This is a genomic window from Dictyobacter kobayashii, from assembly GCF_003967555.1.
GTDB lineage: Bacteria > Chloroflexota > Ktedonobacteria > Ktedonobacterales > Ktedonobacteraceae > Dictyobacter > Dictyobacter kobayashii.
The window spans coordinates 2,248,409-3,171,154 of sequence record NZ_BIFS01000001.1 but is presented as its reverse complement, the minus strand read 5'-3'; the positions used below and the strand labels follow the sequence as shown (position 1 = coordinate 3,171,154).

General features: G+C 49.7%; 799 protein-coding genes, 18 tRNA genes, 5 rRNA genes and 25 pseudogenes. 499 read left to right on the top strand and 348 right to left on the bottom strand.

Annotated elements, in window-relative coordinates:
* Window positions 1-305 precede the first annotated feature (305 nt).
* The 30 genes and pseudogenes from gcvH to EL645_RS13785 all read right to left on the bottom strand — a co-directional run bounded on the left by gcvH (window position 306) and on the right by EL645_RS13785 (window position 30,256).
* Window positions 306-701: a glycine cleavage system protein GcvH gene (gene gcvH / locus EL645_RS13920; protein WP_126550976.1), complete on the bottom strand. Its 396-nt coding sequence runs from the start codon at window positions 699-701 to the stop codon at window positions 306-308.
* 64 nt (window positions 702-765) lie between these two features.
* Window positions 766-1,885, bottom strand: a pseudogene (gcvT, locus tag EL645_RS45410) (glycine cleavage system aminomethyltransferase GcvT).
* A gap of 109 nt (window positions 1,886-1,994) precedes the next feature.
* Complete coding sequence (locus tag EL645_RS39290) at window positions 1,995-2,135, bottom strand: hypothetical protein (RefSeq protein WP_161977363.1); 141 nt, start codon at window positions 2,133-2,135, stop codon at window positions 1,995-1,997.
* Between the two features lie 2 nt (window positions 2,136-2,137).
* Window positions 2,138-3,289 (bottom strand): S53 family peptidase, encoded by a 1,152-nt coding sequence (locus tag EL645_RS13910; protein WP_126550974.1) that lies wholly within the window; start codon window positions 3,287-3,289, stop codon window positions 2,138-2,140.
* Between the two features lie 456 nt (window positions 3,290-3,745).
* Window positions 3,746-4,249, bottom strand: a complete 504-nt coding sequence (locus tag EL645_RS13905) for a carbohydrate kinase family protein (RefSeq protein ID WP_126550972.1) — start codon at window positions 4,247-4,249, stop codon at window positions 3,746-3,748.
* Between the two features lie 20 nt (window positions 4,250-4,269).
* A complete protein-coding gene (locus EL645_RS13900; RefSeq protein ID WP_126550970.1) occupies window positions 4,270-4,623 on the bottom strand; it encodes a carbohydrate kinase family protein in 354 nt (117 codons plus the stop codon).
* A gap of 165 nt (window positions 4,624-4,788) precedes the next feature.
* Window positions 4,789-4,890: a hypothetical protein gene (locus tag EL645_RS45405; RefSeq protein ID WP_371865670.1), complete on the bottom strand. Its 102-nt coding sequence runs from the start codon at window positions 4,888-4,890 to the stop codon at window positions 4,789-4,791.
* 26 nt (window positions 4,891-4,916) lie between these two features.
* A pseudogene (gene jag / locus EL645_RS13895) lies at window positions 4,917-5,729 on the bottom strand (RNA-binding cell elongation regulator Jag/EloR); the annotation flags it as partial.
* A 92-nt stretch (window positions 5,730-5,821) separates the two neighbouring features.
* On the bottom strand, window positions 5,822-6,898 hold the full coding sequence (locus tag EL645_RS13890; RefSeq protein ID WP_161977362.1) for a YidC/Oxa1 family membrane protein insertase: 1,077 nt from the start codon (window positions 6,896-6,898) through the stop codon (window positions 5,822-5,824).
* Window positions 6,899-6,922: 24 nt separating this feature from the next.
* Window positions 6,923-7,150, bottom strand: coding sequence for a membrane protein insertion efficiency factor YidD (yidD, locus tag EL645_RS13885; protein WP_126550965.1), 228 nt, complete (start codon window positions 7,148-7,150; stop codon window positions 6,923-6,925).
* 1 nt (window position 7,151) lies between these two features.
* Complete coding sequence (rnpA, locus tag EL645_RS13880; protein WP_161977361.1) at window positions 7,152-7,544, bottom strand: ribonuclease P protein component; 393 nt, start codon at window positions 7,542-7,544, stop codon at window positions 7,152-7,154.
* Between the two features lie 18 nt (window positions 7,545-7,562).
* Window positions 7,563-7,697, bottom strand: coding sequence for a 50S ribosomal protein L34 (rpmH, locus tag EL645_RS13875; protein ID WP_126550961.1), 135 nt, complete (start codon window positions 7,695-7,697; stop codon window positions 7,563-7,565).
* 250 nt (window positions 7,698-7,947) lie between these two features.
* A complete protein-coding gene (locus EL645_RS13870) occupies window positions 7,948-8,646 on the bottom strand; it encodes a double zinc ribbon and FHA domain-containing protein (RefSeq protein ID WP_126550959.1) in 699 nt (232 codons plus the stop codon).
* A gap of 162 nt (window positions 8,647-8,808) precedes the next feature.
* Window positions 8,809-10,047 (bottom strand): vWA domain-containing protein, encoded by a 1,239-nt coding sequence (locus EL645_RS13865; protein ID WP_126550957.1) that lies wholly within the window; start codon window positions 10,045-10,047, stop codon window positions 8,809-8,811.
* A 142-nt stretch (window positions 10,048-10,189) separates the two neighbouring features.
* Complete coding sequence (locus EL645_RS13860; protein WP_126550955.1) at window positions 10,190-12,217, bottom strand: protein phosphatase 2C domain-containing protein; 2,028 nt, start codon at window positions 12,215-12,217, stop codon at window positions 10,190-10,192.
* 12 nt (window positions 12,218-12,229) lie between these two features.
* On the bottom strand, window positions 12,230-14,299 hold the full coding sequence (locus EL645_RS13855) for a serine/threonine-protein kinase (RefSeq protein WP_126550953.1): 2,070 nt from the start codon (window positions 14,297-14,299) through the stop codon (window positions 12,230-12,232).
* A gap of 32 nt (window positions 14,300-14,331) precedes the next feature.
* Window positions 14,332-15,216 carry a PP2C family protein-serine/threonine phosphatase gene (locus EL645_RS13850; protein WP_126550951.1) on the bottom strand — a complete coding sequence of 295 codons (885 nt, stop codon included), beginning with the start codon at window positions 15,214-15,216 and terminating at the stop codon, window positions 14,332-14,334.
* 321 nt (window positions 15,217-15,537) lie between these two features.
* Window positions 15,538-16,965 carry a ribosome biogenesis GTPase Der gene (gene der, locus EL645_RS13845; protein WP_126550949.1) on the bottom strand — a complete coding sequence of 476 codons (1,428 nt, stop codon included), beginning with the start codon at window positions 16,963-16,965 and terminating at the stop codon, window positions 15,538-15,540.
* Between the two features lie 238 nt (window positions 16,966-17,203).
* On the bottom strand, window positions 17,204-18,142 hold the full coding sequence (locus EL645_RS13840) for a ribose-phosphate diphosphokinase (RefSeq protein WP_126550947.1): 939 nt from the start codon (window positions 18,140-18,142) through the stop codon (window positions 17,204-17,206).
* A 222-nt stretch (window positions 18,143-18,364) separates the two neighbouring features.
* Window positions 18,365-20,203: an N-acetylmuramoyl-L-alanine amidase gene (locus EL645_RS13835; protein ID WP_126550945.1), complete on the bottom strand. Its 1,839-nt coding sequence runs from the start codon at window positions 20,201-20,203 to the stop codon at window positions 18,365-18,367.
* Window positions 20,204-20,570: 367 nt separating this feature from the next.
* Window positions 20,571-21,065 (bottom strand): YggT family protein, encoded by a 495-nt coding sequence (locus tag EL645_RS13830; RefSeq protein WP_126550943.1) that lies wholly within the window; start codon window positions 21,063-21,065, stop codon window positions 20,571-20,573.
* Between the two features lie 106 nt (window positions 21,066-21,171).
* Entirely contained in the window at window positions 21,172-22,947 is a 1,776-nt protein-coding gene (locus EL645_RS13825) for a DUF2079 domain-containing protein (RefSeq protein WP_161977360.1), read from the bottom strand.
* 95 nt (window positions 22,948-23,042) lie between these two features.
* Window positions 23,043-23,579: a metal-dependent hydrolase gene (locus EL645_RS13820; protein WP_126550939.1), complete on the bottom strand. Its 537-nt coding sequence runs from the start codon at window positions 23,577-23,579 to the stop codon at window positions 23,043-23,045.
* Window positions 23,580-23,979: 400 nt separating this feature from the next.
* A complete protein-coding gene (locus EL645_RS13815; protein ID WP_126550938.1) occupies window positions 23,980-24,315 on the bottom strand; it encodes a Rieske (2Fe-2S) protein in 336 nt (111 codons plus the stop codon).
* Between the two features lie 12 nt (window positions 24,316-24,327).
* Window positions 24,328-24,738 (bottom strand): iron-sulfur cluster assembly scaffold protein, encoded by a 411-nt coding sequence (locus tag EL645_RS13810; RefSeq protein ID WP_126550936.1) that lies wholly within the window; start codon window positions 24,736-24,738, stop codon window positions 24,328-24,330.
* Window positions 24,739-24,792: 54 nt separating this feature from the next.
* On the bottom strand, window positions 24,793-26,076 hold the full coding sequence (locus tag EL645_RS13805) for a cysteine desulfurase (protein WP_126550934.1): 1,284 nt from the start codon (window positions 26,074-26,076) through the stop codon (window positions 24,793-24,795).
* Between the two features lie 177 nt (window positions 26,077-26,253).
* Entirely contained in the window at window positions 26,254-27,630 is a 1,377-nt protein-coding gene (gene sufD, locus EL645_RS13800; protein WP_126550933.1) for a Fe-S cluster assembly protein SufD, read from the bottom strand.
* Between the two features lie 69 nt (window positions 27,631-27,699).
* Window positions 27,700-28,523 (bottom strand): annotated as a pseudogene (gene sufC, locus EL645_RS45400) (Fe-S cluster assembly ATPase SufC).
* 21 nt (window positions 28,524-28,544) lie between these two features.
* Window positions 28,545-29,090, bottom strand: coding sequence for an RrF2 family transcriptional regulator (locus EL645_RS13790; protein ID WP_371865669.1), 546 nt, complete (start codon window positions 29,088-29,090; stop codon window positions 28,545-28,547).
* Between the two features lie 353 nt (window positions 29,091-29,443).
* Complete coding sequence (locus EL645_RS13785; RefSeq protein WP_126550931.1) at window positions 29,444-30,256, bottom strand: class I SAM-dependent methyltransferase; 813 nt, start codon at window positions 30,254-30,256, stop codon at window positions 29,444-29,446.
* A 420-nt stretch (window positions 30,257-30,676) separates the two neighbouring features.
* Here EL645_RS13785 and EL645_RS13780 point away from each other — a divergent pair, with 420 nt between their 5' ends.
* The 3 genes from EL645_RS13780 to EL645_RS13770 all read left to right on the top strand — a co-directional run bounded on the left by EL645_RS13780 (window position 30,677) and on the right by EL645_RS13770 (window position 33,505).
* Window positions 30,677-31,108 (top strand): hypothetical protein, encoded by a 432-nt coding sequence (locus tag EL645_RS13780; RefSeq protein WP_126550929.1) that lies wholly within the window; start codon window positions 30,677-30,679, stop codon window positions 31,106-31,108.
* A 135-nt stretch (window positions 31,109-31,243) separates the two neighbouring features.
* Window positions 31,244-32,128 carry a 4-hydroxy-3-methylbut-2-enyl diphosphate reductase gene (locus EL645_RS13775; RefSeq protein WP_126550928.1) on the top strand — a complete coding sequence of 295 codons (885 nt, stop codon included), beginning with the start codon at window positions 31,244-31,246 and terminating at the stop codon, window positions 32,126-32,128.
* Window positions 32,129-32,134: 6 nt separating this feature from the next.
* Window positions 32,135-33,505 (top strand): helicase-associated domain-containing protein, encoded by a 1,371-nt coding sequence (locus EL645_RS13770; protein WP_126550926.1) that lies wholly within the window; start codon window positions 32,135-32,137, stop codon window positions 33,503-33,505.
* A 187-nt stretch (window positions 33,506-33,692) separates the two neighbouring features.
* On the opposite strand, the gene EL645_RS13765 is transcribed toward EL645_RS13770, so the two are convergent.
* The 3 genes from EL645_RS13765 to EL645_RS13755 form a co-directional block, all read right to left on the bottom strand.
* Window positions 33,693-34,013, bottom strand: coding sequence for a hypothetical protein (locus EL645_RS13765; protein WP_126550924.1), 321 nt, complete (start codon window positions 34,011-34,013; stop codon window positions 33,693-33,695).
* Between the two features lie 143 nt (window positions 34,014-34,156).
* Window positions 34,157-35,386: an ISKra4 family transposase gene (locus EL645_RS13760; RefSeq protein ID WP_126549265.1), complete on the bottom strand. Its 1,230-nt coding sequence runs from the start codon at window positions 35,384-35,386 to the stop codon at window positions 34,157-34,159.
* Entirely contained in the window at window positions 35,334-35,681 is a 348-nt protein-coding gene (locus EL645_RS13755) for a hypothetical protein (protein WP_126549266.1), read from the bottom strand. The genes EL645_RS13760 and EL645_RS13755 overlap by 53 nt, the downstream gene beginning before the upstream one ends.
* 306 nt (window positions 35,682-35,987) lie before the next feature.
* Here EL645_RS13755 and EL645_RS13750 point away from each other — a divergent pair, with 306 nt between their 5' ends.
* A complete protein-coding gene (locus tag EL645_RS13750) occupies window positions 35,988-36,482 on the top strand; it encodes a YajQ family cyclic di-GMP-binding protein (RefSeq protein ID WP_126550922.1) in 495 nt (164 codons plus the stop codon).
* A 225-nt stretch (window positions 36,483-36,707) separates the two neighbouring features.
* Complete coding sequence (locus EL645_RS13745) at window positions 36,708-40,706, top strand: tetratricopeptide repeat protein (protein WP_126550920.1); 3,999 nt, start codon at window positions 36,708-36,710, stop codon at window positions 40,704-40,706.
* Window positions 40,707-40,771: 65 nt separating this feature from the next.
* On the opposite strand, the gene EL645_RS13740 is transcribed toward EL645_RS13745, so the two are convergent.
* The 3 genes from EL645_RS13740 to EL645_RS13730 form a co-directional block, all read right to left on the bottom strand.
* A complete protein-coding gene (locus tag EL645_RS13740) occupies window positions 40,772-41,908 on the bottom strand; it encodes a lipid II:glycine glycyltransferase FemX (RefSeq protein ID WP_126550918.1) in 1,137 nt (378 codons plus the stop codon).
* A gap of 68 nt (window positions 41,909-41,976) precedes the next feature.
* Complete coding sequence (locus EL645_RS13735; protein WP_126550916.1) at window positions 41,977-43,098, bottom strand: lipid II:glycine glycyltransferase FemX; 1,122 nt, start codon at window positions 43,096-43,098, stop codon at window positions 41,977-41,979.
* Between the two features lie 6 nt (window positions 43,099-43,104).
* Window positions 43,105-43,668, bottom strand: coding sequence for a GNAT family N-acetyltransferase (locus EL645_RS13730; protein ID WP_126550914.1), 564 nt, complete (start codon window positions 43,666-43,668; stop codon window positions 43,105-43,107).
* An 860-nt stretch (window positions 43,669-44,528) separates the two neighbouring features.
* Between EL645_RS13730 and EL645_RS13725 the strand changes: the two genes are divergently transcribed.
* Window positions 44,529-45,164 (top strand): DUF4291 domain-containing protein, encoded by a 636-nt coding sequence (locus EL645_RS13725; protein WP_126550912.1) that lies wholly within the window; start codon window positions 44,529-44,531, stop codon window positions 45,162-45,164.
* Between the two features lie 104 nt (window positions 45,165-45,268).
* On the opposite strand, the gene EL645_RS13720 is transcribed toward EL645_RS13725, so the two are convergent.
* Complete coding sequence (locus EL645_RS13720) at window positions 45,269-47,836, bottom strand: malectin domain-containing carbohydrate-binding protein (RefSeq protein WP_126550909.1); 2,568 nt, start codon at window positions 47,834-47,836, stop codon at window positions 45,269-45,271.
* Window positions 47,837-48,402: 566 nt separating this feature from the next.
* Here EL645_RS13720 and tnpC (EL645_RS13715) point away from each other — a divergent pair.
* Window positions 48,403-49,890, top strand: coding sequence for an IS66 family transposase (tnpC, locus tag EL645_RS13715; RefSeq protein ID WP_126548577.1), 1,488 nt, complete (start codon window positions 48,403-48,405; stop codon window positions 49,888-49,890).
* A gap of 28 nt (window positions 49,891-49,918) precedes the next feature.
* Here the strand turns inward: tnpC (EL645_RS13715) and EL645_RS13710 are convergent, their stop codons facing one another.
* The 4 genes from EL645_RS13710 to EL645_RS13695 are packed head-to-tail and all read right to left on the bottom strand — an operon-like array spanning window position 49,919 to window position 53,683.
* Window positions 49,919-51,301, bottom strand: a complete 1,383-nt coding sequence (locus tag EL645_RS13710) for a hypothetical protein (protein ID WP_126550906.1) — start codon at window positions 51,299-51,301, stop codon at window positions 49,919-49,921.
* On the bottom strand, window positions 51,256-51,438 hold the full coding sequence (locus tag EL645_RS13705) for a hypothetical protein (protein WP_126550904.1): 183 nt from the start codon (window positions 51,436-51,438) through the stop codon (window positions 51,256-51,258). The genes EL645_RS13710 and EL645_RS13705 overlap by 46 nt, the downstream gene beginning before the upstream one ends.
* Window positions 51,435-52,832 (bottom strand): ABC transporter ATP-binding protein, encoded by a 1,398-nt coding sequence (locus EL645_RS13700; protein WP_161977359.1) that lies wholly within the window; start codon window positions 52,830-52,832, stop codon window positions 51,435-51,437. Before EL645_RS13700 ends, EL645_RS13705 begins: the two co-directional genes overlap by 4 nt.
* A gap of 20 nt (window positions 52,833-52,852) precedes the next feature.
* A complete protein-coding gene (locus EL645_RS13695) occupies window positions 52,853-53,683 on the bottom strand; it encodes a MerR family transcriptional regulator (protein ID WP_161977358.1) in 831 nt (276 codons plus the stop codon).
* Window positions 53,684-54,225: 542 nt separating this feature from the next.
* Between EL645_RS13695 and EL645_RS45395 the strand changes: the two are divergent.
* From EL645_RS45395 to EL645_RS13675, 4 genes and pseudogenes are all read left to right on the top strand, one after another.
* Window positions 54,226-55,694: pseudogene (locus tag EL645_RS45395) on the top strand (APC family permease).
* A 30-nt stretch (window positions 55,695-55,724) separates the two neighbouring features.
* Window positions 55,725-56,561: an MOSC domain-containing protein gene (locus EL645_RS13685; protein ID WP_218031832.1), complete on the top strand. Its 837-nt coding sequence runs from the start codon at window positions 55,725-55,727 to the stop codon at window positions 56,559-56,561.
* Window positions 56,562-57,103: 542 nt separating this feature from the next.
* Window positions 57,104-57,319 carry a hypothetical protein gene (locus tag EL645_RS13680; protein ID WP_126550895.1) on the top strand — a complete coding sequence of 72 codons (216 nt, stop codon included), beginning with the start codon at window positions 57,104-57,106 and terminating at the stop codon, window positions 57,317-57,319.
* A gap of 93 nt (window positions 57,320-57,412) precedes the next feature.
* Window positions 57,413-57,646, top strand: a complete 234-nt coding sequence (locus EL645_RS13675) for a hypothetical protein (protein ID WP_126550893.1) — start codon at window positions 57,413-57,415, stop codon at window positions 57,644-57,646.
* Between the two features lie 73 nt (window positions 57,647-57,719).
* Here the strand turns inward: EL645_RS13675 and EL645_RS13670 are convergent, their stop codons facing one another.
* Entirely contained in the window at window positions 57,720-58,466 is a 747-nt protein-coding gene (locus EL645_RS13670) for a cytidylate kinase-like family protein (protein WP_126550891.1), read from the bottom strand.
* A 114-nt stretch (window positions 58,467-58,580) separates the two neighbouring features.
* Window positions 58,581-59,354 (bottom strand): polysaccharide deacetylase family protein, encoded by a 774-nt coding sequence (locus EL645_RS13665; protein ID WP_161977357.1) that lies wholly within the window; start codon window positions 59,352-59,354, stop codon window positions 58,581-58,583.
* 63 nt (window positions 59,355-59,417) lie between these two features.
* Here EL645_RS13665 and tnpC (EL645_RS13660) point away from each other — a divergent pair, with 63 nt between their 5' ends.
* The 3 genes from tnpC (EL645_RS13660) (at window position 59,418) to EL645_RS13655 (ending at window position 61,994) form a co-directional block, all read left to right on the top strand.
* A complete protein-coding gene (gene tnpC, locus EL645_RS13660; RefSeq protein ID WP_371865666.1) occupies window positions 59,418-60,647 on the top strand; it encodes an IS66 family transposase in 1,230 nt (409 codons plus the stop codon).
* Window positions 60,581-60,904 (top strand): IS66 family transposase, encoded by a 324-nt coding sequence (locus EL645_RS45390; protein ID WP_371865731.1) that lies wholly within the window; start codon window positions 60,581-60,583, stop codon window positions 60,902-60,904. Before tnpC (EL645_RS13660) ends, EL645_RS45390 begins: the two co-directional genes overlap by 67 nt.
* 595 nt (window positions 60,905-61,499) lie before the next feature.
* A complete protein-coding gene (locus EL645_RS13655; protein ID WP_126550887.1) occupies window positions 61,500-61,994 on the top strand; it encodes a hypothetical protein in 495 nt (164 codons plus the stop codon).
* Between the two features lie 104 nt (window positions 61,995-62,098).
* Here EL645_RS13655 and EL645_RS13650 read toward each other — a convergent pair whose 3' ends face one another.
* From EL645_RS13650 to EL645_RS13645, 3 genes are read right to left on the bottom strand one after another with little or no spacing between them, the layout of a single operon-like run.
* Window positions 62,099-62,899, bottom strand: a complete 801-nt coding sequence (locus tag EL645_RS13650; protein ID WP_161977356.1) for a CopD family protein — start codon at window positions 62,897-62,899, stop codon at window positions 62,099-62,101.
* Window positions 62,899-63,396 carry a CopD family protein gene (locus EL645_RS39285; RefSeq protein WP_161977355.1) on the bottom strand — a complete coding sequence of 166 codons (498 nt, stop codon included), beginning with the start codon at window positions 63,394-63,396 and terminating at the stop codon, window positions 62,899-62,901. Before EL645_RS39285 ends, EL645_RS13650 begins: the two co-directional genes overlap by 1 nt.
* 41 nt (window positions 63,397-63,437) lie before the next feature.
* Window positions 63,438-63,941 (bottom strand): copper resistance CopC family protein, encoded by a 504-nt coding sequence (locus EL645_RS13645; protein WP_126550881.1) that lies wholly within the window; start codon window positions 63,939-63,941, stop codon window positions 63,438-63,440.
* A gap of 254 nt (window positions 63,942-64,195) precedes the next feature.
* Here EL645_RS13645 and EL645_RS13640 point away from each other — a divergent pair, with 254 nt between their 5' ends.
* Window positions 64,196-65,659: a vanadium-dependent haloperoxidase gene (locus EL645_RS13640; protein WP_126550879.1), complete on the top strand. Its 1,464-nt coding sequence runs from the start codon at window positions 64,196-64,198 to the stop codon at window positions 65,657-65,659.
* A gap of 205 nt (window positions 65,660-65,864) precedes the next feature.
* On the opposite strand, the gene EL645_RS13635 is transcribed toward EL645_RS13640, so the two are convergent.
* The 3 genes from EL645_RS13635 to EL645_RS13625 all read right to left on the bottom strand — a co-directional run bounded on the left by EL645_RS13635 (window position 65,865) and on the right by EL645_RS13625 (window position 69,744).
* Window positions 65,865-66,857, bottom strand: coding sequence for a glycosyltransferase family 2 protein (locus EL645_RS13635; RefSeq protein ID WP_126550876.1), 993 nt, complete (start codon window positions 66,855-66,857; stop codon window positions 65,865-65,867).
* The gene (locus EL645_RS13630; RefSeq protein ID WP_126550873.1) at window positions 66,857-67,399 is read right to left on the bottom strand and encodes a GtrA family protein; all 543 of its coding nucleotides are present in this window, start codon (window positions 67,397-67,399) and stop codon (window positions 66,857-66,859) included. The genes EL645_RS13635 and EL645_RS13630 overlap by 1 nt, the downstream gene beginning before the upstream one ends.
* A 71-nt stretch (window positions 67,400-67,470) precedes the next feature.
* Complete coding sequence (locus EL645_RS13625; protein WP_126550871.1) at window positions 67,471-69,744, bottom strand: glycosyltransferase family 39 protein; 2,274 nt, start codon at window positions 69,742-69,744, stop codon at window positions 67,471-67,473.
* Between the two features lie 197 nt (window positions 69,745-69,941).
* Here EL645_RS13625 and EL645_RS13620 point away from each other — a divergent pair, with 197 nt between their 5' ends.
* The 8 genes from EL645_RS13620 to cydC all read left to right on the top strand — a co-directional run bounded on the left by EL645_RS13620 (window position 69,942) and on the right by cydC (window position 80,411).
* A complete protein-coding gene (locus EL645_RS13620; RefSeq protein ID WP_126550868.1) occupies window positions 69,942-72,434 on the top strand; it encodes a sensor histidine kinase in 2,493 nt (830 codons plus the stop codon).
* Entirely contained in the window at window positions 72,431-73,093 is a 663-nt protein-coding gene (locus tag EL645_RS13615) for a response regulator (protein ID WP_126550866.1), read from the top strand. Before EL645_RS13620 ends, EL645_RS13615 begins: the two co-directional genes overlap by 4 nt.
* A 185-nt stretch (window positions 73,094-73,278) precedes the next feature.
* Window positions 73,279-73,473 (top strand): YbaK/EbsC family protein, encoded by a 195-nt coding sequence (locus tag EL645_RS13610; RefSeq protein ID WP_126550863.1) that lies wholly within the window; start codon window positions 73,279-73,281, stop codon window positions 73,471-73,473.
* Window positions 73,473-73,760: a YbaK/EbsC family protein gene (locus EL645_RS13605; RefSeq protein WP_246035540.1), complete on the top strand. Its 288-nt coding sequence runs from the start codon at window positions 73,473-73,475 to the stop codon at window positions 73,758-73,760. Before EL645_RS13610 ends, EL645_RS13605 begins: the two co-directional genes overlap by 1 nt.
* A gap of 538 nt (window positions 73,761-74,298) precedes the next feature.
* Window positions 74,299-75,684 (top strand): cytochrome ubiquinol oxidase subunit I, encoded by a 1,386-nt coding sequence (locus EL645_RS13600; RefSeq protein ID WP_126550858.1) that lies wholly within the window; start codon window positions 74,299-74,301, stop codon window positions 75,682-75,684.
* Window positions 75,685-75,697: 13 nt separating this feature from the next.
* Complete coding sequence (gene cydB, locus EL645_RS13595) at window positions 75,698-76,717, top strand: cytochrome d ubiquinol oxidase subunit II (RefSeq protein WP_126550855.1); 1,020 nt, start codon at window positions 75,698-75,700, stop codon at window positions 76,715-76,717.
* Window positions 76,718-76,896: 179 nt separating this feature from the next.
* Complete coding sequence (cydD, locus tag EL645_RS13590) at window positions 76,897-78,648, top strand: thiol reductant ABC exporter subunit CydD (protein WP_126550852.1); 1,752 nt, start codon at window positions 76,897-76,899, stop codon at window positions 78,646-78,648.
* A complete protein-coding gene (cydC, locus tag EL645_RS13585; protein ID WP_126550849.1) occupies window positions 78,645-80,411 on the top strand; it encodes a thiol reductant ABC exporter subunit CydC in 1,767 nt (588 codons plus the stop codon). Before cydD ends, cydC begins: the two co-directional genes overlap by 4 nt.
* A gap of 108 nt (window positions 80,412-80,519) precedes the next feature.
* On the opposite strand, the gene EL645_RS13580 is transcribed toward cydC, so the two are convergent.
* A complete protein-coding gene (locus tag EL645_RS13580) occupies window positions 80,520-80,792 on the bottom strand; it encodes a hypothetical protein (protein ID WP_126550846.1) in 273 nt (90 codons plus the stop codon).
* 181 nt (window positions 80,793-80,973) lie between these two features.
* Entirely contained in the window at window positions 80,974-82,182 is a 1,209-nt protein-coding gene (locus EL645_RS13575; RefSeq protein ID WP_126550843.1) for a serine/threonine protein kinase, read from the bottom strand.
* Between the two features lie 370 nt (window positions 82,183-82,552).
* Between EL645_RS13575 and EL645_RS13570 the strand changes: the two genes are divergently transcribed.
* From EL645_RS13570 to EL645_RS13545, 5 genes and pseudogenes are all read left to right on the top strand, one after another.
* Window positions 82,553-83,314 carry a pentapeptide repeat-containing protein gene (locus EL645_RS13570; RefSeq protein ID WP_126550841.1) on the top strand — a complete coding sequence of 254 codons (762 nt, stop codon included), beginning with the start codon at window positions 82,553-82,555 and terminating at the stop codon, window positions 83,312-83,314.
* Between the two features lie 129 nt (window positions 83,315-83,443).
* Window positions 83,444-84,121 (top strand): response regulator transcription factor, encoded by a 678-nt coding sequence (locus EL645_RS13565; RefSeq protein ID WP_126550838.1) that lies wholly within the window; start codon window positions 83,444-83,446, stop codon window positions 84,119-84,121.
* A complete protein-coding gene (locus EL645_RS13560) occupies window positions 84,118-85,629 on the top strand; it encodes a sensor histidine kinase (RefSeq protein ID WP_126550834.1) in 1,512 nt (503 codons plus the stop codon). The genes EL645_RS13565 and EL645_RS13560 overlap by 4 nt, the downstream gene beginning before the upstream one ends.
* 138 nt (window positions 85,630-85,767) lie before the next feature.
* Window positions 85,768-87,203 (top strand): annotated as a pseudogene (locus tag EL645_RS45385) (amidase).
* A 235-nt stretch (window positions 87,204-87,438) separates the two neighbouring features.
* A complete protein-coding gene (locus tag EL645_RS13545; RefSeq protein ID WP_126550827.1) occupies window positions 87,439-88,305 on the top strand; it encodes a DUF2785 domain-containing protein in 867 nt (288 codons plus the stop codon).
* A 99-nt stretch (window positions 88,306-88,404) separates the two neighbouring features.
* Here the strand turns inward: EL645_RS13545 and EL645_RS13540 are convergent, their stop codons facing one another.
* Window positions 88,405-88,803, bottom strand: a complete 399-nt coding sequence (locus EL645_RS13540) for a response regulator (RefSeq protein WP_126550824.1) — start codon at window positions 88,801-88,803, stop codon at window positions 88,405-88,407.
* A gap of 415 nt (window positions 88,804-89,218) precedes the next feature.
* Entirely contained in the window at window positions 89,219-90,070 is an 852-nt protein-coding gene (locus tag EL645_RS13535; RefSeq protein WP_126550822.1) for a helix-turn-helix domain-containing protein, read from the bottom strand.
* A 1,287-nt stretch (window positions 90,071-91,357) separates the two neighbouring features.
* Here EL645_RS13535 and EL645_RS13530 point away from each other — a divergent pair.
* The 9 genes from EL645_RS13530 to EL645_RS13495 all read left to right on the top strand — a co-directional run bounded on the left by EL645_RS13530 (window position 91,358) and on the right by EL645_RS13495 (window position 96,444).
* A complete protein-coding gene (locus EL645_RS13530) occupies window positions 91,358-91,615 on the top strand; it encodes a hypothetical protein (protein ID WP_126550819.1) in 258 nt (85 codons plus the stop codon).
* A gap of 94 nt (window positions 91,616-91,709) precedes the next feature.
* Window positions 91,710-91,910 (top strand): hypothetical protein, encoded by a 201-nt coding sequence (locus tag EL645_RS13525; RefSeq protein WP_126550818.1) that lies wholly within the window; start codon window positions 91,710-91,712, stop codon window positions 91,908-91,910.
* Between the two features lie 343 nt (window positions 91,911-92,253).
* A complete protein-coding gene (locus EL645_RS13520; protein WP_126550817.1) occupies window positions 92,254-92,457 on the top strand; it encodes a hypothetical protein in 204 nt (67 codons plus the stop codon).
* A gap of 24 nt (window positions 92,458-92,481) precedes the next feature.
* Entirely contained in the window at window positions 92,482-92,796 is a 315-nt protein-coding gene (locus tag EL645_RS46330) for an AICE-type RepA C-terminal domain-containing protein (protein ID WP_503827015.1), read from the top strand.
* Between the two features lie 692 nt (window positions 92,797-93,488).
* The gene (locus EL645_RS13515) at window positions 93,489-93,962 is read left to right on the top strand and encodes a tyrosine-type recombinase/integrase (protein WP_126550814.1); all 474 of its coding nucleotides are present in this window, start codon (window positions 93,489-93,491) and stop codon (window positions 93,960-93,962) included.
* A 218-nt stretch (window positions 93,963-94,180) separates the two neighbouring features.
* Complete coding sequence (locus tag EL645_RS13510; protein ID WP_126550811.1) at window positions 94,181-94,906, top strand: tyrosine-type recombinase/integrase; 726 nt, start codon at window positions 94,181-94,183, stop codon at window positions 94,904-94,906.
* Window positions 94,861-95,184 carry a tyrosine-type recombinase/integrase gene (locus EL645_RS44125; RefSeq protein ID WP_161977353.1) on the top strand — a complete coding sequence of 108 codons (324 nt, stop codon included), beginning with the start codon at window positions 94,861-94,863 and terminating at the stop codon, window positions 95,182-95,184. The genes EL645_RS13510 and EL645_RS44125 overlap by 46 nt, the downstream gene beginning before the upstream one ends.
* 130 nt (window positions 95,185-95,314) lie before the next feature.
* Window positions 95,315-95,386 (top strand) — tRNA-Thr (locus EL645_RS13500).
* Between the two features lie 443 nt (window positions 95,387-95,829).
* The gene (locus EL645_RS13495) at window positions 95,830-96,444 is read left to right on the top strand and encodes an isochorismatase family protein (protein WP_126554172.1); all 615 of its coding nucleotides are present in this window, start codon (window positions 95,830-95,832) and stop codon (window positions 96,442-96,444) included.
* Window positions 96,445-96,515: 71 nt separating this feature from the next.
* Here the strand turns inward: EL645_RS13495 and EL645_RS13490 are convergent.
* From EL645_RS13490 to EL645_RS13480, 3 genes and pseudogenes are all read right to left on the bottom strand, one after another.
* A pseudogene (locus EL645_RS13490) lies at window positions 96,516-97,334 on the bottom strand (MGH1-like glycoside hydrolase domain-containing protein); the annotation flags it as partial.
* Between the two features lie 14 nt (window positions 97,335-97,348).
* The gene (locus EL645_RS13485; protein ID WP_136625209.1) at window positions 97,349-98,203 is read right to left on the bottom strand and encodes an MGH1-like glycoside hydrolase domain-containing protein; all 855 of its coding nucleotides are present in this window, start codon (window positions 98,201-98,203) and stop codon (window positions 97,349-97,351) included.
* A 180-nt stretch (window positions 98,204-98,383) separates the two neighbouring features.
* Window positions 98,384-99,064, bottom strand: coding sequence for a DUF2625 domain-containing protein (locus tag EL645_RS13480; protein WP_126550802.1), 681 nt, complete (start codon window positions 99,062-99,064; stop codon window positions 98,384-98,386).
* An 83-nt stretch (window positions 99,065-99,147) separates the two neighbouring features.
* On the opposite strand from EL645_RS13480, the gene EL645_RS13475 reads away from it, so the two are divergent.
* On the top strand, window positions 99,148-99,600 hold the full coding sequence (locus tag EL645_RS13475) for a GNAT family N-acetyltransferase (RefSeq protein WP_126550801.1): 453 nt from the start codon (window positions 99,148-99,150) through the stop codon (window positions 99,598-99,600).
* Window positions 99,601-99,631: 31 nt separating this feature from the next.
* On the opposite strand, the gene EL645_RS13470 is transcribed toward EL645_RS13475, so the two are convergent.
* A complete protein-coding gene (locus EL645_RS13470; RefSeq protein ID WP_126550798.1) occupies window positions 99,632-100,654 on the bottom strand; it encodes a LacI family DNA-binding transcriptional regulator in 1,023 nt (340 codons plus the stop codon).
* A gap of 211 nt (window positions 100,655-100,865) precedes the next feature.
* Between EL645_RS13470 and EL645_RS13465 the strand changes: the two genes are divergently transcribed.
* On the top strand, window positions 100,866-101,060 hold the full coding sequence (locus EL645_RS13465) for a CBM96 family carbohydrate-binding protein (RefSeq protein WP_126550795.1): 195 nt from the start codon (window positions 100,866-100,868) through the stop codon (window positions 101,058-101,060).
* A 115-nt stretch (window positions 101,061-101,175) separates the two neighbouring features.
* Here EL645_RS13465 and EL645_RS13460 read toward each other — a convergent pair whose 3' ends face one another.
* Window positions 101,176-102,363: a sialate O-acetylesterase gene (locus EL645_RS13460; RefSeq protein ID WP_246035359.1), complete on the bottom strand. Its 1,188-nt coding sequence runs from the start codon at window positions 102,361-102,363 to the stop codon at window positions 101,176-101,178.
* A 446-nt stretch (window positions 102,364-102,809) separates the two neighbouring features.
* Here EL645_RS13460 and EL645_RS13455 point away from each other — a divergent pair, with 446 nt between their 5' ends.
* A complete protein-coding gene (locus EL645_RS13455; RefSeq protein ID WP_126550793.1) occupies window positions 102,810-103,622 on the top strand; it encodes a hypothetical protein in 813 nt (270 codons plus the stop codon).
* A gap of 480 nt (window positions 103,623-104,102) precedes the next feature.
* Here EL645_RS13455 and EL645_RS13450 read toward each other — a convergent pair whose 3' ends face one another.
* On the bottom strand, window positions 104,103-104,750 hold the full coding sequence (locus EL645_RS13450; RefSeq protein ID WP_126550790.1) for a hypothetical protein: 648 nt from the start codon (window positions 104,748-104,750) through the stop codon (window positions 104,103-104,105).
* Window positions 104,751-105,261: 511 nt separating this feature from the next.
* Here EL645_RS13450 and EL645_RS13445 point away from each other — a divergent pair.
* The 9 genes from EL645_RS13445 to EL645_RS13410 all read left to right on the top strand — a co-directional run bounded on the left by EL645_RS13445 (window position 105,262) and on the right by EL645_RS13410 (window position 113,740).
* Window positions 105,262-105,999: a hypothetical protein gene (locus tag EL645_RS13445; RefSeq protein WP_126550788.1), complete on the top strand. Its 738-nt coding sequence runs from the start codon at window positions 105,262-105,264 to the stop codon at window positions 105,997-105,999.
* Between the two features lie 124 nt (window positions 106,000-106,123).
* Window positions 106,124-106,732, top strand: a complete 609-nt coding sequence (locus EL645_RS13440) for a DUF6114 domain-containing protein (protein ID WP_126550785.1) — start codon at window positions 106,124-106,126, stop codon at window positions 106,730-106,732.
* Window positions 106,733-106,750: 18 nt separating this feature from the next.
* The gene (locus tag EL645_RS13435; RefSeq protein ID WP_126550782.1) at window positions 106,751-107,359 is read left to right on the top strand and encodes a hypothetical protein; all 609 of its coding nucleotides are present in this window, start codon (window positions 106,751-106,753) and stop codon (window positions 107,357-107,359) included.
* Window positions 107,360-107,921: 562 nt separating this feature from the next.
* Window positions 107,922-109,637, top strand: coding sequence for a peptide ABC transporter substrate-binding protein (locus EL645_RS13430; protein ID WP_126550780.1), 1,716 nt, complete (start codon window positions 107,922-107,924; stop codon window positions 109,635-109,637).
* 121 nt (window positions 109,638-109,758) lie between these two features.
* Window positions 109,759-110,085, top strand: a complete 327-nt coding sequence (locus EL645_RS42605; RefSeq protein WP_246035358.1) for a hypothetical protein — start codon at window positions 109,759-109,761, stop codon at window positions 110,083-110,085.
* On the top strand, window positions 110,043-110,714 hold the full coding sequence (locus tag EL645_RS13425; protein WP_246035357.1) for an ABC transporter permease: 672 nt from the start codon (window positions 110,043-110,045) through the stop codon (window positions 110,712-110,714). Before EL645_RS42605 ends, EL645_RS13425 begins: the two co-directional genes overlap by 43 nt.
* Before the next feature lie 30 nt (window positions 110,715-110,744).
* Window positions 110,745-111,968, top strand: coding sequence for an ABC transporter permease (locus tag EL645_RS13420; protein ID WP_246035356.1), 1,224 nt, complete (start codon window positions 110,745-110,747; stop codon window positions 111,966-111,968).
* Between the two features lie 166 nt (window positions 111,969-112,134).
* Window positions 112,135-112,806 carry an SOS response-associated peptidase gene (locus EL645_RS13415; RefSeq protein ID WP_126550777.1) on the top strand — a complete coding sequence of 224 codons (672 nt, stop codon included), beginning with the start codon at window positions 112,135-112,137 and terminating at the stop codon, window positions 112,804-112,806.
* Window positions 112,807-113,125: 319 nt separating this feature from the next.
* Entirely contained in the window at window positions 113,126-113,740 is a 615-nt protein-coding gene (locus tag EL645_RS13410; RefSeq protein ID WP_126550775.1) for a biotin transporter BioY, read from the top strand.
* Between the two features lie 3 nt (window positions 113,741-113,743).
* Here EL645_RS13410 and EL645_RS13405 read toward each other — a convergent pair whose 3' ends face one another.
* Entirely contained in the window at window positions 113,744-114,049 is a 306-nt protein-coding gene (locus tag EL645_RS13405) for a hypothetical protein (protein WP_126550773.1), read from the bottom strand.
* Window positions 114,050-114,208: 159 nt separating this feature from the next.
* On the bottom strand, window positions 114,209-115,627 hold the full coding sequence (locus tag EL645_RS13400) for a DUF512 domain-containing protein (RefSeq protein ID WP_126550770.1): 1,419 nt from the start codon (window positions 115,625-115,627) through the stop codon (window positions 114,209-114,211).
* Window positions 115,628-116,220: 593 nt separating this feature from the next.
* On the opposite strand from EL645_RS13400, the gene EL645_RS13395 reads away from it, so the two are divergent.
* From EL645_RS13395 to EL645_RS13350, 10 genes are all read left to right on the top strand, one after another.
* Window positions 116,221-118,176, top strand: a complete 1,956-nt coding sequence (locus EL645_RS13395; RefSeq protein ID WP_161977352.1) for an ATP-binding protein — start codon at window positions 116,221-116,223, stop codon at window positions 118,174-118,176.
* Between the two features lie 265 nt (window positions 118,177-118,441).
* Window positions 118,442-120,859, top strand: a complete 2,418-nt coding sequence (locus EL645_RS13390) for an amylo-alpha-1,6-glucosidase (protein ID WP_126550765.1) — start codon at window positions 118,442-118,444, stop codon at window positions 120,857-120,859.
* A 101-nt stretch (window positions 120,860-120,960) separates the two neighbouring features.
* Window positions 120,961-122,343 (top strand): ABC transporter substrate-binding protein, encoded by a 1,383-nt coding sequence (locus EL645_RS13385; RefSeq protein ID WP_126550763.1) that lies wholly within the window; start codon window positions 120,961-120,963, stop codon window positions 122,341-122,343.
* A gap of 116 nt (window positions 122,344-122,459) precedes the next feature.
* Window positions 122,460-123,428, top strand: a complete 969-nt coding sequence (locus EL645_RS13380; protein WP_161977351.1) for a carbohydrate ABC transporter permease — start codon at window positions 122,460-122,462, stop codon at window positions 123,426-123,428.
* A 19-nt stretch (window positions 123,429-123,447) separates the two neighbouring features.
* Window positions 123,448-124,332: a carbohydrate ABC transporter permease gene (locus tag EL645_RS13375; protein WP_126550758.1), complete on the top strand. Its 885-nt coding sequence runs from the start codon at window positions 123,448-123,450 to the stop codon at window positions 124,330-124,332.
* A gap of 191 nt (window positions 124,333-124,523) precedes the next feature.
* On the top strand, window positions 124,524-125,882 hold the full coding sequence (locus EL645_RS13370) for an amylo-alpha-1,6-glucosidase (RefSeq protein ID WP_161977350.1): 1,359 nt from the start codon (window positions 124,524-124,526) through the stop codon (window positions 125,880-125,882).
* A 797-nt stretch (window positions 125,883-126,679) separates the two neighbouring features.
* Window positions 126,680-128,824, top strand: a complete 2,145-nt coding sequence (locus EL645_RS13365) for a serine/threonine-protein kinase (protein WP_126550753.1) — start codon at window positions 126,680-126,682, stop codon at window positions 128,822-128,824.
* 422 nt (window positions 128,825-129,246) lie between these two features.
* Window positions 129,247-131,040 carry an ABC transporter ATP-binding protein gene (locus EL645_RS13360; RefSeq protein ID WP_246035355.1) on the top strand — a complete coding sequence of 598 codons (1,794 nt, stop codon included), beginning with the start codon at window positions 129,247-129,249 and terminating at the stop codon, window positions 131,038-131,040.
* A gap of 20 nt (window positions 131,041-131,060) precedes the next feature.
* Entirely contained in the window at window positions 131,061-132,881 is a 1,821-nt protein-coding gene (locus tag EL645_RS13355; protein WP_126550748.1) for an ABC transporter ATP-binding protein, read from the top strand.
* Between the two features lie 245 nt (window positions 132,882-133,126).
* Window positions 133,127-134,812, top strand: a complete 1,686-nt coding sequence (locus tag EL645_RS13350; RefSeq protein WP_126550746.1) for a molybdopterin-dependent oxidoreductase — start codon at window positions 133,127-133,129, stop codon at window positions 134,810-134,812.
* A 119-nt stretch (window positions 134,813-134,931) separates the two neighbouring features.
* Here EL645_RS13350 and EL645_RS13345 read toward each other — a convergent pair whose 3' ends face one another.
* Complete coding sequence (locus tag EL645_RS13345; protein ID WP_126550743.1) at window positions 134,932-135,366, bottom strand: FixH family protein; 435 nt, start codon at window positions 135,364-135,366, stop codon at window positions 134,932-134,934.
* Between the two features lie 445 nt (window positions 135,367-135,811).
* Here EL645_RS13345 and sdhC point away from each other — a divergent pair, with 445 nt between their 5' ends.
* The 7 genes from sdhC to EL645_RS13310 all read left to right on the top strand — a co-directional run bounded on the left by sdhC (window position 135,812) and on the right by EL645_RS13310 (window position 146,308).
* Window positions 135,812-136,411, top strand: coding sequence for a succinate dehydrogenase, cytochrome b556 subunit (sdhC, locus tag EL645_RS42600; protein WP_246035354.1), 600 nt, complete (start codon window positions 135,812-135,814; stop codon window positions 136,409-136,411).
* Between the two features lie 71 nt (window positions 136,412-136,482).
* Complete coding sequence (locus tag EL645_RS13335) at window positions 136,483-136,899, top strand: succinate dehydrogenase/fumarate reductase transmembrane subunit (protein ID WP_174845300.1); 417 nt, start codon at window positions 136,483-136,485, stop codon at window positions 136,897-136,899.
* Between the two features lie 15 nt (window positions 136,900-136,914).
* Entirely contained in the window at window positions 136,915-138,651 is a 1,737-nt protein-coding gene (gene sdhA, locus EL645_RS13330; protein WP_126550740.1) for a succinate dehydrogenase flavoprotein subunit, read from the top strand.
* A gap of 11 nt (window positions 138,652-138,662) precedes the next feature.
* On the top strand, window positions 138,663-139,370 hold the full coding sequence (locus EL645_RS13325) for a succinate dehydrogenase iron-sulfur subunit (RefSeq protein WP_126550738.1): 708 nt from the start codon (window positions 138,663-138,665) through the stop codon (window positions 139,368-139,370).
* Between the two features lie 84 nt (window positions 139,371-139,454).
* On the top strand, window positions 139,455-140,327 hold the full coding sequence (locus tag EL645_RS13320; protein WP_126550735.1) for an alpha/beta fold hydrolase: 873 nt from the start codon (window positions 139,455-139,457) through the stop codon (window positions 140,325-140,327).
* Between the two features lie 619 nt (window positions 140,328-140,946).
* On the top strand, window positions 140,947-141,621 hold the full coding sequence (locus EL645_RS13315; RefSeq protein WP_126550733.1) for a hypothetical protein: 675 nt from the start codon (window positions 140,947-140,949) through the stop codon (window positions 141,619-141,621).
* Window positions 141,622-145,120: 3,499 nt separating this feature from the next.
* Complete coding sequence (locus tag EL645_RS13310; protein WP_126550731.1) at window positions 145,121-146,308, top strand: LolA family protein; 1,188 nt, start codon at window positions 145,121-145,123, stop codon at window positions 146,306-146,308.
* Between the two features lie 101 nt (window positions 146,309-146,409).
* Here the strand turns inward: EL645_RS13310 and hemH are convergent, their stop codons facing one another.
* The 6 genes and pseudogenes from hemH to EL645_RS13280 form a co-directional block, all read right to left on the bottom strand.
* The gene (hemH, locus tag EL645_RS44120; RefSeq protein ID WP_218031830.1) at window positions 146,410-146,988 is read right to left on the bottom strand and encodes a ferrochelatase; all 579 of its coding nucleotides are present in this window, start codon (window positions 146,986-146,988) and stop codon (window positions 146,410-146,412) included.
* Window positions 146,985-147,347 (bottom strand): ferrochelatase, encoded by a 363-nt coding sequence (locus EL645_RS44115; protein WP_218031829.1) that lies wholly within the window; start codon window positions 147,345-147,347, stop codon window positions 146,985-146,987. Before EL645_RS44115 ends, hemH begins: the two co-directional genes overlap by 4 nt.
* Before the next feature lie 19 nt (window positions 147,348-147,366).
* Window positions 147,367-148,449 carry a uroporphyrinogen decarboxylase gene (hemE, locus tag EL645_RS13300; protein ID WP_126550728.1) on the bottom strand — a complete coding sequence of 361 codons (1,083 nt, stop codon included), beginning with the start codon at window positions 148,447-148,449 and terminating at the stop codon, window positions 147,367-147,369.
* 685 nt (window positions 148,450-149,134) lie between these two features.
* Window positions 149,135-151,035 (bottom strand): annotated as a pseudogene (locus EL645_RS13295) (serine/threonine protein kinase).
* Between the two features lie 278 nt (window positions 151,036-151,313).
* Window positions 151,314-151,901 (bottom strand): hypothetical protein, encoded by a 588-nt coding sequence (locus EL645_RS13285; RefSeq protein WP_126550721.1) that lies wholly within the window; start codon window positions 151,899-151,901, stop codon window positions 151,314-151,316.
* A gap of 5 nt (window positions 151,902-151,906) precedes the next feature.
* Window positions 151,907-152,620: a serine/threonine-protein kinase gene (locus tag EL645_RS13280; RefSeq protein WP_161977348.1), complete on the bottom strand. Its 714-nt coding sequence runs from the start codon at window positions 152,618-152,620 to the stop codon at window positions 151,907-151,909.
* Between the two features lie 812 nt (window positions 152,621-153,432).
* Here EL645_RS13280 and EL645_RS13275 point away from each other — a divergent pair.
* The 12 genes from EL645_RS13275 to EL645_RS13230 all read left to right on the top strand — a co-directional run bounded on the left by EL645_RS13275 (window position 153,433) and on the right by EL645_RS13230 (window position 164,405).
* Entirely contained in the window at window positions 153,433-153,789 is a 357-nt protein-coding gene (locus tag EL645_RS13275) for a translation initiation factor Sui1 (protein ID WP_126550715.1), read from the top strand.
* A 193-nt stretch (window positions 153,790-153,982) separates the two neighbouring features.
* On the top strand, window positions 153,983-154,456 hold the full coding sequence (locus EL645_RS13270; RefSeq protein ID WP_126550712.1) for a hypothetical protein: 474 nt from the start codon (window positions 153,983-153,985) through the stop codon (window positions 154,454-154,456).
* A gap of 315 nt (window positions 154,457-154,771) precedes the next feature.
* A complete protein-coding gene (locus EL645_RS13265) occupies window positions 154,772-155,425 on the top strand; it encodes a translin family protein (RefSeq protein WP_126550710.1) in 654 nt (217 codons plus the stop codon).
* Between the two features lie 264 nt (window positions 155,426-155,689).
* Window positions 155,690-156,409 (top strand): hypothetical protein, encoded by a 720-nt coding sequence (locus EL645_RS42590; protein ID WP_246035353.1) that lies wholly within the window; start codon window positions 155,690-155,692, stop codon window positions 156,407-156,409.
* Window positions 156,307-157,071, top strand: a complete 765-nt coding sequence (locus EL645_RS13260; RefSeq protein ID WP_307720578.1) for a prenyltransferase — start codon at window positions 156,307-156,309, stop codon at window positions 157,069-157,071. Before EL645_RS42590 ends, EL645_RS13260 begins: the two co-directional genes overlap by 103 nt.
* Window positions 157,072-157,363: 292 nt before the next feature.
* Window positions 157,364-157,897, top strand: a complete 534-nt coding sequence (locus EL645_RS13255) for an MOSC domain-containing protein (protein ID WP_126550707.1) — start codon at window positions 157,364-157,366, stop codon at window positions 157,895-157,897.
* 219 nt (window positions 157,898-158,116) lie between these two features.
* Window positions 158,117-158,902 carry a TatD family hydrolase gene (locus EL645_RS13250; protein WP_126550705.1) on the top strand — a complete coding sequence of 262 codons (786 nt, stop codon included), beginning with the start codon at window positions 158,117-158,119 and terminating at the stop codon, window positions 158,900-158,902.
* Entirely contained in the window at window positions 158,889-160,073 is a 1,185-nt protein-coding gene (gene cysS, locus EL645_RS13245; RefSeq protein WP_126550703.1) for a cysteine--tRNA ligase, read from the top strand. Before EL645_RS13250 ends, cysS begins: the two co-directional genes overlap by 14 nt.
* 401 nt (window positions 160,074-160,474) lie before the next feature.
* Entirely contained in the window at window positions 160,475-161,041 is a 567-nt protein-coding gene (locus tag EL645_RS42585; RefSeq protein ID WP_246035352.1) for an MFS transporter, read from the top strand.
* On the top strand, window positions 160,927-161,883 hold the full coding sequence (locus EL645_RS13240) for an MFS transporter (protein ID WP_246035538.1): 957 nt from the start codon (window positions 160,927-160,929) through the stop codon (window positions 161,881-161,883). Before EL645_RS42585 ends, EL645_RS13240 begins: the two co-directional genes overlap by 115 nt.
* Window positions 161,880-162,947 (top strand): MFS transporter, encoded by a 1,068-nt coding sequence (locus EL645_RS13235; protein ID WP_126550698.1) that lies wholly within the window; start codon window positions 161,880-161,882, stop codon window positions 162,945-162,947. The genes EL645_RS13240 and EL645_RS13235 overlap by 4 nt, the downstream gene beginning before the upstream one ends.
* A gap of 294 nt (window positions 162,948-163,241) precedes the next feature.
* Entirely contained in the window at window positions 163,242-164,405 is a 1,164-nt protein-coding gene (locus tag EL645_RS13230) for a hypothetical protein (protein ID WP_126550696.1), read from the top strand.
* 62 nt (window positions 164,406-164,467) lie between these two features.
* Here EL645_RS13230 and EL645_RS13225 read toward each other — a convergent pair whose 3' ends face one another.
* The 4 genes from EL645_RS13225 to EL645_RS13210 form a co-directional block, all read right to left on the bottom strand.
* The gene (locus EL645_RS13225; protein ID WP_126550694.1) at window positions 164,468-165,370 is read right to left on the bottom strand and encodes a hypothetical protein; all 903 of its coding nucleotides are present in this window, start codon (window positions 165,368-165,370) and stop codon (window positions 164,468-164,470) included.
* 307 nt (window positions 165,371-165,677) lie between these two features.
* A complete protein-coding gene (locus tag EL645_RS13220) occupies window positions 165,678-167,111 on the bottom strand; it encodes an APC family permease (protein WP_126550692.1) in 1,434 nt (477 codons plus the stop codon).
* A gap of 573 nt (window positions 167,112-167,684) precedes the next feature.
* Complete coding sequence (locus tag EL645_RS13215; protein ID WP_126550690.1) at window positions 167,685-168,650, bottom strand: acetamidase/formamidase family protein; 966 nt, start codon at window positions 168,648-168,650, stop codon at window positions 167,685-167,687.
* Window positions 168,651-168,804: 154 nt separating this feature from the next.
* Complete coding sequence (locus tag EL645_RS13210) at window positions 168,805-169,719, bottom strand: hypothetical protein (protein ID WP_126550688.1); 915 nt, start codon at window positions 169,717-169,719, stop codon at window positions 168,805-168,807.
* 299 nt (window positions 169,720-170,018) lie between these two features.
* Between EL645_RS13210 and radC the strand changes: the two genes are divergently transcribed.
* Entirely contained in the window at window positions 170,019-170,726 is a 708-nt protein-coding gene (radC, locus tag EL645_RS13205; protein WP_126554162.1) for a RadC family protein, read from the top strand.
* A gap of 76 nt (window positions 170,727-170,802) precedes the next feature.
* Here the strand turns inward: radC and EL645_RS13200 are convergent, their stop codons facing one another.
* The 5 genes from EL645_RS13200 to EL645_RS13185 form a co-directional block, all read right to left on the bottom strand.
* Entirely contained in the window at window positions 170,803-172,602 is a 1,800-nt protein-coding gene (locus EL645_RS13200; RefSeq protein WP_126550686.1) for an outer membrane protein assembly factor BamB family protein, read from the bottom strand.
* A complete protein-coding gene (locus EL645_RS13195) occupies window positions 172,602-173,153 on the bottom strand; it encodes an RNA polymerase sigma factor (protein ID WP_126550684.1) in 552 nt (183 codons plus the stop codon). Before EL645_RS13195 ends, EL645_RS13200 begins: the two co-directional genes overlap by 1 nt.
* A gap of 201 nt (window positions 173,154-173,354) precedes the next feature.
* Window positions 173,355-175,844: an endopeptidase La gene (lon, locus tag EL645_RS13190; protein ID WP_218031828.1), complete on the bottom strand. Its 2,490-nt coding sequence runs from the start codon at window positions 175,842-175,844 to the stop codon at window positions 173,355-173,357.
* Window positions 175,777-176,250 carry a hypothetical protein gene (locus EL645_RS40890; RefSeq protein ID WP_218031827.1) on the bottom strand — a complete coding sequence of 158 codons (474 nt, stop codon included), beginning with the start codon at window positions 176,248-176,250 and terminating at the stop codon, window positions 175,777-175,779. The genes lon (EL645_RS13190) and EL645_RS40890 overlap by 68 nt, the downstream gene beginning before the upstream one ends.
* A 29-nt stretch (window positions 176,251-176,279) precedes the next feature.
* A complete protein-coding gene (locus tag EL645_RS13185) occupies window positions 176,280-176,756 on the bottom strand; it encodes an Hsp20/alpha crystallin family protein (protein WP_161977346.1) in 477 nt (158 codons plus the stop codon).
* Window positions 176,757-177,492: 736 nt separating this feature from the next.
* Here EL645_RS13185 and EL645_RS13180 point away from each other — a divergent pair.
* A complete protein-coding gene (locus tag EL645_RS13180; RefSeq protein ID WP_126550681.1) occupies window positions 177,493-177,984 on the top strand; it encodes a hypothetical protein in 492 nt (163 codons plus the stop codon).
* Window positions 177,985-178,167: 183 nt separating this feature from the next.
* Here EL645_RS13180 and EL645_RS13175 read toward each other — a convergent pair whose 3' ends face one another.
* Window positions 178,168-179,073, bottom strand: a complete 906-nt coding sequence (locus EL645_RS13175) for a hypothetical protein (protein ID WP_126550679.1) — start codon at window positions 179,071-179,073, stop codon at window positions 178,168-178,170.
* 421 nt (window positions 179,074-179,494) lie between these two features.
* On the bottom strand, window positions 179,495-179,941 hold the full coding sequence (locus EL645_RS13170; protein ID WP_126550677.1) for a hypothetical protein: 447 nt from the start codon (window positions 179,939-179,941) through the stop codon (window positions 179,495-179,497).
* A gap of 1,239 nt (window positions 179,942-181,180) precedes the next feature.
* Here EL645_RS13170 and EL645_RS13165 point away from each other — a divergent pair.
* A complete protein-coding gene (locus EL645_RS13165) occupies window positions 181,181-181,873 on the top strand; it encodes a TetR/AcrR family transcriptional regulator (RefSeq protein ID WP_126550676.1) in 693 nt (230 codons plus the stop codon).
* A gap of 64 nt (window positions 181,874-181,937) precedes the next feature.
* Here EL645_RS13165 and EL645_RS13160 read toward each other — a convergent pair whose 3' ends face one another.
* The 4 genes from EL645_RS13160 to EL645_RS13145 all read right to left on the bottom strand — a co-directional run bounded on the left by EL645_RS13160 (window position 181,938) and on the right by EL645_RS13145 (window position 187,230).
* Entirely contained in the window at window positions 181,938-182,285 is a 348-nt protein-coding gene (locus EL645_RS13160; protein WP_126550675.1) for a hypothetical protein, read from the bottom strand.
* A 225-nt stretch (window positions 182,286-182,510) separates the two neighbouring features.
* Window positions 182,511-182,852, bottom strand: a complete 342-nt coding sequence (locus EL645_RS13155) for a hypothetical protein (RefSeq protein ID WP_126550673.1) — start codon at window positions 182,850-182,852, stop codon at window positions 182,511-182,513.
* A 692-nt stretch (window positions 182,853-183,544) separates the two neighbouring features.
* Window positions 183,545-186,319 carry an MGH1-like glycoside hydrolase domain-containing protein gene (locus EL645_RS13150; RefSeq protein WP_174845299.1) on the bottom strand — a complete coding sequence of 925 codons (2,775 nt, stop codon included), beginning with the start codon at window positions 186,317-186,319 and terminating at the stop codon, window positions 183,545-183,547.
* Window positions 186,320-186,552: 233 nt separating this feature from the next.
* Window positions 186,553-187,230: a hypothetical protein gene (locus EL645_RS13145; RefSeq protein ID WP_126550671.1), complete on the bottom strand. Its 678-nt coding sequence runs from the start codon at window positions 187,228-187,230 to the stop codon at window positions 186,553-186,555.
* Between the two features lie 429 nt (window positions 187,231-187,659).
* Here EL645_RS13145 and EL645_RS39280 point away from each other — a divergent pair, with 429 nt between their 5' ends.
* The 3 genes from EL645_RS39280 (at window position 187,660) to EL645_RS13140 (ending at window position 189,014) form a co-directional block, all read left to right on the top strand.
* Entirely contained in the window at window positions 187,660-187,827 is a 168-nt protein-coding gene (locus tag EL645_RS39280) for a hypothetical protein (protein WP_161977345.1), read from the top strand.
* 23 nt (window positions 187,828-187,850) lie between these two features.
* Complete coding sequence (locus EL645_RS39275; protein WP_161977344.1) at window positions 187,851-188,006, top strand: hypothetical protein; 156 nt, start codon at window positions 187,851-187,853, stop codon at window positions 188,004-188,006.
* 69 nt (window positions 188,007-188,075) lie between these two features.
* Complete coding sequence (locus tag EL645_RS13140; protein WP_126550670.1) at window positions 188,076-189,014, top strand: tyrosine-type recombinase/integrase; 939 nt, start codon at window positions 188,076-188,078, stop codon at window positions 189,012-189,014.
* Window positions 189,015-189,118: 104 nt separating this feature from the next.
* Here EL645_RS13140 and EL645_RS13135 read toward each other — a convergent pair whose 3' ends face one another.
* Window positions 189,119-189,544, bottom strand: coding sequence for a hypothetical protein (locus tag EL645_RS13135; protein WP_126550668.1), 426 nt, complete (start codon window positions 189,542-189,544; stop codon window positions 189,119-189,121).
* A gap of 468 nt (window positions 189,545-190,012) precedes the next feature.
* Between EL645_RS13135 and EL645_RS13130 the strand changes: the two genes are divergently transcribed.
* The 12 genes from EL645_RS13130 to EL645_RS13075 all read left to right on the top strand — a co-directional run bounded on the left by EL645_RS13130 (window position 190,013) and on the right by EL645_RS13075 (window position 197,729).
* On the top strand, window positions 190,013-190,228 hold the full coding sequence (locus EL645_RS13130; RefSeq protein ID WP_126550666.1) for a helix-turn-helix domain-containing protein: 216 nt from the start codon (window positions 190,013-190,015) through the stop codon (window positions 190,226-190,228).
* A gap of 98 nt (window positions 190,229-190,326) precedes the next feature.
* Window positions 190,327-190,938: an endonuclease VII domain-containing protein gene (locus EL645_RS13125; protein WP_126550664.1), complete on the top strand. Its 612-nt coding sequence runs from the start codon at window positions 190,327-190,329 to the stop codon at window positions 190,936-190,938.
* A gap of 173 nt (window positions 190,939-191,111) precedes the next feature.
* Window positions 191,112-191,648: a hypothetical protein gene (locus tag EL645_RS13120; protein WP_126550662.1), complete on the top strand. Its 537-nt coding sequence runs from the start codon at window positions 191,112-191,114 to the stop codon at window positions 191,646-191,648.
* Between the two features lie 157 nt (window positions 191,649-191,805).
* Window positions 191,806-193,176 carry an ATP-binding protein gene (locus tag EL645_RS13115; protein WP_161977343.1) on the top strand — a complete coding sequence of 457 codons (1,371 nt, stop codon included), beginning with the start codon at window positions 191,806-191,808 and terminating at the stop codon, window positions 193,174-193,176.
* 14 nt (window positions 193,177-193,190) lie between these two features.
* Window positions 193,191-194,309, top strand: coding sequence for a hypothetical protein (locus EL645_RS13110; protein WP_126550658.1), 1,119 nt, complete (start codon window positions 193,191-193,193; stop codon window positions 194,307-194,309).
* A gap of 120 nt (window positions 194,310-194,429) precedes the next feature.
* The gene (locus EL645_RS13105) at window positions 194,430-194,798 is read left to right on the top strand and encodes a hypothetical protein (RefSeq protein ID WP_126550656.1); all 369 of its coding nucleotides are present in this window, start codon (window positions 194,430-194,432) and stop codon (window positions 194,796-194,798) included.
* Window positions 194,788-194,970 carry a hypothetical protein gene (locus EL645_RS13100; RefSeq protein WP_126550654.1) on the top strand — a complete coding sequence of 61 codons (183 nt, stop codon included), beginning with the start codon at window positions 194,788-194,790 and terminating at the stop codon, window positions 194,968-194,970. Before EL645_RS13105 ends, EL645_RS13100 begins: the two co-directional genes overlap by 11 nt.
* Window positions 194,971-194,972: 2 nt before the next feature.
* The gene (locus EL645_RS13095; protein WP_126550652.1) at window positions 194,973-195,401 is read left to right on the top strand and encodes a hypothetical protein; all 429 of its coding nucleotides are present in this window, start codon (window positions 194,973-194,975) and stop codon (window positions 195,399-195,401) included.
* 56 nt (window positions 195,402-195,457) lie between these two features.
* Window positions 195,458-196,183, top strand: coding sequence for a hypothetical protein (locus EL645_RS13090; RefSeq protein WP_126550650.1), 726 nt, complete (start codon window positions 195,458-195,460; stop codon window positions 196,181-196,183).
* The gene (locus tag EL645_RS13085; RefSeq protein ID WP_126550648.1) at window positions 196,152-196,430 is read left to right on the top strand and encodes a hypothetical protein; all 279 of its coding nucleotides are present in this window, start codon (window positions 196,152-196,154) and stop codon (window positions 196,428-196,430) included. The genes EL645_RS13090 and EL645_RS13085 overlap by 32 nt, the downstream gene beginning before the upstream one ends.
* Window positions 196,431-196,680: 250 nt before the next feature.
* Window positions 196,681-197,439 (top strand): HlyD family secretion protein, encoded by a 759-nt coding sequence (locus EL645_RS13080; protein ID WP_126550646.1) that lies wholly within the window; start codon window positions 196,681-196,683, stop codon window positions 197,437-197,439.
* Between the two features lie 5 nt (window positions 197,440-197,444).
* The gene (locus EL645_RS13075; protein ID WP_126550644.1) at window positions 197,445-197,729 is read left to right on the top strand and encodes a hypothetical protein; all 285 of its coding nucleotides are present in this window, start codon (window positions 197,445-197,447) and stop codon (window positions 197,727-197,729) included.
* A gap of 67 nt (window positions 197,730-197,796) precedes the next feature.
* Here EL645_RS13075 and EL645_RS13070 read toward each other — a convergent pair whose 3' ends face one another.
* Complete coding sequence (locus EL645_RS13070; protein ID WP_126550642.1) at window positions 197,797-198,705, bottom strand: S1 family peptidase; 909 nt, start codon at window positions 198,703-198,705, stop codon at window positions 197,797-197,799.
* A gap of 97 nt (window positions 198,706-198,802) precedes the next feature.
* A complete protein-coding gene (locus tag EL645_RS13065) occupies window positions 198,803-199,831 on the bottom strand; it encodes a tyrosine-type recombinase/integrase (RefSeq protein WP_126550640.1) in 1,029 nt (342 codons plus the stop codon).
* Between the two features lie 232 nt (window positions 199,832-200,063).
* Here EL645_RS13065 and EL645_RS13060 point away from each other — a divergent pair, with 232 nt between their 5' ends.
* From EL645_RS13060 to EL645_RS13050, 3 genes are all read left to right on the top strand, one after another.
* Window positions 200,064-200,315, top strand: coding sequence for a hypothetical protein (locus tag EL645_RS13060; RefSeq protein ID WP_126550638.1), 252 nt, complete (start codon window positions 200,064-200,066; stop codon window positions 200,313-200,315).
* A gap of 83 nt (window positions 200,316-200,398) precedes the next feature.
* A complete protein-coding gene (locus EL645_RS13055) occupies window positions 200,399-200,776 on the top strand; it encodes a hypothetical protein (protein ID WP_126550636.1) in 378 nt (125 codons plus the stop codon).
* Between the two features lie 5 nt (window positions 200,777-200,781).
* Entirely contained in the window at window positions 200,782-201,066 is a 285-nt protein-coding gene (locus EL645_RS13050; protein WP_126550634.1) for a hypothetical protein, read from the top strand.
* A 45-nt stretch (window positions 201,067-201,111) separates the two neighbouring features.
* Here the strand turns inward: EL645_RS13050 and EL645_RS13045 are convergent, their stop codons facing one another.
* The 8 genes from EL645_RS13045 to EL645_RS13010 all read right to left on the bottom strand — a co-directional run bounded on the left by EL645_RS13045 (window position 201,112) and on the right by EL645_RS13010 (window position 206,365).
* Entirely contained in the window at window positions 201,112-201,294 is a 183-nt protein-coding gene (locus tag EL645_RS13045; protein ID WP_126550632.1) for a hypothetical protein, read from the bottom strand.
* Between the two features lie 29 nt (window positions 201,295-201,323).
* The gene (locus EL645_RS13040; protein WP_126550630.1) at window positions 201,324-201,731 is read right to left on the bottom strand and encodes a hypothetical protein; all 408 of its coding nucleotides are present in this window, start codon (window positions 201,729-201,731) and stop codon (window positions 201,324-201,326) included.
* A gap of 106 nt (window positions 201,732-201,837) precedes the next feature.
* A complete protein-coding gene (locus EL645_RS13035; protein ID WP_126550628.1) occupies window positions 201,838-202,224 on the bottom strand; it encodes a hypothetical protein in 387 nt (128 codons plus the stop codon).
* An 89-nt stretch (window positions 202,225-202,313) separates the two neighbouring features.
* Entirely contained in the window at window positions 202,314-202,667 is a 354-nt protein-coding gene (locus EL645_RS13030; RefSeq protein WP_126550626.1) for a hypothetical protein, read from the bottom strand.
* A 398-nt stretch (window positions 202,668-203,065) separates the two neighbouring features.
* Complete coding sequence (locus tag EL645_RS13025; RefSeq protein WP_126550624.1) at window positions 203,066-203,839, bottom strand: YfjI family protein; 774 nt, start codon at window positions 203,837-203,839, stop codon at window positions 203,066-203,068.
* A complete protein-coding gene (locus EL645_RS13020; protein WP_126550622.1) occupies window positions 203,836-204,786 on the bottom strand; it encodes a hypothetical protein in 951 nt (316 codons plus the stop codon). Before EL645_RS13020 ends, EL645_RS13025 begins: the two co-directional genes overlap by 4 nt.
* A gap of 532 nt (window positions 204,787-205,318) precedes the next feature.
* Complete coding sequence (locus tag EL645_RS13015) at window positions 205,319-205,945, bottom strand: HNH endonuclease (RefSeq protein ID WP_126550620.1); 627 nt, start codon at window positions 205,943-205,945, stop codon at window positions 205,319-205,321.
* A 192-nt stretch (window positions 205,946-206,137) separates the two neighbouring features.
* A complete protein-coding gene (locus EL645_RS13010; protein WP_126550619.1) occupies window positions 206,138-206,365 on the bottom strand; it encodes a helix-turn-helix domain-containing protein in 228 nt (75 codons plus the stop codon).
* Window positions 206,366-206,583: 218 nt separating this feature from the next.
* On the opposite strand from EL645_RS13010, the gene EL645_RS13005 reads away from it, so the two are divergent.
* From EL645_RS13005 to EL645_RS38890, 7 genes are all read left to right on the top strand, one after another.
* The gene (locus EL645_RS13005; RefSeq protein ID WP_126550617.1) at window positions 206,584-207,078 is read left to right on the top strand and encodes a hypothetical protein; all 495 of its coding nucleotides are present in this window, start codon (window positions 206,584-206,586) and stop codon (window positions 207,076-207,078) included.
* Between the two features lie 70 nt (window positions 207,079-207,148).
* Entirely contained in the window at window positions 207,149-207,355 is a 207-nt protein-coding gene (locus tag EL645_RS13000) for a hypothetical protein (RefSeq protein WP_126550615.1), read from the top strand.
* 104 nt (window positions 207,356-207,459) lie between these two features.
* Window positions 207,460-207,759 (top strand): hypothetical protein, encoded by a 300-nt coding sequence (locus EL645_RS12995; RefSeq protein ID WP_126550613.1) that lies wholly within the window; start codon window positions 207,460-207,462, stop codon window positions 207,757-207,759.
* Complete coding sequence (locus EL645_RS12990) at window positions 207,756-207,974, top strand: hypothetical protein (RefSeq protein WP_126550611.1); 219 nt, start codon at window positions 207,756-207,758, stop codon at window positions 207,972-207,974. Before EL645_RS12995 ends, EL645_RS12990 begins: the two co-directional genes overlap by 4 nt.
* Window positions 207,974-208,138, top strand: a complete 165-nt coding sequence (locus EL645_RS39270; protein WP_161977342.1) for a hypothetical protein — start codon at window positions 207,974-207,976, stop codon at window positions 208,136-208,138. Before EL645_RS12990 ends, EL645_RS39270 begins: the two co-directional genes overlap by 1 nt.
* Window positions 208,138-208,431: a hypothetical protein gene (locus EL645_RS12985; protein WP_126550609.1), complete on the top strand. Its 294-nt coding sequence runs from the start codon at window positions 208,138-208,140 to the stop codon at window positions 208,429-208,431. Before EL645_RS39270 ends, EL645_RS12985 begins: the two co-directional genes overlap by 1 nt.
* Entirely contained in the window at window positions 208,428-208,709 is a 282-nt protein-coding gene (locus EL645_RS38890) for a hypothetical protein (protein WP_136625205.1), read from the top strand. Before EL645_RS12985 ends, EL645_RS38890 begins: the two co-directional genes overlap by 4 nt.
* Window positions 208,710-208,884: 175 nt before the next feature.
* Here the strand turns inward: EL645_RS38890 and EL645_RS12975 are convergent.
* Together EL645_RS12975 and EL645_RS38885 are read right to left on the bottom strand one after the other, a co-directional pair.
* A tRNA-Met gene (locus EL645_RS12975) sits at window positions 208,885-208,960 on the bottom strand.
* A 184-nt stretch (window positions 208,961-209,144) separates the two neighbouring features.
* On the bottom strand, window positions 209,145-209,369 hold the full coding sequence (locus EL645_RS38885) for a hypothetical protein (RefSeq protein WP_136625204.1): 225 nt from the start codon (window positions 209,367-209,369) through the stop codon (window positions 209,145-209,147).
* A 161-nt stretch (window positions 209,370-209,530) separates the two neighbouring features.
* On the opposite strand from EL645_RS38885, the gene EL645_RS12970 reads away from it, so the two are divergent.
* Window positions 209,531-210,655, top strand: coding sequence for a helix-turn-helix domain-containing protein (locus EL645_RS12970; RefSeq protein ID WP_126550605.1), 1,125 nt, complete (start codon window positions 209,531-209,533; stop codon window positions 210,653-210,655).
* Between the two features lie 118 nt (window positions 210,656-210,773).
* Here EL645_RS12970 and EL645_RS12965 read toward each other — a convergent pair.
* From EL645_RS12965 to EL645_RS12955, 3 genes are all read right to left on the bottom strand, one after another.
* A tRNA-Met gene (locus EL645_RS12965) sits at window positions 210,774-210,849 on the bottom strand.
* A gap of 30 nt (window positions 210,850-210,879) precedes the next feature.
* Window positions 210,880-210,952: transfer RNA gene (locus EL645_RS12960), tRNA-Met, on the bottom strand.
* A gap of 27 nt (window positions 210,953-210,979) precedes the next feature.
* A tRNA-Met gene (locus EL645_RS12955) sits at window positions 210,980-211,055 on the bottom strand.
* A gap of 449 nt (window positions 211,056-211,504) precedes the next feature.
* Between EL645_RS12955 and rsgA the strand changes: the two genes are divergently transcribed.
* The gene (gene rsgA / locus EL645_RS12950) at window positions 211,505-212,557 is read left to right on the top strand and encodes a ribosome small subunit-dependent GTPase A (protein WP_126550603.1); all 1,053 of its coding nucleotides are present in this window, start codon (window positions 211,505-211,507) and stop codon (window positions 212,555-212,557) included.
* Window positions 212,558-212,854: 297 nt separating this feature from the next.
* Here the strand turns inward: rsgA and selA are convergent, their stop codons facing one another.
* The 3 genes from selA to EL645_RS12935 form a co-directional block, all read right to left on the bottom strand.
* Entirely contained in the window at window positions 212,855-214,243 is a 1,389-nt protein-coding gene (selA, locus tag EL645_RS12945) for an L-seryl-tRNA(Sec) selenium transferase (RefSeq protein ID WP_126550601.1), read from the bottom strand.
* Window positions 214,244-214,273: 30 nt separating this feature from the next.
* On the bottom strand, window positions 214,274-214,642 hold the full coding sequence (locus EL645_RS12940) for a type II toxin-antitoxin system PemK/MazF family toxin (RefSeq protein ID WP_281276295.1): 369 nt from the start codon (window positions 214,640-214,642) through the stop codon (window positions 214,274-214,276).
* A gap of 95 nt (window positions 214,643-214,737) precedes the next feature.
* Window positions 214,738-214,962 carry a hypothetical protein gene (locus EL645_RS12935; protein WP_126550596.1) on the bottom strand — a complete coding sequence of 75 codons (225 nt, stop codon included), beginning with the start codon at window positions 214,960-214,962 and terminating at the stop codon, window positions 214,738-214,740.
* 367 nt (window positions 214,963-215,329) lie between these two features.
* Here EL645_RS12935 and EL645_RS12930 point away from each other — a divergent pair.
* The 13 genes from EL645_RS12930 (at window position 215,330) to EL645_RS12870 (ending at window position 225,496) form a co-directional block, all read left to right on the top strand.
* A tRNA-Tyr gene (locus EL645_RS12930) sits at window positions 215,330-215,410 on the top strand.
* A gap of 35 nt (window positions 215,411-215,445) precedes the next feature.
* Window positions 215,446-215,517 (top strand) — tRNA-Thr (locus tag EL645_RS12925).
* Between the two features lie 256 nt (window positions 215,518-215,773).
* Window positions 215,774-216,979: an elongation factor Tu gene (gene tuf / locus EL645_RS12920; RefSeq protein WP_126550594.1), complete on the top strand. Its 1,206-nt coding sequence runs from the start codon at window positions 215,774-215,776 to the stop codon at window positions 216,977-216,979.
* 122 nt (window positions 216,980-217,101) lie between these two features.
* The gene (rpmG, locus tag EL645_RS12915) at window positions 217,102-217,269 is read left to right on the top strand and encodes a 50S ribosomal protein L33 (protein ID WP_126550592.1); all 168 of its coding nucleotides are present in this window, start codon (window positions 217,102-217,104) and stop codon (window positions 217,267-217,269) included.
* Window positions 217,270-217,339: 70 nt separating this feature from the next.
* Entirely contained in the window at window positions 217,340-217,741 is a 402-nt protein-coding gene (secE, locus tag EL645_RS12910; protein ID WP_218031826.1) for a preprotein translocase subunit SecE, read from the top strand.
* Between the two features lie 33 nt (window positions 217,742-217,774).
* Window positions 217,775-218,344 (top strand): transcription termination/antitermination protein NusG, encoded by a 570-nt coding sequence (gene nusG / locus EL645_RS12905; RefSeq protein ID WP_126550591.1) that lies wholly within the window; start codon window positions 217,775-217,777, stop codon window positions 218,342-218,344.
* A gap of 49 nt (window positions 218,345-218,393) precedes the next feature.
* Complete coding sequence (rplK, locus tag EL645_RS12900; RefSeq protein ID WP_126550590.1) at window positions 218,394-218,816, top strand: 50S ribosomal protein L11; 423 nt, start codon at window positions 218,394-218,396, stop codon at window positions 218,814-218,816.
* A 52-nt stretch (window positions 218,817-218,868) separates the two neighbouring features.
* On the top strand, window positions 218,869-219,585 hold the full coding sequence (gene rplA / locus EL645_RS12895; RefSeq protein WP_126550588.1) for a 50S ribosomal protein L1: 717 nt from the start codon (window positions 218,869-218,871) through the stop codon (window positions 219,583-219,585).
* 744 nt (window positions 219,586-220,329) lie between these two features.
* The gene (rplJ, locus tag EL645_RS12890; protein ID WP_126550586.1) at window positions 220,330-220,869 is read left to right on the top strand and encodes a 50S ribosomal protein L10; all 540 of its coding nucleotides are present in this window, start codon (window positions 220,330-220,332) and stop codon (window positions 220,867-220,869) included.
* Between the two features lie 16 nt (window positions 220,870-220,885).
* Window positions 220,886-221,266: a 50S ribosomal protein L7/L12 gene (rplL, locus tag EL645_RS12885; RefSeq protein WP_126550585.1), complete on the top strand. Its 381-nt coding sequence runs from the start codon at window positions 220,886-220,888 to the stop codon at window positions 221,264-221,266.
* A gap of 262 nt (window positions 221,267-221,528) precedes the next feature.
* Window positions 221,529-221,816, top strand: a complete 288-nt coding sequence (gene rpsO / locus EL645_RS12880) for a 30S ribosomal protein S15 (protein ID WP_126550583.1) — start codon at window positions 221,529-221,531, stop codon at window positions 221,814-221,816.
* Between the two features lie 476 nt (window positions 221,817-222,292).
* Window positions 222,293-224,749 carry a polyribonucleotide nucleotidyltransferase gene (locus EL645_RS12875; RefSeq protein ID WP_126550581.1) on the top strand — a complete coding sequence of 819 codons (2,457 nt, stop codon included), beginning with the start codon at window positions 222,293-222,295 and terminating at the stop codon, window positions 224,747-224,749.
* 105 nt (window positions 224,750-224,854) lie between these two features.
* Entirely contained in the window at window positions 224,855-225,496 is a 642-nt protein-coding gene (locus tag EL645_RS12870) for a uracil-DNA glycosylase (RefSeq protein ID WP_126550579.1), read from the top strand.
* Between the two features lie 71 nt (window positions 225,497-225,567).
* Here the strand turns inward: EL645_RS12870 and EL645_RS12865 are convergent, their stop codons facing one another.
* The gene (locus EL645_RS12865) at window positions 225,568-226,176 is read right to left on the bottom strand and encodes a GtrA family protein (RefSeq protein WP_126550577.1); all 609 of its coding nucleotides are present in this window, start codon (window positions 226,174-226,176) and stop codon (window positions 225,568-225,570) included.
* A gap of 308 nt (window positions 226,177-226,484) precedes the next feature.
* Here EL645_RS12865 and EL645_RS12860 point away from each other — a divergent pair, with 308 nt between their 5' ends.
* A complete protein-coding gene (locus EL645_RS12860) occupies window positions 226,485-227,312 on the top strand; it encodes a L,D-transpeptidase (RefSeq protein WP_126550575.1) in 828 nt (275 codons plus the stop codon).
* A gap of 276 nt (window positions 227,313-227,588) precedes the next feature.
* On the opposite strand, the gene EL645_RS12855 is transcribed toward EL645_RS12860, so the two are convergent.
* The 4 genes from EL645_RS12855 to EL645_RS12840 form a co-directional block, all read right to left on the bottom strand.
* On the bottom strand, window positions 227,589-228,092 hold the full coding sequence (locus EL645_RS12855; protein ID WP_126550574.1) for a GvpU-like protein: 504 nt from the start codon (window positions 228,090-228,092) through the stop codon (window positions 227,589-227,591).
* 172 nt (window positions 228,093-228,264) lie between these two features.
* Entirely contained in the window at window positions 228,265-228,690 is a 426-nt protein-coding gene (locus tag EL645_RS12850; protein WP_136625203.1) for a hypothetical protein, read from the bottom strand.
* A gap of 11 nt (window positions 228,691-228,701) precedes the next feature.
* Window positions 228,702-230,927 carry a transglycosylase domain-containing protein gene (locus EL645_RS12845; RefSeq protein WP_126550570.1) on the bottom strand — a complete coding sequence of 742 codons (2,226 nt, stop codon included), beginning with the start codon at window positions 230,925-230,927 and terminating at the stop codon, window positions 228,702-228,704.
* A gap of 64 nt (window positions 230,928-230,991) precedes the next feature.
* Window positions 230,992-231,333, bottom strand: a complete 342-nt coding sequence (locus EL645_RS12840; protein ID WP_126550568.1) for a hypothetical protein — start codon at window positions 231,331-231,333, stop codon at window positions 230,992-230,994.
* Between the two features lie 439 nt (window positions 231,334-231,772).
* On the opposite strand from EL645_RS12840, the gene EL645_RS12835 reads away from it, so the two are divergent.
* The 4 genes from EL645_RS12835 (at window position 231,773) to EL645_RS12820 (ending at window position 235,728) form a co-directional block, all read left to right on the top strand.
* Window positions 231,773-232,357 carry a hypothetical protein gene (locus tag EL645_RS12835; RefSeq protein ID WP_126550566.1) on the top strand — a complete coding sequence of 195 codons (585 nt, stop codon included), beginning with the start codon at window positions 231,773-231,775 and terminating at the stop codon, window positions 232,355-232,357.
* 123 nt (window positions 232,358-232,480) lie between these two features.
* Window positions 232,481-233,404: a 16S rRNA (adenine(1518)-N(6)/adenine(1519)-N(6))-dimethyltransferase RsmA gene (rsmA, locus tag EL645_RS12830; RefSeq protein ID WP_126550564.1), complete on the top strand. Its 924-nt coding sequence runs from the start codon at window positions 232,481-232,483 to the stop codon at window positions 233,402-233,404.
* A 111-nt stretch (window positions 233,405-233,515) separates the two neighbouring features.
* Window positions 233,516-234,259, top strand: a complete 744-nt coding sequence (locus EL645_RS12825; RefSeq protein WP_126550562.1) for a serine/threonine-protein kinase — start codon at window positions 233,516-233,518, stop codon at window positions 234,257-234,259.
* A 95-nt stretch (window positions 234,260-234,354) separates the two neighbouring features.
* Complete coding sequence (locus EL645_RS12820) at window positions 234,355-235,728, top strand: tetratricopeptide repeat protein (protein ID WP_126550560.1); 1,374 nt, start codon at window positions 234,355-234,357, stop codon at window positions 235,726-235,728.
* Window positions 235,729-235,812: 84 nt separating this feature from the next.
* Here the strand turns inward: EL645_RS12820 and EL645_RS12815 are convergent, their stop codons facing one another.
* Complete coding sequence (locus EL645_RS12815) at window positions 235,813-236,301, bottom strand: PRC-barrel domain-containing protein (RefSeq protein WP_126550558.1); 489 nt, start codon at window positions 236,299-236,301, stop codon at window positions 235,813-235,815.
* A 499-nt stretch (window positions 236,302-236,800) separates the two neighbouring features.
* Between EL645_RS12815 and EL645_RS12810 the strand changes: the two genes are divergently transcribed.
* Window positions 236,801-238,168, top strand: coding sequence for a cytochrome P450 (locus tag EL645_RS12810; protein ID WP_126550556.1), 1,368 nt, complete (start codon window positions 236,801-236,803; stop codon window positions 238,166-238,168).
* A 66-nt stretch (window positions 238,169-238,234) separates the two neighbouring features.
* Here the strand turns inward: EL645_RS12810 and EL645_RS12805 are convergent, their stop codons facing one another.
* The 4 genes from EL645_RS12805 to EL645_RS12790 form a co-directional block, all read right to left on the bottom strand.
* The gene (locus EL645_RS12805; RefSeq protein ID WP_161977340.1) at window positions 238,235-238,888 is read right to left on the bottom strand and encodes a tryptophan-rich sensory protein; all 654 of its coding nucleotides are present in this window, start codon (window positions 238,886-238,888) and stop codon (window positions 238,235-238,237) included.
* Window positions 238,889-239,016: 128 nt separating this feature from the next.
* Window positions 239,017-241,059 (bottom strand): prolyl oligopeptidase family serine peptidase, encoded by a 2,043-nt coding sequence (locus EL645_RS12800; RefSeq protein WP_126550552.1) that lies wholly within the window; start codon window positions 241,057-241,059, stop codon window positions 239,017-239,019.
* Between the two features lie 46 nt (window positions 241,060-241,105).
* Entirely contained in the window at window positions 241,106-241,777 is a 672-nt protein-coding gene (locus EL645_RS12795; protein WP_246035350.1) for an alpha/beta hydrolase, read from the bottom strand.
* Window positions 241,778-242,065: 288 nt separating this feature from the next.
* Window positions 242,066-242,425, bottom strand: a complete 360-nt coding sequence (locus EL645_RS12790) for a hypothetical protein (RefSeq protein WP_126550550.1) — start codon at window positions 242,423-242,425, stop codon at window positions 242,066-242,068.
* 319 nt (window positions 242,426-242,744) lie between these two features.
* On the opposite strand from EL645_RS12790, the gene EL645_RS12785 reads away from it, so the two are divergent.
* The 8 genes from EL645_RS12785 to EL645_RS12750 all read left to right on the top strand — a co-directional run bounded on the left by EL645_RS12785 (window position 242,745) and on the right by EL645_RS12750 (window position 252,000).
* Window positions 242,745-243,500, top strand: coding sequence for a dTMP kinase (locus EL645_RS12785; RefSeq protein WP_126550549.1), 756 nt, complete (start codon window positions 242,745-242,747; stop codon window positions 243,498-243,500).
* Window positions 243,497-244,231, top strand: a complete 735-nt coding sequence (locus tag EL645_RS12780; protein WP_126550548.1) for a dTMP kinase — start codon at window positions 243,497-243,499, stop codon at window positions 244,229-244,231. Before EL645_RS12785 ends, EL645_RS12780 begins: the two co-directional genes overlap by 4 nt.
* A 646-nt stretch (window positions 244,232-244,877) precedes the next feature.
* Window positions 244,878-246,818 (top strand): magnesium transporter, encoded by a 1,941-nt coding sequence (gene mgtE / locus EL645_RS12775; RefSeq protein WP_126550547.1) that lies wholly within the window; start codon window positions 244,878-244,880, stop codon window positions 246,816-246,818.
* A gap of 77 nt (window positions 246,819-246,895) precedes the next feature.
* Window positions 246,896-246,967 (top strand) — tRNA-Asn (locus tag EL645_RS12770).
* 156 nt (window positions 246,968-247,123) lie between these two features.
* Window positions 247,124-248,245 carry a sensor histidine kinase gene (locus EL645_RS12765; protein ID WP_126550545.1) on the top strand — a complete coding sequence of 374 codons (1,122 nt, stop codon included), beginning with the start codon at window positions 247,124-247,126 and terminating at the stop codon, window positions 248,243-248,245.
* 295 nt (window positions 248,246-248,540) lie between these two features.
* On the top strand, window positions 248,541-248,930 hold the full coding sequence (locus EL645_RS12760) for a response regulator (RefSeq protein ID WP_126550543.1): 390 nt from the start codon (window positions 248,541-248,543) through the stop codon (window positions 248,928-248,930).
* An 18-nt stretch (window positions 248,931-248,948) separates the two neighbouring features.
* A complete protein-coding gene (locus EL645_RS12755; RefSeq protein WP_126550541.1) occupies window positions 248,949-249,530 on the top strand; it encodes a chemotaxis protein CheW in 582 nt (193 codons plus the stop codon).
* On the top strand, window positions 249,523-252,000 hold the full coding sequence (locus tag EL645_RS12750) for an ATP-binding response regulator (RefSeq protein ID WP_126550538.1): 2,478 nt from the start codon (window positions 249,523-249,525) through the stop codon (window positions 251,998-252,000). Before EL645_RS12755 ends, EL645_RS12750 begins: the two co-directional genes overlap by 8 nt.
* Window positions 252,001-252,076: 76 nt before the next feature.
* Here EL645_RS12750 and ftsH read toward each other — a convergent pair whose 3' ends face one another.
* Entirely contained in the window at window positions 252,077-254,059 is a 1,983-nt protein-coding gene (gene ftsH / locus EL645_RS12745) for an ATP-dependent zinc metalloprotease FtsH (RefSeq protein ID WP_126550536.1), read from the bottom strand.
* Window positions 254,060-254,745: 686 nt separating this feature from the next.
* A complete protein-coding gene (locus tag EL645_RS12740) occupies window positions 254,746-255,411 on the bottom strand; it encodes a zinc ribbon domain-containing protein (protein WP_126550534.1) in 666 nt (221 codons plus the stop codon).
* Between the two features lie 214 nt (window positions 255,412-255,625).
* On the opposite strand from EL645_RS12740, the gene EL645_RS12735 reads away from it, so the two are divergent.
* From EL645_RS12735 to purN, 12 genes and pseudogenes are all read left to right on the top strand, one after another.
* Window positions 255,626-255,994, top strand: a complete 369-nt coding sequence (locus EL645_RS12735) for a cupin domain-containing protein (protein WP_126550532.1) — start codon at window positions 255,626-255,628, stop codon at window positions 255,992-255,994.
* A 300-nt stretch (window positions 255,995-256,294) separates the two neighbouring features.
* Window positions 256,295-257,941, top strand: a complete 1,647-nt coding sequence (gene guaA / locus EL645_RS12730; protein WP_126550530.1) for a glutamine-hydrolyzing GMP synthase — start codon at window positions 256,295-256,297, stop codon at window positions 257,939-257,941.
* A 12-nt stretch (window positions 257,942-257,953) separates the two neighbouring features.
* A complete protein-coding gene (locus EL645_RS12725) occupies window positions 257,954-258,337 on the top strand; it encodes a hypothetical protein (protein WP_126550528.1) in 384 nt (127 codons plus the stop codon).
* A 92-nt stretch (window positions 258,338-258,429) separates the two neighbouring features.
* Complete coding sequence (locus EL645_RS12720) at window positions 258,430-258,783, top strand: hypothetical protein (protein WP_126550526.1); 354 nt, start codon at window positions 258,430-258,432, stop codon at window positions 258,781-258,783.
* A gap of 117 nt (window positions 258,784-258,900) precedes the next feature.
* On the top strand, window positions 258,901-259,980 hold the full coding sequence (locus EL645_RS12715) for a phosphoribosylformylglycinamidine synthase subunit PurS (RefSeq protein ID WP_161977339.1): 1,080 nt from the start codon (window positions 258,901-258,903) through the stop codon (window positions 259,978-259,980).
* Window positions 259,956-261,974 (top strand): AIR synthase-related protein, encoded by a 2,019-nt coding sequence (locus EL645_RS12710; protein ID WP_126550522.1) that lies wholly within the window; start codon window positions 259,956-259,958, stop codon window positions 261,972-261,974. Before EL645_RS12715 ends, EL645_RS12710 begins: the two co-directional genes overlap by 25 nt.
* Window positions 261,974-262,336 carry a phosphoribosylformylglycinamidine synthase subunit PurQ gene (locus tag EL645_RS44105; protein WP_170207704.1) on the top strand — a complete coding sequence of 121 codons (363 nt, stop codon included), beginning with the start codon at window positions 261,974-261,976 and terminating at the stop codon, window positions 262,334-262,336. Before EL645_RS12710 ends, EL645_RS44105 begins: the two co-directional genes overlap by 1 nt.
* Before the next feature lie 41 nt (window positions 262,337-262,377).
* On the top strand, window positions 262,378-263,826 hold the full coding sequence (gene purM, locus EL645_RS12705; protein ID WP_218031825.1) for a phosphoribosylformylglycinamidine cyclo-ligase: 1,449 nt from the start codon (window positions 262,378-262,380) through the stop codon (window positions 263,824-263,826).
* A gap of 143 nt (window positions 263,827-263,969) precedes the next feature.
* Window positions 263,970-264,734, top strand: coding sequence for a phosphoribosylaminoimidazolesuccinocarboxamide synthase (locus tag EL645_RS12700; protein ID WP_126550520.1), 765 nt, complete (start codon window positions 263,970-263,972; stop codon window positions 264,732-264,734).
* A 67-nt stretch (window positions 264,735-264,801) separates the two neighbouring features.
* Window positions 264,802-266,298 (top strand): amidophosphoribosyltransferase, encoded by a 1,497-nt coding sequence (gene purF / locus EL645_RS12695; protein WP_126550518.1) that lies wholly within the window; start codon window positions 264,802-264,804, stop codon window positions 266,296-266,298.
* Between the two features lie 94 nt (window positions 266,299-266,392).
* Window positions 266,393-267,747, top strand: a pseudogene (purD, locus tag EL645_RS12690) (phosphoribosylamine--glycine ligase).
* A 52-nt stretch (window positions 267,748-267,799) separates the two neighbouring features.
* Window positions 267,800-268,489: a phosphoribosylglycinamide formyltransferase gene (gene purN / locus EL645_RS12685; RefSeq protein ID WP_126550516.1), complete on the top strand. Its 690-nt coding sequence runs from the start codon at window positions 267,800-267,802 to the stop codon at window positions 268,487-268,489.
* Between the two features lie 262 nt (window positions 268,490-268,751).
* Here the strand turns inward: purN and panD are convergent, their stop codons facing one another.
* From panD to EL645_RS12670, 3 genes are all read right to left on the bottom strand, one after another.
* Window positions 268,752-269,180 carry an aspartate 1-decarboxylase gene (gene panD, locus EL645_RS12680; protein ID WP_126550515.1) on the bottom strand — a complete coding sequence of 143 codons (429 nt, stop codon included), beginning with the start codon at window positions 269,178-269,180 and terminating at the stop codon, window positions 268,752-268,754.
* Between the two features lie 198 nt (window positions 269,181-269,378).
* Window positions 269,379-269,651, bottom strand: a complete 273-nt coding sequence (locus EL645_RS12675) for a hypothetical protein (protein WP_126550513.1) — start codon at window positions 269,649-269,651, stop codon at window positions 269,379-269,381.
* 101 nt (window positions 269,652-269,752) lie between these two features.
* A complete protein-coding gene (locus EL645_RS12670; protein ID WP_136625202.1) occupies window positions 269,753-273,247 on the bottom strand; it encodes a beta-sandwich domain-containing protein in 3,495 nt (1,164 codons plus the stop codon).
* Between the two features lie 411 nt (window positions 273,248-273,658).
* Here EL645_RS12670 and EL645_RS12665 point away from each other — a divergent pair, with 411 nt between their 5' ends.
* A complete protein-coding gene (locus EL645_RS12665; RefSeq protein ID WP_126550509.1) occupies window positions 273,659-274,114 on the top strand; it encodes a hypothetical protein in 456 nt (151 codons plus the stop codon).
* A 99-nt stretch (window positions 274,115-274,213) separates the two neighbouring features.
* On the opposite strand, the gene EL645_RS12660 is transcribed toward EL645_RS12665, so the two are convergent.
* The gene (locus EL645_RS12660; protein ID WP_126550507.1) at window positions 274,214-274,768 is read right to left on the bottom strand and encodes a ribonuclease FAU-1 family protein; all 555 of its coding nucleotides are present in this window, start codon (window positions 274,766-274,768) and stop codon (window positions 274,214-274,216) included.
* 358 nt (window positions 274,769-275,126) lie between these two features.
* On the opposite strand from EL645_RS12660, the gene EL645_RS12655 reads away from it, so the two are divergent.
* From EL645_RS12655 to EL645_RS12645, 3 genes are all read left to right on the top strand, one after another.
* Complete coding sequence (locus tag EL645_RS12655) at window positions 275,127-276,128, top strand: TIGR03557 family F420-dependent LLM class oxidoreductase (protein WP_126550505.1); 1,002 nt, start codon at window positions 275,127-275,129, stop codon at window positions 276,126-276,128.
* Between the two features lie 176 nt (window positions 276,129-276,304).
* Window positions 276,305-277,726, top strand: coding sequence for a class II fumarate hydratase (locus tag EL645_RS12650; protein WP_126550503.1), 1,422 nt, complete (start codon window positions 276,305-276,307; stop codon window positions 277,724-277,726).
* A gap of 136 nt (window positions 277,727-277,862) precedes the next feature.
* Window positions 277,863-277,938: transfer RNA gene (locus EL645_RS12645), tRNA-Ala, on the top strand.
* A gap of 158 nt (window positions 277,939-278,096) precedes the next feature.
* On the opposite strand, the gene aspS is transcribed toward EL645_RS12645, so the two are convergent.
* Window positions 278,097-279,404 carry an aspartate--tRNA(Asn) ligase gene (gene aspS, locus EL645_RS12640; RefSeq protein WP_126550502.1) on the bottom strand — a complete coding sequence of 436 codons (1,308 nt, stop codon included), beginning with the start codon at window positions 279,402-279,404 and terminating at the stop codon, window positions 278,097-278,099.
* 921 nt (window positions 279,405-280,325) lie between these two features.
* On the opposite strand from aspS, the gene EL645_RS12635 reads away from it, so the two are divergent.
* Complete coding sequence (locus tag EL645_RS12635; protein WP_126550500.1) at window positions 280,326-282,791, top strand: beta-sandwich domain-containing protein; 2,466 nt, start codon at window positions 280,326-280,328, stop codon at window positions 282,789-282,791.
* Between the two features lie 234 nt (window positions 282,792-283,025).
* On the opposite strand, the gene EL645_RS12630 is transcribed toward EL645_RS12635, so the two are convergent.
* The 4 genes from EL645_RS12630 to EL645_RS12615 form a co-directional block, all read right to left on the bottom strand.
* Window positions 283,026-284,312 carry an MFS transporter gene (locus EL645_RS12630; protein WP_126550498.1) on the bottom strand — a complete coding sequence of 429 codons (1,287 nt, stop codon included), beginning with the start codon at window positions 284,310-284,312 and terminating at the stop codon, window positions 283,026-283,028.
* Between the two features lie 666 nt (window positions 284,313-284,978).
* A complete protein-coding gene (locus EL645_RS12625; protein ID WP_126550496.1) occupies window positions 284,979-286,181 on the bottom strand; it encodes a PrsW family glutamic-type intramembrane protease in 1,203 nt (400 codons plus the stop codon).
* 86 nt (window positions 286,182-286,267) lie between these two features.
* Window positions 286,268-286,777, bottom strand: a complete 510-nt coding sequence (locus EL645_RS12620; protein ID WP_126550494.1) for a hypothetical protein — start codon at window positions 286,775-286,777, stop codon at window positions 286,268-286,270.
* A 275-nt stretch (window positions 286,778-287,052) separates the two neighbouring features.
* The gene (locus EL645_RS12615; RefSeq protein ID WP_126550492.1) at window positions 287,053-290,550 is read right to left on the bottom strand and encodes a DNA polymerase III subunit alpha; all 3,498 of its coding nucleotides are present in this window, start codon (window positions 290,548-290,550) and stop codon (window positions 287,053-287,055) included.
* 547 nt (window positions 290,551-291,097) lie between these two features.
* Between EL645_RS12615 and EL645_RS12610 the strand changes: the two genes are divergently transcribed.
* The 10 genes and pseudogenes from EL645_RS12610 (at window position 291,098) to EL645_RS12570 (ending at window position 302,449) form a co-directional block, all read left to right on the top strand.
* On the top strand, window positions 291,098-293,530 hold the full coding sequence (locus tag EL645_RS12610) for an FAD-dependent oxidoreductase (RefSeq protein WP_126550490.1): 2,433 nt from the start codon (window positions 291,098-291,100) through the stop codon (window positions 293,528-293,530).
* Between the two features lie 118 nt (window positions 293,531-293,648).
* Entirely contained in the window at window positions 293,649-293,891 is a 243-nt protein-coding gene (locus EL645_RS38880) for a hypothetical protein (RefSeq protein ID WP_136625201.1), read from the top strand.
* Complete coding sequence (locus EL645_RS12605; protein WP_126550488.1) at window positions 293,849-295,798, top strand: cyclic nucleotide-binding domain-containing protein; 1,950 nt, start codon at window positions 293,849-293,851, stop codon at window positions 295,796-295,798. Before EL645_RS38880 ends, EL645_RS12605 begins: the two co-directional genes overlap by 43 nt.
* A gap of 73 nt (window positions 295,799-295,871) precedes the next feature.
* Window positions 295,872-296,765 (top strand): hypothetical protein, encoded by an 894-nt coding sequence (locus tag EL645_RS12600; protein WP_126550486.1) that lies wholly within the window; start codon window positions 295,872-295,874, stop codon window positions 296,763-296,765.
* Window positions 296,766-296,924: 159 nt separating this feature from the next.
* Window positions 296,925-297,290 (top strand): zinc ribbon domain-containing protein, encoded by a 366-nt coding sequence (locus tag EL645_RS12595; protein WP_126550484.1) that lies wholly within the window; start codon window positions 296,925-296,927, stop codon window positions 297,288-297,290.
* Window positions 297,275-298,327, top strand: a complete 1,053-nt coding sequence (locus EL645_RS12590; protein ID WP_126550482.1) for an anti-sigma factor — start codon at window positions 297,275-297,277, stop codon at window positions 298,325-298,327. Before EL645_RS12595 ends, EL645_RS12590 begins: the two co-directional genes overlap by 16 nt.
* Window positions 298,328-298,680: 353 nt before the next feature.
* A complete protein-coding gene (locus EL645_RS12585) occupies window positions 298,681-299,529 on the top strand; it encodes a TRM11 family SAM-dependent methyltransferase (RefSeq protein WP_126550480.1) in 849 nt (282 codons plus the stop codon).
* A gap of 58 nt (window positions 299,530-299,587) precedes the next feature.
* A pseudogene (locus EL645_RS12580) lies at window positions 299,588-301,608 on the top strand (DUF6909 family protein).
* Between the two features lie 236 nt (window positions 301,609-301,844).
* Window positions 301,845-301,973, top strand: coding sequence for a hypothetical protein (locus tag EL645_RS44100; protein ID WP_281276294.1), 129 nt, complete (start codon window positions 301,845-301,847; stop codon window positions 301,971-301,973).
* Window positions 301,974-302,047: 74 nt separating this feature from the next.
* Window positions 302,048-302,449, top strand: a complete 402-nt coding sequence (locus tag EL645_RS12570; protein ID WP_161977338.1) for an HAD-IA family hydrolase — start codon at window positions 302,048-302,050, stop codon at window positions 302,447-302,449.
* A 25-nt stretch (window positions 302,450-302,474) separates the two neighbouring features.
* Here the strand turns inward: EL645_RS12570 and EL645_RS12565 are convergent, their stop codons facing one another.
* Entirely contained in the window at window positions 302,475-303,740 is a 1,266-nt protein-coding gene (locus EL645_RS12565) for a hypothetical protein (protein ID WP_126550472.1), read from the bottom strand.
* Window positions 303,741-304,167: 427 nt separating this feature from the next.
* On the opposite strand from EL645_RS12565, the pseudogene EL645_RS12560 reads away from it, so the two are divergent.
* Together EL645_RS12560 and EL645_RS12555 are read left to right on the top strand one after the other, a co-directional pair.
* Window positions 304,168-305,125 (top strand): annotated as a pseudogene (locus EL645_RS12560) (ring-cleaving dioxygenase).
* A gap of 6 nt (window positions 305,126-305,131) precedes the next feature.
* Window positions 305,132-305,797, top strand: coding sequence for an alpha/beta hydrolase (locus EL645_RS12555; RefSeq protein WP_126550470.1), 666 nt, complete (start codon window positions 305,132-305,134; stop codon window positions 305,795-305,797).
* Window positions 305,798-305,856: 59 nt separating this feature from the next.
* Here the strand turns inward: EL645_RS12555 and EL645_RS12550 are convergent, their stop codons facing one another.
* Window positions 305,857-307,638, bottom strand: a complete 1,782-nt coding sequence (locus EL645_RS12550; protein ID WP_136625200.1) for a hypothetical protein — start codon at window positions 307,636-307,638, stop codon at window positions 305,857-305,859.
* Window positions 307,550-308,548, bottom strand: a complete 999-nt coding sequence (locus EL645_RS12545) for a serine/threonine-protein kinase (RefSeq protein ID WP_126550466.1) — start codon at window positions 308,546-308,548, stop codon at window positions 307,550-307,552. Before EL645_RS12545 ends, EL645_RS12550 begins: the two co-directional genes overlap by 89 nt.
* Window positions 308,549-308,844: 296 nt before the next feature.
* On the opposite strand from EL645_RS12545, the gene EL645_RS12540 reads away from it, so the two are divergent.
* Window positions 308,845-312,570 (top strand): BACON domain-containing protein, encoded by a 3,726-nt coding sequence (locus tag EL645_RS12540; protein WP_126550465.1) that lies wholly within the window; start codon window positions 308,845-308,847, stop codon window positions 312,568-312,570.
* Between the two features lie 57 nt (window positions 312,571-312,627).
* Here EL645_RS12540 and EL645_RS12535 read toward each other — a convergent pair whose 3' ends face one another.
* Window positions 312,628-313,527, bottom strand: a complete 900-nt coding sequence (locus EL645_RS12535; protein ID WP_126550463.1) for a deoxyribonuclease IV — start codon at window positions 313,525-313,527, stop codon at window positions 312,628-312,630.
* 29 nt (window positions 313,528-313,556) lie between these two features.
* Window positions 313,557-314,150 carry an SMC-Scp complex subunit ScpB gene (scpB, locus tag EL645_RS12530; RefSeq protein ID WP_218031824.1) on the bottom strand — a complete coding sequence of 198 codons (594 nt, stop codon included), beginning with the start codon at window positions 314,148-314,150 and terminating at the stop codon, window positions 313,557-313,559.
* Between the two features lie 179 nt (window positions 314,151-314,329).
* On the opposite strand from scpB, the gene ubiG reads away from it, so the two are divergent.
* On the top strand, window positions 314,330-315,049 hold the full coding sequence (gene ubiG / locus EL645_RS12525) for a bifunctional 2-polyprenyl-6-hydroxyphenol methylase/3-demethylubiquinol 3-O-methyltransferase UbiG (protein WP_126550459.1): 720 nt from the start codon (window positions 314,330-314,332) through the stop codon (window positions 315,047-315,049).
* 22 nt (window positions 315,050-315,071) lie between these two features.
* Here ubiG and EL645_RS12520 read toward each other — a convergent pair whose 3' ends face one another.
* A complete protein-coding gene (locus tag EL645_RS12520; RefSeq protein WP_126550457.1) occupies window positions 315,072-315,662 on the bottom strand; it encodes a helix-turn-helix domain-containing protein in 591 nt (196 codons plus the stop codon).
* Window positions 315,663-315,702: 40 nt separating this feature from the next.
* Complete coding sequence (locus tag EL645_RS12515) at window positions 315,703-316,446, bottom strand: RNA polymerase sigma factor (protein WP_126550455.1); 744 nt, start codon at window positions 316,444-316,446, stop codon at window positions 315,703-315,705.
* Between the two features lie 400 nt (window positions 316,447-316,846).
* Between EL645_RS12515 and EL645_RS12510 the strand changes: the two genes are divergently transcribed.
* Window positions 316,847-318,010, top strand: coding sequence for a radical SAM/SPASM domain-containing protein (locus tag EL645_RS12510; protein WP_126550453.1), 1,164 nt, complete (start codon window positions 316,847-316,849; stop codon window positions 318,008-318,010).
* A gap of 132 nt (window positions 318,011-318,142) precedes the next feature.
* Here EL645_RS12510 and EL645_RS12505 read toward each other — a convergent pair whose 3' ends face one another.
* The 5 genes from EL645_RS12505 to purK form a co-directional block, all read right to left on the bottom strand.
* Complete coding sequence (locus EL645_RS12505) at window positions 318,143-319,087, bottom strand: ribose-phosphate diphosphokinase (protein WP_126550451.1); 945 nt, start codon at window positions 319,085-319,087, stop codon at window positions 318,143-318,145.
* A 373-nt stretch (window positions 319,088-319,460) separates the two neighbouring features.
* On the bottom strand, window positions 319,461-320,555 hold the full coding sequence (queA, locus tag EL645_RS12500) for a tRNA preQ1(34) S-adenosylmethionine ribosyltransferase-isomerase QueA (protein ID WP_126554153.1): 1,095 nt from the start codon (window positions 320,553-320,555) through the stop codon (window positions 319,461-319,463).
* Window positions 320,552-321,583, bottom strand: a complete 1,032-nt coding sequence (ruvB, locus tag EL645_RS12495) for a Holliday junction branch migration DNA helicase RuvB (protein ID WP_126550449.1) — start codon at window positions 321,581-321,583, stop codon at window positions 320,552-320,554. Before ruvB ends, queA begins: the two co-directional genes overlap by 4 nt.
* Window positions 321,584-321,839: 256 nt before the next feature.
* On the bottom strand, window positions 321,840-322,442 hold the full coding sequence (locus EL645_RS12490) for a 5-(carboxyamino)imidazole ribonucleotide mutase (RefSeq protein WP_126550447.1): 603 nt from the start codon (window positions 322,440-322,442) through the stop codon (window positions 321,840-321,842).
* Window positions 322,443-322,448: 6 nt separating this feature from the next.
* Window positions 322,449-323,612 carry a 5-(carboxyamino)imidazole ribonucleotide synthase gene (gene purK, locus EL645_RS12485; RefSeq protein WP_218031823.1) on the bottom strand — a complete coding sequence of 388 codons (1,164 nt, stop codon included), beginning with the start codon at window positions 323,610-323,612 and terminating at the stop codon, window positions 322,449-322,451.
* 208 nt (window positions 323,613-323,820) lie between these two features.
* Here purK and EL645_RS12480 point away from each other — a divergent pair, with 208 nt between their 5' ends.
* The 4 genes from EL645_RS12480 to EL645_RS12465 all read left to right on the top strand — a co-directional run bounded on the left by EL645_RS12480 (window position 323,821) and on the right by EL645_RS12465 (window position 325,552).
* Window positions 323,821-324,450 (top strand): GtrA family protein, encoded by a 630-nt coding sequence (locus tag EL645_RS12480; RefSeq protein WP_161977337.1) that lies wholly within the window; start codon window positions 323,821-323,823, stop codon window positions 324,448-324,450.
* A gap of 292 nt (window positions 324,451-324,742) precedes the next feature.
* A complete protein-coding gene (locus EL645_RS12475) occupies window positions 324,743-324,964 on the top strand; it encodes a carboxymuconolactone decarboxylase family protein (protein ID WP_161977336.1) in 222 nt (73 codons plus the stop codon).
* A gap of 36 nt (window positions 324,965-325,000) precedes the next feature.
* Window positions 325,001-325,249, top strand: coding sequence for a carboxymuconolactone decarboxylase family protein (locus EL645_RS12470; RefSeq protein ID WP_136625199.1), 249 nt, complete (start codon window positions 325,001-325,003; stop codon window positions 325,247-325,249).
* A gap of 63 nt (window positions 325,250-325,312) precedes the next feature.
* Window positions 325,313-325,552, top strand: coding sequence for a hypothetical protein (locus tag EL645_RS12465; RefSeq protein ID WP_126550437.1), 240 nt, complete (start codon window positions 325,313-325,315; stop codon window positions 325,550-325,552).
* A 115-nt stretch (window positions 325,553-325,667) separates the two neighbouring features.
* Here EL645_RS12465 and EL645_RS12460 read toward each other — a convergent pair whose 3' ends face one another.
* A complete protein-coding gene (locus tag EL645_RS12460; protein WP_126550435.1) occupies window positions 325,668-326,369 on the bottom strand; it encodes a DUF7010 family protein in 702 nt (233 codons plus the stop codon).
* A gap of 283 nt (window positions 326,370-326,652) precedes the next feature.
* Entirely contained in the window at window positions 326,653-327,828 is a 1,176-nt protein-coding gene (ychF, locus tag EL645_RS12455) for a redox-regulated ATPase YchF (RefSeq protein ID WP_174845298.1), read from the bottom strand.
* 313 nt (window positions 327,829-328,141) lie between these two features.
* On the opposite strand from ychF, the gene EL645_RS45380 reads away from it, so the two are divergent.
* The 6 genes from EL645_RS45380 to EL645_RS12425 all read left to right on the top strand — a co-directional run bounded on the left by EL645_RS45380 (window position 328,142) and on the right by EL645_RS12425 (window position 332,524).
* On the top strand, window positions 328,142-328,372 hold the full coding sequence (locus EL645_RS45380) for an FmdB family zinc ribbon protein (RefSeq protein WP_126550433.1): 231 nt from the start codon (window positions 328,142-328,144) through the stop codon (window positions 328,370-328,372).
* Window positions 328,373-328,442: 70 nt separating this feature from the next.
* Window positions 328,443-328,952, top strand: coding sequence for a hypothetical protein (locus tag EL645_RS12445; RefSeq protein ID WP_126550431.1), 510 nt, complete (start codon window positions 328,443-328,445; stop codon window positions 328,950-328,952).
* Window positions 328,953-329,254: 302 nt separating this feature from the next.
* Window positions 329,255-330,025 (top strand): ParA family protein, encoded by a 771-nt coding sequence (locus EL645_RS12440; protein ID WP_126550429.1) that lies wholly within the window; start codon window positions 329,255-329,257, stop codon window positions 330,023-330,025.
* A complete protein-coding gene (locus EL645_RS12435) occupies window positions 330,018-331,028 on the top strand; it encodes a ParB/RepB/Spo0J family partition protein (RefSeq protein WP_126550427.1) in 1,011 nt (336 codons plus the stop codon). Before EL645_RS12440 ends, EL645_RS12435 begins: the two co-directional genes overlap by 8 nt.
* Window positions 331,029-331,195: 167 nt before the next feature.
* Entirely contained in the window at window positions 331,196-331,543 is a 348-nt protein-coding gene (locus tag EL645_RS12430; RefSeq protein WP_161977335.1) for a DinB family protein, read from the top strand.
* Between the two features lie 165 nt (window positions 331,544-331,708).
* Entirely contained in the window at window positions 331,709-332,524 is an 816-nt protein-coding gene (locus EL645_RS12425) for a response regulator (RefSeq protein WP_126550422.1), read from the top strand.
* Window positions 332,525-332,560: 36 nt separating this feature from the next.
* Here EL645_RS12425 and EL645_RS12420 read toward each other — a convergent pair whose 3' ends face one another.
* Both EL645_RS12420 and EL645_RS12415 read right to left on the bottom strand, forming a co-directional pair.
* Window positions 332,561-334,303: a glycosyltransferase family protein gene (locus EL645_RS12420; RefSeq protein WP_126550420.1), complete on the bottom strand. Its 1,743-nt coding sequence runs from the start codon at window positions 334,301-334,303 to the stop codon at window positions 332,561-332,563.
* 152 nt (window positions 334,304-334,455) lie between these two features.
* Complete coding sequence (locus tag EL645_RS12415; RefSeq protein WP_161977334.1) at window positions 334,456-335,871, bottom strand: helix-turn-helix transcriptional regulator; 1,416 nt, start codon at window positions 335,869-335,871, stop codon at window positions 334,456-334,458.
* Between the two features lie 359 nt (window positions 335,872-336,230).
* Between EL645_RS12415 and EL645_RS12410 the strand changes: the two genes are divergently transcribed.
* A complete protein-coding gene (locus EL645_RS12410) occupies window positions 336,231-337,109 on the top strand; it encodes a hypothetical protein (protein ID WP_126550418.1) in 879 nt (292 codons plus the stop codon).
* Window positions 337,110-337,456: 347 nt separating this feature from the next.
* On the opposite strand, the gene EL645_RS12405 is transcribed toward EL645_RS12410, so the two are convergent.
* The 9 genes from EL645_RS12405 to EL645_RS12370 form a co-directional block, all read right to left on the bottom strand.
* Complete coding sequence (locus EL645_RS12405) at window positions 337,457-337,840, bottom strand: hypothetical protein (protein WP_126550416.1); 384 nt, start codon at window positions 337,838-337,840, stop codon at window positions 337,457-337,459.
* A 184-nt stretch (window positions 337,841-338,024) separates the two neighbouring features.
* A complete protein-coding gene (locus tag EL645_RS12400) occupies window positions 338,025-338,984 on the bottom strand; it encodes a hypothetical protein (protein WP_126550414.1) in 960 nt (319 codons plus the stop codon).
* A 167-nt stretch (window positions 338,985-339,151) separates the two neighbouring features.
* The gene (locus EL645_RS12395) at window positions 339,152-339,460 is read right to left on the bottom strand and encodes a 4Fe-4S dicluster domain-containing protein (RefSeq protein ID WP_126550412.1); all 309 of its coding nucleotides are present in this window, start codon (window positions 339,458-339,460) and stop codon (window positions 339,152-339,154) included.
* 38 nt (window positions 339,461-339,498) lie between these two features.
* Window positions 339,499-341,337 (bottom strand): NAD(P)/FAD-dependent oxidoreductase, encoded by a 1,839-nt coding sequence (locus EL645_RS12390; RefSeq protein ID WP_161977333.1) that lies wholly within the window; start codon window positions 341,335-341,337, stop codon window positions 339,499-339,501.
* 57 nt (window positions 341,338-341,394) lie between these two features.
* On the bottom strand, window positions 341,395-341,607 hold the full coding sequence (locus tag EL645_RS12385; RefSeq protein ID WP_126550408.1) for a hypothetical protein: 213 nt from the start codon (window positions 341,605-341,607) through the stop codon (window positions 341,395-341,397).
* Between the two features lie 400 nt (window positions 341,608-342,007).
* The gene (locus tag EL645_RS12380; protein ID WP_126550406.1) at window positions 342,008-342,673 is read right to left on the bottom strand and encodes a response regulator; all 666 of its coding nucleotides are present in this window, start codon (window positions 342,671-342,673) and stop codon (window positions 342,008-342,010) included.
* Between the two features lie 53 nt (window positions 342,674-342,726).
* Complete coding sequence (locus EL645_RS12375) at window positions 342,727-343,599, bottom strand: GAF domain-containing sensor histidine kinase (protein WP_161977332.1); 873 nt, start codon at window positions 343,597-343,599, stop codon at window positions 342,727-342,729.
* Window positions 343,485-343,925 (bottom strand): hypothetical protein, encoded by a 441-nt coding sequence (locus EL645_RS39265; protein ID WP_161977331.1) that lies wholly within the window; start codon window positions 343,923-343,925, stop codon window positions 343,485-343,487. The genes EL645_RS12375 and EL645_RS39265 overlap by 115 nt, the downstream gene beginning before the upstream one ends.
* A gap of 27 nt (window positions 343,926-343,952) precedes the next feature.
* Window positions 343,953-346,391: an ATP-dependent helicase gene (locus EL645_RS12370; RefSeq protein WP_126550402.1), complete on the bottom strand. Its 2,439-nt coding sequence runs from the start codon at window positions 346,389-346,391 to the stop codon at window positions 343,953-343,955.
* A 442-nt stretch (window positions 346,392-346,833) separates the two neighbouring features.
* Here EL645_RS12370 and EL645_RS12365 point away from each other — a divergent pair, with 442 nt between their 5' ends.
* The 3 genes from EL645_RS12365 (at window position 346,834) to EL645_RS12355 (ending at window position 349,770) form a co-directional block, all read left to right on the top strand.
* A complete protein-coding gene (locus tag EL645_RS12365; protein ID WP_126550401.1) occupies window positions 346,834-347,994 on the top strand; it encodes a M48 family metallopeptidase in 1,161 nt (386 codons plus the stop codon).
* 36 nt (window positions 347,995-348,030) lie between these two features.
* The gene (locus tag EL645_RS12360; RefSeq protein ID WP_126550400.1) at window positions 348,031-348,786 is read left to right on the top strand and encodes a DUF554 domain-containing protein; all 756 of its coding nucleotides are present in this window, start codon (window positions 348,031-348,033) and stop codon (window positions 348,784-348,786) included.
* Window positions 348,787-348,891: 105 nt separating this feature from the next.
* A complete protein-coding gene (locus EL645_RS12355) occupies window positions 348,892-349,770 on the top strand; it encodes a PHP domain-containing protein (RefSeq protein WP_246035347.1) in 879 nt (292 codons plus the stop codon).
* 89 nt (window positions 349,771-349,859) lie between these two features.
* On the opposite strand, the gene EL645_RS12350 is transcribed toward EL645_RS12355, so the two are convergent.
* On the bottom strand, window positions 349,860-350,654 hold the full coding sequence (locus EL645_RS12350; protein WP_126550399.1) for a hypothetical protein: 795 nt from the start codon (window positions 350,652-350,654) through the stop codon (window positions 349,860-349,862).
* Window positions 350,655-351,258: 604 nt separating this feature from the next.
* Here EL645_RS12350 and EL645_RS12345 point away from each other — a divergent pair.
* Entirely contained in the window at window positions 351,259-351,921 is a 663-nt protein-coding gene (locus EL645_RS12345; RefSeq protein ID WP_126550398.1) for a regulatory protein RecX, read from the top strand.
* 118 nt (window positions 351,922-352,039) lie between these two features.
* On the opposite strand, the gene EL645_RS12340 is transcribed toward EL645_RS12345, so the two are convergent.
* Entirely contained in the window at window positions 352,040-354,451 is a 2,412-nt protein-coding gene (locus EL645_RS12340; RefSeq protein WP_126550396.1) for a serine/threonine protein kinase, read from the bottom strand.
* Window positions 354,452-354,852: 401 nt separating this feature from the next.
* Between EL645_RS12340 and groES the strand changes: the two genes are divergently transcribed.
* The 3 genes from groES (at window position 354,853) to EL645_RS12325 (ending at window position 357,903) form a co-directional block, all read left to right on the top strand.
* Window positions 354,853-355,146, top strand: coding sequence for a co-chaperone GroES (gene groES, locus EL645_RS12335; RefSeq protein WP_126550395.1), 294 nt, complete (start codon window positions 354,853-354,855; stop codon window positions 355,144-355,146).
* A 39-nt stretch (window positions 355,147-355,185) separates the two neighbouring features.
* A complete protein-coding gene (gene groL / locus EL645_RS12330) occupies window positions 355,186-356,829 on the top strand; it encodes a chaperonin GroEL (protein ID WP_126550393.1) in 1,644 nt (547 codons plus the stop codon).
* 237 nt (window positions 356,830-357,066) lie between these two features.
* Window positions 357,067-357,903 (top strand): class I SAM-dependent methyltransferase, encoded by an 837-nt coding sequence (locus tag EL645_RS12325; RefSeq protein WP_307720576.1) that lies wholly within the window; start codon window positions 357,067-357,069, stop codon window positions 357,901-357,903.
* A gap of 66 nt (window positions 357,904-357,969) precedes the next feature.
* On the opposite strand, the pseudogene EL645_RS42570 reads toward EL645_RS12325, so the two are convergent.
* The 19 genes and pseudogenes from EL645_RS42570 to ffh form a co-directional block, all read right to left on the bottom strand.
* A pseudogene (locus EL645_RS42570) lies at window positions 357,970-359,075 on the bottom strand (alpha/beta hydrolase family protein).
* Between the two features lie 1,482 nt (window positions 359,076-360,557).
* Window positions 360,558-362,255, bottom strand: coding sequence for an NADH-quinone oxidoreductase subunit N (locus EL645_RS12315; protein WP_126550389.1), 1,698 nt, complete (start codon window positions 362,253-362,255; stop codon window positions 360,558-360,560).
* Window positions 362,256-362,267: 12 nt separating this feature from the next.
* Complete coding sequence (locus EL645_RS12310) at window positions 362,268-363,806, bottom strand: complex I subunit 4 family protein (RefSeq protein ID WP_126550387.1); 1,539 nt, start codon at window positions 363,804-363,806, stop codon at window positions 362,268-362,270.
* On the bottom strand, window positions 363,736-365,778 hold the full coding sequence (gene nuoL, locus EL645_RS12305) for an NADH-quinone oxidoreductase subunit L (RefSeq protein WP_126550385.1): 2,043 nt from the start codon (window positions 365,776-365,778) through the stop codon (window positions 363,736-363,738). The genes EL645_RS12310 and nuoL overlap by 71 nt, the downstream gene beginning before the upstream one ends.
* A 2-nt stretch (window positions 365,779-365,780) precedes the next feature.
* Window positions 365,781-366,080 (bottom strand): NADH-quinone oxidoreductase subunit NuoK, encoded by a 300-nt coding sequence (gene nuoK, locus EL645_RS12300; RefSeq protein WP_126550383.1) that lies wholly within the window; start codon window positions 366,078-366,080, stop codon window positions 365,781-365,783.
* Window positions 366,081-366,414: 334 nt separating this feature from the next.
* Window positions 366,415-366,948, bottom strand: coding sequence for an NADH-quinone oxidoreductase subunit J family protein (locus EL645_RS12295; RefSeq protein WP_126550381.1), 534 nt, complete (start codon window positions 366,946-366,948; stop codon window positions 366,415-366,417).
* A 95-nt stretch (window positions 366,949-367,043) separates the two neighbouring features.
* Window positions 367,044-367,658, bottom strand: coding sequence for an NADH-quinone oxidoreductase subunit NuoI (gene nuoI, locus EL645_RS12290; RefSeq protein ID WP_126550379.1), 615 nt, complete (start codon window positions 367,656-367,658; stop codon window positions 367,044-367,046).
* 12 nt (window positions 367,659-367,670) lie between these two features.
* On the bottom strand, window positions 367,671-368,303 hold the full coding sequence (locus tag EL645_RS45375) for a complex I subunit 1/NuoH family protein (protein WP_371865660.1): 633 nt from the start codon (window positions 368,301-368,303) through the stop codon (window positions 367,671-367,673).
* A complete protein-coding gene (locus EL645_RS45370) occupies window positions 368,275-368,940 on the bottom strand; it encodes a complex I subunit 1/NuoH family protein (protein WP_371865659.1) in 666 nt (221 codons plus the stop codon). Before EL645_RS45370 ends, EL645_RS45375 begins: the two co-directional genes overlap by 29 nt.
* Window positions 368,933-371,098, bottom strand: coding sequence for an NADH-quinone oxidoreductase subunit NuoG (gene nuoG, locus EL645_RS12280; protein WP_126550377.1), 2,166 nt, complete (start codon window positions 371,096-371,098; stop codon window positions 368,933-368,935). The genes EL645_RS45370 and nuoG overlap by 8 nt, the downstream gene beginning before the upstream one ends.
* Before the next feature lie 18 nt (window positions 371,099-371,116).
* On the bottom strand, window positions 371,117-372,436 hold the full coding sequence (nuoF, locus tag EL645_RS12275) for an NADH-quinone oxidoreductase subunit NuoF (protein WP_126550375.1): 1,320 nt from the start codon (window positions 372,434-372,436) through the stop codon (window positions 371,117-371,119).
* Window positions 372,437-373,079: 643 nt separating this feature from the next.
* On the bottom strand, window positions 373,080-373,502 hold the full coding sequence (locus EL645_RS12270) for an NADH-quinone oxidoreductase subunit NuoE family protein (protein WP_126550373.1): 423 nt from the start codon (window positions 373,500-373,502) through the stop codon (window positions 373,080-373,082).
* The gene (gene nuoD, locus EL645_RS12265; RefSeq protein ID WP_126550371.1) at window positions 373,499-374,731 is read right to left on the bottom strand and encodes an NADH dehydrogenase (quinone) subunit D; all 1,233 of its coding nucleotides are present in this window, start codon (window positions 374,729-374,731) and stop codon (window positions 373,499-373,501) included. The genes EL645_RS12270 and nuoD overlap by 4 nt, the downstream gene beginning before the upstream one ends.
* Before the next feature lie 214 nt (window positions 374,732-374,945).
* Window positions 374,946-375,434, bottom strand: a pseudogene (locus EL645_RS12260) (NADH-quinone oxidoreductase subunit C); the annotation flags it as partial.
* Window positions 375,435-375,693: 259 nt separating this feature from the next.
* A complete protein-coding gene (locus tag EL645_RS12255) occupies window positions 375,694-376,239 on the bottom strand; it encodes an NADH-quinone oxidoreductase subunit B (protein WP_371865730.1) in 546 nt (181 codons plus the stop codon).
* A 50-nt stretch (window positions 376,240-376,289) separates the two neighbouring features.
* Window positions 376,290-376,643, bottom strand: coding sequence for an NADH-quinone oxidoreductase subunit A (locus EL645_RS12250; protein WP_126550366.1), 354 nt, complete (start codon window positions 376,641-376,643; stop codon window positions 376,290-376,292).
* Between the two features lie 659 nt (window positions 376,644-377,302).
* Window positions 377,303-378,391 (bottom strand): DUF6585 family protein, encoded by a 1,089-nt coding sequence (locus EL645_RS12245; RefSeq protein WP_126550364.1) that lies wholly within the window; start codon window positions 378,389-378,391, stop codon window positions 377,303-377,305.
* Between the two features lie 447 nt (window positions 378,392-378,838).
* Window positions 378,839-380,548 (bottom strand): L,D-transpeptidase, encoded by a 1,710-nt coding sequence (locus tag EL645_RS12240; RefSeq protein ID WP_126550362.1) that lies wholly within the window; start codon window positions 380,546-380,548, stop codon window positions 378,839-378,841.
* 5 nt (window positions 380,549-380,553) lie between these two features.
* Window positions 380,554-382,035: a signal recognition particle protein gene (gene ffh / locus EL645_RS12235; protein ID WP_170207728.1), complete on the bottom strand. Its 1,482-nt coding sequence runs from the start codon at window positions 382,033-382,035 to the stop codon at window positions 380,554-380,556.
* 274 nt (window positions 382,036-382,309) lie between these two features.
* Between ffh and clpB the strand changes: the two genes are divergently transcribed.
* Together clpB and rbp are read left to right on the top strand one after the other, a co-directional pair.
* Window positions 382,310-384,901: an ATP-dependent chaperone ClpB gene (gene clpB / locus EL645_RS12230; RefSeq protein WP_126550358.1), complete on the top strand. Its 2,592-nt coding sequence runs from the start codon at window positions 382,310-382,312 to the stop codon at window positions 384,899-384,901.
* Between the two features lie 170 nt (window positions 384,902-385,071).
* Complete coding sequence (rbp, locus tag EL645_RS12225; RefSeq protein ID WP_126550356.1) at window positions 385,072-385,401, top strand: RNA-binding regulator; 330 nt, start codon at window positions 385,072-385,074, stop codon at window positions 385,399-385,401.
* A gap of 216 nt (window positions 385,402-385,617) precedes the next feature.
* Here rbp and EL645_RS12220 read toward each other — a convergent pair whose 3' ends face one another.
* Window positions 385,618-387,348, bottom strand: a complete 1,731-nt coding sequence (locus EL645_RS12220; protein WP_126550355.1) for a hypothetical protein — start codon at window positions 387,346-387,348, stop codon at window positions 385,618-385,620.
* Window positions 387,349-387,627: 279 nt separating this feature from the next.
* Here EL645_RS12220 and EL645_RS12215 point away from each other — a divergent pair, with 279 nt between their 5' ends.
* From EL645_RS12215 to EL645_RS12200, 4 genes are all read left to right on the top strand, one after another.
* On the top strand, window positions 387,628-390,207 hold the full coding sequence (locus EL645_RS12215; protein WP_126550353.1) for a metallophosphoesterase family protein: 2,580 nt from the start codon (window positions 387,628-387,630) through the stop codon (window positions 390,205-390,207).
* Between the two features lie 326 nt (window positions 390,208-390,533).
* Window positions 390,534-394,070, top strand: coding sequence for a DUF4132 domain-containing protein (locus EL645_RS12210; RefSeq protein ID WP_126550351.1), 3,537 nt, complete (start codon window positions 390,534-390,536; stop codon window positions 394,068-394,070).
* Window positions 394,071-394,269: 199 nt separating this feature from the next.
* The gene (locus tag EL645_RS12205; RefSeq protein ID WP_126550349.1) at window positions 394,270-395,181 is read left to right on the top strand and encodes an AfsR/SARP family transcriptional regulator; all 912 of its coding nucleotides are present in this window, start codon (window positions 394,270-394,272) and stop codon (window positions 395,179-395,181) included.
* Window positions 395,182-395,230: 49 nt separating this feature from the next.
* Entirely contained in the window at window positions 395,231-397,438 is a 2,208-nt protein-coding gene (locus EL645_RS12200) for a hypothetical protein (RefSeq protein WP_126550347.1), read from the top strand.
* A gap of 135 nt (window positions 397,439-397,573) precedes the next feature.
* On the opposite strand, the gene EL645_RS12195 is transcribed toward EL645_RS12200, so the two are convergent.
* Together EL645_RS12195 and EL645_RS12190 are read right to left on the bottom strand one after the other, a co-directional pair.
* Entirely contained in the window at window positions 397,574-398,839 is a 1,266-nt protein-coding gene (locus EL645_RS12195) for a serine/threonine protein kinase (protein ID WP_126550345.1), read from the bottom strand.
* Between the two features lie 106 nt (window positions 398,840-398,945).
* Complete coding sequence (locus EL645_RS12190; protein WP_126550343.1) at window positions 398,946-399,248, bottom strand: hypothetical protein; 303 nt, start codon at window positions 399,246-399,248, stop codon at window positions 398,946-398,948.
* A gap of 842 nt (window positions 399,249-400,090) precedes the next feature.
* On the opposite strand from EL645_RS12190, the gene add reads away from it, so the two are divergent.
* Both add and EL645_RS12180 read left to right on the top strand, forming a co-directional pair.
* Window positions 400,091-401,353 (top strand): adenosine deaminase, encoded by a 1,263-nt coding sequence (add, locus tag EL645_RS12185; RefSeq protein ID WP_126550341.1) that lies wholly within the window; start codon window positions 400,091-400,093, stop codon window positions 401,351-401,353.
* Between the two features lie 204 nt (window positions 401,354-401,557).
* Window positions 401,558-405,088 (top strand): WD40 domain-containing protein, encoded by a 3,531-nt coding sequence (locus EL645_RS12180; RefSeq protein ID WP_126550339.1) that lies wholly within the window; start codon window positions 401,558-401,560, stop codon window positions 405,086-405,088.
* Between the two features lie 139 nt (window positions 405,089-405,227).
* On the opposite strand, the gene gyrB is transcribed toward EL645_RS12180, so the two are convergent.
* The gene (gene gyrB, locus EL645_RS12175) at window positions 405,228-407,225 is read right to left on the bottom strand and encodes a DNA topoisomerase (ATP-hydrolyzing) subunit B (protein ID WP_126550337.1); all 1,998 of its coding nucleotides are present in this window, start codon (window positions 407,223-407,225) and stop codon (window positions 405,228-405,230) included.
* Window positions 407,226-407,931: 706 nt separating this feature from the next.
* Window positions 407,932-408,522: a zinc ribbon domain-containing protein gene (locus EL645_RS12170; RefSeq protein WP_126550335.1), complete on the bottom strand. Its 591-nt coding sequence runs from the start codon at window positions 408,520-408,522 to the stop codon at window positions 407,932-407,934.
* 671 nt (window positions 408,523-409,193) lie between these two features.
* Between EL645_RS12170 and EL645_RS12165 the strand changes: the two genes are divergently transcribed.
* A complete protein-coding gene (locus tag EL645_RS12165; protein WP_161977330.1) occupies window positions 409,194-410,606 on the top strand; it encodes a glucosaminidase domain-containing protein in 1,413 nt (470 codons plus the stop codon).
* Window positions 410,607-410,836: 230 nt separating this feature from the next.
* On the opposite strand, the gene EL645_RS12160 is transcribed toward EL645_RS12165, so the two are convergent.
* Both EL645_RS12160 and EL645_RS12155 read right to left on the bottom strand, forming a co-directional pair.
* Window positions 410,837-411,403 carry a hypothetical protein gene (locus EL645_RS12160; RefSeq protein ID WP_218031821.1) on the bottom strand — a complete coding sequence of 189 codons (567 nt, stop codon included), beginning with the start codon at window positions 411,401-411,403 and terminating at the stop codon, window positions 410,837-410,839.
* Window positions 411,404-411,824: 421 nt separating this feature from the next.
* Window positions 411,825-413,258 carry a helix-turn-helix transcriptional regulator gene (locus tag EL645_RS12155; RefSeq protein WP_161977329.1) on the bottom strand — a complete coding sequence of 478 codons (1,434 nt, stop codon included), beginning with the start codon at window positions 413,256-413,258 and terminating at the stop codon, window positions 411,825-411,827.
* A 469-nt stretch (window positions 413,259-413,727) separates the two neighbouring features.
* Here EL645_RS12155 and EL645_RS12150 point away from each other — a divergent pair, with 469 nt between their 5' ends.
* The gene (locus EL645_RS12150; protein WP_126550330.1) at window positions 413,728-414,294 is read left to right on the top strand and encodes a PadR family transcriptional regulator; all 567 of its coding nucleotides are present in this window, start codon (window positions 413,728-413,730) and stop codon (window positions 414,292-414,294) included.
* 27 nt (window positions 414,295-414,321) lie between these two features.
* On the opposite strand, the gene EL645_RS12145 is transcribed toward EL645_RS12150, so the two are convergent.
* Window positions 414,322-415,032, bottom strand: a complete 711-nt coding sequence (locus EL645_RS12145) for a hypothetical protein (protein WP_126550328.1) — start codon at window positions 415,030-415,032, stop codon at window positions 414,322-414,324.
* Window positions 415,033-415,432: 400 nt separating this feature from the next.
* Between EL645_RS12145 and EL645_RS12140 the strand changes: the two genes are divergently transcribed.
* The 3 genes from EL645_RS12140 to murJ all read left to right on the top strand — a co-directional run bounded on the left by EL645_RS12140 (window position 415,433) and on the right by murJ (window position 418,360).
* Window positions 415,433-415,918: a hypothetical protein gene (locus EL645_RS12140; RefSeq protein ID WP_126550326.1), complete on the top strand. Its 486-nt coding sequence runs from the start codon at window positions 415,433-415,435 to the stop codon at window positions 415,916-415,918.
* 199 nt (window positions 415,919-416,117) lie between these two features.
* Window positions 416,118-416,840 (top strand): hypothetical protein, encoded by a 723-nt coding sequence (locus EL645_RS42565; RefSeq protein ID WP_246035346.1) that lies wholly within the window; start codon window positions 416,118-416,120, stop codon window positions 416,838-416,840.
* Entirely contained in the window at window positions 416,747-418,360 is a 1,614-nt protein-coding gene (gene murJ / locus EL645_RS12135) for a murein biosynthesis integral membrane protein MurJ (protein ID WP_307720575.1), read from the top strand. The genes EL645_RS42565 and murJ overlap by 94 nt, the downstream gene beginning before the upstream one ends.
* Window positions 418,361-418,625: 265 nt before the next feature.
* Here murJ and EL645_RS39260 read toward each other — a convergent pair whose 3' ends face one another.
* From EL645_RS39260 to EL645_RS12120, 3 genes are all read right to left on the bottom strand, one after another.
* On the bottom strand, window positions 418,626-418,799 hold the full coding sequence (locus tag EL645_RS39260) for a hypothetical protein (protein ID WP_161977328.1): 174 nt from the start codon (window positions 418,797-418,799) through the stop codon (window positions 418,626-418,628).
* A 79-nt stretch (window positions 418,800-418,878) separates the two neighbouring features.
* Complete coding sequence (locus EL645_RS12125; RefSeq protein WP_126550320.1) at window positions 418,879-422,523, bottom strand: AAA family ATPase; 3,645 nt, start codon at window positions 422,521-422,523, stop codon at window positions 418,879-418,881.
* A gap of 57 nt (window positions 422,524-422,580) precedes the next feature.
* Window positions 422,581-423,888 (bottom strand): metallophosphoesterase family protein, encoded by a 1,308-nt coding sequence (locus EL645_RS12120; RefSeq protein WP_126550318.1) that lies wholly within the window; start codon window positions 423,886-423,888, stop codon window positions 422,581-422,583.
* 540 nt (window positions 423,889-424,428) lie between these two features.
* On the opposite strand from EL645_RS12120, the gene EL645_RS12115 reads away from it, so the two are divergent.
* On the top strand, window positions 424,429-425,112 hold the full coding sequence (locus tag EL645_RS12115; RefSeq protein ID WP_161977327.1) for an HD-GYP domain-containing protein: 684 nt from the start codon (window positions 424,429-424,431) through the stop codon (window positions 425,110-425,112).
* A gap of 190 nt (window positions 425,113-425,302) precedes the next feature.
* Here the strand turns inward: EL645_RS12115 and EL645_RS12110 are convergent, their stop codons facing one another.
* A complete protein-coding gene (locus EL645_RS12110; RefSeq protein WP_161977326.1) occupies window positions 425,303-426,079 on the bottom strand; it encodes a transporter substrate-binding domain-containing protein in 777 nt (258 codons plus the stop codon).
* A 513-nt stretch (window positions 426,080-426,592) separates the two neighbouring features.
* Here EL645_RS12110 and EL645_RS12105 point away from each other — a divergent pair.
* From EL645_RS12105 to rpoD, 4 genes are all read left to right on the top strand, one after another.
* Entirely contained in the window at window positions 426,593-427,639 is a 1,047-nt protein-coding gene (locus EL645_RS12105; protein WP_126550313.1) for a glycogen debranching enzyme N-terminal domain-containing protein, read from the top strand.
* Window positions 427,640-427,699: 60 nt separating this feature from the next.
* On the top strand, window positions 427,700-429,022 hold the full coding sequence (locus tag EL645_RS12100) for an amylo-alpha-1,6-glucosidase (RefSeq protein ID WP_126550311.1): 1,323 nt from the start codon (window positions 427,700-427,702) through the stop codon (window positions 429,020-429,022).
* A 2,037-nt stretch (window positions 429,023-431,059) separates the two neighbouring features.
* Window positions 431,060-433,156 (top strand): DNA primase, encoded by a 2,097-nt coding sequence (gene dnaG / locus EL645_RS12095; RefSeq protein ID WP_126550309.1) that lies wholly within the window; start codon window positions 431,060-431,062, stop codon window positions 433,154-433,156.
* Between the two features lie 166 nt (window positions 433,157-433,322).
* A complete protein-coding gene (rpoD, locus tag EL645_RS12090; protein WP_218031820.1) occupies window positions 433,323-434,621 on the top strand; it encodes an RNA polymerase sigma factor RpoD in 1,299 nt (432 codons plus the stop codon).
* An 837-nt stretch (window positions 434,622-435,458) separates the two neighbouring features.
* Here the strand turns inward: rpoD and tpiA are convergent.
* From tpiA to EL645_RS39255, 6 genes and pseudogenes are all read right to left on the bottom strand, one after another.
* Window positions 435,459-436,252 (bottom strand): annotated as a pseudogene (gene tpiA, locus EL645_RS12085) (triose-phosphate isomerase).
* Between the two features lie 137 nt (window positions 436,253-436,389).
* Window positions 436,390-437,583 carry a phosphoglycerate kinase gene (locus EL645_RS12080; RefSeq protein ID WP_126550308.1) on the bottom strand — a complete coding sequence of 398 codons (1,194 nt, stop codon included), beginning with the start codon at window positions 437,581-437,583 and terminating at the stop codon, window positions 436,390-436,392.
* 105 nt (window positions 437,584-437,688) lie between these two features.
* Window positions 437,689-438,702: a type I glyceraldehyde-3-phosphate dehydrogenase gene (gene gap / locus EL645_RS12075; RefSeq protein ID WP_126550307.1), complete on the bottom strand. Its 1,014-nt coding sequence runs from the start codon at window positions 438,700-438,702 to the stop codon at window positions 437,689-437,691.
* A 728-nt stretch (window positions 438,703-439,430) separates the two neighbouring features.
* Window positions 439,431-439,862: a PLP-dependent aminotransferase family protein gene (locus EL645_RS12070; protein ID WP_246035533.1), complete on the bottom strand. Its 432-nt coding sequence runs from the start codon at window positions 439,860-439,862 to the stop codon at window positions 439,431-439,433.
* The gene (locus EL645_RS12065; protein WP_161977325.1) at window positions 439,859-440,491 is read right to left on the bottom strand and encodes an aminotransferase class I/II-fold pyridoxal phosphate-dependent enzyme; all 633 of its coding nucleotides are present in this window, start codon (window positions 440,489-440,491) and stop codon (window positions 439,859-439,861) included. Before EL645_RS12065 ends, EL645_RS12070 begins: the two co-directional genes overlap by 4 nt.
* Window positions 440,485-440,889, bottom strand: a complete 405-nt coding sequence (locus tag EL645_RS39255; protein WP_161977324.1) for a hypothetical protein — start codon at window positions 440,887-440,889, stop codon at window positions 440,485-440,487. Before EL645_RS39255 ends, EL645_RS12065 begins: the two co-directional genes overlap by 7 nt.
* 238 nt (window positions 440,890-441,127) lie before the next feature.
* Here EL645_RS39255 and EL645_RS12055 point away from each other — a divergent pair.
* Window positions 441,128-441,882, top strand: a pseudogene (locus tag EL645_RS12055) (SDR family NAD(P)-dependent oxidoreductase).
* Between the two features lie 135 nt (window positions 441,883-442,017).
* On the top strand, window positions 442,018-443,160 hold the full coding sequence (locus EL645_RS12050; protein ID WP_126550298.1) for an outer membrane protein assembly factor BamB family protein: 1,143 nt from the start codon (window positions 442,018-442,020) through the stop codon (window positions 443,158-443,160).
* Between the two features lie 19 nt (window positions 443,161-443,179).
* Here EL645_RS12050 and EL645_RS12045 read toward each other — a convergent pair whose 3' ends face one another.
* Together EL645_RS12045 and EL645_RS12040 are read right to left on the bottom strand one after the other, a co-directional pair.
* Window positions 443,180-444,295 carry an aminotransferase class I/II-fold pyridoxal phosphate-dependent enzyme gene (locus EL645_RS12045; RefSeq protein WP_126550296.1) on the bottom strand — a complete coding sequence of 372 codons (1,116 nt, stop codon included), beginning with the start codon at window positions 444,293-444,295 and terminating at the stop codon, window positions 443,180-443,182.
* 8 nt (window positions 444,296-444,303) lie between these two features.
* Window positions 444,304-445,035 (bottom strand): hypothetical protein, encoded by a 732-nt coding sequence (locus EL645_RS12040; RefSeq protein WP_126550295.1) that lies wholly within the window; start codon window positions 445,033-445,035, stop codon window positions 444,304-444,306.
* An 862-nt stretch (window positions 445,036-445,897) separates the two neighbouring features.
* On the opposite strand from EL645_RS12040, the gene EL645_RS12035 reads away from it, so the two are divergent.
* The 5 genes from EL645_RS12035 to curA all read left to right on the top strand — a co-directional run bounded on the left by EL645_RS12035 (window position 445,898) and on the right by curA (window position 449,523).
* Window positions 445,898-446,155: a hypothetical protein gene (locus EL645_RS12035; RefSeq protein WP_126550293.1), complete on the top strand. Its 258-nt coding sequence runs from the start codon at window positions 445,898-445,900 to the stop codon at window positions 446,153-446,155.
* The gene (locus EL645_RS12030; protein ID WP_126550291.1) at window positions 446,145-446,498 is read left to right on the top strand and encodes a rhodanese-like domain-containing protein; all 354 of its coding nucleotides are present in this window, start codon (window positions 446,145-446,147) and stop codon (window positions 446,496-446,498) included. Before EL645_RS12035 ends, EL645_RS12030 begins: the two co-directional genes overlap by 11 nt.
* Window positions 446,499-446,667: 169 nt before the next feature.
* Entirely contained in the window at window positions 446,668-447,438 is a 771-nt protein-coding gene (locus tag EL645_RS12025; RefSeq protein ID WP_126550290.1) for an enoyl-ACP reductase FabI, read from the top strand.
* 116 nt (window positions 447,439-447,554) lie between these two features.
* Complete coding sequence (locus EL645_RS12020; protein ID WP_126550288.1) at window positions 447,555-448,181, top strand: class I SAM-dependent methyltransferase; 627 nt, start codon at window positions 447,555-447,557, stop codon at window positions 448,179-448,181.
* A gap of 337 nt (window positions 448,182-448,518) precedes the next feature.
* Window positions 448,519-449,523, top strand: a complete 1,005-nt coding sequence (gene curA, locus EL645_RS12015) for an NADPH-dependent curcumin/dihydrocurcumin reductase (RefSeq protein WP_126550286.1) — start codon at window positions 448,519-448,521, stop codon at window positions 449,521-449,523.
* 97 nt (window positions 449,524-449,620) lie between these two features.
* Here curA and EL645_RS12010 read toward each other — a convergent pair whose 3' ends face one another.
* Entirely contained in the window at window positions 449,621-451,249 is a 1,629-nt protein-coding gene (locus EL645_RS12010) for a trypsin-like peptidase domain-containing protein (protein ID WP_161977321.1), read from the bottom strand.
* Between the two features lie 98 nt (window positions 451,250-451,347).
* Window positions 451,348-451,911: a GNAT family N-acetyltransferase gene (locus EL645_RS12005; protein WP_126550283.1), complete on the bottom strand. Its 564-nt coding sequence runs from the start codon at window positions 451,909-451,911 to the stop codon at window positions 451,348-451,350.
* 237 nt (window positions 451,912-452,148) lie between these two features.
* Between EL645_RS12005 and EL645_RS12000 the strand changes: the two genes are divergently transcribed.
* The 3 genes from EL645_RS12000 (at window position 452,149) to EL645_RS11990 (ending at window position 458,554) form a co-directional block, all read left to right on the top strand.
* Complete coding sequence (locus EL645_RS12000) at window positions 452,149-453,063, top strand: DUF6612 family protein (RefSeq protein ID WP_126550282.1); 915 nt, start codon at window positions 452,149-452,151, stop codon at window positions 453,061-453,063.
* Window positions 453,064-453,835: 772 nt separating this feature from the next.
* Window positions 453,836-455,315, top strand: a 16S ribosomal RNA gene (locus tag EL645_RS11995).
* A 279-nt stretch (window positions 455,316-455,594) separates the two neighbouring features.
* Window positions 455,595-458,554: ribosomal RNA gene (locus tag EL645_RS11990) — 23S ribosomal RNA — on the top strand.
* A gap of 312 nt (window positions 458,555-458,866) precedes the next feature.
* On the opposite strand, the gene rrf (EL645_RS11985) is transcribed toward EL645_RS11990, so the two are convergent.
* Both rrf (EL645_RS11985) and EL645_RS11980 read right to left on the bottom strand, forming a co-directional pair.
* Window positions 458,867-458,983, bottom strand: a 5S ribosomal RNA gene (rrf, locus tag EL645_RS11985).
* Between the two features lie 376 nt (window positions 458,984-459,359).
* A complete protein-coding gene (locus tag EL645_RS11980) occupies window positions 459,360-459,659 on the bottom strand; it encodes an antibiotic biosynthesis monooxygenase family protein (protein ID WP_126550280.1) in 300 nt (99 codons plus the stop codon).
* Window positions 459,660-459,801: 142 nt separating this feature from the next.
* On the opposite strand from EL645_RS11980, the gene EL645_RS39250 reads away from it, so the two are divergent.
* Genes EL645_RS39250 through EL645_RS11970 form a run of 3 tightly spaced genes read left to right on the top strand, consistent with a single transcriptional unit; the run spans window position 459,802 to window position 462,348 of the window.
* Window positions 459,802-460,305: a hypothetical protein gene (locus tag EL645_RS39250; RefSeq protein ID WP_161977320.1), complete on the top strand. Its 504-nt coding sequence runs from the start codon at window positions 459,802-459,804 to the stop codon at window positions 460,303-460,305.
* Complete coding sequence (locus EL645_RS11975) at window positions 460,250-461,263, top strand: FAD:protein FMN transferase (protein WP_161977319.1); 1,014 nt, start codon at window positions 460,250-460,252, stop codon at window positions 461,261-461,263. The genes EL645_RS39250 and EL645_RS11975 overlap by 56 nt, the downstream gene beginning before the upstream one ends.
* Window positions 461,257-462,348 (top strand): ferric reductase-like transmembrane domain-containing protein, encoded by a 1,092-nt coding sequence (locus EL645_RS11970; RefSeq protein ID WP_161977318.1) that lies wholly within the window; start codon window positions 461,257-461,259, stop codon window positions 462,346-462,348. The genes EL645_RS11975 and EL645_RS11970 overlap by 7 nt, the downstream gene beginning before the upstream one ends.
* Before the next feature lie 383 nt (window positions 462,349-462,731).
* Here EL645_RS11970 and EL645_RS11965 read toward each other — a convergent pair whose 3' ends face one another.
* The 3 genes from EL645_RS11965 to EL645_RS11955 form a co-directional block, all read right to left on the bottom strand.
* Window positions 462,732-463,295 carry an HNH endonuclease gene (locus EL645_RS11965; protein ID WP_126550276.1) on the bottom strand — a complete coding sequence of 188 codons (564 nt, stop codon included), beginning with the start codon at window positions 463,293-463,295 and terminating at the stop codon, window positions 462,732-462,734.
* A gap of 415 nt (window positions 463,296-463,710) precedes the next feature.
* A tRNA-Pro gene (locus EL645_RS11960) sits at window positions 463,711-463,787 on the bottom strand.
* 264 nt (window positions 463,788-464,051) lie between these two features.
* A complete protein-coding gene (locus tag EL645_RS11955) occupies window positions 464,052-465,311 on the bottom strand; it encodes an NAD(P)/FAD-dependent oxidoreductase (protein WP_126550274.1) in 1,260 nt (419 codons plus the stop codon).
* Window positions 465,312-465,640: 329 nt separating this feature from the next.
* Between EL645_RS11955 and EL645_RS11950 the strand changes: the two genes are divergently transcribed.
* Window positions 465,641-466,483, top strand: coding sequence for a putative RNA methyltransferase (locus EL645_RS11950; RefSeq protein ID WP_161977317.1), 843 nt, complete (start codon window positions 465,641-465,643; stop codon window positions 466,481-466,483).
* A gap of 20 nt (window positions 466,484-466,503) precedes the next feature.
* Window positions 466,504-467,691 carry a pentapeptide repeat-containing protein gene (locus tag EL645_RS11945; RefSeq protein WP_126550270.1) on the top strand — a complete coding sequence of 396 codons (1,188 nt, stop codon included), beginning with the start codon at window positions 466,504-466,506 and terminating at the stop codon, window positions 467,689-467,691.
* A 379-nt stretch (window positions 467,692-468,070) separates the two neighbouring features.
* On the opposite strand, the gene EL645_RS11940 is transcribed toward EL645_RS11945, so the two are convergent.
* Window positions 468,071-469,171: an aminopeptidase gene (locus tag EL645_RS11940; RefSeq protein WP_126550268.1), complete on the bottom strand. Its 1,101-nt coding sequence runs from the start codon at window positions 469,169-469,171 to the stop codon at window positions 468,071-468,073.
* A 511-nt stretch (window positions 469,172-469,682) separates the two neighbouring features.
* On the opposite strand from EL645_RS11940, the gene EL645_RS44095 reads away from it, so the two are divergent.
* The 4 genes from EL645_RS44095 (at window position 469,683) to EL645_RS11920 (ending at window position 472,029) form a co-directional block, all read left to right on the top strand.
* Window positions 469,683-470,222 (top strand): ROK family protein, encoded by a 540-nt coding sequence (locus EL645_RS44095; RefSeq protein WP_126550266.1) that lies wholly within the window; start codon window positions 469,683-469,685, stop codon window positions 470,220-470,222.
* Window positions 470,177-470,749 carry an ROK family protein gene (locus EL645_RS44090; RefSeq protein ID WP_126550264.1) on the top strand — a complete coding sequence of 191 codons (573 nt, stop codon included), beginning with the start codon at window positions 470,177-470,179 and terminating at the stop codon, window positions 470,747-470,749. Before EL645_RS44095 ends, EL645_RS44090 begins: the two co-directional genes overlap by 46 nt.
* Window positions 470,750-470,824: 75 nt before the next feature.
* Window positions 470,825-471,685, top strand: a complete 861-nt coding sequence (locus EL645_RS11925) for a protein kinase domain-containing protein (protein ID WP_126550262.1) — start codon at window positions 470,825-470,827, stop codon at window positions 471,683-471,685.
* An 8-nt stretch (window positions 471,686-471,693) separates the two neighbouring features.
* Window positions 471,694-472,029 carry a hypothetical protein gene (locus EL645_RS11920; RefSeq protein ID WP_126550260.1) on the top strand — a complete coding sequence of 112 codons (336 nt, stop codon included), beginning with the start codon at window positions 471,694-471,696 and terminating at the stop codon, window positions 472,027-472,029.
* A 475-nt stretch (window positions 472,030-472,504) separates the two neighbouring features.
* Here EL645_RS11920 and EL645_RS11915 read toward each other — a convergent pair whose 3' ends face one another.
* On the bottom strand, window positions 472,505-473,416 hold the full coding sequence (locus tag EL645_RS11915; RefSeq protein WP_126550258.1) for an isoaspartyl peptidase/L-asparaginase family protein: 912 nt from the start codon (window positions 473,414-473,416) through the stop codon (window positions 472,505-472,507).
* Between the two features lie 229 nt (window positions 473,417-473,645).
* Between EL645_RS11915 and EL645_RS11910 the strand changes: the two genes are divergently transcribed.
* From EL645_RS11910 to EL645_RS11900, 3 genes are all read left to right on the top strand, one after another.
* A complete protein-coding gene (locus EL645_RS11910) occupies window positions 473,646-474,812 on the top strand; it encodes a M20 family metallopeptidase (RefSeq protein ID WP_161977316.1) in 1,167 nt (388 codons plus the stop codon).
* A 24-nt stretch (window positions 474,813-474,836) separates the two neighbouring features.
* Complete coding sequence (locus tag EL645_RS11905) at window positions 474,837-476,039, top strand: pyridoxal phosphate-dependent aminotransferase (protein WP_126550254.1); 1,203 nt, start codon at window positions 474,837-474,839, stop codon at window positions 476,037-476,039.
* A gap of 305 nt (window positions 476,040-476,344) precedes the next feature.
* Complete coding sequence (locus EL645_RS11900; RefSeq protein ID WP_126550252.1) at window positions 476,345-477,001, top strand: hypothetical protein; 657 nt, start codon at window positions 476,345-476,347, stop codon at window positions 476,999-477,001.
* Between the two features lie 31 nt (window positions 477,002-477,032).
* On the opposite strand, the gene EL645_RS11895 is transcribed toward EL645_RS11900, so the two are convergent.
* The 6 genes from EL645_RS11895 to EL645_RS11870 form a co-directional block, all read right to left on the bottom strand.
* A complete protein-coding gene (locus tag EL645_RS11895; protein WP_126550250.1) occupies window positions 477,033-477,893 on the bottom strand; it encodes a class I SAM-dependent methyltransferase in 861 nt (286 codons plus the stop codon).
* A gap of 96 nt (window positions 477,894-477,989) precedes the next feature.
* Window positions 477,990-478,253: a DUF8691 family protein gene (locus EL645_RS11890; RefSeq protein ID WP_126550248.1), complete on the bottom strand. Its 264-nt coding sequence runs from the start codon at window positions 478,251-478,253 to the stop codon at window positions 477,990-477,992.
* Between the two features lie 100 nt (window positions 478,254-478,353).
* Window positions 478,354-479,163: an ABC transporter permease gene (locus tag EL645_RS11885; RefSeq protein ID WP_126550247.1), complete on the bottom strand. Its 810-nt coding sequence runs from the start codon at window positions 479,161-479,163 to the stop codon at window positions 478,354-478,356.
* Window positions 479,164-479,206: 43 nt separating this feature from the next.
* On the bottom strand, window positions 479,207-480,106 hold the full coding sequence (locus EL645_RS11880) for an ABC transporter ATP-binding protein (RefSeq protein ID WP_126550245.1): 900 nt from the start codon (window positions 480,104-480,106) through the stop codon (window positions 479,207-479,209).
* Between the two features lie 172 nt (window positions 480,107-480,278).
* Window positions 480,279-483,515, bottom strand: a complete 3,237-nt coding sequence (locus EL645_RS11875) for a winged helix-turn-helix domain-containing protein (protein WP_126550243.1) — start codon at window positions 483,513-483,515, stop codon at window positions 480,279-480,281.
* 450 nt (window positions 483,516-483,965) lie between these two features.
* Window positions 483,966-485,237, bottom strand: coding sequence for a M16 family metallopeptidase (locus tag EL645_RS11870; protein WP_126550241.1), 1,272 nt, complete (start codon window positions 485,235-485,237; stop codon window positions 483,966-483,968).
* Between the two features lie 725 nt (window positions 485,238-485,962).
* On the opposite strand from EL645_RS11870, the gene EL645_RS11865 reads away from it, so the two are divergent.
* From EL645_RS11865 to EL645_RS11840, 6 genes are all read left to right on the top strand, one after another.
* The gene (locus tag EL645_RS11865; RefSeq protein ID WP_126550239.1) at window positions 485,963-488,689 is read left to right on the top strand and encodes a sensor histidine kinase; all 2,727 of its coding nucleotides are present in this window, start codon (window positions 485,963-485,965) and stop codon (window positions 488,687-488,689) included.
* Between the two features lie 13 nt (window positions 488,690-488,702).
* Window positions 488,703-489,101, top strand: a complete 399-nt coding sequence (locus tag EL645_RS11860) for a response regulator transcription factor (protein WP_126550237.1) — start codon at window positions 488,703-488,705, stop codon at window positions 489,099-489,101.
* 318 nt (window positions 489,102-489,419) lie between these two features.
* Window positions 489,420-489,818: a hypothetical protein gene (locus EL645_RS11855; RefSeq protein ID WP_126550235.1), complete on the top strand. Its 399-nt coding sequence runs from the start codon at window positions 489,420-489,422 to the stop codon at window positions 489,816-489,818.
* A 79-nt stretch (window positions 489,819-489,897) separates the two neighbouring features.
* Window positions 489,898-491,226 (top strand): metallophosphoesterase family protein, encoded by a 1,329-nt coding sequence (locus tag EL645_RS11850; protein ID WP_126550233.1) that lies wholly within the window; start codon window positions 489,898-489,900, stop codon window positions 491,224-491,226.
* Between the two features lie 243 nt (window positions 491,227-491,469).
* Window positions 491,470-491,979 carry a thioredoxin family protein gene (locus EL645_RS11845; protein WP_126550231.1) on the top strand — a complete coding sequence of 170 codons (510 nt, stop codon included), beginning with the start codon at window positions 491,470-491,472 and terminating at the stop codon, window positions 491,977-491,979.
* Between the two features lie 410 nt (window positions 491,980-492,389).
* Window positions 492,390-493,097, top strand: a complete 708-nt coding sequence (locus EL645_RS11840; RefSeq protein ID WP_161977315.1) for a bifunctional DNA primase/polymerase — start codon at window positions 492,390-492,392, stop codon at window positions 493,095-493,097.
* A gap of 486 nt (window positions 493,098-493,583) precedes the next feature.
* Here EL645_RS11840 and EL645_RS11835 read toward each other — a convergent pair whose 3' ends face one another.
* Window positions 493,584-493,796 (bottom strand): DUF2795 domain-containing protein, encoded by a 213-nt coding sequence (locus EL645_RS11835; protein ID WP_126550227.1) that lies wholly within the window; start codon window positions 493,794-493,796, stop codon window positions 493,584-493,586.
* Window positions 493,797-494,324: 528 nt separating this feature from the next.
* Here EL645_RS11835 and EL645_RS11830 point away from each other — a divergent pair.
* Window positions 494,325-495,062, top strand: coding sequence for a WD40 repeat domain-containing protein (locus EL645_RS11830; RefSeq protein WP_126550225.1), 738 nt, complete (start codon window positions 494,325-494,327; stop codon window positions 495,060-495,062).
* A gap of 182 nt (window positions 495,063-495,244) precedes the next feature.
* On the opposite strand, the gene EL645_RS11825 is transcribed toward EL645_RS11830, so the two are convergent.
* A complete protein-coding gene (locus tag EL645_RS11825) occupies window positions 495,245-496,369 on the bottom strand; it encodes a sensor histidine kinase (protein ID WP_161977314.1) in 1,125 nt (374 codons plus the stop codon).
* Window positions 496,370-496,703: 334 nt separating this feature from the next.
* Here EL645_RS11825 and EL645_RS11820 point away from each other — a divergent pair, with 334 nt between their 5' ends.
* From EL645_RS11820 to EL645_RS11800, 5 genes are all read left to right on the top strand, one after another.
* Entirely contained in the window at window positions 496,704-497,507 is an 804-nt protein-coding gene (locus tag EL645_RS11820; RefSeq protein ID WP_126550222.1) for a 3'-5' exonuclease, read from the top strand.
* A gap of 499 nt (window positions 497,508-498,006) precedes the next feature.
* Window positions 498,007-498,927, top strand: coding sequence for a collagen-like domain-containing protein (locus tag EL645_RS11815; RefSeq protein ID WP_176599840.1), 921 nt, complete (start codon window positions 498,007-498,009; stop codon window positions 498,925-498,927).
* Window positions 498,927-499,259 carry a hypothetical protein gene (locus tag EL645_RS11810; RefSeq protein ID WP_126550220.1) on the top strand — a complete coding sequence of 111 codons (333 nt, stop codon included), beginning with the start codon at window positions 498,927-498,929 and terminating at the stop codon, window positions 499,257-499,259. Before EL645_RS11815 ends, EL645_RS11810 begins: the two co-directional genes overlap by 1 nt.
* Window positions 499,260-499,948: 689 nt before the next feature.
* On the top strand, window positions 499,949-500,560 hold the full coding sequence (locus EL645_RS11805) for a BclA C-terminal domain-containing protein (RefSeq protein WP_218031817.1): 612 nt from the start codon (window positions 499,949-499,951) through the stop codon (window positions 500,558-500,560).
* A gap of 337 nt (window positions 500,561-500,897) precedes the next feature.
* A complete protein-coding gene (locus EL645_RS11800) occupies window positions 500,898-502,175 on the top strand; it encodes a putative hexosyltransferase (RefSeq protein ID WP_126550218.1) in 1,278 nt (425 codons plus the stop codon).
* A 101-nt stretch (window positions 502,176-502,276) separates the two neighbouring features.
* Here EL645_RS11800 and EL645_RS11795 read toward each other — a convergent pair whose 3' ends face one another.
* Window positions 502,277-504,238 (bottom strand): glycosyltransferase family 39 protein, encoded by a 1,962-nt coding sequence (locus tag EL645_RS11795; RefSeq protein ID WP_126550216.1) that lies wholly within the window; start codon window positions 504,236-504,238, stop codon window positions 502,277-502,279.
* A 235-nt stretch (window positions 504,239-504,473) separates the two neighbouring features.
* A complete protein-coding gene (locus tag EL645_RS11790; protein WP_126550214.1) occupies window positions 504,474-505,712 on the bottom strand; it encodes a mannosyltransferase family protein in 1,239 nt (412 codons plus the stop codon).
* Between the two features lie 439 nt (window positions 505,713-506,151).
* Between EL645_RS11790 and EL645_RS11785 the strand changes: the two genes are divergently transcribed.
* The 3 genes from EL645_RS11785 (at window position 506,152) to EL645_RS11775 (ending at window position 508,333) form a co-directional block, all read left to right on the top strand.
* On the top strand, window positions 506,152-506,394 hold the full coding sequence (locus EL645_RS11785; protein WP_126550212.1) for a hypothetical protein: 243 nt from the start codon (window positions 506,152-506,154) through the stop codon (window positions 506,392-506,394).
* Window positions 506,394-507,632 (top strand): hypothetical protein, encoded by a 1,239-nt coding sequence (locus EL645_RS11780; RefSeq protein ID WP_126550210.1) that lies wholly within the window; start codon window positions 506,394-506,396, stop codon window positions 507,630-507,632. The genes EL645_RS11785 and EL645_RS11780 overlap by 1 nt, the downstream gene beginning before the upstream one ends.
* A 113-nt stretch (window positions 507,633-507,745) precedes the next feature.
* Entirely contained in the window at window positions 507,746-508,333 is a 588-nt protein-coding gene (locus tag EL645_RS11775; RefSeq protein ID WP_126550208.1) for a cysteine hydrolase family protein, read from the top strand.
* 188 nt (window positions 508,334-508,521) lie between these two features.
* Here EL645_RS11775 and EL645_RS11770 read toward each other — a convergent pair whose 3' ends face one another.
* Together EL645_RS11770 and EL645_RS11765 are read right to left on the bottom strand one after the other, a co-directional pair.
* Window positions 508,522-508,917, bottom strand: a complete 396-nt coding sequence (locus EL645_RS11770; protein ID WP_281276389.1) for a DUF2278 family protein — start codon at window positions 508,915-508,917, stop codon at window positions 508,522-508,524.
* A complete protein-coding gene (locus EL645_RS11765) occupies window positions 508,914-509,567 on the bottom strand; it encodes a class I SAM-dependent methyltransferase (protein ID WP_281276293.1) in 654 nt (217 codons plus the stop codon). The genes EL645_RS11770 and EL645_RS11765 overlap by 4 nt, the downstream gene beginning before the upstream one ends.
* Window positions 509,568-509,584: 17 nt before the next feature.
* Between EL645_RS11765 and istA the strand changes: the two genes are divergently transcribed.
* From istA to EL645_RS44085, 3 genes are read left to right on the top strand one after another with little or no spacing between them, the layout of a single operon-like run.
* The gene (istA, locus tag EL645_RS11760; RefSeq protein ID WP_126550204.1) at window positions 509,585-510,835 is read left to right on the top strand and encodes an IS21 family transposase; all 1,251 of its coding nucleotides are present in this window, start codon (window positions 509,585-509,587) and stop codon (window positions 510,833-510,835) included.
* On the top strand, window positions 510,832-511,476 hold the full coding sequence (locus tag EL645_RS11755; protein WP_126550203.1) for an ATP-binding protein: 645 nt from the start codon (window positions 510,832-510,834) through the stop codon (window positions 511,474-511,476). Before istA ends, EL645_RS11755 begins: the two co-directional genes overlap by 4 nt.
* A 16-nt stretch (window positions 511,477-511,492) precedes the next feature.
* Window positions 511,493-511,642 carry an ATP-binding protein gene (locus tag EL645_RS44085; RefSeq protein WP_161977313.1) on the top strand — a complete coding sequence of 50 codons (150 nt, stop codon included), beginning with the start codon at window positions 511,493-511,495 and terminating at the stop codon, window positions 511,640-511,642.
* Here the strand turns inward: EL645_RS44085 and EL645_RS11750 are convergent, their stop codons facing one another.
* From EL645_RS11750 to EL645_RS11715, 8 genes are all read right to left on the bottom strand, one after another.
* Window positions 511,643-511,876, bottom strand: a complete 234-nt coding sequence (locus EL645_RS11750) for a hypothetical protein (protein WP_126550202.1) — start codon at window positions 511,874-511,876, stop codon at window positions 511,643-511,645.
* Window positions 511,877-512,251: 375 nt separating this feature from the next.
* Window positions 512,252-512,530, bottom strand: coding sequence for a hypothetical protein (locus EL645_RS40000; protein WP_126550201.1), 279 nt, complete (start codon window positions 512,528-512,530; stop codon window positions 512,252-512,254).
* Window positions 512,531-513,067: 537 nt separating this feature from the next.
* Window positions 513,068-513,826 (bottom strand): hypothetical protein, encoded by a 759-nt coding sequence (locus EL645_RS11740; RefSeq protein WP_126550200.1) that lies wholly within the window; start codon window positions 513,824-513,826, stop codon window positions 513,068-513,070.
* A 270-nt stretch (window positions 513,827-514,096) separates the two neighbouring features.
* Window positions 514,097-515,254: a hypothetical protein gene (locus EL645_RS11735; protein ID WP_246035345.1), complete on the bottom strand. Its 1,158-nt coding sequence runs from the start codon at window positions 515,252-515,254 to the stop codon at window positions 514,097-514,099.
* Complete coding sequence (locus tag EL645_RS11730) at window positions 515,155-515,598, bottom strand: hypothetical protein (RefSeq protein ID WP_126550199.1); 444 nt, start codon at window positions 515,596-515,598, stop codon at window positions 515,155-515,157. The genes EL645_RS11735 and EL645_RS11730 overlap by 100 nt, the downstream gene beginning before the upstream one ends.
* 118 nt (window positions 515,599-515,716) lie before the next feature.
* Window positions 515,717-517,069: a phenylacetate--CoA ligase family protein gene (locus EL645_RS11725; protein ID WP_161977312.1), complete on the bottom strand. Its 1,353-nt coding sequence runs from the start codon at window positions 517,067-517,069 to the stop codon at window positions 515,717-515,719.
* A gap of 175 nt (window positions 517,070-517,244) precedes the next feature.
* Window positions 517,245-517,910, bottom strand: coding sequence for a TetR/AcrR family transcriptional regulator (locus EL645_RS11720; RefSeq protein WP_126550197.1), 666 nt, complete (start codon window positions 517,908-517,910; stop codon window positions 517,245-517,247).
* A gap of 243 nt (window positions 517,911-518,153) precedes the next feature.
* A complete protein-coding gene (locus tag EL645_RS11715; RefSeq protein WP_126550196.1) occupies window positions 518,154-518,465 on the bottom strand; it encodes a hypothetical protein in 312 nt (103 codons plus the stop codon).
* Window positions 518,466-518,850: 385 nt separating this feature from the next.
* Between EL645_RS11715 and EL645_RS46225 the strand changes: the two genes are divergently transcribed.
* Window positions 518,851-519,156: an Imm32 family immunity protein gene (locus EL645_RS46225; RefSeq protein ID WP_126550195.1), complete on the top strand. Its 306-nt coding sequence runs from the start codon at window positions 518,851-518,853 to the stop codon at window positions 519,154-519,156.
* Window positions 519,157-519,191: 35 nt separating this feature from the next.
* On the opposite strand, the gene EL645_RS11700 is transcribed toward EL645_RS46225, so the two are convergent.
* Window positions 519,192-519,632, bottom strand: coding sequence for a hypothetical protein (locus tag EL645_RS11700; RefSeq protein ID WP_126550194.1), 441 nt, complete (start codon window positions 519,630-519,632; stop codon window positions 519,192-519,194).
* Window positions 519,633-520,124: 492 nt separating this feature from the next.
* On the opposite strand from EL645_RS11700, the gene EL645_RS11695 reads away from it, so the two are divergent.
* Window positions 520,125-521,795 (top strand): DNA methyltransferase, encoded by a 1,671-nt coding sequence (locus tag EL645_RS11695; RefSeq protein ID WP_126550193.1) that lies wholly within the window; start codon window positions 520,125-520,127, stop codon window positions 521,793-521,795.
* Between the two features lie 73 nt (window positions 521,796-521,868).
* On the opposite strand, the gene EL645_RS11690 is transcribed toward EL645_RS11695, so the two are convergent.
* Genes EL645_RS11690 through EL645_RS11680 form a run of 3 tightly spaced genes read right to left on the bottom strand, consistent with a single transcriptional unit; the run spans window position 521,869 to window position 523,761 of the window.
* Window positions 521,869-522,426 carry an HD domain-containing protein gene (locus EL645_RS11690; protein ID WP_126550192.1) on the bottom strand — a complete coding sequence of 186 codons (558 nt, stop codon included), beginning with the start codon at window positions 522,424-522,426 and terminating at the stop codon, window positions 521,869-521,871.
* 1 nt (window position 522,427) lies between these two features.
* Window positions 522,428-522,979, bottom strand: coding sequence for a 2-C-methyl-D-erythritol 2,4-cyclodiphosphate synthase (locus EL645_RS11685; protein ID WP_126550191.1), 552 nt, complete (start codon window positions 522,977-522,979; stop codon window positions 522,428-522,430).
* Window positions 522,976-523,761, bottom strand: a complete 786-nt coding sequence (locus EL645_RS11680; protein WP_126550190.1) for a GntR family transcriptional regulator — start codon at window positions 523,759-523,761, stop codon at window positions 522,976-522,978. The genes EL645_RS11685 and EL645_RS11680 overlap by 4 nt, the downstream gene beginning before the upstream one ends.
* Before the next feature lie 642 nt (window positions 523,762-524,403).
* Here EL645_RS11680 and EL645_RS11675 point away from each other — a divergent pair.
* The 26 genes from EL645_RS11675 (at window position 524,404) to EL645_RS11550 (ending at window position 540,591) form a co-directional block, all read left to right on the top strand.
* On the top strand, window positions 524,404-524,676 hold the full coding sequence (locus EL645_RS11675; RefSeq protein WP_126550189.1) for a hypothetical protein: 273 nt from the start codon (window positions 524,404-524,406) through the stop codon (window positions 524,674-524,676).
* 169 nt (window positions 524,677-524,845) lie between these two features.
* Window positions 524,846-525,802 (top strand): ABC transporter permease, encoded by a 957-nt coding sequence (locus EL645_RS11670; protein WP_126550188.1) that lies wholly within the window; start codon window positions 524,846-524,848, stop codon window positions 525,800-525,802.
* Between the two features lie 17 nt (window positions 525,803-525,819).
* Window positions 525,820-526,395 (top strand): hypothetical protein, encoded by a 576-nt coding sequence (locus EL645_RS11665; protein WP_126550187.1) that lies wholly within the window; start codon window positions 525,820-525,822, stop codon window positions 526,393-526,395.
* Between the two features lie 6 nt (window positions 526,396-526,401).
* On the top strand, window positions 526,402-526,770 hold the full coding sequence (locus EL645_RS11660) for a hypothetical protein (protein WP_126550186.1): 369 nt from the start codon (window positions 526,402-526,404) through the stop codon (window positions 526,768-526,770).
* Window positions 526,771-526,840: 70 nt separating this feature from the next.
* Window positions 526,841-527,059, top strand: a complete 219-nt coding sequence (locus EL645_RS11655; protein ID WP_126550185.1) for a hypothetical protein — start codon at window positions 526,841-526,843, stop codon at window positions 527,057-527,059.
* A gap of 121 nt (window positions 527,060-527,180) precedes the next feature.
* The gene (locus EL645_RS11650) at window positions 527,181-527,762 is read left to right on the top strand and encodes a glucosaminidase domain-containing protein (RefSeq protein ID WP_161977311.1); all 582 of its coding nucleotides are present in this window, start codon (window positions 527,181-527,183) and stop codon (window positions 527,760-527,762) included.
* 169 nt (window positions 527,763-527,931) lie between these two features.
* Entirely contained in the window at window positions 527,932-528,177 is a 246-nt protein-coding gene (locus tag EL645_RS11645; RefSeq protein ID WP_126550183.1) for a hypothetical protein, read from the top strand.
* Window positions 528,178-528,189: 12 nt separating this feature from the next.
* On the top strand, window positions 528,190-528,540 hold the full coding sequence (locus EL645_RS11640) for a hypothetical protein (protein ID WP_126550182.1): 351 nt from the start codon (window positions 528,190-528,192) through the stop codon (window positions 528,538-528,540).
* 60 nt (window positions 528,541-528,600) lie between these two features.
* Complete coding sequence (locus EL645_RS11635) at window positions 528,601-528,963, top strand: hypothetical protein (RefSeq protein ID WP_126550181.1); 363 nt, start codon at window positions 528,601-528,603, stop codon at window positions 528,961-528,963.
* Window positions 528,964-529,106: 143 nt separating this feature from the next.
* The gene (locus EL645_RS11630; protein ID WP_126550180.1) at window positions 529,107-529,631 is read left to right on the top strand and encodes a hypothetical protein; all 525 of its coding nucleotides are present in this window, start codon (window positions 529,107-529,109) and stop codon (window positions 529,629-529,631) included.
* A gap of 11 nt (window positions 529,632-529,642) precedes the next feature.
* Window positions 529,643-529,834, top strand: coding sequence for a hypothetical protein (locus EL645_RS11625; protein ID WP_126550179.1), 192 nt, complete (start codon window positions 529,643-529,645; stop codon window positions 529,832-529,834).
* 29 nt (window positions 529,835-529,863) lie between these two features.
* Window positions 529,864-530,196, top strand: coding sequence for a hypothetical protein (locus EL645_RS11620; RefSeq protein ID WP_126550178.1), 333 nt, complete (start codon window positions 529,864-529,866; stop codon window positions 530,194-530,196).
* A gap of 67 nt (window positions 530,197-530,263) precedes the next feature.
* Window positions 530,264-530,689, top strand: a complete 426-nt coding sequence (locus EL645_RS11615) for a hypothetical protein (protein WP_126550177.1) — start codon at window positions 530,264-530,266, stop codon at window positions 530,687-530,689.
* A 57-nt stretch (window positions 530,690-530,746) separates the two neighbouring features.
* Window positions 530,747-531,550, top strand: a complete 804-nt coding sequence (locus tag EL645_RS11610; RefSeq protein ID WP_126550176.1) for a hypothetical protein — start codon at window positions 530,747-530,749, stop codon at window positions 531,548-531,550.
* A gap of 201 nt (window positions 531,551-531,751) precedes the next feature.
* Window positions 531,752-532,033, top strand: a complete 282-nt coding sequence (locus EL645_RS11605) for a hypothetical protein (protein WP_126550175.1) — start codon at window positions 531,752-531,754, stop codon at window positions 532,031-532,033.
* Window positions 532,030-533,421, top strand: coding sequence for a DNA cytosine methyltransferase (locus EL645_RS11600; RefSeq protein ID WP_126550174.1), 1,392 nt, complete (start codon window positions 532,030-532,032; stop codon window positions 533,419-533,421). The genes EL645_RS11605 and EL645_RS11600 overlap by 4 nt, the downstream gene beginning before the upstream one ends.
* 187 nt (window positions 533,422-533,608) lie before the next feature.
* Entirely contained in the window at window positions 533,609-534,298 is a 690-nt protein-coding gene (locus EL645_RS11595) for a hypothetical protein (RefSeq protein ID WP_126550173.1), read from the top strand.
* Window positions 534,299-534,348: 50 nt separating this feature from the next.
* A complete protein-coding gene (locus tag EL645_RS11590; RefSeq protein ID WP_126550172.1) occupies window positions 534,349-534,858 on the top strand; it encodes a hypothetical protein in 510 nt (169 codons plus the stop codon).
* 112 nt (window positions 534,859-534,970) lie between these two features.
* Window positions 534,971-535,474 (top strand): DNA adenine methylase, encoded by a 504-nt coding sequence (locus EL645_RS44080; protein WP_126550171.1) that lies wholly within the window; start codon window positions 534,971-534,973, stop codon window positions 535,472-535,474.
* On the top strand, window positions 535,461-535,832 hold the full coding sequence (locus tag EL645_RS44075) for a DNA adenine methylase (protein ID WP_161977310.1): 372 nt from the start codon (window positions 535,461-535,463) through the stop codon (window positions 535,830-535,832). Before EL645_RS44080 ends, EL645_RS44075 begins: the two co-directional genes overlap by 14 nt.
* A 68-nt stretch (window positions 535,833-535,900) precedes the next feature.
* Window positions 535,901-536,101: a hypothetical protein gene (locus tag EL645_RS11575; RefSeq protein WP_126550169.1), complete on the top strand. Its 201-nt coding sequence runs from the start codon at window positions 535,901-535,903 to the stop codon at window positions 536,099-536,101.
* 189 nt (window positions 536,102-536,290) lie between these two features.
* Window positions 536,291-536,551, top strand: coding sequence for a hypothetical protein (locus EL645_RS11570; RefSeq protein ID WP_126550168.1), 261 nt, complete (start codon window positions 536,291-536,293; stop codon window positions 536,549-536,551).
* A complete protein-coding gene (locus EL645_RS11565; RefSeq protein ID WP_174845297.1) occupies window positions 536,548-538,602 on the top strand; it encodes a hypothetical protein in 2,055 nt (684 codons plus the stop codon). Before EL645_RS11570 ends, EL645_RS11565 begins: the two co-directional genes overlap by 4 nt.
* Before the next feature lie 9 nt (window positions 538,603-538,611).
* On the top strand, window positions 538,612-538,965 hold the full coding sequence (locus tag EL645_RS11560; protein WP_126550167.1) for a hypothetical protein: 354 nt from the start codon (window positions 538,612-538,614) through the stop codon (window positions 538,963-538,965).
* A gap of 192 nt (window positions 538,966-539,157) precedes the next feature.
* Window positions 539,158-539,358, top strand: a complete 201-nt coding sequence (locus EL645_RS11555; protein WP_126550166.1) for a helix-turn-helix domain-containing protein — start codon at window positions 539,158-539,160, stop codon at window positions 539,356-539,358.
* A gap of 66 nt (window positions 539,359-539,424) precedes the next feature.
* On the top strand, window positions 539,425-540,591 hold the full coding sequence (locus EL645_RS11550; protein ID WP_126550165.1) for a site-specific integrase: 1,167 nt from the start codon (window positions 539,425-539,427) through the stop codon (window positions 540,589-540,591).
* Window positions 540,592-540,710: 119 nt separating this feature from the next.
* Here the strand turns inward: EL645_RS11550 and EL645_RS11545 are convergent.
* A tRNA-Phe gene (locus EL645_RS11545) sits at window positions 540,711-540,783 on the bottom strand.
* Between the two features lie 381 nt (window positions 540,784-541,164).
* On the opposite strand from EL645_RS11545, the gene EL645_RS11540 reads away from it, so the two are divergent.
* The 6 genes from EL645_RS11540 (at window position 541,165) to EL645_RS11515 (ending at window position 548,258) form a co-directional block, all read left to right on the top strand.
* On the top strand, window positions 541,165-541,932 hold the full coding sequence (locus EL645_RS11540) for a COG3942 and LysM peptidoglycan-binding domain-containing protein (protein WP_126550164.1): 768 nt from the start codon (window positions 541,165-541,167) through the stop codon (window positions 541,930-541,932).
* A 245-nt stretch (window positions 541,933-542,177) separates the two neighbouring features.
* Window positions 542,178-542,924, top strand: coding sequence for a COG3942 and LysM peptidoglycan-binding domain-containing protein (locus EL645_RS11535; RefSeq protein ID WP_126550163.1), 747 nt, complete (start codon window positions 542,178-542,180; stop codon window positions 542,922-542,924).
* A gap of 597 nt (window positions 542,925-543,521) precedes the next feature.
* Window positions 543,522-544,127: an RNA polymerase sigma factor gene (locus EL645_RS11530; RefSeq protein WP_126550162.1), complete on the top strand. Its 606-nt coding sequence runs from the start codon at window positions 543,522-543,524 to the stop codon at window positions 544,125-544,127.
* On the top strand, window positions 544,124-546,115 hold the full coding sequence (locus tag EL645_RS11525; RefSeq protein WP_126550161.1) for an RNA polymerDNA-directed RNA polymerase subunit B: 1,992 nt from the start codon (window positions 544,124-544,126) through the stop codon (window positions 546,113-546,115). The genes EL645_RS11530 and EL645_RS11525 overlap by 4 nt, the downstream gene beginning before the upstream one ends.
* A 66-nt stretch (window positions 546,116-546,181) precedes the next feature.
* Complete coding sequence (locus EL645_RS11520) at window positions 546,182-547,180, top strand: hypothetical protein (RefSeq protein WP_126550160.1); 999 nt, start codon at window positions 546,182-546,184, stop codon at window positions 547,178-547,180.
* A gap of 358 nt (window positions 547,181-547,538) precedes the next feature.
* A complete protein-coding gene (locus tag EL645_RS11515) occupies window positions 547,539-548,258 on the top strand; it encodes a hypothetical protein (protein ID WP_126550159.1) in 720 nt (239 codons plus the stop codon).
* Between the two features lie 22 nt (window positions 548,259-548,280).
* Here the strand turns inward: EL645_RS11515 and ada are convergent, their stop codons facing one another.
* A complete protein-coding gene (ada, locus tag EL645_RS11510) occupies window positions 548,281-549,345 on the bottom strand; it encodes a bifunctional DNA-binding transcriptional regulator/O6-methylguanine-DNA methyltransferase Ada (protein ID WP_126550158.1) in 1,065 nt (354 codons plus the stop codon).
* Between the two features lie 203 nt (window positions 549,346-549,548).
* Here ada and EL645_RS11505 point away from each other — a divergent pair, with 203 nt between their 5' ends.
* From EL645_RS11505 to EL645_RS11495, 3 genes are read left to right on the top strand one after another with little or no spacing between them, the layout of a single operon-like run.
* Window positions 549,549-550,742, top strand: coding sequence for a M20 metallopeptidase family protein (locus EL645_RS11505; RefSeq protein WP_126550157.1), 1,194 nt, complete (start codon window positions 549,549-549,551; stop codon window positions 550,740-550,742).
* 53 nt (window positions 550,743-550,795) lie between these two features.
* On the top strand, window positions 550,796-551,698 hold the full coding sequence (locus EL645_RS11500; protein WP_126550156.1) for an amylo-alpha-1,6-glucosidase: 903 nt from the start codon (window positions 550,796-550,798) through the stop codon (window positions 551,696-551,698).
* Window positions 551,635-552,288 carry a glycosyl hydrolase family 65 domain-containing protein gene (locus EL645_RS11495; protein ID WP_126550155.1) on the top strand — a complete coding sequence of 218 codons (654 nt, stop codon included), beginning with the start codon at window positions 551,635-551,637 and terminating at the stop codon, window positions 552,286-552,288. The genes EL645_RS11500 and EL645_RS11495 overlap by 64 nt, the downstream gene beginning before the upstream one ends.
* 101 nt (window positions 552,289-552,389) lie before the next feature.
* On the opposite strand, the gene galU is transcribed toward EL645_RS11495, so the two are convergent.
* The 4 genes from galU to EL645_RS11470 all read right to left on the bottom strand — a co-directional run bounded on the left by galU (window position 552,390) and on the right by EL645_RS11470 (window position 555,760).
* The gene (galU, locus tag EL645_RS11490) at window positions 552,390-553,259 is read right to left on the bottom strand and encodes a UTP--glucose-1-phosphate uridylyltransferase GalU (RefSeq protein ID WP_126550154.1); all 870 of its coding nucleotides are present in this window, start codon (window positions 553,257-553,259) and stop codon (window positions 552,390-552,392) included.
* A gap of 735 nt (window positions 553,260-553,994) precedes the next feature.
* A complete protein-coding gene (locus EL645_RS11480; protein ID WP_126550152.1) occupies window positions 553,995-554,498 on the bottom strand; it encodes a DUF1440 domain-containing protein in 504 nt (167 codons plus the stop codon).
* 184 nt (window positions 554,499-554,682) lie between these two features.
* Window positions 554,683-555,267, bottom strand: a complete 585-nt coding sequence (locus tag EL645_RS11475; RefSeq protein WP_126550151.1) for a VIT1/CCC1 transporter family protein — start codon at window positions 555,265-555,267, stop codon at window positions 554,683-554,685.
* A 94-nt stretch (window positions 555,268-555,361) separates the two neighbouring features.
* The gene (locus EL645_RS11470) at window positions 555,362-555,760 is read right to left on the bottom strand and encodes a Fur family transcriptional regulator (protein ID WP_126550150.1); all 399 of its coding nucleotides are present in this window, start codon (window positions 555,758-555,760) and stop codon (window positions 555,362-555,364) included.
* A 667-nt stretch (window positions 555,761-556,427) separates the two neighbouring features.
* On the opposite strand from EL645_RS11470, the gene EL645_RS11465 reads away from it, so the two are divergent.
* Both EL645_RS11465 and EL645_RS11460 read left to right on the top strand, forming a co-directional pair.
* Window positions 556,428-557,538, top strand: a protein-coding gene (locus EL645_RS11465; RefSeq protein ID WP_371865653.1) for an IS3 family transposase whose coding sequence is annotated in 2 segments (ribosomal slippage) — window positions 556,428-556,706 and window positions 556,708-557,538 — 1,110 coding nt in all. Because the reading frame shifts where the segments join, the coding sequence is not laid out codon by codon here.
* 108 nt (window positions 557,539-557,646) lie between these two features.
* Complete coding sequence (locus tag EL645_RS11460) at window positions 557,647-558,129, top strand: hypothetical protein (protein WP_136625197.1); 483 nt, start codon at window positions 557,647-557,649, stop codon at window positions 558,127-558,129.
* A 15-nt stretch (window positions 558,130-558,144) separates the two neighbouring features.
* Here the strand turns inward: EL645_RS11460 and EL645_RS11455 are convergent, their stop codons facing one another.
* Both EL645_RS11455 and EL645_RS11450 read right to left on the bottom strand, forming a co-directional pair.
* The gene (locus tag EL645_RS11455) at window positions 558,145-559,386 is read right to left on the bottom strand and encodes an NAD(P)/FAD-dependent oxidoreductase (protein ID WP_126550147.1); all 1,242 of its coding nucleotides are present in this window, start codon (window positions 559,384-559,386) and stop codon (window positions 558,145-558,147) included.
* A gap of 41 nt (window positions 559,387-559,427) precedes the next feature.
* Window positions 559,428-560,237, bottom strand: a complete 810-nt coding sequence (locus EL645_RS11450) for a hypothetical protein (RefSeq protein ID WP_126550146.1) — start codon at window positions 560,235-560,237, stop codon at window positions 559,428-559,430.
* 720 nt (window positions 560,238-560,957) lie between these two features.
* On the opposite strand from EL645_RS11450, the gene EL645_RS11445 reads away from it, so the two are divergent.
* The 19 genes from EL645_RS11445 to EL645_RS11365 all read left to right on the top strand — a co-directional run bounded on the left by EL645_RS11445 (window position 560,958) and on the right by EL645_RS11365 (window position 569,914).
* The gene (locus EL645_RS11445; RefSeq protein ID WP_126550145.1) at window positions 560,958-561,197 is read left to right on the top strand and encodes a hypothetical protein; all 240 of its coding nucleotides are present in this window, start codon (window positions 560,958-560,960) and stop codon (window positions 561,195-561,197) included.
* Between the two features lie 74 nt (window positions 561,198-561,271).
* Window positions 561,272-561,577 carry a hypothetical protein gene (locus EL645_RS11440; protein ID WP_126550144.1) on the top strand — a complete coding sequence of 102 codons (306 nt, stop codon included), beginning with the start codon at window positions 561,272-561,274 and terminating at the stop codon, window positions 561,575-561,577.
* 174 nt (window positions 561,578-561,751) lie between these two features.
* Entirely contained in the window at window positions 561,752-562,072 is a 321-nt protein-coding gene (locus tag EL645_RS11435; RefSeq protein WP_126550143.1) for a hypothetical protein, read from the top strand.
* A gap of 21 nt (window positions 562,073-562,093) precedes the next feature.
* Window positions 562,094-562,318, top strand: coding sequence for a hypothetical protein (locus EL645_RS39990; RefSeq protein WP_126550142.1), 225 nt, complete (start codon window positions 562,094-562,096; stop codon window positions 562,316-562,318).
* A gap of 10 nt (window positions 562,319-562,328) precedes the next feature.
* Window positions 562,329-562,550: a hypothetical protein gene (locus tag EL645_RS11425; protein ID WP_126550141.1), complete on the top strand. Its 222-nt coding sequence runs from the start codon at window positions 562,329-562,331 to the stop codon at window positions 562,548-562,550.
* 10 nt (window positions 562,551-562,560) lie between these two features.
* A complete protein-coding gene (locus EL645_RS39235; RefSeq protein ID WP_161977309.1) occupies window positions 562,561-562,716 on the top strand; it encodes a hypothetical protein in 156 nt (51 codons plus the stop codon).
* 177 nt (window positions 562,717-562,893) lie between these two features.
* The gene (locus tag EL645_RS11420) at window positions 562,894-563,220 is read left to right on the top strand and encodes a hypothetical protein (protein ID WP_126550140.1); all 327 of its coding nucleotides are present in this window, start codon (window positions 562,894-562,896) and stop codon (window positions 563,218-563,220) included.
* A gap of 121 nt (window positions 563,221-563,341) precedes the next feature.
* Window positions 563,342-563,665 carry a hypothetical protein gene (locus tag EL645_RS11415; protein ID WP_126550139.1) on the top strand — a complete coding sequence of 108 codons (324 nt, stop codon included), beginning with the start codon at window positions 563,342-563,344 and terminating at the stop codon, window positions 563,663-563,665.
* Window positions 563,666-563,684: 19 nt separating this feature from the next.
* Window positions 563,685-564,410, top strand: coding sequence for a hypothetical protein (locus tag EL645_RS11410; RefSeq protein WP_174845296.1), 726 nt, complete (start codon window positions 563,685-563,687; stop codon window positions 564,408-564,410).
* A 253-nt stretch (window positions 564,411-564,663) separates the two neighbouring features.
* Window positions 564,664-565,284, top strand: coding sequence for a SprT-like domain-containing protein (locus EL645_RS11405; RefSeq protein WP_126550138.1), 621 nt, complete (start codon window positions 564,664-564,666; stop codon window positions 565,282-565,284).
* On the top strand, window positions 565,281-565,697 hold the full coding sequence (locus EL645_RS11400) for a hypothetical protein (protein ID WP_126550137.1): 417 nt from the start codon (window positions 565,281-565,283) through the stop codon (window positions 565,695-565,697). The genes EL645_RS11405 and EL645_RS11400 overlap by 4 nt, the downstream gene beginning before the upstream one ends.
* 227 nt (window positions 565,698-565,924) lie before the next feature.
* Entirely contained in the window at window positions 565,925-566,302 is a 378-nt protein-coding gene (locus tag EL645_RS11395; protein ID WP_161977308.1) for a DUF488 domain-containing protein, read from the top strand.
* 12 nt (window positions 566,303-566,314) lie between these two features.
* Window positions 566,315-566,491, top strand: a complete 177-nt coding sequence (locus EL645_RS39230; protein WP_161977307.1) for a hypothetical protein — start codon at window positions 566,315-566,317, stop codon at window positions 566,489-566,491.
* Window positions 566,492-566,496: 5 nt separating this feature from the next.
* Entirely contained in the window at window positions 566,497-566,706 is a 210-nt protein-coding gene (locus EL645_RS11390) for a hypothetical protein (RefSeq protein WP_126550135.1), read from the top strand.
* Window positions 566,707-566,721: 15 nt separating this feature from the next.
* A complete protein-coding gene (locus tag EL645_RS11385) occupies window positions 566,722-567,441 on the top strand; it encodes a hypothetical protein (protein WP_126550134.1) in 720 nt (239 codons plus the stop codon).
* Window positions 567,429-567,833, top strand: a complete 405-nt coding sequence (locus EL645_RS11380) for a hypothetical protein (RefSeq protein WP_161977306.1) — start codon at window positions 567,429-567,431, stop codon at window positions 567,831-567,833. Before EL645_RS11385 ends, EL645_RS11380 begins: the two co-directional genes overlap by 13 nt.
* A 438-nt stretch (window positions 567,834-568,271) precedes the next feature.
* Window positions 568,272-568,532: a hypothetical protein gene (locus tag EL645_RS11375; RefSeq protein ID WP_126550132.1), complete on the top strand. Its 261-nt coding sequence runs from the start codon at window positions 568,272-568,274 to the stop codon at window positions 568,530-568,532.
* 74 nt (window positions 568,533-568,606) lie between these two features.
* Window positions 568,607-568,870 carry a hypothetical protein gene (locus EL645_RS11370; RefSeq protein ID WP_126550131.1) on the top strand — a complete coding sequence of 88 codons (264 nt, stop codon included), beginning with the start codon at window positions 568,607-568,609 and terminating at the stop codon, window positions 568,868-568,870.
* An 18-nt stretch (window positions 568,871-568,888) separates the two neighbouring features.
* Window positions 568,889-569,914 carry a tyrosine-type recombinase/integrase gene (locus EL645_RS11365; RefSeq protein WP_126550130.1) on the top strand — a complete coding sequence of 342 codons (1,026 nt, stop codon included), beginning with the start codon at window positions 568,889-568,891 and terminating at the stop codon, window positions 569,912-569,914.
* 31 nt (window positions 569,915-569,945) lie between these two features.
* On the opposite strand, the gene EL645_RS11360 is transcribed toward EL645_RS11365, so the two are convergent.
* The 3 genes from EL645_RS11360 to EL645_RS44070 all read right to left on the bottom strand — a co-directional run bounded on the left by EL645_RS11360 (window position 569,946) and on the right by EL645_RS44070 (window position 571,913).
* The gene (locus tag EL645_RS11360) at window positions 569,946-570,851 is read right to left on the bottom strand and encodes a DUF4231 domain-containing protein (RefSeq protein WP_126550129.1); all 906 of its coding nucleotides are present in this window, start codon (window positions 570,849-570,851) and stop codon (window positions 569,946-569,948) included.
* Between the two features lie 460 nt (window positions 570,852-571,311).
* Window positions 571,312-571,761: a hypothetical protein gene (locus EL645_RS11355; RefSeq protein ID WP_126550128.1), complete on the bottom strand. Its 450-nt coding sequence runs from the start codon at window positions 571,759-571,761 to the stop codon at window positions 571,312-571,314.
* 29 nt (window positions 571,762-571,790) lie between these two features.
* Window positions 571,791-571,913, bottom strand: coding sequence for a hypothetical protein (locus EL645_RS44070; RefSeq protein ID WP_281276292.1), 123 nt, complete (start codon window positions 571,911-571,913; stop codon window positions 571,791-571,793).
* A 484-nt stretch (window positions 571,914-572,397) separates the two neighbouring features.
* Between EL645_RS44070 and EL645_RS11350 the strand changes: the two genes are divergently transcribed.
* From EL645_RS11350 to EL645_RS11335, 4 genes are all read left to right on the top strand, one after another.
* Window positions 572,398-574,956 (top strand): DUF11 domain-containing protein, encoded by a 2,559-nt coding sequence (locus tag EL645_RS11350; RefSeq protein WP_161977305.1) that lies wholly within the window; start codon window positions 572,398-572,400, stop codon window positions 574,954-574,956.
* 220 nt (window positions 574,957-575,176) lie between these two features.
* Window positions 575,177-575,812 carry a class F sortase gene (locus EL645_RS11345; protein ID WP_161977304.1) on the top strand — a complete coding sequence of 212 codons (636 nt, stop codon included), beginning with the start codon at window positions 575,177-575,179 and terminating at the stop codon, window positions 575,810-575,812.
* A gap of 474 nt (window positions 575,813-576,286) precedes the next feature.
* Entirely contained in the window at window positions 576,287-577,111 is an 825-nt protein-coding gene (locus EL645_RS11340) for a class F sortase (protein WP_126550125.1), read from the top strand.
* A gap of 306 nt (window positions 577,112-577,417) precedes the next feature.
* Window positions 577,418-578,191 carry a response regulator transcription factor gene (locus EL645_RS11335; RefSeq protein ID WP_126550124.1) on the top strand — a complete coding sequence of 258 codons (774 nt, stop codon included), beginning with the start codon at window positions 577,418-577,420 and terminating at the stop codon, window positions 578,189-578,191.
* A 143-nt stretch (window positions 578,192-578,334) separates the two neighbouring features.
* Here EL645_RS11335 and EL645_RS11330 read toward each other — a convergent pair whose 3' ends face one another.
* From EL645_RS11330 to EL645_RS11320, 3 genes are all read right to left on the bottom strand, one after another.
* Window positions 578,335-579,231 (bottom strand): DUF4118 domain-containing protein, encoded by an 897-nt coding sequence (locus EL645_RS11330; RefSeq protein ID WP_126550123.1) that lies wholly within the window; start codon window positions 579,229-579,231, stop codon window positions 578,335-578,337.
* A 239-nt stretch (window positions 579,232-579,470) separates the two neighbouring features.
* The gene (locus tag EL645_RS11325; protein WP_126550122.1) at window positions 579,471-580,895 is read right to left on the bottom strand and encodes a sensor histidine kinase; all 1,425 of its coding nucleotides are present in this window, start codon (window positions 580,893-580,895) and stop codon (window positions 579,471-579,473) included.
* A gap of 933 nt (window positions 580,896-581,828) precedes the next feature.
* On the bottom strand, window positions 581,829-582,494 hold the full coding sequence (locus EL645_RS11320; RefSeq protein WP_126550121.1) for a transaldolase family protein: 666 nt from the start codon (window positions 582,492-582,494) through the stop codon (window positions 581,829-581,831).
* Between the two features lies 1 nt (window position 582,495).
* On the opposite strand from EL645_RS11320, the gene EL645_RS11315 reads away from it, so the two are divergent.
* The 4 genes from EL645_RS11315 (at window position 582,496) to EL645_RS11300 (ending at window position 587,237) form a co-directional block, all read left to right on the top strand.
* Entirely contained in the window at window positions 582,496-583,521 is a 1,026-nt protein-coding gene (locus EL645_RS11315) for a methyltransferase (protein ID WP_126550120.1), read from the top strand.
* A gap of 180 nt (window positions 583,522-583,701) precedes the next feature.
* On the top strand, window positions 583,702-584,625 hold the full coding sequence (locus EL645_RS11310; RefSeq protein ID WP_126550119.1) for a DMT family transporter: 924 nt from the start codon (window positions 583,702-583,704) through the stop codon (window positions 584,623-584,625).
* A 29-nt stretch (window positions 584,626-584,654) separates the two neighbouring features.
* Complete coding sequence (locus EL645_RS11305) at window positions 584,655-585,596, top strand: alpha/beta fold hydrolase (protein WP_126550118.1); 942 nt, start codon at window positions 584,655-584,657, stop codon at window positions 585,594-585,596.
* 27 nt (window positions 585,597-585,623) lie between these two features.
* A complete protein-coding gene (locus EL645_RS11300) occupies window positions 585,624-587,237 on the top strand; it encodes an amidohydrolase (RefSeq protein ID WP_126550117.1) in 1,614 nt (537 codons plus the stop codon).
* A 62-nt stretch (window positions 587,238-587,299) separates the two neighbouring features.
* Here the strand turns inward: EL645_RS11300 and EL645_RS11295 are convergent, their stop codons facing one another.
* Window positions 587,300-587,974, bottom strand: a complete 675-nt coding sequence (locus EL645_RS11295) for a hypothetical protein (RefSeq protein WP_126550116.1) — start codon at window positions 587,972-587,974, stop codon at window positions 587,300-587,302.
* A 369-nt stretch (window positions 587,975-588,343) separates the two neighbouring features.
* Here EL645_RS11295 and EL645_RS11290 point away from each other — a divergent pair, with 369 nt between their 5' ends.
* From EL645_RS11290 to EL645_RS11265, 6 genes are all read left to right on the top strand, one after another.
* Window positions 588,344-589,114, top strand: coding sequence for a sulfite exporter TauE/SafE family protein (locus EL645_RS11290; RefSeq protein ID WP_126550115.1), 771 nt, complete (start codon window positions 588,344-588,346; stop codon window positions 589,112-589,114).
* Window positions 589,115-589,217: 103 nt separating this feature from the next.
* On the top strand, window positions 589,218-590,525 hold the full coding sequence (locus EL645_RS11285; protein ID WP_218031816.1) for a DHA2 family efflux MFS transporter permease subunit: 1,308 nt from the start codon (window positions 589,218-589,220) through the stop codon (window positions 590,523-590,525).
* Window positions 590,526-590,903: 378 nt separating this feature from the next.
* The gene (locus EL645_RS11280) at window positions 590,904-591,275 is read left to right on the top strand and encodes an antibiotic biosynthesis monooxygenase family protein (RefSeq protein ID WP_126550114.1); all 372 of its coding nucleotides are present in this window, start codon (window positions 590,904-590,906) and stop codon (window positions 591,273-591,275) included.
* Between the two features lie 249 nt (window positions 591,276-591,524).
* Window positions 591,525-593,066 carry a tetratricopeptide repeat protein gene (locus tag EL645_RS11275; RefSeq protein WP_126550113.1) on the top strand — a complete coding sequence of 514 codons (1,542 nt, stop codon included), beginning with the start codon at window positions 591,525-591,527 and terminating at the stop codon, window positions 593,064-593,066.
* A gap of 644 nt (window positions 593,067-593,710) precedes the next feature.
* Entirely contained in the window at window positions 593,711-594,418 is a 708-nt protein-coding gene (locus EL645_RS11270; RefSeq protein WP_161977303.1) for a response regulator, read from the top strand.
* A 25-nt stretch (window positions 594,419-594,443) separates the two neighbouring features.
* A complete protein-coding gene (locus tag EL645_RS11265; protein ID WP_126550111.1) occupies window positions 594,444-594,680 on the top strand; it encodes a hypothetical protein in 237 nt (78 codons plus the stop codon).
* Between the two features lie 521 nt (window positions 594,681-595,201).
* Here the strand turns inward: EL645_RS11265 and EL645_RS11260 are convergent.
* The gene (locus EL645_RS11260) at window positions 595,202-596,089 is read right to left on the bottom strand and encodes an NAD-dependent epimerase/dehydratase family protein (protein ID WP_126550110.1); all 888 of its coding nucleotides are present in this window, start codon (window positions 596,087-596,089) and stop codon (window positions 595,202-595,204) included.
* Window positions 596,090-596,577: 488 nt separating this feature from the next.
* Window positions 596,578-596,748, bottom strand: a complete 171-nt coding sequence (locus EL645_RS39225; protein WP_161977300.1) for a hypothetical protein — start codon at window positions 596,746-596,748, stop codon at window positions 596,578-596,580.
* On the opposite strand from EL645_RS39225, the gene EL645_RS11250 reads away from it, so the two are divergent.
* The 16 genes from EL645_RS11250 (at window position 596,743) to EL645_RS11175 (ending at window position 615,777) form a co-directional block, all read left to right on the top strand.
* Window positions 596,743-596,928, top strand: coding sequence for a hypothetical protein (locus EL645_RS11250; RefSeq protein WP_126550108.1), 186 nt, complete (start codon window positions 596,743-596,745; stop codon window positions 596,926-596,928). The two genes, EL645_RS39225 and EL645_RS11250, sit on opposite strands and share 6 nt — an antisense overlap.
* A 156-nt stretch (window positions 596,929-597,084) precedes the next feature.
* Window positions 597,085-598,194, top strand: coding sequence for a Gfo/Idh/MocA family protein (locus EL645_RS11245; protein ID WP_126550107.1), 1,110 nt, complete (start codon window positions 597,085-597,087; stop codon window positions 598,192-598,194).
* A 295-nt stretch (window positions 598,195-598,489) separates the two neighbouring features.
* Window positions 598,490-599,335, top strand: a complete 846-nt coding sequence (locus EL645_RS11240; RefSeq protein WP_126550106.1) for a CHAP domain-containing protein — start codon at window positions 598,490-598,492, stop codon at window positions 599,333-599,335.
* Window positions 599,336-600,074: 739 nt separating this feature from the next.
* Window positions 600,075-600,962, top strand: coding sequence for a vWA domain-containing protein (locus tag EL645_RS11235; protein ID WP_126550105.1), 888 nt, complete (start codon window positions 600,075-600,077; stop codon window positions 600,960-600,962).
* Window positions 600,963-600,998: 36 nt separating this feature from the next.
* The gene (locus EL645_RS11230) at window positions 600,999-603,167 is read left to right on the top strand and encodes a protein phosphatase 2C domain-containing protein (protein WP_126550104.1); all 2,169 of its coding nucleotides are present in this window, start codon (window positions 600,999-601,001) and stop codon (window positions 603,165-603,167) included.
* Between the two features lie 4 nt (window positions 603,168-603,171).
* The gene (locus tag EL645_RS11225; RefSeq protein ID WP_126550103.1) at window positions 603,172-605,403 is read left to right on the top strand and encodes a protein kinase family protein; all 2,232 of its coding nucleotides are present in this window, start codon (window positions 603,172-603,174) and stop codon (window positions 605,401-605,403) included.
* A 75-nt stretch (window positions 605,404-605,478) separates the two neighbouring features.
* Entirely contained in the window at window positions 605,479-607,104 is a 1,626-nt protein-coding gene (locus EL645_RS11220; protein WP_126550102.1) for a hypothetical protein, read from the top strand.
* 153 nt (window positions 607,105-607,257) lie between these two features.
* Window positions 607,258-607,890 (top strand): TetR/AcrR family transcriptional regulator, encoded by a 633-nt coding sequence (locus EL645_RS11215; protein WP_161977299.1) that lies wholly within the window; start codon window positions 607,258-607,260, stop codon window positions 607,888-607,890.
* A gap of 147 nt (window positions 607,891-608,037) precedes the next feature.
* Window positions 608,038-609,666 carry a DHA2 family efflux MFS transporter permease subunit gene (locus EL645_RS11210; protein ID WP_126550100.1) on the top strand — a complete coding sequence of 543 codons (1,629 nt, stop codon included), beginning with the start codon at window positions 608,038-608,040 and terminating at the stop codon, window positions 609,664-609,666.
* A gap of 117 nt (window positions 609,667-609,783) precedes the next feature.
* On the top strand, window positions 609,784-610,443 hold the full coding sequence (locus EL645_RS11205) for a biotin/lipoyl-containing protein (RefSeq protein ID WP_126550099.1): 660 nt from the start codon (window positions 609,784-609,786) through the stop codon (window positions 610,441-610,443).
* Between the two features lie 75 nt (window positions 610,444-610,518).
* A complete protein-coding gene (locus tag EL645_RS11200) occupies window positions 610,519-611,049 on the top strand; it encodes a hypothetical protein (RefSeq protein WP_126550098.1) in 531 nt (176 codons plus the stop codon).
* Window positions 611,050-611,398: 349 nt separating this feature from the next.
* A complete protein-coding gene (locus EL645_RS11195) occupies window positions 611,399-613,024 on the top strand; it encodes a DHA2 family efflux MFS transporter permease subunit (RefSeq protein WP_126550097.1) in 1,626 nt (541 codons plus the stop codon).
* 116 nt (window positions 613,025-613,140) lie between these two features.
* Window positions 613,141-613,794 carry an HlyD family secretion protein gene (locus EL645_RS11190; protein WP_126550096.1) on the top strand — a complete coding sequence of 218 codons (654 nt, stop codon included), beginning with the start codon at window positions 613,141-613,143 and terminating at the stop codon, window positions 613,792-613,794.
* A 68-nt stretch (window positions 613,795-613,862) separates the two neighbouring features.
* Entirely contained in the window at window positions 613,863-614,381 is a 519-nt protein-coding gene (locus tag EL645_RS11185) for a hypothetical protein (protein ID WP_126550095.1), read from the top strand.
* 163 nt (window positions 614,382-614,544) lie between these two features.
* On the top strand, window positions 614,545-614,994 hold the full coding sequence (locus EL645_RS11180) for a hypothetical protein (protein WP_126550094.1): 450 nt from the start codon (window positions 614,545-614,547) through the stop codon (window positions 614,992-614,994).
* 710 nt (window positions 614,995-615,704) lie between these two features.
* Window positions 615,705-615,777 (top strand) — tRNA-Arg (locus EL645_RS11175).
* A gap of 97 nt (window positions 615,778-615,874) precedes the next feature.
* On the opposite strand, the gene EL645_RS11170 is transcribed toward EL645_RS11175, so the two are convergent.
* On the bottom strand, window positions 615,875-617,005 hold the full coding sequence (locus EL645_RS11170; protein ID WP_126550093.1) for a tyrosine-type recombinase/integrase: 1,131 nt from the start codon (window positions 617,003-617,005) through the stop codon (window positions 615,875-615,877).
* A 266-nt stretch (window positions 617,006-617,271) separates the two neighbouring features.
* Here EL645_RS11170 and EL645_RS11165 point away from each other — a divergent pair, with 266 nt between their 5' ends.
* The 5 genes from EL645_RS11165 (at window position 617,272) to EL645_RS11145 (ending at window position 621,398) form a co-directional block, all read left to right on the top strand.
* Window positions 617,272-618,090, top strand: coding sequence for a tetratricopeptide repeat protein (locus EL645_RS11165; protein ID WP_126550092.1), 819 nt, complete (start codon window positions 617,272-617,274; stop codon window positions 618,088-618,090).
* A 96-nt stretch (window positions 618,091-618,186) separates the two neighbouring features.
* On the top strand, window positions 618,187-619,131 hold the full coding sequence (locus tag EL645_RS11160) for a hypothetical protein (protein ID WP_136625193.1): 945 nt from the start codon (window positions 618,187-618,189) through the stop codon (window positions 619,129-619,131).
* Between the two features lie 735 nt (window positions 619,132-619,866).
* A complete protein-coding gene (locus EL645_RS11155; RefSeq protein WP_136625192.1) occupies window positions 619,867-620,481 on the top strand; it encodes an SEC-C metal-binding domain-containing protein in 615 nt (204 codons plus the stop codon).
* Between the two features lie 318 nt (window positions 620,482-620,799).
* On the top strand, window positions 620,800-621,117 hold the full coding sequence (locus EL645_RS11150; protein ID WP_161977298.1) for a hypothetical protein: 318 nt from the start codon (window positions 620,800-620,802) through the stop codon (window positions 621,115-621,117).
* Entirely contained in the window at window positions 621,069-621,398 is a 330-nt protein-coding gene (locus EL645_RS11145) for a hypothetical protein (protein ID WP_126550088.1), read from the top strand. The genes EL645_RS11150 and EL645_RS11145 overlap by 49 nt, the downstream gene beginning before the upstream one ends.
* A gap of 421 nt (window positions 621,399-621,819) precedes the next feature.
* Here the strand turns inward: EL645_RS11145 and EL645_RS11140 are convergent, their stop codons facing one another.
* From EL645_RS11140 to EL645_RS11130, 3 genes are all read right to left on the bottom strand, one after another.
* Window positions 621,820-622,698, bottom strand: a complete 879-nt coding sequence (locus EL645_RS11140) for a tyrosine-type recombinase/integrase (RefSeq protein WP_126550087.1) — start codon at window positions 622,696-622,698, stop codon at window positions 621,820-621,822.
* A 337-nt stretch (window positions 622,699-623,035) separates the two neighbouring features.
* On the bottom strand, window positions 623,036-624,169 hold the full coding sequence (locus EL645_RS11135; protein WP_161977297.1) for a site-specific integrase: 1,134 nt from the start codon (window positions 624,167-624,169) through the stop codon (window positions 623,036-623,038).
* An 87-nt stretch (window positions 624,170-624,256) separates the two neighbouring features.
* Complete coding sequence (locus EL645_RS11130; protein WP_126550085.1) at window positions 624,257-624,463, bottom strand: helix-turn-helix domain-containing protein; 207 nt, start codon at window positions 624,461-624,463, stop codon at window positions 624,257-624,259.
* A gap of 1,018 nt (window positions 624,464-625,481) precedes the next feature.
* Here EL645_RS11130 and EL645_RS11125 point away from each other — a divergent pair.
* Window positions 625,482-626,297, top strand: coding sequence for a site-specific integrase (locus EL645_RS11125; RefSeq protein WP_126550084.1), 816 nt, complete (start codon window positions 625,482-625,484; stop codon window positions 626,295-626,297).
* Between the two features lie 271 nt (window positions 626,298-626,568).
* Here the strand turns inward: EL645_RS11125 and EL645_RS11120 are convergent, their stop codons facing one another.
* The 4 genes from EL645_RS11120 to EL645_RS11105 form a co-directional block, all read right to left on the bottom strand.
* Window positions 626,569-626,796: a hypothetical protein gene (locus EL645_RS11120; protein ID WP_126550083.1), complete on the bottom strand. Its 228-nt coding sequence runs from the start codon at window positions 626,794-626,796 to the stop codon at window positions 626,569-626,571.
* Between the two features lie 132 nt (window positions 626,797-626,928).
* Window positions 626,929-627,699, bottom strand: a complete 771-nt coding sequence (locus EL645_RS11115) for a class I SAM-dependent methyltransferase (protein WP_161977296.1) — start codon at window positions 627,697-627,699, stop codon at window positions 626,929-626,931.
* Window positions 627,700-627,853: 154 nt separating this feature from the next.
* Window positions 627,854-629,431 (bottom strand): ISL3 family transposase, encoded by a 1,578-nt coding sequence (locus EL645_RS11110; protein WP_126550081.1) that lies wholly within the window; start codon window positions 629,429-629,431, stop codon window positions 627,854-627,856.
* A gap of 213 nt (window positions 629,432-629,644) precedes the next feature.
* Window positions 629,645-630,163: a DinB family protein gene (locus EL645_RS11105; RefSeq protein WP_126550080.1), complete on the bottom strand. Its 519-nt coding sequence runs from the start codon at window positions 630,161-630,163 to the stop codon at window positions 629,645-629,647.
* Between the two features lie 311 nt (window positions 630,164-630,474).
* On the opposite strand from EL645_RS11105, the gene EL645_RS11100 reads away from it, so the two are divergent.
* Window positions 630,475-630,942, top strand: coding sequence for a hypothetical protein (locus tag EL645_RS11100; protein WP_126550079.1), 468 nt, complete (start codon window positions 630,475-630,477; stop codon window positions 630,940-630,942).
* A 172-nt stretch (window positions 630,943-631,114) separates the two neighbouring features.
* Here the strand turns inward: EL645_RS11100 and EL645_RS11095 are convergent, their stop codons facing one another.
* Window positions 631,115-631,642 (bottom strand): YceI family protein, encoded by a 528-nt coding sequence (locus tag EL645_RS11095; RefSeq protein ID WP_126550078.1) that lies wholly within the window; start codon window positions 631,640-631,642, stop codon window positions 631,115-631,117.
* Window positions 631,643-632,167: 525 nt separating this feature from the next.
* On the bottom strand, window positions 632,168-633,574 hold the full coding sequence (locus tag EL645_RS11085) for an MFS transporter (RefSeq protein WP_218031815.1): 1,407 nt from the start codon (window positions 633,572-633,574) through the stop codon (window positions 632,168-632,170).
* A 199-nt stretch (window positions 633,575-633,773) separates the two neighbouring features.
* Between EL645_RS11085 and EL645_RS11080 the strand changes: the two genes are divergently transcribed.
* Window positions 633,774-633,968, top strand: a complete 195-nt coding sequence (locus EL645_RS11080; RefSeq protein ID WP_126550076.1) for a hypothetical protein — start codon at window positions 633,774-633,776, stop codon at window positions 633,966-633,968.
* 36 nt (window positions 633,969-634,004) lie between these two features.
* Here the strand turns inward: EL645_RS11080 and EL645_RS11075 are convergent, their stop codons facing one another.
* Complete coding sequence (locus EL645_RS11075) at window positions 634,005-635,345, bottom strand: MFS transporter (protein ID WP_246035343.1); 1,341 nt, start codon at window positions 635,343-635,345, stop codon at window positions 634,005-634,007.
* Between the two features lie 284 nt (window positions 635,346-635,629).
* Between EL645_RS11075 and EL645_RS11070 the strand changes: the two genes are divergently transcribed.
* From EL645_RS11070 to EL645_RS11055, 4 genes are all read left to right on the top strand, one after another.
* Complete coding sequence (locus EL645_RS11070; RefSeq protein WP_126550075.1) at window positions 635,630-637,888, top strand: sensor histidine kinase; 2,259 nt, start codon at window positions 635,630-635,632, stop codon at window positions 637,886-637,888.
* Window positions 637,889-637,913: 25 nt separating this feature from the next.
* A complete protein-coding gene (locus EL645_RS11065; RefSeq protein ID WP_126550074.1) occupies window positions 637,914-638,606 on the top strand; it encodes a response regulator transcription factor in 693 nt (230 codons plus the stop codon).
* A 143-nt stretch (window positions 638,607-638,749) separates the two neighbouring features.
* Entirely contained in the window at window positions 638,750-640,753 is a 2,004-nt protein-coding gene (locus tag EL645_RS11060; protein ID WP_126550073.1) for an acetoacetate--CoA ligase, read from the top strand.
* 248 nt (window positions 640,754-641,001) lie between these two features.
* Window positions 641,002-642,675 carry an extracellular catalytic domain type 1 short-chain-length polyhydroxyalkanoate depolymerase gene (locus EL645_RS11055; protein WP_126550072.1) on the top strand — a complete coding sequence of 558 codons (1,674 nt, stop codon included), beginning with the start codon at window positions 641,002-641,004 and terminating at the stop codon, window positions 642,673-642,675.
* Between the two features lie 94 nt (window positions 642,676-642,769).
* On the opposite strand, the gene EL645_RS11050 is transcribed toward EL645_RS11055, so the two are convergent.
* Together EL645_RS11050 and EL645_RS11045 are read right to left on the bottom strand one after the other, a co-directional pair.
* Complete coding sequence (locus EL645_RS11050; RefSeq protein ID WP_126550071.1) at window positions 642,770-643,633, bottom strand: alpha/beta fold hydrolase; 864 nt, start codon at window positions 643,631-643,633, stop codon at window positions 642,770-642,772.
* Window positions 643,634-643,709: 76 nt separating this feature from the next.
* Window positions 643,710-644,939: an ABC transporter substrate-binding protein gene (locus EL645_RS11045; protein ID WP_161977295.1), complete on the bottom strand. Its 1,230-nt coding sequence runs from the start codon at window positions 644,937-644,939 to the stop codon at window positions 643,710-643,712.
* A 589-nt stretch (window positions 644,940-645,528) separates the two neighbouring features.
* On the opposite strand from EL645_RS11045, the gene EL645_RS11040 reads away from it, so the two are divergent.
* Genes EL645_RS11040 through EL645_RS11020 form a run of 5 tightly spaced genes read left to right on the top strand, consistent with a single transcriptional unit; the run spans window position 645,529 to window position 649,910 of the window.
* Window positions 645,529-646,446: a branched-chain amino acid ABC transporter permease gene (locus EL645_RS11040; protein ID WP_126550069.1), complete on the top strand. Its 918-nt coding sequence runs from the start codon at window positions 645,529-645,531 to the stop codon at window positions 646,444-646,446.
* Window positions 646,447-646,462: 16 nt separating this feature from the next.
* Window positions 646,463-647,560 carry a branched-chain amino acid ABC transporter permease gene (locus EL645_RS11035; RefSeq protein WP_126550068.1) on the top strand — a complete coding sequence of 366 codons (1,098 nt, stop codon included), beginning with the start codon at window positions 646,463-646,465 and terminating at the stop codon, window positions 647,558-647,560.
* Entirely contained in the window at window positions 647,557-648,396 is an 840-nt protein-coding gene (locus EL645_RS11030) for an ABC transporter ATP-binding protein (RefSeq protein ID WP_126550067.1), read from the top strand. The genes EL645_RS11035 and EL645_RS11030 overlap by 4 nt, the downstream gene beginning before the upstream one ends.
* Complete coding sequence (locus tag EL645_RS11025; protein ID WP_126550066.1) at window positions 648,383-649,090, top strand: ABC transporter ATP-binding protein; 708 nt, start codon at window positions 648,383-648,385, stop codon at window positions 649,088-649,090. Before EL645_RS11030 ends, EL645_RS11025 begins: the two co-directional genes overlap by 14 nt.
* Before the next feature lie 49 nt (window positions 649,091-649,139).
* The gene (locus EL645_RS11020; protein WP_126550065.1) at window positions 649,140-649,910 is read left to right on the top strand and encodes a 3-hydroxybutyrate dehydrogenase; all 771 of its coding nucleotides are present in this window, start codon (window positions 649,140-649,142) and stop codon (window positions 649,908-649,910) included.
* 212 nt (window positions 649,911-650,122) lie between these two features.
* Here EL645_RS11020 and EL645_RS11015 read toward each other — a convergent pair whose 3' ends face one another.
* A complete protein-coding gene (locus EL645_RS11015) occupies window positions 650,123-651,637 on the bottom strand; it encodes an acyl-CoA synthetase (protein WP_126550064.1) in 1,515 nt (504 codons plus the stop codon).
* Window positions 651,638-652,022: 385 nt separating this feature from the next.
* On the opposite strand from EL645_RS11015, the gene EL645_RS11010 reads away from it, so the two are divergent.
* The 4 genes from EL645_RS11010 (at window position 652,023) to EL645_RS10995 (ending at window position 656,083) form a co-directional block, all read left to right on the top strand.
* The gene (locus EL645_RS11010; RefSeq protein WP_218031814.1) at window positions 652,023-652,733 is read left to right on the top strand and encodes a TetR/AcrR family transcriptional regulator; all 711 of its coding nucleotides are present in this window, start codon (window positions 652,023-652,025) and stop codon (window positions 652,731-652,733) included.
* Between the two features lie 182 nt (window positions 652,734-652,915).
* Window positions 652,916-653,401, top strand: a complete 486-nt coding sequence (locus EL645_RS11005; protein WP_126550063.1) for a hypothetical protein — start codon at window positions 652,916-652,918, stop codon at window positions 653,399-653,401.
* A complete protein-coding gene (locus tag EL645_RS11000; RefSeq protein WP_126550062.1) occupies window positions 653,374-654,735 on the top strand; it encodes a phospholipid carrier-dependent glycosyltransferase in 1,362 nt (453 codons plus the stop codon). Before EL645_RS11005 ends, EL645_RS11000 begins: the two co-directional genes overlap by 28 nt.
* A 103-nt stretch (window positions 654,736-654,838) precedes the next feature.
* A complete protein-coding gene (locus EL645_RS10995) occupies window positions 654,839-656,083 on the top strand; it encodes a M20/M25/M40 family metallo-hydrolase (protein WP_161977294.1) in 1,245 nt (414 codons plus the stop codon).
* Between the two features lie 21 nt (window positions 656,084-656,104).
* Here EL645_RS10995 and EL645_RS10990 read toward each other — a convergent pair whose 3' ends face one another.
* The 3 genes from EL645_RS10990 to EL645_RS10980 form a co-directional block, all read right to left on the bottom strand.
* Complete coding sequence (locus tag EL645_RS10990; RefSeq protein WP_126550060.1) at window positions 656,105-657,568, bottom strand: GAF domain-containing sensor histidine kinase; 1,464 nt, start codon at window positions 657,566-657,568, stop codon at window positions 656,105-656,107.
* Window positions 657,565-657,864 (bottom strand): PAS domain-containing protein, encoded by a 300-nt coding sequence (locus tag EL645_RS10985; RefSeq protein WP_126550059.1) that lies wholly within the window; start codon window positions 657,862-657,864, stop codon window positions 657,565-657,567. Before EL645_RS10985 ends, EL645_RS10990 begins: the two co-directional genes overlap by 4 nt.
* A 526-nt stretch (window positions 657,865-658,390) precedes the next feature.
* Entirely contained in the window at window positions 658,391-661,738 is a 3,348-nt protein-coding gene (locus EL645_RS10980; RefSeq protein WP_126550058.1) for a S53 family peptidase, read from the bottom strand.
* Between the two features lie 383 nt (window positions 661,739-662,121).
* Here EL645_RS10980 and EL645_RS10975 point away from each other — a divergent pair, with 383 nt between their 5' ends.
* A complete protein-coding gene (locus EL645_RS10975) occupies window positions 662,122-662,985 on the top strand; it encodes an MBL fold metallo-hydrolase (RefSeq protein WP_126550057.1) in 864 nt (287 codons plus the stop codon).
* Window positions 662,986-662,999: 14 nt separating this feature from the next.
* On the opposite strand, the gene EL645_RS10970 is transcribed toward EL645_RS10975, so the two are convergent.
* The 4 genes from EL645_RS10970 to EL645_RS10955 form a co-directional block, all read right to left on the bottom strand.
* Window positions 663,000-667,559 carry a GAP1-N2 domain-containing protein gene (locus tag EL645_RS10970; protein ID WP_126550056.1) on the bottom strand — a complete coding sequence of 1,520 codons (4,560 nt, stop codon included), beginning with the start codon at window positions 667,557-667,559 and terminating at the stop codon, window positions 663,000-663,002.
* Between the two features lie 533 nt (window positions 667,560-668,092).
* Window positions 668,093-668,167, bottom strand: a tRNA-Gly gene (locus EL645_RS10965).
* A 26-nt stretch (window positions 668,168-668,193) separates the two neighbouring features.
* A 5S ribosomal RNA gene (gene rrf / locus EL645_RS10960) occupies window positions 668,194-668,310 on the bottom strand.
* A 185-nt stretch (window positions 668,311-668,495) separates the two neighbouring features.
* Window positions 668,496-668,900, bottom strand: a complete 405-nt coding sequence (locus EL645_RS10955; protein WP_126550055.1) for a PPOX class F420-dependent oxidoreductase — start codon at window positions 668,898-668,900, stop codon at window positions 668,496-668,498.
* Window positions 668,901-669,148: 248 nt separating this feature from the next.
* Here EL645_RS10955 and EL645_RS10950 point away from each other — a divergent pair.
* The 5 genes from EL645_RS10950 to EL645_RS10930 all read left to right on the top strand — a co-directional run bounded on the left by EL645_RS10950 (window position 669,149) and on the right by EL645_RS10930 (window position 673,169).
* Window positions 669,149-669,223, top strand: a tRNA-Lys gene (locus EL645_RS10950).
* 350 nt (window positions 669,224-669,573) lie between these two features.
* A complete protein-coding gene (locus EL645_RS10945) occupies window positions 669,574-669,972 on the top strand; it encodes a response regulator (RefSeq protein WP_161977293.1) in 399 nt (132 codons plus the stop codon).
* 90 nt (window positions 669,973-670,062) lie between these two features.
* Window positions 670,063-670,317, top strand: a complete 255-nt coding sequence (locus EL645_RS10940) for a YtxH domain-containing protein (RefSeq protein ID WP_126550053.1) — start codon at window positions 670,063-670,065, stop codon at window positions 670,315-670,317.
* Window positions 670,318-671,089: 772 nt separating this feature from the next.
* Entirely contained in the window at window positions 671,090-672,046 is a 957-nt protein-coding gene (locus tag EL645_RS10935) for a metallophosphoesterase family protein (protein ID WP_126550052.1), read from the top strand.
* A 235-nt stretch (window positions 672,047-672,281) separates the two neighbouring features.
* Entirely contained in the window at window positions 672,282-673,169 is an 888-nt protein-coding gene (locus EL645_RS10930; protein WP_126550051.1) for a sugar phosphate isomerase/epimerase family protein, read from the top strand.
* Between the two features lie 258 nt (window positions 673,170-673,427).
* Here the strand turns inward: EL645_RS10930 and EL645_RS10925 are convergent, their stop codons facing one another.
* The gene (locus tag EL645_RS10925; RefSeq protein ID WP_126550050.1) at window positions 673,428-676,151 is read right to left on the bottom strand and encodes a family 78 glycoside hydrolase catalytic domain; all 2,724 of its coding nucleotides are present in this window, start codon (window positions 676,149-676,151) and stop codon (window positions 673,428-673,430) included.
* Between the two features lie 445 nt (window positions 676,152-676,596).
* Here EL645_RS10925 and larC point away from each other — a divergent pair, with 445 nt between their 5' ends.
* Both larC and rrf (EL645_RS10915) read left to right on the top strand, forming a co-directional pair.
* Window positions 676,597-677,382 (top strand): nickel pincer cofactor biosynthesis protein LarC, encoded by a 786-nt coding sequence (gene larC, locus EL645_RS10920; protein WP_126550049.1) that lies wholly within the window; start codon window positions 676,597-676,599, stop codon window positions 677,380-677,382.
* 143 nt (window positions 677,383-677,525) lie between these two features.
* Window positions 677,526-677,642 (top strand): 5S ribosomal RNA (rrf, locus tag EL645_RS10915).
* 259 nt (window positions 677,643-677,901) lie between these two features.
* On the opposite strand, the gene EL645_RS40880 is transcribed toward rrf (EL645_RS10915), so the two are convergent.
* The 9 genes from EL645_RS40880 to EL645_RS10870 all read right to left on the bottom strand — a co-directional run bounded on the left by EL645_RS40880 (window position 677,902) and on the right by EL645_RS10870 (window position 688,547).
* Window positions 677,902-678,435, bottom strand: coding sequence for a DUF4870 domain-containing protein (locus EL645_RS40880; protein WP_218031813.1), 534 nt, complete (start codon window positions 678,433-678,435; stop codon window positions 677,902-677,904).
* Between the two features lie 337 nt (window positions 678,436-678,772).
* A complete protein-coding gene (gene lon / locus EL645_RS10905; RefSeq protein WP_126550048.1) occupies window positions 678,773-681,370 on the bottom strand; it encodes an endopeptidase La in 2,598 nt (865 codons plus the stop codon).
* A gap of 75 nt (window positions 681,371-681,445) precedes the next feature.
* Entirely contained in the window at window positions 681,446-682,720 is a 1,275-nt protein-coding gene (gene clpX, locus EL645_RS10900; protein WP_126554128.1) for an ATP-dependent Clp protease ATP-binding subunit ClpX, read from the bottom strand.
* A 67-nt stretch (window positions 682,721-682,787) separates the two neighbouring features.
* Window positions 682,788-684,221 carry a trigger factor gene (gene tig / locus EL645_RS10895; RefSeq protein WP_126550047.1) on the bottom strand — a complete coding sequence of 478 codons (1,434 nt, stop codon included), beginning with the start codon at window positions 684,219-684,221 and terminating at the stop codon, window positions 682,788-682,790.
* Between the two features lie 340 nt (window positions 684,222-684,561).
* A tRNA-Gly gene (locus EL645_RS10890) sits at window positions 684,562-684,636 on the bottom strand.
* Window positions 684,637-684,671: 35 nt separating this feature from the next.
* A tRNA-Leu gene (locus EL645_RS10885) sits at window positions 684,672-684,754 on the bottom strand.
* Window positions 684,755-685,039: 285 nt separating this feature from the next.
* Window positions 685,040-686,632 (bottom strand): serine/threonine protein kinase, encoded by a 1,593-nt coding sequence (locus tag EL645_RS10880; RefSeq protein WP_161977292.1) that lies wholly within the window; start codon window positions 686,630-686,632, stop codon window positions 685,040-685,042.
* Between the two features lie 86 nt (window positions 686,633-686,718).
* Entirely contained in the window at window positions 686,719-687,333 is a 615-nt protein-coding gene (locus EL645_RS10875) for a class F sortase (RefSeq protein ID WP_161977291.1), read from the bottom strand.
* Window positions 687,334-687,704: 371 nt separating this feature from the next.
* On the bottom strand, window positions 687,705-688,547 hold the full coding sequence (locus tag EL645_RS10870; RefSeq protein WP_126550044.1) for a DUF4397 domain-containing protein: 843 nt from the start codon (window positions 688,545-688,547) through the stop codon (window positions 687,705-687,707).
* An 897-nt stretch (window positions 688,548-689,444) separates the two neighbouring features.
* Between EL645_RS10870 and EL645_RS10865 the strand changes: the two genes are divergently transcribed.
* The gene (locus tag EL645_RS10865; RefSeq protein WP_161977290.1) at window positions 689,445-690,626 is read left to right on the top strand and encodes a helix-turn-helix domain-containing protein; all 1,182 of its coding nucleotides are present in this window, start codon (window positions 689,445-689,447) and stop codon (window positions 690,624-690,626) included.
* 12 nt (window positions 690,627-690,638) lie between these two features.
* Here the strand turns inward: EL645_RS10865 and EL645_RS10860 are convergent, their stop codons facing one another.
* Window positions 690,639-692,678 carry a tyrosine-protein kinase domain-containing protein gene (locus tag EL645_RS10860; RefSeq protein ID WP_126550042.1) on the bottom strand — a complete coding sequence of 680 codons (2,040 nt, stop codon included), beginning with the start codon at window positions 692,676-692,678 and terminating at the stop codon, window positions 690,639-690,641.
* 505 nt (window positions 692,679-693,183) lie between these two features.
* On the opposite strand from EL645_RS10860, the gene EL645_RS10855 reads away from it, so the two are divergent.
* The 10 genes and pseudogenes from EL645_RS10855 (at window position 693,184) to ilvA (ending at window position 703,464) form a co-directional block, all read left to right on the top strand.
* A complete protein-coding gene (locus EL645_RS10855) occupies window positions 693,184-694,728 on the top strand; it encodes a hypothetical protein (protein WP_126550041.1) in 1,545 nt (514 codons plus the stop codon).
* 5 nt (window positions 694,729-694,733) lie between these two features.
* Window positions 694,734-694,940 (top strand): hypothetical protein, encoded by a 207-nt coding sequence (locus tag EL645_RS39220; protein ID WP_161977289.1) that lies wholly within the window; start codon window positions 694,734-694,736, stop codon window positions 694,938-694,940.
* 2 nt (window positions 694,941-694,942) lie between these two features.
* Window positions 694,943-695,761 carry an ABC transporter permease gene (locus EL645_RS10850; protein ID WP_126550040.1) on the top strand — a complete coding sequence of 273 codons (819 nt, stop codon included), beginning with the start codon at window positions 694,943-694,945 and terminating at the stop codon, window positions 695,759-695,761.
* Between the two features lie 181 nt (window positions 695,762-695,942).
* Entirely contained in the window at window positions 695,943-696,269 is a 327-nt protein-coding gene (locus EL645_RS10845; RefSeq protein ID WP_126550039.1) for a hypothetical protein, read from the top strand.
* Window positions 696,266-696,691: a type II toxin-antitoxin system PemK/MazF family toxin gene (locus EL645_RS10840; RefSeq protein WP_126550038.1), complete on the top strand. Its 426-nt coding sequence runs from the start codon at window positions 696,266-696,268 to the stop codon at window positions 696,689-696,691. Before EL645_RS10845 ends, EL645_RS10840 begins: the two co-directional genes overlap by 4 nt.
* A 597-nt stretch (window positions 696,692-697,288) precedes the next feature.
* Window positions 697,289-698,176, top strand: a complete 888-nt coding sequence (gene pdxS / locus EL645_RS10835; RefSeq protein ID WP_126550037.1) for a pyridoxal 5'-phosphate synthase lyase subunit PdxS — start codon at window positions 697,289-697,291, stop codon at window positions 698,174-698,176.
* Between the two features lie 160 nt (window positions 698,177-698,336).
* Window positions 698,337-698,816, top strand: a pseudogene (pdxT, locus tag EL645_RS10830) (pyridoxal 5'-phosphate synthase glutaminase subunit PdxT); the annotation flags it as partial.
* A 45-nt stretch (window positions 698,817-698,861) separates the two neighbouring features.
* A complete protein-coding gene (locus EL645_RS10825) occupies window positions 698,862-699,890 on the top strand; it encodes a GNAT family protein (protein WP_126550036.1) in 1,029 nt (342 codons plus the stop codon).
* Window positions 699,891-699,944: 54 nt separating this feature from the next.
* Window positions 699,945-701,855, top strand: coding sequence for an AAA ATPase domain-containing protein (locus tag EL645_RS10820; RefSeq protein WP_126550035.1), 1,911 nt, complete (start codon window positions 699,945-699,947; stop codon window positions 701,853-701,855).
* Window positions 701,856-702,189: 334 nt separating this feature from the next.
* Window positions 702,190-703,464 (top strand): threonine ammonia-lyase, encoded by a 1,275-nt coding sequence (gene ilvA, locus EL645_RS10815; RefSeq protein WP_126550034.1) that lies wholly within the window; start codon window positions 702,190-702,192, stop codon window positions 703,462-703,464.
* Window positions 703,465-703,541: 77 nt separating this feature from the next.
* Here the strand turns inward: ilvA and EL645_RS10810 are convergent, their stop codons facing one another.
* The 3 genes and pseudogenes from EL645_RS10810 to accC all read right to left on the bottom strand — a co-directional run bounded on the left by EL645_RS10810 (window position 703,542) and on the right by accC (window position 706,700).
* Window positions 703,542-704,003 (bottom strand): acetyl-CoA carboxylase biotin carboxyl carrier protein, encoded by a 462-nt coding sequence (locus EL645_RS10810; protein WP_126550033.1) that lies wholly within the window; start codon window positions 704,001-704,003, stop codon window positions 703,542-703,544.
* 6 nt (window positions 704,004-704,009) lie between these two features.
* Window positions 704,010-705,248 carry a beta-ketoacyl-ACP synthase II gene (gene fabF / locus EL645_RS10805; RefSeq protein ID WP_126550032.1) on the bottom strand — a complete coding sequence of 413 codons (1,239 nt, stop codon included), beginning with the start codon at window positions 705,246-705,248 and terminating at the stop codon, window positions 704,010-704,012.
* A gap of 97 nt (window positions 705,249-705,345) precedes the next feature.
* A pseudogene (accC, locus tag EL645_RS10800) lies at window positions 705,346-706,700 on the bottom strand (acetyl-CoA carboxylase biotin carboxylase subunit).
* A 454-nt stretch (window positions 706,701-707,154) separates the two neighbouring features.
* Between accC and EL645_RS10795 the strand changes: the two are divergent.
* From EL645_RS10795 to EL645_RS39210, 10 genes and pseudogenes are all read left to right on the top strand, one after another.
* Window positions 707,155-707,604, top strand: coding sequence for an FAS1-like dehydratase domain-containing protein (locus EL645_RS10795; RefSeq protein ID WP_126550031.1), 450 nt, complete (start codon window positions 707,155-707,157; stop codon window positions 707,602-707,604).
* Window positions 707,605-707,674: 70 nt separating this feature from the next.
* A complete protein-coding gene (locus tag EL645_RS10790) occupies window positions 707,675-708,127 on the top strand; it encodes a MaoC/PaaZ C-terminal domain-containing protein (RefSeq protein WP_126550030.1) in 453 nt (150 codons plus the stop codon).
* Window positions 708,128-708,529: 402 nt separating this feature from the next.
* On the top strand, window positions 708,530-709,618 hold the full coding sequence (locus tag EL645_RS10785) for a sensor histidine kinase (RefSeq protein ID WP_126550029.1): 1,089 nt from the start codon (window positions 708,530-708,532) through the stop codon (window positions 709,616-709,618).
* 199 nt (window positions 709,619-709,817) lie between these two features.
* A complete protein-coding gene (locus EL645_RS40870; protein ID WP_218031810.1) occupies window positions 709,818-710,096 on the top strand; it encodes an FAD-binding oxidoreductase in 279 nt (92 codons plus the stop codon).
* Window positions 710,093-711,123: pseudogene (locus EL645_RS40865) on the top strand (FAD-linked oxidase C-terminal domain-containing protein); the annotation flags it as partial. The gene EL645_RS40870 and the pseudogene EL645_RS40865, both read left to right, overlap by 4 nt.
* Window positions 711,100-712,440, top strand: a complete 1,341-nt coding sequence (locus EL645_RS40860; RefSeq protein ID WP_307720574.1) for an FAD-binding oxidoreductase — start codon at window positions 711,100-711,102, stop codon at window positions 712,438-712,440. The pseudogene EL645_RS40865 and the gene EL645_RS40860, both read left to right, overlap by 24 nt.
* A gap of 117 nt (window positions 712,441-712,557) precedes the next feature.
* Window positions 712,558-712,809 (top strand): hypothetical protein, encoded by a 252-nt coding sequence (locus EL645_RS10775; RefSeq protein WP_126550028.1) that lies wholly within the window; start codon window positions 712,558-712,560, stop codon window positions 712,807-712,809.
* 573 nt (window positions 712,810-713,382) lie between these two features.
* Window positions 713,383-714,024 carry an RNA polymerase sigma factor gene (locus EL645_RS10770; RefSeq protein WP_126550027.1) on the top strand — a complete coding sequence of 214 codons (642 nt, stop codon included), beginning with the start codon at window positions 713,383-713,385 and terminating at the stop codon, window positions 714,022-714,024.
* 480 nt (window positions 714,025-714,504) lie between these two features.
* Entirely contained in the window at window positions 714,505-714,654 is a 150-nt protein-coding gene (locus EL645_RS39215; protein ID WP_161977288.1) for a hypothetical protein, read from the top strand.
* Between the two features lie 187 nt (window positions 714,655-714,841).
* Entirely contained in the window at window positions 714,842-715,000 is a 159-nt protein-coding gene (locus EL645_RS39210) for a hypothetical protein (protein WP_161977287.1), read from the top strand.
* Here EL645_RS39210 and EL645_RS10765 read toward each other — a convergent pair whose 3' ends face one another.
* Window positions 715,001-715,198, bottom strand: a complete 198-nt coding sequence (locus EL645_RS10765) for a hypothetical protein (RefSeq protein WP_126550026.1) — start codon at window positions 715,196-715,198, stop codon at window positions 715,001-715,003.
* A gap of 130 nt (window positions 715,199-715,328) precedes the next feature.
* Between EL645_RS10765 and EL645_RS10760 the strand changes: the two genes are divergently transcribed.
* Both EL645_RS10760 and EL645_RS10755 read left to right on the top strand, forming a co-directional pair.
* Entirely contained in the window at window positions 715,329-715,883 is a 555-nt protein-coding gene (locus EL645_RS10760; protein ID WP_126550025.1) for a DUF3592 domain-containing protein, read from the top strand.
* Window positions 715,884-715,939: 56 nt separating this feature from the next.
* Entirely contained in the window at window positions 715,940-716,338 is a 399-nt protein-coding gene (locus EL645_RS10755) for a hypothetical protein (protein ID WP_126550024.1), read from the top strand.
* Between the two features lie 93 nt (window positions 716,339-716,431).
* On the opposite strand, the gene EL645_RS46325 is transcribed toward EL645_RS10755, so the two are convergent.
* The gene (locus tag EL645_RS46325; protein ID WP_126550023.1) at window positions 716,432-718,078 is read right to left on the bottom strand and encodes a glycosyltransferase family 39 protein; all 1,647 of its coding nucleotides are present in this window, start codon (window positions 718,076-718,078) and stop codon (window positions 716,432-716,434) included.
* A 423-nt stretch (window positions 718,079-718,501) separates the two neighbouring features.
* Here EL645_RS46325 and EL645_RS10745 point away from each other — a divergent pair, with 423 nt between their 5' ends.
* Window positions 718,502-719,113: a Uma2 family endonuclease gene (locus EL645_RS10745; protein ID WP_161977286.1), complete on the top strand. Its 612-nt coding sequence runs from the start codon at window positions 718,502-718,504 to the stop codon at window positions 719,111-719,113.
* 153 nt (window positions 719,114-719,266) lie between these two features.
* Here the strand turns inward: EL645_RS10745 and EL645_RS10740 are convergent.
* The 4 genes from EL645_RS10740 to EL645_RS10725 all read right to left on the bottom strand — a co-directional run bounded on the left by EL645_RS10740 (window position 719,267) and on the right by EL645_RS10725 (window position 720,921).
* Window positions 719,267-719,340: transfer RNA gene (locus tag EL645_RS10740), tRNA-Val, on the bottom strand.
* Window positions 719,341-719,409: 69 nt separating this feature from the next.
* Window positions 719,410-719,489 (bottom strand) — tRNA-Leu (locus EL645_RS10735).
* Window positions 719,490-719,551: 62 nt separating this feature from the next.
* Window positions 719,552-720,604: a hypothetical protein gene (locus EL645_RS10730; protein ID WP_246035340.1), complete on the bottom strand. Its 1,053-nt coding sequence runs from the start codon at window positions 720,602-720,604 to the stop codon at window positions 719,552-719,554.
* A gap of 2 nt (window positions 720,605-720,606) precedes the next feature.
* A complete protein-coding gene (locus tag EL645_RS10725) occupies window positions 720,607-720,921 on the bottom strand; it encodes a hypothetical protein (RefSeq protein WP_126550020.1) in 315 nt (104 codons plus the stop codon).
* 551 nt (window positions 720,922-721,472) lie between these two features.
* Here EL645_RS10725 and EL645_RS10720 point away from each other — a divergent pair.
* From EL645_RS10720 to EL645_RS10705, 4 genes are all read left to right on the top strand, one after another.
* Window positions 721,473-723,824 (top strand): serine/threonine protein kinase, encoded by a 2,352-nt coding sequence (locus tag EL645_RS10720; RefSeq protein ID WP_307720573.1) that lies wholly within the window; start codon window positions 721,473-721,475, stop codon window positions 723,822-723,824.
* Between the two features lie 10 nt (window positions 723,825-723,834).
* Window positions 723,835-724,785, top strand: coding sequence for a tRNA (adenosine(37)-N6)-dimethylallyltransferase MiaA (gene miaA, locus EL645_RS10715; RefSeq protein WP_161977284.1), 951 nt, complete (start codon window positions 723,835-723,837; stop codon window positions 724,783-724,785).
* 119 nt (window positions 724,786-724,904) lie between these two features.
* The gene (locus EL645_RS10710) at window positions 724,905-725,183 is read left to right on the top strand and encodes an Lrp/AsnC family transcriptional regulator (RefSeq protein WP_126550017.1); all 279 of its coding nucleotides are present in this window, start codon (window positions 724,905-724,907) and stop codon (window positions 725,181-725,183) included.
* 21 nt (window positions 725,184-725,204) lie between these two features.
* Entirely contained in the window at window positions 725,205-725,768 is a 564-nt protein-coding gene (locus tag EL645_RS10705) for a GNAT family N-acetyltransferase (protein WP_126550016.1), read from the top strand.
* A gap of 18 nt (window positions 725,769-725,786) precedes the next feature.
* On the opposite strand, the gene EL645_RS10700 is transcribed toward EL645_RS10705, so the two are convergent.
* From EL645_RS10700 to EL645_RS10685, 4 genes are all read right to left on the bottom strand, one after another.
* Window positions 725,787-726,803 (bottom strand): helix-turn-helix domain-containing protein, encoded by a 1,017-nt coding sequence (locus EL645_RS10700; protein ID WP_126550015.1) that lies wholly within the window; start codon window positions 726,801-726,803, stop codon window positions 725,787-725,789.
* A 378-nt stretch (window positions 726,804-727,181) separates the two neighbouring features.
* Complete coding sequence (locus EL645_RS10695) at window positions 727,182-728,057, bottom strand: ABC transporter ATP-binding protein (RefSeq protein ID WP_126550014.1); 876 nt, start codon at window positions 728,055-728,057, stop codon at window positions 727,182-727,184.
* Between the two features lie 165 nt (window positions 728,058-728,222).
* A complete protein-coding gene (locus EL645_RS10690; RefSeq protein WP_126550013.1) occupies window positions 728,223-729,005 on the bottom strand; it encodes an ABC transporter permease in 783 nt (260 codons plus the stop codon).
* 35 nt (window positions 729,006-729,040) lie between these two features.
* A complete protein-coding gene (locus tag EL645_RS10685; RefSeq protein ID WP_126550012.1) occupies window positions 729,041-729,754 on the bottom strand; it encodes a hypothetical protein in 714 nt (237 codons plus the stop codon).
* 218 nt (window positions 729,755-729,972) lie between these two features.
* Here EL645_RS10685 and EL645_RS10680 point away from each other — a divergent pair, with 218 nt between their 5' ends.
* Both EL645_RS10680 and EL645_RS10675 read left to right on the top strand, forming a co-directional pair.
* Window positions 729,973-731,403, top strand: coding sequence for a HAMP domain-containing sensor histidine kinase (locus EL645_RS10680; protein WP_161977283.1), 1,431 nt, complete (start codon window positions 729,973-729,975; stop codon window positions 731,401-731,403).
* Window positions 731,404-731,439: 36 nt separating this feature from the next.
* Window positions 731,440-732,123 carry a response regulator gene (locus EL645_RS10675; protein WP_126550010.1) on the top strand — a complete coding sequence of 228 codons (684 nt, stop codon included), beginning with the start codon at window positions 731,440-731,442 and terminating at the stop codon, window positions 732,121-732,123.
* Window positions 732,124-732,325: 202 nt separating this feature from the next.
* Here EL645_RS10675 and EL645_RS10670 read toward each other — a convergent pair whose 3' ends face one another.
* From EL645_RS10670 to EL645_RS10645, 6 genes are all read right to left on the bottom strand, one after another.
* Window positions 732,326-733,330: a Gfo/Idh/MocA family protein gene (locus EL645_RS10670; protein WP_126550009.1), complete on the bottom strand. Its 1,005-nt coding sequence runs from the start codon at window positions 733,328-733,330 to the stop codon at window positions 732,326-732,328.
* Window positions 733,331-733,434: 104 nt separating this feature from the next.
* A complete protein-coding gene (locus EL645_RS10665; protein WP_246035339.1) occupies window positions 733,435-734,475 on the bottom strand; it encodes an AraC family transcriptional regulator in 1,041 nt (346 codons plus the stop codon).
* 36 nt (window positions 734,476-734,511) lie between these two features.
* A complete protein-coding gene (locus tag EL645_RS10660; protein WP_126550007.1) occupies window positions 734,512-735,534 on the bottom strand; it encodes a Gfo/Idh/MocA family protein in 1,023 nt (340 codons plus the stop codon).
* A gap of 221 nt (window positions 735,535-735,755) precedes the next feature.
* Complete coding sequence (locus EL645_RS10655; RefSeq protein ID WP_126550006.1) at window positions 735,756-738,047, bottom strand: transglycosylase domain-containing protein; 2,292 nt, start codon at window positions 738,045-738,047, stop codon at window positions 735,756-735,758.
* Window positions 738,048-738,621: 574 nt separating this feature from the next.
* Entirely contained in the window at window positions 738,622-741,324 is a 2,703-nt protein-coding gene (locus EL645_RS10650) for a transglycosylase domain-containing protein (RefSeq protein ID WP_126550005.1), read from the bottom strand.
* Window positions 741,325-741,560: 236 nt separating this feature from the next.
* Entirely contained in the window at window positions 741,561-742,190 is a 630-nt protein-coding gene (locus tag EL645_RS10645; RefSeq protein ID WP_126550004.1) for a MerR family transcriptional regulator, read from the bottom strand.
* Window positions 742,191-743,074: 884 nt separating this feature from the next.
* On the opposite strand from EL645_RS10645, the gene EL645_RS10640 reads away from it, so the two are divergent.
* On the top strand, window positions 743,075-746,158 hold the full coding sequence (locus EL645_RS10640) for an ABC transporter permease (protein ID WP_126550003.1): 3,084 nt from the start codon (window positions 743,075-743,077) through the stop codon (window positions 746,156-746,158).
* 17 nt (window positions 746,159-746,175) lie between these two features.
* Complete coding sequence (locus EL645_RS10635) at window positions 746,176-749,157, top strand: ABC transporter permease (RefSeq protein ID WP_126550002.1); 2,982 nt, start codon at window positions 746,176-746,178, stop codon at window positions 749,155-749,157.
* Here EL645_RS10635 and EL645_RS10630 read toward each other — a convergent pair.
* Entirely contained in the window at window positions 749,144-749,671 is a 528-nt protein-coding gene (locus EL645_RS10630) for an NUDIX hydrolase (RefSeq protein WP_126550001.1), read from the bottom strand. The two genes, EL645_RS10635 and EL645_RS10630, sit on opposite strands and share 14 nt — an antisense overlap.
* Window positions 749,672-750,093: 422 nt before the next feature.
* On the opposite strand from EL645_RS10630, the gene EL645_RS10625 reads away from it, so the two are divergent.
* Window positions 750,094-750,495 carry a hypothetical protein gene (locus EL645_RS10625; RefSeq protein ID WP_126550000.1) on the top strand — a complete coding sequence of 134 codons (402 nt, stop codon included), beginning with the start codon at window positions 750,094-750,096 and terminating at the stop codon, window positions 750,493-750,495.
* 465 nt (window positions 750,496-750,960) lie between these two features.
* Here the strand turns inward: EL645_RS10625 and EL645_RS10620 are convergent, their stop codons facing one another.
* A complete protein-coding gene (locus tag EL645_RS10620) occupies window positions 750,961-752,124 on the bottom strand; it encodes a hypothetical protein (protein WP_126549999.1) in 1,164 nt (387 codons plus the stop codon).
* A gap of 449 nt (window positions 752,125-752,573) precedes the next feature.
* On the opposite strand from EL645_RS10620, the gene EL645_RS42545 reads away from it, so the two are divergent.
* The 3 genes from EL645_RS42545 (at window position 752,574) to EL645_RS10610 (ending at window position 755,785) form a co-directional block, all read left to right on the top strand.
* Window positions 752,574-753,728: a M3 family metallopeptidase gene (locus EL645_RS42545; RefSeq protein ID WP_246035338.1), complete on the top strand. Its 1,155-nt coding sequence runs from the start codon at window positions 752,574-752,576 to the stop codon at window positions 753,726-753,728.
* A complete protein-coding gene (locus EL645_RS42540; RefSeq protein ID WP_246035337.1) occupies window positions 753,662-754,381 on the top strand; it encodes a M3 family metallopeptidase in 720 nt (239 codons plus the stop codon). The genes EL645_RS42545 and EL645_RS42540 overlap by 67 nt, the downstream gene beginning before the upstream one ends.
* Before the next feature lie 210 nt (window positions 754,382-754,591).
* The gene (locus EL645_RS10610) at window positions 754,592-755,785 is read left to right on the top strand and encodes an FIST signal transduction protein (RefSeq protein ID WP_126549998.1); all 1,194 of its coding nucleotides are present in this window, start codon (window positions 754,592-754,594) and stop codon (window positions 755,783-755,785) included.
* 61 nt (window positions 755,786-755,846) lie between these two features.
* Here the strand turns inward: EL645_RS10610 and EL645_RS10605 are convergent, their stop codons facing one another.
* Window positions 755,847-756,239, bottom strand: coding sequence for a hypothetical protein (locus tag EL645_RS10605; RefSeq protein WP_126549997.1), 393 nt, complete (start codon window positions 756,237-756,239; stop codon window positions 755,847-755,849).
* Between the two features lie 320 nt (window positions 756,240-756,559).
* On the opposite strand from EL645_RS10605, the gene EL645_RS10600 reads away from it, so the two are divergent.
* The 5 genes from EL645_RS10600 to EL645_RS10580 all read left to right on the top strand — a co-directional run bounded on the left by EL645_RS10600 (window position 756,560) and on the right by EL645_RS10580 (window position 764,256).
* Window positions 756,560-757,816 (top strand): lactate racemase domain-containing protein, encoded by a 1,257-nt coding sequence (locus tag EL645_RS10600; protein WP_218031808.1) that lies wholly within the window; start codon window positions 756,560-756,562, stop codon window positions 757,814-757,816.
* A gap of 343 nt (window positions 757,817-758,159) precedes the next feature.
* A complete protein-coding gene (gene ppk1 / locus EL645_RS10595; RefSeq protein WP_218031807.1) occupies window positions 758,160-760,313 on the top strand; it encodes a polyphosphate kinase 1 in 2,154 nt (717 codons plus the stop codon).
* Window positions 760,314-760,499: 186 nt separating this feature from the next.
* Window positions 760,500-761,867 carry a CCA tRNA nucleotidyltransferase gene (locus EL645_RS10590; RefSeq protein WP_126549996.1) on the top strand — a complete coding sequence of 456 codons (1,368 nt, stop codon included), beginning with the start codon at window positions 760,500-760,502 and terminating at the stop codon, window positions 761,865-761,867.
* 21 nt (window positions 761,868-761,888) lie between these two features.
* Window positions 761,889-763,670 (top strand): phospholipase D-like domain-containing protein, encoded by a 1,782-nt coding sequence (locus EL645_RS10585; protein ID WP_126549995.1) that lies wholly within the window; start codon window positions 761,889-761,891, stop codon window positions 763,668-763,670.
* Between the two features lie 55 nt (window positions 763,671-763,725).
* Window positions 763,726-764,256, top strand: coding sequence for a hypothetical protein (locus tag EL645_RS10580; protein ID WP_126549994.1), 531 nt, complete (start codon window positions 763,726-763,728; stop codon window positions 764,254-764,256).
* 180 nt (window positions 764,257-764,436) lie between these two features.
* On the opposite strand, the gene EL645_RS40855 is transcribed toward EL645_RS10580, so the two are convergent.
* Both EL645_RS40855 and EL645_RS40850 read right to left on the bottom strand, forming a co-directional pair.
* A complete protein-coding gene (locus EL645_RS40855) occupies window positions 764,437-764,925 on the bottom strand; it encodes a transposase (protein ID WP_218031641.1) in 489 nt (162 codons plus the stop codon).
* Complete coding sequence (locus tag EL645_RS40850; RefSeq protein ID WP_218031640.1) at window positions 764,876-765,304, bottom strand: IS5 family transposase; 429 nt, start codon at window positions 765,302-765,304, stop codon at window positions 764,876-764,878. Before EL645_RS40850 ends, EL645_RS40855 begins: the two co-directional genes overlap by 50 nt.
* Before the next feature lie 1,075 nt (window positions 765,305-766,379).
* Between EL645_RS40850 and EL645_RS10570 the strand changes: the two are divergent.
* The 3 genes and pseudogenes from EL645_RS10570 to EL645_RS10560 all read left to right on the top strand — a co-directional run bounded on the left by EL645_RS10570 (window position 766,380) and on the right by EL645_RS10560 (window position 771,998).
* Window positions 766,380-768,049: pseudogene (locus EL645_RS10570) on the top strand (ribonuclease J).
* 686 nt (window positions 768,050-768,735) lie between these two features.
* Window positions 768,736-771,654: a DNA translocase FtsK gene (locus tag EL645_RS10565; RefSeq protein WP_126549993.1), complete on the top strand. Its 2,919-nt coding sequence runs from the start codon at window positions 768,736-768,738 to the stop codon at window positions 771,652-771,654.
* 8 nt (window positions 771,655-771,662) lie between these two features.
* Entirely contained in the window at window positions 771,663-771,998 is a 336-nt protein-coding gene (locus EL645_RS10560) for a DNA translocase FtsK (RefSeq protein ID WP_246035335.1), read from the top strand.
* A 157-nt stretch (window positions 771,999-772,155) separates the two neighbouring features.
* Here EL645_RS10560 and trmD read toward each other — a convergent pair whose 3' ends face one another.
* Window positions 772,156-772,884, bottom strand: a complete 729-nt coding sequence (gene trmD, locus EL645_RS10555) for a tRNA (guanosine(37)-N1)-methyltransferase TrmD (RefSeq protein ID WP_126549991.1) — start codon at window positions 772,882-772,884, stop codon at window positions 772,156-772,158.
* Window positions 772,885-773,029: 145 nt separating this feature from the next.
* Here trmD and EL645_RS10550 point away from each other — a divergent pair, with 145 nt between their 5' ends.
* The 6 genes and pseudogenes from EL645_RS10550 to EL645_RS10525 all read left to right on the top strand — a co-directional run bounded on the left by EL645_RS10550 (window position 773,030) and on the right by EL645_RS10525 (window position 778,366).
* Complete coding sequence (locus EL645_RS10550; protein ID WP_161977282.1) at window positions 773,030-774,619, top strand: sensor histidine kinase; 1,590 nt, start codon at window positions 773,030-773,032, stop codon at window positions 774,617-774,619.
* Window positions 774,620-774,621: 2 nt separating this feature from the next.
* Window positions 774,622-775,349, top strand: a pseudogene (locus tag EL645_RS10545) (response regulator transcription factor).
* Between the two features lie 76 nt (window positions 775,350-775,425).
* On the top strand, window positions 775,426-776,415 hold the full coding sequence (locus EL645_RS10540; protein ID WP_126549989.1) for a uroporphyrinogen decarboxylase family protein: 990 nt from the start codon (window positions 775,426-775,428) through the stop codon (window positions 776,413-776,415).
* Between the two features lie 422 nt (window positions 776,416-776,837).
* Window positions 776,838-777,356, top strand: coding sequence for an NUDIX hydrolase (locus EL645_RS10535; RefSeq protein WP_161977281.1), 519 nt, complete (start codon window positions 776,838-776,840; stop codon window positions 777,354-777,356).
* 4 nt (window positions 777,357-777,360) lie between these two features.
* Window positions 777,361-777,720, top strand: coding sequence for a hypothetical protein (locus EL645_RS10530; RefSeq protein WP_126549987.1), 360 nt, complete (start codon window positions 777,361-777,363; stop codon window positions 777,718-777,720).
* On the top strand, window positions 777,710-778,366 hold the full coding sequence (locus EL645_RS10525; RefSeq protein ID WP_126549986.1) for an MEDS domain-containing protein: 657 nt from the start codon (window positions 777,710-777,712) through the stop codon (window positions 778,364-778,366). The genes EL645_RS10530 and EL645_RS10525 overlap by 11 nt, the downstream gene beginning before the upstream one ends.
* A 146-nt stretch (window positions 778,367-778,512) precedes the next feature.
* On the opposite strand, the gene EL645_RS10520 is transcribed toward EL645_RS10525, so the two are convergent.
* From EL645_RS10520 to EL645_RS10495, 6 genes are all read right to left on the bottom strand, one after another.
* On the bottom strand, window positions 778,513-779,517 hold the full coding sequence (locus tag EL645_RS10520) for an AIM24 family protein (RefSeq protein WP_126549985.1): 1,005 nt from the start codon (window positions 779,515-779,517) through the stop codon (window positions 778,513-778,515).
* A 307-nt stretch (window positions 779,518-779,824) separates the two neighbouring features.
* Window positions 779,825-780,157 (bottom strand): hypothetical protein, encoded by a 333-nt coding sequence (locus tag EL645_RS10515; protein ID WP_126549984.1) that lies wholly within the window; start codon window positions 780,155-780,157, stop codon window positions 779,825-779,827.
* A gap of 91 nt (window positions 780,158-780,248) precedes the next feature.
* Window positions 780,249-781,526: a bifunctional phosphopantothenoylcysteine decarboxylase/phosphopantothenate--cysteine ligase CoaBC gene (gene coaBC, locus EL645_RS10510; RefSeq protein WP_126549983.1), complete on the bottom strand. Its 1,278-nt coding sequence runs from the start codon at window positions 781,524-781,526 to the stop codon at window positions 780,249-780,251.
* Between the two features lie 263 nt (window positions 781,527-781,789).
* Window positions 781,790-784,960, bottom strand: coding sequence for an FHA domain-containing protein (locus EL645_RS10505; protein WP_126549982.1), 3,171 nt, complete (start codon window positions 784,958-784,960; stop codon window positions 781,790-781,792).
* 227 nt (window positions 784,961-785,187) lie between these two features.
* The gene (locus tag EL645_RS10500; RefSeq protein WP_126549981.1) at window positions 785,188-786,438 is read right to left on the bottom strand and encodes a DUF4097 family beta strand repeat-containing protein; all 1,251 of its coding nucleotides are present in this window, start codon (window positions 786,436-786,438) and stop codon (window positions 785,188-785,190) included.
* 346 nt (window positions 786,439-786,784) lie between these two features.
* A complete protein-coding gene (locus EL645_RS10495; protein WP_161977280.1) occupies window positions 786,785-787,738 on the bottom strand; it encodes a YihY/virulence factor BrkB family protein in 954 nt (317 codons plus the stop codon).
* 269 nt (window positions 787,739-788,007) lie between these two features.
* Here EL645_RS10495 and EL645_RS10490 point away from each other — a divergent pair, with 269 nt between their 5' ends.
* The 7 genes from EL645_RS10490 to EL645_RS10460 all read left to right on the top strand — a co-directional run bounded on the left by EL645_RS10490 (window position 788,008) and on the right by EL645_RS10460 (window position 793,451).
* Complete coding sequence (locus tag EL645_RS10490; protein ID WP_126549979.1) at window positions 788,008-788,928, top strand: MBL fold metallo-hydrolase; 921 nt, start codon at window positions 788,008-788,010, stop codon at window positions 788,926-788,928.
* 16 nt (window positions 788,929-788,944) lie between these two features.
* The gene (locus tag EL645_RS10485) at window positions 788,945-789,670 is read left to right on the top strand and encodes a site-2 protease family protein (RefSeq protein ID WP_126549978.1); all 726 of its coding nucleotides are present in this window, start codon (window positions 788,945-788,947) and stop codon (window positions 789,668-789,670) included.
* A gap of 170 nt (window positions 789,671-789,840) precedes the next feature.
* Window positions 789,841-790,233: an HD domain-containing protein gene (locus tag EL645_RS10480; RefSeq protein WP_126549977.1), complete on the top strand. Its 393-nt coding sequence runs from the start codon at window positions 789,841-789,843 to the stop codon at window positions 790,231-790,233.
* Complete coding sequence (locus EL645_RS10475) at window positions 790,233-791,069, top strand: segregation and condensation protein A (protein WP_126549976.1); 837 nt, start codon at window positions 790,233-790,235, stop codon at window positions 791,067-791,069. Before EL645_RS10480 ends, EL645_RS10475 begins: the two co-directional genes overlap by 1 nt.
* A gap of 324 nt (window positions 791,070-791,393) precedes the next feature.
* Window positions 791,394-791,954, top strand: coding sequence for a nucleotide exchange factor GrpE (locus EL645_RS10470; protein ID WP_161977279.1), 561 nt, complete (start codon window positions 791,394-791,396; stop codon window positions 791,952-791,954).
* A 69-nt stretch (window positions 791,955-792,023) separates the two neighbouring features.
* Window positions 792,024-793,055 (top strand): DnaJ C-terminal domain-containing protein, encoded by a 1,032-nt coding sequence (locus tag EL645_RS10465; RefSeq protein WP_126549974.1) that lies wholly within the window; start codon window positions 792,024-792,026, stop codon window positions 793,053-793,055.
* 24 nt (window positions 793,056-793,079) lie between these two features.
* Window positions 793,080-793,451: a MerR family transcriptional regulator gene (locus tag EL645_RS10460; RefSeq protein WP_126549973.1), complete on the top strand. Its 372-nt coding sequence runs from the start codon at window positions 793,080-793,082 to the stop codon at window positions 793,449-793,451.
* A gap of 327 nt (window positions 793,452-793,778) precedes the next feature.
* Here EL645_RS10460 and EL645_RS10455 read toward each other — a convergent pair whose 3' ends face one another.
* The 5 genes from EL645_RS10455 to EL645_RS10435 all read right to left on the bottom strand — a co-directional run bounded on the left by EL645_RS10455 (window position 793,779) and on the right by EL645_RS10435 (window position 800,414).
* Complete coding sequence (locus tag EL645_RS10455; protein ID WP_126549972.1) at window positions 793,779-795,491, bottom strand: glycoside hydrolase family 3 protein; 1,713 nt, start codon at window positions 795,489-795,491, stop codon at window positions 793,779-793,781.
* A gap of 168 nt (window positions 795,492-795,659) precedes the next feature.
* Window positions 795,660-797,108: a hypothetical protein gene (locus EL645_RS10450; protein WP_126549971.1), complete on the bottom strand. Its 1,449-nt coding sequence runs from the start codon at window positions 797,106-797,108 to the stop codon at window positions 795,660-795,662.
* Window positions 797,060-798,187, bottom strand: coding sequence for a zinc-dependent alcohol dehydrogenase (locus EL645_RS10445; RefSeq protein ID WP_126549970.1), 1,128 nt, complete (start codon window positions 798,185-798,187; stop codon window positions 797,060-797,062). The genes EL645_RS10450 and EL645_RS10445 overlap by 49 nt, the downstream gene beginning before the upstream one ends.
* 156 nt (window positions 798,188-798,343) lie before the next feature.
* Window positions 798,344-799,606, bottom strand: a complete 1,263-nt coding sequence (locus EL645_RS10440; protein ID WP_161977278.1) for a sensor histidine kinase — start codon at window positions 799,604-799,606, stop codon at window positions 798,344-798,346.
* A 49-nt stretch (window positions 799,607-799,655) separates the two neighbouring features.
* The gene (locus EL645_RS10435; protein ID WP_126549968.1) at window positions 799,656-800,414 is read right to left on the bottom strand and encodes a response regulator transcription factor; all 759 of its coding nucleotides are present in this window, start codon (window positions 800,412-800,414) and stop codon (window positions 799,656-799,658) included.
* Between the two features lie 374 nt (window positions 800,415-800,788).
* Between EL645_RS10435 and EL645_RS10430 the strand changes: the two genes are divergently transcribed.
* The 45 genes and pseudogenes from EL645_RS10430 to rpsI all read left to right on the top strand — a co-directional run bounded on the left by EL645_RS10430 (window position 800,789) and on the right by rpsI (window position 837,524).
* Entirely contained in the window at window positions 800,789-801,229 is a 441-nt protein-coding gene (locus tag EL645_RS10430; RefSeq protein WP_126549967.1) for an RrF2 family transcriptional regulator, read from the top strand.
* Window positions 801,230-801,438: 209 nt separating this feature from the next.
* Window positions 801,439-801,825, top strand: coding sequence for a response regulator transcription factor (locus EL645_RS10425; protein ID WP_126549966.1), 387 nt, complete (start codon window positions 801,439-801,441; stop codon window positions 801,823-801,825).
* A gap of 29 nt (window positions 801,826-801,854) precedes the next feature.
* On the top strand, window positions 801,855-802,826 hold the full coding sequence (gene cysK / locus EL645_RS10420; protein WP_126549965.1) for a cysteine synthase A: 972 nt from the start codon (window positions 801,855-801,857) through the stop codon (window positions 802,824-802,826).
* A gap of 308 nt (window positions 802,827-803,134) precedes the next feature.
* On the top strand, window positions 803,135-803,968 hold the full coding sequence (locus tag EL645_RS10415; RefSeq protein ID WP_126549964.1) for a hypothetical protein: 834 nt from the start codon (window positions 803,135-803,137) through the stop codon (window positions 803,966-803,968).
* An 832-nt stretch (window positions 803,969-804,800) separates the two neighbouring features.
* Window positions 804,801-808,298: a DNA-directed RNA polymerase subunit beta gene (gene rpoB / locus EL645_RS10410; RefSeq protein WP_126549963.1), complete on the top strand. Its 3,498-nt coding sequence runs from the start codon at window positions 804,801-804,803 to the stop codon at window positions 808,296-808,298.
* A gap of 114 nt (window positions 808,299-808,412) precedes the next feature.
* Window positions 808,413-812,657 (top strand): annotated as a pseudogene (gene rpoC / locus EL645_RS10405) (DNA-directed RNA polymerase subunit beta'); the annotation flags it as partial.
* Window positions 812,658-812,841: 184 nt separating this feature from the next.
* The gene (gene rpsL, locus EL645_RS10400; RefSeq protein WP_126549961.1) at window positions 812,842-813,291 is read left to right on the top strand and encodes a 30S ribosomal protein S12; all 450 of its coding nucleotides are present in this window, start codon (window positions 812,842-812,844) and stop codon (window positions 813,289-813,291) included.
* 579 nt (window positions 813,292-813,870) lie between these two features.
* A complete protein-coding gene (rpsG, locus tag EL645_RS10395) occupies window positions 813,871-814,341 on the top strand; it encodes a 30S ribosomal protein S7 (RefSeq protein ID WP_126549960.1) in 471 nt (156 codons plus the stop codon).
* A 9-nt stretch (window positions 814,342-814,350) separates the two neighbouring features.
* Window positions 814,351-816,429 (top strand): elongation factor G, encoded by a 2,079-nt coding sequence (gene fusA / locus EL645_RS10390; RefSeq protein ID WP_126549959.1) that lies wholly within the window; start codon window positions 814,351-814,353, stop codon window positions 816,427-816,429.
* Between the two features lie 310 nt (window positions 816,430-816,739).
* Window positions 816,740-817,945: an elongation factor Tu gene (tuf, locus tag EL645_RS10385; RefSeq protein WP_126549958.1), complete on the top strand. Its 1,206-nt coding sequence runs from the start codon at window positions 816,740-816,742 to the stop codon at window positions 817,943-817,945.
* Window positions 817,946-818,032: 87 nt separating this feature from the next.
* A complete protein-coding gene (gene rpsJ, locus EL645_RS10380; RefSeq protein ID WP_126549957.1) occupies window positions 818,033-818,350 on the top strand; it encodes a 30S ribosomal protein S10 in 318 nt (105 codons plus the stop codon).
* 51 nt (window positions 818,351-818,401) lie between these two features.
* Entirely contained in the window at window positions 818,402-819,199 is a 798-nt protein-coding gene (gene rplC / locus EL645_RS10375) for a 50S ribosomal protein L3 (protein ID WP_126549956.1), read from the top strand.
* A gap of 5 nt (window positions 819,200-819,204) precedes the next feature.
* A complete protein-coding gene (gene rplD / locus EL645_RS10370) occupies window positions 819,205-819,906 on the top strand; it encodes a 50S ribosomal protein L4 (RefSeq protein ID WP_126549955.1) in 702 nt (233 codons plus the stop codon).
* 17 nt (window positions 819,907-819,923) lie between these two features.
* A complete protein-coding gene (rplW, locus tag EL645_RS10365) occupies window positions 819,924-820,220 on the top strand; it encodes a 50S ribosomal protein L23 (RefSeq protein ID WP_126549954.1) in 297 nt (98 codons plus the stop codon).
* Between the two features lie 11 nt (window positions 820,221-820,231).
* Window positions 820,232-821,071 carry a 50S ribosomal protein L2 gene (gene rplB / locus EL645_RS10360; RefSeq protein ID WP_126549953.1) on the top strand — a complete coding sequence of 280 codons (840 nt, stop codon included), beginning with the start codon at window positions 820,232-820,234 and terminating at the stop codon, window positions 821,069-821,071.
* Window positions 821,072-821,074: 3 nt separating this feature from the next.
* Complete coding sequence (gene rpsS, locus EL645_RS10355) at window positions 821,075-821,362, top strand: 30S ribosomal protein S19 (protein WP_126549952.1); 288 nt, start codon at window positions 821,075-821,077, stop codon at window positions 821,360-821,362.
* 116 nt (window positions 821,363-821,478) lie between these two features.
* On the top strand, window positions 821,479-821,829 hold the full coding sequence (rplV, locus tag EL645_RS10350; protein WP_126549951.1) for a 50S ribosomal protein L22: 351 nt from the start codon (window positions 821,479-821,481) through the stop codon (window positions 821,827-821,829).
* Window positions 821,830-821,852: 23 nt separating this feature from the next.
* Window positions 821,853-822,905 carry a 30S ribosomal protein S3 gene (gene rpsC, locus EL645_RS45355; RefSeq protein WP_218031804.1) on the top strand — a complete coding sequence of 351 codons (1,053 nt, stop codon included), beginning with the start codon at window positions 821,853-821,855 and terminating at the stop codon, window positions 822,903-822,905.
* Window positions 822,906-822,919: 14 nt separating this feature from the next.
* Window positions 822,920-823,351 (top strand): 50S ribosomal protein L16, encoded by a 432-nt coding sequence (gene rplP / locus EL645_RS10340; protein WP_126549950.1) that lies wholly within the window; start codon window positions 822,920-822,922, stop codon window positions 823,349-823,351.
* Window positions 823,338-823,547: a 50S ribosomal protein L29 gene (gene rpmC / locus EL645_RS10335; RefSeq protein ID WP_126549949.1), complete on the top strand. Its 210-nt coding sequence runs from the start codon at window positions 823,338-823,340 to the stop codon at window positions 823,545-823,547. Before rplP ends, rpmC begins: the two co-directional genes overlap by 14 nt.
* Window positions 823,547-823,927 (top strand): 30S ribosomal protein S17, encoded by a 381-nt coding sequence (gene rpsQ / locus EL645_RS10330; protein WP_126549948.1) that lies wholly within the window; start codon window positions 823,547-823,549, stop codon window positions 823,925-823,927. Before rpmC ends, rpsQ begins: the two co-directional genes overlap by 1 nt.
* Window positions 823,928-823,940: 13 nt before the next feature.
* A complete protein-coding gene (gene rplN, locus EL645_RS10325; RefSeq protein WP_126549947.1) occupies window positions 823,941-824,309 on the top strand; it encodes a 50S ribosomal protein L14 in 369 nt (122 codons plus the stop codon).
* A 56-nt stretch (window positions 824,310-824,365) separates the two neighbouring features.
* The gene (gene rplX, locus EL645_RS10320; RefSeq protein WP_126549946.1) at window positions 824,366-824,707 is read left to right on the top strand and encodes a 50S ribosomal protein L24; all 342 of its coding nucleotides are present in this window, start codon (window positions 824,366-824,368) and stop codon (window positions 824,705-824,707) included.
* Window positions 824,708-824,712: 5 nt separating this feature from the next.
* A complete protein-coding gene (gene rplE, locus EL645_RS10315) occupies window positions 824,713-825,255 on the top strand; it encodes a 50S ribosomal protein L5 (protein WP_126549945.1) in 543 nt (180 codons plus the stop codon).
* A gap of 14 nt (window positions 825,256-825,269) precedes the next feature.
* The gene (locus EL645_RS10310) at window positions 825,270-825,455 is read left to right on the top strand and encodes a type Z 30S ribosomal protein S14 (RefSeq protein ID WP_126549944.1); all 186 of its coding nucleotides are present in this window, start codon (window positions 825,270-825,272) and stop codon (window positions 825,453-825,455) included.
* Window positions 825,456-825,533: 78 nt separating this feature from the next.
* Complete coding sequence (gene rpsH, locus EL645_RS10305) at window positions 825,534-825,929, top strand: 30S ribosomal protein S8 (protein WP_126549943.1); 396 nt, start codon at window positions 825,534-825,536, stop codon at window positions 825,927-825,929.
* Between the two features lie 13 nt (window positions 825,930-825,942).
* The gene (gene rplF, locus EL645_RS10300) at window positions 825,943-826,518 is read left to right on the top strand and encodes a 50S ribosomal protein L6 (RefSeq protein WP_126549942.1); all 576 of its coding nucleotides are present in this window, start codon (window positions 825,943-825,945) and stop codon (window positions 826,516-826,518) included.
* A gap of 290 nt (window positions 826,519-826,808) precedes the next feature.
* Window positions 826,809-827,201: pseudogene (locus EL645_RS10295) on the top strand (50S ribosomal protein L18); the annotation flags it as partial.
* A gap of 90 nt (window positions 827,202-827,291) precedes the next feature.
* Window positions 827,292-827,504: pseudogene (locus tag EL645_RS39205) on the top strand (50S ribosomal protein L18); the annotation flags it as partial.
* A 70-nt stretch (window positions 827,505-827,574) separates the two neighbouring features.
* Window positions 827,575-828,072, top strand: a pseudogene (gene rpsE / locus EL645_RS10285) (30S ribosomal protein S5); the annotation flags it as partial.
* Between the two features lie 212 nt (window positions 828,073-828,284).
* The gene (gene rpmD, locus EL645_RS10280; protein ID WP_126549940.1) at window positions 828,285-828,479 is read left to right on the top strand and encodes a 50S ribosomal protein L30; all 195 of its coding nucleotides are present in this window, start codon (window positions 828,285-828,287) and stop codon (window positions 828,477-828,479) included.
* A pseudogene (rplO, locus tag EL645_RS10275) lies at window positions 828,466-828,921 on the top strand (50S ribosomal protein L15); the annotation flags it as partial. The gene rpmD and the pseudogene rplO, both read left to right, overlap by 14 nt.
* Window positions 828,922-829,096: 175 nt before the next feature.
* Entirely contained in the window at window positions 829,097-830,425 is a 1,329-nt protein-coding gene (secY, locus tag EL645_RS10270) for a preprotein translocase subunit SecY (protein ID WP_126549938.1), read from the top strand.
* A 134-nt stretch (window positions 830,426-830,559) separates the two neighbouring features.
* Entirely contained in the window at window positions 830,560-831,216 is a 657-nt protein-coding gene (locus EL645_RS10265) for an adenylate kinase (protein ID WP_126549937.1), read from the top strand.
* A 541-nt stretch (window positions 831,217-831,757) separates the two neighbouring features.
* Window positions 831,758-831,976 (top strand): translation initiation factor IF-1, encoded by a 219-nt coding sequence (infA, locus tag EL645_RS10260; protein ID WP_126549936.1) that lies wholly within the window; start codon window positions 831,758-831,760, stop codon window positions 831,974-831,976.
* 283 nt (window positions 831,977-832,259) lie between these two features.
* Window positions 832,260-832,376, top strand: coding sequence for a 50S ribosomal protein L36 (gene rpmJ / locus EL645_RS10255; RefSeq protein WP_126549935.1), 117 nt, complete (start codon window positions 832,260-832,262; stop codon window positions 832,374-832,376).
* Window positions 832,377-832,451: 75 nt separating this feature from the next.
* Entirely contained in the window at window positions 832,452-832,835 is a 384-nt protein-coding gene (rpsM, locus tag EL645_RS10250) for a 30S ribosomal protein S13 (RefSeq protein ID WP_126549934.1), read from the top strand.
* A gap of 21 nt (window positions 832,836-832,856) precedes the next feature.
* The gene (gene rpsK, locus EL645_RS10245) at window positions 832,857-833,255 is read left to right on the top strand and encodes a 30S ribosomal protein S11 (protein ID WP_126549933.1); all 399 of its coding nucleotides are present in this window, start codon (window positions 832,857-832,859) and stop codon (window positions 833,253-833,255) included.
* A 30-nt stretch (window positions 833,256-833,285) separates the two neighbouring features.
* Entirely contained in the window at window positions 833,286-833,912 is a 627-nt protein-coding gene (rpsD, locus tag EL645_RS10240; RefSeq protein WP_126549932.1) for a 30S ribosomal protein S4, read from the top strand.
* A 247-nt stretch (window positions 833,913-834,159) separates the two neighbouring features.
* On the top strand, window positions 834,160-835,140 hold the full coding sequence (locus tag EL645_RS10235; RefSeq protein WP_126549931.1) for a DNA-directed RNA polymerase subunit alpha: 981 nt from the start codon (window positions 834,160-834,162) through the stop codon (window positions 835,138-835,140).
* Window position 835,141: 1 nt separating this feature from the next.
* Entirely contained in the window at window positions 835,142-835,768 is a 627-nt protein-coding gene (locus EL645_RS10230; protein WP_170207713.1) for a bL17 family ribosomal protein, read from the top strand.
* A gap of 63 nt (window positions 835,769-835,831) precedes the next feature.
* The gene (locus EL645_RS10225; protein WP_126549930.1) at window positions 835,832-836,479 is read left to right on the top strand and encodes a tRNA pseudouridine synthase A; all 648 of its coding nucleotides are present in this window, start codon (window positions 835,832-835,834) and stop codon (window positions 836,477-836,479) included.
* The gene (locus tag EL645_RS10220) at window positions 836,458-836,616 is read left to right on the top strand and encodes a tRNA pseudouridine synthase A (RefSeq protein ID WP_126549929.1); all 159 of its coding nucleotides are present in this window, start codon (window positions 836,458-836,460) and stop codon (window positions 836,614-836,616) included. Before EL645_RS10225 ends, EL645_RS10220 begins: the two co-directional genes overlap by 22 nt.
* A gap of 10 nt (window positions 836,617-836,626) precedes the next feature.
* A pseudogene (rplM, locus tag EL645_RS10215) lies at window positions 836,627-837,092 on the top strand (50S ribosomal protein L13).
* Window positions 837,093-837,146: 54 nt separating this feature from the next.
* Window positions 837,147-837,524, top strand: coding sequence for a 30S ribosomal protein S9 (gene rpsI, locus EL645_RS10210; RefSeq protein WP_126554118.1), 378 nt, complete (start codon window positions 837,147-837,149; stop codon window positions 837,522-837,524).
* A 108-nt stretch (window positions 837,525-837,632) separates the two neighbouring features.
* Here the strand turns inward: rpsI and EL645_RS10205 are convergent, their stop codons facing one another.
* Complete coding sequence (locus EL645_RS10205; protein ID WP_126549928.1) at window positions 837,633-838,571, bottom strand: branched-chain amino acid transaminase; 939 nt, start codon at window positions 838,569-838,571, stop codon at window positions 837,633-837,635.
* A 194-nt stretch (window positions 838,572-838,765) separates the two neighbouring features.
* Window positions 838,766-839,659, bottom strand: a complete 894-nt coding sequence (rocF, locus tag EL645_RS10200; protein ID WP_126554116.1) for an arginase — start codon at window positions 839,657-839,659, stop codon at window positions 838,766-838,768.
* Window positions 839,660-840,444: 785 nt separating this feature from the next.
* On the opposite strand from rocF, the gene EL645_RS10195 reads away from it, so the two are divergent.
* Complete coding sequence (locus EL645_RS10195; protein WP_126549927.1) at window positions 840,445-841,698, top strand: Glu/Leu/Phe/Val family dehydrogenase; 1,254 nt, start codon at window positions 840,445-840,447, stop codon at window positions 841,696-841,698.
* 152 nt (window positions 841,699-841,850) lie between these two features.
* On the opposite strand, the gene recJ is transcribed toward EL645_RS10195, so the two are convergent.
* The 7 genes from recJ to EL645_RS10160 all read right to left on the bottom strand — a co-directional run bounded on the left by recJ (window position 841,851) and on the right by EL645_RS10160 (window position 848,685).
* Window positions 841,851-843,566, bottom strand: coding sequence for a single-stranded-DNA-specific exonuclease RecJ (recJ, locus tag EL645_RS10190; RefSeq protein WP_161977277.1), 1,716 nt, complete (start codon window positions 843,564-843,566; stop codon window positions 841,851-841,853).
* Between the two features lie 159 nt (window positions 843,567-843,725).
* A complete protein-coding gene (hemW, locus tag EL645_RS10185) occupies window positions 843,726-844,964 on the bottom strand; it encodes a radical SAM family heme chaperone HemW (protein ID WP_126549925.1) in 1,239 nt (412 codons plus the stop codon).
* 372 nt (window positions 844,965-845,336) lie between these two features.
* A complete protein-coding gene (locus EL645_RS10180; protein ID WP_126549924.1) occupies window positions 845,337-846,767 on the bottom strand; it encodes a peptidylprolyl isomerase in 1,431 nt (476 codons plus the stop codon).
* Window positions 846,768-847,081: 314 nt separating this feature from the next.
* The gene (gene rpsR, locus EL645_RS10175) at window positions 847,082-847,360 is read right to left on the bottom strand and encodes a 30S ribosomal protein S18 (RefSeq protein WP_126549923.1); all 279 of its coding nucleotides are present in this window, start codon (window positions 847,358-847,360) and stop codon (window positions 847,082-847,084) included.
* A gap of 17 nt (window positions 847,361-847,377) precedes the next feature.
* Window positions 847,378-847,776 (bottom strand): single-stranded DNA-binding protein, encoded by a 399-nt coding sequence (locus EL645_RS10170; RefSeq protein WP_126549922.1) that lies wholly within the window; start codon window positions 847,774-847,776, stop codon window positions 847,378-847,380.
* Between the two features lie 109 nt (window positions 847,777-847,885).
* On the bottom strand, window positions 847,886-848,425 hold the full coding sequence (gene rpsF / locus EL645_RS10165) for a 30S ribosomal protein S6 (protein WP_126549921.1): 540 nt from the start codon (window positions 848,423-848,425) through the stop codon (window positions 847,886-847,888).
* Window positions 848,422-848,685: a hypothetical protein gene (locus tag EL645_RS10160; protein WP_126549920.1), complete on the bottom strand. Its 264-nt coding sequence runs from the start codon at window positions 848,683-848,685 to the stop codon at window positions 848,422-848,424. Before EL645_RS10160 ends, rpsF begins: the two co-directional genes overlap by 4 nt.
* A gap of 305 nt (window positions 848,686-848,990) precedes the next feature.
* On the opposite strand from EL645_RS10160, the gene EL645_RS10155 reads away from it, so the two are divergent.
* The 4 genes from EL645_RS10155 to EL645_RS10140 all read left to right on the top strand — a co-directional run bounded on the left by EL645_RS10155 (window position 848,991) and on the right by EL645_RS10140 (window position 852,705).
* Entirely contained in the window at window positions 848,991-850,718 is a 1,728-nt protein-coding gene (locus tag EL645_RS10155) for an MptA/MptB family glycosyltransferase (RefSeq protein WP_126549919.1), read from the top strand.
* A 466-nt stretch (window positions 850,719-851,184) separates the two neighbouring features.
* A complete protein-coding gene (rpmI, locus tag EL645_RS10150) occupies window positions 851,185-851,391 on the top strand; it encodes a 50S ribosomal protein L35 (protein WP_126549918.1) in 207 nt (68 codons plus the stop codon).
* A gap of 39 nt (window positions 851,392-851,430) precedes the next feature.
* Window positions 851,431-851,790 (top strand): 50S ribosomal protein L20, encoded by a 360-nt coding sequence (rplT, locus tag EL645_RS10145; protein ID WP_126549917.1) that lies wholly within the window; start codon window positions 851,431-851,433, stop codon window positions 851,788-851,790.
* Between the two features lie 69 nt (window positions 851,791-851,859).
* Complete coding sequence (locus EL645_RS10140) at window positions 851,860-852,705, top strand: TrmH family RNA methyltransferase (protein ID WP_126549916.1); 846 nt, start codon at window positions 851,860-851,862, stop codon at window positions 852,703-852,705.
* 34 nt (window positions 852,706-852,739) lie between these two features.
* Here EL645_RS10140 and EL645_RS10135 read toward each other — a convergent pair whose 3' ends face one another.
* Complete coding sequence (locus EL645_RS10135) at window positions 852,740-854,983, bottom strand: methyl-accepting chemotaxis protein (RefSeq protein WP_126549915.1); 2,244 nt, start codon at window positions 854,981-854,983, stop codon at window positions 852,740-852,742.
* A 446-nt stretch (window positions 854,984-855,429) separates the two neighbouring features.
* Here EL645_RS10135 and EL645_RS10130 point away from each other — a divergent pair, with 446 nt between their 5' ends.
* The gene (locus tag EL645_RS10130) at window positions 855,430-857,037 is read left to right on the top strand and encodes an acetyl-CoA carboxylase biotin carboxylase subunit (protein WP_126549914.1); all 1,608 of its coding nucleotides are present in this window, start codon (window positions 855,430-855,432) and stop codon (window positions 857,035-857,037) included.
* 84 nt (window positions 857,038-857,121) lie between these two features.
* On the opposite strand, the gene lepB is transcribed toward EL645_RS10130, so the two are convergent.
* The 4 genes from lepB to EL645_RS10110 all read right to left on the bottom strand — a co-directional run bounded on the left by lepB (window position 857,122) and on the right by EL645_RS10110 (window position 861,948).
* Entirely contained in the window at window positions 857,122-857,700 is a 579-nt protein-coding gene (lepB, locus tag EL645_RS10125; protein WP_246035331.1) for a signal peptidase I, read from the bottom strand.
* 116 nt (window positions 857,701-857,816) lie between these two features.
* Entirely contained in the window at window positions 857,817-858,701 is an 885-nt protein-coding gene (locus EL645_RS10120; RefSeq protein ID WP_126549913.1) for a PHP domain-containing protein, read from the bottom strand.
* Between the two features lie 19 nt (window positions 858,702-858,720).
* A complete protein-coding gene (gene rny, locus EL645_RS10115; protein WP_161977728.1) occupies window positions 858,721-860,223 on the bottom strand; it encodes a ribonuclease Y in 1,503 nt (500 codons plus the stop codon).
* Between the two features lie 456 nt (window positions 860,224-860,679).
* Entirely contained in the window at window positions 860,680-861,948 is a 1,269-nt protein-coding gene (locus tag EL645_RS10110; protein ID WP_126549912.1) for a hypothetical protein, read from the bottom strand.
* Window positions 861,949-862,059: 111 nt separating this feature from the next.
* Between EL645_RS10110 and EL645_RS10105 the strand changes: the two genes are divergently transcribed.
* Window positions 862,060-862,533 carry an NUDIX domain-containing protein gene (locus EL645_RS10105; protein WP_161977276.1) on the top strand — a complete coding sequence of 158 codons (474 nt, stop codon included), beginning with the start codon at window positions 862,060-862,062 and terminating at the stop codon, window positions 862,531-862,533.
* Window positions 862,534-862,601: 68 nt separating this feature from the next.
* Here the strand turns inward: EL645_RS10105 and EL645_RS10100 are convergent, their stop codons facing one another.
* From EL645_RS10100 to EL645_RS10085, 4 genes are all read right to left on the bottom strand, one after another.
* Window positions 862,602-863,378, bottom strand: a complete 777-nt coding sequence (locus tag EL645_RS10100; RefSeq protein WP_126549910.1) for an enoyl-CoA hydratase-related protein — start codon at window positions 863,376-863,378, stop codon at window positions 862,602-862,604.
* A 190-nt stretch (window positions 863,379-863,568) separates the two neighbouring features.
* On the bottom strand, window positions 863,569-864,951 hold the full coding sequence (locus EL645_RS10095; RefSeq protein WP_126549909.1) for a M20/M25/M40 family metallo-hydrolase: 1,383 nt from the start codon (window positions 864,949-864,951) through the stop codon (window positions 863,569-863,571).
* A gap of 105 nt (window positions 864,952-865,056) precedes the next feature.
* On the bottom strand, window positions 865,057-866,421 hold the full coding sequence (locus EL645_RS10090) for a dipeptidase (RefSeq protein ID WP_126549908.1): 1,365 nt from the start codon (window positions 866,419-866,421) through the stop codon (window positions 865,057-865,059).
* Between the two features lie 118 nt (window positions 866,422-866,539).
* Window positions 866,540-867,529, bottom strand: coding sequence for a hypothetical protein (locus EL645_RS10085; protein ID WP_126549907.1), 990 nt, complete (start codon window positions 867,527-867,529; stop codon window positions 866,540-866,542).
* Between the two features lie 563 nt (window positions 867,530-868,092).
* On the opposite strand from EL645_RS10085, the gene mutL reads away from it, so the two are divergent.
* Genes mutL through priA form a run of 3 tightly spaced genes read left to right on the top strand, consistent with a single transcriptional unit; the run spans window position 868,093 to window position 872,917 of the window.
* Window positions 868,093-870,291 carry a DNA mismatch repair endonuclease MutL gene (gene mutL, locus EL645_RS10080; RefSeq protein ID WP_126549906.1) on the top strand — a complete coding sequence of 733 codons (2,199 nt, stop codon included), beginning with the start codon at window positions 868,093-868,095 and terminating at the stop codon, window positions 870,289-870,291.
* 5 nt (window positions 870,292-870,296) lie between these two features.
* Entirely contained in the window at window positions 870,297-871,913 is a 1,617-nt protein-coding gene (locus EL645_RS10075; RefSeq protein WP_126549905.1) for a primosomal protein N' family DNA-binding protein, read from the top strand.
* Window positions 871,862-872,917, top strand: a complete 1,056-nt coding sequence (gene priA / locus EL645_RS10070; protein WP_126549904.1) for a replication restart helicase PriA — start codon at window positions 871,862-871,864, stop codon at window positions 872,915-872,917. Before EL645_RS10075 ends, priA begins: the two co-directional genes overlap by 52 nt.
* 71 nt (window positions 872,918-872,988) lie before the next feature.
* Here priA and EL645_RS10065 read toward each other — a convergent pair whose 3' ends face one another.
* The 3 genes from EL645_RS10065 to EL645_RS10055 all read right to left on the bottom strand — a co-directional run bounded on the left by EL645_RS10065 (window position 872,989) and on the right by EL645_RS10055 (window position 874,618).
* Entirely contained in the window at window positions 872,989-873,921 is a 933-nt protein-coding gene (locus EL645_RS10065) for an alpha/beta fold hydrolase (protein ID WP_126549903.1), read from the bottom strand.
* Window positions 873,922-874,193: 272 nt separating this feature from the next.
* Entirely contained in the window at window positions 874,194-874,472 is a 279-nt protein-coding gene (locus EL645_RS45350; RefSeq protein WP_371865729.1) for a pyridoxamine 5'-phosphate oxidase family protein, read from the bottom strand.
* Window positions 874,394-874,618 (bottom strand): hypothetical protein, encoded by a 225-nt coding sequence (locus EL645_RS10055; RefSeq protein WP_126549902.1) that lies wholly within the window; start codon window positions 874,616-874,618, stop codon window positions 874,394-874,396. Before EL645_RS10055 ends, EL645_RS45350 begins: the two co-directional genes overlap by 79 nt.
* A gap of 197 nt (window positions 874,619-874,815) precedes the next feature.
* Here EL645_RS10055 and EL645_RS10050 point away from each other — a divergent pair, with 197 nt between their 5' ends.
* Window positions 874,816-875,703: a DMT family transporter gene (locus EL645_RS10050; RefSeq protein ID WP_126549901.1), complete on the top strand. Its 888-nt coding sequence runs from the start codon at window positions 874,816-874,818 to the stop codon at window positions 875,701-875,703.
* 143 nt (window positions 875,704-875,846) lie between these two features.
* Here EL645_RS10050 and EL645_RS10045 read toward each other — a convergent pair whose 3' ends face one another.
* Entirely contained in the window at window positions 875,847-876,581 is a 735-nt protein-coding gene (locus EL645_RS10045) for a sensor domain-containing protein (protein ID WP_126549900.1), read from the bottom strand.
* A 525-nt stretch (window positions 876,582-877,106) separates the two neighbouring features.
* Between EL645_RS10045 and EL645_RS10040 the strand changes: the two genes are divergently transcribed.
* Window positions 877,107-878,468, top strand: a complete 1,362-nt coding sequence (locus tag EL645_RS10040; protein ID WP_126549899.1) for a replication-associated recombination protein A — start codon at window positions 877,107-877,109, stop codon at window positions 878,466-878,468.
* 129 nt (window positions 878,469-878,597) lie between these two features.
* On the top strand, window positions 878,598-879,818 hold the full coding sequence (locus EL645_RS10035) for a mannosyltransferase family protein (protein ID WP_126549898.1): 1,221 nt from the start codon (window positions 878,598-878,600) through the stop codon (window positions 879,816-879,818).
* Window positions 879,819-879,879: 61 nt separating this feature from the next.
* Here the strand turns inward: EL645_RS10035 and EL645_RS10030 are convergent, their stop codons facing one another.
* Both EL645_RS10030 and EL645_RS10025 read right to left on the bottom strand, forming a co-directional pair.
* A complete protein-coding gene (locus EL645_RS10030; RefSeq protein ID WP_126549897.1) occupies window positions 879,880-880,392 on the bottom strand; it encodes a chromate transporter in 513 nt (170 codons plus the stop codon).
* A 1-nt stretch (window position 880,393) separates the two neighbouring features.
* Window positions 880,394-880,999 carry a chromate transporter gene (locus EL645_RS10025; protein ID WP_126549896.1) on the bottom strand — a complete coding sequence of 202 codons (606 nt, stop codon included), beginning with the start codon at window positions 880,997-880,999 and terminating at the stop codon, window positions 880,394-880,396.
* A 227-nt stretch (window positions 881,000-881,226) separates the two neighbouring features.
* Here EL645_RS10025 and EL645_RS10020 point away from each other — a divergent pair, with 227 nt between their 5' ends.
* The 3 genes from EL645_RS10020 (at window position 881,227) to EL645_RS10010 (ending at window position 884,256) form a co-directional block, all read left to right on the top strand.
* The gene (locus tag EL645_RS10020; protein ID WP_126549895.1) at window positions 881,227-881,694 is read left to right on the top strand and encodes a hypothetical protein; all 468 of its coding nucleotides are present in this window, start codon (window positions 881,227-881,229) and stop codon (window positions 881,692-881,694) included.
* Between the two features lie 9 nt (window positions 881,695-881,703).
* On the top strand, window positions 881,704-883,464 hold the full coding sequence (gene polX / locus EL645_RS10015) for a DNA polymerase/3'-5' exonuclease PolX (protein WP_126549894.1): 1,761 nt from the start codon (window positions 881,704-881,706) through the stop codon (window positions 883,462-883,464).
* 147 nt (window positions 883,465-883,611) lie between these two features.
* Window positions 883,612-884,256 (top strand): 50S ribosomal protein L25, encoded by a 645-nt coding sequence (locus EL645_RS10010; protein ID WP_126549893.1) that lies wholly within the window; start codon window positions 883,612-883,614, stop codon window positions 884,254-884,256.
* An 82-nt stretch (window positions 884,257-884,338) separates the two neighbouring features.
* Here EL645_RS10010 and EL645_RS10005 read toward each other — a convergent pair whose 3' ends face one another.
* Both EL645_RS10005 and EL645_RS09995 read right to left on the bottom strand, forming a co-directional pair.
* Window positions 884,339-885,124, bottom strand: coding sequence for a WD40 repeat domain-containing protein (locus EL645_RS10005; protein WP_126549892.1), 786 nt, complete (start codon window positions 885,122-885,124; stop codon window positions 884,339-884,341).
* A 160-nt stretch (window positions 885,125-885,284) separates the two neighbouring features.
* On the bottom strand, window positions 885,285-885,527 hold the full coding sequence (locus EL645_RS09995) for a hypothetical protein (protein WP_126549891.1): 243 nt from the start codon (window positions 885,525-885,527) through the stop codon (window positions 885,285-885,287).
* Window positions 885,528-886,203: 676 nt separating this feature from the next.
* On the opposite strand from EL645_RS09995, the gene EL645_RS09990 reads away from it, so the two are divergent.
* The 10 genes from EL645_RS09990 (at window position 886,204) to EL645_RS09945 (ending at window position 894,591) form a co-directional block, all read left to right on the top strand.
* Window positions 886,204-887,487 carry a glycosyltransferase gene (locus EL645_RS09990; protein ID WP_126549890.1) on the top strand — a complete coding sequence of 428 codons (1,284 nt, stop codon included), beginning with the start codon at window positions 886,204-886,206 and terminating at the stop codon, window positions 887,485-887,487.
* 700 nt (window positions 887,488-888,187) lie between these two features.
* Window positions 888,188-888,550 carry a hypothetical protein gene (locus EL645_RS09985; RefSeq protein ID WP_126549889.1) on the top strand — a complete coding sequence of 121 codons (363 nt, stop codon included), beginning with the start codon at window positions 888,188-888,190 and terminating at the stop codon, window positions 888,548-888,550.
* A gap of 267 nt (window positions 888,551-888,817) precedes the next feature.
* The gene (locus EL645_RS09980) at window positions 888,818-889,765 is read left to right on the top strand and encodes a phosphate ABC transporter substrate-binding protein (RefSeq protein WP_126549888.1); all 948 of its coding nucleotides are present in this window, start codon (window positions 888,818-888,820) and stop codon (window positions 889,763-889,765) included.
* 146 nt (window positions 889,766-889,911) lie between these two features.
* The gene (gene pstC / locus EL645_RS09975; RefSeq protein WP_161977274.1) at window positions 889,912-890,871 is read left to right on the top strand and encodes a phosphate ABC transporter permease subunit PstC; all 960 of its coding nucleotides are present in this window, start codon (window positions 889,912-889,914) and stop codon (window positions 890,869-890,871) included.
* Window positions 890,868-891,323 carry an ABC transporter permease family protein gene (locus EL645_RS09970; RefSeq protein ID WP_126549886.1) on the top strand — a complete coding sequence of 152 codons (456 nt, stop codon included), beginning with the start codon at window positions 890,868-890,870 and terminating at the stop codon, window positions 891,321-891,323. The genes pstC and EL645_RS09970 overlap by 4 nt, the downstream gene beginning before the upstream one ends.
* A 5-nt stretch (window positions 891,324-891,328) precedes the next feature.
* Entirely contained in the window at window positions 891,329-891,796 is a 468-nt protein-coding gene (locus tag EL645_RS09965; protein WP_246035330.1) for an ABC transporter permease subunit, read from the top strand.
* Window positions 891,797-891,834: 38 nt separating this feature from the next.
* Window positions 891,835-892,059 (top strand): hypothetical protein, encoded by a 225-nt coding sequence (locus EL645_RS09960; protein ID WP_126549884.1) that lies wholly within the window; start codon window positions 891,835-891,837, stop codon window positions 892,057-892,059.
* Between the two features lie 165 nt (window positions 892,060-892,224).
* Window positions 892,225-893,016 carry a phosphate ABC transporter ATP-binding protein PstB gene (gene pstB, locus EL645_RS09955; RefSeq protein ID WP_126554110.1) on the top strand — a complete coding sequence of 264 codons (792 nt, stop codon included), beginning with the start codon at window positions 892,225-892,227 and terminating at the stop codon, window positions 893,014-893,016.
* A gap of 26 nt (window positions 893,017-893,042) precedes the next feature.
* Window positions 893,043-893,786, top strand: a complete 744-nt coding sequence (locus EL645_RS09950; protein WP_126549883.1) for a response regulator — start codon at window positions 893,043-893,045, stop codon at window positions 893,784-893,786.
* Window positions 893,787-893,847: 61 nt separating this feature from the next.
* Window positions 893,848-894,591 (top strand): response regulator transcription factor, encoded by a 744-nt coding sequence (locus EL645_RS09945; protein WP_126549882.1) that lies wholly within the window; start codon window positions 893,848-893,850, stop codon window positions 894,589-894,591.
* 74 nt (window positions 894,592-894,665) lie between these two features.
* Here the strand turns inward: EL645_RS09945 and plsX are convergent, their stop codons facing one another.
* The gene (gene plsX / locus EL645_RS09940; protein ID WP_126549881.1) at window positions 894,666-895,736 is read right to left on the bottom strand and encodes a phosphate acyltransferase PlsX; all 1,071 of its coding nucleotides are present in this window, start codon (window positions 895,734-895,736) and stop codon (window positions 894,666-894,668) included.
* A complete protein-coding gene (locus EL645_RS09935; protein WP_126549880.1) occupies window positions 895,733-896,119 on the bottom strand; it encodes a response regulator in 387 nt (128 codons plus the stop codon). Before EL645_RS09935 ends, plsX begins: the two co-directional genes overlap by 4 nt.
* A gap of 588 nt (window positions 896,120-896,707) precedes the next feature.
* On the opposite strand from EL645_RS09935, the gene dnaN reads away from it, so the two are divergent.
* Entirely contained in the window at window positions 896,708-897,847 is a 1,140-nt protein-coding gene (gene dnaN / locus EL645_RS09930) for a DNA polymerase III subunit beta (RefSeq protein ID WP_161977273.1), read from the top strand.
* 104 nt (window positions 897,848-897,951) lie between these two features.
* Window positions 897,952-899,145 carry a DNA replication/repair protein RecF gene (recF, locus tag EL645_RS09925; RefSeq protein ID WP_126549878.1) on the top strand — a complete coding sequence of 398 codons (1,194 nt, stop codon included), beginning with the start codon at window positions 897,952-897,954 and terminating at the stop codon, window positions 899,143-899,145.
* Between the two features lie 30 nt (window positions 899,146-899,175).
* On the opposite strand, the gene EL645_RS09920 is transcribed toward recF, so the two are convergent.
* Window positions 899,176-899,667 carry a DUF4129 domain-containing protein gene (locus EL645_RS09920; RefSeq protein ID WP_161977272.1) on the bottom strand — a complete coding sequence of 164 codons (492 nt, stop codon included), beginning with the start codon at window positions 899,665-899,667 and terminating at the stop codon, window positions 899,176-899,178.
* Between the two features lie 20 nt (window positions 899,668-899,687).
* Window positions 899,688-900,737 carry a hypothetical protein gene (locus tag EL645_RS09915; protein WP_136625191.1) on the bottom strand — a complete coding sequence of 350 codons (1,050 nt, stop codon included), beginning with the start codon at window positions 900,735-900,737 and terminating at the stop codon, window positions 899,688-899,690.
* Between the two features lie 281 nt (window positions 900,738-901,018).
* Here EL645_RS09915 and EL645_RS09910 point away from each other — a divergent pair, with 281 nt between their 5' ends.
* Genes EL645_RS09910 through EL645_RS09900 form a run of 3 tightly spaced genes read left to right on the top strand, consistent with a single transcriptional unit; the run spans window position 901,019 to window position 904,298 of the window.
* On the top strand, window positions 901,019-902,374 hold the full coding sequence (locus tag EL645_RS09910) for an ABC transporter substrate-binding protein (protein WP_126549875.1): 1,356 nt from the start codon (window positions 901,019-901,021) through the stop codon (window positions 902,372-902,374).
* A gap of 38 nt (window positions 902,375-902,412) precedes the next feature.
* Window positions 902,413-903,348, top strand: coding sequence for a carbohydrate ABC transporter permease (locus tag EL645_RS09905; protein WP_126549874.1), 936 nt, complete (start codon window positions 902,413-902,415; stop codon window positions 903,346-903,348).
* Between the two features lie 59 nt (window positions 903,349-903,407).
* Window positions 903,408-904,298 (top strand): carbohydrate ABC transporter permease, encoded by an 891-nt coding sequence (locus tag EL645_RS09900; RefSeq protein ID WP_126549873.1) that lies wholly within the window; start codon window positions 903,408-903,410, stop codon window positions 904,296-904,298.
* Between the two features lie 122 nt (window positions 904,299-904,420).
* Here the strand turns inward: EL645_RS09900 and EL645_RS09895 are convergent, their stop codons facing one another.
* The 3 genes from EL645_RS09895 to EL645_RS09885 all read right to left on the bottom strand — a co-directional run bounded on the left by EL645_RS09895 (window position 904,421) and on the right by EL645_RS09885 (window position 907,126).
* A complete protein-coding gene (locus EL645_RS09895; RefSeq protein WP_126549872.1) occupies window positions 904,421-904,807 on the bottom strand; it encodes a zinc ribbon domain-containing protein in 387 nt (128 codons plus the stop codon).
* A gap of 102 nt (window positions 904,808-904,909) precedes the next feature.
* Window positions 904,910-906,139 (bottom strand): glycosyltransferase family 9 protein, encoded by a 1,230-nt coding sequence (locus tag EL645_RS09890; protein ID WP_126549871.1) that lies wholly within the window; start codon window positions 906,137-906,139, stop codon window positions 904,910-904,912.
* Window positions 906,140-906,223: 84 nt separating this feature from the next.
* Window positions 906,224-907,126, bottom strand: a complete 903-nt coding sequence (locus EL645_RS09885) for a LysR family transcriptional regulator (RefSeq protein ID WP_126549870.1) — start codon at window positions 907,124-907,126, stop codon at window positions 906,224-906,226.
* 124 nt (window positions 907,127-907,250) lie between these two features.
* Here EL645_RS09885 and EL645_RS09880 point away from each other — a divergent pair, with 124 nt between their 5' ends.
* The gene (locus EL645_RS09880) at window positions 907,251-908,480 is read left to right on the top strand and encodes an MFS transporter (protein ID WP_126549869.1); all 1,230 of its coding nucleotides are present in this window, start codon (window positions 907,251-907,253) and stop codon (window positions 908,478-908,480) included.
* 83 nt (window positions 908,481-908,563) lie between these two features.
* Here EL645_RS09880 and EL645_RS09875 read toward each other — a convergent pair whose 3' ends face one another.
* Window positions 908,564-909,178: a superoxide dismutase gene (locus EL645_RS09875; protein WP_126549868.1), complete on the bottom strand. Its 615-nt coding sequence runs from the start codon at window positions 909,176-909,178 to the stop codon at window positions 908,564-908,566.
* A gap of 441 nt (window positions 909,179-909,619) precedes the next feature.
* Here EL645_RS09875 and EL645_RS09870 point away from each other — a divergent pair, with 441 nt between their 5' ends.
* The gene (locus tag EL645_RS09870) at window positions 909,620-910,033 is read left to right on the top strand and encodes a response regulator (protein ID WP_246035329.1); all 414 of its coding nucleotides are present in this window, start codon (window positions 909,620-909,622) and stop codon (window positions 910,031-910,033) included.
* A gap of 37 nt (window positions 910,034-910,070) precedes the next feature.
* Here EL645_RS09870 and EL645_RS09865 read toward each other — a convergent pair whose 3' ends face one another.
* Window positions 910,071-910,436, bottom strand: coding sequence for an ArsR/SmtB family transcription factor (locus tag EL645_RS09865; RefSeq protein WP_126549867.1), 366 nt, complete (start codon window positions 910,434-910,436; stop codon window positions 910,071-910,073).
* A 346-nt stretch (window positions 910,437-910,782) separates the two neighbouring features.
* Between EL645_RS09865 and EL645_RS09860 the strand changes: the two genes are divergently transcribed.
* The 4 genes from EL645_RS09860 (at window position 910,783) to EL645_RS09845 (ending at window position 915,670) form a co-directional block, all read left to right on the top strand.
* Entirely contained in the window at window positions 910,783-911,376 is a 594-nt protein-coding gene (locus EL645_RS09860; protein WP_126549866.1) for a DUF8166 family protein, read from the top strand.
* A gap of 125 nt (window positions 911,377-911,501) precedes the next feature.
* A complete protein-coding gene (locus EL645_RS09855; RefSeq protein ID WP_126549865.1) occupies window positions 911,502-913,244 on the top strand; it encodes an ATP-binding protein in 1,743 nt (580 codons plus the stop codon).
* 9 nt (window positions 913,245-913,253) lie between these two features.
* Window positions 913,254-913,622, top strand: a complete 369-nt coding sequence (locus EL645_RS09850) for a hypothetical protein (RefSeq protein ID WP_126549864.1) — start codon at window positions 913,254-913,256, stop codon at window positions 913,620-913,622.
* 617 nt (window positions 913,623-914,239) lie between these two features.
* On the top strand, window positions 914,240-915,670 hold the full coding sequence (locus tag EL645_RS09845; protein ID WP_161977271.1) for a hypothetical protein: 1,431 nt from the start codon (window positions 914,240-914,242) through the stop codon (window positions 915,668-915,670).
* Between the two features lie 90 nt (window positions 915,671-915,760).
* Here EL645_RS09845 and EL645_RS09840 read toward each other — a convergent pair whose 3' ends face one another.
* The 6 genes from EL645_RS09840 to EL645_RS09815 all read right to left on the bottom strand — a co-directional run bounded on the left by EL645_RS09840 (window position 915,761) and on the right by EL645_RS09815 (window position 921,740).
* A complete protein-coding gene (locus EL645_RS09840) occupies window positions 915,761-916,678 on the bottom strand; it encodes an ABC transporter permease (RefSeq protein WP_126549862.1) in 918 nt (305 codons plus the stop codon).
* Entirely contained in the window at window positions 916,675-917,658 is a 984-nt protein-coding gene (locus tag EL645_RS09835) for an ABC transporter ATP-binding protein (protein WP_126549861.1), read from the bottom strand. The genes EL645_RS09840 and EL645_RS09835 overlap by 4 nt, the downstream gene beginning before the upstream one ends.
* A 272-nt stretch (window positions 917,659-917,930) precedes the next feature.
* Window positions 917,931-918,248 carry a 50S ribosomal protein L27 gene (gene rpmA, locus EL645_RS09830; protein WP_126549860.1) on the bottom strand — a complete coding sequence of 106 codons (318 nt, stop codon included), beginning with the start codon at window positions 918,246-918,248 and terminating at the stop codon, window positions 917,931-917,933.
* Window positions 918,249-918,284: 36 nt separating this feature from the next.
* The gene (gene rplU, locus EL645_RS09825; RefSeq protein WP_126549859.1) at window positions 918,285-918,626 is read right to left on the bottom strand and encodes a 50S ribosomal protein L21; all 342 of its coding nucleotides are present in this window, start codon (window positions 918,624-918,626) and stop codon (window positions 918,285-918,287) included.
* A gap of 442 nt (window positions 918,627-919,068) precedes the next feature.
* Window positions 919,069-920,679 carry a vanadium-dependent haloperoxidase gene (locus EL645_RS09820; protein WP_246035328.1) on the bottom strand — a complete coding sequence of 537 codons (1,611 nt, stop codon included), beginning with the start codon at window positions 920,677-920,679 and terminating at the stop codon, window positions 919,069-919,071.
* 131 nt (window positions 920,680-920,810) lie between these two features.
* On the bottom strand, window positions 920,811-921,740 hold the full coding sequence (locus EL645_RS09815) for a hypothetical protein (protein WP_126549857.1): 930 nt from the start codon (window positions 921,738-921,740) through the stop codon (window positions 920,811-920,813).
* Between the last annotated feature and the right edge of the window lie 1,006 nt (window positions 921,741-922,746).

The window sequence follows — 922,746 nt, the reverse complement described above, 5'->3', positions numbered from 1 at the left end:
TAGCATATAAATAGGCTGTATCACATTCTTTTACTACGATGGAATTTTTTTGAGTACCTCTTGCGGCAAACCTGTTGACTAACATCAGAGGAAGACTACACAAGCGAGTGGAAAGATTATCCACGCGTGGCATCGCGATACATCGATAGCGCAAAGAACGAGGCACACAAGTATGCTATATATGTTCTTTAATGGTTGCTACTATTATAGCGCATACACAAGCTAGATAGCCAAAAGAGGAGGAAAAAATAGGAATGTTCGAGCGCGGCTGCGCTCGAACATTCCTATTTTGATCAATGAATTGCTTAGCGACCCTGCAAATATTTAAGGTATTGATCCACATCCAATAAAGCATCAAGCTGGGAAGGATCAGAAAGCTTTATCCTCACCATCCAACCCTTTTCATAGGGGTAATCATTGATATATTCTGGATGCTCTTTCAGCTCTTCATTCGCGCTAACGACATCACCGCTTAAAGGCGAGACCAGCTCGGAGGTAGCTTTGACCGACTCAATGTCGCCAAATTTGCCCTCCAGTGCAAGATCCTGGCCGCTATCCCAGGGTAACTCGATATATACAATATCGCCAAGTTGATCCTGGGCGTAATCAGTAATACCGATTATTGCTTCGTCGCCCTCCACACGCACCCATTCATCAGTCTTACTATATTTTAAATTGCCAGGATGATTCAGGCTAGCCATCGTTCTTTTCTCCCTTCGTCAGGACAGTTAATGCTGAGTGTTTTCATCACTCCGATGTATACCTTTATTTTCGCTTATAAAAGGGTAACGCCACAATCTGAGCAGGAATACGTTTGCCGCGGATCTCCACAGAAATAGAGGTTCCAGGAGCTGCGTAGGCCGCTTCGACATATCCCATCCCAATGTTTTTTTGGACGGTAGGTCCCGGGCGCCACTGGTAAGGCTACCAATCTGCTGCTCACCGGCATAGAGAGCATAGCCACCGCGTGGGACGCCGCGCTCCAGCAATTGGACACCAACCAGCAAACGTGCTGGACCCTGCTCTTTAACCTGCTGCAAGGCTTCACTGCCAATGAAGGCGGCGCCTTTATTTAGCTTGACCGTCCAACCCAGACGAGCCTCTAATGGATTAGTCTGCTCGTCCAATTCGTGACCATACAGGCACAGTCCGGCTTCCAGCCGCAGGGTATCGCGCGCACCCAGGCCCGCGGGCAGTAATCCGTGTGGTTTCCCTGCCTCCAGGATGCTATCCCAGAGCCCGGCAACGTCGGCAGAAGCACAATAGAGCTCAAAACCATCTTCACCCGTATAGCCGGTACGCGAGATCAGACAATGAATGCCTGCGACCTCACCGGGGCAAAGCGATAGTAGCGTATATCTTTTACATCCACCTTGGTCAATGGTTGCAAAATCGCTATCGCCAACGGACCCTGCAAAGCGATCAAAGCAGTGGTGTCAGATTGATTTGAAAGCGAAACGTGCTGGAAATTCCGCTCCTGCTCCTGCACCCAGGCAAAATCCTTGTCAATGTTAGCGGCATTGACAACCAGCATATAGTGGTTTTCCGCCAGGTGATAGATGAGCAAGTCGTCAATGACATTGCCATTGGCTAGACACAATTGTGTATAGAGGGCTTGCTGGACTGCCAGGCGCGAGACATCGTTTGGAACAAGATATTGCAAGAATGCTAGCGCATCCTGTCCTTCGACTTTAAACTCACCCATGTGGCAAACATCAAAGAGTCCCGCCCTGGTTCGAACTGCCTGATGCTCATCCAGAATTCCACTATACTGTACCGGCATCTCCCAACCACCGAACTCCACCAGGCGCGCACCCAGGGCACGATGTTGCTCATAAAGAGGGGTTCGTTTGAGTTGTGAGACGGCGCTGTCATTCGTTGTCATTCCCAAATACTCCAAGACATAGCTGCTCCAGCTGGCGCTCCTAAGCAGCGCTTGATGCGGAAGCAGAAAATAAACTTGTACGTGTTCACTATATCAGATTTTTTTGGGATCACAATAAAGCAGAGAAATCTTCAAGCACGGCCAGATGCGTTCCCGCCAGATGCGCTAACAGGGGAACGAGGGCCGAGACAATCGGCGTGCCCCAACCTGTAACAGCATCCCAACCTGGCATGGCCTTATAACCAGGCAATGTTATATTGCTTTGGGGGTTGCTTGCAGCTCGATACCATTATTTCCGGATACAATATCATGAAAAGCGCTATGATACCAATCAGGTGTATTGCCAATCTTATACAGAATAGGGTTGATCAAACCCAGACGCTGATTGCTATATTGATCCGCGATAGCCACAATAGCCGACCATTGTGGCGCCCCAACGCTGGTGCCACCAAAGCTATAGATACCACCAGGACCATTGCTACCATCCGACCAGACAGTGATCACGCCCCCATCGGTCGAACTATTATAGGCCACATCCGGTACGCCACGCTTCTTATTGATAACGGAGATCTGATCCTGGTACGCGGGTTTTTGAAAGGTGGCGCTGAAACCACCGCCGCTGGCGGATTTAAGGGCAGGCTCATTCCAGGCCGTCTCACTAGAGTAATCACCGGTATCCTCATCGGCATTGAGGGTGGTCCCGCCGACGCCAGTTACCAGGGTATCGGATGCCGGGGTTGAAGCCATCACATGCCAGGAATTGCCGTCACATGTCTGTTGGGCAACCCCACTATCTCCCGCCGAGGAGAATAAAGTAATCTTCTTGCTGGTCGCCTTAACAAAGGCATCATGCCATTGCCGCAGTACATCCGCCCCCGGACAATCCTCACCCTCGCCAAAACTCATCGAAATAATATCACCAAGGTTCTTATCAATGGCATAGTTTAAGGCAGGGATCAGATCGGGATCATTCTCACTTTTGGCTTCGACGAGGGTGATAGCGGCATCGGGAGCTATAGCATGGGCCCATTCAACATCCACTGAAATCTCTGCTGACCAGGTCTGCTGCATGACACTATGACTATCCCAGGATGGAACTCCTTGAGGAGCAACAATATTTAATGCAATGGGAGCCAGACCAAAACGCGCATCAAAATCGCCCAGATCATCGCGCAAGTGCGGGGCCTGATAGGCATCCAGGATCACAATAGTTCGCCCTTTACCAGTAAACCCTTGTGAGAGTAAAGGTGCGACACTATAGGCGTTGCGCATCTGGTTCACACCGTAGCAGTGCTTGCCATTTGCCTGAGTCTGACATTTATATGCTAATGGATCATTAACGCGACCCAAATAGTTATAATGGATATCGGGGATCATGGCGTGGCGCGAGTTGCGCGCACTCATAGTATGAACGGCTGCCCCTGAGGGATTGAATAGGGCTATAACGATGCTTAGCCCGATCAAATAGAGGCATATTCTCCCCGGATATAGATAGGATATGTTGTGTTGCTGCATCAAAGAAGATCCTCCTGGCGTTTTTTTCTTCTTCACCATCCACCTTAGCAAAGGGTACTCATTCAAAATTGCTAAATGGGTAATTACTCTGAGTATAGTAGAGAAAAAAACACAATAGATTCTATCTATGCCTGATGCAGAACACAATTTTCCGCGAACTTTGTCAGGGCTTTTTCATTTTTCTCTTTGGCGCCTGCGGCGCCAGGTTGGGAGTGTGGAGAGAGTGTGGTGGGCGGCTGCGGCCGCCCACCACACTCTCTCCACACTCCCTTGAAAGAAGGTCCAGATTCTCGCTTGCTTGTGATCTCCGGACGAACATGAAAAAGCCCGGGAACTTTGTTTTTGTTATGAGATACGGCGCCGTTGCTCAACCTGAGAAAGTGTTGGTATCCCACTGATACCCGTTTGCTCGATTGAGAAGGCGGCCACACAGTTGGCAAAGTCGACCGCCTGAGCCGGATCATGATGGCGATAGAGATGGGTCAGGAAGGCAGCCGCAAACACATCGCCCGCGCCCGTAGGATCAACTTCACGCGCGCTATAAGCGGGGAAGCGGCGCGTCTGACCATGCTGGAATAGGGTCGCCCCATGGCGTCCATCAGTGGCGACCAGTAGCGGCACGAACATGCTCCAATGAGCCAGCAGGCGATCCGCCTCATTCCGATCGCCTGCCGCAAAAGGAAGCAAGTCATCATGGCTAAGGATCAGCACATCCAATGCCGGAAGGATCTTCTCTGCCTCTTGCCAGGGCGTCGGCCAGACCCGCCCATCCGCATCCCAGCGTCTCAACCAACCCTGTGGCGTGGCCGCCAGTATCATCCCAGGACGGCGCGGAAAGTGGGTAATCATAGCAGGCTGTAGTTCCTGGGTCAGAGGACCAAAGAGAACAATGCCAGCGCTGTTACGCCAATCCAGGGTATATCTGTCTCCACAATATCCACAGCGCGCTCATAGAGATATTGGGTTCGAAATCCTTCATGGTAACGGTTAGCAAAGGTGGTTGTCTGGGGAGAAGGGCATATCTGTAGCGCAATGCCAGGTAATGCTTCAAGCAAAAGTCGCGCCACCTCAGCATCCGCGCAGGTCACAACCGCCACCGCCAGTCCTAAATGATAGGCGGTCTGGGCGGCAAAAGTGACCGTGCCACCAAGTGTAAAAGAACCATCCGCCTGCACATCTCGTGTAACATGTCCAAGTGTTAAAAAATCAGGTTGTCGAGACACAGATAATCATCCTCGCCGCCCGTAGCAGCTCACAATACGACAAAAATCGTCTATAATAAAAATGGTGGTGCGTGGAAAAACAGCCCCACAGGCTATCTTTCCACGCACCACCATCCAAAAACGCAGCACTATGGTTGCGAAATAGTTCTCAGCTATACTAGCATCTTAGCGTGCCGGGCGCTTCAAAGAGATAACGACCCGGCGCTCTTCGCCTTCGCCGATACTTTCCGTACTGATGTCCTTACTATCAGACAAAGCAATATGCACGATACGGCGCTCATGCGGGGCATCGCTTCTAAAGCGATCGAGCGGCGATAATTGCGCACCTGCTGGGCCACACGCAAGGCCAGGGAGCGCAAGTTCTCTTCGCGACGCTCGCGATAGTTTTCAGCGTCTACGATAATGCGCATACGATGCTTAGTACGATGGCTCACAATCAAATTGACCAGCAATTGCAAAGCCGCCAGGGTCTCGCCCCGACGCCCGATCAACAGGCCCAGATTCTCATTAATGCCGCGAATATTTAAGGTCAACGGATTAGTGGAGCGCACCTGCACAGTTGCATGAATACTCATGTAACGTAAGATGTGCTGTAAAACATCGACCGTAATTTCTACATCTTCGCGGGAAGGATGCTCAACATCCTGCAATTCATCGTTAGCGCTGGCGGCAGCGGCCTGCTCAACCAGAGGCTGAAGGGAAGGCTCCGAGGAAGCAATAAAAGGCACAGGCTCATCGTCTTCGTCTTCTAGTTCTCCCTCGTCCTCATCCTCATATTCTTCTTCATCCTCATCTTCATCCAGGAACTCCTCTTCATCTTCATCATAGGGTTCCTCCTCATCGCCTAGAGGGATTTCAATATCGCCTGAGCCCAATATGGCATCAGCCATTTCAGGAGTAATAACCGCACTTGCACTGCCAGAACTAGCCACACCCGGACGAACAGTCACACGTATGCGGGCATCTTTGCTCCCCAGACCAAATGCTCCCCGACTGGGTTCCTGTAGAACAGCGATATCCACCTCTTCACGGCGTTTACCCAGGCGTGTCAATGCCTGCGCGATCGCCTCGTCAACACTTTTGCCACTAGCCTCTATGCTTTCCACTGTTTCCGTGCCTCCCTGTAAAATTTATCTATGTTTACGATCACCCTGTGGCAGGACAGGGTGATCGAAGGTAGCGTTGTTGCAGGTGATTTCTAGCGCGCTTTTTGCGGGCCACTACGCCTGCGTGCCGATGCGCTCCCACCACGCTGTCGCCGTGTGTACTGGGAAGGACCACTACTGCCATTGGCAGTTCTAGGAGTGGTGTTACGCAACTGCGAAATCGCTGTGCCATCACTTTTTTCAACAGGCTCTGTTGTGCTTTCAACCACGGTTGGTTTCTGTGTACGAGAAGCTGTTGTGCTTATTTTACCATTCGTAGCCGCACTGCTGCTTGCGCTAGCTGGCTCAAGGTCTTTTTTCAAATTGGGTGTGGTCAACAGGGCACCCCAACCGGTAACGAAGTATTGCTGTACCGCCTGGAACATCGACGAAATGGTCCAGTAAAGGGCCAGGCCAGAAGGAAAGCTCCAGCCAATGAAGACCGTGAAGAGTGGCATAATGTACTGCATCATCTTCATAGATTGCTGGGTTGCATCTACTGCGGCGGGTTTATTGCCATTGGTCGCAGTAGCAACTTGCTTCGGCTGCGACATACGCAATGAAACAAAGGTAGCCAGACCAGCCAGGATCGGCAGCACGTGCGATGGGTCAGGGGCATTCAATGGGAATGTCCAACTCCAGGTGACATGCAAAATGGGATTCAAGAATGAGAGCCAGGCAAACCAATCAAAGGTTAGCTTGGGAAGCGCCGTGAAATGCGGAACAAATGGATACAGATGCGCGTTAATATCAGCCAGCTTATTTGTACGCAGTCCAGTGCTCAATGCATAATATAAACCATATAGAACTGGCAGCTGTACTACCAGAGGTAAACAACCTGCCAGAGGATTGACACCATACTCTTTGTAAAGCGTCTGTAGTGCCGCCGCCTGGGCCTGCTGATCTTTCGCATATTTCTGGCGAATCTCTTGCATCTGTGGTTGCAACGCTTGAGTGGCTTTAGTGGATTTAAGCTGCTGCAACGTCAAGGGAAAAAGAATCAATTTAATGATCAGGGTAAGCACTACAATTGATAAGCCAAAATCACCAAACAGGTGATAGAGGAGTATAAGACCATTAAAAATGGGGAATGTAAAGATGATATTGAATAAATAACCTATCTCGCCCACAAGAACTCTCCTGCCTTCCTTGATCTAGTTACCCAAACGTTCTGGGACTGGATCATAGAGGTCACCGTGATAAAAGGGATGACAACGGCCAATGCGTTTCACCGTCATCCAGCCGCCACGGAAAAAGCCAAAACGTTGAATGGCCTCATATCCGTAATGTGAACATGAGGGGGTAAACCGACACGATGAGGGCAGGACCACCGACAGCGTGTGCTGATAGACACGTATTAAAAAAAGTGCGATATATTTCACGTTAAGAACCCTTGCGTGTATTCAACTCCGCTGACTCCACATGTGGGGAGTTCGCCAGAAGCCGCGCTCGACGTAACAATGTAGATACATCCTGCATCAACACAGGTAAGCGTACACCAACGATCTGATTTCTTGCACTAAAAACTATATCCCATCCTGGTGGAATATCCACTAAAAGAGAGCGAACCGCCTCTGCTAGTAGCCGTTTGATATAATTTCGCTGAACTGCGCGTTTTGAAATGCGTTTACTTACGACAAAGCCAACACGCAGTGTAGCTTGATCATTGGGCTTCCACGCGAGGATAAGCAGCCGGGACGCTATACTGCCTCCCTGCTGCCTTACTCGCTGGAAATCACTATTCTTACGTAAGCGTAACGCACGGTTGAGTGCCACAATAATGCCTGTCTAAAACTAGACAGTCAAGCTCCAGCGCCCTTTGGCGCGGCGAGACTTGAGCACACGACGTCCATTGCGGGTGGACATACGTTTCATAAAACCGTGTTCGCGTTTACGCGGAATGCGTTTTGGTTGCCAGGTGCGTTTCATAAGACCCTTTCTTAGCCTCCACTCAAGATATCCCGTAGATTATATCGAGTATCAGTCGTACTGTCAATTCTACAGGCTGATTTACTGCAGGACTTTTCACCAAATGTTACCTGGCTGTGAGGCTTTTCGCATCCCTTCCAACCAACAAAATCAGTGCGTGATACTTGTAGAGAGGCCAGGCGAACAGGGAATTCACTACCCGCCTCTCTACCTGATGCAATCAAAAAGTCCTGGTCTGATAAAAGTTTTCTTACGGGGTTTTGAACCGTAAGAGGACACGTCCGAGACGGACCTCGTCGTTGTCATTGAGCGCGGTTGGTGTCTTTCCGGCCAGACGCTGACGATTGAGGAACGTAAAGTTTGTGCTGTTTTCGTCCTCTAGCATATATTGGCCATTCTCAACAAAGATACGCGCATGTAGGCGAGAGACACCACCCTCTTCACCACCATGAGGTGTCAGGTCGACATCTGGATAGATGTTGCTGACAGGATCTTCGCGTCCAATGGTAATAATGTCTTTTCCGCTGAGATCGAATTCCTGGTTGTCCGCCTCAACGATCAATCTAGCCTGCAAAGCTGTTGGAGCGGCGGCCGGAGCGGCCGCTGCTGGCTGCTGCTGGTCAGGTTGCGCAACCGCAACAGGTGCGGCAGGCTCAGCTGCTGGTGGTGCTGACACTGCGGCTGGCGCGCCTAACAGGCTAACCCCGCAGTTAGAACAAAAAGCCTCACCGGCAGGATTTTCTGCTCCGCAGGATGGGCATGTCTGAGTTCCAGCGGATGCTGGCGCCGCATTCGCGGGTGCCGCTGCTGCGGAAACTGGTGCCGCTGCGGGTGCCGCTGCTGCCTGTGCCGAAGCATCAGGGGCTGCGCTGTTCAGAGGTTCGCCACATTCGTCACAGAATGCTGATCCATCTGGATTTTCATGGCCTAAAGAGCATCGTACCGACATAAGAATTTTCCTTCCTCTGCCTTATTTTTATTTACTCAATGTGATTTGTCTTCTAATCGAACATGAATCATCTATCCCCTTACCCCACCCCCACAGGAGGAAAACCTCCTGCACCACCCGAACACCAAGGGATGATTCATGATGGTACCCCATATAATTGTATTACGGAAGAAGATCATCTAATCGCTGTGTGAGTTTACGTGTCTTATTTCCGATTGATTTTACTTGTTCTTGAGAAATTTGCTGACCCTGATTGATTTGTTCGATCGCAGAGAGCGTTTCAGCATCCAGCACACGGGTAACATTGGGAGCGATCTTGGTAGTCGCTTTACCAGTGCGTTTATATTCATCCAGAATGCGGGTTACTAAGCGCTGCGCATTGGATTTTTCGGCGAAATTCATGACCAGGGCATTTACCTGCGAAGTTTGATTAGGATCATTGCTGAATGTAACCTTAATATCTTCGCGGATCTTTTCACTCGTCAATCCAACCAGAGGCACATCATAGGTAAGCTCAGCCTGTGCGATGCGGAAGAGTCCCGCGGGTCGTGGATCAATCATAAGTTCGATCAAAACTGATTGCGCGGTATCCTTCTCAAGGTCTCCAAGATTGATCACGACCTGACGATCTGACAACGATGAGGCATCTACATCACGAATGAGCGGCAAGACTTTGACCGCTTTGCGAGGTGTGACGCCTGTTGGCAGACGCAGGGTTACGGTGGCATTGCGCACAGCAACGGCAACGGCGCTCTGAAGCTGTTGCTCAAAGATGGCCATAGCATCGGCTGGGGTGCGAATAAACTCAGCTGGCAGGCCACCGCTCAGTTGGCCGACATCGTCCAGCAATCCTTCATCCCAGTCAGAGCCAATGCCCAGAGGATAGATCGAGATGCCAGAGGAGGCAGCTTCACGCGCCAGCTGGCGGCAACGATCAGTATCACCGTATGTTACGCCATCAGTCAAAAGGATCATGCGATTGACTGCGTTAGGAATATTCCAGCGGCGTAGCTCACCGAGCCCTTGAATCATGCCCAGGGACATGGTGGTACCACCGGCATCCTGAATACGATCAATGGCTGCTTTCATACCTGGTTTGTCATTGGCAGGCATAGATGGGATAATGACCTGCGCAGTATCATCAAAGATGACCACTGAGATGTAATCGCTGGGCTCAAGACGATCAATAACCATCTTCACGGCTTCGCGCACATTCCTCAGCTTGGCTCCCTTCATCGAGCCAGAATGGTCAATCACCAGGGCAAAGTTCAATGGCATCCGTACCTGTGCCATTAAAGCCGTCGGTTTGGCTTCTAATAAAAGATATGCAAGCTGGCTTCCACCAGTTACGGGCATATAGTCTTTTCCAAGTTGGTGGACCAGGGTTACCTCTCCGGGCATATTACATCTGCTCCTTTCGCATTCGGCTGGCTCCCTAGTATATCATAAATCCGTTCACCAACAGGGCGGGTAGCCTGTTGCCATTAATAGGCTTCAGTCCTGCCCGTGCCCCGGTTGATTACTGAGACGGATAACACAGCTATTAGCGTATAAAAACAACAACGGCGCTGACATTATCTTCTCCGCCATTGGCATTCGCGGTCTCTATCAATTGCGCGCAGGCGGCCTGTGGATCTGGTGCTTGATTGAGTATTTCAGCAATCTGCGGATCCCGAATCATTTCCCACAATCCATCCGAGCAACTTAAGAGAATGTCGCCGGGATGAACCTGCTGGGTAAAGAGATCTACCTGCACGTTCTGTTTATCCCCAATGCTGCGGAAAATCTGGTTACGCTGCGGATGGGTATAGACTTCATCTGGCTCGATCAAACCACCAGCGACCAGCTGGCCGACCAGTGAATGATCATTGGTCAATTGATAAAGTTTTTCATCTCGTAACATATACGTACGACTATCGCCTACGTTGAAGATATACGCATGATCCCCTACAATCATAAAACCAGTCAAAGTTGAACCCATGTCGGATTTATCTTTTTGATTGGTCTGGCAGAGGGTGGTATTGGCATCTTCAATGGCTCCCCGTAGGAGCTCTTTGTAGGTCTCGTCGTCAGTTTTGGCTACCTCTTCGCCTGCTTTTTCTGTTTGCAGGGGAGCCAACAATAACTCACGGGTAACACGCTCGGCAATCAAGCCAATCGTCATGCGGCTCGCGCCCTGTCCGTTCGCATGGCCACCCATACCGTCCGCGACCACAAACAGGCCCACAGGCGAGGCAATCGATTCATGGACACGCTCAAAGGCCAGGGTCATCGTGCTATCCTCATTGGCCTCGCTACGCCTTACAGTGCCAGCGTCAGAGTCACAGGCCGCTATCAGATGCACACCATTGGGGAAGGCGCTCTGTGATGCCTGTGGTTGCTCGACAACGTAGGTAGCTCCCTCATCGACAAAGGTATTCATGATAACCCCTTGCAAAACCTGGGCTTCTCCACCTTGCTGCGAGGACAAAGGATACTCATGCAGGATGTAAGTCGCATTCAGTAGTTCGGCACCGCAGTCGATACAGAACTCGTCGCCCTCAGAATTTTGCTCGGAACCGCAGTTCCAGCAGTGCTGATACCCCTGTCGATCAGTCACGATATATGTATTTTCGTTCTCGGCGGCGTTGAGGACCTGCGTCACCTCATAACGTCCACCAATCGTATTGCCTACTTCTAAGAGCGGTAGACTCTCTGAACTGCCAGCAACAGGGGCCTCAGCCTCGTTTTCGGTTGCGTTGGATTGCGGTTGCTGATCAGCGGTCGGTTCTAATTCGCCTTCATTCATGGTAGGCTCCAAGTTATCCTCCTTCGCAGGCACTGCAGAAGCCTCTTCCTGCGGAGTGGAAACCTCTACATTGTCCGCCTGTTCATTATTCTGATTATTCAGCGTGGCCTGCTGCCGCACCTCTGCCTTTTCTGGAATAGACGCAACTGGCTCGGTCCTATTGCTCTCAGAGGCCGCGGAGGGCACCTGCGTAACCTGCTCATGCACGGGAGCAGGGTCTTCGGACGCAGGGGTCGCATGCTGGTAGATAGTAGTGGGCATATCCGCTATATCGGGTGGCGTTCCGGCAGCCGTTGGATTAGCTTCCTGCTCATGTGTAGAGCCCGGAGTAATCAGTATTGTCGGGGCATCCGCGATATCATCGTAAGTTGTACCAGACTGGCGCTCACGCTCAACATCCTGCTGCCAGCGACGCGCATGAAAGGCCAGCATCTGCTGCTGGGTCAGAATCTGCGTCGGCGCCTGGCTGACATCCTCACGATCTGCCTCGGCTTCTCCTTGCCCATTGCTCGTTTCTCCATGCTCAGAGGGAGGCGTCTCAGACGAAGGTGCCGCGGTTGCGTTAGCTTCATCCTGCGCAGGTGATGACTCTACCCGGGCAGCCTCTTCAGCATGAGAGGAGGGTGGCGGCGTCTCCTGCATCTGAGCCTGATTCGCAGTCTCCTGCTGCTCCTCTGCTTCCGGCTGTGCCCCGGCCACCACTTCGACCGCCAATGGCTGACCACAACCTTTACAGAATTTGGCATTGTCACGATTTTGTGTATGACACAACGGACAGAGCATTGCTGCCCTCCTTTAGAGTTGTTTTTGTAAACGGATAGCCTCGGCATTTTTTGGATCGCGCTGTAGTGCCTCGCTCACCATCTGTCGTGCATCCGACTTCTTTTTTAAGTTGAAAAAACAGGTTGCCATCGCGCTATAGATGGATGCAGAATTTATATTGACCTTCTGTGCCCGACGCAGAGCACTTAAGGCATGATTCCATTCCTTTTCCTTCATATGAGCACGTCCCAGCTCATACCAGGCCTCCCATAAAGTGGGGTCAATCTGTGTGGCATGGAACAGAGAGGAAATAGCAGCAGGAAGTTGATTCTTCATATCAGTATAGATGCGACCCAATGCTATTAAGATTAACGCATGATCGGGGTTAATCTCCAACCCTTGCTTCAGGTAGGAGACCGCCTCGCTGGTCAACCCTTGCTCCGAGGCCACCAGGCCCAGTTGATAGTAGACAGCCGGATCATCAGGGGCAGTTGCCTGCGCCTTTTTAAAGGCCGCCATCGCCAGGGGATAAAGGGCCAGATCTCGATAACACATCCCAAGTTGAAAACGGGCATCCAGGGCATCAGGCTTGACGCGCAAAGCCTCTTCAAAATATTCAGCCGCATGCTTCATATTTTCCTTGAAGAGCCTGGGATTTGCCTCACGCACCGATTGCCCATACTGACGATAGACGCGCCCCAGATTATAGAGCGCATCATAGGCTGCTACCCCTTGATTTTTTGCGAGCATAAACTGGCGAATGGCCTCAGTATAATTTTTGTTGGCCAGGGCCTGTAGACCCGCACGATACGCAACCATCGGGTCCGTAGCCGCTGGTGTCGTTACCGGACGGGCTCGAATCGGTTGCGCAGGGCGAGCCTGCATGCTCCCATTTGATTGTACGGGTCGGGCCTTAATAGGTTGCGATGGTATGGATCGAGATTGAACAGGCTGTTGCACTGGTCGGGCCTGAATTGGTGCTCGCGCAGCCTGGGCACGTATCTGTGGTGGTGCGATCGTCATACCCTGGATCAATGGCTGTCCGTCGCGCTTACAAAACTTTGCGCCCGCTCGATTCTGGAAGCCGCATTTGGGGCAGATAATGCCGCCCGCGGTACTGGCTGCTGCATTTCCCACCGGCTGCACAATAATCGTAGAGCTGGGCGAAATGGCAGGAATTTGAATCGTTGTCGGTGCTGCATTGGGTAGACATTGTGTTAAAGCAACACGCATAGCTTCGGCACTCTGAAAACGCTGGGCAGGATCTTGCTGCATGGCTTTAATGATAACCTGTTCAACAGGACATAGCGTTTTGTTCCCTAATTGGATGGTCCTCAGACGGGGATTTTTCGCCAGCACACTTCCCTGTGGAGGAGTTTGAATTGGATCAGGCTCGTAGTTTGTCAACAGATGATACATGGTCGCTCCCAGCGAATAAATGTCGGAGCGTGCATCTGTCTGAACTAATTTGCCTGGATTCTGGGCGGAACGTCGCTGACCGGGCATCGTAATCGAACCAAGGTGCTCGGGTGAGGCATACGAGATTGTCCCGAGATTTTCGGTGTTGGTTCGTTTGTTTGGATCGAAACGGCGTGCGATGCCGAAATCAATCAGTTGTACCTCATCATCAAGTGAAACCATAATATTTCCGGGTTTTAAATCTCGCAAAATGATGGGGGGATTACGTGTATGAATATAGGTCAGAGCTTCACATACCTGCACCATCCACTTGATTACCTGTTCCTCGGGCAGTGGTCCTTTGGAGGTCTCTAAGATCTTCTCCAGACTACGCCCGGGCACAAATTCCATCACAAAGTAGTAATTGCCACGCTCCTGAAAAGGGAGCATCAAGGCGGCAATCCGTGGGTGCTTCAAACCCCGTAGCAGGGCTATCTCTTTATTAAAACGGTCAATGGCCGCTTTGCGATCTTCTTCGCTGGTATTGGGACTGATGAGCAGTTCTTTGACAGCATAATAATAGGGAGGAGTACCTGGCGGGGTTCCGATCTGTTCAACTTTATAGACGGTGCCCATACCACCTTCGCCAAGAATCTGCACAATCTTAAATTTTCCGTCAAGGACAGTACCTATTGGGAGAGCCATACAAACTTATTCTCCAAGTGCGCTCAGCATGCTCAGTGGGCATTTATGTGCACAACAATCGCTGAGATGTTGTCTTCTCCACCGTTGGCATTTGCCAGGTCGATCAAGGTGTCGCAAATAACTTGCGGACTGTTCTGCTCTCCGAGCGCGTTGAGCAGATCCTGGTGCCGTATCATTTCCCACAATCCATCAGAACATAATAGTAACTTGTCTCCAGGCTGTAACACTTCGTGGAAAATATCTACTTCTACGTGCTTGTGTCCTGCACCTAATGAACGATAGATCAGGTTCCTTTGCGGGTGTGTGTAGACATCTTCTGGCTCGATTTGCTTCGACTCAACCAGCCGAGCAACCAGCGAGTGGTCCCTGGTGACAGGAGTTAAATTGTTCCCTCGTAACAGATACGTACGACTGTCGCCAACGTTGGCAATATACGCCTGATTATTTTGAATAAGTGCGGCCGTGACGGTACTGCCCAGGCCGCGGGCCGATGATTTTTTCTCACCATAGCCCACAATTGCTTTATTGGCTTGTTGTATGGCTGCTTCCAGTTGATCCCCAATTAAAGAAACGGCCTGCGTTTCAGGCAATTTCTGGGTTTTTTGACTTGCGGTTGAATTTGCAGGGGTAGAATTTAATTTAACAGTTTTATTTGGGTCTAGAGCTGATTTTTCTAGTTTGATGGTAGGCTGGTCGTGGACAGGCTTGAAGAAAAAGTCTAACGCTTTACTTATTGTCTCCACGGCTAACTTGCTCGCCACCTCTCCTGCCTTATAGCCTCCCATGCCGTCAGCCACAATGAATAAACCGCGATCACCATCTTCCGAAGATTCTACACGTTTATAAGCATAATCTTCATTCTGATCCCGTTGCTTCCCAACATCAGTTTTATCAGCAGCAGTAAGTTTTAAATGCATAGTAAATTACCTCACCCAAGCAGGAGACTCCTCTGTCCGTTACATGTCCACTATAGCATATAGTAGTATTCGTGACAATTGCAGCATGCCGAATAACATAAATCTATAAGTATTGCAGAATATGATTGATGTATGCTCGATAGTATACATCACTTATACGCAGCAAAAAGCCCGTCGGTTGTAGGAGTGGCTGCAACTCTACCTGCAAGGCAGAGTTTTTTCATGTTAAAGGCTGTGCTTCTCCTCTGGATGTCGGCAGACGCCCGAAGGAGAAGCACAGCCTTTCCTAGCTTTCCATTTATGGCAGGAAGCGAAAAAGCGCTATTTTTCGCGTCTCTCGTCGCGATCTTTATTAGAACGCGGGCGGAACTGTATGCGAATAGCGGTCCCTCTAAAACTAAAGGCTTCGCGCAAGCGATTCTCCAGGTAGCGCTCATAAGAGAAGTGAACCGCCTCGGTGTCGTTGACAAAAAAGACAAAGGTCGGTGGGTTGACGCGCGCCTGGGTAGCATAATAGATCTTTAAGGGCTTATGCTTGAGGACGGTCGGATTATGGCGGCGCGTGGCTTCCTGGACAAGCTCGTTGAGGCGAGCAGTGGGTACGCGCAGGTAGCGCATCTCGGCGATTTTAACGGCTGCTTCGAGAATCGATTTGACATGATAGCCGGTCTTGGCCGAAGCAAACAGAATGGGCGCATAGGGAATAAATTTTAGTCCCTCAGCCAGGATATCGCGATACTCTTCCGCGCTCTGGATCTCATCATTGGGATGAGCGAACACGCCTTCCCGCTCAGCCTTGCGCTGCTCCTGGGCCAGATCCCATTTGTTGACGACCACAATTACACCTTTGGCATTCTCATGGATCGCGCCTGCGATATGGGTATCCTGGGCTGCCAGGCCTTCGGTTGCATCCAGCATCAGAATAGCGACATCACTGCGCTCAAGGGCACGCTCTGAGCGGAGCACGCTATATTTTTCTACGCCGACGCCGATACGGCCACGGCGGCGAATACCAGCGGTATCTACCAGGCGAATTTTATGGCCCTCAAACTCAAGGGCCGTGTCAATCGCATCACGGGTAGTGCCAGGCACATCACTAACAATCGAACGCTTCGAACCTGTAATGGCGTTCAGCAGGGAAGATTTGCCCACATTCGGGCGTCCGACGATCGAGATACGGATGACATCTTCCTCTTCCTCTTCTTCCATCTCTTCAAGTGGAGGTAGCTCTTCCACAATGCGGTCCAGCAAATCACCGGTACCAATGCCCTGGATAGAAGAGATGACGATAGGCTCGCCCAGACCCAGGCTGTAAAACTCTACCGCATCCATCCGACGATCTTTGTTATCCGCCTTATTAGCAGCCACGATCACAGGCTTTTTGGCCTGGCGCAGTTGTTGGGCCACGTCTTCGTCCGCGGCAGTGATGCCTGAGCGTGCATCAACCATAAACACGATCACATCGGCCTCTTCCATGGCCAACTGCGCCTGCGACATCACATGGTCCATCAGATCACCCGATTGACCATGCAAGCCAACCTGGCCCACAGGTATCCCGGTGCCTAACTCCAGACCACCGGTATCAATCAAAGTAAAATCGCGTCCGTTCCAGTCGGTGTCCCCATAGAGGCGATCACGGGTGGTGCCCGGCATATCTTCAACAATGGCGAGGCGCTCGCCAATCATACGATTAAAAAATGTGGATTTGCCGACGTTTGGTCGGCCGACAATAGCAACAAGCGGCTTCATAAATGCCCCTCCACCCTTTCCTGGTGCAGAACAATCCCTAACTGCGCATATTCGCCCTTCGCGGACGATTAGCGTGGGTATTATAACACAATGTACAGCGACCCCTGGTGGGTGCTTCTTATTCACTACATTAAGACGACCGGCTCAGCTTTCACGGGCAGCATGAACCGGCCACTAAGACAATCTGATCAGGAGGAAAAGGAGCGTCTCCCTATCGAAACACACATCTATCTCAACACTACCAGAACAATTCAGAGACCGAACGACCATCGTGAATACGGCTGATGGTCCCGGCGATCAGTTCAGCTACAGAGAGTACTGTCAGATTGGGCAAAAGACCCTGCTCAGGAGATGGAATGGAATCGGTGATCACGATCTCTTTAATAGGTGCTTTACTGAGTCGTTCAAGAGCCGATCCAGAGAAAATGCCATGGGTTGCACAACAATAGATATCCAGTGCGCCATTCTCGTGCACAACACGTACCGCCTGGGTGAGCGAGCCAGCGGTGTCAATTTCATCATCTACAATCAACACATTGCGACCTTCGACGTTTCCAATGATACCCATCGCCTCGGTGATGCCGTTATTTCCTAAGCGCCGCTTCTCCACGATGGCCAGAGGTGCATCCAGGCGATCAGCCAGTTTGCGGGCCTTTTTAGCAAACCCTTCGTCCGCCGATACTACCGTGAAATTTTGGAGATCTTTATCGGCAAAATAACGCGCCTGGGTAATCTGGGCCGTCAGTTCATCAACCGGGATATTAAAAAAACCCTGGATCTGTCCCGCATGCATATCCATGGTCAGTACTCTATCGGCGCCTGCAACGGTAATACAATCAGCAATCAAACGTGCTGTAATTGGCACCCTGGGCTGATCTTTTTTGTCTGTACGTCCATACGCATAGTAAGGAATCACTGCGGTAATTCGTGCCGCCGATGCCCGCTTTAATGCATCAAGCATGATCAATAATTCCATGATTGAGCGGTTGACGGGTGAACTAAAGGGCTGAATTACAAAAACATCCCGGCCACGGACGTTTTCGTTAATTTTGACAAAAATATTCTCGTTACTAAATTGAAACACATCTGCATCGCCCAGAGGAATACGCAGATGTCGACATATGGCTGCTGCCAGCGGACGGTTTGCGTTCCCGCTGAAGATACTCAAGTCGTCCAATATGCACCTCCTGGTAGGAAAAAGTATATCACATTGCCAGCAGGTGTGGTAGGTTGCTTCGACTTTTAATGGCTGAGTATAACCCTGTGGCCCTGGGAACAGGTCCTGTTGACGACAAATAGGAGGTCAGCAAGGCCGCTCAAATAATACTATAGCGATCCATTTCTGGCGTTTTACTGTTGGAACCTGAAAGCTACGTTGAGACCTGCCGACTAACTCATATCAGACTGACAGATGTTTCTGGTACCCACGCCTGGCGATGATTAAAATTAATTTCATACCAGTAATTATTATTATCGTCCTGCATACCAAAAGCGGAGACAAAGATGGAACCATCGGGGCATCGCCAATCTGGTAAGTGTCTTTTTGCTCCGGCTCGCCATACACTTTGGCATTGGCGCCCAGCGAGACCAGCATCCCCATGCCACGACTAGCTGAAGCTGAGGATACCGCTAACCAGACCTGGCGCGCACTGGATAAACGACTCGGCTTCTTGTCTTTGAGGTGCGTTTCCAGACCATACCAGATCTGGTACATGGTGGCTCCAGTACCTGCCTGGTCACGAGTAACGTTGGTATAGGCATAGCTGATTCCCGGCTCAATATTGCTGGTCTCATCGGTGATACTGCTATCCGCATGGGGCACTAATCCAGAACTGGTGCTAGGCCCATTATAGAGCGAGAGAAAATTATAGTTGTCAGTTGTCTCATGCCCTTGCTGACCAGCAGGAATACGATCAAACGGAAGGCTGACGGTAATGATATTAGGACTGAAGGCGGTATTGTGCGCAGAGGGAATGCCCTGGGCATTAATCAGGTTGAAATAATAGCCCCATAACCAGTATGGGCCGGGATCAACATGATTAGGCATGAGCGCAACCGAGGGCGAAGGCACATCACCGTGTCCAATAATATGGGCCCTATCAAATGGAATATTGTATTTCTTGAGCAGGTAGGCCACCAGCTTAGCGGAGGCGAGGTACTGGGTGGCGTTATACCATTGATAGCCGGTGGCGGCATAGCCAGCATGCTCCACACCAATGGCACGTTGATTATACCAGTAGTTCCCCAGGTGATAGGCAATATCGCTATCATGCACAATCTGATAGACTGTCCCATCGGTATCCACCACATAATTAGTGCTGACCGAACCATGCACATTGTGAAAATAGTTGATGGCATCCATGGCACTACCCTCAATATCATGAATGCCCACAAAATCTACTGGATACTCGGCCGGGCGATCAGCGCTCTCATAAGTGCAGGGAGCATTATCTGGCACACTATTGCAATCAAATTTATTGGAATCCAGGATACAATCGACCGCTCCTGGATAGTCGGTATTGCCATCGCGTGAGCAACCTTTGGGCAGAGCCGGACTGGCAGAATGTACTCTGGACACCAGGCTCAGCGCCCCGATAGTTTGTTTGTGTCCTTTGGCCAGGGAGGGCTGGACCGATATATGTGGAGAGACGCGCTGCGCGCTTAAGGTTACGAGCTCCCCTTTTTCTGACCTGGCGCTAAAACCCTGGTTGATAAGCTTATAAACCGCGTCAGCATACATATGACCTACTGAGACTGAAGAGGCTCCACTATAGGTACTCAACACCTCATACCAGGCATCCAGGGCAGTCGATGTGCTCTGGCCGGCGGCTAGCTGGCGCTTATAATCGCGCAGTACCGCTGCTCCACCTCTTATATTGGTGGCGATATCCATTTTAAGCGCGGCCGGACTGACCCCCAGGTCCCGGGCAGCTACTGCCAGGCTGGAGCTCTGGCCATTCGCCATCAAGTGCATGCATCCATATCCTCCATCAATACTTGGCGTCCCGCTATGATTGCTTAAGCGCCCCTCCATATAGCACAAGGCTTTTAGCAATGGTAGCGGCACATCAAATTCATGGGCGGCCTGCGCAAAGATCTGATTGAGGTCGTTGGCGGCATGGGCTTTGGGAGTATAGCTACTCCAGGTCCCTCTAAAAACGCTGGTGGCAATCAGCAGAGCAACAAGCACAAGCACAAGTAAAAGGCGATATCGTCTGAGAAGATCTGGTATGCGCATAAAGGAGGTTCTTTCTCTACAACTACAGGCCCACTATTGGAGAACGAACAACTACTAACACTACCATTATGATTGCTGTCAAAAACCTGTAGAGGCCAAAAAAAGCTTAAAAAGAGATGGCGCGAGGGAGGATATGAAGGGCTGCGAGCCGCCTGAAAGCTAAACGAGCGTCTACTAACAATCTGTTACCAATCGTGTGACGGGGAATAATACTTCTGTTTATAAATAGGAGAAAAGGGGGGTGCCACCAATACAGTTGAATCCATAAAAATAAATGCAATAAAAAATGCCCGGACCTCGCAGCATGAGAATGCTACGCTCCAGGCAGTATTCATCGCTCAAAAAAAAGACAGATAAGTGCCGTTATCTAGCTGGTTGGCTCCTCAGGACTGGAGATAAGGATACTCAGGAAACGCCGTACGGCCCAGAAAATCAACCAATAAATGAGCATCGCGATCAATGTTGACCATTCAAATTCCTGGCCACCGCGTACCTTCAAAGAATTGACGATATTGGAGAAAGGAAACAACACAATGTCTGTTAACGAGTATAAAAACCCCACGAATAAATTGATTTGTAAGGCACCGATCAACTTCAGGAAGAACCGTATAAACAGTGTTACCTCGAGTACAACAAGGAACCACTGAAGGAAGTCGTTTAATTTACCAATCGCATAGCGAACCGTACGCGCCTCTTCCTGGCGTGTCTCGGCGTTCTCGACCTCTGCAAGCTCGCGTGGGGGCGGCGCAGGCATAGGTGGTGGCGCGGACCTTGGCGGTAGATCCGCCATACGCTCGCGCTGAGGTAGCACATCCGTCGGTTGGGCTCGCGTGGGTTCGTCCGGATAAGGATTATTGGGCATCCTGCAATCCTCTCATATGTATAAGTCAAGCTCGCTCAAACACGTTAAGAAAACAGCACACGCGATTAATAGTATGCCGATCTTGTCAGAATTATAACATTCTTTTTTACCGCTGTGCTATATTTTTCTCTCTTACCAGCAGTATAACTCCGTCGGCCTGTGCAATGGGTCTGAATTCTCCCTTGCGCTGTATCTGATTTAATACATCCAGGAAATTATCCGAATAGCTTTTATTCTCGGGAGAAGCATTATCCAAATCTACAATGACGTAATCTACCATCTTATACTGCCCCGGCGTCATGGTGGCTACGGTCAATTCTGGAAAAACCGTCACATAACGTCTTTCTGTCAGGTGGGGATTGATATTACCCCCGGCCGAGACGACAGCGTCAGGTGGAATCATGTCTAGTAGTTGCTGAATATGCTGCTCACGTGGCCCTGGACGATGGTCGGCCAGAAAGCTATTTAAGAGCGGCCAGATCACTACAATATTTAATACGATCATACACACCAACCAGATGGACAATACTCCCTGTAGCCATGTAGCGGGCATCCAGGCGGCCAGATCTTTCATGCGCAGGCGCAGTAGTTTTTTGCGGCTTTGCCAGCCAGCCGTTAATGAAGAGAGATGGAGACGAGCCACCAGGAAACGCCAGCCCCTGATCAACCAGTGCCAGATGCTCAGGGCGCTACTGCGCAACCAGTTCAACAAGGCAACACTACCAGGCAGAGGTTTGCCATCAGCATAGATCGTCCTACCCAGGGCGGTATCTTCGCGGTAGAGCTGTTGCTCCTCCTTCTCATCGCGCAGGCCATACCAGTAGAGGTAGAGGCGCCGCGTCCCATGGATGGCCGCAATGATCACAAATGGAATGATGGCTGCATGATAGTGATAGACACCATTGTGCTGAAAGGATTCGGAGGTTAGCAGGTTAATGGCCAGCGAGGGGAGAGTCGGGATCAACCATTCAGGCGCGAGCAGTGCAATAAAACCGGTGCTACGAAGCAAACTAGCCAGGTAATAGAGCCGATCCAGGGTAACCAGTACGCCAAAGATAATCCAGGGGTGGCCCAGAATATTGAAGATGGCCGCCACCGGGGTTGGTCCCAATGCCTCATAGCGATACCAGTAGTTATCCTGCTGTGCCCCCACATTAAAATGTGGCTTGATCACCAGGAATGCCAGCAAGGTCCAGACGATTCCCCCCACAAAGACGATGCTTCCCAGGCGGGGTATCCGGTACTTCCAGATCGCCACCAGTGCCAGCAAGGCGACGACCGAACCCATCTCTTCTTTACAGGCGGCCACCAGAATACAGAGAATCACAAACCAGACATGCTTGCGATACGTCAGCGCCAGAACAGCATAGAGTAAAAGCGGGGTAACCAGGGTCAAGGGATGGAAATCAAAGAGATTTTCACCCAGGACGGCCGGGGCCAGTAGATAACCCAGCACCATCACAGGTGCCAGCAAGGGGAGGGTTGGCAATGACTTACGCGCCAACAAAAATACCGGAATTGCGCCGGCCGCCAGCATTAGCGTCTGAAAAATTAACAGAATACGAGGATCAGAGCCAAAGGCATATAAGCCTGCCAGCAAGAGGAAGATTGGCTCCACGTGCTGGGCCAGGCGGATCGGTGCCCCATACCAGTTATCAGAATGATTGGTAAATTCTACAAAATGGCCATGCAGCGTATTCCAGGTTGCCTGGTCCATATTTCCCAGGTCGAAAGCCGTAGCCTTAAAAACATTGTAGCGCAAGACAGATTGATCGCCCAATATAATTACGTAGGCGACAACGATCAGTCCCAGCAGCAACCAGGCAATACGTTTTTGTGCCAATAGTGAAAAGTATGAACCAAAACTTAACCGTTTTTTCATGTTACTCTCGAAATACATACGCTGCATGCAGCATTAGATCGTTATAACTGAATTATAAACACCTACAGCGACCAGAATCATAATCACCCAGACAATCACAAACTCGGGCCAGCTCCCTGTGCGGAAGCGCCAGTGAGGATTGGGTGGAAAACCAAAACGTTGTTTGAGGGGCCAGAGCAGCGGTACTCCCCCAACGTCAGCCCATCGGCTGCGATATGGAAGATGCAACCAAACAAGACGCCAAAGAAAAAAACGTGCGAGCTGGAAACAAATTGAGCGGGGAATTGAAACCCTCGTAGTTCCAGCAAGTAGCTTACCACTCGCTCCAGACCTATGGCAAGCAATGACCCAAAAGCCAGGCCCAATAAGCTATGAAAAAATGTTCGATGTCCCGCCAGCCGCTGGATACCTTTGCTAATCACACCCAGCTTTTGTCCTAAGGTACTACGCGCATTATCAATATCCGGCAATAGCGCCCCCAGTCCAACCGCAAAATAATAGACACCTTTATCTATTAAGAGATTCAGGGATACATAATGTGCCCCGACGAGCGGTGGACCGCTCAAATGAAACAAACTATCTATGACAACGCCAGCGGCGAGGCCAACTAAGAGATGAGAGCGACCTTGCATTTAGCATCCTTTCAATGGCGAGAAAATCGATACGTCACAGAAATTGTATGGTTCTCTTCTGTAACTGTCAATAGCGGCTGAGAATGGTAGGATGCACCTGTCACAAACACAGCAGTAAATACTATATAAATCTATAGAAAAGGGAGGCCAGCAGGCATGCCGATCATGCACTGCTGGCCTCCCTTTTCTAATATGTCTTACTCCCATTAGCGTGCCGCTCTTGCGCGGATGTGCGCTGGCGCGCCCGAGCTTTTTTCTTGTGTGGTGCAAAAAAGTGCGCTGGGCGCACTTTTTTGCACCACACAAGAAAACTTCTTGAGCGCCTTTGGCGCTCAAACGCAGGCGTGAAGAGCGCGGTGATCATGAGGATCAGACACATTCTTCTATAGGATGATTGCCTCTACTCGTCTTCGGGTGGCAGGCCTACAAAGATAGATTCGCCTTCTACTTTTACTGGATAGGTATAGATATCCTGGCGGGCAGGTCCACGCAACACTTTGCCGGTGCGGACATCGAAGCGAGCACCATGCCAGGGACAGGTAACGGCACAGCCATCAAAGTCCCCTTGATTGAGGGGGCCACTGATATGGGTGCAGTTATCGGTAAAGGCGTAAATAGTATCTTCCAGTTTGACCAGGCAGACTGGCTCACCATCTACTTCGATCGGATAGAGTTTTCCTTCACGTAAGTCGCTGACTTCTGCAACTTTATAAAAATCTGTCAAATCTTCGGCCATGGATGTTTTCTTCTAGAGTTTACTCGTCTTCGTCGTCTTCTTCGGGGGATGTTCCAGTCCGGCAATGGCCAGGGCACGATGGAGCACACGCAACGATAAAAATGCGCACTTGGTACGGGCAGGACTGATGGGAATCCCCAGGGCCTCCAGCACATCATCTTTACCCAATGCGATCACTTCTTCGATGCTCTTGTCTTCGATCATTTCGGACAACATTGAAGCCGTTGCCTGGCTGATAGCACAGCCGCGACCTTGAAAACGCACGGCAGCGACCCGATCTCCTTCGAACTGGAGATCTATACCTAATTGATCTCCGCACAGCGGATTGGAATCCTCACAATGTACGTCGGGATGCTCTAGCTTCCCATAGTTGCGTGGATCTCGATAGTGATCCAGGATATATTCACGATAATCCATTGACATAAGCATCCGCCCCCTTCTGATTTATAGTATTGTTAGAGGTTTACCACACATTGTTTAGAAATGGAAGATTTCTTGAGCTTTTTGTAAACCTTGCACCAGTATATCAACTTCTTCCTTGACTGTGTAGACGTAAAAACTGGCCCGCGCAGTCGCTGCCAGGTCGTAGCGCTCCATTAATGGCTGAGCACAATGATGGCCAGCCCGGATCGCCACTCCAACCTCTTGATCCAGAATCGATGCCAGGTCATGGGGATGGATATCGGCCAGCGTAAAGGAGATGACGCCGCCACGCTGGCTGGCATCGGGTCCATAGATGGTTAAACCTGCTACCTCTTGTAGCTTTTCCATCGCATAAGCGGTAATCTCGCGCTCGTGCTGCTGTACAGCCTCCATGCCCAGTGCATTCAGGTAATCGATAGCGGCCCCAAAGCCAATCGCTTCGGCGATGGCTGGCGTACCGGCCTCAAACTTCCAGGGCAGATCATTGGTGGTAAACTCGCGTAGCTTGACGGTGCGAATCATATCGCCACCACCCATGAAGGGAGGCATGGCCTCTAGCAAGGCTTTTTTGCCATAGAGCACACCAATACCAGTTGGTCCCAGCATCTTATGGGCACTGAAACAGAGGAAATCCACATCCAGAGCCTGGACATCAACGGGCAGATGGGGTACGCTCTGCGCCGCATCTACCAGCGTTACAGCGCCAGCGGCATGAGCCTGAGCAATCATATCCTGCACCGGATTAATCGTGCCCAGCACATTCGACATATGGGTAAAGGCCACCAGTTTAGGCTGCTGCTGGAGGAGTTCAGCATAAATATCCAGGCGCAACAGACCATCATCGGTCACAGGTACAAATTCCAGCCGGGCACCAGTGCGCTGCGCCAGCAAATGCCAGGGGACCAGATTGCTGTGGTGTTCCATTTCGGTCAGGATGATCAGGTCACCATTGGTGATATTGGCGCTACCCCAGGTGTGGGCCACCAGGTTGATGCTCTCGGTAGTATTGCGGGTAAAGATAATCTGCTTGCTTTGACGAGCATTGATGAAACGCGCAATCTTGACGCGCGCCTTTTCCATGGCCGCGGTCGCCTCTTCACTGACTGCATAAACGCCACGGTGCACATTGGCATTATAGTTCTGGTAATAGTGGCTCATAGCCTCAATCACCGAGCTCGGCTTCTGGGAACTGGCCGTACTATCCAGATAAATAAAAGGCTTATCATGTACGGTGCGAGCAAGGATAGGGAAATCCTGGCGCACCTCTTCTATGCTGCGACCAGAGAAAGATGTGTTATCAGTAGTGATAGGTGGTGTAATATTATCGGATGTAACCATAAAAACTGCAACCCTTACTGCTTCTCTCAAGGAGAGGGCGAGAGACAAGGAAGGGTGGGGTGATAAGCAACCACAAGGGGCCGGGCGATCGAATTGATCGCCCTGATTTACTTACCCGGCGTGATTACTTACAGCGCCAGCTTGTGGTCGCCCTCAGAAAACATACTCATATGACTCTTAGTATTCCGCGAGCTTAATCTCGTCGTCTTCGGGATTACCATCCAGACTAATAGCTCCCTCGTCAACGCCTTCGATCTCCCAGCGCTCTTGAGCATCAACCCAGGTATCGGCCTCTGTCTCGTAGGCACCGCTCATACGGCTGATAATACTACGACGCAGGCGAATACGCAGGTTCTCCACCGGGATACGCTGCAAGACCGGTTCAAAGAAGCCTTGTACAATAATACGCTCAGCCTCAGGCCGGGAAATACCACGAACCATCAGATAGAAGAGCTGCTCTTCATCGATCTGGCCGCTGGTCGCACCGTGGCTGGCGCTTACCTCATTGGCAGCGATCTCCAGGCCAGGAATAAACTCACCACGCGCCTTCTTGCTTAAGAGCAGTCCATGCGCCGACAGGAACGATGCGGTCTGCTGCGCTTTTGGACGCACACGAATCATACCATCAAACTCGACACGTGAGCTATCGGTCAACACGCCTTTGACCAGGGTCTCGGCATTGGTCGAGAGGGCCGCATGGTCTGACAGCGTATTAATAGAGAAGCGCTGCTCATGATCGGCAAAGAAGACGCCGACCAGTTCACCCGCGCTACCGTTACCATGCAAGCCAGCGCCAATCGTTTCCAGATTGACTTTGGCACCCAGGTCGGCCAGCACAAATGTAACGCTAGCATCGTTATCAAAGACAGCATTCTTATTAGTAATGTTCCAGATGTTCTGTCCCAGATCCTGTAAGTTGCTGAACTCGACACGAGCCTCACGCTTAGCAAAGACCTCTACCACATCGCTCAGCAAGGATGGTTCCTCACCAGCTACATTAGAGTTGTACTCCTCAACGAAGCGCACGCTACTCTGCTCATCCGCGATAATCAGCGAATGGGAGAAGGCGGCGGAGAGCGGCTGCTCAACCCACAATTGCGCCAGAATCGGAGCCTCGATCTCAATGCCCTTTGGAATATAGAGGAAGAAACCGCCGGTCCAGAAGGCGGCATGTAAGGCAGTGTACTTGCTGGTGCCAACTGGAATACAACGCGTCATAAAGTACTCGCGTACCAGGTCAGCGTGTTCGCGTACAGCGGTATCCAGATCGGTCAGAATAACACCCTGCTGCTTGAGCTCCTCGCTCAACTCGGTATGCACCACAGTTGAATCGAGCTGCACAATCAGGCCAGAGCGCTCATTAACCAGGGAAGCCTGGAGAGATTTCTGCACAACCTCTGGCAACACGGCACCTTTCTCAGTCGCGGTAAAAGGCTTCAGTTGCTGAAACTGAAAACCGGCAACCGTTCTGAGAGTACCCAGATCACCACGGCGACCGAGGGGAGCGGCTGTATTTTCGTAGGTTTCCCATGCCTGCAGACGCAACTGTAGCATCCACTCTGGCTCCCCTTGTAACGCGATAACTCTTCTACCGCAGCACGGGAAAACCCTGGAGCCAACGTGTTAAGCATCAACAGTCTCCTCACTTACATCCTCAGCGGGTCGGAGCCACTCATAGCCCTTTTCCTCTAATTCGAGAGCTAACTCTCTACCACCAGATTTGATGATACGACCATTGAACATGACATGCACATAGTCAGGTTTAATGTAGTTCAACATACGCTGGTAGTGGGTGATCAGCAGGATACCCAGATCAGGGCCGGTCAGAGCGTTGACGCTCTCAGAAACGATACGTAGAGCATCGATATCCAGACCAGAGTCGGTCTCGTCCATCAGTGCAATTTCTGGCTCCAACAGGGCCATCTGCAGAATCTCAGCGCGCTTTTTCTCACCACCGGAGAAACCATCATTGATTGAGCGGTTAATAAAGCTATTATCGACGCGCAACAGCTTCATTTTCGCTTGCAGCAGTTTGCGGAACTCACCGGGGGTACGGTGCGGCGCTTGCCAATTTTACCAGTAGGATTTTCACCCTCTTCAAGAGGCTTGTTACCCTCACGTACAGCTTCCAGAGAGCGGCGCAAGAAGTTGGCTACACTCACACCTGGAATCGACATTGGATACTGGAAAGCCAGGAAGAGGCGCATGCGCGCGCGGCGATCAGGAGAATATTCAAGGATGTTCTCACCCTTAAACCAGATCTCACCTTCAGTCACTTCATATTTAGGATTGCCCATAATGACGTTCGATAATGTACTTTTACCAGAGCCATTAGGGCCCATCAATGCGTGGATCTCACCCTGCCGAACTGTAAGGTTCACGCCACGCAAAATTGGTTTGCCTTCAATGTTGGCATGTAGATTTTTAATTACGAGTTCTGATGCCATATACCCAAAAACACCTTCCTTTTATGGTAAGGGACGAACTTCAGTTTCGCCATCCTTAGCAGGTAGACAGAGTTCCTGTGAACCCAGGCCTACATGAATGTCAGAGAGTGCAATAAATTGTGCGGCAGCACTATGCTCATTGAGGGACACCGCCGCCAGTTCAGCCAGAGTCATTGAATCCAGCGTCTGAGCAACCGCGTCACGCACTTTTGTCCACAGGTATTTCGTCTTACAGGCGTCAAGGAAATTGCAAACCTGTGTCATTTCTCCCTCTGTCGCACAAATCATTGGAGCTATCGGGCCTTCTAAAACACGTACCACTTCACCCATCGTAATCTCTGCAGGAGGACGACCCAATTTATAGCCGCCATGAGCACCGCGAGTACTCACTACTAGTGGGGGATCAGCTTCTCGCAACAATTTTACTAACTGCTCTAGATAAGCTAACGGTAATGTTTCGGCCTGCGAAATATCGGTAAGAGAGCGAGGACGACCACCATAGTGACGGGCAAGGTCAACCATGATTCGTACACCATATTCACCTTTAGTAGATACACGCAACATCATGGCCTCTCCCTTCTCAGCGTATCGTCTGTCATATAATCAATTAATCCGACCTGTTCACTAGGATATATTCTAGCACTTGCGAAGGGCGAGCGTCAACTATTGCCATCTACGCTCCGGGCTTTTTCATGTTCCTCTTTGGCGCCTGCGGCGCCGGGTTGGGAGTGTGAAGTGTGTGGTGGGCTACACCTACAAGGGCCGCGGCCGCCCACCACACACTCCACACATGAAAGAATGTCTATCGTATCGCTTGCTCGTGATCTACGCTGTCAATAGGCAAAGATAAATGGAGGAGCAAACCACCACGCAAGGAGCTAACAGCTCCTTGCGTGGTGGTTTGCTCCTCCATTACATTTTTAGCTGTTTTTGGGTTTGCGGCCAACCACAATCTGGCGTGGTCCCTTACCAAAGGGCTTCCAGAGATAATCTCCATAGATAGCTTCGACACTAAAGCCAGTTGAGATAAATAGCATCTGCAATTCACGAGGAAAAAAGAGGTGCATATCTAGTTTGGAGAGGTAGCGCTCATTCTCACCGGACTCAAAAAATTTCTCGTGTGTCCAGGTGATATGCTGCAGTTGTTCGTAGGCATCATATTTGCGCGTAGTATAAAGGAGCATAGTGAAATCACCATCCGGTGACTCGATCTCATCCTCCAGATACACAGTCGAAGGGCGATTCAGAGCATCACTCAGATAGTCGATATCGGGTAGAAAGGTGTCAACAATAAAATGTCCACCCGGGGCCAGGTGCTCATATGTGGTACGGAATGCCGCCAGTTGTTGTTCAATTTCATAGAGGTGGCAGATTGAATTAAAGGGGAGGATGATCAGGTCAAACTGGCCTTTGTGTTCCAGATCATAATCACACATATCGCCTTTATGAAGTAGAACACGTTGCTGGACCTCTGCGGGCTCGCGACCGATCTTACGCTGGTATGAATCCAGCATACCTTGCTCGATATCCAGGCCCTCAAGCACAAAGTTGCCGGGGCTATGTAAGAGCTCTAAGCCGATTCGACCACTCCCACAGGCCAGTTCCAGTATCCTGGTCGGCGTATAACGCATGACAAGCTCACGCCAGAATGGCAAATCCTGCTCGGACTGACTCTGATATTCCAGGTCATAATCATCGACCTGCTCGTAGTATTCACCCATCGCATAGGGCATAGTTATTTGTCCTTGTTGTAATCACCAGCGCAACAAAATCCCCCTATATATAATGAGGGGGTATACCTACTCCAGAAGAATATAAGCAGCCAGGCACAATATGCCTGCCTCTAAAACTGTGTATCTGTTACGCAACAATTGTATACGGTAAAAAAAGTAGACACCTGAGATAATCTCATGTAGAGATTAGCATATACACCCGGCCAGCGCAAGCTGAAAACGCTGCAAAGGTCAACCCAGCCTTTTCTGAGCGAATCTCAAGTGAAAAGCATAAAAATCTTAACCATTACATCCATTACACCGTACATGAAAATACAGCATGTACCTGATGGCCAACCAGGCTGAATTTGCTATAGTATGTGTAGTATGAAAAATATAACAGGTCATAGTTAAGCTATCGATGGCAGAGGAGAGATATCAATGCAAGACATAGCACCAGAGGTAGTGTCTATAGCCGACGCTTGCCTCGGTGGACTGCAAGGTCGTTCAGCATTGTTAATAGGTCCCGACGAGCAGCGCTACCCGTACCTAAATTTACTGCGGCAAGAGAGAATGAAATATATCTATCAGGAAGAGACAGCCGACCGCGTGCCCTACATTCTTCCTTACGTCCAACTACTGATCTACCTACCTGCCATCACCAGGTTTGAAGGACAGCGTATGGCCATCCCATTTTTGACCGCAGCCACAATCGCCAAAGGCTGTGAGGGGAGGCGTACCCCTCTACTGGTTTTTGACCTTGCCCCCACTACTTCGGTCGAAGAACTGGCCGGACTACTACCAGCCGTATGCTTATATACACCAGAAGACCTGCGCCGGATTCTGTGCAAAACCGCGATGAAAGCCTCCTGATCCCAATCTAGAATTATGCCCGGTGCTATCCATTTCATTGATTCACCACATCAGTGTATAATAGAGAATTGAAATGGTCCTTTTAAATAGTGTGAGGACCACTTATTCAGCCAGCAGCTATTTGGAAGAAAACGAATGGAAGTTATAAAAATCTCGCCCCGTGGTTATTGCTATGGTGTCGTTGATGCGCTCACAATTGCGCGCAAAGCGTCCAAAGATGAGACCTTGCCACGCCCTATTCATATTATTGGTCAGATTATCCACAATCGCCATGCCATTGATGAGCTCACCGGATTAGGGGTTGTGACCCTGGATGGTCCTAATCGCTCTGAAATTTTGGAACAGGTAACCGAAGGCACGGTAATCTTTACTGCCCATGGCGTCTCTCCCGAAGTCAAGCGACGCGCACAGGCACGGGGACTGACCTGTATCGACGCCACCTGTCCTGATGTGACGAAAACCCATGATCTGGTTAAAGATCTGGTTGCCAGAGGCTATTATATCCTTTATGTTGGCAAAAAAGGCCATCCCGAGCCAGAGGGAGTGATGGGTGAGATCCCTGGTCATGTCAGCTTGATTGAGGTTGAGGCAGACGTCGATGCCCTGCAATTGACCACAGAACAAGAACAAAAAATCGCTATCTCTACCCAGACCACCCTATCCCAGTGGGATACACGCCGCGTCATTGAATATATTAAGGCACGCTATCCACACGCTGAGGTACACATCGATATTTGTGCCGCAACGCAGACCCGGCAAGAAGCAGTAGCTGCCCAGGCACGAGGCGCGGATCTGACCGTAGTGGTTGGTGATCCACGCAGCAATAATACCAATCGTCTGGTGCAGGTATCAGAAGAGCTAGCTGGTGTGCCCGCGGTGCGCATTGAGGATCTCTCGCAGTTAGATCCAGCGTTGCTCAAAGGCAAAAAGCGCATCGCCGTTACCGCCGGTGCCTCAACGCCCAGTCAGCTAACCCGCGAGGTGATTCGTTACCTGGAGCAATATCCAGTAGAAGCATAGAAATATATGCAAGAAAAGCTCGCGACAGATCCTGAAGTAATCACATCAGGCGAGACCGCGTTGTTATATGATGTGGCAACACTCATCAACGCGGTCTATCAAATGACGATTGAGCCAACCAGAGAATCCAATATACCCAAACGCATCGTTAAGAAGATACGTCCCCTGCTCAAAGGGCAGCAGCGCATCACGTATAAAGGCGACGATGCTTACATTGATATGCTCATGCATGTCCTCAAGACCCTCAAACTTATCAAGTATACGCAGGCGCCATTTGACAACGCCAAACCATACCTATCGCCAGGTCCACGACTTGAAGGTTGGGCCAATAAAGATATGATCGAGCAGACCAGCCAGTTGCTGGATGAGTGGCAGCATAATCACAATTGGGCAGATAATCCAAGGGTCTCCACTGATGGCGGTAGCTGGAACTACTATGGTGCCTATGAATTAACCTTGCGGCAACTGCTGCTCACACATCTGCGTGAATATCCGGAGGGTTCCTGGCATTCAGTGGCAGCCCTCATTAGTGAAATCTGGGATGCCCATCCCGAACTGGCCACCCAGCAAAAAATGCGCCCCTACTCTTATGGATACTATCAAATGCCAAAGAAACAGGCCAAAAGGGACCTGTTCCAGGAGTGGGTGATCAATGCCGCCCCACATTTTATTAATATGCTCTATTCATCCCTTAATGAACTGGGAATTGTCGATATGGGTAATGCTCCGCTGCAAGAAGAAACCAAACTCGTCCTCAAATCGTGCGCCTTTCGCATCACTGAGTTGGGAGCGCAGGTGCTGGCATACAAAAAGACGAAAGCGAAGTCTGGTAAGAGCGAGGTTGCACCTGCCCAGAAATCGCTTATCATCCAGCCAAACTATGAAATCCTGCTCCTGCAACCAGACCTGCCTACCCTATATAGCATCCTGCCTTTTACCCAGGTCAAACAGATTCAAATGGTCAGCACATTGCTTCTGACCCAGGATGCACTCTTGCGCGCCATCCAACAGGGACTACGCATCGAGACTATTCTGGCCATATTACGAGAACGCAGCCAGAAAGAATTGCCACAAAATGTCATCTACACATTGCAGGATTGGGCGAAACAATATAAACACGCCACCGTCTCACAGGTCGCCTTGCTTGAGCTACCTGATGAAGAGACAACCACGCGCCTGAGCCAGCATCCTACCCTGAGCAAAATGAATGCACGCCAACTTATGCCCACTACCCTGGCTATCCCGACCGATACAAATGGCAATATCAACTATCAAAGCATTCGGCAGGTACTGGAAAAAGAACATATCTCCGTGGATTTTCAGATTCATTCCAGTGATCCGATGCACAAACTAAGAGAATATTATTACGACGATTGAGCCAGTGAAGCAGGAAAACGTATGCCCGCCTCCGGTTTGTAAACGAAGATCATCTATATTCATGAACTGGCATGTATCGATAAATTACCCATCGTCCTCGCGCTATACTATCTATACATTAATAGGATAGGGGGAGCCGCTACAGCCATGCTTCCAACCTGCCTTCCAGTAAGAGTCTGGATGTCAACTATTTACGACAGGTTTCAATCAGCTGCAAGGCTTGCTCGCGTGCTCCCAGCCGGGTCAGGCTCACTAGTTGCTGAAAAATGACATGCAACAGGAGGCTACGGCGAAAAGCAAACTCCTGATCTGTCATCAGCTCACCACCAGCGGCATAGCGTTGCTCGAATTTGCGTAATTTAAGGGCGAAAAATGCCAGCCTTAACAATTCAAAACTGCGCACCTGTTCACGCGAGTTCAGGTGATTACAGCGGGGCAGGGTAAAAATCGTTACTGCATCAGCGTCGACAATCGGTTGCGTGGCCTGATAACTTAAACTGTGAAGCATGGGGATACCTCCTCCTCATAACGAACCAGCATGTGCGTAGTACGACATGTTCTCCACCACATCACGTCAAAGTTACCATTACCAGGATGAGCTGGAGTTGAGATATGGTGGGTGTATGGTTGAGAAAGGAAATAGGGTGTCATTCATTTTTTTGCAGAGCCATCTTGAAGCATGCGATGCGAAAAGGTTTGCCTTCCCCAGCGTTTTTGTCCCTCGGTTCGTCCTTTGCGAGAAGAAGGTTGTGGAGCAAACGTAGAGGAAGGCAACCGCAAACAGATGTGCAGAATGAGCGCTCGCAGTTCTTGCGCGCAGCGAGCGCGTCGCTGGAGACTTCGCTGCTGTCGTTGGCCATGGTGATGATCGTTGCGCCAGCGTTGCTGATACTGCCAACTCTCTTCCCAGCGCTCGTTACACATCTCTCCCCGTAAGGCGAGCATGGGATTGACATTGCCCGGCTCCCAATGCATTCCTGCTCCCTTGAGACGGGCTTGCATCACCACTTTGTTGGCGCTTTCGACCATTCCTGAGCCAATGGGCCATCCCTGGGCTTGAAACTGCGGATAGTTCATCTGCGCCAAACGCTTGCCGAAGTAACGGAGCGCATCGGTGACCGCGGGCAACGGCCGAGCACGTTTCCACCACTGCAGATGCCTCATGATGCGTTCTGGCCCCGCATGTTTGAGCTCATGAAGAACCACATTGAGCCAGCGAGCAGGGACATGATAACCCTGCTGTTGTCCCTGTTCGGCGACCTGACCAAGGTAGTGGGCAGCATGGGCAAAATCTAAGATGCGCACCGCATCATGGCGATGTCCATCCACAAAGCCTTGCAGCCACTCGGCGCCATCCTGGATGGCACATACCTGCCTGGCCTGTGCGATCCCTCGCCGCGTCACTTCCGCCGAAGCCAGATCCGCAAAGATTGATGCATCCGCCAACCGCGCAAAGTAGCTATGCTGCTCGGTTTTCGCTGTTGAGGGGTTCACCTGAGCAAATACGGCCATTTTCACTTCACCCCAGATCCCACCGCGCAAGGGCACCATCCCGCCATCACTGCCCATCGCCATCTGCTCCACCACTGGAGCGGCAGGAAGAGGGAAACGAGGTCGGGCGGCTTCGGGATGGGCTTGTTCGCTCTGGATCGCCTCGGCGATCTGTCCTGCCTGCAAGGTACAGCGCCGGACGCTAGCCTCACTGATGCGAATGCCAAGCAACGCCTGCACTTCTTTGGCGGCTTGCCCAAAAGGCAGATGCGTTCCTAAGCGAACCAGACTTTGATGGGCGTGAGGTAACAACGCGGTGGGAGGCAGTTGCAGTTGCTCATCGAGGGGGAAAAAAGCTGTATCCGCAGGCGGGACAGCTCTGGTAGTCACGGCTCACGTTCACTTCTTGCTGTCCTCGTGTTTGAAAGGTTCGGGTACGTGCCCCTCGTTGATGCATGCGTGTGCCGCATTGCGGACACGATCGTGGCCCCTGCTGGGTGGTTTCCCTCTCTGCTTGGGCCATCTCTTCAATGATGCGAGCCCGTACCTGATCGAGTTGGGCATCAATGGCGGCTTCAATTTCGGCCAGGGTGGCTTTGGGATGCTCCTTCTGCCATTGAGCAAGCGTATGAAAGGCTTCTTGACTTTGTTGCTGCCAGCGTTGCTCCAGGTCTTCTGACTTCATGATCGTGCCCACCTTTCTCTTCCTTGCGTTTGAGTTGTTTCTATCTTACCATTTTGGCTCTGCAAAAAAATGAATGACACCCAAGGAAATAGGTGTGTTGTGGTTCTGTTGCTTTTCAGTGTACTATACTTACGTATATCCCTTTAATCGTTCGTTGGCTGTGCCACTTGGGGGATAAAGTGGAAACCAGAGGCGAAATGCGCTACAATGCCAGAGAAGGCATAGACTTGCTAAGATAGCTAAAGATGTAGCGTATTCCTCTGCTAGCCATATTGTACCAATCTACAAGTTAAAGAGAGGATTTTCATGGCAGGTGACTGTTCATTCGATATAGTATCGCAATTTGATGAGCAAGAACTGGTCAATGCAATCGACCAGACTCGACGTGATGTACAAACACGATATGATCTGAAGGATACAAACACGGATATTGCGCTGGCTAAAGAATCTATTACTATCGTCACAGATAGTGAGCTCTCGCTTAAAAGTGTGCGGGATATTCTGGAGTCAAAAGCTGTGCGCCGTAAGTTGTCTCTGAAGATCTTTAAACCTGGCAAAGAAGAGAGTGCGGCCGGAAGTCGCGTACGACAGGTAATCCAATTACAGCAGGGCATCACCCAGGAACAGGCAAAAGAGATCAGTAAGATCATTCGCGATGCCTATCCAAAGGTGCGTACCCAGATTCAGGGCGATGCAGTACGGGTAATGGCAAAGAACCGCGATGACTTACAGGCTGTCATTGCTTTGCTTAAACAGAAGGATTACCCCATTCCGCTGGACTTTATTAACTATCGCGGTTAGCACTCAAGGCATGGACGCTGGAGGAATGATAAGGAGACATTACTGTACAACACGATACAGAAATGCACAGTACTTTAGTACCAAAACAAGTGTCCATGCCCTCGAATTGTTGTACCCTAGTTCTGACTAGACCAAACCAATTAGCACGATCCGTAGTGGCGCGAAATTAGCATAAACGCAGGAGCGTCGCTATCTTGTGCGCTCATTCGAGAAAGTGGACCTTTCATGCCTGGGAACAGACAAGCCTTTAGTGCGTCGATTAACGCAGCCGACCGTCATCGTTGGGATAGTCACTGGGCGGAGGCAATGCAAGAATACCAAAAAGCACTCGCCGAGTTCCCAGAAGATGCTACGGCACGTAGTGGTCTAGGGTTTTGCCATATGCAAATGAAGCAATGGCAACTTGCGCTCCACGAATATGAATATATTTTACAGCGCGACCCCAGCAACGTGATTGCCTTGAGCAAGACCGCTGAACTGTACGTTATCTTGAATAGGCGTGTTGATGCCTATCAGGCCTATTTGCACCTGGCTGATCTCTATTCACAGGCCGGCCAGGGAGCACGCGCAGAAGCAGCCTGGCAGAAGGCGGTTCAGTTGTCCCCTGGCAATCCAGAACCACACGAGCGGCTCGCGAGCTATTATTTTGAGAAGAAGGATATCTCCCAGATGTTACAGGAGCGCCTGGCGGCGGCTCAGGGATATCTTCTCCGAAATGAACTTGGCCCGGCACGTATACACTGTGAAGAGGTCTTGCGTGCAGATGGGACAAACGCCCAGGCGCAACAGTTGCTCTCACAAATACTGGCAGGAGGGCCTGGCTCTCTGGCTTCTCCCGGGAGTGCGGAGGCAACATTTTCATCAATTCGTCCAGAAACCGGTACTGGTCAAAATGTGGATCCTGGTCCAGCGGTACAGCAGCCATCATCGTTCACAGATCAACCATTAACCGGATCAGTAACATCGGAAAATACAAGCGGAGGGAATACTGGCATCATGGGTAACATGGGTAGCGCGGGTAACTTTGGTGGGGTAAATAATCCTGGCTCACCAGCGGCAATGGCCAATGGCAACGGGATGAACTCAGCCCCTCGCATGAGGATCACTGCCAACCAGGTCACAGGGGCATTACAGCAGGCGCAAACATTTCAAAACCAGGGCCGTTTCAATGATGCTATAGACCTCTGTGAGCAGATCCTGGAGAGTGGCTTTGACCGTCCGGATGCTCGATACTTTTTAGGTTGGCTTTACCAGGAGCAGCAGCGTTGGGATGAAGCGATCCAGCAGTTTCAGCTCCTTCTCAATGACCCTGATTATGCACTTTCCTGCTATTATGCATTAGGTCAGTGTTATAGGGCACGTGGCGATATGCGTACGGCCACTGTCCATTTTGATGAGGCGGTCGACCGGGTAAACTTAGATGCATTGACGGCTGAAGAGTCAGATCAGTTGGTCCAACTCTGTCAGGAAGCTGCAGAGGCACATCGACTCCTGGGTGAACAGGAGCAGGCGCTCACGGTATATAATGCGCTGCTCGGCTTCTTGAGGAGTCGTGGTTGGAACGATAAGGTGGCCCAGGTGGAGTATATGCTTCAGCAGGCCCAGAACGCTTCTGCCCCGGCACGCCCAACGACACCTCCACCAATGGCAGCTACACAAGCACCTCCAGTACAGGATTCGTTTCCGATATCTCAGGTTCCGGAAGCACCGACTATGGAGATCAATGCCAATAGTATTGCGGGCGCAGCTAATAATACATCCGCAGGTAATCCAAATAGTTCGGTGGGTGAGTTGCCGGATTGGTTGACGGGCATTCTCAATGATTCAGAAAAGACACAGAATGCGCCCAAGCCGGCACCACAGCAGCCTGCTCCTAATATCAATCAACAACAGCCAGCGGCGCAGAGTGCGCCTCAGGCTCCAGCAGAGTCAGCTTCAGCCCCATCATGGCTCACGGATGACGCGAAGCCCAATGCGACACGGGTGCTACCAGAGGATCAAATACCCCCGGCGGCGCAGGCACCACAGGTAGCGCCTCAGCAGTCTCAACCGCTGGCGGCACCAACTCCAGCACCGCAGCAGCCTCAGGTGGCGCCACAACCATCGCAGCCGCTGCCTCCGCCTATGGCACAACTCGAGCCTCAACTGCCACCGGTAGCATCGCAGCCACTGCCTCCGGTTATGCCTCCACAGGTACCGCCAACACCGGCACCACAGGCAATGCCACCGGTACAGCCTGCACAATCGCCATTCGCGGCCTCGGTCTTTGAAGATCCGCAGCTAATGGTTCCCAGTTCTCCAGCTCGACCCGCTCAGGAAGCCCGGCCCGGCTTTGAAGACTTACTAAATCAAATGGCAGGGGCGCGCGGCAATGGTGGACTGGGCCCGGTAGCGGATGCAGTACTTAACAGTACAGCTATGCTACCCGAAAATATTCGCACGCAAGTTATGCGTTCGATGCAGGATATTCAAAAATATATCAATCATGGCTTGTTGACTCCTGCCACCGAAGAATGCCTGCGCGTGATCGATATTGCACCGCAATACCTGGATGTACACCAGGTACTATGTGAAATCTATGTGCGCCAGGGCAAAATTGAGCAGGCCATCACCAAATACGCCATCCTGGTCGATACATATATCGTCAATGGGCGGATCGATGATGCGATTGCGACCTACCGCCGTATCCTGCAACTGGAGCCAAACAACATTACCTATCGCATGCGCCTGATCAATATGCTGTCCACACAGGGCAACAAAGAAGATCTGTTGCGCGAGCGCACCCTGGCCGCTGAGTCTTATCTGCGCCTGGGATATATGGATCGGGCTATGACCGAGCTGGAACAAGCTCTACAGGAGAGTCCGACTAGTGTGCCAACACGCTTGAACTATTCACTGGCCCTGCAGAAGCTGGGACGCACCCAGCAAGCGGTGGCTGAATATCAGCGGGTGCTACAGATTGATCCACGTAATATTACCGCTCTAGTGCGCTGGCATATCGCGATGATCACTACGCTGGGAACGCCACGAGGCACTGCCCTTGAGTTGCTGTCCCGCATTCGCTGGCAGCTGCGCGGTGAGGGTCAGAAACAAGCCCAGGCCGTTGTCAGAGAATATACCCAGAGCGCTGAGGTCTATCCCAATAATGCCGATGTGCATTTTGCCCTGGGCCAGATCTATCAGCAGTGTGGCTACTATGATCGTGCGGTAGAAGAATACAATCAGGCCACCCGCGACAGCCATGTTGAGGTTTTTGCGCGCGCCAGTGCAGCACAGGCTTTACTATCACAGGGCAAACCCGATGCGGCCATCCAGCAATTGGATATGGCCTTACAGCATGTACGCCAGTCACCACAGTCACTGGATCCAGCTACCTGGGCTGCTCGCCCTCGTGAGGAGGGTGAGGAGCATCGCGCACCTGAGGTGGAGATCTCCACCCAGCTGGCAAAAGCCTATGGGCGCACAGGCCAGCAGGAACAGATGCAGGCTATTCTGCGTCAGTTGCAGCGGGTCAAACCGGCACAGGACGAGGTCGCCTCAAGCATGGCCGAAATTTCTGCTCGCCAGGGCGACGTCAGTAGCGCGTTACAGGAATATATAGATCTGGTTCGCCATTATCGCAATAATCGCCAGACCGACAATGCGATCAATGTCTTAAACGAGATGGTACGCCTGGCACCCCAGGACCCCCGAGCCCATGATGAGCTCGCTGATATCTATGTCAGCCGCGGCTTACTGGAGGAAGGCATGGCAGAGTTGCGCTTATTAGCGGATATCTATCTACGCCAGGGTAAACTTGATCAAGCTGGCATGGCGGTCCAGCGCATTGGTAACATTTACGCAGAAATGGGTGACACCGAAGAGGCTCTGACCAGCCTGTTCCGGGCCGCTGAGCTCAATCCAGAGTCGATGGATCTGCTGCGCGAAGTCGTTGGCTTCTGTCTCCAGTTGGGTCGTAATCAGGATGCCGCCAAGTATCAAGGGCAGATTGCTCGCCACTACTTCGAAACCCAGCAAGTAAAAGAGGCGGTGGCCGCTTTACAGCAGTTGATTACCATTGATCGTTCAAACTTCGAGGCCTATGATATGCTCGGTCAGACCTATCAATCGGTAGGTGAATACGAGCAGGCCAGCCGCGTTTATCGCAACCTGGCCAAGGTCAATCCTGGTAGCTCGGTAGCCCGCGAACGCCTGGCTACACTACAAGAGTTACGGACCAGGTAAGCAATCCAGATAGAACAAGAGAGGCGCCCCATCGCGATAGGGGCGCCTCTCTTTATGCATACAGCCTATTTTTTGCTGGGCTCAAGCTTCTCACCGGCAGGGGCCGGCTCCGATTTTTGCTGCTGCTTCGTCTGGGTTGGATGGGTCGCATGGCTGGCCTGGCGCAGCTCGCGGCGCGCATCTAACTTATGTTTAACACCTAACATAACACGATAAAGCTGATAGGTGAGGGGACGATAAACCAGATCATGGGTTGGCAGGAAGAGCATTGGCTGGCCACCAAAGCCACGCTTGAATAGATAGACACCCCACATCTCCTGCCCCTCTTCCAAAATTTCTGGAATGCCACGGAAATTGTAATATGAGCAACCATGCTCCTTCGCCCACTGAATACCTGTCCATTGCAATAAATGATTGGGCATCTTCTCGCGGTGCTCATTGGAGGAGGCACCATACATATAATAAGCCCAGGGGCCGGCAAGCAACAGGATGATGCCTGAAACTGGTTGTCCTTCATATTCGGCCAGGAACAGGGCTGCTCGATCGTGCTCACCCAATACGCTCAAGATGTCCGCATAGAGCGATTTATCGTTGATAAAAAATTTGTCACGCTCGCTGGTGGTCTCATAAAGACGGTAAAAGGCGTCTATATCGGCCTGACCATTGCCACGACGGATAGTGATGCCTTTGCGACCAGCCAGGCGAATATTATAACGCCACTTCTCCTTCATCCCGGCCAGCAACGTCTTTTCATCGGGACGAATATCCAGCACCCATTCGTTGCGAATATGCACATGGTGAGGATTGATGATAAAACCACGTCTCTTCAGGGCGGTCAGCCAGTTAAAGTTATTCGCCTCTACGCTTGGCTCAATCTTTAACATAAAGGCATGTCGCTTGCGCGCTTCTACTTTGACATAATTGAGGAGGACCGTCATAGCAGGGGATGCGGGATCGTCAATTATGGGGCCACGGGGCGCATAAAAATAGGTCTGCTTTAACGCCGGGGCCCGCGACACGATGAGCAATATAGCCGCGCATAATTGACCAGCATCGTCCAGTACTCCGATACGCAACGTCTCTTCAGCTCCCAGGTAGGAACCAAATTCTGCCCATTCGTAGGTTTGCGTCACGTTGCAACAAACGGATGACATGACAAAATCATTCCATTGTTGACGATCTTTAATAATCCGAGCTTCCATACATCCTCTTCCAATAACCCATAGTAAGAACTTTATTCACAGGTAATTTTTTGTTGTCTCTACGCTGCTTAATCGGCATCTGATAATACTTGTGGTATACCAGATGAAAATCGCTGCTCCAGCTCCGTATTTTGCCGCTCTTTATGGCGCTGCTCGCGGCCTAGCTCAACCAGTCTACGCCATGGTTTATAGATCAGTGGCTGGAAAACATAATCCTGGGTCGGCATGGTTAGACGAGAATAGCCACCAAAGCCACGCTTATATTCATAGGCCTCCCATAGATCCTCGCCCGGCATCAACACGTCTGGGATCGAGCGAAAATCAAAGAAGTGGCAGCCGCGCTCTTGTGCCCATTGCAGGGCATGATATTGGAGCAGATAGGCAGCTAATTGAGCGGTCTCGCCCTCCTGTTCGCCAGTAAACATATCCCAGCTCCAATGCCCAAAGCGCAGGACCATTTTTGCCGCCAGCGGATATCCATCCTGTTCGGCCAGCAAAATAGTAGCATCCTTGGTGGCTGCAAAGGTTTGCATGGTGTACCAGTGATAATCCCTATCGTGTACAAAAACATCATTGCGCTCACTGGAGCTCTTGATCAGTTCATAGTAGGTATCAAAGTCCCGCGACAAACAGGCTCTTCGCACCACCACGTTGCGCTGTTCAGCCACCCGGATATGCTGTTGCCAGTTCGGCATAAACCTGGAGTAGAGGTGCTCTGCCGCAGGGCGAATATCGAGTACCCATGAGCGTCGCCCATGCACCGAATTGGGATTACTCACAAAGCCAGCTTTGTGATAGGTCGCCAGCCAGGTGTCGAGATTGGCATCATCATCAGCGATATTGGGTTCAACACGTAGGACAACTGCACGCTCTCGCTGCGCAATCAGCGCCACATGCTTCACAAGTAAGGCCAGAATAGAAACATCCAGACGTTCCAACACTGGCCCGCGTGCGCAGTATAGCCAGGTCGGGCGCAATTTAGGTAATGGCAACGGAACTGGTGATACGGTCAGTGACATGGCACCAATCAGGCGTCCATTTTCCAGGACGCCCAGCCGGTAGATCTGTTCTCCAAGCTCACGGCTAAGCTCCCCCCATTCATAGGACTGCAAAAAATGCTCGTGGGGTTGGCTCTGCAGAAAAGTATTCCATTGCTCTCGATCGTGAATTTCCTGGATTGTGATACTCATGTGAGACTACAACGTTTCTAAGTACTCACTTCTCAGCAAACTATAGACGCGAACATCGTGGTACTTACCGAAGCGTAGGATCAGCTCGCGCAAGGTTCCTTCATGCTTGAAGCCAGCCTTCTCGTCAGCACGCCAGCCACCAATATTCTCTTCCATATCCTGAGTTTGAATACGATTGAGATTCAGCTCTAAAAATCCATAGCGCAGCATCAGCCTGGTTGCTTCCGTCCCGAAACCTTTGCCGTGCAAATTGCGATCACCGATAATAACATAGAATTCAGCACTTTGATTCAAGACATTGATATCTTTGAGACCAACCAGCCCGACCAGGCGATTGTCCTCTTTCAGTGCCACACCAAATAAAATATGTCGTGTATCTTTATAAAGATTATCCAGTCTTTCTTTACCACGTGCATCACTGGTAGGATAGACTGAAAAATAGCGACGAATCTCTTCATCATTCATCCACGTCGAGTAGAGATGATTGTCCTGAGTTGGCTCTAGAGGCCGTAAATACAGGCGATCCCCAACAATAAAGGGATTCTGTAAATTTGAAGTATCCTGGGTCATATTCTACGTTTCCCTTCTTCCAAGTTCTTAGTAGTAGTCCCCGCATGATTCCATGGGAAGTATAGCATAGGGGGTAGAGCGAGGCAATTTTACAACCCGATTCGTAGGTCATTTGTTTATACGATCAACATCAAAATGCAACCGTAGGTGCGAGGCTCAGCCCTCGCTTGCCGCCCTCCACAGAGCCGGCGGCCCGGTATCCTCGCCGCTCCATCGCTTTATCGCCGACACCTCGGCCCACGCAGTGCCCAAAAGCGAAACATGCTTTTGGGCACTGCGTGGGGGAAGGGGTTATGCAACAAGGTACATCAGCGCTGGGATACCGGGCCTCACTACCGGTGAGGCAAGCGAGGGCTGAGCCTCGCACCTATGGTTGCAAATGCGTTTTTTTCTTTTCTTGTTGCTTTTATCATTCGTTTTTTGGGACATAAGCGTATGGCCACGTGATCTTTAATTGTCACGTGGCCATACGCTTATGTTCACCAATATTGATCGCGAGCTAGCTCAGTGCGAATACAAGGACCTTAGATTACCGCCATGGTATGGACATGAACCTCTGACACCACCGGAATGCGAGAAGGTCATGTCCTGGCATTCCTCTACATAGCCGGCCGTTTTGGTCCAGAAATCTCCTACACAGGTAAAGTAGACCCCGCTACATTGTTATACATACTCACACCAACTTTCACAATCATCATTATTATATAAACACATGCATTGATTCAGACGTGCAATCGTTGAAATAGTAACAATACATGTGTAGATTTTTATAAGAAACGTTATATATAATAGCAATCATTCTTTGATTGATCGATACGCTTTGATATTAGGTGATCTTATGTGGTATGGGATTATTTTATATGAATAAGATTTTAACAGCACCTTACGTTGAACAGAAGACACACTGGCCTCAAACAGGACACCATATTCTGGCTCAATATGATGAGGAATCGATTATTGTCTACCAGGCTTATAATCGTTCCATCGGACATTTTGCCGCCCGGCATGGCTATTTTGGGGGTAGCCATTTTTCATTTGAGCGCATGAGTTGGATAAAAACCAATTTTCTATGGATGATGTATCGCAACGGATGGAGCCAGAAAGAGAACCAGGAGGTGACGCTGGCGATCCGTTTGCGGCGCTCGGCCTTCGATAGCCTGCTGGCGGCCGCTGTCCCTTCGAGCTATCGGGCCGACGTTTTCCCTTCACAGGAAGATTGGAAGAAAGCGGTGGCTAGCTCAGAGGTGCGCTTGCAATGGGACCCCGATCATTCTCCCACCGGACACAAACAGGAGCGGCGCGCCCTGCAACTGGGTTTGCGTGGCTCTACGTTACAGAGCTATGCGCGAGATTGGATTCTGGAGATCGAAGATATCTCAGACTTTGTAGCTGAGCAGCGTCCATATGCCCGGACAAACAACGATGCGCGACTGCTCACGCCACGTGAGGAGGTCTACCTTAACAACAATCTTCGGCAGACGTACCCCTCCCGGTGAAGGATCAGCACGTCAAGAATCATACTCTTATTGCCATAAAAATATGATTTTTTGATTAAAGCGTCTTCCCGCCCATGTTATTGGACAGGAAGACGCTTTAATCCCTATTGTGGAATGACCTCAATGCCACAGATCTTGGCATTGTTGATGACCGAAGTAAACTGGATCGTGACTGTGCCACTGCCATCGGCTTTGGTCGTGAACTGCTTGACGATGGCTTTGTTCTCTCCTCCGGCAGCAGCAAAGATGTCAAAATTGCTCATGACTTGGGTACCGTTGATACTGACGTTGAAGGAGCGCTGTCCAGCCGAGGTGAAGTAGACCTCCGCGAAGTGCAGACGCACGGTGTAGGCGGCATTGGCCGTCAGATGGGGAATGGTATAGGTAAAGTTGCCATAGCGCTCCGTCTGATAGATCGCCTGGGGGGCAGGATTGGTCACAGCGCTGGTATCGATGATATTGGTGCTTGAGACGGTGGTGCCACCGCTAGCACCGACATCGGTGCCAAAGCTACCAACAGTATTACCACCGGTATTGATAGCCACCGCTCCCGATGTATTGGCAGTGACCTCAATACCATCAATCTTGGCGTTATTGACGACCGAGGTGAACTGGATTGTGACAGTACCACTGCCATCAGCTTTGGTATTGAACTGTTCGATAATGGCTTTGTTCTCTCCTCCGGCAGCAGCAAAGATGTCAAAATTGCTCATGACCTGGGTACCGTTGATACTGACGTTGAAGGAGCGCTGTCCGGCCGAGGTGAAGTAGACCTCCGCGAAGTGCAGACGCACGGTGTAGGCGGCATTGGCCGTCAGATGGGGAATGGTATAGGTAAAGTTGCCATAGCGCTCCGTCTGATAGACCGCCTGGGGAGCAGGATTAGTCACCGCACTGGTATCGATGGTATTAGTGCTCGAGACGGTGGTGCCACCGCTGCCATCTGTATCAGCGACAAAGCCGCCAACGGCACCGCCACCAGCATTGATTGCGATCGATTGACCTGGCGTTGGTGTTGGAGTCGGAGTCGGCGTAGTTGAGGGGGTTGGCGTTGGCGTTGGCGTAGTTGAAGGTGTTGGGGTCGGCGTGGGAGAACCGGCTGGAGTGACCTCAATACCATCAATCTTGGCATTGTTAATGATCGACGAGAACTGCAGTTGAATCGTGCCACTGGCATCCGCACTGGCACTAAACTGCTTAACGATGGCTTTATTGGCCCCCCCTGCCGAGGCAAAGATATCGAAATTGCTGATAACCTGAGAACCATTGATGCTGACGTTAAAGGTACGCTGCCCGGCCGAGGTGAAGTAGAACTCTGAGAAGTGTAGACGCACGTTATAGGCGGCATTGGCCTTCAGGTTAGCAACATTGTAGGTGAAATTGCCATAGCGTTCCGTCTGATAGACCGCCTGAGGAGCAGGATTGGTCACCGCACTGGTATCGATGGCATTGGTTGTTGAGCCCGTCTGACCGCCACTATAGTCTCCATCAGCGTAGAAGCCACTGGTCGCGCTGCCACCGGCGTTGATATTAATCGCGCCATTGGCATCAGGAGTAAGAGGGGGTGGCGGCGGTGCCAGGGAGAGGAGATGGTCTTTAATGCCCTGTCCAAAAGCGGTGGGAGTACCATCGTAGTTGGTAATCAAGGAAGGGAAACCGCCACAATCATAAGGATTCCAGGCCCAGCCCAGATAGCCCACACCATGCTGATCATCCCAGTTCATGGCTGAAGTGACAAAACCGGAGGCACAGTCATTCTCCCCCAGTTCACCGGTAATCACCGGCACCTGCGCGGCAACTGGCGCAACCTGCGAATCCCAACAGCCAGTATTGTTACAACCGTTGAAGTTATAGAGGTGCCAGGAAGCGGCTAGATTGTTTTGCGGATCATTGGGTTTGTTCTGCAACCACTGGGAGAGATCGTTTGACCAGGTCAGACCACCAGCCATCAAGATGTTCGTGGCTCCCGTAGAACGCACAGCATTGACCATAGATTGCATGCCAGCGACAGCGAACCCGACATCACCACAGGGAGACTGATTGGCCCCGTAACTACCATTCAGCCAGCAACTCCAACTCGCAGGGTGAGGCTCGTTATAAAGATCAAAGATAACGGACGAGTTGTTTTTGAAGGTATTGGCAACCGAGGTCCAGAAGGCACCAGCATGATCAGCATCGGGCATGAGATCCTGCCCTGTGGATTGCTGTCCACCAGCTGCAGCCCAGTGGAGATCAAGGATGACTGCTATATTATTGGCGTTGAGCAGATTGACATAATTGATAATCTGCTGCTGGTAGTTAGAAGCTGAGGAACCTGAGGGAAGGCCATTGATGCCCAACCAGCAATCTTCATTTAAAGGAACGCGCACGGTATTGACGCCCCAACTGGCAATCGCGGCAACCGAGGCGGCATCACTTGGGCCATCAAAAACACTGCTACTATTGACACATATATACTCAGTACCAGCGCGGTCAACCCCATGTGGAACAAAGACCTGGCCGCTGCTATTAAGAATATGATTCCCTGCGATATGCAGGCCGTTAATGGGACTTGCAGCGTGGGCTACATGGCTGGGGGAACCGCTGATGAAACCGATGAATACGGTGGCGACCAATGTCAGCAGAACCATCACGCTGACCCATCTACGCCGCAACGATACGACGACATTCATGTCTGTTACTCCTTCTGTGGAAGAAAGGATGGCTGTCTATATGACATCCTTTTGTATTGACATCCTTGCAACACTTTATATTGCGGCACACCTGGCTATCTCAACACTGAAAAAGGGTGCAGTTGACCGCAGGTGCGTTGGTGTAAATCTGACCTCCTCTCCTGGTACTTGTGATACGTGCAGGCATCACGCCTTTTTGGCTCTGTGAAGCCATAAATATGCGTCGGGCGTTTCTATAATGCTTCATCACGTATCGAAGCACACCTGTTTTGATCACTGCCTACAGGCTTGCTTGAATTGCTATTCGTAACCGATTACGCAATTCAATTATAAAATGTATCAGGTTGTCTCAAAAACGCTCCGTAATCGTTTACGGAAAAAGCATACCAGGAGAAAAACGCTCTTGTCAATGGATTGAGGATGCCTTGAATAAAAAGTGAATAACCATTTTAAGCCCGAAAGAAGAACACATTGATGAAAATGCGTTCTTCATACATTCGAGCAATCATTTTTAGTAACTACTCAGTACCTTGAGAAAAGCTGGACAAAGCTGATAAACTAAGAGCATGACAGAAGAAGAAGTGAGAAATCTTCAGAAAGCCTACCGAGAGCTCAAAGAGCAAGCAGAGGCATTCAAAGAGCAAGCAGAGCAGAAAGATCGCAGGATCGAAGAGCTCGAAGGATTGCTCATAGGTGCCTTGTTGCGCATTGAAGAGCTTGAACGGCGATTGGGAAAAGATAGTCATAATAGTAGTAAACCTCCTTCCAGTGATGGATTGGGTCGCAAACCTGGCAAACAGCGGCGCAAAAGCGGCAAGACTTCCGGTGGACAAGCCGGTCACCACGGTCATACCCTGATGCAAGCATTGACTCCTGATAGCGTCGTGCTTCATCGTCCAACGCACTGTGAAGCATGTCAGTACCCTCTTGAGCAGGAGGCAGCTATCACCAACGAACGCCGTCAAGTCCACGATCTGCCCACGTGGCGTTTGCTGGTCGAGGAGCATTGCCGACAAGCAATCTGCTGCCCCTATTGCCAGCATGTGACGCAGGCGTCTTTTCCGGCAGGCGTCGATGCTGCTGTCCAGTATGGCCCGCAGGTCCAAGCCTTGGCGGTCTATCTTTCCCACTTTCAACTGGTGCCACTGCAACGCACCTGTGAAGCTCTTGCTGATCTGTGCGGGTGTCAGTTGTCCGAAGGCACGCTGGTCCGTTGGATTGCTCAGGCAGCCAAGACCCTTGAGTCGAGCATCGAGCGGATCAAAACCTTACTGCTGGCCAGCCCCTTGCAACATGCTGACGAAACGGGGATGCGTGTCAAAGGCATCTTGCATTGGATGCATCTCAATGCGACTCCCTGGCTCACCCTGTACTCCTGGCATCGCAAACGAGGGCATCAGGCTCTGGAGCAGATTGGGATCTGGCCACACTATCAGGGCCGCTCCATGCATGATCGCTGGTCCAGCTATGATCGCTACCTCTGTACCCATAGCCTCTGCGGAGCCCACCTGCTACGCGACTGCCTGTATGTCGCCGAACAGGAGAAGCAGCCTTGGGGACAAGCCATGTTCGATCTGTTGCTGGCGATGAAGCAAGCCGCTGATCGCTGGCGCCTCCAAGGAGCGAGCGCCGTCCCCACCCCCGAACGGGAGCAGTGGCTTGCCCAGTATTTTGCCATTCTGGCCGCTGGCTTTGCCACGCATGCCGCTCAAGCCCCTCCCCCAGGAAGTCTGCAGCCCAAACGACAAGGACGCAAAAAACAGGAAGCCTCCAAGAATCTGCTCGATGCGCTCTTAAAGCGAGCTGATCAAGTGTTGGGTTTTCTGGAGGACCTGTCTGTGCCTTTTACCAACAATCTCGCCGAACGAGATTTACGCATGGTGAAAGTGCAGCAAAAGATTTCCGGAACCTTCCGCAGTGACGATGGAGCTACGGCTTTTTGCATCATTCGCAGCTATCTTTCAACCATGCGCAAGCAGGGGCGCTCAATGCTTGCTGCCATTGCTGCGGTTTTTGCTGGTTCTCCTTTCCCCATTGCATGGGCTACTGAGTAGTTACCATTTTTAGTAATTTGCTGGGAGATTAACTACTACGCAGTAGAAATTGCAGTTGTGTAGTGCTCCAAACGTACATACCATAGCCAACCGCTACGGCCAGCACGAGCAAGAGTGGTAGCACGATAAATGGTGGCAACCACCAGAGCAAAAACAGCAGGGCCGCGAGAAAGAGCAGGCTCACATTCAATAAGACCAGACGTCGAGGCGTAAAGGGACCTTCTTCTAGCATCATAGCCTCCGTCTTTCCTTCCACAGATTTGTTCAGCTCCAGGTCCCAACATCCTCCCCAGACCATTAGACAGGTACAGGGGATAATTATGCCGCTAATAGTAGGTAAAATCCAGATCAGTTGCATAGGCGCCAACCGGTTCCAGAAAGCCAGTAGACATCCCATCAGCAGGCCTTCAGTGAGTATGGGCCAGAGGCAGAGCTGGAGCCTGGACCACAATAGTTGCCGGAACGAAAAAGGGGCCACCAGGTAAAGGGCAAAGCGATTGGCCTCGCCACCGATAACGGCAGGCCCCGTTTCTAGAATATGTCCACAGGCGAGGGTGGCGGCATAAGCTGCAATCAAAACCTGGTCACTCATGCCAAAGCGCTGACCAAGCATATGTACCACCGGGAAGAGAGCCAATAATCCCCAGATCAGCAGCAAGCGCAGCCAGAAGAGCCAGTTGCGGCTCTGATTGAGCAGGCTGCGTACCATTAAACCTCCCGTTAGCGTGCGCCGGCGCGCAAACACACGAACCAGTAAGAGGCTCCCTGGCAAGGTAAATGTGCTCCGCCCACGGTCTTTGCTCTGCACGAGCGAGAAGCTGGCCGCATATAAGCGCCCCAGCCACTCAGCACCAGGGCCCAGAGCGATACCTATAATGATAAAGAAGAGGAGCAGCACCAGTTCGGGCCGCACCAGCATTACCCACTCCTGCCCCTGCTGGCCCAACCAGGAATAACACAGCATTCCAACCAGGGTTGCGACCAACAGAATGATCACGACCAACGTGCGCCCCAGGTATTGCCGGGGCGCCAATACGTAGCGCAGCAGCAATAAGGTACCAATCAATGAAACAAGCACAGCTAGCCCAACTCCTCCCTCTAGCAACGCTAACCAGCTACAGCCCTGCCAACCAAGTTGGGAGATCAATACATAACCCAGGACCACTAGCTGCAACAGGGACCATAACCAGAGATGTTTGAGGAAGAAACTGCCATAAAGGGTACGGAAGCGCGTAGCAAATGAGATCGGTAGGGTAAATTGCAATTCGAGCTCATCGCTGCGCAAGCTGCCGGGTACGCTCAGAATAGTAAAAAATGCCATGCCGACCCAGGTGGAGAGGCAAAACAACCAGAGTCCTTGCGCGGTCATGACCGTGCCTGACTGTTGCCAGTGAGCAAGCTGGGTACGCAATTGTATGGCCCCCATAGTCCCAGAACAATACTGGCACTGAGCGAAATGCCAACCGCAACCTGGATACGCACATCCTGACGAGCCGCATTGCGCGCTGATAGCAGTTGGGCACGCCAGATACTCAATGGTATACTCATGCCGTCACCTCGGCTTTCTGTTCCTGTATCAGTTGCAAAAAGACGGTTTCGAGGTCCGCAGCCCCAGCCCCAGCCAGCTGGCGTAGCTCGGAGGTGCTTCCTTCTGCCAGGAGCCGCCCTCGGTGAAAGATGCCAACCCGGTCGCATACTGCTTCAGCGGTGGCCAGGTCGTGGGTTGAGAGCAGGATAGTGGTTCCACCTGCCGCCAGTTGCAGTAATAGATCTTTGATATAGCGAGCGCTGCGTGGATCTAAGCCATTGAGTGGCTCATCCAATATCAAGATACGCGGCTCATGCAACAGGGCAGCGGCCAGCGCTAGCTTGCGCTTCATACCAAAGGAATATGAACCACAGAGCTGACCTGCCTGATCACTTAATGCCAGCATTTCCAGCAAATGCGTAATCCTGCGCTCCGCCAGTTCTTCAGACAGTCCACGTATCTGGGCCAGGAACTGTAGAAACTCACGCCCTGTCAGACGCTCATAGAGTAAAGCCCGATCAGCCACATAGCCAATCAATGCCCTGGCAGCCACGGGATCTTGCCAGACATTATATTCTCCCATCCAGACCTGGCCAGAGCTAGGTTCTAACAGGCCCACCAGCATCTTAATGGTGGTTGTTTTGCCCGCGCCATTGGAACCCAGAAAACCATAGATTTCACCCTCTTGTATCGTCATCTGTACATGGTCGACTGCGACAAAATCAGCAAAGGTACGTGTCAAACCCTGCAAACGAATAGCGGACTTCTGGAGAGGCAAGGCGCTCTTTTGCGTCTTGCCAGCTAGCCCTGGAGCGGTAGGTGCTGGCGAGCTTTTCTGAACAGGAGCAAATTCTAGCTCTGCCGGCTCCTCGGCCGTGCCAGTTGCTCGCAGCAGCGCTATCTGCGCCAGAAAGGTATCGCGCTGGTCAACATTAAACAGCAGGTTACTGACCTGGTATTCTTTTCTTCCCAGCTTCAGTGGTAAGGGATGGATACAGCGTAACAATAACTGCCCCTGGTCCGAAAAGCAGGCAGTGATGCGCTGCTTTCCGGCGTCGTAACGGGCACTGACAGGCTGTGCCGTAGCTTGCATGTCGCGTACCGGCTGGATATCCAGGATCGCGCTATATGGTATCTGGACGTTCAGGCTACTGCCATAGCGTAGCTGAAGTGCCGTCTTTGTCAGCTGATGTCTGGTGAATAAGACCGCCAACATCATCTTCATGATGAACAGGCAGAGGGCCAGGTGCGATAGGTTGATTGCCAGGCTGAGCCACAGATTGTGGCTTAAGAGGGTCACCAGTAATGCGACCCCACCACTCTCCGCTAAAAACAAAAAGCCTAGCGAACAGACAATGGTCAGGTAGGTTGTGCGGCGGGCAGTATATGAAAAAGATTGAGATACGTCATCCATGCGTATGTCCTTCCAGGCGGTTAAGCCTCTATAATCGTCGATTGGTAAGTCGACTGTGGTTGTGTTAGCTCTACAAAGAAGCGGCGTAGCGCTGGAGATAAGGTTGCATTCATCAACTCGCCAAACACATCGGCAAAAGGCATCTCCAGCGCCGGCACTTGTTGCGCGAGCTCGTGAAGTTGCTGCATAAGTGCCGTGAAATCCATATCCTGTCGGCATTCCTCTACCAGCTGGCTAATTTCGACTGCGTCCTCAGGTAAGCTTTCCAGGGCGAGCACCCGATTATAAAAAGGCAGCAGGTATTCAAGCATCTTATCCTGTCCAGCCAGCTGATTAACTATATTCTGTACCTGTACATTAAACTCCGCTGGCCAATGAAAATCTTTAATGGCGGCCCAGATGTTGGCCTCAAATTGCAAAGCCTCGGGACTGATCTGTGCTACACGCTCCCCCAGGATCTCTTTGACCCAGGCTACAGTGGCTGCGCTAGCAGGCTGCTCTATATCCAGTGCGGTATCTTCAACCAATAGAGCCTGGATGCGTTGCCGGCGTTGCTCCAACACTCCGATCTGGACCGCCAACTCTTGATCTAAAGCCTGCAATATCTCGCGTAACGGATGCTCTCGTGTTGGCTCGCCCAGAACAGACTTGATCGTCTTAAGGGGCAAGCCAAAGGACTGTAACTGGCGAATCTGCTGCAGGCGCATGAGATCCTGAGAACTATACAGCCGATAGCCTGACTCAGTTCGTTCAGGTTCCTGCAATAAGGCGATTTTATGATAGTGACGGATCGTTTTTGTGCTTACACCCAGTAACTGCGCAACTTCCCCTATACGCAATAGCTTCCTCATAAATACCTCCATGCTTGTACAGGTATACTATACAACCTTCCCCTTAGGACAAGGTCAAGCTCTGCTTTTATGCTTTTAAATCGTTTTATTTTATCGGCTGCTTGGCAATATATACAAAAATATCGTTATATAAATGATTAAAGACAAGAAATATAACAATAGATTTTTTTACGTGCTAGCAAACCTTGTAATATATATACAAATATGTTATACAAATACATGTATCTATTTTTATATCATCCAATACCCATATATGGATAATTTTTTATTTCAATTCTCTATAAAATTCTTTACACATAATTACGCAATAAAGGGGCAAAGCCAGCCCAGCAGCAGCCACGCAGGCACCGGGCGAACCACTTTTCTGACGCAGCGCAGCGAAGTAGCAGCTGATCATCTGCAGATCAGTAAACCAGGACATTCCTCATCTATAGAAAAGGCAGCGCCTGACTTCAACATGCCTTTATATAATGAGCTGTCATAGTGTTGTTCTGTCTACTGCAAGTCAATGTTCACAATAATCGCACCAGGAGGAGTCCATTATGCAACTTCCGCTGACCGCTAAAGTCAAAGCAACTGGTCTGCGCACCAACTGCCTTGCTTACCCTGAAGTGCTGGCCCAATCCATCGCACTGATCTCGCCCACCATGACCGCCGTCCTTATTATCCCCTTAACCTTTGCTTCAGCTGGTCCAGGTGCCTGGCTGGCCTATCTATTTGCAACTGTTATGCTGTTATTTGTAGTCTTCAATCTAAACCAGTTTGCACGCCGCTCCACCTCCCCGGGATCTATGTACGCTTATATAGGTCGAGGTCTGGGGGCACGCGGTGGTGTGCTATCAGGCTGGGCACTACTCTGGGCCTATCTTTTTATTGGGATTGCCGGAATGAATGGCTTCGCGATTTTCTGTGACCAACTATTATCGGCACTAGGATTTGGCGGCCATATCCCACCGATCTGCTTTTTCTTACTCAGCGGTCTGATCTGTTGGAGTCTGGCCTACAAAGATATTCGCGTCTCAGCCATCCTGACCTTAATTCTAGAAGGGCTCTCGGTCCTATTTATCCTGGCCCTGGCGGGAGTGGTTCTCTTTGGGCATGGCTTCACTGTTGATACAGCTCAGACGACCCTCAAAGGGGTAACAGCTCCAGGAATGAGCCTGGCCGTGGTCGCCTGCATCTTTAGCCTGGTGGGCTTTGAAAGTGCTACCGCGCTTGGAGGAGAGGCCAAAAACCCACTGCGTAACATCCCCGTGCTGTGATCTGGAGCCTGATCCTGACTGGCCTCTTCTTTGTGCTCATGAGCTATGTTGAGGTATCAGGGGTACGCGGCTATAAGACGACCCTGGATCAGATTGCGGCGCCGCTTAATGTACTGTCCGATGTCTATAACGTAAGTTTCTTTAAGATCCCGCTCTCTATCGGCGCTATTATCAGCTTCTTCTCGCTCTCGCTTTCCTGCTTGAATGCCGGTGCTCGCATCCTCTTTCCCATGGCACGCCACTCAGTTTTTCCAGCCGCCATTGGCAGGGCGCATAGCAAAAATCAGACACCGCATGTGGCCATTAGCGTTTACATTATCGTCATGGTCCTGGTCCCAATCGGATTTTCACTCTTCACCGATACTTTGACGGCCTTCAATGATGCCGGTACACTGGCTGCTTTTGCCTTCCTCTTCGCCTATTTCTTGATCTCGATCGCTGCACCTGTCTATCTACGCCGCATCGATCAACTCAAACCAGGTCATATCGTGCTAGCTGTACTGGCCGTCCTCTGTTTGTTCGTCCCGACCGTGGGCAGCGTCTATCCGGTACCGCCATATCCAGTCAATCTCTTCCCGTATATCTTTATCGCGTACATGGTCATCGGCGGCCTCTGGCTCTTTGTTGTCAGTCGCCGTATCCCCAATGTATTGCCAGAAATCGAAGCCGACCTGGAGGCGGTGCTCCAACATGCGCCACTGCATGAAGAGACAGAGATGGCAATAAGTGAAGGCGTGGTTATTGATTAGACGATACTACAAGGGAAGGAGCATAAAATCTTGCCAGCACAGCAGAAAGACATCCACATGATTGGCTCAGTAGTTAATCTGTGGCGTTATCCGATTAAATCAATGATGGGTGAGGAATTGAATGCGGTTGAACTGGTTGAGGGTAGTTTACTTGGTGACCGCCGCTATGCCCTGCGCGACACTGAAACAGGAAAAATTGCCAGTGCCAAGAATCCACGTAAGTGGCCGGGACTGTTTGATTTTCGAGCTACTTTTCTGGAGCCACCACATATCAATGGCGACTTACCAGCAATACGTGTAACCTTGCCCAATGGGCAGAGTATCACGACAGAGCAAGCTCAGTTTAATGATGTCGTTTCACAAACCCTGGGAAGACGCATTGAACTGGCCAGTACTGGCATTCAGGCACCTGCCCTTGAAGAATACTGGCCCACTGTGGATGGCCTGACGTATAACGATACAGTGACAGATGAAGCAATGCCCGAACAGACATTCTTCGACCTGGCTCCCATTTATCTTCTGACCACAGCTACCCTGGATCGTTTCCATGAATTCTATCCACAGGGTCGCTTCGAGGCCAGGCGCTTCCGGCCCAATATCGTTATCCAGCCAACTTCGGACACCAGCGACTTTGTTGAAAACGCCTGGGTAGGTCAGACGCTCGCGATTGGGCCAGAAGTACGATTACGCATCACGGACCCATGTCCGCGCTGCGTCATGACCACCTTGCCGCAAGGAGACTTGCCACAGGATCTCGGCATTCTACGCACTATAGTCAAACACAACAATGCGCATGTCGGTGTCTATGCGACCCTCATCCAACCGGGCACCGTCCATCGTGGCGACTCCATTAGCATCCTACCATAAACCATTTGTAGGTAGCAGATTAGTGCTTGAACCTTTGACACGACCATCTGCTACCTGCTACTCCCAACGAGACAAGTTCTTCAACGGCTCCTACATGTATGGGCTTCCCACAATCATTTATCTAATTCTATTAATATGGCATCCATGACTTACTGCCCTTAATATTAGATTTAGCTTAGAGATATAAATACTATCTTGTTTACGATTGATTTTTCACTTCATTCATTTTTATAATTACTAATGTAATATATCTCTTTACGGATGCTAAATTACTAATACTCTTTTTATCATCCGGAGACAACGGTAATGAGAAGTTCATTCGTTTTATTGACCTGCAGCATATCCGTACTCGTTGTATCCATACGCTCCTGGCAAAAATGGGAAAAAAACAGACAACAAGCATGGTTAATAACTGCCATTGGGCAACTCCTGATTGCTGCTGATCTGCTTATTATGTTTGCAGCAATGTATACTCACGGTGATAAAAGAAGGTTACTATCTTTGTAAGCTGGATAATTTTTAGTTAACTAAGAGTGATAAAGATGCATAAAAAGACCAGAAACATTTTATACAGCCTGGCAGGATTATTGGTTCTGATTGCCATAGTGCTGACGATACTTATACTTTCCCAGGCGACGCCTCAATTCAATAGCTCATTAGGCTGGATTGCCGCGATCCTGGCCCTTGTGGGAGTGGTCATTTCTTTTTATACACAGTTACGTTTCGGGTTAGCCCAAAAGAAGCAAAGGGAGATATAATAACAAATCCTCTTTTATTTGCTCATACGTGTAACATATATATTCATTTATGCACAATTACTAATTTTATGATAAGAAGAGGATTGTGAGCATATGCCAAAGTTTACATTGAAATATGTGCTTATGACGATAGCCGCAATTATTGTTGGGCTACTGGTGAGCATATATATTATAGGTTTGCCATTACAGCAGGCTATTAATGAGGCAGGCATTGCTGCCATTGCTTTCCTTGGTGGACCATTTGCCAGTAATTATGTCCTTGCCCGTGACAAAAAAAATCAAGAGAGCGAGCAAGGAAAAGGTGAAAGCAATTTTTTCAGGCGATAAGAGAGCGGAAGGACAACACAACGGCTCCGGGCGCGCCTGGAGCCGTTGTGTTGTCTCATATATCTTTTCAGTTTTAGAGGGGATTGTTGGGGGAACGGAAGTCTTGAGGCCGGCTGGGATAGCGGGGAGAGCCAATGCCGGGTCCCAGTTCGTGTTCAGCGACGGTGAGTCGATTAGCTTTGCGCTCCAGAGCCAGGCTGATAATATCGGCACAACTGTCCATATCGATGATACCGGTGTTAAGGACCAGGTCATAGAGATGGGGCTCACTGCTATTGACGTGATAATAATTCTGCAGATAACGTTCGCGATGGCGATCCTTTTGTAAGATACGATTGCGCGCTGCATCTCGGTCCAGGTTTTCGCGCTGCACTACATATGTGATGCGCTTCTCAAGGGGAGCAACAATGCGGACATGCAAAACATCGCGCTGGCGTTCCAGGATTTTCTGAGCTCCCCGACCGACAATAACGACATGACCTTCACGGGCTACCGCCTCTACCACACTCACAAGTGCCTGGTGATATCCTTCCTCAGTGGTGGCCTGACCGCTTGTCGCATCCACCAGCAAAGCTGGATCAACCGCGCGCATACTGGAGAGAATGCGTGCCATCACGCTCTGCGAATACTCATCCTGTAGTTCAACTTCATGCTCGCTAACACCTAACGTCTGTGCAATACGAACCACAAAGTCATGATCAATCAATTGCCATTGTAATTTTGCCGCCAGGCGACGAGCAATCTCGCCACCGCCACTCCCATACTCACGAGAGATAGTGACGGCACGCATCTGTGCTCTCAAGGTCTGTTGACTATCCATGTAAACATTCCTCCCATCATTTACGCATCATCGCGCATACTATTGTAAATGCTTCTGTTTCTATCACGGATGAGCCACCACACGGAAAGACATTTAGGATTGAGGCGGAATGTTTTACTGCATGTCGTTGATTAACTGAGGAACCGTTACCAGGGTAAAACCCTGCTGCTGCAGCCCTGCAATAATCTGTGGCAAAGCGGCAACGGTCTGGCTGCGATCGCCACCTCCATCGTGCATCAATATAATGTCGCCATTGCTGGCATGATCCAGAACGGCATGCACAATCGCACTGGTACCAGGTCGGGTCCAATCCTGGGTATCGATATTCCACAATACTGGCGTTAGATGGAGTTGTTGCGCCTGCTGCTTGACTGTTGTATTAATCGCCCCATAGGGAGGTCGAAAGAGCGTCGGCGTTACGCCGGTATCACTCTGGATAATATTATTTGTATCGATCAATTCTTTTTGGATCTCTGCATCCGAAGCCTTGGTCAGGTCTGGATGTGTCCAGGTATGGTTACCCACGATATTACCCTGAGCATGCTCTTGAGCTACCATGTCGGGATAATCACGCGCATTCTCGCCAACGCAGAAGAAGGTCGCATGGACATGGTATTGCTGTAGAGTACTCAATACCGGGCCCGTAAAAACAGGATTAGGACCATCATCAAAAGTTAAAGCGATCTCAGGCCTGGTGGTGCTACCCTGGAAGACCACACTCTGTACCACATTAGGTGCCGGAGTAGCAAGCTGGTCATTGATCACTTTAGAAGCCACAGTTGGTATGGCAGTTGGAGTTACTGATAGTACTACTGGATGCGCTTCACTGGCATAGGCAACAACGACTGAACCCCAGGTAGCCAGGCAAGCAATTAAAATGCCAAGCAATAAAAAAATCTGTAACTACTCAGTACCTTGAGAAAAGCTGGACAAAGCTGATAAACTAAGAGCATGACAGAAGAAGAAGTGAGAAATCTTCAGAAAGCCTACCGAGAGCTCAAAGAGCAAGCAGAGGCATTCAAAGAGCAAGCAGAGCAGAAAGATCGCAGGATCGAAGAGCTCGAAGGATTGCTCATAGGTGCCTTGTTGCGCATTGAAGAGCTTGAACGGCGATTGGGAAAAGATAGTCATAATAGTAGTAAACCTCCTTCCAGTGATGGATTGGGTCGCAAACCTGGCAAACAGCGGCGCAAAAGCGGCAAGACTTCCGGTGGACAAGCCGGTCACCACGGTCATACCCTGATGCAAGCATTGACTCCTGATAGCGTCGTGCTTCATCGTCCAACGCACTGTGAAGCATGTCAGTACCCTCTTGAGCAGGAGGCAGCTATCACCAACGAACGCCGTCAAGTCCACGATCTGCCCACGTGGCGTTTGCTGGTCGAGGAGCATTGCCGACAAGCAATCTGCTGCCCCTATTGCCAGCATGTGACGCAGGCGTCTTTTCCGGCAGGCGTCGATGCTGCTGTCCAGTATGGCCCGCAGGTCCAAGCCTTGGCGGTCTATCTTTCCCACTTTCAACTGGTGCCACTGCAACGCACCTGTGAAGCTCTTGCTGATCTGTGCGGGTGTCAGTTGTCCGAAGGCACGCTGGTCCGTTGGATTGCTCAGGCAGCCAAGACCCTTGAGTCGAGCATCGAGCGGATCAAAACCTTACTGCTGGCCAGCCCCTTGCAACATGCTGACGAAACGGGGATGCGTGTCAAAGGCATCTTGCATTGGATGCATCTCAATGCGACTCCCTGGCTCACCCTGTACTCCTGGCATCGCAAACGAGGGCATCAGGCTCTGGAGCAGATTGGGATCTGGCCACACTATCAGGGCCGCTCCATGCATGATCGCTGGTCCAGCTATGATCGCTACCTCTGTACCCATAGCCTCTGCGGAGCCCACCTGCTACGCGACTGCCTGTATGTCGCCGAACAGGAGAAGCAGCCTTGGGGACAAGCCATGTTCGATCTGTTGCTGGCGATGAAGCAAGCCGCTGATCGCTGGCGCCTCCAAGGAGCGAGCGCCGTCCCCACCCCCGAACGGGAGCAGTGGCTTGCCCAGTATTTTGCCATTCTGGCCGCTGGCTTTGCCACGCATGCCGCTCAAGCCCCTCCCCAGGAAGTCTGCAGCCCAAACGACAAGGACGCAAAAAACAGGAAGCCTCCAAGAATCTGCTCGATGCGCTCTTAAAGCGAGCTGATCAAGTGTTGGGTTTTCTGGAGGACCTGTCTGTGCCTTTTACCAACAATCTCGCCGAACGAGATTTACGCATGGTGAAAGTGCAGCAAAAGATTTCCGGAACCTTCCGCAGTGACGATGGAGCTACGGCTTTTTGCATCATTCGCAGCTATCTTTCAACCATGCGCAAGCAGGGGCGCTCAATGCTTGCTGCCATTGCTGCGGTTTTTGCTGGTTCTCCTTTCCCCATTGCATGGGCTACTGAGTAGTTACAAAAATCTTTTTCATAGTCGCCCCTAAATCCTTTTAAGTTATCTTATAAACTTTTATATAATTGCTGACCGTATTCATATACATATATATGCCTGTGCTTGTATCGTTATAGAAAGTTTACAGCGAAAAAGGCTGAGCTCAAATGATATTGATCACTATCAAAGGATGAACTTTTTCACTAATCTTTGCCCGATACCTATTGAAGTGAATTTTTTTCCAGCTTGACAAAAGCATTGACGTATCCTATTCTTTATTGTACGAGAAACCCATTCACATCTGAATAGATTCTTCTCTGTTGTATAGAGCTATGGAACTATGTACAACTTCTCACCCTGGCTAAATAATTACCCACATTGATGTCTCGAAGAAGAACTTCATGAGAGGGGGTCTGCGTATGACAGACCAATTTGGAACAGTCACAGATCGCCTGGCCGATGTGATCCGGGTGATTACGTTCTCTCGTCAAACGGGGACGTTAATAGCAGAACGTAGTGGGCAACAGGGCCAAGAGAAAGTTTCAGTGCGCTTCCTAAGAGGGAAAATCATTGAGACGCAGGCGACACCTACATATCAGGGTGCAGATATATTGACGTGGTTACACAACTGGGGTCTTGTCGCTTTAAATTCGAACATGCCTCGGAGCAGAATGCCGCCACCTCTCATTCAAACACATCTACACCTGTAGCAGAACCAGCAGCAGCACCACCACCCCAACCTCCAATTGCCCACCCACCAGCAATCACACATCAACATACCGATCCACTGCGCCGCCTGCCACAACCACACCCGATCACCAATCCCGGTTTTCCACTCTCGTCCGGTACTTCAAAGCAGCAAACAGATCCTTACCAGGCTCCCATTCCCGCGATATCGATGCAGCGCGTCCCCCAGAGGCGTTTTAGCAATAATGAAAATAGTTTAAGGCTGCTTGAACAACAACGCCTCACTCGCCAACATAGACAGGTATTTCTCTTGATTGATAATCGGCGCTCCCCTCTGGAGCTTGCCCGCCTGACATCCCGAAGGCTGGATGAGTTATATGTGATCCTCACCGATCTAGAGCGAGCAGGGCTGATTTTTCTGTAGGAAAAATATAAATAATCTTGTGTGGTGCAAAAATTGCGTTGTACGCAATTTTTGCACCACACAAGATAAAAAGTTCGTGCTAAACGGGCGCCACTCCAAACCGATTAATATCCCAGGGCAATGGTGAAGGTCTTTTTGATATCCTTCGTACCCGCGTGCTGTATCAATAAGGTCAGTTCCCAGTTTCCGGCCATGCTCAATGCTGTGCTAGTAGTACGATAATGACCTGGCGAATTCTTAACGGGCTTTAGAACCATCTTCTGCAACCCCATATCCATTTCCAGCATATTCGCACTCAAAGTAACGGTATCAGTCTCACGTAGAGGCTGACCATAGTGATCTTTCAACACAATATCGATGCTATTCTGCCCTGGCCTGGCCGGATCAATCGTTACAGTATACTTCAAGCCACTTACCGTGCCTTGATACACAGCCGCCCGGGATATGGGCGAAGCAACAATTGGAGTGGGACTCAGGCTGGTCAGGATACCAACGCTCACCAATAAGAGGATCGCCAGGACAGCCTCTACCCTCAGTAGTGTCTGGGAACTACGCTGGAGCTTGTCCGCGTCAGGTGATCCCGCCCCTGTTTGCTCATCAATGCCAACGGCATAGCTACTCATACGTGGACCTACCCGAAGCTGATAATAAATTCCCAGTCCCAACAAGATAATAAAGAGTCCAAGTTTGAGCAATAATGCCTGCCCATAACTACTGGTCCACAACTGTTCAAATGCTTTCAGCTGCACGATGGCCTCAATGATGCCTGTAATACCCAAAATGACCACACTGGCAAGGGCGATCAAAGCAAAGCGAGGAATGATGGCAGCCAGGACACGCGTACGGTCACCTGTACCAGGCTTGAAGCGATAGAGAGTGCCTGGAAAAACAAAGCCAAACATCATCAGCCCCCAACCAGAAAACCTGCTCCCAGCATATGTAATACATCTGCCGGAATCATAAACCAGAGATCTTGTCGGCTGGCTGCGTGAGAGTCTAAGGAGGTTGTAAACATAATGGCAATGCCAATCAGCAGGAGGAAACCCCATAATTCATTCAGTGGATCCTGCCGATCCGCGATAATGCGGCGACTAACAAACCAGATGAGGGAGGCAATCAGTAACAAAAAGATGCGAAAAAGCCAGATTACACCAAAGCGGCTTTTAAAGAGTACATTGGTCAGGGCTTGATTGGTAAAGATAGCCCAGGGAGCAGCTTCGCTGGCGATGCTAGACTGGTACAAGAGCAGGGCAAGCGAGCCAATGCCAATAGCTAACAAAGACCAGAAAAAGAATGTGGATGAGCGCAGCAACATCTCTTGTCTGACCTGCCTGGATTCGACTCCGGTATGCTCAACCAACCTGTACAGAGCTGGCCGCCAGACTAATAGCAGGAACAGCAAACCACCTACCAGTCCTGATAGGCCCAGGTAGTTCAGCCAGTTTATGCCAACGCTCCAAACGTTAAAATCACTGTCAGTATTAGAAACCTGAGCAGGGTCAATCGCTGTCTGCCCGGACGATACCCTCCACCAACCACAAAATTAAAGTTCCCGAACACCATATGTCCATCTTCCTGGGAAATATTATGATAAACGACTGTATAAGTTCCATCGATTAAACCCGCAAGCAGCGAAACACGTAGCGAAGCTCCATCAGAACCGACCTTACTATCATGACGATCGATCCGCTCTCCATCCTGGTCATAAACCTCTACATGACTGAACTTTGGCTCAATACGCTCTGTAAACCAGACCTGTACCGCAACCGGTGAATCACCACTGGGCAGGTGCGCATTAATGGCTGGATCACTATGTGCGTAGTGAGCGTACAAACCCATCGCGTGTGCATCACGAGGTATGCTCAAAAAGAGCACACAACAGATAACACAACAGATAAGGCTGGCTTTTTTTATCAGCATGGAGGAGGGTTGCCTTTGTGTACTCATGGGCCCTTCTTCTCATTATTTTTTCGCATGTACCAGTAATATAACACGCCCAATTGGAAAGATCCTCAAGAAACATTCAATCTGCTGCCACGCAATCGTATGAGCATAGCTACCTGACAGGTACATCCATTTTATCGTCATTGATTCCGCATGGTTGAGCCAATAGCAGCGAAGCAAGCCGCGTCGACGATGGCTTTTAAATAGTCTGGTATAGTGAAAAGAGAATTGCATATGTCAAGGAAAATTAACAGGCTATGGAAAAGACTAAGGTGAGCCACAAAAACATCTTACGTACCGGAGCAGCTTTGCTGAGTGGCATCAACCTGTTGTCAACAGCGCATATCCAGCATTCTCCCAGGGTGGCACTGCTCTGGAATAATGCCCTTTTACAGGCAATACGCACTACAAAACCTGCAGTAACCATTGCTGCCCGCGCCCTGGCCATTGTGAGTACCTGTATGTACGATGCCTGGTCCGTTTATGATCCTCAGGCCAGCAGTACCTGCTGCGACCAACCGCTACGCCGTCCTGCCAATGAGCATACACAGGCGAACAAAGAGGAAGCGATCAGCTATGCGGCTTATCGTAGTCTGAGCGATCTCTTTCCAGCACAAGAACTGCAATTTCGCACCCTCATGGCTCAATTGGGATATTCAACCCTGAATCAAGCTAGCAATATGACCACCGCTGCCGGTATCGGGAATCTCATGGCTCAACTGGTGCTGGAATTTCGTCACCAGGATGGTTCAAATCAAACAGGCAATTTTCATCCAGGTGCCTATTCAGATTACACTAATTACCAACCACTGAATACACCTGACCAGATTAAAGATCCTGATGCATGGCAGCCACTATGGGTCCAACAGGGCCCTAAGGATGTAGTGCTCCAAAAGTGTGTGACTCCCCATTGGGGTCATGTCAAACCATTCGCACTTGCGCACGGTTCCCAGTTCCGCCCCTCTGTGCCGCCCGCAACCATCTATGATCGGCGCTATAGTGTACAGGCTAACCAGGTACTCGATATTAGCGCTAATCTCACCGATAAACAAAAGACGAGTGCCGAATATTGGCAAGTGGGTCCCGCAGCCGAACAGGCACCGGGTCATTGGTTTTTGATCGCCCAATATGTAGTTCGCCGAGATATGTACAATTTAGACAATACGATCAAGCTATTTTTTATTCTGGGCAATGCTCTGCTGGATACAAGTATTGTTTGCTGGGACATCAAGCGGGCCTATAATTCGGAACGGCCGCTCACCGCCATCCATTATTTATATGCTGGACGCCCTGTGCTCGCCTGGGGTGGCCCCCATCAAGGAACAAAATTGATCAACGGGGCCGACTGGCAGCCCTACCAATCTCCTGATACCATCACAGAAGCCTCACCTGAATACTGTTCCAGCCATAGCGCTTTTAGCGCGGCCGGCGCCAACATTCTCAATTTCTGCACGCGCAGCGATTACTTCGGCGGCTCGTATACCAGACCAGCAGGAAGCTCATATATCGAACCTGGTACAACACCCACAACGGATATCACCCTTTACTGGAGAACTTTTAGCGAGGCCGCCATCGAAGCGGGCGCCTCGCGCTGCTATGGTGGCATCCATTTTGAGCAAGGCGACATCACAGGTCGCATCCTGGGCCGTGAGATAGCCATACTCGTATGGCAGCGCGCCCACAAATATATCCATCCCCACCACACCCACCAATCTCTATAGCATGTGTTAATAAATCATGCTTTCGCGCGCCTCTAACACCTACTCATCTTTGTAGGGTGTTAATAAACCACGCTTTCGAGCGCCTCTAACACCCACTCATCTTTTAGGGGATAGGTCGAAATTGTGCCAGGCACAATTTCGACCTATCCCCTAAAAGCAGTTCGGGTGCGCAGCACACGTACGCAATAAAACACACCAAAACTAATTATTGCTCTTCAGTTGCATCTTTTTTAGAGAAGCCAAGCGCATGATGCACAATATAGAGGGGGCGAGCCCGCACCTCATCATAGATACGTCCCAGGTACTCACCAATAATACCCAGAAAAATGAGCTGCACACCACCCAGAAATAACACCAGAATCAGTGTTGAAGCCTGACCCACGATAGCACCAGTAATCAAGCGCAAGAAGACTGCCACCAGAATACCCAGCAAGCTAATACCGGCCAGAATAAAACCAAAGGTGGTGGCCAGTTGCAGAGGAAGATGACTGAAACTGGTAATGGCATCCAGCGAGAAGCTAATCATTTTCTTGAGAGGATACTTGGTCGAGCCCGCATAACGCTCCTGGCGATTATATAATACAGCCTCCTGGCGAAAGCCAACCCAGGCCGACAGACCGCGCATAAAGCGATGATGTTCGCGCATCTGGATCAAAGAATCTACCACAGCCCGATCCATCAGTCGGAAATCGCCGACATTACGTGGAATATTCACCGACGTAATGCGGTCAATCAGACGATAGAAAAGCGAGGCCGTAAGCAGCTTAAATTTCGTCTCACCTACACGGGATGCACGCTGGGCATAGACTACTTCCGCACCCTCTTTCCAGCGAGCAATCAGCTCTAGAATCACTTCCGGCGGATCCTGTAAATCTGAATCGATGACGACCACAGCTTTCCCCTGTGCATAATCGAGTCCAGCTGAGATCGCGATCTGATGGCCAAAGTTACGCGAGAAATCAATGATGCGCACACGTGGATCATTCTGATGCAATTCTTGCATCACACGATAAGATTTATCTTTACTACCATCATTGATTAAAACCAGTTCAAATGGTTCATTTAGAGTCTCCATGACCTGGATTATGCGTATATAAAACTGCGGAAGGGTCTCTTCCTCATTGAAGACTGGAGCCACAATAGAATAAATGGGCTGCGCGAGAGCCCCAGGTATTCTATCTTCTTGTGGTGCAATCATCACACATTCTCCTCTTCAGGCTGTCTGTCATTCATTATCATCATGTCTTGCTCCTCTTCAGCCGGATATACAGACTGAACCGCTGCCAATTTCGGACGAAAAACCAGAGTATTCATTGTAAAGAAGTTTACCAGAGATGCTACACCTATGCCTAGTGCTGAGGCTAACAAAGCTGGAATAAATGAACGAGCCACAATAAATACAATCTGATTGAGTAAGGCAGTAAACACAATTGAGCTGTGAAATTTGAGCCAGCGCGCGAGTAAGACATATTTCGCCTGGGTGTCGGTGGCTGGCTGGCGATCGCGCCAGGTAAAAAAGAAGCTCATTATAAAGTTTACCTGGGCTGAGATTAAAAAGGCAACAATATTGGCCAGCGTCGACTCCCAGCCCTTGCTCACTAATATATCCAATAAACCCAATTGAATTATGCCTGCCAGGCCGCCCGTACACACAAAGCGAAAAGGGCGAGCAGCTCGCGAGAAGATGATCTTATCAAAACGTTGTATACGCTGTTTTAGACTTCCAGGTAACTGTACCATCCAACAGACCAACCATTTCCATTAGCTAAACCTCCGCGAGCGCCTGGTTTCAGACAGGCGCTCGCGGAGATTTAATGCGTAACCGAACAATCATAGAGCTGATTATTCATCCCTACTTCCATATTACCAGCAGGACCAGCATTCGGCCCACCAGCAGCGGTTCCTCCTGGCAAACCAGGCATACCAGCACCTGTATTTTGTTGGTTATTAGACTTCCATTGCGCGGCAGGAACTACTTTACAGCTGCTTTGGACCCAGGACATGATTTTGCCATTGTTGCCCATCATGCTACTGGGGTTAAAGTTGCTGCTGCCAGTCATTTTCTCGATCATTTCTTTTATCGAGGCCGGCAAATCCTTTAAGGAGCCCGCATTGGCCGAGGGAAACAAGAAGTAGCGTACCTCGCCAGCCTTGACCTTCTGTTGCAATTGCTCAAGTGTCAGGATGGGATCGCTACCGATAAAACCACCCAGGGCCATCACCGGCTCACCAGTATCGATAATCAATTGCTCTCCCGACATAGCGCTCTGTACCGCAACCAGGTAGCGGGCACTACCTTTATTTGCCTGCAGGAATTGGATCGTTTTGGGATCAGATTTTTCGCCACCAAATGGATTGCCTATTCCCATACCTCCACCTATGCCACCACGTCTGCCACCCATACCGGGCATACCAGGCGCATTTTGACCGTTCGGACCAGCATTGGCTTTTTGCAGTTCCGCGATCATACTCCCCATCCCCCCACTTACCAGCATCGGGCCGGCCGTCGGTAAGACAGAATTGGCGGGCATGATGAGAGAGATGACCGACCAGATCAACGGTGTGAATAGCAGACCAACCATGCTAACAATAACCGCTGGCCGCTGGATCTTTGAGGTTCCACCAGAGAGCTTGATTTGCAGTTTAGCGATGATCAAGGCCGCTATTCCCAGCACGCCCAACACGGCAACCAGTGGAACCAGGATGGTTGACCAGGGTGCGCCATAGGATGAAATGAGGTAGAGTTGCTCGGCCAGGGTCAGCAACAGGGCCAGCGGTAGCATCCAGGCCCGCCAATCTGAGCGCTCACGCTGGCGATAATCCAGCCATAAAGTAACCAGGCCAATCGCTGCCAGCACGCAGATAGCAGGGGCGATCATTACCAGGTAGTAGGAGTGGAAGAAGCCAGCCACACTAAAGAAGGCAGCGCATGCGAGCAGCCAGACACCCCAGAGAACCGCCGTTTGATGCCAGCGATTAAGGGGTAAGCGTAGGCGTGCCTGCCAGGCGATAGCGATCAAACCCAGGATAGCCAGCGGCAAGAGCCAGCTCACCTGTCCGCCCAGCTCCGGCTTCAACAGACGTAAGGCACTGGGATCACCGCCCTCGTTCATCATGCCACCAGCGAAAGAAGGCATGGCCGCTGAAGATGAAGGCGAAGGCGCGGATGTGGCATTGTTGGTAGGATTCCGACCGCCAATATTCATGCCGGTGATGCGCTCCAGGCCATTGTAGCCAAAGGTCAATTCCAGCTCAGAGTTGGTCTGGCTGGAGCCAACATAGGGACGCTGCGAGGCCGGCGTAAGATCAACCGCAACCACCCAGGAGAATGAGACAATCAGCAGCACGAACAAAGCCAGGGCAAGATGAATGATCCGTTTGCCCCAGGTATGATTTGAGCTTAAAAGATAAAACAGACCAAAGGCAGGCACAACCAGGTAGGCCTCAAGCGTCTTAACGTTAAATCCTAGACCCACGAGTAGCCCACATAATAGGAGCCAGCGCAACTTCCCCGTATCAACGGCCAGCATCACACACCAGGTCGCCAGCAACAGGATTAATACTAACAAGGGATCCAGATTATTATCCCGGTTCAACGTCACTGAAATAGGCGTGATCGCCAGCGCCAGCGCGGCAATCAGCCCGGGTACAGGGCCAAAGTAACGCCGCACCAGGCAATAGATGACATAGACCGCAATCGTGCCGGCAATCGCCTGGGGAACCAATACACTGACACCACTAAAGCCAAAGCCCAGGACCTCAAAAATTTTTGCACTCAATGCCTGAATCCATAAACCTAGGGGAGGCTTATCAACGGTCACAAAACCACCAGGATCAAATGAAACAAAGAAAAAGTTATGCCAGTTCATCAGCATACTTTTTACTGCAGCGGTATAATAAGCATTGCCGTAACCGTTTTGTTGAATCAGAAACAGATTAAGGAAAGCCGAAACGGCAACAATAACGCCAAGGGTAATACGTTGCCAGCGCCGGGTTGGCTGGCTCGCGGAGAGCGTAAGTTTCTCTCCGCCCTGCCCCGGCCCACTAGCATTTAACGCAGTCGCAGAGAGATTGGCAGTCTTCATCAGGTATGACCTCAATATCAGATATACGTTGGTATATTTTTTGACAATAGCAGTAAACTACCCCAAGCTTACCTTTCCAGTTATCACTTGTCTTCGGGGAAATCCCTGATGTTATACTCTAGAAAATTACGCTACAATACAATGACTATAGTTTAAGCAAAGTTCTGTTCGTAGGAAGAGAAGAAAGAAGGCCTGGCGTGAAAGAGAGACTCTTTCTACCACAACGACCACATACCACAACCATGATCAAACGCTGGCTTGTTGTCATCTTGAGTATAGGTATCCAACTGGGCCTGCTAGTATTCTTGAGTACCCAACAGCCAGAACATCCAGAGGTTACGCTGGCTCCGGTAAATGGACAACCAGACGCCTGCCAGGTGCTCAATGTAACTCCTTTTACTGATGCCTGGACCAATAATGTGCGCGCTGGCTCTGTGATCTATCCAAAAGAGCCACCATTCTCCCCTGGTCCGGGACATCAACAGATGTGCCAGCTAGAGGGCAATATTATAGCGACGACCGGGCCCGGTGGACATCCCTTCACTATTCACGCCGCCCCACAAACATTAAATCCGCTAGATATCTTCATTGCTGGTATGCTGGCCTTGATCTTTGATATCGCGGGCATGGCGATCTTCTTCCGTTCGCAGGATCGACCGACCGCACGCGTAGCCTTTATCCTGTTTTATGTCGTTTCATTGATGTGTAGCCTGTTTGGTACCTTTAGTCTTAATGTCCATTGGGCCAGTGCGCTTTTTATCAACCTGCTCATTTTGACCACAGGACTTTCTACTACCTTTGTCTGTCTCTTTCCACATCCAATGGTTAACCACACCACCAGGAAGGGACGTCGCTGGCTCCCTTATTTACCTCTGAGTGTGGGAGTTGTGCTGCTGGTTCTCAACCTCATCCCTCTATGGGAACACGCACATATGCTTTTCTTGTTCTCGACCTTCCTCTACAACATCATATGTGTGCTGATAGTGATTGGCATACTTATCTGGGGCCTGCGCAATATGGCGCGCACCGAACAGCAGTTGGCCCGCATGGTCATGATTGGCGTCATTTTCCTATTGATTATTTCAAGTCTGAGCATTGGCATCATTCCACCCATGCCCTTCTTCCATCAGAGTTTGCTCCACCTGGTACCGGTGCCACTGGTTATTCTGCCCATCATCTGTGACTATGCAATTTTCCGTCATCAACTTTTAGGCACAACCAGCCTGCTGAGCCGAAAAGTGATGCGCGTCTTTTTGTGGGCCTTGCTATCCTGCGCCTTTATTTTTCCGGCCATTATCGCGCTACGCACCTTTGCCAGTGGCGATAGTAGCGCCCAACTGGAATGGCGCGATTATCTGTACGCGGGCTTAATGGTGGTCAGTCTCTGGCTCTTCCCCTTCGTCTGGAACAAGGTACGCGACGCCGGTGACCATGTGTTTTATCATGATTTCTATCAGTACAATGATGAGCTACGCCAGCTCAGTACGGCTTTAACCGGGCTACGCGGACTGGACCAGATCAGTGCCTTTATTCTTCCCAGGCTGGAGCAGCTACTGAATGCCAATGAGGTAGCACTCTTTATTCGGGCCACCTCGCAGGACGAGATGCGCTATGTGGCAGAGCAGAGTAACGATACCAGTAACTGGCATATCTATCGCTATGCGCAGAAGTCGCCGGCTTACACGGATATACAGATGAAAAAGGCGGCCAATGCGGCTCTGATGCATTTTCGCCAGCGCTCTTTTGAACCCCTGCTACTGGATAATATTATCTTGTTCTCACTGTATGATGGCGACCTGATCACAGGCTTTCTATGCCTGGGTCCCAAGCAGAACTACGAACCTTATAGCAGGCAGGATAAAAGCTTTCTGGCCTCACTGGTGGCCCAGCTGTCAGTCTTAGAGGTCAACAATCGCTATCTCACACAAGCCCAGGCGGATGCGCAAAAGTTGATGGCACTCAACCATCGCGTGATTCAGGCTCAGGAAGAGGAGCGACACCACCTGGCGCTCGATCTACATGATGACGTACTGCAAGAAGCGATGTTGCTGGTACGCCAGCTATCCGATGCCAAGAATATACATGCACTGGACACGGCACTACCAATGGCCCGCTCAATAGTCACCAATCTGCGCCGCACCTGCCTGGCGCTCAGACCCTCACTGCTGGAAGAACTGGGCCTGGCGGAAGCGCTACGCTGGCTTGGGCGCCAGAACGAACTTGTCGGCGGTAAGCAACTACACGTGATCGTCTATAGCCTGGGGCAGGAACCAGCCAGGATGGACGGCGCGTCAAGTATGGTGGAGCTGGCATTTTATCGCGTGGCCCAGGAGGCGCTGGCCAATGTGGTGAAACATGCCCATGCCACCAAAGTCGTGGTACGCCTGCGCTATAGCGTCCACGGAGAGATCTCGCTGGTAATTGCGGACAATGGCCATGGCTTCCGCCTGGGCGATCCACGCCTCGAAAGCCTGGGTATTGTAGGTATGCATGAGCGTATGGCCGCCATCGGCGGCTCAATTACAGTACGTACAGAACCTGGACGCGGCACAGCTATCCGCGCCACCTATACCCCTGAACGGGCTCTAGCGGAGACCACCCTGCTCACAAATTTGCCTGGCCCACAGGTAGAAGTCATCCCTGCACCTTATAATGAAAGCAAGCCCATCAAGGAGGAGCTGGTCAAATGAAAAACACTCATACTGTGACCATCCTGTTAGCAGATGATCACGCCATGATGCGTGAGGGCACACGTAAACTGCTCGAAGAGGATTCCTCACTGGAGGTGATCGGAGAGGCCCAGGATGGGGCCGAGGTACTGACTTTCTGCCAGCGGATGCAGCCTGATGTGGTGGTTCTGGATATCTCGATGAAAGGCATGAATGGCTTTGGGGCCGCCCAGGCTCTCCTGACGCACCCACAGCCAGGACACACACCGCCCGCCATCCTGGTCTTGACCGCCTATGATCAGATTGCCTATGTGCAGACCATGCTGAAATTTGGCGTAAAAGGCTACTGGCTAAAGAGCGCCAGCGGCAGCAATATCCGCCAGGCTATCCATGATATAGCGCAAGGCAAACACAGCCTCTCCCCGGAGATTCGCCAGTTGCTGGATGAAGAGCGCGCAACCCTGACCGGGCCCCGCGAACCATTGACCGGTCGCGAGCTAGAAGTGTTGCGCTTAGTAGTACAGGGACTGCGCAATACCGAGATCAGCAAACGCCTCAGTGTCTCCGTCAAAACAATTGAAACCCATCTGACCAGCCTGTATGGCAAGCTAGGCGTACAATCACGCGCCGAAGCCATTGCCCTGGCCCAGAGACAAGGCCTCCTACTGGAAGAACGCTAAGTTTTTTATATCAATATACAGTTTATAAAAGCTCTACAGAAAGTGCGCTTCGCGCACTTTCTGTAGAGCTTTTATAAACTGCTCGGGCGCGCATGCGCACGTCCACAAGCAAGCAATGCCATGATGTATACTATAGCGACCAGTCGCTAGATATCTCTACCAGACACAGATAAAGGATAGCTTGTATGGCAAAAAAAGTACGTACGCAGGCAATGCGCGTATTGGATGCACAAAAAATCCCATATACAGTCCACCTCTTTCCCGATACCATCCATAACGCCGAAGAGGTAGCAACCCGGATCGGTCTGCCGGCCTCCCAGGTTTTTAAAACCCTGGTGGTATTGCGTGAAGACGCCCCAATGCCCATCCACTGTTGGTAATGGTACCGGCCAACCAGGAGCTCAATCTACGCCACTTCGCCCATGAGATCGGGTCCAAAGCGGTACACATGGCTGGTCACGATCAAGCGGAGAAATTGACCGGCCTCAAAGTTGGCGGCATTTCGGCCCTCGCCCTGCTCAACCGTCCCTTCGACGTATATATCGACGGGAGCGCCTCCCAATTTGACGAAATCGCCATTAGCGCCGGCCAGCGCGGTGTCAACCTTCAGCTAAAGGTCGATGATATCATAAAGCTCACCTCCGCCACATCCGTGCGCCCCTCGTAGGTGCGACCCCTCGATAATTCGTTTTTTTGTTTGATTTTGATCTTTAAATGAAACGCGACATACGATGCCCATAGGGCGGGCCTCGCGCTCGAACAACCTCTGCCTGTAGGTCGATTACCTTACCGCACACCTGAGTGTATAGTATACACTTATAGGGTCTCAGGTTATCGTACCAAATACACTAAGGTGCTATGGATGCGCTCCTTATGCGCCTTGAGTCAGCTAAAAATATGCTTTATTTCTGCCATTTGCTCCTTGTTGTCATTTAAATTGCTTGCTACCATTGCAAAAGAGCGTCCAGGGATGCGATGAAATCTGATAGATAAAACTCCTCAAACATGTTATGCACCAAAATCTTTTCGAAACGGGCGACAATAATCAGGTCAGTAATCGGGTAAAGTTCTGATGTCTAGAGGCCCCCGCCAATGTCATACTATGCATGAACAAACAAAAAGAAAAAAGCAACGAAGCGAATTGGACTCTTGCAGATAGATCCACGAACATAACAACGTTACGATAGACAATAAGGAGAGCATCTGTGGATGCATTAACACTCTCACGCTTACAATTTGGCAGTACGATTATCTATCATTTCCTCTTTGTGCCACTGACAATGGGCTTGTCCTTGATTATCGCCCTGATGGAAACGCAATATGTACGCACAGGAAATGAAACATACAAACGCATGGCCCAGTTCTGGGGCAAACTGTTTCTTATCAACTTTGCGCTTGGAGTAGTGACCGGTATTGTACAGGAATTTCAATTTGGAATGAACTGGTCGACTTACTCGCGCTTCATTGGCGATGTCTTTGGGGCTCCGCTGGCGATTGAGGCGCTGCTGGCCTTCTTCCTGGAATCGACCTTTCTGGGCGTCTGGATCTTCGGCTGGGAGAAACTTTCGAAAAAGGTACACCTGCTGGCGATCTGGCTGGTAGTGCTGGCCTCTAACCTCTCTGCCTTCTGGATTATTATCGCCAATGCATTTATGCAGCAGCCGGTTGGCTATGCCATCCACAATGGCCGCGCAGAGATGACTAACTTCTTTGCCCTGTTAACCAATCCAACCCTGTGGGAGCAGTTCCCCCACGTCTTCTTCGGAGCAATCACGACTGGTGCTTTCTTTGTAGTTGGTATCAGTGCCTATCACTTCATCAAAAAATCGGCGGACCATGATTTCTTCCAGCGCTCAATGCGCATTGGTCTGATCGTCGCCCTCGTAGGTAGTATCGCGGTCTCAGTAGCGGGCCACCTGGGTGGTCAGCATGTGGTACAGCAGCAGCCAATGAAGATGGCCGCCGCTGAAGCACTCTGGGATAGCGAGAGCCCGGCCTCTTTCTCCCTGTTCACCATTGGTGATCCTAAGAATATGAAAGATGTTTTCGCGATCAAAGTCCCTTATGCCTTGAGCTTCCTATCCTATAACAACCTGACCGGCGAGGTAAAAGGTATTAAAGAGCTGCAAGCCCAGTATGTCAAAGAGTACGGTCCTGGCAACTATGTTCCTCCGGTAGTGGTAACGTACTGGAGCTTCCGCCTGATGCTGGGCGCGGGCGCTGTGATGGCCCTGCTGTCAATGGCTGGCCTCTTCTTGATGTGGAAGAAGCGCCTGGAGCAGATGAGCTGGTTCCTGTGGATACTGGTCGCGGGCATTGCGCTCCCATATATCGCCAATACCTTTGGCTGGGTGCTCGCTGAGATTGGTCGCCAACCCTGGCTGGTCAATGGTCTGTTAAAGACCGCTGACGGTGTTTCACCTTCAGTCAGCACAGGTGTGATCCTCTTCTCGTTGATCGCATTCATCGCAGTCTATGGTGTGCTGGCCGTCATCGATGGTCTATTAATGCTCAAAGTAGCACGTCAGGGTGTCGAAGCCGTAGAGACACATGTAGAGAGTAAAGAAGAAGAGCTGGTTACAGCTTACTAAGAAGAGGGAAACTATGGACCTACAAATACTCTGGATTGTTCTGATTATGATCCTCTTCACAGGCTTCTTTGTACTGGAAGGATTTGACTATGGTGTCGGTATCCTCTTGCCATTCCTGGGCAAGAACGATACCCAGCGACGTATGATTATCAACTCGATCGGCCCGTTCTGGGACGGCAATGAGGTCTGGTTAATCGCGGCTGGCGGAGCCATCTTCGCTGCCTTTCCCAACTGGTATGCCACCATGTTCAGCGGCTTCTACCTGGAGATGTTCCTGGTCTTGCTGGCCCTGATCTTCCGCGGCGCGGCCATTGAGTTCCGCAGCATGCAGGAGAGCCCACGCTGGCGCAAACTGTGGGATAGTATGTTCTTTATCGGTAGCCTGCTCCCTGGCTTCTTATGGGGTGTGATTGTAGCGAACCTGATCCATGGCGTGCCAATCGACGCTAAAATGAATTATGTGGGCACGCTGCTCACGCCATTCAATCCCTTCGCCTTGCTCTGTGGCCTCGTCGTGGTCGTGCTCTTCGCACTCCATGGGGCGATCTTCCTGAGCCTGCGCGTTGAGGGTCCTTTGATGGCACGGGCCGAACAGGCCGCCCAGCGCCTCTGGTTGCCAACAGTGGTACTGTTCCTGCTCTTTGTCGCTTACGGCTTTAGCAACTCAGCGGTCTTCCACCGCCTGCTGCTGGATGCAAAGATGATGCCACTGGGATACGCCATGCTGGCCGCTCTAGTCTCTATCCCATTGCTCATGAAGCGACACCATAGTGGCTGGGCCTTTATCATGACCACAGTAACTATTGTGCTGGCCGCCCTGACCATTGGCTTTGGGAGCTTCCCCAATATCATGATCTCTAGCCTCAATCCAGCCTGGACACTGACGATCCGCAATGCTTCGTCCAGTCCATATACCCTTACAGTGATGAGCTGGCTGGGACTTACCATTGTGCCGATTGTATTGCTCTATCAGGGCTGGAACTACTGGGTCTTCAAACAGCGTATCCAACCACACAAAATCGGCCACTACTAATATCAAAGCATCCTGTACCCTGATATAATGGATTGACGTTCATCAGTCAGGGATACAGAGTATGCGCCACGCTTGCCCTACCGCATAGCCAATGCGTGGAATACCATCAGAAAAAGTTCAGAAGGATCTGAAACAAAGCTAGCCGCAACAGCTTGTCAACGCGATCAGGAGCGGTGCTCATGAAGATTAATAAACGCCTGCTACAATATGTCAAAACGATGCGCATTTATGTGGTAATTGTGGGTGCGCTCAGTTTACTTACCGCCATTTTTATTATCCTACAATCACACTATATTGCCTCTATCATCAATGCAGTCTTCTTAAATAAACAAAGCCTGACTCAGGTGACCAGCGCCCTGCTCATCTTGCTCGTAGTTCTGTTGGGTAGAGCGGCGGTCATCTGGGGAAACGATATCGCGACCAACACAGTCTCGGGAAAAGTCAAAAGCGATCTGCGCCTGCGCCTCTTTAACCATCTGCTCAAATTAGGACCAATGTATGTGCGAGGCGAACGTAGCGGGGAGATTGCCAATACCACGACGGAAGCAGTTGAGTCGCTGGATGCCTACTTCAACCTGTTCTTTCCGCAGGTATGCGCGACCATTATTATTCCGGTGGCCATCCTGATTATGGTCTTCTCGACCGATGTACTCTCCGGCGTCGTACTGCTGGTGACCTGGCCGATCCTGCCCGTATTTATGATCCTGATCGGCCTGCAAGCAAACGCCATGACTGAGAGTCGCTGGCGCCAGATGAGCCATCTGAGTGCGCACTTTCTGGATGTCTTGCAAGGTATGACGACGCTTAAACTCTTCGGGCGCAATAAGATCCAACAAGAGACGATTCGCCGCATGAGCGATCGCTATGGAGATACCACCATGGCAGTGTTGCGAGTGGCCTTTTTATCCTCTTTTGTGATGGAGCTGGGATCAACCATCAGTAATGCGATTATCGCTGTTGAGATTGGGCTGCGCCTGCTCTACGGCAATATTCCTTTTGAGCAAGCCTTCTTTGTGCTCCTGCTCACACCCGAGTTTTACCAGCCCTTGCGCAATCTAGGTACTCAGTTTCACGCCAGCATGAATAGCTCGGCAGGTGCTCAGCGTATCTTTGATATTCTAGAGGTGCCCGTGAAAAATGAGAAGCCGGCCGCCTTATCTACCACGCCAGCGAAAATTGAGCAAAGACTATCTATCGACGGGATACACTTTGCGTATCCAACAGCGGACGGACAACGCCAGGAGGCCCTGCGCGGCGTCTCCTTTGCTATCGAGCGCGGCCAGAAAGTCGCCCTGGTGGGTAAGAGTGGCGCGGGCAAGAGTACACTGGTCAATCTGCTACTACGCTTCATTGAACCCGATCAGGGCAGTATCCAGGCTGACGGCAAGGATATCCGCAGCTTCACAGCTGCCGAATGGCGAAAGCTGGTAGCCTGGCAGCCACAGCGCCCCTACCTGTTTAATACGACGATCGCCGATAATATCCGCCTGGGCCGGCCCGAGGCCAGTATGGAAGAGGTCATTGAAGCGGCCCTCATGGCGAATCTGCATGATTTTATACAGACGCTTCCGCAAGGTTATGAGACGCGGATCGGTGAGCGCGGCACCCGTTTGAGTGGTGGACAACTACAGCGTCTGAGCCTGGCACGCGCCCTGCTCAAGCAAAGTCCTATTCTGCTGCTCGATGAGGCCACCTCGACCCTGGATGCAGAGAGCGAGGCCAGAGTACTGGAAAGCATTGACCGCGTCGCCCCCGAGCATTTTGTCTTGATCATTGCTCATCGGCTGCATACCATCAGTAGCGCGGACCGCATTGTTGTCCTGCAGGATGGTCAGGTCATTGGTAGTGGAACACATCAGGAGTTACTCGCCCAATCGCCTGCTTACCAGGAACTGATCAAGGCGTATGAAGAAGAGGAGGCGATGGTATGAACACCACCCTAAGGCGTCTGTTACAATTGGCCTGGCCGATTAGAAATTGGATGTTACTGGCCGCCCTGCTTGGTTCATGTACAGTGCTCAGCGGCATCGGCCTGCTCACAACCTCGGCTTATCTTATTTCAGCAGCCGCCCTGCATCCTTCGGTGGCAGCCTTGAATGTAGCCATTGTCGGGGTACGCTTCTTCGGCATTGCCCGTGGTACATTCCGTTATCTGGAACGCCTGGTGTCGCACCGCGCGACCTTTCGGTTGCTCGCCAGGCTACGCGTCTGGTTTTACAGCGCCCTGGAACCATTGATGCCAGCGCGCCTGCTGGAACAAAAAGATGGTCAGCAGCAAGAGTTGCGCAGTGGAGATCTCTTGCGTCGTGCGGTCTCTGACATTGATACACTTCAAAATTTCTATATCCGCGTCCTGGCCCCCCCGCTGGTTGCACTGATCATCGGTATCCTCATGTGGATCTTCTTTGGCTTCTTCGGGGTGGTCTTTGGCCTGATCTTTATCGCCTTCTACATCATCTCTGGCATTGGTGTTCCCTGGTTGGCCCATCTATTAGGCCGGCGTGTCAGCCGTGAAATGATCAGTACCCAGGCCGAACTGGAGTCACACCTGGTCGATAGTGTACAGGGCATCGCCGACCTGGTCGCCTTTGGTCAGGAAGAGCGCCAGGCACGATATATCCAGACCCTGAACAAGAAGATGCAGAAGTTGCAGATGACCTCAGCCTATGTCAGTGGCATGCAGGGCACCTTTACCAACCTGCTGATGAACCTGACGGCCTGGACCATGCTGCTGGTAGCCATCCCCTATGTCTACCGGGGTGAGCTAAATGGCGTGTTCCTGGCGGTCCTGGTACTGGGTGCCCTGGCCAGCTTTGAAGGGGTTATGCCTCTGGCGGCATCCTTCCAGCAGTTAGGTGGCAGTCTAGAAGCGGCCCGCCGCCTGTTCGAAGTCGTGGACGCCAAACCAGCGATCAAGAATCCCAGTCAGCCCTCGCCTACGCCGGCTGATCAAGCGCTTCAGGTTGAGCACTTGAATTTCCGCTATGCCGCCAGCGAGCCATATGTATTGCAGGATGTTAACTTTACGCTACCTCAGGGAAAATGCTTGATGATGGTTGGCCCCAGCGGCTCTGGCAAATCGACACTGGCCCATCTACTCTTACGCTTCTGGGACTACCAGGAAGGCAAGATTACACTTGGCGGCTCTCCGTTACAGGATTATCAACAGGATGATCTCTATAAAATGGTGAGTGTGGTGGAACAGGATACGCACCTGTTTAATACAACTATCCGTGAAAATCTACTGCTTGCGCGCAAGGGAGCCAGCGAGGAAGAACTTATCGAGGCCTCTAAACAGGCCCAGCTGCATGATTTTGTGCAGAGTCTGCCAGATGGTTATGACACCCAGGTTGGAGAGCAAGGGCTACGCCTGAGCGGCGGTGAACGGCAACGCGTCGCCATCGCGCGGGCCTTCCTCAAAGACTCCCCTATCTTACTGCTGGATGAACCAACGGTAAACCTGGATGCAATTACCGAGCGAGCGGTGCTGGATGCGCTTAAAATATTGCGTCAACAGCGCACAACCATTATGGTAACCCATCGCCTGGCCGAGATGGAGATGGCCGATGAGATCCTGGTACTACAGCATGGTCAGATCGTCGAGCGCGGCACCCATACCTCGCTATTGCAAAACGAAGGGCTCTACTGGCGCATGTGGCAACAGCAGCGCTCAAAAACCATCGCTTCGGCCTGAGTTTACGCACCTTCGGCGCTCAAGGAGTGTTTCTTCTCTGATGCAAAAAGTGCGATGTACGAATCTTTGCATCAGAGAAGAAAGAATATAAATAAAATAGATAGATAATTACTTAGCATTCGGAGCATCAAGAATCAAACGTTGGGCGCGCGCGACCAATTTATCGCGTTCATCTATCTCTTCTTGCGTAATCACCTGGCCAACCTCCAGACTTGTCACAAAAGCGATGCCATCGTAGGCAACCTCTATTAATTGGTTATACAGATCTTCAGTGTACGCTTGCAACTCTGCCTGAGTAATGATTGATGCCGCCAGTTCCGACAACGGCTTAAGTTGTTGGTGGATCTCAGCAAGAATCTGCTTGACAGGTCGGTCCTCCATCAAATGCCTCCAGCATAGGTAACTATTCGTTCAGTAGTAGACAGACGTGATGTACGGTAGAAACATCACAACGACTACAATTTAGTTCCTGGCATGAATATATTTGCATAATACCATATAAACAGCTAAAATTCGATAATGCTTTTCGCGAGATAGCCCTTTTTGTATGCTTCGCGGTTGCTTATCCCCCTATCAACCACGGCCAGATCCACAGGATACCTAGCAGCACCGCCGCCAGTAAAATTAAAAATATAATGACGGGAAAAATTCGCGAAGATGTATGGGCTCCCCTCTGCTGGCTGGCAGCATAGCGAGCAATGGTCGCCGGTAAAACAGCGGTGCTTAACTGAGAATGCTTTAGTTGAGGTGAGGGGGCCGGGGCTCGCAGCATGGCATTATATGCCGGTGCATTGGACTTATCCTTCTCAGCTTCATTTCCCGCTGAAGGAACAAGGGACCAGACATTATCATCGGCAAACTGAATTGATAAAGGATTTCGATTGGTAGGCAAGGGCAACGCGTTATTGACATCGTCACCAATTACCACCCGCATTAAGGCATAGAGAAAGTCGATCGGCCGTTGATAGCGCTGCTCTGCATCTTTTGCCAGGGCTCGCAACACGACCGCTTCTAAGGCCTCAGGGAGTTGAGGATTAAGCTCACATAGCGAGCGGGGCTGCTCATAGAGATGCATCGTCAAAACACGGATAGCCGTATCGGCGATAAATGGCACATGCCCGGTCAAGAGCTCATATAGTACGACACCTATGCTATAGATATCGCTCGCGGGAACCGCTTTACCTTGAATTTGTTCAGGGGACATATATTGGGGGGTACCCATAATGCTATTGGTGTGGGTGGCAAAACCGGATAACGCATCCCTCTCCCCTTCTCCTTCATCCGTCAGTACCTTTACTAACCCAAAATCCGAGAGGACCAGCGATTGATCCGCCTTAAATAGCAGATTGTCTGGTTTGATATCGCGATGGATCAACCCACGATCATGGGCATACTGTAAGGCACGTAGGATAGGCGTAAGTAGATTGAGGGCATCGCGCGGTGAGAGCTGCTGCTGCTGTTGCAGATAGTTGCGCAAAGAACCTAAAGACAAATATGGCATAGCAAAGTACACCATACCATTGTAGCGACCATACTCATAAACCGTTAAAATATTAGGGTGCTCCAGTTGAGCTACAATCTGCGCTTCACGTTCAAAGCGGCGTAAAAAGGTATCCTGCCCATCCTCACGCGGCTTAAAAACCTTCAGCGCGACCTCACGGTTTAAATAGGTATCTCTGGCCAGGAAAACGGTTGCCATACCTCCTCGGCCAATCAACCTGATAATCCGATAATGTCCTAAACTTTGACCGACCATTTCACCTGGCCCCATTCCATCCACTCCCTCTATGATCGAGTATAACTCACCTTCACTTTATCCCAAAAAACATGCAGAGTAGTTCACTTTAAATAGTAACATGACATTCAAGCACAAGCAACTTCTCATTCTACAGCAGCCTATAAGATAGGCGATACCACAGACCAATTTTGGACCGCTATTAGTACTTTTGGAGCAATACTATATGCGTGAATAAAGGGCATCTACTACTATATGAGGGGAACGCTATAAATAGATAACAGTAATAACAATAGTCGCTTTACCTTTCTTGCTTCACAGAGTGGCAATGCGTGACGTATGATATATAAATAACTATCAGCATCCAGCATTTTTTACTCTTTGCCAGGATTAAAGGATCACCATTATGGAAGATATGACCACCAAGGATATCCAGCAGCCTTCAGAACCACCTCAGACACCTGAGAGAGGGCATCTGAAAGGCTCTTCACCCTGGAATAGATTATTGATTCCACTGGTCATAATCTTGCTTCTAGCAGGGTTCGTGCTAACTAATCTATTCCAGGCTCTAAACGCTCGTACACTTAGTTTACAAGCTCAAAATACACAAATTCAACTGGCCCGCACCCAACAAAATCAAACAATCTTACAAAACTACCTTAACAAGATATCTGATATGCTAGTACATGATCAATTGCTGACTAAACGTAAACAATCTGATCCCGCCAAGATAGCCGCCGATGCCCTGACCCGGGATGCCTTCAGCCGCCTGGACCCGGAGTGCAAGGCCGAATTAATGCGTTTTATTTATCAAACAAAACTCGTTAGTAATGATAGTGTAGTACTCAATCTACAAGATGTTGATATCAGCAATGCGCATATGAGCATGATCGATCTCCGTGATACCTACCTGGTGGGAGCTAATATGAGTGGGGCAGACCTGCATGGTGCGACCCTCAACGACACGATTCTAATATTTACCAACCTCTCGGGCGCTAATATGAGTGGAGCCGATTTGCATGCCAGCGATATGCACAATACCAATTTAACTGGAGCCAACCTGGCCGGAGCCAACTTACGCGACGCCCGTGGACTTACCACAGATCAGTTAGCAAAAGTTCGCTCCCTGAAAGGGGCCACCATGCCCGATGGCACGGTTCATCGTTAAGCCAATTTTTAAAACGGACAAAAACTTCATCTTTAATTCATTTTTCTCTGCTAAATTAATAGGTACTGTGTCAAAGATCACATTTGAAAGCAAAGGGATCAAAACCGTAACTCTATGAAGGAGTGTTGCGTGCATATCTTAGTTGTCGAAGATCATCCTACCTTGGGACCGGATCTCAAAAGAGGCTTAGAAAATAATCATTATGATGTTGACCTGGTAGCCACAGGGCCAGAAGCACTGGCACGGGCTTTTAAGTTCTCCTATAACCTGATTGTCCTGGATGTATTATTACCTGGCCTCAACGGCTGGGAGGTCTGCCAACAACTACGTGAACATCAGCAAACAGCTCCGATCCTCTTCCTCACCGCGTTAAATAAGGTGGATCAGCGCATCAAAGGATTGGATATGGGCGCGGATGATTATCTGACGAAACCATTTGCCTTTCAAGAGCTTGAGGCTCGTGTACGCGCCCTCTTGCGCCGCGACCAGGCCCCCCAATCGCCCATCCTGCGCTTCATGGATATCGCCCTGGATACACGCACCCACGAGGTCCGACGTGGCGAGCGCACACTAACCCTATCCAGTAAAGAATATGCGCTCCTGGATTTCCTTATGCGCCATCCCCATCATGTGCTCAGCCGCGATATGATCGCTGAACATGTCTGGGATTATGATGCCGAACATCTCTCTAATGTGATCGATGTGTATATTCGTTATCTACGCACCAAATTGTGTGCTGATGGTGAACCAGATGTCATCCATACTGTTCGTGGCTCTGGCTATCAATTAAAGGAGCCAACACAATGAAACTATTTCAAAAACCTTTATGGCCATTAGGTATTCGTCTGCAATTAACACTCTGGTTCACATGTGTCTTTGCGATTCTTCTATTTGTCGCCAGCGCGTTCCTCTATAAGCATTTACAGACCTCGCTAGCGGGCAGCCTGGACGGTGCCCTGCAGAGCCGCGCTGAACAGATTGCCGGCGAGATCTATATGGAAAATGGCACCATCCAGATGCATGAGTCGGTTGGCGAGCTGCCCGGATTTGACCAGGAAGCCACTAACCGCGCCGTCACATCGTCCGATGTGAATGACGATATTCTGGTCCGCCTCCTGGATGCAAATGGCAAGCCGTTCCGCACGACCCCCGCCTTTCGCTTACTACGCGTGCCCTCCAGCAGCATCACTCAGACGCTTGAGGGACAACCCTGGCAGGCGACCGTGACCACTATAGATGGTCAACAGAATGCTCGTATCTATAGCCGCACCATTAATAAAGATGGTAAATTAATTGCTATCGTACAGGTAGGGCAATTTACCGGTGAACTACAGGATATGCTCCACCATGTGGCCGAAGAATTGTTAATTATGGGCATAGTGGTGCTACTTTTCAGTGCCCTCGGCAGTTACTGGCTAGCCTCGCGCGCCTTTGCGCCTATCCACAATTTGATTCGCACCGCGCGCTCGATTAAAGAGGGTGATCTTCAGCAACGTGTGCCGGTACCGGCCGCCCGCGACGAAGTGCATTTTCTGGCCGTTACCTTGAATGAAATGATTGAAAGTCTGGATACGGTCTTCTCACGCCAGCGTCGTTTTGTGGCCGATGCCTCACACGAATTACGGACCCCGGTGGCAGTTATTCGCAGTACTACCGATGTAGCCCTGCTCCATGCGACTACCCAGGAAGAATATATATCCGTGTTGCGTAATGTGAACGCAGAGGCCGAACGGCTTGGCCGCCTGATCAATGATCTGCTGGCCCTGGCTCGTGGCGATGAGGGGAAAACCAGATTGGAACGCGAACCGGTACGGCTCGATCTACTGGCAGATGTGGTGGCCGCCAACGCCGATACCATCGCGGAAGATCATCATGTGACCATTTACCGCGCCCAACTGCAGCCTACCACAGTGATGGGAGATGAGACGCGGCTGATTCAGATGGTGATGAACCTGCTTGATAACGCCATCATCTATAGCAACGCCGGAGGCTCAGTTACTTTGAGTGTGACGAGTACGGCAAAAGAGGCAATTATATCCATCCAGGATACAGGTATCGGCATCGACCAGGAACATCTGCCCCACATATTTGAGCGTTTTTACCGCGTTGATCCGGCTCGTGTCCGCGATGCCGGTGGCAGTAGTGGACTCGGGCTGGCGATTGTAGATTGGACCGTCCAGGCCCACCAGGGAAACATTCGAGTCGAGAGCCAGCCGGGTCAGGGTAGTACGTTCATAGTTACCCTCCCACTCGCCGTTGAAGCCCCGGTCAAAGAAAGTGTACTGGTCGGGGGGCGCGAGAAAGTCAGAAAATAAGCAGCATTTCAATCTATTCGTTGTGTGTGATATAAAGAAGTTTACAGCCTGATACAATAGAGCTTATAAGATTTCCGCCTTTGCCAGATGATCTATAGCTATCTCAATCACATAACACAACGATTCAAAAGAGAGTAGATGCTAATGCCTTATACATCCATACGTGAAGCTGCAGACGAGATTCATGCGGGGATTATTACACCCACAGAACTGGTCTTAGAGACATTAGAGCAGATTGACGAAGCTGATGGAGAGATCCAGGCTTTCGTGAACGTTATACGTGAGCAGGCACTGCAGGACGCTGAGCAGGCCGAGCGTGAGCAACGCACTGGCCTCTATCGCAGTCCTCTACATGGTATTCCCATTGCGATCAAAGATTTAATCGCCGTCAAGGGTTTCCCTACGACCGCCAGCTCGAAAGTACTGGCTAACAATATCTCGGCAGAAGATGCCATGGTCATCGAGCAATTGCGTAAGGCTGGTGCCATCATTATTGGCAAGACCAATACCTTCGAATTTGCCTATGGCCCTTACGCGCCCCCAACGCGCAATCCCTGGGATCACACGCGTACGACAGGCGGATCCAGCGGCGGCTCAGCAGCCGCCGTGGCCGCAGGTATGACCCTGGGAGCCATTGGCACAGATACCGGCGGCTCAATTCGTATTCCGGCTGCCTGTTGTGGTATTACCGGACTCAAGCCAACCTATGGCCGCGTCAGCTGTTATGGCGTGATACCACTTAGCTGGTCGCTCGATCACGTTGGCCCACTGGGACGCAGCGCCGAAGATTGCGCCATCCTATTCGACGCCATCGCCAGATACGATCCCCGTGATCCCAATAGTGTATCTGGTCCCCCCAGTCGTCCCGCCGCCACCCTGATTGAAGGTGCCGAGGGCCGGGGACCACTCTCACTGCAGGGTCTACGCCTGGGCATCCCCAGGATGCTTTTGTAGATCCTATTGATCCAGAGGTTCGCCTCGCCTGGAAGGCTGCCTGCCGCGTCCTGGAAGAAGAAGGCGTAGAGATACTCGATGTCGAACTACCACGGCCAACCATGGATCTCTATCGCACCATCCAAAAACCTGAGGCCACCCTGGCCCACACTCAGAAAGGCTGGTATCCAGCCCATAGTGAACTCTATAGTGAGCTGGTGCGCACCCGATTACAGGAAGGCGAACGTATTCCAGCTGTGGCCTATCTAAATGCCCAGCAAGAACGCCGTATATTCGCCAGCAGTCTGCGTAGCTTGATGCAACGCGTAGATGCCCTGGTGCTACCAACCATTCCCACACCAGCCATTCCACTGGAACTAGCCGGAAAAACAATTGAGATCGATGGGCAGAGCGAAGACGCCACCACCGCTTACCTGCGTATCACGATGCCCTTTAGCCTGGCTGGACTACCTACCGTTGCCTTCCCAGCTGGTTTTAGCGCCGCGGGACTACCTATCGGCCTCCAGGTAGTAGGCAGACCATTCGAAGAAGCTACGGTACTCCGTATCGTTAATGCCTATCAACAAATGACCGATTGGCACCAGCGTCAACTTCCTTCCGCCATTAATAAAGATATATAAGGTGTGTCTTACTCCCATCATCATGGGAAGCGTGCCACTCTTGAGTGGACATGCGCTGGCGCGCTCAAGAAATATACTTTTTGCACCACACAAGTATATTTCTTGAGCGCCAATCGAAAAATCAAACCGGCTAGAGATCCTTGCCCCACAAATACGCAAATATTATCAATACTGTCACCATCTACCTCTTGTATCTCGTATGTAATGTGAAACATGGTATTAATAAGGAGCCTTCATGCAAGATCAAGATCTAAAAATACAAGCTAGCAAAAAAGATTTCTTACAGGAAATTGCCGCTAACAATTACAAATTACCTGACGGAATCGAGCCCTTTGCCTTTGCGCAAGCCCTTTTAGCCAATCTCGCCTCCCCGGATGCAGAATTACGAGACGATCTGAGCTCCATCATTCTAGCAGGCGGCATCATCAATCAGCAAAAATTAACGCAGCAGCAATTAGAAGAGCTCCTTTCAATTACCCTTGATCGAGATCACCTCTTCTATAGGATCGGAGAAACAGGGACAGACTCGGTCTTTATGCGCAGCTTTTCCAGTCTCATCATCGCCTCAATTCTCTTTAACGACTCGCCTGATCCCCATTTTCCACCCTCGACGATCATCAATGTCAAAGAAAAACTCTTTCATTATGCCCAGGAAGAGAAAGATTGGCGTGGCTATATCGAAGGTAAAGGATGGGCACATGCGATGGCTCACCTGGCAGACGCGCTGGATGAATGCGCTCAACATCCCCACATGTCAGCCAGAGACCGCCAGGAAATCCTGGTCCAGGTCAGTGAACTAGCTACCCTGGGCAAACCCCTTTATCATGAAGAAGATATTCGCCTGGCTAAAATTGCCTACCACATCATCATTGGGCGTCAGGTTGATGAGGATTTCATCGACAACTGGATCGACATGTGCTCAACTTCTCGTGAACTAGATGTAGTATCCTGGACCCGTATCACCAACGCCAAAAATGTTTTACGCAGCCTCTACTTTTTACTGCATTGGGATAATATGGCTCCGCTGGTCACAGAGCGCATCTCGTCCACACTCTATAAACAAGACGAAGTCTACCTCGAGAAGAAGACAGCAGAAGAATAAAATAAAAACAATCATCCAACAAATACAAAAAAGGATGTCCGTCTATTTGCGGGCATCCTTTTTAACCAGAAGAGTATAAAATCATAACATTATGTTTGATTACCTCAATAACGTCTCCACCGTATCTAGTAGATCATCCAATTCAAAAGGTTTATGTAAGCTCACCAGGTCACGCTTCTGCACCTCATCGACAGGCATATATGCGCTCATCAGAATGGTTGGCACATCGGCAACCTCATCCATTGAATGCATCTGATCATACAATTCCAGACCATCCATTTGTGGTAAGCGATAATCAGTAATTATCAGGGACGGCTTCAGAGAGCGCACAGCCCTCAAGGCCTCGAAGCCATCCGGCACCAGCACAGCATTATAAGACGTCTCCTGGGCGAGAGCATCGATCAGAAGAGAGCCAATACTATCATCATCTTCTACCACTAATATCGTTTTGTGTAATCTATGTTGTCCCATATGGGATGATTCTTTCAGTTGTTGCATAATTCTAAATCCCCACCATCACTATTAAAAACAGCGCTAAAATTACTTCCAATTAATGAAGAACACGGCCTGGAAAAGAATGCGGTTTCGACAAATATGCCATTTTGGATTAGATTTCACTTAGGAAATATTTCTAGCACGATAAAGCTGGCAGCGCGAGCACAACATAAGCCCAACAACGCTAATTAGAGCAGTTATTGAGTAAGAGTTAAAAAAGCTAAAAATCTCATCTGCTCAAAAAAGCTACCCCAAAATTCTCCATAAAAAAAGCTTGACAGCCAGAAAGGTTATCTGTATAATCTACAACGTAGTCGGCGAACTACACATCATGCCGAAGTAGCTCAGTGGTAGAGCAACGGTTTTGTAAGCTGTAGTACCACTTAAATTATACAGATAACACGCTTCACACCTGCTTTTAGGCGGGTGTTTTTGTTTGTCCATTAGCAGGTGATATACGGTTCTTACGGTTCTGTTTGTGAGATTTTTGCCACTCCATTAGACCTTCTTTGTAGTCGCCTAATAGGAAAGAGGTTGACGTTTCCGGGTCCAGAACAAATGTTAGCCTCTTATTAAGCCTCTGGCCGTACTCTTGCATACCTGCGTGAATAGACATTGCAATACCTGTAGGTGTTTCGCTGGTAGCATAAAATTTGGAGAATATAACGCCTCTCCTTCCAAGTTTCCCCAGCTCCTGCCTGATTCCTCTCAAAAGTCTAGACACATAATGCATCCTTGTTGTGTCGTTAAGATCTGGCTCACTCGCAATGATTAATAAGCAGTTTACAGGTTTGCCTTCTTCATAAGTCTCTACGTTGTCGGCCGTGATGTTCCAGCCTCTTATTTTTCCTGCCATGAAGTCCATTAAGCACTCTTCCTTCAAAGGCAAGAGGTGAAAGAATGCGACCACTTTGTCATCATGTTTTACGACATAGCAGCTTTCGGGATTCTTCCCCAGCCAGGATCGGCGCAATTCTGCACTCATAGTAGGTCCAATGGCCCGTAAAGCGACATCATAAACCATGTCCATGTCAGATAACTGCGCTATTTCAAACGTGGTCTTAGGTGGCTCTTTGGCTGTCAAAAAGGCCATCCATTTTTCTGCATAATCATCTATCTCAGCCTTTAGATAGACACCATACTGCTTTCCTGGCGGGATTACCTTCCTGATTTTCCGTTGGTTTACAAGGTTCCTGAGTGCTGGCTCAGTAATACCGAGCTTCCTTTGTGCCTCACGTCCCGTATAGTAGCGGTCGCTAAGCTTTGGCATTATTGCAGACCTCCCTCAATAATGTAAATGTGACATATGTGCTATTTTTAATTTTACCACAAATGTGAAGTGTTGAAAACACCAACTTTCAAAAAGTTACTTAGCGATATACGGTTTTTAATGTGAACATCAAAAATGTTGACAATCAAATATAAGCGTGGTATATTTCTTCTATAGAAGTTCACATTCACATTTTACACAATAACACAGTCGTACATGGACAATTGAATAGGCATTGAGCCACTACATACACTATCTGGCGAGCCACACCTGAGTAGCCAGGCACGGCAAAAAGGCATGAACGGGGCGGAGGCTGCGCGTACTACCTGGACTAGTGATTGACCAGGTATAGCAGGAGACCTGGAGAACTGTATGTAGCATTTCGTTTCACTTTTCCTTTGTGTTTTTCGTCGCCGCGGTTCCGCCGTTTGGCTACCGTACCCCCCGTTTTTGAGCTCAGAATAGCTGTACGCTTTCTGTACACCAACAGAACATTTAAATTTTTCATCCTCATTTTTTTCTAAAAATTTTTGTGTTTTGCACAGAAAAAACGTGAGTGTTCTATGAAAGTCTCTGAAATTTCGGCGCATTTTACGCTCGAAATACTGTCCGACATCTGGCTACATCTGTCCGAATTAATTTTGTGTCAGCAATATTTTTTTCCTGTTTTCACACAAAAAAGTGTGAGAATGATGTGAGAGTTGCACCGCATTTTACGTTCGAAATAGCGTGCTCTATCGGTACGAATAGCGATTTTTGTTTTTCGTTTTTGTCGAAGAAATTATGACAAGTAGGAGGTAGACACACCTGTGACAGACCTGATGTAAACAGCAGGTCGATGGAATGTCTCACTGGTCACTCACCAGCCCCTGGGACAGCAGGAAACAGAGCAGAGACACCAGTGAGAACCAGATGAGAATAACGCACATCCCTACCAGCTGCTTCCCTGGTGTTGTCTGGCTTGTCCTGATCTTCATCATTAATCGGTGTGAAGAACAGAGAAACAGATCTGAACAAGCAAAACACACACCTACGCCACACCTAAAGACACAGAGAACCCTACCTTAAATCACCTGAAACAACGCTTAAATCGTTGACTCTGCCTGTGCAGGCGTGGGCCAGTCGTGGTTTGTCGTGGGCTGGTCGTGGGCTGGTCATGGGCCGTCTGAGCTCGAATAACGCATTTTTATTTTTCCTAGCTGATGATTAATCACCGTAACATTGTTCATCCTTCTTCCCGCCCACGAAATGAAATGGCGGGTCCACGAAACGGAAAGGAGCCGGCATATGGCACAGCATATTCGTCCTACAACGAGGTCAGATTTTAGTAAAGGTATCTTGATGGGGCGGCAAGCCGTGGATCAGACCACTGTGCAAGACGTGCGTGAGAATCCCTGGAACTTTACCGAAGGGGTTTTCGATACGTACGACCCTAGCTTCACAGAGGAGCTACGAGCGGGCTACGTGGTGGGATATTTGTCTGAGGTGTTTGGTCTGTCTCAACAAGAAAACCCTGGTGCGTTCACAGCACACCAGGGCCTGTGAGATACCAATTAACGGTCATCTAACACATTGTCAGGTACTCTCTTCTAGGATACGTGGGGTTGTGCCTGGCGTCAAGTCTGGAAAGGATACAGACATGCAAAAGATTGCTTTTTCTTCGTCTACTTCTGTTACTCCGCAAGATGCACGACTGTCGGACAATCAAGAGGTTCCTCAAAAGAAGGAATTGAAAGCCTATGTTGTGCCTCCCCATCTATTTACCCCACAGGATACGACCTGGCCACCTCGCACAGACGCACGCCGGGCTGGAGCAGATGGCTGGCCTTTAGATATGTAACACTGACGTTTTCTCTTGTATGGTCAGGTTGATCAGGCACGCGCTGCGGCGCGATCTTTAGAAGAGGAAAACGGTGTGTGCACTCAACCCCTATCGTTTTCCTTTCTCCAACGAAAAAACGCAGGTTTGCAGGTTTTGCAGGTTGCTATTCCCCAAAAGAAGAAAATAAAGACCCCTATACCCTCTCTAAGAGCCTGAGAAGGGCAGTGAAGGGGTATCCCTTTGGAAATTTCATCTTGGATGCTGGGGAAACAAACCTGCGAAACCTGCAAACCTGCAAACCTGATCAGAGACGTGAAGATCCTGTTGTCACCTCCAAACAGTGAAAGAAGGAGAAAGAACTATGCTTGCATTTCAGCCACCGCACGACACCATGAGCACCGAAACAGAGCACCATGTGATTGAAGTTAGTGAAGGATGGTTGACCATAGGGGGGAAGACCTTTCCTGATGATTGCGTCAGCCTGTCCCCTCAAGAGGCAGAGGCAACGCTGCAGCTGCTCTTACAGTGGAAGGCTGACCAGGGCAATAGATACCAGGTTGCATAGTAAGACGGAGCAGATGGGCCAACCATGAAGATGAATAGTATCCTTACCGTGTACAATTGTGTCCTCGCTTTACTCAACTCTCGCCAGGATCAAACTTGGTCAGGAACAGCAGGGCAATTATTGCAGGAGATCCGCCCATATGCTACAGCCTGGCCGCGCTCGGAGTTGCCAGTCAATGAGCGGAGCATGGTCGTCAGATTGAAGTCCTGTAAAAGAGCGCTGGCAGAGACTGCACATATAGAGATCGTCTTTCGTCGTGAGGGAAAGCAGAGAACACGACGAATTATGATCCATGCACAAGTGAAGCTTCCAGCTATCCCACCATTTATATCCTTCTGAAGCGCAAACGAAAGCATTTAGCGTGGATCAGCCTGTAGAGCGGCTCGCAGGTTTGCAGGTTTCCCGCAGGTTTCAAAAAATCAAAACCTGCAACGTGGATCAGCCTGTAGAGCGGTTCGCAGGTTTTGCAGGTTGAAATGACACCTAAGGGCTAGAAAAAAAACACAGTTTGCGTCCGCTTCATGTTCAACACAAGAAAGAGATCCACCCCCAACATGTTTTTTTTCCCTTTGAGGGGTGCTACGGAACAGTGATCCAATCATCACATCGGGCGGAGCGTGTCAAGGTGGGTAGCCCGTAGGGTGCCTTGACACGCTCCGCCCGATGTGATAGCTCCAAACGTTCCGTAGCACCCCGAAGGAAAAAAGACGCTCTTATTCAGGAGATACACGTATGAACCCGCTCTTTATGTTCCAGATCCTGGCCGTGAACCATGTGCAATCACGGTCAAAAGCGATGGGGCACGGGCTAGTAACACGTGCCCCTCTATGTACAAAAATAATCCTCTGAATAGGCTTCTTAAGAGGCTTTATAGCCATCTTCAAAAAAGGGCTAATAGAACACAGAAAGAAGACTGTCCAAGCGATGGAGTCCGGACTAGTAACACGGACTCCTTCAGATATGCAGAACCCTACTAAATTGGCTTTCAAGCAACTTTGAAATTTGAAAAAGTAGTGAAAGGATACCATGTGATGTCAAACAAGCATGTAGCCCGAAAGATTCCAACCTTCTCAAAAGAGCAAATAGAGCGGATGTTTGCAGTATGTGATCTTACCACCAGAGAAGGCCAGAGAAACTATACGATCATACTCCTCTTGCTAGAGACTGGTATTCGCGTTTCTGAACTGTGCAACCTGCACATTGGTGATATTCAAGCTGCAGCTCTGCATGTGGTAGGAAAAGGAAACCAGGAACACCACATCGAAATAACTCCAGCCGTCAGTGAGCAGCTGATGCTCTATATGAGTCACTATCATGGATCAACCATGAATGGTGCATTGTATGTGTTTGTAGACAGCGATGATCAACCATTGACCCCTGGTGATGTCAGTCACATTGTGAGCAATATCAAAAAGCGCGCAGGTGTCACAGGTGTGGGCTTCTCTGTGCATACATTCCGCCATACCTTTGCTTCCCTCAGACATACACTCCGGCACAAGGATTAGATACTATGGACTTGTTTCATACCTATTGCCATGACTGCAAGAAGAAAGCTCATTGTAAGCCTCGGGCCTGGATGGATCGTCAAGGGAAATGGCGCATTCGTTTGCTTTGTTCCGATTGCTGGCAACACTGGAAGGCGCCTTCTGAATAAGAAGGCGCCCCACTAGAGTCACGCTGTTTATACGTCTCCTTAATGCTTGAGATATGAAAGAGGAACTTCATGAAAATAACTGATGCAGTAAAGGGTTATTTACTCAGTCGTAAAATGAATTGTTCTGATAAGACTGTCGAATGGTATCGTCAGAAGCTGGCACACTTCTGTATGGTTCTCCAGCAAGAGTATGAGGTGACTATGCTGGATGAAGTAACAGTAACTCACCTGCGTTTGTTTGTTGAACTTATGAAAGGGACTAAGGCTAACGCTAATAATCCACATAAGCCAACTAAAGATGATACTACAGTTAGTGATCTGACAGTAAAAGGCTATGTGCAGGTCATTAAGGGCTTCTTTAACTGGTGTATAAAAGAGGAACTTATAACAAAAAATCCTGTACTCAAATTGGAGAATCCGAAAGTCGGTAAATATGTGATAAAAACATTTAGCTCTGACCAGGTCAGGCAAATGTTAGAAGCTTGTAATACTCATACCATGATAGGATTTAGAGATTATACTATCATCTTATTATTGCTGGATACTGGCATTAGAGTATCAGAATTGTGTAGTCTTACACTGGATCGTGTGTACCTGGAAGTAATGAACGATGCATTTATTAAAGTCCTGGGCAAGGGTCGTAAAGAGCGTGAGGTAGGTCTTAGTTCTGATGTGGCTCAATATCTCTGGAAGTATATACATAAGCATAGACATCCGAGGATAACAATAACCAGACTCTTTTTATCAATTTGTTCGGCGAAAATCTTACCATTTATGGTGTTGAGCAGATGTTAGAGGAAGTCGAAAAGCGATCTGGTATAACTGGTGTACGTGTGTCTCCTCATACATTTAGACATACTTTTGCTCGTATGTTTTTAGAAAACGGTGGTGAGGTTTATAAGTTGTCGCTTATCCTGGGTCATAGTAGTGTCCTGGTCACAGAAAATTATCTCAAGGATTTTGTGAGTAGAGAGGCTAGGCAGGGTCAATCTAAACATTCACCTGTTTCCTCGTTGAACCTGGGCAAGCAGAACAATGGATTCAAAAAGAAACTTCAAAAAGGGCTGGACTAATGTTTGTAAAACAGGCTCTAAAGATATACGGTTAGTTTGAAAAGGGGTTAAAAATTGCTCAGAAAAAAGTATTGACAACACATGGATGAGGGTGTATACTGCTTTCTGTAGTCGAGAGACTACAGCACCAGCCGAAGTAGCTCAGTGGTAGAGCAACGGTTTTGTAAACCGTCGGTCGTCAGTTCAATCCTGACCTTCGGCTCTTTTTTTTTACTTTTTTTCCACTCCACAGACGACTCCAACAAAATCACCCCTAACACTTATACTGTCCATCTACTCAATTTTATTAGATGGAACCGCTATTGCCTTTTTTACCCCCATCCGTGGCACCTGTATCGTCATGTAACTTTATAGTTCTTCCGGGCGTGTTCTTGCAGTGAATGCGGGTGTTCCCCACGGACTGACCAGCACGCGCAAGGACAAGTTCAATGCTGACTTGCTGACTTTCCTGAAATCATAGGGCTCTTCACCCGGTCCCGAGCATGTGAGGGATTTACCAGCTATGGAGGGTGGCTTATGGACTAGTTCAATTCCACCAAACCATACTCCTTGAGAGAAACAAAGGGCATTGGCATTGATCAAATTAGAAGGAGGGCAGCAGTGTCACCGTATACAGTCATCAGCAGCAATGACACCGCAGTTGTCATGATCGATCCACAGAATGATGTATTAAGCGAGAGGGGTCTGGCTTGGAAACTAGTGGGAGAAAGCATTAAGGACAACAAAACTATTGAGAACATGGAGCAGCTCTTTCAAGCCGCGAAGGATGGCGGTTTTGAGGTGTTTATCTCACCGCACTACTTCTATCCGACAGACTATGGCTGGAAATTTAACGGCCCTCTTGAGCAGGATGAGCTTGATGAGAAAATGTTCGCCCGTCGTGGTGTCTTAAACCTTGAAGGCTTCTCTGGCTCAGGGGCTGATTGGTTGGAGCGTTTTAAGCCCTATATTGAGGATGGAAAAACCATTATTGCCAGCCCACATAGAATTTGGGGTCCACAGACCAACGACCTTGTTCTCCAACTGCGCAAGCGTCGCATCAACAAAATCATCCTTGGTGGAATGCTTGCCAACATATGCGTAGAATCACATCTGCGCGAGTTCCTTGAGCAAGGATTCGAGGTCATCGTCGCCAGAGACGCAACGGCCGCCCCACGCCATCCTGAATGGGGTGATGGCTATACAGCAGCAATCATCAATTACAAGTTTCTCGCCCATGCAGTACTGGCAACTGATGAAGTTGTCGCTGCAATGAAATAATAAGTACAGCTAGAAGACATACTTACTAAACAGTACATCTTCTAGCTGAATTTTCACCTACTCTATAATCGTCAAGACGCAGGATGTTGTTCCAGCCAGGTTGCAAGGAGCAAGAAAACAGCAGCCGTCCAGCAGACACCGGGGCAACGCAGTCCCTTCCCCGTCAGAGCATCATAGTTCTCATAGAAACCGGGTGCCTGCACAATCATATCGCAGTAGCGTTGAGCAATCAGGCGCGCCAGGGCTATCTCTCCGGCGGCGGTCAAGCCATCAACGATCTGATACGTTGGCGGGGCCCAGATAGGTCCGCGCCAGTAGCTATCGGCCTCATATTTCGAGCTCCTGAGCGACTCGCTGGCCAGGCCATAAGCGGTCAAAAATGGGCCACCGTCCGCCAGGTCCGTTTTCAGTGCATTGAGAATAGCTTGAGGTAAGCGCTTTCCTAGGAGAATGGGGAGATAGGTTTGCAGCGAACAAGCAGAAGTATTGTCGTTAGTGTCTGGTGACCTGGAACGGAAACGGTCATCAACCACTGCATAGTACAGCAGTTGTTGTAGCTGTTCCTCTGCCCGGACGTTCCACGCGTGAGACTCTGCTGGCTGTGCGAGCAGAGAGGCCATAAAGGACAACGTTTCCATCTGTAAGATCAGATAGGTAGCCAGGTCTACACCCTCTACCGGGGGACCCGCATCGAACACGGTAGTATTATCCCAGCCAGACTCGTTGCCATCATAGTACAGGGGCATATTATTGGGTCCGGCGCGCATCGTATACCACCATTCGGTCAGTTTACAGAGCGGCGCGTAAAGCTGAGCAAGATAGGGGCGAGACGCTTCAATGCCTAGTTGCTCCACCAGTTTACGAATCGCCCAACCATAGACCGGAGGCTTGGTATATCCGTACGTTACCCACCATCATGAATCACATCGGGGAGCGCACCTGCCGGAGATTGATGATCGAATACCAGCAGCAATTGATCCCAGGCCAGTTGCGCATCCATAGGCGCGATTGCCAGGGCATGAAAACAATTATCCCACGACCAGACAGAGTTCATCCAGGACTTACTCGAAAAGATCGCGCGCCGCGAGAGTGATCCGCTAATAGGCACCTCGCAATTCCATAGCAAGAGGAGCGCTTTCTCAGCCGTCCCACGATAAAGCTCTGGCACAGGCTGCAGCGCGTGTCGCCACTGCTCGAAATGAACAGCATACTGAAATGCCGCCTGATCAACGCTCGTAGAGCGATAGTGCCAGATCTCCTCAAAACGCAGCCAGCGAAAGGCTCCTGATTGATCTGCAGCGAACTCAATTGTTCCCACTTGAGGTGCCGTGAGAGCGGAATAACTGGTGCAGGTGAACTGATGAAGATAGTGTGTACCTGCATCGACCAGGCACAATTCACCATTGCGATCTCTATACTGCGTCTTATACGGTTTAAGGGCACTCAAGCTCAGGCCGACACCGTGAAGTTCGAAAAGGATGGTGCAGCCATCAGCGAATGCGAATGTGGCCGTCCCCCCATTGCCAGCGGTCACATCGAGGCGATGAGGATACGCGATCCAGGTATAAGGAACCTCAACACCGTCCTGTACCAGCACAAGTTCAAAAAAATTGGCCGCCCAGAAATCCATCCACTTTTCGGACATCGCCTTACGCGCAGTTGTGCAATAGATCAAGCGGCTCCCATCCGCGTTCGACTTGAGGGCCAGAAAGGAACCGGGGGCGCTAAAGCAAATCTCCTTCAAATCATACGTCACCATACTCACAACTCATTTCTATCTACCATAGTTTTCACTCTCTGTGCTAGTACAAGTATAGAGTTGAGTTGTGCAAAAAGTCAAGCATTGATGCCTGTATCAAATATAATCTTGAATCTATCTGTACTAGCACACAAAAGAACGATGAGAGTACGTGAAGGCATTTTATTAAGTGTTTTCCGATCAGGAACGGCCATTAAGTTGTTGGGCGAGGTCGAGATGCAGCTGCCATAGCTCATACATAGGGACGGGACGCCGTGAGCTGGTGGCAACGCTTCCTTCTTTGGTAAAGATGAATGGCGCGAAGGATATGCCTTGATCTCCACTAAGTGCGCTCACTTCAGTTTGCCAGTCAGGCCATCTCACATCTTGATAGAACAGTTCGAGGTTGCCAGATAAAGCCCACTGTAGCAATTCTGAATAGGTTTTGTTGGTTGCGGTCCATCCAAGATTATCGGGTGCGAAATAGAAGACTGTACCCAATTTGCCAGGGAAGGCACCTCCATTAAGGACAAAGAAGCCGCCAACAACATCATGGGCGATCAGCAGACCGCCATTGATAATATAGTCCTCGCTCAGGGCGCCAACAGTGTTCCAGCTGCTTAAATCACCTTGCATGCGTGCATGACCAGACCCCAGAAAACGCAGCCAGCCGTGATCAATTAAAATACCGCCGGTCTCCCAAGCAATTGCTCCCATCGGAGAGCGGGTCGTGACCTGCAGTTGTAACAGGATAGCTTCTCTACGGGCTCGCTCAGCTGGCAGGATTTCTACCTGGTTGCGGGCAGCCGCAATCTGCTCTTGCACTAAAGGCCAGCCAGGATCTTCAGTATTAATAAGTTCTTTTATTGTCCTTCGATGCATTGTGATATCCCTTCTATACATATATAATTACACATGATTTTACCATATAAACATGAGCTAATATTCGCAATAAAAGGGGGGATATGGATAAAGTTAAGCGCCAACACCAACTAAAGGTGGCTTTAGCTCAAATAGCAATACCAGCTGGCATAGAGATTCGGGCATGGGGCGAAGAGGATTTCCTGGCCATTCAACAGCTCAGCAGTGCTGAGGGCTGGAGCTCGCCTGTACGACGTCCAGATGATGCGCTGCAGGCCTGGCAGAACTCATGGCCAGCGCTGGTAGCGGTGAAAGATGATGTGGTGATAGGTTTTGTGCGTGCGCTGACCGATGGGGCCATTACAATGTATATCGCCGATCTGGCAGTAGATGCACAGCTACGAGGCTCTGGTATTGGACGTTCGCTGCTGGAAACCTGCCACCAACTCTATCCAAGCGCCCGCCTGGATCTACTGGCCGCTGATGGCTCGCGCGCTTTCTACGAGGCTTGCGGCTTCAGGTTACTCTCTGATGGTATGCGCAAAAGCTACCGCTAAATGCTCTTTTCTAGCTGGCGCGACATGAACATCAGACAGTTAAACTAGAACCGCACGAATCACGAATAATCAACTGTGTCGGCAGTTCGATATTTAAGCTATGGATAGAGTCACTGGTATTCAACAGTGACAGTAACATTTCTGCGGCACGGCGCCCCATATCTTGAAATGGTTGCCGTACAGTAGTTAAAGCTGGTCGCGTATGGGCAGCCAGGTGCATATCATTATAACTTACCAGGGCGAGATCCTTTGGCACATGGATGCCGTGTTCTTCAGAAGAAGTTAAAACACCACAGGCACTCATATCACTGGTGGTAAAGATCGCGGTTGGTCTGACAGAGGGAGGTAACTTTACAATCTCTTCAATCGCAGCCTGACCATTGAAGTCTAAATCATGACCCGAAAAAAACAGCCGAGAATCAGGCTCAAGTCCCGCATTTCGCAAAGCCATGCAATATCCCTGGTAACGCTCCTGATAACAGGGTAACTCAGCAGGTCCTTGCACATAAGCGATGCGCCGATGACCTAACTGTAGCAGGTGATTCACGGCAGCCAGCGCGCCTCCAACGTTATCGTCACTCACACTTGGAAGATCGACCCGCCAACTCACAATATCAATTAAAACAACAGGCATACCATCCTGGTAGAGTGTAATTAATTCTGTTGGCACGGGTGCAAAAGGCACAACTAATAAGCCAGCAGTCATCCTTGTTGCGAGTATGCGATCCAGTATATCTCGATAACCTTTAGCCGGATTGCATGTAAATAAAACGATCTCGAAAGGGCTAGCTTCGATCGCCCTCGATAAACCCAGGAGCAGATCGGACATCAAATCCCAGCTTAGCACAGGTACAATTACTCCAATAAAAGGACTCTTTCCCTTAATGGCAGAGGCATGAAAATTTGGTACAAAGTCATGCTCCTCCATAACCTGGCGCACATGCTGAGCAGTAGCAGGATCAACACTCGCATTATTCGTCAAGACTCGAGATACAGTAGATTTGGATACACCCGCTAAACGGGCGATATCATAAATAGTTAGTTTCTTAGTCATCAGTTACCTTTAAGAAGAAGACCTACTATGGTCTATAGTAAGCATTAGAAAACAGAAAATAACAGGTATCAGGGTCTTTCCATATTGAAGAAATATTTCATTGTTTTCTTGAGTATAATCTGGGATTGATCCCATGTCAAGTTGTGCTTATTTACTTGCTTCATGCGCGCCTGTCATTGTATTTATCCATTTTTCCCTAAAAACCATTAAAATGGGATCAATCCCAATCTATACTCAAACAGCTTCTGGCTACGTTGATTTTGATGTCACCAGTTACCTGCAGACAGCCAAACAGAGCGGCAATACGGTAACCATCGCCCTCAATGCCAACTGCGCCGGCTGGCAGGATGTATTCTCACGCAAAAATGCAACCAACCAACCGCAACTGATTGTGTCGAGTCATTGATAAAAAGCATGCAACAGCAATAGTTAATTATCAGGCATAGGCACTTGATAATCTAAAGAGGACCTCGCGCTGGTTGGCGCGAGGTCCTCTTAAAGCAAAGAGTATATTGATATAGCTATAGCTTCCAGGGTCCAAAGGCTGGAATGGCCGCATCCGCCCCATCGGTGATATTGCAGTATGGATTGTGGCCCCAACCATACCAGAGAGAGGTTTCTGCTGGCAATTCATTGGCAATCAAATGCAAGGTCACTGTGTTACCTTCCAGGGTGGTTTTGTGGATCAGTGGTAGCTCACGCTCATCGTTACTGCGCAGGGTGAAACCTGTTGGACGTCCTGGTGCATGTAAGCCTGCGCGTACCGGTCGATAGGTAATGTGGATACGGGACTGCTCAAGCTCAGGCGTCACCGCCAGCACATCAGGTGTACGCTGACCATCCGCGATATCAGCCAGGCGTCGCCCCAGGCGCTTGAGTCCCTGGGTGCCAATGTGAATCAAATCATCGAGCTCCAGATCAATCGCCGAGACCAGCGCAATGCCAGGTAGCGCGTTTTGCAGGGTTCGTTGCGCCTCGCGGATGCCGTGCCAGCCTACCGGTGTACCCTCTGAAACCAGTCCACCAATCTGCACATAGTAAAATGGCAGTTCGGCCGAGCCCAGATCGCTTCGCAAGGCCTGGATGAGGGTGAGCATACGTTGATGGTAGTGCTCAACGCCTTCAGGATTGCAGTCGCTCTCGCCCTGATACCAGAGCACACCAGCCACCTTGCCACCCACAGCCTTAACACGCTCACACAGGGCTCCGTACAGAGAAGCGCTACCCTGGTCGCGCAACTGCGGGTCCCACTGTTCCATCGATGTGCCGCCATGGGCAGATGGGATCAAGCCGACAGGCACCCCTGTGCGCGCATAGCGCTCTTTAGCAAAGGTCAATCCCAGACCAGTGCCTTTAACACGCTGTGGATCACGCACCGGAGAGTGCTCAACCCGATCACGTCCCCATAGAACATGGTGGACCAGGCGCGGCGACTCATCTAACCAATGGAGTGGCTCTTCTGCCTGCGCCCATTCCTCACGCGACTGGAATGAATGTACAAACGGCGACGGCTTCTCTTCATCAATCAGATCGCCGATCCCCTCCATGTTACTCTGCCCGGCCAGGACCCAGATATCACCTACCAGGACATTATGGGCATCGCCGATGGTATAGGGGCCACCAACAGCCAGTTCAAGAACTTCACCATTTGTTGTTTGAACACGCGCCTTATCGTCAGCATCGCGCTGTAACACTTGATAGCTCTGCACGCTAGTATACATTGTTCCCTCAATATCATGTGTCATCAACAAAAAATACTATCTCAATGGGAGATATCTATATTTTACCGTAATAAGTTAAAGATAACACATCGAAGCGGCACGACAAATAAATTATGGGCAAATTGAAGCTTCCCCATGTAATAATTACATATATCAAGCAACTTCAACCTTTGAGGCCTGCCAACCTCCCTGTAACATACCTTGCCAGCGCAAGGTAATATGGCCAGTGCAGGGTTGACTTTTATCAGCCAGTTGATAATAAAGGGGATAAATAACTGTTTGATCTTCCCACTGTGGATTTCAGCACACATGAGTACTTATTGTATGAATCCTATGCCTGAATATATCCAAAAGCATAGAATATGTTATAATGCTGATAAGTGTAAGAAAATTTGTTCTATTTAAACGTGACCATGCTCATGATAGGAGATGTTATGGACCAGGACAAGCTGTACACATTAGCTCTGCGTTTAGCAATTCATCCAGGGGCGCCAAACGTTCAAGATCCACAATTATTGGTCGAACGTTTGCCAGATACACTTCCCGTACCTCTACCGTTACCCGAAGAATACACTATCTTAGGATCACTGGTCAGTAGTCCCGGCTCGATGCAAATCTTCCTGGACATTCCAAATACTAATGGAGAGATCCAAGATTTTTATCAGCGTGAGCTACCTGCCGCTGGCTGGATTCTGCCAGAAGAGGATATACATATGAGACGGGGTGGCTTTATCCAAAGTCGCCACGACCTCAATTACTTATCCTACACTTATAGCAACCATGAATGGACCCTCACAATCCAAACGACTACAACAACATCGAGAAATACGGATGTGCGTCTGCAGCTCTACAAAGATGAACTCGCTCGAAGACAGCGCCGTCGGATAAGAAGGCATGGGCCAGATATGTTTACTCTTTTTCCCGCGCTCACTTCACCACAAGGTGCCTCACAAATAGGTGGAAATAGTGGTAGTAGCGGCAATGACGTATATACCACTGCCACCTTAAAACTCCAGGAAGAGTCGAACATAGTAGATGTGAGCAAACATTACACCGATCAATTGCTACTAGCGGGTTGGAACCCACTCAAGGATGAGCAGTCCCCACACTCGGCGTGGAGTAGCTGGCATTTTAGCGATAAAGAAGGCGATGAGTGGAACGCGACATTTTATCTCTTTGAGCTGGCAGAGAAGCCCCACCATTATCAGCTCTCTTTACAGGCTAATTTAAAAGATATAAATGTTTAGAAAGCAATTGAAGGGAACCAAAAGCATACATGGATAAAGCATTTTCTCAAACACGCAACGCCCCATCATTATGGAAAAGTTCGCGTAACACGAAACGTTCCCTGTAGGCGGCATAGGATTACGGCCTTATTGCCAGGCAACTGGAAAAACCCAGCAGTAATCCGGCCTTGTGCATGCCGCCCGGTTGGCGTACAACACGTTCCTAAGAAACGTGTATAAAATGGTTCCGTGAGCGGATAATATGGTCGCCAACATCTCGTACGCCAACCGGCCGGCATGCACGAGGCCGCACTGCTAAGTTTTCGTATGGGTAGGGGGTTGAATTGGCCGCAGTGCTATGCCGCCTACGGTGGGGCTTTTTCGTGTTGTAGGGGCCTTTCCACATGGATGGGGGGACGTTTCGTGTTGGGAGGAGATCTTCGCCCTGGTAACCACCTTCTTCCTTAAGGATACAGCCATAAAGATACAATTCGTATATGGTTACGCCCGGCTATTATTGATGCTCGGGGGTAATTTGGTCACGAGCAATTCCAGGCTCAACAAAAAGACCCAGAAAGGGAAGAGCAAGAGCATCCATTCCCAGGAGGTATTCAGGACGAGTAGACCAAGCGCACAGGCATACCCGATATAAGATAGCCAGCGCGAAAGGATAGCGGTACGGAGCAGGATAGATGAAGTGGAGGTCATAAAGATCGCAGCCATCTTCATGGCATAGATATCCATGATATTGTAAGTAATATTCTCGCTATAATTAATGATAGCCGTTGATGAAGAAGATTTAGGGAGCAGCTCAAAGCTGGCAGCCACCGCCGCCGCTACAAAGAGCATTGCGAGAAAAAGTAGACCACTACCGAGAAAGACCGTCGCGAAAATACGATTCTCGTAAATGCCAATCCGCTCCCGCAACACGCCAATAAACCATAAAAAAGCGATCCCCGCAAAAGGTATCAGGTTCAAGCCAATCGCCCAGATCGGCGGAGCGATCCATTCATTCCCCTGCGTAGGACGTGCCACGCCAATTAAAATAATCGAGATAGCAAGCAGTAACGAAAAAACAATACCCGCAACAGCAGCAACACGAGGTATTTTAAATGTCAGTCGAGCCAATAACTCAGGTTGTTTCTTCATACTTTTACTCCATGCGGGCCATCTTCCACTGGTTCTATAAAAATTGCCGTAGGGTTGGCAACAAATAATGCCGGTGACAACAAAAATAGAACATCACATCTCACTAATAATCACAGTAGCACATATGTGCTCAAAGATCATCATCCCTAAGATGGATACTGCATTTACAGATATAGACTTAAACCTATAAATAATGCTATGTACTGCATTCAATCCTTTGTATTCAATAAAAAGCAAAAAAGCCCGAAATAGAATTACATATCATTTATTTTTGGTGGCTTCATTCAAGGTAGACAGGGGAGAGGATATGGAATTAAAGGGTAGAGAAGCTCATGGAACCCCTAATTCATCATGCCACATGTCTGTTCAAACACTTACACGTCCTGAAGCTCAAGCAGCACCAGGGAAATGTGGACAGATCGTAATTGGACGCGTTGAACCTATCAGATACCTAATTGTGCTCTGCATTTTGTTCTTTGTGTGTAGCGCTCCCTTAGTGCTAAGGTCCCACATGGTTTTTGCCGCAGTAGCCGACAATAACGGCCCATTTACCATTACGGCCAGCACTTTTACGGCCTCTAATTTTCGCCTGGATCAAAATGTGATTAAAAATGGAGGATCGTTAGCAGATGCCATCGTCATCGATGTAGTAGCGACCCATTTCGTGCTAAGCAAACAGGTTTTGCTACCCTTTGTGGGACCGGTCACCTTTAAATTAGCAACGACAGGAAATAATCCTGTCCGCTTCTATGGTCTACGCTCACATATTGTCTCCATCGCTTCAGATCAAGGCAATTTTACCAGCCTGGACGTGCTGGGTATTCCATTAGAACAGATTCTAGGGGCAAGCTTCCTGCCGCACCGGCCAATTCAAACACAGATAATGGCAATGCGCTTCCTCCAGCCAATTCAAGCAACAATATTGCGACGCCAGTGCTTATCCACACTGACTTTTCAATGCCAACCAATCTGCACGCTACCACGGTCACACCAGTCGCTACGGTCGGACCCAGCGCTACTGCCATTAATAATGGAGCAACACCGAGCAGTACCATCACAACCAGTACACCACCTGCCGGGCCATCAGAGCAACCAACTGCTAGCAACACTGATCCCGGATCTGGAGCGGCCACAACGCCAGTGCCCACGCTGGCAACAGCCACGCCTGCCAGCAGCACGCCTCCAGTCGCAAATGCAACCGCCGATCCAAAGCTACCTGCGAATATCAGTAAGCTCCAGATCACTTTAACCAATGTGACAATTAAAGCAACCTCTCTAGAGGTCCAGAGTGCTACGATCCCAGATCTTCTCGTTTTAGTGCAATAAATAATAAAAAACACAACAATAAAAGTTAGAAAAGGAGGTATTAATTTATGGCAACATCAACACGGCGCATCAACAATCAAGCGGTAAAAAGGGAAACGCAGCCACAGGCTGAAGTAGCAGTACCTGAGTCAGATGTGGTCAAAACAGTTGAGGTCGCTGGGCCAGCAGAGGCAATTGTGGTTGAGCCAGCTGTACAGCCTGTTATTGAGTCACCGTTCAGGTTTCGCCTCAATCTATGGCAGAGGCAACGTCCCGTTGTGGGCTCGCTCATGATTGTGACGGCCGGCATCCTGGTACTCTGGGGGCCGCTGGCATTGATGCAATTTGCATTTCTACCCGGAAACACTATCTGGGCAGGACTACTAGTAGGGACAGTGCTGTGTGTTTTAGGTCTACTGCAACTATTCTTTCCTGGCTATGCCCTGGTGACTGGTATCCTGGCTATAGTTTGTGCCCTGGCCTCACTAATGGCCGCCGCGGGAGGATTTGGCATCGGCATGATCCTGGGCATCATCGGAGGGGCCCAAGGTGTGGCCTGGTGCAGCGTTACAATGACCAGGGCTGAGTATCAACATATGTTGGATCAGCAATCTCGTCGTCCTCGTAAAAAGCGCTGGCCAGGACTGCGCAAACGCCAGGCAGATTCGCAACTATAGCAAAAAGGAGCATCTACCATGCAGAAAGTACTTCCCAGCTTTCCACCCCAAAAACGGTTTTATCCAGAAAACGCAGAGGCAGCCGATGTAGTAACCATTGGCCAGGTAAGGCGCAGAACCTTCTGGCCCGTGCTGCTGGTCGCCTTCATGTTGCTCTCAGGCTTAATCTGGCAAGCGGTGAATGGCAATATCGCCATGGCAGCTAATTTTCCCATACCTTTTACCATTCAAGCAGATACGTTTGTGCTTACTAATAGCACGTTGGTCCTGGGTTTCTCTAACTCTGGCAATGATGTGCCCGTAGCAATCATCACCGATAACGCGGTAGCCACAAATTTGCGTATCTCCAAGCGGGTCAGTTTGCCATTTATAGGAGATGTCACATTCAGGTTGAGCGCAGGAAACGGAAATGTGCCGGTCAGGCTGTATGGAACCAGAACGGATGTCCAGGCCCTGAATGCCTCTCTTCTCCTTGTCCGTGACCAATCCACCTCAACCAATGCTCGCTTTGGAGTCAAGATTTATTCTGGCTACGAGAAGTTTTTCAACCTAATAATCAAGGCACCATTCTTAAGTGTTGATAGTGCAACCTTTCCTAATCTCCATCTCTCAGTCACGCGCCCATAACACCATTATTGAACACACAGCGGTCAACGCCTACCTTTATGTATGCAGGTCTGGGAAATCGACCAACTGAAATTGGATACTTGTCAATAATTTCAGTTGGTCGTCTTTTTATCATGCATAAAGATAATTTTCGAATATGCCAGCATAATGCAATTCAAATTGTTTCAGAGGATTGACAAGATTAAAACTTTACGTCATAATTATTCCAAGTCTAATGTTGATATTGCTGATCAACATTATCACAAATCTCTTATCTTTTCAGAGTACAGTCCCAGGCAAATTTCACTGCAAGGAAATATTTCTTATTAAAGCAGGAATATACTATTTAAAGTGATATATTTTTCGCCGATCTATGCAACAAAGCATATTATTATGCGATGCTTAAGGTACAGCTTACAGTTTCACGCACACTCTAAGAAGAAAGCTTGAGAATACATTTTTTAAGGAGGTTTTAAATATTTCTAAAATAAGTGTTATCTTTTGGGAGTATTTACTTTGAAAGTGCGTATATCATACTACAGGTATTTAATTTCTACCTTATCTTTCAAATGAAGGAGGCGCTATGCGTAATATTCGCAAGAAATCTGGACTTCTCGGGATTGCGAGCTTATTTTCTATCCTGGCTGTCCTGCTGTCCGCATGTGGGGGTGGCTCTACAGGCAACACCTCGGGCAGCAACTCGCAGATCGCATTGGCATCTAAACAAGTTCTACGTGAGCCAGTTATTGGTGGTGACTTCGATTCACTCGACCCTGCGCTGACGGCTGGTGGTCTAGGTGATCCAATCAATCTTATTTTTACCGGCCTGGTATCTGCCGATGATCAAGGAAATATCCATGATCAACTGGCTGCATCGCACCAGGTTTCCAGCGATGGACTCACATACACCTTCACACTGCGCCCTAATCTGAAATTTAGCGATGGCACAAAGTTGGACGCCAATGATGTTGCCTATAGCATCAACCGCGCGATTGACCCGGCGACAAAATCACAGGTCAGCAGCTATCTGAGCCTGATCAAAGACTATGACAAATTTTCCGCAGGTAAAATCAGCACGTTGATCGGCGATAGCATCGTCGTCAAAGATCCAAATACGATTGTGCTAACTATCAGCAAACCTGCCAGCTACTTTTTGCAGGCTCTGAACTACTCCACCTCCTATGTCGTCAACAAAGCCTTGACCACAAAATATGGTGCCAAGTGGGTAGATCACCTCGGCGAGGGCGCCGGCGACGGCCCCTTCGAAGTGAAAAGCTATAGCCACAACACCGGACTGGTCCTGGTGCCTAATCCAAACTACTACAACGCCAAACCTAAACTGCAGGAGCTTGATGAAGTCATCACCGGCGACCGCGACAGCACTTTCAAATCGATGAAAGCCGGCCAGTTTGACCTCGCACCAGTGCCTCCTGCCCTGGATAGCGCCAACAACCAGTTACCTGGTTACCAGCAATCACCAGCATTGGCCACACGTTTCATCGGTATGAACTACCTGGTCAAACCGCTGGACAACATCAAAATCCGCCAGGCGTTGGAACTGGCCCTGAATCGCAACCTGATCGTAGGCAGCATCATCGGTAAAACAGTCACCCCCAGCTACCACATCATCCCCGATGGCATCCCTGGCTATAACAAAGACCTCCAGGGTCCAGATGGTGTCACCACCCCGGCTGGCGATCAGGCCAAAGCCAAAGAATTATTCCAGCAAGGATTGCAGGAAGAGGGTTATAAGAGCGTCAACGACCTGCCATCTCTCTCTCTGTCCTATGCACAGAGCTATAAAGCAGGCGCCGACACCATGGCGGCAGTTGCCAACGAATGGAAACAGGTCTTAGGCTTAAACGTCAAACTGGTTGGCCTGCAAGGCAACGATCTGATTTCCCAGGAGTTTGCTACTGCCGGTAAAAATGGTCCTTTACAGATGTGGTATGGCAGTTGGAGCACCGACTACCTGGATCCACAGGACTGGACCACCCTCTTCTTCGATAAAGGCTCCAGCAACAACGCTTTCAACTATGGTCAGAACAATTCTACTGATGCTGCTGCTCAGCAGGCTGTACAGACCCAATTAGAGAAAGCCGACAGCACCTCCGATCAAGCGACACGCTTGAAATTGTACCAGGATGCCGAGCAGAAGCTCGTCAACGACGTGCCATACATCACCACCTATCAGTCTTCCTACGGCTACTTACTGAATCCGAAGCTGAAAGGTTGGAAACTCTTCCCATTGGGAAGTATGGCGACCGATGACTGGGCCAACGTCTACTTTACGAAGTAAACAGCGTACATAATTAACGCAACATCCTTGTACTGTGCTCGCGCAGGAAAGGGTAGTGAGCTTGCTCGTCTCACCGCTCTCCTCCTGCGAGGGCACCTTGCGCATAACAGAGGATCACGGCATGACTCGATTTCTAGTCAAACGCCTGATAGGACTATTCTTCATCCTGATTGGCGTCACCTTCATCACATTTATTCTGGGTTATCTGGCACCCGGAGATCCAATTAAAGAATCGATGGGGATCACTTCAATCCAACGCTCTGGCTACAACTCCGCCACGCATACGGATTCGATCTCCCCTGGTATCAACAGTACGTCAATTTCCTGGTCAATCTGGCCCACTTTGATCTGGGCACCTCATTCCACCCTCAACAACGTGCCGTCTGGGATATCCTTAAAGATGGTGTGCCAATCTCAGTCGAACTATCGTTCTGGGGAACCATTGTAACGCTCGTAATGGGCATTCCCATTGGCATCATTACCGCGATCAAAGCCAACACCTGGGTTGATACGGTCAATATGAGTGTCGCCTTAGTCCTGTATGCCCTTCCATCCTTTATCCTTGCCGTTTTTGTACAACTGCTGGTGCTCTGGATCGACAAGACTGGTATCGGCTGGCCAATTAGCGGGTGGGGAGATCCCTGGCAATACACCTGGCCCGATATCCAGTATAAGCTGGTGCCAATACTTACCTATGGAGCAGCTGGCTATGCTTACTATGCCAGGCTGACACGTACAACGATGCTAGAAGTGCTCCGCCAGGACTATGTGCGCACCGCCCGGGCCAAGGGTCTGCTCGAAAAGGCCGTCATCTATCGCCACACACTGCGTAACGCAATCATTCCTTTGATTACGGCGATTGGACTCTTGCTGGGATTGCTGGTTACCGGCTCTTTCTTTATTGAAAATATCTTTAGTATCCCAGGCATTGCCAATATCACAGTTGCTGCCGTCTCTCAACGTAACTATCCGGTGATTCAGGCTACAACCATCATGGTCGCCATTGGCGTTGTGTTTGGCAACCTCATTTCTGACATCTTATATGGTCTTGCCGACCCACGCATCAAAACCGAGTAATATTAGCTAGAAAAGGATAGAGGAGGACGGATGATGGAGAATAATGAGTGGGAGTCTGCAGAGACTCAATCAGATGCACTCATCTCTGCAACCGGCTTGGCCGCCAGCCAGTTGGAGTCGACTGTGACTCACCCAGAGGTGCTCAGTTCCGCAACTGGTCTGGCTCCTGCCCCTGAGATACTCGGGCAAGAGGAAATCGATGGCCCGGCCCTTGTCGAGGATACGGCAAGCGAGACACCTACCACAATAGAAGAGTTAGAGCCAGAACAACAAAAGCAGGAGCGCAAAAAACATCCCAGCCCCACGCGTGAAGCTCTGCAACACTTCCGCCGCGACACCCGTGCGATGATCAGCCTGGGTTTTCTAATATTTTTAGTATTACTGGCTCTCTTTGGACCCCCTATTTACCAGCATATTGGCGGTATCTATAACAGCGACCTGCAAGGCAAAATTGGGCCTGCTACTTACCACAGTTACGACCATCAAGAACTGAGTAAGGTCAATCAGGGTCCATCAGCGCAATATTGGCTGGGAACCGACGCACTTGGACAGGATATGCTGGCTCGCTTAATGCAGGGTCTGCTTATCTCACTGACCGTGGCATTTCTAGTAGAAGTCGTTGATGTCAGCCTTGGAGTTACCGTCGGTGTGCTGGCCGGTTACTATGGGGGCTGGATTGATGCCTTACTGGCACGTTTTACCGACCTGGTCTTTGCCTTTCCGGGCTTGCTTTTCGCCATCTTGCTTACCGGTGTATTTGGTCCAACGGCCAATGACTATTTCTCAAAGTTGCCGCTGGTCGGAGGCTTTTTAAGCAATGGCAATGCCTCACTGGTCATTGTCTCACTCGCCTTATCGCTGGTCTCCTGGCCTCTGATGGCACGCTATGTACGAGGCCTGACACTACAAATCAAACACCAACAATTTATCGAGGCTGCCCGCACATCAGGCACAAACGATGTACGCATCATGCTCAAGCATATCATCCCCAACCTGTTCAACATCGTGATCGTAACATCCACCATGAATATTGCAGGAACGATTATCGGCGAGGCTGGCTTAAGTCTACTTGGTCTTGGCGTCACCCATCCCGGCTCCAGTCTGGGTCTGATGATCGCGGATGGCATCTCACTGCTAGAGGTCTTCCCCTGGGATACTCTATTCCCAACCATCATCCTGACCGGAATCGTGCTCGCCATCTCATTTCTGGGCGACGGACTGCGCGATGCCTTCGATCCACGGGCCAAAGGTTAATAACCCATCCTCAACAGACACAAAAAGGGAAGGTGCGATCCAGATAGTGATTGCCCTTCCCTTTTTGTTGACGCCTGTATGACCGTTTATCACGTGTTAAAGAAGAATAGTAGAACTCTAGAGCAAAAAGATATTATCAACAGAGAAAGGTCCGAGAGGAAAAGCTATGTGTGGTCGTTTTACCTTGTTTCACAACATGCAGGATATCGCGCGGGCATTTCAAGTGGAGGTGCCAGCCTCAATGCAGATTACGCCACGGTATAATGTGGCACCCACCCAGGAAATTGTCACCATACTACGCGATGGTACATCCGCCGCCCACCTGGCTCTGTTGCGCTGGGGCTTAATTCCATCCTGGGCCAAAGAAGAGAGCATTGGCAGCCGCATGATCAATGCGCGAGCCGAGACCCTGGCGGAGAAACCCAGTTTTAAGCGACTCCTCCACAATAGACGCTGCCTGATTGTAGCCGACGGCTTTTATGAGTGGATGCAAGAGCCGGGCTCGAAGCTCAAAACGCCAATGTATATTACCCTCAAAGGCCAGGAACCCTTTGCCTTCGCGGGACTCTGGGATAGCTGGAAAAATCCGGCCGGCGAACAGCTTCAGACCTGTACGATCATTACGACTACCCCAAATGATGTGGTCTCGCCCATCCATAACCGGATGCCTGCCATTCTAACACCCGAAGCGCGTGAAGAATGGCTAGATCCAAACTTGAAGGACGATCAGGCCCTGCTCCATCTGCTGAAGGCCTATCCAGCCCAACAAATGGAGGCACGTCCAGTCTCGCGCCGCGTCAATGACACACGCTATGATAACGCAGACCTGATAGCCTGACCGTTCTACAAAGATGCCATCGCCTTCACGTTCTCCCTTCCTGGTTTCTCATACCTTCAGTGCTCAAGAAAGTTTTTATAGTGAGATGCGACAAGGGCGCACTGCGCCCTTGTCGCATCTCACTATAAAAACAGTTCGGGCGCGGCAGCGCACGTCCGCAAAACAGCACCACACATCCCATAAACATGGGAAAGTCTGGTACCCTTGAAAGGATATAGGAAATAGAAAGGTAACTCGACTATGGTACAATGATCTGTATGCATAGTTGACCCATAGAAATGTTTGTCAACATCGCGATAAAGAGTAAAAGGAGTATTCCATGGCAATTGCCCCTAGAACAACACTTATCGATTATGTCAGTCCAGCCGCTCCATCACGTAGCACGGCGCTACTGAAAGATGGAGCATTGGTAGTTGGCACCAGTCTCCTGATGACCCTGGCTGCCAAAGCCAGCTTTCATGTGCCATTTTCACCCATCCCATTCACCCTGCAGACACTGGTTGTCATGCTGGCCGCTGCGACACTGGGTAGCCGACGTGGAGCCCTGGCAATGCTTTTATATTTAATTGAGGGAGCCTCTGGCCTGCCAGTCTTTGCCAGTGGCGGTGGATTTCTATATTTAATCCTATCACCCAGCGCAGGCTATCTCTGGTCTTATCCGCTGGCTGCCTTTGCGGTCGGTTATTTATGTGAGCGTGGCCTGGATCGCAAATTCAGCACCTCTATCCTGGCCATGCTACCAGGCACCTGCATAATTTATGCCCTGGGTGTCTCCTGGTTAGCCGTGGTTGCCCACCTGAATCTCCAGCAGGCAATCGTAGCTGGTATGTTGCCTTACATCCCATTTGACCTGGCAAAGATGGTAATCGCAGCCATCCTGATGCCAGTCGCCTGGCTGCTCGTCAACCGGCAGAAGTCTGATACACAACTTTAAACACTAATCGCTGCCTTTAAGATATTCTCTCGAAGAGGTCCCTTCTTCATCCAGGGTCTCTTCGAGAGATGCAGGCTTTTGTTGGCGCGCATATTTATGCTGGCGCGAACGCGTCTGCCGAGTCCTCACCGCCTGGCCAGCAAACAATGCAATTCCACATCCTAATAAAAACACACCTACAATGAGAATGATCGCTCGTAGTTCAGAAGAGAAACTCTGCGCTATCAATAGGCCAACTACCCCCGACTGCATAAACATAGCACAGATCAAATAGAAGGTAGGTATATTATTTGGGCTATCCCCTTGCATGCTTGCTGACCTTTTTTTAGTTAAGAATGTGTCTGACACCCTCTAACAATATAATTCACATTAGAGGATAGAGGAAAAAGAGGAGGGTGGGGAGTGTCATATGACCCAATTTCTACTTTGGCACTAAAATGCCAAAGTAGAAATTGGGTCATATTAATATTATAAGCGAGACTGTACGCGAACCAACTTGCGCTCGCCACCCTGGGCGATACCAGCAAGTGAACGCAAGGCATCAATAGTCTCGGGTGCATTACGCACAAACTCAACCCGGGCAGGCTGCAATTGCGCCTTGAATTCTTCGACGGTCATATCATCCAGGAAACGTACACCGTCATTGTCCAACATCACCCGTGGCAACAGGATTAGATCGGGGAGCGCACCATTTTCATGCAAGGCATCCAGCACATCCTGGCCACAAAGCAGACCAGCCACCGTAATGCCGGAGCCAAAGAATTTATTCACCACCGGCAAAACCTGGGTATCAAGATTCTCAATCTTCTTGATATCACTGGCCAGGTCTTCAATCACTGGACTGGCCATAGTGCTGGTAACGATAGTCACCCGGCGCTGTTCTGGCATCCGAGCGGGCAAACGCCGCTTACTACGGGCCCACTGATCAATCAAGAAACGCGTCATCCCCACGCCATTCTCGATCTGCGAATAGAGACCATAATGGCGGGCGGGCGGAAACTCGCGCTCAGTAATGTAATACCACTCATCTGATAGATACACAAAAGGATTGCCATCGGGATCGCTGGCAGCGAATTCACGCTGGTAGGTCTCAACCTGATCAATAATCGCCTCGGCCTCCTCACGTGTATAGCGACGCAGCGTCGGCAAATCACCGATCTTCAGCATATTATTATACTTGGTCAGACCGACAGGGACCGCTGAGATCGACTCGACAATCGGGCGCAAAGCAATCAGATCACGAATACTGCGATCCAATAACTCTCCATCATTGAACTCAGGGCACAGCACCAACTGTGTATGACAGGTAATACCCATGGAACCCAGGCGCTGAATATGTTCTATAATCTCGCCAGCACGTGGCCCATCCACCATCTTGCGCCGCATATCTGGATCAGTCACATGGACCGAAACATAGAGCGGAGTCAGTTTCTGCTCATCCAGGCGCTGCCAATCCAGCTCTTTCAGATTGGTCAACGTAATAAAATTCCCGAACAGAAACGAATAGCGATAATCATCGTCCTTAATATAGAGGGAAGAACGCATACCATGTGGCATACCGGGCTGAGGGGCGAAGCGCTCCGGCAATCCCTTAATAAAGCAGAAGACACACTTATTAGCACACTGGCGAATAAACGGGGTTGGCTCCTCACCAAATAACACACCCAGATTCTCATCAATGCCTTTTGTGACACGTACTTCATGCTGCTCTTGCTGACGATTATAGCCAATCACCAGCTCCTCATCGGCAACATAGAAGCGATAATCGACCAGGTCGCGGACCAGGTTCCCATTAATTGAGCGAACTAGATCACCTGGTTGTAGTCCTGCACGATCGGCAGGACTCTCGGGCACTACCTCACGTACCCATCCATACATTTTTGGCATTGGTTAATATCCTTAAAAAGCGGGGGAAACAGGGATGGCTTGTAGACTGCATCCCCATAATAAACTGATAGCTATCATGTGATTATATCCTCTCTGCTACTACACGTCAAATTTCCTGCTCCACTCCCAGGGCTTTTTTATTTTCCTCTTTGGCGCCTGCGGCGCCGGGTTGGGAGTGTGTAGTGTGTGTTTGGTGGGCGACTGCGGCCGCCCACCAAACACACACTACACACATGAAAGAATGGACATCGTATCGTTTGCTAGTGATCTCTCTGCGTCACTCCATATAACAAAGAGGATAAAGCAAGGGAAAAATCACACATACGATTAACTCTTTCTTTTCGTAATAAAAAGGAGATAGTTTTGTATGGTGATTGGGCTACGCGCTTTGTGGTTTCATCTATCTTGTGGTTTTGTCTATTTTGTGGTTTTGTTTATAGAAGAGAATAGATAGGCTCTGTTTATCAAAGGGCAAGGGTGTAGTATCTAATCGTGCCAATATATTTCACAATGATACAATAAGGCACCGAAAGCACCCATAACTCATTGATAGTTCAATGCTTATATATTATTTATTTATTATCAGGATAGGTATGCAACAGGTTATTTTTCGCCTACTGGGATCGCCAGAAATCTCTTACAACGACCAGCCAATCAGGATTCCCCGCCGTCGCTCGCGTGCCTTGCTTTACTATATGGTCTCGACCCATACCCCACAACCTCGTGAACGTCTGATGACATTGCTCTGTGGCGATATGGATGAAGAGAGCGCACGCCGAGCATTTAAGACGATGCTGGCGGAGGTACGTTCACAGCTACGTGGCGTTGATCCTTCCATTGAGTGGATCATCAGCGACGAGGATCGGCTGACATTCAATCCACTGGCACCAATCTGGCTGGATACGGAGATATTTGAGAAGACAACGGCGAACCTGCAACGCAACTTAAGCCAGGCCATCAAGCTCTATCGCAGCAATTTTCTGGACGGATTCTTTCTAAAGGGAGCCCCTGATTTCGATTCCTGGGTACAGAGTACGCGAGACCATTTTCATCACCTCTACATGATGGCCTTGCAGCACATGGCGGATGTGTATGAGGCCAATCATCAACTGGAGGAGGCGATCACCTATATGCATATGCTGCTGACCGCTGACCCGCTATCCGAAGACGCGCATTCCCATCTGATGCGCCTCTACTGGCAGATAGGAGATCGTACGCAGGCGCTCCGGCAGTATGAGCGGCTGGAGAAGATGCTAAAAGAAGAGTTTTCGGTGCTGCCCCTGGCGACGACCCAGCAACTATACCAGCAGATCGCGCGCAACACGAACATTCAGGCTCAGACTCCCGCGCTCCTGGCTCCTCTACCCGTGTATAGTGATCAAGTCACACCAGATATGCCACTCCAGGCGGCAGCCGAAGCACCAATAGTGGATGTAACGTTACCATATGTGGGCCGGGCACGCGAAATGAACTGGCTACGGGATCATCTGCTCGGTCAAGAAAATAAGCAGCCGCTACTGCTCCTTCGGGGCGAGCCAGGTATGGGTAAAACGCGCTTGCTGCAGGAAATGACGGGAGGCTACTGCGCCGATTGGCTCATTTTGAGCGCTAGCTGCCAGGAGGTGGAGGGCAAGAACAGATATTATCCACTGGTTGAAGCGCTGCGCTCCAGCCTGAAGCGAAGGGATATCGCCCATCTGGACCTGTATCCAGTATGGCGTGCGCAGCTAGAACGACTGCTGCCAGATCTGTTTCACACAGATGACACTGGTAGAACTACCGCTACGAACAATCATGCTAGCCCCGAGCATCATGGCGAGGCAACCCTACTCGCTGATGCCCTGGTGGCACTGTTCAATCAGTTAGCGAGCCCGCGACGTCCATTGCTGCTACTATTGGACGATATACATTGGTGCGATAAAGGCACGCTGGGACTGCTAGGGCACCTGGCCCGTTATGTACATCGGCGGGAAGTCTTTCTATTAGGTACATATAATCCGGGTGGCAGCGAAAAGCGGCTGACAGCGCTGCGCAACAATGCAGCCCGCCTGGGAGCACTGGCTGAACTTGAACTTGAGCCACTTTCTAAAGCAGATATACACCAGCTGGTCACTTTTTTTGAGGCGATAGATGGTTCAGGCCCTGGGGTACAACATACAAATGTCGGATTCTCGCCAGGCGATTGGTGTTACCAGCAGAGCGAAGGAAATCCATTATATGCTCTGGCCTGGCTCGAAGCGGGTCGAGACCAGCCGAAGATGTTCGTACCCGCCCGAATTGAATCGCAAATCAATATGCAACTGGGTCGGCTGAGTCAACACGCGCGCCAGTTGCTACTACTGGCAGCCTGCAGTGGGGAATGGTTCAACCTGGCCTGGGTGGGATCACAACTCGGCTATACCCTCGCGACAACGCTAGCGGCTAGCACCGAGCTGATCGAGCAACGCTTGATAGTCGCGGTTCCAGCTGCTACAACTTTTGTGGCTCCCCCACTTCTATGTATATGTTCGCGCACTGCACGGCCCGCGCCTGCATCCTGGCCTCAATGAGTGCTATTGAGCGTCACATGCTGCAACAGGCGGCACAGAGCCTGGCCAGCACCGAGGCGACCGTCTAATCATCCCCCATAGAGGAAATACCCTGGCCCTTTTGCAACTTGCTTGTAACTTTTTTGTAACCGCGACCGTGTATGATTAGCTCATGATCACGTCGAAAGAGCACAGTTTGTAGTGCTCTGAGTGAATCAAAGAGCCAGCTAAAGTTATGCTGGCCATCAGCGTAGCCATTGCTTGTTCACGAGGGAGTTTTGACACTGTGGTCCATTCAGCCCAAGAACGACAGCCTTTTGCAGGCGTCACAATTCAACTTTGGCCCTGGTCTATTGAATGCGACCATAAACTGGAGAATCCATATGTAACCGCGGGAAATCGCGTCTACAGCGTGGCAACCCAGAATGGTGAGTTTTCAGAGATCGGCTGGCGTCAACCACACGAGATGTCCGGAGTCTGGGATCATCCAATCAAACTGCTGGATGGCTTCTGGTTTGGCGTCTCCTATGGCCCGGCCACCCTCATCGGACCAACCCGCAAAATCCACTGGCTAACGCAGGCCACGAGCTGGCGCATGATGCCTGGCGAGGTAGAGATAACATATCAACTCCCTGGACTGGATGTAGTACGGCAGGAATATGGCATTGATGATCACGAAGGGATACTGGTGCGACTGCTGCTGCGAAACCGCGAGCAGAAAGCGCTGGACCTGCAACTGCATTTCCTGGCCCATACCGATCTGCGCGCAGCCTGGTTGGGCGAGAAGCGCCTGGTCTGGCGCGATGGGCAGGACGAGGCGATCTATCTGGATGAGCAAGCATGCATCGCAGCTTACAACACAGTCAATCCTGCCTATGTACTCTTTGGTGCCCGCAAACGTCCCGCGGCAATCGCGATCGGCAATGACCCCACGGTCATGAAGCAGACCCCAGGCCACGGCATCAGCGGTCACCTGCGCTACGCGCTGCATATACCAGAAGCGGGCAGTGAGAAGATGGAATATATTATCGCCGGCTCGACACATTCCAGTAATGAGGCCAGCGCTACTTTTGCCCGACTCAAAGATTCCTTTGAGGAGCTGGCACAGAAGCAACGCCAGCGTTACCAGAATATTGTCGAACGTTGCGCGTTACGCAGCGATGACGAACTGATCGAGACCGCCTTTGGCTGGGCCAAACTCAATTTACAGATGCTCGAACGCGTCGTCCCGACGATCGGACAGGGCATTTGCGCCGGTCTACCAGACTTCCCCTGGTGGTTTGGGAAGGATACGACCTTTACAGCCCTGGCCCTGGTCGCCAGTGGACAATTCGAGCTGGCATTAAGCTCCCTGCGCAACCTGGCACACCATAGTCTGATCGTCAACAACAATGGTAGCGTAGTACATGAAATCCTGACGTTAGGACATATTCACGACAGTGGGCACATGGTAGAGGTTCCGCTGTTCGTGCGCGCCTGCTATCACGTTTTCCAGTGGACCGGAGATCAACAATTCCTGCGCGATATCTATGACTTCTGTGTGCGCGGCCTGCAATACGTACTGGACTCTACGGGACCAGATGATGAGCTATGTGCCACTGGCAAAGGCATGATCGAATCGCGCGAGTTGCAGAGCGGGCAGGGCTTCAAAACGCTGGATATCGCCGCCTATACCTACCAGGCGCTACTATGCCTGGCTGAACTTGCCAGCGCCATCGGTGATAACTCACGGGTATCCGAGTTGCACGAAAAAGCTCAACGCATACGTAAATTTGTCAATACAGCCTGGTGGTTGCCGGAAGAGAACCTGTTCGGAGATATCTACTCAAGCGTTCAGGAGATCACGGCCGCGCACAATCTTTTGCGCGCCGATGGACCATTATGGCCCGGCGATCTCAAAGAGTTAGAGCATACCGCCGCCATGCTTGCTCGCTACACTGAGCAGCATAGAAGCGACGAAACGAGCTTGAAGCAGTCCCATCCCTGGCTATTAAAGCACATGATCGCCGCCGTACCGATGGAGACGGGACTCGCCTCACGTGAGCACGCCACGCAGGCCCTGACGCGCCTGGAGTCAGACGAGTTCACAGGTCCGTGGGGATTATATCTTAATCCTGAACGCCAGCCGGTCACCATGACATTGCCCAATGGCATCATGGCCGCGGCCGAGGCGCAATATCAACGCATGGACCAGGCACTGACTTACAGCCATCATATTGCGCGCACATTGGAGCAACAAATGCCCGGTGCGTTCAGCGAAATCTCGCCGAATGGCGGCTGCTTTATCCAGGCCTGGTCAAGTTATGGCATTATCTGGCCGGTTGTGCACGCCTTCTTTGGCTTCCAACCCAACGTCGCCCAGCACCGCGTAAGTTTTATTCCTCATTTTCCTACCACCTGGCAGACCGCGCAGCTCCACAGCGTGCGTGTCGGCAATAGCAGTATGGAACTTGAGGTCGCAAAATCTTCTCAAGACGCGCGGATAGTCCTGGAGACACAGGATCTCTCTTACGAAGTCACGCTCGGGTACACCTGGCTCGGGACAACCATGCCCGGTCGCGTTACCCTGAACGGAGAGGACGTCTCTTTTCACACCGAGGTATTTCATCAAGGAAGAGAAGATGACGAGACTGCACAAGGATGCACGCTGCAAATTCCCACGACGAGAGGTTTACAGCGCTATGAATTACATCTCGTCTGGTGAGTTGTGTACCACCCTGGTACACTCTACCTGGGATAGCAATCATACAACATCTTAAAATTGAGGATGTAGTTCACTGTTGAGCTATATTCAGGAGGATCGTTATGAAACGAAAGTTCGCAACCTTTACCCCGTTCTTTTTTATCTTCGCATTGCTCATGGCGGCATGTGGAGGAACGAGCGGCGGTGGAAGCAGCACTAATAATGGTGGCGGTAATAATGGCGTTAGCCAGCAAGGCATCACCAGCGGCAACCACTATATCAATTGTCCCAGCAACACCACAACAACCGCCGCCGCCCCCGAATCGGGTACAGTGACCCTGACCGTTTCGGGCTGGACCTCAACACCAGCGGAGGATGCACTGGTACAAAAAAATCTACAGAACTTTGAAGCTGCTCATCCCAACATCAAAGTTAAATGGTCCCCTATCACAGGCGACTATCCAACCAAAATGCGCGCCAACGTCGCGAGTAACACCGTACCAGACGTGTTCTATTTACAGCCCTCGATGTCCAGCTCGTACATCAGCAGCGGTAAATTGCTTAATCTTTCACCATACATGGCCAAAACTGGCGTCAAAGCCGACGACTACTATTCCGCACTCGTCAACCCTTTCACCTGCACAAGTGGCCAGGTATATGGACTGCCAAAGGACTGGAATAGCCTGGGCGTCTTCTATAACAAACAATTGTTTAAGGATGCTGGCGTCGCTGCTCCCAGTGCTAACTGGACCTGGAGCGACATGCAGAATGACGCACAGAAGCTGACCAAAAATCCTGGCAAATCCGATGGTACATACGGCATTACATTGTCAGCCGATGCCTCCCGCTGGGGTGCCTTCCTGCTGGCTAATGGTGGAAATGTGCTGAGTAAAGATGGCACCCAGGCCGCCTTCAACAACGACGCTGGCGTCAAAGCCTTGGAATATTATGACAGCTTCTTCAAGAACAACACTGGTATCCTGCCAACTACCGTTGGTGCCTCCTATAGTGGTGATGCCTTCGGTAAAGGAAAGGCTGCCATGGTCATTGAAGGTGGCTGGCTGATCCCATATCTGCAGTCAACCTATGCCAACACTCAGTATGGTATCGCTCCTATGCCTACCGCACCAAATGGCAAACAGGGCAACCTGACCTTCACCAATGCCTGGGCCGCATCCGGTGACACCAAGCATCCAGAAGCTGCCTGGGAGCTGATCAAGTATATGACTGGTTCAACCGTTCAGGAGAGCCAGCTGAACGCAGGTTTCGCGCTGCCAACCTTGAAGAGCCTGGCCAACGCACCTTACTTCACTTCACATCCTGAATTTAAAGTGCTCTTCGATGCCGCACCATATAGTTATGCAGACTACTATGGTCCACAGGATGCCACGATCCACACCGACCTCTCAAACGCGATCGATGCGGTCGTGCTCAACAAGCAGAGTGCGCAGGCGGCCCTCAACGATGCCGCGACCAGGATCAATAACCAGTTGCAAAACGGTTAATTGTGATCGGTTAACTGGTTACGTTCACACGCACGCACCTCGCCAGGTATACCTGGCGAGGTGCGCCACAGATATAGCTTCATAGGCCAACCACCACTAGTAAAAGGAGAATGTCAATGGCCACCCAACCAGTAGGATCCTCGGGCACACTGACGGAGCGGCCGAGTCCTCGCCTGCAGCCAGGACACAAAGCAATGAAGAAAGAGCGAGCAGAGGCTATCGCTGCCTACCTCTTCCTGGCCCCCTATCTATTCGTACTGCTTGTGTTTTCTCTCATCGTCTCGATCTATGGGATCGGGCTGAGCTTTTTCCGCATCGACCTTGGCTTTAGCGGAGCAACCTACGTCGGTTTCAAAAACTATATACAGCTCTTTAGCCAGCTTTCGAATCCAGGCCTGAGCGATTTCTGGACCTCGATGGGGAATATCCTCAGATTTACGGTCTTTGTGGTGATCTTGCAGACGATACTCGCGCTGATTCTGGCGCTATTGCTGCATGCCATCAAACGGGGCAAGGGCGCGTTCCGTACCATGTTCTATGTGCCAGCGGTAACCTCCTCAGTCGCGACCTCGCTGATCTTCCTCTGGCTCTACAACTCTGAAGGTGTGATCAACTTCCTACTGTCACTGGTCGGAATTCATGGACCAGACTGGCTAAACAATGTCTTCTGGGCATTGCCCGCGCTGATGCTCCTCAACGTCTGGAGTACGGCGGCAATGTTTATGATCTACTTCCTGGCCGCACTACAAGATCTGCCACAGGATGTGCTGGAGGCCTCTGAGGTCGATGGAGCGAGTAGACTGCAATCATTCTGGTATATCACGCTACCCTTGCTACGCCCGACAGTGTTCCTGGTAGTAGCACTCGGTACCATCGGTGCCTTCCAGATGTTCGACCAGGCGAAGTTTATGACCAACGGCCAGCCGCTGAACTCGACCCTGACGCCAATGTTGGAAATCTATAATGAAGCCTTCCTCAATGGTGGATTCGGCCAGGCAGCCGCGATGTCGGTAGTCCTGTTCACACTCATTTTTATTGTGACGATTCTTCAGCGCCGTTTGATCGATCCTGGTACACGGCAGTAGTTATGTGGAGGAGCAGTTTATGGCACAGGTAACATCGCGTTCGGTACAAGCGACGCAGCAGACGCCAACGACACCAGGGAAACGACCGGCTTCCTGGGTACGGATCGTGGTTTACGTATTCTTGATCATTTTCACGATTACTTCGGTCGGCCCATTGATCTTTACTTTTATCTCATCCTTTAAAACCATGGGGGATGTGCTGGCCTTCCCACCGACACTGATCCCGCATCCCATTATCTTAAGTAACTACCAGGTCGTCTTTGGCAACCCGCTATTCTTGCGCTGGATGCTTAATTCTGTGATCTATGCCGGCGGGGCGACAGTACTCAATATGCTCTTTTCAGCCATGGCAGGATACGCGCTTGGCCGCATGAACTTTCCCGGCAAGAACCTGGTCTTTACCTTCACACTGGCAGTGATGATGATCCCTTCAGCCATTACCTTGATTCCGAAGTTCCTGATCATCAATAATTTTCACCTGGCCAATACCTACTGGGCATTGATCCTACCCGCCATGGCGCAGCCCTTCTCGGTCTTCATTATGGTGCAGTTTATGAAAATTTTACCTAAAGAGTTGGAGGAGTCAGCCCGCATCGACGGAGCGTCGCGCTGGCGCACATTCTACCAGATTATCCTGCCACAGGTGAAACCAGCGCTGACAGCGGTCGTCATTCTAACCTTCCAGGGCGCCTGGAACGATTTCCAGTGGCCATTGGTCGCCCTGGGCACGCAGAATATGTACACGCTACCGCTGGGGCTCTTCTTTTTCAAGAGCACCTACTATACACAGTACAATCTGCTGCTAGCCGGGTCTATGTTTAATACAATTCCGATCCTGATCCTCTTCTTCATTTTCCAGCGCTATTTCATCGAGGGCGCTGTTGCCTCAGGCGTGAAAGGCTAGCCTTTTATCAGGGATACACGTTGGAAGCCAGGCAAGGAGTTAGCTCCTTGTCTGGGTCCAGGCAAACTTATCATTAAAGATGGCCAGCAAACATATACACACAGTTTAGTTAACAGAAAGGAATCGTGCTACTCCCTGAACTACGGATGGTGATATTTTGTCAAAAATTATCGTGCGGGCAGGAAGTGAGCATGAATAGATACATTCACATGAAGGAAATTACAGAACAGTCTGTGTCGACCACTCCTTCTTTTGAGCGCGAGGTATTGGTTGACTTCTGGCAAAAAGCGTTAGAGGCGTTGCAGTCATTGCAGAATCCCTTAGGTCTGATGGCCAGCGGACAGGATGGCCACTTCCATGCTATTTTTGGTCGTGACTCACTGTGGACGGTGCAGCTCGCGCTTAAGGCTGTGCGTCGCTTGCCAGAACACGAGTTGCAAGTTGGAGGCACATACGCGGCGTACTATAACTGGCTACACGACCTGGCCAGCAGCGTCCTGCTTGGCCTGGCGCAGCTACAGGGCCAGGCAGTCAACGATGCCAACGAGGAGCAACCGGGACGCATCGTACATGAGTATTGGGAGCCAATCCCACCAAAGATGGCGCAGGCACACTGGCCGGTCGTTGATGGCAACGGACGCTACTATGGGGCCTTCGATGCCACCTTCCTCTTTGTCTCAACAGCAGCACAGGTTGATGCCTATTTCAATGACCAGGCTTTACTTGAGAAGCTATGGCCACACATTCACGCAGCCCTGCTCTGGATGTTGAACTGGTCAGACCTGGACCAGGACGGACTGGTTGAATATGCCCGACGTAATCCAGGTGGCTATGGCCTGCCCAACCAGGTCTGGAAAGATAGCAGCGATTCAGTCTTAGCACCTGATGACCGGTCGTTGAGTCATCCTGTGGCCTGGATCGAAGTGCAGGGCTACGCCCTTGACGCTTATAGCGCCTATCTCGCGCTGGCACAGAAACTAGGCCGACTGGACCCAGACCTGCAACAGCAGATCGAGCAACGCATGGCCGGCTTACGACAGGGATTGGCTTCGTTCTGGATGCAGCAAGAGAACATACCCGCGATGGCACTAGACGCGCAGAAGCAGCAGATCCCTATGGTGGCATCAAACGCGGGACACCTGCTCTGGAGCCACGCTGTCGACGAACAGCAGGCGAGACAGATCAGTGAACGCCTATCAAACCCCGACATGCTAACACCCTGGGGTGTACGCACACTCTCAGACCAGGCATACTGCTATGATCCCTTTAACTACCATCGCGGAACCGTATGGCCCTTCGACAACGCCATCATTGCCGCCGGCATGGAGAACTACGGCTTCGAAACGCAGGCGCGTACCATCGCCCAATCCGTATTACAGGCATTGGAGACCATCGACAACCCCGTCGAACTCTACATGGTGCTGCCCTCCCAGGTCATTCGAGCTCCCCACATCCAACAATTATGGGCGCTCGTCGATTACCGCCAGGCCTGCAACGTCCAGGCCTGGACCGCCGCCGCCATCCTCTACATGGTCTCACTCTTCTTCTAAAATCTACAGATCTCTATTTTCATTCTCTTACGTGCCCCTGTGAGGGGCGCGTAAAGGGGGATTGTTAAGGGCGCCCAGCCCTTAACCGGGGGCATGGGGGTGTCCCCAACTTCCCTTTTTTATCCTATCCCCCACCACCGGGAACACGTAAAGGGGGATTGTTAAGGGCGCCCAGCCCTTAACCGGAGGCATGGGGGTGTCCCCCCAACTTCTCTTTTTCATCCTTTTCGCCTCCGCAGGAGGCGCGTAAAAGAATGAAAATATTAGAAAATCCTTAAAAGATATATTTACCCTTGACTATGATGAAAATAGCAGGTATTATTAGAACAACGAAAGGAGGTGGTGTGCATGTATGAACAAAGTCGCTGCACAGGCAGCGTTGAATTCCACACCTTCCAGACGAGAGGGGTGAGACGCTAACGCGTCTTATCAACACCTGGCTTTGGAGCTCGGTGAGGATTTTAAACCGACGTATTGGCCGGTAGTGCATTCTACCTGCCTGTGCAGTAATATCGGGACACTGGCGAAAAGATTGATTTGCCAGTGTCCCGGTTTTTTTTGCCCCACAACCCCTATCCCCAAACCCATCCCCATTTTTGATATTACCATCCAAAAAGCGTTTATCCTCATGTCAACAGATAAAAGTAAGCAGCCTTTTTGCTTATTTTTACATGCTGTCATAGAATTTGCCAAACACCTGCTATTAAAACAAGCAAAAGCTTGACACGCTCTATTTTATACACTAAATTTGTCTAGAAACAGTATTTGTTAAATGATGACAAAAATAGGAGCAGGGAGTGCTTTCATCAGAGATTTTTTGCGCTAATTGTGGCGCAGCCAATAATCCACAGGATAGCCATTGTTTCGCCTGCCACGAACCTTTACAGCAGGCAGATCCCGAACCCACGCAAATCGAGCGCCTGCTACGGCAACGCTATCGCGTCCTCACGCGCCTGGGACAAGGTGGGATGGGCTCAGTCTATAAAGCAGAGGACACAGAACTGGGCAATCGCCTGGTAGCGATCAAAGAACTAAGCCAGAAGGGGCTCAACCAGCAAGAATCGCACGAGGCCGAGGAATCATTCAAACACGAGGCCTTATTGCTAGCTGGATTGATGCATCCCAACCTACCGCGCATCTATGATAACTTCTCCGACTCGGGCCGCTGGTACCTGGTGATGGATTTTATCGAGGGTGAGACGTTAGAAGATTACCTGACCCGCAAGGGCGGAAAGTTGTCCTGGTCCGAGATCTATGAGATCGGCATCCAGCTCTGCGCCGTGCTCCAATATCTGCACACACGACCCACACCAATCATATTCCGGGATCTAAAGCCGCTCAATATTATGCTCACACCCGGACTGCAGGTCTACCTGATCGACTTTGGAATCGCCCGACTCTTTAAACCGGGCCAGGCACACGACACTATTGCCTTTGGCTCGCCTGGCTATGCCGCACCAGAACAATATGGCAAGGCCCAGACCACGCCCAGCGCCGACATCTATAGCCTGGGAGCAATCCTACATCAAATGCTCACCGGCATTGATCCGGCTACGACCCCATTTGCCTTTAGCAAGGTACCAGGCATCCCGGTGTCCCTGCAAAGCTTGCTCGATCAAATGTTAAACCTGAATGCCAGCCAGCGTATCTCCTATGTCGAAATGGTGAGAGAATATCTACAAAGGGTTAATACAAAAAACTCGTCAATCCTATCCTCAGGCAATCGCAGCACAGGGACGCCAACCAGTAATCCACCGGCCAAACAAGCAACACCAATCTACACGCCGCCCACACCCAACCAGGTAGCACCAATCAATAGAGCCACTGCCGCCAATCAGCCAGCTAATCCGGCAGCTACATATCCCGCCAATACACCCGGCCAGGCAGCCACTTCAGTGCCAGCCTACAATATAGGAACCCCAAGACAACCATCACTCGTCTACGTACCTGGCACCTATAGTCCTGACGCAAATCAAGCAACATCATTACCAGCAGGTGCGGGCTTGCCAGATCCACCAATCCCGACTTCTTATCTGGGCAAACTCATTTGTGGTTATTCGGGACATATGGGCGTGGTGACCTCGCTGGCCTGGTCACCATATAGTAATCAGATTGCCTCGGCCAGTTATGATAAGACGGTGCAGATATGGGACATCAACAACGGGCAGAAGCAGAATCTCTATTCTGGAAACCTGGAAAATGCCAAAAGCAGGCGCATCGAAGCAGTTGCCTGGTCGCCGGCGGGTAAGCTACTGGCCTCAGCCAGCGATGACGGCATCATCCAGGTCTGGAATGGCAGTTCGCTATACACTATCACTACCTACAAAAAGCAGAGAGGCCGCATTCCTGGCCTGGCCTGGTCTCCCGATGGCGCGCTGTTAGCCTCAGCCTGCAAAAATAGTCTGCATATCTGGAAACCAGAGACGGGGGAGACCCTGGCTACGCTGGAGACAGGATATGGTGACATCAACTCCATAGCCTGGTCGCCTGATAACGACCGCCTGATCCTGGGCCATGAAGAACAACATGTAGAGATTATGCGGCTCACGCAACAGCACACCTGGAAAAGAGAGCTTCTTTACACAGCTCATCGGGGCGCCATCAAAAAGGTAAGCTGGTCGCCCGATGGCACACAGATCGCATCAGGGGGTAGCGACAAAACCATCCATATCTGGGAGGCCAGCACAGGCAAACATAGCCTGGTCTATCGGGGTCACACCGGGACCATCTACGCACTTGACTGGTCACCCGATGGTACAACTATCGTCTCCGCCAGCGCCGATGGCACCATCCAGATGTGGGACGTCAGTGATGGACAATGGATCTTCACCCATCCCAGCTACAATCCTACCGTTTACGCCGTCGCCTGGTCACCTAACGGCAAGTATATCGCCTCAGGTGCCCATAGCCATGTCCGGATCTGGCAAGCTACAGAGAAATAAGCACAACATTAAGAACCCATTTCCCTTGATATTACAGCTAAACTACTGCTAAACTGAGTAGAGATCGTGATATAGAAGATTTAAAAACATCATGATCTCTACTTTTGTGCTATTCCTCAAAAGATGACTTTATGGTATGCTATACCTACAAGAGTTAGAATAAAAGATCCAGGCCAAGCAGATCACCATCAATATGCTACATGCTTGCCCCCCAACCTCAGCAGGAAAGAAATGATAAACAAGACAACAGATGTCAACAATTATGCGGTATACTAAACAGAGAAGTTAGAACACACATTCAAGTACGCCCCAGACAGCATAAAGTGATTGTAATTAACTGTACAGTTATGCAATAATTTATGGGTAAACGTTTACCCTTGTTTTTTCGTAGTGCATTCAGAGACTCCATGTGGAGGTATCCCTTGCTAGCTAAACGCGAGTTTACAGTTGCCGATGAGTATCGCTACAACTGGTCCAGTCCGGTACGCTGGATTGCTTCCCATCTTTTACGCTACAAGTTTTATGTGCTTGGTTTCATGATCTTATGTATTGCAACCAATTCACTCTATTCTTCAATTTCATTTCTGACTGGATCGGCATTTAACGCGGTCTTAAACAAAGAGACGGCCATCAGTCAATTAGGGATCATAGCCCTTTCGTTGCTGGGAGTAATCGTATTACAAGGTATTTGTGATCTCAGCGCGCGCTTCTTCGCAGAAATTTTAAGCAAACGCTTCGCGCGCAACGCACGCGAAGAGCTATATACCAGTCTATTAGGGAAAAGCCAGACATTTCATAATCGCCAACAGGTTGGCGATGTAATGGCGCGCGCCTCCAACGACATGACCCAATTGAGCGATATGGTTTCGCCCGCCTTCGATGTCGTCTTTGATTCTTTTAGCAGCCTGGTTGTCAACGTCACATTTATCGGCCTGGTCAACCCACAGTTGCTGCTGGTTCCGAGCATCTACATTATCGTCTTCTTCTTCGCGCTACGCCGCTATTCGCGCCAGCTCAGCCCGGTATCAAACCAGATGCGTGAAGAGTTCGGCCAGACCAACGCGGTCCTGAATGAGGCGGTGGCCGGGATCGAGGTCGTTAAAGCCACAGCCCAGGAGAAGCAGGAGATACGCAAATTTGTCACCCGCGCCAGTCGCTATCGTGATTTCTACGTAGAGAACGGTAAGATCCAGGGGCGCTACCTGCCAACCCTACTGCTCGGTATAGCGCTGGCCCTGGCCTTCTTGCATGGCCTCTACTTGCTCTCGCACCACGAGATCTCACTGGGCGCTTTGATCACCTTCATGGGACTGATGACCAACCTGCGCTTTGTGACCTATATGTCGCTCTGGAGCTTTGGCCTGGTACAGCTCGGTATCGCGGGCGCCAAACGCATTTTGTCCTTGATGAAGGAAGAGACAGAGTTGGATGAGAACGCTGGCGGATATCATGAGGAGATGCGCGGCGACATCGTCTTTGATCATGTTACCTTCAGCTATGGCGATACACCTATTCTGAAAGACATTTCGTTCCGCGCCAAACCGGGACAGACGATCGCGATTGTGGGCCAGACCGGAGCGGGCAAAAGTACGCTGACCAAGCTCGTGAACCGCATCTATGATGTAGATTCCGGCAATGTCACCATTGATGGGGTCGATGTACGTAAATGGGATATGGATAGCCTGCGCTCCCAGATCTCAACCATCGAGCAGGATGTCTTCCTGTTCTCGCGTACAATCGCCGATAACATCGGCTATGGCCTTGGCTCCAAGGTCGATCGCGCCACTATCGAGGCAGCGGCCAGAGATGCACAGGCCCACGAGTTTATTCAAAGCTTCCAGCATGGCTACGAAACAGAGATCGGCGAGCGCGGTGTTACCCTCTCAGGAGGCCAACGCCAACGCCTGGCCATCGCGCGCGCCCTGCTTACCGATCCACGCATCCTGATCCTGGACGACTCGACCAGCGCCATTGATAGCGCAACCGAAGACGAGATCCAGAAAGCCATTCGCCGTATCCTTGAGGGGCGCACCACCCTGCTGATCACCCATCGCCTCTCACAGATCCGCTGGGCCGACAGTATCCTGGTCTTGCGCAAAGGCGAATTGATCGATCAAGGCACACATGAAGAACTACTGGTGCGCTGCGAGACCTATCGGCGTATCTTCTCGCATTATGATGCGGCCGTTCCAACCTCAGTAAGTAGTGGGGATTAAGAGGAGAAAGGAATTTCACAATGGGCTTTATCATGGCAGGCCTGGATGCTGAGGCATACGATCGTAGCTATACCGATGGACAGCTGATCAAGCGCATCATCCACTACTTTAGACCCAAGCTACCACTGATGATCTCCATCATCGTGCTGGTAGTGCTAAACTCGTGTCTGGATACCGCGTTTCCCTTGCTGATCTCAAACAGCATCGATACCCTGGTCAGCACTCGGGCCATGGAGTCAGCGATTGGGCTGGTTATCTTTATCCTGTTCTCAGGCGCGCTCTCATGGACCTGCAACCTGTTCCGCCAGCGCTTTACGGCGCGCTCGGTCGGAGATGTAGTATTGCAGTTGAGGACCGACGCCTTTAGCGCAGTCATGTCGCGCGACATGTCCTTCTTCGACGAGTTCTCCTCTGGCAAGATCGTCAGTCGTGTGACCTCGGATACCGAGAACTTTGCCACCGTCGTCACCCTGACCCTGAACCTGCTCAGCCAGGTGCTGCTCTATGTGCTGATTGTGGTCGTACTTTTCTTCCGCAATGCGCAACTGGCCTTGATGACCCTGAGCATTATGCCTTTGATCATCCTGGTAGCTCTGGGCTTCCGTACCCTGGCTCGTAAGTTTACGCGTAACGCACAGCGCTCTCTGGCGCGCGTCAATGCCAATGTACAGGAAATTGTCAGCGGCATCACCATCGCCAAGAACTTCCGGCAAGAACAGAACATGTACGATGAGTTCAAAGAGATCAATGCACAGTCGTATTATGTCAATCTACGATCCGGCTTTCTATACAACGGCATCTTCCCGGTGCTGGTCTTTATCGCCAATATCGGCACGATATTGATCGTCTACTTTGGTGGACGCAACGTAGCCAGCGGCACGATCTCTGCTGGCGATTGGTTCTTGTTTATCCAGAGCCTGGGACTGCTCTGGCAGCCTTTAACCAGCATTGCGTCTTTCTGGAGCCAATTCCAGCTGGGCCTGGCCGCCAGCGAACGTGTCTTCGCCCTGTTAGATGCCGAGCCACGAGTACACCAGGTCGATCAACAGCCAGTCAAAGAGCTTAGCGGTAAAATCACCTTTAAGAATGTCTTCTTCAGCTACGATGATCGGCAGACGGTACTGAAAGACTTCAGCCTGACCATTAAAGGGGGCGAGACCATCGCTTTTGTCGGACATACCGGGGCCGGAAAATCGAGTATCGGCAAACTGATCTCGCGCTTCTATGAATTCCAGGGCGGCCAGATTCTGATTGACGATCAAGATATTCGCACCTTCGATCTGCAGGACTACCATAGTCGCCTGGGGATCGTGCCCCAGGCTCCGTTCTTGTTCTCAGGGACGGTGGCCGACAACATTCGCTATGCCCGGCCCACAGCTAGCGACGAAGAGGTCAGGGCGGTAGCTCAGCGCATCGGGGGTGGTGACTGGATCGAAGCGCTACCCGAAGGACTGGACACTATGGTAGGTGAAACCGGGCGTGCCCTCTCAATGGGACAACGACAACTGGTGGCCCTGGCGCGTGTCCTGCTGCAGGAACCAGCCATCATCATTATGGATGAGGCCACAGCCAGCGTTGATCCATTGACCGAAGCCCAGATTCAGGAAGGGCTGGATATTATTCTGGCGCGGCGGACCGCCATCGTGATCGCGCACCGCCTCTCGACCATCAAACATGCGGACCGCATCATTGTCTTGAACGATGGGCGCATAGCCGAAGAGGGTTCGCATGAGGAGTTAATGGAGCGCGGAGGCCATTACTCAGAGCTCTATAATACTTACTTCCGCCACCAATCGCCTGACTACAGGCCAGGCGAAGGCTTTATTCCCACCCGCGTCTAGCGGGGCAAATTCTTTTTTCGCGCCTCCTGCGGAGGCGCGAAAAAAGAAAAAAAGTTTTTTCAGGGACACCCCGAACCCCGGCCATGGAACTATCGTCCCCCGGCACCCCCTTCTAACTTTGTCCCCCCAGACAAAACGACCCTCAAAAATGGTAAAAATGGTATATAGTGTACGTGAAAACTAACACAATAGCTATTATTTAATCAATTTTATTGCCTTATAGATTCGCAAGTACGAGGACGTTCATGGGAACACTACCTACTACACAACAAAAGCCCATCCAGCAAGAGCGCTGGCAGCGCGGGGCGCTGGCTGGTCTGCTGGCCGGCATTCTGGCAACTTTACTGATGCTACTCCTGAGCCTGACCATTGGAGGTGCCTCACTACCAGAGGCGCTGGGTTCAGCGATTGCACAATCACTACCGTTACCTATTTTTGATTACTTACACAGTCTGCTCGGCGGCGATGCCAAACACTATCTCTTTTACATTATCCTGGTCGGACAATGTCTGGTATTTGCGCTCTTTGGCGGACTCTGTAATCTGCTGATCGATCGCCTAAACTTTGGACAATGGCGCGACGAGCAGGGTGACCTCGACTATAGCGTCGGGCTGCTGCTGGCCTTTGTACTCTGGCTCTTTAGCGGGCTGATCTTCTTACCACTGACTGGTTCGGGCATTTTCGGTTCCCAGCTGGCGACGGGTGTATTAAACACCATGCTCAGCCTGGCCATCACCGGCGTAGTCTATGGACTCCTCTTCATCTTCCTGCACAACTGGCTGGTCTGGCGTGCGCTCCATCGAGCCAGCGCCCCTGATCAGGAGACGGCAGGTATCTTAGAAAACAAACGCGTGGAGCGCCGTTCTTTTATTCGCAATGGCCTGGTGATAGTGGGTCTGGGCACATTGGGAGTTGCCGCCTGGCGCTTCATTGTTGGGAATAGTAGTGGCCTGGCCGGCTCGGTAGATCCACAGCTCCAATCCAACCTGCTGGATAAATATCAGCAAAAGATCTCTCCACCACCACAACCCAGCTATGGAGAATGGCAAGATGTTCCAGGTCTCTCACCCGAAGTGACCAGCAACGCCCAATTTTATGGCGTCTCCAAGAATCTGGTCTCTGATCCCACTGTAAACGGCGATAGCTGGAAGCTTACCGTGGATGGCCTGGTAGCCCAGCCCTTCACCCTGACCTATAAGGATCTGATGGCCATCCCCACCCACAAGCAATACGAGAGCATGATGTGTATCAGCAACGAGGTGGGTGGCAACTATATGAGCAATGCCCTGTGGGAAGGGATCGCTCTGAAAGACCTACTCCAACGGGCCGGGAGCATCAAACCGGGAGCCACCAAAGTCGTACTTCATGCCGCCGACAGCTATAGCGATAGTATCCATCTCGCCAAGGCCCTGGAACCTACCACCATGGTGGCCGTCAAAATGAATGGTGAAACCCTGCCAACGGCCCATGGCTATCCTGCTCGCCTGCTGGTTCCCGGCATTTATGGCATGAAACACGTCAAATGGATCACCCATATCGAGGTCGTCAACACCGATTACCAGGGCTACTGGCAACAAAACGGCTGGAGTGATCCCGCCCCGATCAAATTGACCTCGCGCATCGACACCCCCACTTATGGCAGCAAGGTCAGCGCTGGCAAGCCAACCTATATTGCGGGTGTTGCCTTCTCAGGCAACAAAGGCATCAGCCAGGTAGAGGTCAGTGTTGATGGGGGAAGAGCTGGCAAAAGGCTAATCTGCGCCGTCCGCTCTCGGCGCTCACCTGGGTGCTGTGGGAGTTGCCGTGGCAGCCACAGGCTGGTACCTATCGTGTCGTTGTGCGGGCCACAGACCTGCAAGGGAATGTTCAGAATCCTCAGATTGCTCCGCCGCTGCCAGATGGTTCATCCGGCTATCACAACATCTCTGTAACGGTCAGTTAACACCTCGCGCCTACGGCGCTCGCTTGATATTTAATGTAAAGTGGAGAGGCGGCCGCCTCTCCACTTTACATTAAATGAAATAGCCACACACAATAGGAATACATGTTTTTATTGAGCGGTGATGTCGAAGGTGGTGGAGGCGGGTTGGGTTCCAGGGGCAGAGATACGGATACGGATTTCCCAGGAACCGCTCATGCTGAAATGGGCCTGGGCCCGGTAGAGACCGGGGGATTGCGCCCGGGCAACGATCTCTTCCGTCCCCATATCCATCGTTAACATAGAACTGGACAACGTGACCTGGGCATTGCTCAGCAGCTGGCCAGTCTCTTTTTTGACAATCTGGAAAGAGAGATTGGCGGGCTGTGAAGTGGGTGGTGGATTGGGATCAACCTGTAAGGTTACCTCATAGGGTCCGGCCTGGGACACCTGTACAGGCGCAGTCGGGCGGTGCGGAATCAACGATTCCAGGGAAGTACCAACAAAGGTAATCAGAATCAACAAGCTAATGCCCAGGACCACGATTAAAAGTTGTCGTCTCTTCATATAATCTTCAATAGAGAAACTTTTTGTAACAATCAGAGCATAAAAAAGGTGGGTTATGCTTGCACACCCCTGCTCATATGAGAGAAGGTTCTATTACGAGCAGGGGCGAAACATAACCCACCTGGAGCTGTATATATGGGAACAATATATGGGAAAACCAACCCGGTTATAAATCTCTATTTCACCTGTATTATATCTGATAGTCCTGTCCATTGCCAGTAAAAAAACAGCCAGTTGGCCGAAATATCGCCGGCAAAAGCAAGAAAGTGGCAGTTTACAGTTGGCGCAGCCCGGCTAACTGACGTATAATAACAATAACACCGTCAACTCCCAGAAGGTACAAAGAGGTGCTAGAGACAAAGACAGTGCAAGTCAGGGTTCAAGGCATACCAGTTTTCGATAGGAATGTACTGTTTGTTTTTATTGCAAAAAGCTAATTGGCTGAATGCAACTTGGAACAGGGCTGATCAGCTTATTTACCGATCCAAGCAATGGCACCTCTGGTGGATGTCCAAACGGGCGAGAGCAAGAGCCAGGAGGCCAGAAAACAACATCGAAGCAGCACATAACGTGCTACTTCAATCGAGAGTGTGTGCCTGGGCGCCACCCTCATTTATTGCCTCATGTCTTACCTCCCGCCTCCAGAATCGAGGAAGAAATGTACAAAGGTCAATCTGGAATGTGGTCCTGGCTGTTTCACCGCATCTCAGGGCTCGGTATTTTACTCTTTCTGTTTATCCACATCGTCGATGTCTCTATGTTGAGCTTCGGACCCGGAGTGTATAACCAGAGCGTCACGCTATTTGATTATTGGATTGTACGTTTGTTGTCACTGGCCCTGGTTGGAGCCGTGCTCTATCACGCCTTCAATGGCGTCAGGATTATAGCGATCGACTTCTGGCGCAAAGGATCACGTTATCAGCGTGTAATGTTTTGGATTGTCCTGGCCGCAACGATCATCGTCTTCATTCCCATGGCCTACGTGATTATGGTGCCCGCCTTCCATTGGTTAACGCAAGCGCCACACACAACAGCAGGTCACTAAATGGCCCGTCCATGATGGAATGACCATCCTGGGCACAGTGAACCATACTCAATGTAAGGAGAAGCATCTTTATGCTGCGTATTTCTAGCGGACGTGGACCTCGACCTGTAGCCGGCGGGTTCGAAACATTTTCCTGGTATTATTTTCGTATCTCAGGGGCATTGTTGCTTGTCCTGGTGATTGTGCACCTTTTTATTATGCACATCGCTAATGATGTTTCCTGCACCACCTACGCCTTTGTCGCTATGCGTTATAGCAACATCTTCTGGCGTGTTTTCGACTGGCTCTTACTCACGGTGGCCCTGACCCATGGCATGAATGGATTGCGCGTGGTCATCGACGACTACGTACATGCACCGGGAACGCGGATGTGGCTTATGTCAATCTCTGTCGTACTGCTGGTGGTTTTCTTTATGCTCGGAACAATCACCCTGATTACGTTCCCAACGGTTCCTGGTGCAACGGGACCACTATGTATTCCCAAATAACAGTGAGGATTAATTATGTATCAGAAGTTTGATGTGGTTATTGTTGGCTCTGGCGGTGCCGGTCTGATGGCAGCGATGCAACTTCCCAATGCCAGCGTTGCAGTCCTGACAAAGGTATACCCAACCCGTTCCCATACCGGAGCAGCGCAAGGTGGCGTTGCCGCGGCGCTCGGTAACCAGGAAGAAGATCATTGGAAATGGCATATGTACGACACCGTCAAGGGCGGTGACTACCTGGTTGACCAGCCGGCAGCGGAAATTCTGACGCGCGAAGCCATTGATGCCGTGTATGAGCTCGAACATCGAGGACTGCCCTTTAACCGCACAGACGATGGGCGTATTGATCAGCGCCGTTTCGGTGGTCATACGCGTAACTTCGGCGAGGGTCCAGTACGCCGTTCCTGCTATGCCGCCGATCGTACAGGACACATGATTCTGCAAACAATGTACCAGAGCGCCATCAAAAATGAGGTGCGCTTCTTTAACGAGTTTCTGGTGCTGGATCTGCTGATCAACGATGGACAGGCCTGTGGTGTCGTCGCGTTAGAGATCAAGACGGGCGAGATTCATACCTTCCATGCCAAAACGATTCTATTCGCCACCGGTGGCTATGGTCGCGCCTGGCGCGTCACCAGCAACGCCTTTGCCTGTATGGGTGATGGCATGTCGATTGCCTATCGCCGAGGTATCCCGCTGCAAGATATGGAGATGTACCAGTTCCATCCCACAGGCATCTATAAAGTTGGTGTACTGCTCAGTGAAGCAGCCCGTGGTGAGGGAGCCAAGCTCCTCAATGGCAAGGGCGAATATTTCATGGAACGCTATATGCCGGTCCTGAAAGACCTCGCTCCTCGTGATATCGTCTCGCGCTGTATCGTGCAAGAGATCAAGGATGGCAATGGCGTCGATGGCAAAGATTATGTCTATCTGGATGTGCGCCACCTGGGAGCCAAGACGATCGCCGAGAAGTTGCCCGACATCACAGACTTTGCCCGTAACTATCTGGGAGTCGAGCCAATCACCGAGCCGGTGCCTATTCAGCCCACGGCCCACTATGCCATGGGTGGTATTCCAACTGATGTCGATGCCCGTGTCGTAATAGATTCACAGTGGACACCGCTGCCTGGCTTCTATGCCGCCGGTGAAGTGGCCTGTGTCTCGGTCCACGGCGCTAACCGCCTGGGCACCAACTCGCTGGTCGACCTGATCGTCTTCGGACGACGCGCTGGCAAGCACATGGCCAAATTCATTCAAGAGAACGATTTTGTGCCCCTGCCAGAAAATCATGAGGAATACTCACGCGAATATATCGACCATCTCTATAGCTCAACCGGCGGTGAGTCGGCGGCCCACATTCGCTCCGAACTCCAGAACGAAATGATCGACAATGTGTTTGTGGAACGGCAAGATGCTGGCCTGCGCCACGCCCTCGATCAGATCGCCGGCCTGCAGGAAGCGTACAAAAATGTCCAGCTACAGGACAAAGGCAAACGCTTCAATACCGAACTGATGGAAGCTGTGGAGCTTGGTTTCCTGTTAGACTGTGCGGAGGCAACCATTCATGGCGCGCTGGCTCGCACAGAGAGCCGGGGAGCCCATTTCCGCCTTGATTATCAGAAACGCGATGACGTGAACTGGCTCAAACACACACTCGCCTATCGCGGCACCAAAGCTCACGATGTACGCCTGGACTATAAAGATGTGATCCTCGTCGACGATCCAATCTTCAAGCCCAAGGAACGCAAATATTAGAGGAGTTGGCAATGAACGTACTGATACGTATTAAGCGCTACGATCCAGAGCGAGACAACAAGCCTTACTGGGACGAATTCCGGGTCGAAGCTGATCCAATCGATCGTCTACTGGATGCGCTCAACACGATCAAATGGACCATGGACGGTACCCTCACATTTCGTCGTTCCTGTGCCCATGGGGTCTGTGGCTCGGATGCGATGCGCATCAATGGACGTAACCGCCTGGCCTGTAAAGTGCTAATGCGTGATGTCGGCAATAAAGTCACCATCGAGCCGATGCTGGGTTATGCGGTCATCAAGGATCTGGTCGTCGATATGGATCGCTTCTTCGATAAATATCGGTCCATCAAGCCCTTCCTGATCACGCATGATAATGAGCCAGGTACTGAACGGCTACAATCACCGGCAGAACGTGCACGCTATGACGAGGGCACCAAATGTATTCTGTGTGGCGCCTGCACTGGCTCATGTCCCTCCATCTGGGGCAATCCAGATTGGGTAGGGCCGGCCTCAATCGTCAACGCACACCGCTTCATCTTCGATAGCCGTGACCAGGGTGCCGCAGAACGACTGCAGCTCTTGAGCCACAAAGATGGCGTCTGGCGTTGTCGCACCATCTTCAACTGTGCTGATGCCTGTCCACGTGGTATACCTGTCACCGATCTGATTGAACAGGTAAAACGAGCTGTCGTATATGGCGGACCAGAAGACGCCTAAACCTTTACAGTTTTTTATCATACATATGCGAAATGAGGTCGGATACATTCACCGACCTCATTTTCTCTATTTGGAGAATTTCATATGGGAATAACAACTGAAAGCTGGCAGCATCAAGATATTATGACCAACACTATCCGGATGCATTATGTCACTCAGGGTAGCGGACCATTAATAGTTTTACTGCATGGCTTTCCCGAGTTCTGGTATTCATGGCGTTTACAGATTCCATTTTTAGCGGAACTTGGTTATACAGTCGTTGCGCCAGATTTGCGCGGCTATAACGATAGTGATAAACCAACCCATGGCTACGACATTCCTAACCTGCTACGCGATATTGTCGGCCTGATCAAAGGGCTGGGATATGAAAAAGCCATTATTGTAGGACACGACTGGGGTGGGGTCCTGGCCTGGAACTTCGCCATCGCCTATCCTCAAATGACTGAACGGCTGATTGTATTAAACGCACCCCATCCAGGTGCCTTTCAACGCGAATTGCGCACCCCGAAACAGCTGCGCAAAAGCTGGTATGTCTTTGCCTTCCAGCTTCCCTGGCTCCCCGAATATATCCTGGGCCGCAATCATGCCGAGGCCATCGGGCGCATGTTCAGGGATACGGCCGTACAAAAAGCAGCCTTTCCACCCGAGGTGCTGGCCCACTATCAGGAGGCCATGAGCAAGCCCAGGGCCCTCACCTCCAGCATTAACTATTATCGCGCGATATTCAACAACCCACAGACCATATTAGATAGCAGGGCCAACACGGCAATCACGATGCCAACCCTCCTGATCTGGGGTGAGCAAGATATAGCGCTGGATATCTCTCTGACAGAAGCGCTCGACCAATGGGTGAAAAATCTGCAGGTCAAGCGCATCCGCGATAGTGGGCACTGGGTCCAACAGGAGCAACCCGAGCTCGTCAATCGCTTCCTAAAGGAGTTTTTACAGCCTGCATAGGCTGCGAGCCTCGCGCCGCAGGCGCGAGGCTCATTTATATATATGTAGTACAGGTTGGAAGAGGCTGCGGCCTCTTCCAACCTGTACTACATATATATAAAGTTGGGGCAGTTACTTGTGATGAAAGGCTGCAGCCTCTTCCAACCTGTACTACATATGAAAGAGATTGAGGCGACTGCGTTATCTAGCTTTTATAAAAAAGGCCAGCTGTGCTTTCTCTCAATTATCCTTTTTGTGTGTAGTGGGTGGTGGAGAGGCGACTGCCTCTCCACCACCCACTACACACAAAAACGCAAGCGCCGCAGGCGCGGGAGTTCAGATTAAGAACTCGCAGCTGACACTAGATAGGAATTTTGCTTTTAGCGTTGTAATTGCAGGGCTTTTTCGTGTAAAATACACATATATTCATATGCATGTATTTAGAGTAGTTCACTGCTCCTGATATTATTTATATTCTATAGGGATTCAAAGTATATTTTTATGTTCATGCATCCTTATAAAATGGCCCGAGCAACGTGATACGACTCTAAATCCTGAAATTAATATCTTCTGTCTCGTCTGTATTTAAAAATTTAATTAGTAAATGCCCGGCAGGGAGGCATTCATCCCTGTAAAAATAATGAATACAACATCATCGCAGCCCGAGGACACTACGTCCCACTCCGAGCTCCGCTCAAGCCAGGCCGAGACTACTCCTGAAAGTATTTCTCCTGTGGAGAAGCTACCGTCTCCCAATGCCATGGATGATTTTGGAGACACGCCAACCGAAAAGGTACCAGTCGCACGCGTGCCAGCGGATGCCTCTTCGGCTTTTCCCCAGAATGTGGAGGCAACATCCGCAGCCAGTTCTGACGCGCCTACAATCAGCTCTGACGCGCCCACAGACGCCAACTATGCACAACCACTGGGACAGGCGCCCATTGAACAGCGTGCAGGATATAATCAGCCCCCATTGCCACCTATCTATTCGGAGAATGACAGTTATGGCCCGGTGCCAGCGCCACCACCACCTTATCCAGGCTATCAACCTTTTGATGCTTATTATCCCCAGCAGGTACCCACTCCTGCGCCAGCAAAGGCAGTTAGAGGTATAGCCCGGCCATTGCCCACCTGGGCATTTATCCTGGGCCTATTCGTCATTGTAGGGGCATTGATCACCGTCTTCATCACCGGTAGCGACTGGGCCGACGGAGACCTACGCGTCTCATTCAGCGCGGCCGGACTGGCACTCGTGCTGTTGATTGTGTTGGGGGTTCGATCCCTGGTCGGGATGGCCGCGCGCAAGATAAACTAGCCATCCAACAGCGCTGCGTGTCCCATACGTGCTAGACGGCTCTCACGCTCGCCTCCTTTGTCATGCTAGTTGCGTACGTCTTCAGTGCGCAGGGACACGCGATGTACGTACTTGCCTCAATTTCATGTCCAACCACATTGAGACAGGCTGGCATAGATTCGCCTTTCTGGTCCTGCAGTCACGCTCGGTCGACCATTCTGAGGCCCAAACAGACCAGCACTGCGCTGAAACACATTCTCGCGAATATAATCTGACGCAGAAATAGGGTAACCCACTCTAGATAGAGATCTGGCTGGCGTCTGAATCGCTTCAAAGAGACTAGATTGAAGCCATATTTAGCTCGTTCTAACCAGCATGGCCAGCTCATCCAATCTCACAAAACCGTGGCAAAATGCAAGCAAGTTCACTGTGATTCAGCGAATAAGTGAGCTTCACCCGAACGCCAGATAAGACAACTGCTCCACACCTTTATATCCCCACACGCATATAGACGCAAAACAGAGCATTCCAGCTCATCCCCCAGTCTATATGACTCTCATCACTCTAGCCGATGTCTACAAAAAAGTAATTAGATGCCTGACAACATCACTTCGAGCACTGAAACGCAACCCTGCCTATTGCTGAATGCTTTATCGCTCTAGACCTTATTCCTTTATTCTTGCTTCAAGGCCGTCACCAAAACCGATGCAGGTGGCACTGGAATCGAGCACTTACCCTCCTTTATAACACGAATCACGCATCGCAGAATGCAGCCGCCCAGACTCGATATATCTTACAATGGTTGACGCGAACTGATGCCACAAAGCAGCGCAAATATGTTTCGCCAGAGCCTATGCTGCAAACGGCGCTATCCCACAACATCTCAGCGAGCAATGTTATACAGTTCGTGCTATACAGTGGAATCTGAGTCCAAGATAAAGACCGTTTCAAACTTTCACTCGAGCGCAGAATAGACTACAGAACTAAGAATATGGTAGGAGTATGTACATCTTGTGCACGCGTTCGGCGCGGTCTTATCAAGAACTCCTAGCTAAGTTGCTTCGAGTTACCCCTGAGCACTATCTAATACTCGTAAACAAAGCAGAAAAGCGGACCAGTTCGCTCTCACGCCTCATTTGGTACGTTCTTACATCACTCTCGGTCAACCAAAGCTACTAGCATGACTATTATAGAAGTTAATAACTGTTTTTTCTCTAGGTGCAGCCTAGTAGGTTCCACCCCTTGACTAACCGCCTCTCTAGCATATAAAGTCTATTAACCAGCAAGGTTATCAAAGCCACGTCCCGAAACCCATCACACCACCACGCCATTATCACACGGCTACACTGCTTTTGGCATCCGTACTACACCACAGCCTCCCCACCGACGACCAAAGTTTGTCGACATATTGACTGCTTATGGTTGTCTATTCAATACGCGTATCACAGCGACGCATGGATCGAAGCATTTTACCTTCTGGGCTGTGTCACCACAAAATACGAGCCCAACCAAGGGCGAACCCGAATTTGCTCGGCTCAGAGCGCTTATCGCTCAGGCTCGCCCCTCTATTCCAGTCTTGACCCGTATCATGGATAAAATTTTAGAGGCTGATAAACCAAAGCAATCAAGCCTGCTACCTGAGAGCCGAACACGACAAAAAAAAGAACGAAGAAAGCGTCTCTCGTATGATAGCTTGCGTGGCCCTGTTCTTCATTGTGATTTCTCGGAGGGCGCGCGACAACTCTGACCGTCATACGACTGACACCCTCTAGTTGATCCACTCAATTCCCCATTTATATTGGTCTGCAGATATCATCACCCAAGAACATAGAACGCTCCTGTAACTGTCAACACGACCACCGCATATCTGTTGCCTTAACGTCGCCCCGCTCATGGCTCCAGATTTTGCGCCATTTCAGACGCATATACAGCTTCACCAAGTCGGCATTCTGGACCTTCCATCACTCGCGTTTGATACATCTCTGGGCCGCCAGTCGTGATAAACATACATTAATCCACGACCAATACTGTTCCCAATGCCAATTCGATGATAACGTAATCGCCTCCGGTCTCCATTAAGGACTCTTCCTTAGCGTCTGTTCCCGATTACGACCTTAAGCTTGTATTGGTAGAGTTAAGAGGCAAGAGCCGTCCCCACTGATTGAATATAGGAGCCGCAGAGCAAATCAACTCATAGGCCACTTATATTGATTGCGTTGCCTAAACCAAACATCTCACAGCCGCATCACCGAAGCGATATTGATCACACAATCAGTCTAAGACGCAGATCTCTCGACCTCACAAAAAATACGATTTCATTCTATCGTTTATCGGAAGCATTAGTAACAATCCCTCGCGAATTAGATCGCGGAGAGTGATTCCAGTACAACGCCGGACATCTTCACTTTGGCTAAATCTGCACTCACAACGCAATCTTCATGAGTGTATGAATCGGTGATACACTGTGAGTAAAGAATATCAAACCAGTAGCAAGGAGAAGAGCTGATCGCAATTGGTCAAGTAGAACGTCCTATTGGCTGGATACTCACTGATCATGGAAAATTAGCTCGCACCTGCAATAGAGCCTTGAGCCCAAGAATTTGCCTGCACATATGTGACACTTTGTGCATGATATATCCATCCCATTTACGCTCGGTCCCTATTGCTACGATCACCATGGCCTACAACACAAAGACGCAACCGGTCAAGCAACTGATGTCTGCTCTGTGAGTAGATTAAATAACTCTCATTCAGATGCCTCATGTGCTCACGTGTACTTCGTTTAACCAATCAGTACATGACGTTGCATACCACCAATGAGTATCTAATTGATATCATCCTGTCTATGCATGCGCATTTTTAAATCCTTTCATTCGACTATACATATTTTTTTCCTCAAGTCACCACTATATTCTCACTTTATTCTCTAGCACCCCTCACTCTGAAGCTCCCCATGCATCTGTCAGGCATAACAACTGCTAATATTTCGCTTACATAGCTTAATTTTTTTTTTTTATGCCCCTGAACTCTTTACTTATTGTCTCATATAGATCTTAGATCTATGTAAACCACATCTAATACGATCCAATTACCATGAAGCTTATCACTTCCTTCTTACTTAACACATAGTCCGACTCAAAAACAGATTGAAATACCGCCAAACTCACTAATTAAAATTGTTTGTCCTCGCAATTCTTTAGTTAAAATACGCAGGCACTTGCGTGCAACATAGTAATTTTAGCTAAAGAAATATTTACTTATACCTCACATACAAGAAACGGAACGTCTCTTATAACTGGTAGAAGTGCTACTCTAGAAACGAAGGGACGATAGAGGAGTCACATTCCTTTTCAACTATCCCCTAAAAGGTTATATATTCTTGTTTTTTGCCACATGGTATACTTTAGAGTAGCAATTGTGCGCTATAAAAAACACATGGTAGCACGCTATTGAAATAGCATATCTTTACGGAATAAGTTTGAACATATGCAATGGTTCTTTATGATAAAAGGAGTTCTCTATGAGCCTCTCTCGCTGGAGGTCCAGTGTACTCTCCCTGCTGATCCTGACGCTCACCTTGCTGGTGATCGCAGGCTGTGGCAGTGAGAGCAAAACACAGACAACTGTGAAGCCCACAGCACCCGTTAAACCCACCCCAACCGTTGCCAGCGGACCAGGACAAAAACTTCTGGATGCTATGGCGCACACCCTGGATACAGCCAAAACGCTGCATGGGATCTTTAATCTAACCAGTTCGAGCCAGGCTTTCCATGGGGTAGTCGAAACCGAATTGTGGAAGGTGGCACCCGATAAAAGTCGTACTGAAGTACAGAAGTCCACTCTCTCCCAGGTGGGGGCAGGCTCCCTGGTGGTGAGTGATGGACAACAGACCTGGCAATACGATCCCACCAAGAAGGTAGTATATACGGGCAAAGTGACCCACGATGCCAATACACCAGAAACACAATCCAGGGGGATAGCAGGCTCCACTGGAGGTCAGAGCCAGAGCTTGCTGAATATCATTCAAAGTATCTTTGACCACAGTAAGGGAACGCTCCGCTCTTCATCCGCGCAAGTAGATGGGCATAGCGCCTATGACATCCATGTAGTGCCCAGCACCACTGACACAGGAGCGGACACCGCCAGCTTTAATTATACCGGCGAGATCTATGTAGATAAAAATACACAGCTCCCACGGCAAGTTGACCTGAACATCAATAGTCTGGGTAACATTACAGTTGCTATACCGCAGCTGGACCTCAATCAGAATGTAGATGGAAAGCTGTTTAGCTTTGTTATTCCTGCGGGTACTAAGACCCTTCCTTTAGCAGATGCCAATGGGAATCAGGATACAAGCAGGTTAACGCTGGCACAGGCACAAAAAATGGCTGGCTATCATCTGCTGAGCATTCCTGGCGACCAGAGCGATTACAGTCTGAATGGAGTTGCGGCACTGGGAACGCCGGGTCTACAAACCTATACCTTAAACTATATGAAAGGCAGCCTGGCCTTTACACTGGCGGAGGGCAAGCCGTTAGCCAATCTACCTGGCCGAGGAAGTGCGATCACACTACGCGGTACCAACGGCACCCTTTATAGCAGCAATGGGACCACTACCCTGGCCTGGACCGAAAAAAGTATCGGTTATCGACTCAGTGGTGCCATCAGCTCTGACCAGGCACAGCAGATCGCGAATCTGCTCAGTTAAAATCATCCAGACCGAAACTAAACCACAAAACTAAAAAAGGAAGATGATCTTGAGGTCATCTTCCTTTTTGCTATATTTTGCTATATAGAGAGCTAGATGTGCTATTGGGCCAGCGTATCTTTGACCACCGCAGCCAGAGCTTTAATAAAGAGAGGGCTGGTATTCAAAGACTCGATACGGGCAAACTGAATCCCATGTTCTTCAGCCTGTTCGCGCGCGCCAACTTCAATATCATAGAGGATCTCCAGATGATCGGCCAGGAACTGTACAGGAGCAATCAGGACATGCTGTTTACCAGCCTCCTTCAGTTCAGGCATTACATCGGCGAAATCCGGCTTAAGCCATTCCTCAGGAGTATGGCCGGCGCTCTGATAACAGAACATCCAACGATCATCCGCCAGCCCGGCGCGCTTAGCAATCGCGGCCGCCGTCTCTTTAAGGTGATCAATATAATCAGGCTCGTTTTCAATCACCCGCTTAGGCATGCTATGGGCGGTCAAAAGGACCGGGACCTGGTCACGCACATCTTCTGGAAAACGTGCCAGCGCCTGTTGAACACGCTCAGCTACCGCCTGCAAGAAGAAGGGCTGCAAATGCCAGTCGGTCGAGATCTTCAGCTGCAGGCCATCCTGGTGCAGATTCTCATAGGCCTGCTGCAAAGTCTTGATGTAGCCACTCATAATAATCGGGAGTACTGGGGTGACATTATAATACCCACCAGAGATTGCGCGCCGGAAGCCGTTTCAGGGACCATATCAGCCACAAAAGGTGGCGAGAAACGCATACCCGCGGTCACATGATAGGTGGTACCATCGGCACTACTGGTGTTCAGTTCCTCTTCCAGGGCCTGAGCCTGCTCACGCGTAATACGAATCAAAGGTGAGCCACCAATCAAAGCATAGCGACGCCGAAACTCTGTCAACACCTCCTCGGAAGGCTCCCGACCACCATAAACATTTTTAATATAGGCAGGAATATCCTCCTGAGTAGCCGGAGAACCATACGTCATCAACATGACACCAACATGTTTATTTGCCATTTGTTTATTCCTTTATCACTTATCTTTTTGTCGTTTCATGGACAGCATCAACCAGGCGGCGCAGCAGATCTGGATCTGCCGCCATGGGAATACCATGTCCCAGGTTAAAAATATGTCCCGAGCGATTAGCGGCCCGGCGTAGCACATCCTGCATACCCGCTTCCAGCACCGGCCAGGAGGTCAATAGTAAAGTCGGATCAAGGTTACCCTGGATACCACGCTCCAGGCCAATACGCTCCCAGGCCGTATCCAGCTCAACGCGCCAATCCACACTGATCACATCGCCGCCAGCCTCAACCATGGTTTCCAGCAAGGCCGCAGCTCCGGTCCCAAAATGGATCGCAGGTGTGCCAGTCTGTTTAATAGCCGCGAATATGCGCTGTGTATATGGCAACACAAAGCGGCGATAAGCACTGGGGCTCAGCGTACCAATCCAGCTCTCAAAGATCTGAATGACATCAGCCCCGGCTGCAATCTCGGCCAGGACATATTGAGTTACCACAGTCGTGACCTTTTCCATCAAGGCGTCCCAGAGCTCTGGCTGGCCATACATCAAAGCCTTGGCTGTTGCATAATCGCGTGAAGGCTTGCCCTCAATCATGTAGCAAGCCAACGTAAATGGTCCGCCAGTGACCCCGATCACCGCCTGCTTTCCCTCTAATTCGCGCCGCACCAGGCGTAGCGCATCAAGAATATAAGGAACAGACTCTTCAATATTCATTAGACGCAAGGCCTCTATATCACGGGCCGAGCGAATTGGATTATGGATCACAGGCCCTTCGGTACGGAGCTCGAAATCGATGCCCATGCCCTCTAAAGGGAGCATGATATCCGCATAGAGAACAGCCCCATCCACCCCGAAGCTCTGTACCGGCATTAAAGTCATCTGAGCACATAGTTCAGGGGTTTTAGTGAGGGTTAAGACGTCATATTTCTCACGTAGCGCTTGATAGCCTTTCGAACTACGGCCAGCCTGGCGCATAAACCAGATTGGGGTTGCGTCAGGTTGCTCATGCCGGCAGGCGGCCAGAAAACGCGCAACACCAGTTGATGGAGCGTGAGGTGGCTGTACGGTAGTGGCAGGTAATCTATCTTGTTGCATAAGTGTTCCTTGTTTGATTTTTGCGCATCCTTTAAGGTGCCTGGGGATGCCTTTTATATCATAGCGCGGTCGCCAGGAAATTGGCAACTCTAAATCTATAAAAATCTTCATGAAGCTGTGTTTTTTTATAGATTCTTAGATTTTTGAGGGGGTTGATTGTTTTTTTCATTGGGATCTTGCTGCGCGCAAGCGGACGTGCGCATACGCGCCCGAATCCCCTAATTAACTGTGGTGTAGCCAGGGCGCTCTACGCCCTGGCTACACCACAGTTAAGGCTCATGCGCACTTTGTGTGGGAAACTCTGCCAGAGAGAGTTGGTGATGTGGTTCAACCCGCTCTCGCAGCCAGTCTTCTTGAAGGGTACGTTCGAAGAGGCCTCCTATACCACACAAAGTGCGCATGAGCCCAGTTAATTAGCAACTTACAAAAATTATTTGTGCTCTTAAAGCTGGATCACTGCGGTATCAGGCTCAGAAATATTATTGTGGTGCAAGGATGACGTCCTGCGCCCTGACTACACCGCAGTAATTAGCAACTTGCAAAAATTATGTGTACTCTTAAGGCAATATCAATGTGACACAAAGCTCAAAAATATACCCCTATGGTGTAAAGATGGCGCTGGGCGCCATCTTTGCACCATAGAAAAAAGGGGGGCTCGGGCGCGTATGCGCACGTAGTGGCACAATTATGACGTAATTTTGGAGAGTTTGAAATGGGTAAAGCTGGCCGTAGCTACATCAGTAGCAGAGACAGTACCCGACGTAAAGGCAAGCTGGCCAGACTGATATGTCGAATCCTGGGTCTCACCCAGAAAAATTCCATTGATATAGAACCTGAAATCACTCCCTTTAGCCAGTACGAACAGCGTATTTTGGCCGGAGCCAGGGACAATCGCGCTACTGGCGGTGGGCTTGATCAAAGTAACATATTGATCTCGGCCAGCCCCCAAGTCATGACGCAAGAACGAAAACTGACCCACACTATTAAGCTGAAACGCATAGTATTGGTCCCCACGCATGCGCAGTAATATTCCGGCGGTACTACCAGACAATAAAGAGACATTCACCTGTACACTGGCATCCCCGACTAAGGGAGAGATCAATGCACAGGGCACTTCAGTTGATCCCTGGCTACGAGTGACTTGATACGAGCCATGGGCAAAGACACAACTAGCGGGTGCCTCGGACCAGCGGCCACTGGCATTATTGGCCAGGTCATCCTGCAAAATCGGGGCTCCAGCCATGGTCGTGGTAGTGATAGATGTTGCATGTCCCCTGGGTTGAACATTGGTCGTGGACACCGACTGTGAGCCAACCACAACGGTTTCAGCAGGTCGGGTAGCATAGAGATAATACACATAACTGGCGGGAAGGATGAGAAAAAGCAAGATGCCAGCCCCAATGATACCAAAGAAAATGGCCGTACGACGCCTACTGGTACGACGCTTACGCAGGCGCGGTTTTAAGGCAACTGGCGCCTGTTCAGGGCGACCCTCACCCTGCTGAGGCGCAGACGAGCGCGACCTGAAACGCTTGCGTACAGGTACCATCTGGATAGAAGAAGCTGGATCATAAGTAGCAGGAGTATATTTTTGACGACCTGCCGGTCTGGAAGCGCGCGGCCGGACAGCAACCTGGAATAAGGGTCTAGATGAGATAAAGCTCCTGGCCTGAGAGATAGAATAGCGACGGCGCCGACGTAGCTCAGGGGTCACCGACACCTCCTCATTAACCAGCATTGCTTCCGGCAGGCTGACGCTATCAGCCAGCACGACAGGCTCGTAACCCTGCGCGAGCTCCATCTCAGCCTGCGAAACAAATTCTTCCTCATCAAGTATAGGGGGAGCCTGCAAGGCCTGTTGAAAAGCCTCAGCCAGTGCTAAAGCAGAAGGATAACGATGACGAGCATCTTTTTCCAATACCTGCAACACCACACGATCGATAGCCGGTGTCAGAGCTGGATTATGGACCGAAGGTGGTAATGGCTTGTCACGTAACTGCTTCCAGAATACCGAGACTGGTGTTTCACCTTCGAATGGCAGGCGAGCGGTCAACATTTGATAGAGAAGGATACCCAGAGAATAAATATCTGTACTGATAGTGGCAGATGACTCAGCCAGATCGGGGGCCATATATTCAGGTGTACCCATCAAAATACCAGAGCGCGTAAGTTCCGCTGTCGCATCCACAATCTTAGCCAGGCCAAAATCAGCCAGGTACACATGGGTACGATCGCGCAACAGAATATTTGAAGGCTTAATATCACGGTGCAAGATGCCATTATCATGGGCAAATTGGACGGCACTGGCAATCTGATTCAGCATCAGACCGGCCTCCTCAGGAGAAAGAGGGCCTGATCTAACAAATCGCGCAACGTCCCACCCGGAGCGTACAACATAACCAGAAAATACCATGGCTCAAATTCTTCATAATCCAATGCCGGAAGAATATGGTCATGTTGTAGTTTATCAATGGCCTCCGCTTCACGGCGGAAGCGCTCAAGATAATCATTAGCATATCCGGTCATGACTTTGATAGCAACATGTTGCTGAGCAACGTCATCATATGCCAGATATACCTCTGACATACCGCCGCTGCCGAGCAGATGCTGTATATGATACTGTTTAACAACAGTTCCCTCTAGACCAGACATAATAATTTGCATTCCTTACCATAATAATGATTATCTTTACAAAAACGATGATTATCTTTTTATTGGTGGGAATATTCTGGAGAGCAATATATATAACACGAAGCGACAAGAGATATAGATGCACAGATGCGCACATCTACATTTAGAGAAATATATTTTTTAGTGAAGATGAATGTCAGGAAAAGGCACACCAATAGCCCTGCAGGTTAGTCTCAGTGCCCCTTGCCAGGACCTTTACCAGGACCTTTGCCAGGACCTTTGTCAGGTTTGCCAGGACCTTTACCACCAGGGCCTTTATCTGGCTGCGGTGGGGTATCGCCATTATAGCTCGAGATGATCTGCTGGGGTGCCTGATAATGGGTAGGAGGTGTTGGCTTTTTAGGTTGGGCCGCATGGGTCGGCGTTGGTTTCGGCTTCAAAGCAGGCAGAGTATTGTTCGTCTTAACAGCATCGGTGGTGATCACATGTTGAGGATGAGAGGGAGCTGCATCAGCTCCCTCAAATGACATTTTAAAACCCTGTGGTCCAAAACTTGCGTGTAAAAATGCAGGTGCCATTACTAACAACAGGGGCACCAACAAAAGGGTAAACAGGAAACGCCCCCGTAACATGCGATGCTTCTGACGCACAATTGTAACACGTGGCTTCTCCAAAGCAAAACGAGAAGCCTGCGTGGTCATCATTGACATTGCCTGGCGATTCTCTTCTGCCAACTTCACAGCTTGAGCATAAGCCAGATAAAACTCCTGGGCGGACTGAAAGCGATAGCGGGGATCTTTCTCTAATGCCTGAATAATCACCGCCTCTACCTCTGGTGGGATAGACGGGTTATAGGTAGAAGGGGTTCAGGTATATCGCGGATATGCCGCAGATAGATGGCAATAGGAGTATTAGCTTTAAAAGGTACGCGACCAGAAAGCATCTGGTACATGAGTATGCCCAGGGCATAGACATCGCTACAAGGTGAGGCTTCATGCTCAGCTAATTCGGGAGCCATATATTCGGGCGTACCAATTAAATACCCGGTCAAGGTAAGGCCATTCTCTTCACCCACACGTTTCACCAGCCCAAAATCGGCCAGGTACACATGGTTACCATCCCGCATCAGCACGTTAGAAGGTTTAATATCGCGATGAACAATTCCTTTATCATGGGCAAACTGAAGTGCCTGAGACAGTTGGGCAAGCACTCGATCGGCCTCAGCAAGCGACAAAGGTCCTTGCTGTAACCGCTCATTCAGAGTTCCATGTTCAATATACGGGGTTACCAGATAGCACCACGAATCAAATTCACCGTAGTCTAGAACAGGCAAAATATGTTCATGGTTCAATGCAGCCTGCGCCTTCACTTCAGCGCGGAAACGCTCGTAATAGTCACCTGCCCCTGTATGCACTAACTTTACAGCGACAACCTGATCGTTAGCAGTATCACGCGCGAGATAAATCTCGGCCATGCCCCCACGTGCCAGGCGTTTCAGGATTTGATAGTGTCCAAGAGTGACTTGTTCTAGCTGTTGCATTACAATCCCCATGCTAAAATATACAAGCTGTTCCATCACACGCAGTAAAAAGCCATCAGTAACGCAATTCGTGCAACTGATACTGACGCCACAAACAGATTGAGGCATTTGGATAGAAGAGAGGAGAACACGCTCATCCCAACTCAAGCATCATTGCTCATCTGATAATAGGAAGTAACCTTACATATACATACACGGCTGTTTATCTTGATTGGTGTCAGGATGTGATTAAATAGCTATCTCACGATAACGCTTCAAACTTCGCTGTTCCTGTATCTCCACCTTCCAAGGTATATGTGTGCGGGCGTGCGCTGGCGCGTCCGCACCTGTTTTCCTATGTGGTGTAGAAAATGTGCGCTGCACATTTTCTACACCACATAGGAAACAATTATGAGCTCCATAGTCATGAAAGCTCTTACACAAACAGCGCGGCAGTGATGGGAAGCGTAAGAGCGTGTCAAACTCTCATGGTCTCCGCGATCTTCACGCCTGAGTTTGTGCGTCTTTGGCACTCAAGAAGTCATCTTATGTGGTACAAAAAAAGAGATAGTTATACTTGCGCATCAGTGCACTAGCATCTTTGTAACCTCTAACTCTAAATTTACTATATTGAATCATTATATACAAATAAATAAACTCATGAAGGGACTATTATATATAAGATCATTGAGTAGCGAGGCGTCTTTTAAGCGGATGGTAAAACTAGTTTAGCGCTCACATCGTCTAGCTTTACGGCCGAAAAACCTGCGGGTTGAAGGTCGAAAATTGTATGATACAATGCAGAGCAGAGTGCTAAAGAAGGGGAGATTCGCATGTCAGACCGCATTGTTTATTCGACTGAGAGTGGTCGCATCTCAACCTGTCCTCAATGTGGGCAGCCATATAAAGATTGCCGTTGCGACCAGGCAGTGAGCCCTAAAAAGAAAAACGACGGTATCGTGCGCGTAATGCGCGACCGCAAACAGCGTGGTGGAAAGACCGTCACCGTAATTACTGGCCTTCCAGACAAAGATAATGAACTGGCCACCCTGGCCCAGCAATTAAAAAAGCTCTGTGGCACCGGTGGTACCGTTAAAGATGGCAACATTGAGATTCAAGGCGATCACTGCGCCAAAATACAAGCAAAGCTTACCTCCCTGGGATACAAAGTAAAGCGGGCTGGCGGTTAGCCCCGATACAGGAACAGGCTGGCATAAAAAAGCTGCCCGGACTGGCTCGACTATATAATCGAGCCAGTCCGGGCAGCTTTTTTATGCCAGCAGGAAAACACAAACTTCCGCTTTAGTAGGGGGACTGTGGAATACTTATAGTAAGGGGAGTTAGTATCATAGTTATAAGGGAGTAGAACGGAGAGGATAAACAATGAACATAGACGAGCAATTTGAACACTTCCTGGCAGGGTTAGGAGTAGAAATGGAACGACCAGAAGATCGGCATTATAGTAGTGATTCCATTCCAGAGATCTCCATCTTTCAAGCCTCGCGTGATCATTATGGTGTCTTCTATCGTTTGGACATTATTGACCAGAAGCCAGAATTACGTATTATGGTTCCGGTAAATAAAGGAGACGCCAAAATGGATATTTACCTGGTCCGGTTGAGTGAACGTACACCACTCAATGAGAGTTTTACCAGGATGTCCATTTACGAAGGAAGCGGAGCTTATGAGCAGGGACGCGACGCCACTTTACAACATCTTTTGTATGCCGCCGCGGAAATGATGAAACAATTATTCTGGGCAGGAGATGTCCAAAGTCAGGTTTTTCCTCCCGAAATAGAAGTTTACCCGATTCTGGTTCAGACCGAACGCAGCATGGGCAAAAAGAAGTCCCGGTAACTAGCAGACAGATTAAATACAAAAAAGGAGATGCCCGCAGGACAATAGCTGTCCGCTGGCACTCTTTTTTTGTGCTCATAGATATCATTAGGGCCATTTTTAGCACAAAAAGAGTCGTCTAACAACCCTGCAACGTTACATAGAGTAAGGGGTGATTTTTGGCTGCAACCCATTGAATCATCATAGTGAATCCAAGTACAATTGTAGCAGTATCGATCAAACTGGGCAGGGCAAACGTGCTACGCCGGATCAGCGGGTAGTCATAAAATCCAACCGGATGATACACTAGAGGTATTACAGAAAGGAATAGCATCTATGCCCGAACAGATAGACGCAATAGGGCGAGAGGCAATCGAATATTTTACCCTCAAACATGCCGCTCGCGAAAGTGCTTTGCCAAAATCGCGCGCAACTATTCGCTTGTGTGCTAACAGCATCAGGGCTACCCATCGCCATGAGGCAGCCGCCGCCGAGAAACTTCTTGCTCAGGCAGCAGCACTAATCGCAGAAATGGAACAAGACCTGCAGAGCCATCGTGATATTTATTTCGCAGGTTTCGTCCAGGATGCGCAAAAGGAATATGCGGAGGCATGCACCTTTGCGGCCCTTACCCAGCATCGTCCCCTGCCCACACCAAAAGAGCTCTCTATCGGCTATGCCGCCTATCTCAACGGTATCGCGGAAGCCATTGGAGAGCTACGACGCTACGTTTTAGACCAACTCCGACATAGCAACATTGAGAGTTGTGAAATATTTCTCAACTACATGGATGATATCTATGCCGTTCTCATCACGGTGGATTTTCCAGATGCCATCACCGGTGGTCTAAGGCGTACTACAGACTCGGCACGCGGAATTCTAGAAAAGACACGCGGCGATCTCACAGCCGCAGCCATTCAATTGCAGTTGCAACGATCCATGCGCGAACTCCAGGAGGGTTTACAACAACATCTGCCAGTCGATCAATAAAGAATAGGAGTCGTACGTAGAAAAAAGTCCGCTTCCTTGACTTTGTATCCTGACAACAGTAAGCTGACAGATGCTTATCATAAAAGCATATAGACGCAACCCTTGCATCTATAACATATATCATCCATGAGGAGTGCCTGCCCATATACAGGCACAAACTCTTATAAAGACACGCATCATATTGATGTATACAAGCACTCATACTGTAGACGCATAAATGCACTCATAAAATATTAGTTGATCGCTACGCCAAGAGGGGAGCGTATGGAAAACACAGAAAAAAAAGTCACTGAGCAGAATATCGTTTCAGACCTCGAGCCGAAGGACGACGCATCATCTAAGTCAGCACAGGCTATCCAGGTGGTAGATGCCGATCCCGAAACGGATGAGGCAACACAGACCGAAGATGAGCAATCTGTATTAGAGGATGAGCAGTTCGAGGAAGAGGAGAGCGCCACGATTCCAGAGGTCGTGGCTGAAAAATCTCAGCTCAAAAAGAAACCAGCAGCCCAGATCGTAACGGCTGATAAAGTACAGGCCGAAGAGGTTCCAACCATCCCGATCGGTTCTATACAGACTATCAGCACGCTTGAACCAGAAGTTTCGGTACATTCCGTTGCTTCGATGAGAGCCATTAGCATGCCTGCCCCATTGGTGGTTCAACCCTCAGAATATCGCCGCGGTATTACCGAGTGGCTAGAAATCTGGCGCGATGGCATTCGGCTTAACTACTTGCCGCTATCTCTGATGCCGATTCTTCTGGGCACAGCACTGGCCTGGACGCAGAGCATTACGCCAGCGACCCCATTCGGGCACCTGGATATCGTTCACTTCGTGCTGGCTCTGATTGCCGCGGCCATCTTACAAATTGGGCCAACCTCATCAACGATTATTATGATCATCAGCGCGGTATTGACGCCAGCAATGCCCTTGGCCCGGGAGGACTCATTCAACAGGGGCTCATCAAACCAACACGCATATTGACGATTGGCCTGGCAGTGCTAGCCATCGGGTCCGTGTTAGGGCTTATCACCTCCCTGGCAGGGGGTCCAATTGTCTGCTTGTTCGGTTTGATTATGGTGCTCTGTGCTTATTTCTTCAGTGCAACCAGGAGATCACTCTCCAGTCTGGGATTGGGAGAACTGGTAGGCTTTATCGTGTTTGGCCTCTTGCCAGTCATGGGAGCCTATATGATCCAGACAGGTGGCCACCTGGCGGCGACAGCCTTCAATTATAGCCTGCCCCTCGGCTTCCTGGCCGCTGGCACCATCTATGCTAATAATATGCGTGACATCGAGGGTGATAGTCATGTTGGCAAGAAAACCCTGGTAACCATACTTGGACTGCACTGGAGCCGCATCGGCTATATCGTCCTGATGGTACTGGCCTACCTGATAGTGCTGCTGCTAGGAGTTCCACATGGCCATCCTCACTATGTACTGTTGGCCCTCTGGACACTACCGACGCTTGCCGTCGCCATCAGTGGCGTGCTACGCACAGAGATTTCTGCTGGCTTCCACGACGTCATGCGCCAGAGCATGAAAATCTTCATCAGCTTCACCATCTTGCTCATCATCGGCTTGATCATCTCGGCCCTTATACCAGTGCTGCCAAAACTACCAGAGCATCTCCTGACGTTACCATAGAGGAATACGGCACACCTGTATATAGAGATTATAGAGAGATAAAAAGTTAGCCCCTCCAATCAGAGGGGCTAACTTTTTATCTCTCTATACATAATTCTCACTACAAATTTTCGTAGTTAGGAAAAGGGAACATAAACCGTTATACATAGTACCGATGAATATAGTGCATACAGATGTATATATTCACCTCAATTGCGAGGATGCACATATAAAATATAAAATATATCTTTCTTTATGCGCTAATATTCTCTTTTGAATGTTATATCTAATATATTCAGGGAGATACTGTACGATGTGGAATGGCTCCGTTATTTCACTCCAGATCGCCCCGGGTGAAGGCCAACCCTTGATCAATATCGAGCAGGCACATGCAGTTCCTGGTCGTGGTATCGAGGGAGATCGCTATTATCTGGGCACTGGCCATTTTTCAAAAATGGGCAAAGCTAGCTATGAAATAACCCTCATCGAAAGTGAAACGCTAGCAGCGTTAAAAAGGGACTATGGTTATGAACTCACACCATTGACTGCCCGCCGGAATATCGTCACCGTAGGCGTACCGCTCAACCACCTGGTCTGGAAAACATTCCAGGTTGGGGAGGTCACACTGCTGGGTCGCCGTCTATGCGAACCCTGCTTTCACCTGGTTCAGCTCACCCATCATACGGCCCTCAGCGGTCTCATTCATCGCGGAGGACTGCGCGCACAAATCTTGGCGGAAGGCTTCATAAGACCAGGAGATTCGATCCACTTATCAAACAACCAGGACCTCGCCCAGGCGTTCAAAGCTGAACAGGCGGCCAGAGAGATGCTCGAACCAGCCATCTAATCCCAATATCTTGATTGTGCAAAAAGCGGCCCGAGGAGCCAGCAGACTCTCTCGGTCCGCTTTTTGCTTGCCTCCTCCTACGCTGACGCCTGAACATAGCAGTCGAAACTATAAAGTGCTATACTAACAGTAATAAAGTAACCTGGGAGAGAGCTAAGCCAGTTTTCGCTTTGACTCTCCCTTTCTTATGCTTACTTACTGTTAGAAAGGATCTGTGGAGTGCTTATCGACAGCCACACACATGTAGATACTGATCGCTTTCAAGGTGATCGAGAAGCAGTAATTCAAGCGGCAATCGCGGGCGGGGTCACACGCATGGTGGATCCAGGCTGCGATCTGGTTTCCAGCCAGGCCGCTCTCGCGTTGGCTAAAGCCCATCCGGGTGTTATTTTTGCGGGCGTGGGAGTGCATCCGCACGAGGCCACGACCTACACACCTGAAGTAGAGGCTCAGCTACGCGAAATGGCTCGTGAACCTGAGGTAGTGGCCATCGGTGAGTTCGGACTCGATTACTTTCGCATGCTCTCGCCACGCGACATTCAACGTAGCGTCTTCTGTGCCCACTTACAGCTTGCCCGCGAGTGTAATCTTCCCTGCATTATCCATGTACGCGATTCCCATGAAGATGTGATGGAGCTATTGCGTGCCCATGGACAGGGATTACGGGGAGTATTCCACTGTTTCTCGGGAGATGTCGCTCAAGCAAAGGAATGCCTGGAATTTGAAGGTTTCATGCTCTCATTTGCCGGTCCACTCACAAAGCAAGGCAATGCCCTTCCAGAAGTTGCCCGCATGGCCCCACTTGACCGCATCCTGGTCGAAACGGATAGCCCATACCTGGTCCCTAAGCCGCTAAAAGCCAGGCGAAACGAGCCACTCTTTGTGAAACATACCGCAGAAAAACTGGCGGAGCTACGCGGCATGACCCTGGAAGAGATTGCCCAGGTTACTACAGCAAATGCTGTTCGTCTGTTCGGCCTAGGAGAAAAGCATGAAACTATTTAATACCCTTACTCAATCACTACAAGACTTCAAACCAATCAATGAAACGGTAACGATCTATGTATGTGGTGTAACACCTTATGATACCACGCACCTGGGTCATGCCTTTACATATGTCACCTTTGATACACTGATCCGCTATTTAGAATATAAAGGCTACCCCGTTAAGTATGTTCAGAATGTAACTGATGTTGATGATGATGTTATCCGCAAAGCGGGCGAGCTAGGTATGGCCTGGGATGAACTGGGCAATCGCGAGATTGAACGCTTCCTGGGTGATATGGATTCACTGCATGTGCGCCGACCAGATGTCTATGCGCGCGCAACCGATGAGATCGGGCGTATCATTGAACTGGCACGCACATTAGTCGAGCGCGGACTGGCCTACGAGAGTGAAGGATGTGTCTTCTATAGCGTGCGCCAGGACCCAGAGTTTGGCAAAATGGCCCGCGCGGTTGGACTCAACGATTATCAATCGATGCTGGCCATCGCCAACGAACGCGGAAATTTCCCTGACGACAAACGCAAACGCGATCCACTGGACTTCGTGCTGTGGCAGGCACAGGCACCCGGCGAGCCCGCCTGGAAGAGTCCCTGGGGGCCGGGCCGACCTGGCTGGCATATTGAATGTAGCAGCATGGCCATGCATTATCTGGGAGAGCAGGTCGATATTCATGGCGGTGGCGCAGACCTGACCTTCCCTCATCACACCTGCGAGATCGCCCAGTCAGAACACTACAGCGGTAAGGCCCCCTTCGTGAATACCTGGATGCATGTCGGCATGGTCTATCAGGACGGAGAGAAGATGAGCAAATCCCTGGGCAACCTGACCCTGGTCAGAAACCTGCTCAAGGAATATAGCGCTGATACCATTCGGATTACACTGATAAGCCATCATTATCGCTATCCATGGGAATGCTTCCCAGATGATCTCAAAATCGCTGCGGATATCGCGCATCTTTTCACCCAGGTACGCGAACTGGTTGGCCAGGAACTGGATGGAGAAGATACGATGCTCCATAATCGTTTTATTGCTGCCATGGATAATGATCTGAATACGGCAGATGCCATCCTGCTCCTCAAACATGCAGCCCAGGATGCCCTGAAAGAGAAGAATCGCCAGCTTGGCTCTGAAGTGCTGCGCCTTACCAAGGTTTTGGGTCTGACAGCTTAGCTGTCCGCGGAGTGCCTGCGGCACTCAACAATTTACTTGAATAATGCCCAAAGTGCGCTCTGCGCACTTTGGGCATTATTCAAGTAAAGGGGGACGCGTCTGCGCACTTTGGGCATTATTCAAGCAAGGGGCGACGCGTCTGCGCATTGAGTTTGTTTGCGCTCGGGAGCTCACGCTCCCGAGCGCAAACAAACTCAAGCAAGCTTTTTGCCGCGCAAAAAGCTTGCTTCAACACCTTATCCCCGAAAGAAAGCTGCAAAATCGTTCATTGTTTAGAAATGGGCCAGAATTAGAGACTTATACCATACGTTTTAGAGGGTCACCCATATAGTATTGTAATGCACTATACTTATATAAAGTACCTGTATGGACCCACGGTCTCATTTGCGCATGGGGGAACAATGTATACATTCGAAGACGATCACGAGACATCTTCACGTTATAAGCGCACTATGTATGATGCCTCAAAGCAGGCACAGGCTGATGAACAGGAGCCGGCAACACAGCATATACCCGACGGTGGAAGAAGTACAATTACGTTGCCAGACGATCCAACGCTGGAGGATCTGCCCACCCAACCCCGTCAGGAGGCTACCGTTCCAGTACAAAAATCGACGCCTGCCGCCACGGCAGCGATTATCGTCGCCTGCATCGGTGTCTTTCTGACCGCCCTGGATCAAACAGTGGTGGTGACAGCCTTGCCGCAGGTGATTACAGATCTAAATATTCCATTGACCCAATTGGATCACGCGGCCTGGATCATCAGTGCCTATCTACTAGGCTTCGTGGTCGCCATGCCACTAATGGGACGTGTCTCCGACATCTATGGCGCAGGCGCATCTTTCTCTTGTGTTTGGCCATCTTTGGCATTGGTTCTATATTTTGTGGTATCGCCCCCATTCTGGGCAAAAATATATCCCTGCAATTCCTGGCCACGCTGCATATTGATATTTCCTCGCCAGGGCTGATCTGGTTGATTATGGCGCGTGTGCTGCAGGCAATTGGAGGCGGAGCGATTGTGCCGGTGGCGATGGCGATCGCCAGTGATGTCTATGCCTGCATAGGCCACCATGCGCGCGCTGGCCCTGGGCATTATCGGGCCGTTACCGAGGCTGGCGGGGCGATCGGACCCCTCTATGGAGCCTTGATCGTTGAGCACCTGGGATGGCAATATATCTTTTATCTCAATGTGCCACTGGTCATCGCCCTCTTTGTGGCCGCCTGGTTTTGTATTCCGCGCGGCACCAAATTGCCTGAAAGCATTGACTGGCTGGGAGCAATCTTTCTCGCGCTGGCCCTGACCTGCCTGAGTCTGGGGCTAGCCCAGCAGGGAACCTCATTGGGACCAGCCGCCGCTAATGCCACGACGCCACAGAATAATCCACTCTCGCTGGTGCTGGCCCTGGTATTCCTGTTAGCCTTTATCCTGGTTGAACGTAAGGTCAGCTGGCCCGTGGTAGACTTGCAGCTCTTCAAACGCTTTCCCTTCAGCGCTGCCGCCCTGGTCAGTCTGCTGGTGGGGGCCGCGCTGATCATAGCCATGACCAATATCCCAATATTTGTCGATACGGTCCTGCAAAGCTCGGTACTGGATAGTGGGCTGGCCCTCTTGCGGCTAACGGTCATGATCCCCATTGGTGCCTTACTTGGTGGCTGGCTGAGCCATCGCATTACCTGTCGCGTAACCGCCATCATAGGGCTACTTTTTACAGCCACCGGCTTTTATCTGATGAGCCACTGGCCAGCACATGTCGACTGGACGCAAATGACTATGGTACCGTCACGGCTGGCTTTGGCTTTGGGCTGGTGATTGCGCCGATCGGCACCACCGCTATCAATGCGGTACGCAGCACGCAGGTTGGTATGAGCTCATCGATCGTTACCGCGCTCAGAATGGTGGGCATGATTCTCGGCCTGGCCGCCTTAACTTCATGGGCCCTGGCCTATTTCCGCCAACTCTCCCTGGCCTATCCAGCCTCGCAGCAGGCCAGCAGCGGCAATTCACTCACGGGCTACGCCAACTACCTGATAGAGGCCGCGCATACCGTCTACTGTACCGTCTTCTTTATCTCAGCCATTCTTTGCCTGATCGCAATCATCCCGGCCCTCTTCCTCTGGGGTCGGACAGCACCAGCAGCGGCCAGTATGGCGGCACTGGCAGACATCACCGAACCGGCAACGGTTGCGCCAGCGATCACCATAGGGCAGCGAACGCCAGTACCTAAGCGCAATATCGTCACTGTTATCCTGGTCGTCATGCTCATCATAAGCGGCAGCCTGGCCACCTATCTGCTGGGCACCAGTCTCACGGGAAAAGGCACACTGACAGATGGCACCGGGGCGGGCACGGCACGGAAAATCGATCTCTCTCTCAACCAGAGCGCGCTCACCTCCGTTTTCGCCAACCAGCTCGGCCAGCAGCAAAAGTTCCTCAAGGACCTGAAGGTCACGCCAGTCAAGAACGATGGCTTGCTGATCAATTTCAACCTGCAGATAGATCTGGCTGGCATCCATCGCACTCTGCCTGTTGAATTGGAGAGCAAAATGTACCTGGATAAAAAACAGAATATGCAGTTGACGGTGCAGCATGTCAGGCGCGATGGAATCGATGCTGGACCAGCTACCGCACAAACAATGCAAACTGCCTTGAATCAGCTACTGATTGCAGAGGTAATGCCAGCTATTCACCAACAGCTTAAAGAGGTCAAAATTGTCGCCATCCATACCAGCAAACGCATCATTTGTAGCAAAGGTGCTATTACATTCGTCTTACAGATAGAGGCAACAACAATTCAAGGGATTCCGGCGCAATCGCTCCCATCTCCAATCTGTTTTAATGACACGCTTAATTTTAAAAACATACTGCATAAATAGCTCACTCGCGCCGCTTGCGGCGCAAGCCTGAGTTGGGCGGAGTGTGGTAGAAAGGAGCCGTGGCTCCTCCCTACCACACTCTGGATGTTCGAAAACTTCGATACCGTTGGCAAACCCGTTAGTAGAGTACAGATTGAGCTTGTTCTTTACAGCATCGCGAGCTTGCAAAACAGGTTTGCCAACGGTATCAAACTTCGGGATGACTCATGAGAAATATTAAAGAAGATAGCATATCTAGCATTAATTAACTCAAATATTTGCGACAAAAAGAAGTTATGAAGATAGGGGATAGAGATGAAACGACGCTATACACGCGCCATACAGTTTAGCTGGGTGTTGCTGATAGCATTGTTATTGATTGGAATGGCAACGCCTGTAGATGCCTCAACATTAAAGGTACAGCAAACGCAAGCTGCCAGTATGCTTAATACCCGGGTCTATCTTACCCAGGATGTACTCAGGCAACGCTTTCAGGACAGTATCAATCAGCAGGTACCACAGCTTACCACCAGCACCATCAATGGGATTGCGCATAACGCTCCCGGAGGGGATCAAGGCTGGATAGGACAGCTAGCACACGCTCTGATCCAGCCCTCAGCCACCCTGACCGATCTCACACCCCAATCCAATGGCTTCAATACAGGAATTAAACTCAGCCTCTATCCCGGTGATCCAAAACCCACCAACTCACACATGCTGGTCACCTTTAGCATCTTAAATGACTCAACCGTCCAGGTCAGCGGCCAAGCGCTGCCCGGAAGCACAGCGTTGATGACCGGTCCGCTCACAACCCTGCACGTTCCAATGGGTAAGATCACCAGCGTGCAGACCACCACCAACTGTGGAGCATCCAACCTGGTGATGGGATTGCAAATTCCGCTGAACGGTGCTCAGCAGGCGCAGGGAAGCGTAAATGGACCATACCAGGCACGCGTGGATCAGGCAGAACAGACACTGGCTCCTTTAAGCCTGACCACTATGAGCCCGGCAAGCAACACAACAACCGCCCAAACGGTCGCAACGTATGTTGAGGTCCCTTTTAGCTCCCTCACCACAATTGCTACAGGCATAGATAGCCTGCCGCTTAACAGCGGTATGGTAGCCAAAAATATTCAGCTCAGCACACAAAACGGCAAACTGATCGTCACAGCAGATATTATCAGCCTGGTCTTTGGGACGCCGATGCTCAAACTGGGGACCGCCACCACGATCATCGAGCCCCAGGTAGCGAACGGCACACTACAGCTCCACGTTGACAAGACCACGCTCAACGTGCTCATTTTTACCTTCCCCGCCGACAACTATAATCAGCAGATACAGCAAACGCTCAATACTAAAATCAGCTCGGCCCTGAGCAGCAGTCTCACGCTGACGTCAGCCAGCATGGGACCCAATGCCGAGGTCAGTTGCGCGGCTCCCGATAGCCTGTTGCTGGCCGGTACAACCACCATCAACTAGCAAAAAATAAATAAATAAAGGGTGAGTGAGAGGCACATGTTGGTTTCTCACTCACTCTTTACCTAACGCAAATCATACAACGGCTGGCCAGTCTTCGCTACAATAATCGAGAGCAGAGCTTGCATCTGCTGCTCATAGACCTGATAGCCCATCACTGGCCGCGCCATTGCCAGCTCATACCAACGCGGAGGTCGCAACCATTGCCAGCATAAAATATCTTTTTCGCTGGAAAGCTCGAAAAATGTGGGTGCATGAGTATGCCTACTCACGAATAGAGGATTACCATTTCTTTCTATGCTTACCGAATCAATGGCAAATAAACGCACTTCATTCCAGGGCATCAATTGTTGTCGAAATGGACCTTTCTTCAGCAAGCCATTCTCGGTAGCAATGAGCTGAATTTTGGCATAACTCCTGATCATAAAAGCAAATAGAACAGCAATAAAAATAAAACCAATGCCGAGTATATAAAAATCATTATTATATATGTATATATTATGCCATACTACATATTCTATCAGACAATAAGACAAGAATAAAAAGATAACAAAGGATACTAAACAGCACATAAGTTTAACATAATGGAGCCAATTCATATTCTGATCAATAATAAAGGGTACATGAAAAGCCGGACTGTTCGACTGAGGCAGAGAGGTTGCAAGGTGAGTCGTGGCGGGGGTAAAATGCTGACGCCTACTCTCCAGGCGCCGCAAACATATATAACGCCTCAAAAACAACAAAAACAAGAGAAGATACGTCAGGTTCAAAAAAAATTGAGGTAAAATTACAAGGCTAAAGCCTTCAAAATCATGCCAGAGTTTCCCTGAAACAGCAAAATTGAAAACCGATAAACATAGCATAAATGCAACTAAACCCACAGGTAACAATAGCGTCTTCATATTATCATTTCTTGCAATGGGGTGAGAAACCTGTGGCGCGTTAATTGCAGATGCCTTCGAGAACATATATCCTCCAACAGTTAATGAAAATATCGTTAATCAACCCATATATTATTTCGAACCTATATAGTAATACGCAGCATTACTATAAAAAAATTCGCATCTTCTACAATTCTATCAAGATATTTGTTTTTTCTTCGATCAGGTGCTATCTAATTTGAGAATTTACGGCAGGCGAAATAATTCAACGTCGGACATCCATAATCTATAGTGAAGGATATGAAAAAGCATTAAGGGTAAAAATTATACGAAAAACAAAGGACCCTTATCCTCTTTCGAAGAGGACAAGGGTCCTGGTTGAAGATGCTAGTAGCTAGACTTCAGCATCTTCGATATAGATTTTACTGCTGGCCTTGAGCGCATCGGGAGAGCGCCGGCTCAGCACGGCAATGACAATGAGACCGATCACTAACCAGACGCCTACGATAGGTCCAGCCAGGTTTAAGGGAGCCGCTGGCAAGGGCGAGAACTGGAAGTAAAGCACGAATAAGAGAATAATAAATGGGATACCCGGGACGACAATATGTCGTAACACATTAAACTCTTCGCGGTGCTTACGCAAGTAGAAAAAAGGAACCGACACACAGGTAGCCAGGTATACCAGGATGATCGGCAGGGTCAATACGGTACCCAGGAAGGCAAAGCCAGTCGTGGGACCATAGGCAAAACCCGGCCAGAGCGAGAAGATGACGGCCACAATCATCGCAAAAATGATCGCAACATCCGGTACACTAGATTTATTCAAGTGGGCCAGGATCGGCGGTAAGGACCTGGTACGGCCCATGGCATAGAGCATACGCGAAGCGGCATTCACGCCAGCATTGGCATTACCCAGAGCACTATTCAAAATCGCCAGGATCACAATGATATGGAATGGACCCCAGACGCGCGTCGCCATCGTCCCCCAGGGATCAGAATCAGCACCATACGTGCCAATTTTAGCAGGTCCCCAGCCCACAACACCTGCATATGAGCAAAAGACATAAAAGATGCCGATACTGAGAGCAGCCAGGAAGATGGCACGTGGCACCGTACGGCGAGGATTCTTAGCCTCTTCAGCCAGTGGAGCCGATGACTCAAAACCAGCAAAGGCCAGCAGCACAAAGATCATGCCAAAGAACACGCCCTGCCAACCTCCTAGCCCAGACTGCAAACTAGAAGCAGGATTAAATACCGCCAGGGTATTATTGTTCGAGGTAGCAATCAGCCAGATCGATAAGAGTGTAAACACAACAATCTCGATCACACCGAGCACAATACCTGTATCGGCAGAGAGCTTAATGCCAAAGAAGGTCAAGGCAAAAACAATCACGGCAAAAATCACAGCCCAAACACCCCAACCCAGACTGAGATGAAAGGTGCTGCTCACAAAAGAATCAGCAACAGGTCCTAACACCAATAACTGAAATGGCACGATCAACAGATAAGCCAGATCAAACATCCATCCAGTCAACCAGCCAACATGAAAACCAATTGATTCACTTACATACGTAAAATAGCCGCCAGCCGACGGTAGATGCCTGGCTAACGAACCGATACTCAACGCAATAAAGCAACACACAACAAGGGCGATAATAACAGCAAGGGGAAGCGCGCTACCCGTGAACGGAATGGCAGCACCAAGGCTAAACGAGACAGCTGAGGCGGGTGCCATCGTAGTGATGGACTGAAACAAAACACCAGGCAAACCGATGGTGTTCGCGCGTAACTGGCCCTGTTCAGGCGGGGAAGAAGTTTCAACAGACATAATAGCTCCTTCTCACAGAACAAAAAATGACATTGACAAAGGAAAATGCGGTTCCAGCGCACTGAGGAAAAAGTATAGATAATGACCTGCTTGATCATCATATATACTTTTCGATACGCGTATAAAACATTTACCTTATGTATAAGCCCCTTTCTATAGTAAAATGATATAGCGCATTGATTAGAATGAATACAACAATACGACTATAGCGCATTATTACTATAGTGAATGAATACAACGTACCGTCATTGGTTGCTGTTGATCTGTTAGGACTAAGGGGAGATAGCTCAAGCATACAATAATTTAGCGCTGCAATCAAGCGGCAATAAAAAAAGTCAGAGCTTTTTAAATTCCCTCTTTGGCGTCTGCGGCGCCGGGTTGGGAGGGTGTAGTGTGTGTGGTGAGCGGCCGCAGACGCCCATCACACACACTACACCTCTGAAAGAATGTCCATCGTATCGCTTGCTCATGATCTCTGGACGAACAGTAAAAAGCGGGGCTATATAATAGTCTTCATTTGCCACATGGCGGCGACAAATGAAGACAGTTGCGTTGTGAAACAGATAGTATTGACTAAGAATTTTTGGAGAAAATACTCAGTGGTAAGAAAGCACCGACCAGCCAGTTTGGCATATCTACAACTTCGCACAACTTCAAATCTACCGCAACACTACAGAGCATATAGGCATCTTCGCGTGATAGTTGATAGGTGCGCTGTAGATGGTCAATCATATGTCGAACAGCGCTACGGGTAGCCTCAACCAGGTCAGGGCCAATACCATCGGTCGCATAGTAAGGAGCGGTATTAGTACGAGGAGTCAGAGGGCCACTGGTCAAAAACTGGGGCTGGGGCAGTTGCAAATCTTTGCGCACCGTCAGGCGCACAGTTGCATGCATCGGAGCCTCGATCGCAGTACCACAGACCTCACCATCGCCTTGAGCGGCATGTCCATCCCCCATAGAATAGAGGGCACCAGGAGCCTCGATCGGCAAATAGAGGTGGGCACCTTTGGTTAGATGCTTGGTATCCATATTGCCACCATGACGGTAGGGAGGGATAGTCGAAAGAGCACCAGGTGCTCCCGGAGCCAGACCAATCTCACCGCAGAAAGGTGCCATCGGAATACGAATGCCGGGCGCAAATTCGGCCCAGCCATCAGCCCCGCCTTCAATCTTCCAGATCTTCAGTGCCGGCTCAGCAAATTCATCGGCCAGCAGACCAAAGCCAGGGATAATCGCAGTCCAGCCCCAATCAGCAGGCTGTAGATCCACAATTTCAACCTCCAGCGTATCCCCTGGTTCAGCACCCTCAACGTAGATCGGACCATTGACCTGATCAACACGCGAGAAATCCAGCTGCTTAATCGCCTCAACAGTACTCTCAGGACCAATCTGACCACCAGCTGAATCCAGCAGATCGAACTCTACTATTTCGCCCGATTGAATAGTGCCAATAGGAGCAATACTGTTATCCCAGGCCAGATGCCACTGATTGCGATGCACATGGATAGTGCGTCCAGAATTGTGCGTATGCGTCATAATGCTTATGTCGATCCTTTCTGCGCGATCCCTGCCGTTTTATTCCAATGCATATATACCCATTGCTTGCCTGCAAGCGTACCCGATTCTCAACAAAAAGGCAAGCTTAGATATATGGATATGAAATATATCTGTGCAAGAGGAAGGCTACATATTAACGCCGACTCAAATCGTACAACGCCAGGCCAGTTCTAGCGCGCACCAGAGCAAACAACTGCCACATCTGCTGATCAAAGATCTGCGCTTTATCAGGATGCCCAAAGCCGCCAACCATCACAGCGCGATAGCCAGCCCAATTCCAATTCACAATAGTATGCCGGCCCGCCAGTTCAAACTGATATAGATCGGGGCGGCTCAAAGGATTGACCCGGCGATCGATAGCAAAGAGCCGTATATCTCGCCAGGCCAGGAAGCGCTTACCAACCAGTAGACGCTGCATCGTCACACCATCATCCGCCACCGTAAGCGTAATACAATCCCGACCATAATAACGCCAGAAGTAAAAGATGCCTAAGCCAACGATCAGCAAGCCAAATACTAATAGTAGAACAAGATTCAAAATAAAGGTTGATGTCGTCGACATCGTGCTAGCTGTATTTAAAGTTGTGGAAAGAACGGAGAAAGCAACTATAATTAAAACAATAAGTATTACCAAATAGCGCACTAAAAAAGTAGTGAGAGAGGGTCGATAGGTAATGGTCCATGGCAAAGGAGGACCTTGAAAAGCCGGCCATGCCTGATCGGGAGCCAGCAATGAATTGTCGCCACGGGCCGCCCGCTGGCGCTTACGCTCAAAACGCAACCAGTAGAAGAGGCGAAATAACGCCCACCCGATAACAGCTAGAAAGATCAGGCTAAAGAACACGGTGATAAAGATCAAGATCTGCCAGGTTGTTGGGTCAGCTCCCATGGTAGTAAAATCATAAAATAGTATGGGGATAGGCCAGGTCACGGCTAGCAGCACAATCAACAACAAACCCAGGCGCGCAAGAACCAGATAGATATACGAATATCGCTTTACCAGACGTCCACTGTCTGGAGGCAGACCAGCGTTAAAACGATCCGACATCAAAAACCTCAGATACTAATAATGCCAATAATATAGGTAGAAACAGCTTCATCCATATATATAAACGCAAATCTAGCCTCAAAATCACAGAAAAGCGCTAAAACAGCCTGCTTCTTATTTTGCCTATTTACAGTGGTTCAGGGACATTGTATTGTCAGATAACAACCGCTATGCAAATGGATCTGAGCAGCACAAGGAGCAAAAAAATAGATACCATCATCGATATCACGCCATTAAATAATGCTATGGAAGCGATACTCACCGATATACCCACACCTAATATTGATCCAGAGATTCCAATGCCACTATCCCTCATCAAACCAGCCTATCATGCCACCGTTCATGATATGCCAACCAACGAACGACCACGCGAGCGCCTGCAAAAGAATGGGGCCGAGACGCTCACCACCGCCGAACTGCTGGCCATCATCCTGCGCACCGGCACACAACGCGAGAACGTTATTGAAGTCGCCACCAAATTGATTACCAAGTATGGTGGTTTAGCAGGGCTGGTAAGCGCTGATTTTCATGAGCTCAGTGCAGAGCATGGCCTTGGTCCCGCAAAATCAGCCCAGTTGAAAGCAGCGTTAGAGATTGGGAAACGTCTAAGCATGCTGCCAGCGGAGAAACGCTACCAGATCAAATCAGCCGATGATGCAGCGCGCCTGGTACGCCTGGAGCTCATGTATCTGGATCATGAGGAGATGCACATCCTCTTACTGGACACAAAAAACCAGGTCATCGAATGCGTCAAACGCTACAAAGGCACCGTTAACAGCTCGGTGCTACGTATCGCAGAGATCATGCGCCCCGCCATAACCCGCAACTGTCCCCGCATCATCGTCAGCCACAACCATCCCAGTGGCGACCCCACACCGTCACCTGAGGACATCGACGTTACCCAGCAGCTCGCAGCAGCAGGTAAATTACTGGATATCGAACTGCTAGACCACATCATCATCGGCAACCCACGCTATATCAGCCTGAAGGAAACCTTGAACTGGTAGCAAAAAGAGTAAAAAAAGTGAGAGTGTTTTTTGCCACTCTCACTTATATCACACAGCATACATGCCGCTTGAATTGTTAATCAATGGTTATGATGCCGAAACTATCGGGACCAAAAGGAGCTTGAGGGCTTGGCCCGCCATAACCCCGGTCAGAGTAAGCAGGACCATGATATGTAGAATCAGGTAAATCTTGCTTCCAGGCAACCTGTCCCACTTGAGGATTGATAGCAGTAAGGTGAAATCCCGCTGCATCATCGGCAAATCTATAGAACCATTGATCCCCATAGCTAATGTTGTAAGAGAATACACCAGGAGAATAGTGACCCATCAAGGGATAGCTATAGCTCCACAATATCCGGCCATCTAAAGATAGACCGTAAATATTGTATACATCTCTTACATAGATAACATTTCCTATATCTCGCGCTTGCCAGGGCAAATCAGAAGAGAACAGCCAGGACAAATTATTCTCCCACAACACCTGACCGGTTTTAGCATCCAGGACGAAGAAAGCATTGTTCGAATTTATTATATAGACACGTCCATGACTCTCCAACATGGTATTACCAAGATCACGATTATTTTGCCATAGCAGACGCTGAGCGTTGATATCATAAGCGCCAGCAACAAATGGGGTAATTCCATTTGTCATAAAGTAAGCAATCGACTGATCAACTCTTTGAATGTACATCCTTTGCTGAATTTGTGTACTATCAAATAGCAGGTGTCCATCACTTGTGCTCAAGACTTGCGTTGTATTGTAAAGCATCGTCGTGTCAATATGCGTAAATACATTATTGGCGACCAATGGATGACTCCATAATTCATGGCCATTCAGAATATTGTAGGCATGCACCTTTGCATCGATAGATGATGAATAATAAAGGGTCCCTTGCTCACCTACCAATGCTTGTACAGGGCCGGCCGTTGCTCTTGCATTATCAGTATGCCAGACCTCTGCTCCTGAAATACCATCAAGCACATGGACATTTTCATCAGATCCAATAAAGGCTAAAAGGCCACACTCAACCTGCAGCGATCGCACCGTGCTATAGTCACCAAAACTGCCACCGCCAGGCCCAGATTGGGGAGGGGCGTACTCATAAACAGGATACTGCTGGCTCCATAAGACCATGCCCTTATCGGCATCCAGAGCAAAAACACTACCTGAATAGGAACTGACATAGACTATGTTGCCAACCACCAGGGGATCAATATTAAAGTTATTTTTTACAACATCTGGTAAGATAAATGTCCAGTCAATCTGCCCACTATGACTATCTAATTTAAAAATATGATCGTACTTTCTAATATACGTGCCAGCTGAAGCCTGCTGCGTGGCCGTGCTATCAGTACAGGTCCGTGCCTGCTGGGTGGATGTGGGAGTGGCATGTACCGCTGGGCTGGTTGCCTTCGGAGTAGCAGGAACAGTCGTAGGAGTAGGAAGCGGACTGGCCACGGGATGCATTCCCTGGTAGATATTCAGGAAAAGCAACAGGCCAGCGCCAACAATTCCCAGCAGGCAGACGGCTACCAGCACCTCTACCAGGCGCCGACCCCGAGAATATGAATTTTTTTGCATTGTGCTTTGATCCCTTTTTATATAGCGAGCATTATTGGTAGGTAAAGATGTAATTTTGCCATATTCAGGTTGAGAATTATACTTTGGTAGTTGTTGAAAAAGTTTGTGTTTTACACTCTCGATCGAAGCTTTATCTGCATTTCCACTCTCATGAAAAACCAACTCGAGATATTTAGCCAGGCGCACATCATGTTCCAGATTTGAGGAAGGGAAAGCCACATCATCAAGCTGCAAGAGTTGCTCCAAACGCTCTTCGATCTCTTCTGGTCGAAACTCTTCATAATGATCTGTCATTATTTAGTACCCTCCTCAAGATGACGGTAGGTAGTGCGCAATAGATTAATGGTTCGCGATAAAAGCGACCGAATGGTTCCCTCCTTTTTCCCCAGTAGTGTAGCGATCTCCGTACAACGCAATCCATTAGCGAAGCGAAGTCGCAAAATCTCCTGCTGGTCTACGCCGAGATGCTGGACCGCACGCAATACCTGCTGATATTCCTCACGTTTCAGAGCTAAATATTCAGGTGTATGCTCATCATTGGCAAAAATAGCCTCAGCAACCAGGTCAAGGCCAATATGCTCACGCCGTGCCTTCTGACGGAAGCGATCGACCACTTTATGGTGGGCAACGCTATAGAGCCAGGAACGCTGCTTTTCAGGGCTCAAAGAAATAAAGCTAGTACTTTCAAGCGCTTGCAGAAAGGTCTCCAGCAAAAGATCTTCAGCATCCTCACGGGAAGGGCAGTAAAAACGTAAATAGGCAAACAGGGCAGTGGCATAATTTTCATATAAAGTTTGAATTACCACAGATTGGGAGAAAATATTCTCATCGTAGTATTGCTGCATTGTGCCCTCATATATATATTTCGCGATTGCATAGATAAGTTGTTATTATGTACAAAACGTTGCCGAGTTTTTCTAAATATAGAAAAATGTGAACTATTTCACAGTACCAATGGTAGATAGCAACAAAAAACCTCCTGAATTGAACCACTTTGCTGGTTTAAACTTCAGGAGGTTTATTTTTTAGCAGGCTAGAGCAGCGTATTAAGCTTTGGCGATAGCCTTTTCACTCTTCTCGCCCTTTTCGCCTTTACGTTTACGATGGCGGCCATCGCCATTGGCTGCGGCCTTCTCATCATGCTCATCTTCAGGCACGAGGGCGGTATCGAGGACCTGGCGAATATCGCTGGCAAAGGTGAAATGCATTTGCTCGCGCAACTCGTTTGGAATGTCCTCCATAAACTCAGCCTCGTTCTTGGAAGGGAGAATAACTGAGCGGATACCAGAGCGGTAGGCGGCCAGCACCTTCTCCTTGACCCCACCAATCGGCATGACTTTGCCACGCAGGGTAATCTCACCGGTCATAGCCAGGTCAGAGCGCACCTTACGGCCACTGGCCAGTGAGACCAGCACCGTCACCATCGTCACACCAGCTGATGGTCCATCCTTGGGGATAGCTCCAGCAGGGACATGAATATGTACATTCTGCCCCTCAAACACATTCTTGGGCAGCCCCAGGGATGCAGCATTAGAACGTACATAGCTGAGAGCAGCAATGGCAGACTCTTTCATTACATCACCCAACTGGCCCGTCAGGATCAAGCGCTCCTCTTTACCCGGCATGGTTGCGGCCTCAATAAACATGATTTCGCCACCCACGGCGGTCCAGGCCATACCTGTCGCGATACCAGGCCGATCGATACGCTCAGCCGCCTCATCAAAGAAACGCTGGCGACCCAGGTATTCAGTTACCTTGTCAGCCGTGATATGCACGGGGGTCTTCAGGCCTTCAGAGACCTGGCGCGCCACCTTACGGCTCAGAGAACCCACCTGGCGTTCCAGGCTACGCACACCAGCCTCGCGCGTATAATCCCGAGTCAGGCGGCGCAAAGCATCATCGTCAAGCGTCAATTCATCAGGCTTGAGACCATTAGACTCTAACTGCTTGGGCAGCAGGTAGTTACGAGCGATATGTAACTTTTGCTCTTCGGTATAGCCTGAAAGCTCAAGAATTTCCATACGATCGCGCAAAGGTGCGGGAATGGGTTCCAGCGCATTGGCGGTCGCGATAAACATTACCTTTGAGAGATCAAAGGGCAGGTCAAGGTAGTTATCACGGAAATTGTAATTCTGCTCGGGGTCCAATACCTCAAGCAATGCCGAAGAAGGATCACCACGCCAATCCGCCCCGACTTTATCTACCTCATCCAGCATAATCACTGGATCATTGGCATCAACACGGCGCAGGGTCTGAATAATGCGACCCGGCATAGCACCAATATAGGTACGGCGATGGCCACGAATCTCAGCCTCATCGCGAATACCACCCAGAGACATACGAGCGAACTTACGGCCCAGCGCACGAGCAATCGACTGGCCAAGCGAAGTCTTACCAACTCCAGGAGGGCCAACAAAGCACAGAATGGGCTCACGATGTAGAGGGCGAGCCGCCTCTTGATCCTTCAAAGGCTGGGTCGGTGTAATCTTCTCAACCTCCACCCCTTCCTCTTCCTCAACCAGCTCGCGTTCGCGTGCTATTTCCTCAGCCAGGCGATCCTCTTTCAAGCGGCGCACCGCCAGGTATTCCAGGATACGCTCTTTAATCTTCTGCAGATCATAGTGATCCTCATCCAACACCTCACGGGCATGAGGAACATCGATCTGGGTAGCCGTCCCTTTATTCCAGGGCAACGACACCAGCAATTCAACATAGGTACGAATGATACTATATTCAGGCGAAACCGTTGGCAGCTTCTCCAGGCGTGACAGCTCACGATTAGCCTCTTTATAGGCCTCTTCGGGCATCTTCGCCTCTTCAATCTTACGCCGCAACTCATTAACGGTCGCCTGCTCCTCACTCTCCTCACCCAATTCACGCTGAATCGCCTTCAGCTGTTCGCGCAACAGGTATTCCCGCTGCACCTTGCCCATCTCTTCCTGGGCGCTATTCTGAATTTTCTTCCCCAGCTCAAGAATTTCCAACTCATGGGCCAGGAAATTGCTCAACTGACTTAACTTCTCATGTACAGAATCGATTTCAAGCAACTTCTGCCGCAGTTCCATCTCCATCTGAACAAAAGTCGCGATCACATACACAACCTGGCGCGGCTCCTCCAGATTTAAAGTCGCCGCCGCGACACCTTCCGGCACATTCTGCACCAACGCAACCAGTCGCTGGAAATAACTAATCACATTGCGCTTAATAGCCTCGGTCTCGGTATCTGCTTCCTGAATATCGGGTTTCGCCGTCACCTTAGCCTGTAAATACGGCTTCTCCTGCGTAAACTCATCAATGGTCACGCGCTCCAGACCCTGAACGGCAATCTGCACCGTCCCATCGGGCATACGGAACATCCGACCAACACGCGAAACCGTACCCACACGATAGATATCATCCGGGCCCGCATGATCAATATCGGGCGACTTCTGAGCCACCAGAACGACCAGGCGATTGCCACGCATCACATCATCGATCAAACGGATATAGCGCTCTTGTCCAACCGCGAAAGGCTGCACAGAAAAAGGATAGATCACCGTATCCTTTAGGCAAAATGGGCAAAACCTCAGGAATATTCAGACGCTCCTCATCTTCTGAGCGCACAAGGGGTTCACCATCCTCGCCTAAAAGAGCAACCTCTTCAGGACTAGAAGAAGGAACAGCCGTCTCAGTGGCCACCGGAGACTCAGTAACAGGAGCCTCATCATGTGAAGTCTCGGAAGCAGGTTTTTTCTCATCATCAGAGGAAGATGATGACTCTGGCTCCTCATCTGAAGTGGAATGCTGCTCTTGCTCAGGCTCGCCATCGCTCGAAGACGCATCATCGGAAGCATCCGCAGCGACGGGCTGGTTCTCCAGAAGCTCATCTTTAGCATCAGTATTGGCCTGTTGCATCACATCCTCTTGCGGATCTACCGCATGCTGATTTTTAATCTTTTCCATAAAATCTTCTCTACGTATTTCGAATAATCTCACTCTTGTTTTACGATACCCTGAATATGCACTTGCTCAACCTTTTTCGCAGGTAATTTCGGCAAATCTACAGAGAGCATGCCATTCTCATAGCGAGCAATAACAGCATCATGATCGAAGGGACGAGGGATAAACACCTCTACCCGGAAGGGGCCATAGCGAATTTGCGCCTCCTGATAGCTCAAACCTTCCTGGGCCTCATGAATATCGAGACGCTCACCACTGACAACCAATGCATCTTCGTACAGAGTAACTTCAATATCTTCTTCTCGCATACCAGCGAGCTCAATTTTTACCCTGATCAGCTCAGCCGACTCAAGAATATCAGTCAGAGGACGCCAGGTGATAGACTGCTGCAGAATAGACTGCTGACCCTGACGAAGTGCCTCATCCAGAAGCTGACGATAATGCTGCTCCAGTTGCTTTTGCGACCCCTCGCGCGAACGATAGGTCACATACCGATAGCGCATACGCATAGCTTTTACCCCTATCATAAAGATCAAATGGGATGGCACACGGCCTCTACTTACCTCTGTAAATGACGAAGAACTTGCTTGTATACATTATCACGACAAGCACAACGAATGGAAGGAGGGGACGTGCATCTCTATAGAAAAAGGCAAAAGACCCAGGCATTTATTCCATGCACTGAATGAATAAAGAATGCCCGCTGCCTTTTGCCTAAACGACGCTACAGAAAAAGATGTTGTGCTTTACCCGAGAGGAAGATCCTTCTCTCCAGAGGCAAGAGCTTTCTGGCACTCCGGGCAGATATATTCATACTCGGAATTGCTCTCTGAAAAAACATCACTTTGAATTACACGAGCATAACGGAGACGGGTTGCCTTTCCGCATCTCGCGCAAGTGACATAGGTTTCCGTGACGGCAGTTCGTCGGGTTCCAAGAACGTCTTCCTGCATGACCGACACCTGTCTTTCTATAGTATTTCAGAAAGGGTTAAAATTATAAGATGCTCCATATTAATACATATGGAACTTTTGCCAGAGACACATCAAAAGGCCTTCCACAAGGCCACCAATCTTGATTATGACACGCCATATATAAAATTGCAAGTATGTTTGACGAGTTCATATTGATATGCTACTATGTGTCTATATCCTCTTTAACACCGTCTAATATTTTATGTAGCGCGTCCCCAGAACTTTCGTCGCAGTATTTGTCATCCCTATAATAATGAGGGTAAGAAATACGATGATTACGCAAACGCTCAAGCGTTGGCTGAACCAATTATTTGCCTGGTGGCCCTGGAAAGGAGCAACCACGACAAACCAGGTTCAACCGACAAGCAGGGTAAGCTGGAGTCCCGCACCAGAAGCCACCTGGTACGCAAACGCTCATGAAATAGAGTCAGCAACGCCACAGGTAGGCAACGCATCCATCGCGCTTGAACAGGACATGGATGCCACACACCAGGACACCCGGCCCGCAGAACATGATCAGACAGCAGACCCTCCATCCCAAACTCAATCCACCACGATCAGTAACAATGTTTTTTTGAACAGACCCCCTATTTTATCAACGAAAAAGCCAGTTGATACGGTGACACTATCTGCACAGAAAAACAACCATGACAGCACGGACGCTGAGAGCCATTTATTGTTTCTCCACTATCTCGTTCAACAGGGTATTTTTAATGAGGGTTTTAAAGAGGAGCAGATACCTGAACAATACAGAGGCAAATAATAGCAGCAAGAGAAAACTCTCCCGGATTAAGCTGGAACATTTTATACTCAAATCGAGTGCGATGGCAGATATCTAAAAGACAGATCGCGTACCAACATCAAAGCAGCGCACCACACAAGTTTCATACACGCATCAGAATAATGGGGGAGACATGATAAATCATTTAATCCCCCCACTAAAACGCTACACGCTAGCAGCCGTAAAACCCTGCGCCTGAGCCTCTTTTTCAGAAGAGAAGTAAATGACATCGACAGGCTTCCCATCGGCATCCGCCAACTGGTCCAGGGGTGTTTCAACTGGATAATACTGCTTTGTGCTGGCCAGGCCAACAAAAGTAGCATCCGTAGGAGTCGACTGCGCGCCGTCCGCCAGTTCCTCAGCACTCCTGGTAGACACAGGCCCATCGTGATCAGCTACAGTAATCACCTCACCAAAGGGATGGGATTCCGGATAGCGGTCCCTGGTGCGAATCGCATGAATCTCGCCCTGTGGTTGAGAGATATGGATCGCTGAGCGATTGGAATCATAGCTCAACTGAATAGGGGACTCATCATCCTCTTCTGCGTGGCGAAGACGTTTGCGTACCAGCACAAAAGTGACGATACCAGCCGCCGTCAGACCACAGCCAAAACCAAGCGCAATCCAAAAACTGCGATCCTGTTCAGCAATATTCTGTTGTGCCTTACGGCTACGCTTAGCCAATTCTTGAGAGAAATCGCCTCCACGCTCAGCCAATTCCCGCGAAAACTTATTGCTACGCTCAATGAAGTCCTCAGTCAATCCATTGGCACGCTTCCACAGATCCTGATTCACTGATCGATCCCGCAGATCTTCCAACACATCCGCCAGCGAGGATCCAATCAACTGCAAACGTTCTTGCATATCAGATTGCACATCGGACGCGAAAGCCGCAACTTTCTCTTTTCGGTCAGCATTACGATAATCCGCCACAGCCTGCTCTGCCTTCTGCTGAGCACGGATACGTTCAAGCGCGGCATTCACCACAGGAGCCAGGGTACTGGCAGACAACAGAGCGACACGGGCCCAACTTCCCGTTTGCTGGAATATATTTTTTTGTTTAGTATTCATACAACCTCCTCATGCAGAGCAAAGCTACTTACGTAGAGGACACGATTCATAACGTACTCTCGATGTACAGGTAAACCAAAACTGGTAAGTGAGCACGTCCAAAGAAACTCTGGCTTCCACCAATAAACAGGTGACTACGATCAATAACACAGAGCTTCTGAATTAGTATGTCAGTTTATATCGAAACATGTCAAGAAAACGAGGTGTATTTCAACGAAGATAGAGAAAATGCAAAGACGCATACGAGCTATTCATTTAAAGCGCTAGCGGCTAAAAAAGCAGCACCTGCGGATTTAATAGAGGGAAGCAAAAAGAGGAAGGGAAAATAACGTCAAATGATCTCAGCAGCACGCGCCAGAGCAGGCGATACATAATGGTAAGTATTCAGGAATAGATTAAAGTAAGTAGTGGTAGAAATAATTTATGAAAAATCTTCGGCAGAGAACTCGCTCAATTGAAGAACCAGACGGCAGAAATGCAACATCGCGGAAGCTGATTCCAGATAAGCCTCATCACTGGTCGCTGACTGCTGAGCAACAGGAATGCGACGGCGTAAAGCACGCAGCACCACCATCACATCCTCTTTGAGAGCCGCATCCAGATCACCGCGCTGCATCAACAGCACAACCTGACTGACAATCGAGTCAACCTCGTGACGCATCATATCCAGATCATCAATCCAGGGATCGCCATCATCTTCTGCAGCATCATCACCATTGCCCCACAACAGTGCATCAGCGAATTGATCGCGCCGCTTAGCATCGCTACGCATGGTTTTTCGGGATTGTCGTAGAGGAGTCTGGGGTTCTTCTTGCTTTACACCTAGTTCACTCAACAATACAGACAATTCGTCTTCCCAGCCAGCCATAGAGCACCTCCTTGTGAAACACCGCAAACAGTGATCTAAACAGGAATCTCAAGACTGCAAGGTTTCGCGCACACAAAAAAACAAAGTTTTTATGCAGACGGCGTCATTCCTCTAAGCCTGAAACCTTAACCGAAGTGTAACACAGTGTTTCAGCATTGTAAATAACCCAAATGGTTATAGTAGATGCTGCATGAGATAGGACTTTTGCGGTCCTGGCATGAATGTAAGTACGATCGAATAACTATCCTATAAACACCCTCGACTTATGTAAAGCCAATAGAAATGCATATGCATGGTAGTTGTGATGGTTTCATGTTATTTTCTGAAAACAAAGCCAGAAATTGAACGCAACAATAAACACGATATGATTTTTATATTATTTTTTCAATATTTTCTAAACTTAATACACGTAAAGCAACAATGACTATGACGTTTAGATATTTTTGTCATGCATATCATTATTATTCGTTTTTCGATCTGGAAGGGATTAAGCAAGGAAAAGCCCCCACGTACATTCTTGTTGCAGATTTATCGACTATGGAATAGACAAAAAAGTTTAACCATCAAATAACGGTTGCTTAATACAGGCCTGCTAAACTACATTTGTCAGCAGAAAGCACGATATGATGAGACGCCGGGTTGAAGGCCAGCGTGGGTAGCCTAGATTTTTTCCGATTACCCTCGACAGCACCTCCCTGGCACCTTCCATCAACATAGCTTTTATTGCTCACGCGATAATTGCTATGCCTCTTGTGGCGACGTTTTCCCTAAAGGGAGCGCTCGTCAGCCGGGCGAGAAGGATCCTCCGAACTTCTCGCCCATGGGATCAAGGATCAAAGTTAAATTTACTCCACTATTATAATTCAAGCGCACGTTATATATCCTCAATACCGTTGAGAAACGTCTTTTCATTGAAAGAAAAAGCCGTGGTCAATAGCTCCACCAAAACATTTACCTTCTGTGCCAAAAAGACGGCCGGGAAGCTGACACAGAACAGGGCTTTTTAAGGTTCCTCTTTGGCGCCTGCGGCGCCGGGTTGGGAGGGTGGAGGGTATGTGGTGGACGGCTGCGGCTGCCCCCACACCTGAAAGAATGTATATCGTATCGCTTGCTCGTGATCTCTGGACGAACATTAAAAAGCACTGGACACAGAAGTGTATAGCTTGACAATAAGCAATTTAGAGCCCTATACTTATCAATCGATAAGTATAGGGTGAGTAGAATCAGGAGTGATGCGCCATGCCACGTGCGTCAAAGAAAATAGCTACACGCGAAGAGACAGAAGAGACACGCCAGACTATCCTACGAACAGCTGAGCAGTTATTTATGGAATATGGCTATCGCGCAGTATCGACACGCCAGATTGCTGATGCCTGTGGACTGACACAACCAGCCCTCTACCACTACTTCGCAGACAAACAGACGCTCTACGTCGAGGTGATCAAGGATAATACAGCAAAAACCCAGGCCGCACTGGAGCGTATTGTGCGCAGAAATGAAGGCATCGCAGAGCGTCTCTGTCTGATCATACGTTATTTCCAGAATACCATCCAGCACGACATCAGCTTAATGGTACATGATATTCAGCATGAGCTGGACCCGCAAATGAAAGAAGAAATGAAAATGCTCAACCAACTCTTCCTGACATGTTTAATTACCCCGATTGCCTCAGTCTTTGAAGAAGGGATTCAGGCAGACCTCTTACGCCATCCCAAACTGGGGGGGATAGACGCCACCAGCGCGGCCTACCTGTTTATGAGTATGTTACCGAAGTCACGCGCGCGTCCCTCAGCGACACACTATGATCATCATGCGCTGTATACGAGCCGCAATGGCGCCAATATAGAGCAAGCTGAGACCGTGGTACAAATTCTCCTGTATGGCCTGGCCAATAAAGATACCACCAGCACATACACTGATATTATCAACTGATAAAAAAGAGATGCAGGGCTAAATTCTGAGGCTACTGAATATTCCTGAACTCGATTACCGCTTGCTATGCTGGATCATTGGCGGTCTCTTCATCCTGCAAAGAGCTCAAAATCGGATCAGCTTCAACCGTCTTACGGGCTCGACGCTTTCTACGCAAATCACTGGGCAGCATTGGATTGATCAAGCCAATCGCTACACGTATCAAGCCGATCAAGACAACAATAGCACCGATACCAATTAATAATCCCTCGATCGAGTAAGCACCGGTATCCATCAGAAGACCAATCACGATCAAAAGACAGCCAATGCCAATAATGATCAGCCCACTCCAGGTAAACTTATTCCACTTACGCCATACAGCCCGATCCATGATCTCTATCTCACTAACACTATTAGACGGCTGTTCTGCCATAGCGGCACCTCTTTCTGCCTTGTAGAGCAGCATAAGAAAGCCCTACAATAGTCTATTCTAAACCCATCCATCATGGGGCATATGTGAGGACAATATGAAAAGAACTTAGATAGCAAGATAAAAGCCCTCTTCTGATATATACGGAACGGAACATTATATAGCTCCAAACCAGAAATATGCTGAAGAAAGGGCTGTTTATAGCAGCTATGTGCAGTCTGAGATAACTCAATGGCGAATATTGGAGGGGGACACCTGCAAAAATGGTGTGAACAAATTTATCAGCACACCTTCTTCCTTGAGAACGTTCATGCCTGTCCCTTGCTTGCAATAAGTGCCATTCCCGATATCGCGCCGATTGAAGTGGCAGTGGATACGAAAGGTGCTTCCATTGGGAAGTAATTCAATGTTTGCCAGGCATTCGCGTAGCGTGAACATGCGCCGCCAGGGCGAGGTAGAGTCCTCCAACCAGATCTCTAGGGTAAATTCTTTAGATGAGAGATTCATATCGCTTGCATACAGGGTATTTAGAGTCGTCCCGGGTACAAAGTAGGAATAATCTTTCATCATGGTCTCACTTCTTTCACTCTTGTTAAAGAGATAGCCTGGAAAAAAGCTCTTAAAGGCCATCGGAGAAGCCGCTTACTCGTGGTTAGCGACACCATCCTGAGGGCAGTTGTACCTTCAAAATGGCTATACTTATCCGATTGGATGGCTGCTGGTAAAAAAACAAAAATTGATATGTGTGTTAATTTGTTAAAGGGATGTGCCAGTGAGCTTCAGTATATTTGTAAAAGAAACGTATATGGGTATTCTTTGTTGTTCTTTTTTTATATGGTCAATAGGGTTAGTTTTAAGGTTGTTTTAAGTTTTTTAATGTATTTCTAAGTTAGAATATACCATAGGGATGTGGAAAAGTACATAGTTTTTTGAATTGCCGCCTGCGGCGGCGGGGAGAAGAGAGGGGCGGGGCACAGCCCCCGAGCCCCCAGTCAAGGGGTTCCACCCCTTGCATCCCCGCGTTTGGTTGCTGGCAGATGAGGCGGGGATGGCACCTCTTGCATCCCCGCGTTTGGTTGCTGGCAGATGAGGCGGGGATGGCACCTCTTGCATCCCCGCGTTTGGTTGCTGGCAGATGAGGCGGGGATGGCACCCCTTGCATCCCCGCGTTTGGTTGCTGGCAGATGAGGCGGGGATGGCACCTCTTGCATCCCCGCGTTTGGTTGCTGGCAGATGAAGCAGGGATGGCAAGAGGTGTGATATTAGAGGTCGGTGATGGAGGGGCGGGGAGCCTGGTTTTGGCCGGTGTATTCTGACCATTGTTGGATGAGTTTGGCGACGACACCGGTCCAGCCGGTCTGGTGGCTGGCGCCAAGGCCTGCTCCGTTGTCTCCGTGAAAATATTCGTAGAAGAGAATAAAATCTTTCCAGTCAGGATCGCTCTGAAAGGTGGTGACGCCACCATAGACGGGGCGCTGGCCGTTGGCGCTATCCTGTTGAAAAATGCTCATCAGGCGGGCCGATAATTCGGCAGCAACTTCCCACAGGGTCATGTTGTTGCCTGAACCTGTAGGACACTCAACTTTAAAGCTGTCGCCGAGATATTGATGGAATTTTTGCAGGGCTTCGATCAGCAGAAAGTTGATCGGGAACCAGATGGGTCCACGCCAGTTTGAGTTGCCTCCAAAGTCATTGGTACGGGATTCAGCGGGCGTGTATTGTACCTTATAAGGTTGGCCATTGGCCGCTGTAATGCCTGGCAAGATATAGGGATGCTGTTCATGGTATTTTGAGAGTGAACGAATGCCATAAGGACTAAGAAATTCATTCTCATCCAACAATCTGGTCAGGATACGTTTGAGACGCTCGGGCTTAACCAATGCCAGCATGATACCTTGCATAAAGCCACTATCCATAGCGCCTTGAATTTCAACATTATCATGGCTGGTCAGATCGGTATTAGCGTTCAGGAGATGGTCGAAACGCTGGCGAAAATCGGCCAGGTTGGGAGAGTTGAAGAATTTAAGATCGATACCTTCGATGGCGAGAAGCGGGACCAGGCCCACCACGGAACGCAATTTCAGGCTCAGGAATTTCTGGCCATCGATTTCTACATCATCAGCCAGATGCAGCACATCATAATAAAAGCCATCCACATCATCCCAGAGATTTTCGCCATCATCGCCGATCTCATTGATGGCACGAGCGATAAACAAAAATTGTAATAGAAACTGGACGGCCATCTGCTCATAAGTGACATCCTGGCTGGCCAGTTCAATCGCGATACGCAACATATTCAAGCTGAACATACCCATCCAACCGGTAGCATCCGACTGATCCACATAGCCGCTGATGCCAGCAGGGATATTACTGCGATCAAATGGTCCAATATTGTCCAGGCCCAGAAAGCCGCCTTGAAAGATATCGTTGCCATCCACGTCTTTCCGATTCAGCCACCAGGTAAAGTACAGTGCCAATTTTTGAAAGACCTGCTCCAGAAAAATGCGATCACCAGCCCCATACATCTTGGCCTCAATTTTATAGACACGCCAGGCAGCCCAGGCCTGGACTGGTGGGTTTAAATCATTGAAGGACCATTCGTAAGCCGGAATCTGTCCATTTGGATGCATGCTCCACGGCTGCATCAACGACAACATCTGCTGCTTCGCCAGGGTAGAATCGATCATTGCCAGCGGAATAGCGTGGAAGGCCAGGTCCCAGGCTGCGAACCATGGATATTCCCATGTATCCGGCATGGAGATAATATCTTTCATAAAGAGGTGTTTCCAGGCAGAATTGCGTCCGTTCTTGCGCTGCGCAGGAGGTGGTGGGTAAGCAGGATCTCCATTGAGCCATTCTTTGACCATATAATAGTAGAATTGTTTATTCCATAGCATACCAACAAAGGCCTGGTGCTGAATATTACGCAGATCATCTGACAGAGGATTTGGATTAACCGCCTGATAAAATTCAGCGGCCTCCTGCTGGCGCGTCTGGAACAGGGCAGAAAAATTAGTGGCCTCAAATAGATCGCTCATGGCAGCGTTATTGCTCAGGCGCAAACGTAGCACCCGTGTTTCACCCGCTGCCAGTTGTAGCGCGTAAGCAGGCGTAGCCTTGGTGCCCACCTGAGCAGGATTGACCGCCGCCTGCTGACCATGAATAATATATTGCTCGAAGGCATCCTTTACATATGGGGAAGCATTGGCCCCCCAACCAAAATGAGCATTATTGGTCTCATTTTCGGTAAAGAGGACTCCATCCGCCCCCTCAGCATACAGCCACATCGTCCCAATGTCCTGGGCACCGCCCTGAGCTTCAATAACGTGTAGATTGTCTTGCTGCGCCGAGCCACTACGTAGCAGCGGCTTCGTCACGCTATGATCCCATGACCAGTTATTGCGAAACCAGAGCGTGGGCAACACATGGAGCGGAGCCACCTCTGGTCCCCGATTAGTAATCGTGAGCTGGATACAGATATCTTCGGGCGTTTGCTTGGCATACTCTATCAGTACATCAAAATAACGATTCTCGGCAAAGACGCCAGTATCGAGTAGCTCATATTCAAAGCTGGCCGGATCAGCCTTGCGCCTGGCATTCTCAGCCCGCAGATCAGCATAAGGAAATTTCGCCTGAGGATATTTATACAAACACTTCATATAAGCATGGGTTGGCACATTATCCAGGTAGAAATAATATTCTTTGACATCCTCACCATGGTTTCCCTCACCATTGGTCAGGCCGAACAGGCGCTCCTTCAAAAAATCATCCTGCCCATTCCACAGCGTAACGGCAAAACAGAGACGCTGATCAGAATCACATAAACCGGCAATGCCATCTTCCCCCCAACGATAGGCGCGGAAACGGGCATCTTCATAGGAAAAATACGTCCAGGGCTGGCCATCTGCGCTATAATCTTCGCGCACCGTCCCCCATTGACGATCACTTAAGTAGGGTCCCCAATGTTTCCAATGAGCCGTTCCCTGCTGGTTGATGCTTAAACGCTGCCCTTCCCGGGTATCCTGGATTTGAGTCATAGTTTCTTCCCTACAGACAAAATATCAATTACGACTATCCAATTATTCTATAGCTCAATGCTTATAATTAGCCTGCACATCGCTCTTTTTATACATCGATTTTACCCCGGCCGCAGTAACTGATTTACATTTTCTGCGCACCAGAGGCAACTGGCGGATAGCACCATTTAGAGGCAAGCAAAAAACAAAAAGACCAGGACTGCTGGAGCCCTGGTCGAAATAATCACAATCACCTAATCAGGTCGGTTCTCAGCTTGAGGCACTACTGAAGGAGGAGCATATGGGGTCGCCAGCTGAGTCTGGCCGGGATCATAAACACTTGCGGCCTGAAAAGCTGGCGCAGGATAGCTTTGTTTCTGTCTGCGTCGTGCTTGCATAGCAGGCAGCATCAAGAAAAAGCCCAGAGCGCCCAAGCCCAGAGCCGCGACCAGAATACCTACCGGCCAGCGGTTATCATAAAAGCCATCCGGATTGGCCAGGTAGCCGCTACTCGCATAGCGATCTATGCGCTGATCCTTTGAACTGGTTAGAGAGAAACTAACGACTGTAAGCTCTTGTGAATTGACCTGTGAACCATCCTTTTGATTCATAATAAATGACTGCGGATCTTCATCTTTATAAAAGATCTCACCGATACCATCGGTATTTGTAAAAGAATTATCATCAGGCATAGGAGTAAAATCAGTGGGATGAACAATATAATAGGTATCGGTCCCATCCAGCACAAAACCATAGGTACCATCACTCATCGGCACAATCTGATATTTCCCCTCAGGTACAGCTTTGTAGTTAACCTGATGAGAGCTCACGCCATACAAAATGCCACCCAGAATAATCGCAATACCAATAGCAAGGCGGCCCATATGGCTACGCAACAGCAGCACACTTATTCGAGCCAATAAATATCGCATAGTATTATTACCTCTAAGAGAATAGAATAAAAACACATAGGTATAATTCGATAAAGCAAACTCTGCAATTATAACGCAGAAAAAAGGCAGAGATAACAGAGTAGGGGATCAAAAAACCATAAATACTGATTTTCGTTATAAACTATTTAATTTAGCCGCAACTGTATCTATAGTATTGTGGCTCTCAAAAAGGGATGTGTGTTACAATATCCAATATTTATAGATAGTATCAGTGGAGTAAACATAAATGTCAGATGAAAAATCCTCACCAGAAACAAGGCGAGAGCAGATAAAAATAGTACGCCACAATATGGAGAATTCTATAGCTTTTTCGTTAAAATACTGGCTTCCTATGATCCATTAGGCTTAGTTTCTATGCGTGCACCTGATAATGAATATGACATTGAGGTTGATGCAGTTTTACTAAGGATGAAAGAAACCAGGTCGGTAGATATGCTAAGTACCATTATCTATGAGGAAATTGTGCGCTGTTTTGGTTTATCTCTTGCCAATCCTAAAACCAGTTATAATAAGATCGCCGCTAGTGTCTGGGAGACATATCAAAACTGGTTACGTGATCAAAATAATGATATTTAAAAGTCTGGCTAAGAGGTCGCCACATGCTAGATAAAGAAGATATGCTGATAAAGCATCTCAAGGCGCAGGGAGAGACGAAAAAGCCCCGACTGCTTGAATTGCAGATCGGGGGCAATGGTAGCGGCGACAGGAATCGAACCTGTGACACAGGGCTTATGAGTCCTAGTCTGACATCATAATCGCTATCGACTGGCTTTACACCTGTATTCAACGACATTAGAGAAAAGTTGAAAGCAGGTGTTTTTTTTATGGCACGGAAAAGGTCAACAATCACCGTGTTAGATGCTCTCTCGGAGTATGAATTTGTTATATCTGAGCTTTCAGAAGAGACCCAGGTCTGGTATGTCAGGCGATTGAAGCGGTTTGCTAAGTGGTGTGCGGAGAAACGGTTACATGTTCCTGATTTGAAGCCTGCTCACGTTGCAGGCTACCTGCAGGAATTACGAAAGCCTTCGGTGCGCACTGGTAAGCCGCTTTCGACTTATACGCTGCATGGGCATATGCGCTGTATCAGAACATTCTTATTCTGGTGTGCCAAGCCTGGCCAGCGATATCTGCCATTGGAGGTGGCGCAAAATCTGGTTATGCCAAAGGTCGACACGAAAGTTATCGAGCCTTTTAGCATCCAGCAGCTGCAAGCGATGCATGTGGCCAATGGGCAAAATGTCTTTCCGGTGTTTGTTGCTCGCAATAAAGCCATTATGGATGTCCTGGTCGATACAGGCATTCGAGCAAGTGAGCTCTGCAACCTGCAGCTAGAACATGTTCATATCACAGCAAAAGAAGGATATATCAAAGTTATGGGGAAAGGGCGGAAGGAACGGGAGGTGCCACTAGGACTCAAATCACGAAAGAGCTTGAATGAGTATATTAAGCGGTTTCGACCATCGATCCACAATGAAAATCATGTGTTTTTAGGCAATAAGCAAAGCAAAATGACGGTCACTGGCCTGGACCAGATGTTACGGCGTCTCGGCCGCCATGCAAAGATCAAAGGTGTTCGTGTGTCGGCTCACACATTCCGGCATACCATGGCGATTAATTTTCTTCTGCAGGGCGGCGATATCTATGTGTTATCGCGTTTGTTGGGACATGAAAGTGTGCAGGTAACAGAAGTGTACTTGCGTGCAATCAAATCAATGGAAGCGAGGAAAACAGGCAAATCAGTCTTAGATAATCTCAAGTAGAGACCATACCCTTGCAAGGGTATCTGAGCGTAGTTGAGCAGTGCTCGCAACACGTACTCAACTACTAACCACACAAAGCGACTATCCCGCTTGTGGGCTTGCTCTTAAGAGCGATTTACTTGACTATAAAGTGCCTGCACTTCTGGATGATTTAAAAAGCCATACAGGAGACGTGTTTCCTCGATGGATAATTTTACATGTTGATCCTGATAGGTGGTGCCAAATGCATCAAAGGCGTTGAGCTCAAAGAATGCTGGTATATTACATCGAGCATCCTTGTAGAGCAGGCAAAAATCAATAAGGTCTCCATAACCTGTATTGACTAGACATTTGTAAGTTAAAGTTGACTCTATATTGTTGTTCACCGTATGTATGCCTGCTATATCAGCAATAAAACGGTCTGGGATGATTTGAGGTTGTACATCAAGTACAGAAGCAACGTGAGTGCTGTTAAGGTGTTGCCAAAGTAAGTGAGTATCCTCAAACGGAATACTAAATCCAGCATAAAAGTCGCCATTTGTGTGATTCATGTAGATTGTTAGGTCTCCTGGGACCATGCAATTTTCATCTTCAAAGAGAGTTGCATAAAGAATAAAAATCTCGACTTCGATTCCATCTGAGCGAGTGTATTTTAAATTGGTGCTAAATTCTTGATGAGTAAAGAGGGATTACTTACAACAGATGGAATTTGTGTCAGAGTTGCATGCATCATGGCGAAAAAACCTTTCCTTCTGCCTATTAAACCGGTGTATAATAGGCATCAATCATGTAATGGCAATAGCGTTGACATGGCATGGTACAGAAACCGCTCAGATTAGCTTTCCAGGGCTTGGGCGGTTTTCTTCTTGCCATTTTAATAACAACGACATAGATACGTCGTTGTTCGGATTATGCACTATATTTACATCCTTGTCAATATGTAGATATGGTTACATTGACAACAATACGTCGTTGTGTTATTATCCTTGTAGCAATTATTCTTTACGAAGGAGCCAATCATGGTTAGATTGCGTATTAAAGAACTGGCAGAGGCGCAAGGACTGAACAAGTCACAGCTACAACTCAAAAGCGGTGTTACTCTCCCACTTCTCACACGCTACTGGAATAACAACACAACAGAGGTTAAGCTTGATGCTTTGCAAAAGATTGCCAACGCATTGGGTGTTAAAACTGGGGAATTGTTTGCAGAGAATGACATAGAAAATGCGGCATAGCCCGGCGATCAGTGGCTTGAGATTTTCCGGTCCTAGCACTGATCGCCCAGATAACCGCCCCAATTATATCATTAAGGGGCGACTAAGGAAGGTACACAATGCAGGCAGAGAAGCTGTGTTATGAATGCAAAGTAGTTAAACCTCTTGAAGAGTTTGGAAAGAAATCCAGCAGGAAAGATGGTCTTGAATCTGTTTGTAAGCATTGCCTTAAATTGAAGCGAATGCTTCATCCTCGTAGGAAATATACCCCAATCGAAATAGATGCTACAGCAACAAAAAAATGTGTAGACTGTCATATTGAGAAGTCATATTCTGCATTTGACAAAAATCCAACACGTAAAGATGGATACAATACCAGATGCAAAACTTGTTTAAAGATAGCAAGAAAGTCTCACAAACATACCTTCAAAAAAAGACCAAAGAAAACTAAAGCTTTCACGATGACTTTAAAGCTTGCTTCAATCACGGAAAAAGACTATTTGGAGCAACTTGAAAAACAACAAGGGAAGTGTGCTATCTGTGGCAAATTAGAAACGAGTCTTGATAACTATCGCAAAGCAGACAAACGATTATCCATTGATCACTGCCATAAAACAGGAAACTTTAGAGGGCTACTTTGTACAAAATGCAATGTAGGATTAGGCATGTTTGGAGATGATAGTGAAATGCTTCAAAGAGCTATTGATTATCTAGAGTCCCGAATGTATTAAATCGCTTGTCAGTAGAGGTCAAAGATCTACTGACAAGCTAACTCCAACGAGTGACCAAAGCGCTTGTGGAGCTGTTTTGTAGTGTAACACATATTGTGTGATGTGCGCTACCGATATGCTCACAAGCCTAGTAAAACCGATGTTCTACAACACGAAAGGCTAGGCTTTTTTTCATGTCAGATACACGAACCGAAAACAGATTATCTTCAGTTAGAGACTCCATCAGGGGCGCCAATGAGTGGCTTGTCGGTGTCGGAGTACTCATGGTCCTCTTCTGCATTATATGCACCCTCTTAGAAGTTCAGACCAGCGAGGCCGCTATCACCAATGGTGGGGCTATGTCGCTCTTACGTCCCGACGTCGCTACTTTCTGGCAGCTGGTTGACCTGGTTGAAGGTCATTTAACCCCTGCTCAAATTGTCGTAGTCATATGGGGCTGGGGATCACAGATCATTTACTTTGCCTGCATTGTCGGATACAAGCATTTTCACAAATCGATTGCGCGCCATAATGAGCTTCTGGCAAAAGCCTGCACAGGTGGCGCGGTGCTGATCACCTTTTATAACTGTGTGACTGATTACAACTATGTTGGCCTGGTCATCAATAATTTTTGGTGGCAGGTCGCCATATCGTCCGTTATCGCGCTTGGCTCTGCCACTCTTGGCATCGCTGGGCTGCACTTTATCAAAGCTGGTTTTGGAAAGGAATAAAACGATGACAACAAAAGCGCTTCCAAAATGGCAATACTTGGGTGGTCCACTTCTGGCAGGTGCTGGGGTTGAGTTATTCACTCACTCCCAGCCAGGGCTCATTCTTGGAGGGACCGCGGCATTTCTCCTGTGGAAATACGGCCCAAAAAATCTTGATATGAGTGCAGTTTTGAGCAAGTTGCGCGGTGAGTCCTTCTCTGATGAGGAGGGCTCTGACTACATTACAGAACCAAAGTCAGAACGTCTCCCAGCACTGCCAACTGATCCTTATGCGGCAGCAATTGACAGCGATGTCTTGCAGCTGGGCAGCATTGTCGAGACGCAAGAGCGCTTTGACCCTTGCATGGATGATCTCTTAGGCAAAGGTATGCTGCTCGCCGGCAGTCAAGGGACTGGCAAAAGTAACATTATCGGCCTGGTCGCCCGTAGTGCTGGCCAGATCGGCATGCCCTTCTTAATCATCGATTTTAAAGGGGAGTTCTACACACTGACCGATGTTGTCCCCAATGGCATTGTAGCAGGGCATCCTGATGCATCAGATCAGTTTTCAGGGGGCTTCTTTCCGCTCACCAGTGAGAACACAGCAGAACTTGCACAGATCCTTATGGAAGGACCATTCCAGGTTATTCTTGATGTTCCCAGCTACAACGGGGACAACGATGAAGTGGCGGCCGTTATCGCGAATTTACTGCATGCTCTGATGGACTGGTCAAAAGACATCAAACGTCAGGGTGGCGATCCCTGGCCATGTCTGGTGATTACAGATGAGGCCCATAACTTCCTGCCTGAACGTAAACCATTATCAGCACTGGTCATGCAGAGGCCAGATGAAAGCTTTGGATCAATGACCAAAGCGTATAGCCGTATGGCCAATACCGGCCGATCCTTTGGCTATACGTTGCTTCTGGCGACGCAGCGGCTCCCGAATATCGCAAAGTGGAGCATCGCCAATCTTCAGACCAAAGTGATTTTGGCACATGCTGAAAAGAATGATCTGAATGCCTGTGAAGTTGAAACGGGTGGCCTGGTCGATAAAGAAGTGATTAAGCGCCTGCAGCAAGGGACAGGGGTTGTCATGGGCTTTACACACGATCCTATCATTGTTCATTTTGATAAGCAGCTGGCCCGACACGTATCAGTAACACCTAAAGTCGCCCATCTGAAAAAACAGTTCTCACATTCACGTTCACAGCAGCAAGACATATCTAAATTTATGAGCACAAAATATCAGTCAAGTCTTGCCGTGAATGAATACGTGAATACGCCTGTAGAGCCTGTGAATGACCGTGAATGCCCTGTGAATATTCACGAGGGTGAAGAGACTATTAACGACCAGAATACGCCCAAATTCACGCCTGAGCAATCGGCAGAAGTGCTGAAAGCCTACGGCATTTTACTGAAATCTGGTCAGGCTCCAACGCGCAACGCATTGCGAATTTGGCTGTATGAGAATGTCAGTAAAGCCTGGAATACCAGTCAGAAAAACTACGATGTCTTCAAAGCGATCTGTGATGAGTACGGACTCTAAAGGGAGGAGTAGAGATGAGCGCACAAACAAAGCACCATTGGAAACATGCAGCTATAGAGAAATCAGGCCTGCTATCTGACCTTTGGGATATCTTTATCAGTTATGGCGGTCGAGCAGCTGGCTGGATACTCTTTGGATGCATGGTGTGTAACATCCTGCAGATCATCCCGAATGTCACCATTCCCCAGCTGCTCATCAACATTGTCATGGGCACGCAAATTATCACGCTCGACATTGCTGGCTTTGGTCTCAATACCATCGCCAAGCATGTGCTGAAAAGCACCCAGGATACAGAGGCTCGCAAGACGGCCGAAAGTGCAAAGAAGCTGGCCAAGTGTTTGATCGGCTTAATGATCCTCACCGTCGGACTGATTACTGTTGGCTATCTGTATCCACCAGCAAAACAGGCGACGGACATCATTGATAAGGTACTCATCCTCGCAAGGATTGTCTTGATTGTAATCTACATGCACACTATGCATGACTTGAGACAAGCAGAGTTGGAAGTCATTGCTCAGGCAGAGCAAACAGCCCAGGCGAATGACCAGTTATTGCTCGACCAGGTCGAACAAGTGAAAGGGCTAGCATCAACTGTACATACCCTGTCTGCACAGCAGGCCCAAAGTACAGACAGGATAGACAGGGTGTATACAGAGCTGAAAAAACTTGCAGACAGGATAGACACCACTATAGACAAAGGGACATTTGAGAGCCTGTCCAGACAAGTGTATTCCCTTGCAAGGGATAATCAGGAAATGCGATCATCGGTGACTGAGGTGCATCAAAATGTCCTGCAAATCACCCAAAATCTCTATAGTCTCCCAGCTGGTCAGATGGTAAATGCAGAGCAGGAGCCGCGGCTTTTACCAGAAGGAACTATTGACCAGGCGCCCGACACGGACGGTCTGACCGATATCGTCATCCCGCCTCTAGAGGTCCCTGGTGTCTCATCTGAAAAAGTCGCTGATGTGGTCGCCGCGTTCCTAGGTGGCATGAGTTGGTCAAAAATCGCGACAGAGAAAAGCATCAATTACAGTCGGACCATCAAACCGATCAGAGAAGCATATGAGCAGTATGTTTCCAGTGAAATACAGCCAAATACAGAGGTGTACACACCTGTACATACCCTATAGACACAAGTATGTACACCTGTCTCGCGTACAGACAAAGTATGTACATCGATGTAGACAGGGTATAGACAAAAATCATTCGTACGCAAAAGTACAGCCAAATTTAGGAAAGGAAAAACCATCATGACCGAGTCAATTGTCTGGCATCAGGAGAAAAAAACACAACATTGGACTGAATATTATCTGCTTTTGGCAAACGGCGAGCAACGTATCTCGCTTATCTTAAAACATAATGCTGAGACCAATGAAGTGATTGCAGAACCATACTCGCCGCCCGATATCAACTACACCATTCATGACTCCTGCGATCATGAGCAGGATGAATGTGTGCTCGATGATCCTGACAGCTGGGAGTCCCAGGACGTCGCCATGGCAGAGCAATATGGATATGCAGAAAAGAACCTGGTCAACCTGGAGAGGCAAGTCAAAGAACAAAAGATAGTAGAGCAGCTGATTGCAAAGAAACAGCGAGGGGAAAACAATGAGCTTTGAAGATGTGATTATCAACTGTGTTGATTGTCAGAGGCAACTACCGTTTCAGTATCAATTTCAAAATCGTATGCGCTGCCCAGCATGCGAAAAGAAATTTATAGCTCTGAGCAAAGAGCAACGTATTGCAGCAAACCAGGAAGTGGCGAGACGATTCAATCAGGAGGGCAAATAATCATGGCAGAGTCAATAGTCTGGCATCAGGAACAAAAAACACAACATTGGACTGAATATTATCTGCTTCTGGGAGAAGGGGAGCAACGCATTTCTTTTATCCTGAAGCATAACGCAGAGACCAATGAGGTGATTGCAGAGCCGTACACACCGCCCGATATCAACTACACCATTCATGACTCCTGTGATCACGAGCAGGATGAATGTGTGCTCGACGATCCTGATAGCTGGGAGTCCCAGGACGTTGCCATGGCTGAGAAGCATAGCTATGCAGAAAAGAACCTGGTCAATTTGGAGAAACAAGTCAAAGAACAAAAAATAGTTGATAGGCTGGCCAGCAAAAATATCTCAGAAGCGATTGAGTCAGAGCAAAGACCTGAGAAAGTCTATCCTCCTGCTGATCATTGGGAAGATGACATTCATCTTTTGTAGCATGTAATGCTATAATCTTTGCCTACATATGTTTTGTTTTAAGCGGAGGTCGTGTGGTGGAAACAACAATCCTCGTAGATATTGACGGTGTTTTAGCAACTAGAAATCTTCCTCGTTTATTGTCCATTTATGATGACGTATTAAATCTTGCGATCCCAAAGGAGCAACTTGCATGCGTCAGGAGCCTGGAAGCGTTTCATGCGCTTCCCCAGGCTCAAGCGCATCGCATAAAAATGGGTGAGGTTCGCTATCAAAATCAGTTTACAGCCTTGCGCTTTCACCCACATTATGTGGCCGCATGCCATATGATACATGGCTCCTTGCAAGGGGTCCGCTATCTTGTGAAACGGTGTAATGCACTTAGCTATTGTACGGCTCGCGTCATCAACTTTAATGAGCAGTGGAATGCGGCCCTGGCCAGGTCTACCTGGATATGGCTCAAGAATAATGACTTTCCGAATGAGGGCCAGATCTTTTTCTGCGATGGTCCTCAAGCTAAGTTAACAAGAATTGTCGCAATGATACGCGAGCGAGCACAAAGTGTGCTTCTGATTGATGACAGCTTAGAAATGCTTCTTAGTGCGTTCGATGCGTTACCCAATGAGAATCAGCGTGTGCTCTCAGAGCATCTTACCCTGGCTGCATTTGGATATGAGGAATGTGATCAAGAGAGCACATTGCAAGTTATTCCGTTCCCGAACTGGGCAGAAGTTCATAATTTAGCCGTAAACAGGCCAAAGGAGATCAACCATGGCGAAGGGCAAAGGTGGCAACCAAGATAAAAATAAACGTGATAGTGATGGAATGAGCAAGCAGCATTACACTGATACCAGTGATTGCGAATATTGTTCAAATAATATGCAGTGTCCATACTGGTGGCAAGATCCAGAAGATGGAGTCTGGTATCACAATCAATCAGGGTCTCGCCAATACATTAATGATGCCGTGATTGAGGAGCAGTTTGGGGTAATTGACAAAACTCCTGAGCCTCCTACACAATATCCCAGGCGCAAAAGAGGTTTATGGTAGATGATATAATCTCATCAATGCTCCTGTTCTCTTCAATAAATCAGAGCATGAAAAAGCAGGCTGGCACGTAGGCGCTGGCCTGCTTTCTTTTTATCGGATTCAACAAACGCACAATGGCATCTCACCCTTGCAAGGGCATGAAGAGGAATAACTCTATGGCCACGTGTCAAGGTCATTTCTTGCGCTTCTCAGAGCATTGACGTATGATTGTCCGCATGACATGTCATCCTTTCTAGAAGGTGGAAAAATTATGAGCACTAAAGCAACAAAACCACAAGAGCCACAACCAGAGACACAGAATGCGCTGGCTGACCTGGAGCGTGAACAGACACACATTCGAGCGCATATGGATGAACAGCGTACACGTTGTTCAGTCTTACAGCAGCAATTTGCGTCAAAGCTATCTGCGCAACGCCTCATGTCCAAAGAGCGCACGCCACTCCTTATAGCCGCCACAGCTGCCCAGGAAGCGGTACGTACGGCGCAAGAGGCACTGAGTAGGCACCTTAATACAGCAACTGAAAGCGTTTATGCGGATACTCTCTTTGATGCAGAACAACGACAGAGCACAGCACAATCTGAGCTCGCTGCATTCGATAAGCAGCATGAAGACATCGACGCCGCGCACCTGCAGCAGGATAGAGACGCAATCCAGGAGCTTGAGCAATCGATAGCACAGGCAGCGGAACACCTCAGAATGCTCTCCGCTCAAATAGAGCAGGCAACAGAACAGCAGCTGGGATCGTCGATGCAACGTGTTCTCATGGCCTACCAGGATCTGTATACGACCTTGGAACGTGAAGGCCCGGCGATGGCCAGGATGCGCACACATGACCCGGTTCTCTTTCATCGCCTGATGCCAGATCTCACGATTGACATGGATCAATTATGGAGTCTGATGTCTCCACACATTGATCATCCTGAAGATTTCCGACCATTTTTGAAAGAACGGCAGGCAGTGATGAGCGATTATCTGGCAAAACTGGCATCACACGAAAGCTTGGTGTAAACGATATGGCAAGTACATTTCTCAAACACTATGCACGCCATGTGCCACGGTTTGAGGCGCGTGAGAAACGCTACAGGGCTCAGAGTGTTGCAGCTCATGCGGAACGCCTCACGACGCTTGTAGAGCAACTGGATCCAGGAGAGCGACAACAGATCGATGCAGAGATTGCTCGTCTGGATAGTGAGCGCAAACAAGCAGAACGATTTGACCGCTATAACGAGATGACTGCACGCCACCAGGCCGCATTCAGATCGCAAGTGCAAAAGGCCCGAGCAGCACGACTGTACTAAAAAACTTACTCCCCTGGCCACATAAACGACCAGGGGAGCTCTGTTATAAAGTGGACCATGACCCATTTTATTGCTCTGCCCCCTCTTGCAAGGGAATGGAGTCGATTAATTCTTTTTTCTCAGAGGAAGCTTTATTGATTTGAGCCATAGATGCAACGCAATGTTTAATTGTTTCAATAACAGTAGATGCTTTGTAAACAACTCCTAAATCAATCATTTGTTTCATTTCAACACCTGGAATGTGTTGTTGTGCCGTTGGAATTGGTATAAGCTCAATTTGTCCAAATTCACTACGATAAAACACTGCAGAGATAATACCCAAGAATAAAACCCTAGCGCCAACCACAAAATTTCCTCTTTGTGAATATCCTCCATTATCACAGATAAAAACAGGGCTCCCACTTGATCCAGGAAAAACTGATGCATCAATAAGGAACGTAGGTTGGCCATTATAATTGATTTGAAGAGGTGTTGCGCTTACTCCCTTACGTAGAATTGGTAAGAGGTTCACTTCATCAAATATACCATTAGGGTAACCGATAAATGTTACCTCTTCCATAGCATCCAGTTCTTGAAGTTGGGTATCAGTTGGCATCAAACTAGATGGAATGGATCTAAAAAAAATCTGATTGCCAGGTTGTTTTGCTTGCAGTTGGAGTATGATTGGAACAAGTGGAGTAACTGCTACATCAATTTGAGGATCTGGATGACCATACCATACTTGGTCTGTCTCAATGTCAACGCGGTGTCCGATTAAGGGGTGTTGTCCATCTTGTGTTTTCGTGAAGAAAAAGCGTGATGTATGAGCATTGGCTATTACATGCTTATTCGTCACTAGAAATAAAGCGTCCCTCCCTTTATAGAGATATGAGAATATAAATCCCGTTCCTTTTCCTTGTGATTGCTTCTGTTGTGAAACAGCTTCAATTAGCACAGTTGAAAAGAAAAGTTGTTCTGATGGTGATTGAACTTGCATGAATTTATTTTCCTTTTCATGGCTTGTTAATTCATTATTGGAAATTTAACAAAGATGAAGCATAAAAAATTGATCGTACTGATACAGCAAAATAATGTTAGTCGAGTTTCACTCCTTCATTCGCAATCGTCTGAGATGCAGCATAGCGGGCAGGCATCGCAATACTGGACCAGCCACCGGCGTCCTGTAATGTTTTGATATTAGTCCCTGCACGCACAGCCCTGGTTGCCCAGGCATGCCGCCCATCATGAGCGGATGCGCCGCTAACGTCGATTGCTTTGCAAAGTGTGTTGACGCGTTTCGTGATAGCACGCTCACTCATGTGTCCAGACATCGCGCCGCCTTTGTGACTTCCCATCAGGAGCTGCTCAGTAGGCTTGCATACCTCAAAATAACGTAGAGCAGCAATAAGGGTATCACGGGTGACTGTATGCGTCTGAACTTTATCAACCTTTGCTCGGTAAAAGGTAAGCATCCCTGTATGTGTATTGATTGCAGTCACTGGTAGATCAGCGATCTCACCACAGCGGAGCCCATGATCAAAAAGCAGACACATCAGCAGTGTGTCGCGACGCCCCTGAGGGGTATCAGGTTGCGCTTTTAACTGCTTTACTTGTTCGGGCGAAATAGAGATAGGCTCTGCTTTCTTAGCGCGCTTTTGTCGTGTTTGTTCTCTGGCCTGGTCAATATTACGCCCCTCTTTATGGCGATATCCTTTTACCAGAGTGATGAGTCCCATATCAGCAGGTGATAACGTTCCTGCCCGAGCAGCCAGGGAGCAATATCTTTTGATCGTCGATAATCGCACATTAATGGATCCAATCGCATAGCCTTGTTGGAGCTGATAGCGGACAAACCCATCAATAAGCCCATGTGTCATACCTGACCACGCGCCAGGCGATGAGAGTAACGCATCAACTGTAACCTCTACCCTTGCAAGGGTAAGATACTGCACAAAGAGAGCGAGGTCATTAGATTGGCGGCGACGTGTGTTGGATGAGAGACGTAATTGATACTCACTGAACACATATCGCTCTGCATGCTCATTTGCGATTGCGCCGGCCAGCGCCATAGGAGTCTCACTGGAGACGATGTCTGAAACTGTGATGATATTCTTCTCTGGCATGTATATTCTTTTCCTCTCTCTATTTTCGTACTGATTTCTTTGAATAATCAGTACCTATTTGCTGCAATTTTAGCATGTTCAGACCATAAATACAAGTAAATAATGGTCTATCCGTATCATCTTTTTATCCTTCTTTTTTAGATTGCTTAGACTACTGCAAACTGATATACTAAATAAGCAGAGAAGTGTATCTATTTATCATCTGGTACTGCCTAGATGCAAGGATGATTTTATGAAGAAAAAAGAAGATATTCACGACTATTGCACCGCTGGCGATGCTGCCCAGGTGTTGAGTGAGAAGTTGGGGCGCCCGATCCTTCCCAACTACATTTGCAAGATGGCAAAAAGTCGTAAACGTGTGATACGCACTGTTCGCATAGGACGCAACCTCCTCTATCATCGGTTCGATATTGCAGACAGTTTAATCAAGAAGAAAAACACACTGCATGTTGAACAGGTAACAGCTAGCACTGTTTCATTGTAGTGATCATGATGTACGTATGACATGTTAACTTTAGGCAAAGGCGTTTCTTTAAAGAGCGTGGCAGAAAATGACAGGTGCTGAACATGAGCGATACCCCAGAAACACTGACCCCAGCGCAAGAGAGCTTTGTGTCAGCTTTGCTCTGCCTGACAACTATTGCAGATGCAGCCGCCGCGGCAAAAGTATCAGAGAGGACCGCCTATCGCTGGTTAAAACTGCCTGCAATCCAGGCTGAACTGAGCAAAGCACGTGATCACGCCTTTACCCAGGGACTCAACAAGCTCCAATCAGGGATTGACCTGGCAATCAGCACCTTACAGCGCAATATGATCAGCGATGAGCCACAATCAACTCAGGTACGCGCCGCTCAGATCTGGTTAGACCAGGCGCTCAAAGCCCACGAAATGACCGATATCAAAGCACAGCTTGCAGAACTGCAGGCCCTGGTCAAAGAAAGGTAAGCACAATGGGAACAACTCCAAATATCCAACAGCAGATCAAGAAAATAAAAGAACAGCTGCAACCCAATGAGGCAATCAAACAAACAATCGATTGGGATCTTTCGCTGTTTACGCCTGACGAACAGGTACAGCTGCAGGCCCTGCTTGCCATTGTCGAACCTAAATACAGGTGGGTTGAAACAGGAGAGTATGCCGGCAAGATCATCTTGCGCGATCTCTCTGATGACGAACTAGACCAGCTGAGCCGCTGGGACACCCTGCAGGTTGAGCGCAAAAACAAACAGGCATAAGCACCTGGCAACGAAAAAGACCACTTGTGATAAGTGGTCTTTTCTTTATTCTTGTTCACCCTTGCAAGGGGTGTCTCCCTGGCCAGGGCGGATCATGGTTTCTTTCATCACGCGCTTTCGGTATGCCCGATCAAACGCCTGATACTGTTTGTCTTTGGCTCGCGCTTCCCGCTCTTTCAAGATGGCGCGTAACAATTCCGGTCCGCTGGGAGTCTCCGGCGTGTCCATACGTTGCCCCTCTTTCTGTCAACCAGACATTACACTGTCTGAACCAATTTCGCACTACGGACACGCTGAGACCGTTTAGCGCGATATGTGCCCTGTGATTGGCTATCTGGTCGCGTTGCTCGCTCAGAATTGGCTGTAATCGCGTTTTCTGCTAATTTCCGACTCTCATAGAAAGGCAATGCTCGCTTATTGCGTTTCAAAAACTTGCCCAGGCTGAGCAGGATAAACCATCTATCGTAGTCATCAAGTGTCGCCTGGGCGAGCAGCTGGTGCGCTTCCTGGTCCGTCCATGTGATGGACGCCTGGTCAGCGACAAACAATCGGAAGATTTCGGCCGAGCAGGCCATAAGTGCATATGACTGATTGTTGAACACAAACCAGGATAGGCGCGCTTTCGTGAGCAAGATAACCGGTACTGAGCTCTGATTTCTGATCATTGGATACTTCCTCCTGATGCTTTAGAGGGTGGAACAATCGCCCGACGGCGAGCCTTGCCCCACCCTGACAAACAACTATGAAATTGTCTTATGTAAGTCAATTTTATTATTGAGACAATGTATCTTTAATCCGCTTCCTGACTGCTTTCTGCACTGCCTGCAGCTGGTCCGCTGGGCATAAATCTTCAATCATGCGCGCCCAATCGATCTCCGCATTGTTCGCGAGGTATCCAGGCAGATCGCGCAACTCAATCCAGGGAAAATGCAGCTCCCCCTGCTCGACTTCTTTTGCTTCTGCGAGGTCCGAGCAGGGGCGCTTATGATAGATCAGGATACTTTCATTCTTTGGTTGCCAACGCTCATCCTGCCTGTAGTGATACATGCCCTGGGAAGCTTTCTCTATCTTGCGGCCGCAATAATCGCAAATAAAGACAGGACAAAACAGATCCGGCTCCCCCTGGGGATGTCTGATCAGCAATTCAATCTTGATCATGGCTCAATCCTTTCCAACAATCGCACCGCGGCGATACGTCGAACATCCTGACAAAAAACTATATATTTGTCTTATGTAAGACAATTTTATTATTGAGATTTAGTATCGTTTAGCTTCCTGGGGCGCATGCACAACACAATGGTTGCAAAGACCAGCTGACAAGCAGGAACCTGCATATGCTGTTTCTTTAGTCGTTGCGCTACCACTATGGCATCATGCATACTCCGAATAAACCAACGATCGAAACGAGGTCGAACATCATACAAGTCATCAAAACCAACACGCCAGGCTCCCCGGCCAGCAAAAGCATACGGCTCCCAGCGGGCGCGATCATCGGGCAATGCAGACCAGGCGGCGACCAGGCCCTTGACGTCATCAGCTGGCCCATCAAAATGGATGAACCAATGTTCTCCGTGTAGTTGAAGCTCTCGAATGTGAAGCATTCAATAACTCTCTTTCTTCCCTTGCAAGGGTGTGAGTAGGTACAAATCTCAAACTAGACAAGCTAGACACTACCTAGACATTTTTGTCTAGCTTGTAAATCCGCTCTACAAGCCATTTTAAATACATTTTTTGTCAAGCTAGACAAACTAGACACTTTTTTAACAAAACCCTTGCAAGGGAGTCATACTATGTATAATAATATAAATAATATAGCAATTTGTTATATATATTATATTATTATACATAGTATGACTCCCTCTAACCCTTGCATGGGATGTTTTTATTAAAAAGTGTCTAGTTTGTCTAGCTTGGTGTTTTTTGTTCATAAACCCGCTCCGGAGGCTGATTGGCAAGCTAGACATTTTTGTCTAGCTTATGTCTAGTTTGTCTAGGTAATCTATTTCAAGCTAAAGCACTTGGCTCCTTTTGCGGTTGTGTGCTTTTCGAACTCGCTGCTGCAAAGTTTGAGCATCATCTCTTCGATGTAGGCGCGTCCGTATGCTTTGAGGTTTCGTGATTTGTTGCGCAGCTGAGATGCGGTTATTCGTTCGAAACCACGTTCAGTCCATTTTTTCATTTCGCTGAGGATATCTTCTTCGATTTTTGCATATGCAGTTTGTTGGCGAGGTCCGTTGGTCTGGTCATAGATGCGATGCACGCTTTTACGCATGATTTCGGCTTGTTCCTGGGCCTTTGCCCAGTGTCTCAGTTCTATGTGATGATTGTTTCCCAGGCTACCCATGAGCAGAGACATGCGAAGCGCGGTCCCGGCCAGGCGATCATACGACGCATTCAAATCATCATGAGGAAAGTCTTTCAGCATGGTTTTGAGAGCTTTGCGGTATCGTTTGTATGCCTCATTCGCTTCTGGTGTGATTTCGCAGCGATGTTCTGGCAACTCTTCACGCTCGATTTGAAAGCGACCAGTCTTTTTGTTGTTCTCATCGATGATCTCTGTGATGGAGCATTCAGGAATGCCCAGGCGTGCATGATAGTCTCTCAGTTCTGCCTTGAGGTCTTCTGGTATGGGTATTTCAATGCCAGCATCCAGCGTTGCTATCTTGCTGTCCTGCTTCGATGCGACGGCGACAAAACTAAATCGACCTAAGAAACCATCGTTCCATATGCCGGAGCCTGCTTTTCCATGTTCCTGTAAGTTGGGTGGTGTCATCCCTCCCAGTATGGTGATATAGGGTTGTACGATCGGCTCTGGTCCCCTTGCCTGGGTATCTGGAGTAAACTCAGGGGGCATGCATCCAGCGTTAAGAGGATATCGACAAACTCAGAGTTCGTGCTGTTCTTTTTAAGAGCAGACTCAATGAATTTGCCGATCTCGTCGATGTACATTCCCTTCTGACCAGGCATGGTCATTTTTTTTCTGATCAGCTCCTGCTTTTCGATGGGAAGTGAGCTATAGTCAGAGGCAATATGCTTACCTGCCATATTGGAGAGTAGTTTTGACGGCGAGGGTTTGTCTGGTCCGAGTAGATGTCCCAGGCCCGACTCGATCAGCATTTTTTTTGCTACACGAGCGGTGGTTGATTTGGCAAAGAGAGATGAATTGCCATAGAGAGCAATCATCAGGTTCCCATAGACCCGCTCATTCCCTAAAGGTAAGTAGGCGCGTCTGGCATTGACCACCGAGAGCGCCCAGAGACCAGTAAACACATGGTAGTCATCGTAAGCTTCTGGGCTGGCCATGCGTGAAAAGCGCACGTACTTATCGAGCCATGGGCATGCCCCCTCTGCAAGGGATGGTGCCAGCTGGGCATACTCAGGAAGCTCGACAAATGAGGATATGTCCTCATTTTCAATCTCGATATCATCGAGCGTTGGAGGTGGATTTAATAGCTCAGCTAAGGCAGGATCTGTTTTACATAATCCTGTGATGGTTTTGTTGATTTGTTCGGCTATTTTTTGGGCGTTACTTTTTGTGGCCTGTTGAGTCTTTGTAAAGATGCGTTCTATATCTTCAATAACATCTTTCCATTCTCCAAAATCTTCAGGCTGATCATCAGGCCATACTCCCTTGCAGAGCCCCTGAATGTACTCCCTTACTTCAGAGTCGATATCTTTTGCTTTTTTTCGCGTGCCTGGTCGGATGGGTGTTTGTACCATATGATTGTCACTCCCCATCGATTACCGTCGCCAGATAGTGTCTTGCTGCATTTTGTGTAGCATGTTAAGATGATATTGACGATAAGCAATCGTTGGTTAACTTACTGATTAATCAAAATGTGCTCGACGCCGTGTCGTTAACCGGCCCTTGCAAGGGTTCTAGTAGTCGGCAAAAACTTAACTAGAACCCATCCATTCTGATTATTCTCACGTCGCCGAGGACATCCCCCAGCTCAAATTTTTCTTCATCCTTTTTTCCTCTGAGAACACTGCTCAGCTAACTTGATCGTTTGTCTCGTCATGAGTATGAGAACAAGCTTTCGATTATGGTTGTTTCCTTCACAGTTTATAGTAATTCGATGCGCTTGAATAGTCTTTTATATTTTTATGTCCGCTATTGCCGATTGTGCTTTATTGTGTTGTGTTGTGCTGTGTTGTGATACATTATTAATGTGTAAAGAGGAGGTGATAACGAAAAGCTATCGGCTTTGTAATCTCGATAACAAACAGGTATCACCAACCCTTGCAAGGGTTACTTGTATAGATTGATGCCAGTAACATTTTTAATGGTTAAAGGTCGATCGTAAACTTTAGACAAGACCAGCAAGAGCTTATTGGCCAAATTCCTGGTTACTCTATCACCATATAGGATGCGATTTAGGCTTTTAGGGGTTATTTCGCTAGCCCTTGCCAAATCTGCTAAGGTGATAGTGAGGTTTTCATGAAGCTCCTGGATGGAGTATTGTTGTTTTTCTTCCAATCGAGGTGCAATATATCTGGTTTGTTTTGGGCGTGTTGACCACCTTGGTTGTTGTAGCGTCGAGGTGGTATTTCCAGCGCTTTCACGGGTTTTCAAATATTGAGAGATACGATTGATTGTTGCATCTCCGAATATTTCGACCAGGGCAGCTCCTACAAGATTACTTTTTTTATAGTTGCACTGGAAACACGCTGGAATACAGTTTGTTGCTGTTGTCCCAGCGACTGAAACAGGAACAAAGTGTTCTAGGACCTGGAATGGATGGTTTAAACAATAAGCACAAAGCCCATTGAAATCAGCAATCGTTTGTTCCCATTCTTCACATGAAAGGGTTGCAGGCATACCGAATGATCTAGCTCTGCTACGGTGTGTTTGTGTTCTTATATGCTCTGTGATCATTAATCACTCCATGCTATAGTAAAAACAATTGCCCTACAAATCATACCTGGATGGGTTATAAGATGGCTTGCGAAGCTAGTCGAGACGACCAGAAAGGTGATAGAAAAAAATCCCCTCGCATGTTAGAATGAGGCGTCTACAGGGGAAGCATGGCGACAGGGGCCTAATCCAGTCAGTACCATGCTTCCCTGGCTATGCCGCGTCATCGTCCGTATCCTCAGCAGCTGCATCTTCTTTAGCAGAAGCTTCTTGACCTTTAATGAATTCGTCGACGGCCTCTGCTCGAAACCTCCAGCTCTTACCGACCTTAAAGCCTTTTAGCTTTCCAGCTTTGATCTGCCGCGTAACGGTCCGCTCGCTGACATCAAGCATTTTTGCTACTTGTTCAAGTGAATAAATCCCATCAGCCATAGTGCTCATGTGGCCTCCTCTCGTGATTTTATGCGTAAACATGTCGTTAACAGTCTCGCTACTTCCATAATATAGCATATCTGTCTTTAATAGTCAATCAATTTTATTCAATAGTGATAAATTGACGATATTGGTAGCAAAATGCCTTGACTGTCCACTACTGTCATGTTATAATCTTCACATACCAAGAGAAACGCAACCGCAAAGCAAAGAGAGGGATTTCAAAAATGGCAAGCAAAGTTGTAAAGCAAGTGCAGATCATCGCCCGTTACACCCACAAGTGCAATACAGTTCCTACCGGTCTGGTGAGCTACAAAGTTCGCTCCTCTAATGGCAAGAACGAATATTGCACCACTCTCCTGCATGGCCAGGCAATCGGCTGCAGCTGCCCAGCTCGCAAACCTTGCTACCACATGACCCAGCTGGAGACCATCGAGCAGGCTCGCCGCGCTGAGGCTGCGAAGAAAGCCTTTGAAGCGGCCCAGACCGCTACTACTCCTATCGATGCTCCTGTACAGCCTGCAGCTACTCAGGACGAGCAGACGACCGTATCAGAGGCGCCTGCAGTTACTCCTGAGCAGATCGAAGTGTTGATCCAGGATCACGAATTGACCTTGTTGGCGCTGGCCATGAAACCAGCGAAGCCGGTCGCCGCTCCGACTCCCGACATTGGTACGCGCGGCAATTTGAACGGCTCCCGCGGCTTCTCTTTTATGAGATAGTCGCCAGACGCCCGCGTTTCTCTCTACTTCATTTCAGTTCATTATTCAGCTACGAAAGGGATTTACAGCTATGAGCAAAGTTACATTCACCATCGAAGAGTCCAATGTTGCCCCTGTCCGTTGTCATCTGGTGGCCAGCGATAACCAGTACGATGTGTACGTCTCTGAGGATGGCACAGCGAGCCTGGATGAGTGGAATGGTGATGAGTGTCGGTGTGTGGAGTCCTGGCCAGTCACACGCGCTGTGGTTGAGCAGGCCATGAAAAAAGCGTGCTAATCCCAGCTGCTACAGTCGATTAGCACGCCTCTACCAATATTCTCCGCGGGGAGTAGCGTCAACTGCTCTCCGCTTAGTAGAAAGTCTACAGAAAGATTACCATAATGCAAGATTTTCAACAAGAGCCAAACGTACCGACTCCCTATCCCTTCGATGTTCCCAGGGGCGCGCCCATCAAGCTCAAACAGGCCAACTTCTACGAATTCAGCCTCTGGCCAGATGGTTCAATCATCATCGAGCATCGCTTTGAGCCAGCATTTACCAAGCTGAGCGCCCAGGAAGCGCGCGCTTTAAGAAACTTCCTCAATAGTGGCGACGTACGCGCTGGTCTGGGCATAGCTTTAGACTGCCCGCCCTATCGCCCTGCTACACCCTTGCAAGGGAAGGAAGGTAACGCACAATGAGCAAGAGACGACGCGATGAAGACTATGAGTATGTAGCAGTCCCTATCATCCAGTCGGATTACATCGAGCATACCGATGACAATCCTTTTTGTTATGACCCTACATGCCCTTGCAAGGAGGACCAGGAGCAAATACAGCGAACAAATGAGGCATACCAGGGCGGGCTGCTGACCGGCTCTGAGGCCACACGCCGGGTTATGGGGAGGTCGATTTAATGCGACAGAATTATGACATCTTCACCCAGGACGGCGAGCTTTACGCATGTGTGTATGTGACCGGCGAGGATGAGGCCGAATGTGAAGAGGGTATCACTACCTACCTGAGTACGAAACAAGATTGTTATGCGTTCCTGGCCAGTGATGAAAGCGAGGATGAGTAATGGAGAGACAAACATATATGCTGGTCCCCTCGACCACACGCGGCCGTTATGCGCTCGACAGAGCTGATGGTGCGGACGTTTCGAGTAATCAGTACATCGCAATTAAGATTGGCAGTCGCTGGGTGCCTGGGACCGTTGAATTTGCGCGGCCGAACTCAAAAGGGCCGGTGCCTGGTACATGTGTGACTGAGAGTGTGTCCAATCCTTTACCAGTGGGCGCCTGCTACTACTTCATTAGCAATGACGGCGATATTGTTGGTTTATGTGTCGGTATGAGGGTAAGAATATTATGAGCCTGGTCACCATTCAAAACATGATTGTACACATTGCTGGGAGTCAGGAGGGCTCCCAGCTGGTGCCCAACATTCCTATGAGCAATCCTTACTTTATACGAGGGTATGAAATATCGCTGCATTCGAAAGAGCATCGCGAGGATACTGAGTTTTCAGACGCTGACATTATCGAGCTGTTGAGAGACCTGGTCGAACAGGTCGAGGACAATAAGGAGCCTGGTTCCATTGAATATTACGCTGGCTCCATCTGTGGACTCATTGTCGCTAGGTGTTTGTAAGAGGAACTGTCTATTCTGGCGGCGTAGCTCAGTCGGTAGAGCAAGGGACTTATAAGCCCAGATAAAATATGATATACTCCAATTGATGCAGGTGTAAGCAAGTGATAATGACATATGACACAGGGACCAGTCATTTTCACAAAAAAAGAGGAGCTCTTTTGAGCTCCCCATAAGATGGTAGCGGCGACAGGAATCGAACCTGTGACACAGGGCTTATGAGTCCCTTGCTCTACCGACTGAGCTACGCCGCCATAATAGACAGATCCTTGTTTTAGTAGGGATTTTGCTGTCGTTTCTTTACGGCACTATAATATCACGACTATCAATAGGATGCAAGGGGTTATTGGATGAATTTTGTCGGATTGACAAAATTCATCAAGCGGCCTGTGATAAAGTAAATAAGAATATATTATTTATTGTAAACGGCGCGAACAGCTAACGTACAACACGGTTATAGGTTTCAATTACGATTTCTAGCGCCTGCTGCTCTCCAACAAATGTTTCAAGCTCTTCCTGGTATGAACCCAGTGTGCTATATCTATGATTAATTATGTCATGCCTGGAAGTGATAGCATAGCCAGATAGCATCTGATTCATTGCCCCACAAACCGTTTCTATTTGCTCCCTGAGCCTTGCCACTTCACTCCTACATTCACCCATAGCCCCGGCTCCTTTCTTCCTATTCGTATTGTCAAAAACCTTAAAAGCTTGATATACTAGACATAGCTTCCAAATACAGTATTAAACTAAAAAAGTTCAGTTTTACAGGACATCTATCGCTTATTGGTGTGGATAGGTCGGAGTTAGGAAGAGGACAGACGATGTCAGTACATGCTAAAAAAAATCGTAGCAGTTCGCCATTAGCTCAAGTTGTACGCGAGTATCGCGATAAGTATACATTAACCCAGGAACAGTTAGCTAATGATTTATCTATCGATGTACGTACACTGAGACGCTGGGAAAGTGGGGATACGCTGCTCCATGATGTACGTGAATTACGGCGTATTGCCACTTTGCTGGGCGCAGAACCTGAGCGACTGGGGATCGCCAAGTCTACATATACAATATTGACGGTGGATCAGATCGATGCCGTTTTACATCATGTCTGGGAATTAATCCATGTAGCCCGTAGTTATGAAGCCAACAACCTGATCGAGCGCTTACTGCAGGATCTTAATACACAGATCGTAACAGAGAATCCCGTTCTGCTACAAAAGCTAGCCCAGGCGCTACACCTGGCAGGTTATGTTAAATCAGTGATTACCAGGGCGAATGAAGCCTCTTATTCGCTCAATTATTATCGCGAGATGGAACGTGTATCGCGCCTGATCCGCAATGACACCCTGCTAAATATTGCCCTGACCTATGAAGGAGATATGTACTGCCGCGGTGGAGATATCCAAAAAGGTATCACATACCTGGAAGCTGCACGTGATACCACGCCAAAGGCGGACGTGGCCGCAAGAGGTAATGGTATCCAGTTATTAGGGCGCGCATATCTACGCGCGGGCAGAATTGATGATTTTGAAAACGTCATGGCGCTGGCGGAAGAATTATCCTATCAAGTTGATCCGCAGCAAAGTAGTACCTGTGGCCAATATAGCCCGGGCACGGTCTATGAAGAATATGGTCGCAGCTACACCCACCTGGGCGATATGCAAAAAGCAATGGAATATCTGGATAAAGCCGAAAAAAGTTTAGAGCCAACCAAGCATTGGGAGATATTGATAAAAACGGCACGCGCCATGGCACTGGTACGGGGAGGTGAGATAAAGAGTGGGGCAGAGCTGGCCGTTGAATCCATCGAACAGTGTCGCGAACATGGAACGATTCGTTTGATGGAGCGCATTTACGGTGTACAAAAATATCTGGACCACCTGACACGAGAAATCGGCATGGTAGGAGCAACCCTGAGAGAAGCACTGGATGGACCAATAGAATATTGAGAAATAAACCCTCTCTATATATTAGGAATATTCTCTTAGACGGTATCAGATATTGCAGGCAACGATCACAAAAATGGATAAAAAAGAACCCCTTCCATAGGATTTATGGAAGGGGTTCTGGTAGCGGGAACAGGATTCGAACCTATGACCTCCGGGTTATGAGCCCGACGAGCTAACCACTGCTCTATCCCGCGTCAATATAGGGTTAAGTGCAAAAGCACTGATAGCGGGAACAGGATTCGAACCTGTGACCTCCGGGTTATGAGCCCGACGAGCTAACCACTGCTCTATCCCGCGTCAATATAGGGTTAAGTGTAAAAACACTGGTAGCGGGAACAGGATTCGAACCTGTGACCTCCGGGTTATGAGCCCGACGAGCTAACCACTGCTCTATCCCGCGACAACTTCCATAGGATACTACAATCCCCGCCGAATGTCAAGTAGTGTTAAATAATTGTCCCAAAAGCAGGCAGTCATATCGTACACAGATGCCAAAAAAACCAACGAAAATCCTGTCACATTTACTCATTGACAAACGTATAATGATTCTAGTATGCTCTTAAAAGAATACTGTTTTTTCAAATTCTGGCTCGTCCAGTCAAGGAGGTGCAGTTTTATGGCCAAGTTCACTTACTCACCTACTGTGCCTGCATGCACCTTGTCTACCCGGCATGAGGGTAAAGGGCGAAAACCATATAGCCAGGTCCCCGGTATCCCCCAGCGATGCGGAGTACCTGACTAGCGCGACACATGGCGCAAGGTTCGTTCCGCTCCCTCCAGCACGGTAGGCAGATTCGATGATTACTGTTCACACCGTGTTTTTTTATTCTCTGTGGAGGGAATATACCATTGATTAATAACCCGGCACAACTGACCGGCATGGTCCTCAACGGCGCACATGGCATTTATGATGTTCATACCGATGATGGTATCTTGCGCTGTACCCTTCGAGGCAAACTCAAGAAAGCTTTCGCGCAAGCTAATACCGCGAAACCTGTAGGCAAAATACGTCAAAGCCAGCAACGCAACAACAAGTACGATATACAAAATCAAGCAGCGCGTGTTGAACGAATAGAGAAACGCGACAGTACAGAAAATGCTGCCCCTACACGACTCTCAGTTGGAGATTACGTCATAATACGCAGGTTGGACGAGACAACCGGCCTGATCGAAGAGATTCTCCCCAGAAAAAGTGAGCTTTCCCGGATGGATGCAGGCTCCACCTCGAAAAAATTGGTCCAGCAAACCCTGCTCGCCAATCTCAATCAAGTAGTAGTAGTGTTCTCAACCGCCCAACCAGAACCACACTTTGGTTTATTAGATCGTTACCTCACCATCTGCGAATCGGCACAACTCCCCCCCGTTATCTGTATTAATAAGGCCGACCTCCCTCATAGTAGCTATATCGAGGAAGAAACAAAGCTATACATTACCCTCGGCTACCAGGTCATCTTTACCAGTACCCAGGTAGAGCGAGGAATTGATCAATTGCGTGACCTTTTAAAGGATCATACAACCCTGTTTACAGGGCCGTCCGGGGTGGGTAAATCCTCGCTGGTAAATGCCATCGAGCCTGGAATGGCGATTCGGACAGGACTTGTCAGCGACGCGACCGGCAAGGGCAAGCACACCACCACCGGTTCGCAGCTCTACCCTCTCTCAGTGGGAGGCTGGCTGGCTGATTCAGCGGGTATTCGTGCGTTGGCGGCCTGGAACATTCCACCCGAAGAATTGGCCTGGTGTTTCGTCGAATTCCGTCCCTATATAGGCGAGTGCCTGTATGGAGATTGCGCCCACCTGGACGAAGAGGGCTGTGCCATTCGCCAGGCGGTCAACGATGAATTGATCTATGAGCGTCGCTATCGCAGCTATGTACGCATTTATACAGGCGAAGAGCGTTAAATAAGACAAAAGAAGAGCGGTAGCTGTCTGGGCTCGAACCCGGGACAGCCGCCGCTCTTCTTTTTTTTGAAGATCTATAAGATGTTTATTAAGAATATGTCTTATCCTCATGATCTCCGCGCTCTTCACGCCTGAGTTTGAGCGCCAAAGGCGCTCAAGGAGTTTTCTTGTGTGGTGCGTGCAAAAAGTGCGATGGGCGCACTTTTTGCACGCACCACACAAGAAAAAAAGCGTGGGCTCAGCGCACGTCCGCGTAAGAGCGGCACGCTTCCCAGGATGATGGCAGTAAGACACATACTAAGCGGCTAAAATGACCAGCAGGGCGGCGATAATCTCAGTATCTTGCTCTTCCAGGACCGTGCGCGGATCGAGATAAAGCGTGTCGCGGGAGATTCTGGTGATGATGGGAGTACTATGAGAGCGCAGACGTTGAGAGATGGTCTCCAACGAGAGAGACAAAGACGTGGCATCCAGAGCTAGCAAGGTAGTAGGTAACGTCTCGCCCGGCAGCGAGCCGCCGCCAATAGTGGATTGTCCAGGCTGCGTATGGACAGCCAGACCCAGGGCGGTCAACTGGTGGGCCCAATCAGCGGCCCGGCGAGCAATCTTCTCAGGCCGAGCCGCAATCATGCGCCAGACGGGAATCTGTGTCTCAGCCTCACCGCGCTGATAATGGCGCAAAGTAGTCTCAAGTGCCGCCAGCGTCATCTTATCAATACGCACAGCGCGCATCAAAGGATGTTTAGCCAGGCGCGCAATCACCTCAGCCTTACCCAGCAAAATGCCCGCCTGCGGTCCCCCCAACAATTTATCCCCCGAGAAACAGACCAGGTCAGCCCCGGCCGCCAGGCTCTCCTGTGGCGTAGGCTCATGGGCAAGGCCATACTTTTCGCACTCCAGCAGACAGCCACTACCCAGATCATCCATTACCAGCAATCCCCGCTCTTGAGCCACTTCCGCCAGAGCAGCAATCGAAGTAGACTCGGTAAAGCCAGTGATCAAAAAATTGCTAGGATGGACCGCTAAAAGTACTGCCGTACGCTCAGTGATAGCAGAAACATAATCAGCAATGCGAGTGCGATTGGTCGTCCCCACCTCCACCAGCTGGCAGCCGCTCTGGCGCATCACATCAGGAACGCGAAAGCCACCACCAATCTCAACCAGTTGTCCCCGTGAAATCACCACCTCGCGTCCCAGGGCCAGCGCGCTCAATCCCAGCAGCACAGCGGCAGCATTATTATTCGTCACCAGGGCCGCCTCAGCGCCAGTCAATTCACGCAACAGAGCGCCTACATGAACATGGCGTGAACCTCGTGTTCCCAACTCCACATCATACTCAAGATTAGAATAGCCACTGGAGACCTGTTGGACCGCCAGCAAAGCAGCCTGGCTGAGTGGAGCGCGGCCCAGATTAGTATTAATAATCACACCGGTAGCATTGATAACTGGTCTTAGTTGAGGATGAAACTGCTGTTTGAGGGATAATTCAGCCGCCGCCAGCAGCGATTCAAGAGAAGGACAGGTCCCACCCGCCCGAATAGCATCCCGCGCCTGAGACACACTCAAACGCAGCGCACTGACAGTCAGCGCATGAGAAAAAGTCAGAGTCATCGCTTCACCTTGTGGAGTATGCAACAACTCATCGACAGAAGGGAGTAAACGAAATTGGTTTTGATCGAGCGTCATAAGCGAGTATCTACCGGCACATATAAGGGACTAATGTAGAGAATAGAACATCGTAATGGCCAGGCTATTCGCGACCTTCCCCATCACAGCCCGTAAATCAGCATCATTAAGACGGCAAATAGCATACTGATCAGCCAGCAAACTACGCAGGATAGGATACATTAACTCTGTTTTCACCAGGCTATCAGTATCAAGTAAAGGATAATCGCGTTTAAGAAGGAGATGATGATAAGGGCGCAGTTTCCCACGATATGAAGTGAGAGCAACCACATTCACAGCCCCTGCATGACGACAAAAGGGCTCACCTGACACCACCAGAGCGGGGTGCCAATCTAGAATGCGTTTCTCTTCAATCCCAGGAGGGAGAGTAGGATAACCGAAATTCACCCAATACACCATGCCAAACTGCACAGGCGTAAGGTAGGTGAGAGCTTCCGGTGCAATTTCAGGAGGATGAGGCATGGCAATTAAACTAACACATCTTCACTAGAAAACTACGGACGAGCAAGAGCAACCGGAGAATAGGATTGAACGTCACTGGTCTCGAGCTGTGAATGGAAACAAGCCGAAGTCAGAGCCCAAGACTGAGCGACGAGGCTAAGACGCTCTTCACGTTCATCCTGACTCTCTTCTTGTAATGCAACAGCTATGAGTTCCATTTCACGCTGATACTGCTCACTAAGCAAGGAAGAACGGCTGAAGTCACAATTCGTCGCCATAGAAGCTACCTCTTATTCCTAAATCCAAACAGATTACTCATACATTGAGTAGCGGAAATCGATTCGTTGCAAAACAGCACATGTTAATGCTGCTTAACTGCTATCAGTTCCGCCCACACAATTGAAAGGCATGAGGTGTGATGAATTTCTCCAACGTTGGAGATTATACCAGCAATTTAGGCAAGACGCAATGCTTTTGGCAATGACTTTCCTGCGCCCGGGCAAACGGAGGTAAATTTATCAATTTATCCATCCATGAAAAAAAATGGTAAAAAAGGTGTTGACACAACTGATTGAGTCGGCTATAATGTGGGCGTTGATCACTCAGAGCGATCACTCAGACGAACCGGAGTGTTTGACAATATAGGGGCAGTTACCAAAGTGGCCAAATGGGACTGACTGTAAATCAGTTGCGCAAGCTTCGGAGGTTCGAATCCTCCACTGCCCACCGCTATCAATGACTCCAGGTATTGGTAGTATCAAGCCCGTGTGGCGCAGAGGTAGCGCACATTCTTGGTAAGAATGAGGTCATGGGTTCAAGTCCCATCACGGGCTTCCGTGGTTACTATATGATGAGTGGGCTCGGCGTTCTTCACGCCTCATGCCCACCTTCATAGATTCCGCGCGTAGGTTTTTATATAAAAAGATCTTGCTGCCGTCTTCTGATTGATCGTCAACTCCCGTTCGTATTACCGTAGGGAAGTTTTAACTTTGTTTGACGATCAGATACAGGAGACGGCTGCTGCATGTCTATACCCATTGCTATCTGATCTGATCGTAAGCAGGATTGCAGAAGGAGCCACAGTAGGAAATGGCGAAGAAAAAGTTCGAGCGAACAAAGCCACATGTGAACATTGGAACCATTGGACACATTGACCATGGCAAGACAACCTTGACCGCGGCCATCACAAAAGTGTTAGCCAACGCCCAGCTTGCCAAATACACGGCTTTTGACCAGATCGACAAAGCTCCCGAAGAGCGCGAGCGTGGTATCACCATCTCGATTGCTCACCTGGAGTATGAGACTGAGAAGCGCCACTATGCGCACGTCGACTGCCCTGGTCACGCTGACTACATTAAAAACATGATCACCGGTGCCGCCCAGATGGACGGTGCTATTCTTGTGGTAAGTGCCCCAGACGGCCCAATGCCTCAGACCCGTGAGCACGTACTGCTTGCCCGTCAGGTAGAAGTGCCATCGATGGTGGTCTTCCTCAACAAAGTCGACATGATGGATGACGAAGAGTTGCTAGAGTTGGTTGAGTTGGAAGTGCGCGAACTGCTCTCCAAAAACCAGTTCCCTGGCGACGACATCCCAGTTGTTCGTGGCTCGGCCCTGGGTGCTCTTGAGAGCAAGGGTGACCTGTCCCGCAACGATCCAGCTGCCAAATGCATCTGGGAACTGATGGACCAGGTTGACTCCTACATCCCAACACCTCCACGTCCTACTGACCAGCCATTCTTGATGCCTGTTGAGGACGTCTTCGGTATTAAAGGTCGCGGTACTGTCGCGACCGGTCGTATCGAGCGTGGTATCGTCAAAACCGGCGACAATATCGAGATCGTCGGTATCCAGGAAGCCACCCGTTCAGTCGTGGTAACTGGCGTTGAAATGTTCCAGAAGACCCTGGACTCCGGCATGGCCGGTGACAACGTTGGTTGTCTGCTGCGTGGTGTTGAGCGTACCGACATCGAGCGCGGTCAGGTATTGGCCAAGCCCGGTTCGATCAAACCGCACAAGAATTTCCTGGCCCAGGTCTATGTCCTCTCCAAAGAAGAGGGCGGCCGTCACACACCATTCTTCAATGGCTATCGTCCTCAGTTCTATGTTCGTACCACGGACGTAACTGGCGCGATCAAATTGCCAGAGGGTGTTGAAATGGTTATGCCTGGTGACAACATCGAAATGACAGTTGAACTCATCCAGCCGGTCGCCATGGAAGAAGGCGTAAAATTCGCCATCCGCGAAGGTGGCCGAACCGTTGGTGCTGGTATCTGCACAAAGGTAATCAGCTAAGGTTATAGAACACATAGTGGGCGCAAGATAATTGCGCCCACTCCTGTCTCTAACAAGATAACCAGAACGACGACTACCCGCGTACGGAGCAAGCCAACCCCCAACCTTAAACGGAGAAAATAATGGCTAAAAGCAAAGAGAATCGCATTGTGGTAACCTTGGCTTGCACGACCTGCAAAAGCCGCAATTATACCACCTCGAAGAACAAAAAGAACAATCCTGAGCGCATGGAGCTAAGAAAATTCTGTAGCACATGTCGGCAGCCTGCACCTCATCGTGAGACCAAGTAAGAGAGCAGATTGTCTGCTTCAACGCATATGTTGAACCAGGCGCGATCGCTACTGATCAGAAAGGTTGAACGTGGCAAAGAACATGACTGACAGAAGAAAAAATGTCAGCCGAAGTCAGGCAACTGAAGTTAAACCGCGCGAGCGCGTTCAAACGACAGATAAAGCCACTCAGACTTCGGCCCGCGAAGAACGACGTGAGTCTGCCACCATGAAATCAACAAACAAAGCAGCGGCTCGACGTACATCTAATAAAAGCACCTCTATTTTTGCGCGTGCGCGCAACAATAAAATTGGTCGCTTTATCTATGATTCGTACTACGAACTGCGATACAAGGTGACCTGGCCGACCTTCGAAGAAGCCAGAAACATGACCGTTATGGTCGTGATTATCTCGGCCATTCTTGGAGCACTCTTATCCTTAGTCGATTTCGGGCTTTATCATCTCTTCATTCTTGTTATCGGTGGTAAGTAGCTTCGTCACCTGGAATTCATAAGGGGAAATGCCGTGGTTACTGAACGTACCGGAGACAAAGAGCCGCCCGAGGAGAAACGTGCCTGGTATGCTATTCACACATATTCGGGCTATGAGAACAAAGTGAGAAGTCACCTCGAGGCACGCATCGCATCGATGGACATGCGAAACAAAATTTTTCGTGTCATCGTACCGATGGAAGAAGAGGTGGAGATTAGACAGGGTCAGCGACGCACAGTACAGCGCAAGGTTTTTCCCGGCTACGTACTAGTCGAGATGATTATGAGCGACGAAGCCTGGTATGTCGTCCGTAACACGCCTGGAGTCACAAGCTTTGTAGGCTCTGGAACGCGCCCCGTTCCATTGCAAGAGCACGAGGTGCGGTCAATCTTAAAGCAAGTCACACAAGAGACCGACAAGCCCAAGGCGAAGGTCAGCTTCACCAAAGGCCAGAGTGTACGTGTGATAGATGGCCCATTTACAGAATTTATTGGCACGGTCAATGATATTAATATGGATCGTAATAAAGTGACTGTGCTTGTATCGTTCTTTGGTCGCGAGACCCCAGTGGTGCTAGATTTCCTTCAGGTCGAGAAAATCTGACCAGGGCACCAATCGTAGATAGACCCATTTTTGAGGAGTTTGAACAAACATGGCAAAGCGTATTAAAGCTGTAGTAAAGTTGCAGATCCCGGCCGGGAAAGCAACCCCAGCCCCCCCAATTGGTACCGCGCTTGGTCCTCACGGCATCAACTTGATGATGTTCTGTAAGGAATACAATGCTCGTACCGCTGATCAGGCTGGAATGGTCATCCCTGCTGAGATCACCATTTTCGAAGATCGCTCATTTACATTTATTACCAAGACCCCACCAGTGCCTGATCTGCTGAAGTCAGCCGCGGGTATCGCCGGGGGTTCTCCCACACCAAACAAAACCAAAGTCGGCTCGATCAGCCGCGCCAAACTGCGCGAGATCGCCGAATTGAAGATAAAAGATCTCAATGTTAATAGCATTGAGGCTGCAGAGAAAACAATCGAAGGTACTGCACGCAGCATGGGTGTCACCATCGAGTAATCCCTGCCCGAAAGTCACTGCGGTTTATTGCCACAAGGAGGGCAAATAAATAATGGCAACAAAAACACACGGAAAAAAGTATCTGGAAGCAATCAAGCTGGTTGATTCCGAGAAGCTGTATCAGCCACAAGAAGCTGTTTCACTCCTCAAAAAGATTAGCTATACCAAATTCGATCCTACGGTCGAAATTCACATGAAGCTTGGTGTCGATCCACGCCACGCTGATCAGATGGTGCGCGGTGTAGCTATGCTGCCCGCTGGCACTGGTAAAGAAGTTAAAGTGCTGGTCTTCGCACAAGGCGAGAAGGCTGCCGAAGCCGAGGCTGCCGGCGCCGATATTGTTGGTCTCGATGATCTCATCAAACAGATCGAGGGCGACTGGCTGGGTTTTGACGTAGCCATCGCAACCCCTGATGTGATGGGTAAAGTTGGTCGTCTCGGTAAAAAGCTGGGACCCCGAGGCCTGATGCCAAGCCCAAAAGCTGGCACCATTACCTTTGATCTGGCCAAGACGATCCGCGACGTGAAAGCTGGTCGTGTCGAATTTAAAGTCGACCGCACCGCATTGCTGCACATTCCTGCCGGCAAGCTTTCGTTCAGCGAAGAGGCTTTGATGCAGAACATCAGCTCTATCGTTGATTCGGTCGTGCGTGCCCGTCCTTCCGGTGCCAAAGGTACTTATGTGAAGAGTGTGGTTCTTTCATCGACTATGTCGCCGAGCATCCGTCTGGATGTTGCTGCCGCGACGGCTTTGAAGCCACAGGCGTAAGAGCAAGCCAAACAAAGAGGGTGTCCCGTGAGTGTCTCCGGGACACCCTCTTTGTTTGGCCGCCTACGGCGGCGGAAATAAATAAAAGGGTATTTGGGGACACCCCAAACCCCGGCAGGAGGACTAGCCGTCCTCCTGCACCTCCTGCCCTACAATAGGGAAAGTGAGTGCAAGGTCTCCTGCCTGGAATGTAGGGTGTCCCCACTAGCCTCCTCCCTTGCCCGAACAAGGGGTGCAGGGTCTCCCTGCCGGGGTTTGGGGTGTCCCCACTTACTTCTTCTTCTCTCCCTGCCACCGCAGGTGGCGGGGAGAATAGGAAAATCCCTGACTCTAAATATGGGGGAGTTTACATTTCATAAACGCTGTGGTATTATATGGAGGTTGTGCGCGAGCGCACATATTTAAAAGATGATTTTACTCATCGCCGAAGACAGCAAGCGTGCTGTAAAGCACCTAAGCGATCATTAAGATCGACTTGCCGAGGGGATACTATTCGCTAGCTCCATGCGAGGCCGTTTCAAACGGCAACGAGCGTATTTTTTCTCAGAATACGAGTGAGTCCGCAACAGAATAGAGGTTCTCTCCGGCCTTCGGTGGTTTATCGAAGGCATTTTTATTGCCCTTTTATACCAAGGTACACTGATTAATCTTCAGGCCACCAACGAACAGCTATGCAGGTGTTTTAAAGGGCCAGTAAGGTTGATCAAGCCGGAACACTATTCCAGGAAAGGAGGAGAGCACCTTATGCCAACACAGGCAAAAGAAGTGAAGATTGAGGAGTTAACAGACAAACTTGGTCGTTCATCCATTGCTATCCTGGTCCAAACCCAGGGCTTGAGCGTAAAGGACATGAACGAGCTGCGCAAAAAGATGCGCGACGCAAAGGTGGAGTTCCAGATTGCGAAAAACACCCTTCTGCGTATCGCAGCTGAGCGCAACAAGATGACCGCAGTCGATAATAAAATCTTCAACGGTCAGACAGCAGTCGCCTTCGGATATGAAGACGAAGTTGCTGCCGCCAAAGCTGTAACTGACTACATCAGCACCTCAAAGGTAGCAGTTCTCAAATCTGCCATTCTTGGTGGTCGTTCATTGACGGCCGAGCAAGTTGAAGGCATTGGCAAAATCAAAGGTGGCAAAGACCAGTCGAAAGCTGAAGTCGTTGGTACACTCCAGGGACCACTCGCCAGCGCTTACGGTCTATTCACCGCACCATTACGCGATCTTTGTTATGTGTTACAAGCACATGCAGAACAACTCAACAGCGGAGCTACCGCTGAATAATTAGGAGGAACCAACCATGGCTGTACAAGATATCATTGCTGAAATTGAGAAATTAAACGTACTCGAGCTTGTCGAGCTGACCAAAAACCTGCAAGAGAAATGGGGCGTTAGCGCTGCTCCAGTCGCTGCCGCTGCTGCTCCTGCCGCTGCTGCTGAGGCTGCTCCTGCCGCTGCTGCTGAAGAGAAAACCGAGTTCGACGCAGTTCTGACCGAAGTCGGTTCGAACAAAATCAACGTCATCAAAGTTGTCCGCGAACTGACAGGCCTGGGCCTGAAAGAGGCGAAGGCTGTCGTTGACGAGGCTCCAAAAGCCATTAAAGAAGGCGTCTCCAAAGAAGAGGCCGAGAAAATTGCTGCTAAACTGGCAGAGGTTGGCGCAAAAGTCACTGTTAAGTAAGACTGCTTATGCTAAGGCACCTCACCACCTGTCTACCGGCATGTCGGGGAGGTGCCTTTCCTTGCGCAGCGCATAACTATGCATGAGAGAGCACCAGGGGCAGTCATTCATTGCGCCCTTGAGGTATCCATGTTATAATGCGAACGTATACAACTACTTCCGAATCATTCAGACCGCGCAAGCATTGCCTTGTAAATGGCAATCTGAGTGCCTGGAAGCATCTTTTTTCCCACCCAAATTACATTGGAGGTGATTTAGTAACGTGGCATTGACTGTTGAAGAAAAAACAGAGATCATTGCGGATTCACGTGTCCATGAGACCGATACCGGTTCTCCCGAAGTGCAAATTTCAGTTTTGACACACCGCATTAACCAGCTCACAGAGCATTTAAAGGTTCATAAGCACGACCTCCATTCACGTCGGGGCCTGCTCATGCTAGTTGGCCAACGCCGACGCCTGCTTACCTATCTCAGTAAGAAGAGTCCAGAGCGCTATCGCGCATTGGTTGCCAAACTGGGTATCCGCGTCAAACTTGGCGCACGCCAGTAATTTCGAGGTTGCTGTGGATGCGGTCGGCGCAGCATGGCGAGCGCCGCACGTTATGCCCGACCGCTGCTCCATTTTTCTCCGCTTTATCCAGTCAGACAGTTGTTAGAGAGAAACGAGACGAACGCGAGAGTTAGAACAAGGGTATTCCCCCACAGAGAAGTACGTGATAGAGTAATTAGGGATCAGACCACAAACAAGCAGATGCATATGTCAGTGCGCTTGTACGCAAAGTTGTACCCTTATAAGTAAAGAGTAACTGCACCCAGTTTTACGTAGCATGCTATTCAATTGTATGAGCGCAACCGCCAGACAGGCGATCGCGCTTTGCTAAACGTGATCAGCTACAGTGATAGAGCGGCATAGTTAGCCGCAAGTGAGCAACGTTTCCAATCGCTTTTACGAGCATGGGATGCGCAGGGCTCTCAGCATAGATTCCAAGACAGAGATAGAATAGGGTGCCATTTATCGGAGGAAATATGATTCACCGTCAAGAAGCTGTTATCGGCGGTCGGGTAATGAGCATAGAGACCGGCCGGGTAGCAGAGCAGAGTAGTGGCGCAGTGTTGTTGCGCTACGGAGATACCGTAATCCTGGCAACTGTGGTAGGCAGTGACGAGCCTCGTGAAGGTATTGACTTTTTCCCACTAACTGTCGATGTAGAAGAGCGTATGTACGCTGCAGGTAAGATCCCTGGTGGTTTTATTAAGCGTGAGGGCCGTGCAACTGAACATGCCATTCTTTCTTGCCGCCTCGCCGATCGCCCACTCCGTCCTCTCTTCCCCAAAGGTTACCGCAACGATGTCCAGGTTGTTATCACCGTACTTTCTGCTGACCAGGAAAACGACTATGATATTCTCGGTATTGTTGGCGCATCTGCCGCTCTGAGCGTATCTGATATCCCCTTTGCTGGCCCTGTTGGTGCCGTCCGCGTTGGTTACATCGATGATCAATTTGTGATCAATCCGCTTGAATCCCAGATGGAACAGAGCAAATTAGACCTCGCCATCGCAGGTACAGCTGACGCTGTCATGATGGTTGAGGCTGGAGCGAAAGAACTGCCAGAAGAGTTGATGCTGGAGGCTGTTCGCTTTGGACATGAGAGCCTGCAAGACATCATCAAGATGCAAGATAAACTGGTGCAGGCTGTTAACCGGGCCAAACGTCCCTTTACGCCTCCTCCTGCTGATACGGAGTTGCAGACGAAAGTGGCAGAGTTCGTACGACCACGCTTCGAGGCTGCGGTTAATAACCCTGATAAGACAGCGCGTTCAACTGCCCTGAGCCTGGTGCAAGAGGAACTGGTTGCTGCTTTTAGCGAACAGTATCCTGAGCGTCTGAAGGAAATTATCGCTTTCTACGAAAAAGAGTTGAAAGCTTATGTCCGCAATAACATTCTGGATAATGGTCAGCGTCCCGATGGTCGCGATCTAAAGACGATTCGCGCGATCAATTGTGAAGTTGGCCTGCTGCCACGCACACACGGTTCAGCCATTTTCACCCGCGGACAAACCCAGGTCTTGAGCGTAGTTACGCTTGGTTCACCAGGAGATGAGCAGGTGCTCGACGGCCTGGTTGCGAGCGAAAATAAACGCTTTATGCACCACTATAACTTCCCACCTTATTCAACCGGTGAGAGTAAGCCCTTGCGCGGACCTGGCCGTCGTGAAATTGGTCACGGTGCCCTGGCTGAGCGCGCCATTGCGGCTATCATCCCTGCCCAAAACGAGTTCCCATATACCATTCGTGCCGTCTCGGATGTCCTTTCCTCCAACGGTTCGACCTCGATGGGTTCGGTCTGTGGCACAACCCTGGCGTTGATGGACGCTGGTGTGCCGATTCATGCTCCGGTCGCTGGTGTGGCGATGGGCTTGATCACCGGAGAAGGTGAGCGCGAAGGCAAATGGGCCGTCATGAGTGACATCCAAGGCATTGAAGATGCCCTGGGTGATATGGACTTCAAGGTAGCGGGTACCGCTGACGGTGTCACAGCACTGCAAATGGATATTAAAGTCAAAGGTATCACCTACGAAATTATGTCCAAGGCACTGGAACAGGCACGCGAAGGCCGTATGTTCATCATGGAGAAGATGCTCGATGCCATCGATGCACCTCGTGAAGAGCTGTCCGAGTTTGCACCCCGTATCCAGACCATTAAGATCAATCCCGACAAGATCGGTGCTGTTATCGGACCAGGCGGAAAAACTATCCGTAAGATCCAGGAAGAGAGTGGCGCTAAACTCGATATCGAGGATGATGGCTCAGTGAATATCTCAGCTGTCTCTGGCGAGTCGATGCAGCATGCCATGGATGCGGTGCGTGCCCTGACCGAAGAGGTTGAGGTTGGCCACATCTACACCGGTACCGTACGTCGTATCGTAGACTTCGGCTGTTTCGTCGAGATCCTGCCTGGCAAAGAAGGTCTGGTGCGTACCTCGCAGCTGGCCGACTACCAGGTTATGCGTCCAGAGGATGTTGTTTCTGTCGGTGATGAGATTACCGTGATGGTAATTGAAGTCGATGGGCAGGGACGCGTCAATCTGTCCCGCCGCTCAGCATTAAGCGGTGAGATGCCTACCCAGGCCGAAATGGAACAGGATCGCGGTAGCCGTGGCCCTGGCCGTGGTGGTCCTGGCCGTGGTGGCCCTGGCGGCTACGGTATGCGTGATCGCGACGGCGGACAAAACCGTGGCGGTTATAACAATGACCGTGGCGGTGGTGGTGGCTACGGCGGCGGTATGGGTGGCGGCCGTGATCGCGGTGGTTATGATCGCGACGGCGGACAAAACCGTGGCGGCTATAACAATGACCGTGGTGGTAGCGGTGGCGGTGGCTTTGGTCAGCGCCGCCCAATGGGAGGCCCCGGAGGCAATCGTAACACCGGTGGTCCTCGCCGTGACAACAACTTTGGCCAGCGTTCTGACCGCCGCTGGTAATACAACCACATCTAAAGACAAAAAAGATAAGGCGACCTCTGTTGGTCGCCTTATCTCGTACAGGCCTCGGTATTCCAACATACTTTAAAAAGGGGTAAAACTGTCATGTCGTCAGAGGAAATCCTGCAAGAGATTGCTGTAGAGGTCTCTACCTGCGCCAGGTGCAGACTCTGTCAAGGTCGAACAAAGGCCGTGCCGGGCGAGGGAAGCCCTGGTGCGAAAGTGATGTTTATCGGCGAGGGCCCCGGCTATCATGAAGATAAACAGGCACGTCCGTTCGTTGGACCAGCAGGACAATTTTTAGATGAATTACTTGCAAGCATTAATCTAAAACGTTCAGATGTTTTTATTACCAATGTGGTAAAATGTCGTCCCCCCAGTAATCGCGATCCCGAGCCAGATGAAATGGCCGCCTGCAACGAATATCTGGACCGTCAGATAGCCGCACTCAATCCACAGGTCATAGTTACCCTGGGGCGCTTTTCAATGGCTAAATTTTTCGGCTCAGAGAAGATTAGCGCTATTCATGGAAGAGCCCGTAAGAAAGATGGGCGTATTTGCATCCCCATGTTCCATCCAGCGGCGGGACTCCATGATCACACCAAGAAAGACGCGATCCGGCAGGATTTTAAGAAGATTCCTCTGGTTATAGCAGAGGCGGAGCGGCTAGCTGCTGAGCAGCCAGCCAGGGTTGTGGTGCAGAAGAAACGTGAGGAAGAGCCTCCTCAGCAGTTATCATTATTCTAAATATCTTTCACCATCCCCGCATCAGAGGGCTAAATGCCCTCTGAATTTTTATGCTTATTTTTAGCTCGAAACTAGACGGATTCGATGCTTTTCAGGCGGCGATAGGTGAAAAATTGATGGAAGAAGAAATTGTAGAAGAGTACAATTATAACGGCAATGGCCTGGCCAATCAAAGCATTGATGTGCAGCAGGGTGATCAACAAGCTCTGGATGCCAATGGTGAGCAAAATACCAACAATGGCGGTCGCATGGAAGCGGCTGAGGCGAGCAAACCATGAGCGCTCATGCCCGGGTGCATAACGGAATGTAAAACGATCATTGAGCGCAAAGTTGGCCAGCAATGAAAGTTCACTACCCAGGGCTGATCCAAGGGCATTATGTATAAAGGCATTGGGTAACGAAATATAGTTTAAAACGATATAGAGAATAATCAGATTGACAATCGTGGTAGTACCACCGATAAAGAGGAAAGAAGCAAACTGTACCAGTGAGCCAGCACGGCCACCAGTAATGACATCAACGCGGTCGAGCAGGCTATTCACACTATCCCACTGCGTAGGACGATAACTTGGAATAACTTCCGCCGGAGCCACTTGTTCTACGATCTCAACCAGCTCTTCCATTACTTCGCGCGAAGGATCAATAATTTCTTCGACATTATTTTGCACAAAACGATCCATATTGTATATAATGCTCCATTTTCTTTAATAGATATGCAGTCAAATCGACCTACATGTTTGCAGACGATCCCACTAGAAAGAACGTAACGTACCTACCTAAAAGTAGTCATTAGTACCCCTGATAACTACCTACAACTGCATCCAGAAGAACAAAGTAATATGCAACCTATATTAATGATACTCCACCCACAAGCAATCTATATCTGATCCAACTGCGATAAAATGTGAAGTATTTCACTTGAGTATATTGGTGAGCTTATATATACTTATACTAGCCAAGTTAATATAGATCTGAAAAAGAGGTCGATATGCAAAAAAATCTAAAAAAAATGTACATCCTTGGATTATCGGCATTGCTGCTAGCATTGCTATTTACAGTAAACCCTCTCAATAGTAAAACCACTTATGCAGCCACAGCTACCAAAACAATCGCTACAGTTACCAAAGCAGTCACCACAGCCACTCAATCAGGTACAACGACCGGATATACTAATGTGCGTGCTGGCACCAACACAGGTGCACGCATTCTGACCACCTATGCTCCCTACACCCCCATCACTATTTATGCTCGCGTCATCGGTCAGGGAGTCTGGAGCGGCAATAATATCTGGTATCGTATCTCCGCCAACAATGCGGCGCCCCGCTATGTCTATAGCGGACTGGTTACCATCGGTAGCAACGGCGGCAGCAATAGTGGTGGTGGCACGAATGTCGGTGCGGGTAAAGTCGTTATCGTGAATCGGACCACCCAATGGGCTTACTTCTACGAGAACGGACGCCAGGTACGTAACTCGCCAATCACAACGGGTCAGCCTGGACTAGAGACACCTCTGGGTGTCTATCATGTTTTTGTCAAATTGAGTCCCACCACATTCTATTCGCCATGGCCCTATGGCTCGCCTTACTGGTATGCTCCCACCCACATCAACTATGCCCTGGAATTCAAAGAAGGCGGTTTCTTCTTGCATGACGCCTGGTGGCGTAGCGTCTATGGTCCTGGCACCAACGTCTATCACCATGATCCAGTTGATGGCTGGATGACAGGTACGCACGGCTGTGTGACCATGCCATTCAGCGTTGCCCAATGGTTATACAACTGGGCTCCTATGGGCACTACCGTCAAAATTGTTGCTTAATAGCAGAGCAGTAAGGACACAAAAAAGACAGGATTGCATCAAAAGCAATCCTGTCTTGCTATTTAAGAATATGTTGTACTCCCATCATCATGGGAAGCGTTCCGCCCTTGTGCGGACGTGCGCTGGCGCGCCCGAGCTTTTTTTTCTTACGTGGTGCAAAAATTACGCACAGTGCACTTTTTGCACCACGTAAGAATACTTCTTGAGTGCCAAAGGCGCTCAAACTCAGGCGTGAAGAGCGCGGTGATCATGAGGATAAAACACATTCTAAAAAACTTATTCGCCGGCCGAAGCACCAATCACAAAGGCATCCACCTGATTAATCTTGCCACGCCAGTAAGGAACCTTAATTTTATGGCCCGCGCTCATAATCGTGACATCGCGCAGATGGGCATAGCGAAACATCACCGGCAATCCCTCCGGGCCAATCTCAGGCTGGTCTTCCGGGGGTACCAGGGCAACATAATACTCACGCAAGAAATCGGCTGTGTCAGGGAAATTCTGGCGATACATCTGCTCATGCATATCAATATAAAACTGAGCATAGGCCTGAGTACTAACCATGGTCCCAAAGACCAGCAGCCCTTGCATCTGGAGCATAATCTCAATCTCCAAACCCTGCTGTTCAACCAGGCGAGCCCAGGACTGCAGGGCGATATCTTGCTGTTCATAATCATGCATCCAGATATTACGACGCTCGCTGCGATTGAGTGGTCGAAAACCTGACTGTGCCAGCGTCTGCTGTAAATTTTCCTTTTCGTTCTCTGAGAGATCAGCCATCACAAATATCCTCCGAGTACATCCAGCCTCTGATCAAAAACGCTGGATATGTTCGCTGTTATCTTACACCAATATGAAACCCCTGAATTGTCATCCCTGTTATGCTTTACGCTTCAAGGATACCCAATCCAGGGGATCGCTAGTCTTTGCTACGCGCGACGACTACAAGTGCTTAATTACCATTACCTGTCCCATTGCCATTATTACCGTTACCCGGATTCGGACCATCTTTCCCATTTTTGGGTGGTTTAGGAATTGATGGCGGCGTATAGATACCCTGAATAGTGGGTACAGTGCCATCAATAAACCAATCAGTAATGGTAGACTCGCCCAGGTGAGGCAAGAGCCCGGTATAGGCTGAAACAGTAGCCTGGTGTACATTGGAAGGGGGCGTAAAGCCATCCTTCGGAAACTTATATTTATCATTAGCGTACTGGAAGACATCCTGCCAGATCGGGCCAGCGCCAGTAATACCAATGACATTTTGCATCGGTGTATTATCGCTATTTCCAGCCCAGACTCCCACCGCTAAGTGAGGAGTATACCCCATGGTCCAGTTATCTGCAAAGTTATCAGTAGTACCTGTCTTGGCAGCCACCGGGCGACCATCTAATTCCAATGGATTGGGGAGGGGAACTCTTCGTGGCGGGCGACTGTGTCAGAGAGCATACTGCTGACCAGGAAAGCAACGTCCGCACCTAGCACACGTTCGCCCTGTGCATGCTGGGCATCAAACTTGTAGATCGGCCGGCCTTGATTATCATTGATCTGCAAAACCGTCGTTTGCGGCATACGCACACCACCATTAGCAAAGGTTGCATAGGCGGTGGTCATATTGACCAATGTTTCTTCACTGACACCAAGCGCCATCGCCGCTCCCTGGCGGCCAGGTGCCGTTTGGGCAACGTGAGAGAGTCCCAGGCGCCCAGCCATCGCCATTACGTTTTTAACGCCAGCATATTCAATAGCATCGACGGCCGGAATATTATACGAGTTGGCCACACCACGCCGGATCGACATGTTATCGCCATGGAACCGATGGTCATAGTTGGGTGGATTGTACGGCTTGGCACCATCTGGAAAGTAAGTATTGTGATCAGGTACATTCATAGCCGGATACCAGCCCATCTCAAAGGCCGTAGCATAAACGATCGGTTTAAATGATGAACCAGGAGGGCGCAATGTATTGGCGGCATTATACTGACCAGCCATAGCTGAATCGTTAGATTGATCATTATAATTGACGCTACCATCCATCGCCATAATCTCGCCAGTTTTTGGATCTGTCACTACCACAGAAGCATTATGCAAATTATGGGCGCTACGCAGATTGGTATAGCCATAGATATCCGCCTCGTTACCGTCAATGCGATTATACACAATTTGCTCAACCTTGCGTTCCAGATCCAGATCCAGGGTGGTATAGATCGAATAGCCACCATTGCGCAGATTGTAAGCCCCAAACAAAGGGATCAGAACATTGTCAATTACATAGTCCACGAAATGGGGAGCGTTTTTCACATATGCCGGACGCTTGAACTTGTAGTTCTGCATCTCTTTCTCGGCGGCCGTCATCTGCTGAGCTGTGATCATCTTCAACGTTAACATGTTCTGCAAAACATGCTGCTGACGCTGGAGAGCTTCATCCTTATTCGTGAAGGGCATGTAGCCGGTCGGGCTTTGTGGCAAGCCAGCCAGCAAGGATGCCTGCCCTAGAGTCAATTGAGATACAGCTGGCTTACAGCCGCCGGTCTTACATTGTGGCTTCAGACCAAAGAAATCCTGTGTCGCAGCCTCAACACCGTAGTTGGAATCTCCATAGAAGACGGTATTGAGATACATCTCCATAATCTCGGCTTTTGTATAACGCTGCGTCAGACCAGTCGCCAGCAGGGCCTCTTCACCTTTGACCTGTAGATTACGATCCTGATTTAAGAAGAACTGATTTTTGATCAGCTGCTGGGTGACCGTACTACCACCTTCTTGAACGCTACCATGCTGAAAATTGGTGATTACGGCACGCACAATACCGGTATAGTCCACACCACTGTTATCCCAGAAAGAGTGGTCCTCTGCCGCAATGGTAGCATTCACCAGTTCATTTGGAATATCTTCAAAATTGACATAGGTACGGCGACCACCAGAATTGCTATGATCATAGAGCTGATAGAGCAGCTTGCCATTGCGATCATAAATATTTGTGGTCTGGGCCAGTGAGTGCTGAGCAATACCATCCAGCAATGGCAACTGCTGCTGATAATAAGCATACGCAGCGCCGCCCGCGCCCGAGGTAAATATGATCAGCACGGCCAGCAGGGCCAGGGCGACAGCCATCAAACGCGGGAGAAAGGTATCCTGGAAACGGCTATGACGGCGTTTCTGCATCAAAACCCGGTTGACACGTTTACGGCGCTGGATCAAGATTTCGCGCGAACGGCGGGATAAATAAGGATCAGCAACCGCGACGCTTGAGCGCGAGGCCGCTGGCTTTGTCCGGGTCGCGATTCCCTTAGCTGCGGGAAGAAAATGCACATCATCCAGTCCAAAGCTAGCAGGCGATTGTGACTTATGATGGCCATTACGCTGTAAGTTATGCCCCGGCTCATCCGCTGGAACCATAGCGGCGGGTTCGGCGGTTTTAGTTCTGCGGGTAGACGATTTTCGTGTTTTGGGGACCACCTTATTAAGAGCCGACAATCGATTCGTATCCTCCAGATCTGCTTCCTGGGCAGTGGGCTCAGAATTTTGCTCTGAAGGGGAAGAATGAGATGTTGCAGATGCAGCCGGCGACTCTTCAGCGTGAGAGTCCGCCGCGCCCAAATCGTCTTTTGCCATCGATACAGTCTGTTCTTCAGCAATATCTGGCTGCCCAGGCTGCCCAGGCTCTTCTTTATCCTCTTCATGGACACCAGGAACAGAAGATGGAGCCTCGGAGGTACTTCAGCTGTTCTGGCTGACTCATGGGATGGAAGCTCTGGCGCTCGGATGTAATAAGGGAGCCGAAAGTGGTTTTCTCTTCCTTCTTTAATGGAGAAGACAGCTCAAATTTGGCGGACGGCCGCTTGGGAATGACATTCTTAGGACGATCAGCTGGTTTCTGATCAGCTTTTATCTGTGCTGCTCCAACTTCATCCTGTTCACTTTGATCGCTAATTTCTATAGGATCATTATTACTATTGTCAATTGTTTCTTCGTATGAGATTGCTTTCTTATCGCCATCATACGAATCATTTATAGGCATGCTACATCCTTCCAGAGACATCTAGCTGTAACCATATCAATTCTCATCATTCCCTCCCATCATTTTATTTCTGTTTTAAGCGCAAACATCCTCCGTAAAATACTTTTTCTTATTTCAATGATACCAATCAAGGCCCCAACTCCAAGCCCCTTCTCCCCCTATTTGGTGAGTATAGTGCGGTCTGAAATTTACATAACTCCTATGTCTGATATTATAGGAGTAGAAATAAAACATTTAATTGGTGGCATTTTAGTAGGACATATCGTTCATTATAACGTATTACAACCTGAGTTCGTTGCGCTACTATTACCTTCAGGGCTGAAGTACCTACCTATTTTTAACGATAGTCGATCCAGCCGAACCCATCTGCAACCCTCACAGTGAGCAAACGTAAAAATTATGGAGGGGTTTTATATACCCGTGAGGTTGAGAAGATACTATGAGCCAACAGGAATTCATGCCCGAATCCCAACGGGAACATACAACAGAACAAAATAGCGAAGAGATATACACACAGTCATACAGCCAGTATCGTACCAGTGATATGCCCAAACGGGATCATCCAGCGGACTTTGAGACGGCGGTCCCGCCATATAGTTATCAGGCACAGGAACCTGGGCGCACGAACCAGGCGCGAAACGAGACAGATGCCCGCGCAACATCCGAGCAGCCACGCCAGAACAGCGCTCGCCCACGCCAGCGTTTTTCTTCACGTACCCGGCGCATCGGTGATACTTTTCAGCGCGGCTACAACTTCTATCAAAATCAACGCTGGCGCTTTTATGCTCCCCAGCAGGCGCGGCCAGTGCGGCAGCGGGCCAACATGCCACCATTGTTTGTGTTCCTACTGCTAGGTGTGGGATTTCTCTGTGCGCTGCCGATCCTCATCAAACTTTTATTGTTGCTATTTGCTGCCTTAATAGTTTTGGGGATCACATCTTTCGTACTCATACTATGTGGCTTGATCATCTATCATGTATACTTCAAAAAGTATTGGCGCAACAGTCGCTGGCGCTGGTGGTAGATAAGCATTATATATTATGAAAGACAGGACACGTCTCGCTTCTCTCCCTCGCGTTTGACAGTGGACGGGCGGTTTGTTAGAGTTAGAAGCAGTTGAGAAAAAGAAGAACAAGAGAGCCAGACATTGACGGATAACGACACACAAAATACTCAGGACATTCTACCTTCAGTAATAGACATGGTAGATTTAACCAATGTGCGTGAGTTGCGTAACTTACTCACGGCGCATGGTATGCGACCCAATAAATCCTTTGGCCAGAATTTTTTGATCGATCGAGGCATCCTAAACAAGATCGTGCAGGCCGCTGAGATTATGCCTGAAGATGAACTGCTAGAAGTAGGTGCAGGCACAGGAGTACTGACCCGTGAACTGGCCCAAAAGGCCCGGCGCGTCGTAGCCGTAGAGATCGAGCGAGACATGCTCACCCTGCTGGCCCAGACCACACGCCAATATCCCAATGTCGAGCTGATCGCCCGCAACCTGCTCTTTCTCAATCCCAGCGAAGTTTTTGGGGAGACGTCATATAAGCTTGTTGCTAACCTGCCTTATTATATTACAGCCCCAACATTCAGGCATTTTCTCGAAAACGCCAACCCACCGCGTATCCTGGTCGTAATGGTACAGTGGGAGGTTGCGCAACGCATTGTGGCGGCGCCAGGTGATCTAAGCCTGCTAGCCATCAGCGTACAATTTTATGGTCGGCCACAGATCGTCTCGCGCGTACCGGCGCAGGCCTTTTATCCAGCCCCCAAAGTCGACTCAGCGATTCTACGCATAGATGTCCATGAACAGGCGCCATTGACGCATGAAGAGCGAGACCGTTTCTTCAAAGTTGTACAGGCAGGTTTCTCGGAAAAACGAAAACAGTTGCACAACTCACTCACCCATGGTCTACATCATAAAAATGAGTTGATCCGCAACTGGATGAATGAAGCAGCCATCGATACCAACCGCAGGGCCGAGACCCTCAACATTGATGAATGGATGCGCCTCTGGCGCGTCATTGATCAAGCAACGCGCACCAACCCGACAATAGAAAACCAATAGAGTACAAAAATCAGAACTATATGCTATGATACAAGCAGCAAACAGTAGATATAGATGTTTTTGACTCAACTTCTTTTGGGCATAAATTTCGCATAGGAAAATATAAGCTTTATGGCAACGCAGGAACAGTTCTGTGAGACATGCGGAGCAGCTAATGCCATGACGGCACGCTTCTGCCAATACTGCTCCGCTCCGCTCCCATTTAAACATACAACCGGAGCATTACCAGAGGAGACGCTGCTAAACGGCCGCTATCAACTCGAGACCCGTATTGGTCAGGGTGGTATGGGGGCCGTCTATAAGGCAGCCGATACCCGCTTTAATAATCGCCCGATTGCCATCAAAGAGATGAGCCGGGCCGGCCTCTCCCCTACGCTCATCGCGGAGGCGGAGGCAGCATTTGAGCGCGAATCGCATCTACTCGCCGACCTTCTTCATCCCAATCTGCCTCGCATCTATGACCATTTCACCGAAGAAGAACGCTCCTACCTGGTAATGGACTTTATTGAGGGGCAGACCATCGAAGAATATCTGGATGAGAATGGCAGTGGTCCACTTCCCCTGGAGCAGGTGCTAAATTGGGGAGACCAGTTATGTGATGTGTTGAGTTATCTGCATAATCATCAGCCACCGATTATTTTTCGCGATCTCAAACCTTCAAATGTTATGTTAGGCGAGAATGGGCATATCTATTTGATCGACTTCGGCATTGCTCGTGTCTTTAAACCTGGACAATCGCATGATACGGTAGCCCTGGGCTCACCAGGATATGCCGCCCCGAACAATACGGTAAGGCCCAGAGTACACCACGCTCAGATATTTATAGTCTGGGCGCGCTCATCCATTGCTTATTAACAGGTGTAGATCCTAGCGAACAGCCCTTTTTCTTCCGACCTGCGGGACAGCTCAATCCCAGCGTACCGGCAGAGCTAGAAGAGCTTTTACAACAAATGTTGGAGATGACAGCGGATAAACGGCCCGCCAGTGCCCAGGAGGTCAAAAATGTGTTGCGCCACATTGAGCAGCAACGCATCAGCGGCACGCTGAGCCAGACGCGACCACATAGCATCATACCACCTACACCACCCGCCAGTTCCAATAATCAATATCTTAAAGAGGCCTATCGTCTCTACACGCAGCGCCGGCTCAATGAGGCGCTGGTTCAATACGATCGCGCACTCAAACTGGATGATCGCAATGCGCTCGCCTGGCAGGGTCGTGGACTCACGCAGGCACTCAATGGACAACACCGCGAAGCATTGGCCTCATTTGAGCAGGCTTTAAAACTGGACCCCAATCTGTTGATCGCCCTGAATGGCAAAGGTACCGCCCTGAATATGCTGCACCGCAACCAGGAAGCACTGGATATCTTTGATCGTGCCATCCTACTAGAAAAGGATAATGTCATCGCCTGGAACGGCAAAGGGGCGGTACTCAGCGCACTAGGTCAGCCAGAGCAGGCGCTAACAGCTTTTGATGTCGCCCTGCACTATGATCCACAGATGGCCCAGGCCTGGGGCAACAAAGGATTGGTCTTGCGCCAGTTGCGCAACTATCCTGAGGCGCTACGATCCTTTGAAAAAGCATTGGCGCTCGACCGCAATTCAGTCGTCTATTGGAATGGCAAAGGACTGGTTTTAAGCGAGATGGGACGCTATCCAGAGGCGATGCTGGCCTATCGCGAGGTCCTGGATCGCGATCCAAACTATGCACCCACCAAATGCGGCATCGGAGATATCTTGTATGCCCAGCATAAATTGCGGGGGGCCCTTGACCATTATGAGCAAGCCTTAAAGAGCGATCGCCATTTCGTCAAAGCCTGGGAGAGACGAGCCATCGTGCTGGCCGATATGGGCAATTTCAATAAAGCATTGGATTCTTATGAGGAAGCCCTGAAACTAGATCAGCGCTACGCACCCGCCTGGAATGGTAAGGCCAGCGCACTTTGCCAGTTACAACGTTATGAACAGGCACTGGATGCCTATAGCAGGGCCCTGCTAATCAATCCTAACGTCCCACAGGCCTGGAACGGCAAGGGCAATGCCTACTATCACCTGGGTAACTACCCCATGGCCCTGGACGCTTATGAGCGCGCCCTACGGCTAAATGGCAGAATGGCAACGGCACAACATAATAAGTCGCTGGTACTCAAACAACTACAACGCTATGAGGAGGCGCTGAGCGCCGCCGATGAAGCGATCCGCCTCATGCCATCCGATCCTGATAACTGGCTACGCAAAGCTGAAGCCTTAAAAAAATTGCACCGCCGTCGTGAGGCGCGCGCTGCCGAGGCAGAGGTGGCGCGCCTGCGTGGCGATGCCTAGATAGATATACTGCATAACACTCAGCTCCCTGGATAAAAGGGAAGTGGTGAAACAGGGAAAGAGATCAGAAACGGACAGTAGTGGTTAGCGCAAACTTTTCGCGGACTGATCATAGATACGAATGCTGTTATCCTCATCGTTGTAGTGAGATATGACATCAGAACCGAAGGTCGTTGAAGAGGACCCGCGCAACATCTCGTAACCAACGATACGCGTCGTGATAGGTGGCTCAACGGACAACACCACGTCTTTAACTGTGCCCAGTTCTTTGTCCTTAGTTCCCACTACTTTACGCGAGAGCAATTGCTGTCCACGAGCCAGCGGAGGAAGAGCCCTTGCCAACATCTGGGCATTGCGGATCGTTACTTTGTCTTTCTCGATCGCGACAATACCGGTAACAGGCAACGACAAATCGCCATGCAGGCGCGTACGTACGCACAACGCATAAATGGCGTTGGAGCCTTCTTTAAAAAAGAAATCCTCCACTTTCCCTAGCGCCTTGCCCTCGCCGGGGACAACCACGTCCAGTTTATACAGCTCTGACCATTTACGTATGGCCTGATTATTATCCATACAAAGCTCCTCGAAAATTAGATCTTATAGATATCTATTCCTGGTGCAAAATAATGCTGGCACCATTATACGCTAGATGGCTAGTAGTCTGGCTACCTCAGGTGGGAGCCTATCTACTCGCACACTTTATCACAACCATCCGCTGGCTGATCAATAAAACATATACTCCAATCTTATCACTTTTCCACAGAGCCCAAAAGAGATAAATTATCCACTCCCCCATTTGCCGCTGACGACGGCAAATAGGGGAGTGGATAATTTGCAGAATATACCCATTCAATACATCTTGTTACATCCTGCATGTATCTATGTGATATTTTTATTACTAGGATAGTTCCCAATAGTTTATGGGAAGCGTGCCGTTCTCATGCGGACGTGCGCTGACGCGCCCGAAGCTGTTTTATTATGTTGTGCAGAAAATGTGCATTGAACATTTTCTGCACAACATAATAAAACAATAATAACATGAAGGATAGGATAGGTAAGGAGGCAACAAACGTTGTCTAATGAGACGCAGCTAAAACAAACCACCACTACAACCATTCCAATGTTACGCTCTATGAGCCGCTTAAGAGAGCTACAACATAATCCGCTGGAGTTTCTTTCAGGCCTTACAGAGGAATTTGGGGATATCGTGCAGATCAAGCTATTTTTCTGGCCGGTGATTATCATTAATCATCCAGATTATATTAAGCATGTTTTGCAGGAAAATTATCGCAACTATGATAAAAATGTGCCGATCTTTAATCTATTTCGACCTATCCTGGGCAATGGTCTGGTAACAAATTATGGGGGCGAAAGCTGGCTACGTCAGCGTCGCTTGATGCAGCCGGCCTTCCATCGCCAGCGTACAGCCGCGCTGGGAGAGATTATTACGGATGCGACACAACAATTGCTGGCACAATGGGTGCAGCGCACATCCGAGCAGGAGCCAGTGGATGTAGCGGAAGCTATGATGCATCTGACATTGAATATTGTTGGGCGTGCCTTATTTAGTATTGATATCACTGGCAAAACCCATAGCTTTGGCAAAGCTTTTTCAGATGCGAACGCATTTTTGTTGGAATATTTTAATCAGCCGTTTCCCCCTTTAAGTGTGCCAACCCCGCGCAATCGCCGCTTCCATCGCGATGTGCGCTCCTTGAATAAAATAGTCTACGAGATCGTGCAGCAACGCCGGACCAGTAAAGATACCCATGAAGATTTACTCTCCATGTTGATTGAGGCACGGGACGAAGAGACTGGCGAGGGCATGAGCGATCAGCAGTTGCGCGACGAGGTCATGACACTTTTGATCGCAGGCCATGAGACGGTAGCCAACGCTCTGGCCTGGGCCTGGTATCTGCTCGCCCAACATCCAGAAGTTGAGCAACGTCTGTACAGGGAGCTAGATGAGGTACTGGCAGGTCGCGTACCAACAATGGATGATCTCCCCAAACTGTCATATACACGCATGGTCTTTGAAGAGTCGATGCGCCTCTATCCGCCAGTCTGGATCATCATGCGTAAATCACTGGGTGCAGATATGCTGGGTGGCTATCCAATTCCGGCACAAACCTATATCGCCTGGAGCACCTATGCCATGCACCGCCATCCAGATTTCTGGGAGCGACCCGAAGAATTTTATCCTGAGCATTTCACGGAGGAGCAGGTAGCCAAACGGCCACGCCATGCATATATTCCCTTTAGCCACGGGCCGCGTATCTGTATCGGCAATACCTTTGCCCTCACTGAAGCCCAGCTGGTGCTAGCCAGCATCGCACAACGCTACCATATGCAACTGGTACCAGACCATCCAGTCGAGCCTAACCCACTGATGACCTTAAGTCCACGCCATGGCATCTTGATGCGCTTACAGGCCAGATAAACAAACAATACACATATAAAAGAGGCCCACCTGGCAAAGCATGGGCCTCTTTATTACAGTGAGTGATTAGCGCACGTTTTGTTTGACGAATTTGGGATTGGGTTTAGTGAAAGGGCCAACCTCATAGAGCTCGTCTTTATTCCAGAGCATCTGAGTGGTGGCGGCTGTGGTAGCTACAATGAGCCAGATGAACAGGCTGCCAAGCGAAAGGGCCACGCGGGTATCTTTCAGACGGAAGATAGCGACGAAGCCACTGGCAATCGTAAGCAGAAAGAAGATGACAGTCAGTACAAAGGCGTTAATAGGTGAGCGCAGACTAAAGTAGGCCGCATTAAAAGCCACAAAATCCAGCCAGCTCGCCGCCTGCAAGGTCAGGAAGGCATTGCGTCCCGGCGTCTCTTTTGGCATATTAAGCACACGCAAGGCACCATAGATGGTGCTGATATTATTGACGGTCCAGGCTGGCGCAAAAAACCAGGAGGGTGGAGTAATTTTGACCTGCTTCAGTTGCTTAAAGTAAGAGGTATCGCCAAAAATAGTTTCTTTGGCATTACTCCCTTTGTTGCCCGAAGCAATGCTGACCAGGGCCGAGGTCGAAAAGGTAAGCACCTGAATAATCAAATAAAAAGCCAGGCCATGGTACCAGCGCCAACTGGGTGGCCTGTTAGCCGCCGCCAACTTCTCCTCAATATCTTTAATAGGTCTAATCTTCACAGACATAACGCGTCTCCTCGCATAATTCAATCTCCACGCTTTTTTGGTATACGTTTTGATAAAATGAAACATTTACAAAGACGACGTTATGCCTGTGAGAAATGGGTAGGTCTAAAAAACCCACCAGGGCGTAACTACGACATCTGGAAAGTCTGGAAGAGGAAGCCAAGCACATCTGACTCCTCTTCAATAATTTTGGCGGTAGGTTTCCCCATACCATGGCCGGCCTTCATTTCAACGCGCAAGATAACCGGAGCCTCGCCCGACTGAGCGGCCTGCAAGGTAGCGGCAAACTTACGCGCGTGGGCGGGCACAACACGATCATCAGTATCCGCAGTCATAATCAAGGTCGGAGGATATGAGGTAGCGGGCCGTACATTGTGCAGTGGTGAATAAGCATACATGAAGGGAAACTGCTCCGGATTGTGCTCAGCATCGCCATACTCACCAACCCAGTAACGTCCCACGGTAAATTTATGGTAGCGCAGCATATCAATTACCGGCACGCGGCAGACCACAGCCCCATAGAGATCAGGACGCTGCACCAGGCAGGCCGCCACCAGCAAGCCGCCGTTACTGCCCCCCATAATAGCGACGCGTGAGGTCCGGGTGTATTTATTTGCAATCAGCCATTCTGCGGCAGCAATAAAATCATCGAAGACATTCTGCTTCTTCGCCAGCATACCGGCCTCATGCCACTGCTCACCATACTCGCTACCACCACGCAGGTTGGCCACGGCATAGATGCCTCCATGCTCCACCCAGAGTAGAGGCGTAATGCCAAAAGTTGGGGTCAGGCTGATATCAAAGCCACCATAGCCATAGATCAGGACAGGATTATTACCATCCAACACCAGCCCCTTCTTATGGGTCAAAAACATAGGCACACGCGTACCATCCTTGGAAGGATAGAAGACCTGGGTTGTCTCATAACCAGTGGGATCAAATTTAGCCGCCGAGGGACGCAAGGGATGCAGGGTATTGCAGACAAAATCATAGCGGAAAACGGTTGAAGGATAGAGGAAAGAGGTAAAAGTGATAAACAACTCATCACCATCTGGCTCACCCGACAGATCAATTACCGAACCCAGAGTCGGCAAAGCCAGCTGCTGCTGTAAACTACCATCTTTGCTATAAAGCTTAATTTCATGATGAGCATCATGCATATAAGCGATCACAAATTGCTGATTAACAATCTGCGCAAAAGCCATCACATCATCCTGCTCAGGAATCAGCTCACGCCAATGTTCGCGTTCAGGCCGGGCGCTATCAATGGCAATGATACGACCTTTGGGGGCATCTAGATTGGTCTGGATATAGAAAATGGGTCCATCATTGCCAATCAGGTCATAACTTGCATCAGCCTCATCCAGCAGGCGTACAAAGGGAGAGCTACTCTCAATCTCACGATAGTAGAGACGATTGCGAGGTTCTGTACCATTCCAGACCGTCAGGAATAAATATTTGCCATCATCGGTAATAAAAGGCGTAAAACTAAGCTCCTTAGCCTCTGGACGCTCAAAGATCAGTTGATCCTCTGACTGCGGTGTATTCACAGTATGCCAGTAGACCTTGCTGAACTTGCTTTGATCCTCTTCCGCCACGGTACCAGGTTCGGGTAGACGATTATAAAAGAAGCCAGAATTATCATGTTTCCAGGCAATGCCACTAAATTTACACCACTGAATCACCTCTTCAAAATCCACCCCACTATCCACCTGGCGCACATGAATCTCCTGCCAATCGCTCCCACTGCTCGAAGTGCCATAGGCCAGCAAGGTACCATCGTGGCTAAAAGCCTGGTTGGTCAGCGAAACCGTTCCATCTGTGCTCAGAGTATTGGGGTCCAGCACCACACGAGCCTCAGCTTCCAGAGACGGCTGCATATAGAGTACCGATTGATTCTGCAGCCCCGTATTCTTTGAGAAATAATAGCGCTCACCTTTTTTATGCGGTGCAGAGAACTTCGGATAGTTATATAACTCGGTATAGCGAGCTCTGATCTGTTCAAGAGTAGGAATCTTATCCAGGTATGCCCGGGCCAGAGCGTGTTGCTGCTCCACCCAGGACTGCGTTTCCGCCGACTTCTCATCCTCTAGCCAGCGATACGGATCAGCAACACGCGTACCATGATAATCTTCAACCGTCTCATCTAGACGTGTGACTGGGAAATTCAACTGCAGGCTCCTTTGTATGTGTATAGAAGACAATGAACAACCCGATTTATGCTTGCTCAATGGATGGTGGCATAATCAGCGAACGAGCGAAGTCGGCCACCAATGTCTGCACCTCTGGCAAATACTCTTTGAAGAAATGATCCGCACCCTCCAGAGTCACCAGGCGCTTGGGGGCCGATACATGTTCAAACCATTCTACCGCCTGTTCATAGGGGGCCAATTCATCAGCCGTGCCATGAATAAACAACTTTGGCTTATGGCATTGTGGCAGCGTCTCACCACTATTAAACATACGTGCTGGCACACCCAGACCAATCATCCCGGATACGCGATCATCCGCGCAGGCCACACGTAGTCCCACATATGAGCCAAAGGAAAAACCGGCCACAATCGCCGGCACACCTGGATAGCGGCGGCTCATAAACTCCAGGGCATAGCGCACATCATCCATCTCACCTCGCCCCTCATCATACGATCCAGTGCTATGGCCCACACCACGAAAATTAAAGCGCAATGCTGGTACATTCACCATCTGCAAGGCCTGGGCAACTTTAAACACTACTTTGTTGTGCATGGTCCCGCCGCCGAGGGGATGAGGATGACAGATTACGCCGACAAAATCTGGCACAACGCCCTCCTCTTCCGGCTTTAAGATTCCCTCCAGATAGCCGGTAGGCGTAGGTATATTCACATGCAACACTTGATTACTTGCCATCATATTTCCTATTCTTCGGTCGTGTAGGTACTTCTCTTCCCATTCTATCTCACATGCATATCATTCAACCACATCTACACTATCTTAAACAGGGCTTTTTACTATTCCTCTTTGGCGCCTGCGGCGCCAGGTTGGGAGTGTGGAGTGTATGTGGTGGGCGGCCGCGGCCGCCCACCACATACACTCCACACCTGAAAGAATGTCTATCGTATCACTTGCTCGTGATCTCCCTACGCTCTCTGGACGAACATGAAAAAGCCCTGTATCTTAAACGATCATTAATCAAGATGATTATTCGAGACGTGTTAAATCACGTGATGTCTGCATAACTGACATTACACAGCGCACAACCAGTACAATACTGATCACAAAGAGTAGAGCCAATAATACTATAATAGTAATTTTTATGCCACGATCCAGCACCACGGCCAATAACACGACCAGTGCCAGCAGGGCGGCAAAAGCGATATTATTCAATCCAAATAAAATTAATACCTGCCGGTGCCAGGCCGCGGACTGACCGGTACCACGAACGCGCGCCAGAGCCTTGCGCCCCGAACGAATATTCATAATGCCAACTACCACCAGCACAGCCACACAGACACCCGCAAAAATAATACCCGCTAGAGCTGCCACACCAAGCTCTATCATAAAAGCCTCCAAAAGATCATATTAAATAGTAATAGATGGGCTATGAAACCTTATTCCCATACTATAGCACGTCTAAAAAAGTCCCAGACAAATACATCATTTTCAGGGTACAAAAAATACAGACATTGTCCGATAGAAAATAATATTACCAGGCTTTATAAACAAGCCGCTTCCTCTGCGTGGTAGTTTAATATATAGGACGCAATTACTCAGGAAAAATCCCCTGGATAGACATGGGCAAAAACTTGACATAAAGATACAAATCAACGCATAATCGAGTTTATATTTCCTTTGTCATAGTAGTTAAAAGGATCATAGCATGGAGACTTATGGACTACATCGGTACCCAGGAAAGCTCTTTGTTGTAGAAGGAGTGGATGGCTCAGGAAAGAGCACTCAGATCGCCTTGCTGCGTCAATGGTTGATAAGCGAGGGCTATACGGTCTTTTTTAGCGAGTGGAACTCTTCGCCGCTGGTCAAAAAAACAACCAGCCGGGGAAAGAAAAAACAACTGCTAACGCCTACCACGTTTAGCTTGATCCACGCTACTGATTTCGCGGATCGCACAGAGCATGATATTATTCCGCCACTAAAAGCTGGAGCTATCGTGCTGGCCGACCGTTATATCTATACGGCATTCGCGCGCGATGTTGCCCGCAATGTAGATCGCCAATGGGTGCGTGAGCTCTACCAGTTTGCCGTACAGCCCACCTGCGCCTTCTACTTCCGCGTTCCCCTGGATGTCTCTTTGAATCGTATCCTCACAGGTCGCACTGAGCTCAAATATTACGAAGCAGGCATGGATCTAGGTTTGAGCAGCGATCCTCGTCAGAGCTTTACACTATTCCAGCAACGCATTGTAGATGAATACGAAGCGATGGTCGAGGAATTCGACCTCACAGTCATGGATGCTACATTGACTATCCCTGAACAACAACGCATGATGCGCAAACTGGTGCGTCCGCACCTGGAAGGCGTGCGTCGTCTGCGACCACCATTGCCAGGAAAAGAGCTAGAAAATATCGCTCGCGGCATAGAAATATTGCACAGTAGAAACAGTCGAGAAGAGTTATGATCACGCTAGAAAATCAGCTAGAAGGTGAAGAAGATATGACTGCATTAGATTTCTACGGTATCGATGCCATTGGCCTACGTGCGAAAGAAGAGATCCTGCCAGGTCGCCTGGTTGTCATTGAGGGTACAGATGGAGTGGGTCGTAGTACCCAACTTCAATTGTTGAGGCCATGGCTGGAGAGCAGCGGCTATGCCGTCGTCGATAGTGAAATGACCCGTTCCGAGCTGGCAGGCAGTGGACTTAAAGAGGCAAAAGACGGAAATACCCTGGGCCCGATCACATTAAATTTATTCTACGCCGCCGACTTTATAGATCGCTTTGAAAACCAGATCCTCCCCGCCTTACGCGCTGGTTTTATCGTCCTCATTGATCGCTATATCTACTCGCTAATGGCTCGCGCCCTCGTGCGTGGAGCCGACTCCCGCTGGCTACGCTCCATTTATGGACTCGCCCTCAAACCTGATATCACCTTCTATTTACGCGTCGAACTTGAAGAACTCGTGCCGCGCGTCCTGCAGGGACATGGCTTTGATTACTGGGAATCAGGTATGGACATGCGCCTGGGCAATGACCTGTTCGAAAGTTTTGTGCGCTACCAGAAACTCATGCTGGCCGAATACGACAAGATGGCCATTGAATACCACTTTGAGGTCATCGACGCCTCCATGGCGGCTGAACAGATCGCGGCCCAGCTCAAACAAAAAATATTCCCATTGCTTCCCAATGGTTAAAACTTAGTCCTTTCGTAGGAATTTCAGCTAAATATATCTACCAAGCCTTGCCTAAAGTCACGACAAGGTGATATACTAACACAGGAAAAAAATTTGTTACAACCCACAGTTGCCATATTCTCCACAAAACAGTTGAGTGATGGTTACAGGCCATCCCCTGGTGTGAGAGTGTCAATTGTCCGGGCAAAGGAGGTGAGGGACATGGACGCTGGCCCTAGTCATAGTAGGTATGCCAAGAAGATTACCAGTGCATACCTGCTTTCAGGACTGTTCTTCTCCTCATTGAGTAAAGTGACTGGATCCCTTCATTCTTGATCCTCAGGGGTAATGCAAACATCATCCCCCTTACTTGATGAGCCAGGCATCGCCCCCATTGATGTGACTGATGTCGAGTAAGAGCACTCCATTTTTGCCAGTAAGTCCTTTACGCTGCTCTGCAGCGTCCCCAGCATTTTACAGCACATTCGTCGAAATGCATCACTAAAGCTCAGCTGATTGTATCACCATGCATTTCACAGACTGCTGTGCGCCATATCTCTTCTGGAGATATGGTTGGATGGACTATGCCTGCGTAATCACTGCGCGCCTATATAGCAGTGGTTAGCTAACTTGACCTTGTTTACTTGCAAAAAAGGTGGTGATACCCATGATTTTTTTAAGCGCATTACTCCATAAAAGCATTTATGATATTGATCATCGCCGCATTGGTTCCCTGCGGGATATCTGCGTGACCTTAAATGAGACCTTTCCAGTGGTAACCGCCCTGATCGTCAGTCCAGCCAGCGGAAATGAGCGTCTGGTTATTCCCTGGTCGCAGGTACAAAATATTGAAACCGCACCGATTCAGCTGGCGGTAGCACAGACACAAATCAATTCTTATGAGCCCCATTCCGCGGAGATCCTGTTGAAGCGCGATATCCTGGATAAACAGATTGTAGACACCCAGGGCTTCCGGGTAGTTAAAGTCAATGACTTAAAGCTAGCACAAATTAAGCGCACAGCCCGCCTGGTGGGTGTTGATATTGGTTTGAGCGGCCTACTACGCCGCCTGGGTTGGCAGCCTGCCGTGGATATGATCGGGCGCGTAACGCCCCTGCAGCTGGCCGAGCGCACCGTCACCTGGAATTATGTTGAGCCAATTCAGGTGATCAGCACCAATACCAGCCAATTGGCCGCCGTGGGAGCCGGGAGCGCCACAGTAGGTGCGGTCGGCGTTGTTCCTAAAGTGCAATTGAACGTCAGCCATAATAAATTATCTGAGCTGCATCCGGCCGACATCGCTGATATTCTAGAACAGCTCGATCTGGAAGACGCCGGAGCGATGCTGGAACGCCTGGACGATGAGACGGCCGCCGATACACTGAACGAAGTTGAATATCCATTACAATCCGAGTTGTTAACCGAGCTGGGACCCGAGCGCGCCTCTGATCTACTGGAACGCCTGGCTCCAGACGACGCCGCTGATATTCTATCCGACATCCCGGCCCTGGAAGCAGAGCGGTTACTCAATCTGATGCCTGTCAATGAATCGCAGCCGATTCGCGATTTGTTGCGTTACGGCGGCGAGACCGCTGGTGGTATCATGACCACTGAAGTGCTGGTGCAACCTCAAGAGGCGACCGTCGAAGAGGTATTGATCTACCTACGGCGGCACTCCTCGCACCTGGATATGGTCTACTATCTCTATATCATTGATGAAGAACAACATCTGATCGGCGTTGTTTCATTGCGTCAGATCGTCACCGCCGAGCCTGATACGCGCATGCGTGACCTGATGGATCAAGATATCATCAAAGTGCAGATCGACGCTGACCAGGAAGAAGTTGCGCATATCATTGCTAAATATGATCTGCTCGGAGTGCCGGTAGTGGACGCGGATAACCACTTAAAAGGTATGGTTACGGTGGACGATGTGATTGATGTTATCCACGAAGAGCAGGCTGAGGACGTTTCTGAAATTACTGGTACCGATGTCGAAGAAAGCGAAGCCGATGAAGACTCGCGCCGCAGGAGCAGCATCAGCCGTTCCTCATGGTTAATCGTGAATGTAGTGGTAGGCTTCTTCATTGCCTTGATCATCTCCAGTGCATTCCAGCCCATACTGGGGACAGCCAGTGCGCTGGCCTTATTGACAGGCTCAATGCCTGGTCTAAACCTGCACCTGGCCCTAAATGGCGTGCTCTGCCTGATACCAATGCTCCTGCTGACCGCAGGTGCGGCTAGTTCCCAGGCCCTGGGTATCGCAGGCTGGGAATTGCGTACAAAACGTGGGAGAGACTTCTTCCGTACCCTTTGGAGAGAGGTACTCCATGGCACTACCGGCGGCATCCTGACTACCATTCTGGTCTGCCTACTGTCCTGGCTCCTTTATCGTTCGCTCTTACTCAGTATCGCTGTTGGCCTGAGCTTTGGTTTCACCCTATTGATCGCCGCTCTCTGTGGTCTGGCCCTACCAAACATCTTACAGCGAGCGCGCCTGCGCGGCAGCCTGATCGCAGCGCCATTACTCAATCCAGTCATTGCCATTGCCAGTCTGAGTGTGTTCCTCGCTACGAGCCTGACACTCATCAACGAATTTATCGGATAAAGTCAATTTTCATTGCGAAAAGTATTGACGAAACCCGACAAATGGTATATATTATCAATGTTCCAAGTGAACGACCTTCCTCGATAGCTCAATGGTAGAGCAATCGGCTGTTAACCGATCGGTTATAGGTTCGAGTCCTATTCGGGGAGTGACAATGAAGGCCACCAAGCGGTGGCCTTTTTTCGTGTATATTGGTATATAGTATATGCAGAGGAAGAGACACCAGAAAGCTCTATCCCCTACGCTGCCCAGCACCAGCAGCAAGCTCACCCGGCGGCGTCACACAAGCATAAGGATGAGTTACCTTGAATACAGATCAGACCGGCATCAATTTTAGAGTGCTCTCCAGGAGTATGCTGGAAGCCACTCCACTACCAACCTTCGTAATTGACCGCAATAGCGAAATTCTTTATTGCAATCAACGAGGACTAAACCTCTATACGCCGATGCAATGGAAGCCTGGCCTGCGCCTGAATCAGGTAATTCGCAACCAGGCGATTATCCAATTAGTTCAGAGCAGCATCAACAGCAATACCCAGCAAAATGGTCAATACGAACAGGGCAATTCAGATATCGCCTGGAAAGTTACGGTCTCACCTGTAGTACACCAGGAAAATTTCACGGGCAGCGAATATCGCTACTTCGCGGTAATTATCGAGGATATGACTGAAGCGCGCCATATCGAACGTATTCAACGTGATTTTATCGCCAATATTTCACATGAATTACGCACCCCTTTGACCTCTGTGCGCTTGCTGGCTGAAACTCTGGAAGATACCATTGACACAGATACAGAAAAAGCGCAGGAGTTCGTGGAGAAGATAGAAAATGAGGTGCAATATCTAAGCGAACTCGTCGCAGAGCTATTGGAACTCTCCCGCATTGAATCAGGGCAAACCCTGATGACAATTGAACCCATCGGGGCCGAACGACTGGTGCGCGAAGTCATGGCCCGCATGCTCCCACTGGCACAGCGCCACCGGGTCCAACTCATCACCGATATTCACCAGGGTGGGACACTGGTCGCCGCCGATAGCAAACAAATTACGCGTGTCCTTGTTAACCTGGTACACAATGCCATCAAGTTTACCCCTTCAGGTGGTCAGATTATCATTGGAACCTCCCTGCAAACAGACCAGCATACCCAGCGTTTCTTCGTTAAAGACACCGGGGTTGGTATTCGAGCAGAAGAGCTATCTCGTATATTTGAACGCTTTTATAAAACTGACCGCGCCAGGGCCAAAGCCGGCTATATCGGTCCAGGTGGTGGTGGCACTGGCCTTGGCCTGGCGATTGCGCGCCACGTAGTTGAAACACATAGTGGCCGCATTACCGCGCAGAGTACGCCTGGCGAAGGAAGTACATTTACATTTACCCTACCAGTCGCAATCCAGAGTGACACGAATGAGGCAGAGCAAAGCCAGTAATATCGTAAATGTAGATGCAAAAACATAAAACAAGAAAGAAAATTTAAGACAATCTTTACGGGATTTTCGTTGCCAAATACTTCAACTATATGGTACATTGCCTAGCACAATCCCGTTTTGAAGAAAAACTGATCAAAAAAAGATTACATCTGTAAGGAAAACCAACACGGGTAAAGTCAGCGTAATATGAGCATCGTGAAGCGCAGTAGATTGTAATAGTACTTGCTCTTGTGTATTGACATAATGTCAGGTACAATGGGATGGTAGTGGGACGAGAGAGAGAGAGGACACATATATGAGCAAACTCGTTATGGTTATCGATGACTCCGCAACGGTCCGAAAAATCGTGGAAACCTGCCTCAGGCGCGAAGGATTTGATGTCAAAAGTTTCCCTGACGGCGTTGAAGCGATGCGCTGGCTAACAGAACCTGAAGCACGCATCCCAGACCTGGTAATTCTAGATATCGGGCTACCAAAAATGGATGGCTACGAAGTTGCCAGGCGCCTCAAAACCAAGCCTCAATTTAGCAACACCGTCATTGTTATGTTGTCCCGCCGCGATGGTATGATTGATAAACTCAAAGGTCGCCTGGCGGGCGCAAAAGATTACTTAACCAAACCATTCAAAACCCAGGATCTCATTGCCGTTATCGAATCACATCTGGGCGCGCCCGCCCCGAATTAGGAATAGAAGACAGTCGTTATGAGCCAACACCCCGTCCTGCCATCAACCACATTAAGAGGTGCTCATGCCCACTATCTTGAGCAGCTTAGCGATCAAGATTTCTGGAAGTATGCGGAGCAACTGGCACAGACACCTCCAGTGGCCACGACGCAGACTGAGGAGTATTTAGAGTGCGATTTTGAAAGTGGCCTGGCCTTGCTTCCACTCACAACATTGCGCGAGGTACTTCCTGCGGCTCGTTATCTTGCTCAATTACCTACCTCTCCCCACTGGATGCTGGGAATCACGGCCTGGCGTGGTGAGTCTATCGCGGTAATAGACCTGGCCACCTACCTGACACAACAACCTGCTTATCCTACTGGCCACTCAGTGCTCTTGATAGCGCAACTGGCGGATGTAACATTGGGCCTGTCAGCAACTATAAGAAATATGAATATGGTACTTATAGATGAGCAGGAGCAGGCCAGCCAGCCAGCACATGAAGAGCGTTGGCAGCCGCCTCGATCATTCGTGCTGGATACTTATGCGGGTGTACCCATCTTGCATATACCAAATATAGTTACCGCTATAGTTCAACAACTTCGTGTATCGTATGAATGAAGATTTCCCATTTGACGAAAACGAACTAACAACCGAAGATCTGGCGATTTTAAGTGCCTTCGATGCCATAGAGAACTGGCCCACTGAGACAGGAGAGACCACAAGAAAAGACCCTGGCTCTGCCAGCGGTGAGCACTATGTAGAGGATGATCTGGATGGGGATGCTGAAATGCTCATGATCTTTCTTGAGGAAGCTGGCGAGGATATCGCTAAAATGCAGCAAGCCTGCAAACAATTAACGCAAGGGAGCCAGCTTTCATCAGTACGCTTTAACGTTTTTCAACGGGCAGGCCATAAATTACGTGGTACAGCCGGAGCAGTTGGCTACCTGATCATGTCCACAGTGGCAGAGCAGATCGAGGCAATCGCAGAGCAAGTGCAAAACCACGATATCAAGCCAGCCGTTGGATTGAAAGCAATCATGCAGGCCATTGCTGTTCTGGAAAGCTGCCACAGTTACCTGGCAGAAGAAGGCCAGGAGCCAGACGATCCCGAGCTGCTCTTATCGCTAACAGCAACTTATCAGAGCCTTGGCATCACGATTACCACCGTTATGTCACCGACGACGTCGCCCTTATCCCAGCAAGATGAAATCAGTAGAAAAGCAACTATTCCATTAGAACTAACGAGTGCCTTCAAAGCCACCCTGGAGCAGGCCGAGGATTATACTGATCTGCTGGCAACATCGGATGGCCAGATATCCAACGCCTATCCACTTTTCATTCATATCGAGACCAGGCGTTTCGAGAAGCTCTTGCACCATACAGGGCAATTAATAGAGATGCATGCGGCACTTGAGAGTGCACAGCGCGATGTCAAAGCGGCTCTCCTGGCACAGCAGGCGGCCCAAACACAACTACAACAACTGGAGCAATCCCTCACCAACAGGCTCCGAGAAAAACCATCCCCTCAGATTCAGGAAGAACTTACTTCTTCCTCACTGATTGCGCGCATCCTTAGTGATGCGCAACAGGAGAATCCACGCAGTCGGCGCCAACATCGTAGCCGCCAGCAGATGCAGCCGCTTCGTGCGGAGGGACGCTGGGACGAACTGGACATGGAACACTATTCTGAACAGGATTTATTGCTACAATCATTGCGTGAAGCCGTCAACCGACTGGCAGTCTGTAGTGCACGCGTCGCTACCGCCAATACAGCGCTGCAGATTATCCAGCAAGAATATATGGCACGAGCTACAGTTGTACGTGGTGATACACAAATGATGCGCCTGACCCCGCTCTCTACGCTAGTCCCACGTCTGCAAAGGGTGATCGCCATGAGTGCGCTGGCCCAACAGTATAAAGTGGATTTTGAGGTTACCGGGGATACATTGGAGATCGACCAGGAGATTCTGGAGTCCCTATCCCCACCATTGCTACACATGCTCCAAACCTGTATTTCGGACACCTCAGTGATACAAGAAGAGCAAGCCGAGACCTATCATGTCTGGTTGAATGCCCATAGCAATGGCAATGATATCACAATTGAGATTGGCTTCTCTATGCCTGTTATGGGAGGAACGCTAGAAATATTGCGGGCGCCACTGCAAAAGCTGAATGGCACCATCAACCTCCATCGTAATACAGCAGGAGGCGTCAGCTTCCACCTCTCCATCCCACGCTCGCAAGGCACAGTCCAATGCTTGCTGATACGTAGTGGAGAGCAACAATTGATCGCTCCTATTACACAGATTCAGCGTGTCAGCATACAGAAGCTCGAACACCCTGACCACTGTTATCGGCTCAAAGATCTGCTGGACATGACATATAGCGCAATGCCCAATGTCGTAGCCGAGGGCCAACCAGTCCTGATCATTCAGTCGCCTACCAGCACAACGGTCGGTATTCTGGTCGACGAGATTTTAAGTGAGCACGACTTCATAGTCAGGCCGCTACCAACCTACCTGCAGCGTCCTGGGATTACAGAATCGGCGATTAATGGCCAGGGGGATGTGCTATTAATGCTGGATCTCCCAGTGTTAGTGCGGCGCTATTTACAACAGACCACGCCGCGCAACGGACAAGCGTCAGAGCAGGGCGATACGATTTCTGGTCGTCAGATGAGGGAAAATCGAATACCCAAAATCCTGGTGGCCGACGACTCGGCTTATCTACGGCAAGCAGTGCTCCAGACCCTGAAACGTGATCACTATGAGGTTGCTGAGGCCAGAGATGGAATGGAAGCCATTGAGCAATTACTAGAAAACACGCCCGATATCTTTTTGCTTGATGTTGAGATGCCCAATCTCAACGGCTATGATGTGCTTAACATCATCCGTGAATATCCTGAATTGGCACATGTCAAAACAATTATGCTGACATCGCGCACATCGGAGAAACACATGCAGCGAGCTCGTGAGTTAGGAGCCCAGGCTTATCTGACCAAGCCATGTCCGCAGTCTACTTTGCTCAGTACGATCCGAGAACTCCTGGGAGAAGATACCAGCAAGCACCCAAGAATGACATTATAGTGGATAACGCTAAATAAAAAGCGGACCTTCTCTTTTCGAGAAGGTCCGCTTTTTATGGCTTAGCTTTGAAAGGTGGTTAGCGATAGGACGCAGGCGCCGCTTCAATCGCACCAGTTTCAATCATGATCTCACGCAATTGTTTGGCATCAATGATCTCATTGGTGCGCAACGCCTGCGCGATACGATCCAGCGTTAGGCGATGTTCGGACAAGAGATTGAGGGCACGCTCATAAGCTCGCCGCACGATACGATTGACCTCTTCATCGATCAAAGTAGCTGTCTTTTCACTGTATTCACGTGAATTGCTGGCCAGGGCGGTACCTGCAAATGGATCTTCGCGTTCGCTATAGGAGATTGTACCCAAGCGCTCGCTCATACCCCACTTGGTTACCATCTGGCGTGCAATCGCGGTGACACGCTGCAGATCATTTTCAGCGCCAGTCGTGATATGCCCGATCGCCACCTGCTCGGCGGCACGACCACCCAGAGCCGTCACCAACTGAGCCTCCAGGTAATCCTGGCCATAGTTGTAGCGGTCATCCAATGGCGTGTATTGGGTCACGCCGAGAGCCTGGCCACGCGGCACGATGGTAACTTTTGTCACCGGATCAACATGCTCAGTGAGCAGACCAGTCAAGGCATGGCCACCTTCGTGATAAGCGATCACATTCAAATCTTCTTCGCTCAAGATCAATGGACGCTCCGCGCCAATCTGAATCTTATCCAGAGACTCCAGGAAACAGTGCTGGGTCACATAATCCAGGTTACGCCGGGCAGCGAGCAAGGCGGCCTCGTTGACCAGGTTAGCCAGGTCAGCGCCAACCATACCCGGAGTAGAACGAGCAATCGCGACTAGATCGACATCGTTGCCCAGTGGCACAGTACGTGTATGGATCTTCAAGATCGAGAGGCGACCATTCCAATCGGGACGATCAACCGTCACACGGCGATCAAAACGGCCAGGGCGCAACAGCGCTTTATCCAAACCATCTGGACGGTTGGTCGCGGCCAGTACAACAACAGCCTGGCGGGCATCAAAACCATCCATCTCAACCAGTAACTGGTTCAGGGTCTGCTCACGCTCATCATTGCTATTGATACTTGAACCACGCTGACGACCAACGGCATCAATTTCATCGATAAAGATGATGCTGGGAGATGCTTTTTTGGCCTGCTCGAACAGGTCACGCACACGGCTAGCACCAACACCAACCAGTACTTCAACGAATTCGGAACCACTCATAGAGAAGAAGGGAACGCCCGCCTCACCAGCAACCGCGCGTGCCAGCAAAGTTTTACCAGTTCCCGGAGGGCCCACAAGCAGCACACCGCGAGGGATCATACCACCCAGACGCTGGAACTTCTGCGGCGTTTTCAAGTACTCAACAACTTCAACCAGATCACTCTTGGCCTCATCCACGCCTGCAACATCTCCAAATGTGGTCGAAGGACGATCTTCCAACACCAGTTTTGCTCTACTCTTGCCAAAGCTGAAGATATTTTGCTGACTTTGCGTCGCGCGACGCATGATCACAAAGAAAATACCAATTACAAGCAACCATGGTAAGAAATTCAGTAGAACGTATAGTAGATTATTGTCCGGAACCGGCTTCGCCTGGTATACAACGTGGTATTGCCGCAACAACTGAATCAACGTCGGATCACCATCAGGCAAAGTCATAAAATGGAATTTATTCCCTGTTTTTTGATTGACCGTGATGGCATTTTTGAATGTACCGGTTGCATCCTGACCCTGGAAAGTCACCGACTCAACATTGCCGCTTTTAATCTGCTGATAGAAAGTGCTATAAGGCACCTCAATCGTATCGGGGCTCCCCACACCACTACCAGAGGTAAACAGTTGGAAGAGATAAAAACCCACGATCACCACGACAGCAATCACGATAATGCGGAAGAGGATCGAAGAACCATTTCCACCTTCACGTGGGCCGCCGGGACCATTGCTGTTGTTACCGTTTCCGCCATTATCGGGCCGTCTAGGGCCACGAGAACCCTGGTCATTAGGATTCTGGTACATATATGTAGCCTGAGCATCCATCGGTTCAGACCTGCTTTCTGCATCTGTCGAAGCACCCCGGGAGGATGCTCCTAATAGAGTCCGGGTATTGAACACTTTATAATTGTCTCCATATTACACGCATAACGATCTTTCGTCTACTACTATTGACCCTGGGTTGCCGGTTACTATCGCCTTTAAACAAAGCAGTATAGCATATCCGTCATACGCAATAGGAGAACGAAAATTTGAGAGATACGCAATAGATACGTTTCAAGATAGTGGCAGGTTACACTGCTGGGCTAGACACCATATTCCAGTCTGGTCGCCAGGCAGCAGAAAAGAAAATCCTTAGTAATTCGACGCTGCGCAATCGCATTTCGTATACGCAGACAGCAGCAAACCTATACCGCCATTTCTCCACACGACCTATCCCCTGGCATTATTGTAATTATACAATTACCAAGCCCGACTACCTATAGCTCTCTTTTCATAATTCCCATTAAACATGGCACACATTGCGCCCAGATAGGGATGGAACCGGGAGAACAAAGCCAAAAAGGAGCCTGCAAAAGGATGAAAATAGGGGGGGTACAATCGGGTTGTGGTACCCCTCAGAACACGATGCGCACAGCGCACCAGTGTTCTTACTAAAGAGGAGTGATCACAAAACTAAAACTTAACGTTCATAAAAGAGAATGCGACCGCAATTTGTGCATGTCTGTAGTTCAGGGCTGATACGTACCTGTTGCAACTCGCTGGGTGTCAGGATAACACGGACACCACTGGCAGGAGGTTTGCTCAACCTTTGAGACTGCCCGTCCCTGTTTGGTGCGTCGCATATTTTCATAACGCTTAAGCAGCGCCTCCCCAATCTTTGATGACAGGGATTGGCGTTGATCCTGCAGGGTCTGAAAATGCTTTTCGGCCTGCTCACGTCGTATCTGCAGGTTAGCATTTTCTTGCTTCCAGTGTTCCTCAGCCTGCTGCAATGCTACAGTCTTGCGCTGGGCTGTCTCCTTGAGAGCTTCGGCCGTATCCATGACTTCCAGTAAACGTTCTTCCTGGCGACTCTGCTGGGCGCGCAGGTTCTGTACTTCCTGTTGAAGCATTTGTAACTCTTTTCCATTCTGGATCGAGCCACTATAGAGACGGCGCTCCTGATTGGTCAGACGCTGATTAACATCCTCAAGGGACCACTCAGCCTCCTTCTGGACCTGTTGACCGGAGAGTAATTGTTGCCGTGCAGTGTCATACTCCGCGCGTAATTTTCGCAGTGTGGCACTACCTTGCAAGGAGGTGGAGATAGATTGCTTCTCAGCTATAACCCGATCTATTTCTAAATCGATCGTTTGCAACTGATATAGTACCGCTGTCACCTGTGATGTGCTCATGGGTAGAGGGATCCTCCTTATCAAAGCCAACGATGTGCTAAAGAATATTCTTATCATTGTACAGTTTTCCTGAAGCTACAGCAATAGTTAACGTGTACACAAGTACGATTTATTAACATAATTTTTGCGATCCTTTCACATGATGTTCATAGAGGTTCGTTATACTGAAGTCAAATTTCAATCTTTTTGTGATTTTTATATTAAGGAGTCTGGAATGCAGATTATTCGCTGGCATGATCAGAGCCCGCCACAAGAGCAGGAGCTTTGTGCCAGAATGCGACAGCAGGGCTTGCGGCCTTACTCCTGGTCCAATGGACCTGGCGATAGGTACTCACCGCATACCCATAGCTATGAAAAGGTTTTGTACTGTGTAAGGGGTTCAATACGCTTCATTTTGCCTGATCAATTAGACGAGACTGGCAACGCGGTATATGTTGATTTGGAGCCGGGGGACTGTATGTTGCTTCCAGCGGGCATACGGCATAGTGCGCAAGTGGGGAACAACGGCGTTACATGTCTGGAGGCGGCCCGCCATAATAGTATCCCATTTAAGTTTGCCGAGAAACCCAATTTTGTGGTGTAGATATAAGGCGTTAGAGATGTGTTCTCAACCTCTACCATCTGCAAAGAGTAAACATCGGGAAGTATCTGTGATATACTCTAAAATCAACACTGATCTCAAGCGAACTAAAGCAATGAGGACTCGTTCACAGTAGATGGATGGCTACGTGGCGCGTTTGTCAGATTATATGCGAGTATCGTTGTACATCTCCCCCTGTGCATTACGGGTTTCCTATTGCAATATATATGATAAGGCATCCATCCCTATATGGATGCCTATAGGGCACTTCCCATGTTGTGCTCTGTTTCAGGAAGGGAACCCATGCACGCACCAGAGCGCCGCGAGGCCATCATTGTTTTTGATTACGGCTCCCAATACAGCCGCCTGATCACCCGTCGTATTCGTGAATGTCATGTCTATAGTGAACTTGTTCCCGCAGATACTACTTTGGAGCAACTGCAGAAGAATGAGCACCTCAATATTAAAGGCTTTATCTTCTCTGGTGGACCATCCAGCGTATATGATGCGGATGCCCCTTCGTGCGATCCGGCCATCCTTAAAAGTGGGCTACCCGTGCTGGGCATCTGCTATGGTATGCAATTGCTGGCTCAGAATCTAGGCGGCCATGTGGCTCTCTCCAAAGGATTGCGCGAATATGGCCCGGCCACCATAGAGGTGCTCTCAGATGCAGCCACTGATCCCGAAAGTTTCCGTATTTTTGAAGGTATCACGGTCTCACCCCAGCAAACCGATAATCTGGATACACCAGAATCCCAGACATTGCGCTTGCCCGTCTGGATGAGCCACGGCGATAGTGTAGATCAATTGCCAGCAGGCTTCCGCGTCCTGGCCTGCACTGAGAGCAATCCTGTAGCCGCGATTGGTAGTCCGCAGGGCTATATTGGTCTGCAATTCCACCCCGAGGTCACCCACACACCACAGGGAAAAGATATCATTCGCAACTTCCTGTTCCGCGTCTGCCACTGCGAGCCAAGCTGGACCCCAGGACACGTGATTGATGAAGCCGTTGAACTGATCCGGCAACAGGTTGGCAATGAGCGTGTCATCTGTGGCCTCTCGGGCGGTGTCGACTCAGCGGTCGCGGCCCTTCTGATTCACAAAGCGATCGGCAACCAGTTAACCTGTATCTTTGTGGATACCGGACTGCTGCGCGCAGGCGAACGCGAGCAGGTCGTGGATACCTTTGGCAATCATATGCATATCCCCCTGGTAGTCGTCGATGCACGCAAGCGTTTCCTGGATCGGCTGGCCAACGTCATTGATCCAGAGCAGAAGCGTAAGATTATCGGCGAAGAATTTATCCGCGTATTTGAAGATGAATCGATACGGCTGGCCGAAGAGCAGGGCAATATCGCCTTTCTGGCCCAGGGAACCCTTTATCCCGATGTGATCGAGAGCACCAGCCATGACACGGCCAGCACCGCCAAGAGCATCAAATCGCACCACAATGTAGGGGGCCTGCCTAAAGAGATGAAATTGAAGCTGGTCGAGCCACTGCGCATGCTCTTTAAAGACGAGGTCCGTGAGATCGGTGCCGCCCTGGGCCTGCCAGAAGATTGGGTCTGGCGTCATCCTTTCCCAGGACCCGGACTGGCCATTCGTATCATCGGGGCCATCGATGAGCAGCGCCTCGATATCCTGCGCGCCGCTGATAAAATTGTGATTGAAGAGATTCAAAAGGCGGGCATCTATCGCCAGCTGGGGCAGGCCTTTGCGGTACTTACCCCCATTCAAAGCGTGGGCGTCATGGGTGATTATCGCACCTACGCCAACCTGGTGGCGGTGCGCGCCGTCACGACCGGCGACTTTATGACCGCCGACTGGGCCAGACTCTCACCCGAACTGCTCGGCCGCATCTCAAATCGGCTGGTCAATGAAGTAGCAGAGATTAACCGCGTGGTCTATGACATCACTTCAAAGCCACCCGCAACCATCGAATGGGAATAAGCAGAGGATTATATGCTTGAATTTGAGATTCTGGCCCAGGGTCTGTACCGATCCGAGGATCTACACATCTCTTATCAACCCGACCAGCACCTGCAGCTCACACCAGAGCTGCAGGCAGAGATGGATCAGTACTGGCAAGAAAAATTACGGCAGGCTCAGCAACAACAAAGTTTGCTCTTTGACGCCCCACTCTATCGCTTCATCTCAGCCCGGCAAGACAGCGAGCAGAGCTTACAGTTAACATTAAGCCAGACCAGCTACAAAGAATATGTCACAACGCGTCACAAAAATTTTGCCACTGGACGAGCGCGCAGCGAGCTGGGCAATCCGCTGGCCGTCTGCTCGGTCGTTGAGACCAACGATGGTGCGATCCTGCTGGACAAGCGGCAGGGGTAGACGTCTATGCTGGCCGCTACCATGTCATCGGCGGTTTCTTTGAGCGCGACAGGGATATTACCCCAAACCAGCAGCCGGACCCCTTTGCCGCCATGCAGCGCGAGATCCGCGAGGAGACAGGGATTCTGGCGACCGACATCAGCGAACAGCTCTGCCTCGGATTAGTCTATGACCTGGCCATGCCCCATGCTGAACTGTGCTTCCTCACCCGGCTCAACATCTCTCTAGCCGAAGTCAAACAACGCAAGCCTGAAGATAGCGAGATCAAGACGCTGCACACCTTGCAGGTCAGTCGTGAAAATTTAACCCACTTCATCCTGGAAAAACACGGCAATATCTCGGCTACCGGCGAGCCCAATCTGCTTTTATATGGCCAACTAAAGTACGGTGCAGCCTGGTTCGCTTCGGTTACCTCATCTATTAGTAATTTGCCATCTGTCAAATAAAGATGTTACAATGAGCTTGTCCCCATTGGATGAGACCAGCACGGACATTCTATTTACTAGCAAGTCACCTGATGTCATTAAACAGGCATCGAGGCAGCCAGCCAGGATCAGAGGAACGTGACACTATATCAAATAGAAGTACGAGCAGTCGCGGATCGTCATGACGTTCACGCGCATAAGCTCGTTCATGAAATATTACAACTACCAACAAAACATCTTCCGTCCCTAGCGGATTTATCCGCGGATACCTCGCAACCTACGATTCGCACGGCCCAACTCTACCGCATTCAGGGCAACCTGGGCACAGAGCAGATCGATCAGCTGATACAACAACTGCTGGTCGATCCGGTAGTACAAGAGGCAAGCTATACAACAGAGGAACAGCATACCAAAAACACAGAGACAGGTCATATTGTCGATGTGTTTTTTCATGCCGGCGTCACTGATACGCTGGCAGAGAGTGTGGTTGCTGGCGCACAGATGGTGGGGATCACGGGACTTGAATATGTTGAAACTGGACACCGCTATCTGTTAGATAGCCGTCTCAGTGAGGCCGATGCCCATAGCATCGCCAAAGCCTTATTATTTAATCCAGTTATTCAGCACTATGCGCTCGATCCTTTCCAGAATCAGCAGACACCACAGACGGGACATGAACTGCCGACTGTGAGTGTAGCACAAGCGGACGGGCAGACAACCGATGTAGTTAGTACCGATCATGCACAGCAAGCTGCTCGCACTATTTTTCTGTCCAGCATGACAGACGAGCAATTGCTTGAAGTCAGCCGAGCCGGATTGCTCTCGCTCAATCTGGAAGAGATGCGCACAATCCAACAGCATTACCGCGAACAGGAACGCGAACCAACCGACGTAGAGCTAGAAACCTTAGCCCAAACATGGTCCGAGCACTGTTCCCATAAGACATTTAAAGCAACTGTGCATTATCGAGAAGTCGATGCCAACGGCAATACTATTGAGAGTGAGACCATTCAAGGCTTGCTCAAACGCTATATTGTCAGCGCCACTGACAAGGTCAAACAAGATTGGCTAGTCTCAGCCTTCAGCGATAATGCCGGCATCATTCGTCTCACTGAGACACAGGATGTAGCGTTTAAAGTCGAGACGCATAACCACCCTCAGCCATTGAGCCTTTTGGCGGCGCCAATACCGGAGTGGGAGGCGTCATTCGCGACGTAGTGGGCGTTTCGGCCCAACCGATCGCCTGCACCGACATTCTTTGCTTTGGGCCACTGGATACGCCCGCTGATGAGCTACCGGCTGGCGTATTAACACCCAGGCGTATTGCCAGCGGCGTAGTCAGCGGCGTGCGCGACTACGGCAACAAGATGGGCATCCCAACAGTTAATGGAGCCATCCTTTACCATCCCGGCTATACCTATAATCCCCTTGTCTTCTGTGGTTGTTTAGGTATCCTGCCCCATGGTAGCCATCCAACCCAGGTTGAGCCCGGAGACCTGATCGTCTCACTGGGTGGTCGCACCGGCCGTGACGGTGTACATGGTGCCACCTTCTCTTCGGGCGAGATGAGCCTGGAGATCAATACGCAAGCGGGTACCGCGGTACAGATCGGCGCGCCCATCACCGAGAAAAAAGTGACGGACGTTATTATTCAGGCCCGCGACCGCCAGTTATACCACGCCATCACAGACTGTGGAGCTGGTGGCTTCTCTTCAGCGGTCGGCGAGATGGGCTCCAAAACCGGGGCTCGGGTAGAGCTCACCAAAGCTCCACTGAAATATCAGGGACTGGCCCCCTGGGAAATCTGGCTCTCCGAGGCCCAGGAACGTATGATCCTGGCGGTTCCGCCAGCGCGCATTAATGAATTGCTGGAGATCTGCGAGATCGAAGAGGTCGAGGCCAGCATCCTGGGCACATTTACCGGCGACCACCGCCTGACCCTGACCTACAATGGACAGGTCGTGGCCAATATGGACATGGAATTCCTCCACGATGGCCTGCCCCAAAAGACCCTGGATGCGGTATGGCGGCTCCCCGAAAACAAACTGAGCGGCAAAGCCAGAACTGGCAGCGTACCACAGGGAGTGGCCGGATCATTGGCCCCAACCCTGTTGGCCCTGTTGCGCCATCCATCAATCGCTTCGAAAGAAGAGGTGGTACGCCGCTATGACCACGAGGTTCAGGGTGGTACAGTTCGTAAGCCACTGGTCGGCCGTGCAGGCAATGGACCAGGCGATGCCGCAGTACTGCAGCCACTGATCGAGGGAGAACCAGACTCAAAAGCGGGTGTCGTGCTCTCGAACGGCGTTAATCCGCTCTATGGCAAGATTGACCCCTATCATATGGCCGTCAACGCCGTAGATGAAGCACTGCGCAACCTGACCGCCGTTGGTGGCGACGTTACCCACGCCGCTATCCTCGACAACTTCTGCTGGGGCAATCCTACCGATCCCGAGCAATTAGGGCTACTGGTACGGGCAGTCAAAGGCTGTCATGATGCCGCAGTCGGCTTTGGCACCCCCTTCATTTCAGGTAAAGATAGCCTGAACAATGAGTACAGGGCCGACGGCCAACGCTTCCCGGTCATCCCAACGCTGGTCATTTCAGCAGTCAGTGTGATTAAAGATGTCACCCCGACCGTGGATATGGCCTTGAAGACACCGGGCAACCTGCTTTATCTGGTGGGTGGCACCCGCAACGAGATGGCAGGCTCACATTATGGAGAAGTGATCGATACTGATTCCTTTGCCCAGCTCTTCCCCCGGACCAGCGTGCCGCAGGTAAGAATCCAGCACGCCCTGCAAACGATGACCGTACTCGGAGATGCTATTCGCCAGGGACTGGTACGTAGCTGTCATGATCTATCTGAAGGTGGCCTGGCCGTAGCGGCCGCTGAGATGTCGCTGGCCGCGCTACGTGGGGCGACCCTCAACGTCAGACGCTTCGGCTTACAGAGTTCGGATGGGCTCTCAAGTAGCGCAGTTGCCATCGCCAAGCTCTTCAGCGAATCAGCTACCCGCTTCCTGGTAGAAGTGACACCTGAACAGCTAGGGACCTTTGAGAACTACATGAAAACCAATGGAGTCGAGGAACTCTACCGCATTGGTGAGGTCAACAACACCTCACGCTTCATCATCCAGAATGGAGAAGAAGAGTTGCTCAACGTTGGCATAGACGAGCTACAAACATCCTGGAAGGGAGGACAGGCATAATGGGCGCATTACGTGCATTGGTTTTACGTGCCCCCGGCATCAACTGTGATCGTGAAACGGCCCAGGCCTGTCGGCTGGTCGGCTTTGAAACCGATCTCTTGCATATCAATCAGCTCCTCAAAGCTCCTGAGAAGCTGCTAGAATATCACTTCCTGGCCATCCCGGGCGGCTTCTCCTATGGAGATGACCTGGGCGCCGGCACATTGTTGGCCAAGAAGCTCAAACTGCACCTGGGAGCGCAACTGGAACAATTTGTCGCTGAAGGCCGCCCGGTATTGGGCATCTGTAACGGCTTCCAGGTCCTGGTACGCCTGGGATTACTACCTGGCAACCAGGCTGAGCCCCCCTGCGAGCTACCCTGACCGAGAACGAACTGGCGCAATTTGAATGTCGCTGGATCACCATGGCGGCCCAACAAAGTCCCTGTATCTTCACAAAAGGCCTGGAGCGCGCCATCGAAATGCCAGTTGCCCATGGGGAAGGACAATTTGTCCTCGATGGAGATATCGCCAGCTTGCAAAGCAACGGTCAGATACCTCTGGTCTATATCAGTAGCAGCAGCGAGCATCCCCAGAATGTCAGTTATCCAGACAACCCCAATGGCTCACTGGGGAATGTCGCAGGTATCTGTAATGCGCAAGGGAACGTCTTTGGCTTGATGCCTCATCCTGAGCGCTACGTCAACGCCCTGCAACATCCACAGCGCCGGGGACAGAGCAACGATCTGGGAGATGGGCTCCTGATCTTCCAGAATGCTTATAACTATGCCAAGACATTACTGCCAAAAAATGGTGGAGAGCCAACCCGGCAGGCCAGCAGCCAACCGGGAGCCATCTCTTATGCCGCCAGCGGCGTAGACATCGAAGCCGGCGAAAAAGCAGTGCGCCTGATGAAAGAAGCGGTGCGCGCCGCCCAGGGTCCAAATGTACTGGCAGGAGTTGGAGCCTTTGCTGGTGTCTTTAGCGCCCAGGCCTTGCGTAAAATGGATCGACCAGCGCTGGTCGCCTCAACGGATGGAGTGGGAACCAAAACCCTGCTCGCCGCGCAGGCAGGACGTTATGACACCATCGGCTACGATATCGTCAACCACTCGGTCAACGACCTGCTGGCCCAGGGAGCCAAGCCCCTTTTCTTCATGGACTACCTGGCCGTCAACAAGCTCGACCCCGTACAGGCAGCCACTATTGTACAGGGAGTAGCCAATGCCTGCCAGGAAGCGAATTGCGCACTTCTGGGAGGCGAGACCGCTGAAATGCCCGATGTCTATGCAACAGGTGCCTTTGATCTGGCGGGGACCATCGTTGGCGTCGTCGAAGAAGACGAAGCCCAGAACGGGGCCACCATTGAAGAAGGGGATATTATTCTAGGTCTCCCATCCAATGGATTGCATACCAATGGCTACTCATTAGCACGCCGAATCTTCGCGCATCAACCATTGGATACAATCGTCCCAGAACTGGGCGAAACGCTGGCAGACGCGCTCCTACGTCCCCATCGCAGTTATCTACGAGAGATAAGCTTGCTACGAGAATACCTGGCGGATCGCAGTCGCTATATCAAAGGGATCGCGCACATCACGGGTGGAGGCTTCAAAGGAAATATTTCCCGCATCCTCCCGATTGGAACGCAAGCCAATATCGATACCCAGGCCTGGACCGTGCCCGCCCTCTTCCAATTGATCGCCCGTCTGGGCAATATCGATCAGGAAGAGCTTTATCGTACCTTTAATATGGGAATTGGCATGGTCATTGTGCTAGCCCCCAAAGCGGCCCTTGAAGCGCGCAGTTGCCTTCCAGAGCTGCAAACCATCGGCACCATCACCAGGGGTGAAGGCGTCAACCTGAAATTTTAAACATATTAAACATACTATAAGCGCATTATAAGTGGATATGTATACCAGGGGAGTATCTCCTCCCCTGGTAGAGTTACGAGCCCGTGCCTCGCGACTCCCAATTCATTGTAGTAGGTCAGGGTTTCGAGAAAGGATATCCCAACATGACCAACAGTAATGCTCTCTTTGGTCCCCTTCTGACCGAAGGCAAAACCAAAAAGATTTATGCCTATCCTGACGATGACACCTTGGTCTATATGGTTGGCAAAGATCAGATTACCGCCGGCGACGGAGCACGCCGCAACGAGATCGCAGGCAAATCTCGTTTGAGCACCATCACAACAGCCAATGTTTTTCGCCTGCTCAACGAAGGCAATATCGCAACCCATTTCGTCAAAAAGATCGACGATACCACCCTGCTCGTCAAACGTTGTGATATGCTACCAATTGAGCATGTACAACGCCGTATCGCCACCGGCTCCTACCTCAAACGCAATCCCGATGTAAGCGAGGGCACCCGTTTCGATCCCGTACTCATCGAGACCTTCTTAAAGGATGATGCGCGCCATGATCCACAGATCTGGCCTAAAGATATCATTGAGCTAGGACTGGCAAGCGAAGCAGAGATCGCCTGGATGGCCCAGGAAGGGCGTCGCGTCTTCGATGTCCTGGAACGCGCCTGGAACAGTGCCGATGTGATGCTGGTAGATCTCAAAATCGAATTTGGACGTGATCCACAGGGGAATTTGATGGTAGCCGATGTCATCGATAATGATAGCTGGCGCCTCTGGCCCGGTGGTGACAAATCACGTATGCTAGACAAACAAGTTTATCGCAATCTCCAGGATGTCACACCCGCGGCATTGCAAGATATCGCGGACCGCTATGCGCTGGTGGCAGATCTGACAGGGAAGTTAAAGGTCAACTAAATTAGACCTCAAATCATTTGATTATCAGGTTACATATCTTGCAAAAGCAGAATACGAGGAACCGAGTATGGAGCGACTACACGACGCTTGCGGAATAGTAGGGATCTATAAGCCAAAGGGCGACGATAGTCTCGACGTGCGGCGTTACATTACCCTGGCATTGACCGCCTTACAACATCGAGGTCAAGAGAGCGCCGGCATGGCCGTCTACGACGACAATGGTCAGGTTGTCCACCGGGTTGGCATGGGGAAAGTACGCGAAGTCTTTCAAGATTCAGGCACGAGCCTGCCAGATACCTACTGTGGCATTGGGCATGTACGCTATTCCACCACTGGCTCAAGCTGCGTGGAAAATGCAGGTCCATTTGTAGTAGGTGAACGCAGTGGTCAATATGACACCATCGCACTGGCCCACAACGGAAATATCGTCAATGGCGAGACCCTACGAGCACTCTTTCCAAACGAAATATTGAGATCGACCACCGAGAGCGAGATCATGGCCTTTATGCTCCTTTACGCCCAGGGCAAGACCCTGCGCGAGCGCATGATCGCTACATTTCCATCCCTGCGTGGTTCATACAGCCTGGTGATACTGGCCGAGGGCAAGCTCTACGCCATGCGCGATCCCTGGGGAATGCGCCCCCTATGTATTGGTCGCATCGGCAGCAGTTGGATCGCCGCCTCTGAGTCCTGTGCACTCGATCGCATGGGAGCCACCTATGTACGCGAGGTAGAGCCCGGCGAATTTATCACCTTCGACGAAAACGGCATGCATTCAGAGATCCTGGTCAAAGCCCAAAAGACCTCCCTCTGCGTTTTTGAGCACATCTATTTTTCTGATGCAACCAGCCGCCTTAATGATGCATATATCTACAATGTACGCGAAGCTCTGGGACGTGAGTTGGCCAGAGAACATCCTGTCGAAGCCGACCTGGTGGTACCTGTACCTGACTCTTCAATTCCAGCCGCACTTGGCTATGCCAATGCCTCAGGTATTGCTTACAGCCAGGCCATCATTAAAAATCGCTATAGTGACCGCACCTTTATCAAGCCAGACCAGCGTCTACGTCAATTAGAAGTTGATCTAAAATTCAACTTTGTCCAACCCAAAGTTGAAGGAAAACGCCTGGTAATCGTTGATGATTCTATAGTCCGTGGTAACACCATGAAACGCCTGGTCTCGGCCTTGCGCAACCGAGGGGTAAAAGAGATTCATCTCCGCTCAAGTGCACCACCACTGCGCCATCCCTGCTACTTTGGCATCGACATTCCACAAGAAGAGGAACTGATCGCCTCCGGACGTAGTGTACAGGAAGTTGCAGACTATATTGGTGTCGACAGCCTGGGCTACGTTAGCTTGCCCGGCCTGGGTCGGGCCATTCAAACGGCTGAAACGACCAACCTGGAACCTAATGACGAGCAGGCAATGGCCTTTTTGAATAAAGAATTTTGCTATGGTTGTATGGAAAAACAGGGCTGGCCCTTTGATCCGATTGTGGGTGCCAAACATAGCCCCCAGCCAGCCGCCTTTTTCCCGCGTGACACAGCAATAAAAGGACAATAAGAATACTGCGTTTGTCCACACCGTACGTCAGAAACGAGTAACAATAGTACAGTGGTTGGTCCCCCTCCCTATACATATGGTAAAGTAGACCCGAATGTATAGAGGAGGGGAACCCTTGTGTGTTCCTCAATTCATAAAAGCGTATTTCATGCATTGTATTGGAGGTATATTTATGCGCGTATTTGTCATTGGATCAGGAGCGCGAGAACATGCACTGGTCTGGAAACTGGCGCAGAGTTCGCGTGTCACCAAAATCTATGCAGCCCCGGGCAACCCTGGCATGGCCCCTACGCGGAACGCGTCCCACTTGGAGTCAACCAGCTGCATGAACTGGCTGCATTTGCCGAAAACAACGCCATCGACCTCACAGTAGTGGGTCCCGAAGCCCCCTTGATAGAAGGCATCGTCGATCTCTTCCGCCGCCGTGGCCTGCCTATCTTTGGACCCGATAAAGCGGGAGCCGCCCTCGAAGGAAGCAAAGCCTTCACCAAAGAGCTCTTGACCAATGCGGGCATTCCAACCGCCCAACACCAGACCTTTAATGACTACGCCAAAGCCAAGGCTTATCTTGAGAAACATGGTGCTCCCATCGTGGTCAAGGCGGATGGCAATGCAGCAGGAAAAGGCGCCATTGTCGCGCTTGATATGAATACTGCGCAAGAAGCACTGCAACAAATGATGGTTGACCGCATCTTCGGGGCGGCTGGCGATATCGTCGTGTTAGAGGATTATCTAGAAGGTGACGAAATTGGGGCCACCGCCATCTGTAATGGCACCAGTTTCTTGCCACTGGCGCTGTCACAGGACCATAAGCGCGCCCTGGATAATGATAAAGGGCTAAATACCGGTGGCATGGGCGTTTTTACCCCCTTACCATTTGTGGATGCAGCTACCAGCGAGAACATCTATCAGCAGGTGATTGCCGCCACCCTGAATGCCATGCAAAATGCCGGCATCAACTTTACCGGCGTCCTCTACTCAAATATCATGCTCACAGCCAAAGGGCCCATGATTATCGAGCACAACACCCGTTTTGGTGATCCAGAAACCCAGGCCTTCATGTTATTGATGAAAGAGGATATCCTCAACGTGCTTGAATTCGCCAATGGACGCCAGATCGATCCAAAGAACCTCTGGCACCCGGGCTCAGCCGTTAGCCTGACCCTGGCATCCGGTGGTTATCCCGGCGGCTACCGTTCCGGTATTCCCATCACAGGTGTAGAAGAGGCCAACAAGCTCGACCAGGTACAGGTCTTCCATGCTGGAACAGCAATGAAGGACGATCAACTTGTCACAGCGGGTGGTCGTGTACTGAGCGTGGTAGCCCATGGTAACAGCCTGCACGAAGCAGTTGATCGCGTTTATGAGGCCGCCAGGTATATCTCCTTCGATGGAATACACTATCGCAAGGACATTGCCCACCGTGGACTCGAAGCGAGCAAAAAATAACCAAAGCCTTAAATAATAAGCACCGTCGAGGAGACAAAGAGGATAACAAGGGATGAGTGGTATCGAACACAGCACGCACAACCAACAATCAGCGAGTAACACGAGTACCAGGCTCAAAGTAGCGGTACTCATTTCGGGCAGCGGAAGCAATCTGCAAGCACTGATCGATGCAATCGAGAGTCAACAACTACCCGGCGTAGAGATTGTGCTGGTTATCAGCAACAAAGCCAACGCCCAGGGACTACAACGCGCCCTCAAGCATAAGCTTCCGGTGGCCTATGTTCCCTGGAAAAAACGTGAAGAAGCCGAGCAGCGCATCACCGCACTGCTGCAACTATTCCAGGCGGACCTGATTGTGCTAGCGGGCTGGATGCGCATCCTGAGCGCAGATTTTACCGCCCAATTTCCACAGCGCATGATCAACCTGCATCCAGCCTTACTACCAGATGACAGTGGGGATACCTATACCACCAGCGACGGCAGCGTCATCCCGGCCCTGCGTGGCCTACACGTCATTGAGCGAGCAATTGATGCTGGCCTGAAAGTAACCGGAAGCACGGTCCACTATGTCATTCCAGCCGTCGATGCAGGCCCGGTCATTGGTCGCGCCGAAGTAGCAATTGATGCCAACGAGACCGCCGACACATTACAAGAAAAGCTCAAAAAACAGGAGCACCGCTTAATTGTGGAAGCCGTACGCGCATATGCCCAGCAGGCCCACCTCGTCACCTCGACCCAATAACCACCTATCATAGAACAATCATAAACTGAGCCCCGCTAGTTGTAGCTAGCGGGGCTCAGTTTATGATTTCAACATAACTTTTTCTATATCTTTAATTTCCTCTATGTATCACAGAAAGGGCATAATTATACACTCTTAGATGTGCGATTGTGGGAAGGTAGTGCCAGATTGAGGAAACATACTAACTAACGTTTGTTAGGCGAGAGGTAAGTAGCAATTCATTCAACCCTTCAGGCCGAATGAACTAGACTACTTGAAGCTCCTAGGAGAAGGCAACTTCAACTTCTGGTGTCAATTGATCGTCGAACTCGGTCAACATTTCGATCAAAGGCACATCTTTCTTCTCGGTCAGGCGGTTCTCATCATCCACAAAAGCAATCTGTGGTACCAGGCTACGAATCTCTTCTTCAGTATACTGGGCATAACTGATGATAATAACTTTGTCACCCTCTGCTGTCATGCGTGCGGCTGCACCATTCAAACAAATGACTCCGGAACCACGAGCACCTGCGATTGTGTAGGTTTCCAAACGTGAACCATTGTTGATATTTACCACTTGCACTTTTTCGTAAGGGTAAATGTTCGCTGCATCCAGTAAATCCTGGTCAATCGTGATGCTGCCGATGTAATTCAGATTGGCCTGGGTAACAGTGGCGCGATGGATCTTCCCTTTGCACATGGTACGTTGCATAAGTGTAACGGTTCCTTTCCCGTAGTTGAATAACTAAAAACTAGTGGAGGTATGCTTAAAATTGCTATCACTTTTTACTCCACCTAATAATATTAAACGATATTGGAGTCAAATTGGAAACAGTATAGGAACAAGGTAACGGTATATGAGAAATAGTACTGCTTCATTCTTTCTTGTCTGGTCTGTGTCAAAGTGTTCTTAATGCGTATCCTGTTTTTCTACAGGTGCTTGTAGTAGCGCCAGGAGGCCCATAGCATAGGCTTCAGACACCGTCTGGGCATCGTACATGCTTTCCCTCATCATCAAGCGGTAGTGGCATTTCCAGCGCCTGGCGGGCCACTCGGCCAGTTTGATCAGAGTATAAGTTGTCGTATACCTCTCCAACGTCTGGCGCAGAGCCACCTCATCAAATTCTGTTATCCCATGTTGTTGCAATCGTGCCTGTAACGCTGGCTCTATTTCTATCGCCATTATCCATCCCCCTTTTTGTTCCACTCATCTATCATGCCATAAAAAAGAGAGACCTTCAATGAAGATCTCTCTCTTGTACTCTAGAAAAACGATCAGGTTGCTTAGTGGGTTGTAACAGAGAAGACGTGCAACTGTGCTACATTGGGCAGGGTAATACTGACTACCGGCTCATTGTAGATCAGAGCAAACTCGCTGTCATACACATATGCCTTCACGCTTTGTTTGCCAGCTGGTGAGTTACGATAGGGTGAGGTGGCCGCGATCAGGTTACCGTAGGAAACCTGTTGATTTCCACCTCCCAGAGTCCAGTCACTGAAGCCAAGTGTCACCTGCTGTGTCTTACCATCAGCATAGGTGATGGTGGCTTGACCAGATGAAGGACCACCAGTAGAGGCTCCCAGGATGGCTAGCACAGTAGAACCATAAACTGAGTTCACTGGTACTACCTGTCCATTAGTCTGGTAGTTGTTGTTCTGCCCAATACCACCAGGCCAGACAAAACTTCCTCCATTGATGGTTAACAGGCTACCTGGGGCAAGACCTACACTACTTAGAGCCTGAGCTGAGTAGCTATACTTGCCATCCAGTCCAGCTCCTGCTGGTGCACTGTCATCACTGGTACCAGCATTGTTGTATGCGGATACTGGGAATGGTGCACTATCTTTCGTTGATACTGTGAAGACGTGCATCTGACCACCAGTGGTTACTGTTGGTAAGGTGACACTCTGTACAGTTTTGCCTGCGGGCAGGGCATATTCAACGTAGAAGATCATAGTGTTAAGTGTCTGTTTGCCTGTTGGTGTGTTGCGATATGGCATCGTGGCCGCAACCAGGTTGCCAGTGGCAAGCATGTTTTTGCCGCCGCCAAGCGTCCAGTCACTAAATGCAAGATTAATGTTCTGAGTTGTGTCATCACTAAATGTGACGGTTGCTGATCCCTGTGTATTACCATAGGTAGCAGAACCCAGGAACGCAATGGTCTGCGCATTACTCACAGGATTGATTGGAATAACCTGACCCTGTGGAATGAAGTTGTTGGCAGTTCCTGCAGCAGCGCCGGGCCAGAAGAAGGTTGTGCCATAAGCGTTAACTGAACCACCAGGGATCAGTCCTGCAGATTGCATGGCCTGGGCTGAATAGCTATCTTTAGAATCGAAACTGGCACTGGTGGGTGCAGAGTCATTGCTGGTACCGATGTTATTGAATGGTGCACTGGCATCACCTGTTGTCGAGACTGTACCCTGTTTGGTTGAAATCGCGAAGACATGTAGGAGGCCACCAGTAGTCGTAGTAGGCAGGGTGACGCTCTGTACAGTTTTCCCGCTTTGCATCAAGACATCTGCATAAAAGATGTAGTTGGTTACAGTCTGGAAACCAGTTGCCGAGTTACGATAATTGAGGGTCGCCATTTTGCCATTGCCAAAGGAGACGGGAGCATTTCCTCCACCGAGGGTCCAGTCACTAAAGCCAAGGAAAAAGCTCTGGTGTGAACCATCAGTATAGTTGATAACGGCCGTTCCATAAGTTGGGCCACCTGATGATGAACCCAGGAAACCCAGAATATTAGCTCCATTGACCGGAGTGACATTTACTGTTTGTCCCTGAGCTACATAGTTGTCAGGCGAGCCTGTGGTTATATCAGGCCAGGTAAAGACCATCTTATTATAGAAGGTATTGTCACCAGCGTTGATACCGTTATTGCGTAGCTCCTGGGCTGAATAGCTTCTGTGACCACCATCAAAGTTTGCCGCGCCTGGATTGGTATCATCAGAGATACCTGCGTTATTGAAAACGGCGCCGCCAGATGTTGGTGTGCCCGTTGGGGTAGGGGTAGGTGTTACTGTCCCTGTGGTTGTAGCCGTTGGTGTGGGTTGGGGTGTACCTTTGAGCAGACCGTAGATGTTCAGACTGGTCTTTGTTCCAACAAAGACTTCTCCGTTTGCGACTGTGGGAGTTGTGAATTTGACGTAACTGTCCAGTCCATCGCGGGTGCTGTTCTGGCTACTGTTGTAAATCTCATTGGAAATGTTGGAGGCATCATAGGCTCGCAAAATGCCTAGTGGATCGATTGCCCAGAGAATACCGGTTCCAACATTGGTTCCATTGCTAGAAAGAACGGCGTCACCGCCGGTAAATTTAAATGACTCTGGTGTCTGAGCTGATGGGGTTGTATTCAGTGTGTTGGTACTGAAATTGTATGTAAACGCCTTTGTATGATCATTGACACCGGTGAAGTAAACAGTGCCGTTCCAGTAGACGGGCGTGCTGTACATACCACCAATGGTGTTAGGTGGCAATTCCTGATGTATTTTATCGACGTTTACACGATTTTTTTCTGCCGCACTGTTACAATTGAGCGTGGGATCAGCAGTAAATTGACCCATGTTGTTTCGGTCAATCACATAGACGCGACCCTCTTTACCCGCTCCAATTATTTCGTTGGTATTGGGAATAAGGATTGGACCACCGGAGCCCAGGTCGGCGTCTGCCTGTTGCAGACAGAGCTGATTGAATGGCGCAAAGTAAGATGCAGTGGACAAATCAGGATTCAGTTTGACGAATGAATCTCCAGCATTTTTGCCACCTGTGTTGAGATTGAAGTCACCATTACCACTGACGGTGTAAATGTTGCCTGTGGAGTCTGCGGCCAGGGCCCCATTTCCTCCCCAGATGCCACCACCCACTCCGTCCGGAGTATTGTTGTAGATGTGGGTCTGCTGGAAGCCTGCTGTCTCGTTGTAGCCATAACTCATAATCCAACCATGGTATGAGCCAACATCACAGAAAGAAGCAAAGGCAACGTAAACCTGCCCGTTAACCTGTAGCAAGGCGGAACGCTGACGTTCGTATTGTGGATTGAAGGCTACTTTTCCGCCAACGCTTCCTCTTCCTGTGCCTGTCACTGATCCACTGATAATTGTGGGGCTACCTGGCTTATCCTGACCAGTTGTAATGTCAAGGGCGTGCAGGCGATAGACCAGTGAGCCATTCTCTTTGGTTAAGGCAACCAGATAGAGTGTGTTTGATGTAGAATCAATGACCGGCGTCGATGTAATACCGATCTCTGGTACCATATCGTTACATGACACGTCCAGGTTCGATGCAGGGGTTACCCCTGTACTCAGAAAACTGGTTTGCCACAGTGGCGCGGTCGGCGTTGTCTGATCTGCATCAAAGGCATAAATTGAATCATGCTCGGTTTCTACAAACACGACGTTATGGCTAGTACCATTGATGGTTATATTGGGAAGATACAGTGGTTCTGCATATACTTGTCCATCAACAGGATAGGTAACGCGTTTTCCAAATTGATTTACTGATACATTTCCTGTGTGCAGTGTAGTCTCGTTAGAGTATTGACCTAAGCGAGCATTATTTCCTTTGTAAGTAGTAACTGCGCTAGCCGAGGAGGCCGCATGAGCCGCCCCCAGGTGGACTAAATTAAGGGCCAGAAAACTTCCCCCAGCCACACCAAATAATAAAAGAAAGCTTATTGCTATTAATAGAATGCGGCGTTTCTTTTCTACCTTATTTCGAGGTGCCGGTTGCTGAAAGTCGGAGGGGTGGTTTCGTGCAGATGAATCCTGGGAAATCATCCATAATCTCCTTCATACAAATTGTCACAACTAATGGATCATAATAAAAATAATAGTTATTGAAGGTTGCCAGATTGGTAATATGACATGTGCATACTGCTTTGGCACTTGCTCGAGATGAGAGCTATTTTCTATGTCATATTTTATATGGTTTATGTTTGCATATTCTAATATATAAATCATTAGCGGGTAAATAACAAATTATTGGCTAATAAATAGCTATAAAGTACTCAGATAAGACCTTTTCATAATTTTTTAATGCTAGACGTGTAAGATATTTATTTGTAAGAAAGAGTTGCTGTTCAGGCCGTGTAACTGTATTATATATGGGAGTCTATATAGAGGTGCTTTGTATGGTTTATAAAAGCAATTCTTTATTTCATAAGCGACCAATATCTTAGGAGATGAATTATGAAACGTTATGTACTGTGCAGTTTATTTTTGCTTTCCCTGGCTTTATTCCTGGTTTCGTGCAGTGATCAATCTAATTCAACGACAAAGGTTACTCCACCACCGACGCCAACCCCGATTGTTGTGCAGAAGGGCGCTGTACTGAGTATTCCAACTGTGGCAAGCTACTATCAAGCCATCAAGGCTCACAATTATGAGCGAGCTTTTACTTATCTCTCTGCTGATGCAAAGACGGATAGTGGCCAGGCGCTAACAAAAGATGCATTTATCCAGATGGCAACTGGTGCAGATAGCGAAAATGGTTCCGTTACAAATGTTGAAATCGATCCAGCCTCTCCTGATTCCACCCAGGTTATTTTGACTATTGATCGCAGCTCAAGCCTGCACTACCATGCCCATCTGACCTTGAAGAAGGATGGGATACACTGGAAAATCGTTTCTCTGGATAGAATCTAACCTCATTTCTATGTAGTTACCACAACAGGCTCGCCCTATTGTGGTAACTACATAGAAAAAAGACCCGGGGGCATTCTCGCACGTATATGCGTAGTTATGTCAGGCTCTGCAACACACTGGCTGCTTCATCGGGATGCAAGTTCTCAAAGTCTGTACGGGGTAGTTGACGCGGGATGAATTGAAGGGGCCTCCCCAGATTTTTGCCTGTTCTTCTAACCAATCCAGGGCTTCAAATGATTGTCTGCGCGCTTGCTCTACTATAGGATAAGTTTTGGCTGCCCTTTCAAATACTTCCTGGTCTTTGGTATAGACACTGTAATCCTCTCGCACGACCGCATCAATGTACAGGTCGGTATAGATTAGCTCCTCTGTTGTATTTGTGTAGTTCGAGTTCGGCAATACTACATCACAATACACACTGATACATTTGCCCTGTTCATCATATCCTGCATGCATTGTGTACCACTCTGCTGGCCAAAAATAACTCAACTGATGCTTATGGGCGATCCATGTGCCGGGTTTCCAATGCATGGATGTGCCGATTGGTGTCCAGATGACAAAGTACTGTTCGCTCACTGGTATATGATAGCCGTGCCAACTGGCCCATTGATCACCATCTACGAGCATTTTGCGGATATTCGCTTCTAATAACATGCCTTGCTTCCTCCCTGTAAACAGCCAGCCGAGTTTATACGTACGATTATAAACGAAGACCTGACGGAGAGACAAGTTTGAGTCTTCTATTTCTGGCACTTGATTGCTTAAACAAGCCTATAAGAGGTTAGAGATTGAAACTTTCCCCGCCACAGATGCATGTAACAACTAATAATATTGAACATAAAGCATAGCTGCTGCTCTGCTAAACGTTATCCTGTACAGATGAGCGCTTATGCATATGTCAGTATAAAATGTATGTTACGCTATACTATCCGATCGGATGAGCACAGCTGTTCGGTTGGCTTTGTATAAGATACGTTCTATGTTGCCTATGAAGATTGGAGAGAGGAAAAGTATGCTACAACTCGGTTGGAAAGCAGGAACAGAACAATATCCACCCGTAGAGTTGATGGAATATGCGGTGGCTGCTGATAAAGCCGGCTATGAGTGGGTTGATGTCAGCGACCATTTTAATCCCTGGAGTGAGGAGGGCCAGTCGGCTTTTACCTGGACCTGGCTGGGTGCGGTTGCTCCTCAAACGAAGCAGATCAAATTAAGTACTGGCGTTACTTGCCCGATTTTGCGCTATCATCCTGCGGTGATTGCTCAGGCGGCCGCTACTTTGTCCCACTTTGCTCCTAATCGTGCAGGCCTGGGACTGGGCACCGGTGAGGCGCTGAATGAGTTCGCGGCTACCGGTGAATGGCCGAGCTATGCTGAGCGGCGCGATCGCCTGGCTGAGGCGATTGAGATTATTCGTGGGTTGTGGAATGGGGAAGAGGTAAACTATGAAGGCAAGTACTATCAGACACGTAAGGCGAAGCTTTTTACTCCTCCGACCTCTCCCATTCCTATCATCATATCGGCCCTGGTACCACATAGTGCCGAGTTCGCTGGTCGCTATGGCGATGGCCTGTGGTCCGTTGGCGGGAAAAAACCAGATCTCTATAAGGGGATTATTCAGAATTTTGAGGCGGGCGCACGTGCGGCAGGCAAAGATCCTTCCCGTATGGTGCGTATCATTGAGTTGAATGTGGCATATACTAATGATGTGGATGCCGCGATTCAAGAGCATTTGAAGTATTGGGCTGGTACTTATATTCCTGCTCTCTTTGACGAGAAAATTTATACACCTGCGATGTCTCAGGAAAATGGCGAGGTGGTAGGAGCCGATACGGTTAAAAGCACCGGCTGCTTCTCTCCAAATATTGAGGATCATGTGAAATTTGCTCAGCAGTACATCGATCTGGGCTTTGATTGCTTGATCTTCCATAATGCTGGCCCTGATCAGAAGGGCTTTATCGAAGCTTATGCGCGCGATGTCTTGCCCCGCATTCGTGCCAATAATGCTCGTTAATTTTGATCTTTCAGTAGCCATCAGCCAGAATAAAGCTGGCTGATGGCTTTTTGCATGTGGATTTGCTCTTACATTGTTTTTAGCAGACCTGTTCTTTTTTTGCTTACATACAGAAAGTGCATGGTAGGTGGTGATATAATACCTGAGTGATAAACAATGCTCGAAGAGGAGGTTCTATGTCGCAAACAGCTCAAGATACCCGGGTCGAACGCGATTCTATGGGTGAAATGCAGGTACCCGTTGAGGCATATTATGGTGCAAGTACACAACGCGCTGTACTTAACTTTCCTATCAGTGATCTTCGCTTTCCACGTGAATTTATTCGGGCTTTAGGCCAGATTAAGCAGGCCGCGGCAAAGGTAAATAAGGAACTTGGCCATATCGATGCTCAGATTGCGGATGCTATTATTAAAGCCAGCCAGGAGGTCATCGAGGGTAAATTAGATGATCATTTTGTGCTGGATATATTTCAAACCGGTTCTGGTACGTCGACAAACATGAACGCTAATGAAGTCATTGCTAATCGTGCGAGCGAACTTCTAGGTGGTTCTCGTGGGTCGCGCAAAGTTCATCCTAATGATCATGTTAATTTTGGTCAATCCTCTAACGATGTTATTCCCAGCGCTATCCATCTCTCCGCCCTGTTAAGTATTGAAAAATATTTAATTCCTGCTTTGCTTGAGCTGCAACAAACACTTTCGGATAAAGCTGAAGAGTTTATGCCGGTGGTGAAGACCGGGCGTACTCATCTACAAGATGCTACTCCGGTTCGCTTAGGACAAGAATTTGAGGGCTATGCTGGCCAGATTGAGCGGGCGATCATTCGCTTAAATCATGCTCAGAGTGAATTATCTGAATTGGCCCTTGGTGGGACAGCGGTCGGTACCGGCGTCAACACTGATCCCGCTTTCGCTTCGCGAGTCTGTGATCGCCTTTCCGAGATCAATGGTATTGATGTTAAGGAGACTAGCAGTCACTTTCAGGCTCAAAGTACATTGGATAATGTGGTGGAGGCCAGCGGCGTACTTAATACCATTGCTGTCAGCTTGATGAAAATTGCCAATGATATACGCTGGCTTGGCTCTGGCCCTCGTGCTGGCATTGGTGAAATCGAACTTCCGGCCGTGCAGCCTGGTAGCTCGATTATGCCTGGTAAGGTCAACCCTGTCATCGCAGAATCGGTTTGTATGGCCTGCGCGCAGGTGATAGGCAACCACACGACTATCACTGTTGCTGGACAATCTGGTAACTTTGAAATTAATGTGATGATGCCAGTGACGGCCTACAACATCCTCCAATCTATCAGTTTGCTGGCTGCGGTCAGCCGAAATTTCAACCGCCAATGCATTAAGGACCTTAAAGCTACTACTCGAGGACCTGAAATGGTCGAGCGCGGCCTCGCTATCTGTACTTCGTTAGCTCCGGTTATCGGTTATGATGCGGCCGCTGATATATCCAAGCTGGCACACAAAACGGGTCGCACCGTCCGTGAAGTAGCCCGTGAGAAAACTGACCTTAGCGAAGAAGATCTCGACCGCATCCTTAATCCCGAAAACATGACCAAACCCGGCCTCGAAGGCGGCCCCGCCGGCGGCTAGTCAACTAATCATAGAACAATCTCTGCATGAATTTTGCTGATTTTTTTTAAAATTGGTAAAATTCATGCCCAAACATATTGAAAAAATGGTAGAGATTGTGTATAATTGTATCTCGTAAGCAACAAATACAACGCATGGGCTTGTAGCGCAGCTGGTAGAGCGCCTCCATGGCATGGAGGAGGTCAGGGGTTCGAGTCCCCTCTGGTCCACCAAAACAGTTAAACCTTTCATCTATATGATGAAAGGTTTTTTGTTATCATTTATTATTATAGTGGAGAAAACGTGCGATGTACGTTTTCTCCACTATAATAATAAATGCACTAGTTCGGGCGCGCATGCGCACGTCTGCAAGGAAGTCGCACACCCTCTACTAGGGCACCAGACGATGCATATCGCGCGGAAAAGTCGTAGTCAGCTTAACATTTTGAGTACCTAACAACTGCATCAAAAAGCGCTCCGAGCCTATGGCAAAGCCCCCATGCGGCGGCATACCATATTTAAAAGCCTCTAGATAATACTCAAATGTCTCGCGTGACAACTGCCCCTTTTCTAGCGCCGCTATATAATCCTCATAGCGATGAAGCCGCTGCCCACCGGTTACCAGTTCGGTCCCCCTGAAGAGCAAGTCGAATGAGTTTGAATACTCGGGACGCTGTGGGTCGGGATACGTATAAAAGGGCCGCTTGCGCATTGGATAACCAGTAACATATAAGAAGTCGCTATTGAACTCTTGTTTGGCCCATTCACCTAGCCAGCGCTCGTCCTGCGGTGACAGGTCGGGCTCTCCTCGCACATCGACTTTGTGCAATTTGAGAATCAATTCTTGCGCCTCCGCAAAATGGATATGCGGTACCTGTTCGGGTATGTCGGGCATCTGGACGCGCAATAGCTCCAGATCCGAGCTATAAGCTTCTTTAAAGGTCTGCAAAATGTGCGCAATCACGTCCCGTAGCAGGGCCATGACTGTAAAATGGTTTTCGATAAAACCGAACTCGGCGTCCAGGCTGACATATTCGTTCAGGTGCCGCGTTGTGTCATGGGGTTCAGCTCGAAAGACCGGCCCGACTTCGAAGACACGTTCAAAGACACCGACCATAATTTGCTTATATAATTGAGGACTCTGGGCCAGGTAAGCTGGACGCCCAAAGTAGTCTAGCTTGAAGACGTTGGCCCCGCTTTCGGTCGCGGCTGCCACTATTTTAGGTGTCTGAATCTCAGTGAATGCTCTGGATGTCAAGATGTCCCGAAAAGCGGCCATCATCCCTGCTGAAAGCCGCAGGGTAGCTCGTCGGAGTGGATGGCGGTTGGTGACAACGGCGTGGTCAAGCAAGGTGCCAGGCTGGGCATTCAGTTTGCGTTTGTTCAATGAGATGGGCGGCAGTTCCGCTATTGGACTGATAGCTTCGACGCTGAGTTCATGCAGCTCGACTCCTCCAGGTGCCTGGGGCTCACTGATAACCAGGCCTTCAACGGCAATAATACTTTCCACCCCTACGTTTTCTGGCAATAAAGCGGCTATCTCGTTCTCTGTTTCAGCCACAGCCTGGAGCATTCCCCAGCCATCACGAATAACCAGAAAGTTGATGCCACCCATGCGGCGCAATGAATGTAACCAGCCAGCAACGCGCACACGTTTTCCGACCCGCGTTGCGACTTCCGTAGTACGGATACGTTCCATGTGAAACTCCTTGAAATCTGTATTTATTGTGGCAGGCTTGCCAATATATGTGTGATGCAGCGGAAGGACACCTGGCAAACCTGCCTGTTGTATTACAGACTCCTGGTGCCTTCCTCCAGATCGTTATCGTCTCCGTCTTTATCCATCGCTCTTTCCTTTCATGGGCCTGGCTGGTGTGCTCACTTTTCTGTTGAGGTTGATAGAAAAAATAACAACAAAAAACCCTCATCCTATCAGGAGGACGAGGGCGCGTTTCTTCGCCTATCGTGGTACCACCACCATTTATCCCGCATAGCGAGACCTTAGTCGATTCTACCTCGCTCAAATTTATGTTGCTTGAGAACAGGTGTAAATCGATGCGCTATAACGGGCGCAGACCCGAAATCCAGCTACTACTTTAAGTTTCACTGGTTGGCTCGTGGGAGTCATTGGAATAAGGGCCAATGGCAATGCTCTCAGCCTGGACATTGCTCTCTGTCTATCAGCTTATCCTAACCAATCTGCCCCACTCACTGCCTTTATCTTTTTTGCTTCTTTTCAAACTATAACACTCAATGATAAATACTGTCAAGCTTACGATTAATCCTTCCAGGGCTATCTAATGTTTCTCTTTGGCGCCTGCGGAGCCGGGTTGGGAGGGTGGAGTGTGTGGAGTGGGCGGCCGCAGGCGCCCACTCCATACGCTCCACATCTGAAAGAATGTACATCGTATCGCTTGCCCGTGATCTCGCTACGATCTCTGGACGAACCGTAAAAAGCCCTGTTAGTCCTTTTCGGAAGCTTGAAATACACATCAATAGATATCATATATTTTGTTATAAAGTACTTTTTACATAACTATTGACATCATTAACTTGTTAATCATATATTAGCTCATGCATATACATAATTAATTATGAAGCCAGGGAGTATCTGACTATTATGAATTTTATATCTAAAAAAGCGGAGCCTGCGCCGTTTTGGCACTCCAAACGCTCCGGAATACTTGTCTCAGTTCTAGCTATCGTTACCTTCATTGTAGCCGCATTTTTCGCTAGCCAACCTGATCATGCTCCACGGGCCAATGCTAGCGCATCTCCTGCGCTGATTAGTGATCTGCCAGCCTTACAGGCTAATGCTGATCAACTGAAACATTCATCATCTCAGCGCATAAACGCTACCAGTGTGCAAAGAGTTTCTACGCAAAACACATCGTCTCCCACATATTTAAATCTTGGCTTGAGTAATGATAATAATGCTCTATCACGTGCTGAAGCTAATTTTGATGGTGGAGGCTACTCTTATTCGATGCAAGCTTTGGGAGCTTCTAAATTATGGGATGCTGAAGACTTTTATTTTGATGGTGTGCACTTCATCTGGCCTATTCATAATCAAGCTACCGATAATGTTGTGGCTGGTGGTCAGACGCTCACTATTACCCCGGTCGCTAATGCTAAAGTGCTTGGCTTTCTGGGTTCGGCTTCTGGTGGTGATGCCAGCGGTACTGCTACGCTCACATATAGTGATGGTACCCAACAGAAGTCTATTCTGGGCATGAGCGATTGGACCCTGGGTGGTGGCACAAGATCTCCTGATTTTGGTAATCAGATTGTTACTACCCAGTTATGGCGCAACAATCGAGCAGGTTCTCAGTCTGTTAAGACATATCTGTTCTATGCTAAAATCAATCTGCTGGCAGGAAAAACAATTGTCAGCATAACTTTGCCAACCACAACCGGCAATGCCCGGCTACATCTTTTTGACTGGGAAACACGCTCAGATTATGTGAACCCTTATAACAATGTGGGAATGAGCGATGATGGCTATCCCAATCCGGGTAATTTTGATGGCAGTGGCAATAGTTATACTGCTGATCAGGGACCCTGGTATCCGGGGCAATATAATAATGTAGTATTAAATGATTTTACCTTTTGGATGCCGGATGTGCTGGGTGGCGTTCCTGATAATTATGAAGCTCATGGACAAACAATTCCAATAAATCATAATGATCCAGCCGTGCGCCTTGGCTTTGTCGGGGCCGCTACCGGTGGCCCCTCTTATGGCACTGCCACTATTAACTATACCGATGGGACGCAACAACCCTTTACCCTGGGTTTTTCTGATTGGACCCTCAACGCTTTTACTCAGGCACCTTCTTTTAACAATCAGTACTTTTATAGCTATCTTTCTCGCAATACGCCCCGTGGCAAACAAAATGTTCCTACTTTCCTTTTCCTGGCCCAGGCTCCTCCTTTACTGGCCGGAAAAAATGTCGCAAGTGTGACTTTGCCTTCTTCTACCAACCAGGGCCATATCCATATCTTTTCGATTGCGACCACTAGCAACACTCAGCATTTAGATAATCTGGGTACTACCAGCGATAAGAATCCTCTCTTTGGTAACTTTGATGGTGGACATCATAGCTATTCGGTAGATGCTATGAAAGGTTATGAAATCAATTTGGCCCACTATTTTGCTGATGATCTCTATATGTCCCCCAGTAATGATAGTCTGCCAGATAATATGCTGGTTAATGGGCAAACCGTTCAAGTGAATGGCAGTGGTGCTAAACTTTCTTTCCTGGGCTCATCTACAGGCGGAGCTTCATCCGGTACTGGCACCATCCATTATACGGATGGAACTTCGCAGAATTTTACGCTGGGATTTACTGATTGGTGTGCAAGCGTCCCACAATTTAATAATCAGGTTATGGCCACCTTTCCTTATAGAAATTCGCCACAAGGTAAACAATGGATTGCCAATTCTGTTTTTAATGCCGATGTGCCACTGCAGCCAAATAAATATGTCTCCGATGTTGTCTTACCCCAGACTACAGGTGGTCAGATGCATATTTTTGCGCTGGGCGTTAGCCATGACTTTAATAATAATAATGGCATTAGTGATGATACTGCGACCTTTAAAGGCAATTTTGATGGTGCGGGGGCCAGCTATTCAGATCAGGCCTTGCAGGCGGTGGGTTGGAAGCCCGGTTTTACCTATGTGCACAATAATGTGAGCGTCCTTGTCCCTTATGCTACTGCTGGTTTGTTTGATAATACTCGAGCGATGGGACAGACAATCCCGGTAACTGCAGGCAGTAGTGGTACCACTCTGGCCTTCCTGGGATCAGCCCACGGAGGTGCCGCTGCTGGTAAGGCTACTATCACCTATACCGATGGGACGACCCAGGATTTCCAGCTGGGCTTTACGGATTGGTGTGCGAGTACGACCTCATTCAATAATACGGTTGCTGTGTTGACACATTATCGCAATAAACCAGGAGGCAAGCAAACCCTGAATACATCGATCTACTATACCGACGTAGCCCTTGATGCCAGCAAAGTCATTCAGAGTGTTACTTTGCCAGTGAATGATCATATTCATATCTTTGCTATTGGTACCAAATAGCTCATCTTTGAATACGTGCGCTGGCGCGCCCGAGCTTTTTTTCTTTGTGTGGTGCAAAAAGTGCGCGCGGCGCACTTTTTGCACCACACAATTTTTTTAGAATCTTGTGTGGACATAAAATTCTAAAATTCAGTTTCATAATGTTGTAGAAAATGTGTGAAAACACATTTTCTACAACATTATGAAATAAACTCGGGCGCGCCAGCGTACGTCTGCATGTGCGCACGGGAGTTACTAGATGGTGGTTGGCTCTTCTATGCCATCCGCCTCTGGTTCTGTATAGATAGACACTTTCTGGCTGAGTCTCAGGGCACGCCAGAAGAAGATCATTGTGGGCGTCAGAATGGCGCTGGTGGTGATAAGGGCAGCCCTCAGAGATGCTACTGTGCCGATATAGCCTACCGCTGGCCCGCCAGCAATCTGTCCGATGGCATCCACTTGACCAAACATAGATATGATGGTTGCACGCATGCGTGGGTGACTGTTCTGCGTAATCCATGTCATATAGAAGGGTGCGGCCGCGCTGCGACCAATGCTGGCGCACCAGAAGGCGATTAAGGCCAGGTAGAAGTTGCCACTGAGGGCAAAAACGATCAGGCTGACAATCAAGAGTATTTGAAAGCCGAACATGACCCGGATCATTTGTGTGTGCTGGTTGACTTGAATGCGCCGACGAACCAGCTCTGTGATGAGTAAGCAGAGGATGGCGGCTCCTGCGCTGATGATGCCAAACCAGATCAAGCGATCCAGGTGCCAGAGTGGAGGGAAGGTGAAGTTCTTGATGAAGTGGTCGGTCTGCAGGCGATCAAAACCTTCGCTAGCCATGGCTGAGAAGGCGGTGATGCATAAAATGGTCAACAACATTTTGCTTTGCGCCACGGCTTTTCCTCCATCTATCATCATTTTCCCCATCGTTTGCCAGGAGTTGTGCTCATTATTCCTGGCGGGTTGGAAGTTGCGCTCGGGCATCCAGATGAGTAAGCACACGACCAATAGAAAATGCAGGCTTGCACCCAGAATAATTGGCAGGTTAAGCCGGTAGGTGGCGAGCCAGATACCCAGCGGAATACTTAAAAGTGAGGCAAGCTGGCTAATCTGGCTACCGCGAATGAAGGCGTTGCCAACCCGATCTTCGCCTAGCTCATCTGCGCACCAGGCCTCTTCTGCTCCGCTGACAAAGGTGGCACCCCAGCCCCAGAGTACATGGGCGCTTAGCACTGCCAGGAAGCTCGGTATAAGCCCTTCGAATAAGAAGCCGGCCCCCATTAGTAAGTAGCCTAAGATGACCGCCAGGCGGCGGCTGTAGGTGTCCGCCAGTACTCCAGTAGGAATCTGGCAGATAAAGCAAGCGATCTCCATGGCTGTGCCTACCAGGACCAGTTGGAGCGGATTAAGTTTGACGACTTCGATCTGATAGACCATGTTGATGGTAAAAATGACGTTATTAGCGAATGAGCCCAGTCCTGCGATCAGTAGATACGTTGTGAACGCATTGAGCTTGCTATGCTGCGTAGAATGCATGCGGTGTCACTCCTTGAGCCACGGCTATAGATACGTGTTGTTAGAAGGAGGGAAGAGTGCACACCAGAGGACGTCATCTATGTACTGGCCATATCTGTGTATGGCTCAGCCATAGAGGATCTTGCAATCCATCTACATCATGTAAGAAGCTATGGATTGCTCTATATGGAGAAAGGTGATTAGTATAGTCGGCGCGCTAGTGAGAGCACTCAACCCCAGAAATGCTGCTGTTAACAAGAGCAGCGACTGCTGAGAAGATGGTTGGTGCTATTAACATTGGTACGGTCCCTTTCTGCTATACGGCTATATCTGTAGTGTTTAACTTTCCAGACAGTACCATAATATCTCGCAAAATACAAGTAGTGGTAGTTGTATCTCTGTTATTACTTTCTGGAGCTAAATTATGAAGCTAAATTAGAATGTATCTTACTCCCATAGCCACCGTATCCTTCGTGTATGAGCTTCCGCGCCTGCAGCGCTCGTACATAATTTCTTGTGTGGTACAAAAAGTGCGCCCTGCGCACTTTTTGTACCACACAAGAACAAAGATTCGGGCGCGCCAGCGCACGTCCGCATGGGAATGAAACGCTTCCCATGATGATGGAGACAAGACACTCTTATAAAAAAAGAGGAGATAGCCAGAGCTATCTCCTCATGCTATATGCTTTAGCGTGCTGGCTGTGGCTGCCCTTGTGGATAAGGAGTGCTATACACAACCTCTTTTGTTTGGCGCTCTTCATCCGTTGGTTTAGGGGCCTTCCCCGGAAGCTGGTCACGGTTACTATTTCTTCCCAGTTTACCTGTGACAAAGAGGAAGAAGATGACCATCAGCGCGGTCTCGATCGCATAAATGATCAGGATGGATGGTATCGGGTAGCTACCGATTGTGATGATACCTTTGTCGAAGTATGGTCCGATAGGGGCTGGCAGCAGTTGGAATACAAATGAGCCATTCCAGATGGCATGTTGCAATACCGCATAAGCGCCACAACCCAGGCCGATCAAGATACGACGACGTGGGAGAGATTTGGAGTGGGTCAGGTAGTACCAGCCAAGGGCGCTCATGCCTGCTCCAAAACTATGTAGCAGTCCAGCTGAACTACGTTGGATCGCGACATCAACCCAGTTGCTATAACCCATGCCGATGTAGCCAGAGGTCTCAACGAGGTCGAAGCCGATACCACAGGCCATGCCCAATAAAAAGGCTTCTGATGCGCTATTGATGCGCCCGATCATGGCGACAACTGCCAGCGGTTTGACACCTTCTTCAACAAATGGGGCAACCACCGCGACGACCAGGAATAGATAGATGATTGCTCGCATATCGTTGGGTATCGGCATGTTTGGATCATCTAGCTGAAAACTATTGACATGCAATCCTGCTTGAATCACGAGGCCCAGAACTAGCTCAAAGATCATCGCGAAGAGAATTGCGGAGGTTGCGCCACTAGTGATCGCCACTGCGATGCGCCGCCAGGTGGTTGACCAATGCTCATCTTTTTTATTGTGGACACGCCAGGCTCCTAACGTAAATATTGTCAGGGCTGGTAGTAAGCCAGCCAGGCCAATCATCAAGACAGTTAGCCAGGTGGTCTGTGCGACCTGCTGGTTGCCGCGAATCATCAGGCCGATGGCGATCATCACAATATAGAGTGCCAGGAAGATGACAAACCAGGGTAGTTTGAAAGTGCCAATTTTGATCGAAGGCACTTTGAATTCCCAGGATTTCTTGCGTAGCAGCGCTCGTATACTATGGTAGAGGCTAAATGTGCCTCCTCCCAGTCCAGCGATTGACAGGGCCGTAAACATGGTGATACTACCAAATATTTGTTCTGGCCTGGTGGTCTGGGCGGCAGAGCTATAAGGCATCAAGATTACTGTTATAAACAGGATAAAAGCACAGACGAGTCCGGTGCAAAACACGATGCCAGAGCAGATGGTTGCAATGATCGCAATTACAAATTGATAAGTGTCCCGTTTGGGTTTGGGGGCTGCCAGGTAAACGGGGGATAACCATAAGGATTGTAATAACCATTATATGGTTGGTAATATCCCTGTGGCGCATAGTTATAAGCTGGTTGGCCCATTGGATAGGGTGGAGCCCAGCCGTTGTTTCCAGCTGGCTGTCCCTGATATGGTGGATAACCATAGGCCGGGTAAGGACGTTGTGGCTGCGCTGGATATGGCTGCCCATAGCCGGGTTGCTGATTTTGTGGTGGATATGGCTGCCCATAGCCGGGTTGCTGATTTTGTGGTGGATAATATACTGTCCGCGCTGGCATTTGAGGTACATATGGTGGTTGTACTGGTTGCTGTGGTGCCCGCGGAGCCGCTTCCGGAAATTTTAATGGTCCTGAAACATGCTCACGATATTGTGGCTCCTCATAATGCTCAAGCTCATCTGCAGACAGGTTGGCCTTCAGCCGCGATTGCTGTCCATTATCCTTTTGTTTGGATATATTCATATCTGGAGAGGGCTTATTTTGTCTATTGGGGTCTGGTGCGGAACCCTTGTATTCGAAACCCACAATCTTATAACCTTTTCTGCTTTTTTAGTTGCATTCAATCAATGTATCAGTTAATGAATATACGAGCGTGGAAATGCTTAGGTTTCTACTCAGTATAACGAGTATTATGCTTAACTGTCAAAAGAGGGCGGAAATAGATAGAAATAAGCGTACAAAAGGGGTAGCAGGCTAATTTTTGCTCGCTACCCCTCTTGATCGCGCTTTTGTTTTCGCTACGCTAGCACCTTTGCTTCGATCATACCAGTCCCAAGTTCCTCTTCCAATTTGGCTCGTAGCTCTTCGGTATAGAACATGGTGTTATCCTGGGGGGTCAGACGCAATTCCCATTCTCCGTTGGCGACTAGAATTTCATAATGGTCTCGACCTGGCCGTTCACTCAGGTAGCGCTTGATGTTCTGCACCTTCATAATGTCGTTGGAGACCGAGATTTCATCGCTACCAGTGAGTTGCAGCTTGAGCCAGACCATATATTGCTTGCGATTCATCTCTTCTTCGACTGCTTTGAATGTGCTGACACTGTTGCAGAGGATGCAGGGTTCATCGCGTCTGACCTGGACTTCTCCTCGTACGATGACAACTGTATCTTCAACCCATTTTTCGGCGGTCTCTTCATATGTGCGTGGGAAGACGGTGACGCTGATGGTGCCAAACATGTCTTCTAACTGCACAATGCACATAGTATCGCCTTTTTTGGTGGTGATACGTCGTGCTTCCTTGATGGTTCCGCAAATGACAACTTTTTGTTTGTCGAGCTCTTCTGTGATATCGGCGGTGGTGTGAGATGCCTTGTCCTTGATCAGGTCACTGATATAAGACAGAGGGTGCTTGGAGATGTAGATACCAACCAGCTCTTTTTCCCAGGCCAGCAATTGTTTGCGCGAGACCTCCTCGGCATTCTGGTTCAGGGCAAAACTGAGTGCGCTGCTGATCTCTTCCATGTCTCCGAACAGGCTCATCATGCCGCGCTCTTTTGCTGAACGCTCGCTTTTTCCAAATTGCATGGCGCGTTCAACCGAAGCCAGCATCTGGTGGCGTTTGTTCTCACCTTCGACTGAGTCAAGGGCGCCCGCTTTAATCAGGGTCTCTATCGCACCTTTGCCAACCGCCCGGGGATCAACACGTGTGCAGAAGTCGGCCAGGGATTTAAAGGGGCCACCCTCGTTGCGGGTACGGACGATTTCGTTGATTGGTCCGTCACCAATGCCTTTGATGGCCAGTAGACCAAAGCGTACGCCGTCGTTTTCAATGGTGAAGCCTCGTTCGGAGCGATTGACGTCTGGACCATAGACTTCGACGTCCATGCGCTTACATTCCGCTACGGCGTTGGATATTTTGTTGGCATCGGCGGCTTCAGCGGTCATGGTGGCGGCCATAAATTCGGCCGTGTAGTTGGCTTTGAGATAGGCCGTATAGAAGGCAACCACGGCGTAACTGGCAGCGTGGGCTTTGTTAAAGCCATAGCCACCGAACGGCAGGATCAAGGTAAAGAGCTGCTCGGCCACTTCCGGAGCCACATCGTTTTTGATACAGCCCTGGATAAAGTCGCTCTTGTAGCCCTCAACTTCGTGCATAATCTTTTTACTGAGGGCCTTACGGAACTTGTTTACTTTTCCCCAGGAGAAGCCAGCCAGGTTTACAGCGATCAGCAACACCTGGTCCTGGTAAACGATAACGCCGTATGATTCCGCCAGCCATTGTTCTAACCGGGGATCAAGATAGGTGATCTTTTTGCGGCCGTGTTTAGCGTCTACAAAGTCTGGAATACTATCCATTGGACCTGGTCGGTAGAGGGCCACCATGGCGGTGACATCTTCGATACAGGTTGGTCCAAGCATTTTGATATACTCGCGCATCTTCGCGCCTTCTAACTGGAAGACACCGGTCGTTTCTCCCGCCGCCAGCAGGTCAAAGGCTTTTTTGCGCTTGGCATTTTGTTCTTCATTCCCCTCGATCTCATCCAGGGGCAGCTTTTCCAGGTTGATGTCCTCGCCGCGTGCCTCTTTGATGAACTTGAGGGCGTTATCGATGATAGTCAGGTTGGAGAGACCCAGGATGTCATATTTAATCAACCCCAGTTCTTCCAGGTGAGCGTGCTCATATTGCGTTGAGTAGCGACCCTCACGAATCTGCAATGGCACAAAGTTATGGAGGGCTTCGTTGGCGACCAGGACGCCAGCGGCGTGGACCCCGGTTCCGCGCACCGAGCCTTCTAGCTCTAAGGCCAGGTCGAGCAATTCTTTGGCATCCGGATCCTGGTCGCGTAGATCACTGAGCTCTTTAACAGAATCTAATGAGCCTTGCAGGGTAACCTTTGGACCGGTTGGGATCATGCGAGCAATGCGGTCTCCCATGGTCTGCTTTTCCAGCACGCGGGCTACGTCGCGTACCGCACCTTTGGCCGCCATCGTCATAAATGTGGCCATCTGGGCGACGCATTCGTGTCCATATTTTTCTGCCAGGTAATTGATGACTTCTTCACGGCGATCATCCGGGAAGTCCATGTCTATATCAGGCATATCGTCGCGCTCTGGATTGAGGAAGCGTTCGAAGAGCAATTGGTAGCGCAATGGATCGACATTGGTGATACCCAATGAGTAGGCAACCACGCTTCCAGCGGCCGATCCCCTGGCGAGACAGCGAATGCCATGATCGCGTGCCCAGCCGACGTAGTCTGCCACCACCAGGAAGTAAGGCACGAACCCTTTTTGGATAATGATGCTGAGCTCATAGTCTAATTGTCGTTTGATCGGCTCGGTCATCTCTCCATAACGGTAGGCAATACCTTGCTCACAGAGAGCATAGAGATATTCTTCAGGCGTACGATACTGGGATGGAATATCTACCGCTGGCAATTGCGCTTTGTAGGCGAATGGATCGACTTCACATCGTTCCGCCAGGCGTACAGTGTTGAGCAACGCATCGCCCAATTCAGGAAAGAGTTGCAGCATCTGGTCTGGACTGCGCAGGAAGAATTCATCGCTCTCAAATTTGAAGCGCTTGGGGTTGTTGATGCTGTTCTGGGTCTGTACACAGAGGAGAATCTCATGGGCACGTGAATCCGCATGGGCGACGTAGTGCAGATCATTGGTGGCCAGTAGTGGCATCTGCAATTCTTTAGCCATCTGATAGAGATGCTGATTGACACTCGATTGCTCGGGATAACCATCGTGATCCTGGATCTCTAAATAGAAGTTGTTGGGTCCCAGGGTGTTACGAAACCAGCGGGCGGTATTATAGGCTTCGTCAATCTTTCCTTCGATCAGTAGTTGTGGAATTTCGCCACCCAGACATGAAGAGGTGGCGATGATACCTTCTCCATATTGTTCGAGCAGGTTTTTATCGATACGGGCCCGGTTGGCATGCATGCCATCGGTATTGGCCAGTGTCATGAGTTTCATCAGATTTCGATAGCCGGTATTGCTTTCAGCTAGCAGGAGCAGGTGATAATAGCGCTTGTCCCCTTGCTTGAACTTTGGCTTCTCTTTGTGGTCGGGAACAAGATAGCTTTCCACACCCAGGATAGGGTGAACCCCTCCCTTGCGGCACTCTTTATAGAACTCCAGAGCACCATACATCGCACCATGGTCGGTAATGGCCAGGTGATTCATGCCCAGATCTTTAGATTGTTTTACTAGCTTCTTAATGCGGCTGAAGCCATCCAGCAGCGAATATTCTGTATGAACATGTAAATGCGCAAAGTCCGCCCCCATTAATATATCCTCCGTCCAAAAAAACTCAAAAAATAGCCAGGAAATATATTGTTTCTGTGAATATGCCTTGAATACGTTAGCTTTATAAGTATGCCTTACAATTGGGGTGAATGGCAATATTCAGTTCGAACACTTGTTTTTGTCCTAGCCTTTTTGGCGTTACCCTCTATCTTATGCTCTCCTCACTGCCATTGTATCGAGCCTCCGAAACATCATCTTGCTCTCTTCCTCGCTGATTGCTCATATGTGTTATCTTGCTTCTCTATTACTCGCTTGTACTAGGAAATGGGTAATGGTTCGAGAGGCAAGATAGATACATTTCTAGATTTCTCTGGTAAGATGAAATGTGAATATAGGTACAGGGTGTTTCAGAGGATATAGCAGCTATATCAGAATGTGCAATCCTGTATATCGGGAGGTTGTATGTGGATGTGTGGGTTATGTGGGCTGGATAGAGCGCGAGCCCTTCAGATTTCTGTTAGAGCTCTCTATCTGACCTATTCAGGATATTCACGTTGTAGTGGATTAATGGGTGTTGAGGATACACATGACTGATCAGATTTCATTTTTGATTATCGGGAATGGCATTGCGGGTATTACCGCAGCCGAGACATTACGTCTGGAGGCTCCCCGGGCAACAATTGGCGTGATTTCTGAGGATACGCATCCTGTGTATTTTCGACCCGCTCTAAAAGATTATCTGGCCGGGCGTGTGTCTGAAGAGAAATTATGGGCCCGTCCGGCCCAGTATTATCAGTCTCAGCAAATTCACTTTTTGTCTGAGAAGGTGACACGTATCCAGCCAGCTCAGCATACGGTTTCACTACAGAGTGGCGCCCAGGTAAAATATGAGAAATTGTTGCTGGCCAGCGGGGCTCGACCGGCCCGGCTGCGTTGCCCTGGTAGTGATCTACCCGGAGTGTTTACTCTACGTAGTGTAGAAGATTACCAGGCTGTACTTGAGCGCCTGCCTTCGGCTCGCCGCGTCGTTGTGTCTGGCAGTGGTACATTGGCCCTGGAAACGGTGGAGACGTTGCGCCACCGTGGCCTTCAAGTTACACACTTGATTCGTAAGCATTTGCTCTGGTCGGAGGTGCTGGACGCTACGGCGTCTGATCTGGTCTTACAGGAGGAGACGCGAGCCGGGGTCGATGTACAGCTAGAGACTGAGATTACTGAAATCATTGGTTCTCGCGGCCAGGTTGCGGCGGTTATGACCAGTGCGGGCGAGCGTATAAACTGCGATCTGGTCCTGGTGGCGATCGGGGTTGAACCAAATAGTGATTATGCGCGGGCTAGCGGTCTACGTTGCCAGCGTGGCTTGCTGGTAGATGAATATATGCGTACCAGCGCCGAAGATATATACGCCGCCGGAGATGTCGTCGAAACGATTATTCCTGGTGCCCAGAAGGCACGTGTAATCGGTCAGTGGTATCCAGCCATTCAACAGGCTCGGGCAGCGGCCTATAGTATGTTAAATATTCTGGATACTAGCCGGCCTTTTCACTCGGACACCTTTTACAATGCTACGTTTCTCTATGGCTTACCCTTTGCATCCGTGGGTTTAACGAATGTGAAGGGTTATCGAGAACTGGTTGCTGAGCCTCAACCACGTTCCTATCGTAAGGTCTTGCTCTGCGATGGCGTCCCTGTTGGCATGCTGTCCCTGGGAGATCGCAAGCATACACTGGCTTTTAAACGCGCAATCGACCATAAGGTTAATCTGGCAGCTGTAGCTTCTTCCTTGATGAAAGAGGATTTTGATCTGGCGGCCTATCTGGATAGCTTGAAGGTTCCTCCTCTGCAGCTAGGAGTGCAGCGTACTGGTGACACTGTTATTCGAGAGGCGGTTGCCGTATCTGGTAATGCGCATGGTTTGCAATCGGGGGAGAATCCTATGTTACATGAACTGTCATCGTCTCAACATACAGAGGCACTGCTAGTGCATGTGGCCGATCCGCATGTGCCATTGCATATTGCTGAAACTTCACTGGACCGTGAAACGCTGGTGACGATTGGACGCCAGCCAGGCGTAGATCTGGTTGTGAATGAAGGTTCAATCTCGCGCCGCCATGCACAGATCTCTTATCAAGACGGACACTATGTAGTTGTCGATCTGAAGAGCTTAAATGGCACCTTTCTAAACGAGCAGCGCCTCACCGCCGAGCAACCTTATCCTTTGAAGATCAATGATGTATTGCGCTTTGGCAATACCGTAACATTTTGTTTCCTGCTGCGGCCGCTGGATTTTGATAGCCTTGCGCCTGCACGTCAGAAACTCGCAGGGCCACCGGTTACAGCTAAACGGCCAGCGCAAAAGCTGGATGAGAATCTGCTGCCCGTCGGAGCAGCCCAGCCATTACCTTCTGCCATCGTTAATGCCTTAAAGGTAACGCCCGCGTTGATTATCCTCCCAGCTAATGCCAAGGGGGGCAAAAAACAGTCACCGCGTGTACAGCTCTTACAAAATAATACAAAATCCGTCACCCTTGGCCGTGAAACGGGTAACGACATAGAATTGAGCGATCTCGTCGCGTCACGTCGCCATGCCGAAGTCTTTGCCACAGCCGAAGGTTTCTACATACGCGACCTTGGCAGTAGCAACGGCGTCATCGTCAACCAGAGCCCGATCGACCGGCCTTACCGACTCTCACACGGCGACCACATACTACTTGGAAGCACCATCATTTTCTTCGTTGACCTGCAATCTGGACAAGAAAAAACCTCTAAATTGCACTCAATGAACGTCATGCCGCCAGTACAGCGCAACACAGGCACCAATGGGAAAGGATCGACTTTTGCCAAACCCCCTGCATCAGGGACGGAGACCCAGGCCCGAATACCGGCCGCACCTCCAGCACGCTCAAAGCAAACAGCGCAGCCCCCTCTTCCCATCGTCATCTGCCCAAACTGTGGAGTTGTCAACATGCCCATCGCCCGCTTCTGCGCAGGCTGCAGCTCCCTCCTACACGCCTCCTAAGTAAAACGGAGACGCAAGGAGCGGTCAGTCCCTTGACTGGAGCCCGGGATGCAGGCCAACCTGCAATAAAAGTACGCCCTTCCCTGATAAAGCGGGGATGCAAGGAGCCACGAGCCCCTTGACTGGTGCCTGGAACAAAAACAGGCCCTTCCCTGATAAAGCGGGGATGCAAGGGGCGGCCAGCCCCTTGACTGGGGTCTGGGGGCTGTGCCCCCAGCCACTCCCCTTTCCGGTGCCGCCTGACGGCGGCACCGGAAAAACAAAAAACTATTGTACCCACCTTTTTGAAAAAGAAGGAAAAAAACAAGAAAAGGTATCATGCAAATACAAACAACCCAAAAAATATTCAAAGTCGGCCTGACACATCGCACAGACATGCAACCACTAACAGCCGAAACAATCAACTTTGAAATAGACATGTGTATTGGGTGTGATCGTTGTATGCGTGCATGTCCAGTCCCTTTATCCAGCCAGGTCAGCATCGCCGACCTCAACCGCGCCACCATCTCGGAACAGATCGCCCCCGTAGTCGCAAAATTTACTGACGAGTGCGTCATGTGCGGCTCATGCGTACCAGTCTGCCCGGTTGACAACCATCGCGATCTCCTGATGCTCTCGCTTAAACAGCGCCTGGGAGTACCCTGGGATGGCCAGGTCGATTTATCTAAAGCGATGCGCCACCTGCCTGGTGGCTGGAGCGTATCCCTGGTGTTGCACTGCCTGCGCGAACAGGCCCTATTCCGGAATGAGCGACTGGTGCCAGATAATTATCTCCTGCACTTTGTGGCTACCTCTGAAATCGAGGTTCTGACCGCTGGCCAGGAACTACTGCATGAAGGCGACTTCGGGCGCGATATCTTTTTTATCCTGGATGGTCAATGTGAGATCTTCTCACAGGGGACTGACCAGAAGTCTTTGCCGCTGGCCATTTTGCGGCGCGGTGAATATATTGGTGAGCAGGGCATGCTGACCGGCCAGCCACGCAATGTGACGGTGCGAGCGGCCCAGGATCGGACCGTGGTACTAAAGGTGCCAGAACAGGTTATGCAGCGCTTGATGGAAGTTGTCCCGACCGTCCAGGATTTCTTTGTGCAATTAAGCACGTCGCGGGCCGTTGAGGATATGCTTTCTCGCCTGGACCTGTTCGAGGGTATTTCGGCGGAGGATATGCGTACCCTGGCGAACCAGGCTACTATCCGACGTTTTGAGCGGGATGGGCAACTTTTCAGTGAAGAGCGCAAAGGGCAGCCTGTCCGTGAGAGCTTTCATTTGCTATTGGATGGTTTTGTAAAGGTAGCCCGTAAAACCGGACGCGAGCAGCAGCCAGAACGGATCATTGCCTATCGTCAGCGTGGCGATTATTTTGTGGGTGGCCTGGATATGCTGGGCGATCAACGGGCGGTGACCGTAACCGCGATTAACCGTGTGGCTGTAGCGGAGATTAGTCGTCAGCAATTGAAGGCACTATTGACGCGCTATCCAGCGTTTAAAGAGCGTATCCAGGAACGCGTCAGATTGTATCAGGAAGCGAATACGGCCGCCCATAGTGCTGTGTTTGAGCCCTTTGATCGGGCCCAATTAGAGCAGGCTTTAACCAATACTATTTCAGATGCCGAAGCCCGGGCCGGTTTGCATGCCCTGGTGAATGACGGGGTTGTTGAAGGCACAGAGGTGCTGGTCATTGATCTGGATAAATGCATCCACTGCAATGAATGTGAAGAGGCCTGCGAGCGCCGTCACGGCCAGTCCCGCATGAATCGCGAGGGCATGGTCATCGGCAATATGAGCATTGTAACGGCCTGTCGGCAGTGCCAGGACCCTGTATGTATGCTGTGTAGCCGGGCTGGCATCGCACGCAAACCAAGCGGTGAGGTCTATATCACTGAGAGCTGTATCGGCTGTGGTATCTGTGCTGAACGCTGCCCATACGATAATATTTCTATTGTTTCGCTAACCGATGATATGGAAGCGGACCAGCTACCCAGCTGGCAGCGTTTCAGCCGTTTCTTCAGCAAAGGTTTTGGCAAAGAGCGGGGCCGGCAAATGTTACCCATGGCCCAGACCGCTCCTGAGCCTGGTCCATTACAAACTTTTGCCTCCGATGGATTGGAGAACTTGCGCAAGAAGATCGCTATCAAGTGTGATCTTTGTGCTGGCTATAATAATCAGGCATGCGTACAGGCCTGCCCGACGGGCGCGGCCATTCGGGTGAATCCTGTCAACTTCTTTGGCTCGACCGAAGATATTTTGAGCCGCAAAGCCAGGTAGGCTGGCGGCTGCTCTGTGATCCGCGCTTGAGCGGCGTTTCCGAGTTATATAAACAGGTAAGAAAGGAAAATGTATGTCGGTGACTTCAAAACAACCACAGGTCTCTCAACCTCGCGGCTGGCGACGTTTATGGAAGTCTCCTTCCTCTCAGGCGCGCTGGTTCTGGTTTGTAATCAGTGGTTTGCTCTATGCTGCGCTTCTTGCCTGGTATTACTATGCATTCAAGACCCAGGATGATCCAGAGCCTTTTGCTGACCCACTACGGCTCTTTGGCATCATTGCCTATGTTCTGGTACTCATTACTGCTAGCTATTCGTTACGCCGACGCTTTATGCGTGGTTTGCCCGGCAAGGTCCAGAACTGGCTATGGATGCATACCTGGTTGGGTATTATCACTATCCTGATTGCCTTCCTGCATGAGAATTACGCACGTATCACTCACGACTATTGCCGCAATTTAAGTTGTTTAACGGAAACCTACTGGGCCACCGGCGCGCTTTTCGCGTTGATTTTTCTGGTTATCAGTGGTATTTCTGGTCGTTTGCTAGATGTATGGCAGACCAGGGTAATTGCTCGTGAGGCTAGCTCAAATGGCGTGGGCATCGAGCGTTCAATTGAAGAACAATTGCGCAAGTTAAACTACACGGTTGGACGCTATAGTGCTGGCAAATCTGATGAGTTTAAGCGTGCTTGTGCTGAAGCGCTGGAATCGCAGGGTCGCACTATTTATCCTGATACGGATTTAGCTATTCATGAGCGGGCCGATTGGCAACGTGTTCAGCCTACTCTCTTGGAGCATGCGCGCCTGGAGCGCTCGCTTAACCGACAAAAACGAGCCAGGCGTGTCATTCAGGCCTGGCGTACTTTGCATATCTTCCTGGCATGCCTGGCTCTAATCATAATTTCCTATCATAGTATCATGGAATTGCTGACAAACGTACTGCATATAATAGCTTACCCCCAATGAAATATTGGATTAGATTGGTAATGGAAAGAAGAACGCCATCGTATGCTCATGAATTCGCAAGCTGCTGTGGTAAAATCTCGTGTAGGGTGTGTGTGACTGAGAGATAGTAACTATCTCCCAGTTCATCGTAAAGTAGTGTCTGGTTAAAGGAAAAGTATTATGCTGTGCCCGGGTTGTCAGGCGCCAATCGAGGCGGATGCCGTCTTTTGTGGTCATTGTGGTTCGCCACTTCCTCCTGTTCATTTACGGAATTTAGGAGATGAAGAACCCTCTCAGGTGCAGTCTGTAGAGCAATGGTCGGGCAGTAACGCGGATGAGGTGTCTGGGGAGCGTATCCAGCAACAGCCGTTTGCCGCTCCAGCCTATCCTTTGACTCCCGCACCTGTCAGTAAAGTTGCTGGTTCAACTCCTTCACCATCACCTACCCCAGTGGTGTTCGCTGGAGCCCCGCGCTCCATCGTCCCAGCCGACAGGCTGGATCACCATCAACAGCTCGTAACCTTGCTTTTATGGCGGTCATTCTAGCTATTTTAGGTGTGGGTATTGCAGCTGGAGTCTTTGCACTCTGGCAAAATAAACACATTCCTGCTCGCCCGCTACCAGCCTCCAGTCATGTACTTGTACCTACAATAAGCGGCGTCGCCACTTTTCATGATACCTCTAATACTCAGGTCGGTGTCAATCGTATCCTGCTGAATGTACAAGGCCTGCAGCCAGCGGCCAGTACTGCCCACTATGAAGCCTGGTTGGTTGATGAGAATGAAGCGCATATTCAACCATTGGGTACCTTGCTCAAGGCCAGGGATGGCAGCTATGCAGTGGATTTTAGCCAGCAGAATGGAAATATTCTGGCTCTGGGTAATACGTTACAGGTGACATTGGAAACAACGCAGGCGACACTTCCAACCGGACAGGTGTTGCTCAGTGCCCATTTTCCGCCCCTGGCAGGCATGCATATCAATCATTTGTTGTTGTCTTATCCTTATACTCCTGCTAAGACACCTTTGTTGCCCGGGCTGCTGGCTCAGATTCGTCAGCTCAATAGTCAATCACAACAATTGCGTACCACCAATAATAAGACTGCGATCCAATGTCTGGCTCAAAACATGCTGGTCTTGTTGGATGGACAGTCGTCAGTCAAACCGGTGGTCAAGTCTCACACGTGTGCTTCTAATCATGTTCCTCAAGTATCAGTTGATTATGGTTTGCTCGGCCCCAATAATAATGGCTATGTCAGTACTGTCGGTGCTCATGCATCGCTGGCTGCGACCCAGGTGGATACCACAGATAATATTAGAAAATATGCGCAGCAAGTTATCTTTGCAAGCGAAAATCTCTCGAGCTGGCTCTCAACACTGCATCAGGATGCGCAGCAATTACAGGCTCATCCCGATGATCATGGCAAGGTGTTGGAGATCACCAGCCTGGCCGACCATGCCTTGAACGGTGTGGATAGCAACGATAATGGCAGCATTGATCCTGTCCGTGGCGAGGCAGGTGCCATCCAGGCATACCTTTATGGACAGTCCATGGCAACCCTTAATTTGACCAGTACCAAATAATACCTTTTCCACGATCTTCTCTTTGTCCTGGCGATCCGATTATGTTCTCTAGAGTGCCTGAATTTAACAGCGGCAAAACTGTAAAACTGCAAAACTGCTGCTAAATTTAGTTGAGTAACGTGTAAACATTGTAGATACTATACCGCTCTTAGTCACCACACCAAAAAGTGGAGATATTACTAGGGGGAAATGCCAGGCATGGGGACACCCAGCATTTTAGTAATACCTCCTATCAATAGTGTACGCTGAAATAGGTGGTTTTGGTGCGAAAATTTACGATAATTGAGAAGTGCGTAGGAAGAACCCGGGCTACTGTCCATTGCTGCCAGTAGCTCTTTACTGGGAGTGGCATTGTGGAACATGATGATATTTCGATGCGCAATACACTGAATGAATTGACTGGAGCAGAGTGGCTCTATTTTACAAAAAGTATTATCACAACCGCTTATCCCTCCGAATATGGACATCAGTTACGCAAGGCGCATGGTGCCAATAAGCCTCCTCAATTGATGTGTCAGTTGATTGAGTTTTTTACCAAGCCAGGTGGTAAGGTGCTGGATCCCTTTGCGGGCGTAGGGGGAACACTTATCGGGGCTTCTATCTGCCGGAAAGCGCGCCAGGCTCTAGGCATTGAGATCAATCAGAAATGGGTAGATATTTATCAGCGCATTCTGGCTGAGAGCCAGGGTGCGCTTTTACCACAAACTCTTATCCATGGAGATTGTTTGAAGGTCATGACGACGCTTGAGCCCTCTTCCTTTGATTTTATTGCCACCGATCCTCCCTATAATATTCACCTCGAGAAGACGATGGTCAATGGTCGCTATGCCGCTAACTATTCCAATCGACGTACTGACTACGATATGCGCTCGACCGATCCCGCGGACCTGGCCAATCTCGCTAGCTATGAGGATTATCTAGATACGATGGAGCAGGTCTTTGCCCGCTGCTATACCTTGCTTAAGGCGCAGAAATATATGGCGGTAATTGTGCGCAATGCTTATCAGCACGGCGAATATATGTTTACACATGTGGATCTAGCACGCCGGGCCAGGTTACATGGTTTTATCCCCAAGGGCGAGATTATCTGGTATCAGGCCGGTACACGTTTACGTCCTTATGGTTATCCCTTCGCTTATATTCCGAATATCGCCCATCAATATATCGTTGTTTTACAAAAACCTAAACCATTGGTCGTGTAATGCCTTCTTTCTCTCCCCATTGTATTGGTAGGCGCGCTATAATAGATGAAAAATATTGATGATATGTTTACCTCCTGCCTCAGAGAAGAGGAGCAAATTTATGCCATACAAACGGAAGCAAGACGATCAACACAATGATGGTAGCTACCCATCCAAACACATTTCTCGGGACGATACATTTGTTGGTTCGCAGATGGATGACGAAATGCTGAGCGAGCAGAACCAACATGCCACTACGCTGGCCCCCAGCCTTGAACATGGTGAGCGATACCATGCCGCTGGTAAACGTGATGTTGAGCTTTACATCCGAACTTATAACACCTTGCTGCGTAGCTCCGGTGAGATTAATCTAAAGGCCTTGATACAGGCGCATTATAATATCGACTCAAGCCTTCATCCCGATGCACGTAAGCCTTATCCAGATATGTCGGCTTTTATCTATAGTGTCTTGCGTTTGCCTGATGCGATTAGTCAGTGTGAGTTAGTACTGCTAGGCCAGTCAGAAGAGGTTTTTCTTCAACAGGGTTTTCACGTTAATAAATGGCAGGCCGTCACAGCTTCTGCACGGCGCCGTAAGTGGTTCTATAATGGCAAGAGAACATTGGCCGTTTATGTCGCCAGTGTCAGTGATACAGATGACATCGTTCCCGTCCTGGTAGCTTTCCAGATTGAATGGAATAAGATGTATTATCTGTTGAATGAAGATCCCACAACCATGCAGCTTTTGGAGACCGAGGTAGATCCCGGTTCACCTGTGTTCTCCGAGATTAGCAAGGTGTTGCGCCAGCGTCTACATATTGCGGTGGATGATTGGCAGCGGCTACAGGTCATCTGGGGCGAGCATCTGTGGGAGAAACTGCATGATATTGGTATGCAGAAGAAGAACTTTAATCTGCGTATGCTCGGTGGTTCACATGTCGGATATGTGAAGGCCACCCGTAAGTGGTGGGCTCCGGTCAGAAACCTGTTGGATACTCTCGGGCTGCCTGATCGCCCGGTCTACTTTGTCTCCAGCAATACCCATAGCATGATCAATCTGCTCTCTGGTTTTTCGTTGCGCAATGAGAAGGCTTTGATCGATTTCGCTCGCAGTGGCGCTGATCCTTACCTGGCTGAAGAATGTCGGAAGATCCAGGAGGGAACGGTACCAGGAAACTGGCAGAATTTCCTCTACTTCGCGACCCGCGAGTGGATCAATACTGCGGCTGGCCAGGAGGCTGCTCGTACACGCGCGCAGGAAGCCCAGGATCGCGGCATCTGGCACGTTGGAGCTCGCCACGGGCTGGAAATTGATGCCCAGGTCTTTGAGCTCTCCAAGCTTATCCCGGCAGATATCGATCCACGTAGCCGTATGTCTGGCCTGGATATACTCAAAAAGAGTGACGCGGTTATTCTCAATATCGATTATCCGTTAGGTATGGCGGCCTATCGTATGATGCGCGAGATTATGGAAAACCTTTCGCAAATCTGCGGCATCTATGTATTAGGTAAGGCTGCGACCCTCAATGGCAGCATTGGTGATGTGATGATCTCCAATGTTATTATGGATGAGCACAGTCAGAATACCTACTGGTTTGATAATATGTTCCGTGCCAATGAAGTACAGCATATTTGATTTATGGCTCTGTACTTGATAACCAGAAAGCTGTATCGGCCAAGGGCACTTACCTGCAGAATCGTCAGTACCTCGATTTCTATTACCAGTCTAACTATACCGTTGTCGAGATGGAGGGTGGCCCCTATCTGAATGCGATCTATGAGGACCAGTATCTGACACGCTATCCCATGAATGATAATATCAATCTGCTTAGCCTGCCATATGATCTGGGTATCCTGCACTATGCTTCGGATACTCCCTATACACGTGGTAAGAACCTCGGCGCGGGGAGCCTCTCCTACTTCGGTATGGACTCTACCTATGCCAGTACGGTTGCCATCGCGCGTCGCATTTTTGCTAATGAGATCGCGGCTATTCAACGACGCCTGACGCACCCGCTGGATGAAACCATCACCCCTCTTCCAGACGAAGGTATACCGGCCACCAACAACCACGGAAAAAAGACCAAAGTCATTCAATAAAATAGTTTTTGTAGTGCATAAATTGAGCAGAGAGCGTGTTTAATTCGTATTGCTCTTCCCCTCTCTGCTCATATATTTTCATACCCCTCAGTGTTCAAAAAAGTTGTTATGATATATTGCCGAAAAGGTGCGATGCACCTTTTCGGCAATATATCATAACAACTGATCGGGCGCGTTAGCGCACGTATACAAAGGATTGTATACTAGCTTATTAAAAACGTGTATAAGGAGTTTGGATGATCCGCGCACTTTTATTGGATATTGATGGTGTCCTTGCTAACGGCGAAGCGTTTTATAAACAGCTGGAACACGACTATGGCATCTCCCCACTGTTACTGCCCCTTTTTTTCAAGAAAAATTTTTAGCGTGCCTGGTCGGATCAGCTGATATAAAAATAGAGATCGCTACATATTTACAGCAATGGGGTTGGAGCCGATCAGTGGACGCCTTTTTGGATTATTGGTTTACCAGTGAACATGTTATAGATGCTCCGCTGGTAGCTTTTATCCAGCAGCTACGCCAGCAAGGTGTACCTTGTTACCTTGCAACCCAGCAGGAGAAATATCGCACAGCTTATATTCTGGAACAGATGGGGTTTGTGCGTGAATTTGATGGTATGTTTTCCTCAGCCTATCTGGGCACCTTAAAAAAGGATGTAGCTTTTTTCCAACAAATCCTGGCGGCCCTGCCGGATCTTGCTCCTGCTGAGGTATTATTCTGGGACGATACGCCGCTGAATGTGGCGGTGGCCAGGCAGGCAGGTATCCAGGCTGAGGTGTATACTGATTTTGCGCACTTCCAGCAGACATTACTCAACTATGAGCTTTCCCTGAATCACTAACTCCATCGTTTGGAGATCTGATATATCAGCGCCAGATCAGGGTATCTTCATTGCCAGGGACGCGCTCACTACCCTCTACTGGCGTCTGTCTCCATGCACAACGTACTTCCTGTTGTGCTATCAACTCCTGCATGCATTGATCATATTCTTGCTGGGTAAATTGTCCGAATTCGCTGAGGATGAGTTGCTGGCGCAGGTCGGGCCAGCGACGGATACGCAGGGTGATCCCTTGCTGCAATATCTGTTTGTATAGTTGTTGAATCCCTTCATGCAGGCGTTTTTGCTCTTGCTGGGCAAACCATTCTTCGCTAAGTACGCCTTGATAGCTTTGTTGATAGGTGTGGCGACGATAACGACAGAGGGCATCGTTCATAATCATTAAGCTGTCTGAGCGCCTGGTGGCATACAGAAGCGTGTAAGGGATGGGCGCGATGCTGGCCGGCCCAATTTGGATAGGGAGTTCAATGGCCTGGGGTGACCATTGAAAGTGCCTGCGCATTGAAGTAATCAGCAATCTGGCAAAGCCTCGCGTGGCAGCCTCCCCTGTGGTTGGAAGGGTTTTCCAGCGGTCACTGCGCAGCAGTGCGGTCAGGGCGCTGGATTGTGCTGTATTTGTAGCCGCCGCTTGTAAATGCTGCTCTATCTGTTTATGGGCTAGCAGGAGGAATAATTCAGTCGGCACGGTCCTTTTATATAGGACAGCCAGATCATCATAGCTGAACGTGACCGCTGCCAGTGGATCTAGTAGAAAGATCGCTGGAGACTGTTCGATCTCTGTAAGCACATTAGCCGCAGCATCCAACCAGCTGGTAGTGAGGATACTGCTTTCTCTGGAAAAGCTACTGTTGCTATCAGTCTTTTTGTTATCTCGCGTATGGCGTACACTGCTTCCCGCGCTGAATAGCAAGGTATGCAAAGCGATGGGTCGACTCTCCTGTGCCAGCGCTTGCGCCAGCGTGGCGCCTGGTTGTAGCGCCGACGGTAGCGCCGGTCCTGCGTTTTTTTGTTTTCTCTTACCATTGGCGGATGCAGGGGCTGGGCTGGCACTCTCCAATGGAGCACGCAGGCTTTTCGGCGTATACCCTCCCAACGCATCTACCCAGTAGCAGTGGCGAAAGATACGGCTGGCCCCCAGGGAGCGACAGTAGGCGGCCCCAAAATCCTCTAAAAGCCAGTTTCGCAACAACGACAAAATGGCGCGATCGCTAAGGCGGCGTGTACTGCGTGTTGCGGGTAGCTGGCCGTTTTCGATTGCGCCTGTTGGAATTTGATCGTGTTCGTCTTTGTTCATCCATAGGTTCATCTTGTGCGTATTTTACCACAAAGATAGCTATCATTTCGCCTGCACTCAAAGGTAAGCCTGCCGTAGATTATGCTAACTCAGCTAAAAACTGCGGCCTGATCCAGGGCTTTTTCATGTTCCTCTTGGGCGCCTGCGGCGCCGGGTTGGGAGTGAGGAGTGTGTTTGGTGGACGGCCGCAGCCGTCCACCAAACACACTCCTCACAGGAAAGAATGGACATCGTATCGCTTGCTTGTGATCTCCCTGCGCTCTCTGGGCGAGCAGTAAAAGCCCTGGGCCTGATCTGAGTAGCTTGACAAAATCCAGTACATATGTTAAATTATTAACTAACAAAATAAAAGTAACTATTATTGAGATAGTTCGAAGATAGAATTTGTTGCAAGCAGTGTGGAGCATCGCTCCATAGGAGAAGTGATATGGAAAACCATGTTTTGGGTATTCACCATGTGACGGCTATCACAGATGAGCCGCAGCGCAACGTCGATTTTTATGCGGGCTTGCTGGGTCTACGTTTTGTCAAAAAGACGGTTAACTTTGATGCGCCGGATACTTACCATTTTTATTATGGCGATGATCTTGGTCGTCCTGGTACGATTTTAACCTTCTTTTCGTGGCCGGGTTATCCCAAAGGACGTCGAGGAGCAGGGCAGGTGTCAGCAATCTCTTTCTCTATCCCTGAGTCTGCGCTGACCTACTGGCAGGATCGCCTATCCCGTAATGGGGTGACGGTTGAGGGTCCCACTCCTCGCTTTGATGATCAGGTGTTGCGCTTCAGTGATCCTGATGGATTGCAGTTGGAGTTAGTCGCCCATCGTGGAGCGGATCATGGTTCTGCCTGGACAGAAGGTCCGGTTCCGGCCGAGTATGCGACACGTGGTTTCCATAGCGTGACCCTCTCGGTAGCGTATGCTGAGGCAACTTCTACCGTTCTGACCCAGGTTCTGGGCTTTCATGAGGTGGCGCAGTTGGGCAATCGCCGACGTTATGCGGTGGGCGATTCTGGTATGGCGACCCTGGTGGATGTGCTGGCAGTGCCCAATGAGCGCCGTGGAGCGGAGGCGGTTGGTTCGGTACACCACGTGGCCTGGCGCACAGCGACCGATGAGTATCAGGTGGCCTGGCGGCAGAAAATTACTGAGGCTGGTTTAAACGTAACCCCGATTCTAGATCGCAATTACTTCCATTCGATCTACTTCCGCGAGCCAGGGGTGTGTTGTTTGAGATAGCTACCGATCAGCCAGGTTTCCCTGTTGATGAGGCCCGGCCGAGTTGGGTACCCATTTGAAGTTGCCAGAATGGTTGGAGCCACGGCGGGCTGAGCTGGAGCAAGCACTACCAGCCATTACACTTCCAACTAATGAGCAGAGTAGGTAGATAATAATGTCCACAAATGAACCTGTTACATCACGATCTTTGACTCAGTTCGTACATCGTTTTATTCCGGCTGAGGCTCAGGAAGGCTCTCAAAAGCAGGCCCCGACCCTGTTATTATTGCATGGTACCGGTGGGAACGAGGACGATTTGTTGAGTCTGGGAGGTATGCTGTTTCCTGGAGCGGCTTTGCTGAGTCCACGTGGGAACGTATCAGAAAATGGCATGCCACGTTTCTTCCGTCGCCTGGCTGAAGGAGTTTTCGACGTCGCAGATCTGCATAAACGGACCCAGGAGTTAGCCGACTTTGTAAGTGCCGCTGCGGAGACCTATCATTTTGATGCGTCTAATGTGGTTGCGGTTGGCTATTCAAATGGTGCTAATATTGCCGCCAGCCTGCTCTTATCGAAACCAGGCATACTGCGTGGGGCGATCCTATTGCGCCCGATGGTGCCGTTTATACCGGATCAATTGGCGGATCTCTCCGCAGCCTCGGTCTTCGTAAGTGCTGGACGCATGGACCCGATAGTGCCAACTGCTCAGACCGAGCAATTGATACAGCTGCTTAAGCAATCCGGGGCCAGCGTTGCCACCCATTGGATTAATGGTGGTCATGGCATCAGCCATGAAGATGTTCGTGAAGCTCGCCTCTGGCTCAACACCATCTATTCTTAAATCTGACACTATAAGTGATATGGTCCGCATCTCTTTAGAGAGGATGCGGACCATATCACTTATTTTTGCAGATTCCACACTTTCGCATGGCTGAAGATGACGCTGGTAGGTGTGTTTGTGGTAGCATCTATCCCCGTATCGTTGCCACCCGTAGCCATGACACCAATATCACCAGTATCGTATGGAGTACCGATCTGGTCTGTGACGGTACTGACTTTTTCTTTATTGACATACAGCGTGATCGAGTTGCCATCGGCGACCACGGCTAATGTGTTTGTCATATTGAGCCCCTGCTTGAATGTGGTCAGGGGAGGCTTCCCGAGTTTGTAGCCGTCCATTGGATTGGCACAGCCAACCCCTCCTATACATTTTTGCAAGCTGTAGTTGCCACTGCCGTAGATTTCAAAGAAGTAATATCCTTTGGTGTCGTTATTGCCCCGGAAAACAATACCTGCTCCACTAAAACTTTGCCCGATATTAGTAATAGTCATATCGACCTGGTAGGCAAAATTACTGTAGGTCTGTTTATTCTGAAAACAGACCGTCGGTTCAAGCGCGGGTGCATTTACTGTATAGCTTTGACCTTTGAAAGTGCATTGGCCGGCTGTGATGTTGGTAGAATCCGCTCCCTCTTGCCAACCATTGCGATTGTCAGTGAGAGGATCATCTAATATCAATGTACTGGTATTGTCTGTAACATAGGGATCAGCTCTCTCAGCTTTTACCTGCGCGGTCTGGGTAGCGCGCGCATTCTCTCTCGCTATGGTGGTGGTTGCCGTAGCCTGAGATGAGACACTGGTAGCAGTAGCATTGGTCTGTTCCAGAGCCACCTGCTGGGCTGTGTTATTGTTGGCAAGTACGGCGATGCCAATCGTGCTGGCAATGATGATGACGAGGACGACCGCAAGCACCAGAATAGTTCTGGGGCGCAGCAGACTCATTATCCCGGCTGGCTGCTCGCTCTTTTTTTCTACATTAAATGCAAACTTTGCCTCTATCTCCTGGTTTCGGAGATTAGCGGTCTTTAAAGAATTGAGCGTATTCAGTGGTTGGCTTATCCGTGCTGGTTGCTCCAATGATGTGCGCGTGATAGGTGGCGTGGCTGCCCCTGCAAAACTTGTATTGCTGGCCTGGTTACTTGATTCCTGTTTTTTTTCAGCGGCATTGGCGTTGTCAACCGATGCCTGTTGCATGGCTGCCTGTAATACAGGACTTCCCTGGGAAATGGGACGTGCGCCAGTTGGTAGTTTAGGCAGAGATGCTGGCGTCATATTGGTTGGCGTGGGTTGCCCCGCGGTGAACGAGGGGAGGTTGCCTTGCGAAAACTGATTATCTTGATGGGTACGTGGTGAGGCCTGCCCTGGATAGGCTGAAACTGACGCTTGTGGCAGCTGGCCTCGCGGTGAGCGCTCGATCGGAAATAAAGGTAAATTGTTTTGAGAGCGCGCCCCCTGTGGTAACTGGCGCGCTGATTGCTCGTCTGGAAAGAAATATTTGTTTTGTTGCGCGGCCTGACCAGGAGTCGATAGGCGTGCTGATTGTTGTTCAGTGGGGAAGATAGGCATGTTCTGCTGGGAAACCTGACCTGGCTGACCTTGCCCTGGATAAGAAGGCAGATTCATTTGCGAGACGGGCATTGACGCCTGTGATCGCATGTCTGAAGGTGTGTTGGCGAGCCTTTCGCTATGCTTAGTGCTTGTAAGGGGTGGCATATTAGCGAAAGATGTTGAGGTAGTGGTTGGGTGCAGCCGTTCAGGTTGCGATATAGCTGCCGGAGCCTGCCCTAGTCCGGTTTGATGCTGGATTCCTGTTTCTGCATGTCCCTGAGCTGGTTTCTCCACTGGCCTCTGTGTGCCTTGATCTTGCATGTATCGATGTATCATCAGAGACGCTCTCATTACTGGCTGGCTGCGGTACGAGATCAAATGAAAATTGCTTGCTTGCCAGACAAGCATCTTCAAGGGCCAGTGAAAACTCACGCACATTGGGAAAACGCTTTTGTGGATCCTTTTCAAGTGCGCGGAGCACAACTTTTTCGATCTCAAGTGGTGTCTGGGGTGCTTTATCCCGAATTGGTGGTGGGGGAGTGAGCACCTGTTGACTGGCGATTTCAAAAAACGAACCCTGGAAAGGGCAACTGCCAGTTAACCACTCATATGCAATCATGCCAAGTGCATATTGGTCACTGGCTGGACGAGGTTTACCTTGTAACTGCTCTGGCGACATATAAGCGGCGGTTCCGGCTGTCTCTGTTGGTGAGCGCGAAGTTGAGTTATAGGATATCAAGGCCAGGCCGAAATCTCCTAATAATACCTCATCATTATGCCCGAGAAGCATATTTTCAGGTTTGACATCCCGGTGGATGAGCTTTTTATCGTGCCCATATTGTAGTGCTGCCGCGGTCTGTTTCATATATGGGACCAGGGGAGCCGCCGGTAATGGTTTGCCCTGGAGAAAGCGTTGACGAAACGTCCCATGTGGCGCATAGTCCATGACCAGAAATGGGGTATTATCCTGAACGCCGAAATCCAGGACACGGATGATGTAAGGATGGACCAGATGGGCAATGGTGCGTGCCTCGTTGAGGAAGTCTTGTATGTTATTTTCTCCCAGGCGTACCTGGAGAACTTTAATAGCTGCTTGTGTGCGTAGATGAATATGTTCCCCTAGATAGACATCGGCAAAGCCGCCCTGTCCTACCAGGCGCAGTATTTTATAATTTCCTAATTGCCGGCCAATGCGGTCTTCCATATTATCTCCTTCGGCACGTGTGCGCGTAGTTGTCGTCTCATCCTAGTCTAAAAACGAATATATAGCAATGGAGTAGTCCTTTCCGGTTGTGTCCAGTACGTAAGGGCTATCGTCCCCTATAAGCTCAGAATATTTGCCTTCCAGAAAGTTGATGCGCAATTTTAATCCATATGTATCGTTATACTGATGATCAAAGATTTTTATGCTAAAGTAGAGTTGACAGTATTCATCTTCTTCCGTACACTTCATGTATAGGGGCGTATGCCTTTTAGCGTGAGTTAAGGGGGCAGCAATCTTTGAATAAAACCCATTGTCCACATTGCGATACACCGTTGCCTGATAAAACATCTGCGTATTGTGCTCTTTGTGGTGAGGCTTTTTTCTCCGCCACAGAGGTTGCCGATGCTCACGATATTACCGAGGTTGTTGTGCGACCTGGCACTACGCCTGTGTTACGTGCTGCCCACGCCAACGCATCCGCTGAGCTTGTAGATACGCCGGATCCCACTGAAAAACGCTCTCGCACTTACCGTTCGACTGTTTCGGTAGCCACCTCGACCCGTGATGCTGATGAGGCACCTAAACGCCATTTGACGTGGCAAAAAGTGGTGGAAACGCCAAGCCGTCCTATGGCGGTATATCCTCCGCGCCCACCTTTGCCACCACAATCCTTACCTGTATTGCGCCACCTTCCTTATAGCTGGTTTGCACTTCCACGCACACTATTCAGACCCAGGTCTATCTTTTGGATTTGCCTGGTGCTGATCGTGCTTGTGGTTGGTAGTGGAACGCTTGGTATGGTAGAGGCATTTAAACATAATTCATCCGCAAGCAACCATCCCTCTGGTCCAATGCTGCAGGTGGCCCCCGCTATTGCTGAGGCCGGCGCTATCCTATCTATTTCTGGTAGTGGACTGTCCCCTCTAACTCAGATTGGACTTTTTCGCGATGCCGCCATTCCTGTTTATGACACCAATAACCTTTCTATTCTTAATTCTGACACTAATGGTATAGTCAACGATACCGTAATTATTGGGTCAGATTGGGGTGGGGGTCCACATACTATTATATTAGAGGATGCGCATACTCATCATTATATTTCTACACCTATTCAGGTTATTGGAGATATTGGCCCATTGCGCCCGGCTCATTTACATATTTCTGAGAATCAGCTGGATTTTGGGGCCGGCGATCAGGCTACCAATACCCTGAAAAAGATCTCACTCTCCAATAGTGGTGCAGGCCAGATTGCCTGGCAGGCGACTACGACGCAGCCCTGGTTGATGCTGAGCCCACAGAGTGGTATATTGTCCGCTAATGCACCTCCAACTGATGTCATGGTGGCTGTCAATCGTGCTGATTTGCAGGCCGGTGATTATGCCGCCCAGGTAAATTTTTCATCTAGCGCGGGCGATAGTAGACTGCCTATTAAGATGCAAGTGCTACCTTTGCAGGCGGGACACGAGCCGGTGTTGCAATTGACCCCTGCTGTGTTGTCATTTACTGGCGCTGATGGTGGTTCTAATCCTGATCCACAGGTCATTACGGTGAGCAATCCAGGTGCCTTGCCTTTGAGCTGGAAAGCAACCACAGATGCTTCCTGGCTGAGCGTCTCTGCTAATAATACAGTGGTGGACCCCACTGGTAGCTCAACGGCCCAGGTTAAAGTGAATACCAGTTCGTTGTTGCCTGGTACCTATAGTGCACATGTGACCTTTGCGAGCACAGGTAAGGCCTCTGTACTCCATAGCCCTCAAAGTGTTTATGTGAGCGTCACTATTACACCTAACTGTAGCCTGCAGATATCGCCTGGAATGCTAGATATGACCACTATCTATCAGCAGTCTACGAACATCTCGAAGTCTATTACCTTAAATCAAACTCAGAGCTGCTCTGAACCTGTTTCATGGAGCGCTCAAAGTAATACCCCATGGTTGTCGGTCAGTCAGGCACATGGGGTGACACCAGCGGCTCCGGTGGTGGTCGCGAATACGAGTAGCCTGAACCCTGGTAGTTATACTGGCTCGATTACTTTTACTTCTGGTCATGGCACCCAGGTCTTGCTGGTAAGTCTGTCTGTGAATAAGCCAGACCGGCCTGCCTTGAATCTAGGCTTGTCGACCCTCTCCTTTAGTGCCAGTGCCCAGGGCAGTAGCCCTCCTGCTCAGATGCTTAGCTTGAAGAACAGCGGAGGCGCGCCTCTTTCATGGTCTGCCTCGGCGATCTCACTGGCTGGTGGTGCCTGGCTGTCTTTGAATCAGAGTTCCGGTCAGTTAAATGCGCATCAGTCAACGATCTTAAGCGTGCGGGCAGCGTTATTGAACACACTGACGCCGAATACTTATACAGGTCTTATTCGTGTCTTTGCGCGCGATGCCGCGGGTAATTTACTGTCACAGAATCCTCAGGTTATCCCGGTCAATCTGGTGGTGAGTCCAGCCTGCTCTTTACAGGTTTCAAGTCAACCATTGACCTTCTATGGTTTAGCCGGCCAGGCAAATACAAGCGGCGCAAACGCTGTTAAGTCGGCTAACGTTGTGAGCATGACTACCAGTAGTTCTTGTAAGAGTAGCTTAAATTGGAGTGCCGGGGTTTCTACTACCGATGGTGGTAACTGGCTCCACGCTACCCCACGCAATGGCTCTCTCGCGCCCAATAAGTCGGCTACGACGCAGGTTAGCGTTACCCTGGCTGGTTTGAAGGCTGGTCCATATTCAGGTCAGCTGACACTAACCGCGACCGATAGTAGTAAGAAAGTTGTAAGCACACAGAGTATAGACGTTTACCTGACAGTACAACCACCCTGCACATTGCAGGCTCCCTCGCTCTCCAGCCTGGATTTTTCGGCTCTGGGTAGTGCGGAGCCTGCCGCCCAATCTTTCACGATTGGCGTGGTTGGTACCTGTAGTAGTGGAGCAGTAAAAATCATTCCTACTGGTGTAACCGCGAGTTCACCAAGCTGGCTGACTGTTTCACCTGCGAATGCCGTGCTCAAAAGCGGCCAGAGCGCAACATTTACGGTGACCCCTCATACCGCTGGCCTGGCTAAAGGTAGCCAGTATTCTGGCTCTATTTCCCTTGTCGCGCTGGATAACGGCATTGCGATTGTGGGAAGTTCGCAATCTCTTCCTGTTTCATTGAGCCTGGCAGGCACTCCTAAGCTAGTGGCGGGCCCGGGATCGTTGAATCTGAGTGTCTCTCCTGGTAAGGCCACGCAGTTGATTACCATCAACAATGCTGGCGATGCACCATTAGATTGGACTGCATCACTGCAGATGGGAGCGGCCTCGTATTTCTCATTATCGACTTCGGGAGGAAAACAGCTTGCCGCAGGTTCTACCACTAATGTTAATCTGATTATGGATACGACTACTGCTCCTCCGGGTACCTATGTACCAAATGTCGTCATCAATGCTACTAATAGTCTCACCGGGGGCAATGTTGGCACCGTGACGATACCAGTGACAGTTGTGGTGGTTGTCCCACCTGCCATGAGTGTCGATACGACCAATCTGTCTTTTAGCACTGTCGCTGGTAGTAATCCTGCCGATCAGTCTGTAACTATCAGCAATAGCGGTGGTGGGACCTTGAATTGGACGGCGTCGGCTCCTGATCAACCCTGGTTGACCCTGGGTTCGACTTCTGGCCTGGCTAATGCTAGCACTACTTCAACGCTAGTATTCAAAGTGAATGTCAGTGGTCTGGCAGGCCAGCCTCAGCCCTATACTGCTTCTACCACACTGACTCCTTCGGTCGGGGCTCCTATCACCATTACGGTGAATTTAGCGGTGGCGGCTGTGACTCCTACTGCGGACCCTACACAGCCAGCTACCCCGCCTCCCCAGGCACAGGTTACTCCGACGGCGCAGGTGAAGATAACACCCACGCCTGTTTCGAGTCCAGTCGCTGGCACAACTTCTACAGCAGTAACGCAGGTGCCTGTTGTGGCCACCACGCATCCTGTTGCGAGCCCGACCGTTAAGGGTACCGCTACGCCCCATTCCAAACCAGTATCCAAATAGTACAGTAACCGCACACCCCTGGTTATGTTTGTAACTTGATCAATCTGATAGCAGTTGTTATTCTATGTTGCCGAGTATGCTCTCAGGTACCGGATAGCCAGCCAATTCTTTGGCCCTGGCAACTTCGCCGCTATCATGGACCCAATCTTCCTTGCCGTTTTCGTCCAACTTGATAGGTGTCTCCATCAGAATCGCGCTATGCTGTAGCCGTGGATCTTGTAAGAATGTTTTGAGGCCGGCCTGGCCGATAATGCCTTCGCCGAGCCGTGCATGTACATCGCGGTGGCTGCCCAGCGCTTTCTCAGTATCATTCAGATGAATAACTTGCAGTCTTTCTAAGCCGAATGTAGCAGCGCAATTTTGCAGGACCAGCAGTGCCGCTTCAGGTGTGGAGATATCATGGCCCGCTCCCCATAGGTGGGCGGTATCCAGACAAATTCCCAGGCGCTGTCTATAATGTGGTAACTGATTAAGTACTAGAGCGAGATGATCAAAACTGTGGCCCAGGGCGTTGCCCGCCCCTACGTCATTCTCAAGCAGCAGCATAACTTCTTCTGGCGTTTCAGGTAGAATGCGTTCAATGGCCTGTACGATGCGTGCCAGACCCGCTTCTACACCTGCCCCACGATGGCTACCCGTGTGGAAGACAACGTAACGTGCCCCTAATAACGCCCCGCGCTTTAAAGTCCAGCTCAAGAGTGTAATAGATTTTTCCCAGACAACATCATCCGAGGTGCCTAAATTGATCAGGTATGGAGCATGAAGCACCACTGGATCCAGATGGCAGGCGCGGGCCGCTTCAGCAAAGGCGCTACAAATTTTAGGATCATCGGCAGGTGGCCGCCAGGCTGTTGGATTGCTGGCAAAAATTTGAATAGCCTCGCAACCAATCTGTTGGGCTGTCTGGGCAGCTTTTACCATTTTTGAGTTAGTGGGCATATGGCGACCAATACGCATAGCTCGTTGTTCCTTATTCTTTGATTTTATTAAGGTGTCTCAGGCAATGTGCCAGCATCTTGAATGGCTGACTGCTCTTCGGCTGGCCTGGATATAGTGACGCCAGGTAATTCTTCTAATGTTGTCAACCCGAATTGTTGTAGAAATTCTGCCGTAGTCGCAAAGAGCGCGGGCCGCCCAACGGTTGGTGCTCGCCCAACTTCTGCAACCAACCCATGTTGCAATAAACTCATCAATGCGCGATCACTATTGACGCCTCGGATCGCTTCAATATGGCTCCTGGTTAATGGTTGGCGATAGGCTACCACTGAGAGCGTTTCTAAGGCTGCTGAGGTTAGCCTGGCAGTCATAGGTAGACCAAGTAGTGCTGCCACGTAGCGTGCGTTCTCAGGGGCCGTTACAAGCTGAATCTGCTCACCCAACAATTGTAGACGTATCCCGCGCTTTTGTTGGCCCAGATCTTGTGCTAGCACCTCAAGAGCATCAGTCAACTGCTGCTCATTAACCATGAGCAGCTTACGTAGCTCACCCCGCTCTAACGGACGTCCGGCCACAAAAAGCAAGCTCTCAATCGCACTAGCATGCTGGCGAGGTACCTGTCCCTCTTCATTCTGATCATCCACTATATTCTGTTCCATTGTAGAGAAAAGTATACCATGACAGACAAGCTTCCCGTTCACCACTCACATCAGCATATCCATTGTCTCCACCGCCATCAGGTGGCAGGAGTAATGGATATGCTATAACTTCTATAGTGTAATTGTGTAATGTGTAAGCTGAAGCAAGTGAAAGTGGGTTACTTATGGTATCGCGTCCATCTTCACAAGAAGAGATCTTTACTAGTTATGGATGGTACGAAAAAAATAATCTGCTCTATCGTATAACCTCTGACCGTTGCGATTATATTGAGTCACGTATCGAGCGCGTTTTTGGCCGCCATGCTCTGGCACAACAAGAAATTTTAGAGGTAGGGTGTGGTGGCGGCTTGATTTGCCGTGAATTGGCACGCCGTGGAGCAGTCATGACCGGCTTAGACCCTACTAAAGGAGCGTTAGATGATGCCAGGCGCTATATACAGCAGGCGCGCCTGGGGCACAATGTATCATTTGATCAGGGCTACGCAGAGTCCTTACCATATGCTGATGGTAGTTTTTCGGTCATCGTATGCCTGGATGTGCTGGAGCATGTGAGCGATTTAAAAACAACTCTCCATGAAATCGCTCGCGTGCTGGCTCCTGGCGGTATTTTTATCTTTGATACTATTAATCGGACCTTGCTGGCCCAACTGGTCTTGATCCGGATTGGTGAGCGCTTCTTCCAGAAACAAGGCCTGGTACCGGGATTACATAATTATCATGCCTTTATCAAGCCAGCTGAGCTTCAGCCTCTTATCCACCAGGAAAACCTACAGGTTCAGGAACTGACTGGTTTTATGCCAAAGCTTATTGAGGGACGCCTGGCCCTTGCCCCGGGTTGGTTTAAGGGCGTTTCGTATATAGGTTATGCCACAAAAGGGAGATAGGAACGGCTATACTCTGTTACTATTATTCTGACCAGAACTTCTGGTCTTCCCTGGACATTGTGCTGCGTGCGATAGCTTCGGCAAAGCTCTGTTTCTGCGGTCCTTGCTGAGCCTGGCTTGCCGCTTCACGGGTCTGGCGGCGATTGAGTGTGATGGCAGGCTGGCTCCCACCGAGCGAGTCGCTAAATTGCTCAATGCTGACCTGGAAGAATTGGGCCAGTCGCTCTAGCTGGCGCTGGCTCAAACTGACCAGTTCAATGGCGCCATTTTCAAATTTATTCCAGACGTCAACGCTGAGTCGTAACCCTTTAGCGGCCTCCACTTTACTCAGGTTACGGCTTTTGCGTAACTCGGTCAGGGTCGCGAAGGCGCTTTGAGCTTCAAACACACGCTCAAGGGCGCTGGCCAGAGCACGCCTGGTAACAGGCAACAGACTTGCTTCTTGATCGATACTCTCGGCTCCGCCAATGGCTTGATAGCCAGCGATAAAGTCAATCAACTCGTCCTGCTGGGCAGGATGATCCTGGAGTATACGTAGTTGTGCCTGGGTATCACCGGCTTCTTTCGCGGCGATCCATGCCATCTTGAGTTGTCTTAATTCGGGAGTGTTCATTTGAGTACTCCTTTCCGTTCCCTTTTGCTTGGTATAATGATTATTGCTGCATTGCTGATGTATACGGATTATGTTGTTCTTTTATCACACATTCACGTAGATAGCTGCGTGCACGTTCATAGCGCAGGCGTACCGTGCGCTCCGTCTTCTTACATAGTTCCGCGATATCATCCCACTTGAGCCCCTCGATGGCCCGCAGGGTCATAATCTTGCGGTCGAGTGGATCGCGCAGGTAGGTTAAAATACGCTGGCTTTCATCCTCGGCATGCATCTCTTCATACTGGTCGCGTGGATCCGCAACATCCGATGCGGGCTGATTCTCGTCATCCGCGTTGGCTGGTCGCAGCGTTTCCACCAGTGATCGTGGTACATGCTGTGGTCGTCCACTTGGACGACCCTCGGCGTCGCGTCGATAGCCCAGCCCTTCTTGACGTAGGACACGGTTAAATTCATCGACACAGAGACAGCGTAGATAGTGAATAAAATTTTGTGTGATAAATATTTCAGCGGGATCTTGCGCCTCGCGTAACAGGTGCTCACCCATGTTCGCAATCGCTTCTTCCCGTAATTCTGGCCGATGGCGCAACCCCTGCGTATGGCGTTGGAAAGCTGGCGCACTGCGTAGCAGCAACACCTCGCAGAGAAAGCGCACCCCGGCTTCATTGCCCGCAGTCTTTTGTGCGCGAATGTTTACAACAAGTTCACTTTCGCCAATCTCATAGCGTCCCTCTGCGGTCCGACGGCGTAAGCGCTCATTAAGTGCAGGATCACTTAGATCGATCATTCAGTCCCCCAAAAGTTTTACTACGGTGGTTCGCTTTTGTGGCTCCTACCAACTCTATTCTTCTACTCTCGCCAAAAGCGGAAATTTTCTTCGCTGTACCTCCTTTAGGATAACAGAATTTTTTGAGAGTGGAAAGCATGAGGGTAGCTCTATGCTAGAGGCGCGTCAGCTTCTTTGCCCATTGTGATACGAACGTATATGTATATTGATACTTTTGCTTCTTCCGGTCGAGGCCGCTTTGATCTACCATTTGTATAGCTTATCAAAGAGATAGCGAGAGAGCCTGCATTTTTCATAACAGTTGACGTTCGCATGGGTAGCATAATGCAAATTAGCAATGCTATCCGCCCCTTCTTTGCAATAAGCATGCGGAAGCGGTAGGAGAGAGGAGCGATGGAGCGTGCTTGAGGTCTTACCAAAAATCGCGAAACTCCAGGCATCATATGTGCTGGGGAAGCCATTGGCGCTGCCGATGAGCCTGACAATCAGCGTTAGCTACCGCTGTAATTCGCGTTGCAAAACCTGTAATGTCTGGCAACGTCCTAACGATGATTTTACGCTTGAGGAATATAATCAAACTTTTGCTTCGCTAGGTCGAGCGGCGTACTGGTTTACGTTTAGCGGCGGCGAGCCTACTTTGCGCAGAGATCTGCCAGCGATCGTGGCCGCAGCCTACCGCCATTGCCAGCCAGGCATTATCAATATCCCGACCAATGGTATTCAAGACAAAATTATTCCCGCTCGTATCGAACAGGTCTTGCAAGCGGCTCCAACTTCAGAGGTCATCGTCAATCTTTCACTGGATGGTATTGGTGAGAAACACGATCAGATTCGTGGTGTCAAAGGCAATTTTGAGCGGGCTATGCGTACTTATGCTGGCTTGAAAGCTCTCAAGTCTCGCTATAAAAATTTTACCCTGGGTGTGCATACCGTTATCTCAAACTTTAATATTGATGATTTTGAGCATATCTATCAATATGTTAAGCAAGAATTGCGACCAGATTCGTTCATCAGTGAGATTGCTGAGGAGCGGGTTGAGTTAGATACTGTGGGTACGGGTATCACTCCTGCGCTTGGTTCATACCAGCCCGCCATTGAACATTTACAGCAAGGATTGCGCCAATCTAATCAGGCCGGCGTCTCGCGTATCACACAGGCATTTCGCGATCGCTATTATGATCTGGTAAAACGTACGCTGGCGGAGCAGCGCCAGGTTATCCCTTGCCTGGCTGGTGTAGCGTCGGCACAGATCGCGCCTAATGGGGATGTCTGGACCTGTTGTATCCGCGCCGAATCCATGGGTAATCTACGGGACTTCGATTATGATTTTGGCGCTACCTGGCGTACCGCTAAAGCGGATGCCTTGCGCCGCAGTATCAAAGCCGGCGAGTGCCATTGTCCGCTGGCGAATGCCGCCTATACCAATATGCTGTGCCATCCGCCGACCCTGGCCAGCGTTGCCCTCGAAGTAGGACAGAATACCCTGGCCAGCGCGACAAGAAAACGTCTCACGCCTCCCGGCCGCATGCTACCCGTAGTTTCTATTGATAAAAAGCTCAGCTGAATAATTGCTGGGTCTGAAGGGTGGCGAAAGGCTGCTACAGCTACTACTCACCACACTTCAAAGCTTAAGCAAGTGTTACTGGCGCGAGGCTGCAGCTTAAGAACGCATGCTATTTAAAATGCTATTAGCTACTTAAATAGTGTCAAACAGACTGCTTACCGACTCACCATTATGATTGCGGCGAATCGTTTCTGCAATCAATGGGGCCAGCGATAGCACTGTCATGTTGGATAGACGCTTCTCTTCTGGTATCGGCACGGTATTGGTAGTTACAATCTCTTCGATATCTGGCTGGCTTTTGAGGCGCTCAATGGCTTTACCGGTAAAGAGACCATGGGTGCAGGCTACAAATATTCTTCCTACGCCGCGCTTGCGTACATGTTGTAGGATTTCTACGATTGTACCGCCATTAGCGATTTCGTCATCGATGATGATGATATCTTTTCCGCTGACATCGCCAACGATGCTATCAATGATGACCTTGTCATCGCTGATCCTTTTCTTGCTACCTGCTGCGACTGGCATGTTGAGGAGCCGTGAGAAGTAGGTGGCCGATTTTGCATTACCGAGGTCAGGGGAGACGACGATGCCATTGGTCAGATTATAGGAGCGGAAGTGTTGGGCAAGCACATTGAGAGCGTTCAAGTGGTCGGTGGGGACGCTAAAGAAGCCATGGACCTGTGGTGCATGCAGGGCAACTGTGATAACACGATTGGCTCCCGCGGTCTGGAGTAAGTCTGCAACCAGACGGCCCGCAATCGAGATGCGCGGGGCATCTTTTTTGTCTGATCGTGCGTATGCATAGTATGGAATGACCGCTGTCAGACGTGCTGCCGAAGCGCCACGGGCCGCATCCAACATAAACAGCAGCTCCATCAGATTTTCCTGCACCGGGGTTACCAGCGGCTGTATCAGGTAGACATCACTCTCACGGCAGTTCTCATTCATTTGAACATAGAGGCAGTCATTGCTGAAATGTTGAATGTGGGTCGGTGAGAGCTGAAGGCCCAGATATGTACTTATTTCCCAGGCTAGTTCCTGATGAGCGCTGCCACTGAAAATAGTAATGTCACGCATAAAATTTATCCTTATACTCCTACTTGAAGGTATACCATTTAATCAGGTAGGCCGCTCTGCAGGCGGCGCGCTGATTGTCTTTGCACTATCATGATGAGGCCAGTAGGGCACAAAACAAGGGAAGAAAAGGGGTCCTTCTCTTCTCAATTTATATCGGTGAAGTCTCATTTGCTATTGTGACACTTGTGTTATTGTAGCGTCAAGAAGAGGTGCCGCAAAGTCCTCTTATCCTTGAGGCAAGGTTTTTAATATTCCTCTTTGGCGCCAGCGGTGCCGGGTGTGGAGTGTGGTGGGCGGCCGCGGCCGCCCACCACACTCCACACCTGAAAGAAGGTCCATCGTATCGCTTACTCGTGGTGTTGTTATATGCAAGCTATAACAGCAACATGGCATCCCCAAAGCTAAAGAAGCGATAACGCTCTTTAATGGCTTCCTGGTAGGCCTGTTCCATCAGCTCTTTCCCCATGAAGGCGCTCACCAGCAACAATAAGGTTGAGCGCGGCAGATGGAAGTTAGTGATCATGGCGTCTACGGCTTGAAAACGGGTCCCTGGCGTGATAAAGAGGCGTGTGCTCCCCTTGTAAGGGGCGATCTCCCCGTTATGGAAACTGGCGACGCTTTCAAGCACCCGGACTGAAGTGGTACCAACCGCTATAACACGTCCACCAGCTTTTTTGGTCTCGTTGATTAATTCTGCTGTAGGTGAATCTAGCTCGATCTCTTCACTGTGCATTTTGTGTTCGCTGACGTTTTCGTGCTCAACTGGTCGGAAAGTATCCAAACCAACGTGGAGCGTAACGAAACCGGTGCGTACACCCTGCTGGCGTAAGCGCTCCAACAGCTCTGGTGTAAAATGCAGGCCCGCCGTTGGTGCGGCGGCCGATCCCTGGATGCGCGCATAGACGGTCTGGTAGCGCTCTTGATCTTCCAGGGTTTCGTGAATATAAGGGGGTAAAGGCATGCGACCAATTTCATCGATCCGCTGCCGTACGCTGAGCACCTGATAAGGATCAGCGCTGCCACTGCTACCGGCTTCCTGTTCGGGAGTCCAAAAATGCACGATGCGTCCGCCAGCCTCGGTACGCTGCTGTATCTCACCAATCAGGCGCGGAGCCTGATCCTGGGGCCCGAAATAGATACGTGCACCCTCGCGTAAACGCCGACCGGGTCGCACCAGGGTTTCCCAGTGGTCTGGCCCCAGATCGTTGCGCTCGGTCAGCAATAGCACTTCGACCGCTCCTTTGGTCTCGGCTCGATAACCTAGCAGGCGTGCTGGAATAACGCGGCTCTGGTTAGCGATTAAAAGATCTCCTGGTCGCAGGAAATCGCCCAGATCGCGAAAGTGCCGATGCTCAAATGTCCCTGTCGCGCGCTGCACAACGAGGAGCCGCGAAGCATCTCGCGGCTCAATAGGGGTCTGAGCGATTAATTCTAAAGGTAAATCGTAGTTAAAATCACTTATCTTCAGGGTGTTGTCCACAGAGTCTGTCCACCTTCTCCACCTGGTGGTGTAATACCTAAATGTTGATAGGCGGCCCGCATAGCGATACGGCCGCGTGGCGTACGTGCAATAAAACCTAATTGTAATAGATAGGGTTCATAGACATCTTCAATGGTCTCTGAATCCTCACTGGTGCTGGCGGCCAACGTATCCAGGCCGACCGGACCACCATTAAACTTGGTAATAATGGTCATCAGCATGTTGCGGTCGGTCTGATCCAGACCGATCTTATCCACTTCCATCGCGTCCAGGGCTGCCTGGGCTACATCTTTGGTAATTACACCATTGGCCTTAACCTGCGCATAGTCACGCACCCGCTTAAGCAAGCGGTTAACGATACGCGGGGTACCTCGTGCGCGACTGGCAATCTCTTCAATGCCGTCCATCTCTGAGGCCACCTTCAAAATGCGGGCCGAACGAGCCACAATCAATTTCAGCGCCTCTTGATCATAATATTCCATGCGATAGATGGCGCCAAAGCGATCGCGCAACGGGGCGGTTAACGAACCCACCCGCGTGGTCGCGCCCACCACTGTAAAAGGCGGAAGAGAGAGTCGCAACGACTTTGCACTGGGACCCTTACCAATCATAACATCCAGGGCAAAATCTTCCATTGCCGAATAGAGCCGCTCTTCCACTGCACGTGCTAAGCGATGGATCTCATCGATAAACAGTATCTCACCAGGTTGAAGTGAGGTCAGGATCGAGGCCAGATCTCCGGCATGTTCAATGGCAGGACCAGAGGTGGTGCGCAAATTTACGCCCATTTCGGCAGCAATAATATTACAGAGCGTTGTTTTTCCCAACCCTGGCGGACCATACAGCAGCACGTGATCCACCGATTCGCTACGGCGACGCGCAGCTTCCAACAAAATACTCAGGTTTTCTTTGATTTTTTCTTGACCGACGTATTCAGACAGGCGACGAGGGCGCAGACTTCCTTCGATCAGTTGTTCCTCTTCGCTGATGTTGGGCGAAACGAGGCGGTCCCCCATATTTCTCTCCGATTTGAAACTAGTGTTCTACAGCGTGTCGCTCACATTATATCAGAGTTTACCCTCCTCGTCGAGCCAACTCAAATTGATACAGGGCTTTTTCATGTTCCTCTTTGGCGCCTGCAGCGTCGGGTTGGGGTATGGAGTATGTATGGTGGACGGCCGCGGCCGCCCACCATACATACTCCATACCTGAAAGAATGTCCATCGTATTGCTTAAAAAAATCACCAACAGCAGCGCACATACAGCCCCTTTTTACTGCTGCATATGCAGTTTGTTCTCAAGGGTCTGGTTTTGTTTGGCGACGCGCTGCTTACGCTTCTCAGCATAGGCCTGCAGGCGTTCTTTGATGGCTGGTTCGGCGATCGCCAGTTCTTTGGCCGCATGGATGGCTGCATTCACCGCTCCGGCATCGCCGATCGCCATGACAGCCACTGGTGCGCCCTCAGGCATTTGCACCATGGAAAGCAGCGCATCAACACCCTTGAGGGCACCCAGATCACGGGGAACACCGATCACGGGTAGATCGGCCCTCAGATCAGCGATATTGCCGGGTAGATGGGCCGCACCGCCCGCGCAGGCGATAATAACCTGGACTGAGGCTGGCAAGTTATCGATGTGCCTGACGACAGTGCGCAGGTCACGATGTACCGAGTTGATCTGTACCAGGCAAGGGATGCCGAATTCAAGGCGTAGCGTATCTACAGCTTTCATCATCAAGGGAAGATCAGAGTCACTTCCCATGGTGACCAATACTTTAGGCTCCCCTTTAGCTCCTGCGCCGATGCCTTCAGGTGAGACCAGCACTCCGTGTTCCTGGTCGAGCGCTGCGCGTATGGTTTGTTGGTCGTCTGACATCTATTGCTATATCGAGAGCGTGGCCCTCGCCTCCTTCGCTTCAGTATAGACCTTGTCCAGGTCGTCGCCGACTACCGTAATATGTCCCATTTTGCGATCAATCTTAGTTTCGCGCTTCCCATAGATATGTGGAAAGACATGTTCATGATCATAGTCCCGCGACCAATGTACTTCCGCTGGTCCGTTGCGTTCGCCAAGGATATTTTCCATGACCGCCGCTGGATAGAGCATAGTGGTAGGGGTAAGCGATAAGTTAACAACGGCGCGCAGGTGTTGTTCAAATTGAGATGTCTGGCAGGCTTCAATCGTATAGTGGCCTGAATTATGTGGTCGGGGAGCAATCTCGTTCAACCAGATTTTCCCCTGCTTGTCCAGAAACATCTCTACCCCAAAGATGCCGATGCCTTCTAGCTTGTCAATGCTCTCGCTGGCCATTTTCTGTGCCTCTGCCTGTAAGGCAGCTGAGATCGAAGCCGGGGCGAGCACTGTGAGGCAGATGTCGCGCTCATGAATCATTTCGACCACCGGAAAGGTGGAGCTCTCACCCCGCTGATTGCGGGCAATCATAATACCAAGCTCTTTATCCAGATCCAAACATTTCTCGATATAAAGTTCGCGATCACCTAATTTGGCGAGCGCATCCTCAATATCTTCAGGACCATTGATGCGAGCATTACCTCGTCCGTCATAGGCATCTTTCCTGGCTTTCAGCACCAGGGGATAACCCCAGCGCTGAATGGCTTGCTCAATATCGGCCGGTGACGAGATCGCGCAATACGGCGCGACCGGGATACCATGGCGAGCCAAAAATTCCTTTTGCTCAAATTTATTCTGGATGATACCAAGTAACTCCGGCGCAGGATAAATTTTTACGCCCTCATCCTGTAAATTCTGTAATGCCTGGGTATTGATATGCTCAATTTCATAGGTCAAAATATCCGCACGATCGGCTAGCTGGCGTAGCGCAATCGGATCTTTTAAGTTGCCTACAATCTGCTCGGCTACCGTGGAGGCTGGACATTGCGGAGTTGGATCTAGAACGACTACTGAAGCGAAACCCAGCTTACGGGCTGCTTCGCTGATCATTAATCCTAACTGACCACCCCCAATAATACCGATACGGGTTCTAGCAATAATTTCTGTTTCCTGAGTATGCTGTGCTGTATTCACTGGTTGGGATCTCCTTTGCATCGCTCATTTATTTTAAACATGAGCCATCTGGTGTGTCAAACCTCCTATTAACGAGCTTACTTTTGATTTTGAATATGTAAAGAAATCTTAGAGAAATTTGAATGTTATTTGATAAAAATCTAGCATCTCACGAGTATAGTTTGGAGTGTAAGGGAGATTAGTAAAGAAGATGGGGTGTGATTTTTTTATGCCTGTACATATTACCGGAAACTTTTTGCAAGAAGAAGAACATAGCGATAGTCAGCGTTCTGGCGAGGATGATACCTTTTTAGCGGCCTTCACGACGACTCCATTGCCAGAACTCTCTCATAATAATGGCGAGCTAACAACTTTACCGGCGCACCATCCCTACTATTCCGATGAGAATGTCATCATCAAAAAATGGCTCTACCTGTTTGGACAAATATTGCGTTTTTGTATGGTTGGTGGGCTGAATACAGCCCTGGACCTCCTGCTTTTTAACGTTATATTCTGGCTGTGGCCAACCCAGAACTCTCTGCAATTACTAGTTTACAATTCTATTGCTTATGCGCTGGGTGGCATTAATAGTTTTCTCTTGAATAAATATTGGACGTTCGGGCACCGGCAACGGATCGCACGCTCGGAAATTATTAGCTTTACCATTACGACACTGTTAGGTATTGGCGCGAACGATGCCATACTCTGGCTGTGTAGCCGCTTGATCCACCTTCAACATATCAATCCGACCTTGTGGGCCAATTCCTCCAAGCTAATTGCTCTCTTTTGCACCTGCCTCATCTCATATGTAGGCATGCGCATGTGGGTCTTTGCGCGGAAAGCTGACAAGAAGCGCTAGTTTTTATGGAGATGTTGTTCATCTGTAATATTGCTCTGTTCATGCCTTGATTTTTAGTCCAAAATATGTTAATATTATATATGTGTTCAAGAGAAGCCACACCAGTTGGCTTCTTTTTTTGTGCTCAAATCCCCATTTTCACCGCTAGTTTGAGCTGCTTGCTCCATCTCCTTGTTGTTTAAGCCGAACCTTTATCCTGCTCTGGCTTGCATGCGGCTGGTCTGTCACATAGAATAGAAATAATAGCGCATCTTCTATGTGTTTTTATGTATTTCTGGGGAGGAGGTTGTGTATGCCGCGCATCCAACCTGATGATTCGGTCCAACTACCTGCGTATGCTACTGCCGGTAGTTCTACCATGACCACGCTTTTTAAAACTATGGCCCATCGGCCTGATATAATGCAGAGCTCTATGCAATTAGTGGAAGCTGCTATGCGAGGGGGTACCGTCGAGCCGCAACTCAAGGAACTGCTCGCTATCCGCGTTTCACAGGTCAACCTATGCTTCTATTGAGAGCATGCGCATACTGCCTTGGCAAGGCAGATGGGATTGGACGAGGAGCTGCTCGACGCTTTGTATCATATTGATCAAAACCGACATTTGTTTACTGAGCGAGAACTGGCAGCACTGCGTTATGCGGAAATTGTAACGACAAGCGCCCGTGATGTGGATGAGGAGCTGTGGGATGAGCTACAATCTCATTTTGATGACGGCGAGATCGTAGAGTTGACCACTGTAATTGGCATGTTTAATTTCTTTAATCGTTTTGCGGATGCTTTAAAACTTGACGAAGCTTGAGGCGGGGTATTGTAATCACATTAGTTTTCGCGGACCCCGGCCGAATTCAGGAGTAAAATTGTTATGCCTACCAATGAAGAGAAGTACCAGGCGCTCTTAAAAGATTTGCGCGACCTGGGTGTTTATTTGCATGGGCGCGGTGAGAAGACACACGCCCTTTCGCAGCAGTTTGCGGAGAATGCCAAAAAGGATGCTTCTAATCGCGATTTTGATATCAATCAGTCGCGTATGCTGGATTATCAGCACCATTTGTGGCATGAGATAGGGAATTTAGTCGATAAATTGATCAAGCAATATGAATAAAATATTGCATATGTAAAGAGTGGCGGCGCTGATATCTTATCTTGCGCCGCCACTCTTTGTTTTGGGCTATGGTTACAAAAAGTATAGAAAAGTATAAAGTGGAAGCGTTTTCTGCTTAAAGAGCAGCGTCCCCAGCGATTAAGCCCGCTGGAGGTGCGGTGTCATGGATGCCAGCTAACAGGACCTGCGTCTGTTGGAGCTTGTTGCGCGCCATTAGCAACGTAAAGCCGCCGGTAATCCAGAGTATGATCGAGCAGGTTATCCCCAGTACGACGTCCCAGGCGCGCGCCGAACCGAAGGTTTGTGTGGCTGGAATAGCGAGCATGACCACTACTCCCACCAGAGCCACCAGGGTCCCTGTAATATAGTAAGCTCGTACCTGGAAGACCGAGGCTAGCGGGAGAAAGTGCAGGCCAACGATGATAGCAATCACTGGCATGGAATATGCGGGACGTTTAAACACTTTGTAGATCAATATGTTGGCGATCAGAATGACAATAATTTCTAGTCCAAAGATTGAGCCAAACCAACGCCCATAATAGCGTCCCTTTTCTTTGCCCAGCGCTTTCGCTGCTGGCGAGCGGTCTACGGGTAATTGACGGGCCCTGAGTATCAACCAGATAGCGCCGGCTAGCAAAATAATATCGACCAGAATAAATATAATCAGACTGGTCAGGTTGCCACCTGGTAGCACTTGCGACAGTTCTCCCATTCCCCACCAGGAGGTTCCAAAAAAGGCCATGAATATAGGAGCGAGGGCAAGTCCGAATAGATAGTAGCGCAAGGTTGTAATCTGCAATAGTGGTGTCTCCGACATGGTAAGCTCCTTCTTATTGCGTGGTAGCGTCACGCTTTATTCGATTGATATCAATCGAATAAATAAATGCATCCTATGCAATATAGAATAACCTGGAGCAATTATAGCTTATTTTGTAATAAAGATAAATGAGAAGAGCTTTATTGGCTGGCAGCCACGTGAATAGTATTTCAAATATATTTAATTAGTTTATAAATGCTATATACAACTCTCCCCTTAACATGCACTGGTAAGCCAGCATGTTAAAGGGAGAGTATTTCAGGTGCGAGGTGTCAGGATGTGATCATTTGCCAACGTTGAAACGGAAATGGGCAATATCACCGTCTTTAACAACGTACTCCTTGCCTTCCAGGCGTAGTACACCTTTTTTAGTGGCGGCAGCAAAGGAGCCACACTCAATGAAATCATCAAAATGTACTACTTCGGCGCGAATAAAACCACGCTCAATATCTGAGTGAATCTTACCGGCGGCTTCGGGCGCTTTGGCTCCTTGCGTGACGGTCCAGGCGCGCACTTCGTCTTCACCAGCGGTCAGGAAGGTGATCAGGTTCAGCAAGCGGTAGCCAACTTGAATTACACGATCCGAACCCAGCTTAGGCAATCCGAGCGATTCCAGATATTCATGCGCATCTTCTTCTGGCAACTCCGAAAGTTCAGCTTCCAGGCTGGCGGAGACAGCGGCGACCTCTGAACCTTCGCTCTTAGCCTGGTGGGCTACGCGGGCGATACCCTTTAGCTCAGCACTCAAGCTTCCCTCGTCAATGTTTTGTCCGGCATTGATCTTGTCCAATAGCTCATTGGCTTCGCCCAGAACGCCTTCGCTGACGTTTAGCACATACATGCGCGGCTTCATCGTTAATAAGAACATCTCTTTTAACAGGGCATGTTCTGGTTGTCCCAATTCCAGATCCTTTACCAGCTTAAACTCTTCTAAGGCGGCCTGGAATCTGCGTAAAATTTCAAGTTCCTGCTGATATTTTTTATCGCCCGATTTCGCGGCCCGCATTGTACGCTCAAGGCGTCGCTCAACCGAAGCCAGATCAGTGATCATCAGCTCGGCATTCAAGCTTTCTAGATCGCGATAAGGATCAATGGTCTCATTGATATGCGGCACATTATCATTGGCGAAGCTACGCAACACCACGGCCAGGGCATCGGCATTGCGAATATGGCCTAGAAACTCAGCGTTTAAGCCTTCTTTTTTATCTTTGCCCGCCTGTGTTGCCTGTCCCATACCGGCAACATCGACAAATTCGACCGTAGTGGGAGTCACCTTTTTAGGCTGAAAAATTTCTGCCAATGGCTGTAAGCGCGCATCTGGAACCTGCACCACACCTATATTAGCCTGCACGGTACTGGTCGCATATCCACTGATCGGCGCGCCCGCCTTTGTCAAGGCATTAAACAAACTTGTTTTGCCACTCTGGGGTAATCCGATAATTCCTATTGTCAGGGCCATATTGTCCTCTTCCTTCTTCTTGCTAATCTATTTATAGCTGGCACATATTGTACCTCAAGCAACAAATTTTTAATTTTCCTCTCTGGCGCCTGCGGCGCCGGGTTGGGGGGATGGAGTGTATGTGGTGGGCGGCCGCGGCCGTCCGCCACACACTCCACACAGAAAAGAAGGTCCATCGTAGCGCTTGCCAGTGATCTCTAGACGAACATTAAAAAGACCTGGACCACATTATAGCTGACTTGACGCAACCAAAGCCAGACACTACAATATCCTTTGATATAGAGCGTTTTCCATAAACTGGAGGTAACTTTTTATGCCATTGTTCGAATACTATTGCTCGGACTGTAAAGCCAGATTTGAGCTTCTTGTCAGTCATAAACATGCTGACGATGTTGTGTGTATGAAATGCCATAGCGAAAAAGTTCGCCGGTTGCTCTCCGTTTTTGCATCCCCTCGTGGCGCTGGCGAAGACTATTCATTCGACGGTGCAGCAGATGCTGAAGGGGGCTGCGGCTGTGGCGGCGGTTCTTGTGGCTGCCATTAATCTTTGATACGGATAGTACCGATCCTTTTTCTTCTATACAATTTCCTAAGCCGAAATCAGGTTTGTCTCTATGTTATTCAATAAAGTGAGCTACCGTCGGGGCATTATCGAAGGGGTTATCATTTATGCCATTGGTAGACTCGGAGCGCTAATCACTCCCGCTTTCTTTCCCGATTGGACGTTTGTCGCGGTCCCCTTGCTGTTTCTAGTGTTCCAATATATTCTACCACCAGTGTGGGCTGCACGCCGTATGACTTCAAAGAAGCGGGAGCGGATCAATAAGCGCTTCTGGCTATTAGGGCCACGCATCGCGGCTATTTGTTTTGGCCTGGATGTCGTAATCAGTCTTTTTTGTGGCTTGCCCTTAACGATGTTTGAGGTACAACAAGGTCCTGCTGTGTTACGTTTGTTTGCGCGTGGGGCCAGTCATTTGACCCTGTCTGGCTATGTGCTCTATGAGTTGCGAACGGCTGTCTTCCTATTTGTGTTTTACACAATCGCAGTTGTTTGTACACGCCTGGCTGGCGGTGGCTTTTTGCGCTTCACAATGCCCGCGGGCGGCAATCGAGTGACATTGTAGATCGAGCATCTGTCAGGGTTCATCTTATATAGTATGAACCCTATTTGTCGTTCTATAAATGCCTTTTTGTCTTACCGCTATGATTGTTCTTTTTAGACTTTATTATTCTTTTTATAGTTTTATCTACATGGCTAACAATGCTGGCTTATGCTTTGCCCACATAGGCTGTCATGCACCCAAAAGGATAAAATCTCACCATTGCGATAACTCATGTTGCTTCTCTCTGATACATTTGTTACAATGTCCGTGAAGCGGAGCTTTATGGTCTTCGGCATGGAAGAGGAAAGGTATGGTAGCATCCTGTGTCAAAAGTGTATGCAATTACGAACCAGAAGGGAGGGGTTGGCAAAACGACTTCTGCTATCAACCTGGCTACGTATCTGGCCGCCGCAGGGCGCAGGGTACTGCTTGTTGATATGGACCCCCAGGCCAACGCCTCCAGTGGGATTGGCGTTTTGAAGAGTAAACGAACGCATACGATTTATGATTTACTTATTCAAGAAAATGATGAAATTTCTATATTTGATGTGATTGTTCCAACTCAGCGTCGTGAGCTGGTGGTGGCTCCCTGTACAGTCGATTTAGCCGCAGCTGAGATTGAGTTAGTGGGCGCGATGGCTCGCGAGCATCGCTTGCGTCAGATTCTCGAGCCGATTCGTGAGCGCTGTGATTATGTAATTATTGATTGTCCTCCATCTCTGGGTCTGTTGACGATTAATGCACTGGTGGCCGCCGATGGCATTATTATTCCTATTCAGTGTGAATATCTGGCACTGGAAGGTTTAAGCCAGTTGCTGAATACTGTAAATATTGTCAAATCAAAGTTGAATGCTGATCTTTATATTGTTGGTGTAGTGATGACGATGTTCGATTCTCGTACACGCCTGGCGGCTGATATTGTGCGTGAGGTTCGCAGTCACTTCCCACAAGAAGTTTTTCAAACTATTATTAACCGCAATGTTCGTCTCAGTGAGGCCCCTAGCTTCGGTCAGTCAATCCTTGATTATGATCCTACTTCCCCTGGGGGTCTGGCATATCGTGCGCTCGCCGAGGAGGTGATGGCTCGTGGCTAAACCTAAATCTGGGTTGGGACGTGGCCTGGATGCGTTGATCTCTGGCGCTTCCGACGTGATGTCAGCTCAGCAACCAGCCAAAATATCTGCCGATACCCTGCCTGTCGTTCCGATTGAAAGCATCATTCCCAATCCACGGCAGCCACGACGTATCTTTCGTGAAGATGATCCCCTATTGCTTGAGTTGCGCGATTCTATTAAAGAACATGGCTTAATTCAGCCGATTGTGGTCACACGCCTGGACGGTGTGGATAAGGCGCAGTCGGCTCAGGCTGAGAACGATTGGTTTGGATCTGATACGCCGGCTACCCATTCAGCGGCTAACGCTGCGTCTACGGTGCAATATCAGATTATCGCTGGTGAGCGGCGCTGGCGTGCTTCCAAGCTGGCTGGACTGACGCGGGTTCCGGTGGTGATTAAAGATGTCACCCCATTGGAGATGCTTGAGCTGGCCCTGATTGAGAATATTCAGCGCTCAGATCTGAATCCTATTGAAGAGGCCCTGGCCTATCAGGCGTTGGTTCAGGAATTTGGCCTGACGCAAGAGTCGGTGGCGAAGCAGGTAGGGAAAGATCGAGCCACGGTGACTAACGCGCTACGCCTGCTCCAACTCTCTCCACGTGTGCGTGAGATGTTGGTGAATCAGGTAGATAATTTCACGGCCGGCCATGCGCGCGCCTTGATTAATATTACGCGTGAAGAAGATCAAATTAAGGCGATGGAGCAAATTATTGCTTTGCGCCTGAATGTGCGCCAGGCGGAAGAGCTGGCGACGCGCATCAAAGGGGCTGAAGATGTAGAGGCAGCCATCGAAAAGGTCGCTACCACTCCTCGTCGCTCACCTGAGTTGGCCAGCCTGGAATCGCGTTTTCGCGAGGCATTGATGGTTAAGGTCGACTTGAAACGCAACGATAAAGGTAAAGGCACGCTGGTACTACATTTTAACAGTCAGGATGAACTGGATGGTCTGTACAGCCGGTTGGTGAAGCCAGAAGAAGAATAGTAGCTGGCGGATGTGACCACATGGGGAGGCTATATGGCGGGGATCGAGAGTCCTTTTGTGAAAGTTCGGCGCAAGTTGGTCATGGCTCGTGTGGAGTTTATGAGCCAGTTGGCTGCTTTTCAACCTGAGGATTTGGCCCGCCCCTGACTGCCGATGGGGAGTCTCCTTTGCTGATCGCGCACCATTTGTCCTTGATTGAAGCTGTCGCCCTGCAGCAGTTGCAGCGCATTCAGTCTGAAGATAATCCCCAATTTGATACGTTGATTCAACTCCTTCCAGTGGCCACGGAGTCGGGTGATACTATCCTCTCTTTAGAAACGATCCTGGCTGAGATGTCTACTCGTCGTTCTGAGCTCTTCTCCTATCTATCTCAAGTTCCTCTTGCCGATTGGGAGCGTCCCTTTGCCTTTGCCTCATGGGGATCGCGTAAATTTTATCAGCTGGTTAATATGCTGCCTTTGCATGATCGTCAGCATACACGCCAGCTTGCTACAATTCGCTCCTATCAACCATAACTTCAACTTCTTATGCTGTTACTAAATTAATTACCCCATTTGTTCAGGGGCTATACTGAGAATATGAAAGTGTATGAAGCAGACTAACATGTTTTTTTATAAGTAAGTGAGTGGCGCTCACAATTGCTTTTATGTTTGGTGGTTCTGGTTGGAAGGAGTCTTTTTATGCGCTATCCTGATACAGATGATCATCGCTTGCATACGACTGTGGCTACGGAGTCGGTGACTCTTTCTCCTCCGCTTTCAACGAACAACGAAGGACAACATCTGGCTACTGGTGTAGCAGATCGCCGCAGTGTGGCCGAGAGCCCGCCTACAACACAGGTGCGTGTGCTGATTGTTGATGACCATGCGCTGATCCGTGAGGGGCTGAGTCAACTTTTCTCTTTGGAAGATGATATTCAAGTGGTAGGTGAGGCCGTGGATGGTTTTTCGGCCCTGGAGAAGATCCGCCAGGTGCATCCTGATGTGGTGCTAATGGATATTAATTTGCCTGTGGTCGATGGCATTGCGATTACGCGCCAGGTAACACAACAATTTCCAACAGTGGCGGTGATCATGTTGACGATGCATCGTCAGAACCAACAGATTGTGGAGGCGATGCGCAACGGTGCACGGGGTTATCTGTTAAAAAGTGCTACGGCCCGCGATGTGGCCCAGGCGATTCGGACAGTGCATGCGGGTGGTGTGGCTATCTCACCCTCTTTGACCGGGGTGCTGGTTAACGAGTTGCGCCGCCAACCCGAGACGGCCCCTGCCACCGGTCAACATATAGCCCAACTCTCGGAAAAAGAGGTTGAGATTATTCGTTATCTGGCCGCTGGCATGAGCAATAAAGAAATAGCAGAGCGCCTGGCCTATTCTGAAAAGACTGTAAAAAACTATCTTTCGATTATCTTCCAGAAACTTCATCTGCGAGATCGTACCCAGGTAGCTATTTTTGCTCTCCGCCAGGGGCTCCTACCCGACGAGGACGTTTAAAGCGAGCACCGCGGGCTATTTTGTTCTCCCTGCTTATTATTTTGTGGCTGGCGTGGGACGGTGAAATTGTGGTTTGAGCATGTATAACACATAGCCATCAATTTCGTAACGCGTAAAACGTCCAGGGGCCGTTGTATTGATCCAATGTTCAACTTTTGGTAAACAGTTGTATTGGGGCATGGTGAGATTGAGATCTTTAGCGCATAACCAGGAGGCGTTCCAGCCATCCTGATCAACGGCCGCGCGGAACTCTTTGACGCGATTATGATTCCCATCCATGTTTTTGTCGACGACGGCACATAAAATACGTTCTTTACTAGCAAAAGCCAGGCTATTACAGGTCCAGTAGTCGGTGTAGATGCGTGTAGCCCCTAGTTTGATCAGGTGGTTGGCCAGATCCTGGCGTTTATAATTGGCTGCCTGAGCCTTTGGCACTTCCAGGAATGTCATCACGGTGCCAATAACCAGAATAACTGCCATCGTGGCTAATAGTAAACAACCAGCGTAAGAGCCAGGCTTTGACCAGCTACTGGCCCATTGCAATCGGGTCACTGCAGTCCAGAGTGGAAAGACGATCGTCGCTGGTGTCAGAACAATCAGGCTGATAATGTAGCGCGCATGATAGCCCGGTTGATCATTAGGACCTGAGCTGAGGATATAGGCGATCAGGATCAGGATGGCGGTGATGACCATAAAAAGATGGGTGGTGTTGCGTACCCGGGCCTGGTGATAAACTCGCCCCTCCATCTCTGTGCGACGACGCTTTAGTTGTTGCAGAGCCAGGATAGCCAGGCAGAGAGAGGCGATAATGACCAGCACATAACCGATGCTCCAACTGGACTGAACGATGGCGCAACTCAGGGTTCTGGGTGTGTTGTCTCCCAGGAAAGGATATTCGATGACCGGGCAGAAGGGAAATCCGGTGGCGGTGGGCAGGCTGACCTGGAAGGTCTCGACGGTATTGTGCCAGATTCCCGGGTTGACTTGCGATGGGCCGCTCAGGAACATAGCAAAGAGGACCTGAAAGATGTTTTTGCCGACTTCGTTGCCATGGATGATTGAGGGCAGTATGCCGATAAGTCCCATCAGGATGGCGACCAACCAGCCACCCCAGATAAAGACTTCGCGCCAGCAGAAGATGATGAGTAGCAATGTAGCCATCGCGAGGATCGGGAGCATAACCATATCGCTCCAGACACCCACACCAATGACTAGTCCATATGCTGCATAACCCGTCAAGCGCAGGAATCTGGTGCGCCGCGAGACCTGTGGATCGTAGGTGTAGGCGAGCCGAGCTGCTAGCAACAACGAGAGCGTACCGAAGAGCAAGGTCTCTGCAGATCCTCCGGTGGCTATGGTCTGCCGCGTCAGGTAAGGGATCGAGCCTACGCTAAGGATGGCCAGTGTAAGCAAGGCGATCTTTCTGCTAAAAATAAAACTGGTGAGCAGATAAGCAACAATGAAGAAAAGTCCTACCAGCAAAATCACGCCCAGTCGCAAGGCCACGATGGATGGTCCACCGCTAATTTGATAAAAAAGGGCCCCTAAATAGGCTTCGATCACTCCCATGTAGTCTTGCCCATAGTAGATCAGCGGTCTCTCTCCATGATAGGCGATATTACTTGCCATCACAGCCATTGTGCCTTCATCACTATTGGTAGGGGGCCAATTGAGAGCCACAAGGATGATGCGTAGACCAATGGCAAAGATGATGATCGCCGCTGCTGATAGACTATAAATGTTAAGTTTTTGAGACTTCAATACATGAACACCTGGCACCGGTGCCTCCTCAAATTCAACAGCATGTTTGAATACATTACTTCTTTGTAAATGACGATACATAGCGGTATGAGCGTCTCCATTCTACTGAATGTAAGCTCAAGCGTCAAGGAAGGTATGGGATCTTGTCAGGAATTTATGCATGTTTTCTGTTATACCCAACCCTGAGTCGTAGCAACCAGGATAGCCTGAGCCCGATCCTTTACCTGAAGCTTTTGCATAATATGATGAACATGTGCCTTTACCGTCTCATTTTTGATGGATAGTTTTTGCGCGATTTCGTGGTTTGTTCGCCCTTCTACAAGAAGACGTAAAATTTCATATTCTCGTCGCGTTAATTCTGTGCTGGGAGTGGTCAGCGGAAAACTGGCCTCGATGGTGGTTCCTGTTCCTGGCTGGCTATGTAGTTGCCAGCGACCTCCCACCTCCTGTACGCGTTCACGCATAGTAGATAGCCCCATATGGGATGAAGTTATATCGTGTTTGCCTTCTCCAGCCTGGCTGGCTGGCTCACTTCCTTTTGGGACTGGTGTTGATAGGTGTTGAGTCGGTAACCCTATACCATCATCCCTGATGCTGATAATGTATAGGTTGCTTTGAATGTACATGTCCACCCATATTGCAGTAGCACGCGCGTGTTTGTAGATATTTGCCAGCGCCTCTTGTAGCAGCCGGAAAATTGGTACCTCTAATCGCTCTGGTATTTGCTGTATAGCTGTCAATTCTGCTTGCATACTGATGCCAGGATTATGATTTCTATACTGATTGAGCAAGTTAGTAACAGCTTCGAAAAAGGTGTGGCGCTCGAGTTGTATCGGGCGCAAGGCATTGATACTGGTACGCAGTTCTTGCAAACTTTCTTCCAATAAGGTTGCTGCTCTATTGGCCTCTACACTGGCGGCCTGGGATTGTTGCCGTTCTAGCAAGCGTTGTATAAATTCCAGTTTATAGAGTGTAAAAGCGATCTGTTGGGCTACGCTATCATGCAGATCGCGGGCAATGCGTTGACGCTCTTGCTCAATCGCGATATGCCTTTCTCTAGTCCTTTGCTGTTGGGCATAGAGAATTTGACCGGCGATATTTCCTTGATAGGTTAACAGTAGCCCCCGATCGTCCAGCAATGTATTGTGATCGGACAGAGAGAGAGCTACCAATCCGATCAGTGTTTTATGGCAATTGAGCGTAATAAGTAAAATTGTTTGTTGGTTCAACTGGATTGTATCTAAGGTGGCTCCGGGCCCGCGTAATGACAGCTGCTCAATCTCTTGACCATTGAGGCTACTTGAAAGTGCGCCACAGGGCAACTTCTCTCCCTGATGGGCAACCGCGATAAAATGTTGCTGGGCCGCATGATATAGAAGGAGACAGGCGCCTTCCGCCTGGATCGTGCGGCGCATGTGTGTAAGAATATGTTGTCTGAGCTCATCAGGCTCCATATCTATGCCTAATACGAATCCCATTTCATAAAGATCCGCCAGGCTAGCCAGGCTATACATCACCTCTGGCAATGTTCCTGTTGAGGGTGATGATGGTGGAGAGGTATTAATTGATCTATCTGTTTTCTCCATTATATGCTTCCTCTCTGTAGGCCATTCAATCCTATTTCCATCATACTCACCTGGCAAAGAGTTGTTTTTGTCACCTGGAAAGACATCCATACGTAAGAAAGATAGTAGTTTATATTGGAGTGTAAGTAGAGCGTTTCACTACTTCCATTAGCCGCCAGAGGCGGCTGCCCTTAACAATCTCGCGCAATTATCCTTTGTATGGAACGTTGCGAGCATTTTTGTTATATAGTGAAACAGCAATATTTGACACTGGGATCACTCTGATAGTATGATAGCTTTCGATACAGTTTTAACGCTAAACTGTGATATCTTCCTGTAATGTTGGCAAGTATGCCACACAGAGAGAGAAAGGATTGCTCATGGCCGCCGATGGTGAACAGCCAGCGTCGCGAAGACGCTCAAGAGGAATGACTGGCAGTCAGAATCCCCATCCCTCGGTGTATCCGCGACCAATGAGTCGCTCCGATGCATCACCACATACTGATGGTTACCGTTTTGATGAGGGGATGATTGATCCACCTCGTTCTAGCTCTAGCGTTGTGCGTTTTACTAATACCCAACCACCGCGTTATCCTAATCCACAAACGGGTACTTCTCCCGTTCCGGCCAGGCGCCAGGGGATGACCAAGGATTTGCCGCCTCAGATGCGTTCGACAGGGCACACAGGCCGGCAGCCACGTCTTCCTATGCAACCGCCTCAGGCTTATACAACGTCGGGTGCTAAAACGACCAGGCCATCGAAGACACCGATAAAAGAGAAATCGCCTCGTCGTGTGCACTGGCTCTTACCAGCTGGTGTTGGCATGGTGGCTATGCTGGTTCTCTGGGTGCTTGGTAGCACGGCTCTCTCGTGGGGAATTGAGCGCTACAATGATTTTAAATATGGCTATCCTCGTACTTTTCAGACAGATGCAGTTGTAGGTCATAATGATAGCCCGACACATAAGAGCCACTTTATTGCGATAAATTATAATCATCAAGCGATTATTACAGAATGGATGGGTGGCGATACCGGCTCTAATAAAGCAGTGATCTATGTAGTTAATTTGATGAATAGTGATAATGATGATCTGGCGCCCGTAACCCTTGATTTTAAGGATCTCAACGGTGACAATAAACCAGATATGATTGTTCATGTTCATCTTTCTAATCAGGATCAAGTCTCTGTTTTCATCAATGATGGGAAGAAGTTCCGGCCAACTAATGCTAACGATAAGTTTACCGCGCCGATCAATTAGGTACTTCCATGCCCTGAAAACGCTCTGACTGCTTTTTAAGTTATGCCTGGTCTTTATTAATGGAGCAAACTCCTCTTTCCCTTGTTTTGATTGTTAAGATCAAACGGAGAGGATTATATAGATAAATATCTATATAAAATATGGATGCTTTGCTACAGAGGAACTTTGTTTTCTCTTGTTTGTGTAGCCATCTCTTTCAGTGAATTATAGGAAGATGTTCAGTGGAGATGAAAATAGCGATCCCTCACAATCGCTGACCGGGGGCTATTGAGTAGTAGCCTTATTTTTATGGCCTGACGATATGAGGGATAGCATATCTTTCGTTATTTGAGTTGTCTGGTGTGCTTTTATATCTCAAAGATGCGACTGTAATGTTCAGACACAATCTCGGCCGGGAAGTAGCGCAACAGATTAACCGCGATAAGCGTAAAAGCAATCCAGTCAAATCCTGCATCCAATGGCACTCCCAGTATTGTTCCTACCACTGGCAAGATTGTGCTCAAGATGGTTTCATTAATGGCGTCTGGGAAGAGCAAGATGGCCACAATCGCTACAATGGACCCCACGAAGAGCGATTTTTTGAATACCGATACTCTCTTGTCTACCATCAATGCTTTAACTAATTTTGCTGTTTTAAAGCCATGAAAAAAAATGTCCAGACGTTTGGGATGGGCTAGCTTGCGAGCTAACTGATCACCAGGGTAATTTTGTTCTGCTGATTGTTGTAGCATATCTTTTTCCTCCTGCTAAACGCTCCATAGGTAATACGAGCAAGAGTACATTCCGGTTTTATCGGGTGTTTCGATTGGGCTAAGCTTTTATTGATATACCCTGACATATATTGCTTTGCTACGCTCTGGTAGATCGAACATCCTTGACTCTAGTCGTTCATCATTCTTCTTCTTTTTGTGGACGTTAGTGTCGGAAAAAGGTGGGTATAAGTAATTGAGCCGCGTAGACCAGGTGCCATACGGTAAGGCCAAAAGTGAGCAGCACCAGCAGGACATGGAAGATACGCCAGTAACGAATCAGTGCGCGATAAAATTGTTCGCGTTGTAAAGCATACTGGACGTGTTGTAGCTCTTCGATCTGCTCATTGTATCCAGGAAGTAGCGCTCCAGGTTGGGCCAGTGCGCTTTTTTTGTCTGGCACAAAGCGATATTGCTGACTATTGCGGCTAACCTCCTGAGGGGTCTCCTCTAATGAGATATAGGCAATATCCCAGGAACTGGGTAGCGAGGAACCTCCCAGGCTAACGGGATCTGGTGTGACAACCTGGGCTGATAATGGGGTGACAGAACGCGTGCCAGCATTCGTGGCCCGGAATGTTTGCAGATTCTGAGTATTGTGCGCCACAATATCCTGGACGTTGCGCGAGATATGCTCAATGCGGTCCTCGCCTTGTTCGGTGAGGGCCTTCTTGACTTCTTTTGAGATCTGCCTGGGCACAAAGCGATCAATTAATCTTCCCACAAAGCCGCTTAATACCAGGGCTATCATACCGTAGAGAGCATAGGTACCGGTACGAGGATTAAAGTTACCAAAGGAATGCATGAATAAGACTACCATGGCCAGGACGCCAAAGCAGATATGCCAGTTTAAGGACTTATTGAGCTGTCCCACTTTACGCTGGCGAGAGCGTCTGGAGCGCGTATACATAAAGGTCGCCAGTAACATAAAGGTGGTTCCAAGGATAGCATAAGTATAACCAGCCAGACTATCGGGGGTGAGGTCCGTGCTGAAATGGGAGTAGACAAAGAGGCTCAGAATAAAGATGAGGGTCAAGATCAGCGTTACAAACCATGTATTTAGCCATGGTCGGCCTGTATCAAAAAAGAACCAGGGATAACCCTTCTCATCATTTAGTCTTTTCATATAATTCCTTATTCCTTCCTCTTGTACATGAATATAGGTGGTTTCGCAGGGCTTTTTCATGTTCCTCTTTGGCGCCTGCCGCACGGGGTTGAGAGGGTGGAGTGTGTGTGGTGGCCGCCCGCCCACCACACACACTCCACCCCTGAAAGAATGTACAGCCCGGGCACTTATGCTTCTTCCATGCTGCTCAGAAGCCGTACCTTCAGCCAGAGCATCATCGCATCCCGGTGCAGCCCGACCGGGCAGGGCGCAACACAGGCTCCACATTGATAGCAGGCACGGGTAAAGCGCGCGACAGGCTCTGAAATAGGACCTGATAGGGTCTCGCGATTGAGCATGTCGATGGTGATTGGCTCAGCCAGTGCCGGACATGCCAGCAGGCATTCATTGCAGCCAATACATGCCTGGATCTCTTGTCCAACCTGTGGCCTGGTCTTGTGAAGGATGATGGCGTTGGGTTTCAGCATTCTTAGCATTCGTGGGTTGCTCCTTCAATCCTATCTGGTTCTCTCTTTTAATCGATATCTTGCGATTGATCGATATAAGCCCAGAGTTTATAGTTGAGTGGTTTCTTTTCACTCGGGTTGAGTGCTGCCTCGGGTCTACGATTGATCTTTGATAGCTGGTGACCCTGAGGTGGCGTAAAAGGCTCTTCTACCAGTTGCCGTGTCTGACGCATCAATGATAGAGCATCAGTGACTTGAGGCAGAGATACTAGATCATCTGTATGGGTCATGGCAACATCCGGTAAATTACCTGTAAAGGGATTGATCTCATCTTCGTTATGAATGGGTAGCGCAGGCATGGCGGCGGCGGGCATGCGCGCAGGCTGCTCTACCACCCTACGCTGTTGTAGCGGATCAATCTGTGGTTGCTGCGAGGGCGGCGGCAACTGCCTGGTGGCGCGTGGATTTACCTGTTGTGGTTCAGGGAAGGAGAAGAACTCGTCTGTATTGGGCAGTAGCCCTGGTGTTTCGACTTCCTCTCGTCTCATTAACATTGGCAACTTTTGCTCAAGCAGATTTCTAGTGGCCCGCGAGCGCTGATGCGAGAGATAGGAGCGTGAGTCGAATTGGCCCTTCAATAAAGGTTTAATTACATTGCGGATCGAGACGCCTTCATCTATCAGGCGCTTGATTGCCAGGCTATCCGGCTGTGTGTTGCCAAGAGAGAGATATCCGACCAGCAGGTCATCTAACATGGTAATGCGCCGGTAGCCGCCCTGACTGGTATCTGTCAGGGTGGTCACGCGAGGATCTTTGCTGATAGGCTCTCCTACGGTCAGCATTGATAACTCTCCCAGGTGGGTGGCATGCCATTGGACCCCGAATGGCTGTTGGGCCAGCTCTTTGTGCCCTACCATCATTGAGCCTGCGATACGTCCCTGGGCAACGGCTGCATACCATTGGGCCCGTGGTTCATAGCTGCCGGTCTGAGGATTTTTGAGGGCCGCTACGTCGCCGGCGGCATAGATATCGCGGACACTGGTGCGCAATTTATCGTCGACCATGATGCCGTTTTTATGCATCATGGGCACGGTACAAGTTTGTGCCAGTTTGGTAGCTGCCTGGGTACCAGTGCAACTCAAGACTAATTGACAGGGGATCATCTCTTGATGGTTAGTTATTACCCCCGCTACGGCCCCTACACGCCCGATAATGCCTGTTACTTCAGTCTCCAGGTGTATGACCGCCCCAGCCCGCCGAACGTTGTTCAGCACGATCTCAGAGGCTTGCTCATCCAGGATACGCCCCATGAATGTCTTACCTCGAATGAGCCAGTGGGTACGAATACCCCAGTAGAGTAGACCCATTACCGTTTCAATGGCATGTACACCACCGCCAATTACCGCTGCTTCATTGATTTCTCCCAGCCGTCGGCGCAGATCCAGGTAATCTTGTAGACGGTGCAGGGTCAGCACACCATCAAAATTGCGGCCAGGGGTACGTTCTGGTAGACCCTGAGGAGTGCTGCCGGTGGCAATTAATAGCGAATCATAGCCAAAGCCACGATTGCCGCTTAAGGTTATATATTTACTTTGTGCGTGGATCTCGCTTACACGTGAAGTCACAATATGGATGCGTTCCAGACGTTCGGTTCCTGCTGGATAGGCCAACAGTTGCTCACGCGTGAGCTTACCTACCGCAAATTGTTTTAAGGCAGGCGTATTGATGGTGGGATGGATCTGATCTGTGACGATTACGATGCGCTTCTCTGGAGCCAGGCGACGCGCTTCGATAGCGGCCGTCAGACCCGCAATGCCATTGCCAATGATTACAATATCTGCACGGTCAAGGGTAGGGCTATTGCTATTTTGTACTGGTACTATTTTTCTATCCGAATCGTTAATCACAATCTCACATCCTGACCATTTAAGGGAAAACGCTTTGTATGGGCTGTGTTTAATCCCTTAGTCTACATCTACGGCTATCAAGGTTCCATCGGCGGCTCGCATGTAATACACATCGGTATGCGCTCGTTCGTTGAGGTGGCGGCGCATATGCGATTCTGCCCCCAGGCAACGTTCATTACATTGGAAATGTTCAAGCATGCCATCAGCTGTCTTTAACATAAAACTATGGTCGGAACTCATGCTAACGATGGTTCCCGATGCCTGTTCCATGCTGGGACCATGTGTTATTGCTATTCCTATGCCTTTCACAATTCCAATTGCCGCTAGCGAAAGGATGGCAATAAGCAAGAATACAGATATAAAGGCTGTTGAGCGCGAAACTATCATGTTCAACTGTCCTAGCGTCCTTCTTGGGATGGAATGTCTGATTGGTATATGCCAATATTCCATTGATGAAGGACATAAAATTTATTGGCCTAACCGCTTATTACTACGTGGTATTGTATATCATGCTGTTTCGGAGTTCCGGACTTATGGCGAAAATTAGCCTAAATTTCTTATGGTCCGGTTAATGTTTATTGGCTTCGGATGGGCGCCAGGTGTTATAACGTGGATAGGCCGTAATGGGGAGTTTAGGGAATTCAGTTTGCATAACATAACAACCTGGGCATCATTCACCCAGGTTGATGAGTCCTCTTTGTGCTGCGAGGGCTACCGCTTCTGTGCGATTGGTCGCACCTAATTTGCTCATAATTGAGCTGACATGGAATTTGGCGGTGCGTTCACTGATGATTAACTGTGCCGCTATCTCTTTATTTGGCATGCCCTGGGCCAGGAGCCGTAGCACTTCTAGTTCACGCTCAGTCAAATCTTCCACCTGTGGTATAGCATCAAGTGGGCGCACAGGCGTCATCCTTTGTTTTCCAACGTGGCGCAGTAACTTGGAGGCGACAATAGGCTGAAGCATTGAACCACCGCTCATGGTGACGCGAATGGATTTAAAAATCTCGTTACGTGGTGCTTCTTTGAGCAGATAGCCATCGGCTCCGGCCTGGAGCGCATGGATGATTCTTTCGTCATCATCAAAGGCTGTAAAGACAATCACGCGCGGCCTCTGCGCTAATTGTGATAACTGGCGCATGGTCTCTACCCCATCTTTCACAGGCATTTCAAGATCAAGTAAGAGCATATCTGGTTGCAGGCGGGCTGTGGTTTGTAAAACTTCTTCTCCATTTGCGCATTCAGCGATGACTTGAAAGTCTGGTTGTGTCTCCAATAAAGTATGAAGGCCTTCACGGACAATGGGATGATCATCAGCCAGTATAATACGGATCATTCTTTTGCCTTTCAGCTGCGATGCGGAGCCACTGAAGTCTTACCCGTTATTGGTTAATAGGGTATAGAAACTTCGATGCATGTGCCGGTGCCGGGCTCGCTAAGAATACATATGCTGCCACCTAAGATGCGAACTCGTTCTCCCATGCCGGTTAGTCCAAAGTGTCCTGTGTTTGGCCCATTGTGCTGTGGCACATTGTCTGGCTCGAAACCATCTCCATCATCTTGAATGCGCAGGCTAATCCACTGCTCTTCGGCGATGAGGCGCATTTCAATGTGCCGGGCATTGGCATGCTTACGGACATTGGTTAATGCTTCCTGGGCAATGCGATACAAGCCGGCTTCAATGCGTGCTGGCAGGGCTGGAAACTGTGGCATAGGTGTATAGCTGTATTGTACAACAGGAAATGGCTCTACGGTAGCCAGGGTGGCCAGGGCTTCGGGCAAGGTATGCTCCTGCAATGGCGCGGCCCGTAGATCCATGACTGAGAGGCGCGCTTCTTCCAGATTTTGACGCGTCAGACTGAGGGCACGCTGGATGGCTTCATGGGTACGTTCGGGACGTGTTTGAATCAATGCATCCGCGGTCTCTAATTGCAAGGCAATGGCGGCCAACCCCTGGGCCATAGTATCGTGGATCTCGCGAGCCAGGCGGTTGCGCTCTTCGGTCGTGGCCAGTCGAGCGGCCGCCCTGGTATGTTCAGCCGAGAGGCGGGCCCGCTGCAGGGCCAGCCCAATTTGATCGCTGATGATGTGTAATAGTTGCAATTCATCAGGTCGTAGCTCACGCCAATCCTCGCTGGCTACGTTCATTACGCCCAGTAGGGTTGGGCCCGCATAGATCGGTACGCTGGAGTGGAAGCGCAAACCCAGAGCACTGGGATCGCTATCGCGCTCAGCGTTTTTAAGGCGGCTACAGCGGAGCACATTGATATTGGAGGCCCCTCTACGGTTCCTTCCATATATGTGTCCAGGCAGAGGCATGAGCCACACATACGTTCGGGGTGATCCGCCAGGTAGGGTGGGAGATGCTGTGATGCAGCGACAATGGGATCGCCCCTGTCATCAAAGATCCAGACCCAGGCTGTACGAAGCCCCAGTAATTGGGTAACATGGGCCAGCACTTCTTGCAGCGCATCGTGTACATCCACCTGGCGATTCAGGTAGCCCGCGATGGCATAAAGCACCGCGAGCTCACGATTGCCATTGAGCAATGAAGAAGCTTCGCTTTGTTCTGATGGTTGCTGTTGCATGATTCTTACCTGAATAGCTGCCTTAAGCTACGAAAGTTTGTCGAGGTGGGCAAAGTCCAGGCTGAGACGTTTCTTGCCGTGTTTGCCCGGAAATTGTACCTCGACGAATTCGGTACCGGACTCCATCTCACTTTTCAGGATAATACCATCTCCAAAGATGTTATGACGTACACGATCGCCAGGCTTGAAGCGTTGTACTTTAGCTTTGGCTGGTTCCGCATTGCTGAAATTGCTGGCGGCAGGAAAGTTACCCCTGCTTTTAGGAGCTGAAGGCAAAGATGAGTAACCGCGTGTGGACGATGTAGTAGGATTGCTGCCCCGACCAAAGACGCGTCCACCAGTATCCCCATATGGATCTTGATTAAAGTCATCTTCCCAGTTGTACCCACGCTGCACATTGCGTCCCTGTGTACGATTGCCGTAGGTACCCTGTCCACTGCTGGTATTTGTTTTTGGCGTTACGCCCCCACCACGTTTGGCGATCAATTTGGGGGGAATATCGTCCAGGAAGCGTGATGGTTCTGTATATTGCGTCTCACCAAATACTGAGCGGCGGCGAGCACGGATCAGGTAGAGCCGATTCATGGCGCGCGTAAAGCCGACATAGGCCAGGCGACGTTCCTCTTCTACCTGCTCGGGTTTGTCGATAGAGCGCGAATGGGGCAATGAACCCTCGTCCATTCCCACGATAAAGACCACTGGATATTCCAACCCTTTTGCGGCATGGAGAGTAATCAAGGTAACAGCATCGGTGGTCTCTTCGCGTATCAATGAGCCATCTTCTCCCGACTGAACCGTGTCAGCGCCCCCAACCAGGGCCACGTTCTCCAGGAATAACTCCAGGGCGGAGCGTGTCTCGATCTCGGAGTAATCTTCGGCCACACGGCGCAATTCCAGTACGTTGCCCCAGCGATCCAGTTCTTCTCCTTCAGAGGCGGCCCGTAACTCTGGACCATAGCCACTGCGTTCAGCAATGCGATCCAGCAGTTCTGGCAGATGGAGTTCATCGATAGCGCCTTGTAAGTCTTTGATCAGTTTGTGAAAGGTCTCCAGCGCGTTTTTGGCGGCCTTGCCCAGTGTGGGATGGGCCTGAATGCTTTCCAGAGCGATATATAGCGAGCTTGACTGCCGATTGGCCCATTGCTGCAACTCTCCGACTGTCTTAGGGCCGATTTTTCGGTTAGGGACATTGATGACTCGTAGCAAGCTTAGATCATCATTAGGATTGGCGAGCAGGCGCATATAGGCCAGCATATCTTTGATCTCTTTACGATCATAGAACTTGCGGCTACCGATCACTTTGTATGGGATATTCATGCGCAGGAATTGTTCTTCCAGGGCGCGGGACTGGGCGTTGGTACGATACATGACGGCAACATCGGTGCGTTTTGCGATCTCGCCGCGGGCCAGCAGGCGCACAATTTCCTGAGCTGCGTAGAGGCCTTCCTGCTCTTCGTTATAGGCTTCATGGACAATGATCTTTTCGCCATCCCCCTGGGCGGTCCACAGTTTCTTATCTTTACGTAGACTATTGCGTTTAACGATCCCCTGGGCCGCATCCAGAATAGTCTGGGTGGAGCGATAGTTCTGTTCCAGTAGAATAATTCTAGTATGTGGGAAGTCGCGCTCGAAACGCAGGACATTCTCCGCGCTGGCTCCCCGCCAGGTGTAAATCATCTGATCATCATCACCCACTACACAGACATTCCCCAGTCCTTCGTGGAGGCTATCGGTTCCATAGCCGAGCAGGCGAATAAGCTTATACTGGGGCAGATTGCAGTCCTGGAACTCGTCAACGTGAATGTACTGCCAGCGACGTTGATAGCGTTTGAGGACCTCGGGCTCACGCCTCCAGAGTTGCTCGGTGAGCATGATCAGATCGTCAAAATCGACGCTGTTATTCTTGCGCATCATCTTTTGATAGACTTTAAAGACACGTGCGGCCACTTCTTCAATATATTTTGTAGCGAGCTCGGCCATCTGGTCTGGACCATGCATATCATTCTTAGCGCGTGAGATCAGTGCCTGAATGGTAGCCGGGCGGTATTGCTTCTCGTCCAGGTTGAGTTCCTTAATGGCCTGCTTGAGCAGGGTATTCTGATCATCGGTATCCAGGATAACGAAGGATCGTGACAGTCCCAGTGGTGCCAGGTGTTCGGCCTCGGTACGCAGAACACGGGCGCAGATAGCGTGGAAGGTTCCGATCATCATTTCTTTGGCTTCGTTGACACCCACCAGCTTTTCCATACGCTCGCGCATCTCGCGGGCCGCTTTATTGGTGAAGGTAACCGCCAGGATACGCCATGGTGAAACCTGTTCTTGCTGGACGAGGTGGGCAATACGATGGGTGATTACGCGTGTCTTGCCACTACCAGGTCCCGCTAAAATTAAGACTGGTCCCTCGGTTGTCGTCACGGCCTCTTGCTGTGGTTGATTGAGACCGGCTAATAAATCTTGTTGTTCCAACGTCACCACCCTCCATATCGCGAAGTAACAGAAATGTTGTATCAGGCATGAAAAAATAAAGTCATTTGCTATATATAATGCATTCGGTTTGCAGCCAGCTTGCTCCAGTTCTCAAAATCCGGGCAGGTTGTCGTGAAAAGCTAACGCTGGCTACAGTTATGAATAGTATTGGATCTGTTGGTTGGCTGTGTGTATCAGTAGATTGAATCGACGCTATTGTACCACAGATGCATAGCTTGTTGTGGTAGTTAGAGATAGATGGCTGTGAGGAAGTTGTGAGGTTCTATTGACGGCTGGAGCTTCTATTTATGTCTGTATCTAGCTTGGTTTCATATGCTATAGTTGTGTTGGTATATATCATCCTTCATATTGAGTGGCATCGCCAATTACTCACTAACTTACAAAAAATCTGATATGCATCCCTTTATGGAAAGGTCATGCTGTGCAACAAATCAATGTTGAGAGGCAACAGCGCTTGCGTGCCTATCGTGCTGCCCGTAGTACCCTTGTGCGCCTGCTAGGTCTGCCCTTTGCTATTCTTCTGGGTTCTCTCGTTTGTATCGATCCTGTGCACTCTATAAGCCTGATAGGTCTGGTCGCCTCATTATGGCATCGCTGTATGGCTTTATTTGCCTGGCAGCCTATCAGCAACTGGTATCCCGTGCCGGTATTATTGAGCTATTTATTATGTATGTTCTGTCTGGAAATCATCTATCTTCCCTTATATTGCTATATCGATTATGGTCTTAAGCGCTACCATCGCATACCAACCTTCTCGCTGCGGACCTGTATCTGGCGCCATTGCCGGGCCCAGGGACGGCTAGTGGTGAAATGGGCCGTGCTGGTCCAGGTTATCTATGTGTTGTGTGCTGAGTTACAGGAATGGTGGTGGTGCGGCTTCGTCTGCTTTCAGTTGCTGCTGGATATTTGTTGGGAACAATATAAGCCACATATCCTGGCCCGTGCTTACACTTTGACTCCTTTAGCTGACGGTGAACTCAAACAGCGCCTTCAGCTCTTAATGCGGCGCCTTTCTACCTCTGTACGCGGCATTTATATTCTGAAAAAGCCTGGTGTCAAAGTGGCGCCTAATGCCTTTGTGATCGGCTGGGGCTGGACGCGCCGCATCGGTATCGTTCATACCATGCTGGAACGCTTCTCGCTAGATGAGATTGAGGTCATTCTAGCCCATGAGCTGGCCCACCATATCCATTTTGATATCTGGCGGCGCATCCTGGCCAGGGCTGGCGTGCGCACCATCGCCTATTATCTAATTGCCATGCTGATGCTTGGATTGGTCGATATCCCAATCTATCTTTTTGATGGCCTCTCTGATAGCGCAACAGTCCCCTTTATCTTGAGTCTTTTTGTGCTATCGTGGTTGCTAACAACCACGATTATTAATAGTTATAGCCGTACGATGGAATATCGCGCGGACGAATTTGCTTTGCGTACGACTGGCTTGCATATGGCTTTTAAAAGCGCCATGGTGCGCCTGGCAAATATTAATGAGATTCTGGCCCATGAGGATAGCAATTCCAGCCATCCTTCGATTGTGAGCAGGATTCGCCATGCCGAGGAGTTTGCGGCTCGCCATGCCTGATCATAATTCCAGCCTGTGTGGAGGACTTTTCTTAATATGACGGGAACATTGATTAATTTTGCTACAGTGATGATAGGAGGGGTACTGGGCCTGCTGATTGGAGAGCGCTTACCCGACCGCATCAAAACCATCGTAATTGCCTCTATCGGTCTGATCACCGTGGTAATGGGTATCTCTTCAGGTATTTCCACTAAGAATGCACTGATCCCTTTGCTGGCTGTGGTAATCGGCTCTGTGATTGGTGAATTAATAGATATCGATAAAAGAATTAACTGGCTGGGTGATTGGCTGAAAAAGCGTTTTAGTCGTCCCGATAGTCAACATAATGTGAACTTTACTACGGCCTTCGTGATTGCCAGCCTACAGTTCTGTGTAGGACCTTTGACTATTCTGGGCTCCATCAACGATGGTTTAACTGGCGATTATCGCTTACTAGCGATCAAAGCCGTGCTGGATGGTTTTTCGGCCATTATTTTCGCCAGTAGTTTTGGTATCGGAACGCTCTTCGCGGGCGCTACCATTTTAATTGTCCAGGGAGGAATCTCTTTGCTCGCTGGCCTGGTCAAACCGCTACTAGTCTCTGATCCCCACCTCAGCATGGCCCAGCAACCGCGCGTGATTGAACTTGCGGCCGTTGGTGGTGTCATCCTGGTTGGTCTGGCCTTAAACATCCTTGATATCAAGCGCATCAAAGTCGCCAACATGCTACCTGCCTTAATCGTAGCCCCCCTGATCGTGGCCCTCCTCAACATTTTTGGTATCCCGATCGACTTTGGCCTCGGTGGACATTAAGTACATATTGTTGGCTGGCATAAAACTGATCTTGTGGTACGATTATAGATAAGAAGAGTACCAGTTTTTATTCATTGTCTATGTTCTCTCTTAAAGGAGTTTGTCTTGGCTCGTCTGACTACAACTGTAACACTACGTCCCGATTCTGCTGTCGATTTTCATATGCATACCACTTATAGCGATGGACGTTGGCCAGCCCAGCAGGTGATTGATTTCCTGGCGAAAGAAAAATTTGACTTGATCGCTGTGACCGACCACGATCGCGTTGATAAGGTGGCTGAAATACAAGCTCTTGGTGCGGCCCAAAGCTTACCTGTGTTATCAGGTGTCGAGATGAGCACTGAATGGAACGGCTCTGTTGGCAATGGGCGGATGGGTGATATGCTCTGCTATGGCTTTGATCCTGAGCAAAACGAACTATCTTCTCTGACAGAGCGTGTGGTGCGGCGTCAGCTAGAAAACACGTATGAGGTTAACGAGAAATTACGCAGTATGGGTTATGATTTCCCACGTCAGGAAGAGCTCCTGGCAGCCAATGGTGGCAAGCTGCGTTTTCCGGCTGATAATGCCATGCTGTTACGCGAACATGGACACGTTCCTAGCTGGCATGCTGGCATTCAGAAGATGAAAGAGGCTGGATTTTACTCGGTGCGTTCGGATATGGCCGAGACGGTTGAGGCAGTTCATCGCAGTGGTGGTGTTTGTGTGATCGCCCACCCGGGTCGCCGTGAAAATGGCTTTACTTTCTATGATATTGCTCTTTTAGATCAATTACGCGCAGAAATTCCTATCGATGGTATTGAAATGTATCATCCTTATCATAGCCAGGATATGGTTAAAGCCTATATCGAATATGTTGAAAAACACGATCTACTGGGCACTACTGGTTCTGATTCGCACTTCATATCAGGTCGCATGCCTATCAAACATCGCGCAGAAATCAGCCGTCGTTTCCTGGAGCGTGTTGGCGTCCACGTAGAATAAAAAATATAGTCAATAAAGAATGGGCGACCGGCATTTTTATTAGCCAGTCGCCCATTCTTTATTTTTGATGCCTGTTAAGCTATAGCGGATTAGCCTCTATTATTGTTGCGGAAATCATTGTTCTCCCGCTGCTGTTCACGATACTCACGCTCTTCGCGCTCAGATCTGCGCCGCTGCTCTACATTGGCATCATTCGCCTGGTATGCGTTTGGATCATAATTCTGCGCCTGATTGAAGCCCTGGTTGGGGTCATTATAGCGCTGAGCTTGTTGATCGGCATTTGCATAGCCAGCATTATTAAACTGCTGCTGGTCAGCGTTGTTATTGTAATTGGGGTTGTTAAACTGCTGGTCAGCGTTGTTGTATGGCTGCTGATTAGCAGTGTTATAGCCAGCATTGTTATACTGTTGCTGGTCTGCGTTATTGTACTGCTGCTGGCTAGCATTGTTATAGTCAGCGCTGTTTGTTGGATATCCTGGCGCCTGGTTGGCGGGATTCTGTGATGGATCGGTATAGGTATTATAAGCGGCCATCTGGGAAGCATTATTTGGCATCGCGGCACCAGCATTGGGATCACTATTGATACCTGTTGCCCCATATTGGCTGAGGATACGGGCCGCATCCTGCTCACGACCATCCGCACGCACTGAAACTACATGCTGTCCTGCCTGATAAGCATTGTGATAATATCCCGCGTGCTCCTGGGGAACACCGAGCTTCATGAGCTCTGAGCCCAGATTTGTGCTGGTCGCCTCGCTACCAGTGTTAGCAAAACCTAACTGATCTTTGGCAAATCCAGCATTATTTAATTCTGCCAGAGCCTGTTTGGCTCCTGCCTCATCTTGAAAAACGCCTATCACCAGTGGATTTTGAAAAGTTGTCATTGTGCCGTTCCTTTCTGCTTGTCGTGCTTTTATCACTTACAAGGTTAATGGAACCCTGCTTAAGTCTACCAAATCTTTTTTATTTTTCTTTTACATTTCTTAATAATTTATACAGTAGGTTACTGTCTATAGAGGTTTTACGAATCACATCCTAAAATAGTGTCACTATAAGCGCGACCATGCCAATTTCTAATGTCTCATTATGCCCTATTTCCTTTGTTCTAGCTGCCTCCAGAACTTCTCTAACCGTCCCTTTCACTCCCGTTTTACTGAGGAGCAGGGCTTTTTCATGTTCCTCTTTGGTGCCTGCGGCGCCGAGTGGGAGTGTGGAATGAGGTTGGTGGGCGGCCGCAGCCGCCCACCAACCTCATTCCACACCTGAAAGAATGGATCTCCTATCGCTTGCTCGTGATCTCCATGTTTGCAGTAGGGAGGAGGAGGTTGCGGGCGCACACCACACTACTCCACACCTGAAAGAATGGACACCTTATCGCTTGCTCGTGATCTCTGGACGAACATCAAAAAGCCCTGACTGAGAGATAGCTATAATTTCCTTTTGGATGGGGATGGATTAGAATAGCTTTAAGAAGAGGAGGAATTGGTTATGTTGATGCGCATTACAGGGCTACAGCCTCAGGCGAGTGATCCAGACCGTACAAGCATCTTTGTGGATGGCCATTTTTTAATGGGTGTCAATACTTTGATTGTGCTGAAGATGGGGTTGCGGCTCAATCAGGAGTTAACGCCAGCCCAGGTACAGCAATTAGAGCAAGAGGAGGCGCTACAAAAGGCAGTTGACCGGGCGATGAACTATTTATCCTTTCGACCACGCAGTCGTGAGGAGGTGAAACGCTATCTGCGGCAGAAACAGACGCCGGTAGAGCTAATAGATACAGTGTTGGAAAGATTAGATCAGCTGGATTTGATCAATGATGAGAGCTTCGCCTCATTCTGGATTGAATCACGGGAAAGATTTCGTCCTAAGGGAGCACAGGCGATTAAGAATGAGCTGAAGATGAAGGGGGTAAAGCGCGAGGTAATCGATGAGGTAGTAACAGATGAGCAAGATGAAGAGCTGGCACTGCGCGCCGGGCGCAAGAAGGCACAATCATTGTTACGGCAGCCGGATGTCGATTATAATGCCTTCCGCACACGGCTAGGGCCGTTTCTGCAGCGCCGTGGTTTTAGCTATGAGGTCACTAAACATGTGGTGCAACAGCTATGGGAAGAGTTGAAAGAAGAGGCCCCTGAAGATGAAGATATGTAAGCTATCAGCAAGTGTAGAAGTGCTGCTAAAAGCGGACAGAAAAAAGCAGCTCTATTAAGAGCTGCCTTCCTATCTGATGCCGCTCAATCGTATGAGCGCCTACATTAGAGCAAGCTAATTAATTGCCGGAAGTTTTAGGCACGGGCGGCAATTGGACAGCAGGTATATCAGTTGGATTAAGTACTGTGATCTTAATCTGCTGAGTATTGGTGGGAACGGTATCGCCATACGACATACGCACCGAAAGCGCATTGGCATCCAGATTTGTATGCTGCAAGATCACGTTACGCGCGTCCTTCAGGCTCTTGCCTTTGATGGTATTTTTGATAGTGTTCATCTCTGAATCGAGAATCTGGTAATGGGAAACGCCAGCAGCAGCGACAGCTACCTTAATCTCACCATTAGCGTCAATACCTTGCACCACCGGCTGGCCGATACGCGTCATAGAGTCTACCAGGGAATAATTCCCACTCAGCTTGCGCTTCAGCATCTGCAAAGCCAGATCCTGCACATCCTTGGATTTAAAGTACTCCATGCTCCCCTGTTCTGTCATCGTCACGGTAACAGTCTTACTGACAGTACCGACAGGAGGGTTCGCCGTAATAGGTCCATCAGCATAAAAGATATCACCGACTGTAGTAGCGCCAGCCTGGTCAGCCTGCTTATGCAGATCCTGTGCGATCTGCTGTTTTAGAGAAGGGCGCAACTGGGCAGAGATAACGCTCACATCCACCAGCGAAACGGTCTCTTTACATTCAAAAATACCCAGCACGCAGCCGCTCACCCCGGTTGGGCGCCCCTGGGTAGAAGCATTCTTTGAGCTGGTAAACACACTGGCCGGAATAGTACCAGATGAAGCATTGACAGTCTTTACACCAGGTTTAGCAACAAACGTAAAAACGCCGCTAACAGTCTGCACTTTGGGAGAGATCGTCACATTAGCAGTAATCGACGCCTCAAAAATCAAATAGCTGATACCTGATAGAGCCAACAAAATAACAAAGATAAACACAAAAATGACAGCAAAAGCCGAGCCGCCCCGGCGCCGCCTGGACTTTTTTTGTGGTTGGGCGGGAGCCGATTTACGCGCCTGCATCTGAGCATATTTATCCATTAAAGCAGATTTGCGTTTGGGAACACTCGCTGGATCAATCTCAGTGGTTGGTGCATCGTAATCAACTTTGCTAAAATTATCGCCTTGATGGGGCACATGAGGAAGCACTGTCCCACGAGTGAGTGAAGGATCAGAAGCTCCCCGGGAACGTACAGGTGGTTGAGCGCCACTGGCACCCTTTGCCAGCACTACTTTCTGCTCACCGGTGGCGGCGCGGCGAGGATTACGCGTCAAAGGAGCCAGTCCCGGGCGGGATACAGGCTCATCACTCTGAGCACGCACAGCCGGGCGGGAAGCTGAATCAACACCACCACGCTGAGGAACACGGGAAGTCGCATCCTGTCCATTGCTTCTCAACGGTGGTCGCGACACCGTCCTCTCCTCAGCATCTCGTAGGGGTGGCCGCGAGTTCAAAGGCGAGCGATTCGTGCGCAAAGCGGGACGAGAAGCAGGAGCTTCCGCCAGCTGCTCATCAGGGATAGTTGGCTCATCCTCATCCAGAGGAATATCAACAGCCTCAGTTACCGGACGAGGGCTCTCAACAGGTAACGGAGAGGCAGGCTGCATCTGCTGGGATGTGGTCAAAGATTTGTAGGCATGCTCAAATGCCAGCAAAAGATCATCGACACTGGCAAAGCGATCTGCAGGCTCAACATCCAGACAGCGATCAATAACGCTGATGAGTGGAAAAGGGAGATTTGGCGTTATATCCGAGTGTGGCAGCTGGCCCGTCAGCATCACATACAAAATCACGCCCAACGAATAGATATCATTGCTTGGAGCCGCAACCCCCAGGAGGCGTTCAGGGGCCATATAATCGGCCGTCCCAAACTCACGTTCCGTCGAAGTAAGCGGGCCGCTGGTCAATACGCCCTGGGAAGAGGCGATACCAAAATCGATCAGGCGCACATAGACACGGCCACTATCTTCCTCTTTATCCAATAAAACATTGGATGGTTTAAGATCTCGATGCACAATACCGCGCTTATGAAGATAAGAGACCGCACGACAAAGAGCGCCAAAGAGCTCATATACCTCAGAAACTGGCAAGGCGCCAAGGGCCAGGCGTTGGGAGAGCGTGCCATCCTTGATATAAGGAGTCACAATAAACAGGCGGCCCTGCTCCTCACCAAACTCTAGCAGGGGCAGGATATGATCATGCTTCAGATAAGAAGCGACCTCAGCCTCACGCAAAAAGCGCTGGCGCGCTCGAGCGTCATTGACCAGGTCAGAGCGGATAATTTTTACCGCCACCTCTCGGCCAAAGGCGGTACGTTGGTGAGCCAGATAAACCTCGCCCATACCACCGACGTCAATACGCCGCACCAGTTCATAATTCCCAAATTTTTGCAGATTGAGCCCCTCTTCTGTTTTAGGATGTTTGCGCTCCGAAAAGAAACCATATTGTTCGTTCATGTATCTGCTTCAGTTTTTTTTGTGCTAGTTCAAAATGCTTTACAGTAGCAGAGAGCGCTACAATACCATTCTACATAATGAATATGAACACTTATTTATGTGCCCTTTTCACGCCGCCAGAGGCGACATGGGGAAAAGAGAAGAATGGTGAATGGAAAAAATGATTTCATTACGCTGGAAATGTTTTACATAACTACATGCTATGTGCAGTATAGCACTTGTATTGTCAGAAGTGAAGAGCAGAGGACATAATTGCATTCTCTTCCTCTTGCGAATTGGGCACCTATGTTGTATTATATAGCCGGTTCGCACTCTCTCAATTAGAGTGCTAAAAACAGTAGAAGGCGGTGAAAACCTTACCTTCTTGCACATATACACACTGAACAGGGAGGAAATGGAGTATGTCAGCAAAGCTTCAGCCACTTGGTGACCGTGTGGTAGTCAAAGGTCTGGCCCGTGAGACAGTCACGCGCAGCGGCATTGTACTACCAGATACAGCAAAAGAGAAGCCCCAGGAGGGAGAAATCCTGGCGGTTGGTCCCGGCAAAGTTTTGGATAATGGCAAACGCACAGCGCTCGAAGTAGCGGTTGGGCAGCGCGTATTATTCGCAAAATACGCTGGCACCGAAGTAAAAATCGATGGCCAAGAGTATTTGATCCTCCGCGAGAGCGACATTATGGGAATCGTGGAATAGGTTATTATATAGTTAGGTTGTATCAGAGGAGTAAATTTCGTGGCAAAACGAGTACAGTTTGATGAGCAGGCGCGCCACTCCCTTAAGAAGGGAATGGACACGGTAGCGAATGCGGTCCGCGTAACAATTGGACCTAAGGGGCGCAATGTGGTGCTAGACAAAAAGTTTGGCGCTCCCACAATCACGAACGATGGTGTTAGCATCGCTCGCGAAATTGAGCTACCTGATGCATTTGAGAACATGGGTGCCCAATTATTAAAAGAAGCTGCGACCAAGACCAATGATGTCGCAGGTGATGGCACCACAACAGCAACTGTCCTGGCACATGCGGTAGTCAACGAAGGCTTGAAGAACCTGGCAGCCGGCGCCAACCCAATGATTCTGCGCCGTGGTCTGGAGAAAGGTGTTGAGGCAGTTATTGCTGAAATCAAATCTCTGGCCAAACCCGTCGAGACCCGTGAAGAGATCGCCCAGGTAGCTTCAATCTCCGCTGGAGATGCCGAGATCGGCAACCTGATCGCCGAAGTGATGGAAAAAGTCGGTAAAGACGGCGTCATCACAGTCGAAGAGGGCCGTGGTATCACAACTGAGAAAGAATACACCGAAGGCATGCAATTCGACCGTGGCTTCATCTCGCCTTACATGGCCACCAACCAGGAGCACACAGTTGCAGAATTGAGCGATCCCTATATTCTCATCACCGACAAAAAGATCAGCGCCATCGCTGACATCCTGCCAATTCTCGAGGCCGTCCTGCAGACGGGCCGCAAAGACCTGGTAATCATTGCTGAGGATGTCGACGGAGAAGCGCTGGCAACCCTGGTTGTCAACAAGATGCGTGGTGCTTTCAATGTTCTGGGCATCAAAGCTCCAGGCTTTGGAGATCGCCGCGACGCCATGCTTGAGGACATCGCCATCCTGACCGGTGCCACCGTGATTACAGAGAAGGCTGGCCTGAAGTTAGAGAACGCCACCCTGCAAGATCTGGGTACCGCTCGCACCGTCACATCCAACAAAGAGACAACCACCATTGTCGAGGGTTCTGGCGACCATCAGGGCATCCAGGGCCGTGTAAACCAGATTCGCACCCTGATCAACGACACTACCAGCGACTATGATCGCGAGAAGCTCCAGGAGCGCCTGGCCAAACTGGCTGGTGGTGTTGGTGTTATCCGTGTAGGTGCCGCTACCGAAGTCGAGATGAAAGAGAAGAAGCACCGCGTTGAGGATGCGCTCTCAGCAACTCGCGCCGCCATCGAAGAGGGTATCGTCCCTGGTGGTGGTTCCGTCCTGGTCTCGGCCATCCCAGCACTTGATAGCGTCAAGGCTCAAGCAGGTGATGAGGCCACAGGCGTCAATATCCTGCGCCGTGCACTTGAAGAGCCCCTGCGCCAGATCGCCCAGAACGCTGGTAAAGACGGCGCCGTAGTCGTAGCTGGTGTGCTCAACAGCCCCCGTGGTTACGGCTTCAACGCACTCACCAACGAATATGTCGACATGGTCAAAGCTGGTATCATCGACCCGGTGAAAGTAACCCGTTCCGCTCTGCAGAACGCCGTCAGCATCGCCAGCATGGTCTTGTCAACCGACACCCTGATCAGCGACATTCCAGAAGAGAATCCAGCTGCAGCTGCCGGTGGCGCACCAGGCATGGGCGGCATGCCCGGCATGGGAATGATGTAATCGACTAATATTCATCATCCCTGTGCAGTGAACCAATAAACGAGGCCCAGATGAGCAGTTTTTGTGCATCTGGGCCTTCTTTCTCCACCCGAATAGCCAATCTTTCCCCAAAATTCCATACTCAAACGTCTCATATTCAGACAAGATACAGGCACTTTTGTAGAGGATACAAGCACCGCGAGAGGCCTTGCAAGCACTCGGCCCGGAACCCTGAGGGGCAAATAATGATGTGGTAGAATAGCTATTGGAATTCTACCATTTATACAGTGTGAAAATGAGAGGAGACGGACTACGCCCATTAATTTTCATGCGGAAGAAATTCGCAATACATATGCAACACGTCAGGCAACCGGTACCTGGAAAACACTAATCAATCAGATTGTGGAGATTCAGGGCCGCACGGTCGCAGACATCGGCTGCGGAGGTGGCATCTATGCTAAAGCCATGGCCGATATGGGAGCTGCCCATATTACCTGCATTGACTCATCTGAAGTTATGCTCAGTGACGCACAAAGCACATTGAAGGCGCATAACAACATCAGCTACATTAGAGGCGATGCTCTACAGACTACTGTGGATGCACAACAGTTTGACATCGTGCTGGAACGCGCCCTGGTTCACCATTTGAACCGTGAGGAGCTGGCAAAAAATTTCGCGGAAGCATTGCGTATCCTCAAACCAGGTGGCATCTTGATTATTCAGGACCGCACACCCGAAGATTGCCTGCTCGCTGGAAGTCAAACCAACATTCGTGGCTACTTCTTCGCACGTTATCCCAGACTGGCCCAACAAGAGATCGCCCGGCGCCATGATAATGCGACCGTGATGAGCGCATTACATCAGACCGGTTTCCGCGTGGTTGAAAAACGTCAACTCTGGGAAACCAGACAGGTTCACAATAACTTTGCCGCGTTAGAAAAAGATTTAAAAGCGCGGACAGGGCGCTCAATTCTGCATGAATTGAACGATGACGAATTGAATGACCTCAATGAATACATCCACCGCCAGCTCGATGGAGACAATCAGGCCATTGTAGAACAGGATCGCTGGACGATCTGGAGTGCAATGCGCTAAGTGATCTCGCTCGTCAGAATCTTTCTGACGAACGAGATCCCAACTCCATACCTTCAAAAGTCGGAGCTACAGGTTTTCAATCTTCACAGGCTCAATTGGCTCAGCCAGATCAAAGTGAAACACCTTCGAATAGAAGTACAGCTCCCCGTCAAGCGAGCGTTTAATGTTCTCAGCCCGGCGGAAACCATGTTGCTCACCCTCAAAAGCCAGATAAGCCACCGGTAGCTGCTTGGCACGCAAGGCATCCACCATAACTTCAGCCTGGCTAGGAGGCACGATCTTATCCTCAAGTCCCTGGAAGAAGATCACCGGACATGAGAGCTGATCGGTATAATTGATCGCCGAACGCTCAAAGTAGAGATCTTTTCTCTCGGGGTAGGGTCCAATCAAACCAAAGAGGTAGCGTGACTCAAACTTATGGGTATCATGGACAAAGATGTTGAGGTCACTAACACCGAAGTGACTGGCGCCCGCTTTGAAGATGTCGCGGAAGGTTAAGGCGCATAAGGTCGTATAACCACCCGCACTACCACCCTGGATGGTCAGGCGATTACCATCGGCCAGGCCACGCTCAACCAGATACTTCGCGGCATTGACACAATCATCGACATCCACCACCCCCACTGGCCTTTTAAACGATCCCGATAAGCGCGACCGTAGCCACTACTACCACCATAATTGACGTCCACCACCGCAAAACCCCGACTCGTCCAGAACTGTGTACTCAGCGTCAGCGTAGATGATGCGGCACTGGTGGGGCCGCCATGGCTGATCACCAGCAGAGGTGGCAATTCGCCCTCGGGAGCTGTAAAATCAGCATTTTTGGGTGGATAATAATAAGCGTAAGCGGTCTGACCATGTTCGGTTGGGAACTCGATCAGTTGGGCGGCTGAGATATAGGCATCATCAATGACAGCCGATTGGGAGCGGCGCAGCACTTCAAGCTGTCCGCTGGCCACGTCCAGGCGCACAGCCGTCAAAGCAGAAGTAGGAGAAGCAGCCAGGAAAAGCACCTGCTGAGCATTAGCTCGAATACCGGACACCGCCGTAAAAGGCAAAGAGATGGGGGTCAGGGCACCTGTGCGCGTATCAAGATACGCCAAAGAAGAGCCTTCAGGGCCACCATACCAGCAGATAATGCGATCGGCAGATACAAAACCATAAGTAGACATGCCAAAGACCCATTGGGGGGTTCCAAATTCAGCATTTTTAGGGCAGGCCGCTTCAATCTGATTATCTACCAGGCGATACAAGTTCCACCAGTTAGTGCGATCAGACACAAAGTAGAGCACACCATCAGGGGACCAGGATGGCTGGAAAATAGACTCCTCAACGCCACCAGCCACGCGCTGGGCGCTGCCAATGAAGCCATTAGTATCAAGGTCAGCTACCCACAACTCAGAGCCATCCCAGGGCATATTAGGATGATTCCAGGTCGTCCAGCTCAATTGTGAACCATCAGGGCTCAAACGAGGTGCGGCATAGAAATCATTGCCAGCCTGTAAAATCTGCAAGCCATCACTGGCATTCCCATCCAGAGGAACGCTAACCAGCATATTGACTGCTTCACGCTCAGTATTAGTGTGGTCCTCGCAGACGCAAATCAGGCGCCGGCGCTGCCGATCAACAACCATATCAGCATAGCGGCGCTCAATGGCTGGAGTTATCGCTACCGGCTCCGAACCTGGAACCAGACGATAGAGACGCTGGTCCGAGAAATTAGAGAAGTAGAGTATCCCCTCGCTCACCACATAATCACCACCACCATATTCGTGTACACGCGTACGCGCATTGAACGGCTGGGGGACCAGGTCCGTCAGGGTTCCATCGGGTGAGCGACGCACCACCACATTGCGTCCACCTTCGGAAGGGCGACCTTCGATCCAATAGATGTCGTCTCCGTCCAGGGCGGTCAACCCAAAACGAAGTGAGTCAGCAACTATGAGATCCGTTGTCACTGGTGACTTCCAGGATCCATAGGGCGCTGTTTTTGTATTTGCCATAGTATTCCTTTCCCCAATGTTATCAAGAGCTGGATCTACAAGCTTATCCAGTTAGTCAGTATAGAAATATTGACTGTTTGAGGGTTCTTTAGAAGACAATAAAAGAAGTTGTGCATTGTTGGATGCTGGCACCTGGCATCCGGGTGTTTTCTATTATATCATCAGCTTCTATGGGAGTGGTTGGAATAGTGTCGTTTCCATGCGGGCGTGCGCTGCGCGCCCGAACATATTTATTAGATGGTGCATAAAATGTGCGCTGCACATTTTATGCACCATCTAATAAATATGTTCGGGCTTATTGCGAGGCGAGCAGAACCAGACATCCATGCGCACTTACATGCTATAAGTGTTTTTATCGTGTGGAGCACATTTTATGCACCACGCTATAAACATATTTAAGGCTTATTGCAAGGGGAAGAAAGCCAGACATCTATGCGCGCTGACATGTTATCGGTGTTTTTATCGTGTGATGTAGAAAATGTGCTGTGCACATTTTCTACATCACACGATAAAAACCATTTTTGGCACCGAAGGTGCCAAACACATGTGCGGAAGCAAAAAAATATAGCGCATCACTAGTTTGAGCCAGGCAAAGAAGAGAGGCAGGAAGGCTGATTGGCCTTCCTGCCCCTCTTCTTTGCCTCATTGGGTTTATTTGAGGAGGCTTTGGGCGGCTTGCTGGAGTTGGGGGAGCCAGAAAGGTAGGATGACTCCGGTGACCAGGGTGCCGAGGGCAGCAATGCCAAGCGCTACCCAGGACCAGCCTTCGAGTTCGTGGGTGGGCTCGATTTCGGCGGTTGCTGGGAGAGGTGAGGCTGCAATTTTGGTGCTGGCCGGTTTCTCGGCGACCGCGGTAGCTCCACGAGTTGAGGAGGCTGCACGAGTTAAGGAACCCGTTGGGGCCCTGGTGGGTCTGGGCGTAGCAGGTATCCGTTCAAAGGCGGCATGCGTTGAAGAGGCATGGCTGCCCTCGCGGCCTTCCATGAACATGGTAGCGATAAAGCGCAGGTAGTAGTAGATACCCAGTACGCTGGCAACTACACCGATAATGAGCAGTTCGGGATGTCCTCCAACCAGTGCGGCGTAGAAAAGGTAGTATTTCGCTGCGAATCCTGCCATGGGCGGAAAGCCGGCCAGGGAGAGCAGGAAGAAGGCCAGCAGGCCAGCTAGCAGCGGACGACGATACCAGAGACCACGCAGATCAGAAAGATCAGAGCCGGTATTGTCGATCCGCTCCAGCAGAGAGACAACACCAAAGGCTCCGATGTTCATGAACAAGTAGCAGGTCAGGTAGAACAGAACGGCCGAGGCTCCGATATGGTTTTGCTGGGCGGCACCACTCACGACGACACCGATCAAGAGGTAACCACCATGAGCAATACTTGAATAGGCCAGCAAGCGCTTGACGTTGCTCTGTCCCAGGGCCATCAGGTTACCCAGTATGACGGTCAGGACCGCAATGGCCCAGACGACGGGCATCCAACTACTCTGAACCGATGAGAGCGCAAAGCCAAAGACGCGCATAAAGGCCAGCAGGGCCGCGACCTTGGTGCCGATCGACATGAAGGCCGTCACAGGAGCTGGCGCACCCTGATAGACATCGGGAGTCCAGGCCTGGAAAGGCACGGCTGAAACTTTAAAGGCAAAGCCAACTGTCAACAGGCCCAGTCCAACCAGCAAGAGTATAGGTGCATGTCCATGCGCCTGTGCCACAACGAATTTTTGCACATCCACAAAACTGGTATGGCCAGTGGCGGCATAGATAAGCGCAATGCCATAGAGCAAGAAGGCAGAGGCAAACGAGCTAAGCAAGAAGTATTTCATGCCCGACTCTTGCGAGGTCTGACGCTTATCAATAAAGCTACAAAGGATATAGAGAGCCAGTGAGAACATCTCCAGGCCCACAAAAACGATCAAGAAGCTAAGCGCACCGGCCATCAAGAGCATGCCCGTCATCGACAACAGGAGTAGAGCATAATACTCACCCTGATGCACCAGCTTCAAGCGCTTCAAGTAAGCTGGTGAGAGCAGGATACCCAGCCCACCAGCAGCCAGTATAATCAAATCCGCATACAGCGTTCCCGCATCGGCCCCCAGCATATTATTGAAGACAGATGTCGGGTGGTCCACAAAGAACAGCGTGACAGCAGCGGCCATAGCGCCCAGCACGCCCAGCAAACCAACGGCGGGCAACACCGTGAAATTAGCGGGACCAGTATGCTTTGAGCGCTCCCCGGCATGTGGCAAAACCAGATCCACCAGCATCAGCACCAGGGCCATCACCACCAGGACCACTATAGGCGCAATTCCCAGCCAGTCTTTGGGACTGACAGTATAAGTAAATGTCATAGCAAGGTCCCTCTACTTGGCAAACGCACTGCTCAACACCTGCATGGCATTCGCAACCGAAGGATCGATAATCCCGGTCAGGAAGGCAGGCTGCACGCCAATATAAAAGATCAAGACAATAAGCGGAATAATCACCCAGAACTCGCCGAGGCTAATGTCGCGCAGGGTCCCCTTGCGCAGCGCCACACTGACATGTCCCTCGCTGGCCGGGGTGCCCCACATCACACTGATAAAGAAGCGCAACATATACCAGGCGGCAGGTACAACTACCAGGGTTCCTAAGACGCCCAGGGTTACATTCGAGCGGAATGCCCCCAGCAGGGATAAGAATTCGCCGGTAAAGCTATTCAGGCCAGGCAGTCCAAGGGAGGAGAGGGCCGCGATAAACATTACCACTGCCAACCAGGGGATACGTCCGGCCAGGCCACCATATTCGCGCAGGCGGCGCGTACCAGTGCGAAGCTCCAGGAAGCCAGCGATCAAGAAGAGGGCCCCGGTAGTGATACCATGGTTTACCATCTGCAAGACCGAGCCGGTCACACCCTGAGCATTAAAAGAGAACAGGCCCAGCATAATTACACCCAGGTGGCTGATACTCGAATAACCCAGCAGCCGCTTGATATCGGTCTGTACCAGTGCCAGCACCGCGCAGTAAAGGATGCCAACCACCGCCAGCACATTAACGTATGGAGCCAGCGTCTGAATAGCCTGCGGAAAGAGCGGAATGCAGAGGCGCAAGAAGCCATACACGCCGGTTTTGGACATGGCGCCGGCCAGCAGGGCCGAAACCGGGGCAGGCGCCTCACTATACGCATCTGGCAACCAGCTATGGAAAGGCACCAGGGGCACCTTGACCGCGAAGGCCGCCGCAAAGGCCAGCAACAGCCAGAGCTGGATATTGCCATCCAACACGCCGCGACAGGTGGCGCTGTTATTGAGCAACTGCGAAAGTTCAAGGGTATAGCCACAGCCGGACGCCAGCTGATGATAATAGCCGATAGCGATAATACCGACCAGCATCAAAAAGCTACCAACCGACGTATAGAGCACAAACTTAAGGGCCGCATAGATGCGACGCTCGCCACCCCAGGTACCTAACAGGAAATAAGCCGGGATCAGCATCAATTCCCAGAATATATAGAACAGGAACAGATTCGAGGCCAGAAAGACACCCAGCATACCGCTCTCGAACAAGAGCATAAAGGCCATATAATTCTTAACCTTCTGCTCAATGCGGAACGAGGCACCGATACACACCGTAGTCAATAAAGCCGTCAAGCTCACCAGCACCAGGCTAATGCCATCCATGCCCAGGCTATAATTGATGCCGATATTCGGAAACCAGGTCCAGCTCTCATGCAAGAACGAAGAGCTAAAGAGGCTGACCTCATTTTGTAGATAGGCCAGGGCCAGTGCCAGGACCAGCAATAGCTCTACCAGAGCCAGGCCCAGCGCCGTAACACGGATCGCGCCGACTCGTTCACGTGGAAAAAAGAGCAGCGCCAGTCCTCCCAGAAGGGGAAAGAAGATGACCGCAGAAAGAAAGAACATAGCTGCTACCCCTCACCGCATAGTACACAATAATTACGACAACGCCTAAGAGAATACCCAGCGCATAGTTGCGCATATAACCGGTCTGGACCCGGCGCACGACAGCGCTGGTACCACGGAACACGCGGGAGACGCCACGGCTCCCACCATCCAGCACATCGCCCTCCACATAGTGGGAGAGGCCACGGCCAAGGGCCAGCACAGGTTTGATCAACACAGCGTTCAAGGCCTCATCCACATAATACTTGTGGAAGACCAATTGATAGAGAGGATTGGTATGCTCTTTAAAGGCAAAACCCTTACCATAGAGACGCCAGGCGGCAGCAATCCCCAGCACGGCCACCAGCAGGCTAACACCGGTCGAGATCCATCCCAGTGTAAGTGTTGGATCGGGAGCATGGGCGGACAACCCGGATGGTAAGAAATGAACCAGTGGCGACCAACCGGGAGCGCCAAAGAGGGCCATCGAACCGATAAAACCGCCGATGACCGAGAGCACGGCCAGAATGATCAATGGTATAGACATCACCGGCTGCACGTCATGGATAGAGTTATAGCGCACCACACCACCATGGTGATGACCGGAGGCCGCAGCCTCCTCTTCCTCAACATCGTCCTCGCTAACAGCAGCAACAGCCGCACCGCGATAATCGCCAGCAAAGATACCAAAGAAGAGACGGAACATATAGAAGGCGGTCAGGCCAGCAGTACCGACACCAACGATCCACAGCACGTAGTACCAGACAATCCCCGAAGAGGTTGCCTCAGCCAGTACCGAGGCCAGAATATCATCTTTACTCCAGAAGCCAGCGAGAGGAAAGATGCCGCTGATGGCCAGAGCCGCGATCAGGAAGGTCAGGCCGGTAACACGCAGACGGCCCCAGAGGCCACCCATCTTGCGCATATCCTGCTCACCTGCCAGCGCGTGGATAACAGCACCAGCGCCCAGAAAGAGCAAGGCTTTAAAGAAAGCATGGGTAATCAGATGGAAAATACCACCAGCATAATTCTGTACCCCTTCAGCCATGAACATATAGCCCAGCTGGCTGATGGTTGAGTAGGCCAGCACACGCTTGATGTCCAGTTGGAACAGGGCGATGGTAGCGGCATAGAGGGCGGTCGCACCACCAATACCGGCCACGACGCCGAGTGCCAGGTGAGACTGATCAAAAATGGGATAAGCACGAGCAACCAGGTAGACGCCCGCCGTTACCATAGTAGCGGCATGGATCAGCGCACTGACCGGGGTCGGGCCTTCCATAGCATCCGGTAACCACATATAGAGTGGAAGCTGAGCCGACTTGGCCGCACAGGCCACAAAGAGCAGCAGCGCAATCGCCGTACTGGTCCCGCTAAAGGTATGACCCAGCACGCCAGCATAATCCAGGCGACCCGCGCCCAGGAAGATCAAGAAGATCGCCAGCATCAGGCCAAAATCGCCGATCACATTGATCACAAACGCCTTCTGGGCGGCTGCAATAGCTGAGCGCCGCTGATACCAGAAGCCGATCAGCAAATATGAAGCCAGGCCGACCAGTCCCCAGCCTACCAGCAGGAACAGGAAATTGTCTGCGATCACCAGGGTTACCATAGCAAAGATGAAAAAGTTCAGGTAGGCAAAGAAACGCCAGAAACTGGGATCATCGGCCATATAGCCCGCCGAATAGATATGGATCAGCAAGCCAACGCCCGTCACAACCAGCAGCATCGTCATCGACAGAGGGTCCAACAGCGTCCCAAAGTCCAGGGAAAAGGAGCCGGCGCTGGCCCAGTGATAGACAATCTGGTCACTTGTATGCTGAGTGCTACGCAGCATAATAAAGAAGTTAATGACGGAGACCAGGAAGGCCAGACCACAGGCTCCCCAGGCAACCGTCAAGATCGCCGTCCGTGGCATAAACCTGCCCGCCAGGCCCAGGATAATAAATCCGAGCAAGGGAAGCACGAGCACCCATAGACTTAGATTAGTCATAGCTAGCCTCGCATTATATTCATCTCGTCAACATCGATGTTGTGGCGCGTACGGTAGATGGAGACGATCAGGGCCAGACCAACCACGACTTCAGCGGCGGCGACCGTCAGCACTAAGAAGACAAACATCTGCCCATCGGCAGAGTCTAGAAAATGTGATAGGGCCACAAACGATAGATTGACGGCATTCAGCATTAGTTCAATGGACATGAAGATAATGAGTGGGTTGCGTCTGATCAGGACGCCGATCACTCCGATGGTGAACAATACGGCGCTCATTATCAGATAGGCAGATAATGGCATTGTTCTCTCCTTATTCCAGCAGGTGCGAGGCTTGAAGCAAGGGATAATACTTTCAACTTAATTTCGAAGGCGTTTGAAGCGTAAATGGATAAGAAACTCAGTACGTGCGGGGCTTGCCCCCGCTTGCTTGCTTCCCAATTAAAAATGGAACAAGAACAAGAATATGCTCGTATGAAATCGCTCCCCATCGCTTTGTTGGTGCTTTTTCGAGCGGCGAGGAAGCAAGTGGGGGCAAGCCCCACACGTACTGATCTTGTTTCTTTTTCCATTCATTTCCTTCCTGGTTCCTAAGTTGAAAGTATTGCCCGCAAGGGGCGCACCTACGATTTATTCACTAATTTGTGCGACGGCCAAAGACGAGGGCGCCAAGGATGGCGACGACGATGAGCAGGCTAGTGACTTCGAAAGGGAATAGAAAGCCATGGAAGAGGGCCATGCCGAAGGCCTGGGTATCTCCATGGTATTGTATTACGGCTTGCGAAAGACTGTTGCCCGCATCTGCTTTGGCGGCAGTAGTTTGAGTTCCGGTGAAGAGTAGGTAGCTCAGGGCGGCTACGAGCACGAGGCCGAGCAGGCCGCCAACGATACGTTGCCAGGCTATGCGATCCGGTATATCTGATTCGTTCTGATCGGGAGCCAGCATCGTGACAACGAATAGGAAAAGCACCATAATAGCACCGGCATAAATGAGTATCTGGACAACTGCGATGAACATCGCCTGCAGTTGCAAGTAAAATAGTGCCAGGAACAACAGCGTGAGGATTAAACTCAGGGCGCTGTGGATGGCATTTTTGAAGGCGATAACACCGATTGCAGTGGCAACGGTAGCGACCGCCAGCACGATAAACGATACGATAGCAAATGTCATATCATTTCCTCTACGATCCGCTCCGGTGAGGGTCACCTGGAATAAGCATGGACAAACCCCACACCTACGAGCGACCCTCACCGGAAGGATCAACTTCACAGCTTTCTTCTATCCTCATCCTGCTCTTCATTGACGAGAAGATTGGGACGTTCGACCTCGATATTACCTAAACCGACGGCGGCAGAACTGGCACGCGAGCCGTCGAAGACATGGGATTCCTGGGGCACTGGCTGAATAGCATCCGAGGGGGCAGGCTCGGCCCAGACAGAATTAGAGCCTACAGTCGCCTCACCCTGCGCTTCCAGCAGTTGCTCTTTATGATAGACCAGATCCTCTGGATAAAATGAAGCAAGCTTATAATTCTGCTCTAAAGTGATGGCTCCGGTTGGACAGGCTGCCTGACAGTAGCCGCAGAAGATACAGCGCAACATGTTGACGTCAAAGACGCGAGCATGGCGCTCACCCGGGGAGACACGATGCTCCTCAGTATTCTCCTCAGCCTCAATATAGATGGCATCGGCGGGACACGCCCCTGCACAGAGATAGCAGCCAACGCAGCGTTCCAGGCCATTATCATAGCGATGCAGCACATGACGACCGCGAAAACGAGCTGGTAAGTCACGCTCCTCTTCAGGATAAGAGACAGTAGTAGGCTTACGACCAATATTTTTCAGGGTTGTGGCCATGCCTTTGACAATATCAAAAGACATTACATTCACTCCTTATACCCGTACCGCAGTCGAGTCAGGTGCTTCCTGTGCCACCGGTTCAGAGTTCACAGCAGGAAGGGTTGGATTTTCATAGTGAGCCAGCCGAACCGAGGTAGGCAGAACCTGTTCTCCCCTACTCGACTTCTCTTCAAAGTGCGTGCCATCTGTAAAGCCCTGGCGGCGAATGACAAACAGCATAATAACGATGACAAGCAGTCCACCAACACCACTGACCACCCAGCTCCAATGCAGAGCAACCGCAAAGGCAGTGATAAGAATGTTGAGCACCGACAGAGGTAAGAGTGCCTGCCAGCCAAAGCGCATCAGGCGATCATAGCGGATACGAGGTAAGGTAGCACGCAACCAGATGAACAGGAACAGGAAGAAGGCAACCTTGATAGCAAAGATGACGATCGAGAGCACCGGAATATGATCGGTCAGTCCGAAGAAGCTCCAGCCACCCAGGAAAAGGGTAGAGGCAATCGAGCTAACCGTAATCATATTGATATACTCGGCCATCTGATAGAGGCTCCAGCGCAGGCCGCTATACTCGGTCAGATAACCAGCCGTCAATTCCTGCTCGGCTTCCGGCAGATCGAACGGGGCGCGGTTCACCTCAGCCACACCAGCGATCAGGTAGATCACAAAAACCCAGGGGCTGAGCGAACAGGAACCAGATCCCCATATCGATCTGGCGATTAACGATATCCACCATGCTCAGCGAGCCCGCCCACATCAGCACGCCACTCAGCGCAAGACCCAGACTTGTTTCATATGAAACCATCTGAGCGGCACTACGCAGAGCACCCAGCAATGAATAGCGATTGCCCGAAGACCAGCCACCAAGTACAATGCCGTAGACTGCCAGCGAAGAGATAGCCAGGATCCAGAGGATGCCGACATTAATATCGCCGATAAAGGGGTCCCAGATGCTATGTACATTGCGATTGCCGCTCCAGTTATTGCCGATCGGCACCACCGCAAAGGCACACAGGGCCACCACAACTGAAATGACCGGAGCCACCAGGTAGATAGCTTTCTTAGCCTGAGTCGGCACAATCTGCTCTTTAAAGGCCATCTTCAGCGCATCAGCCACTGGCTGTAGCAAGCCCAGCGGGCCAGCGCGATTCGGACCCAGGCGACCCTGAATTTTAGCCACCACGCGCCGCTCGATCAGCGTCATGTAGGCAAAGGCGGTCAGAAGAACCACAATCAAGATTGCGCCCTTCACAATCGTCGCCACAATCAGGGCCACAGTCGGATCATTCATGAAATCAAACATGAGCAACCTCCTGCTCCTGTACAACGCGAATACCCTGTGCTCCCAGATCCTCCCAGGTCAGACCAGCATAGAAAGGATTCTGCTCAGCGATCTCCAGCAGCACATCGCTCGGACTGGCATAGGTCCAGCTCTCACCAAGAGCCTGGGCCAGCGCCACCAGGATCTCCCAATCAGCTTTAGCCCCTGGCACAGGACGTAGGGCACGGCGAATGGCCTGTACATGGTGGTCCACATTCGTCATGCTACCATCTTTTTCAGCAAAAGAGACCGCGGGCAGCACCACATCGGCCTGCTGAGCCGTTTCATTCAACAACAGTTCCTGTACAACCACCAGTTCTAGTGAAGGAGGCAGGTGACCCTCAGGCAAATGCCGGGCTGGATTAGCACCCATCACCAACAATGCCTTCACCTGGGAATTGTTCAGAATCTCATCATAAGACAGTCCGGGCTCATCCACAGGCTGATAGCCAGGCAAAGCATCGGGCAAGAGGCCCATATCGCGAGCGCCCAGAGAATTAGCATCCTCAAACAAAGGACCAACGCCAGCGCCAGGACGATCCAGTTGTTTCGTCAACACCGCCAGGGCCTGCACATCAGCCGCCAGATCCTCATTGCCAGACACAAGCGTGGCCATCTCATCATACAGAATAACCGCGCCCTTAGCCGTCAACAACTCCTCGGCCAGACTCTGCAGCTGGGTCGTCACCTTCGCCCCGAAGGAATCCTCACCAGCACGGATCACCTGATCCTCGCGCTGAATAATAGAGCGCATATCCTCATAGCCATTCAGGTCAACGGACTTATTATTCAGCAAGTGTTTCAGCATCGCTTTGACCGCGATCCCTTCAGAGCCAGTCGGGACACGCAAGGTCAGGGCCGCCAGGCGATCCAGCTCGGTCTCAGCCGAATTGATAATAAAGATCTTAGCGCCATTGCGCAGGGCTTTCTTCATGCGCAGATTCAAGATCGGTTGGCGCTGATAGGGATCGGAAGCTACCAGCACAATATGGGAAGCCAGCTCGATATCCACGATACTATTCGTCATCGCCCATGGCTTGCCCGTCAACTGATCGCGCGCACCCGGGAATGTACCATGATGGTGATCCACATTCTTAGTGCCGATCACCTGGCGCAGCAACTTCTGGAAGAGATAAGCCTCTTCATTGGTCGTGCGCGTCGAACCGATACCGGCCACCGACTGAGGCCCATGCTGAGCCACAATCTCTTTCAAGCGGCTAGCGATAAATGATAGCGCCTCATTCCAGCTAGCCGGCGTTAACTGGCCATTGCGGCGAATAAGCGGCGTGCGCAGACGTTTGGGACTGTTGACATACTCAAACTCCCAGCGTCCCCGATTACACAGCCAACCATCATCAACGGCATCATTATTGCGCGACATCAAACGCATCACGCGATCCACGCGGGTATCGACACGAGCATTACAGCCGACGCTACAGTTATTGCAGACACTGGCCGTATGCTTGAGTTCCCATGGACGAGCCTTAAAACGATAGGTCGAAGCCGTCAACGCACCAACCGGGCAAATCTCGGTAGTATTACCCGAGAAAACCGAATCAAAGGCATGGCCAGGAGCCGTTCCGACCTCCATCTTGTATCCACGCGAGATCATCACCAGGCCATTATCCATCGAAATCTCAGAACTGAAGCGCGTACAACGCTGGCAAAGAATGCAACGCTCACGATCCAGCAACACATCCTCACTCACCGGGATCGGCTTCTCATAGTGGCGTTTATGCAGATCGAAACGCGTATTGCCAGGGCCATGGCGCAAAGTAAAATCCTGCAGATCGCACTCACCAGCTTTATCGCAGATAGGGCAATCCAGTGGATGATTGAGCAACAGGAACTCAAGCGTCCCCTTACGCGCCTTCAGCACCTTCTCCGTCTTCGTATGCACCACCATACCCTCAGCGACCGGAGTCGTACACGAGGTTTGTGGAGGCTTCGGCATCTTCTCAATCTCCACAAAGCACATACGACAGGCACCTAGAGGGGGCATCTTCTGGTGGTAGCAATAGATGGGAATTTCAATACCCGCCTTTTGAGCAGCCGCCCACACCAGAGTTCCCGGAGGAACTTCTACAGGGATGCCATCAATGGTGAGATGTATAAGCTCTTCTTTTTTCTCTTCTGGCATGTCAGAACTTCCTCTATTCTAGTGTGTTCCAGCAGGCTGAGCTACCTCAGCAGTATGCTTCTTACTGCCAGGACCAGTCATGCAACAACCATGTGTGGCGTGATATTCAAACTCCTCACGGAACTGGCGAATACCACTGGTAATCGAGCTGGTGGCCGCGTCACCCAGCGGGCAGAACGATTTTCCAGCCAGGTTATCACAGATATCCAGCAGCAGATCGACATCCTTCAGCTGCCCATGGCCATGTTCCAGACGCTCCAGGATCTCAGTCATCCAGAAGGTACCCTCGCGACATGGGGTACACTTGCCGCACGACTCATCGCGATAGAACTCGGTCATACGCAGGATCGCACCCACGATACAGGTGGCATCCGAAATCACGATCACGCCGCCCGAACCCAGCATCGAACCGGCCGCCGCAATAGACTCATAATCCAGAGGCGTATCCACTTTATCCGGTGACAGAATAAAGGTCGAAGAACCACCTGGAATTACCGCCTTCAATTGACGATCATCCAGCATGCCACCGCCGTAGCGCTCATCATAGATCAACGTACTCAGCGGCACACCCAGCGGCAACTCATAATTGCCTGGCTTCTTCACCTGACCACTCAGGCAGAAGATACGCGTCCCCTTACTCTTCTCCGTACCAAAGGAGGCGTACCAATCGGCTCCCCCCTCTACGATGGCTGGAACCGTCGCCAGCGTCTCGCAGTTATTGATCACGGTCGGGCCGCCATACAGGCCCACCACAGCCGGGAAGGGAGGCTTCAAGCGAGGGTAGCCACGGCGACCCTCCAGAGATTCCATCAACGCACTCTCTTCACCACAAATATAGGCGCCCGCGCCACGATGGACAATCACATCCAGGCTGAAGTCGCTGCCCAGAATATTTTTGCCCAGCAGGCCAGCGGCATAGGCATCTTCAACAGCACGCTCAACCTGCTGGCCAGCCTTCACCAGTTCACCACGAACATAGATAAAGGCAGTATGGACCTTACAGGCATAGCTGGTAATGATCACCCCTTCGATCAGGCGATGTGGGATCTGTTCCATGATCACACGATCTTTGCAGGTGCCTGGTTCGCTTTCATCGCAATTGCAGCACAGGTAGCGAGGTCGGTCATTCTTGGCCAGAAAGCTCCATTTGAGGCCAGTTGGGAAGCCGGCACCTCCGCGACCACGCAGGCCGGAGGTTTTGATGGCTTCGATTAAGTCGTCTGGCTGGTAGTCGCGGAGCGCTTTCGCCAGAGCCTCATAGCCGCCATGCTGTCGATAGGTGTCTAATTTATCTATACCTGGGACGTCGAGATTTTTGGTAATTATCAGTTCTGGCATATAGTATTACATCCTTTGTATGGGCAATTCTATAAACCTACCTGGCGGTTGTCGGTTTGGTTTTTGATCATCATTTCTTTTTTGTGTCGCCTGCGGCGGCACAAAAAGAGAAAAAAGGATAGGCGGGGGCACAGCCCCCAGGCCCCCAGTCAAGGGGCTCGCCGCCCCTTGCATCCCCGCTTCTCTTTCTTGCTGCCTCTAGCGGCACAAAAAGAGAAAAAAGGATGGGCGGGGCACTGCCCCGGGCCCCCAGTCAAGGGGCTCGCCGCCCCTTGCATCCCCGCTTCTCTTTCGCGCCGCCTGCGGCGGCGCGAAAGAGAAGAAGAAAATTTGTGGGGACACCCCACGCCCCGGCAGGAGGACTAGCCGTCCTCCTGCACCTCCTGCTTAAGCATTAGGAGCACTGCAACGGCGCAGCGGATCTGCTCTTTTGCTTTATATACAAATAGGGAACAGATCCGGCGAGCCGCTTCCGTCCCTCAGTGATGATCGTATTCTGTTGTCTATGAGTGCGAGATCAGGTAGACAGACCAATACCGATAACAGCGAGACATAGCTTTTTGCTCTATGAGCGACTATACGGTTTTTTTAATACCAAGCTCTTGATCTAGTTTGTCGATGAGTGCGTCAGCACCTTCCAGGGTTACGTGCTCATAGAAGTCGCCATTGACCTGTAAAGCGGGGCAGAACTACAGGATGCAATACACTCAACCGTATTTAAGGTATAGTTGCCATCAGCTGTTGTCTCGCCACGTTTAATGCCCAGACGCTGCTCCAGATGCGAAACCAGCGCATCACAGTTGCGCAGGTAGCAAGAAATACTTGTGCAAACATTGATAATCTTTTTACCCTGAGGCTTCTGATAATACATGGTATAGAAAGTAGCAATACTTTCCACATCATCAACCGTCAGATTAATCGCCTCAGCGACTGCCTGCAGGCCTTCGCTGGTAATATAGCCTTCCTCTTGCTGAGCAATATGTAAAGAAGGCATCACCGCCGAACGAGGCGCAGGATAGCGGGAAGCCAGGTCCCGCATACGTTGTTTGGCCTGTTCAGAAATCATCGATCCACTTCTCCTAGCACGATATCGATACTGCCAATGCCAGCAACCACATCCGCCAGGAAACCACCTTCAATCATGCGTGGTAAGACCTGCAGATTAGCAAAAGACCCACCGCGCACATGCATACGATAGGGTTTAGGGCTGCCGTCACTGACAATGTAGAAAGCCAGTTCTCCCTTGGGAGATTCGGTACGTACAAACACTTCACCTTTAGGTGGGCGGTAGCCCTCGGTAAAGAGTTTAAAGTGGTGGACTTCCATGCTGCCAGTAATCTGCCACTTAGGCGGAGGGGTAATCTTAGGATCATTCACCCGATAGGGTCCGGACGGTAAGCCATCCAGAGCCTGATTGACAATCTTGAGGCTCTGCTCCATCTCCAGCATACGTACCAGGTAGCGATCATACACATCGCCATTGGAGCCAACCGGGATATCGAAATCAAACTGCTCATAACCTGAATAAGGAAAAACCTTACGGGTATCCCAGACAACGCCGCTACCACGCAAGACCGGGCCAGTAGCCCCATAAGCCAGCGCGTCTTCCTGACTCAGAATGCTAATACCCTTGGTACGCTCCAACCAGAGCTGGTTATTCGTCAATAGATCGTGATATTCCTGCAGGCGAGCCGGGAAGACCGAGGTAAAAGCACGCACCGTCTTCTCAAATTGTGGAGGAAGATCAGCCTGCAACCCACCGGGGCAAATATAACTGGTCATCATACGCACGCCCGAAATCAACTCGAACACATCCAGGATCATCTCGCGTTCGCGGAAACAATAGAGGAACATACTCATGGCGCCCAGATCGAGCGCATGGGTGCCCAACCAGACCAGGTGGCTAGCGATACGCTGCAACTCAGCCAGAATTACGCGCGTATACTTAATCTTATCGTTGATCTGATCCTCAATACCCAGCAAGCGCTCAACCGACAACGAATAAGCCAGATTATTATTCAGAGGAGTCAGATAATCCATACGGTCGGTCAAAACCAGGGCCTGATGATAGCTCTTCGACTCGGCCGTCTTCTCAATGCCAGTATGCAAAAAGCCAATATCAGGGATCGCCTTAATAACCGTCTCGCCTTCGATCGTCAGGAGCAAGCGCAACACACCATGGGTACTGGGATGTTGTGGCCCCATATTAATGGTCATCGTATCGGAACGCTGACCACTAGCTAGCGGCTGGCTCTCCTCAATGGTATAAGTATTTTCAATCTCTTGCTGCTTCATAGATCATCCTTTACGCTTTCCATTCTGGCGCGCTTGTCCATCGGAAGAGAGTGAAGTATCAGAAGCACTGCGCTTGGCATCGGGAGAGGAAGTACCAGGCTCCTGAGAAAGATTCACATGTGAACGATTCTCATTGAGTTCACGGCCTCAGGGTACGCAGGGTTTGCTGATAATACTCGCCCACCCCAGGATCAATATCATAGGGCACCTGACCGCCCCAATAAGGCTCAGGCAACTCAAAGCCAGAAAGAGGATAATCCTTTCGCAGCGGATGAGTCGTCCACTCAGGCGGCATCAGCAAGCGACGCAAATCGGGATGATTAGTAAAAGTGATGCCGAACAGATCAAAGACCTCGCGCTCGTACCAATTAGCGCCCGGCCAAATGCCAGTCACTGAAGGGACTGCAGGATGATCTTCACGGCGCAGGCCTACCCGCACCTTAAGGCGCAAAAAGCACCGATGAGGTAAAGAAAGAAGATGATAAACGACATCGAAACGAGGGACACGTTCCGGCCAATCAACCGCCGTCACAGTTTCCAGGAGATTATATTCTAAATCCTTTTTAAGATGGGCGCACACCTCAACCAGAAACTCTGGTTTCAGTACAATTGTCTGCTCATCACGAAACTCGACTACTTCAACGATTGCCTGTGGGAACTTACCTTGCACCGTCTCGACCGTCGATGCTGCTGTTATGACCATACTATTAAGCATTCCTTCAACGTGTTTGAACACCAGTATGCCGACACCACTGTCGTAAATCGTAATAAGTCCTCAAAAAAGAGCGAACAGCAAAATGACAGATTAGCCTTCAAGGGAATTGATCAAGCGCCAGCCTCCCATCCCTTACAACCCTAACCCAAACATCATCGTCCGCTCAGATTTATCCATTATGAAAAGGCAACCAGGGGGCATCAATCAAAAGAAAAACAGCCCCAGAGAAACGACTCCCGAGCTAAAGCTAAGCCTCATCCTGTACAGGACCGGTCAGCTTCATACCACTATCCTTCAGTGGATCGGGAGGATTAGGAATTCCCTCACGAATCTTCCGCTGCAGTTCATTAAAACCGAAGAGCAGCATATCGGGTGTCGGAGGGCAGCCAGGCACAAACACATCGACTGGTACAATTTTATCCACACCCTGGACGATGGCATAATTATTAAATACGCCGCCGCAGGAAGCGCAAGCGCCCATTGAAATGACCCATTTCGGCTCAGGCATCTGATCATAGATCTGGCGCAAAACGGGGGCCATCTTAATGGAACAACGACCAGCCACAATCATCAAATCGGCCTGTCGAGGAGAAGCGCGAAAAACCTCCGCGCCAAAGCGAGACATATCAAAACGACTTCCTTGAGCAGACATCATCTCAATCGCGCAGCAGGCCAGGCCGAACGTCACCGGCCAGAGAGAAGAACTGCGTCCCCAACCCAGCACCTTATTCACCTGAGTCGTCAGAATACCGAAGCCCCCATCTTTCTCATGCACCGGCAAATCGCGGCGCATACGGGGCGTCTGGGTATTTGAATATGTCTGTACAGGCTCCCAGGGATTTTTTACTCCCATGTAAATGCTCCCTTCCGCCAAACATAGACATAGCCCACCATCAAAACAACCAAAAAGACAAGTAATTCGATTAAGCCGAATAATTGCAACTTATTGAGCAGGATGGCGAGAGGATAAAAAGAAACAATCTCAATATCGAATGCGATAAAGAGCATTCCAGTAAGCAGATACTTCACCGGAAAACGTCGTTTCGGTGCAGCGATCTCTTGAATACCGCATTCGTAGGGCGCTAACTTCTCCGGCGACGGCTTTTTAGGCCCAAGGATGCCGGTCACCGCCATCACAAGGAGGCCGAAGAGGACAGCTAACGCTACATAAATGAAAACGGGGAGTGCTGTTCCCATAGACGTGGGACCCTTCATTTCTAAAAAATATACACGTATAGACACACATTACGAGGTGTCCAAAGTACACTTCCTCATTTGGTATCGTAGCATAGAGGAGGTGATAAAGTCAAACACTAAGGGCATTCAAAGGTCCGTTATATAAAATATGTGTAGAACTTCACCACATAAATATGGTTATATTCCTGTGCCTAAATTACATCATAAGCAAGTAGGCTGAAATTACTAGCTGAAGCTATTATGAGTATACCAAATAGTATGAAGGTCAACTATTTGGTATGGGGAGCGTGCCGCTCTTGCGCGGACGTGCGCTGGCGCGCCCGCACTGTTTTTCTTATGTGGTGTAGGAAATGCGCCGGGCGCATTTCCTACACCACATAAGAAGGCTTCTTGAGCGCCAAAGACGCTCAAACTCAGGTGTGAAGAGCGCACGATCATGAGGGCCTCACACGCTCTTAGAAATTTTAGACTTCCGTCACTACAGCGCTGTTTGTATATGAGCTTTCGTGCTTGAGGAGCTCATACAGAATTTCTTCATTGGTGTAAAAAATGCGCATTGCGCATTTTTTACACCAATGAAGAAAACAGGCGCGGGCGCGCCAGCGCACACTAGTAAAGGAGTGAAACGCCTCCCATCAGCATGAGAGTCTGAGACATTATTAGAGGTACTGCTGAAAGAGGACATAGTCTGTGATCTGGGCAAGAATAGGTGCATCAGTAATGGCCCAGAGTGGCAATGTATACCACTCGTGGGTCGAACCATCGCATTTAATGATCACCTCATGCTCACCAACCCCAAAACTAGCAATCTCATCCCAGGCCATGAATCTGGCACCTTGCTTGAGCAAAACGCCCTCGCGATTGAGGGAAAGCGCTCCGAAAGAAAGGGTAGCGCCTGACTCATAGAGAGCAATATGTGGAGACTGAGAAATGACAGGCGAGGATTCCACCAATGGCACGCGTGCCTGTTTGGCAGCATATTCTAGCAGGCCCTTCAAAACCCATACATTGGGAAGACCTGACAGGCTGAGAGTAGCCCAGGCCCAACTATTACCATAGCAATACAGGCTCAGAGAAGTTTCATCCAGACTCAGGCGCTCATACTCAGACCAGGGCAACAAGCGCTGCACCTTCTCTACAGCAAGGCCTGAACGTGACACTGCAAGTGGACCAAAAGTAAGCACACTGCCTGCATTATATTGCGCCAGCACCTGTGGCAACAAATGGCGGCAAACCTCGCGCTCCATAAAGCCACCCAGGCGATCCAGGTGTGGAAGATCATTATCCAGCACAAACAAAGTTCCATCCGAGCGCAGCAACGTATACTGGGTCAGTAACGTCGACGCCTGGCTCACCTTCAGAACCTTGCTCAACTGCACAATATCTTGCCAGTGAATCACATCGCAGCCATAACGCATATAGATCAGACCTCTAGGGCACAGAAAGATACGCAGCGGAGGGGTTAAAAGAGGAGGCAGCAACATCCAGAAACCGATTAAAAACCAGGCCACACCAATACCCAGCACCATCCATGACTGCCAGAGAGGCCACCAGCTAAAGATCTGGTCATAGAAAGTAGCATAGGCACTGATAATTAGCGCACTGACAACAAAAGCCAGAGGACTCAAAAAGAGAGAGAGTCGAGACGAGCTCAGTGGCTCATAGACAATACGAGGCACACCAAGTTGATGCGCATGTGCGCATGTTTGGATCTTATGAGGTATCTGCTTTTCGGATGTCAGGCGCATGAGCGGGCTCCGTTATCTTCGTACTAGCGGCGCTTCCATACATGCCAACAGCGTTACTAATTTGAACGAGTAGCAGTAATGAGAATAATACGTTGATCATAACGGCTCTCTATATATTTAGAAGTTATTATATATCAAAAGATGGTGCTATTTCTCTCAATTGTTGGGTGTATATTTTATTTCCCGTGCGCCCCCAAGAAGAATCCCTTTGGCATGAAGCCGTTCCGAGCGACGAGGAAAAATCGGGCGCGAGGCCCGGACCTATACGGGAAGGGAGAAAGCGGGGACAAGCCCCGCACGTACATTTCTTCTTTATTTTTGCATTAAAATGATCTTCTTTAGCTCTTTTAATCCCTCGCGTTGCAATCTAGGATTGAGAGGTGATGAATATTGGTATTTACTTATTCATATCGTTCAGGTAAAGGGATTCAATAGGTTGAGGTGATGTTAGTAGACTACGATGCTGGTGTTCCAGCCGGTGTTGTAGTAGAGCCAGGCGGCCTCGGCAGGTGGGAGGTTGACACAGCCATGGCTGCCATTGCCGGAAGAGCGTTGATCTCCACTATCGTCATGATGGGGGAACTCGGTACCTGGTCCGTAGTTGATGCGCCACCAACTATCGTGGATAAAGTAGCCGCCATCGTGGAAGAGAATAGCGTTTTGGATGACGGTATTGGGATACCAGAATGGTGAAGTGGGCGGATCATCAGATTTAAAAAGCGTTGGTGATAAGCGATTCAAGACTGTCCAGACGCCTGGAGGAGATGGGCGCTCCGGACGACCGGTAGTAACCAGGAATGAACGTACCAGGTTGCCATCCTGATATAGGCGTAGACTTTGCTTGCTCAGAGAAATAACGATCACCTGGCCTTGCATCAACTGGTAATGCTGTAAAGCCTGCAGATCGGCTTTATGAACCTGATCATATGGGGTCGGATCATCATAATCCATCTCCAGCAGTTGATGGTTGAAAAGCAAGGTTTTGGCCACGTCCAGGGAATTTTGCAGATCGTCCAGGGTAGTGGCCTGATTGAGTAGTGTATCCGCATCCAGGCCAAAATTATTGTTCAGGTAACTGGTGTCAATGGCATAGCTATTACCATCGTAGTCATCATAGTAGAGATGGCTGCTACTCCATCCCTCCACATCTTGATGGAACTGCCGGATAGCCTGATTGGCATCTTCACGCAAAGCATCGGCCTTAACCGCAAAAATATCATTATCAACTTGCTTCAGAAAATGCTGAAAGCTCAACACATCCATAGGAGCAGCGGCCTGCTTTTTATAAACGGTCAGCCGTTCCTGGTAGGGCGCCGGATCGAGATTAGCAGCAGGAAGTTGCTGAACACCCTGATCCAATTCCTGCAAGCGAGTCGAGGCCACCATGGGCATTGCCTGAACCACAGCGACGGTAGCTTGCTGGTACTGCGCATTAAGTAGATGATTTAAGCTTTGTAAACTGGCAGCACCTGTATTTTTCTGGAAGAGTTGTTGATCATTTTGATAGGCGGCCTGCAGTGAGAGGACAGTAGTATTTAACTGCGCCTGCTGTGCCAGATTCAACATATTTTGCAAAGCAGAGAGGTGACTGGAAGTAACTTCCAGAGCAGAGAGCCGCTGATCAAATTGCTGCATGCTTGTATAAATATGGGTATAATCCCCAAAGCTGTGGGCATTAGACAAAGCTCCCTCAAGTTGATGCAATTGAGCCGGAAATGTCCCGATTGGTAGATGCGCTTTTTGATCGCCGGCCAGCGAGATAGACGTGTGCTGCAATTCCTGTTCTAACTGAGCATGGATACGCTGGGTATTGGCGGCCATCACGCCCTGGAGCTGTGTATTCAGGAGAAGATAGCGCCGGGCGAGAGAAAGATAATAATCATCCACCGGCTGATTGCTAAAAAGACTCAAAGGGGGTTGAGAAGAACGCAAAGCGGCATATTGAGTAAGAATGGGCTGCAGAACAGCGGAAGTAAAACCAAATTGACGGGCGCTATGGAGAATTTGATCAAAACGCTGCTCATTCTCCATAGCTCGTTGCCGTACCTGTGTATCGCCAGCGCAGGCGCTTGTCGTAAGAAGTGACACCGATAACACAAGAACAATCACCAACTGCCTCAACCGCAAGTGCCCAACCCCAGGATACGACAAGCCCATCAATGCTACCTCTTTCCGCCGCGAGACTTAGATTTCTGTTTGCGCTTCTCCTTGCGCACTGCCTTGCCAGTCTTTTTCCCGCCCATAGACTTACCACCGCCAGGTAAAGCCGGCATACCAGGCATTCCAGGAATACCGCCGCCGCCAGAATACTGGCGAGCCAACTGGGCCCAGGGACCCTTACCGGAGCTCATCTGCCGGATCATCGTACGCATCTCATTGAACTGATCCAACAACTGATTAACTTCCTGGACCGTGGTACCACTACCACGCGCAATACGTTTACGACGACTTCCATTCATAATATCGGGATTGCGTCGCTCTTCTTTAGTCATCGAAAGGATCATCGCCTCAACATATTTCAGCTGATCCCCTTCAAGAGCCTCTTCCATCTCAGGCATCGACGCCAATTTATTAAAGCCCGGGAGCATCTCCATCACATTACGCAAAGGTCCCATACGCTTCAACTGGCGCATCGAATTCAAGAAGTCCTCAAGGTCAAATTTACCCTGTTGCAGCTTCTGCTGAGCTTTAAGAGCCTCTTCCTCATCGATGCTCTCCTGGGCCCGCTCAATCAAAGAAAGAACGTCACCCATTCCTAGTATACGCGAAGCCAAACGATCTGGATAGAAAGGTTCCAATGCGTCCGTCTTCTCGCCCACGCCCATAAACTTCACCGGAACGCCGGTCACCGTACGAATCGACAGGGCGGCACCGCCACGGGCATCACCATCCATTTTCGTAAGGATCATACCCGTCAAAGAGACGGCCTTATTAAAGTCATCGGCCACACGAACCGCTTCTTGACCGGTCATAGCATCGGCGACCAACAAGATCTCACGCGGGCGCACACGCTGACGAATATTGATAACCTCATTCATCATGCGCTCATCGATATTCAAACGGCCCGCAGTATCCAGAATCACGACCGAGCAAGCCTGCTCGCGAGCAAAATCCAGTGAATTTACACAGATATCCACCGGATCGGCTCCCATCGGCTCCGAATAAACAGGGATCGACAACTGACGACCCAGAGACTTCAACTGATTGACAGCCGCAGGCCGATACATATCGGCAGCAACCATCAAAGGACGCTGGCCCTGTTTACGCAGGTAGTTAGCCAACTTGGCGGCAGACGTTGTTTTACCAGAACCCTGCAAACCAACCAGCATAATAATCTGTGGAGGAGTTCCTCCTAAATCCAGCTTATTATTGCCATTCTCTCCACCCAGAACCTCAACCAGTTCCTCATTTACAATAGAAAGCACCTGCTGGGCCGGTGAAAGGCTCCCCATCACATCCGCGCCAATAGCCTTTTCTTTGACACGGTCGACGAATTGACGTGCCACTTTCAGGTTGACGTCAGCTTCGATGAGCGCCAGTCGGACCTCACGCAGTGCTGCGTTTACATCTTCCTCGGTCAACCTACCCTGTCCACCGAGATTATTAAATATACCTTCAAGACGTTTAGATAAGTTCTCAAACATTGCCATAACGGTGCTCTTTTCCTCTTTCCGCCAAGCGAACGTGCCAATTTGGCACCTATTATATCACTTTGTGCTGTCGGATGAAATCAGGTGCTCGACTGTATTGCGCTTTGTTCCTCAACATATAATCCTGTCTCTGTCTATTTTAACACAAATCATATCAGCAAACTTGATACAAACACACTCAAACTTCTTGCTAGGTCGAACTCATATATGATATATTGAAGGCAGGAAAAAGACCCAAAGATCAAGGAAAGCAGCCTGGAGGTGAAGTATGAAGATAGAACGCTTTACAGATAAAGCCAGAGAGGCCATTCAAGAAGCATCAGCAAATGCAAAGGAGCATAACAATGGCCAGATCGAACCCGAACATCTGCTGAACGCGCTGCTCACCCAGGAAGGTGGAGTAGTTCAGCAGATCATCCAAAAAGCGGGCGGAAATATAGCGGCCGTCCGCAGCAGCATCGAAAACGAGATTGCCCGCCTGCCCAGGGTCTATGGTGGTAGTGAACCAGGAATCTCGCCGCAACTGCGCAAAGTGCTGGAGGACGGCTGGCAGGAGATGAGCGCCTTTAAAGACGAATATCTAAGTGTAGAACATCTCTTACTGGCCTTCTTCGGCAGCGACAGCGCGGCCCGCAGAGCCCTAAAAGCCGCCGGACTCAGCCGCGAGTTGGTACTCAACGCCTTAACCACCATCAGAGGTTCACAGCGCGTCACCGACCAGAATCCAGAAGGCAAATACCAGGCACTCGAAAAATACGGCCGCAACCTGACCGAACTGGCCAGGCAGGGCAAGCTTGACCCGGTAATTGGAAGAGACGAAGAGATCCGCCGCGTCATCCAGGTACTCAGTCGGCGCACCAAGAATAACCCGGTCCTAATTGGAGAACCAGGAGTCGGCAAGACCGCCATCGTAGAAGGTCTGGCCCAGCGCATAGTACGCGGCGACATCCCCAAATCCCTGGCGGAAAAACAGGTCGTAACGTTGGATCTAGGAGCGCTGGTAGCCGGAGCCAAATTTCGCGGCGAATTCGAAGAACGCCTCAAAGCCGTCCTGAAAGAAGTCACCAGTGCCGCCGGCGGAATCGTCCTCTTTATCGATGAGCTACACACCCTGGTAGGAGCGGGCGCGGCGGAAGGCGCGATGGATGCCTCTAACATGCTCAAGCCAATGCTAGCGCGTGGCGAACTGCACTGTATCGGCGCCACCACCCTGAACGAATATCGCAAATATATCGAGAAAGATGCCGCCCTGGAACGGCGCTTCCAACCAGTGATAGTCGACCAACCGACCGTGGAAGATACCATCAGCATCCTACGCGGCATCAAGCCACGCTATGAGGTCCACCATGGTGTCCGTATTCAGGACAGCGCCCTGGTCGCCGCCGCCGTACTGTCCAACCGCTATATTACAGATCGTTTCCTACCCGACAAAGCTATCGACCTGGTAGATGAAGCGGCCAGCCTGCGCCGCGTTGAACTGGACAGCACCCCGAGCGAAATGGACGCCCTTGACCGGCGTATTCGCCAGCTACAGGTCGAGCAAGAAGCGCTCAAGAAAGAGAGCGACGTTGCCAGTAAAGAACGACGCGATAAAGTAGAGCGCGAGATCGCCAATTTGAGCGAACAGCTACGGGCCATGCGCCTCACCCTGGACAGCGAACGTGAGCCAGTCGAAGAACTGCGCCAACTCAAACGGCAACTGGACGAAGCGCAAATCCAATACGACAAAGCCGAGCGAGCCTACAACTACGAAGAGATGGCCCGCCTGCGCTATGGTCGCATCCAGGAACTTGAGCAACAGATCAAAGAGCAAGAAAACCGGCTCGCCAACCTGCAAAGTGCGCGCATGCTCAAAGAAGAAGTAGACGCCGAAGACATCGCCGAAATCGTCTCCAAATGGACGCATATTCCGGTCTCCAGAATGATGGAAGCCGAAATACAAAAACTCCTGCACATGGAAGAACGCTTGCGTGAACGCGTCGTCGGACAGGACGACGCCCTGGCAACCGTCGCCGACGCCATTCGCCGTTCGCGAGCCGGACTACAAGATCCCAACCGACCACTAGCCAGCTTCCTCTTCCTGGGACCAACCGGAGTAGGAAAGACAGAACTGGCCCGTGCCCTGGCCGAATTCCTCTTTGATAATGAGCAAGCGATGGTGCGTATCGACATGTCAGAGTACATGGAAAAACACAGCGTCTCCCGCCTGATCGGAGCACCTCCCGGATATGTTGGATATGACGAGGGTGGTCAGCTCACCGAAGCTGTCCGCCGCCATCCTTATAGCGTCATCCTGCTGGACGAAATTGAGAAAGCGGCCCCCGAAGTTTTCAATGTTCTGCTCCAACTACTGGATGACGGGCGGCTCACCGATGGCCAGGGAAGAACGGTTGACTTCAGAAACACGGTAATCGTCATGACCAGCAATATTGGTGACCGCTGGTTACATGAATATGCCAACCAGGACGAAGACAGCATCCAGCGCGACATCCGTCAACGGCTGCGTGAAGAAGGGCTAAGGCCCGAATTCATCAACCGGATCGACGAGATCATCATCTTCCATCCAATTGGCAAAGAAAAAGTCAAAGCCATCGTCGAGATCCAGATCAATCGCATCAAGCCACGTCTGGAGGAGCGACACATTACATTGAAGCTAAGTGAAGCCGCCAAAGATTACCTGGCAGAAACAGGTTATGATACACAATTTGGAGCTCGGCCACTCAAGCGCGTCATTCAGCGAGAAGTGGAGAACCGCATCGCCAGAGCCATCCTGGAAGGCAGTGTACACGAAGGTTCAGAGGTAGAGATCGACAACCTTGATGGCAAATTAATGTTGAACATTAAACAACATGCGCATTAATGTTCAGCTTGCGTAACAGAAACACAACCACAAAACAAAGTATATCTATCTACACTATGGTGTATATTGATATAATAGGAAGCGACGACACGTATCGCGGTTTCATGTTTGTGAAAAAGCTAGTTCACGGACCGAGATAGGCTATTGGCGTCGATTGGAGAATAGAGATAGTGAAACTCTACGTAGGAAAGCTGCCCTATCGGACAACTGACCAGGATTTAAATGATCTCTTTGGCCAATATGGCCAGGTAGTTTCAGCTACGATCATCATGGATCGTGAAACTGGACGCAGCAAGGGATTTGGCTTTGTAGAAATGGGTAATGATGAGGAGGCACAGAACGCGATGAGCCAACTCAATAATTCCAGCCTGGAAGGTCGTACAATCATTGTAAACGAAGCACAAGAGAAGCGCGATACGCGTGGTGGCGGCGGTTTCCAACGACGTGATTCACGCGGTGGCGGCGGCGGTGGTGGCGGATATCGTGATCGCCGTTATTAGTCCATATAGGTCGTTTGATAAATGCTTCAAGCAATTGGAAAGGTCCTGAATGATGGCCACCTGCACCGCCACATCACAACCAGTAGTGTGGAACCATTTGCGGAAGCAGCGCTAGCTTCCTAAGCAGTACTTAAACAGTTGCAGAGTAGACACTAAAACAAACAGGGAACTGGAAAGCACTTTCCAGTTCCCTGTTTTTAAGCACAGATACCAGAGCTAGCTGCGATCAAAGAATTCTTCGCGGCTGGAAGGATCGGGACGATGTGCCAACTGGATACCAGCCAGATAAGGATCGGAGGCAGCCAGAAGCTGATTAGCCTCATAAGCCAGGGCACGATAATTGATATGCCCACCCGGACGTACACGCTGCATAGTCAGATACATTGCCTGCTTAGGATCACCATGCATCCACAGATCAACCTGATGGGCCAGGGGCAGCAAGTTGAGCATAAAAGCATAATCAATACTTTCCCCATAGGTAGCCGACACTTTATCCAGGAAGGCCTGAAGCTGCTGATAGTACACCTGCAAATCATGCTCAAATGCAGCTTTCTCCACAGCGAACTCAGGAATTTCCGAAAGATAGAGAGGCAAACCAAAGCCACGAGAAAGAATCTGCACCAATGTATCCCGGCTAACACGCTCACCAAAGACCAGCGGCAAAGGAAAGAAACGGCCCCAGGCACGATGACGATTAAAATCACGTAGCTCACCCAGAAAACTCTCAATCGCCAGTGTCATCGTAGTTGTACGCGCAAAGCCAGGCAGTTCGCGATAATTATTATGCTCCGCAAAAAGCAATTTACTCAACGCCGTTTTGATCTCAGGAGTCTGGGCATGAACCCAGGTAAGCAAGGCCTCACGCTCCAGGCCAGGCCAGAGCAACAACGCATACTCAGCCAGCAGCCGCTCGCCGGCAGTCCACTCCGAACCAAGTAAGCGCACACGCTGCCCAACCCGTTGCGGAGCCGTGCGTTGAATCGGCACTACCCGCAGCAGATCAGTATGCTCAACCAGGAACTGGCGCAAAGCCTGCAAATTAGAATTAACTGTTGAAAGAGGATATGTATGGCGAACCAGGCCAGGAGCTTCAGCCTTATAATCCAGGGCCTCTTCTTCCTCAGGGCTTGGAGCAAGCAAACGTTCAATCTGTGCCGCCACCTGATGATAATAAGCGACCGGAGAAGCCTTTAATTCAGCGATAATACGCGACCAGTCGCGAGCCGAAGTCTCAAAGGACATGCCACTCCACTGCCCAAACAACAAGAAATAACGCACACAATCCAGGACACGAGAAGTCAGGGCACTCTTCTGGTCTGAGCGGCTCGTATCAGCCTGATAATACGCTGTAAAGGCACGCAACAAACTCTCCCGGTGGAGGGCAAACATAGATAAAGAAAGGGCGCCAAAGGCCTGATATTCTTCCTCCAGCGCAGCGCCATCAGCTGCCGGAAAATCGGCGGGCAAATAATTGCGCAACTGATGTAAAACCGCCTTCCCAAAGCGAGGCTGATAGCGTGTTGACTTCTCCTGGCCCGAATTAAGTGATCCCTCATTAAACAGAGCCAGGCACAGATGCATAGGAATCTTGCCCATATCCACAGCCACGCGAGCCATATCCCCAACAGAAGCATGGCCATAGCCCCGGAAAGTCTCCTCAATCTTCTGATCGGGGTCCACCCCTTTTTGCCCCATCTCACTTAAAATATCCCAGGGCATGCCGGCGGCCCGCGATTGGCGGGCGCCCGCCCAGGCCCGGTGGGCAGCAGTACGCTTCTGCGGATTAGAGACAGTAGTCGTCACCACAGTACCGGTCTCTTGATCTTCCAGACAGATCAAACGCAGACCGGTTACATCCGGGGCATAAGTGAACCAACGATAGGACCCCGAAATATACTCTTTCTCTATCGCCAACTCAGCCTTATCATTCTTTTGAGTTTGTGTCATAGGCTCCTCCTTGCGAAGGAAATAACTTCGCACCTTCCAAACCGATTGATCTAACGACAGCCATGTTACCACTTCCAGGCAAACTCCAAAAGCAGGAAAAAGGTCAGCCAATTGCGACCGAAGTTAAAGCCGGACCGTATTAGTAGTGAATGTTTGAGCTTAAAATAGTTCCACGCCACTGGCAGTAATATGGCGGTCCTGGTGGCGGCAATCAAATAACGTAAACATTATTTTTAACTAGCACATGCTACCAAGAGCAGTTATGGAGAGTTATTTCTTATGTCCTGGACATCACTGGCAGAACGCATAGAACGGCTTCCACTTATTTTAGCCGGGCCAATTGTTAGAAGGGTAGAACCTGAGCAGGTAACGGTCTGGTTGGCGCTAAAAGAAGCACGCAACGTAACCTTATGCATCTATGCTAAAGATGAGCACGCCCAATTGCAAGAGCAAGCGCGAGGCACCCACGCCACTATTCGCATAGGAGATAACCTGCACTTAGTAGCTGTAACAGCCAGCATAACCAGCACTGAGCAAAAGTTAAATTGGGGCGAGCTCTATTATTATAACCTCTACTTTAGTGCTAAAGAGCAGCAACCAGGCGCAGAAATGGCGCACCTGGCCACACCTGGCATCCTTACCGCCGATCCCAACGAGACGCAACCACTACAGCGCATCTGTTATCCGGGAGAGCCACTACCAGGTTTCCTGCTGCCCGCCAAACATGTACACGACCTGCGCATCATCCATGGCTCCTGTCGCAAGGCACACGGAACCGGCAAAGAGACCTTATCGGCGGTCGATAACCTGATCGCCACTGCCTGCGAGCAGAACGGCACAGCACGGCCACAGCAACTCTACATGACCGGAGACCAGATCTATGCCGATGATGTCGCCACGTCCCTGCTACACACGCTAACGGATGCAGGAAAGGTGCTACTGGCAGGCAATCAAGAAGAGATCATGCCAGGTTCTCAACTCCCGGTAGATAAATTTTTCCCCAGCATGCGCAAAAATATCATTCTCAACCAGGCCAGATTCACCACAGGTCATGCAGATAACCACCTGATCTCCTTCGCCGAATACATCGCCATGTACCTATTTAGCTGGTCCGATGTACTATGGCCCAAAGAACTACTGAGCGTCGAAGACTTCTGGGCCTGGCTCTATCCAGGGGTTCATGCCGAGAGCATTACGCAGGCAAAAGAACAAGCTCGTTACCGAGAAGAGCTCCAACAACTAACAAGTTTTCGCAACACCCTACCCAAAGTCAGACGGGCCCTGGCCAACATCGCCACGTACATGATCTGTGACGATCACGACGTCACCGACGACTGGTTTTTAGATGGGAACTGGTGTCAGCAAGTACTAAAAAAGCCACTGGGAAGACGCATCATCCGTAATGGACTGCTCGCCTATGCGCTATGCCAGGCCTGGGGCAATACGCCACAGCAATTTACCGAAGCAGATGGCGCCGCCCTGCTAACAGCCGTCGATAACTGGCGAGGCAACGAGAACGATAGGCAGGCAGAGACCATCGCCCAGACCATTGGCATGCCAGATCACTTTCGCGGCCAGGGTTCGCTGCAGCACCCCGATCGATCCCTGCGCTGGCACTACAGTTATGAAGGTCCCAACTACCAGATGATCATCATGGATACACGCACCCACAGGTACTACCGCACGCCTAAAGATTTTCCGGGGCTGCTCTCAGAGAGTGCGATGCAAACCCAGATTGAAGACATCAAATATGAAGAGGCGGAAGTCACATTGATCATCTCAGCCGCCCCCGTCATCGGCATCGACTTCGTAGAAACAGTACAATTCTGGAGTCGCTGGCGCGTCAAAGACAACTACGCCTTCGACCGTGAAGCCTGGGCCCTCGAATGGGGAACCTTCCAGATCTTTTTACGCACCATCAGTAACCTTAAACGGGTCGTCTTTCTGTCTGGCGACGTACATTATGCCTTTGGCTCCAGCCTCGAATACTGGGACACCCGGACCAGGCAAAGCGCGAAATTCATCAACTTCACCTCCAGTCCTTACTGCAACGAAGGTTCCGGTTCACAAATTTCTGTCCTGGCCATTGGCTATCCCCGCCTGCGCTCACTACTGCGAGGAGGGAAAGAGCCCCGACTAGACTTCTTTGTCTGGGACATTCGCGGGCACGACCACCACACCCTTAACTACCTGCTTACAACAATCAGAAAGCAAAGCTACCGGTTCTGGTGGGCGATCCCGCGCCTGATCGCAGCCCATCGCTCACCCAGCGAGATAGTCATGCCAGCCTGGGGCTGGTTCAAAGGTGCATTTGACAACTTTCCCCCCAGCCGCAGCTATCGCATACGCTACCTGACCAACAACCTGCAGCGAACAACCGAGAATGAACATCGTCCACATATCAATTTGACACGCTTCACCCTGCGACCGCTCCGGGCCGCGCTAGGTGGACTCAACATCTTACAGATTCTCAATCGCCGGCTACAGGGAAAACTGCGCGCACGTACAACCCGGATACCAGAACAAAACACAGCCACGCTCAGAGGTGCCCGCGAGAACCTGTTGGAAGAAGCCATAGAACAAAGTGAAAAGATTGAACGCAAACTGGAACAGCCCCGCACAGGATTAATGAACGCCGTCTTCAACTATGATCAATGGCTTAGCCGCTGGAAAGCAGGCAATCTGATCGTGGGTTACAACAATATCGGTGAGATCAGTTTCTGCTGGGATGATGAGAAAAAAGAAGTGAGTCAGCGACTATGGTGGTATAGCCCGAATAATCCTGAACAGATACAATGCGCTGAATATGCAGATACACTGGAACTTCCCCGTCCTGAAGATGAGCCTCCAATGCCATAGGACTTTTCCGCTTTTTGCTTACTCCAGGGAATATATATACATAAGATAGTATTTGATTCTTTCTTCCATTGGAAGCCTGATGCTCACCTGTATACGTGCGCTGGCGCGCCCGAGCTTTTTTTCTTGTGTGGTGCAAAAAATTGCAATAGATGCAATTTTTTGCACCACACAAGAAAAATCATTAAGCGCCTTTGGCTCTCAAACTCAGCGTAAAGAGCGCGGGAGACCATGAGGATAAGACACAATTTTATCAATTGCCACATAAATTCTATCCGAGCACTTTATGCAGCAATTGATAAAATTAAAAATTCTGGAGATTGAATGATATGACTAATGGAGGCAAAGTTGAGGTTCGTAGCCGTATCTTTCAGGCAACCACGCCTGATTCAGCACTTCCGACGGTCATCCTGGACATTCTCAATGAAGAGATCACGGTTACCGAGTTGATTCGCCGTACCGTCACCGAACAGATTCGTGAGCTCGTGGCAACGCGCAAACTGGATGCCCAGCAGGCCCAGCAGGCGCTGCAACGCCAGTACCTTACAGACGCAGAAATTCATGATCAGGCAAAAAAAGGGAAGGTTATATTCGCTCAAAACGAAGCTACCAGGCTAGAAAATCAGAACCAGGATATCCAGGTGGAAAATGAGATTCGCAAAGCCACCAATGCCTTTGAGCAAAGAGCTTATGTCATTATTGCCGATGGGAAGATGATTAGCAGCCTGGATGAAAAATTACTTTTCCACCCGGGCAGCACCATTACCTTCTTTCGGCTCATACCACTCATAGGGGATAAGCTCATGAATGAAAGCGAAGCCAGAGAACTGGCGGAACGCTTCTCAGCGGTAACGATGCGTTTTAGTAGCGCGCTCAACCAGCTAGGACAAAAGCTCGTCATCAAACATACTATAGCGGAGAGAGACAGACTAAGAGAGAACCTGGTCAGCCTTACAATTCCAGAATTAGTCATGTTATATCGCATGGAAGAGTTTCAGGATCTGCTAGAAAGCAGCATTTTACAGCAAAAACAAGAGAAATTACGCGCCCGTGTAGAAAACGGCCAACTACCAGCACAACTCTTCCAATTCCTCGAACTCATACTCTCATGTATCGCCATCATTCTAAACGAGAAAAAATACCAGGCCTTCGGCTTTTCAGAAGCGCCCGGCTGGCTCATGCTGCGCCTGAGCAGGCAGCCCTTTCAAAAAATCCTCAAAACAACGCTAGAAACATTCACAAATAACTTCAGCGTACAAGAGATCGGTAGCATGGCCACCACGCTCTATTTTCAACCACAACTCTGGTGGGAACGCGCACAAACGCTGCCAGAGATTCAGCTACAGGCCTGTATGCGTACCGTTCTCAACGCCTGCGTCATCCACTATGCACCCACCAACCTGACAGAACAGCTAGAACAGCGCATCATCCAACTTGTGAAAAACACAAAAACTGGCAACACTGAGGACTGTTACTTCTCAATAGAAAATGATCTTGGAGATTGTCTCCAACTCTTCATAGCCTTACCTTATTCAGAGCGCAGCCTGAGCATACTGGACGCCACCCAATCCTTGATCTATCATGGAGAATATTATAATACTTCATTTAAATACAAGATAAATACCATAGCTAGAGATAGCATAAAAAAGCCAATTGACATTTTGCGTAAAAACGATGCATTAGATGAAGATATCTTATCCCTTGCAGTTATCCTGGCACCTTATGACATCACACATCAATTTTCGTCCGACCATCCTTACATCAAACAAATTTTTACGCGCTTTGCCAGCGACCTTAAGCCACAGACTGGTGCCGCTCTAGCTTCATCCACGGAATACATACATGGAAAAGAATATCTCTTGTATGCGGCTCAACAACACCAGCAGCACAACCTGGGCCCCATTGTCGACAACATCGATCAGAGCAATAAATTGAAGGCCGCCATCGTAAGCATGGCCCACACCGATGGCATTGCAGAGCTCAATCCAACCGAACGCAAAGACCTCCTGCTCCAGCTAAAGACATATCCAGAAACAACCCTGACAGCGCTACTACCACTGGCCCCACAAGCACAAAACCTCATCATTGAAGCATTGGAATGGCAAGAGGCGCTACCATTGCTAGAACTAATCAAACGCCTGACCAATGTCCAATATACCGCCATGAACGACAACTATGCCACCGATATGCCCAACTCGCTAGATCCAACCTCAGGCGAGATCGACATAGCAGAGATCAATACCATTATCGAGCAAGTCGGCAGGCCTCTGGCAAAAAAAATGGTCAAGTGTTTTCAAACAGCACGTGTCTTTGACCATACCTGCCTGATGATCTCCGCCAGCCAGGGATGGGAATCACAGCTAGAAAAAAAGCTAAAGATTGGCAGCCAGATCGCCATTAAAGCCTATGGCATCGCCCCGATTACGCGTGGAAAAGAAGAAATACTGGAACGCTACCTCAAGCTGCAGGAGGCAGCCAAACTCGGCAAAAAATACGGGCCCCAACGCCGTGTTAGCCATAAAGCCGCCATTGAAGTCGGACTCAGCAATCTGGCCAAAACAGCAGGCTATCCCGAGGTAAATTTTCTAGAATGGGACATGGAAACCCAGATTTCTAACAACGAGGACCAGCATAGCCATAACTGGCAGATTGGAGACTATCTGCTGGAGATCCAGGTTAAAGACCTTATCCCTACGCTCAACGTCACCCGTGGTTCCCGACAATATAAAACGATACCCAAAGAAATACGCGAGCACCCCACTTACCAGATAGCCAAAGAAAAAGTCAGGGTGCAGCGCGAACAGATCAGCCGCCTGCGCAACCACTACTTGGAACAGCTCATTGGCAGCGAACGGCTACTCGATCCAAACGAGCTCAGCCAGATCATCCAGCTGCCCATTGCCCGCAGTTTATTCGAAGGACTTATCCTGGGGACAGAAGATGGCCAGACCGGCATCTTCGACGCCCAACACTTCGCTCTCCGTGATCTCCAAAACGAACTACAACCCATCACACGGGCGGTTAAAGTCGTACATCCCTACAGTTTGTTTCAGGCAGGCACACTCAGCGCCTGGCAACGCACCATTGTACAGCGCCAGATCGTGCAACCAATCAAGCAAGCCTTTCGAGAACTCTATGTATTAACGCCAGCCGAGCAAGCCAGCAGTCCATACTCAAGACGTTTTGCTGGCCACAGCATTGCCGGGCACATCACCTCAAAACTACTCAGCAGTCGCGACTGGAGGCAGGAGCAGAGTTACGGTGCAATCACACCTTATAAAATATTCCCGGGCATCAAAGCCACATTCAATCTCCTTGAGACCGGTCCCTATCTAGGCGCACACCTGAACCCAATTACAGACTGCATCTACTTCGCACCATATCCAGCAAGCAAACGAGCAGACCTGATAGAGAGAAACCTGGATCTCAATGAGGTGCCCCCGCTCATCTTTTCCGAAGTCATGCGCGATGCCGACCTCATAATCTCGGTCGCCCACACCCAACGGGATGGCAGTCATAGCTTCTCAAACGAATTTTATACCCGGCGCCACGAACTCATTGAAACCCTATTCGCCGACCTTAACCTACCTGGCGTCACCGTCGAAGGACATTTTGCCCACATCCAGGGCAAACTGGCCAGATATCGCATCCATCTACTCACTGCCGCCATCCATATTGAGCCCGGCAACTACCTGTGTATTGTCCCGCAAAACTGGGGACAAAAAACAAGCAGCCTTTTTCTACCCTTTGCCAATGAAGACGATCCCAAGCTCAGCGAAGTCATCAGCAAGATACTGCTCCTGCTAGCCGATGACCAGATCAAAGACGAAAGCATTCTCCAGCAAATCAGAAATCAGCAGGCCTGATCCGGCAACCATGACTGAAGGGCACCACATCGATGTTCTTCAGTCATAACCTCACAACTTCCTCACAACTTCCTCACAATGTCATCTGAGACTTATGGTATGATTTAGATGCAAATAGCACATGACATGTTAGAATAACAAACAATAAATAGCGGGTCAGGAAATTGTAGTGTGAAAGTGATGTTGAGGTGGAGGAAAAATGATCGCAATGATTGATGCGGCCGAACAGGCAGAAAAGCCTCGTTATCCTTTTCTGCGCGTCACCACAATGGGAGAATTTGCGCTGGCTTGTATTGTGGCATCAGGTATGGAGCGCCCGCGCTATCGTGCACTCTCCAGTGCAGAGTTGGGGAATCGAAAAGCGGCCCTTACCATACTCAAGTTCCTGCTTTGCAGTCCACGGCGTCGAGCGAGCAAAGCAGAAATCATCAAAGTCCTGTGGCCTGGTGACACGCACAATGCGAATCACGCCTTTGATACAGCATCCTCAGCCTTACGCCGACACATTCTTTATCCACCTGGTACAGAAGGCCTCTTAAGTACGCGACGCCTCAATGGAGAGACACACTTTATACTGGCGGCACAAGCGTGGTTGTGGGTTGATGCAGACGCATTAATCAATTTAGCACGAACCGCTCTACGCCAGGAACAACAAGGAAATGATCCACTACCATATCTAGAAGCGGCCTACGCACTGGACAAAGGCGAATTTCTTGAAGAAGATCCTGATTGTCTGTGGGCTCAGGGCCGGCGACAGACTATTGAGGGTACAAAACGGCGCGTTCTCTATCAGCTTGTAGATGCCTATCTCAAACATCAGCGCACAGGCAAGGCGGAAGAACTACTGTACACCTTTCTGCAGAACTATCCAGAAGATGAGGATGCGCTATGTCGCTTGATACGTCTGCTGGCCGATCAAGGACGCCGCCAGGAAGCACTCAATGTCTACCGCTACTCAGCAGAAATGATGCGAGAACAACAGAAAGAACCAGGGGCTTACACTCAGGAAATAGCCAGGCAGCTACAGCAAGGTCTACACCTGCGTGAAAAAAGCGTTGCCTATCACACACTACAACCTCAAATTACGTTCACAATTATCCTGATAGCTTGATAAACCAACGCGCTTATTGATATGGAGCAGTGAAAGGTGGGATGGTATTATGCGTGTAGAAATGTATAAACTTGCCTATGGGAATTATAAATTCTTAGCGGAGATTGATACGGGGGCAGAGGTAGGAGACAACCAGCTCACCCTGTGGTACAGCGAAAAGCTAGCGATGGATACGCTCTCGTTAGCCCAGTTGGAGACAAACTTGTTGCTAAAAGCGCTCAAGGAGCCCCACAAGTCGTTGTTACTCCCATACCTTGAAGAGATCAAACACAATCAGCAGCAGGACATAGAAAAGGAGATAGCCGCCCTTATACAGCCATTTAGCACTCAAAAGCTACCCGGGAATATTAAGCAACAGATCAAGCAGCTACGAAAAAAAATCCAGCACTCGCTCAAGACGTTAGAAACAACCTTTATGCAAAAAGAGATTCTGACCCTGGAGCGAGACTGCTTTGATATGAGCCTGCTCGAAAACGACTGCCACATTTATGGAGAATGGCAATTTCTGCGCGACTTCTTTTTCGAGGAGGCGACATATGAAAACATACGCAATTTCTGCCACGCATTTGCCGTTGATGAAGCGCTGCGCCTGGAATGCCTGAAGCATGAAGGACGCTGGGCGAAGCGCAACGCCCTCTTCACACGCAATCTCTTATCGGTAGTAGGCGAGAAAGCGCTGCTCAGCAATGATGGGAGCTATATGCGTATAGCACGAGAGCTCTTCCGCTGGATTGATCTCCATCTTGAAGAGATTTTAATCCATCCAGAATACCAGCGCCTCAATGCGCTTGACCAGCCCAACAAAGGCACAACGCACGACAGCGACGCCAGCATTCGATCAGCCATCGAGCTCTTTAAAAGCATGCCAGGAGTAGCCATCCGCCACTCTTGCCAGGGAGTCACAGCCAAAGTTGATATGGGAGAGTATGCGCTCCTCACAATTACTCCACATGAAGAATACGCCTACATTGCATTCAATACATTGAGCTATCTACTCCACGATGCCATTATGGCGCGCCTCCCCAAACTGTCCAGCATCACCACCGAACGTATTCCCTGCAACTTCAACACAGGACTTTTCTTACGCTCAACGGGCAATAACCTGCGCTTCCGCGAAGAGATATATCTGCTGGCCCATCAGCTCCACAACCTGATCGCAAAAGAGCCAGAGGCAAAGATAAGCAATCGGCTGGTAACAGGCTGGGAGACAGCCAGCAATCCGGTCTATCCACCACAGGCCAACGAAATTGGCAACATCTTACCTGGCCGCCTGATATGGCTCTGCTATGCGCAACAGATTGAACAGACCCTGTTCCAGCTCAACCACCTCAACCACTGGGCCAAAGCCTCCGACCGCCTGTATTATGATGACCGGCAAGGCCTCTACAAGATCAAAGCCCTGTTTCTCATGCAGGCATATGAAAACGGCACAATTCTGCCCGGTGGCTATGTAGATGGCAGCGTCGTTTTTCACAAAAACTTTGCCATTGAAACCGCAGCCTCAATAGCGGCAGACTTTCTGCTAGAAACGCTGGAGGAACAGCAACAAGACAACAGCAGTACGTTATATGGCAACATAGCAATACAGCTCTTTCAGCGCATTACCAGTCAACCATTCAGCCAACAGAACAAAACACTGCGGCTTATATTGGAGCAAGCGCAAGCCGAAATAGCCATACAGGGCTACCTCAAAAACCTGATCGCCCAGGCCCTGCAGAGCCGCCAACCCATCCCATATCAGCAACTAGAGGAACTGCTTATCTTCCCCGGCGACATTTTGGAGCTAGCAATCAGCCGCCATCGTCACATCAACACCTGGAACGACCTGGATAAAAGCGACCAGCGCAAACTAGATCCTGAAGGGCTCAGCCTGATCAGCTTCCATTATGAAAGTGCCAGCGCCAAATACATCTTCCACCTCCCATTTCGCACCGCCCAGGAATTTCTTCCCGAGGAACTCATCGCGCAACTACGCAGCCAGGTCAATACAGAGCGCAAAGAATACGGCTCAGCTTACGGTCGCACCATCACCGCAGAAGAAAGCATCAACCATCCCATCGAAGACATCTTAAAAATACTCGGGGTAAACATAGGAAACACCTGTCCCCGCAAACTAGAGCGCAAGAAAGAACAGGTATATAGCAACTACCAGTGGGATAACAACAATGAAGATGAGGACGAGGACGGTGGATATCAACAATATCTCTATCAAATACCACGCAAAAAACACAAAGTCCGCAAAAAGAAACGCTCATAAAAAACAGGACCTCACAGTCGCAATGCAGCCAGCTGTGAAGTCCTGCTCACAAAAACATGTTGCCAGAAGGTTGCACACATACACAAAATTTTCAACCTCTTAATACAATCAGGCACACACAATCGCTCTAAAACACTATGTGTAGCTCAAGGTAACAGCGAATGTAATCAACAGGCATACAAACAGCATAATCACATAAAGTACAATGAATAGCATTAAAAGATGCGAGATCCAGGCCAGGATAAAGGCAACAGTGACGAAACTCCAAGACAAGAAGAACAGCGGGCGATTTTTCTTAATCATTGCCCATGCAATGGGAAAAACAACCATATACAGCACCAGTAGCATCTGTAAAAGTAGAGCTTCAACTTTTAGCAGGTTGAGGATACATGCTATTGAAAAGCTAATAAGTAATGTAATAGAAAAGCAAGAAGTAATTTCCTGCCAGCTATTGTATCTTCTCCTCCAATAGCCTTCACGCGTTCGAGGCAAAGAGGGAGTCTCTATATTCACAAATGTAGCAGCATTAGCAGGCAAAGTTGGCATATAATCATGATGCGACAAGGCCAGAACCTCACCTGCGCAAGCAGCGCGCAATGCCTGGGCAAATGCCGCAATATTTTCAAAACGGTGTGCTGGATCCTTCTCAAGCGCCTTAAAGACAACATTTTTGACTGCCTGCGAGACCAGTGAAGAATCAGGACAGATTGAGGCTGGTAGTACCGTGAGATGCTGATAGATAATATCATCGATAGTACCATTGAAAGGCACACATCCATATAACCATTCGTATATCATAATTCCCAGGGCATACTGATCGCTGGCCACGCAAGGCTGAACGCGTGCCTGGAGCAATTCAGGAGCCATATACGGTACGGTACCAATGCAAGTCTGCGACAGAGAGAAGCCATTGCGCGTGGCAACAGAAATGCTAAAATCGCTCAACAACAACGTATTCCTGGCACCTAACAAAATATTCTCAGGCTTAATATCTCTATGGATATAGCCTCTATCATGCATATATTGCAGTGCCTCCGAAATCTGATCGACATAGAAAACGATGGTCGGCAAATCCAATTGAGAACCAGGTGGATGAAGCTGGCGCAAGGTACCATTAGAAGCATAAGCCATCACCAGAAATGGAATGTGACCCTCAAAACCAAAATCCAATACCTGTACAATATGAGGATGCTGTAGATGCGCAGAGATACGGGCCTCATTTACAAAGGCTTTCCTCTCTGAATGGGTAAGTTCAATATGCAAAACTTTGATAGCCGCCCATGTACCCAGAAAGACATGCCTTCCCAGATATACATCAGCAAATCCTCCGCGCCCTAACCATTTCACAAGTTGATAGTTACCTAACTGCTTTGCATCAATAAAAGTCTGAGCATCTTTCATTGAACACTCCTTTGTAGGCCTGGCCTACAAGCGATATGTGTGCTAGCAATATCGTTTTACCAGCACCTGCACAATCAGATGCTGGTGATTATCTAACTTAAGACAACTAACGAAAGTGATTACGGCCGCGATTGGCACGTTGGGAACGAATATCGGAAATTTGTCGCTGCTGCTTGGCGCGCTCAAAATCTATTTCGCGGAGTTCCTGTTGAAGTTTTAAACGATGCCTAAAATCTATTAACTTGATGATCTCCCGCACAACCCATATATGGAGAGTAAGGAGGATTAACATTCCAATAGATACCAGAAAAATTTCTAGCAATGTAAGAGCAGGTAGCAACGAACAGAAGACAATTGTAGCCATTATTACTGGCACAACAGCCAGAAACATCTTCATAGTACTGAGCATAGGAACCTCCTGCTTCTACTCCCAAAAAGCAATCTATACGGTTCAAATCTAACTTTTAGAGAGGATTGTGAGCCCATCGTAGAGCATTCTTTGGTAACAGATTACAGAGAAGTTGCATAAGAGTATCGTCGTACGACAACGCACGTTTCTCTTGAGGAACACTGAATGCGAATCTTTCGGCTATTGGCAGAAGCCGCGAGTTGATCGCATATACTGCTGCGTATATTCTTCCTTAAACCATCCTCATATCAATGTTTTAAAGTAGAATATAGGCCACATTATGTATCTGTACTCAGTACAAAGTGGAAGATACAGTAAAATTAACCAGTAATCTTAAAGTTACTACTAGTAACTATTGACAAGTATAATAGGTTCGTATAAAATTTGCAAGGGTTACTATAAGTAACTTTACGTTCTCCACAAGTAATTTTAAAATTTATTAAGAGATGGTATACTCTAACTAAGTTAAGAAGCGGATCTTTCACTGACAGCCTGTTCATTCATCAGCATACACATTATCACCACCGCGTTAACTCTTTTTACAAAAAAATGACTGGTAAAGTAGATCATTGTAGAGCCCCAAAAAGTCCATTGCCAGTAAATGTAGAATCGTTGAGATGCTTGATGCAGTTTGAGCTGACAAGATACGCTTCAATTGTAAGGCCATAATCGATTAGAGTTATATAGCATCAACGGCGATGGGCGACAAAAAGCTATATTTTCATAAAAAAGAGGAATTATATAGCCATTTTTTATTTCCATCTTTGTCCACCTCACCGTCGAGAGGCACAACCAGGCATTGATTTGTGGCCAAAGTCAACAGAGATGGAGAAGTAGCGCGTATGCAAAAGACTGATCAGGATCCAGTGGACCCTGATAAATTAACCCAGCGTGAAAAGATCAAAAGACTCCCCAAAGCCGATTTACATGTGCATTTGGAGGGATCTATTCGTCCCCAAACACTGCTCTCACTGGGCAGGAAGAATAACATCAAGCTGCATTTTTCGGATGTAGAGAGCCTCAAAGAACAAAATCAATTTGCCAATTTCTCCCAATTCATGAAACGCGTCGACGATTATGCCTCAGTACTATGTAAACCAGAAGATTTCACGCAAGTTACCAGAGAATTAGGTCTCGATGCAAAAGAAGAAAATATACGCTATATAGAGGTCACCTTTTCCCCAGGCATGTACACTGGTCTCTACCAACAAAAAAAGCAGCTAGATTTTCCTGTTCTAATGGATGCAATTATCACCGGGGCAGAAGAGGCAAAAAAAGCATGTGGTGTTGAGATGCGCTTCATTCTGGACCATGACCGTGACTTCAACAATTATGCAGTACCAACTGATGTGTCTCGATCGATCGAGTATTACCAAACGATAGCGGAATGGTGCAAAAAAGAAAGGGATGGGGAGAGAGGCAAAAAATTTGTAGTAGCCCTGGGGCTTGCAGGACATGAAAGGGGAGACAATATGGCCTCTATCTTTCAAAGTGTGATCAAGTCAGAAATTACGACAGACATTCCCTTCATTTTCCATGCGGGTGAAAAACTAGATGATAAAAGCAATTTATATTATATAAGCGTGGAAGATGCGATGGAAATGCTTTTGCTACATTCGGAGACGCCTTTTCCCAGACGCATTGGGCACGGTATCAGCTCAATTAAGAAAGATAACTTGATTGAAAATCTAAAACTGGGGAAGTTTATGCTTGAAATCTGTCTCACCAGCAATATAAAGACGCAGCGGGTACCTGATATAACAGAGCATCCACTACGCAATTTTTGGGATAGAGGAGTTCTTTTAACGCTCAATACAGATGATCCAGGTATATTCGGTACAACACTCACAAAAGAATATCAGCTTGCATTTGACTACCTGGGATTTACAATTAATGATCTAGCCAGGATGAGCCTCACAGCCATCCAAAATTCATTTCTACCAGCGGACCAGAAAAAACAAATGGAAAAAAGCTTTGCAGATGAATTCGCAGAGCTGCAAGTTGAGCCAACGCCACTAATCAAGCTACCTATAATAGATGATGAGGGAGGACCCATGCTATCACGTGTTGAACGGAGTGAAAACAAGGAACCGGTTCATTCGTAGTTTTTTTAGCGTTTTTTCATAAATTAGAGTAAAGAGACTCTGGTAGGGCTTTGACTGCGCGCATCTACTAATACTAATCAGAATACCAGCGTAGATTGGTAATTGTAGGACAAGGCTAGTTGGAGCAATCATCCATCACAAAAAAAGTAGATGAGGCAATAAACTATTTTTAACAAAGCCCTGGTGGATCTTCATAGGGGATATATGAAAAAGCAATTTCACGAGCTATTGGAAGAACTTCGTATCCAAAAGCAGATCAGCAAAAAGGATTTAGCGCAGCGAGCTAATGTCACACCTGGCTATATTAGCCTGCTGAGCCGTGGCGAACGAAGCGCTCCATCAAAGGCCACTGTAACGGAACTGGCAAATGCACTGGATCTCAGCGGAGAGACACGATTACTTTTTTTTGAGGCGGCAGGATATACACCATCAACATCTCTAGAGTTTAACCTGAGTGATGTGCTCCAGATTGGCAATATATTGAAGGATCACATAGTAAAAGAAGATTGGAGAACGGCCCCTACAACATATAATTTTTGGGGGAGGGTAAAAGAATTACAACAACTCGAACCATACATTTCGGAGAACAAATACAAAGTTATTGCAATTCTGGGACTTGGAGGAATAGGCAAAACATCTTTAGCTGCCAAGTTAGCCACTAATATCAAAAATACATTTGAGTATGCCTTCTGGCGCTCATTATTGGACGCGCCACCCCTCCGGAAAGTATTAGAAGAGTGCATACGCTTTTTGTCTGATCAACAGCCACTCGACATCCCAGAGGATGAAGATAGCTGGTTACCGTTCCTTATTGATCGCCTCCTGGAATTATTGAGCGAGCATCGCTGCCTCATAGTGTTAGATAACTTCGAAACAACTATGCAAAGCGGTGAAAGAGCTGGAGAATATAGAGACAAATACGAGGGTTACGGCAAACTCTTGCAGCGCCTGGGAGAAACAGACCACCAGAGCTGCATTATAATTACCAGTCGAGAGAAACCGCGAGAGATGGTCCGGCTGGAAGGGGCGAACGCATCAGCTACCTCGATGGCTCTAGATGGACTTAACTATCAGGAAGTCAAACAAATCCTTCAGGACCGCCAGCTGGTTGGAGAGACAAAAGATTGGGTAGAGCTAATTGAATTTTATAGAGGTAATCCTCTAGCCCTAAAATTAATAGCAGAGCCAATCCAACAATTGTTTGGGGGTGACATTGCCCTTTTTCTAAGTGGAAATGACACGATCTCTGGAGATATCCAGGGTATTTTAGAAGAACAATTTCTGCGTCTATCAGAGGTAGAGCGCAGCATTATGTATTGGATCGCCATCAAACGTGAAGCGATTAGCCGTAATGAGTTAAAAAGCAACTTGATCCTGGGTATAAATTCTAATCGTGTAACGGACGCGATCAGTTCTTTGGGGCGGCGTTCGCTAATTGAAATCGGCGAACGCACAGATTTCACCTTGCAACCTGTTATCATGGAATATGTAACGGATCACCTCGTCGAGCAGATTTGTCAAGAATTGCGGAGCCAAAAACTAGAGATTTTTCTCACACATGCGCTGTTATTAGCACAAACGAAAGATTACCTCAGAGAGACACAACGCCTCCTGATCCTCACACCTATTATCCATTGGCTCAAAACGCAGTTGGGGCAATCAGAAAGTGAGAAATTGCTAAAAGAGCTGCTCACAACAATCCCCGACACAATTAACTATGCGGCAGGTAATATCATTAATCTCTTGATCCAATCAGGAGCAGATCTACGAGGAGCAGATTTCTCCAGGCTTACTATACGGCAAGCATTTCTACAGGGAGTTGCACTGCCACAAGTAAATTTTTCAGATGCCAACCTGGCAGATTCGGTCTTCACCGATACTATTGGCAGTATTCTGACCCTCACCATGAGCCCTGACGGCAAACTGATGGCGGCAGGAACTGACAATGGCGATATCCGCCTGTGGGAAAACGAGAACAGCAGACCCTTTCAGGATTTACTAGGACACACAGACTGGGTAAACGCTATAGCATTTAGTCCTGATGGTAAGCTGCTGGCCAGCGGTAGTGATGACCAGACAGTACGTATCTGGGAAGTAGATACTGGTGTATGCATTCAAAAGATCCCATATCCCAGCCTGGTTTACACCATTGCCTTCAGTCCTGATGGCGAGCTAGTGGCCACAGGCGGAGATGATGGGATCTTATGGCTCAGGGATCTCACAACCGGTAAAATCAGTGAATTAACAGGACATACAGAGTGGATACGATCGATTGCCTTCAGTCCTGATGGCAGATTTCTGGCCAGTGGCAGCGCAGATAAAACAATTCGCATCTGGGAAATTGAAACTGAAAAGTGCAGCATTTTACAAGGGCACACCGGCTGGGTATATGCCATCGCCTTCAGCCCTGATGGCAAGCTGCTGGCCAGTGGCAGCGCCGACCATACAATCTTGATCTGGGAAGTCGCGTCCGGCAACAGACTTAAAACGCTAAGAGGTCATACCAATTGGGTGCGATCGATTGCCTTCAGTGTAAATGGCATTATTGCCAGCGGAAGCACAGATCAGACGATCATGTTGTGGCAGGCTGATACGGGGCAACACTTAAGGACATTGTCTGGCCATACAGGACGAGTGTGGTCGGTGACATTCAGTGTAGATGGGCAGACAGTTATTAGTGGCAGTGATGACCAGACAGTGCGCCTCTGGGACGTTCATTCAGGCAACAGCTTAAAAACGCTGCAAGGGCATACAGACTGGATACGCTCGGTCACGTTTAGCCCTGATGGCAAACTGCTAGCCAGTGGTGGAGCCGACCAACTGGTACACCTATGGAGTCTTCGCAGCCAGATTGACATCCCGATTACCAATTTCCACGGCCATCAACACTGGATCTGGTCGGTTGCCTTTAGTCCTGATGGCAATACACTGGCCAGTGGCAGTGATGATACATCGGTACGCCTCTGGGACGTTCAAGCGGACACAGAGATCAAAATGTTGCGGGGCCACAACAGCTGGGTTGGTTCCGTCGCCTTCAGTCCTGATGGGGCGTTGCTGGCCAGTGGCAGTCAGGATCAGACCGTCAAGCTCTGGGATGTATATCTCAAGCAAGAACTAAAGACGCTGCTCGGCCATACCCATTGGGTTGGTTCCGTCGCCTTCAGTCCTGATGGGACATGGTTAGCCAGTGGGAGTGATGATACAGATATTCGTGTATGGGACATTACTACTGGTACGTGTTTACATACATTGACCGGACACGAAAAAGGCGTAAGTTCTGTAACGATACATCCCGATGGAATATTATTAGCCAGCGGCAGCCAGGATCAGACCATTAAGCTCTGGGATGCGCATACAGGTACAGAGTTGCGAACCTTGCGCGGCCATGGGGACAAAATCTTTTCCATCGCTTTTAGCCCTGATGGTAAACTGCTTGCAAGCGGCGGAGCCGATCTAACGATACGGATATGGAATGTCGCAGATGGCAGTTGTATCCGCACATTAAAAGGGCATACACACTGGATCTATTCCGTCGCCTTCCGCCCTGATGGTGAGATACTTGCCAGTAGTGGTCACGAAGGGATTATCAAGCTCTGGAATATTCAAAATGGGAGATGTCTGCGTAACCTGAGAAACGAGCGACCATACGAAGGGATGAATATTACCAGGGCTCGTGGTTTAACTGATGCTCAAAAGACGGCACTCAAGCTATTGGGAGCCATCGAAACAAGATGAGCGGTAAACACACATAGCAGTCAATGTATCAGCAGTCAGCAACTTCACCAAACATCATAATCAAAAACCGCAATAGAGAAGCCTGGTCCATTTAAAGAGGATCAGGCTTCTTAATGAAAAAATTTTTGGATCAGGGCGCCTATACGTCGAGGTTAGCGTTCTTGGCGTGGCTCTCAATAAAGCGCTTGCGGGGCATTACCTCGCTGCCCATCAGCATGCTAAAGACTTTATCGGCCTCAACAGCTTCGTCGATGTTTACCCTCAGGATGGTACGTTTCCCGGGATCCATAGTGGTATCCCAGAGTGTTTCAGGGTTCATTTCACCGAGACCTTTAAAACGTCCAACCTCAGGCTCTCTACCATTATGGGAGGCGCTATACTCGCTGATCAGCTCATCGCGTTCTTCAGGGGTATAGACATAGCGCACATTCTTGCCCATCTTCACATGGAAGAGAGGGGGCTGCGCGATATAGAGGTGACCATCGGAGATCAACTGCTGCATATGGCGATAGAAGAAAGTCAATAACAAAGTACGAATGTGAGCACCATCAACATCAGCGTCGCACATAATGACGATGCGGCCATAGCGCAGGCGAGCCATATTAAAATGCTCATCGATACCTACACCAATGGCAGTAATAATGTTCTTGATCTCATCACTCTTCAGCACCGTATCCAGGCCAACACGCTCGACATTCAGGATCTTACCACGCAGAGGCAGGATAGCCTGGAAGTGGCGGTCGCGACCCTGTTTAGCAGAACCACCAGCCGAATCACCCTCAACCAGATAGAGTTCACAGCGATCGGCCCGACGCTCACTACAATCGGCCAATTTACCCGGCAGAGTATTATCCAGAGCATTCTTACGCTGAATAAGATCACGGGCCGCCCTGGCCGCCTCACGCGCTCTAGCAGACATCAAACATTTATCAATGATCGATTTCGCCTCACTCGGGGTTGTCTCAAGATATTGATTCAAAACCTCGGCCGTCACCATCTCCACCACCGGGCGAACCTCAGCATTATTCAGCTTAGACTTGGTCTGCGCCTCAAACTGAGGATTAGGGATCTTAACACTGATAACAGCGGTCAGGCCCTGGCGCACATCGTCACCGGTCAGATTGACATCTTTCTCCTTGAGCAGATTAGCCTTACGCGCATAATCATTGAGGGTACGCGTCAAAGCACTGCGGAAACCAGTGATATGCATACCGCCATCCACGGTATTAATACCATTGGCGAATGAATATTCTGTTGGTGACCAGCTATCGTTATACTGTAAAGCCACCTCAACCTTGATATTATCAATATCACGGAGAATGCTCACAGGACGAGACAGAGTATTGCGATTCTTATTCAGGTAGCGCACAAAAGAGGTCAGGCCACCCTCAAAGTAGAACGTCGCCTCACGATCAGTGCGCTCATCAAACAGAGCGATCGTCAAACCACGGTTCAAGTAGGCCATCTCACGAAAACGCTGAGCCAGAATATCAAAGCTATAGTCACGAGTCTCCATCACCGAGAGGTCAGGCAAGAAAGTCGTAATCGTACCGGTACCGTTCGTAGTACCAACTTTTTCCAGAGGAGTAACCGGAACCCCCTTCTCATAACGCTGTCGATAGATATGGCCATCATGTTTTACGTCTACCTGACACCACTCAGAGAGGGCATTCACCACCGACACACCCACACCATGCAAGCCACTACTAATTTGATAGCCACCACCGCCAAACTTACCACCAGCATGCAACACCGTCATTACAACCTCAAGGGTCGACATACCCGGACGCTGATGATGCTCATCCACAGGAATACCGCGTCCATTATCTTCGATGGTCACAGACTCATCAGCGTGGATCACAACCTTCACGGTATCGGCATAGCCGGCCATCACTTCATCAACACTATTATCAACAACCTCAGTGATGAGATGATGCAGTCCACGTTGATCAGTAGCACCAATGTACATACCAGGACGTACACGGACGGCTTCTAAGCCTTCGAGAATCTGAATATTCTGTCCGCTATAACTATTACCGTTGCCGTTGTCGTTCACTTTCCCCTCACCATTCCCACTCGAATTTTTTTGTTCAGTGAGTAGAGCATCATCATAACCATCAGGGAGTTGCTCTGACATTATCGATTCTCTCGTCTTTGCCATCGAAAACACTCCAATAAGAAACCCTGCCAAAGAGGCGTGGGCCACACACTATTAAAAAGCAATCGTGAACGCCGCCCACTCGCGGCTGAGCTCATACGATTGAATGGCATACATTAAGGACAGCACCTTCGCCAGACTTAACCGTTCCATAAACGGGGGCTATTGCATAGAGCATGGTCCTGCAAAGCATTCAGCACACAGAAAAAGCAGGTTCGCTGAACGCATGGGCAAAAGATCGCATCGCTCTGGACAAGTTTCCTCACACAGGGATACAAATCGCCTCACACAAAACTGGCTCCAAATGGGGTTACACGCTAGATGCTGCACACACTAATAGCATATACAGACGTGCTAAGAAGCTTTTTTCTTTGTGGAGACTTGCCTACTTATATGAAAAACATTCTGACAGATTAGCCAAAATGCGGTAACGGATGCCACATTTCGTCACATCATTATATCACATTTCGACCAACAAACAAAGCAGATAGGATGAACGTACAAGCACATATAAGAGGCCGGCTCAAGCCATTTCAGGCCACTATATAGAGGTTCCAAATGTAGAGTAAAAAAGCGGAAGAAAAGAGAGGAAACATATCAGCCAGCAGGCTCTCATCTTTTATGAACATCATACCACAAAAGGAGAGAGCCTTAACTAACCTGAGGCAACATCATTGGCCACGCATCAATAGCGATTACCGCTAACCGGCATACTGGGATTGCCCTGCAAAGAAGAACTGGGAGGGACACCCTGCATTGAAATCCCCGGCATATTGCCTGGCATCGGTGCACTACCAACATTGCTGGCACAATAAGGGCAATAGGTCCAGCGCAACTCAAGCAAGCGCTCACATTTGGGGCAAGAACGTTTCAACTTCTGGCCACAAGAAGGGCAGACCTGGAAATCAGACTCAACGCGAGCGTGACAATTGGTGCAAGTCTGGCGCTCCGTCATTTCAGCCAACAGAGACTCTTCCTCTAATTGGCGCTCATAGATTTCCGCCAGGGTCTGACGAGGACGCAAGATGAGGTAGATAAATAAACCACCCACATTGAAGAGGGCAACAAGAACAGTAGCCAGGATCTGGGACACGAAGTCTTGCGTACGTGCACGAATATCGCGGAAAGTCCAGATGATTAAACTCAGTGAAAAAATCACCAAGAACATGACGAGACAACCAATAATTGGTCCGAGCAGACTTTGGATTGTTCCCATTATATCTGGCGACGACGATGCCTTAGGGCTAGTCGCCAGTAGCACCAATGAAAAGTTCACAGGACAAACGCCCCTTTCAGAATAGAAAATTCATTACTTATTAAGCACAAGGTATTGCGCCCACTTTGTTTTTAGTTTACATACACTGCAATTTACAACGTTTTACAATGTACCCTGATGACAACCTAGGACTATATGTTACGAATTGCTGACATATTTCTTAGCCAGTTTGCCATGAATTGTTTGTGCATGCAACCCCATAGGGATATTTGTCATGCCTTGCTGCACCTCCTACAGGACATATATCCCACGGCAACAACTCAACTGTCCCTACTATACATAATACATCCAAGCCAGGAAGAAAAGAGACAGGGTTCAAACAAAGTAGGAAGATACCCTTATCATTTATCATCGGTCATCAATCGGGATAAGCAAAGGGGGCAAACAAATATATGCATATTTTTTCAAAGATTATCCGTTATTAAAAGAGTGGCTTCTTTCTTTTAAAAACTAAAAAGGTTTTCGCTTTATATGGTAAGACAAAATTCTAATCTAGTTCCTGTAAACAGGACTAATTTCTTATTCTTTAGCCGCTTTTAGGGTGATATGATAGTTTGTAGCTAGCTGTATTTCTATGCGTCAAGTTGCATAAAAGCTGTTTAGCAGGGGGGATTGTGCGGACGTGTTATAATTAGAACAAAAGTTCGTATCTATTGAAGGAGGTCATGTTCATGGCGAGTGGGAGCTACGCCAAAAAGCCCAAAGTTCAGGCGACTACCGAAGTTCGCTCGGCAATCCCTGCACGTGCAACCAGGGATTTATCCGCGACGGGAGAAAACGCCGCCATTGACACAGTGCCACTTACCGAAACATTCACCTTCAGCCGAGAAAGTGCACCTCTACGGACCCCTGTGGAAACTGAGAAACCCAACAATCGCACTAGAACAACCAACAAAAATATCACTACAGACAAACCCACTACCAGTACTAGAACAACCAACAAAAATATCGCCGCTGACAAACCTGCTACCGGTACCAGAACAACCAACAAAAATATCACCGCCGACAAACCCTTGACTAGCACCAGAACAACCAACAGGAATGTTACGACTGATAAAACTGCCAGTGGTACCAAAACGACTGCAGCCAACAAAACCACTGGTACTAGAACAACTACTGCTGACAAAGCTATTACCAGCGCAAAAGCGATCACTATCGACAAACCTACGACCAGCACCAGAACAACTGCTACTAAAAATCTACCTGCTCCGCGGGTGCCCTATGCGACCCAGGTACTCATTGAAGAAGAGGAGCCGACAGCCAATACAACCCGCGTATTAGAAGGGCTGAAGACACCTAACAATACCAGAATATTGCCGGCCACAAAAATCAATCGGGCCGTCGACATTGACCGGGCACTCACTCACGATACCCCCCCGATCAAGCCACTAGAAAAGCATAAGCCCTGGTTAAATCCATGGCTTATCTGTTTTACCTTCGCGATCATATCCCTGCTAGTTCTCATATCAGCAGGGATGTTTCAACGCGTAAATACAGTAAATTTCAACTTTGGAGTAGGGCAGACCTATAGCATCCAGGTTGGTGGCTCACAGGCCCAGGACTGGCAGAAGGCGGCTCCAGCCCCTATTCAGCCAAGTATCAAACACTCTACCGGCCCTTATGCGGTCATGGGAAAACCAACCATCAGCGCAGCCTTCATCAATAAAGTTTTGGCAAACGCAAACTCACCGGCAGCTGGCAAAGGGCAAGTATTCTATGATATGGGGGTTCAATATGGAATCGATCCAGTCTTTGCCCTGGCCTTCTTCCAACATGAGAGCACCTTCGGCACCAAAGGAGAAGCTAGAAAAACCCTCTCAATAGGTAACCTCCGCTGCATACAAAATCATGCGTGTGTAGATCAAAATGCCAGTGGAGATGGGTATGCCCAAATGGATAGCTGGGATGATGGCATCAAAACCTGGTATTCACTCATTCGTAATTTGTATGTCATTGAATTGCATAAAGATACGATTGAAAAAATCATTCCTACCTACGCCCCCAATTCCGATAACAATGACGAGGCTGCATATATAAGCTCCCTTAAATATTCAATCGATCGCTGGCGATCAGGAATAATATAGGTATGGCACGCTTGCAATTTCGGAGCACCCCAGGCACGAAAGCTCATACTCAAGCAACACGGTAGTGATGGGAGTCTGGCACTCTACGAGAGCGTATTTGACTCTTATTGTAAATCCCTCACCAGAGATCTGGTGAGGGATTTTTGCTATCGCACCAATACTAATGACATCAAGGCAAATGCCAGGAGTGGGACTGAAATAGTTCCTGAAATGAGGCTGGAGGCATTTATCTATTTACCCTCAGTCCCTGTGGCCCAAATCACAGAACCTGACTCCGCATTGGCTGAAGCCTGGTTACCATAAATAACGAGATTTCCATCATTTTGAAGCCTGAGAACACAAGCATTTCCTCTGCCATTGGTGCGAGAAGACCACACAGGTTGAATAGAACTTTCATAATTAACGAAGTTGCAATCACTTTGCATCTGTGCATAGTTAGAGCCACTAAAGATTATTTTTCCTGCAGTATTGTCTGACCAGATCGCTTGTTGCCCACTAAGGACCGTGTCGTATAATACGAGGTTGCCATCTGCTTGTATAACCAGGACATACCTATCATTTAAAGACTTTATGCATCCATCGATGTACTGATCACCAATATAGTAGATCTGATCGTTGTTTACTCCAAGAAGTTGATCTTGCCAACTATGCTCAATCTGGCAACTGGGTGCCGTACCCATGGGTTTAAGAACAGTGGAGGATTGATAACTGTGAGCAGAGGCGCTACCAACAAAAAAGAACGAGAATAACGTCGTTATCATAATAAAACTTGCACTTAATGATATGAGACGTTTCATAGTGGAGAACATCCTTTCTCTCCTCAAGAGAGTAAACATGAATACCCAACAAGTCAAAGTTCACACACTCCTGAAGACATCTGCATCTTGCGCTATCTTTGGAGTAAAGAACGACACCTATGAGTATTACTATGCTTCATCTTCGTACATATGATGACTTTATGGATAAAAGTATCTCATGTACATAATTTACGTGTAAATTACATATTCAGGATAACATATTTATATATTCAATTCAATACCTATATTGAATAAATATATTATTTCATATTAAACATCATAAAAATAATATCCATGCAAAATTAGCACAGGATGCCAGAAGAGTATATGGCAAGATAAGGCGGTCACATATCAGTATCTGAATCTGATATGTGACCGCCTTGAGTAATTGTGAATTGCTAAATGACACTTGCCAATTGTTTTATGTGGTGACCAGACCCTGCTCAAGGGCCTTGCTCAAAGCTTCTGTCCGGCCTGACACACCTAATTTTTGATAGATATTGGCCAGGTGAAAGTTGACGGTGCGCTCACTGACATAGAGGCGAGCAGCAATTTCTTTATTGCGCAAGCCACGGGCCAGGAGGCGTAGCACCTCTAATTCACGAGTGGTCAAAGTATCATAGCGATTATTGCCACGTCCCTGGCGGCCAAAGCGCGAAAGTAAGCGACCAGCCAGTTGAGGCTGAACCAACATCTCCCCGCGCGCCACCGTCCGCACAGCCTGTGCCAACTCATCGGGAGCAATATCCTTCAGCACATAGCCATCCGCCCCTGCCCGCAACGTCTCGTACAGATACTCCTCACGATCCTGGGTCGCCAGCAGAAGGACACGGGTATCGAGATTCAACTGCTTAATCTGCCGTAAAGCCTCCAGACTCTGTCCATTGGGCAACTGAGTATCCATCAACACAACCTGAGGGCCCAACTCCAACGTCTCACTCACAGCCTGCACACCATCTATAGCCTCACCCACCACAGACAAACCAGGATAAGCCTCCAGCAAACGATGCAAACCTGCCCGCGTCACCGCCAATCCATCTACAATCAAAACAGTAACCTGTTCAGACAGCGCAGCAGACTCACTGACCAATGTAGGTTCAGAAAGCGCTACAGAGAGACCAGGAAGCGACTGAGAGCCCTCTGAGAGAACTATGTGTGATTGATAGGGGAGACTAACGCGCACCCTTACACCACGCTCTTCTAGCAGCGTAACCTCCAGGGTTCCTCCCCCATATTCAAGCCGTGAACGTAAAACGCGCAATACCGGAGTCCAGAGCCCATCGCCAGCAGGGGCAAGAAAACTAAAAGGCGGTGCGGCAACCATAAGCTGATCATTGACTGTGTCAGCGGAAGTATTATGTCCTGAGAGGAGACCATCATCCTCTAAACTTATCTGTACATCTTCTTGCCGATAATTAAAGGCAAAACGCAAACGCCGAGTACCACTATGCTGTGCAACCTGGTACAGAGCCTCACGCACAACCAGATAGAGTAAGCGCTCCGCCTCGACAGAGAGCTTTTGATCGACTAGACGATTCTGCTCATCTCCACCCGAAAACGAAATACGGCTCGCCAACGCTAAACGCTCTGCCGTCTCTTCAACAGCTTGAGAGAGAGCCTCGGTCAACGCGACACCATCCAATTCAGGGATTGGCACATCTTCAAGCGAGGACCGCACGATATTCAGAGCTTCGCCGGCCAATGCTTCCAGGTCAGCCATTCCGGAACGGACAGCATTCAGGTCTGGCGGAGGCTCTTGTGGATCATCAGTTTGCATCAGCAATTGCAGAGCGTGCAGCTCGATCAACAAGGTACTCAATGTATGTATTAATTGTTCATGAGGATAGGTACTCATGATGAAACCTCTCTTTGTACTCGCCATCCACATCGCAGTAAAAATAACAGAAATTTTCAAGAAAATTTCTGTTGCAGCTATTGTCATAGCTACTACATATTCATAAACTGTATAAAAAGCAATTATATTTCCAGCCAGGGCTTTTTCATGTTCCTCTTTGGCGCCTGCGGCGCCGGGTTGGGAGTGTGTGAGATGGGCGGCCGCGGCCGCCCATCTCACACACTCCACACTTGAAAGAATGGGCCTCGTATCGCTTGCTCGTGATCTCCATGTTTGCAGGTGGTGGGAAGCGGCTGCGGCCGCCCATCTCACACACTCCACGCCTGAAAGAATAGACATCATATCGCTTGCTCGTGATCTCTGGACGAACATGAAAGAGCCCTGATTCCCAGGAGTTCAGGATTGTCTCGCTGTAGGTGGTGCACTATAATGATGGTGTCTTAGCTGCTCGATAAAAAGGATTAAGAAGATGCAAATCAGTGAACCGGCCGAATATGTGATTCTAGGGCTCCTCAACACGCGTTCTATGCACGGATACGAAATGTTTCAGTTAATTGAAGGTGGGACACTGGGACAGATTATCCATCTCGAAATGAGTCAGATGTATGCTTTTTTGAAGAAACTTGAAAGACTCCATTATATTGAAGCAGAAATTGAGCCACAGGGCACACGACCACCACGTAAGATTTTTCAGCTCACCCCCATAGGACATGATATCTTTCTCCAATGGGTTATTCAACCTGTAGAAAAGCCACGCGATATCCGTATACTTTTCTTGATTAAACTATATTTTGTACAACGTCTACAGCCAGCACAATTACAGCCACTATTACAACAACAAATTGAAGCTTGCCAAAACTTCCTGCAACATTTACAAGCTAAACAACAGACGACAACCCTGCAGCCTGTCGATGCAGCATTTTTCGACCAGGTGGTTCTGAGTAGCCGTATCTACCAGACCCATTCACTACTGGAATGGCTCCAGGAACTATTAGAAAACATTACCCACTCCAACCAACATCTCTCAACATACTAAAGGCTCAGACATAGATTGATATATAAATTATGTGGATGATTGTGCCGTATCAGTGCCGTTTGTGGAGACCAGTGCAAGACAGTAACGAGGGTTATAGACCTTATCACAACTGCTGCAAGAAACGGCTTGTGAATAGCGCCGCGTGCGAGGATACTGTTTACCACAGCCCGGACATTGGTAGACATAGCGGATCGGACGACGCGCGCGGCGAACACGTTCCCGGCTCAAGCTCTCTTCATGCAACAGGGCACGCAAATCCTCAACTGGATAGCCAGTAATTGCCGCCTCATCAATTGCAATCGAATCATAGCCATGATGGCGATGACGGCGTGGATTTCCCTGCACACGATCCGCCAGATGGATCAATTCATGGGCAATCGTCACCTCTATCGATTTAGCCTGCATAGCCGGCTCAATAAAAATCAAATGGCGATGCAACAAAACATCGGCAGGAGCCGAAGCACGCTGGCGCGCTGAAAGAGCAGGTACAGGAATATAACAATAACACCCAAGAGCCATCGTATTTAAGCGCTTCCCAGTCCAACGCATATACTCCTGCCGATCCTGGGTAAGAGCTAACACATTCAATTCAGCCTGAGAAAGCTGCAACTTATCCCAATAATGCTTCAGCCAATGCTCCAGCACCGCCAGGTCGCCATGGATAACAGGTGCCTCCTGAACAGGAGGAGGGGCAGGAAAAAGAGTGCGGGAACGAGAAGGTCGACGCGTAGTAGCCATGAAGGGCTTATTCACTCCTAATCAGATATAAAATAGTATTTTTTGTGTGGTGCAAAAAGTGCACTGTACGCATTTTCTATGCCACACAAGAAAAAAAGCTCAGGCGCGCCAGAGCCCGTAAGCGCAAGAGCGGCACGCTTCCCATGATGACGGGAGACAGACACATTCTAAGCGAATAATAGGCTCTCAATAGCAGTAGAAATTAGATATCCAGCTAAAGAAGAGTTGTACTACCAGTATATCAAGCAATAAACGTGAATGCAAGTACATGGAAAATATAATTAAACTTTTAAAAATTCCTCTTTATTGTAATCATATGGCTTGACACCTCTACTCATCAGGGGTAAGATGAGGATTAGATTTTTACACAAACCTCCCGTACCCGCAAGGAGGGGCTCATATGTCATCTCAGATCTGTATAAAAACAGACAAATCGTTGCAACAACTTGCCACAGAGATACGCGACCTCTTATCGCTGCCCCCATTTACGCTCGATTCTTTTGCCGAAGAGCCCTATTGCCAATTTGATATGCTTGGCATGTTGGTGCTGATTCGTCAAACGGCAGAAGAAGACCGTGATCCAGAAGTCAAAGATTATCCATATAGCTTTGATATACAGATGTCATTCACAGAACACGAGCTTGACACTGACACAATGGAATACAATCTCCAGTCATATTATGCCCAGTTACTGGCTTTTCGTCTTGGAATCGAAACATCCTGCTACGAAAAGAAGAAAATAGGTCAGCACTGGCAGATTCGCTACTGCTACTACAGTAAGAATCCAAAGTGGAATGAAAATCTACTTTTTGGAGAGCCTGGTTGGGCTCCGGCGGTTTCCAGCAGCAACCCGAGTCCCTGGCGTTCAATCCATACTATATTTTAAACATTTATTAACTGCTAAAGCTTCTGCGAGCCCAATAGGGCTAGTATGGCAGTATATGGTAGCAGAAAGCACATCGATGTGCTATGCTTGCCATAAAGCACTTCTCCTGGATAGATAGTGATGCTATGAAAGTTTCATGTTTAGATCGTCAATCAAGGACTTCTCAGGTATTGCTAAAGACATAGAAGCAGAAGAATAAATGGAAAACGAACGACAGCCGCCTTCGTTACCCCCTCGAGAATCGACTGGTCAGCAAAAAACCACTGCCAGATTGCAAGATTCCCAAAAGTTACAAACAACAAAAAAGATAACCCACTCGCTTTACGAATATGCACCAACCCAGCCACAGCCACCAGATTCAGCGCATGCTTCAGATGCACAGACACGCCGGACACAAACCACAATGCCACCCAATTACCAGGCAGCGATCGAAGATATGGGTACCTCACTGGGATATGGCCAGGGTATGGAATACCAATATTCCGATGTCCCCCAGCCCTCACAGCTCATGTTATCGCAGTTGCGAATGGCCAATCTCCAACAAAAGCGCTACCAGCAAACGCGTCATCAATTACAAAGCAAACACGATATTACCCATTCATTCAAGAAGCCCCAGGTAACCCGAACAACAACTCCCCTCTACTCACTAATGCCTCCCCAGGAAATAGTCCCTGCAGAAGAAGTCATCGATGAGGATCTGTTACAGACAGACGCCAAACAAGATACGGGAGTAATGAAAAAGATAAAAGTCGGCCAGGCCACTTTTATCCTTAGTGGATCATTTATTGCCAGTCGTGTCCTGGGGCTTGTCAAGACCAGCCTGACCGCATATATTCTGGGGCAACCATTTTCTCGGATGCATTCTACCAGGCTTTTACTATTCCCGATACCATTTTCAACATTGTGGCTGGAGGAGCGCTGAGCTCAGCCTTTATTCCGATATTTACGCGCTACATCAGCAAAGACAAAGATGAAAAGTCAGCCTGGCATATCGCCAACGCCTCCCTGACCCTGGCAACCCTGATAATGGTCATCTTAGCCCTGCTGGCCGCCATCTTCGCCGACAAAATCGTCCCGCTATATAATCCACCAACTACAGCTGAACGAGCCGCCACCATACCAATTATCGTCACCCTGGTACGCATCATGCTCTTACAATCCATCATTCTAGGAGCAGGCTCAATTACCAACGCAGTGCTCAACGCACGTCAAAACTTCTTTCTACCAGCTATCGGCACCGTACTATATAACGCAGGATCAATTATCGGGCTCATACCAGGGCTCATACTTAAAATAACCGGGCATGGCGATCCCCAGTTCGCCGTCTACTCGGCCAGCGTAGGCATCATTCTAGGAGCCTTGATACAGGTAGGAATCCAAATACCAGGTTTACCCAGAGTGGGCATGCATTTCAAACCATCCCTTGACTGGCGGCATCCAGCCGTCATCCAGATTGGGCGCCAGATGCTTCCCAGGATTTTTAACGCAACCATGCTATCTTCATCAGTCTTTGTAGATAGCTTTCTAATTGGACGCCTGGGCCTTGCCACAACCGATAATGACCTCATCAATGGACTCAAAACAGAATCCATCCAGGCCATGCAACTGATGCAATTACCACTGGGAGTCTTTGGCATGGCCCTGGCAACCGCCACATTTCCAACCCTGGCAGAATATGTCACGCGCGGAAAAATGGAGAATGTGAGGGGCTTAATTCTAGAAACCCTGCGTGGCATCCTCTTCTTATCGATTCCATCCTGTCTGGGGTTGATACTCCTGGGTTTACCAATAGTACAAGCGCTGCTAGCCCATGGTAGCTATATCATCGATAAAGCGGGGCATTTTACACTGGAGAAGGCCAATGCCACAGTACTGGCCTTAAATATGTTTGCGCTCGGCCTGCCAGCTTTCGCGACAATTGAGATTCTGACACGCTCATTTTATGCGATGAGGGACAGCAAAACGCCGGTAATTATCAGCGTAGGACAATTTATCCTAAAAATTGCCTTGAGCCTGATTCTGATCACCCCATTCACTGCCATAGGGGGTGTATTCTGGGGAATGAGCTCATTAGCTCTCTCGACAACCATAGCCAGCATCCTTGAAGCGGTCGCACTCTTCATTTTGTTAAATAACAGGGTTGAAGGGCTCACCGAACGTTCATTGGGCATCTTTGCACTGCGCGTCCTGGCCGCTACGGCGGGCATGAGTATCGCGGTCTTCGTCTGCAGAGCATTGCTGGATGTAGCCTTAAATACGACCGATACAAATCGTTTTATTTTTACTGGCGCCCCTGAGATTGGTATATCTATCCTCAAATTAGGGGTTGAGCTCCTGATTGGGACGATTGTTTATCTACGCTTAGCGCGCCTGTTTGGGATTGAAGAGTTGGGGCCGATACGGCGTTTGCTAGATCGCTTTAAGTTATCCTGGCTTTTATAAAAGGGGGGGGGTTGTTCCCTTGCTTACGTGCGCATGCGCGCCCGACCTGGTTATGAATGGGATGTGTGGGGAAATGGGCGGCGCCCATTTCCCCACACATCCCATTCATAACCCTTAAGACATGATGCAGAAAACGTGCAATGCTTATTTCCCCGCACATCCCATTCATAATTTAAGGTATGGTACAGAAAACTTGCGATGCACGTTTTCTGTACCATACCTTAAAAAAAATCGGGCGCGCATGCGCACGTATTAAGATAGGAGCTTACTTCTTATTTAAGGGTAATTTGATGGCGGCGACAGCAACAGTAGCGCCGTCATCGTCATCATCATCATCATCGAATACATCGGGAACCGGAGTAAAGGGCACGCTATCCTCGCCAGTAAGGATCTGGGGGACAGCATCCAAAGCAACTATCGGTAGATTGCTCTCAACCACAAAACCATTATCCATATAGAGATGGTATGGAAACATGGCAGGATCAAAGGCACTGCTATGAGAGAACAGAATAATCTGCTCAAAGTGCTGACTTAGAATATCCAGTTACTACATCTACCAGGGCTTGAGCACGGCCACGATCAAAAGAGCTCAACGGCTCATCCAACAACACAAAGCCAGGAGCAGCATTCAAGTCACGCGGCAGCGTCGCAATCGCAAAGGCCAACCGTAAGGACAGAGAAAGCAGATCGGCAGCGCCACCAGAAAGGACAGAGGTAGGGACATAATCGCCCGCACCAGTATCCCAGACCTGAATCTGGAAAGGGCCACCACTGACAGTTCCCTCTTCTGGTTCAGTTGACAGATGCACATCATGATAGCGGCCACCAGTCAACAAGGGTAAAATCTGCTGCATATAATACTCAGTACGAGGCTGTACCTTACTTAGAAGTCGCTGTTCAGCCTCCCGCAATAAACGATGGCCATGTTTTTTGATCTGATAGGAACGTTCCTCTTGATCCATCTGTGAACGCATCAGCTCAAGATCCAGCGTCTCATCATTGGTATCCAACTTTTGAGCGAGCACCTGAACCTGCGCCAGCAAATCTTGTAGTTCCTGTTGCTGAGCATCTGACTCTTCCTCAAGACGCTGACGATCCTCAGTCGCATATTCACCAACCAGAGGCCAGCTAGCAACCAGGTCGGGGCGCTCATAGCTAGCAGATTGCGCGCAATCGTGGGCAGCCAACAGATTAGAGATAGAGGCCTGATCGCCACGGATCTCTTGCTGGCAAAGCTCAATCCTGGCATGAGAAGCACTCTCCTGATGCTGGAGGGACTCTAACTCATGCAAGATACCCTCTTCATTGGCCTCTAGCAATTCCTTCTGACAACGGTTACGAAGCGCGACCAGGGCCTCAGCAAACGGATTAAGAGGAACGATCCAGCTTCCCAGAGTATTACTAAACTTGGCCAGCTGCTTATAATGCTCTGACAGAGCTGCCTGACGCTGATGCAATAGATCTGTATAGTGAGAATGTTGCTCCTGGAGCATTATTTTATTGCCCAGGGTAATATGCAACTCTTCAAGTTGCCGGCGGGCAGCAGTCTCAGCACTGCCAACTTCAGCCTGGCCAAAGCGCACCCCTAAAGGCTTCACACGCTGACGCAAAGAATCTTTAAGAGACTGCAACGCACTACTTAGAGCGACCTGTTGCTCACGTGCCCGCTCGACCTGCATATCAGGAGTATTATTTTGATAGCGAGCAATACTCTCTTCCAGGACACGCTTACGCTCAAAGAGAGCATCCAATGCCCCTTGATTAGCTTTAGTCTGATTGGCCAGCTCGGCCACCATATCTAACTTGCCATCCAGAGAAGCAATCTCATGTTCTGTCGCCTTAATCGTACTATCGACCATGCTCTCAAGTTCAGGAACACCAGTTGTATCTTCCGGAGGGAACACGGGAGCCAGGGCGCCAGAAACAAAAGAAGGTTGAGAAGGTGGCACCGGACTAGCCTGAATGCGCGCATTGATGCTCGGCATCGGCAGGCTTTCCTGTCCGGCCAGAAGGGTTATCTCCTGATGCATCAACTCTACAGAGATCTGATCCTTGTGCAGATTTTCCTCAATGTTGTCCCACTGCTCGCTCTTGCGCAGCCCTTCCAGGCGGGTCCGTTCCTTGCGCAAAGCGGCAATGTCTTCCTGTTTAGAATCAGCCCGACGGCGTGCAGCATTGGCCTCATCGAGTTTCGCCTTCATCTTCTGCTGCGCATCACCCAGATCACCTTGATCGCGCGTACGATCCAGGAACAACTGAGCCTCTTCCAGCGTTGGAGGAACCGAACCACCAAGAGAGATAATTTCTTGCTCGACCTGACGCAATACATCCTGGTTACCAGCCATACGCATAGCGGCCTCACGGGCAGACACCATCATACTAACGCGGCTAATCGCTTCTTGCTCTTGAAGCTTAAAGGCATTTTCTTCCAGGTGATTTTTCTGATACTTGCGATAGCTCAGATAAGCAGGGACAATTAATAACACCAACACGATGAAAGCGATGACTGCTATGATAATATTGCTTGCCAGCATAAAAAGGGCCAGGCATAAACAAAAAAGAATACCCAGTACAGAACCACCCATCACAAGCATATGCTTATGAGCAGTATCGCGAGCAGCAAGTTTCTGGCTGGTCACGCTCTCCTGTTGTTGGCGAGCCTGATAGACATGTTGCTCAGCCTGTGTCAAACCCTGAGACAAACCTTTTAAGCGATGCCACTCCTCCACCTGACGCCTGATATTCAGCTGGCGCCAGGATTTCTGCAGCGCATCGGCCTGCTGCTGGATCTGCTGAGCTTCAGATTCCATCAACTCCTGCTCTTGCTCAGCATCATTGAGGTCCTGAATAACTTTTTGCAATTGCAATGCATTTTCCTCGGCCAACGAGCGGCCAGAAATGCGATGCACATAGCTGTCTTCCAGCTGTCGTAGATGGACCAGGCGTTCAGCCAGAAATTGCAACCGTTGCAAGCGATCCTCTAATTGAGGGCGTCGAGCACGCCGATGTTCCTCCATCTCTTGCAGATTCTTCTGCGTATCCGCCAGGCGCAAACGAGCCTGAGTGATCTGCTCATCGAGTGCGCGTAAACTTTGAAGTGTCTCCTGGTACTGCCGAGCTTCCTGCTCTAAATCTTTAATAGAATCCACAGCAGTCAGCAAATCATTAGACATACGCTGAAGGGTACCAAAGGAGCGCGTCAGTTCAGCCAGATCGCTCACCCGCTTCTCAATATGGGGTAACTCCTCCCGCTCACGGCGCTCCAGATCAGCGATACGCTGCTCAAGCAGAGGCAACTCACGGCGCGCTTCAGCGATATCTTCATAAGAAGCAATAATCTCAGAGAGGGTCGCATCAGCCTTTTTCAACTGCTGCACACGACTCTGGCGGCCCTTCAAATCCAGGCGTTGAGAGCGAATCTGTTCAAGAGATTGTTCTAAATCGCTAATATCCGACTCTTGTTGCTCGATATCCGCCAGATACTCATTGACCTGAACGGCATCGAGGGCCACCTCAAATTGTCCAAGTTGGGTCTGAATTTGAGGAATGCGTGCCTGCATCTCGGCCAGAGAGAGGCGCTCAGAACAAAGACCCAAGCGCTCTTCATCTTCTGGCTTCACCTGAAACTGCTCAGAAAGGGTCGTCACCGCATCCAGACCCAGTAAATGGCGTATCGTCGCCTCGCGAGCCGAGCCAGAAATGGATTCCAGAAGAGTCAAACCTTTTTGCTCAACCAGACCTGATTCGCGCAGTGTCTCACCATTCAAGTTACCCAGTTCAGAGATAATGCGCTCATTCACCGCGGCCAGATCTGTAACAGGAGGCTCATCAGGCATGCCCAGGTGTCGAACCAATAAAGATGCCGATTGCCCCTTAGCACGCTCAATCGTACGAGCGATTGTCAGTTCAGTTGCGCCAACTGAGAGAGTAAGAGTAACAACCGCGCTCGCGGCACCATAAAGAATCAAATCATCCAAAGACCGATGGCCGCGACGAGACGCCAGGGGCTCGCCATACAGCGCGAAATAAAAACTCTCAATGAGAGCAGACTTCCCAGCCTCGTTTGGGCCCTGAATTAAGATACTACCGCGTTGAGGGAAGTGCAGGTTCATAGAGCGCAAGAGCCTGAACCGTTCAATTGTTAAATGCTTTAGAATTATCATGGGTCTACTCCGTTCGCCAGTGCCAGACTGCTGGGCTCAAACTGGATACCATCGCAGCTACTGCCTACTTTTCAGCTCATCTATGGCCAACAATAATTCCTCTTTAGTGAAGTTTAAAGCCCTCTGTTCAGCCTCATCGGTGGAAGAAGCGATCCAATCATCAGCCAGAGAAGATAACTCTTCTTGTAACGAGAGACGTTCACCAGCCTCAAGAGAGACCGGAAGCTCTTCATTTGAAACCGAAAGGGCGCTATCATCGATAGCCAGGGCGAAACAATGCTCTTCACCATAGCGACGGATTTGATTGAGATCAAGCTGGTGATACGCACTGCGCGTCAACTCTCCATGCAGACGCAACAGAATCATCGCATCATCTTTACAGAGAGGACGCAGCCGCTCCAGCATGATATCGGTCGGCGAGCTTGTTGAATCCGCGGGCCAGAGTTCTTCGGTCGAGATAGCCAGGCTGTGCATAGAAAGGGCATCGACACTGATATGATTACACCAACGCACGCCATCAGCGGCGAGCCCCAGAAAAACAAACCCTGGAGCCTGATCAGGAGTGCTAAAATCAATGTACTGAGTTGCCCCAGCCACAATTACAGCGGTTTGCCCGATCTGCAACTGGCTATGATTGTGATGATAGCCCGCAAGAATATAAGAAAAAAAAGATTGTTTACGAATGCTATTCTGAGCGACAGCAGCACGTGTATCAAGGAGAGAAGATCCAACTGTCAGACCTTCAATAGGAGCATGCAGAACCAACAGAGGAATATCGGCCCGCTCAATCTCCAACTGAACTTGCAGATCGGCCATAGGATCGCCTACCTGGCCAGCAAGAACGCCAAGGCCACAAATACCCACAGTGGTTCCTCGTACATCCACCATAACAGGCTCAAGCTGTTGTGAAGCATTTTTATGCGTTGGGGATAGATACTGTAGAGCGCCCAGGCGAGCATAACTCATCTGAGGGGCTGGAGTTGTATCACCCAACAAAGACTGAGCAGAGGTAGGTGTATCATGCACGCCACCAAGCGCAAAGGCCTGAACGCCAGCCTGTTTTAGCTGAGCCAGACGCTCGGCCACAAAGCTGCGATCCCGCTCATCAGGCACTGTCGTATCAAAAAGATCGCCCGCTTGAATAAACAGATCAACGCCCTGGACAATAGCAAAATCCGTTGCCTGCTGAAACGCATGGCGCAGCCGCTGCTGGCGCTCCTCACGTTTACGAGGATGTTGCCCAAAGCCCGTATAACCCAGATGGTTATCAGCAGTCAACACCACCGTAATCACACCCTCACGCTGCTGTTGATTCTCAGGGTTCGAATCTGATGCCAGATCATGTTTCAAAATATCATCTCCCATCGGGACCACTTCCTTGTTGGCTGACTAGCGAAACCAAGCTACTCAAAATCAGACAAACGCCACCAGGCTTATCAAACATATCTAACCTGATTGGACATCAAAAGTCCGGTTGACCAGAAATAATTATCCAGAATCCAATGTTTTAGTTTCTAGTTTTACAGGCGATGCTGATTGATGTTAATGCTCTTTTCTCAAGGTGAGTCTATCACAAAAGCAGACGATTAAAAACGAATCATGATGGTAAGAGGGACTATTTGGGGGATAAGAGGAGTAGTACAAAGTAATACAAAAGTACTTATTCCACCGTTGTCGTAGACAGTATGAAAAATGAAATATTAAGATGATAGCGACCCACCAAAATACAGCGAGAAAAAATATAGCATAAAGGGCAAACGTTGACCGAGGTTCAAATCATACTTGAAGTCGGCTAATGATAGCCAATTGGTATTATTTGCTTCTCAAACAGAGCAATTTATTCGTATTTGTTATTGGTAGCCAGGAAGTTACCATGTTTCGTTAGATATGTGGGAGAGCAGAGTGGTGGCAGTAAAGTATTTAACACATTTAGAGAGAGACAAAGAAACAAGAAAAGTTCTCCTCTCATTAGCCCAGAGCATTCAAGAGCGCGACATCGTTACATACGAGCACTCGCGCCGAGTAGCTGTTTATGCCCAAAGGCTGGCACGTTATCTCGGTTGGAGCCGTCGTGAAGCAAGGGACCTGGCGCTTGCCGCGCTGGTACATGATCTGGGTAAGACCTGGATTGGTAACGACATCTTAAACAAATCGGCGGCCCTCTCGACCGAAGAGAGGCAGAAGATGGAGCGCCATCCAATTACAGGGGCAAGAATACTAATCGGATATGAAGTTCACCCTTTTTATGTGGAAGCGGTGCTCTATCATCATGAGTCCTGGAACGGACAGGGCTATCCGGCCAAATTAGCAGGGGAAGAAATACCACTCAGCGCCAGAATACTAACGGTAGCTGATGTCTATGATGTCCTCACTTCACAGCGTCCATACAAAGCCCCACTCACCACGGACGAAGCACGAGAACGCCTCCTGGCTGGCTCAGGCACCAACTTTGATCCGGTTGTCTTACAAGCATTTGTACATTTACTGGATATCACGCCCGATTTCACCTTAGCGCAGAATATCTGTGGCATTTCCTTAAAGAGTCTCCGGCAACCTGGTTTTTATAATATGTTTATCGCTGGCTCCTGACAATGATCTTCACTTTTTAAAAGTAGTAGAAACAAAGCTCAACCCTCCCGCCTGCGGCGGGAGGGTTGAGGAGAGAGGTGAGCGGGGTCACCCCGCACCCCGTCAGGAGGGGCGGCGAGCCCCTCCTGCACCTCCCGCTTTCTAGCGCTTTATTTGGTTATATGGTACTGCAGAAAACTTCAGAGAGAAGCTATTTCTTCCAGGAACTCCCTGTAGCGATCTGGGGCTGAGTATTATAATTAGCGGGAACAGTAATATCACTGCCATAAAGTCCCCACTTTTTAATTAAGGCAGAATACATACCATTCTTTTGTAGAGCCTCAAGGGCCAGATGAATCGTAGAGAGCAGGGCCGTATCATCCTTACGAACCATAATACCCTCTGTCGTCACCCCGACCATATTGCCCTGCAGCTGCAGCACATCCGGGTGAAGCTTTAAATAATATTCCGCCACTGAAGCATCTTCATAAGCAGCGGCAACATGGTGGCTCTGCAACAACTGAACCACAGCATCGTACTGCTTCACCACCACCACTTTTAGCATAGCTTTACCATTCTTAAGGCACGCATCACCCATGCTCAGTAATTCACGACGCTCAGAGGTCAGTTCCTTCACAGCAACAGATTTACCACAAAGATCCTGCAAAGAATGAACGGCCGACGGATTCCCTTGAGGAACCAATAGATATTTGCCGCCACGAAGATATGGAATAAAATTTACGCGCTTTTGTGCTTCAGGAGTCATGCTAACGGCAGAAATGACCACATCAAAGCGTCTATTTACCAGGCCATCAATCAGCGATTGAAAATCATTTGAGGTCACATTTGCCTTTACATGCATCTGCGAAGCAATGTCGCGGATTAAATCGATATCAAAGCCAGCAGGCTGCTTACTAGCAGGATCGAGAAACTCCTGAGGAAAATAATTGGTATAGCTACCGACAGTCAGCACATGGGCAGTAATCAAATGCAGCCCATCATCTACTGGAGGTGATGGTGTAGGGAACAAAACTTGAGAAGCTGACCCACCAGCGCAAGCCACCAGAAAAAGCGAGCACAGACAAAAAGGAAGGAAGACATTCAGACACCGATAGCGCCGCCCGCCCCCCAAAAAGGATAGATCATAAAAAATGAAAACTCCTCTCACATACAACACAGACAGATGCAGCAAAGCCTTAGCTATCTCATCCTTTACAACTCCCAGACCAGATGCGCACCAAAAAATGCCTACGTCTATTAAGTAATTACGTCAAATAAACACGTGGTGTCACAAACACAAGAATTTTATACACAGTAAGCAACAAGAATTTTACCTTTATTAGAAAAATGCCGGAAAAATGATGTGCTACTGGCTGTTTCTTAGAGGATGTTGTGATACACTATTGAATAGTCAGGTGCAAAATATAAGCCGAAAAACACGGCAATACTACTGTCCACTTGTAGTCGCGGAACTCACATTGAGGGGCTTGGAGGGTCTAGTATGGCCATCAGCTTTGACCGCAGCATCTGTTGCGAGCTCAACGAAACCATCTCCCGCGAATGGCTCGTAACCAATGGTCTGGGAGGATATGCAGCAGGGACAGTTGCAGGTGTGCTTACACGAATGCCACACGGATTACTGGTGGCATCACCGCCAAATGTACTACAACCACAGCTTTTACTAGCAAAAATTGATGAAGAGCTCACCTTTGATCAGCGTACATATTACCTGGGAACCAATGAATACAGGGATGGCATATTTAATCCATCAGGTTTTGTACACCTGGAAGCATTTCGGCTTGAAGAAGGTTTTCCTATTTTTACCTACCGCTTAGGCGGCATAGACGGTTTGATACTGGAGAAACGTATCTGGATGGCGCGAGGCTTCAACACCACCTATATCCAATATAATTTACGCCACCCCCTCACCCTGGATAAACCAGCCTATAAACGCAGCGACGCTTCAGGGCCACAATCCCTGAACAATGGACGCCTGGCGCAAGCGAACGAACAGGATGAGAGCAAACAATGTATCATTACCTTGCTACCATTTACAGCTAACCGACCCTATAACATGCCAAAGCGTGGACAACAGGCTCCCCAGGTGCAGGTAAAGGTACATAAAACCGAAGACACGAACACAGCCGGTGAGGAAGATCCAGCCAGCTATCTACTTCCGAGAGGGAGCGCTGGCTGCACCATCACAGCTAACACGATAGAGGTCCCATACCATCTCATAGCTACCAGCCAACCAGAAAATCAAGCCACATTTATTCCGACGGGGGTATGGTATTGGAATTTCCTACGGCGTTGCGACGCAGCAGCAGGCCTGCCTGACACAGACGATTTATATCTACCAGGAGTCTTTAGAGCAACGCTATGTCCCGATAGCCAGTCAACGCTCACCATCGTAGTCAGCACAGAAGAACTGGCACCTCAGCTCTACCAACACCGTGCCATCACAGCTCTTTATAAGAAGAATATAGAACAACGCCAGTCTACGCTAGAAAGGGCGCTACGCCCACAGCCAGCCCCCAGGAAAACATAGAGCCCATGCCAGCAGAAACGCCGCCGCATCTCTTACCAGTTACCACTGCATCAGATCCCTATGCGGGCGGACAAAGCTATCTACAACAGCTACTCTACGGCAGTGAACACCTTCATCATACATGAGCCTGCAGCTACCAACCTTTTTGAGAGAGAAAAAATTAATAGGTCGATCAGTTCCAGGTGGGAAGATCAGGCAAAGATAGTTTTAATCTCAGACTATTTCGCGCAAGAACATAGAACACGAGATGCCTTAATAGCCATTCCCGGCCTATTACTGACCACAGAACAATACGCAGAGGCATATCAATTCTTACGTAGCCTGGCGGACCACTTTATAGGAGGAATTCTTCCCGACCGGCTCCCCACCACACGGCAAGCATTAAACGATCATAGTTACAGCAATGCCGATATTACACTATGGTACATCTATGCGCTCAACTACTATTTGCAAGCAACCGATCATTATGAGTTCCTTGAAGAAATCTTTCCCCGGCTAGTCGAAAGCATTAACCGCTACAAGCAGGGAACCCATAATGGCATTCGGGTTGACCCCACAGATGGACTATTGATAGCAGAAAAAGCCGGCAAAGCCCTGACCTGGATGAACGAATATCATGAAGGTCATCCAATTACGCAGCGAGCAGGAAAGCCAGTAGAGATCAATGCCCTCTGGTACCACGCTCTGACACTTATGCAAAGCTGGACCGAACGTTTAGAATACATAGGCCACACAAGCAGTAGCGCCGTATATTATCAACAGCAAGCCAGTCACTGTAAACACAGTTTTCAGCAACGCTTCTGGAATACTGAGCAAGGTTACCTGTATGATGTTATCGATGGGCCAGAGGGCAATGATGCCACCCTACGTGTCAATCAGCTATTCGCGTTGTCACTAGCGCATCCCATACTGGACGCAACGCATCGGCGCCAGGTTTTTGAAATCATTACTCAGCAGCTGCTTACGCCATATGGATTACGTAGCATGGCAGCGCAAGAACCAGGTTACCACGCGCACATCGAAATAGATCCCCGCGCCCCACAGGCCTACCAGCAAGCACTGCATCAAGGCAGCTGCTGGGTCTGGCTGCTAGGTCCCTATATCGATGCCATGCTAAACCAGTGCAGAGAAGCAGTAGCCGAGCAGGACAATCAATTATTCCAGGAATATTTATGGCGTAAAGGGATGAAATTGCTCGAGCCCCTGCAAGAAAGGTTCAGCCAGGGACTGCTAGGAATGTGTGAAAATATCTTTGACGGCACCAGTCCACAACAAGCAGGACCACAAAGCGCGGCCATACTCAGCACAGCAGAGCTGTTACGTACCTACAATCGGCTCGTCAGAATGCGCATCGACCATCCAACACGCTTACTCCTCCTTTAATAAGGAAGAGTACCAAAGAAGAGAATAATCTCCATAGCACTTAGCGAGCTAGACAGACCCATTACCTGCAACTCAAGCAGTATTAACTAAAGTCCCTTAAAAAAAAGGAGTTCTGCACACTTTTTCCAAGTTATCCACACTGAATGTGGATAACTTTTGGGGAAAAGTAGCCTCTACTGACAGACCGTTAATAGACATAATGCCATGAATAATAACTCACAATAGGGTCTGATTTATGAAATAATGTTCAAAGTGGATAACTTTTTGACGCATTTTTCCTATAAACATAAGTTTTCCACATAGCCTGTGGAAAACCTCACAGAAACCTCACAGAAACCTCACAACAGCCAATAGCTGGTTATATAACCAGCTATAAAATTTCACACCATTTTCACACCCAAAAAGTTTTCCACAGAAATTGTGGAAAACTTATCCACATTATCCACATTAGTTATGTCTAGTTGATAGTCATCCTATCACTCCATATAGCCAGCTATATAACAACCTCACAGAAACCTCACAACTTCCTCACAAGATTTGAGTTTTCCACATTGAATGTGGATAAGTTTTCCACATTATCCACATTTTCCATAGCTGGCTATATAGCTGGTTATATTGTTATATAGCTGGCTATATAACAACCTCACAGAAACCTCACAACTTCCTCACAAGATTTGAGTTTTCCACATTGAATGTGGATAAGTTTTCCACATTATCCACATTTTCCATAGCTGGCTATATCACTGGTTATAAACCTCACAGAAACCTCACAACTTCCTCACAGCGTTTAGAGTTATCCACAGCCAGTGTGGATAAGTTATCCACAATAGAACGATAAAGATAAAAACGCCATATAACTGGATAAGTTTTCCACATTCGATGTGGAAAACTTATCCACAATTTCCACATGTACTGACAAGTTCTCCCCAAAATCTCACAGAGTTATCCACATTGGCTGTGGATAACTTTTGTCATTCCACTGTTTCGGATGAAAGATCGCTAAACAAGCAGGTAATAAAAGAAGAGGAAAAGATAAGCAACCAGGTAGAATAAAAGTAACAAACGCTAAACATTCTGTCAACAACAGATAGGTGAGCATCAATAAAAGGGTCCAAAAATGTAAAATTCGTCATAAAAAGAGAGATTATCCACATAGTTATGACTTTTCCACATTCGATGTGGAAAACTTATCCACAGCCAAAAATGTCTGTGGATAACCTGTGGATAACTCGGGCAAACCTGTGGATAACCTGTGGATAACTTTCGAACAAAAGTTCTCAATTTTATGCGATGTGGATAAGTTATCCCCAAGTTATCCACAGGCTATCCACATAAATTCGCCTGCTCGCACGTTTGTGTGGATAACTTTATAGGAGGCCCATAAAGCCGCCGCTCAGGCTTGTGGAAGCCATAGCCAAAAAGAAGAAAAAACGGCTCAAAAAAAAAGTTATCCACTTTTCCACATCCCCTACTACTACTGTCTTTTATATTTTTTTTAAAATATATATATTTATTAGTAGTATAGGGCTGTGGATAACTTTGGGATCGGCTGAAAAATCGGGAGGGCGATAGCCACCGAGCGGTGAAACAAGAAATCCACCAATCAGGCGCTATTGGATAGTAAAAATCCATCATAAAGCAACGATCCTGACGTCTTATATTTAGCAAAGGGAGATTGTTTGGTTGTACAATAGCGGTTAACTACAAAGCATGGAGAAAACAGATCTGAAAATCGCACATCGCCGGATGGAGGAGTGGATCAGGAAAGAAGCCCAGATGTCCTATCAGCGCGATTACCGTCTCAACTTTATCGTTACAAGTAGTACAATAGGTATATCACCTTCAAAAGTTTCGTATATTTGTGCATATACTTTTAATTCGACTAACAGAGTGAGCAACGCATTATGTGACAGTGTTGTAGATCGGAATAGCTATACACGCGACTTTTAAACAGATAGCTCGTTATATTGGTGGAATAACCCCCACTCATCGCGATCTCAAAACATCACGAGGACCGCTTTGTCTAAGGATTAAAGTATGACATCAGTAATTGAAACTATTAAAGCGAAGGTAGATGTCGTAGATGAGATTAGTACAGTCGTCACTTTGCAGAAATCGGGAAAGTCTTACAAGGGCTTATGCCCATTTCACAATGAGCGTACACCATCATTCTATGTATTCAGAGAAAGCCAGACCTGGCACTGTTTTGGATGCAATGAAGGTGGAGACATCTTTTCCTTCGTACAAAAGCAGCAAGCACTAGATTTTCACGAAGCTCTCCTCTACCTGGGTGAGAAAACGGGGGTGCAGATTGAAGAGTACGGCGGAAACGACCCGGAAGAAGAGCGTGAGGCCAGTGCAGCCAGGGAACGGCTGCGTAAGCTAAACGAAGAGGCTCTCCTCTGGTTTCACCAGATGCTACTGAGATCGAAAGAAGCTGCAGGAGCCAGGGCTTATGTTGAGAGTCGAGGTATCTCATCGGATACGGTACTCTCCTTCAGTCTTGGATATGCCAGTGAGCAATGGGATAGTTTATCGCGCTATCTTTTGAGCCGAGGCTATACCGAGCAAGAGCTGGTACTAGGTGGACTGGCTCGTTGGCGAGAAAATGACAACTTTGGTGGTGAGCGTAACGGGATATACGACTACTTTCGCAACCGACTTATTTTTCCTATTCGAGATGATCGCGGACGGGTGATCGGTTTCGGTGGTCGAGCTTTGGGAGATACAAAGCCCAAATACCTCAACTCACCTCAAACAATGTTATTTGAGAAAAATACAGTTTTATACGCTATAGATATGGCGAAAGATGCAATAAAGCAAATTGGGCAGGTGGTTATAGTAGAAGGGTACGTAGATGCTGTTATTGCTCATCAGTATGGAACGAAGCAGACAGTCGCCTGTATTGGTAGCGCAATTACTGAAAAGCACATTCAAAAGCTCAAAAAGCTAACCAAGCAAGTCACGCTTGCGCTTGATCCTGATGCAGCCGGTAGTGCCGCAACAGAGCAAGGCATCAAAGAGGCGCTCAAAGGTTTTGACCGCACCTTTGTTCCTGTTCCACTTGCTGGAGGAAGCGCAGTCAGGAGAGCAAGCCAGTCGGGGCAAAAAGGCCAGAAAGCCGTAAAGCAACCGGCACGTGGCATCATTCGGCTAGAAGAGCAAGTAGATGCAGAAATCAACGTTCTGCAACTACCGCCAGGAGAAGATCCTGACGAAGTAATCAGGCGAGATTTCTCAACCTGGTTTTACGCCGTCAACCATCCACTGTCACTTATCGACTACTATTTCGTTGTCAAGACAGGGGATCTTAACTTACGGGAACCAGGAGGAAAGACTGAAGCTGCTAAAAGGCTCCTACCGGTTATCGGAATGATCAGCGACCGTATCAAAAGGGACGCTTACATACGAAAACTGGCTGGAATGATCAGCATCGACGAACGTAGTCTCTACGATGAGCTGCAGCGCGTCATGCGAGGACAAAAATCCACGGGTTTTACAGCCAACTTTAGTGGAAAAGTAGCTGAAGTCGAGCGCATGCCCCAACAGGGGCAAAGGAGAACGGGCGCTGAAGGGAGCGAAGAGTATCCAGAGGAGAATGCAGAACCTGAAAAAAAGGATATAAGAGGTAACGCAAGCAAGACGAAGATCGGGCTTGACAGAACAGAGCAGAGTACGTTAAAATGGGAGGACTACCTTATTGGGCTACTCGTGCAAAATCCAGGCCTATGTCCGCATGTTTGTGTTATAATTAACGAAGGTGACTTCGCTGGGACAGACACGCGGGAGTTGTACCACTTACTCAACTCTGTGTATCAACGTGAATCTTCCCCTTCATACCAATCCTTAGAACAATTTGTGCCCTCGGCACTGATGCCCGCAGTAGCCAGGGTTCTTGAGAGTGTTAAGGCGATGTCTCCAAGAGACGCAGAAGCACTGGTAAAAGAAGCAGTCCAGTGTGCCACACGTCTCAAGAAATTGCGATTGAGACAATTAAATACAGAACTAAAATTTCTTTTACAAGAAGCCGCCGCAGCCGGGGACAAAGCCGCTGTCAGGCAGTTACAGCAGCAATCTGTGGCAATACAACGGCAGCTACTTACACTCGACACCGCCACACGGTTACAGGGGTAGGTAGAACAACTGACGTCACACATGACGAAGCAACTCAGCTTGCCGCAACCTGGCTGAATGGAGGCGGCGCTAAAAAATCAATTTTACCAAATCGGACCAGAGAACAGGATTTGTTATCATTTATCGTTTATTATATTAGGCCTGTTTTCTGAAGGGGGATGCCAGAATGGTGAATCGGGACCAAGAAGTAATGGATCGAGTACACAATGACCGTGGAAATGTCGGCACTATCAGTACAGGGCCATTGAATAAAGTTTTTGATCTTGAACATTTTGATATGGATCAATCCATGTTAAATGATACGGCAGATGTCTTTAATATTGACTCCGTCGGTCATCATGCTCACGTTCCAGCGGCAAGCGTAACGGCACCCGCCGAGAACAGCGAGGGATTTGACCTGTTTAAATTGCAGGACGAAGAGCCTATGGACGCCCTGGATCCAACCAAAGAGCCACCAGCAGACTGGGAGCCCGGCCCCGAAGACGTAGCAGAAGTGGACGCTGAGATCCTGGCAGACCCGAAATGGGATGAGCTTGGAGATGGCCTGGGAATTGTAGTGGCTGATCTTGAGAGCAGTCTGGATGATCCTGTGCGCATGTACTTGCGTGAGATCGGTCGCGTTCCCTTGTTGAATGCTGAAGAAGAAGTTCGCTTAGCGCAGTTGATGGAACGTGGTAAACAGGAGCGCATTCGGGCTGAGCGCCTTAAAGTAACGCCCAACCGTAAATATGTTGAAGACGGTGAAGAGGCCCAGCGCCGCTTGACCGAGGCCAACTTGCGCCTGGTCGTTAGTGTAGCCAAGAAATACATTGGCCGTGGTATGAACCTGCTGGATCTGATTCAGGAAGGTAACATTGGCCTGATACGTGCCGTAGAAAAATTCGATTACACCAAAGGTTATAAGTTCAGCACTTATGCCACCTGGTGGATTCGTCAGGCGATCACCCGAGCGATCGCTGACCAGGCGCGTACAATTCGTATCCCTGTGCATATGGTAGAGACCATTAACCGTCTGATTCGTATCAGTCGCCGTCTGCTACAAGATCTTGGACGCGAACCAACCTCGGAAGAGATCGCCGAGCAGATGGAGATCAGCGCAGAGAAAGTACGTGAGATCATCAAAGTCAGTCAGGAGCCTGTGAGCCTGGAAACACCAATTGGTGAAGAAGACGACAGCCACCTGGGTGATTTCCTCGAAGACCAGACAGCCCTGGCTCCCGCGGAAGCCGCCAGCCACCAATTGCTCAAAGAGCAAGTGGAAGACGTACTGGACAGCCTGACAGAGCGTGAGCGCAAGGTCCTACAATTGCGTTTCGGTCTTGATGATGGTCGTAGCCGTACCCTGGAAGAAGTTGGCAAAGAATTTCACGTAACCCGTGAACGTATTCGCCAGATTGAAGCCAAAGCACTGCGCAAATTACGTCATCCTAGCCGCAGCAGAAAGCTAAAAGATTATCTAGACTAGCATCCATTTAACAATGTGCATAACTCTGCACAGATGTGGATAACTTATCAACAATTTTAAGTGAGCCGTTAATTAACGGCTCACTTTTTTTTACTTTTGTGTGCTCATAGAAAGATATTTGCTGCTCTAACGGTATTATAGTTGGGGAAATTAGAGTTTATGGAAAAGTTATCCACACTGTCAACGCGTGGATAAACTATGAAAGAATGTGGATAACTCAGCTAAATGTGGAAAACTTATCCACATTTGTTACTAGGATAATATGCGTATGGATAGGTGGAAAACTTATACGGATAGGTGGAAAACTTATCCACATATCTGGCTGCTTTATCCACATATTTAGTGATGAAATATTTCTCTTCATCGCTGTGGAAAACTTATCCACAGCGATGAAGAGAAATATCGGGCGAGGGAAATGTAAGCGAAACTCGTTTTTTCGAATCATCCGCGTGGCTCAGATTTAGAAATAGCTCAAAACGCATCTACAGCCATAATAGGACCGATGCATTTGTTAGCGGGTATAATTAGTGGTAAAAAGATCCGCAAGGGTTCTAATGGCCTTCTCAAGAGCTTTCTTAATTGCTTAAAAATAATCTTTCGTTATGATTTGGCATAATTCACTTGTATAATGCTTTAAAGATTATCGGAATGCTAGCTTGTTGAATTGAATATATTAATGCATCTATATAATGATATGGAGGAAGATATTTATGTTGTCAGAAAAAATGCAGCCAGTAGAAGATCGTTTTTATATAACGACATGCCTGTAGTGCTTATATGGGGGTTGTGTAGTGTGCCGTATAAAGTTTTGTCTGAGTGGCACACTACACAGCAACATCAGGATTGTATTGCTTCAGCGGAAATGCGGACGATTTCTACAAAATCGTTTTTGACACTGGCTCCCCCAATGAGTCCACCATCGATATCTGGATGAGCCATAAACTCGCCAATGTTAGCAGAAGTCACACTGCCACCATATAGAATACGGATAGCCTGGGCCGCGCTCTCACCATAGATCTCGGCATAGGTATGGCGAATAAAGTGAATGACATGGCCAGCGCCAGCAGCCGTAGCAGCTTTTCCTGTACCGATAGCCCAGATCGGTTCATACGCAATAACGATTTGTTGTGCCTGCTGCTCATTTAAGCCAGCCAGGCTTTGCTGAATTTGAGCTTTGATCACAGATTGAGTTTCACCCAATTCATACTGCTCCGAGTTCTCACCCAGACAAACAATTGGGCGCAAACCATAAGCAAGGGCCGCCAATGTTTTTTTATTGACCAGTTCATCGCTCTCACAAAAATACGTACGACGCTCTGAGTGGCCCAGGATAACCGTGCTACACAGCTCCTTCACCATACCAGGCGCAATCTCACCGGTAAAGGCACCCTTATCTTCATAGTACATATTTTGCGCACCCAACTCGATACCCGGGGTTGGAAGCGCTTCTAATACCTTATGAACAGCAGGTAGAGAGATCGAAGGGGGCAAAGAATACTCAGAATAGATGGATTATGCTGAATAATATGTCCAAGCGCGGGGATAATCTCCCTGGCAAAATTAGCAGCCTGTTGCGGCCCCAGATTCATCTTCCAGTTGCCAGCTATAATCGCAGTGCGAGAAGTTGCCATACATTGCTCCTTTACCAGCATGGATCGTCAGAGATCCAATTTTATGTACAATTATGAATTGATGGGGCGACCAGTTGGCCGCCCCACTCATTCTCATGAATAATTAAGTGATACCCATAATTGTATCACCTTTATGGTCAGGCATCCTGTAAGGCTGCTACACCTGGAAGGACGCGGCCCTCTAAAAATTCGAGCGAGGCGCCACCACCAGTAGAGACATGGGTCATCTTACTGGCAGCTCCAGCCTGTTCAACTGCCGCGGCTGAATCACCGCCACCAATAATGGTCGTCGCGCCCTGCCCGGTGCGTTCAATCAAGATCTCAATGGTAGCATTGGTACCCTTAGCAAAGGCCGGCATTTCAGCCACACCCAGCGTACCATTCCAGACAATAGTCTGAGCCTCAGCCAGCGCGCGGCGGAACTCTTCGATCGTAGCCGGGCCAATGTCCAGAATACGCCATCCCTGGGGAACGTTCTGAGCGGGTACAACCTTATGCTCAGCATCGGCAGCAAAGCGATCAGCGATCACAACATCGGGCGGTAGAATAAATTTTTTGCCCTGTTGTTGCGCCTGTGCAATTAATGCCTTCGCCTCAGCTACTTTTGCCTCTTCAAACAGCGAATCCCCAATCTCAAATCCCTGAGCCTTCAAAAAGGTATTCGCCATGCCGCCACCGATCAGAATAATATCCGCGATCTTAATCAAGCGCTCCAGCACAGTGATTTTATCTGAAACCTTTGCGCCACCAACGATAGCCGCAAAGGGACGGCGAGGATTCTCTAGCGCGCTGCCCAGGAAATTAATCTCTTTCTCCACCAGGAAACCCGAGACGCCAGGGAGGTAGTGGGTTACCCCCTCAGTAGAGGCATGTGCCCGATGAGCCGTCCCAAAGGCATCATTGACATAGAGATCGCCGAGGGAAGCCAGCTGGCGAGCAAATTCAGGATCGTTCTTCTCTTCTTCTTTGTGGAAACGCAGGTTCTCCAGCAGCAGAACCTGGCCAGGCTGTAATGCCTGGGCTTTCTCTTCCGCCTCTGGACCGACTGCATCACTACTGGTCTCGACTGGACGTTTTAACAGAGCTGCCAGCCTGGTAGCTACCGGTGTCAACCGCATCGTATCGACCACCTGGCCTTTAGGGCGACCCAGATGGGACATCAAAATAACGGAGGCATCTTTATCAAGCAGATATTCGATCGTAGGTAGAGCAGCAACTATACGGGTATCGTCAGTGATATGTTGTTCTGCATCCAGAGGCACATTGAAATCGACACGGACCAGAACGCGCTTTCCGGCGACATCAATATCCCGAACAGTCTTTTTGTTCATGGCTTTGTCCTATTACTAGCTCAAGCCTATAAGCCTGGGCCTGACATATAAAATGGCGTAGTCACACCCAGAGAGATGTAACATACGCCATCGAAAACTGCTGAATTAGAATCCCTTTTCAGCGATAAAGGCGGCCAGATCAGCGACGCGGTTTGAATAACCCCACTCGTTGTCATACCAGGCCAGAACCTTAATCATATTTCCGCCAAGAATCATAGTAGAAAGACCATCTACAATAGATGAACGACGATCGCCACGGAAATCGGTAGAGACCAGAGGCTCATCTGTATAACCAAGAATACCTTTGAGTGAACCAGCGGCGGCTTCTTTGAATGCATCATTGACGGCCTCAACCGATGCTTCCTTACGGGTTGTGATCACAAAATCAACCACCGATACTGTTACAGTTGGAACGCGGAGAGACATACCATCGAAGCGGCCTTTCAGCTCAGGAATGACCAGAGCCAGAGCACGAGCGGCACCAGTTGTGGTAGGGATAATGTTGCTGCCAGCGGCACGCGCGCGGCGCAGATCTTTATGCACCTGGTCAAGGATACGCTGATCGTTAGTGTAGGAGTGGATGGTATTCATGAGTCCACGCTCAATACCAAACGTATCATTGAGAACCTTGGCTGTCGGAGCCAGACAGTTAGTCGTACAGGACGCATTTGAAATAATATTATGCTTAGCAGGATCATACATATTCTCGTTCACACCCAGAACGACCGTCAGATCCTCGCCTTTAGCAGGAGCAGAGATAATAACCTTTTTCGCGCCACCCTTTAAATGGGCAGAAGCTTTAGAGGCATCGGTGAAGAGACCAGTTGACTCAATAACCAGGTCAACACCCAGATCGCCCCAGGGAATCTGTGCGGGATCTCTCTGAGCAATAACTTTGACTGCATGCCCATTTACAATCAGAGTATCCTCAGTAGCTTCAACTTCGCCAGGGAAACGACCGTAGGTGGAATCATATTTTAAAAGATGGGCATTGGTTTGTGTATCGGTGAGGTCATTAACTGCCACAACTTCTAATTCACTGGAGTGGTTTTCAAGGATTGCTTTGAGGGACTGACGCCCAATGCGTCCGAAGCCATTAATACCTATGCGGGTTGCCATAGCTTTTTCTCCTTAATTATATGTTGTATCCCTTGTACAATTTGCCCATAAGGGCAGGTCTTTAGCTGCCCCTAAGTAATTTGCATCATCTCGTCATGTCATATCATCCATAGTCTGTCACAAACGAATTACAGTTGCATCTCTGCAACATGCGTAAGTGTCACGAATGGATCACAAATCATCTGTGAGAATGATATCTAGAGATGAATTACTGGCGCATTTCGACCTTGAAATACTGTAATGATGGTTGGTCGGTACTTTTCCATTTCACTTGGGGGATCCACCCAAATTGGATGCCGTTACCTTCATTTCCCTATCTGTAAGGTTATCACTTGCGAACGAAACTAGCAATATATCTGAGTGGAGAGTTTAATAGGCAAGACGAATAGTAGTGTTTCTGGTGTTGTGTGTAAAGTAACTATAGAGGAATAGTGGGGTACAGGCCTGCGCTCGTAGAATAATAAAAAATATTTTTAAACTTTTAATATCGGTCTTCATTGGGACCAGGTTCTCAATAATGTGTTTGTACCGGGCGTTGTTGAAATATATGGCTTGAGACATATAAAGTGGTAAGACTCTAATTTTAATCTCAATCTGGTCATATATCTGTATAGATATAAAACTTTTGAGCACTTAACAACCAGCAAGGCAGACCGCAATTCATAGCGAAGGGTCTGACTGCCCTGCTGGTTATTTCAGTACTTATATTAAAAATCGTTGCTCTAACTCTACAAAAGATTGCCAGGAATGATAGGGATAACTCCGATGGAGAAGCGAATATATTCGTCATCATAACCGAAGCCCGAACCAGGCACTCCAGCTATACCCGTTTTTTCAAAGAGCGAGAATGCATCAAATCCATCATTGAGCCTGCTCCAATTGTAGACCGTGGCATCATCATCTATATAAATCTGTTGGAAGAGCTGAAACTTTTCGTTGATCTCTTCTAGTTGTTTGAGTAATTGTGTACGTCGCAAACGATAGAAACGACGTAATTTTTCCGCTAACCAGGGACGAGATTGGAAGAGACGGTAATAAGCCATAAAGCGCAGTTGCCATTCGCCAGGCAAGGCGGCCAGGCCGTTGCTCCAACTGACCGAGATACCAGCAGCAATAGTTGGATCGCCACAGGTGACCCAGCCGAAACGTTCGCCAGTCAGGGTATGGGTTTTAGAAAAACTACTGACGAAGACCGTATGTTGTTGTACATCGGGGGGGTAAATGTAGCCATACGTGCCTGATCTTCCTCTGGCTTACCCGTACCGATATACGCCAGGTCAGCCAGAATATAGACCACTCTGCCCTGATCGCGATAGCGACGCAATACATTGTGAAGATCTTCCAGCTCATCCGGTGAGTAGGCAAACGCCGTAGGATTATTCGTGATCGTAAGATAGAACACACGAATATCTGGATTATCGGCCAGAATCTGATCTAACTGTGCCCCGGTAAGTTTAAAATGGTTCTCGGCAGAAGTTTTGTAGCGGTGAATATGATAGCCATAACTCTGAGCTTGCCATTCAGGGACACCGAAACCGGGCTCTGGAAACAGGATGCCCACCTGTTCTATACCTTGCGTACGATAGATATGAGCCAGGCCACGCAAAACATTATCGATACCATCCATTGCGCCCAGGCTAAGATGAACATTCTGGTGTGTAACCTGCAGCCCCCAGCGACCCATGTCCTGTGCCAGCCAACCGCGCAAGACCGGATTGCCAATGCCATAGATATCATAGATACGTGGATCAAATCCCTGGCTGAGCAAGAGACGCTCGCACTCTAACATCTGTTCCCGTAGCCAACGATAGGTCTCACCTGTGGCAGTATAATTATGTAGTTGTTCGTCAGGTAGAGCGATCCCCAACTCATCAGCCAGAATACGATAATCGGAGGGCCCCCCTCCTCTCCCTCGCATTCCACTGCCTGGCGCAGATCAATATCCCCGATTGTACGATTAACCACCTCAGTATGAATGATGTCATCTGCTATATTATGTTGGCGGCAAGTTTGTTCTAATTCAGCAACAATACGAGCCATGACGCGAATTGGTCCGGCCCCTTCTTTTATATGTGGACGATAGCGTTCTAGAATCTCACTGCGAAGTTCGCGGAGAAGTGTGCGTTGTTCATCGACTGATAGGGCGGATGGGATTGTTGAATCCATTGAAGAGGTATATTGGCTCACGGGCTGTGATACTCCTTTCATGTGCGCAGCTGTGCACTCCACACACTGTGACATCTCACGTGAAGGTCGCCAGTCAACATTGACCAGCTTAACGTTATTAGTGTAACACTAATACCAGGTGGAGAAAAGATCTATTCTAAAGGCAGTCTATCCAGCATAATCTGCAAATGGTATAACTGTACACGATAGGTACGGAGGAGCCTCGTTGGGAGGCTGGATATGTAATTTGTTGAGAGGAATGCGCATGTTATTTCAAGATAAAAACGTGGTAATTACTGGCGCTGGTCGTGGGATCGGGAAGCGGTTGGCGCTAGGCTTTGCCGAACAGGGGGCGACCGTATTGGTGCATTATGCCCATGCCAGGCAAGGGCAGAAGAAGTGGTGAGACAGATTGAAGAGCTGGGAGGAAAGGCCTTCTTGCTCCAGGCAGATCTACGTCAGCCAGCTGAAGTGGCGCAACTGGTACAGAGTGCCCAGCAACTGCTGGGTCCGATTGATGTCTGGATTAACAATGCAGGTGCCAGTGCCAATAGCGCAGAAACCAGGGGAATGACAGAGATAGAAGTGTTTGAACGCATCGTTGGGGTAGATATTATGGGGACCTGGCGCTGTTGTCGCGAGGTGCAGCCGTATATGCGTGAGGGCGGATCCATTCTGACCACTGGTTGGGATCGAGCACTGGACGGGGCTCCAGGATTGCCTAATCAAATGTATGCTATCAGTAAAGGAGCGATCATGTCATTAACCCGCTGTCTGGCCACAGAATTTGCCCCCCGTGTACGGATCAATTGTATTGCCCCTGGCCGTATTGAGAATGAATGGTCGCAGACGTTATCCGACGCAACGCGGGAACAGGCCATCCTGGATATTCCAATGAAACGCTGGGGGACCGCTGATGATATTCTTCGGACCGCACTTTTTTTGGCCTCACCAGCAGCCTCATTTATGACGGGCCAGGTTCTTCTTATTAACGGTGGTGAGATCATGCGCTAAGGCCGCCTGAAACTCAAGGGTGACTTTGACAAATTTTTTAATTTGCACATAGGTTAGCAAACTGTCTATTTGGAAAAAGAAGAAACGTGCTATGTAACAGAAATGGCAAATTTCCAATGCAGGTAAACAGACTGGATGAAAAACCTACTGGCGAAGCGTGGCCGATTATCCAATAGAGGAATATATATCGCCTGGAAATCCCTTCTCTATAAAGTTAGCATAGATGAGAGGATAGTTCTCTGGCGTCGGGAGGTTGCTGGCTTAGGATCTTCAATGGTCGTAGCAGCTGGCATGGTCTATGTATATTCAGTGCAATCTGAAAGCATGGTCTATGCGTTCCAGGCCAGCACTGGAAATCTGGTCTGGTCTGCGCCACTTGTTCCGCATACGTTTCATGCCGGCATGCAGACTAATGAACCGGTCGCAATGAGCATGGTGGACAGAATCTTGTATGTGTTGTCCTGTACTGGAGACATTTATGCATTGGATGGCTCGAGTGGAACCAGGTTATGGAGCTGTGAAACGCTAGCTTTAAGTGAGATCCACCTGGGTACAATCAATCTGACTATCAGGCAAGATACTGTCTATTATACCGACCAGCATCAATTGATGGCCAAAGATATTCAGCGTTCTCGACAGCGCTGGCTAACCACTATCTCCCCGGAGCAAATATTCTTAACCCACTCGTTATCTGATACCCTGTTATTTGCCAGTGCTGATTTAGATCCCGAGGGCAGTTATATCTATGCTTTTTCAGCCGAAAGCGGTCAGCAACTCTGGCAATCGGAACTATTACCTGATCCCATTTTTAGCGCACCTATCTATGCCGATGATCTGGTCTTTTGTATTGGTGGAACGACTATCTATGCCCTGGATGTGGTCAGTGGGACATTGCGCTGGGAACAATTTGTTGGTAATACCAATGACCTTGTTGCTCATATCGAAAATGAGCATTTGTATCTTTGTCTATGTGGCGCATATCAGCAAGATATCTATGCTGCTGATATGCAACCTGTGCGAACAAAGGGAGCCTTGCTGGCCCTGAATTGTACCAATGGCTTAGTATCCTGGTTCCGTAATATAACTATCTGCCCATCGATGTTTCACGTGAAACATGGCGTCATATATGTGGGTCAGGCTGATGGCAAAAGACTCTATGCATTTGATGCTTATGATGGGACGACCCTCTGGCTATTGGACCAGGTTATAGACACGACAGATATAGACGCGGCGTTACTGCCAGGTTTTGGATCCTCTCTGATTGTGGTTCCCAGCTAAGACATCTGTATAGAGATAGCTAGCGCCGTTTAAGGAAGTGCTCTAGTTTGAGCAGTGCCTCTGGCATATTTTTGCGCCCAAAGCCAATGCGAAAATTATTGCCGGGATGATCATAGACCGTTCCTGGTAAGAGCATAACTCCTTCCTGCTGCACCAGATTCTGGGCAAAATCGGCGATGGATTGCCGCGTATGAAGATGAGGGAAAGCAATACTGCCGGCCTGTGGACGTTGCCAGGAAAAGATATCCGACCATTCTGCGAAGAAACGATCTAGCAGCGCAAGATTGGGTTGAATAATCGCCAGGCTGCGCGCAAGCACTTGAGCCTGGGCTCGCAAAGCAATCAGTGCCAGAATCTCACTGGGCGCACTATTACAAATTGAAAGATAATCTTTAAAGGCCGCCACGCGTTTTAGCAGATCAACATCCCGGGTCGCCAGCCAGCCGAGGCGCAATCCGGCCAGGGCAAACGACTTGGACATCACGCCGAGCGAGATCATCTTGTTTCCTAGATCTGCGGCTCCTGGTAAATGTTGCTCAGGCTGATACTCCAGGAAGCGATAGGATTCATCCGAAAACAGATAAGCATTTGCCTCATTGGCAATGGCTACGATCTCATCAAGAGTGTGCCTGTCCAGATGTGCTCCAGTTGGATTGTGAGGAAAATTGATAACTATCAGGCGAGTATTGGGACGCAGGGCTTTGCGTAACGCAGACGGTTCCAATTGCCAGCCCTGATCTTCTTGCAGTTGGAGTAATGAGACATCAGCTCCAATTGTCTGGGCCACAGTATAGAGAGATTGATAGCCAGGCCAGGTCACAATGGCATGATCATCTTTGCGTAGCGTAACATTCATCAAGGCGAATATGGCTTCTTCTCCACCGGCAAAAGTCAGAATATTTTCAGGCTGTATTTGTTGATAGAGGCTAGCAATCTGCTGTCGAAGTAATGGATGGCCTGCGCTTTCAGTATATCCCAGCAATAAATTTTGCCAGAGCTCTCTACATTCTTCGTCGGCCAATGCCAGCAACTCATTCATCTGATAGCCATCGACGTCAGAACTTGATAGCATATAAGGAGCGACGAATTCCCACTGAGCGAAATAGCGTTCCAATTTAAAATCAGGAATGTGCATTCTTTTTCCTATTCATCTTCTTTTAGCCAGACGCGTAGCGGTCCGAGTGGCGTAAAACCAATGTGCACTGCCAGCTCAAGGCTTTCATCCTGTTCATAGCCGACGATAGGAAGCCCAGGATAGCAGGTAGCAATCATATCGAGCAAGCCTGACCAATATTGTTCTGCCTCCTGTTCCGGAGTAAAAACGTTAGAGATGCCAACGATTCCCGTCGTCCTATTGGCAATCGCCCCTGCTACGATCTGATCCTCTTTATAGGCCGCCATCATGCAAACATCAGCATCGTGCAAAAGCGGAGCAAGGAAAATATGGTTATGAGATAGTTCCGTTTGAGACCACGCTTCCTCCCAGCGGAGCAATTCCTTCTCCTCACCGATTTTTTTCCATTGGAGGGTTGTAGATGGCTGTTCAACAGTCCCCATTGGCGCCGGATGGAAAATCCACTGCGCTTCAAAGAGCGAATAAAATCCGAACGGTACAAGATCCAGATCCGCGAAGCTATCCTTCACGGAAATGGTGTAATCATGCTTTTCCGTGAGAAATGTTGCCAGGGGCTCCTGATCAAGATTAAGATTGGTAGCAGGAGAAAGCGTTATCAAATTGGGATAATAGGTAGGTGCTTGTCGGTTAGTGATCCAGAAGTTCTCGTAGAACTCTGTAGAGATATGATGCGAGCGACAGACAGTATCACACCATACTGCATTATTGTCTACTGCTAGATGTAGATATTTTGTATTCATTACTTTTCCAATCTCTATTCATAGAAATTAGTGCCAGCTTCTATATTAACATCTCGTCCAATGTGAATGTCGATGCATGATGTTTCACGTGAAACGTTCAATTTTATTGTTGAAATTTGGCTGGAAAGTGAATGTATGATGTTTCACGTGAAACATCAGTTTTGGTGGTAACCAGCTCAATCCGTCTGGATGCGGCCTTATGCTCGATCCACATTATTTTAAGGCGAGGGTGAGAAGAGAACGTACCAAGAACACGACATGTAGGTGCGCCCCTCGCGGGCGCTTGCTTGTTCCCATCTCGACCATGTACCAGAAAAGCGATTGAGCGTGAGTTGATGAGATGTATACTTATTCTTTCTTTTTCGAGCGGAAGGGAAGGAAGCGCCCGCGCAATGCCGTTTAGATACGAAGAATTTGAGCTCAGGACCATGGGATGGGAGCCTGCCTCCTTTTACCCTCCCGTATGAAAAATCGACAAGAAATACGATACTCATAGGTTCGGATCTTGTACCCGATTGTCGCTCCGGTAGGGCGACCCGGTATCCTTACCACGCGGTCGCTTGTCTCTGGTTCCTCGGCCCATGCGGTGCCCAAACACCGACTATGCTTTTAGGCACCGCGTAGAGGGATGTGTCGGCGATAAAGCGACCGCGTGTGAGGATACCGGGCCCCCTAGTGGGGCAAGCGACCGCTGAGGGTCGCACCTACGGGTATCGTTGTTCTTGTGGCATGTTCGAGTGGGATGAAATATCTGGAAAGCTTTGCATTGCAATGCCTCCACTTGCTGTCTGCTAGCGAATTTGTTACACTGTGATGAGACATTAAAGCGAACAGCATATGTAGGATGGAAAGAGGTAAGTATATGCGAGCCGTTGATGATAGCAGGCCCAAATATGCTGCCATTATGCGCGTGTTAATGACCTGGAAACAATTGCCAGAGAGCGACGTTTCACGTATGTTACATAGTTATTTCCTTACGACTGACGATTTTCGCGAGATGGAAGATCAAGGGTATATCACGATGGCCTTTAGTGGTGACGAATACTTGATCACCCCCACCTTGTTAGGCCGTCTCTGGCTAGAGCAATACGAAACGGGAGAAGCTAGCAATGGCATATGATCATGATGATGAAGTGTTACCTTATACGACTATTGGCACCGATGACGCAAAACGCATGATTGAATCAGGTGTACGTATTGTAGATGTGCGTATGCCAGATGAATGGAACTATGGACATATCGCCGAGGCGACGCTGGTTCCCATTCAGGGTGTTTATTCGTTTGGAAAAGCGTTGCAAGAGCAGAATTTACCTCTGGATGAAGAGGTTATTTTTGTATGTGCAGCAGGTCAGCGTAGTGCAATGGCTTCAGAAATTGCTTCATTGTTGGGGTTCAAAAAAGTCTACAATCTGGCGCGCGGCATGAATGGCTGGGCCAATCGTGGTTATCCGCTAGAGCGCTAAGCGCGCTGATAAAGGATATGAAGTAGTGATATATCGCTCTAATTCTATAGATAAGAAATTGTTACTTCATTAACCAGGTCTTCTCACTGGAGGAGACCGTTTTCTTGTACGTAGACTCAGAGTGATACATAGTTAGATAAACCATTGTATTTTGAGAGGAGAAACGGATATGCCCTTATTGGAAGGTAAAAAGGCTCTTATTTTTGGCGTTGCAAACCACCGTTCTATCGCCTGGGCGATCGCACAATCTCTGGCACGTGAAGGTGCTCAACTCGTACTGACATATCAGGAGCGCATGGAAAAATATGTCCGTGACCTGGCGGCCAAAATTCCTGGCACCGAGGTTATCCCTTGTGATGTGCAGAATGATGCTGACCTGGATAGTGCGTTTGCGAAAGCCGGCGAATTACTCAATGGCCGCCTGGACATTCTGGTCCATTGTGTAGCTTTTGCGCCAGCCAGCGAGCTGGAAAATCCTTTCTTACAGACGACTCGCGAAGGTTTTCATACCGCCCTGGATATCAGCGCCTACTCATTGGTGGCGATGGCTAAGCGCGCCGAGCCTCTAATGAAAGAACATGGTGGTAGTGTGTTGGCCCTGACCTATATGGCCAGTGAGCGTGTGATGCCAAAATACAATGTCATGGCCGTAGCTAAAGCTGCCCTGGAATGCAGTGTCCGTTACCTGGCTTATGAAATGGGTGAGCATAACATTCGCGTCAACGCCATCTCTGCAGGTCCATTGAATACACTGGCCGCCCGTGGCGTATCTGGTCTCACTGGTTTCCGTGAGCAAGTCGCCCACGTTTCACCTCTGCGCCGCAATATCGAGCAGAGCGAAGTTGGCGATACCGCCCTCTTCTTGAGCAGTGATCTATCCCGTGCCATCACAGGTGAGATCATGTTTGTTGATGCTGGCTACAATATCATGGGCGCCTAATCCTAAAAAAACGCTGGTGGGTATCTATTATGGATACCCACTTTTTTATGGCTGTTAAATGGTCCCTCCTGTGCTGGCATTGTAGAACTATTTAAAGAAGAGTGAGGTTAGCAGCGATGAGTGAGTATAAGCAAGTTATTGCCACCCTGCGTCAGTCGTACAATCGCGAGAAGGCGGAGCAGCGCAATCGAGAAGCGAAATCGCCATGGAAAATCACGGAACGCCAGCATTTTCTTGAACTTTTGCAGCAAGAGAAAAAGGTTTCTCTATTGGAGATCGGAGCAGGTACAGGTGTGGATAGTCTATTTTTCCGTGAACATGGCCTGCGGGTTGTCAGCACAGACCTTTCTCCTGATATGGTTGATCTGTGTCGTGAGAAAGGTCTGGATGCCCATGTGATGGATTTTCTGAATCTGGATTTTCCGGCTCACTCCTTTGATGCCATCTATGCCTTAAATTGTTTGCTGCATGTTCCAACTTCAGATCTCCCGCTGGTCTTTCAAAAGTTGCGGGATCTCCTACGTCCAGGTGGACTTTTCTTCCTGGGAGTCTATGGTGGCTTTGAGGAGGAGGGTATATATGAGGATGATCAGCATCAACCCCCACGTTTCTTTTCTCATCATACAGATGATTTTATGCGACAGGCGACCGCCCCATATTTTGATCTCGTATCTTTTAAGGCCATTCCAGTGCGGCCTCAGTACTGGCATTTTCAGTCTATAATATTGCGTGCCAGAGTATAGATAACCGGGCACGCAATATTGTAGACTGAAAATACTGAGGGCCAATAGCGAAAATCAGCTAAAATTCGCCATTGGTTCTCAGGAGGCGTTTCACAGAATGTTTCACGCAGATGTTTCACGTGAAACATAACGAATGGCTCTATCCGATTGTATTTTCTTTAGCGTCTTCCATGAAGAGCCACCGAACAAAATAACAGGATCTGGCGAGGTCTAGTGGAACTAATCCTCCAAGGATGAAATAATATTTGTATTAGTGGTGTTATGAGTATATGGCACTGGCGGTAGTGAACATTTTAATGCCACTAACGATAGTGAACATCGAAAGGAAACGTATAGAATGACAATCAAAAACAAACAGGTCTTACTCGCTAATCGTCCCCATGGTTGGGTACAGGAGAGCGATTTCAATATTGTGGAGACAGATGTGCCCGCCTTAAAGGATGGGGAGGTGCTGGTAAAGAATTTATACCTGTCGCTCGATCCTTATATGCGCGGACGCATGAATGAAGGAAAATCCTATGCCGCAAGTTCACAGCTCAATGAAGTAATGGTTGGTGGTACCGTGGGTGTGGTGGTGGAGTCAAAAAATCCTAACTTCCAGGTTGATGACACTGTACTGGGTTACTTTGGTTGGCAGAACTATGGTGTCTCTGACGGCAAAGGCTTGAATAAAGTTTCTGTTTCGTCACAGATTCCCGCATCGGCTTATCTGGGTGTGATGGGTATGCCAGGCTTGACGGCCTGGGTTGGCCTGATCAGCATTGGTCAACCAAAGGCCGGTGAAACGGTCGTCGTATCCGCAGCTTCGGGTGCAGTCGGTAGCGTGGTGGGTCAGCTGGCCAAGGCACACGGATGCCATGTAGTTGGTATCGCTGGCGGCAAAGCAAAATGCGATTATGTCGTCAACGAGTTAGGTTTTGATGCCTGTGTCGATTATAAAGCCGGACATCTGGTTGAGGATCTGACAACTGCTACGCCGAATGGGATCGATGTGTATTTCGAGAACGTCGGCGGCGAAATTCTTGAGGCCGTGTTGGACCGTTTGAATGCTCACGCACGCATTCCACTGTGCGGCTTTGTCTCGCAATATAATGAGACCACCCCACATTCAGTCCGTAACTTTGGCGCGCTCTTGATCAATCGCGTAAAGCTACAGGGCTTTATTGTTGGTGAGCATGCCGAGCTCTTCCCACAGGCAATGCAGGAGCTAGGACAACTGGTTGCCAGCGGCAAATTGAAATATCGCGAAACCGTAGCCGAGGGTCTGGACAATGCGCCCAGAGCTTTCATCGGTATGCTGAAAGGTGAGAACCTGGGTAAGCAGCTGGTTAAACTGGCATAATAACCCATTCTCTACAAAAAGGATCAGCAAACGCCACAAAAGAAACGGCAGGTCTGTTAGAGTTTTCTAGCAGCCTGCCGTTTCTTTTGTATTACTGTTAGATATCGCTGGGAGCAGGCTCTCCACAGATACTACAAAAGCGTGCGTTGGGACGATTCATATGGCCACAGGGCCAGGCTTTAAGGGATAAGGTATTTGGTCCAACGGGTATTGAAGACTGTGCTCCATTCTTAGGAGGAGTTACCACTGGAACTGGTCTTGTACCCCTGGCCGGATCTGGTTGACCTTTATCCGCAGAGGAAATAGCCGTCGCTGTAGACTGCTGTTGGGGCTGAGCTCCCCGTACTTTTTTCTGTCCAGACTTTGGACGCTGACGCAGCGCAGCCATAAAGAGCAGTCCCACCAGCAGGATCAGCACCAGGACCGCTCCCACCGTCAGAGCAATTGCCTGCCAGGTCACAGCTGTTTTGGTGCTAGTATGAACTGGACCAGTGGTTGGCTGTTTGGCTGGTATCACTCCATGTTCATTCTTCGCCTGTAGCTGAGCATAATTCTGAAACGGCTGAATTGCTTTGAAGGTTGGATAGCTACTTTGCAGGGTTGCAAATTCCTGTTGAGATTGGCTCCAATGTCCATTCGCATTAGCCGCATAGGTATTAAAAGCCTGGTTCCATTGTGTTTGTTGCTTGCCAGCTTTTGTATCCAGTTTGAGGGCCTTGAGCATATTTTGAGCACTGCTACTGGCCTGTAGAAAGCTTGTACCATTTTGACCACCAGTAGTATTGACGGTACCAAAACTAACGATACCAACAATATTGCCCTGATTATCTAACGCCGGGCCACCACTATCTCCCTGTTCTACATTGCCACCGACCTGGATCAACGGGGCACCGCTATCACTGGCCTTTAGAGAGCTGACATAAATTTGATTTAGCGAGGAAGTCAATAAACTATCTGGCGCCTTGCTAACATCAGCGTTACCAGGAAAACCAATAATCGTCAGTTTATCTTGTGGGTTCACATTGGTAGAATCTCCCAGTGGAACGCTCAGAGTATCGGTCAGTGGTACATGAATAATGGCTGTATCTTCCTGATCGGAAGGACTCTCCTTCTCGATATGATCCACATTTACACCGATACCTGCTGGAAGGCTTTTAAAATCGGGTGCGTTAGTCAGACCTGTATAAGCTGTACTCAAGAATACAGAGCTACTAGGAGACCGAAACGTTGGCGTAGATTTTAATTGTCCGCTGCTCAGTTGTTGTATGACCTGATCACTGGTAACCTGATTTGAACCTTTCTGATTCGTATTCATATAAGTAGCAATATCCTGAGCAGCTTTGGAGTAGAGAGCCGAGGTCAGTTCCTGATTTTTAGGAGGACTGACAACATGGTCGGCGGTCAGGATATCACCTTGCGAGGTTATGAATGTACCTGTACCCGATAAATCTATTTCATAGGTACCATTATTCTGTTGAGGAAAGGTCACATCTGTTGAAGGTGGAAAATGAACCGATAATTGTCCAGGGATGGCTGTAATGATGCGCACAACGGCCGGCTGTGCAATATCCACCGCTCGGACAGTTGGATCGGAGACAGTTCCGCCAGGCATACTATCCGCGTATACATGCTGACTACCAGCGCAAAAGGCACATAGTATCCCTACTACTAGCAGCAGATAGTACATGGGACGACTATTAATGAACGAGACATTTTTCTGATGCATATGCTTGTATTCCATCCCTATATTTAGAGATCGCATTTGTTTTGGTGGCGCATTATCTCTCTACAGCAAAATTACGTTTTGAGTGTAACAGGGTTGCACTACGCGATTTTTTTTCGCTCGCTGACTAACAGGCCATAAAGATGAAGGTCCACGTAATGATCATAGAGCCATTCAGCCTGTCGGCTGATACCCTCATGGGTGAAACCGAGGCGTTGGGGTATCGCGCAACTGCGAGCATTTCCAGTAGCACAACGAATCTCGATCTTATTTAGCTTCAAATCATCAAACGCATGGTCAATCAGAGCCTTACACGCCTTTGTCATAAGACCGTGGCCCTGGAATTGGGGTCCCAGCCAGTAACCAATTTCCACTTTACGGTTGGCCCAGTCTATAGGGTGATAACTAATCGTACCCGCAACAGTACCTTTATAGTAGATGGCACAAGCCACACTCTGATGCTCTTGATATTGGGCCGTGACCGTGCGAATATAGGCCAGTTCATCGGCTATAGACTGGGTATAATCGATCCACGGTAGCCATTGGCGCAAATATGGACGATTGTTATCTATCAATTGGAAGATAGCCTGGGCGTCACTTTCCGCAATTAATTTTAGCTCGGTCGTGGAATCGATCTTCTTGTAAAAACTTTTTTTTGCCGCCATAATATATGTCCTTTGGTCTATGCTGGTGTGATTGGAGTATATAGAGAATGAACGTGGATGTTTATCATTATGTTATCACGCTACAGGTTATTGTGGACAGATAATATTAGTTTTTCCTGAGTTTTTGACAGAGTTGCCCTTTTTAGAAACTTTACTATAGTGGAGATGCGTATTCAATAGTAGGACTCGAATCTAATTTTCAAATTTATCTAATAATATACAAAAGGGAGCTTAATCATGAAAGCTGGAAAAACATTTTCTTTCATGTTCCTCTGCATGGTTGCCCTCGCTTTATTGGTAAGCGCATGTAGCCAGACAACCACAGGAACTGGAAGCACTAACAAGCCCAGTGACCTCACTCCTCAGCAAGTATTGCAGAAGAGTGCGGATGCTATGAAAAAATTGAAGTCATCTCATATTGAAGTAAAATCTGATACAAGCCTCCAGGCCGTTGAAGCCAAATCTAGTACTAATAGCAAAACTCCATCTGCCACAAATCTAAATGTTTCAACAACTGGATCTGGAGACGAGCAGGGTGCCGACCAGCAGCAACTCGCTGTGACCGTTAACTCTGCCCAGCAGACCACAAAGCTTGCTGAGGTAGTAAGTGGTAGCAAAGTATATATTCAGAACAATCTGGGAAAATGGTATGTACTGGATAAGCAGCAGCTTGCCGGTTCAAACACCAATATGTTCTCAGGTGTAACTGTTGATCAGAATAGCCTGTTGGGCCTGGTACAGAACGTCAAACTGGTAGATCATGGAGATGAGAACCTGGCTGGCTCCAGCCTGCGTCACCTGACTGCTTCGTTAGATAAGAATGCTCTCCAACAGGTACTTACTCAGAGTCCTCAGTTGAAGGGCTCATTGGGTCAGCAAAATATCGATACCATCTTAAAGTCAGCCAAGCAGTTCAATGCTGTTGTTGATGTATGGATCGATGAAAACAAATTTTATATTCATCGCACACAATTGCAATTGGATATTCTGGCAGACACCAGCGCAGCTGGAAATGGCGCTCCTGCAGCAGCCAAAAGCTCTGTAAAGACCGTTGTTGATCTGAGCAAGTTTGACCAGCCGGTTACGATTAAAGTTCCTACCAATGCAACACCAACTACCAATCCTGCAACCGTCTTCGGACTGTCCCAGTAGTTGGACTCAGCTTATCAAGTATGTCTGAAGTGAGTCGGATGGTAGTGAATCTACAATAATAGCCACTAGCTTCTACATAAAAAGGGCGCGATACTTTCTTTGAGTATCGCGCCCTTTTTTTATAAGGTTCCCCATTTTTTGAGGTGGTTAGATCTCACCTCAATGCAATTTTTTAATTCTTTATCCTTTTGGTCTAGAAATGCTTGACAATGTTTATTCTCTATGGCATAATCATCGAGCTGTCAAAAAAGCGACAATCACCTGATCTCTTGTAGAGCGGGCGCACCTGTCCTTTTGCATCAGTTGTGCCACGTTAAAGTGGCCCCTCTGGGAGGATCAATTCTCCCCTGAAATTCCCAACAGATAGTTGTGTGAAGGGCATTTTGCGCCCTGTTTCTGGGATGGTCGCTACCGCGACCAACGGGAATATGACTTTCAGAGCCGAGCAAAAAATTGCTCGGAAAAGTGCTTGACAAAGCACAACGGATATGCGATACTACAGCACATGAGACAAGCGAACGAAAAAACAACGAACGCTTGTTGAAACGCGAAACAACTGTTTCGCACGGTACCTTGACAACTGAAGAGTGGAAAGCAGAACAGCAACTGGAACTCAGTGAATACACAAACCAGTTCCTGTCAATTCGGTCCCATGGACGTGTCCATGGTGACCACAATAATCTGCGAAGAATAGCCAATGTTATAAATTGGCCATGATCGCAACTTCACATGCAATAAATAGTTGCTCGCTGAGTAACTATGATATAAAAATTGGATGGCGAGTTTGATCCTGGCTCAGGATAAACGCTGGCGGCGTGCCTAACACATGCAAGTCGAACGCCCTTAGCAATAAGGGAGTGGCGGACGGGTGAGGAACACGTGGGTTATCTACCCTTAGGTGAGGAATACCGGCGAGAAATCGCCGACAATACCGCATAGGCTCGGCAACGAGCAAAGCCCGCAAGGGCGCCTGAGGACGAGCCTGCGCTCGATTAGTTGGTTGGTGGGGTAATGGCCTACCAAGACTGCGATCGATAGCTGGTCTGAGAGGACGATCAGCCACACTGGGATTGAGAACGGCCCAGACTCCTACGGGGGGCAGCAGTGAGGAATTTTCGTCAATGGGGGCAACCCTGAACGAGCAACGCCGCGTGCAGGAAGAAGGTTTTCGGATCGTAAACTGCTTTTCTCTGGGACGAGAACGGACGGTACCAGAGGAATCAGCCCCGGCTAACTACGTGCCAGCAGCCGCGGTAATACGTAGGGGGCAAGCGTTGTCCGGATTTATTGGGCGTAAAGCGCACGCAGGCGGTCAGGTAAGTCTGTAGTGACAGTCGTCGGCTCAACCGACGAAGGACTATGGAAACTGTCTGACTTGAGGGCTTCAGAGGGACACGGAATTCCGGGTGGAGTGGTGAAATGCGTAGATATCCGGAGGAACACCGATGGCGAAGGCAGTGTCCTGGGAAGTACCTGACGCTCAGGTGCGAAAGCTAGGGGAGCGAACAGGATTAGATACCCTGGTAGTCCTAGCCGTAAACGATGACCACTAGACGTTGGGGGTATCGACCCCTTCAGTGTCGTAGTTAACACACTAAGTGGTCCGCCTGGGGAGTACGGTCGCAAGATTAAAACTCAAAGGAATTGACGGGGACCCGCACAAGCAGCGGAGCGTGTGGTTTAATTCGATGCAACGCGAAGAACCTTACCAAGGCTTGACATGGATTTGCACCAGCCGTAACGGGCTGTCTCTTCGGAGCGGATCCACAGGTGCTGCATGGCTGTCGTCAGCTCGTGTCGTGAGATGTTGGGTTAAGTCCCGCAACGAGCGCAACCCCTGTCGTTAGTTGAATTTTTCTAGCGAAACTGCCGTTTTAAAACGGAGGAAGGCGGGGATGACGTCAAGTCAGCACGGCCCTTACGCTTTGGGCGACACACACGCTACAATGGTCAGGACAAAGAGTCGCGAACCCGCGAGGGGAGCCAATCTCGTCAAACCTGGCCTCAGTTCAGATTGGAGGCTGCAACCCGCCTCCATGAAGTTGGAGTTGCTAGTAACCGTAGGTCAGCACACTACGGTGAATACGTTCCCGGGTCTTGTACACACCGCCCGTCACACCACGAAAGTTGGCAACACTTGAAGCCGCTGGGCTAACTCGCAAGAGAGGCAAGCGTCGAGGGTGGGGTCAGTGATTGGGGTGAAGTCGTAACAAGGTAGCCGTACCGGAAGGTGCGGCTGGATCACCTCCTTTCTAGGGAGCTTGGATGAAGGTTCTTCACAGAAGAACGTCTATACTTCATCCCACTTCCAGGTCGACCAGGAATCGGTACGTGTTCACGCCAGATGGTTGGACTGGTTTCCACTCTTTAGGGGTTAAGGCCCCTTGCACATGAACAACTCAATAGCATATATCTTCAATTTTGCTGAGCGAATAACAGGTCAGCCAGAGTTGAAGCAGAGGATCGATTTTTTCGAGAACAAGAGAAAAAGTCAAAGCATTCCAGAGACATGATGTAGATCTGAACGAAGAGAACAAGCTACACAGAGTACGAGGTGGATGCCTTGGCGCTGAAGACCGAAGAAGGACGCGGAGACCGGCGAAACGTTCGGGGGGAGCTGCATACAAGCGATGAACCCCGAGATTCCGAATGAGGCAACTCCTCCAGAGTGATGTCTGGAGACCGCCTGCTGAACACATAGGCAGTGACGGGGGCAGTGGGTGAACTGAAACATCTCAGTAACCCGACGAAAAGAAATCAACCGAGATTCCCGTAGTAGTGGCGAGCGAACCGGGACCAGCCCAAACCAACCATCCCTTGGGACGGTTGGGGTTGTAGGACCGATAACAAACAACTTTTGCTTACTTGAACACGTTGGAAAGCGTGACCAGAGCGGGTGAGAGTCCCGTAAAGGACGAGCGAGAGGAGTGGATCGGTATCCTGAGTACCACGAGGCACGTGAAACCTTGTGGGAAGCTGGGGGGACCACCCTCCAAGGCTACACATCTTCAGCGACCGATAGCGAACAAGTACCGTGAGGGAAAGGTGAAAAGCACCCCGAGAGGGGGATGAAAGAGACCCTGAAACCACGTACTCACCAGCAGTCAGAGGCCACTGTTCCAGGAGGAACCAAGGGCTGATGGCGTGCCTTTTGTAGAATGATCCGGCGAGTGCATCGTCGTAGCCTGGTTAACCAACGCTAAAGTTGGGGAGCCCCAGGGCAACCGAGTCTGAAGAGGGCGAACGTTGCGGCGATGCGACCCGAAACCGTGTGAGCTATCCATGAGCAGAGTGAAGCGGATGTGACAGTCCGTCGAGGCTCGAACCCACCAGTGTTGCAAAACTGGGGGATGACTTGTGGATAGGGGAGAAATTCCAATCGAACACGGAGATAGCTGGTTCTCCCCGAAATGTATTGAGGTACAGCTGTATGAAACACTATCCTGGAGGTAGAGCACTGAATGGGCTAGGGGCCTCGTGCAGGTTACCAAACCCAACCAAACTTCGAATGCCAGGACAGCATGCATGCAAGTGAGACGGCGGGGGCTAAGCTTCGTCGTCAAAAGGGAAACAGCCCAGACCATCGGCTAAGGTCTCTAAATCCGCGCTTAGTGTCAAAGGGAGTCAGTACGCCCAAACAGCCAGGATGTTGGCTTAGAAGCAGCCACCATTTAAAGAGTGCGTAATAGCTCACTGGTCGAGTGTAGTGGCACCGACAACGTATCGAGGCTCAAGCGAGGTACCGAAGCCATGGAATCCGTCGCAAGATGGATTGGTAGGGGAGCGTTCTGCGGGCAGAGAAGCCAGACCGTAAGGACTGGTGGAGCGTGCAGAAGTGAGAATGCCGGAATGAGTAGCGTCATGTCTGTGATAACCAGACACACCGAATGCCTGAGGGTTCCTGGGCACCGTCAATCGTCCCAGGGTAAGTCGGGTCCTAAGCCGAGGACGTCATAGTCGTAGGCGATGGCAAGCAGGTCAGAGATTCCTGCACCGGAGTAGCTCGTTATGAGCAATGGGGGGACGCGGTAAGGAAGGTGAGCCCATCGAATGGACAGGATGGGTCTGTGCGGTGAAGTGCGAAGCCGAGGCAAATCCCGGTTTCCTGTGCATGACACGTGCAGCGAGCGGACGTCAGTCCGCGGAAGTCATCGGCCCTAGGCCGCCAAGAAAAGCCTCTCGCCAGAGTATACTCCGCCCGTACCGCAAACCGACACAGGTAGGCAGGGGGAACTCTCCCCAGGTGATCGAGCGACCCTCTGTTAAGGAACTCGGCAAATTGACCCCGTACCTTCGGAAGAAGGGGTGCCCTAGTAGCGATATCCTTCGGGATGGCGTGAGGGGGTTGCAAGAAATTGGCTCAACCGACTGTTTACCAAAAACACAGGTCTCTGCGAACGCGAAAGCGGAAGTATAGGGGCTGACTCCTGCCCAGTGCCGGAAGGTTACGAGGAGCGGTGATCGTAGCTGCGAATCTAAGCCCCGGTGAACGGCGGCCGTAACTATAACGGTCCTAAGGTAGCGAAATTCCTTGTCGGGTAAGTTCCGACCCGCACGAAAGGAGTAACGAGTTGAGCACTGTCTCGACAGAGGACTCGGCGAAATTGAAGTACCCGTGAAGATACGGGTTACCCACGACAGGACAAAAAGACCCCGTGGAGCTTTACTACACCTTGACCTCGAAACGAGGCAGAGCGTGCGTAGCATAGGTGGGAGTTGGAGAACCTATCCTTGTGGGGGTAGGGGAGACAGCAGTGAAATACCACTCTCGTTGTGTTTTGTTTCTCACACGTCACCGTGAGCCGGGACGTGGACAGGATCAGGCGGGTAGTTTGACTGGGGCGGTCGCCTCCCAAAGAGTAACGGAGGCGCCCAAAGGTTCCCTCAGGGTGGATGGACATCACCCGTAAGAGTGCAAAGGCAGAAGGGAGCTTGACTGCAAGACGGACAGGTCGAGCAGGGACGAAAGTCGGGCTTAGTGATCCCACATTCCCGAGTGGAAGGAGTGTGGCTCAACGGATAAAAGCTACCCCGGGGATAACAGGCTTATCTTGCCCAAGAGTTCACATCGACGGCAAGGTTTGGCACCTCGATGTCGGCTCGTCGCATCCTGGGGCTGGAGTAGGTCCCAAGGGTTGGGCTGTTCGCCCATGAAAGCGGCACGCGAGCTGGGTTCAGAACGTCGCGAGACAGTTCGGTCTCTATCCGTCGTGGGCGTAGGAGAATTGAGGGGCGTCATCTCCAGTACGAGAGGACCGAGATGGCTCAACCGCTGGTGTGCCAGTTGGCCTGCCCGGGCCAGAGCTGGATAGCTATGTTGAGAAGGGATAAGCGCTGAAGGCATCTAAGCGCGAAGCCGCACCCAAGACGAGTTCTCCCATCCTATTCGTAGGATCAAGATCCCAGGAAGACGACCTGGTAGATAGACGACACGTGGACGCCTGGTAACAGGTGTAGCGAAGTCGCCCTAATGATCGTACGGCTTGTTTCACCTACTCGTTGAGTATCTTCATCGTGGCATTCTGAGGATGCGAGTCCGCTGCTTCAGCGATGGCTGATCTGGCGCTCGGCAAAATTGAGGATATATGCTATTGCAGGTGTTGAGATCAGAGAGATCTTACTCATCAAGAGTAAGGTCTTTTTTGTTTGTGAATTTGTGTAAAACGCAGCCATCGCGGGAGACAATGGAGAGAGGCCAGATCGTTTATCGCTCTGGGTGAATGAAGCATCCCTTTGTCCCCTGCATTGAGAAGCGGACTACCTTGAAGTTATGAGCAACAAAAAACACCCGTGTGGGCGGGTGAGACGGCGACTTCCTATTTTCCCACGCAGTTGCCCACGCAGTATCATCGGGGATGAAGAGCTTAACTTCCGTGTTCGGGATGGGAACGGGTGTGCCCTCTTCTCTACAGTCACCAGCTCGCCTGCACATACAGGTGTTCTTGACACTTGCTATATTACAATGTCTTTGCGCTTTTGTCAACACCTTTATGGCACCAATTTAGATTGATTTATAAAAAGAGTCATTATCATGAAGGCCTGGCAGAATCTTGCCGGGCCTTCATGTTTCAACCACTTGCTTTTAGAGTGTATCTGATCCTCATGATCATCGCGATTTTCACGCCTGAGTTTGAGCGCCTTTGGCGCTCAAGAAGTCTACTTGTGTGGTGCAAAAAAGTGCGTCCAGCGCACTTTTTTGCACCACACAAGAGAAAAAGCTCGGGCGCGCCAGCGCACGCCCGCACAGGAGCGACACGTTTCCCATGCCAATGGGAGTCTGACACATTGTTATAATCTTAGCTCAGGAGTTCTCCTGAGTAATAGGTAATGTTGGCGTGGGGCTGCATCTCCTCACTACTGGAGCCGCCATGATGCTTACGAAAGGTGTCGCTCTTGATATAAGCATCGTAGGCCGCCCTGTTAGCCCAATGCGAAATAGCCAGCATATGACTTCTATCCTCACTTACCAGGATCTCGAAACTCTGAAAGCCCTCGAATTGGTGTAGGGCAGGTACCGATTTACGAAATGCCTCAATCATCATCTTTTGCTGTTGTTCGACTGGCAGCTCCAGGCGGTTAGTTGCAATGAACATCATCTATCTCCTTCACAAACTTCAGAAAAACTTTACAACCTTCTTAAAAATATTTCATCGCTATTTCAGAATATCGCTTTATAGTTATAAATATCGGCGAAGGAGTGAGTGGTTATAGTTGCCTTGATACGTGGAGATAAAAATTATGCCTTCTTTTGATGAAAATACGTTCGAAGGGCAATCTAATTTGCCTTATCGACCTTATGAACAATACGGCCCATACGTAGATGCGGTCCCTTCTACAGAGCATAGCACATTCTATCAGAATCAACTGCCCCCGGTGCAACCAGCTCCTGCCAGGACTATCCATGCAGAGAAGACCCCTGCGCGTTCCACTAAAATGCCAAAGGCTGAAGCGCTGGCACTGGTCCGGAAATGGAAAAGAGGTCTGGTAGCAGGCTCACTCGTAGCCTTTGGTCTCCTGAGTGGCCTGGTCGCGGCCAATGCTGTCAGTGCCAATGCCAATCAACAAACCCCTGCCAGCAATCCTGATACTAATAACAGTAATAATACTACGACAACACCATCCGACAATGGTGGTTTCTTTAATAATAACAACAACAATAACAATCAAGGCCAGGGAGGATATGGATTTGGAAACGATAACTCAGGACAACAACCCGCCATTTCCGGTTCACATGCTTCTTGAGCCTGATTATGTCTTACCGGCAGGTGTACGACGTTCGCAGTTTCATGCCATGGGCACGCAGATCTCATTCCTCTTACCTGAGGAACAATTTACTCTAGGAGCTGAGATTATCCGTACCCTGTTTGAACATTGGGAGCGCACGCTGAGTCGTTTTTTGCCTGATAGCGAGTTGACACAGCTGAATCAGCTGGCCGGCAAACCAGTTATTGTAAGTAAGCTCCTCTTTTCGGTCTTGAGTAGTGCCCTTGACGCGGCCCGCTCGACCGATGGATTGTATGATCCTACCTTGCTCAACCAGCTTGTACAGCTTGGCTATGACCGTACTTTCGAAGAGATTTCTCAGCAGCCCTCTACGGTAAAAAACACCATTGTACCAGGTGGACGCTGGCGCGAGATCCAGCTGAATCCACCTTTACGCTTAGTAACTATGCCCGCTGGTATCCAGGTGGAGTTTGGGGGGATTGCCAAAGGGATGGCTGTCGATGCCGCTTTGGAGAGCTTGAGGCGCGAAGGGATTGAGACCGCCCTGGTAAACGCAGGTGGCGATCTGGCAGTTTCTGGCATGCCCATCGGATTTCATCAGTGGCCGATTGAGATTCAAGGGAAGACTCGTACCTGGGTGGTTCCGTTCCACCATGGCGCTCTGGCTACTTCTGGCATTGGTCGCCGCCACTGGCGCCAGGGGACGGAATTGCGCCACCATCTGCTGGATCCTCGGACAGGGCTCCCAGCGCAGACGCAGCTCTGGTCGGTTACCGTAGCTGCCGCTCAATGTAAACAGGCAGAGGTGGCCGCCAAGGTGGCCTTTCTATTGGGAATAGATAAAGGTAGTGCATTCCTGAGCCAGCATGGCCTGGCCGCTCTCCTGGTATTGGAGGATGGCTCTGCGCTAACTGTTGGTCCCTGGCCACAGGAATCTATGCAGGAAGCGAATAAGAATGAGGTGCAGCAATGGTAATAAATATATGGGAGACAGTCACCTGGAATGTGGCGCGTGCGGGTGGCTTTACAGCTTTTTTCTTACTAACCCTGGCTGTAGCCCTGGGCCTGGCCCTGTCCTCGCACCTGCAGTCCAACCGCTGGCCACGCCTGATCAATAACGAACTGCATAACTTCGTCACCTTGCTGGCGCTCATTTTTACAGGCGTGCATGTACTGGCCGTCTGGCTGGACCCATTTACTAAATTTGGCTGGAATGAGATGCTGATACCCCTGGCCAGCCACTATCGTCCTGTCTGGATGGCACTTGGCATTGTCGGCCTCTACATTGGCCTGGCTATCGGCCTGAGCACTCTGCTACGCCCCATTATTGGCTATGTCTGGTGGAGACGCCTGCACATCCTGACGTTGTTACTATATGCTGTTGTGGTGGTGCATGGTATCGCCTCAGGAACTGATACACAGACCTGGTGGGGGAGTGGCATATATGCCCTGAGTGTCCTATTGGTTGGAGGGCTATTGGTAACGCGCCTTGTTCTACCCACAGGTACACGCCAGCGCCGCTCACATCCTGTTCTAGCCCTGGCAATGGTCGTACTGATCGCCTTTGGAACCTTCTGGGCTGTACTGGGACCCCTGCAGCCAGGTTGGGCAGCCTCAACGGCTACCCAGAGTAGCACAACCGCAGCAACCTCCCAGACTGTCTTTCCACAATCCTTTACAGGCAATCTACAGGGCCAGATGACCCAGCGCACCTCGCGCTTCAATGGAAATGTCACTATACGCCTTAATATGGCCATCTCCAACGGACCTAGCGGTAACGTACAGGTGCTATTGCAGGGGCAGGCCACCGATAATAATATACTATCCATTACCTCTTCCTCTGTAACCTTATTATCAAACAGCGGTCAGCCGCTCTACACTGGCTCTCTGACCCAATTTGATGCCTCTGACCAATGGAACTTATCGGCCGCCCTCACAAGTACGACCAGCAGTAGTAACCAGCTACAAATACAAATGAAGCTACAAGTAGCTGATAATGGCCAGGTAACTGGCACCATCACCAGCGGAAACAGCACAAATTCTACCAACGGCAGCCTCTAAAAGCTAAAGAGCCAGGAGTCGAAGGAAACACCCTCTCTCAAACATCTGTGTAGTATGGGAGAGAAACACAATCTCTCAAACATCTGTGTAGCATGGGAGAGAAACACAATCTCTCAAACATCTGTGTAGCATGGGAGAGAAACACAATCTCTCAAACATCTGTGTAGCATGGGAAAGAGGCGGCCGCGGCCGCCTCTTTCCCATGCTACACAAAAAATCCACCCCGCGCCGCAGGCGCGAGAATACAGAATAAATGAAGAAGTCAACAAGAAGAAATGGGTGTGATGGAGTATATGTTTCGCTCAGCTAGCGAAACATGTACTCCATCACACCCGGCTACTATATAAAAAGAATAATAACGGTGTTTCTACTTATTATTTGACTTATGCACTCAAACCATGTTTGCTATGTACTTGCGGCATTGGAGTTCCCATTGCAGTAAGCAAGAATTGCTCATAAGCTTCGCGCAACTTAGGATAGCGAAGCAAGAAGAAGCCAGCATATTCCTGCGTCAACGCACGTGGTTGCCGCAAAAGATGCATATTGACCTCTTTTAAGAGCCGATTCCCTTTTTTGCCGTTGCAATGCTTGCAGCAAGCGACCAGGTTCTCCCATGTGCTCTGTCCACCGCGGGAACGTGGGATAATATGGTCGAGCGTCAGATCACGGCTACGTTTTCCACAATACTGGCAGGTTTCATCATCGCGTAACAGGATATTTGTACGTGTTGGTTGAAGCGCTACACGAGGTACACGCACATTTGCCAGTAACTGTACAATAACTGGACGCTCTAGCTCAAGACGACGAAGTTGAATGCTCTCTTCGATCAACTCACGAACATTCTCATCTACAAATGTCACTTTTTGTTTTGACAGCAATACGATGAGACGACGCTCCGGAATGACCGAGAGAGGCTGTAACGAGGAATTCAACACAAGAACAGGCATGAATGGCTTTCCTTCCTCTCTGTCAGAGCCGATGGATAACACACACAGACAGCGAGGAAGAGAACTGAGCAAGGATGGATTCGAGTTGAAAAACCAATCCCGCAGCCTCTAGCGCCGCCTGCGACGACTTGGTGGATAGGGGTGGGAATGCATTGCATGTCCAGGAGAAACAGGCACGGCAGGTATGTCCCTGCCCACCATCGGTTGTGCGCTTTCCGTACTCGCGATGGCATGCAGACCTATCAGATGACAGCCGTTTATACCGACTGTACAGTATATCTGATATCCCTGCATTCTATGATCTCCTTTGTGCCTGAGAAAAAAATTATGACACATACTTCTGTCTATACGCACTAACGATCCTCGTTTGGATTGTGATGCTCCTGACTCCCAGAAGGGAAAGTATGTGTCATCCTGGTCGGGGTGAGAGGACTTGAACCTCCGACCTCAGCGTCCCGAACGCTGCGCGCTAGCCGACTGCGCTACACCCCGGTGACATTCATGCAATAAACCCGCTAAAACTATCCACGAGCTGAGTCTACGCTTGACTGACAACGATGCAGATAATCGCACGTGAGACGTGCTTTTGCTCTGCTCATGGCTATTATAGCACATCCCGCAAGCTTTTTACAAGCTCTCAGACGGTTTTTTCAGAGTAATTTAAAATTCTTCAAAATTCTGAAGTTTTTCAAAAAAATCGCTTTTTCCATTTCCCGCCCTTAGATACAACATAAGGACGGGAAATGCTTGTAATAGCTAGAGTATCTGCTTAACGAGTTTATCCGCCAGTTCTAACGAATAATTTTGTCCACGATCATGGGGATAGATCTGGAACATGTTGGCGATCCACAGATTGGGGAGTGGTGGTTGCAGGGTGGGAATATGTTCCCGATATTCGGTTGTCACGATTGGTTGGGCATATGGTGCTGAGAAGGCCCAGCTCTCCTGGATCCAATCGGCTTGAAAGTCGGGTGCCAGCTTTTGAATGGCGGGCGTGAATTCTTTGATTAGCTCTTCTTTCTCTTTTTTGAAGATAGCATCATCCATGGGCCGGTAGTTGCCCAGATAGACCAGGTGGTGGCCGCCATACTCAGCTGGATCGCGGAAGTTAGTGTGCTCAAAAATACCTGTAAAGGGATAACCTTTATCACACAAATTGATCCAATAACTGTCGGTTAGCTTGCGATCGAGCGCCAGGATCAAGCAGTGGGCCCCATAGGCCTGGCCCCAATCATATTTCTGACGATAGTCTTCAGGCAGGGATGGGATGAGTTTACAACTTAGCCGTGTTGGTAATGTAGAGATCACCCTATCGAAGTCCCAGCTACCCTGGTTCGTTTTGACGGTCCAGCCCTCTCCATTTTGGACTACCTCTTCAACACTGGTGTTGAGCAATAGCTTGCCATCGCCTTGCGTAATGCGCTCAACCAGGCGTTCATAGACCAGTTGAAAGCCACCACGCACATAGCCCAGCTGAGCTGTCCGATCATGGATACGCGCCCAGAACCAGGGAAGCGCGATCTGATCATAGAGCTTGCCAAACTTACCTACAAAGAGCGTCTCAAAAATCATTTGATAGGGCCGCTGTCCCATCCAGCTCCGTAGCCAGGGATCAGCTGTTTTACCTTCCAGCCACGCTGGATTGGCAACCTTCAGGAAGGCCAGGGTCGCTCCCACGCGTAAGCGTTCATAGAGAGAGAGGGGGGTAAACTTGAGCAGCGAGATAGGATCATCTAGCTGATGATTTTGACCACCAACCAGGCTGACGGTACGTGGATGCTGCCACTCCAGGCGATCTCCTAATCCTAATTCTTCAATGACCTGAATCGCTGTCTTATCGGAACGGAAAATATGATGATAAAATTTTTCTAGCCAGGTATCACCAACTTGAAAACCTGAAGCCAGTCCACCGGCCATTCCTTCGCGTTCAAAGACCATTACTGAATGACCGGCCTGTGTCAGCCGATATGCAGCCATTAATCCTAGAGCACCACCACCGAGCACCGCGTATTCCATGCTTCTTAATCCTCGCTACGCTTTTTCTTTTTAATCCACGAAAAATGCTATAAGTGACATGGACTCACATAGTGAGTACAATGATATTCTGTTATCATTCTATCATATACCCTTAATCAGGCGAATATAGATATGACTATTTGAGTAACCAGCTGTGCTCATCTTATGATACCATTCAATTGTATGAGCACAGGCGAAAATCTGATCTGCTGCCATGACTGAAATGTAGCGGCGTAGCTAGCCGCGACCAGGCGGGGTTGACGATTGTTTTTAAATATTATGTGGAGTGTTAGAGCAAATAGAAAAGTTGAGTGGAAGGTATGATGGTTTTGACTGCTGTTGAGGAGGTGCTGGCTTGCCCTGTTTGTGGATTAGCGCTGTCTTTCCAGAATGGGACGTTACGTTGCGAGCAGGCCCATTCATTTGATGTGGCAAAAGAGGGCTATGTTAATTTGTTGCGCAAAAAATTGCCGGGCGATACTAAAGAGATGGTCATCGCGCGCCGGGCTTTTTTTGATAAAGGTTATTATTTGCCCGTGTCTGAACTGTTGAATAGCCTGATGCTGGAGCATCTCCCAACCACTGAGGCCGGTCCGTTGTATCTACTGGATGCGGGCTGTGGGGAAGGTTACTATCTGAGCCGCTTACAGGAGTCGCTGAGGGCCAATCATATACCTCTACAGGGGCTGGGCATCGATATTTCTAAAGATGCGATTCGCATGGCAGCCAGGAAATATCCTGAGGCTTTTTTTATGGTCGCTAATCTGAAAGAGACGCTGCCGCTGGCCGATCAAGGGTTGGCGGGGATGTTGAATATCTTTGCGCCGCGCAATGTGGCTGAATATGCTCGTGTCCTCAAACCAGGCGCTCCGCTACTGATTGTGATTCCTGGCCCTCGCCACCTGGAAGAGTTACGACAGTCTTTACAATTGCTAAATATCGAGGAAAATAAACAGCAACATGTGGTTGAACAATTTGCCGGCTCCTTTGATTTGCTGGCTACCCGTTCTCTAACATATGAATTAGATTTAAGGCAGGAAGAGATTGCGCAGGTAGTAATGATGACCCCCAATTACTGGCATCAGTCGGAGGAGAGTCGGTTACGGATGACCGCGCTGCATGCTCTCACGACGACAGTCGATTTTGTCTACCTCGTCTTACAACATAAATAAGTGGAAGTGTCTATAAACTTATGCTAACACATGAATCACAGATTGATTTTGATTGGTCCTGCTACTGGCATGAGCAGGGACAACCCTGGCGCCGAGAGCCTCTGCTTATGGAGGAGCGGCAGCAATTCTTGCGCACACGACTTGCAATTGTACCGGATATTGCCAGTGGTCGATATCCTTTTCGTGAACTGGCTTTGACGCGGGCGGATGTCGAGTGGTTGCTGTCAATTCATGAGCAGGATCGTGGGCCTGTGGATTGGCAAGATCCAGCGCAACATCATCGTGCGGGACTGGATCTGCGTGGGGCAGTGCTACGTGATGTAGATTTACGGCAGCTACCGCTGTCCCGCTCCTACGCTGGCCTGGCCTGGTCTGACTGGTTGCCTGCCAGCGTTGAGGAACGGGAGATGGCCCGCGCCCATCTAGAAGGAGCGCGGTTGGATGGGGCACAACTGCATGCTGCGGCCCTCAATGGCGCTTATCTAAATGGTGCCAGCCTTGACGAAGCGGTCCTGGAACTGGCTGAGATCGGCGGAGCGAATCTAGAGGGGGCGACCCTTAAACGTGCCTTTTTGGGTGAGGCGAATCTGATTGGCGCTCATATCAATGGTGCCTGCTTGAGTGGAGCGGATCTCACTGGAGCCTACCTGGTAGGTGCTCATTTACGGGGTGCTGATCTAAGCCATGCTACCGTTTCTCATGCTGATTTTAGCTATGTCCACTTTGAGTACGCCGATCTGAGCGCGCTATATGCGGCTGAAACTAATTTTGGCGGAGCCTATTTACAGGGGGCCGACCTATCGGGCGCGGTCTTGACGGGCAGCGACATGGGAGGCGTCCATCTAGAAGGGGCCAGCCTCATTCGCGCTCACCTGGAGTTGGTCACGCTCACTGGTCGCTATCCAGCCCTGTTAGAGGGAGCCGACTTACGCGGAGCCCACCTGGAGGGAGCCAATCTATGCCGCGTGCGTCTAATTGGAGCCGACCTGCGCGGCGCTCATCTGGAAACAGCCAATCTCAGCTCTGCTTACCTGGCGGGCGCCAATCTCTATGGTGCTCATCTAGAAGGAGCCAGCTTTAACCAGACGCACTGTGGGGCCTATGAGATTGATGAAGATGAGCTACCTCGCATACGTACCTGGCTACCAGAGTTCCCAGACCACTGGCCAGAGGCCATCCTCGAAAAAACAGTGCTGGATGCTTTCTAACCTAATCGCGTGACCCAATTTTTAGTAGAACCCGAAAAAACCTTGATTTTTGGAGGAAAGTCAGGTATAATTTATTACATATTCACAAAAGAGACGCCAGATCTGGTGTCTCTTTTTTTTATGCTATCAACGCATCCGCGCATTTTCCTTTTAAGCGTTGTAGCAAGCAGGGAGGTGCAGGCGCCCCGCGATCAAGCGGGTGGGGCGGCGAGCCCCTCCTGCCGGGGTGTGGGGTGTTCCCCACCAAATCCTTCCAACACTCTCGCCTGCGGCGAGAGTGTTGAGCTTTGTTTATACCACTTTTAAAAATGAAGACTGTCATGCGCGAACACGTAGGAAAGATTACAATTTAATATAATTATCTAACGCGATGTGAGCGTTAGATAATAAACTTTCCATTCTCATAGCAAAGCTCACCGTCTGCATAAACTTTACCAGCATGCAGGTCACAGACCATATCCCAGTGCAGGCCGGACTCGTTGCTGGAGCCAGTCTCGGGGTAGCCAGCTCCCAGGGCCATGTGCATGGTGCCACCGATTTTTTCATCAAAAAGGATCTCTTTGGTGAAGCGCTGAATGTTATAGTTGAGTCCGAAGGCCACTTCTCCTAGATAGCGAGAGCCGGCATCCATGTCGAGCATAGCATTGAGGAACTCTTCTCCACGACCCGCGCTACTCTCCACAACTTTGCCATCTTTGAAGACCAGCCGCACATTCTCTACCTCATTGCCATTATAGACAGCTGGATAGGTGAAGCTGACATAACCATTAACGGAGTTTTCAATCGGGCCGGTGAAAACCTCGCCGTCAGGAAAGTTTTTGTCGCCGGCGCAACTGATCCATTTGCGACCAGCTACGTGGTAGGTGAGATCAGTTCCAGGGGCGACAATATGGATTTCATCATGTTTGTCCAGGTAGTCAGCGATATGTTGCTGCTCTTGCTGGACCTTTTTCCAGGCGGCGACCGGATCATCCTGGTCGAGCAGGCCGGCATTGAAGACAAAGTCTTCGTATTCGCTCAGGGACATGCCTGCATCCATGGCATGGGCCTGGGTTGGATAGAGAGTGAGAGACCAGCGTAGCTCGTTGGTGGCGGAGCGCTCCATGAAGCGCTTGGAGATGGCAGCACTGGCCGCACTGCGCAGCGCCAATTTTTGCGGATCGATGTTGCTGAGGGCTTTGGTATTCTCGTCGGCGATGATGGTGAACTGCGCATCAAAATGATTCATCTGAAACTCTGCGACCGGCGAAATATATTTGAGCTGCTCTTCGCTGCTTTCTGCAAAGAAAATCTCTTCCATGCCATCTATTGAAATGGAGGGAGTAACATGGGCACCAGCACGGATGGCCTCACGGTAAATTTCTTTGAGCAATGGAGCAGCAATTGCAGGTCCTTTAAGGATAAATGTGTCGCCTGGCTTGAGGGCCAGCGAGTAATTAACCAGTACTTTTGCCAGTTTTTGTAAGCGTGAATCTGCCATGCTTTTTCCTTTCTGTCCTCAAGTGACATGTATATCAGCAGGGTTGGCACCCATGGCACACACTGATGTGTTTTATGTTATGTTGAGACGTGGGTAGCTAGAACTCAAAAGTAGAGATGATCGGTAGTTGTGAATATAAACGAACCAGGACTATATGGCCATTTTTCTCTACATCTACCACAAACTATATGCTATAGATGAGAAAATGTAAATACTCAGCTACACCATAACTGGCTGCTATTGGTAAAAACTGGGACAGGCCTCCTAGCGAACTTTGCGTTACTAATTCTGTATGATATACTAAACCCGTTGTCCCAGTAATGCTCAATCCTTATTATAGGATCATCTAAATTCTGAGCATCCAGACTGAGTTAATGTGCAGATACCCTGTCATTTGACAAAAGGGCTTGTACTACACTGTGATCTCATTTATTTGTCTGGATGGCAGGCAGGCAGCAAGCTTAGATTCCAGCCATGGATTTTTGGTGCGGAATTGAAGGGAGAGCGAACCGTGACTACACAGCCCACTTCAGATAGGACCGCTGGGAATGAAGGCTCTTCAGGCCAACCTACTGTACATCGAGTTAGCGGTAATTTGCTGGCCACACAGGGATATGTTGTCGGCATCGAAATGAGTGGTAGTGGTGCACGCCAATCTGTGGCCCTGGCAGATCTAAATGGTACTATTCTGCATCGTGTTCGTCGCCCCCAGGATTATGTTCTCGATACCCAATCTGTCCTGCAGTTGCTCGATGAAATGATTGCAGAGGTGGCCCAACCGGATCGTTTGCGCGATGGGCGGATCTTACGCGTTGGCGTGGCAGTTGGTGGATTGGTGGATGCTAAATATGGCATTGTGAAGCGGCTCCATCATGCTCATGGCTGGGATAATTTTCCGCTACAGGACTATTTTGCTGAAAAGTTAGGTGTGCCGTGTATTATTGATAATAATGCAAATGCTGCCGCACTGGGTGAAGTCGTACATGGCGCTGGCCACGGGAGCGAGTGGTTTTCTTTGTTGGTCTCGGCCGTGGTATTGGTGGTGGATTAGCGGTGAATGGGCGTGTCTATCATGGCGCGACAGGTACGGCTGGCGAAATTGGCCATATGATCGTTACGGAAGATGGGCCTCGTTGTTCCTGCGGTGGTATCGGGCATCTGGAGGCAATCGCTTCCGCCTATGCAATTGTACGTACGATGATCGGCCTCTCTGTAGAATATCCTGAGACCGAGGCGGCAATTCGGCGTATAACGGACGGGCGTGCGGAACGCATTACCGTTGAACAGATCTTTAAGTTAGCTGCTGAGGGAGATCAAGTCGCTCAGCGGGTCGTGCATGGTGTGCATACTTATCTGGGTTTAGCTTTAGCCAACATCGTGCAATTAGTGAATCCTAGTATGATTATTCTAGGAGGCCCGGGAGCCAATGCGGGCGAGCTTTTGATCGCGCCTTTATCGGAACGTATTCATGAGCTATGTCTTCCCGAGGCAAGTCAGTCTTTACGTGTCGCCCAGAGCAGCCTCGGATCGGAGGCTCCTCTTGTGGGTGCAGTTACATTAGCGTTACAAGACCTATAATGCTTATGACATTCAGATTTGCCACCTTGTGGTTGGAGCTTGAACACTCACTCATCTGGATGCAAGGAAGTATAAGTGCGTAATCTTGAGAGGCTTACAGTGGAAACAGGCCGGGTCATTCAAAGACGCTACCTGCTACAGCGTTTGGTACAACAGGGGCAAACCTGTGCTGTCTACCAGGGGTTCGACCAGGTATTGCAACGAACTGTCGCGATAAAATCCGCGGCAGTCGAGCACATTCCAGCTTATCGTGCTGCGATTCGTGCTACCGCGCAATTTGCACATCCTAACATTATTGGCATCTACGACCTGATCGTTGAACCTGATGCGTTATATATTGTGCAGGAATATGTGGACGGCGATGATTTTGGCACGTTGCTGCAGTCACAACTCTCCCCGTATCATGTGGTCGATTTAGGTGTGCAGATCTGCCAGGCTCTGATATATGCCGGTACTCCGGTGCGCAAGGTTTGTCATGGAGATCTTACGCCGGCTTCGATTATACGTGATCGTCGTGGCCAGGTGCGGGTGAATAATTTTGCCTTGCCAGGCGATAACTTTTATTTTTCTACCTGGAACGTCATTGGCGGTACTGGGACGGTCTTCGCCGATCCTGAGTTGCCCGCTGGCCAGGCCAGTGAGGGCCGCCATGCCGATGATACACGTGCGGTTGGATTATTACTTTATCAGTTGTTGGCGGGACGTAATCCTGATGCGCGCTCAGTAGAGCCGCCAGCTGATGGTCGCCTGCGTTTTATGCGCAATGCGCCCCCCGAGGTTTGTGAAGTCATTGCGCGGACGATTGTGCGTCAACATCCTCAATATATTTCTACCCCCGAGACTTTACATGCTGAATTGAAAGTGCTGGCCGAGGCATTGGAGCCACCTGCCCCCCTGTCTCTTCGGGTCAACTTGCGCCAGCCTATCAAGCGGTAGAGAATCAGATGGCAGGGGTACCACAGGCACAATTTGCGCCGGTACGCTCTGGTGGCTTGCTGAGCCAGCCTCTCAGCGGTGTGCGTGACCTCCCTCGCTCCGATGTAGATTATGCCCCTCGTTCTGATGCCAACGGTCTTATGATGACTCTGGATCAAAATGAGTCACAAACAACCTTTGATACTTCGATGAGTGCCAAACTGGCTGCTGCTCGCCAGGCCGCATACGATACCGGAGCCCAGCCGAAACGCGTCAACATGCCCATGCTCATCCTTCTAGGCTTGATCCTTTTCGCACTCTTCTTCGGCATCGGCTACTACCTCTCAACCATAATAATCCACTAAATATTTAAAAGCTCAGAATAATAATGAGGTGCCACAAATGCGCTTTGCGCATTTGTGGCACCTCATTATTATTCTGAGCTGGAAACCCTGTCACTCATAAAAAAATCTTATTTTCTACGAAAGTGCGCTTTGCATAATTATCCTGGCTCTTTAAACATATATATATCGAAGCTACGAAAGTGCGCTTTGCATAATTATCCTGGCTCTTTAAACATATATATATCGAAGCTACGAAAGTGCGCTTTGCATAATTATCCTGGCTCTTAAGCATGTATATATCGAAGCTACGAAAGTGCGCTTTGCACAATTATCCTGGCTCTTAAGCATGTATATATCGAAGCTACAAAAGTGCGCTCTGCACAATTATCCTGGCTCTTAAGCATGTATATATCGAAGCTACAAAAGTGCGCTCTGCGCACTTTTGTAGCTTCGATATGAAAAGAACGGTACGTGCGCGTCAGCGCACGTACCGTTCTTATAGAACGTCAGCATAAGGCTCAGCCAATTGCTCATGCATATATGCATGAGCAATATGGCTACTATTCCTCGCCTTAGAAACATTGCCATGGTGGTCAACAATAATTAAACCACCATCTCCCTCAGCATGCTGGCTTAGAAAGTCGATGGCAGCCTGGCCAGCCTGCTGAGCATCCAGACCATGGGCAACATAGGCAGCAGCCCGTTGCGCGATCGTCAGGCGCGTAAAATCTTCTCCATAGCCAGTACACGAGATAGCGGCATACTCATCAGCATAAAACCCGCAGCCCACAAGCGGAGAGTCGCCAACGCGGCCAGGATATTTGTTCATAATACCTCCCGTTGAAGTGGCCGCGGCTAGTTTGCCTGTACTGTCGATGGCTACCGCGCCTACCGTCCCATGCTTTTGCGGTTTTTCCTGATAGGTATCGGTTTTAGCCTCATAAGTCAATGAGCTGTGTGTATGATTTTTCCAGGCGTTATACTGGAAGTCTGTGAGCAGATCTTCATAACGGCAAGGAGGTATATCCTGCTCGCGAGCAAAAAACTGGGCACCCGCGCCGATCAGAAAGGTATGTTCGCTCTCTAAGACACGGCGCGCCAGGGTGATGGGATTTTGAATGAATTCTACCCCCGCAACTGAACCCACGTTCAAGGTGTAACCATCCATGATGCCGGCGTCCAATTCGATCTTGCCATCTTTATTTAGACACGCGCCCCGGCCCGCGTTGAATTGTGGATTATCTTCCAGTGCTCTGACCGCCGCTTCAACCGCGTCCAGGGCACTACCTCCAGCTTGCAGTACATCCCAGCCGACTCTGGCTGCCTCTTTACAACCCTCTTTCGCGCCTGCCATCCGCTCAGGACTGATGTTGCCAGCGCCTCCATGAACAATAAGTGCAATTGTCATAAATAATTGATCCCTTTTCAAGCTTATAAGGCCTACATACTGAGCCAATTGTATCACTAATAGCAGGCGACCCGTGAATCGATTTTCGTCCGCAGCTTACGCCTTTTAAATCCAATAGACATTGACAATGTTTCCTTAAGGCTGCTAACCTACAAATGACATATTTGTGATTTTTGAGTTCAGACATGTTAGCATGGATGCAGCATTGCATGATAAAGGGGAAGATTTCATGCCGAAGAGCTTTTTTGTGGAGCAGGCTGAGTCGCTGATGGAGCCATTTTTCGCCGATCTACAGGCAATGGTTAATATTGATTCTGGAACGTATGTGAAGGCGGGCGTTGATCGGCTGGGACTCTGGCTACAGCGGCGTTTCCAGGGGCTTGGCTTTGATACTTATTTCGATGAGCAGCAGGAATACGGTAACCACCTGGTGGCGGTCCAGCGTGGCAATAATCCACAGGGCGCTCGGCTTCTTTTAATTGGCCATATGGATACTGTTTTCCCCGCTGATGAGGCTGTGCGTCGTCCTTTTTCACGTACACAATTGGATGGTATAGCGATTGCTAAAGGACCCGGAGTACTGGATATGAAGTCGGGCGTGCTCATTGGTATCTATGCTGTACAGCTCTTGCTGGCCTCGCACCTGGCTAATTATCAATCGATCACCTTTGTCTGTAATAGTGATGAAGAGGTTGGCTCGCGCTCCAGCCGATCCTTGATTGGGAAACTGGCTCGTGAGTCAGATGCGGTATTGGTGTTGGAACCTGGCCGGATTGTTAATCGTGTTGTCTCTGCTCGTCGGGGAATCGCCAACTATCGGGTTGAGGCACATGGACTCTCTTCGCATGCGGGTGTGGAACCTGAAAAGGGTCGCAATGCTATTTTAGAGCTCTCGCACCAGGTGATAGCCCTGCAGGCTATCAATGGTACGATTCCTGGCGCCACTTTGAATGTAGGTATCATCAAAGGGGGAGAGCGCACCAATATTGTTCCTGATTATGCCTATTGCGATATCGATGTGCGTGTCAGTGATCGAGCGGGCCTGAAGGCCATTGAAGAGGCTATGCGCCAGGTGACTTCCCATACTGTTCTAGATGGCACGAGCATTGTGCTGTCGGGCGGTGTTAGCAATATGCCTTTTGAACGTACAGAGGAGAGCTTGAAGCTGGTACGATTGGCACAGCAGGTAGGGGCGCAACTGGGATTGCAGATTGAGGATGTGTCCAGTGGCGGGGCTTCTGATGCCAATACAACGGCCGGGCTGGGTGTACCGACCATCGATGGTCTGGGAGCCACGGGCGGGCTGGCCCATAATCCTGATGAGTATATTGAGGTTGATCAGTTACCTGTACGTATCGCCCTGGTCAGTGGGCTGTTACAACGTTTGTGTGAATAGTCTTAATGTGGATAGTGAGTGCATATGAAATTTGGTAAACCTGAACTCCATGAACTTCCTGTGCCAGATATCGTTTCGCTGGGCGCGTATGCTGATCAATTGCAGCGCGAGGCTGAGGCGCGTGGTGTGTTGCTTCCTCCACCAATTCGGCTGCAGATTGGTGAGCCGAACTTTCGTACACCTGAGCATATTCGCCAGGCTGCCAGTGAGAGTATCACCAGCGAAGTACAGACCTATGGACCGGCCAGTGGCTGGCCCTGGCTGCGTGAATTGCTGGTCGAGAAAATTGCGCGTGTGAATGGGTATACGGTGCAACCCGACAATATCGCGATCTCTATGGGCGGTACCGGCGGTATTTTATCATCTCTGCTGGCTACCCTGAATCCAGGTGATGAAGTGCTTATCCCTGATCCCTGCTGGCCAATCTATCTGCCCCAATTGCAGATCGCTGGCGCCATTCCGGTGACCTATCCATTGGACCCGGCCAATGAGTGGCTGCCGGTTATTGAACAATTAGAGCAACAGGTCACTCCCCGCACGCGCATGCTCTTGATCAATTCTCCTGGCAATCCGACCGGAGCCGTTTTCCCGCGCCAGGTGATGGCTGAACTGCTTGAATTCGCGCGTCGCCATGATCTTTATCTGCTCTCAGATGAATGTTATGATCAGCTCATTTTTGAGGGTGAACATGTGAGCCCGGCGAGCCTGCTCTCGCGTGAGGAGTTTGAGGCGGGACGTTTTATTGGTATCTATACTTTCTCGAAGACCTATGCGATGACGGGCTGGCGCATCGGCTATGTCGTGGCCGGGACGCGGCTGACAAAGACGATTGTGGATGTGCTTAATGCAAGCCTGACCAATATCAGTACTCCCATCCAGAGGGCCGCAGCGGCCGCGCTCACTGGTCCACAGGATTGTGTGCTAGAGATGCGCGAGAGCTATCGCCGACGCCGTGATCTGGTGGTAAAGCAGCTTAAGGAGTTTGGACGTTATAGTTATACTCCACATGGCGCATTCTATACCCTGATCAATGTCAGTGGACGCCATGGTGAATCCCGACGTGGTCGCCAGTTTGCGCTCGATCTGATTAGCGCCAGCAATGTCACTGTTACACCCGGCCATGGTTTTGGTACTATCTCTGATGAATATGTCCGTATCTCGCTGGCAGCCTCAGAAGAAGAGCTAGCCCTCGGTGTCCAGGCTATCTGCCAGCTTGCTGACCGTTGAGATCCATGCGCTTAAGCTTATAGCATAAAGAGCATTTATGCATCCAGTGCATCCACTTGATGAGTATAAGTAATTGAACATTGCTGCTCTCATGGGTGCAGGGCTTTTTCATGTTCGTCTAGCGATCACGAGCAAACGATACGATGGACGTTCTTTCCTGTGTGGAGTGTGGTGGGGCCGCGGCCGCCCACCACACTCCCAACCCGGCGCCGCAGGCGCCAAAGAGGAACATGAAAAAGCCCTATCATGGGTGGATGAAGCGTTCACAAGAGATGTGCATATATGGATATGAAAGGATGCTCTTTATGCTACAACCAGATGCTATCCTCGAACAGGCACTACAGGGGCCATTGCCTGAGAGCTGGCGCTTATTTTATGGCAAAGGCAGACCATTGAGCCTGGCTATCTTTTCGGCCCTGCTGGTATTTATCTTTGTGGGTCTGCTTCAACTGGCCCTCTTGTTTTTTCTGGGACCATTCAGTATTTTAAGCTGGTTAATTGAGACTCCTTCCCATATTCCTGCTGGTATTCAACCTGCCTTACATGCTACCAACTGGCAGAAATTTGTGCCCTCGCTTTTACATTTAAGCCTGTTTTTCTGGCTACTACCAGTTCTGGTGGCCTTATTGACCTGTATTCTCGCGTTCCGCGCTGGTCGTCGCATACGCGATTCGCTGTTAATCCTGACCCCTGAGGGTGTGGTGCAATGCATGAATTATTCATCTATTAGCAATCGTCGCTTTAAAGTATTGGATTTTGCCGGCGTGCAGAGGTTGGCGCTGCATCTGCGTTCAAACGATGATTCCAGCCACGCAAATGTCTGGCTAGACGTGCAGCGGCCCGATGGCACCACTGATCGCTGGCCGATCGATTCGCGCTATGGCTCTGTCGAACAGATCGTGCAATATATCATTGAGGATCATGCCCTCTTTGCTGCCCGTGGGGAACAACAGGCTATTTGATGCGGTGTAGATGCGCCCTTTTCAGGGCGCTTTATTTATATGCCGCGACTCCAAAGGCCTCTGGATGGCGTACGACGCGTTTAAAGCCAGCTTCTTGTAGACGCTTGAGCGCCCCCCGTGTTACGGTACCAGCCGATTTACTATTGAGGTCCCCGATATAGTGGAAGAGGCGCCCTCCCCGTTTCAGGATACGATAGAGCTGTTGATAAAAGACGCCGGAGTAGAGGTCACCGGCCAGACTAAATACGGGTGGATCGTGGATGATGCGGTCAAAGCTATTCTCTTCAAAGGTGGGTACCAGGTCATAAGAGCTACCCATGAGCTGGGTAATTCTGGGATTGGTAAATAGATCACGTGACCAGGGGTTCCGATGGGCGATAGCCTGGGCGCCCGGGTCTATTTCAATGGTGATCACCTCTGCTGCGGTCCTGGCGGCCTCGATCGCTGTATAGCCCAGCCCTGTCGCGGTGTCCAGGACACGTCCCGTCAGAGGAGCGATGGTGGCCACCTTTTTGAGAGTATCTTGCATCGGATCAATATCGACGATGCGGTGCATGGTGAAACCGGCGATCAGCATGGTGGGCGTACGTTTGGTTGGCATGAGGCTACACATGCGATTGGTGTCCTCTGAGAAAAATCGAATTGGATCTAGCTCACCCCCGGCCTCCAGCACAAAGCAGTTTACATCGGCACGCTTGATCTTCTCTACCTGTTGCCAGCTGAGTTGTTCTCCCTGCGGAAACACCACACCTGTATCTGATAGTTGCACCGTCACTGTACTGATGGCGAGGTCGGGCGATAGCTCTAGTGAGCTTTGTCCCTGCTTCTGCGCTTTAAGTAGTTGCTCGGCCTGTACATAGGAAAGCACAATGGGATCAGCTGGATAAGGCATAGGACTCAACTCCACTTACAACTTTCGTCGCTAGATACACTTATAACATTTCGTTAGCCTCACTGTAACATAGCTTCTGGAGGGGGTCAATCTCCTCTATTCATTTGCTGATGGCTGTATATTGATTGGGGGCGGAGTGGGTTCAACGAGCTGGAGCGTCAGCAAGGTCAATCCCAGGCTGCCAATCTTTTGCAGGATGCCATGTAGTGCCGCCTGGTCTGGTAGCTCTCCCGCGATCTCCGTTTGCCCCTGTTCATTGACCAGGATCGTCAGGCCGTCAAACCATTCTGACCAACTCTCATCCAGGCTTCCCCTTACAACGATACGGTAAAATGCAGTCTGTGTGTGCTGGTAATTCATGGTGGCTCGCCCTTTCATGTCTAACTTTTCAATTTACAGGCAGAAGACCAGGGCGGCTGGTCTTTCCAAGCAGAAAGGCCGGTTGCCCTGGTTGTAATGCTCAGGCGAAGTTCTTATTTTCATCGCGGATATAGGCCCAGCCGGCCAGGATGAGGAATACGATGGCGAATGCTCCCAGGATCAGCAGGTGGAACCAATAGGGATGGCTATCCATTGACCAGCTGGCGTTTACTGCGTACCAGGCCAGTTGTCCAAGATGATATGTTGGGACGTATGGTGCGATCGTAGTAACAAAGGTAGGCAGGAATTGCAGGGGTACGAATAAGCCTGAGGCGAAGGCCAGAATGAGCGACAAGACGGTTGAAACGGTCTGGGCCAGGTTTGTGCTGCCCACGAAACCCAGGAAGATGCCGAGAAGACTGAAGGGTACCATGCCGATTAGCATAAAGCCGAACAGGCGCGCCCAGACGCTGATGTCCATGTGCACGCGGCCCGTGATAGTCGCCACCGCGAATAGTGTCAGCAGCGAGATTATGCCGGTCAGGATGATGACCAGGAATTTTGAACCCAGATAAAGGGTGGCACTCATAGATGTGGTGCGCAATAGTTTGTTCCAGCCCTGGCTGCGCTCGCTGGCGATGGCGATACTAAAGGTCTGGAAGGAGACCACAAACGCGCCATAGGCGGCATACTGGGCCAGCATTGAAGGGGCATATTTGGCGTCAAAGGCGTTGGCGAAAATCAGAAAGAACAGGGTCGGGAAGCCAATGCCAAAGACGACGGCGGGCGGATTGCGCAGGATCTTCAAGAATTCACAGTAGAAGAAGTAGCCCCACGGATGTGCCCTGTTCTGCTTTGTGTTATTGACACGGCTGGTTTCGATGGTTGGTGTGGATGATGATGTGGTCATGATAATTTTTCCCCTTTTATCTTCTTAATCTATACTGCTATCATTATTTTGCGCTGGTGAGAGCGAGGAAAGCCTCTTCTAGTCCGGCTCCTACGACTTCGAGATCGCTGAGCTCGATATCCTGTTTGAAGAGGCGGCTCAATATCTGTTCTGGCTGCATCGAGAACAGCTCAAAGGTTTCGCCGATATGTTGTACCTTGTCGGTCTGAGCAATCTGCTGTAGATCGAGCAGATTGAGCCCGGGTGCGCGGAAGCGTATTTGTTTGCCGCCCACATGGCGCTTGATCTCGCCGGGAGTGCCGTCCGCGATGATCTCTCCTTTATTGATGACGACAATGCGATTGGCTAGCGCATCGGCCTCTTCTAAATTATGGGTGGTCAGAATAATTGTTTTGCCCATAGAGACCTGATCGTTGATCTGGTCCCAGAAGTTGCGTCTGGCCTCTACATCCAGTCCGGTGGTGGGCTCATCCAGGAAAATCACATCGGGATTGCCGACCAGGGCCAGGGCAAAGTAGACACGTTGTTTTTGTCCACCGGATAAACGAGCTAACCTGGAGTTGGCTTTCTCTTCCAGGCCAGCCATTTTGATCGCTGCTCGGGTGTCCATGGGCTGATCATGAAAGCGCCCAAACAGTTCCACCAGTTCGCGAACTTTCAAGGTTTCGGGGACGCCTGATTCCTGTAGCATAACGCCGATACGTTTGCGGTGATTGGCAATGCGGGGGTCCTCGCCTAAAAGCTCTACCTGACCACTGCTAGGACGGCGCGTGCCGAGCATCAAAGAGATGGAAGTAGATTTTCCTGCTCCGTTTGGTCCCAGGAAGGCGACTACCTCGCCCTGTTGAATTGTCAGATTGATATCCTTGAGAGCCTGGACCTGGCCATAGTTTTTTGTGACATGCTGTAATGTGACGGCTGGTATACTGCTCTGTGCGTTCATTAATCTTGCTCCTTCAAGTTATGTATCTCTACATGGCCGATATTTACTCACGCGACCGGTTCTGTGAGAACTATACCTGTACCAAGGGGCTTAGCTCATCCTCCCAAAGAAGGATGAGCGGATGGAAAAGCACTGCGGCGTGTGTACCGGAGGGATGGAGTGAGGAGGTGGATTAATCGAGCAGCTTGAGTTTACGGGCGCGTGCAATGGCCTGAGTGCGGTTGTTGGCCTGGATTTTGTTGTAGATGGTATTGATGTGTGATTTGACGGTGCTCAGTGCGATGATCATCTGCTCGGCGATCTCTCGGTTGGAGCGCCCTTCGCTGATCAGGCTCAGCACCTCTAATTCGCGCTCACTGAGCGGATCTGCCAGTTCCTGTTCCTGGCGCGCTTTTGTGCCGTCTGGTCGCATGTCGGTTTTTCTTTGTAGCTGGTTGCGCAGCGCCACAATCAATTGATCTAGGAAGGCCAGGCTATAGCTGGGACCGTCTGGCGCCGCTTCTTTACGGCGCTCTTCTCTGAGCTGTCCCAGCAGTATGGCCATCGCTCTTCCTTCATCCAGGAAGATACGTTGATAGCCCTCGGGCTCAGCCAGTATCAGTGCCTGCGTGATTTTGTCGCTCGCCTGCTCATTATCACCCAGCATCTGGTGTTGTAGGGCCTGAAGAATCAGTAGGTGAATGATGCGTCCTTGCCAGTGGCGCTGCTGAAATACTGCCTTCAGGCGTGCTGTGAGGTCCTGGGCCTCTTCCAGATAGCCTGACTTCTGCAAGAGATACGCACGGATTGTGTATGGCCTTTCCTGGATTGCCAGCATGTGTTCGCTAATGGCTGCTATCTCTTCCTGTCCTTCAAGTAACCAGCGCCTGACGTCACCATTGTTGCCCAGGCGGTATTCCAGATAGGCATGGGTCGCCTGTATCTGTTGCTGATAAATAATGTTTGTTTGTTCATGACCAATCAGTTCTTCATAAGTACGGAATAGCGCGTGTGCCTCTGCTTCATCTCCCCGGGCCAGTTTGATGGATATCAGTGTGTTTAAGCCCGCTAGTGAGCCGTTATTCATGCCCAGGCGCTTGCAGATGCGCATGCCCTCTGTTATATACTCTTCTGCCTCCACCAACCGGTTCCATTCATAATAGAGCTGGCCTAGCTCGAAGTAGCTGGCTGGCAACGTTAATAGTCGCTTTTCGGATTGACTGGCCCAGTTGAGAATCTTTCGATGGGCACTCTCGGCGCGGTGGAGCTGACCAACCTGCCATAGTAAACTGGTTAACTGAAAGGCGATCGCAGGTACCCAGGTCAGGCTATCATCAGCCATGGCGGAAAGGCTGGCCTCTTCAAAAACCTCAATGGCTTTGCCGTTTTCTCCCAGGATAAAATAGATCAGCCCCAGGTGCTGTACGATACGGCCTCGATGCGCCAGTTTTTGAATATGGGTCATGGCATTTTGAATTAGAACCAGGCTGGTGGCACTAGAACTAGGAGCTAGAGGACTGATCGAAATCAAATGATAGATGATCAGTGTGCCGTAGAGCGTCAGGATCTCTGCCAGCAGGTTGGCGCGGTGTTCATTGTCATATTGATCCCTGGGGCATTGCGTGTTAACGTGCTCTTCCAGCACGCGGATCATTTCTTCTGTACCGACCTCGGCGATTGATGGCAGGTGATGATAGTGCTCGTATGCCTTTAACTTCTCTAGCATAGGGGCGAATTGGCCACTACCTATCAAGGTCCAGACCTCGAAGAGGAAGATGCGCAGGCGGCCCAGGCGTTGTTCTTCAGGTAACAATTCACACCAGCTAACGACCGTTGCGGTCTCGCCAGCATTGACCAATGCCAGTCCGAAGCGCTCGGTAATATCTGCGATGGCTGCCAGATCATGCATCTCACGTGCATGCACCATAGCTTCCTGGAACAAGTCTTGTTGTAGAAACCAGTGCCAGGCGCGCCGGTGTAGTTCCGGTATTAGCTCAGGTTGCTTCTGCTGCAGGCGCTGCTTGAGCATATCTGCAAAGAGATGGTGATAGCGATACCAGCGGCGTTCGTCGTCCAGCGAAATTAAGAATAGGTTGGCCTGTTCCAGCCATTGCAGCATTTCCTGGCCCGCGCTCTGGCCGGTGACGGCCTCGCATAAATCACTGTTGAGCCGGCTGAGGAGCGCGGTCTGTAACAGAAACTGTTGCTGCGCTATGGTCAACTGCTCCAGGACTTCCTGGACCAGGTAATCAACTATATAGCGATGACTGCCCGTAAAAAGCTGGATAAAGTGCCCTGTATCTTTTTGACCTTGCAGGGAGAGGGAGGCTAGCTGTAGCCCCGTCGCCCAACCCTCCGTGCGCTCTTCCAGGGCACTGATTTCTTGCGGTGAGAGCGCCAGCTGATTTTCCTGTTGCAGAAAAACTTTGATCTCTTCAGTTGAAAAGCGTAAATCGGCGGCCCGCAATTCTATTAATTGTCCACGCGAACGTAGTCGCGCGATCGGTAGCATTGGATCGGCTCGGGTGGCGATCAGTAGGTGGACCTGTTCGGGTAGATGGTCGATTAAAAAGCTCATCCCCTGGTGAATACTATTATTTTCAATACTGTGGTAATCGTCCAGCACTATTATTACTTCATGTGGAAGTGTGACAAGACTATTAATAAGCACCGCAAGGATGGATTCAATTTTAGGGGGCGGTAGAGCGTGCAGCAGGGATAAAGCTACCTCGGCTGACCCGCTGTACAGCATATTGCAGGCTGTAAATATATAGGTCCAAAAGTACATTGGCTCATCATCGCTTTTTTCGAGCGAGACCCAGGCCGTGGCGCTATTGGATTGTTTTAACCAGCTGCTTACCAGGGTGCTCTTTCCAAAGCCTGCTGGTGCCGCCACTAATGTCAGGGGAACTTCGAGCACTTTCTGCAATTGCTGGTATAGTTGTGGTCGAGGAACCAATCTACTAGATATCGAGGGCATCTTTAGTTTGGTTGCCAGAATAGGATTGAGGGAAATCGATGTTTGCTGCTGTGTCTCCTCCCCTACCCTGACTGATGCCTCTGCTGGCTGATTTGCCTGTTGTACTACCGAGGCGGTATCTGCTTCCGTCTGTGGATGGAAGAATAGCGCTACCTCTTCCAGACGCTCCAGGCTTAATTCATGTTCTTTGGCCAGATATTTTTTCTGTAGCCGTTCAGCTACACGCTGATAGCCATACCAATACACCTGGTTGCCGCCTGCCTTCTCCTTGCGCACCGTATACGTGCCCATCTTCCCCTTGAATGCAAAGGATGGCACCGTCTCCAGCCAGGCGCGCCACGCCTCCCCTGACTGGCAAATACTGGTAGCGTGAGGATCTTTATCTTTAAAAACCTGATAATTCTTACTTGCGGAGGACCATGAGAGGGTATACGCGGCATTCCTTGGCATAATACGCAGTCTCCACCTATATTCAGTGCTCACAGATTGAATGATAATTTAAAAGAGCTTTGTTACATAGAGCTTTTTGTTACATATAATAAGTATAAATCTTTATAAATCCCCAGGCAACCCTCCTCTCCTCTCCCGCAGGGCTTTTTCATGTTCCTCTTTGGCGCCTGCAGCGCCGGGTCATGAGTGTGGAGTGTGTTTGTATGGTGGGCGGCTGCCCACCATACAAACACACTCCACACCTGAAAGAATGTCCATGTGAGTACTGGCGGCCAGTTAGCCTGACAAACTTCTGTATGAGGTGAGAGCACTGGCGGCAGCAGCCGCCAGTGCTCTCACCTCATACCCCAACCCGGCGCCGCAGGCGCCAAAAGAAAGAATTGGCACACCCCGCACAACAAAAGGGACACCCGCCATCTGGCGGGTGTCCCTTTTGTTCTCTAAAGTCTTTTAGACGAATAGCTCAGCTTCGCTCAAAGGTCCAAGTGTAGTAATGATTTGCTTTTCACGCATCGGGAAGTGTTTGAGGGAGCGCATCACATCCTCAGGAGTAATCTTCTCAATACGCTCAATCTCCTCTTCTACGCTAACGAGACGGCCTTCGGTGACCCAGTCCCCGGCCAGTGAACGCATACGAGAAAAGGTGGACTCACTACTCAATACGATGCCACTGATCCATTTATCCTTGGCTCGGCGTAACTCGTCTTCAAAGACGCCATCATTCAGCAGGCTATCTAACTCTTGATTGAGCATTTTGAGGACACGCGGTGCATCTTCGGGTGTGGAGTTGGCCTCCATCAGCATGATACCTGTACCCTCCATCGCCCAGATGCCGGCGCTGGCCGACTCCGCCAGTCCGCGCTGGTAGATGTTCCAGTAGAGGCGTGAACCGTCGCTATCACCCAGGATGCTGCCACCCAGGACCGCTGCATAGTAGTCAGGATGCTTGATATCCACGGCTGGCATGGCGATAATCATGATTTGCTGCTTCAAGTTTTTATCCACCATGACATGACGGCTTGATTTAGCTGGCTCATAATGGGACACATCGCGGCCGCTATCGCCGGTACGCCAGTTGGCGCAATGTTGCTCGGCCAGCTTAACAATATGCTCCCAATCAAAATTACCAGCCACCGACAGAATCAGGTTATTGGCGGCATAACGACGATTCCAATAATCGCGCATCTGCTCAACGCGCAGGTTACGGATGCTCTCGCGCGTGCCCAGCACATCGTGTCCCAGGGGATGATCATTGAAATAGTCCTGCATCATGCGTCGGTAGGTGAGATTATATGGTTGATCTTCCGAGCGCGCAATCTCGTTGATGATCACCTCTTTCTCCATCGTGAAATCAGTTTCATCAAGGCGAGGATACATCATATCGCTCAGTAGTTCAAATGCGTTGTCCAGATATTCACCTAGCACACGGGCATAATAGACGGTCGACTCATGGGAGGTAAAGGCATTTAGTTCTGCCCCGATTTTGTTGAAGGCTAGCGTAATCTCTTGCCAATCAAGGGTCTTTGTGCCCTTGAAGACCATATGCTCTAAGAAGTGAGAGACGCCTGCAACATTTGGATCATACTCATCTCGGGAGCCTGTACGGACGTAGTAGGATACTGCCACCGACTCAAAATCTGGCATCGGCTGGCCGACAATTTGCAGGCCGTTACTGAGCGTGTGGGTGTGAAACACAGTTCCATTCGCTATGGTTTCTGACATAACTTGCTCCTCCAGTGTGCAAGGCGGTGTCTGCCTGCCTACTGTGTTGTGTTGTAGCAGGCACGTTATTTGATATTATTTATATTTACAGGCGTAGTGCTTAGTTTCCTTGTAAATAGCATCATAGCCCCACCATGGATAGCTTGTCAAATACCCTGGCTCACCCAACTATATCAAACTGTAGCATCACGTTGTTTGCTATGTCAACACGTGATATAGTAATAAGGTGATCAATATTTACAGAAAAATAGCTGCGCTCATCCAAATGAGCGGCATGCTATACGTTTCGCCAGACATTTTAGAATGTGTCTTACTCCCATCAGCATGGGAAGCATGTCGCGCCTGTGCGGACGTGCGCTGGCGCGCCCGAGCTTTTTTTCTTATATGGTGCAAAAAGTGCGCAAAGAGCACTTTTTGCACCATATAAGAAAAAAAGCTCGGGCGCCAAAGGCGCTCAAACGCAGGCGTGAAGAGCGCGGAGATCATGAGGATAAGACACATTCTTAGCTAAGGGCTGCGGATCTTGTGCTAACGGCATGAATTGATACGTACTGATATTATGCATCAACTATGTATCCATACAGCCGTTCTGCCTGTCATGTTGAATATGGCTAATGTGTGTGATATGCTACCCTGTAGAAAATTTAGTGTAGCACGCGCTCATTGCCAGCTAGACAACTTTTCACCGCACTGTTGAGTGCTTTTGGCTAGAAGAGGAGTTGTGGATGTCTGCCTCTACTCGGGGAGGAATGGATTCATTCGCTGAAGAGAACTGTCCCTTATCATTGTTGAAATTACTTTTAAAACAGATGATGATGCGCTTCGGTGCCGATGGTGCATGTATAGCTTTGCACGATGAGGCAATTGGCCAGATGCGTGTGCGGGTTCATACTCGCTTGAAGCGTGCGCAGTCGGCGGCCCCGGACATTTCTCTGTCGGGGATTGAGAATGTCTCTGCGCGTTTGGATATTACCCAGAGACGAGCCACGGCCCAACTGGATATGGATAGCCTGGAAACCCAGCATATGCCGGCTACTGATTCCCAGCGTTCCCGTGCTCAATCTGCTATGGTAGATGATATTGTAGAGGTAAGTCCTCAGCAGTGTGAGCTCTTCTCACCTGGTTCAACATATTCCCCAGGACAAGATTTAATTGGCTATAGCTGGCATAAGAATGAAGCTTTTGCGATGCGCCATGAGGATTATATGGCGCTTATTCGGGCCAATCAGCATCCCCCTTTACATGCCGATATAACTCCTGCTTATTACCTTGTGGTGCCCATTCGGGAATCGACATTGCTAGATGAAATACATGGCCATGCGCATCCGGCTACCGTCCTGGGTGTTGTTGTTTTATACTATACAGAAGTTCCAGGCCTTACATCTGGTCATTTGCAGAAGCAGCGCGCTGAGGCTTTAAATTATGGTGAGCGGATCGCGCTTTATTTGCAAAATAATATTTTGCGTGTACAGGATGAGCGCCTGCGCCTCAAGCAGCGCCGTACCAGTGAGTATTTACAACTTTTGCAGGGCATCAGCTCGGTCTTCCCAACCTCGGTTAAGTTATCGGACCTGGTGGAGAATATTTATCAGTTTGTGTCGCGGGTCGTTGATGTGTCGGGCATGTTGTTAACTATTTATGACCGTGACCTGGATCGCTTATATGATGTCTTTGCTATGCATAATGGTCAGCGCGTGGAGGGGCTGGCGGAGAAGCCCACGGTACGTCTAAAGTCAGAACGTCCGGTCTGGTGGCGCGAGACACAACATGAGAAGCGTGAGTTGCTATTTTCGCCGGCCCAGGATGCTGAGAAGACGCGTATGTATCAGGAGCTCCTCACAGGTGTCTGGGGCGATCAGCGTCGCACCCAATCCTTCTTGCTTCTGCCAATGAAGATGTTTAACCGCGTGGTGGGTACTATCTGTCTGACCAGCATGCAGCCCAATGCTTATCAGCCTGAAGAGATTCAGGTGTTGGAGGCAATGGCCCAGATCGTTACGGTCAGTATCGAGAACACCAAATTATACGAACGCGATCGAGCTATTCTGCACGATGCTCGGCAGCGCGAGGCGCAGCTGGCCGCCATCAATAGTGCCTTACAATCGATCAGCTCAGTATTGAATGTAACCGAGCTCTTAAATAACCTGGTTGAGTCAGTGGCTGCCATTACCAAAGTCGAGCTATGCGCCTTCTTTGAGCCATCAGCCACCTCAGAAGAACTGGTCGCCCATGCCCTCTATGCGCCTTCCAGTGTACAGATGGTGGACGATGGTAGTGGTATGCCTATTATTACTCCACCTAATAAAGGCGAACCAGATAAGATCATCAATCTTATCCAGCTACCTTTTAAAGGAACTTTTCTCGAACATATGGCCGACGAGGGCTTTTTCTATCTGGATGAACCCAAACTCGAAGAACTGGCCCGCTCAAGCAATGAAGGTGGCATGATCTTCTTACGCGAAACCGGGATCGAACATATATTGATGGTTCCCATGTCGTATCAAACGGAGTTTATCGGCTTTCTGGCCGTACCAACCCCTAGAGGCAATCGCTTCTTCCGTCCCAAGGATGTTGGGACTGTGCTGGCTATCTGTGCCCAGGCCGCCAGTGCGATCCGCAACGCCTTGCTCTTTGAGCAACGTGAGGAGGCCTATGCTCGCCTGGAGCGTATGGATAAGCTGAAGGATGAGTTCCTGGTGACGGCCTCGCATGAATTGCGTACTCCTTTGACTGCCATCAGTGGCTACTCTAGCCAGTTGAAGCGCCAGAGCTCTCGCGCCACCCCACAAACTGTCTTACGCTTTGCCACCAAAATCTCGGTAGCGGCCCAGCAATTGAGCGATATGGTTGCCAGCATTACCGAAGCGGCCCAGATTGGCCCTGGTGATCGCAAGATGGACTTGCATATAGAAGCTGTTCAGGTGTTGGCGGCAGCCGAGATCGCCGTAAATATGCTGACCCATAATTCTGAGCATATAATCTCCCTGGATATCGACCACCATCTCTGGATCAATGGTGATGCTCCACGGGTACGCCAGGTGCTCACCAATCTCATTGAGAATGCCGCCAAGTACTCTCCCACTGGCACCCATATCCAGGTGAGCGCAACCTCCTTACCCCTCTCAGAGGTCGAGCCGCTTTTAACTGAAGATCAGGCAGATCCAACATTATTATTGGACAACGGAGATATTTCTGTTATATTGGTACGTGTCAAAGATCAAGGCGAAGGTATACTCCCGGGTGATCAACAGAAGATCTTTGAAAAATTTGTCCGTGCCACACGTTCACTGACGACCCCTGTACGGGGTTCCGGTCTGGGATTGTACATCTGTCGCCGCTTTGTAGAGGCAATGGGTGGCAAGCTCTGGTTAGAACAGAGTGTCGCGAATGAAGGTTCAACCTTTAGTTTTTATTTGCCTCAGGTTATTGCTCCCGTTGATACTGTTGAATAGGTAGAATTAAAGCATGTACGCAAAAGATACATCTGGTGGCCCCATTCCACAAAAAATCCTGGTTGTCGATGATGAAGCCGTCATTCGCGATATGATGGTGGATATCCTGGACATGGAGGGGTATCCTGTCGAGCTCGCTCGCAATGGGCGCGAAGCCCTCGATATACTATCCGGGGCCGGCACACAGACAAGCTACTTAATCTTCCTGGATCTAATGATGCCTGTCTTGAATGGCTATGAATTCTGTCAGGAGCTTAGCCAGCATCCTGCGCAACGGCAACAACACATCGTCATTATAATGTCCGCCCTGGATCAGCTCGCCAAAGCCACCAACATCCAGGCCGACCAGACCATGCCCAAACCCTTTACTGTCGACGACATCATGCACATCATCCAAACCTACATGTCCTAACCCTAAAGCAAACAACCATATTATGCTGTGGTACAGAAAAAGCTGCAAGCCGCAGCTTCGCACATTATTTATTATATGATGCAAAAAGGCGCTAAGCGCCTTTTTGCATCATATAATAAATAATGTGCGGGCGCGTCAGCGCACGCCCGCAAAAAACCAACCCAAGGGCATAAAACACGGCTCAGCCGTGTTTATTATCTTGTCAGCCAACCGCTAACACGCTATAGTAGGGCCAGGGAAATTCCAATTTCCCCCAGAACTGAAAGAATATCTTTGATAAGCAACCACCTTATCAAAAAGACCTGAAGGGGCAATACAGTGGCTGACTTTATCCTTATTTTACACAACATCAACGTCTATTTCGTCTTTTTATCGGCACTGGTAGCCGGGATTTGGGGCTTGATCGTCTACTTTCAAAAGCGCGAAAACATCAAACCCTGGCGTATCTCATTATTGGTAGCATTTGCTTTTGGTGTGTTACAGGGCTTGCTTGGCCTATCCATGGTTGCCCTGGGCTTAAAACCGGGTGGCGGCACTGGACTCTATTATTTACACTATGTATATGGTGGGATTGTAGCATTAGGTATACCGCTGGTCTGGCTGAGCTTTACCACTAATGGTGAGGATAAGCGGCGTGATGTGCTGATTTATAGCCTGGGTGCATTAGTAATTGCTATTGTAGCTGTGCGCGCCTGGATGACCGGTCCAGCTGCGTAACTGGCATTATTGGCTAGCGCCAGGATACATGCAACGGTTCTTGTAGATCAAGTATTTTTTTTAGGAACTGGAATAAAAAATGCGAGCTTCTTTTATCCATGTGGCAGACACACACCTGGGATACGAACAATATGGTGTCCGTGAGCGTTTCAACGATTTTAGCCGGGCTTTTTGGGATGTGATCGATGCTGCAATTGAGCGCAAGGTTGATTTCCTGGTAATTGCTGGTGATCTATTCAATAAGCGGGCTATCGATGCGTTGACATTGATCCATGCCATTGAAGGTTTAAAGAGGCTGCATGATTTACAGATTCCTGTTATTGCCATTGAAGGCAATCATGATCGCAGCTATTATCGTGATGGTGTGTCCTGGCTACAATTTCTGTGTTATCAGGGTTATATCAAACTCCTGGCCCCGGTGATGGAAAATGGCACTCCCCGCTTAACTCCCTGGCAGCCTGATACTATGCTTGGTAGTTATGTTGATTTGCTGGATGGCCAATTGCGCGTCTATGGCTTGCCCTGGCAGGGTGCTGCTACCTCTCGTACTCTGGAAGGTATGTCGCAGGCACTGAAGGCTGCCGAGGCTGAGGAGAATGAGCAGGGGGTCGTCTACCGCCTCTTAATGATGCATACAGGTGTTGACGGTATTGTCCCTCGGGTCCAGGGTCTGCCAACCATGGCCCAATTTCAAGGACTTTCTGAGCAGGTCGATTATCTGGCGCTGGGCCATGTCCATAAACCCTATGAGTTTGATGGCTGGATGTACAATCCTGGTTCGACCGAGACCTGTGGCTCTGAAGAATCGCAATGGGAAGATCGTGGCTACTATTATGTTGAGATCGATACCGATGAACCTGAGCGCATTATTGATCATGAACGGAAGGAACGGGTACATCACGCGGTCCGTTTAGTGAGTCGACGGAGACCTTTTGTGCGTTATGATTTACGGGTGGATGGTCTGGTTGAACCCGAAGCATTATATAAGCGCCTTGAGGATTATTGCCGTCGTGAAGGCCCGGCTTATCAGGGACTTGAGCCGGTGGTACAGATTCATTTGACTGGCACCCTGGCCTTCGATGCTGGTTCCCTGGATCAGCAGTGTATGGAGGATCTGGTGCGCCATTATTTTGCGCCATTACATGCCCGTATCGATAATGCTACCAACGACCAGGATTATGTTCCGGACGATGGGGATATCGATGGGCGTGATCGTTCGATGTGGCATGAGTTGGAACGGCGCATTTTTGAAGAATTGGTCGGTATGGATAGTCGTTATCTACCTGCTAAGGAGCAATGGAGTTCCGTTTTGAGCGAATTGAAATCTTCTGCCCTTCATAAGGAAGATACAGAGCAAATCGCGGGCTTCTTACGTGAAAAGCGGGCATCTTTACTTCCACCTGTGTAAGTTGCTACTTGTAGTTGTGTTCGTTATGTTAGTAGACAGAATAAAACTGTACAATCTCGTATTTTTCGTGATTAAATAAACTTACTAGCCTTTGTGTTATGGTCCCTTGTTTCTTGTCTATTGCTTTTAGAGTAACGTAAGAAAGCTGCTTGATTGCGTCTCTGTGATCGCCTATGGATCTAATGATGGATAGCTCTTATAATGCTATGAGAGCGGGTCCTTTCGGCGGGGAGTGTGATTACTATGTCTGATCTCGTTTTACGGCTGGCCGCTCTGGTGCTGATCGTTGTTTTTGTGGTTGTATTTGTGCTTGCCGCTCGTCGTTTTGTGGTTGAATATCGACGACACGCGCACGTCCCTACAACTGTTGAGGTTTTTGAGCCTCTCCCAAGTATTGACGTATCTGCAAGTGAGGATGTTGTGGAGAGCACAAGTCATACGCCGGTTGCTGCGCGCGTGCGCATTCTAGCTTTTGGCAGCGAGGATGATCGGCAGTGCCGTATTTTACAAGCTCCAGTATTGCGTCGTGTCGTTGAAGCCAAGGGAAATGTGGTCTCGGTCATGAATGTCGATGTAGCAAGTTCTCCTGAGTTGGCTGAACGTTATCATGTCTTAACGGTGCCAACGACTGTATTGCTGGATGCAAATGGCAAGACGTACGCGGTCAATTATGGCTTTACCAATGCCCAGAGCTTGATTAAGCAGGTTGATGAAATCCTTGCTATGGATAGTGCGCAAGAAGCACTTTCATAATCTAATATTGCTGAGCCCATGCGTCATTCAGCATGTTTTAAACTTAAGCATGCTTTAAACTTTTATGATTGGTGATGCAAACTCATGCCTTTCCCACCGGCCCTCAGGCGCAGGCGCTGGATCACTACGCCTTTTCTCTCCCCCTTCAGACGTAATAGAGATATAAGTCACTGCCCTCGAAATCAGGTCCTTTTCGATAGATGAGCTATGGCGACAGAGCTAGCTGCAAGCGAGCGACGTTTCTGCTTGCTGTTGATAGCTTGCTGATTTTTATGCAGGCAAGAAAAGAGGTCTGGAATTTGGAGGGTTGGTCTATACTGGATACAAGTATAGGCTCTTTCCTGTACTGCTCACTCGTTTGGGTGGACTTCGTAGTGTCTTCTCTCATAAGCTTGAGAAGGAGAGAATATATGCGACAGACGATGCGTGTAACACCCCCACAACATACCATTTGCCCTCTGGTCTACCGCTTACAGGATGCTGCATGGAATTATGCACATAGTGGTTGGCGAGTTCTTCCCCTCTATGGTCTGAATGCAGATGGCACCTGTGCCTGTGGCCAGGTACAATGCCCCGCAGCGGGACAACATTCCTGGTTGGGGACAGGTGTGCGACTGGCGACTACTGATCTCGGTACTATTCAACGCTGGTGGGAGCAAGCTGAGCAGGCCAATGTTGGTGTTGCGACCGGAGATGGTTTATTGGTGATCGAGGTTGACCCTCTCGAAGGTGGGTTTCTGGAACATTTCAGGCAACTCTATGCGATACCGGAAACCGCCATGATACAGACCGAGCGGGGGAGCTGGCAGCTCTACTTTACTTACAACCGAGCTCTTACCCTGTGCACTACGAAGAATAAGCTTGGCCTGGGAATTCGGACCTATGCTGAAGATAGTTATGTGGTCGCTCCCCCCAGTGTGCTCTCCCATGGCCGTGTTAACTGGATCAATACCTACATTCCTGCCCGTCTTCCTGCTGTCTTGCTACCTTTTGTACTTAGTCCTCAACTAAATCGTCCAGCCTGGTCTATCCAGGAACAACGACCCTCTCCCGCTGCTCGTGAACTCGCCTCTTTGCTGCTGAACAAAGTCCTCGAATCTGAAACCGAGCGCAATTAGAATGCGAGTGAAGCAATTATAGCTACTGTTGCCATGTCGTCATTGTTATCTTCAAATAAAGAGCAGGAGGAGCGGAAGGGGTTCTCCGCTCCTCCTGCGACGGAAGGTTGGTAGCCTTAACGTGGAAGTTGTTGAGTGTTCTAGGGCTACACTAATATCTATCGAGTCTCGCCAACAAAACTTTAATTAATGTGTCACATTGACCATAGCCACCGCATCTTCCTACATGATTTTTTATGAATTGGTGTAGAAAATGCTCTCCGAGCATTTTCTACACCAATTCATAATTTTTTTCGGGCGCACCAGCGCACGTCCGCACAGGCCAGGTACACTTCCCATGATGATGGGAGTAATACACATTTATTTTTTATAAATAAAATGTACCTTGACCCATTTTATTGTAAGAAGAGAAAAAGAAGAAGAGGCCAGGGACAACGTCTCTGGCCTCTTCTTCTTTTTCTCTGGGAATCCAGGCATCTCAATAGCCTAAAGTTTCATGCCCCCTAAATTCCCAAAGCCGCTGAAGCTGCTTTTCAGATCATCAGCAGAATTAAAGGTTTTGTCAGGAAGCTTATCCAACATACCAATGATCTGATCATTGGCGCCAAACTGGCGGGCCTGCTGTATCAGGCTATCTTTACTGATTGGATATGGTATTGAATTCAACATCTGGTCAATTTGTCCAGGATTGATATTCATGTACGTCACCTTTCTTTGCGATGCACTTTTATTAGTACATCATTATCGTGTGGTGTCATCCCTGGCAATAAAAATCCTATCATCATGAGTATACCAATAGCTACTAAGGCCTGGTTTAAATCCTACAATTTTTCGATATGCCCTTGAAAATTTGTCATAAATATGTTATAATTATTTATGTTACTTCGAAAGAGTTGCTATCTTGCAGCTCTTTTTTTTGTGCTCAAATTTTCTTCCTCTTCCATTCCAGGGCAGGTGCAACAAATTTTCGTGCACTATACGGTGCATCAATAACATCTTTCGATAAAATTTGATCTTCCCCTATTTAAATTTTCATAGTACAAGTTTCCACTTTTAAACTATTTGCTTCAAATTGTTAACTATCTCACAGTTTATCCTGGTTATACTGAGTTATAATCAATTCATAAATTATATTCATGTTTATTATGTGATTCTGTTTATATATATCTACGTCCATAATAACGTTTTTGATATGGAAAACTAATGTAAGAAAAGGATTTCAAAGTGATGGATGTGGACTTTGCGATCAAAAAGATGTCACGCCGGATTGCTCTTTTAAGCATTGCTAGCACTGCTGGATTGATAATGGTGGGTTGTAGTAATACTGCTGAAGGAGTTACTGGTACTACGCCTGTTGCTGCCTCAAATCCTGCTGCTACTCCTAACCCAGGCTCTACCCCTTCACCTACTCCCGTTCCCGTCGCGCAGCCAGGGACAACATTATTAACGTATAAAGGACATACCTCGTCGGTTGTGGCTGCCGGCTGGTCTCCTGATAGTAAACTGATTGCCTCTACTGAACAAAATGGGGTCGTCCATGTCTGGGAAGCGGCTACGGGCAAATTAAAATTTGTCTGTAAGAATCCATTAGTTGGTAATATAGGTTTATCCTGGTCGCCTGATGGCTCACGCATTGCCTCCGAAGAATTTTTAAATGGTGTAGAAACCGTCCAGATCTGGGCAGCTGAAAATGGCCGTGGCCTGGCCCTGAACATAAATTCTGATACTGTTGAAAAGGTTGCCTGGTCGCCCAGCAGTAAGTATGTGGCTCTATGTATCGGCAGTTATCAAGCGTTGATGCCAACTTCACGTGTTGAGGTACGCTCTGCTGGTGGCGATAGCTATAAGCTAACCTACAAAGGCCATCAGCCAAATGTTCGGGATGTAGCCTGGTCTCCCGATGGTTCACGTATTGTTTCTTGCTCCGACGACCAGACTGTGCAGATCTGGCAGGCACCTGTGTAGTATAACTGCTTTCTTCTATACACCTTTTGATGTGTTTAGTGCTCCCATTTGAGGGTGTGTGAGAGAGGCCGCGGCCTCTCTCACACACCCTCAAATTTCAAGTTAGGTAACGATCCAGCTACTATGCAATTGTCCCTGAAAAATCCGAGCGGCTGCTGTATCCAGTCTTGCTTGACCTATGTCTATGCAGTCTGGGCGAAACAGTGAGCAAGAGGTAGCTCGACATAGAAGGTTGTGCCTTGTCCCTCAAATGATTCTACCCAGATATGACCCTGGTGGCGCTCAATAATCTGCTTACTAATGGATAGACCAAGCCCCCAGCCTTCTTTTGATGAAGCGCGTGCGTCCGGGGCCCGATAGAATGGCTCAAAGAGATCGTCTTGCTGTGTTTGAGGGATCGCGGGACCATCATTATGAACGTGGAGGAGGGCGCTTTCTGGTTGCTGGTCCACCTCGACCTGGATGGTTGACTCCGCCAATGAGTACTTTATGGCATTGGTCACCAGGTTATTCACGACCTGGGTAAGACGGGCCTTATCAGCTTGCAGAAGTAGGGGCGTTGCAGGATATTTCTCGTCGAAACGTCGCCTGGATAGCAGGCGTTGTTCCTCAACAACCTGCTTGCACAGAGTGACGAGGTCCATCTGGGCCAATCGTAATGGGAGCTGGCCTCCCATCAGGCTACTGATGTCCAGCAGATCATCGACCAGCGAGGCAAGCTGATCTGTCAGCTCTTCAATCTTTTCTAAATAGGGCGCTGTATCCAGGTTGGCCTTGTTGAGTTTCCTGGATGGCCGCAACGCATATTGCGCCCAGCCATGGATCATGGCGATTGGAGTTTTCAGTTCATGAGAGGCCTGTGACAGAAATTGATCTTTGAGGCGATCTGCCTCCACTAATTTTTCATTACCTTCCTCAAGCGCCTGGTTAACCTCACTAACTGCTTGAGCATGCCTGAGGGCCTCTTTTTCCGCCAGCAAAATGCGACGGCGATCTTTCTCACGCATAATAATGACAGATAGAACTGCTAGCTGTGCAAACAGAAAGGGCCCAAAAAAGAGGATATCGGGCCAGCCAAAAAAATCGATCTGATTGGTTGGAGGCACGACGAAATAATCCAGCCCAAGGATACCAAGCAGGATAGTTAGGAACGCCGGGCCCGCTCCCCATAGGGTGCCAACCAGAACCGTCATCAGAAAACTCAGCGCCCCAGTGAAATAATTAGTTGTGGAGGTCAGCGATCGTTCAAGTGTGGGTATCAAGATGGCTAGTGCGCTCAGGGGGAATGCAAGGATATAGCCAACCAACGATGAAAACCACCATGAACGCCTCTGCCTCCGATGAAATATGCGCATGTGTATTCTCTGGATCAATGCGTATATCTGTTTCTCTAGACTGACGACACGAACAGTTTTCTTTTTATGATAGCTGAGAAGGATTTATAGTAGAACAGCAACAGCGATAAGACCTTTGGTTTCTTCACTATCAACGATACATCACATCTAGTAAGTAAGCAAGCTCTTGTTTGTAGAGAAAAAATTAAAGCAGCCTCTTCCAAGGAAAAGAAACTTTCTGCGCTCTGATGCCATGTCTATGACTGTGAACTATGGCATCATCATCAAGAAATGAGGTGGACATATTATGACGCTTACTTTAATTCCCCAAACAGTGATGGACGCACTCAATGAAGAGCGAGGACGAGGACCGGTTCGTCAGATAGAGGATCTCCAGGCACGGCTGCGACGACGGAGGGTGATCACGCACCATATACAGCAATTGGAAGAAGCGCTTCGTTTCATGCACAAGCAGATCCGCACGCTGCCAGTGTTGCCATCGCTCAAAGCGATCCACTGGGCTCAAGCGGTCCGGGCCATGCCGAACCTGGTCTTCCTTGAACTGGACACGACCGGCTTACATGAGGACGCCGAAATCATCCGCCTGGTCGTGCTGGATATTCACGGGGAGACGCTTCTGGATTGTCTGGTGACGCCATCACAACCGCTGTCGCGCCAGATTGTCACGATTACCGGACTCTCAAATGCAGAGATCCAGGTCACAGGAGTCCCTATCGCCCATGCGCTCGCGCAATTGCGGCAGGCCATTCACGGCGCTTATGTACTCTCTTACAACCTCGAGTTCGATGCTGGCAAGCTGCGGGAGGCCGTCCAGCGCCACCATCTCGATGAGATTACCATCATCGGAGAGGATTTAATGGCACGAGCCATGGCATATCTACACCAGTCCGCGTATCCTAAACTGGAAGGGCTGTGTCAGCAGATAGGTCAGCCGCTGCCACCGCAGCCTCACCAGACCGCACTTGATCGGGCCCTTGGACAGATCGCTGTCCTGAATGCGCTGGCTGATGCTACGCTAAAAACAACCACCGCATCCGCTTCAGCGAGCATTGACCTTGATGACGAGGAATGTGATGGTCATCCCCTTTAGCGTTTCATAAAGATACCGATGGAAGCGGATGTTATAGTCCGCTTCCATCGGTATCTACATACTAGAGGATGAGCAAGCTAGGGGTTACAATATAACTTGCACTCCTGATTAAGGGTTACCGTTTAGAGTATTCTTCCGGTCAGCGCTAATGGAGACACCCGAGATTGTAGCTGTCTGTGTTGCACCGCCGATAGTCGCTTTGATAGTGCATTGAACATTGACTGTTGCACCAAGGACAGGGTCGGCTGTCAGGATTTTCACTGAGCTCGTGAGTGGCAGGGTTTCAATTCCAAACTCGCCCCCTCCAGAGGATGTCGAGCTCGTGGCAACCGTTGTCGCACCGTCAGTTGATCCTGTGCCGCTTGTAATAGTAAACGTACATGAAATCTGCCCATTACTGGTGTGAAAGCTTGTTGGAATGGTTGCATCGATAACATAATTGCCCGCCGGCAACCCTGTTAAGCTTCCTACTACTGCTGTGCTAGGAAGACCCGTACACTTGTCAGCATCCGTAGTCTCCTTACCAGGTATACAGAGAGTCGGTGATAACGTGCTGACCGTGTCAAACCCCTCACTCTCTCCAGGAGCGCCTGATGGGCCTGATGGACCAGAAGGGCCACTGGGGCCTGATGGACCTGATGGACCACTGGGGCCTGATGGGCCTGAAGGGCCTGATGGACCTGATGGACCACTGGGGCCTGATGGACCTGATGGACCACTGGGGCCTGATGGGCCTGAAGGGCCTGATGGACCTGATGGACCTGATGGACCACTGGGGCCACTGGGGCCTGAAGGACCTGATGGGCCTGAAGGACCACTAGGGCCTGAAGGACCTGATGGACCACTAGGGCCTGAAGGACCAGAAGGGCCACTGGGGCCACTGGGACCAGAAGGGCCAGAAGGGCCAGAAGGACCTGACGGACCTGACGGACCTGACGGACCTGACGGACCTGACGGACCTGACGGACCTGACGGACCTGACGGACCTGACGGACCTGACGGACCTGACGGACCTGACGGGCCACTAGGACCTGATGGGCCTGATGGGCCACTGGGGCCTGATGGGCCACTGGGGCCACTAGGACCTGATGGACCTGATGGGCCTGACGGACCTGACGGACCTGATGGACCTGATGGACCACTAGGACCTGATGGACCACTAGGACCTGATGGGCCTGACGGACCTGATGGGCCTGACGGACCTGATGGGCCACTAGGACCTGACGGACCTGACGGACCTGATGGGCCTGATGGGCCAGAAGGGCCAGAAGGGCCACTGGGGCCAGAAGGGCCACTAGGACCTGATGGGCCACTGGGGCCTGATGGGCCACTGGGGCCACTAGGACCTGATGGACCTGATGGGCCAGAAGGGCCTCTTACTTTTATGATGATGATTTTCTTGCACTTTTTGCATTTTTGATGGAAGGGCCTGTCCTCATAGCTGTTGTGATAGCTATTATCATAGCTGCTCTTATGGCTGCTATGATAGCTGTTATAGGAAGGGTTGTCCTCATAGCTGTTGTGATAGCTATTATCATAGCTGCTCTTATGGCTGCTATGATAGCTGCTCTTATGGCTGCTCTCATAGCTGTTATAGGAAGGGTTGTCCTCATAGCTGTTATAATAGCTGTTACCATAACTATTATCGGAGGACTTCTTATTGCTCTTATGGGAGAGCGTCTTATTGCTCTTACTCTTAGAAGAAGAAGTCCCGTTTTGGTGAGAGGAAAGCCCGAACCTATTACTGGTTGAGTGAGACTGTATCGCGCGAGCGTGCATCGAAGCAGCATGACTCAAACCAGCCTGAACTGAACGAGGTTGAGCAAAGACCCCTGACAGCATACTGGCAGAAAGTACCAGCACACAAAGCAGTAGTGCAGCGCCCGTCACGTAAAATTTTTTCATAGGCTGTATTTCTCTTCCTGTTTAATGATTAACCAAGAGAGCCCGCTTCCTTCATAGACATAAGAACAAGAGATAGAAACTATCAGCACAAGAAGAAGATAATGCCAGTAACCCCAGGCAACATATGCCATTTCTTGCTTCCGATGAATCTCTTCCCTTATTAGAAGAGGCTACTCTGCTTTTAGTATAGAAGGAATATATAAGTTGCATGTTTAAATGCAACTTATAATTAATGATATTTATTGATCCAAAAATATATAAATATATAAAATATTTAAAAAAATAGAGAATATGCCTGAAAAGAATCAGATGATTTTTATACCATTTCAGATTTTTCGTTTTCATCATGCATATTTCTTAGCAGCACAATCAATTCGACTACACTATGTACTATTATATTTTATTATTTATATTGTTTATAGGCATATAATATATATATAAGACACTGTATATGAGGTAAAGCGCAATATATATAGTGCCAGCGGAACACAATGGTGTTCCAACAAATGGTCATATGTGGAAGGAGATTTGATTTCATGGCATACAAGTTACGTTTATCTTTGCTGACAATGGCTGCTGCCTTTATGGTGCTGTTACTCTTGCCCTATGGAGCAATGGCAGCTTCGAACCATCCTCATTCAATAACGAGGACGCTGGGATCGCACGGGATACACAAATCGGCAAGAGCTGCAACATTATGTGGTACCGTAACATCACCAACTATATGTGAATTTGCATATATTTACGACACAACAAGTGAGATGGTTTCCGTAGAGAGTGATGTCAATTTTGACAGCAACGGTCCTTTGTCAGCTGGTATTACCCATACTCTAGGCAGCCCTACAATTACAGTTGCTACTGCGGGCACTTATCTGGTTACATACTCCGTATCGAGTTTGCAGGCCAGCCAGTTTGCTCTCTTTGTAAATGGTAGCGTGGTTCCAGAAACTATTCACGAAGTAGGAAACTCTTTTTCGCAAAACACCGGGTCATCGTTAATAACCTTACCAGCTGGTGCTACTATTACGCTTCGAAACCACACTTCTTTTGGGCCAGTTGAGCTGCTTCCAGGCGAAGGAGGAAAACAGACAGGAGCAGGTGGAACACTGCCGAGTGTAAACGCTTCTATCATCATCCAACAGATCTAAGCAGACTGTTGCTAGAAGTCACATGTTTAATCGTCACAGGTGCGCAACGTTTTATAAGACGTTGCGCCTTTTTGTGATAAGTCATTTATTTTACCTGTCGCGAACCTGCAAGCATCTTTTGGGGTATATGGGTAAAATAAAATTAAAAGTCACTATTCAGCAAGAGTTCCAGCAGACGCGCAAGGTTCATTGGTGGTGTGGAAAAGAGCATAAGCTGGAGGGGTGGATGAAATTTCCTCTCGACTTCTCCCACGTCCCGCCTATAAAGCAGACATAAAGACACAGGAAACTTGAATAGTTACATTAAAAGCGAAGGATTTCAGAGGAGAACAGCGACATGAGTAATGTGCAGGTAAAAAATAAAATCACACCGGTTAAACCAGCTAAGTATGAAATAAGTATCGAGGATGAAAATGCAAAGATAAAATACTTCGATCTGATAAGGAATAGAATACAAAAAAGCGCAAAAATAGAATACCTTCTGATAGCGACTATTTTGCTATTAGCTGTAATATTAAGGATAACTTTGCTACCGTTTGAAAGTGCTGACTATCGAAATTGCCTCGTCGTGTGGTATGATTTTATTCACAGCTATGGCGGATTCACAGCACTAAAATACAATGTTGGTAACTATACTCCCTTCTACCTCTATTTTATTGCATTGATGACGTATATCCCGCTTCCCAAACTTGTCTTGTTTAAAGGGTTCTCTATCTTTTTTGATTTTGTGCTTGCCTTTGGTGTCTATCTCATAGTCAAGCTCAAATACCAGCATAGCTACATACCCCTCATCGCCTCATTACTCGTATTATTTGCCCCCACCATTTTTATTAACAGCTCTCTGTGGGCCCAATGTGATTGTATCTATACCGCGTTCGCTGTATTTGGCCTTTACTTCCTCTTGAAGAAACGCCCTGGATGGGCATGTTTCTGTTTCGGCCTCTCACTCTCTTTTAAGCCACAGGGAGTCTTTCTGCTGCCACTGTTACTCTTCTTATGGATGAAAAGGGAGGTTTATATCAAGCACCTGCTTATAATACCTGTCTCTTACTTGCTGATGATTTTTCCTGCTTTTCTTCTTGGCAGGCCATTTATGGATTTATTAACTGTCTACCTGAACGCATCCGGGGAAATGCCAGAGCTAACCCTCAACGCTCCCAACTTCTGGCAATGGTTTCCAAACTCTCAATTTTCACTTCTTTATCATTCAGGCTTGATATTGACTCTGGCATATATTTTTATTTTCTGCCTGGTTGTGTACGTACGTCAGCAAAAAGTTTCGACCAACCTGCTGGTAAAGCTTGCGTTTATTTTTGCGCTCAGTGTGCCATTTTTCTTGCCAGAAATGCATGAAAGATATTTCTATGTGGCGGATGTTATATCTATTATTTACGCATGCTATTTTCCCAGGCAATTCTATCTTGCCATTGGTGTCCAGCTGGCGTCATTGTTCTCTTATTTGCCTTTTCTCTTTGGCACAACCGTTATCAACCTATCCTTGTTAGCATTCATCATTTTAGGGGCCATAATAATTACCATTGGTACGTTAATAAAAGACCTCTATTTTGTGGATGCTCAGCCAGCTGTCATTCATGTTAAGAGCGAAGTACAGTAGGAAAATGTAGCGGAGCTATGATTACAGGGAGGGCCATGTGTGCGCAGTGCGCACACATGGCCCTCCCTGTAATCATAGCTCCGGGACAGGGGGGTGGGATGTCACGAATGGTTATTGCAATCGTACAATGGTAGTACATCTATGGAAAAGTTAGTCGTGGTACGCGATTGCCATTGTTCTGTTGGCACCACTCTGCAATGGGAGATTACCCAGCTCGCAGCCTGGTCGCTGCTCTGAGGTAGCAGGAAAAAACGTACCAGGCCATGATCGATGCGTTGGATGAGTTGTTCACGTGTCAGGAAGCTTTTGTCACCAGCGTAGCCGCCCAGAGCCATGACACCCAGGCCTGTATCTATGATAAATGGCGATGCTACCTCTGTATTCATTGTTCCGAGCAGGAATTGTGCTTTGCCCTTATGCGCTAGCAGGTAGTTTACCAGCACTGGGTCGGCGATGAGTGGAGGGATGTGTGTTTGTGGTGCTGGTGGTCCTGCCATTGGAATTACCCTACCCTGTGGATTGAGTGAGATGGCGGCCCAGATCGTTGGTGCTAGCAAGCTACTCAGTAATCCCAGGGTGGCAATTACCACGGCAACTTGCTGCAATTGTTGCTCGCTTATTAGCCAATTGCTTTTAAACGTGGATGTGTGAGATGCTGCCATAGTCTTTTGGTGCCCTTTTGTTTGGCTGCCTTTCTGATGTTTAAATCGCTGCTCGGCTCTTGAATGCGGGAAACGATACCAGCGCGCAAGCGCTACTATGGCACTACAAATAACAATGCCGCCGCCGAGCAGATTGCCCCACAGTGGGAAGGCGGCGAGAAAGTGAGCCTGGGCGACCCCGGTCATCAGTAGAGCCCAGGGTAGCAGCCAGCCACGCCACCCGTAACGGCGATAGTCTTGCCACAGCATCACTACCCCGGCTCCAACCAGAGCCGCGATGGCCGGGGCTAGCATTGAGAGATAATACAGGTGGAAGAAATGGGCATTGCTAAAGAAGGCAAGCATGGTGAACAGCCATGTTCCCCAGAGCACAAGTGCTTGATCCTGTCTATTTAATGGTAGACGCCGCCTTTTGGGTCTCTTGAGGGCTACGAGGCTGAACAGAGCCAGCGGCAAAAGCCAGCTAGACTGTCCGGCAATTGGTTGCTTAAAGAAGCGGGCAAGCCCTGGCCTCCCTATCTCCCATGCCCAGTAGTTGACAACGTTATTATCGGCGGTTAAGCGGAATGTGCCATTATAACCAAAGGCGAGATCTAGCTCCGAGTTGCTGGTGATTGAATCAATAAAGGGTCGCTGATTGGTTGGTGTCAGATCGACGATCGTTACCCACCAGAGGGAAACCAGCAACAAAACCCCCAGCGCGACTGCTAAATGATAGAGCTTTATTTTCTTTTGACGCGGTCCCCCGAGCCAGTAAACCAGGCCTAGCGCGGGTATCACCATATAGGCCTGGAGATATTTGATGTTGAAGCCAAGCCCAAGCAGGACTGCGCAGAGGCACAGCCAGCGTAAGTGGCCAGTCTCGGCTGCTTTGCACACCATCCATGTCGCCAGCAGCACAGTCAGGATCAGCAAGCCATCTACGATATTATTGCGATTAGTGGCTACGCTGATTGGTGAGATGGCCAGCACCAGGGCGGCCAACAAACCTGCGAGGGGACCGAAGACGCGGCGTACTAGATGAAATATCAGCGCGACCGCGAGCACGCCGGACAAAGCTCCAGGCAGCGAGATAGCAAAAACTGAATAGCCAAAGAGCCTGGCGCTGAGGACCTGCATCCAGAAGCCGAGTGGTGGCTTGTCCAGTGCCAGAAAGCCCGCAGGATCAAACGCCGCAAAGAACATATTATGCCAGCTGAGCAGCATACTTTTAATCGCAGCCGCATAGTAGTACTCGTAATAATCTTGCTTGTCCAGGGCGAAAAAATTAAAAAAGGTAGCGATGGCAAGCACAACACCTAGCGTGATTTTGTGCCACAACAGCATAGGCTGATAGGACTCTTCGAGCTGTTGAGTATGTTTAGGTACCTGCACAGGTGACGTAATCATCGTCCTTGGCATATCTTCTGTATCTCCTTTTAGCGAAGTCTTAGCAGGTTTTTCACAAGCCAGGGAAGTTGCAGCCACTTGCAAGCGAAAAAACCATCTTTACCACCAGTATGTATTTGAAATAAAATTGCCTCCATCAATCGATGCTTTCCGTTGCTGCTGAGATCGATGGCGTGCATTGAAGAATCATGCTTTGAATGAGTCGAGTCAGAGTGAACCTGAGCGGACCCAGGTAGCCGCTTGCTTTTTAGAGGACCCAGTATCCACTCAGGAAGGCTATGACCAGGTATGCGTACATTGCCAGGGCTATACAAATATAGTTGAGGTGAAATCCTTTGTGCGTACCTATGCGTGCCGCGACAATAAAGGCAGGGAACACCTCTAACATGTATCTTCCCATTGATGCCAGCGGATACCCCGGTATGACTGGTGTGAATTGGTAGAAGAGCCAGAGTACTGTTCCAAATAGTAGATATGACCAATCTTTGCGAGGAAGCTTCCACGGTCCTACCCAGCCTGCTAGCAGTAATGCCAGTACAAACAGATCCGGTACCAGGTCCGTTAAATTGCGTAGTGCTTGATAGCTTAACAAAGAGCTCTGGTGTATCAATTGTAGTGCGATGAAAATTCCCACCCATGGCATTGTAAAGTGACGATTCCAGATCGCTTCTACATGCATAAAACTCAGCCAGTCGTTGAAGCGCAATTTTGTATAGACCATAAATACGCCGAGCCCCGTTGGAATCAGGAGCAGACCTGGTATTGGTAGCTGAGCAATCGGCTTTATTTTAAACTCACACTGGCTGAGGTATTCATAGATGAACGGAATGACTAGCAATATGCCTGTGGAGCGCGTCAAGCAGGCGAAGAAGCCGAAGATCCCGGCCAGCCACCATCGCCCATGGCGCATCTGATAGAAGCTTAACAATACCAGGCATAGTAGGAGCGATTCATTGTAGCCTGCTGCTAAAAAAAAAGCGGTTGGAAAGATTGAATGATATAAGACTGTTCGTTGTGCTGTATCTTCATTCACGTCTTCTTTGACGAACTGGTAAAACACAGCCATCAGGATTAACCAGGCAAGGTTAGAAATAATAAGTTGAGCTACCACTGGATTTGAACACACATGTAATTTTAAAAGGAAGCCGGTGAGAAGCGGATATAATGGAAAGAACGCAGTTTCTTGTTTGGATGGATACCCATTGACTGCAATGTACAGATAGTGATAAGTGTCCCACTGTTTCCATGTATTCCACAGCGTGCTGATTGGATAGTGTTGCCAATCAATATCTCCATGCATAAGAATGCTTGAAAAGCCGTCAATGAGCAAAATACCTATATGCAGCGCCAGATAAAATGGAAAGATGGCCCGTATTGCCTTCAACCATTTCTTCCAGTCGGGCGCGGAAACTATTTTTTGTCTGATGGTAGCTGCTGGCTTGGTGGGAGTTAATAATATCCCTTGCTTTATTTTTTTCTGTTTCATATCTCGCTTCCCTCAAAAAAGAATCATGCATACTCGCTAGAAGTTATGTGAAAAAGCTCCATGGGGGCCTACCTGAAAAAATCCACGTTATAACTTCTATTCCGCTTTTTTGCTTATTCACCGCTACTAGCACTTCTGGTGACATGATAACTAGCGGCACCAAATTTTTCTGGGCCCTTATAGCGCCGCTAAATGCTATTGAGGAACGCTATTTTGTGCACTATTAAACGTGTACGCAAAACTTCACTGGTTTTCAGGGCTATGTCTCGTAAATTAGTTGAGGGGAGTTTTTTGACTATAAAAAATGTCTTTTTTGCTTATACATGTATAATGGCCTTATATCATCGAGAGAAGCTCTTGGGCAGGATATTTTGTGCACCTGCAACAGCAAAATCAGTGAACACGTTGTGGACATGTTAGCGGAGGAAGTATCACTACAATGCAAGAATTTTTGCCACGCCGTTTGCATGATGGCATATTTTTCGCCATCCTGATAGTTTTACTTGGTGGATTGGCAGTCTTGTTACACATCAATCCAATCTATTCATCTGATCAGAGCCATTTTGTCTTACAGGCGCAAGCCTGGTTGAATGGTCGCTTAGATATCGGAGTCCATCTTCAGGACACCATCATTATCAATGGCAAGGTGTATTTCGTCTATCCCCCTTACCTGCATTGCTGATGGTACCATTCGTTGCCGTTCTGGGCGCCAACTTCAGCGACATCTGGTTTACCTGGATATTTGCGGCATTAAATATCATTTTGCTGTTTAGAACCCTTGAAGTAATGCGGGTTCGCTGTATCACCAACCGTACGCCAATTGAAAATCTTATTATGGCTATTACCTTTGGTTTTGGCACCATTGCCTTGTGGCTCGGCCTGGGAGGTCGGATATGGTTCACTGCTCAAACTATCAGCGCCTTTGGCATTATGTTCACACTCCATAGTACCCTGAGCAGACGTTGGCCATTGGCGACACTGGGTGTGGGGATGGTGATGCTTACTCGGGTACCCGAGGCGTTGGTCGGCATTGTTCCCCTTGCCGTCTATCTGCACGATTTAGGGATTGGACGCCGCGTTCAGCGGCAATGGCACTTTCAACCGCAGCGCTGGCCATCAGTATATGAATTGGGCGCTATACTTGCCCCATTTGCTGTTGCCTTACTCATACACCTGGTTCATAACCAGCTCTACTTTGGTAATCCTCTGAGCATAGGCTATGATATTCAGAACCAGCAAAATTATCCCGCTATCAAATATGGTGTAGTGAGCTGGCATTATATCTGGCCCAATTTCGTCGTTGATTTCCTACGCTGGCCGAGCTTTAATTATGTTGACCCTTACGATGTGAAGCCGCAACTCGACTTGTTCATCGATGGTATGGGAACAAGCATGTTCTTTAGCACACCACTATTGGCGATCTTTATCTTCACTGCGCAAGGTAAAACACCACAGCCCTGGTTACGAACTACGTTTTGGGTAGCGATCGCGATCATGCTCGTGGCTATATTGGCCTATTGTACGACGGGATGGCGTCAGGTTGGTGCTCGCTATATATATGCAATATACCCACTGCTCTTTCTGCTGCTGGCGCAGCGGGCGGCTCCATTAGATACGCGCTGGGTAGGTCTGGCAGGCATGAGCGTTTTCACTAATCTTTTACTGGCACAAAGATTCTGGGAGGATAAATCTTCAATAGAGTTCATGGCCGGGAGTGCGGGTATTGTCCTGCTAGCCTGTATCGTTGCCACCATCATGATCCGCAGACAAGAGCAACCCCATGAAGAGATTGTACCGCTTGTTCCAGAAATGGTCACTGTCGGGTCTGCTTATAGTAGCGAATCGACCTCACAACGAGCTTTACTTGAACAAGAAGGGGTTATTCCATATCAACCAGGCGAACGCAATCCTCAAAGCTGAATCCAGCACGTCGTCGCTATATTAATAATTTATCGGCTGTAAATTTTCTGTACCAATCTGGCAAAGCTGTTGTACTCTATATATTGTCCAATAGCAACAGAAAGGTAAAATCAATGTCTGATACACATGCAACAACAGCTCTCTTAGTAATGGATATGCAGGCAGAAATTGTCGGCCGGTATGTACAAACAAATGATTTCTTCACGCCCATCAACACGGCTATTGCAGCCGCTCGCGCCGCATCGATCCCTGTGATCTATGTGGCGGTGGCCTTTCGGCCGGGCTATCCAGAGATTAGCCCACGGAATAAGACCTTCTCTGGAGCCAAGCAGCGGGCGGCTTCCTCGTCCGTAGCTATGCTCACGCCGCAGATCCATCCTGCCATCTCCCCCCAGCCAACGGATATTCTGATCACGAAACGTCGTGTCAGCGCGTTTAGCGGGAGCGATTTAGAAGTGGTTTTGCGAGCGCAGGGCATTTCGCATCTGGTGCTCTGTGGTATCGCGACGAGTGGGGTCGTCTTATCAACGCTACGGGAGGCGGCTGATAAGGATTATCAACTGACCGTCTTAGCCGATTGCTGTATGGATAATGATGAAGAAGTCCAGCGCGTCCTACTATCCAAAGTCTTTCCACGGCAAGCCGAAGTCATCCAGGCCTCAGATTGGGCAGCGAATCTGAAGGCCGAAGAGCTTCAGTAGCAGGCAACTCCAATGACTGAGATACCCCTTCCCGGCAACTCATAACACCATGTGTATGTGGCATGCCGCGTGTCGTGGTATTTCGCCGCCAGCCCAACCGCGCAGGACTCGGGGATGTTCGTGGGCCACCCACGAGCATCCCCGAGTCCCGCTGATGATTGAGCCAAAATCAATTGTAGAGTATGGGTTTAGAGTGCGTGGCCAGTGGTATCATCGGTCTGGGACGCCTGGGATTGGAATTTTAAGAATACCGCCATCCACTGATCTTGCGTAGGAAGGTAGATGAATAGCGCCCCATCCTGCCAGACGCCATCCTCCTGCTCGTGCCCGGGATCGTTGCCCTGGTTCATGTGAATGTTGTGAATGCCATTACCAGGTGTAAAGTCAAAGTACTGGTCTGGCGTGTCCTCCTCGGGACCCCAGCGGTCTCCAAATGCACAAATAAAGGCATTGGGGTCAGCAATAGCTTCCTGCACTCTTGTATCCAGGATATCGTTGAGTTGGGTCTCGGAACCAACATTAGTAAAGCGAATCGGCTGCATATGGTTAGGCCGCCATACCCCTCCCCTGGTAACTTTTTTTATGATGCGGAGGGTTTGGTTCCAAGCACGGCGATGTGTTTGAACTGACGAGAGATAGGACCCGGCCTAAACGATACTGCCGTAAACCCAATGTTTTTCATCAATGTAAGTATCTGTTCTTCGATAAATGCTTGATCGTAGTAGTCTCTCTCCTCTCCCATTTTCCCATGAGAAAACGTAAAAAGAAGTGTACCTCCTGGTTTGAGAACCCGAAATACTTCTGTGAGGAATATGTAAGGATCTTCTGACCACCAATAGAAGGTATGAATGCTGACCACTTTGTCAAAGTGATGCTCTTCAAAAGGAAGATGTGCGGCCTCCCCTTGCTGTAACGTGACCCGGCCAGTTCTAACGGCGCGTGCATTTCGCTCTTTGGCACGTTTGACCATCGTGGCAGAGAGATCGATTCCATACACGAAGCCATGCGTTGCTTTTTTCTCCAACAGTTGGATGGCTTTTCCTGCTCCAAAGCCAATCTCTAACACACGATCGCCTGGTTGTACATTTGCTATCGAGACCGTCCAGGTCGTCTCTTTTGCATGCTGACGCACCATCAGTTCACCCACAAAGTTATTAAAGACGGTGTATACTCGAGCCGGAATAGAATTGACCGACCCCCAAGAAGGCGGTATTCTGAGGAAAATCAAAAACACAACCTCAGGAGACCGACATGCTCAGGAGTCAGACCGTGAATACAATACACGATTTACATCAACAAGGGAAGACGGTTCAGGAAATTGCCCAGAAATTGGAGATTTCGCGGACCACTGTGCGCAAATATCTTGCCCATCCAGAAGCGGTGATCCCGAAACCACGCCCGCCTCGGCCTTCAAAGCTTGATCCATTCAAAGAACAGATTACGCGTTGGGTGATGGAAGATCATTGCATCAATTGTGAAGTGATCTACGCACGATTACAGCCGATGGGGTACACCGGCGGGATCAGCATCTTGAAGGAGTTCGTCCATCCCCTCCGCCCGGTGGTGGCAGGACATGCGCCCGTGCAACGCTATGAAACCGAGCCAGGCCACCAGGTCCAATTTGATTGGGGCGAGTTCACGTATGAACAGGAAGGCATCATCCATAAATTCTATGGCTTTACCGCGGTGTTGGGCTATTCGCGCATGCGCTTTGTGACCTTTGTGAAGCGCTGCGATACTCCAACGCTCATTCGCTGCTTGATGGAGGCGTTTGAATACTTCGGAGGCCTGACCCGGTCTGCGCTGACTGACCGCATGAAAAGCGTGTTGCTCGAAATGCAGGAGAACAAACCTCGTTGGAATCCTCGCTTTGCTGACTTCATGGTCTCCATTGGGGTCACCGCCCGCGTCTGCAAGCCTTACACCCCACAGACGAAAGGCAAGGTCGAGCGCACCGTGAGTTATGTGAAGCAGAGCTTTTGGGCCGGGGTGACTTTCACCGATCTCGATGATCTCAATCGCCAGGCCCATCGCTGGTGTGAGCGCATCAATTCCCGCGTGCACCGCACGACTCATGCTCGCCCGGTCGATCGTTTGGAGGTGGAGAAGCTCCAGCCCTTGCCTCAAGCCTTTGCCTGGGAGCGCTTTGCCACCGAAGAACGCAAAGTCACCTGGGATGGCTATGTCTCCTACGATGGCGTGCTCTACGGGTTGCCAGGCACGCTGCATCTGGCCGGAACCACAGTGCAGGTTCGTGAACGCAAGGGTGTGCTCACGGTTTGGTCGCAGGGCCAAGAGGTGTTCGCCATCGAGAAGCGTCCTCGCTCACAAGAGAGTGTGCCGCATCCAGAGCAATGGACGGGTATTCCCTCAGCCTCGGCGATCCGACGAGCAGGAGCACCCTTAGGCCACCAACAGCAGGCACCACAGGTGCAAAGCCGGGCCCTGGCCGAGTATGACCAGTATTGTGGCGTGTCGGCCGGAGCGGAGGTGGGAGCATGAAGTCAATCACCGCGTACAAGCAACTGAACTTGACCCACCTGCAAACGGCGTTACCCCAGTTACTGGAAACGGCCCGGCGAGAACAATGGACGTATGAAACCATGGTGGAGCGAGCCTTGGGCGCAGAGCTGGATGGCCGCGAGCAAAAAGCCACAGCTCGCCGTCTCAAGGCTGCACGCATTCCCAGCAAAAAAACGGTGGAGGGTTTCGATTTTTCGTTCCAACCCTCGCTCTCCGAGCGGCGCATCCGGGAGTTGGCCGATCTGTCCTTTGTGCGGACCTGCACCAATGTGATCTTTCTCGGCCCTCCGGGAACGGGCAAGACGCATTTGAGCCTGGCTCTAGCCAATCGGGCACTGGCAGAGGGACACAGCGTCCTGTTTACGACGCTGGCGGAACTGGCTCAGTCCCTGGAGAGTGCCTCGCATCCTGGTCTCATGCGTCAGCGCCTGCGGCGCTACATTGCGCCCAGTTTGCTCATCATTGATGAGGTGGGCTACACCAGGCTCACCGCCGAACAGGCTCATCACTTCTTTGAGTTGGTGGCAGCCGCTATGAGCACGGCTCATTATCCTGACGTCCAATACAGCTTTACTGCTGGGAGCGTTACTGATACTGAGCTGTACTGGCGGGGGTTATGAGGTACTGGCGACGGCTTTGCTTGACCGGCTCCTGCATCATGCAGAGGTCATCGCCATCAATGGGAGCAGTTACCGCATGAAGGAGCGCCGAACAGAGAGCCGAACCCCCTCAACCTTGTCAGACACAGCACGACATGCCGCCGGCGATTTGCCCACCGGCGTGTAGTCAACCGGCGTTCACGATGTCGGCGTTGGGATCGCCTGGATTCCGGCGCGGTTTGGTCGGCGTTTTCATCGCTGACGTTCTCAACGTTTGTTTTTTACCGTTCGTTTGATTGGGGCGACCAATTCCAAATCGGCTCGTCATGACACCGGCCTTGACAAAGTGCCCTATCACTCCTTGTGGACACCCATAATGTGGGTTCAGGACGGCCTCGAAGACACGATTGATCTGGATCATGATTTCTTCCTCTCTCCTTGTGATGTTCTTCTTTTAGAGTATCAATCCCTCTGCTGCAAAACAAGCACATAAAGGCTATACCCATTATTAAGATTTTTTATGTTTGAAGGTCAGAGCTGCTCTGGACGAATAGCTTTTCACTATGTCACGTTTCGTTGCATTCAGGCAAAACGCCTTGTTGCTCAAAGATTGGTTCTTCTCAGTTTGTGTAAGAACCAATCTTTGAGCAACTTGTGCCTTAATGAAAGACGGTGAATTGAATCATGAGCCTGCACAAAGTACAATCGAGAAGCAAAGTTTGGCATAAGGTCTGCTGAGCAAGCATAGACACTACCCAAAAAGTTGCGCGACTGTACTCAAGCAATTGTCAGAAACCTACTTTGCAACCCGATTTGCAGCTTGACTATTATCATAGGCAGCCTGACTGCGTTCTTGAGGAGTAACACAGACGTGATCGTTCGCAAAAGCCTCGCGCCAGACATATCCTTGAATACAGGTATCTGACCCGTACGGGCCAGCATTACTGATCGTCTGGATCGATCTATTCTGTCCCTGGAGACTCTGCGCGTGTACGCTTCCCACACTGGCTAGCATAGACAGCGCGATAAACCCACATAGAGCAAAAATCGCGCTCACTCTCGTCAACTTCTTCATCAACATGTGTATCCCTTTATCTTCAAACAGACATTTTTTAAGACCAACGCTAGCCTGTAGCTGGGTTGGGGAAGCTCGCCCTTTTCTCAGCATTTTTGCAGGCAGGCTTTTTCTAAGACCATAGTCTCAATACTATGTAACATGAGCTAAATGATGAGAAAGGAATGGTGTTGGAAGGCATCAATCTAAAAGCTACTTGACACTTCTATAATTTTTGGCTCCCATGCCTCACGCGTGGTGGGAGATAACACTTTCTATCGATTGTTGAGATTTGGGACCTGGCTCACTCCTGTAGTGGCAGAGGATTTAGCGACGAGGACAACCTTCAAAAGAGCTAAATTTTTGTGTTGCTACATGGTTGCTATATAACAATGGTTGAGCTAAACAAGATATCAGGCAACCAAAATACTCGTCATCTTCCCACGGATGCGCATGTCGTAGGAAGATGAACAAAGGCATTGCTTAATGTGGAGTTTGTCTGTACACGAGGTCTGTCAACTTCCCTGCAGACGAGTCTTTCGCAGTGAGTGAGTTGAGCTAGCTCTGTGGAAAGGAAGTTTGGAGAAACACTGGCCATGCAGGGTTGCTCTCGGCTTCGATGTCGGGCCAGAGAGTCTGGCAGCGCCGAAGCAATTGAGCGGCCACCTCGGTCATTACTTCCAGCCCTTTGACTCCCCGCGTTGCTTCTTCCCATCGCGAGAGAGCGACCACCATCGCTTCACGCCTACTCCAGTTGTCGGCCCATGGCCTATTGTGTTTGATCAGGCGGAGAGACATCCATGAAAGCATCGCTATCGCTCGATAGGTACAGAGCATGGCCCACTCTGCTTGATAGATCTCATCGTCCTCCGCTGCTGGACAAGCGGGGAGCAGTGCTGTGCGCAGATGATTGCTCATCAGAGCAACACAGGCTTTGGGCAGTGGACAGAGGATATTCCATCCCGTCAGATCATAGAGGGCATGACGATACCCGCCATATTCAAAATCGAGCAGATAGATCGTGCTCCCACAGAGCTGATTATTGGTCGGTACCGGATCTCCATGTGTCAAGGCGAGAAACGCACCGGGATGGGCAAAGGTCTCAGCAATACGTTTGCATGCCTGCTCAAATCCTGCTGGAGGCCGATACGAAAGTTCACGGCACCAGTCCTCGACTTTGTGACAATCTTTGAGCCACCGTTCGGCTTCTTGAAAGCGCGATGAAACGCGCGCAAGAGAAAGGTCCCCACACAGGCGCTCAAACTGGAGCTCTTTTCCCATCGTGGTCGCGTGCAGTTTGCCCATCTGGCGAGCCAAAGTTCACAACATGCTGATTGCACGTGACGCATCATGCGAGCGCAAGAGCTGCTCAAAACTGTCCTCTTCCCCAAGATCTTCCATGACAAAGAGCCCATGCTCCCACGTGATGCGCAACGAGATGACAGCAAGGAGGCAAAAAAGAAACGAGAGCCTCTCAAGGAAAAAGAGATGAAGGAAGGGGAGATAGCGATGAAGAGATGGATGTCGATACCAGGTATTCGGGGAGCAGAAGGCATCTGGAAAGAACAAACAAGCGGTGAGAAATCGTTACGCAGCCGGAACCTTGCCACTATGGACATACTGAGCAAGAGCAGCAGGGAGCCCATAGATCGTGATCTCAAGTGAAGATGCGGTAGCAAGGCGAGCATTGCGAGCCATGCGCTCATCCCAACTGAGCCGCCAATGCGCCCGTTGAGAGCGGGTTTGCACATCTTGGCGGCTGACAGGCTGGTGCTCTTCTGATTGAGGAGAGCCAATGGTGACGGTTTGTGTGCGTAGCAGACGAATGAAACTCCGGCGAAGCTGACAGCGTGGCCAGTCTCCCCAAAGGACGGGATGAGGAGCAGGAGGCTCTGGAGGGGACGGAGCCGGAACGGATGGGGTGGAAGCGAGGGGCCAGAGCACAGCACTCACTTGTCGCGGCTTCCTCGTCGTGGCGGATTCTTGGCACTGTGCGCGAAGAGGACAGGGACGGCAATGTGTCATCCGAGCCCCGTAGACCACGCGCACGGTGCCGTTGCGTTCAGGTCTGCGCTCTTGCACCGTTAAAGGATGACCAGTCGGACAGCATAAGGTGCCATCAGATTGCAGAACAAAATCTGATCCGGCAAATCCTTTGGTAAAGGAGCGGCGGGCCCATCGGGGAGGCCCATACAAGGGAGCTTCACTGTCTTGTTCAGCAGTTTGTTTCTGAACTGGCTCGTTTGCTTGCTCAGCAGTCTGTTCCTGAGCCGGAGCACTGGCGAGAGCAGGAGCAAATTCGGTCCAACGTATGGAAGAAGGTGAGAGGCGCTGTCCAAGATCAAGACGAAGATTCCAGAGCCACTGATTGACAATCTGCCAAAACTCCTGACCACAAGCGGTGCGAGAACACCACCGATCCGAGTCTTGTTCGAGATCTTCATCCGAGAGCACCGTCTCAAATGCCCCCCGATGCAGGTAGAGATCAAGCACATCAGCACAGGTGAAGGCCGCCTGCGGGGCGGTCGTGAGAAAGAGTTCGTACACGGTTCCCGCACGCAGCATCCCAATGGACGGTTTGGCGGTGGAAGTGGTGGGGTGAGTCGCCACGATCAAACGAACAGAGGAGCCAGAGGGAAGGAGGGTCAGGTCGGGGCAATCGAAGAGGGCACGACTCGCGCCACTCTCGGGATGGTTGCTCTGGTGATCTGGCGGCAGTTTGAGGCGGGCGGCAACAGCAGGCACTCGAGCAAGCCGTAGTCTTTGCAGCGCACGATGAGCCCCATCCCAGACGAGAGGAACGTGCCCACAACAGCCAATGTGCCATACAAGCCATCAAGACGGACCAGGATGTGAGACAAGGGCATACAAAGCCAGCCTGCATAGCTGATGATAGCCTCACTGGCACGAGTGAGTTCGTTACGATAATCCCCATTGCCAGGGCCTCCGAAGGTACCTAGCCAGTGCTGGGAGTGAGCCTGCAGCACCATTGTTCGGGTTCGAGCCACCTCCCCGAACCAGCCTGGGATCGAGGGCACGGACTGCTCAGAGGTCTGGATAGTCACCGGCGAAGAGGCAATAACGGTCATGGTTCTTTCACCTTCTTCTCAGGAAAAGGATGAGGGAGGGGCGTCATACACCCATCCCGTGGACAGTTCCATGCTTCAACGAGCGTTTCCACGCGACGCCGTGCGCGAGCATTAGTGATTAGTGCGATGCGCTTGCCAGATTTGATTTCACTAAGGGTGCTTTGCCTGCAATGGTTTGGGGAATAGCATCGACCCGTTGCACCTGTATTCGTGGAGCCACCGCTTCCTGCGTAGCCAACGCGTTCTTCATCGAACTCTCTATCTGGCTGTCATCGAGCGCGCCGTGCCCATGTGCCAGGAGGATGTGCAATCCGTCGGTCTCCTGCACAACCTGCCACCCGCTTACCGGAAGCATATCCAGGAGGTTGTGGAAGATGAGCGGATGAATGCGTACCTCTCCACCGCCTGCTCTGGGGAAAGAGAGCACCTCCTGAATTCTGCCCTCGATGGCATCTATGAGCTTGAAAGGTCTCCCGCATGGGCACGGTTCGCTGGAAAAACGCACGCGGTCTTCTATCGTATAACGAATCAGCGGTTGCATGCGCTTGTAGAAAGGCGTGACCAGGAGCTTGTCGCCGAAGACTCCGGGGGGGACAGGCTGGTTGTCCTTGTCCACATTCTCGACCATCACCAGGTCTTCCATCACGTGCATTCCCCGGTGCTGGTCGCATTCGATGGCGATCCCGCCTGCCTCGGTAGCCGCATAGTTGTTGAAGACAGGCTTTCCCCACGCCTTCTCGATGCGCCGGCGTGTTTCTGCTGTCAGTACTTCGGAACCCACCATCACGGTCTGCGGGGCGATCTTGAGACGTCCGGCAAGTTGTTCATCAGCCAGGATACGTCCCATTGAAGCGTAGACAATCAGCAAGTCTGGCTGCCAGTCATTCAGACGCCTCACCATGCTGCCCAGGGGCTCAGTCGCGGCCAACAGCAACGTTGGCATAAGTAGATTCTGGGCGGATGTTCCTCCCTGTGCCGACATATGGAAAGTGGTCGTCGAGGCAATCTGCGCCAGTTTCCTTTTCTGGATGAAACTGAATGGTATCGGGGTGCGCGCGAAGGCGGAAGCCATCGTCGCCGCCCACTCGCCTCGGCTCCAGAGAACCACGGCAGGATGCCCGCTACTCCCAGACGTGGCGTTGATCACATAGCGCCCCAGAAAATAGTGGCTTCTTTCCTGGTCTTCCATATACTTCTTGACGTCTTCAAGATGCACGGCCCTGTCTGTGACGAGACTATCAAACTGATTCATCATATGTGCTTTGGTGAGCGCTGGCAGTTGGTCCAACGGGGCGTCATAGAGCCCGGTGTGGAATTGCTGGTAGAATGGCGAGTTCTCGTAGGCGTGCCTGCGCAAACTGTGTACCATGCGTTGTTGGTGTGCTTCCAGCAGCTTTCGGTTCCAGTGATCCTGTGATTTGAACTGCCTCTGTTTCATCACTACATCCAGCATGAACTTGATATCGACCATGATTCTTCCTTTCCTAAACATCTGTTGGCGGTTCCTCAATGAACGATTTTGAACGCTCCTTGTCTTTCCTTTTTGCCGATTATGATCGCTCCTTGCAGGCCATTCCCACATGACGACGGAGTTCCGCCTGGGTCAATCGCTATCCTGGTCTGCTCTGCTCTCTCCGGCGCGCGTCTCAGCTCTCGGACCCTCCCATGATTCCCGCCACAACAAAATCCGCAAGGTACTCCCGTGCATGCGCCAATGCGCTCGCGGAGGAAAGATCCGAGCCTGGAAGCAAGGTCTGGTACAGGGGAAGAGAGACAAGGTACGCCTGACAGATCTGCAAGAGCATCGTAAACTGAATCACCGGAAGGAAATCAGATCGCAGCAATCCGGCGCTTCGTGCCTTCCGAAAAAGCATCTCGAACTGGTCAGTATATTCGGGTGGAAAGCGTGCGGTGATCTGCGCGAAGATCCGCCAGCCCTCGGCCATTTCCCAGGTCAACATGCGCATGAAGCGTGGATGGTCGAGTAAGTAATCAAAGAGCGTTTGCACCATTGTTTTGAGGAAGTGCCTCCACTGGTGTGCCTGGGAGGCTGCGCTTTCGTCCTCCAGCAAAGGGGCAAAGACGCCCGCCAGGAGGGCATGGGCTTCCTGGTCAGCACGTTTGAGGACCTCGGCATAGAGGCCAAGCTTATCTCCATAGTAGCGAAAGAGCAGTTTTTTGTCATAGCCAGAAAGGTGCGCGATGCTATCGACCCGTGCACCATCGAAGCCGTGTTCGGCAAAGACGATTTCCGCCGCCTCCAGAATCGCCTCGCGGCTGCTCTCTCCTCGCCTCTTTCCTGATTCTGACATTGATTGTTTTCTCCTTGTATGTTGTCACTATCCAGTGACATCACCAACTGGTGACAGTATACAAGGAGAAAATCCATCTGTCAAGGGGGAATGAGGGCAAGAAGGAGGCTCTTTTTCTCAAAACTAACCAGTGAGAAAGAGAGCGGAAATGACCTTTCCATCTTCCAAATCTCTCACCATGCTATGACGATGATTCTCTCCTTCTCTTTATTGCTAGCTCGCTTATACATACCTCGTTGCGCATCACGTGGGATGCTCTGCATCTCCCCCGAAAAAATAGGGAGCAACAGGATGTTCATCAGCCAGCTGAGAAAGAAAGGCCAGGCTGGCCCAATCGGTCAAACCTCGGACAGGATCAAGAGAGTCCTTGAACCATTTCACGACAATGCTGGCGGGCAACGTTCCTGTTCCTTGAACCTGGCAACGGAGCACGTGATTGCGCCCTCGATCACTGATAAGCGTAGGCTGCTCAAGGTGAAAAGCTCCTTTCCAGATGCGTTGCAGGACGATCATGGCGCGAAGGGCGATCATCTCTCTCTCAATTTCTCTTGGCATCAAAGTATGCTCCTTTTCATCTGTTTTTCTTATCCTTCCATTCTATCAGCACTTCTCAAGTGAGACTCAGGTTAAATTCCATCGTCAGAACGATGGAATTTACAAGATGTTGTGAGGAGGAGTCGCGTCAGGAGCCACTTCGCTTAGATAACACTTGTAAGTGTTTATGATTGAAGGCCAGAGAGAGCTGCTTACATTTCGGGTCATTTACCACTAGTGAATTTCTATCGTATGTTTCTCTGACAAGAGAGACTACTTCAAAGAAAACCTAAGATTGTGCAGGAGATCTTGGGGCATAGTGAGATTAGTATGACGCTTAACACCTACTCGCATGTGTTGCCTACCATGCAGTAAGATGCGATGAACAAACTAACCAGGCTTCTTAATGACTAAGTTGAATTTTCTATTGTTGTGGGATATCTTTCGACAGAAGGAGGCTGATTTGGAGATACACGTACCAAAATATGATAGGAGCTTGAAGCTTGACTGGGAGGACCAGTTTACTATTCAAGCTAAGATAACAGGAGCATATTCTGTTGTGATCAAAGCAGATAAAGGGGGATTAATCTCACTTGCACGGCACTTACTAACTTTAGCTCAGGATAATGTACCCGCCGGATGCCACGTACATCTGGACGAATCTAACTCATTAGAAGAGGGTTCTTGCGAGATTATTCTTGAACGAGATTAATAGTAGTTGTTAATCTCATAGAGGAGCACTTGAGCTTAATATTCCGAGGACTCCTTTAAAATCCATGGAAAAGTAGCCATAAAATTTATTTGTAGCATTGGTTTAAGCACAGGAGGCGTGAGGATAGAGATTTTGTCAGTAAAAGAGATGCTGAATGTGTTAGTGCATGGAAGGAGACTTTGTTCAATTGGTTGCTTGAGGATTGTACCAGTGAATGTGTAAAAGCCGTCGTAAACATGTGTGCCATCATCATTTTTATATAAGACGCTCACCTCTCCTTCTTTCATAGGGTCAATCCCTAGACTGTTAAATGTGGCTAGTATCTCTGCTGGCAGGGAAGAACAAAGTTTAAAATAATTTTGACATCCCTGACAACGGCAACGGTTGATATATGGTCGATGCACATAAGCCTCTTTTGTGGACTCAACATCCACCTCAAGTATCCAATCTCCAAACTGTACTTGTGTGTAAGCCACGGCATTTCTCCGATAAACATTTTTTCTGTAAAATAAAAGTTAAACTTGTGAATACATTGCAAACAGTTTGGGATTGTAGGAATGTAGTTTCGATGTCAGTTTCGATGTCAACGCCCGACTAGTAGCCAACAAAAAACCGTGTTGCGTGGCCTCTGAGGCTCATGCACACGGTTTCCAAAAACGTAAAGGTGCCAAGAGACGGAATAGATGAGGTCTGTTCATGGCATCTCTTGTTATCCTGTTCCATGCTGGCATATCTATTCTAGTGTTAATACGTTAATTTAAAAAATTATGAAGAATGTCTGATTTTGGCGTCAGTTTTGGCGCTTGCGCCAAAATAATTTCTTTGTAATTTCAGCATAGAGCTATAATTTTTTGAGCTCTACTGGTTATTTCAGCAGCTTAAGAAGTGCGTATCTATCATAAACGTATTTGTTGACATTGCCGATAGGCGGTTATATGATGCCAGGAGTATACGGAGGGAGGCCGCACATGACATCACAGCCTATCACTGAGAATACGCTGTTTTATGGGGATAATCTTGATATTTTACGTCAGTATATTGCTGATAATAGTGTTGACCTGGTATATCTTGATCCGCCTTTTAACTCAAGCCGCAATTATAATGTGTTATTTAAGGATGAGAGCGGTAAAGATAGTGAATCACAAATCACAGCTTTTGAGGATACGTGGCATTGGAACCAGGCTGCAGAGCAGACTTATAACGACTTAGTTACTGACTCTGCGCCACATGTAAGTAAAATGATGGAAGCTTTGAGAGATTCTATTGGTACAAACCAAATGATGGCTTATCTGGTTATGATGGCATCCAGGCTCGTAGAATTACATCGCGTCCTTAAATCAACAGGTAGCCTTTATCTTCATTGTGATCCAACAGCAAGCCATTATTTAAAAATAATCCTCGATGTTATTTTTTCTCCACAGAATTTTAGAAATGAGATTATTTGGAAACGCCAGTCAGCGCATAGTGATGCAAAATATAAATTTGCGGATGTAGCAGATATTATCCTATTCTATGTAAAATCAAAAGAAGCTAAATTTAATCCACAGTATGGCCAGCATGATGCTACATATGTTGAAAAATTTTATCGTTTTGACGATAATGATGGGCGTGGTTTATATCGTCTTGATAATATAGCTAGTCCCAATCCCCGGCCAAATATGATGTATGAATGGTTGGGTTTCTCTTGGCCTCAAAAAGGATGGAGATATCAACGGGAGACAATGCAGCGATTGCATGATGAAGGACGGATTTATTATCCTCGGCATAAAGATGGTACATTTGACACCACAAAACGACCTGCAATTAAACGCTATCTACAGGAGCAGGAAGGTTCTATTATTACAAACGTTTGGATAGATATTCATCCACTACACAGCTCTGATGCAGAACGGCTTGGATATCCCACACAAAAGCCCTTATCACTACTTGAACGCATCATATCAGCTAGTAGTAAACCTGGGGATGTAGTTCTCGATCCATTTTGTGGTTGTGGTACTGCTATTGCAGCAGCACAGAAGCTAGATCGTAAATGGATCGGTGTCGATATCACTCATCTAAGCATTGCCCTTCAAAAATATCGTCTTGAAGCTATGTTTCCATCCATCAAGTTTAAAGTGAGAGGTGAGCCAACGGACCTGGGCGCAGCTCGTCAACTTGCACAGGAGGATCGTTATCAGTTCCAATGGTGGGCTCTATCCCTCGTTCGTGCTAAACCTCTTGGTGGTCAGGATGGAAGTAAAGAAGGTAAGAAAGGCAAAGATAAAGGGATTGATGGCGTGATAGCTTTTATTGACGATGTGACTGGCAAAGCTAAGCGCGTACTTGTCCAGGTGAAGTCTGGTCATGTGAAATCTGGTGATATTCGCGATCTACGGGGAACGATACAAAGAGAGCAGGCAGCTATTGGAGCATTCATAACTCTAGAAAGCCCTTCTCGCGACATGATCACGGAAAGTGTGAGCGCTGGTTTCTATCATTCAGTTGGCTGGGGACAGGATTATCCACGTATTCAAATACTTACTATTGACGACCTTCTACATGGCCGCGCTCAGCTGAAGATGCCGCCACAATTTGGCACATTTAAGCAGGCGTCACGAGTGCAGAGAAGCATAGCTGAGCAGCCTGAACTTTTCGGTTAAGAAGCATTATAGTCTGCTATTGTTGATGTGGGGATTATGTAAAAGCACCTGATAGCAGCCAGATGCTTTTACTTTAGCTTTTTGCAATAAGCCCTTTTTGATTGAGTGCCTGCTCCGTATGCTCGATGTCTAATGTTAATGCTGGTGTGGCAGATTTGATGGCTTTATAGACAATGTGGCTATGATCATATCGGTTAAATATGTCATCTAGCCTTTCTTTGAAAGAAACCTGTTTACCGTCTCCACTGGTGGTCATATCACAGTATGTTAGTGCGTCTGCAATAAGGGAGTGCTCACGAGGGATTCTTTCCAGTTCGGGTAAGAGACCTCTAAGTTCTGCTTCGAAGGTTGACTCTGAATGGTAGGCAACTAATGATGCTAGCCTATCCTGGTTGCAATTGTATAAATAGCAGGCTCCATCCAGGGGATGGAAGCCTGTCTTTTGGAGTGGTGGTGCGTAACCAATGTCATGCAGGTAAGCTGCAGCTATCAAGAGATTTCTATCTTCTTCATTGAAAATTGCGCCGACCCATTTTGCCCTCTCAACAACCCCCTGGACATGGAGCCAGCGATTGCCTAAGGATGCTAGCAATAATGTCGCTTGCTCTTCTGCCCATTTCTGAATCTCCATACTAAAGCCCTTCCCAAAGGCTAACGATCACTCGTGCCTCGATCCCTTTCAACTGTGCAACTTCGTCATTTCCATCCATGCTACTCACTTTTACATGCACCTGGTCAAGGCTAATTCCTAATCCATCGGCTATGTTGCGCTGCATTTCTGGTATGCGTTTTTTCATACGTGGTTGCTCGCCACATAAGATGGTTACATCGACATTGCTTACAAGTAAGTTTTTGGCCTCTATTAGCCGATGTCTGATGTCCGGAAGGTATTCAATTGATCTGACTCCTGTCTCTCCTTTGTCTGGAAACCAGTCATCAATATCACCGGTATTGGTAGCGCCTGCCAGAGCCATGACCAGGGCATGAGCAACTACGTCGCCATCGCTTCTTTTCGTATTCGGACCTTTGGAAAAGTTTTCAAATTCCACACCAGCCAATACCAGCTGGCGACCCTCAGCGAACGCATGGAAGTCTGATGCAAATGCAAGGCGTTGTTTTTTTGCCAATAGCATGGCCACCTCGTGAGCTAACTGGTTTTTTGTAGCTTCATCTATCGTATTCATCGACTGGCCTCCTCATCAATATCATATGAATAGGTATATTCATGCAGTGCCGCATTGGCAATAATGTGCGAATATTCAAACAGTGTTCCGTCCTTGGCCCATACCCAGCGATCCATATCTGTCACTGTCTGGGATCTGGGAATGTTAAGCAAATGAGCTTCCTCCGCAGTTGGAGGACGCATGTCTAATTTTTCGAACGCTTTGGCTGCAACGACTCCCGTCTGCTCTCGAAGCCATTTGAATAATGGTATGTAACCTTCATCTTTGCCCAGCAAATCACCTGCTAGAGATGCTAAGTAGTAGCTGTCTAGAATACGGTATGGCACCTTATCTACGATGTGGACCCTGTAGCGTCGAAGCAATTTGGTATCTGGCGTTGTTTGCAGTTTGTCAGCCAGGTCATCACCAGCTGGTATGATAGAAGATGGTTCAATGAAGCGTACAAGCGTTTGGCGGCCTTGCGCTTCCATAGCTCGTATAAATGAGCCTGCTCTCTTTAATTCCAATGCAGGCGCTTTCGAAGCTAGTGGCGAAGCTGGACCGATAGTAACTTTTGCGCTTGGAGTGCGTATAAAAATGCCACCTCTGGGTACAATGTCAATTGCATTTTCCGCCTGGAGCCTCAACAAAGCGCCTCTAATTGTTGCCCTACTCACATTTAATTCTTCAGTAAGTTCTCTCTCTGATGGGAGTCGTTGGCCAGCGGTGTATATTCCTCGCTCTATTCGGTTCAGCAGTTCTGATACCACCTCATCAATCTTTGTGTCTTTTTCCTTCGGCATCTCTTTATACGATCTCCTTTATTTGTCGTGGTAAGTACCACAGATTAATCACAGTTTAACACAATCACCATATTAAATCACCATTAATTTTAATTAACCCTATACTTTGGTCCGTACCAGTATTGACTTTTTGGTCCGTACCAGTGTATTATTGGATCGTACCAGTGAAATATCACTGGATGGTACTTAAACAAACGGAATAAGCGGGTACGTTCCGCTCCCCATATAGGCCGCTACCGAACGCACTAGGGACATGTTGAAGAGGCGACATAACTAATCTTGCATCAGCTAACCTTATCAATGGCTCTGAAGGCCCAAACGCAAGTCTAACCTTTTAACAGTGATAAGGGACAGGATAGAACGGATCGAGACGTTTAGGCCCTGTGTCCAGTGTGTGGATGAGATGAAGAGCGCCATATGTTGAGAAGCAGTGGTAGCGCTCACGGTAGCAGACGGCGGGGCCGTCTCACAAGCACAAGCAGGTGACAGGAAAGGAGGGTTTCACGATGTCATCTGCGTTGCTTGTCTCCCTTCTCTTGATAGTGACGGTCAATGGGTGCTTATTGAGCTCTCGTACTGAATAAGTAGCCACTGGCCTTGGCTGTCAAGGATCAGTAAGTTGGTAAAGGAGACCATGTGTCTATGATCACACCAGAGCAAGTGAAAGATGTGGAGCAATTGCGTAGTACTGTCCATGGGCTGATTAAAGGGACTTCTGATGAATACCTGCTGGCCACCTATAACGGTATTCTTCGCCGTCTTGACGAACGCATTCCCAAGATTAAGACCCGTGCTGAAGGCAAGTCGATGAAGTTAGAAAGTCGCGAAATTATCCGCCAACAGCGGGAAGCGATGCGACAAAAAAACGTTGCTCCTGCTGGCCGCCCTCAAACTTCCTCGCAAAAAACCGCGTAGTTTCCCCTCGGTTTTCGGTGGGGGTTTTCGTCGCCGCATGTTCGCCGTGAGGCCGCCGTAACCCCCGTTTTTGTGCTCAGAATAGCTGTACGCTTTGTGTACACCAATGAGCATTTAATTTTTTTCGTCACGTTTTCTTTTCAATTTCAGACGAAAGGAGATGCGATTTATGGCACGAAAAACGGGCGGATTTGTGGGATGGGTGGGAGCAAAAACGAGCGCCTGGCGAGAGCGACGGCAAAAGCCAGTCCCTATAACCGTCCAGGCATCAGTTCCTTCGGCTCCAGATTCCCCCGCTCCTCCTCGTTCTCTTCAAGAGCGTTTAGATGCCCGCTTTGAAGATATGATGAACGAAGTGGACGAGCTCAACAATGATGCTTACTCCCTGGAAGAACATGCGGAATACACGTTCCTCTCGGTTGTCCGCTTTGTACTCCCTTTTATCTTCTTTCTGGCGTTTGGGTATGAGGATGGCCTGTTTATGACCGGGTTTCGTGAGTTCAGCTTTGTCTCGTTTGTGTTGATCATGTATGTGATTGGCTACGGACTGGAAGGGCTACGCACGAGCCTTGTCTACTCAATGAGCTTTAGTCGTACCGAACAACGTCGCCGCGCCTTTAAGCAACAGATGATCTTCTGGATCATTATGAGCGTTGGCTGTGGTATCGCTCAGCTAGCATCTGCGCTGGTGATCCAGGCCTTAGGTAGCGATAAGGCGGTGGTTGGCAATGATGCGATTGCCCTGGGTGCGCAGGTGATCATGGGTAAGCTCCCCTGGATTGTCTACCTGGCTATTGGCGTTCGGGTGGCGTTGTGCGCAGTCGCTGACTGTGTCTGTAGTGGTTTCTTGCATAAGAAGCGCGAAACGATTGAGCAGAAGGTCGCCAAGATCACGACCCGCGCCTCAAACCTTGGGACGGTTGTCCAGGCGAACTTAAATGCCCAGTCTATGATTGACAATGCTCAACAGTTTCAGCAAATGATCGCCAGCCAGACGGCGGAACTCAAGGAACTGCGCAATCAGCAAAAGACCGTTTTCGATGTGGTCTTCAAGGCTGGAATGAACCAGGTGAATCGGATCACGGAAGTCACAAGTACGCCGGAATTGCCGCCACCAGATGAATAGAAAGGAGGTAGGTAAAGATGCCCAAGCGCCGCTATACTCGCTATACCTTTGAGGATACGCAGCGTGCCATTCAGCATCAACAATGGCAGGCGGGTGTACGCGTTATTGCCGGCACTGCGTCGGCGAATGGGCGGCGGATTCAGATCTACTCAGAGAAGCATAGGCGCAATCTCTGGGTAGTTCTGCTGGCCCGCTCTTCTCATTGGTATCGGTATTGTTTGAATACGTATGACTGCGGGATTGAAGCCATTGTTGCGGGTACCCATGATTCCTGCGTTAGTGTGCCTATTTTGGCCATGGATACCCTTGAATGGCACGAGCCCTACAAGACCCGCTTTGAACACTCGTTACCTCTCCCTAAAGGCCTCGATATACGCCAGCATCCTGATCGCTTTGAACTGTTTCGACGATCCCACTATGGACATTGCGTTCTGGTTGGGGCGTTAATTGTTGGCCGCCAGGAAGCGATCGATCGATTGATGACGTTTCCGCCACGAACACGCCGGGACATTGAAGGAGAAGTACGACGGCTCAGGCACCGGCGGCCTGGTCGTCCATTGCAATTGTGGGATACGATCCCGAAGGAGCATTGATCAAAGATGGTATATGTTTTTCCGCTCATTGTTATCGCGATTGTGGTTGGCTATCTTGTTGGAATTGGATACTATACACGTCGGCTACGCACACAGCCGAAACCCTATTCATTAGCCTGGTGTCAGCGCTATCTCAAAGATGTGATGCGGTTGCGTCAATCGATCTGGGTGGTTCTGGGCCTCTTAGCTGCGAATGCTGGGATATTCCTCATTCCCGCGCTGTTTCACTTTGGGGATGCCAGTGCTGCATCTCTGTTTGGCCTGGTCGATCTCCTCTGCACAATCCCCATGTGGTTTGCCTGGCGCTGGTCCACACGGTTAACCGTGTTGGCGGCACGCTTTGTTCGCCTCGATGAACAGGGACAACCTTACTAAAATCGTTATTGATGTGCTGTACAAAAAAGACTTCTTCATGCAGTCGCGTGCTGCAGAAAGGATGTGTCTCATGCCCTCTATTCTCATGCTTGGGCTCGTTGGTATTGTGATAATTCTGGGCGTTTTCATGACCATTGGCGATAAGAAAGATCCCATCAGTCGCCTGGCGGTGGTCATTGGAATTGTCCTTATTGTTATGATTGTGCTCAACTTTTCAACGTTCAATCATCTGGTGCTCAGCTGGATGGAAAAGTATCCCTTCTTCCGTACCCTGGTCGAGGCAAAATAAAGCGCGGTCCTCTACAACCTTCTCACAAGTTAGAGAAACCGCGTTTCGTGAGATCCTAAGCCCACCTGCTTATGTCTAGTATAGCATAGGCGGTGGGCTTTTTGTGGAAATGGAGGTCCACATGTCTTCTCGCTCTGCAACGCTTCTTTTGTTGCTCGTCGCGGCTGCCGTCGGCTATGTGCTGCTGGCTCCCGTTCATCCCACCCAGGCAGTCACCACTGCACCCATGCATGTCCAAACCACGGCAACGACTGATCGTATCCTTGGGCGTCCCAGTGTCTCAGCCGCCTTTATGGATCAGGTGTTAGCGCAAGCAGGCTCACCTGCCAAGGGCTTAGGTGACACGCTCTATCAGCTGGGCCAGGAAACGGGCATTGACCCGGTGTATGCCCTGGCCTTCTTCCATCATGAAAGTTCCTTCGGGTTGCGCGGCGTGGCGGCGCAGACGCACAGCCTGGGCAATATCCGCTGCACCGCCGGATGGACGTGCGACTCCAGCGGTGGCTATCGTTCCTATGGTACCTGGATATTAGGCGCGGAAGATTGGTTCAATCTGATCCAGCATGTCTATGTGGAACAGGGGCTGAATACGGTCGCCAAGATCATTCCCAAGTATGCACCGACGGCGGACAATAACGACGAGCAGGCCTATATCCAGGCTGTGTGTGATGATGTTGCTCGCTGGCGAGCAGGGCAGGTGTAGTCATGAAACAAACACTTCTCTCGACACAACGTTCTGGCCAGGTCTGTTTCATGTGCCATACGCTGCACGAACATGACCAGGCAGCCCTTTGTTCCTTTCATGCCCTGCTGTTTTCACTGCGTCTCTTCTGCTTTCTCGTACGAACACGACAAGTGGGGAGGTGGATACGATGATACCTCTGATGTATCTCTGGGCTGGATTATTCCTGGTGGTGATCCTGGCACAAAGCGTCTTGCTATGCTGGTATGGCTGGCCAGCGATCCGGCGCATGATGCACTGTCCCTGGTGCTGGCAATCCTGCCATCTGATGCAGCATTATCCTGCTCGCTGGTCTTCCACCATGTGTCCCCATCATGCGCAGCGCATTCGTGCTCAACGGGCTCTTCAACGTGCGCAGCGCCTGGTCCATTCCTAAGAGGTGTTGCGTATGATGTGGATACGCCGCACCCTGTACCCACCCAATTGGAGCGAGCTTTCCGGGGCGTGTAAAGTGGCGGCCGGATGGCGCTGTCAGCGCTGTCGTATTCGCCAGGGGGCTACCCGCACAAGTAAGCGTACCGGGCGGCCCTATCGCGTCTGGTTACATGCCGCTCATGTGCGCTTACATGACACCCGCAATCCTGCCCCTGATCTCCTGTGTCTCTGCCCTACGTGCCACGGCCGCTATGACTACCAGCTGCACCGCCGCGAAGGTCAGATCCGCTTGGAAATCCTGAAGCATCGAATGCGGCGGCGCTCTGGCCCGATGGCCAGGTCATTACATACTGGCTCCCTCTAATACATGAGAATGACTGACCCTCATCATTACGGTGAGGGTCAGTGTGTGAGGAAAACCACGATGATGCAAACATCTACGCTTGAAGGTTTCTGTCAAACCTGTCCTGATCCGCAGGAGGTGGCGGCCATGCTGGAGCCGCTGGGATTGTCCCTGCAATTTCAGTCAGCCGTCTCCATCTCGTATAGCGCACCGTATTTGCCTGCGCAATATCACTATCAAGGTGCACAGGGCACAGAGGTCATTTTTCTGGCAGGCAAAGATACTCCTGAAAATGGAACCCGCTTCCCGCCGCACCGTTCCCGCTGGTGGATCTACCGTGGTGCTAGCCACTATGCCTTCAACCTGGTCGCGCAAGAAATTGCTGCGCGCTGGGGTATTGACTGGCTTGATAACCAGGAGTCAGCGCAGCATTCCGTTGCCTAGTTCAACGAAAGGATGTCACCAAATGGACATCTGTCAGGGCTGTGCCCAACTTAAACCCTGTCTTCGTTTTCGGCGGTTTCTCAAAGGAACCGTCATTTTTGTGTACCTGTGTCATGCCTGTGTGTCCAAGAAAGGAGTTGCTCATGCGCAAACAGCGTGAAATCTTGCCCAGCGACTATCATGTGACGATCGCTGAGATCGAGCGGCGGTTCTATCCCCTGCACATATCGACAAGTGAGGACGGCCGACAGATTGAGCGTTTTTCACCATACTACTGGTCATTTGAAGACAGTTATAGCATCCCCTATGCACTTGGCCCTCGCCACACCACTGGTCTGGTCTCGTTTCCGACCTATGCCGATGCCGTCACGTTTTGTCATCGTGAGCGGGAAGAAGTGGATGTGCTTCTTGAGTGCCGGAAGAAGGCGGCCCGCTGTGAAGTTTATCCTGAACGCAATGCCTGGTATGGTCAGGAGATTGAACATCTGACCGGAAACGCTCCATTCCATTATTCGACCCTCTTTGAGGAACACGCAATGGTCACTGATACGTACGGAACCATATATAGCTTGGAGGCCCTGACGCTCGATGAAGCGATGTGCCAGTTGTATGAGCGTGTGTGCGCAGAGAGGCCCTCTCCATCCACCCAAGAGCAGGTAACGGTTTAAAAGGAGTATGCATGAGCAATCGTGACTATAACCCAGCGCCGAAGAAACGTTCATCAACCCGCTGGCTGACGGTGTTCTTGGATCTCTGGTTTCTCTTTGGTTTCGTGCTCGGCCACCAGCTGCACAGCTATGAAGCGTTTCTGGTGGTCTGTGTCTCTGGAGCTATTCTGACAATTATGCACCTGTTGTTTGTGCTGAAATAAGACGCATGTTCTGTCCTTGGAGGCATTCTATGGGAATTATTCACTTTGGTCGAGGGCCACAGACACAAAAGTTGAGCCAGGAACAGTGTGAAGCAGAAATCACACGCCTTGCGGAAAAAGCAAAGCATAACAATATTCCGTTTGCACAACGAGGGAGCAAGGTTCATCTTGGCAATGAGCAGTCTTCTCGTCACATAGAAATTGACACGTCGTACTACGAGGGCGCGGAAGATGCTATCGCTGATTGGATGGATAGGCGCGGGAGTCAGGCGAGCAATTACATTCGCAATGGGCAGCCTCGTGATGCTGGTTTGGTGTATTGTGATGCCTGCGAAGGCTATTATTATCCACATGAGCATTAAGAAAGATCATCAGCCCTTGTAGCCGTTGCTATGAGGGCTTTTTTGGTGAGAAGAGAGGTGACCACCTGTGAAAGAGTACGAAGATCCACACAAACACCTGGCTCGTCACATGGACGCCGCTGCAAAAAAGTATGCAGAGGGCCTCATCCAAGCTGGTATTGACGAGCCTAGCCCACTATTGACGCGCGCAATGGCAGAGCGGGCGCTACAGGATGCACAAAAAGACTATGAGCGAGAAAGCCTGGCTGTTCTCAACCATAACATTGAGGAGATCATGAAAGAGGCGAGCCGTCTCCACCGTCAGGCCAGAAGAAAGGATGCTCCTGTGTTTCTCGGGATTTTCTCTTTCATTGCTTTTGTCTTTAGCATCATGGCCTGCATGTCATTTCTCAACCACAATGTTGTACTTGGTTGCAGCTATTGCCTGGGAGTGGCTGTCTTCAGTTTGCTGATTATCGGCGTCGGTATCGATCTGCTACGCAAGGATCGGTAGGGATGTTTTATACGGAGTTTGACCAATAATTCGAAAGAAAAGTGAGGTACATACAATATGACGATAGTGTTCATTCCCCAACCCTTGATAAAGTTGCTCGATCAAGAACGAGCACTGGGACCGGTTCGCCGAATGGAAGATCTTCAAGCGCGCCTGCAGCGACGGGCCATGATTGCTCAACACCTTCAGCAATTGGAAGAAGAGTTACAACGTGTGCGGAAACAGAGTCGTACCCTTCCAGCACTGCCGCCGCTAAAAATCATCCAGTGGGCGCACGCTGTTCGCAGCATGACGAACCTGGTGTTCCTTGAGGTGGATACCACCGGGTTATACGAGGATGCAGAAATTATCCGCCTGATGGTGATGAACATTCATGGTGCGTCCCTTCTTGATTGCCTGGTGACCCCATCGCGGCCATTGTCTCGTTCAATTGAGAACATTACCGGACTGACGAATGCTGAGATTGAGGCTGCAGGCGTTCCCATCGTGGATGCATTCGCGCAATTGCGGCACGTTCTCCATGGTGCCTATGTGCTCTCCTACAATCTCGATTTCGATGAAGGAAAGCTCAGAGAGGCGGCCCAGCGTCATCAGTTTGATGCGATCACTATCATCGGAGACGATTTGATGACGCGAGCGATGAACTACCTGCAGCTCTCCTCCTATCCCAAGCTGGAACATCTGTGTCAGCAGATTGGTCAGCCCCTGCCACTACTCCCACATCAGACGGCGTTAGATCGGGCTCATGGACAGATCGCCATCCTGAATGCAATGGCTGATGTGGCCCTCACTGTACCGGGGACCACCATTCCACAGAACACAGACCCCGATGAAGAAGAAGGCGATGAACACCCGTTTTAATCCTGTTTGATACGATATACACGCTCCTGGGCACGTATCCTGGGAGCGTTTTTGTGTGACACAGACACAAGGAGACATGCTATGAGGCTGTTTCTAATCCTCTTCCTGATGCGGATCTGGTACAGGTTTCTCCTGATGCTTTATATGTTGATGTTCCGGCTGAGAACGCTGCTATGCACCTGGCGACTATGGAGACATGCTATGAGATTGTTTCTACTCCTCTTTCTGATGCGGATCTGGATCAGGATTTTAATCCTGTTGGATACTCTGCTATTCTGGGTGACAACACCACTCCGAACCTGGCGACGCAGACAGTTTCGACGCGATTGGGGCAAATTGGATCGTGCCCTGGAACTGAGTTTTGAGGCACTTCAGTCAGATCCCTCAGCGGAGATCAATGATGAATATTGTTGGATGCATCAGCCAGGTGGCTGGACCTGCCCCATCTGTCGCCAGGCTCAGGAACAGGAAACACAGATATGAGTCAAGACATTACCGTGACGGATATGTTTTGTGGTGCTGGTGGCTCAACCACGGGGGCAAAGCTGGCCGGTGCAGATGTGCGACTGGCTATTAACCACTGGCGCCGGGCTATCGAAACCCATAATACCAACTATCCTGAAACGTTGCATGCGTTAACGGATCTGCACATGGCCAACCCCAGGCGATTCCCTTCCACAACCATTCTTGTTGCTTCACCAGAGTGCACCGCCCACACCCTGGCGAAAGGGCAGAAACGGGTTGATCAACAGCAGCTGGGGCTGTGGGAACCTGAAGAGCCGGACCCAAAGGCAGAGGCAGAGGAGCGCTCGCGGTGTACGATGTGGACGCCACTAGATTGGGCTGAATACCATGGCTATCAAGCCATTATCTTAGAGAATGTGGTTGATGTCCATTTGTGGCGACCATTTCAATCCTGGCTCCAGGCCTGGAAAAGTTTGGATTATGACGTTGAGATGATCTATCTCAACTCTATGTTTACGCATCCAACACCACAAAGTCGTGACCGTATGTACTTTGTGGCCTGGAAGCGAAAGAATCGCCGCCCTCATCTTGCTATCACCCCACGGGCACATTGCCCATCGTGTGGACGAGATATCGACGCAGTACAGGTCTGGAAACGGCCCAACCGTCGCTATGGCAAGTATCGCCAGCAATACGTCTATCGGTGCCCGTTGTGTGCTCGTGATGTCACGCCATACTATTATGCAGCAGCCAATGCTATTGACTGGTCTCTGCCTACTCCTCGCATAGGGGACCGGAAGAAGCCATTGCGGGAAAAGACTGTTCAACGTATTGCGGACGGCTTACAGAAGTTTACGCACACGTCGCGGCTGTCGGGTGCCGTTTCCCCCTTCCTGGTCAATCTCAATCATCCTTCTGTGCGACCAATTGTATTGACTGAGCAACCATGTGCAACTCAGACAGGGTATGACGCAACGGGACTGGTCAGCCCACCATTTCTCTTAGACCATCTTGGAGAATATCGCCCACGGAGCATAGACGGCCCTTGTTCAACGATTTGTGCATCTGGCAATCATCATAGTTTGGTGGTTCCACCCGAACGCTCTCACTGGCTTATGACCTATTATCGTCATGGCCAACTTGCACCTATTGAGGGCGCTGTACCAACAGTGACGACGTTGGCGCGGCATGCTTTGGTTACCTATGAAGAGCACAAGAAAGCAATAGCGGTTGAGGATTGTGGCTTTCGCATGCTTACCCCAAAGGAAATCCAGGCTGCCATGGCCTTTCCTGAAGAATACGTCATTACGGGGACACGGCGTGAGCAGGTCAAACAATTAGGGAATGCGGTAACTCCTCCAGTGATGAAAGTTCTTATGGAGCGCGTTATTGCATCGCTAGCTTAAAAAAGGACCCTGGTAGCAATGGCTATGAGGGTCCTTTGCTTGAGGTTGAGATGAGTACGACTATAGTATCTGACTATGAAGTGTGCCACATCAATCAGACGGATACCCATGATTCTGCAAAACATGTGAACGCACCCTATGCCGTATCTCTTTCTGGGGCCTGGCCAGTGCTGTAGCAGCTGAGCGAGTGATCCAGCGTTATGGACGAGAACTGGTGTTACTTTGGTTCGCCGATACGCTCTATGAAGATGAAGACCTCTATCGCTTTCTGCATGACTGCATGCAGCGCTGGCGAGGGATATTGTATTGGTATACCGATGGTCGAACGCCGCTAGAAGTCGCGGCCCAGAAGAAGCTCATTCCGTGTAACCTGGCGGCTCCCTGTAGTTACGAACTCAAGGTGAAACCGTTCCGCCAGTTTATCCAGGCGATGCCGGGACTTCCAGTGGTGTACATCGGGCTCGATCGCTGGGAAAAGCGCCGGCTGGCCAGCGTCAAACAATCCTATGCCCAGGCAATCCCAGCAGCAGTGGTTGACTATCCCTTATTATGGGAGCCCTATGAAGTGCGGCCATTGGTTGATGTGTGTCGCCAGGACTGGGGAATTGAGCCACCGCGCTTATATGCGCTGGGTTTCTCTCACAACAATTGTGGCGGCCGTTGTGTGCGCCAGGGCATTCGTGAATGGGTGCGTCTAGGAACGCACTTTCCAGAACGATACCAGGCGTGTGAGGAATGGGAGCAAGCACAACGTGCCCAGGGCGGTGCCCGCGCAAACCGGAGCTTCTGCGCAATTCAACGCCAGAAGCAAAAGTTTCCTCTGACTTTGGTTGATATTCGAGCACAGTACTTTCATGATCATGAAACATTGTTTTAAGCCCTTACTACATTCAAGGTAAGGGCTTTTCTTATGGGAGAAAAAGAGCCATGAACAACGACGAGCAGCATGGTGATAGCTTGAAACAACGGCATGACCAATTGGTTCAGAACATGACGAATCAAGAAGTATCCAATCTCTATGGTGAGGAATCCGTCAAGTTAAAAATCTTCTGCCAACTTAATCTGCGCGGTCTGAAGAGGCCAACCAACCTGAGCCATCCGAATACGCTTATGATGCATCTCTGCAAGAGGGAGCTTGAGCGTCGAGGCTTGCCCATTCCAAAGATAGATCCCTTTGAAGGCCAAAGCGAGATGCCCCAGGAATTGAAGACGGTGAGCGAGATCAATCACACCTTGAATGAGGTTCCTCCTAAAGCAGTGTATTGCGCTGTTGCATCGTCTTATAAGCGTCCATTTGTTTATCAGGTGTATCGAGCCCGTACTCGTGAGGGTGTCCTTGAGGTGCAAACGATCAATCGGTGGGAAGTTCCTCTGATGGTGTATGCCCTTCCTGGTGGCCTTTTTGCTCTTCTGGAAGAAGCAGACAAGGAAGAATAAGACAAAGTACAAAGCAATCATCAGCCCTCTTCGCGCGAACAAGAGGGCTATTTCTTTCCTTCAGTTATGCCAATTCGCCCTGAGTTGGCAGAATTGAGTGAAAGGAACACTTTTGATAACAACACAACGTGTCCGCTCACCCGTTTCATGGATGGGCGGGAAGCATGCCATGGCTCCCTTTATTGTCGATGCCTTTCCACCGAAAGAAGTCTATGATCTCTATTGTGAACCATTTATGGGTGGATGTCATGTGATTGCTCAGAAGCCGCTCTGGAAACACTATGAAGTGATCAATGATCTCAATGGTGACCTGGTCAACTTCTGGCTCCAGTTGCGTGATCATCCTGAAGATATTGCTGCCAGGCTAGAAACATTGCCGTATAGCCGGCAGCTACATTATGACTATCACGCTTGTCTGTTCGATGGAACCATTCTTGATCCGCAAGAACGTGCAGTGCGCTGGTATTATGTTCTGCAAAGTAGCTTTGGTTCTCATCTCAGGTCAACGTCTTCAACGGGCTGGAAAAATGCAGCTCGATCTCTTGGATCTGGCCAGCCTCATTCATTCCAGCGCTTCAACTTTTTCCCTCATTGCCCAGCGATTGCGCTGCGTTGAGATTGACAATCGAGACTTTGAAACGGTCATACGCCAACATCAAAAGCCTCGGACGCTGTTCTACGTCGATCCGCCGTACCTGGGAGTCGAAGACTACTACAAACGCATTGATGGGACATTTACCTTTGCTGATCATGAACGCTTAGCTGCAGTGTTGAATGCCACGCCGTCGTTTGTCATGCTTTCGTACTATGAACATCCCCAGCTGGAGATCTGGTATCCACCTGAGAAGTGGCGGCGTGTTCGCTGGGAAACGGTCAAACATTCTCAACGAACCAAAGGCACACGTGATCGTGTAACTGAATTGCTCTTATGCAATTATCCGCCCATGGTCTCCTCTCTTCAGCTTTGGCAATGAAACGAGAATCTTCGGCTAATCGCGACAGTGCGTGGAAAGATGGAAAAATTTCACGGAAAGGATTTGACATGTTCAATGGACATTGGGCGCGCAAGCGCAGTCAGGAACGAGAGCATCAACGGGTAGAGCACTGTAATTTGATCTATACCGTACCAGTAACATGCTCAGGTCGTAACACATATGCATTTATCAATGGTGAACGCCACAAAGTATATCCAACGGGTAACGACAAGGAACCCTGGACGACAAATATCAGTTTGATGATGTGAAAAAGGAGCATCCCTATGCGTTATTCCAGCCGTGAATTGCTGTTCTTTGCCATTGTATGGTTTTTTCTGGGGGCCATGTGTTGCTGGTTGGTGCTCGCATTTTTGTTTCATCTTTCCTTCTCATAGCAGTAACGTGGGTTTGCTCTTATGGCTTGTGCTGTAAGAGCTTTTTTTATGGAAGGAGTGGGTATGGCAACCCTGATCGCGGTCTACAACTCGCAGGGGTGTGTGGGGCGGTGCGATGCTCGCTGTTATGATGCGATCCATCCCATCTGTACCTGCATCTGTGGCGGTCGCAACCATGGTGCAGGGTTAGAAAAAAGTATTGATCAGACCCGACATATGGCGGAGCAGTGGATCTCTTCGTATGCGACACAACACCAGCTGAGCGACTTCTCTACAGAGATCCATACCGAATGCCAGCAACAAACCTTATGGAGTGTGATATGAGTAGTGCGCAATCTGAAGATACCGAATTGTTTGCCAAAGCGGCCAGGATGTTGCAGGCGGATGGATTGCCTGGTGTGCTCATCTCAAATCGGCCCTGGCGTGAATTAGCCATTGAGGCTGTAACCCATCTGCAAACGACGAAGGTCCCTATCTATGTCCGGCATGGCCAGCTGGTGCGTATCCAGCGCAAAGAGGATGGTACCCCGTTCATTGATGCGCTGACTGATGCCACACTCAAAGGCATACTGGGCCGTTCCATGAACTTTGTGAAGCTCATGGCCAGGGGACCGGTGCATGTGGCCCCGCCGGACAATGTCGTCAAGGACATTTTAACGATGGGAGAGTGGCTTTTTCCACCGCTGGATAGCATCATTGAGTTTCCCATTTTTCGCCCAGACGGCACACTGATTGAAATACCTGGCTATGATGCGGTGACGCGATCTGTGTATGTGCCGCTTCCATCGCTGAAGATCCCCCCTATTCCTGAGCAGCCCACCGATGAGGACATTATGAATGCGCAGGTATTACTTGATGAAGCCATCGGTGAGTTTCCCTATGAAAATGAGGCCAGCCATGCCAATGCGATTGGGTTGATGCTGACTCCGCTCATTCGGCAGTCGATCAATGGGCATGTGCCCCTGGCCTTAATCGATGCCACACGACCAGGCACCGGCAAAAGCCTGTTGGCTGAGACGGTGGCATTCATCGCCACTGGCCGCAAAGCAGAGATGATGACCGCGCCCTATGATGACGATGAATGGCGCAAGCGCATTGCCTCGACCCTTTCTGAAGGCGCAACCATCATTATCATCGATAACATTAAAGCCAAAATCCAGGCAGCGAGCTTAGACACAGCATTGACTTCCTCGACGGTGAAGGAGCGTATCCTTGGCCAGAGTAAAAACGGCGTCTATGCCCAGCGCGCTACCTGGATGGCAACGGGGAACAATATTCAGATTGGTGGCGATCTACCGCGTCGCTCCTACTGGATACGGATGGATGCCCGAACGGATAAGCCCTGGACCCGGGGTGGTTTCAAACACAATCTGCATGAATGGGTTCCTGAACACCGGGGCCAATTAATTGCAGCATTGCTGACTCTGGCTCGTGCCTGGTTTGCCGCGGGTTGTCCAAAGGCTACCGTTCCCCAGATGGGAAGCTTTCAGCAGTGGGCGGATACCATCGGCGGTATCCTCTCCCATTGTTGGATCGAGGGCTTCTTAAGCAATCTCAATGAACTCTATGAGCAGGGTGATGATGATGCTCAACAGTGGGCGGTCTTCCTGCGTGTGTGGCATGATTTTTATCAGAATACGCCCGTCCTGGTATCCACCCTGGCCAAGGATATCAAAACAGGGTCCTTTGATGATGGTGATACGGGGCTTGGGGTTGCTGGCCTCTATAATGCACTGCCTGATGAGGTCTCGGATACCAAGAAAGGAGACTTTAAACGCAAGCTGGGAAAAGCCTTATCAGCTCGTATTGGTACCCAGTTTGATGAAAGTGGCTTGCATCTGATCAAAGCGGGTTCAGATAAACGTAGTGGGGCGGTTTTCTGGTCCGTTGCAGGTTTGCAGGTTTCGCAGGATGCTATTCCCCAAAAGGAGGAAATTTCTTATATACCTACCCCTTTAGAAGGCCTGGGGGGCGGCTTGAGTGGGGATATTCCGCTCGAAAATAAACTTGACCCTGAGGAAAACAAACCTGCGAAACCTGCAAACCTGCAAGATGTACAAGGGCTTGCCGTTGATGAAGTAGGCCACCCGCTGCAGCACTTCCAGATTGTGATGACACCACAGGGTGAAGGGTTTATCACGGTGAACCTGCCACGCTGCGTCAATGTACTCCTTTATCTCTCGCAAGAAGAAGTATCCTTCCGAACAGAGGGGGAGATTGCCCAGATCCAACCGCTGCACCAAGCAGCTGGTCCCGATGAGTGGCCCTATACGATCGCTTCCCTGACTGATGAACATATTCTTCGCCTGGGGTACCCATCGCGTGCAGCCCTGGGGTATCCACCGCCATCGCCGCCACTTGATGATCTCCAATGAGGTGGTTCTATGCCAATGGATATGAAACGTTATCCAGCGAACTGGAAAAAAGTCTCTCGCACCATTCGCCGGATCGCTGGCTGGCCCTGTGAGTGGTGCGGTATCCCGAATGGCGTGCCACTGCCCAGTGGTCGCCCTGGAAACGTTGTGTTGACAGTTGCGCATCTGGGAGCGCCATATGCGGATGGACGACCAGGCGACAAACATGATAAACATGATGTTCGGCGTGAAAATCTTCGTGCTCTCTGCCAGGCGTGCCACTTGCGCTATGACCTGACTGATCACATCGCTCATGCAAAAGCGACCCGCGCTCAGAAGAAGCAAGAAGAAGCGCTATCCTCTGGGCAATTGACCCTTTTCTAACCACTATAGATCCACAAAAAAGACCACAATTCGTGTGAAGCCGCCTGTGGAGCGGTTCGCAGGTTTGCAGGTTTCCCGCAGGTTTGAAAAAGGGCAAACCTGCATCGTGAAGCCGCCTGTGGAGCGGTTCGCAGGTTTCGCAGGTTTGTTTTCCACCGGAGCGACAAAAAAAATTATAGGAGTAAAGAGTCTATGCAGCAAGTTCAAAAACCCCCTATACAGCCTATGCTCATGAATGTTACTCAGGTTGCCCAGGCGTTGGGAGTTAGCCGTGGCACAGTCTACCAACTCATTCTCACGGCTAACCTTCCTGTTGTTCTGTTTGGCCGTAAGAGAATGATCCGGCCGGATGCTCTACAAGCCTGGCTCCAGGCGCGTGAACAACAATTATAAATTTTGACGTGATCGCTAGCCGCGCTGATTTCCAGCGCGGCTTTTTCTATTGAAAGGACAAACGCAATGGTTGAGAAGAAAAGCGGAGGACATCGAGGGCATGGTGAAGGATCTATATCTCTACGCAAGGATGGCAGATATGAGATTCGCGTCACTCTTGAAGATGGCACGCGGAAAAGGGTTTATGCAAAAAACAAAAAGGAGGCTAATGAAAAGTTAAGACAGCTGCAGCAGGAACTACATCAAGGAACCATTATCAATGGCCCTCAACAAACTTTGGAACAATACTTAAAGGAATGGTTGGAGACCCATAAGCAAACTATTCGGCCTCGAAGCTGGGAACGTTATGAAGCTATAGTGCGCCTGCACCTTGTTCCCACATTGGGTAAGTTGCCTTTACAGAAAATTACCCCTCAGCACCTGGACCGACTCTATCGGCAAAAGTTAGAAAGCGGATTGAAACCCAAATCGGTTGCTGCTATCCATGGCATGTTGCACACAGCGCTGGACAAAGCAGTACGGTTAGGGCTGGTCTCAAGGAACGTCTGCAAGATGGTGTCTCCTCCACGAGTGGTACGTAAGGAAATCACGCCGCTATCAGCAGAGCAGGCGCGCAAGTTATTGGAGGCGGCCAAAGGGCATCCACAAGAAGTGCTCTTTATCCTGGCCCTCTCAACGGGAATGAGGCGGGGTGAACTACTGGGGTTAAAGTGGAAAAATGTGGATCTGGTTTCAGGGGTATTAAGGATACGCCAGGCGCTCGTACGCATGCCCACTGGCCAGGGCTATCAACTGGCAGAAACGAAAACAGCGAAGAGTCGCCGTAGTCTGGTGTTGACAGCTCCGGCTGTTGAAGCACTCAAGAAGCACAAAGCCGTACAGCAGCAATGGAAAGAAGCAGCTGGTCCCTTCTGGCATGACAATGACTTCGTTTTCTGCAAAGCCATGGGCGAGCATCTAGATCCTGGCTATGATGTCCTGGTGCAACTGAAAATGCTTTTAAAGAAGGCCGGACTACCCGAGATCCGTTTTCATGATTTACGCCATAGCACCGCCACTCTACTATTAGAGCAGGGCACTAATCCCAAAATCGTGCAAGAGATATTAGGGCATAGCCAGATCAGTATGACGATGGATATCTATTCGCACGTTCTGCCCACTATGCAGATGGATGCTATGAGCAAATTAGGGGATCTCCTAGAAGAGGCCGATGAGGAGGAAGAAGAGGAATAAAACAAAGAAAAATTTCGTTTTGGCGTCAGTTTTGGCGCTAAAAGCCAAAAAGGGCCAAAAGCGAACCCGCGCCCATCAGCCTGTGAAGCCGATGGGCGCGGGTGCCAAAAATGAAAGGGTGCCAAGAGACGGAATCGAACCGACGACACTAGCATTTTCAGTGCTATGCTCTACCAACTGAGCTATCTTGGCGCGTGGCAATAATATAGCATGATCTCCTGCTTTCGTCAACCCCTTTCAGATCACTTTTTTGGTGATGTCCATAATTTTTGTTGCGAGTCTGTCTCCCAATGCCTTCTTGCCATAATCCACATTAGGCTTTATTTGTGTCTTACAAATATTCTATATAAATATACGCTAAGTACTTTTTATATATAGATCATGAATTCAATTTCTGTGACTTTTTGGGGAGTGTTTCTCAATTTGTTTCATTATTTTTATTACTTTTGTCCTACATATCATGGTGTATCATAGCGTTTCATTCATAGATGCGTTAATATCAATGCAACCAGTCAATACTTCCTGGTTACCACGATTGTGATTGGGAAGCCGTAGCTAAAGGAGACTCATTTTATGTCGAAAACGCCTAGCATCTCGCAGTTTATCTCTCAACATCGAGTCGTTTGCATTGCCGCAGGACAGGTTGTCGTGATGGCTGCTTTTGCTCTTATGTTGCTTGGCAATATTTTCTTTACTGATGTGCGCGGAGCTTTTGCTGCTTCTACGTGTGCCAGTGGAGACAAAACATATAGTGTTCAGTTGGGTGATACTTTGGGAGCTATCGCTCAGAGTAATCAAACGACCTGGCAAACATTGGCCTCTTACAATAAATTGACAGATGCAAATACTATTTTTGTCAATCAGACCATTTGTATTCCAACTAAAAGTGCTGCAAAACCTACCACTAAGCCTGTAGCTCCAGCTAAGACTGCTCCAGTCGTTGTTAAGACTGCTCCAGTGGTCGCTAAGGCTGTTTCCAAGGCTGTCCATGGCACTGCTAACATTTTCCCTGCTGGCCAGTGCACATGGTGGGCAGATAATCGTTATCACCAGTTGACTGGTATTTATGTTCCCTGGATGACCAACTCAAATGCAAATATGTGGGTTACACGAGCCCATCAGTACCACTGGAATGTTTCTACCACTCCTCACGTGGGTGATATTATGCAGTTAAACGGTGGAGTGCAAGGTGCTGGTTCAGTTGGTCACGTAGGGGTTGTGGAAAGCATCCAGGCCAATGGACGCTTTACTGTCAGTCAGATGAACTGGGGTGGCCTCGGTGTCGTTTCTCGAACTCAGTTTTCTGTTGGCCCTGGCGTATTCTTTATCAACGCTAAATAAGTTCTTTTAAGCTAAAAGAGGTTGGACATCTTGTCCAGCCTCTTTTTTTGTCCTTTGCTCTCCTGCATTAATTTATTATAAAAATATTCTTTGTTTAACTTAACTTTGTCTCGCCCTTTTTCCTATGTTCCAGCATATTTCATGACGATTCGTTGTAGATGCCCTAATATATTCATAGATATGTATTTATTGAAGTGGCAGGTAATTGGACCTGCGTTGTTTTTAGGAGAAGAGGAGTAGTCTATTTGTTCTCTACTGAGAAATATCAACGTATTCGTACATACTTTAATCAGCATCGTGTGATAAGTATCATAGCCGGCCATCTGGCCGTGTTGACTGTGTTAGGGATGGTCTGGTTGAGCACTGCTTTTGCGCCGACTTTATTTGGTGCTCTCGCCCAGCCCCCCTGTGCTAAAGGTGATCAGACTTATGTGGTTCGCGGTGGTGACACATTGAGAACGATTGCGGCCAGTCACGCTACGACGTGGCAGACCCTGACGTCTTATAATCATCTGGCTAACCCTGATAAGATTTTTGTGAATCAGCAGCTTTGCATTCAGCATCAGGGCAATACTGGCGTGGCCCAGGGAATACCTGACGGCAATCAGCCTATGAATACTGCTGGGTTGCAGGCTGTTCATGGTCGTACCAATCCGTTTGCTTATGGTCAATGTACCTGGTGGGCCAGCCAGCGCTACTTTCAGCTACATGGTTTTTTTGTTCCCTGGACCTCTAATTCGAATGCGTGGCAATGGCAGGATCGGGCTCAGGAGTTCCATTGGCATGTTTCGGATCAGCCATCAGTTGGAGCCATTGTGGATCTACAGCCATGGGTGCAGGGGGCTCAGGGATTTGGTCATGTTGGGGTGGTTGAGATGGTGCTGGATAATGGTCATGTGCTGGCCAGTAATATGAACTGGGGTCCCAATTATTCACAGGTCACCAATGTGAATTTTCATACTGGTCCCGGGGTTACCTTTATCTCTGCTTGAGTTGTGCCGATAGCGGTAGGTAGACACCTGTAATCAGGTGGTGCCCGTGCGGTGGTAGCGCCCACACGCACGGGCCATTTTATGCTTCTATCCGGGCAAGTAGGGGGCGTTTCACATGAAACATGGTTCGGCTTATCTCTTTCATTGGTCAGGTGATTTCACCCATCCCGATGAGTAGTAGCATATTCGTTTTGTTCATTTCTGGCTGGTGCTACACTAAAGATAGAGATGCTCCTTGTTTCTCTTCTAGTAGGGAAAACGGCTTTGCGAGGATAATAAAGATAGTGGATCCATCATGGAGCATCTTCTCCTTTGTGTGGATCTTCTGGTGTAGTTGTTTTTTTCCTCTTTTTTTGTGTGCCTAACTTCTCTTTTTATTATGTGCCTTTCGCTGATATAAAATTCATTAAGTGTTTTGTTGTGCTTGCTTGCGGGTGGGTGCTGACGCACCCGCATATTTTTTTTGTTATGATTTGCAGAAAATGTGTGTAACACATTTTCTGCAAATCATAACAAAAGGCATTGATTGTGATGAACTTTTGGGTGTTGTGCGGTGTCTATTGAGCGAATGGGTTGTAACTGGTTAAAGGAGTTGACATGGCACCGTCAGATCTGGATTTGCTGGAACGGGTGTGTGCTCGTGATACGGCTGCCTTTGAGATGTTGTCAAGTCGTTATCGGACATTGGTGTATTGGCATGTCTTTTCCTGTGTGCATGATGCGGATGCTGCGGAGGATGTGGTGCAGGAGGTTTTTTTATTGCTCTGGCTACGGGCTGAACAGTGGCAGGGACATGGTACGTTGCAGGGCTGGCTCTTGCGTATCGCCCATAATCAGGCTTTGAATTATCTTCGTTCGGTAAGCAGGCGTCGCCAACAGCCTCTGGAGGTACCTGTGGAGTTTACTGAGGATGGGGATGAGAAGGAGTCTATTCCTGATTGGATGGTGGATCAGCAAACTCTTGAGCCGGGTCTGCTGCTGGTGGAGCGTGAGCATCAGCAGTTATTGCAGGAGTTAATTGAGGGACTGCCAGTGGAGAAGCGCGAGGTTTTTCGCCTGGTCCATGATGGGGATCTAGGGGTGCAGGAGGTTGCTGATATGCTTTCGATTCCTACTGGTACCGTGAAGTCGCGCTTGCACTATGCGACAAAACGACTTGCTCGTCAATGGTTTGATCTGAATAAGGATGAGGAGGATCTATGATGAGTCGTACACTACAGGCTGATTGGCATAAAGCTACTTTTGAGCAGTGTATAAATGAGTGGTTACCAGCCTTGCTGGCGGAGCGTTTGCCGTTAGTGGGCTACGAGGTTCGTTCGACTGGCGCCTATACTTATCAAATGCGGCTGACATTGGCCGCAGGCGATGAGGAAGTAACGGTTATATATCAGGATTTGCCACAGCCAGATGCGGATGGGGTGTTTGTGCTGGATGGTTTACGCTATGTGGTGGTTCCTTATGCTTCATCGGATGAACTGGCGCAGGCGGATGTTTTTTGTGTGGGGGAGCAACTACTACAGTATTATCAACAACTTTTGAGTTATCAGGCTCCGGATGCTGTGCCCTGGAGCGAGGCTTTGCTGCGAGCATGGCTGCCTATTGAGCGCTGGATGCGGGAGTTCTTTGGCGCGGAGAAAGGTCCTCTGCTGGATCTGCCTACGACGGCACAGCGGTTAGATGAAACGAACTGGTTGGCGACCAGGCAGCATCTGTTTCGCCTGTATATCAAAGAGCGTAGCCGGCTCTTTACTCCAGGTCATTTCGGGCGTGTTTGTCCTTTTGAGACTCCTGAGGGACCGAATATTGGACGTATCTTTCCTCTAGCTGCTGGAGCGGCCATTCGAGCTGGCAAAGTTGTGGTCTTAGATGATCAACCGGCTGCCATGCTGGGATTAGAGGCGGCCATGATTCCTTTGATGGAGCATGATCATCCCCGTAGCCTGTTGATGGGAACCAATATGCTTCGGCAGTGGCTGAAACCACCTCAACCAGAGCCGGCCCTGGTGCAAAGTGGCAACGAGCCTGCAGAGCCAGATTTCTGGTGCGGCCGCAATCTCTTGACGGCGTTGACATCCTGGGGCGTGGATACGTTTGATGAGGGAATTCTTTTGAGTGCTTCGGCGGCCCGTCGCCTGGACTATCCACGCGCGATTGAGCCAGGTGATAAGATGAGCAATCGCCATGGCTTTAAAGGGGTGGTGAGTCGTATTGTGCCAGATGAGCAGATGCCGCATCTGGCGGATGGTACCCCGGTCGAGCTGGTTTTTAATGTGGTCAATATACATACGAGTCAGTCGTTTGGCATTGTATGGGAGGCGGTGCTGGGTCGTATCGCTCATGCGCAGGGTATGCCAACCATTGCCCCTCCTTTTGTATCTCCGGATGAGCAGGCGCTTCGAGCAGCGCTGGCGAATAATAGTTTGCCAGCGGATGGTATGGAGGATTTAACTGTTGGCTCGGCTGGCGAGCCTTTGCAGCAGCGTTGTACTGTGGGCTGGATCTATTGGGGACGCCTGGCGCATATCGCACAGGAGAAATTGCAGCCCTGGTTGCGTCCACAAACAGGTCAACGCCGTGGCGAGCTTGAGTACTTTGCTTTGCGTAATGGCGGCGCGTTTGAGAATATTCACGAGCAGTTCCATACCTGCGCGCTTACTCCTCAAGACGTTGATGGTGGGCCTGAGAACGCGCAGCGCGCTTCCAGGCTGGCCCCCCAGTTTGTGTCCCTGGCCCGGCGTCTGGCTGCCATTGGTATTCATGCCGAATTAACGGCCGAGCACCAACTAGCATTTCAGTTTGCCCCGCCAGAAGGTAATGTGCTAGAGCTTGCTCTCCCTGTGGTTCATCCCTGGTTAAGGGATCAGCAGTTGACGCGTATCGGTGCATATAGTATCTGTCGTAACCTGGCCGAATATCCAGCCCTGGTGGCTGCCAATACCCATTTACAGCGCATCCTGTCCAGCAAGGCGCCTGAGAGTTTGGCTCGCCAGGCACTGGCCCGGCTAACCATGCATGTGCATGCCTTCTGTGAGGCGCTGATTACACCCGCACTGTTACATTTCAATGCGCGTGCCTCATCGTCAGCCCGTGCTGTCGTTGTGCCTACTTTAGATTTGCATTATGATCAGGTTGGTATGCCTGAAGAGATGGCCTGGTTTCTCTTTGCGCCCCAAATTGCGGCAAGAGCTTGATGCACGAGAAGTGGAGCAGAGAAGTGAGCGCGCAAGCCAGTTATTGGATCAGCTGATGGATGTTTCATGGGTCATCCTGAATCGCGCCCCACCTTTGATGTGCGTACCTTTGTCGCCTGTCATCCGGTACGTTATCCCGACTCGGCTCTCCATGTCCATCCACTGGTGAGCAGACAGGTACAGGCCGATTTTGATGGTGATCAGGTAGCCGTCTTTTTACCGCTCAGCTCTGTTGCCCAGCAAGAAGCTGCTAACCGCCTGACGGCTGTCGCCCAGCTGGCTCATAATCCAGCATTATTGAAGTCGCTGTTGCCTTCTCATGAGGTCATGTGGGGATTGGCCAGTATGAGTTTGACTTCTGAAGGTAGGGATGAGCTAGCTACTATATTGGATGCGCCTCTGGCAGATACTCTGTCTGACACTATTCTGACGCAGGCGCTGTTATTGGAGCAGTTGCAGACCCTGCTCCTGCGTACTGGCCCTGAGCAGGTATTGCAGGCCCTGGAGCGGCTCTTGCGGCGTGGCTTTGAACGTGCCCGGCTCGCCGGGATCTCGATCAATCCTTTTATCGGCAGTAGCGTGCGACAACCTGATCCCGAAGACGCTGTTAGTGCTGAACAATGGTCTGATTGGTTGGCCGAGCAGGCTGAATATCTGGCGGCCCGCGTCGATTATACAGATCCGGATATTGGTACTCCTCTACTGACAGTGAAGAGCGGAGCACTGGGCGATATTGCCCATTTACTGGCACTTTGTGCCGGGCAAGAGGCCGTATCAGATATCCATGGCATGCCTGTAGCGATCAAACATGGCTACAGAACTGGTCTGACAGCGCAAGAACTCTATGCTCTGGCGATTGAGGCTCGCCAATCCTTTGCCGATGTTCTACAAGAATGGGATGTAATTGGCAAGCAGATCAAGGCGCAGAATAGAACAAAAAGCTACCATGTGCTTGGACGTGCTATGTGTTCCTCCCATCCCGGCATGGTCTTTGCCCACGCCGCCCTACAGCACGAAGTTGATCCTCTCATCGACACCGACAGCCGCCTGTTTGTCGGGCTATAAAACAAAGGCGAAAAATGGGCTACCATAGCCCATTTTTCGCCGCTATTTTAAACTCATCCATGCTGAGGAGGCTTGAGAGCCATCCTCACCTACTAGTAGGACCTGACTTATTGGGGATATATTTGCTTCTTTTATGCTTTTGCGCTATTATTAAGTCCTGCTCTAGGCAGACAGGATAGTCCTCATCTGGGTCATATATGGCATCTACCGCATATATATCTGCTTGCTCTACCAGGTTCACCAAGGCGTGAGTAGCTAAATCCACCACTTGACGAGAATATCTATTCTGTTATACTTATGGATAAGAACAAATGTTCTAAAAACTAACTAAAAATTCTAACTGGAAGGAGGAATCGTAATGGGAACGACTTATACCCGCCGACAGCCCGCCTATTACGATGTAGAGGATCGTGACGATCTCTACGTGACTCGTATGCCGAGTAGCGCCCGTCGCTACAAGCCGTATGAGACAATAGATGATCCCCTGGTCTTAAAAAACCAGAACACGTCTTCTATTCAGCGTCGTCGTTCAAATGGTAATACAACCACACGAACTCAGGGTGTCTATACTACACGACAACCAGGTGGTGCTGCCTCTAGTGCTGTCCGACCGTCCAGAACGGTAGATGTACGCCGGGATGACCGTGACAATATGCCACGTCGTCGTCCACGACGATTGTTACCAACGGTTATCGTTGGTATGATCGTCGCTGTGGTGCTTCTGTTTGGTTTGACATCATTAGTCTCATGGTGGCAAGGCTTTCAACAAGATATGACCTATGGTTATCCGCGCACCGCTCAGATTGATGCAGTGGTCGGTCATAACGATAGCAAGGATCACCCTACCCACTTTCTCTTTATTAATCTCCACGGACATATTCAAGTTATTGAAATCCCGGGTGGTGATACCTCGAAAACTCGTATCTTTAATGGCCCAATTCTCGATGGATCTGGCCAGGATCTTATTCCCGTAACCGGGAATGTGGTCAACCAGCAGGGCAAAATCAATTTGATTGTCCATGTCGGTAGCCAGGATTTCCTCTTCATCAATGACGGGAAAATGTTCCATCCTCGCTGATTTTTACTGTATCGAAATGTCTCTATGAATCAGCTTTCTCCTGGGAGAGGAGACGGCGTTTGCGCTCGATGCCCCAGCGGTATCCCCCTGCATCTCCGTCTCCTTTTACTACACGATGGCAGGGAATGATCAAGGCCACTGGATTAGTGGCACAGGCATTGGCGACCGCACGGGCTTTCTTTTTGTCCCCCAGCTTCTGGGCCACCTCTCCATATGAACGTGTCTCTCCCTGCGGTATGCTGCGCAGTATGTCCCAGACGCGCCACTGAAAGGCTGTGGCCTGGATATCAAGGGGGAGATTGAGTTGGGACCAACTGTGCTCGCCTTGCAAAAATTGTAGTATTTGATTGACCCACTCTTCTAACTGGCTGTTATCCAGGCTGATCTCGGCGGCTGGATATTCTTTCTGCAGCGCTTGCTGTAGCTCTTGATCATTATCTCCCAGGCTGACGGCGCAGACTCCTTTGGTGGTGGCTCCCACCAGGAGGCGCCCCAGGGGGCTATCAACAATGGTGTAGGCTATCTCCATCCCCTTGCCGCCGCGGCGGTAGGTGCTGGGAGTCATGCCCATGTGGGTTGGGACGCGCTCATACAGGCGGCTGCTTGAGCCATAGCCAACATCATAGAGTGCTGACGTGACGTTTTCTCCTTCACGTAAGCGATCTTTAAGCTGTCTCAGCCGTTGCGCCTCAATATATTGCCTGGGAGTGATACCTGTGGCCTGTTTAAACAGGCGTTGTAAGTAAAACGGGCTGAGGTGCACCTCTTCACTTAATTGAGCCAGGGTCAGCCGCTCTTCTAGATGTTCTGTTATATAAGTACACATGTGTTGGATAACCTCCTCATTAATTGTGCTAGCGCCCGTTTGAAGTTGAGGCTGGCAGCGGCGGCAGGGCCGGTACCCCTCTTTTTCGGCCTCCTGCGCATCCGAAAAAAATGTTACATTCTCGCGCAATGGGCGCCGCGACGGACACGAAGGTTTACAATAAATGCCAGTGGAGCGTACCGCATAGACAAAGCTGCCATCAGAAAGATTATCTCTCTCCATCACTGCCAGCCAGCGTTGTTCTTCATAGGTTGTATTCATGTATACTCCTGATAGAGCGAGGGCTTCCGCTCAATATGTGCTAGGAATTATCTCATTTAGTATGTTACGATGATAATATAAAAATCCCACAGAATCTATCTGTTTCTTGTTTTTTATATCGCTGGCATCGTTATGAGTGTTTGTTGCTGGTTGGCAGCAAGCAAACAGCTGGTCGGCGTTTATTGGGAAGGAATAAGGTCCGTATGCAAGTATCTCAACCTGATAGCTTAAAAATAGAAATTGATGAGCGTGTACCTGATCTGGTAGCGATGCGCCGTGATCTACATGAACACCCCGAACTGGCATTCGAAGAGGTACGAACTGCTGGCATTGTGGAGCAGCGCCTGCGCGCCCTGGGCTTTGAGGTTCAGACCGGTATTGCTAAGACTGGCGTGGTTGGTCTCTTGCGTGGAGGAGCGGCTGGCCCCAATGCCAGGACACTGGCGATTCGAGCTGATATGGATGCCTTGCCGATTGATGAGTTGAATACTGTTGATTATCGTTCGCAGGTTGATGGTAAGATGCATGCCTGTGGCCACGACGGTCATACTTCAATCGGGTTGACCGTGGCGGATATTTTGAGCCGTCGCCGTTCTGAATTGAAGGGGAACGTCAAATTTATTTTTCAGCCCGCTGAAGAGGTGGTCGGTGGTGCTAAACCTATGGTGGATGCCGGCGTCATGGATGATGTGGATGGGGTGATAGGACTACATTTGATCAGCAACCATCCAGTTGGGCGTGTCGGAGTACGAGCTGGCACTATCTTTGCCAGTGCCGATAAAATGACCCTGACCGTTCATGGTAGAGGAGGACACGGCGGCATGCCTGATACTGCCGTGGATCCCATTGTAATTGCTGCCCATGTCATCACCGCACTACAGACTCTGATTAGCCGCGAGACCTCGCCCTTTAAGCCGGCGGTGATTACGATTGGTACCATCAATGCTGGGACCGCCTTCAATATTATTCCTGAAAAGGCCGAACTGGGTGGTACCATACGCGCTTTTACTGCGGAACATCGAGCTTATCTGACACGCCGTATTGAGGAAGTGGCTAATGGTGTCGCCACCGCGTTGGGCGGCTCTTGTTCAGTCAATATTTATGATGGATGTCCTCCCTGCGTTAATGATGTAGCCATGGCAGAAATGGTGCGGCAAGCGGCTATCGCTGCGGTTGGCGAAGATGCCGTAGATACTGGCGAAGAGATCCTGACTACCGGTGCGGACGATATGGCCTATTTCTTGAATGCGGTGCCGGGCTGCTACTTTATCGTGGGCGCCAATAATAAAGAGAAAGATGCTCGCTACCCACATCACCATCCCCGCTTCAATGTCGATGAGGATGCTTTGCCTATCGGCGTCGAGGTCCTGGTGCGTTCCGCGCTCGACTTTTTCTAATGTGTGTGAAGCTAATTTATGATCAATCACTGGAAAGTGGATAAGAGTAAATCATGACGTTCTTCGTTAGTGATGAAGCTGTAGACCAGTCGCGAGCCGTCCAATTGCCCGTGACTGGCTTTCGTTCGGGTGATCCCGTTTTGGATAAAGCCTTTCGGATCGCTATCGGCGATATAGTGGGCAATATTGTGCCTTTCAAGGATGGCTTGTTGGAGCAGCCTTCCCAGACTTTGATTGCTGGACTTGATTACAGTACACCGTGGACGCGTGATACCGCGATCAATACCTGGAATGGGGCAGGCTTGCTTTTTCCTCAAGTAACCTATAATACGCTGCTATCAGTGCTCAAGCGCGAAGGCGAAGAGGTACTGATTGATGGGCAATACTGGGATGCTATTTCCTGGACCGTGGGAGCCTGGTATCACTACTTGTGGACAGGTGATAAAGCCTTTCTATCCCTGGCCTTTGAGGCTGTGCGCAATTCATTGGCCTATTTTGAGGCTACCGAATTTGATGGCGACCTGAAGCTATTCCGTGGTCCGGCCTGCTATGGGGATGGTGTGGCGGCCTATCCAGATTTCTATGCCCGCACCAACGGCTCAAGCAGTATCCTTGACTGGGTAACTGCCAATCCCGACCAGGCTGCTTCTACAGGTTTCGGCATTCCTATGCATGCACTCTCTACCAATTGTCTCTATTATGCTGCCTATCATTTACTGAACTCCATGGCCAGCGAACTGGAGTGTCCTATTGATCCAGTATGGGAACAGAAGGCGCAGGCTTTGAAAGCAGCCATCCAGAAACACTTCTGGAATGCGGAGACTGGTAGCTATCGCTATTATGTGGATGATTTTGGTAGTAGCGAGCATCAGGAAGGGATGGGCATGCTTTTGTGCTCCTTTTTGGCATTGCGGATGCTGAGCAGGCGAGCTCGGTCCTACAGCAGCAGCATGTGACCGCTCATGGCATCCCCTGCATCTGGCCACCGTTTGAGCGCTATAGCAGCGCGGATGGCATGAGTTTTGGACGCCATTGTGGCGTGGTCTGGCCTCATATTCAGGCCTTCTGGGCCCAGGCGGCGGCTGAACATGGTCGGCTTGATCTGTTTGAGCATGAGTTGCGCAATCTGGCGGGCAAAGCCAGGTGTGATAACCAGTTCGCGGAAATTTATCATCCTATCACCGGTGCTATCTATGGTGGCCTGCAAGAAGGGTGTGTCGACGAGGCTGGGAATAAGCAGATTGGTGAATGGGAATCATGTGCGCGCCAGACATGGAGTGCCACCGGCTATCTGCGCATGATCTTGATGGGCTTGCTGGGAATGCATTTCGATGGCGGGGGAATTAGTTTTCAGCCCTCGGTCCCCAAGGATCTCACCCAGCTTATTCTGACCAACCTGACTTATCGCTCGATGATCCTGGATATCGAGATTCAAGGCTCAGGCTCTACCATTCAGGATTTTCTGCTTAACGGACAGGCGGTGCCCGCCAGGCGCATATCGGCCTCCAATACTGGTAGGCAACATATAGTCATCCGATTAGGCTAAACCAACAATAAATGCATGGGAGAGACAATTGCCTCTCCCATGCATGCCACTAACTGCAGGCGAGCTCCGCAAGCTGTGGAGCTTCAGGTTTAGGACCTGTATTATTTCTCTTGTAAAGCCTGTTGCATATATTCACGTAATGCAGGGGCAATATCTGGATTACGCAAAGCCCAGGCAATCGAAGTGGTTAAAAGTCCAATTGGTGTGCCCATGTCATAGCGTTTGCCGGTATAGTGCAAACCATAGCAACGCCCGGCGCGGGCCTGCTCAAGCAGAGCATCTGTAAGCTGGATCTCACCACCTCGACCGGGTTTGGTTTTCTCAAGGATAGGGAATATATCTGGTGTTATAACATAGCGACCGGCAACCGCCAGGTCAGAAGGCGCATCCTCAATGGAGGGTTTTTCTACCAGATCTTGCACCTGATAGATATAAGGCGCTTTCTCCTGCACCGAAGCGATGCCATAAGAAGAGATAAGCTCGCGAGGAGTCGAGAAGAGCGAAAGTACCGATGTCTGATACTTTTCATGGATCTCAATTAGTTGTGGCAGGCAAGGTGTCTCGGGTGCGAAAATCTCATCGCCCAGCATAACCACAAATGGCTCATCACCAACTAATTCTTTGGCACACAGTATCGCATGGCCCAGCCCCAGTGGCTCTGCCTGGCGCACCGACACATACTTCGCCATCTCCTGAATACGCTGTACGGCCGCTAACTCTTTCTTCTTGCCTTTGCGCTCCAGAGCCAGTTCTAATTCTGGAAAGGCATCAAAGTGATCTTCGATGGCGCGCTTGCTGCGGCTCGTCACAAAAATAATCTCTTCAATACCCGCCTCAACCGCCTCTTCCACAATATACTGGACAGTTGGTTTATCGACAATTGGTAAAAGCTCTTTCGGAATCACCTTAGTAGCTGGAAGTACTCGTGTGCCCAGTCCGGCCACAGGAAGTACTGCTTTACGAATACGCATCGATCCTCCTTTATAATAAGCACAAGCAATCAGATTGACATGCCTGTTGTCCATAGCATCCTTAGTCTGTAACGTATTGTATTTTATTGCATTGCTGAGGTCAATCTGAGCAGCATCCTCTATTCAATAGAGGATGCTGCGGTCATAGCCCGGTGTTGCCGCCGCAGGCGGCATGGAAAAGAGAAGGTTTCGGGGGCACAGCCTCCGGACCCCCAGTCAAGGGGCTCGCCACCCCTTGTATCCCCGCCAGCCCCGCGGCATGTCCTGCCGAGATCCTGGAAGTGACCGCCGCTCCTGGCCTCGCCGCCTGGTATCGCTCCAGCGGGAGTGCAGAGGGCGGCGAGCCCTCTGCCTGGGGGCCCGGGGGCTGTGCCCCCGAAATCTTTCCCTTTCCCCTCTTGCCGCCGCAGGTGGCAAGAGGGGAAAATACCCTACAGCACATAAAAAAGAAGATGGAACGTGTCAACACACCTCCATCTTCTTTTCAGACCCCCTCATCTTCGACGCAATAACGAAAGAACAATAATAATAACGATAATAATGATGAGGTAAGGCAACTCAATACTGAGGTAAAGGGTATTGTTCGCCACGTTCAGATTCATAGCAAATGCACTCTTTCCTTTTATGCTTGTAATATTTGCCTATCAATTTACTCTTCCTTTTTATAGCACGTCTTTTGGGGTTAAAGAGTTTTACGGTATGCAAATCTTTGTATGATCGAAAAGTAGAAAAAAACTAATTTTTTTCACCCAACTGGTTTTCAAGCTGATCAGCTAACAACCCGGTAACTCCGCCCCAGATAAGATGAGCTATAATCATAAGAATATTACGTTGCTGCGTCTCATTAGTTCCAGCCGCGGCAAAATTTGCCGCTGGTAACCACCCCATATAGCTACCTACCCAGATACCCAGGCCAAAAAGACTCCCCTTAAGCAATGGCGGAAAAGCCCATTTTCTGGTAAACGTCATATAAAGTGAACCCATCGTGGCGCCATAGCCCAGATGGGCTGCCAGGCTGCTGCCCAGCAACTGTGGCTTATCGATTGAGACATCAGCTCGCGCGGCTATTTCAGCTGTAATTTTTTCGGGTGGCAAAGCATCTTTCTGCCAGGTTGGCAAGGCCTTATGGGCAGCAAGCATAAAAAAGGTCATTGGGATGGTCGCGATCCCTCCAGCCACTGCCCCGATGAGGGAAGGAAGAGTGAAGTTTGGTGCTGGTATTTTAAGTTCGTCTATCATATCATGCTCCTTGCATCAGTATAAGGCCTGAAGAGCGTTTCCCTCCATACTTTATATATGTAACACGTAGCTCGTACTACAAGCGGTTTCGATACGATAAAGTAAACAATAAAAAAACAGGGATGCAAGCACATCCCCGTTCATATGCTATCATATTCAGTTACTATTTAGCATGTTTTATCGCTCAAGCATTACCAAAGATCATCGCGGCAATAAAGACCAGAATACCGCTTCCAACCACCTGGATTATTGATTTGAGCCATTGGGTTTTGAAGTAGCGATGGCGAATAGCGGCAATCACTACCAGTTCAACAGCTACCACCACATAAGCCAGTAGTAGCGCGACATGAATATCTTTTACCAGGAATGGTAGGGTATGCAATGCACCACCAAGCAAAGTCATGATACCAGTAATGCTGCCACGCACCACCGGACTGCCGCGCCCGGTTAATGTACCGTCATCCGAAAGACCCTCTGAAAAGGCCATACTAATGCCGGCACCTGTAGCTGAAGCCATACCGACCAGAAATGCGGTGAAAGGATTATGGGTTGCGAATGCAGTCGCGAAGATAGGGGCCAGGGTTGATACCGAACCGTCCATCAAGCCTGCCAATCCAGGCTGTACGACCCGTAACAGGAAATCATGCGATGTATCATCATTATTGCGGAGAGCACTAAATATTGCGGCAATTTCCTGCCGAACAGTTACTTTTTCCGCCTGCTCTATTGCTAGCTCTGGACGATCAGTATTATTTCTCTCTTGTACCATTGAACAGTCTCCTTATTAATCTGACTGCGTTTCTCACTCTGCCATCTATGTGAATGGATCTGTCCCACCAAACATACGCTGGCTATACACATATCTAATGTGTCTGCTTCTTACTACACGCTGGACAACGCCCATACAGTCGCAGTTCATGCGAGCTCAGTTCGATACCAGTAGCTATAGCGGCTTGCTCTAATATTTCCTGGGTAAGAGGAATATCTATCGGGACATCCAGTAATGTTCCACATTCTGTACAAATCGCATGATCATGCCGGGAGATATGCCCATCATAGCGGCACGTATCGTCACTATGCCTGAGCTCCTTAATATACTCTTGTTCAACCAGGCTATGAAGAATACGATATACACTTGCCAGCCCAATCTGTGGCCGTACCTGCTTAACAGTCTCATATACTTCGGAAGCCGTGGGATGATTATGGGCTGCACGCACCATTTCTAACACTGCCTGGGCATTAGCGTTTAGCTTCTCTCTCATTTATCGGCCTCCTCTATTAGGCCACCCTAATAATGATAATCATTCTCACTTCTTTGTGTACCGGAACTATACCACCTGGATTATCCAGTGTCAAGGTATAGAGAGGCCCTGTTGAAAAACTGGGCGTGATTAAATTGAGTACTTGGTAATGATTAATTTCTGCAAATTTAGTATTCAAGTGAGATTATTTAAAGTTTGGTGATAGACATCAAATATGGGAGATTCCTTTTACAGGCAATTTAAATAATCAACCTTGTATTGGAAATTAGAACTTGTGTATCAACAAATTGTTATAGTTATTAATAGCTATATAATAGGATGCATTAGAAAAGAGTAAGTAAGAATCTGTTTCAATTTGAATGTTTTGCTTTATAGGACTTAGGCTATAAATATGAATTTATTCTTTGCTGAAACCTTGATAATTGACTTATCCCTTGTGCTAGTGTAATGTATTGATATTAAGGTATGCCAGTTCTGTTATAGGACTATGAGTTGTTTTCTATGGCGTTACAACTATCCTTAATCCTTGCCTTTATTTTGCTGGATAGTATTGTTTACCTGGGTGAATTCGATTATTAATCAACAGTATCTATGATGGTACCGGAATCCTGGACAGGCAAATAAGATAAAATAGCTGTATCAGAATGAGTGCAAAAGGAGAAAGATTATGGCAGGACCACGCAAACGATACAGCGCAGAATTGAAAGCAAAAATAGCACTCGAAGCCATTCGCGGCAACAAAACCGCCAACGAAATAGCGGCTGAGTATGGGGTTCATCCAACACAAATTGCTCAATGGAAAAAACAAGCGCTTGACGGATTACCTGCCGTGTTCTCGACACGCGGTCCTGGCCAGGAAAAAAGTGAGGAAGACCTCACAGCGCCCTTGTATCAACAAATCGGTCAGTTGAAAGTGGAACTGGACTGGTTGAAAAAAAAATCAGGCCAGCTCCGTTGAGCACAAGCGCCAACTCATCGATCCTAACGATCCGCAGCTTTCCATTGGACGCCAGTGTGAACTGCTGGGGCTTGCGCGTTCGAGCTACTACTATCAACCCGTTGCAGTCAGTGAGGAAGATCTCATGTTGATGCGCTTATTAGATGAGCAATACACGCGGACGCCGTTTTATGGCACACGAAAAATGACAAACTGGCTCAACCAACAAGGCTATGGAGTCGAACGCAAACGGGTCCGTCGCCTGCTTCGCACGATGGGTTTAGAAACGATCTATCCTCATCCGCGCCTGAGCCAGCCTGGAGCTGTGGAGCAACGATTTCCCTACCTGCTGCGCAATGTGGAGATCACCACTGTGAACCAAGTGTGGAGCACGGATATCACCTATATCCGCCTGGCACGCGGGTTTGTCTACCTGGTCGCTGTGCTGGATTGGTGGAGCCGCTACGTGCTTTCCTGGGAACTCTCCATCACCTTAGATACGAGTTTTTGCCTGGAAGCCTTGGAGCGAGCTTTGAACCAAGCGACGCCAACCATTTTCAATAGCGATCAGGGGGTCCAATTTACGAGCACAGAGTTTGTGCAGCGATTGCAAGCCGATCATATTCGCATCAGCTGGGATGGGAGAGGAAGAGCCTTAGACAACATTTTTGTGGAGCGGCTCTGGCGCTCTCTGAAATATGAAGACATTTATCTCAGGGAGTATCAAAACGTTAAGGACGTAAGGAACGGAATACAAGCGTACTTTGAATTTTATAATCACCAGCGTTTGCATCAGTCACTTGACTATCAAACGCCAGCTCAAATCTATCGGCAACGTTGATAAGCGTAACGTAAAATACTCATTCTCATGTTGCTGAGTTTTATCTTATTTGGGCCCGTTTTTTGTCTTGACAAACGGTACCGCTATACATATTACTTGGATTATGAAATGAAAGCATACCGGAGATCTAATGGAAGTGATATAGTCAAATGGCGTTTGCAAACTAATATACAAAGAGATCCTTCAAATGTTCTACTTAGATGTATTCCAGATTTTGTATTTATATGGGAAGATGAGGAGTCTGATCCAGATCTTTGCCTATATGGTGAAGCTAAGAGATTATTTGGAACGGGGGCTTCTTTAGCTGGTAAATATGTAGAAGAAGGTTTATTAGATTATACTGAAGGAAGATATGGCCGAGGACATAACTATGGAATCATGATTGGTTATGTACTCGCTGCTCCTTTATCTAAAGCTGTTGATGCTGTAAAAAAAGCTATGAATGATAGAAAAGCAATAACCGCAGAAATTTCACCTTTTACGCTAAGTAATTCATTTAGTTCTCATCTTTTCACTCATCAAAGTACTCATCTTCAAAATGGCTTTAAAGATCCTATGACTATTATTCATCTTTTTTTAGATTTCTCTTGAATATTTTGTAAAAAATTAGTTACTGGTGGTAACCCTGATCTCCCATTCCTTTAGTGTTGGACGACTCCATCTGTAAAGTTTGAGTTCAGTAGGTATAAGATTATTGTTTATAGTTTTTGAGAGATATTGTCCAATTCTTATTCCGAAAGGCATGCCATGACCAGAAAAGCCTGCAACTATATAGACTCCTGGCATGTTTTCCAGTTTGTCTACTATAGGGGTGCCGTCTGTGGTGTAGTCGAGTAAGCCTGCCCAGCGTTGGGTGACTTGGAGGTGAGTTAGAGCTGGGAAGAGTTGAGGTAAGACTGTTTGTAGGGCGTCTTGTACTTTTTCTGTGGTTTGCATGTCCCAGACTCGTAGCCTGGCATCGCCTTCAACTGAACCGCATCCGCCGAGGACAATGGTGCCATCGGGTCTTTGCTGCCAGTATTCGAGCCCAACAAGATTGGCTGCCATCCCTGCTGTAAAGATAGGTTCTATTGGTGCGTATGCAAGCATTTGTTCTCGAATGGGTATGATGATGTCTTTCAATTGAGGGAGCAGCTGACTGACCCAGGCGTTTGTGGCGACGAACACCTTCTTTGCTTGCAACGTTCCTTGTGAGGTATGAAGAGTTACCACATCATTCGCTGCTTCTATCTTGAGCACTTCTGCTTGATAAGCCTGGGCACCATGGCGACATGCTGCCGTGACTAATCCTTGAACGAGTCGAGCAGAGTGAACGGTTCCTTGATTTGGTATAAATTGGGCTCCGATAATTTGAGAGGAGATAGGTGTCTTGATGAGAGACTGTGTCTGGTGATGGTCTATGATCGTCGCTTCAACTCCATCGGCTGTCAGTGCATGTGCTTCTTCACTCAGTTCCTTCAACTGTTCTTCTGTGATGGCCAGTCTTAGAGAGCCTGGCTCCTGGTAGTCACATTGAATGTTTTCTTCTTTGATGACTTCCTTTAATAGCTGCTGGCTTTTGCATGTCAGATCTAAAATCATCTTGGCCGATTCATGCCCTAGGCTGGCAATGGAGTTTTGATATAGTTCTGATGGGCCTGCGATCACAAATCCGCCATTTCTGCCTGTGGCTCCGTAGGCCAGTGCATTCTTTTCGAGAAGTGCAGTTGATATGCCTTCTCGTGCTAACCAGTAACAAATGGAGGCTCCTGTTATTCCTCCGCCTATGACAGCAACATCTATTGTTGAGGGTAAGTCAGTTGAGAGTGGAACAGCTGGAATAGTGTTTTGCCAATATGATGTTGTCATTTGTGAGCATCCTCCATTTGTTAATGCTTAAAGATATATTATCATTGTTCAGTCTTCTTGTCAGATTTTTCCCTTTTCATATCCGCCAGTACTTCATTTATTAATTTTACAGGCTGTTTTATGTCCTGCACAAGATATCCTTTCCTTTCGCCGTCATATAATGAGACAATTTCCTCAAAGCCTAATCTCTCAAAAAGCTTCTGGCCTTCTTTGGTGGCTCCAATACCATACCAATTCTTGATATCAAACTGGCGATTGAGAGTGAGTGCCCATTTTACTGTCTGCTTGATCAGGAATCCACCTCGATCTCTGTCTATTCTCTTGTTTCCTGATGGTTTTACTGTCACTGTTGCTACATATACAGAGATGCCTGGATCAGTCCATTGTTTAATTGCTCTGAGAGGAATGTCATTCTCTCTAATTTTGTCATGTATAAGTGCCTGTAAAACTTTTTCTTCGATAGGCATTAGACTTGAGTATCCTACAGATTGACCTTGATCTTTGAGATGCATAAATATCTCATCATTTATATCTCTCCACTCCAGCAAGGTTTCAAATGGAGGTACATCATCTTCCCCATACATTTCCAGTCCTATCAGCACCTCTGTCCATAAATCAGCAATGGTTGATGGGGCTAGAACGAGGTGCTGAGGGCCTTTGCCCTTGATTTTTCTGCGTTCACCTCTGTTGGCAAGGATATCTATGGCGTTTTTAGGATAACGTCTGCCTCTTTGTCGGCCTGGCTCTAACTCTGATGGTATTTTCCCATCATCAACCTCCTTAAAGAAGGTTGAACGAGCTTTCTTAAGCACTTTCATTGCTTCTTCTGCTGTGTAGTATTCAATATTCAAAATGATCTCCTCTCCGCCCTTCAAGCAAGCGTTTTCCTAATATTGTATCTCATAGACTTAGATTTGTGTATCTCTAGATTAATATACGCTTAGTCTTAGATTTATTTTAACACAAGAAATTCAAGACTTATAGACTTGATTTATTAGACTTATAGACTTAAACTTAGATTAGTGGACTTGAGGTAAACAAGTCCCGGACGAGAAATAAAAAAAACGTAGCGCAGACGAGTCAAACAAGGCTCTTGAAAACAGAACATTTGACAAACAGCAAGAAACAGGTCCTGCACCGTCATATGACGAGGGTTATATGGCCACTGCGGGAAGGGAAACGGAAAGCTGCACATACTCTACAAACGCGCTGAATGAGCGGCTTAAAAACCGGATAGTGCTACTTGGATGTGGTGAGGATTTGGAGTGAGGGACTGAGTAGGGCGACGAAGGCGATGTGAGAAGGCTGCAGATGAAGGAAGGGCGTAGAGACCACATAGACGGTGAAGAGCTTTTCTAAGACTTACCATCAAGGAATGGGCTGCTAACGGCTGTGTGGAGCCTTATTTTTCCATGGTGGCTGGTACAGACGGTGGTGATGGTATTGGGTTGGGTCGTACTCTGTACCTCTGATGCAGGTGGAAGGGTCTGATTTGTTCTTATGTGGCAGGGATGATCGGTGGTTATCGGATTGATTGAATAGGATGTGTGGTTTTGACAGGGAGGTCTGTGATGTCGTGGTTTGGTGGGAAACGGAAAGAAGAGCCTGCCTTTGTGTGGCAGGATGGGGACGCAACGGATGAAGAACTGGGCGTATCAGAGATATCCTCTAATGGGTGGACAACGGATTGTGCCTGGTGCTTACAGGAACAGGGAATTGAACCCAGTTCTGGTTCGCATGGGGTGTGTGCGTATCACCGTGATCAGCTCTGGCAGTCGTATCAGGTGCGTCGTAGCAGTCGTCACCGGTAGTGTGTTTGTGGACGTTGTCGGGAAAAGTCCCCGTTTAAACGGAGTGTTTTTTTCTGAGAGATGGAGGTGCATTGATGTCTGGTCGAATTGTGATGGAACAGGGTACAACACGGTATGTAGAATTATCGTTGGAACATCAGGACGCACAGTGGCATCCTGACAGCGATAAGTGGATCGCTCCTATTGAACAAACCCTGGTGGTCTGTGAGCCAGAGAGTGTGACATTGTTTCGATTGAATACCCTCAAGTCGCCGGAACAATTTACGCTCACTCATGAAGAGCTTCAGGTGCTCATTCAGGCGTATCCTCATTATTATCAGTCGATCCAGGGTCGTCAGTCAGTCTACGAGATTGGGAACCTGGATGATCATCCGTTTTAACGCGTGCATAGTGTTGTAAGGTTGTCCGGTTGTATGTGGTGGAAGGGTATGACTTTGCTGAAAGCATGTTGCAAGGGTGGTCTGGTGGTGGTGTGCTGCTCTCGTGTCCTGGGTGCTTTGAAATGGCGGTGATGGTGTTGTGTGCCATGCCATATGGCGGAAAGGAGTCTGCGTATGAGTACTGTCGACCTACGTTTAGAGGCGTTCTGCTCCTGGCTCTGTGAGCGTGAGTCTGAGGTGGTTGGCTATCCTGGCATCTGGTTCAATGATCCTTTAGCGGAGTGGATTTCTCAGCAAGTAGGTCGGGTGTGTGGTGTGGAAGGGAAGGTCTACGGCCCTGCGGCCTGGGATATGTGTCGGTGGTGGTGGTTGCCGCTGTGGGCACAATTGTTTGTGGCCTGGACCGACAAGTATGCGAAACGAGCGATGACAGGTGAGCAAGCCTTTGCGATCCTGGCAGAGATTGAGCGACGACATCAGCGGTTGGAATGGTAACGCGAATAGGAGGATGGTGGTATGCGCTGTACAGTCTATCTCTGGAAGGCGATTGACTCGGATGAGGCGGATGTGGTGCAAGAGGTGCGGGTAGTATGGAATGCGGATAACGCGATTCAGCAGGTGATGCGGGAACATGGTTTGCCCTACATTCACTATGCCTGGGTGGTTCCTGCCAATGAGAATACGGCCTGTACTGAACGGGTCGCGGTGCGCTGCTATTCGGTGCCAGCTCGTGGGCGGTGAGGAAGAGGACATGGGAGAGAAACGAAAGTATTCCTCCTGGCGACGTCCATTTCGATTGCAGTTATCGGTGTCTGCGGCGGTGGGCTTTGATGCGGTGGCAACGTTGGGAAGCTGTGAGACACCGGGCTGCGGCCTGTTTGAATGGTGCCGTGGGGCAAGATATTGTCGAGATTGCTGGTTGCAGGTGTATGGGAAGGATCGGCTTCCCGAACGATGGGGATATCACGAATAGGAGGTGTCAGATGTTGATTGGATGGTCTATTGTACTCACCCTGGTTGCAGGGGCGGCGTTCGCGCGAATGCGTGGTGTGGTCAAGGCCTGTGGAGTGTGTTTGCTCTTTATCTGTCTGGCCGTTTGTCTCTGGCAGGTGGCCGTGTGGTGGCAGGTGTTTTCGTAGGCGTGGTGCGGTTGTACGGTGACGTTGATGGGTAATGAAATAACAAGGAGATGCGCGATGAAGAGGGAAGTATTCTGGTTGCTGGCGGCGCTGGCGGCGCTTCTATTGGTGATTGTGAGTGGTGCGTATGTCGATATGATTCATTTCTTGCAAGCCTGGTAAGAAGAGAGGTGACTGATGGAACAGGAACAACTCATGCCGGATCGTGAGGCCATGATTCGGTTTCTTGATTGGGTCAAGGTACAAAGTGAAGAGGTGTTTGTGATGGTGTTGTCGCATGTTGCTACCATCCAGAGTGTCCTGGCAGGCAGCATGTTATGCGGGATACAGACACCGACACAGCAGTTTGCCTGCCCTGACTACTGGAGCATGCAGGACTCGGCGTCAGCGTTACGTGACTTTGCGCAGGAGCAAGGATTTGCGGATGCTGCGCATTTCTGTGAGGTCACCCGTCAACTGGCTGAGGATCATATTCTTGCTTTTGAGGAAATTGTACAGCAGTAAGCGTGTGGTGTGGCATGAATGAGTTGTGGTCCCTTGTCGAGAGCAACTCATTCATGTGTTTTTTTCTGTTTGAAATATGTGGGTGGCATTGCCTCTGACTCAATGCCAATGGAGGAGATCTATGAATTTAGCTGGAAAAGTACAAACGGCAAAAATTGGTAATTTCTTTGATGGAATTGAAATGGTGGTGGTGGATAAAGAAGTGATCAAACCTGCTGGTGGGCGTCCACAATATACCTGCAAGGTGGTTCGTGGTTGGCCAGGGCTACAAGAGTTACGCGATATGCGCAAACAGGGTGCCTCAGCGGAGGAACTGGCCAATTATGCCGTTGGTATCCAATTGCCACAGGAAGATGAGGTATTGGATCTTATCGTGATGGATATTACCGGCAAACAGGGCTATCAAAAACTGGTCTGTGAGGTTGCTGCAACTCAGATTGCTTAAAGCGGGAAAAGGAGGCTAGATGCAACGGAAAATGAACTGGTGGGATCGAGCGATTAATGAGGCGGGACATACGGTGTTCCGCCTCGTTTCTTTGGGGTTCTCGTTGGCAAGTGCTCATGCCATTTACTGGTTCTTCAGTGCGTTAAATGGAGTGGATGTGCTGCAGCCGATTGTGACGGGTGTGATGACGGGTGGGTTTGTTGCGCTGGGCTACTTTGTCACTCGTGGGTTAGCTCATCGGATGCTCAACAAGCAGCGGGTGTGGTCGTATGTGGTGATTGGCCTGCTCTATGTGTTTGTCGAAGTCGTGTGTAACTTTGGTGAGGCGGCGGCTCGCTATCCTGATATGCACTGGATACAACTGCTTCAAGGGTGGCAGTTGCAGATGTTCAGTGTTCTGGCTCCCGTCGTGCTGTCAATCATTCCGGTGTTTAATCTGGCACTGGCTGGTATCGATGTGGATATGACGCGTGAGAAGATGGAACGAGGTATGGTGCCTGCTCCGTCACCGGTGACACGTGCACAAGCGCCACAACGTCCACCGGCTCCTCGTCCAGCGCCACAACCCGCCGGGCAACAGCCGCCAACTGCGTTTCCGTCACCCAATGCACAAACAACGCAGGCGGTTCCTAATAATCCTTTAGGCGGGTTCTGGAATAGTGTGCGGCCAGGACAGGGAAAGCAGACACCTGGACGTGCTATGCCTCCACAAGCAGCGGCGATGAATGGGCAGCGTCGCCCATAACGAGAGGTGAATGGTATGAAGCAAGGATGCCTTCTGGTGAGTGAAGTATTGGCGTTTGCGTGTGTGTTTGTGGGATGTGTGCTGGCGGTGTCATGAGTAGTGTTTCATCTGATTTTCCATAGCATATAGCGGCGGCTTTTTGGCGGTTGGTGTGGAAGTGACGCGGAAGGGTGAGGTGCTGTGAATAGCAGTGCTTCACCTTTTTTTATTCGGGAAAAGTTGGTGTTTAAACGTGCTGATGTGAGGAGGTAGGATGATTGAACAAGCGCGTGAGCAAGTGGATCAGGATGTGAAGCAGCTCCGTGAGTGGTGGTTGTATGAGGCGGCCAAGTTTCTGCTGGCTCTGATGGAGGAGGCGGGTGAACCGACGGTGCCGGTGCGGGTCTCCTGTGGGTGGCCGTCGCGTGGTGGTCTGGGTCAGGGAAAACATGTAATTGGGCAATGTTTTGCGCAAGAGGTGTGTGCGGATGGTGTTTCGCAAATCTTCATTTCCCCTCGCATTTCTGACAGCATTCAGGTGCTTGGTACATTGTTGCACGAGATCATTCATGCTGCGGTGGGCTGTCAGTATGGGCATAAAAAGCAGTTTTCGCAACCGGCAAAGCGGCTCGGCCTGGTTGGTCCTCCAACAGCAACGCAGGTAGGCCCACAATTGCGAGAAGTGTTACAAACCTTTGTTGATCAGGTCGGTCAGTATCCACATGCCCCTATTGTGGTGCAGGTCAAGCAAAAAGTGGGTAGCCGATTGCGCTTGTATGAATGTCAGTGTGAGCCGCCAGTGAAAATTCGGGCGGCTCGTGATGATCTCAATGTCATGTGCCTGGATTGTGAAGGAGGGTTTGCCTTGATGCAGCCTGAGGGAGGTGATGAATGAGAAGGATTGCTGTGGTTGTTGCTGAGGATCAGCGGATAGCGGTGGTGGTCAACCGGGTTGATGGAGAGGTGTTGCAGCGGCTCTTCATCTATGCGGTGGTGACTCCTGATGCAGCGGGTCAGTATGGTGGTGCGGTCTTTGGTGCGGTGTTTGATAGAGATGGAGAGCAAGGAAGCGTGGCATGCCTTGGGGACACATTTGTACAAGTGTCTTCCTATTATTCACAGGTGCAAGAAGCACAGAGGGCATGTGTCTGGATGGCAAAGGATAAAGCGAGCGGGTTGGTGCGTACCTATCGCGTCTCTGAGCCAGCAGTACAACGGGTGCGTCGAATAGCTGATGGGAATGAGATGCTCACGCTGGCTCGCTTTCTCCTCGATGAGGCCTTTACGTTAGCGGTCCTTTCTGAGTAACCCGCTTCACGGTAAACAGACCGTTTAAACGCGCTGTTCTCTCCACGAAACACGCAAACGGTCCCCACACCTTCTTTTTCTTCTTTCAGGTGCACCGCGAAGCCTGCCCGTAAGAAAAGAGGCTGTCAAGAGGGGTTCCATTTCAGGGTCTCTTGACAGCCTCTTTTCGTCGGGTACACTCTGCACCGCCTGAAAGAAGAAACGTAGGTAGAGAGAGGATGATATTCATGGTTGGATCAATCTATACCCTGGGCTATGCACGACCGGAAGCGGCGGCACAATTGGAGCAACTGATGGTTGACCCGATGATGCTGCTGGTGGATGTGCGCTATGCGGCTCGCTCACGCTGGCTGACCCAGTGGAGTAAAAAGCAGCTCCTTGTGCGCTGGGGTGAGCGATACATTCATGAGCCGCGCTTGGGCAATGTGAACTATCGTGAGCGTCACAAGCCTATTGTGTTGGCTGATCCTGATGCTGCCCTGGAACAAGTGGTTTCCTGGCTGCATCAGGGGTTTAGTGTGGTATTGCTTTGTGGCTGTGTGAATGAACAGACGTGTCATCGACGACTGGTGGCCGAACAACTGTTGGCGCTGGTGTCACGATGAAGGGAGGTGTCTATGTCTTGTTTTCCTCCTGCTTTCTCTGGCCGGGCCAGTAGCGAAGCGTACCGTACGACAGCGGGGCCGCAGCCCCGCTGTGCGCTGACTGGCCTGGCCTTGCGGGTTGGCAGGCGTTGGTGGGCGCAAGTCCAGTATATCGCGCCCCTTAAAATGCATTTTGGGAATGTGAGGTGATTGGTATGAAAGATGTGCGGTTTGTGCGTATTGTTTGTGGCGAATGGGTGTGTGCTGATGTGGTCACATATGAGGAAGATACGACAAATGGCGAATGGGGAAGAGCGATTATTGCGGGTCAGAGCTACACCGTGTATTGGAGCTATGATGGGGATGAGCATACACAGCTGGCTGAGGATGAAATTGCCCGTTATCGTCTGCTGACTGAAGAGTAGAAGAGGAGGATGCGCGTGACGGATGCGTGGATTGTCAACCATGGCGTGGATACGCTGATTGTGAATGCTTTCTACACAGATGAGAACAATGCTCCAGTAAAGCGTGATCTGGATGGGGAGTTGTTTCAACAATTGGAGCAGTGGAAGCGGCTAGCCCAACAGGAACATGATCTGCATTCAACACCCTGGACCTTCAATCAAGCCTCGTTGCAGATGTTTCCCAATGGTGCTGGCCGTGGACAGTGGCCATGGATATTAGAAACGAGAGACATCAAAGTGTACATCTCGGCGGGTCAATGGAATAGTATTGCATCGGTTCGTTTCAGTTCGGACTATCTCTGGTCCTGTCCATCACTGTTGGAAGCGTTAGTGCAGGTACAGGTGTTTCTCAATGACCTGTTTCATGATGAGATGTTTTTGCAGGTGTCTCAGGTAGATCTGTGTGCAGATGTGGCGGGTTGGCATGACCTTGAGAAATTGGATCGGAAGCGGGATTTTGTATCGCGTTCACGAAAACGAGGCGTGCATCTTGAACCGGCCTGGGGTTATGATGCGCACTTGCAACAAGAGTCAATGGGTTTGCATGAAACGGGGTTTGTCTTCTCTAAACGCGGTGCGATCTCATGTCGGATTTATGACAAAACACGAGAGATCCATGTCTCAGGGAAAGAATGGGTGCCCGACTTGTGGCGTTACATGGCTGGTCGGAAGCAGATGGCAAGGTGTGGCGTGTAGAGTACAGTTTTCTCCGTGAGGCCTTGCATGACTTACTCCTGGATGGTGTGTTTTGGGGAATTGAAGATGTCTATGAACTGCCTGAACGTCTTCCGCTCCTGTGGGCGTATGCAGCTGGACACGTCGAGGGGGGCGCTGATGGATTGCCAGATGGATGGTTGCGCTGTGTCACTCCGACGAAAGATAAAACCCGTTCGCGGTGGCCAACACATCCTATCTGGAAGGTGGTGCAAGGGGCATTCGCACATCCAATGGAGAAGCCTGAAAACTTTGGTAAGATTGTACGCAAGCGTCATGAGCAATACCGGATTGATAAAGGCATTGAGGCGGTAATGGGATATCTGACTCGTTGTCTGCTGGAATGGTGGCGATCTGGCTGCTCCAGATGTTGATCTTTCGCTCTGCCTGCATTGGTTGATGGAACATGGTGAGGCCTATTGCAACGGAAAGAGCGAGATTGCAGAAGACGAGTTGCCGAAGAAGGCGCGTAAGCGCGTCAAAATGAGCTTACAACCGGAAGATGTGCGCGTTTAAACAGGATGTTTCATGGAGAAGGGATGGAAGGCAAGGATGCGAGGTTCGCTCTATGCATTACTGCGGCATGTTTCACAAGAGAAAATCGCTTATCATTCGCTCTTTCTTTTTACGATCTGTCTTACTGAGGACCATTTGTATAGAGTAACGGACGTGCGTACTTGTAGGAAGCAAAAACCACAGTATCAGTATACGGTGCTGCCAACAAACCAGGATGTGTACCACTTTCTTGGTGAGGAAGCAGCAAGGGACGCGAATTGGGAGCTATTCTGATGCTCCTGATTGGGAGGTGAAAGATGAGCAGAGAACGGTACATTGCGCTGGCATTGGAGATGACCTATCGCCAGCTAATGGCGGATGAAGTGGATATCTGGAGCGTGGGTGTTGAGCAGGCGAGGGATGCCTTTCAGGTGTATATCCGACTGCATCCGGCGTCTCCTCTCGTGCTGAACTATTATATGTATGGTTTGTACTATACCTCGCATATTGGTCTGCTCTGGCCTGCATTTCTGCATAGCTTATATCAGAATGTGCATGGTGGTCTGGTCGCAGAGTGATAGACGATAAGTTGTTCTTTATATATGAGGAAGTCATCGTTTAAACGATGGCTTCTTTTTTGTGAGGTGAAATCTTGGACGAGATCAGATACAGGGCTGTTGAGCCTTTTAATACGCCTTCAGGCGTGGCCTTGGACGAAACGATGAAGCAATATCAGGAGCGCATAGCTGTAGAGTGTTTATCCCTGCTGTTTTGGGATACATACATCCCATCTAACATCAGAGATCGTGTCTATGAGATTGTTGAACGGCATGGCGTTTGGCCTGGTCTGGCTGCGGGCAAGCTCGTTTTAGAGGCGTTTAATGCTGGTGTGAAATGCGGTCGTTCGCCCCGTTAATCTCAAGGAGGAGGCTTTATGGAAGAAAGTCGAGTAACGCTGCGGCAGGCACTTGATGATTTTCTAGAGGTGTGCCGGATAAACAAAGCCAGTGTACATACATTGCGCAATTATGGCAAAGATTTGGACTTCTTTTTAAGCTGGCTAGAGTCTGCATATCAGCTGACACATGTGAATGAGCTTCAACTGAAGCATTTGCGTGGCTGGATTGGTTATCTACAAAAATATACCACAAGGCGTGGTGAGAACCTGGATGATAATACTGTGCGTCAGTATGGTGTACATGTTCAAGTCTTTTGCCATTGGCTGGAGCATGAGGATTATATTGAAAAACCAATCACCACAAAGTTTAAGCTACCCAGCGTAGAGCAAAAATTTGTGCCTACATTTACACCTGAAGAAATTCAGAAGCTCTTGGATGCGTGTGATGAGGGCGCTGTCTACAGACCTAAGGTCCACAAGGCTCTGACAGCACGTAATAGGGCTATTGTGAGTGTCCTGGTTGATACTGGCATTCGTCGTAAAGAGTTAGCTGGCCTTCGCCTCCGTGATATTGATCGAGATATGAGGGTTTTACTCATTCACCGTAAAGGCGATAAATGGCAACAAGTACCTATCTCTCGTGAGGGATTTAAGCCGTTGCATGAGTACCTCACTAAGTATCGTCCTCAATTGGCAGCGGTAGGTGGTCGAACTAAGGCACACAAAGATGATCCTGTGTTCCTAACCGATATGGGGGAGCAGCTAAGTATCGTAGGAGTTTCTAAACTGTTCAATCGCTTAAAGAAGAGGACAGGTATTGAAGATAAAAAGGTTTCACCTCATAACTGTCGGCGCTATATGGCGACTACACAGCTGGCCATGGGTCGCAGTCCCTTAGATGTTCAGCGTCAGATGGGGCATACTACCTTGCAGATGACCAATAAATATGCCTCTCTTTCTATTGAGCACCTGCAGCGTTCTCATGAGGAATTTTCACCTCTCCGAGCTAAACATGTTAAGGATGACCGTGGCCCTACGGGATCTGGTTATTGGGATGAGTAGAGATAGAGGCACAGTCAATTCGGCTGTGTCTCTATATACTTTTAGGTATCTGTTTAATATCCGATGATTGCTCCAATATTTGTTGTTGTTCTTTACGTTCTCTAATTCTTTTTAGTAATCTGTCAGAGAATAGACGCATGGCTTCTTCCCTTGTTTTATTAGAATAGTCGTGAGTTCCAAGTTTAATTGCCTCATACTCATGTTCAATATCGTCTGCAGCTTTTTGTGAGTTGACACTTCTCTCACGGAATTTGTAATAGGCTGCAAATCCAGCAACAATAGTTACTATCAAGCTAAGAGCAGCGGAAGTAACTTTTAATACGAATGAAACTGTTGGCATACTCGTAAATATTGTTATTCCTGTTGTGCTAGTGATAATTGCTGAGCCTATTATCACTATATTTTGTATATTATTGTGTACACTCCTATATTTATTGGCTTCTTTTTGGTAATCACTGATCAGCTTGGGAGCGTCAACTTTATAATATTGCTCTCTAACCTTATATAATTCTTCTTGACGTCTCTCTTCTGGTGAGAGTGATTTTATCCTTTCCTCTTCTTCTTTTAATTTTTTCAACTTTGCTTCACGTTCTTTTTGTCTTTCTTGTTGCTCGAATCTTTCTTTTTCCGCTTGCCTGGCTAATTGCGCAATCTGTTTTTGTCTTTGTTGTATGGCTTCATTGGCAATGAGTAGTTGATCGGTTTCAAATTTAAATATTTCTTCACTAATTTCTTGTCTTTTGTAGTCTATGATCTGGCTTCTGATTTCCTCAGATCTGACTCCTTCTAGTTGCTTCATATACTCATCGTAATCTATAAAACCTTCTATATACCTATCTCTTAGGTTATTGCTCTGATACCTATATCTATAAGAGAGCATGAACTTAACCTCCATTTCTAAAATGGATAATGAACAGTTAAAAGTTTGAATAACCATTGAGGAATCAAATCATCAAAATATTAACATTACCTGTATTGTTTGTTATTGAGTTTGTGTACATTTTGGGAGAACTAGATTAGAAAATGATTATGAGGATATATTGAGGGGTAATTAGGCTAAATTACTTGTCCTGGTTTTAGTGTTTCCTGGTCTAATGGGGCGTCTCCACAGGCTGTTTCATAGCTTTGGTTGTCAGGGTTAATAATGATAATCATTCTCACTTCTTTGTGCACCGGAACTATACCACCTGGATTATCCAGTGTCAAGGCATAGAGAGGCCCTGTTGGAAAACTGGATTTGATTAAATGAATGTGGTGCTAGATAAGCATCATTCTATAAACAAGAAGGCAGGGAAATCATATTTCAATCTCTTGCTGCCCAGATTGCTATTGCTTCCTGGCTTGATTGGTTTAGATATAGAGGAGACCGGTATATGAATTGGTCTCCTGGCCTGTAGTTAATGTAATAATGCGATGATTGTATAGATAATGCCTAATATGATGATGAAAAAGTGTAGCCAGACCCAGATCAAGTAGAGGCGAACGCCCCTCAAGAATGGAAAATCTTTCTGTTGTTCTTTCCTGGTGAGATCTAGTAAAGCTTGAAGTTTGGTATCTGGATATAATTCTTCCAGCCGCTGGCGGATAAGAAATTTCAGCCGCACATGGCGTCTGAAACGTTCATAGAGTTTAATACTGGCCAACGCCCCAAAGGTCCCAATTGCAATCAACATCAACGTTAGTGGGAGCGCGCTTCTTGTCAGGCCAGTCTGTGTTAGACCTCCTTGAATTGCCGAAGCTACCACTACGATCAATCCAGTGATGCTTGCCCGCTGATCTTCCGATTGTTTAGCCTGAGCGAACTCCTGTTCCGCCACATTTATCAGAATATCTGTTGTCTCCGACATAAATCCCCCTATTAATTGAAGCTTTTCCCTCAAATATATAAACGCAACCTTTTCCCTATATTAAAGTAGGATTTAAAGCAGACGGTATTCAAAGGGGCCTCTCCGGCCCCTTTATAGGCTTTCAGGGCATCGCCTGGCTCTTTCTCTACCATGTTGCTCCTTCAGAGGGAGAGTACATATTACATATAAATTCATGGTTTGTTTTCTATAAATAAATAATAAATGCAAATATATTCTTTGTGCTATTTGTACCCTGAAAATGCTTTTTTTGGAGGATGTCTGTATACTTGATTTGAACCTAGCATGATGGGTAGCTGCTTTATAGATATAGACAGCAGTGGAATTGGGTATATGTGGATTCGTGCTAGTCATCACTTTCTTTGGTAATCAGTATAGTGGAAGAAGGGTTTCTTAGTGATGCATCAACCTAATAGGGTTAGAAAGATTCTAACACCAATCTCGTTAATTCGAGCTGTCCTTCTTTGCTTACTACTCTTAGGTAGTCAGCTTTCTGTAAGTGCTGGCTTATTCGCTGGTGTCAAAGCTGCTGGCTATTCTCATGGTAGAGGCATTGTCCATTCACTAGTTATGCCTCATGTGGGAACAACAAAGCCTCAGTTCGCAAAGAAAAAGGGCGTGGCAGCTATTGGTCCTGACCTGAGTGTGAGCATATTGCAGAGTTCATCTGTGCTGACAATTGGTCAGCCTGCAACTTTTAAGGCAACTATCATCAATTCCGCCAGCGCAAGTAAGGCGCTCAGCGCTCCGAGCGCGGTAATTACATTGCCTACTAACTTCACAAGGATTTCAGCGGCAGGTGCTGGCTGGTCCTTTGTGAACAGTGGTCAGGCTATTACTGCGACCTACAAAGGCGCATTGCCAATTCTTGCCGGGCAAGTGTTACCAGGTATCTCTGTAACCGCGATTCCTGCTGCAACTCATACTGCCAATCTCTCTAAGTTAGAGACGGTTAGTATTGCGGTAACAGAAGCTGGAGATATTAATCTGGCTAACAACTCAGCCAGTACCCAGGTAACTATTGCATCCCCTGTAGTAGCTCCCGCCCGAGCAAATTCAGTTTTTGCTCCGAGCGCCGCGGCTGCTGCTGCTCCGGCTGCTAAGCCTGCGAGCATTGATCTGATGATCAATAAGTTTGCTTCCAGTTCAATCGTCAGGGTTGGACAACCTGTAACTTATACTGTGGTGGTATCTTCATCGAAAACTTCTAGTCCCATCACAGCTGGCACACCAATCAATGTCACAGATTTGTCGCCACTTGGTTTAACCGATGTAAATGTTATGGGTGGCGCTGCCTGGCGCTTGAATTCGTCGGCACCGACAAGTCCAACTTTGATCAACGCAAGCTATAATGGTGCTTATCCAATCGCACCTGGAACTATCCTGAGTCCAATTAAAATTACAGGTATTGTAGTCTCAACGGCTGGTCGTTCATTCACCAACATCGCCAGCGTGTCAGTCCCTGGTGACGTGAATCTTAATAATAATGTTTCGGTTCCTACCATTGGAATTTTGCCTGCGGTAACTCCAAAGAGTGAGCAGAGCAGGACGGTTCCACTGGATGACACGGCGACTGCTGCTGCTGAGACAGCGACATCAACGCCTGTGGCGACTGACACAGCTACAGCAACTGAAACAGCCGTAGCGACCGACACTTCTACGCCAACCGCAACAGCCGTAGCGACCGACACCTCTACGCCAACCGCAACCGAGGTAGGTGTATCAGGATCCCCAACAGCTACCGCAACCGAGGTAGGTGTATCAGGATCCCCAACAGCTACCGCAACCGAGGTAGGTGTATCAGGATCCCCAACAGCTACCGCAACCGAGGTAGGTGTATCAGGATCCCCAACAGCTACCGCAACCGAGGTAGGTGTATCAGGATCCCCAACAGCGGTCAGCACGGTAGGTATTGGTGGAACTCCAACGGGAGTGCCAACGATATCTCCCACAAAACCGATGTTGTATATCGTCAAAACACATGTGGGTGGTGCCACCAGCTTCTCTGTTGGAGACACAATTAATTATGTCTTGAATGTCAGTAATCTGCCGGGAGCAGCTCCAGAAAATCAGACGATCACGGTGTTTGATCTGGCTCCTCTCGGTTTGACGAATGTAACTGCTTCTGGTACAAATTGGAGCATTACTCTGATAAATACCACCAGCCCGTCTGTACTGATGGCAACGTATACCGGTACATATCCAGTTGCTGCTGGCACATCATTGCCACCGCTGAATATGAGTGGTACATTTGTTGATAGTGCCCCTCCCGCATTTACCAATACCACAGTCGTCAGTTCACCTGATGATCCAAATCCTTCCCTCAATTCCAGTTATGATACTGTAATGGTTGCGGCGCCAGCCCTAACGCCTACACCAAGAGCTGGCGGATCGCCAACAGCGGTCAGCACAGTAGGTATTGGCGGATCGCCAACAGCGGTCAGCACAGTAGGTATTGGCGGATCGCCAACAGCGGTCAGCACAGTAGGTATTGGCGGCCCTAGCGGTCCAAGTGGTGAACCTGGTGGCCCTAGCGGTCCAAGTGGTGAACCTGGTGGCCCTAGCGGTCCAAGTGTTATTCCTCCTGATCTGCAGATTATTAAGAGTAGCCTGGATGGCGATCGTTATCACGAAGGTGATGATGTAACCTTCTTCATCGCAGTCTCTAATCTGTCTAATGCAGGTCCTGTGAGCGATCCTACCACGATTTCGGTCGAGGATGTCATCCCGATTGGACTCGCCAATATCAAGGTCAATGGTCAGCATTGGCACTTCAAGGTGAGTGATCATACAAGCCCTGCAGTGATTGATGCAAGCTACAACGGTAATGATCCGTTACAGCCTGGTGATACCCTGCCCGTGATCACCATCACTGGTAAACTGACCCAGGATGCTGTTCCATCACTGACTGATACCGCTACTGTGGATGTTCCTTATGATTGCAACACTGACAACAACACAGTGATGTATACCATCTACGTGAAACAGGTACATCATCAGCAACAGGAACCACAGCAGCAACAGCAGAACCATCACAACAACAACAACAACAACAATAATAATAACAACAACAATAATAACAATAACAATAACAATAACAATTTCCACGGTCACGGCTTCGGCGGTTACCCTGGTCTACCTCTAACTGGATCTGATCCAGACCCCAGATTGAAGTAGTAGAGATATTGGTTATTCGTGTTGTTTAAGGATAGAGGGAAAGTCAGGGATGAAATGGGCGTAAGCGTGTTTGTACAACTGATTTTCCTTCTTCTCCTGGTTGTTCAATCGGATCTGTTTATCGTCATCACTCCTGGTTTACTGGGAGTGATGACGAGTTGCGTTGTGTGGGATGGTGGGTTGTGCCTGGTACATACTCACGGAAAGGAGCTTATATACGATGCATACAAGACAGCGTTATTGGTTTATTCTGGCTATTCTGTTTGTACTGCTGAGTATTGGTTTGGGGGGCTGGGTTTGGAGTAGTATCCTTTCCTTGCAAAAAACGGCGAATCAGCAGACAACAAATGGATCTTCTTCAAATGTGGCTTCTGTTACCCCGGCATTGAACGGTGGCCTGGATGTTTCTTCTGGGGCGCATTTAATAATTCCGGCTATTGGCATAAATGCGCCCATTGAAACTGTCGGCAAGACTGCCCAGGGGCTGATGGATGTGCCGACACGTAATCGCTGGGAGGGCGTGGGTTGGTATAACGGAGGACCGCTTCCAGGTCAGCCGGGGGCGGCGGTAATTGATGGACACCTGGATCGTACAGGTGGCGCGCCAGCGGTATTTTGGAAGTTGAAGGATTTACATGTTGGCGATATGGTGACGGTTCAGGATAAGAGTGGTACTGTTGTTCGCTTTAAGGTGATAAAACTGGCCAGCTATGCACCTACTCAGGCTCCTATTAAGGAGATCTTTGGTCAGAAGAATGGCACCTTCTTGAATTTGATTACCTGTGCTGGTGTATGGATAGCGGATGAACATCAAACTACTGAGCGCCTGGTAGTGTATACCCGAAAGGTTGCGTAGGGACAGGCTATTCTGTTGAAGTTTTTCATATATAACTTTACTTTTTTCAAATTACTGGCTGGCCTCACCACTTCCATGGTGAGGCCAGCCAGTAATTGTCTATATTGATCTTTATGTGTTGGTGAGAATGTCTATACTTGATCTGTATCAAGGATGTAATCCTAGGACTTTTAACCGATTTTTTAAGAATGTATCTTACTCCCATCATCATGGGAAGCGTGCCGCCCTTGTGCGCAATACACCTCATTTAAGGCGAAGATGAGAGGAGAAAGCCCAAAGAAACACGAATTGTACGTGCGGGGCTTGCCTCCGCTTCAGCCGTTCCTGCATGAAAAAGCAAAAAGTAAAGCCTCGCACCTACAGGGACGAATCTTTACAATTCATGTTTATTGTTATTTTTCAAGTTTGAGCATATAAAGCGGGGGCAAGCCCCGCACGTACAATTCGTGTTTATTGTTGTGGAGAGGATACTTCATGCGACCATCTTCTAGGATGCAACGACCTGCCAGACCACAGTCTTCCAGGCCGAGTTCTTTATTTGCTCTGGTCTTACTGCTATTATTACTCGGTGTTATTGTGGGCTGGGGCTGGCGTAATTTGTTTTCTATCTCTAATCTGTCGTATCGTGTTACGCACCCTGATATTATATTCACACCGGGGGCTGCCCATAGTACCCGCACAAAGGTCAATAATAGTGGTGACCAGATTTCTACCAATTTTGATCATAAGGTTGCACAGTTATTGATTCAGACCTCAAATTCCTCCGGGTATACCGGTGCTAATGGTGCGGCAAGTACAGCAACTCCAACGTTAACTCCTATGACAGATCCAGCTTTGCAGTCCCAGCATATGGATACCGGCGCACATGTGCAAATTCCAGCTATTAAAATTGATGCACCGCTTGAAACGGTTGGTTTAAATACGAATGGTCGTATGGACGTTCCCTCGCTACATGGTGAGAATGGCGTGGGGTGGTTAGAGAATGGTCCGCGACCAGGCGATATCGGTAGTGCTGCTATTGATGGCTATGCCAGCCAACCCGATGGTTCACAGGCTGTTTTCGCTAACCTGGCTGCTTTGCATACGGGCGATACCATTTTGATTGTTTATCCAAATGGCGTTGTGCAGCATTTTCATGTCCTGACAGTACAGAATTATCCAGCTAACCAGGTACCTCCTGCCACTATCTTTAACGATACTAGTGGTAGCTATCTCAATTTGCTCACCTGCGATAATAATTGGATCCCTTCACTTTCACAATCCCAGTCACAGGTTATTGTGCATGCGATCCTGAATTAGCCTGCCATATACGCTGCTTGTAGATATTTCAACATTTAATAATTCAGGGTACATTACGGGGCTTTTTACTGTTCGTCGGGAGATCACGAGCAAGCGATAAAACTACATTCTTTCAGGTGGAGTGTGTGGTGGGCGGCGGCGGCCGTCCACCACACACTCCACACCCCCAACCCGGCGCCGCAGGTGCCAAAGAGGAACATTAAAGAGCCCCGAGTACATTAAATGATGACTGGACCTGTATCTTTATCTGATGTACACTACTACAAGAGTGTATAAGGAAGGGCTTTAAAATAAGAGGATAGGATCATGGCCAGTATACTCGTTGTGGAAGACGAGATCGATATCTGTAATCTGATTCGCAAGGAATTGGAGTCTCAGGGTCACCAGGTTTATCAAGCCTTTGATGGGGAGGCGGCCCTGAGTATTGTTGATAAATTACCCCTGAACCTCGTTATTTTAGATTGGATGCTACCAAAATTAGATGGCCTGACTGTCTGTCGCACTATTCGTCAAAATCACCTCATGCCAATTATTATGCTCACTGCTCGTACAGATGAGGTTGATCGTATTTTAGGCCTGGAGGTGGGGGCTGATGACTATATCAGTAAACCCTTCAGTGTGCGTGAGCTGACTGCGCGCGTGCGTGCTATGCTGCGTCGCATCGATCTGGATACTCATTTCGCTCCTGGCTCAGCTGGTGCGAACTTAAACTCGCAGGCCCATGTGTCTACGGGCACTGAAAAAAGTTCGACACCAGGTGTACCGCCTATTTCTATGACCGGGCTTCCTTCTCCAATTATTCGGGGAGATTTATACATCTCTCTCTCCGAGCACACAGTTACGCTGGAAAAGCGCACTATAGATCTCACCCCAAAGGAGTATGAGCTGCTGGTACTGCTTAGTCGAAATCCAGGACGCGCTTTTAGTCGTGAGTATTTGTTGCAAGAGCTCTGGGGCTATGACTATGATGGCTTTGATCGCACCGTCGATACCCATATCACACGTCTGCGCAAAAAGCTGGGACCGCTGGGTGAAAAGATTATGACGGTGTGGGGAGTTGGCTACCGCTTTGTAATTTAGCGGACCCGCTTTGAAATCTCGTATCCGTGATTTCTGGGCATACATTTTCGCACCTGCGGTGCTCAATAGTTTTATGGCGTGTTGCAGAAATTGCAACACGCCATAAAACTATCTGGCGCGGCCGCGCCTGTGTGAGCCTGGCACTAAGAGGCCAATTTCTCACGCAACATTGAGCGCTCAATCAATGAAGAGATCTGGTCCAGGAAGGTGCGGAAAAATTCGGCCTGGGGTGCTGCATTGACCAGCGCGTGGTGCATCAATTCTTCGTCTTCGAGCCAGGGTACACCATTGAGAATGCGCAAGTATAAGATGCAGAAGATGTGCGAGCCGGATTTCAAGGGTATATAATGGACCAGCGAATGGGGCTCGTTTGCATCTTTGATAATTGTTTGTGTTCCACTTTTAAAGACGCTGGTCGCATTGCGGAGCTCTTCATCCGTAGGCTGAAACTCGTCAACCCTGATCGGGGCATCGGCCCGTACCTGTAGTCTTCCCGTTTTATCTGGCGCCAGTAATACACATTCCGTTACTCCCAGTGAAGAGAAAACGCGGATGGTTGAGAGGGCGATAATATCTAACTGTTGATCAAAATCATTGGTATTATTGAACACGCGCATCAATTCATACAGGATGCGTAACTCGTGTGCATTCTGGCGCGCCTCCTCGCCACTGCGGCGGATTGAGCCAGCCAGCCAGCTAGTAATAATCGCTGTCACCAGAAAGATAAAGAGGGTTACCCACTGAGCGGGATCGGCCAGTGCTAATGTGAAAAGTGGTGGCAATAAAAAGTAATCAAAGAACAAGAATGCGGCAATGGAAGCGATGATCGCGGCATAGCGACTACGCCAGATAGCCAGGACCATAATCCAGATTAAATTGATGATGACGATATCAGAGATGTGTGGATACAAGTGAGAAAAATAAATCATGCCGGTAATGATTAGAGAACCGGCTACGGCTATCAATGCATCATAGACATAATACTGCCAGCGGTTTTTTAAGCCTGTTTCCATCTGAGGAATGCGCTCGATCTTCTGCATGAAATCACCTCGCAGGGATAGATGAGATGTTTTACATTGTCTATATTTCCTTCTCTAACATACAACTAAAAACATCAAGGAGGCCTCAAAAATTGCAGTTGGGACCTCAAAACTTGCTCAAAAATAAGGGAACCCATAGAATTCTAGAAATTGCTAGAATGCAAGGGGACCTTATAATTATAAAAATAGCCCTTTTAAGATTTTAAGATTTTAAGATTTTTTGAGTGTGGGGAGGCTGGCTAAACGAGTGCCTGTCTGGTAGAGGCAATAGCGGGAGCGATTTTTAGCTGAAGGTGGAATGTGCTACCTACACCCGGCGTGCTTTCTACAGAGATGGTGCCACCCATGGCCTGAATGAAGTCCTGGACGATGGCCAGGCCGAGCCCAAAGCCACCTGAGCTACGCGTTCGGGAGGCATCGGTGCGGTAGAAGCGCTCAAAGATATGTTGTTGCTCCTCTTGTGAGATGCCAATGCCCGTATCTGCCACACTGAGTGTAATATATTGCGTTTCTGTTTGTTGGAGCGAGATGGCCACGATTCCTCCATCTGGTGTATAGGTAATGGCATTGCGCACGAGGTTGAGTACGACCTGGATCAGGCGCTGGCGATCAGCGCTGATGGCGGGTAATTGGGGAGGGATCTCGCGTATCAAGCTGATTTTGCGTTCACGCCTGGCCAGAGGCATCATGATCTGGTATACCTCTTCGATGACCGCCCCCGCGTCAATGGTGTCTATTTGGAGGCGCAGTTCGTGGCTATCATTGCGGGCCAGCGAGAGGAGATCCTCGACCAGGACACCGAGGCGCATCGTTTCACGATGCGCGATCTGCAGATAGTCATAGAGCATGGCGGGTGATAATGTCTGTTCATTGCTGGATAGCAGCAAGGCTTCCAGGTGTCCACGAATGCTTGCTACCGGGGTACGCAAATCGTGTGAGACATTCATGATCAGTTCACGCCTGCTCTGCTCAGCCCTCTCAGCTTTAAGGCGCTCACGTTCTGCCAGGGCCGTTGCTTCAGCCAGGCGCATAGCGTTCTCATTCATGCCGAGCATGGCCTGGGCAAATTGGCTCCAGAGCGAGGCTAAGAAGTTAATGGCTATCAGTGGAAAGAATGCCATACCAGCGCCGGTCAAGACGTTTTTAATATATTTGCCAGCCGCTTTGCTGTCCAGTGTACTGTTAGAGGCTACCGCCATGTAAAAATAGACAAATGGTGCTACCAGGAGTCCCAGGATAGCCGAGATCAGGCAGAGTGCCAGGCATAGGATGAGGAAAACGAGCGTAACATAGAAAGCAAGGATACCGAAGGGAAATTTAAGGAAAAGATAGAGTATGCTTTTCCAGGTTACGGTGCGCCTGAGATGAAGCAGGCCGCGCTGTATCCTGCTCGCCTGGGCTGGAAAAGGGGCCGCCATAGGGGCAATACTTACATGTAGCCAGCGTATGACTAATTGGCGCTCAAATGCTGCAATTTTCCAGATGGCAGACATGAACAGTATAAGCAACGGGATGCCGATCAGAAAAAGGTTAAGGGCGGTAACGATAATCCCCATGACAATGAGGATAAAGTAGCAGATGCCGAGCGGGAATGATAGAAGCAGATATCCAATATTGATCGATGTCTGTGCTTGATGTCTCTGGCGTTGTAACTTTTGCGACATAGTTGTTTATGACCTCGTAACCGGAAGATGCAGCCAGCGCCGCGTCTTTTATCTTATAACAGGCAACTGCAATGCTTGTTATAGCTAGCATAAAGCTAAATTGTTACGATTGTATGTCGGAAATGGCGCGCCTGAGCGAAGAAAATCTCTCTTTTTGCCAGGATACAAGATGTTGCTTGCTATCCACTCAACCCGTAGAAGGGAGATATATAGAAGCCTGAAGGTGTAAAAATACACCTTTCAGGCTTTCTCTTCCCCACATCCCATTCCCACATTCTCCCTCCCACGAAGACAGGTTCGGGATCTCTCTCTCCACCACCACACGTATCGCGCCCTCCTCTTCCACCAACCACCCGTACACTGCGCTTTCCCCACCCTCACCGTGCATTTGCTGGTCGCAACCAGATAAGAATTGGTTCATTCCCCTATATTCAAACGTTCTTGTTCACCACTCTACTCTCACCTATCCACCACAAGGACGCTGCATATCCCTATATTCAAACGTTCTTGCCCACCACCCCATTGCTACATAGCCACCACAAGAACGTTACGTACCACCTTCTCATATCAGGTCAATCTTGTCCCCACCCCACTGCCAGCACCACACACGCAAGATACCTGATATGTTTCACCCCACTACCACCATTGTCCGTTCTTGCTCATCCCTACTTCCATCCCCACTACCAGCAAGAACGTTGAATCTCACCCTTACCACGTTTCCGTTCTTGCCCGCTTCCCACTACCACTGCCACCTCTGCAAGAACGGTGAACCTCGCTCCCCTCCACACTTCCATCCCCTCATCCACCAAGGTCACGTTTCTCTATCCGCTTACATTGATTAATATAACATGCGCGCATGACTATGCAATGAATTGAAGTTCTTTTATGCTGAATAAAAGTTCATAAAACAAGAAAAGTTGGACAAGAATTAAATTACAGATTTTTCATCTTCTTCAAATCCTGCTCAAAACGTGTAATTGCCTCATCACTTTCAGGGTCGCCGGGCATCTCCATCAAGATAGCTGGAGGAATTGTCAGGTCATGGGCGCCACTATGCAGTGCCTCGGCTGCTTCGACGGTAGACTTGATACTGGCGGCCAGGATACGGGTGTTTGAGCTCTGGCTGGCGATGACGCGGGCCATTTGTTCGAGCCGCTCGCAGGGATCTACCCCACTGCGCCGTAAACGGTTATAGTAAGGGATGATATATCTGGCACCTACCAGAGATGCGATATAGGCCTGGGCAACCGTAGTGACGGCTGTGAAGGCTATAATATGACCCTGGGCATACAGGCGTTGACCCACACGTACCCCGGCCTGTGACATCGGTATTTTGGGAATGACTCTCTCAGGATCAGCTTCAATATAGGAGAGGGCTTCCTGGTAGGCTTTCTCTTCGTCGGCCATGGAGGGCTGCATAAAAATAGTACCGTTGGTGCGCTGCAAGAGTTGTTGCACAATCTCATGTGCTGTTGCACGTTGCCCATGCTGGTAGGCATTCAGGAGTAGGGTTGGATTGGTTGTTACTCCGGCGATTGGTAATGTTTGTGCTACAGCTGTGATATCATCCAGGTAAGCACTATCAATATAGAGGGCCATAATGATGCTCCAATCTCGGTTATTATCTGATTTTGTTCAATTTAACACAACAGACCAGGTGTTGATCCTTAATTCTGCCGCTGATCCTTTCGGAACACTGGCGCTGCAGCGTTTAACGACGGGAAGCCTGCTTATCGCTGAGGATAATATTGCGACCCTGGGAGTCTTCAAGGCGCATAATGCCGCCGCTTCTGTGCGCTGTGTTGCATTTCATGATTATATCTTACACCATTCCCCAGAGACAGTACATGTGGCGGTTATGAATTTGTTATATCAGCCGGGCAATATCTGGATGTTCTATGGTTTAAGCGTGGCGGCCTTTGCGTTGAAGCCCGGTGGTAAGCTCTATGTCGCGGGAGCCAAGGATCGCGGGATTTTGACGATGGCAAAACGTATGCAGGAGCTGTTTGGCAATGTGGAGACCCTGACTATTAGCAAGGGTCAGCGTGTGCTCTGCTCGACCAGGCGCCAGAGCTTTGCTCTTGAGCAACTGCCGGTTACTAGCTTGCGTATCTTTGCGGATAGTAAGTTAGATGAAGGAACCCGGCTATTGTTGTCTGTTCTGGATGTCAAACCTACCGATCATGCACTGGATATTGGCTGTGGAGCTGGTTTTATTGGCTTGCATATGGCGCGTTTAGCTTCCGAGGGCCAGGTTACTATGGTGGATGCTAGCCTGGCTGCGGTAGCCGCCAGCCAGCAGGCTGTGGAGCAAGAGGGCCTGCGTGGGGTGAATGTGCTCGCTAGCGATGGGGCACAAGCTGTCCTGGACCAGCAATTTGACCTGGTCGCGACCAATCCTCCTTTTCATATGGGAGGAGTTCAGACCCTGGAGATTGCTGAACGCTTTATTCGTGAGGCGGCCCAGATCTTGAAGCCAAAGGGGCGCTTCTATCTGGTGGCCAACCGGTTTCTGAAGTATGAGCCTACGCTACTGGCCTGTTTCCGCGATGTGCAAGAAATAGCTGGAGATAGTCGCTATAAAGTTCTTTACGCGACTAACCCTCTGGCGGCTAAGCCGCGCTGACGTGTCAGAGCATGTCATACAAAGTATTCTTTATTCGTCTATTTTCAGAATTGCTATGCTAAACCCTGGAAATAGGTTAAATAAAATGTTAAAAATAGTGTTATGCGGTACAATGTGACTGACAGGCGTTGTCCCAGTTACGGTGTACTGATGTATTGATACCTGGTAAGGAGCATCGTTTTGCCTATCTCCGCGCGCCTCCCATCCTCTTCGTCGTCTCGTCATACTATGTCCTGGTTGATTCTGATTGGGGCAAACGTCGCATGGGCCACCAGTTATGTGGCGGCGAAATATGCCCTCTCGGCGATGTCCTTGCCGTTAATGCTGGCTTTAAGGATGTGTATATCAGGGGCCGTGCTGTTGCCTTTTCTGCTTGCCAGGCGCGCTTCTCTACATCTGACCTGGCGTGATATACCGCAGTTAGCTTTGTTATCATTAATTGGCTTCGTCGTTAATAAGATGCTGGAGTTTGGTGGTTTATCGCTGACCACGGCATCCGATGTCGCTCTGCTCATTACTGGTGAGTCGATCTTTACGTCTGCCCTATCCTGGATTGTGCTGCGAGAACATGTGTCTGCGCGTTCTGTCGGGGCATTGGCGCTGGGATTTATCGGCGTATATTTGATCGTTGAGCGTAGCTTGCTACCTTCTATACCGGCGGGTGGTGGAATCTGGCGTATGGTGGGAGATCTACTGGTAATCGGGGCATTAATGATTGAGGCTCTGTATACTGTTCGTGGCAAAGCATTACTGGCCAGGCATTCGCCACTGCTGATTACTACGGCATCGATTGTAGGCAGCATGGTTTTCTGGCTGCCTGTAGCTGGTTGGGAATTCCTTTCGACTGGTTGGCGCATGCCTGATTTGTTTGGCTGGCTGAGCGTGCTCTGGCTGGCCATTATGTGTACCTGTATAGCATATCTGGCCTGGTTCCAGGGTCTGACAAAAGTGAAAGCCTCAGCCGCGGCCTCTACACTTTTTATTCAACCTTTACTGGGACCCTTGCTGGGCGTGCTTCTTTTACATGAAGAACTTACCCCTTATACCATCTTTGGCGGTATGCTCATTATCGTCAGCGTCTACTTAATTTCTAAACAGGAATAAGAAGGTATATTGAGAAAGAGGTATGTTTTATGTTTGAACCCCGCAGCGCATTTGTTGATGCAGGCAACGTACGTCTTCACTACCTGGAATGGGACCCCGCGTACGCCCATATGTCAATGGCTGACCCTGATGTAGCTCCTGACTATGGAGAGGCTACAGATGATATTCCTGTTGTTCTGCTGCATGGCCTGGCTGCGACGGCCGATACCTGGCGTTTGACTGCTGAGTATCTTTATCCACGGCATCCTTTGCTGGCTTTTGATCTGCGTGGACATGGCTCGAGTGCACAACCGGAGAGCGGGTACGATCCGAAGACGGTCGCTGAGGATATTATCAGTGGTATGGCCGCGCTGGGCCTGGGACAGGTAGCCGTGGTGGGGCATGGCTGGGGCGCACGAGTAGCCCTGGTGCTGGCGGCGCGCCATCCTGCTCTGGTGAGTCATCTGGTACTGGTGGACTGCCCACATGTGGAGCCGCGTCACTGGCCTGGAATGACGCGTGAGCGCTTTATCCGTGAGAAGGTTTCTTCGGTGCTCTATCCTTCTCGTGCGGCTTATCTGGAAGCCTTACGGGCAGAGATGCCGTTTACCTGGACTCCAGAGATTGAGCCAATTGTGCTGACCTATATTCGCGATTTGCCCGATGGCACCGTACAGGAACGTTTGCGTCCTGAACAACAGTGTGCGATCCGCGAGTCATTATGGGAAGACAGGGCTTTGACCTATTATGGTAAATTAAGTTGTCCGGTGCTGCTCGTTCCGGCCGCTGATCGACCATTGCCTGGTGAAGAACCACCCGAACGGCTTGAGCATGCGGATGAGTTTGCGGCTGCCAAGGGCCAGATGGCGGCTCAGGTGGCGCGGGCTATCCAAAACTGTTCTGTGTTATGGATGCCCGATACTGCCCATGATATCCAGTTGCAGCATCCGCAGGCGCTTGGAGAAGCCATCGTTAAATTTTTGCAGGAATAGGTTTTTTGATAGAAAGCGAGATGCTTGATGAGTAGGGTACTCTATCTAAATGGCAACATCTATACGATGGATGCCCAGGTACCACATGCGCAAGCAATGGCCATCGATACCGGAAGCGGACGTATCCTGGCGGTTGGATCTAATGATGATGTGCGTCGTTTGGGTGGCCAGCATGCCGAGCTGGTGGATCTACATGGCCGCACGGTTGTGCCGGGTTTCATTGATGCCCATATTCATTTGTTGGCCACGGCCTATCGTTGGCAGCGTGTGGATGCCTCAGCCTGTACCAGTGAGGAAGAGGTCGCTGATCTGGTTCGTGCACGGGCAGCTTCGACCCCGGCAGGCCAGTGGATTCAGGGCGGTCATTGGGATCGCAATACATGGACTCAAAGTAATTTCCCGACCCGCGCCTCGTTGGATGCCGCGGCTCCTGAGCATCCAGTAGCTCTTTCCAGTAAAGATGGGCACCTGCTCTGGGTCAACTCACGTGCACTAGAACTGGCTCATATCAATGTTGAGACGCCTGATCCCTCTACCGGTGCTATCCTGCGTGATGGTAGTGGAGAGCCTACTGGCATCTTGCAAGAGGCAGATGCGACCACTCTGGTGTTTGATGTGATTACACCACCCGATCCTCAGGTCAGTCGGCAGTTGCTGGAAGAGGCCCTGGCTCAATTGCAGCGTAGCGGCATTACCACTATCCACGATATCGAAGGTGAGCTCTCGCTGAATATCTTCCGCCAGCTGCGCGACGAGGGCAAACTGGGTGTGCGCGTACAGATGATTATGCCGCGTCAGATGCTGGCACAGTTGCCAGCGCTGGGTGTTAATAATGCGGAAAATGATCTATTGCGCGTTGGTGGCATTAAAATCTTTGCCGATGGTACACTGGGTTCTCAGACAGCGGCCATGCTGCATAGTTTTGAGGGGAGCCCTGGCAATCGTGGGATTCTAGCGCTGCCCGAACAGGAAATGATGGATACGGTTCGGGTGGCGACAGAGATGGATTTAATGATTGCCATCCATGCGATTGGTGATCGGGCGGCGCGGGTGGCCCTTAATTCGATTGAGCATGCGCAGCGCTCCCTGTTAATGAAACAGGATACAACTGTCCCGTTCAAACATCTGCGCTATCGGCTAGAGCATGTGCAGTTGATTGCGCCCGAGGACCTGAAGCGTATGCGCCGCCTGGGTGTGATCGCTTCGATCCAACCATTCCATGCCGTGGCGGATCGTGATATCGCCGAGCGGTATTGGGGGAAGCGCCATCGCCACGCCTATGCTTACCGTACCATGCATGATATGGGCATCCCGCTGGCTATGGGCTCGGATGCACCGGTTGAAACCTTTGATCCGTTGAATATTATCTACGCCGCGACTATCCGCCGCGATCCCGCCACTAAACGGCCGCCCTGGCTGCCTGACCAGGCTTTGTCTGTGGTAAGCGCCCTTGGTGGCTATACGCTGGGGGCGGCCTATGCTGGCGCCGAGGAGCAGCGTAAAGGTTCATTGACCGTCGGCAAGCTAGGTGATGCTGTCGTGCTACGAGATGACATTTTGCGCGTGGAGCAAGAGCATATTTCAGAGAATGGCGTGCAGGCTACTATCCTGGGCGGCCAGCTGGTGTACGGCTCTGTATAGTAAATATTTCAGAACAAAAAAGTTGCCGAAACAGTTTCGGCAACTTTTTTGTTCTGAAATATTTAATTTGTGGGCGTTGGATTGGTGGCCAGTAGCCCGACAAAGCTGTGTGCGTCATATACATAAGTAGCAGTATTGACTACTATAGGGGTTGCTGTCGCGAATGGATTAGGAGTGCTGCTGGCGACCGGAGTACTACCACTGACTACGCCTGTACCATCCCATGCTCGCTGATAAGAGAGATTTTCCCAGACGACTTTTTTGGCAGTCGCATTATTTAAAGTACAGCTGCCAACGTTTTCATTGGGAGTAATATTGCCATATTTATCGCTGACCGGTGCCGCAAAGAGCACCTTGACCGAATTCAACTGACTGATATTTGCATTCCAGATTGCACGCTGAATAGTGAAGCAGTCATGTTTTACCTGGTCGCGCCCTTGAGCGATATCACTGATCTTGTAAAGCTTTTCAGTGATTTGCGCGTTGCCCTGATTATATTTAACATCGATGTTTCCCGATAAATTGGCGAAAGCATTGCTACTTTGCGCCAATTGCTGGATCTGTTCGGCTGGTGGAAGCGCCGCGTCTGGCGTGCCCGTGGTCGATGTCGTATTCGCTGGTCCCTGCGCCACGGCGAGCGATGAAATGTTGTCTGGTATAATGATGGCAACAGTGATGAGCGCACCAAGCAAAAAGACGACTACGAGCAATAGAATATACTTAACTGACTGCGACAAGAAAACGTCCTTTCTGAGGCCATACAACCCACGTACTTTCATTCCTGTACACGTTCAGCTGCTGCCTTGCATAGAATCTCTATTTGTGTGTGCAAAGTCATCTATGTATTAGTGACAGGATAACTCTTATATTCTGCACTATTTTATAGTTTGATACTATATGCTGATAGCTTAATCCGCAATACCTCATGACTTTTTTCTTATTTGGTGAGAAACTTGATGTAAGGTTATATAACAGTGCCATTTAGTAACAGGTGTATGGTTTGGATAGCAAAAATAGATCTGCTTTCTATCGTCTCTCTCTCGGATGAGTGCTATACTTGTCAATATTATGAACTTCGTTATTAGCAACGGTATAAAGGTGCCTGTATGTCTCTTTTAAATGTTCTTTTACTGTTTCTGGTGGCGGTAATTGGCGGAACCCTCAATTCAGTGGCGGGCGGCGGAAGCTTCTTTACTTTTCCGACCTTAATTTTTGCTGGTGTGCCACCCATTCCTGCGAATGCCACCAGCACGGTCGCCCTCTGGCCTGGATCGGTAGCGGGGGCTGGCGCGTATCGTCGTGAGCTAAAGGAAATAGATCGGCGTCTATTGATCGTACTGGTAATTACCAGCTTGATCGGTGGTGTGCTGGGAGCAATTTTACTCCTGATTACTCCTCCCTCTATTTTTACTACTTTGCTTCCTTACCTATTGTTGATTGCTACCCTCCTGTTCGCTTTTAGCGGTCCGGTTACCAGACAGTTACGGTTGCGTCGGATTGAGCGCTCGGCCCTTTCGGTTGGTCAGTTAGTTGGAATATCGATTGCCCAGTTTGTGATCGCCATTTATGGCGGCTATTTTGGCGGTGGGATCGGTATTCTGATGCTGGCAACCCTGGCATTGATGGGCCTGGAAAATATTCACGTTATGAATGGCCTCAAGACCTTGCTGGCAACCTGCATCAATGGTGTGGCTGTGATTACCTTTGTGGTGGCTGGAGCCGTCTTCTGGCCCGAGGCCATTGTGATGGTTGTGGGGGCTATTATTGGCGGATATGGTGGCGCTTACTATGCACGCAAGATTGATCAAAAGTGGATTCGCCTCTTTGTAATTGTGGTTGGATTTGCGATGACCCTGTACTTCTTTATCAAACATTAGTGGTACCAGAACCATCAGTTTGTGACGTCTGTGTTGAGATAGCCTTCTGGTATTTGCATTTGCATATGTAACTTGTTAGCGTTTTTGAAAATTGGAATTTGATATGAAGCAACAGGAAAATAGTGCTCAATCGCATGTGAATAAGGAAAATCAAGCCTCTGAGAATCCGGTCAATCAAGCCTCCACCGGTGGTGCTGTACAGTCCCAAAACGGGAAGTGGACGACGTTATTGGTGGTGGCGATCGGCGTTTTTATGGCGACCCTGGATTCGTCAATTGTTAATATTAGTTTGCCTGCTATCGCCAAAAGTTTTGGCGTTCCATTGAGTGGGGCGATCGAATGGGTGGTGATTGCGTACCTGGTGGTGACGGCGGCGATCTTGTTGACGGCCGGGCGGCTGGCGGATATGCTCGGGCGCAAGATCGTATGGTTAACTGGACTGATTTTTTTCACCGGCAGTTCCGCCCTCTGTGGACTGGCTCCCACGCTGGCTTTTTTAATTGCTGCCCGCGCCCTACAGGGTCTGGGAGGCGCGCTCTTGCTGGCCGTGAGCCCCGCTATGTTAACTTCCGCTTTCCCCTCTCATGAAAGAGGGCGTGCTCTGGGGCTTAATGCTATTACTGTATCGTTGGGAGTAAGTGTTGGACCAATCCTGGGAGGGCTGATTACAGGCTACTTTACCTGGCGCTGGATCTTCTTTGTCAATCTACCTTTTGGTATCCTGGGTCTGATTGCAACCCTGGTGTTTATCAAGGAAAAAACGAAGCGCAACCCTGGACGCTTTGATCCACTGGGGGCGACCTTGTTAGCCATAGGATTAGCCTGTGTGACAGCCGGACTCTCCTTTGCCCAGGAATTAGGCTGGGGCTCTGTTCCTATTCTGGTGCTACTCATTGTTGGCGCCCTGGCACTGATTATATTGCCCTTTGTGGAACTTCGGGTACCCAATCCGGCGATTGTGCTTTCGCTGCTTAAGAATCGTGTTTTTACTTCCGCCCTGCTTAGCCTGATAATCAGCTTCCTGGCCCTGTTCGCGGTCAGTTTTATGTTGCCATTCTATCTGGAAGAGTTGCGTGGCTTTTCCAGCGAGCTGTCTGGTTTCTTATTAACACCGCTGCCACTTATGATTGCTTTTATTGCACCTATCAGTGGCTCGCTGGCTGATCGTATCGGCACACGCTGGCTGGCTGCTGGTGGATTGACGATTGCCGGCCTTGGCCTGGTCTTTATTAGCTTTCTAAATGAACATACTCCTATCTGGGGGATCGTCTGGCCTTTAGTGATTACTGGTATCGGTCAGTCTATTTTCCAGTCACCAAATAATAGCGCCCTGTTAGGGCGGCCCCTCCTCAACATCAAGGCAGTGCTTCGGGTTTCCTGGCTACTGCCCGCACCATGGGTCAAAGCTTGAGTATCGCATTGGCTGGCGCGATCTTCTCTGGTCTGGGGGCGCTACGGCTGGTAACCTGCTGGCCTCCGGGCATGCTGGTGGACAAACAGGAGAGCTACAGCAGATCTTTGTGCATAGTTTTCACGTGACCTTTATTGTCTGTGCCTGTATCGCCGTCTTGGGCGTGCTGGCTTCGCTGGTGCGCGGTAAAGAGACGCGTAAGGTGGCCCGCTGAGGTCTGGGTCATGATTTATCCTGAATAGCGCGGGCCTTCGTCTTCTAGAAACAAAGGGCAGCCCATACGTAATTCATCCAATATTATTGGCTGTTTCTCATGGGCTGCTTCCAGCGTGTGAATATATATATGCAGGGATTTTGTATCAGGTGGGAGATGATACGATGACCAGAATTGCCAAAGACCGACCTGTTATTACTGTGGTGAATGTCTTCACGGTCGAACCGCAGAATCAGCAGCGCTTACTTAATCTCTTAATCAGGGCAACCACTGCCGTGATTCGTTTTATGCCAGGCTATGTTTCGGCGAACTTCCATCAAAGTCTGGATGGGAGAAGTGTTGTTAATTATGCTCAATGGCGTAGTCAGGAAGATATAGAGACAATGATGCAGCATCCTGATGTGCAAGAACTGTTTAGCAAGGTCAAAGAAATAGCTACAATGGCTCCCCAGATGTATAAAGTTGTGTTTACAGATGAGGTTTTCCAGCGGCCGGGGACCATTTCTCTTCCCCTGCCACAGGTAGGTAGCGCCTGAGTCAATGCTATTCCGTTGCGCCGGGTAAGCCATGATCAAGCTGATCATGGCTTATTTTATCTGTGCCCTTTATTTTCTTACATCTATCCCCATGAAGACAAATTGGCTATTCTGCGTTTAATCAATAATATACTGATACCCTATAATACAGCGATAGAAATACCTGCTTTGTTCGTCATTATTAGTATATACACATTGCATTTAACAAATTGATATACATTACTATTGGGGATAAAGGAGACAGAGGTGATGACCACCGGTGACGTTTCGGATTATAACAAACGCGGTGCTGACTATGCGCTGTCTGGCGATTATCAACGGGCACTGGCAGAATTTAGCCAGGCCATTCAAAACCAACCTCAGGAAGCCTCCTCTTACTATAATCGAGCCCTGGTGTATCGCAGCTTGAATGAATATGAACTGGCGCTCAGTGATATCCAGCGCGTGGTCGAGCTCCAACCTACTTATGGGCAGGCTTATTATCAACGCGGTATCATCTATTATTTGCAGCATAATAATCGGCGCGCTCTGCACGATTTCAGCATGGCCGTTGCTCTGAATGCTCAGGATATACAGCCGCTTATTGGCCGTGGGCTGGTCTATATTGTGATGGAAGAATATGAGCAGGCCATTTTAAATCTAGATCGAGCTATTTTATTGGATGCACAGCATGCTGGTCGTCTGGGAGCATATAGTAGTCGGGGCCAGGCTTACGCGGCATTGGAACGCTTTGATGAGGCAATCGCGGATTTCTACCAAGCCCTTCGTTTCAAACCGGACGATATAATCTTGCTCAATCGCCTGGGGGCTACCTATACGGATAGTGGACATCCTGAAGCGGCCTTAGAACACTATCATAAAGCTCTTACGCTCCAACCACAGACGGCTTTTACCTATAATAATCGGGGTGAGGCTTATCGCCTGCTTGAACACTATAGCGAGGCGATAACGGATTTCGATCAAGCTCTCGTGCTCGACCCCAATCTGGCCACTGTCTATTATAATCGTGGCCTGGCACATGATGCCCAGCTAGCGGTGCAACAGGCGCTGGCGGATTACACGTTAGCCCTCTCTCTGCATCCAACCTTTACGGCCGTCTACCACGATCGCGCTGGCATCTATGTGCGACTCAAGCGCTATCAGGAAGCGGCGACCGACTATAGCCGTATCCTGGCATACGATCCCTGTGATGTAATGGCTATCTTTAGTCGCGGCACTATGTACATCTATCTAGAGCAGCCCGCGCGTGCAATTGAGGATCTCAATCGGGCTATTGAGCTACGACCCGATTTTGCCTGCGCCTATACCAATCGGGGCGAGGCCTATCTCTATTTGCGTGACTTGCAGCAGGCGGCCCGCGATTGCCGCCGGAGCTGGCATCTAGATTCATCGCATGCTGATCATGGCTGGATGGCCCAGTGGATTGATCTATGTTCTTTACAGCCCGATGCCACTATGGCTGAACGCTTAGAGCAGATCGCTGCTGCGGAGCCAGCGGCCTATTCCGCTTATGTCTGTCGTGGTGTGGCCAATTTTTTACGTCAGCGCCATACGCTCGCCCTACAGGAATTGGAGTATGCGCTGGCTCTGAACCTCGATCGCTGGGATGCCTACTTTTGGAAGGGCATGATCGGTGCCAGTATGGGCCGCGATGAAGAGGCTCTGGCAGCCCTCCAACGGGCGGTGGCCTTGAATATTCCCTCGGTTCTGCTGGCCCCTTTACACTGGCTAAGACAGGATCATGCCGATTTTTATGCCCGCTATGCCATGCCTTTTTTAAATCGAACCTGACATGCTGTAAGAGGGCACCGCTTCCCATAATAATGGGAAGCGGGTCGCTCCCGTGCGTACGTGCGCTGCCGCGCCCGACCTTTTTTCTTATGTGGTGCAAAATTGTGCTCCGCACAATTTTGCACCACATAAGAAAAAATGATATTTTTCGTGCTAGAATCACAAATGTTTATTAAGTGTGGTAGAAAATGTGTAGTTGGCATTTTTTTGCACCACATAAGAAAAAATGATATTTTTCGTGCTAGAATCACAAATGTTTATTAAGTGTGGTAGAAAATGTGTAGTTGGCATTTTTTGCACCACATAAGAAAAAATGATATTTTTCGTGCTAGAATCACAAATGTTTATTAAGTGTGGTAGAAAATGTGCATCGCACATTTTCTACCACACTTAATAAACACAGGGCGGGCGCGCCAGCGCCCGCCCGCAAAGGAGAGGAATACTCTAAAAAGCCCCCCAATTCTCCTATTATAACAAGACATAGTTCCTATTAGTGGGCAAAATAAGTAAAATTGATGTTCAATATGAAGGTAAAGGAAAGGATAATATTTTATGTATAGGCACATTTGATTAAGCCAATCATAATGTATTATCGACTTCCATTCGAATTATGAAAAGACATGTTGTGGTTAGGAGTTGTGGGGATGGATATAGACGAGCAATTTTCGAACCAGGAGCAGATGCAGCAGGAGCGGCCCCTGGTTGGAGCCTCACCTGCTCGCGTGCTGGTTGTAGATGATCATGAAGTTGTACGCACAGGTGTGTGCGCTTTTCTGGCGGCTGAACCAGATTTTGTGGTAGTTGGAGAGGCAGCGGAGGGCAATTCAGCGATCACCCTGGCATTAGAACTTCAGCCAGATATTATTCTCCTGGATGTCTTTCTGGGTCCTGGCGATGGACTCGATATTGCGCAACAGCTATTGCGTGCCTGTCCCGCCGTGCATATCGTCATTTTTACTGGCTGCTTTGATGATGATGTGCTCTTCCGAGCTTTTCGGATTGGGGCCCATGGCTACTTACAGAAAGCACTGGCTACTAAAGATATTCTGGCGGCTTTGCGCGCTGTACAACAGGGGGAGCGCGTGCTGAGGGACGCCCATACTTTGACGCAGGTCTTAGATGAGTTTGGCCGCGTTACCCGTGAGCAGACACGTACAAACTCTGGCTTAACCGAGAAAGAGATCGAGATAGTACGCCTGGTGGCCGAAGGCTGTACCAATAAAGAGATTGCCCTGCGACACTTCTGGAGCGAGGTCACGGTCAAACGGAAATTGCAGGACATCTATCGCAAACTTCAGGTCGCTGATCGGGCCCAGGCGGTCGCTGAAGTGCTTCGGATGGGCTTGATTTAAAGATATACTAGTTGTGGAGGATTATATGGAGGAAGTGCAGAATATCTGCCCACGTTGTCAAACACACAATATGCTAGAAGCTAAGAATTGCCAGCAATGCCGGGTCAATCTCTACTGGGCCCATCAGCACTATGCGGAACTGGCCACCCTGAGGCAGGATCACCAGTTGGCGCCCAACGCACCCACCGCCTCCTTTCTCTTAGAAACCAGCCGCCGCATCGATACCGGCCCCACCGCCCCCTGGCTTCACAGAAAAAGGTAGGGGGTTATACTATGTAGTACAGGAAAGGCGCTCCGCACCTTTCCTGTACTACATAGTATTGGATAGATGTGAAACCAGTGAAATGTGCATGATCCACTTATAAGATAGATGTGGCACCAGTGAAATGCGCCCGACCACTTATAAGATAGTTGGGGGCACCAGTGAAATGCGCCCGACCACTTATAAGATAGTTGGGGGCACCAGTGGAATGTGCATGAGCACCTTATAAGATAGATATGGCACAGTGAAATGCGCCCGACCACTTATAAGATAGTTGGGGGTACCAGTGAAATGTGCATGAGCCACCTTATAAGATAGTTGGGGGCACCAGTGAAATGTGCATGAGCCACCTTATAAGATAGTTGGGGGCACCAGTGAAATGTACATGAGCCACCTTATAAGATAGTTGGGGCAACAGTGAAATGTGCATGAGCCACCTTATAAGATAGTGGGGGCAACAGTGCTGTGCACTGTTGCCCCAACTATCTTATAAGGTGGTCGGGCGCGTAGCGCACGTACTCTTAAAGGCGCAGCGCAGCGATAGCAGCCATATGACTACTGGCTGCTATCGCCGCCTTCCCCATCCCACCAGTATTAAACCATTGGGCGGCCTGCAGGATGCCAGCCGGTAGTTCAACTTGAGGGTGAAAACCCAGTTCGCGCCGCGCCTTTTCAATGCTATGGCGGTTATCAGTGCCAAACATCATGGCTCCCAGCCGTGTCACGATGGGTTTGCGGCGCGTCAATGGGGCCAGCACATTTTCCGCAACCATACTGCCATAGTAAACAGGCGCGAAAGGAAGGTGCAGTTGTGGTCGGCTACCACCCACCGCATCCGCGATCAGATTGAGCATCTGCAGCTGGGTGAGCGGATGGTCATTGGTGATATTGTAGGTGTTGCCCGGGGCATTGTGATGATAACCAGCCAGTATAAAGCCCTGGGCTACGTCTGTGACATAACAGAAAGGGAGCATGTTGTTGCCACGACCCAGCACTAGCCCCCGGCCAGCCTGCAATTTCTGTGCCATGCGTCCAAAGTGTAAGTGATCACCAGGACCAAAGAAGGTGCCTGGTCGTATAATGACCGTCTCCATCTGACTGGTGAGCTGCAGGCGGCGCACCAGGCGATCGGCCTCAGCTTTGCTTAAACTATAGGGATCGGGATCTGGCCGCAGGGCCGCGCTCTCAGACAGAAAATGACCATGGCCTAGCCCATAGACAGTATGGGAACTGGTATGTACAAAACGACGCACACCAGCCTGTTGGGCCGCTTGATAAAGGTTTAGTGTTCCCGTGACATTGACCTGGCGATAATCCGCCAGTGGACGCCAGACTCCCATCATGCCAGCCAGGTGAAACACAATATTGATATCCTTCACCGCTGGTCCCAGGGTCGCTGGAGCGGTTATATCCCCCTGATTGTCTCAATGCCTTGTTGGATCAGTAGATCAGCATTTTCAAGTGGTAAAATCAATGCGCGTATCTGCTCGCCGCGCTTTTGGAGCTCTTTTATGAGGTACCCACCTAATAAGCCAGTCGCACCAGTAATTAATATTTTCACTATCTTCCCTCCAACCTCCATCGCATATATGGCTGTGACGGTGTACAATATTCAATAAGATTAGCTTGTCCAAATTATGGAACGAGTAGCATTATTATAAGGAACTCAGTACCCGTAAGTACTAATTTTATATAGCATAAAAAGTTGTACGGGTTAAAACGTTATTATCGGCTGGTTGTTATTTCCTCTCTCGTTCACTCTATCTATCACTGCTATAAAGGAGTAATCTATGGCTCGTGACCAAAAAGTAAAAAATAAAGCGGCTAAAGGACCCAAGGCGCAGGTAACTCGTACCCCTCAGACCACGCCAGAGGCTACCCAGACCGCACCAGAGGTTCAACAGCCTGTGTCAGAGGCTACCGAGGCTACTACACCAGAGGTTGCCCAGACTGCACTGGTACAACAGGATGTTATCAGCAGTACTGCCGCCACTGTTGCGGCTTCGTGGCCTAGCTGGCCTACATCCAGACCAGGCCCACGCTCGACGCCGCCCCTCCGGGAATGCATTCATTTAATCCATTTCGCCCCGAGCAGGTCAGCGAAGTTGGCTACAATCAGGAGACTGGTGAGCCAGGCAATGACAGCCCATTGCGCTCGCTGCCCGATCCCTCTATGGCAGATCTGGTTAGCTTCGATCAGAAGCCTACCGGACAAGAGACCCTGGGCAAACGTAAAAAGCGCTTGTAAGGCGAGCTAACCTTTTGCCTGCTAACGCGGCCGCCATCCTCCACATGAGAATAAGTGATCCAAGATCGATGGAATATCATGCTTAGTGGAGAATGGCGGCTTTATTATAATTTTCTTGCCGCGCTGCCGAATAATAAAGATAAGGAGTTCTGGATTATGGAGTCAAAGCAGACCAATAAATTACGTTATGCGATCATTGGAGCAGGTGCCGGGGTGCTAGGAATGCATCGTGCGGCCCTACAAATGCCCTCAATTGCTGTGGTGGCGGTTTCAGATGTAAATGCAGAGATCGGCCAGCAACGGGCAGAGGAGTGGAACTGCCCTTTTTTCGCTGATCATCGTCAGCTGCTGAGCGAGATAAAGCCGGATGTAGCGGTGATTATGACCCCGCATCCCTACCATGCACAGATTGCCATTGATTGTTTGCGGTCAGGTTGCCACGTATTGGTCGAGAAGCCGATGGCTGTCCATGTTGGTGAGGCGGATGCGATGGTCGAGGCCGCTGAAGATTCCGGACTCTTACTGGGTGTTGTTTTCCAGCACCGTTTCAGACCCGAAATTCGAGCCGCCCGTCAACTATTGCAAAGCGGACAGATTGGCCGCATCCAGCATGTAACCATGTCCGCAGTATGGACGCGTACCGCACGCTATTACCAATCCGCTGGCTGGCGTGGTACCTGGAAAGGCGAGGGCGGAGGTGTCTTAATGAATCAGGCTCCCCATCACCTGGACCTCCTGTGCCACCTGGTAGGCAAGCCCGCGCGTGTCTTTGGCTGGACGCGCCGCTTCCTGCACAATATCGAGACCGAAGATACGGTAGAAGCAGCCCTCGAGTGGCCTGATGGCGCCTTAGGGTCGCTTCACATCAGTACAGCCGAGGCCGACCAGTCCGAATACTTGAAAATTGTTGGCACCTATGGACAGTTAGAGATCAACGGCGGTCAATTAAGTGCTCGTGGCTTAGAAGCCGACATCGCCGATTTCGTGGCCACCTCGCCCAAAGCTATGGCCTCTCCAGCCAGCCACGAGCTTCCTATCACCCTGAGTACGGACATTGCTGGCAATCACGCAACCGTCTACCGGGCCTTCAATGAAGCCATCCTTAATGGCACACCCTTTACCTCAGCGGGGGCCGAAGGTATCATGGCGCTGGAACTGGCCAATGCCTGTATATATTCTAACTATACCCACAATGCAGTAGACCTGCCCCTCGATCGCCAGAAATACGCAGCCCTGCTGGTAGATCTCATCGACAAAAAGGCGTAACAAAAGCAACGATCCGCCAAAAAACACTTGCGCCCCTTATGGGCGCTTTTTTATTTATAAACCAGTCTGAAAAAAGATATATTAGAATATATTATTGCTGTATGTAGTGTATATTGAAACTATACGTCTGTGATCATCAATCTAAGCGTTAAATAATTGGACATTGTAAACGCTTAAAGGCTTCATTAAAGACGTTTGCGGGGGTCTGCAAGTTGTATATTCGAAAGAGGATACATTGCAAACACAACCACGAAGCTGGAAAGTTTTCCAGCGGTACAACGTAGTGAGTTTTGTAGTGAGTACTTGTTTTATCATCGTCTTTGGACTTGGCTTAGTTGGTGTAACGTCGCGAGCGAATGTGGAGGGTGCGCACGCGCGAACTAATGTCGCTTGCTCACAAGCTGATCGCATTCATACTGTTATCAGGAATGAGACACTTGCGAGTATTGCCGCGTACTATGGTTTTGGCGAGCAGAGCATTGTGGCCTATAATCGTTTGAGTGGCCCCAATTCGATATACATCAACCAGAGTATTTGTATTCCGAGCATACCGTTAGAAGACATGAGTAGCGCTATTCGTACGTTTAAGCTGCCGCGTAGATTGGCAGCGCCTCTGGCATTAATGAAACATGTGGCTCAAATGAGTTTAGAGAAACGCGATCAGCCCGCGGCCCCACAGTTTCAAGCGGTGCCCTATCAAGAGACAGATCTTCCCGTCAGTGTTGCTTTACATAGAGTACCAGCGGGTTATTATGCAGCCATGGCCCCATTCTCAATGGCGGCCAGCAATCATAATACTTTTCCGGTTGGGCAATGTACCTGGTGGGCTGTAGCGCGCTACTACCAATTGCACGATGTTTTTGTGCCATGGAGCATGAATGCTGATGCTGGAGAATGGGTCGATCGTGCCCCGGAGTTTGGGTGGCATGTATCCAGCGTCCCGACGGTTGGCTCGATACTTGTTTTGCAGGCAGGTGTTCAAGGAGCATCACCTGTAGGACATGTTGCTGTAGTTGAACAGATTCTCAACGATGGTACCGTGATCGCTAGTTCGATGAACTGGGGGAACCATCCTGGCGCGGTCACAAATTCTCTGTTCCGGGTTGGAACAGGCGTCGCTTTCATAAGTCAGAGTAGTTAATTGCTGGAAGCCTGCTTACAATATTTTTGTCTCTTACCTCATCTATCAAGGATGTATAGAGGACGAATAAGTGGGCTAGTGATAACGTTTGAAGACCCCATGCATAAACCTGGGGCAGTTGCATATGCAGCGCTTCAGATTACTTTTACCGCATGATGGCCAGGTATCGGTGTCGATACCTGGCCCCCGCATTTTCTCCCCTTTTTTCCCGTATCTATTGTGTGTCTTATCTTCATTGCTATAGAAATCGCCTCGTTCCCTTGCGGGCGGGCGCAGGCGCGCCCGCACCTTTATCTTTTCGTGGTGCAAAAAGATGATTTCTTTAGTGCCAGGGCACAAAGATGACTTCTTGGGCGCCAGGGCATGAGGATGATATCTTGAGCGCTGAAGGTATGAGGATCGCGGAGATCATGAGGTTCAGACACAGTTTTTATCGTGTGGTGTAGAAAAAGCGCAACTGCGCTTTTTCTACACCACACGATAAAAACTGTTCGGGCGCGCCAGCGCACGTCCTTATAAATACGTGTTGCCTTTCTGTATATATAGAAAATGATTTCAGCTTAATTTTTGTATTTGTCAGCAAAAAAAGCAAAAATTGAGCTGGAAAACAGTCCTATGCAGTTTGAACAGGCTAGCCGTCATGGTATAGTGTACTTGACAATACTCTGACCATTAGGTAAATTGATGACTGTAAAGTCATTGTTTGTTTGAGTTAGTCATAAAATTAGTGAGTTTAACTATGGATACATATACACAGGTCTGGGCGGGTTCACGTCCGGGGTGCCTGATCTTTTTACTTGATCAATCGGGCTCGATGGCAGATCCTTTTGGCATGGCTCAGGCCGGCGCTGGTCGTCGCAAATGCGATATGGTAGCAACGGTCCTGAACGGCTTCTTAAATGAATTGATCGTGGCCAATACAGTGGCCCAGAGAGATGGCACAACGGAGGTTCGACCGCGTGCGGAGGTAGCGGTGCTGGGTTACGAGGGTATTTCGGTTGAGCCAGTTCTGCAGGGTGGCTTGTCTGGGAAGTCCTTTATCAGCTTGCCAGAATTACAGATGAACCCACTTGATATCGAGAGGCGTAAGCGAACAGAGATCGACGATACAGGCCAGGAAATCGAGATCACTGTACCTTTTCCGGTTTGGGTCAAGGCCAAAGCTGGTGCTGGCACGCCCATGTGTATGGCGCTGGAACAGGCGCGTGATCTGGCACAGGAGTGGGCCTCTAACCATCCCGATAGTTATCCTCCTGTTATTATTAATGTGACCGATGGGATTGCCAGTGATGGAGATCCGTTGGCCGTGGCACAGGAGATCAGCCAGATTCGTACTAATGATGGGCAGGCTCTGTTCTTCAATGTACATATTACGGATTTCAACCTGTCCCCGATTGTTTATCCGGCCAATAGCGAAGAGTTACCAGAGGATGCATACGCCCGTTCTCTCTTTGAGATCTCCAGTGAAATTCCGGAGAGCAGTCGTCAGCTCTTGCGTTCATTGCTGGGTAAAGATATCCAGCCGGGTGCGCGCGGTATGATCTTTAATGGCGATGCCGCATCTGTGCGCCAGATGTTTATCTTTGCCAGTGTTCCGGCGACCCAACCGTTAAATGTCAATGAGTGAATTTGAATGAAAATACGAATGAGAAACTGAATTTGTATGTATGCACAAGTAACCAGGCTCCAATGTTGGAAATCTGAGCACAATGACCAGTCCTGCGAGGACGCTTACGCTATAGACCTTGCCGCAGGTTTATTGGCGGTGGCTGATGGGGTTGGCACTACACTATTCTCCAATATCTGGGCCAGGCATCTCGTAGATCATTTCTTAGCTACACCTCTTCTGAGTGAAGATCCCTTCGAGGTTGAGTGGTGGCTGCGCGCAGCACAGGAACAATTTCAGCAGTCGTTACCAGCCCTGGATGGTATGCCCTGGAATGTGATGCAGAAAGTGCAGAATGAAGGCAGTTTTTCTACCCTGGCGACTGTGCGTGTGGTTGCGCCCGGCACGGTCGCTGGAGCGTCGGTCCAGGCCCAAATGCTTGTCTTTGGGGATACCTGTATTTTTATCCATAAAGCTGCTGCCTCTGAAATTATTGCTTTTCCGTTGGAACATGCGGCTGATTTTGATCAGCCGCCGATCAGTCTGCCTTCAAAGCTCAGTGCCTTTCACCGCCATTTTCAGCGCGGGGTTATGCGCTGTGTAGAGCTAGAACCAGGAGATCGTGTCTTGTTGGCTACCGACGCGGTGGCGCGCTGGATCGTGGATGCCGACAGCAGGGCGGGAGAGACTGCGCTGAGTGCTTTTCAGACCGTGGCGGAACAGACGACCGAGAGCTGGCCGGGCTTTATCGCCGCCTGCCGTACGGCCGGGGCGATGGGTGATGATGATAGTACGGCTATTGTACTCTCTTTAAGCGCCCAGGCTGATGAAACCAGCGAACTGGTGCTGGGAATGACGCCAGCCCATCAGCCCGAGCTGCGTGCCAGCCGTAAGGCTGCCTTTTTACAGGCGGTACAAGAGCAAAATAAAGAACTGGCCGCCGTTGTTTTCGGTGATGGCCAGGATCTGGAGCAAGAAGGCGTCTTTTTCCCTGAGGACCAGTGGCAGATGGCGCGGCAGGTGGCCGATGCATTGCGTGAAGTGTTGACGGTCTTGCGGCGCGAGATCAATGGGCCGCAGGCGGTCAAGAAGATCACGCCGGTGTGGCGCAAGTATGCTCATTTGTTGCTGGATGAGCCGTGTGCCGCCGCGGTATGTAAAACCCTGACCCGACTGGGAATTGCTTTGGAGGCGCCACAGGACCCGGCTAGCTTTGGTCTGTCTCCCGCGCCCGCCCCACCTGCAGCCATGCAGGTAGTGGTCAAGAGTCAGGAGCAGCTCCAATTGGAACTGGCCCTGATCCAGGCGTTGCGTTCCAATGACGATATGCTGATCGTTGAAGCCTCAGCCGACCTGCAGAGCTCGCCTTATGTTAGCAGTGTCTCACTGTCCCGGCGCGACCAGGAACGTATTTTGCAGGCCGCCCAGCGTGAACAGGATCGCCTGCGTGTACAGCGTGCTATTGGCAGCAAATATGTAGATCAGATTGCCCTTGCCTCTGATCTGATGGGACGTAATCTGACCATCCTTTCTCAGGAGGAGCGGCAAATAGTCTTACTGGCTCAGCAATGGATGGATGTGCGCCACGATCAGAATGAGCGTGCCAAGCTGGAGGCGGTTGAAGCCATTCTTCACTCACCTTATCATGAAGTGCTCCTTTTTCCTGAGCCGGATAAGAAATATGTTGAACAGCTACTGCAGAAAAAGCAGTATCAGGCGGCTCCGTTGACTGCAAAGGCTATGGATGGCGGTGTGCCTGCGATCAGTGAATACTGGTTTAGAAAGGTCTGTGCTATTAAACGCGTTTACTTGTTGCACTGGGTCTACCAGAAAATGAGCGACGTAGAACTGGAGCAGACAACCCTGGATGATCTGATCAATGCTCCGTTGATTCAGGAAGGCATTCGCGCGGTCAATAGCAGCGGGGCTGCCATGCCCTTATTGCCAGATATTCTGTTACCTGATATCTGGCAGGCCTTTAAAAGTGATCCAATGGTTAACTATGAGCGTCTGTTACAAGGATTGGACCTGACTGAAGGTCAATTAAAAGACATCCTGTTAATCTTCTTGAATCGTCAACTTTTTGAGGATTATCTGCTCTGGGAGAAATCCACACAGCTAGAGGATTGGTTACAGGCCGCCCATGGCTATGCTCCTACGGAGTTCAGACAACGTTTGGAGCAGGCCTGCCCGTGGGTGACAAGCTTACGTTGGTGGAAGGGATGATGCTATGCCTGATCGTCTTGCATATGATGAGGCGATGCTTTTTTCCGCGGCCCGGCTTAAGATTACGGACCCCGAAATAAAGCAAGGAAAAGTTGCTACTCTAACCACCCAGACTACTCTGGGACCAGTCGAGCGTCCCTGGGGAATCGAAGGTGGATTTGCTGTTGTCTATAAATTTATTACCCTCAGTGGGCAGCCGCGTGCCCTGCGCTGCTTTCGGGTACCTATCGATGCGGATATGCGCTTCCGCTATGAACGCATCGGAGCTTTCTTCCGCGCACATGTGCCAGCCATTACTGTCGATAGCCATTACTACGCGGATAGCCTGATTGTCAAAGAACAGGGAGTTCAGCCACCTCGTGCCTATCCTGTTATCGATATGGAATGGGTTGATGGTCTGACCTTGCTTGAAACGGTGGATGCTTGTTGCCGCCACCAGGATATCCCACGGCTACAGCGCCTGGTCCAGCAATGGTTAGAACTGCTTGCTCTGATGAGGCATTGTGGAATGGCCCATGGCGATCTGGCGGCGGTTAATGTCATGTGTAGAGAGGATGGTCGACTGGCGCTGGTGGACTATGATGGTGTATATATTCCGGAGTTTGGACCCACGGCGGCAAACTTAAAGCGCGTCTTGCTTGGCCAGCCAGATTATCAGCATCCACAAATGGCTGATCGGCCCTTTAATGCGACGATGGATGATTTCTCGGCGCTGGTCATCTATACGGCCTTGCTGGCCCTCTCGCTACGACCTGGACTGTGGGAGACTTACGCCAAACGTGATGCGCAGGGACGGCTGTTAGATACGAATCTCTTATTTACGCGGCAAGATTATAAGGAGCCTGCTCATTCCAGCCTGCTGCAGACATTGATGCAGCTGAATGATCCACAATTGACCGCTGCTGTATCCACATTGTGGCATGCCTGTCAGCAGCCAATCGAGCAGGTACGCTTTCCATGGCAACTGGTTGAGCAGCCCCATGAGTACAAGGTAGCGCCGCCACCAACACAGCCGGAAGTGGTGCCAACTGTGGTGCCAAATCCTCCTGTAGAACGGCGGACAATTCCTAATGCGCATACCATCACCAGCGCCAGCCAGCGGCCACTTACGCGACCAGCCGTGAGCCGTACGCAACGTGAACGGGAGCGCCAACTTTCTGAGCAGACAGTGGCTTTTAGACAGGTGTGCCAGAGCGATGATGACGAGGCGATAGCGTCCGCCTATGAAGAAATCAGTAACTTTGGACACTTTGATGTACAGACCTTCCCAGAAGAGCTGCTACAGCGTGCCAGACTGGCTCAACAGCGCCGCAGTGCCCTGGCCCGTTTTCGGATCGCTATCGCCAATAAGCGACCGCTCCAGATCGCCGCTGCCTATGATGCTCCGCTCTTGAATGAATCCCAGAATGTGACTCCAATGGAGCGAGAGATCCTGCTGCTGGCACGTGCTTTTCAGCAGGCACATGGTGCAGATAACCGCGAGGCCTTGCTTGCCGCCTATGATGCCATTCAGACCTCGAAATATCAACGTAACTTCATCTTTTCTGCCCAGGAGCTTAGTCTGCTAAACGAGGTTCGGAGCTACCTGCTAATGAAGCAGGATATATTGCAGGGCATTGCTAGCGACAATGATGCCCGCATACGTCATGCTTACCAGCCAGCCTTAAAGCAGCATCTTGCCGCCTTTTCACCCTGGCAGCAGCAACGTATCGCAGGGGCCATCGCTGCTACTGAAATTGAGCGAGCGCTAGCTGAGCGTGACTACGCGGCGGCCCTGCTATGCGCGTGGCCGTTAAAGGCGCTCCAGTTCAGCAAAATCAATTGTTTTAAGCTGCAGAAGGCGGCCCTGCGCTTTATCCGCCAGCAAGATTTAAGCCTGTTAAGCGCAAAAGTACGGCGACGGAATGACACGACCTATCTGAGCCTCAACTGGCGCTGGCCCGACCATCCACTTGTGCAGCACGCCGTGATCGTCTGGAGTAGCGAGCGCTGGCCGCCCAGGCTGGCCAATCATGTTCCGCATATGACTGGTGATTCCCTGCTCTGGGTGCAACGTATTGAAGGCCAGAGCCAGGGATCGTGCGAGATCGCATTGGACGAGACGGCTGGCTCATCTGTTTATATACAGGGTTATAGCGCTTTACTTGATCCCTGGGATAAGGATGAGCGCTGGTTTTTTGCCGATGGTTGCACCGCCAGTTCTCGAGATAAAATCGCTGTTACCGTGTCATTGTAGTTGTTGTAGCCGTGCCATTCAATCGGATGTGCGCCGCCGCCTGCGTGGCCGAGAGCACCCCTTCTGAGGAAAATTATGGTAGATATTAAGCATGTCACAGAGCTTTTAACTGAAATGACCCCGCGCATTGAGTCATTTGATGCCAGTAGCGCCCAGCGCCTCAAGCTCTTGAATAATGCCCTTAAAAATGATGCGACCAGCGAGATCAATGCCTGGGCTGATGTCGATCTATATCAAATGATCGAGCCTAATCTAGTGTTGGAGCGTTACCACAGCTATCTCTCACAACCTGCTCAGTCTCGCAAGCTCAGTCAATGGGATAGACCACTGCGCATGCTATTGTTGGGTCTCCCTCTATTGCTGAGCGGTCTGAGCCTGGCCCAGGCTTTGACATTGTATCCCGCTATCTTGAGCACGCATGCCAGACAAGGCAGCCCCTCCTTTCTCTACTGGTGGCAGCAGGGCTTTGCTGGCCAGTTGCCTGGCTGGCTACGGGCCAGCAATGTACTGATCGTTGACGTTGTGTTGCTGCTGGCTTTTTTGGTCTACTCGCTCTGGCTATCTATCGGACCATCCCTGCGCCAGCAGCGGCTGCGGCAGGAACAGGTGCAACTGGAACAAGAGCTACACACCGACTTGACCCATATGCTGGCTATGCTCACCTTATACCTGGCGCAATATAAGAGCCAGCTCACGGCGGCCGATAGCCTGACACAAGTGGCCAGGCGCATTGATACCATGGCGCGCCGCCTGGAAGATAAATTTGAGAATATTATTGGCCGCTTTGATGGCATGACCCAGAACGTAACCCAGCGTTTCGATAGCATGACCCAGAACGTCACTACTAGATTTGATGATATGGCCCAGAATGTGACTGAGCGTTTTGATGGCATGAGCCAGAATGTGACCGACAATTTTGGTGGCATGACCCAGAATATCTCTAGCAAGTTTGATGGGGTGACCCAGAACATAACCAAAAATCTCTATAGCACCACCAAAGGGACGGAGAAGAATCTAGATGGCATGATGCAGAATGTGTCGGATCGCTTTGAAAATATGACCCGCGAGGTTGTACAGGGCTTTGATGGCGTAACGAAAGATGTTGCCACCAGATATGATGGGATGTCACAGCAAGTGATGAATCGGTTGGGTCAGGTAACAGATCGTATGTTAGAGCAACTGCTGGAGGGGAGCAAGTATCTAAAAGAGATTGGTAAGTTGACATCTGGAGTCGTCAAAACCGCCGATCATGTACGTGCCGCCGCAACTATCCTGAAAGAGACCAATGGCGAACTGACCTTGCAGGCCAGGAACCTGGTTGCTCCAACGGTGGATCTGGCCCAACAGCAAGAATTATTGATAACCGCGGCCTCGCAGTCGACAAAGTTATTGGAAGAGGCTGCCACTACTATGGTCGAACTTGGTCAGAAGCAGGATCGCTGGGGAACCGATCTCAGAAATATCCTGGATACCCTGGATCTGACGATTGAGCGTGCCGCCGAACTGGCGTTTAAGGTCGGGGATTTCACGGCCCGTCAGGATGCATTTCTGGAGCAGCTACAACAGGATCGCCAGGCCCAAACACAATTGGTTAGCTTGCTTTCTCAGGCCTCTGAACAGCTACAAACCGCCTTAAATGCTGGCTCGAGCATATCTTCGACCAAAAAGTCAGCAACCGAGAACACGCATTTATCTCAATAAGCCCTGCAAACTCTTGACAGTCGAATGACTTTCTGGTAAATTGATGACTAGAGAGTCATAAAGAAATTTGGCCAGTCAAAATTTAGTATTGTTGGTCAGAAATCAACTGGTATGACCAGGAAAATATCTCTCAAAGGAATTGGTCGAAGAAAAATGATACATCAATCGCTTAAGGAAAGGCAGCGGCAGGAACGAGAAGAGTTGATCCTGCAAGCAACACAGGATTTGTTGTTAGAGCGCGGCTATTATGATACCTCGATGGGTGAGATCGCCCAGCGCGTCGGTGTCGCTAAAGGCACGCTCTATCAACATTTTGAGAGCAAAGAAGCTTTAATGATTGTTCTCTTTAAGCGGGAATTCCATGATCTTCAGGTTGCGATCGAGCAGATTGCTCATATGCAGGTTGGTGCGCAAGAAAAAATGACGTTAATGATCGATACGCTGTGTTACCACATAGCTGAGAAGCATCCTTTATTTTTTATTTTGCGTAACGCCTCTGATCTGCAAGCAGAAATTCACTACGAGATCAAAGAAACCTTCAATGGAATGCGCGAACAGATTGCCTTGATGCTGGACGAAGGGAAAGCTGAAGGCATTTTTAATGCTTGCTTACCGACAGAGGTAATGCTAGAAGCTCTGTTTGGCATCATCGTGTCGCGCCTGTTCAAAAACTTTCACGAGGGCTTGCAGGTCCAATACGGAGATTTAGTTGGTCATTTGCGATGTATCTACTTTCACGGGATTTCAGCACCCACGACTACAGATGAAAGTAAGCTGTGTCCATAAATACAGGACAACATATCTATAGAACATCTTATTGCAAAAGCTGGCGATATAGCTATGTAAATTAAAATGCATAAAGAATGTTCTTGTCTCTATTCTATAATTGTGCGTTTAAACTTATTGAAATTGTGTCGTAAGGAGTAACTCATTATGCAAGTTTCCGCTGCATCCCCGCAGCAAAAAGCGGGAGGACTTGCGTATAAGTGGGTTGTTGCGATAGTTGTAATCTTTGGCCTGTTCATGACCATCCTCGATGGTACCATTGTGAACACCGCTATTCCACGATTACAAAACGCCTTCGGTGCCGACCTGACCAGTGTACAGTGGGTGTTAACGGCCTATACGTTAGCACAGGGTGTTGCCACCCCACTGACAGCTTATCTGGCAAGTCGGATTGGTAATAAGCGTTTATATCTCGTCGCATTGGCTGGCTTTACGTTGGGATCAGCGTTGTGTGGGATCTCTTGGAGTCTGGAATCTCTGATCATTTTCCGTATTATTCAGGCGGTATTTGGATCTTTCCTTTCTCCTTTGGCGATTACACTGCTCTATCTGGAGTTTCCTCCTCAAGAGCGTGGTACCGCCATGGGTTTCCTGGGTATTCCGATTTTGCTGGCACCAGCCTTTGGTCCCACGCTTGGTGGTTACCTGGTAACTTATTCTGACTGGCAGTTGATCTTCTATATTAACCTGCCGATTGGTATTGTTGGCTTGCTGTTAGCATTTTTCTTCCTGCGTGAAAGCCAGTCGCACCGTGTTGACTTTGATTTTATGGGCTTTGTCTTCGCCGGCATTGGCCTGGCGGCGGTCCTCTATGGCCTGTCGGATGCCAGTACGGATGGTTGGGGCTCTGCGATCGTGCTCAGTTGTATCATTGGTGGCCTGCTCTGTCTGACGATCTTTGTGGTACTGGAGTTGTCGCGCATCAGACAAGATAAGGCGGTCTTGCTGGATCTACGGGTCTTTGGCAACGGTGTCTTTACCACCAGTATTATTGCCAGTACGCTGGTCATCTTCGCCCTGTATGGCGGCCTGTTCCTGATACCGGTCTATCTGCAGTCGTTGCGCGGTGAGACAGCCTTCCAATCTGGATTGGTATTGTTACCGCAGGCTTTTGCTTCTATGCTGGCTGTGTTGATTGGCGGTCGTCTGGTTGACAAGATTGGCGTACGTGCGGTTGTCATTCCTGGCCTGCTGATCATGGGTTTTGGCATGTGGATGCTCACTTCACTTAATCTTACTGAGCCCATTGGCTCTTTCCAGACTGCGCTGATTATCCGTGGCTTCGGCATGGGCCTATGTTTACAGCCATTGTCGGTCTCGATGCTCTCGCAAATCAAACCTAAAATGCTCTCGCAGGCATCGGCCGTCAATACCACTTTCCGGTTTGTCATGAGCTCGCTGGCCGTCTCTGTGATCTCAACCTTTGTAACCTCACAGAACAAACTGCATTATGCACATATGGCAGAGCTTATTACTCCGGACTCGTCTACAGGCCATTTCATCATGCAGATGCAAGCTGTCTTGATGAGCCGTGGCTCATCCGCTACGGCGGCCTACGCTACTGCCCTGGCCTATATCGCAGGTCGGTTGCAGTTGCAATCGTATGCGATGGCCATGCAAGATGCCTTCTGGGTAACGCTGGTCCTGGTTGGGGTCGCTGTGATTGCCTCCTTCTTTGTTTCTGGCAAATCGAAGAAGCAAGACAAGCAGGTGGAAGAGCGTCCATTGACCGATGAAGAGCAGTTGGCTAAGGAAGAGGCGATGATGGCGATCTAAGGATCGTCAGTACATTGTATCGATAAAGGAATATATAACATTCCTTTCCCTATAAAAAAACTATACGTTTTTATCTGAAATTTTCACTCTCTCATTTGAAGAAGGAGATCACGCACCATGCGTCGCATGATTTTTGTACCGATCCTGATTATGATTGCCATCCTGGCGATCGCGGGTGGTGTTGGCTACTGGCTCTTGAACAACTATAACTACTATCAGACCGACGATGCCCAGGTCAGTGGTCATATTTTAAGTGTCAGCAGCCCACAGGCTGGTCAACTGACAACCATGACCGTTAAACTGGGTGATAAAGTCACCGCCGGTGAAGTTATTGGTACCATTACCACGGCTCCTGTTGCTCCTGCTGTCAAAGCAGCCACCATCAATGTTACCAGCCCTATTGACGGCACAGTCGTACAAGCTAACGCAGTCGAGGGACAGTCAGTTACTCCCGGGGCCACCCTGGCTCAGGTCGCTGATCTTGGTAACTTGAACATCATGGCTTATATCGATGAAGGTGCTATCAACAACGTGAAGGTCAACCAGGACGTTGATGTGACCATCGATGCCTACAGTGGAACAGCCTACAAAGGCCATATCCAGAGCATTGTTTCAGCGACTGCTGGTTCCTTCTCGCTGTTACCTTCCTCGGACAACGCCAGCGGCAACTTTACCAAAGTCTCACAGCGCATTCCGGTCGTCATCTCGTTAGATGGCAATGGTGGCAACAACATCGTCCCTGGCATGAGCGCCGAGGTCACCATCCACCTGCACTAATTTCAGTCCCGCTCTGATGGATAATTATTGAAAGTATGATTATCCATCAGGTCAATTTGCGATAAGGAGAGAAGAATGATCATCGGAGGACTCATTGCGATCGCTGTTCTCGCCTTGATAGGTGCATTTTTCCTGTCACGTGGTGGTGATAAGAATGAGAAGCCTGCTAAGGTGGAGAGCGCGCAGCCAGCGGCGACAGTACAGCCAGAGATTGATAAGAAAGCAACCATCCCGGCTCCCGAGTTTAAGCAACGGAGCCAGCAGTTAGAGTTCCCTGAAAATCCCAATATGCCGGATGTCAGTCAGGAGCCTACCACTGCTATTCCTCAAGTCAATACCTATGAGGAGACCACGCAGATGCATGATACGCCATCTTACTGGTCACAGTCGCAGCCAGTGCGCCAGTCCGGGCGGGATGTGGCAGCCTTGAATCGCCAGTTATATGAGCTGGCCGGTCAACTGCATATTCTCCAGCGCCAGTCTCGTGACATTGAGCAGGGTCTCATCCACCTGAGTGGCGTCATCGAAGGCATGAACCGCAACAATGATGGAGAATCCGTCGTAGCCAGAAACTCCTCTGTACCAGCGATGCCCTATAGCGAATAAGCACAAGTAATCCACACAAAAACAGATCACGGTGATATACAATGAAGCACCATGATCTGTTTTTTTATATTACAATTTAATAAATCACCAGATATCTTTCCCCAAATCCCCTCCTATCCCTTGACTTTGTTTTGACCTTCTGGTAAATTGATGACTGAATAGTCAATAAATCTTTGTGTAAGTCAAAAATAGCCTTTGGCGGTCAAATGCCAACTTGTTAGTCACTTACTTACTCGCTTGCGTCGATCGACATCTAACTCTGGAACGACCCTGTGCTTTGTGCTTCAGATTGTTTGATGCACATATAAGAATATTGTGTTTTTAAAGCATGTCTAAGGAGTTTCTGACTATGCAGATGTCTGCACCTGCCGTGCCTCGGCGGGGAGGATTGCCGTATAAGTGGATTGTGGCTTGCGTGGTGATTTTCGGAATCTTTATGAGCATTCTAGATAGCACCATTGTCAATATCGCTATCCCCCGGCTACAAAGTGCTTTTGGTTCAGATCTCAATAGTGTCCAATGGGTGTTGACTGGCTATACATTGGCCCAGGGTGTGGCCACGCCGCTCACCGCCTATTTATCGGATCGTATCGGTATTAAGCGCTTCTATATGTTGTCGCTGGTTGGCTTTACAGTGGGTTCCGCGCTGTGTGGTATCGCCTGGAGTTTGCCGGTCCTGATCGTTTTCCGTCTGATACAGGGCTTTACCGGTGCTTTCCTTTCGCCACTTGCCATTACACTCCTCTACCGCGAGTTCGCGCCGTCTGAGCGTGGTACTGCCATGGGTGTACTGGGCATCCCTATTCTACTGGCACCTGCTTTTGGCCCGACGCTGGGTGGCTACATCGTTACCTTCGCTGGCTGGCAGCTTATCTTTTATCTCAACGTTCCCTTAGGTATTATTGGATTGATCCTGGCTGCGATCTATATTCGCGAGGCGCGAGCCAATACACGAGCCAGTTTCGACCTACCCGGTTTCGTGCTCTCCGCGATTGGGCTGGGCTTGTTGCTGTATGGATTGTCAGATGCCAGTACCGATGGTTGGACCTCAGGCACTGTATTGAGCTGCCTGATAGCGGGAGTGATACTGCTGACCATCTTCATTTTTGTGGAACTGGGTCGAGCGCGCCGTGGGCTACAGCCGCTGCTGGATGTGCGCGTGTTTGGCAATCGTTCGTTCTCAACCAGTAGTTTCGCTAGCATCCTGGTCACCTTTGCCCTGTTTGGTGGCCTGTTCCTGGTTCCGGTCTACCTGCAAAACCTGCGCCAGCTCAGCGCCTTCCAGGCTGGTCTGCTGCTATTACCACAGGCATTTGCCTCGATGATCGCCGTCCTGGTTGGTGGTCGCCTGGTGGATAAATTGGGTGTCCGGGCTGTGGTTATTCCAGGCTTGATTATCACGGCCATCGCCATGTGGCGTTTTACATTTCTAGATCTCTATATACCCTATACCTCATTCCAGTGGGTGTTGATCCTGCGTGGTTTTGGTATCGGCCTCTGTTTGCAGCCATTGATGGTGTCTGCCCTGGCAGAAATTCGGCCACGCATGCTGGCCCAGGCAACTGCTGTCAGTACTACCCTGCGTTTCGTCGGTAGCTCGCTGGCGGTAGCGATCGTTGCTACCCTGGTACAGAGCCAGACCAAGCTCCATTATGCCCACCTGGCTGAAAAGGTCACGCCCGATTCTCCGCTGGGACAACTGGTGCCGCGCCTGCAGGCTCTTTTTATCTCGCATGGAGCTTCTAGTGTGGCAGCCTATGGAGCGGCCCTGAGTACGATCAGTGGTCTGCTGACCCGGCAAGCTTATATGCTAGGGATACAGGATGCCTTCTGGCTCAGCCTTGTCCTGACGCTACTGGCTGTGGTGGCGGCCTTCTTTGTCAGCTCTGGACGGCGTAAAAACGAACCCATCCAGCAAGAACCTTTGAGCGACGAAGAACAGAAAGCGCGCGAAGAGGCCATGCTGGCCATCTAGCATTTGAACCGTGAAGATAAAGTTGAGGATCTCCCTCGGGGAGAGCCGCTCAACCAGGCTTAGATAGAGCATTATTAGCATTTTGAAATAAGAATGATTGAAGGAGAGAACGTACCATGCGCCGTATGGTTTTTGTTCCAATCTTAATAATGGTCGCCATCCTGGCGATCGCGGGTGGTGTTGGCTACTGGTTCTGGAATAACTACAACTACTACCAGACCGATGATGCCCAGGTCAGTGGTCATATTCTAAGTGTCAGCAGCCCACAGGCGGGCAATCTGACTACGTTATCAGTAAAGCTGGGCGATAAAGTGACCTCTGGCCAGACGATCGGTACGATAGCTGTGACTTCTCCCACCGGTGCACAGAGTAGCGTGGATGTTACCAGTCCTATCGCGGGCACTATTGTTCAGGCACCAGCAGTGCAGGGGCAAACGGTTTCGCCGGGTCTGACCCTGGTGCAGGTGGCCGATCTCAGCAACCTGACGATAACCGCCTATGTCGATGAAGGGGCTATCAATAACATCAAGGTCAATCAGGATGTTGATGTGAGCATCGATGCATTTAGCGGCACAAATTACAAAGGTCATGTGCAGAATATCGTATCGGCAACCGCCGGATCATTCTCGCTGCTACCCAGCTCAGACAACACCAGCGGTAACTTCACCAAAGTGTCGCAGCGTATCCCTGTCGTGATCAGCCTGGATGGGGTCGGTAGTGATAGTGTGGTGCCCGGCATGAGTGCGGAAGTAACAATTCACGTGCACTAAGAAAGCACGGAAGCGCCCGTGAGGGGAGATGCGCCTGTGAGGGGCGCAACACACAGGAAGGATGAAGCATGTTGATTATTGGTGGACTTATTGCTTTAGCAGTTGTCGCTCTGCTGCTCGCCTTTTTTCTGGCCCGAGGAGATAGTGGCAGTGAGAGAAGAAGATCTGAGCTTGCTAATAAGCAGGCGCAGACCGAACTCACAGCCGCGCAGGCTGCGGGTGCGGCGGGGGCGACCGCTCCCGTTGTGGACACGCCACGGACGACGGAGCGCCAGCCTGAATTCATATCAGCTAATAATAACAGCCGAGCGGCATATGATGGCAGAAACGAAGAGACCGTCCTGCCCAGGTCTGGAGTCAGCTTACCCAATCATTATTATGATGAGGATACCAGCATCCAATCTCTGAATAGACAAGTCTATGAGCTGGCCGGACAACTGCGTTCGCTCCAGCGTCAATCGCAAGAGATCGAGCAAACCCTGATCGAGCTCAGCGGTGCTATCGAAGGCCTGGACCAGCGTGGTCGCCACAATACAGCAGCCTATGCCAGCGGCAACTATGGAACCAGCGACAATATCCCCGAATAAACCAGTTGGCGGGCCTTACCCATAGTTGGGTAAGGCCCGCCTTCTCCTCATCAAACCTGCAAACGTTTATTACAGCGAGCTCCTTTTTTGTAGAAGAAGCGAGGGAACGTGAGATGGTGAGTGGTCATCCTCCTTAGCCGCATCGGCATTAAGGAGGACAAGTATGAAGCAAAAATGGTATCATGCCTCACCCAGACGTTTTCGTAACGGAACCATTCTCACTGGTGTGTATCGCCGGAAAAGTTACCGCGTTCTGCCAGACGCTATTGAGATTGAGCGCAATGGTGGTGTTTATTTTACGGCCAGCGATGTGCCCCATTATTCAATCATTGCGATCGCGGTAGAAGAGGGCTGGCACGTGTATGAGATTGATCCCCTGGATCGCAAAGTGCGCTGGGGCTCTAGCTGGGACGAGGGAAAGTGTCTGAATGCCAGGGTTGTCAGGTATGTTGGAACTGCCCGTGGCATTGCGAATCAGCGCGGAAAAATCCCTAACAGCGATATTCAACGCATGAAAGCCAGTGGTGCTACAGAGCCACCACTATATGCCGGAAGCAACGTGCGTTGGCGTCAAGTATGTGCATTCAATAAAAATCGCAAAGGGCGTAAATAATCATGGGGGCGGTGAAAAATTCACCGCCCCCATGAACGCTGTGGCTTGAAACTGTTGCTGAGTACTTTGAAGTAGATCACAAAGAAAGCAAGCGTTTCTATTACTTTCCAGAAGCAAATAACATGCATGGTTATATAAAGATTTTGCCATGCTGGAACGGGACCGATGCTACAGAAAAATATGGGAACACGAGCAACAACCGTTAGCAGAAATGAAGTAAAGCTTGCAAAAAAAGCCATTATCGAAATTACCCACCAGCGGCGGAACTGCTTCAATTGGAGCGTTCTTAGCGAGAAAGCTGTTGCCGTAAAAAATACAATGATCCCACAGAATGCAAAGACTGATGACAAATTGTCGAAGATTACTATGGGTGGGCCACAACGCGCAAATGCGAGATGTAAGAGCATGCCGACTCCTCCAGTTCTATATCCTCATTCAAGTAATTGAGGTAAATACTATAAAGGATGCAGGAATATCAATTTTTGTGACACATTTATAAACCTGGAGGCCACTATTGTCCACATATATACAAGGATTATGTTCGTGTGTTTGGTAAAGGGGTAAAGAGAGAAGTAGGCATACATCCGCAGACGGCCCAGTCGCAATTTCTTCTATGCATGCGTCCGGGGGGCAAAAGGCGCTACATATCTTTTACTGGCTCAACTAGAGGATTGAATGATAAGAGCTTGTATGCTATCATAAGGGATAGCGGGGCTGTAGCTCAGTGGATAGAGCGTCGGTTTCCTAAACCGTGCGTCGGAGGTTCGAGTCCTCTCAGCCCCATTTCGTCAACCCGCCTGAGTAGCGGGTTTCTTTGTTTATCTGCACGGATGACCTATAGAATAATTCTGCTTTGACAGCAGTAGTGACAGCAACGCCCTTAGACAGGCCTGGATAGCAGTGTATCCAGACGGTTCACAGCTTCCTCTTGTAAGGAAGGAAGAACGTGAGAATATGTGTCCAGGGTCACGCTGATCTGACTATGTCCCAGCAGTTCCTGCACCACTTTGGCATGTACTCCCAGGATCAATAATAGGCTCGCAGCGCTATGGCGCAAATCGTGGAAACGAATAATCGGCAAATTGGCTTTCACCAGGATCGGTCGAAATGATCGGCGAATCATATTGCTTACTTCAATGGGACCCCCGATTGCACTGCAAAAGATCCAGCCTTGCTCATTCCAGGTTGCTCCTGCGGCTAGCTTTGCTTCTCTCTGGTGTATCCGGTGCTGTTTTAACGCTTCAATCGCCAGTCTGGTCAGGTGAATGCGACGACGACTTTTTGTTGTTTTGGGCTCAGAAACAGTGAAGCCTTTCCCAACGAGACGCGTAATCGTGCGCTTGACCTGAAGAAGACCGATAGCGAGGTCTATATCCTCCCACTTGAGTCCCAGTAACTCACCCTGCCGCATTCCAGTTGTAAGAGCCAGGACATAAAGTGCTTCCAACGGATCGCCTTTGGCTGCCTCTAGAAATTGTTGCGCCTGTTCCCCGCTGAGAGTGCGCATCTCTTTCTTTGGTACGCGTGGCGGCCTTACCGCGTCGCAGACATTGCGCACAACCAGTTGCCAGCGCATCGCATCGTTGAGGGCCTTATGGAGGACACGATGAATATGTCTCACTGTTTGCGGTGCATATCCGTCTGCCAGTTTCTGATTATAGAGCATTTGCAATTGCTGTGGTTTTAGCTTTTGCAACCTGACCTTTCCCAGTATCGGCAGGATATGAAGCGTGATGATCTCTCGATAACGCCCATAGGTGCGTTCTCTGACGTTATTTTTAGCCGTGTCGTGTAGCCAGGTCGTCAAAAAGTCATTCAAAGTCTGATCTGCCCCTGAAAGCAGTATTCCCTGATCTTTTTGATGATTAGCTTCTCGTGCGGCTTGAATAGCCTCCTTCTGTGTTTTGCAATAGATGGACTTCCTTTTGCCATCCTCCAATGTAATGGAAGCAACCCAGCGTCCATCGTTTCTCTGATAGATGGTGCCTTCACCATTTGCTCTTCTACCCATATGAGTCACGAGCCCCTTTCTTTGCTCTTGTACGTGACCTTTATGGGGCTGTTAGTGGGGGAAAAAATGGAATAGCTGTATGGGCTATTCTCTATCCTTTCCTTGTCTCATTCCATCTACCATGTCTATTATCGAGCGTTAGTTACTATGATATACAATGGTAACGATACGTGCCAGCCTGCTGATTTATTGGCTATGGTAGTGAGAATATCTGAATTATAAAAAAAGAATATTATGTCTGGTTGTAAGGAAAAGTGAGGAGTACGATGGCAAAAAAAATACATACATCAAAACAGAAAAAACAACGTATCGTTACTACTACATCGCCTGTTGACAAATATCTTGATCTCATCAGACGTCAGATTGTCCAAAGACATTATACAGAGGCAGTTGCTGAGTGCGAACGCCTGTTACGATATCTTTCACCGTATGCTCAACAGCGTGCTGATGTGCTTGCACTCTTAGGAACTGCACAGAGTATGCTTCAGAATTTTCCGCAGAGTTTTGAAGCTTTCACGCAGGCGCTTGCTCTCGAACCAAAGAATGCCGATTTCTGGTACAACCGAAGTATGGCAAGCCGCTTTACCGTGCGTTTTGGTCAAGCCTTACGTGACATAGAGCGCGCAATCGAACTGAACACGAATAGCGAATTGGTAGAGAAGCTGGATAAAGCTTTGCAGATCACTCTTCAGCTTGTGGAAGAATCGCTTAAAATGCGTGGGCCAGACTTTACATTGGAGCAATTGATTCAACAAGAAAACTTTTTCCAGCAAGGTCTGAAATGCATCGAGGCAGGGAAGTATGAGGAAGCGGGGCAGGCGTTTCAAGCATCAATTGCTCTGGGTGATTGTTTGCCACAACCCTGGGGAAACCTGGGGATCTGCTTGATGGTGCAGGAACGTTATGATGAGGCTGAGGTAGCTTTGAAACGTGCTCTGGAGATTGATCCTGGATATACAATGGCAAAAAAACATCTTGCAGAGCTTAATACATCTCGGCGCATAGGTCCGCCCGCACAGGTTGAAGTGAATGAGCCATTTAAGAACAGTAAGCTTCGTCAATCAATTACTTTTCTAAAGGAGTAGCTATCTCTCCAATTTGACGTAGCGTTAGAGGACCGGATTTATAGAGAACTGACAATATTGTATGTTCTTGACCCGCCTGAGGCAATCAGGTAAGATATGGTCGTCCAGGGTATTTTGATAAATATTCTCTTTGGTCAAGATATAGAAATACCATATTCTATGAAGACACAATCTCCAGATACAAGCATTGAGGCCGAAAGGGTTCTTGTCGAGCTCATTCGCAAGGCTTCTGTAAGTAAGCGTTTGAAACTTGTGCAGTCGATGACCCAGGGGACTTTCCTGGCAAATATACATGCATGGAGAGAAAATCATCCGGAAGCGAATGAGCAGGAGGCGGCTGTCATTTTTGTTTCCATGTCCTACGGACCTCAGCTTGCCCAATATACTCAAACAGCTTTGGCAATACGTAAAGATTGGCATCTTCAGCCAGTGTGTCTTCTTGATGTTATAGAAGAAATGAGCAATCTCCTGAATAGCGTGGGTGTTCCCTGTTATCTTGGTGGTTCTATTGCCAGTTCTCTCTATGGTATGCAACAACTTGCTCAGGATATTGATCTCATCATTGACATTCCTTCACAAGGCATATCTCTATCCTCGTTTATCACATTGATCTCATCCCTTAATCCTTATTATATCTTCGATGAGCATGTAATGCAGCAGGCGTTCTGCCAACATACTGCATTTTCTTTACTGCATCTGGACACGCTGATCAAAATAGATGTAATTGTGAAAAATCGTCGTACATTCTCCTTGTCTCAGCCCCAAGAGATTCACACACTCATGCTAGATGAACGACATACTGGTGTGCGCGTTACCTCCGTCTATGAAATGATCCTTTTTAAGCTCCACCGGTATCATCAAGATCAAGTCTCTCGTCGAGATGGCATGACAAATGATATAGAGTGGAATGATATTCTGGGCATGCTCAAGGTGCAAGGTCCGTTATTGGATCTGTTATTTTTCGAACAAGAGGTCTGGCATCTTCGCCTTGAAGATATATGGAAGTTAGTACTTGTAGATGCCGGATTGAGAAACGCCTGATATCATCCGGCAGTGTATATCTATGGAGAATATACCTCTTGTTCTCTTTTTCCTTTTGATGAATTGATACGCTCTTTTGCCTTCAATCAGGAGTATAAGGTCATTTTACGTTTGACATTTCCAGATAGATATGCCCACCACCTTCACCTTGGCGATCTTCTCGAATTCTATGAAGGGACAAAGAAAGTCGCGCAAGCCTGTTCTAGATAAGTACAGACGCAAGTATGGTGCAATGTGAATGGGCACGAATCATAGAACTGTGCAGCTTCGTATACCAAATAAATATTGATGAAGATGAGTGGAAGGAAACCATGCGAAAACCTCAAACATTGATGAGTATCCTTTTGCTGTTTGGCACCGTAAGTTACTTGATTGGCTGCATTTTGTTCATTGAAAGGCTCATTACAGGTAATATTCACCTGGCTCTTATTGGATGGGTATTCTATGCGCTTGGTTTTGTTTTTAATCTTCCTTATCTTATCTGGTTTTTTTATAAAAGGAAGCGCTAGACGGGTGGAGTTGGTAGCGAGCTAGGCGCCTGAACATCGTTTGCGGCGAGCGTCTCCACCCACTCCGCGCTGTGCTACGTATTCCGTGCCTCGGCTGCTGTGAGTGCGCAGAATTTTAAGCAGAGCTCTCTTGCATCTGGCCGTTGTTGTGTTGAATATACTGGAAGAAAGCTGCAGCGCAAAAGATATTCAACATTTGTCGAAATGGAGCCAGGAGGAAGTGCTGATGGATGTGTTTGATGAGCTCGCAGGTCCTGATCTGAGTTCCCTCGACCCAGCTGGAGGGGTACTGGTTTTCACTGTATATTGGCGACCATCAGCTAAAGATCCCAATCCTGATCAACCTGGCGAGAAACTCTTTGCATTAAGCTACTTACCTACCGATGCCTCGGAGCCGTGTCACTGTGGTAGTGGAAAACGTTTTGCTGCCTGTTGCCAATCCTTGCCCTACTGGCGTCCTGCCTGTCCGAATCCAGATTTGCAGGGTTATAGCCTGATGCGTTCACAATCAGCCTGCTTCACGAGTATTCCTGAGGATGTGGTTTATCCTTTCTTACAGAATGATCAGCGGCTTTTTGCTGTGGTGGATGAGCCGCCGCACGCTATCTGGCTTTATTGGGGCGATCCAGCGTTCGATGCTCCCCTTGGAACACTTTGCTTTGGAGATTATGAACTGCACGAGGACCATTCTCTGACGGTTACCGCTTTAAGTGATACACGCATGAAGGTCTTGCTCGATCTGCTGAAACCACTCAATTTAGCGGCCCCACGGATTCAGCGCGATCCTTTTCCGCGTCCGGCAAAGTCGCGACGAGGAACAGCAGGGCGAAAACGCTGGTAGTGTTTATGACTGCGAACGATAAGTGTCTGATATCACTTCAACGTATTGATTCGAACTGACGTTCCTTGACATATATTGATATTCATTGCATCCTTGATTCAGATTTACTGTAAATTAATCATTAAGTTTTAATTACAGTTTGAATGGTAGAAGAATTGAGGACGGGCAATGCAAAAACCAATTCCATTTTATCTACGCAAAGCAGAGAACGCGTATAACTTTTTCGTAACCATGGAAGCTTCTAACACATCTTTTACCATAGAAGACATTGTCCAATCGACAGGGTATAAGGACTCTGTAGTTAGCCGCTATATCCGTATGAAATGGAGAAAGTGGTTTATCGAACCTGCTGGGAATGGTACCTATCGCTGTACCAGTGCTCTTCATAATCATAGCAAAACTTTCTTTATCAGACAGCTAAGTCAAGGGATCGATTTTCCTGAGCCGCCATCACGTTCTCATGCTGTCAACGTAGAACAGCCATTAACAGCCTTTGATACTACTGGTTATCTTATCATTATTGCAGTGCTCATTATCATTGCCGCTTTCTATAAGATCTCGTATCGTTGGCGGTATGAACTTAATCTGTGGTATTGGAAACAGTGGTGGTCTATGTGGTGGCCATTGGCCTTGTAGCAATGCAAAGAAATGCTGAGAAGCACTACGATATTTTAAGCGTTGTGAATGATGGTTATCATTACATGTCGCAAAAGCAGCCGCTCAACCTGGACCCGTTAGAGCACTACCGCTTACAAAATTGCCCTGCATTCCAGGAGTATTGCTGCCAACCAGGCGCGCTTGTAGCGGGCGAATACACTGAAAGAAATGGCCTGGTTGTGCATCGCCCTGATAGTGGTACTGAGTTACAGAAAAGACTTATCCATGATGATAACAACCTACGGCGCTCTTCAAAATGATCGTTGTGATTTTTTCAAGTTCTCTTTTTCGAATGATGTTTGATGATCCCTTTTATTAGTTGTATATAGCTTTTCTGGCTTAATTTATTATCTTGTACGAGCTGATATCCACTGACCACAAGAAAGAACGCAATAATTATGCCAGAAATCGCTAGAAATTTTTCTGTTGAAAAAAACAGGCAGAAAAAAAGTACTACTGCACAGATTATCAGGAACATGGCTAATCCCGAGCTCCAAAAGGCTACGCGTTTATGGGAAGTACCATCTTGTGGTGTATCGTTATTTGAGTTATCGTACTGTTGATGTGATGACATGTTACCCCCTTACATAATTCTGGACACGTTTTTGTTAACCTGTAGATATTAGCGGGTTTGATGTAGCAAGAACAACGAACGACTAAAAAGCCTTTTAACTAAGATCATCACTCAAAGTGGAAAGATTGGTTTGGTTGATTATTTTCAGGAAAATTTGCTTTTTGATCCACCTTTATATGAGTTGTCCAATAATGATGGCAATCTTCTAGAGATAATGAAGGTAAACCAATCTTTTTCCCCAAATCTCCTACGCGTTCATTGATAGAGCGTCCGCTCATTCCTTCTCTCATTTTTCCACTTTTATGAATGCTATGAAGCAATAATTCTGATGATGGAGAATATTCTAGATACTTCTCTAATGCATTAAGCGTATCTTTGGATAAATCAATGATATTTGCCTCCTTCTTGCGAGATTTGTATGTAGTGATTTTGCCATTCGCTAAATCTACATCTTCTCGGCGTAGATTTGCTAGTTCTGTACGCTTTAAGCCCTGATCTAAAAGGAGGCATATGATAAGTGAATCCCGGTGGCCCTGGACTGTGTCTGGTTGATTTTTGAGTCGATCAACGTCTTTATCTGTTAAATTGGCTGCTGTTTCTTTTTTTAACCCGATGCGTGTGATTTTACGGTGTCCTACGAAATTGCTACTGCCTTTCTGAAAACCCTTAATTTTCTCGATCTGCTTAAGAGTCTCCAAATCCAATATTTCTGCTTTACATGCTAATCGACAATATACCTTGACTGTTGCTAAATGGATAGTAATACTTTGAAGTGCATATCCTTTCTCTAATTGCCACTGTATATATTCTTGTAGAATTTTTGAAGAGATATTCTTCCAGGGATTCAGGCTTGATGCCATATTTTTAGCTTCAATGCCTTTTTCATGTAAGAAATTTTGAAAGAGTGAAATATCATGCTGCTGTCTTCTCAACGTTTCTTTTGTCCGCTCTTTTTGGTATTTTTCTAGTATGGAGTCCTCTGCCATATTCGTGTCTCTCCCAATCTTAATGACATCACTTTCTAGTTAATCGGCGGTTAAGAAGAGTATAATTCATACTGCTGTGAATGTCAAGTTAATCGGCGGTTAAGATTTTGGAAATTCAAATTTGGTTATAACAAGTGGAGGCTGCTGAGGATATTCATTTGGCGTGGCATCTTAGGCGTTCTGGGATAATAGAATGTCAGACTTAACCCTTGTCTAATTGAACATACCTAACGTAAATACTTAACACAAAAAGCTCTCCATAGTATTGGAGGACTTTTTGTGTTGATATATGTTCTCTATCGCACATAAAAAATTTTTGTATGATAGAGCTATCTCCTTAATTTGATCTGGCCAGAAGTGTATCCAGGCTGCCTATTGCTTCTTTTTGGAGTGATGGGAGCACATGTGAGTAGGTGTCCAGGGTGATGCTCACCTGGCTATGCCCGAGCAGTTCCTGTACTATTTTGACGTGGATACCTGATGCTAACAATAAGCTGGCGACGCTGTGGCGTAAGTCGTGGAAGCGAATGATGGGCAGCTCTGCTTTGACCAGGATCGGGCGGAATGATCGGCGAATCATGTTGCTCACGTCGATCGGCCCTCCAATTGCATTGCAAAAGATCCAGCCTTGCTCGCTCCATGCGGGACCTGCAACGAGTCTGGCTTTTTGCTGGCGTATGCGGTGCTGTTGTAAAGACTCAACAGCCATTTGTGTGAGGTGAATGTGCCTGCGGCTCCTGGCGGTCTTGGGTTCCGAAACAGTGAAGCCTTTGTTTACTAAGCGTGTGATGGTTCGTTTGACCTGTAACGTTCCGATGGCCAGGTCCACGTCTTCCCACTTGAGTGCTAATAACTCACCTTGTCGCATCCCAGTTGTGAGCGCCAGGACATAGAGCGTTTCCAGCGGATCACCTTTCGCCGCATCCAGAAACTGGCGAGCCTGCTCTCCTGAGAGAGCCTGCATTTCTTTGCGAGGAACGCGAGGAGCGGTGACGGCATCGCAGACATTGCGTATAACCAGTTGCCATTTGAGTGCATCGCCAAGGGCTTTGTGGAGAACACGATGAATATGTTTCACTGTCTGTGGTGCATATCCTTCCTCCAGTTTCTGGTTATAGAGCAGCTGTAGGTGTTGAGGCGTGAGCCTCTGGAGTTTGACCTTTCCCAGGGTTGGCAGAACATGCAACGTGACAATTTCTCGATAGCGTCCATAGGTGCGTTCTCGAACCGTATTTTTGACGGTATCACGTAGCCAGACGGTTAAGAAGTCGTTGAGTATCTGGTCTTCGTTGAAGAGAAACATACCTTGATCTTTTTGCTGATGTATTTGCCGTGCTGCTTTCATGGCCTCCTTTTGGGTTTTGCAATAGATAGACTTCCGTTTGCCATTGTCCAGGAAGATAGAGGCGACCCAGCGTCCATCTTTACGCTGGTAGATGCTGCCTTCTCCGTTTGCTCGTCGCTTTCCCATGGTTCTATCCATTCTTCTTCTGGTGGTATGTTGTTTTCCAGCAGGATGGCGAAGTCTATGCCTCACCATCCTGCTGGACGTCCTGTACTATGCATCACGCGATATATGTTCCTGCTCCATCAGCCAACGTTGTAATGAGGTTGGGTGGACGAACACACGGCGTCCAAGGTGAATAACTGGAAGACCCTGGTGAATAAGCGAATAGACATGTGCACGGCAAACTCCCAGGTATTCAGCCACCTGCGGAATAGTTAAGAGAGCTGGCGGTAACTGTGATTCGGTTGGCGTTTGCATAGAGCATCCTTTCATCGGTTGATTGAGATTCTGTGATGGTAGCGACATGGTGCTTCTTATCCGGGTACCTCTTGATACTGTAGTATTTCCATGCTGCGAGCGAAGGGGCAATGGCGATGGTAGATCACCGGGAGTGGAGACGTAGGTGACGGGATGTCTGCAGAAATGAGGCGATAAGTGTATGCTCAAAACGAAAGTACAGCGTTTTGCTGACCAGGTACATTCTTCTGCCGTACAGCAGCTATCCAGACGCAGAAATAGGGGTTCTGTACCGTTTTATCCGCTTGTACAATGGATTTGTACGAGTGAGTGCCGTACGATGGCTGTATAGCTGTGCATACCCCCTTATCATGAGTTGCTGTGGCACTGAAGTAGGGAGAGGCAGGACGACGTAGGGTGGCGTAGGTGGGTAAAAGATGCACATTATACCAATGTGTAGATTGCCTGCATGTTTTTCCTTCATCTTTTTTTATGCCTCATCTTTGAGCAGTAGCAGGAACACATAGCCTCCTCCTTGCCTACGGTGTTGCTCCCCCTGCGCTGCCTCTCCTGGTTCGCTATGCTTGCAGTGTGTGAAGATTGGTTACTCCCTTGCAATGGAGTTTCCACACAGAACCGAATTGTTGTGATTTTGTCACAACAATTTCTGAAGGATTTCTCGTCCTGTGGTATTCGTCAATTCGCTCCCACGTTTCATTGTCAATTGACGTGAATTGTTCGGTCGAGCTTGTCTTGCTACCCAAACTGAGAAGCTCCTATTGTTCCCGGAGCGCGTTCCTCGGATCACACAGTTTATAACTCTGCTTCTGGACTGCTGTGATCCTATCTCCAGGTTCCCAATTTATTGGGGATATAAACAGCTTGCGCTGATTTTCTAAGAGATGTTTCAAGGGCGCATCAGGAGGTGAAGAGAGCCCTCGCAGGAATCCTTACCGCGATTATTGTCACGTTAGTATTGTGTCTCCAGGTGATTACATCGATTTTGTTTATTAATGCGCGGACAAGGAGGGAATGCACTATGGGAAGATATCCTGGCCTCATTTACTTTGTGCTCAAACGGCTGGATAGCCTGATGGCGATCGGGAAAAGTCGTCATCAGGCCAAACAGAGGATCCGTGCGGAACTGGACGAGGTGAACTGGAATGGTTCGACTGGCATGATTTATTCACATACGACCCGCAAAGTCTATCAGCAGCATATTCTGGCTTTCGCAAATTGGGCTATGGCGAACTACCAGGTGAAGCGACCTGAGGAGCTGGATACCCATGCAGACGAATTAGTGAGCCGGTATCTCCAGGAAGGTATTGAACAGGAAAAGAGTCCGTATACGTTGCAAACGGTACGCTCGGCGTTGCGGCTGTACTTTGGCTGGAAGGTCGCAGAATCAGTGATCCTCCCGAAACGGAAACGGACAGACATCAAGCGATCACGTGTCTCCGTAAAGCAGGACGACCACTTTCAACCGCAACATTGGCCAGCGCATATCCTATTTGCCCAGGCGACAGGGCTACGCTTTGCAGAGATGCGCGATGTTCATGTAGATGAGATCATTGCACAGCCTGATGGGCGCGTAATAGTGCATGTCAGAAATGGAAAAGGTGGGAAAGCACGCAATGTGCCGGTGCTTGCAGGGTATGAACAGGACATCCTGGCGATAATAGAGGGAAGAGCCCCACATGAGCATGTCTTTGAGCACATGCCGAAAAATATGGATGTACAAAGCTATCGACGTGCCTCAGCACAGGCGAGATATAGGCAACATGCACCAGGAAGGACGTTACCTGATGGGCAAGGGAGTTTAAGCCTGGCGATTATGATGCGCAGGCGACGCTGACAGTATCACGTGCTCTCGGTCATAACCGGAAAAGTATTGTGACCAGGCATTATCTTCGCTGAGAAGAGTGCTGCCTGGAAAAAACGCATGCGAATAGGCAGATCGGTAGACTATCAGCGTCGTTTTTGCTCGCTTAGCAATGTCTATGGCGAATCATAAATCAGGCCTCTATTTGGATCTGAGGGATTCTATGTTCTCTCTCAATGCACGAAAGAGCGCATTTGTATGCTGTGTGTCTTATCGCTATCAATAGGGTGATGCTATCCAGGTTTTAATCGTCATAGATTGGTAGATCTACGTTTTCCAGGGTGTAGGTCTCTCCTGTCATTTCCGAAAAGGCGTCGAGAATGCGTTTGGCGTCTGTTCTCGGGATCGGCCGCTTTATCAGTGCGTGATACACAATTGCCTCTGTCGTCTGTGCTCTGCTGGCCATTTCAGGAAGGCTAAATTCATATTTCACCATGCGTAATGTCAGCAATGAGTATTTCGGCCCAGACATTGTGTTTCCCTCCAGCATGAACATGTTCTGCTTCTTTCTGCTCACTTGTATTGTCTGTGTTCAGCTTCCTCTGAGTGATCTTTCATCTACGCTGAATGCTCTCTGTACAATAGGTGAGCTTTCATCGTTCTGCTATTTTTGCCCGTAGGCAATATAGAATTCATGTGTCGTATGGTGGCTTTCCCATTCTTGCGGTAATGCAGAGAGGATGGTATCAAACTTGTTTGGATCAACGTCACCAACCAGACAAAAAAAGTTTTTGAGTCCCTGGAAGGCGGCATACATATCTTTGGCGTATAATGCTCCGCTTTTGCCGCCCCAGGAACCAACAGGGAGTTGAATTACTCGAGTTTTGACCTGTGCTAATTTAGCTCTGGTCAACAGCTCACCGAGATGTTTCACTGATGCCAGATCAATGCCTTTTTTGGTGCTCGCTGCCTGGCCCCACTGAAGAAAGGTGTAGGTGTGTACGCCGACATGGTGATAGCAATTTCCGGCTTCTGCCAGTTCGATATAGCCACCTGGCCGAGTGACACGGATGAGTTCCTGCAAAACGGCAGACCAGAGTGCGGTTGGGATGGAGCTGATGAGGAGTCGTTGATGCACAAAATCAAAGATGTTATCAGGAAATGGCAGTGGCTCCAGGATATTTCCTCGCACAAACGAATAATTACCCGGCGCAAGAAAGCTGGTTCCCCGTGGTTGTTCAAGATCAAGACCACACACCTGCGCATGCGGAAATTGGCGTGCGAGCTCATATGCCCATTGTGCTGTCCCTGTTCCAACATCGAGAATCCTCTCCACTGTGTGATCGATGGGAGCATAATAGTTTCCTCCCAGCAATTTGTGGAGTGCATAGTGTTGAAAATTGAGACGTTTTTCCTCAAGTTCATCCTTGGGCAATGCATAGGGAACATCGACGCGGTGACGGCGGCCTCTGATAAATGAGACCGGGCATGGGAGGATATGATGAGGGTTGGATCGTGGTTTCTGACTCTGTTTGGTCCAGAACGGAGTCTGTCAAGTACTTTGGCTCTTCCGCACTTTCCGTGCTAGTTTATGCTGACTTCAAAACACGTTGGCGCAATAATGGGAAGCCCCCTCGACCATACATGGAACGCTTGATATACTTCAGCTTATTGATCTTTCCCTCCACTGGCCCATTGCTGTAGGGGAGCGTTAACGCCGCTCGAAGTGCTGAAACTTCTTTGTTCAATCCTTGAGCAAAGGTTGCCAGTTCGCTGATTCCGCTCATCTGACACGCTTCTAGCCAGGTATCCAGCGGCCTCGCATTTCGTTCTTTGACCATCGCCACAAACTGCTGGGTGAATCTGTAGACCATATCGGCATGCTCCTCTTGACGGATGTGAGCAAGTGCCTGCAGCTCTTGTTTTTCTAAGCGTTTAACGTCACGGAGAAACACCCAAGCCAGATGACGTGGTGCCATATCTTTTACCGGTGCTCTCGCCGGAGTATGGATTGGGTCAAGAGGCTGAGCACCAGCGTCTTTTTGAAGTTGAACCCATCGGTATACCATCATGTGACTGCCAGTAAACCCACGTTCTTGCAATTCCTGCCATAACTGCCTGCTCTGATGACATCCTTCTTGCCAACGCTTAGACAGATAGGGTCGAAACGCATCAATAGCACTCTTCGTACGAGGAACTCTTTGAAATTCAGGGAAATCAGGCGCTTGCACAAATTTCCGTACGGTTTGGCGACTGATGTTGAGTTGGCGAGCAATACCCAGAATACTTCCCCCTTGTTTGTGTAGGTCAATGACCTGATGATAGAGGGCCAAGCGGCGACGCCGTGATCCTTCAGAACGCTCTTGTTCACCTTTGGTCCGTTTTTGGCGGGGAAATACCTCTTGATGGGTATTCGGATGAGCATGCTGTTGTTTCTGAATCCGGTTGAGAAACCGCTCAACGGCTTCCCGAAGGTTTTTTACGACATGCCAACGATCAAGGACTTGTTGGGCCTGTGGAGCTCCTTCCGTGGCACCACGTAGATATTCCGTCGAACGATCTCGACTGATGATTTCGATGCCAGGATGCAGTCTAAGCCATGCTGCAAGGGTTTCTGAGCTGCGATCCTCTAGCAGATCAATTGGGTGGTGTGTCTCTAAATCAACGAGAATGGTTCCATAGGTCCGCTCACGTCGAAACGCAAAATCATCGACGCCTACATACCTTGGAGTCAGAGGAGATGTCGATCGAGCTTTTTTGGCTCGCCGTAGGAGAGCATCTGCACTCACTGGCATGGATAATTGCTCGGCCAAGCGCGAACCAGCCTGTCCACTGAGGACGACGGCAATACTCTCCAGGATGGCGCCTAAACGAGCCGTTTGTCTAGCAGAGAGGGGCAATTCCGGCAAGCGTTCGGCAAAGGTTTGCCGAGCACACTGCCGATTCTGGCAACGAAAACGCCGCACAGATAAGATCAACTGGACTGTTTGACCACTCACCGGGAGATCGTGGGGAGAACGAGTGTAATAACTATGCACACGATGCGAGATGTGCTGGCAGGTTGGGCAAACGGCCGTTGTACTGGTGGTATGGGCTGTAATAGTCAGAGAGGTCCCTTCATGGGCGATCTGCTGAATTTCAAATCCTGATAACGAGAAAGGAAGCATAGGAAAAAGAAGCACCTTACTTTTGATAATTCACGAGCGAGAAATTTTCTCTTCTCATGATTCTACGAACTAAGGTTGCAAAACTAGCACGGAAAGTGCGGAAGAGCCAAAATATTTTACACCCTCGCCTGAGATGTTTGGATTTAACAGTATATTTCAAGTTAATTGTATACCGGAGCGACACCTGGCTGTATGCTGCTTGAACAGGATCAGTTATGCGTTGCCATAGATCCCCGGCAGACCATGCTTGCCGAGGGTTAAGGAAAGCTCGCCTCCGTGGTGGATCTCGTGCTCAAGAACATGCCAGACGATCCATTGCAGTGTGGATGGAGAGAAGTATTTACGTTCTTCTTCTCTCAAGGCGGCTGGAAGTTGGAAGACCTGTCCGAGATCGGCGGCCGTCCAGCGGGTAAGGGACTCGGAGACCATGCTCCAGGTAGACTCAAGCCCGGCAACCAGTTCAGTGGCCTCAAGTGCGGGCGATTCCACTTCATCCGCAGGGTCCCAGTGTGCGATGGGAGCAAGCTCGGGACTTCCCTCGCCCATCCACACCTGGAACCACCAGACCCGGTTAGCAATTATATGTTGGGCCACCATCCCAATCGTCCAGCCAGATGAGACGGGTAAGGCCAGCTGTTCTGGCGAAAGCGGCGCGATGATTTCGATCAGATTTTGCTGGTAGGCTCCCCAGCCTTTATAGAATGTGATAAGTGGAAGTGTTGGCTCCGTCATAGGTGTCTGCTCCTTGCTTCTAATAATGTTCCCATCCGTGGGACATGATCATCATAGCATGCAGGAGGTTCCAAAACTTCTTCTAGCTTGCTCTTTCTCTGCGCTTTGGGTGATGCCTTGTGTTGTTTATACCAAAATTCCGGACCAATTACTCTATGAAGCAAAGCCAGGAGCTATTGGTAAGCAAGTCGCTTCACCGAGTTGGTGAATTTTACATTGCATTTGTAATTTTATTATATTATTATTTGCCTGCTTGTGGCCATCAAGCATATATGTCTTAACCTTTAGTAGCGTAGAAGAGAGGGGCTGAGATGAATGAGGAGGATAATTGGCTGCATGGCGAGCAGGTGGAGTGTCCTGCATGCCATCAGTTACTATACCGTGTTGCTCATGCGCCTTTCTATGATGAGCACTTCTTATACTGTGAGCGCTGTCCGATCCATGTTGAAGTGAGCTATTATGATTCGGTCTACAAACAGTTGTATAAGCAAGTCCGGCAAGAGCATGCTCTCAGCCAGACTGGTGGTGTTAAAGCTCTTATGCGAACTATCGAGGAGCACTTGAAGCCATGTAGCTGTGGTGGATCGTTTCGCCATGATGCGCCTCGCCGCTGCTTTACCTGCCATACAGCTGTCGTTGTTGATGATGCTTCCGACGTGGATCTCTGGCGTTGGAGCGCGGCTTTTCTAGCGGATGACTCTAAGGTAGCCGATGATGTACTGGAAGATGAAGAGCGTTGGCACTCACAGTTTATTGCTGGTGAGGATAAATGGAAGTAAAAATCTCACTATGCTATAGGGAATAGAAGTTGTTGCGCATCGCAGCAGTGCGAGCGAGCAGTCTCGCCGTTGAGGGGAAGGGCACGTGTCCTGGCATCGTAGATGCAGCTATATGCTTGTTCTATTTGTGTACTCAGATAGTTGCCCATGCGGCAGAGGCGTCTCGAAATCTCTAACCCGTCCAGATCGCTTCCAGGAAGATGTCTATATGGATTTCGTTACCCGCTAAAGCTATGCCTGCTTTATTTGTCTCTCCATATGTCATTCCAAAATTGCGGCGATCGATGATCGTATTTGCGCGTAGCCCAATGCGCCAGGCATTCGTTAAATGATCCTGGTTGATGCCCGTGTAAAGGGTACGCAATTGCACAGGCCGCGTCACCCCGTGCATGGATAGATCACCTCCTACGATGAAGCGATTCGTGTCTATGTGTTTTATCGCGGTACTGTTAAACGTAATAGTTGGATATTTGGTGGCTTCAAAGAAGTCGGCTGTACGCAAGTGCACGTCGCGTTGAGGTGCATTGGTGTGGATACTATTGGCTATGATCTGTGCCCGTACTGAGGAGCGCTCGGGATATTGTGGGTCAGTCTCGATTGTACCGTATACTTCTGTGAATTTTCCTTTGACCGTCGAGATCATTAGATGCTGAACTGAAAATTCAACCAGGCTATGAAAACGATCGATTTCCCATGCCATAATAGAATCACCTTCTATTCTCTATATTAAATGTGGCTGCTTACCAACATTAATCGATTATAACAAACTTCAGCTCAGCATAGCAATAATTAAGTATCACAATGCTGATAACCGTTAGTGCATGGATAATGGTTGATAGGTAGTAGCGATGAATGTTTTAAGCAAGTCCAAATGTATGATGATCAAATGTGGCAGTGATATACCTTCTTATCGGGTTGATCAGGGCTTTTTACAGTTCGTCCAGAAATCGCGGGGAGATCACGAGCCAGCGATACGATGTCCATTCTTTCCTGTGTGGAGTGTGTTGTGGTGGGCGGCCGCAGCCGCCCACCACAACACACTCCCAACCCGGCGCCGCAGGCGCCAAAGAGGAAAATTAAAAGCCCTGCGGGTCGATTATGGCGATAGTATATATTTTTGTTCTGCGGGAAGCTGGCGGTAAAAGAAGAAAAGCATAGCGAACAGACCCTGCTCGGCTAGAGTAGGGTCTGTATTGTGTTGTGTATGGAGAAACTGGCGTTGAGCTTAGTCTTCGCCAGCCAGGACGAGTACGTGGTTAACTTTATCGTCTTCGACACTGGAGATATCGGCGTGCGTCAGTTCTTTGAGACCAAGCACTGAGGCGAACGAGATAGCTGCCAGGATAATAATGTAGATCGAGACAGCTTGCCAGGAACCAGCACCGATATTGACGATGACGTCACTGCGTCCAAGGGCTGACAGGTTGGTTTTACCGTTAAGAAGTAGCAATGCGATGATTGGTGCCAGTCCTCCCGCCAGGGGCGCTGCCAGCTGATAACCGAGCGAAGCACCACTATAGCGTGAGCGAGTGCTGAAACGTTCGGCGATCATGGCCGCCTGTGGTCCATAGACCCAGGAGTGGAAGAAGGCCAGTGAGAGGACGACACCCAGTACAAAGAGTACGGTTGAGCCGCTATTCATTAATAAGAAGTATGGGAATGCGAAGGCGACCATGAGTACGCAGCCGATTAGATACCAGAGGCGGCGACCAACGCGGTCAGAGAGGGCGCCAAAGATGGGAATTGTACACATCTCCAGGACGGCGGCGGCAACAATACTATTCAGGATCATTGTTTTGTTGAGGAGCAGTTTGTCTACTCCATATGTCACTACAAAAGTAGCGAAGAGGTAGAAGGGTGCCTGTTCAACAAAACGTGAGCCTGCGCTGAGCAGGATTTCAGGTGTGCTATGGCGGAAAGCGTGCAGTAATGGTGCCGAAGCTTCACGGTTCTGCTCTTTGACTTTAGCGAAGAGCGGGGTTTCCATTACACGCAGGCGGATATAGAGCCCGATGACAATGAGCAGGGCACTGATAAAGAAAGGAATACGCCATCCCCAGGATAGGAAGCTGGCAGTTCCCATGGAGGCCTGGACGATATCAACCACAATCGTTGAGAGGGCGAGGCCCAGTGGAGCGCCGAGCTGCGGCCAGCTAGCCCAGTAACCACGATTGCTTTTATGTCCATATTCCATTGCCAGCAGGACTGAGCCGCCCCATTCGCCTCCAACACCCAGTCCCTGACAGAGGCGCATCAGTGTGACCAGCAGGGCTGCGAACAAACCCAGGGTGGCATAACCGGGCAAGATGCCGATGATGAAGGTTGAGATACCCATCAATAGTAATGTGGCCACGAGCGTGGATTTACGCCCGATCTTGTCTCCCAGGTGTCCGAAAATCGCGCCTCCGAAGGGACGAGCGATAAATCCAACCAGGAACGTGAATAATGAGAGCAAGGTACCTACCATTTGATTGGATTCTGGGAAAAAGAGCTTGGGGAATACCAGTGTTGCCATTGTGCCATAGAGGAAAAAGTCATACCACTCGATGGCGGTTCCTACCGTACTTGAGATGATTACTGTGCGCATTTGTTGAGGAGTTGGTTCGTCTACAGATGAAATATTAGTGCCCATTACAATCCTCCTTTGGAATCCATCAGGTTGAGAAAAAAGTTGTTTTCCTGAAATTAAAGGGTGTATCAGCGTTGATGCACTTTATGTATTTTTTTCCTCCTTTGTTTTTTTATTTGATGCCGCCCATGGGCGTCATTGGGGGATAGGGGGATGCTGGGGGCACAGCCCCCAGGCCCCCAGTCAAGGGGCGACCAGCCCCTTGCATCCCCACAGGATAATGCCCTGGTCGCCCCTTGCATCCCCACAGGATAATGCCCTGGTCGGGGGGATGATCATCCCTCTGCATCCCCACAGGACGGCGCCCGATCAAGGGGATGATCCTCTTACGTTCCCACGGGAGAATGCCCTGGTCGAGGGGCTGGTTGCTTTTGCATCCCCACAGGATGATGCCTGATCAAGGGGATGATCATCCCTTTGCATCCCCACGTTTCTAGGCGGGTTCTTCAACCGCGTTCTGGCCGGTGTAGTCTTTTAGTCTGCTGGCTGCTAGTAGTGATATCAGGGCCATGACGATTAAATAGATGGCGAGTAGCACCCAGACCGGATAGGTTGCGCTATGCGGTTGGGTACGACTGAGTAGATAGGCTGCTACGATAGGTGCTGGCCCACCGGCGATAATCGAGGCTAGCTGGTAGCCAAGGGTCGCACCGGTATAGCGAAATTGGGTCGGAAAGCGTTCCGCGATCAAGGCCGCCTGAGGTCCATAGAGACAGGCATGGCAGCCGCCCAGCGAGAGCGCAATGGCTAGAATGATCAATATTGAATTGCCTGTATTGAATAGTAAAAAGTATGGAAAGGCCCAGGCACACATCAGTAATGCGCCATAGATGGTTAATTGCCGCCTTCCAATGCGATCCGAGAGCATGCCATAGATGGGAATGGTGATGCAGGCCAGCAGCGCAGCCAGGATCAGGCCGCGGTAGAGCAAGGATGCATCCCAGTGCAGTACTTCTACGCCATATGAGAGCATAAAGGTTGTGAAAATATAGAATGGTGCCTGCTCGCCTGAGCGTACTAGCGCTGAAAGAAGGATCTCACGCCAGTAGCGACGCCAGGCCTGACGCACGATACTGTTTGTCTGTTGCCGCTTCTGAATACTTAAAAAGGCCGGCGTTTCAGGGATACGCAGCCGAATATACAGGCCCACCAGTAGCAGCATAGTACTTAAGAGAAATGGCATCCGCCAGCCTATGCTCTGGAAGGCTTCGCCGGGATAGAGATTTTTAAAGAGTAGCAGCGAAGTCACGGATAGCGCCAGGCCTACCAGTGCGCCCGCTTGCGGCCAGCTGGTTAGAAAGCCACGCCGACCAGGATTGCCGAATTCCATCGTTAGCAGAATTGAGCCGCCCCATTCGCCGCCTACGCCAACACCCTGTAAAAAGCGCAGTAGTGCCAGCAGCAGCGGAGCCGCTATCCCAAGCGTTGCGTAGCCTGGAAGCACTCCTATCAACATTGTGGCAATGCCAATCAATAATAACGTCGTGGCCAGTGTTGGTTTGCGACCAACGCGGTCACCGAAACGGCCAAAGAAGACACTGCCCAGTGGTCGAGCGACAAAGCCAACGAAATTGGTTGTGAATGAAGCGATTACACCTGCATAAGGATTTAGACCTGGAAAGAAGACGGCTGGAAATACCGTGACGGCTAGAAAACCATAATAAAAAAAGTCTAACCACTCAATAGCGGAGCCGATGGTACTGGCGACAATAATTGGGAACATCGATTCATGGGTAGCTGTATCCTCAATGGTATCGAAACGCAGGGTTGTCATTAGACCTCCTAACCTCTGGCGACTTTGCATACTTCAGTCAGGATAACAGCTGTGAATATGACATGGAAGACTGTGGATTAATACAGGTATCCATGTTCCCGTAAATATTCACCGGATTGAAGGTAAGTATACGGATTGGGAGTAAAAAAGCCGTAAACAGAATATGTTTTGTTGTAAACAAAAATATAAACATTTTGGTGGGGACTGCGCAAAGAGTTGAATTGCTCGTCATATTAGCGCATACTATAACCACTGGAGCACGGTTTATTGAGCGAGGCCCAACTATGCTGAAAATACTGGAACGCAAAATAACATTGCAACTGCTGGTCTTCTATGGCTTGTTTGTTATTCCACTGGTGCTCGGTGGCGCTGAACTGTATTTTTTTCAACGTGATGCGCTACAGCAAAGCGCGCAGCAGGCGGACTTAAGCCTGGCCCAGGCGCTATCTCAGGATGTGGAGACCTATGTGCAGGGGACGGTGAAAGAGGCGCAGGAACTGGCTCAGGGTCCAGCCGCCACCCGGTTGAATCGTCAGCAGCTCAACACGCAATTCAGCATTTCTAAACGCATTCATCCGGAGCTCGGCCAATATCTTGTTTATGATGCGACAGGAAAACTGCTGCTTACCTATCCGCAACCACCCCCGAATGTAAAATCGAACTTCAACGCGGTGCCATATGTACAGGAATTGCGGCATGTGGACAAAGCTTTTCTATTGATAGGCCAGAATGATCCGGCAACCCATAGCTATACCGTCTTGATTGCAACCCCCATTATCCATGGCCAGCAGCAGGTTGGCATGATTGTTCTGACCTTATTGCAGCAACAATTGAATCCGCACCTGCTGGCGGTGCAGCAGCAGTTTAAAAACAATGGTGAGATGCGCATCTGGATCATGGATGGCCAGGGTAACTCCATTATCAATACGCCACCTTCTCGCTTGTCTTTGCTCCAGCGTATCCCTGGCTTAAGCAATGCCCTGTATGGTAAGGCGGGCAATATCGTGGCCAGGGATGAGCAGCACGATTGGCTATATAGCTATGTGCCGATCCATGAAACCGATTGGGTAGTAGCGGTTGGCCGACCAGTCGATGATACCTTTGCCACCGTCATTAGTTTTCAGCACAGCCTGATTATCGCCTTGATCATGCTGCTGGTGGGGGCCAGTGTTTTCTGGTTTGTTATGCATGGCTGGGTAGTGGCTCCCATCTCACGCCTGGCCCAGGCCGTTACCATGATCAAGCCAGATCAATCCAGGAAAGTGACCAATCACCGGCTGCTGGTGCGAGAAAAGAGTCGGCAGGATGAGATTGGGCGACTGGTGAATGCTTTTTCCGACATGGAGGAAGAGATTCATACGCTCTTCCGTAAAAGTGATGAGCAGAGTTATACGCGCCTGCAGACCCTGGATGCCTTGCTGGGCAGTATGGATGAGGGGGTGTTGCTGGAAGATCCAGCGGGTGAGATCGTCTATGCCAATCATCGTTTTACACAGTTTATTGGTATGTCAGCTCCAACCATCGCGCAGGATACTTTTGAGCGCAAACATTTGACCGAGCGTATGGAGTCCCTGGCAGAAAAGCCAGAGCAGTATCTGGAGGCATTGCATCATGCTGAAAGCGGTGCTGGACCACAGGTGATCGAGTTCCAGGTCCATGGTTACTACAACCAGCTTGGGCAACTTGTACCTTCCCGACGCCACATACGCATGCGGCTGTTTCAGGTGCGCGATATGTCCGGTCGCGTAATCGGGCGCGGAAAGATCATGAGTGATGTGACCCGGCAGAACGAAGCCGAGCAGGTCAAGCAGAATCTACTGGCCATCGTCTCCCATGAATTGCGCACGCCGTTAACAACTATCAAGGGCTACGCGACCAGCCTGCTAGAGACCGATGTTGAAGTCGATGATACCATGCAGCGAGATTTCCTCTGCCGCATAGTTGAAGAGGGTGATCGCATGGCTGAACTGGTCACCAGCCTGCTGGAGATGTCGCAACTGGAGGCTGGGACGCTCAAACTGGCTCCCAGGTTGTGCCGCCTGGATATCTTACTGACCAGGGTGCTGGAGAATGCAGCGAATAAACATTTGCAGATACGGCTCTCTTTGCCCGCGGAGCTGCCTGTTGTGTATATCGACCAGCGTCGCATCGAGATGGTTTTGCGTAATCTGTTGGAGAATGCGCAGCGCTATGCGGGCGAGCAGGCTGAGATAGCCATCAACGTGCGCTACACGCAAGAGCCAGAGGAGAGCGGCATCTGTTTAAGCCTGGAAGATAATGGCCCCGGCTTGCCTGCTGGCCTGACCGAGCGCATCTTCGAGAGTTTTTACCAGGTCGATGGAGGTCGCAAGCGCAGTAGTACTGGCGTTGGATTGGGACTGGCGATCTGCCGTGGTTTCGTCGAGGCCCATGGTGGACATATCTGGGCCGAGAATCGCAGCGATGGCACAACTGGCGCGATCTTCCATATCTGGTTGCCAGCGCGTTTGATCCATATTTCCAACTCACCGTCACATCCCTTTAAACTGGAAGAGGCCTTCTAGTACAGTAAAGAAAGAGTGCCAATGTATGCCACAGGAAAAACATATTCTCGTCGTAGATGACGAGCCAGGGATCCAGGATTTCGTCCAGCGCAACCTGGAGTTAAGGACCTTTAAGGTCTCGCTGGCCAATAACGGGCTGGAAGCCCTGGACCTGTTTGAGAAGTCCAATTTTGCGCTGGTAATCCTGGATATCATGATGCCGCGTATGGATGGTCTGGAAGTGTGCCGCCGTATCCGGCAAAGCAGTACCGTGCCGATTATTATCCTGACCGCCCTGGGCGAAGATACGGACAAAATCGCGGCCCTGGAACAGGGGGCCGATGATTATCTGACCAAGCCCTTCAGTATCGGGGAGTTGATGGCCCGCATTAAGGCGGTCTTACGCCGCAATCACTGGGCCGACCATCCCATCTCTGTCGGCGTACGGCGTTTCGGCAACCTGGAGATCGACTTTGAGCAGCGGCGGGCCTGGAAAGATAATACCCTGGTCAAATTATCTCCCACGGAGTTTGAGTTGCTGCAAGAGCTTGCCCTGCATCCAGGTAAGATTTTCACCCATGAAGCCCTGCTCAGACGGGTCTGGGGCAGCGAGTATCGCAGTGAAGCCGAATACCTGCGTGTCTACATCGGTCGCCTGCGCCGCAAACTAGAGAATAATCCTTCTCAACCTGCTCACATTTTAACCGAGCCCGGTATCGGCTATTACATGGTCGGCTAAAAATTTTCAGCGCGCCACAGCACTCTTAATCTGCTCTGGCTTGACAATGGCTTTTTGACATGATATATGACTCATGTATCATGTTTATGACGGGCAAGCAGTAATGTGCCTCTTTTTCATAACCCGGAAGGAGACCTGATCGCATGGAATATATTTCCGAGGAGAATGGATTACTCTGGAAGCCGTCGGATGAGATAAAGCAGCGGGCTAATCTTACCAGCTATATGTCCTGGCTGCAGCAAGAAAAAGGCTTGCAGTTGGAGACGCAGGCGCAGTTGTGGGATTGGTCGGTAAATAGGCTGGAAGATTTCTGGGCCTCTATCTGGCAATATATGCAGATACAGGCATCGCAGCCCTATACGCAGGTACTTGCGCAGCCTCAGATGCCAGGGGCCGCATGGTTTGCCGGGGCCCGATTAAACTACGTGGAACAGGTATTTCGGCACGCCACTGCGGAACGACCGGCCCTGCTTATCCGTTCCGAAACGGCTCCTTTGCGCGAGGTCTCCTGGCAGGAATTACAGCACAAGGTGGGTGCGATCGCCAATGGCCTGACGGCCATGGGTGTTGGGGTGGGAGACCGTGTAGTCGCCTATGTGCCAAACAGTGAAGAGGCGATAATTGCCTTTCTGGCCTGCGCCAGCCTCGGAGCCATCTGGTCCAGTTGCGCCCCTGACTTCGGTACCAGGAGCGTGGTTGATCGCTTCAAGCAGATTGAGCCATGTGTACTCTTTGCTACCGATGGCTATCGCTACAATGGGAAAATGCTGGATCGGCGCTCGATAGTGGCAGAACTGCGCCAGGCCTTACCCACGTTGCGCAAAACGATCCTGATCCCCTCAGTCTATGAGGCCCCTGACTCAGCCGATGCTGCAGATATTTTATTATGGGATGAACTGCTCGCCTATGATGATACTTTGACCTGCGCTCAGGTACCGTTTAACCATCCGCTCTGGGTACTCTATTCTTCGGGTACGACGGGACTGCCAAAGGCGATTGTGCAGAGCCAGGGCGGCATCATGCTAGAGCATGTAAAGTTTCTGCATTTACAGATGGATCTGAAGCCGGAAGACCGTTTTTTCTGGTTTACCACCACTGGCTGGATGATGTGGAATTTACTGGTTGGGGGCCTGCTGGTTGGTAGCACTATCTTACTCTATGATGGGAGCCCAGGCTATCCCCAGCTCGGTACCTTATGGGATCTCGTGCAAGAGGCTGGCATTACCGTTTTTGGGACCAGTGCCGGTTATCTGACCGCCTGCATGAAAGCTGAAATTACACCGGTCCAAACTCACCAGCTAACGCGGCTACGCGCTTTGGGATCGACCGGCTCACCACTGCCCCCGGAAGGTTTTCGCTGGGTCTATCAGGCGGTCAAGCAGGATCTCTGGCTGGCCTCGATCAGCGGTGGAACCGATGTCTGCTCGGCCTTTGTCGGCGGCTCTATCCTGCTTCCCGTATATGAGGGTGAAATCCAGACCAGGGTCCTGGGCGCAAAGGTAGAAGCGTTTGATGAACTGGGCCGCTCAGTGATCAATGAGGTGGGAGAACTGGTCTTGACTGAACCACTCCCTTCAATGCCCATTTATTTCTGGAATGATCCCCAGGGAAAACGCCTCAACGACAGCTATTTTGCCTCGTACCCCGGCATATGGCGCCATGGCGACTGGATACAGTTGACCAGTCGGGGCAGTGTGATCATCTCTGGCCGCTCTGACTCAACCATTAATCGCAAAGGCATCAGGATGGGAAGTAGCGAGATCTATCGGGTCGTTGAGGATCTGCCTGAGGTGGTTGATAGCCTGGTGATTGGAGTCGAGCTGTCCGGTGGGGCATATTATATGCCATTATTTGTTGTGCTGAAAGATTCACAGCCGCTCAGCGAGGAACTGATCACAAAGATTAAGACCAGACTTCGAAATACTATCTCTCCCCATTATGTTCCAGATGCCGTGATTGCCATTCACGAGGTCCCGCGTACCCTGAGTGGAAAGAAACTGGAAGTTCCAGTTAAGAAGCTCTTTTTGGGCTTGCCCCTGGATAAAATTGTCAGCCTGGATACACTGAGCAATCCTCATGCCTTTGATGATTTTATACGTATCGCCGCGCAATTCAGAGATACCACCGAGGCAACCGTGGGCAGTTGATTAATATCAACTGTCTGGCGGTGACCTCTTGACAATTTGTCTATTGATCTGATATATGAATCATGTGTCATGTTCATGTAGTGCTTCAACTGTATATCTTATTTGTTTAGCCCGGCCCGGTAGATATTTTTGACAATCTAATTTTTTAGCCTGACTCTTTATTTGCTCATTGTTGAGCAGTGTTTGCATCTATTCGCCATTCCTGTGCGGATAGTTACCTCACAACATAGTCGTGAGAGGGGGCTTTCATGTCAAAATTGGCTCGCAGCCTTGCTGCCCTGGCACTGGTCCTGGTCACATTCCTTATGTTTACCGTTCCGTTTATCCAACGTGCACATGCCAGCAGTGGCACCTTCACACAGTACACCTATAATGGTTCCGCTGGCAGTCGTCCCTATTATGTCTATACTCCCGCTAACTACCAGGTTGGTACGGCCGTTCCGATGATCGTCATGTTGCACGGATGTACACAAAACCCGACAGACTTCGCCAATGGCACCCAGATGAATGCCCTGGCGGACCAGAAGCAGTTTATTGTGGTCTATCCTCAGCAGACGAGCACCTACAATTCTTCCTCGTGCTGGAACTGGTTTCAGACCGCTGACCAGGTGCGTGGAAGCGGCGAGCCAGCCATCATTGCTGGTATTGCCCAGACCGTAGAGCAGACGACCTCGCAGTGGACGATTGATAGCAATCGTGTCTATGTCGCGGGCATGTCTGCCGGGGCGGCTATGACGGCGATCATGGGTGCCACCTATCCTGATATCTTTGCCGCCATCGGGGTGCATTCAGGGCTGGAATATCAGGCGGCCACCTCGCTGACATCAGCCACCACGGCTCAATCGCAGGGCGGCCCCAGTCCAACGCAACAGGGGCAGGCGGCTTATAATGCCATGGGCAGCGCGGCCCGTGTCGTTCCAACGATTGATTTCCAGGGGCAGAGCGATTATACCGTCTACCCGGTCAATGGCGACCAGGTTATCGAGCAGTGGATGCAGACCGATCACCTGGCTTCAAATGGCAGCTATAATGCCAGCTTTAGTAGTCCCTCGACCAACACTAACGGTCAGGTTTCCGGTGGCTACTCTTATACCACCCAGACCTGGAATGACAATAGTGGCAACGAGATCGAGGAATACTGGAAAATCAGTAGTATGGGCCATGCCTGGTCTGGTGGGAGCAGCAGCGGCTCCTATACCGATTCCAAAGGGCCGAGTGCGACCAATGCGATGTATACATTTTTCATGAACCATCCGAAGAATGGCCAGAGCCCAACGCCGACGCCAACACCGGGAACTACCCCAACCGCGACACCAACACCGGGATCGACGCCGACCGTGACACCCACACCGAGCGTTACACCGACACCGCAGCCTACCCATACCGTTACCCTGCCCTCGATTGCTGCCGAAGATGGTTATATCTATCCCAATGATGGCATCCCGATGGGTGCGCTGGCCTATCTGCAGGCTGGCTCAACCTCGCTCAACCAGGCTGAAGTAAGCATTGTCTCTTTTGATACCAGTCAGATACCGGCTGGATCGACCGTTGTCAGTGCCACCCTGACCCTTTATCGCTATGATCCCTATTTCTATCAAGGGGATCTTGGTTCAATCAGCGCGGATATCTCGCCCATTGGCGGTTTCAATGGCAATAATGCCCTTGAGCAGGCTGACTACAATGCCAATGCTGGTCAAACCAATGTTGGCAACTTCAATGTTGTTCCTACCCAGACCAACCAGGCGACCAGCGATATCATCGCTTCTAGCGCCTTCAAGTATATCAATTTTAGCGGCCATACCCAGTTCCGCATCCATTTCTCGAAGGCCACCAACAATACCTATCAGATGGATGTGATGGATTTCTATAGCGGAGATTCAGGCGGTTCCTATGTGCCAGTCTTGAAAGTCCAATATCAATAGTTATCCCTGGTGCTTAAAAAAGGCCGGGGCAGCAAGTAAAGGACTGCTGCCCCGGCCTGGCTATGTTGGAGTAATCAGCCCCGGTAGGGAGAAGTTATGCGATAAAGGTACGCATAGCCTCGACCGGCTCTGGTTCTACATTGAACAGCACTGTATAGTGGTTGAGGGTCGGGAAATTCCGGAACTGGCTGTTTTTGATAGCTTGCTGCATGGCTGCCGCTGCTGTTTCCGAGAGCAGCTGGTCATCGGGATATACCAATCCCTGGCCGGCGCGTAGAATCAAGGTTGGCACCTGTACCCTGCCCCATTGTTCTTCAGGTCTGGCCTCAGCTGAATTCCGGCCCTCTTCTAGAATGCCTTCGCGATAGCTGCGCGAGATCACCGAGCCATCGCTCTGCGGGGCGACATCGTGCTCAAAATAGATATCCACAAATTCATTCCAGTAGGGTCCCAAAAATGGAGCTGCCTTTAGACGCTGGATGTACTCTTGATACGAAGGGACCGCGACCCCCAGCCGATTGACGGCCGCCGCTAACCAGGCTGGCTGGTCCTCAGCCTTTTGCCAGGGGAGGGGAGCGCCGCCATCTACCAGGATCAACTTGCTTAATTGCGTTGGATAGTTGGCCGCAAAATATAAGGCGACTAACGCACCCAGGGAGTGTCCCAGTATGATGGGCTGTTCCATCTCCAGTGCCTCAATGAGCGCCGACAGGTCTGCCGCATGGATAGGTACACTATAGCCGTGTTCTGGTTGGTCGCTGAGACCGCGTCCGCGTAAGTCATAGGCAAACACACGGTGGTCGCGCGCCAGCTCTTCGGCAATAGCCTGGAAGAAGAATGCATTGGCCGTCAGGCCATGGGCACAAATGATCGGCGTTCCCTGTTCTCCCCACTGAACATAATGATGTGTGAGCCTGCTGGTGGTCACAAACGTATCGCGAACAGGTTGTAATGGCATAGGTTTGACCCCCTATAAAAAGCCTGGAGGTGAGGGCACCTCCAGGTCTAACAGGACAGAGAGCGGTTGGTTACTATTATGGCCAGACCTGGGCTGCTTTAATAAAGTCGCTGGCTGGCGTGAGCTGAGACTGTTTGATCTGGAAGAACATAAAGTCGCTGACACCACCATGCTTGTCTGGGGTCCAGGTCAGGCTAGGGCCAAATCCTGTATCGTAGTTATTGAAATCGTGATCCAATGCATCGCGCAGGCTATCGCGAGTCGGGTTTTTACCAGCTTTGCTCAATGCATCTGAGAAGATCTTAGAATTGATATAACCATAGAATTTGTACGCACTGAAAACCGCATCACCGGAGGTGGCTTTCAAATACTCCTGGCCAATCGGTGAAGTAGTGCTGGTATAGCCACTCACATAAGTGCCATCGCCGGCGGATCCCAGAACTTTAGCCCAGGAATTATCGGCCATTGGATAATTGGCCAGGTAGCCCATGGGCGGACGATAACCCTGGCTGCTGGCTGCGGCAACGAATTTAGCCGTAGGGCCGGGTAGACCGTTCAAGACGATGACATCCGGATGGGTGGCTTTTAAGGCCTGTACCGCAGCTGTAAAGTCGGGCTGAGCCGCGTTATAGCCTATTGAGGCCGTCAATTTGGCCCCATTTTTTTGTAGCGATTCGCTCAAGGTAGACTTTTGCTGTAAGCCCAGCACGTCATCCTCATAGAGTAAGCCAACTGTTTTAGCATGCTGCTTACTGGTCAAATAATAGCCAATTACGTGGCCTTCATCCCCATAGTTGGGTTGAGTCATCCAGACCCAGGGCAGCGCTTTTCCCTGTGCATCAACAAACTTGGAGCCACCGCCGATGGGATCAACGAAAGGAATCCCCTTAGGATTGGTATAACTTTCAGCTACATTCGCATTGCCTGAACCGCAGACCTGAAACAGGGCGAAGGCATTGTCTTGCTCAAATAGCTGGCGTACCGCACCTTTTGTCTTGGTTGAGTCTCCATCATCGCTGACTTGAACCAGTTTGACCTTGCGCCCATTGATGCCACCGGCCGCATTGATCTTGTCGAAATAAAGTTGATCTCCAGCCAGGATCGGTGCGCAGATTACTTTCAATGGACCTGTTGTATCCAGTACCGCACCAATTGTAATCGTGTCGTTGCTCACACCGGGTACGCTGGCTGCCGCGGTGGTATTTGTCCCGCTGCCACCACATGCTGCCAGGGTAAACATAGCGGCCACGGCGACCAGCAACGCTGCATATCGTTTCCCTATCCGAAGCCGTATAAGAAGATCCATGTTGTCTCGCTCCCATTTGCTAACACCACTTGTGTGGTCAGGAATATGATACATGAGTCATGTTTCACATATAACCGATACGAGCATGAAATGTCAAGGGGTTGAAAAAACATCTTCCCCTTTTTATCAGGGCTTTTTACTGTTCGTCTAGAGAGCGCAGGGAAATTACGAGCAAGCAAGACGATCTCCATTCTTTCCTGTGTGGAGTGTATGTGGTGGACGGCTGCAGCCTCCTCCTACCTGCAAACAAGGAGATTACGAGCCAGCGATACGATCTCAATTCTTGCAGGTGTGGAGTGTATGTGGTGGGCAGCCTCCTCCCCTGCAAACAGGGAGATTACGAGCCAGCGAGAAGGGGCCCATTCTTTCCTGTGTGGAGTGTATGATGGGCGGCCGCAGCCGCCCATCATACACTCCACACTCCTAACCCGGCGCCGCAGGCGCCAAGTTGTAAAAATAAAAAGCCAGGGCTTTTTATTTTTACAACTTGACAGCAGAGTCATCTTCATGGCATGATACATAAGACATGACTCACCTGTCATGTTTAGGCTAATGGATTAAGATTATAGCCAGGGCGGAGGCAGATGCAATGGTCGCATTTTTGCAAGTCGTCATAGCGGGACTGGTCACAGGCAGCCTGTATGGATTATTAACGCTGGGTATCGTTTTGATCTATCGCACCACGGGGGTGCTAAACTTTGCTTATGGAGCTATCGCTGCCCTGTGTGCCTGTTTTATGTATATTTTATTGACCGGACCGCGACTCAATTTCTGGTTAGCTTTATTCCTCACACTATTATTTGCACCACTGCTGGGAATCGTACTGGAGCGGGGCTTTGCGCGACCCGTCTTGCATGCGCCGGTTTTCACCAAAGCCATTGCCACGCTGGCCCTGGCCCTGGTACTGGAAACGGTCACCCAGGCCATCTGGCCGCAGCTGGCCGAGGTGCAGCATTTTTCTACGCCATTTGAAGGCCAGGCTATGCACGTGGGAGGGCTGTATATTTCAGCCATCTCTATCATCATTCTGGTGGTAACCGCAGCCTTAATGCTGGGATTGAACCTCTTTCTGATGCACACCCGGCTGGGTATCGCCATGCGCGCAATGTCTGATAGCATCTCCGCAACGCGCCTGATGGGAGCCTCCGTGGGAGGTATCTTCATGCTGGTCTGGGTCTTGAGCTCATTGCTGGCGGCGGTCTGTGGTATCTTGCTGGCGGGCCAGAGCAACCTGATCAATGTGCAATTTATGGATCCCATTCTACTACCGGCTTTTATTGGCGCCGTGCTCGGAGGGCTGGATAGCCTGCCAGGCGCCCTTATCGGTGGCATGCTGGTTGGCCTGGTCAGCAACCTGCTGGCCTACTTACTGGCCGGACATATGCTTGGATCATTAGATATCAGCAATCCTGCCATCCGCGATACATTGATCTTTGTAGGTTTTGTCATTGTGCTACTGATTAGACCACAGGGGTTGCGCGGTAGTGCGCTGCTGCGGCGTGTGTAGCAAAGGAGTTGCAGCTATGACACAGAAGCCGGCAATGGATCAGGAGATAGCGCCAGTAGTGGCGGCGCAGCCAGAGCCGCCGAGGGAGAATGGTCTGATCGCGCGCCTCTCGCGGCAGCGTGGCTGGCTGGCCAGTATCATTGGCCTCCTCGTATTGATCCTACTGCCCACACTCTATGATCAGATCTTTGGTTTCAGTTCTGGTTTTCAATTGCACCACCTCTCACTGATCGGCATCTTTATCCTGGCGGCCCTGGCCCAGAATATCCTGACTGGCTATGCTGCCCAACCTGCGCTAGGCAATGCCGCTTTCTTCGGGGTAAGTGCCTATATGCTTACCTGGCTGAGCAGCGACCTCGGTCAGCCCTACTGGGTTGGTATCCTGGTGGCAGTCCTTGTCTCAGCCCTGCTGGGCCTGGTGGTGGGAGCCCCTGCTCTACGTATCTCCGGTGCCCACCTGGCCGTAGCTACGCTGGGGCTGGTAACCACGGTTGGCGCCCTGCTGAATTTTTGGGATACTACGGCTGGACGCCAGAACTATGATCTGAGCAACCTGCCAGATTTTTTGAATGAGGATCATACACTTTATTATTTCGTCTTCGCCATCGTGGTTATCTTGCTCTTCCTGAGCTATCATCTGCTCCATTCGCGGGTTGGGCGCGCCTGGGTGGCGATTCGCGATAACGAAACGGCGGCCGAGGCATTCGGGATCAATTTAACGAAATATAAACTACAGGCATTTGTGATCAGTGCCGCCATGACCGGGCTGGCGGGCTCCCTGTATGCCACCTGGGCTACCACCGCCTCTTCCAGCATGTCCAGCGTGGACCAGACCATCGCTTTCCTGGCCATGATTGTCGTGGGTGGACTGGGCTCGTTGACCGGCTCGATCCTGGGCGCTATCTTTGTTGGCTTCCTGCCTCTGTTATTGGGACAATTGCCCAGTCCCTTGACGATTGGTTCGTTCCAATTGCAGATCTCGACCCTGCTTACAGGTATCTACGGGTTATTGTTATTGCTCGTCTTGATCTTCTTTCCCAGTGGACTAAGTAGCCTGGGGACACGCGTTGGCAGCTTGCTACAACGCAACCATAGAGGGGAGGGACGCGAATGACTGAGGCGATGCAAGTCAATCCATTGCTGGAAATTCATAATCTGACGGTGCGTTTTGGTGGTCTGGTAGCGATCAATGAGCTGGATCTGCAAATTGCTGAGGGCGAGATCTTTGCCCTGGTTGGCCCAAATGGCGCCGGCAAAACCACTGTGCTTAACTGTATCAGTGGACTGATCAAGCCGGCGGCTGGTGATATTCGTTTCGCGGGCCAGGAATTGTTGCCATTGGCGGCCCACAAACGAGCCGCCCTTGGCATTGGTCGCACCTTCCAACAGCTACAGCTGTTTAGCAGCATGAGCGTGCTGGATAATTTATTGGCCGCCCAGCATACGCGCTTACATGCAGGTATCCTATCGGGCATTCTTCCTTTCGGGCGCAGCAAGCGCGAAGATGCCAGTGCGCGCCAGCATGCCATGGAGACGCTGACCCTGCTTGGGCTGGAAGGCTATGCCCTGCGTAGCGCAGGTTCCTTGCCATTTGGGGCCCAAAAACTGATTGGTGTGGCGCGTGCCCTGGTGCTGCATCCGCGCCTGGTGCTCCTGGATGAGCCAGCCGCCGGTGTACCGCCTCAGGAGGTACAGGAACTGGCTACCCGCTTGCGCTTCTGGCAAAAAGAATTGGGCACTACCCTGCTCTTAATCGAGCACAACATGCGATTGGTACAGGCTGTCGCGGATCGTGTCTGTGTGCTGGATTATGGCCGCAAGCTGGCCGAGGGTGAGCCCGCAACCGTCTTGAGCAATCCTGCCGTGCTGGAGGCCTATCTGGGACGTGGAGCCAGCAAAAAAGCGCAGCAGGAACAAGCATCTCAGGGGGTATCGCATGTTGAAGGTTGAGCAGTTACACGCCGGCTATGGCTCACTTGAAGTGCTTCATGGCATATCTTTTGAGGTACCGCAGGGGGCTATCGTCGCTATTCTAGGGTCCAATGGAGCAGGTAAAACCACCCTTATGCGCGCGCTCAGTGGACTTATCCCCATCAAATCTGGCAGTGTCGAGCTGGCTGGTAAGCCACTGGGACGCCTCTCGGCTGAAAGACGCTTACGCGAAGGATTGGCCCTGGTACCCGAGGGGCGCGACCTGTTCGGCTCACTCACGGTACGCGAAAATCTGTTGATGGGGGCCTATACGCGCCATTCACATGCTGAGATTGAGCACGATATTGAACGTATGCTGGAGCGTTTCCCACGCTTGAAGACGCGTTTACATGCTCACGCCGCCAGCTTGAGTGGAGGGGAGGGCCAGATGCTGGCCATCGGGCGGGCCTTGATGTCACATCCGCGCCTGCTATTGCTGGATGAGCCTTCGCATGGCCTGGCCCCCATCATCGTTGAAACCGTATTTGAAGTCATTGAGCAGCTGAATCGTGAAGAAGGTTTGACTATCGTACTGGTCGAACAGAATGCCCACCAGGCCCTCGATGTTGCGCATAGCGCCTATATCTTACAGGGCGGCAGTATTGTGCTTAATGGAGAGGCAACGACGTTGACTGCCAATTCGGCTGTACAAGAACTGTACATGGGTGGCTAAATATATACATATACATATTTAATACCAGTGTAAAGGAGTCTTTGTTGTTATGAGTAACTTTAATGGCAAAGTAGCTATTGTTACCGGAGCAGCCTCTGGTATCGGCCTGGCGGTTGCCCAGGATCTGGCGGCCCAGGGTGTGCGGGTCACCCTTTCAGATGTAGATGTTGATGGTGGCCGGGCAGCCACCGCAGAGTTAGAGGGGGCCCGCTTCCAGGCCGCAGATATGACAAAGCCAGAAGATGTGCGCACACTGGTTGCCAGCACCATCGAGGCTGAGGGGCAGGTGGATATCCTGGTAAATAATGCGGGCATTCAGCACGTGGCACCAATTGTTGATTTTCCAGAAGAGAAATGGCGCCAGATTATTGAGATTATGCTTACCGCCCCCTTCCTTCTGACGCAGGCCGTATTACCCGATATGTACAAGCGTAACTGGGGTCGCATCATCAATATCGCTTCCGTCCATGCGCTACGAGCCTCCGCTTTTAAATCGGCCTATGTCACAGCCAAGCATGGTCTGCTCGGTTTAACGCGTGTCACTGCACTGGAGGCGGCTGAGCATGGCGTAACCTGTAACGCCATCTGCCCATCCTATGTACGCACCCCACTGGTCGAGAAACAGATCGCCGCCCAGGCAAAGATCCATGGCATCCCGGAGAACGAAGTGGTCGAGAAGATCATGGTGACCGAAGGGGCCATCAAGCGTTTGTTGGAGCCCGCTGAAGTTGCTCAACTGGTCACCTATCTGTGTAGCGATGCCGCCGGTGGTATTACCGGAAGCGCTCAAACCATCGATTGTGGCTGGACCGCGCACTAATAACGCACTCTTCTGCGGACGTGTGCTAACTCGCCCGAGCAGTTTTTAATAGTGTGGTGGAGGAAATGTGCTGCAGCGCATTTCCTCCACCACACTATTAAAGTAATATTGAGCACCGCAGGTGCGAAGGGGAAAGCGGGGTGCAGGGGCAGCAGCCCCAGCCCTCGCCACCCACCCCTCTCCATTCTTCCCTCAGAAGGATGGAGAACCCATTATACTGTCTGTTGAAATGCTTTGACCAGTTCTGCTTTCATGATCTTGCCCATCATATTGCGGGGTAGAGCCTCCACGAAACGCACGGCGCGAGGAAGTTTGTAGCGAGCAAGTTTTCCCTGGCAGAAGTCGAGGATCTCTTGCGCGTTCAAACTGCCTGGAACACGCGGCACGATTATCGCCAGTCCAACCTCGCCCCAACGAGCGTCGGGCTGGGGGATAACGGCCACCTCCAGCACTTGGGGATGGGTAACGATGACGCTTTCAACCTCGGCGGGATATATGTTCTCGCCGCCAGAGATAAACATATCTTTTTTGCGCCCAACGATGTAATAAAAGCCCTCTGTATCGCAGCGTGCCTGGTCTCCGGTGTGCCACCAGCCGCCGCGCCTGGCTTCGGCCGTGGCCTCTGGTTTATGCCAGTAGCCTGAGCAGACATGCGGGCCGGCCAGAATCAGCTCGCCCACCTCGCCGACCGCTACATCGCGATCAAGTTCATCAACGATACGGGCCCGCGAATGAAAAATGGGATGGCCGACCGAGCCAGCTTTGCTTAGAGCATGCTCGGGTGCCAGGCTAAAACAGTTTACCCCTACTTCAGTCAGTCCATAGCCCTGACGAAATCCCAGGCCTTGTTCAGCATAGCCAGCAATCAGGCGCAGGGGACATGGCGAGCCACCAGCGATAAAGAAGCGCAGCGAAGAAAAATCAGTGCTGGCAAAATTAGCATGCTCCAACATACTTTGAAAAACCGTGGGGACCGCAAAAACAACCGTGCAGAGCTCCCTCTCGATGGCAGACAAAACAGTCTGGGGCGCTGAATTATTTAATAGCACGACCGTTCCACCTAGATGATAAAGGGGTGTCGTCAGCACATTGAGTCCACCGGCATGGAAAAATGGCGCGAAAGTAGGCGCGATATCCGTCTCACGTAGCCCCCAGCTAATCTGGGTATTGATGGCATTCCAGGTAATCATGCGCTGTGAGAGCATCACTCCCTTGGGCATGCCTGTGGTACCTGACGTATACAGAATGAGTGCCGTTTCCTCGCCATCGGTGGTGGTGAAAGGCTGGACCTGATCCGCCAGCAGCGCCTGCTCGCCGGGGAAATCGTGAAAGGCAAGCAATGACTGTGGTTGCCATGTATGCTGGAGGGTCGTGGCCAGTTCTGCATGGCCAGAGTCGTAAAGGAGTAATACCGGCTGACAGTCATTGAGGATGATGCCTAACTCACGCATGGTTAAACGCCAGTTGAGGGGCACCAGTATTGCCCCTAGTAGGGCACAGGCGAAGAAGGCGTCCAGATACTCAGGCGCGTTGAAGGCCAGTATGGCTACGCGTTCACCCTGGCGAAGATGATAGTTTTGTTGTAGGTAGGCGGCTAAAGCGCGCGCACGCAGGTTGAGTGCCCGATAGGTAAAGCGCGCTCCGGTCTCGTCATCGATCAGACCTACTTTATTGGGACTTAGAAGTTCACGCCGGGCCAACCATTCGCCAAGAGTAATGAATGTCATGGGCCACCTCCGTGTCGAACTACATTGTTCTTTCTATCTCATATTGTATAAGAAATTAGCCGAATCTTCTACTGTTCTTGTTAATTCTGATAGGTTTTTTCAATATTTCATTTGCCCCCGAACGGCCAGCTGAAAGTGGAATTTATGGGTGATAGCCAGGAAGTTGATTTCTGTGGGGGTATAGTATAATATAATAATGGATAAAATATGACACATGGGTCACATATCATATTGCTTGTAGTATGAGTTAGAGTGATCAAAAGTCAAGTGGAACATCAGCCCTCTGATGTGTATAATAAAGCCAGACCAGGCGGCAATTCAGCTTATCCTGCTATAAATTATATAGAAGCGAAGCCAGCATGCTACTAGTAGAAAGAATAGAGCTATGTCGACCAGAGACCAGGCGGAGCAGGGGACCGGCGAGAAAGAAAAACAGTCAGTGAGCAGAGGCCATGAAACTGAGAATACCCTGATGCCAGTCACGGCGCGTGGGGAAGCCACGCGCCGTAAGATTCTAGATGCCGCCGAAGAAGTCTTTGGCGAACTTGGGTATTACGAGGCCAGTATCTCAGAAATTACCAGGCGTGCTGGTGTGGCCCAGGGTACCTATTATATTTATTTTCATAGTAAACGCACCATTTTTGAAGAGCTGGTCAGAGATATTGGTGAGCGGCTGCGGGCGGATATGCGAGCCGCTATCGCTGGCGCTTCCAATCGTATTGAGATTGAGAGGCGTGGTTTCCAGGCCTTCTTCCAGTTTGTTGCCAGCCATCGGCGCATTTATAGTATTGTGCAGGAAGCGGAGCGCGTGGCCCCGGAAGCGTTTTATGCCTATTATTATAAGATCAGCCAGGGCTATATTCGTGGCTTACAAGAGGCTATGAATGAAGGCAGCATCCGCCAGCTAAATCCAGAAGCTATCGCCTATACTTTGATGGGCATAGGACATTTTATCGCCTTGCGCTGGTTAATCTGGCCGCCAGAGGGTGGCTCAGAGGAGTATCGAGGCGAGCTGCCAGCCAGCGTCTTTGACTCAATTATGGAATTTATCACCAATGGACTGACCGCCAGCGTCAGCGAGCAAAAAGAGTCTTGATGCGCTTTTTTTGAGGATATAACTGATAAATGGAGTCGGTCACAGGTGACTTTTTCTTGTTACTGCATTTCATAGGCAATTTATACTTTAATAAAGAAGAAATTGTATGATGACACAACTAGCATGGCGGGCTGTTTAGAAGCATAAAATAGGTGGCTATGTGGTGTGGAGGAAGTGAGTCAATGGAAGCCGCTGTATCGATAGAAACTGCAACCACTAAGATAAAAAAGCATATTCGTTACTGGCAGCCATTGATGCTGGGCATACTGGTTGGGGTAGGACTACTGCTCAGGTTATACGGATTGAATTGGGACCAGGGGAACAGGTTCCATCCTGATGAACCCTATATTGTATTCTATGCTTCAAACGTAGCATGGCCCCAGAGTCCGGCGCAGTTTTTCGATCCTGTCCACTCTCCACTCAATCCCCATTTCTTTGCCTACGGTTCGCTTCCCATCTACCTACTTGCCTTGCTTGGACATGCCATCGCCATCTTCTCTCCCGCTTTCTTTACCTATGCCCATCTCAATCTGCTCGGGCGTGTAATCTCAGCAGTGCTGGATAGCGGCACTATTTTATTAACGGCCATGTTAGCATTTCGCCTATGCAAATATGATACACATACTATGCTTCCCCGTGGATGGTGGCCCTGCTGGCGGCAACGCTAGTAACCTTTTCGCCGCTCCAATTGCAGCAATCTCATTATTGCACGGTGGATGTCATGCTCCTCTTCTTTATAATGCTGACATTGTTGGGTTGTGTAATGCTGGTTGATGCCAGGGCTCCGCTATGTATAGCGCTTCTGATCGGGATAGGATATGGGCTGGCACTGGCAGTTAAATCCAGTGCTGCGCCATTGGCAATACCAGTACTGATGGCGGCCCTGTTACGCTGGTGGCGTGAGCGCAACCGTGTCGCCCTGTTCGCATTAGGCGTGGCGGCCATCAGTACCTGCGTGACCTTTGTACTTGTGATGCCATATGCCCTGCTGGACTGGCATAACTTTTTTAGCCAGGTCGCGGAACAGGGCAATATGTCCCTGGGCAAATTTATCATGCCTTATACACTCCAATTTAGCTACACAACGCCTTATCTCTATGAGCTCCAGAATATCTTTCTATGGGGTCTGGGACCGTTGTTGACCTTGAGCGCTGGCGCAAGCCTGCTCTGGTTAGGCTGGCGTGTTGGAAAAAGACAGGCAGGGCCATGGTTGATAGTGTTGTCCTGGTTATTGATCTATGGTGGGATTACAGGTAGCTTCTATGTAAAGTTTGTGCGCTATATGTTGCCGCTCTATCCCGCGTTGATCGTGGCGGCTGCGGCAGGCCTGACGGCCTTTGCCGTCTCTGGCAAGGTAAGAGTATTTTATGTTCGTACCTATCCAGTACGCCTTACCTATGTTTTAAGCACCCTGGTATTGCTGGCCACTAGTTTTCAAGGGCTGGCGATGGTCAATATTTACAGCCAGCCCAACACACTGATCCAGGCATCCCAATGGATGTTTGATCATCTCAAGCCTGGTAGCACCATAGCATATGAGCAGCAAGATGCCATCATCCCGGTAGCTGTTAATGGTCGTGATGCCGGGCAAGTCTTTCACCTGGCAGAGCCCGGGCTGAATATGTCAGATTATGATAATCCTGAGAAGCTTCAATTTCTGGCCGAGGCGTTGGCCAGCAGTGATGTGATCGTGCTGTCATCAGATCGCTGGGACCAACCAGTTTTCCACCTGCCCCAGTATTATCCTATCACCGGCCACTATTATCATCTGCTCTTTCAAGGCCAGCTAGGTTTCCACCTGGCCGCACAGTTTGAGGACTATCCCCATCTTTTGGGTATTACCTTGAATGATAGCGCCTCTGACCCCAGCTTCTCCATTTTCGACCATCCGATTGTGCGTATCTTTGTGCGTGACAGTTCTCAGCGCTATAGTGCTGCCAGGCTACTCAAAAAAATGCTTGTGGGTGCTCCACCTATGCCAGGTTTACCCCGATTGCCGTAGCGTTGTCCCTGGCATCCACGTTATACTATCATAGATATGATGCGCGTCCCAGGAATAGGCAGGCATGCCTGTATGCCTGGTAATGAGTGGAATAGAGGTTTGTATGTCGCATCCAGAACAGGGTCACGATAGTTTTACGGTAGATATGCAGAATAAGCCACAGTTAGATAATAAGGCAATTTCGACGTTGGTGGAGGATGGGGTTACCTATGTAGAAGAGGCCATGCCGCGTTTTATGCAAGATTTGCAAAAGTTATGTATGATCGATTCGCCGTCGGAGGATAGTGCGGGACTTAATAAGATGGCTGAACAACTGGGGCTGCTATTGCGCAGTGTGGGGATGCGTGCATCGATTATAACACATCCGCGTGGCAATGCTGTCGTTGGTACGATGGGTGGTAGTGATCCGACCGCCCCTGCCTGTCTATTGATTGGCCATCATGATACCGTACATCCTGTTGGTTCGGCCAGCGCGCATACGCGCCTGGAGGTTGAAAAGCTCTATGCTCCCGGTACGGTTGATATGAAGGCAGGTCTGTTGCAGGGTATTTATGCTTTAGAACTATTACGAAAGCATAACTATCAAGCTTTTTCAAAAATTACATTTTTATCGGTACCGGATGAAGAAATTTTTGCCCGTTACCATGTGGGACTTATTCGTGAATTGGCCCAGGGAAAACCCTTTGTGATTGGCCTGGAAGGGGCACGCTCAATCGGCAACGTAGTGACGAGGCGTAAGGGCTGTACCCATTATCGGTTGAGCGCCAAAGGACAGGCGGCCCATGCCGGCAGTAATCCTGAGCGTGGTCGCAATGCCGTAGTCGAATTGGCGCATCAGATAGTGCAGGCCCAGAGTTTTATGGGTTGGCGTGAGGGGTTAACGATCAACGCCGGACCGATCAAAGGCGGCTCGCGCGCTAACATAGTCTCGGATTATGCTGAGATCGTCTTTGACCTGCGCTTCTTACAGCCAGAAGATCGCCGCGCGGCCGAGGCACGCTGGCGAGAATTACTGCAGCAACAGCTCGTGCCTGGCGTTGAACTGACATTGACGCCCGTACCTGACTCAATGCAGCCGATGGTCGCGACCGAACGGAGTCTGGCCCTGGCTGGGCAAGTACAACTTATCGCCGAACAAATCCTCCATGTACCATTTGATCCCGAAACTAGAGGGGGAGCCTCGGATTGTTGTAACACGGCCATCGTAGGCTGCCCTTCGATTGATGGGCTGGGCGCCATTGGCGGAGGAGCTCATACCGATGAAGAATATGTCCTCCTTGCACCAATCTCACAACGTATCGCATTACTGGCCGGTTTGATCGCCTCTATCCCGGCATTGCAGAACTAATAGAAGCATTAAAGCGCGCAACTATTCAGGAGGGGCCAGTGGGAGCGAGAACCAGAAGGTTTTTCCCTGGCCTGGCGCACTCTCAATACCAACTTCACCATGATGAAGCTGGATCAGTGCATGGCACAGATAAAGGCTCAAGCCCAGGCTTAAATCCAGCTCATTCTGGACCGCCGTGCCTTTGGCGCGATAAAAGCGTTCCCAGATGTGTTTTTGATCCTCAGGCGCGATATCGAGCCCATCATCATGAACATATACATAAGCATGTTGCTCATCTTTGCTGACCCTGACCGAAACAGGTTTCTGGCGCGGAGAATATTGCAGCGCATTAGTTATAAAAATATGCATGACTTGCTTGATACGATTGGCATCGGCAATAACTTCGATCTGCTCGACGCCAGGATCGCTCTGTAGCTCAATAGTGCGGTCGGGGTTGTGTTGTTGATATTTTGTGACAAGCTCACGTATCAGCTCGCTCAGGTTGCAACGTTTCACGTGCAACTCTAATTCATTCGCCTGTAGCCTCGAATCATCAATAATATTGCTAATCATACGCTCATGGATTTGTGCGCTCTGTGAAGCATATTCCAACGGATTCTGGATACGTTCAATGCCACGGTTCAGCTCTTCTGATCCACCGGCTATCTGGCTGCGCAGTTTCTCAAGGCGACGTAGCGCCAGCTGGATATTCCCCATGGTCACAGTTAATGGTGTGCGAAACTCATGGCTGGCCAGGTTCAGAAATTCGTTAATGATCGCATTCGTCTCTTTCAGAACAATACCCTCGTTCTCGGGTCCTTTGAGGGTAGCAAAGATTTTGACACATTCAATGATCAATGTTGTCAGGGTGGCTACAGCCTTGACTAGCTCTATCTCTTCTTGTGTGCAGGGCTCGACACGACCAATAATCATCACACCGGTTAGCTGGTTCTGTGTAATCAGGGGCACCCAGAGAAAGTGTGTGGAGTTCGTACTATTTATAGGAAAAGGACTGCGTTGAACTGAGCGGTCGACGCAGACAACCTCATGTTGCTGCAATTTTTCGATTTCAGGTGGATCCAAAAAATCTGAAAGCGTATAGCGTCCATTATTTTGTTGGCGCAGCTGGGCTAATTGGGAGGGCAATCCACTGATCGCTACATAATATATTTTCTGGTCGGGTGGCTTGAAAGAAATCAGCAAGACCGCCGGCGTCTGTAGTAACTGGCTAATTAAATCGGTCAGCTGTTTACCAATATTACTGATTGAAGTTGGTAGCAACAGAGTATCTTCATTTGAAGATGGATAGATGGAATCGTGAATATTCGAAATGGCTTTGATCAAAGTGAAAATGGCTTTATTGGCCTGATGTGTATTAAGTTCCGCCTGGTATAGTGCGGTCATGTCATGAAAAAGGCATATACTTCCAAGAGGATGCTGCTGATTGTCCTTTAGTGGTGTACAGGTTACATCGACACAGATATAGCGCCCGGATGGCACCTTCATAATCTCAGTACGTTTGGTAGAGGTAGCATCAGCTGTGGGCGCTTTTTTTTGTCTTCACTGGGATCTTGTTTCATCTTATGGGAAGGAAAAAGCTTAATCTCGTGTGGATGGTATTGATTTATAAATTGTTCAAAAGGCATACCCTGATATTTGTTTTCTGAAGCCAATTCAAAAAGGTCTTGAGCAGCCGGATTGATACGTTGAATCTTACCCGCGAGGTTTTTAATAATGACACCATCGGGGAGCGACAAAAAAAGTGCTTCGAGTTGAATAGTAGTAGCATCAATATACTGCATCTTTATTTTCTTTCTCTAGTCGGAGCGGTTTTATTTAACTCTACCTTTTACTACTATCTTGCTGCCAGTATACAATATTTGTCACTCTATTCGAGTGCAAGCTTTTCTGATCTTTATATTAAAGAGAATTTGAGGAGTGTGGGGGACGTTTGCCACCATGTGTGTACGTGCGCATCCGCGCCCGAACCGGTTTAAGGTGTGGTAACATGGGGCGGAGCCCATGTTACCACACCTATAAAACCACCACCAGCAAGGAAGTTTGAGAGCCTCGGATACCACTCCCGTTTTAATAGGATATGGCAAATGTATGCCGCCCATATGCCGGAGCACCTGATAAAAGCAGCAAAGATGTTTGGGTAGCCAGGATGAAAATTGTTTTTATATGTTGTGGCAAATGTGCGCTGCACATTTGCCACAACATATAAAAACAAGGCTCGGGCGCGGATGCGCACGCCCGCCAGCTAAAAAAAGAGGTTTCTATCCCATGCCATGGGATAGAAACCTCTTCAAAACCTACACTCTTTTACTAGATGAAAGAATCATTGGTGTAGCCGAACATGGTAGTACCACCATGAGAGACATTACCAGAGACAAAGTAATAAACACGTTCCGCAACCACATGACCATCAAGGCCCTGTACACTCATAGAGACATTATACGCCCCACCAGACATAGGATAGGCCTGCGCCATCGGTACCACAATATCATTGATATTGATAATAGTACGTTTAAGCGGCTTCATCTCCACAGTTTTTTGTACCACAGTATTGTGGGCATAGATCGTTACAGCAACATGGATTGTGTTATTGGCATCAGGATTGAACAGGGTCAGCTGTTCATAATTGGGATCTATTGTATAGCCTTCGGCGAAGGAATACGCGGTATGACCGGTCGCATTGGCTTCACCAACCGCGTCGTCACCTCCAGTAATAACCTTCACTGTACCATTAGCCAGGCTTCGATTGAAGCTAAAGTAGCTAAAGCGCTCTGCCACAATGGCACCATCATCATTGTGTACAGCGATAGAAACACCATCTGTGCCATTGCCAAATTGCGCCCGGGCCGCATTAACATCAACCACATACTGGCTGTAAGCAGGAACCGTCACCGGTATGGTCTGGACCTGACCGTTGTCATAGATCAATTTGACCTGTGCGTTGGTAGGTGCAGCGGTGAAATTGGCCAGAGCCAGATTTTCCTGATATTTCGATCCAGTCGATCCTGTATTGCCCTCAGCGAAGAGCCAATCTTTGCTAGTGGCAGAGGCGGCTACCGCTGTGGTCGCTCCAGAGATCGAGCCACCAGCGGTGGGGATGTTATCCACAAAGTACATTGGCCGTTCAACCACAATACCGATACTTGAAGTTATCTTCATCGATATCTGCTGATGAATATTCTTACTGGCTGGATTAAGCGTACCGCGCTGCATGGGTCCTAGATTGACCGTATCGGTATTTAACACCTGCCCATTCGCGTAGTAAGTAGCGGTCACGGTCGCCGTCGTGGTTGTACTAGGATTGAGCATGGTGATAAAAGTATTGTAATACTGTTTGGAGTCCGAGGTTTGTCGGGTGTCACCAATGGCAAAGTAGAAATTGGTCTGTGTTGCATCATTAGTGCCAATCACGTCGGTACCACTCAAAACACGATTAGCAAAGTTAAAGTACATCGGGCGCTCAGCCACAATCGGCACCGCCACGCCATTACTATTTGGTACAGACTCTACAATCACCGAGACCGAGGTACGAGCCGGTTTGTTTTCTGGATAGTTGATGTCTTTCATCACTGAGACGGTACCACGTGTGCTGGGTGGAACCTGGTGGATAACAAGGGCAGGAGCACCCTTGGGGAAGAGATAGTGAACGTATACATTGGCTGTCTGGGTGGTACTTGGATTTAGAATGGAGATAAACTCCTCGAAGGCATCGCCGACATTACCTTCGGCGAAGTACCACTTGGTGGCTGCCGGTGATTTACGTGTGCCAGTTTGTGCACCAGCCAGATTGACCAGATCGCTGAAGAGCGTACCACTTTTTACCGTACCCAGGCCGGTAGCCAGATCATAGCCACCAGTTGCCGCATATTGACTACCACCAACCAGATTATTGTTTCCTGTTGTAATGTCATGGAAGTCGTTGGCATACAGAGTTGGGTTCTGGGCCAGGCCATAAAGCAACGGATTCATGAAACCAAGGTTGAAGTAGCCCTGGCTCAGGGATTGCTGATTAGCCAGCGCCGTATAGGCCGCGAACATAGGTGCCGCTGCCGAGGTGCCACCAATATCATACCAGTTAGGCGAGGGGCAAGTACCATTGGTATTACAGGGGCTAACATACATCAGGTAGCCATAACTCGGATCTGCGCTTAAGGATACATCGGGTACCTGGCGGCAATAACCTGTGCTGCTGCCGCACGATTGAGTGGGAGTATATTTGGTGACATTTTGCTGCCAGCTGGGCATTGCCCACTGGGTGCTGATACCACCACCAGATGCTCCATTCTGGCTGTTCCAGGTGCTCTCGCGATTGTATGTACCATTGCTATTGATATACAGTGAAGTACCACCAACGCCCGTTACATAGGGCTGAGACGCTGGATCAAGGACGTGAAAATTGCTATCCGCGCAATTGCTGCCAGTATTCAAGTTGCCGCTACTACCAGAATCGCCCGAAGCAGCAAAGATGCTTTGTCCCTGGGCGGCAGCAATGGCGAACAGACTATTCTCAGTCTGGAAATCTGAAGGGGTCATATCGGCCTCACAGATACCCCAGCTTGTGCTGACCACAGGAACGGCGTCAGCAATAATCTGACCCCACATCAAGAGGTTGCCCTGCGCGGTATTCTGTGTCTCGTAGACATGCAAGCCAGCCAGGCGAGGGGCTGTACTCAAAATCAGTTCCATATCTAGCTCGGCTTCAACTGTACCATCGTCAATGTTACCACCTTGCTGGTCCGCTTTGATCCTGGTGACAGGAACTGTATTGCCACCAAAGCAATTAGCGTAAGACTGGATATCAGCACTCTTATAGTCACTGAACTCCACCAGGGCTACATGCTGGCCATCACCTTTAAAAGTATTTTGTAGCGCTGTAGTATTGTATGCGCTCTTGATCTGGCCTGGTGTATAGTAGACCGGAGTTTTGCCAGCAGGCTCATTGCCTGGACAAGTTACCGCGTTGCTGGTCGCGTTAGCGCTCAGCGCTGTGTGCTGGCCAGGTTTCACGGGAGCGACTGGTCCATGGCTATAACGTACCGTATTGTCGAGCCCTTGAATGGTTGAAATGTAAGGGGCGATCGTTGAAGGCACCTGGGGATCGGTCGCAGGTGCGTAGAAGCTCTGACCATTTTTGGCTGTATAGTTATTGATCGAGATATGAAAAGCCTGTTCAGCCTGTCCAATGGTGCCACTGAAACCAACTACCAGGCGATGCTTAAAGGTCTGGGTGGTTGTAAAACCATTTTGCTGCATATAGTCAATGACAGCCTGTTGTTCAGCGGGGAAGGGGCTATAGGCCTGCAGCAACTGCTCCGAAGTGAGCGCACGCTTAAGCTTATTTTTAGTCTGGCTGGTATCTTTTACATACTGTTCCAGGCCATCCTGGTTATGCATGCGCAGGCCAATCGCAATTGTTAGCGGCGTATTTGGATCAGCCTCGGCTGACATACGACTGCTCGTTGTCAGATGGGTACGAATGCCGGGAAGTGGGGTAATACTGGCAGCCTGAGCATTTCTGAGAAAGTTAAGCGGGGAAAAATATGCCAGAATAATAAGAACCACAAGTGCGAAACTAGTAAGCGGGACAAAAGCCAGCGGACGCTTAATGCGAGAAAAAGCGCCAGTCTGGTTTTTCTCCCCTTGCATAGGTGCTTCCATACAATTTTTTCCTCAGGGAAGACAAAATCAACAAAATAAAAACATAAAGATATATAAGAATATTTGCCCGGACCATCAGAGCTAATTGGCACAAATGAGATCATTAATAGTGGTGTTGATCTCCAGGAAGAGAGCGGTATAAGGCCATTCTTATATCAGTAATATATTTATACACAACAATTCAATATCTCTACTTATGTAGAGATATTTTCTAGTACTAATGTCTTTATTGCTCTTCAGTTCTTTGCATAATCTGGCGACAATATAAGGAATAGAGAAAAATATGTTACCCGCAGGAGTTACAAGACGTGATGAGGGTAAGTAAGGTTTCTTATCAGGTTCCCTTGCCACAGCGGCATTAGCATAAAAGGAAGAGACATGCTATGGATTTCAGGCATACGGTAGTGTTACCAGGCGCAGAGGATAAAACTCAGACTGGTCAGGGTTCGCTCTTCTTTATTGGTAATGCAACAATGTTATTGCGTTATGCGGGCTTCACTATTCTGACCGACCCTAATTTTTTACATCGTGGTGAGCATGTGCATCTAGGATATGGCCTCAAAGCAGAGCGCTTGCAGAATCCAGCGATCAGCCTGGCTGAATTGCCGCCGCTGGATATGGTGCTACTATCCCATATGCATGAGGATCATTTTGACCGTGGCGTGGCCCGTGACCTGAACAAAGGGGTCGCGATTACCACAACTCCTCAGGCTGCCGAGGCATTAAGAAAACTGCACTTTTATCGCATCTATCCCCTATCAACCTGGCAGACCTTAACGCTGGAGAAAGGTGCACAGCGCCTGCACATTACCGCCATGCCGGGTAAACATGGGCCAGGGCCGCTCTATCGTTTACTACCACCAGTGATGGGTAGCATGCTCGAATTTGAATCCCCAGGTCAAGCACGCTTTAGTATCTATATTACCGGCGATACCTTGATGTACAACAAATTGCGTGAGATCCCCCGGCGCTATCACGAGATCGACCTGGCTATTCTTCATCTGGGAGGCACCAGGCTGTTCAAAGTTATGTTGACGATGGATGGTAAGCAGGGAGTCAAGATGATCGAGTTAATCAATCCACGCACAGCTATTCCGGTTCATTACAATGACTACTCGGTCTTCACATCCCCATTGAGAGACTTTCAAACGGAGGTAGAAGAAGCCAGATTGGCGGAGCGTGTACATTATCTGGTGCGCGGAGATACCTATACCTTTGAGGTCCCCACCGTGCAGCCTCGAGGTTAAGAGAGAACCGAGGCCTACCAGCCAGACTCTATCTGGATCTGATCTTGATAAAGCTTTTTGCGCTCATCCAGCCAGCTATCCAGATCATAGCGCTCTTTCAGGAGACGTTCCGCAAAGCGCTCGCGGCGACGGAAGATACGCAGCACCTGTTTTACATCCGTCTCAGAAAAGTTATGCATCTTAATCAATGCTTCATAGTCCTCTGGCTTGAAGGTGCGGAATTGCTCAAGCACGCGCTGTTCCAGCAAGAAATCCTCGATCCCACACTGGCCCTGCTTGATCCTCGATTCAATGCCTGAATTAATAAAGACGTTATCGATCAAATCATCCAGCGATTTCTGGCGTAGAAACTGATCATTCTGGCGTTGCCACTCCTGTAGATCTTTCTTTTCCTTTTTATAATAAGTTCTATCTTTGCTGTTCCAGGGCGCATTTTTGATTTTTGTATCCAGTATCGTCAGCCGGTAGCCCATATAGAGGCGCTTAAAGGCATGAATCTTATTCAACTGATCCAACATAATTGACTTCGATTGGACCGTGCCAATGCTGGTACGGGCATTGGTCTCCTGTACCGATTGCTCAAGCGCCTTGAGGATTTCCGCATTCGGCTGGGCCGCCAGTTTCGTAAGCATCTGTGAATTGCGATGTTTGAGTAACGGCCGGGTCGTTTTGGCTTTGGGCTGTGGCAGTTCTGGCAAATTCGCAATGGCATGCTCAATCTCTGGCGAATACTTGATCTGATCCTTATAAGGAGAGTTTTTGACCTCCTGATGGGCCTGGAAGAGTGCCCCCTGATCCATTAGTTTATAGGCGCTGACAACATCGCCAGCCAGCAAGGCGATATCTCTCTCCTGCTGATTGACGTGGGTACCAGGATAGGCAACTTCTTTAAGTACTTGCTGATATGCCTGGGTAATGCCCTCAACATCTTCGGTCTGAATAGCTTTTTTAAAGGCGACCAGAACCAGGGCGGTATTTTTATCGTGCTGCTGTTGTATATAAGTTTGCCAGACATCTTTAAAATCGGCTGGCCAGAGATCGCTATGAGCATTGAGCCGCTCATAATCGGCTATATTCAGATCCCCACATAGTGTCTGAAAGAACGTAGTAAGAAAGGCTTCGTTTTTGGGATATAGCGTCTCCTGTGCCTGCTCCAGGGCTACCTTGAGATAAGGAACCAGGCGTCCGACATCCTGTTTTTGTTGATGGTAGGTAGCCATCTGGGCGGCCATGCCCAGGAGCAGCGTGGTTCCAGTCTCGGTCTCAGCTTCATCTTCCAGGGGAGTGCCGGTCAGGGTCGGACCCAGATTATCGAGCACACGGGTGAGATCCATTTCACTATTCAAATTGCTGACCAGAACAGGCCAGAGTACCTCGGTCAGCGTAGCACGCGCCTCCGCCTGTAGATGAAGCATCTGCCCAAGTTGTGGCCTGGCCAGCCGCACCCAGTGTTTACTCTCTGCAGGCTGGGCCAGGAGTTTGGCAATATACAGCCATCCATTGACATAGATAGCAAGTTCTGTACTCAGTGTTTGCTCGGTGGATTGGCTACGCTGTTGGAGCCGTTGTAATAGCTCCAGCGTATCAGGTTGGCTGAGCCGATTAGCATCCAACGTCGTCAGATAATTATAAACAATGGGCCTAAAGGCCGCTGGCCAATCTGCCAGCGCCAACATATCCTGGCAATCCTGCTCCAGAAAATTCGCTGTCTCTGCTACCGTGAGCTGTGCCAGTTGCAGCAAATCCTGTACCACGGTCGGTAACTCGCGTGCAGACAGCAGCAGGCTACTCAAGACGCGGGTCTTATCTGCATAACCAATCTCTACCAGGTGTTGAAAGAAGTTCAGCGCAATCGGAGCGGTCTCCGTGCTGGCAATATTATTTTGTAAGATCGGTTGAAAAACCTGCCAGGATTGATTAGATTGCAAAAGGCTTTTTAATTGCGGCGCTTCCAGCGTCACCGGGTTGAGTAGCACCCCCTCTACCGCAATGCGGTGCCATGCCTCTGGCAACTGCTCATTGCCAATCAAGCGTCCAATTGTGCCCCAGGACACATTCAGCCAGGGATAGAGCGCTGGATGCGTATGCATTACCTCAACTCGGGCCCAGGTTTCTAACAGGGCGCGGTGCATTTCCCAGGGATAGACCTCATCTACAGTCGTTTGAATCGTCTGTGTCAGGTACTCAAACAGGCCACCTTCGTTATCGATCCAGACCGTTTCCTGGTGATGTTTGGGGATCGCATTGAGCAGAACGCGCAGCAAGATAAAGAGATTATTGCGGGGATCCTCCTGGGGTGCTCCCTCGTCCTGTTCCAGCATCAGATCAATCAGGTCATAGGTTAGAGGCAGAATAGACTCAAAAATAAAGTCTGCAATATTCTGGGCCACTTCACTTTGTGGATGTTTCTCCGCGCACTGCCGAATAATAATTGAGGTCTCCGAACCCTGACGTTGCCACCATTGCTCATAAGTAGGTGTAAAGATATAGGGCCAGAGATTACCCCAGAGATCCAACCAGATTTTGCAGGCCCCAACCTCACTATCGATCAAAGGGATCAAGGTGGAGAGCATTTCGTTCCAGATCGACCAGATCGGCCAGTTGGGCGATGATTGCAAAACCTTGAATGGGTCTTCTTGCTGGATTAGCAGCACAATATTGCGGATGATCAGGTCTCCTACCTGGTAGAGTTTGTCCGCTACATTGGGATGCTGGCGGCTTAACTGGTTGAGTTCTTCCGCGCCATGCTTGCCATAAGCATTCCACCATTCCCAATAGATTTGTTGATAGGGGTGGTTGACGATATGCTGGAATAAATAGATCCAGACCAGGGGATCTTCGCGAGGGCTGGCAATCTTAATTAATTTTTCTTGCCAGTTATCAATGGCCCAGCGATCCTCATTCTGGATGGCTTCAAGGATCTTGTCTACAACATTTTTTCCAAAAGGGGTCAGGGCCGTATTTAAGTTATCATTGCCAGGCAGTTTAAATGCTTGATGGATGGCTACAAAGATACTTTCGCCTTTGACCTGCCACCAGCGCTGGAAGACCGGTATATTAAGATCATCGGCCTGCATGCCCTGAATCAGCAAAAGCCAGACATGGGTGGCCTGGTGCATCGGCGCCGTAAGTTCCAGCATGTCCATCCAGAAATACATATAGTCAGTATTGTTGGAACTGATCGCTTCGTTAACCTGTTCCGCGATGCGTTGTCCGAGCTCGGTCATGGTAGCCTGTAAAGTATCAATCACATGCTGAATATTGGATGGTAGAGGGTAATTAGCATATTTATCCAGACAGGCAAAAAAGGTCACAAGATCCTGGCGACAGGTATTCTCCCACCAGCTGCGGTTACGCGCAATCCATTGGACAATCGAGCGCTGCACATTTGGACGTCTGAGCCTCTCCAGGTCAGCCAGTAGCATAATTTCTTCATCAACGATATTATCCAGCCGCAGTTTTATTATTTGTATAAGCTCTTGCACATCGTTTTGCGAGAGCGTCTCCTGATATGAGAGATAGACACGCATGAAATGTTCTAAATCTCGGCACTGCTCCTGTTCCGCCTGCTTTATTATTTCTGTTAATTCGCGAAAAGTATGATTATTATCATTTAATAGACAATCTACGGAAAAGAGGACAAAGCGGGCCAGTACGCCATCTGGCATTAAAGGAGTGCTACGACCGCTATAGCAGTTCAGGGCATAGCCATTGACGCCTTGATCCTGATAATAAGCCACCGGTAGATCGCTGCTAGATGAAGTGGGCCAGCAGGTGCCGGTAATGGTAGGATAGCTCTGGTCCTCTTCTTTACGTCCATAGAGAGGGGTAGCGCGCTCCGCATCCAACCGTTCGTAAGTACTGAAGGTGAGCTCACGCACAATATCTAATGTCCGTGGTAAACAATGGGTCAGACCCCAGAGCAGGCGAGCTACCACCTCCGGATCTGCCGCGATATAAATACGCTGTCCCGGCTGACGCATCAAAAAGGCCCGTAGCATAAATTCTAGCTGCTCGCGTTTAAGCTGCTTCAGGTCTTCTGATGAAAGGCTACCGCCGCGCATTTTCTCGCTGTCAGTAGCTGTGGTACCAGGTTCTTGTAGGGAAGGAAACGTTACCCGTGGTAGCTCCTGAGTGGCCTCTGGCAGCTCATCATGGTTTTTCCAATAGCTTGAGCCCCAGACCGCGATGGCCTCGCGCGCGCTAAAGGTGATGGGGCCTGCTGGTGAGGAAACCTCGGGTAAATCAGTGATCAGGTGACTAAAAAAATTGCCGGTTGTGCTTATACCATCGGGTGGACAATAGCACTTATGCACCAGGATATATTCTTGTTTAGCCCGCACAAAGGCCAGTGAAACGGGAGTCTGCAAGGGAGGCACATCGGACGAATCCTTGGTATTTTGCGGAAGCACATAGCGTACATGCTTGAGCAATGCCTGTATACGCTCACTATCTAACGCGACTGAGTTGTTACCCTCAAAGAAACCTGGCGATGCTGCACGGATTTGGAAACCCGCGCCCCCAAAACCCCTGGTCGACCAGGTATACCAGAGTTGTTCACTCTCCGTCTTCATTCTAATACCGCCTTTGCCTCACTTGTAATATAATATTTCCTCGTTCCCAACATCAGCTTATATGCAATTTTGGAGTAGATTCTTGTTTGTGATCATAAATACGCAGAATCTATTAGAAGTGGATCTTGATAGCGATGCGGTTCATGCAATTTATTGCTCACCTGTAGATAAATGCATGAAGATTTTCAATGGCTCTAGATTCTAGTGAATTAAATAAGAACTATTACCCTAGAGAAGCTTGAAATCTGGACCAAGTATAATATAGATAGAAATATATTACAAGGTGACCTATAGAGAAATCGCGACTTTATATATTTACCACCTAACTGGATGGGGCAGAGGGATAAGTACTGTGAAGCCATGGTATGTCTTGAAACATGGAGCCTGGACTTAAAGAAGCCATGTGCGGTATCACCCACAAGTCCCAAATATAGCTGCGGGCGCGCGCCCGTATTGTCGGCTGAGGGCGGAGTTCATTTTTATAGATAGAGACAGAGGCATAAAAAAAGCACCATCTCTAAAGATGGTGCTTTTGGAGCGGGAGACGGGATTCGAACCCGCGACATCTTCCTTGGCAAGGAAGTGCTCTACCACTGAGCCACTCCCGCGATTGACTCACCCGTGTGGGCAGGTGAAACGGCGATGTCCTATTTTCCCACGCAGTTGCCCACGCAGTATCATTGGAGCTGAAGAGCTTAACTTCCGTGTTCGGGATGGGAACGGGTGTGCCCTCTTCGCTACAATCACCGGTTCGCCTGCACATACAAGCGGTTCGTTTCGACGTGGTTTATAATAGCATGGGTTGTGCGGTCTGTCAACACATTTAGCAACAAATTTTTAAAACCCTGTTAAATTCATGTTTGTGTATCTGATGGAAGTTTGTAGTGTGGTAGAGAAAGGTAACCATCAGCGCTCACATTTCTACCACACTACAAACTATTGGCCGGGTTGGATTTCGAGAATAGTTTGCTGGGTTTTACGCAGTTTGCCGATGGTCATAATGATTTTGTACAGCAAGCCATATTTACGGGCCAGCACTTCTTTCGCATGAGGCTGTTCACTAAGAGGGAGCTCGCGGCCCAGGCCGCTTATTTCAGGTCCGTGTACCGCGCCACCTCGGTTGCAAGGTGCCAGTAGTACACTTCCATTGTTGTGGATACGTTTAACCTTGGCAGCCCCTTTCATAGTAGTGATATATAGCTTACCTTGATCCTGCGCAAACCAGACAGGAGTAGGAACGGCCTGACCGGATTTGCGAAACGTTTTAAGCAAAATAAATTGTTCGCCGTTTAAATAATCAAAGCTCACTGGCGTAGATGCCTGCTCTTTTTCAATGCTCATAATGGATCCTTTTTCCTTTCAAACCAGGGGATAATATCATATGACAGCACAGTTGCATATAGGACGCTTGATGAGTTATGAACAGGGTAGTTGAGTTGTATGATTGAGATGAGATGGCTGAACGAGCCAGGGAAGCAGGGTTACGACAATGAATTTTTCGCCTTTTCATAAAAAAAGACAAATTTAGCCCAAAACCCTCTTGCATTGCTCTAACAGATGCACTATAATAGGCAACGTCAAATGTTGATGAGCGTGTAACTCAGTGGTAGAGTATCCGACTTTTAATCGGGTTGCCGTGGGTTCGATCCCCACCACGCTCACCATTTATGCTACACTGGCTTTCCAATGTGGCCTATCTTGAATAGGTCGGTTGGTGATTGTGACTTAGAGCACAACAAAGTCCATGTGTAGTTTTTTTTATTTGTCAACCTGTTGATTTCGTGAAACGTACTATATACAGAATACACAGTTCAGATGTCCTGGATATTTCGTTGGGTATAGTTTACTAATACCCTTGTTTTGATAACCTGTATCGTGATACACTTACTGACAGTGCTCAAGAAGAAATGCTGTTGCAGAACATGAGCTTGCGTGGAAGTGAAGAGTATCGTGACAGCATTAACAGGAGGCAGTGCCACCGGGCAAGCGCGCGGATACGTGGTGCTGAATGGATGTGACAAAACGCATACTTGTTGTTGATGACAGAAATGAGCTACTTCACCTGATGCGCCGCGTTCTAGAAGACGAGCAGTATCAGGTTTCAATCTTACAAGAAGGTAAGGATGCTTTTGCAACTGTCAAAAGCATGATCCCTGATTTGCTGATTCTCGACTTGAAACTGGGCGATATGTCCGGTCAAGACGTGTTGAAACAAATAAAAAGTGATACTACTACCGCTGACGTTCCTGTGATTGTCTACACTGCCGCAGTCCTTGAGGCTGAAGAGGTCTCCAGATCGATCGAGAGTCAACCACAGTTTTATAACGATGTCCACCTGTTGCGCAAACCTTTTGAATTGACCGCGTTGCTGGATAAAGTAGAGGAATTGCTGGACAACCCTGGACATGCGTAGTACCACTAGTACTATTTATGGGCTTATATGAGGTGGAAAATCGTAGGGTATTTGTATACTTAAAGTAAAAGATAAAGAAAGGAATCGAGTATGAAATTCTTTGTGGGATTATTGTTTGGGTTTGGTTTAGGTGTTGCGGCAGGTTTATTGATCGCCCCTCAATCGGGTGAAGCAACACGTGCCCAGCTAAATGAACAGGGTGTACAGTTGCGCACAGGCGCGTTTAATGATGATATTCGTGCCCGTGCTCAGGAAGCCCTGGTGCAGGGTCGTGAGTTATATTCGCGTACAAAAACAGAATTGAATGATCGCTATACCCGCGCCAAAAGTGGTGGCGAACTCTAAATCACCCAACAATATACCTGAATAAAAAAGGGCCTGGTACTCAGTACCAGGCCCTTTTTTATTCGTCTGCCTTTGCATTGTATACGTGCGCTGACGCGCCCGAACCCATGTTTATGTGGGTGGTGTGGAACATGTGCTCCGCACACGTTCCACACCACCCACATAAACATGTATTATGAGCTTGCGCACCTTCGACCCCTAAATATTTATGCTGAGTTGTGAAAAAACGAGCTTAGCATGCGCTCTGCATCACCAGATAAGGTACCATGAGCTTGTTGAGCAGGCAACTCTTTTTATGCTGAGTTGTGAAAAAACGAGCTTAGCATGCGCTCTGCATCACCAGATAAGGTACCATGAGCTTGTTGAGCAGGCAACTCTTTTTATGCTGAGTTGTGAAAAAACGAGCTTAGCATGCGCTCTGCATCACCAGATAAGGTACCATGAGCTTGTTGAGCAGGCAACTCTTTTTATGCCGAGTTGTGAAAAAACGAGCTTAGCATGCGCTCTGCATCACCAGATAAGGTACCATGAGCTTGTTGAGCAGGCAACTCTTTTTATGCCGAGTTGTGAAAAAACGAGCAAAAGCTCGTTTTTTCACAACTCGGCATAAAAAGAGTTCGGGCGCGTCAGCGCACGTATGCAAGGGGACAGCATAGTCCCCTATAGTAATGAAACCAAAACCCTTTGTTAAAATAACAGCGAGTTAATAATCAGCTATTACAATAGCTAGAGATTAAAGCTTAATTGTATGATCAGAAAGTGATACCAACCTATGTCTCAAACGCAAGATACAAATACCGCCACCCCCAGCACTCTTTCTGGGCCATTGGCGATCTCCATTATCGAGCTATTCCAGCCTGGAATCAGACCCATAAAGAACGACTGGCCAATCTTTGAGGATGTGCAGGAGCTATGGCAGCGCGAGGGGCAACCCGCCTTTTGTGTCTCGCCAGGGGATATCATTGATACCTGCGCACTTGAGAATTATCAGCTGGCAAAAACAGCGTTGCTGGCCCAATTTGGCGCGCTTCCCTTTTACCCAGGTGTTGGCAATCATGAATATTATGGACCCGACGGAGAAGATCCAACACGGATGGGCGAGACCTTTACTGCGGTATGGAATAAGCCCCTGCGCTATGCCTGGGAGGAGCAGGGTATCGTCTTTATTATGTTGGACTATCCTGACCCAACCACACTGGAGGACCCACAGCGTGTCTATATCGCGCCGGAAACGCTGGCTTTTCTAGAGCAAACCTTGCAGGAGCATACAGGCCAGCCTGTCGTTATCTTCTTGCATTGTCCCCTACATAATACTGTACAGGATCGGGATATAGAGCAACACCGCGATTATAATTCGCTGCAACATTTTTTTGCGCCCGAAAATTCAGCTGCTATACGCGCTATCCTGGCTCGTCAGCAGAGCAGCAGCCTGTTTATCAGTGGGCATACCCATTCAGGCTGGGAGGCACCCAACCTGGTCGTTAGCGAGCAACTGGGTGAGCATACAGTGACCTTCATCAATCTGATGTCGCCCTGGTATACCGGTACCCATACTGGTCCCCGTTTAAGCGATGATCAGCAATCTGTACGCTATATACCAGATAATCCCAATATTGTACCCAGTTTCTCGTTCCAGCTTTTTTCTGACTATGCCTTGATCCGTGTGCGTGAACATTTATCACGTAGCTGGCTCAAAGAGTGGCGCGTACCCTTCTCGACTCAAGCTTAACGCGCCCTCTCGATAGCTGGAGGTAAACGTTTTCTCCTTGACAAAGCGACTTCAAATCAGGTACTGTTTTCGACATGATCGATGATGTAATCGACCATGTCTTTGTATCCAGAAGAGTATATACCAGTTTATAACGCGCAACATTGCTGAATGTGCACGTGGCGTTGAGGATGTTGCCCAGGCTGCGATGTACTTTTAAGTCTCCCGGTTTACTGGGAGAAATGGAAGGAGCCTTATGAAACTCAGTTTTCTCACTGGTAATGTAAACGATCTAGAAAAAGCAGCGAAGCTTGGTTTTGACGGCATTGAGCTCAATGTACGTGCCTTTGGGAATCCCGCAACTGGTGCTCTAGATAAAGAGGCAATCGCACAAGCGCGCCAATTAGCCAATAAATTCCATGTTGGTATCCACTCGCTAGCCTTTTATGACGTATCTGGAAGTCAATACAATGAGAATCCCAAGCTCCTGGTTCCCGCTTATGAGCGCGTTTTTGACGCCCTGGAAGCCCTGGAATTGGATGTAGTGGCAAGTATGGGTGGTTTTGATGCCAGCAAGGATTGGGATGGCAATATCCAGCTCTTTGCCGACCGTTTTGGACCTGTGGCCGAGATTGCGGAGAAGCGCGGCGTAAAGGTAGCCTTTGAAAACTGGATGGCGGTGCACGGTCGTCTGCCCTTTAAGCCGGTAAATATTGGTGGCTCGCCCGACACCTGGGACGCCATGTTTAAGGCGGTCCCCTCAAAAGCGCTGGGTCTGGAATTTGATCCCTCTCATCTCTACTGGCAGGGCATCGACCATATTCGTGCTTTGCGTGAGTTTAAAGATCGTATCTACCATGTGCATGCCAAAGATACGGAGATGCTGCCGGAGCGCCGCTATCGTGGTGGTGTGAATGGCGATTATTTCCGCTTCCGCATTCCTGGCTATGGTGAGATCAACTGGCCCCAATTCATCTCTACGCTGGATGAAATTGGCTATACTGGCGATATTGCCATCGAACATGAAGATCCTGTCTACTGGAACGATAAGTTTGATGAGGGACTGGATCGTGGTTGGCAGGTGCTCAACCCGCTGATCCATCCCCAGGAGCGTTCCTGGCAGAACGTCAACTTCACCAAGTAATTTATCTCATCTACCTCCCGCTTGCGGCGGGAGGTAGATGAGATAAAGCCCCTCTGATGTCAGTCTGGAGAATGTTCCATACCTTCTGTATCTTTCCGCTTTATAATCACTGCTTGTTAATGTTACATTGTAACTTTGTTTGATGAGGGATCGTACACGCTATTACAGGACGCAGAGCAGTATAAGCAATCCGCTATTCAGATAAAAAAGAAGTGTGCTCAAGGGGTTCCGCCTTTGAGCGCACTTCTTTTTTATGCGTTAGTTGGCGCGCACCTGGAAGTGATAGGTTCCAGAGCCAATCTCGAAGAGTACACGATCTTCTTCCTCCTGTACCAGAGCCACACCCTCGGCCTGGGCCGCTGGAAGCTCCCCTTCAAGGACCTGTTCGCTGGCGCTAGCGGGCAGGGCAACGGTGGCTGTGGTATTGGCAGGGATCGTCACCTCGTAGATCAGGGTATCCCCCTCTATTCGCCAGGCGCTGCTGATCTTGCCATGAATAGAAGCGAATTCAGCCCTGACATAGGAAAGATCACCACCCATGTAGGGGCGCAGCTGAATATGCTGGTAGCCGGGCTGTTCTGGATCGGCACCAATGCCCGCCACATATTGGAAGAGCCATTGTCCCACTGAACCCAGCGAATAATGATTGAAAGAATTCATAGCGGGATTCTGGAAGCCCTTATCGGTGGTCCAGCCATCCCAGCGCTCCCAGATTGTGGTCGCCCCATGTTTGATCGAGTAGCCCCAGGAGGGGAAGGTCTCGTTATTGAGGAGCTGGAAGGCCACATCGCTGTAGCCGCAGTTGGTTAAGACGGGACAGAGGTAGCCGACCCCCACGAAGCCGGTAGAGAGATGGCCATCCTTTTTCTCTATCTCACGCACCAATTGCCTGGCAGCCAGTGGGCGTAGATGTTCGGGTAGCAACTGCATCTGTAAGGCAACGACATAGCCGGTCTGGGTGCCACCACTGATATGGCCCTCCTCATCTACATAGGCCTTCGTAAAAGCCTCACCAATAGCGCTGAAGAGGCGTTGGTATTTCGCCGCGTCCGCCTCTCGTCCAATAGCCCTGGCAATGCGCGACATTAACAGGGCATCATAGCCAAAGTAGGCCGTGCCCAGCAGCTCTTTCGGTGTATCGGCGGCAATGGAGAGCCAATCGCCATAGTCGTTGTTGCGCTTATTCTTCCAGAGCAGCTCTGGATTAGCCTCCTGCAGATAATCCAGCCAGCGCTTCATCGCCTCATAGTGTTCAACCAGGATACGTGTATCCCCATACATCTGATAGATAGTCCAGGGAACTATGATGCCGGCATCGCCCCAGGCTGGGGCCCCATTGGTTGACACCACTATACGTGGGGCCACATCAGGAAAACCACCATCGGCGGCCTGAGCATCGACCACGTCGCGCATCCATTTGGTGAAGAAGGCCGAAACATCCATATTGTAGCAGGCCGTATGCACAAAGATCTGGGCGTCACCCATCCAGCCCAGCCGCTCATCGCGCTGCGGACAATCGGTTGGCACACTGATGAAATTGCCGCGCTGTCCCCAGACGATATTCTTCTGGAGCTGGTTCACCATTGGATTTGAGCACTCGAAGGTCGCGGTGGGAGGGGTATCGGAATGTGCTACCAGGCCAGTGATAGTTTCTAATGTGGGTTTTCCTGGATAGCCAATGAGCTCTACATAACGAAAGCCATGGAAAGTAAAATGCGGCTCAAATACTTCCTGTCCCTGTCCTTTGAGGATATAGGTATCGGTCTGGCGAGAACTGCGCAAATTGGTTGTATAAATAGTGCCATCGGGATTGAGCATTTCGACGAAGCGTAATTGTACGCGTGTGCCGGCAGGGCCTTCAACCTGCAGGCGTACCCAGCCCACCATATTTTGCCCCATATCATAAATAAAGATCCCGGGCGAGATCTCTGAGATGGACTGTGGCGTAATGGATTCAGTTACCCGTACAGGTTGATCGGGTTGGGCCGAGAGCTGTAGCGCGGGATCGAGCTCCTCAACCAGGACTGGTTGCCAGTCAGAGGCCGTGATGGATGTGGGTAGATCCCAGTCTATCAGTTCATGGCGGGCATCATAAGTCTCGCCGGCCAGAAAATCAGAAAACACGATAGGGCCCAGCGCGCCACGCCAGCTATCATCTGAGACAATTGTCTGGCTGCTACCATCGCTATATTCAATCTGTAACTGTAGCAGGAGGCGAGGCTCTGTGCCGTAGTGTTTATAATTGTTGCCCTTACCATCGATCCAGAAACCCACATGTCCACAATACCAGCCGGTGCCAAGAATGGCCCCGATACGGTTCTCACCCTGGTGAAGCAGGGTTGTAACATCATAACTCTGATACTGGATACGCTTATGGTAGTCTGTCCAGCCCGGCGCAAAATAGGCATCTCCGACCCGCTGTCCATTGATATGGACCTCATAAACGCCTTTCGCCGTCACATAGAGGCGAGCCTTCTGCACCGTGCGTTCAAGGGTGGCGCTGGTATGAAGATAAGGACTGGCTTGCAGGCCTGGCAGTTCTTGTATTGGCTGCACATCGGCGGCCTCATAAGCAGGAGTAGTGGCCTGCAGGCCGATCCATTGAGCCTGCCAATCGGCCTGTGCCAGCAACCCCATCTCCCAACGGGCGGGCGCGCTGAAATCTGATACCTCATCCTGAGCATCCCAGACACGGACCTTCCACCAGCACGGTTGACCCGAGGTCAGCGAAGCACCGTCGTAGACGAGCTGGCTACTCTGACTGGATAAAATCTTACCGCTATCCCAGAGATCTCCTTTCCCCTCTACCAGTCCGGACTCAGTACTACTGACCAGGATCTGATAGGCGCTTTGCTTGATCGCGCGCTGAGTGGATGAGGTGGTCTCTATTTGCCAGCTAAGGCGTGGTGGTGTGGCATCGATGCCGAGCGGATTGATCAGATATTCACAACGCAGCAGCACTGGTAAAATATTCGTCGTCATGACTCTGTTTTTCCTTCCATGCAAGAGATATCAATGGTCGAAAGCTCCAGCGCGATGTTCTTCTTCGTTTTGTTTCGGAGCCTTTCAATTGGTTAACATATGGCAGGCTGATTGTCAAGCTTTTTCCTGAGTTTTTCTATAAGTGCTTGCAGTATATGTAATCCTCTTGCATCTCCAGTCATTCCGGCATAAGCTAGAAGGGGGATTTATTCAGGTCTCCCCTGTGGGTCGCCTGATGTATTTTTCTTTTTTTATAGTGTGTCTGTTTCCCATTGCCATAAGGAAGTTTGGGTACCCTTGCATACGTGCGCTGGCGCGCCCGAACCCTTTTTTATGTTGATTTAGAGAAAACGAGCTTTCGCTCGTTTTCTCTAAATCAACATAAAAAATATTTGAATGCGCTGGGGGCGAAATACATATGTAGAGATAAGGAGTAAGGGGATATATGTCTCAGAAGATAGCTTATCTGGATTGTCATTCGGGTGTTAGTGGGGATATGTTGTTGGGAGCGTTTTTGGATGCAGGTTTAGCGCTGGAAAAGTTGCGTACGGAGCTTCAGGCGCTACCAGTAGAAGGTTATGAGCTTAGACTCTCGCCATATACGGATCAAGGTATCACGGGCTCGCGCTTTGAGGTTGTGTTAACGGAACAGGAGCAGCCGACGCGCAGCTTCACTGATATTGCTGCATTATTGGCTTCATCAAAGCTGTCTCCATGGGTGCGTGATACTGCTACGGCTATTTTCCGTCGTCTAGGGGAGGCTGAGGCTGAGGTGCATGGGGTGGCCCTGGACGAGATCCATTTTCACGAGGTGGGCGCGGTCGATGCTATTGTCGATATTGTTGGGAATACGCTGGCGATAGAAGCGCTGGGTATCACACAGCTCTATGCTTCGCCGCTCCCATTAACGCGTGGTCACCTGCGTATGGCGCATGGCTTAATGCCTGTGCCAGCTCCCGCTACCCTGGAGATTCTTTGCGCCGTCAAGGCGCCATGGATCCCCACCCAGCTGGAAGGCGAGTTGGTTACCCCGACCGGAGCAGCTATTCTGGCCACCCTGGCGCGTTTTGAAATGCCCGCTATTGCCATCGAGCGCGTGGGCTACGGCTTCGGCAAGAAACGTGTCATCTGGCCAAACTGCCTGCGTGCCTGTCTCGGCGAAGCCTACGGTCTCTCCCAGCCTACCCACACTCACCACGACCATCCACATGAGCATCATTCACACCCATAAAGATCAACGGCGGCGGAATTCTGATAGGAGGGACTAACCGTCCCTCCTATCAGAATTCCGCCGCCCCAAAAAAGCCTTGACTTTTGGATCGGCTTATGGTAGTATTAATTACGTTGTTACAAGACACCTGTATGTGCAGGCGAACCGGTGATAATTGCGAAGAGGGTACACCCGTTCCCTTCCCGAACACGGAAGTTAAGCTCTTTAGTCCCGATGATACTGCGTGGGCAACTGCGTGGGAAAATAGGAAGTCGCCGTTTCACCTGCCCACATGGGTGTTTTTTTATGCCTGCAAAAACCTATCTAATATATCAGGCCAACAAACAAAGACCGAGCCTGCTTCTTATCGATAAGAAGCAGGCTCGGTCTTTGTTTGTTGGCCTGATATATTATTCTAGAAAGTGGTAGTGCCCTGGTTGGCGTATTTCTCCGCATAGTCGCCAATATATGGCAACTTGAAGTACTTACCCTGGAATGCATTGACTATACAAATGATCCAGACTACGAAGAAGGCAATACCTACCAGCCCACTGACGCGCAGGTCAAGGCGCCGTAGAGGCCGGGGATCGAATTTGCCGCTGTGCTCAGTATGATGTTGATTACTGTCCAGGCACCTGTGAACATGATGGACTGCATAGCATGGAAGCGAACCATACGATTCTTCTTCTCCATAATGAAGAAGATCAGTCCTGAAATCCAGCCAAAGATATAGCTCAAACCGCTGGCCAGATTAGGATCGAGGTTCATGGTTGAGCCTTCGCGGCCTGGAGTATTGGAGCCATAAGGGTTTTGCTGACCATATGGAGTCTGGCCATAAGGTGGTTGTTGCTGCTGATTATAACCGGGCTGGCCATAACCGGGCTGCTGACCATAGCCGGGCTGTTGCTGTCCCTCGTAGGGAGGAGGATAGCCACCAGACTGATTATACTGTTGACCACTGTATGGATCAGTTGGTTGTGGTTGTGGTTGCTGTGGATTGTTTGGATTGTAGCCGCCGCCATATTGTCCGGAACCGGGATACTGGCCTGATTGATTCGGATCTTGATAGCTCATGATGCCAACCCTCTCTTTATGTGCATAGTATTCCTGCGCCATGATGGATGGGTAAATATCCAACTTTCTCAACACTATAAACGCTTGCTAGCAGAGTCTTTTGGACGTTGATTTTTTGTTGATAGATAAACGCTCGTCTGGTCTTTAAAAAATTCAATCTACATCTATCTATCCTGTCATCGACGCACAGAATCCTCCGGAAATGGATTAAAAATGTAAGTGCAGATAAGAAAGGCATGCGTTAGTGCTGAGCTTGTAATAGCGCACGAAGAGGCAATGCACTGTTTGCCTCTTCATATTCAAGCTTCACTACTAGTATAACGAATGAGGATGAGATTTATCCAATGTTTTTGTCGTCTTGTCTGGTATGTGCTGAAGAATAATGATTTTGTGATGTCTGATCCGTGGGAGGAATTATAAAACCCGAAGAATCAGGCAAGTTTTCATTATCTTGTCCTTCATTAGTGGGCATACCAGTACGACGCAAACCCTCGGGTAGAACAGCCGCCCGCTCTTCACGAAGAATTGTCAGGGGTTCATTGTTATCAGTTGTTTCTTCGGCTGGTGCTTCCATCAGTGCAGCGTCGATAACCTGATCCATATTATCCACCATGATAAAGTTGATTTGCTGACGAATCTTGGCTGGGATCTCCTGCAAATCTTTCTGGTTAATAGCAGGGATAATCAGATTATGGATATTGGCCTGTTGGGCAGCTAGCACCTTCTCTTTCAAGCCACCGATGGCCAGCACGCTACCCAGCAAGGTTACCTCTCCAGTCATAGCCAGATCGGTGCGGATCGGGCGATGGGTGAGGGCTGAGACCAGCGCGGTAGCAATCGTGATACCGGCTGAAGGACCATCTTTCGGGATGGCATTCTCAGGCAGGTGGATATGTAGATCGGTGGTATCCTGGAAATTGGAGTCAATATTTAATTCATCGGCCCGTGTGCGAATATATGAGAGCGCAGCCATCACAGACTCACGCATCACATCGCCTAACTGACCTGTAACGAGCAACTCTCCCTTACCATTCATCGTTACAACCTCGACGGGTAAGAGGATACCGCCCATTTCTGTCCAGGCCAGGCCCATGGCCGCTCCAATCTGCGTACGCATCAATGGAGGAGCACTGGTATAGCGTGGGGGCCCCAGATACTGTTCCAGATTATTCACCGTCAGCCGGATACGTGTATTGGGTTTCTCAAGCACGCGCCGGGCGACCTTACGGCAGATGTTCGCCAGCATACGATCCAGGTTACGAACGCCAGCCTCACGGGTATAATCGGTCACGATACGTTGCATCACCGTCTGGGGAATCTTCAACTGCTCGGGAGCCAGGCCATGTTCCTGCAAGACTTTCGGCAAGAGATGTCGCATGCCGATATTGACCTTTTCCTCCAGCATATAGCCAGGCAGATCAATAATATCCATCCTATCCGCCAGAGCACGCGGGATCTGATACTTGATATTACCAGTACAGATGAAGAACACCTCAGAAAGATCGAATGGTAGCTCCAAGTAATGATCGGTAAAAGACTGATTCTGTTCTGGATCCAGCACTTCAAGCAGGGCAGCGGCTGGATCACCGCGATATTCTGAAGAAAGCTTATCGATCTCATCTAGCAGGAAAACGGGATTGCGCACCCCGACAGTCTTCATACTCTGTATAACGCGACCTGGTAACGCACCAACATAAGTACGGCGATGGCCACGGATCTCTGCCTCATCGTGCACACCACCGAGCGATATACGCGCGAATTTTCGATTTAACGCTTTGGCAATCGACTGTCCCAGGGTCGTTTTGCCTACACCAGGAGGGCCAATCAGACAGAGAATCTGTCCCTGGCTCATATTTTTGGGATTGCCACTGCGTTGAGCCGCCTGGATGCGCAATTGCCGTACAGCCAGGAATTCCAGGATACGTTCTTTAATACCTTCCAGACCATAATGATCCTCATCGAGGATACGACGGGCATTTTCAATATCAAAGACATCCTCGCTCCGCTCATTCCATGGCAGAGCCAGCACCCAATCTATATAAGAGCGAATTACAGTCAGTTCCGCCGACTGCGAAGGGGTTCGTTCTAAACGATCAATCTCCTTACGCACTTTGGTGGCGACTTCGGCTGGAAGCTGCTTCTCACTTAATTTTGAGCGCAACTCATCAGCCTCAGAAGAGGTCTCCATGCCCAGCTCTTCTTGAATAGCACGGAGCTGCTCACGCAGATAGAATTCTTTTTGCGAGCGATCTACCTGCGAACGGACCCGACTACGAATCGTTGTTTCCAGTTCAAGGATTTCAATTTCATTGCCCATAATCACACAGATCTTCTCCAAACGTTCCATCGGATCGGGAGTCTCGAGTAGATCCTGTTGCTGCTGCATATCGGTGACTAAATGGGCGGCTAATGTATCAGAGAGTAGTGTGGGTGTTTTGAGAGCCACAATCGAGTTAATATCCTCAACAGAAAATCGTCGATTGAGCTGTGCATAGCGTTCAAAGAGGCTGGTGGTATGGCGTACAAGGGCATCGGCCTGAGGTCCCTTATGTTCGGGCTCAGCCTGCTCCGTTACTCGTACGCGAATGAAAGGCTCATGATCCACGTATTCATCGATAGTGACACGGCTAATGCCACGGATGAGCACCTGCAGGCTCCCATCCTGCTGACGGTGCATCGTCACTATTTCGATCAGTGTACCGGTGGAGTAGATATCCTTTGCCTGAGGGTCATCGATATCGACGCTACGCTGGGTCGCGGCCACAAGGATGTGCTCAGGATTCAACATAGCTTCTTCGATAGCACGTATGGTCTTCTCACGAGCGATGGGGAGCGCTTGACGATTGTGAGGAAACGCAACGATGCTTTTTAACGCAACTAGAGGATACCCATCGTTTAACTCTTGTACCACATCCAGGCGTTCTTGCTCACTCATTGGTTTCCACCTATCTTCTAACTGTTCAACCACAGAGATAACACAACTGTATGGAGAAAAACAGAAGAGTCTGCGTTAAGCAGACTCATCTTCAGAATAGGTTGTATTTCTTTCACCACGCGTCACTAGTAGTGGTTTATTATGGGTGTTTATCACGTCCCCGTTTACAATCACCTTTTTCACATCGGCACGAGAGGGTATCTCGTACATTATATCTAAGAGCACGTCCTCGATAATCGTACGCAGTCCGCGCGCACCCGTCTTTTGACGGAGGGCACACTCGGCAGCGGCCTCAAGAGCATCGTTCGTGAAAACAAGTTCAACGCGATCAAGTTGTAAGAATTTCTGATATTGTTTGACAATAGCATTTTTCGGCTCAGTCAAAATTTGAATCAGTGCATCTTTGTCCAGGCTATCAAGAGCCACTTCAACAGGGAGACGTCCTACAAATTCAGGGATCAAACCATATTTGAGCAGATCATCAGGGATGAGCTGCGTCAACACAGTCTCGCCACTTTCTTTTGCCGTGGTAGATTTCTCGCTTTTATCGGCATTGCGGAAGCCCATGCTTTTATTACTGCCCAGGCGTTGCTCAACAATCTTATCCAGGCCTTCAAAAGCGCCACCACAGATAAACAGGATATTAGCCGTGTTGATTTGAATAAAGTCTTGATGTGGATGTTTGCGACCACCTTGTGGCGGCACATTAGCCACCGTACCCTCGATGATCTTTAAGAGAGCCTGCTGCACGCCTTCGCCAGAGACATCGCGGGTAATCGAAGGATTGTCCGATTTACGCGCAATCTTATCGATCTCGTCGATGTAGACGATCCCACGTTCCGCACGAGCTACGTCAAAGTCAGCCATCTGAATCAGGCGCAAGAGAATATTTTCTACATCTTCACCAACATAGCCAGCCTCAGTTAAGGCAGTGGCATCAGCGATGCAGAAAGGCACATCCAGGACCTTGGCGAGTGTCTGTGCCAGGAGGGTCTTACCGCTACCGGTAGGGCCAATCATCAAGATATTACTCTTGCCTAGCTCGACATCATCGACCTGCATCCCGACGCCAACGCGTTTGTAGTGGTTATAGACCGCTACAGACAACGCCTTCTTGGCGCGTTCCTGACCGATTACGTACTGGCTGAGCTGTTCATAGATCTTCTTCGGTGTGGGCAGTTTACCCGTCTGGAGGCGAGGCTTGGCAACAGTGGCTTGCTCTTCCTCGATGATTTCTCGACACAGGTCGATACACTCATCACAGATGTAGACACCGCCAGGGCCAGCGATTAAACGCTGGACCTGGTCTTGACTTTTGCCACAAAAAGAGCACCGGTATGTCGTACGCATATTCTTTGAGTTTGCCACGTCTGTCACCTTTCCTGCATGTACAACACAGCACCAAATGGTTGCATTTCTACTCTACTGTCTCCGATTTTTGGTCGCCTGGTAGAGATGTTGCTGCTGCGGATTCCTCGGCGTCAGTGTCTGTTGCCTCGGTTTCACCTGCGAGTGCCGCCGCCTCAGCGTTTGCGATGGCTGCATCATCTTCTGCAGCTTCTTCACTCTCTGCATCTGGATCGGGATCAGTTGTCAACTCGATTAAGCGTGTCAGGGTCTTTTCGCGGCGGAAGCTCAACATAAGGGAGCGGATCTGATCCTCTGTCTTTGGTAGAGGCTGACCGATCTGCTCGTAGGCATTGAAGAGTGCCTCGATCTCAGCTGGCTCAACCGTGATATTCTCATCAGTAGCGATCTGCTCCAGCACCAGCTGGCGTTTGATACGCTCCTCCGCATCAGGGCGGAGCTCCTCGCGGTATTCCGCTTCGGACTTATTTACCATTTTCAGGTACTGATTCATATTAAGATGCTGCTGCTCAAGCATATGACCAAACTGATGCTCCATTTCAGCAACTTCTTCGTCGATCAGCACGGGATGAATCACAAATTCGGACTTCTCGATAACGGCCTTAATAGCAGTCTCGCGCAGCTCCTCGGTGAGCGTACGTTTTTTGCGCTCAAGGATATTGTCGCTGACAGCTTTGCGCAGGTCTTCCATATTATCGAACTGATCGTCGCTCACTTTTTTGGCAAACTCATCATCCAGAGCAGGAACCTGCTTGGCCTCGACCGTATTCACAGTCACTTCATAGTTTGCCTCTTTCCCCGCCAGTTTCTCATTGCTGTAATCTTCGGGAATCGTGGTGGTAAAAGACTTGCTCTCGCCAGCCTTCATGCCAACGAGATGCTCATCCATACCTGTGAAGAGCCCATGGCGCTCTTTTGTAATCTCGAATGTATTATCTTTCAGATCCGAAATCTGTTGTTCGCCAGAGGTCAACTTCAGGTCAGCTTTAATACGATCATTATACTCTACCGGGCGCTCAACGCTCTCCCACTCGGCTGACCGATCCTGGAACGACTGAATCTCCTGCTCAACCTCTTCAGAGGTCACTGTGGCCTCTTCGCGGTCAAAATGCATGGATTTGTAGTCAGCCAATTTCACAGGGGTAAGTACGGGAACCGTCAGGCTGAAGTGGTAATCCTGGCCCATTTCGAAGATTGGAGCATCTAACTTAGGCTGGCTGATCGGGGTAAGATCATTTTCTTTCAGAGCGTTACGATAGGCCTCTGAGATCAGGTCATCCAGACCCTCTTGATAAATATATTCTCTACCTACACGGCGTTCCAAAACACCCCGAGGTGCTTTACCCCGGCGGAAGCCCTGTATATCAACTTGCTTCACCAGTTTGCGGTATGCCTTATCTGAAGCCTTTTCCATCTCGTCCCATGTCACATCTACATTCAGGACGGCCTCACTTGTTGGCAACTTTTCTACAGAGACCTTCACATTTCCTCCAACAGGTTGTTCTTTGTTGTATTTTAGTCACTTGACTGTATTTAACTTTTTGCGAAGCTGAGCTGCTATTCCCATCCATTTAGCAATGACACCCGCCAGGCGTAATGCACACCACTTATTTAAAAGAAGGAAGAGCGCTATTGAAAATTAGACCGTAGGAAGCGCAGGGGGAATCACTATCCATAGACCACCCCACAGCAGAAGCTTGCATAACCGCATTAACCAACTATCTGTATACTTTACAAACGTGTTGTGATCTACGTCTGATGCAGGTTGCTTTTGCGCTTACCATAGAGGGCAGCCTTGCGGATGCCCTCAGTCTTAGATTAGTTGGAGCGGGAGACGGGATTCGAACCCGCGACATCTTCCTTGGCAAGGAAGTGCTCTACCACTGAGCCACTCCCGCTTAACTGCGTTCACCATTATAATACATTTGGTAAGTGGGCGGTAAGAGACTCGAACTCTTACGGTTCATCACCAACAGATCCTAAGTCTGCCCTGTCTACCAGTTTCAGCAACCGCCCATGTACTTAACGGATAAGAGACAATGGTCTCCACTTGTGGATAATACATCAGTAGCTCACCTGATGTCAAGACAATTTTGGCTGTATTCTGTCTGGATCACCGTTATTTCTATGCTTTGTTGTTCTAACCGATTGATATGAGGTTTCTGTGATTATTTAACTGGATAGCGAGGGGGAAGAGTGATGATATAGATCACTGTAGAGCTATGGTACAACAATGAAAAGTAGCCTTATCAGGCTACATCTAGATACACATTAGTAACTATTCCACTCATGAATTTAAAGTTATTTGGCCTGGTTAGAAGTGGGTGCCGCCGTCCAATCCCCGTAATCCTGTCTTGTGGTTTGGGTAGCATCATAGATTTCAAAGCTTTGACCCGCGATCTGATCGCCGGTATTGGTAGTGCCAATAAATTTAATGACCTGTTTAGAGGTTAGTATGACCGTTATGTTTATATTACCTGCCTTCGTGACCGTTCCCGTGAAGGAGCCATTCTGTCCAATGGTGGCAAATTGTCCGATGAGTCTGCCTGTGGCAGTCTCTTTAATGTTCGTTAATTGAAAGTTCTGGCTACCCAGCGCTAAGCCGACATGGTTCATAGTGCCTGAATAGCAGGAGGCCAGGACCGTACCATTGATGGTTTCGGGGGGAGCGGCATACTGGTTACTACATACGATGGTAGGGGATGCAACCTGGGTATGCACTTGTTTAACAATTGGTTTGCTCGCCGTGGGCTGACTCTGATGTTTCCATAAAGTAGAGGCCAGGAGTAGATCCATCGCGACCCCAACCAGGATTAATGCCAGCAGGCTGAGCAAGATTTTCTTGCGGGTGGCCGCTTTTTTATCCACATAGCCATATGTTCTTCTTAATCTTGTTCTGGGTTGGAAGCGCGAGGCCGTGGCAGGTTTTTGTGGACCGACAGGTTGCCTTGTCGTAGACAACACCTCGATATCTTTAGCTGACAGCGCCGGTTGTTTAGAGGTCAATGCTTCACTGATTGGACCAGTTTCAGGATCCGGCTGGATTATCGCGATGCTCAACGCTTGCCAGAACTCCTCGACTGAGTTGTAGCGATCCTCGACACGCAAACTCATTGCTTTCTCGATGATTCGAGAGACACTGCCAGCGACTGAGGAGCAGACCTGGTCTGCGGGTAGCAAGGGATCTGTCTCGGTCTGGCTCATTGTGCGCGTCAAGGCATCGGTGGGCACCTTGCCTGTCAATAGGGTATAGATAGTCGCACCCAGGGCATAAATATCGGTACGGATATTTGTGCCCTGGCCATATTGTTCTGGGGCGGCATAGCCAGGTGTGCCATAGCGGAAGACGCTGGTCGTCTTATCCTCAACATACTCTTTAGCCAGCCCAAAGTCTACCAGCATAGCCTCACCAGTTCCCATAGGGACAATAATATTGGAGGGCTTGATATCGCGGTGCACGATCGGCGCTTCCTGTGTATGCAAATATGTTAATGCGTCTACAATGGGAGTCAGAAGAGTCAGGGTCAGGGCCAGAGAGAAGCGCTTTTCAGGCTGCTCGCGGCGCAGTTGCTCTAAATCTTTACCCTGAATATAATCCATGAGCATATAGATGCGATTGAGGCTGGTATCCTCAAAAACCTGGTACACACGTGGTAGTGAGCGATGTGAGAGGCGTCGCAGCAAACCTGCTTCAAAAGTCAGCTGACCACGCTCCTGGTTGTCTGGATCTATCATCTCTTTAAGCGCATAGCGTTTCTGCCTGGACCGTCGTTCACGAACCAGATAGACAGCGCTAAAGCCACCCTGTCCAAGCAAGTTCTCGATTAGATAGCGTTCACCAGATTGATCCTGTATGGTCGCTCCTATCGGGAGAGTCAACTGTTCTTGAAGCACACAACACCTCACATGTGCAAATAATAGTTACAAATTTTTTACTATCTTTACAGCTATACTAATTAACTTCGCATTAGATACATATTTTACCCCAAACGGGCAAAAACTACCATCCTGGCGGACGTTTGTTGCTCACTGGGGATCCAATATCCATCACAGGTGATCAGATTTAGATATCTACCACTGTTATCACCAAAGATGGTTTGGAGTGGGGCTTCGTGTGCCGCATAGGCAATTCTGGCTGTAACATGGAAGTATAATTGTTGATCAGTACTGGTGGTTACAATGATCTGATCGCCTGCTTTAAGGTAGCGTAGATTCCAGAAGATCGCAGGACCACCGCCGGGACGATCAACATGGCCGTCGATAACCGCACTGCCCATTTCACCGGGTCGGGGGCCGTTTTTATACCATCCAGTACTATCCCAGGGATTTTGGTGAGGTGTGTCCAAATTACTATTGGGTAAAATACTGACTGGCTCAATATTGGCATCCACTCCGATAGCTGGAATGCGGATATGCACCGGGATATATGTGCTCTCCTTTGGTGACTGCAAGGAATGTGATGCCGGGGCAGTAATGGCGAGTTTGTTTGACAGCGCCTGTGCCTGAGGCGCCGACGACGACGTCTGGCCACAGCTACTTAACAGGAGAAGCACACAACATCCTATCCAGATAAACCACCATTTATTGTTTTCCACTGGTGCCACTCCTTTCTCTCTTTCTCTCTCTTCTCTGATTTATCGCTCGCTTATTTTTGAGAATGTATCTTACCCTCATGATCTTTGCGCTCTTCACGCCTGATTTTGAGCGCCAAAGGCACTCAAGAAGCCTTCTTATGTGGTGCAAACAGTGCGCTCAGCGCACTGTTTGCACCACATAAGAAAAGAAGTGCGGGCGCGCAGCGCACGTCCGAGCAAGAGCGGCACGCTTCCCATGATGATGGGAGTAAGACACATTCTGACGCTGGCTGTACAAACATGAACACTCTCTTTAGATGAAGGATGTGTGGGACATTTGCCCATGGCCTCATTTAAAGAGAGTGATGATATTTATGACTGATTATAGTTACTTAAGCGCGACGCTGGAAGTACCGTACCGTTCCAAGGCCAGCCATGAGCAATAGCACAATAGCCAGTAGCCCGATGGCAGAAGTCGGGGTGGCGAAATCTTCTGAGACTGGAGCCGCCCCTGTCTGCGGTAATCCTGGAATACCCTGCGTGGTAGCTGTGACCAGCTGGGCTTTAGGATTGCCTTTGACCATGCCTACCGCGAAGATACTGGTAACGGTATTGGGCTGCAGATTTTTGGGTATGGAAAGGGTGACGTTCAAAAGTGGTACCGTCACACTGAAATTACATGGACCGGTGTCGACCGTAAGATATTGGCTATCATCTTCATAGGTCATATCTTTGATTGAGTTATCTTCACCTACTGATACGTTAACCTGTCCGGCATCGGGGATCAAGTGGTAGACACGTACCTTTGCTTGATTGGCAACAACCTTATTGTCGTCAATAAATACCTGTAGATCAAGCGATTGTGGGGTAGCCCCAACCGCTGCAATAGTATAAGCCTTGCCCGCTTCAACAGGTAACGTCTTGGTCAGTGCGGCCGCACCAACCCCTTTACCAACCAGGGCAATCTGTACTTTATGATTCCCGGCCGGGAGTGCCGCATAATCAGTTACTGCAGCAAATTGAAAACTATTGAGGAATGGTTTCCCATCTACAAAAACGTCTGCCGTGCCAACATAAGGTGATGCATGAATCACGCGTACATATGATGTATTCGCATCTGCCAACGCGGTGCGCGCAGACAAATTGCTCATGCTATAAAAGCCGACTAAAAACATGATTCCAAGCACAAGGCAGCCACGGCGAAACAGTTTATTGCAGAAATTTGAGCCCTTCATTCTATCATCCCCTTTTTGCAATAAATGGTGCACATATACAATAGTAGAGATAAAATTATAAAGTAGAGTTCATAGGTATAAATGCTGCGCCCCAAATGTGTTAGCAGCATAGCGATAAAATTAATTATGATATAAAAAAGCTATAAATGATAGCGGTTATTGGTAGCAATATGGTTATGAAGAAGTATTATTTTTTGCTATCTGGCTTTGTATTCCTCAACCGCTGTTAGCTTGTACTTTATTTCTATCATTATGGGGGACATGTTGTTCTTGTGTGGGCGTGCGCATGCGCGCCCGCACCCGTTTTTTTTATGTGTGGTGCAAAAGTGCGCACAGCGCACTTTTGCATCACACATGGAGTGAAGTATTTTTGGGCAGCAAAGGTGCTCAAGTGGTTTTATGGTGAGTTGCAGCAAAGGTGCTCAAGTGGTTTTATGGTGAGTTGCAGCAAAGGTGCTCAAGTGGTTTTATGGTGAGTTGCAGCAAAGGTGCTCAAGTGGTTTTATGGTGAGTTGCAGCAAAGGTGCTCAAGTGGTTTTATGGTGAGTTGCAGCAAAGGTGCTCAAGTGGTTTTATGGTGAGTTGCAGCAAAGGTGCTCAAGTGGTTTTATGGTGAGTTGCAGCAAAGGTGCGGAGCACCTTTGCTGCAACTCACCATAAAAACAGTGCGGGCGCGCATGCGCACGTCCGCAAAGGAACGCATTGGCAGAGTGAGATTATAGTAATGAAAACTTTGTGCAGCCACCGAAACAGAGTCTATATTGTATAAGGTTTTATCATTGACTATAAAAGACATCACCATTTTTTAATCTTCTACTTGACGTACAGCGGGAATAGGCTTATAACAAAGGCAGGTAAAACGTGCTGGGCGAGGATAATATGGAAAAACATAATAATATGCTTAAATCTGCTCGCGTGAAGAGGGCCTGGACTCCAGAATTTGTAAGTGAGCAGGTGGGTGTCAGCCGGAATACATATATTCGCTGGGAATCTGGCGCCCAGATGCCACGTCAGGCCTCGCTAAATGCCCTTTGTAAAGTTTTCGCGCTCTCACCTGCGGAACTAGGTTTTGTAGGGAATCAGATGAAGCGTACGCATACCCTGGAGCCAGAAGCTATTGTAGCGAATTTAAGTGATGATCAACCTGAGGGTGTAGAAGAGGACGATGAGATTGATGATCCTGAGCAAGATCTCTCAGCCTCTTTGCTGGCCTGGTCGGCGGGCCTGGCTTCATGCTGGCGGTGGTATCTATCTGGTGGTCAACGAGAACTGGAACGGTTAGCTCCCACGTATCTGAATCGTTTGATGAAGCCCACCCTGACGCCCGGTCCTGAGCAGAAGCTGGCCGCCAGTTTAACTTCACAGGTATATCAATTAATCGCCCTGCTAGATTTGCAGCGTGGCGATTTTAGTTCAGCCCAGACAAATGGCACCCAGGCGCTGGTCTATAGTCAGTTAGCAAAAGACTGGAATGTTTATGTAGCGGCTCAGATTCGCATGGCCACCATTTTTTCTGCCCGCAAGCGTATTGGTTCCGCTTTGAATGCTTATAATGATGCTTTGCATCGCATTAATGCCGATGATGATAGCATCTCGCCCATCCTGCACAGTTGGATCTTTGCCGGGCTGGCCGAAATCCAGGCTACCATGGGACGCGAGACGGAGGCACTGCAATTTTTGAAACTGGCGATCGCCGTCTTCCCTGAAAAACCTGAGGAGGATACCTGTATTGCCTACGCGCAGTGTGACCATTCGATGCTTTATTTGTACCAGGGACTGGTCTTCCTCCGACTTGGGCAGCCCAAACTGGCCTGGGAAGCATTTTCCCAGGTAGACGACTTCAAACCAGTCCCTTCAGAACGGATGCGGGCAGAATTTTTAAGATATCGCGCCTATACCTCATTGGTACTTGGTAACATGATCCAATCATGTATCTATCTAGAAGCTGCGGCCAGGGCGGCTCGTGCCATCAATAGTGACCTGGCTTTTAGCGAGATTTATGCCCTTTATGAACATATGCTGGCTATCTGGGGGCAGGAGCCACGGGTCAAGGCCCTGGCCAGTTTGTTCCAGAGTTGAGCCTCTTCTTACTCAGGTTAACTGTTCTCGACTTTCAATGGTTGTCCCATCCCAGAAATCAGGACGCCTGAACTGTGGCGTGTTTTTCTTCTCGGTTGTTTCTGCGAGTATCTGTTGAGGTAACGACGATGCTATGGGTAGCTCCGGTGCTGTATAGATCTCATTCTCATTCTCAGGCTGGCCGGCTGCTGTTTCCGGATGTACAGGTGTTGAGTTCGTTTTAGGAATCAACGATGTAAAACGTTGTGGAGCGCTGGTTCGCATCGAGGGCAAAGATAATTTAGCTGGCAGACTGGATTGGATAGCAACTGGTGTGCTGGGTTTCAAGAGCTCTCGACTTTGCCAGGGCTGTGGCGTTTCTGGTAGCTCTACTTGAGGAGAAATCTCCGTAATACAGGATGCCTGGCTAACGGATTGAGTAGTTAGTGGAGTAACCAGCGCATGCCGGTCGCTGCCGTGGGTCAATGCATGTGGCTGGTGATAGAAGTAAGGATAATGGCGAGCTTTGCGCTTATTTACCACGACGCCCAGGATGGGAGCCTGCAACTGTTCGAGTAGCTTAGCGGCTTTGTTAAGCTGCTCTGGCTGAGTCTGGCGCGCCTGAATTACCAGCACACTGGTGTCCGCCACGGCTGCTAAGCTCTGCGTCAAACTTCCCTCCTCTAATGGAGCCGTATCAAAGATGATCACATCAATTAAACCCGTTGCATCCGCGTGCCCTCCGCTGGCATTTTTTCCCTGTAGACATTGCTGTAGCTGTGTCAGGGCAGGGATAGAGATTTGCGACTGGGAGTGTGCTGCGGTTATACCCGTAGGAAGGAGCCAGAGATTAGGCACATAGGTTTTCCATTGCGCCAGCCAGGCGGCCGGATTGGTGGTTATAGGTTGCATCTCTGCTAAATGATTGAGTAGCCCCTGGGTATTGGGCAGATTAAAGATGATATGCTGGCTGGGGTGTTGGAGATTGGTATCAATTAACAAGACACGCGCGCCGCTATGGGCTAGCGTCAGGGCTAACTGTGAGGCCACCAGGCTTGTGCCGCTGCGATGGTTTAAACCTGTACAGAGCAGGGTTGGCTGTCCCTTATATAGGACCTGTAGATTCATGCCCACCACGGCAAAAGCCGTACGCAATGGCTCCAATTTATGCAATGAAAAATCCAGTAAGCGAGCACTTTTTTTCAAATTGTTTGTCTGGGGCAGTTGTCCCAGGACCGCTAATCCACAACCACGTATTACATCATCTACCGTCTTCAGGCTTGCATCCAACCAGTCACGCACCAGGACCCAGCAGATGAGCAGGCTACAACTTAGACCTGCCACCACCACGCTCAGTAGCCAGAGCGGCGGTCCAATGGGCTGAAGTGGAGCGGTCGCAGGTTGGGTGATGCTCAACAAGGTTGGCACATGTATTTTCTGGATCTGCAGCTGGCTATAATGTGTCAATAGCTGATTATAGCTGTTATGATAGGTATCGATTAGACTCTGCTGTTGTGAGATCGCTTGCCCCGATCCCTGCTCCTTTTGCAATATTCCCAGCTGTCTCTGGGTTGCGTCTAGCTTCAGTCTTGTGGTTGTAATTAATGGGGAGAGCTGTTGAAGCGTCGTTTGTAGCTGGGCAGACTCCCGGCTTTCTTGTATCTGAATGAATGTGTTGCCAGCTGTATTTGCTATCTGTGCTGCCCGGGTAGCTGTGGTTGCCTGCACGCTAATAGAGATAAGCTGGGATGTACCGATGCTTGAGCTGGTGACCATTGATTGTAACTGGTTAACGGTGAGCCCGGGAAATTTCTGGGCTGTCGCCTGTAACACCTGTGGACTGGTAACCAATGGTGTATAATTGGTCGCTAGCATTTGCGCATGCGCAAGTGTATCCCCATCCGGCATCGCAGTGGCACTCACCTTAAGAATACATGTTGCCTGGTAGAGCGGAGGAAGGTACATACCAACGACGTACGTAACACTGGTACAGATGGTGATCCCGAGCAAAATAAAGGCACAACGGTGGCGGATCACCCAGGCGTAATGGCGTAAGGTTGCATGTATAGACATAGGTTTATACTGTCCTTCCCTGGTGAAAAAACCGCGAGCCCTGAGAGGTAATCATGTTCCGTGGTAGCTGGTGGGTGTTTGAAATGTCAAGCATAAGGTGTCCGTTCCTCCTCCCTCACAACATATAATACTGCTATCTATAAGCTGGCCGAGCTTATTTGAGAGACATTAGGATCTTTTAGATATTGCTTTCTCTCAATATACCAAAACGTGCTTTGCATTGAAATATAACAATAAGTACTTTTAGTTTCAAGTTGTCTTTTTCTTTGCACCGTCTGCGGGGTGTAAAGAAAAAGAAGAGGTTGGAGCAGTGCCCCCTTTTTCTTCTTTTTCATAACCCCGTCAACGGGGAAGATATGAAAAACTCATCTATGGCGATGAGAGCATGGTTGACAAGCAGCAAGGCACAACATACAATCCATATGAGAAGTTTTTAGTTTTATGCATATAACGCGCGCCTGGAGGGGGTCCCTCCTTTTTATCACATGCGGGATGTTATTTCGGAATGAAAGACGACAATGAGTGGCTTATAGCCGCTGATGCTCAATACGCATTGGGCATAAAGTATCGTAACTCTTCCACTGGAGATCAACAGGCCAATCTGGAGCAGGCTATCGCTTGTTTTCAAAAGGCATTAAGTCTCTATTCTTTACAAACCTCACCCATCGAATGGGCCAGGACACAGCAGCAATTAGGCATCTTATATCGCAACCTGACGACCGGCCATGATCGCCAGCAGTATTTGAATAAGGCCCTGGCTGCCCTGCAGTCCTCGCTAGAAGTATTTACAAGTGAGTCCCATCCTTTGGATTGGGCGCAGACACAATATGAATTGGCTTTGACCTATTTGTATCTACTTGGTAGCAACCGCCGCCCTTCACTCTTTAAGGCGCTGACCTGTTTTCAGTCCTGCCTGGAGGTTTATACAAGCGAGGCTTTTCCTGAACAGTGGGCCAGTACACAATACAATTTAGGCAATTTATATTGTCTTCTTCCAACGGATGATCGTTATTCGACATTACGTAAGGCCATTATCTGCTATGAGTCCGCCTTGCGCATCTATACCTGTGACGTGACGCCGCAAGAATGGGCGATGGCCCAATACAGCCTGGCTAATGTGTATGCTTTTTTACCAGGTGGCGAGCGCCAGACCAATCTGGAACGCTCGATTATACACTACCAGGCAGTCTTGCAAGTGAATACATTTGAGCAGCACCCGGATCTCTGGGCTAATACCATGCAAAGTATGGGCAATGCCTATCGCAATATGCCAGGGGATGAGAGTGAGGCCAGTCTGCACCATGCTGTAGACTGCTATAAAGCGGCGCTGAATGTTTATTCTCGTGAGCATACACCCCTGGATTGGGCATCAATCTATAATAATCTGGGCATTACCTATAATTTGATGTCGAGTGGCAACGAACAAGCCCGCTTAGAGCAGGCTGTTACCTGTTTCCGCTCTGCACTACAGGTTTATACTCGTGATGCATATCCTGCTGACTGGGCCAAAACCAATAATATGTTGGGTCTGACCTACCTGGATATGCCAGAAGGGGATGAGCACGAACAGTTGAGCCAGGCCATCCTCTGCTTTGAAGCGGTCCTGGAAGTATATACCTTCGCGCAGCATCCATTGGCCTGGGCCAATGTGCATTATAATCTAGGTCATGTGTACATGCTCATCCATCCGCAGCATGAGGAAGAGAGGCAGTCCCATATCCAGAAGGCGATCACCTCATTTGAGTCGGCTTTACAGGTCTACAATCGTAAAGATACACCGTATGAGTGGGCTAAAACCCAGAGTAATCTCGGGATGCTTATAAAGATTGTCAGATCGAGGGACGCCATCCTTATCTTCAGCAAGCTATCGCCTGTTATCGAGCGGCCCTGCTGGTCTATGCGCGGGAGAATATGCAAGAGGAATGGGCGACCACGCAGGGAAACCTGGGGCAGGCTTATTGGCAGCTTTCAGGGGGAGAACGACAGGACTACCTGGATCGCGCCATTGCCTGTTTTGAAGAAGCGTTGCAGATTCAGACACGCGAGGTGACACCATTGGAATGGGCACAGAACAAACATACCTTAGGACTGGTCTATGCCAAACTCGCTCGTGGAAATCAGCAACATAACAATCGACAGGCACTGGTCTGTTATGAAGAGGCTTTGTCAATCTACACAGCCCTCCAGATGCCTGCTCAGGTCTCCAATGTCCAACGCGACATCGACCATGTTCGCTATGTGCTCTCTCATGGCCGTGCTTGATTATGAAAAAATATGTAGTGCTCAATAATTCTCATTGGGGATGGCTAGTCAAGATTATAACTGTGATCTTGACCAGCCTCTTTTTTCTTTTCCTGGGCGTACCGCTGGTTGGCCTGCTGTTCAGGGAAACGCCAGCGGTGATCTGGAACGAGATTCTGCAGCCAGATATTTTTCAAGCCTTACAGCTTAGCGTGGTTACTACCACCGTGAGTACGCTGCTGGCAATCCTGTTTGGTTTACCGGCGGCTTATGTATTGGCACGCAGACGCTTTTTCGGGCGTGGCCTGTTGGAAACATTGATCACCTTACCAACCGTGCTGCCTCCGGTAGTGGCCGGTGTCGCCCTGCTACTGACATTTGGACGCATGGGACTGCTGGGCCGCTACCTGGAATTTTTCAATATCAGTATCCCTTTCACGACCACAGCGGTCATCATGGCCCAGACCTTTGTGGCGGCCCCATTTTTTGTGAACAGTGCCAAAGCGGGACTTGAACAATTGGATCAGCGCTATGAGCTGGCGGCTTATACCCTGCGGGCTTCTCCTGTCTATACTTTTTTTCGTGTCACACTACCCCTGATTCGCCCGGCCTTACTTTCAGGCATCGGTCTATGCTGGGCCAGAGCCCTGGGCGAATTTGGGGCGACCATCACCTTTGCAGGCAATTTTCCCGGTGTCACTCAGACCATGCCCATCGCCGTCTATATTGCCTCTGAATCGGACCTGGATAAATCCATTGCGCTGGCCGTCGTATTACTGGCCGTTTCCTTCGGTATACTCCTGACCTTACGGCTAAGCCAACGAGTTCAGAAAAGCAGGTAAAATGTCCCGTCCAACAGATTTTTTCGGCGGGATTGAGCGTGGTTTAGTGAGAAAATAGGTGTCTTGCCTACTTAAAATTTCTAAGCTTTCTAAGAAAACGGTCTTATCTTTATTGACAATTACCAGGTACCCCGTTACAATAAGAGGAGATGAAGTCGTGTTATGACTAGGAGGCAACTTCATGGCTGTTGTACATACAGACCTATATCGTCATGAGAACCTCGTTCGGAAATCGATCCAGATACCTTCAACGCAGCATAAAGAGCTTAAAGCGCTAGCTGTGGAACTCGACTCCTCCCTTGGAGACGTGTTAGAGGCTATTATGGACCTGATGCGACAGGATGATTATCAGCAATTAAGGTCAATAATGATTGAAAAGCGCGAACGTGAACTCTCCATATTGAACCACTCTCTCGACGAAGCCTATGCTTATCTAGCTACATCCCCCGAAACTCTTGAAGAAGCCCAATTTTGTTTTAGTGCTGGTTGTGAAGGTATCTTTGCATGAGTAATGAGGCCAGGCAATCTTTGCCGAGCCTGAAACAGCAGCAGCAGCAGGAGGCGAATACAAGTATTCCAAGTCCGCGTCGTGGTGAGATTTGGGATGTTAATTGGTCACCTGGCCGCGGGGCAGAACAACAAGGTACGCGACCGGCGTTAGTGATACAAAATGATCGAGGTAATTCTTCTTCATCCTATCCACTGACCATTGTTGCCTCGATGAGTCGCACGGAACGTGAGCTTCCATTACATGTACGTATTACGCCTACTCCAAATAATGGTTTGAACGATTACACTGACGTAAAATGTGAGCAGATCATGACGATTGAGAAGACGCGCTTGATCAGGCGCCGTGGCTCGATCAGCCCTGATGAGATGTATCGCGTGGACCAGGCTTTGCGTTTAAGTCTTCATCTTATTCGAGATTAAGGCGGGCGTTTATTTCTTCCTCTCATTTTTTCCTCAATTCTACCGCTGGGTTTATCCGGGCATATACATACCTGTGCCTTCTGTTATAATAAGGGAAGGTGTTTTTGGCATGGTGTATACCAATTTGGTTGGTGATATGGGGTATGGTGGTCCAATTCCCACTTGTCGCCGCAGGCGGCGCCAACAAAAAGAAGAATCTGGGGGACACCCCCAACCCCCGGCAAAGGGCTGCGGCCCTTTGCAATCCCAAAGGATGTAGGAAAGAAGAAAGGGACAGCTTCCCGAGTAAAGGGCTGTGGCTCTTTGCAATCCCGCAGGATGCAGGAAAGAAGATGGGATATCCGCAAGTTTGTTGAGTGGGGATGCAAGGGGCGGCAGCTCCCTGGCGGGGGATCGGGGGCTGCGCCCCCGCTTCTTCTCCCCTCCATGCCACCGTCAGCATGAGACAATTATAGCCAGCCAATAGAGATGGCTGGTCTCCATTTAGACGATTGGCTGTAGATGCTAAGAATGTTCTTGTGTTAAAATTTTAGCAAATCAGGCTACTTATTTTCTTGATATATACAGTTGAGCAAGCACGCCAGGAGAGGTAAAGATATGCAAAAGCAAGTTGGCACTGTACAGGTTAAACGTAGTTTTCCGGAGATGTTAAAGGGTGGAGTGATCTGCGATGTGGTTAATGCCGAGCAGGCAAAGGTCGCAGAAGAGGCGGGTGCCTCTGCCGTTATGGCTCTAGAGCGCGTGCCTGCCGATATTCGTGCCCAGGGTGGCGTTGCTCGCATGAGTGATCCGGAATTGATTATTAAGATTAAGGAAGCTGTAACCATTCCGGTGATGGCAAAATGCCGCATTGGACACTTTGTGGAGGCTGAGATTTTACAGTCGCTCGGTATCGATTGTATCGATGAGTCTGAAGTTTTGACGCCAGCCGATGAGCGCTTCCATGTAAATAAGCATCAATTCTCGGTCCCATTCGTTTGTGGTGCCCGTGATCTGGGTGAGGCCCTACGCCGTGTGGGTGAGGGAGCCGCTATGCTACGTACCAAAGGCGAGCCAGGTACCGGAAATGTGATCGAAGCCGTGCGCCATATGCGTACCGTCATGGATGGTGTACGCCGTTTGCAAGCGCTGCCCGAAGAAGAGTTGATGGCCGAAGCAAAAGAGCTGGGTGCTCCTTATGAGCTCGTATTGGAAGTTGCCCGCACAGGCAAATTGCCGGTCGTAAACTTCTCTGCCGGTGGTATTGCCACACCAGCTGATGCCGCCTTAATGATGCGCCTGGGAGCTGAAGGAATCTTCGTCGGCTCAGGCATCTTCAAATCCGGCGATCCCTTGCAGCGTGCCAAAGCCATCGTCAAAGCCACCACCCACTTCCAGGACCCAGAGATCCTGGCTGAAGTTTCGCGCAATCTGGGCGAGCCAATGGTTGGTATTAATCTGGATACCCTGCCCGAGCAGGAACTGATGGCGCGGCGCGGCTGGTAATTACCTGTGATTTGTAATAGTCGGAATAACACATGGAAAAATACAACCAAACCCCCCGTATTGGCGTATTAGCATTACAGGGCGATTTTGAAGCACACATCAAGATGTTGAAAGAACTAGGGCGGACGCGAAAGCTGTTCGCCTCCCCGAGCATCTCGATGAAATAGATGGTATAATATTACCAGGTGGTGAGAGTACGACGATCGGCAAACTGATGATTGTCTACGAACTCCACGAAGTTTTACAAAGAAAGATTCGTGAAGGCGTTCCTATATGGGGAACGTGCGCGGGTCTCATCTTATTAGCGAAGGAGACGGATAACGCGCTTGCAGGCCAACCACTGTTGGCTAGCATGAACATTCGCGTCCGCCGAAATGCGTTTGGCAGTCAGCGGGAAAGCTTTGAAACTGATCTGTCAGTGCCCGTACTGGGCGAAGCGCCATTCCACACTTTCTTCATTCGCGGGCCTTTGGTCGAACAGGTCGGCCCCGAAGTGGAAGTGCTGGCAACGCTCGACGATGGAACCATCGTCGCTGTCCGTGAAGGGACCCTATTAGGCACTGCATTTCATCCTGAAGTTTCAGGAGACACACGTTTCCATCAATACTTTCTCCGCATAGTACAGAGCGTGAAGAGGTAGGTGAGGTTGAAGGCCATAGCACCTATCTAACGCCAGGAGTAGTGGATGATAAGACCGGTGTTATATGTTGATTTACCGGGAATCATCTACGCTATTGACCACCGTGCTCGAGGTAACCAGCACGATTTCGCAAATTTCGTCTGCTGGCTCGAGTCGGTGGAGAGTGCGCTTCCTTCGCCTCCTGTTTTGAGGCATATTCTTCCAATTTCTCCAGTTGTCCGTACCTGGATTTGCGAGGACCACTGGCGCCTGCTAGGTTTTGCCCAGGTACGTGAACGACCATCCCATATGGCATGGGATCTCTCATATCTGGCATCGATGGCCAATCGAGATGGAGCACAACTCACAGGTGATGATATTCTATCGGCCCTCCTTGAATATGCCTTGGAGATGGCCTCAACCCACGGTATTCTCCGTATTTTCGCGAAGGTTGAAGACGAAGTACCCGAGATCGAAATGTTTCAACGTTCGGGCTTCCAGCGCTACGCGCGTGAGCTAACGTATGTCTATGATCCATATCAGCAGAAATCCGGGTCGACACACGTATTAGCAGAGCCGGCGCTCCCTTCGCTCCGTCGATGGAATCGCCACCATGTGTGGGGATTATACCAGCTTTATCGTTCTGTAACGCCGCAGCGTGTCTTAACGGCCGAACTCTACGAGAACAGCGAGGAATATGCCAGGCTTCAGGTAGGGTCACTACAACCATTACCTTCCTTTTTTGGCAGGGGCAATGAGAATTATGTATGTGACGTAGGTGTGCGTGTTGGGGCCTGGATGCGGCTTTGTCGGGGTCACGGCTCGACACCTCACCGCATCTCATTAATGGTGCATCCGGAACATACCGATCTTGCTGAGCCGTTAATCCAGTTCGGCATCAAGCGGCTTCTAGATGCGGACGTACGACGCATTTATTGCCTGGTGCGAGAGTACGATTCTTTTGTTAACACCGCTCTATGTAATAGTGGATTTGAGCAGGTCCTTGCCAAGGTTCTGCTTGTGCGACACGTGGCCTTACTGGCCACGAGGCAGAGCACGGTCCCCTGCTGGAGCAGAGAGCGGTCTATGGCTTGAAAGGCCTGGGGACGGTCAATTCGCGCCAAAAAATTATGAGGTGATAAACTGCCTATGCAACATGTGATCACTGACGATCTGGAGGCTCTGCTGGCCAGTCTTCCGCCAGACATCCACGACGCGGTCAATCGGCTAGAGAACCGAAGCGAACTGCTGGAGATCGTAATGGACCTCGGACGCGTGGCCGAGGGCCGGTTCCCGGAGGGGGAAGTGATCCTTAGTACGACACCGGTAACCTATGCCGATCTCGAGTACGTGGTTGAACGTATTGGAGAATTTGGCGACGACAATCGAGCAGGTATTGAGCGAACACTCCACCGTATTAGCGCTATGCGCAATCGTAAAGGGAGAATCGTTGGCTTAACTTGCCGTATTGGTCGAGCGGTGCTTGGCAGTATTGCCCTGATCCGTGATATAGTCGAACAGGGCCAATCCATCTTGATTCTTGGTCGTCCAGGCGTGGGTAAAACGACGCTCCTGCGTGAAATCGCCCGTGTGCTTGCAGATGAGGCGAATAAGCGTGTGGTTGTCGTAGATACGTCTAACGAAATTGCCGGTGATGGGGATATTCCTCACCCTGGCATTGGGCGTGCCCGACGTATGCAAGTAGCGCGTACGGCGGAACAACATGCTGTGATGATCGAGGCTGTGGAAAACCACATGCCACAGGTGATTGTCATTGACGAGATTGGCACCGAGTTGGAAGCGGCGGCGGCACGTACTATTGCAGAACGTGGTGTCCAATTAGTCGCAACGGCTCATGGTAATTCGCTGGGAAACTTGCTTGTGAACCCTACCCTTTCAGATCTGGTAGGTGGCATTCAAACAGTTACATTAGGTGACGAAGAGGCGCGTCGACGCCATACGCAAAAAAGTATTCAAGAGCGTAAATCTCTTCCAACCTTTGAGGTAGTGGTCGAACAGCAAAGCTGGGAAGAAGCAGTTGTACACCGTGATGTAGCTGATACGGTTGATAATATGTTGCGCGGTCAGCCTATTATGGCCGAAGAGCGTACACGTGATGAAGAGACCGGACATGTTGCGATCCGTCGAGTGACGACGGGTGGCATGGATGTTCCTGGTTGGGGCAGTGGACTCGGTGGTTCCAATGCACGCCCGGGGCAAGGTTTCACGACAAGCATGTTTGAGCGCTCGGATCGCAACGATCGTAGTCATGGAGATCGTAATCATACTCACCTGAGTTCTCTGCGTGGCACGGGTGCACCCGCGCTAGATCCGCGTGGTGGCAGTGAGCGTATACGTAGCCGTAATCAGACGACCGCACATATTGCTCCACAAGTACAGGCCCTGGCACCTACCGGGACCGCGCCTCATGACGGAGAAAGCCATGCCACTGTCCTGACCAAGCCCCGTCCGGTGACCGATATCACGGAAGGGATCTATCAGGCCAGTGAGCCAGCCACAGAGATCCGTCCGCCCAAGACGCTCAAGGTCTATCCGTTTGGTGTTAATCGCGACCGACTCTCTGAGTCCGCACGCCAGCTGCGTGTACCGGTCTTGATCACCAATAATGAGCGTGAAGCCGACGCTGTGATTACACTCAAAAATTACTATCGCCGTCAACCTGAGCGTTTACAGCAAGCGGAGCAAGAGCGCAAGCTGATCATTATTCTGAAGAATAATACCATTAATCAGATGCAGCACGCCCTGGCGCGCATCTTCGATATTCCCGAAGTCGCATCCGAAGAAGATGGTGAAAACTCAGATACCCAGATGAGCATAAGCGAGCGCGAATTTGATGATCCGACCAAGCAAGCGTTACTAGAGACAGAAGACGCTATCCACCAGGTCTTAAATAAAGGCCTCACGACAGCCGAACTGGCGCCTGCCAACGCTTACATCCGGCGTTTACAACATCAAATGGCGACTCGTTACAATTTAATCTCGCGCAGTCGAGGTAAAGAGCCTCATCGCCGGGTCAAAATTTTCCGTTCACGCGACTAAAATAAAATGTGCATGAGGCCGTCGACCCTCATGTCTGGTTCTTGAGAGGTGTTCCCACAAAAACGCCTCTTTTTTTTATGTGGAAGATGCTGATCCTTCTTTATTAACATGAGGGAAGTGCAATGCCGAGGCTGCCGCGGCAGCCTCGGCATTGCACTTCCCTCATAAAAAAAGCCTGTGCCGCAGGCGCGAGATCTCAGGAAAAGGAAAAAAGACGGTTGTCAGACAGATCGCACATGCGCTATAATCCTTCCCATAACATTTAGGCACTGTAGCCTACAAATGTAGCCATGACGGCTGGGGCGTCCTATGTTGGACTGGAAGGAGTCGTACCATGCGTCTTGTGGAGAACGATCTAACCGCTGAAACTACCCATGAGGTAGTAAGTTCTGTTAAAATAGCTGATGTCTGGGAAGCTTATAAATTCCTCAAGCCTCTAATTCATCATACCCCCCTTTCTCATTCGCGCACGATGAGTCAACTGACCGGTGCTGAGATTTATTTGAAGTGCGAGCATATGCAGCGCTCCGGAGCTTTTAAAGTGCGCGGAGCTGGCTATAAAATCTCTACTTTGACTGAGGAACAGTATCGCGCTGGTGTGATCGCGGCCTCAGCTGGCAACCATGCTCAGGGAGTCGCCATCGCCGCCGCCCAGAATAGTATCCCCTGTACCATCGTGATGCCTGAAAGCGCTCCTCTGGCGAAAGTAACCGCGACCGAAGGTTATGGTGCGCGCGTCGTGTTGCATGGAGCAACCTATGATGACGCCTATCAGCGTTGCCTGGAATTACAGCAAGAGACCGGCGCAACTTTCATTCATGCTTTCGATGATCCCAAAGTGATTGCTGGCCAGGGCACGCTGGGCCTGGAAATGCTCAATGATCTACCCGATGCAGACGCTATCGTGGTACCGATCGGTGGCGGCGGACTGATCTCCGGCATCGCCATCGCGGCCCGAGCTTTAAAGCCCGACATCACCATTATTGGCGTGCAAGCCTCTGGCGCGCCCAGTTGCCGCCGTTCGCTAGATGCTGGCCATATTGTGACCCTGCCCACGATTACCACCATCGCCGATGGCATCGCGGTAAAGCGTCCGGGTAACCTGACCTTCTCAATCATCCAGCAACTGGTCGATGACGTGGTCGTGGTCGATGATGAAGCTACTATTAACGCGGTTCTCTTGTTGATGGAGCGCTGTAAAATGATGGTTGAAGGAGCGGGAGCGGTTGGCCTGGCGGCCCTGTTAAGTGGAAAGATTCAGCTCAAAGGTAAAAAAGTGCTGGTCCCTTTGACGGGCGGCAACATCGACATCAACCTGGTTGGACGTTTTATCGAGCACGGACTGGCCAGCGCGGGCCGTTACTTTGTTATTCACACTCGCCTCACTGATCGACCAGGTGAGTTAATGCGTATGCTCTCCATCATCACCGATATGCGTATCAATGTCATCGATGTACGACACCAGCGTATCTCTAACCGCCTGCCTATTATGCAGCGTGAAGAAACTATTACCATGGAGACCAGTGATCGCGGCCAATGTGAGCAACTCCTGAGCCGTTTGCGTGACGAAGGCTACATGGTTGAAGAGGCCCAATCCTTTGACTGGTGAGACAAGACAAATAAGATAAAGAGCCGGGTGGCGCAATTGCGGTCATCCGGCTCTTTATCTTATTTGTGTGTACCTGTTTAGACAGGTTCTATGCGCAGCAGAGCATCACCTTTTTGGATAACCGCGCCATTAGCAGCAGGAATTGCCACCACGCGGCCAGACACCTCCGCATTAATCTCATTGAAGACCTTCATGGCTTCGATCAAAGCCACAACCTGTCCCGTATGGATCATATCACCAACATTCACAAATGGTGGTGTGGTTGGGGAGGCCGACGAATAATAGACGCCGGTTAGAGGTGCCACAACTGGAATCGATTTATCGACCTTTGGAGCACGCCCTGCTCCAGGGGTAGCGACAGGCTGTCCTGCGACCATGACTGGAGAGGGAGCATTGGTTAACACCATGCCCGGGCTACGCCGGATAGTAATCTCCGTTCCCTCTTCAGTTAAAGCCAGTTCGCCCACCGTGCTCCCTTCGAGCACCGTTACAATTTCTTCAACGCGCTCCAGCCACGATGATTTTTTTTGTGTATCCATGTCCTCTTACTCTTCGTATCGCTTGAAGACCAAGCTTGTATTATGGCCACCAAAGCCCATTGAATTAGACATCGCCACATTGACGGTCGCATGCCGGGCCTCATTTGGCACATAATCCAGGTCGCAAGCTGGATCTGGATGATGCAGATTAATAGTTGGAGGAATAATGCCATTCAGGATAGTCTGAATCGAGATCACCGCTTCGACTGCTCCTGCCGCGCCCAGAGTATGACCTGTCATGGATTTCGTAGAGCTGATCGCGACACGATGGGCATGAGCACCAAACAGCGTTTTGATAGCCTGGGTCTCAGTGCTATCATTAAACTCTGTGCCTGTGCCATGGGCATTAATATAATCAACCTGCTCGGGTTGGAGTCCAGCTTTTTGCAGGGCGCGACGCATGGCACGAACCAGGCCTTCGCCTCCAGGAGCTGGCGCGGTCACGTGGCTGGCATCGCCTGTGCTACCATAGCCGACCAGTTCAGCCAGGATGGTAGCCCCACGGGCTTTTGCGAATTCTAGATCTTCCAGAATGAGCATAGCCGAGGCCTCGCCCATCACAAAACCATCGCGCTCAGCATCAAAGGGACGGCTGGCTTCCTGATAGTTTTCGTTATGGCGTGATAGCGCGTGCATATTATCAAAGGCGGCCATCGCAATCGGCGTAATAGCTTTTTCGGAGCCACCTGCAATCATTACCGTTGCATCGCCACGGCGAATGGTCTCCCAGGCCTCACCAATCGTATTGCCACTGGTCGCGCAAGCAGAGACTGCGGCCCAGTTAGGGCCCTTGGCGCCCGTCATGATCGAGACGATACCAGGTGCACCATCGACAATCATCATATTAATGAAAAAAGGACTGATGCGATCTGGACCCTTTTCATGCAGAACCTTAAACTGGTCATGTAGAGTCACCAGCCCACCGATGCCGCTGCCGATATAGACACCAACCTCAGGAGCAATCTCATCTGTGATCTCTAATTTAGCCTGTTCCAATGCTTGCTTCGTGGTTGCGATAGCCAGTTGCTCATAAGGATCATTGCGACGAAGTTCCTTACGATCCATATATTTGCTAGCATCAAAATTTTTGATCTCACCACCAAAATGAACACGATGTTGACTCGTATCATAAGCGGTAATCTCACTGATGCCAGACTTACCCTGGACCAAAGCCTCCCATGACGAAGCCAGATCATTGCCCAACGAGGTAACCAGTCCCAATCCGGTTACAACTACGCGAGACATAAAGTCACCTCCCGTTTACCTGAACAGCATCTCTACTAAGATGCTAAATCATCACGTTCCATGTCACATATAGTGCTATTGCCAGGCAAAGGAATTACTATTTGATACCCAGAGCTCCAGCCTCTTCCTGGATGAAGCGCGTATAGGTATCACCACTAATAAAGCCCTCATGTTTTAGCAAGCGCTGATGGAACGGTATAGTTGTTGTGATGCCCTCGATAACAAACTCTTCCAGCGCACGCTGCATGCGCGCAATCGCCTGGTCTCGATCCTCGGCCCAAACAACCAGTTTGGCGAGCAACGAATCGTAGTGAGGTGGAACTTCGTAGCCGGCAAACAGGTGACTATCGACTCGCACACCAGGACCGCCTGGCGGCAAATATTTCTCGATCACACCAGTTTGTGGTCGGAAGTCCTTATCCGCATCTTCGGCTGTAATACGGCACTCGATCGCATGACCACGGAGCTGAATATTTTCTTGCCGCACAAGCGCATAGGTTCGCCTGAAGCGATGAGCAATTGCTCCTTCACCAGATCCAAGCTTGTTACCAGTTCAGTAACGGGATGCTCAACCTGTAAACGCGTATTCATTTCCATGAAATAGTAGCGATTCTGCTCATCCACCAGGAATTCCAGGGTTCCGGCATTGCGATAGCCAACCTGCTGTACCGCGCGAATAGCGCGTGCACCCATTTCATCACATAAGGAACGTGGCAAAATAGGGGTTGGTGACTCCTCGATAACCTTCTGGTTACGGCGCTGGCACGAGCAGTTACGCTCACCCAGATGAACACCATTACCATAATTATCGACCAAAACCTGAATTTCAACGTGACGAGCTTTTGGTAGATACCGTTCCAGATAAATACCATCATCGCGGAAAGCCTCACGGACCTCATTTTGAGCGACCGTAAATGTGCGCTCAAACTCATCCATGTGATTGATCAGGCGAATACCGCGTCCGCCGCCGCCAGCGACAGCTTTGAGCATAAGAGGAAAACCGATCTCGCGAGCTGCCTCTGTTGCCTCTGCTAATGTGCGCAAGACTGGCGTGCCCGGGAGGGTCGGTAAGCCTGCCTCAACCATAGCCTGACGGGCGGAAACTTTATCGCCCATGATTGACATCACTTCGGCCGAAGGACCAATAAATGTGATGTTTACATCCTGACAGATCTGAGCAAAGCTCGTATTTTCTGACAGAAAACCATACCCGGGATGAATTGCTTCGGCATTGGAGATAAATGCTGCGCTAATAATATTTGGAATATTTAAATAGCTTTTTCCGCTAGCTCCGGGCCCAATACATATCCTCTCATCTGCCATTTGTACTGGAAGTGAGTCACGATCGGCTTCGGAGTGAGCAATGACACTACGTATCCCCATTTCGCGGCACGCGCGAATGATGCGTAAGGCAATTTCACCACGGTTTGCAATTAAAATCTTACGAAACATATGCATGTAGACAAAGCGACCATCTTCGGGTGCTTCACCTTGCTCCTCTCACTATAAGCCCTTGTGAGGGGTGTGATGTGGACAATTATATCACAAGGGCTAAAGATTGAGGAGGATAATTTCTTTTTAGCACAACTTTCGTGCTAAAAAGAAATTATTGACAGCATGTCAGACTATCATTCGCATGAGAAGTATCTCGCTCCAGTGCGGACGTGCGCTGGCGCGCCCGAGCTTTTTTTCTTGTGTGGTGCGAAGAGCGCGCTTTTCGCACCACACAAGAAGTCTTCTTGAGCGCCTTTGGTGCCCAAACTTAGGCGTGAAGATCGCGGTGATCATGAGGATCAAACGCATTCAGAAATAGTATCAAACTTGACATCCCCCATGTCAGGTTTGATACTGAAGACGCAAAAAACCTTTGGAGATCGTGTTGAGACATGTATGAAGGAGTAATAGTATGTTTGATAAAGAGAAGGTAGGGTATAGTTTTCCTGCCTTTACGATGACAATAGAACGTAGCAAGATTCATGAATTGGCACTGGCAATCGGGGATGAGAATCCTATTTATCATGACCTGGCAGCCGCTCAGGCGGCGGGCTATAAAGATCTTCCATTGCCTCCAACCTCTCCAACAATTTTCACTTTCTGGGGCAATACACAATTATGGGAACAATTGGCCAGTGTGGGGATTAATGTGGCTCGCGTGCTCCATGGCGAGGAAGAATATGAGTATATTGCTCCTATCGCGGCCAATGATACTTTGACTGGCGTGACTACGATTGTAGATGGCAAAACCCGGCGCACAAGAGAAGGTTCGATGGATATTTTGACCACCGAGACACGCTATACCAATCAGCATCAGCAGCATGTACTGAGCGCGAAAACGATGTTTGTCGTGCGCGAGTAGTTCGCTCTCAGCGTAGCATATTTATGCGCTGCAGCCTGGATATTGATTTATGAGATAAGGAGAAACAGAGATGACAACACCTGCTGCTGTTCCAGCCACGCGTTATTTTGAGGATGTACAGGTTGGCGAAGAGATTCCACAGCTAGTCAAAGCTCCAGTAAAACATTTACAACTGGTGCGCTATGCGGGCGCATCGGGCGACTTTAATCCTTTACACACAGATCCTAAAGTTGGCGAGGAGATCGGTACCGGTGGCATTATTGCGCACGGCATGCTGATTATGGGTTTTGTGGGTCAGATGCTGAGCGACTACATTGGTCCTTCAAACTTGCGTAAGTTCGGGGTGCGTTTCAAAGGGATGACTCACCTGGATGATGTTATTACCTGCAGCGGTACCGTTACAGAAAAGTACGAGGCAGACGGAAAAGGCTATATCGCTGGCAAAGTACAGGCCAAAGATCAGACTGGAGATCTAAAAGTTTCCGGTACTTTTACCGCCGTCCTTCCTCACCGGAACGCATAATTATAATATCAAAAAACATCAAATAGAGCGTATCTCAAGAGACTCCGTTACAGAGTCTCTTGTTGTTATAACCATGGATAGCCTAAAAGATTGATTTGTACAATTTGTATGGGTACATGGTAAAATATGACCAAGATCATGAGCAGGCGCAAAGCTTGAGTCTACATGGTAAAATATGACCAAGATCATGGAGCAGGCGCAAAGCTTGAGTCTACGGTTCAACTTTTACTACACTAGCTTAAAAAACTATTTAGAAAGGGCTTTGGACTGGCTCTGCCGCGATGAAGGGGAGGAGAGCGTGCTTTATCCAAATATTGTAGCTCGTTTCCTACTTGGTATCTCAATCGCCGCTAAGATGGGCTTGATAATTTTATCTGGACTCATTTCGTCGATTCTTATAGTTTGTACTCCCTGGGTAGGACACAATCCTATCATCTATGTTGTGCCTGTCGTCCTTTCTGCCTGGTTGTTCAGGCGCTTAGGATTATACCTCTGTCTCCTTTCTCTTATCTTATTCTTCTGGACTTTTCACTCGATGGTGAACAGGACCCTTCTCCCTCGACTAATGCAATTATAGCTACCATCATTAGCGCGTTCATTCTTATTATCCTGGGGCATCTGGTAAGTGCGCAGCGTGAAGCCTCAGATTATGCCGATGACGTGTATCGGCATCTAAAAATGTATAGTGTAGAACAGTCCAAGCTCAATGAGATCAAAGACCAGTTTTTGCAGAATGTCAATCATGAGTTGCGTACTCCATTGACCGCGATCTATGGTTACCTGGAATTGTTACTGGAGCACAGTGAACAATTGGACAGTGAAATACGTACCACATTTTTGCAACATGCCATGCAAAGCTGCGATGAACTCCAATTGCTGGTCAATAATGTATTGGATACGATGGGTATCGAGAAAGAGCGGCAAACGCTCTATCTTGAGCAGATTGTGGTGCGCGATATTTTATTTGAAGTACTTGAGCGCTTTGATCCCCAGAGTGTGCAGCGGCATAATATTTATGTCGATATTCCCGATTATGTGGTTGTCCAAGCAAATGCGCAATATTTGCGCCAGATTTTACGCAACCTGCTCTCAAATGCCTTTAAATACGCTCCGGCAGGTACGCCCATTACTGTGAGTGCGGCTCTATATGGTATGGTTGTCCATCCTCGTCATGCTTCGCCTGAAATCTGTATTTGCGTCAAAGATGCTGGCCCCGGTATTCCTCCGGATGAGATGTCACTGTTGTTCGGACAATTTGTCCGCTTACGGCGCGACACTTCTGGTAGTGTGCGTGGGTCAGGGCTGGGACTCTTCTTAAGCAAGCAATTTGTTGAAGCTATGGGTGGGCGCATCTGGGTGGAGAGTGAAGGGATAGAAGGGAAGGGTAGCACATTTTGTTTTACACTGCCCTGTATTGTTCATCCAAAAGTAGAGGCCCAAACCACCCTGGCGGATTTTATGCAGTTCAGTACTCCTGCCCCCATCGATTGAGCGCTGGCACCTCTTCTGACGCTGGCCTGCCATTTGTAGCGATTGGTTTCCCCCACCTTCCATGCTATACTCTGTTACAATGAGTGATCGCACGTATCTGCTTCCCATTTTTGTCCACTTTTAATCCGCAATGTATAGAGACTATGCATAAACAACAGTGTTGCTACCATCATTTTCAATGACAGAAAGGTTTGGGGCGATGTTAAAAGAGAATGTCCTTCATACCCTGAAGAAAATACTGCCTGCGGGCCAGGTATTTACAGATAGGGCCAGCATGATTGCTTATGAGGTTGATGCCGGACTGGATAAGGGGCTGCCCGAGGGTGTAGTTTTTCCACGCACTACTGAAGAGGTGATGCGTGTGATGCGCTGGGCTTCGGCGCAGGGTATCCCGTTGATCGCACGGGGAGCAGGTACCGGACTCTCAGGAGGAGCGGTGGCTGATCGTGGGGCATCATTGTTGAATTCTCGCACATGAATCGTCTCAATGAGCTTGATGCGCTGGGCCGTAGCGCGATTGTTGAACCTGCCCTGATTAATTTACGGCTGGATGAGCGCGCCCAAACCATGGGCTTATATTTTCCCCCTGACCCTTCCAGTCAGAGAGCCTCGACCATGGGTGGCAATGTCGCGGAGAACTCGGGTGGTCCACACTGCTTTAAATATGGCGTGACCACCAATTATGTGAGTGGGATGGATGTCGTGCTGGCCAATGGAGAACATATTCGTGTGGGTGGCCAGGCCCTGGATTATCCCGAATATGATTTTTGTGGTTTGATTACTGGCAGCGAGGGTATGCTGGGGCTGATCACTTCTTTGTCCCTGCGTCTATTGCGCCGCCCACCAGCGGTGAAAACCCTGCTGGCGGTTTTCGATACGGTAGAACAGGCTGGTGTCGCGGTGTCGGCCGTAATTGCTGCCGGACTGGTGCCCGCAACAATGGAGATGATGGATCAGCGTATTGTGCGTATTATTGAACCGTTCGCGCACGCTAATTTGCCTCTTGACGCGGGTGCGGTGTTGATCATTGAATTTGATGGCTATCCTGAAGGTCTGGATCGACAGTTGGACGAGGTCATTGATATTCTACAGACCCATGGCGGCAAGGGGATGCGTATCGCTCAGGATGAGGAAGAGCGCTATAAGATCTGGCTGGCGCGCAAGAGTGCCGCTGGCGCGATTGCACGAGAAGCTCCCGCTCAATATACGGTGGATATTACGGTGCCGCGTAGCCGTCTGGCTGAAATGCTGACTGAAGCAAATCGTATTGGCGATGAATTTCAGCTACGCATGGGCCATGTCTTTCATGCAGGTGATGGTAATTTGCATCCACTGATTCTAGTGCCTGACCCGGACGATCAGGATCTACTCACGCGCATTCACGCTGGCGGCCGTGAGATGGCCCGCTGCTGCGTAGCTATGGGTGGCAGCATCACCGGTGAGCACGGTGTGGAATAGAGAAGCGCGATTTCATGCCCCTGATGCACAAACCAGCTGAGATGCTGGCCATGTGGGATGTCAAGCAGGTCTTTGATCCGCAATTTCTGTTGAATCCAGGTAAAGTATTTCCTGTGCCCGCCCAAGATGAAGCAGGGCCCTATGCAGGCTACCAGCCGCTAGCCCAATTGGTGGCAGCTGCGACAGAAATCTCGCCAGAAGGCTATATCCCTACCACAGCTCAAGAAGCCGCACGTCAGTTGCAGGCGCTTTCCCAGGCGGGAAGAGCGACTACGATTACCAGCGCTCCTATCGCCGAGCAGAACAAGACAGGACCCGTTCAGATCAGTACCGCGGCTCTGCGCGGAGTGCTAACTTATGCGCCGGAAGATCTCTATATCACCGTTGGCGCAGGAACTCCGCTGTCCGAAATCCAGGCTTTTCTACATGAGCGTGAACAGCATGTTCCCCTGGTTGCGCCATGGCCAGATATCAGCATTGGCGCCCTGGTGGCAACCAATTTAAATGCCCCTCTGCGTATGCGCTATGGCTCGATTAGAGATATTGTGCTTTGCGCAACGGTAGCTCTGGTCGATGGGCGTGTCATCCGAACCGGGCGACCGATTGTCAAGAATGTTGCTGGCTTTGATCTAACCAAAGTCTTTATCGGCTCACATGGCACGCTTGGCCTGTTGACGGATATCTCATTGAAAGTCTTTGCCCGGCCACGGATGCAGCGTACCCTGCTCTTTCCGGTTGACGAACTTAGCACTGGCCTGCGTTGGGGACAGGAGATGCTGCAACTGGCGCTCACTGCATCCGCGATTGTTTTGACCAGAGGGGGCGCGCAAGCACCAGAAAACAATAGCTCTTATCTACTGGCATACACCGCTGAAGGGGTACCCGAAGATGTACAGGCCGAGCTGGACCAGGTCACCGATGTATTGCAGAGGCTTAATGTACCAGCCCCATTCTCTACCGAGACCCTGACTGGCACAGAGCTATGGACATCCAGCATCCGCGATGCGGGCCAGGATGCGCTGGTGGTACGGATCGGTGTCCCGGTGAAAAATCTGGCCATCTACCTGGAAGGGGTAGCCTCTCTATTACATGAGACCTCTTATGTCGTCGATTTTGCCAATGGTTTCGTCTATGCCATACACTCCTCAAAAAATCCCAGGGCGGCCCAGGAGTGGTTGGATGCTTTACGCCAGGCAGCTCTGACCTTGCATGGTTATGCCATTGTGCTCGCGCAACCAGCAGCCTTAGAGGGACAGCTAGAGCGCTGGGGTTATCAACCATCGAGTTTAGAAGTCATGCAGCGCTTGAAGGCTCAATGGGATCCCCGGCATATACTCAATCCAGCGGCTTTTGTGCTGGACTAAATCAGCCTTCGTTGTTGCTTTGTATCTTTTTTTGTCGCTCCTGCGTGCCTTACAACAGGAGGAGTTGCGACTTCTTCCATTTGTATATACCGATAGCCATGAAGGAGGTCATCAGATATGTCCGAGCAGTATGGGCAAAAAGATAAGAGTAAGCAACCGACTGAAGCGGAATTATATGGAGCCCAGGGTAACGAGGGTCAGTATGGCCAGGGCCAATATGATAGCGAAGGCAAGCCCGATCCTCATGGTCCTCAGGCTCGGGAGATCCATCCTGATGACCAGGAGCGCAAAAGTGGTTCCCGTCCTACGCCCGACACCAAACCCAAAGCGACCGATCCAGCAACTCAGCCTGAGGTACCACAAGACTAAACATTTTTATCTAGTAACAAAAAAGCGATGGCAAGAGAGCTATCGCTTTTTTGTTACTATTGCTACCATTAATCTATTGTTATTGGCGCAGCCATTGTTTTCCCGTTATTTAATTTGTGCGGTGGTGGAAAGATGCGCCTGCCACGCGCATCTTTCCACCACCGCACAAATTAAATAAACGTGTTTGGACGCGAATGCGTCCGCCCGCAAAAAAGTTATCCACATATTAGAACACTTGTCCACATACTTATCCACATTCCCAAAAAAAGCCTCTTACTGCTGTGCTTATTTGTATCAAAAGCATAGCTAAGAATCGTAAACTAAGAAAGAAGCACAAATCCTCTCAGAAAACCTCCGTTATATACCTCAAGCTTAGAATAAGATAAGAAGTAGATTAGAGAGAGATTAGAAATCGAATCTTAGAGATTTTTAAGCTATCACCAAGGTTTTATTAATCTCTTAAAATTACGCTTAGAGTGCTTTATAGTAGAGTTTATCAGCTCGAAAAACGCTTGCAATTTCAACCTGAAGAACCTATGCTATAGGTGTCAAAAGAAAGTGAGGTTGTTAATTATGCAAGTTAAAGAACGCACCCGAATTCAAAAACCACAGAATAATGAAATTACTGATGGAATGTTAGTTACACGGACACTCGCAGGAGATCAGAGTGCTTTTGAATTATTAGTGCAACGCTATAACACACCGCTCTTCAATTTTATCTGTCATTTATTAGGTGATTATGATCTGGCTTGTGACGTTTCACAACAAGTCTTCTTGCAACTCTATATCTCTATGCCAACGCTGCGTACTGGCGAGCCTTTAAAAGCCTGGTTGTTCCAGGTTGCACGTAACCGCTGTTTAGACGAGCTACGCCGCAAACGTTCAATCCATTTCTCCGAGCTAGAGGCCAGCCACGACGACGACGATCTATCTCCTCTTGATATCATGCCAGACACCCAGCCTTTGCCAGACGAGATGGCTGAGCGCAGTGATCTGCAGCAGGCCTTGCGCAGGGCTATCGATTCTCTGCCACCCAAATTCCGGTCCGTTGTACTGCTGCGTTATGCCAGCCAGCTGAGCTTCTCAGAAATTGGGAAAACCCTGAATATGCCTGAAGCGACAGCAAAAACATACTTCCAGCGTGCGCGCCCATTATTGCGTGTGGCGATGGCCAAACACTGGAAACCAGAGCAGACGGAAGAAGCCGCTTCTTAATACTTTTTAAGGTTTATTAGCTGTTTGATAAGAAAGCTTGGAAAAACTGAAACTTCTTTCTAATGTTATTCGTGTTAAAAATAGATCGCACATACGAATAGCGTAGAGGGAGTTCTTATGAATAACGTATCACTGGACCTGCTGAAAACGATTTTGACAATGACTCGGATATCGATGAGATTTTTGAGCAAATAGAACAGTTCGAGCCGCCAGTCGATATGGTCGAGCGTATTATGAACGCTGTTGCGCAGCTTCCTCTTAGTTATGAAAAGCCTGCGTCACCCTGGGCAGATTTAGAAGTACTGGCGATGGCAAAATAGATCACTTTCTTCATAATGACAATATAATATAGACTTCGGAAGGCAAGCCCCCACTGGCTTGCCTTTTTTTATATGCAAGACATGACTTATTTCTGGCCTGGCTTGCTTAGATAGTGGGGACAGTGTAGACTAGGGTGAGATTTTTTTCTGGAGATTATTGATGCGAAACATTGCTTTACAAACGTACGTCCTGCTGGCCGGCGCTGTCTTAATCCTGGCCGCCGTTATTATTGCTGTAACAGGTGGTACGACCTCTAATTATATGACCGTGGGTGGTATCGGGCTGGTATCGTGCTTGCCTACTTCATGACCCGACCCCGTAAGCAGAGCTAAGCTGTATCTACCTCTATTCCGACTTTGAAATAGTTCCACATAAGAAATTATTCCCCATATACAACAAAAAGTAGCATTGTATTTTGTAGTATGCTACAGTTTATCCGGGTGTAAATAATAACTTATGTGTCATTTATATATTTCAACGGAAGGAATCAAATATTATGGTACAGGATGTACTGAAAAAAGTTAATGCAGTCTCCTTTGTGCATATCACTGATGACAAGACTGGAGATACCGTCCTTCACATCCCTGCCTGGGTCATTGCCGTGGTCGCAATCGTCATTTTTAGTCTGATCCGCTTACGCAGAGCTCTCTCATAATCAATCCAATGGCTTTATTAACCGTACCAGCCGTATCAGGCCCTTTCCCCCTGTTTGTTCATCGCTCTGGAAAATAGCGAGCTGGAAATCAGATTGAGCCAACTCTTCTTTGAGGGTTTCTTCGGTGAACCAATGCACAAAACCCTGTCCCCCACAAAATGTGTCGCCCGGTTCCAGGTAACTGAACCGGGCAGCCATATGGATTTCTTGTGAAAAAAGGAAGCCTATCATTTTATGCGCGTTGACTGCCTTGCGACAGCGCCATTTGGGAAATCGTTATATGGCACGTTAATATATTTTATTAATTGTATTGCAAGGAGTGCTGGAGATGCCAAAAGTTAGGCGGCAAGCACGCGAGGAAGTACTAATACCTGAGAAAAGATCGTTCGTAGGAGACCTTAAGCTCACCTTCAATGAGGCTTTCGGTAAGACCCCTGCTCCAGGTTGTGGTCTGATTATAGCAATAGTTATATTATTTATGGTCATTTTCGGTTGCTGGAAGATCGCAGACTCATGGATTTTGGTTACACGTGGAGTCTCGACCACAGGGTACGTTTACCAGTATGACGAAGCTATTGATTGCAACATACATACTAATGATAGTTATGATGTATTCTTTGAAACTCGTGATAATCAAGAGGTAGATTTTGAAAGAGATGCCAATGGTTCTTGTTCACATACCTATGCTATAGGGGACAAAGTGCCTGTGCTCTATAATCCTGGTAATCCGCATGACGCAGAGGTTGCTACTTTTAGAAACCTCTGGTTGACGCCAGTTGGCATCACTATACTTGCTACATTTATGTGTTTATGTGGTTTAAAAAGAGGGAGCCCTTTTATCAAGTATCTTCATCAACAAAAACGCCGCAGACGGTATGAGTGAAATTAGTACCTAATTTGTATTGTGTTTATTTACTCAAAATGCTGAAGGGATTCCATATGCAAAAGTTGATGTTCAAGCGACCAAAAAGGTTTATCGCTGGCCTCTTTCCCTATGTATTTGCAATGGTTTTTGATATCTGGTTCACTGGTATCAATCCTCACCCCGACCTCACACTTTCCGCGCTCGTAGCACTGTTGAATGGTCTCTTACTTGGCTTTGGCCTCTGGCTCATATTGGGCTATCCATACTTTCCCAGAAGAACGCCGCTAGGTCTTGGCTGTCTTATACTTGTCATATCCCTTGCCGTTTTTATTGCATTCAGACATCTATTTAATTATGGGATACTCGGCTCAGTTGTTTTCTACATAGTTGGTGGGGCAGGTTTAATACTGAGTTGTCAAATTCTGGCTGGCACCCTGTTTGCTCAGCCTAAAAGAGAGCGTAAATCAGTGTAATTTAAAGGGGCACATGAGAACAGCGCTATTCGCATCTCCTTCCAGCCAGATCTCTCATCAGTAAACCACTATACTGCAAAGCATACGGTACCGTCATCTATTGTTACATCGCTCAACCATCCATGCTCCCTGGTAGTAGAGTACCTGGTAAGAGTGGCAATTGATTTGTTCGCCGCCTTTGAGGATTGCGATATATGATGGGGCTGCTGTCAACTGCGGTTCTGTCAGATAGAAGTAATATTTGCGGTAGCTCAGAACCTTGTAGGTATCGCCAACAGCGATGACTGATGAGTGGTGCTGAAAATCGTAGGGATCTATATGCAAAAAATAGAGGAGATAGACATAATTCATTGGGATACTAGCAGAAAAATAGATGGGCTCTCCAGACGTTGCCTGAGTTTTGGTGGTAAGGAAAGCTTGATCCAACCCATCGTTGAATGCATAGCCAATGTAACTATTGTAGTTTGTAAAATAATCACTACAAAAAAGCCCACTATAGCTTAGCGTAATAGCCAGGATGACTATCAGGAAGAGCCATTTAACATTCTTATAACTGATATCGTTAAACAGTCCACTGATTCCGATTGCGCTTAGCGCTATTAGTGGTATAAAGATAGCATTACTGCGATTGATATTGAGCGGAACAAGAAAGAAAAGGGGCAGAGTTGCGACCAGCCAGATGACGAAGATGGTGGCATCGCCATGTTTCTTAAGGCTATAATAGACGCCTAAGGCCGCGCCTGGAAGTGTTACCATGCTGAGTGGTTGAAACCGATTCAGATTATTTGAGATTGCGCCGTCACAAAAATCGCTGATGAGGAAATGTGTATTGAAGGCCAAAAGATTTTGACCATTGTTGATTTGAGTTAAGCGGCTACTAATAAGCAATGGAATAGTGAATGGTAAGTGAGTAAGGAATGTGGGAGTGTAATGCAATATATTGTTATCCAAGATGAATAGCAAGAATGGCATTGTGAGAAGCAGGAATATCCCCAGACTGAGCAAGAAGCCTGTTTTATAGGCGAAAATTGTTTTATGGCGGATGAGAAAATAGGGTCCCACTATCCCTGGAATAATCAGGATCGCTATACCATATGCATAGCAGGAAAGTGCCAGGAACATAAGTGAAAAAGGGAGAAGCACTTTTCTAGCGGAGGAAGTATAACAATAAACCATGGAGGCCACGCCGATCAGGAGAAAGAAAGGGAGTAGATTTGATTCCAGACTCCATCTTGACAGCATAATATGCCATGGTGTGAGGCTAAGCATAAGCATTGCCAGAAGTCCAGTCCGAGTATTATAGAGTTTTTTAATGAAAAGGTAGAGCATGATCAAAGTCATGACACCCAGCAGCGTAGGTAAAAATCTGGCTCCAAAAGTATTTAGTCCAAATAATTTGATAAAGGGAATGTTGAGATACGATTGCAATACATTTTGACCTGATCCCCATGACGGAAAATAGATCGGAAATTTGTTGCCCCAGCGATCGGTACCTCTTGTTAATAAGGCGTACGACTCGTAGGCCGCGCTTGCCTCGTCCTGACCAATTCCAGCCGGAAGTGATGGGAATTGAACGAAGCGTATTATGCCGCCTATTATGAGGATGCACCAAAATAGTATCTGTGTACGTATCCTGTTAATGCGTTTATAAAGGGAGATGCCAAAGGTTATTATTGTAACATCTTCGGCTTGAGATTGCTCTGTCTTGATATCTTCTGTGATTGTTTTATACCTTTGCATCCTTCACCACCACATTCCTACTTTGAGACTATTATCAGCATCCTATGGCTATAAATGCTCGATCTATTAACATATTCCTTTATTAATCAGTATAAAACAGCATTACAAATGGAGATAAAAAGATTGCGCAATAGTCAGACTAACATCTTCAACTCGTTCGTTCTTTTCTCTCTCTTCTGGGCTATCTATATTGGGCCTCCCGCGATTTAGACGCTTCAGCGCAGGGACTGTTGGCGCATATCTCGGCGCGCTGGGACATCGAAGTCCTTTTTGCCGATGGCAAGGAAGAGTTCGGCCTTCCAGCCAGATCTCTCATCAGCAAACTGCCATACTGCAAAGCATAAAACTCGTATGAGGGAAATATGATATGATCTAAAGGGTCCAGACTTCTTAGGGAGAAATAACAGTATTGGAGGAATGGTCATGGCACTCCCAGAATATCTATTCATGAGCGTAGAAGACTACCTTGCACTCGACGATAATAGTCATGATGCGCGCTATGAATACCTGGACGGGGAAGTCAGAATGCTGGCTGGTGAGAGCACGTACCATTCCGCACTCATTTCAAGACTTGGAGCCATGCTAGGGAATGCTCTAGAAAACAGTTCATGCTGGACATATAATTCTGATATGCGCCTGGTTCTTTCAGAGTCTTACTATGTCTACCCCGACCTCAGTGTAAGCTGTGATGAAAACGATCATACACTGGACAATTCTATACTTCATCCTTGCATCGTTGTCGATGTCCTCTCTCCCAGCACTGAAGCAATTGATACAGGAGAGAAACTGCGTGCCTACTTAGAACACCCTACTATACAAGAATATGTCATTGTTGATTCACTCAGCATATGGATAGAGGTCTACCATCGTGAAGAGGATGGCTGGAAATTCCGAACTTATGGACCAAATAGCATGGTCAAGCTTGAACATTTGAAGATCCAATTTTCCGTTGATACTCTCTATCGGGGAATGGATCTCCAGGCCACACGCAGACTAACAAAGCGGAAAAAAGCCAATAACCAGAGAAACTCCTGAGGCCACTGATGGTACCGTCAACTCAACCGCACGAAGTCAACTGAGAAGAAAAAACCAGCCATTCTAACGAAGCAGTAGGTTTGAAACGCCAAAAAGCCCATCCATAGCTTTGCTGTCTGCTTACTATGGATGGGCTTCTCAGGCTTATTCAGGTGGGCGATTAGGGATTCGAACCCCAGACCTACTGCGTGTAAAGCAGCCGCTCTAACCAGCTGAGCTAATCGCCCTTGTGTGTTGTCTTGCAGATACGGATTAGCATCCGATCCGATTTAATCATTTCGGATGCTATAATCAAGTGCCCTCGAGTGGACTCGAACCACCACGCCTCTCGGCACAGCCCCTCAAGCTGCTGCGTATACCATTCCGCCACGAGGGCATGTCCTGCTGGACTACGTGGATTATATTAACACCGATGACGCTATTTTGTCAACAGTTTTTTTAGTGATTTTCCGTGCCATTGCCAAATCGCGTGAGTAGCCCTCCTGCCCGGTTACCCGCTTTTACAGGGACTCGGTTCGGTAGGGTTATGCCTGTCTGGATGGGTTTGAGCGCCTCGGTATCACTACCAGTAGCAGCAGTTTTCTTTCCTATAGTTATTGGTTGCAGTTGTTCTGTGTTGATGCCTGAGGCTTTGACGAGCCGGGTTGGGCGCGCTATACGGGTGCTGCTGGTATGGGGCTGGAACTGGTTTGTTTTATATTGCGGATAAGCAGGCGCTTCGTTGTAAGCTGGCATGTATGGTGTGAGCGGGACAGCTCCGATACCGGCCAGCATGGGTGTCGGTGGGATCACACCAATTTCGGCCAGCATGGGTGTTGGCGCGACCGGTGCCAGTTTTTCTGTGGTGGGGAAACGGACCGCAGCCAGGCTAGTGCGCGTCCAGGCGGAAACGCCTGCTGCCGGCACAATGACTGTCTGGCGGCGTCGTATTGTCAGGCCTACCCCTGCCAGGATGATGGCCAGCAACATGATGATACCAATGAGTAGTGGTTGTGGCTGCGTGGATTGTTCGGCTGCTTGCGCAGAGGCGGTTGTACCATCCCGGGTATTGGAGATAGTGGCTATCTGCGGCCTGGCTCCTGTATTGTTATTGCCTTCGTTCTTGTTGAGCCAGAGTTGGTGACGTTTGGCGTTTGCCAGTTGTTCCCAGTTTTGTTCATTCCCAATAGGTATGTACGACCGCGTCTGTGGTGTCGGCTGAGCTTTCGGGGTCTGTGTTGGCTGTGTCGTTGGATCTGGTGGTGGGGCCTCGTTGCGATAGCGAGCCATCAGGTTGATAACCTTGTAGGCCCAGTTGCCAGAGCCAGAGGTTCCAACGTAGGGTCCACTGATACTGTAGACGGTAGTGGCTCCCTGACCAACATATCTGTTATTGAGCAAATTGAACCATTCAGTGACGGCTGCGGCGTAAGAAGGGTAGACGGTGTAGCCATCGTAGGCCACTGGATAGACGCCGTTGCCACGTACACTGCCTGGATTGCGATCTCCCAACCCTACACCTGCCATGCCATCGTTGGTCTCGGTCCACCACACGCCCAGCGCAAAGGCATCATCAATATGGGTGTGCGCGAGGCCTGCTCGACGATGGCTCCGGTGCCAACCATAGGGCTTCCCGCCTGGGCAAAAATATGATCTACAGCGGCGGCTGAGAGTGAGGGCCCTCCAACAACTGACATGTCTGCGGCTTTACTACTTTGTTGTGTCTGCCAGAAAAATCCTACCACTCCACTTGCTACAATTATGAACGAACTGAGCGCGAGAAATAGATGAGTTTTTTGACGACTACGAGATCTAATTATGCTTGTCATACAAAATACCAACCTTGACTCTCTTACTAACATTTGCTAGAGACATTATAAACAGATGCATGAAATAATACTTTGCAGGGCCCATACTTTTTTGAACGAGAAGTGTAATATATTTCGTTGGTAGTAGATATGAGCATCGCCAGCCAGGTGCGATGTTGCCTCTGACTGCCTGTACAAGTGGCTGCTTTGTTCAGTGCGCTCTTCTTTGTTGGGACTGCATCAGGTTATTAAATACCTGATTGATGGGTTGATCTGTATCTATGTATTAGGTATATCAAGTTTGTGGCACAGCAAGTTATTGATACTAATAGTACTTATGCTTGTGTACGTTTTACTTTGTAACAATAATTTACGTCAAATTATGTGTATGATTCTGCGCAGGAACAGTCATATAAGTGGTAGTAGTGCGATCAATTGAATTGTAACATGCCCCAGGAATTTAGAGTGTAATCTACCTTCCTAGTAGGTAGTAGGTCCTAACGGGGGTATGCTATACTGAAGGGCACATATCGTATCCCGTACAAATGCAGTGAAAAGATGGGGGGCTCACAATCAGCGGCCGATCGAAACACCAAACCGGTCTTCTGGACCGCGGCACCTTTCTTCATAAGCGCTACCAGATCCAAAGGGTGATTGGAAAAGGTGGCATGGGTGCGGTATATCTGGCGAAGGACATTAAAGAGCAGGGACAACTCTATGCCATTAAAGAGATGAGCCTGTCTTTAATCCCGCCAAATGAGCAGCAACAGACGATCCACAACTTTAAGGTGGAGGCAAAGATGTTATGGTCTTTGCACCATCCTAACCTGCCCACCGTACACGGTGTGTTCACCCAGAATGATCGTTACTTTCTGGTGATGGATTATATTGATGGGTTTACGCTGGAGGAACTGCTGGAGCGCAATAAGGCTCCCTTCCCCGAGCGGCGCGTATTGGATTGGGCACGTCAATTATGTGATGTGCTGGCCTATCTGCATAGCCATAGTCCACCGATCATTTTCCGCGATATGAAACCCGGCAATATTATGTTGACGCGCAGTGGCCAGATTAAGCTGATTGATTTCGGCATTGCGCGTTTTTTCCGTCCTTCACATGCCCCGGATACTCAGGTCCTGGGGACGCCCGGCTATGCTCCTCCTGAGCAATATGGGAAGGCCCAGACCGATGAGCGCTCGGATATTTATGCGCTTGGCATGACGATTTTTCATCTGTTAACCAATACATTGTCAGATGAGGGGTTTGGGCTGGAGAATGTGCGCGATATTAATCCGCGTATCTCTCCGATGGTGGCCCGAGCCCTGGAGAAGGCGACCAGCATCAAGCCAAGTGAGCGCTATGAGAGTGTAGAGATGTTCCGCCACGCCTTGCTTGGTGTGGGTACCTTTGGCTTTGCAACTGGCGATGTGGCCTCGACCCCCGAAGAACTGGCTATGCTATGCGCCACCTATCCTGAAGAGGCTGCGGAATACCTGCTGGACCAGGAGATTGAATCCTGGCTACTGGATCTGGGTGAGGATGAGCTGTCAGAGGTTGCCAGCCACCTGGCCAGAACGGTAGCGGACCCGGTAGATGCGATCGAGCAATTTGTTGAGGCTGTTTATCTCAGTAAAACTGGTACGACCCGCTATCCTACTCCGCCAGCGATCAATGCGAATAATACGGTAAGCAACGTCAATGTACAGGTACGCAATCCAACGGTACGTCATCATACGCCACCACCTGTAACCCAGGCGGCGGCCAGCATAAACAATCGGCAACGCCCGCCTCAGAAGGGGCATATGGCTATACCTGTTAGTCCGCGTGTACTGGACTTTGGGACGGTATATCCGGGCCTCTCGGCGCCATTGAAGATTACCATTGGAGATGAGGCAGGCGAGGTTGTCAGTGGAACCGTGCATACCGACGATCCCTGGATTCAGTTGAGCCAGACGACCTTTAATGCGGCTCAAGCTGAGATTGGTGTGCGTGTAAATAGCTTGCAGCTTAGCCGCCAGAGTCATTATAGTGGGTTAGTCGTGATCACCCTGGATGACGATGTGCGCGGTGAGCTGCATGTAAAGGTGGAGGCGGAGGTTCAGGGCTTTATCGTGCGCAATAAGCGCCATCCGGGCCGCACAAACGGGGCTGATCTAGACTATTATGATGATGATGAATTAGATAGTCAGGGTGAAATGCCTGCTGTAAGAGGTAACGGGCAGGTAATGACACCTCCAATACTCCAGCGAGCCGGTGGTGATCTGGCTAAATATGGTACGCCTCAAATGGATGACTGGGACCCCTGGCCTATAGGGTCCACTACACGGCGCTGGCAGTTGTTGATACTTACCCTGGCCTGTTCCTTTATGATGGCCAGCCTGGCGTATACCTGGCTAGCGCCATGGCATCCTCTCCCATTGAACGGACCAGCGCACAACAGTAATCCTCTGTTCTTATTAACGCTTTTCATTTCGATACCGGTAGCGACTATTGGAGCCCTGGTATTGCAATTTGAGCGCAACTGGCGCGCGCAAGATGTCTATAACCGTGTATTGACAGGGATGGCCAGCGCCCTGGTGATACTTAGCCTGGGCGAATTCATCTGGCAGCTTGCAGTGCGCACGCAACTGGGTTGGATACAGTTAGTGGTCATGCTGGTCGCAGTGGCGGTTGGGGCGACCACTGGCGTCTATCAGAGGCCCCATCGTACCATTCTGGCCATGATCAAAAGCGTCCAGACCTCGACTCGTCAGTCGCGCTGGATGATGATTATTCTTGCCCTCCTGGTTGGATCTACCCTCGGCATTTTCCTGACCTTTGGCTTTGGCTTCAACCTCTTTACAGTATTTGGTATCCTGTTAGCGGTAGCCATTACTGTGGGATTAGTGGAGCGTGTTGATTATCTGGTGAAGTACAAACGTCTTTAGAAGGATTGCTGTGGGGAACGAAACAAATATAGTGCAGCCAGACCTGGTAGTAATACTGGGTCCGACTGCTTCTGGTAAAAGCGCCCTGGGTATTGCGCTGGCGCAGCGCTTTAATGGAGAGATTGTCTCCGCCGATTCACGCCAGGTATATCGTGGCCTCGATATCGGGACCGCCAAGGTGACCCTTGAAGAGCGGGCCCTGGTTCCACATCATCTGCTAGATGTTGTGGAGCCGCAAGAGGTTTACAGTGTATCGCAATTTCAGCATGCGGCGATCGCCGCCATCAATGCCATCCTGCAACGCGGGCATCAGCCTTTGTTGGTTGGGGGGTCACCACATTATATACAGACAGTAGTTGATCATTTCGATATCCCTACCGTGCCACCACAACCGGAGTTGCGCGCGCAGCTGGAGGCCCGCCCTTTAGATGATTTACTGGCGCAACTTGAGCAACTGGACCCACAAAGTGCGAGCAGCATTGATCGCCAGAACCCTCGTCGTGTGATTCGCGCTCTGGAGGTTTGCCTGGTAACCGGACAACCCTTCTCACAGCAACGTGGAACCTCCAATCCCCTCTATCGTTGCCTCTTGCTGGGCATTGAATGGCCGCGTGCGCTACTGTATCAACGTATTGATAGTCGTATCGATGAACGTCTACAGCAGGGCCTGGTGCAAGAGGTGCAAGAGCAACTGGCAAAAGGGCTTAGCCATGAACGCCTGGATGCATTTGGGCTGGAATATCGTTTTGTTAGTCGCTGGCTGCGAGGCGAATTCACTAGCGAGGCCGAAATGGTGCAGCGCTTAAAATATGCCTCGCACGACTTCACCCGTCGCCAATTAAGCTGGTTCAGACGCGATAAACGCATCGTCTGGCTCGATGGTCAGGCAAACCTCGTTGAGCAAGCGACTACAGCTGTACAAACTTTCCTGAAGCATACAAAAGAAATCTCCACACTATAGATATTCCGCTACACACGAGGTAGTAATGCCCACAAGATTGGAGCACATAGGATATAATAAGAGGACTTATCCTTCGTGATGGCTTTTAATCGCGTGTGTTAAAGAAAGGGAATAAAGCAATGGTTACCGCACTTGTCTTGATCAATGTGCAACGGGGCACTGTGAATGAGACCGCACAGCGCTTGATGGAAGTAGATGGCGTGGCGGAGGTCTATTCTGTGACTGGCGAATATGATCTGGTTGCTTTATTGCGTTTCCAAAATTATGAAGATCTGGCCAGTGTTGTTACCGATCATATGTTGAAACTTACTACTATTACCAAGACGCATACATTGATGGGTTTTAAATGCTTCTCACGGGCCGATCTGCAGCAAGCCTGGGATCTTGGGGTTGAATAAATAGAAAACAGTATTATTTCTATGATATTGACAACAGAACGACTTATTCTACGTGATTTCGATGAACGAGATTGGAAACCGACACTAGAGTATCAATCTGATCCCGAATTCTTGCGTTTTAATCCCTGGCATGAACGGACCGAGCTGGATGTGCATTCCTTGATACGGATGTTTATCAATTGGGGCCGTGAGCGCCCGCGTAAGAAGTATCAGTTGGCGATTGTGCTGCGTAAGAATAATCAGCTGATCGGTAATTGTGGTTTGCGTATGAGCCATGCGCAGGCCGATATGGCTGATCTGGGCTATGAACTGGATCGCCATTATTGGGGCTATGGCTATGCGACTGAGGCATCACGTGCCTTGCTGGCATTTGGCTTTGAACAATTGCAGCTTCATCGTATCTGGGCTTACTGCCTGTCTGAAAATGTTGCTTCAGCACATGTGTTGGAGAAAATCGGTATGCGTTATGAAGGTTCTCAGCTTGAAAGTGAATGGATGAAGGGTCGCTGGTGGGATACCATGTTTTATGCGATGCTGGAACGCGAGTGGCAGAACCTGAGAAGGCAATCGTATGAGCGTAGATAGCAAAGTACCATCCAGGGTCTAGAGGATCCAGACCCTGACGTTCTTAAAGTCTACTTCGGCTGGCCCTGTTGTTATTGAGCCGGCGAGCAAGCCGATCTGTCCATGGGTATAGCCGGCATCGTGGATTGATGAGACCTCTTGCCGATTGATATAGAGCGTCAGGATATCGTTCTGGGCTACGACTGCGAGCAGGTTAGGCTGATTGAGACCCTTATTAAACGCCCCGCAATTTCCCTGGTCGAGCAAGGTTGCATGGCCGATGCTATGGTCGGCGAAGCGATAAAACCAGTACGAGCCATCTGTATGCACGCGGAAAAGATAATAATGGCCATCAATGCTATCTTCTGATCTGAAGACGATACCTCCAAACTCACCTTGTTGAATATTCATCTCTACTTCATAGGCAAAATTAGCATAATCAGTTTTCTGAGCTATACAGGCGTGGAAGAAGCCGGCAAGAGGCTGATAGGCAACATACGTATTATTTTTAAACAGGCAGCGCGCCTGGGTCTCATTGGCGCCTTGCTGCCAGTCTGATGTACTATCAGGTTGTTGGAGTGTATCATTAAGTGCCAGGTGGCCTGTGTGTGGAGCATAGGGATTTGGTGGGCCGAAGCTAATGAAACCGCTGCTATAAGCGGTGAGCATAGCAGCGATCAATACAATGAGCAAGATGAGCGTAGCAATGAGCAGTGGCCGTCTCTTCCGTGCTGGCTGTAGTGCATATTCCGGACCTGTAGCTGTTACTACATCCATTTCTGGGGCAGCAGGGGTTGTGGGTGGCTCTTGCGTTATGATTGAAGTGCTGGCGGGTGGCGTTACCTGTACCAGGCCTAGCTCATGTGCATCCATATCCAGGTGTGTGCACAATTTTTCACGAAAGTAGGCTGAAGGGACCGAGACGCCTCGCTCCCATGAACTGATGCGGTTAGGGGTGGTGCCCAGTTCTTCGGCCATTCTAGCTTGTGACCAGCCACGTATCTCACGCTGATACTTCACGACTTCAGAGAAGTTCTTCTGCTGAAAACTCTCCATTGCACGCACCTGCGTTTCTATATCGAATTACTTATATTGATATATATCATACAACTCCTAACAGAAAAAACGCACTACCCACGAAGTTTCATCAGGACTTTTTCATGTTCCTCTTTGGCGCCTGCGGTGCCGGATTGAGAGTGTGGTGGGTGGCCGCGGCCACCCACCACACTCCACACCTGAAAGAATGGACCTCGCGGCATTTGCTCGTGATCTGTGTAAGAACATGAAAAAGCCCTGGAGCTGCATCGCATTGATAGACGCTCCCATGCCTTTTATATATTTTTGCAGCACCTGCGTATCTACACAGGTGCTGCAAAAATATATACCATTTGTTGTGCGCCGCAGGCGCGAGGCCATGTATGGCGAGCGCGGCATTTATTGATTGGATTGTCTGTGCATGAACCAGACATAGCCATCTTCGAGGCCGGGTTCGACTTGCACTGCCTGCTGGTTGGCTGTAGGCGTGCCAACCACACGATATTGAGTGCTGCTACTCATCTGGGTGGTTGAGACGATACTAAAGTTGCCTTCAGGCCGTGGGCCGTCGGTAGTGATATGCCAGACATAGCCACGGGTCTGCTCAAGCATCTGGGCAATGGTGCCCTGGAAGATGACCTGGCCGGACTTCATCATGGCTATGTTGCGGCAGGTCTGGGCGATATCTTCAACGATATGGGTTGAGAGCAGTACTGTTCGCTCGCCAGCCAGGTCCGATAGCAGGTTGCGGAAGCGGATACGCTCTTCTGGGTCCAGGCCAGCGGTTGGCTCGTCCACAATCAAGAAGCCGGGGTTATTGAGTAACGCCTGGGCGATGCCAACCCGACGTTTCATACCGCCTGAATAGGTCTTGATTTTACGCTGGGCAACATGTTTTAGCGCGACCATCTCCAACAGTTCTTCGACACGCTGCTGACGGACCTTGCGCTCGGTCAGACCCTTCAGGATCGCCACATAATCCAGGAATTCACGCGCACTTAGATCAGGATACATTCCCAGGTCCTGTGGCAGGTAGCCCAGTATCTTTTGTACTGATTGACGTCCCTGAGCGCTGGTCGCCTCATAAGGGCCAACCTGGATCGTGCCACTGGTAGGTTGTAGGATACCGGCCAGGATACGCATAAAGGTTGTTTTACCAGCTCCATTGGGGCCTAAGAGGCCAAACATACCATTGGGGATCTCGAGGGATAAATTATTTAATGCCTGCACGTTGCCGTGATAGATTTTATTGAGTTGCTGAATTTGAATTTGCATTGTCTGGTGTCCTTCCTGATTTTCCAAATTTATTACTATGTTTAAGTTCGTTTGTTTGTTTCTCAATCGTTGTCTATAGCATAATGTTTAACGCTCTTTTTGTGATGCGGCTACGGTCGGGTTTCTAGAACGGGTCTACAGTCGGGTAGCCATCGCTGCCAGGTCTTATTGTCTATGTAGCTGCCACTTTTGATAACCATGCAAGGCCAGCATGATCAAGGCGGCCAGCCCGAGCAAGAGCAGCATACTTTCTATCCCCTGCAGGGCGTTGGCCTGGTCAACCGGGAAGACCGTTACGCCGAAGAAGCCCCGACTCATATAGCCGCCTGCCGGTGTCAGAAGTGTATTGCTGAGTGTAGGAATGCCACGCGGTTTGTAGAGGTTGCCCCAGAACCAGTAGCCGACAAACAAGAACTGAAACAGTGGCACCCAGATGATGGCTGGTAAGGCCGTCGCTGCCGCTCCCACCAGTAACATGCCTGGCAAGATGATCGTGGCAAAAGTGGCGATGGAGAATAAGAATACCTCGGCATTGAGCGTTTGTACAAAGATGACCAGGATGCCCACGCTGTAGAAGATCAGGATAGGGAGTAGCGTTGCCAGGGTACTGCCCAGGTATTTACCCCACAACCTGGCTGCCGATGAACCGGGCAGGGTCGTCAAAATTTCTCCTACATGTGTACGCTTATCACGTGGCAAGCGATCAGCGATCAGGATAGCTACCGCTACCGGCAACAGGTAGTTGACAATATTGGTCCAGTAGGCCGTAGTGGCCAGCAGTGGAGCATTTTTAAGGTGCTGGATCATTGGAATTACGCCCGGTGTGCGGAACATAAAGCCCAGTATGATTAATTGGATCAGGCCCATCGTAATCCAGAGCCAGGGACGGCGTACCTGCATGAGGAATTCGTATTTGAAGGCTCCTAAGAGTGTTGCAAGCTTATACATGTGTGTTGCCCTTTCATCTGTTGTGACAGCTTGTATTATTCAGCGCTAGCGCTTTTGAGTAGATTTTCGTTGTTGCGTAAGAGCAACCAGTTAATCGGGAGCAAGATGACAGCCATGGCCAGTAATTCCAGGCGATTCGTAAGCCAGAAAGAAGCATCAGGCATCAAGGTAGTTGGAAAGAGTACCAATGGTTGGAGCCAGGCATTCGTCTCCAGCAGATTTTTAATAAACAGGGCCTCTAAGATCCAGATGCCGCCCAGGACGGCTCCGCTGGCTGAGATGCTGTGGGTCAGGATAGTGATAAAAAAACCTATACTCATAAACCAGAGTAGTGGTGCCAGCCAGATTAATTGTCCGACCAGAAATTGCCAGCCGAGGGCCCAGGAGGTAATCTGCTGGGGCTGATAGCCCAGGTTGAACCAGAATAGGATCGTATTGGTGAGAAAACCGACGCAGGCCGCCCAGATTAACACCAGCAGAAAGCGATACATTGCTGTACGTCGATAGCTGGTTGGCATTGTTAGTTGTAACTCCAGGGCCGGATCGTGCAGGCCAGTGGCCGCTACAATAGCGCCCATGGCGAGCGGCAAGAACATTTCCTGACTCGCCATCAAAGCATGGGAGGTATTGACACCTAGAATATGCAGCAGCACAGCCAGCGCGGCGAACAGAACGATTACCACGAGTGGCGGCAGAATAACTTTTGGTCCTAGCAGACGCAATTCATAACGCAATAATTGTGTATTCATGGCTATTTCCTTTACATCCTCTATATCTCAAACAGTATTGTGTTTCTTGCTACGTCTAAAGAATAAAAGAAATGGCCAATATTGTGATGCGGCTAGAGACGTGTCTTTATAATGCGTCTGTAGACCTATTCGCATATGGGAGAACGAAATGTTCTATAATAAAAATTGCCATTATGATGATGGAGAATATAAGCCAAGTGTTTATTGGAGCAGGCTGCATGAATTTGTTGAAACGGCCCGGACAGCGACTGCAGTGGAAGTTGACGCTGTCGGCACTCTTGACCACGGTAGTGACGGTTTTTTTAATTGAATTGATTACCGTTATCGTAGTCTTGATCTATTTTTTTGCTTTCCCGAACCGCATCTGGTTGAATAATATTCAGAGTTTAGCCAATCAGGCCATCCCTTTCTTTGTGCATGAGCATCCCGACCAGGCTGAACTGGCGAAATGGTTACAGGTTACCAATAGCGGCACTCTCGAAGATACTGTTAAAACCAGCAGCAGTTTTCTGGCCGTGGTCGATCGTCAGGGAAATGTTTTGTTCGCGCAGGGTGGAGATCCTCGGCCACAGCTACAACGTGTCCTCTCCCCGACTGAACAGCAACAACTGCAAAGTATGCTGCGAGGGAAAGGCGCCATCCAGGGTCAGGCCTTCCAGGATGACCAGCACATAGCGGTCCTGATGGCCCCTATTCGGGATGGACAGCAGATCAAGGGTGCCATTATCTTACGCTCAGATCAATTGACGAATGCATCTTTTTCGGCTAACTTCAGCAACCTCTTGCCGTTGATCGGGCTTAATTTGATCGTTATTACGGTACTGGCTGCTATAACGGGGGCCGTGGCAGGCTTTCTGACCGCACGTAGCTTTACGCGCCGCTTCAGACGCCTCTCACTGACGGCCGATCAATGGAGCAAGGGCGATTTCGCCGCGCGCACCATCGATACTTCTGAGGATGAGCTCGGGCAATTGATGCGACAGCTCAATCGTATGGCCGAGCAGCTACAGCAACTGCTCCGTACGCGCCAGCAATTAGCCTCCCTGGAAGAGCGCAATCGCCTGGCGCGGGATCTACATGATAGTGTCAAGCAGCAAGTTTTTGTCGTGGCCATGCAGGTGGGGGCGATTCGTCTCCTGATGGGCAAGGACATTGCAGTGGCCCGCCAGCGGCTGGATGATATGGAACAATTGGTGCGTGAGATTCAAAAAGAATTGAGCGCCTTGATACGCGAACTACGTCCGGTGGCGCTGGAAGGCAGATCCCTGGGGCAAGCACTACAGGCATATGTTAAACAATGGCAGGATCAAACCTGGATTGCTGCCAACGTTGACGTTGAGGAGCCGTGTGTATGCTCACCCAATCTAGAAGACGCGCTCTTTCGGGTGGCTCAGGAGGCTCTCTCGAACGTTGCACGCCACAGCAATGCTACCCAGGTGCAGGTACAATTGCAATGCAGCGGAGAGCTGGTTGTACTGCGGATCTCTGATAATGGTAAAGGTTTTCAATCCGACAAATTAGAGAAGCGCGGCGTTGGCCTGCTGTCCATGCAGGAGCGTATCCATGAGCTGGGAGGCCAGATAGAGATTAGCAGTACCACAGGCAAGGGAACGCAGATATATATACAATGTGCCGTGGCACAGCAATAAATATGTGCTTTGCTGGGGACGAAGGAGTTTAAAAAGATGCAGGAAGCAGGAGAAGGCATGATCACAGTGCTGCTGGTAGATGACCATAAGCTGGTGCGCCAGGGGGTACGTATATTTCTGGAACTGCAGCCAGATATTGAGGTACTGGCCGAAGCTGACAATGGCGAGATGGCCATACAGCTGGTACAAGAATTGCAGCCAGCAATCGTGCTGATGGATATGATCTTACCAGCTATGAATGGGATTGAGGCCACGCGCCGCATCAAACAGGTCAGTCCCGATACGAAGATCGTTATCCTGACCTCATTTCACGAAGACGAATATATTTTTCCCGCCCTGCGTGCCGGTGCGCTCTCTTATGTTCTCAAGGATGTTGGCCCGGATGAACTGGCAGATGCCATCCGCAAAGCGGCCCGCGATGAATCGGTGCTGCATCCGCGCGTCGCAGCCAGAGTCGTGCAAGAGATCCAGGGTACCAAGAAAGAGGCGCGCAATCTGGGTGCTGACCTGAGCGAGCGTGAACTGGATGTCTTGCGCTTAATCGCGGCCGGGCAGAGTAATGCTGAGATCGCCGAGAAGCTGGTGATCAGCGAAAAAACCGTCAAAGGTCATGTAAGCAATATTTTAGGGAAACTGCATACAGCTGATCGCACCCAGGCAGCTGTCTATGCCTGGGAACACGGCATCGTCCAACGTAAACAAACCCCAAGAGACATATAATTACAGCTATATCGCATATGCGACGTAGCTGTAATTATATGTCTCTTGGATACAAAGGTGTAAAATTACGCACCTTATGTGATACAAAAGTATGCAACCACACTTCTTATGTAGTGCAAAAGTGCGCAATGCTCACTTTTGCACTACATAAGGAAAAAATCGGGCGCGGCAGCGCCCGCCCGCAAGGGAGTCTGGGACTCTCTTAGACCAGGTCGGAAAGGGAGATAGTGCGTTTCTCTTCAACCGACTTGTAAGCACCAAGGATTACTTTAAGCACATTGATGCCTTCCGCTTCAGTATTGACCGGGCGACGGCCTTCCTGCAGACAGGTCACAAAGTCCTTGATCTCTTCGGCAAATGTATCGACGCCAGACAATTCAATTTTTTTGGGCTCGCCACCCTGTAATTTATAAAACAGGTCGCTGCCATAGCTATAAGCATTGCCCTTTTCAGCCACGATTGAGAACTTCTCAGTGATGGCTGCCGGCACATAAGCCCAGCTAGTTACGATATTGCCAACCGCGCCATCTGCGAAGCGTACCAGCACCTGAGCGGAATCCTCACCATCCATGAATTCCAGGCGATGCTTGCTCAACATGGCTGTAACTTCAACAGGCTCGCTGCTGGCCAGGTAGAGCAACAAATAGGTAGGATGGTAACCGGTATCGATCAGTTCACCGCCACCAATCATTGAGCGATTGCCGCGCCAGCCAATGTTTTTGGGATCAAATGAATTAAAGAAGCTGTCGGTTGTGCGGATCTCATAGACCTTACCGAAGACCCCTTCATTGATCATTTGTTTGACCTTAGCCACAGGAGGCATCGTAAGCTGGTTATGGGCGCACATCAGGGTAACGCCATTGGCGGAGACCGCTTGTTGTACAGCCTCAGCCTCCTGGACCGTTAGACAGAGAGGTTTCTCACACAGGATATGTTTTTTTGCATTGGCGGCCGCCACAATAGCATCTTTATGTAAATGATGGGGGAGACAGATATCGACAGCATCGATATCCGCTTTTGCCAGCATCTCATTATAGTCGCTATAGATTTCCGCCCCACCAACTTCCTGCGCCCGTTTCTCTGCATTGGCTGCCACCACATCGCTAACCGCGGTAACCTTTGCCTGTTCAGGAATACGGAGATACCCTTTGACGTGTGGTGCTGTGATACCTCCACAGCCAATGAGCCCAATCTTAATAATTGCCATGGTGTCTTTCCTCCTTGAGTATGCATTGGTTCGACCAATAAGTGCCATACAGATTCATCTCTATATGGCGGGAGCATCCCCGATGGATACTTCGGTGTATAGCATCAATATAAAGGGACAGAACGAGTAGGACTCGTGCCATCGGTGATTTTATGCAGGCGTTGTTGTTCGCGATATTGCTGGGGGGTCAACCCCATGCGCTTTTTGAAGACATAATGTAGATAGCTACCACTGGAAAAGCCATGCTGGCCAGCCAGTTGTTCAACGGTCTGGTCCGCATTGGTAAGCGCCATACAGACCTGTGTCAGGCGATAGCGTTCCAGGTAGCCACTAAAGGTCTCGCCGCCCTGCTCATCCAGGATGCGCTGTAGCTGCCGGCCACAGATATGCAGCTCATCTGCCACCTCTTCCAGTGTCAGAGCATGCGCATAATTATCACGAATGTACTGGGTTGCCAGGCCATAGCGATAGGCATTCATATCCCTTGAGGGCAGTGCCGTATTGATCTGAGTGACATGATGTGCCCGAGCCGCGCGCAGCATAATCTGAATCACAGCTTGCCGAATTGTCGAGAAGGCTCCCAACTCGCGATCATGCCAGGCCCGATAAGCCGTCAAAAACCAGCTCATCGCATCATACTGATCCACCGTGGGGCGAGCCTGCATCGTATTCAACTGACGCATGCACTCCTCGGCCTCCGCCACTTCCCATTCCTCGCCCCAGGGAACATCAGGATGCTCACCAGCGGGCACGTCATCCAATTTGACAATATCGATGTGCAGGCACAGCTCATCAAGCTGCTCACATTGATCGGCTTCCTGTTGATGGATCACATGAGGGCCTGTCAAATAAAACATTCCGGCATGAACGGGGTAGTGCCCATCTTCCAACACGACCGCACCGGTACCACTGGGAATGAAGTGGAACTCAAAGTCCCGGTGCTTGTGTGCCTGAATGACGCATCCCGCCTTCAACGTTGTCAAATGGCAACGCAGAACTTGAATGCCGTAACGTCCCCAACGAAAGCGGATATCCAGCCGATCAAGTGCCTGGGGGTCCGCCTGCATGAGTTGAAATTGTGAAGGTCCCATGTTTCTCCGGGAGGTCTGGTAACGCGATCGACTCAGACCCTTTGCCAAAGTCATCACCATGTCTCCTCTATCAGTATCAGCCAATCAATTTTAGCGCTGTAACGAGCTCAGTTTCACCGGCTGATTACTGCGGGCAGAGATATTCGCGGCTTCCATCAATGCGCTAAGATCAATCGCCGTCTGGATATTTTCGGTGGCGGTTGTACCCTGCTGAATGTGGCTGACCCATTGCTGGAAGGCACCCGGTAGCTCGGCGGGTAATTGTGGAATGGTGTGCCACTGCTCGCCGCCAGGAGTCCCTGGCTGGGTGCTGCGAATGATCAGATGACTCTCGGGAGTGCCAAAGAAGAGGCTCCCCTCAGTCCCATGCGCCTCAATCGTGAATGGTGAGAAGCGATTGACAAAGCCCGCTTCGACCACGCCAATCGCGCCATTGGGATAGCAGAGAGTGACCAGGGCATTATCTTCTACCTCGCGCCCCGTGACATAGCCATAGTTCGCACTCACACTTTCTGGCAGACCCAGGAAGAGACGGGTCAGATACATGGGATGGCAACCCAGATCGATCATGGCGCCGCCGCCGCATTGTTGAGCGTTAAAGAAATGCGCGGGTAGCCAGCCATTGGGATTGTCGGCAGTCGCGATGGCGCCATTGTGCGAGAGACGGACACGCACCAGGGTTGTCTCCCCTAATTGCTGTTTGCCCAGGATCTCCCGAATGGCCTGTGTATAGCCGGCATTCAGACGAGGAAGCGAGACTGTCAGCTTAACCCCCGCCTGCTCAACCGCCGCCACGATTTCATTACATTCATGCAGCGTTGTAGCGATAACCTTTTCAGTAAATATATGTTTGCCAGCTTTAGCAGCGGCGATCATCACATCGCGGTGGATATTGGTGGGAGTGTCTACAATGACCGCATCGATATCAGACTGAGCCAGGAGCTCATCCAAATGGTCGTAAAAACGCACCCCTAACTTCTCTGCCTGCGCACGTCCACGTTCTGGCTCCTCATCCCATGCCGCCGCAATCTGTGTATCGGGATGTTCAAGGGCCTGTCGTGTATAGTCACGTGCATGGACATGCCAGAAGCTTAGCATTGCAACACGAAGCATCACTATTCTCCTTTGAAATTGCGACTAATAGCAGAAGGTTTAGTGTAATTCTACAATTCAATTAGAGGTTTTTACAATCTTATGTGGCGACACACATGTATGAAATTGCGACAAGCTCATCCAATGACGGCGTATTTTTCTCTTAAAAAATGTAGTAAAAAAGCGCCCGTTAGAGCGCTTTACAAGTGGAGAGAGGGCGATCAAGACCGCCCTCTAAGCAGTTATTTAAAGTGCCAATCGGTAGTAATCTTTCCCGGATATGCCACTGTTTTCTTTATCAGTGTACTGGGTGGTCCAGGGAAAGGACGAATCGGCTGGCCCTGTTCGGCCAGTAGCATGGTATCGTGCCAGATTGGACCGGCGCCATCCACACCAGTGACATTTACCATTGGTGAGTTATCGTTATTGCCAGCCCAGACTCCAACGGTAACGTCGGTGGTAAAGCCCATCGTCCAGTTATCACGGAAGTCATTCGAGGTACCCGTCTTGGCAGCTGAAGGCCGAATCGGACCCGGTTGACCAGCGTAACACTGGTTCATAGTCGTTTTGTAGAGCACCAATGAGCTACACTTACCAAACTCGTAGATACGCGAGTCGTTATCGCTCAGCACATCGGTAATCATAAAGGCCGTTTCTTTGCGCAGGACACGCTGGGGTTGAGGCCTGATGCGCAGGATCAGATGGCCATCTTGATCTCTGATGGTATTGATGGCGTGTGGTGGGATGCGAACACCCCCATTGGCAAAGGTCGCGTAACCAGCTGTATTATCGATCAGATGCACGCTCAGCGAACCCAGCACCATTGTATAATTTGGAATACCCTCGTAAGTAGTAATACCCATGCTTTGTGCTGTATGGAGGGCCTTATCGACACTTGTGCGCAGCAGCAACTTGACCGCAGGAATATTGAACGAGTTCTGAAGCGCATAACGATAGGGAACCCAGCCATGATAGTTCTGATCATAGTTGTGTGGCGAATACGAAGGTAGGCCACAGCACATCTGAATCGTCAGTGGACCATCCAACACCGTTTCGCCAGGACTGATACCTTCGTCAAAAGCCGTCGCGTAGATGTATGGCTTGAAGGAAGAGCCCGGCTGGCGATATCCCTGCGAAGCCACATCGAAATCCCCATACTTGGGATTGTTCGGATCGATATTGCCAACCAGGGTACGAATCGCCCCTGTATGCTGGTCCAGCACTACCACGGCCGCATTGGACATATTATGTAGTTTTGCCATCTCCGCGATATGCTTCTGAGCTGCCTTGAGGACCTTGTTTTGTAGATCCAGATCCAGGGTGGTATCAACGATCAAGCCGGCACGCGAGAGATCGCTGATCTTCACATGCAGATCGCTGGCTAATTCTCGTAAGGTATAGTTGACGAAATGAGGTGCAAGCCTGTTATTGAATGTTCCAGGCTTAAGAAAGTTTGGCTTTTGAGCCTCCGCAATGGCGTCGGCGCGCTCCTTCGCCGTAATATAGCCCTGGCTATACATCTGCTGCAACACCTCTTGCATGCGCGTAGAGGCGGCTTTAGGGTGTAGAAATGGATCACGAGCGATGGGTGAACTAGGAATGCCTGCCAGCATAGCTGATTGAGCAATATCCAATTGCTGGGCCGCCGTCTGCGTCGTAGTATCCTTTAAGCCAAAGTAGGAAAAGGCAGCCGCTTCGGCACCATATGAACGCTCACCATAGTAGGTCGTATTCAAGTACATCTGCAGGATCTGCTCTTTAGTGTAGTAGCGCGAGATATCGGGTGCCAGGATAATCTCTTGCAACTTACGCAGCATAGTGGATTGATTGCCCACGATACTATTCTTAATCAACTGCTGGGTGATCGTGCTACCGCCGGAAACCACCTTCTTACTGGTCATATCTGAGATCGCGGCACGCAAGATACCAGTAATATCATAGCCAGGATTTTTGTAGAAGTACTGATCCTCAATAGCGATTTCAGCATGAGCCAGGTGAGGGGAGATTTTATTCAGCGGAACGCTGGTCTGCATCCCCTGGTCCATCATCTGAAAAATCAACTTCCCATGTACATCATAAATGCGTGTACTATCTCTGGGCAGGATATCCTCAAGGGTTATAATTTTATCCCCGAACTTTTCGTGGGTGGCATTGATAAAGCCCGCCACAGTCACAAAGATAATGACCACAACCAGGAAGATCGAGAAAACGCTCGCGGCCATCGGCAACAGCGTTCCGGTCCCGATGCGCTCACTGAGCGCGATCGTACCCAGTGTCTGGCGCAGATTCTTACGTTTAAGATGACGCCGTGTACGCCAGCCAGCCGGGTGGGAAGCTTGATGGGGGACAGAATAGTAGACCCCCGGCATGGGCCGTTCAGGCACACTATTCATTCTCTGGGCGACGGCGGCCTGACTATGTGGTGGTAACTTGGCAGGAGTTCTATGCTGGGGCTGTGCGCCCTCATCCTTTTGTGATCCCGAGCCTCCTCCGGGCGTTGGAGGAGTCTCCCCGACATGCTGATCGGTCTGCATGGTCAAACCTCTTTCTACAACCTATCTTCACTCACTACTGCTACACTTTGCCCATACATAAAACACCACGGGGCATAATGCATCCATCTATAGTCATAGTGGATCGCCACAGCCCTGTGATTTTGGAATAGAGAAAACATACGCCGAGCAATGCGCATATATAGAAGAATGGCAATCATTGCCATTTTTACAAAAGAGAGCGAATAATTTCACTTTTAATTATACGTGCTGCTCATTTACCTCATTAAGCTCTCTGGTCTATCCAGGTAGAACCCTTTAAATGTACTATTATAGGCAATAGGTGCCTGCTGAGTACGGGTTTTTTAAGCTAATCTGAACTGTACTATAAAACAGTTATCTGTACATAGTAACGCTGTAAATGAAGTGATAGTAACTCGCCAGATATAAATTCTTTAGAACCATCAGGAGGCGTATGTTGACATAATCTATAAATAGTTATGTCAAGTTCATGGGTATGTTGTGGGACGGGTTGGAATTATGGAGTCTGCAAAAGAGGAAGAGCTGTCTATCCACTTATATAGGAGTCGCACAGCTCTTCTACCTGTTTCCGCGCTTACCACCAGCCTGTATTCGGGCTGTGGTCAGATGGAGGAGGGGAGACAAACGTGAAATTGCTACAATAGGGATGGCCCGTAGCAACGCTGGTCGCCGCGGCGTGGTGCTTGTGGCTGGCAGGAGCAAGCGTCACCGTCGGTTCAGTAGTTGGTATCTGGTTAAAGGTTGGATAATGGCCTGGCAGATACCAATCATCAGTTTGGATACCATCTGGATAGGTCATTACGCCTCGGTCCAGGCCACCAGGATTTACAAAGTTGTTAATTGGACGACCTGCTTCAGCCAATAGCATTGAATCATGCCAGATCGGAGCTGCGCCCTGCACGCCAGTGACATTATACATTGGCGTATAGTTATTGTTGCCCGCCCAGACACCCATCACAAAATCAGTGGTATAGCCCATGGTCCAGTTATCGCGGAAATCATTGGTCGTACCTGTTTTAGCGGCCGCGGGGCGTACCGTGCCACGATTACCGGCCCAGCATTGGTTTTCCGGATTGGAGTAGAGTTGCAACGGATTACAATCAAAAAATTCTGGCAGGCGGGAATTATTGTCACTCAGCATATCAGTCATCATATAAGCTACCTGAGGACTGATCGCCTGCTTACCATCTGTAGACTGGTGGGTGACGACCTTATTGTTGTAAGTGTAGACGATCTTATCGATGGCATATGGTTGAAAGGTCTTACCATTATTGGCAAAGGCCCCAAATGCTGTCGTATGTTCTAACAGATTAACATCCAGACCACCAAGGACCATTGAATAACCAGCCTCACCTTTGGTATGCTGGATGCCCATCGCTTTAGCTGTGTTTAGTGCGTTATTAATCCCTACATGTTGCAGGGTTTTGACCGCTGGAATATTCAATGAGTTCTGCAGCGCGCAACGCATAGTCACATGGCCATGATAGCTCTGATCATAATTCTTTGGCTCATAGGTGGCTGGATTTGAACCGGGCGGAAGTGTAATGACCAATGGAGCGTCCGAGATAGCCTGGGCCGGCGTATAGCCTTGTGCCAGCGCAGTCGCATAGACATATGGCTTAAAAGAAGATCCCGGTTGGCGATAGCCCATGGTCGCGACATCAAATTTTCCATCAATAGTCTTGCTGTTATAATCCAGGCTACCCAACAACGAACGGATCGCACCCGTATGGTAATCAATCAAAACCTCTGCAGCGTTGGTCACATTATGTCCAGCCAGTTCAGCAATATGTTCCTGCATTATCTTCTGAATCTTATCCTGCAACCCGATATCCAGGGTCGTATACACTTTCAAGCCCGAGCGCGAGAGCTGGATCGGCGTAAGTTTGAGCTGCTGCTCTAATTGTTGGCGCACATATTGGCTGAAGTGAGGTGCCCGATCATTCAGGTTGGGAGGACCTTTAACGAAGCCTGGCTTCTGCTCTTCCTGGATCGCAGCCTGGGCCTGCTCTTGCGTAATATAGCCCTCGCGCAACATAAGATCCAGGACCGTGGAGAAGCGACTGGCTGTCGTCTTAGGATGCAGGCCTGGATCGTAAAGCGAGGGGGAGCTGGGGATACCAGCCAGCATAGCGGCCTGGGCCAGATCAAGCTGCGCTGAGGCCGGCTTGCCAGGCTGATCTACCAGCCCAAAGTACATTGTGGCAGCGGCATCGATACCATAGGCCTGGTGCCCATAGTAAATGGTGTTCAGATACATCTCCAGGATGTCGTTTTTACTGTACAGGTTATTGATCTGAGGTGTCAGCACAATCTCCTGTAACTTACGCGTAACATTAGCCTGGTTGCCAACGATCAGGTTTTTGATTAATTGCTGGGTGATCGTACTACCGCCTTCAATGACGCGACCGTGTTCAAGATTTTGGATGGCTGACTGTAGAATACGGAAAATGTCGACGCCAGAGTTCTGCCAGAAGTTTTTATCCTCAGTCGCAACCGTAGCATTGATTAACAGGGGCGAGACCTGATTGAGCGTAACCGATGTGTGCAGGCCCTGATCCTCCATCTGGGAGAGCAGGACCCCTTTGCTATCGTAGATTTTCAGATTGTCGCGCGGTGTGAGGTCGCGCAAAGATAAGATTTGCCGGTTATAAGAGGTGCTGGTGTCATTGTAGAAGCGATAGGTAGCATAGGAGCCAGCGCCTGTGATGGTGAGGATGATCAGGGCGATCGCTCCCAGCGTGCTCAAGATACTTAGCCAGAAGCGATTGAATGAATGGTGATTCTGTGCCCGATTGTGGCGTAGATGTTTGCGCGATAGGTGGCGTAGAAGCACTTTTCGTTGACGTTGTCCAGTCCACTGTCCTTTTCGATTGCGCGTACTGGTGTAGTTACCAGTAGTAGGTGAGGGTAAGGCACTTGCCGTAGTAGCTGCTTCAAGTGCCTGCGGAGAACGATTGGGTTCTAATGGAGCAGGTTGTTGCTGGTGATTGGCTTGCTGTGCAAGGCGCTGGCTGCGTCTGTTTTTCTGTTCCAGGTAGCGCTGGGCACGTTCAAAGCGCTCCTGGCGCGCCGCATAAAAAGAAGGGGAGCGAGATTGCCTGGCAGTAGGAGGTGTGACTGGCAAAGGTGGTAGAGCAGGTGTGCCAGGGATCGGTGTATGCGAAATAGAGGAAGGGGCCTGCGTATCATCTGGTTCCCCGTGGATCTCCATCGGATTTTCACCCTGGTCTTGTGGAGGCGTATTATCTTCAGGCTTTTGCTGTTCAATTGGCATAAGAGGTACCCCTTATCTATCCAAAAAAATGTCCCGAGACAATCCTGTATCTATACCATCATATGTACTATCCATTGTAATGCTGTGCTTTTTTTGCGCAGCACGTTCCAAGGCATTTCTTTTATCTATTTATTAGACGTCGTAAAATGCAAAATGTCTCGTTTTAGTGAAGGGTTTGGGTTTCACTCTATAAAACAGCCGTTATCTTATTTTTTCGTGGGCGCTTCACTGTTTATTTAATTCTGGGTGGCTTCAATCAAGGCGGGTAGAATTTCGTTAGTAATAGCCTGTATCTGATGGAAACTATCGATCCAGAAGATATCGTGATCTCGGCCACTACGTATTTCGGCAAGTTGTAGAATGCCTTCATCTATCAAGGTGCGGAAATAGAGGAAGGCGCGCACAGCATCAGCGAGCGGCACATTGGAGGCCCAGGTAATAGAGCCATACTCACGTCCCAGTTCGATCGCTTCTTTTTTCAAGTCATCGATATGGGTGCCATCGTTGAGGGTGCGCAGCACAAGATCGAGCAGGCGCCGGCCAAGCTGCCGATAGGCATCACGGGCTGTTGTATCAAAATGCTGGTACCAGGGGAAGGTATCCAGGGTGCCATCAGTGAAGGCGAAACGTACACGTCCCAGCACGCTTTGGACAAGTAGCACAGACGCTGGATCGGGTTTAGGCTCAGCTTCCTGACGGAGACGTGCTTCAATATCAGCACGGCGGAAGCGGCGGTGTCCACCACTGGTACGCCGTGAGGGGATCTCATTGCGATCAGCCCATAAGCGCACGGTGGCTGGATGCATACCCAGCAATTCAGCCGCCTCCCGTAAGCTTAGCCACTCCTCTCCTGTATGCGATGTCACCACGTTACCTCCTGCGACTATGGGGGTTATCCGAACGATAAGAAATGCTCAATATGTAGCTTGATTGTATGGAATTCACACCGTATCGTCAAGTCTGAGATTGAACTCTTCCGACATGGCGGGTAAGCTTCTACATGCTTTGGGTCCAGTATATCTTACAACAGGAATGTATCTTACGCTGTTTCCTGTATTTTTCCCCATAATATGTCAGAGGATTTTTCCCCTATATATTATATCGATCCAATTTTCTGATTGGATAGCTCATTCCCATTGTATCCATCATTATTAATATTGTGTTGTAGGTGAGGGAAATGCCGCTTAATATGGATATTTTTGTGAGATTTGTTCTGGAATATGCATTATATATTATATAGTTTATTGCCACTATTAAGATGTGCCATGCTTTTGCTTTCTATGAGGGGTGATTGTTTTCCATCATTATGGGAAGCGCGTCGTTCCCGCGCGGGCGTGCGCTGGCGCGCCAGCACCTTTTTATTATATATTGTAGAAAATGTGCTTTACACATTTTCTACAATATATAATAAAAAGTATGAGTATGAGCGCGAATGCGCGGAAGCCTATACTCAATTTTTTCTAGTGAGGTGTGGTGTGAGCATGAGCGCGAATGCGCGGAAGTCTATACCCAATTTCTAGTGAGGTGTGATGTGAGTATGAGCATCAATGCGCGAAAGCCTATACCCAATTTCTAGTGAGGTGTGGTGCAAACAGTGCGCTGGGCGCACTGTTTGCACCACACCTCACTAGAAAAAAGATGCGGGCGCGCCAGCGCACGCCCGTGCGGGAGCACCCACTTCCCATGATAATGGAAGTCTTACACTCTGCTATAATAGCAAGCTTATTTTTAAGATAGAAAGGTTATTTTTATGTCTCGCTCTAGCCAAAGAGTGCCGTCTATAGGGAGACGTAGCTGGTTACCCTCTGCAATTCCTCTGGCCTGGTGGCAGTTGAGGCGGACTAAAGGATTGCTCTCAATTGTGGGGCTGGGAGTGCTGGCGGCAGTGGTTTTTGTGTGTGTGGCGCCACTTTATACCAAGGTGGCCATGACCGCTGGCCTGCAGGAAGCTTTGAGTGCTACCCCGGGCAATGCCAGTATTTCTATTATCAGCCAGGACCCCATACCTTTTTGGGATAGTTTGCAGCCAGTGACGGATAGCTTTATTCAAGACGACCTGGCGATGCAGTCTATTCAACCGTATCTGGATGATAGTAAACAGCAAATGACCACGGAGGTCGTCTCACTACCCATCTATCAGCGGTCTCCTCTGGTTATCGGTAGCAAAGCTTTAATGGATCAATTAGCCTTAGAAGGCACAGATATGACGGCGGTGGCGAATGGAAAACACGTTTCGCTATTCCAGGGCCGCTTGCCAGCTACACATTTAAAGGCGTATACAGATTCTGATAGCAGCATTGAGATTGCCTTGCCTGAGAATGCGGCCATTAGTTTGCAGGTGAAGGTTGGCTCACAGCTCTATACCCGGGTAGCGACCGCTGAACCAGGCGCAGGTGGTAAAGCAGTTGCCTGGCACGTCATTCCAATCATGGTTGTCGGCATCTTCCATGATCTGGATGGCAAAGATCCTTTCTGGCATGGAGATAATTTAGCGAAATCTTCTCTCACTTCGCGGCCTGATGGTCCTTTCGCATATAAGGCTGTCGTCTCTAATGAGACGCTGGTCAGCACCTTCTCGCGTTTTATTCCAAAAACAGACAAACCAGATACCAGACCTATCAGTCCAATGGATGATAACATCACACCTGTACAGCCACCGGGGCATCCTTTGATTAACCCAATGACCATTACCTGGTATTATTCTTTAGACCCACAAACTATCTCCAATGATCAATTAGATTTTTTACTGTCAGCATTGCATTCATTTCAGTTTCACCGTACCCCCACTGATATCATGTTATTAAGTTATGGTCTGACTGGAATACATACATTCGTTCCTATTGATGCGCTGGCAGCTTATCGGAGCCAGCTGGCGGTTTCGCAAGTGCCGGCGCTGAGCCTGGTAATCATGATTTTTAGCCTCTTGCTCTATTTTGTGACTTTGATGGCGGACCTGCTGGTTGAGCGCCAGGCTCCCGCGCTGGCTATCGTGCGTAGCCGTGGTGGAAGCCGAGGCCAGGTCTTTGGCGCATTGATGATCCAGGGTACTATAGTGAGCTTGCTGGCTTTGTTGTTAGGGGTGATACTGGCCATTCCTGCTACAGCTGGACTAAGTCTACTGATGTTGTCGGCCGCAGATTATGGGGCAATCGGTGCGGTTTTAGCCAACTGGATAAGTGCAGGCCTGTCGGTGAGCGGCTATGCCGTGATTACTGTAGTGGTCGTTCTGGTAGCCTTAATGATAGCTATCTATCAGGCGACGGCCTTAGACGTATTGGCCTTGAGACGTGAAACGGGGCGCTCTACTCATAAATCCTTCCAATTGCGCTTCAGGCTGGATCTGCTTGCTGTGATCGTGATGGTGGTTGGCTATGGGGTCTCCTTCTATCTCACCAGTTCGGATACATTGGACCCGCACCTGCGCCTGATATTGCTCTCGCCACTGATTATGGCCCGGGCGATTTTTACTATCATCGCCGCCATACTGCTCTTCTTACGCTTCTTCCCGTATTTATTACGTTGGGGTTCCAACTGGGCCACGCGGCGCGATCGAGGAGCATCCTCTGTGCTGGCTCTGGCCCAACTCTCGCGTTCACCGCGTCAATCGTTGCGCATGGCTTTATTATTCGCCCTGGCCACAGCCTTTGCCCTGTTCGCGCTGGTCTTTTCCGCTTCCCAGATTCAGCGCACCAATGATGAGGCGGCGCATACAGTGGGTGCTGATTTCTCGGGGACCTTTTTTTATCCGCCAGACGCGGCAATCATGAATGATCAGATTAAAGCATATAGTCAGCTAAAAGGGGTACAGGGCGTCTCGGTTGGATATGTTGATAAGCTTAATCTGGCCGACCGGCAGGCATATGTAAATTTTGTGGCTGTCGATGCCGATACATACAAAAATGTTGTCTACTGGCCATCCGATAACGCGTCTCAGCCCCTGCCGGCATTGATGCAGCAACTGTCTCAAGGCCGTACTTCGGAAGACCACGAACAAGTAGTGCCAGCACTGATCGATCAAGCGATGGCCAGCGCCTATCACTTGAGTCCGGGCAGTAAATTTGCCCTCTCAGCGACCGCTGATGGCACGAATATAATCCCCTTTAAAGTCACTACCATTGTTAAATACGTGCCCACTATGACAATCCCCAATAGCGTATTGGTGGATCTGCGTGCGTATCAGAAGCTCTATGATCGGATCGCCAATCCTGTTGGTAGTCAACCATTAGCCATCAATCAGATCTGGTTACGTACTACGGATGATGCCACACAGCTAACACAAATTCGCCGTGAATTGATCAATGGCAATCAACGACAACTGGCCTCATTCAATGATCGGCGCCAGTTAGTAGAAAATCTGCGGCGAGAGCCATTGTATATTCAGCTGCTCGGTATCCTGGCGCTTGGGCCTGCGGTGGCCCTGCTGCTGGTTCTGCTGGGATGCTTGATAGCCTCATGGTTGCAGGCCCGAGATCGCCTGACCAACTTTGCGATTATGCGTGCCCTGGGAGCTACCCCAGGCAATATTGCCAGTACCCTGGCCTGGGAACAAACGATCGTCTATGCTATCGCCATACTGCTCGGGGCCATCTTTGGTGCCGTACTATCCTGGATGGCGGTGCCCTCATTGATCTTCTCCAGTTCAACCAGTCCGCAGACCACGCTGGATCAGTTCTACCAGGCGCAGAGTATCCCACCCGTGCAGATTATTGTGCCAGCCTTGCTGGGAGTTGGGTTTGCCATTCTGATCGTTATTTGTGTACTGGCATTGAGTATGATGTTGCGTGTGATCTCAAAGCCTTCCCTGGCGGCGACCTTACGTATAAACGAAGATTAAATAGGAAGAGGTCATTCATGTCTTCGGTATTTACCTTAGCATTCTGGCAGCTACGGAGAACCAAATGGTTGCTCTGCATTGTCGGATTGGGAATATTGGCCGCGGTAGTTTTTGTGTGCGTGGCTCCGATCTATGCTAAAATCGCTACCACGGCCGGCTTGCGCAGTGAACTTAAAGCCAGTCAGGATAATATCAATATTGTTGTGACTGCCGATACCAATCGGCCTTTTCTTGACCGGGTGCAAGCAGCCGGGACTGCGGTAGGTGGTAGCGCTAGTTCAATGCTAAATCGTTATCTGGATGTTCAGCAGACGCGCTTTTCTGTCACCTCTGATCCTTTGTCATTGCTGACTACGCCTTCTACAGCAGGTCAGCTTAAGACGAATGGCAATAGTCTCACCCTTAATGGAAGCGAGATGGGGCCGGCCAGCCAGCATATACACCTGTTGAGTGGGCGGCTGCCACAGGAGATAAATAAAAGCCATACTGCTACAGATCAAACAATTGAGGTCGTCCTTACTCCTGATACGGCGCAGGGCTTACATGTTCAACTCGGCTCAACCTTTTATGTCGAGATGGATGTAACGCGCAATTATATGCTCCTGAAAGAGGTTCCGCTGCCCCTTAAGGTCGTGGGGCTGATCCAATCTCCTGAAAACACCCCCTATTGGCGTGGTATGCTCTTTAATCCCGTACAAGGGGATAAAGGAAGAGCTGATAATCGCGTGAGCTATTATGCCCTGGCCGCCAATGAAACCCTGATCTCTACCCTATCGCAGTTTGTTCCTCTGGAGGATAAACCTGGCCAGAACCAGAATATCGATAGCAGCAATTTGATAACGATAGCTAATCCTCTGCATGTTTCGTGGTTCTATGCCTTAAATCCAGACAAAATTCAGGGTGATCAACTCGATACGTTAATCACAACGTTAAATATCTTTCAAAGTGCCAGCAGTTCTAACAATGCGCTCAGTCAGCAATATGGTATGACGAATATACATACCACTGTGCCTACCACCGACTTAAGCCATTATTATCAGGATCAAATATCGATTGCACAGCTACCCTCAATGGGTCTGATACTGGTCATATTCTTGTTGTTGCTCTACTTTGTCTCATTGATGACTGATTTACTGGTTGAGCGCCAGGCCGGGGAACTGGCCGTTTTACGCAGTCGTGGGGCCAGCCGGGGACAGGTCTTCGGCTCCTTGCTACTCCAGGGTGGTGGCCTGGCCCTGGTGGCACTGATCCTGGGGCCAATACTGGCATTACCTGTGGCCCGTCTGCTGGGACACTGGCTCTTGCCGGTCCAGGATTATCCAGCTATCGAGCTGGTTCTACAAGATCCCTGGCCACTGATCCTTTCGGTTGGCTGGTATGCGCTGGTGACGGTATTAGTCGTAGTGGTGGTGCTGGTCTTTGCCATAAACCACATGACCTCGCTGGACGTACTGGCGATCCGCCGCGAGTCCAGTCGCTCGACGCAGCGTCCATTCTGGCTGCGCATGAATCTGGATGTAATGGTTATTGTGCTCATGGTCGCTGGCTACCTGATTACGCTCTACCTGACCAATACCGATGTGCTGGATGCCAAATTGAGACTCGTCTTGCTCTCGCCCCTGGTGCTGGCACGTACAGTGTGTACCATCCTGGCGGCCATCCTGGTCTTTCTGCGCTTCTTTCCATCGCTGTTACGCTTTGGCTCCTGGCTGGCCACACAGCGTAGTCGCGGCGCCTCCTCTATGGTGGCACTGGCCCAACTTGCACGCTCGCCGCGCCAATCGGTGCGTATGACCATGCTCCTCTCGTTGGCGACCGCCTTCTCAATGTTTGCGCTAATCTTTTATGCCTCGCAGATCCAACGGGCAAACGATGTGGCAGAGCATGTCGTGGGCGCGGATTTCAAAGCTAACCTGGCCAGTAGTGTCACCCTGGCAACATTGCCCCGGACGCTGGCATCCTATCAACATCTGGCTGGTGTACAGGGAGCATCGCTGGGCAGCTACTTCTCGACCCAGATTGGTCAGCAGGAAGGGGCGGTCAACTTACTGACGGTAGATGCCGATACCTACGCTCAGACCGCTGCCTGGCCAGCCAATAATAGTAGCCAGTCATTGTCCACTTTAATGCAACAACTGGCCGCTAAACGTGCTGATGCCCTCAGCAAAAAAGAGATACCGGCCATTATTGATCAGTCATTTTTTCAGCAATATCATCTTAAGGTAGGTGATAAATTTAGCCTGACTGATCAAAACAACGCGGACAATCCTTTCTACTTCCGCGTGATGGCGCAGGTACAACAGATACCAACCCAGAGTAGCCCGATAGGCGTATTGGTAGATGCTAAAAGCTATGGCAGGATTTATAATCTGGAAATAAATAAGAATGGCGCGGAACCATTCCAGCTGACAACCATCTGGTTACGTACCAGTGATAATGCTGCGGACCTGCAGACCATTCGCAGTACTTTGCAGGTCCAGACCTCTGATATGAGTGATCGACGCCAGATGATCGACACATTGCATAAAGAGCCGCTGTATCTACAGGTTATGGGTATCCTGGCGCTCGGACCGGTGGTTGCCCTCTTACTGGTCCTGATTGGGAACCTGGTCGCCTCATGGCTCAGTGCGCGTGATCGCCTGACCAACTTTGCGCTACTGCGCGCCCTGGGAGCCTCGCCACGCAATATTGCTAATACCCTGACCTGGGAACAGAGCATTATCTATGCGACCGCGATAATCCTGGGCGTCCTCTTCGGTGCCCTGTTGTCATGGATGGTTGTGCCATCCCTGCTCTTTACCAGCGCACCGGGACAACAATTGTCGAGCGACGAATTCTTCTTTGCACAAAACATCCCACCGATTCAAATCATCATCCCCACGCTGCTGGGTATCGGCCTGGCGCTACTCGTGGCCGTGTGTATCCTGGCGCTAGGGATGATGGTAAGGATTGTCTCCAGTCCGTCGATGGCGATGACCTTGCGTCTTAATGAGGATTAGCGTCATTGGTTAAGATGACATGCTGGGTATAGTCCGGTAGAGCCTGGAGGGCTGTACAGAAAAAGTTTGGACGCACCCATAATTTTTCTGGCAGTTCCGCGATGGGGAGCCATTCAAAAATCATTGGATGGTTCTCCAACTCTTCCGGAAGTTCAAAGGGCCCCGGGTGCTGATACAGATAAGAATCTTCCGGGAAAGACAGCTCAAAGTAGAGTCCCACCTCATGGTGATCTACTTTATCGGAAAAGAAGTTCTCCACTACATAGAGCAAGCGTCCGATGTGGGCCTCTTCACCTAACTCTTCCTGAATCTCACGCCGTAATGTCTCCTGAGAGCTCTCTCCCAGTTCGGCACGCCCACCCGGTAAGAACCAGAAAGTACCTCTGGGATCAAGCGTAGCCTTCTGGCAGAGTACGCGTCCCTCATGAATAGCGATACCGCCAATACGATATGTAAACTTATGACCCTCCGCTTTAAATGTAATCATGGTACGTGTCTTATCAGTCATTGTCATAAGTCAAGCCTTTCTAGCTGGCAATTAGATCATAATAGCATAGTAGTATACAGTAAAATTTCTTACGATTGAAGCTGCTGAAAAGGAACACTTTTCAGTTCTCCGTCCTTCCCCTGGAAGGACGGAGAGGGGGTGGGGTGGCGAGGACTGGCATGCCCCAGCATGCCTGCCATCGCGCTCCGTCAGGGGCTGCCGCCCCTGCACCCGCTTTCCCTTAAAGGACATAGCCCCCACTTTTCCTTTTAATTAGTTGGATAGATTAATTTTTCATGAGTCTTTGTTATAGTTGTGCTTTATTTGTTGACTTGGCATATGAAGTGGATGTTATGATAGAAGTGTTGTTATAAGTATATGCACGATATTGTTAGAAAAGTAATGATTTGAAATAAGACCGATAAAGAGAGTCGAAAGGATAGAGAGGCATGGAGCAGGATAAAGATCGTGATTTCGAAACTGGCTCGAAACATGTAGCCAATGAACGAGACCTGGCGGAGGTTGGTGGAGGGAGTATTCCCGATAAGGGTGACACGGGGAAAGCTAATAATCAAACTGAAACTGCCGCAGAGAATACGGCGGCGGATCGCGGGGTGGCCAATGATACAGATACGGCTCCTCCAGATCAGCAGTCTGCTTCAGGAGCAACCGGTGCTAGCGATCAACCAGATCAGGGAGCCTTAGGTGGGCGTACGCCGGGCCAGGCAAATAAAAGCATTGGGGACATGGACAGCCCGCGCGAACATCGAAGCATTGAAAACACCCCGATCGATCCCATGACCTCGCGGGCCCCAGATAAAGTAAATCAAAAGGCCGAGCAAAAACACTAGCTCGAGCTAGTGTTTTTGCATGCGTTTTCGCACCTTCGGTGCTTAAAATTGTTTTTATAATGAGTTGTAGCAAATGTGCGGAGCACATTTGCTACAACTCATTATAAAAACAATACGGGCGCGGCAGCGCACGCTCGTATGGGAGCAATCCGCTTCTCATATGCTTGCACATCACGCTATAAAAAAGCTTGGGCGCGGCAGCGCACGTCCGTACAAGGGCGGCGCGTTTCCCATGATAATGTGAGTAAGACACATCCTGAGATAGAGCGAGTGGTATATAGCCAGAAAGGTGGGGCATCCTGACACATGTGCCAATCTGTGTAAATAATACTCTCCGATAAATTCTTTTTTAAGAAGACTCCAGGATCTTCCAACAAAAAGATCCTGGAGTCTTTTCTGTTCTATATATTTTCACAGTCCTGTTGAAGGTTTAAATTCTCCCCCCTTGACTTAAGCTCACCACACTCACATATTCTTACTACTCTGGGCCATAGCCGCGAACTTGCGCTTGCGTAGCAGCAGGATGTAGCCGGCCGCACCAGCGCCAGCTAACCCGATGACAACCGCCAGCACAATCCAGAGCACAATGCTCCCTTGATTGCCAGATGATCCTGCAGATGTGTCGCTCTCTGCGGATATGCTACTTACAGCAGTTGCCGTGGCTGTGGCTGCAGGAGTAGGGGTAACCGTAGATACAGGAGTAGGCGTGGCTTTATGTGTCGCTGTAGGGGTGGGCGAAACACCAGGCGTGCTAACAACTCCTGCCCCATTTGTTGAAGAAGATTGAGGCATCGTACCACCGCCAGTGGGAGTGGGTTGAGCTGGAGTACCACCGCCAGTGGGAGTGGGTTGAGCTGGAGTACCACCATTGGTCGGGGAGGATGGATTCGTCAAAGAGAAATTGGCGCTGCTATTTGCATACACCGGATCTCCACCATAGAAAACGGTGATCATTGGCGCTAAAGGTGAGGGAGCATTGGCTTGAAAGGTAACAGTGCCGCCTGATCCCAGAGCAACAATACTTGTATACGAATTGCCAATGCGTATGTGGATATAGCCTGTAGGAGCCGGTAAGCCTGCCGCTCCCAATACGACAACATTCCAGGTAGTAGAAGCGCCAGGTTGCAGGTTTGCGGGATTGGTATACAGCTGGATGCCGCCCACCTGGTGATTTGCACTCACCAGTATTGGACCGGAATAGGAATTAGTTACCGCCGAGTTGAATAAGCTCGTGCCATTAAACATACATTGAACTTGATAACTGCCAAAAACAGATGGCATTGGCACGGTGACACTCTCTGAGCTATTAGCTTTGAGGTTGGCACGCGTAAAGGTCTGCGCCCCAATAAAAGTGACCGTGAAAGTAGAGTTTTGCCAGTCAACCTGTGTATTTGAGTTTGCTCCAATCTCAAAAGAGACGGTCAGGGGAGAGTTGGGGAGATTGGTCGGTGCCATGCCGGAGGTGAAGCAAGAAAAACTGGGCGTGATTTTGCCAATCGGTAACATGTACCCGTTGTTCATTTTTGGAGCCGCCAATGCTGTCTGGTGCTGAGCCAAAAAAACGAAGCCGAGTGTGACCATCCAGAGAAGAATGCATCCCAGGCGGAATGAGTGTTTGTTCCTAATCATTAGAATGATCTATTCCTTATAAAAAATAATGCTATAGTAGTGCTTATAGTAATATAACAATCTGACCAGCTATTTGCAATATTTTAGTATATATCAACCAGATCTCCGTCCTTTAGGAAACGTCATGCGCTGTAAGCGCACCATTCCCGATGAGGTTTTATATGGCCTCAGAAGATACTGCTGGTGAACCCCGAGAAACGGCCTCATTTAGGCCCTCTGTTGAACAAGCCGCACAAAAGCGGCTTGTTGGGTTTTCGCCCAAGATAGCCCGATCAGCCAGGCGTCTAGACGAGTGAGATTGAGGGCAGCCGCAGTAAGACTAAAGGACGGAGAGCCGTGAAAAAAGCTTCTTTTTTATGCCTTGAGGCAGCGTAAATTTTTCATTGGTGCAGGTCACATGCTACAATATCTCCATTAGTCTCATCGAGAGGAAAAAAGGAGAAAACTTCGTGACGACGACACAATCTCTTCCCCATTGGAACATGGATGTGGTGTATCCGGGCCTGGATTCGCCCGAGTTTGCGCGAGGCTTGGCCGCAACTATTCAAGAGATTGAAGCATTGGGTCAGCTCTTCGATGCTTCCCATATCGAGAAACAGGACGATCTGAATGTTGATGACCAGATTATCCACAGCTTTGAGACGGTAATTGAGCGCTACAATGCCGTGTTGGAGAGTACCAAGACTATTTACGTATATATCAGTTGTTTTGTGAGCACCAATTCGCGCGATGAGGTTGCGCAGGCGCGTGCCAGTGAACTGGAGAATACACTGGTGTCGTTGTCTCAATTGGAGACGCGCCTGACAGCCTGGCTTGGTTCATTGGATGTCGAGCGCCTGATCGCCCATTCAACCCTTGCTCATGCCCATGCCTATATTCTGCGGCGCGCAAAAGAGCAGTCGGTCCATATGATGACACCCGCTGAAGAGGCGCTGGCTGCTGAGCTGAATTCCAGTAGTGGCCGTGCGTGGGAGAAGCTGCATAACAATGTGACTTCACAGTTGAGTGTTAACATTGAACTGGATGGTCGGCAGCAACAGGTACCAATGAGTGTTGTGCGCAATCAGGCCTCCAGCGCGCAGCGCGAGACACGCAGACGCGCCTATGAGGCAGAGCTGGCGGCCTGGAAAGAGACTGCGCTGCCACTGGCCGCAGCACTCAACAGCATCAAAGGCGAGGTTAACTCGCTGGCCCGTCGTCGCCACTGGGAAAGCGCCCTGGATGCCTCGCTGTTCGCTAACAGCATTGATCGCGAGACCCTGGATGCTATGCTCAGTGCGGCTCGTGCCTCCTTCCCGGATTTCCGTCGTTATATGCATGCCAAGGCCCGAGCACTGCAGATTCCTCAATTAGCCTGGTATGACATCTTTGCTCCCCTGGGCACCACCGATCGTGTCTGGGAGTTCAGTGAGGCCGAACAATTTATCGTTGAGCAGTTTGGCTCTTTTTCTGAGCGTCTGGCCAACTTCGCGGCCCGCGCCTTCCGCGAAGGCTGGATCGATGCCGAGCCACGACCTGGTAAGCGTGACGGAGCCTATTGTACCCCCTGCGGGCCGATGAGTCGCGTGTCTTTACCAACTATAAAGCCAACTTTGATGGGGTGACGACCCTGGCGCATGAACTGGGCCATGGTTATCACAACTTCAACCTGGGCGAACGCACTGAATTGCAACGTTCCCTGCCCATGACCCTGGCAGAGACGGCCAGCATTTTCTGTGAGACCATCATCAATCAGGCCGCACTCAAAAAGGCCAATCGAGAAGAGCGTATCGCCATCCTGGAATCCTCGATCCAGGGAGCTGGCCAGGTAGTGGTAGATATCACCAGCCGTTTCCTGTTTGAGCAGAATGTTTTTGAGCGGCGCAAACAGCGTGAGCTATCGGTTGAAGAGCTCAATGAAATAATGCTCCAGGCCCAGCGCGATACCTATGGCGACGGACTGGATCAGCAAGCTTTGCATCCATACATGTGGGCGGTCAAGGGACACTACTACAGTACCGAACTCTCGTACTACAATTATCCTTACATGTTTGGTCTACTCTTTGGACTTGGACTCTATGCCCGCTATCAACTGGACCCTGAGGCTTTCAAAAAGGGCTACGACGAATTGCTCTCCTCAACCGGTCTGGCTGACGCCGCCACCCTGGCCGCGCGTTTTGGCATTGATCTACACTCAGAGGCATTCTGGACCGCCAGCCTGGATATTGTAAGGCGCGATATTGACGCTTTCTGTGAGCTCACTCAGTCCGAAGGTTAATTGCGACCTGGCAATGTCTTATGCGATACTTACATGTAACCAGTTTTCGTCCCGGGGCATGATAGGCCTGTCAGTGGTGGTTACGGTAAAAATGCATGTCGGCGTGTGAGGGCACTGTGCAAGGTAGACGAAAAGGCACCGTTGACAGCGGTGCCTTTTCAATGCTGTTTTTACCTCCAGGTATTATTGTGGGCCGACAGAGGAGTAACCATGGATGAACGCAAACCAGCCGCATTGAGCGCGCTTGTTATAGATGAAGATTGGGAGCAGGCGTTAGAGCAAGCTCTTGCTCAGATTAAAGATATTGCTGCCGACGTAATTTTTTTCTTTGCAAATATAGAATTTGCTCCATATTTTCCCACTATGTTGCGCATCCTACGGCGTGCAACGGGGACACCTATCCTGATCGGTTGTTCAGGACAAGGGATTATTGGTTCGGATCAAGAATTGGAAGATCTGCCAGCTATTTCATTGCTGGCGTTGAAGTTACCTGGTGCTAAATTGCAACCTGTACGCCTGACCCAGGAAATACTTGAGGCCAGTAAAGGGGCACAGGGTTTGCGGGAGCAGCTAGGTATAGAGCTCGATGAAGTCAATGCCTGGTTTATGTTGGCCGATCCTTTTCAGATGGATTGCGAGACATTGGTCGAGAAATTCTCCCAGGCGTATCCCTCTCTACCAATGATTGGAGGATTGGCATCCGGGGATATTGAGGATCGCGAGAGCTATATTTTCTATAATGATGATGTATATGAAGATGGCGCCATTGGCCTGGCGATTAGTGGAGACTACACTATTCTGCCATTGGTATCTCAGGGCTGTGATCCTATTGGTGAGGCCTGGACGATTACTAAAGTATTAGATAATGGTTTGATCGAAGGGATCTCCAATCGCTCGGCGCACCGTATGCTGATCGATACGCTGCAAACCCTGAGCCCGGAATTACAGCGTCGTGCCCAGCGCAATCTGCTGGTTGGATTGGCGGCTGATGAATATCAAGATGCTTATGAGCGCGGTAGTTTCCTCGTCCGTCAGTTATTCGGTGTGGATCGTCGCACGGGGGCACTGGCGGTTGGCGCCCAGGCCCGTGTCGGCCAGACGATCCAATTTCAGTTACGCGATGCCACCTCCGCCGACCTGGATCTCCATGAGCTATTGTTGCAGGCAAAGATAGATCTGGGTGATAATCAACCCATTGCTGGCTTGCTCTGCACATGTAATGGTCGTGGCATCGGCATGTTCGGTGTGCCCGATCATGATGCAGGTGTAATCGCCCGTGAACTGGGACAGATCCCGCTGAGTGGACTTTTTTGTAACGGCGAGATTGGTCCGGTCGGCCAGCGTGTCTTCTTGCACGGCTTTACTGCCAGCCTGGGTCTGATCATCAAAAAAGATCCAGCATGAACAGGTGTTGCCAGGCAAAAGTTAGCTTGAAGGTCGGATAGTCAGGATCATTTAACCCATGCTAGGGAGTGACCACAATTTTAGTAGCGCGTAAAGGTAGCGGGAACATCTGGACGACCATATCTCCTTCAGGCCAGATCTTCATTTTCTGTCCCGGCTTCAAATCCTTCAAGCTAGCACTCTGGCAAGAGTTCCCCTGTGCCAGATAAATATGTGTATCGTTATTGGCATGCACCACCATACTTACACGCCCTATCAGCGGGTCCACTACTTTCGCCTGTGGATCATACACTTTGATCGTATTCTGGGCAAGATCTACACTATCGATAGTGCCAGTATAATTTGTGTTTTGTGTACATTGTGAATCGGCCTGTGTAGTTTGTAGACACAGATGGATGATGCTCAGGCTCAACAAAAGCACGGTAACCAGAGCGATGCCTCCCCATAGCTTCATAATGTGCGTCCCTTCCTTTTCCACATATGAGATCTCATTTTACGAATGTGTAGGATGTGACGCGTTTGCATCTCCAGAAGTTCCCTTAGCGCTCCACATCATTACATTTTGCCTTCCGCAAATAAGGGAGGCTTCAATCTTTTTATGTTACACTTGCAATGAAGAGAAATGTATCTGTCTATAGTCTTCTCTACCATCCCTGTCGATAGATAAAAGATGACGGCAAGAAGCCTGATTCAGCCTTTATGTTACCTGTTTTGGAAGTATGGTACAGTGGGGACGTATGACAGAACTTAGCGTTAAGTAGTAAGGCTGTTAAGATGATGCATGGATATGGTTCTTTAACTCAGACTTTAACTGTGACAGAAGTGCAGCAGATCGTAAAGCAGACGTTTGCTGAAATGGCTCTGGATGGTAAGCGGGTGCTGGTATTGATCCCAGATGGGACTCGTACCGCTCCCATTCCCTTGCTGTTCCGTGTGCTCTATGAGCAGTTGGGACAGCGGGTTGCGCAGTTGGATTATTTGATTGCGTTAGGTACCCATCAGCCCATGTCTGAAGAGGCTATTGCCCAGCTAGTGGGGGCTTCGGCAGCAGAGCGAGCCGCGCACTTCCCCAAAGTGCAGATATATAATCACCAATGGTCAGATCCCGCGACCCTGAAGACGATCGGTATAATTACCCCTGAAGAAGCGGGTCAGCTTACAGATGGCACGCTAAATGATGAGGTGCCGGTAACGCTTAACCGCATGATTTTCGATTACGACCAGCTCATTATCTGTGGTCCTGTTTTCCCGCACGAAGTAGCTGGTTTTTCAGGTGGCGCTAAATACTTGTTTCCTGGTATCGCGGGCGCCGACATCATCAATTTTTCGCACTGGCTAGGAGCTCGTAAAACCAGCATGGCCACCATCGGGGTCAGGGATACACACGTACGCCGTGTCATACACCGGGCAGCCGAATTTGTAACGGTCCCTTTGCTCTGCCTGGCGCTGGTCGTAAAAGGTCCAGAGCTGCATGGCCTCTATTGTGGTGATTATCGCGAAGCCTTTGAAGCAGCCGCCGACCTATCGGGTCAACTCAACATCGTCTATACCGAGCGACCATTTAAACGCGTACTCTCAATGGCCTCAGAGCATTATGATGATCTATGGACGGCAGCCAAGGCCATGTACAAGACCGAGCCTGCCATTGCTAACGGGGGAGAGGTTATTATCTACGCGCCGCACATTACAGAGGTCTCATACACGCATGGAAAATTGATTGATCAGATCGGGTATCATGTGCGGGATTATTTTTTGAAGCAATGGGAACGCTTCAAAGATGTTCCAGGCGGTATCCTGGCGCATAGCACCCATGTCAAAGGCTCAGGTACATATGATCTGGCAACCGGTATTGAACGGCCACGTATTCAAGTCACGCTGGCCACTGGCATTTCCGAAGAGCGTTGTCGCCGTATCAATCTAGGCTATGTCGATTATCACACGCTAAACCCCCATAATTGGGAGCACCGAGAGGACGAAGGTATCCTACTAGTACCAAATGCAGGTGAAATATTGTATCGGCTCATCAAATAGTGAAGCTCGCACGTATTCCTGATAGGACCGTAAAAAGACCCTACTTTTTAAATAACGGCACTATGATATATAGCATGCTCTGAAAAGCAATTGGAGACGCTGCTGGATCGCGGCCCGCTGCACCGCCAAAGCTCAGCCATGATTGACTGACATATTGAAGAGGCCAGGAGGCTTCCCAGGCGGATGCGCCCATCCAATTGAATGGCAAAATATAATAAGCTCAGGAGTCCGTGCGATGCAGCTACAAAAAGAAAGAGTGACAGCAAGAAGCCTGTTTGCTACATTTTCGGAATACATGGTAAAATATTTCAGGTACAGGCGCCAACAGAGCGGGGAATATCTTATGGATCAACAAATAATGAGCGGATCAGCGAACTCATCATTGGAGAGTCCTGATCTCTATATCAACCGAGAACTAAGTTGGATTGAATTTAATCGACGCGTCTTTGCTGAAGCCAAAGACGAACGTCATCCACTCCTGGAACGTGTCAAATTTATCTCCATTTTTGAAACCAATCTTGACGAATTTATCATGATTCGCCTGGCTGGTCTAAAGGATCAGATCGATTCGCGCACCGCACGCCGTAGTCCTGATGGAAGAACCGCCGAGCAACAATTGGCCGCTGTACGCCAGCGCCTGGCTCCTCTGGTTCAGGAGGTACGCCGCTACTGGCGGCAAGTTTTATTGCCCCTGCTGGCTCAGGAGCACATTCATGTACTTGATTATGAGCAGTTAAATGCCAAGCAGCGCCATGCCATGCGTCTCTACTTTGAGAATGAGATTTTCCCTGTCTTGACTCCTCTGGCAGTCGACAAGGGGCATCCTTTTCCACACATCTCAAATCGCAGTTTAAATCTGGCGGTAGTGATTGCTTCTAGCAACCCGGACCAGGAAGATCTCTTCGCCCGCATCAAAGTGCCCCCGGCCCTGCCGCGCCTCTTACCGGTGCCAGTCTCTTCGGATGAACCTCAGGCCGTAGCGTTTGTATGGTTAGAGCAGGTCATCGCCGCCAATCTACAAATGCTCTTTCCCGGCTTCGAGATCTGGGAGTCCTATCCCTTCCGTGTCTTGCGCGATGCAGATATCGAACTACAGGAAGATGAAGCGGCCGATCTACTGGAATACATCGAGCAAGAGGTACGAGAACGTCGTTTTGGCGCGGTCGTTGACCTGACCGTTAATCCCTCAATGCCTTTGCGTATTCGCAGTTTGCTATTAGAGAATCTAGAAATTACCGAAAGCGATCTGACAATCATTGATGGTCCTCTGGGAATGGGTGATGTGATGGAACTACAAAGTATCACGCGCCCCGACCTCAAGGACCCACCTTTTACCCCTCGCGTACCGCCGATTATTCGCAACAGCGAAAATATCTTTGACGCGATACAAAAACATGACATTCTATTACACCAGCCTTATGATAGCTTCAATCCGGTGGTGGATTTTATTCGTGCCGCCGCCGAAGATGATCAGGTGCTGGCCATCAAGCAGACCCTGTATCGGGTAGGATCGAATGCGCCCATCGTCAATGCCCTGCTGCATGCGGTTGAGAATGGCAAGCAGGTAGCTGTACTGGTAGAATTAAAGGCGCGCTTCGACGAAGAGAACAATATTGGTTGGGCGCGTGAACTGGAGCGAGCGGGTGTCCATGTAGTATATGGCCTGGTGGGACTCAAGACCCATGCCAAGGTGGCCATGGTGGTACGCAAAGAAGAGGATGGTCTTGTTCGTTACCTGCATCTGGGTACAGGCAACTACAATGCCTCTACCGCGAAAATTTATGAAGATCTCTGTATGTTTACCAGTCGACATGATATAGGTATGGACGTTACCTCGCTCTTTAACTCGCTAACCGGCTATTCGCGGCAGGGAGCCTATCGTAAGTTGCTGGTAGCGCCAGTTAGTTTGCGGCAGGGGATCACCGAGCGTATCGAACGGGAAATCGAGATCCACAAAGCCAACGGCAATGGGCGACTGATCTTTAAAATGAATGCCCTGGTCGACCCCGAAGTGATTAGCTATCTCTATCGAGCTTCACAGGCAGGAGTGTCGATCGACCTGATTATTCGCGGTGTATGTAGTTTACGTCCAGGCGTGCCCGGAGTCAGTGAGACCATCAAGGTACGCAGCCTGGTTGGGCGTTTCCTGGAGCATAGTCGTGTCTACTACTTTGGCAACGGCGACAAGCCCGAGATGTACCTGGGTAGTGCCGACATGATGCAGCGTAACCTGAACAATCGCGTAGAGGTGCTTTTTCCCATCCAATCCTACAGCATGAAAAAGGCCCTGATGGAGCGCATGATTACCCCTGTTCTTGCTGATAACGCCAACGCCCATGAATTGTTGCCGGATGGCAGCTACCGAGAGATCCGACCCAAGGACGGTGAAGAGCTTTTTGATAGTCAGCAATGGTTTTTAGAGCATCCTTTATTCGAGTTCAACGAAGATAGCGATCAGACCAATCCCACCATCAGTGCTATTCCCTCCAGTTCCTAAAAAAACAGGAATGTTGGTCCACATCAGGACCCACTTTAAAGAAGCTATCTGAACATGATACAATAGTCCCATTGTAAGATTTACGATGGGACTATTACCATACTCGATTTAAGACCGTAGCTAACTGTGTCATTAAAATTAACACAGCAGTTACGAACGAAACGAAGCGGATACATAGATTTTAGTATGCTTGACATTATCAAAATGCTGGCCGAAGTTTTTCGTGCCCAGCAGAAACAACTTTATATGGTTGGAGGAACCGTACGTGATGTTCTGCTCCAAAGAGGGCCATCGAACGACGGCGACCTGGCAACGGACGCGCGGCCCGAAGAGATCAAGCGTCTGGTGGCCCCAACCCATCCAACTGCCGTTGTCCTGGTAGGAGAGCGGTTTGGAACCGTGCGTCTCCACTACGATGACAGCATCATTGAAATCACGACATTTCGCTCCGAACGCTACGATCCCGAGTCGCGTAAACCCGAGGTCTGTTTTGGGGATAGTCTGGAAGATGATTTAGCCCGCCGTGATTTCACTATTAATGCTCTGGCCCGTGATCCTCTAAATGGGCATATCATCGATCTATTTGATGGCCGGCAAGACCTGGAAGATCATATCTTGCGCGCAGTTGGCAATGAGCCAGACAAACGTTTCAACGAAGACCCGCTGCGTTTACTACGTGCTGTCCGTTTTGCCGCGCAGCTTGACTTTGAGATTGAGAGTGGGACGCGGGCCGCGATCGCCCGCCAGGCCAATACCCTGCAAAAGATCAGCCGGGAACGTATTCGCGACGAGATGAACAAACTTCTGCTCTCACCCCATCCTGCCAAGGGTCTGGATCTGCTGGTCGGACTAGGTCTGATGGAATGGATTATTCCCGAGGTGATAGAGTTGCGAGGTGTCAGTCAGAGAACGGCGACCGGTCGTACAAGCAAAGACGTCTATGCCCATGTTTTGCGTGTCGTTGAGCGCTCATCCGCCCGGCCGGTAGCGCGTTGGGGGGCACTGCTACACGATATCGCCAAGCCACGCACCAAGTCTGTCGAAGACAACAAGATCCATTTCTTCGGCCATGAAGATGTAGGAGCCTATATGGCCCGCGACATCCTCAAGCGCCTGCACTTTGATCGCGAGTTTATACAGAATGTATCGCAAGTGGTCAAATTACATATGCGGGCCAATGCCTACACCTCAGATTGGACAGATGGAGCGGTACGCAGACTAATGTTGGACAGTGGGGATATTCTGCCTGATCTACTGGATCTCTCCCGGGCGGATATCACCAGTTACCGCATAGACAAGGTTAATCGGGCTGCTGCGCGCGTTCAGGAGCTTTCTGAGCGCTGCCAGGTTTTGCAAGAAGAGGCCGAACGCGTGCCTCTGCGCAGTCCCCTGGATGGGAATGAGCTAATGGAGCTATTTGAGCGTGGGCCGGGACCCTGGTTACGCCCCATAAAGGATCACCTGTTGGGCCTGGTCATCGACGGGGTATTGGCGGCCGACGATAAAGAAGAGGCAACCAGAATTGCCAGACAAATTATGCATGAACAACAGTAAAGCGAAAGTAGATATAATGGTATGCGTATAGAAAAGGATTTCGTAACTGACTCCGCGTGGTGGACGCCCACGGATTTTCCGGTACGAGAAATGCAACGCCTGGCCTTTTTAATTGATGGCCGCATGACCATGTTAGAGATGTGCCATCGTTTCCTCAGCGCGACAAAGACGATCTATATCGCGAGTTGGGGTCTCACCCCCGACTTGCCACTGGTTCGGGGTAAGCATCATCGTGCGGGAGAGGACGGATCGGCTGAGCAAGAGACACTCCTGCGTTGGTTACGTGGAAAAAGGCTTTCCGAGGCCGATATCCAATTCTGGCAGAAATGTGAAACGTTAAGTGTGGTAAACGTTTTAGGTTATGCCGTCTCCAAGGGTGTCGAGGTACGAGTACTCCTCTGGGATGCACTGACCATTCCTTTTCAAGCGGGTCCCAAACAGGTCCAGGAAGCATTAGAAGCGGTCGGCGTACAGTGCCTGCTCGATGATAGTCACCTGACTATCGAGCATCCAATCGCCTCCCTGCACCAGAAAGCCATTACCGTTGATGGCCGTATCGCCTTTGTAGGAGGCATCGACCTGATGAGCGAACAGGACGGTGAACACGATCGCTGGGACACCAAAGGGCATGTCTATGATAATCTACTACGGCTACGCAAAAACGGCAAGCTGGCTTATGGCTGGCATGACATGCACCTCACCTTTGAAGGACCGGCGGTAGCTGATGTCGAAGCCAACTTCTGCCAGCGCTGGAACGCAGTTCTCTTACGGCGCAATCCAGACTCTCAAGATGCGATCCAGCCGTCCGCCCCTGAAACGCTTCAGGCACCAGAGAAGCTTGAAAAAATTCAGATGCAGGTTGTGCGCACCATCCCTCGTAACACCTATTCATTCGCGCTTGAAGACGGTATTGGAACGATTCTAGATATCTATCAACGTGCCTTTGCGCAGGCTCAACATTCTATTTATCTTGAAAACCAATATTTCTGGCGCCGCACTTATTTAGGACTGGAGACGCCACTTCTCAGCCTGCCAACGGAGGTTATGGAACAGCTATTTACCTCGCTGGCGGAAGCCCTCAACCGTGGCGTCATTGTTACTTTACTCCTACCGGATAATCCCAATGTGGGTCGTGATTTCACCGATGACGGCCTTAAATTTTTATGGGAACTTGCACCGGAGGCAGTAACATCTGGTAAACTGCAGGTATACACGCTGGCTTCATCGGTACAAAAAGAGGCCGCGATCTATTATCGTCCAATATATATTCATGCCAAGGTTGCAATTGTAGATGATCAATGGGTTACAATAGGATCAGCTAATCTTAATAATCGGGGTATGAGAGACGACGCAGAACTCAATGTAGCTCTGCTTCATCCAACGATGGCACGTGGATTACGTATTCTTTTAATGGCTGAGCACCTGGGCCTGGCGGATGAAGACACGCTCTTCCGTGTCGTAGAAACTATGGGACGGACCGATCCTACCGCGCATTTGCGGGATATGGATGCCAGCTTACAAAAAGAGTGGCAGCGCTTACAGCAACTCCTGGGAGATCCGCAGGATGCCCTGGCCCTACTGGCCAGACAAGCGCAAACAAATATAGAGGCTGTGAAAGCGCGTCAATTGCTCTCAGGCCACATTGTACCCTATATACGCCGCGATTTAGCGGAGGCATATGGAATTGAGGTAGATGCCGCCAACGGATGGTTAGACCATCTGAATGATAAGGACATCCCTTTTGAAATAGACAGCTCTGATGACGCGCCTGAAGAGCAAGCCGCAGAGGTCTCGGCACCCTAAAGCAGAACCAGGAACACCGGCAAATTCAGCCAAAGAGAAGAAAGAGGTTTTTCATATGGCAAATAACAATACATCGGGAGGCAAGCAGGGGTCGGGAAAGTCTGATGCGGCTGGGGTACAGAAAACAGCGGCACAACTCGCGGGAGGGACGACTCCTTCGGCCGCGCAGCCACCTGCAACGCCCCGTAAAGGGCACCAGCATCGTGGCAGCAAAGGTTCCAGACCTGCTGTAGGTGGTACAGCCGTACCTGGGGCCCGGTCTACCCAGACCCGACAAATCTCGGAATCCAGCAACCCGCAGCAGCAACAATACGAAAGCTATAACAGAGACATGCGTCGCCGTATGGAACGCATGGGCTATGAAAATGAAGAAAATCGTGGCCAGACCGCCCAGGATAGCCGCAAAAAACGTATTGAGCGTTTGAAGCAGCGCCGTCAGCAGCAGCTTGCGCACGTTAAAAGAACCTTACCAGGCGGTAAGATCGACACCAGTCCACGCCGTGTCTACTGGATGATCGCGGGCGTCGCCATTCTGGTCATCGCCATTATCGTCATCTTCGCTATCTGGCGTGCCACTGGCCACTAATAAATCCAGCAAAGAGAAGCAGCCGGGGCTGAGTGCCCAGCCCCGGCTTTATCCCTTCTATTCCCACCGAACTCTCATCGTCCTCGCGTCCCTGGCGTACGAGCTTTCGCGCCAAAGGCACGCAAACTCAGGCGTGAAGATCGCGGAGATTATGAGAACTCAGAATGTGTCTTACTCCCATCAGCATGGGAACGGTGGAGCAAGCCTGGTCAACATGCCGACGCTCGCTGAGAGCGCGATGAAGGCCTCGGAGCTTTCTGGCAAGCCCTCGTGATCGCGACACAGACGGCGCCAGCGCGTGATCCAGGCGAAGCTGCGCTCGATGACCCAGCGCCGAGGGAGAGGATGAAAGCCTTTGGGAAACAACTGATCCCAATCGACGTTCTCTCCTTCGAGCACTAAGATGCCGCGTTTGGGTTCACGGAGCGCCTTGACCGTCTGCATGATCCAGCCCAGGTGTACCTTGAGCCAGGTAATGAAGTGGCCGCCATAGTGACTGTCTCCCCACACCAGCAGCATGCGGGGAAAGCGTGTTTTCAGTGACAAGAGCAAGGGCTGGCTTCCTTGCTGATCGGACCAATCGGCTCCGGTCACTTTGATGCCCATGAGATTGCCCAAGCTATCGACGAGGGCGTGACGTTTGCGCCCCCAGATTTTTTTTCCCCGCATCGTAGCCCTTGTTGGACCCGCGAACGGCACTGGTTTTGATGGATTGGCTATCAATCACCGCCGCAGACGGCTGAGGGTCATGCCCCTGTTGCGTGCGCATCTGCCCGCGCAAAGCATCGAGCACCTGAGTCCACACGCCTTGTTGTCGCCAGAGACGAAAATAATGGTACACCGTCTGCCAGGCGGGAAAGTCATGGGGCAACGACCGCCACGGGCAGCCGCTACGCAAGACGTAGAGGATGGCATCCACAATGGTGCGCCGTTCGTGAAGCGAAAAGGCGGCGTCCGGTTTGATCGCTGGGATCAAGGGTTCCAAGAGTTTCCATTGCTCATCAGTGAGATTGGAGGGATACGCTCGATACAGCCGTGTCTTAAACATGGCAACCTGCTCCTTTCCCGTCACTCTGCCGTACGTTGTGCTTCTTTCCTGTATCATCCCACAGGATCATCCATCCTCCAAACTCGTCCACACGAAACTTCTCTTTTTTCGTCTTTCTCCTCATTTGCTGTTTTGTCTATCCCATCAGTGAGGGTCCTTGCGTCCGATCACGATGGGAGTCAGACACATTCTCAGAATGTGTCTTACTCCCATCATCATGGGAAGCATGTCGCGCCTGTGCGGACGTGCGCTGGCGCGCCCGAGCTTTTTTTCTTATGTGGTGCAAAAAGTGCGCAAAGCGCACTTTTTGCACCACATAAGAAAACTTCTTGAGCGCCAAAGGCGCTCAAACGCAGGCGTGAAGAGCGCGGAGATCATGAGGATAAGACACATTCTGAGAATGTGTCTTACTCTCATCTTACCGGGGGCGCTCGAGCGCTCCCACACGGGCGTCCGCGTGCGCGGCCGCGCTGTTTTTCTATGTTGATGCAACAGGGGCGCATCCGCCCCTGTTGCATCAACATAGAAACGGCTTTCTGAGCACCGCAGGCGTGAAAAATCGTGCAGGCTGCAGGCGATGATCATGAGAGTCTGACACTCTGTCAGAAAGTGTCAGACTTCCGTCACTACCGAGCTGTTTGTATATGAGCTTTTGTGCTTGAGGATCTCATACAGAATGTCTCTTATAGGTGTAAAAAGTGCGTCTTGCGCACTTTTTACACCTATAAGAGACAGATGTGGGCGCGCCAGCGCCCGCCCGTAAAGGAGTGACATGCTCTCAGAGAAAAATCCAATATTCTTAAAGGATCAGTTTATGGAATAAACTACACATCTGACGTGTTATAATAAGTAAAAAATACCACAAAACAGAATGTGCAGGCGCTTCAACAGCAAGTAAATTGGAAGCAAAAAAAAACTTGTGCCTGCCTCCCTTGTTATGATACACTCTAAATGGCAAAATATTGCCTGAATTTGGCTTTTACTCCTGTGGTAGAGGCAGGAGTGGAGATAAATATAAAAAGTAATTTTATTGTAAATAGTTGCACTACGTTGTGGTTAGGAGGTTGTTTATACCTTGACAAAAGAAAAAGTTCGACTTGTCCCGCTCGGTGGCCTGGGAGAAGTTGGCAAAAATATGATGGTTGTAGAGTATGGTGAAGACATCATCATTGTGGATGTAGGGGTGATGTTCCCCGATGAGGAGATGTTTGGGGTTGACCTGGTAATCCCCGATACAAGCTATCTTACGGATAAAAAAGACCGTATTCGTGCTATTCTGATCACGCATGGTCACGAAGACCACGTAGGCGCCCTCCCATATGTTTTGCCGATGCTCGATTTCCCCCCATCTTTGCCACGCGTTTGACTCAAGGTTTGATTAATGTGAAGCTGAAAGAGCATCGTTTACTGGACAAAGTGTCCGTGACCGCTATTGCTCCTGGTGATCAAGTAGAGCTTGGTTCCTGTTTCGCAGAGTTTTTCCGAGTCAATCATAGCATACCAGATGCCATTGGCATTGTGCTTCACACGCCAATCGGCGCAGTCGTCCATACGGGCGATTATAAGTTTGATTACACTCCTGTTGATGGCAAACCAGCCGACCTGGGATTACTGGGAAAGATCGGTAATGATGGCGTGCTGGTCATGATGGGTGATAGTACACGTGTTGAGTCGCCTGGCTATACGCCGTCTGAGCGTGTCATCAACGACTCATTTGACAAGATTTTCGCGAATGCACCAGGGCGTATTCTAATTGCCACTTTTGCATCCTTGATCTCACGTGTTCAGCAGGTATTGGATACCGCGCAACGTTATGAACGCTTTGTGGCCTTTATGGGTCGCAGCATGCAGAACAATGTGCAGATGGCCATAGAACTGGGTTACCTCAACATGCCAAAGGGCATGTTGATCCGACCCGAGGATATCAACAAGTTTAATCCAGATCAGGTCGTGATTGTCTGTACCGGCAGCCAGGGCGAGCCAACCTCCGCGTTGACCCGTATTGCCAACCAGGATCACCGCCAGATTCGCATTCAGCCAGGGGATACCGTCATCTTATCCGCCACGCCGGTACCCGGCAATGAAAAAATGGTGCATCGTACCATCAATAGTCTGTTCCGACAGGGTGCCGAGGTATTTTACCAGGGCATCTCAAATGTGCATGTCTCGGGACACGGAGCGCAAGAAGAGCTGAAGTTAATGCTCAGTCTGTTGCGACCACGTTTCTTCGTACCTGTACATGGTGAATACCGTCAGTTGATCTTACATGCCAAACTGGCATTCTCACTCGGTATTCCGGAAGAGAACATCGTTGTGGCAGAAGATGGCGATATTATCGATGTCACCGAAGATTCGATCAAGCTGAAAGAACATGTTTCCTCTGGTAACGTGTTTGTTGATGGTCTCAGCGTCGGTGACGTTGGACAAATTGTTTTGCGTGACCGCAAAGTGCTATCCCAGGATGGCATCTTGATGGTTGTGCTCACTATTGATAAAGAGACAGGACAACCACTCGCAGGACCTGACATTGTCTCGCGTGGTTTTGTCTATATGCGTGATTCTGAAGAACTGCTTGAGAACTCTCGCCAACGTGTCCTGGATGCGTTTAATGGTTTTGAGAAGCATTCTCATAGTGGTTCTGATTGGTCCTTTGTCAAGGACAAGATTAAACATACGCTCAGTGAGTTCCTCTACGAACAGACTCGCCGTCGTCCAATGATCCTGCCCATGGTAATGGAAGTTTAGAGGGGAAAAATGGATGGCCATCCATTTTTCTTTATTCCAGGCTGTAAAAACCGAGCAAAAGGGGGTGCCCATGTTGGGCATCCTCTTTTTTTGTGTTGCTATGCTTTGCGTGCGTGCGCATGCGCGCCCGAGCTGTATTTATGTGGGGTTGCAGAAAATGTGCATTCACACATTTTCTGCAACCCCACATAAATACAGCTCGGGGAGCCCACATAAATATAGGTCATAGGTCCCAAATGGGACACCCCAATGAATGTCTCCCCTTCTCCATTCCCGCCACAGGCGGGAATGGAGAAGGGGAGACAAAGGTAATCCCTTGTATGTGATGAGTGGATGAAGCTTCTATAATGGGAAATTGCGGCTCGACATAATATTATCCATCGAATCAGGCCGCATTTCCGTATAGTAAAGAAGAAGGTCTGACGGCAAGCCGCGTTCGTCAGGCCAGTGAGTAATTATGTATATTTAATAGGTATATGTTGTAACAAGTCTGGCAAGCATGCTATTCACATGCTACCCATAGGCAAATAGGTTAAGTGCTTTGGAAATATCGAAGGAATTGTGCACCATAGATAGATTTTACATGGTTCTGTTACCGAACGTCCGAGCTATCCTCTATTGCTTCTGTGGAACATTTGGGCTATTATACACTTGTCTGACTCTTAGAAAAGGAGGGAACCAGCAACATGGCAGGCAGCGATCGCAAACCAGAGGCGAGGCGTAAAGGCGATAGGGTAGTGCCTAGTCTCGATCGTGGCTACTCGCGCGCTAGCCGAGCTGTTGGGGGACAAGGTTCAATAAGCTCGCAACGGGTCGAACAGCGCTCAAACTCATCGTCGCCAAAACAGGGTTCGCGCAGTAGTGGGAGTGGTGGAGCGTCCAGGCAAGCTTCGCGTAGCCGACAGGATGCTGGGGCCAGGGGGGGAAAGAACAGTAATTCGTCTTCCCGTTCACCGCGGTCTTCACGAACTCCTTCAGCACCCAGTGATGCCAAAGATACTCAATTCCTCCAGTGGATACTGGATAAATGGAATAGTTTGTCTCCAAATCAGCAGCAGCGCATTTCTAATTCATTATTACTTGTATTATCTCTATTGTTATTCGCATCTTTGACTATTCTCAGTGCGGCGCCGATTTGGGGCAACATTGGCAAGTTCTTTCTGGTCTTTCTAGGCTGGTCTGCATATGTGCTGGCTTTTGGTTTTGTCATGTTTGCAGTGACGCGCCTGTATGAAAGTCTGCGTAACGAGCAATTGATCCGAAACTCTATGGTCTTCGGTTTGATCGTGCTCTGTTTGCTGGTGCTCTTAGAGAGCCGCTTGATTATGGGTCCACTTACCGCCGGTGCGCTGGCCGATATACTGGCAATGCCGTTTCAGGGTTGGCCGCCAGCCGTAGGGCATGTGCTGGTGATTGGACTTATTTTAGTGGTGACGATTTTTACTTTTCGCATCACATTTGCCCATGTGCTGATGGTGTATCACTTTATTGAGCGCATTATTGGTGATGTGCCGCGCGATGCAGAAGAGGACGAGGAAGAGCCGGGAGTGGCCCCATCGCGTTTTCTAGGCCAGAGGCCGCAATTCAGCCGCTATAGCGCGGCTAGCAGGGCTGCGCTAGACGATTTTGAGGATATCGATGCGGGCGATGAGCAGCTGGAGCTGCCTTCGACACCCTCACGGCGACAGTTGCCGTCGCGTTCTGGTAAGCCTGCGGCAGCGGCAGCGCGTGTCGCCAGGCAGCCCGAGCCGCTGGTTGATGAAGAGATCTATTACGATGATGGCTTTAACAGCTATGATGACTATAGCGATAAGACGATTGCCATCGAGCCAGAGGAGTATGCATATGATGAAGAAGAGAGCTACTACTTTGACGATGAAGATCCGTTAAACGACATCAACCTGCATAAGCAGCAGATCAGTATGGTGCCGAGGGGCGTACATGATCCGCAGCCATTAGATATCACGGATCACACGGGGGCGACTCGTGGGGCACGTCAGCAGCCATTGTCATTTGATGACCCGACCGTGATAGATGATGATATCGTGCTAAAATCTTCACCGGGCAATGAACCATTGCTACTGGATTCTAATCCACGGGCAGCGGCCTCCAAGCCAGGGCGGCAGATTCGGCAGGCCACCCCTGATGTACCCAATTCTCCGGTCCAGGTGCAGCGCCAGGCAACCGCAGCCGTCTCGAAGAAAGTCGCGGACGCTGTGGCCAATGCCAATACGCCACATATTAAATCGAGCTGGCAGTTGCCAAAGCTGGATGTGTTGCAGGCCCCTGACAGCATCAAGCAACAGATCTTCTCTGAAGATACAGCCGCGCTGGCGAAGCTGATTCAGGATACGCTGCGTAGTTTTCGTGTTGAAGCCGAGGTACGCGAAGAAGATATCAGTATCGGACCAACCATTATCCGTTTTGGTATCCGTCCGACCGGTCGGCCACAAATGGTGGTAGACGAAAAGAGCGGCAAGATGGTACCGGTGCGCGATGCTTCGGGACAGATCGTATACGAGACGCGAACGCGCGTCAGCCGTATTATGGCGCTGCAGAATGATCTGGCCCTGGTAATGGAAGCCAAAACCATTCGTATGGAGGCGCCTGTACCTGGCCGTCCTTATGTTGGAGTTGAGATTCCTAACAAGAATAGCCGACTGGTTATGTTGCGTGAGGTACTGGAGAGCAAAGAGTTCCAGGCCGCTAAAGTTAAATCCAAGCTCTCAATCGGACTGGGAAAAGACGTTGCTGGCCTGGTAAGGGTTGGTGACCTGGCCAAGATGCCCCACCTGCTGATCGCTGGTGCCACCGGAGCTGGTAAGAGCGTCATGATCAACGCCATCATTGCCAGTATCCTGATGCAGTCCACTCCCGATGATGTGCGACTCTTGATGGTAGATCCCAAGATGGTGGAATTGAACATGTACAATGGGATTCCCCACTTGCTATCACCGGTCGTCGTAGAAGTTGAGAAAGTCGTCTCGCTACTCAAGAACGCGATAGCTGAGATGGAGCGTCGCTACCGGCTCTTCTCGCAGCTTGGCGTACGTAATCTGGAGGGCTATCGCAAATTGCGCTCCCAGAAACTGACGCAAGGCGATACCACTTTGAACAACCTGCCAGCTATCGTGATCATTATTGACGAACTGGCCGACTTGATGATGGCCGCGCCAGAAGAGGTCGAGGGTATGATCTGCCGCCTGGCCCAGCTGGCGCGCGCCACCGGTATTCACCTGGTGGTTGCCACCCAGCGCCCATCGGTCGACGTCATCACAGGTCTGATTAAAGCCAACATTCCAACGCGTATCTCATTCATGGTCAGCTCCGCTGTTGACTCCCGTACCATTATCGATATGGGCGGTGCTGAGAGGTTGCTGGGACGTGGTGATATGTTATACCTACCAGCGGATGCTGGACGTCCTGAGCGCATTCAGGGCGCTTTCCTGAGTGATGATGAGGCCCAACGTCTGGCCGAGTTCTGGCGCCAGCAAATCGTGCAGCATGCTCTGGCTCTCGGTGCTGATCCTCGGGCAGTGCAGGAACAACCCCGGTCGAGCCCGGCTGGGAGCTGCGCGTCGAGCACGGCGATGAATTTGAACTAGAGGATGAATTGCTGGATCGGGCCGAAGAAGTGGTGCGTGAGCAGGGTCGGGCCTCCATCTCATTGCTCCAGCGGCGCCTCAAAGTAGGTTATTCACGCGCTGCTCGCTTGATTGATTTACTGGAACAGCGTGGCATCATCGGCCAATCGGTGGATGGTGGGCGAGCCCGCGAAGTCTACGACAACAGCCACCGTGGCGGTGATGGACATAGTCTGGCTGATGAGGCCGACGATATTATGGCGGAAGAAAAGGCGAGGAATGACTTCTTGCGCAGTCAGGCCTCGTCGCGTTTTCAACATAATCCATCCTCAAGAGCCGCTATTGATGATGAAGAGATAGACTGATTAACACAAATAAGAAGCGGCCCTCCCAGAAAATTTGGGAGGGCCGCTTCTTATTTGTGTTAATCAGGTGCAGCTGTGACAGCTGTTCCCAATACAGGAGTTGTACTGAAGAGAGTGTCGGGGCTGCCTCATAGTCAGTTGAACGTATGAAGCGCGTTTATGTACGGGTCTCGTCGTCCAATTCTTTCAATATTTTTTTATCCTGTTTGCTGCTCAGGTCAAGTTTGGCAAACAGGTCTGGTCGGCGTTCACGGGTACGGCGGATCGCTTCTTTGCGCCGCCAGCGTTCGATATTAGCATGGTGACCAGAGAGCAAGACATCTGGAATGCTCCAGCCGCGAAAGACTGGAGGGCGTGTGTACTGAGGATATTCTAACAGGTTATTGCTGTGGGACTCTTCAGTGGTCGAGCCCTCCGCCAGCACACCAGGGGTCAGGCGGCTGACCGCATCCACCAGGATCATAGCAGCCAGCTCGCCACCGGTCAGCACGTAATCGCCGATCGAGATTTCATCAGTTACCAGGTGTTCGCAGACACGTTCGTCGATGCCCTCATAGTGTCCACAGAGGAGGGTGACGCGTGGTTCCAGGGCCAGTTCATGGGCGATTTGCTGGTTAAACAGGCGTCCCTGAGGTGTCAGATAAATGATTGGACCACCCTGGTGAACCGCCTCAATGGCATTAAAGAGCGGCTCCGGCTTCATAACCATGCCAGCCCCACCGCCATAGGGATAATCATCCACCACATGGTGTTTGTCCGTCGTAACATCGCGAATATTATGCAAAGCGATGCTCAAGAGATCGCGCTCCTGGGCACGCTTGAGAATGCTCTCAGTGAACGGCCCCTGAAACATAGCCGGGAACAGAGTGAAAATGTCAAAATGCATGTGTCTACTCACCTCTACATATATGTGTTACAATAACACCGTTGCCTCTTACTGGCAAGTCTATTCCATTGAATGCATGAAGCTTTTCGAACGTATACCTCGTTTTCGGAAAGTCCAGCTGAAATTTTCCACCGCGGAGTCTGTTATGTCTTGGTCCCAGCCGCAGCAGGTAGAGGATCCTCATGATCAAATGACGGTTTTGGTGGGTAGTGCGATACAATTGCTGCGTGGAGAATCCGGTGTATTTGTGGTCTCAAACGAAGCGTTTGATCCACAGAGTAGTACCGAATATACACTTTATCATCTCAATAAAGCTGCGGTGCCATTGCTGCTCGCGTATGTGCAGGAAAGCATGCAGCCGAACACATTGCATCCATTAGTTGTAGAGACGATGCCACCCGATCTGGCCACGCAATTAGGGCTAGCTGAAGACGTAGTAGAGGGGCAAGGGGTTGAATGTTGTTCACTGGCCCTGTATGATGAAGCGGGACCGCTTGGAACCCTGTATTTCTTGCGGCTGGCTACGCTGCGTTCATGTTTTGAGCGCAATAGCGACGAAGACAGAACTGAGCCATCAACGCTCCACCTTTTTGTGCTCCAGCTCGCGGCCAGCTTACGTTTTGCCCTGCACTCACAATCCCTGCTAAAAGAGCAGGGGCGCCTGGCGGCTATATTTCAATATAGCACCGAAGGCATTTTAACAGTCGACAACGCATTGCGTATCATCGATTTCAATCCGGCTATGGAGCGCCTGACCGGCTGGCGAGAAAACGAAGTGTTAGGTCAATTCTACATCAAGGTCCTGCGCCCCAAAGATCGGCAAGGCAACGACCTTGGATTACAGGATTCTGTGATCCTACAGGCTTTCGCGGGCCAGGAAGTTGTTAATCGTGAGATGATTATCAGTGCTCGTGATGGTCAGCGCTTTGCGGTAGCCGTCACCGCCTCGTGTGTTCGTTCCGCGCGCGGAGAACCCATGAACGGCATTTTAAATGTGCATGACCTGACGCGCGAGCACCAGCAAGAGGAGCAGCGCTCAACATTTATCTCTGTCATCTCGCATGAATTGCAGACGCCGATCGCGATTATCAAAGGCTATGCATCTACTTTAGCGCGTACGGATGCGCGTTTTGATAGCAGGACGATTCGTTCGCGCCTGATTGCGATTGAAGAAGAGGCCGACCGTCTTAACAAGCTGGTGGGAAACCTGCTCTATGCTTCGCGTATCCAGGCCAATGGATTGCAGATGGATATCATCACGCTCGACCTGGAAAACTTAATACGCAGCATGGTGCGTCGTCTGCAAGCCAGGACCTCCGGGGTGCAGATCTCGCTCTCGATTCCGCCACACCTGCCAGCCGTAATGGCCGACCGGGAGCGTATCGAGGAGGTTTTACAGAATCTACTGGATAACGCCGTGAAATATTCACCACGGCATCCAGAAATTACCATAACCTGCTATGTGACCGGCGAAGAAGTCATTGTCAGTGTCAGAGATGCAGGGATGGGTATTGCACTGCGAGAGCAAGAACAAATTTTTGATCGCTTCCACCGTGTTGGAGAGCCGCTCTCACAGTCAACGCCCGGAGCTGGCCTGGGCCTGTATATTTGTAAAGCGATTATCGAGGCCCATGGAGGACGCATCTGGGTTGAAAGCACACTGCGTCAAGGTTCAACATTTTCGTTTAGTTTACCGCGTGAGGAGAAAGCGCCGTTACCGATGGTGGTTTTTTGATGATGGAACAGGAAGTATTTGATCAGCGTGACATGACCATTCTAATCGTGGACGATGAACCTCGTATCCGCGATCTTGTGCGTATGAATCTGGAATTAGAGCACTATCGCGTGCTCGAAGCCAGCAACGGCATAGAAGCCCTCAACGAGTTACGTGACAACCTGCCCGACCTGGTGGTATTGGATGTGATGATGCCCGAGATGGATGGCTTTGAAACCCTCAGGGCCATTCGCGAAGTATCCACCGTCCCGGTCGTCATGCTGACCGTGCGGCAGAACGAACAAGATCGCATCCACGGCCTGGATCTTGGAGCTGACGACTATATCGCCAAACCTTTTAGTCCCCGTGAACTTCTTTCGCGTATCCGAGCCCTCTTACGCCGTTCACTGATGGCACCCCCATCGCGCAAAACCGAGATCGTAGTGGACGACGACCTGACCATAGACTTTGCCCGGCGCGAAGTAATTGTGCGAGGGCAAAAAGTTGTCCTGCGACCAACCGAATACCGGCTACTCTATCACCTGGTCAGCAATGCTGGCCGCCTGCTTACCCATGAAACCCTGCTATCGAAGGTCTGGGGCGAGAGTATCGAGACGAGTCACATTATCTACGTCTTTATATTACCTATCTACGTCAAAAGCTAGAGAAAGATCCCGCGCATCCACAATATATACTCACCGAACGTGGAGTCGGATATCGTTTTAAAGCCCTTGATGATGCACATAAATAAGAGCCAGCCCTGCAATCGGCAGTCGTGCGAGCGGGATGACTGATTGCTTTTTTATGACAGGAGAGCATTAATTCCAATGAATAAAAAAGAACGCGTAGATGCGGCCCTGCGTGGCGAAAAAGTGGATCGTGTGCCCGTCAGTGTATGGGGACATGATTATGAAAGAGAATGGGACGTTCAAGCATTTTCCGAGGCGGTGGCCGAAAATTTTAATCGCTACGACTGGGATTATGTCAAAGTGAATCCACGTGCCTCTTACCTGGTTGAGGGTTGGAAGGCCAGGTATCGCCCCTCGGGTCACAAATTTCAAGCTCCTACCTGCGAATACACACCTATTAAGAGTACCACAGACTGGAAGCGTATTCGCCCTCTGGAGCCCGATCAGGGGTCACTGGAAGAGCAGCTGCGTGTGTTGCAATTAGTAAACCATGAAGTTGGATATGATGCCTATTTCACCCAGACCATTTTTTGTCCTTTAGGTGTGGCCCGTTACCTGGCTGGTGACAAGAACGAGCCTATACTCTTAACCATTCGCGAAGATCGTCGTGCCCTGCATACAGCCTTACGCATTATCACCGAAACCCTGATCAATTACGCCATCGCCTGTCTGGAGCAAGGCGCGAGCGGCATTTTCTACGCGACCAATGGTTGGGCCAGTGCTGGACTGCTCACGCAAGACCAATACCGCGAATTTGGCGAACAATATGACCTTGAATTTTTAGATGCCATCAAGAGCCGCAGCAAATTTAATATCCTGCACAACTGTGGTTCCCACATCTACTTTGATCTCCTGGCCAGTTATCCGGTCCAGGCCATCAGCTGGGCACCTGGACTGGCGGGCAATCCCGATCTACGTGATGGTCGTCTGCGCTCAGGTAAAGCCGTTATGGGTGGCCTCAATGAGCACAGCACCCTTAAAAAGGGGACGCCGGGACAGATACAAGACGAGATTGGTGCAGTCCTTGAGCAAACGGGCGGACAGGGATTACTGTTGGCGCCAGGCTGTTCCATCGCTCCTGAAACCCCGACGAAGAACCTGGAAGCTATTCGTCGTGCGTTATCTTGACACTTGCTGATGCATTCGTTATACTTCCTCATAATTCTCAACTGTGAATTGGACGTGTGGCGTAGGTGTATTACAATGGTCAATCAGCGTGACTCACAATTGGCTTAACTATAGATAGTTGGTTACATAAGTGGTGTTACTGGTTGTTGCGAAGCGCAAGCAGAAAAATCCCCCATACTGGCTAATCCTTATAGAATTATGTAACGGTGGGGGCGAAAAATGTTGTATAGTAGTATCTAACGAATAGCAGAGAAGACCGTGCATCGCGCTGTAAAGCAGGGATGGAGGGGCGAAAGGGAAAGAGTAAAAGCGCTTAAGGTGCATGCATCCTCAACTTTCTGTGGAGTGACGCAAGCGCACTCGCGCCGCACTTTGGTGGTAATAGAGAGGGTACATCGCGAGCAATGGAGCGATATAGAACAATGCGGGCCTATTCAGCGGGTGGCGTTGTATTTCGCCTTGCTCCTCTGCTCTCTCCTGACAGAGACTTCACACAGAACCATAGCGATGCTAGCCGAAATGATGAAGGCGTTGATAAGATGGTATCTATGGAAGTAGTGCTGGTGGGGCGTAGCCACGCCGGTATCTGGACCTTACCTAAAGGGACGCCTCAGCCAGGCGAGACAATCGAGCAGGTCGCAGTACGCGAGGCACAGGAAGAAACAGGGGTGCAAGTACAATTGATTGCTTATATTGGCAGCATCTCGTATGCTTTTGTGCGTGAACAGGTGCGCTACCATAAGCAAGTGCGGCATTTCTTATTGGAAGCGGTCGGTGGTGATACCGCTTTACATGATCATGAATATGATCTTGTGCAGTGGTTCTCCTTATACGAGGCCAGCCGTCGCCTGACATATCAGAATGAAGTAAATATTTTATACCAGGCAGAAGAAATGCTACAGCGCTGGTTGCAATATCGGCAACAGGAAGGGCAAAAGTAGCACTATGCAAGAATACCAACCCCGCTTTAAGCTCGCGCGACGTATACTCTTCCCCTATACTGGCGAAGAGCCCTTGACTCGTGCACAGGAAGTGAGGGTCATTGTCTCATGGGCCACCATTTTTCCGGTTGCCCTCCTGGTTGGCACACTGCCGATCGTAGCTTTATTCAGCAGCAGCAATGCATCTTTGCAGAAAATAGCGTTCATCCTCCTCTTAGTGTTTGTTGGAGGTGTCGTTATTTTTGGCCTGATGGCCTGGTTTGTGGTCTTTATGATCAATCGCTCGGCCCGCTTATTGCAGCGACAAAAAGCACAAAAGTCTGCAAGGATTAGCAATTTTAGCGGAGGTAGGTATGGATCTTAGTGTTGAAGGTAAATCTGAGCGTATACCCCCTGGCTCGCATATCTGCCAGCTTTATAGTAAAGTGACAGAAATTCCAGGAGTGACGGCGCGCCTATTGCGCGTTGGGCTCTCATTAAAAGAGAAATGCCTCTTTGCTGCCTCGCCCGCCCAGGTGAAAGAGTTACGCGAAGAGCTACAGAAATTGCAAGTAGATGTGGATGAGTTAACTGCATCTGGTCAACTTGTCCTTTATGAAGAGCGGGAATCGTTTCTGGCCAATGGGAAGCGCTTCGACCCATATTTCTTGCTCTCCTCACATCAAACATTTATTGCTCAAGCTCTACGTGAGGGCTGGCAGGCTGTCCGCATTTCTATGGATATGACCTGGTTGGCTAAAGATATTGCTACTCCAGAACAAATTTTGAAATATGAGGCAGCTTCAGATGCTGTGTTTACTTTCCAGAATGCTCCTATTATTGCTTTGATGCACTATGATCATAGTAAATTATTGCCCAGCCTGGTTGTGGAGATGTTGAAGTTACATCCTATTTCTGTGGTGGGCAAATATATTAAGCGTAATCCCTATTACTTGAATTCAGAGCAATATATGCTAAAGATTCTGCGCATTAATAAGGATAAGGCGAATCAAAATAATCCATCTGTTTGAGGCAGGTGGATTATTTTCTGGGTTTTGCCGCCTGTGGCGGGAGCGGAGGAAGGAGATGAGCGGGGACTGGTATGCCCCCAGCATACCTGCCACCGCACCCCGGCAGGAGGGCCTCGGCGGCCCTCCTGCACCTCCCTCGGATGCAATTAGTTGTTGTCGAAGAAGCCACCCATGAAGTTGCTTTGGCCGCCGGCTTGAGGCGAACCTTCGGTGGTTGGTGGATGATAGGTCATTGATTGAATGCCTACACGGCCAGGTCCAATGAAGCGGTTGAGTGTGAATGATGCACCTGCCATCAGGCCTCCGATTGCTCCGAGGATGCCTCCGCCGCGCTGTGAACCAGCTACGGTTGTCATCTGCATTTGTACAGATGGATCTTTCCAGAGCCAGGCACCAGGTTCTACGTCGATCGCCTCACCAGGCGCGAGCATCTTTTCGAAGACATTGCCATAGCCGTGAAGCAAGACCATGCCTTCTCCGTTAACGGCAGTGAATTGATCAATAAAGAGGCCGGTGCGGCTAAAGAGAATATTGGCAGCCCCCTGCACAAAGGTAAAATTGTAATCGACATTGCTGGTCGCTACCAGGAATTGATGTTCGCGCACCTCTACTGTTTGTCCGTGTTGGAGACGTAGTGCCACTACCTGCCCCACAGAATCGCGTGAGAACGAGATATTGCCCGGTCCCTGAGCTTCGCTGATAAAGACCTGCAGACCCGCAAAGAAACGCCGTGCCGCGCCCTTGAGCGATTTAAAGCCAATTTGTACTCCTGGATGTTTCCAGAGTAGAATATGATGCTCAAAATAGACCGACAACTGATTGCCAAGCATGATATCAACGACCGGAACCAGCTCGCCATCGATGCTGATAGTCATATCAGCGAGGCGCAAAGGACCCTTAGGATTGTGTATTTCAGCTTTGGGGACCGAGTTACCAAACATGCTGTTGGTATACTCTTCAAACTGATTAGGTGGAGTAAATGCCCCCTGGGGTGGGTTCCCATAGGCTCCCGGTTGTGAGGGAGGGGGTGAATTATAAGGACCCGCTTGAGGGGCTCCTTGAGGCACTGGGCCTGCATTGACAGGCGCTCCACATGTCCCACAGAATTTCACGCCATCCGCAATTGGATTGTGGCAGCGAGGACAGGTCATTGAATCCTCCTTATAATAGACCAGCTCAGGTAAGGGAGAAATATCTGGCAGGAATAACTTACCACCTGGATATGCTCTCGGTTTGATAATAGCAGTGTTTGTACAAAGATACAAGAGTTTTACTGCTACCCTGTTAGACGGATTTTTTAAGGCAAAATAAAGAAAAAAAATCAGGAAAGGGCATTTGACTACTCTTTCCTGATTAGAATGTCTGGGATGGCGACGAAGTGCCTGGCTTAGAGAACGAAGCTATCGGCCAGGGGGCTACGTGCATTATTGTTATTATCGCGTTTATCGCCATTCAGGTTCACCTGAGGCTGACCATTGGTCTGGCGACCATTGCTGTTATAGGTTCCACTGCCACCGGTCGAGGGGGGCATAGCGGGTGGGTATTTTGCATACCCTGCAAGCTCTGGAGAGCTGCCTGAGATTGGCCTGACTGGCTGGAGGATCCAGACTCGGTTGCGAGCTGGATTGTCTTACCCTCAATTACCACAGCAATACCAATACCACGGCGAAGATCGGCGAGCTGTCTACGCAGCTCCCGGTTTTCAGCCTCTAATGCGTCCATTAATTTTTTCTGCTCGAGCAGCATCTGCGCGATGCCTTCAAAACCAGCGCTAGCAGCACGATCCATCATGGATTCCTCCTGCGTACTTTCCGTACCCATTAAATCTAGAACAAATTCTCCCATCACAGCGCCACGTCCTCCCAACTCTATTGTGCCTGGCCTAGCCTAGCAACGGCACAACTCGATCCCAAATTGCCGCCGCAACGCCGGTTTTGGGCATTACAGGCAAGTCTTCCATTGCACCATTTGCATGAAAGATAAGCACCTTATTGGTTTCGGTACCGAAACCACTATCTGAGCGCGAAACGTCGTTCGCGACCAGCATGTCCAGTTGTTTCTTCTGTAGCTTTGCCCGGGCATGCTCGATAAGGTGTTCAGTTTCGGCAGCGAAGCCAACGCGTATCAGGCGTCGCTTTAGCTGAGGTACAGGTATGCCATTGTGTGGTTCTCTGGCATGGTCCCCACCATCGAGTGAAGCAGCAAGTTCTGCCAGAATATCTGGGTTAGGTACCAGATGAACTGAGAACTCACCTTTTCCGTGTTGCCCCGTGACCTCATTACCTGTTTTCTTAATTTTCTGTGTTGCGGCGTGGGCTGGACGGAAATCCGCCACGGCAGCACTCATAATAAGAACATCTGCGTCTGTAATGAGGTTATACACAGCGTCACGCATCTGCATCGCCGTCTCAACCTGGTGCAATTCCACTCCATAGGGAGTGGGTAGTGCAACGGGTCCCGATACTAATATAACGTGTGCGCCGCGATCTCTAGCTTCCGTTGCGAGGTTATAGCCCATTTTTCCTGATGAGCGATTCCCTACGTATCGTACTGGATCGATTGGTTCCTGTGTCCCACCAGCTGTGACAATGACACGGCGACCTGAAAGATCTCCCTGTCGCCCCAAAACTTTTTGAATGGCCCCAAGTAAAGTGGCTGTCTCTGGAAAACGACCGATGCCGACCGCGCCGGAGGCGAGTCGGCCGACTTCTGGCTCTACAATAAAAGCACCTCGCTCGCGTAACGTAGCCAGGTTTGTTTGTGTAGCCGGGTGAGTGTACATATTTGTGTACATCGCCGGTGCCAGTAGTAGTGGCGCTTTAGTTGCCAGGGCTACGGCTGTCAGCATGCTATCTGTCAGGCCGTAAGCCAGTTTGGCAATTGTGTTAGCGGTCGCCGGCACAATTACCAGTAGTTCAGCCTCTTCAGCTAATTTTATATGTGTCTCTGCGGCTTCTCCCGAGGCCTCCCAGAGGTCGCTATACACGCGCCGATGGCTCATGGTTGCGAATGTGAGCGGGCGGACGAATTCTTCCGCGTGCTCAGTCATAATCACATCTACTATAGCGCCGGCCTGTTGCAATTTGCTGACCAGGTCAACCGCTTTGTATGATGCAATTCCTCCACAGATTCCTACGATAATACGCCTATTGAGTAACATGGCTAGCCTACTTGTTTCTTTTGTTTCACCATTTGTGCTGGAACATTGCTACAATAGCATATCGAAATGTTTGGCGGCAAGGTTGGTGCCAAGAAGTACCACTGTATATTATCTAATATACAGTTTGTGCAATAGGATTATAATATTTTTTCGGCCGCCTGCGGCGGCGAAAAAAAGAAAAGAGAAAGCGGGGACTGGTATGCCCCAGCATACCTGCCACCGCACCCCGGCAGAAGGGCCTTGGCGGCCCTCCTGCACCTCCCTTAGGCTCTTACGTCTTTTCTTTTTAGGAAGAAGGCGATGGCGAGGCCCTGGAGGATGATCATGGCGAGGAGGACGCCCCAGCTCAGGAGGAGATGGGCGATGGCCGCGCTATGATTGTTACCGTTGACGGTACTGAATAGGTTTGAGACATATGAGAAACTGTCTGTGTTGAGTTTGTCTCCGTGGAGACCTACGGTTGTTCCCATGGCTGCCATTGACCAGCGTGCACTGAAGAACGCGCCCGGAATCTGGAGAAACTTAGGGCTGTCCAATGAGAAGATGACGCCGGCAAAAATGACCTGGGGTATGAGCGGTAGTGGGACGATGCTCATGGCCCGGTCATTGTTTGGAACAATGGCGGATATGAGCAGGCCAGTCATGAGTCCTGCCAGCGAGGTCAAGGCCATGGAGATGTAGATCTCCAGGAATGGTGGTAGCAAGACACTATTCCGGTATGGCGCGCTGAGAGAGACCATGAAGACCAGGATCAAACTCTGGACCAGGCTAAAGATGCCCAGGACGGCTATTTTTGAGAAGAGGTAGGGTACTATTCCTAGATTGACCGAGCGTTCACGCCGGTAAATGGCTGCCTCTTTGACAATTTCGCGCGATCCATTGATACAGCCAAACATAATGGCCGCAAAGGCCATTATGAAGAGGATCTTCTGGGCGTCTGTGCCCGATCCTGGTAGGATCGAATTATTTAGAAATTGATCGACACTGAGATTTTGTTGTTGGGCCGCCTGCTTGCCCTGATCCGTTTTTAAGAAGTCGACGACAACCTGGCAATTATCAGTTCTATGCGAGTTGGGGTCCAGCATGTTGACGTGTCCCACACAGGTCGCTACCTTGTTACTATCAAAGGTGCCATGGCCGGTGAGGCCAAACAAGAGCAAGCCGATGATGGGTGCCTGTAGGACAAGAATGGCCAGATTGACGCGGTCATTCAGGATAAGCTCCATGTAGCGCATGCAGAGCAAGAAGAACTGCTTCCAGGGATTGCCGCGTTTGGGTGGTTTGATCGGGTCAGCGGGTGTACGCAGATTAGCGTTACCGGCAGGGCCTTGCTGAATATTTCCCACCACATAGCGGGTATAATCCGGCGATTGCTTAAATCTATTTTCGGCCTCGGCTGGTATAGATGGATTCTCATCCGTGGGTTCGAGGGCGCTATAGATCTCAGCGAAATCTGTCTTGCCAAAGTAAGCCTTGGCGTCATTGGGTGGACCAAAGTACGCCAGGCGGCCACCCTGACACAGGAAACAGATATAATCGCAGGCATTGATATTATTGGTGGCATGGGTAACCAGAACGATCGTATGACCCTTGTCAGCGAGTTTACGCAACAAGAGCATCATCTTGCGATCCAGGCCTGGATCAAGTCCCGAGGTAGGCTCATCCAGGAAGAAGACACTGGGGTTAGCCAGCAATTCGAGCGCAATTGAAACACGCTTACGCTGTCCACCAGAGAGCTTATTGACCAGCAAGCCACGGCGATGCTTCATCTCCACATCTTCCAGAACCTCATCGATACGCTCTTTGATCTGTTTTTCTGTGAAGTCCTGAGGGAGACGTAGTTTAGCCGCATAGTATAGGGCGCGCTCAACCGTTAATTCACGGTGGATAATATCATCCTGTGGCACATAGCCCAGTTGAGTACTAAAGGCAGCCAGGTTGCGGTAGTAATCCTGTCCATTATAGAACACAACACCTTGTTGGGCCGGGCGCAGACCATTCAGGGCATCCATCAAGGTAGACTTACCGGCACCGGAGCCGCCGACCAGGGCCACGAACTTACGTGGCGGAATGGCAAAGGAGATGTCGTTAAGCAGGACGACATGTTTATTGCCTTCTTTTTTCAAGTTCAACGCATCGATACGAATACCGTAGCTCTCATCTTGTTGGGTCAGTACCGTCCCGGTATAAGTAAGCTTAAATGGGCCAATCCGAATTACATCGCCCTGGTTGAGCACCTGGTTGGTAGTGCGCTGAGTGTTGACGTAGATATGATTCGTACTGTTCTGGTCAACAATCCGATAGCCACCACCAGTGACCTGTTCCAGGCGAGCATGATGGCTGGAGACCTGTGGGTGTTTCAGCACGACCATATTATCTGGTGCACGGCCGAACGTGATGACCGGGGCGCCCAACTGGATCGGCTGTAGCTCAGGAACCACATCCTGAGTCTGTCCGCTACCATCATTAAAGGTCAAGGAAACGAACGTACCATTGGCATCGCTAATACGGAAGACATCGCCACGTGTCAGGACGCGGCGAAATTGTTGCTGGCCCGTGATATTCTGGCCCTGGAAGGTCAGTCCGTTTAGTGTTTGCCCACGTTTAGGATTAGGATGGATAAGAACCCATTGATTGCCTTCACGCACGATCTGTGCGTGGAAGCTGGAAACAGTCGGGCGATTGATAACAATGGTATTGGATGGGTCACGTCCAATATCAAAGACCTGTCGATCAGAGGTCAGAGGATAGAGGTGTTTTTCTTGATCGGTATTAGTACTGACCTCAAGGGTAGGAATGCCAGTGTCTGGAGGTGTACCCGCAATGGTGCCACCCTCAAAAGGGCTACGCTGTGTTGAAGTAGGCATGTGATCATCAAACCCGTAGGCCGAAGCCTGCGCCACATAACCATTGTTGGCTGGATTCTGCACAGGCGACCCAAAGTTCGCTGGCTGTGGCTGTACAGGCGCTGCCTGGTTGTTAACCTGTGAAGGCCGATTGGGATTAGCTACATTGAAAGGGGCATTAGCTGGATTGGCATAAACTGGCGGCACCGCTGGCTGGGCCCCATTAGGCGTTAAGCCACGTTCAGTCGCGGGCGGTGTTGGGCGACCGGACTCTGCCACCAGGAATAGGAATGTTGTACCCTGTCCCAGGCCAATCGTATCGCGATCATTCAACGGAGACTGGTTAATCTCACGTTGATTCAACGCAATAGTATTCTGGGTTGCCGTCTTCTTAATCGACCAGACATTCCCATTCCACATAATCTGGGCATGGTGTCTGGAGACCGAAGGATCTGAAATAACGATATCGTTGCCAGGTTCACGGCCCAGATTAGTAATGGGCTTTGTAATATGAAAGGACTTGCCAGCCAGAGGGCCGGTCAAGAACTGAAGAGAACCAAGCACGGAAGGATTGTTCACCGCATCCATGAAAACATACCATGATAACATTTCCCGGCGTTAGCGAAGGAGATGTATCACAGCCCTCCTTTCTGCGTGAGCATGGGTGGTGTAGACAGGAAATCAGATAGCGCAGAATGAAAAAAGACAAAATCAGGCCATAAAAAATGAATTGAAAATTTCACCTTCAAAGCGGCATCTGTATCCTATTCACGTGACATTATACTTGTGCTGATTTCGTGTGACAAGTGAGAATATTATGGCGATACTTGCTTTGCCTTCTTAATATTAACGTTGCCAGTACTCACATCTAGGACAAGAGTTGCGAGTGGTGTGGGACCCGCAGATGCGTTGAGGGGTCCATGGTAACTAACCGGTCCACCATTATTGTTAATGGAAAGCGGAAAATCGCTATGGATAGCTCCGATGTTGGTATTAGCGTCCAGGGTGACATTGGTGTTAGCTGGCAAGGTAGCTGTGATCGTGCCAGTTTCATTGCGTAACATATAGCGAGCGCTGGTCTGTGCGTCGGCCGGCATAAACAAGAAGCCATCAAAGCTTACATTTCCCTGGCCTGTTTCGATTTGAGAACCATCGGCCAGGACCGCATGGGTCACATTGACATTGCCTGTCTCGCCATGTAATTTAAGCACTCCGCTCAGTCCAGATACTGTGATATCCCCTTTCGGTGCCTCAACATTCAATGTCAGCGATGGATGATCGGTCGTTTGAATAGCCGTTGTCGGTAGCGTGACCGTCAGATCGACCTGATTATCCACGGGTTTGGGCAAAGTCACATTTATGATCAGTGCGCTACTGGCACTGGTTGGGGTTGTGGGGCTGCTGGCGGTCGCTGTAGCTGGCGGTTGTTGGGTTGAGCAACTCAGCGCCTTACTGATGGTTGTAGGAGGTTGTACTTCCACTGTGACCTGTTTAAACAGATTAGCGGCATCCGTCTCGCTGCTAGCCTGGACCGTTTTGAGGGCGGTGACCGTAGTTTTAGTGGCCGTTGGATCAACCTGTAGATTCACATTCCCAATCTTGTCACAGACCTCGATACTGGTGAATGCCGTGGTTCCAGCATCCAGTGTAACGGTCTGTGTAAATGGTTTGGTCGAGGGAAGGCCGGGCAAACCAGTGAGATGTCCGCCGTTTTGGATCGAGCTCACGCCAAGAATTACCAGCAGAGCCAGGCCACCGACAGCTAACAAGACACCAATCATGCAGCCTAAGAGTAATATGGGCCAGACGCGTCGTTTGCGAGGAGGCTGAATTTGTCGCACCACGCGCCGTGGAGGTTGGTGTGGGGAGCGCTCTGCAGGCACAGCACGATATGGTCGTGAGCGAGGTGAATCTGGGTGAGTTCGGCCTGGTACACGGCGAACTCCAGGTTGAGGATCTTCATAATCCTCATAATCGTTTTCATGGATATAGCGATTCTCCACAAAGCGATCCTCATCTTGAGGATGCCAGCCATTGTGGGAACGATCATTTCTTCCGCGACCCATAGCTGCTACTTGCCTCGCTTTCCTGTACGTTTGGCTTTCTTCATTGTATCATATGGTCGATATTTTGTTATAGAACAAGCATATGAGCCAGGGCTTTTTCATGTTCCTCTTTGGCGCCTGCGGCGCCGGGTGTGGAGTGTGGTTGGTGGGCGGCTGCAGCCGCCCACCAACCACACTCCACACCGGAAAGAATGGATATCGTATCGCTTTCTCGTGATCTCTGGAAGAGCATGAAAAAGCCCTGCATATGAGCGGACAAACACAGGCATAGAAAAACGCTCGGTTACTTGAACCGAGCGTTTTTCTATGCCTGTGTTTGTTTTTTGTCTGGCAGGTTCTGCAGGGCTTAGCTGCTATGACTGGCGCGCGTCACAAAATCGTTTGGTGTCGGTTGAACATTTTCCACGAAGTACGCATTCACCGTGGCTCCGATCAGAGTAACCAATGAAATGACATAGAAGAACAGCATAAAGATCAGAGCAAAGGCGATCTGGCTTACCACGCCGCTAGTATAGGTGTGTATGTACAACGGGAACAGAATAAGTCCAAGTTGTAAAACAATGGCAGCGGTAACCGAGCCCAGAACACTGGCGCGCAAACGATTTTTCACCGTACCTTTGCGGTTCGGGATAAAGGTATAGATGATTTCGAACAGCAAGAATGAGACTATCAAACTGCTGACAACACCCGCAATCTTATTGAGCATACTGGAACTTGAGCTGATTGGAGTATTCTGAAGAATACTGACCAAATGTTCTGGAACCAGCGATGTCAGCACCAGCAACGGGGTCAAGACCATAAAGACTAAGACCATAATGATAGCTAGAATATTTTTCTGCTTTGCCGGGCGTTGCGGGACGCGATAGATAATATCAAAACACGCCTCTAACAAAGTAAACAGGCGTGAACCAAAGAAGATCGCCGCAATTACACTCACCAGAATCCAGATGCCCGAACCCTGTGAAAATTTCTGCAAGGCTGAACTGGTAATCTGTGCTGGCAGGATCTGTGGTGGCAGCATACCCTGTAATTGTTTGACAAACTGATCTCGCGCATGACCATTGAGGGAGCCGATAAGACTACCAACAATCGCCACCAGAAGCATTCCCAACGGTATCACTGATGTGACCAGGCCAAAGGTCAAGGCCTGCGTCAGATGGAGAGACCAATCATGATAAAACTTCTTCACAAAATTTCGGGCGTCTTTTGTACCCCCCTGAATTGTCTGACTGGCATCAGAGGCTACGTCGCGGGCTTTCTGTTTGGCTGCCTGACCAGATGCAGGTCGAATAGAGGCCATTATTAATCCTCCACTATGTACTATGCTTAATGTCCTTATTGAGGAGTAACATTGCACACTGGACATTTAATTGAAGCGCTATAAGCATTTCAAGTATATCGATGTGTTAGTTAACCTTTACTTAATAATAATTTCACGGATGAACTTGTTTAATCGTTTCAAACCAAGAAGAAGCAGCCTTTTCAATATTTTCGTCAGACGTTATAATATGGTGAATTACAAAAGCATGCCACCAATTACAAAGTAGGTTGCGTAGGAGCTATATATATATGGCCAATGTCGAGGAATCACGCTTTCAGGTTCGATTCTGGGGAGTACGTGGAAGTTATCCTACTCCTGGCCCCCAGACACTGCGGCATGGTGGAAACACATCCTGTGTAGAGATCCGGGCTGGCAAGCACATACTTATTTTTGATGCTGGTAGTGGGATCATTGGCCTGGGTTCAGCGCTCATGCAGCGCATTGGGAAGCAGGCTGCATGTGACGTGTCTTTATTTATTACCCACGGGCATGGTGATCACCTGGTTGGATTTCCTTTTTTCTCACCTCTCTTCGATCCCCGCACTAATCTTCACCTGTTTGGCCCACAACTTGCTGGCCATAATATAGAAGATCTGATCGTACCGTTAATGTCGCCACCTTATTTTCCTGTAGATGTACGCCAGCTCCCATCGCAGCGCACATTTCATACCATCGTAGATGATCAATGTATTAGCTGGCCGCAGGGCAAGCCTGATCCCAGTGTAGTCCCTACCGTCGAAGCGCTCCCATCCAGATCAGCAGACGTGCCCAGGGTATTGACCAGATTCACCACCAGCCATCCTTTAAATGGTGCTATTATTTATCGTGTAGAGTATAAAGGGCATAGTGTTGTATATGCGACCGATGTTGAGTGGAGTAATGGTATAGAGCCATCATTGCTAGAATTTATCGATGGTGCGGATCTATTAATCCATGACGCGCAATACACTACCCCTGATTACCAGAATGAGAAGCAAGGGTTTGGTCATAGTACAGTCTTTATGGCGACTGAAGTGGCTCGCATGGCCCGAGTCAAAGAGCTCATCCTATTTCACCATGAACCAACCTATGATGATGATCAATTGGATATGATGGAAGCGGATGCACGTGTGCATTTCGCGCATACACGCTCCGCCTGCGAAGGTATGGAAATTGATCTATTAGCTTGAAAGAACGAGTGAGTGAATGATAGACGTGATCTTATCGCTAATGGTAATTCTCTCCTTTTTAGGAGCGATTATTCTGCATGAGTGGGCGCATGCGCAAATGGCTTCCCTGTTAGGCGATCATTCGCCAGCTACATCAGAGCGCAGAACGCTGAGACTGGGCTCACACATTGATCCAGTTGGAACATTGATGTGCGTAATCCTCGCCTTTCAATCATTTTCTGGACTGGGCTGGGGCCGGCCGGTCAAACCAGATCCCTGGAAAATGAAGGTAGGTGCCAATACTGGTGTATTGCTGGTTGCCTGTGCGGGCCCCATTTTTAGTTTAATTGTTGGCCTGGCCGTTGGCGCGCTGACACGCGGGTTGATTCCAATAACGGGCACCAATATTGCACTCAATTTTGTCATGAAGTTCCTTTCAGTATTTGCTACCGTCAACGTAAGCCTGGCCATCTTTAATATTATTCCTCTCTATCCCCTGGATGGATATCAAATTGTTTATACACTCTTACCCAGTAAGCAGGCTGTACAATTCTCACGCTCAGCCACATATGGACCTTTCATTATTCTGATCTTGTTCTTCTTTCTGCCATTTCTCGCACAATTCTCGCCTGGCTTAAGCGATTTCTTTCTATTTCGTCTGGCCTTTTACATTCAGCTAGGGGCTCTAAATCTGACCTCACTGGCGGCTGGATATCCATTGGACGTGTTCTACTATTATGGGCACCTGATTTTTCATCCATAGCTCTGATCAAACTAGCATGTTATCTGTGAGGTACAAAGCTGATTACAACTATCAAATATCGCTTAGGGCAGGTACGCCAACAACTAGGTTTTGTGCCGCCACTGAGCACGGCAGATTACAACGAAGTAAAGAGTTGGCTACCGGCGCAGGCTTATGCATTATTTCGTACCATGACAGTCGCAGATCAGCAGCATAGTCTGCGTGTATGCCGTGGCTTGCAGGAACGAGGTTGCCGAGAGCCAGACATGCTGGCGGCCGCTTTGCTACACGATGTAGGAAAGGCCGAGGGACGTGTGCCTTTCTGGACACGTCCAACGATTGTGCTGGGAAAACGCCTTACCCCGGCTCTCTTACAAAGCAGCGTCTTGCCTCCTGAGCAGATCGAAGGCAGCCAGTGCGCGCGTTGGCGCCGGTCGCTCAGCTATGCCTGGTACCACGCGGAAGTGGGGGCACTGCTGGCGGCGGCAGCCGGACTCTCCGAGCGATCTGTACTCTATATACGTACCCATCACCAGCCCCACGGACCCGCAGCCGAACTACACCAGGTCGACGAGGTATCCTGATGTCAACAAAGCCCGTGGCTGCGCCGGAGGTGCTCACTCAAGAACAGCAGGCCCGCTATGTGGTCCATCTGCCAGTTTTTGAAGGGCCACTCGACCTCTTGTTGCACCTGATTGAAAAACGGCAAATGGAGATAACTACTATCTCACTTGTCGCCGTTACAGACCAATATCTAGAGCAGATTCACAGCTGGGAAGAGCAAAATGCCCTTCCCCTGGCTAATATGGCCGCCTTCATCTCGATTGCAGCTCGCCTGCTCTTTATTAAATCGCAGAGCCTCTTGCCCCAGGCGCCGCGTGAACAAAGTGCTAGCGAGAATGATAGCGCGGCCGACCTGGTAGATGAGCTGCAGCAGCACCTGGCCGAATATAAGCTGGTTAAAGATATCGCCCAGACATTACGGCAGCGCGAAGAAGATGGCTTACAGACCTATAGCCGTTCAAGTCTACTGGCAGGCATCGAAGCGCAGCTGGCCTGGACCCCACCGACCTTAACGGGTTTAGAAGCGCAGATGCTGACGCGTTCCTTCCAGCGTTTACTAGAGCTCAAGGACAGAGAGCCAGCAGAAGGAAAAGAATTATTGCCAGTGGCCCGCGTACGCGTCAGTGAACGCATCAACGAAATTCGTCACCGCCTGACAGAAGCCGCTATGGTCTCACTCTCAGACATCCTTGAGCACGAAACCTCACGCCTGGTCATCATCGTTACCTTTATCGCCGTCCTTGAGCTCTGGAAATGGGAACGCATCAACATCCAGCAGGATACCCTGATGGGGCCTATCTTTCTCACCCGTGGCTCTCTCTGGTCGGAAGCCTGGCTCGAAATGGTTGACGACTAACCCCTACCCTCCAATACTCTCCCAGCAGTAAGCCAGGAGCACCAGAAAGCAGCGCCTGGCAGGGCTATTTCATGTTCGTCTAGAGAATGCACATCTTTCAGGTGTGGAGTGTATTTGGTGGGCGGCGGCCGCCGCCCACCAAATACACTCCACACCCCAACCCGGCGCCGCAGGCGCCAAAGAGAAACATGAAATAGCCCTGCAGCGCCTGGCAGTAAACTTGACAGTAAGTGGCTCAAGTTTTATACTGTAATGGCAATAAAGCTTATACTTATCCTTATAGTCAGAATGAGAGAAAACATAGTAAGGAGCGACAAAAACGTAATGGAAGAGCAGCGCGATAAAACAGCCGAGCAGGCTAATACGATAGATCAACAAAACGCCAATGGTATGGAGCAGGGTGCCGAGCAGCGCATTGCTGAGTTAGAAGCACAATTAGCGCAGTCAAAAAAGGAAGCGGCAGAGAATTGGAATAAGTATCTGCGCGAGCGAGCCGATTGGGACAACTTCCGCAAGCGTCAGGAGCGCCTGGTATCCGACCGCGTTTTATATCAAAAGAAGGCTGTCTTTAATAAATTATTAGAAGTCATGGACAATGTTGAGCGCGCCTTAATGTATGAAGACACAATGGACAAAACACAACTACAGCACACGCTTCACATGCTCCAATGGCAGATGAACGAAGTATTACGAGGCGAAGGACTCACCACAGTGCCAACCGTGGGAGAAGCCTTCAATCCTTACTTGCATGAGGCAGTAGAAGCGGTCGAAGATAGTGACCAGCCTGATGGCATGATTCTAGAAGAGTTTCGAAAAGGCTATACACTTGGAGAAGAGACCCTGCGCCCCGCCCGTGTCAAAGTGAGTGTTGGTAGTGGCAAATAAGCATCAATAGCTAGCTGGAGGAGGTACTGATCGTGCCTCGTTTACAATATTCTGTAAGAGGGCTGGGATATGGATTATAAAGATTATTACAAAATATTGGGTGTGGCGCGAGGTGCGAGCGCGGACGACATTAAAAAAGCCTTCCGTAAACTAGCTCGTAAGTATCATCCTGACGTAAACCCTGGTGATAAAAAGGCCGAAGAGAAATTCAAAGAGATCAACGAAGCCTATGAGGTACTCTCGGACGCAGACAAGCGCAAGCGTTACGATACCTTAGGACCCAACTGGCAGGAACAATTTGGTCCCAACTTCTCAGGTGGTGGTCGCCGCACATATAGCTATGGTGGTGGACGCACTCCCTTTGATTTTGATCCCAGTGGTGCCAGTGGCTTTTCTGATTTCTTTGAGGCTCTCTTTGGCCGCGGAAATGGTGCTACGGGACGTGCCGCGGGTATGGGTGGTATGCGCGAAGATATACGTAAGCGCACCGGGGACAGTATAGAGCAGCCAGTTGAGGTGACATTTCAGGAAGCCTATATTGGTGGCTCACGCACCTTCAATATTCAATCTACCGAGGTTTGTCCTACCTGTCGTGGTACCGGAGAAGTCAATAATAAAGTTTGCTCAACCTGTTCAGGGCAAGGACAACTGCCAAAGAGTAAACGTATCCAGGTAAAAATTCCGGCGGGCGTCGATAATGGTTCCAAGATCCGGGTGGCCGGCGAAGGTCAGCCTGGTATTGGTGGGGGTCCGCGCGGAGATCTCTTCCTGGTCATCAGTGTTAAACCTGATGCCACCTTTGAGCGCAAGGGAGATGATCTGCATGTCGACGTGAATGTCGAATTAGTCAAGGCTATGCTGGGTGGCGAGGTCGCAGTACCTACCCCCGATGGTCGCAAACTCTTACTCACTATTCCATCTGAGACACAGAATGATCGGCAGTTTCGCTTGACGGGAAAAGGCATGCCACACCTACGTGGTGATGGCAGTGGTAACCTCTATGCCCATGTCAAGGTTGTGTTACCAATGCACCTGTCGCCAGAGGAGCGAGAACTGTTCGAGAAACTGGCTCGTAGTCGAGGAGTTGAAGCGCATCCATAGCGCAGCAAAGGAGAGTGAGAAGACATGCCTGAGAACAGTGATGGCGCCTGGTATATCATCAGCGTTGCTGCTCAACGGGCTGAAGTTCATGAGCAAACCCTGCGTCATTACGAACGTTTAGGACTGATCGCACCTGCGCGCAAAGGCAATAGTCCGCACAGCCCACGCCTATATTCAGATAATGATATCGAGCGCGTTATTCATATTCGCAGCCTGATGCGGGACCTGGGTGTCAATCTGGCCGGGGTCGAAGCGATTCTGCATATGAAGGATCGTATGGAGCGTATGCAGGAGGAACTGGAGCAAGAGATGATTTCTTTGCGTGAGCAGCATGCTTCGGAGACGCGGCGTTTAAAGGATATTATTGAGCGTCTGCAGCGTGGTTCGTTATCTTGATCGTTCCTTTGCGTGCGTGCGTGCGTGCGTGCGTGCGTGCGTGCGCTGACGCGCCCGAACTTTTTTTCTTCTGTGGTGCAAAATTTGCGCACAGCGCAAATTTTGCACCACAGAAGAAATGGTGAATGAGCTCTGCAGGTGCACCACAGAAGAAATGGTGAATGAGCTCTGCAGGTGCACCACAGAAGAAATGGTGAATGAGCTCTGCAGGTGCACCACAGAAGAAATGGTGAATGAGCTCCGCATACGCAGAGATTAAGAGGAGCGAGAACTCGCCTATGCTAGCGGGTTCTCGCTCCTCTTTTTTTTTATGGAAAAACGTTTGTATTATGAGTTAGCTGGTGGTGGGACAGCCGGGATCAGGCCACGGTCCATCTTAAGGGCCAGTACGCGGCTGGCTGCTTCATCGAGGCGCGTTTTAGAGAGCGTGCCATCCTTCAGCGCAGCCTTAATACCATCTACCATCCCCTGCATGCCAGCGGGATCTTGAGGACCAAGCAAGAGATCATTACCCGCTTTAAGGGCCATTACACCTGCCTGGGGTAGGGCGATATGCTGGCCATTCACCTGTACACCCAGCATCGTCAAAGCATCGGTAATGGCCACCCCATCATAACCCAGTTCATTGCGCAAAATCTTCGTCATAAATGTGGGCGAGAGTTCAGCGATATAAGTGGGATCGATTGAAGGTACCAGTTCGTCAGTTGACATAATAATACCTGGTTGTTCCATTTTATCATTGGAGTGGATGAAGTATTGGAAGGGAGCCAGGTCGGTCTTATACAATTCATCCTTAGAATGATTGATGGTCACAAAGACAGCATGTGGATCGGTTGTTTTCGGCGCACCGCCCAGACCTGGGAAATGCTTCATCGTCGCAATCACGCCGCCTGTTTGCATAGCTTTAGTATATGCGCCAGCATATTTAATCACATCCCCTGGTGTATCACCAAACGAACGCTGATCCCAACCGATGTAGCCATCATCCGGTGATACATCCACGTCGGGTGCGAAATTCGTATTGATACCCAGTGAGAGCAGATCATGGGCTACTTTTTGTCCCTGATCGGTTGCCACGGTTGTGCTGCCGCTATTATGAATATCATGGGCCGAGAGGCGAGGTGGATAGATGTTCGTCAAGCGATGTACATTCCAGCCTTCTTCATCGGCGGAGATCAGTAGCGGAAAATCCGCCCGCTGTTGCATATGGGCAGTATCCTGTTTCGTCTGGGCCAGAGTATTGATCTGGCGTTGATACATGATTACACCACCGGCATGTAGATTATGGATCATGGTATCTAGAGAAGCCGAATAAGCACTCTCTGGATATTCGACCATCATAACCTGCCCGATCTCTTGATCTAAACTCATACGTGATACGTAGAGATAAGCAAGTTGCCGATTGTTCATATGCTGGGTCAGGTGGCGCAGATGATCAATCTGTTGACTGCTCAATGGTGGAGTAACAAAGTTCCCAACCCTGGCGACAGCACCAGAATCTTTGGTCGGCATCGTTGTGGTGCGCGCCTGTAATAAACGCTGACCCAGAACGCTACCCGCAATCACCAGCAAGGCAACTAATATCAGGGCAGCAGCCAGGCGAGGCTTGATAGGACCTCTTCCACCCCTACGTTTATTGCTTCCAGGCCGCTGAGGCAGCGATGGGATGTCTGTATTAGCGGACAACCGTGGTGCTTCAGGCACTTGAGAAGCATCTGGCTGGAAAGAATAGAGACCTGCAGGGCGTGGGGAGCCCGAGGTTGACCGGGGCTGGTTTTTCTCAGCAGCCGGCGAATCCGCCCTGGCTGGAATTGGGCGTGTAGGAAGATGAAGAGGTTGTATCGGAGAGCGTGGTGGCGACGATGGCCAGGGGTGCGAAGCAGGAGCCGCTCCTCCAGGTGTTGGTACGAAATGTTCGGGATGAACATCCGCCTCTTGATCGATAGCAAGCTGCTTTTCACTCTCTTGCTGTGGATCCAAATGGTTTTTAGGTGGCATATCACCATTTGATGATTCGAATGGTGATGTATGATTTGGCATTCTTTACTCCATGCTTGAACTACTTACTACCTGGAATCCCCACATCATGCTGGGGCAAAGAAAAAGACGATAAACCGAACCTGTATGTGCCTTTTCTGTGCCGTGCCACAAGTGGCGACAGGCAGAGCAGGGACAATTTATCGTCTATATAATCCTTTTCAACCGTCCCTAGCGGCCGCCTGTTTTCTTTTTACGGGTGCGCGGCTTTGGTTGCTGCGCACGAGAACCTTGTGGTCTCTCTACTTGTTGTAACACATTAGCTGTAGAAATCGTTGCGGTGCTTTCTGGGTCAAGCTCTTCTGGCGATGGCTCATCTATGAAGGACGTGTCCGCTGGCAATGTGGTTGAGGCTGGCTCTTCCTGCATAATATCACTAGTACTATTTGGCTTATCAAGCTCATCCTCAACGGGATACTCATAGTCGGCAGGAATAGAATACTGATCATCAGCGGGATACTGATCCTCAACAGAATATTCATAATCAGAAGAGTGATAGAGATCCTCGGCCGGATATTCATCCTCAGCGGAAGTAGGATACTCATCGTCAGCAGCGGAGTGATAGTGATCCTCGGCAGCAGCAGAGGGTTCATCCTCAGTATCAAATTGTGTGACAGGCTCAGAACTTGATGTTGAAACGTCTTGCTCGGTGGTCGCAGGCTCTTCTGTTGAGTCTACTTGTGCTTGCTCTTCAAGTAAGGGAGTAACGACAGCCGCTTCATCCGTTGCTATTGGTTCTGCACTGGTATGTGTATCAACAGCGTCGGGTGTACTATTTGTTACCTCAGAGATAACAGGGGTCTCCGGGATAGCATTCTCTGGCTCAAACTCCGTGGGATCTGCCTCCGCGGGCTCATCAACTTCTACTTCGGATGTACTGATCGTGGGAGCAGCGGAAGGCTCGGACAGATCCGCCTTTGTTGCCAGCTCACTATTATCATCGTCAGACACCAGCTCACTATTATCATCGGACAGAGGAATTGAATCCCTTGAAAACAGCATTGTCGCATCCGAGTCCAGGTTTAGATCATTCTCTGTATGGGGTACCTGGGGTGGCTGTGCGAACAATTGAGTCTGATCCTCAAGCTCCTTATTCTCAGGCACATGTGAATCTGCGTGAACCGGCATCCGCTCAACCTGTTGCTGCTCTGCAGACTCAAGATTCTCCTGCATCTGCGACTGTGGCACGTAGGAACGGAAGTTACCGGTAAAGCGTTTGCCCATGGCGGGCAGAGCGGTAGCGGTATCATCATCATCGAACTCATCCGCAGATTGGGTAGGCCTGGGAGTTTTAGCCAGTTCTTTAGTATGTGGTCGTGCCGATGGAATGTCCTTCTGATCATCCAGGTTGCCAGAAGTACGCCTGGGCTGCTCACCTGGATCATCAAATTCTTCCATAAAATTGATCGTCGATTGACGACGAATGCGCGGAGCCGAGGCACGTACATTGGGAACCACAGACGCCGGCAAGAGTGAATAATCAAACACCACTTTAATGGCCCGACTTTCAGACTTCCTGGTGGCGGTCAACAAAGCATTTTGATAATTATCCAGCGCAAAATTGTGAGTAATCAATTGCTCTGGCGTGATACGGCGCTGATTGATGAAGTCTGAGACCACGCGGAAGGTAGATGTTTGATCATTGCCCCCAGGGGCCAGTATTCAGCGCCATGGCTATTGCTTCCCAAGAGAGAGATCTCCTGATGCCATAGTGGCGTCAGATCAATATTCATCGGCTCCAGGCTCAGGCCGACCAGAACAATGGTACCGCGTGAGCGAATCCAACGCAGGGCATGGTGCAGGGTAGTATGCTGGAATAGACCGCTCTTCTGGCCGACGGTATCATAGATAACATCGTAGCCTCCCTGCAAGGTCTGGTTGCCGAAGATACCATTGTAAAGTTTCGCATTGGTGGCCTTTTGCACGCCCACATAGGCATCGCGTGGATAAATGATATGGGCGGCCCCTTGCCGCGTCGCCTGCTCCACCTGGAACGGATAGCGTGCCAGGACACTAATTTCGCATTGCGGCGCCAGGGAACGCACAATCTGCTGTGTTAGCAAGCCAACGGTCCCGGCCCCAATGATCAATACACGTTCACCAGGGCGGGGGACATGGCGCAGTACCGCATGCATAGCAACCGCGGCCGGCTCCAGCATAACGGCCTGTTCATCTGTCAGGCCGGAAGGTACACGGAACAACTGCTGCTCATGCAGCAGCATCTCCTCGCTCCAACCGCCGCCCAGCGGCTGGGGTGCCAGAAAAGAGCCATGGTCACAAAGATTATAATTGCCTGTTGAGCAAGCGTGGCATACAGGCTGAACGCCTGCCGTAATACAATTGGGACGCCACTGTAGCGCAACACGATCACCCACCTGTATACGCTGTACATCATTGCCAATTTCAATTACCTCGCCGACCACCTCATGGCCAGGATAGAACTGTTTCTGAGTTGGCCTGGCCGCCGAAGCTACGCGCTGATCGCCGCCGCCATGATAAAGCAGATGTAAATCGCTACCACAGATACCGGAAAGGCGATTGCGTACTCGCACCCAGCTGCTCTCGGGCAGCGATTGGCGTGGTAAATTCTGGACTTGTAATGGTGAGTAAGAAGAAAAATAGATATTATGATAAAAACGACCAAGTATCTGCGTCAGCAGAACCTTCTTCTGGTCAAGATCCATCGTAGAGGTCCACATAGCGATATCTTACCTTCATCCGGGTGGCTATAAGTGTTGTCCTACAACCATAGTACCCTTTTTTTACTTAAGGCAGTGTATCACGGTAAACCAGCGATGGTCAATGTGTGTAGGAAAAATGCGTACTTGAGCTTGGAGAGTACATTTACTACTGCTTTAATCTGAGCACGGTAAAAGCACTTTGAATTCAGTATTGCCAGGCTCGCTACAAGCTGTAATCGCGCCATTATGTGCTCGCACAATAGCAGAAGCGATTGTCAGGCCAAGACCGGTGCCGATTACCGGAGTGGCGCCTGTATTGGCATTTGCAGATGAACGATGGCGGCCACGATAAAAAGCCTCAAAGATATGTTCCAGATCCTCGCTAGCAATTCCGTCGCCATTATCAATCACACTGATGGTCACCTGGCCCTGCTGTTTATCCAATCTCAGCGTAATCTCGCCCTGTGGAGCAGGACGGCCATACTTCAAAGCATTATCCAGCAAGATAAATAGCAACTGCTTCATGCGCTCCCGATCAGCCTGCACACCCAGTTTATCATTATAGACCAGTTGCAAACGGATCTTGCGCTCATCATTAGCGCGCGACTTCGTCTGCTCAATGCTTTGGAGTGCCATATCAATCATATCGACGTACTGCAGCTTCATAGGATGAGTGTCATCCAGGCGAGCCAGCGTCAACAAATCATTGATCAATAGAGTCATACGCTCCGACTCATTTTTCATCCGCTTAAGGATGCGCTGTGAGGTCTCGGGATCATCCTTGGCGCCACGCATCAGCAGCTCGGTAAAGCCTCGGAGAGAGGTCAAAGGAGTACGTAACTGGTGGGAGGCATCCGAAAAAAACTGATGGAAACGATTCTGAGATGCACGTTGCAGCTCCTCAGCAGTTTCCAGGCGTGTCACCATCATACTCAAGCTCCCTGCCAGACGATCAATTTCATCCTGTGGAGGGAGACGTAAAGGCAAACGTTCACGTTGAGCCAGATCGCCCATCGCAATTGCCTGTGCGGCATCGGTCACCTGTCCCAGAGGTCGTAACAGCAGCGAAGTCAGAGCATAGGCCACCGCTGTACCACACACCACCAGGATAAGCATTACCATCATCTCATAGGCTGTCGACACCTGTCGACCCAGCAAAAGGCCAGCGAATGCCACCATCAAAATCAGCAACAGAGCAAACACGAATGTCAGCTGGATACGCAAGCTAAAGAATGGACGCAGCCATGAAGGAGCCTCATTGCGCTGGTTGTCACCCCCAAGACTTGAACGAGATCCATTAAGAGGTTGTGTTACATCATTTTCCACGGATGGACCCATCAGATAGAGATTTCCAGAAGGAGCCATATGACGAGTTTTAATCCGGTAAAACCGAGTGGTCAACCATCCTTGTAATCCTGTGGCTTTTTGCTCTGACATGATAGTGATACTCCGTATAACAAATAGACGAGTGATGGTAAAAAACATATTAGCACTTCAGGACGTAGCCCACGCCCCGAACGGTCACAATCATGCGTGGTGAACTGGGTGTATCTTCAATTTTCTCACGCAGATAACGCACATAGACCTCAATAATATTGGTCTCTCCCAGGAAATCATAGCCCCAGACACGATTAAGGATAGTCTGTCGATCTAGTACCTGGCGTGGATGGCTCATAAACAACTGCAAAAGATTATATTCGGTGGCGGTCAATTCAATCATCTGGCCACCGCGCGTCACCTCACGCGTCGACGTATTCATAATCAGGTCGCCACACTGCAGCGTCTGGTCTGTATCGGCCCCACTGGTATCGCTTAAAGAAGATTTTGAGCGATTCTGTCGACGCAAAATAGCCTTGATGCGCTCCAGTAACTCATAAAAATCAAAGGGCTTGGTCAAATAATCATCGGCGCCTGTTTGCAGGCCTAAAATACGATCGCCCACCTCATCCTTTGCTGTCAGCATCAAAACAGGCACATCTCGTGTTGTTGGATTGCTACGCAGACGTCGACAGACCTCGATCCCATCGATACCGGGCATCATTACATCCAGAATAACCAGATCTGGATCAATCCTTTGTGCCAGTGCGATGCCCTGTTCGCCGTCTGAGGCCACCTCAACGTGGAAGCCCTCATAGCGTAAGCCTAAGCGAATGAGTTCTATAATGTTATCCTCATCATCAACGACAAGAACCTTTAATTGTGGCTGATGCTCCTGGTTTGTCTGCCAGTTACTGCCTTGCTGCATAGTTTTTGTCTCCTGGTAATCCAACAACTAACACAAGCGGGCATCAGTAGGGAAGAGTTGTGCCTGTGTTTCTATGGTTCATTATAGATATGTCTGTGTATACCTGCAAGCCTTATGCTTCTGTTTACTGCTATTCTCAGCATAATTTAATCAATTTGGAGCTGTGCTTATCTCATGTTAAGCCGTATCATCCGGATAAGCCAACTTGAACAAGGATAAAAAAGTAAGTTGTACAGAAAGTTTACCAATTTAGTCAAGTTTAGCCTCGGATAGCGTTGAAAACCATTGACATGCATTCTCTACTGATATATCCTAAACACTAGATAAAAAGGTATCTAAATTCAGTCACTTTGCCCAAAGGAAAGGCCCCTACAATGAAGTTAACTATGAAGGGAGACTATGGCCTGAGAGCGATGCTCGATATGGCTGCGTATTACGGGCAAGGGCCGATTGAAAGCGCAGATATTGCGACCAGACAACACATTCCAGAGCAATATCTCGATCAAATCCTCATGGTGTTACGTAAAGAAGGGTTGGTGAAGAGTGTCCGTGGTCCAAAAGGCGGACATATGCTCGCGAAATCACCGAGTCAGATTACGATGGCACAGGTGATGCAGGCCCTTGAGGGATATGTTCCACCCATGGAATGTTTGCCCAACCCAGATTTTTGCAAGCTTTCTCCTGGTTGTGCCTTGCGAGATGTCTGGCAACAGATAGACGCCCTGACCCAACAAATACTTACTTCGACCACTATCGAGGAATTGGCTCAAAAGCATCGTACCGGTAGTACTGAAGAGACTATGTACTATATTTAATTCAGGTTCGCGATCCTAAGAAATTCTAACAGCGCATAACTGCGTGCTACTTATAATAATTCTTATAATATGCGCGCACGGGTCAACATCGGGAACACGATTGAAGCAAAAAGAGCCTGCGTAAGGCTTTTGTGCTTCTTCAGGGTGGGTAGAAGTGAGGGGTGGCATAAATGTGTATGTGGTGAATATGCAAAGGGGGATGGTAGCACGTGGCTGAAGCATTGGATGAGCGGAAACTGATCGCTATCGTTGAAGACGATCCACGATTGACAGAAATGTTCTGCGATGTGCTGAAGTTTTTTGGTCAGTGGCGAGTGCATATTTTTTCAGATGGACAGATAGCAAAAGATCAATTACCCCATGTTGGAGCAGACCTGGTACTGCTAGACGTGGGATTGCCCAGCTTAGATGGCGGCTCTCTCTATAAATATTTACGTGGTCATAGCAATACAAAGAACACACCAATCATTGTGATGACGGGCAGCCGCGACTGGGAATTGCATCGCATGGGATTACAGGCTGGCATTCTCCTCCGCAAACCATTTAACATGCAAGAATTGGTCAGCATTATCCGTGCATTACTACCGGAGGAGTAATTCTGCAGAAAGAAGGCTAGCAAATAGTTATGGTCCATTGGGCGAAAAATGCGACTGAGTTAGTTGGTCGTACTCCTCTGGTTGAATTACGACGTTTTGCTTCTGAAGAAGAAACTCCTGATGGGCAGCCTGGTGTACTGGCAAAGGTTTTAGCCAAACTGGAAATGTTTAGTCCGGGAGGAAGTTCTAAGGACCGGGTTGCCCTACAAATGATTTGCGAGGCCGAGATCCAGGGCTTATTGAGGCCTGGAAGCACCATTCTTGAGCCAACCAGTGGCAATATGGGTATCTCACTGGCGGCGATGGCGGCTGCGCGTGGTTATCATTGTATCCTCACTATGCCCGATACCGTCAGTCTGGAGCGCCGGCTCCTCTTGCAGCGTTTTGGGGCAGAGATTATTTTAACGCCTGCCGCCCAGGGTATGCGAGGCGCGATCAATAAAATTATTGAACTGCGTACCACCCTACCCAATAGCTGGTATCCCCAACAATTTTACAATCAGGCCAATCCGCGTGCTCATCGTGAAGGCACCGCAGTTGAAATCTGGGAACAGACAGCTGGTACAGTTGATATGGTCGTTATTGGAGTTGGTACCGGAGGCACCCTGACAGGGATAGCAGAAGGACTCCGTGCACGCAAACCCGAACTGGAAGTCATCGCCGTCGAACCGGCCACCTGCGCGGTCCTTTCTGGTGGTCGTCCGGGTCCTCATCGCATTGAAGGACTGGGTTCAGGTTTTATTCCAGACACCCTGCGTGTCGACCTGATCGACCGCGTGATCCCGGTTACCGATCATGATGCTGTTGACACCGCCATCCAGGTGATGAAAGACGAAGGCCTATCAATAGGCATTAGTAGTGGAGCGGTAGCCTGGGCATCCTTGCAAGAAGCCAGAAAAGAGCAAAACCGCGGCAAAGTGATCGTCACCGTCTTTCCCAGTGCGGCCGAGCGTTATTTGCAGACCATCCTATTCGATGATTTGCGTACCAACACACGCTAGACCTCCAAAAATTACAGATTTTCACTATATCTCCCAGGCAGCCACTTTTTGGGTATATGATGACACATCATGAAACATAACTCACAGAAACCAATCGTTTCCTTATTCGTAATAATATGAGGGAAGGTGTAGCACCAGGGAATCACCTGCGCAAAAACGACCCAGAACAACAAAATCTGATTATTTTTTGTCACTCTTGACATAGTCTGAATCGTTAAAGCATAGAGTGGAGAACGAACTAGAACGAGGTCTGTCCATTTGAACGAAGCATCATACAGACATATTCGATGTACATTAGGGGTAGAGTCATGATACAACCGGTAAAAGATACGTATCGTTTCGATTTAGCGCATTCACAATACCTACGCATCCGAAGGCTGGGTTGGTTATTTTTTCTCGCACTCATCGTAACGGCCATCGTAGGTGTCCTATGTGGCGCAGCCCTGTGGACGACTTACGTGCATAATGTTACACTATATTTAAAATGGCAAGACGCACTGGTTGCGCTCTCCTGGTTTATCTCCTTTGTCTCTATCTTAGGAAGTATCCTGGTCGTTCGTTTTCTGCACGCACTGCGTGAAGGGCACACGGCGGGCATGGTCACATTCGAAGGAAACAACACCATCACCGTTCGTGACCTCTCGGCCGAAAACATGAAGAGCATCTTCTGGATCATGAACAGTGCCTTCTGGTGTTTCGTGACCGCCTTGATAGGACTTGTCCCGGCGATCCTGGTTGGTTGGACCATGCATATCCCCTCACCAGTCTTAATGGTCGTCACCACCGGCCTGGCCATCTTATTGAGCCTGGCTGGCATCGTCGTTAGCATTGTCGCAACCTCATTTATCCTGGTTGGTTGTCTGGGTGGTATCTCATTTTGTCGTAAGCTGGGCTCCTCACACACATACCGGCTCAACGGACAAGCCACCATCCGCATCGACAACTTTGTGCTCACCATCAGTTATCCTGGCAACCCTGAGTCCCTGGTTGACCTCAATCTTCTCTCAACCCAGGACCAGCACCAACTATTATCTCTGCTCCACACACGCTGGGTGGATGCCAAACAAGTCTGGAATCCAGCCTTAGGTGAAGAGATAGCCCAGGCCCTCGAAGCCTCGAAGCGGCTTGTCAGCGTCGCATAAACAAACTATCAGGTAGGAAACCGCAGATGGGCCTCGACGGCTCATCTGCCAGGCTCTCTTCATTGTGAAGCAGCAATGAAGAGGTTTGATAAGATGCATGTCGTTGCTCTGGTTGGTTTTTCGAGCAGGAGCGGATAAAGCGGGGACAAGCTCCGCACGTACTGATTGTTGCGTTTGATTGTCGTAAAAAGGGGGAATAAAACGCCAATTTCTAGCGTTTAATACAACGAGAGAAAAAATCAGACGAGTTTTTTGCCACAGCTACAAAAAGTATTGACATATATTATCCGACGACGTATAATTATCACTTGCCAGTGTATGTATACTAGTAACAGTAGTGTTATAGCTGATTCATAACACAGGTAACGACGTAGGCCAAGAGACGAGACACATTACGAAACAACACATCACTCCCCAAAAAACGTGAGGATTACTATCATAAGCCACATGAAGTTGAACCTTCAGCCCACTTTCATGAGCTCAGCTCTGAAATGTAGCAGAATTTTCGGGTAGAGGGTACAATGTGGTATTTTTTGCTGTTTCGGTATTTAACCTGTGCCTGTAATCTTGGCAGCTAGCTTGTTTATCTCCACTGGAGGGGATAGTTGTGTGGGTGATTGGAAAAACAATCCGTAAGGGTAGAAGTGTAGGAGTAACCGCTTATTGCGATTGCAAGCGGTTACTTTTATTGTCATAGACCGTTTCACAACACAGGCATTATCATAAATCAATTATCTGTTTTTTTTTCCGTTTTCCGTTGCACTGAGAGGTGCGAATTGTCGTGTCTCTCAATTTCCTCTATGGGCGATTAGGTGAGAGGAGAATACCAAGTATGGCAGTAAGCACAAGGGCCGTTGCGCTCCCAGAGCGTGTATCCTTTGCACGTATCCCAGACATACGGCCTATGCCTGGCCTGATTCAGATTCAACTTGACTCCTTTGAGTGGTTTAAGAAAGAGGGTTTGCGCGAGCTTTTCGAAGAAATTTCTCCGATTGAAGACTTTACCGGCAAAAACCTGAGCTTAGAGTTTATTGTACCACCTGAACCATTTGGCAAGCCAAAGTATTCCGAGGACGAATGCCGCGATCGTGACGCCACGTTTGCTGCACCTCTTAATGTGAAGGCTCGCTTGATCAATAAAGAGACTGGTGAAATCATCGAGAAAGATGTCTTCATGGGTGATTTTCCCTTGATGACAACAGATGGTACATTCATCATTAATGGTGCTGAGCGTGTAGTAGTAAGTCAGCTGGTGCGTTCTCCTGGTGTCTACTTTACAGTAGATGAGGATGCGACCACTGGTAAAAAGCTCTTTGCGGCCAAACTGATTCCCGGGCGTGGTGCCTGGTTAGAGTTTGAGACCAGCAACAAAAATCTCTTAACCGTCAAGATTGACCGTAAGCGTAAAATTCCGGTGACCACCCTTTTACGAGCTATCTCCAGCCTGGCAAAAGACCAGTGGCATGCCGAAGATTTAGATCTATCGACCGACCAGGGTATCCTGGATGCCTTTGCTGGTGTCGATAATGATCCAGTTATACGCTATATTCAAGCAACCCTGGACCGTGATCCAGTGAAAAAAGAGGACGAGGCCCTCCTCGAACTCTATAAAAAATTACGTCCTGGCGATCCTGCTACATTAGATAACGCACGTTCCCTGGTAAAGAACTTATTCTTTAACCCACGTCGTTATGATCTGGGCAGTGTTGGTCGCTACAAACTCAACCGCAAATTGGACCTGGCTATCCCCCAGAGCCAGCGTATCCTGACGCAGGATGACCTGGTCAACATCATTCGCCGCCTGGTGTCATTAAACAATGGCCGTGGTCGCAAAGATGATATCGACCATCTGGGCAACCGCCGTGTCCGTTGTGTAGGTGAATTGATTCAGACGCAGTTCCGTGTTGGTCTGCTGCGTATGGAGCGTGTCGTCAAAGAGCGCATGAGCATTCAGGAGCCTGGACAGGCCACCCCGAACGCCCTTATCAACATCCGCCCGGTTGTGGCAGCGATGAAAGAGTTCTTTGGTGGTAGCCAGCTCTCGCAGTTCATGGACCAGACGAACGCCCTGGCAGAGATCGGACATAAACGCCGTCTCTCGGCCCTGGGTCCTGGTGGTCTCTCTCGTGAGCGAGCCGGATTTGATGTCCGTGACGTCCACGAATCCCACTATGGTCGTATCTGCCCAATTGAGACGCCTGAAGGTCCAAACATTGGATTGATTGGTAACCTGGCGACTTATGCGCAGATCAACCCCTATGGCTTCATCGAGACACCATACCGTAAAGTATATAAGCGCCTCAAGGCGAACGACCCCAACCTGATTGGACGTGAGTTCCGTGGTATCTTTGGCCGTGAGCGTGAAGCTGTCACGGACACAGATGGAACCGTCTTGATCGCGGCCCGGGATCGTGTACGTATCGACGAGGCATTATTCGCAAAACTTTCAGCTCTCCTGGGTGACGCACAGGTACGTGTGAAACCATTCGTTACCGATATGGTAGATTATCATACCGCCGATGACGAAGAGAACTTCTGGATCGCGCAGGCCAACGCCAAGCTTTCTGATAACGATGAGTTTGACGAAGATCGTGTGCTGGCTCGCTATCAGGGTGAGTTCTTCATGGAGAACTCTGACAATATTGACTACATGGACGTATCGCCGCGCCAGACTGTATCAGTTGCTACCGCACTGATCCCTTTCCTGGAGCATGACGACGTTAACCGAGCTCTGATGGGTGCAAACATGCAACGTCAGGCCGTGCCGTTGTTGCGTCCACAGTCGCCCATTTGTGGTACAGGTATTGAGCGCCAGATCGCGATTGATTCAGGCCAGGTGGTTGTGAGCCGTGTCAACGGTGAAGTGGTCACATCAACTGCGCGTCGCATCGAAGTCATGGATGAGCAGGGTGAGATCTACAGTCATCGCCTGCGCAAGTTTGTTCGCTCCAATGCTGGTACCTGTATTAACCAACGTCCGATTGTGAAAAAAGGTGACTATGTCACTGCTGGACAGGTTATTGCTGACAATACCTCGACCCAGGACGGCGAGTTGGCGCTAGGACAGAACATCCTCGTAGCTTTCATGAGCTGGGAAGGTGGTAACTTCGAAGACGCCATTCTGATCAGTGAGCGTATCGTGCACGAAGATCTCTTCACCTCAATCCACATTGAGAAATACGAGATCGACGCCCGCGACACCAAACTGGGACCGGAAGAGATTACGCGTGATATTCCAAACGTAGGTGAAGAAGGCCTGCGCAACCTGGATGAGCGCGGCATCATCTACGTCGGCGCCGAAGTTGGTCCTCAGGATATCCTGGTTGGTAAGATTACACCAAAGGGCGAAACCGAGCTGACCGCAGAAGAGAAACTGCTGCGTGCCATCTTCGGTGAAAAAGCCCGTGAAGTAAAAGACACATCTCTGCGCGTACCTCATGGTGAGCGCGGTAAGATCGTCGAGGTTAAAGTCTTCTCACGTGAGGCCGGTGACGAACTGCCTCCCGGAGTCAACCAGCTGGTCCGTGTCAGCATTGCGCAGAAGCGTAAGATCGGTGCCGGTGACAAAATGGCCGGGCGCCACGGTAATAAGGGTGTTATCTCCCGTGTATTGCCGATCGAAGACATGCCATTCTTGCCCGACGGCACGCCAGTGGACATCATCTTGAACCCACTAGGTGTACCTCACCGTATGAATATCGGTCAGATCATGGAAACCCACCTTGGCTGGGCTGCTGAAGCACTGGGCTTTAAAATAGCCACACCAGTGTTTGACGGTGCCACCGAGGAAGACATAGAAGAATTCCTGCGTCGTGCAGGTCTGCCTGAAACTGGTAAAGTCCAACTATACGACGGACGTACCGGCGAGCCATTCGACCATCCCATCACCGTAGGCTACAACTACATGTTGAAACTGGCCCACCTGGTGGAAGACAAAGTACACGCCCGTTCGACTGGTCCATACAGCTTAATTACGCAGCAGCCGCTGGGTGGTAAAGCGCAGTTTGGTGGACAGCGTTTCGGTGAAATGGAAGTGTGGGCACTTGAAGCTTATGGAGCCGCTCATATCCTCCAGGAAATCCTGACCGTCAAATCGGACGACGTTGTAGGCCGTGTCAAAACCTACGAGGCCATTGTGAAGGGTGAAAACATCATGGAGCCCGGCGTTCCAGAATCCTTCAAAGTGCTCGTAAAAGAATTGCAAAGCCTGGGCATTAATGTTGAGGTCCTGAACGAAGACGAGCAGAAGATCCAATTCGTCGAAGACACCTCTAACGATGTAATGCCGGAACTGGGTATTAATCTATCCGGTTTCGAGGGAGACCAATAGTATAGGGGCAATCAACAAGATTTTTGTTGAAAGCAAAAGGTTTTGTGTTAAAAAAGGAACGCGGAGCGGCAGGCATAAATGCCTGTCGCTAGCCCCTATCCCAGGAGAGGTAGCATGCTCGAAGTAAATGATTTTAACGCTATCCGTATCAGCCTCGCCAGCCCGGAGCAGATTCGTAGCTGGAGTTATGGTGAGGTCACGAAGCCGGAAACAATTAACTACCGTACACTGAAGCCAGAAAAAGATGGTTTGTTCTGTGAGCGTATCTTTGGACCAACCAAGGACTGGGAATGTTACTGCGGTAAATATAAAAGAGTCCGTTTCAAAGGCATCGTATGTGACAAGTGCGGTGTTGAAGTAGCCCGTTCAAAAGTGCGCCGTGAGCGTATGGGGCATATCGAACTGGCGTCACCTGTAAGCCATATCTGGTACTTCAAAGGTACCCCAAGCCGTATCGGTCTGCTGCTAGATCTCTCGCCCCGTAACCTGGAGCGCGTGCTGTACTTCGCGCTATACGTGGTTACCAATGTGGACGAAGAGGCTCGCCAGCGCGAACTGATGCGTCTGGATGAAGAGATGGCCGGTCTCGAACAGAATCTGGATGAGAAGATCGTTGAGCGTGTCAATGATCTGCGCACTCAGCGCGACTCAGCCCTGCGCGATAATGATCAGCGCTTCTCGCTGACTGATCGTCAGGAAGTAGAGCAGCGTCGTGAGAAGGACCTCGAAGAGGCTCGTCATGCCGAGAGCGAGACCCTGAACCTGTTACGCGCAAGTATTGGAAAGACCACTGAAGAAGATATCTTCTTCAGCCCCACCGACCAGATTATCGTCAAGCAAGGTGATACCGTCACATCGAAGCACCTGGACGTCCTGGAGCGTGTGGCCGAAGCTTCCCGCAACGCTATTGCCGAGCAGGCGCGCCGCGAACTTGAAGGTGCCCAATCGGAAGGCAAACGTGAAGCCGACCGCTTATCAATCGAATTCCAGAGTCAGATCGACTCCGCGCAGACGCAACTTGAGCGCGAGCGCAACGAGTCCCGCCAGCGCATTGAGCAGCTGCGCCGTGACCTGGAAGGTCTGAAAAAGATGGACCTGTTGCAGGAGAATCGCTATCGCGAACTAAAAGACAACTTCAGCGATGTCTTCCGTGCAGGCATGGGTGCAGAAGCCGTACGTGAGTTAATCTCCGGCATTGACCTGGAGAAACTGGCCAATGACCTGCGCCACGAGATTGGAAATACAGTTGGACAGCGCCGCAAGAAGGCCACCAAGCGTCTGAAAGTGGTTGAAGCATTCCGCAAGTCGAACACCTCGCCTGAGTGGATGATCATGACTGTCCTGCCAGTGTTGCCCCCGGATCTACGTCCGATGGTGCAGTTGGATGGTGGACGTTTCGCCACCTCTGACCTCAACGATCTCTATCGTCGTGTCATCAACCGTAACAATCGTCTCAAACGCCTGCTTGAGCTGGGTGCACCTGAGATCATTATTCGTAACGAAAAACGTATGCTGCAAGAAGCCTGCGATGCCCTGATCGATAATGGTCGCCGTGGTCGTGCCGTGGCTGGCTCTGGTAACCACAAGTTAAAGAGCCTTTCCGACATGCTCAAAGGTAAGCAAGGACGTTTCCGTCAGAACCTGCTCGGTAAACGTGTTGACTACTCCGGTCGTTCGGTTATCGTAGTAGGACCAGACCTGAAGTTGCATCAATGTGGTCTGCCAAAACGTATGGCATTGGAGCTCTTCAAGCCATTCGTCATGCGCAAACTGGTCGAGCAAAACTTTGCTCACAACATCAAGAGTGCTAAACGCTTTGTTGAGCGTGTCAAACCAGAAGTCTGGGATGTATTGGAAGAGGTCATCAAAGACCATCCAGTGCTATTGAACCGCGCCCCAACGCTGCACAGGCTTGGTATTCAGGCCTTTGAAGCGGTCCTGGTTGAGGGTAGTGCCATCCAGCTCCACCCGCTCGTCTGTTCAGCCTTTAACGCTGACTTTGACGGTGACCAGATGGCCGTACACGTGCCACTGTCTGACAAAGCTCAGGACGAGGCGCGTCAGTTTATGATGTCGACCCGCAACCTGCTCTCACCGGCCCACGGTGAGCCATCGATCGGCGCTAGCCAGGATATGGTGCTGGGTTGTTTCTACCTGACGCAGGAGCGCCCCAATAAAAAGGGCGAGGGCCGTGTCTTTACCGACGCTGGTGAAGCCCTGCTGGCCTTCCAGCATGGTGTTGTTGATCTACAAGCTCCGATCAAGGTCCGTATGGGTGAGATCGACGTTTATGATCAGCCGCCCCCTGAAAAGGTCACGCTGCACTCAATGAACAAGCCAGTGACCACAACGGTTGGACGTATCATTTTCAACGAAGCTCTGCCGGAGCGCCTACGTTTCAAGAACTACGTCATGAAGAAGGAGAACTTGAAACAGGTCATTGGCGAATGCTTCAAAGAATATGGTCGTGCCAAGACAACCGACCTGGCCGATGAAATCAAGCGCCTTGGTTTCTACTATGCAACCAAAGCTGGCGCCACCTTTGCTATCAGTGATGTCAAAGTCCCTGCTGGCAAGACAGAAGAATTGGCCAAAGCGGACGTCAAAATCGCCGAGCTGGAAGAGCAGTTCCATGATGGACTCATCACCGAGAACGAAAAATACCAGCAGACGATCTCGACCTGGAACGAAGCCACCGACAACGTCCAGAAAATGGTACGTTCGGTCCTCGATCCATTCGGTTCCATTTACACTATTGCTGAATCGGGAGCCACTAAAGCGAAGTTCCAGCAGATCCGACAGTTGTCAGGTATGCGCGGACTGATGGCCAGTCCATCAGGACGTATCATGGACATTCCTGTACGTGGTAACTTCCGTGAAGGCTTGAGTGTATTGGAGTACTTTATCAGTACCCACGGAGCCCGAAAAGGTCTGGCTGACACCGCCTTGAGAACAGCGGAATCTGGTTACCTGACACGTCGTCTGATCGACGTAGCCCAGGACGTTATCGTTACCGAAGAAGATTGTGGAACCACAGAAGGCATCTTGATCACCGAGTTCGACTCAAAGGATATGGGTCTGGAGAACTCGCGCGGCCGCCTCGTTGGACGTGTGCTGGCTGAAGAGATTCCTGAGCTGCCGCATCTGGAGCCCGGTGAAGAGCTCACCGATGACGACGTAAACGAGATTGTCACTGCTAGTATCAAAGCTGTACGTGTACGTTCGGCCCTGAACTGTCTGGCACGTCGCGGCATCTGCCGTAAGTGTTATGGCCGTGACCTGGCAGCCAACGCCCTGGCTCGTATTGGAGCCGCTGTAGGTATTGTAGCCGCGCAATCCATTGGTGAGCCTGGAACACAGCTGACCATGCGTACCTTCCACACTGGTGGTATCGCAGGAGCGCAAGGTGACATTACCCAGGGTCTACCGCGCGTCGAAGAACTCTTTGAAGCTCGTGTACCAAAGGATAAAGCAGATATCAGCGAAATCGATGGTATCGTTGAGATCGTCAAGGACGAGGCCACTGGTGCTCGTACTGTACGAATCGTCTCAACTAACATCTTCTTCGACGAATATCCATTGCCCAAAGACGCAGATGTAAAGATCGTGGTCAACGAGCACGATCATGTGCAGAAGGACCAGATCATTGCCCTCATCGCCGCTGAAAACGGCAGTGAGCCAATGCCGGTCATGGCGCGTACAGATGGCGAAGTCATCCTGAACGAGGATGGAATCTCAATTCGCTTCGAGGAGCGAGAAGAGCGCAGTTATCCAGTGCCTGCATCGCGCAACATCGCCGTCACAGATGGTCAGAAGATTCAGGCGGGTACCCCGATCACTTCTGGTCAGAGAGACCCACAGGATGTCTTACGCATCCAGGGACGTGAGGCGGTCCAGCTGTACCTCACCAAAGAAGTGCAGCGCGTCTACCGTAACACTGGTGTGTACATCCATGACAAACACATCGAGGTCATCGTGCGACAAATGCTGCGTCGCGTCAAAGTCGATGAGCCCGGTGACACTGACATGCTTCCGAACGACCTGGTGGATCGTTTCGTGTATGCTGATACCAATGCCCGCGTCCTGGCTGAAGGTGGTGAGCCCGCCAAAGCCTCAACCGTCCTGCTTGGTGTCACTAAAGCATCACTGAACACCGACAGCTTCCTGGCGGCCGCCTCCTTCCAGGAGACGACACGTGTGCTGACCGAAGCCGCGATCGAAGCCCAGACCGACCACCTGATTGGTTTGAAAGAAAATGTCATTATCGGTAAGTTGATACCGGCCGGTTCGGGTATTGCCCAACGCCGCCGTGATCAGATTGCTCGCCAGCAAGCCGCAGCAGCAGCGCGCGTGGCGGCAGCCCCCGTCGTTGCAGGTGCCATTGCCAGTACCCCGGTTGGAGCGAGTGCCCCACTTGGCCTGACACTTGACAGCGAAGATAATGAGTGATAATATATGCAATCGCATATGTGTGATAGAGATAACGCGGATAGCAACCCTATCCGCGTAAACTTAGAACAACGAGGACAGGGAGGATTGTTCCTTGCCGACAATTAATCAATTGGTCCGAAAGGGCCGTTCGAACAAGCAGAAAAAGGTGAAGGCCCCCGCGTTGCTGTATTCGTACAACGCGCTGAAGAACAGGACCTCCCGCCTGCGTGGGTCACCCCAGAAGCGTGGTGTCTGCACCCAGGTACGTACGATGACGCCCAAGAAGCCGAATTCAGCGATGCGTAAAATTGCTCGTGTTCGTCTTTCAAACCAGATGGAAGTTACTGCATATATTCCAGGTGAAGGGCATAATTTACAGGAGCACTCAGTAGTGCTCATCCGTGGCGGTCGTGTAAAAGACCTGCCAAGTGTCCGCTATCATATTGTTCGCGGCACACTGGACAGCGAAGGCGTTTCAAAGCGTCGTCGTGGTCGCTCAAAGTATGGGGCCAAGCGTCCGAAACCCGGACAGGCAGCCGCTCCAACAAAGGGCAAGAAGTAAGGATACGCAGTAGTTAATTGCGGGGGATGGTGAGGAATACCGCATGTCGCCCGCCCGCTAAGGCCCGGTGCAAGAGTCGTGCACGACGTAAAGGCGCGACCCTATTTCAACGGGAAAAGGATACTGCATAAGGTCAGTAAATCACACGTCATCGTAGACGGGTACACAGCCAGACAGACGGTATGGTACCCGTCGCATTACGATGATAGTCGGGTGTTCTCCTGGTTCAGTCAATTCGATCCGATGGCGAGAATCACGACAGTGGATCGGAAGGACAGTAGCTATCTGAAATGTGGAAAGGCACCCGCGTGTAGGCGTTCGAAGAAGGTCAAGGCGCTCACGCCTTCGATCGAATCGACGCCTTTTCTGGTGTCCGCTAGGTACCTCACACGGGGATGGGCGCTTGAAACATAGCAGTCTAGTTACTGTGTTAGTCAAGCATGTTTGATGTGAAGAAGTCTTCCACCAGAACCTAAGGGAAAACGCGAAAACCAGAGATCATAATGGTCCAGCCCCTGCGGTGGGGGTACGATTGACGAGAAGCAAGCAGATCCGAATGACACACTGAGGAGGCAGAACATGCCAAGACGTAAGAGAGTGGTGCGAAGACCGGATGTACCAGATGCCAAGTACAAGAGCCGAAATGTAGCCCGCTTCGTGAACAAAATGATGATTGATGGCAAGCGCAGCCTTGCCGAGCGCATTATCTATGATGCGTTCGAGTCTATTGAAGCCAAGCAGAAGCGTCCTCCCATCGAGGTATTCGAGCAGGCTTTAAGAAATGCCACGCCAAGCATCGAGGTGAAGCCTCGTCGTGTTGGTGGCTCGACATATCAGGTGCCGGTTGATGTACGGAAAGATCGTGGAAACGCCCTCGCTATGCGCTGGCTGATCAAATCTTCCCGTTCACGCAATGGTCGCTCGATGGCTGAGAAGCTGGCTAGCGAATTAATGGATGCAGCAGCGGGTCAGGGTGCAACCATTAAAAAACGTGAGGAGACCCACAAGATGGCGGAGTCCAACAAAGCCTTCGCTCATTATCGCTGGTAAAAACACATCATGGCAAGAGAATATCCACTCGACAAAACACGAAATATTGGTATCATCGCTCATATTGACGCTGGTAAAACGACCACCACTGAGCGTATCCTGTTCTACACCAAGAAGATCCACCGTATTGGTGAGGTGCATGAAGGGGCTGCGACGATGGACTGGATGGCGCAGGAGCAAGAGCGTGGCATTACGATTACATCGGCTGCTACCACCTGTTTCTGGCAGGACCACCGTATCAATATCATTGATACTCCGGGACACGTAGACTTTACCGCTGAAGTCGAGCGCTCACTGCGCGTTCTCGACGGTGGCGTAGTAGTCTTCGACGGTGTCGCTGGTGTAGAGCCACAGTCCGAGACTGTATGGCGCCAGGCCGACAAGTACAACGTTCCCCGCATGTGCTTTGTAAACAAGCTAGACCGCACGGGTGCTGATTTCTGGCGCTGTGTGGACATGATCGGAGATCGCTTAACGAAACATGCTCTTCCGATTCAGATCCCGATTGGTATGGAGTCCGATTTCAAAGGGTATATCGACCTTTTGGAACAGAAGGCCATCGTTTACACGGATGATAAGGGGACAACGTCAAAATTCGTTGACATCCCAGAGGATCTTCAGGAAACATACGAGCAGCGTCGTGAGTCTCTGATTGAGAAGATCGCCGAGACTGACGAAGAGCTAACCCTGAAATATCTCGAGGGAGAAGAGATCTCCAAAGAAGAGCTGCTTGCAGCCCTGCGCAAAGCCACTATCGCGAACAAAATAGTACCGGTACTGTGTGGTAGCTCCTTGAAAAACAAGGGCGTTCAGGCTATGCTTGATGCAGTGGTCGCATTCTTGCCTTCTCCATTGGATATCGAGCTTCCAACCGGCATCAATCCTGATACCGAAGAGCAGATAACTCGTGAAGTTTCGGACGATGCACCATTTAGCGCACTGGTGTTTAAGATTGTCTCTGACCCATTTGTCGGTAGACTTTCCTATCTGCGTGTCTATTCTGGTACAATGACTAAAGGTGGCTCGATGGAAAACTCTACCAAGGGTAAAACCGAGCGCATTGGTCGTTTGCTGCGAATGCATGCTAACCACCGCGAAGATATCGATGAGATTCGCGCCGGTGACATCTGTGCCGCAGTTGGTCTGCGTAACACCTTCACTGGTGACACGCTCTCCGATCCACAGCAGCCGATCGTCCTGGAGTCGATCCAGTTCCCAGAGCCGGTAATCGAATTGGCCGTTGAGCCAAAGACGCGTGCCGACCAGGAAAAGATGGGCGTTGCTCTTGGTAAGCTGGCTGAAGAAGATCCAACTTTCCGCGTACATACCGACGAAGAGAGTGGTCAGACCATTATCGCTGGTATGGGTGAGTTGCACCTGGACGTATTGACCGATCGCCTCTTCCGCGAATTCAAAGTTGAGGCTAATGTTGGTCGTCCGCAGGTAGCGTATCGCGAAACGATCACGAAACAGGCACAGGCACAAGGTAAGCATGTTCGTCAGACTGGTGGACATGGACAATACGGTGATGTCTGGCTGCGTGTTGAGCCAAACGAGACAGGTAAAGGCTTCGAGTTCGTCAACGGCATCGTTGGTGGTGTGGTTCCGAAGGAATACATCAAGCCAGTTGAAAACGGTGTCAGAGAGACATTGGAGAACGGTGTTATTGCCGGTTTCCCAATGATCGATGTCAAAGTCACCCTGTATGATGGTTCATACCACGATGTAGACTCAAGTGAAATGGCCTTTAAAACCGCTGGTTCGATTGGTATCAAAAACGCGGTTGCCAAGGCTGCACCAATTATCCTTGAGCCAATGATGAAAGTCGAAGTCACGACTTCCGAAGAATTCTATGGTGATGTAATTGGCGATCTTAACCGTCGCCGTGGTATCATTCAGGGAATGGAAACCCGTGGGGCGACGAGTGTGGTGCGTGGTCATGTTCCTCTTTCCGAAATGTTCGGCTACGTGAACGACCTCCGTTCTATGACCAGTGGACGCGCGGCATACACGATGGAGTTCTCGCACTATGATCCAGTGCCAAAGAACCTGTCGGACGAGATTATCGCCAAGCGCTCAGCTAAATAAGCGGTAACAATGATCGATGAGGGGTGCTAGCATTGGTGCCCCTCGCAACGAGATAGGTAAAACTGGGAGATATTTTTTCCTCCCATCACCTCCTGTCAGTAACAACTTCTGAGAGCATTCAGAAAACACCACCTTGTGGTCTGCGCTGCATGCCATCTGAGTGCGAGGAAGTACTTAAACATCGCAAACATTCATTAATGTACTTTGCAAACTCGGTGCCGAATTCAGGGAACAGGCCTACCGGGTGAAAGTATCTTAAAAGATGTGTCCTGCACGTTCGCAGGATGATAAAAAAATAAGAGGGATTGACATGGCGAAGAAAAAGTTCGAGCGGACAAAGCCGCATGTGAACATTGGAACCATTGGACACATTGACCATGGCAAGACTACCCTGACTGCAGCAATCACCAAAGTATTGTCTGCTGCTCAGCTTGCCAAATATACAGCATTCGACCAGATCGACAAAGCTCCCGAAGAGCGCGAGCGTGGTATCACCATCTCGATTGCTCACCTGGAGTATGAGACTGAGAAGCGCCACTATGCGCACGTCGACTGCCCTGGTCACGCTGACTACATTAAAAACATGATCACCGGTGCCGCTCAGATGGACGGTGCCATCCTCGTAGTGAGTGCTCCTGACGGCCCAATGCCTCAGACCCGTGAGCACGTACTGCTTGCTCGTCAGGTAGAAGTGCCATCGATGGTGGTCTTCCTCAATAAAGTCGACATGATGGATGACGAAGAGTTGCTAGAGTTGGTTGAGTTGGAAGTGCGCGAACTGCTCTCCAAAAACCAGTTCCCTGGCGACGACATCCCCGTTGTCCGTGGTTCAGCCCTGGGTGCTCTTGAGAGCAAGGGCGACCTGTCTCGTAACGATCCAGCTGCCAAGTGCATCTGGGAACTGATGGACCAGGTTGACTCCTACATCCCAACACCTCCACGTCCTACCGACCAGCCATTCTTGATGCCTGTTGAGGACGTCTTCGGTATTAAAGGTCGCGGTACTGTCGCGACCGGTCGTATCGAGCGTGGTATCGTCAAAACCGGCGACAATATCGAGATCGTCGGTATCCAGGAAGCCACCCGTTCAGTCGTGGTAACTGGCGTTGAAATGTTCCAGAAGACCCTGGACTCCGGCATGGCCGGTGACAACGTTGGTTGTCTGCTGCGTGGTGTTGAGCGTACCGACATCGAGCGCGGTCAGGTATTGGCCAAGCCCGGTTCGATCAAACCGCACAAGAATTTCCTGGCCCAGGTCTATGTCCTCTCCAAAGAAGAGGGCGGCCGTCACACACCATTCTTCAATGGCTATCGTCCTCAGTTCTATGTTCGTACCACGGACGTAACTGGCGCGATCAAATTGCCAGAGGGTGTTGAAATGGTTATGCCTGGTGATAACATCGAAATGACGGTGGAGTTAATCCAGCCGGTCGCCATGGAAGAAGGCGTAAAATTCGCCATCCGCGAAGGTGGCCGAACCGTTGGTGCTGGTATCTGCACAAAGGTAATCAGCTAAGCTAAGCAAAAAAGGGTCATGGACACTGCTCAGGCAAAATGTATGAGCAAAATCGCCCTCTGACCCTATCCGTATCAGGAGAGAAAAATGGCTACGGGAGTGAAACAGCGTATCCGCATTCGCCTCAAGGCATTCGATCATCGCATCTTAGATCAGTCGGCGATTCAGATCGTGGATACAGCGCAACAGACGGGGGCACGAGTCTCAGGGCCAGTGCCGCTGCCAACCGAGATCGATAAGTACACCGTGATGCGTTCACCGTTTATCGACAAGGATGCTCGCGAACAGTTCGAGATTCGTACACACAAACGTCTGATCGACATCATCGATCCGACCAACAAAACTGTTGAAGCCCTGACACGTTTGAACCTGCCCGCAGGCGTGGATATCGAAGTTAAACTGTAGGGATTGCCAAGGAAGCAAATGCTATCCCTATAGTGAGGAGAGGTAAAGAATATGCTGAATGCATTGTTGGGCAGGAAGGTCGGCATGACCCAGATATTTGGGCCCAATGGAACAGCCATTCCAGTCACTATCATCGAGGCTGGTCCTTGTGTTGTGACACAGGTAAAGACTGCAGCCCGTGATGGTTACGAAGCGGTACAGCTTGGTTTTGAGCAGAAGGCTACCAAGAATGTCACCCGCCCAGAACTGGGTCATCTTGGACACAGCCTGCCGTTATTGAAGGCACAGCGCAAAGCGTTGCAGACCCATCAGCAAGAGCAACGCACAGAGGGTGCGGAAGCAGAGACTGCGACCGACACCAAAAAGAACAGCAAGCAGATCCAGAAGCTGTTAAAGGTTCAAGCGAACCGCCAGCGTCGTCCCGGCCCAAGCCTTGGTCCATTCCGTGTCTTACGTGAAGTAGGACTGGATGCCAGTAGCGAAGGCGTCGAGTTAGGCGCAGAGTTTAACGTCAGCCTGTTCAGGGATGGCGAGTCAGTTGACATCGTTGGAACCACCAAAGGTAAAGGTTTCCAGGGCGGCGTCAAACGACACGGATTTAGTGGCGGCCCCAAGACCCATGGTCAGTCGGACCGACACCGTGCTCCAGGCTCCATTGGTTCAGGTACCACGCCAGGTCGTGTTCTTAAAGGGACCCGCATGGCTGGACAAATGGGTAATGTGCGCGTGACAGCGAAGAAATTGCAAGTAATACAAGCTGATCCTGAGCGCAACCTGCTGGTGGTCAAGGGTTCGGTGCCTGGTGCCAATGGCGGCTTGCTCATGATTAAAAAGCATGTGATGAGGTAACCGAAATGCCCTCGACTACAGTGTATAATCTGGCCGGTGAGGCCATAGAACAGCTCGAACTGAGCGAGCAGGTGTTCGGAGTCACCCCAAATATGGCGGTTCTCCACCAGGTTGTGACAGCACAACTGGTTAATCGCCGACAGGGTAACGCCTCAACCAAGACTCGCAGTGAAGTAGCTGGCGGAAATAAAAAACCGTATCGGCAAAAAGGAACAGGCCGTGCGCGACAGGGTAGCACCCGTTCGCCACAGTTCCGTCACGGTGGTACCGTATTTGGTCCTCGACCACATACTTATCATCACGACGTACCTAAGAAAATGCGCCGCCTGGCTATCCGCTCTGTCCTATCGGACAAAGTTGCCAACGAAAGCTTGATCGTCCTGAAGGATCTGGTCCTGGATACTCCTCGAACCAAAGACATGTTGACGATCCTGAGCAAATTGCCTAACAGCGCAGGCAAAAAAGTGCTCATGATGTTGCCACAGCGCGACGAAAACGTTGTATTATCGGCGCGAAACATTCCGACCGCCAAAGTGCAGCACGTCTCCTCCATTAATGTTGTGGAGTTGCTGAAGCATGATTATGTAGTGATGCCTGTGAAAACCGTGCGCTGGATTGAAATGGTTTTCGGCGAAGGCTTAAGTGCGGAAGAAGCGACCTTAAAGCTCGCTGACGAAGCCGCTACAAGCGCCGGAAGCGAAGCGTAAGGCGAGGAGGAGAGACTGTGGAGATCACAGAAATACTGCGCCGAGGTATCGTGACCGAGAAATCGGTCAAGTTGCAAGAGCGAAACCAGTATACCTTTGAAGTGGCAATCAATGCCAACAAGATTGATGTCCGACGGGCGGTTGAGCAACTGTTCAACGTAAAAGTTGTAGCGGTTAACGTGCTGCGCATGCCTGGCAAGCCACGACTGATCCGTCGACGTGGTGCTGCTCCTCGACCTGTTGAGGCCCGCGAATGGAAGAAAGCGATTGTCACCCTTGCTAAGGGTGAATCAATCGATGCATTAAAGGCATAGGGGATTGAGAGATGCCAACTAGACAGTATCGACCAACATCTCCTGGACGTCGCGGTATGTCGGTATCGACCTTTGAGGAGATCACCAAGACACGACCAGAGAAATCTCTGACGGTAAAGCTGAAAAAGCATGCCGGACGTAACAACCAGGGTAAGATTACGACCCGCCACCATGGTGGTGGTGCCAAACGAGCCTACCGTATCATTGACTTTAAGCGCAACAAGCTTGGGGTTCCTGCCCGCGTGGCAGCGATCGAGTATGATCCCAATCGTACAGCGCGCATTGCCCTGTTGCACTATGTAGATGGCGAGAAGCGTTATATCATCGCTCCTCTTGGCCTGCAGGTTAATGACCGTGTTGAGGCTGGCCCGGAAGCCGACATTCGTGTTGGTAACGCCCTGCCTCTGAAGAACATCCCAACCGGTACCACAATCCATAACATTGAGATGGAGCGTGGTCGCGGTGGTCAGCTCTGCCGCGGTGCTGGTGTCGGTGCACAGTTGATGGCTAAAGAAGGCGATTACGCCCTTCTGCGCTTGCCTTCGGGCGAGCAGCGCCGGGTCCATATCCTGTGTATGGCAACCATCGGTCAGGTCGGCAATGTTGACCATGAGAACCAGAGCATTGGTAAGGCCGGACGTTCACGTCACCTCGGTCGCCGTCCAACCGTTCGTGGATCTGTTATGAACCCACGTGACCATCCTCATGGTGGTGGTGAGGGTCGCGCACCTATTGGTGGTAAGCCACAGACACCCTGGGGCAAGCCAGCGATGGGCTTCAAGACTCGCAGAAACAAGAGAACGGACCCCTTCATTGTCCGACGCCGCAATGCAGGCAGGAGGAGGAAGTAATCTATGTCTCGCTCAAGAAAAAAAGGGCCATATATTCATGAGTCGCTCAGGAAGAAAATCCTGGTTATGCGCAAGACTGGCGACCGCCGTGTGATCAAGACCTGGTCCCGCGCATCAATGATCTTCCCCGAAATGGTTGGGATGACCATTGGAGTCCATAACGGCAAGACTCATGTACCAGTTTTCGTCAGTGAAAACATGGTTGGTCACAAACTAGGTGAATTTGCCCCCACCCGCCACTATCGTGGCCATGCTGGCGGCAAGAATGAAAAAACCACCAACGTCCGTTAGTGGTAAGTTAAGTGGCTCAAGCGGTGAGCCCTCCGAGGATACTAGGGACCTGAAGTGACTGTCCCAGGGGCCGACCAAAGAGTGCCCCTTCCTCGGGGTATATTGTGAGGTTAGAGATGCAAGTCAGGGCTATTGCAAAAGATATCGGCATTCCGCCGCGCAAGATGCGTCTGGTTACGAACGCGGTGAAAGGGCTTCGGGTAAATGAGGCTCTGGCTATTCTCCAGTTCTTGCCAAACGCTGGCGCGACACCTGTAAGCAAGGTAGTGGCTTCAGCCGCGGCAAATGCGGAGAATAACTACAATCTCAATCCAGATGACCTGTATATTCTTAATATTGTGGCGGATGATTCGTTCCGGATTAAACGTGTGAAACCACGGTCACATGGTCGGGCGGCTCGTATTTTACGTCGCTTCTGTCATGTCACAGTGATTGTCTCAGATGATCCGGCAGACGCTGGTCGTTAGAGACTACTAAAAGGAGGACACTTTTGGGACATAAAGTGCATCCCAATGGGTTCAGACTCGGCGTCGTCAGAGGATGGCAGTCTCGCTGGTATGCCGAGCGTGATTATAAAGATATCCTGGCGGAGGATTTCAAAATTCGCCAGATCATCAAAAAAGAGCTTGCCAACGCTTCTGTTTCTCAGATTGAGATCGAGCGTACCGCTGCCGACCAGGTACTGGTCAAAGTACATACAGCGAAACCTGGTATTGTTATCGGCAAGAGTGGAGAGAAAGTTGACAAATTGCGCAACCTTCTCGAGACCAAGACCAAAAAGCGCCGCGTGCGCATGGATATCATCGAGATCCGCCAGCCGGAACTGGATGCCTTCCTGGTCGGTCGTAGTATTGCCGAGCAGCTCGAAAAGCGCGTTTCATTCCGTCGCGCTATGAAGCAGGCCGTGCAGAAATCAATGCGCGCCAATGCAAAAGGAATCAAAGTGATCTGTGGTGGTCGCCTGGGTGGTGCGGAAATTGCGCGAACTGAGAAAGAAGTCGAAGGAAGCGTTCCGTTGCAGACCCTGCGTGCCGACATCGATTATGGTCAGACAGAGGCCCACACAACATTTGGTGTTATCGGCATCAAAGTGTGGATCTACAAAGGTGACATCCTGCCCAGCAAGCGTCGTGAATTAGCTGAGGCTCAGGTGGAAGCCGCCGCGCAACAGAATTTCGCACCACGTGATCGTGGTGACCGTCGCGGTGGTGAGCGTCGCGGACGCGGTGAACGCCCACAAGGCGCAGATCGCGGTCCACGTACACCAGGAGATCGTCCGCGCGGTGGAGACCGCGGTCCTCGCCCACAAGGTGATCGACCCCAGCGTCCACCCAGACCAGCAGGCGACCGTCCACAAGGTGAGCGCAGTCCACGTCCGCAAGGTGGAGACCGCGGTCCTCGCCCACAAGGTGATCGACCCCAGCGTCCACCCCGTCAGCCACGTCCTGAGCAGACACCTGTCAGCGAGAGCACTGCACCAGCAGTAACTCCTGCAGAGACCACACCGTCGACGCCGGATACCGGGGCCACTCAGAGCGAGTAGAGGAGAGCTAAGCCATGTTACTGGCACCATCACGTACAAAATACCGTCGACAGCACCGTGGACGTATGAAAGGCGAGGCCCATCGCGGCAGTACTCTCTCTTTCGGCGAATATGGTCTGCAGGCCATGGAAGCCTGCTGGATGGAGGCTCGTCAGATCGAGTCCGCACGTATTGCACTCACCCGCTTCATGAAGCGTGGTGGTAAAGTGTGGATCCGTGTATTCCCTGACAAGCCTATCACTGCCAAGCCTGCCGAAACCCGTATGGGTAGCGGTAAAGGTGCTGTGGATCACTGGGTAGCGGTCGTTAAACCGGGCCGCATCATTTTTGAGATCGGCGGCGTCAGCGAAGAGATTGCAAAAGAAGCTGTGCGCCTGGCTGGTCACAAATTGCCTGTGAGAACACGCTTTATTACACGAGGGGAGGCGGAGAGTGTCGAAGCTTAATGACCGCCGTAAAGAAGTTTCCGAATTATCGGCTGGCGAGGCGCAGAACCAGGTAAAAGAGTTGCGCCTGAAACTGTTCAACCTCCGTTTGCAACAGCAGCGTGGTGAAGTGAAAAACAGCCGCGTGTTTGCACAGACGCGTAAAGACATTGCGCGCCTCCTGCATCGCCTAACCGTATTGGAGAATGAGCAATAATGACACAGCAATCCAGTGCGATCACCGCAGAACAAGCTCTGGCAGCAGCTAAGAAAACCAGCCGCCGCCAGCAGAAAGTCGGCCGTGTGGTCAGCAATAAAGCGGACAAGACGATTGTTGTCGTCGTTGAGTCCCTGAAGAAACATCGCATTTACAAGCGTACGTTCAAACAAACAACACGCTTCTATGCGCATGATGAGGACAACAGTTGTAGTGTAGGCGATCTGGTGCGTATCGAGGAGAGCCGCCCGCTAAGTAAATTGAAGCGCTGGCGCCTGGTCGAGATCGTGAAATACGGTTCCGGCATTGTTCCAGTGGAACAAGTTGTGGCTGAGGTCGATCCTAACCTGCAGGAAGAATCCGCTGAGTCGGCGGAATAGGGAGTTTTGACAGATGATTCAGCCACAAACACGCCTGAAAGTCGCCGACAACACTGGCGCAAAAGAAATTATGTGCATTCGCGTTATGAGTGGTTCTTCCAAACGCTATGCCACAGTTGGCGATGTGATTAAGGCCTCTGTAAAGCAGGCCACGCCAAATGGACAGGTTAAAAAGGGCGATGTCGTTAACGCTGTTGTGGTGCGTGTCTCGAAAGAGTACTCACGCCCCGATGGCTCGCATATTCGTTTTGATGAGAACGCTGCCGTGATTATTGCCGCTGGTAATAACCCACGTGGTACGCGTATCTTTGGCCCGGTGGCCCGCGAATTGCGTGAGAAGAACTTCACACGACTTGTTTCGCTCGCACCTGAAGTGCTCTAACGGGGAAGAAGATGGCAACACATTTAAAAGATAAAAAGCCTCTCCACCTTGCCAAAATGAACATTAAGAAGGGCGACAAAGTTCGCATTCTGACCGGCAAGGATAGAGGGAAAGACGGAACGGTTTCACGGGCACTTCCACAGACTAACAAGGTCATCGTTGAGGGCCTGAACGTTGTGAAGAAGCATATCCGCCCACAGGGCCAGACACGGCAGGGCGGTGTGATTGAGAAGGCTATGCCTTTGCATGTCTCGAACGTCATGTTAATCTGCACAGAGTGCGGCGAACAAACTCGTGTGTCCATCGAGCGTCGTCCTCTCGGGGCCGACCAGAAGGAACGTCCTGTGCGTATATGCAAAAAATGCCATAAGGCTATTGCAGATAACACGAGGAGTTAAGAATTATGGCAACAGCATTTAAAGAACGCTATCGCCAGGAAGTTGTACCTGCCCTGCAGAAAGAGTTCAACTATGATAATCCGATGCAGGTTCCAGGCATTCACAAAGTAGTCGTCAATATCGGCATGGGCGAGGTCATCCAGAACGCAAAAGCGATGGATGCAGCCGTTGCCGACCTGGCCGCAATCACCGGGCAGCGCCCGGTGATCACCCGCGCCAAGAAGTCCGTTGCCGCCTTCAAACTACGTGAAGGTATGCAGATTGGCTGTATGGTAACTCTGCGCGGTGACCGCATGGACTACTTCCTGGATAAATTACTGAACGTGGCCCTGCCACGTATCCGCGACTTCCAGGGCATTTCCCCGGATGCATTCGACGGACGCGGCAATTATACATTGGGCTTGCGTGAACAACTGGTCTTTCCTGAGATCGATTACGACAAAATTGATAAGCTGCGCGGTATGGAGATTACCATCGTCACGACAGCGAAATCGGATCAGGAAGGGCGACGGCTGCTCGCATTGATGGGCATGCCCTTTAAGAAGTAACGCTGGAGGGCGGAATGGCAAAAATTTCAATGATTGTGAAGTCGCAGCGCAAGCCCCGTTTCAAGGTGCAGCAGCATAACCGCTGCCAGGTCTGCGGCCGACCTCGTGCATATATGCGCAAATTCGGTCTCTGCCGTATCTGCTTCCGCGAGCGTGCGTTACGCGGTGAGCTGCCCGGTGTGACTAAATCGAGCTGGTAGAATCGCGAGCGAAGAGGAAAGGACATGTAGCAAGAAAGCCAGGGGCTTTGACTGCTATGTGATGATGGAGGAACATCCATGAATATGACTGATCCCATTGCGGATATGCTTACGCGCATTCGTAATGCGGCCACAGCACGACATACTCGCGTATTAATCCCAGCATCGAAAATGAAGCTGAGTCTTGCGCGCGTGCTCAAAGAAGAAGGCTATGTTAAGGACATCGAGATCCTGAAAGATAATCCGCAGGGTACTCTGCGTTTGACATTGCGTTATGTGGAGAAAAAGCCCGTCGTAACGCAGTTGAAGCGCGTGAGCAAACCGGGTCTGCGTGTATATACCAAGCAGGCCAACATCCCCCGTGTCCGTGGTGGACTGGGAGTGGCGATTCTTTCGACACCAAAGGGCTTGATGACCGGTTCGAACGCTTACAAGCAGGGTCTTGGCGGCGAAGTCATCTGCTACGTTTGGTAGAGGGAGGTATCAAATGTCTCGTATTGGACGTGCTCCAATCGCTGTCCCACCAAAAGTAGAGGTGAAATGGACAGACGGTAACTATGTGACTGTCAAAGGTCCCAAGGGTGAGTTGTCACAGCAGGTCGATCCCGAGCTGAGCTTAAAGCTCGAGGATGGCCAGTTGACGGTTTCCCGTCCTTCGGATGCCCGCGAACATCGCGCAAAGCATGGCCTGTATCGTACCCTGGTCAACAACATGGTGGTCGGTGTAACCACAGGTTATACGAAGTCACTGGAGATCCATGGTGTTGGTTACCGTGCCAACAAAGTTGGCAACAACCTGGTCATCCTGGTTGGCTACTCACATCCTATTGAGGTACAGGCACCTGCTGGTGTTACCCTCTCTGTAGATGGTGTTGATGCCGCGACCAAAGCGACCAGGATCAGTGTCAGTGGTATCGATAAGCAGCTGGTTGGCGCTGTCGCTGCTGATATTCGCCGTGTACGTAAGCCCGAGCCTTACAAAGGCAAAGGTATTCGCTATGCCGGTGAGAAGATTCGACGTAAAGCTGGTAAAGCTGGTAAAGTCGGCGGTAAGAAGAAGTAAGACCCCATCCTTTCGTGTCCGTGTTACAATCTATCCAGGGGCTACTGGATAGATTGTGTGCGGATGCGACTTTCTGTCTATGCGTTGGCGAGAAAACTCGCGACAATAGCCAGAGTGTGATACTATGGTGTGGGTTAAAGTTTATAGCCCATCCATTTTTCGCCTGCGCGCCTGGTTGTGCATGCTCTCAACAGCCCGCGTTCTACTGCCCGCTGTCTGAATGAAAATGCCAATAGACCAGTCGCCAGATCATGTAATCCAGCATTGTGTCAAAACGCGACAATGAAGGAATGTATTATGAGAGACGTAGTGCCGACCACGTCGCTCCCTACTCCTTCGGGCAGCGCGTATCCAAAGAAAGGGGAATTGCAAAAGATTGCCTCTTTGTATCAAGCAAAGATGAGCCCTATATCTTTTGTGATGAAGCTATGATTAAAAGATTTGAAGCCAACAAGGCGCGGCTGCGGCGGCACCAGCGTATACGACGCCACTTCGAGGGAACCTCGTCACGTCCACGTTTGAATATCTTCCGCAGTGGACATCATATCTATGCGCAAATTATAGACGACTCCATCGGCCAGACGTTAGTCGCGGCCTCATCCCTGGATGAGAGCCTGCAGAACTTTAAGCCAGAGCAGTCCGCTTCGGCACCGAAAGAGAACAAGGCTGCCCAGCAGTCCGCTCCTGAGGCCGAGGTTGTTGAGGCCGCCACTGAAGCCCCTGCTAAAAAGGGCAAAGGTGCGAAGCAGTCTCGCGCAGCACAGCCGGTCACAGAGAAGAAAGAAAAGAAGACTCCTGTTGAGCAGCTTGCTGGCATTGCCAATAACCGCAAGGTTGCGCTGGCACGCGAAGTAGGTAAAATTGTCGCCCAGCGTGCCAAAGAGAAGGGTATCGCCCAGGTTGTCTTTGATCGTGGTGGCTATGCCTATCATGGACGAGTCGCTGCACTTGCTGAAGGCGCTCGTGAGGGCGGTCTGGATTTCTAGGCCCACGAGGCAACCTTTCATGCGTGTACTAGAAAAGCGCGCGTGAATTTAGAGGAGTAATACAGAAAAAATGGCAAGAATAGATGCTTCAAAACTGAACCTTGAAGAGACAGTGGTAGAAGTAAGCCGCGTCTCCAAGGTGGTGAAAGGTGGCCGACGGTTTAGCATTCGTGCTCTGGTTGTGGTTGGTGATCGCAACGGGCATGTGGGCTATGGTTTCGGTAAAGCTGGCGAATACACAGAGGCTATTCGTAAGGGTGTTGAGGATGCCAAGAAACACCTGGTCGAAGTCCCCCTGACTGGCACAACCATTCCTTTCGCCGTCCTGGCTAACTTCGGCGCATCCGAAGTTCTGCTGAAGCCAGCTGCTCCTGGTACAGGTGTTATCGCTGGTGGTGCTGTACGTGCGGTTATGGAATCAGCTGGTGTCCGTGACATCCTGACCAAGACCCTGGGAAGCACCAACAAAGCAAACACCGTTCAGGCCTGTATCGCTGGCCTGCGTGAGCTGCGTTCAGCCGATGCTGAGGCCGCTCGTCGTGGCAAAACCGTTGTTGAGCTTTTGGGTAAGAAACGTGCTGAGCAGCTGGCCGCTGCAACTGCAGCCGCCGCTGAGCAGGCCGCAGCCGCCCGTGCCGCCCGTGAAGAAGAGATCCGTGAGAGCCGCGCGGTTTCGAACCGCCGCGAACGTGGTGGTGACCGCCGTGGTGGAGATCGCGGTGGCGATCGTCGCGGTGGCGGCGACCGTGGCGGCGACCGCCGTTCTAGGAGTTAGAGAAAATGGCAAAATTGCGTGTAAAATGGGTCAGAAGCTCTATCGGCTACCCAAAAGATCAGAAGGCAACCATTCAGGCTCTGGGCTTGCGCAAACTGCAGCACACTGTTGAGCATGAAGATCAGCCAGCAGTGCGTGGTATGATTCGCAAGGTGAGTCACCTGCTTCAAGTAGAGGAGATTGTCAGTGAAACTCTCTGATTTGCGACCCGCTCCCGGTTCTCACAAGACAGAGCGCCGCGTTGGACGTGGTCACGGTTCCGGTCGTGGTAAGACCGCTGGCCGTGGTACAAAAGGACAGAAGGCACGTACTGGTGGGCATGTCAACCGTTCATTCAATGGCGGTCAGACACGTCTCAACAAGCGTTTACCATTCGTACGTGGTCTTGGCAATGGTAGTTCCGTTTTCCAAGATGAATATACTATTATTAACATTGTAGACCTCGAGTTGTTCGATGGTGGTGCTCAGGTACGTCCTGAGGATCTGGCGTCCCAGGGTCTCGTGACTCCTGCTCAGGGCAAGGGTTTAATCAAAATCCTTGGTGATGGCGAAATCGATCGTGCTCTAACCGTGCATGCGCATAAGTTTTCTGCGACTGCAAAGGCCAAGATCGAAGCCGCTGGTGGTAGCGTGGAGATCATCCCAACCCGGGTCTACGAAAAGACCAAACGTCGTAAAGACGAGAACAAAGACACAGCTGAAGTAGCACAGTAGAAATAGACGGCCAGGGAGAAAGCAATTTTTCCCTGGCACGTTGCATCATTTCTAATTGTTGTGTGATGTCCTATGTTTGCGTTCTTCGCAAAAGGAGGCTCCCATGTGGGAAAAGCTGCGTAGTATTTGGACAGTCCCTGATCTGCGCAAAAAGATCCTCTTCACGCTAGGTATGCTGCTTGTATTCCGCATCCTGGCCCACATCAACGTTCCGTTGTCACCTACTGAGCAGAAGAGTCTCAATAATCTTTTCAATACAGGTGATAATCCGGTTGGGCAGTTGCTCGGCTTGCTCGATGTATTTTCTGGCGGATCTTTGCAGAACTTCTCTATCGTCGCTTTCTCTGTTTACCCCTATATCACTGCCACCATTGTGATGCAACTTCTGCAGCCAATTGTTCCCGCGTTGCAGAACCTGTCGACTCAGGGTGAAGCAGGTCGCCTGCGCTTTAGTCAGATCACACGTATCATTACCGTGCCTCTGGCGTTTCTCCAGGGCATTGGACAATGCGCGCTTTTCCAGCAGGAAAAGGTACTTACCAACTTCAGTCTGGTTGATCCTCAGTATGCTTTACAGTCATTCGCGATCCTGGCATCGTTGATTGCTGGCACGATGATCCTGGTCTGGTTGGGTGAGCTGATTACTGAAAAAGGCATTGGTAATGGTATTTCGATCGTTATCCTGGCCAATATCCTCAGTAACCTGCCCAAATACGTACAGCAGGGTATAACGGCCGCTCAGTCGGGTGGTAGTGGTGCCGTCGTTAGCATTGGAGTTTTCCTGGTTATTGGTGTGATTACCATTCTGGGTATTATCTACATCTACCTGGGACAGCGACGTGTTCCTGTTCAGTATCCAACCAAGCGTAACGTTGGCCGTAACATGATGGTTGGCTCTGCGCAGACCACTTATATTCCCATGCAGATCAATAGCGCGGGTATGATTCCGCTCATCTTCGCGTCGTCGATGCTGCTCTTCCCAACGGTTATTGCTCGTTATCTGAGCACAAGTACAACACCCTGGATTAAAGAAGTTGCCCTCTGGATCTCCCTCTACCTGATCAATCCTACTGTGTGGTGGTATTGGATCCTTAACTTCTTGCTGGTGGTTGCTTTCACATATTTTTATGCATATGTGTTGTGGCAGCAGCAGAATATTCCGGAGAACTTGCAGAAACAGGGTGCGTTTATTCCGGGATATCGGCCTGGCGAGCCAACCAGTCGTTATCTGTTGAATATCCTGAATCGTATCACCCTGGCAGGAGCCCTGTTCCTGGGAGTGATTACGGTTTTACCGTTCATCGCTCGTGTTGGAGGTAATCAGATGTTGGGCGCAGCCTCGCTTCTGATCGCTGTCGGTGTCGTGCTTGACACGGTGCGGCAGCTGGAATCTCAGATGGTGATGCGTAACTATTCAGGTTTTCTTTCCTAGACAAGGGGTTAAAAGGTGGCTGTTTCACTGGTTTCCCTTGAATGTCTATTGTTTTCGAGGAGCTGCGATGGTGCATTTCCTCTTACGGGGAAGTGCAGTGTTGCACCTCCCCGAATTTCCTGCGGAGGAAAATCGTGAATATTATCCTTATAGGTGCTCAGGGATCGGGGAAGGGAACGCAGGCCGAGCGCCTGGCGCATTCCCTGGGCATGCATCATGTTTCAAGTGGTGACCTGTTTCGTAAAGAGTCAGAAGCTGGGACCGAGTTTGGTAAACAGGCTCAGGCCTACTTCGATCGTGGTGAATTAGTTCCTGATGATTTAACAGTGGCTATGGTGTTGAAACATATTTCAGCTGATAAATATGTACGCGACGGAGTCCTGCTAGACGGTTTTCCTCGAACTATTGCCCAGGCGCAAGCACTTGATCAAGGGTTGTCACGTGTTGGTCGGTCTATAGACTGTAGTATTTATCTCGATGTGCCACGTGAAGAGCTTCTTCACCGCTTGTCGGGTCGCTACATTTGCCGGGCCCATCAACATGTGTATAATATTGAAACGAATCCTCCGAAGGTTCCAGGGGTCTGTGATCTGGATGGAAGTGAATTGTATCAAAGAGCCGATGATAAGGGCGAGGCGATACACAAACGTTTAGACACTTTCTATCATGAAACCATGCAGTTGCTAGATTACTATAAAAAGCAGCATAAGCTGAAAACTGTCAATGGTAATCAAAGCATCGAGCAGGTATCACAAAGTCTTATTGATGCCGTTAAAGGCTGTCATAAATAAGAACGAGCTCAGAATGGACGGTGGCAGAAGGGAGACTTTCTTTGCTACCGCCTTTTCTGTTCTCACAATGTTCTCACGAACATAGATTCAACCAGTTTATTCTCATGCCAGACGAGTTATAATACTTGATGGCTATATTGGCGGAACTAAGTAACGCTAAATAACGGATAGCGATTTCAGTTGATTACGGTAGCTGGGTTGCGGATGCGATCTGGAAACCGAGAGGATGGGAAACAAACGTTTCTGGCTACTCTGGTTACCAGTCTTGAAGTGCTACGTCTATAAAATAAGGCAGAAGCGGAAGTGCAGCGGGCAGGGAGACATCCCGGAAATAAATTCCCACTCGACACCTCAGAAAAAGTATGCTATAATTCGTAGTTGGCTGCAGCAGTAAATACTGCTGCCCTTTTGTACTTTCAAGCGCATCGAAACTGCAGTATAATCCGCGAATGCTCGTATGATGGCTGCCGTGCGAAGCATATCTGGCAAAAATATATGCAGGAAATAGCGAATGTAGTCCCGCCGCTAGGGAAAGGATGTTATGCCAAAAAAGGATGAAATTGAGGTTGAGGGAAAAGTGTTGGAGTCCCTCCCCAATGCCATGTTTAAAGTAGAGATTGATGAAAACCACCAGGTTCTGGCTGTCCTATCGGGTCGTATGCGTATGAATTTCATACGTATCGTACCAGGTGATAAGGTTCGGGTAGTGCTGTCCCCCTATGACCTGACACGAGGGCGCATAACATGGCGCGCGCGATGATGAGGCCTCTGGCTGGCTGGTGTGCTGGTCCGTCCGTTTGGACCTGAGCACACGCCCATCATTGTTCCTTTTCTCCTATCGGTATCTTTTCGGTACATTGGCCGGATAAGAAGGAAGCATGTAGTATCCGTTCATGTGATTCCTTTACTTCCGTCCTCACTTCTCGGTGAACAGGGCCGTAGAGCATTGTGAGTCTCACGTTAGCACTGTGTGTAACCGAGGGTGGTAATCGGTGTGGATTTAAATTTTAAGTTTTTATGTCATTTCATGAGGAGAGGCAGACATGAAAGTAAGCGCCTCAGTTAAACCGCGCTGTGATAGCTGCAAAATCATTCGCCGCAAACGTGTGGTCATGGTTATTTGTAGCAAAGATCCTAAACATAAACAGAAACAGGGTTAATCAGGGTTTTCGGGTTTCAAGTTTTGAGCGCAAGCGAGTAGAATTGAAAGTCGAAACGTAAAGCTGGAGGAAAAGATGGCAAGAATCGCCGGCGTAGACATTCCGCGAGAAAAGCGTGTGGAAATTTCGCTGTGCTACATCTATGGTATTGGGCTGACAACAAGCCGCAAGATCCTGGACCGAACACGCATTAATCCAGATACACGGGTAAAGAATCTGACCGAAGAAGAAGTCAATCGTCTCCGTGAAGTTATTGATCGCGAATTTAAGGTTGAAGGCGACCTGCGCCGTGAAGTTGATATGAATATCAAACGGCTGATCGAAATCAACTGTTATCGTGGTATGCGCCACCGTCGTAACCTGCCGGTGCGTGGTCAGCGCACGCGTACGAATGCACGCACACGTCGTGGTCCAAAACGCACGGTTGCTGGCAAGAAGAAAGCTGCAGCGAAGAAGTAACGCAGGAGAGAGATTGTAAAAATGGCAGACAAAAAGAAACCAGTTGGCAAGGTCAGGCGGCGTGAACGGAAATCCGTTCCCCGAGGACAGGCCCATATCCAGGCAACATTCAACAACACGATTGTGACCCTCACCGATCCCAATGGGAATGTACTCTCATGGGGAAGCGCTGGTGGTCAGGGCTTCAAAGGCTCCCGTAAGAGCACTCCTTATGCTGCTCAGGTGACTGCGGAGACCGCAGCTCGCAAAGCGATGGAGCATGGCCTGCGACAGATTGATGTCTTTGTAAAAGGCCCTGGCTCTGGCCGTGAGGCAGCGATCCGCTCTTTGCAGGGAGCTGGCCTCTCAGTCACTTCAATTACAGATGTTACACCTATTCCGCACAACGGTTGCCGACCGCCCAAGCGTCGTCGCGTATAGCCGGACTGATCGGTAGGAGGATAGAACTAGATGGCACGTTATACCGGTCCCGTCTGCAAACTGTGCAGACGTGAAGGGGTAAAACTTTTCTTAAAGGGCGACAAGTGTTTGACAAAATGCACACTTGAGCGCCGTAATACACGTCCCGGCCAGCATGGTGCTAGCCGTGCTCGTAAAGAGTCAGGGTACGCCAAGCAGCTGCGCGAGAAGCAGCGCGTGCGTCGTACATATGGGGTATTGGAGCGTCAGTTCGTAAAACACTTCGGTGCTGCTGCTAACCGCCCTGGTAAAACTAGCGAGAATCTGTTGCAGATTCTGGAGATGCGTTTAGATAACCTGGTTTATCGCCTTGGTCTGGCCGATTCCCGCGCCCAGGCACGTCAGCTGGTAAATCATGGTCACTTCGCTGTTAATGGCCGCAAGACAGATATTCCTTCTTTCATTGCCAAGCCAAATGACGTTATCACTGTCCGTGAGCGTAGCAAAGGCCTCGAGTACTTCAAGGCACGCGCTTTGATGCTGGCTCAGAAGGGTGTTCCCACCTGGTTGAGCTTGAACACCAACGAGCTGTCGGGCCGTGTTATTACCATACCCTCACGAGCGGATCTTGAGCTGCCCTTCGATGAGCAGATGGTGGTTGAGTATTATCAACGATAATAAGTTGAGTCGGCGGAGACTTCATGGCACACGCCCGCGCTCTTTGCTTGTGCGACAACGGGCAAGATGCCAAGTGTCGCTGGCATGTGTGTTAGAAGGGTTAGGTCCGTGCCTGGGTGATCCTTCTTGGGGTCACATCAGGGCGAAGAACTCTTGGACTACCAGCGTTCTGGCCTTTGTCTCCCTGGCTATTTAGGTCATGTGAGCACTACTGAACCTGGTAGAAAAAGAAAGGCAGGTTAGAACCTTGCTAGATATTGCACTGCCTCGCATAAAAAATACAAAAACTCTTGGTAATTATGCGAGCTATGATATTGAGCCGTTAGAGGCTGGGTATGGTATGACCCTGGGCAATTCGTTGCGGCGCGTGCTGCTGTCTTCGTTGCCCGGCGCGGCTGTCACCTCTATTCGGATCGAGGGTGTGCAACACGAGTTCCAGGACGTCCCTAACGTGATGGAAGATGTGACCGATATTGTGTTGAATGTCAAACGTCTTCGCCTACGCTCCTTTTCAGACCATCCCGTATCGATGCGTCTGGAAGTGAGCGGTGAGCGCGAGGTGACTGCAGCCGATATCATCGCTCCTAGCACGGTAGAGATTGTTAATCCTGAGCTGCATATTGCAACGCTTGACAATGACAATGCTCGCCTCGATATGGAGCTGGTCGTTGAGACTGGTAGAGGCTATGTTCCTGCCGACTCAAAAGAGGATCAGCCTATTGGGGTAATCCCGGTCGATGCTATCTATACGCCTGTGCAAAAGGTGAATTACACCGTTGAGCATACACGTGTAGGGCAGATGACTAATTTCGATAAAATTGTTCTTGAAATCACGACGGATGGTACGATTACGCCTGATGAGGCGTTGCGTCAAAGTGCGGATATTCTGGTGCGGCATTTTACTCTGCTCGCCAATTATCGCGCTCAGGTGCCTGAGATTGAGAAAGCACCTTTGAGCAGCTTGCCCATCCCTCAGAAGATCTATGATACTCCGATCGAAGAGCTTGATCTCTCGGTGCGCGCTTACAACTGTTTGAAGCGTAGCAATATTACGAAGGTTGGCCAGGTTCTCTCGATGAACGAGGAAGATCTTTTGGGTGTACGCAATTTTGGTGAGAAGAGTTTGCAGGAGCTGCGTGAGCGCCTACTTGCACGAAACTTCCTGCCTAATCCGCGCACGAGCACCGTCGGAGCCGATTTGGACGGCGATCACGAAATGGAGGAATGAGTTGAGGCACCGAATTGCCGGCAACCGGATGAATATGCCAGAGCCGCGTCGTCGGTCTGCGCGCCGTAATTTGATGGCAGGTCTCATCCGTTACGACCGTATTCAGACCACTGAAGCACGCGCTCGCGCGATCCGTGGCGAAGCTGAAAAGTTGATTTCTGTAGCGGTGAAGGGTCGCGAAGAGGCCCGCAAGCACCTGGCTGCAGTTGTATCTAATGAAGAGCAGGCGACCAAAATTCTGGAGTTTGCACGTAAGGGCCGTTTCTCGTTGAAGCATAGCGTTGCTTCTAATGAGGAGCGCGCGAAGGTGCATAAAGCGCCTTTGACCGATAAGGGCCGCAAATTCCATGAAGATAAGCTGAAAGCTCGCCGCGAAGAGCTGCTGGCCATCTTCTCGAATGAGGATGAGGCTGAGAAGGCTTTAAAAGCTGCTTATGAGTCAATGGTGATCGAGCTGCATGCTCGCCGCCAGATCCTGAGCTCCTTGCCTGATGAGCTGGTCGTCAAAAAGATGTTTGAAGAGCTGGCTCCTCGTTATCTCGGTCGTCCTGGTGGCTATACTCGTATTACGAAACTTGGCCGCCGTAAGGGTGACGCTGCTGAAATTGCGCAGATCGCCCTGGTATAGGGATACATTAAACGCGGAACCTGGTTCATCGCGTCTTATCCCTGCTACATTGAACATTAACGTATGAACATTGCTTGTGGAATTGAGTATGATGGCACCGATTTCCGCGGCTTTCAGCGTCAGGCTGAGAGCCATGGGCCCACGGTGCAGGGTGCGTTGGAGAGCGCGATCGCTCGTGTCTCCGACGGTGCCTTCTCTGTGGTTAACGGCGCAGGACGTACCGACGCTGGTGTGCATGCAAGTGGTCAGGTGATAACTTTCTCTACTCACTTGCAGCGCGAGCCCGCGGTGTGGTTGCGTGCGTTGAACGCTGTCTTACCCAGCACCGTGGTGGTACGGTGGGTGCGTGTGGTTCCCGAAAGGTTCCATGCTCGATTTAGCGCCATCCGTCGTTCCTATCGCTATACGATCTGGAACGATATCGCGCCGACGGCTTTGCATGCCAGATATAGCTACCATTGCTTTAAGGCTCTGGATGTTGATCTGATGAATCAGGCCTGTCAGGCGTTAGTGGGGCGCAAGGATTTCGGAGCCTTCGGGCATAGCCCTTATGTCTCTAATCCATTGAGGCCAGGACCACATTCCTGTGTTCGTACAATGTTAGAAGCACGTTGCGTACGTCCAGAGGCGAACGAACTCATTTATTGTGATTTTACTGCTGATGCCTTTCTCACGGGCAGGTTCGTAGAATGGTTGGCACGTTACTGCTAGTGGGACAGAAGCGTCTCTGTCTTGAAGAATTTTTTGAAATTGTGCAACGTGCGGAGAAGACGCATCCTGGTTCAGCGGCCCCACCACATGGGCTGTGTCTGGTACGGGTTGATTATCCTGAGAAATTTGGAGTATAAACGAACGATGATGAAGACATATAGCGCCAAGGCCGCTGATCTGCAACCTAGTTGGTATGTCATCGATGCCGAGGGGCAGGTACTGTCGCCTGGCGACGCAGATCGCGCACATTCTGCGCGGTAAGCATAAACCCACCTTTACACCACACCTCAATAGCGGGGATTTCGTGGTTGTGATTAATGCTGATAAGATTGCAGTGACTGGCAATCGCCTGGATCAAAAGGTCTACTATCGCCACTCACAATATCCTGGCGGTTTGAAGAAGACCACTTTGCGCCAGACTTTGGAAGGCAAACATCCAGAGCGTGCACTTGAGCATGCCGTGCGCGGTATGGTCATGCACAATCGTCTGGGCACCCAGGTGATGTCTCGCTTGAAGATTTATGCCGGTCCTACCCATCCACACCAGGCTCAGAAGCCGGTGATCTGGACGGGTCCAGAGGCGTTGTTGAAGCAGTCTACTGAGGCAAAGTAAAGAAGAGGAGAACCTACCTTGGCTGACACCACCAGAGGTGAATACTACTACGGTATGGGACGGCGTAAAACGGCTGTTGCTCGCGTGCGCCTCTTCCCAAGCGGCGATGGTAGCATCACCATCAATGGCAAAACTGCCCAGAACTACTTCGGGCAGCGTGATACACATCTGGCTGCAGTGGCTGCGCCCCTGCGTGCGCTGGATTTGAACAATACTTCTTATACCCTGACCGTGCGTGTGGTCGGTGGTGGCGCTAGCGGTCAGGCCGGCGCTATCCGTCATGGCCTGGCTCGCGCTCTGGTACGCTTGAATCCTGATTTCAAGCTGGCCCTGCGTAAAGCTGGCTACCTGACACGTGACCCACGTATGAAGGAAAGAAAGAAACCAGGTTTGAAACGCGCTCGTAAGGCTCCACAGTATACAAAGCGTTAATCTTACCAGGTTTGCGACCCCGTTGTCGCTTCTGTTGGGTAGAAAAGATCAAAAAGAAGTCCTGTTGGCAATCACCGACAGGACTTCTTTTTGATCTTTTCTATGAAATTACTTTGTAGGTGAGGCGACTTCGGAGTAGACGGGGGTGCACCAGTCAAGATATTTGCTGTTGCGACCACGGACGATGTCGAAGTAGAGGTCCTGGAGCTTTTGCCCGATGGGGCCAGTGGTTCCGTTGCCAACGGGATTGTGGTCTACTTCGATGACGGGCGCGATCTGGGCTCCCGTTCCACACAGGAAGATTTCGTCGGCTGTGTAGAGCTCTGTGCGGTCGATCTGCCGTTCGCGGACGTTGATGCCGAGCTCTTTCTGGGCCAGTTGGATAATTGTGTCACGGGTAATACCCAGCAGAATATTTTCTGATGGGGCCGGGGTGATCAGTTCTCCATTCTGGAACAAGAAGATGTTTTCAGCACTTCCTTCGGAGACGTGTCCTTCGTGGTTAAGCATGATGGCTTCGTCAAAACCGTTCTGGATGGCCTCTGTTTTGGCGAAGGCGGCGTTGACATAGCTACCACAGATCTTGGCGCGAGCTGGAATTGCGTTGTCGTCAATACGTCGCCAGGAAGAGACGCCACAGCGCAGGCCACCGATTTCAACGTAGTTGCCCATTGGCTCGGAGGTCAGGAGATAGTCATCGTGGAGGCCGTGAAGGCGTACACCAATGATCTCGTCGCTCTTGTAGGCTACGGGACGCTGATAGACATCCTGCTGCTGCTCGTTGCGTTTGACTAGCTCTACGCTGTGCTCAATCAGTTGCTCAACTGTATAAGGCAGATTGATGCGCATGATTTTGCAGGAGCGGTGCAGGCGCTCGTAATGCTCCCGCAGGCGGAACAGGTAGACCTGCTTTTGCTCTTCATTCCAGTAGCCACGAATACCTTCGAATACCCCCGTACCATAGGCAAAACCATGACTGCGTACGGAAATAAAGCCACGCTCAGCCGGAATGTACTCACCATTCATATAGAGTATTTTTGCATCCATTGTCTTTGTGGATAAGCCGCATTGCTGCTACTTACCGTCTCCTCCTTTTTCTATGGTGTGTAGTAAGTTGAGGTTATGTATATCACGTATAAATGTCGTGATATACATAACCTCAGTGATATATGTCTACAACGTATCAGAAATGGCTCTGGGAACACATTTCTGGCGCTTGAAGAAGATGTTCCGGGAAAATTTTATAGGATTTTTTTGCCCAGGGCTGATAGTGTAAGCTCCACCGCTAACTGGGCAGTGGTATTTTCGCGGTCTAGAATAGAATTGACTTCTACCACATCCATAGAGACCAGGCGCTGGGATTCAGCAAGCATTTCCATGGCGAAGTGAGCTTCGCGATAGCTGAGTCCGCCGCGTACCGGGGTGCCTACGCCAGGAGCTTCACGTGGATCGAGCGAGTCCATATCCAGGCTTAAGTGGATGGGACCGTTGTTGGCGCCGGCGATCTCGATGGCCTCCTGCATCACATAAGAGATGCCGCGGCGGTCCAGATCCGACATAGTGAAGACGTGGATGTTGTGTTCGCGCAGAAGTTTTTGCTCGCCCTCATCCAGGTCGCGTGCACCTACGATGACTATCTTGTTCTTATCAACTTTGGGGGCCCAGCCACCAACATTGACCAGGTGTTCATCGCCGATGCCGGCCAGGGCAGCCAGAATCATGCCGTGGATATTGCCTGAAGGCGTGGTATCCTCCACATTGAAGTCGGCATGGGCATCAACCCAGATTACGCCAACGTCTTTATGTACACGCGCGACGCCACTGATTGATCCCAGGGACATACTATGATCGCCACCCAGGATTAATGGGAATTCCTCATCTTGGAGTGCATCGCTTACAGTGCCTGATAGTTCTTCTGCCAGCTTGGTGATGGGTTCCAAATATTTTAAACGAGGATTGCCAGTTGGCTGATTCTCAGGTAATGGAATATTGATGTTACCAACGTCATTGACACTATGGCCAAGGCGCTGGAGCTGCTCGGTCAGACCAGCATAACGGATAGCTCGGGGTCCGATATCAACCCCACGTCTGTCTGCGCCTAAATCTATGGGGGCGCCAATTACACGGATACGCATAGGAAAAATTTCACCTCTGTTCGCCATTGAACGTTGACGATACTGCTCGCTAATGAAATACGACAAACTCCCTCGCTGCGGTAGCGTTGGAGATGTTCTTTTGCTTTCATTATATGCACTGCTATGGAAGTTTGTCTACGACCCCTATGAAGCCAGCTAGGAATTTTAGCCTATGTATGTGGTAGGACTTATCCCCCTTTTGAATCAATTTCATATTAAGGTCAGTGTTGAATGGCCAGCATCCGTCGAAGGGGGCTGATTTTTCTTATATCACCTCTGTAGAGCTTATTTAGCCAGCTAAACAGGGCGCAAAAACAGTGTGAGAATACTATGATAATGCATGTATAAGGTTGCTGCCTGTAGTTTAGATGTTATAGTTTTTGATATTATAAATGCGTTTTCATTAGGATGATTGCAGTATGCGTCGCTCATCAAACGAGATAATTGCTGTTGGGTGACTTGATCATATTTGAGGATTGGTGATATACTGAGTGCTATATGGATTATATGTGAGCCCGCCCAAAATGGGCGGGTTTCCCATTGATACCAGCAATCGGTATAAGCCTGACCGTTTGAATTGCTGAGTTGTTCGATGGTATTCGATATATAGCAATTGATTAGCTGTAGGCGGCAAAGTTAGCCGCTACATTAGCGGCATATATGATTGCATGGTATAGCATGTAATGGCCTGAACTAATCATGTGGCAGTGGGAAGCAAAGAGGCTTTTTCGTGCAGCGTAGCAGCTTGACCTTGTGTGGTCAGGTCCGAGGAGGGTCCTTTTATTATGGTTGTTGATATTATAAGCCCTTATACCGTTGCCGTAGCGCAGTTTGATGAAGCTGCTGAGCGGCTCGGTTTATCCCAGTCAATGCGTAATGTTCTGCGTGCCCCCAAAAGAGAACTCATTGTAAATTTTCCCGTTCGTTTAGATAACGGGGATGTGCAGATGTTTACTGGTTATCGTGTCCAACATAACATCAATCGTGGCCCTGCCAAGGGTGGTATTCGTTTTAGCCCTGAAGTTTCGCTTGACGAGGTGCGTGCCCTGGCGATGTGGATGACCTGGAAATGTGCTGTGGTGGATATCCCTTTTGGTGGAGCTAAAGGCGGGGTGATCTGTGATCCTCATCAGATGTCGCGTGGCGAGCTTGAGCGTATGAGCCGCCGCTATGCGACCGAGATTTCAATTCTGATGGGACCTAATAGTGATATTCCGGCTCCTGATATGAATACTAATCCCCAGGTTATGGCCTGGATGATGGATACATATTCAATGCACCAGGGTTATTCGGTTCCCGCCGCTATTACTGGTAAGCCGCTGGCTATTGGTGGTAGTGAAGGGCGTCTGGACGCTACTGCGCGTGGTGTACAGGTAGTTACTAAGGCGGCCATGCGCCACCTGGGTATGTCTCCTGAAAGCTCTTCGGTGGTGATTCAGGGCTTTGGCAATGTGGGCGGTATTACTGCTCGCCTCCTGCATGAAATGGGATGTAAAGTGGTGGGGTTGAGCGATATAAGCGGGGGCATTTATAATCCTCTTGGCATCGATATCCCAACAGCGATGCGCTTCTCCCGTGAACATGGAAGCCTGCGCGGTATGCCCGGTACTGAGCCGGTGACCAATCGCGAGTTGTTGGAACTTCCCTGCGATATTCTTATTCCAGCAGCCCTTGAGAATCAGCTGACTAAAGACAATGCTGATCGTGTTCAGGCTCGCCTGGTGGTCGAGGCGGCGAATGGTCCGACTACTAACGAAGCTGATCGCATCTTAAATGGTAATGGAGTAATGATTGTGCCAGATATTCTGGCTAATGCGGGTGGCGTTACCGTCAGTTACTTCGAATGGGTACAGGATCTACAGCACTTCTTCTGGTCTGAGACAGAGATCAATCAGCGTCTGGAAACGATTATGTCGCGTTCTTTTAATGCTGTACTTGAGAAGGCGACCAACCAGGAGACGAACATGCGCATGGGCGCCTACTTGCTGGCCGTCAGTCGTGTTGCGGAAGCAACAGAGCTGCGTGGCATCTACCCGTAATACTTCAGAGCGTCGGCTTGTGGATTGAAAAATTGTGTAATGTTGAATTCATAGAATTTTTTTAATGATTTTTGTTTGTACGTTCAGAAAACATTACAATCAACAAATGGGAGGGCCATAAAGGGTCCTCCCATTTGTTTTTATGACAGGGATTATTCAGCGCTTGCCAGTGGTGCTACATCCAGGATCTTGAGCCAGGTTTCGGGCCTGGTGTCATCTTCAGAGGAACTAAGACGAAAAACGATCTTAACGGCATTGATATTTTTAAACCGTTGGATCTCGGATGCTCCACGGGTATAGGTGCCACGGATCACCAGCTCATATTTAGCAGGTGTGCGCGCTCCTGTTTTTTCGCCTTCACTTTTGGAGAGGCCAAGCCGGAAGAGCAGATTCTGACGATTAGGTCCGCTGGTGCGTACATCCAGTAAATCGGCGCGCTCTATTTTGAAGACCGGCTCAGGATTGCCAGCCCCAAATGGTCCTAACTGGCGCAACTCTTTGTAGGCATCGTAGCTCAGTAAGCGAGCTTTGGTGATGGTGAGATCAATCATTTGTGGCATCAATGTGGGCGCGTTTTCGCTGCTTTCCTGTTCGGTTACAATGCCAGTGGGATCTGGTAGATCGGTACCTTCGATCAACGTGGCGTTTGGTGAGCCATCGTTTTCTTGCCACTTCAGCAGGTGCGTTCGTAGTAGCTCGATACGCTGACTGCTAATCGTGAAGCCGGCGGCCTGAGCATGTCCACCGTAGCGTTCCAGGTAAGAGGCAAAGGCGCGCAGTGCCCCGATGATGTTAAAGCCCTTTGGGCTACGGGCCGAGCCACGGCTCAGGCTGGTTGCTGGATCATTGCTCAGAACCAGGACGGGTTTGCTAAGCTCTTCAGATAGCTTGCCCGCGACCAGTCCAATGATCCCTTCGTGCCAGTCATTGCCCGCGACCATGACGACGGAGTGGTCTGGATAGCGTTTGGCCTGTTCCCGGACATTGCTCATCAGCGTTTCGGTCTCTTGCTGGCGCAGGGTATTCAACCGCCGCAATTCCTCGGCGATCTTATCGGCCTCTGCTGTATCATCGGTGACCATCAAGGCAAAAGCGATGCTGGCCTCTTTCATGCGCCCGGCAGCATTAATGCAAGGAGCGATCCCAAAGGCAATGTCTCGCTCGCGTATTTTACCTGCTTCCAGATTGGCGTTGCGAATTAAAGCTTTGAGGCCTGGTTTGTCTGTTTCGTTTAAGCGCTGCAATCCAAGTCGCACATAGGTATGATTTTCACCAAGCAAAGGGGCAATATCAGCAATGGTTCCTATGGCGACCAGGTCCAATAATGCCATTTCATCCTCTACAGGGCGATTATAGGACCGATAGAGGGCCTGTGTGAGCTTGAATGCTATACCTACCCCGCAGAGATAACGCTCGCCATATATGCAGTCTGGGCGCCAGGGATTGACCATGGCATATGCCTGTGGCAACTCGGCTGGAGGATGGTGATGATCTGTGATGATGACATCAATCCCCAGTCTGCTGGCATATGCCACCTGAGCTACGTCTGAACTGGCGCAATCGGTGGTGATAATCAATTGTGTGCCACGGGCCTTGAGCATATCGAGGGCCCCCATATTCAGCCCACAGCCATCTTTCAGCCGGTGGGGGATATGGTGGTCCAGGATTGCCGTGGGCTGTTTCAGCAGGCGCAGGGCACGATAGAGTAATGCGGATGAAGTGACTCCATCCGCATCATAGTCGCCATACACAGTAATATGTTCTTGCTGATCGAGGGCCTGACGAATGCGGGCCACGGCACGTGGCATGTCGATCAAAGTGGAGGGATCGCGTGTCTCTTGATACGAGGCCTTGATGAAGCCCTTCATCTCCTCCACGCTTAAGGCCGCGATTATGTAGTAACTGTGCCTGGACGGCTGTGATACCAGCAGCATTGGCGGCTTGAAAAAGTGCAGTGTCTAGTTGGGGATAGACTTCCCACGCGTCCGATAGGTGAGATGTTAATTCCAAGTCTCTATTCCTCTTGCTTAATCTGGCAGCAGGCGTAAAAAAACCTCGTTGCCGAGAAGGCGTCCACGAGCACTTAAGCGTAGCCAGCCATCCTCATATTCTAATAAACCTGCTTCTTCTACGGGATGCAGACGATCACCTACAAAGTGCGAGAATGGTTTACCAAAGCGCTCCTCAAAGGTTGGTAGGTGCAATCCCATCGCAGTACGTAAACCTAGAAATGCCGTTTCAGACATTGCCTGTTCTTGTCCAACCACTTCACTTTCGACGTCTGGTAGGCGATGGGACTTGATGATTTTGATATACTCAGCCGGCTCGCGCTCATTTGAGAAGCGGCGTCCCGCAAAACTGGAGGCGGCGCCGGTACCCATACCAATGTATGGCAGATTCTGCCAGTACGTCAGATTGTGGCGGCTATGGTGTCCTGGGAGGGACCAGTTGGAGATTTCATAGTTTACATAGCCCGCCTGGCGTAATAGCTCGTCCGCGTACTCATACATATCGGCGCACAGATCTTCATCGCCTGGCGTGATGCTACCGTCATTGACCCAGTCTTGAAAAGGCGTCCCCTCTTCAACGATCAATGAATAAAGCGAAAGATGTTCCGGGCGCAGCTCTAAGGCCTGCTTGAGTGTCTCCTGCCAGTGCTGCATGGTCTGATCGGGTAGACCGAACATGAAGTCGATATTGATAGATATGAAACCGGCTGCCCGGGCATACTGGACCGCCTGGACGATCTCCTCGGGCGTATGAATACGTCCCAGCGTCTTAAGCAGCTGGGCATCGAAACTCTGGGCGCCCATGCTCAAACGATTAATACCGGCTTTGCGTATACCGATCAGTTGATCTTGATTCAAGGTGCCGGGATTGGCCTCCATGGTAATCTCGGCATCAGGATCGATGGCGAAGGATTTGAAGCAGGCCTGGAGCAGACGTGTAATCTGATCTACATTTAACAAACTAGGAGTACCACCACCCAGAAAAACGGTGCGTGAGCGCCGCTTACTCCCATCCTCGTGGCGGGCCATGGTGCCGGCCATCTCGATTTCTTGCAGTAAAGCGCGCACATAGGGTTCACGCAGAGGAAGCATACCAGCAAAAGTATTGAAGTCGCAGTAATGGCAACGTGTATGACAAAATGGAATGTGGAGGTAGAGAGAGGCTGTTTCCAGCAAATCCTGAATTGATTCAGTCGGCTGTAATAATGATTGTGGTAATTGAGGTTTTATTTGTGTGTCTGTTTCAATAGGCGTCATGGATGTTGTTTTATCCCTTATTGTGTACCGCTGAGGCGGCGCGCTGAAGTAAATGAATTTCCGGAAGACACCCCCGCCTCCCAGGTTAAGGGTTTGTGGCCCTTGTTAATCTCGTTGATCGAGCGAAACGGAAACTTCAAAATGACTCATGTTGTTCAACTACTATGTATTGTGTCACGCGGCTGGCTATTAGTCCAGAGGAAAATTTATTAAGGCTTTCTAATTCTGGAGCAGGATTTGCCAATAGATATCGATCCCTTTGCAAGTATGATGGGACACACATGCCTTCAGCACGTGTGTCCCATCATTTTCTTCTCCTCTAATCTGTTGAGGATGCAGAGAGAGCATTAGAAAGTTCTGTTTAAAACGGGTTTAGCCCTGCGTACCGCCGGCTGCGGTAGGAGTGCTCTGGCTAGGTGGTGAGGATGGGATCCAGGCGGGCATGTTCGAAGGATCGAACAGCTTGGTCTGATCTGGATCAGAGAACTTCACCCCTTTGACCTTCTGGGTCTCAATCCAGTACTTTAATGCGTTACCTTGTAGCGCTTGCAGTTTGGCGGCATCGACGGTCCGCGAGGGATCTGAGCCTTCGTACTGCAGCACATGGAAGGTACCATTCTCCTGGAGTACCGGGCTGAAATCATTGTCCTTACGAGCGGGATCCATCAACCAATCATCAACCGTAGCGGTGATATTGGAGCCATAATCCAGCATGTACTGGCCAGCGGCCAACCAGCCGAGCTCACCACCTTTGGACTTACTATTATTGTCCAGCGATTTCTGCGAAGCCAGCTTATGGAAATCAGCGCCAGCTTTTAGCTGGCTGAGAATGGAATTGCCATCCTTTGCTGTGGCCACTGTGATGGCACGGGCATTGACCTGGCGCTCGGGCGACGTAATCTGTGAAGCCAGATAGCTCTGCATGTTATCGCGGCGTAACTTGAGGGTCATCATCGCCTGCATATCACCATCGCTCACATTAGAATCGCTCAAGAACTTGCTATAAGTTTTATTGGTCGGCAAGTTAGCCTTTAGATCATTGAGCGCTTTGGTCACAGCACTGCTGTTCGGATTGATCTTATTCTGAATGGTAGCACTTTGTGTGTTCAACCAGTTGCGAATTACGATGTCTTCCTGCAACCACTGGGCACTGGTGGTACCGACCTGAGATTGGGTCAAGAGCTGTTCCTGCAGGGTCGATTGCTGCGTGAGATTATTGTACTGATTATCATAGCCCTGCTTGGTCTTTGTCGCGTCAGCCTGCTTAGCTTTAGCTGCATCCAGTTGTTTCTGGAGGTCGGACCGCTGGCTAGAATTGGCGGGCAATGCTTTGATCTGTGTCGTTAAGGTGTTGACAGATTTTGTCGCATCGTCCACTACCTTCTGCTCACTAATAGAGTTAGCATGGGCCGTATCGGCCTGAGCACGCAGACCATTTTTTCCTTTAACCTGGTTCTCACTTAATTGCCCTTGTAAGGCAACCAGTTTATGATAATCAGATTGGGGAATGGATTGGCCATTAACGGAGGCAATGGGTTGATTGGGGATAAGAACGTTAAGATTGATCCAGTAGCCAACAAATACCGCAATGACGAGAACGACGATGAGGCCAATAAATGACCAGATACCGAGCCGTTGCAACTGGGTCTTTTCGGTTTTTGTGAGGTGGCCTCCCCAGCCAAAAATAAGAGGTTGGCCGTCACGACGAGCCTCGACGTGTGCCGTTTGTCTTGTATATCCTTTGGTTTGGGCAGAACGCGTTGGTCGCTTATCATCAGGCCGACGCGCCGTTTGATTCTTCATCAAAACCTCCAACGTGGAAATCCCAGGCTTGTGCCATCAGGGAAACCATCTCCCTGGCACGGTCGATACAGTTGCGCCTTTTCCCACCGGTTCCAGTTATGTGGCCGAAGTGGAGGTTGCTAACTCCGTCTTAAATAGTCGAAGCGGAAGGATCTCGTGTATCTGTTGTTTGTCAGTTGATCCAATTAATTGGATACTGATTTTCCGTGCTATACCATGTCGAGTAGGTCGGACCCCTGATGTACCTGGAAGAGAAGTTCGAACGCCTCTCCTTCAGGTACATCTTTATCAGCTACAAGCCAGGAAGTAACAAATTACATCCCACGCATATGTTCTGCAGTATAGGGGAGCAGGGCCATAAAGCGGGCCTGCTTGATTGCAGTGCTCAAACCACGCTGATGCTTGGCGCAGGTGCCCGTCTTACGGCGGGGCTCGATCTTTCCGCGATCGGAAATGTATCGCTTCATGAAGCGGCTTGCATCTTTGTAGTCGATTTCTCGTACGTGGTCGTGGCAAAATTGACAAATTTTGCGGCGAGATGAGCGCTCGCCACGCTCGCGTCGCTCACGACGTGGACCTGATGGTCTCTGCATCAGTCTTTCTCCTTCATTTAGAAGGGGTGATCATCCAGTTCTCCAAGGTCATCGGAACCGCCATAGCTATCGGAGCCCGAGCTACTGGGCTGCTGATTCTTTGGCGTAAGCATTTCCATTTCGTTGATGATTACATCGATGGCAGTGCGGTTCTGACCTTCTTTATCGGTGAACTTGCGCTGCTCGAGGCGACCCTCAACGTAGACTTTTTGGCCTTTTTTCAGGTAGTTGTTACACGTCTCAGCCAATTGGTTCCAGGCAACGATATTAAACCAATCGGTCTCGCGCTCACCACTGGCAGATTTGCCATAGCGGCGTGTCACGGCCAGCGTGAACTTTGTCACGGCGGTACCGTTTTGTGTGTAGCTCATTTCAGGATCGCGTCCCAGATTCCCAATGAGTATAATCTTGTTCATGACTCAAAATCCTTTCGACGTGTGATACCACCCGGTTAATGCATTGGAGACAGATGAAAGCACCCAAACGTCTCATCATTGCGCTTAGTACGCTGCTTGCGCTGCGTAACTAGGCTTCGATTTGCTCTTCGTTGTTCTCAGCGCCAGGTTCTGCAGTTGCGCTTTCCTCGGCAGTTGTCTCAGCGGGAGTCTCTTCAGCAGGAGTTGCCTCAGCTACTGGAGCCTCTTCTGAAGTTGCTGCAGGAGCCTCTTCTGTTCCTTCGGCTGAAGTTGCTGCAGGAGCCTCTTCACTTGCCTCTGGAGCAGCGGCAGCTGCGGCGGCACGGGCCTCGCGCTCTTCACGCTCTTTCTGGACAGCCTTTGGATCACGTTTGCGAACCATCTCACGGAGAACAATTTCCGAAACTTTCAGAGTACGTTCGATTTCGATCACGGTCTCAGGAGTCAGAACCATGTCAATGAAAACATAGAATCCATCGCGGTGGCGATCGATGGGGTATGCCAGACGGCGACGCCCCCACTGATTAACCTTTACAATTTGACTGCCGTGATTAGCGACGATCTGCTCGATACGATCCAGTACGGAACGTGTCTCCTCTTCGCTGGCTTCAGGACTGAAAATTACGCCAAGTTCGTAATCTCGACTCACGAAGCCACCTCCTTCCTGTGGGTATGCTGCTGGTCAGATAACGTCTGCCAGAGCAGGTGGAGCACCAACACACTGTTGATGCCAAACTCAGATGCCGCTTGTGTATAGTGGTTTCTATATGCGGCCTCGTTAAAAAAATCGCCCCCCGATAATCGTGGGCAAATGATGTCTTCCGTCTCGATGGCAGGCTGAATGAGCAAGTTCATTATATGGATAAGTAACAAGCTCAGGGACCTGTGGAAGCCATCAATACCCCGCATTATAGCACTGATCTCCATGTCTGACAATAGAGTTGTGGTATCACACAATGTTCACTTCTCTATCTTCCTATTCTTTCTATACCCTGGAAAATTGGAAAGGCGGAAAGTCTTTTATTTTTGTGTCGATAAACTCCTTTATTGACAGGTTCTACATAATGGCTCATACTAATGTTAGTATATACTCCGCGCAGAAGCATTGCCTCTGGCAACGGAACGACAATGTCGCCATCCCCAAATGTCTTTACGGCCCGTTCTGTAATGAGAAGAGCGTAGCCGATCCTTTCTATCTTAAAGGAGCAGCTTTTATGTCTGCTATTGATACACAAGCTATCTATCCTGTGCGCGGTGGAGCTGTACGTAGGCAGCTGAGGGCGAGACGCTTAACCTTATTCCTGCTCATTATGCTGGGAATAGGTCTGGAAATCAGTTATCTGGCGCTCTATCCCTGGCTTGCTGGCCGAAGTGCGCAGGTGGACCCATTGCGGCAGGCATGGGAGGGCTTTCTCCCGCTGTCGTCTATGCTGTATAAACGCCTGGATTGGTTCTCTTATATATCTACCTTTTCCTGGCCAGGGTTTTTCTATGGCTACCTCTATCCACTCTTACTATTGCTAGGATTACTATTATTCGTGCTCTGGCTGGCGGTAGTGGTGGGTAATCGCGCTGGTAATGTGATCCTGTTGCGTTCCTCGCTCTATCTGCGACCCGTCTTTGGAACCTTGCTTTTCCTGACCACTATATTGACTATCACTATGGTAATAGCACCTATACATTCAAATGAGTTGATAAGATCTATGCTACAGTCAGGTCTTTATGGCAAAATGGTTGAAACCTATCATCTTAATCCATATACCGCTCCGAATGCTCTGGTCGCGCATGATGCCCTGCAATCGTTGCTTGCGCAACTGGCCAAAAGTCCTAGCGGGACATCGAGCACCGTTGGTCCAGTGTGGATGGATATTAGTATCTTGATCTCCCTGGTGGCGCATGGCGAACCCGTACGCGTTATTCTCAGCTGGCGTATGCTGGCCCTGATCGCACATCTATTGAATGTTGGTTTGCTCTGGTCATTGGCGTCGGCGCAGAAACCAATACAGCGTATCTCTACTACGCTATTCTATGCCTGGAATCCCCTGGTATTGATTCTGGGAGTTGCCTATGCGCATCCAGAAATAGTGTTTATCACCCTTCTGTTGCTCTCTCTACTGAGTTTGCAGCGTGGCGCTATTCTGCTGGGCTGGGTTTTCGCACTGCTTGCCTCGTTGATCTGTCTCCCCGGGCTGGTATTGTTGCCCCTCATATTCGTGTATGCCATACGGCGTGCCTGGTCACCTGGCTGTGGCTGGTTTCTCCTTTCGCTATTGGGAATAATAAGTATCACAGCACTGGTGGTGTTATTGGCCTATGTTCCATACTGGCAAGGCTGGGGTGTTTCAGGCATGCTAGCAGGTATCCGTGCCGTTTTCTGGCAGGAAAGCGCCGTTAACTCGCTCAATGCCGCTGTGCTATCTATGCCAGTGCATCTGCCGGCCAACCTCTATCAATGGGTAGTGCCCAATAAATGGTCGGAAGCGGCCTTGATTATCATGGGTCTCTATGTTTTTATTGCTATATGGTTCTTAAACACATTTGAAGCGCTGCTGCAATGGAGTGGTGGCTTATTGCTTTTATGGATTGTGCTACAACCTGTCTGCTGGCCCTGGTATCTTATCTTGCCCTTAGTGGTCATTGGTTGCAGCACCAATCGTAAAGAGATACTGCTCATGATACTGCTATTGATTGGCGCCCTTATCAGCTACTACTTCTGGCAATGGTCGCATGTCTGGGAGGGGCAAGCGCTGGTTACCATCGGGGTCCCCTGCCTTATCTGGGGCTGGGCCCTCTTCTTCTATTCAACCTGGCAAATGGTCCATGGTGATTGGCGCGGCGGCGGCCAGGCGATAGATGAGGATAGTCGTCCGCAAAAGCTCAGACGGCCGCCCTGGTTCTCACGCCCCAACTGGAGCTCCAGACCTCTTCGCAACCGCAATTAGAAAAGAACTGCTGTTTTGCTGGTATACTGTCTCTCGCGAGAGGCAATATACCAGCAAAACAGCATCTTCCCAGATCTTTTTCATGTTCGTTCAGAGATCACTACAAGCGATACGATGGACATTTTTTCAGGTGTGGAGTGTGTTTGGTGGGTGGCTGCGGCCGCCCACCAAACACACTCCACACTCCCAGCCAGGCGCCAAAGAGGAAAATGAAAAAGCCCTGCTTTTGGCATACATCCTCTTGCTTCCAGAGGATGGGTATGCTATAATGCATCCCGCGTGTGGGGACTTTCTTGAAAAAGGCTTCTCTTCGCCTTTGATAGAGTTGCTGATAAGATTGAAGGGTTCAATCAACATCTACTTTACCTTCTCCTGCTGGAATTATGTGCCTCCACTGTACATCAACAGGAAGATTCATGGTAGAAACAGAAATTTTTTACCCCGCCGATAAAGGAAAGAAAGAGCTATGGCAAAGCAAAAGTTAAAAACAAATAAGGCTATGGCCAAGCGTGTCAAAGTGACCGCTGGCGGTAAAATTTTGCGCCGTAAGATTGCGCTCAACCACTTGCGCCGTAATAAATCCCCTCAGGCTATTCGTTCGATGGACAAGATGTTCGAGCTGAAACCAGCCGACACACGTCGTATCAAGCGCCTGCTTCCCTACGCTTTCTAATTGTACAAGAACGAAATTCGAAAAGGATAAGGACCGAATATGCCAAGGGTAAAACGTGGAGTAACTTCTCACCAGAAGCACAAAAAAGTATTCCAGCTTTCTGAAGGACATCGTGGAACGCGTCGTAATGTGTTCCGCCCGGCTCACGAGTCGGTTATGCGCTCAATGGCGTACATGTATCGCGACCGCCGTAACCGCAAACGCGACATGCGCCGCCTGTGGATCACCCGTATCAATGCTGCAGCTCGTATGCATGGCATTAGCTACAGCCAGTTGATGCACGCCCTGCACGTTGCACAAATCGATGTCGATCGCAAGATCCTGGCTGAGATGGCTGTCAACGACCTGGGTGCCTTCAGTACACTGGTGAAAACAGCTCTGGATGCTGCTAAAGCGTAAAAGAAATTCCATACGGAGGACCCGCCTGTCAGTTGTGATAGGGCGGGTCCTTTGTTGTTTGAGGATGCTATGACTCTCATTACCAGCCCATCTAATCCACGTATTAGCAAGCTACAGACCTTGCATACAGCGCGTGGCCGTAAAAAAAGTGGTTTCTTTCTGCTTGAGGGTCCCCATTTGCTTGAGACCTTATTGAATGCCGAGCTATGGCCGCATGAAGTGTATTATCAGCCGGAGTTGCTGCAGCGTACCCCCGAGGGATCCGCCCTGCTTGAGCGTCTGCTCCATACGCCAGCTCTTGCTCCAGCTCGGTTGATTGAGGTTAGCGAGCGTGTCATTGAGGCGCTAGGTGAAGCCCAGACCTCGCAAGGGGTGGTGAGTGTTTTACCTCTCGATGCGCTTGCTCCTTCCGTTATTCACCAGCGGCGACCTCACCTGTCACGTCCCGCCCTCTTAATTCTGGATGATATTGCTGATCCTGGCAATATGGGGACCATTTTGAGGACCGCCCTGGCCGCTGATGTTGAGCGTGTCTTGTTGACGCCGCATTGTGTTGATTACTACAGCCCCAAGGTGGTGCGCTCGGCGGCTGGTGCGCATGTGGCGCTACCAGTTGAGACCAATATGAGTTGGGAAGCTATCACGGAGCGCGTGGTCGAGCATTGTGGTGGACAGCCACGAGTACTGTTGGCCGAAGCTGGTAGTGACCAGATGTATTATGCCCAGGATCTAGCCCGGCCATTTGCTTTGATTGTGGGCAATGAGGCCCATGGACCCTCACAGCAGGCCCATAACCTGGCTACTCTGGCCATCAGTATCCCATTGGCCAATGATGTAGAATCTTTGAATGTTGCGATGGCTACCGGCATTATTTTATATGAGGCGGTTCGGCAACAAAAACAGGCATTACCGTAGGTGCCCGTGGTAATGCCTGTTTTTGTTGCTATGGTTACTTTTGATCGATTGCCTTATTCTTCAATGAAAAGTATTGGCCTTTATGGGTTGGTTCACCGGTTGGCCATTCTTCGGATTGTGGTAGGGTATCCCAGCTCGGCCCGGAGGAGCTTGTATTTTCCTGGGCTGAGTTTGGAGGAGCAAAACGATAGTTGTCAGCCGAGTCAGGTGGCGCGAAGTAGATGCCTGAGATGGAGCTGGCTCTATTGGCATTATGTTGGACCGGGCGCAGGGTAGCACTGACAGTTCGGAAGACACCGCTGATGGTGAGAGGATTTTCAGGTTCCTCATCCCATTCCATGGTTGTATTGGTGCTGGGGATCTGGTAATTTTGTCCTTCGCGCAATCTAAAGGCTTCGACGGAGGCGCGCATCTGCCGCACCTGTCGGGCCAGACGCTCCACATAGTGTGAGGCGTCCCTGGTATTCAAGCTGCTTTGCTGGGTAGCTTCAGCTACGTTTTGCATAATATGTACCACGGCACTGGAGGATTGGAGCTGTTGCGCTACCATCTGATTGATCATCTCGATCTCTTTAGCCTGATGTTCGATGGCGGTGAAAATGGATTGCAGTGAGCTGCCTGCTTCCTGAGTCAGCTGTGCCCCATTAGTGGTTTCTTTTTCGGTATCTTGCATGGAGATCGCCACGGTACCTATCTCTTCGCGTACACTACGCACAATACGAGTGATCAGGTGAGCCTGGTCTTTGGTACGTTCGGCCAGGCGGCGAATATCGGCTGCCACGGCTCCAAAGCCTTTGCCATTCTCGCCAGCCATAGCTGACTGAATGGCGGCATCCAGGGCAAGACGGTTGGTCTGATGGGCGATGCTGGAGATAACTTCGATGATCTCGTCAATCTCTCGCGAGTGATCCCCCAGCGTATGGACCTTGGTGGCCGTAATCTGGACGTTGTTATTGATGCGTCTCATGCCTGCCATCGCCTGCTCGATTGCCTCACGTCCAAGTTGGGCGTCCTGGCTGGCAATACTGGCCACATCAAAGAGGACCAGTGATCGCTCAGCCACATTGCGACTGGATGATGCCATCTGTTCTACTTCGGCATGGGCGCGGGCGATCTGCTGTAGCTGGCTGTTATCGGTCTCTACCAGCTGGGTCATACAATCCAGGATCGTAGTGGTTGAGCTGGCGACTTCGCCGGCGACCGACTTGACGCGCACCACCAGACTTCCCAGTGCCTCAATCATATAATTAAATGAGTCTGCCAGGATTCCCAGCTCGCTATCATCGACCTCGGCCTGGACGCGTAGATCGCCGTCTCCAATGCTACTTACCTCACTGATCAGCTTTTCTACCCGACTTTGTAGCTTATCGCGCTGGGTCTCGGCTTCCTGAATAAGCTGCACAATATTATCGAGCATAGTATTCATCGAGGTTGCCACCAGATAGATTTCATCGTGGGTGGTGATGGCGGCCCGCGCTTTGGTATCCCCGTTAGCGATTCTGTGTGTCAGCAAGGCCAGGTGATGCAGTGGAATGGTGATTGAACGATAGGCGATATAGCCAATGGCGGTAATCAACAGGATCGTGCCAAAGAAGGCGATCAAGGTCAGGAAGATAATCTGGTGGGCCTGGGTCGCATGGGTAGTGATCATACGGATACTGACTTTTTCCGCGATACTGGTAATCGCATCCCACTGATTCTCTAATAGTGTATAGTCGGCATTGGAAGCGGTAATCATGTCGCGTACTTTGGAAGCGGGCGCTTTTTTGGCGATCGCATCCAGTATCATAGCCTGGTCCGCTTGATATTTGGGCCAGAGGGTATTCAGGACCAGGTTTAAAGCATGTTGTTGTTGAGCCGGTAAGGTGGGGTCCAGGTGATTATACTGCAGTATATGATGGGTGGACCACATTGTTGGTGAGGTCATTAGCTCATAATTCCGCTGGTATTGGTGGGCTTCCGTATCAAAAAACTTGCTGGTCTGCTGAATCAACTGGATATTTGTAGCTACCTGTTCCGTATCGACTTGCTGGTGGCTCTGATACTGCTCTAGATAGGTGGTAATGAGCAAGGCATTGATATTTGGAAGATAGGTACCCGCCGTGGTAGCAGACTTGAATGCACTTATGTTTACGCGAATGACCTGACTGCGCTCGGTCTGGCCTTTATAGAAGGTGAAACCCAGCACAGAAATAATAATACCGGGTATAACCGCGGTAAGCAAAAACGCCAGCAAGAGACGGCGGGCAATCTGCATTTTTGTTATAAATTTAAGCATTGGTACTTCGGCTCCTCCTCAGGCACCAAAAAACCCCACAACATATCCGCACGAAGCAACGTCTGCTGATGCCATCCATGATGATGTAAATAGGGACCATGAATGAAATGGCAGCTAAAATTCAGTGTACTCGTCATTTCTTTTAAGCAAAATTTTCTCTTTTCTGTAGCCTTTTATTCCCATTCGGGCCAGGGCTTTTTTATGTTCGTCCAGCGATCACGAGCAAGCGAGAAGAGGTGCATTATTTTATGTGTAGAGAGTGTGTGGCGGGCGGCCGCAGCCGTCCACCACATACTCTCTACCCTCCCAACCCGGCGCCGTAGGCGCCAAAGAGGAACATTAAAAAGCTTTGCATTCAGGCTACAAGGTTGGCAACATGCTATACTGTTGACAAGAGAATATATATCTATACTGTCCTGTTTGTAGGAAGTCGAAGGAGCCTTCTTTTGGAGAATGTTGCTATTTCCCAATGGCCTTTCCATAAGGTATTGGTTGCTAATCGTGGCGAGATTGCTTTGCGAGTAATTCGGGCGTGCCGAGATCTGGGTTTACAGAGTGTGGCCGTCTATAGCGATGCGGACCGCAATGCCTTGCATGTACGTATGGCCGATGAGGCATATCATATTGGTCCGGCAGTGGCCGCTCAAAGCTATTTAAATATTCCTAAATTAATTGAGGTCGCGCGCCAGTCTGGTGCTCAGGCTGTCCATCCTGGCTATGGCTTTCTGGCTGAGAATGCTGATTTTGTAGACGCATGCCAGGCGGCCGGGCTGATTTTTATTGGTCCTTCCTCGACCGCCCAGCGCTCTATGGGTGAGAAGACTGCTGCGCGCCGTACCGCCCAGGCGGCCGGTGTGCCGATTGTGCCGGGTGCCATGACAGATATGGTCGATGATCAAGAGATTCAGGCCAAGGCCGAAGAGTTGGGCTATCCGGTCCTGCTTAAGGCGGCTGCCGGTGGTGGTGGCAAAGGTATTCGCCTGGTCCGTGAGCCGCGTGATCTTCTGACCTCCTTCCGTACCGCTCGTAGCGAGGCCCAGACCGCCTTTGGTGATGGACGTGTGTATATCGAGAAGGCCATCACGCCCGCCCGCCATATCGAGGTCCAGTTTATTGCTGATAGTCATGGACACGTAGTCCATCTGGGAGAACGCGAGTGCAGTATTCAGCGCCGCCACCAGAAGCTAATCGAAGAATCTCCATCTCCGATTATGGACGAAGCACTACGGAAGCGTATGACCGAGGCGACCATTAACCTGGTGCGCTCAATTGAGTATGTCAATGCGGGCACTGCCGAGTTCCTGGTGGGACCTGATCGCAACTTCTATTTCCTGGAAGTCAATGCCCGTATCCAGGTGGAGCATCCAGTAACTGAATGGTGTACTGGTGTTGACCTGGTACAGGAGCAATTGCGTGTCGCTGCGGGTTTGCCGCTCTCCTTCTCCCAGGATGACATTCGTTTGCGTGGAGCAGCGATTGAATGTCGTATCTCGGCTGAAGATCCGGAGAATCGCTTTTTGCCGGCAACTGGTACCGTGTGGGGGTTACAGGAACCTTCTGGTCCGGGGGTGCGTGTAGATAGCAGCCTTTATCCTGGTTTACAGGTTCCACTGTTCTATGATCCATTGTTGGCAAAATTAATTGTTTGGGGCCATAACCGTGAGCAGGCTATTACGCGCCTGCGCCGTGCCTTAGACGAATATACTATCGTTGGTGTGCGCACCACCTTACCTTTTGCCCGCTGGTTAATGGATCAGCCACGCTTTATAAGTGCCGATTTCTCCACCGATTTTATCGCTGAAGAATGGGAAGGGCGGCAAAAGATAGCTGATCTGCGTTTGCTGTCCCCGGAATCAAGCGAAGAGGGGCAGAATGGTTCGACCCCTCCAGCAGAAGAACTCTCGCTGGAGCAACTGGCGGCGCTGGTCGGAAGCTTGATGGCTCAAGAGCACCAGGTCCAGGAACAGGCGCGTCGCCGGCCTGCTGCTCAGGATGGCGCCAGTGCCAATCGCTGGCTCGATGTAGCCCGGCGGGATGGTCTGCGTCGTATCTAGTATAACTTTGGCCTGGAAGTGGTCAGGACGGGTGGGATGTTTTCCTGCCTGTCCTTTTTTGCTGGCTATCATATGCGCAGAATATCAGCGCACATGGGCAAAGACCCCGCTCATATTGGGAAGCAAACCAAAGTTATCTACATTGAAGGGCCAGTAGACGACCACAGCTTTTCCAATAATATTCTGTCGTGGTACCAGGCCCCAGGCCCGCGAGTCTGAACTATTTCCTCGATTATCGCCCATCACAAAATATTCATCGGGCCCAATGACCCGTTGATTGATGGCGGGGTAGGGATTGTAGGGATCGTCTTTGTTGATATAGCGTTCCTGCAGCGTTGTCCCATCCACCACTACCTTATCTTTTTGGATACTGATACTGTCCCCGGGAGTCGCGATAATGCGTTTAATGTAATCTTCTTGTGGATCGCGTGGATAGCGGAAGACGATTATATCCCCGCGCTCAGGCTCTTGGAGAAGGTAGGCAGCCTTATTGACAAGGATGTATTCCTGGTCATGCAGGGTTGGCTCCATACTGTGGCCATCAATATGGAAATTTTGCAGGGTGATCCGGATAACCAAAAGCATTAAAAGCACCAGTGTGATCGTCTCAAGAATTTGTCGTATCCACAAACGTGCCTGGATAGCTCTCTCACCTTGACTCACAGTACACTCCTCTATGAGTATATATGTTGTCGTCCGGCTGCTCTCTCTACAAAAAGAGAGAACGAATACAATTGTAGCATATCTTACGTTACCATTTGTATTCGTTCTTTTACAAGTTATTTTTCTTCTACCGGGCTGGGTAGTTCAAAGGTTGGCGGTGTGGTGCCCTGGCGTTTGGCCGCCAGAGCCTTCAGGCGCTCCACCGACTCGGGCGGTACAAAGCGACCACCCAGTGGCGTTGGATGGATACCCGGGCCATGGAAATCAGTGCCCCCGGTGGGAATCAGGTTATATTGTTTCGCCAGTGAGAGCAAAGCCTGTTCATCCTTATGGGTATAAGGACCATAGTAGGTTTCCAGTCCCACCATGCCAGCCCTTTGTAGATCGGGCAACCATTCTCGCAATTTGTCCAGTCCCGGAAGTCCGATGGGATGAGCCATCACGGCCAGTCCATTGGCACTATTGATCAGACGTACCGCGTCTTCTGGCGAGAGCTTATAGCGTGGCACATAGGCATGACAGCCTTTGCCGATATACTTGTCAAAAGCCTCGCCAATGGATTGTACATAGCCCGCTTCCATCAGCGCTTTCGCTACATGGGGGCGTCCGACAGATCCCTGCGCGATTTCGCGCACACGATCCCAGGAAATGTTTATTCCCTGTTCGTTTAGCAACTCCACCATGCGCTGTCCACGGCGCACCCGCGCATCGCGCAGCACTTTCAATATAGCCTGGAACTCTGGACGCTGATATTCCAGATAGTAGCCCAGTACATGAATCTCGCCGCCGCTGACATCGGTATTGAGTTCGATACCGGGAATGAGCTCGATCCCTAGTTCGTGGGCTGCCTCTGTGGCTTCGGCAAGGCCATCCGTGCTGTCATGATCGGTCAATGCCAGCACTTTCAGCCCCGCCTGCTGAGCCTGTTTCAAGAGATCGCTGGGACTATAGATACCATCAGACGCTGTCGAATGGGTATGAAGATCAATTGTATTCGCCATTATGTGTCATATTCCCTGTCTATCTTGCATAATCGACGGAGCGGGTTTCGCGCACCACGCACACTTTGATCTGACCCGGATAATCCATATCCTCTTCAATCTTGTGCGCGATATCGCTGGCCAGGCGCACTGCGGCATATTCATCGATCTCTTCAGGTTTGACGATGATACGCACTTCACGGCCAGCCTGGATCGCAAATGATTTTTCTACGCCCGTGAACGAATTGGCGATATGCTCAAGTGCTTCCAGCCGTTTAATGTAGAGATCAATCGTCTCTCTGCGCGCTCCTGGACGGGCGGCCGAGATCGCGTCGGCAGCCTGTACAATTGCTGCCTCTAACGTCTGGGGCTCAGTCTCGGTGGCGTGATGAGCTACCATTGCGTGCACGATCTTCGGCGATTTGCCGAAGCGACGAGCGATCTCACCGCCGATAATAGCATGTGGACCCTCGACCTCCTGGTCGATGGCTTTGCCCATATCGTGTAACAGGGCCGCCGTCTTACAAACGTTGACATCTGCCCCCAACTCGTGGGCGATGGTGGCGGCCAGAATAGAGACCTCAACTGAATGAGAAAGCACATTCTGACCATAGCTGGTGCGGAAGCGCAGGCGGCCCAGAATCTTGAGCAGATCTGGCTGCAATCCATGCACATTGGCCTCTAGTGCCGCATTCTCGCCCGCCTCACGGACAATCAGATCTACTTCCTGGCGTGCCTTGGCGACCACATCTTCAATACGAGCCGGATGGATACGACCATCCATGATTAACTTCGTCAATGCAACCCGCGCAATTTCTCGGCGCACTGGATCAAAGCCTGATAGGATAACTGCTTCTGGTGTATCATCGATGATCAGATCAACACCGGTGGCGGCTTCCAGGGCGCGGATATTGCGTCCCTCACGACCAATGATGCGCCCCTTCATTTCGTCGTTGGGCAATGGCACTACCGAGACCACCGCCTCGGCAACCTGGTCTGAGGCACAACGCTGAATCGCCAGTGTAATAATCTCACGGGCTTTCGCTTCGGCCTCTTCGCGTGCCTGCTCCTCAATCCTACGGGCGCGTTGATATGCTTCTACCCGGACTTGCTGTTCTATGCGACTGAGTAACAGTTCCTGTGCCTGCTCCTCAGTTAATCTGGCAATACGCTCAAGTTCAGTGGTTTGTTTTCTTTTCATCTCATCAAGCTCTTCACGCGTCTGGTCAAGCGTGCGCTCTTTGGTTCCCAGTTTGCGCTCGCGTTGCTCCAACGCGTCCAGCTTACGCTCAAGATTTTCTTCTTTTTGTTGAATCCGGCGCTCCTGGCGTTGCAATTCTGTGCGCCGTTCCGCGTTTTCTCTCTCGATTGCGGTGCGGATACTTGCCGTCTCGTCACGTGCCTCTCTGAGGGCGAGGCTTTGTTGATCTTGTACTGAGAGAAGGCGTTGTTCGCTGGCCTCTTTAAGCGCGCGTAACTTCTCTTCATAAGAAGCCTTATTGCGCGACGATCCTAGCGAAAAACCTACCCACAGTGCTATGATGGCTCCCCCAAAACAGCAATGAGAACAAGAACGGCCCAGACGAAAATAGTTGACACGTCGGCCTACCTCCAATGGTAAAGACAATCAGGCCTATAAAGGCTCGAAAATGACTATATTTAAGGCAATTTATGTGTTTTTTAGCTGTGCACAGTGGACAAAAATGCACTATGCGCCAAGCATACTATATAAGAGTGTTAACTATACGTCAAGAAGAAGACCCGGATGAACAACAAAATAAGTGGCAGGCGTATCATGTTATTCGAGCAGTTGAGTCTCCGTATGATCAACCTTTGCGCAACGTTTCTATCCTCTATTTTGTCATGAAACCTGCTCTGTTTGCCATCAACATTATCATTGATCTCTCTATAGATTATATCCTTTTGTTTTCACGTACTCATGTAATGACAAACTCATCTAATTGGTTTTGCGACCCTGGATGTTGTCTGTGCTCCGGGTTTACATAGCCCAGAGCACCTTGAACATCTGGAAGACCAGCAATGCCAGCAATGGCGTAGCAAAGAGTAGATACGTCTGATGTACCCAGGGATATCGTCCCAGGCGAGCCAGAACCAGAAATGCTGGAATACATAATAAGGCTGCATATTGTATAGACGGTAAAGGATCAAACTGGCTAAATGGTAGCCCGGGTTGATTGGGTACCAGTAGCGCATAAATGATTACCAGTATGCCGAATATCTGTAGTGGCCATTGTCCTTTGGGTAGTTGTTCACGTCCAATAAAGCTCATTACCAGCAAAATCACTATCCCAAGCAGGATCAATAGTTCGAAGAGCGCATGGGCAGTTGCAAATGAGAATGGCGAGCCGCCAGAGAGTGTATGCAGCGCTGTAAACAGCCCTCCTAGAAACCCTGGTGATGGATTGCCTTGCTGAGGATGCAAGAAGATCAGCGCATCATGGAAGGGTTTTTTGAGAGCATAACTATAAATTAGCAGCCCGATTGGGATAAACAGGGCCGCGATCAGTGGCAATAGCGAGCGTATCTGTGCACCTCTGCCGCCTGTTTGTACCTGTTTGATCTGGGGCCCTTGCTGGCGGAAGAATTCGCACACAAAAACGATAAATAAGAAAATTCCCATCAAATCGGTCAATGCGGCCAGTGCCCCGATGCAACCTGCCAGCCACCAGGAGCGCTGGCGCAACAGATAGAGGCAGAGAAGCGTGAAAAAGAGTAACAGGGCTGTGTTGTAGGCTGCAAAAAAGAATAGGGCTGTTGGAAAAATAGCGAGGTAGAGCATACAACGTTTGGCCATGCTGGCATCAAATTCTGGTTCCACCAGCAGGTAACACACCATCAGCGCCCCGAAAAAGGCCAGATTAGAGATAATCATGCCAGCCAATAAAATATCCATATGTAAGAGCGAACTCAGGGCGTGTACAATAGTGGGATAAAGGGGAAAAAGAGCTGTATAGCTGGGATCGGTATATCCCTGAGTGGCAATCGTCAAGTTACGGGTGGCATCCCAATGATACCAGTTGTAGAGGATACTTTGGGGAGTAAACGCGAATGATGATGGCCCCTGGGCGTTAAAGAGGATGCCACCAAAATAGGTGAGTACAAGTAGTAGGAGGCGTGTTAGCAGGAAGGCCGGTAGCGCGGCCAGCGCGGCCTGGCGCCAGGGAATAAGAGCCGTACGCCATCTATGTTGCTGACCCTCGGCTTCCGCCGTGGCTGTTGTATCTTTCGTTGTTTCTTGTGCTTGCATACAAGGGTAAACTCCTATGGGATAAATTATTATCGGTTGTGTTTCGTAATTGATTGTAAAAGTATACAAGAAATAGTTACTGTTGTCATCTTGTGAATGAAGGAGTTGCAAATGAGTTCAACACATTCCTCCGTTCCGCCACGGACCACCCATGTTGTTACATGCTTTCTTGAAAGGACAGATGGCCCGAAGGCCCAGATTCTGTTGGTCCAACGAAGTCAGCGTGTCGGCAGTTATCATGGCCATTGGGCTGGTATTAGTGGCTTTGTGGAACCCAATGTATCGCCAGATGAGCAAGCGTTTGTCGAGATTGGCGAAGAGACCAGCCTGCGGCGCGACCAAGTGCGCATGCTGAGGCGTGGAGAGGTAGTTGAGCATATTGATACAGAATTGGGTCGACATTTTTATGTTCATCCCTTTCTGTTTCATGTACTGGCACCCGAAGAAATTAAGACTGACTGGGAAGCGGTCGATATGCGCTGGATTGAACCAGATGAGCTTTCCGGCTATGAGACCGTGCCCAAATTGAAAGAAGCATATGTTTCAGCTCTCCTGGGTGAAGATGTCGCTGGAGCGCAGCTCTAGCGATTGAGAAGATGGCGCGTTTCTCTATATTAGAGCCGGCGCCATCTTTTTTTGTTTGTTCTGGCCGTTTATTTGCCCTGGAAATTAGCCTGACGCTTCTCGATAAAGGCGCGCATCCCTTCGCGCATATCTTCCGTAGAAAAGAGCAAGAAGAAGTTTTTCAGCTCTATTGCTAAACCCTCTTCCAGGGAAGTCTCAAAAGCGGCCAGTACAGATTCCTTGGCCAGGCGCGTTGCAATCGGGGCCTGACTGGCTATTTTGTGTGCCAGTTTCAGTGCCTCATTCAGGAGCTCTCCCTGAGGAACCACATGATTGACCAGGCCGAGGCTCTCTAATTCCTTCGCGCTGATAGGAGAGCCGGTCAGCACAATCTCCATCGTGCGATACTTGCCCAGGGTGCGTGCCAGGCGCTGTGTACCGCCGGCTCCTGGAATGACACCGATTAGAATCTCTGGTTGTCCAAAGCGCGCATTTTCGGTTGCGATAATCAGGTCGCAATGCATTGCCAGCTCGCAGCCACCACCCAGCGCATAGCCATTGACTGCCGCGATGAGCGGCTTATGAATCTTACGGATGCGTGCCCAGGAATCAAATCCTCCCAACATCATGTCGACCGGCGATTTATCGGCCATCTCTTTGATATCCGCGCCCGCAGCGAAGGCTTTCTCACCGGCCCCGGTCAGTATAATACAACCAATCGCTTCATCGCGATCGAATTCCTCCAGCGCATCTGCCAGCTCACTGACCAGTTGAAAGTTCAGTGCATTCAGTTCTTTAGGTCGATTGAGGGTAACGATACCTACACGCTGATTGCGCTCAACGAGGATAGAGGTGTACTCTGCCATGTCTTCCAAATCTCCTTATGTATAAGGTTGCATATTTTTTATTCATAGATGCCAATGGCGTCATGACGGGTTAGCTCTTGTAGTATATCACTCAGCTCCTCACATAATGGCGATCGCGAACGCAAGTAATAAGAAAAGCGCTCTGTGTACGTGCCCACAGAGCGCTTTTCTTATTACTTGCATTGCCAGTCTATCTATGCTCAAGCATTATCAAGAGATAGGAACATGTGGCAGTTATAGCGAACGGCGCGTTCCAGGTCGGACAGTCGAATATGTTCATTGGGCGCGTGTGCCCCACTCCCCAGTAGCCAACATTGCCGGGGGCGCTCAGTCCTGGGAGACCAACATGGCGTTGCAGGGCGTCCAGCAAGGGTAGCGAGCCACCGGTGAGCGGCGTGATCCTGGCGGGCTTGTCTGCAAAAGCCTCGGCGATACGCTGGATCTTTTGTACAAATGGATCCTCTATGGGAGTGACCACAGGACCGGCCGCTCCCAATACGCTCACATTGATATCATCATAACCTTGCGCATGTAAGTAGCTACGTAGTTTCTCCAGGATATCATGTGGATCTTGCTCGGGTACCAGTCGGAAGTCAATTTTAGCCATTGCCCTGGCCGGGAGTACGGTCTTGACTCCTTCGCCGGTATAGCCACTATTGAGGCCAGCGATATTGCAAGTGGGAGCAAAGGCTGCCCGCTCACGCAAGGCCATACCGCTCAACCCATCTACAAATTGTTCGACCTGGTGGGCAGCTTTCAATTGTTCATCTTTATTTTCCTGCTGCATTAAGGCCTCAAGTTGCGCCTCAGTCGGTGCTTTGACCGCGGCATAAAAGCCAGGGATGCGGACCTGTCCAGCAGGGGTGCGTAAACTGGCCAGGGCCTGTACCAATCTCCAGGCCGCGCTGGGTAAAATCGGAGCCTTTCCTGAATGAGCGTCGATCCCCACACCCTGCACATCCAATTGCACATATAGCAGGCCCTTGGTCCCGAGGTTTAGAGCTGGATGGCCTTCTTCAGTGAAACCAGCCCCTTCCCAGAGGCAGCCGTCCGCTTGCAGCAATTCTGTATATTTCTCGGCGATCTCTTCAAAATGTGGGCTTCCAATCTCTTCTTCGCCTTCGATGATCCAGCGCAAGGTAATGGGGAGCTCACCATAGGTCGCGCGCAAGGCGCGAATAGCCGCCAGGCGGGCCGCGATCTCACCTTTATTATCGACGGCACCACGGGCGAAGAATTTTCCTTCACGGATAGTTGGCTCAAACGGTGGGCTCTGCCACAGGTCCAATGGCTCCGCTGGCTGGACATCATAGTGATTGTAGAGGAGCAGGGTATAAGGTCCTCTTCCTCGCAGTTCTCCATAGATGGCTGGGGGCGCTTTAGAGGTGTAGTAGAGGCGCTGGGTTTGAAAGCCGCTCTCACTTAGCAATTGCTCGGTCAGTTCGGTCATGGCCTCAATGCCATTGTTCTGTGCCGCGATACTGGGCTGGCGGCAGAGCTGTGTTAGTAATTCAATGGCTTCATCCGCATGTGTGTTTAAATACGTGATTGGAAGTTCAGGAGTAGGAGGCATAATACGCCTTTCTTTCACTTAATAATGATGAGTTATAGCAAAATCTGCTATAACTCATCATTACAATTTCTTCCAGACACTAAAAGTGTGTGTTCCTGTATCGTATTATGCCATCTTTTGTAAAAAGCTCGCAACTGTGCGAATTCCGTTAAAGAATTGCTGTAGCGAGTATTTTTCGTTGGGGGCATGCAGATTGTCGTCGGGGAGCCCGAAACCCATCAAGACAACGGGGACCCTGAGTACCTCGTCAAAGAGGGCGGCAATTGGCACTGAGCCTCCTTCACGTAAGTGGACCGGGGCTTTGCCATAGACCTCTTCCAGAGCGGATGAAGCGGCCCGCATCACCTCTGAGTCTGGAGAAACCAGCACACCTTCTCCACCATGGACGTTGATAACATCAACCGTGACGCCCGCTGGCGCGTTATCTTTGACGGCCTGCTCAAAAAGCTTGAAGACCTCTTTGGATTTTAGATCGGGTGGAAGGCGCAGGCTAATTTTTGCTTTCGCTACCGCTGGAATAACGGTCTTGGCTCCTTCACCCGTAAAACCACCAACGATCCCATGCACTTCCAGTGTCGGACGAGCACTGACACGCTCCAATGGTGGATATTCAAGCTCGCCTGAAAGCTGAGAGACTCCCATTTCATGCAGAAATGCCTCGTTCATATGCAGTGGGTCCTGCTCCCAGAACGTTTTTTCTTCATGCGATGGTTTACGTAACTTATCGTAGAGTCCTGGAATATGGATATGGCCGTCAGCATCTTTTAAGCGACTGATAATAATAGAGAGGGCATGCAGTGGATTGGGGGCTACGCCTCCATAGGTCCCTGAATGTAGATCCCCTTTTGCTCCATGGACCACGACTTCTGTATAGATAATGCCGCGCAAACCTGTGATCAAGGCTGGAATCTCGGTCGAAGGCATGTGGGTATCGCAGATGAATGCCGCATCGCAGCCCAGGCGTTCAGGGTAAGTCTTGACATAGTGTTCGATTGACTCGCCACCGGCCTCTTCTTCACCTTCGATCAGCACTTTAACATTGATTGGCAGGGTCCCGTTGACCTTGAACAACGTCTCTAAGGCCTTAAAGACAAGCATGACCTGCCCTTTATCGTCAGCGGCCCCGCGACTATAGATATTGCCATTGCGAATAGTAGGATCGAAAGGTGCGCTTTCCCACAGTTCGATGGGATCAACCGGTTGTACGTCATAATGACCATAGATGAGCAGGGTTGGCTTACCACTGGCCTGGAGCCATTCTCCATAGACAAGAGGATGTCCCTGGGTCTGGATCAGCTCCGCGTGCTCAATACCGAGGTGTTTCAATTGTTCAACCGCATATTCCGCGGCTCGCTGCACGTCGCCTGCATGTTCGGGCTGTGTACTGATGCTAGGAATACGCAACCAGGCCTTCAGGTCCTCTAAAAACTGTCCCTCATGCTCCTGGATATACGTTTCAATCTGGCTCATAAGCTCTGCCTTTCATATGGATTTCTTTTGCGCTATGGTAGCAGGGCCGTCGAGGATTGTCCAGGGGCCCGCGATGGATTTATTTAATCTTATGTCGCTCGCTATAGACTAGCGCGATTTATTTTTTCGGCATCGTTTGCGTTAGAAATTCTGCTTCAAATTGTTGCCAGACTCGTAATTCAGCCAGGTGTGTATCGATTTGTTGCTTTTGCTGCAAGGCGTCTCGCAATATTGCCGCGACACGTTGTCGGAAGGAGGACAGGTATTGCCTTTGTTCGTCAGGTGCCGGCATGAAGTGTAGATAAATGTGATGAGCTTCATAGAAGTCGGTTGAGTAAAAAGCGATTGCCAGTAGATCTGCATAGTGTTGGGCTAATGTGTGCAGTGCCGGGGTAAAGTAATCTGCTTGAGCGCTTGTCACAATCAAGCAGCCTGCTACACGATTAGAATGTTGAATAGGATAAGCAGAGGCGCTAAAGTTACGCAAACCTGTCGTGCCATTGATCGTATAATTTGATTGATCCGGATTATAAGGATGGACACCAATTACTTTACGCATGATGACCGCCTGACCGGCTAGCGATTCCACCCCTAAAAGTATGGCCTCAGCTTCCAGATTATTTTTCCAGGGAGTGGTACCCTGCCCATAGCATTCCAGTAAGCTATATACCTTACCATCAGCTTGCGGGGGCATGCAGCGAACGATACGCAATGCTAGCCCTTGACGATAAGGGTCCAGCTGCGCCAGAGCCTGTTGGATAATCAAACTTGATAGCATCCAAAAACGAATAGCATCAGAAACCGTACTACTGCCACTGAGCACACGAGCATAGAATGTCGCTGGAATCTCCACGTTCTCATCGCTTATGGAAAATGGATTGTTGATGGATTCGTATTCTCTGATTACCAGGGGCAATAATTGTTGACGATACTGGGGAAATAGATCGATGAGCTGTCGCATTTGTCGTGGCCCTGGACTACTTTCGCCTTCAATCCAGCGTTGCAGCGTTAGCAATGAAATATGCAGCTCTTGTAATATTAGTTGCCTTTCCTGAGTATTCTTGACGATTTCCCCTAAGAGTTCACGCCAGGTAAGTGGCTCCCTCATAGTTCATTCATCCCTTCAGGCATGTCATCGATACGCTCTATCTTCCTTGTTCAAACGTACTTAACAAGCATACTTAGCCACCCAATAGCAGTCAATTAAGAATGTATTAGGAATATTTAACATTTTTAAGCTGTATATAGATTCATATCGATTATTTTAATCTTTGTTGCTATGCTAAATGTTAATAAGCTATGTTATGAAATTTTTAATATCTCTATAAATCTCTATAGATATTAAAGATAAAAAGATCAGATCTATTCCCGATCTTTTTATTAGAAGGTGCAGAAAATGTGCGCGTGCGCACATTTTCTGCACCTTCTAATAAAAATTATATGAGCACCGCAGGTGCGAAAACGCTTGCGCAGAGCAGCGTAGCATAATTAATTTTGAGTGTGACCTGGATGTGGGATGTGTGAGGTTGTTGTGAGGAATTCAAAAAGTCCCGTTGATCCGTGAGGAATAGCCTGGAGTTGTTATCTCTGTGCTATAATGCCATATGAACACTCGTTCTTATCCAATTTTGTAGAGAAACCCGATCCGCCTGATTTGTGGAGTGAATATATATGCCCATACGACAACTGGCACCTGATGTGGCGGCCAAAATTGCTGCAGGAGAAGTGGTAGAGCGGCCAGCCTCGGTTGTAAAGGAATTAATTGAAAATAGTATTGATGCGGGGGCGACTCAGATCCGTGTCGATTTGACCCATGGGGGTTTACAGCTGATTCGCATTACTGATAACGGTAGCGGCATTCCTGCTGAGGAACTTCCGCTGGCTCTGACGCGTCACGCTACCAGTAAAGTGGCTAATATCGATGACCTGGAACATATTCGTTCGCTTGGTTTCCGTGGCGAGGCTCTGGCCAGTATTGCTGCGGTGGCCGAGGTGTCATTAATGAGCCGTCCCCGTGGTGTTGAGCAGGGCTCACAGCTTAGTGCGCAAAATGGGCAGATTTCAGAGGTGACGGCAGCGGCTTCGCCTGAAGGTACGACAATTACTGTGCGTAACCTGTTTAGTGCTGTGCCGGCTCGTCTCAAGTTTATTAAGAGCCGCAATACAGAGATTAGCCATTGTCACCATTTGTTGGAGCAATATGCGCTGGCGTATCCCGAGATCCGTTTCAATGTATTTAGTGAGGGACGGCAAATTTTTGCTACCCCTGGCGATGGACAACTGGCGAGTGTGCTGGTGGAGGTTTATGGGCTACAGATTGCTGAGCAGATGATCAAGGTACAGGGTAATGAGCAGCCAGAGGATACCGCCTATCCGATTATTACCGGCTACACCAGTCGTCCCACTGCCTATAAAAGTAATCGCCAGCATATCTCCTTCTTCGTCAATCGGCGCTGGGTTCTCAGTCGCATGTTGACTTCAGCGGTAGAGGGAGCCTACCATTCGTTGTTATTGACTGGTCGCCATCCTATCGCGGTCATCAACATTCAGATTGATCCTTCGGTGTTGGATGTCAATGTGCATCCAGCTAAGACAGAGATTCGCTTCTTGAAGGAGCGCCGTGTCTATGCGGCGATCTTGCGGGCGGTGCGTGAAGCTTTGTTGGAAGAGCCAGAGATGCCGCACTGGGATCCCGGGCAGGAAGAGTCAGCCCCGATGCGTTCTTTTGCTAACCGTACCCTACAGCAGGAACGTGAGGCTGTTGACTCGATGGCATTGGATATTGATGAGGAGACCGGCGAGGTCTATGAGTCAGGTGGTGGTCAGCAGCCCGCCCCGCTGCCATCCTCAAATGCTAAGCGCACTATCCCGACCGATAATCCCTGGATGACGGCTACCGAAGAAGAGACTGGCACCAGGCCTCCTTTGTTAGGGCGCCTCTGGCAGAGCCATATCCATGCTCCTGAGCGTTCCGCCAATGATTCTCCCAGTCGAGAGCAAGGGCGTAAACCTGTCTCCTCAGCAGAAGATCTGGATGCGATAATAATTGAGCCAGAGCTGCAGGATAGCATGGCCGAGGCATCCGATGCCCCTGCTTTGTCACCGATTGAGCAACTCTGGATGCAGCGCAATAATGGACAGCAAGAGGCTGTTAAGATGCCGCCTCGCGAGCCTGTTGCGTCGCTCGCGCCTGCTGATTTGCCTCCCCGGCAGGTGTCTATGCTGGCCGCCTCTGAGGCTCCCATTGAGCAGGCTATCGATATCGTGGATCCACACGGTACGCGTCATTTTCCAAAGGTGCGCGTGGTGGGCCAGGTGGCACAAAGCTATATCGTGACTGAGGGTGAGGGTGGTATGTATCTGATTGATCAGCATGCTGCCCACGAGCGTATCCTGTTGGAGCGCATGGTTGCCTCTCTGAAGTCGCGCACACCTATCTCACAGCTGTTGCTGACCCCGATCCAATTGGAACTGGCGCCTAATGAATTAGAGGCGATTGAAGAACATCAGCCGCAGCTGGAGCAGATTGGTTTTAAGCTGGCCAGCGATAGCAGTGATGGTGCACTGGAGGTGTGTGCGGTTCCCAGCGTGCTGGTAAAACAGATGAATGCGCGCTCGCTACATGAATTGTTGATCGAACTGACCTCGGCGGAAAGCCTGGGCGATACAGAAACCTGGGAAGAGCGCGCATTGGCCAATGTAGCTTGTAAGGCTGCTATCAAAGCGAACTACTTTTTGACGGTCAGCGAGATGCGCGAGATGCTTGAACAATTAGAGCAGACTAAAGCGCCGTTTAGTTGCTGTCATGGCCGCCCTACAATGGTGCATTTTGGTCTGAATGCCCTGGCACGTGCGTTTGAGAGGCGTTAAGTTATATGCTTGCTGATGTATTGACATCGGCTGCCAGCTGGTTGGGAGAGCGCTCTTTACTGACCTATGTGGTTCCAGAAGAGCTGATGGCGGAGTTGCGGGTGGGCCAGCTGGTAGCCGTTCCATATGGTGAGCGCCTTGTTGAAGGCATTGTGTGGACGACCAGCCAGGATGAATGGGTGGAGCTTGAACAGGGTGAAGAGCTACGCCCTATCCATACTATTCTGGATACTGAACCGGCCTTGCTAGGTCATCAGATGGCTCTGGCCCAGTGGGTTGCTGATTACTATGTGACGCCGCTGGCGTATGTGGCGCAGATGATGTTGCCACCAGGCTTAATGCAGCGTTCGCGGGCGGTATTGCGCCTGGCCGCCAATGATGAGCAGGCGATCGATGCGGCCATGCAAGGGGGCTCCCTGCAATTGCGCGCCCTGCTCGGGCTGTTGCTTACAGAAGGAACGATTGATGTTGAGCGTCTGAAAGAATTATTGGGGCCAAAACGGGCAAAGGCGATCTTGAAAGAGGCACGCGAGAACGAGTTATTTATGCAGGATTCTCAGCTCGATGCACCAAAGGCCAAAGCGCGTGTCAAGCGTGTGGTACGCCTGGTATCGCGTGGTGATGCGCTGCAAGAATGGTGTAAACGCACTGAGGAGATTGCCCAACGCAATGCCCTACCGGTGCCCGTACCAGTCATTCCTGATCATATTATGCAACCCAAATCCACTGGCCGAAAGGGGCGCAAAGCTGTAGAGAATCCCTGGGCGATCCCTGAGGCGGTCAGCGCTACCGCTACATTAACGTTGAGTCGCACCGATAAAGAGAGTTTGCGGGCTCAGCATCAACTGGCGGCGGTGGATCTCCTCTTGCACAATACTGATCCCAACGCCCACTGGTCCCCCAATGCTCTCTGTAAGGCCAGTGGCATGACTAAAGCCCAGTTCGATCAACTGCTGCGTGAGCATATCCTGGAGGTTGTGGAGGCCGAGCTACGGCGTGATCCTCTGATGGGTAGAACGGTGTTGCCCAGCCAGCCTTTGTCGCTGACCCCTGATCAGCAGCATGCCCTGAATTGTATTGTCGGGGATGAATACGATCTACGACCGATTCTATTGCATGGAGTAACGGGTAGCGGTAAGACCGAGGTCTACCTGCAGTCCCTGGCGGCCATCATTGCGCAGGGCAAACAGGGCATCATTCTGGTCCCCGAAATTGCGCTGACGACGCAAGCTGTGTTGCGCGTGGCTGGCCGTTTTCCTGATCGGGTGGCGATCATCCATAGCGAGCTGAGTACCGGTGAGAGATATGATGAGTGGCGGCGCATTCGCTCGGGTGAGGTCGATGTTGTGATTGGTTCGCGCTCAGCCCTCTTTGCTCCTTTACCTAATCTGGGGATTATTATTCTGGATGAGGAACATGAGCCAGCCTACAAGCAATCTGAGCGTCGTCCTACCTATCATGCGCGTGAGGTGGCTTTGATGCTGGGTAATATCTTGAACATTCCGGTAGTCCTGGGCAGCGCTACCCCGCTGTTGATTCATTCTATTTCGCCGAGCAGGAGCACTATCGCCTGGTTGAATTACCTGGCCGTATCAATGCTACCTTGCCTCCGGTTGAGGTGATCGATCTGCGCAATGAGCTGCACGCGGGCAATACCAGTATCATCAGTCGTCGCCTGCAAGAAGAACTGGCTCGGGTACTGGAAAATAAGCAGCAGGCGATCCTGTTTCTCAACCGCCGTGGTGCGGCTAGCTGTGTGCTCTGCCGGGATTGCGGCTATACCGTGATGTGTGAGCACTGTGATATTCCCATGACCTATCACTCGACCGAGCGCATTTTATTGTGTCATTATTGCGGCTTACAGAGTAAGGTGCTGCAGTTTTGTCCCCAGTGCAAAAGCTCTGGTATTCGCTATTTTGGCCTGGGAACCGAGAAAATACAGGAGACGATTCAGCGGCTTTTTCCTGAGGCACGACTTTTGCGCTGGGATCGGGATACGGCCCGCAATCGGCGGGCGCATGAACAGTTGCTGGATCGCTTTGCGGGCCGTGAAGCTGATATTTTGATTGGTACCCAGATGATCGCTAAAGGCCTGGATCTGCCGGGCGTGACGCTGGTCGGGGTGGTTTCTGCTGATATTGCGCTGGGCCTGCCTGATTACTCAACGACTGAGCGCGCTTTTACGCTCTTAACCCAGGTAGCGGGTCGCGCGGGACGTGGCGCGGAGGCGGGCCAGGTGATTATCCAGACCTTTAATCCACAGCATTTCTGTATTGAGACTGCCTCACATCACGATTATCATGAATTTTATAAGATGGAGATTAATTCGCGCTATCGCTATCAATATCCACCTTTTCGTCACTTTGTGAAATTTACTTATAGTCATGAGAACCGTCAGCGTTGCCAGAATGAGGCATTGTTGCTTTACGATCGGCTCAAGCAGTGGATTGAGCGCCTGGGCCTGGCGGAAACCGACGTGGTAGGGCCTGCACCAGCGCTAATGGAACGTATGCGGGGCAAGTATCGCTGGCAAATGATTGTGCGTGGTCCCGACCTCCATCAACTCTTGCGGGTCATTGAAGCGCCGGAATGGGAGATCGACATTGATCCCGTGAGCACCATCTAATTTTTTCGCTGCTCTTTTGTCAGGTTCTGGCAATAATGTCTGCTCACATTATTGCCAGTTGTCTATGTATTTCAACTGGCTGCCTGGAGCTGGATTGTGCGCTGGAGAAATTCTTCCAGGGCGGGCATGACGATATCTGCATGGGTATAGAAGGCCATATGCGTACCATTGGGAATAACCAGGATTTGGGCCAGCGGGGCCTGGCTAGCCAGTAGCTCGGCGTCTGCAAAGAGCACCTCGTCATCACTGGTGCCATGCACAATGAAGGTCGGGGCCTTGATATTCTGCAAGGGATAGCGGCTAATTTTCTCAAATTGCTCCATATCGTTATCATAACCGCGTTTTCTATGGCTATAGAGTAAGGCTGTGCGTACCAGGTCGGTTGCTGCTGCGCCCGCTGGCTGCAGGCCAGCGAATGGCAGGACAAAGTATATAAAAGGGTCAAAGGCAACGATTTTGCTATAGATTTGTCTGGATATACGCTTGAGCGGTGAATAGCTTTGCCATATTTCTTGCTCTGAATAATGTTGCGCTACCCCACTGATCATCACCAGGCTGCTACAGCGCTCTGGATGGCGTAACGCAAACTGAATGGCTGAGGGACCGCCACCTGAGATACCCAGGATACTGACCTGATCAATAGCGAGCATATCTAGTAGCGCGGCATAGAGATCTGCCTGCTCTTCTGGCGTGGGCGCTGTTTCCAGTGGGGTACGCAGGTAACCAGGGCGTGAGACGGCCAGGTAGGAATAGTGTAGATTGTTAAACAATTTAGCAAAAGCCTGTCCCATATCATAGCCACCAGGTGAGCCGTGTGCGATCAGTATAACCGGTCCGGTCCCGCTCAAATTATATTCAATTGGACCCAGCCTGGTATCGATAAGATTACTGCCAGCAGCCAGACGGCTAATTTCTTTCTGGCGCCAATTGCGATACGTTGTTGTATAACACGCCATACTGGCTGCTACCGCTGCTCCAGCGAGTAGCCAACGCTTCCCTTTCATTTATTTTTCCCCTTTTATATGCCTCAATAGAAGTTCTTGATAGGAATAACAATACATCGAAAACCTCAAGAATTTGTATGGATTTATTAAAAACTTCCCCAAGCATTATTCTGATTGTGAGGGTGAGGGAAAAATAGTTAATAATGAGGCTACAATAATAAGGTTATAAATGAGTAAGCATGCCACTAACGAAGCTCATAATTTTTTTATTAGCTATTGTAGAAAATGTGTGCTGCACATTTTCTACAATAGCTAATAATCTGCAATCCTTATTAATCACCCCAACTGTTGAATCTAGTTGGTGTGACGCTGATCAACTGTGAGTAATCTTTGCTCATGTTCTCAAATGTCCAGCCCATAGCTTTCATCTGGTCTGCATACTTGTTTGCATACTCCTGCAATGTGGCTGTATCAGGGTGCTGCTGTTCCAATCTGGCTTCACCATCAATCAGAACAACATCGCCACCATTATTCAGGGTTTCCAGTGCCAGCGTGACATGAGGATTATGCTCAATGTTGCGAATCTTCTGATTCCCTGGCTGACTGAAAATAAGGATCTGGCTTCCATTCCATAAGAACCAGACGGGAACAAGGTGGGGCGGCCATTAGCTTTAACGCTGCTTAGCCAGATTATCAGTTCTTTACGTAGCCGTTGATCAACATGTGCATCTTTGGTTTGTTTAAGATCAAGTACCATGAATCTCTCCTTTTTTATGCTATCTTCTATTTCATTCTACGCTGCTTTAACAGCATGATGGTTATTCCAAATCTAAGAACAAAGTTGAGTGTCATTATGTTCCAGCCCCGACTCTTCCTTCTCCCCATCTCAGGTCAGGGAGGTCAGCCCATGCTTCTCTCTTCCGAAGCCCAGCTATAGATGATAAAATAGCATATATGGGAATTTTTTATGGACTTATTGCGGCTATTTTTTGGGGTCTCGGCGATTTCTGTGCACGCTATGCAACTCACCGGATTGGTACATATCGAACACTTTGCTATTTACAGTTTATTGGTATATTCGGATTAACTGTTTATTTGCTTTTAACTGGTGAACTTCAACATGTGTTTGCGCATACTAGCTGGCAGCCCTGGCTCTGGGCATTACTGGCGGCCTTACTTAATATTGTCAGTTCGCTGGCCCTCTATCGTGCCTTCCAGGTGGGTACATTATCGCTGGTCTCACCAATCGCTGCCAGCTACGCGGTCGTAACCGTTATCCTGGCTTTCTTGAGTGGTGAGATACTGACGGGCCTGCAAAACCTGGCTATCGTGCTTGTTTTGCTGGGAGTGATTGTATGTTCAACTCCTTCGACAGCGGGTGCCGGAGGCAGTAGATCTCTGTTTACCCTGCCATGGCGTGGCGCATCTACTCAGGGGATTTCGCTGGCATTACTGGCCTCGCTGGGTTATGGCCTGACCTTCTGGTTACTTGGTTTTCTGGTCACCCCTGGCCTGGGAAATATCACTCCCGTCTGGTTTATTCGTATCATCACGCCCTGCGTATTGCTGGTCTGTTCTCCGCTGGTGAAGCAACCGCTGACGTTTCCGCGTGGCAAAGTCTGGATATTGCTGCTGGGCGTCGGCTTTTTTGATACGCTGGCTTATATCGCGTATACCAGTGGCATGCAGCCGGGCCAGGTCTCACTGGTAACTATCCTATCTTCCCTCTATAGTGCAGTCACGATTCTGCTGGCCTGGATCTTCTTACGTGAACGTTTGCAGCGTACACAATGGCTGGGCATCCTGGTTATCTTTGTCGGTATTATCCTGGTAAATCTGTAGTTGATCGCCGGTCCTGGCTATTATCCGAAATTAGAACCTGTGTACTGCAATGATAAATGAATATTAAAACTCGTAGCAGAACCTCCTGAATGACTACTTTGTAGCCGCTTCAGGAGGTTCTCAGGCTCTATGCTCTCTAGTTTCTATAGCGAAGCGTAGCGATCTTCTTTAGGAGCAACTACATCGATCTGACTGGGACATAGCATGGCGCGGGCCATCAATCCACACATCTGTGCCAATCCATTCAGGATCGCACGGCTACTCCAGCCGATCAATAAACCGCAGGGAACCGCGATAAAAGAGCGGGCAAACATGATTGGATCGAAGATGCCGTCTCTTGTTTCCGCAAAGAGCAGGTAACTATGAGAATGGTAGCCAGCGGCAAAGACCAGGCCATCGATATAGGTGTTGAGCAAGTAGACCAGGGGTCCCAATGTCAGGCATAATGCTACCAATGGCAGGGTGATAACCAGCACAAACGAGATGATGCCCAATGGGAATTTCAGCAGTATATAGATCATGCTCTTCCAGGTGACCGCATCGCTGAGGCTGGCTCGCAGCCAGCGCAAGAGATTGCCTTTTCCTTCGGCTGGTTGTCGGGATGGAATATAGGGCATTGGTATGTGTAGCAGACTGGCGGCCATGTCGCGCTCTATGATGGCTACACCACGGATACCCAGCAGGGTCAATAGCAAGATTGGCAGGCCGATCCAGACTACAATTGTGCCCAGTCCAACCGAGAGTCCAACGATCATTAGAATAAAGTAGATGAGCCCTAGAGGAAATGAGAGCAATAGATAGAGCATATTGCCCAGTGTGTTCGGGATTGTGGTACGTCTTTGCGGTGTATATTCTTCTTGCATGCGTAAGGCAGCCATCCATGTTCTCCTTGCTTTTATTGTCCGTTAAATTATAATAATTTTGATTTGCTCTAACTATACTTGCAGTTACTTGTAACACTCAAAGCATACTCTCTGATATTCTCAAGAATATGCCAAAAATGTTACATTTTTGTGTCTGCTCGCGCATCCTGATCAAGAGAAAGTTACATATGCAGGGCTTTGTAATGTTCGTCCAGAGATCGCAGGGAGAAGATGGACAATTTCAGGTGTGGAGTGTGGGTGATGGGCGGCCGCAACCTCCTCCCTCCTGCAAACATGGAGATTACCAGCAAGCGAGGAGATATCCATTCTTTCGAGTGTGGAGTGTGTGGCCGCAGCCGCCAAAGAGGGACATGAAAAATCCCTGTTACACATGGCGTAAGCTTGCCAGAAAGCAATAAACATGTGATACTACTTGAGAGTAGAATGTTCGGGTATTAATTTGCATGAAAAGCGAAAAATATGGTATTTCAAGGATCTCTTTTCGATTCAGGCGATAAGTCGTCTTCTGACAAGAAAAACATGGCTGCTCTAGAGGGAGTAGCCGCCACAGCGCCAGGTGAGCCACTGGCGGCCCGTATGCGTCCGCAGACCTTAGATGAGGTGGTTGGCCAGGAGCATATTGTGGGTCCAGGTAAGTTATTGCGCCGCATTATTGAGAGCGATAAAGTTTCTTCGATGATTCTATGGGGTCCTCCGGGAAGTGGTAAGACGACCCTGGCCGAAGTGATCGCTCACCAGACCCATGCCCACTTTGTGCGCTTAAATGCGGTTTCAGCGGGCGTGGCCGATCTGCGAAAAATCGCGGAAGAGGCCAAAAAGCAGCGTTTTATGGGTCAACGTACTATTCTGTTTGTGGATGAGATTCATCGCTTCAATAAGTCTCAGCAGGATGCTATTCTGCCGCACGTCGAACGTGGCGTGGTGACGCTGATTGGCGCTACCACTGAGAATCCCAGCTTTGAGGTTAACTCGGCTTTGTTATCGCGCTCGCGCGTCTTTGTGTTGCGTGCGCTGGATGAAACTCAGATTATAGCTATTCTGCGCCGTGCCCTGGCAGATCCTGAGCGGGGTCTGGGACGCTGGCATGTGACGGTCGCTGAGGCGGTGTTACAGCAGGTTGCTATTTTTGCCAGCGGCGATGCCCGCACAGCGCTAAATGTGCTTGAACTGGCGGTAGTGGGCAGCGGTGAGCCGGTGGCGGACGGTGAGCCGGTTGAGATTACTACTGAAATGATTGAAGATGCTATGCAGCATCGGGCCTTGCAATATGATAAAGGGGGAGATCAGCATTATGATATGATTTCTGCCCTGCATAAGGCTGTGCGCGGCTCCGATCCTGATGGTAGCCTCTACTGGCTGGTGCGTATGTTAGAGGCTGGCGAAGATCCATTGTATCTAGCGCGTCGCATCATACGTATGGCGTCTGAAGACATTGGCCTGGCAGATCCTCAAGCCCTATCTATCTGTGTGGCCGCCCAGCAAGGGGTCCATTTTGTTGGCATGCCTGAGGCTGGCGTTATTCTGGCCGAGGCGGTTGTCTATCTGGCTGCAGCCCCTAAGAGCAATGCTGTCTACAATGCCTACAATCAGATTCGGGCTGAGATCATGAATGGGCACAACGATCCTGTCCCTTTGTGGATTCGCAACGCGCCGACCGGCTTGATGAAAAAGCTGGGCTATGGCAAAGAGTATAAATATGCCCATGACTACTACAAGGACATGGAAATTGAAGATCCAGAACGTCCCCCTGCTGGTAAACTGCAAGAGTATCTCCCGGAGAGTCTGGTTGGACGCCACTTCTACGAGCCTGGTAAACAGGGCAAAGAAGATAGCATTCGTAAATGGCTAGAAAAAAAGAGCCAGGATCAGACAGATCAGTAGCATAACAAGATGTTCATGATGGCAAAACAAGAATAAATATAATTTTACGCGGTGATCTGCAATTGACTCTCAAGTGTATAATTTATATGCAAAAATATAAATTATACACTTGAGAGGAATATACTACTCATGACTGTAAGGATGCAGTTTTGGGATGAACCCCAAAGAGCCTTTGTGATTAGCCGCCTCTTTATGCTTGTGATTACGTTGCCAGTTATTGCTATCGCTGCTGGCAAACATGGCTTCCCTTTTGCTCCAAATCTTGTTTCTCGTGAAGTCTTACTGCATAACAATCCCCTGGATTGGCTGGGCTACCTCTTTGCCTGGTGGCGTTGGGATAATGTTTTCTATGTAATGATTGCCGCTCATGGTTACTCCAGAGTGAGCTTGACCGTGTTTTTCCCAATCTGGCCACTTGTCATCTGGGTCCCAGGTCGCCTGCTGGCCTTTATCGTTCCAGGCGAAATCCCCTATTATCTGGCCGGCATCCTTCTTTCCAACCTCTTCTTTTTGGGCTCACTGCAACTGCTCTATGTATTGACCAAACAGATGTTTGATGCCGCTATTGCTAAAACAGCGATCTGGTTATTGGCGTTCTTTCCCTACACTATTTTCTTTTCGGCTGGCTATACAGAATCCCTCTTTCTCTTCTTCTGCCTGGCAGCCTGTTATCTATTGCAGCGTGGTCTCAAGAGAGACTGGTGGCTGGCAAGCCTCTGTGGTGGCATCGCTGCCGCAACGCGTGAGACAGGAGCGGTCATTGCGATTGTCTTCGTCGTCGCGTTCATGCAGCGTTACTGGCCCTTCTCGCAGCGATTCCGTACTAACCCATGGAGGTTTCTCAATGCTCTATGCTCGCTTATTTTATTGCCACTCGGGGTACTCCTTTATATGTACTATCTCTACCAGACACGGGGGAATCCATTGCTCTTTCTCCATGCTGCGATTGCCTGGGATCGTAGTCCCGCTATCCCGTTCAGCGCACTTTTCTTAGCCTTTAAAGATCTCTTGTTCTTTGCGGTACCTTTAGACTCTCTCTACAATAACCTGCTCGACCTGGCTTTTACCTTGTTGCCGCTATACTTGCTGATCAAATATTGGCGCTGCCTCCCCCTCGCCTATAGCCTCTTCTCCCTGGCACTCCTACTCTATTCTTTGAGTACAGTAGTAAGTACCCCCAATCCTCTGATGTCGATTCCACGCTATCTGATGGTGATCTTTCCCTGTATCATGCTCTTTGCGCTTGAATGGAAGCATAAGCGCCGTATCCACAAGTTTATCTATGTGTGCTTTCCCCTCTCTCTGGCTGCTAATGTCACCCTCTTTGTGATTGGTCGCTGGGTAGCCTGAACGCTTTTCGCACAGGTGGCATAAAATGAGCAAATAACATTTTATGCCACCTGTGCGAAATTTAGCGATAGATCAGGTAGCCAGCGATGACGGCCAGCAATAGGATCAGAAAGATGTTAACGCGCCGACTGTAGGCCAGGCCAAAGGCGATAGCGCAGATCAGCCAGCTACGCCAGTCTGTCCCTGAACTGCTGCTGATGGTCCAGAAGACGGTTAAAAATGTCCCTACCACAGCTAGCGAGATGCCACGCATCAAGCCCGGTACCCAGCGCTGATGCTCGATGCGCCCATAGACGTTAGCGACCACCAGCACTAAAAAGGGTGGAATAGTAATCGAGATCAATGCCAGCAAGGCCCCCAGAAAGCCATAGGTTAAATAGCCCAGGCAGATGACCCACAGACCATTGGGACCGGGGCTGATCTGTCCAATTGAGAGCGATTCGCCAAAATCGGCTTCGACGGCCCAGTGGTTGGAGGTGAGATCCTGATGCAGGCTGGGCAGATTGCTGAAGCCACCGGATGAGAAGATGGTTGCTTTGAGAAAAATGAAGAAATAACTGATTGGATCTATCAATTTAGCGTCCCTGCGCTTTCTTTTTGAACAGAGGGCGAGTAAAGCATATCACTCCCAGCAGCGCAGTGCTGGATAGCACAACAAAGACGGGTATTTTGATAATAATTGCCAATGTACACATAATTATTAAGCCCAGGCTAAGAATCAAATTGAGTGGACCCTCTTTGTAGGCGCGCAGTAGCTGTGGTTGGGCAAAGTTGATTCCTACCAATAGCATGATGCCTGCCGTAGCCGGTACGACGCCCTGTAAAATAGCTTGCACCGAATGTACATGCTCAACTTGCTTAAAGCCAGCGGCGATCAGGCATGTAATGGTCGCGCTCGGAAATAGTAGCCCCAATAATGAGATAAAAACACCAGCATTTCCACCTAACTTCTTGCCAATTAGAATAGTTAAAGCAACGAGATTAATTCCTGGGGCGAACAGACATAAATTCCAATAGTGTGTATACTCTTCCATCGTCATCCACTGGCGTTTCTCAATAAACTCGCGCTGGATCAAGAGATTGGTGGTTGCCCCTCCACCAAATGACTGGAGCCCGATACCGGTCCAGATCAAAAATAAACGCCAGAGACCAGGTTGATTGTCGTGTTGTGCTATTTGCATAATTTGAAGCCTTTGCTAATGAGAGGAACATCGATGTAGCTGTCCTTTATTGTAAAACATTTTTTTTGTATGCTTGTTCCGTATGTTGAGCGGGGATGCAAGGGGCGGCCAGCCCCTTGACTGGGGGTCTGGGGCTGTGCCCCAGCAATATTCCCTCCCTTCAACCCTTGCCGCAGGGATTGAAGGAGCCATGCGGCTTGAGCAGTACAATGTTATAGAATAAGAGCATGCGAAACGAATTATTATCCTGGTTTGCCCGTGAGGGACTCTTGTTGACGAACGTGGTCTCGCCAATGGAAGATCCTGAACACGACGAAATAAAAATATCAGTGCGTGCGCCACTACTGGCCTTGAGTCGCAGCAGCACTGACTTTCGGGAATGTCCTGATCCGGTGCTCTTTGGCTATCCAGAATCATCGCTTGAGATGATGAATCTGGATGATATGAATGAGTTTGTGTTGAGCTGGTTTGAGCAAGCCGTTGAGGCAGGCATGGCACGTTGCTTTGTCTGCAATCAGGTACTTAATATGGGTGAAGAAAAACCATGGGATGCGGTTTTTGTCTCACATGATATGTATTGCTGGCTGCTGGTCCACTTTGATTGTAAGCGCTATTTAAATCGAGATTTAAAGGGACGGCACCCATTTGAAGTATCGGCCCAGCCACCAGAGTTTTTTGATTTGCGTCTCATCTGAGAGGTTTTTATGGATAAAAATCAAGTTGCTAACTTACTGGAAGAAATCGCGGTCCTGCTGACTTTAAAAGATGGAAGTAGCGTGTTTGAGATCCGTGCGTACGAGAATGCTGCACGGGCGCTTGGGTCGTTGGAGGGTGATATCGGGAAACTGGTCCAGGAGGGCAAGCTCAAGGGAACGCCTGGTCTGGGCCCGACGATTATCAAGCGCATTGAGGAGGCGGTGCAGACTGAGCATATCGCATTCTATGATGAACTGGTGGCGAATACGCCCCAGATCAAGCTGGATATGCGGCGTATTCCGGGTGTGGGTCCTAAGCGCATCAATATGATTTATCAGCAGTTGAATGTTACTACCCTGGCCGAACTGGAGCAGGCATGTAAGGACGATCGTGTGGCGCATCTGCCTGGTTTCGGTAAGAAAACGCAGGATAAAATTCTCCAGGGACTCTCTTTCTTAAGCCAGCATGCCGATCGCTATTTATATGATGTGGCGGAAGTGGAGGCGGAACGCATTCGGGAAGCCCTGGCTTCTCAACCCGGCGTAGTACGCCTGCAGGTCGCGGGCAGCCTGCGCCGTCGGCGTGAAACGGTCAAAGATATCGATATGGTCTTAAGCGTTGATGACCAGGCGAGCAGTGACGTGCGGCGTGCAATTATGGATTTCTTTACCAGTCAACCATCGGTGAAGGCGATTACAGGCAAAGGTGAAACCAAATCCAGCGTCGTGCTTAATAGCGGGATCGCCATGGACCTGCGACTGGTTGGCGATAGCCAGTTTCCCTATACCCTGCATCATTTTACCGGTTCGCGCGAACACCATATTCCGTTGCGCCGTCGCGCCTTGAGTATGAATATGACCATTAACGATTATGGGCTGTTTAAGGTCGAGAATGGCAAAGAGACCTTGATCCCCTGTCAGAACGAAACCGACATCTATCATGCGCTACAGATGGACTATGTAGAGCCCGAGTTACGTGAGGATATGGGCGAGATTGAGGCGGCAGCGCGCCATGCCCTGCCCAAACTGGTGCAGGAAAGTGATCTGCGTGGTGTGCTGCATGCGCACTCAACCTGGAGTGATGGCCAGAACAGTATTCGAGACATGGCCGAGGCTTGTATCGCCCGCGGCTATAGCTATCTGGGTATGAGTGATCATAGCCGGGCCGCCGCCTATGCCGGTGGATTGAGTCCGGATGATTTAAAGCGCCAGGGTGAAGAGATTGATAAACTAAACGAAGAATATGCTGGCCGCTTTCATATCTTGAAGGGGAGCGAGTGCGACATCTTGCGCGATGGCTCATTAGATTTCCCCGATGAGGTGCTGGCCAGCCTGGATTTTGTTGTGGCCTCCATCCATAGCAATTTTAACCTCTCCCAAGAAGAGCAGACGCAACGTATGTTGCGTGCGATAGCCAATCCTTATGTAGACATAATTGGCCATGCCACCGGACGTATCCTGCTCGGCCGTCCTGGTTATCCACTGGATCTCGACCAGGTGATCGATGCCGCGGCCCAGCATGGCACCTGTATTGAGATCAACGCCCATCCTTCACGTCTGGACCTGGATTGGCGCTATGTTCGGAAAGCACGCGATAAAGGTATCAAGATACCGGTGGACCCAGATGCCCATGCACTTGCAGGTATAGACGATATGCGATATGGTATAGGGATCGCACGCAAGGGCTGGTTACGTACTGAGGATGTACTCAATACGTTGGATTTTGAAGCGTTAAGGGCCTTCTTTCACGTAAGAAGAAGTAAGAAGTAGTTCTCCAGAAAGTGTGTCGATAAAAGATACTATCATCCTCTTTTTTAGGGATGACTTGATGAGCCTGGTAAAACTGCTCAAGATTCCGTCCCGGTTTCTCCTGGGATTGAATATATATCAAAAAACGGAAAGAGGAAGAAGTTAGTTATGGCAGAAAAAACTGTATTAGAAGTTCAACCAAGAACTGTTATGGGAAAAGCGAATAAACGTTTGCGCCGCGAGGGATTCATTCCCGCCAATGTCTATGGACACAAGGAGACGCCAACGCCAATTCAGCTTGATGCAGTGACCTTCGACCGTCTACGCCGTCAACATGCTGCGCGCAATATTATCACATTGCGCTTACCAGATGCTCCTGAGCAGACGGCTCTGGTTCGTCATGTCCAGCATGCCCCTACTGGTGAGGTGTTGCATGTGGATTTCACCCGTGTGAGCATGCGTGAACGCCTTGAGGTTAAGGTGCCCCTGCATTTTGTAGGTGTTGCCCCTGGTGTTAAAGTCGAGGGTGGTGTGTTACTGCACCTACTCGATTCTCTGGCGGTAGAGTGCGCTGCCTCTGCTATTGTAGAGAGCCTGGATGTGGATATCACGGCTTTGACCGATATCGATTCAACCCTGCACGCCAAGGATGTCAAGTTGCCAGCTCGCTATAAGCTGATAACAGATCCTGAGGAGCCAATTGTGAAGGTTTCAGCACCACGTGTTGAGCTGCCCGAGACCGCTCCAACTGAGGCTGCTGAGGCTGCTCCGGCTGAAACGCCTGCTGCCGCTGCCGAAGAAGAAGCCGAATAACCCTATTAAGCAAGCGAAACAAAACGGGCGTCCAATGCTGGACGCCCGTTTTGTTTCGCTTGCCGTTATCCACTGGTGTTTGCTATACTGCCTGCCATATACGCACTGTATGGTCATCACCAGCCGACGCAATCTGTTGTCCATCAGGCGACCAGGCGACCGCGCGGGCAGGAGCACTATGCTCTGTATAGGTATAGCTCTGTTGTTTAGTATTAACATTCCAGATGTGTACAGCATTTTCATAACTTGTGACCGCCAACTCCGTGCTGTTGGGCGACCAGGCAATTGCATGCGCGTGTATCTCATCAAAAATGCCATTCAGATTTGGATCTAATTGTCCGGGAATGGTTAATACTAGCTGGTCTTGTTTTACATTCCAGATATATATCTGCTGCTTAATATCTTCATACGCTATATATTTGCCATCGGGCGACCAGGCGATAGAGTTGGGGAAGTTGGCTGGATAGTATTTGATAGCTGCACCTGTCTGTGTCGACCATAATTGTAGTGAATGTCCTGCTTGACTGGCCGAAGATACTGCCATCTGCCCATCTGGTGACCAGGCAAAAGCCCTGGATGTGTTTGGACCACCCTGAGGATATTTTGCCACCCTTTGCCCACTGTTGGGATCAGTGATCTGTGCCATATCACTACCAGATGTGCCGAGATATTTACCATCAGGGGACCATGCTACCTCAAGAGCATGTGAGAAATAGAAATTATTGGACCCCTGTATATAGCTCAGGAGCTTGCGGCCTGTCATTGGATCAAATATAAAAACTTCGGCCTGTGAGCTTACTCCTTGGGTCGATACAAGCGCTACTTTTTGCTCGTTAGGTGACCAGGCAACAGAGATTATCGCACTCACAAAGTTGTCATTAAGGGGGCTAACATCTCTACCACTTTTAGCTTCCCACACATGGGCAGTATTGTCTACTAACTGCTTCGTATTTAGTGTGCCACTTCCTGAGAGAATATATTTACCATCGGGCGACCAGCAAATATCATAGACCGTGCTTTGATGGCCTTTATAAACGAGAGCTGTCGTTCCCTGTGAGGGGGTGCGCTGCTGGTGCTGGCGCAGAAGATGCTGGTGTAGAAGACGTTGTGTTGCTTTTAGCTGTCAGTGTTACGGTCTGGCTCTGACTATCTGATGTAAAAGGGCTGCAACCGATCAGCGTTAGCGTTCCAGCCAGGCCAGTTATGGCTGTAATAGCCTGGCGCCGGGTTAAATGTGGAAGCGCTAATGGCGTGTCTATTTTTTTGTGCACAGTAATACTCCTTAAAAATATATATACTATAGTTCTTTTAGAATTATGGTAAATGAAGATAGATACAGCAAATTAATGGACATGCTTCTTTCGAATTATATATTTATAATTAACGATATAACAACTGCAAAAAATGTGAATTATTTCATAAGATAGAAGTGAGATATTTCACTTTAATTGGGATTGTTGAATCCCTTTTTATTTGCTAACAACCAGGTGCGACTGGCTCATTTGCAGGGCTTCTTCACGTTCGTCTCTTTCAGGTGTGGAGTGTGGAGTGTGGAGTGTGGAGTGTGGAGTGTGGAGTGTGGAGTGTGGGTGGTGGGCGGCCGCGGCCGCCCACCACCCACACTCCACACCCGGCGCCGCAGGCGCCAAAGAGGAACATGAAAAACCCCTGGCTCATTTGGAGGAAATTTTTCACTTCTTGAACAGATTGTGATATCCTAAGGACGTATGCTTTGGTGTCACAATAGCTAAGGCCTGTCTTTCTCGCTTGAATCCTATTTGAACCCTATAAATGGGCTATGATCGAAAAGAGCCGAGTCGAGAGTAGTAACCTGAAGCGTACTGTATGATACATAACGTTTGTAGCTTAATCTGTGTATGGCAGTGTCCCTTGTGGGAAGTGAGTGGTAGATATGCGTATAATGATTGTAACTGATCAGTATCCCCGATGGTGGGTGGTGTTCCTATGGTAACTCATGGGCTGGCGACCGATTTTGCCAATCGAGGACATCAGGTGTGGGTGGTTGCTCCCAGTTATGGGGCGCGCGATGTACGTCGTATGGAACAAAAGGTACGTGTCTATCGTTTCTCTTCGTTTGAATGGCCTACCTACAAAGATTTGCGTATTCCATTCTTACCATTTGTACCTGTGCGTAATCTGATCAAGCGCTCTGACCCCGATATTATCCATATACACTCTCCTATTGTGCTTGGCAATATTGCCCAGTTACTGGCTGGTGGTTTGCGTAAACCTGTGATTACCACCAATCATTATCTACCTATTAATATGAGTCGTTCGCTCAGTGCAGATCCCTTTATTGGCAAGCATTTTAGCAATATCACCTATTCTTACCTCATCAATTTTTGTAATCGCTGTGAATATGTGACCGCGCCAACCATGACCGCCCTGAATCTGCTTTATGAGCATGGTCTAAGGGCGCCCGCAGCCGCTATTTCAAATGGGATCGATCTGCAGAGATATCAGCCTGGTGAGCCTGAGCCTCAGATTTTACGGCAATTCGGCCTGCCAGAAGATAAACCTTTGATCCTGCATGTCAATCGTCTGAGTGAAGAGAAGCGGGTCGATGTCTTGTTGAATGCAGTTGCTCGCATGAAGGCTGATGCCCATGTAGCCCTCGTGAGTTCTGGTCCTGCTGAAGCTGAACTGCGAGCCCAGGTGGAAGAATTACGTATTGGGGATCGGGTCAGCTTCCTGGGCTTTGTGCGCGATGAAGATCTGCTCTCATTACGTCGTACTGCTTCATTCTTTGTGATCCCTTCAGAAGCTGATCTCCAGAGCCTGGCGACCATGGAGGCGATGGCCTGTGGTCTGCCGGTGATTGCTGCCAATTCGTATGCCCTGCCAGAATTGGTACATCATGAGGCCAATGGTTTCTTATTTACACCTGGAGATAGTGATGAGCTGGCTGCGCAAATGGATATCTTGTTGGGAGATGCTGAGCGGCGGGCTCAGATGGGTCAGCAGAGTTTGCAGATTATTTCCGCCCATGATCGGGTCAAGGTACTGGATATCTGGGAAGATCTCTATCGTCGCCTCTCAATCGAATTCAAAGAGCAGAAGATGCTACGCCAGCATATGCGTACCGCCCAGAAATATCCTGGTTATATGGCCGATGAGGTTAAGAATGTAAAACGTCCACGTATCCGCCGCACAGGTGACCTGGGCCTGGACCAGACCACTTCCCCTCGACGTAAACGCAAACAGAAATAATCAGAGCAGCTAGCGGCTCTGGCCGCATGCTCTACTTTGTGACTGGATTATTTGCCTTTGTGGGTGTTTCCCCAGCGACGATGAAGCAATCTGGCAAGACTGCGCTCGATATCCCAGCGCGTTTGAATGGTCTGATAGCGTATCCATGCTGTAACCAGGCTACGCCAGGAATCCCTCTGTGATGGCGAATTTTGGCCTTCTGGTCTCGAATAAACTGTATGCACAGGTATGGCCGTCAGTGTCTGCTGAAAGAGCCCTCGGGAGGGTATGAGCGCTATTTTAGCACGAAGCTTGTGGATGAATGATGACGCTGTACTGTTTGTTTCCGGGCTGGGCGATTCGTACATTCTGTTCTTTGACTCCCTGGACAGAAATATGTAGCTCACTAAATGGGCATGGTTACCAATGGATAAGAGACCTTCATCCATACGCCTGCTAGTATACTGCCTTTCCTAATATTTGTCCAGTTATTCCATAATGTATGGAAGTACATGAAGGGCTATATCTGGCCGTTTTGTTGACAAAATAATAAAACATGCATTATACTCTTAGGGAAGATTTATCGGTACCTACGGGGCACTTTTTTTTGTGCCTTATTTTAGTGCATGTAGATGTATGGAGTGTGGTGGAGCTGTATCGGTTATCTGATGCAGGTGTCTCCAGGTTGCCGGGGTAGAAGTCCGGGGGAAGGGATAGTGTTATGTTGTCTGATGATGTGAAACCCGTGCCAATGTCAACAGTTGAAGCTGGTCGTAAGGGAGGTAGTACAGTACGCGATAGATATGGTGATGACTACTATCGTCGTATTGGAAAAAAAGGAGGGACCTCTTTAAAAGAGAAGCGTGGTAGTGAGTATTATCGTGAGATCGCCCAGAAAGGTGGGCAGGCCAACGTTAATAAGTATGGGGTCAAGCATTTCTCGGCAATGGGGAAGAAGGGTGGAGATACCACAAAGTCACGCCAGGATCCCGATTTCTACCGCCGCATCGGGAAATTAGGTAGCGCGGCCCGGCGCAAAAAGAAAGACCTGGCTGAACAGCCCTCAGATAAAACCGCTGGCTAGCCAGCCCCATTTTAATTGTTACTACTCATAGCTCTAATCGCCCCCTTTACTGCTCACACATTATATGTGCGCTAGTAAGAGGGGGTATTTATATTAAATGGATGAATTTTAACAGTAAATTAACATATCCATAAAGCATGGTTAATTCAACAATGCTAACTTATGAATGCGACAACAACAGATAAAGAAATTCTAATTCTAGAATTTTCGATTTATTTTCTGCGCGAATAATTTCATGACTCGTTATTAGGAGAGTTAGGAGTATCTATGTTAACAAAGTGGCGCATTGCAATTATTATGACTGCCTTAGCAATGCTGAGTATTCTGATGACCGCTTGTGGTGCTTCAACCGGCAGCGCACCAGCAGCTAATACACCAGCTGCAACCACTGCTAGCACAACCACGGCCAAGATCGATTGTGTTTCTGGCACATTGAGCACAGGTGGTTCAACCGCTCTGGGACCCCTGGTCCAGGCTGCTGCGAAGAGCTACCAGAGCCAGTGTCCCGGCGCGAATATTACAACCCAGCTGACAGGTAGTGGCGCTGGTCTGAAAGGTGTCCATGAGGGCGGCCTGCAGATTGGTAACTCTGACAACTTCGTCAGCCTGAAAAAGAATCCAGAATATTCTGACCTGACCGATAACCAGGTTGCTGTTGTTATCTTTGCTGTAATCATCAATAAAGACGTCACTGGTGTAACCAACCTGACCTCTGATCAGATTAAAGGTATCTTCACCGGTAAAATTACCAACTGGAAACAAGTTAGTGGCCCTGATCTGCAGATTGCTGTCATCAGCCGCCCTTCTGGTTCCGGTACTCGTAACACCTTCTCGAAATATGTTCTTGGTGGTTCTGACGAGACCGTCTCTGGTGCCAGCCATAGCACTGCTAAAACTTCTGGTGACGTTGCTGCCAACGTACAGAGTAAGAGCGGTTCGATCTCTTACGATACCATTGACTTTGCTAAAAAGAACAATCTGACCACTGTCAAAATTGACGGTCAGGATCCTACTCCAACCAATGTAGAGTCTAACACTTACAAATTCTGGAACATCGAGCACATGTACACCAAAGGTGCTGCAAGTGGCCTGGCAAAATCGTTCATCGATTATGTCAAGGGTACAGATGCTGCCTCCTTGCGCCAGCAGTATGGCTTCCTGGATATCAGTTCACTGTCATCCGATGCCCTGGCTGCAAAAACTCCTAAAGCCTAAGTTTCAACTTCAAGCTTGAACTCAGGTGGCGGAAGTCACGTATCACATACTATGTCCCTGGAACAGTCCGCTACAGACTGTCCCAGGGAACATACACGATAACGAATAATCTTAAGCGTGTTCCCTCAGGTAAGGAGTAGTGCATTGTGGCGGCTAATAGTGTGAATGCTCAGGCCTCGCAAGACGTCCGTAGCGTACGAACTCGGCGCAGTCGCGTTAGCGACCAGGTCGCACATAGTATTTTCCTGGTTTGTGCCGTTCTAGTTGTAGCCATTATCTTTGGCGTATTTATCTTTCTGGGCTTCAACGGTTTGAAAATGTTCCAGGATCCAGCCGCGAAGAACTTTTTTACCAGTTCCAATTGGGATCCCACTGCTGATTCCCCCAGTTATGGAGCGCTTGGCTTCATCTTAGGTTCGGTTGTTACGACCTTGCTCTCAATCATTATTGTGACTCCATTGTCTTTTGCCATGGCCCTCTATCTGACAGAGATGGCGCCTAAATGGGTGAATAATTTGTTACGTCCATTGATTGAGATCTTTACGGGTATGCCCTCAGTTATTATCGGTTTCCTGGGTTTGATTGTGCTGGTGCCCTGGTTGACAAAGATCGCGGCTCCCATCGCGCCGAGTGCAGCTAATGCCGGCGTGGGCTGGGGTGCGGCCACCTTAATCCTGGTGGTGATGGTCCTGCCAACCGTGGTGAGCGTCTCGATGGATGCACTTAATGCGGTACCTGCGAATGTACGTGAAGCAAGCCTGGCACTTGGCTCAACCCGCTGGCAGATGATGAAGAGCGCTGTGTTGCCTGCTGCATCAGCTGGTCTGGCTACCGCAGTGGTGTTAGGAATGACGCGCGCGATTGGTGAGGCGCTGGCGGTTGGTATGGTGCTTCAGGGTGATACCCACTTGCCGAATGGCCCATTCTCAATTGGGTGGTTCTTCCAGCCAAATATCAATATCACCAATGGCATCCTGAACTACTTTTCTGAGGCCTCTGGCACAGAGCGCAATGGTTATCTTATGTTGGGCTTTGTCCTCTTGATCATTTCGTTCTTGTTTATCTGCTTGAGCCGTTATATTGCCAGTAGGAGTGTGTATAAATGAGTGCTCAGCAACAAATTTCGCCCGCTTCTGCCGATAATGAGCAGCGGCAACAACGTGTGGCTGCCCTGGAACGTCTGGGTCGTCGGCTCCATCTCAGTAATAATATTGCCAGCAGTATCCTGGCTATTATAAGCGCATTGGTGGCACTGCTATTTATTGTCATTATTGTCAAGCTGCTGGTCGATGGTGTCCCCTATCTGATCAATCCAGATTTTTATGGGACCGACGTCGTTGGTCAACAGATTTTCAATACTATCTATCTGCTGGTTTTTTCTGAGATTATTCTCATACCCATTGCCCTCTCCGCAGCTATCTACCTGGTAGAATATGCGCGCCAGGGACCGCTGGTGACAGTTATTCACTTTGCTGCTGAGACGCTGGCTGGTGTACCTTCTCTTGTACTTGGTTTGTTTGGTTACCTGGTCTTCTCCAGTGTCCTGGGTTTGGGCTGAGCCGCTTGTCTGGTACCCTGACATTGCTCTGCCTCAATTTTCCAGTGGCCTTGCGCCTGTTTGAGGATGCGCTGGTGTCGGTAGCACGTGAGCAGCGCGAGGGGGGCCTGGCTTTAGGCTCAACCAGGTGGCATGTCATCCGTACTGTGGTATTGCCCTCGGCCCTACCGGGTATCATCACCGGTATCGTGCTCTCGGCCGGTAAAGTCATCGCTGAGGCGGCTGCGCTTATCTTTACTATGGGATCCTCGAATCCTTCAAATGTATACACGTTGAATCCCATGATCAGTACTGACAATCTAACGATCCATATCTGGTTTCTTAAAACTGTCGGTGCGGGTACCGTCCCAGAAAATGTTGCCAATGCGGTCTCGGCTGGATCGGCGGGCCTGCTCATTATCATTCTATTAGTGATTAACCTTGGCTCGCGCCTCCTGGGTCGTCTTGTCCAGCGCCGGGTCATGGCTGCTTAACGCATAGTATAAAACAAATGAGAAGTGAGGATCAGCTCATGATAAACATTTCAGCGAATAGCCCTGCTGAAAACATGGCCCTTCCAGAGGGCGCGAATATCTATTCACGCAAGGTCGCACGAAGTGGTCATATCTCTTATGAAGGACGGCCTTACTTCATTAGCAAGGCATTGGCAGGACGTTATATTCGCTTGATTGTTGTTGATGATCGTCTGATTGTTGATGCCGCCATCCCATTGCATAAAGAGTATCCATTGGCCTAGCCTAGCATACAGTACCAATCCATTGTGCTCAACGAGTTATAAGGAGAAGTGATGGAGAAGCAAAGCCAGGATCGGACACATGTAGCTCAGAGCTATCAAGTTCGGCCTCTAGATGAGACGGAGTCCAAGGAAAACATGCCCGCAGTTTCTGATGCCGCTCGCCATATGGGCGAGTTTGACCCGACTAAAACTTTAAATACGTCTGCTAATACAAAGATAGATGTACGTCATACCAATTTCTTTTATGGCCCCAAGCAGGCCTTATACGATGTCTCTTTGCCGTTGCGCGATCGCCAGGTGACGGCCTTGATCGGCCCCTCGGGCTGTGGTAAATCCACCTTCTTACGTACCCTGAATCGGATGAATGATCTGATCCCAGGCACGCGTACCGAGGGAGAGGCGGTATTCGATAACTTTAATATCTATGATAAGAAGACCGATGTAGTGTTGTTGCGCCAGCGTATCGGTATGGTGTTCCAGCGCCCTAATCCATTCCCCAAGTCTATCTTTGAAAATGTTGCCTTTGGTTTGAAGGTGCAGGGCAAATCGCAGAAATTTATTCACGAGCGTGTTGAGGCCAGCTTGCGGGGAGCCGCACTCTGGGATGAAGTGAAGGATCGCCTGAATACGTCCGCCCTGGGACTCTCTGGTGGTCAGCAGCAACGTCTGTGTATCGCGCGTGCTCTGGCTGTCGAGCCTGAGGTACTGTTGATGGACGAGCCTTGTTCGGCCCTGGATCCAATCGCAACTTTGAAGATCGAGGAACTGATCACCGACCTGGTGAAAGATTTTACGATCGTGATTGTGACCCATAATATGCAACAGGCTTCCCGCGTTTCTCACTTTACTGGCTTTTTCCTCAGCGGTAAATTGATCGAAGTGGCGCCGACTGTGGATATCTTTGAGCACCCACATCAGAAAGAAACGGAAGATTATATCAGTGGACGTTTCGGCTAAGATAGACCAGGCAGGAGGCTGCTGCGGTGCGTAAAATACTTGTAGTGGATGATGAAGCGGTCTTAATCGAAGCCATTGCATACAATTTGGAACAGTCAGGCTACCAGGTTATCACGGCCATGGATGGCATGAGTGGCCTGGAACTGGCGCGTAAAGAAAATCCAGATCTGATTGTGCTTGATATCATGCTTCCAGGCATGGATGGCCTGGAAGTATGCCGACAGTTGCGGCGCGAAGACCGTACCGCAACTGTTCCCATCATCATGTTGACCGCTAAGGGTGATGAAATTGATCGCGTGGTAGGACTTGAGGTTGGGGCAGATGATTATGTCACCAAGCCTTTTGGACGTCGTGAGCTGTTGGCCCGTGTTCGTGCCTTGTTACGTCGTGCGGATTATCCTGTGTCGCTGGAAGATCGTTCTTCCACACAGGACGCTTCTACGGATAAAGGGGGGATAGTTCCACCACGTAGTGAACTGGTGGCGGGACCCCTGCGCATTGACCAGGCGGGACGGCGTGTCAATTGCCGTGGGCAAGAACTAGAGCTTCAGCCGAAGCAATTTGATCTGCTCACTTACCTGGTACGCAATCGTGGTACTGTACTGACTCGTGATCAACTACTACACAATGTCTGGGGATACGACTATGCTGGCGACACACGTACAGTGGATGTACATGTACGCTGGCTGCGCGAAAAACTTGAAGAAGATCCGGCCAGCCCCAAACTCATCCAAACTGTCCGTGGCGTTGGCTACGTTTTCCGCTCATAACTTCTCCGTATGAGATTTTTTAGGTAGCCTCCCCAAATACTTTATCGCAAGGAATTCAGCGATGCCACGAACTATTCTGATTGTCGTACAAAATAAAGACCTTGCTCAGCATATCTCTAAAAAATTGCGAGAGGAGTCTTATCTTGTCCACGTTTTAGAGCAAAGCAGCGTGGTCGTTGATCAGGCTTGTAAGCTTGAGCCCTCTTTGATTATTTTTGATGCACAATTGTGCTATGCTGACCATTTTGCTGTTTGCCAGGCCTTGCGCGCAGAGCCACTGACGGCCTCAATCGCGCAATTGCTGCTGGTAAATAGCACGATTGAGATTACCCGTATTGAACATTCTCCCATCCAGATCGATGATTATCTCGTGCAGCCGATCTGGTGGGAGGAGTTGTTGGCGTGTGTTCATACCCTGGTGCGCAGCGGTAAGCGTCGTAGCCAGCATAAGAGCTCTTCGGCGCGACCAGGTATACGCAAGAAGATAATCTATCCTGAAGGAGAACAACTGACGGTTAACGGGCTTTTCATCGATATAGATCACCATCAGGTAACCTATAATGGTCGCTGTATAGAGCTCAATCAGCCGATCCTTTTTGATCTGCTGCTTTATCTGGTCCGTCATCAAGGGGTTGTATTGTCGCGTGAACGGCTGCTCCAGCAAGTCTGGGGCTATGAGCAGGTGGAAGGGTCGCGCACGGTTGATGTTCATATGCGCTGGCTGCGCCAAAAGTTAGAGGAAGATCCCGCTCATCCGCATCTCATTCAGACTGTACGTGGAGTGGGCTATTGCTTTAAAGCCTGATGCTGGTACTGCTCTTATGCTGGTGCGAAGCGGTATGCCAGGCAGCTGTCTGAGCGCCTGGCATTATACCCATGTTATTTATCTACCTGTTGTACCTCGGGCTGAGGCTGCTCGCTCTGTTCTATTCTGGTTAATCCCTCTGCGATTGCCTGGGCCACGCCTGTCTCGGCGGTCTGGCGAGCGACGCGAATAGCATTTTTAATCGCTTTGGCGTTGGAACGACCATGCGAGATAATCGCTGAACCATTGATACCAAGCAAAGGGACACCGCCATATTCGGCATAGTCGAGGCGTTTGAAGACCTTGCGCAAGCCAGGTTTTAAAATGGCGGCGGCTAACTTATTCACTAACGAACTGGTCATCTCCGCCCGGATCAGTCCCAGTAGCGTTTCGGCCAGGCCTTCACTTAATTTTAGGACGACGTTGCCGACAAAGCCATCACAGACCACAATATCGACTACACCGCCAGGTATGTCGCGCCCCTCAACGTTGCCAATAAAATTGATCCCCAGTTTCGCCGCGTTTTGCTTTAATAATTTATGGGTATCAATAACCTGTTGATTCCCTTTACTCTCTTCTTCTCCGTTAGCCAGCAGGCCAACGCGAGGCGATGGGACATTAAAGATACGCTCCATATATATGGAGCCCATCAAGGCAAATTGTTGCAGGTATTCAGGCTTACAGTCGGTATTAGCTCCCATATCGATGACCAGGCAGGCTTTATCTTTGGTTGGGAAGATGCCTCCCAATGCCGGTCGATCGACACCTGGAAGACGTTTGAGCGTGAAAAGGGACGCGGCCATCATGGCGCCGCTATTGCCTGCAGAGACAGCTCCCAGTGCTTTCCCGTCGCGTACTAGCTGTAAAGCCAGAATCATCGATGCATTTTTCTTGCGGCGTACCGCGGTCGCCGGATGATCGTCCATCTCAATTACTTCATCGGTATGAACGATTGGCAGGTCCAATCCAGTCGTGTCATGTTTGGCTAGCTCGGCGCGAATCACCTCTTCGCGCCCAACCAGGTATACACCAATACCATATTCACGGGCCGCCTGTACCGCACCCAGAATGATCTCACCGGGTGCCTTATCGCCACCCATTGCATCCAGCGCAACGCGAACAGGAGCACTTACGGAAGCACTCATGCTTTTCTTCCCCCAGGTTCTCCAATAGTTTGTTTAACAAGTTCAACAAGTTTATCCAGATCAAATGGCTTATAGACAATATGAGCTACGCCAGCTTCGCGAAATTCTTTCTCTTCATTGCCTGCGCCCAGGAAGGCTGTTACCACAATGACCGGGATTTGACGATCAACTGCCATTGTCATCAATTTTAGCTCATCGCGCCCATCCAGGTATGGCATCATCAGATCGAGCATGACGAGATCTGGCTGGTGCTCACGAACTGCGTCATAGAAGCGCAGACTCTGGGTTGTCATAAAGGTCTCGTAGCCTTCATCTGCCAATGCCTCTGTGAGTAAATCAGCGATTGTCGGGTCGTCGTCCATTATAAGGATCTTTTTTGCCATGGGTCATCATCCCCTCATCTCTCAGTAACACGCTATTAAAAGCAATCGTAAACGTCGCTCGTTCGCCGTTACATTTCAGCTGTGGTTGCTTCGTTATTTTGAGGCACCATCTCAGCCTCTCAATCGGTGGCCCTTGTCCATAGAAGGATGGACGCACAGGAATGGGCCTCCCTGCGTAGATAAGTGTATTATAACACCACACGGCGGTGTGTGTACGTTTCGTTCTTAGTTTTTCGCATCAATAGGACTATGTTCTGTGCTGTTTGATTATGGTGGCGGCTTGTTCGTCTGCCTCTTTAAGACAGTTCTTTGTATTATATCTCGTCAATTTTATGATTATCACTAGTCTGCCCCTTTGCGCGATCAGTACGCACTTTCCAATCGGCTGTCAGGTGTCATTTCGGGGGTATGTGTACGATAGATATGACTGGCTTGCAGCAGCGAACCGAAATACTGCTGTTTTGGTGAGCTAGCGTGTTACAGACCTGACAATCAGACCTGTAACACTCGCGTTTACAAGTGTATTCAACATGCGCTATACTAGCGTGGAAATATCTGCGTTTTGGTTGTGTCTGGAGGAAATCTTTCGTGAAAATCACATGTAAGCAACAGGATTTGAGTCGTGGCCTCTCTATCGTAAGCCATGCCGTTTCAAGCCGGAGTACGCTCCCGATCCTGGCAAATATTTTACTGTCAACCGACCAGGGCCGCCTGAAGTTGTCGGCCACAAACCTGGAGATTGGCATTAACTGCTTGATTGATGCAGAGGTCTTAGAGGATGGTTCAACGACGGTTCCGGCCAAGACCTTCACTGATCTGGTGAATAGCTTGCGTCAGGGTCAGGTAGAGTTAACGGTCGCTGAAGAGTCTCATGATGTGAATGTGAAGAGCACTGGTAGTAATGCAAATATCAAGGGAATGGATCCATCGGAGTTTCCTCTCATCCCAAGTGCAGAAGGTGATGAGGAGCCTATTATCCTTGAGGCTGGCCTGTTAAAAGAGATGATCTCACAGGTCGTCTTTGCGGCGGCTGATGATGATTCGCGTCCTGTGCTCACAGGTGTCCTGGTTGAGGTGGCCAATGAGGAAACCTCGTTCGCGGCGGCCGATGCTTTCCGCCTGGCCTTGCGCGTAGCCCCATTGCCTGGCCATACGGCCAGCCATAATAGCATTCTGATCCCGGCCCGCACATTGAGCGAGCTGGCGCGCATCCTGCCCTCCGATGGTGCGGTCCAGATGGTCGTGACGCCTAATCGTAGCCAGGTGCTCTTCCATACTGAGCATATCGACCTGGTCTCGCGTTTGATCGAAGGGACCTTCCCCAATATTAAGGCGGCTATTCCAAAGGAGCATACGACCCGCGCTGTGGTCGAGACAAAAGAATTCGCGGCGGCTGTCAAGACAGTGACACCATTTGCTCGTGATAGCTCTAATATTACGCGTATTAAGATTTCTAGCGGCCAGGGTGATGAGGCTGGAGCTGGCTCTCTGACGCTGGAAGCGACCGCTGAAGATATTGGGAACAATATCACCACTATCAATGCGGCTGTAGATGGTCCCGACCAGGAGATCATTTTTAATGTCAGATATCTGGGTGAAGTGCTGGGGATTCTGGATACACCTGAGGTGGCGCTGGAAGTGACCTCGGCCGCACGCCCTGGCGTAGTTAAGCCGGTAAGCGCGGCTGAATACATTTATGTTATCATGCCAATGAGCACAAATCGCTAACCTTTTTCCACATCTGCTGCTCTGATAAGAATGGAATAGTAGGGCGAGGTTGTCCTCGCCCTGTTCTTTTTATGTTGCTAGTGTAGATCTCCACGGATGGGTGCATGTATCTTTCTCGCCTCTCATTATCGGATTTTCGGAATTACAAAGAATTAGAATTGCCATTGGGCCGGGGGTTATTTCTCTTTCATGGAGATAATGCCCAGGGAAAGACGAATCTGCTTGAAGCGGTGAGCATGCTGGCGACTGCAACCTCTTTTCATGCCTCTAGCGATCGTGAGGTGGTGAACTGGGAGGCGCTCGATCATGTGGCACGCCTGGATGGCACGGTCCAGCGCCAGGAGGATAGTATTCAGCTTGAGGTGTTGATTGTAGATCCTACCCCTCCCACTTTTGCCGCTGCTTCTGGTGTGAATGTAAGCCAGCGTAGTATCGAACTGCCCGCTCATGCGCCTCGGAAGCGCTATAAAGTGAATGGTGTGCCAAAACGGACCATCGATCTGATTGGGCAGATGAAGGTGGTGCTATTTGCTCCTTCCGATTTGCACCTGGTGGATGGTGGGCCCGAGGAGCGCCGGCGTTTTCTGGATCGGGCATTGTGCCAGGTGCAGCCACGCTATAGTGTGGCGCTGGTCAAATATCGTAAAATTGTGACCCAGCGCTCGGCTCTCCTGAAACGTATTCGTGAGAATCAAGAAGATCCCGCTATGCTCAATTATCTGGATGAGCAATTGACCCAGCTGGCCAATCAGATTATCTATGAGCGCAGGCGTATGGTCGATGCTTTGAATGAGCAGGCCAATCAATTCCAGCAAGCGATTAGCGGTGGACGTGAGCAACTACAGATTATCTATCGTCCCTCATTTCGGGTTGAGCCCACCTGGGGCCTGTCTGAGGCTCCACAGCATTATCGCGAACAACTGCGCGAGGCGCGTAGAAAAGAGATTTTGCAGGGCGTCTGCCTGCGCGGTCCTCATCGTGATGATCTGGAGTTCCTGGTCAATGGGGTAAATATGTTATCCTATGGCTCACGAGGGCAACAGCGAACGGCGGCCCTGGCTTCGAAACTGGCGGAGCTGGCATTTATGCACGCCAGCACCGGTGATCAACCTATCTTATTGCTAGATGATGTGTTTAGCGAACTGGATGCTTCGCGCCGTGAATATCTACTCTGCCAGGTCGCTCAGTATGAACAGGTAATGCTGACCTCTACGGATCTGGAAGGCTTTCCATCTGACCTGGTGCAGCGCTCACATCGCTACCGGGTGAATAAGGGTGAGTTGCTCAGTGATGAATAGGGTCGCCCTGTGGGCAGTGCCCTTCCTATGCTATTGGTTACCCTCCGCGCTTTTCCGCTGTAGCGCGAGCCAGCTTTGGTGCATCCTGGCTATCTCTGCATCATCGGGCAGCACATGGCTGTAGCGCGCTGACGTGTATATCTCGGTCACCGTTTGTATCTCTGGCTCAAAGGCTGGCAAAGGTGGGATAAGCCGCTGTTTAAGCTCCTGTGGCGTCTCCGCGTGCTGTCGCCGATAACCTCGACTGGCCGCCCATTGTAGGAAGGCGCGATAGATCGCGCGCACATCGCGCATAATGGGCTCCTCTTCCTCTTCCATACGTTCCTCTAGCTGCACTGGCTGCTCGTCTTTCTGACGGCTAAAACGTTGCCAGAATTGCAGCAGCAGGGTTTTAAGCTGTAGCCAGAAAAGTTCCCAGGACCACAGGCTCTCGTGTATATCCAATGAGCGCCTGGCAATCTTCCGTTTACGTAGCAATATCACGATGACGGTGATGAAAGTGATGATGAGCGCGATCAGCAAGACAATGAAGATTATGCCCGCTATTGATTGTACAACCGGAGGAAATTGGGCGGCCGCTTTTTTGCTTGGGGTTTGGAGGGCGGTATACGATGTATGGTTGGCATGGTAAGTTTCATATGGGGGTCCAGTGGAATCCATGAGACTAAGAATGCCATGATCCAGGCAATGATGTAGACCGCTCCATCATAAACCTTACCGGCTGGAGAAAGAAATTGTTGCACAGCCGCTAGTAGGGTCGGATTGATCGTAATTCCCAGTATTAAGCCAATGATGGCCATAAACAAACAGACCATGCCTACCGCGTAGAGGATCAAGCGATCCTGGGTAAATTTGCTGCCCTGCAATCCTGTCAGGTGTTCCTGGCGCACAAAAATAGCATGGGATAAGGCTCTGGTTAGGAGCGCGAAGGAGAAGAAGATTAGTATTAAAAGGAGCAGGTAGATCTGTTCATATGGAGAAGATGTATTGGGTAGCAGACACACACCCAGAAAGATGACACTGCCCAGAATAATGCCGCGCATCGTCTCGCTGGGCTCCAGTGTGTAGCGCGCGATTTTTATGCCACGATAACAAATTGCATATGAGAGTAAGATCAGACCAACAACAGCAAATGCTGTCTGGTTGAAGAGTAAGAAATCGGATAATAAACTCATCAACCAGGCTGGATTCCATAGTGCCGCGCCGCCAGCATAGATGGTGCCCCAGACCACACAGAGGACGCTAATACCTTGAAATAGAAATGCTAGATTGCCACTATGGGTGCGTGCTGTGCGTTCGTCGTTGTTGCGCAATACTTGATCTGGAAGGATTAAAGCACACCAGGCCGAAACTATCATTAATAGAAACGGCGCCCAGAGGGGCGCAAAGGGTTGAGTCAGTGCGAAAAAATGGAGGCGCGCCAGGCCTATTAGCACGGCTGCTATCCAGCAAGCCTCTAAGGTTGCATAAGCGATTGGTAGCAGTTGTTCACCCCAACTCATTATATCGGCCAGGCTCCGGGGAGGAACAGGATTGTGCGTCTCCTCTTCGGTCTCCGGATCATTGTGCGGCACCAGTGGCATGCTATCCATTTCAGAACCTTTCCCTTGCAAGCTAGCGGCTTCCGGGTAATGCTGGTTTATGCGTCGCGTTTGCTGGCTAAATTGTAAGCTTCCCATAAACTATTGTCAATGCAGCCTGTACATGTGTTTTCTTGCCTTCGGCCTTCAACAAAGTTTTCTACTGTGGTGGGGAAAATGTATTTCGAAGCATATTTTTCCCATCACAGTAGAAAACAGTTCGGCTAAATAAGTATCTTCACTTAAAGGTTTATACTATAAAGAAATAGCGTCCATTAAAAGGAGGACACTGCATGATACCTGAACAGCGCGAAGCTTTAGATACCATCGTTACTAGTATCCGTTCGGGACGCATGACGCGTCGTACTTTTCTTGAGCGTGCTATGGCTGCAGGCCTGAGTGGTAGTGTCGCCGTCTCTTTGTTGGAGGCCTGTGGAGGTTCCAGCGATAGTTCAAAAGGCAATGGGGCTGCCACCAATATTGTCTGGCAGAGTGAACAAGATTCTACCATGACCTACCAGAAGTTGACCGATACCTTTAATAAATCCATTGGCCAGCAGCAGGGGATTCACGTGACCTGGAATCAGGGCCCTTCCAGTACGGATGACATGCTGTCCAAATATACCAATATGCTGCGCGCACGCAATAGCAGCATTGATGTGATGTCGATTGATATTGTCTATCCGGCGCAATTCGCGGCTAGCCAGTGGACCAGGCCGATCACCGATAGCCAGTGGCCAGCCAGCGAGCGCTCAAAGTATCTGCCTGGACCCATTCAAGGCTGTACCTTTAATGGAAAGATCTGGGCAGCCCCGTTTAGGACCGATGTCGGTTTACTCTACTATCGTACAGACCTGATCTCTACGCCACCCAGAAGTTGGGATGATTTGACGGTCGCTGCCCGCTCGACACAGGGCAAGGTCAAATATGGTTATGTCTGGCAAGGAGCTCAATATGAAGGCCTGGTCTGCAATTTTTGTGAAGTAGTCTATGGTTATGGCGGTTCCATTCTGGATGCCAGCGATCCTAAGAAAGTTACCGTTAATTCTCCCGAGGCGCGGGCCGCATTGGAGAAGATGGTGAGCTGGGTTGGTACCATTTCACCTACTGCTGTAACGACCTATCTGGAGGACCCTTCGCGCCAGGTCTGGCAGAATGGCGATGCCGCCTTTATGCGCAACTGGCCCTATGCCTATACGCTCGGTCGAGATCCCTCCCAGTCAAAGGTGGCGAAGAAGTTTGATGTCCACTCGATGCCTTATGGTGGTAACTCGATCACCGGACACTCGGCCATTGGCGGCTGGAACCTGGCGATCAACGCCTATTCCTCCCGTTTTGAGCAGTCCTGGCAGTTTATCAAGTATTTATTGCAACCGGCCGCTCAGAAGCAGACCGCTAGTGAGGCCGGGCTGGCTGTTACGAGGTTGAGCACATACGATGATGCCGACGTGCTCAAGAAAAATCCTCTCTTTGGCAAGCTCAAGCCGATCTTGCAGGCGGCGCTGCCGCGACCGGTCTCACCAAAATATACTGATGTCTCTGACGCTATTCAGCGCCATGTCTACCAGGCCTTGAAAAAGCAGGTCAATCCAGCTGAGGCTCTCAAGGGCTTAGAGGCCGATCTGAAGCAGATCGTTACCTCTGCATAGCATCCGTTATTTGCGCGGATGCCAGAAGGGATTATGCTATGGCCATACCGGTGGCTGAACGGACGGATAATACACCACCAGCGCAACCAGGCTTGAGTGAGCGCCTGACTATGAAGGGTGGGTTAACCCCCTATTTGCTGGTATTACCAACGGTATTAGTGATTGCGGTGATTGCGATTTATCCCATGCTGGATTCGCTGCGCATCAGTTTGTTGGATAATCCATTTAATCCCAGTCCTGCTTTTGTCGGTTTGCGGAACTATATCCAGGTCTTCACCGATCCCGTCTTTCAAATGGCGCTGGGTACCACGCTCATCTTCTCCGTCTGTAGTGTGGCTCTTGAGACGCTTTTTGGTCTGGGCATTGCGCTCTTAATCAACCAGACCTTCAGCGGTCGGGGCCTGGTGCGTACCGCTATCCTGGTCCCCTGGGCCTTTCCTACGGTCGTCTCGGCCCAGATGTGGTTGTTGATGTATAACGATCAAACGGGCGTCATCACCTATCTCTTACAACTGATCCACCTGCTAGGACCTGGTAGTACATTGATTGGCTCGCAGGCCGGTGTAATCACTGCCGCCGTCATTACCGATGTCTGGAAGACGACCCCCTTTATGGCCCTGTTAATTCTGGCTGGCCTGCAAGTAATTCCCAATGAGATGTATGAGGCGGCCAACGTTGATGGTACCACGCGCTGGCAACGCTTCACTATGATCACGCTGCCTCTGCTTAAGCGACCTTTATTGATCGCTTTACTTTTCCGTTCACTGGATGCTATTCGTGCCTTCGATCTATTTTATGTCTTTGGCCTGCGGGCTGTGCCATCGCTTGCCTCTTATGCCAACTTTAAAATGTTTGCCGGCACACCAGGAGACTTTGCGCCCGGTGTCGCCGCTGCGGTCGTCGTCTTTTTGCTGGGAATTCTGATCAGCCTGATTTTTGTATCTATGATGAGCGATGTCCTCAAGCAAGATTAGGGTCCCTATTTTACACACATGTCTACATATGTCTCCAATATGTGAAGGAGGAGATAGCTATGGCTCTCCAGCCACAAATCCCGTTACCGGTTACTACCTATCAGCAGCGTTCTCAGCACACGCGCTGGCCATGGGGACAGCTTATGCGCTATGTCTCGGTTGTATTGATCGTATTGGTGGCCTTGCTGCCCCTGTACTGGACCTTTATTACATCCATCAAGAATGCAATTGAGATCAACGCCTCACCTCCAACGCTGCTGCCGCATTCGTTTGTGCTCAGTAATTATGTCGATGTCTTTAATTCGGCGTTTTTCCTGCCCACACTGCGCAATAGTGCCATTATCGCCACGGTTACCACAGTGCTGGCCCTAATTTTCGGCATATTCTGTGCCTATGCCCTGGCCCGCATGAAGTTCATCGGGCAGTCAGCAGTACTCGCTGCCGTGCTATCTGTCAATATGTTTCCTTTTATCGCCATGATTGGTCCCCTTTTTGTGCTCTTCTCAGGACCAATTTATATTTATAACACCTATCCCGCCCTGATCATACCTGACCTGGTGCTGACACTGCCATTAACCATCTGGTTTCTGACCTCCTTTTTCAAGGATCTGCCACCTGATCTGGAAGAAGCTGCGCGGGTAGATGGCGCTTCACGTTTGTATGCTCTGTGGAAAATCATTGTACCCTTGACGGCGCCCGGCGTTTTTGCCGCTGCTATCCTTTCATTTATCGCTGTCTGGAACGACTTCCTGTTTGGCCTTAACCTCACCAGTGATGTGGAGGCGCAGCCCGTCACCGTGGGCATCACGCGTTTCAATTCGGAGCATGTGATTGCTTATGGCCAGCTCGCTGCTGCTGCTATTATCGTTACTATCCCGCTAGTCATTCTGGTGCTTCTATTCCAGCGGCGTATCGTTGCCGGGTTAACTGCCGGAGCCGTCAAAGGCTAAAAAGTGTATATGGCTAAATCGGCAGTGCTATTGGATATTCCGAAGTTATCCACATTCTGACCCAATTTATCCCCACTTATCCACATCAAATGTGGATAAGTCAATAGGTTTCGCTAGAAGTACTATGCCTCAGGAATAAGTGGCTGCGCGCTATAGTCTTGCGCCTGGCGGTGAGCTCTTGTTTGCGGACCTGCCGCATCTGCATCTTTTTTTGTACGCACATAGCGCAGGAAGCGGCGCGGCTGGTTATTCGCTGGCAACTTAATCGTCACCTGTTCAAAGAGCAGCGGATCGGTATTTTGTAACTGCAAAGCGCTGGTGGACGAGAAGAAGGTGGCAACTTTTATGCCGCAATACGCGCAAAAACGGGCATCGACTGGAATAATGCGCGCACAGGAGGTGCAAGTAATAGTCTGTGACCAGTTTTGTGCGTCGGTTCTGGTCTTGATGGCATCATAGAGGAAACAAGCGATATGATATTTGATGCGTTGTTTTAGTGTCGAAAACATAACCCAACCTTTCTCACTTCAACTTCCATACGACACATAAGGTATCTTTAGTTTAAATCGAGTAATATAAGTGTGTCAATATTAAGCAAGAATTTTTATGTTTTATTTATCTTTTTGTAGATAGCGCACGGCCTCTTGATAAAGTTCGGTCGCCGGGATACTATCGATGATATCTGTTTTGCCCCAGATGACGGCAAATTCGATCTGTTGATTGGTGTAAGGGTTGGGATTGAGCGTAACCCCATGATGCCATGGGGTAGAGGACCAGATGAACTGCGCATAAATATTGCCTGGCAAGAATGGGACGATAGTGGGAATCTGGAGGGCGCCCGTAATATGTCCCGGCCCTGTGTCGTCTGAGAGTGCCAGCCTGGCATGGCTGCTCAGGATGGCCAGGTCGCGCAGGGTCAGCGTGCTATAAATATGGACGCTGGCATTGTTCTGTACCCCCCTGAAATCTTGCAGCCATTCGACCATATCGGCTTTTTTGAAGCCAGCTGGCAGGTTGTCATCTGGACCACAGGTCAGTACAAAGCTGAGCTTTTGTGCGGGCAAATGTTGGGCTGCATACTCGCAGAGCAGCTGCATGACTTCATCCCATAATTCATAGCATTTGGCCAGGACGACGGATTGAAAGAAGCAGATGATAAGGATGCTATCAGGATCGAAGTGCATCTCTCTCTGAAGCTGTTGGTACCGTATTTCATCTTCTTGTGTGAGTCTGATGCGTGGTTGGATCTCTGTTCCTGGCAGTGCTGACGACGGCAGGGCGAACAGGTCGCATAAAAAATCGGCGTAGCGCCGTTCTGGCCCGCGCAATGCGTAGTAACGAATACTAACTCGAAAAAGATTTTCCAGTATATCTAGCGTGCCAACGGCCGTAGTTATCTGTGTGCGCGCAGGCATGCCATCACGAGCACCGTGGAAATCTAGTACCAATGCCCGTTTATTTACCGCTGTCTCCGACAGGACCGGAATGAGGTCCTCGACATTCAATGGAGTTGCTAGTAGCTGTATGCTGATCTCTGGCCAGTATGCCTGTTGGTAACTTCTGATATCAAAGAGATCGCCTGAGCTTTGATCTATAAAGATCTGGACTGGCGTTCCTGCTTTGTGCTGGGAGCGCAGGAGTTGCAAGGTGCCTTCCAGCAGGGCTGTACCAACCACACACTCGCCCAGTCGGCCAGCTTTACCGCCCAATAGAATGATGACGTTAGTTGCCTGTTGTAAGGCTTGCTGGTTGGCCTGTAAACTCATCTGTTCGCTCAGAGATATGGCGCGCTGGGGATCGCGGGCCAGTTCGCTCATGAATGCCAGGTCCTCTGTTTCCATCCTCGATGGGTCTCTCCTGATCAGTAATTTGTAATGTGTCGATCTTTAATCGCCGATCAGTGTACAAAATGGAGTCTGGATGTGTCAAGCGTCTGGTAGGCAAATAGCGCCTGCCTGTTGACGTAAGGCTGCGATAAAATCTCGGCTGGCTGCAGGTAGGGTATGGCTACGGCTGAGGTGGACCAATGCGCTCTCGCGATAAGCCGGCGGAATGTTCTGAACGGCGATCTCAACGATCTGTCCACTAGCTAACTCATCTGCTATCGCTGTGCGTGTAATAAAGGCGGCCCCAATGCCCTGGCGCAACAGTTCACGCGCTGTTTGGACAGGGAGTTCCATTGTGCGCTCGGGATGAGGATAAATATGGGTGAGAATGTCACTTAGCGCGAAGCCTTTTTGGACTAGCAATAAAGGGGTGGCCTGCATATGAATATCCTCCGCTGTAACATAGGGTTGTTGTGCCAGCGGATGCTGAGGGGGCGCGACAAAGATCAAGGGCTCTTTAAAGCGTAGCAGCGTCTTCAGATCGGGATTGAGAAATGGCCAGCTAAGCAGACCCAGGCGCGTGACTCCATCATATAGCATTTGTTCGATTTGTTGACTATGGCCTGTGCGCACAAATATCTCGACCTCTGGATGACTCTGGTGGAACTGGGCGATAGTGGCGGCCAGCAATCCGCCGCTAAATGATTCCAGGGTACCGATCGTGACGCGTCCACGTTTCCCTTCCTGGGTCAACTGCGCAACTTCTTTGCCTTCGGTCAGGATTTCCAGCGCACGCCGGGCATAAGGCAGAAAACTTTCACCCCGTTCGGTCAATGCCACTTTACGTCCTCCACGCACAAAGAGCGCTCCTCCAACGTCTTCTTCCAGTGCTTGCATGCGTGTACTCATCGTTGGCTGCGAAAGATTCAAGGCCCTGGCTGCCTGGCTGAAGCTTCCTTCGCGAATGATGCGCTCGAAGGTTAATAATTGCTCGCTATCCATTTCTCATTTCCTTGCAGCTATTAAAAAATTTAATATCAGGTATAGGCAATATCGGATTGGATTATAGCACAATTTCACCTATACTTTGTTCAGGAGCTTTTAAGCAACGAAGGAAACACAAATAATGGGATTTTTAATAGTGCTACGTCGTCGGTCGATTGCCTGGCTCTGGGTCAGCCAGGTATTGTCCTCGATGGGAGACTATCTTTATAGCCTGGCAGTGATCTGGATCGCGGTGAAGGAGGCTGGTAGTAGCGCGGGTCTTGTCGCCGCGGCCTCGGCAGGTTCGCAACTGCTATTTGGTTTGCTGGGAGGTGTATATGCTGATCGCTGGAACCGCCGTACCGTGATGGTGGTAGTAGATATCATACGTGCTGGTACAGTGGGTTTATTAGCGATCCTGGCTCTTTCTAGCGCGGTACAGTTCTGGGAACTGGTAGGGGCCGCGATCGTGATTGGAAGCCTGGGTTCATTGTTTGACCCTGCCTTGCAAGCAAGCCTGCCCTCTCTGGCTGGTGATGCCCAGACCTTACAGGCCACCAATGGCTTGATGGATGTGACCAGTCGGCTGGCCAGGGCGCTCGGACCCAGCATGGCTGGTCTACTGGTGCTCTTCATGCCCCTGCCACAATTCTTTACGCTGGATGCTTTTAGTTTCGCTATTTCTGCGCTGGCAATCCTATCGTTAGGACGGCATGCTATCTGGAAATCAGCCATTAAACCAGCCACATCGGCCGGGGTTAGAGGAATCTGGAACGATATTCGCGGGGCTATCATATTGGTGGGTCAACATCGGCCACTGACCTGGGCTATCTCATTAAATGGGGTTATGAATCTGGCCTGGAGTGCTAGCTTTGTGATCGGGGTCCCGTTACTGGTAAATCAGGTCTTGAAAAGTGGTGTTGGCGCCCTTGGACTGATTATTGGAGCTTATGGGGTTGGCAACGTAGTAAGCAACCTGGTTATGGGGAGTGTGCGCCTGCGCTATCCGGTCCCAACCATTTTTATTGGTAAAATTATTGTTGGCATCGGTTTTCTGGTACTGGCCTGGGCCAACTCACTGCCCCTGGCTATTCTCGCTTCGGCCTTCGCGGCCATTGGAGGTCCGCTGGGGGATATTACCATGCTGACAATGATGCAAACCGAGTTCCCGGTTGCCCAATTGGGGAAGGTTTACAGCCTGCGTATGGTGCTGGCCAACATTGGAGCATCCCTGGGACTATTCTGTGCCGTGCCTGTTTTTGCGCATATTTCTGTGATGGCTGGTATCAGCATCTGTGCCTTACTGATGATCATGATGGGGGTGGCCGGTCTGCTACGCTTTGGCTTATTCTTCCAGCAGCCTCAATCCTAATTCCAGATATGTCGATAGTAAAATAAACAAGCAGCCGGATACCCGATAGAGTATCTGGCTGCTTATAATGTGCCTGTATTGTATTAGAGGCCGCGAGCTTTTGCATAACGCTTGGCAACAACATCCCAGTTCAGGACATTCCACCAGGCGCTCAGGTACTCAGGACGGCGGTTCTGGTACTTCAGGTAGTAAGCATGCTCCCAGACATCGTTACCGAGGATCGGATAATTGCCATCCAGCAGAGGGCTATCCTGATTGGCGGTTGATGTGATGGCCAGGTTGCCACTTTTATCCAGCACGAGCCAGGCCCAGCCGGAGCCAAAGCGCTTGGCGCCAGCGTCATTGAAGGCAGTTTTGAAGTCGTTGAAAGAACCAAACTTGGCATTGATGGCTGTCGCCAGATCGCCGGTGGGCTCTTTGCTGCCACCAGGAGTCATCAGCTCCCAGAACATTGTGTGGTTCACATGACCACCGCCATTGTTGCGAACAGCGGTCTGCTTGGCCTCAGGAACCTCATTAAGGCGACGAATCACTTCCTCAATGGGCAGGTTCGCGAATTCATGACCCTCAAGAGCTGCATTCAGATTATTTACATAAGTGGCATGGTGCTTATCATGATGCAGTTGCATTGTCTGAGCATCGATATACGGCTCTAACGCAGCGTAGTCATACGGCAGCTTAGGAAGCTCAAAAGCCATAAAACATCTCTCCTTACTCAAATATAATAGGAGGGCATTTCCCTCCTAATTTGACATTGCGGGTCTCAATTGCTCTATCGGCAATACCATGTAGAGCAATTTGGTATGGATATAATCCACATGTTTAGTTGTATGCGATAGAGCGTGCGATTGTCAAGCCGAAGCGTTTTTTTATGTGAATTGTGCTCAGAGATTAACTGCTAGCTCTATCGTATGAGTCTGCCTATGTAAGTATACGTATCAACCGAAATAAATAGTTGCATGCGTTATCCCTATGACAAACAAAAAAGCCAGGAACGTTTCAGTGCTCATATGTGGTGCGAGCGAATCAACTATCTTTCTCAAGTAAAACGTGGTATAGTCTAAATGCAATTTCGTTCAACACCGAAATTGCTGTGGTTTCGTTCAATAAACATGTGTGCGATTGTATGGAGCAGAGTAATGACTCATGATTCAGTGCAGACTGAACAGAATCAGAAGAATACGCTTTCTCCTTCGAGCGTAAAAACTATTTTATTAGTTGAAGATGATATAAATATCGGCGAAGTGTTGCAGCAGGCAATTATGCAAGAAACCTCTTTTCTGGCAATTCTTGTCTCTGATGGATTCCAGGCTCTACAGACCGTCAAGGGGATTCGGCCCAATTTATTTATTCTGGATTATCAATTACCCCGGATGAATGGTATTGAGCTTTATGATCAACTGCATGCTATCAGAGAACTGAAGCATGTTCCTGCCCTTATGTTGAGCGCTCATTTGCCGCGACAAGAACTCAATAAGCGTAAGATTCAGGGCATGAACAAGCCGATCGATCTCGATGATTTTTTACAAACCATCGAAAATCTAATTGTTTAAACAAATATTTACAGGTTGATGATTGGAGAGTCAGCGGCTACATTTCTTTCCTCAAGGCATAATCATGGTCCAGTGCCTCCACAAGCTCGTGGAATGCTGAGACCAACTTATGATTGTGTAACTGGTAGTAGACCACATTGCGCTCGCGTCTTGAGGCGACCAGACCGACTTCGGTCAACTGGCGTAAATGTTCGGATGTAGTCGCGGCCGACAATCCAATGGCTTTAGCAATTTCCCCCGAGCGCATCTCCGGCATTTTCTCATCTTCATCTGTATCTGCTAAGGCCAGCAATTCCAGAATATAGCGTCGGCTGGTGTCGCAGACGGTTGATAAAAAGGTATCGACATATTTATCAACCTCGGCTGGTCGCCGTGGTTTTTTTTCTATTGATGATTGTGACATAACTCCTCCTTTTTCCGCTGTATGTTACGCACATGGTATCCATAATTGTAGAACATAAACTGATCTATTGAAAGCAATGAACGGATTATACTATTTTATTCCTCCCGCAGAGGTACCATTGATAGCGGCAAGAAACGCACAAAGATCAGAGTCTGTGTTATAATGCCGCCAAACCATTTGTTCTAATCGTTATTTTCTGGGGATCACTGTGGACCTTTCTGTTCTTTCCTGTCGGTCAGGTTCACACAACTCTGTGTACTGTTTGGTTGTATACAGCGTGATGTCACGTGCAGGGATATGTGCATTGGATGCAATTTGCTTTTTTTCAGCATCCCCGAGAGGTTGAATGATGAAAATCGGGAAAATAGTCAAGTCAGATTCTCATATTAACTATGTCTGTCAAATTTTTGGTCCCCGCGAGGCGGATATCCAACCGGGCCCGGCGGATTATGCTTTTGGCCGTTTTGTGCGTATCGCTGTGCGCTCAGAGCGATCAGATGATCCAGATGCGCTACTAGATGAGGTTCTGGGCCAGAGCCGAGAACCGGTTACTTACGCAGTGGGAGTTATCTACGACACGATCTTACAAAATCCGGCCTTCGGGGCCCTGGGTCCACGTCTCTCTAATGAAACACAGGTGGAATTGTTTTCGCCCGACTACATCTCAGAGAAGGCGGTACTTACCTATATCATGATCCTTGGTATGATGGAAGAGCGTGCCCTGGCCGGTAGTGAACCAGAAATTTTATCTGTGATGCATGGCGTGCCCTTGCTCTCTCTTGAGTTGGACAGCGAGATTGAGACCATGACCGACTCAGAGGTGCGCACCTTTCATTTCTTTGCCGATCCTACGGGGGGCCTGATAGCCAGTCCCCTTATCTACATATGGGTTATGTGCCCCATATTATTGCGCAGCGCAGTAGTTTGCTCCCTATGGTGACATTGCGGATTATTGATCAATTAGAGCGCTTATTTCCGCAGAATCTCGCGCTACTCTCCATTGTGAAACGGAACTTTGCCTGGCGACTGAAAGTGGAAACGACCGGGTAGCGGAGGTGCCCAATTATGCTTGAACCATCATCAATAGATTCTCCTACGCAGCCCGTTTATCGGAGACCGGTTGGTATTACCAAGGGACCCGGTGAGGCGACGCACGAATTTACTTTTGTCTCGCGTGACGATGATCAGGTACTTAAGAATGGTGAATATGTCTATTATGAACTGGCTGACCCTGACGTAGTCGCTCTCAGTGGCGGCAGTACTGAGGCTCCTATCCGGCGTGTGCTGGGACGTATTATTAAACGTGTACCATTGCAGTTGTATCCCGATACCTTTCTCGGCGAACCAGAGATCCCGCCCGCTCAAGTAGCGGCCATGGTTGGCTATAACGCGCTCACCAATGAATTATTCGAGCTACATGTAGCTATTATGGGCTATTACGATCCGGCGACCGGCTCTTTTATCAATCCCTGGATTCCGCCACAGTCGGGCAAGCAGATCTACCTGGCCGATGATATCATGCTATCCGAAATCCTGAGTCGCAAAAGAGATATGGACCCGGGTTCGGCTACCATTGGCTCATTGCTGACGCGTGCTCCTAATGCTGTGCCGATCGTCCTTTCAGTCAAGGACCTGGTTAGCACTCATATGGCGATTATAGCCAGTACAGGCGCCGGTAAGAGCTACCTGGCCAGTGTGGTTATTGAAGAATTGATGAAGGCCCAGAATAAAGCCTGTGTCTTAATTGTTGATCCTCATGGCGAATATGGTACCCTGGATCAAATTGCTAATTATGCGCAATTTTCCGAGGAGGGCAATGGTAAAGGGCGTGGCTATCGAGCTCAGGTACAGGTATATAAGCCCGACCAGGTCAAGGTGCGTATCTCGACCTTAAATATCGGAGATATGCGTCAGTTATTGCCAGAGATGACTGAGAAGCAGCAATATCTCTTAAGCCGGGCTTTGCGCAAAGTGCATGAGAACAAACGCAGCCATCCCTGGGGTGTAGCGGACCTCAAGCAGGCCATCAAAGCGGTCTCGCGCCAGAAGAATGATGAAGATAGCGAAGGGGCCGATGATTCCAGCACTGTGCATGCGCTTACCTGGCGCGTCGAGCAGCGCTTTGAGCATAGCTTCACCTTTGATGATACCCAGCACCTTGACCTACCGGAAATCTTTCGCCCGGGCCAATGTACGGTGTTGCAACTTAACGAGATCGATGAGCGTGATCAACAAGTAATTGTCGCCACGCTCTTACGCCGGCTTAATCAGGCACGTATGGATACCGAGCGCGGTAAGGTTCATTCGGGTGAATCCTATCTGCCTTATCCCGTGTTTGTGTTGCTGGAAGAGGCGCATCACTTCGCGCCGGGTGGTACTGAAGTTGTTTCAACAGGTATCCTCAAGCAGGTTCTGGCTGAGGGCCGTAAGTTTGGTATCGGGGTTGGCCTGATCAGCCAGCGTCCAGGCAAACTGGACGCCGACGTACTGAGCCAGTGCCAGACACAGTGTATCATGCGTATTGTCAATGAGATCGACCAGAAGAGTGTCGCGGCAGCCATTGAGGGCGTTGGCCGGGACTTGCTGGATAATTTGCCTGCCCTTTCCAAAGGACAGGTCATTGTGGCTGGTGCGGCCGTCAACACGCCTGTCATTTGTCGGGTGCGTACGCGTTATACTCAGCATGGTGGTGAAAGTAAGGATGCACCAGATCTATGGCAGCAATACTTTAATAATGATACGCAGGAGAGCCGTCGTCGTTCAGATGCGCCGCTGAACGGAAATAAAGGCTTCAACCTTATGAGATAAGACGGTGAGATGAAAAAGAATCCTTTTCGTACAATCGTTGCAATGATCGCCCCACTGGCCTGGGGCGGTCTATTATTGTTCACTTATCTGGTAGTGCCCTCTTCACTCTTCACCTTCCTCACTTTTTTTTCCCTCCTGGCGATTGCCCTTATGTGCACCTTTTTTCCGTTCACCCATTTGCTAGGTCAACGCCTCCTCTTTACGCGTCGCTACCGGGCCACCACGCGCCAGGCCCTGCGCCAAGCCGGCCTGCTTACATTCATCATTGTCGCTAACCTCATCCTCCGTGCCCTCCACAGCTGGAACCTCCTCACCGTCTTCATCATTATCCTGGCCGCCGTCATCGTCGAAATTCTCTCCCTCGCCCGCAAAATATAACCCAACTGCAGAAAGAAGGCTTAAGGGCGGGAGGTGCAGGAGGGCCGGCGAGGCCCACCTGCCAGGGATTGGGGTGTCCCCAAAATCCCCCTTTCCCCTTCGGCAGCGTGAAAGAAGGCTTAAGGGCGGGAGGTGCAGGAGGGCCGGCGAGGCCCGCCTGCCGGGGATTGGGGTGTCCCCAAAATCTCCCTTTCCCCTTCGGCAGCGTGAAAGAAGGCTTAAGGGCGGGAGGTGCAGGAGGGCCGGCGAGGCCCGCCTGCCGGGGATTGGGGTGTCCCCAAAATTCTCCTTTCCCCCCTTTCCGCCGCCGCAGGCGGCATTTGCCCCAGTTGGAAAATTAGTAGTAAAGTACTAATTTTTATCACCGCAAGCTTGATAGCATTTCTAGCTGTGTTATCATCACATCCATCAATGTATCATTGTTAACTATTGTGATTCAAAGCTATTGAAAATAACTAGATCAGTTTCAATATACATCATTGAAACTGTTAATAAAAAACGAGCCACGCGTGGCAATCTGCAACTGGATGGCAGTGTCACGCAGCTCTATCTTCTATCGCATGGATGCGCGTCCGTAATTCCCCCAGGATAATCCTGGATAGAAGAGAGTACCGCGTATGCAGATGTTTAACAAGTTACCGGCGAGAGATCTTCCTCAGAGAGGCATCCTCTCAAACCCAAAGCGAAACAAACGTCGCTTCTCACCTTTTTTGCTGGTGGGGTCATTGTTTACTCTAGTATTGATCATCGGAGCTGGTGCCCTATTACTATTTCGGCCATCGCTGGCATCCCATGCAGCGCAAGATGCCGTGGTTAATGGTGATTGCTCTCTGATCGTGCCCCCACAGCCATTAACCGCCCAGGGCCTGGCAACCCCTTATCAGTTAGTGGCGACCCAGCATGGTAAAGGAGCTTGCCACGAAGATAACCTCAAGCAAGCCGCTTTTGTGCAAGGAGCTATTTTTGATCCTCAAACCAACCAGATCTCTATTTACAATCCCCTGGTCGTTGATCGGGGAGATAAGCCAGCTATCGCTCCAGTGGTACCAACGTTGCCACAGGGTGCCGTCGTTGGCCTCTGGTTTGGTTTTAATGGCAACAACCTGACCTTACGTGGGTCCACACAGGATCTCCAGGCTAATAATTGTGTCAATGGCCTGGGAAAATCTATCTTTGGTCAGTTTGCCTATTGTAATGCGCCAGCCTTCTTCAGTGCCGCCAATCAGGCCATTAGTGCTGGTAAGCTGAATGTACCGGCTCTGGGTATGTCCAATGATGGTATGACCTGTCCCACTGTGCGTGATTTCGCTTTGGTTGATATGGACCAGAGTGACAACGTCACCAGCGAATATCTGATCGATCCAGCCACCGGACGTATGGCCCAGCACACCGATGCTGCCTCAGCCCAGCTGCCACAAGGTATCTTGCAGGTTAATGGTAGTGATAACCGTTTGCTCTCTCTTGGTATGGATAGCGCCCTGGGTTGCCAGTCCTGGTCGGCGCCAGACCTTGCTAATCCAGGCCATAATGTGACGGCCCTGCCTCTCAATGAATTGCAGGCAGCCGCCTACCAGGCGGCTCCTGTGGCCCTGGTTCCCAGTGGAGACCCAATGGTGAAGGTTAACAATAAATTGAGCGTGGCTAAAGTGAATCTGTATCGTGCTGGTGTCAATCAGCCATTGATACAGAGCTTAACAGAGGCGAATACCGCACTGTATTGTCAGAACTACCTGGCCAAAGCGCCATCTCGTATCTTTGCTGATAGAGCGATGACCAGCCTCAAGCCTACGGCCGATCCAATGCTCGCCAACAACCTCTTTACCTTCCTGGCCCAACGCTTCAATGGTACCTGGGGAGCAAATGGTTTAAATTGTCAGGGCTTGCTCGGCCTGAAAAGCCCGATCAAGTTGCATATGGATGGCAACATTACCACCAATGCGACCCTGGTTGGAACCCGTACTGTGGATAGTGGTCAGAACCAGGCCACTGGAAAGCAGAGCAATGGTCAGTCGAAGAAGTCCGGCCAGGCTTCCAAGAAGAACGACTAGATTGCTTGATCTGATTGCATGCATGTAACAAATAGGGCCTGCCAGACTTAGTGCTGGCAGGCCCTATTTGTTTGTCTCTTTGCAGAGCTATTATTCTTTAATGTCGCGCATTGCTGTCAGAGCAATGGCTGCGACGAGAAAGATCAGGCCATAGACCAGAGCCACCCACAGGGTATGGGGGCCATCGACCGGTACCAGGGGGACACTACCAACCGCGTACACGTGTAGTTTGGCTGGCAATACCTGACTGGCCATGGCATTCAGGTTGGGTCCCAGGAAGTAGGCGGTCACATTTTTCCAGAAGTCATTTTTGGTGATCAGATAGCCCAGGCGGAAAAACTGGGTACCGATATTGTCGACAGGAAACCAGGCCAATCCGGCGCTCAAACCGATTGTCAGTGAACGGCCAAGCACACTGAACGCGACACCTAGCAGAATAGTTACCACAGTACTGATCAGTACTGTGAGGGTATGGAGCCAGGTATCGGCCCAGAACTGCGAGGTGAGCGTTTTTAAGGCGTCCAGGTTGCCTGCTTTGACCAGTAGCAGGATACAGATCAACAAGGCTGTCAACAGCATACTACCAATAATGACGAGCAGGGCCACAATAAAAAGTGTGGTCACCTTCGCGGCCAGTAGCGTCAGCTTGCTCACACCACGAGCCACCAGCACACGGATAGTTCCCATCTGATATTCCAGCCCAATCACATAAGCAGCCAGAACCAGGAAGTAGAGGCCGGTGAAGATCTGGATAAAGGCCATCCCATTTTCCATCTCGGTATACATAAAGCCAAGCTGATCCATTTGAATGGTCTGTTTTAAGTCTACACTGATGAGGCGTACCAGGGTACCAGCACAGATAAACAGGACCACCAGGAGCAGAGGAATCCAGGTCGACCAACGGCGTGACATTTTTAATAATTCACCACGGATAATGCCAAAAAAGCTTTGGGTTGAGGCACGGAGTTGTGCACGTTCTGCCTCGCTGGTTACAATTGCTGTACTCACTGTATCTCTCCTGTGCCACTATTAGTCAATTCAAGGAAAATCTTTTCCAGATCTTTGGTTGCGGGAGCCAGGGTCTCTGGCACAAAACCTGCCTGTACCAGGAAGAGGTTGAGGTTACGGCCCAATCCTTCGGGTGCCAGCGTGACCAGGGTACCTTCTGGACTGATATGGGCACCTTTACCCCAGGCTTCTCTCTGCACCAGTTGTAGGGCACCTTGCGCGTTTTCTAGCTGGACGTTAAATTCTCCCTCGCCCCGGACCAGATTTTCGATGGTCGTTTCACGTACCAGTGAGCCGCGCGCGATAATCGCGACGCGCGTACAGATCTGTTGCACCTCGGTGAGTAGATGGCTAGAAATGAGTACACTCTTGCCTTCAGAAGAGAGTCGGTGCATCAGATCGCGCATCTCTACGATACCAGCGGGATCGAGACCATTGGCCGGCTCGTCTAGAATCACCAGATCGGGATCTTGTAGCAGTGAGATAGCGATGCCCAGGCGCTGTTTCATACCCAGAGAATAAGTACGTACGCGATCTTTCTGACGGTCGGTGAGTCCTACCAGCGCAAGTATCTCGTCGATACGTTTGTTGGAGACGCCGCCCAGAACAGAGCCAACGGCCCGTAAATTGTCACGTCCAGACATATAGAGGTAGAGGGCAGGAGTTTCGATCAGTGAGCCAACCCGAGGCAGGACCTGGGCGCGATGGTGGGCCAGTCCTTTGCCTAAAATCTCAATACTGCCCGCGGTCGGAGTAATCAGGCCTAAAACCATACGGATCGTGGTTGTCTTACCGGCTCCATTGGGGCCGAGAAAGCCGAAGATATCGCCTTTATGAATTTCCAGGCTGAGGTTATTGACAGCCATGCGCTGTTTATATTGTTTGCTTAGATTATTGATCCTCAGCACTACTTCATCCGAGCGGGCCGAGCCAGTGTAAGCGCGCTGTACCTCGGGCATTGTAGGAGGTCCATATGCCATACGTTTTTACCGTTCCTTTCACTTCCTTGTATAGTTGATAGATAACAGGCATGCATATATTAGAAAAGTTTATAGAGTGTAAGAGGTGGTAATTTTCCTAATGCTATACACACTTACAAAGGTGAAGTATACGCCTTTTTTGTCACGAAGGTGTTATATAATTGTCGCAAATTTGTCGCAATTGTAGAAGTAAACGGCGGCAATATAGCCAAAAAGAAAGCCCCCCACGCTCATACAGCGTGGGGAGCTTTCTTTTTCTGCGGTAGGGAAGCCTATTCGGCGACCAAAGCCACTTCCTGAGCTGCCAGTAGCTCAGCGATTGAAGGGCGATCAGGGAACTCGCTCACAATGCTCACATCGCGGCGCTCGCGCGTAGCGTGACCGAATTTCACATAGCCGTCGGTGAGTGCGAACAGGGTGTGGTCGCGACCCAGACCAACATTAACGCCAGGGCGAATCTTGGTGCCACGCTGACGCACAATGATGCTGCCAGCAGTAACTAACTGACCATCGAAGCGCTTGACGCCAAGCATTTTAGGTTTGCTATCTCGACCATTGCGAGAGCTACCCATACCTTTTTTATGTGCCATGAATATATTCCTCCGTGAGTACGCCTCAGGGCCTTATTACTTCTTGTTCGAAACCAGGCTCTTGCCTTCAGCGAGAACATCATCAATGCGCAGAACTGTCAGTTCCTGGCGATGGCCGCGGCGATGGCGATAGCGCTTTTTGGATTTATATTTGAAGACGATCAATTTCTCACCACGAGTGTGGCCTTCAACAGTTGCCAGCACTGAGGCTTTTTCCACAAATGGGGCACCAACAAAAGTTTTATCAGCATCAGAGATCAACAGGACCTCGCCGATGTTAACCTGGGAGCCCTCTTCGACTGCAAGTCGGTTTACCTCAAGCTTCTCGCCTACGGAAACCTTGTATTGCCGTCCACCACTTTTAATGATTGCAAACATGCTTTTATTTCTCCTTAATAAGGTCCCTACGCCCAGATCCAGGAGGATACGTAGAAGGCATGGGTGGCTCGCCGTTCTGAACAGTTCCTTGTTCCTGGATATTCCTCTTATGTTTTTACTCAAAAGATGTGTCTAGCCGAAGCTAACGTCCTGGCTCAGTAAATATACGCTGGCCATTCTGCGTAGGGGGCTGACACACACAAATCGTGTGTGCTGCTCTTGAGGGTGATTGTGCACTTTTAGACATGGCAAGGCCATCGTCATTTGCGCCATCACATGATAGCAGTGATTATTCGTGCTGTCAAGTTGTGTGTGGGCGCCAGGGTTGAAAGTGTGGAGTGTGTTTGGTGGGCGGCCGCGTCCGCCCACCAAACACACTCCACACCTGAATGAAGTCCCTTAAAGGGGGCGCCGCAATAGGCACTCCCCTGGCCCATACCTTCTACGATCCTGGTTGAATCTTGCCGCTGATATAGCCTACGGCTTTGGCCCAGACGGCGGTCGCGACCTGTTTTCCAAGTATTCGCCCATCCTGGTCTCCCTGGTTAAAGTGGATACCGCCATACTGGCGCGAGATACCTGCCTCGGCCGCTGCTGCCGACAGGGTTGGCCAGGAAAGGGTGACACTCTGGGTGGGTGCGAAACCCGGTTCTATCAGAGAGCTACCGGCAGCTGCCGTGTACGAGTTTCCGAAGGTATCTGATCCTGTCGCCTGTTGCAGGCAGTAGGCGCCTGCGGCGCTGAACGTACTGTGTCCTGAGACGTATTCAGGGAACGGTGGTGTTACCACGAAGGATTCCTGGTAGGGGAGCCATTGGCCGCCATCGATGGTTTGGGTTCCCTGGTTATATCCACCCCATGCCGTGATCTGCTGGCCGTTATACAGATAACGTACCGCCGTGATCGGCCGCACAGAATTGTAGTAGCGTTTGCATTCCCAGCAGGCGATGCCGGCATCGAAGACCGCGTTCGACTGGATGAAGAACATCATAACATCATCACTCAGCGCGTGATCTTTCAGCTTCGAAATGTATTGCGCATTTGCGAACTGGACAAAGAGCTCCCAGTGACCGGGAGGGGTCTCCGAGTGCGGGCCGTTGGCCCAGTAATCAGCAATTGTTTTGGTCGTATCGTTGAGCTGTGCGCTGTACTGAAGAATGGTATTGGCTTGACTGACATAGGTTCCGCTCGGATTGCTATAATCGGTGGCGGGACCGGTGGTTGGCCGGAACTGCGAGCCTGATGTCAGCGCGAAAGGTGTGATAGTGCCCCAGTGAGGGGTGGTGTATTTTTGCTGTTTGCCATTCACCAGCAGTGGTTGCCATTTCGTGGGATCGTTGATCTGAGTGGGTGTATTGACCGGAACGTAGCCACTTGTATCGGCATAGCCATTGAGCTGATTCGATCCATCATTATGGCGATACGAGATGACCGCTTGCGCAGCGACGTTACCGACCCCTGCCTGAGTCGTGATATCGGTCGTGGTGTTCGTGGGGTCGAAGCCAAGGCTCTGCATCAGCGAAGCATAGAGTGCCGCATCAGCCGGGAAGAGATCCATCAGCGCATTGTAGGCGGCATAACTGACGGCCTCGGTTGCATCGTTCACTGGCTTTTGCCGGGGAATGCCATTGGGGCGCGTGGGATTTGCTGCGTGATCGTAGGTGGCCCAGGCATCATACATACAGGTATGCATGATAGCCAGCGCTCGCGAAGCAATGGTCGGGCCGGGACTGATATCGCGGATGGCTTGCAGCGCTGCATTGTTCCATTGAACCGCTGCATTGTTCGCCCCACTCCCCGGTGGTGTGGGTTTTGGTTTCGGTGTGGGTTTTGGCTGCGGTGTTGGCTTGGGCGGTGGTGGCGATGCCGCGAGGGTCGCGTTCCGGCCTATCTCGATGAATGTACCTGTCCCGATCGCTACAACCAGTAACCCCGTTCCTGTGCGTAACACCGTACGCCTACTCAAAGACTTTTTGAACGGATCTTTTGCTCCTCCTTGCTCGTTTGCAGAATGATTCTCTGATACGTCGTCCATTCTCATTTTGTTGTCCACACTGTTCTCCATTTATCAGCCAGTCCTTGCAGGACTGGCAATTTTTTTGAAATATATGCGCCTGGCCAGCATAGGATTGCTGCGTCAGAAGCGATAAACGCGACATTACTTTGATATATTTTTTGTTGTTCTTAGAAGCCCGGTGAGGAGTACCCCCTCTTCTGCTTCAAAGCATCTTGTGTGTCTTGAAGTCCACCAATCTTAGCCTCAAGGAGTTTCTCTCGCATTTGTGCAATCTGGGCCCGCAGTTGCTGGTTCTCCTGGTCGATCTGCCGTGTCCGGCGCAATCGTATAATGAGGAGATTAACCGCATTGCCAACTTTCCACAAGACATGATCCTGCCTCAGATTTATCGCGGTTTCCTTGCCATTTACTCCTTGCGTCAGGCCTTGTAAGAGTTCATTCACACCCGTTTCGATCAAATGTTTTTGCTCTATTTCGCGCTCTTGCAAGAGAGCCTTACTCTGCTGCAGTGCCGCGATTTCTTCTGCTCGGTCAGCTCGCACTGCCGCACGTAAGGCACTGCTCACCCACATATACGTAATAGCCGCAATAACGACTTGCAAGATAATGGGCTGTGATATTGCATCATAGGCCATCGACGAGTGTAGGAGCATGTCTAGCGCGGCTGTGTGCGGCATCAAGACAATCATACCGACAATAAAGAGAATATTGCTAAATGCGACCACGAAGATGCTCCTGGTTGGCAAGAGCGAGGCAGCGATAAGTTCAGAGATGACAAGTAAGTCAAACGTTGGGAGCTCACTCACGTCCAGGCTCGCACTGGACATACTTTCGGTGGAAGGCATACCTCCCATAGGGACGTGCCCATAGGGGAAGATTTCTTCTCGGTAGAGGGCATACCTCCCATAGGAGACGTGCCCATAGGGGAAGATTTCTTCTCGGTAGAGGGCATACCTCCCATAGGAGACGTGCCCATAGGGGAAGATTTCTTCTCGGTGGAAGGCATGTTGCCCATAGGGGAAGATTTCTTCTCGGTGGAAGGCATGTTGCCCATAGAAGACATGCTCATATCGGGTGTCAGAAGCATAAGGCCACACCCGAGATCGACAACAAGAATAAGCAATATGCTCACAATGCCAATTTTGCCTATGCGGTTAAATAGCATAGCAATACCACAGAGCGCGATACCAAGTATGACTGTACCTATATTCAATGGGCTCTGCATCATAATTGCGCCGGGGAGACTGGCGAGTTGATACAGAAAGATTACAGCAAGGATAAAAGTGACAACATGCTGGCGCCGTATCTCTTTACGTACTCTCTGTAAACTCTCTTTGCTGATTTGAGAGCGTTGTGTGGTCCCATTTTGTCCAGATTGTATGGTCCCATCTTGCCCCGAGGGAAATGCTACCACTTTATTCTCCTTTTTAAATAGAGTGAAGATCATGGCCCTGGACTCATCCAGGATGGAAAATTTTTATTGAGCTCTCCCTCAGGAAATCTCTTAAGACAGACGTATCCGGCAATTTTCAGAGCGTAGAAAAGCCGGGACATAACCATAGATGAATGTGGAACAAGAAAAATTTATATTGCTATATGTAGCAATATAAAAAACGTATCCTATGTGTAATTTTTGTAAATATAGCCAGTTAAGCTAGCTTATTATTTGTTAAATGCAGTATAGAATTCTATATAACAGTATTGGGATATTACTGCGGTTGAGAAATGGTTAAAATTGATGTATTTGAATTAAGGACTCTTATAGATGGGTTTTAGACTTATGGATGGGTTTTAAGCTTAATCCAGGTATGGGGGGATGCCTGGCTGATCAGCGTGGAGGCGACTCTGGACGCTGCTTTTTTCGCCGCATGAGCAAGAGACTTCTTATGGATACCATATCAGGCAGGAAAATAGCACAGTTAAGAGTGCCAGTCCATCAGAATAGAAGATCTGTAATGATATACCACGAACGATAACCCTATGCCAATGGTGGTCTGGCATGCTTGCCAGGATTGCCTGTATCGCGGATGCTCAACCAATTGACGCGTGGAATGTAGATGTCACAGGTTATGGTTATGGTTCGTGTCACTGGTTGTCAATGTT

Coding starts and splice junctions, on each gene's coding strand:
- EL645_RS10220 (WP_126549929.1), top strand. CDS start 836,458: ATGGTTGGCACGTTACTGCTAGTGGGACAGAAGCGTCTCTGTCTTGAA.
- EL645_RS11470 (WP_126550150.1), bottom strand. CDS start 555,760: ATGAGAGAGAAGCTAAACGCTAATGCCCAGGCAGTGTTAGAAATGGTG.
- EL645_RS12180 (WP_126550339.1), top strand. CDS start 401,558: ATGAAAAAGCAATTTCACGAGCTATTGGAAGAACTTCGTATCCAAAAG.
- EL645_RS13525 (WP_126550818.1), top strand. CDS start 91,710: ATGCAAAAGATTGCTTTTTCTTCGTCTACTTCTGTTACTCCGCAAGAT.
- EL645_RS10600 (WP_218031808.1), top strand. CDS start 756,560: ATGATGCATGGATATGGTTCTTTAACTCAGACTTTAACTGTGACAGAA.
- EL645_RS12140 (WP_126550326.1), top strand. CDS start 415,433: ATGTCATCTCAGATCTGTATAAAAACAGACAAATCGTTGCAACAACTT.
- EL645_RS13200 (WP_126550686.1), bottom strand. CDS start 172,602: ATGACAGATCATTATGAAGAGTTTCGACCAGAAGAGATCGAAGAGCGT.
- EL645_RS11675 (WP_126550189.1), top strand. CDS start 524,404: ATGATCACACCAGAGCAAGTGAAAGATGTGGAGCAATTGCGTAGTACT.
- EL645_RS11040 (WP_126550069.1), top strand. CDS start 645,529: ATGGTCGCATTTTTGCAAGTCGTCATAGCGGGACTGGTCACAGGCAGC.
- EL645_RS13810 (WP_126550936.1), bottom strand. CDS start 24,738: ATGTCAATGGATTATCGTGAATATATCCTGGATCACTATCGAGATCCA.
- EL645_RS13445 (WP_126550788.1), top strand. CDS start 105,262: ATGGTTTTTGCCGCAGTAGCCGACAATAACGGCCCATTTACCATTACG.
- EL645_RS09980 (WP_126549888.1), top strand. CDS start 888,818: ATGTTAACAAAGTGGCGCATTGCAATTATTATGACTGCCTTAGCAATG.
- EL645_RS11540 (WP_126550164.1), top strand. CDS start 541,165: ATGTCGAAAACGCCTAGCATCTCGCAGTTTATCTCTCAACATCGAGTC.
- EL645_RS10065 (WP_126549903.1), bottom strand. CDS start 873,921: ATGAAAGGGAAGCGTTGGCTACTCGCTGGAGCAGCGGTAGCAGCCAGT.
- EL645_RS11685 (WP_126550191.1), bottom strand. CDS start 522,979: ATGAATACGATAGATGAAGCTACAAAAAACCAGTTAGCTCACGAGGTG.
- EL645_RS12045 (WP_126550296.1), bottom strand. CDS start 444,295: ATGCACATTCCTGATTTTAAATTGGAACGCTATTTCGCTCAGTGGGAA.
- rpsG (WP_126549960.1), top strand. CDS start 813,871: ATGCCAAGACGTAAGAGAGTGGTGCGAAGACCGGATGTACCAGATGCC.
- EL645_RS13025 (WP_126550624.1), bottom strand. CDS start 203,839: ATGACACCACCCAACTTACAGGAACATGGAAAAGCAGGCTCCGGCATA.
- EL645_RS46330 (WP_503827015.1), top strand. CDS start 92,482: ATGAAGATGAATAGTATCCTTACCGTGTACAATTGTGTCCTCGCTTTA.
- EL645_RS12445 (WP_126550431.1), top strand. CDS start 328,443: ATGTTATTCAATAAAGTGAGCTACCGTCGGGGCATTATCGAAGGGGTT.
- EL645_RS10095 (WP_126549909.1), bottom strand. CDS start 864,951: ATGCCTCCTACTCCTGAACTTCCAATCACGTATTTAAACACACATGCG.
- EL645_RS13085 (WP_126550648.1), top strand. CDS start 196,152: ATGGCGAAGGGCAAAGGTGGCAACCAAGATAAAAATAAACGTGATAGT.
- EL645_RS13160 (WP_126550675.1), bottom strand. CDS start 182,285: ATGGCAGAACAGCCGTCTAATAGTGTTAGTGAGATAGAGATCATGGAT.
- EL645_RS11070 (WP_126550075.1), top strand. CDS start 635,630: ATGCTGAAAATACTGGAACGCAAAATAACATTGCAACTGCTGGTCTTC.
- EL645_RS10550 (WP_161977282.1), top strand. CDS start 773,030: ATGTCTTGGTCCCAGCCGCAGCAGGTAGAGGATCCTCATGATCAAATG.
- aspS (WP_126550502.1), bottom strand. CDS start 279,404: ATGGAACGTATCCGTACTACGGAAGTCGCAACGCGGGTCGGAAAACGT.
- EL645_RS12120 (WP_126550318.1), bottom strand. CDS start 423,888: ATGGGAGATGATATTTTGAAACATGATCTGGCATCAGATTCGAACCCT.
- EL645_RS10770 (WP_126550027.1), top strand. CDS start 713,383: ATGCAAGTTAAAGAACGCACCCGAATTCAAAAACCACAGAATAATGAA.
- EL645_RS11680 (WP_126550190.1), bottom strand. CDS start 523,761: ATGCCGAAGGAAAAAGACACAAAGATTGATGAGGTGGTATCAGAACTG.
- EL645_RS11920 (WP_126550260.1), top strand. CDS start 471,694: ATGGCAGGGGTACCACAGGCACAATTTGCGCCGGTACGCTCTGGTGGC.
- istA (WP_126550204.1), top strand. CDS start 509,585: ATGCTCAGGAGTCAGACCGTGAATACAATACACGATTTACATCAACAA.
- EL645_RS13185 (WP_161977346.1), bottom strand. CDS start 176,756: ATGCGTATGCGCTATCGGTATGTGACCTATCGTTCGCGCGAGGGGTCG.
- nuoI (WP_126550379.1), bottom strand. CDS start 367,658: ATGTCTTTTGATATTGTCAAAGGCATGGCCACAACCCTGAAAAATATT.
- EL645_RS12610 (WP_126550490.1), top strand. CDS start 291,098: ATGACTGATCAGATTTCATTTTTGATTATCGGGAATGGCATTGCGGGT.
- EL645_RS11415 (WP_126550139.1), top strand. CDS start 563,342: ATGAATTTAGCTGGAAAAGTACAAACGGCAAAAATTGGTAATTTCTTT.
- EL645_RS11120 (WP_126550083.1), bottom strand. CDS start 626,796: ATGTCTGGGCCGAAATACTCATTGCTGACATTACGCATGGTGAAATAT.
- EL645_RS10775 (WP_126550028.1), top strand. CDS start 712,558: ATGTCCGAGCAGTATGGGCAAAAAGATAAGAGTAAGCAACCGACTGAA.
- EL645_RS42605 (WP_246035358.1), top strand. CDS start 109,759: ATGACTCGATTTCTAGTCAAACGCCTGATAGGACTATTCTTCATCCTG.
- rplC (WP_126549956.1), top strand. CDS start 818,402: ATGCTGAATGCATTGTTGGGCAGGAAGGTCGGCATGACCCAGATATTT.
- EL645_RS10535 (WP_161977281.1), top strand. CDS start 776,838: ATGCGGGCCTATTCAGCGGGTGGCGTTGTATTTCGCCTTGCTCCTCTG.
- EL645_RS12785 (WP_126550549.1), top strand. CDS start 242,745: ATGGAGACTTATGGACTACATCGGTACCCAGGAAAGCTCTTTGTTGTA.
- EL645_RS13865 (WP_126550957.1), bottom strand. CDS start 10,047: ATGCCCGGAGAGGTAACCCTGGTCCACCAACTTGGAAAAGACTATATG.
- EL645_RS10620 (WP_126549999.1), bottom strand. CDS start 752,124: ATGATTAGGAACAAACACTCATTCCGCCTGGGATGCATTCTTCTCTGG.
- EL645_RS12385 (WP_126550408.1), bottom strand. CDS start 341,607: ATGGAACAGGCATCGGGAACCATCGTTAGCATGAGTTCCGACCATAGT.
- EL645_RS13400 (WP_126550770.1), bottom strand. CDS start 115,627: ATGCCAAAAATGTATGGATGGGTACGTGAGGTAGTGCCCGAGAGTCCT.
- EL645_RS09905 (WP_126549874.1), top strand. CDS start 902,413: ATGGCCATACCGGTGGCTGAACGGACGGATAATACACCACCAGCGCAA.
- EL645_RS12005 (WP_126550283.1), bottom strand. CDS start 451,911: ATGGCGGCAAAAAAAAGTTTTTACAAGAAGATCGATTCCACGACCGAG.
- EL645_RS13405 (WP_126550773.1), bottom strand. CDS start 114,049: ATGCAAGGGGATAGCCCAAATAATATACCTACCTTCTATTTGATCTGT.
- EL645_RS11860 (WP_126550237.1), top strand. CDS start 488,703: ATGTACGCAAAAGATACATCTGGTGGCCCCATTCCACAAAAAATCCTG.
- EL645_RS10170 (WP_126549922.1), bottom strand. CDS start 847,776: ATGAACAAGATTATACTCATTGGGAATCTGGGACGCGATCCTGAAATG.
- tuf (WP_126549958.1), top strand. CDS start 816,740: ATGGCGAAGAAAAAGTTCGAGCGGACAAAGCCGCATGTGAACATTGGA.
- EL645_RS12100 (WP_126550311.1), top strand. CDS start 427,700: ATGCGGGCGGACAAAGCTATCTACAACAGCTACTCTACGGCAGTGAAC.
- EL645_RS09880 (WP_126549869.1), top strand. CDS start 907,251: ATGGGATTTTTAATAGTGCTACGTCGTCGGTCGATTGCCTGGCTCTGG.
- EL645_RS13725 (WP_126550912.1), top strand. CDS start 44,529: ATGAATAAGATTTTAACAGCACCTTACGTTGAACAGAAGACACACTGG.
- EL645_RS12200 (WP_126550347.1), top strand. CDS start 395,231: ATGCGTGTAGAAATGTATAAACTTGCCTATGGGAATTATAAATTCTTA.
- rplP (WP_126549950.1), top strand. CDS start 822,920: ATGTTACTGGCACCATCACGTACAAAATACCGTCGACAGCACCGTGGA.
- EL645_RS12405 (WP_126550416.1), bottom strand. CDS start 337,840: ATGCTACAACAATCAGCAGAACAAAATTACCCTGGTGATCAGTTAGCT.
- EL645_RS12755 (WP_126550541.1), top strand. CDS start 248,949: ATGAGCCAACACCCCGTCCTGCCATCAACCACATTAAGAGGTGCTCAT.
- EL645_RS39225 (WP_161977300.1), bottom strand. CDS start 596,748: ATGCATTCCCGGAGGGGCGGCGTCGAGCGTGGGCCTGGTCTGGATGTA.
- EL645_RS10180 (WP_126549924.1), bottom strand. CDS start 846,767: ATGAAGAATCAAACGGCGCGTCGGCCTGATGATAAGCGACCAACGCGT.
- EL645_RS11570 (WP_126550168.1), top strand. CDS start 536,291: ATGGCAACCCTGATCGCGGTCTACAACTCGCAGGGGTGTGTGGGGCGG.
- EL645_RS46225 (WP_126550195.1), top strand. CDS start 518,851: ATGACTAAGTTGAATTTTCTATTGTTGTGGGATATCTTTCGACAGAAG.
- EL645_RS13005 (WP_126550617.1), top strand. CDS start 206,584: ATGGCAAGCAAAGTTGTAAAGCAAGTGCAGATCATCGCCCGTTACACC.
- EL645_RS10500 (WP_126549981.1), bottom strand. CDS start 786,438: ATGGGTCGCGGAAGAAATGATCGTTCCCACAATGGCTGGCATCCTCAA.
- EL645_RS12565 (WP_126550472.1), bottom strand. CDS start 303,740: ATGAACAAAGACGAACACGATCAAATTCCAACAGGCGCAATCGAAAAC.
- EL645_RS11835 (WP_126550227.1), bottom strand. CDS start 493,796: ATGAATATCAATCCTGGACAAATTGACCAGATGTTGAATTCAATACCA.
- EL645_RS12620 (WP_126550494.1), bottom strand. CDS start 286,777: ATGAATATATCCAAACAAAAGGATAATGGACAGCAATCGCGGCTGAAG.
- EL645_RS12380 (WP_126550406.1), bottom strand. CDS start 342,673: ATGATCCGTATTATACTGGCTGATGATCATCCCATTGTCCGTGAAGGC.
- EL645_RS12740 (WP_126550534.1), bottom strand. CDS start 255,411: ATGAGCACATCACAGGTGACAGCGGTACTATATCAGTTGCAAACGATC.
- rplV (WP_126549951.1), top strand. CDS start 821,479: ATGCAAGTCAGGGCTATTGCAAAAGATATCGGCATTCCGCCGCGCAAG.
- EL645_RS13140 (WP_126550670.1), top strand. CDS start 188,076: ATGGCACGGAAAAGGTCAACAATCACCGTGTTAGATGCTCTCTCGGAG.
- EL645_RS11365 (WP_126550130.1), top strand. CDS start 568,889: ATGGAAGAAAGTCGAGTAACGCTGCGGCAGGCACTTGATGATTTTCTA.
- EL645_RS12395 (WP_126550412.1), bottom strand. CDS start 339,460: ATGCTAAGAATGCTGAAACCCAACGCCATCATCCTTCACAAGACCAGG.
- EL645_RS13045 (WP_126550632.1), bottom strand. CDS start 201,294: ATGGACACGCCGGAGACTCCCAGCGGACCGGAATTGTTACGCGCCATC.
- trmD (WP_126549991.1), bottom strand. CDS start 772,884: ATGCATTTTGACATTTTCACTCTGTTCCCGGCTATGTTTCAGGGGCCG.
- EL645_RS12855 (WP_126550574.1), bottom strand. CDS start 228,092: ATGGCTGATCTCTCAGAGAACGAAAAGGAAAATTTACAGCAGACGCTG.
- cydD (WP_126550852.1), top strand. CDS start 76,897: ATGAAGATTAATAAACGCCTGCTACAATATGTCAAAACGATGCGCATT.
- EL645_RS10445 (WP_126549970.1), bottom strand. CDS start 798,187: ATGTGGACCTCTACGATGGATCTTGACCAGAAGAAGGTTCTGCTGACG.
- EL645_RS12245 (WP_126550364.1), bottom strand. CDS start 378,391: ATGCGCCTGACATCCGAAAAGCAGATACCTCATAAGATCCAAACATGC.
- EL645_RS13225 (WP_126550694.1), bottom strand. CDS start 165,370: ATGTTCTCGAAGGCATCTGCAATTAACGCGCCACAGGTTTCTCACCCC.
- mutL (WP_126549906.1), top strand. CDS start 868,093: ATGCCCATACGACAACTGGCACCTGATGTGGCGGCCAAAATTGCTGCA.
- EL645_RS44100 (WP_281276294.1), top strand. CDS start 301,845: ATGATCCGCGCACTTTTATTGGATATTGATGGTGTCCTTGCTAACGGC.
- EL645_RS12210 (WP_126550351.1), top strand. CDS start 390,534: ATGACTAATGGAGGCAAAGTTGAGGTTCGTAGCCGTATCTTTCAGGCA.
- EL645_RS13670 (WP_126550891.1), bottom strand. CDS start 58,466: ATGGATAGTCAACAGACCTTGAGAGCACAGATGCGTGCCGTCACTATC.
- EL645_RS13645 (WP_126550881.1), bottom strand. CDS start 63,941: ATGAGTACACAAAGGCAACCCTCCTCCATGCTGATAAAAAAAGCCAGC.
- EL645_RS12660 (WP_126550507.1), bottom strand. CDS start 274,768: ATGTTATTAGAAGCGAATATCCGCAAAATGCTCGTAGATGGTGATCAA.
- EL645_RS11505 (WP_126550157.1), top strand. CDS start 549,549: ATGCAAGTATCTCAACCTGATAGCTTAAAAATAGAAATTGATGAGCGT.
- EL645_RS11020 (WP_126550065.1), top strand. CDS start 649,140: ATGAGTAACTTTAATGGCAAAGTAGCTATTGTTACCGGAGCAGCCTCT.
- EL645_RS11110 (WP_126550081.1), bottom strand. CDS start 629,431: ATGCTTCCTTTCTCGTTATCAGGATTTGAAATTCAGCAGATCGCCCAT.
- EL645_RS11455 (WP_126550147.1), bottom strand. CDS start 559,386: ATGACAACATCATATTGGCAAAACACTATTCCAGCTGTTCCACTCTCA.
- EL645_RS09835 (WP_126549861.1), bottom strand. CDS start 917,658: ATGGCATATGGACCTCCTACAATGCCCGAGGTACAGCGCGCTTACACT.
- EL645_RS10670 (WP_126550009.1), bottom strand. CDS start 733,330: ATGGCAATTATTAAGATTGGGCTCATTGGCTGTGGAGGTATCACAGCA.
- EL645_RS13855 (WP_126550953.1), bottom strand. CDS start 14,299: ATGGCTCTCCCAATAGGTACTGTCCTTGACGGAAAATTTAAGATTGTG.
- EL645_RS11190 (WP_126550096.1), top strand. CDS start 613,141: ATGCGCCGTATGGTTTTTGTTCCAATCTTAATAATGGTCGCCATCCTG.
- EL645_RS10975 (WP_126550057.1), top strand. CDS start 662,122: ATGGATTTCAGGCATACGGTAGTGTTACCAGGCGCAGAGGATAAAACT.
- EL645_RS11100 (WP_126550079.1), top strand. CDS start 630,475: ATGAATGAGGAGGATAATTGGCTGCATGGCGAGCAGGTGGAGTGTCCT.
- EL645_RS12670 (WP_136625202.1), bottom strand. CDS start 273,247: ATGATTTCCCAGGATTCATCTGCACGAAACCACCCCTCCGACTTTCAG.
- EL645_RS11410 (WP_174845296.1), top strand. CDS start 563,685: ATGCAACGGAAAATGAACTGGTGGGATCGAGCGATTAATGAGGCGGGA.
- EL645_RS10515 (WP_126549984.1), bottom strand. CDS start 780,157: ATGATGGATCGTGCTGCTAGCGCTGGTTTTGAAGGCATCGCGCAGATG.
- rplE (WP_126549945.1), top strand. CDS start 824,713: ATGGCAACAGCATTTAAAGAACGCTATCGCCAGGAAGTTGTACCTGCC.
- EL645_RS12425 (WP_126550422.1), top strand. CDS start 331,709: ATGCGCTATCCTGATACAGATGATCATCGCTTGCATACGACTGTGGCT.
- EL645_RS10310 (WP_126549944.1), top strand. CDS start 825,270: ATGGCAAAAATTTCAATGATTGTGAAGTCGCAGCGCAAGCCCCGTTTC.
- polX (WP_126549894.1), top strand. CDS start 881,704: ATGGATAAAAATCAAGTTGCTAACTTACTGGAAGAAATCGCGGTCCTG.
- EL645_RS12555 (WP_126550470.1), top strand. CDS start 305,132: ATGTCCACAAATGAACCTGTTACATCACGATCTTTGACTCAGTTCGTA.
- purN (WP_126550516.1), top strand. CDS start 267,800: ATGAGTGGTATCGAACACAGCACGCACAACCAACAATCAGCGAGTAAC.
- EL645_RS11905 (WP_126550254.1), top strand. CDS start 474,837: ATGAAATTTGGTAAACCTGAACTCCATGAACTTCCTGTGCCAGATATC.
- EL645_RS12535 (WP_126550463.1), bottom strand. CDS start 313,527: ATGCGTATTGGTCGCCATATGCCCACTAACTCAAAAATGGTAAAAGCT.
- EL645_RS11970 (WP_161977318.1), top strand. CDS start 461,257: ATGGTAATAAATATATGGGAGACAGTCACCTGGAATGTGGCGCGTGCG.
- nuoD (WP_126550371.1), bottom strand. CDS start 374,731: ATGAAGCAGCAAGAGATTGAAAATACTTATACCATTGAGGAGAGCCAG.
- EL645_RS11625 (WP_126550179.1), top strand. CDS start 529,643: ATGAGCAATCGTGACTATAACCCAGCGCCGAAGAAACGTTCATCAACC.
- EL645_RS13650 (WP_161977356.1), bottom strand. CDS start 62,899: ATGATGTTTGGCTTTGTTTTTCCAGGCACTCTCTATCGCTTCAAGCCT.
- EL645_RS09860 (WP_126549866.1), top strand. CDS start 910,783: ATGATGAAAATCGGGAAAATAGTCAAGTCAGATTCTCATATTAACTAT.
- EL645_RS11575 (WP_126550169.1), top strand. CDS start 535,901: ATGTTCAATGGACATTGGGCGCGCAAGCGCAGTCAGGAACGAGAGCAT.
- EL645_RS13780 (WP_126550929.1), top strand. CDS start 30,677: ATGCAAGACATAGCACCAGAGGTAGTGTCTATAGCCGACGCTTGCCTC.
- EL645_RS11620 (WP_126550178.1), top strand. CDS start 529,864: ATGGGAATTATTCACTTTGGTCGAGGGCCACAGACACAAAAGTTGAGC.
- EL645_RS10090 (WP_126549908.1), bottom strand. CDS start 866,421: ATGAGCCAGATTGAAACGTATATCCAGGAGCATGAGGGACAGTTTTTA.
- EL645_RS10700 (WP_126550015.1), bottom strand. CDS start 726,803: ATGGAGAGTTTTCAGCAGAAGAACTTCTCTGAAGTCGTGAAGTATCAG.
- EL645_RS10485 (WP_126549978.1), top strand. CDS start 788,945: ATGATAGACGTGATCTTATCGCTAATGGTAATTCTCTCCTTTTTAGGA.
- EL645_RS13105 (WP_126550656.1), top strand. CDS start 194,430: ATGACCGAGTCAATTGTCTGGCATCAGGAGAAAAAAACACAACATTGG.
- curA (WP_126550286.1), top strand. CDS start 448,519: ATGACAATCAAAAACAAACAGGTCTTACTCGCTAATCGTCCCCATGGT.
- EL645_RS13860 (WP_126550955.1), bottom strand. CDS start 12,217: ATGCTCTGTCCGTTGTGTCATACACAAAATCGTGACAATGCCAAATTC.
- EL645_RS12995 (WP_126550613.1), top strand. CDS start 207,460: ATGCAAGATTTTCAACAAGAGCCAAACGTACCGACTCCCTATCCCTTC.
- secY (WP_126549938.1), top strand. CDS start 829,097: ATGTGGGAAAAGCTGCGTAGTATTTGGACAGTCCCTGATCTGCGCAAA.
- EL645_RS10980 (WP_126550058.1), bottom strand. CDS start 661,738: ATGGAAGCACCTATGCAAGGGGAGAAAAACCAGACTGGCGCTTTTTCT.
- EL645_RS11280 (WP_126550114.1), top strand. CDS start 590,904: ATGACCAGAATTGCCAAAGACCGACCTGTTATTACTGTGGTGAATGTC.
- infA (WP_126549936.1), top strand. CDS start 831,758: ATGCCAAAAAAGGATGAAATTGAGGTTGAGGGAAAAGTGTTGGAGTCC.
- EL645_RS40890 (WP_218031827.1), bottom strand. CDS start 176,250: ATGGAAAAGATTAAAAATCAGCATGCGGTAGATCCGCAAGAGGATGTG.
- rpmI (WP_126549918.1), top strand. CDS start 851,185: ATGGCAAAGCAAAAGTTAAAAACAAATAAGGCTATGGCCAAGCGTGTC.
- EL645_RS11015 (WP_126550064.1), bottom strand. CDS start 651,637: ATGACATTCATTACTCTTGGCGAATGGTTGGCCCGGCGTGAACTTCTA.
- EL645_RS11235 (WP_126550105.1), top strand. CDS start 600,075: ATGGATACATATACACAGGTCTGGGCGGGTTCACGTCCGGGGTGCCTG.
- EL645_RS10695 (WP_126550014.1), bottom strand. CDS start 728,057: ATGCAAATTCAAATTCAGCAACTCAATAAAATCTATCACGGCAACGTG.
- rplT (WP_126549917.1), top strand. CDS start 851,431: ATGCCAAGGGTAAAACGTGGAGTAACTTCTCACCAGAAGCACAAAAAA.
- EL645_RS13255 (WP_126550707.1), top strand. CDS start 157,364: ATGTGGAATGGCTCCGTTATTTCACTCCAGATCGCCCCGGGTGAAGGC.
- EL645_RS11725 (WP_161977312.1), bottom strand. CDS start 517,069: ATGGTCGATATCAAGTTCATGCTGGATGTAGTGATGAAACAGAGGCAG.
- EL645_RS10495 (WP_161977280.1), bottom strand. CDS start 787,738: ATGGCCTCTATTCGACCTGCATCTGGTCAGGCAGCCAAACAGAAAGCC.
- EL645_RS10490 (WP_126549979.1), top strand. CDS start 788,008: ATGGCCAATGTCGAGGAATCACGCTTTCAGGTTCGATTCTGGGGAGTA.
- rpsJ (WP_126549957.1), top strand. CDS start 818,033: ATGGCTACGGGAGTGAAACAGCGTATCCGCATTCGCCTCAAGGCATTC.
- EL645_RS13720 (WP_126550909.1), bottom strand. CDS start 47,836: ATGAATGTCGTCGTATCGTTGCGGCGTAGATGGGTCAGCGTGATGGTT.
- EL645_RS13640 (WP_126550879.1), top strand. CDS start 64,196: ATGGAAAAGACTAAGGTGAGCCACAAAAACATCTTACGTACCGGAGCA.
- EL645_RS11215 (WP_161977299.1), top strand. CDS start 607,258: ATGATACATCAATCGCTTAAGGAAAGGCAGCGGCAGGAACGAGAAGAG.
- EL645_RS11205 (WP_126550099.1), top strand. CDS start 609,784: ATGCGTCGCATGATTTTTGTACCGATCCTGATTATGATTGCCATCCTG.
- EL645_RS13745 (WP_126550920.1), top strand. CDS start 36,708: ATGCCTGGGAACAGACAAGCCTTTAGTGCGTCGATTAACGCAGCCGAC.
- EL645_RS13375 (WP_126550758.1), top strand. CDS start 123,448: ATGGCACAGGTAACATCGCGTTCGGTACAAGCGACGCAGCAGACGCCA.
- EL645_RS12010 (WP_161977321.1), bottom strand. CDS start 451,249: ATGCATCAGAAAAATGTCTCGTTCATTAATAGTCGTCCCATGTACTAT.
- EL645_RS10650 (WP_126550005.1), bottom strand. CDS start 741,324: ATGCCAATTGAACAGCAAAAGCCTGAAGATAATACGCCTCCACAAGAC.
- rplX (WP_126549946.1), top strand. CDS start 824,366: ATGAACATTAAGAAGGGCGACAAAGTTCGCATTCTGACCGGCAAGGAT.
- EL645_RS10035 (WP_126549898.1), top strand. CDS start 878,598: ATGACTGTAAGGATGCAGTTTTGGGATGAACCCCAAAGAGCCTTTGTG.
- ubiG (WP_126550459.1), top strand. CDS start 314,330: ATGGTATCGCGTCCATCTTCACAAGAAGAGATCTTTACTAGTTATGGA.
- EL645_RS12605 (WP_126550488.1), top strand. CDS start 293,849: ATGCAAATACAAACAACCCAAAAAATATTCAAAGTCGGCCTGACACAT.
- EL645_RS11870 (WP_126550241.1), bottom strand. CDS start 485,237: ATGTCAGAAACCATAGCGAATGGAACTGTGTTTCACACCCACACGCTC.
- EL645_RS11055 (WP_126550072.1), top strand. CDS start 641,002: ATGTCAAAATTGGCTCGCAGCCTTGCTGCCCTGGCACTGGTCCTGGTC.
- EL645_RS13015 (WP_126550620.1), bottom strand. CDS start 205,945: ATGATCACAGAGCATATAAGAACACAAACACACCGTAGCAGAGCTAGA.
- EL645_RS38890 (WP_136625205.1), top strand. CDS start 208,428: ATGAGCCTGGTCACCATTCAAAACATGATTGTACACATTGCTGGGAGT.
- EL645_RS10820 (WP_126550035.1), top strand. CDS start 699,945: ATGCAACATGTGATCACTGACGATCTGGAGGCTCTGCTGGCCAGTCTT.
- EL645_RS12720 (WP_126550526.1), top strand. CDS start 258,430: ATGCAGCGCGAGATCCGCGAGGAGACAGGGATTCTGGCGACCGACATC.
- EL645_RS11075 (WP_246035343.1), bottom strand. CDS start 635,345: ATGACAACCCTGCGTTTCGATACCATTGAGGATACAGCTACCCATGAA.
- EL645_RS10655 (WP_126550006.1), bottom strand. CDS start 738,047: ATGCAGACCGATCAGCATGTCGGGGAGACTCCTCCAACGCCCGGAGGA.
- EL645_RS12725 (WP_126550528.1), top strand. CDS start 257,954: ATGCTTGAATTTGAGATTCTGGCCCAGGGTCTGTACCGATCCGAGGAT.
- rplA (WP_126550588.1), top strand. CDS start 218,869: ATGGCAACAAAAACACACGGAAAAAAGTATCTGGAAGCAATCAAGCTG.
- EL645_RS12590 (WP_126550482.1), top strand. CDS start 297,275: ATGGCGGTCATTCTAGCTATTTTAGGTGTGGGTATTGCAGCTGGAGTC.
- EL645_RS11895 (WP_126550250.1), bottom strand. CDS start 477,893: ATGCCTTATCCAGCTGATCCCATTGTGCTTTCCTATGTACAGGCCGAG.
- EL645_RS13175 (WP_126550679.1), bottom strand. CDS start 179,073: ATGAATACTAAACAAAAAAATATATTCCAGCAAACGGGAAGTTGGGCC.
- EL645_RS10040 (WP_126549899.1), top strand. CDS start 877,107: ATGGCTGCTCTAGAGGGAGTAGCCGCCACAGCGCCAGGTGAGCCACTG.
- EL645_RS11690 (WP_126550192.1), bottom strand. CDS start 522,426: ATGGAGATTCAGAAATGGGCAGAAGAGCAAGCGACATTATTGCTAGCA.
- EL645_RS12030 (WP_126550291.1), top strand. CDS start 446,145: ATGGCATATGATCATGATGATGAAGTGTTACCTTATACGACTATTGGC.
- lon (WP_126550048.1), bottom strand. CDS start 681,370: ATGAGTGAGCAAGAACGCCTGGATGTGGTACAAGAGTTAAACGATGGG.
- EL645_RS11550 (WP_126550165.1), top strand. CDS start 539,425: ATGGTTGAGAAGAAAAGCGGAGGACATCGAGGGCATGGTGAAGGATCT.
- EL645_RS12845 (WP_126550570.1), bottom strand. CDS start 230,927: ATGGCAAAAGACGATTTGGGCGCGGCGGACTCTCACGCTGAAGAGTCG.
- EL645_RS12860 (WP_126550575.1), top strand. CDS start 226,485: ATGCAAAAAAATCTAAAAAAAATGTACATCCTTGGATTATCGGCATTG.
- EL645_RS13060 (WP_126550638.1), top strand. CDS start 200,064: ATGAAGAAAAAAGAAGATATTCACGACTATTGCACCGCTGGCGATGCT.
- EL645_RS13700 (WP_161977359.1), bottom strand. CDS start 52,832: ATGGATGACGTATCTCAATCTTTTTCATATACTGCCCGCCGCACAACC.
- EL645_RS10075 (WP_126549905.1), top strand. CDS start 870,297: ATGCTTGCTGATGTATTGACATCGGCTGCCAGCTGGTTGGGAGAGCGC.
- rplF (WP_126549942.1), top strand. CDS start 825,943: ATGTCTCGTATTGGACGTGCTCCAATCGCTGTCCCACCAAAAGTAGAG.
- EL645_RS10025 (WP_126549896.1), bottom strand. CDS start 880,999: ATGCAAATAGCACAACACGACAATCAACCTGGTCTCTGGCGTTTATTT.
- EL645_RS13580 (WP_126550846.1), bottom strand. CDS start 80,792: ATGGAGGACCGACCTGTCAAGCAGATTCTTGCTGAGATCCACCAACAA.
- EL645_RS12205 (WP_126550349.1), top strand. CDS start 394,270: ATGATCGCAATGATTGATGCGGCCGAACAGGCAGAAAAGCCTCGTTAT.
- EL645_RS13280 (WP_161977348.1), bottom strand. CDS start 152,620: ATGCAACAGCTAGAACAAGTCACTCTTGGACACTATCAAATCCTGAAA.
- EL645_RS11830 (WP_126550225.1), top strand. CDS start 494,325: ATGGATGTGGACTTTGCGATCAAAAAGATGTCACGCCGGATTGCTCTT.
- EL645_RS11395 (WP_161977308.1), top strand. CDS start 565,925: ATGGTTGGATCAATCTATACCCTGGGCTATGCACGACCGGAAGCGGCG.
- EL645_RS10155 (WP_126549919.1), top strand. CDS start 848,991: ATGTCTGCTATTGATACACAAGCTATCTATCCTGTGCGCGGTGGAGCT.
- EL645_RS10680 (WP_161977283.1), top strand. CDS start 729,973: ATGAATTTGTTGAAACGGCCCGGACAGCGACTGCAGTGGAAGTTGACG.
- EL645_RS10440 (WP_161977278.1), bottom strand. CDS start 799,606: ATGTCAGAGCAAAAAGCCACAGGATTACAAGGATGGTTGACCACTCGG.
- EL645_RS13415 (WP_126550777.1), top strand. CDS start 112,135: ATGTGTGGTCGTTTTACCTTGTTTCACAACATGCAGGATATCGCGCGG.
- EL645_RS12870 (WP_126550579.1), top strand. CDS start 224,855: ATGTCGTCAGAGGAAATCCTGCAAGAGATTGCTGTAGAGGTCTCTACC.
- EL645_RS09850 (WP_126549864.1), top strand. CDS start 913,254: ATGAAAAAGAATCCTTTTCGTACAATCGTTGCAATGATCGCCCCACTG.
- EL645_RS10630 (WP_126550001.1), bottom strand. CDS start 749,671: ATGACAATGACTGATAAGACACGTACCATGATTACATTTAAAGCGGAG.
- EL645_RS13815 (WP_126550938.1), bottom strand. CDS start 24,315: ATGGCCGAAGATTTGACAGATTTTTATAAAGTTGCAGAAGTCAGCGAC.
- EL645_RS13315 (WP_126550733.1), top strand. CDS start 140,947: ATGAATACAACATCATCGCAGCCCGAGGACACTACGTCCCACTCCGAG.
- EL645_RS39230 (WP_161977307.1), top strand. CDS start 566,315: ATGTCTTGTTTTCCTCCTGCTTTCTCTGGCCGGGCCAGTAGCGAAGCG.
- EL645_RS44115 (WP_218031829.1), bottom strand. CDS start 147,347: ATGGCAAATAAACATGTTGGTGTCATGTTGATGACGTATGGTTCTCCG.
- EL645_RS10430 (WP_126549967.1), top strand. CDS start 800,789: ATGAAGTTAACTATGAAGGGAGACTATGGCCTGAGAGCGATGCTCGAT.
- EL645_RS11730 (WP_126550199.1), bottom strand. CDS start 515,598: ATGACCGTTATTGCCTCTTCGCCGGTGACTATCCAGACCTCTGAGCAG.
- EL645_RS10565 (WP_126549993.1), top strand. CDS start 768,736: ATGGCAGGCAGCGATCGCAAACCAGAGGCGAGGCGTAAAGGCGATAGG.
- EL645_RS11780 (WP_126550210.1), top strand. CDS start 506,394: ATGGTACCATTCGTTGCCGTTCTGGGCGCCAACTTCAGCGACATCTGG.
- EL645_RS11065 (WP_126550074.1), top strand. CDS start 637,914: ATGCCACAGGAAAAACATATTCTCGTCGTAGATGACGAGCCAGGGATC.
- EL645_RS11775 (WP_126550208.1), top strand. CDS start 507,746: ATGTCTGATACACATGCAACAACAGCTCTCTTAGTAATGGATATGCAG.
- EL645_RS11805 (WP_218031817.1), top strand. CDS start 499,949: ATGGCATACAAGTTACGTTTATCTTTGCTGACAATGGCTGCTGCCTTT.
- clpB (WP_126550358.1), top strand. CDS start 382,310: ATGAAGATAGAACGCTTTACAGATAAAGCCAGAGAGGCCATTCAAGAA.
- EL645_RS11660 (WP_126550186.1), top strand. CDS start 526,402: ATGGTATATGTTTTTCCGCTCATTGTTATCGCGATTGTGGTTGGCTAT.
- EL645_RS09990 (WP_126549890.1), top strand. CDS start 886,204: ATGGTGGGTGGTGTTCCTATGGTAACTCATGGGCTGGCGACCGATTTT.
- EL645_RS12345 (WP_126550398.1), top strand. CDS start 351,259: ATGTTGATGCGCATTACAGGGCTACAGCCTCAGGCGAGTGATCCAGAC.
- EL645_RS10205 (WP_126549928.1), bottom strand. CDS start 838,571: ATGGATGCAAAAATACTCTATATGAATGGTGAGTACATTCCGGCTGAG.
- EL645_RS11750 (WP_126550202.1), bottom strand. CDS start 511,876: ATGATCCAGATCAATCGTGTCTTCGAGGCCGTCCTGAACCCACATTAT.
- EL645_RS44070 (WP_281276292.1), bottom strand. CDS start 571,913: ATGGTAGAGAAAGAGCCAGGCGATGCCCTGAAAGCCTATAAAGGGGCC.
- EL645_RS11340 (WP_126550125.1), top strand. CDS start 576,287: ATGCGACCATCTTCTAGGATGCAACGACCTGCCAGACCACAGTCTTCC.
- EL645_RS10840 (WP_126550038.1), top strand. CDS start 696,266: ATGAGTAATGAGGCCAGGCAATCTTTGCCGAGCCTGAAACAGCAGCAG.
- EL645_RS40870 (WP_218031810.1), top strand. CDS start 709,818: ATGTTAAAAGAGAATGTCCTTCATACCCTGAAGAAAATACTGCCTGCG.
- EL645_RS39275 (WP_161977344.1), top strand. CDS start 187,851: ATGCTAGATAAAGAAGATATGCTGATAAAGCATCTCAAGGCGCAGGGA.
- EL645_RS11850 (WP_126550233.1), top strand. CDS start 489,898: ATGCGAGCTTCTTTTATCCATGTGGCAGACACACACCTGGGATACGAA.
- EL645_RS11645 (WP_126550183.1), top strand. CDS start 527,932: ATGATACCTCTGATGTATCTCTGGGCTGGATTATTCCTGGTGGTGATC.
- EL645_RS13835 (WP_126550945.1), bottom strand. CDS start 20,203: ATGCGCATACCAGATCTTCTCAGACGATATCGCCTTTTACTTGTGCTT.
- EL645_RS11800 (WP_126550218.1), top strand. CDS start 500,898: ATGAGTAATGTGCAGGTAAAAAATAAAATCACACCGGTTAAACCAGCT.
- rplB (WP_126549953.1), top strand. CDS start 820,232: ATGCCAACTAGACAGTATCGACCAACATCTCCTGGACGTCGCGGTATG.
- EL645_RS10685 (WP_126550012.1), bottom strand. CDS start 729,754: ATGAATACACAATTATTGCGTTATGAATTGCGTCTGCTAGGACCAAAA.
- EL645_RS10925 (WP_126550050.1), bottom strand. CDS start 676,151: ATGACGACGAATATTTTACCAGTGCTGCTGCGTTGTGAATATCTGATC.
- EL645_RS13355 (WP_126550748.1), top strand. CDS start 131,061: ATGGGCTTTATCATGGCAGGCCTGGATGCTGAGGCATACGATCGTAGC.
- EL645_RS10055 (WP_126549902.1), bottom strand. CDS start 874,618: ATGGTACTTGATCTTAAACAAACCAAAGATGCACATGTTGATCAACGG.
- gap (WP_126550307.1), bottom strand. CDS start 438,702: ATGGCAACCCGCATAGGTATTAATGGCTTCGGACGCATTGGGCGTCAG.
- EL645_RS13790 (WP_371865669.1), bottom strand. CDS start 29,090: ATGATGTTGCGTGTATCTACTAAAGGTGAATATGGTGTACGAATCATG.
- EL645_RS10045 (WP_126549900.1), bottom strand. CDS start 876,581: ATGGCTGCCTTACGCATGCAAGAAGAATATACACCGCAAAGACGTACC.
- EL645_RS11035 (WP_126550068.1), top strand. CDS start 646,463: ATGACACAGAAGCCGGCAATGGATCAGGAGATAGCGCCAGTAGTGGCG.
- EL645_RS11225 (WP_126550103.1), top strand. CDS start 603,172: ATGCCTGATCGTCTTGCATATGATGAGGCGATGCTTTTTTCCGCGGCC.
- EL645_RS10710 (WP_126550017.1), top strand. CDS start 724,905: ATGGTTACCGCACTTGTCTTGATCAATGTGCAACGGGGCACTGTGAAT.
- EL645_RS13130 (WP_126550666.1), top strand. CDS start 190,013: ATGGTTAGATTGCGTATTAAAGAACTGGCAGAGGCGCAAGGACTGAAC.
- EL645_RS10605 (WP_126549997.1), bottom strand. CDS start 756,239: ATGAAGCTATGGGGAGGCATCGCTCTGGTTACCGTGCTTTTGTTGAGC.
- EL645_RS13210 (WP_126550688.1), bottom strand. CDS start 169,719: ATGTCGGATCGTTTTAACGCTGGTCTGCCTCCAGACAGTGGACGTCTG.
- EL645_RS13265 (WP_126550710.1), top strand. CDS start 154,772: ATGCCCGAACAGATAGACGCAATAGGGCGAGAGGCAATCGAATATTTT.
- EL645_RS12760 (WP_126550543.1), top strand. CDS start 248,541: ATGAGCAAACTCGTTATGGTTATCGATGACTCCGCAACGGTCCGAAAA.
- EL645_RS12875 (WP_126550581.1), top strand. CDS start 222,293: ATGATTCACCGTCAAGAAGCTGTTATCGGCGGTCGGGTAATGAGCATA.
- tnpC (WP_126548577.1), top strand. CDS start 48,403: ATGACAGAAGAAGAAGTGAGAAATCTTCAGAAAGCCTACCGAGAGCTC.
- ppk1 (WP_218031807.1), top strand. CDS start 758,160: ATGGATCAACAAATAATGAGCGGATCAGCGAACTCATCATTGGAGAGT.
- EL645_RS11720 (WP_126550197.1), bottom strand. CDS start 517,910: ATGTCAGAATCAGGAAAGAGGCGAGGAGAGAGCAGCCGCGAGGCGATT.
- EL645_RS12255 (WP_371865730.1), bottom strand. CDS start 376,239: ATGCGCCGCGATTTGCCGGTGCATGAGAAAGATGGGGGCTTCGGTATT.
- ilvA (WP_126550034.1), top strand. CDS start 702,190: ATGCGTCTTGTGGAGAACGATCTAACCGCTGAAACTACCCATGAGGTA.
- EL645_RS13510 (WP_126550811.1), top strand. CDS start 94,181: ATGAAAATAACTGATGCAGTAAAGGGTTATTTACTCAGTCGTAAAATG.
- EL645_RS12310 (WP_126550387.1), bottom strand. CDS start 363,806: ATGTTCTTTCTTTCTGCGGTCATCTTCTTTCCCCTTCTGGGAGGACTG.
- EL645_RS11105 (WP_126550080.1), bottom strand. CDS start 630,163: ATGACGGAGCCAACACTTCCACTTATCACATTCTATAAAGGCTGGGGA.
- EL645_RS11790 (WP_126550214.1), bottom strand. CDS start 505,712: ATGAAACAGAAAAAAATAAAGCAAGGGATATTATTAACTCCCACCAAG.
- EL645_RS10470 (WP_161977279.1), top strand. CDS start 791,394: ATGGAAGAGCAGCGCGATAAAACAGCCGAGCAGGCTAATACGATAGAT.
- EL645_RS12615 (WP_126550492.1), bottom strand. CDS start 290,550: ATGGGGGCGGACTTTGCGCATTTACATGTTCATACAGAATATTCGCTG.
- EL645_RS13545 (WP_126550827.1), top strand. CDS start 87,439: ATGCAAGATCAAGATCTAAAAATACAAGCTAGCAAAAAAGATTTCTTA.
- EL645_RS11025 (WP_126550066.1), top strand. CDS start 648,383: ATGTTGAAGGTTGAGCAGTTACACGCCGGCTATGGCTCACTTGAAGTG.
- EL645_RS09985 (WP_126549889.1), top strand. CDS start 888,188: ATGTTGTCTGATGATGTGAAACCCGTGCCAATGTCAACAGTTGAAGCT.
- EL645_RS12220 (WP_126550355.1), bottom strand. CDS start 387,348: ATGACACAAACTCAAAAGAATGATAAGGCTGAGTTGGCGATAGAGAAA.
- EL645_RS13410 (WP_126550775.1), top strand. CDS start 113,126: ATGGCAATTGCCCCTAGAACAACACTTATCGATTATGTCAGTCCAGCC.
- EL645_RS13480 (WP_126550802.1), bottom strand. CDS start 99,064: ATGCATCGAAGGACAATAAAAGAACTTATTAATACTGAAGATCCTGGC.
- EL645_RS12340 (WP_126550396.1), bottom strand. CDS start 354,451: ATGAACGAACAATATGGTTTCTTTTCGGAGCGCAAACATCCTAAAACA.
- EL645_RS39235 (WP_161977309.1), top strand. CDS start 562,561: ATGTTGATTGGATGGTCTATTGTACTCACCCTGGTTGCAGGGGCGGCG.
- EL645_RS11555 (WP_126550166.1), top strand. CDS start 539,158: ATGCAGCAAGTTCAAAAACCCCCTATACAGCCTATGCTCATGAATGTT.
- EL645_RS13155 (WP_126550673.1), bottom strand. CDS start 182,852: ATGATGAAAGATTATTCCTACTTTGTACCCGGGACGACTCTAAATACC.
- EL645_RS13040 (WP_126550630.1), bottom strand. CDS start 201,731: ATGATCAGAAATCAGAGCTCAGTACCGGTTATCTTGCTCACGAAAGCG.
- EL645_RS11405 (WP_126550138.1), top strand. CDS start 564,664: ATGATTGAACAAGCGCGTGAGCAAGTGGATCAGGATGTGAAGCAGCTC.
- purM (WP_218031825.1), top strand. CDS start 262,378: ATGGCGGCCCAACAAAGTCCCTGTATCTTCACAAAAGGCCTGGAGCGC.
- EL645_RS12195 (WP_126550345.1), bottom strand. CDS start 398,839: ATGAAAGATGCTCAGACTTTTATTGATGCAAAGCAGTTAGGTAACTAT.
- EL645_RS13080 (WP_126550646.1), top strand. CDS start 196,681: ATGAGCACTAAAGCAACAAAACCACAAGAGCCACAACCAGAGACACAG.
- EL645_RS11810 (WP_126550220.1), top strand. CDS start 498,927: ATGGAAGGGCCTGTCCTCATAGCTGTTGTGATAGCTATTATCATAGCT.
- EL645_RS10120 (WP_126549913.1), bottom strand. CDS start 858,701: ATGGCGAATACAATTGATCTTCATACCCATTCGACAGCGTCTGATGGT.
- EL645_RS13310 (WP_126550731.1), top strand. CDS start 145,121: ATGAGCCTCTCTCGCTGGAGGTCCAGTGTACTCTCCCTGCTGATCCTG.
- EL645_RS12790 (WP_126550550.1), bottom strand. CDS start 242,425: ATGATAGAGCTTGGTGTGGCAGCTCTAGCGGGTATTATTTTTGCGGGT.
- EL645_RS42585 (WP_246035352.1), top strand. CDS start 160,475: ATGTATACATTCGAAGACGATCACGAGACATCTTCACGTTATAAGCGC.
- tnpC (WP_371865666.1), top strand. CDS start 59,418: ATGACAGAAGAAGAAGTGAGAAATCTTCAGAAAGCCTACCGAGAGCTC.
- EL645_RS13275 (WP_126550715.1), top strand. CDS start 153,433: ATGTCAGACCGCATTGTTTATTCGACTGAGAGTGGTCGCATCTCAACC.
- EL645_RS13850 (WP_126550951.1), bottom strand. CDS start 15,216: ATGCATTTAAAACTTACTGCTGCTGATAAAACTGATGTTGGGAAGCAA.
- EL645_RS09885 (WP_126549870.1), bottom strand. CDS start 907,126: ATGGATAGCGAGCAATTATTAACCTTCGAGCGCATCATTCGCGAAGGA.
- EL645_RS12780 (WP_126550548.1), top strand. CDS start 243,497: ATGATCACGCTAGAAAATCAGCTAGAAGGTGAAGAAGATATGACTGCA.
- EL645_RS13095 (WP_126550652.1), top strand. CDS start 194,973: ATGGCAGAGTCAATAGTCTGGCATCAGGAACAAAAAACACAACATTGG.
- EL645_RS13145 (WP_126550671.1), bottom strand. CDS start 187,230: ATGCGATATTTATTGGCTCGAATAAGTGTGCTGCTGTTGCGTAGCCAT.
- EL645_RS12835 (WP_126550566.1), top strand. CDS start 231,773: ATGAGCCAACAGGAATTCATGCCCGAATCCCAACGGGAACATACAACA.
- EL645_RS10990 (WP_126550060.1), bottom strand. CDS start 657,568: ATGAAGGTGCCATCCGGGCGCTATATCTGTGTCGATGTAACCTGTACA.
- EL645_RS10625 (WP_126550000.1), top strand. CDS start 750,094: ATGGAGCAGGATAAAGATCGTGATTTCGAAACTGGCTCGAAACATGTA.
- EL645_RS11130 (WP_126550085.1), bottom strand. CDS start 624,463: ATGCAAACGCCAACCGAATCACAGTTACCGCCAGCTCTCTTAACTATT.
- add (WP_126550341.1), top strand. CDS start 400,091: ATGCAAAAGACTGATCAGGATCCAGTGGACCCTGATAAATTAACCCAG.
- EL645_RS12360 (WP_126550400.1), top strand. CDS start 348,031: ATGACGGGAACATTGATTAATTTTGCTACAGTGATGATAGGAGGGGTA.
- EL645_RS11460 (WP_136625197.1), top strand. CDS start 557,647: ATGAAAGCATACCGGAGATCTAATGGAAGTGATATAGTCAAATGGCGT.
- EL645_RS10540 (WP_126549989.1), top strand. CDS start 775,426: ATGAATAAAAAAGAACGCGTAGATGCGGCCCTGCGTGGCGAAAAAGTG.
- EL645_RS11650 (WP_161977311.1), top strand. CDS start 527,181: ATGTCTTCTCGCTCTGCAACGCTTCTTTTGTTGCTCGTCGCGGCTGCC.
- EL645_RS13610 (WP_126550863.1), top strand. CDS start 73,279: ATGGCAAAAAAAGTACGTACGCAGGCAATGCGCGTATTGGATGCACAA.
- EL645_RS10935 (WP_126550052.1), top strand. CDS start 671,090: ATGTCTCAAACGCAAGATACAAATACCGCCACCCCCAGCACTCTTTCT.
- EL645_RS13170 (WP_126550677.1), bottom strand. CDS start 179,941: ATGGCTGGCTGGGAAGACGAATTGTCTGTATTGTTGAGTGAACTAGGT.
- EL645_RS10930 (WP_126550051.1), top strand. CDS start 672,282: ATGAAACTCAGTTTTCTCACTGGTAATGTAAACGATCTAGAAAAAGCA.
- EL645_RS11390 (WP_126550135.1), top strand. CDS start 566,497: ATGAAAGATGTGCGGTTTGTGCGTATTGTTTGTGGCGAATGGGTGTGT.
- EL645_RS10050 (WP_126549901.1), top strand. CDS start 874,816: ATGGGAATTTTTTATGGACTTATTGCGGCTATTTTTTGGGGTCTCGGC.
- rpsK (WP_126549933.1), top strand. CDS start 832,857: ATGGCAGACAAAAAGAAACCAGTTGGCAAGGTCAGGCGGCGTGAACGG.
- EL645_RS09845 (WP_161977271.1), top strand. CDS start 914,240: ATGCAGATGTTTAACAAGTTACCGGCGAGAGATCTTCCTCAGAGAGGC.
- ftsH (WP_126550536.1), bottom strand. CDS start 254,059: ATGGATGCTCAGGCTACATATATGTACCAGAATCCTAATGACCAGGGT.
- EL645_RS39215 (WP_161977288.1), top strand. CDS start 714,505: ATGCGAAACATTGCTTTACAAACGTACGTCCTGCTGGCCGGCGCTGTC.
- EL645_RS11560 (WP_126550167.1), top strand. CDS start 538,612: ATGCCAATGGATATGAAACGTTATCCAGCGAACTGGAAAAAAGTCTCT.
- EL645_RS13570 (WP_126550841.1), top strand. CDS start 82,553: ATGGAAGATATGACCACCAAGGATATCCAGCAGCCTTCAGAACCACCT.
- EL645_RS13635 (WP_126550876.1), bottom strand. CDS start 66,857: ATGATTGCACCACAAGAAGATAGAATACCTGGGGCTCTCGCGCAGCCC.
- EL645_RS13370 (WP_161977350.1), top strand. CDS start 124,524: ATGAATAGATACATTCACATGAAGGAAATTACAGAACAGTCTGTGTCG.
- EL645_RS11060 (WP_126550073.1), top strand. CDS start 638,750: ATGGAATATATTTCCGAGGAGAATGGATTACTCTGGAAGCCGTCGGAT.
- EL645_RS38885 (WP_136625204.1), bottom strand. CDS start 209,369: ATGGGTGAATGTAGGAGTGAAGTGGCAAGGCTCAGGGAGCAAATAGAA.
- EL645_RS13615 (WP_126550866.1), top strand. CDS start 72,431: ATGAAAAACACTCATACTGTGACCATCCTGTTAGCAGATGATCACGCC.
- EL645_RS11000 (WP_126550062.1), top strand. CDS start 653,374: ATGGTGGCCCTGCTGGCGGCAACGCTAGTAACCTTTTCGCCGCTCCAA.
- EL645_RS11155 (WP_136625192.1), top strand. CDS start 619,867: ATGGATGTGTTTGATGAGCTCGCAGGTCCTGATCTGAGTTCCCTCGAC.
- rpsI (WP_126554118.1), top strand. CDS start 837,147: ATGGGACGGCGTAAAACGGCTGTTGCTCGCGTGCGCCTCTTCCCAAGC.
- larC (WP_126550049.1), top strand. CDS start 676,597: ATGTCTCAGAAGATAGCTTATCTGGATTGTCATTCGGGTGTTAGTGGG.
- EL645_RS13755 (WP_126549266.1), bottom strand. CDS start 35,681: ATGAAGTCAGAAGACCTGGAGCAACGCTGGCAGCAACAAAGTCAAGAA.
- EL645_RS10690 (WP_126550013.1), bottom strand. CDS start 729,005: ATGTATAAGCTTGCAACACTCTTAGGAGCCTTCAAATACGAATTCCTC.
- EL645_RS09960 (WP_126549884.1), top strand. CDS start 891,835: ATGATAAACATTTCAGCGAATAGCCCTGCTGAAAACATGGCCCTTCCA.
- nuoL (WP_126550385.1), bottom strand. CDS start 365,778: ATGACTAATCTAAGTCTATGGGTGCTCGTGCTTCCCTTGCTCGGATTT.
- radC (WP_126554162.1), top strand. CDS start 170,019: ATGCCACTATCCCTCATCAAACCAGCCTATCATGCCACCGTTCATGAT.
- EL645_RS13380 (WP_161977351.1), top strand. CDS start 122,460: ATGGCCACCCAACCAGTAGGATCCTCGGGCACACTGACGGAGCGGCCG.
- rpoB (WP_126549963.1), top strand. CDS start 804,801: ATGGCAGTAAGCACAAGGGCCGTTGCGCTCCCAGAGCGTGTATCCTTT.
- EL645_RS12480 (WP_161977337.1), top strand. CDS start 323,821: ATGCCTGTACATATTACCGGAAACTTTTTGCAAGAAGAAGAACATAGC.
- EL645_RS12625 (WP_126550496.1), bottom strand. CDS start 286,181: ATGCCTTATAGCTCTGCCGCCCAGACCACCAGGCCAGAACAAATATTT.
- EL645_RS13065 (WP_126550640.1), bottom strand. CDS start 199,831: ATGCCAGAGAAGAATATCATCACAGTTTCAGACATCGTCTCCAGTGAG.
- EL645_RS10790 (WP_126550030.1), top strand. CDS start 707,675: ATGACAACACCTGCTGCTGTTCCAGCCACGCGTTATTTTGAGGATGTA.
- EL645_RS13630 (WP_126550873.1), bottom strand. CDS start 67,399: ATGGTACAGTTACCTGGAAGTCTAAAACAGCGTATACAACGTTTTGAT.
- EL645_RS12150 (WP_126550330.1), top strand. CDS start 413,728: ATGCAAATCAGTGAACCGGCCGAATATGTGATTCTAGGGCTCCTCAAC.
- EL645_RS09910 (WP_126549875.1), top strand. CDS start 901,019: ATGATACCTGAACAGCGCGAAGCTTTAGATACCATCGTTACTAGTATC.
- EL645_RS13465 (WP_126550795.1), top strand. CDS start 100,866: ATGGGATCAATCCCAATCTATACTCAAACAGCTTCTGGCTACGTTGAT.
- EL645_RS11845 (WP_126550231.1), top strand. CDS start 491,470: ATGTCTGATCTCGTTTTACGGCTGGCCGCTCTGGTGCTGATCGTTGTT.
- EL645_RS13150 (WP_174845299.1), bottom strand. CDS start 186,319: ATGACTCAAATCCAGGATACCCGGGAAGGGCAGCGTTTAAGCATCAAC.
- EL645_RS12935 (WP_126550596.1), bottom strand. CDS start 214,962: ATGGCGACGAATTGTGACTTCAGCCGTTCTTCCTTGCTTAGTGAGCAG.
- EL645_RS13560 (WP_126550834.1), top strand. CDS start 84,118: ATGAAACTATTTCAAAAACCTTTATGGCCATTAGGTATTCGTCTGCAA.
- EL645_RS09915 (WP_136625191.1), bottom strand. CDS start 900,737: ATGGATAGCATGCCACTGGTGCCGCACAATGATCCGGAGACCGAAGAG.
- EL645_RS11180 (WP_126550094.1), top strand. CDS start 614,545: ATGAAGCAAAAATGGTATCATGCCTCACCCAGACGTTTTCGTAACGGA.
- EL645_RS40855 (WP_218031641.1), bottom strand. CDS start 764,925: ATGCGGGGAAAAAAAATCTGGGGGCGCAAACGTCACGCCCTCGTCGAT.
- EL645_RS13785 (WP_126550931.1), bottom strand. CDS start 30,256: ATGCCCTATGCGATGGGTGAATACTACGAGCAGGTCGATGATTATGAC.
- EL645_RS13195 (WP_126550684.1), bottom strand. CDS start 173,153: ATGCAGCAATACTACGATGAGAATATTTTCTCCCAATCTGTGGTAATT.
- EL645_RS12035 (WP_126550293.1), top strand. CDS start 445,898: ATGCGAGCCGTTGATGATAGCAGGCCCAAATATGCTGCCATTATGCGC.
- EL645_RS12595 (WP_126550484.1), top strand. CDS start 296,925: ATGCTGTGCCCGGGTTGTCAGGCGCCAATCGAGGCGGATGCCGTCTTT.
- EL645_RS45370 (WP_371865659.1), bottom strand. CDS start 368,940: ATGTTTGATTTCATGAATGATCCGACTGTGGCCCTGATTGTGGCGACG.
- EL645_RS13450 (WP_126550790.1), bottom strand. CDS start 104,750: ATGAAGAAACAACCTGAGTTATTGGCTCGACTGACATTTAAAATACCT.
- selA (WP_126550601.1), bottom strand. CDS start 214,243: ATGACGCTCGATCAAAACCAATTTCGTTTACTCCCTTCTGTCGATGAG.
- EL645_RS11755 (WP_126550203.1), top strand. CDS start 510,832: ATGAAGTCAATCACCGCGTACAAGCAACTGAACTTGACCCACCTGCAA.
- EL645_RS39280 (WP_161977345.1), top strand. CDS start 187,660: ATGAAAGAAACCAGGTCGGTAGATATGCTAAGTACCATTATCTATGAG.
- EL645_RS13470 (WP_126550798.1), bottom strand. CDS start 100,654: ATGACTAAGAAACTAACTATTTATGATATCGCCCGTTTAGCGGGTGTA.
- ada (WP_126550158.1), bottom strand. CDS start 549,345: ATGAATACAACCTATGAAGAACAACGCTGGCTGGCAGTGATGGAGAGA.
- EL645_RS13230 (WP_126550696.1), top strand. CDS start 163,242: ATGAAACGACGCTATACACGCGCCATACAGTTTAGCTGGGTGTTGCTG.
- EL645_RS13050 (WP_126550634.1), top strand. CDS start 200,782: ATGGGAACAACTCCAAATATCCAACAGCAGATCAAGAAAATAAAAGAA.
- EL645_RS10760 (WP_126550025.1), top strand. CDS start 715,329: ATGCCAAAAGTTAGGCGGCAAGCACGCGAGGAAGTACTAATACCTGAG.
- EL645_RS12155 (WP_161977329.1), bottom strand. CDS start 413,258: ATGAGTACCTATCCTCATGAACAATTAATACATACATTGAGTACCTTG.
- plsX (WP_126549881.1), bottom strand. CDS start 895,736: ATGAGTGCTTCCGTAAGTGCTCCTGTTCGCGTTGCGCTGGATGCAATG.
- EL645_RS11785 (WP_126550212.1), top strand. CDS start 506,152: ATGCAAGAATTTTTGCCACGCCGTTTGCATGATGGCATATTTTTCGCC.
- rpmJ (WP_126549935.1), top strand. CDS start 832,260: ATGAAAGTAAGCGCCTCAGTTAAACCGCGCTGTGATAGCTGCAAAATC.
- EL645_RS13220 (WP_126550692.1), bottom strand. CDS start 167,111: ATGTCTGTTGAAACTTCTTCCCCGCCTGAACAGGGCCAGTTACGCGCG.
- EL645_RS11400 (WP_126550137.1), top strand. CDS start 565,281: ATGAGAAGGATTGCTGTGGTTGTTGCTGAGGATCAGCGGATAGCGGTG.
- sdhC (WP_246035354.1), top strand. CDS start 135,812: ATGCAACTTGGAACAGGGCTGATCAGCTTATTTACCGATCCAAGCAAT.
- EL645_RS11525 (WP_126550161.1), top strand. CDS start 544,124: ATGATGAGTCGTACACTACAGGCTGATTGGCATAAAGCTACTTTTGAG.
- EL645_RS13440 (WP_126550785.1), top strand. CDS start 106,124: ATGGCAACATCAACACGGCGCATCAACAATCAAGCGGTAAAAAGGGAA.
- EL645_RS11715 (WP_126550196.1), bottom strand. CDS start 518,465: ATGCCAAGAGAAATTGAGAGAGAGATGATCGCCCTTCGCGCCATGATC.
- EL645_RS11955 (WP_126550274.1), bottom strand. CDS start 465,311: ATGGAATACGCGGTGCTCGGTGGTGGTGCTCTAGGATTAATGGCTGCA.
- EL645_RS10415 (WP_126549964.1), top strand. CDS start 803,135: ATGATACAACCGGTAAAAGATACGTATCGTTTCGATTTAGCGCATTCA.
- EL645_RS09875 (WP_126549868.1), bottom strand. CDS start 909,178: ATGGCTTTTGAGCTTCCTAAGCTGCCGTATGACTACGCTGCGTTAGAG.
- EL645_RS40000 (WP_126550201.1), bottom strand. CDS start 512,530: ATGAAGAAGTTGACGAGAGTGAGCGCGATTTTTGCTCTATGTGGGTTT.
- EL645_RS13035 (WP_126550628.1), bottom strand. CDS start 202,224: ATGATCAAGATTGAATTGCTGATCAGACATCCCCAGGGGGAGCCGGAT.
- EL645_RS13680 (WP_126550895.1), top strand. CDS start 57,104: ATGCATAAAAAGACCAGAAACATTTTATACAGCCTGGCAGGATTATTG.
- EL645_RS10855 (WP_126550041.1), top strand. CDS start 693,184: ATGAAAGACGACAATGAGTGGCTTATAGCCGCTGATGCTCAATACGCA.
- pstB (WP_126554110.1), top strand. CDS start 892,225: ATGGGCGAGTTTGACCCGACTAAAACTTTAAATACGTCTGCTAATACA.
- rpoD (WP_218031820.1), top strand. CDS start 433,323: ATGGTGAATCGGGACCAAGAAGTAATGGATCGAGTACACAATGACCGT.
- EL645_RS11095 (WP_126550078.1), bottom strand. CDS start 631,642: ATGGCATGGGAAATCGATCGTTTTCATAGCCTGGTTGAATTTTCAGTT.
- EL645_RS11630 (WP_126550180.1), top strand. CDS start 529,107: ATGCGCAAACAGCGTGAAATCTTGCCCAGCGACTATCATGTGACGATC.
- EL645_RS46325 (WP_126550023.1), bottom strand. CDS start 718,078: ATGCAAAGGTATAAAACAATCACAGAAGATATCAAGACAGAGCAATCT.
- EL645_RS12190 (WP_126550343.1), bottom strand. CDS start 399,248: ATGCTCAGTACTATGAAGATGTTTCTGGCTGTTGTGCCAGTAATAATG.
- EL645_RS12635 (WP_126550500.1), top strand. CDS start 280,326: ATGAATTTTATATCTAAAAAAGCGGAGCCTGCGCCGTTTTGGCACTCC.
- EL645_RS10465 (WP_126549974.1), top strand. CDS start 792,024: ATGGATTATAAAGATTATTACAAAATATTGGGTGTGGCGCGAGGTGCG.
- EL645_RS10135 (WP_126549915.1), bottom strand. CDS start 854,983: ATGCTTAAATTTATAACAAAAATGCAGATTGCCCGCCGTCTCTTGCTG.
- EL645_RS09900 (WP_126549873.1), top strand. CDS start 903,408: ATGGCTCTCCAGCCACAAATCCCGTTACCGGTTACTACCTATCAGCAG.
- rpsD (WP_126549932.1), top strand. CDS start 833,286: ATGGCACGTTATACCGGTCCCGTCTGCAAACTGTGCAGACGTGAAGGG.
- EL645_RS13735 (WP_126550916.1), bottom strand. CDS start 43,098: ATGAGTATCACAATCCAGGAAATTCACGATCGAGAGCAATGGAATACT.
- EL645_RS11320 (WP_126550121.1), bottom strand. CDS start 582,494: ATGGCCCTCTATATTGATAGTGCTTACCTGGATGATATCACAGCTGTA.
- EL645_RS12985 (WP_126550609.1), top strand. CDS start 208,138: ATGGAGAGACAAACATATATGCTGGTCCCCTCGACCACACGCGGCCGT.
- EL645_RS12490 (WP_126550447.1), bottom strand. CDS start 322,442: ATGTCAGACGACCAACAAACCATACGCGCAGCGCTCGACCAGGAACAC.
- EL645_RS12655 (WP_126550505.1), top strand. CDS start 275,127: ATGCTACAACTCGGTTGGAAAGCAGGAACAGAACAATATCCACCCGTA.
- EL645_RS13475 (WP_126550801.1), top strand. CDS start 99,148: ATGGATAAAGTTAAGCGCCAACACCAACTAAAGGTGGCTTTAGCTCAA.
- EL645_RS11475 (WP_126550151.1), bottom strand. CDS start 555,267: ATGGTACAAGAGAGAAATAATACTGATCGTCCAGAGCTAGCAATAGAG.
- EL645_RS10795 (WP_126550031.1), top strand. CDS start 707,155: ATGTTTGATAAAGAGAAGGTAGGGTATAGTTTTCCTGCCTTTACGATG.
- EL645_RS10455 (WP_126549972.1), bottom strand. CDS start 795,491: ATGCCAAATCATACATCACCATTCGAATCATCAAATGGTGATATGCCA.
- nuoF (WP_126550375.1), bottom strand. CDS start 372,436: ATGCCAGAACTGATAATTACCAAAAATCTCGACGTCCCAGGTATAGAT.
- EL645_RS13325 (WP_126550738.1), top strand. CDS start 138,663: ATGAACGTACTGATACGTATTAAGCGCTACGATCCAGAGCGAGACAAC.
- EL645_RS12825 (WP_126550562.1), top strand. CDS start 233,516: ATGGCAACGCAGGAACAGTTCTGTGAGACATGCGGAGCAGCTAATGCC.
- EL645_RS10845 (WP_126550039.1), top strand. CDS start 695,943: ATGGCTGTTGTACATACAGACCTATATCGTCATGAGAACCTCGTTCGG.
- sdhA (WP_126550740.1), top strand. CDS start 136,915: ATGTATCAGAAGTTTGATGTGGTTATTGTTGGCTCTGGCGGTGCCGGT.
- EL645_RS10525 (WP_126549986.1), top strand. CDS start 777,710: ATGGATCTTAGTGTTGAAGGTAAATCTGAGCGTATACCCCCTGGCTCG.
- EL645_RS13520 (WP_126550817.1), top strand. CDS start 92,254: ATGCTTGCATTTCAGCCACCGCACGACACCATGAGCACCGAAACAGAG.
- EL645_RS12350 (WP_126550399.1), bottom strand. CDS start 350,654: ATGACAACTTTTCAAAATCCACTGGTGATAGGCGTTTTTCAAGATGAG.
- EL645_RS13120 (WP_126550662.1), top strand. CDS start 191,112: ATGTCAGATACACGAACCGAAAACAGATTATCTTCAGTTAGAGACTCC.
- EL645_RS11520 (WP_126550160.1), top strand. CDS start 546,182: ATGGGTCATCCTGAATCGCGCCCCACCTTTGATGTGCGTACCTTTGTC.
- EL645_RS11885 (WP_126550247.1), bottom strand. CDS start 479,163: ATGACCACATCATCATCCACACCAACCATCGAAACCAGCCGTGTCAAT.
- EL645_RS10475 (WP_126549976.1), top strand. CDS start 790,233: ATGTCAACAAAGCCCGTGGCTGCGCCGGAGGTGCTCACTCAAGAACAG.
- EL645_RS11140 (WP_126550087.1), bottom strand. CDS start 622,698: ATGGCAGAGGACTCCATACTAGAAAAATACCAAAAAGAGCGGACAAAA.
- EL645_RS10940 (WP_126550053.1), top strand. CDS start 670,063: ATGAAATTCTTTGTGGGATTATTGTTTGGGTTTGGTTTAGGTGTTGCG.
- EL645_RS11010 (WP_218031814.1), top strand. CDS start 652,023: ATGTCGACCAGAGACCAGGCGGAGCAGGGGACCGGCGAGAAAGAAAAA.
- EL645_RS11420 (WP_126550140.1), top strand. CDS start 562,894: ATGGAACAGGAACAACTCATGCCGGATCGTGAGGCCATGATTCGGTTT.
- ychF (WP_174845298.1), bottom strand. CDS start 327,828: ATGGCCCTGACAATAGGAATTATCGGATTACCCCAGAGTGGCAAAACA.
- EL645_RS12970 (WP_126550605.1), top strand. CDS start 209,531: ATGTCAGTACATGCTAAAAAAAATCGTAGCAGTTCGCCATTAGCTCAA.
- EL645_RS12840 (WP_126550568.1), bottom strand. CDS start 231,333: ATGCCTATAAATGATTCGTATGATGGCGATAAGAAAGCAATCTCATAC.
- EL645_RS12815 (WP_126550558.1), bottom strand. CDS start 236,301: ATGGATAATAATCAGGCCATACGTAAATGGTCAGAGCTGTATAAACTG.
- groES (WP_126550395.1), top strand. CDS start 354,853: ATGTCAGCAAAGCTTCAGCCACTTGGTGACCGTGTGGTAGTCAAAGGT.
- EL645_RS12665 (WP_126550509.1), top strand. CDS start 273,659: ATGAAACGTTATGTACTGTGCAGTTTATTTTTGCTTTCCCTGGCTTTA.
- EL645_RS13070 (WP_126550642.1), bottom strand. CDS start 198,705: ATGCAAGTTCAATCACCATCAGAACAACTTTTCTTTTCAACTGTGCTA.
- fabF (WP_126550032.1), bottom strand. CDS start 705,248: ATGTCTCGCGTAGTTGTAACCGGATTGGGACTGGTTACCTCGTTGGGC.
- EL645_RS11875 (WP_126550243.1), bottom strand. CDS start 483,515: ATGCCAAGGAATGCCGCGTATACCCTCTCATGGTCCTCCGCAAGTAAG.
- EL645_RS11290 (WP_126550115.1), top strand. CDS start 588,344: ATGTCTCTTTTAAATGTTCTTTTACTGTTTCTGGTGGCGGTAATTGGC.
- EL645_RS10505 (WP_126549982.1), bottom strand. CDS start 784,960: ATGGATGCGGTGAACAATCCTTCCGTGCTTGGTTCTCTTCAGTTCTTG.
- EL645_RS13905 (WP_126550972.1), bottom strand. CDS start 4,249: ATGATTACCCACTTTCCGCGCCGTCCTGGGATGATACTGGCGGCCACG.
- EL645_RS11445 (WP_126550145.1), top strand. CDS start 560,958: ATGTCGTGGTTTGGTGGGAAACGGAAAGAAGAGCCTGCCTTTGTGTGG.
- rplJ (WP_126550586.1), top strand. CDS start 220,330: ATGCCAACACAGGCAAAAGAAGTGAAGATTGAGGAGTTAACAGACAAA.
- EL645_RS13750 (WP_126550922.1), top strand. CDS start 35,988: ATGGCAGGTGACTGTTCATTCGATATAGTATCGCAATTTGATGAGCAA.
- EL645_RS12295 (WP_126550381.1), bottom strand. CDS start 366,948: ATGACATTTGCTATCGTATCGTTTATCGTGCTGGCGGTCGCTACCGTT.
- EL645_RS10725 (WP_126550020.1), bottom strand. CDS start 720,921: ATGACAAGCATAATTAGATCTCGTAGTCGTCAAAAAACTCATCTATTT.
- EL645_RS10765 (WP_126550026.1), bottom strand. CDS start 715,198: ATGGCTGCCCGGTTCAGTTACCTGGAACCGGGCGACACATTTTGTGGG.
- EL645_RS12020 (WP_126550288.1), top strand. CDS start 447,555: ATGAGTGAGTATAAGCAAGTTATTGCCACCCTGCGTCAGTCGTACAAT.
- EL645_RS10640 (WP_126550003.1), top strand. CDS start 743,075: ATGTCTCGCTCTAGCCAAAGAGTGCCGTCTATAGGGAGACGTAGCTGG.
- EL645_RS11250 (WP_126550108.1), top strand. CDS start 596,743: ATGCATTCATTTAATCCATTTCGCCCCGAGCAGGTCAGCGAAGTTGGC.
- EL645_RS11305 (WP_126550118.1), top strand. CDS start 584,655: ATGTTTGAACCCCGCAGCGCATTTGTTGATGCAGGCAACGTACGTCTT.
- EL645_RS13430 (WP_126550780.1), top strand. CDS start 107,922: ATGCGTAATATTCGCAAGAAATCTGGACTTCTCGGGATTGCGAGCTTA.
- EL645_RS13075 (WP_126550644.1), top strand. CDS start 197,445: ATGGCAAGTACATTTCTCAAACACTATGCACGCCATGTGCCACGGTTT.
- EL645_RS13345 (WP_126550743.1), bottom strand. CDS start 135,366: ATGAAGAGACGACAACTTTTAATCGTGGTCCTGGGCATTAGCTTGTTG.
- EL645_RS10705 (WP_126550016.1), top strand. CDS start 725,205: ATGATATTGACAACAGAACGACTTATTCTACGTGATTTCGATGAACGA.
- EL645_RS10085 (WP_126549907.1), bottom strand. CDS start 867,529: ATGAGGGAGCCACTTACCTGGCGTGAACTCTTAGGGGAAATCGTCAAG.
- EL645_RS12160 (WP_218031821.1), bottom strand. CDS start 411,403: ATGAAACGTCTCATATCATTAAGTGCAAGTTTTATTATGATAACGACG.
- EL645_RS13000 (WP_126550615.1), top strand. CDS start 207,149: ATGAGCAAAGTTACATTCACCATCGAAGAGTCCAATGTTGCCCCTGTC.
- EL645_RS11695 (WP_126550193.1), top strand. CDS start 520,125: ATGACATCACAGCCTATCACTGAGAATACGCTGTTTTATGGGGATAAT.
- EL645_RS11275 (WP_126550113.1), top strand. CDS start 591,525: ATGACCACCGGTGACGTTTCGGATTATAACAAACGCGGTGCTGACTAT.
- EL645_RS13420 (WP_246035356.1), top strand. CDS start 110,745: ATGATGGAGAATAATGAGTGGGAGTCTGCAGAGACTCAATCAGATGCA.
- EL645_RS13020 (WP_126550622.1), bottom strand. CDS start 204,786: ATGGTACAAACACCCATCCGACCAGGCACGCGAAAAAAAGCAAAAGAT.
- EL645_RS11915 (WP_126550258.1), bottom strand. CDS start 473,416: ATGACAATTGCACTTATTGTTCATGGAGGCGCTGGCAACATCAGTCCT.
- EL645_RS11005 (WP_126550063.1), top strand. CDS start 652,916: ATGGAAGCCGCTGTATCGATAGAAACTGCAACCACTAAGATAAAAAAG.
- EL645_RS39265 (WP_161977331.1), bottom strand. CDS start 343,925: ATGCAACAGCAACCATCAGAACAAAGCGAAGCTTCTTCATTGCTCAAT.
- EL645_RS11515 (WP_126550159.1), top strand. CDS start 547,539: ATGGGAACGACTTATACCCGCCGACAGCCCGCCTATTACGATGTAGAG.
- EL645_RS45380 (WP_126550433.1), top strand. CDS start 328,142: ATGCCATTGTTCGAATACTATTGCTCGGACTGTAAAGCCAGATTTGAG.
- EL645_RS10140 (WP_126549916.1), top strand. CDS start 851,860: ATGACTCTCATTACCAGCCCATCTAATCCACGTATTAGCAAGCTACAG.
- EL645_RS13115 (WP_161977343.1), top strand. CDS start 191,806: ATGAGTGCAGTTTTGAGCAAGTTGCGCGGTGAGTCCTTCTCTGATGAG.
- purF (WP_126550518.1), top strand. CDS start 264,802: ATGGAGCGACTACACGACGCTTGCGGAATAGTAGGGATCTATAAGCCA.
- EL645_RS12080 (WP_126550308.1), bottom strand. CDS start 437,583: ATGAACAAAAAGACTGTTCGGGATATTGATGTCGCCGGAAAGCGCGTT.
- EL645_RS42565 (WP_246035346.1), top strand. CDS start 416,118: ATGGAAAACGAACGACAGCCGCCTTCGTTACCCCCTCGAGAATCGACT.
- EL645_RS12065 (WP_161977325.1), bottom strand. CDS start 440,491: ATGTTAGAGTGCGAGCGTCTCTTGCTCAGCCAGGGATTTGATCCACGT.
- EL645_RS12050 (WP_126550298.1), top strand. CDS start 442,018: ATGAAAAACCTACTGGCGAAGCGTGGCCGATTATCCAATAGAGGAATA.
- EL645_RS10995 (WP_161977294.1), top strand. CDS start 654,839: ATGTCGCATCCAGAACAGGGTCACGATAGTTTTACGGTAGATATGCAG.
- EL645_RS13455 (WP_126550793.1), top strand. CDS start 102,810: ATGGACCAGGACAAGCTGTACACATTAGCTCTGCGTTTAGCAATTCAT.
- EL645_RS39990 (WP_126550142.1), top strand. CDS start 562,094: ATGCGCTGTACAGTCTATCTCTGGAAGGCGATTGACTCGGATGAGGCG.
- cysS (WP_126550703.1), top strand. CDS start 158,889: ATGAAACTATTTAATACCCTTACTCAATCACTACAAGACTTCAAACCA.
- EL645_RS12025 (WP_126550290.1), top strand. CDS start 446,668: ATGCCCTTATTGGAAGGTAAAAAGGCTCTTATTTTTGGCGTTGCAAAC.
- EL645_RS12820 (WP_126550560.1), top strand. CDS start 234,355: ATGTTGGAGATGACAGCGGATAAACGGCCCGCCAGTGCCCAGGAGGTC.
- EL645_RS13765 (WP_126550924.1), bottom strand. CDS start 34,013: ATGCTTCACAGTTTAAGTTATCAGGCCACGCAACCGATTGTCGACGCT.
- EL645_RS11640 (WP_126550182.1), top strand. CDS start 528,190: ATGATGTGGATACGCCGCACCCTGTACCCACCCAATTGGAGCGAGCTT.
- EL645_RS10010 (WP_126549893.1), top strand. CDS start 883,612: ATGGCAGAAAAAACTGTATTAGAAGTTCAACCAAGAACTGTTATGGGA.
- EL645_RS12125 (WP_126550320.1), bottom strand. CDS start 422,523: ATGATAATTCTAAAGCATTTAACAATTGAACGGTTCAGGCTCTTGCGC.
- EL645_RS11135 (WP_161977297.1), bottom strand. CDS start 624,169: ATGGGAAAGCGACGAGCAAACGGAGAAGGCAGCATCTACCAGCGTAAA.
- EL645_RS12240 (WP_126550362.1), bottom strand. CDS start 380,548: ATGGGCTTGTCGTATCCTGGGGTTGGGCACTTGCGGTTGAGGCAGTTG.
- rocF (WP_126554116.1), bottom strand. CDS start 839,659: ATGCGTATCCGTGTAATTGGCGCCCCCATAGATTTAGGCGCAGACAGA.
- clpX (WP_126554128.1), bottom strand. CDS start 682,720: ATGCGTACGACATACCGGTGCTCTTTTTGTGGCAAAAGTCAAGACCAG.
- EL645_RS13830 (WP_126550943.1), bottom strand. CDS start 21,065: ATGCCCAATAATCCTTATCCGGACGAACCCACGCGAGCCCAACCGACG.
- EL645_RS10745 (WP_161977286.1), top strand. CDS start 718,502: ATGGCACTCCCAGAATATCTATTCATGAGCGTAGAAGACTACCTTGCA.
- EL645_RS12795 (WP_246035350.1), bottom strand. CDS start 241,777: ATGATGGCAAGTAATCAAGTGTTGCATGTGAATATACCTACGCCTACC.
- EL645_RS13180 (WP_126550681.1), top strand. CDS start 177,493: ATGATTACGCAAACGCTCAAGCGTTGGCTGAACCAATTATTTGCCTGG.
- rplU (WP_126549859.1), bottom strand. CDS start 918,626: ATGTTTGCAATCATTAAAAGTGGTGGACGGCAATACAAGGTTTCCGTA.
- EL645_RS40850 (WP_218031640.1), bottom strand. CDS start 765,304: ATGTTTAAGACACGGCTGTATCGAGCGTATCCCTCCAATCTCACTGAT.
- EL645_RS13740 (WP_126550918.1), bottom strand. CDS start 41,908: ATGGAAGCTCGGATTATTAAAGATCGTCAACAATGGAATGATTTTGTC.
- EL645_RS11795 (WP_126550216.1), bottom strand. CDS start 504,238: ATGCCAAGGACGATGATTACGTCACCTGTGCAGGTACCTAAACATACT.
- rpmD (WP_126549940.1), top strand. CDS start 828,285: ATGGCAAAATTGCGTGTAAAATGGGTCAGAAGCTCTATCGGCTACCCA.
- EL645_RS11890 (WP_126550248.1), bottom strand. CDS start 478,253: ATGAATTACCAGCACACACAGACTGCATTTTACCGTATCGTTGTAAGG.
- hemH (WP_218031830.1), bottom strand. CDS start 146,988: ATGAGTGGCTACATCAAGACTTTGCAGCAGGCCTATGAGAATCTGCAC.
- EL645_RS11245 (WP_126550107.1), top strand. CDS start 597,085: ATGGAGTCAAAGCAGACCAATAAATTACGTTATGCGATCATTGGAGCA.
- EL645_RS12650 (WP_126550503.1), top strand. CDS start 276,305: ATGTCGCAAACAGCTCAAGATACCCGGGTCGAACGCGATTCTATGGGT.
- EL645_RS12515 (WP_126550455.1), bottom strand. CDS start 316,446: ATGATCGATCTAAGTGATCCTGCACTTAATGAGCGCTTACGCCGTCGG.
- EL645_RS39250 (WP_161977320.1), top strand. CDS start 459,802: ATGCCTTCTTTTGATGAAAATACGTTCGAAGGGCAATCTAATTTGCCT.
- rpsS (WP_126549952.1), top strand. CDS start 821,075: ATGTCTCGCTCAAGAAAAAAAGGGCCATATATTCATGAGTCGCTCAGG.
- EL645_RS12600 (WP_126550486.1), top strand. CDS start 295,872: ATGTCGGTGACTTCAAAACAACCACAGGTCTCTCAACCTCGCGGCTGG.
- EL645_RS13695 (WP_161977358.1), bottom strand. CDS start 53,683: ATGAGGAAGCTATTGCGTATAGGGGAAGTTGCGCAGTTACTGGGTGTA.
- EL645_RS11345 (WP_161977304.1), top strand. CDS start 575,177: ATGCATACAAGACAGCGTTATTGGTTTATTCTGGCTATTCTGTTTGTA.
- EL645_RS10100 (WP_126549910.1), bottom strand. CDS start 863,378: ATGGCAGAGTACACCTCTATCCTCGTTGAGCGCAATCAGCGTGTAGGT.
- panD (WP_126550515.1), bottom strand. CDS start 269,180: ATGCAACGTACCATGTGCAAAGGGAAGATCCATCGCGCCACTGTTACC.
- EL645_RS11325 (WP_126550122.1), bottom strand. CDS start 580,895: ATGTCGCAAAAGTTACAACGCCAGAGACATCAAGCACAGACATCGATC.
- EL645_RS12410 (WP_126550418.1), top strand. CDS start 336,231: ATGGCCGCCGATGGTGAACAGCCAGCGTCGCGAAGACGCTCAAGAGGA.
- EL645_RS11440 (WP_126550144.1), top strand. CDS start 561,272: ATGTCTGGTCGAATTGTGATGGAACAGGGTACAACACGGTATGTAGAA.
- EL645_RS11085 (WP_218031815.1), bottom strand. CDS start 633,574: ATGGGCACTAATATTTCATCTGTAGACGAACCAACTCCTCAACAAATG.
- EL645_RS11500 (WP_126550156.1), top strand. CDS start 550,796: ATGACGTTCTTCGTTAGTGATGAAGCTGTAGACCAGTCGCGAGCCGTC.
- EL645_RS13110 (WP_126550658.1), top strand. CDS start 193,191: ATGAGCGCACAAACAAAGCACCATTGGAAACATGCAGCTATAGAGAAA.
- EL645_RS12520 (WP_126550457.1), bottom strand. CDS start 315,662: ATGAACACTCCCGAATTAAGACAACTCAAGATGGCATGGATCGCCGCG.
- EL645_RS11945 (WP_126550270.1), top strand. CDS start 466,504: ATGCTAACACATGAATCACAGATTGATTTTGATTGGTCCTGCTACTGG.
- EL645_RS10955 (WP_126550055.1), bottom strand. CDS start 668,900: ATGAGCATTGAAAAAGAGCAGGCATCTACGCCAGTGAGCTTTGATTAT.
- EL645_RS10585 (WP_126549995.1), top strand. CDS start 761,889: ATGCGTATAGAAAAGGATTTCGTAACTGACTCCGCGTGGTGGACGCCC.
- EL645_RS13435 (WP_126550782.1), top strand. CDS start 106,751: ATGCAGAAAGTACTTCCCAGCTTTCCACCCCAAAAACGGTTTTATCCA.
- recF (WP_126549878.1), top strand. CDS start 897,952: ATGTATCTTTCTCGCCTCTCATTATCGGATTTTCGGAATTACAAAGAA.
- EL645_RS10520 (WP_126549985.1), bottom strand. CDS start 779,517: ATGACCTGTCCTCGCTGCCACAATCCAATTGCGGATGGCGTGAAATTC.
- EL645_RS11045 (WP_161977295.1), bottom strand. CDS start 644,939: ATGGATCTTCTTATACGGCTTCGGATAGGGAAACGATATGCAGCGTTG.
- EL645_RS13675 (WP_126550893.1), top strand. CDS start 57,413: ATGCCAAAGTTTACATTGAAATATGTGCTTATGACGATAGCCGCAATT.
- EL645_RS12000 (WP_126550282.1), top strand. CDS start 452,149: ATGAAAGCTGGAAAAACATTTTCTTTCATGTTCCTCTGCATGGTTGCC.
- EL645_RS11150 (WP_161977298.1), top strand. CDS start 620,800: ATGAAATGGAGAAAGTGGTTTATCGAACCTGCTGGGAATGGTACCTAT.
- EL645_RS13540 (WP_126550824.1), bottom strand. CDS start 88,803: ATGCAACAACTGAAAGAATCATCCCATATGGGACAACATAGATTACAC.
- sufD (WP_126550933.1), bottom strand. CDS start 27,630: ATGCTACAGTTGCGTCTGCAGGCATGGGAAACCTACGAAAATACAGCC.
- cydC (WP_126550849.1), top strand. CDS start 78,645: ATGAACACCACCCTAAGGCGTCTGTTACAATTGGCCTGGCCGATTAGA.
- EL645_RS11910 (WP_161977316.1), top strand. CDS start 473,646: ATGCCGAAGAGCTTTTTTGTGGAGCAGGCTGAGTCGCTGATGGAGCCA.
- EL645_RS13125 (WP_126550664.1), top strand. CDS start 190,327: ATGCAGGCAGAGAAGCTGTGTTATGAATGCAAAGTAGTTAAACCTCTT.
- EL645_RS11220 (WP_126550102.1), top strand. CDS start 605,479: ATGGTAGATATTAAGCATGTCACAGAGCTTTTAACTGAAATGACCCCG.
- EL645_RS11270 (WP_161977303.1), top strand. CDS start 593,711: ATGGATATAGACGAGCAATTTTCGAACCAGGAGCAGATGCAGCAGGAG.
- cysK (WP_126549965.1), top strand. CDS start 801,855: ATGGTCCATTGGGCGAAAAATGCGACTGAGTTAGTTGGTCGTACTCCT.
- EL645_RS11125 (WP_126550084.1), top strand. CDS start 625,482: ATGGGAAGATATCCTGGCCTCATTTACTTTGTGCTCAAACGGCTGGAT.
- EL645_RS13135 (WP_126550668.1), bottom strand. CDS start 189,544: ATGAATCACACAAATGGCGACTTTTATGCTGGATTTAGTATTCCGTTT.
- EL645_RS11635 (WP_126550181.1), top strand. CDS start 528,601: ATGATGCAAACATCTACGCTTGAAGGTTTCTGTCAAACCTGTCCTGAT.
- rpsM (WP_126549934.1), top strand. CDS start 832,452: ATGGCAAGAATCGCCGGCGTAGACATTCCGCGAGAAAAGCGTGTGGAA.
- EL645_RS11530 (WP_126550162.1), top strand. CDS start 543,522: ATGGCACCGTCAGATCTGGATTTGCTGGAACGGGTGTGTGCTCGTGAT.
- EL645_RS12415 (WP_161977334.1), bottom strand. CDS start 335,871: ATGGAGAAAACAGATAGATCAATTAATACCTCTCCACCATCATCACCC.
- EL645_RS11315 (WP_126550120.1), top strand. CDS start 582,496: ATGATGCTCCAATCTCGGTTATTATCTGATTTTGTTCAATTTAACACA.
- EL645_RS11375 (WP_126550132.1), top strand. CDS start 568,272: ATGAGCAGAGAACGGTACATTGCGCTGGCATTGGAGATGACCTATCGC.
- EL645_RS12460 (WP_126550435.1), bottom strand. CDS start 326,369: ATGTCGGAGACACCACTATTGCAGATTACAACCTTGCGCTACTATCTA.
- EL645_RS11185 (WP_126550095.1), top strand. CDS start 613,863: ATGTTGATTATTGGTGGACTTATTGCTTTAGCAGTTGTCGCTCTGCTG.
- EL645_RS10160 (WP_126549920.1), bottom strand. CDS start 848,685: ATGCGGGGTATTGATGGCTTCCACAGGTCCCTGAGCTTGTTACTTATC.
- EL645_RS12250 (WP_126550366.1), bottom strand. CDS start 376,643: ATGGGAACAGCACTCCCCGTTTTCATTTATGTAGCGTTAGCTGTCCTC.
- guaA (WP_126550530.1), top strand. CDS start 256,295: ATGCACGCACCAGAGCGCCGCGAGGCCATCATTGTTTTTGATTACGGC.
- EL645_RS13775 (WP_126550928.1), top strand. CDS start 31,244: ATGGAAGTTATAAAAATCTCGCCCCGTGGTTATTGCTATGGTGTCGTT.
- EL645_RS44105 (WP_170207704.1), top strand. CDS start 261,974: ATGGGCGCATTACGTGCATTGGTTTTACGTGCCCCCGGCATCAACTGT.
- EL645_RS11355 (WP_126550128.1), bottom strand. CDS start 571,761: ATGTCGGAGACAACAGATATTCTGATAAATGTGGCGGAACAGGAGTTC.
- EL645_RS13535 (WP_126550822.1), bottom strand. CDS start 90,070: ATGCCAAAGCTTAGCGACCGCTACTATACGGGACGTGAGGCACAAAGG.
- rplD (WP_126549955.1), top strand. CDS start 819,205: ATGCCCTCGACTACAGTGTATAATCTGGCCGGTGAGGCCATAGAACAG.
- EL645_RS13010 (WP_126550619.1), bottom strand. CDS start 206,365: ATGAGCACTATGGCTGATGGGATTTATTCACTTGAACAAGTAGCAAAA.
- EL645_RS13575 (WP_126550843.1), bottom strand. CDS start 82,182: ATGGGGCCAGGTGAAATGGTCGGTCAAAGTTTAGGACATTATCGGATT.
- EL645_RS12400 (WP_126550414.1), bottom strand. CDS start 338,984: ATGAAAAGACTAAATGATGAGAAGGGTTATCCCTGGTTCTTTTTTGAT.
- EL645_RS40860 (WP_307720574.1), top strand. CDS start 711,100: ATGCACAAACCAGCTGAGATGCTGGCCATGTGGGATGTCAAGCAGGTC.
- rplK (WP_126550590.1), top strand. CDS start 218,394: ATGGCAAAGCGTATTAAAGCTGTAGTAAAGTTGCAGATCCCGGCCGGG.
- cydB (WP_126550855.1), top strand. CDS start 75,698: ATGGACCTACAAATACTCTGGATTGTTCTGATTATGATCCTCTTCACA.
- nuoK (WP_126550383.1), bottom strand. CDS start 366,080: ATGCCATTATCTGCCTATCTGATAATGAGCGCCGTATTGTTCACCATC.
- EL645_RS12750 (WP_126550538.1), top strand. CDS start 249,523: ATGAATGAAGATTTCCCATTTGACGAAAACGAACTAACAACCGAAGAT.
- EL645_RS13770 (WP_126550926.1), top strand. CDS start 32,135: ATGCAAGAAAAGCTCGCGACAGATCCTGAAGTAATCACATCAGGCGAG.
- EL645_RS09855 (WP_126549865.1), top strand. CDS start 911,502: ATGCTTGAACCATCATCAATAGATTCTCCTACGCAGCCCGTTTATCGG.
- EL645_RS12215 (WP_126550353.1), top strand. CDS start 387,628: ATGTCCTGGACATCACTGGCAGAACGCATAGAACGGCTTCCACTTATT.
- EL645_RS10110 (WP_126549912.1), bottom strand. CDS start 861,948: ATGCAAGCACAAGAAACAACGAAAGATACAACAGCCACGGCGGAAGCC.
- coaBC (WP_126549983.1), bottom strand. CDS start 781,526: ATGTTACTCAATAGGCGTATTATCGTAGGAATCTGTGGAGGAATTGCA.
- EL645_RS13730 (WP_126550914.1), bottom strand. CDS start 43,668: ATGACCCAGGATACTTCAAATTTACAGAATCCCTTTATTGTTGGGGAT.
- EL645_RS13350 (WP_126550746.1), top strand. CDS start 133,127: ATGGGAACACTACCTACTACACAACAAAAGCCCATCCAGCAAGAGCGC.
- EL645_RS11030 (WP_126550067.1), top strand. CDS start 647,557: ATGACTGAGGCGATGCAAGTCAATCCATTGCTGGAAATTCATAATCTG.
- EL645_RS13395 (WP_161977352.1), top strand. CDS start 116,221: ATGCAACAGGTTATTTTTCGCCTACTGGGATCGCCAGAAATCTCTTAC.
- EL645_RS12700 (WP_126550520.1), top strand. CDS start 263,970: ATGACCAACAGTAATGCTCTCTTTGGTCCCCTTCTGACCGAAGGCAAA.
- EL645_RS10225 (WP_126549930.1), top strand. CDS start 835,832: ATGAACATTGCTTGTGGAATTGAGTATGATGGCACCGATTTCCGCGGC.
- EL645_RS10580 (WP_126549994.1), top strand. CDS start 763,726: ATGGCAAATAACAATACATCGGGAGGCAAGCAGGGGTCGGGAAAGTCT.
- EL645_RS11330 (WP_126550123.1), bottom strand. CDS start 579,231: ATGCAGAAGATCGAGCGCATTCCTCAGATGGAAACAGGCTTAAAAAAC.
- EL645_RS42590 (WP_246035353.1), top strand. CDS start 155,690: ATGGAAAACACAGAAAAAAAAGTCACTGAGCAGAATATCGTTTCAGAC.
- galU (WP_126550154.1), bottom strand. CDS start 553,259: ATGCGTATTCGTAAAGCAGTACTTCCTGTGGCCGGACTGGGCACACGA.
- EL645_RS12940 (WP_281276295.1), bottom strand. CDS start 214,642: ATGGTGTATTGGGTGAATTTCGGTTATCCTACTCTCCCTCCTGGGATT.
- EL645_RS12475 (WP_161977336.1), top strand. CDS start 324,743: ATGCCGCGCATCCAACCTGATGATTCGGTCCAACTACCTGCGTATGCT.
- EL645_RS11965 (WP_126550276.1), bottom strand. CDS start 463,295: ATGCCTGTTCTTGTGTTGAATTCCTCGTTACAGCCTCTCTCGGTCATT.
- EL645_RS13215 (WP_126550690.1), bottom strand. CDS start 168,650: ATGACGCATACGCACAATTCTGGACGCACTATCCATGTGCATCGCAAT.
- rpsR (WP_126549923.1), bottom strand. CDS start 847,360: ATGCAGAGACCATCAGGTCCACGTCGTGAGCGACGCGAGCGTGGCGAG.
- gcvH (WP_126550976.1), bottom strand. CDS start 701: ATGGCTAGCCTGAATCATCCTGGCAATTTAAAATATAGTAAGACTGAT.
- EL645_RS11600 (WP_126550174.1), top strand. CDS start 532,030: ATGAGTCAAGACATTACCGTGACGGATATGTTTTGTGGTGCTGGTGGC.
- EL645_RS12990 (WP_126550611.1), top strand. CDS start 207,756: ATGAGCAAGAGACGACGCGATGAAGACTATGAGTATGTAGCAGTCCCT.
- EL645_RS10435 (WP_126549968.1), bottom strand. CDS start 800,414: ATGCAGCAAGGCAGTAACTGGCAGACAAACCAGGAGCATCAGCCACAA.
- EL645_RS40880 (WP_218031813.1), bottom strand. CDS start 678,435: ATGAGCTATCAAGATCCGAATCAATCAGGCCAGTATCCCGGTTCCGGA.
- EL645_RS11880 (WP_126550245.1), bottom strand. CDS start 480,106: ATGAACGCACAGAGCAGTATACCAGCCGTCACATTACAGCATGTCACA.
- EL645_RS11565 (WP_174845297.1), top strand. CDS start 536,548: ATGAGTAGTGCGCAATCTGAAGATACCGAATTGTTTGCCAAAGCGGCC.
- EL645_RS13335 (WP_174845300.1), top strand. CDS start 136,483: ATGCTGCGTATTTCTAGCGGACGTGGACCTCGACCTGTAGCCGGCGGG.
- EL645_RS09895 (WP_126549872.1), bottom strand. CDS start 904,807: ATGTTTTCGACACTAAAACAACGCATCAAATATCATATCGCTTGTTTC.
- fusA (WP_126549959.1), top strand. CDS start 814,351: ATGGCAAGAGAATATCCACTCGACAAAACACGAAATATTGGTATCATC.
- tuf (WP_126550594.1), top strand. CDS start 215,774: ATGGCGAAGAAAAAGTTCGAGCGAACAAAGCCACATGTGAACATTGGA.
- EL645_RS12040 (WP_126550295.1), bottom strand. CDS start 445,035: ATGAATACAAAATATCTACATCTAGCAGTAGACAATAATGCAGTATGG.
- EL645_RS12865 (WP_126550577.1), bottom strand. CDS start 226,176: ATGGATCGTTTTGTGCAAAATAATGTCGAAGAAATTATTGATCCTTCG.
- EL645_RS10530 (WP_126549987.1), top strand. CDS start 777,361: ATGCAAGAATACCAACCCCGCTTTAAGCTCGCGCGACGTATACTCTTC.
- EL645_RS11195 (WP_126550097.1), top strand. CDS start 611,399: ATGCAGATGTCTGCACCTGCCGTGCCTCGGCGGGGAGGATTGCCGTAT.
- EL645_RS11610 (WP_126550176.1), top strand. CDS start 530,747: ATGACGATAGTGTTCATTCCCCAACCCTTGATAAAGTTGCTCGATCAA.
- EL645_RS10480 (WP_126549977.1), top strand. CDS start 789,841: ATGACAGTCGCAGATCAGCAGCATAGTCTGCGTGTATGCCGTGGCTTG.
- EL645_RS11050 (WP_126550071.1), bottom strand. CDS start 643,633: ATGCCATTACAACCTGTTCGCGATACGTTTGTGACCACCAGCAGGCTC.
- EL645_RS11160 (WP_136625193.1), top strand. CDS start 618,187: ATGGTCGTCCAGGGTATTTTGATAAATATTCTCTTTGGTCAAGATATA.
- EL645_RS13270 (WP_126550712.1), top strand. CDS start 153,983: ATGAACATAGACGAGCAATTTGAACACTTCCTGGCAGGGTTAGGAGTA.
- EL645_RS09970 (WP_126549886.1), top strand. CDS start 890,868: ATGAGTGCTCAGCAACAAATTTCGCCCGCTTCTGCCGATAATGAGCAG.
- EL645_RS13870 (WP_126550959.1), bottom strand. CDS start 8,646: ATGTCGGTACGATGCTCTTTAGGCCATGAAAATCCAGATGGATCAGCA.
- EL645_RS39270 (WP_161977342.1), top strand. CDS start 207,974: ATGCGACAGAATTATGACATCTTCACCCAGGACGGCGAGCTTTACGCA.
- EL645_RS11360 (WP_126550129.1), bottom strand. CDS start 570,851: ATGGTTATTCAAACTTTTAACTGTTCATTATCCATTTTAGAAATGGAG.
- EL645_RS09890 (WP_126549871.1), bottom strand. CDS start 906,139: ATGGAAACAGAGGACCTGGCATTCATGAGCGAACTGGCCCGCGATCCC.
- EL645_RS10860 (WP_126550042.1), bottom strand. CDS start 692,678: ATGTCTATACATGCAACCTTACGCCATTACGCCTGGGTGATCCGCCAC.
- EL645_RS13805 (WP_126550934.1), bottom strand. CDS start 26,076: ATGGTTACATCCGATAATATTACACCACCTATCACTACTGATAACACA.
- EL645_RS12465 (WP_126550437.1), top strand. CDS start 325,313: ATGCCTACCAATGAAGAGAAGTACCAGGCGCTCTTAAAAGATTTGCGC.
- EL645_RS11655 (WP_126550185.1), top strand. CDS start 526,841: ATGCCCTCTATTCTCATGCTTGGGCTCGTTGGTATTGTGATAATTCTG.
- EL645_RS10755 (WP_126550024.1), top strand. CDS start 715,940: ATGCAAAAGTTGATGTTCAAGCGACCAAAAAGGTTTATCGCTGGCCTC.
- EL645_RS11840 (WP_161977315.1), top strand. CDS start 492,390: ATGCGACAGACGATGCGTGTAACACCCCCACAACATACCATTTGCCCT.
- ruvB (WP_126550449.1), bottom strand. CDS start 321,583: ATGGGGGACCGCCTCGTTTCGCCCAACATCAGCGAAGAGGAACAACTG.
- EL645_RS13165 (WP_126550676.1), top strand. CDS start 181,181: ATGCCACGTGCGTCAAAGAAAATAGCTACACGCGAAGAGACAGAAGAG.
- EL645_RS13515 (WP_126550814.1), top strand. CDS start 93,489: ATGTCAAACAAGCATGTAGCCCGAAAGATTCCAACCTTCTCAAAAGAG.
- EL645_RS12545 (WP_126550466.1), bottom strand. CDS start 308,548: ATGGAAGACCGCATTGGCCGGCAATTAGGAAATTATAAAATACTGCGC.
- EL645_RS13705 (WP_126550904.1), bottom strand. CDS start 51,438: ATGAGTATACCATTGAGTATCTGGCGTGCCCAACTGCTATCAGCGCGC.
- EL645_RS12315 (WP_126550389.1), bottom strand. CDS start 362,255: ATGACATTTACTTATACTGTCAGTCCCAAAGACTGGCTGGGAATTGCG.
- EL645_RS12805 (WP_161977340.1), bottom strand. CDS start 238,888: ATGTCTGTGAAGATTAGACCTATTAAAGATATTGAGGAGAAGTTGGCG.
- EL645_RS12630 (WP_126550498.1), bottom strand. CDS start 284,312: ATGCATTCTACGCAGCATAGCAAGCTCAATGCGTTCACAACGTATCTA.
- EL645_RS11435 (WP_126550143.1), top strand. CDS start 561,752: ATGAGTACTGTCGACCTACGTTTAGAGGCGTTCTGCTCCTGGCTCTGT.
- rpsQ (WP_126549948.1), top strand. CDS start 823,547: ATGACACAGCAATCCAGTGCGATCACCGCAGAACAAGCTCTGGCAGCA.
- EL645_RS11670 (WP_126550188.1), top strand. CDS start 524,846: ATGGCACGAAAAACGGGCGGATTTGTGGGATGGGTGGGAGCAAAAACG.
- EL645_RS10675 (WP_126550010.1), top strand. CDS start 731,440: ATGCAGGAAGCAGGAGAAGGCATGATCACAGTGCTGCTGGTAGATGAC.
- EL645_RS11265 (WP_126550111.1), top strand. CDS start 594,444: ATGGAGGAAGTGCAGAATATCTGCCCACGTTGTCAAACACACAATATG.
- EL645_RS10810 (WP_126550033.1), bottom strand. CDS start 704,003: ATGGATACACAAAAAAAATCATCGTGGCTGGAGCGCGTTGAAGAAATT.
- EL645_RS10020 (WP_126549895.1), top strand. CDS start 881,227: ATGCGAAACGAATTATTATCCTGGTTTGCCCGTGAGGGACTCTTGTTG.
- dnaG (WP_126550309.1), top strand. CDS start 431,060: ATGACATCAGTAATTGAAACTATTAAAGCGAAGGTAGATGTCGTAGAT.
- EL645_RS10870 (WP_126550044.1), bottom strand. CDS start 688,547: ATGAAGGGCTCAAATTTCTGCAATAAACTGTTTCGCCGTGGCTGCCTT.
- EL645_RS11980 (WP_126550280.1), bottom strand. CDS start 459,659: ATGATGTTCATTGCAACTAACCGCCTGGAGCTGCCAGTCGAACAACAG.
- EL645_RS13055 (WP_126550636.1), top strand. CDS start 200,399: ATGAGCGATACCCCAGAAACACTGACCCCAGCGCAAGAGAGCTTTGTG.
- EL645_RS12505 (WP_126550451.1), bottom strand. CDS start 319,087: ATGCGTGACATTACTATTTTCAGTGGCAGCGCTCATCAGGAACTAGCC.
- rpsH (WP_126549943.1), top strand. CDS start 825,534: ATGAATATGACTGATCCCATTGCGGATATGCTTACGCGCATTCGTAAT.
- EL645_RS11285 (WP_218031816.1), top strand. CDS start 589,218: ATGAAGCAACAGGAAAATAGTGCTCAATCGCATGTGAATAAGGAAAAT.
- gyrB (WP_126550337.1), bottom strand. CDS start 407,225: ATGTCAGAGCAACTCCCTGATGGTTATGATGATGCTCTACTCACTGAA.
- EL645_RS11590 (WP_126550172.1), top strand. CDS start 534,349: ATGAACAACGACGAGCAGCATGGTGATAGCTTGAAACAACGGCATGAC.
- nuoG (WP_126550377.1), bottom strand. CDS start 371,098: ATGCCAGAAGAGAAAAAAGAAGAGCTTATACATCTCACCATTGATGGC.
- EL645_RS11900 (WP_126550252.1), top strand. CDS start 476,345: ATGCTACAACCAGATGCTATCCTCGAACAGGCACTACAGGGGCCATTG.
- EL645_RS13530 (WP_126550819.1), top strand. CDS start 91,358: ATGGCACAGCATATTCGTCCTACAACGAGGTCAGATTTTAGTAAAGGT.
- EL645_RS11605 (WP_126550175.1), top strand. CDS start 531,752: ATGAGATTGTTTCTACTCCTCTTTCTGATGCGGATCTGGATCAGGATT.
- EL645_RS11940 (WP_126550268.1), bottom strand. CDS start 469,171: ATGGCAGATTCACGCTTACAAAAACTGGCAAAAGTACTGGTTAATTAC.
- hemW (WP_126549925.1), bottom strand. CDS start 844,964: ATGACGCCTATTGAAACAGACACACAAATAAAACCTCAATTACCACAA.
- EL645_RS10460 (WP_126549973.1), top strand. CDS start 793,080: ATGCCTGAGAACAGTGATGGCGCCTGGTATATCATCAGCGTTGCTGCT.
- hemE (WP_126550728.1), bottom strand. CDS start 148,449: ATGCAACAAGATAGATTACCTGCCACTACCGTACAGCCACCTCACGCT.
- EL645_RS10985 (WP_126550059.1), bottom strand. CDS start 657,864: ATGCAGTATATTGATGCTACTACTATTCAACTCGAAGCACTTTTTTTG.
- EL645_RS10970 (WP_126550056.1), bottom strand. CDS start 667,559: ATGAAGACGGAGAGTGAACAACTCTGGTATACCTGGTCGACCAGGGGT.
- EL645_RS13030 (WP_126550626.1), bottom strand. CDS start 202,667: ATGCTTCACATTCGAGAGCTTCAACTACACGGAGAACATTGGTTCATC.
- EL645_RS39210 (WP_161977287.1), top strand. CDS start 714,842: ATGGTACAGGATGTACTGAAAAAAGTTAATGCAGTCTCCTTTGTGCAT.
- EL645_RS11480 (WP_126550152.1), bottom strand. CDS start 554,498: ATGATAGACGAACTTAAAATACCAGCACCAAACTTCACTCTTCCTTCC.
- EL645_RS11425 (WP_126550141.1), top strand. CDS start 562,329: ATGGGAGAGAAACGAAAGTATTCCTCCTGGCGACGTCCATTTCGATTG.
- EL645_RS10850 (WP_126550040.1), top strand. CDS start 694,943: ATGAAAAAATATGTAGTGCTCAATAATTCTCATTGGGGATGGCTAGTC.
- EL645_RS13385 (WP_126550763.1), top strand. CDS start 120,961: ATGAAACGAAAGTTCGCAACCTTTACCCCGTTCTTTTTTATCTTCGCA.
- rplN (WP_126549947.1), top strand. CDS start 823,941: ATGATTCAGCCACAAACACGCCTGAAAGTCGCCGACAACACTGGCGCA.
- EL645_RS13320 (WP_126550735.1), top strand. CDS start 139,455: ATGGGAATAACAACTGAAAGCTGGCAGCATCAAGATATTATGACCAAC.
- EL645_RS11170 (WP_126550093.1), bottom strand. CDS start 617,005: ATGGGTAGAAGAGCAAATGGTGAAGGCACCATCTATCAGAGAAACGAT.
- EL645_RS12675 (WP_126550513.1), bottom strand. CDS start 269,651: ATGGCGATAGAAATAGAGCCAGCGTTACAGGCACGATTGCAACAACAT.
- EL645_RS10610 (WP_126549998.1), top strand. CDS start 754,592: ATGGATGAACGCAAACCAGCCGCATTGAGCGCGCTTGTTATAGATGAA.
- ffh (WP_170207728.1), bottom strand. CDS start 382,035: ATGTTTGAGAACTTATCTAAACGTCTTGAAGGTATATTTAATAATCTC.
- EL645_RS13625 (WP_126550871.1), bottom strand. CDS start 69,744: ATGAAGACTGCCAATCTCTCTGCGACTGCGTTAAATGCTAGTGGGCCG.
- EL645_RS11335 (WP_126550124.1), top strand. CDS start 577,418: ATGGCCAGTATACTCGTTGTGGAAGACGAGATCGATATCTGTAATCTG.
- EL645_RS12165 (WP_161977330.1), top strand. CDS start 409,194: ATGGCGAGTGGGAGCTACGCCAAAAAGCCCAAAGTTCAGGCGACTACC.
- EL645_RS13485 (WP_136625209.1), bottom strand. CDS start 98,203: ATGGTGACGTATGATTTGAAGGAGATTTGCTTTAGCGCCCCCGGTTCC.
- pdxS (WP_126550037.1), top strand. CDS start 697,289: ATGCAAAAGCAAGTTGGCACTGTACAGGTTAAACGTAGTTTTCCGGAG.
- EL645_RS09870 (WP_246035329.1), top strand. CDS start 909,620: ATGACTCATGATTCAGTGCAGACTGAACAGAATCAGAAGAATACGCTT.
- EL645_RS10105 (WP_161977276.1), top strand. CDS start 862,060: ATGAGTTCAACACATTCCTCCGTTCCGCCACGGACCACCCATGTTGTT.
- EL645_RS11230 (WP_126550104.1), top strand. CDS start 600,999: ATGTATGCACAAGTAACCAGGCTCCAATGTTGGAAATCTGAGCACAAT.
- EL645_RS10590 (WP_126549996.1), top strand. CDS start 760,500: ATGCTTGACATTATCAAAATGCTGGCCGAAGTTTTTCGTGCCCAGCAG.
- EL645_RS11820 (WP_126550222.1), top strand. CDS start 496,704: ATGACGCTTACTTTAATTCCCCAAACAGTGATGGACGCACTCAATGAA.
- EL645_RS11300 (WP_126550117.1), top strand. CDS start 585,624: ATGAGTAGGGTACTCTATCTAAATGGCAACATCTATACGATGGATGCC.
- EL645_RS13605 (WP_246035540.1), top strand. CDS start 73,473: ATGGTACCGGCCAACCAGGAGCTCAATCTACGCCACTTCGCCCATGAG.
- EL645_RS11165 (WP_126550092.1), top strand. CDS start 617,272: ATGGCAAAAAAAATACATACATCAAAACAGAAAAAACAACGTATCGTT.
- EL645_RS10660 (WP_126550007.1), bottom strand. CDS start 735,534: ATGCTTCGTGTTGCAATGCTAAGCTTCTGGCATGTCCATGCACGTGAC.
- EL645_RS13820 (WP_126550939.1), bottom strand. CDS start 23,579: ATGCAAGGTCGCTCTCATCTCTTAGTTGGCCTCGCCGCTGGCGTTGTC.
- mgtE (WP_126550547.1), top strand. CDS start 244,878: ATGATTTTTTTAAGCGCATTACTCCATAAAAGCATTTATGATATTGAT.
- EL645_RS12105 (WP_126550313.1), top strand. CDS start 426,593: ATGGCCATCAGCTTTGACCGCAGCATCTGTTGCGAGCTCAACGAAACC.
- rpmH (WP_126550961.1), bottom strand. CDS start 7,697: ATGAAACGCACCTGGCAACCAAAACGCATTCCGCGTAAACGCGAACAC.
- EL645_RS09865 (WP_126549867.1), bottom strand. CDS start 910,436: ATGTCACAATCATCAATAGAAAAAAAACCACGGCGACCAGCCGAGGTT.
- EL645_RS10195 (WP_126549927.1), top strand. CDS start 840,445: ATGGTTGTTGATATTATAAGCCCTTATACCGTTGCCGTAGCGCAGTTT.
- EL645_RS13495 (WP_126554172.1), top strand. CDS start 95,830: ATGATCGATCCACAGAATGATGTATTAAGCGAGAGGGGTCTGGCTTGG.
- EL645_RS11210 (WP_126550100.1), top strand. CDS start 608,038: ATGCAAGTTTCCGCTGCATCCCCGCAGCAAAAAGCGGGAGGACTTGCG.
- EL645_RS13825 (WP_161977360.1), bottom strand. CDS start 22,947: ATGAAAAAACGGTTAAGTTTTGGTTCATACTTTTCACTATTGGCACAA.
- rplL (WP_126550585.1), top strand. CDS start 220,886: ATGGCTGTACAAGATATCATTGCTGAAATTGAGAAATTAAACGTACTC.
- EL645_RS11200 (WP_126550098.1), top strand. CDS start 610,519: ATGATCATCGGAGGACTCATTGCGATCGCTGTTCTCGCCTTGATAGGT.
- EL645_RS11865 (WP_126550239.1), top strand. CDS start 485,963: ATGTCTGCCTCTACTCGGGGAGGAATGGATTCATTCGCTGAAGAGAAC.
- EL645_RS10665 (WP_246035339.1), bottom strand. CDS start 734,475: ATGACTTTGGCAAAGGGTCTGAGTCGATCGCGTTACCAGACCTCCCGG.
- EL645_RS10865 (WP_161977290.1), top strand. CDS start 689,445: ATGCTTAAATCTGCTCGCGTGAAGAGGGCCTGGACTCCAGAATTTGTA.
- EL645_RS10825 (WP_126550036.1), top strand. CDS start 698,862: ATGATAAGACCGGTGTTATATGTTGATTTACCGGGAATCATCTACGCT.
- EL645_RS12145 (WP_126550328.1), bottom strand. CDS start 415,032: ATGGCTACTACGCGTCGACCTTCTCGTTCCCGCACTCTTTTTCCTGCC.
- rpmG (WP_126550592.1), top strand. CDS start 217,102: ATGGCTAAAAGCAAAGAGAATCGCATTGTGGTAACCTTGGCTTGCACG.
- EL645_RS12270 (WP_126550373.1), bottom strand. CDS start 373,502: ATGATTTCTGAACAGGCCAAACAACGTATGCGGGACCTGGCTTCCCGC.
- rpmA (WP_126549860.1), bottom strand. CDS start 918,248: ATGGCACATAAAAAAGGTATGGGTAGCTCTCGCAATGGTCGAGATAGC.
- der (WP_126550949.1), bottom strand. CDS start 16,965: ATGAAGCCGCTTGTTGCTATTGTCGGCCGACCAAACGTCGGCAAATCC.
- EL645_RS11665 (WP_126550187.1), top strand. CDS start 525,820: ATGCCCAAGCGCCGCTATACTCGCTATACCTTTGAGGATACGCAGCGT.
- EL645_RS10635 (WP_126550002.1), top strand. CDS start 746,176: ATGTCTTCGGTATTTACCTTAGCATTCTGGCAGCTACGGAGAACCAAA.
- recJ (WP_161977277.1), bottom strand. CDS start 843,566: ATGAAGGGCTTCATCAAGGCCTCGTATCAAGAGACACGCGATCCCTCC.
- EL645_RS09945 (WP_126549882.1), top strand. CDS start 893,848: ATGCCACGAACTATTCTGATTGTCGTACAAAATAAAGACCTTGCTCAG.
- EL645_RS12735 (WP_126550532.1), top strand. CDS start 255,626: ATGCAGATTATTCGCTGGCATGATCAGAGCCCGCCACAAGAGCAGGAG.
- EL645_RS13100 (WP_126550654.1), top strand. CDS start 194,788: ATGAGCTTTGAAGATGTGATTATCAACTGTGTTGATTGTCAGAGGCAA.
- EL645_RS13910 (WP_126550974.1), bottom strand. CDS start 3,289: ATGAGTGCGCGCAACTCGCGCCACGCCATGATCCCCGATATCCATTAT.
- EL645_RS09935 (WP_126549880.1), bottom strand. CDS start 896,119: ATGGCAAAAAAGATCCTTATAATGGACGACGACCCGACAATCGCTGAT.